Below are 917,331 nucleotides of genomic sequence, written 5' to 3' on the forward strand. Positions count from 1 at the left end.
GCGGACATTCGCCATACCTTGCCGCCGGAAATCCAGGGCCCCTTCTTCAACGACGAATTCGGCACTACCTTCGGCAATATCTATGCACTGACCGGCAAGGGCTTCGACTACGCCGTGCTCAAGGACTATGCCGACCGGATCCAGATCCAGCTGCAGCGGGTCAAGGACGTGGGCAAGGTCGAGCTGATCGGCTTGCAGGACGAGAAAGTCTGGATCGAACTGTCCAACCTCAAGCTGGCCACCCTGGGGGTGCCGCTGCAAGCGGTGCAGAACGCCCTGCGCGAACAGAATGCAGTCAGCACCGCCGGCTTCTTCGAAACCCCCAGCGAGCGCCTGCAACTGCGGGTAAGCGGTCGCTTCGACAGCGTCGAGCAGATTCGCCAGTTCCCGATTCGGGTGGGCGACCGCACCTTCCGCATTGGCGATGTCGCCGAAGTGTACCGTGGCTTCAATGACCCACCCGCACCGCGCATGCGCTTCATGGGCGAAGAGGCCATTGGCCTGGCGGTGTCGATGAAGGATGGCGGCGACATCCTGGTGCTCGGCAAGGCGCTTGAAAGCGAGTTCGAACGCCTGGCGCACAACCTGCCGGCCGGCATGGAGTTGCGCAAGGTCTCGGACCAGCCCGCGGCGGTCAAGGCCGGTGTGGGCGAGTTCGTGCAGGTGCTGGCCGAAGCGCTGGTCATCGTGCTGCTGGTCAGCTTCTTCTCCCTGGGCCTGCGGACCGGCCTGGTGGTGGCGCTGGCCATCCCCCTGGTGCTGGCCATGACCTTCGCGGCCATGCATTACTTTGGCATCGGCCTGCACAAGATTTCGCTGGGGGCGCTGGTACTGGCCCTGGGCTTGCTGGTAGACGATGCGATCATCGCCGTGGAAATGATGGCGATCAAGATGGAGCAGGGCTACGACCGCCTCAAGGCGGCCAGTTACGCCTGGAGCAGCACGGCCTTCCCGATGCTCACCGGCACCCTGATCACCGCAGCGGGCTTCTTGCCCATCGCTACGGCGGCCTCCAGCACCGGCGAATACACCCGCTCGATCTTCCAGGTGGTGACCATTGCCTTGCTGGCATCGTGGCTGGTCGCCGTGGTGTTCGTGCCTTACCTGGGCGAGCGCCTGCTGCCCGACCTGGCCCGGCTGCACGCGGCCCGTCATGGCCAGGCGCCAGACCCTTATGCCACGCCGTTCTACCAGCGTGTGCGGCGGGTTGTGGCGTGGTGTGTACGGCGCCGCAAAACGGTGATCCTGCTGACCCTCGCGGCCTTCATCGGCAGCCTCCTGCTGTTCCGCTTCGTGCCCCAGCAGTTCTTCCCGGCGTCCGGGCGCCCGGAACTGATGGTCGACCTGAAGCTGGCCGAAGGTGCATCGCTGGCCAATACCGCCGAGCGCGTCAAGCAATTGGAGGCGCTGCTCGCGCAGCAGGATGGCATCGACAACTATGTGGCCTACGTGGGCACCGGTTCGCCGCGCTTCTACCTGCCGCTGGACCAGCAACTGCCGGCCGCCAGCTTCGCCCAGTTCGTGGTACTGGCCAAGTCGATGGACGACCGCGAGCGCCTGCGCAGCTGGCTGATCGCCACGGTGGACCAGCAGTTCCCCGAGTTGCGCGCCCGGGTCACCCGCCTGGAAAACGGCCCGCCCGTGGGTTACCCGGTGCAGTTCCGCGTCACGGGCGAGCATATCGAGAAGGCGCGGGCACTGGCCCGTGAGGTGGCGGCCAAGGTCCGCGAGAACCCGCATGTGGTGAATGTGCACCTGGACTGGGAGGAACCGAGCAAGGCGGTGTTTCTGAGCATCGACCAGGACCGTGCCCGTGCGCTGGGCGTGAGCACCGCGCACCTGGCGAGTTTCCTGCAAAGTTCGCTGACCGGCACCACCGCCAGCCAGTACCGCGAAGACAACGAGCTGATCGAGATACTGCTGCGCGGTACGCTGCAGGAGCGCAGCGAGCTGGGCAACCTGGGCAGCCTGGCGTTGCCGACCGACAACGGCCAGAGCGTGGCGCTGTCGCAGGTCGCGACCCTGGAGTATGGCTTCGAGGAGGGCATCATCTGGCACCGTAACCGCTTACCTACAGTGACCGTGCGGGCAGACATCTACGACAAAGCGCAACCTGCGACACTGGTGAAGCAGATTCTGCCTTCTTTGCAGGGCATCCGCGCCAAGCTGCCCGACGGTTACCTGTTGGAAGTGGGCGGCACGGTGGAAGATGCCGAACGCGGGCAGAAATCGGTGAACGCTGGCATGCCGCTGTTCATCGTGGTGGTGTTGAGCTTGCTGATGATCCAGCTGCGCAGCTTCTCACGCACGTTGATGGTGTTCCTGACCGCGCCGTTGGGGTTGATCGGCGTGACCCTGTTCCTGCTGGTGTTCCGCCAGCCGTTCGGCTTTGTCGCCATGCTCGGCACCATTGCCCTGGCGGGGATGATCATGCGCAATTCGGTGATTCTGGTTGACCAGATCGAGCAGGACATTGCGGCAGGGATGGACCGCTGGCAAGCGATCATCGAGGCCACGGTGCGGCGCTTCCGGCCGATCGTGCTGACCGCGCTGGCCGCGGTGCTGGCCATGATCCCGCTGTCGCGTAGCGTGTTCTACGGGCCGATGGCGGTCGCGATCATGGGTGGCCTGATCGTGGCCACTGTGCTGACGTTGTTGTTCCTGCCGGCGTTGTACGCGGCCTGGTTCAGGGTAAAGCAGCGTTGAAGACCCAGGCGCGAGCGTGCAGGCAGCTTGCGCCCTGGGTGTTGAAGGCGCCGGCCCTTACCAGCTCAGGCAGCTGTTGGTGCGGCCTTTGCACGGGCCATGGCCGCTGACGGCGGCAGGTGCAATACGGGCCTGGTCCTGAGCGACGAAAGTCTCTTTCCAGGCCAGGCGCTTGCCGTGCGGGCTACCGTTGGTGGCCTGGTAGCGCAGGCTCACCTGGTAAGCATGGCCTTCCTTGAGCGTTGCCCCATCGATCATGAAACTGAAGGTCTGGGGCAGCGCCAGTTCGCCTTGCTGCTCGAGGGTAAGCACGGGCTGCAGGACGGAGCTGCCTTTGGCAGCGCCGAAGCCCTCCAGTTTTTCACTCAGGACCAATACGTAACTCGCCGAAGCGTCCGGTGTTATCCGGTCTTGGCTTTCGCAGTCGATGAAGATCTGGAAATGTGGGGTGGAGGGCATAACGGAAACTCCTCGTCGAAAAGAGCCGCCATCCTGCACCTTGCTGTTGGCCGAGGGAGCGGGGAAAGGCGGTACAGCCAAAACGACGCAGAGGCAGCGGCCGCGCGGGTTCACGCAGACCACTGCTGTGGCACCACGCGTTATCAGAGCGTGCCGAAGACCTTCTTGGCCAGGCTGGTAGCTGCGGCGGCCGGGTTCTGGCGAATGTTCTGCTCTTGCTTGCCGATCATCTCGAACAGGCCGTCCAGCGCCTTCTCGGTCACGTAGTTCTCGATGTTGGCGTCATCCTTGACCAGCCCCAGGCCTTTGGCCTGCGCGGCGAAGGCGTTGTACTTCTGAGCCACGCCAACCTGGTCGGTGGCCTGCTTGACGACCGGCAGGAACTTGGCCCGAATCTGCTCGCGGCTGCTCTTGTTCAGGTACTGGGTGGCGGAGTCGTCACCGCCGCTGAGAATGCCCTTGGCGTCGGTCACGCTCATGTTCTTCACGGCGTCTACCAGAATCGCCTGAGCCTGCGGCACGGCCTTTTCGGCGGCCTTGTTCATGCTGGCTTCCAGGGCTTCGACCTGTTCGCCCTTGCCGAACATCTTCATCGCTTTGGCGGCCTTGCCCAGGTTGCCCGGCAGTTCGATACGCACGTCCGGGTTGTTGCTGAAGCCGCCTGGGGTGCTCAGTTGCTTGACCGCCAGTTGCGCGCCTTGGGTGAGGGCATCTTTGAGGCCGCCGGTGGCGTCCTTCTGGCTCAGGTCGCCCAGCGACAGGGCCAGCGCGCTGGCCGACAGCAGCAGGCCGGCGCACAGGGTGGTGAAGCGCAGGGAAGTGCGGATCATGAAGCGTGCCTTGTAAACAGATGAATACGGGTATCAGCGAACCTGGTCGAGCTTGACGCGCACGGGTTGCGGGTCGGAGCCGTCGAGCAGCACGCCATGGTGTTCGGTATTGATGAACAGCAGTTTGCCGCCCAGCTCGATGCGCGCGCTCAGCGCATAGCGGTGGCCGGGTTTGACCTGGCGCGGATCGTAGGTGAGGTGGAACGGCAGCGGCACGTTACCTTTGACCGGGCCGGCCTGGCGGGCCAGGGTCACGGCCGGGGCGTCCATCAACGACACGTCCTGCAGTTCGACGCTCAGGGTGGCGGCCGGCGGCAGGGCAATGCGCTGCAGGTAGAAGACTTCGCCATCCAGGCTGGCCTGGGCGGGCGGGGTTTGGCTGGAGCAGGCTGCGAGCAGGGATGCGCAACACAGCATAAAGAGCTTTTTCATGGAATCTCCGTTGTCCTTGGAGCCGGCTTGTGGCCAACCCCAGGGACTTTAGCGGATTTTCCCTAATCAATCATGGAGCACGACCGGGGGCGTCGCCACGTTATCGACCACCACGCGTTCGGTGCCAGACAAGGTGTGAGGGTTTACGGCGTGATGGGTGGTGTTGATGAACTGCAGTTGCCCGTTCTGCTCGATGCGCACGGCCAGCACGTAGCTACCGCGCGGGTCGAGCTGGCTGAGGTCGCAGGCCAGTTGCAGCTTGATCGGCAGTACACCGGCGCACTGAAGGCGCAGCTCGGCCTGGCTGACGGCCGGCGCGTCGGCACGGGACACGTCGAGCAGGCTCAGTAGCACCTGGGCGGAGGCTGGCAGGTAGTTGTCGTTGGAAGAAACGATTTCGACGTCGATCGATTTGATCTGGTTCATGGTGGTGCTCCTTGAGAGGGGGAAAGCACGGCGATGCTGTCCCCTCTCAAGGCCTGGCGGCAGACAGAAAAGCTACCCTTGCACCACGTCTGAAGGCTCGTCGCGATGCAGCGCCACCTGGCGGATGGACAGGCGCAGCTCGGCCGATAGCACGCGCTTGGCCACGCCCTCGGCCAGTTCGCCGAGCTTGTCGTGGTAACCCAGCTTGCCTTGGGCATCGGCATGCAGCACGCCTTGCTGGAGCAAGGTCTGGATGAAGTGGCGGAACAGCGTCTTGTCGAAAAACTCCGGGGCGTTCAAGCCATGCAGGATCGACAGGCGCTGGGCCATCATCACGCACAGGTCTTCCAGCGCTTCGGCGCTGAGGCTGTTCTGCCCACTGTTGAGTAGCAGGGATGTGGCCATGTAGAAACGCTGCAGCGTCTGGGTGATGGTGCGGGCCAGCAGGGTCAGCAGCACGAACTGCCGCGAGCTCGGCGGCGGGCGCACATAGATGTCGTTGTCCTGGCGCAGCAGGCCTTGCTCGACCAGCGCCGCCAGCCACTGGTCGATGACGTCGTCCAATTGCTGCGGCGCCCAGCGCAGGAACAGTTCGGCCTGCAAATACGGGTACAGCGCGTGCACATACTGCCCCAACAGTTCGCGGCTCATGCGCGAGCTGCTGAGGAAGAAGCTGGCCAGCAGCGCCGGCAGGGCGAAGATGTGCAGCACGTTGTTGCGGTAGTAGGTCATCAGCACCGCATTGCCTTCGTCCAGGTACAGGATGCGGCCCAGGGCGTCCTTCTGCTCGGCGACCAGGTTCATGCCGCGCACGTGTTCGATCAGGGCCTGGCCGTCACCCTCGGGCAGGGTGATGTGCGGCGAGTAGGGCACCTGGCGCAGCAGGGCCAGGTACAGGTCGAGCACGCGGACCAGGGCGCGTTCATCCAGGGCCAGGCGGCTGGTGGATAGCAATGCCATGGCCACCAGGTTGACCGGGTTGATGGCCGCCGCCTCGTTGAGGTGGCGGGCCACGGTCTCACCCAGGCGATGGGTAGTGGCATTGAGCCAATCCGGGCGGTATTGCGGGCCATGCTCCTGCTCACGCCAGCCGGGTTGTTGCTCGTCGAGGAAGCCGGCCAGGCGGATCGGCTCGCCAAAGTTGACCGACACCTGGCCAAAGCGCTGCCTCAGCGCGCCGAACACCTTGAAGATATCGAATACCGACTCTTTCTTCTTGCTGGCACCGCGCAGCTCGCCCAGGTAGGTGCGGCCTTCTAGCACGCGTTCATAGCCGATGTAGACCGGCACGAACACGATGGGCGTGCGCGACGAACGCAGGAAGCTGCGCAGGGTAATGGCCAGCATCCCGGTGCGCGGTTGCAGCATGCGCCCGGTACGGGAACGGCCGCCTTCGACGAAGTACTCCACCGGGAACCCCTTGGTGAACAGGGTGTGCAGGTATTCGTTGAATACCGCGGTATACAGGGGGTTGCCCTTGAAGGTGCGGCGCATGAAGAACGCCCCGCCACGGCGCAGCAGGTTGCCGACCACCGGCATGTTGAGGTTGATGCCCGCGGCCACGTGGGGTGGCGTGAGGCCGTTGCGGAACAGCAGGTACGACAGCAGCAGGTAGTCGATATGGCTGCGGTGGCAGGGCACGTAGATCACTTCGTGGCCGGGCGCGATGCCCTGCACCTGCTCGATGTGGTTGACCTTGATGCCGTCGTAGATCTTGTTCCAGAACCAGCTGAGCACCACCTCCAGGAAGCGGATGGCAGTGTAGGTGTAGTCAGAGGCAATCTCGTTGCCGTAGCGCAAGGCCTGGGCTTCGGCCTTGGCCAGCGGCAGGTTTTCGCGCTGCGCCTCCTCGGCGATGGCCTGGCGCACCAGCGGTGCATGAACCAGCCCCTTGACCAGGTTGCGGCGGTGCGAAAGGTCGGGGCCGATGACCGCGGTCTTGAGGTTGCGAAAATGCACGCGCATCAGGCGCTGGGCCATGCGCACGGTGCGTTCGTGGCCTTTGTTGTGCTGCACCAGTTCGCGCAGGTGGATGGGGGCAGAGAACTGCACGCGGGTCTTGCGCCCGAGTATCAGTACGGTCAGCAGCCGCCGCAAACGCCCGGTCACTGCCCAACTGTCGGCAAACAGCAGTTTCCACGGGCTGGACTCGCTGGCCGGGGTCTGGCCCCAGAACACGCTGACTGGAATGATCTGCGCATCTTCCTCGGCATGCTGGGTAACGGCAGCTACCAGGCGCTCGAGGGTGGGCGGGGCGCCACGCTTGTCCTGGCGGCCCAGCCAGTCGGGGTCGGGGGTCAGGTAGAAGAACGCGGCGGGTTCCTGCAGCGGACCGACCGTTACCGGCAGCACCGGGCGCGGCAGCCCTGCCTTGGTGCACTCGTGGTCGAGTACGACCAGGTCGGTGAGCGCCGGGGTAGGCAAGGCGTAGATCACTGGCCGGCTGCGGTCCAGGTTCAACGACATGGCCGACTGGTTGATGGTTTCGGAGCGCACCCACAGGTACAACAGGCGACGCAGGGCGCCGAAAATCAGGCGGCGCAGGGGGGAACGGGTCATGGGGTGTGTGCCCTGGGTGTGATGTTCAGGTGAGTATCCAGTTAATTAGTCTGCCGTATGTGCGTAAGTTCAGCAAAAATCGGCCAACAGCGGGACCGTCATCAATTTTTTTTGTGCTGTGGCATATACTCGGCCTGCCACTTGCAGGTTATTTCGGCAAGCGGCGTTGGCACGGGGCAAGTGAGCCCATGCCTGCACGGCGATCTTCACAATAAAAAACCGGAGTAGTTCAGATGTCGTCTCGTGAGACTGGGAATGTAAAGTGGTTCAACGATGCCAAGGGTTATGGCTTCATTCAGCGCGAAGGTGGTGCGGATGTATTCGTCCACTATCGGGCGATTCGCGGTGAGGGGCATCGTACCCTGGTCGAAGGGCAGCGGGTTGAATACGCTTGCGTGCAGGGCCAGAAAGGCCTGCAAGCCGAAGACGTGGTAGGCCTCTGAGCCTTAAGCTATAAGCTTCAAGCTGCAAGTGACCGTGTACTTGCAGCCTGATGCGAGCCTGCTTGAAACTTGCAGCTTGAAGCTTCAAGCTCAAGACGTACGCCAGGTGATTTCCTCTTCACCGTCGGCGCTGATACGGACCCAGCGGTCGGCATCCTCCTCGCCGTCTTCCTCGACCCAGCCACCCGGTGCGCAGCGTACTTCCACCCCCAGTGCGGCGAATGCAGCGCGGGCGCAGGCAATATCGTCGGCCCAGGGGGTCTGGTCGCTTTCCAGGTATAGGCTGTTCCATTTCCCTACAGCCTTCGGTAACCAAGTGACCGGAATGTTACCGGCCTGGCATTTGAAGGTCTGGCCTTTCTGCTTCCATTCGCTGCACGGGCCGATCGCCTGGGCAAGCCACCCGGCAATCTGTTTGTGGTCGACGTCGGCGTCCTTCAGGTAGATCTCGATATCAGGTTGGCGCATAAGGGCTCCGGGTGTGCTCAGTCTTGGCGCACAAAATAGTCATAACGCATGGAAACCGTTACCTCGAACGGCTCGGGCTGGTCGATTACCCGTGCACGTTTTTCGGCGCTGGCGCGCCAGCCGTGTGGGGTCATGGCCAGCAGGTCGGCGCGGGCCTTGGGGGCTGCCAGGCTCAGGCGCAACGCCAGGGTTTCGCTGTGGGCATGGAACATGCCCTCGGGGACCAGGGCCAGGTGCTTGTCGTCGGCGTAGGGGCGTACTTCATCGTAGAGCACTTCACGCAGTTCCATCAGGTGGCCGCTGGTCGGGCCTACCCGCATCAGGCCACCGCCGGGGCTGAGCAGGCGTTTGGCTTCGGCCCAGTCCAGCGGGCTGAATACGCTGGCGATGAACTGGCAGCTGGCATCGGCCAGCGGCACGCGGGCCATGCTGGCGACCATCCAGGTGACAGCCGGTGCGCGGCGGCAGGCACGCTTGACCGCCTCGCGAGAGATATCCAGGGCGTAACCGTCGGCCGCGGGCAGGGCCTGGGCCAACTGCGCGGTGTAGTAACCCTCGCCGCAGCCAATGTCCAGCCACGCACCGGGCTGGCGCTCGGCGGCCAGTTCGGCCAGGCGCTGGGCCACCGGCGCGTAGTGGCCGCCGTCGAGAAAGTCGCGACGTGCCTCGACCATGGCCTGGTTGTCACCCGGGTCACGGCTGTTCTTGTGCTGCACCGGCAGCAGGTTCAGGTAGCCCTGGCGGGCCCGGTCGAAGCGGTGGCCTGCCGGGCAGGCCACGCCGTTGTCGACTTGCGCCAGCGGCGCCTGGCAAAGGGGGCAGGCAAGCATCAGGCGAGCAACCGGACCAGGGTCTGGTAGTAGATTTCGGTCAGCAGGTCGAGGTCGCTGGCCAGAATCCGCTCGTCCACCTGGTGGATGGTGGCGTTGACCGGGCCCAGCTCGACCACCTGGGTGCCCAGGGTGGCGATGAAGCGGCCATCGGACGTGCCGCCGCTGGTCGACGGTTGGGTGTCGCGGCCGGTGACACCTTTGATGCTGGCCGAAATGGCACCCAGCAGCTCGCCCGGCTCGGTGAGGAACGGCAGGCCTGACAGCGCCCAGTCGATCGACCAGTCCAGTTCGTGCTTGTCGAGGATCGCCGACACCCGCGCCTGCAGGCCTTCGACGGTGGACTCGGTGGAGAACCGGAAATTGAACAGCGCAGTCAGCTCGCCCGGAACCACGTTGGTGGCACCGGTGCCGGCGTTGAGGTTGGAGATCTGGAAGCTGGTCGGCGGGAAGAATGCATTGCCTTCGTCCCAGTGCTCGGCTGCCAGCTCCGCCAGGGCCGGTGCGGCCAGGTGAATGGGGTTGCGCGCCAGGTGCGGGTACGCCACATGGCCCTGTTTGCCGCGGACGGTCAGCTTGGCGCCCAGCGAGCCACGGCGGCCGTTCTTGACCACGTCACCCAGCAGGGTGGTGCTGGACGGTTCGCCGACGATGCACCAGTCCAGGCGCTGGTTACGTGCTTTGAGGCGTTCGACCACAGCCTTGGTGCCGTGGTGGGCCGGGCCTTCCTCGTCGCTGGTGATCAGGAACGCGACCTTGCCGCGGTGGTCGGGGTAATCCTGCACGAAGCGTTCGCTGGCAACCACCATGCAGGCCAGGCTGCCTTTCATGTCGGCTGCGCCGCGGCCGCAGAGCATGCCGTCGGCGTCGATCAGCGCATCGAACGGTTCATGTTGCCATTGCTGCACGGGGCCGGTGGGCACCACGTCGGTGTGGCCGGCGAAGCACAGTACCGGGCCTTCCTGCTGGCCATGGGTCGCCCAGAAATTGTCGACGTCTTCGATGCGCATCGGCTCGAGCTGGAAGCCCACGGCGCCGAGGCGGTTCATCATTTGCGCCTGGCAATCGGCGTCGACGGGGGTGACGGAGGGGCGACGGATCAGGTCGCAGGCCAGTTGAAGGGTAGGCGAGAGCTCGGCAGGGGCCGTCATGGGGAACTCCGGGGCAAGGCAAGGCGGGGAAATCTGAGGGGCGTTATCTTATAGCAAACCAGTCGCGAAAGGGGCGCCAAGCGCCCCCAACATCTCAAGCCTGCTGCGCCTCGGCAGCCTTGTGCGCAGGCTTGGGCAGCGACGACAGCAGCGCCATCACCAGTGCCGCCACGTACGGCAACGACTGCACCAGCAGCATGGCCATCCAGAAGCGCATGTCCGAGCTCGGCAGCCCCTGCACCAGGTAGATACCCAGCGCTGCGCCCCACAACAGCAGCATGATGAACAGTTCCTCGCGCGCCTCGGCAATCGCCACCAGCAAACCATGGCTGTCGGCATGCTTTGGCGTGCGGATGAACGGCATGCTGCTGGTGAAGAACCCGTACAGCACCGCTTTGGCGATGGTATGCGACAGCGCCAGCCCCGCCAGCGCCGCCGCGAAGGCATCCTTCATGTTGACCCCCACCGCACGCCGGTAGAGGAACAGGATCTTGCCGACCTTGAAGAAGAACAGCGCCAGCGGCGGGATGGCGAAAATCATCAGTGGCGGGTCGACCCGGTGCGGCACGATGATCATCGCGGCCGACCACAGCAGCGCGCCGATGGTGAAGAAAATGTTCATGCCATCGGCGATCCAGGGCAGCCAGCCGGCCAGGAAGTGGTAGCGCTGGCCGCGCGTCAGCTGGCTACCCGTGCCGCGCAGCAGGGCGCCGGCGTGGTGCTTGATGATCTGGATGGCACCGTATGCCCAGCGGAAGCGCTGTTTCTTGAAATCGATGAACGTGTCGGGCATCAAGCCCTGGCCATAACTGTTGTGGGCATAAGCGGCCGACAGGCCCTTTTCGAACACACGCAGGCCCAGTTCGGCGTCCTCGCAGATACACCACTCGGCCCAGCCCAGTTCTTGCAGCACGCTGCGCCGGGTCATGGTCATGGTGCCATGCTGAATGATCGCGTCACGGTCGTTGCGGGTGACCATGCCGATGTGGAAGAAGCCCTTGTATTCGCTGTAGCACAGCTTCTTGAATGCACTTTCGTGTTGGTCGCGGTAGTCCTGCGGCGACTGCACCACGGCAATTTTCGGGTCGGCGAAGTGCGGCACCATGTGCTTGAGCCAGTTGCGGTCGACGCAGTAGTCCGAGTCGATCACCGCGATCACTTCGGCGTCTGGCGCGGTGTGCGGGATCAGGTAGTTCAGCGCGCCGCCCTTGAAGCCAGCCAAGGGCGCGACGTGGAAGAACTTGAACCGTTCGCCGAGCTTTTCGCAATGGGCCTTGAGCGGTTCCCACACGGCCGGGTCCTTGGTGTTGTTGTCGATCACCAGCACTTCATAATCGGGGTAATCCAGCGCGGCCAGGGCGTCGAGGGTCTGCTTGACCATTTCTGGCGGCTCGTTGTAGCACGGTACATGCACCGACACCTTGGGCCGGTAGGCGCTGTCGGCCTGTACCGGCAGGAACTCGCGGCGGCGCTTGTGGATCCACACCGCCTCGGCCAGTTCATGCGCTTCGGTGAGCAGTACGATGAACACCCCCAATGCGCCGAGCGCCAGCAACACGCCGACGGTCAGGCTGAACCAGGTGCTGTATTGCTGGCTGTAGTCGTAGGCGATCCACACCAGCACCGACCCGCACAGGAAGGTGATGAACGTCAGGAAGGTCCGGCCGCGTTGGCGCAAGGCCGAGCCGTCGATGAACAGCACCATCAGCGCGATCATGGCCAGCACCACCGACGCGACCGCCAGGGCGCGCCACTGCGGAATCGCCACCACGGGCCCCTCGAAGTTGAACTTCTGCTGGCGCTCCGCGTTGTAAACGCCCCAGTAAGCGCCTACCGAGCCTTCGTCACTGGCCTTCCAAGGCTGGTCATAGGCTTCGATGACAAAATAGTTGTAGCCACGGCGGTTGAGCGTGTTGACCAAGGTGCGCAGGTAGATGGCCTGATCGGCCTGGGTGGCATCGGCACCCCCGCGCATGCGGCCATTGCTCGGCCAGCCGACCTCCGACAGCAACAGCGGCTTGCGCGGGAACTGCTGCTTCAGCTCGCGGGCACGGTCGAGCACGAACTCCACCGAGTCTTTCATCGGCACGAATTCCCAGTAAGGCAGGATGTGCGCGGCAATCAGGTCGACGTGCCTGGCCAGCTCCGGGTGTTCCTTCCAGATATGCCATTGCTCACTGGTGGTTACCGGGACCTTGACCGCGGCACGTACCCTGTCCAGGTACTTGATGAGGTTTTCCGGTGTCACTTCTTCGCGGAACAGCGCCTCGTTACCCACCACTACGCGGACCACGCTGCGCGAGGTATTGGCCAACTCGATGGCGGTGGCAATTTCCCGCTCGTTGCGTTCGAGGTCGGGGCTGATCCAGATGCCCAGTGTCACCCGCAGGCCGAACTCCTCGGCCAGCCGTGGGATGTCTGCCTGGGTGCCTTCCACGGTGTAAATGCGGATGCTGTCGGTCAGTTTGCTGAGTTGTTCCAGGTCCTGACGCATTTCTTCGTCACTGGGGTACTGGCCCTTTTGCGGGCTTTCACCCAGGCGGAAAGGCGAATACGAGAAGCCAGAGATTTGTTCTGGCCAGGCGGGCGCGGAAACCGGGCGATTGATCAGCGCCCAGAAGCCGGTGAACAACGCAGCGATGGCCAGCACCACAACCAGGTTCAGGCCGAATTTACGTGAAGACATTGTCGTCCATTTCTGTCGAAGTGATAGGACATTAAAGCAGGGTTAGTAGTCCATTTCCTAACGGTGCAGGCCTTGGGCTCGCTGGCATATAATGCGCGCCGGTTTTTTGGGGTATGAACATGAGTACAGAAGATCCACGCTTCGCCGGCGTTGCCCGGCTGTACGGCGATCAAGGCCTGCAACGCCTGGGCCAGGCCCATGTGGCGGTGGTCGGGATTGGCGGGGTGGGTTCGTGGGTGGCCGAAGCGCTGGCGCGCAGTGGCGTGGGCGAAATCACCCTGTTCGACCTGGACGATGTCTGCGTCAGCAACACCAACCGCCAGGCCCACGCCCTGGAAGGGCAGGTGGGGCGCCCCAAGGTCGAGGTCATGGCCGAGCGCCTGCGGGCGATCAACCCGGCCTGCACGGTGCATGCAGTCGCCGATTTCGTCACCCGCGACACCATGGTCGAGTACATCACCGAACACCTGGACTGCGTGATCGACTGCATCGACAGCGTCATGGCCAAGGCCGCGCTGATCGCCTGGTGCCGCCGGCGCAAGATCGCCATCGTCACCACCGGGGGGGCCGGCGGGCAGATCGACCCCACGCAGATCCAGATCGCCGACCTCAACAAGACCTTCAACGATCCGCTGGCCTCGCGGGTCCGCTCCACGTTGCGGCGTGACTACAACTTCTCGCGCAATGTCAGCCGCAACTATGGCGTGCCGTGCGTGTTTTCCAGTGAGCAACTGCGTTACCCCAAGGGCGATGGCAGCGTGTGCCTGCAGAAAAGCTTCGTTGGCGAAGGCGTGCGGCTGGATTGTGCCGGCGGCTTTGGCGCGGTGATGATGGTGACCGCCACCTTTGGCATGGTGGCAGCGAGCAAGGCGATAGAGAAACTGGTGGCCGGTGCGCGACGGCCATCGGAGCGGGTCAAGCCCGTGTAAATCCCTGTAGGAGCGGCCTCGTGTCGCGATGGGGCGCGCAGCGCCCCCAACGATGTTGGCCCCCACCCCAGTTAACGTTTGACCACCAGCTCTGCCATGCGCTGCAACACCGCATGCAGCCCATTGCTGCGCGATGGCGACAGCTGGCGCTCCAGCCCCAGCTGGCTGAACCACCCCCGCAGGTCGAGCGCCAGCAGTTCACCGCTGGTCAAACCCTGCACCCGCACCAGCAACAAGGCCAGCAGCCCGCGTAACAAACGGGCATCGCTACCGGCCTTGAACCGCCATGCGCCATCGGCCTGCTCGGCCACCAGCCACACCAGGCTTTCGCAACCGTGCACCCGGTTGGCCTCGGTTTTTTCGCTGGCAGCCAGCGGCTCCAGCTGGTCGCCCCATTGCATCAGCAAGCGAGCACGCTGTTCCCAGCCCTTGCCCTGTTCGAACGCGGCCAGCGCCTGTAGCGCCTGTTCCGGCAGGCTCATCGCAACAACTCCAGGCCTTGGTCCAGCGCGTCGAAGAAGCGCTGCAGGTCGCTGCTGTCGTTGTACAAGCCCAACGACACACGGATCGCACCCTCCAGGCCCAGCCCCTTCAGCAGCGGCATGGCGCAGTGGTGCCCGGCACGCACGGCAATGCCCTGCTCGGTGAGCAGGTGGGCGATATCGGCATTGTGCACGCCCTCGATGACGAAACTGGCCAGCGCCGCCTGTGGCGTGCCCAGCACCCGGATACCCTCGCGGTCGGCCAGGCCGCGCAGCAGTTGCTGATGCAGGCTGTTTTCGTGGGCGGCGACCGCGTGGCTATCGAGGCTGGCCAGGTAGGCAAGGGTCGCGCCCAGGCCGATCACCCCGGCAATGGGCGGGGTGCCCGCTTCGAAACCCAACGGCGCCGGGCGGAAGCTGGCGCTATGGTAGTCGGCCAGTTGCACCATCTCACCGCCAAACTGCCAATGGCGCAGCAGCTCGAAGGCCTGGCTGCGGCCGTAGAGCACGCCGACACCGTCCGGGCCATACAGCTTGTGGCTGGAAAACACATAGAAGTCGCAGCCCAGCTGCTGCACATCATGGCGCCCATGGACCACGCCCTGGGCGCCGTCGACCACGGTCACCGCACCTTGCGCACGGGCATGGGCCAGCAGGGCAGGCAAGGGCTGCCAGGTGCCCAGCACGTTGGACAACTGGCTGACGGCCAGTACCCGGGTGCGTGGGCCTACCAACTGCAGGGCCTGGTCCAGGTCGATGTGGCCGTGAATGTCCAGCGGCAGTACCACCAGGCGCAGGTCGTGCCGCTGCGCCAGTTGCTGCCAGGGCAGCAGGTTGGCATGGTGCTCCAGCGCGCTGACGGCAATTTCGTCGCCCGCCTCGAAGCGGTGCTCCAGGCCATAGGCCAGCAGGTTCAACGCCGAAGTGGCGCCATGGGTGAACACGATCTGCCGGGCATCGGCGGCGTTGAGCCAGGCGGCCACCTTGTTGCGGCTGGTTTCGAAAGCCTGGGTCGCCAGTGCACCGGGCAAGTGCTGGGCGCGGTGTACGTTGGCCGCGCCATGGGCGTAGTAATGGCCCAGGGCATCCAGCAAGGCTTGCGGCTTCTGGGTGGTGGCGGCGCTGTCCAGGTATGTCTGGTGCTGCCGTTGCAGGGCGTCGATGGCGGGGAAATCGGCACGCCAGGGGGAGGGCTGGAACATGATCGCGGGGCCTGGAATGAAAAACGGGTCTGGCGTGTTGGCGCCAGACCCGATGTTAACACCTCAAACCGTGCAAGGTTCTCAGTTGTGGGCGTGCAATGCTTCGTTCAGCTCGATGGCCGACTTGTGGGTCTTGCATTCCACTGCTCCGTTCAGCGAGTTGCGGCGGAACAGCAGGTCGGTCTGGCCTGCCAGGTCACGCGCCTTGACCACCTTGACCAGTTCGTTGTTCTCGTCCAGCAGGTTCACCTTGGTGCCGGCAGTGATGTACAGGCCCGCTTCGACGGTGTTGCGGTCACCCAGCGGGATACCGATACCGGCGTTGGCGCCGATCAGGCAGCCTTCGCCGACCTTGATGACGATGTTGCCGCCACCGGACAGGGTGCCCATGGTCGAGCAGCCGCCGCCCAGGTCCGAGCCCTTGCCGACGAATACGCCAGCGGAAACCCGGCCTTCGATCATGCCCGGGCCTTCGGTGCCAGCGTTAAAGTTGACGAAGCCTTCGTGCATGATGGTGGTGCCTTCGCCAATGTAGGCGCCCAGGCGCACACGGGCGGTGTCGGCGATACGCACGCCGGCGGGGACCACGTAGTCGGTCATTTTCGGGAACTTGTCCACCGAGAACACTTCCAGCAACTCGCCTTTGAGGCGTGCTTCGAGTTGCAGTTCGGCCAGTTCGCTCAGGTCGACCGCACCCTGGTTGGTCCAGGCCACGTTCGGCAGCAGCGGGAAGATGCCGGCCAGGCTCACGCCGTGTGGCTTGACCAGGCGGTGCGACAGCAGGTGCAGCTTGAGGTAGGCCTCGGGGGTCGAAGCCAGCGCAGCGTCTTCGGCCAGCAGGGTGGCGACCAGCGGCTTGTGGCTTTCGGCCAGGCGGGTCAGCAGCGCGGCCTGGGCGGCATCCACGCCTTTCACCGCTTCGGCCAGTTGGGCGGCCTGGGCGTTGCTGAAGGCGATGGCCTGGTTGCCACCCTGGTAACCAAGAACAGGCGCGACTGCGGCGACCAGTTCGGCGCTTGGGTTGAGCAGGGGTTGTGCGTAGAACACTTCCAGCCAGGCGCCCTGGCGGTTCTGGGAGCCGACACCGAAGGCCAGGCTGAACAGGGTATTGGACATGTGATTACCTCGTGCGAAATAGGGTAGGGGCTCAGGCGAAGGCTGCGGCGTACAGGTCAGGCTTGAAGCCGACCAACGTGCGCGCGCCAAGGTCGAGCACCGGGCGCTTGATCATCGACGGCTGGGCCAGCATCAGCTCGACGGCCTTGGCCTGGTCGAGGTCTGCCTTGCTGGCGTCGTCCAGCTTGCGGAACGTGGTGCCGGCACGGTTGAGGATGACTTCCCAGCCGTGTTCGTCGCACCAGCGGTTCAGGCTGTCACGGTCGATGCCTTGGGTCTTGTAGTCGTGGAATTCGTAGGCGATGGACTGGTCTTCGAGCCAGGTACGCGCTTTTTTCATGGTGTCGCAGGCTTTGATGCCGTAGAGCGTGTAGGTCATTGTGTGCATTGGGGATCACAGGTTGCCCCAACCTCTCCGTTTTTCGATTTCAGTCGCGGGATTATGCGGGAACGGAGATGTGAGCGCCACGGGTGTGCTTGTCTTGGGTTTTGCGGGCGGCGCAGATGTGCAGGTCTTGGGTCTTGCATCGCTTATGAGATCGAGCGCCGCGCGGGCGGCGCGCGATCTCGCAGGCGCTGCAAGACTCACGGCAGGCCCAACCACCCAACCGAAGTATCATCATGTTACATATTCATCCGCCACCTGCGACTATCGTGCAGCGGCCCCGGTTCGCCGATCGCCGCTAACATATTGTTTCAATGGCGATGTTTCGCCCTGTTGTCGTTTCTGGTTCATAAAGGAAGCCTTACCGGATGCAGTCCGCCTACACCGTCCTCATCCTGTTGACCTTGGTCAGCCTGTCGAAACTGGTCGGTCGCCTGATTCCGCTGCCCTTGCCGCTGGTGCAGATCGCCGCTGGCGCCTTGCTGGCGTGGCCGACCCTGGGCCTGCATGTGGCGCTGGACCCCGAGCTGTTCCTGTTTCTGTTCCTGCCGCCACTGCTGTTCGCCGATGGCTGGCGGATTCCCAAGCGCGAACTGTGGCGCCTTCGAGGGCCGGTGGTGGCGCTGGCGGTAGGGCTGGTGCTGTTTACTGTGGTCGGGGCCGGTTACTTCATTCACTGGCTGATGCCCAGCATCCCGCTGCCGGTGGCCTTCGCCTTGGCCGCCGTGTTGTCGCCGACCGACGCCGTTGCCGTATCGGCCATTACCCAGGACCGCCTACCCACCCCGCTGATGCATATGCTGCAGGGCGAGGCGCTGATGAACGACGCCTCTGGCCTGGTGACCTTCAAGTTCGCCCTGGCGGCCGCAATCACCGGGGCCTTCTCGCTGGCCGACGCCAGCTTCAGCTTCGTGCTGGTAGCACTGGGGGGCCTGGCAGTGGGCGTGGCCCTGAGCTGGCTGATCGGCCGCCTGCGCATGTGGATGATCACCCGGGGCTGGGACGACCCTGCGACCCATGTCGTGTTCATGCTGCTGTTGCCGTTCGCGGCTTATGTACTGGCCGAGCGGCTGGGCGTGTCGGGCATTTTGTCGGCAGTGGCCGCCGGCATGATGCAGAGCTGGCTCGACCTGCTGCCACGCCAGACCAGCACCCGCCTGCTCAACCGCAGCGTCTGGTCGCTGCTGGAGTTCGCCTTCAATGGCCTGATTTTCCTGCTACTGGGCCTGCAGTTACCGGACATCATCAAGGCTGTGGTCAGCCACGAAACCACCGTGTGGCCGACCCTGGCCTACCGCTGCCTGGATGTGCTGGCGATTTTTGCCGCGCTGATCCTGCTGCGTTTCATCTGGGTGCAGAGTATCTGGCGCGCGATCGGCGTGCTGCGCCGCTGGCGCGGTAAGCCGGCGCTGGTGCTGGTGCCTACGGCGCGCTCCTGCTGGCTGCTGACCTTCGGCGGCGTGCGGGGTGCAGTGACCCTGGCGGGTGTGATGTCGGTGCCATTGCTGATGGGGGCAGGCAAGGCGTTCCCGGAACGGGACCTGCTGATTTTCATCGCGGCAGGGGTGATCCTGCTATCGCTGGTCAGCGCCTGTATCGCCTTGCCGCTATTGCTGCGCGGGGTGACCAAAAGCGCCGACGAGCGCTTGCAACAGGAGGTGCAGGAAGCCTGGCGGCGCACGGCAGAAGCGGCGATCCATGCCCTGGAGGCGGAGGAAGTGATCGACAGCAATGCGCCGCAGGATGCAGACCAGGCAACCATGGCCACGGAACTGAAGGCGCGCCTGATGGCGGAGTACCGGGATGAGCTGGACAGTTATAACGACACGGCCGAAGCCAAGGCACTGGCCGAGCAGATGGATTTGCTGGAGCGCCGCTTGCGCCTGCGGGCGCTAAGGGCGCAGCGGCTGGAGCTGTACAACCTGCATCGTCAGCACGAGGTGGGCGATGAAGTGGTGCGGCAGGTGCTGGGCGAGCTGGACATGAGTGAGGCGAACCTGGGCCAGGTCAAATAAAGCGCTGGGGCTGCCTTGTAGCAACAGGTATCTCACCTACCCCGGTAGGAGCAACTGTCTTTCTGCAAATTTGAAAAGCCTGCGCGATTCATTGTGGGAGCGGGCTTGCCCGCGAAGCAGGCGACGCGGTGTCTGGCACCGGCTGCGCCGGTGTTCGCGGGCATGCCCGCTCCCACAGGGGCTGCTCTGGCTTGGCGTTGCCCCCGAACTTGCAGGAGCAACTTTCTTTCTCAAAATTTGAAAAGCCTGCGCGATTCAACCTGTGGGAGCGGGCAAGCCCGCGAAGCAAGCGACGCGGTGTATGGCACCGGCTTTGCCGGTGTTCGCGGGCACGCCCGCTCCCACAGGGCCTGCGCTGGCTTGGAGTTGCCGCCGTACTTGCAGGAGCAACTGTGTTGCTCAAAATTTGAAAAGCCTGCGCGATTCATTGTGGGAGCGGGCAAGCCCGCGAAGCAGGCGACGCGGTGTATGGCACCGGCTGCGCCGGTGTTCGCGGGCACGCCCGCTCCCACAGGAACCGCGTACAAACCGCCCCCCGATCCTGTCAGCGGCTTTGCAGAAACGCGCGAATGCGCTCGGCAGCTTCGATGCACTCGGCCAGCGGTGCAACCAAGGCCATGCGGACACGCCCGGCCCCCGGGTTCACACCACCCACTTCCCGCGAAAGGTAAGACCCCGGCACCACCGTCACATGCTGGGCTTCGAACAGGTCACGGGTGAACTCGGCATCGTCGCCAGGCACCTTGGCCCACAGGTAGAAGCTGCCGTCCGGGCGCTGTACGTCCAGTACCGGCTGCAGGATCTCCAGCACGGCATCGTATTTGGCGCGGTACTGGTCGCGGTTTTCGCGCACGTGCGCTTCATCCTGCCAGGCGGCGATGCTCGCCAGTTGGGTTTGCACCGGCATGGCGCAGCCGTGGTAGGTACGGTACAGCAGGAATGGCTTGATGATGTCGGCGTCGCCGGCAACGAAGCCCGAGCGCAGGCCCGGCAGGTTGGAGCGCTTGGACAGGCTGTGGAAGACCACGCAACGTTTGAAGTCGCTGCGGCCCAGCTCCGCGCAAGCGCTCAACAGGCCCGGCGGCGGGGCGTCTTCGTCGAAGTACAGTTCGCTGTAGCACTCATCGGCGGCGATCACGAAGTCATGCTCGTCGGCCAGGGCAATCAGCGTTTTCAGGGTGTCCATGGGCACCAGCGCCCCGGTCGGGTTGCCCGGCGAGCACAGGAACAGGATCTGGCAGCGCTGCCAGACATCGGCCGGCACGGCGTCGAAGTCCGGGTTGAAGCCATTGGCCTCCAGGCACGGCAGGTAGTGTGGGGTGGCACCGGCCAGCAGGGCTGCGCCTTCATAGATCTGGTAGAAAGGGTTCGGGCTGACCACCAGGCCGTCATCGGCGCGGTTGACCACGGCCTGGGTGAAGGCGAACAGCGCCTCGCGGGTGCCATTGACCGGCAGGATATGACGGTCGGCGTCGAGCCAGCCGGCGGGCACGCCAAACCGCTGCTCGCACCACTGGCCAATAGCCTGGCGCAGCGCCGGCAGGCCGAGGGTGCTGGGATAGACAGCCAGCTTGTCGAGGTTGTCGGCCATGGCCTGGGCGACGAACGCCGGCGATTCGTGCTTCGGCTCACCGATCGACAGGGCGATGGCGCGTTTGTCCGCCGCAGGCTTCACGGTGCCCAGCAGGGCGCGAAGCTTTTCGAACGGGTAGGGCTGAAGCTGGGTCAAGGCATGGTTCATCGGCGCAAGGTCTCGTCAATCGTCTAATCGTTAAATGGTCAGGCGGCTCGGGCTGGTGTCGCTGCCTTGGCCGGCCTGCAGCTGCTGCACGATAGCTTCCTGCAGGCGGCTGCACAGTTGCGGGTCGGACAGCGGCTGGTTGTCGGCATCGGTGATGAAGAACACGTCTTCGACCCGTTCGCCGAGGGTGGCGATCTTGGCGTTCTGCAGTGACAGGTCGAATTCCAGGAAAATCCGCCCCAGCCGGGCCAGCAGGCCAGGGCGGTCGGGGGCCGTAATCTCCAGAATGGTCACCGGCCGTTGGGCATCGTTGAGGATGGTCACCTGTGGCGGGAAGTCGAAGTGCTTGAGCTGGCGGGGCACCCGGCGCTGAATGATGGTCGGGTAGTTCTCGGGGTTGCGCAAGGCTTCGCTCAGGCCGTCGCGAATCTGCCGCACCCGTTGCGGGTTGTCGCCAATCGAGCCGCCGTCGTTGTCCAGCACGATGTAGGTGTCGAGGGTGAACTGGCTGCTGGAGGTGATGATTCGCGCGTCGTGAATGTTCAGGTTCAGCTGCGACATGGCCGCTACCGTCACCGCAAAGAAGTCGTGCTGGTCCGGGGCGTAGATGAAGATCTGCGTGCCACCCTCGAACTCGCGCTGGGTGGTTTCCTTGATCAGCACCAGAGGGCCGCCATCGGCGGGCTGCTGCAGGATCGCATCACTGTGCCAGGCCACGTCGGCCGCAGTGTGCTTGAGGAAGTAGTCATCGCCCAGCTGCGACCACAATTGTTCGACGTCGTCCGGGTCGGTGCCCTCGCGCACCAGGATGTCCAGGGCGGCAGACTGGGTTTGGCGAATCTGCTCTTCGCGGTCCAGCGGGTTTTCCAGGCCGCGGCGCAAGGCCCGCTTGGTCTCGGTGTAAAGCTGGCGCAACAGGCTGGCGCGCCACGAGTTCCACAAGCTGGGGTTGGTGGCATTGATATCGGCCACGGTCAGCACGTACAGGTAGTCCAGGCGCGTTTCGTCGCCGACGTGCAGGGCGAAGTCGTTGATCACCTGCGGGTCGGACAGGTCCTTGCGCTGGGCGGTGGTAGACATCACCAGGTGGTTGAGCACCAGCCAGACGATCAGCCGGCTGTCCCACGCGGGCAGTTGGTGGCGTTCGCAGAACTTCTGCGCGTCTACTGCACCGAGCTCCGAGTGGTCACCGTGGCGGCCCTTGCCGATGTCGTGGTACAGGCCGGCCAGGTAGATCAGCTCGGGTTTGGGCAGGCGCCCCATGAGCTTGCTGGCCAGCGGAAACTTCTCGGACACCGGTGTGTACTGCAGCTTGCGCAGGTGCTTGATGAGGTTGAGGGTGTGCGCATCCACGGTATAGATGTGGAACAGGTCGTGCTGCATCTGCCCGACGATCAGGCCGAACTCGGGCAGGTAACGCCCCAGGATGCCGTAGCGGTTCATTCGGCGCAGGTTACGGTGTATGCCGATCTCGCACTTGAACAGCTCGATGAACAGGCTGGTATTGCGGATGTCGGTGCGGAACGTGTCGTCGATCAGGTGCCGGTGTTCGCGCAGCAGGCGCACGGTATCGGCGCGTACACCCTTGATTTCCGGGTGCTGGGCCATCAGCACGAACATCTCCAGCATGGCGAACGGCGTGCGCTTGAACACGTTCGGCCGGGTGGCCTCGATATAGCCGTCATGCAGGCGGAAGCGCGCATTCAGCGGCTGGGTGCTGCCACTGTCCTCGTCGGCGAGGATGACCTCCTCGAAGTGCTGGATGATCAGGTCGCACAGCTGGCTGATGCTCATCACCACCCGGTAGTACTGGGTCATGAACTGCTCGATCGCCCGCTTGGGGTTCTCGTCGTGGTAGCCCAGCAGTTCGGCCAGGCTGCGCTGGTGGTCGAACAACAGGCGGTCTTCGGCGCGGCCGGCCAGCATGTGCAGGGCGTAACGCACCTTCCATAGAAAGTCCTGCGACGAGGCCAGCAGTTCGTTCTCGCTTTCCAGCAGGAAGCCTTCGCCAGCCAGTGCGAGCAGGTTCAAGGTGCCGTATTGGCGGCGCGCCACCCACAGTACGGTCTGGATATCGCGCAGGCCGCCAGGGGACCCTTTGACGTTGGGTTCCAGGTTGTACTCGGTGTCGTTGTACTTGTGGTGGCGGGCCTTGAGTTCGGCGCGCTTGGCCAGGAAGAACTCCTTGCTCGGCCACATGTGCGCGGTGCTGGTCACGTCCAGCATGCGTTGGCGCAACGGCTCCGGGCCGGCGATGGTGCGGCTTTCCATCAGGTTGGTGATCACCGTGAGGTCGGCGCGGGCCTGTTCGGCACACTCGTCCACGGTACGCACGCTCTGGCCGACTTCCAGGCCTATGTCCCACAGCAGGGTCAGAAACCGTTCGATGGCATCGCGGTACTGTTCATGATCGGCAGCGCCCAGGAGGATCAGCAGGTCGATGTCCGAATGCGGGTGCAGTTCACCGCGCCCGTAGCCACCCACCGCAACCAGGGCGATGCCGCTGTGGTCCCCCCAGTCGAACTGGTTCCAGGCCTGTTGCAGGATATTGTCGACCAGCCAGGCACGGGCCTCGATCAGCGGGCGAATGTCGCCGCCGGCGCGGAAACGCTTGTCGAGCACCTCGCCGGCCAGGCGGATGGCTTTCTTGAAAGCGGCGATAGGGCTCGCCTTGAGGGCCAGTTCCGCCTGGAACTGGCCGCGGTCGAACAGTTCGGGGTCCACCTGGGGCATCGCGTCACGTTCCTGTCGTGGGTTGGCCGGGCTCAGGCCGAGGTGCGCGGGATCGTATCGTCCTTGCGCAGGGTGAAGATCTCGTAGCCGGTCGCAGTCACCACCAAGGTGTGCTCCCACTGGGCCGAGAGCTTGCGGTCCTTGGTGATGGCGGTCCAGCCGTCGCCCAGCACCTTGGTGTCGGCCTTGCCCTGGTTGATCATGGGTTCGATGGTGAAGGTCATGCCTTCCTTCAGTTCCATGCCCGTGCCTGCGCGGCCGTAGTGGAGGATCTGCGGTTCTTCGTGGAACACCTTGCCGATACCGTGGCCGCAGAATTCACGCACCACCGAGAAGCCGTTCTTTTCGGCGTGCTTCTGGATCACTTCACCGATGTCGCCCAGGCGGCACCCCGGCTTGACCAGTTCAATGGCCTTGTACATGCATTCCTGGGTCACCTTGGACAGGCGCTCGGCCCATGCCGGCACGGTGCCGACGTGGAACATGCGGCTGGTATCGCCGTGGTAGCCGTCCTTGATCACGGTGACGTCGATGTTCAGCGTGTCACCGTCCTTGAGCGGCTTGTCGTTGGGGATGCCGTGGCAGACCACATGGTTGATCGAGGTGCAGATCGACTTCGGGTAGCCTTTGTAGTTGAGCGGCGCCGGGATGGCCTGCTGAACATTGACGATGTAGTCGTGGCACAGGCGGTCCAGCGCTTCTGTGGTGACGCCGGGCTTGACGTGTTCCTCGATCATTTCCAGCACTTCGGCAGCCAGGCGGCCAGCGATGCGCATCTTTTCGATGTCTTCTGCGGTCTTGATGGTAACGGTCATTACAGGCTCTCTACGGCGCCGTGCACGGCGCGAACAAACGGGAAAGGGCTTATTCTATCAGAGCGTCCAGCTGCAAGCTGCAAGCTGCAAGTGGCAAGTGGCAAGTGGCAAGTGGCAAGTGGCAAGCTACAAGAAGAAGCGGATCGTGCGTCGGCTGCTTTTTGCTTTTTGCTTTTTGCTTTTTGCTTTTTGCTTTTTGCTTTTGCTTTTGCTTTTGCTTTTGCTTTTGCTTTTGCTTTTGCTTTTGCTTTTGCTTTTGCTTGCAGCTTGCAGCTTGCAGCTTGCAGCTTCCAGCTTCCAGCTGCTTCCACCGGGTTCCGTTTGCCCGCGGTCTGTGGTATAACATGCGCCGCTTTCGGGCACGACCCCGTCAGCATTTAACCCACACACGTGTCGACACGATGACCTGGGTGCCCCGAGTTGCAGAATTCGCGGGTTGGTCATTGGGATACGTGGAGGCCCAACCCGACTTATCAAGGAACTATCATGTCCCAAGTCAATATGCGCGATATGCTGAAGGCCGGTGTGCACTTCGGCCACCAGACCCGTTACTGGAACCCGAAAATGGGCAAGTACATTTTCGGCGCGCGTAACAAGATCCACATCGTCAACCTGGAAAAAACCCTGCCAATGTTCAACGACGCTCTTTCGTTCGTAGAGCGCCTGGCCCAGGGCAAGAACAAGATCCTGTTCGTCGGCACCAAGCGTTCCGCCGGCAAGATCGTCGCCGAGCAAGCTGCTCGTTGCGGTTCGCCATACGTTGACCACCGTTGGTTGGGCGGCATGCTGACCAACTACAAAACCATCCGCGCCTCGATCAAGCGTCTGCGCGACCTGGAAACCCAGGCCGAAGATGGCACTTTCGCCAAGCTGACCAAGAAAGAAGCCCTGATGCGCTCCCGCGACCTGGAAAAACTGGATCGCAGCCTGGGCGGCATCAAGGACATGGGTGGTCTGCCAGACGCTCTGTTCGTTATCGACGTTGATCACGAGCGCATCGCGATCACCGAAGCCAACAAACTGGGTATCCCGGTTATCGGCGTTGTCGATACCAACAGCAGCCCGGAAGGTGTTGACTACATCATCCCAGGTAACGATGACGCCATTCGCGCTATCGAGCTGTACATGACTTCGATGGCTGACGCCGTCATCCGCGGCCGCAACAACGTTGCCGGCGGCACTGAAGTCTACGCTGAAGAAGCGGCTGCACCTGCTGCTGAGTAATAGGCGCTAGCGTCTACTTGGCACGCGAAAAGGGGGCTCTGCCCCCTTTTTGCCACCTTGAAATCCTGCTGTCAGCATCGGCCCCGCATCATGGGCCTGCTGGAACACAAGCAGCGGATTTGCAGAATTTAACGCCCGTGACCAACGGGTGGAATGGTTGAAAAACTTTCCAAGAGGATTTTGAAATGGCAGCAATTACTGCAGCGCTGGTCAAAGAACTGCGCGAGCGTACCGGCGAAGGCATGATGGATTGCAAAAAGGCCCTGGAAAAGGCCGGCGGCGACATCGAAAAAGCCATTGACGACATGCGTGCCTCGGGCGCCATCAAGGCCGCCAAAAAGGCAGGCAACGTCGCTGCTGAAGGCGCTATCGCGGTCAAGACCGACGGTAAATCCGCCGTTCTGCTGGAAGTGAACTCGCAGACCGACTTCCTGGCCCTGCAAGACGACTTCAAGAACTTCGTTGCTGAAAGCCTCGAAGAAGCCTTCGCCCAGAAGCTGACCGACGCTGCGCCGCTGATCGCTTCGCGTGAAGCTGCTCGTGAAGCCCTGGTCGCCAAGTGCGGCGAGAACGTCAACATCCGCCGCCTGGTGCGCGTTGAGGGTGACGTTGTCGGTGCCTACCTGCACGGCAACAAGATCGGTGCCGTTGTTGTCCTGAACGGCGGCGACGTCGAGCTGGCCAAGAACATCGCCATGCACGTGGCTGCGTCGAACCCTGAGTTCCTGGATTCGTCGGAAATCTCCGCCGAGGCCATCGAGCGTGAGAAGGGCGTGTTCCTGCAACTGAACGCTGACAAGATCGCCGGCAAGCCAGAGAACATCGTTGAGAACATGATCAACGGCCGTATCACCAAGTTCAAGGCTGAAGCCTCGCTGAAAGAGCAGGCTTTCGTCATGAACCCGGAAGTCAAAGTTGGCGAGCTGGCCAAGAAAGCCGGTGCTGAAATCGTTTCCTTCACCTACTTCAAAGTAGGCGAGGGCATCGAGAAGCCAGTCGACGACTTCGCTGCTGAAGTTGCCGCTCAGGTAGCTGCTGCCAAGCAGTAAGACAGCCCCGTCTGTCGCCCCAAAGAGGCTGCCCGCTCACGCGCGCAGCCTCTTTGTCAAAGCGGGAACGGTTTACAGAAACCGCTGCTCGCGGACGCAATCGTTGCGTCACGTTACAGTTACAAGCAGGCTCAAGCAGCCCGCAAGAATTTTACAAACGCCGCAGGAGAGATTCGCAATGGCTCAGCAGGGCAGTGGTCATCAGGCTCGCTATAAACGCATTCTACTCAAACTTAGCGGCGAGGCCCTGATGGGCTCGGAAGAGTTCGGGATCGACCCCAAGGTCCTGGATCGCATGGCGCTGGAAGTCGGCCAACTGGTCGGCATCGGTGTTCAGGTAGGCCTGGTGATCGGTGGTGGCAACCTGTTCCGTGGCGCGGCGCTCAGTGCAGCCGGCATGGACCGTGTTACCGGCGACCACATGGGGATGCTGGCCACCGTGATGAATGCCCTGGCCATGCGCGACGCGCTGGAGCGGGCGAACATCACTGCCATCGTCATGTCGGCGATCTCCATGGTGGGTGTCACCGATCATTACGACCGTCGCAAAGCCATGCGTCACCTCAACGCCAAGGAAGTCGTGATTTTCGCCGCCGGTACTGGCAACCCGTTCTTCACCACCGACTCTGCCGCTTGCCTTCGCGCCATCGAAATCGATGCCGACGTGGTATTGAAGGCAACCAAGGTCGATGGTGTATACACTGCAGATCCATTCAAGGACCCGCATGCCGAGAAGTTCGATCATCTGACCTACGATGAAGTGCTGGATCGCAAGCTGGGGGTAATGGATCTCACGGCAATCTGCCTGTGCCGCGACCACAAGATGCCGCTGCGCGTCTTCAACATGAACAAGCCCGGCGCCCTGCTGAACATCGTGCATGGCGGCGCGGAAGGAACTCTGATCGAGGAAGTCCAGAAATGATCAACGACATCAAGAAAGACGCGCAAGAGCGCATGACCAAGTCCCTCGAGGCCCTGGCTCGCAACCTGGCGGCCATCCGTACGGGTCGCGCTCACCCAAGCATCCTGGATACCGTCAGGGTCACTGCCTGGGGCAGCGAGATGCCGCTGAACCAGGTGGCTGCAATCACCGTCGAAGATGCCCGCACGCTGAAGATCGTCGCCCACGACAAGAACCTCAGCGCGGCTATCGAAAAAGCCATCCTCACCTCTGACCTGGGCCTGAACCCGTCCAGCGCCGGTACCACCATTCGCGTGCCGATGCCGGCCCTGACCGAGGAAACCCGCAAGGGCTATACCAAGCAGGCCAGCGCTGTTGCCGAAGACGCCAAGGTAGCCGTGCGCAACGTGCGCCGCGACGCCCTGGCCGACCTGAAGAAGCTGACCAAGGACAAGGAAATCAGCGAAGACGAAGAGCGTCGCGCCGCTGATGACATCCAGAAGCTGACCGACAAGTTCGTTGCCGAGGTCGATGCTGCCTTCAAGGCCAAGGAAAAGGACCTGATGGCCGTCTGAGGCCGGGGTTTTTTAATGGAAAAGACCAAGCCAGCGGTGCCGTCCTCGGTGCCGCGTCATGTCGCGATCATCATGGACGGCAACAACCGCTGGGCAAAAAAACGCCTGCTGCCCGGCGTTGCCGGGCACAAGGCGGGTGTCGACGCCGTTCGCGCGGTCATCGAAGTCTGTGCCCAGTCCGGGGTCGAGGTGCTGACCCTGTTCGCCTTCTCCAGTGAAAACTGGCAGCGCCCCGCCGAAGAAGTCGGTGCGCTGATGGAACTGTTCTTCTCGGCCCTGCGCCGTGAGGCCAAGCGCCTCAACGAAAACAATATCAGCCTGCGTATCATCGGTGACCGCTCGCGGTTCCATCCGGAGTTGCAGGCTGCCATGCGTGAGGCCGAGGCGCTGACCGCCGGCAACAACCGCTTCATCCTGCAAATCGCTGCCAACTACGGCGGCCAGTGGGACATTGCCCAGGCCGCGCAACGGCTGGCGCGGGAAGTGCAAGCCGGGCACCTGCGCCCGGACGACATTACCCCTGGCCTGCTGCAGACGTGCCTGGCAACCGGTGAGCTGCCGTTACCGGACCTGTGTATCCGCACCGGTGGCGAGCATCGCATCAGCAATTTCCTGCTGTGGCAGCTGGCATATGCCGAGCTGTATTTCTCCGACCTGTACTGGCCGGACTTCAAACACGAGGCCATGCGTAAAGCCCTGGCCGATTTCGCTTCGCGCCAGCGCCGCTTCGGTAAGACCAGCGAGCAGGTCGAGGCTGGAGCTCGTGCTTAATGCTTAAACAACGCATCATTACCGCGCTGATCCTGCTGCCGATTGCGCTGGGTGGTTTCTTCCTGCTCAACGGTGGGGATTTTGCCCTGTTCATCGGCTTCGTAGTGACCCTCGGTGCCTGGGAGTGGGCCCGCCTGGCCGGCCTGATGGCCCAGCCGCTGCGCATTGCCTACGCCCTGGTGGTGGCCGGGGCGCTGATGCTGCTGTACATCCTGCCGGAGCTGGCCCCCTGGGTGCTCGGCGCCGCAGTGATCTGGTGGGGGTTGGCGACCTGGCTGGTGCTGACCTATCCACGCAGCAGCGAGTTGTGGGCCAGTGCTGCCTGCCGGCTGCTGATAGGCCTGCTGGTATTGCTGCCCGCCTGGCAGGGGTTGGTGCTGCTCAAGCACTGGCCGCTGGGCAACTGGCTGATTCTCTCGGTCATGGTGCTGGTGTGGGCTGCCGACATCGGCGCGTACTTCTCTGGCCGTGCATTCGGCAAGCGCAAGCTGGCCCCGCAGGTCAGCCCCGGCAAGAGCTGGGAAGGCGTGTATGGCGGGCTGGCGGTCAGCTTGCTGATCACCCTCGGTGTGGGCATAAGCCGCGACTGGGGCGTCGGCCAGGTGCTGCTCGGCCTGCTGGGTGCTGCGCTGCTGGTGATGGCCTCGGTGGTCGGTGACCTGACCGAGAGCATGTTCAAGCGCCGCTCCGGCATCAAGGACAGCAGCAACCTGCTCCCCGGCCACGGCGGTGTGCTCGACCGCATCGACAGCCTGACGGCAGCGATCCCGATCTTTGCCGTGTTGTTGTGGGCTGCCGAATGGGGTGTCATGTGACTCGCCCGCAACGTATCACCGTGCTCGGTGCCACCGGCTCCATCGGCCTGAGCACCCTGGACGTGATTGCCCGGCACCCTGATCGCTACCAGGCGTTCGCCCTCAGTGGCTATTCGCGTGTGGACGAACTGCTGGCCCTGTGCGTGCGCCACCGCCCGGCGTTCGCCGTGGTGCCGAGCAGTGAAGCGGCCATGCGGTTGCGTGCAGGTCTGGCGGCGGCCGGTTGTGCAACCGAGGTGCTCGAAGGCGATGCCGGGCTGTGCCAGGTGGCGTCGGCAAGCGAAGTGGACGCCGTGATGGCGGCCATCGTCGGGGCTGCCGGCTTGCGGCCCACCTTGGCGGCTGTCGAGGCGGGCAAGAAGGTCCTGCTGGCCAACAAGGAAGCGCTGGTGATGTCGGGGGCCCTGTTCATGGACGCCGTGCGGCGCCATGGCGCCGTGCTGCTGCCGATCGACAGCGAGCACAACGCTATCTTCCAGTGCATGCCTGGCGACTATGCCCGTGGCCTGAGTGCGGTGGGCGTGCGGCGGATCCTGCTGACGGCTTCCGGTGGCCCGTTCCGTGAAACGCCCGTCGAAGCGCTGATGGGGGTGACCCCGGAGCAAGCCTGTGCGCACCCTAACTGGTCGATGGGGCGCAAGATCTCCGTGGATTCGGCCAGCATGATGAACAAAGGGCTGGAACTGATCGAAGCCTGTTGGCTGTTCGATGCTGCGCCGGCCAAGGTCGAAGTGGTGGTGCACCCGCAGAGCGTGATCCACTCGCTGGTCGACTACGTGGATGGCTCGGTCCTCGCCCAGCTGGGCAACCCGGACATGCGCACCCCGATCGCCAACGCCCTGGCCTGGCCCGAACGGATCGACTCCGGGGTGGCGCCGCTGGACCTGTTCGCCGTCGCCCGTCTGGATTTCCAGGCGCCCGACGAACAACGCTTCCCTTGCCTGCGCCTCGCGCGGCAGGCTGCCGAAGCCGGCAACAGTGCCCCTGCCGTGCTCAATGCCGCCAACGAAGTGGCGGTGCAAGCATTTCTCGAGCGGCGTATTCGCTTCCCGGAGATCGCGGGTATGATCGAACAGGTACTCGAGCAGGAACCTGTGGTGCCCCTGCCTTCCCTGGACGCGGTATTCGCCGCCGACCAGCGGGCCCGGGAGCTTTCCCGGGAGTGGCTGCGCCGCCACGGCCGCTGATGCAGGCTCGCTACGGTGCGTGAGGGGGCAGGGTATTGCCCCGCCCCGCTGAATATCATTCGGAGATGGACATGACAGCGCTCTACATGATTATCGGCACCCTCGTGGCCCTGGGGGTGCTGGTGACCTTTCATGAATTCGGCCACTTCTGGGTCGCGCGCCGCTGCGGCGTGAAGGTGCTGCGTTTTTCGGTGGGCTTCGGCACGCCGCTGCTGCGCTGGCATGACCGCCATGGCACCGAGTTCGTCGTGGCGGCGATCCCGCTGGGCGGCTACGTGAAGATGCTCGACGAGCGCGAAGGTGATGTGCCGCCGGCGTTGCTCGGCCAGTCGTTCAACCGCAAACCGGTAGGCCAGCGTATCGCCATTGTCGCGGCCGGCCCGATCGCCAATTTCCTGCTGGCAATCGTGTTCTTCTGGCTGCTGGCGATGCTGGGTACCCAACAGGTTCGCCCGGTCATTGGTAGCGTCGATGCCGGCAGCCTGGCGGCGTCGGCCGGGCTGGCCGCAGGGCAGGAAATCGTCTCTGTGGACGGCAAGCCGACCAGCGGTTGGGCGGCGGTCAACCTGCAGCTGGTGCGGCGCCTGGGCGAGAGCGGCACCTTGCAGGTTGGCGTGCGCGACGATGGCGCCAGTCCCGAGCGCCAGTTGCAGGTCAAGCTGGACAGCTGGTTGAAGGGCGCCGATGAGCCAGACCCGATCCAGTCCCTTGGGCTGCACCCATGGCGCCCGGCGATTGCGCCGGTGCTGGCCGAGATCGACCCGAAAGGGCCGGCTGCCGCTGCGGGCCTCAAGAGCGGTGACAAGCTGCTGGCGGTCGACGGCGTTGCCGTGACCGAATGGCAGCAGGTGGTCGACAGTGTACGTGCCCGGCCGGATGCCAAGGTGCAGGTCCGCGTGGAGCGCGACGGTGCTGCCCTCGACGTGCCGGTGGTCCTGGCCCACAAGGGCGAGGGCAAGGCCGTTGCCGGGTACCTGGGTGCCGGGGTCAAAGGTGGCGAATGGCCTGCCAGCATGCTTCGCGAAGTCAGCTATGGCCCGCTGGAGGCGGTGGGCGAGGGCTTGTCACGCACCTGGAACATGAGTGTCCTTACCCTCGAATCGCTGAAGAAAATGCTGTTCGGGGAGCTCTCGGTAAAAAACTTGAGTGGACCGATAACCATTGCTAAAGTGGCGGGCGCTTCAGCCCAGTCCGGCATCGGGGATTTCCTGAATTTCCTCGCCTACCTGAGCATAAGCCTGGGGGTTCTTAACCTGCTGCCCATCCCGGTACTCGATGGGGGGCATTTGCTGTTTTATCTGGTCGAGTGGGCGCGCGGTCGTCCGCTGTCGGATCGGGTGCAAGGTTGGGGGGTCCAGATCGGTATCAGTTTGGTCATAGGGGTGATGTTGCTCGCCCTGATCAACGATCTGGGTCGACTATAAAGCTTCGCTCAATTGCGAACCCGCCGTTTTTTCACGGCGGGTTGTTTATTGCCAGTTGGAATAAAAGGACTTCATGAAACGTCTGCTGCTAACTGCGGTCATGTCCGCACTGATGATCGCTGAAGTTCACGCCGAGTCCTTCACCATCTCCGATATTCGCGTCAACGGCCTGCAGCGGGTATCCGCCGGCAGCGTGTTCGGTGCCTTGCCGCTGAACGTCGGTGACCAGGCTGATGACCGCCGCCTGGTGGACTCGACCCGTTCCCTGTTCAAGACCGGGTTCTTCCAGGACATCCAGTTGAACCGCGATGGCAATGTGCTGATCATCAACGTGGTCGAGCGCCCGTCGGTGTCGAGCATCGAGATCGAAGGCAACAAGGCGATCAGCACCGATGACCTGATGAAAGGCCTGAAGCAATCCGGCCTGGCCGAAGGCGAGATCTTCCAGCGTGCCACCCTTGAAGGCGTGCGTAACGAACTGCAGCGCCAGTACGTGGCCCAGGGCCGCTACTCGGCCGAGGTCGACGCCGAGGTGGTGCCGCAGCCGCGCAACCGCGTGGCACTGAAGATCAAGATCAACGAAGGCACGGTCGCGGCCATCCAGCACATCAACATCGTCGGCAACAACGTGTTCGACGACGATACCCTGGGCCAGTTGTTCGAGCTGAAAACCACCAACTGGCTGTCGTTCTTCAAGAACGACGACAAGTACGCCCGCGAAAAGCTGTCCGGTGACCTTGAGCGCCTGCGTTCCTACTACCTGGACCGCGGCTACATCAACATGGACATCGCCTCGACCCAGGTGTCGATCACGCCAGACAAGAAGCACGTCTACATCACCGTCAACATCAACGAAGGCGAGAAGTACACCGTTCGCGACGTGAAGCTGTCCGGTGACCTCAAGGTGCCGGAAGACCAGGTCAAGTCGCTGCTGCTGGTGCAGCCTGGCCAGGTATTCTCGCGCAAGGTGATGACCACCACGTCCGAGCTGATCACCCGCCGCCTGGGCAACGAGGGCTACACCTTCGCCAACGTCAACGGCGTGCCACAGCCGAATGAACAGGACCACACGGTAGACATCATGTTCGTGGTCGACCCGGGCAAGCGTGCCTACGTCAACCGCATCAACTACCGCGGCAACACCAAGACCGAAGACGAAGTGCTGCGTCGCGAAATGCGCCAGATGGAAGGCGGGTGGGCGTCGACCTACCTGATCGACCAGTCCAAGACCCGCCTCGAGCGCCTGGGCTTCTTCAAGGAAGTCAACGTCGAGACCCCACCGGTGCCGGGCACCGATGACCAGGTCGATGTCAACTACAGCGTAGAGGAGCAAGCCTCCGGTTCGATCACCGCCAGCGTCGGTTTCGCCCAGAGCGCGGGCCTGATCCTGGGTGGTTCGATCAGCCAGAGCAACTTCCTCGGCACCGGTAACAAGGTGTCCATCGGCTTGACCCGTTCGGAATACCAGACCCGCTACAACTTTGGCTTCGTGGATCCCTACTTCACTGCCGACGGCGTGAGCCTGGGCTACAACGCCTTCTACCGCAGCACCAACTACGATGACCTCGATGTCGACGTGGCCAGCTATGCGGTGGACAGCCTCGGTGCAGGTGTGAGCCTGGGCTACCCGATCAGCGAAACTTCGCGCCTGACCTACGGCCTGAGCGTGCAGCAGGACAAGATCAAGACCGGCAAGTACACCGTTGACGAGATCTTCGACTTCCTCGACCAGGAAGGCGACAACTTCCTCAACTTCAAGGCGTCGATCGGCTGGTCCGAGTCGACCTTGAACAAAGGTGTGCTGGCGACCCGTGGTCACTCGCAAAGCCTGACCCTGGAATCGACCATTCCAGGCAGCGACCTGTCATTCTTCAAGCTCGACTACCGTGGCCAGCTGTTCCAGCCGATCAACAATGACTACACCCTGCGCCTGCACACCGAGCTGGGCTATGGTGATGGTTATGGAAGCACTTCCGGCCTGCCATTCTACGAGAACTACTTTGCGGGTGGCTTCAACTCCGTCCGCGGCTTCAAAGACAGCAGCCTGGGCCCACGCAGTACCCCAAGCCGCGGTGAGAACAATGGCGGTAAACCGGGGACTATTGAGGATCCGGACAAGGATCCACTACCGTTCGGCGGTAACGTCCTCGTACAAGGTGGCGTCGAGCTCCTGTTCCCGCTGCCGTTCGTCAAGGACCAGCGTTCGCTGCGCACCTCCGTGTTCTGGGATGTGGGTAACGTGTTCGACACCAACTGCGGCAAGAAGCCTGATTGCGAGAAGGTCGGTTTCTCGGGCATGGCCAGTTCGGTCGGCCTGGGCGTGACCTGGATTACTGCACTGGGCCCGCTGAGCTTCAGCCTGGCAATGCCGGTCAAGAAGCCGGACGATGCCGATACCCAGGTGTTCCAATTCTCTCTGGGCCAGACCTTCTAAGGTCGGCCCTTGCTTAACGACAACGGTTTATCCAGGAGTGCATCGTGCGTAAATTGGCTCAACTGGCCGTAGTGGCCGCGGCGCTGGTCGCCACCCCGGCTTTCGCCGAAATGAAGGTTGCCGTGCTGAACTATCAGATGGCCCTGCTGGAATCGGACGCCGCCAAGAAGTACGCGGTGGATGCCGAGAAGAAATTCGGCCCGCAACTGACCAAGCTGAAAAGCCTGGAAAGCAGCGCCAAGGGTATCCAGGACCGCCTGATCAAGGGCGGCGACAAGATGCAGCAGCAGGAGCGTGAGCGCCTGGAGCTCGAGTTCAAGCAAAAAGCCCGCGACTTCCAGTTCCAGTCCAAGGAGCTGAACGAAGCCAAGGCCGTTGCCGACCGTGACATGCTCAAGCAGCTGAAGCCGAAGCTGGATGGCGCTGTCGAGGAAGTGATCAAGAAAGGCGGTTACGACCTGGTTCTCGAGCGTGGCGCGGTCATCGATGTCAAACCTCAGTACGACATCACCCGCCAGGTCATCGAGCGCATGAACCAAGCCCGTTGATATGAGTGTGACCATGACGCTAGGCCAGCTGGCCGAGGCCCTCGGTGCCACCCTGAAGGGGCCCGAGGCGCTGCAGATTACCGGGCTGGCCACCTTGCAAGAGGCTGGCCCCGGGCAGTTGACCTTCCTGGCCAACCCGCAGTACCGCAAGTACCTGGATAACTGCCAGGCCGGCGCGGTGCTGCTCAAGGCCGCGGACGCCGAAAGCTTTGCCGGCAATGCCCTGGTCGTGGCCGACCCGTACCTGGCTTATGCGCGCATTTCCTACCTGTTCGATCCGAAACCCAAGGCTGTGGCGGGAATCCATCCCAGCGCCGTGGTGGCCGAGGATGCCCAGGTAGATGCCAGCGCCAGCATCGGGCCGTTCGCGGTCATCGAAAGTGGCGCCCGTATCGGCGCCAACGTGAGCATTGGTGCACATTGCTTCATTGGTGCCCGTTGCGTGGTGGGTGAAGGCGGCTGGCTGGCACCGAGGGTCACGTTGTATCACGACGTCACCATCGGCAAGCGCGTGGTCATTCAGTCGGGTGCGGTGATCGGCGGCGAGGGCTTTGGCTTCGCCAACGAGAAGGGCATCTGGCGCAAGATCGCCCAGATTGGCGGCGTTACCATCGGCGATGATGTGGAAATCGGCGTCAACACGGCGGTCGACCGTGGCGCGCTGTCGGACACGCGCATCGGCGATGGGGTCAAGCTGGATAACCAGATCCAGATCGCCCACAACGTGCAGATCGGCGACCACACCGCCATGGCTGCGTGTGTCGGTATTTCCGGCAGCACGCGCATTGGCAAGCACTGCATGCTGGCGGGTGGCGTGGGGCTGGTGGGGCACATTGATGTTTGCGATAACGTATTCATTTCCGGAATGACCATGGTTACCCGCTCGATCACCGAGCCGGGCTCCTATTCTTCCGGTACGGCCATGCAGCCATTGGCTGACTGGCGCAAGAGCGCCGCGCGTATCCGCCACCTGGACGATATGGCCAAGCGCCTCCAGCAGCTGGAAAAACGCGTCGATACCGTGACCTCAGGTGGCCAGCCGGCATCAGAAGGCTGATACCATTCCCTGAGCAAGAGTGAACAGTCGCTAGCTGGCTCCTCTTTGGATTGCAAAAGGAGCGTGCGGTCAGCACCTGCGCTCCCTATTCTTATTACAGGCTTCCCCCCCGAAATGATGGACATCAACGAGATTCGCGAATACCTGCCTCATCGTTACCCGTTCCTGCTGGTGGACCGCGTGACGGAGCTGGACTACGAGGCCCAGAGCATTCGTGCCTACAAGAATGTCAGCATCAACGAGCCGTTCTTCAATGGCCACTTCCCGGCGCACCCGATCATGCCGGGCGTCCTGATCATCGAAGCTATGGCCCAGGCGGCCGGTATCCTGGGTTTCAAGATGCTCGATGCCAAGCCTGCCGATGGCACCCTGTATTACTTCGTCGGCTCCGACAAGCTGCGTTTCCGCCAGCCGGTGCTGCCGGGTGACCAGTTGGTGCTGGAAGCCAAGTTCCTCAGCCGCAAGAGCATGATCTGGAAGTTCGAATGCCGCGCCCTGGTCGACGGCAAGCCGGTGTGCTCGGCAGAAATCACCTGCGCGGAACGCTCCCTATGAATTCGATTGATCCTCGGGCCATCATCGATCCCTCGGCCAAGCTCGCCGACGGTGTCGAGGTGGGCCCTTGGTCGATCGTGGGCCCCGATGTCGAGGTCGGGGAGGGCACCGTTATCGGCCCGCATGTTGTGTTGAAGGGGCCGACCCGCATCGGCAAGCACAACCGTATCTTTCAGTTTTCGTCGATTGGCGAAGACACCCCGGACCTCAAGTACAAGGGTGAGCCGACGCGCCTGGTGATTGGCGACCACAACGTGATCCGCGAAGGGGTGACCATTCACCGTGGGACCATTCAGGACCGCGCCGAAACCACCCTGGGTGACCACAACCTGATCATGGCCTATGCCCACATCGGCCACGACAGCGTCATCGGTAATCACTGCATTCTGGTCAACAACACGGCCCTTGCCGGGCATGTGCATGTGGGCGACTGGGCGATCCTGTCCGGCTACACCCTGGTGCACCAGTACTGCCATATCGGTGCCCACGCGTTTTCCGGCATGGGTACGGCGATCGGCAAGGACGTGCCGGCCTTCGTGACCGTGTTCGGTAGCCCGGCCGAAGCCCGCAGCATGAACTTCGAGGGCATGCGCCGGCGCGGTTTCAGCGCCGAAGTGATCCACGTGCTGCGCCGCTGCTACAAAATTGTCTATCGTCAGGGCCTTACCGTCGAAGACGCACTCAAGGAGCTGGCCGAGCCTGCTGCGCTGCACCCTGAGGTCGAGCTGTTCCGCCAGTCGATCGTGAACTCCGCTCGCGGCATCACCCGCTGACATGGCCCGGCTTTGCGTAGCGCTGGTGGCCGGTGAGGCCAGCGGCGATATTCTGGGTTCAGGCCTGATGCGTGCCCTCAGGGAGCGCCACCCCGACATACGCTTTATCGGGGTGGGCGGCCCCTTGATGGAAGCCGAAGGCCTGCAATCCTATTTCCCGATGGAACGCCTGGCGGTCATGGGCCTGGTGGAGGTGCTGGGGCGCCTGCGCGAGCTGCTCAAGCGGCGCAAACTGCTGATCCAGACCCTGATCGATGAAAAGCCGGATGTGTTCATCGGTATCGATGCGCCTGACTTTACCCTCAACATCGAGCTGAAACTGCGGCAGGCCGGAATCAAGACCGTGCACTACGTCAGCCCGTCGGTCTGGGCCTGGCGGCAGAAGCGGGTGCTGAAGATCCGCGAAGGCTGCGACCTGATGCTGACCCTGCTGCCGTTCGAGGCGCGGTTCTATGAAGAGCAGGGCGTGCCGGTGCGCTTTGTCGGCCACCCGCTGGCCGACACCATCCCGCTGCAGGCCGACCGCGCAGCTGCGCGTGCCGCACTGGGCCTGGGCGAGGGCCCGGTGGTGGCCCTGATGCCGGGCAGCCGCGGCGGCGAGGTTGGCCGCCTGGGGGCGTTGTTCCTCGATGCTGCCGAGCGCCTGTGCCACCACGTACCGGGCGTGCGCTTCGTACTGCCGTGTGCCAATGCGGCGCGGCGCGCTCAGGTCGAGCAGATGCTCGAAGGGCGGCAGTTGCCGCTGATGCTGCTCGATGGCCAGTCGCACCAGGCCCTGGCCGCCTGCGATGCGGTGTTGATCGCCTCGGGTACCGCCACCCTCGAAGCCTTGCTGTACAAGCGGCCGATGGTGGTGGCTTACCGCCTGGCGCCGCTGACCTACTGGATTCTCAAGCGGCTGGTGAAAAGCCCCTACGTGTCGTTGCCCAACCTGTTGGCGCAGCGTGAGCTGGTACCTGAACTGCTGCAGGACGCTGCCACCAGCGAGGCGTTGGCCAATACCCTGGTACCGTTGTTGCGCGATGGGAGCCGGCAGACCGAACGTTTCGACGAAATTCACCGCACCCTGCGCCGCGACGCCTCCAATCAGGCGGCCGAGGCGGTGCTGGCCCTGCTCAAGGACCGCTGACATGCAATTTGGACTGGACTTCAACCTGGTCGAAGACCTGGTCGCCGGCGTTGACGAAGTGGGCCGTGGCCCGCTGTGCGGTGCGGTGGTAACGGCAGCGGTGATCCTCGACCCAACCCGGCCGATTCTCGGCCTGAACGATTCGAAAAAACTCACGCAAGCCAAGCGCGAGGCCCTGTTCGACGAGATTTGCGAAAAGGCCCTGAGCTTTTGCATCGCCCGTGCCGAGGTCGAGGAAATCGACCGGCTCAATATCCTGCAGGCCACCATGCTGGCCATGCAGCGCGCGGTCGAAGGCCTGCACGTCACACCGAAGCTTGCGCTGATCGACGGCAACCGCTGCCCGAAACTGGCCGTGCCGGCAGCTCCGGTGGTCAAGGGCGATAGCCAGGTCCCGGCGATTGCGGCAGCCTCGATTCTGGCCAAGGTCAGCCGTGACCGTGAAATGAGCGCGTTCGAGCTGATCTACCCCGGTTACGGTATCGGCGGGCACAAGGGCTACCCCACGCCGGTACATCTGGAGGCCTTGGCCCGGCTTGGGCCTACGCCCATTCATCGGCGTTCGTTCGCACCGGTGCGGGCCGCCTGGGACGCGCGTGAAGGCGTCATCGGTTCGCTGGTCTGACCAATGAGGCGTTATCGGGGGCCCTTGCAGGCGCTTTAGCCGCGAACACCGGCACAGCCGGTGCCGTGCACCGCGTCGCCTGCTTCGCGGGCAAGCCCGCTCCCACAATGAATCGCGCAGGCTTTTCAAATTTTGAGAAAGGCAGTTGCTCCTACACGCAGCCCCAAAACCCCCGCGCAATTAAGCTACAATCCCGCCCTTGTCGTTCAGCACTGCTACAGGATCTCCCATGTCGGTTCCCTTCGTTCACCTGCGCGTCCACTCCGAATTCTCGCTGGTTGACGGCCTGGTGCGGATCAAGCCGCTGGCCAAGGCGCTGGCCGGGATGAACATGCCAGCAGTGGCCATCACCGACCAGAGCAACATGTGCTCGCTGGTGAAGTTCTACAAGACGGCCATGGGCGCCGGCATCAAACCGATCTGTGGGGCAGACCTGTGGCTGGCCGGCGCCGACCCGGAAGCACCGCTGTCGCGCATCTGCCTGCTGGCCATGAATCCCAAGGGCTATCGCAACCTCACCGAGCTGATCTCGCGCGGCTGGACCGACGGCCAGCGCAACGGCCTGGTGATCCTGCAGCGTGAATGGATCGCGCCGGCCAGCGAAGGCCTGATCGCCTTGTCGGCCGGCAAGGAAGGTGACATCGGCATGGCCCTGCTGGCCGGCCGTGACGACGAAGCCCAGGCCCTGCTGCAAGACTGGATGGGCATGTTCCCCGAGCGCTTCTACGTAGAAGTGCAGCGCACCAACCGCGCTCGCGACGAGGAATATGTGCATGCTGCCGTGGCCCTGGCCGACAGGCTCGGCGCGCCGCTGGTGGCCACCAACGACGTGCGTTTCATCAAGCAGTCCGATTTCGACGCGCATGAAACCCGGGTTTGCATCGGTGAAGGCTGGACCCTAGACGACCCTCGCCGGCCGCGTTGCTACAGCGACCAGCAGTACCTCAAGTCGTCCGAGGAAATGGCCGAGCTGTTCAGCGACCTGCCCGATGCCATCGCCAACACCGTCGAAATCGCCAAGCGTTGCAACATCCAGGTGCAGCTGGGCAAGTACTTCCTGCCTGACTTCCCCACGCCCAACGGCATGGGCATCGACGACTACCTGCGGCACGTGTCCCACGAGGGCCTGGAAGAGCGCCTGGCGGTCCTGTGGCCGAAGGAGACCACGCCCAATTACGAAGAGAAGCGCCAGGTTTACCTCGACCGGCTGAAGTTCGAACTGGACATCATCATCCAGATGGGCTTCCCCGGTTACTTCCTGATCGTGATGGACTTCATCAAGTGGGCCAAGAACAACGACGTGCCGGTAGGCCCTGGCCGTGGTTCGGGCGCAGGTTCGCTGGTGGCCTATGTGCTGAAGATCACCGACCTCGACCCGCTGGCCTATGACCTGCTGTTCGAGCGCTTCCTCAACCCTGAACGTATTTCCATGCCCGACTTCGACGTCGACTTCTGCATGGATGGCCGTGACCGGGTTATCGACTATGTGGCCGAGGCTTATGGCCGCAACGCGGTCAGCCAGATCATCACCTTCGGCACCATGGCTGCCAAGGCGGTGGTGCGTGACGTGGCACGGGTTCAGGGCAAGTCCTACGGCCTGGCCGACCGCCTGTCGAAGATGATTCCGTTCGAAGTGGGCATGACCCTGGAGAAGGCCTACGAGCAGGAAGAGATCCTGCGTGACTTCCTCAAGGGTGACGAGGACGCCCGCGAAATCTGGGACATGGCGCTGAAGCTCGAAGGTGTGACCCGAGGTACCGGCAAGCACGCCGGAGGCGTGGTGATCGCCCCGACCAAGCTCACCGACTTCTCACCGATCGCCTGTGACGAAGAAGGCGGCGGCCTGGTAACCCAGTTCGACAAGGATGACGTCGAGGCGGCGGGGCTGGTGAAGTTCGACTTCCTCGGCCTGCGTACCCTGACCATCATCAAGTGGGCCATGGAGATCATCAACCGCGAGCAGGCCAAGAAAAACCTGCCCGACGTGAATATCGACTTCATCCCGCTGGACGACCGCAAAACCTACGAGCTGTTGCAGAAGGCCGAAACCACGGCGGTATTCCAGCTTGAATCGCGTGGCATGAAGGAGCTGATCAAGAAGCTCAAGCCCGACTGCCTGGAAGACCTCATCGCACTGGTGGCACTGTTCCGCCCCGGCCCGCTGCAATCGGGCATGGTGGACGACTTCATCAACCGCAAGCACGGCCGTGCCGAGCTGGCCTACCCGCACTCCGACTACCAATACGACGGCCTCAAGCCAGTGCTGGCCCCCACCTACGGCATCATCCTGTACCAGGAGCAGGTGATGCAGATTGCCCAGGTGATGGCCGGCTACACCCTCGGTGGCGCCGACATGCTGCGCCGGGCCATGGGCAAGAAAAAGCCCGAGGAAATGGCCAAGCAGCGCGGTGGTTTCATCGAAGGCTGCGTGGCCAACAATATCGATGCGGACCTGGCAGGCAACATCTTCGACCTGGTAGAGAAGTTCGCCGGTTACGGCTTCAACAAATCCCACTCCGCGGCCTACGGCCTGGTGTCGTACCAGACTGCCTGGCTGAAAACCCACTACCCGGCACCGTTCATGGCGGCGGTGCTGTCGGCGGACATGCACAACACCGACAAGGTCGTGGTGCTGGTGGAGGAGGTGCGCAGCATGAAGCTGCGCCTGGATGCGCCGGACGTGAACTTCTCCGATTTCAAGTTCACCGTGAACGACGACGGCCGTATCGTCTACGGCCTGGGCGCCATCAAGGGCGTCGGCGAAGGCCCGGTAGAGGCCATCGTCGAAGCCCGTGCCCAGGGCGGGCCGTTCAAGGACCTGTTCGACTTCTGTGAGCGCATCGACCTCAAACGGGTCAACAAGCGCACCCTCGATGCGCTGGTGCGCAGTGGGGCGCTGGACCGGTTGGGCCCGCATTTCCATGACGAAATCAAGGCCTACCATGCCCATATCGACATCAACCGGGCGACCTTGCTTTCGGCACTGGGTGAGGCCATCAAGGCCGCCGAGCAGGCCGCGCATACCGCGGACAGTGGCCATGTCGACTTGTTCGGGGGCATGTTCGACGCGGCGGATGTCGATGTTTACGCCAACCACCGCAAGGTGCGCGAGCTGACCCTGAAGGAACGCCTGAAAGGCGAAAAGGACACCTTGGGGCTGTACCTGACCGGCCACCCGATCGACGAGTACGAAACCGAGATTCGCCGCTTCGCCCGCCAGCGCATCATCGACCTCAAACCGTCGCGTGAAACCCAGACCATCGCCGGCATGATCATTGCGCTGCGGGTGATGAAGAACAAGAAGGGTGACAAGATGGGCTTCGTCACCCTGGATGACCGCTCCGGGCGGATCGAGGCCTCGTTGTTCGCCGACGCCTATATCGCGGCGCAATCGTTGCTGCAGGCCGACGCCATGGTGGTGGTCGAAGGGGAGGTCAGCAATGACGACTTCTCCGGTGGCTTGCGCCTGCGGGTCAAGCAGGTCATGACCATGGAAGACGCGCGCACCAAGCTGGCCGAAAGCCTGCGCCTGAAGGTGGCGCACGAAGCCTTGAAGGGCGACCGGCTGAAATGGCTGGGCGAACTGATCACCCGCCACCGCGGTGCCTGCCCGATCACGCTGGAGTACACCGGCAGTGACGCCAAGGCCATGTTGCAGTTTGGCGAGCAGTGGGCGATCGACCCTGCCGATGGGCTGATTCAGGCACTGCGTGACCAGTTCGGACGTGAGAACGTCTTCCTGCAATATCGTTGAACCGACAAAAATTTAATCTCGACCTGAATGCGCCTGATCCCTTAAGGTATGGCGCCAAACGGATCAACCGGCCGGCCGCCTGGCCGTAGACCCAAGACGGATGACTATGAACCCGAATTTTCTCGATTTCGAACAGCCGATTGCCGACCTGCAAGCCAAGATCGAAGGCCTGCGCCTGGTGGGTAACGACAATTCGCTGAACATCAGCGATGAAATTGCCCGTCTGCAAGACAAGAGCAACACCCTGACCGAAAGCATCTTCGGCAACCTGACCAGCTGGCAGATTGCACGCCTGGCGCGTCACCCACGTCGTCCCTACACCCTGGACTACCTGGAGCACATCTTCACCGAGTTCGAAGAGCTGCACGGCGATCGCCACTTCTCCGATGACGCTGCCATCGTCGGCGGCACTGCGCGCCTGGATGGCAAGCCGGTCATGGTCATCGGCCATCAGAAAGGCCGCGAAGTGCGCGAAAAGGTGCGCCGCAACTTCGGTATGCCGCGCCCTGAAGGTTACCGCAAGGCCTGCCGCCTGATGGAAATGGCCGAGCGCTTCAAGATGCCGATCCTGACCTTCATCGACACCCCGGGTGCCTACCCGGGCATCGACGCCGAAGAGCGCAACCAGAGCGAAGCCATCGCCTGGAACCTGCGGGTGATGGCGCGCCTGAAAACCCCGATCATCGCCACCGTGATCGGTGAAGGTGGGTCGGGCGGTGCACTGGCCATTGGTGTCTGCGACCAGCTGAACATGCTGCAGTACTCCACCTACTCGGTGATCTCGCCAGAAGGTTGCGCGTCGATCTTGTGGAAGACCGCCGACAAGGCTGCCGATGCTGCCGAAGCCATGGGCATTACCGCCGAGCGTCTGAAGAGCCTGAACATCGTCGACAAGGTCATCCAGGAGCCGCTGGGCGGCGCGCATCGTGACCCGGCTGCGATGTCGGAAAGCATCCGCGCTGACCTGGTGCAGCAGCTGGACATGCTCGGCAAGTTCGACAATGACGCGCTGCTGGCCCGTCGTTACGAGCGCCTGATGAGCTACGGTGTCTGATTCCGTGATGTGATCCGGGGCCGCTTTGCGGCCCATTCGCCGGCAAGTCCGCTTTCTCATGATGTGGGAGCTGGCTTGCCGGCGAATGGGCCGCAAAGCACCCCCCCCGGCGATCTCAAGCCATGTGAGGCCTTCATGATCAACCTCACCCCCTGGCTCAACGCCCCCACCTGGTACATCGCCTTCTCCGGCGGCCTCGACTCTACCGTCCTCCTGCACCTGCTGGCCGACTACGCCCGCAGCCACGCAGCGCCGCCCTTGCGTGCGGTTCATGTCCACCATGGCCTGCAAGCCGCCGCTGACGCCTGGCCCGCCCATTGCCAGGCCGTCTGCGCCAACCTCGGCATCGCACTCGAGGTAATCCACGTTCAGGTCAGCCCCGGCGCCAGCCTGGAACAGGCGGCCCGCGACGCCCGCTATGCGGCTTTCCAGCAAACCCTCGGTCCGGGCGACATTCTGTTCACCGGCCAGCACCGTGACGACCAGGCTGAAACCCTGCTGTTGCGCTTGCTGCGCGGTGCCGGTTTGCGTGGCCTGGCGGCCATGCCGGGGCAGCGGCCGCTAGGGCAGGGCAGCCTGGTCAGGCCGTTGCTGGGCTGTGCCCGGCAGCAGTTGCAGGCCTATGCGCAGGCCCGCGGGCTCGCCTGGATCGACGACCCTTCCAACGCTGACACCCGTTTTGCCCGCAACTTTCTGCGCCGGGAGGTGATGCCGCAGTTGCAGCAGCGCTGGCCACAGGTTGGCCAGAATTTCGCCCGTGCCGCCGAGCATCTGGGCGAGGCGCTTGGCCTGCTCGACGAACTGGCCCAGAGCGATCTGGTGACCGCGCAGCAGGGGGCGCCTGCCGCCTGGCCGGGGCTGGCCTCCCTCGACCTGGCTAGCCTTGTGGCGCTGTCGCCGGCGCGCCAGCGCAACGCCTTGCAGTACTGGCTGAGCCAACGCACGCGGCTGCCCGATACCCGCCATTGGGCGGGTTGGGCAGACCTGCGCGATGCCGCCGCCGATGCCCAGCCGGTGTGGCGGCTGACCGACGGGCAGTTGCAGCGTAGCCAAGGGCGCATCTGGTGGCTGAGTGGCGACTGGCTGCAGCCAGCCGCCGGTCAGCTGGCCTGGCCGGATCCAGGTGTGCCGTTGCCACTGCCGGGCAACGGTAACGTGCGGCTTGTTGGCGCAGCCGGGGTTGGCGGGCTGCGGGTTGGCTACCGCCAGGGCGGTGAAATACTGGAGGTGCCCGGGCGCGGCCGGCGCGACCTCAAACGCCTGCTCAACGAGCAGCAGGTGCCGCATTTCCTGCGTGCGCGCCTGCCCTTGCTGTACCAGGGCGAGCGCCTGCTGGCAGTGGCCAATTTGCCCGGGCTGGGGCAGGCGGGTTGGCAGTTGCACTGGCAGTTACCGACGAACGCGCAAGGTTTGAGCTGAAGGGTACATTCGGGTAGACTACCCTCCCTTCTTGATACAGCTTCTGTGGGTTCCGCGAAAACACAGGAGTTGCCGATTACCAAGCAGTTTTTTGCTGGGCTGATTCTGAAATGACGAGCGAGCTCCATGCCGGGGATACCCCTGGTCTGTACAGACGCGGCAGTTGTTCGAGATGCACTGTGATTGACGCAGGTGATCGGGGGCTTCGGCCTTCCTTCGCTTTCTCCGGCGGCGCTGGCCGCCTTAACGCAGACTTCTAGGGTTTTTCATGACGCGCTACATATTCGTCACGGGCGGTGTTGTTTCTTCATTGGGGAAAGGCATTGCCTCGGCTTCCCTGGCGGCCATCCTGGAAGCGCGGGGCCTGAAGGTCACCATGCTCAAGCTGGATCCGTACATCAACGTCGACCCGGGCACGATGAGCCCGTTCCAGCATGGTGAAGTGTTCGTCACCCACGATGGCGCCGAGACCGACCTCGACCTGGGCCACTACGAGCGGTTCATCCGCACCACCATGACCCAGAACAACAACTTCACCACCGGCCGTATCTACGAGCACGTGCTGCGCAAAGAGCGCCGTGGTGATTACCTGGGCGCGACCATCCAGGTCATTCCGCACATCACCGACGAAATCAAGCGCCGCATCATCAAAGGTGCTGGCGACGCCGACGTGGCCCTGGTGGAAATCGGCGGTACCGTGGGCGACATCGAATCGCAGCCATTCCTCGAGGCCATTCGCCAGTTGCGCGTCGAAGTGGGTTCCAAGCGCGCGATGCTGATGCACCTGACCCTGGTCCCGTACATTGCCACTGCTGGCGAAACCAAGACCAAGCCGACCCAGCACTCGGTCAAGGAGCTGCGCTCCATCGGCCTGCAGCCAGACGTGCTGATCTGCCGTTCCGACCACCCGGTCGATGCTTCCTCGCGCCGCAAGATCGCGCTGTTCACCAACGTTGAAGAGCGTGCGGTGATTTCGCTGGAAGACGTCGACACCATCTACAAGATCCCGGGTGTGCTGCACGCACAGGGCCTGGACGACTTCGTCGTCGAGCGCTTCGGCCTGCAATGCAACGGTGCCGACCTGTCCGAGTGGGACAAGGTAGTCGATGCCAAGCTCAACCCTGAGCACGAAGTGACCATCGCCATGGTCGGCAAGTACATGGAACTGCTGGATGCGTACAAGTCGCTGATCGAAGCGATGAGCCACGCCGGTATCACCAACCGTACCAAGGTCAACCTGCGCTACATCGACTCGGAAGACATCGAGAACCAGGGCACCAGCCTGCTCGAGGGTGCCGATGCCATCCTGGTACCCGGCGGTTTCGGCCTGCGTGGCGTGGAAGGCAAGATCACTGCGGTTCAATATGCCCGTGAGAACAAGGTGCCGTACCTGGGCATCTGCCTGGGCATGCAGGTCGCGGTGATCGAATTCGCCCGTAACGTCATGGGCTGGAAAGACGCCAACTCCACGGAGTTCGACCGCAACAGCGGCCACCCGGTCGTCGGCCTGATCACCGAGTGGGCCGATGCCACCGGCGCGGTCGAAACCCGTGACGAGGCCTCGGACCTGGGCGGCACCATGCGCCTGGGTGCACAGGACTGCCAGCTGGCAGCCGGCTCCAAGGTGCACGACTGCTATGGCAAGGACGTGATCACCGAGCGCCACCGCCACCGTTACGAGGTCAACAACAACCTGCTGCCACAGCTGGTTGACGCCGGCCTGGTGGTTTCCGGTCGTTCCGAAGACGGCGCGCTGGTCGAAGTGGTCGAGTCCAAGGACCACCCATGGTTCGTTGCCTGCCAGTTCCACCCGGAGTTCACCTCCACCCCGCGTGACGGTCATCCGCTGTTCAGCGGCTTCGTCAAGGCGGCCCTGGCGCAGAAGAACAAGGCCTGATTTTTTCGGGTCTTTGGTGAGTTTTCCGACGGTTAAGTCCGCGCGAGGCTCATTTCTCGGGTAAAGTACGCCCCGATCTACCCCTGACCACTCGGTCAGGGGTTGCTTTTGCCAGGCCTGCCTGCTGCGTCCCTGCCTGGTGAAAGGCAAGAATTCCCTAAAGCTGCGTTGTTTTCGTCAATTCTGGAGTGCTTACAACAATGGCAAAAATCGTCGACATCAAAGGTCGTGAAGTTCTCGACTCGCGTGGCAACCCCACCGTGGAAGCCGATGTACTGCTCGACAACGGCATCATCGGCAGCGCTTGCGCGCCGTCCGGTGCTTCCACCGGCTCGCGCGAAGCGCTGGAGCTGCGTGATGGCGACAAGAGCCGTTACCTGGGCAAGGGCGTGCTGAAGGCTGTCGCCAACATCAACGGCCCTATCCGCGACCTGCTGCTGGGCAAGGACCCGGCTGACCAGAAGGCCCTGGACCGCGCCATGATCGAGCTGGACGGTACCGAGAACAAGGCCAAGCTGGGCGCCAACGCCATCCTGGCTGTTTCCCTGGCTGCCGCCAAGGCCGCTGCCCAGGACCAGGACCTGCCGCTGTACGCGCACATCGCCAACCTGAACGGCACCCCAGGCCAGTACTCCATGCCGGTTCCGATGATGAACATCATCAACGGCGGCGAGCACGCCGACAACAACGTCGACATCCAGGAGTTCATGGTTCAGCCGGTTGGCGCCAAGACCTTCTCCGACGGCCTGCGCATGGGCACCGAAATCTTCCACCACCTCAAGGCTGTGCTCAAGGCCCGTGGCCTGAATACTGCCGTGGGTGACGAAGGTGGCTTCGCCCCTAACCTGGCCTCCAACGAAGATGCCCTGGGTGCAATCGCCGAAGCCGTCGAAAAAGCCGGCTACAAACTGGGCACCGACGTGACCCTGGCACTGGACTGCGCCGCTTCCGAATTCTACGAAGACGGTAAGTACAACCTGTCCGGCGAAGGCAAGTCCTTCGATGCCGAAGGCTTCGCAGACTACCTCAAAGGCCTGACCGAGCGCTTCCCGATCATCTCCATCGAAGATGGCCTGGACGAGTCGGACTGGGCTGGCTGGAAAATCCTCACTGACAAGATCGGTGAAAAGGTCCAGCTGGTTGGCGACGACCTGTTCGTGACCAACACCAAGATCCTCAAGGAAGGCATCGAGAAGGGCATCGGTAACTCGATCCTGATCAAGTTCAACCAGATCGGCTCGCTGACCGAAACCCTCGAAGCCATCCAGATGGCCAAGGCTGCCGGCTACACCGCGGTGATTTCGCACCGTTCCGGTGAAACCGAAGACTCGACCATTGCCGACCTGGCCGTGGGTACCGCTGCGGGCCAGATCAAGACCGGTTCGCTGTGCCGTTCCGACCGCGTATCCAAGTACAACCAACTGCTGCGTATCGAAGAGCAACTGGGCGCCAAAGCGGTTTACCGTGGTCGTGCCGAGTTTCGCGGCTAAGCAAGAGATGGTAAAAAGGCAGCAGCCGGAGTTGTAGGAACGTTCTTACTGAACTTTCCTTCTTCCCAACGGGTTTCTGTCAACGAAGCCTGGCCTCGGCCAGGCTTCGTGCTATTCGAGCTCCCGTAAAATGCGCGGCAGCCTTTTTGACCTGGATAACGTGATGCGCAGTCCCTATTGGGTGTTCCTTATTCTGCTCCTGCTGTTGGGTGGCCTGCAGTACCGTCTGTGGGTCGGCAATGGCAGCCTGGCGCAAGTGACCGAGCTGAAGCAGCAGATTGCTGAACAGCACGCCGAAAACGAGCGCCTGCTGGAGCGTAATCGCGTGCTCGATGCTGAAGTGCTGGAGCTGAAAAAAGGCATGGAGACCGTTGAAGAGCGGGCTCGCCATGAATTGGGGATGGTCAAGGAGGGTGAAACCCTCTTCCAGTTGCCACAGAAATGATCGATACCTTACCGGCCTTCTGGGCCGTGATTCCAGCGGCGGGCGTAGGCGCCCGCATGGCTGCCGACCGCCCCAAGCAGTATCTGGAGCTGGCAGGGCAGACCCTTCTCGAGCACAGCCTCGACTGTTTTCTTGGCCACCCGACGCTTAACGGCGTGGTGGTCAGCATTGCTGAACACGACCCTTACTGGCCTGCCCTGGGCTGTGCCAGCGACCCGCGTATCCAGCGCGCGGCGGGCGGGCGCGAGCGCGCCGATTCGGTACTCAATGCCTTGCTGCTGCTGCATGCCCAAGGGGCGGCGGACAGCGACTGGGTGCTGGTGCACGATGCTGCGCGGCCCAACCTGGCGCGTAGCGACCTGGACAAGCTGCTGGCGGAGTTGGCGGATGACCCGGTGGGTGGCCTGCTGGCGGTGCCGGCGCGCGACACGCTCAAACGTGCCGATGGCAAAGGCCGGGTCAGCGCCACCGTTGACCGCAGCACCATCTGGCAGGCCTACACGCCGCAGATGTTCCGCCTGGGGGCGTTGCACCGGGCGCTGGCCGAGTGCCTGGTGTCGGATGTCGTCGTAACCGATGAAGCTTCTGCCATCGAATGGTCCGGGCAGGCGCCGCGGCTGGTCGAAGGGCGCAGCGACAACATCAAGGTGACCCGGCCGGAAGACCTGGAGTGGTTGCGCCAGCGCTGGGCAGGTCGACGCTGAGATCGCCGGGTCCGCTGCGCGGCCCATTCGCAGGCAAGCCAGCCCCCACAGGTACCCCACAGACCTGAGGCATCGCGGCTCCTGTGGGAGATTCTATGGTTCCTGGCAAGGGTAGCCGGAGCATCTTCAGCGCCTGTGAGATCGAGCGCCGCCCGCGCGGCGCAATCGCGAGCTGCGCTCGCTCCTACGTTTGTTTCGGGCCAGTAACGCCTGTGACAGGCGCGCGCGGCCGCCTTGTTTGTACGGCGCGATATTGAGGCATGCACCAAGGCGTTCGCGCGCGAATCCCACAGGAATAATTGGCCCGAAACAAACGTAGGAGCGAGCGCAGCTCGCGATTGCGCCGCGCGGGCGGCGCTCGATCTCACAGGCGCTGCCATACCTTGTGGCAAACACCTGTCAGCCCTAAGGCGATCCCTGTGGGAGCTGGCTTGCCGGCGATAGGGCCGCGCAGCGGCCCCCTTTGCAATTAGGCCCCGCGATACTCCGGCAACCCCGCCAACCCTTCCTTCAGATAGTCCACCAACCGCCGCACCTTCGGCGACAGGTGCCGCTGTTGCGGGTACAGCGCCCAAACCGCGGTATTGGGCGGTTGATGCCCCTCCAGCAACGACACCAGCGCGCCGCTGTTCAGGTGCTCCAGTACGTAATAGTCCGGCAACTGGCACAGCCCCATGCCTTGCAAGGCTGCATCCAGAACCGCCTGGCCACTGTTGCAACGCCAGTTGCCCTGCACCCGCTGGCTGATCTCGCGGCCGTCCTGCTGCAGTGCCCACGCATCCGAGCTGCCGATCAGGCAATTGTGCCGCGCCAGTTCCGACAGGCTGTGCGGCCGGCCATAGCGCTCCAGATAGGCTGGCGATGCGCATAGGTACATGCGCCGCGGCGCCAGGCGGGTCGCCACCAGTCGCGAATCGGCCAGCCTGCCCAGGCGGATGGCCAGGTCCATGCCTTCATGCAGCAGGTCAAGGGTGTGGTTGTTCAACTCCACATCCACGCGCAACTGGGGGTACAACGCCATGAAGCGTGTGACCAACGGCACGATGAAGCGCTCGCCATAGGCCACCGCGCAGGTCATGCGCAGCAGGCCCTTGGGCTCGCTGGCCAGGTCACCCATGGCGCGCAGGGCTTCTTCACGGCCATCCTGTAGGCGCTGGCAATGCTGCAGAAAGGTCTGCCCGGCTTCACTCAAGGTCACGCGGCGGGTACTGCGATACAGCAGGCGGGTCTGCAAGCGTTCTTCCAGCCGGGCGATCTGCCGGCTGATGTGTGACGACGAAACCCCCAGGCGCTCGGCGGCAGCCGTGAACTGCCCCGATTCGGCGACAGCCACGAATTCATCGATGCCTTCCCAGCGGTTGCTCATGATTATCCCTGCACAGCAATAATGTTTTGTCTTTGCCTGGATTATTCATCAAAAGTCAGTGAATTACACTGGTGGTCTGAACTGACACCCTGTCTGGAGACACTCGATGATCAAGTCCCGTGCTGCTGTAGCCTTCGAAGCCAAGAAACCCCTGGAAATCGTCGAAGTCGACGTGGCCATGCCCAAGGCCGGTGAAGTGCTGCTGCGCGTGGTCGCCAGCGGTGTCTGTCACACCGACGCCTACACCCTGTCGGGTGCCGACCCGGAGGGCATCTTCCCATCCATTCTTGGCCATGAAGGCGGTGCGATCGTCGAAGCCGTAGGCGAGGGCGTGACCTCGCTGGCCGTGGGCGACCACGTGATCCCGCTGTACACCCCGGAGTGCGGCAAGTGCAAGTTCTGCCTGTCGGGCAAGACCAACCTGTGCCAGGCGATCCGTGCTACCCAAGGCAAGGGCCTGATGCCGGACGGCACCACGCGCTTCTCCTACAAAGGCCAGCAACTGTTCCACTACATGGGCACCTCGACCTTCTCCGAGTACACGGTGTTGCCGGAAATCTCGGTGGCCAAGATCCAGAAAGAAGCCCCTCTGGAAAAGGTCTGCCTGCTGGGCTGCGGCGTGACTACCGGTATCGGTGCCGTGCTCAACACCGCCAAGGTCAAGCCGGGTGACACCGTGGCCATCTTCGGCCTCGGCGGCATCGGCCTGTCGGCGGTGATCGGTGCGGTGAAGGCCAAGGCCTCGCGCATCATCGCCATCGACATCAACCCGGCCAAGTTCGAGATCGCCCGTCAACTGGGCGCCACCGACTGCATCAACCCGAAAGACTACGACCGCCCGATCCAGGAAGTGATTGTCGACCTGACCGACGGTGGCGTGGACTTCTCCTTCGAATGTATCGGTAACGTGCAACTGATGCGTGCTGCCCTGGAATGCTGCCACAAAGGGTGGGGCGAGTCGGTCATCATCGGCGTGGCCGGTGCCGGCCAGGAAATCGCTACCCGGCCGTTCCAGCTGGTGACCGGCCGGGTCTGGCGTGGCTCTGCGTTCGGTGGCGTGCGTGGCCGCAGCGAGTTGCCGAGCTACGTGGAAATGTCCGAGAAAGGCGAGATTCCGCTGGATACGTTCATCACCCACACCATGGGCCTGGAGGACATCAACAAGGCCTTCGACCTGATGCATGAAGGCAAGAGCATTCGCAGCGTCATCCACTTCTGAGGTGCGCCATGAGCCTGGATAACATCTCTTGCCAGAAAAGCTTCGGCGGCTGGCACAAGCGCTACCGGCACCATTCCAGCGTGCTGGGTTGCGACATGGTGTTCGCCGTGTACCTGCCGCCACAGGCCGAGCAGGGTGCCAAGCTGCCGGTGCTGTACTGGCTGAGCGGCCTGACCTGTACCGACGAAAACTTCATGCAGAAGGCAGGCGCCCAGCGCCTGGCTGCCGAACTGGGGTTGATCATCGTTGCGCCGGACACCAGCCCGCGTGGCGAGCAGGTGCCTGGCGATCCGGACGGCGCCTGGGACTTTGGCCTGGGGGCCGGCTTCTACCTCAATGCCACCCAGCAGCCTTGGGCCAAGCACTACCGCATGCATGACTATGTGGTAGAGGAGCTGCCGGCGTTGATCGAGGCGTATTTCCCGGCCTCGGCCGAGCGCAGCATCAGCGGCCATTCCATGGGTGGGCACGGTGCGCTGGTGTGCGCTTTGCGCAACCCGGGGCGTTATCGCTCAGTGTCGGCGTTTTCGCCGATCAGCAACCCCATGGATTGTCCGTGGGGCGAGAAAGCCTTCAGCCGCTACCTGGGTGACGACCGCGCGCGCTGGCGTGAGTGGGATGCCAGCGTATTGCTGGCCGAGACGGCCGCTGGCGAGTGCCCACCGTTGCTGGTGGACCAGGGCGACCGTGACGACTTCCTCGAAAAGCAGCTCAAGCCTGAAGCGCTGGAGCAGGCAGCACGCAAGGGTGGCCACGAGCTGACCCTGCGCCTGCAGCCAGGCTATGACCACAGCTACTACTTCATTGCCAGCTTCATCGAAGAGCACCTGCGCCACCATGCGGTGGCGCTGGGGCGGGTGTAGGGCTTTGCATTTTCGGTGTCTGTGAGATCGAGCGCCGCGCGGGCGGCGCTCGATCGCATAGGCGCTAAAATTCTCAGGCGATCACCTCCAGCCCCAATGGCAGCCAAAGCAGGTAGAATCACGCCCTGACTCATTCAGGGCGTTTTCTTATGCGTATTGGCCACGGCTACGATGTGCATCGTTTCTGCGACGGTGATTTCATTACCTTGGGCGGGGTGCGTATCCCGCACACATTCGGCCTGCTGGCCCATTCCGACGGCGACGTGCTGCTGCACGCCCTGAGCGATGCCTTGCTTGGCGCTGCAGCGCTGGGTGACATCGGCAAGCACTTCCCCGACACCGACCCCCAGTTCAAGGGTGCCGACAGCCGCGTGCTGTTGCGGCACGTGGTGGGCATCGTTAACGCCAAGGGCTGGAAGGTCGGCAACGTCGACGCCACCATCGTCGCCCAGGCGCCGAAAATGGCCCCGCACATCGACACCATGCGGCAGTTGATCGCCGAAGATCTGCAAGTCGAACTCGACCAGGTCAACGTCAAGGCCACTACCACCGAAAAACTCGGTTTCTGCGGCCGTGAGGAGGGCATTGCCGTGCATTCGGTTGCCCTGCTGCTGCCAGCATGACGGAACTGCAACTGCTGGGCCCGCGTGCATCGGGCGAGGTATTGGGCACCGCTGTGCTCAAGGCAGTGGCCGAGGATTTCCAGGTCGACGAGGTGTTGGATATCCCGTTGTCGGGCCAGGGCGAGCACCTGTGGTTGTGGGTCGAAAAGCGTGACCTCAATACCGAAGAAGCCGCCCGCCGCCTGGCCCGCGCCGCAGGCGTGCCGGTGCGCAGCATCAGCTATGCCGGGCTGAAGGACCGCCAGGCGCTGACCCGCCAGTGGTTCAGCCTGCACCTGCCAGGCAAGGCCGACCCGGACCTGTCACGCGCCGAAGATGCCACCCTGCGCGTGCTCAAGCAGGTGCGCCACCAGCGCAAGCTGCAGCGTGGTGCGCATTCGGCCAACGGCTTCACCTTGCGCCTGACCGCGCTGAATGCCGATCACCAGGCGCTGGATGCGCGGCTGCAACTGCTCAAGCAACAAGGCGTGCCCAACTACTTCGGCAGCCAACGCTTCGGTCACGGCGGTGGCAATGTCCATGACGCCCTGGACTGGGCGGCGCGCAAGGCCTTGCCCGAGCAACGCAACACGCGCTCACGGCTGCTGTCGGCCGGGCGCAGCTACCTGTTCAACCAGGTGCTGGCGGCGCGTGTCGCCGACGGCAGCTGGAACCGGGCCCAGGTCGGCGATCTGCTGGCGTTCACCGACAGCCGCAGTTTTTTCCCTGCAGGTGAAGCGGAATGTACCGACCCGCGCCTGGCCATTCTCGACTTGCACCCGACTGGCCCGATGTGGGGCGCGGGCGGTTCGCCCGCCGCCGCCGCGCCCGCGCAGCTGGAAAATGCCGTAGGCGACCAGCAACCGGCGCTGTGCCAGTGGCTGGCCCTGGCGGGCATGGATCACGAACGGCGTATTCTGCGGCTCCCTATTGGCGGCCTTACGTGGCATTATCCCGAGCCTGATATCCTGCAACTGGAATTCGTCCTGCCGGCCGGATGCTTCGCCACCGTGGTGGTGCGTGAAGTCGTGGATCTGGTGTCGGCAGGGCAGACGGACAGCCCATGCGTATTCTGATTTCGAACGACGACGGTGTTACCGCACCCGGGATCGCCGCGCTGCACGCTGCGCTGGCGGATTACGCCGAGTGCGCGGTAATTGCCCCGGAGCAAGACAAGAGCGGCGCCAGCAGTTCGCTGACGCTGGACCGGCCCCTGCACCCGCAGACCTTGGCCAACGGCTTCATCAGCCTCAACGGTACGCCGACCGACTGCGTGCACCTGGGGCTCAACGGGCTGTTGCCGTACACCCCGGACATGGTCGTGTCGGGGATCAACCTGGGCGCCAACCTGGGGGACGACGTACTGTATTCGGGTACGGTCGCCGCGGCGCTGGAGGGGCGCTTTCTCGGGGGGACATCGCTGGCGTTCTCGCTGCTCTCGCGCCAGCCCGACAACCTGCCGACCGCTGCGCATATCGCCCGGCGCCTGGTCGAGGCGCAGTCGCGCCTGGCACTGCCCCCGCGTACCGTGCTCAACGTCAACATTCCCAACCTGCCGTTGGCGCACATCCGCGGCATCCAGCTGACCCGGCTGGGGCACCGCGCGCGGGCTGCCGCGCCAACGAAGGTGGTCAACCCGCGCGGCAAGGAAGGCTACTGGATCGCCGTTGCCGGCGATGCCGAGGACGGCGGCCCGGGCACCGACTTCCATGCGGTGATGCAGGGTTACGTGTCGATCACCCCGCTGCAACTCGACCGCACCTTCAGTGATGCCTTCGAGCAGCTCGATGGTTGGCTGGAGGGGCTGCTCTGATGCGCGAGGACGATATGCTGCGGCGGGGCATCGGCATGACCTCCCAACGGACCCGGGAGCGGCTGATCCAGCGCCTGTGCGAAGAGGGCGTCTCGAACACCCAGGTGCTCGACGTGATCCGCCGCACCCCGCGCCACCTGTTCGTCGACGAAGCGCTGGCGCACCGCGCCTACGAAGACACCGCACTGCCAATCGGCCACAACCAGACCATCTCGCAGCCATTCATGGTTGCCCACATGAGCGAGTTGCTGCTTGAAGCCGGGCCGCTGGACAAGGTGCTGGAGATCGGCACCGGGTCCGGCTACCAGACGGCGGTGCTGGCGCAGTTGGTCGAGCGGGTATTCTCGGTGGAGCGCATCAAGGTTCTGCAAGACCGTGCCAAGGAACGCCTGCTGGAGCTGAACCTGCGCAACGTGGTGTTCCGCTGGGGCGACGGTTGTGAGGGCTGGCCGGCGCTGGCACCGTACAACGGCATCATCGTCACCGCCGTGGCGCCGGAAGTGCCCCAGGCGCTGCTTGACCAACTGGCACCCGGTGGCCGGCTGGTCATACCGGTAGGGCCTGCGGGCGAAGCGCAGCAATTGATGCTGATCGTCCGCGAAGAGCATGGCTTCTCGCGTCGCGTACTCGGTGCGGTGCGTTTTGTCCCGTTGCTGACCGGGCCGCTGGCCTGACCAGCACTGGTGCGCGGCCCGGGGTATTTTTGCGTGGGCGGCGAATTCTCGCGGCGCCGCCCTGTCTATCAGGCGGGCGTGGCGTAAACGCATCGCTTGCAGTAACGCTGCGCAACAGCCTGGCGGCGGCCTGCCAATCCCGGCTCGCTTGGTTATAATTGCAACAATATTGCATTTCTTGTCTTCATATCGTTTTTCGGCACCATGAGGGGAGCGCGGGTGGGTCACACAGTCATTCGGCAGCGCAAGGACGGTTCGGGCTTCAAGCTTCTGGTGATTGCATTGGCCATGGGCACGCTACTGGTGGGTTGCTCGAGTACCGGCAGCAACAGCGCGCGCGTGGTCGATCGCAACAGCAGTGCGCCCAAGCGCCCGACGGTGACCTCCGGGCAATACGTCGTCAAGCCTGGCGATACCCTGTTCTCCATCGCCTTCCGTTATGGTTGGGATTACAAGGAGCTGGCCGCCCGTAATGGTATCGCGCCGCCCTACACCATCCGCCCGGGCCAGGCGATTCGGTTCAGCAGCGGCGCCGGCAGCAGCACCACGGTGGTGTCCAGCCCGTCTTCCTCAAGCCGCACCACTGTCACGCGGCGGCCTGTTACGGCGCCGGCCGGTTCCAGCAAACCCGCTACCCCGGCTGGCACCACCAGCGCGCCGGTGGTCGCCACTGTGCCCGCTGCAGAGCGCGCGGTCGGTGGTTGGACCTGGCCCGCCAATGGCGTGTTGATTGGAAAATTTGCTTCAAACGGTAGTTTGAATAAAGGCATTGATATCGCCGGTGATTTGGGACAGCCTGTTTTTGCTGCGTCTGATGGTGCAGTGGTTTACGCCGGGAGTGGATTAAGGGGCTACGGCGAGCTGATCATCATCAAGCACAGCGATACCTACGTCAGTGCCTACGGTCACAACCGCAGGCTGTTGGTTCGGGAGGGGCAGCAGGTCAAGGCAGGGCAGTCGATTGCTGAAATGGGGTCCACGGGCACTGATCGGGTGAAGCTGCATTTCGAGATTCGCCGCCAGGGCAAACCCGTCGATCCGCTCCAGTTCCTGCCACGTCGTTGACCGTTGTACCCGGCCTGTTCCTGTGATGTAGAGGGGACAGGCTCAAGCGCTGCCAGGGATAAAGGTGCCGCTCGAGTCTGAGTTCGAACTCAGCAAAGGACTATAACAATGGCTCTCAGTAAAGAAGTGCCGGAGTTTGACATCGACGATGACGTCCTCCTGATGGAGACGGGCATCGTTTTGGAAACGGATGTGGTGTCAGACGAACCTGCTGTATCTTCGGTTCGGACGAGGGCCAAGTCGGGCTCTTCGCTCAAGCAACACAAGTATATCGACTACACCCGGGCGCTAGATGCCACCCAGCTGTACCTCAACGAGATCGGTTTCTCGCCACTGCTGTCGCCGGAAGAGGAAGTCCATTTTGCGCGTCTATCGCAGAAAGGTGATCCTGCCGGCCGCAAGCGCATGATTGAAAGCAACCTTCGCCTGGTTGTGAAAATTGCCCGTCGTTACGTCAACCGTGGCCTGTCGTTGCTCGACCTGATCGAGGAAGGCAACCTGGGCCTGATCCGTGCGGTGGAGAAGTTCGACCCGGAGCGCGGTTTCCGTTTTTCGACCTATGCGACCTGGTGGATTCGCCAGACCATCGAACGGGCGATCATGAACCAGACCCGCACCATCCGCCTGCCGATCCACGTGGTCAAGGAGCTCAACGTCTACCTGCGCGCTGCGCGCGAGTTGACGCAGAAGCTGGACCACGAACCCTCGCCGGAAGAAATCGCCACCTTGCTGGAAAAGCCCGTTGCCGAGGTCAAGCGCATGCTCGGCCTGAACGAGCGGGTGTCGTCGGTAGACGTTTCGCTCGGCCCGGATTCGGACAAGACCCTGCTCGATACCTTGACCGACGACCGTCCCACCGACCCCTGCGAACTGCTGCAGGACGACGACCTGTCGCAGAGTATCGACCAGTGGCTGGGCGAGTTGACCGACAAGCAGCGTGAGGTGGTGGTACGCCGCTTCGGGCTGCGCGGGCACGAAAGCAGCACCCTGGAGGATGTTGGGCTGGAGATTGGCCTGACCCGCGAACGGGTGCGGCAGATACAGGTAGAAGGCCTGAAGCGCCTGCGCGAGATCCTGGAGAAGAACGGCTTGTCCAGCGAGTCTTTGTTCCAGTAGCCAAAGCAGTCGCTCACGAACGCCCCGATAACCTCGGGGCGTTTTTGTTTGTGAGATGAAGCACAGCGAAAGCTGCCTCAGAACTGCCCGGCAAGAAACCTGTCAAATATGTATTGCGCTACCCCGCTAACACCTGCTGTAAGCCTTTGCTTACTCGTGCTGTAAGCCATTCTAGCGAGCGGCAGTAAATCAATGTCGTTTTCAGATACTGGTTTTTCATAACCTATTGAAAAACCAGGGTTATCTTCAAGTGAGTAAATGTTTCCCCAGCAATATCCGGCAAACTCCGGCGCTTGCCCGCGCTGCTGAACCCGCTAGTATTCGAACTGTGCACAGGGACATGCACAGGCTTTCAGGATGAAGGCCAAGGACATCGCAAGACGCGATTTCATCAGGATGATGTTTGGGACAAGCAGGGACTACGGAAAAAATGTGGGCGGGTCAAACCGCCCCTTTTTTTGTCCGCAGTTTTGCCGGCACAAAAAAAGGCCCCGCAGGGCCTTTTGGCATTTCAGCGCTATCAGCGCTCCAGGTCGGCAATCTTGCCAGTCTTGCCATCCCACTCTTCGGCGTCTGGCAGGGCATCCTTACGCTCGGTAATGTTCGGCCAGATTTCCGCCAACTCGGCGTTCAGCTCGATGAAGTTCTCCATGCCCGCGGGCACTTCGTCTTCCGAGAAAATCGCTTGCGCTGGGCACTCCGGCTCGCACAGGGCGCAGTCAATGCACTCGTCCGGGTGGATAACCAGGAAGTTCGGGCCTTCGTAGAAGCAGTCCACCGGACAGACTTCCACGCAGTCGGTGTATTTGCATTTGATGCAGTTGTCGGTGACAACGAAGGTCATTTTTAATTCTCTCCTCAGGCGACGGCGGCGGCCCTTCCTCTCGGGGCCGCGCGGTTTACGGGCATGTGGCTGCAGGCCAGGCTAATAACCTGCAGCACCAGCAAACCGCGGCGGATTCTACCAGCTTGTAATGGGCGCCGTTATAACAGGTTCTTTAGTTGATATAGCATTTCGATAGCTTGGCGCGGGGTCATGTCGTCCAGCTGCAGTTTGCCCAGCTTTTCGATGGCCGGGTGTGGCAGGCTGGCGAACAGGTCGCTCTGGTGCGGCACCTGCGGCGCGTCCTTGGCCTTTTGGGCCACAGGCTGCTCATGGGGCAGGCTGGTGGTTTCCAGCCGGCCAAGGTGTTCGCGGGCACGTTGGATCACCACGGCCGGCACGCCCGCCAGTTGTGCCACCGCCAGGCCGTAGCTCTGGCTGGCAGGCCCAGGCAGTACGTGGTGCAGGAACACGATGCGTTCGTTGTGCTCGGTGGCGTTCAGGTGCACGTTGGCCACCAGTGGCTCGCTTTCCGGCAGCACGGTGAGCTCGAAATAGTGGGTGGCGAACAGCGTGTAAGCGCGCAGCTCGGCCAGCCGCTCGGCGGCGGCCCAGGCCAGCGACAGGCCGTCGAAGGTGCTGGTGCCCCGGCCCACTTCGTCCATCAGCACCAGGCTGCGGTCAGTGGCATTGTGCAGGATGTTGGCGGTTTCGCTCATCTCGACCATGAATGTCGAGCGCCCGCCGGCCAGGTCGTCACTGGAGCCGATACGGGTAAAGATGCGGTCGACCAGCGACAGCTCGCAGCTGGCAGCCGGTACGAAACTACCGATGTGGGCCAGCAGCACGATCAGGGCGGTCTGGCGCATGTAGGTGGACTTACCGCCCATGTTCGGGCCGGTGATGATCAGCATGCGCGTGTTGTTGTCCAGGCCCAGGTCGTTGGCCACGAACGGCGTGGTCAGTACCTGCTCGACGACCGGGTGACGGCCTTGCTCGATCCGCAGGCAGGGCTCGTCGACAAAGCGTGGGCAGTTCAGGTCGAGGTTCAGCGCGCGCTCGGCCAGGTTGCTGAGTACGTCCAGTTCGGCCAGGGCGGCAGCGCTGTCCTGCAGCGGCGCCAGGTGGCTGATCAGGGTCTCCAGCAGGGCGTCGTAGAGCATCTTCTCGCGGGCCAGGGCGCGGCTCTTGGCCGACAATGCCTTGTCCTCGAAGGCCTTCAGCTCCGGCGTGATGAAGCGTTCGGCACCTTTGAGGGTCTGGCGACGAATGTAGTCGCCGGGGGCCTGTTCGGCCTGCTTGGTCGGCAGCTCGATGAAGTAGCCGTGCACCCGGTTGTAGCCGACCTTCAGGTTGGCCAGGCCGGTGCGCGCCTTTTCGCGGGCTTCGAGGTCGATCAGGAACTGCCCGGCGTTTTCGCTGATGGCCAGCAGGTCGTCCAGTTCGTTGTCGTAACCGGCCTTGAGCACGCCCCCATCGCGGATGACCGCCGGCGGGTTGTCGATGATCGCCCGTTCCAGCAGGCTGGCCAGCTCGGGGTAGGTACCGGTGATCGCAGCCAGGCGGGCCAGGTGCGGCGCTTCGAGCTCGGTCATGGCGTTCTGCAGCTCGGGCAGCGCGCCCAGGGCGTCGCGCAGCCGGGCCAGGTCACGCGGGCGAGCATTACGCAGCCCGATACGCGCCAGGATGCGCTCGATGTCGCCAATTTCTTTCAGCTGTGGCTGCAGCTTTTCGAAACGGTAGCCGTCGAGCAGACAGCGAATCGAGTCCTGGCGTGCCTGGAGCACCTTGAGGTCGCGCAGCGGGCGGTTCAGCCAGCGGCTCAGCAGGCGGCTGGCCATGGCCGTCTGGCAGCGGTCGACCACCGATTGCAGGGTATTGTCGCGCCCGCCGGCCAGGTTGATGTCCAGTTCCAGGTTGCGCCGGCTGGCGCCATCGAGGATGACCGTATCGTCCAGGCGCTCATGGCGCAGGCTGCGCAGGTGCGGCAGCGCCGTGCGCTGGGTTTCCTTGGCGTAGGTCAGCAGGCAGCCAGCGGCACCGATGGCCAGGGTCAGCTTGTCGCAGCCGAAGCCCTTCAGGTCCTTGGTTGCGAACTGCTGGCACAAGGCCTTGCGCGCTGAGTCGCGGTCGAAGTCCCACGGTGCACGGCGCCGCGCGCCCGGGCGCTTCTCGGCGGGCAGGTCGCGTGGCCAGTCGTCGGGGATCAGCAGCTCGACCGGGTTCAGGCGCTCGAGTTCGGCCAGCAGGTTTTCCCAGCCCTTGATCTCCTGCACGCTGAAGTTACCGCTGGTGATGTCCAGTACGGCCAGGCCGAACAGGCGCTCGTCACCGAGCAGCGCGGCAATCAGGTTGTCGCGGCGTTCGTCGAGCAGGGCTTCATCGCTGACCGTGCCGGGGGTGATGATGCGCACCACCTGGCGCTCGACCGGGCCCTTGCTGGTCGCCGGGTCGCCGATCTGCTCGCAGATCACCACCGATTCGCCCAGTTTGACCAGCTTGGCCAGGTAACCTTCCAGCGAATGGAACGGAATCCCGCACATGGGGATGGACTGGCCGGCCGACTGGCCGCGCGCGGTCAGCGTGATGTCCAGCAGTTTGGCGGCTTTTTTCGCATCTTCGTAGAAGATCTCGTAGAAGTCGCCCATGCGGTAGAACATCAACTGCTCCGGGTGCTGATTCTTCAGCTTCCAGTACTGTTGCATCATCGGGGTGTGTGCGGAGAGATCAGACATTCAGGGCCTTACAGCGGGTGATCTGGTTGGCGGTAAACCGGCAATGGTACAGGCTTTTTTCGCGAGATGCAGGCACGCACGGAACACTGGCCGGCGGCCGCCGCAGGCCGCTGCGGTGCTGCAGGTTTCCTGAGCCAGATTGCCGGCAGGGTGGTAGGGTAGAGGGCCGCCCTGGAGGAGCCCGACATGGACCCGATCACCCTGCTTGCCGCCCGTTTGGGTGAACATCTGCGCCGTTTGGATGCCCAAGTGACCACCGCCGAGTCCTGCACGGGCGGTGGCATCGCGCAAGCCATCACACGCATCCCCGGTAGCTCCGCCTGGTTCGAGGCCGGTTACGTGACGTACTCCAATGCCCAGAAAACCCGCCAGCTGGGGGTGCCCGAGGCGCTGTTCGGGCAGGTGGGGGCGGTCAGCCAGGAGGTGGTCGAGGCCATGGTCCGCGGCGCCCAGGCGGCCAGCGGCGCGCGCTTTGCGGTGGCGGTAAGCGGGGTGGCGGGGCCGGATGGCGGCTCGCCGGTCAAACCCGTGGGTACCGTGTGGCTGGCCTGGGGCAACGGCAGTCGGGTGATCAGCCAGCGGCGGCAGTTCGACGGCGACCGCGAAGCGGTGCGCCGACAGACGGTGAGCGCCGCGTTAGACGGCTTGTTACAGCTTGCTGGCGAGGAAATCGAAGACAGGGGTTTGCGCCAGCGCTAGCCTGTGGAATAATACTGGCTACTTATACAGGTATTGCGGCCGTCAGGGCCCGTCGAACACGTGAGGATTTCAATGGACGACAACAAGAAGCGCGCCTTGGCTGCGGCCCTGGGTCAGATCGAACGTCAATTCGGTAAAGGCGCGGTAATGCGCATGGGCGACCACGAGCGCCAGGCTATCCCGGCCATCTCTACCGGCTCTCTGGGCCTGGACATTGCCTTGGGCATTGGTGGTCTGCCAAAGGGCCGTATCGTCGAAATCTACGGTCCGGAATCGTCGGGTAAGACCACGCTGACCCTGTCGGTCATCGCCGAAGCCCAGAAGAATGGCGCCACCTGCGCCTTCGTCGACGCCGAGCACGCACTCGACCCTGAATATGCCGGCAAGCTGGGCGTCAATGTCGACGACCTGCTGGTCTCGCAGCCGGACACGGGTGAGCAGGCCCTGGAAATCACCGACATGCTGGTGCGTTCCAACGCAGTTGACGTGATCATCGTCGACTCGGTGGCCGCGCTGGTACCCAAGGCCGAGATCGAAGGCGAAATGGGCGACATGCACGTGGGCCTGCAGGCTCGCCTGATGTCCCAGGCGCTGCGCAAGATCACCGGTAACATCAAGAACGCCAACTGCCTGGTCATCTTCATCAACCAGATCCGCATGAAGATCGGCGTCATGTTCGGTAGCCCGGAAACCACCACCGGTGGTAACGCCCTGAAGTTCTACGCCTCTGTGCGTCTGGACATCCGCCGCACCGGCGCTGTCAAGGAAGGCGACGAGGTGGTCGGCAGCGAAACCCGCGTCAAGATCGTCAAGAACAAGGTCTCGCCTCCGTTCCGTCAGGCCGAGTTCCAGATCCTCTACGGCAAGGGTATCTACCGTAACGGTGAGATCATCGACTTGGGCGTTGCCCAAGGCCTGGTCGAGAAGTCCGGTGCCTGGTATGCCTACCAGGGCAACAAGATCGGCCAAGGTAAAGCCAACGCGGCCAAGTACCTGGCGGAAAACCCGGCTATCGGTACCGAGATCGAGAGGCAGATCCGTGAGAAGCTGCTGAACGCTGGCGCTGTAGCCGCAGCCGGTAAAGCTGCCGCGGTCGAAGCGGGTGCCGACGACATGGCCGACGCTGAAGCCGGTTATTGATCGCGTGGTTTATAGCTGAACATGTCCGCCGTACTCGACACCCCCGTCGCCATTCGGCGGACAGCCATGGACCTGCTTGCGCGACGTGAGCATGGTCGCGTCGAGCTGACGCGCAAGTTGCGTCAGCGCGGTGCCTCCGATGAGCTGATCGAGCCAGAGCTCGACCGGCTCACCGAAGAGGGTCTGCTGAGTGAAGCCCGTTATCTCGAGAGCTTCATTCGTTACCGTTCCGGTTCTGGCTATGGCCCAGCACGTATTCGTGAAGAGCTGGGGCAGCGTGGTTTGCTGCGCGCTGACATTGAGCAGGCGCTGCGTGAAAGCGGCGTGGATTGGGCCGAACGCATGCGGGATGTATGGCAGCGCAAGTTCGCCGGGCAACGCCCGCAGGACCCGCGCAGCCGCGCCCAGCAAACCCGCTTTCTCGCCTATCGGGGCTTCACCATGGACATGATCGGCCGTTTGCTCAGCGGGCGAGACCTCGACGATTACTAGCCGCCGCAGACCTCGCAACAATCCCCGTAGCAGCGGCCTCAGCCGCGAACATCGGCAACGCCGGTACTCTCCAGCGCGCTGCCCCTAGTGCCTGATCAGCTGGCCTTCAACGCCTCCCTGGCCCGCTGCGTGGTATGCATGGGCTGTGGCTTGGCCCAGTTCTCCGGCAGGTTGATAAAGTCCACCAGTTCGCGCAGGCGCCCTTGGTTTCGGCCATTGAAGGCGAACGACAAACGGGTCAGGTGGCTGTAGTCCCCCAACTCGTGTTCGGCGCTGCTGTCTGCTTGCTGGTGGTACTTGCCGCTCAGGCGCAGGTCAGCAAAGCCTTCCTCGATGTCAGACAGCGCCGCCTCGCTCAGGGCGTGATGCATGCGGATCACGAACTGGCTGTTCAACCAGCGGCTGGAGTGATAGTTGCGGTAGAACTGGTTGATTTCCTCCACCGCCTCCTCGGCACTGTGCACCAGGCGCACCAGCTTCAGGTCGCTGGGCAGAATGTAATGGTTGTCCTCCAGTTGGCGGCTGATGAAGCCCAGGCAATCACGCCAGAAGCTGCCGCCCGGTGAGTCCAGCAATACCACGGGGACCAGCGGGCTTTTGCCGGTCTGGATCAGGGTCAGCACTTCCAGCGCCTCATCGAGGGTGCCGAAGCCGCCCGGGCACAGCACCAGGGCATCGGCCTCCTTGACGAAGAACAGTTTGCGGATGAAGAAGAAGTGGAAAGGCAGCAGCTTGTCGGTGCCGTCCACCGTAGGGTTGGCATGCTGTTCAAAAGGCAGGGTGATGTTGAAGCCCAGGCTGTGGGCGCTGCCGGCGCCTTCGTGGGCTGCAGCCATGATGCCGCCGCCTGCGCCGGTGATGACCATCAGGTCCGAGCGCGCCAGGGTAGCGCCCAGTTCACGGGCCAGTGCATACATCGGGTGTTCCAGCGGCGTACGCGCCGAGCCGAACACGGTGACCTTGCGGCGGCCCTTGTAGCGCTGCAGGGTGCGGAACGACTGGTCCAGTTCGCGCAAGGCCTGCAGGGTGATCTTGGCGCTCCAGCGGTCACTGTCATCGTGGGCCATGCGCAGGATGGTCAGCATCATGTCACGGTACAGCGGCAGGTTAGGGCTGTCGGGTGCAACCAGTTGCAATTGGGCGTCGATGTGGCTCAGGTCGATATGGTTGTCCTGGAAGTGGCTGAACAGCGATTCGTTCGATTGGTAAGGCATGCAACGTCTCCTTCTGCACCAATACCTCTAAACCTCAATCTAGACCGTGGCGGCCGATCGTGCCGGGGGGATTGCCAGCGCCACCCGTCGGCACGTGGCCAATGGCGGCAGGGGTTTGGTTAACTGGTAAAGCGAAACGTATCGATGCGGGAGGTGGCGGTATGCATCGCTTGGTCATCGAAGTGGACCTGCAGCTCTACCAGCAATTGGAACGTGCCGCCCAGGTACATCACCTAAGCCTGGAGGCCGAGTGCCAGCGCCGGCTCGCAGGCCTGGAATGCCAGTCGCGCTACGTGCAGGCGCTATTGGCCGAGATGCGCGCCGAAGCTGCCGAGGGGCACTGGCGCGCACGGGAGGAAAACCAGGTGTAGCCTGGGCGCGGCGTTTACTTCTTCTTGTTGCCGGCAACGCAGCTGGCATTGTCGAAGGCCTGGTCCATGATCGGCTGATTGGTTTTGTAGACGGTGAACCGGTAAACCATCACCGCGCCCTTGGACATCAGGTTGCGGAAGCCGTTGTTGCGGCACACGCTGTCGCCCAATTGGCTGCGCACCTGTGCAGGGTTGGCCTGCATGCGCTCGGCGTGGCTCTGGCGCACGCTGAGGTGGTTGACCAGCGCCTTGCCTTCCACGGTGTAACCCTGGTCGAGGATGTCTTCATTGATGGCACGTGGGGTGCCGACGCTGCTCTCTTTGGCGACCTTTTCCAGCATCTTGTTCAGGTCGTAGTCCTGTTTGGAAGCCGCCTGGGCTGCCAGGGGCAGGGCAAGCATCAGGCTCAGGGCGGGGGCGATAAGGCGCAGCATGGGTATCTCCTGGTTCGATGACTGGCGCTTTGACATGCGCGGGTCGACGGCGTTCCGTCAACCCTGGGCTGGCGGTAGCCCAAGGGTACGGGAAAGCTCGATTATAAGGATTCTGGTAAACTGGTGCCCTTGTTTTCCCAGAGCCATCCTTGTGCCCATTTCCCATCTTTCCACAGGCCTGCCGGCATGAGCCATGCGGTAGCGCGCCTGCGTGCCGAGCGCCTGGCCCGCAGCAACAAGCCTTTTATTGCCCGAGGGTCGCGGGCCGAGCGTTGCCCGGATTGCCGGGTCATTGCCAGCCATTGCCTGTGCGCCTGGAAGCCCCGCGTGCAGGCCGACGCCGGCATGTGCCTGCTGATGCACGACACCGAGCCACTGAAACCCACCAATACCGGCTGGCTGATTGCCGACCTGATCGAAGATACCTCGGCGTTCGGTTGGTTGCGCACCTCGGTTGACGAGCGCCTGCTGGCCCTGCTCGACGACCCGCACTGGCAGCCCTACATCGTTTTCCCAGGTGAGTTCGTCGCCCCGCAGCGGGTGGTCAGCGAGGTGGTGCGTGAGCCGGGCAAGCGCCCGCTGTTCATCCTGCTGGATGCCACCTGGACCGAGGCGCGCAAGATGTTCCGCAAAAGCCCCTACCTGGACCGGTTCCCGGTGTTGAGCTTGCAGGCCGAACAGATGTCACGCTACCGCCTGCGCCGTTCCAAGCGCGATGATCACTTCTGCACCGCAGAAGTTGCAGCCATGTGCCTGGAGCTGGCCGGCGATAGCCTGGCGTCGCAGGCACTGGATGCCTACCTGGATGTATTCAGCCTGCATTACCTCAGTGGCAAGCGGCGCCTGCCGCTGGACGAGCAGGACGAGACCCATCAGCGTTTGCATACCTTCCTATAGTCCAAGGGGCACCCACCCGGCTTTGGTTCATAATGACGGGGCTGGCAGCCAGGGTGGGCGAGGCGGCAAGGCGGTTGGCTTGACCACCCTTGACCGTGCTCGGCATCCTTGGCGCCGATTCCCCGTCGGGCACTTGGCAACCCCCAGTGCCCGGGACAGAACAGGATCCTTAGATCGATGGCCACTTACGAAATCCTGATTGCCGATGACCACCCGCTGTTTCGCGGCGCCCTGCGCCAGGCCGTTACCCTCGGCCTTGGCCCGGACGTTCGCCTGGTCGAGGTCGCGAGCATTGCCGAGCTGGAGGTGCGGTTGAGCGAAAAAGCCGACTGGGACCTCGTGCTCCTCGACCTGAACATGCCGGGTGCCTACGGTTTTTCCGGGCTGGTGCTGCTGCGCGGGCAATACCCGCAAATTCCCGTGGTGATGGTTTCGGCGCAGGAGGAGGCCGCCGTGGTGGTCAAGTCCCGCGAGTTTGGCGCCAGTGGCTTCATTCCCAAGTCCAGCCCGCTGGAAGTGATCCAGGATGCGGTGCGCAAAGTGCTCGACGGCGAAGTCTGGTGGCCGCCGCAGGCGTTCGAGAAGGTCGATGTTTCGGCCGAGGCCAAGGCCGCCAGTGAAGGCCTGGCCAGCCTCACCCCGCAGCAGTTCCGGGTACTGACCATGGTCTGCGAAGGCCTGCTGAACAAGCAGATTGCCTACGAGCTGAATGTCTCGGAAGCCACCATCAAGGCCCACGTCACGGCGATTTTCCGTAAACTGGGGGTGCGCACCCGCACCCAGGCTGCGCTGCTGTTGCAACAACTTGAATCAGTTGCCAGCCACTGACGCGTGCGGCTTCACGCTTTTTTGACCTGAGCCGGTCTAGCCTGCCGGCCTTCTGTTGTGAAATGACTCACATGACATCGCCATTCAAGGGCCAGACCGGCCTCAAACGTATCTTCAACGCCGCTGGCTATTCGCTGGACGGCCTGCGCGCGGCCTTCAAGGGCGAGGCGGCATTCCGCCAACTGGTGCTGCTCAACGTGCTGCTGATCCCGGTGGCGTTCTGGCTGCCGGTCAGCCGTGCAGAGCGGGCGATCATGATCGCCGTGTGCCTGCTGGGGTTGATTGTCGAGCTGTTCAACTCTGCGATCGAGGCCGCTATCGATCGCATTTCGCTGGAGCGCCACCCGCTGTCGAAAAACGCCAAGGACATGGGCAGCGCCGCACAGCTGGTGGCGCTGAGCATGGTGGCGCTGGTGTGGGGGGTGATCCTGCTTTAAGCGATCGGCGGCAACACGATTTCGTCGCTGCGGGTGAAGCCCGCTGTGAAGTTGCGGCAGAGCTCCAGAAATTCGCGCATGGCCGAGGTCTGGTACTTCTGCTTGTGCCAGATGAAGTAGAACTGGCGCATCAGGTCCAGCTCCGGGGTTTCCACCGGTACCAGGCTGCCACGGCGAAAGGCGTCCCGCAGGGCCAGGCGTGAAATGCAGCCGATACCCAACCCCGATTCCACTGCACGCTTGATCGCCTCGGTGTGCTCCAGTTCCAGGCGGATGTTGAGGTTGGCGCGGTGGTGGCGCATGGCCTGGTCGAAGGTCAGGCGCGTCCCCGAGCCTTGTTCGCGCAGGATCCACGCTTCCTGCGAAAGGCTGTCGATATCGGCACGGCCCAGCTTGGCCAGCGGGTGCTGGGGCGCGCAGAACACCACCAGTTCGTCCTCCACCCAAGGCTGGACCTCCAGGTCGGGGTGGTTGCAGTCACCTTCGATCAGACCCAGATCAATTTCGTAATGAGCAACCTGCTGCACGATATGCACGGTGTTCTGGACATGCAGCTTTACCTGGCTCTCAGGGTGGGTCTGCATGTAGCTGCCGATCAACAGGGTGGCCAGGTAGTTGCCAATGGTGAGCGTGGCGCCGACCGCCAGTGAGCCGAAACCGGACTTGCCATTGAGCAGGTCTTCGATTTCCTTGGCCTGGTCGAGCAGCGCGACCGCCTGCGGCAACAACTGGTGGCCGAGGGCGTTGAGGGCCAGGCGTTTGCCGGCGCGGTCGAACAGTTGGCAACTCGATTGCCGCTCCAGTTCGGTGATGGAGGTGCTGGCGGCCGATTGCGACAAGGCCAGCAGGCTAGCGGCGCGAGAGACACTCTGGTGCTGGGCTACCGCGACGAAGACTTGCAGTTGACGAAGTGTAAATCGCATATCGATATAACCGATAACACATATCTTGATAATCCAGTTAACAGATATTGTCGCTGCCCCTAAACTATCGCGCAACTGTGCGTGCTGCACGCGCTGCGTTTTTCTTCAGGAGCCCCATCGATGAGCAACATGAACCACGAACGTGTCCTCAGTGTGCACCACTGGAACGACACCCTGTTCAGCTTCAAGTGCACCCGCGACCCGGGGCTGCGCTTCGAGAACGGTCAGTTCGTGATGATCGGCCTGCAGCAGGAAAGCGGCCGCCCGCTCATGCGTGCCTACTCCATCGCCTCGCCGAACTGGGAAGAGCACCTGGAGTTCTTCAGCATCAAGGTGCCGGACGGCCCGCTGACTTCGCAGTTGCAGCACCTGAAGGAAGGCGATGAGATCATCATCAGCAAGAAGCCTACCGGCACGCTGGTACTGGACGACCTGAACCCAGGCAAGCACCTGTACCTGCTGAGCACCGGCACTGGCCTGGCGCCGTTCATGAGCGTCATCCAGGACCCGGAAACCTACGAGCGCTTCGAAAAAGTGATCCTGGTGCACGGCGTGCGTTACGTGAACGAAGTGGCCTACCGCGAATTCATCACCGAGCACCTCCCACAGAACGAGTTCTTCGGTGAGGCGGTGCGCGAAAAACTGATCTACTACCCGACCGTGACTCGCGAGCCGTTCGAGAACCAGGGCCGCCTGACCGACCTGATGCGCAGCGGCAAGCTGTTCAGCGACATCGGCCTGCCGCCGATCAACCCGCAGGACGACCGTGCGATGATCTGCGGTAGCCCGAGCATGCTCGACGAGACCAGCGAAGTGCTGGACAGCTTCGGCCTGAAGATCTCCCCGCGCATGCGCGAGCCGGGCGACTACCTGATCGAGCGTGCCTTCGTCGAGAAATAAGGCGCAGGTAGGTACGAAGAAGGCGACCCTCGGGTTAATGCCTGTCAGTTAAGCGTTACTGGGGCTGCTTTGCAGCCCTTCGCGGGCACGCCCGCTCCCACAGGTTTGGCGCTGAACGCAAGAAAAGCGCGATTCCCTGTAGGAGCGGGCGTGCCCGCGAAGGGTCGCAAAGCGGCCCCAAATTACTTAACTGACAGGCATTTATCCATTGGCTGTTCCGGCCTATTCAACCCGGGTCTCGCCGCTGTACACCAGAATCTCCCGACAACGCTTGCACAGGTAACGGCGGCCCTGGCGTACCAGCTTGTGCCGCTGGGCGGTAAACGGGAAGTCACTCTGCGGGCAAGGGCAGCGGTAGATGTAACGGGTCACCACGCGCCGTTGCACCTCGTAGTTATGGCAGCGGTTTGGCGGCAGTTCGTATACGCCGCGCATGATCAGTTGCCATTCCTCGCCATGGGCCTGGATGCGGTCACCGAACAATTGGTGGGCCACCAGGTGCGCCACTTCGTGCGCGACCGTCTGGCGCAGAAAGTCCTCCTGATTGTCACGGTACAACTGCAGGTTGAAACGCAGCAGGTTCTCGTGCAGGTGGGCGACGCCGGCTTTTTGCCCGCGCAGCTTGAAGCTGATTTCCGGGCGCGGGAACTGGCGTTTGAAGAAGGTTTCGGCTTGCTGGTAACAGGTTTCGACGCGTTGCTTGAGCAGCTCGGGCATGGCGGGGTGGTTCTCCTGACCCGATCATTATGCCGCAACCTCGGGCCATGTGCCGAGCCACCGGTCAGCGCTCAGCCAAGGGCCGCCTTGCGGCGGCCCCTGGTTGATGCCCCGGTGTTGGTCGAGTCTGTTCTAGTTGGTGTAGACCGGCCCCACGCCCAGTCCCCAGATGATCACCGTGGCGGCCATGATCGCCACCAGCACTACCAGGCCCACCGCCAGCACCGAGCTGGAGAACAGGAAGCCTTCGTCAGCGGGTATGTTCATGAAGGTCGGCAAGCCGACGTACAGCAGGTACACCGTGTAACAGACCGCCGCAGTGCCGATCAGCATGCCCAGCCACAAGTGCGGGTACAGCGCCGCCAGGCCGCCGATGAACAATGGGGTGGCCGTATAGGTGGCGAACGCTATGCACTGGGCCATGGATGGGTTGGCATCGTAGGTGCGGGCCATCCAGTGGATGAACGCGCCCATTACCGCTACCCCGGCCAGCATCGCCAGGTAGGACATGATGCTCATCCACAGGGCACTCTCCATGGTCAGCATCACGGCCGGCCGGTCGCCGATCACCCAGCCGACCTGGGTGGTGCCGATGAACGCGGACACTGCGGGAATCGCCGCAAGGATCAGGGTGTGCGTCAGGTACATGTGGCTGATGGATTCTTCTTCGCCACGGATTTCCCGCCATTCCTGGTCGGGATGGGTAAACAGCCCCACAACGTGATGAATCATGCCGTCACTCCTCTCAATGTTGCCAAACGCCCCCAAATGGAGCGCAAGCGGCCCGAGGCCGAACACCGAAGCAAGCGGTAATGTGGCCTTATGTCGCAGTATAGGAAGCGGTTACCCGCACAAACCGCGCTTTTTAGAGCAAATTGCGCTGTCGCTCGCCCTGTTGATTACATTGAAGTCTTTGTCGGAATGCCTACAGCGCGGGCGCGTTTGTGCGTAAAATAGCCGCCTTTTGTCACACCTCGCGGATTCAAGCGCTATGGGCACCCTCTCGGTCAACCAGAACAAACTGCAAAAACGCCTGCGTCGTCTCGCCGGCGAAGCCATCACCGACTACAACATGATCGAGGATGGCGACAAGGTCATGGTCTGCCTGTCCGGCGGCAAGGACAGCTACACCATGCTCGATGTTCTGTTGCACCTGCAGAAGGTGGCGCCGATCACCTTCGAGATCGTTGCGGTGAACATGGACCAGAAGCAACCAGGGTTCCCCGAGCACGTGCTGCCGGCGTACCTGAAGGCGCTGGGGGTCGAGTACCACATCGTCGAGAAGGACACCTACTCGGTGGTCAAGGAGCTGGTGCCCGAGGGCAAGACCACCTGTTCGCTGTGCTCGCGCCTGCGCCGTGGCACGCTGTACACCTTCGCCGACGAAATCGGTGCGACCAAGATGGCGCTGGGGCACCACCGCGACGACATCGTCGAAACCTTCTTCCTCAACATGTTCTTCAACGGCGCGCTCAAGGGCATGCCGCCGAAGCTGCGTGCCGACGATGGCCGCAACGTGGTGATCCGCCCGTTGGCCTACTGCAGCGAGAAGGATATCCAGGCCTACTCGGACATGAAGGCCTTCCCGATCATCCCGTGCAACCTGTGCGGCTCGCAGGAAAACCTGCAGCGCCAGGTGGTCAAGGACATGCTGGTGGAGTGGGAGCGCAAGCACCCGGGCCGTACCGAGAGCATTTTCCGTGCATTGCAGAACGTGGCGCCGTCGCAGCTGGCCGACCGCAACCTGTTCGACTTCACCAGCCTGAAGATCGATGAAAACGCGGCGCCGCGCTTCCTGGACGTGGTGAACATCTAGGCCTATGCGCGATTATCAGTGGCTGCATGAGTACTGCCTGAACCGCTTCGGCTCTGCCCAGGCGCTGGAAGCCTTCCTGCCGCAGCCGCGCACGCCGGCGCAACTGCGCCAGATCAGCGACGACCGCTACTTGTCGACCTTGGCCCTGCGTGTATTTCGCGCTGGCCTCAAGCACAGCCTGGTGGATGCCAAGTGGCCGGCCTTCGAGCAGGTGTTTTTCGGCTTCGACCCGGAAAAAGTGGTGTTGATGGGCGCCGAACACCTGGAGCGGCTGATGCAGGATCAGCGCATCATCCGCCACTTGGGCAAACTCAAGAGCGTGCCACGCAATGCACAGATGGTGCTGGACATCGCCAAGGTGCATGGCAGTTTTGGCGCGTTCGTTGCCGACTGGCCGGTGACCGACATTGTCGGGCTGTGGAAGTACCTGGCCAAGCATGGCAACCAGCTCGGCGGTTTGTCGGCGCCACGGTTCTTGCGCATGGTTGGCAAGGACACCTTTGTCCCGACCGAGGACATGGCGGCGGCGCTGATTGCCCAAAAAGTGATCGACAAGCAGCCGACCAGCCAGCGCGACCTGGCGCTGGTGCAGCAGGTGTTCAACCAGTGGCACGCCGAAAGCGGGCGGCCGCTGTGCCAGTTGTCGGTGATGCTGGCGCATACCGTCAACCATTGAGCATGCCGGGGCCGCTGTGCGGCCCAATCGCCGGCAAGCCAGCTCCCACGGGGATCGCATCAGGGCTGACAGGTGTTTGCCACAAGGTATGCAGCGCCTGTTAGAGCGAGCGCCGCCCGCGCGGCGCATCGCGAGCTGCGCTCGCTCCTACGTTTGTTTCGGGCCAATTATTCCTGTGGGATTTGCGCGCGAACGCCTTGGCGCATGCCTCAAAATCGCGTCGTACGAACAAGGCGGTCGCGCGCACCTGGCACAGGGGTTACTGGCCCGAAACAAACGTAGGAGCGAGCGCAGCTCGCGATGCGCCGCGCGGGCGGCGCTCAATCTCACAGGCACTGAAGATGCAGCGGCTACCCTTGCCAGGAACCATAGAATCTCCCACCTCGACCGCATCAGCCTCAAGCCATGTGCAGACCTGTGCTGGCTTGCCGGCGATTGGGCTGCAAGGCAGCCCCTTGACTCAACTGCCTTCGCCGGCCATGCGCCGCTCATGCTGGAACTTCCAGCGCACATACAGCAGCCCGGCAATGAACAGCCCCAGGCTGACCAGCACTTCAACCCAGCCAAACACCGCCCGGGCCGGGTCGAAGGCTGCCAGCACGCCCTTGATGAAGTAGATATTCACCACGAAGCAGGTCCAGGCATGCGCCCGGGCGCTGCCCAGCAGCATGCCCGGCAGCAGCAATAGCAGCGGCACCAGTTCGATCGCCAGGATCACCTCGACCCGAGCCCCATGCAGGTTGGCGAACCACAGGTTGTTCACCACCAGCAGGGCAATCAGGCCAAAGAAAAACGCCAGGCTAAGCGCCCGCGTCAGGCGCAAGCGCGGTGCCAGCCAAGCCAGCGGCGGCAACACCTTGGGCTTCCTAGCCACGCGCGGCCTCCAGGGCCTTGGCGGTGCTCGCCAGGCGTTGGCCAAGGGCGCGGCACAGGGCGATCTCGTGCGGGTCGAGTTCACGCTTGCCGTCTGCCCCGGCATGGTGGCTGGCGCCATAAGGGGTGCCACCACCGCGGGTTTCCAGCAGTGCCGATTCGCTGTAGGGCAGGCCCATTACCAGCATGCCGTGGTGCATCAGCGGCAGCATCATCGACAGCAGCGTGGTTTCCTGGCCACCGTGCAGGCTGGCGGTAGACGTGAACACACCGGCGGGCTTGCCTACCAGTTCACCGCCCAGCCACAGACTGCTGGTGCCATCGAGGAAGTACTTGAGCGGCGCCGCCATGTTGCCGAAGCGGGTCGGGCTACCCAGCACCAGGCCGGCGCAGTGGCGCAGGTCGTCGAGGGTGGCGTACAGCGCGCCGCTGGCCGGAATGTCCGGGGCCACGGCTTCGCATTCGGTGGAAATCGCCGGCACCGTGCGCAGGCGCGCTTCCATGCCGGCCAGCTCGATGCCGCGGGCCATGTGCCTGGCCATTTCGCTGGTGGCACCATGGCGGCTGTAGTAAAGCACCAGGATGTAGGGTTGGCTCACGGCAGGATCTCCAGCACTTTCTCTGGTGGGCGACCGATCACCGCCTTGTCACCGGCAACCAGGATCGGCCGCTCGATCAGCTTGGGGTGCTGGACCATGGCCTCGATCAGCTGTGCGTCGGTCAGTGCAGGGTCGGCCAGGTTCAATGCCTTGTATTCATCCTCACCCGTGCGCAGCAGCTGCCGTGGGGCCAGGCCCAGCTTGCCGAGCAAGGTCTTGAGCGTGGCGGCGTCTGGCGGGGTCTCGAGGTAGCGCACGATGACCGGGGTTAGGCCACGGGCTTCGAGCAGTTCCAGCGCGCCGCGGGATTTTGAGCAGCGCGGGTTATGATAGAGCGTGAGGTCAGTCATGTGGGGTCGCATCCAGCTGGTTGTGGCGGCTATTCTAACCGCAGCGACTGACCAGTTTGCTTTAAAACTCGAGAAGGATTGACCCATGGCAAGGCGTCTGGCAGCAGTACTGGCCATCACCGCGAGCCTGATGCTCGGTGGTTGCGGTGCCGATTATGGCGTAGACCAGCACGGCAATACGGTTAAGGCCGAACAGATCGACGGGCACTGGCTGGTGCTCAATTACTGGGCGGAATGGTGCGGCCCGTGCCGCACTGAAATCCCGGAACTCAATACCGCGGCCAAGCAATGGGCGGCCGAGGGTATCAAGGTGGTGGGGGTGAATTTCGATGGTTTGCAGGGCCAGGACCTGAAGCAGGCCGCCGAAACCCTGGGCATCGGGTTCACCGTACTGGCCCAGGACCCGGCCGAGCGCTATGACCTGCCGCGCAGCGAGGCGCTGCCAGTAACCTACATCATCGATGACAAGGGCAAGGTGCGTGAGCAGTTGCTGGGCGAACAGACCCTCGAAGGGCTGCAGGCCAGGATCAAGGCCCTGAAGCAGGGGTGACAAGCTGCAAGCTGCAAGCTACAAGCTACAAGAAAAGCAGGCCGGTGCTAGGATCTGCTTTTTCTTGAAGCTTGAAGCTTGAAGCTTGCAGCTGCGCTCAGCCTTCTTCAGGCCAGAAGCGCAGCGGCTTGCCCTCGGCCGGCCAGAAGCGCAGTTGCTCGATGGGCGACACATCCCAGCGCTGCACCGTTTCCAGCGCCTGCAGGAAGCGTTTTTCCTGCTCCATCAGCGCCGGCGCACACAGCTTGCGGGTCTTGCCGACCTTGCCGAAGCTCAGGTGCTCGCCGTCAAGCGTGTAGGGCGCAAACCAGTGGTTGCACCCGGCATTGCCATAGGCACGGCCATCACTGGCCAAGGTCAGGGTCAAGTGGCTGTAGTCGATCAACGGGCGCTCACCAATCCACTCCAGCACATAGCTGCGCTCCTGCTGCAACTTCGAAGGTTGCGCAGCGCAGCCGAGCAGGCCGGTGGCAATCAGCGCGCCGGTCAGCAGATTCTTCACTCGGCGCTCTCCTGGCAACGCGGGCACACATGCTTGTCGCCACGGCTGGCCCAGCCCAGCTCGGCGATACGTGCGCTGGCAGCAGGCTGGCGGGCTTGCTTGCCCAGCTTGGCGTCTACGGCGAACTCGAAGTCCAGGGCGGCGTCACAGTTGTCGCACTCAACCTTCCAGTTGAGGATTTCCAGCGCGTTGAACACCGGGCCACTGGCCACGGCAACCCACTGGCCGCGCGGGTTGATCAGGTGGCGCACGCTCTCCACGGTCAGGCGCATGGCCAGGTCCTTGCTGCCTTTGAGGGTCACCAGCAGGGTATCGCCTTTGTGCATCGAACCGCCGTTGCCAGTGACCTGATAGCGGCCTGGCACCAGGGCGCGGCACTCGATCAGGGTGTGTTGCGGGTTGAAAAGGGTATAGCGGAAATCGTGCTCGACCATGGGTCCTCCAGAAATGCCGCGTATCCTAGCATTAACCCATGACCAGATTCTGTGGATTGCCTGCCGCCCAGCAGTTGATGTTGTCCAGCGTGGTAGTGGCGATCGCAGCCAGCGCCTCGCGGGTCAGGAACGCCTGATGTGCGGTGATGATGACATTGGGAAAGGTCAGCAGGCGTGCCAGCACATCGTCTTGCAGCGGCTGGTCGGAGCGGTCCTCGAAGAACAGTTGGGCTTCCTCTTCATAGACATCCAGCCCCAGGTAGCCGAGCTGGCCGCTTTTCAGCGCGTCGATCAGTGCCGGGGTGTCGACCAGTGCGCCGCGGCCGGTGTTGATCAGCATGGCGCCATGCTGGACTTCGGCCAGGCTCCGGGCGTTGATCAGGTGCCGGGTGTGTTCGGTCAACGGGCAGTGCAGGCTGATGATGCGCGCTTCGCGTAGCAGTTCGGGCAGTGGCAGGTAGCGCGCGCCGAGGGCCAGCAGTTCCGGGTTGGGGTAGGGGTCGTAGGCCAGCAACTGGCAGCCGAAACCGGCCATGATGCGGGCGAAGGCTGCGCCGATCTGGCCGGTACCCACGACCCCGACCGTTTTGCCATGCAGGTCGAAGCCGGTCAGGCCATGCAGGGTAAAGTCCCCTTCACGGGTGCGGTTGTAGGCCCGGTGCAGGCGCCGGTTGAGCGCCAGGATCAGCGCCACGGCGTGCTCCGCCACCGCGTGCGGTGAGTAGGCGGGTACGCGCACCACGGCCAGGCCCAGGCGTTGCGCAGCGGCCAGGTCGACGTGGTTGTAGCCGGCCGAACGCAGGGCGATCAGGCGCGTACCGCCGTCGGCCAGGCGCTGCAGTACCGGGGCGTCCAGTTCGTCATTGATGAAGGCGCAGACAACCTCGTAGCCGTCGGCCAGCGCTGCGGTGTCGAGGCTCAGGCGGGCAGGCTGGAAATGCAGGTCCAGGGGGTTACCGCTGGCGGCTCGGGTGAAGCTTTCCTGGTCGTAATGCTGGCTGCTGAACACTAGCGCGCGCATGGTCAGGGTTCCTCTGTCGGGCGTGTCCGGGGTAGCTGTTGGCAGTGAGCTCAAGCGCTCGACCGCGCCTGGGCTGCCAGGCGGCTGATCGCCGCATCCAGTTCATCCAGTGCCTGCTGGGCCTGCGGGCTTTCCTGCTTGAGCAAGGTTTCACTGCGCTGGCACGCCGCGCGCAACTGCGGCACGCCGCAATAGCGTGAAGCCCCGTTCAGGCGGTGTACCTGTTCGATCAGGCCCTCATGGTCATTGGCCAGGCGCGCGGCGCGGATGGCTTCGCGGTCGGCCTCCAGCGAGGCCAGCAGCATGTTCAGCATATCGGCGGCAAGGTCCGCTTTTCCGGCTGCCAGGCGTAAACCTTCTTGCGGGTCGAGCACCTTGAGTTCATCGCCGTTGCCGGTGGGTTCAGCCGGCGCCTGCTGCGGCGTGCCCAGGCTGAGACCGGTCCATTTCATCACCACCTGTGCCAGTTGCCGTTCACTGATCGGCTTGGTCAGGTAGTCATCCATGCCGCCGTGCAGCAATGCGCGTTTCTCGTTGGCCATGGCATGGGCGGTGAGGGCGACGATCGGCAATGGGTTGCCACTTTGGGTGTTTTCCCAGCGGCGAATCTGTTCGGTACAGGCGCGGCCGTCCATGCCGGGCATCTGCACATCCATCAGTACCAGGTCGAAGGGTTCCTGCTGCACGGCCTGCAGTGCCGCATAGCCATTGTCGACCGCCAGTACTTCGGCACCCAGGTCCTCGAGCAGCGTCTGCACCAGCAGCAAATTCGCAGGGTTGTCGTCGACACACAGTATTTTCGGCCGCCGCGGGCCGTTGCGGCTGTTCACTTCGCCCTGCAGGCGGCGGGGCTGGACCAGCTCCAGCAGCAGCCGGCGCAATTTGCGCGTGCAGGTAGGCTTGGACAGCAACTGGCCATGGCCGTTGGGCAGGAAGGGGTGGTACAGCGCCTGCTCGGTGGTCGGGCACAGCACCACGCACTGGCAATGGTAGCGTTCGAGCTGTTGATGGTAGCGGCCCAGTTGTTCTGGCGACAGGTTGCCCAGGTTGGCGCCCAGCACCGCCAGCTCGAATGGCTGCCCGGCCTGGCTGGCGGCCTGCACGGCTTGCAGCAACTGGTCGTAGGTGGCGAACAGGCTGACACTCAGGCCACAGTCTTGCAGTTGGTGCTCCAGGGCCTGCCGGGCCAGTTCATGGTTATCGACGATGGCGGCACGGCGACCCAGCAGCGCTTGCAGCGGTAGTTCCTCGATATCGTCGTGCGCCTTGGGCAGGTTCAGGCTGATCCAGAACTGCGAGCCCTCGCCCGGGGTGCTGTCGACGCCGATTTCGCCACCCATCTGCTCGATCAGGCGCTTGGAAATCACCAGGCCCAGGCCGGTACCACCTGGCTGCCGGGCCAGCGAGTTATCGGCCTGGCTGAAATCCTGGAACAGTGTACGCACGTCCTGCGGTGACAGGCCGATGCCGGTATCCTGCACGCTGATGCGCAGTTGGGCATGATCCTCATGCTCATCGTCGAGCATGGCGCGCACGACAATGGTGCCCTCGCGGGTGAACTTGATGGCGTTGCTGACCAGGTTGGTGAGGATTTGCTTGAGCCGCAGCGGGTCACCGACCAGCGACGTGGGCGTGTCGCGGTAGACCAGGCTGAGCAGTTCCAGCTGCTTGGCATGGGCGGCCGGGGCCAGAATGGTCAGGGTGTCCTGGATCAGGTCGCGCAGGTTGAACGGGATGCTGTCCAGCACCAGCTTGCCGGCCTCGATCTTGGAGAAATCGAGAATTTCGTTGATGATGCCCAGCAGGTTGTCGGCAGACTTTTCGATGGTGCTCAGGTAGTCCAGCTGGCGCGGGGTCATCTCGCTTTTCTGCAGCAGGTGGGTAAAGCCGAGAATGCCGTTGAGCGGGGTGCGGATCTCATGGCTCATGTTGGCCAGGAACTCCGACTTGATGCGGCTGGCCTCCAGTGCCTCCTTGCGCGCCATGTCCAGCTCGATGTTCTGGATTTCGATGGTTTCCAGGTTCTGGCGCACGTCCTCGGTCGCCTGGTCGATGCTGTGCTGCAGTTCTTCATGGGCGTTGTGCAGGGTTTCGGCCATGCGGTTGATGCCGCGCGCCAGTTCGTCCAGCTCATGGCTGCCCATGGTCGGCAGGCGCTCTTCGAGGTGGCCGTCCTTGAGCTGGTTGACCGCGTGCTTGATACGTTCGATGGGGTCGTTGATCGAGCGGCTCATGCGCAATGCCAGCAGGCCGCTGAGCACCAGGCAGGCGAGGATCAGCAGCAGGCTGGTGAACAGGTTGCGGTAGCCGCGCAGCAGGGTGCCATCGTGGGACAGCTCGATCTCGACCCAGCCCAGCAGCCGCTCGGCTTCGGCAGGCACGGCCTCGGTGGCCAGGTCCCGGTGGTGGCCGAACACGGGCATCAGGTAGCGGGTGGCGTCATTGCCGCTGCGCTGCAGCAACTGGGTGCCGGTGCCGCCGCTGGGTGGCTGGTTGAGCATGCTCGGCCCGGCATGGGCCAGGCGCGTGCGGTCCGGCGCCAGGAAGGCAACCGAGCGCACGTCGCTCTGCTCCAGGGTTTGCGCGGCGATGCGCTCCAGCTGCGCAGGCGCCAACCGGGCCATGGCCGGGGCGGCCAGCGGCGCCAGCTGTTCGGCGATCATCTTGCCGCGCTGCAGTAACTGGGTGCGCAGGTCGTTTTGTTGCAGCCAGGTGAAATAACTGCCCAGCACCAGCGCCATCAGGCCTGCCGGTAACAGTGCCAGCAGCAGAACCCGGCTGCGGATTCCCAAACGATCGAGCACACTCGCCTCCTGTGATGTGCCTGGCCACCGTCAGTGGGTGACGGCCAAGACGCGACGTTACTCTGCCTAGCACGCCATTGCATCTGTTTAGTCGGTGTTTTGCGCCGATCCTGCAGCACGGGTCGTATCGCGGTTGCCTGGCAGGGCGCACATACACAATAATCGCGTAATTGAGAATGCATGGCAGTTGCCAATGAGTCCTGTAGCTATTCACAACTCCAGTGTCCTCGCCATTGAGGACGACCCGGTGCTGGGCGCCTACCTGCATGAAGAGCTGCAGCGCGGTGGCTTCCACGTCACCTGGTGCCGCAGTGGCCTGGAGGGCCTGGAAACGGCAGGCCGCCAGGTCTTCGACGTGGTGCTCATGGATATTCTGCTGCCTGGGTTGAATGGTCTGGATGCGCTGGCCCAGTTACGCCAGCGCAGTACCACGCCGGTGATTCTGATGTCGGCGCTGGGCGCCGAGGCAGACCGCATCAGCGGCTTTCAGCGCGGGGCCGACGACTACCTGCCCAAACCCTTCAGCATGGCTGAGCTGCAAGTGCGCATTGAAGCGATCCTGCGCCGTGTAGCGCTCGAACGCCGCTACCAGGCGCCGCAGCCGCCGGCAGAGGCGGGCGCGCTGCACTTCGACGAGGGCCTGTGCGATGTGCGCCTTGATGGCCGTCTGGCCGGGCTGACCCCCAGCGAGTTTCGCCTGCTCGACACCCTTTACCGCAACCAGGAGGAAGTGCTGAGCAAGGCGTTCCTGTACCAGCAGGTGTTGCAACGTGGCTATTCGAGGCACGACCGCAGCCTGGACATGCATGTCAGCCAGATCCGCCGCAAGCTCAAGGGCATCGGTTATCAGGGGTTGCAGATCCGCACCGTATGGGGCAAGGGCTACGTGTTCGGCGTGGGTGAGGCGCAATAGCATGCTCGACCGCCATTCGCTGTTCTGGAAACTGGCCATCCTGCTGGTCGGCTTCTGCCTGCTGATGATCGGCCTCAGCTACACCTGGGGCCAGCGCATGGAGCTGCAGAACGCCTTCTTGTCGGAGCCGGCGCGCCAGACCTTGCGCGGCTATGCCAGCGAGGCCGAGCAGGCCTGGCGCAGCGGTGGTCGGGCCGGGCTGGACCAGTGGGTGGCGGCGATGCACCAGCGTGAACATGGCTGGGTGGGTGTGCTCGATATCAACCTGAAACCGCTCGACAGCGCGGCCCTCAACCCGCAGATCATGCAGCGGCTGACCCGCCTGCGTGGGGTCGACTGGCCGATGAGCCGGCGCAGCGTCGAGCAGCCGTGGCTACGCATCCCGTTCCCCGGTGCGCCCGAGCAGGGCATGCTGGTGATCGAACTGCCCAAGCGCTTCAACCCGGACCAGCACCGCGTGCTGTGGCGCATCATCACCAACGGCATCATCCCGGGCCTGTTCACCTTGCTGCTGTGCGTGGGCCTGTACCGCATGCTGATCGTGCCGTTGAACCAACTGCGCGAGCAGGCCCGGGCCTGGCGTGCCGACCAGCTTTCGGCTCGCCTTGATTCGCGCCTCACCGCCCGGCACGACGAGCTGGGGGAACTGGCCCGCGCCTTCGACCAGATGGCCGAGCGGCTACAGGGCACTGTCACCCTGCAACAACAGCTGCTGCGCGACTTGTCCCATGAAATGCGCACCCCCCTGAGCCGTTTGCGCGTGGCTTGCGACGGGGAAACCGATCTGCAACGCCTGCGCGAGCGCCTCGGCCGGGAACTGGACGGCATGCAGCAACTGGTCGAGGCAACCCTGCAACTGGCCTGGCAGGACGCCGAGCGTGCGCCGATGAACCTGGAGCCGATCGAGGTTCAGGCCTTGTGGGACCTGCTGGCCGAGAATGCCTGCTATGAAAGTGGCTGGGCGCCCACGCGGTTACGTTGCGAAGTACCAGACGGTTGCTGGGTGCAGGGTAACCTCAACCACTTGGCCCAGGCGCTGGAGAACCTGCTGCGCAATGCCATTCGGTATTCGCCGGCCGACGGTGTCGTGCGCTTGGGTGGGCAACGTGAAGGTGGCTACTGGTGCCTGTGGCTGGAAGACGAGGGCGGTGGCGTGGGCGACGATGAGCTGGAGCGGATTTTCGCGCCGTTCTTGCGCCTGGACGGTTCGCGGCCCGGCGTGGGTGGCTTTGGCCTGGGGCTGAGCATTGCCCGCAGCGCCATCCAGCGCCAGGGTGGCATGCTGTGGGCGCAGAACGGCAAGCGCGGGTTACGCCTGTGCATGAGGTTGCCGGTGCAGCAGCCCCCGTCATATAGCCTGTAGCTATATCCACTACAGATTGCGTGATATGGCCGGGAAGGGTTTGCCGGTATGATAGGCGCCCCTGCCGTCCGGATTGTGAAATACACCATGACCTTGCAGTACCCAACCATCGCCGATTGCGTCGGCAATACGCCACTGGTTCGCCTGCAGCGCATTGCTGGCCAAACCAGCAATACCCTCCTGCTCAAGCTCGAAGGTAACAATCCCGCCGGCTCGGTGAAGGACCGCCCGGCCCTGTCGATGATCACCCGCGCCGAGTTGCGTGGCCAGATCAAGCCCGGTGACACCCTGATCGAAGCCACCTCCGGCAATACCGGCATCGCCTTGGCGATGGCAGCGGCGATCAAGGGCTACAAGATGATCCTGATCATGCCGGACAACTCCACCGCTGAGCGCAAGGCGGCCATGACCGCCTACGGCGCCGAGCTGATTCTGGTGACCAAGGAAGAGGGCATGGAAGGTGCCCGCGACCTGGCCGAGAAGCTACAGCGTGAAGGCCGCGGCCTGGTGCTGGACCAGTTCGCCAACGGTGACAACCCGGTTGCCCACTACAACAGCACCGGCCCGGAAATCTGGCAGCAGACACAGGGCAGCGTCACCCATTTCGTCAGCTCCATGGGGACCACCGGCACCATCATGGGCTGCTCGCAGTACCTCAAGGAGCAAAACCCGGCGGTGCAGATCATCGGCCTGCAACCGATGGAAGGTTCGGCCATCCCGGGTATCCGCCGTTGGCCGCAGGAGTACCTGCCGAAGATCTTCGACGCCACGCGCGTAGACCGTGTGGTCGACATGTCGCAGCAGGAAGCCGAAGACACCACCCGCCGCCTTGCCCGCGAAGAGGGCATTTTCTGCGGCGTGTCTTCCGGTGGTGCGGTTGCCGCCATGCTGCGCCTGTCCCGTGAAGTGGAGCATGCAGTAATGGTGGCGATCATTTGCGACCGCGGTGACCGTTACCTGTCCACCGGCCTGTTCGATCCCAGCTAAATGACCAAGAAAAAAACCAACAGCGGCCTGCGCTTCCAGCCGGCCGGCGGTAGCCGCAGCCCCCAGGTCCCCGTGGGCAAGAAGCAGCGCCTGGACATCGAGCGGCTGGCCGGCGACGGCCGTGGCATTGCCTTCCATGAAGGGCGTACCTGGTTCGTCAGTGGCGCCCTGGCCGGTGAGGCCGTGGAAGCGCGGGTGCTCAATGCACGCGGCAAGGTGGTCGAGGCCCGCCTGGAGCGTGTGCTGCAGGCCAGCCCCGAGCGCCGTGAAGCGCCCTGTCGGCACTACAGCCGCTGTGGTGGCTGCACCCTGCAGCACCTGCCGCACGAGGCGCAACTGGCGCTGAAGCAGCGGACCTTGGCCGAACAACTGCAACGGGTGGCCGGTGTGCAGCCCGACGCCTGGGCGCCACCGCTCAGCGGGCCGGCGTTCGGCTACCGGCGCCGTGCTCGCGTGGCAGTGCGCTGGGACGTCAAGGCGCGTGAGCTGCACGTCGGCTTCCGTGCCGAAGCCAGCCAGGACATCATCGCCATCGACGATTGCCCGGTGCTGGTACAGCCCTTGCAGTCGATTCTGCGCCACCTGCCGACCGTGCTGCGTTCGCTGGAAAAACCGCAGGCCCTGGGCCATGTGGAGCTGTTCAGCGGCTCTGCGCAAGCGCTGCTGGTGCGCCATGTGGCGCCATTGCCGGCGCAGGACCTGGCCCGGTTGCAGGCGTTCTGCGAGCAGGCCAACGCGCAGTTATGGCTGCAAGGCGAAGGTGAACCGGCGCCCGTCGAACCTGCGGCGCCATTGGGCTTTGCCCTGGCGCCGTGGCAGCTTGAGCTGGCCTGGCGCCCTGGCGACTTCGTGCAGGTCAACGCCCAGGTCAATACGGCGATGATCGAGCAGGCGCTGGCCTGGCTTGCGCCGCAGGCCGATGAGCGGGTGCTCGACCTGTTCTGCGGCCTGGGCAACTTCGCCCTGCCGCTGGCACGCCAGGCGCGTGAAGTGGTGGCAGTGGAAGGTGTGCAAGCCATGGTCGATCGGGCCGCGGCCAATGCCAGAAACAACAATGTGCATAACGCACGGTTTTTTCAGGCCGATTTATCGCAGCCATTGGCCGGCACCGGATGGGCCGCCGAGGGCTTTTCTGCGGTACTCTTGGACCCACCGCGCGACGGTGCTTACGAGGTGGTGCAAGGCATCGCCCGCCTCAAGGCCAGCAGGCTGGTCTATGTATCGTGCAACCCGGCCACACTGGCGCGAGACGCCCAGGTGCTGGCCGGCCAGGGGTACCGGTTAACACGGGCCGGGATTCTCGACATGTTTCCTCAAACGGCGCATGTCGAGGCCATGGCGTTATTCGAAGCGGGCTAGCTGACTGGCCCCTTGGTGCGGCCGCCACGGAAGGGTGGCTGTACGGTGATCGCCAGCGCCGCCGTGAGTGCAGCGCTGTATGGAAAGGTAAAACAAGATGGTACAGGTGAGAGTGCACCAGCCGGTCAACACGGACGGCAGTATCAATCTCGATGCATGGCTGGATCATGTGGTAAGTGTCGATTCGGCACTGGATCGCGCAGCGCTGAAAGAGGCCTGCGAGTTTGCTCACGAGGTCGAAAAAAAGGGCAACCCCGCCAAGCATTCCTGGGCGGACGGCACGTCCAGCTTTCAGGCAGGGCTGGAAATTGCCGAAATTCTCGCCGACCTCAAGCTCGACCAGGATTCGCTGGTGGCCGCGGTCATCTACCGTTCGGTGCGCGAGGGGAAGGTCACGCTGGCCGAGGTCAGCCAGCGCTTTGGGCCGGTGGTCTCGAAGCTGATCGACGGCGTGCTGCGCATGGCCGCCATCAGCGCCAGCCTCAGCCCGCGGCAGTCGCTGGTACTGGGCTCGCAGGCGCAGGTCGAAAACCTGCGCAAGATGCTTGTGGCCATGGTCGATGACGTACGCGTGGCGCTGATCAAGCTGGCCGAGCGGACCTGCGCCATCCGTGCGGTCAAGGCGGCCGACGATGAGAAACGCCTGCGCGTCGCGCGTGAGGTGTTCGACATCTATGCGCCGTTGGCGCACCGCCTGGGTATCGGCCATATCAAGTGGGAGCTGGAGGACTTGTCCTTCCGCTACCTGGAGCCCGAGCAGTACAAACAGATCGCCAAGTTGCTGCACGAGCGCCGGCTGGACCGCGAGCGGTTCATCAGCGACGTGATGAACCAGTTGCAGAACGAACTGCTGGCCACCGGGGTGAAAGCCGACATCAGCGGCCGGGCAAAACACATTTATTCGATCTGGCGCAAGATGAAGCGCAAAGGCCTGGAATTCAGCCAGATCTACGATGTGCGCGCAGTGCGTGTGCTGGTGCCGGAAATTCGCGACTGCTATACCGCACTGGGCATCGTCCACACCTTGTGGCGGCACATCCCCAAAGAGTTCGACGACTACATCGCCAACCCCAAGGAGAACGGCTATCGCTCGTTGCACACGGCGGTAATCGGGCCTGAGGGCAAGGTGCTGGAAGTGCAGATCCGTACCCACGGCATGCACGAGGAAGCCGAGCTTGGCGTGTGCGCCCACTGGCGCTACAAAGGCACCGACGTCAAGCCAAGCTCCAACCACTACGAAGAAAAGATCTCCTGGCTGCGCCAGGTGCTGGAATGGCACGAAGAGCTGGGCGACATCGGTGGCCTGGCCGAGCAACTGCGGGTCGACATCGAGCCGGACCGGGTTTATGTGTTCACCCCGGACGGGCATGCCATCGACCTGCCCAAGGGTGCGACACCGCTGGACTTCGCCTACCGCGTGCACACCGAAATCGGCCACAACTGCCGCGGCGCCAAGATCAACGGCCGGATCGTGCCGCTGAACTACAGCCTGCAGACGGGCGAGCAGGTCGAGATCATCACCAGCAAGCACGGCAACCCGAGCCGTGACTGGTTGAACTCCAACCTGGGCTATGTCACCACGTCGCGGGCCCGGGCCAAGATCGTGCACTGGTTCAAGCTGCAGGCGCGCGACCAGAACGTGGCCGCCGGCAAGACCTTGCTCGAACGGGAGCTCAGCCGCCTGGGCCTGCCGCAGGTGGACTTCGAGCGCCTGGCGGAGAAAACCAACGTCAAGACCGCCGAAGACATGTTCGCTTCGCTCGGTGCTGGCGACCTGCGCCTGGCGCACCTGGTCAACGCTGCCCAGCAGTTGCTGGAGCCCGAGCGCATCGAGCAGATCGAACTGGTGCCGCGCAAGCCTGCCGGGCCGCGATCCGGCAAGCGTGGCGACATCCAGATCCAGGGCGTTGGCAACCTGCTGACGCAGATGGCCGGCTGCTGCCAGCCACTGCCGGGCGATGCCATCGTCGGTTACATCACGCAAGGCCGTGGCGTGAGCATTCACCGCCAAGATTGCGCCTCGGTGCTGCAACTGGCAGGCAAGGAACCGGAGCGCATGATCCAGGTGAGCTGGGGGCCGATACCGGTGCAGACCTACCCGGTCGACATCGTCATCCGTGCCTACGACCGCCCGGGGTTGCTGCGCGATGTGTCGCAAGTGCTGCTGAACGAGAAGATCAACGTGCTGGCGGTGAACACCCGCTCGAACAAGGAAGACAACACCGCGCTGATGTCGCTGACCATCGAAATTCCAGGCCTGGACGCGCTGGGGCGGTTGTTGGGGCGCATCTCGCAGTTGCCGAACATCATCGAGACGCGGCGTAACCGTACTCCTTGAGACCGCGGCGCCTGCTTCGCGGGCTTGCCCGCTCCCACAGGTACGGTGCAGTTTTCGAAACCTGCATCCACCCTGTGGCAGCGGGCAAGCCTGCGAAGAAGCCACCACCGAAGGACCTGCCTGAATGACCTACACCCTCGAAGACCTGCTGCACCTCATGGCCCGCCTGCGCGACCCGCAATACGGTTGCCCATGGGACCTGCAGCAGAACTACGCGAGCATCGTCCCGCATACCCTCGAAGAGGCCTACGAAGTCGCCGACACCATCGAGCGCGGTGACTTCGAGCACCTGCAGGGTGAGCTGGGCGACTTGCTGTTCCAGGTGGTCTACTACAGCCAGCTGGCCAGGGAGGAGGGGCGTTTCGAGTTCGATGGCGTGGTCGACAGCATCACCCGCAAGCTCATTCGGCGCCACCCGCATGTGTTCCCCACGGGTGAGCTGTATGCGCCGCTGGACACCCCCCGCTTGAGCGAGGCCCAGGTCAAGTCGCGCTGGGAAGAAATCAAGGCCCAGGAACGGGCGGAAAAAAGCCTGCCTGAGCAGTTGTCCCTGCTCGACGACGTACCCACGACCTTGCCGGCGCTGTCGCGGGCGGCCAAACTGCAAAAGCGTGCGGCCACGGTCGGCTTCGACTGGCCTGCAGCGCTGCCGGTGCTGGACAAGGTCCGTGAGGAACTGGACGAAGTGCTACAGGCCATGGCCGATGGCGATGCCGATGCGCTCGAAGATGAGGTCGGTGACCTGCTGTTCGCGGCCGTGAACCTGGCGCGCCACCTCAAGCAAGATCCGGAACATGCCCTGCGCCGCGCCAATCGCAAGTTCGAGCGGCGTTTCCGCTTTATCGAACAGGCATTGCGCGACAGCGGTCGCCCTATTGAAGCGTGTAACCTTGACGAGCTGGACGCCCTGTGGGGCGAAGCCAAGCGTCAGGAAAAGAACCTGCCCAGCTGCGGCTGAGCTGTTGCATAAGTGAGTGAACATTCATGAGCCTTTCCCTTCGCGACCAATTGCTCAAAGCCGGTCTGGTCAACCAGAAACAGGTCTCGCAGACCAACAAAGCTGAAAAGAAACAGAAGCGCATGGAGCACAAAGGCCAGGTCGACGTCGACGACAGCCAGCAGCGTCTGGCCAAGGAAGCCATGGCCGAAAAGGTCAAGCGCGACCAGGAGCTGAACCGCCAGCAGCAGGAAAAGGCGGAGCAGAAGGCCCGTGCCGCACAGATCAAGCAACTGATCGAAGCCACGCGCCTGCCCAAGCTGAGCACAGAGGACTATTACAACTTCGTTGACGACAAGAAGGTCAAGCGTATCGCCGTCAACGCGCTGATGCGTACCAAGCTGAGCAACGGTTCGTTGGCGGTGGTGGCCCATGCCGGCGGTTACGAGGTGATCCCGCGCGAAGCAGCGGTGAAGATCCAGGAACGCGACCCTAGCCGTATCCTGTTGCTGAACACCCATGTTGAGGAAGCGGACGAAGATGACCCGTACGCGGCCTACAAGATCCCTGACGATCTGATGTGGTAAAAACGAAAAACCCCGCTTCGGCGGGGTTTTTCATGACGAATGGGGTCATTGCGTGGTGCGCTGGTTTTCCAGGTTCTCGAGCTCTGCCCGGTACTGGTGGGCCTCGTGTTCATTGTGGAACATGCCGACCAGTTGACCTTGCTGGTGCACATCCCAGATGCGTACACCAGCGGCCACGCCTTCGTGGGACATTTTCGATTCGTCGCGTTCGGTTACTTGGACTGTCATCGTTAAACTCCACTTCTTGAGAGGGCTGCGACACTCTGTCGCACACCTTCTTTATAGAGTTTGTTAGCAGCCTAAGTAAATAAAACGGGCATGAAACAAGTTTCATGAAGGCTCAAAGGTGTAGTGCCTGGGCTGGCCCTATCGCCGGCAAGCCAGCTCCCACAGGGACCTCCTGGAGCCTGAGCCTTGCATAGAACCTGTGGGAGATTCTATGGTTCCTGGCAAGGGTAGCCGGAGCATCTTCAGCGCCTGTGAGATCGAGCGCCGCCCGCGCGGCGCAATCGCGAGCTGCGCTCGCTCCTACGTTTGTTTCGGGCCAGTAACGCCTGTGACAGGCGCGCGCGGCCGCCTTGTTTGTACGGCGCGATATTGAGGCATGCACCAAGGCGTTCGCGCGGGAATCCCACAGGAATAATTGGCCCGAAACAAACGTAGGAGCGAGCGCAGCTCGCGATTGCGCCGCGCGGGCGGCGCTCGCTCTAACAGGCGCTGCCATACCTTGTGGCAAACACCTGTCAGCCCTAAGGCGATCTCTGTGGGAGCTGGCTTGCCGGCGATAGGGCCAGTACGGGCCACCCAGACACCCAGGCACAAAAAAGCCCCGCACTAGGCGGGGCTATCGGATGTCACTGGCCACGCTGGCTCAGTTACCCTTCACCGGCTTGCCATCGACCGTACCATCCTGCAGCACGATCACATACTCCTTGCCATCGGTCTCCACCTGGCGCAGTTGCACCAGCAGGTAGTCCCAGTTCTTGGCAAACCACAGCTCGGTGATACGCTTGCTCTGGCTTGGGTCGCGCACGCGCTCGACCTTCACCGCATCGACCTGGCCGGTCTTGGTGGTGACTTTTTCAGTGCCCAGCACGCGGAAGTCGTAATTGTCGATCTCGTCGCCATCGACTACCTGGTAAGTCATGCTCTTCTTGCCTGCCGCCACATCATGCTGCAAGGCCAGCTGGTAGGAAGACTTGTCCAGTACCCCGCGGTTGAGCGGCAGGGTAACGGCGTCGCCCCGGTCGCTACCGGTGATCTTCTTGGTATTCCAGTCGAAGTTCAGGTCGACCTTCTTGGCCTTGCCCAGGCCACCACGCTCGAAGTGATACTTCTGTGGCAGCAGGGTGTCGTTTTCCAGGCGCAGGGTGCTTTGCTCGGTCAGGCTGGCGATCATCATTGAGGCCTTGAAGTTAAGGTCCCAGGTACCGTTGGCATTTTTGACCAGGCTGCGCTCGGCGGTGCCGCTCATGGGCAGCTGCTTCCAGTCGGCGGTGTAGCTGGCCGAGAAGGGCTTCAGATCAGCTGCCTGGAGCGGCAGGGCGAGCACGGCGAGAGCCAAGAGCAGGGCACGACGCATAAGTTCTCCTAGGATCGAATCAAGTGACCGCTGGCCGCCAGCGGCTGGCCGTCCAGTAATGCACCCTGTTCAGCAAGGCGCAAGCGGCCTTCGGCAAACCAGCGCACTGCCAGCGGGTAGATCAGGTGTTCCTGCTGGTGAACCCGCTGGGCCAGGCTTTCGACGGTGTCGTCTGGCGCCACCGGCACTACTGCCTGTACGACCAGTGGGCCGCCATCGAGTTCCTCAGTCACGAAGTGTACGCTGCAGCCATGCTCGGCGTCGCCTGCCTCCAGCGCCCGGCGGTGGGTATGCAGGCCTTTGTACTTGGGCAGCAACGACGGGTGGATATTGAGCAGGCGGCCCTGATAGTGGCGCACGAAGTCGCCACTGAGGATGCGCATGAACCCGGCCAGCACCACCAGGTCCGGGGCAAAGCCGTCGATGCACGCCATCAGCGCTGCATCGAAGGCTTCACGGCCGTCGAACCGGGTGTGGTCGAGCACCGCGCTTTCAATGCCGGCGGCTGCGGCGCGTTGCAGGCCGAAGGCATCGGCGCGGTTGGAGACCACCGCACGAATGCGCACCGGGCTGTCCTGGCCTTGGCAACTGTCGATCATGGCTTGCAGGTTGCTGCCGGAACCCGACAGCAGTACCACTACATTGCAGGTCTTGCTCGGCATCAGTGTGCCTTGAGGTTCTGCAGCTCGACCTGGGCGGCGCCTTCGGCGGCTTCGGCGATGTGGCCGATGACCCATGGCTGTTCACCGGCGGCGCGCAGTTCGTTCAGGGCCGCTTCGACCTGGTCCTGGGCGACGCAGATGACCATGCCAACGCCACAGTTCAGCACGCGGTGCATTTCGTGCTCGTCGACGTTGCCTTTTTCCTGCAGGAAGTCGAACACCGCCGGGCGCTGCCAGCTGGCCACGTCTACCACGGCCTGGGCGTTTTTCGGCAGTACGCGCGGGATGTTGTCGAGCAGGCCGCCACCGGTGATGTGGGCCATGGCTTTGACTGCGCCGGTGTTCTTGATCAGCTGCAGCAGCGGCTTGACGTAGATGCGGGTCGGGGCCATCAGCAGGTCGGTCAGCGGGGTGCCGCCCAGCTGGGTGTTCTCGATGTCGGTGGCCGACACTTCGAGGATCTTGCGGATCAGCGAGTAGCCATTGGAGTGCGGGCCGGAGGACGGCAGGGCGATCAGTGCATCGCCGGTGGCAACCTTGGAACCGTCGATGATGTCGGCTTTTTCCACCACGCCCACGCAGAAACCGGCCAGGTCGTAGTCTTCGCCTTCGTACATGCCAGGCATTTCGGCTGTTTCACCACCGACCAGCGAGCAGCCGGCCAGTTCGCAACCGGCACCGATGCCGGTGACCACGGTGGCAGCCACGTCGACATTGAGCTTGCCGGTGGCGTAGTAGTCGAGGAAGAACAGCGGCTCGGCGCCGCACACCACCAGGTCGTTGACGCACATGGCGACCAGGTCCTGGCCGATGCTGTCATGCTTGTTCAGGTTCAGCGCCAGGCGCAGCTTGGTGCCGACGCCGTCGGTGCCGGAGACCAGCACCGGCTGCTTGTAGCCGGCCGGGATCTCGCAAAGGGCGCCGAAGCCGCCCAGGCCACCCATGACTTCAGGGCGTGCGGTGCGTTTTGCCACGCCCTTGATGCGTTCGACCAGTGCTTCGCCGGCGTCGATGTCTACACCGGCGTCCTTGTAGCTCAGGGAGGGTTGCTTGCTCATTGATCCAGGCCTTTAGGAGGGAGGGATTCTTAAAAACGACCATGGCGGCCAAGGCCGGCGGGTGAGCGACGGCTGCCTGAAACGTCAGTGGTCTGTGAAGGCGCGCGATTTTATCAGGGTTGCCGGGCAGCGGCCATCCTCAGGCCGACGGGCAGGCCGGTAAATTGCTGAAAAATGGCCCGGGGTGGTTGATGGGGTTGCATATGTATAAGCTGCAACCAGCGAGCCTCAGGCCGTAAGAAAATGCAGCGCCGCGTTGGCGCTGCATTAAGCTTGTAGCGTGAAGCTCACGGCTTGAAGCACGACTGGACGGAATCCTCGATGCGCTTGATCTCTATTCTGGCAGCCGGTTGCCTGGCCCTTGTGTCGGCCGCCGCCATGGCTGAAAACGTCTCCGACCTTTACCAGGTGCACGAACCGCTTGCGGGGCAGGGCGCCGAAGCGCGTACAGCCGCTACCGGCAAGGCCCTCGAAACCCTCATCCTGCGCCTGACCGGTGACCCCAAGGCGGTGCAAAGCCCAGGGTTGGCGGGCCTGCGCAAAGACCCGCAGCAAATCATCAACCAGGTCGGCACCGAGGCGGGCCCGCCGGAATCGGTTGTGGTCGAGTTCGACCCGGGCAGTACCGAGCGCGCACTGCGCAAGGCCGGCCTGGCCTTGTGGGGGAGCAACCGGCCGTCGATCCTCAGCTGGTGGCTCAATGACAGTGTCGAAGGCAGCAGCCTGGTCGGTGATGGCCAGCCCAGTGCCCAGCCACTGCGGCGTGCCGCCCAGCACCGCGGTTTGCCGCTGCGCCTGCCGCTGGCCGACCTGCAGGAGCAATTGGTAGCCAATGCCAAGCAACTCGAAGGCAGCGACCCGGCGCCGCTGCGCGAGGCCGCCGAGCGTTACGGCGCCGACGCCATGCTGGCGGTGCATGCCCAGGAAGCCGATGGCAAGTGGCAAGGTAAATGGCAGCTGTGGCTGGGTGACCAGCGCGAGCAGGGCACCGCCGAGGGCGCCGACCAGGCCGCACTGGCTGATGCCGTGATGCTGGCGGTGGGCAACCGCCTTGCACCGCGTTATGTCACCCGGCCGGGGGCCAGCAGCCAGTTGCAGGTGCAGGTGCAGGGGATGAACCTGCAGCGCTACGCCGAGTTGGCTCGGGTGCTGGAACCCTATGGCCCACGCTTGCAGTTGGCTGACGGCACCACCCTGACCTACGGCGTGACCGGCAACCGTGAACAATTGCGTGCCCAGCTGGGCCTGGCCAAGTTGCAGGAGCTGCCGGTGGAACAAACCGCCGCAGTACCGGCCACGCCGGTGCCTACGGGTGGCCAGGCCCCGGCTACCGAGCCTCAACCTACACCCCCGCCGTTCGACGGCCTGCGTTTTCGTTGGTAAGGAGTACTGACATTGACTGACCTGCGTCGCTGGATCTGGCTGGGCGCCATACTGCTGGTTGTCGTGCTGCTCTATAGCTTGCACAACATTCTCACGCCCTTTCTGATCGGTATTCTGCTGGCCTACCTGGCCGACCCGCTGGTTGATTGGCTGGAGCGCCGCGGGCTGTCGCGGACCTGGGGTGTGGTGGTGGTGTTCGCGCTGTTCACCTTGCTGTTCATGGCGTTGTTGCTGGTGCTGGTGCCGATGCTGGCCAAGCAGCTGGTGCGCTTGTACGAGCTGGCGCCGCAGATGCTTGACTGGTTGCAGCACGTGGCCTTGCCGTGGGTGCAGCAGCGGCTTGGCCTGGCCGATGGTTTCTGGAAGTTCGACAAGATCAAGTCGGCTATCAGCGAGCACATGGGCCAGACCACCGACATTGTCGGGGTGGTGTTGTCGCAGGCGACCGCTTCGAGCCTGGCGCTGATCGCCTGGCTGGCCAACATGGTGATGATTCCGGTCGTGGGCTTCTACCTGCTGCGGGACTGGGACCTGATGATGGCCAAGCTGCGCAGCCTGTTGCCCCGCCAACAGGAACCCCAGATAGTCGGCCTGGCTGGCGAGTGCCATGAAGTACTGGGGGCCTTCGTTCGCGGGCAGCTGCTGGTGATGGTGGCGTTGGGCATCATCTATTCGGTGGGGCTGATGCTGGTGGGCCTGGAACTGGGCCTGCTGATCGGCATGCTCGCCGGCTTGGCGGCCATCGTGCCGTACATGGGTTTCATCATCGGCATCGGCGCGGCGCTGGTGGCCGGGCTGTTCCAGTTTGGCGGCGACCTGTACCCGATGCTGGGCATTGTCGCGGTGTTCGTCATCGGGCAGGCACTGGAAGGCATGGTGCTGACTCCGTTGCTGGTGGGTGACCGCATCGGCTTGCACCCGGTGGCGGTGATCTTCGCCATCCTCGCGGGGGGCGAGCTGTTCGGTTTTACCGGGGTATTGCTGGCGTTGCCGGTGGCGGCGGTGATCATGGTGCTGCTGCGGCATGTGCATGATCTTTATAAAGAGTCGGACATTTATGCCGGGGACGTCGACCCAGAGCTGTAACCCCGGCCACCGCGTCGCGGCTTCATGAGGGGCGCTCCTGTCGTGGCGCAGTGTCGGGCGTTGCAGCGCAACCTGTTGATTTTGCTTGCGCTATCGGTTGCCGCGATTGTGCGCCCCGCGTTGCGGGTATAGACTTTGCAGATTGTTCACCTAAGGCCCCCTGCGGTCTCATCGACTGCCCGCGAGCATGAAACCACCGATCCAGTTGCCCCTGGGTGTGCGCCTGCGCGATGACGCCACCTTCATCAACTACTATCCGGGCGCCAATGCTGCGGCATTGGGCTACGTCGAGCGGTTGTGCGAAGCCGACGCCGGCTGGACCGAAAGCCTTATCTACCTGTGGGGCAAGCAGGGTGTCGGCCGCAGCCACCTGCTGCAGGCCGCCACGCACCGTTTCCAGCAGCGCGGTGAGCCCGCGGTCTACCTGCCACTGGCGCAACTGCTCGAGCGTGGCGTAGGGCTGCTCGACTACCTGGCGCAGTATGAACTGGTCTGCATAGACGATCTGCATGTGATCGCCGGCAAGCCAGACTGGGAAGAGGCCATGTTCCACCTGTTCAACCGCCTGCGTGACAGCGGCCGACGCCTGTTGCTGGCCGCTTCGGCATCACCGCGCGAACTGCCTGTGAAATTGCCTGACCTGAAGTCGCGGCTGACCCTGGCCCTGGTGTTCCAGATGCGTGGCCTGTCCGATGAAGACAAGCTGCGTGCGCTACAACTGCGTGCCTCGCGCCGCGGCCTGCACCTCACCGACGAAGTCGGGCATTTCATCCTTACCCGCGGTGCACGCAGCATGAGTGCGCTGTTCGACTTGCTCGAGCGCCTCGACCAGGCATCGCTGCAGGCCCAACGCAAGCTCACCATCCCTTTCCTCAAGGAAACCCTCGGCTGGTGACCCCCTGAAATCCTTGGGCCAGAGCAGCAAAACGAAAAAGTCACATCTTTTTCGATAAAATTTGCAAATGGCCATGATAGAGGGCATAGTTTCCCCCTTCTAAAGGATTACAGACACGGTCGTGCCCATGCTGAAGCGCTTTGCACCCCTCGTGCCACTCGCACTCGTGACCCTGCTTTTTGGCTGCGCGGCCCAAGGCCCGGTTTCCCAGCCCCAGGATCACACCCCTGTCGCCGCTCAGGCGGCAGTTAAAACCCAAGCCTCGCCTTCGTCGGTATTCGGCGAACCGGAAGAGCTGGCTACCGAAGATGACCTGGCGTCGTTCTCCAGCAGCAAGCCTTACCAGCTGCCGGTTCTGGCCGACAGCATCCTGGAACGCGGCATGTCGTTGATCGGCACTCGTTATCGCTTCGGCGGTACCTCGGAAAAGTCCGGCTTCGACTGCAGTGGCTTCATCGGCTACCTGTTCCGCGAAGAGGCGGGCATGACCCTGCCGCGCTCCACGCGTGAAATGATCAACGTCGATGCCCCGAAAGTGGCGCGCAATAAACTCAAGCCAGGTGACCTGCTGTTCTTCAGCACCAATGGCCGCGGTCGCGTCAGCCATGCCGGCATCTACCTGGGTGACAACCAGTTCATCCACTCCAGCAGCCGCCGCAGCGGTGGCGTGCGCATCGACAGCCTCGGTGACCGCTACTGGAGCAAGACCTTCATTGAAGCCAAGCGCGCCTTGGCCATGGCGCCGACCAACATCGCGCGCAACTGATGGCAAAATGCTGTACCCTGCCACGGCGGCGGTGCTTTTGAAAAAAAAGCTCGCCGCCGTGCGCATTTACAGAAAGCGTCTAATCTAATTTCTCAACTCTTTTCAGCTGCGGCGCAGCGGTCTCAGACAGGAAGTTATGGCCATGGCAACGATGGCGCGCTTCGCATTCCTCTCCTTGGCAACCTTGCTGGCTGCCTGTTCCAGCCGTGCCCCAGCGCCGGCCCCTGTGATAAAGCCCCAGGTCACCTCCTATAGCCAGGCCAGCCCTTCGCCGGTTGCCGATGACGTGTTGATTCGCGCCATTGGTCTGGTGGGCACGCCCTACCGCTGGGGTGGCAATACGCCGGATTCCGGCTTCGATTGCAGCGGCCTGATCAAGTACGTTTACCGGGATGCCGCCGGGATCAGCCTGCCGCGCTCGACGCGGGAGATGATCGTCATGCGGGCGCCCACCGTAAACCTCAACGCGTTGCAGTCCGGTGACCTGGTGTTCTTCGCTACCAGTGGCGGCTCGCAAGTCAGCCATGCAGGTATCTACGTAGGTGATGGGCGCTTTGTGCATGCCCCTTCCACGGGTGGCACCGTGCGCTTGGACTACCTGTCCAACAGCTACTGGGCCAAAGCCTACCTGCAGGCCAAGCGGGTGATTCCACAAGGGCACCTGGCGCAGAACCCCTGATAGCAGGGGATCGGGGCTACGGCGCGGTGGCGGCTGCCTTGCTCACCCGCCAGACCACGTTGCCCACATCGTCTGCCACCAGCACCGCTCCGCGTCCATCGTTGATGACACCGACCGGGCGCCCCTTGGCCTGGCCCTGTTCATCCAGGAAGCCGCTCAGCAGGTCCACCGGGCTGCCTGCAGGTTTGCCTGCGCGGTCGAACGGCACGAAAATGACCTTGTAGCCACTGTGAGGCTTGCGGTTCCAAGAGCCATGTTGCCCGACGAACGCGCCGCGCTGGAATGGCGCAGGCAGCGCACCCGGTTCGGCGAACGCCAGCCCCAGCGAGGCGGTGTGCGGCCCCACGGCATAATCGGGGACCAGCGCCTGGGCTACCTTTTGCGGCGCGGGCGGTTGCACACGGCTGTCCACATGCTGGCCGTAGTAACTGTAGGGCCAGCCATAAAAGCCGCCGTCCTTCACGGAGGTGATGTAATCGGGCACCAGGTCGCTGCCGATTTCGTCGCGTTCATTGACGGCAGTCCACAGGCTGCCGCTGTTCGGCTCCCAGGCCAGGCCGTTGGGGTTGCGCAGCCCGGTGGCGAACAACCGGTGCTGGCCGTTGGCCGGGTTCACTTCCCAGATCGCTGCCCGCCCTTGTTCCTTGTCCATTCCGTTCTCGGCGACATTGCTGTTTGAACCGACTGTCACGTAAAGGTGTTTGCCGTCGGGGCTGGCGATCACGTTCTTGGTCCAGTGGTGGTTCAGCGGGCCGCCGGGTAGCGCAGTTACCACCTGGCCTTTGTCGGTGATGTGGGTTGCGCCGCTTTGGTAATGAAAACGCAGCAGCTTGTCGGTGTCGGCGACGTAGAGGTCATCGCCTATCAAGGCCATGCCGAACGGTGAGTTCAGCCCCTCGATGAACGGCACCTGGGTTTCTGCCGAACCATCGTGATCCGTATCGCGCAGCAACGTGATGCGGTTGGCGCTGGGTACGCCAGCACCTGCACGCGCCATGACCTTTTTCATGGCCCAGCCGCGCAGGCCCTTGGCGTCTTCCGGCTTGGGTGGGGCATTGGTCTCGGCCACGAGAACGTCGCCGTTTGGCAGCAGGTACAGCCAGCGGGGGTGGTCGAGGCCGCTGGCGAATGCGTTCACCTGAAGGCCGGGGGCTGCCGTGGGTTTTGCATGTTCCCGCCAGCCTACTGCTGGGGCGATGTTCACGGTGGGCAGGGGCGTGCGTACGGGGGCGGGTAGCTGGGGCGAAGGGCCGGTGCCGTCGTTTACACTCAGCAGGGCGGTGTCGCCGCAGGCGGTCAGGCTGGTGGCCAGCAGCCATGGCATGAGGTGTTTCATGGGCGGCGTTCTCCGCTGCGGGCTCATGAGGGTGAGAGGTCGGCCGGGCTTGCAGGGTTCCCGATGGTTTATCGCGGCCTCTGCTACGCGGACGAATACCTATGCGGTGTAAACGCCCACATTTTTGCAGGCTTGAGATCTTGAGCGCTGGTTTTGGTAGCGTGAAAACTCCAGCTGCGGTAGAGACGCATAGTCACCTTTTCGCCCTTACGGCGAGTCACTTTTTGTCAGACGCGACAAAAAGTAACCAAAAAACGCTGCGCTCCCGTCATCCGGCCCCTGCGCTGCGCTCCGGGGTTCCCTCGCTACGGTCATGCTCCCGGGAGTACGCGCTGCAGGCCCCATCCTTGGGGCCTCAGCGCTTGACGGGCATCCATGCCCGTCACCTCCCTCCGCATGCCCTCCGCTCGGCCTCCTGAAGTCGCGAAGATCAAGATCAAGATCAAGATCAACAGCCAGATCAAAAGCTGTGCGGGGTTTGGTTGCGTGATGCGAAACCCACTAAAGCGCTGCTGTTGCTTCTGCTTTTTGCTTTTGCTTCTAAGCGCGCGGTAGCACAGGCGACGCAGATTGCGACTTCAGGAGGCCGAGCGAAGGGCATGCGGAGGGAGGTGACGGGCATGGATGCCCGTCAAGCGCTGAGGCCCCAGGGACGGGGCCTGCAGCGCGTACTCCCGGGAGCATGCCCGTAGCGAGGGGACCCCGGAGCGAAGCGTAGGGGCCGGATGACGGGAGCGGGCGGCTTTGGTTACTTTGGCCAAGACCAAAGTAACCCGCCGTAAGGGCGGAAAAGTGACTCGGCGCCGCCGCCGCGAACGAATACCTATGCGGTGTAAACGCCCACACCTTTGCAGAGCTTGGAATCTTGAGCGCTGGTTTTGAGAGCGCGATAACTCCAGCTGCGATAGCGACACAAAGTCACCTTTTCGCCCTTACGGCGAGTCACTTTTTGTCAAACGCGACAAAAAGTAACCAAAAAACGCTGCGCTCCCGTCATCCGGCCCCTGCGCTGCGCTCCGGGGTTCCCTCGCTACGGGCATGCTCCCGGGAGTACGCGCTGCAGGCCCCGTCCCTGGGGCCTCAGCGCTTGACGGGCATCCATGCCCGTCACCTCCCTCCGCATGCCCTCCGCTCGGCCTCCTGAAGTCGCGAAGATCAAGATCAAGATCAAGATCAAGATCAACAGCCAGATCAAAAGCTGGGCGGGGTTTGGTTGCGTGGTGCGAAACCCACGAAAGCGCAGTTGTTGCTTCTGCTTTTTGCTTTTGCTTCTTAGCGCGCGGTAGTTCAGGCGCTGCAGATTGCGACTTCAGGAGCATGCCCGTAGCGAGGGAACCCCGGAGCGCAGCGTAGGGGCCGGATGACGGGAGCGGGCGGCTTTGGTTACTTTGGCCAAGACCAAAGTAACCCGCCGTAAGGGCGGAAAGGTGACTCGGCGCCGCCTACGCGAACGAATACCTATGCGGTTTCAACGCCCACGTTGTTTCAAGCCTGCTTCAGCAACAACGCCACCCCCGGAAAGTACTGCCCCAGCTCGTTATGCAACTTGCGGTACGCATACGGGAAGTACCAGGCCACCGCGCACGCACTGTGTTTCTGCAAGTCGTCGACCATGTCCTGCAACTCTTCAGGGCTGGCGTGCTGGCCAGCTTTCCATGGGCTGATGAACAAAGCCCCCGCCTTCAACTGGCTGGGGTAGGCCACCTGCCGGGCGCGCACAGCGGTTTCCTGCAATGCAGCTGCCATGTCCAGCTTCGCCAGCCTTGGCCACCGCTGACCCACGCCCAGGTACAGCACTTGGTCAGCACTGCTGATCGACAGATCGCAGCGCCCCTCATGGTCACCTTCATCGCGCTGCTTCTTGCCGGCAAACTGCTGTAACGCCGCCAGCTCAGCCTCCCACGCCGCGGCTGCCAGCACCCCGGCATTGGCAGCCGCGCCGTGCCAGTAAGGTGCCTCGCCATCGCCGTAAAACTGGTTGCAACGGTCAATGCAGTCGACCCAGCGTTCCAGCACCGGGCCAAGGAACTCCAGGTTCGGGTTGTTGATGAGATGGCCTCGCATGCTGCACTCTCCTTTTGTCATTGTAGTGGCGTACAGTCGAGTGTGATGGCTATGTGCTATCAGTGTGGCACAGCCTGGAAAATTGGCCAGCGTCGCCGCTTTGCAAGTTCGCACTCCCTGCCCACTCCGATTGACGCTCCCGGTACAACCCTCTAACCTTCGCGCGTGTTTCAGGTGCCCTGCCAGCCCCGACTGGGCAGGGTGAAACTGGGAAGCCGGTGGGCGCCAGCATGGCGCGAGTCCGGCGCTGCCCCCGCAACGGTAGGTGAGTCGCGGCCGCGCAGGGCCACTGGGTGTTTACCCGGGAAGGCGCGCAGGCCAGGGCCAAGGCCCCCTCACAAGCCCGGAGACCGGCCTGATATCTGCCAACGGCATCACGGAGGGTGATGCGCGGTGCACCGTGGCCCCTTGCCATGGCCCCTGCGCGTTCTCCGTCTGCCTGCCTACTCTTTATTGCCGCGCGTTGCCGTGGTGACAGCCAGCGGAGAACCCTGATGAGCGAACCCACCGAACGCGACGAACGCCACTTGGCGCGCATGCAGCGCAAGAAGGCAGTCATCGACGAACGTATCGCCAACTCCCCCAACGAATGCGGCCTGCTGCTGGTGCTGACTGGCAATGGCAAAGGCAAGAGCAGCTCGGCCTTCGGCATGCTTGCGCGGGCCTTGGGCCATGGCATGCAGTGTGGTGTGGTGCAGTTCATCAAAGGCCGCAACAGCACCGGTGAAGAGCTGTTCTTCCGCCGCTTCCCCGAGCAGGTGCGCTACCACGTGATGGGCGAAGGCTTCACCTGGGAAACCCAGGACCGCCAGCGCGACATCGCCGCCGCCGAAGCCGCCTGGGCGGTGTCCCGTCAACTGCTGCAGGACCCCAGCGTGCAGTTCGTGGTGCTGGATGAGCTGAACATCGCCCTCAAGCACGGCTACCTCGACCTTGACCAGGTCCTGTCCGACATCCAGGCCCGGCCGCCGATGCAGCATGTGATCGTCACTGGCCGCGGGGCCAAGCCTGAAATGGTCGAGCTGGCCGACACCGTGACCGAGATGGGCATGCTCAAGCATGCCTTCCAGGCCGGCATCCGCGCACAGAAAGGCGTAGAGCTGTGAGCCAGGCGCGCCACTGCCCAGCCGTGCTGATCGCGGCTCCCGCCTCCGGCCAGGGCAAGACCACCGTCACCGCCGCACTGGCCCGCCTGCACCGTAACCGCGGGCGCAAGGTGCGAGTGTTCAAGTGCGGGCCGGACTTTCTTGACCCCATGATTCTGGAGCGGGCCAGTGGCGCGCCGGTGTACCAGCTGGACCTGTGGATGATCGGCGCGGAGGAAAGTCGCCGGCTGTTGTGGGAAGCGGCAGGGGAGGCCGACCTGATCCTGATCGAAGGGGTGATGGGGTTGTTCGATGGCACCCCCTCCAGTGCCGACCTGGCACGCCATTTCGGTGTGCCGGTGCTGGCCGTGATCGACGGCACGGCCATGGCCCAGACCTTCGGCGCGCTGGCCCTGGGCCTGGCGCGCTACCAGGCCGACCTGCCGTTTGCCGGGGTGCTGGCCAACCGGGTCGGCAGCCTGCGCCACGCACAGCTGCTGGAAGGCAGCCTGACCGAAGGCTTGCGCTGGTATGGCGGGTTGTCCCGCGAGCGTGGCATCGAATTGCCCAGCCGGCACCTGGGCCTGGTCCAGGCCAGTGAACTGAACGATCTCGATGCCCGCCTGGACGCCGCCGCCGAAGCGTTGGCGGCCAGTTGCGATGCGGCGCTGCCGCCACCGGTGTGCTTTGCCGAGCCGGCAGTACACGCCGGCGCAGCCTCGCTGGCCGGTGTGCGTATCGGCGTGGCACGCGACGAGGCTTTTGCCTTCACCTACGGTGCCAACCTCGACCTGCTGCGCAGCCTGGGTGCCCAACTGGCCTTCTTCTCGCCGCTGCACGACCGCGAACTGCCGGCGGTAGACAGCCTGTACCTGCCAGGTGGCTACCCCGAATTGCACCATCACGGGCTGGCGGCGAACGCGCCGATGTGCGCAGCGATCCGCGCCCACCATGCCCAGGGCAAGCCGCTGCTGGCCGAATGTGGCGGCATGCTGTACCTGCTCGAGGCGTTGACCGACGTGGCCGGTGAGCGCGCCGAACTGCTCGGCCTGCTGCCGGGTGAGGCGACCATGCAGAAGCGCTTGGCGGCCCTGGCCTTGCAGGCAGTGGAGTTGCCGGAAGGCACCTTGCGCGGGCACACCTACCACCATTCCCTGACCACGACCGGGCTGGACCCGATTGCCCGCGGCCTGAGCCCCAACGGCGGCCGCGGCAATGAAGCGGTGTACCGGATCGGGCGGCTGACCGCCTCCTATGTGCATTTCTATTTCCCGTCCAACCCGCCTGCGGCGGCGGCACTGTTACGGCCATGAGCGAACACGCCTTCAGCGCCGCCGAACGCGCTGCAGTCTACCGAGCCATTGGCGAGCGCCGCGATATGCGTCATTTCGCGGGTGGGGAAGTGGCGCCGGCTGTGCTGGCTCGCCTGCTGGCCGCTGCTCACCAGGCGCCGAGCGTCGGGCTCATGCAGCCCTGGCGTTTCATTCGTATCACCCGGCGTGAACTGCGCGGGCAGATCCAGGCCTTGGTCGAGGCGGAGCGGCTGCGTACTGCCCAGGCCCTGGGCGAGCGCTCCGACGATTTCATGAAACTGAAGGTGGAAGGCATCAACGACTGTGCCGAGGTGCTGGTGGCGGCCTTGATGGACAACCGCGAGCCGCACATCTTCGGTCGCCGTACCCTCCCTGAAATGGACCTGGCGTCGCTGGCCTGTGCCATTCAGAACCTGTGGCTGGCAGCACGTGGCGAAGGCCTGGGCATGGGCTGGGTGTCGCTGTTCGACCCGCAGGCCCTGGCGGACCTGCTGGGTATGCCGGCGGGGGCCAAACCGGTGGCAGTGCTGTGCCTGGGGCCGGTTACGGCGTTCTACCCGGCGCCCATGCTGGTCCAGGAAAACTGGGCTCAGCAGCGGCCCTTGAGTGAAATGCTGTTCGAAAACCAATGGGGAGAGTGCCAATGAGCGTGGCTATGCTGACCGTGGCTGGCGTGGCCCTGGATGCGTTGCTGGGCGAGCCGCAGCGCCGCCACCCACTGGTGGCTTTCGGCAACATGGCCAATCACCTGGAGCGGCGCCTGAATGCCGGTGGCCGCGGTTGGCGCAGCCACGGTGTCAGCGCCTGGTTTCTGGCCGTGGTGCCGCTGACCCTGGTGGCGCTGGTGCTGTCCTGGCTGCCCTGCATTGGCTGGCTGGTCGATGTGCTGGCGTTGTACTGCGCTGTGGGGCTGCGCAGCCTGGGCGAACATGTGCTGCCAGTGGCTCAGGCGTTGCGCCAGGGCGACCTGGACGAAGCGCGGCGCCGGGTAGGTTTTCTGGTCAGCCGTGAAACCCGCGAGCTGGACGCGCCTGCGGTAGCGCGGGCAGCCACCGAGTCGGTGCTGGAAAATGGCAGCGACGCTGTATTCGCTGCGCTGTTCTGGTTCGTGGTGGCCGGTGCGCCGGGCGTGGTGTTGTACCGCCTGAGCAATACCCTCGATGCCATGTGGGGTTACCGCAATGCGCGTTTCGAGCGCTTTGGCTGGTGCGCAGCGCGCATCGACGACGTGCTCAACTATATTCCCGCCAGGCTGGTGGCGCTGACTTATGCGCTGCTCGGCAAAACCCGTGTGGCCCTGGCCTGCTGGCGCAAGCAGGGCCCCTTGTGGGACAGCCCCAACGCCGGCCCGGTCATGGCGGCCGGTGCAGGTGCGCTAGGGGTCGAACTCGGCGGCCCGGCGGTGTACCACGGCGAGCTGCACGAGCGGCCACGCCTGGGCGAGGGGCCGGCGGCCGATGCCGACGCCATCGAGCGTGGCTGGAACCTGGTGCAGCGCGGCGTATGGCTGTGGTTGCTGGTGATTTGCCTGGGGGCCTACCTGGATGCTTGAACACGGCGGTCGCCTGCTGCGTGCAGTGCACCAATACGGGATTGCCCGTGAGCACTGGCTGGACCTGTCCAGCGGCATTGCGCCGTGGGCGTTTCCCATTCCGCCCATTCCCGTTGAAGCCTGGGCCCGCTTGCCGGAAACCGAGGACGGCCTGGAAGCGGCCGCGCGCCGCTATTACGGCGCCAGCCAGGTATTGCCAGTCGCTGGCTCGCAGGCCGCGATCCAGGCCTTACCGCTGCTGCGTGCCAGCGGACGGGTTGGGGTGCTGGGCCCATGCTATGCCGAGCACCCCCATGCCTGGCACAGGGCGGGGCACCAGTTGCTCGAGCTGGACGAAACACAGGTCGAGGCCGCACTCGACGGCCTCGACGTGCTGGTGCTGGTCAACCCCAACAACCCCACAGGGCGCCGCGTGCCCCGTGAGCAGCTGCTGGCCTGGCACGCCCGGCTGGCTGCGCGCGGTGCCTGGCTGCTGGTGGATGAAGCCTTCATGGACAATACCCCCGCAGACAGCGTGGTGGATTGCAGCGCACGCCCTGGTCTGATCGTATTGCGCTCGTTCGGTAAGTTCTTCGGCCTGGCCGGCGTGCGCCTCGGTTTCGTGGCGGCCGAGCACAGCCTGCTGTTGCGCCTGGCCGAGTTGCTTGGCCCGTGGACCGTCAACGGCCCGACCCGGGTGTTGGCCCAAGTCAGCCTGGCTGACCAGGCCGCGCAGCGTGCCCAAACCGAACGCTGTGCCGCCGCCAGCCAGCGACTGGCGGCAATGCTGCACAGCTCAGGCCTGACGCCCACCGGCGGCTGTGACCTGTTCCAGTATGTACGCAGCCCAGGCGCAGCCCACCTGCACGACTTTCTCGCCCGTCGCGGCATTCTGGTGCGGCTGTTCGAGCAGCCTGCTGCAGTACGCCTGGGGCTGCCCGCCAGCCTGGCAGATGAGCAACGCCTGGCCCAGGCCCTGGCGGCCTACCTAAAGGAAACGGCATGACCACCCTCATGGTGCAAGGCACCACCTCCGACGCCGGCAAAAGCACGCTGGTAACTGCATTGTGCCGCTGGCTGTTGCGCCAGGGGGTGGGTGTGGTGCCGTTCAAACCGCAGAACATGGCGCTGAACAGTGCCGTAACCGCCGATGGCGGTGAAATTGGCCGCGCCCAGGCGGTGCAGGCCCAGGCGTGCCGGCTGGCGCCGCACACCGACATGAACCCGGTATTGCTCAAGCCCAACAGTGATACCGGCGCCCAGGTGATCATCCATGGGCGTGCCGTCACCAGCATGAACGCGGTGGCCTACCACGACTACAAAGCCGTCGCCATGCAGGCAGTGCTGGCCTCGCACCAGCGCCTGAGCGCTGCCTGGCCGGTGGTCATGGTCGAGGGCGCGGGGTCGCCGGCAGAAATCAACCTGCGCGCGGGCGACATCGCCAACATGGGCTTTGCCGAAGCGGTCGACTGCCCGGTGATCCTGGTCGCGGACATCAACCGTGGTGGCGTGTTCGCCCACCTGGTGGGCACGCTGGAACTGCTGTCGCCCAGTGAGCAGGCGCGGGTGCAGGGCTTTGTGATCAACCGCTTCCGTGGCGACATCGCGCTGCTGCAACCAGGGCTGGACTGGCTGGAGGCACGCACCGGCAAGCCGGTGCTGGGCGTGTTGCCCTACGTCACCGACCTGCACCTTGAAGCCGAAGATGGCATCGACATGCGCCAGGGCCGCAAGCAGGACCGCGTGCTCAAGGTGATCGTGCCGGTGCTGCCGCGTATCAGCAACCACACCGACTTCGACCCTTTGCGCCTGCATCCGCAGGTAGACCTGCAATTTATCGGCCCTGGCCAGGCGATTCCGGCTGCCGACCTGATCATCCTGCCTGGCTCGAAAAGCGTCCGCGGCGATCTGGCACAGCTGCGCGAGCGCGGTTGGGACAAGGCGATCGAACGCCACCTGCGCTATGGCGGCAAACTGATCGGAATTTGTGGCGGCCTGCAGATGCTCGGCCATGAAGTGCATGACCCGCTGGGGCTTGAAGGGGCTGCCGGTTCAAGCCGCGGGTTGGGCCTGTTCGACTACGCCACCGTGCTCGAAGCCCAGAAGCAGTTGCGTAATGTCACCGGCACGCTGAACCTCGAGGCTGCGGCGGTGAGCGGTTATGAGATCCATGCGGGTGTCACCCGCGGCCCGGCCCTGGCGCAGCCTGCCGTGCAGTTGGCCGATGGCCGCAGCGACGGTGCCATCAGCGACGACGGGCAGGTGCTGGCCACGTACCTGCATGGCCTGTTCGAAGGCAGCCATTCATGTGCTGCCCTGCTGCGCTGGGCGGGCCTGGACGATGTGCAGGTCATCGATTACGACGCCCTGCGTGAACGTGACATCGAGCGCTTGGCCGACCTGGTGGACGCGCACCTGAACACCACCTTGTTGCGCCAACTGTGCGGGGTGGCCTGACATGCGCAGCCTGATCCTCGGCGGTGCTCGTTCGGGCAAAAGCCGCCTGGCCGAGCAATGGGCCACTGCCAGCGGCCTGCCCGTGACCTACATTGCCACCAGCCAGCCGCTGGACGGTGAAATGAACGAGCGGGTAGCGCTGCACCGGCAACGACGCCCTGCCGCCTGGGGTTTGATCGAAGAGCCCCTGGCATTGGCGGCGGTATTGCGCGCAGAAGCGGCCGAGGGGCGTTGCCTGCTGGTGGATTGCCTGACCCTGTGGCTGACCAACCTGCTGATGCTGGAGGATGACCAACGCCTGGCCCAGGAGCGTGATGCGCTGCTCGATTGCCTGGAGCAACTGCCTGGCACGGTTATCCTGGTCAGTAACGAAACCGGCCTGGGGGTGGTGCCCATGGGCGAGCTGACCCGGCGTTATGTCGACCTGGCCGGCTGGATGCATCAGGCGGTGGCCGAGCGCTGTCAACGCGTGGTGTTGACGGTTGCCGGGTTGCCATTGGTGCTCAAGGGCGTCGCGCCATGACCCAGCCATGCACCGTGCAACCCCCACTACCCATTGTCCAACCCTGAACAGGCTTCCCCCGATGATCCAACCCTGGTGGCAAACCCCCTGCCAACCCCTCGACAACGCCGCCATGGACCAGGCCCGCGCGCGTCAGCAGCAACTGACCAAACCTGCCGGCTCGCTTGGCCAGCTGGAAGGCCTGGCCATTCAGCTGGCCGGTTTGCAGGGGCAGGAACGCCCCGTGCTGGACCAGCTGGCCATCACCATTTTTGCTGGTGACCACGGTGTGGTCGAGGAAGGCATCTCGGCCTACCCGCAGGCGGTAACCGGGCAGATGCTGTGCAATTTCGTCGGCGGTGGCGCGGCAATCAGTGTGCTGGCGCGGCAACTGCACGCCAGCCTGGAGGTGGTCGATCTCGGCACCATCGACCTACAGCTGGAGCTGCCCGGCGTGCGCCATTTGCGCCTGGGGGCCGGTACCGCGAACTTTGCCCGGCAGCCGGCGATGACCGAAGACCAGCTGCTGGCAGCCCTGCAGGCGGGCCGCGACAGCGCCTTGCGCGCGGCCGAACAGCGTGCGCAGTTGTTCATTGGTGGCGAGATGGGCATCGGCAACACGACTGCCGCGGCTGCCGTGGCCAGCGCCTTGCTGGGCTGCCCGGCGGCACAGCTGAGCGGGCCTGGCACCGGCCTGGACAACGCGGGTGTGCGGCACAAGGCGCAGGTCATCGAACAGGCGTTGCGCCTGCATGGCCTGCGGGCTGACGCGCCGTTGCAGGCATTGGGGTGCGTTGGCGGGTTCGAGATCGCAGCCCTGGTCGGCGCCTATATCGGCTGCGCGCAGTCGGGTATCGCAGTACTGGTCGATGGCTTCATCTGCAGCGTTGCTGCGCTGGTGGCGGTGCGCCTGAACCCGCAGTGCCGGGCCTGGCTGCTGTTCGCTCACGAAGGTGCCGAGCCTGGGCACAAGGCCCTGCTCGCGGCGCTGCAGGCCGAGCCGTTGCTGGCCCTGGGCCTGCGCCTGGGCGAGGGCAGTGGCGCCGCATTGGCGGTACCGCTGTTACGCCTGGCGTGTGCGCTGCATGGGCAAATGGCGACCTTTGCCGAAGCCGCTGTGGCGGACCGCCCGGCATGATCCTCGACCTGCTGCGCCACGGCGAAACCGAGCAGGGCGGGCTGCGTGGCAGCCTGGATGACGCGCTGACCGACCAAGGCTGGGCCCAGATGCGCAGTGCCGTGGCCGGTGCCGGCCCGTGGCAGGTGTTGGTCAGCTCGCCGCTGCAGCGCTGTGCGCGGTTTGCCGATGAGCTGGGTGCGCAACTGAATTTGCCGGTGTGCCGGGTGCCTGCCCTGCAAGAACTGCACTTTGGTGACTGGGAAGGCCGCAGCGCCGCACAGATCATGCAAGACCAGGCCGATGCGCTGGGGCAGTTCTGGGCAGACCCCTACGCCTTCACGCCGCCTAACGGCGAGCCGGTGCACGCCTTTGCGGCACGGGTGCTGGCGGCGGTCGAGGGGTTGCACCAGCAGCACGCCGGCAAGCGTGTGCTGCTGGTCACCCATGGTGGGGTGATGCGCCTGCTGCTGGCGCGTGCTCGCGGCTTGCCCAGGCACCAACTGTTGCAGGTCGAGGTCGGGCATGGTGCCTTGGTCCGCTTGTTGGTGCGTGAGGGCGGGCTATTGGTCGAGGAAGGTTGAGATGCTGCCGTTGCCGTTCTGGATTGCCTTGCAGTTTCTCAGCAGCTTGCCGGTGAGTTTACCGGGCATGCCCGCCGCCCGTGAGGTGGGCCGTTCGCTGCTCTATTACCCGCTGGTCGGGCTGCTGTTCGGGTTGCTGTTGTGGCTGGCAAGCCACCTGCTGCAGGGCACGCCGGCGCCGCTGCACGCGGCGTTGCTGTTGGCACTGTGGGTGCTGCTCAGCGGGGCCTTGCACCTGGACGGGCTGGCCGACAGTGCGGACGCCTGGCTGGGCGGCTTTGGCGACCGCGAGCGCACGTTGCGGATCATGAAAGACCCACGCAGCGGGCCAATGGCCGTGGTAACCCTGGTACTGGTGCTGTTGCTGAAGTTCTGTGCCCTTTGGGTGCTGGTCGAGCAGGGCGTCACTGCCCACCTGCTGCTGGCGCCGCTGCTGGGGCGGGCGGCGATGCTGGGTTTGTTTCTGTGCACCCCATACGTGCGGCCAGGTGGCCTGGGGCAGGCATTGGCGGAGCATCTGCCACGGCGCGCCGCGGGCTGGGTACTGCTGGGTTGTGCGCTGTTTTGCCTGTGGCTGGGCGGGTGGAGCGTGGTGCTGGCGCTGGCGGTATTTGCCTGGCTGCGGCAGCTCATGCGCCGACGCCTGGGTGGCACAACGGGCGATACGGCCGGGGCGCTGCTGGAGCTGCTTGAGCTGGCGGTGGTGCTTGGCATGGCGCTGGGGCTTTGAGCATGGTGCCACTCCAGCGGCGCCTCGCCCGGCGCCATGAAACTTCTTGCAACAGGCAACACGCGGGTATATACACGTATCCATGCTGACCAGTGAATGCCTTTGTATCCATTTGCGCCGTGCTGCCCGTGGGGTGACCCGGCATTACGACGAAGCCCTTGCCGGCTTCGGGGTGAATGTCGCCCAGTTTTCGCTGTTACGGCACCTGCAGCGCCTTGAGCGACCTAGCATCACAACTCTGGCCGAGGCCATGGGGCTGGAGCGCAGTACGTTGGGCCGTAACCTGCGTGTGTTGCAGGCAGAGGGCTTGGTAGCCCTGGCCGAGGGCGATGACCAGCGTAACCGTGAGGTGTTGCTGACTGCAGCCGGCAAGCAGTTGCTGCAAGCTGCCCACCCTGCCTGGGAGCGGGCGCAAGCCGATTTGGTGGACCGCCTGGGGGGCGGGCAGCGTGATCAACTGGTGCGCCTGCTGAACCAGCTGGCCTGAAATGATACGACCATAAGCGGGTATATACCCGTAAACCTTGCGATGTGCTGGAGATAACGATAATGACTTCGGTGTGGCGAACCAGCGGGTGGGTATTGGTGGGGGCAGCGTTAATTCTGGCGTTGTCATTGGGTGTACGGCACGGTTTCGGCCTGTTCCTGGCGCCCATGAGCGCCGATTTTGGCTGGGGCCGTGAGGTGTTTGCCTTCGCCATCGCCTTGCAGAACCTGATCTGGGGGCTGGCGCAACCCTTTGCCGGCGCCTTGGCCGACCGCCTGGGCGCGGCCCGGGTGGTGATCATCGGCGGTATTCTTTATGCCGTGGGGTTGGTCCTGATGGGCACGGCCGACTCGGCCTGGTCGTTGTCGCTGAGTGCGGGCTTGCTGATTGGTATCGGCCTCTCCGGCACTTCGTTTTCGGTGATCCTCGGTGTGGTCGGGCGGGCTGTGCCGGCCGACAAGCGCAGCATGGCCATGGGCATCGCCAGCGCCGCAGGTTCGTTCGGCCAGTTCGCCATGTTGCCGGGCACCCTGGGCCTCATCCAGTGGCTGGGTTGGTCGGCGGCCCTGTTGGTATTGGGGCTGCTGGTGGCATTCATCGTGCCTTTTGTGGGCCTGCTGCGCGACCGCCCATTGCCCAGCCATGGTGCCGAGCAGACGCTGGGCCAGGCGTTGCGTGAGGCGTGTTCGCATCCTGGGTTCTGGCTCCTGGCGTTGGGCTTCTTCGTCTGCGGTTTCCAGGTGGTGTTCATCGGCGTGCACCTGCCGGCCTACCTGGTTGACCAGCATCTGCCCGCGAGTACCGGTACCACGGTGCTGGCGCTGGTTGGGCTGTTCAATATTGTCGGCACCTTCACGGCTGGCTGGCTGGGTGGGCGCATGTCCAAACCGCGCTTGCTGACCGGGCTTTACCTGCTGCGGGCGGTGGTGATCGTGCTGTTCCTGTGGGCGCCGGTGACTCAGTTCAGTGCCTACCTGTTCGGTATCGCCATGGGGCTGCTGTGGTTGTCTACCGTGCCGCTGACCAATGGCACCGTGGCGACGGTGTTCGGGGTGCGCAACCTTTCCATGCTGGGCGGTATCGTGTTCCTGTTCCACCAGCTGGGTGCGTTCCTGGGGGGCTGGCTGGGTGGGGTGGTGTACGACCGCACGGGCAGCTATGACCTGGTGTGGCAGATCTCCATCCTGCTCAGCGTGTTGGCTGCCGCCCTGAACTGGCCGGTACGCGAACGCCCGGTCGCCCGCTTGCAGGCGCAGGCAGCATGAGCCGCCATTGGGGGCGCGGGCTGCTGGCTGTTGCCGGGTTATTGCTGCTGGCGCTGGTGTGGTGGGGCTGGCACCGCGGGGGCTTGGCGTTGATGCAGTTGGGCATGAGCGTCTGTTAGGCGCTACCCTGCAAGCTCAAGGCTTGGATTGCGGGAGCAACAGACATGCGTATACAGGGGTTGACGGTGACGGTGCTGGGCTTGCTGGCCAGTGCGTCGAGCTGGGCGGCCGATTGCCCTGCGTTGTTGCAGGGCAGCTTGCCGGAATTGCGGGGCAAGGGGCAGATCGAGCTGTGCGAGCGGTTTGCCGGTAAGCCTCTGGTGGTGGTGAACACCGCCAGTTACTGTGGTTTTGCGCCGCAGTTCGAGGGGCTTGAAGCAACGTACAAGGCGTATCACGAACAGGGCCTGGAGATGTTGGGTGTGCCGTCCAATGACTTCAAGCAGGAAGACGCCGATAGCGATAAGACGGCCAAGGTGTGCTATGCCAACTACGGTGTGACGTTCACCATGACCAAGGCTCAGCCGGTTCGGGGCAAGGATGCGATTCCGTTGTTCGTTGAATTGGCCAACCAGAGCAGTGCGCCGAAGTGGAATTTCTACAAATATGTGGTTGATCGCAAGGGCAAGGTGATTGGTAATTTTTCCAGCCTGACCAAGCCGGATGATCCGGCGTTCCGGGCGGCTATCGAGAAGGCTATTGCTTCGCAGTGATGGGGGGTTATTGCGTAGCTTGAAAGCTTGAAAGCTTTTTGGCACTGGTTTTGGTGGCGCGAAAACTTCAGCTGCGATAGCGACGCATAGTCACCTTTTCGCCCTTACGGCGAGTCACTTTTTGTCAGACGCGACAAAAAGTAACCAAAAAACGCTGCGCTCCCGTCATCCGGCCCCTGCGCTGCGCTCCGGGGTTCCCTCGCTACGGGCATGCTCCCGGGAGTACGCGCTGCAGGCCCCATCCCTGGGGCCTCAGCGCTTGACGGGCATCCATGCCCGTCACCTCCCTCCGCATGCCCTCCGCTCGGCCTCCTGAAGTCGCGAAGATCAAGATCAAGATCAAGATCAAGATCAAGATCAAGATCAAGATCAAGATCAACAGCCAGATCAAAGGCTGTGCGGGGTCTGGTTGCGTGGTGCGAAACCCACTAAAGCGCTGCTGTTGCTTCTGCTTTTTGCTTTTGCTTCTAAGCGCGCGGTAGCACAGGCGACGCAGATTGCGACTTCAGGAGGCCGAGCGAAGGGCATGCGGAGGGAGGTGACGGGCATGGATGCCCGTCAAGCGCTGAGGCCCCAGGGACGGGGCCTGCAGCGCGTACTCCCGGGAGCATGCCCGTAGCGAGGGGACCCCGGAGCGAAGCGGAGGGGCCGGATGACGGGAGCGGGCGGCTTTGGTTACTTTGGCCAAGACCAAAGTAACCCGCCGTAAGGGCGGAAAGGTGACTCGGCGCCGCCTACGCGAACGAATACCTATGCGGTTTCAACGCCCACATTGTTGCAGAGCTTGAAATCCTGGGCGCTGGTTTTTGGTGGCGCGAAAACTCCAGCTGCGATAGCGACGCATAGTCACCTTTTCGCCCTTACGGCGAGTCACTTTTTGTCAGACGCGACAAAAAGTAACCAAAAAACGCTGCGCTCCCGTCATCCGGCCCCTGCGCTGCGCTCCGGGGTTCCCTCGCTACGGGCATGCTCCCGGGAGTACGCGCTGCAGGCCCCGTCCCTGGGGCCTCAGCGCTTGACGGGCATCCATGCCCGTCACCTCCCTCCGCATGCCCTCCGCTCGGCCTCCTGAAGTCGCGAAGATCAAGATCAAGATCAAGATCAAGATCAAGATCAAGATCAAGATCAAGATCAACATCAACAGCCAGATCAAAGGCTGTGCGGGGTCTGGTTGCGTGGTGCGAAACCCACTAAAGCGCTGCTGTTGCTTCTGCTTTTTGCTTTTGCTTCTAAGCGCGCGGTAGCACAGGCGACGCAGATTGCGACTTCAGGAGGCCGAGCGAAGGGCATGCGGAGGGAGGTGACGGGCATGGATGCCCGTCAAGCGCTGAGGCCCCAGGAACGGGGCCTGCAGCGCGTACTCCCGGGAGCATGCCCGTAGCGAGGGGACCCCGGAGCGAAGCGTAGGGGCCGGATGACGGGAGCGGGCGGCTTTGGTTACTTTGGCCAAGACCAAAGTAACCCGCCGTAAGGGCGGAAAGGTGACTCGGGGCCGCCTACGCGAACGAATACCTATGCGGTTTCAACGCCCACATTGTTGCAGAGCTTGAAATCCTGGGCGCTGGTTTTTGGTGGCGTGATAACTTCAGCTGCGATAGCGACGCGTAGTCACCTTTTCGCCCTTACGGCGAGTCACTTTTTGTCAGACGCGACAAAAAGTAACCAAAAAACGCTGCGCTCCCGTCATCCGGCCCCTGCGCTGCGCTCCGGGGTTCCCTCGCTACGGGCATGCTCCCGGGAGTACGCGCTGCAGGCCCCATCCCTGGGGCCTCAGCGCTTGACGGGCATCCATGCCCGTCACCTCCCTCCGCATGCCCTCCGCTCGGCCTCCTGAAGTCGCGAAGATCAAGATCAAGATCAACAGCCAGATCAACAGCCAGATCAAAAGCTGTGCGGGGTTTGAAGAGGTGGGCCAGCGCCACCTGTGCCAGCGGTAGGCGACCTCACTTGGCATGCACCGTGATCGCCACCAGCCGTACAACCACCGGCCTCACCATCAATACACAGACAAACGCCACCGGCATCGCCAACTGATAGGCCTTCAATACATTGCTCAGGTAGTCCGGGGTAACGCCAGCGTTCGCTGCTGTAATAACAAAGCTCATCAATAACGCCATGATCGAAGACATGTAGAACGCGAAAACATAGGGCGTGGCAACGGGGTGCAATTTGCGGCGGCGGCGGGTGGGGGACAGATCGTTCATGCGTACTCCTTGAAGTTAAGTGAAGCTGCAGGCTAGCAACCCTCGCAATGGCAGCAGTAGACCAGCAATACTGAGTTCTTTATAAAGAGATGCTTACGAATCAAGGGCCACTACATGGACCTGCTCAACGCCATCCGTTGCTTCATCAAGGTCGTCGAAGCCGGCAGCATTGCCGCTGGCGCCCGTAACCTCGGCCTCACCCCGGCAGCGGTCAGCCAGAACCTCGCCCGCCTGGAAAGCCACCTGCAGGTGCGCCTGCTTACCCGCACAACCCGTAGCATGTCCCTGACACCCGCAGGCAACCAGTACTACCAGCGTGTCAGTCATATCGAACGTGATCTTGCCGAAGCCGAGCAGGCCATCACCACCCCAGACAGTGAACCCCAAGGCCGACTGTGCATTGCTTCGACCTCGGCGTTCGGTCGCCATGTAGTGGCTCCCCTGATACCCGCCTTCAGCGCCCGCTACCCAATGCTTTCGATAGAATTGGTAACGACCGATCGCCGCGTCAACCATGCCCGTGAAGATGTCGATGTGAGCCTGCGCATCACCCCGCAGCTGGAAGAGCAGCTGCTGGCCCGGCACATCGCCCGTATCCCGTTCATTTGCTGCGCCTCACCCGGCTACTTGCGAAGCGCCGGCCTACCGAGCACGCCTGAGGCCCTGCGCGATCACCGGTGCCTGGTGTTCCGCTACCCGGTGGACGGCCGCCTGCTACGTTGGGGGTTCATGCGTGACGGGCTGCGCTTCGAGCCGGTGTTCGGCAACGTGCTCATCAGCGACGACATCGATGCGCTGACCCACATGGCCGTGCACGATGGTGGTATTACCCGCCTGGCCGAATTCATCGTGCGGCCACATCTGGCTTCAGGTGCGCTGGTGCCGTTGTTTGAATACAGCGACAACGGCCAGGCATACGCCCAGACCGAGCCGATGGATATCTACCTGTGCCTGGCGGACCGCTTTGCCATGACGCCTGCTGTGCGCGTGTTCACGGCGTACCTGCGTGAACACCTGGCTGACACCTGGCAAGTCCAGACGTGAAAAAACCGCCCCGAGGGTAATGCCAGTCAGTTAAGTAATTTGGGGCCGCTTTGCGACCCTTCGCGGGCACGCCCGCTCCCACAGGGAATCGCGCTTTTCTTGAGTTCAGCGCCAAACCTGTGGGAGCGGGCGTGCCCGCGAAGGGCTGCAAAGCAGCCCCACTAACGCTTAACTGACAGGCATTAACTCCTAGGGCGGTTTTTTTCAGGTAGCGCGTACTGTCAGAAACGATAGGTAAGCGACGCACCGACACCGTGCGCGCTGTTCTCGTACTTGGCCTGGTAGCTGCCCTTGGTTGCGCTGACCTGGTTGACCTTGGTGTCTTCTTCCCAGAGGTAGGAATAGGCCACGTCAATGGTCATGTCGTCATTCGGGCTCCAGCCTGCGCCCAGGCTGAACACCTTGCGATCACCTGTCGGGATGCGCGGCGAACGGTCGTGGTTGTTGGTTGGCGACTGGTCAACGGTAAAGCCGGTACGCAGTACCCACTCCTTGTTGACCTTGTACGATGCACCAATGGCGTGTGCCCAGGTGTCGTGCCAGTTCTGCTCTTCGGTGATGGTCTGGAATGCCGAACCTGCCAGTGGCGCAGGCACATCGTTCTGCACGGTGATGTTTTCCAGGCGGCTCCAGCGCGTCCAGGTGCTGCCCGCGTACAGGGTCCACTGGTCATCGAGTTCGTGGGTAACCGAAAGGTCGACCGATTCCGGCGTCTTGATCTTCAGGCTGGCATCGAACTTGTTGCCGTTGAACGGCCCGATCAGCGGGGTGCTGACGCGGGTCTTGCCTTCCAACTTGTAGTCGACCATCGAGTGATAGGTCAGGCCGACGCGGGTGCGGTCGGTGGCCTGCACCATAAGGCCGATGTTGTAACCAACGGCAGTATCGTCACCCTTGATTTTCACTTCACCATCGTTGCGGCCCGGGGTTAACGGGTTGATCAGGCTGGAGCCCAGTTCACCCTTGATGCGGTTGATGGTTGGACCAAAACCGATCGAGACCTTGTCGTTGAAGGCGTAGCTGACGGTAGGCTGGAAGGTGACGACCTCGACGTGGCTCTTTTTGCCCCAGTAGCGCGCAGCATCATCGCTGCCGTAGTCGGTTACCAGGCCGAACGGCACATAGACACCGAAGCCGACGCTCCAGTGGTCGTCGATAGGTTTGACGTAGTAGCCCATGGGCACGCCAACGACCGGCACCATGTCACCATCGGTTTCCCCCCCGAGGTTGCTGCCTGGCCCGGAAATGTCGGTTTTGGCGATGACGGCTGCGCCGCCCACGGTGACCTGTTCACGTTTGAGGCGGGACATGCCGGCCGGGTTGCCAAACACGGTGCTGGCATCTTCGGCAGAAGAAGAACGTCCCGCGAAACCTGTCCCCATGCTGCTGATGCTCTGTTCGTTCAATGCAAAGCCGCTGGCGAGCAGTTGGCTGGATGCAAGAGCAACGGCTACGCCGAGGGAGGTTTTGAGCATTACTTTTTTCATTATTAGAAAACTCCTTGGGATCTCCGGGGCGAAAAGCTACCAACAAATGACGCGCCGCGCTATAGCCTGAATCGCAGGAGTTAGAGCGGTTTTGTAGGACAATCCGACCAAAATTCCCTTTTTTCCGGCTTTGATGTAGGGCGCTTCTCAAGATGCCTGGGGCAATCTTTGATCCACGCAGGTGTGCCAAGCATGAGTGAAGTCGCGCAAGCGGCCTTGGGGGGAGAAAATCTGACGCCATATGCGCGCCAGTGCCAGTAAATCGTCAGCGGCGGGCAAGGGCATGGCGTGCTCTTCGACGAGCATCCAGGCAATGGCCGTGGAGTATCGCAGGTTGACTGTAAGCTCGAGGTGCGGGCCGCCCAGGAAGGCATGCTGGCTTGCCAGGCCCCGGACCAGGCTGGCCAGATCGGGATCACGGGCCAGGTAGTTGTCCCACAGCGCTTGGTGGCGGTGTTCGCCAATGCGGTAGAGGCCGTGCCCGCGTCGGTCGTGCAAGGCAGCCCCGAGTGCCGACTGGCTGGCGGCAATGCCCAGTAACAAGGCTTCAGCGCTGGCGCAGTGACGGTTCAGGTAAACCAGGGTGGGCCGTATCACATACTGACACAATTCATTCGCCGCAATACCCATGATGCCCTCGAACAGTAAAGGGCCGGACGGGCGCTGGAGCTTGGCAGCTGGTGAAGGAGTCAGGCCCGCCGGAAGCGGCAAGTACCGCTCGAGTTGAAGTGTAGTGTGATAATCGTGGTGTAAAGAGCTGTTTTTAAATCGATTGCTGCCTGGCGTTGCGGGGTATATGCCCTAAGGCAATTACGCCGTGAACGTTCAGGCAGGTAGACGATGGCATGATTCAGCGTATGAATACTGCAGCATTCGCCGCTCACGCGGTGAGCGACTGGCGAGTCCTTGCAATGACTGCCTGCAAGGGTTCATTGCGGCTGTACTGTTCAGGGTACAGGCGCTCGGTGTGGCAGGCGACGCCGTGTTCGTCTACCAGGGTAAAGCTGAAGCTGCCTTTGCGTGGGGCAACGATAAGGCACTTCAACGGCGAGAAGGCCTGGGAAAGGGTGCCAATGGCAGCCTGAATCTGATGATGGGTTTGCATATTGTTGGATGTTCCTGCTTTAAACACGGGAAGTATGATCCGTGCATGATAGAAACGTTCCAGTGACGCCATTATTAAGGGACGAGCGAACCTGACTGGAACAGGGCAGCCAGAGGGGGCGCAATCAAATGTGGGCGCTTGGGCTGACTGGTAGGTACTTCAGAAGGCAGGCAGCACGCCGAGGCCAAGGTTCGCGGCCATCGGGATGGGATCCTGATCAATCTGTCGGGTGATTCGTGCCTGACCAGCCTGTGGCTGGCGAGTGAATCATCGAATGGGCCGGTCCTGGTTTCAGCAGGGCCGCACTTGGGAGGTGGGCGACTGCAAGGACATTGGGCCAGAATTGACTTTCAGCTTGGTACTAACGAGGCGGACTGTACATTGAATGAGTGCGCTTGGCAAGCACCGTGTCAGTATTGGGTAGCCGAGCAGTATGGCCTGAATTTGCCAGGCTGGGAAGAGGGTGCAAATGGCCCGTATCGCCACGGATGTGCCCATTGCGTGCATTCAAAAGAGGGCTCACGGTGCATTTGTTCACATTCGGTGCAGGGCTTGTAACAGCACCGCAACAACCCCTGCCGACTTCGCCAATGCCTTGACTGCGTGGTTAAGTCAATGAAAAAAAACACTATTTTCAGCTGGTGAAAAAATCGTCAGTTTGACTGAAGCCCACAGTTTACGGGGGTTTGCGGGGTGTGTCATAGGGTTGTCCACCGAGTTATCCACAGGAACTGTGGATTGTCCCCGGCACTTGCTCTAGCACGGGCGTATCAGCTACGCGCCGAGCTGTCCGACAATCGCGAAGCCTGGGCGACTAGCCCAACCATTCGCCGGCGAACGTCAAGAAAAGATCATTTAAAATTTTTTTCATTGTTCCGGATTCGACAGGCCATGGCGAAAAAAAAAGCGTACAGTGGCGCGCCTTTCGCATTGCCTGACGTGTTGCCATGAAGTTCCGCAGTAAACACCTCGCCAACTCCGCCGCCCCTACATCACCCCCTGACGCCAAGCGGTTCAGCTTGAAAGTGGCCTTGTGGCTGCTCGATAGCCCGCGCCTCGGTGACAAGCCCCAGGTCAAGCATCTGGCGGGCCGCCTGCTGAAGCAGCCGGCCCGCCAGGGTGTGGTGGTGGCGCAAAGCCGGCTTGGGCAAATGCTGTGCCGGGATTGCGGCAATGCCCGTGACCGGCGTATTGGCCATGAGTTACTGCGCCAGGCAGCGCGGGCCGGGGACCGGCGGGCGCAGCTGGAATACGCGCGGTTGTGCCAGCACAACGCGCCGGCGCAGGCGCGTTACTGGCTGGAGCTTGCGGCGGGGCAAGGTTCGCAGGAAGCGCAGCGGCTGCTGGGGCAGTGGTTTGCGGGTTGAAGGCTGATAAGCTGCAGCCAATTTGCACAGCGCGTTCGGGGTAAGCATGACAGTGGATCTGGCCAGCATTCTGCTCGGCGTGGTGGCAGGGGCTTTGCCCTGCCTGGGGTGGATCATGCAGCTCCAGCGCCGTCAGGGGGCACGGCAGGGCGAGCAGGCATTGCTGGAGGAGCGCCTCAACGCCGCCCAGTTGGCCCAGGCCGGGCTGCAAGCGCAGCTGGATGCCAGCCGCGACGAAATCAGCGACCTCAGCGAAGCCAATACCCTCAAGCAGAGCCAGCTGGCCGCCCAGGGCCGTGAGCTGGAGTTGCTGCAGATCGACCGCGACAACGCCCGCGACGCTGCCCATGCCTGGCACCTCGAACGCGCCAACCGCGAAGCCGAACTGCGCCGCCTGGAGGCGCAGAGCGCACGCCTGGAGGCTGAACTGCGCGAACAGCAGGAAAGCCACCAGCAACGCCTGGAAGACCTGCAAGAAGCCCGTGACACCCTGCGTGCCCAGTTCGCCGAAATGGCTACCAAGATCTTCGACGAGCGTGAGCAGCGCTTTGCCCAGACCAGCCAGCAGCACCTTGGCCAGTTGCTCGACCCCCTCAAGGAACGCATCCAGTCGTTCGAAAAACGGGTCGAGGAGAGCTACCAGCAGGAAGCCCGGGAGCGCTTCTCGCTGGGCAAGGAGCTGGAGCGCCTGCAACAGCTCAACCTGCGCCTGTCCGACGAAGCTACCAACCTGACCCAGGCACTGAAGGGGCAGAAAACCCAGGGCAACTGGGGCGAGTTGATTCTCGAGCGGGTACTGGAGCATGCCGGCCTGGAGAAGGGCCGCGAGTACCAGACCCAGGTCAGCCTGAAAAGCGCCGATGGCGAGCGCTTCCAGCCCGATGTGCTGATCATGCTGCCGGGCGACAAGCAGGTGGTGGTGGACGCCAAGGTCAGCCTCACGGCCTACCAGCAGTTCGTTTCCAGCAATGACGAGGCCGCGCTCAAGCAGCATGTGCAATCGCTGCGCAGCCATGTCAAAGGCTTGTCGAGCAAGGATTACAACCGCCTCGAAGGCCTGCACAGCCTCGACTTCGTGTTGTTGTTCGTGCCCATCGAGGCGGCCTTCTCGGCGGCCCTGCAGGCGGAGCCTAACCTGTTCCAGGAAGCCTTCGACCGGCAGATCGTGATCGTCAGCCCCACGACCTTGCTGGCGACGTTGCGGGTGATCGACAGCCTCTGGAAGCAGGAACGCCAAGGCCAGAACGCCCGAGAGATCGCCGAGCGGGCCGGCTGGCTATACGACAAGTTCGTCCTGTTCATCCAGGACCTGGACGAGCTGGGCAGTCGCCTGCAACAGGTGGACAAAGCCTATGCTGCGGCGCGCAACAAGTTGTGCGAGGGGCGCGGTAACCTGGTAAGCCGCAGCGAGCAATTGAAGTTGCTCGGCGCCCGCGCCAGCAAAAGCCTGCCGCCCGACTTGCTGGAGAGGGCGCTGGCCGACGCGGCGGTGGCCGATCAAGCGCTTACTGAACCAGGCTCAGATGGCGATTGAGCATAGCGCGCAGGGCCGCAGGCTTGACCGGCTTGGCCAGGTAGTCGAGGCCGGACGCATGCACCAGGGCAATGGTTTCCTTGCTGCCGTCGGCACTGATCACCACACCCGGTACGGGCTCACCCAACCGCGCACGTAGCCAGCCCATCAGCCCGGTGCCGGTCTCGCCGTCGTCCAGGTGGTAGTCCACCAGCGCCAGGTGCGGGCGCAGGCCGTGGTCCAGCAAGGCGGCGCATTCGGCCTGGTTACGCGCAGTAGACACCTGGCAACCCCAACGGCTGAGCAGGCTGTTCATGCCGATCAGAATGCTGTCTTCATTGTCTACGCACAGTACCTGCAAGCCTGCCAGCGGCTGGCTCGCCTGCTCCAGCGGGGCGGGCTGTGCCGGCGCGGCCTGACGGGCGATGGGCACACTGACCCGAAACACCGTACCTTTGCCTGGCCATGAACGTACTTCAAGTGGGTGGCCGAGCACCCGGCACAGGCCGTCGGCGATCGCCAGGCCCAGGCCCAGGCCCTTTTCGGCACGGGTTTGGTGGCTGTCCAGGCGCTTGAATTCCTGGAAGATCACCTGCAGCTTGTCGTCGGCGATGCCTGGGCCGCGGTCCCAGACTTCCAGCCACAGCCGCCCGCCCTGGCGCCGTGCCCCCAGCAGAATCGGGCTTTTGCCATAGCGCAGGGCGTTGGTAAGAAAGTTCTGCAGCACCCGGCGCAGCAGCTTCATGTCACTGTCCACCCGCAGGCGGCTGCCGCGCAGGCGGAATTCCAGGCCCTTCTCGGCAGCCAGCAGCTTGAACTCGGCGCCGAGGGTGTCGAACAGTTCGGTAAGGGCGAAGGGCTTGGCGTCTGGGGTTATCTTGCCGTTTTCCAGGCGCGAGATGTCCAGCAGGTCGCTGATCAGCTCCTCTGCCGAGCGCAGCGAGCTGTCCATGTGCTGCACCAACTGCCGGGCTTCTTCATTCATGCCTTCGGCCTGCTGCGACAAGGCGGCGGAAAACAGCCGTGCAGCATTCAACGGTTGCATCAGGTCATGGCTGACTGCTGCCAGGAAGCGGGTCTTGGACTTGCTGACCGCTTCGGCCTGGCTCTTGGCTTCGGATAAGGCCTGGTTCAGTTGCGACAGTTCATGGGTGCGCTCGGCCACCCGTTGCTCCAGGCCTTCGTTGGCATCGCGCAGTGCCTGTTCGGCCTCGCGGAACGGCGTGATGTCGGTGAAACTCATGACGAACCCGCCCCCGGGCATCGGGTTGCCGATCAACTCGATCACCCGGCCATTGGGGAACAGCCGTTCGGACGAGTGCGCACGGCCCTGGCGCATCCAGTGCAGGCGGCGCGCCACGTGCACCTGTGCTTCGCCGGGGCCGCACAACCCGCGCTCGGCGTTGTAACGGATGATGTCGGCAATCGGCCGGCCGACACTGATCAGCCCCTCCGGGTAGTTGAACAGCTCAAGGTAACGGCGGTTCCAGGCCACCAGGTGCAGGTTCTGGTCGACCACACTGATGCCTTGGTTGATGTTTTCGATTGCTCCCTGCAGCAGGGCGCGGTTGAACTGCAGGACTTCGCTGGCTTCATCGGCGATGCGTACCACGTCTTCCAGCTGCATGTCGCGGCCTTCGATGGCCGCCTTGACCACCGCGCGGGTCGACGAGGTGCCCAGCACGCCGGCCAGCAGCCGTTCGGTGTGTTCGATCCAGTCGCCGTCCGCGTTCTGGTTGGGGTTGAAGCCCTTGCCCTGGCGGTAGGCAAAGCGGATGAAGCTCTGCCGGGCGCGCTCTTCGCCAACAAAGCGCGATGCCAGGGTCAGCAGGTCGTCGATCTGTACCGCCAGCAGCGGCTTGCTGCTGGGCCGGGCGCTGGTCTGCTGGCCAATGAAGCGGCCAGCCTGCCAATGTTCGGACACCCGCGTGCGCGACAGCAGCGACACCCAGGCGAACAGGGTGAAGTTGCCCGCCAGCGACAACACCACGCCTTGGGTCAGGGGGCTGATTGGCAGGTTCAGCGGGTTGCCGTGCAGCCAAGCCAGCCCTGGGAACACCTGCAGGGGCCAGCCCACACTGTGCGCGGCAATCGGCAACACCAAGGTGTAGAACCACAGGAAGATACCGGCAGCCAGGCCGGCAAACACACCGCGGCGGTTGGCCTGCTTCCAGTACAGCGCGCCGAGCATGGCCGGGGTCAATTGGGTCACGGCGGCAAACGCGATCTGGCCGATGGTTGCCAGGCTGGCGGTCGAGCCCAGCAGGCGATAGCTGACATAGGCCAGCAGCAGGATCACCACGATGGTCACCCGGCGCACCGAGAGCATCCAGTGACGGAAGGCTTCGAACGGCCGTTCGGCATTGTTGCGGCGTAGCAGCCAGGGCAGCAGCATGTCGTTGGAGACCATGGTCGACAGTGCCACGGCCTCGACGATGACCATGCCGGTGGCTGCCGAGGCGCCGCCGATGAACGCCAGCAGCGCCAGGCTCGGGTGGGCCTCGGCCAGCGGCAGGCTGATCACGAACGAGTCGGAAATCACGGCCCCTGGCAGCAGCATTTGCCCGGCCAGGGCAATCGGCACCACGAACAGGGCAGCCAGCCCCAGGTACAGGGGGAACACCCAGCGGGCCAGGCGCAGGTCTTGTGGTTCGATGTTCTCCACCACGGTAACGTGGAACTGCCGCGGCAGGCAGATGATCGCCATCATCGCCACGGCGGTCTGCACCACCATGGAGGGCCAATTGATGGTCTCCTGCCAGTAATCCTGCAACTGAATCGACTGGCGTGCCTGGCTGAACAGGTCGCCGAAGCCGTCATACAGGTTGAACACCACGAAGATGCCCACAGCCAGGAAGGCCAGCAGCTTGATCAGCGATTCGAAGGCAATGGCCAGGACCATGCCACGGTGGTGTTCGGTCACGTCCAGGCTGCGCGTGCCGAACACGATGGCGAACAGCGCCAATACCAGCGACACCACCAGCGCGGTGTCCTGGACGCGTGTGCCGGTGGCGTCGGCACTGGCGCCGATCAGCAAGTTCACGCCCAGCACGATGCCCTTGAGCTGCAGGGCGATGTAGGGCAGCACGCCAACCAGGCAGATCAGCGCCACCACCACCGCCAGGGTCTGCGACTTGCCATAGCGTGCGGCGATGAAGTCGGCGATCGAGGTGATGTTCTGCTGCTTGCTGATCAGCACCATCTTCTGCAACACCCAAGGCGCAAAAATCAGCAGCAGTACCGGGCCCAGGTAGATCGGCAAGAACGCCCACAGTTGTTCGGCGGCCTGGCCAACGGCGCCGAAGAAGGTCCAGCTGGTGCAGTACACGGCCAGCGACAGGCTGTACACCCAGGCACGCAGCTTAGGCGGCAACGGCGTGCTGCGGCGGTCGCCATAGAAGGCGATGGCGAACATGATGGCCATATAGGCCAGGGCGACCACGGCGATCAGCCCGCTGGACAACGACATGAAAACTCCGAAGCAATAAGATAACGCGGTCCCGATCTACCAGTCTGGCACGCTGGTGGCGCTTCGTCAGCGCCGACGATGGTCGCAGTGGCGCGTGGTCGCAGGGCCCGGCTTCGCTGACCGGTACCGGCCCTGTCGCCAGCAAGGCAGCTCACGCCTCAGAACCGCGACAGGCGGAGGATTGACAGCCCGGCATACGCGGGGAATACTGCCTCCAGAATTCATATATATGTTTATATAACAACAAGAGAGCGAGACCCATGCACCCACTGTCCGGTGATGCTCGACTGCCCCGTTACCAACAACTGCGCGACCACCTGCTTGAGCAGATTGCCAACAACCGCTGGCGCCCAGGCGAAGCGATCCCGACTGAGGCTGCCTTGGCCACCGAGTTCGACATGTCAGTCGGCACCGTGCGCAAAGCCGTGGACGTACTGGTGGCTGAAGGCGTGCTGGAGCGTCAGCAGGGGCGCGGTACCTTCGTGCGCCGCCCGCAATTCCAGTCTTCGCTGTTCCGGTTCTTCCGCTTCGAAGCCGCCAATGGCCAGCGCGCGGTGCCTGAAAGCCGCATTCTTGCCATCGAGCCGATGACCGCGCCTTCGGCGGTCGCCGAAGCACTGGGCCTGGCGGTTCACAGCGAGGTGATCCGAATTGTCCGTACGCGCCTGCTCGGCGCCCAGCCGGTACTGGCCGAAGAAATCTGGTTGCCGCGCCAGACGTTCCAGCCGTTGCTGGAGGTCGACCTGAACAGCGAGGGGCCGCTGCTGTACCCCCTCTACGAAGCACTGTGCGGCCAGGTGGTCGCCTACGCCGAAGAAACCCTCACCGCCGAAGCGGTTGACGCGGCGCATGGCCGTTTGCTGCAACTGCCGGCCGGCAGCCCGGTGGTGGTGATCGAGCGCCTCGCCCGTGACTACGCCGGCAAGCCGCTGGAATGGCGCCGCTCACGCGGCCATGCGCAGCACTTCCGCTACCGCATCGACATTCGCTAAGCCGGCGGCTGCACCCCGTTTCCCTCTGCGCCGTGCACACGCGGCGCGGTGGCTTCGCTTGCCTGGCGGTCACAGGCACACACTATAAGGATAACAATCATGTTCAGTTGGTATCGCCAGATCACCTCGCGGGAACGCAAGACATTCTGGGCCTGTTTCGGCGGCTGGTCGCTCGATGCGCTGGAAGTGCAGATGTTCGGCCTGGCCATCCCGGCGCTGATCGCCGCGTTCTCCCTGAGCAAAGGCGATGCCGGCCTGATCAGTGGCCTGACCCTGGTGACTTCGGCCATCGGCGGCTGGCTGGGTGGCACCTTGTCCGACCGCTACGGCCGCGTGCGGACCCTGCAGTGGATGATCCTCTGGTTCTCATGCTTCACCTTCCTCTCGGCGTTCGTCACCGGTTTTTACCCCTTGCTGTTGGTCAAGGCCATGCAAGGCTTCGGTATCGGCGGCGAGTGGGCTGCCGGCGCCGTGCTGATGGCCGAGACCATCAACCCGAAATACCGCGGCAAGGTCATGGGCACGGTACAGAGCGCCTGGGCCGTGGGCTGGGGCCTGGCGGTGGCATTGTTCATGCTGATCTACTCGCTGGTGCCGCAGGAATTTGCCTGGCGGGTGATGTTCTTCGTCGGCCTGTTGCCGTCGTTGCTGATCCTTTGGGTACGCCGCAACGTGCCCGAGCCGGACAGCTTCCAGCGCCTGCACAACGCCAATGCCATCCCTGCCAGCTTCCTGCACTCCATGGCCGGCATCTTCCGCCCGCAGCTGTTGCGCGTGACCTTGCTGGGCGGCCTGCTTGGCCTGGGCGCCCATGGTGGGTACCACGCGGTGATGACCTGGCTGCCGACCTTCCTCAAAACCGAGCGCAACCTGTCGGTGCTGAACTCCGGTGGTTACCTGGCGGTGATCATCCTGGCCTTCTGGTGCGGTTGCGTGGTCAGTGGCCTGCTGATCGACCGCATCGGCCGGCGCAAGAATATTCTGCTGTTCGCCCTGTGCTGCGTGCTGACCGTACAAGCCTATGTGTTCTTCCCGCTGACCAACACGCAGATGCTGTTCCTCGGCTTCCCGCTGGGCTTTTTCGCCGCCGGTATCCCGGCCAGTCTGGGGGCGTTTTTCAATGAGCTGTACCCGGCCGAGGTGCGCGGTGCCGGGGTGGGCTTCTGCTACAACTTCGGCCGCGTACTGTCGGCAGTGTTCCCGTTCCTGGTCGGCCACATGAGCGAGTCGATGTCCTTGGGCAGCGCCATTGGTATCGACGCTGGCATCGCCTATGGCGTGGCGGTGATCGCCGCCTTGTGCTTGCCGGAGACCCGCGGGCGCACCCTCGAAAATGCCACGGCGCCGCACACCGCCGGGGCAGTTGCCAAATAACCTGACTTTTCTGTATGAGAGCCATGCCCGACGTACCTCCTTTACACCTGAGCGCGATCGACAGCCACGCCCACGTTTTCAGCCGTGGGCTGGCGCTGGCCAGTGAGCGGCGCTATGCCCCTGATTACGATGCGCCGCTGGGCGACTACCTGGGCCAGCTGCTGGCCCATGGTTTCAGCCATGGCGTGCTGGTGCAGCCGAGTTTCCTCGGCACCGACAACCGCTACCTGCTCAGCGCCCTGCAGGCTGTGCCGCAGCAACTGCGCGGGGTGGTGATGCTGGCGCCCGATGTCGAGCCACACACCCTTGCCGACATGGCCCGGTCAGGCGTGCGTGGTGTGCGCCTGAACCTGATGGGCCAGGCTCTGCCGGACCTGGCCAGTGGCCGCTGGCGACCGCTGCTCGAACGCATTGGCGAACAAGGCTGGCACCTGGAACTGCACCGGCAGGTGGCGGACATACCGGCACTGGTCCGCGCGCTGCAGCCCTATGGCCTGAACATCGTCATCGACCATTTCGGCCGCCCCGATGCCCGCCGTGGGCTGGGTCAGCCCGGGTTCGCCGAACTGTTGACCCTGGGCGGGCAGGGCAAGGTTTGGGTGAAGGTGTCGGGGATCTACCGGTTGGCGGGGGCGCCGGACGAGAATCTGGCCTTCGCGCGCTCGGCACTGTGCGCGCTGGAAGCGCATTACGGCGCCGAGCGCTTGATGTGGGGCAGTGATTGGCCGCATACCCAGCATGAGTCGACGATCAGCTTTGCCACTGCAGTGCAGCAGTTCGAGGCCTTGGGTTGCTCGGCCCAGCTGCGCCAGGCCCTGCTGGTGGATACCGCGCGGGCTTTGTTCGGTTTCGAATGAGCGCCTGCCGGGCGCGATCGACCCGCTGAGCGTGGCGGGTTCTGACCCTGCGCTTGCCAGCCGCTGCATTTCCCATGCAGATTTGTGGCCTGGTGCGCCCGGCGCGCCTCCAATTGAAAAGCCATCAGGACCAAGGACGATGAGTCATTCCTCGCAATTCACCTTGCTCGGCAAGCGGCGCTTCCTGCCGTTTTTCATCACTCAGTCGCTGGGTGCCTTCAACGACAACCTGTTCAAGCAGTCGCTGATCCTGGCGATCCTGTTCAAGCTCAGCCTGGGCGAGGGTGACCGGTCGATCTGGGTCAACCTGTGTGCCTTGCTGTTCATTCTGCCGTTTTTCCTGTTTTCGGCGTTAGGTGGGCAGTTTGGCGAAAAGTTTGCCAAGGACGCGCTGATCCGCGCCATCAAGCTGGCCGAGATCGCGATCATGGCGGTCGGCGCCCTGGGCTTCATCACCAACCACCTGGCGCTGATGCTGGTGGCGCTGTTCGGCATGGGCACGCATTCGGCGCTGTTCGGCCCGGTGAAGTATTCCATCCTGCCCCAGGCCCTGCGTGAAGAAGAGCTGGTCGGTGGCAACGGGCTGGTCGAAACCGGCACCTTCCTTGCCATCCTGGCTGGCACCATCGGTGCCGGGGTGATGATGTCGGCCGACAGCTACGCCACCGTGGTGGCCGGGGGGGTGGTCGGCACTGCGGTGCAGGGCTACCTGGCCAGCCGCTGGATCCCGCGGGCAGCCGCGGCCTCGCCGAACATGCCGCTGGACTGGAATATCTTCAAGCAATCCTGGGTGATCCTGCGCATGGGCCTGGGCCAGCCGCCGGCAGTGTCGCGCTCGATCGTCGGTAACTCGTGGTTCTGGTTTGTCGGTGCCATCTACCTTACGCAGATTCCGGCCTACGCCAAGGACTGGCTGCACGGTGACGGCACCGTGGTAACGCTGGTGCTGACGCTGTTCTCGGTGGGCATCGCGCTGGGCTCGCTGCTGTGCGAACGGCTCAGCGGGCGCAAGGTGGAAATCGGCCTGGTGCCATTCGGCTCGTTCGGCCTGACCCTGTTCGGGCTGCTGTGGTGGTGGCACTCTGGCGATGTGCCAGCGGCCGCTGCGCCGCATGACTGGCTGGCGCTGCTGGGCATGAGCCAGGCCTGGTGGATCCTGCTGTCGATCATGGGGCTGGGGGTGTTCGGCGGCTTCTACATCGTGCCGCTGTATGCCTTGATTCAGGCCCGCACCGGCGAAGACCAGCGCGCCCGGATAATCGCGGCCAACAACATCCTCAATGCCCTGTTCATGGTGGTGTCGGCACTGCTCACCATCCTCCTGCTGGGCCTGGCCAAGCTGAGCATCCCCCAGCTGTTCCTGGTGGTGTCGCTGCTCAATATCGCGGTCAACGCCTACATTTTCAGGATCGTGCCCGAGTTCACCATGCGCTTCTTGATCTGGCTGCTCAGCCATTCGATGTACCGCGTGCAGCACCGTGACCTGCAGCGCATTCCCGACCAGGGTGCGGCGTTGCTGGTGTGCAACCATGTCTCGTTCGTCGACGCGCTGCTGTTGGGTGGGGCGATCCGCCGGCCGATCCGCTTTGTCATGTACTACAAGATCTACAACCTGCCGGTGCTCAACTTTGTCTTCCGTACCGCAGGGGCCATCCCGATTGCCGGGCGCAATGAAGACCAGGCCACGTACGAGCGGGCCTTCGCGCGCATTGCCGCGTACCTGGCCGACGGCGAACTGGTGTGCATCTTCCCTGAGGGCAAACTGACCGGTGATGGTGAAATCGATGTGTTCAAGGGGGGCGTCAAGCGCATCCTCGAAGAAACCCCGGTGCCGGTGATTCCGCTGGCCTTGCAGGGCTTGTGGGGCAGTTTCTTCAGCCGCGACCCACGCAAAGGCTTCTTCAAGCGGTTGTGGTCGCGGGTGACCATCGTGGCCGGTGCCGCCATCCCGGTGGAGGCGGCGCAGCCAGAGGCCCTGCGTGAGCAGGTCAGCCGCTTGCGCGGCAACCTGCGCTAGGGGAGGGGATCAGCTGGCGCTGACCTTCAGGCCGACCAGGCCGGTGATGATCAGCGCCACGCTAACCAGGCGTACCAGGGCCATGGATTCGCCGAAAAGAATAATGCCGGCGATTACCGTGCCCACGGCACCCACCCCGGTCCAGATGGCGTAGGCAGTGCCCAGCGGCAACTCCTTCATGGCCAGGCCCAGAAGGCCGAGGCTGATAGCCATGGCGGCGACGGTGAGTACGGTGGGCAGTGGCTTGCTGAAGCCGTCGGTGTATTTGAGGCCTACGGCCCAGCCGACCTCGAACAGGCCGGCGAAGAACAGGATGATCCAGGACATGGTGCTTCTCCATCGTGGTGAATGATGGGGCCGTCCCCGTAATGATCACGCGGTGCGTCGTGAGGTCGTCCTCACAGTGAGCACTATAGTGCACACCTGCAGGTTTCAGGGCAAGCCTGGCGTCACCCTCGATGCCTGGCCTGTTCCACCCCTTCAGCCTGCTCCCCGGGCTCACCCATGCGCCGGAACCAGGTCGACAGCAGAGCCCCGGAAATATTGTGCCAAACGCTGAACAATGCACTGGGCACCGCTGCCAGGGGCGAAAAATGCGCCGCTGCCAATGCCGCCCCCAGCCCCGAGTTCTGCATGCCCACCTCCAGCGCCAGTGACTTGCGCTGGGCCAGTGGCAGTTTGCACAGCCTGCCGGTCAGGTACCCCAGCAAGTAGCCAAAGCTTTTGTGCAGCACTACCACTGCCATGATCAGCAGTCCCGATTCGGCAATTTTTGCCTGGCTGGCCGCCACCACTGCGCACACGATCATCACGATGCTCACCACCGACACCAGCGGTAGCACTTGCACAGCCGCCTGCACGCGGGCACCGAGCAAACGCTGGGCGATAACGCCCAGCACGATCGGCAGCATCACCAGTTGCAGGATCGACCAGAACATGTCCATGAAGGACACCGGCAGCCACGCCGAGGCCAGGAACCAGATCAGGGCAGGGGTCAGCAGTGGCGCCAGCAGGGTCGTGACGGCAGCAATTGCCACGGCCAGGGCCAGGTCGCCCCGAGACAGCCAGACCATCACGTTGGAGGCCGTGCCACTGGGGCAACAGCCAACCAGGATCACCCCCACGGCAATTTCCGGCGGCAGCTGGAACAGCTGGCACAGCAGCCAGGCCATGCCCGGCATGATCACGAAGTGCGCAACCACCCCCAGCATCACCCGCCAGGGCTGGCGGGCGAGGGCGGCGAAGTCGTCGAGCTTGAGGGTGAGGCCCATGCCGAACATCACCAGCCCCAGCAGCGGCACGATGGCTACCTTCAAGGCGATGAACCATTGCGGTTGCAGGAAAGCCAGCAGGGCGAACACCATCACCCACAGGGCGAAGGTGTTGCCGACAAAGCGGCTGAGGGCGGCGAGGGCACGCATGGGTCAATTCCTTTTCTATTTATGGCTTCAGGCATTTCACTGGCCTCTTCGCGGGCTTGCCCGCTCCCACAGGTACATCACAGTATTCAGGCCCTGTGTTGTACCTGTGGGAGCGGGCAAGCCCGCGAAGAGGCCAGCACTGTCCAGGGATTTCTCCCAAGCCAGCACCGGCATTTCGAACTGCATCAGACCCCCTGCGGAATCTCCTCGCCACCCAGGGCCTCGAACAGCACCGGCAAGAATTCGGCAAAGGTCATCATCATCAGCTGGAAGCTGGCGTCGAACTGCTGGGCCGCCTCATCGCCACCGTCCTGTTCGGCCTGCTCCTGCAGCAGCTCTTCGAACTTCAGGCGCTTGATGACCATCTTGTCGTCGAGGATGAACGACAGCTTGTCCTGCCAGGCCAGGGCCAGTTGGGTAACCACCTTGCCGGTGCTCAGGTGCAGCTGGATTTCTTCGCCGGTCAGGTCCTGGCGTTTGCAGCGCACGATGCCACCGTCTTCGGCGGTGTCGCGCAGTTCGCACTCGTCCAGCACGTAGAAGCCTTCAGCAGCCTGTTGCGACTTGACCCAGTCGGTCATGGTGGCAACCGGTGCGATTTTTACCGTGGCTGGGCGCACTGGCAGCGAGCCCATCACTTCACGCAGGGTCGACAGCAGGTCTTCGGCACGCTTGGCGCTGGCCGAGTTGACCAGGATCACACCCTGACGCGGGGCAATGGCAGCGAAAATCATCGAGCGGCGGATGAACGCGCGCGGCAGGAAGGCCTGGATGATCTCATCCTTGATCTGGTCGCGTTCCTTCTTGTAGACCTTGCGCATCTGCTCGGTCTCGATCTCTTCGACCTTTTCCTTCACGGCGTCATTGACCACGCTGCTTGGCAGGATGCGTTCTTCCTTGCGTGCGGCAATCAGCAGGTACTCGCCGCTGACATGCACCAAGGGCGCGTCTTCGCCTTTGCCGAACGGTGCGATGAAACCATAGGTGGACAGCTCCTGGCTGGCACAGGCGCGGGCCGGCTTGCTGGCCAGGGCGGCCTCCAGCGCTTCAGGCTCGAACGGTACTTCCTGGGTCAGGCGGTAGGTCAGCAGGTTCTTGAACCACATGCGGGGCAATCTCTCATTAATGCATAAGGCGGGCATTATTCTCCGAGCAGTGCTCCCAGGCCAACCCTGTCAGAGGGCCAGCAGTGGTTAATGGCGCAAGAAAACGCCTGGCAACGCTAGGTCTTTGAAAGGCCTGAGGTTTTTTTTGAAGAAAGTTTAAAAAGTGCTTGCCAGGGTGCAGGGGCGTACGTAGAATGCGCGCCACACCGAGAGACATGGGTGATTAGCTCAGCCGGGAGAGCATCTGCCTTACAAGCAGAGGGTCGGCGGTTCGATCCCGTCATCACCCACCACTCGATGTATAGCGCAGCGGTAGTTCAGTCGGTTAGAATACCGGCCTGTCACGCCGGGGGTCGCGGGTTCGAGTCCCGTCCGCTGCGCCATATTCAACTTCCAGGGCCCACTGAACACCCGGAAGTTACAAAGAAAGCGACCTTAGGGTCGCTTTTTTTTTGCCTGAAATTCTGTGCCTGATTTAAATGCGCAAAAACTTCGATAAGGGCTTGCCAGAGCGAAAAGTCGCCCGTAGAATGCGCGCCACACCGAGAGACATGGGTGATTAGCTCAGCCGGGAGAGCATCTGCCTTACAAGCAGAGGGTCGGCGGTTCGATCCCGTCATCACCCACCACTCGATGTATAGCGCAGCGGTAGTTCAGTCGGTTAGAATACCGGCCTGTCACGCCGGGGGTCGCGGGTTCGAGTCCCGTCCGCTGCGCCATATTCAACTTCCAGGGCCCACTGAACACCCGGAAGTTACAAAGAAAGCGACCCTAGGGTCGCTTTTTTTGTGCCTGTATGCTTCAAGAGCCCGCAGAGCGCTTCAGTTTCAGCCCCAGCGTTCTTCTTCACGCAACGTCAGCACTTCGAAACCGTCGTCCGTCACCGCCACCGTGTGCTCCCACTGCGCCGACAAGCTGTGGTCGCGGGTAACCACCGTCCAGCCATCTTTCAGTTCGCGCGTGCCGCGCCCACCCTGGTTGATCATCGGTTCGATGGTGAACACCATGCCTGGCTTGAGCTTCATGCCCATGCCGCGCTGGCCCACGTGCAACACCTCCGGTGCTTCATGCATCTGCTGGCCGATACCATGCCCACAGTATTCGCGCACCACGCTGTAGCCCGCGGCCTCGGCATGGGCCTGCACGGCGTGGCCGATGTCACCCAGCGTGGCCCCTGGGCGCACCTGCTCGATGCCTTTCCACAGCGCTGCATAGGTGGTGTCGACCAGGCGGCGGGCCTCGTCGCTGATCGTGCCAATGCAGTACATCTTCGAGGCGTCGGCGATGTAGCCGCCCTGTTCCAGGGTAATGTCGACGTTGACGATCGAGCCTTCCTCAAGCACCTCGTCGGCTTTGGGCATGCCATGGCACACCACATGGTCCACCGACGTATTGAGCGAGTAGGGGAACCCGTACTGGCCCTTGCTCGCAGGCCGGGCCTTGAGCGTTTCGACAATGTAGGCTTCGGCGCGGTCGTTGATTTGCAGGGTGGTCACGCCGGGGCGGATGAAATTGTCGAGGTCAGCGAATACCTGGGCCAGCAACTGGCCGGCCCGGCGCATCAGCTCGAGTTGGGCGGGGGTCTTGAGGATCACCTGGGGCATGGGGAAAGGGCGGTTGCTCATGCTGGAATTTGCCCCAGCATAGCGCCAGCGGGTGTGAAGTTGCCACCGCATGGTGCGCAGGGTGCGCACGGTACGCCAGAGCGCGGGCGTGGTAGAAGCGTCTGCTCCAGCTGGCCCACTAATTGCTGGCTACCTCCCATCCCGGGCCATCAACGTCGACAGCCCGCACATTCTCACGACAAAGGCGCCGTGTTGCCCCCGCTTGCTGCTGCAGGCCGGGGCAGCCGGCGCCTTTTTGCGTTTCCACAGGAGCCCGCCCATGGTCAATAACGAAGTGCGCAGCGTATGCCCGTATTGCGGGGTTGGTTGCGGCATCGTCATGAGCGTTGCCGATGGCAAGGTCGGCAAGATCAGCGGCGACAAGCAGCACCCCAGCAACTACGGCCGGCTGTGCACCAAGGGCCTCACCGCCCACTTGCCGCTGACGGCGGCCGGGCGCATGGAAGACGCCTACCTGCGCCAGCAACGCAACCAGCCGCCGGTGCGCGCCAACATGGACCAGGCCATTGCCGAGAGTGCTAAGCGCCTGCGTGGCATCATCGACCAGCATGGGCCAGACGCCGTAGCGCTCTACGTGTCCGGGCAGATGTCGCTGGAGGCCCAGTACCTGGCCAACAAGCTGGCCAAGGGTTTCATTCGCACCCGCCACATCGAGTCCAATTCGCGCTTGTGCATGGCCAGTGCCGGCAGCGGCTACAAGCTGTCGCTAGGCGCCGACGGCCCGCCTGGCAGCTACGAGGATTTCGAGCACGCCGATGTGTTTCTGGTGATCGGTTCGAACATGGCTGACTGCCACCCGATCCTGTTCCTGCGCCTGCTCGACCGGGTCAAGGCGGGGGCCAAACTGATCGTCGTCGATCCCCGGCGCAGCGCCACGGCGGACAAGGCCGACCTGTTCCTGCAGCTGCGCCCCGGCAGCGACATGGCCTTGCTCAATGGCCTGCTGCACCTGCTGCATCGCAATGGCCACACCCAACCGGACTTTATCGCCCGCCATACCGAAGGCTGGGACGACATGCCCGCCTTGCTCGATGACTACAGCCCCGAACGGGTGGCCGCCATCACCGGGCTGGCCGAGGCCGACATCGTCAAGGCCGCGCAATGGATCGGCAGCGCCGGCAACTGGATGAGCTGCTGGACCATGGGGCTGAACCAGAGCATTCATGGCACCTGGCACAGCAATGCCATCTGCAACCTGCACCTGGCCACCGGTGCCATTTGCCGCCCTGGCAGCGGGCCGTTCTCGTTGACCGGCCAGCCCAATGCCATGGGCGGCCGCGAAATGGGCTACATGGGGCCCGGCTTGCCCGGCCAGCGCTCGGCACTGGTGGCGGCTGACCGTGCCTTCGTCGAACAGCAGTGGCAACTGCCACCCGGTAGCCTGCGCAGCGAAGCCGGCGAGGGAACGGTGGCCCTGTTCGAGCAACTCGAGGCCGGCGAGGTGAAAGCCTGCTGGATCATCTGCAGCAACCCGGTTGCCAGTGTCGCCAACCGCCAGCAGGTGCTCGACGGCTTGCGCCAGGCCGACCTGGTGATCGCCCAGGACGCCTTCCTCGACACCGAAACCAACCGTTACGCCGATATCCTGCTGCCTGCTGCGCTGTGGGCCGAAGGCGAGGGCGTGATGATCAACAGCGAACGCAACCTGACCCTGATGCCCCGCGCTGTCGAGCCGCCCGGGCAAAGCCTGCCGGACTGGCAGATCATCGCCCGCGTGGCCTGCGCGATGGGCTATGGCGAGGCCTTCGATTACCCGAACGCCGAGGCGGTGTATGAGGAAATTCGCCGCTTTCACAACCCGGCCACCGGCTATGACCTGCGTGGCATCAGCTATGCCGACCTGCGTCAGCAACCCCGGCAGTGGCCCAGCGCCCCGGGGCGCGAGCAGCACCGCAGCCCGCTGCGTTACCTGAACGATGGCAGCAGCCAGGCGCTGCTGCTCGATGACCAAGGGCAGCGGCCGGCTATCGCCTTCCCCACGGCCAGTGGCAAGGCACGCTTCTTCGCCCGGCCCTGGTTGCCCGCCGCTGAGTTGCCAGATGACGCCTACCCCCTGGTGCTCAACACCGGCCGCGTGCAGCACCACTGGCATACCCTGACCAAGACCGGCAAGGTACCGGCGCTGAACAAGCTAGAGCCCGGCCCGTTCGTTGAAATCCACCCGGAAGATGCCGCCCGTTTGGGCATTGCCGAGAAAGACCAGGTGGCCGTTCGCTCGCGGCGTGGCCAGGCCGTGCTCCCGGCGCGTATCAGCGACCGGGTCATGCCAGGCAACTGCTTTGCGCCGTTTCACTGGAACGACCTGTTCGGTGAGCAGCTGGCCATCAATGCCGTCACCTGCGATGCGCTCGACCCACTGTCGTTGCAGCCCGCATTCAAGCACTGCGCCGTGGCCCTGCAGCGGGTTGCCGGCGAGCGTATCGATGCCCTTGAACTGCACACCTCCGTTGCCGAGCCTGCCAGCATGCCGACCGCCACCTTGTCCCGCCTGTTAGGCCTGGACACCTTGCCGGCCCCGGTGCTGGCCGACGACGAGCGCCACTATCTGCAAGGTTTTCTGCTGGGGCTGGCCCAGGCGCGCGTCGACGCTGTGCCCAGCCTGCCGGCCAGTGCGCCGCTGCCGGCCAGCCGGCGTATGTTCGTTGACGGCTTGCTGGCCGGGCTGTTCGCGACCCCGGCCCAGGCACCGGCCGCGGCGCCAGCCCAGCCGCTGCACCAGGTGGTATGGGCTTCGCAGACCGGCAACTGCGAACTGCTGGCCGAGCGCTGCGCCGAACGCCTGCGCGGCGCAGGCCTGCAGGTGCAGCTCAGTTGCATGCAGGCGACCCGCCCCAGCCAGCTGCGCGGTGCTGCCAGCGTGGTGTTCATTACCAGCACGTTCGGTGATGGCGAGGCCCCCGACAGTGCCGCGAACTTCTGGCAGGCGTTGCAGGGTGAGGAGGGCGGCCACTGTGCTGAGCTGCCGTATGCCGTGCTGGCCTTGGGCGACTCCAGTTATGAGCAGTTCTGTGGTTTTGGCCGCAAGCTGGACCAGCGGCTGGCCGAGCTGGGCGGCCGGCGCCTGCTGCAACGGGTGGAGTGCGAGCCCGACTTCGACGAAGCGTTTGCCGGCTGGCTGGAGGCGCTGCTGCCAAGCCTGGGCAGCACCGCCGCGGCACAGCCGGCCGGCGCAGCGGCACCCGTGGCGGCTTACACCAAGCAGCAGCCCTGTGCAGCGGCACCCGTGGCGGCTTACACCAAGCAGCAGCCCTGTGCGGCTACCCTGCTGGAAAACCGCCTGCTCAACGGCCCCGGTGCCAGCAAGGAAACCCGCCAGTTGGTCTTCGACCTCAGTGGCAGCGGTTTTACCTACGCCGCCGGCGACGCCCTGGGGGTATGGCCACGCAATTGTCCGGCGCTGGTCGCAGAACTGCTGGCGCTGATGCAACTCGACGGCCAGGCGCTGGTGGAATTGAAGGGCCAGCCCGCCATGCCGCTGGCCGAAGCCCTGCAGGCACACCTGGAAATCGCCAAGGTCACCCCACAGCAACTGCAGGTGTTCGCCGCTAATGCCCCCGACCTGCAGCGCCTGCTGCAGCCCGAGTGCAAGGCCGAACTGCAAGCGTGGTTGTGGGGCCGGCAACTGGTCGATGTGTTGCGCGCCTTCCCGCAGCAACTGCCACTGGCCAGTTGGCTCGCGTTGCTCAAGCCGTTGCAGCCACGGCTGTACTCGATCAGTTCCAGCCCACTGGCGCACCCGCAACAGGTGCACCTGACCGTTTCCACGGTGCGCTACGGTGATCGCAACGGTGTGTGCTCCAGCTTCCTGGCCGACCGGGCACAGGCGTTGAAGGTGGCGATTTTCCCGCAGGTGTCGAAGCACTTCCGCCTGCCTGAAGACGATGGTGTGCCGTTGATCATGGTCGGCCCTGGCACTGGCATTGCGCCGTTTCGGGCGTTCCTTGAAGAGCGTGAAGCGCGCGGCGCCAGCGGGCCGAACTGGCTGTTCTTCGGCGAGCAGCACGCTGCGAGCGACTTTTATTACCAGGCGCAATTGCAGGCCTGGCAAGCCACGGGGCACCTGCGGTTGGACACGGCGTTCTCGCGTGACCAGGCGCAAAAGATCTACGTGCAGACGCGCATGCTCGAGCACGGTGCGCAGCTGTGGCAATGGTTGCAGGCCGGGGCGTACTTCTATGTCTGCGGTGATGCCCAGCGCATGGCCAGGGATGTGGATGCGGCCTTGCGGGCGATTGTCGCCGAGCATGGCGGCATGGATGCGGCGGCGGCTGATGCCTACGTCGACGGCCTGAACCAGGCCCGGCGCTACCGGCGTGACGTGTACTGATGTGCACCGCGATGGGCTGCAGTGCACTGTGAATGTGCGCAGCCGGTGCCGGGTGGCGGGCGAGCGAGCCCGCTGCTGCAAAGCCCTGGAACGCTGTGCAGGCCCGTGCAGGCGCGGGTTTGCGCGTAACGCGTCCACCCCCGGCAACAGGCTTGGCACACTCCCTGCTTAGCCCATGTAACAACAAAGCCCACTGATCAACGGCGATCAACCGGGCCCCCTACCGTGATGAATACAGGCAAAGGCGCCTGGAGCTTCGGCTCCAGGCGCTTTTTTTTTGATCGAGGATCGGCTTATGAAGGCAACAGCGAGCAGCGGGCAACGAGAGCGACTGGTCATCGTCGGCAACGGCATGGTCGGCCACCACTGTGTCGAACAACTGGTCAGCCGCGGCGCCCTGCAGCAGTTCGAGGTACGGGTGTTCGGCGAGGAGCGCCAGCGCGCCTACGACCGAGTGCACCTGTCCGAGTACTTTGGCGGTAGCTGTGCCGAAACCCTGGCCCTGTGCGAGCGCGACTTCTACACCGCCAGCGGCGTGCACCTGCACCTTGGCGAAGCGGTCCTGCAGATCGATCGCGAGCGCGGCGAGGTGGTTACCGCCCAAGGCCGCTACGGCTACGACCAACTGGTCCTGGCGACCGGTTCCTACCCCTTTGTGCCGCCGATCGAGGGCTCCAGCGGTGATGCCCGCCTGGTCTACCGTACCCTCGACGACCTCGATGGCATTCGCGCTGCCGCCGCCAGCGCCCGCCGTGGCGTGGTGGTGGGGGGTGGCCTGCTGGGGCTGGAAGCAGCCAACGCCCTCAAGTCGCTCGGCCTGGAAGCCCACGTGGTGGAGTTCGCGCCACGGCTGATGCCGGTGCAGCTGGATGGCGAGGGCGGCGCAGCGCTCAAGGCACAGATCGAAGCGCTGGGCGTGGGGGTGCACCTGTCGCGTGCCACCCAGTCGATCAGCCAGGGCGACGCCTACCGCTACCGCATGAACTTCGACGGTGGCCAATACCTGGAAACCGACCTGATCGTGTTCTCCGCTGGCATTCGCCCACAAGATGCCCTTGGCCGTGCCTGCGGCCTGGACATCGCCCCACGCGGCGGGGTGGTGATCGACGAGCACTGCCGCAGCAGTGACCCGCGCATCTTTGCCATCGGTGAATGTGCATCGTGGAACGGCAGCGTGTTCGGCCTGGTCGCGCCCGGCTACAGCATGGCGCGCAACCTGGCGGCATTGCTCTGCGGCGAGGCACCGGTGCCGTTCAGCGGTGCCGACATGTCGACCAAGCTCAAGCTGCTGGGGGTGGACGTCGGTTCGATCGGTGATGCCCACGGTGCTACGCCCGGTGCACGCAGCTACCGCTTCATCGACGAAGCCAACAGCGCCTACCGGCGGCTGGTGGTGGATGCCAGCGGCAAGCATGTGCTGGGTGCGGTGCTGGTTGGCGACAACAGCTATTACGACACCTTGCTGCAGTATGCCCAGAACGGCATTGCCCTGCCGGCCGACCCCGCCGCGCTGATCCTGCCGCAAGGCGGCGCAGCACCAGCGCTGGGGGCCGACGCCTTGCCCGACAGCGCCACCATCTGCTCCTGCCATAACGTCAGCAAGGGTGCAGTCTGTGCCGCCGTCGACAGCGGCTGCAGCGACCTGGCTGCGGTCAAGGGCTGCACCAAGGCGGCAACCGGCTGTGGCGGCTGCGCGGCCTTGCTCAAGCAAGTCTTCGAGCATGAACTGACGGCCCGCGGTGTAGCGGTGGACAAAAGCCTGTGCGAGCACTTCGCCTACACCCGGCAAGAACTCTACGCCATGGTGCGGGTGGAGGGCATCCGCACCTTCAGCGAACTGCTCGCCCGTCACGGCGAGGGCCACACCGGCTGTGACATCTGCAAGCCGGCGGTGGGCAACATCCTTGCCTCCTGCTGGAACCAGCCGATCATGGACCCGGCGCTGGTGCCGCTGCAGGATACCAACGACACCTTCATGGCCAATATGCAGAAAAACGGCACCTACTCAGTGGTGCCGCGTATTCCGGGGGGTGAAATCACCCCGGACAAACTCATCGTGATTGGCCAGGTGGCCAAGAAGTACGACCTGTACACCAAGATCACCGGCGGCCAGCGCATCGACCTGTTCGGCGCCCAGCTGCACGAATTGCCGCTCATCTGGGGGGAGTTGATCGAGGCCGGTTTCGAAACAGGCCATGCCTACGGCAAATCGACCCGCACGGTGAAGTCGTGCGTGGGCAGTACCTGGTGCCGCTACGGCGTGCAGGACAGCGTGGCCATGGCCCTGCGCCTGGAAGACCGCTACAAGGGCCTGCGCAGCCCGCACAAGCTCAAATTCGCCGTGTCTGGCTGCACCCGCGAATGTGCCGAGGCCCAGAGCAAGGACATTGGTGTGATCGCCACCGACAAGGGCTGGAACCTGTACGTGTGCGGTAACGGCGGTATGCGCCCGCGGCATGCCGAACTGTTTGCCACCGACCTGGACGACGAAACCCTGGTACGCCTGATCGACCGCGTGCTGATGTTCTATATCCGCACCGCCGACAAGCTGCAGCGCACTTCGGTGTGGCGTGAAAACCTCGAGGGCGGGCTGGACTACCTGAAACAGGTGGTCATCGACGACAGCCTGGGCCTGGCCAGCGAACTGGAAGCGCAGATGCAGCATGTGGTCGACCAGTATCAGTGCGAATGGGCCAACGCCCTGAACGACCCCGAGAAGCTCAAGCGCTTCCGGACCTTTGTCAACGACCAGCGCGCCGACCCGGACGTGCACTTCGTGCGTGAACGCGAACAACGCCGGCCTGCCGCGCCGCTGCACCTGATCCCCACTGTCGAGGAGGCTGTCTGATGATGCTGTCCAATGCTGCTGTGAACAAACGCGAGAACTGGCAGGCCGTGTGCCGGGCGCAAGACCTGGTGGCCGACTCCGGTGTGGTGGTGTGGCTCGACGGTGCCCAGGTGGCGCTGTTCTATCTGCCTGGCCAAGCCCAGGCGCTGTACGCGGTGGACAACCGCGACCCACGCTCCGGGGCCAACATCATCGGCCGCGGCTTGGTGGGGAGCGTGCAGGGTGAGCTGGTGGTGGCGGCGCCTTTGTACAAGCAGCATTTCAGCCTGCACACCGGGGAATGCCTGGAGGACAGCGGGCAGCGCTTGCGGGTGTGGCCGGTGCGGTTGAAGGGTGACGCGGTGGAACTGGGTGTGGCCTGATTCTCGTGTATTGCCAGTGCCGGCCCTTTCGCGGGCTTGCCCGCTCCTACAGGTACAGCGCAGCCCTCAAGCCCTGCGATGACTCTGTGGGAGCGGGCGAGCCCGCAAAGAGGCCGGCACACGTGCCTCAGAACACCAGCCCCTGCGGCGTGCGCCCGGCAAACACATCCACCAGGCTGGCCACCACCATCTCGCCCATGCGCGTGCGGGTCTGCACGGTGGCACTGGCCCGGTGCGGCTGCAGTACCACGTCCTCACGCTCGAACAACGCCTCGGGCGCTCGCGGCTCATCGGCAAACACATCCAGCGCCACGCCGGCGATCTCGCCAGCCTGTAATGCCGCGATCAAGGCCGGTTCGTCCACCAGCTTGCCGCGCGCGATGTTGATCAGGTAACCCTCGCTGCCCAAGGCCCGCAGCACGTCGCGATCGATCAGCGCCTCACCCTTGTCGGCCGCCGCTGCAAGGATCAGTGCGTCGCTGTGCTTGGCCAACTGCAGCAGGTCGGCCTCGAAGCCGTATGGCACATCCAGCGCCTGCAAGTCGGTGTAGCGAATCGGGCAACCGAACGCGGCTGCCCGCTGCGCCACCGCGCGGCCGACCCGGCCCATGCCGACAATGCCCACGCGCATGCCCGACACCTGACGGGCCAGTGGCAACGGTGCCAGCGGCGTGGCACTGGTGGCCCAATGGCCGGCGCGCACGAAACGGTCACCGGTGCAGATGCCCCGGCACACACCGATCAGCAGGCCGATGGCGAGGTCGGCAACGTCCTCGGTGAGGGCGCCGATGGTCGCTGTCACCTGGATACCGCGGTCGCGGGCGTAGGCCAGGTCGACCGCGTCGGTGCCGACACCATTGACCGCGATCACTTCCAGGTTGGGCAGGCGCGCCATCAGTGCCTGGCTGATACCCGTGTGGCCACCGGTGATCACGCCGCGGATATTGTCGGCATGCTGGCTGACGTAGGCGTGCTTGTCGGCCTGTTCGTAGTAGCGGTGTACGGTGAACAACTGTTCAAGGCGCTCACGGATCTGCGGGATGAGGATCGGGCTAAGTTGCAGGACTTCGGGTTTCATCGGTCACTCCATCAGGAACAGGGTTCATCGAAAGCAAGGTTCAGCCACGGCCAACGAATGGCATGTTGCTGGCCATCACGGTCATGTTCAGTACATTGGCGTCCAGCGGCAGCGCAGCGATGTAGCGCACCGCGTCGGCCACATGGCGCACGTTTAGCATTGGCTCGGCGGCGGTCTCGCCATTGGCCTGGCGCACACCACGGGTCATGCGCTCGGACAGCTCGGTCAGGGCGTTGCCAATGTCCACCTGGCTGCAGACGATGTTGTAAGGCCGGCCGTCCAGCGCCAGTGCCTTGGTCAGGCCCAGCACCGCATGCTTGCTGGCGGTGTAGGGCGCGGTGAACGGGCGCGGGGTATGCGCCGATATCGAGCCGTTGTTGATGATCCGCCCGCCTTGCGGCTGCTGGCGGCGCATCAGGCCGAAGGCCGCGCGGGCACACAGGAACACCCCATCGACGTTGGTAGCGATGACGTTGCGCCAGTTTTCCAGCGGCAGCTCGTCGACCGGTACGGCCGGGGCATTGATGCCGGCATTGTTGAAGATCACGTCGAGGCGGCCATGTACCTCCTCGACGGTGGCAAACAGCTGCGCGACGCTCTGTTCATCACGCACGTCAGTGGCTACCGCCATGGCTTCACCGCCCGCAGCCTGCGCCTGTTCGACGACCGCTTGCAGCGGTTCGAGACGGCGCCCGGCGAGGACCAGGCTGAAGCCATCCTCCAGCAGGGCGAGGGCGACGGCGCGGCCGATGCCGCTGCCGGCGCCGGTGACCAGAGCGATTTTCCTGTTCTGCTTCATTTCGTCACTCCAGGGGAATCAGGCAGCGTTGGCGGCTTGCCCGGCAGGGCGGGGGCCGACGTGCAAGTGCAGTTCGCCGATACCGTCGATGCCGGCGTGGAGGGTGTCGCCCGGGTTCAGCGCCGCCACCCCGGGCGGGCTGCCGGTCATGATCAGGTCGCCCGGGCGGAGCGGCAGCTGGCGGGACAGCCGGCTGATGACTTCGGCCAACGTCCAGGTCTGCTGGCTGAGGTGGGCACGCTGGCGCTCCTGGCCATTGACCTGCAGCCACAGCGTCGCATTCAGCGGCCAGGCGCACTCGCTGGCGGGGACGATGGCAGTCATGGGGGCCGAGGCCTCGAACACTTTGGCCGCCTCCCAGGGCAGGCCCTCGGCCTTGGCCTTGCGCTGGTGATCGCGCCGGGTCATGTCCAGGCCGGCGGCAAAGCCGAACACGTGTTCCAGGGCATGCTCCGGGGCGATGTCGGCACCGCCCTTGGCGATGGCTGCGACCAGCTCGATTTCGTGGCAAAACTCGTCGGTCTGCGGCGGGAAGGGCAGCTCGCCCGCTGCCTCGACCACATTGCTCGCGGGTTTCATGAAGAACACCGGCTCCTGTGGCGCCGGCCCGTAGGTTTCCGGCCATGGGTAGTTGCGGCCCAGGCAGAACACCCGGCCGACCGGAAAGCGCACATCGCTGCCGCGGATCGGCAGGCTGACGATGGCCGGCGGGTTGAACAGGTAAGTCATGGGTCAATCCTCCTTGCTGGGGTGGCCAGCGTATGTCACGGGCTGGCCGGTAAAGTTGGACGAAAGCGGGGTTGGGTTGGACTATCCAGGCAACCTGTACCGGCCCTATCGCCGGCAAGCCGGCGCCCACAGGTCCAGGCAACTGCGCAGGCCTTGTGGGAGCTGGCTTGCCAGCGATGAGGCCAGCACAGGCCGTGGGAATCTCAAGCTGCAGTCTTGAGCTCGATGCGGTACAGCTTCCCCAGCAGCAGCGAATACGAAAGCGTCCCCATCAACGCCACCGCGCCAATGAACCAGAACGCCATGGCGAATGAACCGCTGGCCTGCACGATCGCGCCAATCACGATGGGCGTAACGATGCCGCCAATGTTCGCGGCCAGGCTGGTAATCCCGCCGGTCAGGCCGATCAGCTCCTTGGGCGCCACTTCCGACACTGCCGCCCATGACGACGAAGCGATACCCTGGGCAAAGAACGCCAGGGTCAGGACGGCGATGCACAGCACGTTGGAGTCGGTGAAGTTCACCAGCACGATCGACATGCCCAGCATCGAGCCCACCACCAGCGGCAGCTTGCGGGCGAACGACAGCGAGTACCCCTTGCGGATCAGCAGGTCGGAGACGATGCCCGCCAGCAGGATGCCAACCGTAGCGCCAATGAACGGCATGACCGCGAAAATGCCGACCTTGATCAAGGTCAGCTGGCGCTCTTCGATCAGGTAGGTCGGGAACCAGGTCAGGAAGAAATAGAGTGCCGAGGTGCTGGCGAACTTGCCCAGGCAGATCGCCCACACCTGGCGGTAGCGGAACAGCTCGGCGACCTGGCGCCAGTCGAAACGGGTGCGTTGCTGGCTGCTTTTGACCAAGCCGCCGCCGTTCTCTATGTAGGCCAGTTCTTCCTTGCTGACCTTCTTGCAATTCAACGGGTCGCGGTACAGGAACAGCCACACCACGCCAAACACGATGCCGACCAGGCCCGTGCTGTAGAACACATGGCGCCAGTCGTAGGTGGTCGCCAGCCACAGCAGGGCGCCAGTGAACAGCGCCGTGCCCAGGTACTGGCCGCACACGTAGATGCTGCTGGCCATGCCGCGCTCGCGGGCGGGGAACCACACGGTGACGGCGCGGCTGTTGGCCGGGAAGGCCGGGGCCTCCATGGCACCGACCGCCAGGCGCAGGCCGAACAGCGAGGCAAAGCCACTGGCCAGGCCCTGGGCCACGGTCACTGCCGACCAGCTGATCAGCGACACGCCGTAGGTCAGGCGCGAGCCGAAGCGGTCGGCGATGAAGCCTGCCGGCACCAAGGCCAGGGCGTAGGTCCAGGCGAAGGCGGAGAAAATCAGGCCCATCTCGACCTTGTCCAGGCCAAGGTCCTTGGCCATGAACGGCGCGGCGATGGAAATGTTCACCCGGTCGACGTAGTTGATGATGGTCGCCACCAGCAGCAGTGACAGCATGAACCAGCGCCGGCGGGTGGGCAGGCGCTGGGCAGGGGCCGCGTCCAGCGCGTACGACGACGCGGCGCGGGGGGTAGGCGTGCTCGACATGAGTCGACCTCGTTTGTTGTTGTTGGTAGAGGTTGGGCTACAGTCCCTCTACTAAGGTGGTCGTACAACGCTTTGAATGCAACGGCGGTTTTAGATCGTTTTTTTCACGGGAGGCGAGGGAAGACTGCACTGTCCAAAAAATCGAGAGGTAGGGTTTTGACCGGTTTTTCTGCTGGGTGTCGCATTTCTAGCGGGCTGTGGACGTTCAGGGTTGCGCAGGTTTTTGCAGACAGGTTTAATTTGATGAGTTTGGACATCGTACAACTTGTGTTGCCTGCTCCGGCCTCTTCGCGGGCTTGCCCGCTCCCACAGGTGCAGCGCAGCCCTCAAGCCCTGTGATGATGCTGTGGGAGCGGGCGTGCCCGCGAAGCGGCCGGAACAGGCAGCGCCATTCTGGAACCTGGAGTAAGCCCAATGCCCCCAAAGCGCGAGGTCCCGACCTACGTCATGCAGCAGCGCAGCGAGCTGATGGACTTCTACATCCGCGACCAGCGCGGCCGCCCCGCCGAGACAGCGCCACATCGCCATGAGTACTTCCAGATCCAGGTCAACCTGGGCGGCGACACGGTGCAACACATCGGTAGCGTGCAGCGCCCCTTCAGGCGCAACACCCTGGCTTTCATCCTGCCGCACCGGGTGCATGTGATCCCGCACCCGGCCAACAGTGACTTCGTGGTGATCAACTTCTCCCAGACCTTCCTGCTGCCGCACTTGGCCTGTGACCCGATGGACCTGGAAGAGGTGTCGATCCTGCAGGCGCCAGAGCTGTCCCCCTTCCGCTTTCAGGAGCACCTCGACTTTTGCCTGGGCGAGGCCGAGTTTGCCGAGTTACGCCAAGTCCTCGACCGCATGCGTGTACTGGATGCCAACCGCCGCTTCGGCACCCGCGAAATCCTCAAGGGCCTGTTGCTGCAACTGATCGGCCAGGTCTGTGGCCTGTATGCCGAGCCGCTGCGCGAATTGGCCGAGAGCAATGCCGCACAGCTCAGCCGCCGCGCTGCGCTGGGCCGCATGAGCGAATACCTGCGCAGGCATATCGACGACCCCGACCTCAACCTGCAGAAGGTCGCCGCCGCCACCTACCTGTCGCCCACCTACTTGACCCACTGGCTGCGCAAGGAAATCGGCAAGACCTTCAGTGAGCTGGTGCTGGAGCGGCGCATGCACGCCGCACGCAACTACCTGCTCAACGGCAGCCGCCCGGTGGGCGAGGTGGCACGGCTGTGCGGCTTCGCCGACGAAGCCTACTTTTCCCGACGTTTCCGCCAGATCCACGGCCTGCCACCCGGGCAGTTCCGCCGCCAGCAGCGCGACCCGGATACGCCGCAGGTGGCGATGCGGTAAGCTTGCCGGCATGAACCTCGACACCCGCATCAAGTACCGCCACCTGCTGTGCTTTCTGGAGATTGCCCGGCAGGGCAGCCTGGCCAGGGCTGCCAACGTGCTCGCCATCAGTCAGCCGGCGATTTCCAAGACCCTCAAGGAGCTCGAAGACCTGCTGGAAACCCGGCTGTTCGCGCGCAGCCGCCAAGGGGTCGAGCTGACGCCGGCCGGTACGCGCTTCATGCGCTATGCCGGGCCCAGCGTGCAAGCCCTGCGCGATGGCGTCAGCAGCCTGCGCGGCGAGGCACGGGCGCCGTCGCAGGTCCGCATCGGCGTGTTGTCCACGGTCGAGGGCCTGCTCATGCCCGAAGTGCTGTGCCGCCTGCATCAGCGCCATGAGGCGCTGGTGATCCGGGTAGTCACCGGGGTCAGCGCACAGCTGCTTGGCCAACTGCACCTGGGGGAGCTGGAGCTGGTGGTCGGGCGCATGACCGACAGCCCGCAAATCCAGGGTTTGTCGTTCGAGCACCTGTACAGCGAGTCGATGAGCCTGGTGGTACGCCCAGGTCACCCACTGCTGGCCCGCACCCCCGTGGAGCGCGGCCAGGTAGGGCGTTACCCCTTGGTCTTGCCGCCTGCGGGTACCACCATCCGCCAGCATGCCGACAGCCTGTTCGTGCAATGCGGCATCCAGATGCCGGCGCAGCGCCTGGAAACGCTGTCCCTGGCGTTGAGCCGGCGCTACCTGCTGAGCAGTGACGGCGTGTGGGTGGCGCCGCGCGATGCCGTGCTGCTCGACCTGCGCCGTGGCGAGCTGGTCGAGCTTGACCTGGGTGTGCGTGAACCCGGTGGCTCGGTGGGCATCTGTCGCAATGCGGCCCTGCCGCAAAGCCTGCCGGGACAGTGGGTGTGTGAGGTGCTGCGCGAAGTGGCCGGGCAGTACCGCGAGGGCGTTTACCCCTGAGCCGGCGCTGTCAGCAGGGCGCTCAGCGCCTTGAGGTGGAACCGGCAGCCGCAAGGCTTTTCTGCCGTGCGCGAGGCTGTGGAACTATTCCCTGTTTGTTGGCTCTTATGCCGGTAGCCATGGGTTGGGGACGCCTGATAAGCTCGCGGCTTCTACCCTGATTGCCCTTATGGCGCATGAACAAGGAAATGACATGAAACAGCATCGTTTGGCGGCTGCGGTTGCCCTGGTTGGCCTGGTACTGGCTGGCTGTGATCAACAGGCCAGCAGCCCCGAGCTGAAGACCCCGGCGCAGAAAGCCTCCTACGGAATCGGCCTGAACATGGGCAAGAGCCTGGCTCAGGAAGGCATGGAAGACCTTGATTCCAAAGCAGTCGCCCTCGGTATCGAAGACGCCGTTGGCAAGAAAGAACAGCGTATCAAGGACGAAGAGCTGGTAGAGGCCTTCACCTCGCTGCAGAAACGTGCCGAAGAGCGCCTGGCCAAGGCCAGTGAAGAAGCCGCCTCTGCTGGCAAGAAGTTCCTTGAGGAAAACGCCAAGAAGCCGGGTGTCGTCACCACCGCTTCGGGCCTGCAGTACGAAGTGATCAAGAAAGCCGACGGCCCGCAACCCAAGCCGACCGACGTGGTGACTGTCCACTACGAAGGCAAGCTGATCGATGGCAAGGTCTTCGACAGCTCCGTCGAGCGCGGCAGCCCCATCGACCTGCCGGTGAGCGGCGTCATCCCGGGTTGGGTCGAAGGCCTGCAGCTGATGCACGTTGGCGAGAAGTACAAGCTGTTCATCCCGGCTGAACTGGCCTACGGTGCACAAAGCCCAAGCCCGCTGATCCCGGCCAACTCGGTACTGGTGTTCGATCTTGAACTGATCGCCATCAAGGACCCGGCCCAGCTGCAAGGCGCTGAGCCGGACGCTGAAGCCCCCGCTGAAGCGCCTGCCGAAGCCCCTGCCAAGTAATACTGGCTGTTTGCCGAAAACGCCCCGTCTTTACGGGGCGTTTTCGTTTTAGCTGCTTGGACGAACCTGCCACTGCTGATACTGTCCGAGGAAATGCAGCGTGAAGAAGTAGGACGCTTCTGACGCAAGTCGCTCGCGGCGCTGGTAGCAACAGCCTGTAACGACTGTGTAAAAAACGCCCGATCTGACCGGGGCCCTTGCCTGGCAGGCACCCAGGGTCAGAAACTGTGGCCTGTTCACAAGGTTATCCACAATAAATGTGGATAACCTTTTCCCTCTCGGAGGTTCCATGAGCGCACCCTGGAATTTCGCCCGTTTCCTGCCCTTGGCCGAGCGCCTGCTCAGCCGCGGCCGGTTGCCGGCCTTGCTGTTCGCCGTGGCGCGCAAAGGCCCACGCCTTGGCCAGTTGCGTGACGACGTGAAATTGCTGCAGTCGCTGTGCCTGGCATGGTGGCGCGGCGAATACCGCGCCATCAGCCCCAAGGCGCTGGTGACCATCGTCGCTGGCCTGCTGTATTTCGTCAGCCCCATCGACGCCATCCCCGACTGGTTGCTGGGCGTCGGGTTCCTCGACGACATCGCAGTGCTGGGCTGGGTACTGAAAACCGTGGCCGACGAGCTGGCCCGGTTCAAGGCCTGGCGCGACAGCCAGGCACCCGAGCGGCTACGCGTGGTCGAGCGGCTGCCCGCGACACCGGAAGCACTGCGCCTGGAGCGCAATACCCGGTAAAACCGAACTTTTGGGTAGCTGGCCTGGCTTGGAGTCTGTCGGCTACAATGACACCTACAGACATTAGAGACTCGTCCATGGACAAGCTAAGCCTGCACGCCAAAAAAGCGTGGTTCGCCAAGCATCGCACTGCGAATTTCGCAAACAGCCTGCGCCTTGAAGGCTTTATCGTGCCGCCAGACGACAGCAAAGCGAAGTTGCCTGCCCGTGCTGCTGCACGCGAAGCCGTGCGGCAACTCAAGGCTTGAGTGTCGACAAGTATGGGGTCTATCAAGACCCTGATTGCTACCCTGACACGGACGTCCTGAAGAACCTTCTCAATCTGCGCAATGCCGAGGATCTGACGGACGCTGAGCGTTACCTCACCCAGGTAGCGGCATCGCAGCTGGAGTTCGAAGAGCCTCCATACGATCTAGGTACATTAAAACGAATTCACCGCTGTCTGTTTTCCAGTATCTACAGTTGGGCTGGAGAAACTCGATCCGTAAAGATCAGCAAGGGCCATAGCCACTTCTGTGTACCGGACCGTATCGAGCCAGAGGTAGCGAAAGAGTTTTCCAGAATGGCGCGGGCGGGCTGGTTTGAAGGCTACTCTCGTGATTCGCTCGTGGTTTCCGTTGCTCAATCGTATGGAACCTTGAATGTCGCTCATCCCTTCCGTGAAGGTAATGGTCGGGCTCAGCGTGTTCTGTTTGAATGGCTAGTCGTGAACGCTGGTTTCGAGATTACCTGGGGACGGGTTGGCCAGGAGCAGTGGGTAGCGGCGAATATCGAGTCTTTTCAAGGCAATGACCAGGCTTTGGAGCTCGTCTTCAATCAATGTATCGGCGCTCCGATCAGGGAAGTCAACGATCCATCTTGATACTTGTTCTCTGATTCTGTGGGTGCTTCAGCGATTGCAAACTGGCGGTGACATTCATTGGGGGCCGACCTCGTCTGACGATGTCCGCTCTCAAGCACGCCTGCTGGAAATCTCTTACAATGAGATATAACAGAAGGGGAGCAGCCCGATTGCCGTTCGCTATTGGCTGTCATCCGGTTGGATGAGAGGGCAGGGTTGCCGCGCTGTATTGCAACGCCTATGCCGGCTCCCCCAGATAGGCCGTATGGATTGCATGCTGTAATCCTTGTTGAAGGGGTTTGTAATGGGTATTCAGGTCATCAGCCGCGACGGTCAGCCCGAGTACGCCGTGGTTCCCTGGGAGCAGTACCAGGCGCTGCTGCAGGCTGCAGGGCAGGCACCTGCCGAGGCCGGTGCCTGCGAGCCGGCTCCAGCCGCAGCCGTTGCAGCGCTGCCGGCGTTCAGTGAAGTTGCACAGATCCGCCAGGCCAAGGGCATCGCGCCTGAGCAACTGGCGCGCAATGTTGGGGTCAGCCCGGCCTACCTGGCCATGATCGAATCAGGCGAACGCCACCCGGATGCCGCCATCCGCCGTGCCCTGGCCTGGCACCTGGGGGTCGCAGGCTGGAGCGAGCCATCATGAGCCAGGTCAGGATCAGCCGTCAGCATTGGGACAACCTGCTGGGCGAGCTTGACCTGGCCCGCCGTCAACGTCACTTGCTGACTTACAGAGCGCTGATCGAGCGCTTGCAATTGCCCAGCCCGGCCATGCAGACACTCACCGCTGCGCTGGAATACCTGGCGGTGCTGGACGCGCGTGCCGAGCAACCGCTGCGCAGTTCGTTGGTCATCAGCCAGGGCGCCAGCCGCTTGCCGCGTACCGGCTTTTTCGAATGCGTAGAGCGCCTGGGGCGCTTTTCCGGCCCGATCGACGGTATGGAGGCCGCGTCGTGGCATGCTTCCGAAGTGGTGCGGGTGTTCGAATACAGCTACCCCGAAAGCGCCTGATCGCCAGCTGCACCGGGTTTTATCCAGGCAGGCACGAAATGTAAGGGCCGGGCATTTGCATGCCCGGCCCTTGTTATGTCGCGACAGCCAGCGGCCTTACTTCTTGGCCACTTTGCTGCTGGCGCTGAGGTAGTCGATCAGGATGCGACCGGTTTCCGCCAGGTAGGCGTCGTCTTCCGGCTTGGTGTTTTCATCCTCGGCCGGCAGCGCGTCTTCGTCCTCTTTCTTCAGCTCTTTGAGTGGCTCTTCACCCTTGGCCTTGCGGCGGGTGTTTTCCAGCGCCAGTTGTTTCGCCTCGATCTCGTCGTGGCGGGCACGTCGGTCCTGCTCGTTGAGGCTGACGGTTTTCTCGTTCATCAGCTTCTGGGTCAGGGCCAGGCGGTCGCGGATGTAGGTGAACTCGGCGTCCTTGTCGCTACGTGCCTCATGCTGGGCCTTGAGCTGCGCCAGGAACGGTTTGAACGGGTCGGCAGCGGGTTTGACCACCGGGCGAATGGTGTCCCAAGGCATGGCCTCGGGCAGGGCGCTTTCGCCGATTTCCTTGGTGTCGATGATCGATGGGTAGTCGATGTCCGGCAGTACGCCCTGATGCTGGGTGCTCTGCCCGGATACCCGGTAGAACTTCGCCAGTGTCAGCTTCAGCTCGCCATGGTTGAGCGGCTGGATGGTCTGCACGGTGCCCTTGCCGAAGGTCTGGCCGCCAATGATCAACGCGCGGTGGTAGTCCTGCATGGCACCGGCGAAAATCTCCGAGGCCGATGCCGAGAGGCGGTTGACCAGCAGCGCCAGCGGCCCTTTGTAGAAGGCACCGGGGTTTTCGTCCTCCAGCACGTCGACCCGGCCATCGCTGTTGCGCACCAGCACCGTCGGGCCTTTCTCGATGAACAGGCTGGTCAGTTCGGTGGCTTCCTGCAACGAGCCGCCGCCGTTGTTGCGCAGGTCGATGACCACGCCGTCGACTTTTTCTTTCTGCAGCTCGGTGAGCAGTTTCTTCACGTCACGCGTGGTGCTCTTGTACTCCGGGTCGCCGGCGCGGTAGGCCTTGAAGTCCAGGTAGAAGGCCGGGATCTCGATGATGCCCAGCTTGTAGTCACGCCCGTCCTGCTTGAGCTTGAGCACCGACTTCTTCGCCGCCTGCTCTTCCAGCTTCACCGCTTCGCGGGTGATCGACACGATCTTGCTGGTCTGGTCGCTCGGTGCGTTGCTGGCCGGGATGACTTCCAGGCGCACCACCGAGCCTTTCGGGCCGCGGATCAGCTTGACCACTTCATCCAGGCGCCAGCCGACCACGTCGACCATTTCCTTGTTGCCCTGGGCGACACCGATGATCTTGTCTGCCGGTGCCACCTGCTTGGTCTTGGCTGCCGGGCCGGCCGGCACCAGGCGCACGATCTTGACCTGGTCGTTGTCGCTTTGCAGCACTGCGCCGATACCTTCCAGCGACAGGCTCATATTGATGTCGAAGTTTTCCGCGTTGTCAGGGGACAGGTAGTTGGTATGCGGGTCGTAGGACTGGGCGAAGGTGTTGATGTAGGCCTGGAAGATATCTTCGGCACGGGTCTGGTCCAGGCGCGCGAGCTGGTTCTTGTAGCGCTTGGTCAGGGTTTCCTGGATCTGCTTGGGCTCTTTGCCGGCGATCTTCTGGCGCAGCACTTCGTCTTTCACGCGTTTGCGCCACAGGTCGTCAAGCGCGGCCTGGTCCTTCAGCCATGGCGCGTCCTTGCGGTCGATCAGCAAGGTTTCCTTGGTGGTGAAGTCCATTTTGTCCACGCCCTTGTTCAGCTCGGCCAGGGCGAAGTCCAGGCGTTGCTTGACGCGGTCGAGGTAGCGCTTGTAGATGGTGAAGCCCGGGTCGAGGTTGCCGCTTTTGAGGAAATCGTCGAATTGCGTTTTCCACTTGTCGAATTCGGCGATATCGGCCGCGGTGAAGTAGCTGCGCGCCGGGTCCAGCAGCTTGATGTAGCTGTCATAGATGATGACCGAACGGGCGTCATCCAGTGGCGGCTTGCTGTAATGGTGGCGCTTGAGCAACTCCACCACATTGAGGCTGGCGACGATCTCGTCGCGGTCGGGTTGCAGGCTGTCCCATTTGTTGGCGGCCGCTGCATTGCCGCCGAGCGCGAGGCTGCCCAGGCCGATCATCATGGCCAGGGCGGTGCTTGGGAGGAAATGCTTCATGCTGATTCGACGTGGGGGCAATTGATCACGCATAGTAGGCCGTCTTTTCCGTTCGCCGGTTCCAGAAGAGCCGGGCGCATACTGCAAAAAGCCTGGGCACAACGATCCCAGGCTCGGTCATATGATTCAACTATGGAGGCACTGTGAAGGCATTGCAAGGCGTTGACGGACATGTGACCTGGGTCGAGGCCGAACGCCCGACCTGTGACGCGGGCCAAGTGCGCATCCGCGTGGCTGCGGCGGGGTTGAACCGCGCCGATTTGCTGCAGATGAAAGGTTTGTACCCACCGCCGCCAGGTGCCAGCCCGTATATGGGGCTGGAGTGCTCCGGGGTGGTCGAAGAAGTGGGCGCTGGCGCAGCCTGGCGCGTGGGTGATCGGGTCTGCGCGCTGCTGGCCAGCGGTGCCATGGCCGAGGAAGTGGTGGTCGACGCCCGCCACGTACTGCCGGTGCCCGAAGGCCTTGGCCTGCATGAAGCCGCTGCACTGCCGGAGGTGTACGCCACTGCCTGGCTGAACATCTTCCAGCTTGGTGCGCTGAAGGCGGGCGAGAAGGTCCTGGTGCACGCCGGTGCCAGCGGCGTCGGCTCGGCAGCCATTCAGCTGTGCAAGGCGTTTGGCAGCCCGGTCTGGGTCAGCGTCGGCTCGGCGGACCGCCTGGCCTATTGCCAGGCCTTGGGCGCAGCAGGTGGCGTGGTGCGTAACCAGAACCTCGACGCGCTGGAAGGGCTGGGCCCGTTCGACGTGATTCTTGACCCGGTGGGGGCCAGCTATGGTGAACTCAACCTCAAACTGCTGGCCCGTGACGGGCGCTGGGTGATCATCGGCCTGATGGGCGGCCGCACGTTCGAGCTGGACCTGGCTCAGGTACTGGGCAAGCGCCTGGGGATCACCGGTTCTACCCTGCGCAACCGTGATGACAGCTTCAAGGCCGAGCTGCTGCGCGAGTTGCAGCAGCAGGTGTGGCCGCTGTTCAGCGAAGGGCGCCTGTCGCCGCAACTGGTCGATACCTACCCTGTGGAGTTCGCCCAGGCGGCGTATGCCGAGCTGGAGACCAACCAGGTGTCGGGCAAGTTGGTGATGGTGATCGACCCGAGCCTGGCTTGAGGTTGCCGGGGCTGCTGAGCAGCCCATCGCGACACAAGGCCGCTCCTACAGGAGCTTGCATTTGCCTGTAGGCGCGGCCTTGTGTCGCGAACGGGGCGCGAAGCGCCCCCATGGCCCTCAAGTCCAACTCAAGACAGGCCAGCCATTCTTCTCGGCGTGCTCGCGCAACACCCCATCCGGGTTCACCGCATACGGGTGATCCACCTTCAACAACAACGGCAGGTCATTCCTCGAATCGGAATAGAAGCTCGCCCCCTCCAGGTTCTCCTGCTCCTGGTCCAGCCATTCCAACAGCCGGGTAATCTTGCCCTCGCGGTAGGTCAGTACCCCATGGGTCTTGCCGGTATACACCCCGTTCACCGCCTCCAGCTCGATCGCCAGGTATTCGTCCACGCCCAGGCGCGCCGCAATCGGCCCCACCAGGTGCGTGCCCGAAGCGGAAATGATCAGAATGCGATCGCCGCGCTTGCGGTGTTCGGCAATGCAGCGGCAGGCGTCGCCGTAGATGATCGGTTCGATCACCTCTTCAACCCACGGCTCCACCAAATGCTCGACTTCCTCCAAGGTGCGCCCGGCTATCGGCTCCAGGCTGAAGGCCATGTAGTCCTCCATCTGCAGGTGGCCTTTGCCGTACGCTTCCATCAACTCATGGTCGCGGCGCAGGAATTCCTTGCCATCGACCCAGCCCAACCGGGCCATCTGTTCACTCCACAGCGACGCGCAGTCGCCGTGGATCAGGGTTTCGTCCAGATCGAAAATTGCCAATGCCATCGTGTTGCATCTCCTTAGGCCACTTCGCGTAGCGCCGTGGGGTCGATCGACAGGCTCACCCGTTGCCCGTCTGCATGCAGGTCGGCCGGTGAGCGGTTGAGTACGTCGACCACCAGTTCCACGCCACGCACTTGAACGCGGTAGCGGATCACGTTGCCCAGCAGGCTATGGCTGCGTACCTCGGCGTCGCGCTCACCCGCCAGGCCCAAGGTGATGGATTCCGGGCGGATCGCCAGGCGGCAGGCTATCGGGCGTTGCAGCAGGCGGCTGGCGCTGTCGGCGTCAAGCAGGTTGTAGTTGCCGATAAAGCCTGCGGCAAACAGGTCCACCGGCGCAGTGTAAAGGGTTTCGGCATCGCCGCTTTGCACAATGCGCCCCTGGTTCATCAGGAAGATACGGTCAGACATGGTCAGCGCCTCTTCCTGGTCGTGGGTGACGAAGATGGTCGTCAGCCCCAGTTCGCGCTGGATCGCGCGAATTTGCTCGCGCAGGTGCTTGCGGATGCGTGCATCCAGTGCCGACAGCGGCTCGTCGAGCAGCAACAGGCGTGGCCGGGTGACCAGCGAGCGGGCCAAGGCCACGCGCTGGCACTGGCCGCCCGACAACTGGTGCGGGTAGCGCCCGGCAAAGGTGCCCAGCTCGACCAGGTCCAGAGCCTCGCGCACGCGCCGCTGGCATTCCTCGGCCTTGACCTTCTGCATGCGCAGGCCAAAGGCAACGTTCTGCTCCACGGTCATGTTGGGGAACAGCGCGTAGCTCTGGAACACCATGCCGATGCCGCGTTGTTGCGGGCTCAGCGGCACGATGTCGTGGCCGTCCAGCAGGATCTGCCCGCGGTCCACCGGGGTGAGCCCGGCAATGCAACGCAGCAGCGTGGACTTGCCGCACCCGGAGGGACCGAGCAGGGTGACGAATTCGCCGCGCTCGATGTGGCAGTCGATGTTCTCGAAAACCGGGTTGCCGGCATAGCTCTTGTGCAATTGCTGTACGCTGACGAAGCTCATGTCAGGTCTTGTCCTTGTTCAGGCGGTTGGCAACCCAGGTCAGTACCAGCACGAAGGCGAAGTAGGAAATCACCAGCGCGCTGTTGAAGTGGCCGCTGCTGTTGCGCATGTTGTTCAGGTACACCTGCAGGGTCTCGTAGCGGGTGCCGACCAGCAGGTTGGCGAACACGAACTCCCCGAACAGGAACGAGAACGACAGCAGCAGCGCCACCATCAGGCCCTTGCGCAGGTTAGGCAGCACCACCAGCAGTGCGGCTTGCCAGGTGCTGGCGCCCAGCAGCTGGGCTGCGTCCATCAGGTCGTGCAGGTGAATGGCCTGCAGGTTGTTGGTGATCGCCCGGTACATGAACGGCAGGGCGATGGTGAAGTAGCAGCCGATCAGGATCCACGGCGTGCCGACCATGGCCATCGGCCCGCTGCCGTACAGCTGCAGCAGCCCTACCGACGACACCACCGGCGGTACCGCGAAGGGCAGCAGGATCAGGATGTTCATCAGCCCGTCCAGCCTGGGGAAGTGGTAGTGGACCACGAACAACAAGGGCAGGATCAGTACCACCGACAGCAGCAGCGCCCCCACGCAGACCAGCAGCGACTGGCCGAACGCCGCCAGGAAGCGGGGTTCGCTCCACAGCGCGATGTACCACTTGAACGTCAGGCCGCTGGGCAGCAGGCTGGCCGACCAACTGGTAGCCAGCGAGTAGAGCAGGGTGCCGGCCAGGGGCAACAGCAGAATCAGGAACAGCAGGTACACCACGGCGCGGTGGTACCAGCCGCCGGCACGGGTTTCAGCGCGCATGGTAGCTCCGTTTCAGTAGCCATTGGTGCACCACCGTGACCAGCGTCATCAGCCCTACCAGAACCATTGCCAGCGCGCTGGCCAGGTTGGGGTCGAGGCTGATATCCCCGGCCACCAGGCCAGCGATGCGGATCGGCAGTACGTTGAAGTTGCCAGTGGTCAGCGCGTACACGGTGGCGTACGCGCCAAGGGCATTGGCCAGCAGGATGACGAAGGTGCCCAGCAGGGCCGGGGTCAGCACCGGCAGGCCGATGTGCCGCCAGAACTGCCAGTGGCTGGCGCCCAGCAGTGCCGCCGATTCACGCCAGTCTTCGCGCAGTGCGTCGAATGCCGGGTACAGCAGCAGCACGCCCAGCGGGATCTGGAAGTAGGTGTACACCAGGATCAGGCCGTTTCTGGAATAGATGCTGAAGTCTTCCAGCAGGCCGATCTGCTTCAGCAGCAGGGTCAGTGCGCCGTTGAAACCGAGCAGGATGATGAAGGCAAAGGCCAGCGGCACCCCGGCGAAGTTGCTGGTCATGTTGGCGAAAGCGCTGACGAAGTCGCGCAGCCTCGAGTCTACCTGGCGCAGCGAATAGGCACCGAGGGTAGCGATGACGATACCGAACAGGCTCGACCAGAAGCTGATCTCCAGGCTGCGTTGCAACGCCTGCAGGTAGAACTTCGAGGTGAACACCTTGCTGAAGTTGGCCAGGCCCCAGCCAGCCTCCGATTGCAAGCTGTTGATCGCCACCCAGGCCAGCGGGGCGATCTGGAAGATGACGAAGAACACCGCGAACGGCAGTAGGCACAGCAAGGCCAGGTAGCGGCTGCGGTTCACTTGAGCAACTCCCTGCATACCGTTTTGTCGTGCGCCACGCCCAGCAGCTCGCAGATGGTGCCGCATAGCTCGGTCTGCTGTGGCTTGGCGGCCGGGTCAAGGCTGAAGGCTTCGCCAAAGACGAACAGCGGCACTTCGCGTTCCTCGGTGAGCAAGCCATTGTGCGAGCGGTCGTTGTTCATGCCGTGGTCGGCAGTGACCAGTACCTGGTAGCCCTCTTCGAGCCAGCCTGGCAGGTAGTCGGCCAGCAGGATGTCCACGCTGCGCGCGGCATTGCGGTACTGGCTGCTGTCAAGGCCATGGTGGTGGCCGACATCATCGATGCTCATGGGGTGCAACAGCAGAAAGTTCGGGGCGTGCCGTCGGCGCAGGTACTCGCCGTCGGCCAGCAGGTGTGAGTCGGGGTAACGGTCGTCCCAATAGAACAGCCCGTGCTGGATCGGCAGCTTCGGGGCGTGGGTATGGCGGTCGCGCTGCGGGTCGAAAGGCGAGCGGTTGTACAGTTCGCTCATCCAGTGATAGGCCGCTGCCGCCGTGCCCAGGTTGGCCTCACGCGCGTAGTGGAACACGCTGCGTTGGTTGGACAGGCGGTTGACGCCGTTGTGCACAATACCGCTGTCGATGGGCGCTACGCCGGTGAGGATGCATTCGTACAACGGCCGTGACAGCGATGGCAATTCGCATTCCACGCGGTACAGCGCGGCGCGGTCGGCCTCGACATAGGCGTGCAGGTGGCCCATGGCATGGTGGGCAACCTGGTAGTTGAGGCCGTCGAGCAGGACCAGGATGACGTTGTGTTGCATGGTGGCTCCCAATGAGCTGCAGGCGGTTCTAGCTGAAAGCTGAAAGTTGCAAGCTACAAGCTGCAAGCTGCAAGAAGAAGCCGGCATGGCGCTCACCGGCTTCCACTTGTAGCTTGCAGCTTGCTACTTGAAGCTTCTTCATTCCATCTCGATGATCACCTGCTCCTGCCACATTTGCGGCAGCTTCTTCGAGGTCGTTTCCCAGGCTTCGGCATTCTTGATCGGCTGCGCAGCTTTGTATTGCTCATTGGGCAGCAGTTTGGCCTGCACGTCTTCCGGCAGCTTCATGTGATCGGCCCGGATCGGGCGTGCATGCCCCTTGGCCAGGTTGATCTGCCCGGCGTCGCTGAAGATGTATTCACGCGTCAGCTTGGCAGCATTGGGGTGCTTGGCGTATTTGTTGATCACCGTGGTATAGCCGGAAATCACCGAGCCGTCGGCCGGGATCAGCACTTCAAAACGCTTAGGGTCGATCTGCTCGCGGTAGCTCAGGCCGTTGAAGTCCCATACCACGCCCACTTCAACTTCACCCTTTTCAAGGGTCTGGATGGTCGGGTTCGCCAGGGACAGGCGCTTCTGCTGGGCCAGCTTGGTAAACAGTTGCAGGCCGGGTTCGATGTTGCTTTCACTGCCTTTGTAGGCGATGGCCGCGGCCAACACGCCGTTGGCCGCCTGGGCAGCGGTGCCGACGTCACCGATAGCGACCTTGTACTTGCCTTTCTCCAGGTCGTGCCAGGTTTTCGGGCGTTCGCCTTCCTTGACCAGATCCTTGTTGATGATGAAGGCGATGGTGCCGGTATAGGCCAGTGCCCAGTGGCCATCTTCATCCTTGGCCCATGCCGGCACCTGGTCCCAGGTGCTGGGCTTGTATGGTTGGCTGACACCCTTGGCCACTGCAATCGGGCCGAAGGCGGCGCCCACGTCACCGATATCGGCGCTGGCGTTGTCTTTCTCGGCCTCGAACTTGGCCAGCTCCTGCGCCGAGCTCATGTCGGTGTCGCTGTGCTTGAGGCCATATTTGCTGGCCAGGTCTTCCCAGGTGCCTTTCCAGTTGGCCCAGGCATCGGGCATGCCCACGCTGTTGATGGTGCCTTCCTTGCGGGCGGCGTCTTCCAGCGCCTTGAGGTCAGGGCCGGCGGCCAGCGCCGAGGTGCACAGGGTAATGGCCGAACCGAGCAGTGACGCCATGAACAACTTTTTCATCCGAAGCTCCTTGGTATGGGTGCCTGTAGCGATCGTTGTTAGGAGTGAAGGGGTTGTCTGGTGACCGTTGGTCTAGGTCAGCAAACCTTGAGCCAAGGTAGGCCGCTTGCGTGACAATTTGATGTAGGGGTACACCGGCAACGGCCCTGCGACTAAAGCGTAGACCACGGAATTCAACCGGTCGGGCGGCCTTGGCGCGTTTCTGGCAAGGGTCGCGGCAGGCGCTTGTCACAGGATATTCATCAGCCCTGCCTAGGCTGCACTAATCTTCACAGGCCCCTTTGTGGGGCTGGACTAGTCCAGATAGGTAACCTTTTGATGCAGTCGACGCCCCCGCGTGCGGTAACAGCCATCTGCCATGCCCTGCAGGAGCAGATCGAGCACGGCTTGCTGGAACCGGGCGGCAAGTTGCCGGCCGAGCGCCGGCTGAGCGAGCTGTTCGGCACCACGCGCATTACCCTGCGTGAAGCGCTGGTGCAGCTTGAAGCCCAGGGCCTGATCTACCGCGAAGAGCGGCGCGGCTGGTTTGTGGCGCCGCAGCGCCTGACCTACGACCTGATCGAACGCAGCCACTTCCATGCCATGGTGCGCGCCCAAGGGCGCGTGGCCAGTACCGAGCTGCTGTCGGCGCGGCTGCAGCCAGCCCCGGCAGCCATCTGCGCGCGCCTGCAGATGCCGGCGTTGTCCAGTGTGGTGCGCATCTGCCGGTTGCGGCGCATTGATGGGCGGGCAGTGTTGTATGCCGAGCACTACCTCGACCCCCGGTATTTTCCGGACATCCTCGAGCATGACCTGGCGCAGTCGCTGACCGAGATTTATGGGCGGGTGTATGGCATCGAGTATGGGCAGGTGTGTTTCGAGATCCTGCCAACGGCATTGCCAGTTGAAGCGGCGGGGGCGTTGAAAGTATCGACGGGGAGCCCGGGGCTGCACATTACCCGGGTCAACTGTGACCAGTATGGGCACCTGATCGACTGTGACCTGGAGTATTGGCGGCATGATGCCATTCGTATTCGTGCCCAGGCGGGCTAGGGTGTTGGCTGCTTCGCGGGCTTGCCCGCTCCTACAGGTACTGCACAGGCCTTGAACACTGTGATTACCCTGTGGGAGCGGGCAAGCCCGCGAAGAGGCGCTAACTGGAGGAACCGGTTTCCGCCATCCCGCCACCCCCAGCGGTCACCACCTGTACCGACAACCGTGGCGTCGCCAGATCCAGCCCGGCCTCGTCCAGCTGCCGCTTCAGCGCCAGGTTGAACGCCCGCGACACTTCCCATTGCTTGATCGGCGCGGTCTTGAACCGTGCCCGCAACACCGCCGAACCCGACTCGAAGCTTTCCACCCCCTGCAGCTCCAGCGGCGACCAGATATTGCGGCGCATCAGTGGGTCGTTGCGCAGTTTTTGCCCGACTTCGCGAATCAGCGTGATGGCCTGGTCGATGTTCATGCTGTGCGGGATCGCCACCCGGAAGATCGCGTAGCCGAACTCCCGCGAGTAGTTCTTGATGCTCTTGATTTCGCTGAACGGAATGGTGTGCACGATGCCGTCGATATCGCGCAGGCGCACGGTGCGAATGGTCAGCCCCTCGACGGTGCCCAGGTGGCCGCCGACATCCACGTAGTCGTCGATGGCCAGCGAGTCTTCGATGATGATGAACAGCCCGGTGATCAGGTCGGCCACCAGCGACTGCGCGCCAAAGCCGATGGCCAGGCCGATCACGCCGGCACCGGCCAGCAGCGGGGTGACGTTCATGCCCATGTTGGCCAGGGCCACGATCACGGCAATGATGAAGATGACCACGAACATCACGTTGCGGATCAACGGCATCATGGTTTGCGCGCGGGCATTGGCCAGCCCTCGGCGCGAACGTACCAAGGCATGGTGTACGGCGGTGTCGGCCAGGATCCACACCAGCCAGGCGACGATCAGCGTGCCGGCCAGCCCCAGCAGGCGCACGCTGATGTCGTGACCGTCGCCCTCGGCGAAGGTGATCATCGACAGGCCCCACACGCGCAAGCCCAGCTCGATGAACAGCAGCCAGATAAGGATGTGCACCAGCAGGTAGCCAAAGTTGCGCAGGCGCTCGGCATACACCGCCTGGCGCTTGGCCGCCCGCTTGGGGTTGGCTGCATGCCGCCGCACCAGGCCATTGAGCACCATGCACACCACCACCAGCACCGTGCACATCAGCGACTGGCGCAGCGCGGTGCTGGTGTCACCGGCAGAAACGAAGGTGGCGAACAGTGAAATCGCCACCAGGATCAGTGCGGGAATGAACCAGAAGCTGCCCAGGATCTCGATGGTGTCGCTGAGCGTGCGCCGGGTCAGGCGCCGGGACAGCGGCTGGTTGCGGATCAGGTGGGCAATGGGCCGGCGGAAGCGCAGGATGAACAGCCCGGTACACAGGGCGGCAATCACATTGGCCAGGGTTGCCAGCGCATGCGCCAGGTGGGTACCCAACGCCACCAGCAGGCGCGGGTCGCTCATGGCCTCGCCAAAGGCGGCGAAGCTGCCGATCAGCCACAGTGGCCGGAACGCCTGGTGCCGCAGGATATGCAGGGCGCGGTGGCGGTGCGGGCCGTCGAGCAGCGAAAAGGCGATGACGCACACCGCCGAGAAGCAGGTGCCCACCACCAGCGCGTAGGCCAGCACCATGGCCAGCGATTTGCCCAGTGACGGCGGCAGCACGAAGCTCAGGTACACGGTGAACACCAGCGCCACCAGCCAGGGGCCCAGCTTGCGCAAGGCAAAGCGCACCAGGTCCCAGGTGCGTGGGTGTTGCGGCAGTTCTTCACTCAGGCCAAACCGCAGGCGTATGCGGTGGCCGACCCAGTTGAAGAAGTAGGCCAGCAGGCTCCACACGGCAATCACCGCGGCAAAGCCGAACAGGATGGCCGGCCACTGGTGCACCGGCACCATCAGCTCGGTCAGCTCGACCTGGGCCTGTTCGATTTCCGCCGCCCAGCGGTGGAACGGGCTGGCATCGCCGCTGAACTGTTTTTCGAAGTCACTCAGCGCGCCACCGATCAGGCCGAGCACACCTTGCTCGACACTGGGCTGAGTTTGCCGGGTGGCATCGCGCAGTTTTTTCAGGTCGGCCAGCAGCTTGGCCCGTTGCTGGTCGTTTTCGAGGTTCTTGATCACCTCGTCCAGCGACTTGCCCAGTGGCTCGGTGGCCTCCGGCTGCGCGGGCGCGCTGCTGCCCAGCAGGCCGGGCAGGCCCGCTGCCTGCACCGGGGTGATGAACAGCAAGAACAGTAGGGACAGGAAACGCAGAAGGGCAGGCACTGGCAAATCTACCTCAGGTCAAACGATTGCCCGAGTGTAGAGGTTTATGTCGGCAGTTTCTCGAGGATCTTCCAGCAGGTTAGGCCAAAGATGCCCAAGGTGCCGATCCACATCATCAGCACACCGATACTGCGTTCGCGCATGCTGAAGCCAACGGTCAGCAACAGCAGGAACAGAAAAACCGGCACGAACAGGGACAAAAACGGGGACATGGACAGCAATCCTTTTGCAGTGGGGCCATGTAACAAGCATAGCGGGTGGCAAGCGAAGCGGGATTGACCTTGAGCAGGCCAGGCCCTATCGCCGGCAAGCCGGCTCCCACAGGGAAAGCGCCAGCCCTGAAGGTTGTGCAGTACCTGTGGGAGATTCTATGGTTCCTGGCAAGGGTAGCCGGAGCATCTTCAGCGCCTGTGAGATCGAGCGCCGCCCGCGCGGCGCAATCGCGAGCTGCGCTCGCTCCTACGTTTGTTTCGGGCCAGTAACGCCTGTGACAGGCGCGCGCGGCCGCCTTGTTTGTACGGCGCGATATTGAGGCATGCACCAAGGCGTTCGCGCGCAAATCCCACAGGAATAATTGGCCCGAAACAAACGTAGGAGCGAGCGCAGCTCGCGATTGCGCCGCGCGGGCGGCGCTCGATCTAACAGGCGCTGCCATACCTTGTGGCAAACACCTGTCAGCCCTAAAGCGATCCCTGTGGGAGCTGGCTGGCCGGCGATAGGGCCAGACCTGCCTACCTCAAGGCAGCTCGCGGCACCGGTAGAACGCTGTCAGCACCTTCACCAGGTGCGCCAGGTCATGGCTACCACACAGCTCGCGAATCGAGTGCATGGCAAAGGTCGGCAAACCGATATCCACGGTGCGCACACCCAGGTGGCTGGCCGTGATCGGCCCGATGGTCGAGCCACAGCCCATGTCGCTGCGTACCACGAAGCTCTGCACGGGCACTTCTTCGGCCATGCACAGGTGGCGGAAGAACCCAGCGGTTTCGCTGTTGGTGGCGTAACGCTGGTTGTTGTTCACCTTGATCACCGGCCCGGCGTTGAGTTTGGGCCCATGGTTGCCGTCGTGCTTGTCGGCATAGTTGGGGTGCACGCCGTGGGCGTTGTCGGCCGATACCATCAGCGAACGCTGGATGGTGCGCACGTAGGTGTCGCCGTCGGGCAGCAGGCGTTGCAGGGTCTGCTCCAGCATCGGGCCATCGGCGCCGCAAGCCGAGCAGCTACCGACCTCTTCATGGTCGGTGCACACCAGCACGCAGGTTTCGTCGCTGTCGGCGGCCAGCAGTGCCTGCAGGCCGGCGTAGCACGACAGCAGGTTATCCAGGCGGGCCGCGGCGATGAAGTCGCCGTTCAGGCCGACCAGGGCGGCCTGCTGGGTGTCGTAGAAGCTCAGTTCGTAGTCCAGCACCACGTCGGCGATCAGCTCGTGTTCACGGGCCAGTTGCTCGGTGAGCAGGGCGCGGAAGTCGATGCGTTCGTCACCGGCCACCTGGGCCAGGATCGGCGGCAGTTCGTTCTGCGGGTTGATCGCCCAGCCCTCATTGGCGGTGCGGTTCAGGTGGATGGCCAGGTTGGGGATGATGGCAATGGGCAGTTTGAAGTCGATCAGTTGGCTTTCGACCTTGCCATCACGGCGGTAGGTGACCCGCCCGGCCAGCGACAGGTCGCGGTCGAACCACGGCGCCAGCAGGGCGCCGCCATACACTTCTACGCCCAGTTGCAAAAAGCCCTGGCGCTGCAGCTCGGGCTGCGGCTTGACCCGCAGGCAAGGGCTGTCGGTATGCGCGCCGACCATGCGGATACCGTGGTGTAGCGGGGCTTGCTTGCCCAACTTGATGGCGATGATCGATGAATCGTTGCGGGTAACGTAGTAGCGCCCGCCCGGCACCGTGGCCCAGCTATCACGCTCGTCCAGGCGCTGGTAACCGGCTGCCTCCAGGCGTTGGGCCAGGCTGGCGGTGGCATGGAAGGGCGTGGGGGAAGCCTTGAGAAAGTCGATAAGGCCAGAATTCAGTGCATCGCGCATAACTCACTCCAATTCGAGCTTCAAGCTATAAGCTTCAAGCCATAAGCTACAAGCCATAAGCTACAAGCCATAAGCTACAAGTCGTAAGCTGCAAGCTTCAAGCAAAGGCAGTCCGCGGAGCAAGCTTCCACGCGATCTGTCTTTGCTTTTTCTTGCAGCTTGCAGCTTGCAGCTTGATGCTTGCAGCTTAAAAAGGTGCAGGGCACTCGAACTTCAGCCGTTGCCCGGAAACCGGGTGGGTGAAGCTCAGCATCGAGGCGTGCAGGCACAACCGCTCATGCGCCGCCAATGCCTGCGGGTTGGCATACAGGCGATCGCCCAGCAACGGGTGCCCGATCGACAGCATGTGCACGCGCAACTGGTGTGAACGCCCGGTGATCGGGGTCAGCTCCACCCGGCAGTGGTCGCCACAGCGCTCGACGATGCGCCAGAAGGTGAGGGCATGCTTGCCTTGCTCATGGTCCACCACGTGGCGGGGCTTGGTCGGCGGGTCGTAGCGCAGCGGCAGGTCGATGCTGCCGCTGTCCAGCGCCGGCTGCCCCCAGCACAACGCGGTGTAGGCTTTTTCGGTTTCACGGTCGTGGAACTGGCGCGACAGCTCGCGGTGGCTGTCGGCATCGCGGGCCAGCAGGATGATGCCCGACGTTTCCCAGTCCAGGCGGTGCACGATCAGGGCGTCGGGGTAGCCGTTTTGCTGCAGGCGGGTAATCAGGCAGTCCTTGTTGTCGTCGGCGCGGCCAGGCACCGACAGCAGCAGCGTCGGCTTGTTGATCACCAGGATGGCGGCGTCTTCGTGCAGGATCTGGATGTTCGACAGCGGCATTGCTCGGTCTCGGTTATATCAGGGGAAAACAGCGGGGCCGCTTTGCGGCCCTTTCGCGACACAAGGCCGCTCCCACAGGGGAGTGCATAACCCTTGTGGGAGCGGCCTTGTGTCGCGAAAGGGCTGCAACGCAGCCCCGGCTTTTTTGCCGAATCAACGATCCGGCAAGGTAATGTTCAGCTCCAGAATGGAGCAGCTGCCCTGGTTCTCCAGCTCGATATGCACGTCGTCATTGCCGATGTTCACATACTTGCGGATCACTTCCAGCAGTTCTTTCTGCAGCTCCGGCAGGTAGTCCGGCTCGCTGCGCTGGCCGCGCTCGTGCGCCACGATGATCTGTAGACGCTCTTTCGCCACCGACGCGCTGGTCTGTTTCTGTCTGCCACGAAAGAAGTCAAAAAGGTTCATGGTTTATTTGCTCCCGAAAATGCGCTCGAAGAATCCTTTCTTCTGTACATCGATGAAGCGCATTGGCTTCTCTTTGCCCAACAGGCGGTCGACTGCATCGCTGTAGGCCTGGCCAGCGTCGCTCTGGTCATCGAGGATGACCGGGATACCCTGGTTGGAAGCCTTGAGCACAGCCTGAGACTCCGGGATGACGCCTTTGAGTTTGATCGACAGGATTTCTTCGACGTCGGCCACGCTGAGCATTTCGCCCTTCACCACGCGCTCGGGATGGTAGCGGGTGATCAGCAGGTGCTCCTTGATCGGCTCTTCGCCGTTCTCGGAACGGCGCGATTTGCTCGACAGGATACCCAGCATGCGGTCCGAGTCACGTACCGACGACACTTCAGGGTTGGTCACGACAATCGCTTCATCGGCGAAATACATCGCCAGGTGCGCGCCTTTCTCGATACCGGCCGGCGAGTCGCAGATCACGTACTCGAAGTCCTTTTTCAGGTCCATCAGTACCTTTTCCACGCCTTCCTGGGTCAGCGCGTCCTTGTCACGGGTCTGGCTGGCGGCCAGCACGTACAGGTTCTCGAGGCGCTTGTCCTTGATCAGGGCCTGCTGCAGGTTGGCTTCGCCGTTGACCACGTTGACGAAGTCGTACACCACGCGGCGTTCGCAGCCCATGATCAGGTCGAGGTTACGCAGGCCCACGTCGAAGTCGACGATGACGGTCTTGTGGCCGCGCAGTGCGAGGCCGGTACCAATGGCGGCGCTGGTGGTGGTCTTGCCCACACCCCCCTTGCCGGAAGTAACCACGAGAATCTTGGCCAAGGTGTTTCACCCCTAAAATAGTCGGGACACTTGTCCCTGCAAAAAACTGAAATAGCTTTAATAGCTCAAATAAAAGGCAACTGTAAAAAAAGTTGCACTAAAAATGCTGGCAAGTATCCGTTAAAGACGGGTGATGTTCAACACGTCACCAGACAGGCTGACTTGCACACCGGTGCCCCACAGCGGGTCGCGGCGCAGGTCTTCGCAGACCTTGTACTGGCCAGCGATGGAGACCATTTCGGCGGTCATCTGCTGGCAGAAGATACGTGCCTTGGTATTGCCCTTGATGCCGGCCAGGGCGCGGCCGCGCATGGCGCCGTACACATGGATGTTGCCATCGGCCAGAAGTTCCGCACCTGGGCTGACCGAAGCCGTGACTATCAGATCGCCACCTTGGGCGTAGATCTGCTGGCCGCCGCGTACCGGCGAAGTGATGATACGGGTCGGGCGTACCTCCGGCTCCGGGGCTGGGGGCGGTACCGGGGCGGGTTCGGGTTTTTTCACCGCTTCGGGTTCGGGCTCCAGCGGCCGCTCACGGGCGCCGGACGGCGGCAGCACGGGCAGGTCGATGGCGATGGCGGCGGCGATGTCCTCGATGCGGCTGGCACGAATGGCCAGCGTACGCAGGCCATGGTGGCGGCAGATCCGCATCAAGCCGGGCAGGTCGATTGCCCCTTCATCGGCAGGCAGCTTGTCCAGCGCCAGCACCAGCGGCGTGTTACTGAAGAAGTTCGGCGCCTGGGCGACTTTGGCCGCCAGCTGGCGGTCCAGGGCTTCAAGGTCATTGCGCGCCAGTTCCAGTACGGTGATGGCAAGCATGCTGCCCTTGAGCTGGAACACGGAAGCGGTGTCGGGTGTGTGGTTTGGGCTCATGGTCTGCATAGACGGCTTGTTGCGGAAAAAGTGCCCTGACTTATAACGAGAACACCGGTTGCCCGCAACATGCGCTGATCCGTTGTAGAATGCGCAGCCTTTGTCTTTCCGGATGCTTCAATGGAACGCCCGCGTTTTCGTCGCTATTACCTTCACCCAAAGTTCTGGGGCCTGTGGCTGGGCCTGGGCCTGCTGTGGCTGGTAGTCCAGTTGCCGTACCGGGTGCTGTTGAAAATCGGTGCCGCGCTGGGCGCGGTGATGTACCACTTTGCCGGCGAGCGCCGGCGCATTGCTGCGCGCAACCTGGAGCTGTGCTTTCCGGAGCTGTCAGTCGACGAACGGCAGCGGTTGCTGAAGGCCAACTTCGCGTCCACCGGCATCGCCTTCTTCGAAATGGCCATGAGCTGGTGGTGGCCCAAGGCGCGGCTGGCACGCCTGGCCCATGTCGAGGGCCTGGAGCACCTGCAAGCCGCGCAGCAGGCGGGGCAGGGGGCCATCCTGATGGCGGTGCACTTCACCACCCTGGAAATCGGCGCGGCGCTGCTGGGCCAGCAGCACACCATCGACGGCATGTACCGCGAGCATGGTAACGCGCTGTTCGATTTCATCCAGCGCAGCGGCCGCGAGCGCCACAACCTCGATTCGCTGGCGGTGGAACGCGAGGATGTGCGTGGCATGCTCAAGCTGCTGCGTTCGGGCCGGGCGATCTGGTACGCGCCGGACCAGGACTACGGCACCAAGCAGAGCCTGTTCGTGCCGCTGTTCGGCATACCCGCCGCAACGGTCACGGCCACCACCAAGTTTGCCCGGCTGGGCAAGGCGCAGGTCATTCCGTTCACCCAGAAACGCCTGGACGATGGCAGCGGCTACCGGCTGGTGATCCACCCACCGCTGGCGGACTTCCCCGGGGAAAGCGAAGAGGCCGATTGCCTGCGCATCAACCAGTGGGTCGAAAGCGTGCTGCGCGAATGCCCCGAGCAGTACCTGTGGGCGCACCGCCGGTTCAAGTCGCGGCCCGAAGGGGCTGAGCGACTGTATGACAAGAAAAAGCGTTGAACCCTGTGTCGCCGGGAAGCACGCCATGGTCCCACCTGCGGTAACCGGCCTTATCCTGTCTGGCGGTGGCGCCCGCGCCGCCTATCAGGTCGGCGTACTGGCCGGCATCGCCGAGCTGTTGCCGGCCAGCGCAGCCAACCCGTTCCCGGTGATCGTCGGCACTTCGGCAGGGGCCATCAACGCCGTGACCCTGGCCAGCGGTGCCGGCCAGTTCAACAGCGCCGTGCAACGGCTGACGCACTTCTGGCAGAACATTTCCAGCCACCTGGTGATCCGCAGTGACTGGCCTGGGGTGGTGCGCCAGGCCAGCCGGTTTGTCGGCCACAATCTGCTTGGGCTGGGCGGCCAGGCGCCCGTGGCGTTGCTCGACAGCCGCCCGCTGCGCACCTTGCTGGAGGCGCAGCTGAACCTGGATGGCATTGGCCAGGCCTTGGCCGCCGAGCAACTGCGCGCGGTAGCGGTAACCGCCTTCGGTTACGAGTCCGGCCAGGCGGTGACCTTCTACCAGGGCCGAGGCTCGATCGAGGCCTGGTTGCGCCACCGCCGCATCGGCGTGCCCACGCCGCTGGGCATCGACCACCTGCTGGCCAGTGCGGCGATCCCGCTGCTGTTCGCGCCGGTGCAGCTGGGTGACGAGTATTATGGTGACGGTGCGGTGCGGCAGTCGGCGCCGATAAGCCCGGCTCTGCACCTGGGTGCCAGCCGGGTGCTGGTGGTCGGCGTCAGCGGCAACCCGCAGCGGCCTGCGCCACCCTTGCCGCCCCAGCGGGTGTTCAGCGGGCAGCAGCCAAGCCTGGCGCAGATCGGCGGGCACCTGCTCAACAGCACCTTCATTGACAGCCTGGAAGATGACATCGAACTGCTGCAGCGGCTCAACCACCTGGGCCGGCTGTTGCCAGCGCACCTGGACGCACGCCGCCTGGGCCTGGCACCGATCGATGTGCTGGTGGTTGCGCCCAGCCAGCCGCTGGACGAGATTGCCGCGCGCCACCGCCGCGACCTGCCGGCGGCGCTGCGCCTGTTCCTGCGCGGGCCGGGGGCAACCCGTACCAGTGGGGCGGGGGTGTTGAGCTATCTGCTGTTCGAAGCCGGTTATTGCAGTGAGCTGATCGAGTTGGGGCGCCGCGACGCCTTGGCCAAAAAGCGCGAGCTGTGCCAGTTCCTGGGTATCGGATAACGCCTGCGCCGGCCCTTTCGCGGCATTGCACCGCCGCCAAAGGGCCGGGCCGGGTTAGTCGGCTATCTGCAGCTTGCGCGATTGGGTATACACGTAGCGCACTTTTTCATACTCGAACGGCGAGTTGAGCTGGCCATAGCGGAATTTGGTGTTGTAGCGCTTGTCCACCACGCGCAAGGCGAAGATCTCAGGGTGGTCCTTGCTGGCGTCGGCCACGTTGAGGTAGTTGATGCTCTGCTCGCCGGCGTAGTCCACTGCCAGGCCGGTGGTATCGCGCAGGTTCGACGGGCCCAGCAGCGGCAGCATCAGGTACGGCCCTTCGGGTACCCCGTAGAAGCCCAGCGTCTGGCCAAAGTCTTCGCTCTGCCGTGGCAGGCCCATGCTGGTGGCCGGGTCCCACAGCCCGCCTACGCCAATGATGGTATTGAACATCAGCCGCGCGGTGATCTCGGCCGAACGTTTGGCCTTGAGCTGCAGCACGCTGTTGAACAGGTTCGGCACATCGCCCAGGTTATTGAAGAAGTTGCTGACCCCGGTGCGGACGAAGCTTGGCGTAACGTACTGGTAGCCGTTCACCAACGGCAGCAGCACCCACTGGTCGAGGCGGTAGTTGAAGTGGTAGATGCGCCGGTTGACCGACTCCAGCGGGTCGTACACGTTCAGCGCCTCCAACGTGGAGCGCTCGAACTCGCGCTGGTCCAGGCCGGGGTTGAATTTCAGCTCTCGCAGCGGGTCGAGAAAACCGTCGGACTCGGGCACCAGTGGCGCTGTGCCAACCACCTGCGGGTCGGCCTCGACCACGCTGGCCCGCGGTGCGGTTTCGGCGGCCAGGGTGTGGCCGGCGGCTAGCAGGGCAGTGGCGAAGAGGAGTTTGTTAACCACGGAAGAACTCCAGCATGGCGTCGCTGTTGACGCGGTAGTTGAGGTTGCCGCAATGGCCGCCATGGGGGTAGAGGGTCAGCCGGTCACCAAAGACCTTGCGCAGGAAGCCGATGTCGCCCGGGCCGAGGATGACGTCGTCGGCGTTGTGCATCACCGCGATCTTGTCGCTGCTGTGCAGGTAGTCTGCCAGCGCGTACAGGCTGACCTGGTTGATCAGTTGCAGGATGCTGTTGCCGTCGGTGCGTGCACGCCACATGGGGATTACCTGCTCGGTCATGTAGCAGTCGAAGTCACACTGCAGGGCACGTTTGAAGAACGGCGTGAGGCTGCTGCCTTCGGTGATCGGGTACTTCGGCGGAATGATCAGGCCGCGACGGTTGATCAGGTCGGAGGTAAAGGCAATGTCGGCCGCCGAGAAGCGGAACGAGGTGCCGATCAACATGGCCATCTGTTCGTTGGACAAATGTTGTTTCGACTGCTGGAAGTCGTACAACAGGGCATCGTTGAGGTCGATGTAACCCTTGTCCTGGAAGTAGCGGGTGAGCTTTTGCAGCATCAACTCGTAGAAGGTGGTGCTGCGGTCGATGCCCTTCACCTGGGTTTGCACCAGCTTGTCGAGGTTGTTGATCGAGGTGTACAGGTTGACCGGTGGGTTGAGCAGCAACACGCGCTTGAAGTTGAAGCTGCGGCGGGTTTCGTCCAGGTGGCTGACGAACGCCGCGTCGAGGGCCCCCAGGCTGTAGCCGGTGAGGTAGAACTCGCTGACCGGCAGGCGCGGGTGCTGGGCCCGCACGGCCTGCATGACCCGGTACAGGTCTTCGGCGTCTTCCTGGGTGATGCCGGGGGTGGCAAAGCGCGAGGCGGCGCTTATGAAGTCGTAGCTGGTAGGCGAAGACAACTGCACCACGTGGAAACCGGCCTGATAGAACAGCTTCTTCAGGTATTCGTTGATGGTGCTGTTGTAGGCGGCCCCGGTGCCGGCGATGATGAAGATCAGCGGCGCCGCGTGGTCCTGGCGGGCCAGGCGGTACTTGAGCTTTTTTACCGCCCAGAAGTTGTCGGGCAGGATGAACTCGCGCTCCGGGCGCAGGTTCAGGCTGTAGTCGGACTGGTCGATGTCTTCATCGCTGGGCAGGGTCGGGCGCTGCTCCGGCGGCGTAGTGGCGATGGTGGCCTCGAACGGGTTGGTCAAGGGGTAGCCATAGCTGGCGGCGTCGATATCGCGCGCTGAAGCGGCCACAGCCATGAGCAGGCCACCGAGCAAGGCAGCGAGGCGCAAAGTACGAAGCATGTAATCCCCCAAAAGAACGCAAGGTCAAGCGTATGCAGGCTAGGACCACTGCGGGCTGAACAAAGTTGCCTGGCGTAGTGGCCTTTGGTGTTCTTGTAATCTGCAACATAGCTGCAGGCCGACAATTTTGCCTTATCAAGGGCGATGGGTGATCATCGTTTTCTTCGATAGTGACTGTAGGGAAAACAGGATGTCTCGTGCCTTGCCGGCAGCCATGGTCATGCTGTTCATCGGGCTGTGGCTCGCAGCCAGTTACGCGGTGCGTTACGGGCTGATGGAAGACGGCCAGTGGGTCGGCCTGTGCACGTTACCGGCGGCGTACTGGCAGTGCGAGGTCCGGTCGTTGCTGGGGCTGGGCATTCACCACCAGGTGCTGGCCTGGGGCGGGTTGGGCCTGGCCCTGTTGGCGCAGGTGGTCGCCGGCCGTGCAGGCTGGTGGCTGGCCTTCCTGGCCCTGGTGTTCGCGGTGCCGGCGCTGGTGCTGTATACCGCCAGCATTGCGGTGTTTGCGCTGGTGCTGGCGGGCTTGCGGTTGGTCCGCTCGCAGCAGCGGGCCTGACCAGGCCAACCGCCGCATTAAAGGTGCGCCGCGGCCGCCATCACAACGCGCGCAGCCGCAAGCTGCGCCACAGCGCCACTGTCATTACCACGCTCACCACCGCCCACCCCCAGGCCTGGCGGTTCTGCAGCCCTTCGACAAACAGCTGTGGCGCCACCCCGGCGCCCACGATAAACGCCAGCAATGCCACCTCCGCCCGCGGCGCGCGCACCGGCCACAGCGCGTACACCAGCGCCGGCAACGCCAGCGCTGCAGTGGGGAAGCTGCGGTAGCGCGGGTCGAACACCAGCGCCAGCATGCTCACCGCCGCAGCGAAGCCTGCTGCCAGCAACAGCCAGCCGGCGCGCGCCTGTAACCCGGCGAACAGCCGCTCGCGCCAACCGGCGCGCTGCGCCTGGGCCAACACGGCATGGGCCAGCACCAACAGGTTCAGTGCGACCAGCGCCAGCGCCCACACCCATTCCCCGGCGAAGCGCGCATGGGTGCGCACCAGCTCGCCCCACAGGCCCAGGCAACCCGCCCCCAGCGCAGCCAGCAGCGGTAACAGCAACGCGGCCCGCAGGGTGGCGGGGCGCCCGGCCAGCACCAGCATGACCAGCATCAGCGCGGCGCTGCCCAGCAACCACTGCGGCCAGTAGTGCAGGTTGCTCACCGGCCCTTCCAGCACACCCTTGTCCTGCCGGTCGGCATCGTACAACCCCCAGTACCCGCCCACCGCACCTTCGTTCGCACGCTTCCACGGCTGGTCGAAGGCCTCGATCAGGTTGTAGTGCCAGCCATTGGCCTCTGCCATGCTCACAAAACCACGAATGAAGCGCGCTTCATTGACCCGGCTGGGCACTGCCGTCTCGCGCTGGCGGCCTTCGCTGGGCCAGCCGGTTTCACCAATCAGGACGTCCTTGGGCGCAAAGCGCGTACCGAACACCCGGCGTACATCGGCGACATGGGCCAAGGCCTGGTCGATGCCCTGGGGGTCGTCCTCCCAGTAGGGCAACAGGTGAATGGTGAGGAAGTCCACCGCCGGTGCCACCTGCGGGTGCTGCAACCAGAATTCCCAGACATCGGCGTAGGTCACCGGCACGTGCACCTGGCTTTTCACCCGGGCGATCAGCGTGGCCAGGTGTGCACCGGTCACCTCCTTGCGCAGCAGGGTTTCGTTGCCGACGATCACTGCGCTGACCACGTCGGGGTTGGCATTGGCGGCGGCGATCAGCAGGTTGATTTCCCGCTCGGTGTCGGCGGCGTGCGCATTGACCCAGGCCCCCAGCATCACCTTCAGGCCGTGCTTGCGCGCCAGCGCCGGTATTGCTTCAAGACCGGTCATGGAATAGGTGCGAATGCACTGAAAGCGTTCGGCCAACAAGGCCAGGTCGGCATCCATGCGCTGCGGGCGCAGCCGAAACGGTTGGTCGTAGGGCGACTGGTCCTTGTCGAACGGTGTGTACGAGGCACATTGCAGCTTGTGTGCAGGGCTCGCGGCATCGGGCAGTTGCAGCGGCTTGCCAAGCCCGTACCAGAGCGCTCCCAGCCCCAGCAGGGCGAACAGGCAGGCAAACAGGTACAACGGCAGCAGCGCGCGGGCAGAACGGGGCATCAGGCGGTCCATCGTCAGGCACAAAGGGATAGATAGTAGCCCGGCGCCAAAGCTTTGGCATGCAAGGATCGCGCAGGTCGTGGTGGGCATATGGCGCTAATGGCACAGTGCTGTCGCATATGGGGCAGGTACAGGTCGCAGCTGGATCAGGTCGCCCGGGGTTGCAGGCAGATGATGGAATCTCCAAGACCTGACGAGGGGATGCTTTGATGGCGACTTTGAAAAAAATGCGACGTTTCCTGGGGGTGGGCACCGCCCTGGTACTGGGATTGAGCGCAGCACAGGCAATGGCCAAGGAAGTGAGCATTGGCTACGTGGACGGCTGGGCCGACAGCGTGGCAACCACCAACGTGGCGGCCGAAGTAATCAAGCAGAAGCTCGGCTACGATGTGAAGTTGCAGGCCGTTGCCACCGGGATCATGTGGCAGGGTGTGGCGACCGGCAAGCTCGATGCCATGTTGTCGGCCTGGTTGCCGGTGACCCATGGCGAGTACTGGGCCAAGAACAAGGATAACGTGGTCGACTACGGCGCCAACTTCAAAGATGCCAAGATCGGCTTGATCGTGCCTGAGTACGTCAAGGCCACCAGCATCGCCGACCTCAAGACCGACAACAGCTTCAAGCAGAAGATCGTCGGCATCGATGCAGGCTCGGGCGTGATGATCAAGACCGAACAGGCCATCAAGGACTACGACCTGACCGGCTACAAGCTGCAGGCCAGCTCGGGCGCCGCGATGACCGCCGAACTGGGCCGTGCCTACGCCAAGCAGCAGTCGATTGCAGTGACCGGCTGGGTGCCGCACTGGATGTTCGCCAAGTGGAAGCTGAAGTTCCTCGAAGACCCGAAAGGCGTTTATGGCGCGTCGGAAACCGTAAACAGCATTGGCAGCAAAGAACTGGCGACCAAGGCACCGGAAGTGGCCGAGTTCCTGAAGAAATTCAGCTGGCAGTCCAAAGACGAGATTGGCGAAGTGATGCTGGCCATCCAGGAAGGCGCCAAGCCTGAAGCGGCGGCCAAGGACTGGGTGGCCAAGCACCCGGACCGCGTGAAGGAATGGACTGGCAAGTAACAACCTGAAAGGGCCAGTTTTGTTGCTTCGCGGGTAAACCCGCTGCCGCAGGGCAGCGGGTTTTCTCGCGAATGGGCCGGCACTTTGTTACGCAAACGGTAAAACACCGTTGCATCTAAGACTAAGGTCGTCTGGTTGGCGTCCATCGGCAGCATAAAGTAAGGGTGTGGGTGTTTCCCTACTTGTGCTGCTAGGACAAAAACAATGAACGACAGCATTTACCTCTCGATACAAAACAGCCCTCGCTTCAAGGAGCTGGTCAGCAAACGCGAACGGTTCGCCTGGATCCTCTCGGCGATCATGCTCGGCTTGTACTGCGCTTTTATCCTTCTCATTGCCTACGGTCCTCACATACTGGGCGCCAAGCTCAGCCCTGAGTCGTCGATCACCTGGGGTATCCCCATCGGCGTCGGCCTGATCGTCTCGGCATTCGTCCTTACCGCCATCTACGTGCGCCGCGCCAACGGCGAGTTCGATGAGCTGAACAAGGCCATCCTGAAGGAGGCGCAACAATGATTCGCCACGCCAAAGCCCTGGCCATACTGGCCTGCGGAGCCTTCGCACCCGCCGTGTGGGCCGCCGATGCCCTGACCGGCGAGGTGCAGAAGCAACCGCTGAACGTCTCTGCCATCGCCATGTTCGTGGCGTTCGTCGCCTTCACCCTGGGCATTACCTACTGGGCCTCCAAGCGCAACAAGTCGGCGTCGGACTACTACGCCGCCGGCGGCAAGATCACCGGTTTCCAGAATGGCCTGGCGATTGCCGGCGACTACATGTCGGCAGCCTCGTTCCTGGGCATTTCCGCACTGGTGTTCACCTCTGGCTACGATGGCCTGATCTACTCGATCGGCTTCTTGGTCGGCTGGCCGATCATTCTCTTCCTGATTGCCGAACGCCTGCGCAACCTGGGCAAGTACACCTTCGCCGACGTGGCGTCGTACCGCCTCGGGCAAAAGGAAATCCGCACCCTGTCGGCTTCCGGCTCGCTGGTGGTAGTGGCGTTCTACCTGATCGCGCAGATGGTCGGTGCCGGCAAGCTGATCGAGCTGCTGTTCGGCCTGGACTACCATGTGGCGGTGATCCTGGTGGGTATCCTGATGTGCCTGTACGTGCTGTTCGGCGGCATGCTCGCTACCACTTGGGTACAGATCATCAAGGCCGTGCTGTTGCTGTCCGGTGCCAGCTTCATGGCGCTGATGGTGATGAAACACGTGGGCTTCGACTTCAATACGCTGTTCTCCGAAGCGATCAAGGTGCACGCCAAGGGCGAGGCCATCATGAGCCCGGGCGGCCTGGTCAAAGACCCGATCTCGGCGTTCTCGCTGGGCCTGGCGCTGATGTTCGGTACGGCAGGCCTGCCGCACATCCTGATGCGCTTCTTCACCGTCAGTGACGCCAAGGAAGCCCGCAAGAGCGTGCTGTACGCCACCGGCTTCATCGGCTACTTCTACATCCTCACCTTCATCATCGGCTTTGGCGCCATCCTGCTGGTCAGTACCAACCCTGACTTCAAGGACGCCGCCGGCGCGCTGCTGGGCGGCAACAACATGGCCGCGGTGCACCTTGCCAATGCCGTGGGTGGCAGCGTATTCCTCGGCTTCATCTCGGCAGTGGCGTTCGCCACCATCCTGGCGGTGGTCGCCGGCCTGACCCTGGCGGGTGCCTCGGCAGTGTCCCACGACCTGTACGCCAGCGTGTGGCGCAAGGGCAAGGCCAACGACAAGGACGAGATCCGCGTGTCGAAGATCACCACCGTCGCCCTCGGCGTACTGGCGATCTGCCTGGGCATCCTGTTCGAGAAGCAGAACATCGCCTTCATGGTCGGCCTGGCGTTCTCCATCGCCGCCAGCTGCAACTTCCCGGTCCTGCTGCTTTCGATGTACTGGAAAAAGCTGACCACCCGTGGCGCCATGATCGGCGGCTGGCTGGGCCTGGTCAGCGCAGTGACGCTGATGATCCTTGGCCCGACCATCTGGGTGCAGATCCTCGGCCATGAAAAGCCGATCTACCCGTACGAGTACCCGGCGCTGTTCTCGATGGCCATTGCCTTCGTCAGCATCTGGTTCTTCTCGGTCACCGACAAGTCCAAGGCCGCAGAAAACGAACGCGCGCTGTTCTTCCCGCAGTTCGTCCGTTCGCAGACTGGCCTGGGGGCTTCAGGCGCTGTGTCGCACTGAGCCCGCCCATAAAAAAACCGCGCCGAAGCGCGGTTTTTTTTTGCCTAGCGTGGCGCGTCTAGATCCTGCCCAGCAGTAACAACACCAGCAGGACCACCAGTACCACGCCGACGATGCCGGACGGGCCGTAGCCCCAGCTGCGCGAGTGTGGGAAGACCGGTAAGCCACCAATCAACAGAAGAATCAGGATGATGATGAGGATCGTGGTCATGTACGTGTCCTTGCGTGGTTAGGGGTCAAGGGCCTCGGGTTGCCGGCCTCTTGTAAGTTCGGACTGGTGGGCAATGTGAAAGATTCCATTTTGTGCCGGTTCATGCCCCCACATTCACTACCCTGATGAACCCTGCCCTTGGCCAGGCCCTTGTTTAGACTCGTTTCATTCCTCAACGAGACAGGGCCAGCCACCATGCACAACCGCATCATGATTACCGGAGCCGGCTCAGGCCTCGGGCGCGAAATTGCCCTGCGTTGGGCACGTGAGGGGTGGCGCCTGGCGCTGGCCGATGTCAACGAAGGCGGCCTGCGCGAAACGCTGGACCTGGCCCGTGCGGCCGGCGGTGAGGGTTTCGTCCAGCGCTGCGACGTGCGCGACTACAGCCAGCTCACAGCCCTGGCCCAGGCCTGTACCGAGCAGTTCGGTGGCATCGATGTGGTGGTCAACAACGCCGGGGTTGCCTCGGGCGGGTTCTTTGCCGAGCTGTCGCTGGAAGACTGGGATTGGCAGATTGCCGTCAACCTGATGGGCGTGGTCAAGGGCTGCAAGGCCTTCCTGCCCCTGCTGGAGCGCAGCAAGGGGCGCATCATCAACGTCGCGTCGATGGCCGCCCTGATGCAGGGGCCGGGCATGAGCAACTACAACGTCGCCAAGGCCGGCGTGCTGGCGCTGTCGGAGAGCCTGCTGGTGGAATTGCGCCAGGTGGAGGTGGCGGTGCATGTGGTGTGCCCGTCGTTCTTCCAGACCAATCTGCTGGACTCGTTCCGCGGCCCGAACCCGGCCATGAAGGCGCAGGTCGGCAAGTTGCTGGAAGGGTCGCCGATCAATGCGGCGGACATTGCCGACTACATCCACCGGCAGGTCGCTGCTGGCGAGTTCCTGATTATGCCGCATGAGGCCGGGCGGCAGGCTTGGGAATTGAAGCGGCAAGCCCCCGAGCGGCTCTACCAGGAAATGGCCGAAATGGCCGTGAAAATGCGTGCCAAAGCGGTTTCGCGATGAAATATCTGTAGGGCGAATTACCAGTAGATGTAGGGCGCTTCTGAATCGCTGCGGAGCTATTGAGTAGCCTGATCCTGACGATGCAGTCTCCGGTTTTACCTTGTGCAGGAGGACCGGAACATGCTGGTGATAGGGCGCGAAGTGGGCGAGGTCATCATGATCGGTGAGAACATCCGCCTCGTGGTGGTCGAAACCCGTGACGGGGTGGTGCGCTTTGGCGTGGACGCCCCACGGGAAGTGCCGGTGCACCGGTCCGAGGTGTACAAGCGCATCAAGGAAGCCAAGAAAGCCGAGGCCGGCTAGTCGAGCAGTTCCCGCGGCACGTCATGCTTGGCCAGCAACTGGCACTGCTGGCTTTCGGGGTCGAACAGGATGAAGGCCTGGCCCTTGGCCAATGCCTGGCGTACCCGCAGTACCCGTGTTTCCAGCGGGGTATCGTCACCATTGTCGGTACCGTCGCGGGTGACGAAGTCTTCGATCAGGCGGGTCAGTGTTTCGGCTTGCAGGTGCTCGTAGGGGATCAGCATGGGGCGGTGTCTCGGGTTACGGTGGGGGCATGCTACGCGAAACATTGGGGCTTTTGGGGCCGCGTTGCGGCCCATCGCGACACAAGGCCGCTCCTACAGCGACCGTGCAATTTTTGAGCTGTGGGAGATTCTATGGTTCCTGGCAAGGGTAGCCGGAGCATCTTCAGCGCCTGTGAGATCGAGCGCCGCCCGCGCGGCGCAATCGCGAGCTGCGCTCGCTCCTACGTTTGTTTCGGGCCAGTAACGCCTGTGACAGGCGCGCGCGGCCGCCTTGTTTGTACGGCGCGATATCGAGGCATGCACCAAGGCGTTCGCGCGCAAATCCCACAGGAATAATTGGCCCGAAACAAACGTAGGAGCGAGCGCAGCTCGCGATGCGCCGCGCGGGCGGCGCTCGCTCTAACAGGCGCTGCATACCTTGTGGCAAACACCTGTCAGCCCTGATGCGATCCCCGTGGGAGTTGGCTTGCCGACGATGGGCCGCAAAGCGGCCCCAGGGCCTTAGCCCTTGTTACCGACCAGGCTATCGACCGCCGGCACGCGCGTGTCGCTCTCCATCTGCGCATCGTGTTCCAGCTGGTGGCTGAAGCGCTCCAGCGAGGCATTGGCCGGCTGTGAATCGCTGGCAAACACCGGCGGGCTGAGCAGGTACGCCGACAACAACTGGCTCAGGGCCGCCAGGCTGTCGATGTGCGTCCGCTCATAGCCGTGGGTGGCATCGCAGCCGAACGCCACCAGCGCGGTGCGAATATCGTGCCCGGCCGTTACCGCCGAATGGGCATCACTGAAGTAGTAGCGGAACAGGTCGCGGCGTACCGGCAGGTCGTGGTCGCCGGCCAGTTTCAGCAAGTGCCGCGACAGGTGGTAATCATAGGGCCCCGACGAGTCCTGCATGGCCACGCTCACGGCATGCTCGCTGGAGGCTTGCCCGGGCGCCACCGGGGCAATGTCGATGCCGACGAACTCGCTGACGTCCCAAGGCAGGGCACCCGCTGCGCCCGAGCCGGTTTCCTCGGTAATGGTGAACAGCGGGTGGCAGTCGATCAGCGGTTGCTGGCCGCTCTCCACCACTGCCTTGAGCGCGGTGAGCAGCGCCGCGACACCGGCCTTGTCATCCAGGTGACGGGCGCTGATGTGGCCGCTGTCTGTGAACTCGGGCAGTGGGTCGAAGGCCACGAAGTCACCAATGCTCACCCCCAGCGCCTCGCAATCGGCGCGGGTGGCGCAATAGGCGTCCAGGCGGACTTCCACGTGTTCCCAGCTCACCGGCATCTGGTCGATGGCGGTGTTGAAGGCGTGCCCACTGGCCATCAGCGGCAGTACGCTGCCGCGGAACACGCCGGTGTCGGTGAACACGCTGACCCTGCTGCCCTCGGCGAAGCGGCTGGACCAGCAGCCAACCGGCGCCAGGGCCAGCCGGCCGTTGTCCTGCAGTTGGCGCACGCTGGCGCCGATGGTATCGAGGTGCGCGGATACGGCGCGGTCGGGCGAGGTTTGCCGGCCCTTCAAGGTCGCGCGAATGGTGCCGCGACGGGTCAGCTCGAAGGGGATGCCCAGTTCGTCCAGGCGTTCGGCCACGTAGCGCACGATGGTGTCGGTGAAACCGGTCGGGCTGGGGATGGCCAGCATCTCCAGCAGCACGCGCTTGAGGTATTCGAGATCGGGTTCGGGGTGTCGCTCGGACATGGTTGAATACTCCTTGCTCCTGTGCCGGCCTTTTCGCGAGTGAACCCGCGAAGAGCCCGGCACTGGTTTACGCCAAAGGCCGGCTATGCGGGAACAGCAGGTCGATGAAACGCTCGGCCGTTGGCTGCGGTTCGTGGTTTGCCAAGCCGGCGCGCTCGTTGGCTTCGATAATCACGTACTCGGGCTGTTCGGCATCACGCACCATGAAATCCAGCCCGACCACCGGAATTTCCAGCGCCCGGGCAGCGCGCACGGCGGCGTCGGCCAGCACCGGGTGCAGGCGGGCGGTAACGTCTTCCAGGGTGCCGCCGGTGTGCAGGTTGGCGGTGCGCCGCACGGCCAGGCGCTGGCCGGGAGGCAGTACGTCGTCGTAACCCACGCCAGCAGCGCGCAGGGTACGTTCGGTTTCTTCATCCAGCGGGATACGGCTTTCACCTGCCGTAGCGGCCTGGCGACGACGGCTTTGGGCCTCGATCAACTGGCGCACACTGTGCTTGCCGTCACCCAGCACCTGGGCCGGGTGACGAACGGCCGCTGCCACCACTTCATAGCCGATCACCACGATGCGCAGGTCGAGGCCGGCATGGAAGCTTTCCAGCAACACCCGGCTATCGAACTGGCGGGCATGGCCGACCGCCTGGGTCACGTCGTCGATGCAGGTCAGGTTTACCGCTACGCCCTGGCCTTGTTCGCCGTCAACGGGCTTGACCACCACCGCGCCATGCTCGTCGAGAAAGGCCAGGTTATCGTCGGCATTACCGGCCAATTGTTGCGCCGGCACCTGCAGCCCGGCAGTGCGCAGGGCATGCTGGGTCAGGCGCTTGTCCTGGCACAGGGTCATGGTCACGGCGCTGGTCAGGTCGCTGAGCGACTCACGGCAGCGGATGCGCCGGCCGCCCAGGCTGAGGGTGAACAGCCCGCCGGCGGCGTCATCCACCTGTACCTCGATGCCGCGGCGCAATGCCTCGTCGACGATGATGCGTGCATAGGGGTTGAGGTCGGCCTGTGGGCCGGGGCCGAGGAACAGTTGCTCGTTGATGCCGTTCTTGCGCTTGACGGCGAAGGTGGGCAGGTTGCGAAAGCCAAGCTTCTGGTACAGGCGCTTGGCCTGGCGGTTGTCGTGCAGCACCGAAAGGTCGAGGTAGGCCAGGCCACGGCTCATGAAGTGCTCGATGAGGTGGCGCACCAGCACTTCACCCACGCCGGGGCGGGTGCAGTGCGGGTCGACTGCCAGGCACCACAGGCTGCTGCCGTTCTCGGGGTCATCGAAAGCCTTGGCATGGTTCAGGCCCATGACGCTGCCGATCACCGCGCCGCTGTCTTCGTCTTCAGCCAGCCAGTAGACCGGGCCGCCCAGGTGCCGAGGGGTGAGCAAGTCGGCATCGACCGGCAGCATCCCGCGCACCTGATACAAGGTGTTGATGGCCTGCCAGTCAGCCGGGTTCTGCGCCCGCCGCACGCGAAAGCCGCGAAATACCCGCTGGGCTGGGCGGTAATCGGTGAACCACAGGCGCAGGGTGTCGGATGGGTCGAGGAACAACTGTTGCGGCGCCTGCGCCAGCACCTGCTGCGGTGCTGCCACATACAGCGCGATATCGCGTTCGCCTGGGCATTCGCCCAACAGGTCGTCGGCCAGGTCGGCCGGCTCGGCATAGGTGTGGCCAATCAGCAGCCGGCCCCAGCCGCAGTGCACGGCACGCGGCTGTTGGTGGGGCTGGCTGCCGTCGCCGGCCAGGCGCGCCTGCAGGCGCTCGTAGGACGGCGCCTGGCCACGCAGCAGGCGCTGACCGTAGGCGATTTCGTGGGGTTTCATCGGTCAGAGTCCTTGTTCGCTCAGCCACAGGTTCAATGCTGCCAGTTGCCACAGCTTGGAACCGCGCAGTGGCGTCAATTGGCCGTGCGGGTTGCTAAGCAGTCGGTCGAGCATGGCTGGGTTGAACAGCCCACGGTCCTGGCTGGGGTCGGTCAGCAGTTCGCGTACCCAACCCAGTGTGGCGCCTTCCAGGTGCTTCAGGCCCGGTACCGGGAAGTAGCCCTTCTTGCGGTCGATCACTTCATGCGGGATCACCCGCCGTGCGGCTTGCTTGAGCACCTGCTTACCGCCGTCTGGCAGCTTGAAGCGCGCCGGAATGCGTGCCGACAGCTCTACCAGGCGGTAGTCGAGGAACGGGGTGCGTGCTTCCAGGCCCCAGGCCATGGTCATGTTGTCGACCCGTTTGACGGGGTCGTCGACCAGCATCACGGTGCTGTCCAGGCGCAAGGCCTTGTCCACCGCCTGCGGCGCGCCGGGGCGGGCGAAATGCTCGCGCACGAAATCGCCAGCGGCATCGGTATCCAGCAACCATGGCGCCTGTACGGTATCGCGGTACTCCTCGTGGCTGCGGTCGAAGAAGGCGTTGCGGTATGCCGCGTAGGCATCGTCGGCGCCGTCCACCTGCGGGTACCAGTGGTAGCCGGCGAACAGTTCGTCGGCGCCCTGGCCGCTTTGCACGCCCTTGCAATGCTTGGCCACTTCCCGCGACAGCAGGTAGAAGGCGATGCAGTCGTGGCTGACCATCGGCTCGCTCATGGCGCGGAAGGCGGCAGGCAGCTGGTCGATGATTTCGTGCTCGGCAATGCGCAACTGGTGGTGGCGCGTGCCGTAGTGCCGGGCGATCAGGTCAGAGTACTGGAATTCGTCGCCGCGCTCGCCGCCGGCATCTTCAAAGCCGATGGAGAAGGTCGACAGGTCGTCCACACCGACTTCGCGCAGCAGGCCGACCAGCAGGCTGGAGTCGACACCGCCGGACAGCAGCACGCCCACGTCCACGGCGGCACGCTGGCGGATGGCCACGGCTTCGCGGGTCGCGTCCAGTACGCGGGTGGTCCAGCCTTCCAGGTCCAGCTCACGCTCATCGGCGTTGGGCCCGTATTGCAGTTGCCACCAGGTCTGGCGCTCGATTTCGCCGTGGCGGTCGATACGCATCCAGGTGCCGGGTTCCAGCTTTTGCACGTTCGCCAGCAAGGTGCGCGGTGCCGGCACTACGGCATGGAAGTTGAGGTAGTGGTTGAGCGCCACCGGGTCGAGCATCGGGTCGATGTCGCCGCCCTTGAGCAACGCTGGCAGGGTCGAGGCAAAACGCAGCCGCTCGCCGTTGCGTGACAGGTACAGCGGCTTGACGCCCAGGCGGTCGCGGGCCAGGAACAGGCGTTGGTTATCGCGTTCCCAGATGGCCAGGGCGAACATGCCGTTGAGTTTCGGCAGTAGCGCCGCACCCCAGGCGTGGTAGCCCTTGAGCAGCACTTCGGTGTCGCCGTCCGACCAGAACTGGTAGCCCAGGGCCTGCAGCTCCTGGCGCAACTCGGGGAAATTGTAGATGGCACCGTTGAACGCCAGGGACAGGCCCAGGGTGTTGTCGACCATGGGCTGCGCCGAGCCGTCGGACAGGTCCATGATTTTCAGGCGGCGGTGGCCGAGGGCTATGGGGCCCTGGCTATGGAAGCCCCAGGCATCCGGGCCGCGTGGCGCCAGGTGATGGGTAATGCGCTCTACCGCAGCCAGGTCGGCGGGGCGTGGCGCTTGGCCGATGGGGGTGAAACGTAACTCTCCTGCTAATCCGCACATAAGTCCTTACCGGTTTTTCCGTTGGGGAAGTGATGCCCCGGATTAGGGCACCTTAAGGAACTGACCCATGTGCTTTATGAGAGTTTTAGAACAATCTGTTATATGCGGCTGCGGCCTGCGACGCTTTTCTGCCCAATCGCGACACCGGTTTTGCCTTGCAGGAACGGCCCTGTGTGGCGATCGGGCTGCACCGCAGCCCCGGCTCCATCACTTGCCCCGTATCAGCCTGCGCAGGGCGAACCGGTTAGGATGGCAAGCCTGCGCCACCCCTTGAGGCACCGGCAGCGGCTCCCCGCACACCCACGCCGCCAGCAGTTCCCCACTCAACGGCGCGGTGATCAACCCGCGCGAGCCATGCCCGCTGTTCACATACAGCCCGCCCAGCCAGGGGCAAGGGGCTTGCGGCACCTGTCGCGCATCACGCGACAGTACCGCGTAGGTGTCGGCAAACGCCTGTGCATCGGCCAGCGGCCCGACAATCGGTAGGTAATCCGGGCTGGTGCAGCGGAATGCGGCCCGCCCTTGCAGGTGCTCAGGGTTCAGCGTTGCCACGCCCAGGCGTTGTGCCAGGTCGGTCGATATCTCGTCCAGCAACGCCAGGTTGCCCTGGTGTTCGGCCACCGTCGGCGCCAGGTTGTCACTGTTGAAATCAAAGCTCGCGCCCAGGGTATGTTCATCACCACGCGGCGGTGCCACGTAGCCCTCGGCGCACACCACCGTGCGCAGTGCCCGGCTGCCGACGGTGGCCGGCAAGCGGGTGATCTGGCCGCGGATGCGCTTGAGCGGCAACCCGGCACAGGCGTCGAAGCGGCGGACCTCGGCGGCTGCGGCCAGAATCACCACCGGCGCGCTGGCCAGCAGGCGCTCGCCGGCCCAGGCTTGCCACTGGTCAGCCACTTTGCGCAGCTCGATGACTTCCTGGTGGGTCACCAGCCGGATACCAGGGTGCTGCAACTGCTGCTGGCACAGGGCAGGCGGGTGGACCCAGCCGCCTTCGGGGTAGAACAGCCCGCCAGCCGGCAGGGCGACCCCGGCGACGGCTTCGGCCTCGGTACGTTGCAGCGCGTGCAGCAGGCCGTGTTCGAACGCGCCAGCCAGTTTGCCCTGGCGCTCGGCTTCCTTGGCGTCGAACGCCAGTTGCAGCACGCCGCAGGCATCCCAGTCCTGGCCCCGTTGCAGGCGTTCGAGCTGGCGCCGGGTGTAGCCGAAGCCGGACAGGATCAGCTGCGACAACGCCGTGCCATGGGCGGACAGCTTGAGGTACAGCACCCCCTGCGGGTTGCCCGAGGCTTCCTGCGCGGCGGCGGCATGGCGTTCCAGCACGGTCACCTGCCAGCCACGCCGGGCCAGGCTGGCCGCGCTGGCGCTGCCGGCGAGCCCGGCGCCGATCACCAGCGCCTGGCGCGGACCCGGCGTGGCGGGCGGGCGTGCATACCAGGGGGCGCCAGGGGTGGGCAGGGCGCCGACGTAGGCGCCGCTCATCACTTCCCACTTCTTGCCGATGCCCGGCACCTTCTTCATGGCGAAGCCGGCTTCGACCAGGCTGCGGCGCACCCAGCCGGTGGTGGTGAAGGTGCCCAGCACTGTCCCTGAGTGGGACAGCCGCGCCAACTGGGCGAACAGCTGCGGGGTCCACATGTCGGGGTTCTTGGCCGGGGCGAAGCCGTCGAGGAACCACACGTCCACCTGTGCATCGAGCTGCGGTAGCTGCTCCAGCACATCGCCGATCAGCAGGGTCAGGGTGACCCGGCCCCCGGCGAAGGTGAACTGCTGAAAGCCGGGGTGCACCGCCACATACTGGGCCAGCAGCGGCTCGGTGTAGGCGGCAAGCTCCGGCCACAGGCGTACGGCGCGGGCCATGTCGGCAGCGCCCAGGGGGTACTTTTCGACACTGACGAAATGCAGGCGTGCACCACTGGGCGCGTGCTGGTCGAACAATTGCCATGCGCAGAAGAAGTTCATGCCGGTGCCAAAGCCGGTCTCGCCGATCACCAGGCTGCTGTGTGCGGGCAGGTTGGCGAAGCGCTCGGCCAGGCGGGTTTGGCCGAGGAACACATGCTTGGTTTCTTCGATGCCTTCGTTGACCGCGAAATAGACGTCGTCGTACTGCCGCGAATGGGGGCGGCCCTGGTCGTCCCAGTCGATCTGGGCGTGCTGGAGAAGGGTGGGTTCAGGCATGGCTGGTTCGCTGGAGATGAGTGGCAAGTCGCAAGTTGCAAGTCGCAAGTGGCTAGAAAAAGCAGATGGTGGCATGGCTTACGTTTTCTTGCAGCTTGCAGCTTGCAGCTTGCGACTTGCGACTTGCCACTTGCAGCTTCGAATTCCGCTAGTCTTGGTTATCCATTGAAGGAGCCCATGCATGTTCGAATCCGCCGAAATCGGCCACAGCATCGACAAGGAGGCTTACGACGCCGAGGTGCCCGCGTTGCGCGAAGCCCTGCTCGAAGCCCAGTACGAACTCAAGCAGCAGGCGCGCTTCCCGGTGATCGTGCTGATCAACGGCGTTGAAGGCGCTGGCAAGGGGGAGACGGTAAAGCTGCTGAACGAGTGGATGGACCCGCGCATGATCGATGTGCTGACCTTCGACCAGCAGACCGACGAAGAGCTGGCCCGGCCGCCGGCATGGCGCTATTGGCGGGCCTTGCCGCCGAAGGGGCGGATGGGCGTGTTTTTTGGCAACTGGTACAGCCAGATGCTGCAGGGTCGGGTGCACGGGGTGCTCAAGGATGCCGTGCTCGACCAGGCCATCACCGGGGCCGAACGCCTGGAGCAAATGCTCTGCGACGAAGGTGCGCTGATCATCAAGTTCTGGTTCCACCTGTCCAAGAAGCAGATGAAGGCGCGCCTGAAATCGCTGAAGGACGACCCGTTGCACAGCTGGAAAATCAGCCCGCTGGACTGGCAGCAGTCGAAAACCTACGACCGCTTCGTACGCTTTGGCGAGCGCGTGCTGCGCCGCACCAGCCGCGATTATGCACCGTGGCACATCGTCGAGGGGGTCGACCCCAATTACCGTAGCCTGGCGGTCGGGCGCATCCTGCTGGAAAGCTTGCAGGCCGCGCTGGCCAACAACCCCAAGGGCAAGCACCAGGGGAACGTGGCCCCATTGGGGCGTAGCATCGATGACCGCAGCCTGCTGGGGGCGCTGGACTTGAGCGTGCGCCTGGACAAGGCCGATTACCAGGAACAACTGGTAACCGAGCAGGCCCGCCTCGCCGGGCTGCTGCGGGACAAGCGCATGCGCCGCCATGCCTTGGTGGCGGTGTTCGAAGGCAACGATGCTGCCGGCAAAGGCGGGGCCATCCGCCGGGTGGCCGCTGCGCTGGACCCGCGCCAGTACCGTATCGTGCCGATTGCCGCGCCCACCGAAGAAGAGCGCGCGCAGCCTTACCTGTGGCGCTTCTGGCGGCACATTCCGGCGCGGGGCAAGTTCACCATTTTTGACCGCTCCTGGTATGGCCGGGTGCTGGTGGAGCGGGTAGAGGGGTTCTGCACGCCGGCTGACTGGATGCGCGCCTACAGCGAGATCAATGATTTCGAGGAACAGTTGGTGAACGCCGGGGTGGTGTTGGTCAAGTTCTGGCTGGCCATCGACCAGCAGACCCAGCTGGAGCGCTTCGAAGAGCGCGAGCAGATCCCCTTCAAGCGCTACAAGATCACCGAGGATGACTGGCGCAACCGGGACAAATGGGATGACTACGCCCAGGCCGTGGGGGACATGGTCGACCGTACGAGCAGCGAGATTGCACCATGGACGCTGGTAGAGGCCAACGACAAGCGCTGGGCCCGGGTGAAGGTGCTGCGCACCATCAACGAGGCGCTTGAGGCGGCGTTTGCCAAGCAAAAGAAGTAGGTCGCCGGGTTTGGCCTCAAGCCATGCTGCAAAAGAATGACCTGATGAATTCTTTTCTCGGCACGTTCCCCCGCACCTACTCAGCAAGCCCGTAGAATCAAGCAATCGCCACCACGGGCTTGATCGAGGACTTTATGCATACCACTTCCGGCCGCTGGGGCTATGGCCTGTTCCTGGCACTCTTGACGGCGCTGCTCTGGGGCATTCTGCCGATCAAGCTCAAGCAGGTACTGCAAGTGGTCGATCCGATCACCGTCACCTGGTACCGCTTGCTGGTCTCGGGCGGCCTGCTGTTTGCCTGGCTGGCGGCCCAGCGGCGATTGCCCTCCATTCGTAAACTGCCAGCAAAGGGCAAGGGCCTGGTGGCCGTTGCCGTCTTCGGCTTGATGGGCAACTACGTGCTGTACCTGATCGGGCTCAACCTGCTTAGCCCGGGTACTGCACAGTTGGTGGTGCAGATTGGCCCGGTGTTGCTGCTGGTGGCCAGTGTGTTCGTATTCCGTGAGCGTTTCAGCCTGGGGCAGGGTGTAGGGCTGCTGGTGCTGCTGGCGGGGTTTGGCCTGTTCTTCAACCAGCGCCTGGACGAACTGCTGACCTCGCTGGGGGCCTACACCACGGGTGTGCTGACCATATTGCTGGCCACCAGCATCTGGGTGTTCTATGCCCTGAGCCAGAAGCAGTTGCTGACGGTGTGGCATTCGCAGCAGGTCATGATGGTGATCTACCTCAGTTGCGCCGCGCTGCTCACGCCCTGGGTGCACCCGCTGCAGGCGTTGCAACTGACCCCGGTGCAGGGCTGGCTGTTGCTGGCGTGCTGCCTGAATACCCTGGTGGCCTACGGCGCGTTTGCCGAAGCGCTGGCGCACTGGGAGGCATCACGGGTGAGTGCCACGCTGGCACTGACCCCGCTGGTGACTTTTGTTGCAGTGGCGCTGGCGGCGCTGGTATGGCCTGACTATGTGCACGCTGAAGATATCAATGCGCTGGGCTATGTGGGGGCGGTGACGGTGGTGTTCGGCTCGGCCCTGGTGGCGTTGGGGCCATCGCTGGTGGCCGGCTGGCGTGCCCGCAGGGCGCGGTTGGCCCATGTTCCTTGATCGCCTGTAGTGGCCCCATCGCTGGCAAGCCAGCTCCCACGGGGATCGCATCAGGGCTGACAGGTGTTTGCCACAAGGTATGCAGCGCCTGTTAGAGCGAGCGCCGCCCGCGCGGCGCATCGCGAGCTGCGCTCGCTCCTACGTTTGTTTCGGGCCAATTATTCCTGTGGGATTTGCGCGCGAACGCCTTGGTGCATGCCTCGATATCGCGCCGTACAAACAAGGCGGCCGCGCGCGCCTGTCACAGGCGTTACTGGCCCGAAACAAACGTAGGAGCGAGCGCAGCTCGCGATTGCGCCGCGCGGGCGGCGCTCGATCTCACAGGCGCTGAAGATGCTCCGGCTACCCTTGCCAGGAACCATAGAATCTCCCACAGGGGTTACCTCAGGCCTGAGCATTGCGCACTCTGTGGGAGCTGGCTTGCCAGCGATAGGGCCAGTACAAACAATCAATAATTTAGCCTTTACCACCCGGTGCCAGCATGTTCTCCGGCCTTACCCACTGGTCGAACTGCTCATTGGTCAGGTACTTCAACTCCAGCGCGGCCTCCCTGAGGGTCTTGCCTTCGCTGTAGGCCTTCTTGGCGATCTCCGCGGCTTTGTCATAACCGAGGTGCGGGTTCAACGCGGTCACCAGCATCAACCCGCGTTCCAGGTGTGCGGCCATCTGCTGGGCGTCGGGCTCGATACCCGCCACGCAGTGCTGCTGGAAGTTGCGGCAGCCATCGGCCAGCAACTCGACCGACTGCAACAGGTTGTGGATGATCACCGGCTTGAACACGTTCAACTGCAAATGCCCCTGGCTGGCGGCAAAGCCGATCGCCGCATCGTTGCCCAATACCTGGCACGCCAGCATCGACAGCGCCTCGCACTGGGTAGGGTTGACCTTGCCCGGCATGATCGAGCTGCCCGGCTCGTTGGCCGGCAGGCGTACCTCGGCCAACCCGGCACGCGGCCCGGAGCCCAGCAGGCGCAGGTCGTTGGCGATCTTCATCAGGGCCACTGCCAGGGTCTTCAACGCGCCGGCCAGGCTGGTCAGCGGTTCATGGCCGGCCAGGGCGGCGAACTTGTTTGGCGCGGTGACGAACGGCAGCCCGGACTCTGCTGCCAGTTCGGCGGCAATGGCTTCGGCAAAACCGTGCGGGGCATTCAGCCCGGTGCCCACGGCGGTACCGCCCTGGGCCAGTTCGCACACGGCCGGCAGGGTGGCACGAATGGCGCGTTGGGCGTAGTCCAGCTGGGCAACAAAGGCCGATACCTCCTGGCCGAAGGTGATCGGCGTGGCATCCATCATGTGCGTGCGGCCGGTCTTGACCAGTTTGTTGTGCCGCGCCGCCAGTTCGGCCAGCCCGGCCGACAGTTCGCCGATGGCAGGCAGCAGTTTTTCCTGCACGGCCTGCGCCGCGGCAATGTGCATGGCGGTCGGGAAGCAGTCGTTGGAGCTTTGCGAGCGGTTGACGTGGTCGTTGGGGTGCACCGGCGTTTTGCCGCCCCGGCCCTGGCCAGCCAGTTCATTGGCCCGCCCGGCAATCACCTCGTTGACGTTCATGTTGCTCTGTGTGCCGCTGCCTGTCTGCCACACGACCAGCGGGAACTGATCGTCGTGCTTGCCCGCCAGCACCTCGTCGGCGGCCTGTTCGATCAGCCGGGCGATGTCGGCCGGCAGGTCGCCATTGCGGTCGTTGACCCGTGCCGCGGCCTTCTTGATCAGCGCCAGGGCGTGCACCACCGCGAGCGGCATGCGTTCCTTGCCGATGGCGAAGTTGATCAGCGAACGCTGGGTCTGCGCACCCCAGTAGGCGTGCTCAGGAACTTCGACCGGGCCCAGGCTGTCTGTCTCGATACGGCTCATTCTGTACTCACTCCTGTGTAGTTCGAATTCGCAGTTTAGGCCTTGATTCGACCGAGCGGTTCAGTCGCTCGTCGTGCCACTTGAGCACCGCGCTACCACGGCGCAGAATGCTCTACTCTGAGGTACCCGCCTCCCTCTCTCTGAAGGAAATGCAATGACCCGTCTCCGTGTCCTTTGTGCCGCCGTTGCCCTGGTTTGCGCCAGCGGCCAGGTACTCGCTGCCACCGCCAGCCACAACGCTGCTGCCGAGAAATTCCTGACCCTGGCCAACGCCGACAAGTTGGGCACCCCGGTGTACATGCAGGTCCAGCAGATGTTCGCCCAGCGCTTCGCCCAGACCAAAGCCCCGGCCAGCAAGCAGCCGGTGCTGGAAAGCTACCAGGCCAAGGCCAACGCCGCGCTGGACAACGCCATCGGCTGGAACAAGCTGAAGCCGAAGATGGTAGACCTGTACACCCAGACCTTCACCGAGCAGGAACTCAAGGACCTGGTCAAGTTCTACGAGTCGCCGCTGGGCAAGAAAGTGCTGCGCGAAATGCCCAAGGTCACCCAGCAGTCGGCGCAGCTGACCCAGCAGAGCCTCGAGCCGGCCGTACCGGTGGTGAACAAGCTGCTCGAAGACATGACCAAAGAGCTGGACCCGAACGCTGGCAAGGCCGCCGCCCCAGCGAAGAAGTGAGTAAGCCGCAATGACCATGCAACAGCGTATCGAACAGCAGCTGGCCAGCCTGGCGCCGCAACACCTGCAAGTGCTCGATGAAAGCCACATGCACAGTCGTGGTCAGGAGACCCACTACAAGGCAGTGATCGTCAGCGAGCAGTTTGCCGGGTTGAACAGCGTCAAGCGCCACCAGAAGGTGTACGCCACCATGGGTGAGCTGATGGGCCAGATCCACGCCCTGGCCATTCATACCTACACCGGCGAAGAGTGGGCCAAGGTCGGCGCTGCACCGGCCTCGCCGGTATGCGCCGGCGGCGGGCACTGAAACCTTGCTGTTGTTCTGGTAGAATCCTGCAAGATCCGGGGGCCGCTTTGCGGCCCTTTCGCGACACGAGGCCGCTGTTACAGCGACTGCACAGCCTGATGGCGGGTGCGGTCCCTGTAGGAGCGGCCTTGCGTCGCGAAAGGGGCACAAAGCGCCCCCTGTTTTTTTGCCACACCGTCAAACCCGGTCCGCCCCTTACGAGGGCAACCACCTGGAGAACCTGCTTCATGTCCCAAGCCATCGTCGTCGCGGCGCTGTACAAGTTCGTTACCCTGCAAGACTACGTCGAGTTGCGCGAGCCACTGCTCAAAGCCATGCTCGACAACCAGGTCAAGGGCACCCTGCTGCTGGCCCATGAGGGCATCAACGGCACCGTGTCGGCCACCCGCGAAGGCATCGACGGCCTGCTGGCCTGGCTGCGCAGCGACCCACGCCTGGTCGATGTCGACCATAAAGAGTCGTACTGCGACGAACAGCCGTTCTACCGCACCAAGGTCAAGCTCAAGAAAGAGATCGTCACCCTCGGCGTGCCCGGCGTGGACCCCAACCAGGCCGTGGGCACCTACGTCGAGCCCAAGGACTGGAACGCCCTGATCAGCGACCCGGAAGTGCTGCTGATCGACACCCGCAACGACTACGAAGTGGCCATCGGCACCTTCAAGGGCGCCATCGACCCCAAGACCGAAACCTTCCGCGAGTTCCCCGAGTACATCAAGGCCAACTTCGACCCCAGCAAGCACAAGAAGGTAGCCATGTTCTGCACCGGCGGCATCCGTTGCGAAAAAGCCTCCAGCTATATGCTCGGTGAAGGCTTCGAGGAGGTCTATCATCTCAAGGGCGGCATCCTGAAGTACTTCGAGGAAGTGCCTCAGGAACAAAGCCTGTGGGATGGTGACTGCTTCGTCTTCGACAACCGCGTCACGGTGCGCCATGACCTGAGCGAGGGCGAGTACGACCAGTGCCACGCCTGCCGCCACCCGATCAATGCCCAGGAGCGCGCGTCCGAGCACTATTCGCCAGGTGTCAGCTGCCCGCATTGCTGGGACACCCTGAGCGAAAAGACCCGCCGCAGCGCCATCGACCGGCAGAAGCAGATCGAGCTGGCCAAGGCGCGCAACCTGCCGCACCCGATCGGTTACAACTACAAAGCCGAGGCCTGATGCATGTCTGCCCGCCTGATCTATGTGATGGACCCGATGTGCTCCTGGTGCTGGGGTTTCGCGCCAGTGGCCGCGGCCCTGATCGCCCAGGCGCATGAGGCGGGTGTGCCCACCCACCTGGTGGTGGGCGGGCTGCGCACCGGCGGCAGTGCGCTGGACAGCGCCACCCGCAAGTACATCCTCGAACACTGGCAGGCGGTGGCCGATGCCACGGGCCAGGCGTTCCGCTTCGAAGGGGCCATGCCGGACGGTTTCGTCTACGACACCGAGCCGGCCTGCCGCGCTCTGGTCAGCGCCCGCGAACTGGGTGGCGAGCGCGTCTGGCCGCTGCTGGCGCTGATCCAGCGCGCTTTCTACGAGCAGGGCATGGATGTGACCACCGCACCACAGCTGGTCGACCTGGCTGAACAGGCCGGTTTCGACCGTGCCGCATTCGCCGCCACCTTCGCCCAGGCCGATACCCGCGCTGCCACCGCGGCCGATTTCGTCTGGGCCCAGGACCTGGGCATCGCCGGTTTTCCGACCCTGCTCGCCGAGCGCAACGGCCAACTGGCGCTGTTGACCAACGGCTATCAGCCGTTGGAGCGCCTGCAACCATTGCTCGGCCGCTGGCTGCAGCAGGCCACCTGTGCTTGACCTGCCTGGGTCCCCCGACCCGGTACCGGGCAAGCCCTGCACGGCGGCCGATCGGCTGAGCTGGGCGGAAATCCGCCGGCTGGCCCTGCACCACCGCAAGCAGCTCTGGTCGGCCAACCTGATCGCCGTGCTCGCGGCCTGCTGCAGCGTGCCCATCCCGCTGTTGCTGCCGTTGCTGGTAGACGAAGTGCTGCTCGGCCATGGCGATGCGGCACTGAAGTGGATGAACCACCTGCTGCCGTCGGGCTGGCAGGTGGCCGCCGGCTACATCGGCCTGATGCTGTGCCTTACCCTGTGCCTGCGCCTGGCCGCCTTGGCTTTCAACGTGGTGCAGGCCAAATTGTTCGCCGGCCTGGCCAAGGACATCGTCTACCGCCTGCGCATCCGCCTGATCGAGCGGCTCAAGCGTATTTCGCTGCAGGAATACGAAAGCCTGGGCAGTGGCACGGTCACCACGCACCTGGTCACCGACCTGGACACCCTCGACAAGTTCGTGGGCGAAACCCTTAGCCGCTTCCTGGTGGCCATGCTCACCTTGACCGGCACGGCCGCCATCCTGATCTGGATGCACTGGCAACTGGCGTTGCTGATCCTGCTGTTCAACCCGCTGGTGATCTACTTCACAGTGCAGTTGGGCAAACGCGTCAAGCACCTCAAAAAGCTCGAGAACGACAGCACCGCGCGGTTCACCCAGGCCCTGGCGGAAACCCTCGATGCCATACAGGAAATACGTGCCGGCAACCGCCAGGGCTATTTCCTCGGCCGGTTGGGCCTGCGTGCCCGTGAAGTGCGCGACTATGCCGTCGACTCGCAATGGAAAAGCGACGCCAGTGGCCGCGCCAGTGGTTTGCTGTTCCAGTTCGGTATCGACATTTTCCGCGCGGCGGCCATGTTGACCGTGCTGTTTTCCGACCTGTCGATCGGGCAGATGCTGGCGGTGTTCAGCTACCTGTGGTTCATGATTGGCCCGGTCGAGCAGTTGCTCAACCTGCAATACGCCTACTATGCCGCCGGCGGTGCCCTCAACCGCCTCAACGAGCTGCTGGCGCGGGCCGACGAGCCGCAGTACCCGGCGGCCAGCGACCCATTCGCCGGCCGTGACACGGTCGGTATCGAGGTGCGTGACCTGCGTTTTGCCTATGCCGATGAGCCCGTGCTCGACCACCTCGACCTGTCGATCGCGCCGGGTGAGAAGGTGGCCATTGTCGGTGCCAGCGGCGGGGGCAAGAGTACCCTGGTGCAGCTGCTGCTGGGCTTGTACAGCGCCCAGGCCGGGACTATCCGCTTTGGCGGGGCCAGCTTGCAGGAAATCGGCCTGGAAACCCTGCGCGAAAACGTGGCGGTGGTGTTGCAGCACCCATCGCTGTTCAATGACACCGTGCGTGCCAACCTCACCATGGGCCGTGACTGCAGTGACGAGGCCTGTTGGCAGGCGCTGCGCATCGCCCAGCTGGACGCCACCATCGCCGCCTTGCCGCAGGGCCTGGACAGTGTGGTGGGGCGGTCGGGTGTGCGCCTGTCCGGCGGCCAGCGCCAGCGCCTGGCCATCGCCCGCATGGTGCTGGCCGAGCCCAAGGTGGTGATCCTCGACGAGGCCACGTCGGCGCTGGACGCGGCCACCGAATACAACCTGCACCAGGCCTTGGCGCGCTTCCTCAGTGGCCGCACCACGCTGATCATCGCCCACCGCCTGTCGGCCGTGAAACAGGCCGACCGGGTACTGGTGTTCGATGGTGGGCATGTGGCGGAAGATGGCGACCACCAGCAGCTGATTGCCGAAGGCGGGTTGTATGCCAAGCTGTACGGGCATCTGCAGCAGAGCTGAATCCTGGGCCGACCCAGGCTGCGCAAAGCCCCCCGCTGCCTTGTCATAAAAATCCCCTTCACAGCGATGGCAAATGGCCTACGCTGTGCTTGTCTGGGTCGATTTGCGCCTTATCTGCTCTGTGACAGGGACTCCATGAAGGGACATCGCACACTCGAAGCGCCAAAGCTGCTGGGCATTACCTGGCCCTTCATCGCCGTCGTGGTCTTCCAGGTGGCGCTGGGTAGTCTCAGCCTGTACACGCTGTCGTCCGTGCGCGCTTACGTTGCGGGCGAGAGTTTGTGGTCCAAGGCGCAGAAAGATGCCATCTATTACCTCAACCTGTACGCCGAGACCCGCGACGAGGGTACCTATCAGCGCTATCGCCAGGCCATAACCGTGCCCCAGGGCGACCAGAAGGTGCGCGAGCTGCTCGACCAGCCGCACCCCGACCTGGAAGCCGCGCGCCAGGCGGTACTCCAGGGCGGCAACCACGCCGACGATGTGCAACGCATCATCTGGTTCTACCGCAACTTCCGCAACATCAGCTACATGCAGACCGCCATCGACTACTGGAATGTCGGTGACGATTACCTGGAGAAGCTGGATGTGCTGGCAGGCGAGATGCACCAGCGCTTCGCTGCAGGCCCAGTGGACGCCGCTGCGGTCGAGGCCTGGAAAGCGCGCATCGTCAGCATCAACGAAGGGGTAACGCCGGCGGCCAAGGCCTTCAGCGATGCGCTGGGCGAAGGGTCGCGCATGCTGCTGCGGGTGCTGCTGTTCACCAACCTGCTGACGGCCATGTTCCTGATCAGTATTGCCTGGCGCCGCTCCAGCAAACTGCTGGCCCAGCGCCAGGCTTTCGCCAGTGCCCTGCAGGAAGAAAAAGAGCGGGCGCAGATTACCCTGCAGGCTATCGGCGACGCGGTGATAACCACCGATGTGCAGGGCTGTATCGGCTACATGAACCCGGCCGCCGAACAGCTGACCCACTGGCAGGCCGCCCAGGCCCAAGGGTTACCGCTTTCGGCATTGTTCAGCCTGGTCGACGAGCACGCCGAAGAAAACGGCACCAGCCTGGTCGAACAGGTGCTAAACGGCAGCCTCAACGGCGGCGCCGAGCATGCGCGGCTGATCCAGCGCCTGGACGGCAGCACGGTATCGATCAACCTGGTGGGCTCGCCGATCGTCAATGACGGGCAGGTTGCCGGCATTGTGCTGGTGCTGCACGACATGACCCAGGAGCGCCAGTACATTGCCAACCTGTCCTGGCAGGCTACCCATGATGCCCTGACCGGGCTGGCCAACCGCCGCGAGTTCGAATACCGCCTGGAGCAGGCGCTCAATGGCCTGGCCCGCCAAGCCGGGCGGCATTCACTGATGTTCCTGGACCTGGACCAGTTCAAGCTGGTCAATGACACCTGCGGCCACGCCGCTGGCGACGAGCTGCTGCGGCACATCTGTGCCGTGCTGCAGTCTGGCCTGCGTGAGGGCGACACCTTGGCGCGGCTGGGGGGCGACGAATTTGGCGTGTTGCTGGAAAACTGCCCCAGCGACCAGGCCGAGCGCATCGCCGAGCAACTGCGCCAGCTGGTGCAAAGCCTGCACTTCGTGTGGAAAGGCCGCCCGTTCGTGACCACGGTCAGCATAGGCCTGGTGCACATGGCCCAGGCCCCCAGCACCCTTGAAGCCTCGTTACGTGCCGCGGACATGGCCTGCTACATGGCCAAGGAAAAAGGCCGCAACCGCGTACAGGTGTACCACGCCGACGACAGCGAGCTGTCCATGCGCTTTGGCGAAATGGCCTGGATCCAGCGTTTGCATGTTGCCCTGGAAGAGAACCGGTTCTGCCTGTACGCGCAGGAAATCGCCCCGCTGAAAACCTTCGAGGGGCCGGGCCATATCGAAATTCTGCTGCGCCTGCACGACGAAAGCGGCCGCACCATCCTGCCCAGCAGTTTCATTCCGGCGGCCGAGCGCTATGGCCTGATGACGGCGCTGGACCGCTGGGTGGTACGAAATGTATTCATGGTCATCCGCCAGTGCCTGGACGAGGGGCGGGAAGGGCCGCTGTCGACCTGCGCGATCAACCTGTCGGGGTCGAGCATCGGCGATGACAAGTTCCTGGAATACCTGCAGCGGCTATTCGTCGAGTACGCCATTCCGCCGCGGATGATCTGCTTCGAAATCACCGAAACCAGCGCCATCGCCAACCTGGGTAGCGCCATCCGCTTCATCAACGAGCTCAAGGGCCTGGGTTGCCGCTTCTCGCTCGATGATTTCTGCGCCGGCATGTCCTCGTTCGCCTACCTCAAGCATTTGCCCGTGGATTACCTCAAGATCGACGGTAGTTTCGTCAAGGACATGCTCGACGACCCGGTCAACCGGGCCATGGTCGAAGTCATCAACCATATCGGCCATGTGATGGGCAAGCGCACCATCGCCGAGTTTGTCGAAACGCCCCTGATCGAGCAGGCCCTGCAGGAAATTGGCGTGGATTACGCCCAAGGCTACCTGATCGAACGCCCCCAGGTGTTCACCTGTGACAGTCTGCAGCGCCAACGGATCGCCGCCCGGCCTCTGTTGCAGCGTGCACCTGGCACCTTTCGTTAGCTGGAAATCACAAGGACCAAGGAGCTGAAAGTGATTGACGCATTCGTTCGTATCGGGCCGTTGATGGACCCGGCCAGTTACCCCCAATGGGCTCAGCAACTGATTGAAGATTGCCGCGAGAGCAAGCGCCGGGTCGTGGAGCATGAGTTCTATGCACGCCTGCGCGATGGCCAGCTGAAGCAATCGACCATTCGCCAGTACCTGATTGGCGGCTGGCCGGTGGTGGAGCAGTTCTCGCTGTACATGGCCCACAACCTGACCAAGACCCGCTACGGTCGGCACCAGGGTGAGGACATGGCACGGCGCTGGCTGATGCGCAATATCCGGGTCGAGCTCAACCATGCCGATTACTGGGTGAACTGGTGCCAGGCGCATGGTGTGCACCTGCACGACCTGCAGGCCCAGGACGTGCCGCCGGAGCTCAACGGCCTGAACGACTGGTGCTGGCGGGTGTGTGCCACCGAGAACCTGGCCATTGCCATGGCCGCCACCAACTATGCCATCGAAGGCGCGACGGGCGAATGGTCGGCAGTGGTGTGTTCGACCGACACCTACGCCATGGGCTTCCCGGAGGAAGGGCGCAAGCGGGCGATGAAATGGCTGAAGATGCACGCCCAGTATGACGATGCGCACCCGTGGGAAGCGCTGGAAATCATCTGTACCCTGGCCGGCGAGAACCCCAGCCTGGGCTTGCGCACCGAGTTGCGCAGGGCGATCTGCAAGAGCTACGACTGCATGTTCCTGTTCCTGGAGCGGTGCATGCAGCTTGAGGGGCGCCAGCAGGGGCGTATGCGCCCGGCGTTGGCCGCCGGGTAGGCCCGGCCCGCTGCGAAGCAAGGCCGCGATGGGCCGCGCTGCGGCCCCGGCAATCTCGGCCGTTACTGGGCGTTCAGCGCCTGCCCATTCACGGCCTTGCTGTCCGGCCCCATCAGGTACAGGTACACGGGCATGATTTCTTCAGGCAGCGGGTTGTTCTGCGGGTTCTCGCCAGGGTAAGCCTGCGCCCGCATCGCTGTGCGCGTGGCCCCGGGGTTGATGCTGTTGGCGCGCACCGGCGCCACGCCTTCCAGTTCGTCGGCCAGGGTCTGCATCAGGCCCTCGGTGGCGAACTTGGACACGCCGTAGGCGCCCCAGTAGGCACGGCCCTTGCGCCCCACGCTGCTGCTGGTGAACACCACCGAGGCGTCTTCCGACAGCTTCAGCAGCGGCAGCAGGGTACTGGTGAGCATGAAGGTGGCATTGACGTTGATGTGCATCACGCGCATGAAATGGTCGCCTGACAGCTGTTCCAGCGGCGTGCGCGGGCCGATGATCGAGGCGTTGTTGAGCAGGCCGTCAAGGCGGCCGAACTGCTCTTCGATCATGACCGCCAGGTCGTCGTACTCATGTGCCTGCGCGGTTTCCAGGTTGAACGGAACGACCACCGGCTGCGGATGCCCGGCGGCCAGGATCTGGTCGTAGACCTCGTTCAGGTTGGCTTCGGTCTTGCCCAGCAACAGCACGGTGGCGCCCAGCGCGGCGTAGGCCTTGGCAGCAGCAGCGCCAATGCCGCGGCCGGCACCGGTAACCAGGATGACCCGGCCTTTGAGCAGGTCGGGGCGGGCGGTGTAGTCGAACATAGTAAGTCCTTGATTCGGGGCTTTTAGCTGCAAGCTTCAAGCTTCAAGCTACAAGAAAAAGCTGGGCGATGTGGGCTGCTGCAGCTTGTGGCTTGCAACTTGCAGCTTCAGCAGCCGCACAACGCGCTGTCGATCACCTTGCGCAGGTCCAGCGGGTGGTCCACCACCACGTCGGCGCCCCAGTGGTTGGGGTTGTCTTCTGGGTGAATATAGCCGTAGCGCACCGCGGCGGTACGGGTGCCGGCGTCACGGCCCGACTCGATGTCGCGCAAGTCGTCGCCGACGAACAGCACGCTGGCCGGGTCCAGGTTCAGGGTGTTGCAGGCCAGGATCAGCGGCTCTGGGTCCGGCTTGCTGTTTTTTACGTGGTCCGGGCAGATCAGCAGCGCCGAACGCTCGGCCAGGCCCAGTTGCTGCATGATCGGCTCGGCGAAGCGCACCGGTTTGTTGGTGACCACGCCCCACAGCAGCTTACCTTTCTCGATGTCGGCCAGCAGTTCGGCCATGCCGTCGAACAGCTTGCTGTGCACCGCGCAGTCGCGCTGGTAGCGCTCGAGGAACTCCAGGCGCAGGGCCTCGAAGCCTTCGGCTGCAGGGTCCATGGCGAAGGTGGCGGCGACCATGGCCCGCGCACCGCCGGAAATCACCCCGCGGATCAGCGTGTCATCGACCGGCGGCAGGCCGCGTTCGGCGAGCATGGCCTGGCAGATGGCGATGAAGTCCGGCGCCGTGTCGAGCAAGGTGCCGTCCATGTCGAAGAGTACCGCTCGCAAACGCATGCTCATTCCTCGCGCAGGGTCTGGATCATGTAGTTGACGTCGACGTCGCTGCTCAGCTTGTAGTGCTTGGTCAGCGGGTTGTAGGTCAGGCCGATGATGTCCTTGACCTGCAGGCCGGCATCACGGCTCCACGCGCCCAGTTCGGAGGGGCGGATGAACTTCTTGAAGTCATGGGTGCCGCGCGGCAGCATCTTCAGGATGTACTCGGCGCCAACGATGGCCAGCAGGTAGGCCTTGGGGTTGCGGTTGATGGTGGAGAAGAACACCTGGCCGCCTGGCTTGACCATGCGGTAGCAGGCACGGATCACCGACGACGGGTCGGGTACGTGCTCGAGCATTTCCAGGCAGGTGACCACATCGAATTGCTCAGGCATTTCTTCGGCCAGCGCTTCGGCGGTGATCTGCCGGTACTCCACCTGCACGCCAGACTCCAGCTGGTGCAGCTGGGCCACGGCCAGCGGCGCCTCGCCCATGTCGATACCGGTAACGCTGGCGCCGCGCAGGGCCATGGCTTCGCTGAGGATGCCGCCGCCGCAACCTACGTCCAGCACCTTCTTGCCGGCCAGGCTGGCGCGTTCGTCGATCCAGTTGACGCGCAGCGGGTTGATTTCATGCAGCGGCTTGAACTCGCTTTCACGGTCCCACCAGCGGTGGGCCAGCGCTTCGAACTTGGCGATTTCGGCGCGGTCGACGTTGCTCATTGGGCAGTCCTCAAAAGCTTGGCTATTAAGCTGCAAGCTGCAAGCCCCAGGCAGCAAGAAAAAGCAGACCTTGTACGCATTCGCTTTTTCCTGCCGCTCGTAGCTTGCGGCTTGCGCTCGAAAAGGCCGGAGTATACCCGAGCGCTCGGCCCCCAGGCTCGCTATAATCGCCGGCTTTTGATATCCGAACGACAGGGAGAGGCAATGCGCGAGCGACTATTGGCGGCGGAGAAGGTGACCGCGATCCGCTGGCAGGGCGGCGTCCTGCACCTGCTCGACCAGCGTCTGCTGCCGTCCCGGGAGTGCTGGCTGGCCTGCGACAATGTCGCGCAGGTGGCAGCCGCGATCCGCGACATGGCGGTGCGCGGTGCTTCGGCGATCGGTATCGCGGCGGCCTACGGCCTGGTGCTGGCCCTGGAAGAGCGGCTGGCCGAAGGTGGTGACTGGGAGCTGGACCTGGAAGAGGACTTTCTCACCCTGGCCGAGGCGCGCCCCACGGCTGCCAACCTGTTCTGGGCACTGAACCGCATGCGCGAGCGCCTGCAACGCCTGCGCCCGGACGAAGACGTGCTGGCCGCGTGCGAGGCCGAAGCGCTGGCCATTCACGAAAGCGACCGTGAAGCCAACCTGACCATGGCCCAGCACGGCACCGAGCTGATCCGCCGCCACCAGGGCAACGCCCAGACCCTGCTCACCTATGGCAATGCCGGTGCGCTGGCCAGTGGGGGTTTCGGCACCGCGCTGGGGGTGATCCGTGCCGGTTACCTCGAAGGCATGGTCGAGCGGGTGTATGCCGGCGAGACGCGCCCCTGGCTGCAGGGCTCGCGCCTGACTGCGTGGGAGCTGACCAACGAAGGCATCCCGACCACCCTGTGCGCCGATTCGGCGCTGGCCCACCTGATGAAGACCAAGGGCATCACCTGGGTGGTGGTGGGGGCGGACTGCATTGCCGCCAATGGCGACATGGCCGGCAAGATCGGCACCTACCAGCTGGCCGTCAGCGCCATGCACCATGGCGTGCGCTTCATGGTGGTGGCGCCCAGCACCAGCATCGACCTGAACCTGGCGACCGGCGAGGATATCCCCCTGGAAGTGCGTGAGGCCGATGAACTGCTGGATTACGCCGGCACCCGGGTGGCCCCGGAGGTCGAGGTGTTCAACCCGGTGTTCGACGTGACCCCGGCAGACCTGATCGACGTGATCGTGACCGAGCGCGGCATTGTCGAACGTCCGGATACCGCCAAGCTGGCGCAGTTGATGTGCCGCAAGCGCCTGCATTGACAAATGTGCCGGCCTTTTCGCGGGTAAGCCCGCAAAGAGGCCGGCACAGGCACCAGCAAATCAAGATTCGAACCTGCTTCTGGCTGCCCGCCACATCTCCCCACCGCACCCGCCTTTGTGGTAACATCCGGCAGTTTCCAAGACCGCCCATCACGGCGGCCTTCATTGCGCAGATCCATGGCACAACTCATTGATTTGTCGTAAGTCGTCGCACCCTTATGCGCTGCGGCGGCGAGCTTCGTTCGGCCCTTGATGGAGCTGCGAAGTTTCACCAGAAAAAGGAATCAGGCTTCTCATGGGCGAACTGGCCAAAGAAATCCTCCCGGTCAATATCGAAGACGAACTGAGACAGTCCTACCTCGACTACGCGATGAGCGTGATTGTCGGGCGAGCGCTGCCCGATGCACGTGACGGCTTGAAGCCCGTGCATCGTCGCGTTCTCTATGCGATGAGCGAACTGGGCAACGACTGGAACAAGCCGTACAAGAAATCCGCCCGTGTGGTCGGTGACGTGATCGGTAAGTACCACCCGCACGGCGACACTGCGGTCTACGACACCATCGTGCGTATGGCCCAGCCCTTCTCGCTGCGCTACCTGCTGGTCGATGGCCAGGGCAACTTCGGTTCGGTGGACGGCGACAATGCCGCGGCCATGCGATACACCGAAGTGCGCATGACCAAGCTGGCCCACGAGCTGCTGTCCGACCTGCACAAGGAAACCGTCGACTGGGTGCCCAACTACGACGGCACCGAGCAGATCCCGGCGGTCATGCCCACGCGTATCCCCAACCTGCTGGTCAACGGTTCCAGCGGTATCGCCGTGGGTATGGCGACCAACATTCCGCCGCACAACCTTGGTGAAGTCATCGACGGTTGCCTGGCGCTGATCGACAACCCGGAAGTCACCGTCGATGAACTGATGCAGTTCATCCCCGGCCCGGACTTCCCGACAGCCGGCATCATCAACGGTCGCCAAGGCATCATCGAGGCCTACCGCACCGGCCGCGGCCGCATCTACATGCGTGCCCGCTCCGAGGTCGAAGACATCGACAAGGTCGGTGGCCGCCAGCAAATCGTGATCACCGAGCTGCCGTACCAGCTGAACAAGGCGCGGCTGATCGAGAAGATCGCCGAGCTGGTCAAAGAGAAAAAGATCGAAGGCATCACCGAGCTGCGCGATGAGTCCGACAAGGACGGCATGCGCATCGTCATCGAGCTGCGCCGCGGCGAAGTGCCGGAGGTGGTGCTCAACAACCTCTACCAGCAAACCCAGCTGCAGAGCGTATTCGGCATCAACGTGGTGGCCCTGGTGGACGGCCGCCCGCGGCTGCTCAACCTCAAGGACCTGCTCGAAGCGTTCGTCCGTCACCGCCGTGAAGTGGTGACCCGCCGTACTGTCTTCGAGCTGCGCAAGGCCCGCGAACGCGGCCACATCCTTGAAGGCCAGGCGGTTGCGCTGTCCAACATCGACCCGGTCATTGCCTTGATCAAGGCTTCGCCTACGCCTTCCGAGGCCAAGGAAGCCCTGATTTCCACGCCGTGGGAGTCCAGTGCCGTGCAGGTGATGGTCGAGCGCGCCGGTGCCGAGGCCTGCCGCCCTGAAGACCTGCCCGAGCAGTATGGCCTGCACGATGGCAAATACTTCCTGTCGCCGGAACAGGCCCAGGCCATTCTCGACCTGCGCCTGCACCGCCTGACCGGCCTGGAGCACGAGAAGCTGCTGGCCGAGTACCAGGAAATTCTCGAGCAGATCGGCGAGCTGATCCGCATCCTCAACAGCGCCGAGCGCCTGATGGAAGTGATCCGCGAAGAGCTGGAGGCCATCCGCGCCGAGTACGGCGATGCCCGCCGCACCGAAATCCTCAATGCCAGCCACGACCTCAACTACGGCGACATGATCCCGGAAGAAGAGCGCGTGGTCACCATTTCCCACGGTGGTTACGCCAAGACCCAGCCGTTGTCCGCTTACCAGGCCCAGCGCCGTGGCGGCAAAGGCAAGTCGGCGACCGGCGTGAAGGACGAGGACTACATCGAGCACCTGCTGGTCGCCAACAGCCACGCCACGCTGCTGCTGTTCTCCAGCACGGGCAAGGTGTACTGGAAAAAGACCTACGAAATTCCGGAAGCATCGCGTGCCGCCCGTGGTCGCCCGCTGGTGAACCTGCTGCCGCTGGAAGAGGGTGAGCGCATCACCGCCATGCTGCAGGTGGACCTCGAGGCGCTGCAGCAGAACGCCGACCTTGACGAAGAGCTGGAAGACGCCGACGACACCGTGCTCGAAGGTGAGCTGGTCGAGGCCGAGGAAGTTGACGAAGAAGACGGCGACACCCCTGAGTGGGTGGCAGAGCCGACCGGCGCGTACATCTTCATGGCCACCGCTTCGGGTACCGTCAAGAAGACCCCGCTGGTGCAGTTCGCCCGCCCGCGCTCCAATGGCCTGATTGCCTTGAAGCTCAAAGAAGGCGATACCCTGATTGCAGCGGCCATCACCGACGGCGCCAAGGAAGTGATGATGTTCTCCGACGCTGGCAAGGTCATTCGCTTTGCCGAGAGCGTGGTGCGTGAAATGGGCCGTAACGCCCGTGGCGTGCGGGGCATGAAGCTGGGCAAGGGGCAGCAGATCATTTCCATGCTGATTCCGGAGTCTGGCGCGCAGATCCTGACCGCTTCCGAGCGTGGCTTTGGCAAGCGTACCCCGCTGTCCAAGTTCCCGCGCCGCGGCCGTGGCGGCCAGGGCGTGATCGCCATGGGTACCAAGGGGCGCAATGGCTTGTTGATCGGCGCCATCCAGGTGCATGAAGGCGAGGAGATCATGCTGATCTCCGACCAGGGCACGCTGGTGCGCACCCGGGTTGGCGAAGTGTCCAGCCTGAGCCGCAACACGCAGGGTGTGACCTTGATCAAGCTGGCTGCCGACGAAACACTGGTTGGCCTGGAGCGGATCCAGGAACCGTCCGAGGACGAACTCGACGATATGGTCGAGGCGGACGAGGAGGGTGTCGAGGCCGAAGTGCCAGACAATGACGAAGCTGCAGGCGCCGAAGAGGCCCCGCAGGAGTAAGCAGGTGTAAAACCCGAACGGGGCGACCAAGGTCGCCCCGTTTGACTGATAACTGCAGGCAATGCCTGGCCGGGTGCGAGCAAGCTTTTTGTAGGAGCGGCCTTGTGTCGCGAAAGGGCTGCAAAGCAGCCCCAGGATTTCAGCGGCGCTGCAAAAAGCTGGGGCCGCTTCGCGGCCCTATCGCGACACAAGGCCGCTCCCACAAAGAGGCGCGTGCGGCCTGCAAGAAATGAATTTGTACCATTTGGCAGAGCGAGAGTGGATGTGAGCAACCGAGCCTTTAACTTCTGCGCAGGCCCTGCCGCGCTTCCTACCGCTGTTCTGCAGCGCGCCCAGGCTGAAATGCTGGACTGGCATGGCAAGGGCTTGTCGGTGATGGAAATGAGCCATCGCAGCGACGATTACGTGGCCATCGCCGAAAAGGCCGAGCAGGACCTGCGTGACCTGCTGTCTATCCCCTCCAACTACAAGGTACTGTTCCTGCAGGGCGGTGCCAGCCAGCAGTTCGCTGAGATCCCGCTGAACCTGCTGCCGGAAAACGGCACTGCCGACTACATCGAGACCGGCATCTGGTCGAAAAAGGCCATCGAGGAAGCGCGCCGCTTCGGCAACGTCAACGTCGCCGCCAGCGCCAAGGCCTACGATTACCTGGCCATTCCGGGCCAGAACGACTGGAAACTGACCAGCAACGCTGCCTACGTGCACTATGCGTCCAACGAAACCATCGGTGGCCTGCAGTTCGACTGGGTGCCGCAGACCGGTGACGTTCCGCTGGTGGTCGACATGTCCTCCGACATCCTCTCGCGCCCGATCGACGTGTCGCAGTTCGGCCTGATTTACGCCGGCGCGCAGAAAAACATCGGCCCCAGCGGCCTGGTGGTGGTGATCGTGCGTGAAGACCTGCTGGGCCACGCCCGCAGCAGCTGCCCGACCATGCTCGACTACAAGGTGTCGGCCGACAACGGCTCGATGTACAACACCCCGGCCACTTACTCCTGGTACCTCTCGGGCCTGGTGTTCGAGTGGCTCAAGGAGCAGGGCGGTGTCGAGGCCATGGAGCAGCGCAACCGGGCCAAGAAAGACCGCCTGTACGGCTTCATCGACAGCAGCGAGTTCTACACCAACCCGATCAGCGTCAATGCCCGCTCGTGGATGAACGTGCCGTTCCGCCTGGCCGATGAACGCCTGGACAAGGCCTTCCTCGCCGGTGCCGATGCCCGCGGCCTGCTCAACCTCAAGGGCCACCGCTCGGTGGGCGGGATGCGCGCCTCTATCTACAACGCCCTGGGCTTGGACGCCGTGGAAGCGCTGGTGGCCTACATGGCTGAATTCGAGAAGGAGCACGGCTGATGTCGGAACAGGAACTCAAAGCCCTGCGCGTTCGCATCGACAGCCTCGACGAGAAAATCCTCGAGCTGATCAGCGAGCGCGCCCGGTGTGCCGAAGAGGTTGCGCGGGTCAAGACCGCTTCGCTCAAAGAAGGCGAGAAGCCGGTGTTCTACCGCCCCGAGCGCGAAGCAGCAGTGCTCAAGCGGGTGATGGAGCGTAATAAAGGGCCGCTGGGCAACGAAGAAATGGCGCGGCTGTTCCGCGAAATCATGTCGTCGTGCCTGGCCCTGGAAGAGCCGCTGAAAATCGCCTATCTGGGCCCTGAAGGCACCTTCACCCAGGCGGCGGCCATGAAGCACTTCGGCCACGCGGTGATCAGCCGCCCGATGGCGGCCATCGACGAGGTGTTCCGTGAAGTCGCGGCCGGTGCGGTCAATTTTGGCGTGGTGCCGGTGGAAAACTCCACCGAAGGCGCGGTCAGCCACACCCTGGACAGCTTCCTCGAACACGACATGGTGATTTGCGGCGAAGTCGAGCTGCGTATCCACCACCACCTGCTGGTGGGCGAGAGCACCAAGACCAACAGCATCACCCGCATCTATTCCCATGCCCAGTCCCTGGCCCAGTGCCGCAAGTGGCTGGACGCGCACTACCCGAATGTGGAGCGGGTGGCGGTATCGAGCAATGCCGAGGCCGCCAAGCGCGTGAAGGGCGAGTGGAACTCGGCGGCGATCGCCGGTGACATGGCTGCCAACCTGTATGGCTTGACCCGCCTGGCCGAGAAGATCGAAGACCGCCCGGACAACTCCACGCGCTTTTTGATGATCGGCCAGCAGGAAGTGCCGCCTACCGGCGACGACAAGACCTCGATCATTGTTTCGATGAGCAACAAGCCGGGCGCGCTGCATGAGCTGCTGGTGCCGTTCCACCAGAACGGCATCGACCTGACCCGCATCGAAACCCGCCCGTCGCGCAGCGGCAAGTGGACCTACGTGTTCTTCATCGACTTCGTTGGTCACCACCGCGACCCACTGATCAAGGCGGTGCTCGAACAGATCAGCCAGGAGGCTGTGGCGCTGAAGGTGCTGGGCTCGTATCCGAAGGCAGTGCTTTGATTCAGGGCCGCTGGGGGCGCTTTGCGCCCCATCGCCGGCAAGCCAGCTCCTACAGGTACAGCGCAAGCCTCCAGGTTTCCACTGCCCCTGTGGGAGCTGGCTTGCCGGCGATGGGCTGCAACGCAGCCCCAGCGGTCTCGCAGGCTGTCCCGATTTCTGAACAGGGTTCACACCAGTGGTAAATGCAGCAAAAACCAAACCCGCGCCCATCATCAACCGCCTGGTCGTAGTTGGCCTCGGCCTGATCGGTGGTTCGTTCGCCAAGGGCCTGCGTGAAAGCGGCCTGTGCCGCGAAGTGGTCGGAGTCGACCTGGATGCCCCCTCGCGCAAGCAGGCCGTAGCCTTGGGCGTGGTCGACCGCTGCGAAGAAGACCTCGCCACCGCCTGCGTGGGCGCCGATGTCATCCAGCTGGCCGTGCCCATCCTGGCCATGGAGAAAGTTCTGGCGCGCCTGGCCCGGCTAGACCTGGGCAACGCCATCATCACCGACGTCGGCAGCGCCAAGGGCAATGTTGTTCGTGAGGCGCGTTCCGTTTTTGTGAACGAGAGCGGCCAGCGCCTGCCGCGCTTCGTGCCTGGCCACCCCATTGCCGGTTCCGAGCAGAGCGGGGTAGAGGCCTCCAACGCCACCCTGTTCCGCCGGCACAAGGTCATTCTCACGCCGCTGGCCGAAACCGACCCGGCCGCACTGGCCCTGGTCGACCGCCTGTGGCGCGCGCTGGAGGCCGATGTCGAGCACATGACGGTCGAGCGCCACGACGAAGTGCTGGCCGCCACCAGCCACTTGCCGCACCTGTTGGCCTTTGGCCTGGTCGATTCACTGGCCAAACGCAATGAAAACCTCGAGATCTTCCGGTACGCTGCCGGGGGGTTCCGCGATTTCACCAGGATCGCCGGCAGCGACCCGACCATGTGGCATGACATCTTCCTCGCCAACCGCGATGCTGTCCTGCGCACACTTGATACATATCGCAGTGATCTCGACGCCTTGCGCGACGCTATCGCTGAAGGGGACGGGCACCAGTTGCTGGGTGTATTCACCCGCGCACGCGTTGCCCGCGAGCATTTCAGTAAAATCCTGGCCCGTCGGGCCTATGTGGACGCTATGAACGCCAACGATCTGATTTTCCTGGCCCAACCGGGTGGCCGCCTGAACGGGCGGATTCGTGTACCGGGCGACAAGTCGATTTCTCACCGCTCGATCATGCTTGGCTCGCTGGCCGAGGGCACCACCGAGGTCGAAGGCTTCCTCGAAGGTGAAGACGCCCTGGCGACCCTGCAGGCATTCCGTGACATGGGTGTGGTCATCGAAGGCCCCAACCACGGCCGCGTGACCATTCATGGTGTTGGCCTGCACGGCCTGAAGCCGCCGCCCGGCCCGCTGTACGTAGGCAACTCGGGGACCTCGATGCGTTTGCTGTCCGGCTTGCTGGCCGGCCAGCCGTTCGACGTGACCATGACCGGTGATGCCTCGTTGTCCAAGCGCCCGATGAACCGTGTGGCCAACCCGCTGCGCGAAATGGGTGCCGTGGTCGAGACCGGCCCGGAAGGCCGCCCGCCGCTGACCATTCGCGGCGGCCACCGGCTCAAGGGGCTGACCTACACGCTGCCGATGGCCAGCGCGCAGGTCAAATCCTGCCTGCTGCTGGCCGGCCTGTACGCCGAAGGCAAAACCACCGTCACCGAGCCGGCACCGACCCGCGACCACACCGAGCGCATGCTGCGCGGTTTCGGCTACGCGGTAGAAAGCAATGGCCCGGTGGCCTCGTTGCAGTCTGGGGGCAAGCTGACCGCTACCCGCATCGAAGTGCCGGCCGACATCTCCTCGGCAGCCTTCTTTCTGGTGGCGGCGTCCATCGCCGAAGGCTCCGAGCTGGTGCTGGAGCACGTCGGCATCAACCCGACCCGTACCGGTGTCATCGACATCCTGCGCCTGATGGGTGGCGACATCACCCTGGAGAACCAGCGTGAAGTCGGCGGCGAGCCGGTGGCCGACCTGCGTGTGCGCGGGGCCAAGCTGAAGGGTATCGATATCCCTGAAGGGCTGGTGCCGCTGGCTATCGACGAGTTCCCCGTGCTGTTCGTTGCCGCTGCCTGCGCCGAAGGCCGTACCGTGCTGCGCGGTGCCGAAGAGCTGCGGGTGAAGGAGTCCGACCGTATCCAGGTGATGGCCGACGGCCTGGTTGCCCTGGGCATCAAGTGCGAGCCGACCCCTGACGGCATCATCATCGACGGCGGCCAGCTGGGCGGCGGCGAAGTGCATGGCCACGGTGACCACCGCATTGCCATGGCCTTCAGCGTGGCCTCGCTGCGCGCCAGTGCGCCGATCCGCATTCATGACTGCGCCAACGTTGCCACGTCGTTCCCCAACTTCCTGGCGCTGTGCGCCGAAGTGGGCATCCGCGTGGCCGAAGAGGGCAAGTCGTGAACACGCTGGCCCCCATCATCACCATCGACGGGCCGAGTGGCTCTGGCAAAGGTACGGTGGCCGGCTTGCTGGCGCGCGAACTGGGCTGGCGCCTGCTGGACTCGGGCGCGCTGTACCGGCTGCTGGCGTTCAATGCCAGCAACCACGGTGTCGATCTGACCAACGAAGAGCTGCTGACCAAGCTGGCCGCCCATCTGGATGTGCAGTTCATCGCCGCCGAGCCCGGTAAGCTGCAGCAGACCATTCTCGAAGGTGAGGACGTCAGCCAGGTCATCCGCACCGAAACCGTCGGTGCCGGTGCCTCGATGGTGGCCTCGCTGCCTGCCGTGCGTGAGGCGCTGCTGCAGCGCCAGCGCGCCTTCCGGGAAATGCCCGGGCTGATTGCCGACGGCCGCGACATGGGCACGGTGGTATTCCCCGACGCGCCGCTGAAGGTGTTTCTGACCGCCAGTGCCGAGGAACGGGCGCGCCGCCGCTACCTGCAGTTGAAGGGCAAGGGTGAAGATGTTAGTCTGTCGAGTCTGCTGGATGAGATTCGGGCGCGTGATGAACGCGACACTCAGCGTGCAGTGGCCCCGCTGAAACCAGCGGCAGACGCCATTCAGCTGGATTCCACCGAGTTGTCCATCGAGCAGGTGTTGCAACGTATCAGGAGCGAGATCGCCCAGCGCGACCTTCTCTGATCACCAGGAAAGCAGGCAGGTTCACCAGTCAACGTCTTGCCGGCGTTCCTTTACTTAAAACAGACCCACATTGTCTGGAATGTGGCGAGGGGCGTTTGTTTCGCCCGAATCTACAGGAATTAAAATGAGCGAAAGCTTTGCAGAACTCTTTGAAGAAAGCCTGAAAACCCTCAATCTTCAGCCGGGTGCCATCATCACCGGTATCGTTGTCGACATCGACGGCGACTGGGTTACCGTACACGCTGGCCTGAAGTCCGAGGGTGTCATCCCGCTCGAGCAGTTCTACAACGAAGCTGGCGAACTGACCATCAAGGTCGGTGACGAAGTCCACGTTGCGCTGGACGCGGTCGAAGACGGCTTTGGCGAAACCAAACTGTCCCGTGAAAAAGCCAAGCGCGCCGAGTGCTGGATTGTTCTGGAAGCAGCTTTCGCCGCCGAAGAAGTGGTCAAGGGCGTTATCAACGGTAAGGTTAAGGGCGGCTTCACTGTCGACGTTAACGGCATCCGTGCGTTCCTGCCGGGCTCCCTGGTTGATGTCCGCCCAGTGCGCGACACCACCCACCTGGAAGGCAAAGAGCTGGAATTCAAGGTCATCAAGCTGGACCAGAAGCGCAACAACGTTGTCGTTTCCCGTCGCAGCGTGCTGGAAGCCGAGAACTCCGCCGAGCGCGAAGCCCTGCTGGAAACCCTGCAGGAAGGCCAGCAAGTCAAAGGTATCGTCAAGAACCTCACCGACTACGGCGCATTCGTGGACCTGGGCGGTATCGACGGCCTGCTGCACATCACCGACATGGCCTGGAAGCGCATCAAGCACCCATCGGAAATCGTTAACGTTGGCGACGAAGTCGACGTACGCGTTCTGAAGTTCGACCGTGAGCGCAACCGCGTTTCGCTGGGTCTGAAGCAAATGGGTGAAGATCCGTGGGTAGCTATCACTGCCCGTTACCCAGAAGGTACTCGCGTACAGGCTCGCGTAACCAACCTGACCGACTACGGCTGCTTCGCTGAGCTGGAAGAAGGCGTTGAAGGTCTGGTACACGTTTCCGAAATGGACTGGACCAACAAGAACATCCACCCGTCGAAAGTCGTTCAGGTTGGCGACGAAGTGGAAGTCATGGTTCTGGACATCGACGAAGAGCGTCGTCGTATCTCCCTGGGCATCAAGCAGTGCAAGTCCAACCCATGGGAAGACTTCTCCGGCCAGTTCAACAAGGGTGACAAGATCACCGGTACCATCAAGTCGATCACCGACTTCGGTATCTTCATCGGTCTGGACGGCGGCATCGACGGTCTGGTTCACCTGTCCGACATCTCCTGGAACGAAACCGGCGAAGAAGCCGTACGTCGTTTCAAGAAGGGCGACGAGCTGGAAACCGTCATCCTGTCGGTTGACCCAGAGCGCGAGCGCATCTCCCTGGGCATCAAGCAGCTGGAAGACGATCCGTTCTCCAACTTCGTTGCTGTCAACGACAAGGGCGCTATCGTCAAGGGCATCGTGAAAGAAGTTGACGCCAAAGGCGCCATCGTCACCCTGGCCGACGACATCGAAGCCACTCTGAAAGCTTCCGAAATCAGCCGTGACCGCGTTGAAGACGCGCGTAACGTTCTGAAGGAAGGCGAAGAGATCGAAGCCAAGATCATCAGCGTTGACCGCAAGTCCCGCGTGATCAGCCTGTCGATCAAGTCCAAAGACGACGCTGAAGAGCGTGAAGCTATCCAGAGCCTGAAAAACGCTCCGGAAGCTGCTGCCGACACCACCATGGCTGCGCTGCTGCGCGAAGCAATGGCCAAGCAGAACTGAGTTCTGTTTGATCGGTAAAAAGGGCGACCCTCGGGTCGCCCTTTTTTTGTGTTCTTAGTATGCCCCGCGATGCCCTGGAGCGTTCGTGCACAATCCGCACAGGCATAACTGTCGCGAGGCGCGGGCGGCGTGCGATACGTCTCCATCGTGATGCCTTAAAGCCATGTTGCATCCCAATGAGGATATGCGCCAACCGATGTCGCCAGTCCGGCCCTTACCGGATTGGCAACGATGTATCTCGCGACCTTGAAAACATCCTCGTCCCGGCGCAAGGCTCGGTCGTAGTAACCTGCCTGCCACACCGGCTTCCCCTTTGCCCCGGCCTTTTGAAGCGCATTGCTGGACTGGCATTTGAAGCGCTGCATCAATGTTCCAAGCGTCACTTCTTTCAGCTCAATCAGCCAATGCACATGGTCTGGCATTACGACCCAGGTCAGCGATCGGCAGTGGTGTTGTTCTTCCGCGTAACGAAGGTTTTGGATGACCAACCGTGCGAAGCGGAGGTCGTGAAACAAAGGCTTACGTCGATGAGTGACCGTAGTCAGCATATAAAGCCTGCCAGGCACCGAGCATCGTGCGCGGCGAAGCCTGTAGCCATGAGGGTTCGGCATTGCGTTCATCCTTGAGCAGGTAATTGCTCGGTCAGCATAGTCAGCCTGTGCAGGGATCGAGCCGCCAGTGATTTGCAGTATGTAAACAAGGACCAAAGCGTTCGCGCGCATCTGGCCCAGGCATAACTGGCCCGAAAAAAACGTAGGAGCGAGCGCAGCTCGCGATGCGCCGCGCGGGCGGCGCGGCCTCGCGGGCAATGCTGCTCCATCGCCGTACCTTTACCGGCACGGCGCATGGCATGAGATATCGGGGGAGCCCCGTGGTGCTTGGCGTGGGGTTTGTGGTGGTGCGCAAATCGAGCGCCGCCCGCGCGGCGCATCGCGAGCTGCGCTCGCTCCTACGTTTGTTTCGGGCCAGTGAGGCCTGTGAGAGGCGCGCGCGACCGGCTGCTTCATACGACGCGATATTGAGGCATGCGCCAAAGGGTTCGCGCGCAAATCCCCCAGGCATAATTGGCCCGAAACAAACGTAGGAGCGAGCGCAGCTCGCGATGCGCCGCGCGGGCGGCGCGGCCTCGCGGGCAATGCTGCTCCATCGCCGTACCTTCACCGGCACGGCGCATGGCATGAGATATCGGGGTAGCCCCGGGGTGCTTGGCGTGGGGTTTGTGGTGGTGCGCAAATCGAGCGCCGCCCGCGCGGCGCATCGCGAGCTGCGCTCGCTCCTACGTTTGTTTCGTGCCAGTGAGGCCTGTGAGAGGCGCGCGCGACCGCCTGGTTCATACGACGCGATATTGAGGCATGCGCCAAAGGGTTCGCGCGCAAATCCCCCAGGCATAATTGGCCCGAAAAAAACGTAGGAGCGAGCGCAGCTCGCGATGCGCCGCGCGGGCGGCGCGGCCTCGCGGGCAATGCCGCTCCATCGCCGTACCTTCACCGGCACGGCGCATGGCATGAGGTATCGGGGGAGCCCCGGGGTGCTTGGCTTGGGGGATGTGGTGGTGCGCAAATCGAGCGCCGCCCGCGCGGCGCAATCGCGAGCTGCGCTCGCTCCTACGTTTGTTTCGGGCCAGTAACGCCTGTGACAGGCGCGCGCGACCGCCTGGTTCATACGACGCGATATTGAGGCATGCGCCAAAGGGTTCGCGCGCAAATCCCCCAGGCATAATTGGCCCGAAAAAAACGTAGGAGCGAGCGCAGCTCGCGATGCGCCGCGCGGGCGGCGCGGCCTCGCGGGCAATGCTGCTCCATCGCCGTACCTTCACCGGCACGGCGCATGGCATGAGGTATCGGGGGAGCCCGGGGTGCTTGGCGTGGGGTTTGTGGTGGTGCGCAAATCGAGCGCCGCCCGCGCGGCGCATCGCGAGCTGCGCTCGCTCCTACGTTTGTTTCGGGCCAGTGAGGCCTGTGAGAGGCGCGCGCGACCGCCTGGTTCATACGACGCGATATTGAGGCATGCGCCAAAGGGTTCGCGCGCAAATCCCCCAGGCATAATTGGCCCGAAAAAAACGTAGGAGCGAGCGCAGCTCGCGATGCGCCGCGCGGGCGGCGCGGCCTCGCGGGCAATGCTGCTCCATCGCCGTACCTTCACCGGCACGGCGCATGGCATGAGGTATCGGGGGAGCCCCGGGGTGCTTGGCGTGGGGTTTGTGGTGGTGCGCAAATCGAGCGCCGCCCGCGCGGCGCATCGCGAGCTGCGCTCGCTCCTACGTTTGTTTCGGGCCAGTGAGGCCTGTGAGAGGCGCGCGCGACCGCCTGGTTCATACGACGCGATATTGAGGCATGCGCCAAAGGGTTCGCGCGCAAATCCCCCAGGCATAATTGGCCCGAAAAAAACGTAGGATCGAGCGCAGCTCGCGATGCGCCGCACGGGCGGCGCGGCCTCCCTAGACCATTCCGGTAAAACTTCAATCTTGAAATTTTTTATTAAGTCAAGATGCACCCTGTTCAAATCCTTCCCAGCGTGCTACAACCTGCTTAAGCAATGATCTAGCTGCTTGATAACGAAGGGAAAAATATGACGAAGTCGGAGCTGATCGAACGTATTGTCACCCATCAAGGGCTGCTCTCGTCCAAGGACGTGGAGTTGGCCATCAAGACCATGCTTGAACAGATGTCACAATGCCTGGCTACCGGCGATCGCATCGAGATCCGCGGTTTTGGCAGCTTCTCGCTGCACTATCGCGCCCCACGCGTGGGGCGTAACCCCAAGACCGGCCAGTCGGTCAGCCTCGAAGGCAAGTTCGTACCGCACTTCAAGCCCGGCAAAGAGTTGCGCGACCGGGTCAACGAAGAAGACGAGGCCGAAGCCTGAGCACTCAAGGAGTAATCTGATGCGTAACCTGAAGCGCGCCCTGGCGGCTATTTTCGTGCTGCTGTTGGCGGCGGTGGTGTTGTTCTTCGTGCTGGAGAACCAGCAGGCCGTTGCGCTGGTGCTGTTCGGCTGGGCTGCGCCGGAAATGCCCGTGGCTGTCTTGGTGCTGGCAGCGCTGGTCATCGGCCTGGCTATAGGCCCGCTACTGGGCGCATACGGCGTTCAACGCAGCAAGCGCAAGATCAAGGCCTCTGCCCGGCAAGCGGCATTGAGCGGTAACTAAGGAAATTTCCTACGCCTTCCTGGGAATAGTCCGCCTATGCACAGGCTGGCCGCCATGAAGTAATAGCCCACTTCATTTATGGCCAAGTTGAGTGTGCGTAGCATGGAGTTCCCCTGCCTTTTCCATCACGGTGGCACCCGGGGTGTGACTGGGTCCTGCCACCAGTTGCACTTGGCCTCGTGTAGCAGTTTGCTGGTGGACTGTGGGTTGGAACAGGGCGCCGATGCGCCGCCTGGTGCAGAATCCGCGCCGCTCAGCTTCGATATTCAGGGCATTCGCGCGCTAATCGTCACCCACGTACACCTGGACCATGTCGGGCGCATACCTGCGCTGCTGGCTGCAGGTTACCGCGGCCCCATAATCTGCAGCGAGCCATCGGCGCGGCTACTGCCGCTGGTACTGGAGGACGCCTACAGGGTGGGCATCAACCGCGAGCCTGCTCAGGTGGCGCGGTACCTTGAACGGGTCACAAGCCTGATTGTGCCTTTGCCCTTCGAGCAGTGGCATGAAGTGGTGATGGAGCCGGGTTTGCAGTGTCGCATCCGCTTGCAGCGTGCAGGGCACCTGCTTGGGTCGGCATATGTCGAGTGCGACCTGTTGCATGGAAGTATCAACACCCGTTACGTGTTTTCAGGCGACCTGGGCAATGGTGCCAACCCATTGCTGCGCCCGCTTCGGCCCCCAGAGCGGGCAGATGTGCTGGTGCTGGAGAGTACCTACGGTGACCGCCTGCACCCGGTCAAGGGCGGTCGGCAGCAGCAGCTGGAGGCGGCAATTGATCGCGCCTTGGCCGACAAAGGCACCATTCTGATTCCGGCCTTCAGCCTGGGGCGTACGCAAGAGCTGCTGTACGAAATAGAGGATATTCTGCACCGCAAGGCATTGACCGGAGCCCGCGGCGAACCGGGTGACGAAGATCCCGTCAACTGGTCGCAGTTGCCCATCATCCTCGACTCACCCTTGGCCCAGCGTATTACCGGTGCCTACCGCGACCTGCATGAGTTCTGGAACGAAGAGGCGAGGGCGCGGCTCGCGCAAGGGCGTGATCCGCTTGGCTTCAACCAGTTGATCACAGTGGACACCCATGCCAAGCACCAGCAGGTAGTCAATTACCTCAGCAGCACCGGTCGACCGGCCATCGTCATTGCAGGCAATGGCATGTGTTCGGGCGGGCGGATTGTCAATTACCTCAAGGCCATGCTGGGGGATCGGCGGCATGAGGTGATGTTTGTGGGGTATCAGGTGAGGGGGACGCCGGGTGCGGTGATCCAGGCCAGTGCGGGTGCGCAGGGGGACGTGCAGGTTGAGCTTGATGGGGTAATGCATGAGGTGAAGGCGAAGGTGATCAGCCTAAGCGGTTACTCCGGGCATGCTGACCAGCGGGCGTTGGTGGCATTTGCCATCGGCACGCCGGGGGTGCCTGAGCACATCATTCTGGTGCATGGCGAAGGGCGTGCCAAACGTAGCCTTAAACAGGCGCTCATGTCTGGCCTGGCGCTGCGTGGGTCCGCTGCAGAGGTATCAATCCCGTAAAAACGCTCAATTAGTGAACGTTAAGCCACGGCGTTGTCTGATCGTCATGTCATCAGAGCGCGAGGCCCGGCTGTCGAGTATCTGGAACCGGTAGGTTGTAGCGCTGTCACTAGGGCCCCTATACAAGCTACGCAAAAAAATCTCTGTTATTCTACGAGCCTGAGCTTGCGCCTTGGAGCCGATTGGTGGCTAAGCGTCATTTTGCCGGGCGGGTACATTTTATTGCCGCTGCCCTCCCTACGTGGCGGCTGTCAGATTTATAAGACACATGTAGGTTTCCTGAGGTTTTAAACTTCAAGTTGCCGTTAAGGACTCGAATATGGAATTGATCCCGGTAATCCTATCCGGTGGCGTTGGTAGCCGTCTGTGGCCTGTATCGCGTGAGGCTCACCCCAAGCCGTTCATGACCCTGCCAGACGGGCAGAACCTCATTCAGAAAACCTTCCTGCGCGCCGCCGATTTGAACGGTGTGGTTGAAATACTAACCGTAACCAACCGCGAATTGTTGTTCAAAACCGAGGACGAATACCGCACGATCAATAAACATAACCTGAGTCAGGGTTACATACTTGAGCCCTTCGGCCGCAATACCGCGGCTGCCGTTGCAGCTGCTGCGCTGCAGCTACTTCAAACGCATGGTCCACAGGCCAATATGCTGGTACTGGCGGCTGACCATCTGATTCAGAATGAGGCGACCTTCGCCGACGCCGTGAACCGGGCTGTTCAGCTGGCGGGCCAAGGCTGGCTCGTCACATTCGGCATCAAGCCGCAGTACCCTGAAACCGGGTTTGGCTATATCGAAGCTGCCGCCGGCGGCGTGCTCGAAGGTGGCCTCAAGGTTGAGCGTTTCGTTGAAAAGCCTGACGCGCAAACGGCTGAGTCTTATGTTGCCGCAGGCAATTATTTCTGGAATGCGGGCATGTTCTGTTTCCAGGTTGGCACCGTGATCGAGCAATTCAAGGCTCATGCTCCCGATGTGCTCGAAGCTGTGGAGAAAACCCTCGAAGCTTCGCGCCGCTCGACGTCCAAAGGGTACAGCTGCCTGGCGCTGGATGCCGAAAGCTTTGCCAATGTGCCAGACATTTCCATCGACTACGCCCTTATGGAGCGGTCGAGCAAGGTGGCAACCATCCCATGTGATATTGGCTGGAGCGATATCGGCTCGTGGAACGCGGTGAGCGAGCTGACCCCACCGGATGAGCACGGCAACCGCTTTGATGGTGAGGTGATGGCTTATGGCGCAAGCAACAACTACGTGAGCACCGAAGACCGCCTTGCCGCACTGGTGGGCGTACAGGATCTGCTGGTGGTGGATACTCCGGACGCTTTGCTCATTGCCCACAAGGACCACGCTCAGGACGTTAAACACATCGTCAAGCGTTTGAAGAGCGATGGTCATGCCGCCCACTTGTTGCACCAGACCGTTCACCGCCCGTGGGGTACCTACACCACGCTGGAGGATGGTGAGCGCTTCAAGATCAAGCGCATCGTGGTGAAGCCCAAGGCGTCGCTGTCGCTGCAGATGCACCATCACCGCAGCGAGCACTGGATTGTGGTCAGCGGTATGGCCGTGGTAGTCAACGACGATCAGGAGTTGATGCTCAATACCAACGAATCCACTTTCATTCGCGCCGGCCACAAACACCGTTTGCAGAACCCGGGCGTAATTGATCTGGTACTGATCGAAGTTCAAAGCGGCGACTACCTTGGCGAAGACGATATTGTTCGCTTCGAGGACAACTACGGTCGTTGCGACGCCTGAGTCCAGGCTCTCCCGTCGGTCCCGGGCGCCTGACCCTGGCGCGGGGCCGACCCCATTCGGCAAGCTTTCGCCGACCATCCCTTTCTAATGGCGTTCGCTCAAGCGTCGCTGTATACAAGTGAGATGTATGTACCCACCGATCCAGACCCGCTGCTTCAAAGCCTACGACATTCGCGGCCAAGTGCCTGCCGACCTCAATGATGACGTTGCCTACCGTATCGGCCGCGCACTCGTGGCCCAGCTTGGCGGCCGCACCTACGTAGTGGGGCGTGACATGCGCCTGGAGAGCCCGGGTTTGTCCCTGGCCTTGATCAAGGGCCTGACTGAAGCTGGGGCCGACGTGATCGATATCGGCCTGTGTGGTACCGAGGAAGTGTACTTCGCTACCAGCCATCACCAGGCCGATGGTGGTGTGATGATTACTGCCAGCCATAACCCCAAGGGTTACAACGGCATGAAGCTGGTGCGCGAGCAGTCGCGCCCGATCAGCGGCGACACCGGGTTGAACGACATCCGCCAGCGTGTTGAAGCAGGTGACTTGGGTGAGCATGCAGCAACCGCCGGCACTGTGCGCGAAGCATTCGACAAGACGGCATACATCGACCACCTGCTGACCTATGTAAACGTGGCATCGCTCAAACCGCTGAAGGTGCTGGCCGACCCAGGCAACGGTGCGGTCGGGCCTGTGATCGAACTGCTCAAAGCACGCCTGCCGCTGGATATCACCATTATCAACGGCGAGCCGGACGGTAATTTCCCCAACGGCATTCCCAACCCGCTGTTGCCTGAAAACCGCGACCTGACCCGCCAGGCAGTGTTGGATACCCAGGCCGCCATGGGCATCGCCTTCGACGGTGACTTCGACCGTTGCTTCTTCTTCGACGACAAAGGCCGTTTCATCGAGGGTTATTACGTGGTTGGCCTGCTGGCCGAAATGCTGCTGGCCAAGCACCCTGGCAGCAAGGTCATCCACGACCCGCGCCTGACCTGGAACACCATCGAGCAGGTAGAAGCGGCCGGTGGCGTAGCCATCCAGAGCAAGACCGGCCATGCTTTCATCAAAGAGCGCATGCGCGCTGAAGACGCCGTGTACGGCGGTGAAATGAGCGCACACCACTACTTCCGCGACTTCGCCTACTGCGACAGCGGCAACATCCCATGGTTGTTGGTGGCTGAGCTTATGAGCGTAACCGGCAAAACCCTTGCCCAGTTGGTTGATGAGCGTATCGCCAAATTCCCGTGCAGCGGCGAGATCAATTACGAAGTGGCAGATGTAAAAGGCACCATCGAAAAAATCCTTGCCTATTACTTGCCGAATAACCCCACCGTCGACCGCACCGACGGGATCAGTGTGGAATTTGCCAACTGGCGCTTCAGCCTGCGTGGCTCCAACACCGAGCCGCTGCTGCGCTTGAACGTTGAAAGCCGGGGGGATGGAGCGCTGGTCAACGAACAGGTTTCGCGCATCGCCGCCCTAATCCGAGGTTAGTTATGTTTGGCATGATCAAGGGCGTGTGGAGCTACCGTGGCTTCATCATCTCGTCCATCAAGAACGAATTCGTTTCACGCTTCGCGCGCAGCAAGCTTGGCGGGCTATGGATGATCATTCACCCGCTGGCCCAGGTTGCGATCTATGCATTGATCCTGTCCAACGTCCTGGCAGCCAAGCTGCCCGGCATCGACAACAAATATGCATACGCCCTGTACCTGATGGCAGGCATCCTGGCCTGGAACCTGTTTTCCGAAATCGTCAGCCGCTGCCTCACGCTTTTCATAGAGCAGGGCAACATCATGAAGAAGATGCGCTTCCCGCGCATCACGCTGCCTGTGATCGTGGTGGGTTCGTGCCTGCTCAACAACGCCTTGCTGTTCCTTGCGGTAATGATCGTTTTCGCACTGTTGGGCCATTACCCCACCGTACAAGTGTTCTGGTTGATCCCACTGGTAATGATAGTGGTGGCGCTGTCGGTCGGCATTGGCCTTGTGCTGGGTATTCTCAACGTGTTCCTGCGGGACATCGGCCAGGTGGTGCCCATTATTCTGCAGGTACTGTTCTGGTTCACACCGATCGTTTATATGGTCAATGTGATCCCGGAATACCTGCGTGGCACGCTGAGCTACAACCCCATGTACCCCATCGTAACGGCCTATCACGACGTACTGGTGTACGCCAAGGCACCGGACTTCAGCCAGGCCGTTACCATGGTTTGCATCTCGTTGGGCTTGTTGCTGCTTGGCCTGTTCCTGTTCCGTCGCTCGGTTCCTGAAATGGTGGATGTACTATGAGCCTGTTATCGGTAAGTGATGTTGGCAAGGCTTATAAAACCTACCGTTCCGAGTGGCAGCGGATCGCCACCTGGTTTTACCTGCCGGTCGGTGCGTCCAGCGAGCATTGGGTACTTCGGCATATAAACTTTGCCATTGAGCCAGGTGAAGCCATCGGTATCATCGGCCAGAACGGCGCCGGCAAGTCCACCCTGTTGAAGATGATCACCGGGACGTTGCAGCCCACCCAGGGGCAGGTACATGTCAACGGCCGGATCGCTGCAATTCTGGAACTTGGCATGGGCTTCAACCCCGAGCTGACCGGCCGCCAGAATGTGTACCACGCGGCTGGCCTGATGGGCTTCAGTGCCGAGAAGATCGAAGGCGCAATTGACGACATCGAGGCGTTCGCGGAAATCGGCGAATACTTCGACGAAGCGGTCCGCACCTACTCCAGCGGGATGCAAATGCGTGTAGCGTTTGCCGTTGCCACTGCGTTCAGGCCGGAAATTCTGATTGTCGACGAAGCGTTGTCGGTGGGTGACAGTTACTTCCAGCATAAAAGCTTCGAGCGCATTCGCGAGTTCCAGCGCCAAGGAACATCGTTGCTCATCGTGTCGCATGACCGTGGCGCTATTCAGTCGCTGTGCAGCCGTGCGCTGTTGCTCGAGAACGGCTCGATCATCAAGGACGGCCCGCCTGAGCAGGTGATGGACTACTACAACGCACTGATCGCCGAGAAAGAAAACAGCACTGTCCAGGTAAAAGAGCTGGCCGATGGCAGCATGCAGACCCAGTCCGGCAGTGGTGAGGCCACCATTGAAGCTGTAGCGCTTTACGATGCGGCCGGGCAAGCGGTTGAGTTCGTGGCAGTGGGCGACCCTGTCACGCTGAGTGTGCAGGTTGAAACCCACGAAGCCATACCGGAGTTGGTAGTGGGCTACGTCATCAAGGATCGCTTGGGCCAGCACGTTTACGGTACCAATACCCATCACCTGGGCCAGGCCTTGAAAACGCTGGCAGCCAATGAAAAGGTCGAGTTTCGTTTCGCTTTCGATATGAACCTGGGCGCCGGCTCGTATTCGGTGGCCGTGGCATTGCATGCCAACGATGTGCATATCGGCACCAATTATGAGTGGCGGGACCTTGCCCTGGTATTCAACGTGGTGAATACCTCGAAGCCTCAATTTGTCGGAATGGCGTGGGTGCCTACAGCTGTGGAGTGTATTCGGTGAAAAAACCTTTCTATCGCGCTTTCGAGGACCGCTACCGCGGGTCGGCGGAGCTGATTACCGAGAGGTTGCAGGTATACCAACCCTTCCTCACGCCTTTGCTGGGCCTTGACCAGGCACGCAAGGCCATTGACCTTGGCTGCGGCAGGGGTGAATGGATGAGCCTGTTGGCGCGCCAGGGCTTTGCCGTAGCCGGAGTGGACCTTGACGAAGGCATGCTGGAAGCGTGCCGCATCAACGGTTTCAGTGTTGAAAATACCGACGCCATTGGCAAACTGCAGTCGCTGCCTGATAACAGCCAGGTGCTGGTTTCGGGCTTCCACCTGGCCGAGCATATTCCTTTCAACAGCCTGCAAACGCTGGTGGCCGAAGCCCTGCGTGTGCTGGTGCCAGGCGGCTTGCTCATTCTGGAAACGCCCAACGCCGAAAACCTGGTGGTGGGCACCAACAATTTTTACCTCGACCCGTCCCATGAACGCCCGATCCCCAGCTTGTTGCTGAGCTTCCTGGTGGAGTACGAAGGGTTCGGCCGGAACACCGTCATGCGCCTGCAAGAGCCAACGCCCATACCGGCCGTTGAAGACATGCGCATGCTCAACGTGTTCCATGGCGTGAGCCAGGATTACGCCGTGGTTGCCCAGAAGGCTGCGCCCGCAAGCACGCTAGCCGAGTTTGACAGCGCGTTCGAGCGGGAGTACGGGGTTACCCTCGACAGCCTGGCAGAGCGCTACGAAGGTAAGCTTCAGGCACACTTTGATGCGCTTGATGAAGCCGCCAGCAGCAACCACGCCGCGCTGGAACAGGTGCGTGAAGTAAACGTCGAGTTTGCCCACAGCATCGACCGGTTCCAGTCCGAATTTTTTCAGCTTAAAAAAGATGTCGATAGCCTGGACGACCGCGCTGGCCGTGACCGGGCCTTGCAGCAACAGCTAAAAGGCGACATTGAGGTGCTGGGCAGCAGCATTAACCAGCTTGATCAGCGGCTTGGCGCCATTGAGCAGATGTTGCGCGAACGCGAGGCCCGTACCCTGCTGGACAGCGCCAAAGCTGCGGTGCGACCAGTAGCGCTGAAAACCCTCGGCGCGGTACTGCGCAACCCCACCTTGCGCACCAACGCCAACCGAGTATTGCGCCGCTTCCCTGGCGTTCACCACCGCCTCAAGCTGTTCGCGCAAAACCGAGGCTTGCTGATTCAGCCAATGGCCGCACCCGGCATGCCAAGTGCAAGTTTCACCGGTGTGGATTACTCGCGCGTTAGCTTCGCCGTATACCCCAAGGCACCCTTGCTGCCAGAAGCCATGTACTTGCGAGACCAACCGCATGCGGCAGGGTTCAACAGCGTGCGCATGACCGGCCACATTGAAGGGCACTACAGCCTGGCCATCGTCAACCGCGGGTTGGGGCTGGCGATGTTCGACCTGCTCGAGGGCCGGCTGGCGTTCCAGCCTTACCATGGCAAGGCCTACGACAACCCGATCGATATTCCCGAACGCCAGAAGGGCTTGACCCGGGCGGTGGGCAACAAACTGGAAGGCGAGCTGGAAAGCGACGTACTGTCCATCGTTCACCACTACCCGATGATCACTGACCTGCAAGCCGCCGGCATGCGCATGGTTGTGTTCTTCTGGGAAGAAACCGCCATACCGTTCGATACGATCACGTTCCTCAACGAACACTTCGACGGTGTGATCGTGGCCGCTTCGTTCGTGAAAAAGGTGCTTCAGGATTCCGGCTGCCGTCTTCCGGTCTTCGTCTGCCCTATGGGCGTTGACCACATTATCGGTAACGACGAACCGCCTATCGAGACACTGCGCCCAGCAGCCGGCAAGCCCGTCCGCTTCCTGCATATTTCGTCGATGTTCGAGCGCAAAGGGCCTGATGTACTGCTGGAAGGCTACCTTAATGCCTTTACCAGTGATGACAACGTCGAGCTGTACATCAAGACCTTCCCCAACCCACATAACCGGGTACACGAGCTGCTGAGCGAACTGTCCGCGGGTCGCAGCAACCTGCCTGCGGTGGTGGTGGACGAGAGCCCGATGGATGACAAAGGCATCATCGGCCTGTACCGATCGGCACAAGCGCTGGTGCTGCCTACACGCGGAGAAGGCTTCAACCTGCCTGCCGCTGAAGCCTTGGCACTTGGGCTTCCCGTCATCGTTACCGGCTTTGGCGCCCACGTCGACTTCTGCACCTTGCGAACTGCCGAACTGATACCGTTCCTGTTCGCCAAGTCTGGCAGCCACTTGGGCAGCGCCAATTCGTGCTGGGTAGAGCCTGACAAAGAAGCGCTCGGCCGCAAGATGCGTGAGCTGCATGACAAAGTGCTTGCCGGTGACGCCGGGCTTGAGCAGCGCAGGCGCGAGGGTATTGCGCTTATCCGCGGCGCCTACACCTGGGAGCAAAGTGCCCAGGCCGTGCTGGCCAGTGCCCAGTGGCTGAAGAACCAGGAGCCGGTGCAGAGCGGCAAAGCCAAGCTCGTGGTTGTGGGGCCTTGGGCGACCAAATGCGGGGTGGCGGAGTACAGCCAGTCGCTGATGAGCGAATTTGACCGTAGCCAGTACGACATCACCGTCTATTGCGATGAGCGAACCGCCCCAATGGAGGGTGTCGAGTATCAACCGGCCTGGAAGCTGGGTGATGCCAAAGCGGTATTTGATGTGTTGGGCAACGATGCGTGCGCGGCAGCCGATGTGATTATCGTGCAACACCAGCCCAGCCTATTTGCCCTGAACGAAGAGATCTGCCAGCGCCTGGCCTCCCTGCATGCGCAAGGCAAAGTGGTGATTCTGGAGCTGCACTCCACTCAACCCCTGATTGCAGACTACAGGGTGTCGGACACTGCCATCCGCGCACTAGGCAAGCTCGACCGGGTCATCGTGCACAAGCCCGAAGACCTCAACAACTTGCTGGTGCTTGGGCTCAGTGCCAACGTAATGATGATTGGCCTGGGCGTCATGTCACCATTGCCTGCAGGCAGTGCCGACGGTGTACGTGCGGAGCTCGGCATTGACCAGCATGACCTGGTTATCGCCTGCTTCGGCTTCATTCTGTCACACAAAGGTATCGATACACTCATCGAAACCATTCGCCCGTTAGAGCGTGCCACCGGCCGCAACGTGCGCATGATCGGCCTGCACTCCATTCTGGATGCGCGCAGTGAACAAACCCTCAATGCCTACCGCACCCGCGCCGCAGAGCTGCAGGTAGAGCACAACATCAACTGGATTACCGACTACCTGCCCATTCAGGAATGCCTGCGCATTCTCAGTGCCGCCGATTACGTTATCTTCCCCTACAAGGAAACCCAGGAAAGCGCGAGTGCTGCGGTGACCATTGGCCTTGCCACGCTCAAGCCTGTGCTGGTCAGCCCCATTCACATCTTCTCCGACCTGTCCGAAGCTACCTGGCGCATGTCTGGTAGCCAGGTAGACGACATTGTGGCCTCGATCGCCGAGTTGGAAGCCAGCCCCACCAAGGCCGGTGAGCTGGTCGCACGTCAGGAGCAGTGGATACAAGACCGTAGTTGGGGGCGCATTTCCGGGCGCCTGGACGCCACTGTGCAGGCTTTGCTATTCGCGCGTAGGCACCTTGACCCGCTAGTGGGCGTGCAGCGTGAAGCCAACCCAAGCGTGGTCGCCACCGCGCCGCGCAAACTGCTGGTGGACGTGTCCGAACTGTACTTCCGTGATGCCAAAACAGGCATCCAGCGCGTGGTAAAACGGGTAATAGGCGAGTTCCAGGCTGCCGAGGGTGCAGACTACCAGGTAGTGCCAGTGTTCGGCGTATCGGGCCATGGCTACCGTATTGCCAGCAATTACCCGGGGGCCAACGATTATGTTGCATCGGCCCACGAAAAACCGGTGGAGTACAGCGTTGGTGATGTTTTCCTCGGCCTTGACCTGAGCGCCCATCTGTTCCCGGAGTTCAACTCCGAACTTGAACGCATGCGCCGTGCAGGTGTGAGTATCCACTTTGTGGTGTATGACCTTATCCCGCTGCTGCACCCACGCTTTGCCTACCCGGGCATTGATGGCGCGTTCACCAACTGGATGCGCTCGATTGGCCGCTATGCGGACAGCGTCATTGCCATATCCGCCGCGGTTGCCGTAGATGTAAAACAATGGCTGCAGCAGCATGAAGGCCTGAAGTTGCTGCCATCAATTGGGCATTTCCACTTGGGCGCGGATATTGAAACACCGGCTGAGCTGGACGCTAAACCCGACCTGGACCCAGGCCTGGAAGCGCGCCTGGCCGCAGCGCCGACGTTCCTCATGGTCGGTACGCTGGAGCCTAGAAAAGGGCACCACCAGGCCCTGGCGGCTTTCGAATTGCTGTGGGCGCAAGGCTGCGACCTGAACCTGGTGTTGGTTGGCAAGGAAGGGTGGGCGGTAGAGGGCCTGACCGGGCACTTGCGTGCGCACCCTGAGATGGGGCAGCGGCTGTTCTGGCTGGAAGGGTTGAGCGATACCAACCTTAACCACCTGTATGCATCATGTTCTGCACTGGTTGCAGCATCGGAAGCCGAGGGCTTTGGCTTGCCTCTAATCGAGGCAGCCCAGCAAAAACTGCCCATCATCGCGCGGGACATCCCGGTGTTCCGCGAGGTGGCCGGCGACCATGCCTACTACTTCCAGGGCCAGGCACCTGAAGCATTGGCCAAGGCGCTGACAGACTGGGTAGCGCTGTTTGAGAAAAACGCTCACCCGCTGTCTGCGCCAATGCCTTGGTTGCGCTGGAGCGAGAGTGCAGCTGTGCTCAAGAAACATGTGCTGGGTGTTGCAGAGCAAGTGAAGTGACGCGGCAGCCGCCCGCCCGGGCGGGCTGAGCCATAAACCCCGTAAGCGTGCCAGTGCAGCGCTTGCGGGGTTTTTATTGCAGGTGTTTTGCGCGATACATGTTCAACAGCCTGTCAGGTACCATGAAATGGCATACAAGAAAGTAAGTGATGGCGTGTTGGCATCGCTCTCGTCAGGGATAAGTTCATGAAATTCTTGATTGCGTTGTCGTTGCTGGCAGGCGTAACGGGTTGTTCCCACTACAGCCCTAGTGACAGCATCAGCGAGGTGGGAGAGCAGGGCTATAGAGTGTCTTGCAATGCCTCACCCGTTAACCAGCCTGGCTGTTATTCGCCTACACCGTCCTGGCACTGGTGGCCTTCGGACAAGATTAAATTCGAGTTGGGTAGTAAATGAGGCGGGGGCGGGGCAGCAATGACCCTGCCTAGCTAAGTGAACGCTTAGTTCGTAGCCATGCCCGCTTGCGCATCATGCATCAGCGGTTTGGCCAGCGCGCCCAAGTCATGCGCTGCCCAGACCAGCTCCAGGCCATGCAGCGGGTGCTTCTTTGGCGGTATGTAAGAACCAGCACCGACAATCTCGGTACCGGTAGCTGTCCAGAGAAGAGGCTGCGTTTTCGCAGCCCTTCTAAGCTATAGACCTTTACTCAAACACCTCGGCGTCAGCCAGTGCCACCCCGAGCTGGTCCTTGCCAGACAAGCTTGGGGTAAAGTCGATAGGCCACTCAATTCCGACTGCCGGGTCATCCCATGCAATACAGCGCTCGCACTGCGGCGAGTAGAAATCGGTGGTCTTGTAGAGGAACTCTGCGGTTTCACTCAAGGTGACGAACCCGTGGGCGAAGCCTGGCGGGATCCACAGCTGGTTCTTGTTCTCCGCTGACAACACCGCACCCACCCATTTACCGAAGGTAGGGGAGGAGCGGCGGATATCTACCGCAACGTCGAAAACCTCACCCTGCACCACACGCACCAGTTTGCCCTGGGCGTGAGGTGCCAGCTGATAATGCAGGCCACGCAGCACGCCTTTAGCCGAGCGGGAGTGGTTGTCTTGAACGAAATCAGGCTGCAGGCCGGTTACTTCGCTGAAGACGCGGGCGTTGAAGCTCTCGTAGAAAAAACCTCGTTCATCGCCGAATACTTTGGGGGTAAACAGAACGACTTCCGGGATGCTCATCGCAATGGCTTGCATCAGAATACCTTCTCTTTCAGCAAGTTTTGCAGATACTTGCCGTAACCGTTTTTCAGCATGGGTTGAGCCAGCCGCTCGAGTTGCTCGGCGTCGATCCAGCCAGCGCGGTAGCAAATTTCTTCAGGGCAGGCCACTTTCAAGCCCTGACGGCGCTCCATCGTAGCGATGTATTGGCTTGCTTCGAGCAGGCTGTCGTGCGTACCGGTGTCGAGCCATGCGTAGCCGCGGCCCATGATTTCAACCTGCAACTGCTGCTGTTGCAGGTAGAGATTGTTGAGGTCGGTGATTTCCAGCTCGCCGCGCGCGGACGGCTTCAGGTCGCGGGCCAGGTCGACGACTTGGTTGTCATAGAAATACAGACCAGTGACGGCATAGCTCGACTTTGGAACAGTCGGCTTTTCTTCCAGAGACAACACACGGCCGCTGTCGTCGAACTCAGCCACGCCGTAGCGCTCTGGGTCGTGCACGTGATAGGCGAATACCGACGCACCGGAATCCCGCTTGTCGGCATTCAGCAGCAGCGCCTGGAAGTCATGGCCGTAGAAGATGTTATCGCCCAGCACCAGTGCTGAGGGATCGTTACCGATGAAGTCAGCGCCGATCGTGAAGGCCTGTGCCAGGCCATCCGGGCTCGGCTGCACTGCATAAGTGAGGTTGATGCCCCACTGGCTGCCGTCGCCAAGAAGCTGCTCGAACCGAGGCGTATCTTGTGGAGTAGAGATGATCAGAATGTCGCGAATACCTGCCAGCAGCAAAGTGCCCAGCGGGTAGTAGATCATCGGTTTGTCATAAACAGGCAAAAGCTGCTTCGAAACAGAAAGCGTTGCGGGGTGCAGACGCGTTCCGGAACCACCAGCCAGAATGATCCCTTTACGATTGGTTACGTTCATTTGTTAAGAGCTTCCATGAGCATACGGGTGACACCACTTTGCCAGTCAGGCAAGTGCAGCGTGAAAGAGTTGCGAAGTTTGGCGGTATCCAAGCGTGAATTCAACGGGCGACTAGCCGGGGTAGGGTACTCGGTAGTAGCGATCGGATTCACGGCTTCGACCGCGAGAACCTCACCATGACTCCGCGCGAAGTCAATAACATAGCTAGCATATGCATGCCAGGTCGTTTCGCCCGCTGGTACCAGGTGGTAGATCCCGCTTAGCTCAGCTTTATGCCACGCTTGTTGCAGAGCAGCTACAGCCACATCCGCGAGTAGGTCCGCCCCCGTAGGTACCCCTACCTGGTCAGCGATTACATTGAGTGCGGTACGCTCCTTTGCCAGGCGTAGCATCGTCTTGGCGAAATTGTTGCCCCGCGCAGCATACACCCAGCTGGTACGGAAAATCAGATGCTTACAGCCCGAGGCCTGTATCAGCTGTTCGCCTTCGAGTTTTGTGGCGCCGTAAAAGTTAACTGGCGCAACGCTGTCGGTTTCTTTCCACGGGGTAGTACCGGTGCCGTCGAAAACATAGTCGGTTGAGTAGTGTACCAACCATGCATCCAGGCGCTTGGCTTCCTCCGCCATCACTTGGCTAGCCAAGGAATTCACAAGATGGGCTGTGTCGCGCTCGCTTTCAGCTTTGTCCACTGCCGTGTAGGCGGCTGCGTTCACAATCGCTTGGGGCGAGACAGCGCGAATGGCAGTCCTGAGGCTTTCCAGGTCCGAAAGATCACCTTTGAGCTCACCGTAAGGTGTGGCGGCCAGGTGTCGATCGAGTGCCACAACTTCACCGAGCACGCTCAGCGCGCGCTGAAGCTCCCAGCCAACCTGGCCGTTTTTTCCTAACAGCAGAATTTTCATGCTTGGCCTGTACGCTTGGCGTAGTTGCTGTCGATCCACTGTTGGTAGCTACCGCTTTTAACGTGCTCAACCCACTCAGGGTTGTCCAGATACCATTGAACGGTCTTGCGAATACCCGACTCGAAGGTTTCTTCCGGCACCCAGCCGAGCTCTCGCTGGATCTTGCTAGCGTCGATTGCGTACCGCAGATCGTGGCCTGGACGATCTTGAACGTAGGTCAGCAGGTCGACATGAGGGCGGAATTTGGAATCAGGACGTAGTTCATCAAGCAGTGAGCAAACTGTGCGTACCACTTCGATGTTTTGCTTCTCGTTATGGCCGCCGATGTTGTAGGTTTCACCCACTTCACCTTCGGTGACCACTTTGTATAGCGCGCGGGCGTGATCTTCAACATACAGCCAGTCGCGAATTTGATCGCCTTTGCCATAGATCGGCAGTGGTTTGCCTTCCAACGCGTTCAGAATCACAAGCGGGATCAGCTTTTCCGGGAAGTGGAAAGGTCCGTAGTTGTTGGAGCAGTTGGTTACGATGGTTGGTAGACCGTAGGTGCGCGCCCAGGCGCGCACCAGGTGATCGGAGCTGGCCTTACTGGCAGAGTATGGCGAGCTTGGCTGGTAAGGCGTAGTTTCGGTGAACAGATCCTCTGGGCCTTCCAGGTCGCCATAAACCTCATCGGTGGAGATATGGTGGAAGCGGAACGCTGCTTTGCGAGATTCATCAAGCGTCATCCAGTAAACCCTGGCGGCTTCCAGCAAGGTGTAAGTGCCTATGATGTTAGTCTGGATGAATTCGGACGGCCCGGAAATCGATCTGTCCACGTGAGACTCGGCAGCCAAGTGCATTACGGCATCCGGCTGGTGCTCAAGGAACACGCGATCCAGGTCGACACGGTCGCAGATGTCAACGTGCTCGAAAGCGTAGCGCGGGTCTTGATCGACAGATTGCAGGGACTCGAGGTTGCCTGCGTAGGTCAGTTTATCAACGTTGACAACTGAATCATCTCTACAAGAAATTATGTGACGTACCACTGCCGAGCCGATAAAGCCGGCACCACCTGTTACTAAGATCTTCACGTTATCACCATCCTACAGTTATAATATCAATCCCCACCAAAAAGGTCTCTTGTGTAAACCTTATCGATGACGTCGAGCAAATCATTTGTCAGTCTGTTCGTTATGATTATGTCACACGTTTTCTTGAATTCATTCAAATCATTAACAATAGGAGAGTTGAAGAAGTCATTGGCTTTAAGAGTGGGCTCATAGACACAGACATTGACTCCTTTTGCTTTAATCCTCTTCATGATTCCTTGGATTGAAGAGGATCTGAAGTTGTCTGAACCTGCCTTCATCACCAACCTGTAAACGCCGACAAGCTTCGGCTGTCGTTTTAATATACTTTCGGCGACAAAATCTTTGCGGGTTGTATTGGAATCAACAATGGCGTTGATTAAGTTCTGGGGTACGTCACGATAATTTGCCAGTAATTGCTTAGTATCCTTGGGTAAGCAATATCCTCCGTAGCCAAACGAGGGATTGTTGTAGTGATTTCCAATTCTCGGATCCAGACCAATACCGTCAATCAGTTGTCGGGGGTTCAGTCCATGAACCTCTGCGTAGGTATCCAGTTCGTTGATGAAGGCAATACGCATAGCTAAATATGTATTGGCAAATAACTTAATAGCCTCGGCCTCACTTGAAGCCACTTGCAAAACAGGACAATTTTTATGCACTGTTCCAGCAAGCAATAAATCAATTAGTGTGCTGCCGTCCTCAGTAAGGTCTCCCACAATAATCCGCGAAGGGTACAAATTATCATAAAGTGCGCGCCCCTCTCTCAGGAATTCCGGAGAAAAAATAATCTTATGAGTTTCAAAGCGCTGCTGCATGCGTGTCGTAAATCCAACAGGGACAGTAGATTTAACGACAATGAACGCATTAGGGTTTATTTGCCTCACGTCCTCTATGACACTTTCAACAGAGCTCGTATCGAAATAATTGGTGACTGGATCATAGTCAGTAGGAGTGGCGATGAACACATATCTAGCCCCACTATAAGCTTCTAGCTTATTGGTTGTAGCAATGAGTGATAAGCCGCCAGTCTCGAGATAGGTAGTTATATCGGCATCTTTAATAGGAGATCTACCGGAGTTGATACAATCTACTCGCCCAGGTTCGATGTCGAGGCAAGTTACTTCATTGTGCTGTGCAAGTAGCACAGCATTAGACATCCCGACATAACCAGATCCAACTACAGCAATTTTCATATATGTATCTTCAATTGTAGGTGAACACAAGGGTAAGTTTCATACTTGGCTCAACGAGAAGTCCTCTCGATCCTTTGTCAGATTGGGGTTGTAGTAGGGGTCCCTATCAAGAATTACTGACCATCGTGATTTCATGAATTCGATTTCACTTTGGAAACGTCTTATCTTCTCTGGAGAGTCTTCTGCCCCCCTGCTGATCGACTCATAATGATAAAGCTCAGCATAAGGAGTCCACAAATTTCTATAACCCGCAGCTTGCACTCTCAGACAGAAATCAACATCATTGAATGCAACTTTTAGATTCTCCTCATCCAGCCCCTTAACTTCGTCGAATACTTCCTTGCGAACTAATAGGCAGGCTGCAGTAACTGCCGAAAGAGTCTGTGGAAGTTTAAGTCTGTAGAAGTAACCTGGATGATCTCTATGAAAATGCTTATGACTGTGACCTGCAACACCACCTAACGAGCAAATCACCCCCGCGTGTTGTATAGTATCATTGCTGTAGTAAAGCTTCGCGCCTACGCAACCTACTTCTTTGCGAATAGCATATGAAACCATCTCGGTCAGCCATCCATTATTAATAACCTCAACGTCGTTGTTCACTAACCCAATCAGCTTACCTTTGGCAAATTTTGCGCCAAAGTTATTGATGGCTGAGTAGTTGAATGGGTAGTCATAATTAATTACTCGGACGTTTTCGTATTCGAGTTGTATTTCCGCAAAGAACTCAAGCGTATCCTGCTCAACACTTCCATTATCCAGAATGATGATTTCGAAATTTTTGTAGCTTGTTTTCTCAAGAATGCTACGAACAGCAACTTCCGTTAAATTTCTACGATCACGTGTGGGTATGAGCAAGCTTACAAGAGGTGGGTTTTTGGGTATCGGCCAATGAACCCGATAAGTGTTAGGAGCGGGGCCTATCTCAACACGAATGCTTCGATTCAATTTTGCAAAATGGTGTTTGAGCGCTTTGACGCCGGCGTCCGACGTATATGACTTTTCGCCCGCCGCCATTGCTGTAGAACCTTCAAGTACCCTCCAGTGGTAAAGGATGTGGGGGATATGAACAATTTGCTCAGGTTCGACATGTTCTAGGCAACGCAGCATAAGGTCGTAGTCTTGGCTCCCCTCTACGCCAGTTCTGAAGCCTTTTACTTTCTTCAGTAGTGAGGTCTGGTATACGCCAAGATGTGATACATAGTTCTGTGAGTAAAAAAGCTCTGGATTCCAATCGCTCTTGAAGTGCGGCTCAAATCGCATCCCATTGATATCGATTTTGTCTTCGTCGCTATATATAATTTTGCATCCAGTATTTTCGTTGATTGCAATGGCGACGTGGAGCAATGCATTATTTGCTAAAAGGTCATCATGGTCGAGAAGAGCGCAGTACTCTCCTGTCGCCAGTGCCAATGCTGAGTTAGAACATCTGGAGATATGTCCGTTTTTTGCACGAACAGTGTATTTTATCCTGTTATCTTTTTTTGCGTACGCGTCTAGTATTTTTGCGACGAAGGGATCTGTCGACGCATCATCAGCGATACACAGTTCCCAGTTTTCGTATGTTTGCGCTATGACTGACTCAATGCATTCTTTTAACAGTGTGCCATCAGTGTTGTACGTGGGAAGCAGAATAGAGATTTTTGGAGTGTAGGACATTTTAGCTGTCAGACATTGAGCTAGCTCTCTACTAGGTGAATGCACTGACTCAGTGTTCTCGATCCAATCAGCATAGGTCGAATCGTTTTTGTCTTCATTCAGACTATCCGAGTATAGTTTATAGATGTCTTGGATGTTTCCCGGGTTGGCGTCTGAAAGAGTGAAGCTGGAACTACCATCTGTGCCACTATTTTGCTGTGCGCTGAATAGGATAATGTGGTTTTTCGCGTCAATTTCAGTTAGCTTTTGTATTTGGAATGCATGAATACAGAATGGTCCTGGATACTCTAATGGGTCAAACCGAAGTAGTTTAACATCGCCAGGAAAATAAATGATACGCGAACAAACCTCATTGTTTTTGATTTTCAGGTTAAATGATCCTTGCTCTGAGAAGCCAGAGCCATAATCAGCGTACAGTCGCGAAATCGACTTTCGCTTCTTGCAGGTCATCAACACATCCACCAAGTACCATCCTTCTGCAAAAGACGGGCCCTTATTGTCGATGAAGAAATAGGGGTCGTTGCCTTTTGAAATCCATCCTGCTCCACTATCTGAGTTGGCCACAATATCTTGGGCGGGAACTAAGCTAGTGTTTGGATTAAATTGTATTTGCGAGCTGCGAGGGTTTCTCAATAGCGTAATAGCAATCGCAATGTTGAACCGTATGTGCTCAGCCATTTCTGGTTGACTTTGGATCACTTGGGCATAAAGGTTTAGTGCTTTAGAGTATTCTTGGCGTTGGAAGCTTTCATTGGCGCTTACCAAAATAGATTTGCCAACCGTACTGGGCTTCATGATTTAAATCTTCCCTGGCTTTTGATAGCTGGACATTGTTTTTGCAATAATGTTCTTCATGCAAGTTCCCAGTTCACGCCATTTCCCCCAATCTACATGGGGATGTTGAGATTCCAGTTCAGCGAATTGTACGTCAAGAGAACTCAGTAAACTAACCAGACGTATCTTGTCCATATCAGGCAGGCTATTCCAAACCTTAATGTCCATCAGTGTAGGTGCCTCGAAACGGAGTTCAAAGCGACCGCCGTCATCGTCGATTTGTTCAGGATACCAACCCGAGAGGAAGGGATGGGCTACTCTACAGAACTCTATCCGTGGGTGGCTTCCGAACGACTCCCCAGCCGCGTCGACGGTTGATAGTGTGTACTCCACAACTTCCCAGTGAGTGCCGCTCTGGACTACGTTTTCCAGCTTCAATTTAAGTCCGTGATAGCCGCCATTGTGAGTAAGTTCAATTAGCGAAATATGATCGAATCTAAGAACTGGCGGGTGTGATGATATTACTTTCCCTAGGTTTTGAAGAGCCGGTGCCAGCCCTTTAGCCAGCATGTTATTACCTGTTTCATCAGAGTGTTCGATGTAGCGCAATAAATCGCAAACAATCTCTTGAATTAAAAGCCAATCACTTGGCCCAAAGCTCGACAACGTTTTATCTCTAGCGGAACTTTTTGGTGTGGTGACTGTTAGTCGGTTACCTTCGCCAAGGCAGGCTGGCCAGCGAGTAAACAGAGCAGTATCTTTTTGTTCTGCCCCCCTAGAGAATTCTATGCTGGCAGTGCTATTCATAGTTTTTGTTTTGAACTTTAGGAGGTCAAAAAATCGCCCTCCAATGAAAACGTCTGACACATGCCACTGAAGGGTTTCACTCTCATGGTCTGTACTGACTTCTTCAATAGTTACCATCGAGCCCAGCCATCGATGCGGTACAACGGCACTCAGCCGATCAATAAATTGTAACGAAGTATTGAGTTTGCCTTCCAAGAATTTCTCGTTCTCTAACGATCTTTCCAACGCACTTTGTATTTTGAAGATCTCACCTAAGAGCGTAGTTCGTTCATCGTAATGAACATCTTCAAGGGATTGAAAACGTAAGGCACAGGTTGTCTCAATCTTTTTGAGAATTGCTGCGATCTCACTTAGCCCTTGGTCAGCATTAAAATCTTTTAGCTTATGCATGCTGCCACCAATCTAGTATTAATTCCACTACTCTGAACATTAAGCATATGCAGCCCATGGTAATTATTTACCTATCACGCTTATGCGCGATCCCATCAGGCTGCACGTATTTCCAAAGACTTTGACTTCGACTTCATCACCTTGTTTAAGAGTAGATTCATGGTGGAAATAGAATCCGCACATTCCATCTTGCGAAATGTTTTTATCTTTAAGGTCGGGTCTGAAGTAGTTGGCTCTGAAATAGCTTCGAAATACGCCATTAACGAAGACGCTCAATTTAATATCCGCGCTCCCCCCGTCCTGCCTGCAAACCCAGCCTGAGATAAATTTGTCATTAGATTTGTCTACAGCGCCAATCAGTTTTTCAGTAAATACCGAAGTTTCTAAAGCCGCTTTAAGATTTTTAATTTCTTTTTTTAGCGAATCTAATTTGCTATCAGGTAATTTATAGAAGACGTCTTTGAAGTCATGGATCTCGAAATAACTTGAGTCTTTAAGCGTAAGGTCGCCACCCATCGCATCTCCACGATTCAATTTTTTACGGACGAACTCTTCTTTGGATTTTATTACGTAATGGTTAACTCTCAGCGGTCCAGATATAACGTGTTTCGCAATGCCCTTCGGCATTCCAGTTGCCGGTGTTACGACTCCGCGCTCTATTTCAATAAACTCGGTTAACGGTGCTCCGGTGCTATCAATTCGCTTGTAGGGAGGATAGAGGTAAGAAATGTGAGGCCCAATTTGGTAAGCAAATGCGAGTTTGGTTGCGGATTTTAAATGACAGTTTTTCCCATGCATCTCATCCCCCGAGCAGTAATTAAAACGTTCGAGAACAGGACGGTCATCCTTCTTTTCAAGGCCGGATGAGCCGAAGCATCTCCAGTTGATGCCGACCATACCTACTTCGGGGTTACTCATCAATTTAGATAGTTCTGAATACTCAGCCCCATCCGCAAACGACTCATGAACTAAAAACTCATCTGCGTCAAGAAATAGTACGGTATTTTCTCGATCGACAAATTTTTCTGAAATTCTTCGATAGGCAGTGAGTTGAGAGTTTCCTAGCAGTTTGGGCTGGTACATGATATCAGTCATGCCTTTGCTACTTAGTGCCTCAATCAGCTGTAAGGTCTTGTCAGTTGAGCCATTGTCAGCAATTATGAATTTACTAAACCCACCAATTCTGTGCCATGCAAGCCACTCTAGAATGTAGTCGTATTCATTTTTAAAGATAGTCCCAATCCGAATTTCCATGATTTCTAATCACCCAAGCAGAGAGGATAGAGCGCCAATGGCGATGGCATGCGTATATCCCTTAGTGTGCATCCTCAAAAGAACATCTGCCGAGTCAGACTCGTTCTTCAATGCCTGCGCGCCGATCTTACATGAAAATCCGCTATCCAATGGCGCTCCAGGAATTTGATCCACAACATCTTGTCGCCTAATTCTGTCAATGGATTGAAATGGATAATCCTGACCATTGACGCCTAATGAAAAATTCAAATCAGAACCATCGTCCGCAAATGCCCAGCCGACAACAGTAAGGTAGTTACAGTACTCGACTCTATCAATCGCTACTCTAATATGTGGAATTCTTGGTGGTATCACGTTTATTACGTGGTCTGGCACTCCGTGTGCTGAAAGTTGACTTTTTAGTCTATCCAATTCTAAGCAGGTTTTTTCGAGTAACGCTGGGTCAAAAGCATCATTGACGTCATTAACGTCATGTGCGTTAAAGAAATTGATATCTCTATCCAGTTTGGAATTATTCTTGACAGTTGCCCGACCTCTGCTTTTTTTATACAGAAACTCACCGTGTGATTTAATAATATAGTGATTCAGGCGTAGGTTCTCCCAACATACTGTCTCACTCAGTCCCTTTATCCCTTTGGAGTCTGGTATTAAATCGTGCCCAGCTGTATCAACGCACGTAAAGCCGGATTTGAGCTTGAACAAGTGGGGATTTTCTTCCGTGCCATCGTAGGCAACCGTCTTCACTATAGACTTATAATGGCGGTTCACTCCGAAATGCTTTTCGCCTCTCCCTTCAAATCTTTTGATGACGGGCTGAGAGTCAAATTCTTTCAGGCCGGATGAACCGAAACTTGCCCAGTTCACTGCGATGGCACCAATCGAGCTGGTGTTGTTCGTTATTTTTTTAATTGTTGACCTTAGATTCCCATCCTCAGGAAGCAGAAACTCATCAGCATCTATAAAAGCAGCCCAATCTACTGTTGTGGAGTGCTGCTCCATTAATTCTTTATAGGCAGGAAGCTGTGGGGCGCGGTCAACAGGTGTGGGGAAGGCTAATAACTTGATTAGGCCTAAGGCGTCCAGAGCTTCAAGCAATTCTTTCCCATCATCAGTGCTGTCGTTGTCAGCAATGAAAAACTGTTCTACTCCAATGATGCGATGATAGGCTAGCCACTCAAGTATGTACGGACCTTCATTTTTGAAGATCGAGCAGATGCCTATTTTCAAATTGTTATCTTCCTTTACCATTGTCATCTCTGCCTTAAGTCAGTTTGTGCTTTCGGATTTAAGAGTCTCAAGAACTTGAACTCTGCTTGAGTTGGACTTAATATTTCCAAGCAGGCCGCAGACTGGCTTCGATTTGAGGCTTGACTGTGGATGTTCAATAATGAGTCACTCTAGCTATAATTTCCAACATGAATACCATGGAGTTAATGCTGGTTTAATGACTCATTATTCGTCATGGTATTCAATCGAGTGCCGGTGGAAGAGACAGTCCACCATAAGGTCCGCTGAGATAATCTATACTCAATGCTTTATGATAATGAGGATCACTCAATCCATGTGGGCTCCATTTTTCAATGAAACGCTGCTGCTCTCGCCGGGAGCGAGCAAGTTTATCAGGTGATTGATCTTTACCTCTACTTGCTGACTCAGCGTGTATCAGTTGGCTAGATGCACACCAAATAACATGCATATTCTGTTTTAGGATGCGTAAGCATAAATCAACATCGTTGAAAGCAACAGGGAATGCATTTTCATCCAGACCTCCCACTTTATAGAATAAATCTTTATGCATTATAAGGCAGGCAGCGGTCACAGCGCTTTGGCGCCGGGTGATCTGGTTCAGCCCAAGATAACCCGCATCATCTCTGTGTAAATTATTCCCAATGTGTGCTGCTAATCCGTTGATGCCTACAACAACGCCTCCATGCTGTACCATGTTATTTGGCCATAGAAGTTTAGCCCCCACCGCACCAACGTCCGGCTGATACAATTGCGCAATCATCTCTTTTAGCCATTCAGGCCCGAGAACTTCAATGTCATTGTTTACTAATCCAATCACCTCGCCCGTTGCATAGCGCGAAGCATGATTGTTGATAGTTGAGTAATTGAATGGGTGATTATAGTCAATGACTTTGACACCCCTCGATTTTAGTGCGTCAAGGTATGCTAGCGTTTTAATGTCACTAGACTGATTGTTGACAACTATTATTTCAAGGTCGGGGTAGTCTGTGCGCGTAAGCAATCCCTCTACGCAGGCGCATAGCAGCTTATAGTGATCACGCGTAGGAATAATCAAGCTCACGCGGGGCATTTTTTCAGGCAGCTTCCAATGAGCTCTAAGCAAGGCGGGATAGCCCGGGATATGGCTCACTTCTGCCCCAGGCACTAACGAATCGCATAGCCACTTAATAGCCATCAATCTTTCTTCCGAGGGGGGGGCATGCTCAGGACTGCCAGGCATGTGTTCCGCACGGTGATAAAGAACGCGACCTAGCTTCACAACTTCGGCTTGGCTGCGTTGGGTAGCCAAAGCGACTGCGGCAATAAGGTCATGCCACCCCACATTTTGGATTAGGCGATGCGTGAGCAGGCTCAGCGCCTCACTTACAATCTCTTCACTAAAGATCGCTCCTGACGTAAAGATATCAGCACCTATGAAAAGGTTGATATCCCATACTGGTTTCAACCACGGCAAGGTCCGCTCGCCCTCAGGACCATCGCGGTCGCAGTCTGAATAGCCCCAAGCAGCGCCATCGTCGAGCAAAGCACTCAAGTGCCCCAGTGCGAAATCCGCCAAGTGATCGCCTGCATGTATAGGTAGTACCCGATCACACCCAGAATGAATCAGCTTCGCAATCGCTTGCCCTATGTCATTCGATTGCGCAACCGCTAGCTCATGTATATTCTCTCGATCGGCGGAGATACTTGACATAGTACGAAGCTCTAATTTCTCATCGCCGTCGCTAATAATCAATACGCCAATCCTACCTCGTATGGGAAGCGCACAATTTCTGTCGAGGCGCTGGAATGCGTCGAACCACTGCGGATAACTCCCCCACCCTGCGCTCTTGGGCAGGCGTATGCTTTGTTCCTTCGCAACTGCATTGAGCAGCTCGAGTGTTGCTGAATCCTGTGCTGGTTCGAGCCGCCTGATTAGACCTTCCATACCCTCCGGCCAGCAGCACAAGCGAATGGGGCTACCCGTCAGTTGCTGTCCAAGATCATTGACGATTTCCAGCACATGGACCTTGCCATCGGCCAACTCCCAGGGGAGATCGATGCCAAATCCGTGGTCACTAGTGGCGCGGTACGCCAAGGCTTGGTTGTGCTCATTACATACGGCCCGACCAACCACTTGATCGCCTTCCCGTACCGTAACCTCCACATGCCGATCAGGTGCCTTTGGATCCCAGCACCAACCACCGACACGCAAGCCGCCTGTATGCCAAACCTGGGACGCAATCGAGGCACTGTCGTCGCTGGGTGCTACCGGGAGCGAAAGTTGACCTTCCAATTCGAATGACTGGTTGGCGATGCGTGCGGTGATCAAGCATGCCTCGTCAAGCCAGCGCTGGCGCAATTGCACGGCAAAGCCATGGTACTGGTCGCCCATTGGTGCGTTAGGCTCATATTGGTCGGCACGTGCCAGAGCAACGCTGGCTCCATCGATGAACACCTCGATGACAGGCCGGTTTTCCGGTTGCGTGTTGTCCATCGCCCAGCCGTGCAGTACGTCCCCTTGAAGGCCAAATATGGCGCCGCTGAAGGCGGGTAGGGCGACCGGCTGAGCCGTTTGCTGTTGATCCACAAGGTGTTCGGTCATTGGAGCAGGCTCAGGGTGAAAGGCAAGGCGGTCAGGGCTGCGGCCCCTGTGTCTCTTGCCAACAAATTGGAGGGTGCGAACAGCGGTATACCCAGCTGGGCTGCCAAGCGAGGGGCCGCCCAGTCGCTGCCAGGATTTTCAGCCAGGCTGAGCACAGCATCACATCCGGCGGCTTGGGCTCGCTCGGCCAAGGTGAAGCCATTCAAGTCGGGCAGCACATGTACGGAACCGGTGGCTTGCAGTTGTTTCAGCAGGGGGCCATCGCTTGGCGCAACCAAACGGATGGACAATTCCGCGCGTTTAATATGCCTTGCAACGTCCAGCCAATGCTGTGCAATGCTGGCATCGCGCAGGCTGTCACCAATGACGAGTGATTGAGGCATATGCACAGCCAACCCGCTGGTGACCGCAGTCGCCTCTGTTACTAAGTTGGAATCTGGCAGCGCATCGCTGTAAACAGGTTGTAGCGCTGGCCATGGCAACTGAACGCTGGCCGCTTCGCGAGCAAAACGCCGCCAGTCATAATCACCCCGCGAATCGAGCAGGCGGTCGTCGTTGCACAGAATGCGGTACGGAATGTCCAGCATTGCCGGTAGATCACATAAGCCAATCGGGCAGCGGGCAAGGTTCTGGAACAACATTGCCTGCAATGGCAGGCTGCGCAGGCATTCGACCAAGTGAGTGAAATCGCCCGGCAGTTCGTACTCCAGATTCAGAGGCAAGGGGCACAATGGGGCGGTCAGCACTACCCAAGTTCGATGACTGCTGTGGTGATAAGCCAAGCTGAAAACAGCATCGTCATTTGAGCCATCGTGGATGTAGAGCGTCTTGTCCTCACCCATCTGCCAACTGAGATTTCGCTCGCTCGCCGGTTTACGTAGCAAGTGCTCAAGGCGCGCTTCCTGTAAAGCCTGGCGTGCAGGTTTGATAGGGTCGCGCAGGCAGAATGCTTGATAGCTGCTGGATGCGTCGGGGTAGCGTTGGCGCAAGGTTGCGTTGTTCAACGCCACTCGCATTACCTTCTCGGCACCGAACGAAATACCACCCCGGTGTGCCACAAACACGTTAGGCGCCCCCATATGCCGCCAGCCGTGGCTGCGGGCGCGCAGGCACCAGTCGGTTTCTTCACCGTAGCCCCGTGCCAGGTGTACTTCGTCCAGGTAGCCTACCTGGTCCAGTGCGGCCCGCTTGATATACAGGCAAAAGCCGCAGCCCGTCTCGATCTCGACGGGTGGGCTGGCCACCTGCCGGGCGAGCTCATCCAGTTCGGCCTGGGCCTTGGCGCTGGGCATTTCGTGGCAGATCTGGCTACGGGGGAAGCTCATGAGCTCGCCGTTATTGGTGAACGGCGTTACCGACGCAATGCGTTCGTCGCTATAAGCAACTGCACGCAACCGATCCAGCCAGGCGCCGTGTACGCGGGTATCAGCGTTGAGCCACACTACGTCCTTGTTCGGGCTAAGGGCCATGGCGCGGTTCATGGTACGAATGAAACCGAGATTGACCGCGTTGTTGATCAACGTGATCTTGCCCTTGGCAGCAAGCACCTTGAGTGCCTTGGCCAGGGCAGGGACCGGCGTCTTGTCTTCGATAACCACCAGTCGGTGCGGGGTGCGGTTCAATTTGCGGGCGTCCAGCGCGCTGTTGATGCACTCCAGTGTTTCCTCAAGGCCGTTATAGACCGGAATCAGCACATCCACTGGGTTGTTTTCGCCGCCACCTACGCTAGCAGGCGGAACGAAGACCGGCATGGCGTAAACCGGGCTGCCTAGCAGGGGCATGCCGTTGGCAAATTGAACGTGCACTGCAGGGGTGGGGTTCGGTACGCTCACCCGCAAACCACCATGGGTCGCTGGGAGCCCCGCTGCACCAAGCAGCGGGTGGGCGGCGCTGGCAGTCGCGTTAATGCGAGCGCCATTGGCTTCAATCTGCAGCGCTGCGGGCGCTTGCAGATTCTGCAAGTCGATCGCCCAGCCCTGAATTTCCTTCTGTTCCGGCAGATAACGCACAACACCGATAGTGCCCGGAGCGTCGCTTTGCGCCGCCAGCAGCTTGACTACCAACCCAAGCTCTTTACCCGTCTGGATATCGGGCAGGTGGGCCAGAATCGTGCGCCGCAACTCTGCAGGCGTTTCTGACCGGTTGCGGGCCTCCCAAAGGGTTAGCCGCAGGGCAAGATCGTTGGGCTGAAGTTTCCAGGCATTTGTAAGGTAGCGCGTGGCCATCTCGAAGTGGCCTTGCGCCAGAAGGCTGCGCCCCACCAACGCGTGAACGTCGGCCCGCTCGGGCAATGCCCTGGCGGCATTGGCGAAAAATAAAAAAGCCAGCTCGGGCGTCTGCGGCAAGGCCGCGATGCCTTTCCATACGAGTGCTTCGGCCCGGTACTCGGGAACCTGCAACGCACGTTCGAGTGCAGTTGCCGCCGCGTCATGCTCGTTGGCCTGACGGTGGCGGTGGAAGATGCCCATGAGCGTCTCTCGCCCATGGTCGAGTTGTCTGGACATAAGCTTGGCTTGGCTACAGATAATAAAAAGAGGGGCGACCCGAAAGTCGCCCCTTTGGCATATGCCCGGCCCTGAGGCCGGACATACGCAGCGCTACAGCAGGGCTAGTTACACTTGGCCGTGCAGTACAACGACGTTGTCGTTGTGAGCGACGGCTTCTTCGGAACCGACGATTGCGATAGCAACGTCAGCCTGCGAAGCACCAGCTTCCAGCTGAGCAGCCCAGTGAGCCTTACCAGCGTCATCAGCGGTACGGTCCAGAGCGGACTGGTACAGCGAATCGATGAAGTCGGAGTTGGCTTTCGAGGCAGCTTCAGCAGAACCAACGATCGCCTGGGCGATGTCGGCACGGCTTGCGCCGTTGAACAGCTGGGATACCCAGTTCTGCAGGCCAGCTTCGTCAGCTTCGCGACCCAAGGCAGCTTCGTACAGGTTTTCAACGAAGGTACCGTTCGACGCGTCCAGTGCCTGAGCTTCGGCCGAAACCGAGATGGCAGCAGCTACGTCCGCCAGGCTACCGCCGTTGGCCAGCAGCTGGGTCCAAACGCTGGAGCCAGCGTCATCGGTAGCGCCGCGACCCAGCAGGGCCTCGTACAGCTCGTTGACGTCAGCAGCGTTGTTAACGCCAGCGAATTCGGACGAATCCAGCAGAGCGTTGGCAACGTCAGTCAGCGAACCACCGTTGTTCACATAGCCAGTGAAGAACTTGGCGCCGCTCTGGTCTACGTCGCGGTCCAGGATGCCTTGGTACAGGCGCAGGGCAGCAGCTTCTGCGTCGTTGTGGGCCAGGGCAACAGTTTCCACTTCTTCACCGTTGACGAAGGTCAGGAACTCGGCGTCGGTGATGGCTGCGGTCTGGTTACCGGTCAGGTTGACATTGAAGTTGTTGCCAACTGCGATGGTGTAGTCATCGCGCGAGCCGTCCAACTGAACAACGTCGTAGCCTTCGCCAGCGTTGACGATGTCAGCGTGGTTGCTACCGCTCAGGATGATGGTGTCATCGCCGGAACCGGTGGTGATGTTGTTGTTGCCAGCGCCAGCGATAACGGTGTTATTGCCGTTGCCAGTAACGATGGTGTCGTTGCCGTTGCCAGCGTCGATCAGGGTGTTCTGGTCGCCTTTAACGGTGATTACGTCGTCACCGTTGCCGGTGGCTACTACCAGTTCGATAGCCGAGGTATCGACTGCAGCCAGGGCAGCGAAGGCTTGAACGTCGGCAGCAGGGGCGGCAGCTTGGCCTTCCAGGTTAACGACCAGGTTGGCATCGCTCTGCAGGTGGTAAACGCTGGCGCCAGCAGCTTCAGCAGCGGCCAGGTCCAGTACCACGGTGTCGCCTTTAACGCCTTCCACAGTGCCTTGAACGATGCTTGCAGCACCGGAAGCTGGCAGCTGAACGGTAGTGCCGGTGATACCAGCAACCGAAACGGTCTCTGCGTTGTCCAGGTTCAGCAGGCTGTTGATAGCCTCGATGGTGGAGTCGGACAGGTTGGCGCTTTCGGCGGTCAGAGTAGCTTGTACGTCGCTGCTCGATACGGGATTATCGTATTGCATGGTGTATTCCTGTTACTTCAGGCCGGCTGGCCTGCTGCAATAGTAGTCTGCTCAGTTGCAGAGTTTTCCCACGGAGACTTAAGGCGGGCAGCGTTCATCTTCGTAACGGGGGTCAGGGCGATATGCAGCGCCACCAGCGGCTCGTTGCCGGTGGGGCCATGCATCATCTGATTGGCGACCAGGCGTTGTGGTTCGGCATTGCCGAACACCACAACACCAGTCAATTCGTAGTTTTTGCGCAGAGGGCCGACCAGGCTGAAACCAACACACAGCAGTGGCAGGCCCTGCGCCTTGGCACCGACGTACGTCCCCGTCGACACATTGCGACAAGGGCCTGAGCCAGCCACCATGCAGGTGTAGAGCAAGTCTACGCCTACCGGTTTTTCAGCCCATTCGATGGCAAACGATTCAATGAAATCTTCAGTACCGGGTGCACCTACCCAACCCTCATTGGAGGTTACCTCACCCGCCTTTTTCAGGTGGGCGGTAAGCGTGATGGGTAAGGGTTTGGTGCTGGCAGCAATGGCCTGGGCTGGCTCCGCCGTTGCGACAACGGCGTAGGTACGCATGATGGCCGGCGAGGTGTCTATGCGGTCGATGCGAAGGTCGATTGGGTCGATCACCTCGTCGAACATGTGGTATTCAGTAATCAGAACGGTGGTTACACCACCTTTGACCCGAGCCACAATGGTGTCGCCCAGTTTGGTCAGCATGTTTTTACTGACGCCCTCGGCGGGAAAGAAGTCGATGGAGCCTTTGCCCAATGGTGCTTGCTGCAGCGCAATGCACACGGGCTTGTCGGCAGGGGGCTGCGAGGCGTAGCGGAAGATGTACATGCCCGGCTCGAGCAGCGTAACCCGGGAACTGATTTTCAGGCCGTCAAGGGTCTGCGAAGGCATAGACATGGCGTTGTTAAGCTCCTTTTAAGCAAAAACACTGGTAGCTAACTTGCTCAAACCCGTGCGTGCACCAAACGGCCGGTGAAGGCTCCCTGCGAGTGGCGAAGATGCCGTCAGAGGGAAGGGTTGTCAACCAAGAAATCTAAAAAAAATTTCATATTCGTCCGGAACTTAGCGCTGACTTTCGCGCTCTCGAGGGTCTGGTTTTAGTACCCGACAAAAATAATAGGATTACCCAGGGCAGAGAAAAATGTTAGAAAAATCAGCAGCCTACCCAAAGCGCTATGCAGGTTTCGCCTCGCCCTGATTTTTTTGACAAAGACCTGGCAGGAAGGTTTGACCTGCTAGCCGTTTGTCGCCTTGTGTTGCGTCTGGCGAAAGGTGGAGGTTCAGGGCCGGATTGCTCAACAAACTTTCATGAATAATCGCGGCTGGTCGGGGAACGAGCTCGTTTCCGGATAATCTGAGAGCCAGACGTACCTATGCGGGTGTTACACTGCCTGCCGCTTCCGCCTTCCTCAGTATGGATACCATGAGTTCACAATCCGAAAATAATCTGCAAGCTGCCCTGAAAGCTTGTAAAAGCAGCTTCCTTTCGGTCGGTTTCTTCAGCTTCTTCGTCAACGCGCTGATGCTGGTGCCTACCTTCTTCATGATCCAGGTATCGGGTCGAGTCGTGCCCTCCAGCAGCACTTCAACATTGCTCATGTTGACGCTGATCCTGACAGTGCTGCTACTCACAATGGGGGCACTGGAGTGGGTGCGTTCTCGCATCATGGTTCGTATCAGTAACCGTCTGGATGTGTTGCTCAGTCGGGATGTATACCGTGCAAGCTTCAAGCGCGCGCTGACCAGTGGTGGTGCGGATGCAACTGCGCAATCCTTGAATGACCTCACAGCCTTGCGCCAATTTTTTACTGGGCCAGGCTTGTTTGCTTTCTTCGATGCTCCCTGGTTTCCGATTTACACCATCGTGATGTTCCTCTTTCACCCGTGGTTTGGCTGGATGACGCTGGCGTGTGGTGCCGTTCTGTCGGTGCTGGCTGTCGTCAACCACCGTCTTACAGGGCAGGCGTTGGCTGCGGCCAACAAAGAGAACGTGGCTTCCAACGTGGTAACGACCAAGACGCTGCGTAACGCCGAAGTGATCGAGTCTATGGGTATGCTCGAGACGCTGATGAACCGGTGGGCTAAACGCCAACGCAACATCATGATGCTGCAGTCACAGGCCAGTGACAAAGGTGGGATCGTAAGCTCTACCTCTAAAACGTTCCGAATGTGGTCGCAGTCGATCATGCTGGCCATTGGTGCGTATCTTGTCGTTACCCACGAAATCAACCCTGGGTTGTTGATGGCGGGCTCGCTGCTACTGGGGCGCGCGCTAGCGCCAATCGATCAGATGATCGGCAGCTGGAAAGGGTTCGTGGCGGCTAAGGTCCAATATGACCGCCTGAATAAAGTGATGGACGATCTGAATAAAGAGCCTGAGCGTATGCCATTGCCTGCGCCAGAAGGCCACATCCAGGTCGAGAACCTGATCGTTGCGCCTCCTGGTGCCAAAGCCCCGGTATTGCGAAGCATCAGTTTTGTAGCGCCGGCAGGTTCAATCGTGGGTATCGTTGGCCCGAGTGCTGCGGGCAAATCCACGCTCGTGCGTGCATTGATGGGGATCTGGCCGCCGCAGCATGGCGTGGTGCGTCTTGATGGCGCCGATATCGCCAGCTGGGATAAGCAGGCGCTTGGCCCGTACGTGGGTTACCTGCCGCAAGACATCGAACTGTTCGAGGGCAGCATCAGCGAAAACATCGCGCGCTTCGACAAGGTTGACCCTGAGAAAGTAGTGCAAGCCGCGCAGATGGCCGGTGTGCATGAAATGATCCTGATGTTGCCAGACGGTTACGACACGGTCATTGGTAGTGAGGGCGTGAATTTGTCAGGCGGTCAGCGCCAACGGATCGGTCTGGCGCGCGCCATTTACGGCAACCCGCGCCTGATCGTGCTCGACGAGCCGAACTCCAACCTGGACGATGTGGGCGAGCGTGCATTGGGCGTGGCACTGCAAAAGCTCAAGGAAACTGGTGCCACGGTATTTATCGTCTCTCACCGCCCCAATATCCTTACCCGCCTGGACCGTATTCTGGTAATGGCCGGTGGCACCATTTCGCTGTATGGCGAGCGCGATCGCGTTATCGCTGAACTGGCCGCCCAGCAAGCCAAGCTTCAGCAGCGTGGTGCGCCAGCGGCGGCTGCCCAGGCGCCTGCCGCTGCGCCAACTGCTCCACCCGCGCCAGATGCTGCCCCTGCTGCGCCTGCGGCGGTTGTGCCCGCCACTACCAGTACTGGCGCTTGAAAGGACTTCTAGATGAGCAGTAAAGCAATTACAAATTTCGACCACAATTTCGATGACATGCCAACGTCGGACCGCGGTATACGCCGGATTGGTTTGACCATCGTCTTTGTCACCTTCGGCATTTTCGGTACCTGGGCGGCTTTCGCCCCCTTGAGCAACGCAGTGCACGGCACCGGCGTGGTCACCGTGCAGAACTACCGCAAGACCGTGCAGCACCTGGAAGGCGGTATCGTCAAAGAGCTGCATGCCCGGGATGGTGACCTGGTGAACAAAGGTGACCCGCTGATAGTGCTGGACGAGTCACAGCTCAGCGCTGAATACGAGTCCACCCGCAACCAGCTTATCGTTGCGCGCTATAAAGAGGCACGCCTGCGCGCCGAGCGCGACGGCTTGGCGTCGATCCCGGCAGTGACGATGGAGGGCACCGACTCTGGTCGTGCCCAGGAAGCGTTGGCCGGTGAGCAGCAAGTGTTCAAGGCGCGCCATGATTCCTTGCAGGGCGAAATTTCTGTCAACCGCGAGCGCATCCAGCAAATGCAGCAGCAGATTGCTGGCTTGAACGACATGATCCGTACCAAGACAGGTCTGGAGAAGTCGTATTCCGGTGAAATCAAGCAACTGAAAGAGTTGTTGGCAGAGGGGTTCGTCGACAACCAGCGGTTGCTGGAGCAGGAGCGTAAGCTTGATATGCTCAAGACCGAAGTGGCTGACCACCAGTCCAGCATTACCAAGACCAAGTTGCAGATTGGCGAGACCGAACTGCAAATCGTGCAGTTGAAGAAGAAGTTCGATGCCGATGTTGCCAAGGAACTTTCCGACGTACAGGCCCAGGTGTTCGACCTGCAGGAAAAGGAAGCAGCGCTTCGCGACCGCCTCTCCCGCGTAGTTATACGTGCCCCTGAAAGCGGCATGGTGCTGGATATGAAGGTGCACACCATTGGCGGTGTCGTCAGTGCCGCAACGCCGCTATTGGATATTGTGCCAGCGCAGTCCGAGCTTGTAGTAGAAGCCAAGGTAGCCCCGCGGGATATCGACCGGCTGGAATTGGGCAAAACTGCGGACGTCCGCTTCTCGGCTTTCAACCAGGCTACTACGCCTATCATCGAGGGTAAGCTGACGCGCATTTCGGCGGACAGCCTGGTTGATGAGCGCTCGGGCGATCAGTACTACCTGGTGCGCGTTAAAGTCACCGAAGACGGCATGAAGAAACTGGCCGGTCGCAAGCTGCAACCTGGCATGCCGGCCGAAGTCTTGATCAATGCAGGCGACCGCACCATGCTGCAATACCTGCTGAAACCGGCGCGCAACATGTTCGCTGAATCGCTGATTGAGGAATGATCGTGCTGCGTTTGCTACCGGGAGTAATGTTGTGCATGGTCGCCTGGCAGGCGGTGGCTGTAGAGGGGAGGGGTGGCGAAGGCGTTGCTCCGAAGGGCGTGTCGGCTTCTACTTATGCGTTGGACCTGGCCGGGTTGTACCGGGAGGCGCGCCTGGAAGACCCGCGGGTGCTGGCGGCGTACGCACGGGCGCGCTCTGCGAGTGAGCAGCAGCGTGCCGCGCTGGGTGGGTTGTTGCCCCAGGTGTCGGCCAATGCCAACTCCAGCCGGATTCTGCGAAAGAACGAACTCGAGCGCGACATCTACAATACCGAAACCTACTCGCTCAGCTTGACCCAGTATCTGTACAACAAGCCGGCTTGGGAGCGTTACCAGAAGTCCAAGAGCGTCAAGGCCCAGAAGGGGTTTGAGGCGGAGGATACCCTGGCGGAGGCCACGGTCGACCTGGCCAAGCGTTACTTCGTAGCGCTGGCGGCAGACGACGAGTTGGCCCTGGTCCAGGCGGAGCGCCGGGCCACTCAGAAAAACCTTGACCGCGTCAGTAGCATGTTCGACCGGCAAATGGCCAAGATTACCGACAAGCTGGATATGCAGGCGCGGGTAGACTTTTTGCTTGCGCAGGAAGTGGAAGCGCGCAACCAGGTGCAGGTCAGCCGCGAGGCGTTGGCCGAGATTGTCGGGCGCCCGATTACCGAGCCGCTTAGCCGGGTTCGTAATGACGTGGCGTTGCAGGCGCCTACCCGCCCCTTGCAAAACTGGGTCACTCAGGCAATCGAAACCAATCCGATGCTCAAATCTTTCCAAAGTGGAGCAGAGGCAGCCACAGCGGCGGTGCGCGAAGGCAAGGGTGAGCACTATCCGCAGTTGGGCCTGAGTTTGACTGCGCAGCAGAACGACCAGGGTTATGACAATACCCAAACACCGCGCAGTGACAGCTACGTGGCGTCGCTGGGGTTGAAAATTCCGATCTACAGCGGGGGTTCCACCTCTGCTCGTGTGCGTGGGCTGTACGATGATCAGCTGGCAGCCGAGGAACAGCTGGAGGGCGTGCGCCGCCAGGTGGTCAAGGAAACTACCACTGCCTACCTGACCGCGCAGGCCGCTGTCGAGAAGATCCGCGCCAACCGCAATGCGTTGTCATCGGCGCAGCAGTCCAGCCTGGCGGCGCAGAAGGCATTTTCTTTCGGCGTGGTCAACGCCGTGGATGTGCTGACCGCGGTGCAGAACGAATTCAAGGCCCGGCGCGACTTGCTGAAAACCCAGTACGACTTCATCACCAACCTGTTTCTGCTGAACCGCTGGGCAGGCGAGTTGACCGAGGAAAGCGTAAACAATGTAAATGTATGGCTAAGCCCGGTGCCTGAAACCAGCCTGCCGGGTGGTGATGCGGCGCGGGTCAATGCGCGTGGCTGACTGAGTGCTTGGCGGCAGGTGGCGGCCCACACGGGCCCCGCCTGCCGTTTCAGACCTTTCCTACACCTTACATGCTGGTAACCCTTTGCGCGGGTACTTATCCTTACCTTCATCTGCCAGGCCGTTCACCCGCTCCACCCAGCCCAAGCCACCGGCAGGCAAACCGTGAACGGTACAACCCACCACGCGGTTGTTTTGCAAGTCGAGTCCTCTGTCCGACCTATGTATACTTCCGCATTAAATCTGCACACGCGTGGCGGCAACGGCCCGCGTGGTTTTATCAATTACCATGCCCGCACGGCACTACCGGAGTTGGTTAAGTCACATGAAAGCAATCGTTACTGGGATCACTGGTCAAGACGGCGCCTACCTGGCGGAACTGCTGCTGGAAAAGGGTTACACCGTTTACGGCACCTACCGTCGCACCAGCTCGGTCAACTTCTGGCGCATCGAGGAGTTGGGTATCCATACCAACCCTAACCTGCACCTGGTCGAATACGACCTCACCGACCTGTCGGCCAGCATCCGTTTGCTGCAAACCACCGAGGCCACCGAGGTATACAACCTCGCCGCACAAAGCTTTGTGGGTGTGTCGTTCGAGCAACCGCTGACCACCGCCGAAATCACCGGCTTGGGCGCGGTCAACCTGCTCGAAGCCATTCGTATCGTTAACCCCAAGGCGCGCTTCTACCAGGCTTCCACCTCGGAAATGTTCGGCAAGGTGCAGGCAATTCCGCAGGTCGAAACCACCCCGTTCTACCCGCGCAGCCCTTACGGCGTGGCCAAGCTCTACGCTCACTGGATGACCATCAACTACCGTGAGTCGTACAACATCTTCGCCACCAGCGGCATCCTGTTCAACCACGAGTCGCCACTGCGCGGCCGTGAGTTCGTGACCCGCAAGATCACCGACTCGGTAGCCAAGATCAAGCTGGGCCTGCTGGACAAGCTGGAGCTGGGCAACCTCGACGCCAAACGTGACTGGGGCTTCGCCAAGGAATACGTTGAGGGCATGTGGCGCATGCTGCAGGCTGACGAACCGGATACCTTCGTGCTCGCCACCAACCGTACCGAAACCGTACGCGACTTCGTTACCATGGCCTTCAAGGCAGTTGGTATTGAAATCAAGTGGAGCGGCAAAGACGAAGCGGAGCAGGGCAGCTGCGCTGCAACCGGTAAGGTACTGGTTGTCATCAACCCGAAATTCTACCGCCCAGCCGAAGTCGAACTGCTTATCGGCAACCCGGAAAAGGCCAAGAACGTGCTGGGCTGGGAGCCCAAGACCAGCCTCGAAGAGCTGTGCCGCATGATGGTCGAAGCCGACCTGCGTCGTAACGAACAAGGGTTCTCGTTCTGATGCAAATGGCCAGCAAACGCGCACTCATCACAGGTATACACGGGTTCACCGGCCGCTACATGGCGGCAGAACTACGAGCTGCTGGCTATGAAGTTTTCGGCACTGGCAGCCAGCCCCTGCAGGCCCCTGACTACCGTCAGGTCGACCTTGCCGATGGGCCTGGGTTGCGCGCGTTGCTGGCCGAACTGCAGCCGGATGTCATCGTCCATCTGGCTGCCATTGCTTTTGTAGGGCATGGTGCTGCCGACGCGTTCTATCAGGTCAACCTGATAGGTACGCGCAACCTGCTCGAAGCTATTGCGGCCTGCGGCAAAACACCCGAGTGTGTGTTGCTTGCCAGCAGTGCCAATGTTTACGGCAACGTTTCCGAAGGGCTGCTGAACGAGCAGACGCCGCCGGCGCCCGCCAATGATTACGCGGTCAGCAAACTGGCCATGGAATACATGGCCAGGCTGTGGTGTGATCGGCTGCCTATCGTTATCGCGCGGCCCTTCAACTACACCGGTGTTGGGCAGGCAGACAACTTCCTGCTACCCAAGATCGTCTCGCACTTTCGCCGCAAGGCCGAAGTGATCGAGCTTGGCAATCTGGATGTCTGGCGCGACTTCAGTGACGTGCGCGCGGTTGTCCAGGCCTATCGTGGCTTGATCGAAGCACGGCCGGTCGGGCAGGCGATCAATGTCAGTTCTGGTACAACCCATTCGTTGCGCGAAGTGATCGGCAAGTGCTCGGCTATTACGGGGCACCAACTCGAGGTACAGGTGAATCCGGCTTTTGTCCGCGCTAACGAGGTCAAAACCCTGTGTGGTGACAACGCAAAGCTGCGGGCCTTGCTACCTGGCTGGGAAACCCCGTCGCTGGATGAAACGCTGGGTTGGATGCTTGCTGATAAATGAAGCTCATCCTTTCTGTAGAGTCGGTGCGCTTCCCGCTTACCGGCATTGGGCGTTATACCTATGAATTAGCCTCGCGGCTGCAGCACGCTGATGAAATCAGCGAGTTGCGGCTGTTTGCTGGTCGCAAGTTTTTGCCCGAACTGGTTTCACCTTCCGACCAGTCCGACGCCGTGCACGGCCTGAAGCGCTTTGTGCAGAAAAACGCACTGGCTGTGGAAGTGTACCGGCGGCTGATGCCCATTTTGCGCAAGCAAGCGCTGCGCGGGCATGAAGACTTCATCTATCACAGTACCAACTTTTACCTGCCGCCATTTGCAGGTCCGCGGGTGGCGACGTTTCACGATTTGTCGCCGTTCACTTGGGCGCACTGCCATACGCCGCAAATCGCGCGGTATCTGCAGAAGGAGCTTACGCAAAGCCTCAAGCGTGCAGATGCCTTGATTACCGTATCGCATTGCATGCGACAGGAACTGGCAGACTATTTCAATTGGCCGCTGGACCGGATTCACGCGGTCCCCCTGGCCAGTTCGCCACAGTTTCACCCCCGCAGCCCGGGTGCCCTGCGCGAGGCCTTGGCCCGCCATGGCCTCGAACCGGGCGGCTATAGCCTGTTCGTCGGCACCATCGAGCCGCGCAAGAACATCGTCTCGCTACTGGATGCCTACAGTCGTCTGCCGCTCGCCCTGCGCCAACGGTGGCCGTTGATTCTTACCGGTTACCATGGTTGGCGCAGCGAAGCCATTCATGACCGTATCGCCCAGGCGCAGCAGCAGGGGTGGGCACGCTACCTCGGGTTCGTGGCCAGCGCAGACCTGCCTTTGCTGTTCGCCGGCGCGCGCCTGTTCACCTTCCCGTCGCATTACGAAGGGTTTGGCTTGCCGGTACTTGAAGCCATGAGCTCCGGGGTGCCCGTTGTGTGCTCCAACAGCTCGTCGCTGCCGGAGGTGGCAGGCCCGGCTGCGCTGATGTGCGCACCTGATGATGTAGAAGGGTTGACTGCATTGTTGCAGCAAGGGCTTGAGGACGAAGCCTGGCGTGCAACGGCGGTGCAGCAGGGCCTGTTGCATGCCGGCGGCTTCTCGTGGGAGCGCTGTGCCCAGGCAACGGTCGAGGTTTACAAGTCGGTCAGGGAAAGATGATAAAGGTTCTGCATTTTTTCAAAACGTACTACCCGGACTCCATGGGCGGTATCGAGCAGGTAATCTTCCAGATTGCCGAAGGGACTCAAGCCCACGGCGTTGAACCTGAAGTGCTCTACCTCAGCCCACGGGGCTCAGGGCGTGACGAACGCGTGGCCAACCACCGCACCCATCGGGCCAAGCTGGATTTGCACGTCGCCTCCACGGGCTTCTCGCTGTCGGCAATGAAGGATTTTGCCGAACTCGCCAGGCAGGCAGACATCGTGCATTACCACTTCCCCTGGCCGTACATGGATGTTGTGCACTTCCTGGCCCGGCTGAACAAACCGACCGTGGTCAGCTACCACTCCGATATCGTCAAGCAAAAGTGGCTGCTCAAGCTCTACCAGCCCTTGATGCGGCGGTTCTTTTCCAGCGTTGATCGTATAGTTGCATCTTCGCCGAATTACGCCGCGCATAGCCCGGTGCTGACCCAGTTCAAAGACAAGGTCGCCATAATTCCCTATGGTCTGGACCGGTCCACTTACCCCGCCGCCAGTGCCGAGAAGCTGGCCTATTGGCGGCAACGCCTGGGCGAGCGTTTTTTCCTGTTCGTTGGCGCCTTGCGCTATTACAAGGGCCTGGATTATTTGCTGGAAGCCGCGCGTATCAACGGCTTGCCGGTGGTGATCATGGGGGGCGGCTTCCTTGAGCATCAGCTGAAGCAGCAGGCGGCGGAGGCGGGGTTGCACAACGTCCAGTTCCTGGGCGGGCTGCCGGATGACGACAAGGCGGCGTTGCTTGAACTGTGCTACGCCTTCGCTTTCCCGTCCCACCTGCGTTCGGAGTCGTTCGGCATCTCGCTGCTGGAGGCGGCCATGTATGGCAAACCGCTTATCTCCTGCGAAATGGGATCGGGCACAACGTTCATCAACCTGGCCGACGAGACGGGGCTGGTAGTGCCTCCACGCGATGCCGCAGCGCTGGCGCAAGCCATGCAACGGTTGTGGGACGATCCGGCCATGGCCCAAACCATGGGAGGGCGGGCGTTGCAGCGCTATGAGCAGGTATTCACCGCATCGGCCATGGCGTCTGGCTATGCCGAACTCTATCGTAGCCTGCTTTAGCTGTTTACCCGCGCAGCCAAGCAGCAAGTCCGGTCGGCCATTGCGGCACCCAAGCGCGTTGCCCGGTGGTGGGTCGGGCAGTGGTTGCGCCCTGGCAATTTCCGTTCAAACCTGCGCCCCGTTGACTCGAGACAGAGCTATATGGAAAAACGCACGATACTCGTTACAGGTGCAAGCGGCTTCATCGGCAGCGCGCTATGCCGTCAGCTGGCCAGTAACGTGGGCTTCGATACCCGAGCCGCACTGCGTGGCAATGGCCAGGCGCCCGTTGCGGGTGCGCAAGCGGTGCGCATCGCTGACCTCGCCGCCAGCACCGACTGGGCTGCAGCACTGGCCGGTGTCGATACTGTGGTGCATGCCGCTGCCCGGGTGCATGTCATGAAGGAAACTGCCAGCGACAGCCTGGCCGAGTTCCGTCGGGTCAATGTCGAGGGCACGCTCAATCTGGCCCGCCAGGCCGCTGCCGCAGGTGTAAGGCGCTTTATCTTCATCAGCTCGGTCAAGGTCAATGGTGAGCTCAGCCAGCCAGGCAAGCCGCTGCATGCTGATGATGTGCCGGCACCGCGGGATGCCTATGGGCTGTCCAAGCTCGAAGCAGAGCAGGGGTTGCGCCAGCTGGCAGCGACTACCGCGATGCAGGTGGTTGTGATTCGCCCTACGCTGGTCTACGGGCCGGGGGTCAAGGCCAATTTCCATAGCATGATGCGTTGGGTGCAGCGTGGTGTGCCACTGCCATTCGCAAAGGTCGACAACCGTCGCAGCCTGGTGTCGGTGGCCAACCTGGTCGACCTGATCATTACCTGCATTGACCATCCAAACGCCGCCAACCAGACCTTCATGGCCAGTGACGGGGAAGACGCTTCCCTCAGCCAACTGCTGCATGCCCTAGGTCGCGTGCTGGGGCAGCCGGCGCGCTTGCTACCTGTGCCGGTGGGGGTGTTGCATGGCGCAGCGCAGTTGGTGGGGCGGCGGGACCTCGCCCAGCGCCTGCTCGGCTCACTGCAGGTGGATATTGCCAAGAACCGGCAGTTGCTCGGCTGGTACCCTCCCTACACGTTGGAACAAGGACTGAAAATGACCGCTCAATCTTTGCTGGAAGCGCGCCGCCCATGATCTGGCTCGTTTTCGCGGCAGGCGTGGCAGCATGGTGGATGACGGCAGCGCTGCGGCGTTATGCGCTGTCCCGTAGCCTGATGGACATTCCCAATGCACGTAGCTCACACACACTGCCTACCCCGCGCGGCGGCGGCTTGAGCTTTGTGGTGGCTTTTCTGCTGGCAGCACTTTCTATGGCTATTGCAGGGCCTATCGCACCCTCCGTGGTGGTCGGGGTGCTGGGCGCCGGGGGGCTGGTGGCGGTGATCGGTTTCATGGACGACCACGGGCATATCGCTGCGCGCTGGCGCCTGTTGGGCCATTTTGCGGCTGCGGCCTGGGGCCTCGCTTGGCTGGGGGGCATGCCGCCCATCAGTGTGTTTGGCTTTACGCTGGCCCCCTTGTGGCTGAGCAGCCTATTCGGCGCGCTGTACCTGGTATGGCTGCTGAACCTCTATAACTTCATGGATGGTATCGACGGCCTCGCCAGTGTCGAGGCCATCTGCGTTTGCGTGGGGGCCAGCCTGTTGTACTGGGTAACCGATCATGCTCATCACGCCTGGCTACCCCTGTTGCTGGCTGCGACGGTGGCCGGCTTCCTGTGCTGGAATTTCCCCCCCGCCCGCATCTTCATGGGTGATGCGGGCAGTGGTTTCCTCGGTATGGTGCTGGGCCTGCTGGCGTTACTGGCAGGTTGGGTAAACCCGCTATTATTCTGGGGGTGGTTAATACTTTTGGGTGTGTTCGTGGTGGATGCCACATTTACCTTGGTTCGGCGTTTGCTGCGCGGCGACAAGGTTTACCAAGCGCATCGCAGCCATGCTTACCAGTACGCGACCCGCCACCACGGCAGCCACCGCACAGTCACCTTGGCCGTGGCGGCCATCAACCTGGGTTGGCTGTTACCCATTGCTATGGTGGTCGTGGTATTTCAGCTCGATGGTGCACTGGGAACCTTGGTGGCCTACGTACCTCTGATAGTGTTGGCGTTAATCTATAAAGCAGGGGAAAAAGAATAGGATGAGCAAGCTCCCAAGGCATCCAGCAGGTGAACCTACCCTGCGCCTGGCCCCTGAAACGCCGCCGGCAGTCATTCGCAGCCTGTTTGCGCTGAGGCATGCCAGATGAGCGCAGCGATGAACAGCAGGGTGCGTGAATACCTCGTCAATCTTTCCAGGCGGCAAAAACGCCTGGTGCAAGTGTGCGCCGACGTGGTGTTGATCTGGCTAGCACTGTGGTTGTCGTTCATCGTGCGCCTTGGCATCGACGAGATGTACAACCCTATAGTCGAGCATCGCTGGTTGTTCATGGCTGCACCGGTGGTGGCCATTCCGCTGTTCATTCGCTTTGGCATGTACCGGGCGGTAATGCGTTATTTCGGTAATGACGCCTTGGTCGCCATCATCAAGGCAGTCACCCTGTCATCGCTGATTTTGGCCGTGGTTGTGTATTGGTACAGCAACCACCAGGTTCTCGTCCCTCGGTCCATCGTATTCAACTATTGGTGGTTGAGCATGGTGATCATTGGCGGGTTGCGCCTGGTCATGCGCCAGTATTTCATGGGTGACTGGTTTACCGGCGCCCATCAGATACCGTTCGCCAGCCGCGATGACGGCTTGGTCAAGGTGGCTATCTACGGCGCTGGCACGGCCGGCAACCAGTTGCTTGCAGCACTGCGCATGGGCCGTGTAATGCGTCCGGTGGCGTTCATCGATGACGATGGCGATCTGGCCAATCGGGTTATTTCCGGCTTGCAGGTCTACAAACCGAAGCATCTGCAGCAGATGATCAAGGAAACCGGAGCGCAAGAGATCCTGTTGGCCCTGCCTTCCGTGTCGCGCGCCCGGCGCAAGGAGATACTGGCCCTGCTTGAGCCCTACCCGCTGCATGTGCGCAGTGTGCCGGCCTTTGCCGACTTGGCCAGTGGCCGGGTCAAGGTAGATGACATTCAGGATGTCGACATTGCCGACCTGCTTGGGCGGGACCCAGTGCCAGCCCAGGAAGATCTGCTCGAACGCTGTATTCACAAGCAAACGGTCCTGGTTACCGGGGCAGGGGGCTCCATAGGCTCTGAGCTTTGCCGCCAGATCATCGGGCTCGGGCCTACTACCTTGCTGCTGTTCGATCACAGTGAGTACAACCTGTACGCGATTCTTACCGAATTGGAGCAGCGCATTGCACGCGAATCGCTTTCGGTGAGGCTATTGCCCATTCTGGGCTCAGTGCGTAATCAGCAACATCTGGCAGATGTGATGGCGACCTGGCGTGTAGCCACTGTCTATCATGCGGCCGCTTACAAGCATGTGCCGATGGTTGAGCACAACATGGCCGAGGGCATTCTGAATAATGTCTATGGCACGCTCTGTACGGCGCAAGCGGCTCTGCAGTCAGGCGTCGCGAACTTTGTGCTCATCTCCACCGACAAGGCAGTACGGCCTACCAATGTAATGGGCGGCACCAAGCGGCTGTCGGAGTTGATTTTACAGGCCCTCAGCCGCGAGACGGCTCCCGTGTTGTACGGTGACAGCAGCAAGGTTGCGCGGGTCAATAAAACCCGCTTCACCATGGTGCGGTTTGGCAACGTACTGGGCTCCTCTGGCTCGGTGATACCGTTGTTTCACAAGCAGATCAAAAGCGGTGGCCCGATTACGGTTACGCACCCAAAAATCACCCGCTATTTCATGACTATCCCCGAAGCTGCCCAATTGGTCGTGCAGGCCGGGGCTATGGGCCAAGGCGGGGACGTCTTCGTTCTCGACATGGGCGAGCCGGTGAAAATCGTGGAGCTGGCCGAAAAAATGATTCACCTGTCGGGCCTTAGCGTGCGTAGTCCAGCGAACCCCAGCGGCGATATCGCAATTGAGTTCACAGGGTTGCGCCCGGGGGAGAAACTGTTTGAAGAGCTGTTGATCGGTGACGACGTTTCTCCTACGGTTCACCCCATGATCATGGTTGCGAATGAAGACTACGTAAGCTGGGATCTTTTGCGTGACCGTTTGGGTGCATTGCTCAATGCCGTGGCCGTGGATGACTTTGCTCGTATTCGTCAATTACTGAGGGAATTGGTCAACGGCTACGCGCCATCAGGTGAGATTGTCGACTGGATCTACCAGCAACAACAAAAAAGCTGATTGCTGCTTTTCGGCCTGCGCCGTGCTTTGCTGAAGGGTAACCAGGTCATTCACTCCACCGTTATCGAAACCATGAAGTTGAACCCTTATACCATCGCGGCAGATTGCCGCGTGTCGGTCGCTGAAGCCTACATGCTGGAAAACAAGATCCGTGCCTTGATGGTGGTGGACTCCGGCGGCGCGATTGTCGGTGTTGTTGACATTTTCGACGGCAATCCTGGGTCTTGATACATGGCCGCTTCTGACGCAGAAGCGGCCCAGCTCATCATCGCAGCTTAAGCAATGGTCAACGGCGGGAACGACTTGACCAGGTCATCAAGCGCCTTGATTTGCGCCAGGAAGGGTTCCAGCTTGTCCAGTGGCAGGGCGCTGGGGCCGTCACACTTGGCTTGATCAGGGTTAGGGTGGGCTTCCAGGAACAGGCCGGCCAGGCCCACGCCCATTCCCGCACGCGCCAGCTCTACCACCTGCTCACGCCTGCCCCCGGAAGCCGCGCCGGATGGGTCACGGTTTTGCAGGGCATGGGTGACGTCAAAGATGATCGGCAGGTCTTCGCAGGTGCGTTTCATGACGCCGAAGCCAAGCATGTCCACGACCAGGTTGTCGTAGCCCATGCAAGTGCCCCTGTCACACAAGATCAGCTGGTCATTACCCGCTTCCTTGAACTTGTGCACGATGTTCTGCATTTGCGACGGGCTAAGGAATTGCGGCTTTTTGATATTCACTGGCTTGCCGGTTTTGGCAAGGGCGACCACCAGGTCTGTCTGGCGGGCGAGGAAAGCCGGCAGCTGCAGTACATCGACCACTTCCGCGACCGGGGCCGCCTGGTAGATTTCATGAACGTCGGTGATGATCGGTACGCCGAACTCGGCCTTCACCTTTTCGAAGATCCGCAGCCCTTCCTCCATGCCGGGGCCACGGTAGGAGTGGATCGATGAGCGGTTCGCTTTATCAAAGCTGGCTTTGAACACATACGGGATGCCCAGCTTCTGTGTGACGCGCACGTATTCGGCACAGGCGGTCAGCGCCAGGTCTTCAGACTCGAGAACATTGATGCCGCCGAACAGCACAAAAGGAGCCGAGTTGGAGCATTCGATGGTGGAGTTGATCTTGATCATTTTTTACTCGATAGGCCCAAAGGGCAGCCATTGGGACATGGCAAGTGAATTGTAGTCAGCATGCCCTTGCTAACTGCGGACGGGGGGATTCTACAATCTTTCAGCCGCTCTTTGAGCATGAGCGGATAGGGGAGCTTTTGGCCGGCTGGTATGCATTCAATTTCGGTCGGGGGTATCGCCGCATTTGCCTGGTGTCCAACCGCCGGGTGCGGAAAACCGCACCTCCGGTGGTGTGGACGGTGGACGGGCTTGTCCCGTTACCGCGACCCGATCACTGGGTTTGGATTGCCTGGTGCCAGTGCTTTTAGTGGCGTTTGTTCTTGGCAATTTCGATGTCGTTCATCAGGGCCTTGGCCAGGGCCAGTAGGTAATCCGCTGCGCCCAGCATCTTGTGGTCATCTTCCATGTCGCCTTCGCGTACCAGGTGCTTGCAGTAGCCTAGTAGCACGGAGACATGCTCATACGCATCGTCTACCGGAACGCCGGGCTGCACGCGCAGCAGGTCCAGGGTGGGGTTGCCGGCTTCGAGGAAGGTTTCGATGCCTGCGGTGAGGATGGGGGCTTGGTCGTGGTTTTTCATGGCTGTAGCTCCTGAAAAGTGGAACCGCCACGCGGATCTTTCTCACGGATCAGGGTGGCAGTCGTACACGGGGTGAGAAACCGAGGGAGCTACAAAGCCCGGCCAGACCGTAGTCTGCCCGCGTACGACTGCCATTACAGTCAAGCCAGATAACTCGCGTCGGGTTCTCACACCCGGTCACCAAATCGGCGACCCGGTGAAGTTATCCCTGGGGCATTTCCCCGGCTATTCAGCTGCTTCTGACCGGAGCGTAGGATAGTTCGCTTGTTGTCCAAAGCTGAAGAGGCGGGGAAGCGTTTCAGGAAAGTCTGACATAATTGATTTCGACAGATTGACTGGTCCCATCGGGATCGAAGGCCAGGGCAAGGTCGATGTCTTGTAAGGCGGCGTCCCATTCCACCTCCACCGACAACAGTGGCAAGGTCAGGCTTCCGGTTCTTGGGGCATTGTGCGGCGTGCCTTGTGGGAAAACAGCCGGCTAAGGGTGGGCAGGCGCTTGCGGAGATTTAGGCATTTGCCCACACGTCGGTCGGCAGGGCCATGCCTCAGTGAGGACGACGCCAAAGGGGGGCTGTGAACTCGGTTTGAGGGTCGGCGAGGTTGATAGGCTTGTTGACGGATCTGGTAACCATTCGCTGCTGGGCGTGGGTGTTTTGCTTCCGGGTTAGTCGCTAGGGTTGTTGGCACAGCCGAAGGAAACCGGCTGCTGTAAAAGACCAACCCAAGGAGTGTTCACCATGCGTAACAACGTTCTGTCGTACCTGCTGCTGCCGCTGTTCGCCAGCCTGTCCTTTTCCCTCAGTGCCGCCTCGGCCAATACGGCAGCGGTTGCCGAACCGGTGCCGATAGTCAGCCAGCAGCAGGTGCAGCAGCCGCAACGGCTGGACCTGAACAAGGCCGATGCCCTCACACTACAGAAGGAGCTGAATGGCATTGGCAAGGCCAAGGCCGAGGCTATTGTGGCCTACCGCGAAGCGAATGGGCCGTTTGCCTCGGTGGATGAGTTGCTGGAGATCAAGGGGATAGGCAATGCCCTGCTGGAGCGCAACCGGGATAAGGTGATGGTGGAGTAACTGCAGGAGGGGCAGGGGTCGTGCCAGTCAGTTAAGTAATTTGGGGCCGCTTTGCGACCCTTCGCGGGCACGCCCGCTCCAACAGGGGATCGGGCATTTCTTGAGTTCAGCACCTCAACGTGTGGGAGCGGGCGTGCCCGCGAAGGGCTGCAAAGCAGCCCCTGTAACGCTTAACTACCAGGCACTACCCCCCAGCCCCATTTATAAGTGGCCGTAAAAACAATCCTCGCGCCCCGGGCAACGGCGGGGCATTTCAGCGATCCCGCGCATCCTTGGCATCTGCCTCGGCGTTGCGCTCATGCACCTTGCGCAGTTGCTCATCGGTAAGCGGCAGTTTCTTGGCCGTGTCGCGCAACATCATCAACCCGCCGACGATGGAGCCAAGGGCTATGATGAGGATCAGCCAGGCATACCAGGGCATTGTCGTTCTCCTTTGATCGGGCCATGGGCAACGCGTGTGTAAAGTTTGAGCAATTACCCGTTCCGTTGGTTCAATTATAGGTGCCGGCCCGTGCCGGGCCAATTCCGTGACCTGCGGGCCCCAAAGCCCGCGCCACTTCGTTTACAATGCGCGCCGTTTTCGACTTGCCAAGAGACCCTGCCATGTCCGCCTGCCAGACGCCCCTGATCGTCGCCCTGGATTTCCCGACCCGTGATGCCGCCCTGAAGCTGGCTGACCAGCTTGACCCTGCGCTGTGCCGGGTAAAGGTGGGCAAAGAGCTGTTCACCAGCAGCGCTTCCGGCATTGTTGAAACCCTGTGCGCCAAGGGCTTCGAAGTGTTCCTCGACCTCAAGTTCCACGACATCCCCAACACCACGGCCATGGCGGTAAAGGCAGCGGCCGAAATGGGGGTGTGGATGGTCAACGTGCATTGCTCCGGTGGCCTGCGCATGATGGCGGCCTGCCGCGAAGAACTGGCCAAGCGCAGCGGCCCGCAGCCGTTGCTGATTGGCGTGACCGTGCTGACCAGCATGGAACGTGAAGACCTGGCCGACATCGGCCTGGATGTAGACCCGCAAGAGCAGGTATTGCGACTGGCGGCATTGGCGCAGAAAGCGGGCATGGACGGGCTGGTTTGCTCGGCGCTGGAGGCCCCGGCCTTGAAGGCGGCGCACCCCGCGCTGCAGTTGGTGACCCCGGGTATTCGCCCGGCGGGTAGCGCGCAGGATGACCAGCGCCGCATCCTCACCCCGCGCCAAGCGCTGGATGCCGGCTCGGATTACCTGGTGATCGGCCGGCCCATCAGCCAAGCGGCAAACCCTGGCCAGGCGCTGTCAGCCGTTGTTGCCGAAATTCGCAACTGAGTGCCGAGCCATCGTTGGGCCAAAGCCTTGCGCGTTAGGCGCTCTGTTCACATGCCTGTGTTACGGTCACATCGAGTAAGCAGCCCGTGAGTTCCCCACTCTTGTCGAGAACGTCAATGTCAGCCGATGTATTAGTCGAATCCCCGGCCCAGCGCTGGGGAAGGAAGGTCAACAGCTATGTTCTCCCTTTGGGTTGGCTGGTCATGCTCACGGGCATGTTCTGGGTGGGGGAACGTTCTCTCTACCACAAGCTGTTCTATATCCTGCTGGCAGTGCCAACCTTGGTGGCGCTGCTATTGCAGCCGGCAATGCTGAAAAAGCTGGCCGGCAATCCTTTATTCATCGCATTCCTGGTGTTTTGTGCGTACACCATGTTGAGCATTGCATGGTCCGACTCGGCCAACTCCGCAGGGAGCTTGCTGAAAAGGCCGTTGTACATCGCCATGGTGCTGCTATCGGCGGGCATGATCAGCCTGCATGCCCCGGCCCATCTCCAGCAGTGCGTGCGCATCGCTGCAACTCTGGTAGGGATAGCGGCGGCCCTGTACCTCGGCTATTTCCTGCTTTACCAACGGCCAGCGGGTGCCAGCCGGCTGGAAGGTTACGGGGCCCTGTACAACCCTCTACTAACCGCTCATGTGCTGGGCGCTTTCACAGCCGTATGGCTGGCGTACTGGTTCCAGGCAAAACGCGTGCTCGACCCGATGTCGCTGGTGTGGCTGGCGATCCTGGGCGCCACGGTAGTAGCCACAGGTTCACGGACACCTTTGATGGGCCTGGGCGCGGCATTGGCGTGGCTGATTATTGTCGGCGACCGTAAACGCGGGCTGTTGGCGCTGGCTGCGGTGTTGATCGCGCTGCTGGGCATGGTGCTGGTCTACCCGGAGGCCATCACGCAGCGGGGCTTGTCCTATCGCCCGGCCATTTGGCTGGAGGCGCTGCGCCAGATTGGCGAGCATCCGTGGCTGGGGCATGGTTACGACACGCCCATGACCGTGATTATTCCGGGCCTCGCGCAAACGCTTGCCGACCCCCATAACATCGAGTTGGGCGTGCTGTATTCAGGCGGGGTGGTGGGCTTGGTGCTGTGGATGACGATCTACAGCCTGGCCATGTACTTCTGCTGGAATTATCGCAAGCACCCTGGTGTAACGCTGGCTGCCACCTGGCTGATCTTCGGCTTTGTCTCGGGCCTGACTGAAGGCAGTGCATTCATGTCACGCCCGAAAGAGCATTGGTTTCTGATCTGGATTCCGTTGGCGCTGGTCTACGGGCAGTCACTGATCCATTGGCAGCGCGGCCGCGTTACTTAAGACCAGAGCAACCGCCACAGCCCGCGCAGGGTCTTGCGGTTCCAGTACCTGAGCGGGATTTGCGCAAGCATTTCCCGGCTCAGCGCTTTGTCCCGGTTGGCGTACTTCAATAGCATGGAGTTGCGGAATTTCATGCAAACCTGCTCGTACTGCGGGTGGTCGCTGAACACTGCAAAGGTTCGCAGTACGTTATCAACCATGAAGCGGCCGTTCTTGAAGGTATTGGTAGGGTGGTCACGGTACTGCGCCAGTACTTCACCCAACACGTCGATGTAATAACCGGCCCGAGCAATCGACAACTCGATGTAAACGTCTTCCAGGCGGATATCCGGGTTGAAGCCACCTACCTTTTCCAGGGCCTCACGGCGCAGCATCAAAGTGGCTGCCATGGGCCCTGGCTTGCGGTCGAGGAACAAGTCGTCGAAGTCCAGGCGGCGGAAGGGCAGGTTGCGGTTGCGCTGCTCACGGGCACCCATCACCTTGCCGTCCTGGTCGATGGTTTCGATGTTGGCTGAGCAAATTCCCACCTCGGGCTTGCCCTGCATATACGCCACCTGGGTGGCGATACGGTGCGCAAGCATGATGTCGTCAGAGCCAAAAGGCACTATCAGGTCGCCCTTGGCTTGCGCGATCGCATCGTTGAGGGTGCGTGCCAGGCCCTGGTTGGCCTGCAGGCGTAGGTAGAAACCGTGCTGCTGCTGCAAACGCGTGAGCAATGCGGGGCTGTCGTCCTTGGAACCGTCATCGATCACCAGAAGCTCGATATTCCTGTAGGTCTGGTTGATGACGCTCATGATGCTGGCTTCGATGTAGCGCGCATGGTTGTAAGACGCGATGATCACTGTCACCAACGGATTGTCAGTAACGGCGTGATTCTCAGAACACATTTCAAACCCCTAGCGTTGATCCGTTTTGTCTGACGCTTAGGTGCAGACTGCCTGTTTGCCCAGGCCTGAAGTGATGGTAATCCAATGTCTTGCTCAGGCTTTACCCATTCTAAATGAAGGGGCAACGAAGGGATACGGCAGGTATCTGACAGGCAAGGTCAACCTGTGAATCCGGTACGCCGATGGGGGCTGCAATTCGCGGCGCCAGCAGGGCCACGGGCGCCTGCTGAGCGTGCGGGAATGAGGGGGGGCTGTGCTGCGCAGCCCGGCGTGAAGCCAGGCCGCAACTTCCGGGGGCTGCGCATTCGGGTAGGGTTAAACCTTCAGCACCAACTTGCCGAAATTCTCACCGTTGAACAGCTTCAGCAAGGTCTCTGGGAAGGTCTCCAGCCCCTCCACCACATCTTCCTTGCTTTTCACCTGCCCGTTTGCCAGCCACCCGGCAATTTCCTGTGCGGCCTTGCCGTACTCCTTGGTGTGGTCCATCACCACAAAGCCTTCCATGCGCGCGCGGTTCACCAGCAATGCCAGGTAGTTGGCCGGGCCCTTCACCGCTTCCTTGTTGTTGTACTGGCTGATGGCGCCGCAAATCACGATGCGCGCCTTGAAGTTGATGCGCGTCAACACGGCGTCCAGAATCTCGCCGCCCACGTTGTCGAAGTACACGTCCACGCCTTTCGGGCATTCGCGTTTCAAACCGGCCAGCACGTCTTCGGCCTTGTAGTCGATCACCCCGTCAAAGCCCAGTTCGTCCTTCAGGTACTGGCACTTCTCGGCGCCGCCAGCAATGCCCACCACGCGGCAACCCTTCACTTTGGCAATCTGCCCGACAATGCTGCCCACCGCGCCGGCCGCGCCGGAAATCACCACGGTGTCGCCAGCCTTGGGCTGGCCCACTTCCAGCAGGGCGAAGTAGGCGGTCATGCCGGTCATGCCCAGCGCCGACAGGTAGCGTGGCAGCGGCGCCAGGTTGGGGTCGATTTTGTGCAGGCCCTGGGGCTCGCCGGTGAAGTAGTCCTGCACGCCCAGCGCGCCGCTTACATGGTCGCCGGGCTTGAAGTCCGGGTGGTTGGAGGCCACCACCTCGCCCACGCCCAGCGCGCGCATCACCTGGCCCAGGGCCACGGGCGGAATGTAGGACTTGCCTTCGTTCATCCAGCCGCGCATGGCGGGGTCCAGCGACAGGTACAGGTTGCGCACCAGCACCTGGCCTTCGCCGGGTTGCTCGGCAGGTATGGTCTCGTAGCTGAAGTCGTCTCGGCGCACGACACCCACCGGGCGTTTGGCGAGCAGGAAGCGGCGGTTGGTTTGGCTCATGACGGGGTCCTTGTAGGCAGTGGAGGGAAACAGGGCTTCAATCTACCCTGTTGATGAAGACAGGTCCTTAATATCACTGACAAGCATGGCAGCCCAAATGCTCATGTGATGATGCTGCCCCGCCAGACAACGCCTGACTATGCTCTGAACCCCACCATACCGTCACAGGAGCGCGCGATGAGCATGACCTTTTCTGGCCAGGTAGCCCTGGTTACCGGCGCGGCGGCCGGCATTGGCCGGGCAACCGCCCTGGCGTTCGCCCAGCAGGGTTTGAAGGTGGTAGTGGCCGACCGCGACACGGTCGGCGGTGAAGCCACCGTAGCGCTTGTCCAGGCAGCGGGGGGCCAGGCGCTGTTCATTGCCTGCGACGTAACCCGTGACGCATCGGTGCGTCAGTTGCACGACGAGCTGATAGCTGCCTATGGCCGGCTCGACTACGCCTTCAACAACGCCGGTATCGAGATCGAGCAGCATCGCCTGGCCGACGGCAGCGAGGCCGAGTTCGACGCCATCATGGGCGTGAACGTGAAGGGGGTGTGGTTGTGCATGAAGTACCAGCTGCCGTTGCTGCTAGCCCAGGGCGGCGGGGTGATCGTGAATACCGCTTCGGTGGCAGGGCTGGGCGCGGCGCCGAAGATGAGCATCTACAGTGCCAGCAAGCATGCGGTCATCGGCCTGACCAAGTCGGCGGCCATCGAGTACGCCAAGAAGGGCATCCGCGTGAACGCGGTGTGCCCGGCGGTGATCGACACCGACATGTTCCGCCGCGCCTATGAAGCTGACCCGCGCAAGGCTGAATTCGCCGCGGCCATGCACCCGGTCGGGCGCATTGGCAAGGTGGAGGAAATTGCCAGTGCGGTGCTTTACTTGTGCAGCGACGGCGCGGCGTTCACCACTGGCCATTGCCTGACCGTGGACGGTGGGGCGACAGCGATCTGATGAAACCGACTTCAGCGCAGCTAAAAGCGACAAGACATAGCTATTTGACACTATTCTGACGTCAGGCCCTTGTTCAGCAGCAGGCAACGTTGCCAACCTTGGCCTTCGGGTTAACCTCGCAAGCACAAGGGGAATGGGCAATGGGCGCGAGCAAGCATGGTGTGCTGGCCAACCTGGGCATGGCCCGTAAACTGGGGCTGGGCTTTGCCCTGGTGCTGCTGCTGACGCTGGCGGTCGCGGCCATTGGCGTTGCGGCGTTATACAGCGTGGGTCAGCGCTTCGACAGCTTGCGCCAGCTGGCCCAGTTCAATACCGACCTGCTGCGCTTGCGCCAGCACGAACAGGCATTTGCCCTGCGTTCCGACCTGAAACAGGCCGAGGCGCTGCGCAGCGGCCTCAAGGGCCTGGCCGAGCGCGCCAGTACCCTGCCGGCGCTGACGGCGGCAGATTCCGACCTGGCGGCCTACGGCCAGGCATTCGAGGCCTTCGTGCAGGCGGTGCAGGCCAAGGAGCTGGCGCTGGACATGGCCAGCTGGTCGGTGTCCAGCGTGGCCAATAACCTGGATGTGCTGCAGGCCGGCCTGGCCGACGATGGCGTGTACACCCTCAAGCAGTCCCAAGGCCAGCAGGGCGGCGAGTTTCTCGAGCAAGCCGGGCAGGTGGCACAGGTGTCGCGGCTGATGCTGCAGGCCATGGACGAAGCGCGGGTGCGCCTGGAGCAAAGCCGCAAGGGCGAAGAGGGTGTCAGTAAAGAGCGCATTGCCCAAACCGTCGAGGCGGCCAGCCTGGTCGGCCAGCTGCAGGGCGCCATCGCCGATGCCGGTTACCAGAGCGTGCTGGGCGAAGTGGCGGGGCACATCGGCAGCTTCTCGGAAAAGCTCAACGAATACACCGACGAGTTGGCCCGTGAACAAGGGTTGAAGGACCAGTTGCAGGCCAGTGCCGAGCAGGTCACCGGGCGCGTCGACCAGGCCTACCTGGCGCAGGAGCAGGCACTGCAGGGCGAGCTGCAGCGCAATGCCCTGGCCATTGGCCTGGCCACGGTGCTGGCGCTGTTGGCCGGCGTGCTGGCGGCCTGGTTGATTACCCGCGCGGTGGTCGGCCCGCTCAAGCATGTGATCGCCCGCGCCCAGCGCATTGCTGCGGGCGAGCTGGCGTTCGATGCCCAGGCGCCGCGGCGTGACGAAGTGGGGCAGTTGATGCAGGCCATGCAGCAGATGGCCGCGGGGCTGGCCGGTATTGTCAGTGGCTTGCAGCAGGGCATCGAGCAACTGGCAGGCAGTGCCCAGGCGCTGTCGGCGGTGACCGAACAGACCAACCGTGAGGTGGGCAGCCAGAAAGAGGAAACCGAACAGGTCGCCACCGCCATGCAACAGATGACCGCCACCGTGCACGATGTGGCGCGCAACGCCGAAGAAGCAGCCCAGGCGGCCGAGTCGGCAGACGCCAAGGTCGGCTCGGGCCAGCAGGTGGTGCGCCAGAGCATGCAGCGCATCGAACAGCTGGCCGCCGCGGCGGAAACCGCCAGTGCCGGCATCGACAGCCTCAGTGCCGAAATCCATACCATTGGCGATGTGCTGGAAGTGATCAAGAGCGTGGCCGAGCAAACCAACCTGCTGGCGCTGAACGCCGCCATCGAAGCTGCCCGGGCCGGTGAGCAGGGGCGCGGTTTTGCCGTGGTGGCCGATGAGGTGCGGGCGCTGGCCAAGCGTACCCGCCAGTCCACCGAGCAGATCGAGACCCTGGTGGCCAGCTTGCGCGGCAATGCGCAGCAGTCGGTGGCGCAGATCCGCGGCAGTGCCGAACTGGTGCGTATGGCGGTGGCTGACGCGTTGCACACCGAAAGTGCGCTGGGCAGCATTGCCGCGGCAGTGTCGTTGATTCAGCAGATGAACCAGCAGATCGCCGCTGCAGCCGAGCAGCAGAGTTCGGTTGCCGAAGAGATCAGCCGCAGCGTCACACAGATCCGCGGCAGTGCCGACCAGGCGGCCTTGGCCATGCAGGACAATGCCCGGTCAAGTGTGGAGCTGGCGCAGTTGGGCACCGATCTGAAGGGGATGGTGGGGCATTTCAGGTTGTAGCCCAGGTGGTTTCTGGCGATGGCATCAGGGTTGCCAGGTGCTCGCCGTAGCATCTTCAGCGCCTGTGAGATCGAGCGCCGCCCGCGCGGCGCATCGCGAGCTGCGCTCGCTCCTACGTTTGTTTCGGGCCAGTAACGCTTGTGACAGGCGCGCGCGGCCGCCTTGTTCGTACGACGCGATTTTGAGGCATGCGCCAAGGCGTTCGCGCGCAAATCCCACAGGAATAATTGGCCCGAAACAAACGTAGGAGCGAGCGCAGCTCGCGATGCGCCGCGCGGGCGGCGCTCGCTCTAACAGGCGCTGCATACCTTGTGGCAAACACCTGTCAGCCCTGATGCGATCCCCGTGGGAGCTGGCTTGCCAGCGATAGGGCCGGTACAGGCATCAATAACCCTCAGGCCTTGCGCGGGTTAAGAATCACCAGGGCCAAAACCCCCGCCACAATCCCCCAGAACGCCGACCCGATCGAGAACAGGGTCAGCCCCGACGCCGTCACCATGAAGGTAATCACTGCCGCCTCACGCTCGCGCGCTTCGCTCATGGCAACCGTCAGCCCGTTCATGATCGAGCCAAACAGCGCCAGCGCCGCAATCGACAGCACCAGCTCTTTCGGCAACGCGGCAAACAGCGCTGCCAGGGTCGCCCCGAACACCCCGGCGATGCCGTAGAAAATCCCGCACCACACCGCTGCGGTGTAGCGTTTGCTGGGGTCTTCATGGGCATGCGGCCCAGTGCAGATGGCCGCGCTGATCGCCGCCAGGTTGACCCCGTGCGAGCCAAACGGCGCCAGCAGCAGCGAGGCAAAACCGGTAGCCGAGATCAGTGGCGAGGCCGGTATCTGGTAGCCGTCGGCGCGCAGCACGGCCACGCCAGGCATGTTCTGCGAAGTCATGGCCACCACGAACAGCGGAATGCCGATGCTGATGGTGGCGGCCAGCGAGAAGCTCGGCGTGGTCCACACCGGCTTGGCCACTTCCAGGTGGAAGCCGCTGAAGTCCAGCAGGCCCAGCGCGCCCGACAGTGCGGTACCCACCAGCAAGGCCGCCAGCACGCAGTAGCGCGGCGACAGCCGCTTGACCAGCAGGTAGCTGAAGAACATGCCCAACACCAGCAGGGTACGGTGCTGCGCCGCCACGAAAATTTCGCTGCCGATCTTGAACAGGATGCCCGCCAGCAACGCCGAAGCCAGCGACGCCGGAATGCGTTTGACCAGGCGCTCGAAGCTGCCGGTCAGCCCGCACACCAGCACCAGCACCGCACAGGTGATGTAGGCGCCAATGGCCTCGCCGTAGCTGACCCCGCCCAGGCTGGTGATCAGCAGCGCTGCGCCGGGGGTGGACCAGGCAATGGTGATGGGGGTGCGGTAGCGCAATGACAGGCCGATACTGCACACCGCCATGCCAATCGACAGCGCCCAAATCCACGACGAGATCTGCGCAGTGGTCAGCCCGGCCGCCTGGCCGGCCTGGAACATCAGCACCAGCGAGCTGGTATAACCGGTGAGCATGGCGATGAAGCCGGCGACCACCGCCGACGGGGCGCTGTCTGCCAGGGGCCGCAGGCGTGCGGAAGTGGCATTGGTCATGAACAAAGTCCTTGTAAAGGTGTAAGCAGTTTTTTCAGACTACAGCCAGCAAGGTGGATCCTTGCCATACAGCGGCCATTGCTTTTAGCCGTACAGTCGCCAACTATTGGGCGCAATTGCAAAACTGCTTTGCAGGGAGGGGCGATGTACAAGGTTTATGGCGACTACCAGTCGGGTAACTGCTACAAGGTCAAGTTGATGTTGAGCCTGCTGGGCCGGCCGTACGAATGGCACCCGGTGGACATTCTCAAGGGCGAGACCGAAACGCCGGCGTTTCTGGCGATGAACCCCAATGGCAAGGTGCCGGTGCTGGAGCTGGAAGACGGCACTTACCTGTGGGAGTCCAACGCCATTCTCAATTTCCTGGCCGATGGCAGTACATTCCTGCCCAGCGAGCCGCGCCTGCGCACCCAGGTGTTGCAGTGGCAGTTCTTCGAGCAGTACAGCCACGAGCCGTACATTGCCGTGGCGCGTTTCATCCAGTTTTACCTGGGGCTGCCAGATGAGCGTATGGAGGAATACAAAAAGCTGCACAAGGGCGGCTACAAGGCCTTGAAGGTGATGGAACGCCAGCTGCAGATGACCCCGTACCTGGTCGGTGAGCAGTATTCGATTGCCGATGTGGCGTTGTATGCCTACACCCATGTGGCCCATCAGGGCGGGTTCGACCTGGCCGATTACCCTGCCGTTCGCGCCTGGCTGGCGCGGGTTGCCAGCCACCCAGGGCATGTGCCGATGGTAGGTTGACCGCTAACCTGTACCGGCCCTATCGCCGGCAAGCCAGCTCCCACAATCAATATGTTAGGTATTGTTGTGTGGGAGATTCTATGGTTCCTGGCAAGGGTAGCCGGAGCATCTTCAGCGCCTGTGAGATCGAGCGCCGCCCGCGCGGCGCAATCGCGAGCTGCGCTCGCTCCTACGTTTGTTTCGGGCCAGTAACGCCTGTGACAGGCGCGCGCGGCCGCCTTGTTTGTACGGCGCGATATTGAGGCATGCACCAAGGCGTTCGCGCGCGAATCCCACAGGAATAATTGGCCCGAAACAAACGTAGGAGCGAGCGCAGCTCGCGATTGCGCCGCGCGGGCGGCGCTCGCTCTAACAGGCGCTGCCATACCTTGTGGCAAACACCTGTCAGCCCTAAGGCGATCCCTGTGGGAGCTGGCTTGCCGGCGATAGGGCCAGTACAGGAAAGCTGAAACCTGTCAGGCCGAGGCAAACCGCTCATCCAGGTAGGCAATGATGGCCTTGGACTCATACATCCAGGTCACCTTGCCCGCTTCTTCAATGCGCAGGCACGGCACTTTCACCCGGCCGCCACCTTCTTGCAGGGCCTGGCGGTGCGCCGAGTCGTTCTTGGCATCACGCAGCGCCACCGGTACGTTAAGGCGGTGAAGGGTGCGGCGGGTCTTGACGCAGAACGGGCAGGCATGGAACTGGTACAGCGCCAGGCCCTTGGCCGCCTGGTCGACGCGGGCCTGGGCGGCGGCGTCGCGCTTGCGCTTGGCCGGGCGGCTGATCCAGTCTGCAAACACGATGACTTGGCCGAGGCCAACCCGCAGGGCTTTGACGATCATGGGCAACTCCTGAAATGCAAAAGCCGACCAGCAAGGGTCGGCTCGGGGTCTGCAGCCAATTACTTGATCAGGCTGAGGAACTCGCTGCGGGTGGCGGCGTTGTCGCGGAATTCGCCCAGCATCACCGAGGTGATCATGGTCGAGTTCTGTTTTTCCACACCGCGCATCATCATGCACATGTGCTTGGCTTCGATCACCACGGCCACGCCGGCGGCACCGGTAACCTGCAGGATGGCCTCGGCCACCTGGCGGCTGAGGTTTTCCTGAATTTGCAGGCGGCGGGCGAACATGTCGACGATGCGCGCGACCTTCGACAGGCCCAGCACCTTGCCTTTGGGCAGGTAGGCCACGTGCGCCTTGCCGATGAACGGCAGCATGTGGTGTTCGCACATCGAATACAGCTCGATGTCCCGGACCAGTACCATTTCGCTGTTGTCAGAGCTGAACAACGCGTTGTTGGTCACTTCTTCCAGTGTTTGCTCATAACCGCGGCAAAGGTACTTCATCGCCTTTGCAGCCCGCTTGGGCGTGTCGAGCAGGCCCTCGCGGGAGACGTCCTCGCCAAGCTGGCTGAGGATCTCGGTGTAGTTCTGTTCCAGGGACATGGATCTACCTTGGGAAAAAATCGCAAAAACGAAGGTTACGGCGGCGCGCGCGGCGCTGCAAGCGCGGCGTTACTCGTCGCGGCCTTCGAGCATGGTTCGCTTGAGCATCACATACACGGCACCGGTGCCGCCGTGGCGGGCACTGCACGAGGCAAAGCCAAGCACCTGCGGGTGCTGGCGCAGCCAGGTGTTGACGTGGCTTTTGATCATCGGCCGCTTGCCGTCCAGGCGCGCAGCCTTGCCATGGGTCACGCGCACGCAGCGCACTTCCAGCTTGGTGGCTTCGGCGATGAAGGCCCACAGGGTTTCGCGGGCCTTCTCCACGGTCATGCCATGCAGGTCGAGGCTGCCCTCGAACGGGATCTGCCCCAGTTTCAGCTTGCGCAGCTGGGTTTCCTGCACGCCGTCGCGGCGCCACATCAGTTCGTCTTCGGCGCCCACGTCGATCACGAACTGGTCAGACATACCGTCGATGACCAGCGCCTTGTCACTGCGAACGGTCGCCGCCTGGCGCAGGCCGGCCAGCTGCTGGCGGTCGGCCTTGGGCTTGCCGACTTCGGCGCGGTCGTGGCGGATCGGCTTTACGCCGCGCACTTCGGCCTTGAACAGGGAAAAATCGTCGTCTTGCATGGTGCCTCCACGTGGGCGGCGTAGTTTACGCGACTGTGGGGGCTTTATGCAGCCAATACAAAACCCTCAATCATGCTTCTTCATCAAGTGCGGCGACAGGTTCAGCTCACGCCCGCGCCGCAGGCGAATGCGGCTGCGCCGCCACAAGCGCACGCCCAGCCACAGCAGCAGCAAACCAGCCACGGTAACGATGCTGGACAACGCCTTGTTGGCGTTGAGTTCCTGCAGGGCAGGGTAGTTGCCGAGCAAGCCGGCGATGCCGGCCATGGCCAGCAGTACGCCCAGGGTCGCCAGCAGGGCGGACAGCCCGGCCGCCAGGCGGGCGCCCCAGTTACGCGGTTGGCGCGGGCGCAGGCGCTTGGCGTCGAAACTGCCTTTGAGCTTCATTCCGCTCTCCTCTGTGGATATCCGGAATTCGACCTGCCGCCGCCCCTTGGGTTCCGCCCGGCTGCCGGGCGGTCGTGCCAGGGCCTCAGATCAGGCTGGCGGTTGGGGCCACGCAAGCGAAGTTGTCGGCCATCACGGCCATTTCGCACTGGTGAATCTGCGCGGCCGGTATGACCCCATCCTTGAACGCCAGGTCGCGGGTCGCCGAAGCGTCTTCTACCAGTGTGCACCGGTAACCATAGTCTTTGGCGCGGCGCACGGTGGTGCTGACGCTGGAATGGCTCATGAAACCGCACACGATCAGGTCCAGGTGCCCCAGCTCCTGCAGCGTTTCGTGCAGCTTGGTGTTCTTGAAGGCATTGGGCATGCGCTTTTCGATGACGATTTCGCCCTCCAGCGGCTCCAGCCCTGGAATGAACTGGCCAGCGGGCCCCTGTGGGTCGAAACGGCCACCCACCGTGCCCAGGTGGCGAACATGGATGATCGGACGGCCGCTTTTGCGCGCGGCGTCGAGCAACCTGGCGATGTTGGCCACGGCCTCGTCCATGCCCGACAACTGCAGGGGCCCACTGAGGTACTCCTTTTGCGCATCGATGATGATCAGGCTGGCGTGGCTCAGCTTGGCCGGCGGATAATCGCGGCCAGTGAGGCGGAACATCGTGGTTGGAACGGACATCAAGGGCTCCTTGGTAGGGCTTTTGTGCACCTATTCTCCCCTGCATTGGCGCCAATGGGAATGGTTGACAACGCAAGTGGCATGGTTACTGGCCTGTGGCTAGCCCGGCAACGCTGCGATGGAACAAATCTGTGCCCCAGGCTGTTAGACTTTTGTCCGTTCTGAATTAGGAGTACCCCGTGATCACATCCCGCCTGCGCACCCTGCGCGACTACATCCGCTGGGCAGTCAGCCGCTTCCATGAGCATGACCTGTTCTTCGGCCATGGTGCCGACAATGCCTGGGACGAAGCCCGTCTGCTGGTGCTGGGTGCGGTGCACCTGCCATGGGAGGTGGCCGACAGCTACCTGGACTGCATGCTCGAAGACGACGAGCGGGTGCGCCTGCAGCACCTGCTCAAGCGCCGTATCGAAGAGCGCGTGCCAACTGCCTACCTGTTGGGCGAGGCCTGGTTCTGCGGCATGTCGTTCATCGTCGACGAGCGCGTGCTGGTGCCGCGCTCACCCATTGGCGAGCTGATCGAAAAGCGCTTCGAGCCGTGGTTGGCCAACGAGCCGGCACGCATTCTGGACCTGTGCACCGGTTCGGGCTGCATCGGCATCGTCGCCGCCGACGTGTTCCCCGAGGCCGAAGTGGTGCTGGCCGACCTGTCGTTCCAGGCCCTTGAAGTGGCCAACCAGAACATCGAGCGCCATGGCCTGGACGCCCGTGTGTACACCGTGCAGGGCGATGGTTTTGCCGGCTTGCCGGGGCAGCGCTTCGACCTGATCCTGTCCAACCCGCCGTATGTCGACGCCGAAGACTTCGACGACATGCCGGCCGAGTACCACCACGAGCCGGAGCTGGGCCTGGCCTGTGGCAATGATGGGCTGGACCTGGTGCGGCGCATGCTGGCCGAAGCGGCCGACCACCTCACCGAAAAAGGCTTGCTGATTGTCGAAGTGGGCAACAGCCAAGTGCATGTGGAGGCGCTGTACCCCGAGGTGGACTTTGCCTGGCTGGAGTTCGAGCGCGGCGGGCATGGGGTGTTCATGCTGACCGCTGAGCAGTGCCGCCAGCACCAGGAGCTGTTCAAGGGCCGCGTCTGATTCCGAACGGGGCTGCTTTGCAGCCCATTCGCGGGCACGCCCGCTCCCACAGGTATATCACCGATCCATGTGGGGGCGGGCAACGCGGTCTTAACGGGTTGCGATCCAGATCAGCAGCCCCGCCTGAAACACCGCAAACGCCACCAGGCACGTAATGGTAAAGCGCAGCCCGCCATCTTCACGCTGGTACTTGGCCACCCGCTCATCACGCTCGCGCAGCTGTGCGTCTTTTTCCTGCAACTGCTGGTCTGCATGCTGCAGCAAGCTGGCCGCATCAAGGATAGCCACCCGTTGCAGCCGTTCATTGCTCCAGGCTGCTTTCAACTGCCCCACAGGCATTTCCACCGTGCGGCCCTTCAGATGCTGGGCGTCTTCGTACTCCACCTCGATGCCCACACCACGCAGGCAGTGGTCACGGCGCAGGCGTGAGTCTTCGTTCAGCGCGTCTTTGTTCGGCAGGGGCATGCCCTCGACCTGGTAATGCGACCATTTGCGCTGCAACCACTGCGCGGCCTGGGCCAGCAGGAAGCGGCCGATGCCGCGGTTGACCGGCTCCAGCTGCAAGCCCTGGGCGTTGCCGATACGCACCCGGCGTTCGGCATGGTCCACGCGTATGTCCAGGCGGTTCTGTTCCTTGTGTACCTTCTGCCCAGGCAACTGGATCTCCATGCGCAGCAGGCTGTGGGCCTTGTCATGGCGCTCGGCATAGCCGAACTGCACAAAGCGCAGCGGCCGGGCGCCGGTGCTGCGGTCGGTGGGCAGCGCGGCCAGGCGCAATAGCTGGAAGTGTTCGACCGGCAGGTCGGCCCAGGGCTGGGCGGGGTTGTCCTGGGGCTCTTCGGCCGGCTCTGCGGCGGCGGGGGCAATGGTCATCGGGGCTGGTCCTCGGCTATGCCTGCTGTATCGGCAGGCAGGCCGCAGACCTGAGGCCGTTGCCTCAGGCCGAAGGCAAATGCTGGATGAAGGTCACGATTCGCTCACCCAGTTCGCGGGCCAGGGGTAACTCAGGGTTGAGGTAGCTGTCGCGTTGCTGGCTCATGTCTTTGGGGCTGATACGCAGCATGTGGTTCATGCCGTCGATCAACACCAACTGCGCATCCGGCTTGGCTGCCTTGAGCCGTTCGGCGTCGGCCACGTCCACCTGCACATCGTTGCGCCCCTGCACGATCAGCGCCGGCATCGGCAGGCGGGCGAAGGCGGCGGCGGGGTTTTGCCGGAACAGGGTAATCAGGTAGGGCTGCACACTAGGGCGGAACACCTGGCGCAGCGGTGCAGGCACGTCCAGGCTGGTTTGCCCGGCCTGCAGGCGGTCGAGCAGGGCGCTGCCACCGGCCAGTTGCGCCGGCGGCAGGCGCTGGGCCAGCTGCTCGCGCAATACGTCGGCCATTGGCCGGCCGCTGCCGGCCAGGGTAATCACGGCGCTGGCCCCGGCCTGTTCGGCGGCCAGGCTGGCAATCAGCGCACCTTCACTGTGGCCGATCAGGATCAGCGGGCCAAAGCGCGGGTCGGCCTTGAGCTTGTGGCTCCAGGCGACCACGTCGGCCACATAGCGCTCCACGCTCAAGTCCCGCTCATCGGGTGCGGCAGGCTGGCTGGCAGCCACGCCACGCTTGTCGTAGCGCACGCTGGCAATGTGTTCGTTGGCCAGCAGCAGGGCCAGGCGCTTGAGGTTGTCGACCCTGCCCGAGGCCGGGTTGTTGCCGTCTCGGTCGGTAGGGCCAGAGCCGGCAATGATCAGCACCACCGGCGGCGGTGTGGCTTGCTGCGGCAGCAGCAAACTGCCGTGCAGCACGCCCTGGCCGGTGTCGAGGTCGATGGGGCGTTGCAGCACGGTGGGGGCGGCGGCCTGGGCCAGGCCGGTACACAGCAAGAGGATCAAGGCGACAAGGCGCGACATCATGCGGTACTACATGGGGAGATGTGGGTTTGACCCAATGTTTTGGGGAAGGTTCTGGGGGGCTTGGCAGGTTTGGCCTCTTCGCGGGCATGCCCGCTCCCACAGGGTGATATCTGTGGGAGCGGGCGTGCCCGCGAAAGGGCCAGCACAGGCGATCAAACCATCTGTATACTGCCGCTTTCGTCCATTTCAGGCAGATCTCGCGGAGCGTCCATGTCCGGCAATACCTACGGCAAGCTGTTCACTGTCACCACCGCTGGCGAAAGCCACGGCCCGGCGTTGGTCGCCATTGTCGACGGGTGCCCACCGGGCCTGGAAATTTCCCTCGCCGACCTGCAGCACGACCTGGACCGGCGCAAGCCCGGCACCAGCCGGCACACCACTCAGCGCCAGGAAGCCGACGAGGTGGAGATTCTGTCCGGCGTATTCGAAGGGCGCACCACCGGTTGCTCGATTGGGCTGTTGATCCGCAACACCGACCAGAAGTCGAAGGACTACTCCGCTATCAAGGACCTGTTCCGCCCGGCCCACGCCGACTACACCTACCACCACAAGTACGGCCTGCGCGATTACCGCGGCGGCGGCCGCAGCTCGGCCCGCGAAACCGCCATGCGCGTGGCCGCCGGTGCCATCGCCAAGAAGTTCCTGGCCAGCCAGGGCATCACCGTGCGCGGCTACATGAGCCAGCTGGGGCCGATCGAAATCCCGTTCAAAACCTGGGAATCGGTGGAGCAGAATGCCTTCTTCAGCCCCGACCCAGACAAGGTGCCGGAGCTGGAGGCGTACATGGACCAACTGCGCCGTGACCAGGATTCGGTGGGCGCCAAGATCACCGTGGTTGCCGAAGGCGTGATGCCTGGCCTGGGCGAGCCGATTTTCGACCGCCTCGACGCCGAACTGGCCCACGCGCTGATGAGCATCAACGCGGTCAAGGGCGTTGAAATCGGCGCCGGTTTCGCCAGCGTGGCCCAGCGGGGCACCGAGCACCGTGACGAGCTGACCCCTGAGGGCTTCCTCAGCAACAATGCCGGCGGCATTCTGGGTGGCATTTCCTCGGGGCAGCCCATCGTGGCCCACCTGGCGCTGAAGCCGACGTCCAGCATCACCACCCCGGGGCGTTCCATCGACGTGGATGGCAACCCGGTCGAGGTGATCACCAAGGGCCGCCACGACCCGTGCGTGGGTATTCGTGCCACGCCGATCGCCGAAGCGATGATGGCCATTGCCCTGATGGACCACCTGCTGCGCCACCGTGCGCAAAATGCCGATGTGCAGGTGGCTACCCCGGTGCTGGGCCAGCGCTGATCAGCCTGCACCGGCCCCATCGCTGGCAAGCCAGCTCCCACAGGGTCACCACAAACCAGAACATTGTGGGCCACCTGTGGGAGATTCTATGGTTTTTGGCAAGGGTAGCCGCAGTATCTTCAGTGCCTGTGAGATCGAGCGCCGCCCGCGCGGCGCATCGCGAGCTGCGCTCGCTCCTACGTTTGTTTCGGGCCAGTAACCCCTGTGCCGGGTGCGCGCGACCGCCTTGTTTGTACGGCGCGATATTGAGGTATGCGCCAAGGTGTTCGCGCACAAATCCCACAGGCATAATTGGCCCGAAACAAACGTAGGAGCGAGCGCAGCTCGCGATGCGCCGCGCGGGCGGCGCTCGCTCTCACAGGCGCTGCATATCTTCTGACAAACACCCGTCAGCCCTGATGCGATCCCTGTGGGAGCTGGCTTGCCAGCGATAGGGCCGCTACAGGCCCCCAACAAGGCCACCCCATGCACCCCATCCCTTACTGGCGCCTGTCCAGCTTCTACCTGTTCTATTTCGCCCTGCTCGGTTCCACCGCGCCGTTCCTGGCCCTGTACTTCGACCACCTGGGCTTTAGCCCGGCGCGCATTGGCGAGCTGGTGGCCATCCCTATGCTGATGCGCTGCATTGCCCCCAACCTGTGGGGCTGGCTGGGCGACCGCAGTGGTCAGCGCCTGCTGATCGTGCGCCTGGGTGCGCTGTGCACGCTGGCCAGCTTCTCCCTGGTGTTCTTCGGCAAAAGCTACGCCTGGCTGGCGCTGGTAATGGCCCTGCATGCGTTCTTCTGGCACGCGGTACTGCCGCAGTTCGAGGTCATCACCCTGGCCCACCTGCATGGTCAAACGGTACGCTACAGCCAGGTGCGCCTGTGGGGCTCGATCGGCTTCATCCTCACCGTGGTGGGGTTGGGCCGTGTATTCGAATGGCTAAGCCTGGACATCTACCCGCTGGCGCTGGTCATCATCATGGGCGGTATCGTCGCCGCCAGCCTGTGGGTGCCCAATGCCCAGCCGGTGGAGCAGGGCGAGCGCAGCGCTGCCGGCGGCTTCCTGCGCCAACTGCGTGCGCCCGGGGTGATCGCCTTCTATGCCTGCGTGGCGCTGATGCAGCTCAGCCACGGCCCGTACTACACCTTCCTTACCCTGCACCTGGAACACCTGGGCTACAGCCGTGGCGCCATCGGTTTGCTGTGGGCACTGGGGGTAGTGGCCGAGGTGTTGATGTTCATGGGCATGAGCCGCCTGTTCGCCCGTTTCAGCGTGCAACGTGTGTTGCTGGCCAGTTTCCTGCTGGCCGCCGTGCGCTGGCTGCTGTTGGGCAATTTGGCGGCCGAACCGGCGGTGCTGGTTTTCGCCCAGCTGCTGCATGCGGCCACGTTCGGCTGTTTCCACGCCGCCAGCATCGCGTTCGTGCAGGCCAGCTTCGGCGCTCGCCAGCAGGGCCAGGGCCAAGCCTTCTACGCCGCGCTGTCGGGTACCGGCGGCGCGTTGGGAGCGTTGTATTCGGGTTACAGCTGGAAACTGCTGGGGCCCAGCTTCACCTTTGGTATGGCCAGTGCCGCAGCCTTGGCTGCAGCCGTTATCATTGGCCTTTGTTCGCAACCGACCAGGACCCGCCCCTGATGAGTATTCTCAGCGTTTTCCACACCGCCAGCCCGGCATTGCCGCACAAGGTGTTGACCCACCACGATGACATCGCCGCAACCCTGGCTGAACACGGGGTGCATTTTGAGCATGCCGAACCTGGTGTGCGGGTGCGCCCGGGCAGTGCGCAGGACGAGGTTTTGGCGGCGTGCCGTGCGTACCTGGACCAGCTGATGACCGCGCAGGGCAGCAAGGCATTCGTACTGCTCAACCGTGACGGCCAGGACCCGACGCAGGTTGATGTGCGCGATGAACACGTGCATGACGCCGACGAGGTTTTCGCCGTAATCAGCGGGCGCGCGCAAGTGGGGCTGCGGGTGGGCGAATGGGTGTATTCGGTGTTGTGCGAGAAGGGGGATCAATTGCACGTGCCGGCTGGCACGCGGCGCTGGGTCGAGCTGGGTGAGGCGCCGTTCTGCCTGGCCTTGCGTTTGTATGGCAGCGAGCAGGGTGCGCAGGCGAGGTTTACCGGGGATCTAAGTGCGCGGGCATTTCTGGGCATTGACGAGTTGTAATGCCTGCACCGGACTTTTTGTAGGAGCGGGCATGCCCGCGAACACCGGCGTAGCCGGTGCCAGCCACCTCACTGGATTCTTCGCGGGCACGCCCGCTCCCACACAAGTCCCCGCTCGACTACGCAGACCCTAGGGCTGTGTTATCTCCACAGCATTCAGCGGTAGGTCGGCAAGGCAAACCGTTGCTGGCTCTGCAACATCGAGATCACCGGCAGTTCACTGGCCTGCTCAGCCAGGTCACGGCGGATGGCACTGATGGCCCACGACAGCTGCTCGGCGCTGTGCAATTGCCCATAGGTCAGTACGCGTCGGGTCACTTTGCCATCAGCCGCACGCAGGGTCAGCAGCACGCCGCCGTCTGGGCGAGCCTGGGTGGTCACTTCGTAGGCCGAAAATACCGAGACGAATTTTTGCTGAATAAGGTCCATAGCAACTCCTGGCTGTTGTGTGGCAGACATGAGTAGGTAGTTGCAGTGACCGTGCCAGAATCTGAATTCATGAAAATTCCTTTAAATTCAGTGGCTTACAATGCTTTTGCAGAAGCGCTTCCGTGCAGCTTGCAAGGTCGTGCATTTTGCACAGTGCAATTTGCACGAAGCGGGCGGTGGCTATCGGCGCAATAGAATATGAACCTTTGACCGCAATTGCGTGCCTGACAAACACTTGGGCAATCATTTACGCAAGGAGGTTCCCGATGACCAGCCAAGCCGCACACGCCACCATGACCGATGACGAAACCGCAGCCTTTGCCGAGCAGGTGTTCGAACGGGCCCGCCAGGGCGATGCCGAGATGCTCGAGCGCTTGCTCGCCAGCGGCCTGCCGGCCAACCTGCGTAACCACAAAGGGGACACCCTGGTCATGCTGGCCAGCTACCACGGTCACCATGACGCAGTGCGTGTGCTGCTTGCCCACGGCGCCGACCCGCTGATTGCCAACGACAACGGCCAGTTGCCGATCGCCGGTGCCGCCTTCAAGGGTGACCTGGCAATGATCCGCCTGTTGCTCGAGCACGGCGTGCCGGTAGACGCAGCGGCCCAGGATGGGCGCACGGCGCTGATGCTGGCGGCCATGTTCAACCGCTGCGAGATACTCGATTACCTGTTGGCCGAGGGCGCCGACCCGGCGCGCCAGGACGCCCGCGGGGCCACCGCGCTGATGGCCGCGCGCACCATGGGCGCGGTGGATACCGCAGCACGCCTGCAAGTGCAGGCCGGCTAACGGCCTGGGGGCATTTGCGGCTATCCTTGGCGACTTTCACCCGCCGCAGGCCCCCCTCATGAAAACTCAGTTGCTCGAATTCATCAGCCTCATTGGCGCTGGCTGCATGCGCGAGGCCGACATCGAGCGCATCGCCGACGAGGCCGCCCAGGCTTACGCCGACCCGGCCGCGTTCCTCGCCGCCAACCCTGATATCAACTACGACGACACCTTCCCGATCCCGCTGGGCGAATGGGTGGTGCTGGGCAGCCTGCCGGACACCGTGGTGTTCCAGGCCGACAGCTACCAGGCGCTGTTCCAGCAGATCAGCGACTCGTTCGACAGCAGCGTGCCGTTCACCCTCAAGCCCAAACAACTGGCCCGCACCGAGCCGCTGACTGCCTTGAACCGCATTCAGGTGCAGATGGGCGCGCTGAACAAGGAAGCCGGCGGTTATGTGCTACTGAACTTCAGCCAATTGCTGGATGACGAGCTGCAGATGGTGATGGTGGGCCAGCACGACCTGGCGCGGGTGCTGGAACTGGGCGCGGAGCTGGGGATCAAGGTCGAGCCAGCCCTTGAAGCCCTGAAAGTTGCCGTGCATGTCTGAAGGCTGATGGCCCCTGTGGCGCGTAAGCCAGTTCCCACAGCACCACCACAGCGTTCGAACCCAGTGCTGCTCCTGTGGGACTCTATGGTTTCTGGCAATGCATCATGCCAGGTGCTCGCCACTGCATCTTCAGCGCGTGTGGCAAACACCTGTCAGCCCTGATGCGATCCCTGTGGGAGATTCTATGGTTCCTGGCAAGGGTAGCCGCTGCATCTTCAGTGCCTGTGAGATTGAGCGCCGCCCGCGCGGCGCATCGCGAGCTGCGCTCGCTCCTACGTTTGTTTCGGGCCAGTAACCCCTGTGCCAGGTGCGCGCGACCGCCTTGTTCGTACGACGCGATTTTGAGGCATGCGCCAAGGCGTTCGCGCGCAAATCCCACAGGAATAATTGGCCCGAAACAAACGTAGGAGCGAGCGCAGCTCGCGATGCGCCGCGCGGGCGGCGCTCGCTCTAACAGGCGCTGCCTACCTTGTGGCAAACACCTGTCAGCCCTGATGCGATCCCCGTGGGAGCTGGCTTGCCAGCGATAGAGCCTGTACAGCCAACCCAAAACTTCAGCCCAGCGCGGTATCCAGAAACATCATGACCGCAAACCCACCCATCAACCCCAGGGTCGCCGCCGTCTGGTGCCCGTTGCGGTGGGTTTCGGGAATCACTTCGTGGCTGACCACGAAGATCATCGCCCCCGCCGCCAGGCCCATGCTGATGGGGTAGGCGAGGGCGAAGCCGGTCGAGATACCCAGCCCGATCACCGCCCCCAGCGGTTCCATCAGCCCCGAACCAATCGCCACCAGTGCGGCCTTGAAGTTCGACAAGCCGGTAGCGCGCAAGGCCAGCGCCACGGCCAGGCCTTCGGGGATGTCCTGGATGGCAATGGCGCTGGTCAGCGGCAGGCCGATGTTCAGGTCGCCGTTGGCAAAGCTCACGCCAATCGCCATGCCCTCCGGCAGGTTGTGCAAGGTAATCGCCAGCACGAACAGCCACACCCGGTTGATGCGCTCGGCATCGGGGCCACACGGGCCGGTGCTTTCATGCTCGTGCGGGGTGAAGCGGTCCAGGCCCAGCATCAGTAGCACGCCCAGGCCCATGCCCAGTACCACGGTGAACGCCGCCGCCGGGCCGCTGCCGGTGATTTCGCGGGCGGCGTCCAGCCCCGGCAGAATCAGCGAAAACGAACTGGCTGCCAGCATCATGCCGGCGGCGAAGCCCAGCATCACGTCCTGGGTGCGTGCGCTCACATCGCGCAGCACCACCGCCAGCACTGCCCCCAGTGCCGTGGCGCCGAACCCGGACAACCCGCCCAGCAGCGCCAGGTGCAGGTTGTCGGCATGGTCGCCGTTCACCGCGTTCCAGAAGCTGGCCGCCAGCAATGCACAAACCGCCAGCAGGCTCAGCGCCAGCCCGGCGCTGAGCCACGGGGCATTCACGACCTGTTGGCGCCAGGCATTGCGCAGCGAGGGTGGGGTAGGGCTTTGCGGCTGTGCGACGGGCATGCGGACCTCGGTTCAATGGCTGCTGGCAGTTTACTCAGGGACCTGCCGCCACCGCCAAGGATTCCCTTCTATTGCCGTGATAGCTGACTATGCTGTGCAGCACAGCCTCTGAAAGGGAGTCAAAGCATGGGGTCGACATTCAACAGCCTGGTTGGGCTGATCATTCTGGCGCTGGACATCTGGGCCATCCTCAACGTGATCAAGAGCGGCAGCGAGGTGGGCAGCAAGGTGTTGTGGATTTTGCTGATCGCACTGCTGCCCGTGGTGGGGCTGGTGATCTGGGCCATCGCCGGGCCGCGGGGGAATGTGCGGATCTGACCGCTCCATGCCCCCTGTAGGAGCGGCCTCGCGTCGCGATGGGGCGCGTAGCGGCCCTGAACGTGCACGGTGGCATACATTTTTGGGGGCCGCTTTGCGCCCCATCGCGACGCGAGGCCGCTCCTACAGCCCACATGAACGGCAATACACCCGTGACAAAATTTTCACATTGGTTTAAACAGAATCCGCACCCGCACAATGCTGCGTTGGCCCAGTGCCAACGCCCTCTTCGCAACCCGCAATCCTAGGACCTTCCCATTCATGGCTAACACGGACGCCTTGAAGCAACGGGGCGCGCGAGCACCGTTCTCGCCCACCCTGAAATCCCACCTGGCCTACACGCTGCTCAGCGGCCTGGTGATCATGCTGATGCTCAGCCTCGTGCGCCTGGCGCTGTTGGTCTACAACAGCGATATGGTCGGCGATACCCCTTACTCCACCGTCGCCGAAGGCTTCATCAATGGCTTGCGCTTCGACCTGCGGGTGGTGGTGTACCTCAGCATTCCGCTGTTGCTGGCCATGCTCAGCCCCTGGGCCATGGCCCGGCGAGGGGTGTTCCGTTTCTGGCTGACACTCACCTCCAGCGTGGTGATGTTCCTTGGCCTGATGGAAATGGACTTCTACCGCGAGTTCCACCAGCGCCTCAACGGCCTGGTCTTCCAGTACATCAAGGAAGACCCGAAAACCGTACTGAGCATGCTCTGGTACGGCTTCCCGGTGGTGCGCTACCTGTTGGCCTGGGCTTTCGGCACCTGGCTGCTGAGCCTGCTGTTCAAGGGCATCGACCGCATCACCCGGGGCCAGGGCGCACAACGCGTGGCGCCGTGGTACAACCGCCTGGCCGTGTTCATGGTGGTCTTGCTGGTGGCCGTGGTCGCCGCCCGTGGCACGCTGCGCCAAGGCCCGCCGATGCGCTGGGGCGATGCGTTCACCACCGACTCCAACTTCGTCAACCAGCTGGGCCTGAACGGCACCCTGACCCTGATCGACGCCGCCAAGAGCCGCTTTGGCGAAGACCGCGCCAACATCTGGAAGCCGGTACTGGAGCAGGGCCTGGCCACCGAAACCGTGCGCAAGCAATTGCTGACCCCGAACGACACCCTGGTCGATGCCGACGAAGCTGCCGTGCGCCGCGACTTCCTGCCGCCGGCCGAGCGCACCCTGGCGGTCAAGAACGTGGTGGTGATCCTGATGGAAAGCTTTGCCGGCCACTCGGTCGGTGCGCTGGGTAGCCCGAACAACATCACCCCGTACTTCGACAAGCTGGCCAAAGAGGGCCTGCTGTTCGACCGCTTCTTCTCCAACGGCACGCACACCCACCAGGGCATGTTCGCCACCATGGCGTGCTTCCCCAACCTGCCGGGCTTCGAATACCTGATGCAAACCCCGGAAGGCGGCCACAAGCTGTCGGGTCTGCCAGCCCTGCTCAGCGCCCGTGACTACGACGACGTCTACGTCTACAACGGCGACTTCGCCTGGGACAACCAGTCCGGGTTCTTCGGCAACCAGGGCATGACCACCTTCATTGGCCGCAACGACTTCGTCAACCCGGTGTTCTCTGACCCGACCTGGGGCGTGTCCGACCAGGACATGTTCGACCGCGGCAACGAGGAGCTGGCCAAGCACGATGGCAAGAAGCCGATCTATGCGTTGCTGCAGACCCTGTCCAACCACACCCCGTATGCGCTGCCCAAAGACCTGCCCGTCGAGAAGGTGACCGGCCAGGGCCGCCTGGACGAGCACCTGACCGCCATGCGTTATTCGGACTGGGCGCTGGGCCAGTTCTTCGAGAAGGCGCGCAAAGAGCCGTACTTCAAGGACACCCTGTTCGTGATCGTTGGCGACCACGGTTTCGGCAACCACCAGCAGGTCACCGAGCTGGACCTGGGCCGCTTCAACGTGCCGCTGCTGCTGATTGCCCCGGGCATTCAGGAGAAGTTCGGTGCGGTCAACCACACCGTGGGCACCCAGGTCGACATCGTGCCGACCATCATGGGCCGCCTGGGTGGCAAGGCCCGCCACCAGTGCTGGGGGCGCGACCTGCTCAACCTGCCTGAGGGCGACCAGGGCGTGGGCATGATCAAGCCGTCGGGCAGCGAACAGATCGTCGGCCTGGTACAGGGCGACCGCATTCTGATCGAGTCCAAAGACATGACCCCGCGCATATACCGCTACCAGTTGGGCAGCGAGTTCAAGGCCGAGCTGATCGAAAGCCCCGACCAGCCGCAATTGCTCAAGCAGCTTGAAGCGTACATCCAGACCGCCACCAAGAGCCTGCTGGACAACACCGCCGGTGTGGTGCACGGCACACCGAAGTAAAAGCTCGCGGGTCACCCGCTGCCACAGTGGCTGTGCCAGCTTCGTGCTGGCGCTCCCCCCTGTGGGGGCGGCCTCGGGTCGCGATGGGGCGCGCAATGGCCCCACGTTTCAGCGCCTGCCACTTTCATCACACTGAACATTCTCCTTGCCCCAAGGTCAGTTGTTCAGGCGTAACACACACCCTGTGTTCCTTGACTCAGAGGGTCCGTTAGATGAAAGAGTGGGAAGTCACTTTTGCCAACCAGAAGGGCGAACTGTCCTCTCTGCTGTTGCAAGCCGAAGATTGCCCTAGCGAGGAAGAGGCGGCGAGGGCCATTCGTTCGCACCTGTTTCCGGTAATGGCCGAGCTGGACCTCAACGACTTCCAAGACCGCGCAAGTTCCCCCACTGCACGCTGGCTGCGCGAGCACAGCGGCGTACAGATCAACAGCATTCACGAACACCCCTGATCCACACGATTGCGTGGTGCCTTGGCAGGCGCTACGCTGTCAGCAGGTGCTCGCCTAATATGCGGGCTGGCACCGCATACATTCGCGTCTTGCATCAGCTCGTACTGCCCGGCCGCTGCCGGCAGGTGCGCAGTAGCACGGAAAGTCTATCCATTGCATTATTCAGGAGGACGTTTCATGAGCAGCCAGAACGACGATATCAGCAGCAACGTCCTGCGCCAGATGAAAGCAGGCGGTTTCGACTTCACCCAGATCCACCCCATCGAGTTCTATGCCGTATTCCCCGACGAAGCCGGGGCGCGCCGTGCTGCCAGGCAGTTTCGCGGCGAATCGCTCAATGCCCAGGTGAAGGAGGGCGACGGTGGCTGGCACCTGGAGCTGAGCAAGGTCATGTATGCCACCTATTGTGGGATTGGCGACTTTGAAGAGGCCTTCGAGCAGTTGGTGACGCCCTATGGCGGCGAGGTGGAGGGTTGGGGGGTCAAGCACGAGCGGCTCACGGCCTAGCAGCCCTGCGTGGCCATCATCTCAGGCACACCCGCGCCAGGCAGGTGCGGGTTTACCCTAAGCAGCCACTAACGCTTGCGCTTGGCCATATGCTGCAAATAGCCCAGCAGCGCATCCAGCTCCTTGTTGCTCAGCACGCTTTCGGCAAAGCCCGGCATCTTCGCCTGTGGCCACTGCCGCAGGCTTTGCGGGTCGCGGATCAACATGCGCAAATAACCCGGCTGAAAGTATTCGGTGGGGTTGTGCGGCACATTCAAGTCCGGCCCAACCTGCGCATCCCCCCCACCGTTCAGGCGGTGGCAGGCCATGCAGTTTTGCTGGAACAGGGCAAAGCCCTGGCGTACCGGGCTGTCGGCGGGTAGCGTCGGGTCGGGCAGCAATGCCGGGTACCGCTGCGCTACCGGGGGGAGCAGGCGCAAAGTGGCGATCTGGAATGGCCATTGCTCCGGGCGAATCCCGCCGGCCTGCGCTGCTGTCCATACCAGGTAGAACGGCCCAGCGCCAGGTTTGCCTGCACCCAGCGGTGGCCAAGGTTGGTTGGGGTCTTCCACGGCTAGCCAGGCCTGCGCCGGGCCTTTCTGCAGCAGCGGCGCAGCGGGCATTTCTGCGGCAAAACCGTCCAGTGCCACCGCCTGCAGGTGGTCGCTGGCGGTAACGCCAGGCAACAGCGCAGCCAACGGCACCGCCCGGTACTGCATTGGGCGGTTATAGGCTACGTCCTGCTCGATGCGGATGGTCTGCGCTTGCGGGTGGCTGAGCAGTTCGTCGCTGCTCCACTGGCGCTGGGTAGCGCCGAGTTCAAGGTGCAGTTGTGCCGCCGACAGTGGCAGGCTCAGCAGCAGCGCAAGCAGGGCAAGGCAATGGCGCATGGGTACACTCCGACCAAAGAGGCCAGCAGGTTACCTGCGCACTGCCCGTAGACGCCACTGCTGCAGTCAGCCGAACAACCTTGTCAGGTTCGGCACGATCAGCAGCAATGTAGTGGCGAATAAAATAAGCCCGGCTTGGCGTATTTTCGAATGTCTGAACATGGCGGACCGCCTTCTTGTTGTTATTCCTGAGTACCCGTTGGCTTCCTTGTCGCGCTTCGGGTCGATCGCAGTAGCGTGGTGTGGCGCCTTAACTGCCTGCCTTTTATGAGTGGATATACAACCAACAGTAGGGCGTGCGTTATCCATGTTCGAGAACTCTTTGTTCTAGTAGTCGAGACTTTCAGGCCTCATGGCTATGAGGCCATGTGCCATCTCGCTAGCATGCTCTCGCTAGACGGTGGCGCAGCCATCCATAGGGCACCGACAAAATGTGACCGTTCGTCAGTGCCGCCTACTTGCTTGTACGTGCCTTTCGCGTCAGGCTCTACAGCAGATTCCCACCCATGTCGTTCAGGACTAATCCTATGTCGTTACGCATCTGCATCCTTGAGACCGATGTTCTGCGGCCGGAATTGACGGCGCAATACCAGGGCTACGGCAGGATGTTCGAGCAGCTGTTCTCGCGGCAGCCGATTGCCGCAGAGTTTCGTGTGTACAACGTGATGAACGGCGATTACCCCGCCGACAGCGAAGTGTTCGATGCCTACCTGGTCACGGGCAGCAAGGCAGACTCGTTTGGTACCGATGCCTGGATCCAGACGCTGAAGGCCTACCTGTTGAAGCTTTACGCGCGTGGCGAGAAATTGCTGGGTGTGTGTTTTGGCCACCAGCTGCTTGCGTTGACCCTGGGTGGCAAGGCCGAGCGTGCCGACAAGGGCTGGGGCGTGGGCATTCACCGCTACTCGCTGGCGGCGCACGCCCCGTGGATGGACCCTGAGGTGTCGGAGCTGACCTTGCTGATCAGCCACCAGGACCAGGTGACCGAACTGCCGGAAGGCGCCACGGTCATTGCCTCCAGCGATTTCTGCCCGAATGCGGCGTATCACATCCGCGACCAGGTGCTGTGCTTCCAGGGTCACCCGGAGTTTGTCCACGACTACTCCCGCGCGCTGCTCGATGCGCGCCAGGAATACCTGGGCGACGAGGTGTACCAGAAGGCGGTGGCCAGCCTGGCCAGCGAGCACCAGGGCGACCTGGTGGGCGAGTGGATGTTGCGGTTCATCCAGCAGCCGGTCAGCAAACACGACGCGGCGTAATGGCCGGGGGCTGCTGCACAGCAGCCCGATCGTGCCCCACGGCCGCCCCGGGGCTCAGCGCCCCATCATGTCCCGGACCATGCGCTGCTGCTCCATGATCTCGCGTTGGCGCTGGTCAATCTGCGAAGCCAGCGGGAAATTCCCGCCGGCCCGGCGCTTGGCGTAATCCAGCTGCTGGATCGCCTGGTCAAAGTCCCCCACCAAGGTGAAGTACTCTGCCCGCGCCCGGTGCAAGCCGATGGTATTGCCCGACAAACCGCGCACCTCGGCCATGTCGTACCACACGTCCGGATCATCCGGCCGGCTTTTCACCAGCTCGTCCAGCACTTTCTCGGCTTCGGCAGGCTTGTTCAGCTTCACCAGCAAATCGGCGCGCACTTGTTTCAGCGGGTAGTTGCCGGGGTATAGCTGCTGCATGCGCTCGGCGCGCTGCTGGGCATCGGCCAGGCGATTGTTGGTGATGTCCAGGTCAATCTGCGCCAGGTTGTAGGTGATGTCGTTGGGCGCCTTGGCCAGTAGCGGCTTGAGCATTTCCCGCGCTTCGTTCAGCTGGCCGCCCTTGATCTGCGCCAGGGCCAGGCCATAGCGTGCAGCATCGAGTTTGGGGTCTTCGTCGAGCTGGGCACGGAAGCGCTTGGCCGCCAGCCCTGGGGTGCCTTCGTAGATAAGCGCCACGCGGGCGCGAATCAGCTGGTAGCGTGCGCTGTCTTCGATACCGCCCGGTGGCGCCTGGTCGGCGCGGTTGCGGGTGTCGGCGATCCGCGACTCGGTCACCGGGTGAGTCAGCAGAAACTCCGGTGGCTTGGCGTCATAGCGATACTGGCGGGCCAGGCGCTCGAACATGGTTGGCATGTTGCGTGGGTCGTAGCCGGCCTTTTCCAGGTTCAGGATGCCGATGCGGTCCGCTTCCTGTTCATTTTGCCGCGAGAACCGGCGCTGCTCCTGAATGGCCGCCGCCTGGGTGCCGGCGATCATGCCGATGCCGGCGTCGCCAGCGCCCCCCGCCGCCAGTACGATCCCGGCCAGCAGCGCTGCCATCATCGGCAGTTGCATGCGTTGCTGGGCCTCGACGCCGCGGGCGAAGTGGCGTTGCGACAAGTGCGCCAGTTCGTGCGCCAGCACCGAGGCGTATTCGCCTTCCGTCTGTGCGTTGAGGAACAGCCCGCCGTTGACCCCCACAATGCCCCCGGGCGCAGCGAAGGCGTTGAGCTCGCGGCTGTCGATGAGGATGAACTCCAGGCGCCGGTCCTGCAGCTGGCTGGTCTCGGCCAGCTTGTACACGCTGGTTTCGACATAGTCCTTGAGTTGCGGGTCGTTGAGCTGGTTGACCTGGCCGCGCAACAGGCTCAGCCAGGCGCGGCCGAGTTGGTGTTCCTGCTGCGGCGAGACGATCGCGGAGCTGGCGTCACCCAGTGATGGCAGGTCGTCAGCATGGCCGGGGAGGGCCAACAGGCAGGCCAGCGTCAGCAGGGTAGGGCGCAGTAGTTTCATGCACGAAGCTCGCGTCGGTGTCAAAGATAGCTACTGTAGCGGGCTCACACGTTGGCGACCAGTGGCGCTATCCTAGGCAGCCCTGCCAACAAGCAGTCTGGCAATGCCTTTGGAGACCCTGCAATGAGTGACACCCTGACCTGCGACGCCGTACTCGACGCCAGCGGGCTGAATTGCCCTTTGCCGCTACTCAAGGCCAAGATGGAGCTCAACCGCCTGGCCAGCGGCGCGGTGCTCAAGGTGATCGCCACCGACACCGGCTCGCAGCGCGACTTCCGCACTTTCGCCACGTTGGCCGGTCATACCCTGCTGCAGGAAACGGCCGAGGCCGGCACCTACACCTACTGGCTGCGCAAGGCCTGAGTCTTTACCAAGGATCGTCAATGTTCAAAGTGCTTCGCGACTGGGTGCAGCGCTACTTCTCCGATGAAGAAGCGGTGGTGCTGGCGGTCTTGCTGTTCCTGGCGTTCACGGCCGTGCTAACCCTGGGTGGCATGCTCGCGCCGGTGCTGGCGGGCATGGTGCTGGCGTTCCTCATGCAAGGCCTGGTCAATGCCCTGGAGCGCTTGCGGGTGCCCACGCGGTTGGCAGTGATGCTGGTATTTGCCCTGTTCATGGGGGCGCTGGCGCTGTTCATGCTGGTGTTGGTGCCGCTGTTGTGGCACCAGCTGATCACCCTGTTCAACGAGTTACCGGGCATGCTCGGCAAGTGGCAGTCGTTGTTGCTGTTGTTGCCCGAGCGTTACCCGCACCTGGTGTCGGACGAGCAGGTGCTGCATGCCATCGAATCGGTGCGCGGTGAAATCGGCAAATTTGGCCAATGGGCGCTGACCTTCTCGCTGTCCAGCCTGCCATTGCTGGTCAATGCCATGATCTACCTGGTGCTGGTGCCGATCCTGGTGTTCTTCTTCCTCAAGGACCGCGAACTCATCGGCCGCTGGGTCAGTGGCTACCTGCCACGCCAGCGCACCCTGCTGAACCGGGTGGGTAGCGAGATGAACCGGCAGATCGCCAACTACATCCGTGGCAAAGGCATCGAGATTCTGATCTGTGGCATTGCCACCTACATCGCGTTCATCAGCCTCGGGCTCAATTATGCCGCGCTGCTGGCGTTGCTGGTGGGGCTGTCGGTGGTGGTGCCCTATGTGGGCGCGGTAGTGGTAACGGTGCCGGTCACGCTGATTGCACTGTTCCAATGGGGCTGGGGCGATCAGTTCATCTACCTGATGACGGTGTACGCGATCATCCAGGCGCTGGATGGCAACGTGCTGGTGCCGCTGCTGTTTTCCGAGGCCGTGAGCCTGCACCCGGTGGCGATCATTTGCGCGGTGTTGTTGTTTGGCGGGCTGTGGGGGTTCTGGGGGATCTTCTTCGCCATCCCGCTGGCGACCCTGATCAAGGCTGTGCTGGATGCCTGGCCGCGGCAGGAGCCTATTGTGTCACCGATGCTGTAAATTTGGGGCTGCTTTGCAGCCCATCGCGACACAAGGCCGCTCCTACAGGCATCGCGATTTCCGATGATGCCGGCCCGGCCCCGCAGTAATGCCGGCCGCCCCCGCCCGGCGTAGGAGCGGCCTCATGTCGCGTTAGGGGCGCAAAGCGCCCCCAACGATCTCAAGCCTTGTTCAGTGCCTGAGCTGCTGCCAACACGGCATCCACATGCCCGGGCACCTTCACCCCACGCCATTCCTGGCGCAGCACACCGTCCTTGTCGACCAGGAAGGTGCTGCGATCGACGCCCATGTACTCCTTGCCATACAGCTTCTTCAGCTTGATCACGTCGAACAGCTGGCACAGGGCCTCGTCCTTGTCGCTGATCAGCTCGAACGGGAAGCCTTGCTTGGCCTTGAAGTTCTCGTGCGACTTGAGGCCGTCACGCGACACGCCGAACACCACGGTGTTGGCTGCGGCAAAGGCTTCATGCTGGTCGCGGAAGCCCTGGCCTTCGGTGGTGCAGCCCGGGGTGCTGTCCTTCGGGTAGAAGTACAGCACCACCTGCCGGCCCTTGAGGTCGGCCAGGCTCACGGTTTGCCCGCCGGTGGCCTGGGCCTGGAAGTGCGCTACAGGTTGGTCGAGTGCTACAGCCATGATCGCTTCCTTACATTGGGTTCTGTGGGCGCCATGGCTCGATCAGCGCATCGAGGTTCAGGGCGTCGGCAAAGTCCAGGAACTGGTCACGCAGCCAGCTGATTTGCGTGCCGGCCGGCAAAATGACGGTGAACTGGGCATTGAGCATGCTGCTGCCGGTCTGCGGCGCCAGGTAGGTATCGCACGTCATGGCTTCCAGCTCGACGCGGTGGTCGAGGAAGAACTGGCACAGCTCGTTGATGATGTCCGGGCGGTAGGCGGCGCTGACGTAGGCCACATAAGGCAGGGCCTGCGGGCGTACCTCCTGGTCGGCGCTGCGCACCACGTCCAGGGTCAGGCCGTACTTCTTGCCCAGGCTTGGCAGCATGGCTTCAAGGCGGGCCAGGGCGTCCCAGCTGCCGCCTACCTGCAGCACCAGGGCGCTGGTTTCGCCGTGGCGGCTCAGGCGCGAGGTAACCACCGCGCAGCGGTTTTCGAAGGCAGCGCGGCTGAGGACGTTGGCCAGTTCCATGGGGTTGGGCCCCAAGGCACTGATGACGAGGAATTGTTCGCGGACGGTGGGGGTGGACATGCAGCATTCCTAAAGCGATGAGCGGTCGGTACAGGACGGGAGAAAGCCTCCAGTCGGCAGGGCCCGGGGCTCGCATGCGAGGTCTTGGACGCTGGCCGGGAGCAAGGTCGACGGCCCGGCGGGCCGCGCTGCACCGATCAAAGCATCAAGGGTAGCGAAATAAGGCGCCGAGGGGAATGCTCCGCCCGCCTGCTTCGCTTGTGCAAGGCCGATGCCCCCAGTACCATTACCGCTCTCTTTTTCCGGCAGGAGCAGTTACATGATTGCGGGCAGTATGGTGGCATTGGTCACACCCATGGATGCACAAGGGCGTGTTGACTGGGGCAGCCTCGACAAACTTGTAGACTTCCACCTGGAAAACGGCACCCATGCGATCGTCGCTGTCGGCACCACCGGTGAGTCGGCCACGCTCGATGTCGAAGAGCACATCCTGGTCATCAAGCATGTGGTCGAGCGCGTCAAGCGCAGCAACAAGCCCATCCCGGTCATCGCCGGTACCGGTGCCAACTCCACTGCCGAAGCCGTGCACCTGACCCAGAACGCCAAGAATGCCGGCGCCGATGCCTGCCTGCTGGTGGTGCCGTACTACAACAAGCCAACGCAAGAAGGCCTGTACCAGCACTTCAAGCACATTGCCGAAGCCGTCGACATCCCGCAGATCCTCTACAACGTGCCGGGCCGCACCTCCTGCGACATGCAGGCCGAGACCGTGATCCGCCTGTCGACTGTGCCGAACATCATCGGTATCAAGGAAGCCACCGGCGACCTGGCCCGTGCCAAGGCCATCCTGGAAGGCGTTGCCAGCGATTTCATCGTCATGTCTGGCGATGACCCTACCGCTGTCGAGTTGATCCTGATGGGCGGCAAGGGCAACATCTCCGTCACCGCCAACGTCGCCCCGCGCGAAATGGCCGATATGTGCGAGGCCGCCCTTGCGGGCGATGCCGAGAAGGCCCGCGCTATCAACGAAAAACTCATGCCACTGCACAAAGAGCTGTTCTGCGAAGCCAACCCCATCCCGGTGAAGTGGGCGCTCGTTGAAATGGGCCTGATGAAAAAGGGTATTCGCCTGCCGCTGACCTGGCTCAGCGAAGGTTGCCACGACAAAGTCCGTACTGCCTTGCGCCAGTCCGGCGTACTGGTTTAAGAGGAAGTACACCGCATGAAGCGACTGGCTGGTCTTTCTGCCCTTGCCCTGATTATCTCCAGCACCAGTGGGTGTGGCTGGCTGTGGGGCGAGGATGGCTATTTCCGCGACCGCGGCAGCGACTACCTGCAGGCGCACCCTACCGCGCCCATGCAACTGCCGCCGGACGCCAGCAACGTCAAGCGGCTCGACCCGCTGTTGCCAATTCCGCGTAACGTCGCCGATGACAACGTCACGGGCGAGTACGAAGTGCCGCGGCCGCAACCGTTGACCGGTGGCGCTGGCCAGGTCACCGACTACAGCCTGCAGCGCAGCGGCAGCAGCCGTTGGGTGCTGGCCCAGCACTCGCCGGCCGAGGTGTGGCCGGTGGCCCGCCAGTTCTTTGAGGACAACGGCTTCCGTATCGACGAGGAGCGCCCGCAGACCGGTGAATTCAACACCAGCTGGCAGCGCTTCGACGAGCTGTCGGCATCGCTCGGCCAGCGCCTTGCCAGCACTGCCAGCAGCGCTGACAGCGAAGTGCGCGTACGTGTGCGCATGGAGCCTGGCGTGCAACGCAACACCTCCGAGGTGTATGTGGTCAGCGTCGAGCGCCCGGCCGGCAGCACCGCCGAGCCTGCGTTCCCGTCCACCTCCGCCAATGCCGGCGCCGATGCCCTGCTGGTCGACGAAATGCTGGCCAGCATGAACCGCAGCGCCGAGAAGGGCGGTTCGGTGTCGCTGCTGGCTGAGCGTGATTTCGACGCGCCAAGCCGCGTCAGCCTGAGCGAGGACGGCAGCGGTAACCCGGTACTCTACCTGGGCTCCGACCTGGACCGCGCCTGGTCGGGTGTAGGCCGCGCCCTGGAGCAGGGTGGCCAGTGGCGTGTCGAGGACATCAACCGCAGCCTGGGCTTGTACTACATCAACCTGTCGGAAAAGCCTGAAGACAAGCAGAACCAGCCGGGCTTCTTCGGCCGCCTGTTCGGCAGCGAGCCCACCAAGGAAGAGCGTGAAGCCCGTGCCGAGCGCTACCAGGTCCGCCTGAGCAAGGTGGGTGAAAGCGTGCAGGTCACCGTCGAGAAAAACATCAACACCGTGGCGCCGCCCGATGTCGCTCGCCGTGTGCTGAGCGCCATTCAGGACCACCTGGGCTAAGTGCGCTTCGCGGTACTCGGAAGCGGGAGCCAAGGGAACGGCACGCTGATCGCCAGTGGTGACACGTTCATCCTGGTCGATTGCGGCTTTTCCCTGCGCGAAACCGAGCGGCGCCTGGCGCTGCTCGGGGTTTCGCCGGCGCAACTCAGTGCGGTGCTGGTCACCCACGAACATGCCGACCACGTGCATGGGGTCGGCTTGCTGTCACGGCGCTACAATGTACCGGTCTACCTCAGCCAAGGCACCTTGCGCGGCATGCGCAAGCCGGTGGAGGTGGCCGGTTTTCTCGCCTGTGGCCAAAGCCTGCATATCGGCAGCCTGCAAGTGAACGCCGCGCGGGTAGAGCACGACGCCTACGAGCCCTTGCAGTATGTGGTCAGTGACGGCAAGCGCCGTTTTGGCATGCTCACCGACCTGGGCTCGTACGACGCGCTGCTGCTGGAACGCTACCAAGGCCTGGATGCACTGCTGATCGAGGCCAACCACTGCCGCGACCTGCTGGCGCGCGGTCACTACCCGGCGTTCTTGAAGCGGCGTGTAGGGGGCATGCAAGGGCATTTGAACAATCACCAGGCCGCGCGCCTGGTGCACGAGTTGGGCTGGAACAACCTGCAGCACCTGGTGCTGGCCCACCTCAGCAGCAAGAACAACCTGCCACATCTGGCGCGCCAGTGCTTCGTCGACACCCTTGGGTGCGACCCGGACTGGCTCCAGGTGGCGAATCAGGAACACGGGCTCGACTGGCGCGAAATCGCCTAGCCCAACACCTCAAGCAAGCGGAGCCCAATCATGGAAAAACGCGACGAACTCTACCGCGGCAAGGCCAAATCGGTTTACAAGACCGATGACGCCGACCGCTTGATCCTGCTGTTCCGTAACGACACGTCGGCGTTCGACGGCAAGCGCATCGAACAGCTCGACCGTAAAGGCATGGTGAACAACAAGTTCAACGCCTTCATCATGCAAAAGCTGGAAGAAGCCGGCGTGCCGACCCAGTTCGACAAGCTGCTGGGCGACAACGAGTGCCTGGTCAAGAAGCTGGACATGATCCCGGTCGAATGCGTAGTGCGCAACTACGCGGCCGGCAGCCTGGTCAAGCGCCTGGGCGTTGAAGAAGGCATCAAGCTGGAGCCCTCCACCTTCGAGCTGTTCCTGAAAAACGACGAGAAAGGCGACCCGTTCATCAACGAGTCCCACGTTGTCGCGTTCGGCTGGGGCACCGCCGAGCAGTTGGCAGAAATGAAAAAGCTGTCGTTGAAGGTCAACGAAGTGCTGAGCAAGCTGTTCGATGACGCCGGCCTGCTGCTGGTCGACTTCAAGCTGGAGTTCGGCGTATTCCACGGCCAGATCGTGCTGGGTGACGAGTTCAGCCCAGACGGTTGCCGCCTGTGGGACAAAGAAACCCGCAAGAAGATGGATAAGGACCGCTTCCGCCAGGGCCTGGGCGACGTGATCGAAGCCTACGAAGAAGTTGCCAAGCGCCTGGGCGTGCCGCTGTAAGCGGTGCGTTCACGCAAGCGCCTGATACCACGCGATTTTTTTTAAAAAAAGGTTTGCGTTTTAAAAGAACGCTGGTATGATGCGCGGCATTGGAGAGATGCCGGAGTGGTCGAACGGGACGGATTCGAAATCCGTTGTACTGGCAACAGTACCTAGGGTTCAAATCCCTATCTCTCCGCCATATTAAAGGCCCCGAGCGCTGTATAGCCCTCGGGGCCTTTTTCATTTGGGGGAATTTTGGGGGAATGGGGGAGCGTGTATTTCCCCCAAGCGTTCGCTATCATTTCCCCCATGGCCTACTACGAGAAGCGCGGGGACGCCTGGCGCGCCCAGATCCGCCGCAAAGGATATCCAACCCTTTCCGCCACCTTTGATACCAAGGCAGAAGCCCAGCGCTGGGCAGCCGAGATCGAGGGTGACATGTCGCGTGCGCGCTTTGTTGACATGCGCGAAGCCGAGAGCACCACTCTCGCCGAGGCCCTGGACCGTTACCTCTCTGAGGTTACCTCCACTAAGAAGGGGGCCAAGCAAGAGCAGGTCCGCATCAAGAAGTGGAAAGAGCACAAGCTGGCCAGCAAAGGCCTGGCTGCCATCCGCTCGAGCGATATGGCTGCCTACCGTGATGCTGAGTTGAAGGAAGGAAAGTCGACGGCGACAGTACGCCTCAATCTGGCGGTGATCAGCCATCTCTTTACGGTGGCCACCAAGGAATGGGGAATCGAAGGACTGACCAACCCATGCCGAGCTATCCGGATGCCCAAGGGTAGCAAGGAGAGAGATCGGCGCCCGACGCCGGCGGAGCTCACAGCGCTGTACAAGGCAGCCGGTCAGATGAATGCCCAGCTTCCGGTGTTTATTGAGCTGGCGGTGGAGACGGCAATGCGCCGGTCTGAGCTGTTATTGCTGCGCCGCGACCAAGTGCGCAGCAAGGTGGCATATCTCGAAGACACCAAGAACGGCGAGCGGCGCGCCGTGCCATTGTCCTCCCGGGCGATCGCCCTGCTGGAGAGCCTGCCCACGCCGATCGGTGGCGGCCGATACTTTAGCCTTGCCCTCAACACAATCAGCAATTACTTTCCCCGAGCCTGCGAGGCTGCCGGGATTGAAGGGCTGCGCCTTCACGACCTACGCCATGAGGCGACCAGTCGTTTCTTCGAGCGCGGCTTCACCATGATGGAAGTCGCGAGTATCACGGGTCACAAGACCCTGGCGATGCTCAAGCGCTATACGCACCTGAGCCCCCAAGACCTCGCTGAGAAGCTGGGTTGAACATCAAACACTTCAAGGAAGACATATTATGGCGTTTACGGCTATTGAAGCTGCAAATTCCTGCATAACTCGCAGCAGGAATCTCCTCCTAGCGTCTAAAAAATCTGAAAATATTGATGTCCGTGACGACTTGGTCCGGTCGGCGCTGGTCATGGCTATTGGCGCAATGGACTCCTATATGCATTGGATGGTGTTCCAAGAAATCACCGCGGTATCCAAGAATGCGAAGCTCCCCAAGGCATTAGCTAAACTCGATATACCTTTTTCGGATGTCGCGGCACTTGCTGACGCTATGATTGAAGGGCGGCGAGCAGGAAAAGAAACCCGGCCTTGGAACGCATTAAAGAATACGGCTCAAAAACAGTTGCTATACAAAACATTCCAGTCTTTCGACCAAGTCCAGATGGCTATGTCTATGGCAGGAGTCGTGGACGGCTGGGCCAAAGCGGCTAAAGTTCTAAACGTTGGCGTTGCTGATATCAAGGAACGATTGAATCCGTTGGTGCACCGGAGAAATCAAATTGCGCACGAAGGCGATATTCTTCGATCTTCTCGCCCCAGACAACTTAAGTTCAACGACCTAAACCCTGACCAAGTATCTCTGGATGTAGACTGGATAGCATCAGTAATCGCGGCCATCGAATCGATTCGATAGACTCAAGCAACACGCAAAGATGGAGGGGCTTTCCGTTTCCGGCCAGGCTTCGGCTTTGCGTGTTCCCCATCCCGATACTCGCGCAGGAACTTGCGCACGTCCTCTTTCAGCCAGCAGTGCCGGTTGCCCATCTTGAAGCTCTTGGGCAACCACGGCACGCCTCGACGAATGCCCTCTCTGATCGACGCCTCGGTGCGGCCCAGCAGCTTGGCCAGGCCCTCGACCGTCAGCACCTCGGTCTCTTCGCTCATTCCTTCCTCCCGGCCTGACGCGTCAGGTTTTGATTGTCATGCTGAACTGTCACGTCAGGTTCGTTTCGCTGGCGGTAGGGATGGCTTCGACTCAATGAACGAGCTGGCCGGGTTCTCGCCGCCGATGTGGCGGAAGTAGTCGATCTCAACCTTTGCGCTTTCAATCAGCACACGACTGATATCCGATACTGACTGGGCCCGCTGGACCTCCTTGGCCAAGTTGTCGTCATCGGCCTCACGCACCGCTTCGAGCTGGGCGAACAGGTGGTCTCGAAGGTCGCTGAGCTTATTTTTCATTCCTAGTCTTCCTCTTGATCTCTTTTTTCAGTTCGTTCTGCAGGTGGAGGATGTCAACGATCTCCTCCGGCAGTCCTCGGTAGTGGTGGTTGTTGCGCAATTGGTGCTCGGCTCGCGTTCGCAGGCAAAGGTTATCGAGGTTGACGTTCTGGACGTTCCCATCCTTTGCCGCGACGATCATTCCTTCGGGGACTGGGCCGTTTACCTGCTCCCAGGTATGGACATGCAGCGGCTTCCACACATCTGGCTGAGCGATCTTGATTAGGGTGTAGCGGCCTTTACGATGGGTAGCGCCTATCGGTCTAGGATCTTGGCCCGGCGATTCTCCCCGGGCTTCACATGCAGCCAGAAAGATCCGTCGATGTGTTTCTGATCGATGTGCCTCGGTCTTACTCAGGCCGAACAGGTTGGCCCGCAGTGTGATCGCGGTCTTGGTGCGTTCCGGCAACAACACGAGCATTTCCTTGTTCGTTCGGGTCGGATAGAACTGGCGAAGGACAGCGTCTTCCGCCTCTGTCCAGCGCTTGACTGGCCCGCGCCTAGTCATGGCTTGCTCCGGCCTGTAGTTCTCCGATAACCGATTGGATGCCGGCCACATAGCTGCCAGGCCGGCCTGCAGTCGCGCCGTTCAATCGCTCTACCACTACCTCGACGGGGGAGCCCCTCAGCGAGGCGACTAAGTCGATCGCCCAGTTCCTCGCTTCCAGGTACATGAAGCGATTGATGGGGCCGGCCGGAGGCAGTGCCGGGTCAGAAAATTTCCGGGCCGGCTCTGCAAGCTGCGTAGACGGGATCTTTGCGGCCGATCTCGATACGACCGAGTTGACCCGGCCGCGACCCCGCTTGAGCCCCATCGATTCGATGATCTCCATCGCTGCCTGGCTGACATCCCGCGTGCTCATGAGCATCCCCGGAAGTGGTCGGCCAGCACTTGGCGCCCGTCCAGGCCGCAGGCGGCGGACAGGTCGAGCACTTGGCCAAAGGTGGTTTGGCGCTGCTGCAGGGCATCCCGCAGCAGCAGAAGCAGGCCGGCCTGGGTCATGGCTGCTGCTCCTGCACCACCTGCTGCTGCATGGCCTGCACGCGCAGTGCGGTGTCGATCTCCTGGTCGAGCTCTTCGCCGGATAGCCAGTTATCGCCACGCACCACCAGAAGGTCTTCATCGGGGTCTTCGATGCGCTCGCGGTTACGCAGAAAGCGGTAACGGCGAGCATCGGCGGACATGCGGACGTGGTTGTCGATGGAGAACTCTTCGCGGTCAAGCGCTGGGGTTACAAGGTCGCCCTGGCTGGCCCCGGTGATAACAGCCAAGCCGCGCCCGATTGAAACGTGGGCCCCGCGGAGAGCGAACGGCAGGACCTGATCCAGGCTGCCACCCACGGGCGCTTTCAAAACCAAGGTGATACGGTCAGGCGCTTGCATGTTGAACCCCCTTGGATTCTGCTGCCTGGGCCAGCGCATCGAGGAGGGCGTTGGCACGGGCGCGTCCATCCAGTTCGTTGCGAATCGCGGTGACGATCAGCGAGTTCATCGAACGGTCGTCTGCGTCTGCTGCCGCTGCAACCTGGTCACGCATGCCATCCGGCAGTCGAACCACGAACTTGTCCGCCTCGCGGGAGCCGTATTCAAAGGCCATGGGCCACCTCCTTATTTACCTGCACGGCTTGTTCCTCAGCCAGCAGCTGGCGCCACTCCGATTCGGTGCGGTTGGCGTACAGCGGTTCGGACCGGTCGGGCTCAGGTTGATTTGCCGGCGCCGATTGCTGCAGGCCGGCCTGGATGCGCTCGAAGATTTCCTCGCGGTGCACAGCTACGCCTTCCGGAGCTTCGATGCCGAGGCGCACCTGGCTGCCCTTCACGCCCAGCACAACAACGGTGATGTTGTCGGAAATCTTGATGGCTTCGCCTACCCGGCGAGTAAGGATCAACATGGTCAAACTCCTTGTAGGTGTGGGCGGCGAGCGCCGCCCTTCAGCTCACTGCGTTGTGCGCAGTTCGTTGCGTGGCACCCAGCCGCCGGTGGTTTTCACCATGCAACCGACGTAGGGCGCGAACTTGGTTTGCCGCTCTGTCTGGTAGCCGTACCATTGGCACGACCCCCAGTTCACAACGGCGGTGATTGCGAGCGCGGACAGGGCGAGCCCCGCAACCGCGCCCAGGCCAACGTGCTTTCGTTTCACGCCTCGATCCCGAAGTCTTTCGGGCGCAGACCCAACTGCACGCCTACTTCGGCCAGGACCTTCAGCTCTTCTGGGCTGATGTTCCCGTCACCTTCGGCAACTGTGATCATGTTCACGAACACCTCTTCAGCATCGAGGGGGTTGTTCTTGATGTCCGCGATCTCGCGCATGATGTTCATGCGCCCCAAGCGGAACCCGGCCTGCAGCTGCTCGGTGAACAGATTCACAGTGGCGGTGATTTCCTGGCCGAAGTGCTCGAGGTTTTTGTTGGCGCGGATCTGAATGTCGATCTGCGCTGCCTCATTCTTGCTGATCTCGCCATCAGCTGCAGCGACCAGCAGGCAGCCCCCTACGATGGCCTGCATCAGGTCGCGGTTTTCCAGCTTCTTGACTGCGCGCTTGGCGCCGAACAACTTCTTTCCAATGCCGAACATAGGTGTTTCCTCTGGTTGGTTGATGTTTCTTCGGGCAAGCCGGGGACCTGCCGCGTTTGTTGGCTTTCGCAAAAATCAGGGTTGGATCAAGTCAGGCGGGGAGCGTCACGCCACCGCCAAGGCGCATTCGGCGCGCCGGTTTGCTACACGGGTTTCAATCTTTCTTTCGCCACTGTTGCCACCGCGGCGGATGCGGGTGAATTCATCAGAGCTAGCGACAGAGTGGCCGACGAGGATGGCACACAGAGCAACAATCATCGGGGAGATCAGTCCGCGGCGCATTGCTTCAGCCACAAGCTGGGCACGCTTGATGACGCCGAGCTTAGTGCTGGCGGCAAGTAATCGCTTGTCGATGGTGTCCTTGGCTATACCTAGTTCCCGTGCGGCCTCTTTACTTGTCAGCCCGCATGCCACAGCCATGACGCACTGGAGCTCTCGCTCCGCCAAGCCCAGCCCAAGGCTGCCAGTCCAGTTCCCGAAAGTCAGTGCGTTCATGTGCTTCGCTCCGTGCGAGTGAGTTGATGGGGTGAATAATGGTTTCCCTTTATCCGCCTGTCAACAGGTATACCTTTATTTCTTGGCGGCGCTTCCCTCAGGCATCCTCACTTGGTTACCCTTTTCTGTATGGATATACAGTAATCAGGGGATGGGTGTGGCCAAGCAAAAAAAACAAGCGGCAGAGCAGCGCACAGAGATGACAGGCATGGAACGTTTGGTCTTGAGAGTTTCTTCGATGATCAACCACCCGATAGCTCAGACCCAGAGGTGGGTGACAATTCACCAGCTTGATACTGATAGTGATCAGAATTGGGAGGAGGTCATGAGCATGATCGCCGAAACCCCAGGAATAGAAATGACCTTCAGCGATGATGGAAGCGTGACGCTTCAGTGGGAGGCCGATGAAGAGCAGACCTCCACCTTGGCGATGGAGGGGGCAGAAGCCGAAGAGGAGGTCGCCGCCCCGTTTTGAGCCCGCATGTGCGCGCTGAGCCCTGACTCGGCGCGCTAGAGCAGGTTGCCATTCCAGACGTAGAGGACCTTTGCCTGGATGTAGGTCTCTTCTTTGCGGATCATCCGATCCTTATGTTTGGGGTTGTCGGAGATCATCTCGAAGTGCTCATCGTCCGCGACCTGCAGTCGCTTGATGTACTCATGGCCACCCCAGGATATGAAGTACACACCATCCCCCACGAACTCTCGAACGGTTACGTCGACGATCAGCGGATCTCGGTCTTTGATCGTTGGGGCCATAGACTGCCCCCACCCCGTGACGAGTTTCAGGTGGTGCGGCTCCTTGAAGTCCAGCCCCAGCTCTCGCAGGTGCCGCAGGCTGACGCGTACATCTCGGAGCATTTCCGGGTAGTCGTGCGTCACCTGGCCGCTACCCATTGCACCCCGCACGTCGTAATGTGCGATTCGGATCATATCGCCAGCGGAGCCACGGCTAGCGCCTACCTTTGCAGAGCCGTCGCCAGGGGGGGAATCGGTCTCTTCGGCAGCTTGGAGTAGACGATTGCGCGCCTCTTCCGACAGGCCCGAGCCCGTTTTTGCCAGCATCTGCCTGACCATGTCCGCAGCCGAGAGCTTCTGTATCTCCTCACCGACGAGAGCGTAACCTGGCTCGGTTGGGGCGGGAATGCTACCCACTCCCTCCGCCAACCATAGCGCGTCAACCCCGCAGATCTGGGCGATCTTCACCAGGTGGCTGCTGGATCGGGAGAGCCCTCTCTCGATTTCCGAGATTGAGGCTTGCGCGATGCCAGCCCTTTCGGCCAGCTCGGTCTGGGTAAGCCCTTTCAGGCGGCGGGCGTGTTTGAGTCGATCTTTGAGTTCCATAACGCACCAATCTAATGGTTAGCCTTTTTCCTTGCAAAAAGGTATGCCTCTAAAATACAGTAAAGGCATACCTCTATTCGGCGTTAAGCCCATGAATGAAATCTTCAATGACCTGGTCAAGTTTTTTGGCGGCCAGGTGGCAACAGCGAAAGCGCTAGGCGTGACGCAAGGCACTGTCAGCGGTTGGGTGCGCGGCGTCCATGGCTGCTCTGCTGATATGGCGCTGATCATTCAGGCCAAAACTCATGGGCGTTTCGCCGCTTCGTGCATTCGTCCATCGCTGGCGGAATCGCTTCCGACCTTGGAACAAAAGGTAGCAGCAAGAAGCCATCACGCGCAGCCCAACGAATCTGCTGTGAATTCATCCAGTACGGCGCTGGCCAGCTGATGAGCACCCACGCCGCTCAGTTTTTGTTGTCCGGCTGACTTTTCAGCAGGCAACAAAAAACCCGCTTGCCGGCGGGTTCTTTAGATCCGGTCCCTTGCCGGGGACCTTCTTGAAACGTCTTTGATTAGGAGACGGCGATATGTCGCACCCAAAAAATACCACCGAGGCACCGCCAACGCAAGCCGGCCCGCTTGTGACCATGGCGACTAAATTCAACCAGAACGGGGACGAGTACTTCTTTTCGACGGTGCCTGGGATCAGTTGCTCTGAGGCGTTCAACTTTGCAAGTGCCAATCTGAGCGCAGCAGAAGACCTGCTCGGCCAGCTCGTCCAGGTCAATGCAAGCTGTAACTTGGCCTTTGCGATCCGCGCATTGGTTGGCCAAGCGAGAGCGCTGATCGACTCCGGGGTTGGATCTGTCGAGCAGGCCGAAGACTTCGCGCCACAAAACCTTGTATCTCCGATTCGTGGCGCGGGGGTGTCGGAATGAGCCATCCCATGACCAGGTTTTCTTCCCCCGCCAAGCGCATAGAGGAGGGGCTTGAGCTGCTGGCGATCCTCGCCGAGGTGCTTGAGCACAACGGCGGTTTCAAGGACAGCGGCCCAGGCGAACACCCAGCAATGATCGGCGAACGCGGCGAGGACGGCATCATCCGTTCCATGCGAGTAATCGCCTGGGCGGCTCACCGTGAGTTTTGTCAGATGGCTACGGACTTGGAGATCCCCCAATGAACCAGATTGTCCCGGTGTGGCAGCCAGATGGCTTGCATGGTGAGATCGTCCACGACGTGACCCTCACCGCAGCGGATATCGCGCGTTTTAACGAAGCGCGCGAATCATTCAAGTTGATCAAAGCCTTGTACTGGGCGCATGTCGTGCCCTCGCTCGGCGGATTCGACAACCCTGTAGCCGGCGAACTTGAACGCCTGTTTGAACGTGTCGTTTTCGACACGCGAAACTTTATGTGGCCTCACCGCAACGCAGCTGCCTTCCATGATGCAAAGGATGTGGGAGGTGCAGCATGAGCAGCGTTATCAATTTCCCCGCCGCCCCCGCAGCTGAGGTGATCGACGAAGCCTTCTTCGAGAAGTTCGCCGATGCTGCCCTGCTGATGACGTGCTTCGAGACCGTCGCCAACGCCATCGAGGTGGTGGAGGAGGGCGTCAAGATCCATGAGCGCGACGAAACGCACATCAGCCTCATTGAGGCATGCATGGCGCTGGCGGTGCTCTTCCGTAGGCGAACTGGCTATGCCGTGCAGAATGTTTCTGCTGATCACCTGGAGAAGCAGCGCCAGGCGCTGTTGGCAGGAGAGGTGATCAGTTCTCTACCAATCCCTATCCGCCCGCCTGAGCTCAAGCCGTTGCCCGCGTCTGCTTTTGCCGGCCTGGCCGATCTGGAGCTGGCGCAGGCTGGATTCAACTACATCAGGCGTGTCGGTGAGCTCATCAACGGAAACTGCCCTCACTTGGTTGAGCTGGACCTGGCGAGAGCCCACTCGGTTGACGCCTTGAACGTATACAGCCAACTGATCTCCCGGCTTGCTGGCAGTGCTGCGCAGGATGTGAGTGCTTCTCTTCCGGCCATCACCGGTCCCTCATCGGAGACCCTCCAATGACCACGCCCCCAAACCATGCCCAGGCGCTCCCGCAGCGCGCTGTCGCGTCGATCATCACCGGCCCTTGGCCAAGCTACGCCGCATTCCGGGACCTGCCAGAGCGCGAGCGTTGGGTGCTGTACGGAAGCGCGAAGGCTTATCGCGAGGCGCTGGAGCTTCAGGGGTTCCAGATGGCCGAGAGCTACGACCAGTTTGTCCGGCGGGTGACCGCTGAGTTGGAGATTTGAACCGATGAGCGTTCAAGCAATGCCCTGGGCCCTAGAACAGCAGGAGGTTGGCGAGCCGCATGCCCGGCACGTCCTGCTGTGCCTGGCCAACTATGCCGATCAGGATGGGCGCGCCGCATTCCCTTCGGTGGCTCGTCTTGCAGTCGATACCGGCCTGAGCCCTCGCACTGTCCAGTATCGGCTTCGAGACCTAGAGCAGAAGGGGGCGATCCGCCGGGGCAACCAAGCTATTCCCGCTGCCTACATCACCCAGCGCGATCGCATTCCGGTGTGCTACGACATCGCCATGGAGCGGGGTGCACAGCATGCACCCGGTGCACGCCAAGACGTACCGGGGTGCACGCCAGAACATAACGGGGTGCACGCCACGACAGAACGAGGTGCACAGCATGCACCCGAACCATCAATTAACCACCAATTAACCACCCATAACCGTAAAGAAGGCGCAGACGCCTCAGGTGATGGCAAAGGGAAGCGGAAGGCAAAGGAATCCTTTGACCCTCTGATGGCCAAGCCGGAGAACTGCTCTGATCGCGCTTGGGCCGACTTCTGCGAGATGCGCAAGGCAAAGCGTGCACCGCTGACCAGGCGCGCTTGTGACCTGATTGCCAAGAAGCTGGAAGGGCACCAGAACGCTGATGCGGTCCTCGACAAGTCCACCGTCAGTTGCTGGACCGATGTTTACCCAGAGGCGACGGCAAACGCTGGCGCACGGCCAGGCCGGCCTGGCGCATTCAACAACATCCCTCAGCACACCGATGACATGTACCAGGAGAGCCACGATGGCCGCCCAAATTTCTGATCTGTTTCACCGTACCCCGGCCAAGCGCATCTTCTCCGGCCAGTGCCCGGTGCATGGTCGCGTCGATATGAGCGAAGTCGAGCAGTTGGACGGCTCGATGCTGGCGCGTGGCTGCAAGCGCTGCGCTTGGGAGGCCTTGCATACCAGCCCCCGCGACTCGGCAGAACGCGCCCTGGCCACTGCCCAGCACAAGGTCGAGAAAGCCAGCGAAGCGCTGATCGCTGCCGGGATAACCCCGCGCTTTGCCGGCGCCACCTTCGACAGCTACCGCGCCGATACGGAGCCGCAGCACAGGGCTCTGGCCAAGTGCCAGGCCTATGCCGAGGAGTTCCCGGCCAATTTCCGGGCGGGCCGCTCCCTGCTGCTGACCGGCAACGTCGGTTGCGGTAAGACTCACCTGGCCAGCGCTATCGTCCGTACGGTGGTGGCCGATCAATGCCGTGCGCTGATCATCCCGGCCGGGGACATTGTGAGCATTGCCCGCGCTTCCATGGTGCCCGGCTCGGGCTACACCGACCGTGACGTGGCAGTCCATCTTGGCGGCCTGGACCTGCTGGTGATCGATGAGATCGGTGCGCAGAAGGGCAGCGAGTACGAGCTGGGCCTGCTGCACAGCATCATCGACCGCCGGTATCAGTCCGTGCTGCCGACTGTGGTGATCAGCAACTTGAACGCTGACGGCCTCAAATCCTACATCGGCGATCGCGCCCTTGACCGATTGCGTCAGAACGGCGGGCAGCAAGTCGGGTTCACTTGGGAATCGAAGAGGGCTGCGGCATGAGGGCTCTCTACAGCGACGAGGCTGAGCACGGGGTGCTTGGTGCGGTCATTCACGCTTCGCTGCAGCAAGACGAAGGCCTGGTCGAGGACATGCTCGGCCAGATGACCTCGGCCGACTTCTATCACGCCGACAATGCGGCCCTGTTCGAGGCCATGCTGGAGTGCCGCGAGCAAGCCATGCCCATTGATCCGGTGACCTTGGGGGCAGTTCAACGGCTGCTCCCGGGTGGCGACAACGTCATGGCCTATGCCGCTGAGCTGGCCAGCAAGGTGCCTTCTCTGGCCAACTGGAAGGCCTACGCTAAGCATGTTAAGGAATGGGGCGTGATTCGGCGCATTCTTGACGTGGCAGGCGGCGCGCAGGAAATGGTGCAGGCCGGGGCACCTACCGGCGAAGTAATCGCCGCTGCCCAGCAGGCCATGGCAGACCTGCGCAACCTTGATGGCGAGGCCAAGGGTTACAAGCGGCTGGATCAATGGATGGGAGATGCCGCCGTCCTGGTGGATGAAAAGCATCGAGGGGTGGCGCCGAAGTGGCCCTCCACGGGGCTCGAAAAGCTGGATGAGCTGGTCCAAGGCCTTCGCCCGAAGAAGGTGACCGTAATCGCCGGCCTGCCGGGCAGTGGCAAGACCACCCTGGCCCTGCAGATCGCACAGCACAACGCCGTCAAGGAGCGGAAGCCGTGGCTGGTGTTCTCCATCGAAATGCCCGGCGAAGAACTGGGGCTGCGCGCTATCGCCTCGCTTGGAGGGGTGGCTCTGCACAAGCTGGATAACCCGGCCCAGATGCGCGAAGACGACTGGGCCAGGATGAGCGGTGCCGTAGGATTGGCCCTGGAAGCCCCGCTCTTCGTCTGTGACGACCCGGTGCAGACGCCGTCCACTATTCGCGCCACGGCTCGGCAGTGCCAGCGCGAGCACGGACTGGCCGGCATCGTGGTCGACTACCTGACCCTGGTGCGCAGCGAGCGTGGTGGCCGATCTCGTACCGAGGAAGTGGGCAAGATCAGCAAGGCCCTGCTGCAGCTGGCCAAGGAAATGGCCATCCCGGTCATTGAGCTGGCCCAGCTGAACCGTGACTCAACCAAGCGCCCTGGGAAGAAGCCCCAATCCAGCGACCTGCGCGACTCTGGTGAGATCGAGGCCGACGCCAGCTGCATCCTGATGGTGCATCGCGACATGGATACGGAGGAGGGCCAGAACGGTCTCACGGAGATCCTGATGACCAAGTGTCGCCATGCGCGGGTTGGCAGCTGCATCGTCCAGCAGGAGGGGCAGTATGGCCGGTTCGCCACCTACGCCGGTTCGCTGCCCAGCGATGATGAGGTCGAGGCTGGGCGTGGCAGCTACGCCCAGCGCTACAAGGGGGCCGACCTGTGACCGAGCCAATCAAGATGGCGCCATGCCCATTCTGCGAAGGGCCGCCCTGCATCACGGCCAAGGATGAAGACGGTACCGAAATTTCTGAGGGCCACACCTTCGACCCCTCTGACGAGTTCCCGATGGTCTCGGCGCACGTCTGGTGCCACGACTGCGGCGCGCAGGGGCCGAACATCGACACGCTGACCCTGGGCACGTTCGAGCGCCTGTATGACCTGCAGGTGGCGGATGTGATGCGGATCGCTGTCGAGAGCTGGAACAACCGCCACGCGAAGGCCCGCGCCTGCTATGACGCTGGCGATCAGAAGGGCCTGAACCTATGGCCGAGGAGGGACGCATGAGCGACACCAAGACCCTCACCGTTACCCTCAGTGACGCGGAGATCCGCCGGCACGCTGCTGGTGAGGTCTTCCAGCTGCGCGACACCCGCCACCGGGAGTTGCGGTTCCGTTTCTCGACTGTGGACCGTTCCCGCGGCGCCTGGCACGTCGTGGTGCGTGGGCGCTGGGGCAAGGCTGGCGATTACCCGGGCATCAACACCAAGACCATGCTGGCCACGCTGCCAGCGATCCTGGCTCGTCGTGCCGCCGATGCCGACGCCAAGTCCACCACCACCAGCTGGGCCACGGTGGGCGATGTGCTGGCGTGGTACCGCGATCGGATGAACCGTGACCGTGGCCTGTCGGCCAAACGCAAGGCCAGCGCCAAGTCAGCGCTTGATCGCCACCTGGTGCCGCGCCTTGGTGACTTGCCGCTGGCCGAGACCAACAAGCAGGCGATCGACCAGCGCCTGATGTGGCCGCTGCAGGAGCGCTATGCTCTGTCCTTCGTGCGCTCGGTCTACGGCGTCCTTTCGGTCGCGTTTCGCCAGGCCCTGCGTCTGGACATGCTGCCAGCCAATCCCATGGCCTCGCTGAAGTTCACCGACTTCGTGCGAACCCGGATCAGGCCGCGACCGGCGCGACTGCGCGGGGATGATGTGCCGGGCCTGCTGGCGGTGATGGCCGAGCGCTTCGAGGTGGAGCCGGCGGGCTGCATGCTGGCCCTGATGATGCTGTGCCACGGTTCGCGGCTGGGTGAGACCCGGCTGGCGCGCTGGCGCAATGTCAACCTTGAGTCGAGGCGCTGGTTCATCCCGGCGGGTGACACGAAGACCAAGGCCGAGCACACGCTGCCGCTGACCGCCCAGGCTTGCGCACTGCTCCGCCGGTACCAGCGCCTGCAGGCCGCCCAGGGTTACACCGGCCTGCTGTTGTTCCCGGGCAGCCACGGTGCACCGCTGAGCCCGAGCAAGGCCAACACCTTGTTCACCGATCTGGCCAAGGGCGAGTGGTCAAGCCATGACCTGCGCAAGGTGGCCCGCACAGCGTGGACCGACCTCGGCGTGGATTACATGGTGGGCGAGCTGCTGCTGAACCACGCCATGAAGGATCTCGACGCCACCTACATCCACACCACGGCCGAAGGGCTGAAGCGTCAGGCTCTGGAGGCCTGGCACCAGCACCTCGACGGGCAGGGGTTCGCCGTCATTCACACCGAGACATTGCTGGGACAGAAAACCGGGCCTGTAGCCGTTGACGCCACTACCTGGGCGGGTTGCGGCACCTCACAGCATCCATCCCAAGGGAGGATGCACGATCAAGATTCCAAGCCAGGAGATGGCCATGAGTAATGTTGCAGCGGCCATGCCGCGCAAAAGCTTGACCCCTGTAGAACGGCAGTTCTTGAAACAAGGCAACCGCCTGCTGCTGGACCAGGACAACGGCCGGATCGCTTCGGCAGCCCTGATGGACATCGTGGCCGACTGGCACGGCTCTCGTGCTGCCCAGGGCTTCGAGCAATATGCAAAGGCCTGGATCATCCAGGGCGGCGCCAAGAACAAACACGCCTACAAGCTGCTGTGTGAGCTGTTTGGCCTGGATACCGACCCAACGCCCCGGAGGGCTGCATGAAGAAACGAACCTACGCGGACAAGGCGCTGGGCGATACCGAGTACATGCTCGAGCAGTGGGGCTGGTGGCGAATGTGTGAGATGGGAGTGCCACGTTACGTGTCGCCTCTCTACGCACTCATGCGCGACAACGTTCCCAGTGAAGGTGGCATTCGCCAGCATGTGATCACTGACGACCTTGCGCTGATCATCGACGGCGCTGTGGCCAGGCTGACGAAGCGCAATCAGCAGATGGGGGATTTCGTGTGGGCTTACTACGGATCGAAGCACCCAGCCATGCGTGTTGGGAGGGAAGCGGGCATGTCTGAGCGCAAGGCGCGGGAGATCATCAAGGCCGGCGTTGCATGGATCGACTGCGCCCTCGAAGAAATTCGAGAGGCTGCATAAATAGCTCTATGCGGGCGGATAAACACCTGTTTTCATAGCAGCGTGTCCAGCTTGCAACGTTACGCGACACAGACAAACCCCGGCCATCGTGTCGGGGTTTTGTGTTTTTGAGGGGCTTCGATTCAGGTAGCCCTCCAGAAAAAGCATTTTTCTTGTATGAGGGAACGATTTGATAGCGCTATGATTCTGATAGGTTGCTACTCAATAATATGGAAGACCGTGAGTATGAAAAACGTTCTCGCCGTTGTGGCGCTTTCCCTTTTCGCTGCGTCCGCCGGAGCGGCTGAGCTATCCGGAGCGCTTGGCGCGACAGGCCAAGGTGGTCTTACAGCGCGCGTCGGCATTGGCTTTAACTGGGACAAAAGCTGGTTTGAATCCAGTACTGGCCGTCTCACCGGTTATTGGGATGCTGGCTACACCTACTGGGAAGCAGGCGATGCTTCAGGTGGGGCTCACTCGCTGTCCTTTGCGCCAGTTTTCGTTTACGAGTTCGGTAGCGGTAACGTGAAGCCATTCGTTGAGGCTGGCATCGGCCTGGCGGTCTTCTCTGGTACCTCCGCAGGTGACCAGGACTTTGGTTCGGCCTTCAACTTCGAAGACCGCATCGGTGCGGGCTTGAAGATCGGCGAGACGCAGAAGGTTGGCATCCGAGCGATTCACTACTCCAACGCTGGCATTAAGCAGCCCAACGACGGTATCGAGTCGTACTCGCTGTTCTACAGCCACCAGATTTAAAAAAGCACGATCCCTCTTTGCCCGCCCTGTGCGGGCTTTTTTGTGCGGATGACACGCTCAGGCAGCTGGACTAAGTCGGTAGTGGCGTCGATCAAAGCCGTGCGCTCCCTGATCGGCTACGCGATGAGAGTCTGGGGTATGTGACCCAGCGATCCAGGCCACCAAGCCGGGTATGCACCGGCCCTCCGCACCCATTCCAAGCCTCGGTATCTGCCGGGGCTTTTTCGTATCTGGAGGCTGTATGGAAAAGCTACAGCTCGACGTTGAGGTTGAGGGCGCCGCTGACTTCCTGCGCCCTCTGGGCGAAACGCTCAAGTCACTTGAACAGTTTCCCGAGCTGCCGCTCCAGGTCTTTCGTGACCTTGTCACCCACAGCCTTCATGAGTTTTCCGTAAGTCTCGACAGCGCCGCACTTGCCGCAGGTGACCTTCGAGTTGTTGTTCGGCCTAGCCGGAACCTCGAACTTGTCACTGCCGCACTTGGCGCACTTGAGGGTTACCTTCATCGTTTTTCGCTCCGTGAAACGTCTTGTGTGGAAACTCGACGATAGCACGGGGCTATCTTTTCACGTATCCAAGGGCTCGCCAGTTCGACGGGTCATTTTGTTTCTGGAGCACCACCTATGGCCGAGCCAAGTACCGGCGCCCTCGCAGTGACCGGCGTACTTGCCAGCGTCGGCTTGGGTGCCCCGGCATAGCTAATCATCCCCCTCAATGCGTACATCCGAGATACCCAAATCTGCGACCGCACTGCGGAGATCATCATGTGATAAGCGGCACGGCGCGCGCGCCTCAGACAAGGGGTCAGCGGGGGCATGCAGACGGAGGAGAGCGGTCAGCACATTGTCTTCGTTCGGCGTGCTAGACCAATCGCATATCCAGAATCTGGTATGGCCTTTGAGGTTGTAGTCGATGCGGTATTTCATAAGTTGCCGGACCTCCGCCATTGTACGTCAGTTATGCCGAAGCGCTCAGCAGCAGGCCGAGAGACTTTTCTGATATCCGAAGCAGTGAACTTAGGGATGACTCCAACGCCGGCTTCGCAGGCAGCCCAGTGCCAGGCCTCAGCGTTATCCATCCTCTCGGCGCGGACGATGAATTCGCGAGCTTCTCCATGGAGGTGATAAGCGACCACATAGATGTTACTGACGGGCATTTACTAGTTCCTTCTAGCGAAGCCAGATCGGCCAACATTCCTTTTAACCCCTAGGGATTCCGGGGGCAAGCATCCGGCCGGTTTAACGCCGGAGCACAATTCTCACGTACGGAGCAAGCAAATGGACCCGACCGACCTGGGCCCAGGCACAGCCACCTGGCTGGGCGGTAGTGGCATCGTTGTCACGGGCGCATTGCTATGGGTGCGCCGCTTCCTGTCCAAGGACGCTGCTGATCGCGCTATGGACAATGCCGATATCGGCACTGTCCGCCGGCTTAATGAACTGCTCGATTCCGAGCGAGAGGCCCGAAAGCTGGCCGAGGCCCGCGCCGATCAGTTCGCCAAGGAGCGCAACGAGTTGGCAGCAGCAGTTGGACGGATGGAAGGAAAGATTGAAGCGCTCACGTGTCAGGTGGGCCAGCTCACTGAGAAGGTGACCACGCAGAGCGCAGAGATCTCCCGGCTGCGTGCACAGCTTGGAGGTACAGCCTGATGGACAAATGCGCTTTGGAATTCATCGCTCGACGCTGGTGGCGACGGGCAGAGGTGTGGGTCATCGCTGTGGTGCTCATTGCAGGCGGTGCAGTTCTGGGTTGGCAGTCTGCTTATTGGTCGATGGCCAGCACTCAGTCGCACCAGGTCGACGAGATCCGGAAGGCCTACGACGCCGCAATGGCTGAACGTGACAAGCGTCTGGACGAGCTGACCAGAAAGGCCGAGAGCGCCGCGACCAAGGCGTCGAAGGCAGCCACTACCGCGACCCAGGCAGCCGACAAGGCTGATGAGGCGCTGAACCGGGTATCGCAGTAGCCGCGCCACAAATCAGACATGCGCCGTTTCGTGGCGCGAGCACGCTGATCATGCGTTCCGCCAGATTAGTGAAGCACTCGACCGAAGACCGGTTGAAGCTGATCCCTTTCGTGGATGACTCCGCGCGCTGCCTTGGTAATTACATCTTGCTGAAGCTGATTAACCTCCATGGTGAGGACACGAACGGCAGTTTGATAAACAACTGATCCGGACGCCTCGGGATGCTCCTCCAGTAGGCCTTCAAGCTTCTCGGTTAACAAAACGCACCTGTCTATAAGCTCTTCGATTTCTTTCATCACGGTTTCTCCAGATCTTTCCGCTACGACCATCCGGGCGGAATGTCGTTCCGACGACCCCGCGGATGCGCCGATTTCATTGCGCGAGAGAGCTTATCGAACATGGCCAAGCAACCCTATACACCATGCAGGCTGTATGTCGACGGTGCCGACGGCATTGCAGTCAGTGATTTCATAACCACTGCTGCCGGATCTGCCTATTTGGTGCAGACGCTGCGTGTGAGCCGCACCCGGCCAGAGCGAAAGTACATGGGCTGCTTGCGCTGGCCCATCGCCGAGATACCCGCCGATGCGCGGTGCTACCAGCTGACCTGGTACAGGAGGTGAGCAATGGCCTGTAGTGGATGCGCCGCTCGGCGCGAGTGGATCAACAAGTGGATGAAGGTGGCATATGAACGATCAAAGCAAATCGTTGGCGGTGGCGACCATCGTTCCAGCACCAAACACCAATCCGAACAGCCCGCACCTCGCGACGGGGACCAAGGTCCTGCTCAGTGATGGAAGTGAGCTGGAGGGCGTGTTGAGCATTGAGCTCAAGGTTTCGGTGGACAATCCGGTGTGGCATGCGGTGATCACCGTGCTACCTCGAGAGATTCCCGTTGTGACGGTGGATGCCCAGGTGGATCAGATCGAGGTCACCAGCCTCATGAGCGACTCGCGGCAGTGTCGGCAGGCAGAGCAATGAGCCTGGCTGTTGAAGAGCGAATGGATCAGCTCCTCGCTGAGCTGCAGAAGCAGACGAGCCTGCTTGAGCAGATAGCAGCGCAGAACCTGGCACTGATCGAAGCGCTGGCTGACGGTGACGATGTAGATCCTGACGCCGTGCCATTGGCCTACCTGGATGGCACGCCCGTTCACGGTGGCCGCTGATGGCCAGGCTCACGTCCCTCAAGCCACCGATGCAGGCGCAGCCATCAAGGCTGGCGACGGTCAACCCGGAGTCATGGCGAACGGCGAAGGATACAGCTGCCCAGCGTGGCTATGGGTACAAGTGGCAAGTGGCGCGGGCCGAATGGCTCCAGGCCAACCCGCTGTGTGTGTACTGCCAGCGTGAGGGGCGGGTGACCGCAGGTACTGTCGTCGACCACATCGTCCCGCACAGGGGCGACATGAAGCTGTTCTGGAACCGAGGCAACTGGCAGACCCTGTGCAGGCATTGTCACGACGTGGTGAAGGCAGCCGAGGAGGCCGCCGGCCAGATCGGTTGATGCACGGCGATGGCGTGCCTCAAGCGGTTGAAGCACGTCATTTCCCCGATTTCAAGGGGTGGGGTGGGGTGGGTCGAGAGTTCATGGCTTTTCGCTTCCAGACCACCTGCCCCCGCACGCGTGAAATTTTTCCCTGTTTCAGAGGTTTTTGTTAATGGCGTTAACATCGAAAAAGCGCCGTTTTGTCGAGTCCAAGGCTGCTGGAGCCTCGAATCGCGAAGCGGCGGAAGCCGCAGGTTACGCGGCGGGCAGCGCTTCGGCTGCAGGTTCTCGGCTCGCCAAAGACCCTGACGTTGTTGCCGCCCTGGAAAAGTTAAAGGCGCCCCGAAATGTTAAGCCTGAGCCGGAGCGCGAGACCTTCGAGGCCGACCCGCCAGGTGACGAGTCGGGCGACCTGGTTGACCTACCCAACACCGATGATCCGCTCGTTTGGTTACTGGCGCTGATGAACGATCCCCAGGCCAAGATCTTTGATCGGCGCAACGCCGCCCAGTCGGCGCTCCCGTACTTTCACGGCAAGAAGTCCGGCATGGGCAAAAAGGAACAGAAGCTCGAAGAAGCGGCGAAGGTGGGAGCTAGCGGCAACCGCTTCGGGCTGCGTGAGCGCCACTTGAAGGCCGTCAAATGAAGAAGTGGTCTACCGCGTGCCCCGACTGGGAGAGCAGGATCGTCCGTGGCCAGGCACTCGTGCCGGTGGAGCCCATCTTCCCCGAGCAGGCAGAAGATGCTCTCGACGTGTTCTGCAACCTTCGAATGGTTGATGCCGACGGTAGCCCCCTGATGGGGGATACCTGCCGCAGCTGGGTGCTTGATGTTGTGGCCGCGCTCTTCGGCGCGTACGACGCCGACGCCGGCCGCAGGCTGATCACCAACTACTTCCTGATGGTGAGCAAGAAGAACGGCAAGTCGACGATCGCAGCGGGCATCATGCTCACGGCCCTGATCCTGAACACCCGGCCCTCTGGCGAGTTCCTGATCCTGGCGCCCACGAAGGAAGCGGCTGACAACGCGTTCAAGCCGATCCGGGACATGATCGATGCGGACGAAGACCTGCAGGCCAGGTTCCATGTGCAGGAATACAACCGGATCGTCACCGACAACCTGAACAAGGCAAACCTGAAGGTGGTGGCGGCCGACTCGGCCACTGTCACTGGCAAGAAAGCGACTGGTGTGTTCATCGACGAGCTCTGGGAGTTCGGCAAGCAGGCCAAGTCGGCGAAGATGCTGGTCGAGGCCACTGGCGGCCTAGCGTCACGCCCAGAGGGTTTCGTTTTCTACTGCACCACCCAGTCCGATGAGCCGCCGGCCGGCGCCTTCAAGGCCAAGCTGGACTATGCGCGCAAAGTGCGTGACGGGGAGATCGAGGACCGGCGCTTCCTGCCGGTGATCTACGAGTTCCCGAAAGAGATGATCGAGCGGAACGAACATCGTGACCTGGCAAACGCCCATGTGACAAACCCCAATTGGGGGCTTTCTGTCGATCAGGAGGTGATCGAGCAGAAGTATCAGGAGGCGCAGGCAGAGGGCGAGGGAGCAATTCGCGGCTTCTTGGCTAAACACCTCAACGTCGAGATTGGGCTGGACCTGCGGTCGGACCGCTGGGCGGGCGCTGATCATTGGGAAGCTGGAGCCGAGGCTGGCCTGACTCTGGAGAGCCTGCTGCAGCGTTCTGAAGTGGTCACGGTGGGGATCGACGGAGGCGGCCTTGACGACTTGCTCGGCCTGACTGTGCTCGGTCGCGAGCCCTTCACTCGCCAATGGCTCCACTGGGCTCACGCCTGGGCGCACAACATCGTGTTCGAGCGGCGGAAGGATATCGCCAGTGCGCTGAGGGACTTCGAGAAGGCGGGCGATCTGACCGTCGTTGATCGACCAGGTGATGACGTCCAGCAGGTGGCTGACATCATCTGCGATATCAGGGACCGCGGCCTGCTGCCGGAGAAGCTGGCAATCGGTGTGGACTCGGCCGGTATCGGCGACATCGTTGACGAGCTGACCACCCAGGAGCGCGGGATCACCATGGAGCAGATCGTGGCCATCTCGCAGGGCTGGAAGCTCAACGGCGCGATCAAGACGACCGAGCGCAAAGTGGCTGGGGGCGAACTGGTCCACTGCGGCAGCGCGCTGATGAACTGGTGTGTCGGTAATGCCCGTGTCGTTCCGCAAGGCAATGCCATCACGATTACCAAGCAGGCCAGCGGCTCGGCAAAGATCGATCCGCTGATGTCGACATTCGATGCTGTTTCGCTGATGGCGCTGAACCCGGAAGGCTCTGGTGATCTCCAGGGCTTCTTTGACAACCCGATCATGGTAGGAATCTGATGGCCGACAAGAAACCGGGCCGGGTGAAGGCTGCGCTGCAAAACTGGCTCGGGGTGCCGATAGGCCTGAAGGACGGCGCATTTTGGCAAGAATGGTTCGGCAGCTCTGCATCTGGAAAGCACGTATCAGTCGACAAGGCCATGCAGTTGTCCACGGTATGGGCATGCGTAAGGCTGCTGTCCGAGTCCGTCTCTACGCTGCCGCTCAAGCTTTTTCGGCGCCTTCCCGACGGATCACGCGAGGTTGCCAAAGACCATCCGCTGTTCCGTGTGCTGTGCCGAATCCCAAACGCCGAGATGACCCCGCAGCGCTTCATGCTGCTGGTGGTGGCGAGCATCTGCCTTCGAGGTAATGCGTTTGTCGAGAAGAAGATGATCGGCAGCCGGATCATCGCCCTGGTGCCGCTTCTCCCCCAGTCCATGAGGGTGAAACGGCAGGACAACGGGCGTCTGAAGTACACCTACAACGAGAATGGCGTGGACCGCGACATTCCCGAGAAGAACCTGATGCACATCCGCGGCTTTGGCCTGGATGGGGTGTGCGGGATGCTTCCGGTAACCACTGGGCGCGAGATCTTCGGCTCGGCGATGGCGATCGAGGAGGCCGCGGCGAAGGTGTTCGCACAGGGCATGCAGGCGTCCGGCATCCTGAGCAGCGACGCCAAGATCACACCGCAGCAGCGCGAGCAGCTTCGGGCCAGCATGCAGGCGTTCATGGGGTCGAAGAACGCCGGCAAGATCATGGTGGCGGAGGCAGGCTTCAAGTACCAGGGCATCACGATGAACCCTGAGGCCGCCCAGATGCTGGAGTCCAGGTCTTTCGGGATCGAGGAAATGTGCCGTTGGTTCCGTGTGCCGCCCTTCATGGTCGGTCACATGGACAAGCAGTCCAGCTGGGCCGCCTCGGTTGAGGCGCAGAACCTTCACTTCCTCACCAACAGCCTGCGCCCTCTGCTGGTCAACATCGAGCAGGAGATCACGCGCTGCCTGATCGGCGAGGCCGATGCCGACGACTACTTCGCGGAGTTCGCGGTGGAAGGTCTGCTGCGCGCGGACAGCGCCGGCCGCGGGGCCTGGTACAACACGGCTCTGCAAAATGGCTGGATGTCTCGCAACGAGGTGCGCCGGCTGGAGAACCTGCCGCCTATCCCGGGCGGTGACACCTACACGGTCCAGTCTGCGTTGGTACCTCTGGATCAACTCGGGAAGCCGAGCGCAGGCGTATCCCCGGCGGCCTCGGCATTCATGCTTCGGCTGGTCTCGGCGCGCAACAGCGACGACCGAGAGGCCATCAACCAGGCGGTCGAACTGGCGACCCAGGCTCTGGAAGCCGGAAACCCGGACGGCCCAATGATGGCCCACGCGCTGATATCGATGCCGCTGCTCAAAGCGGCCTGACCTGGAGTAACCCATGACTCTCAAGACACTACCGGCAGCGCCGGCGGTGCGGCCGCACGCGCGCGTCGAATCCGATCTACTGCCCAAGGCCATGGAGCGCTGGAATCCAGCGATCAAGGCGGCAGCTGGTGACGACTCCACCACCATCACCATGTACGACCCGATCGGCATGGACTGGTGGACGGGTGAGGGCGTTACCGCCAAGCGCGTCAGTGCCGCACTTCGCAGCATCGGCGACAAAGACATCACCGTGAAGATCAACAGCCCAGGCGGCGATGTTTTCGAAGGCTTGGCGATCTACAACCTGCTGCGCGAGCACAAGGGCAAGGTAACCGTCCAGGTGCTTGGCCTGGCTGCATCGGCTGCATCGTTCATCGCCATGGCAGGCGATGAGATCCAGATCGCCCGCGCCGGCTTCATGATGATCCACAACGCCTGGACCATCGCCGCCGGCGATCGAAACGACTTCACCGAGGTCGCCGACTTCCTCGACCAGATCGACGCGACCCTAGCCGACATTTACTCGGTCAGAACCGGCGATGAGGTCTCCGCGATGCGCGCCCTCATGGATGTCGAGACGTGGATGGGCGGGAGCGGGGCCGTAGAAGCGGGCTTCGCTGACGGCCTTCTCCCATCGGACGCCGCGCAGGAAGACCCACAGGCCAAGGCGCCGCACCAGGTCGCAGCTCGCCGATTGGACGCGATCCTGGCCAAGCAGGGGATGCCCCGCTCCGAGCGGCGGTCCCTCATTCAAGAACTCAAGGGTGGTACGCCAGGCGCTGCCCCCTCCGGTACGCGCAGCGCTGCCGAACCCCCGGCCGATCTGGCCACCCACTTTGCCGAACTACAGACCGCCATGTCGCGGTTCTCGGCAGCAGCCCTCAAATAACCGGAGACAATCCCATGGCAGACAATACCGCTGACCTGCTCAAGCAGGTTTCCGCCGAGCTCAAACAGGCGACCAGCGATTTCAGTAAACAGGCCGAAAACGCCCTGGCCGAGGCCAAGAAGGCCGGCAGCCTGTCCGAAGAAACCAAAGCCGCCGTCGATGAGATGGCCACCAAGTTCAACAGCCTGACCGAGGCCGAGAAGCAGCTGAAAGCCCAGCTGGGCGAGCTCGAACAGGAGTTCGCACGCCTGCCTTCGCCAGGCACCCCGCAAGCCCAAGACAGCCTTGGCGGCGTGGTGATCAAAAGCGAAGCGCTGAAGCAGTTCGCGGCCAGCATCGAAGGCGGCAAGCGCGTGAACATCCCGGTCAGCGCCGCCCTGCTGTCCACCGATGTTCCCGCCGGCATCGTCGAGCCTCAGCGCCTGCCCGGGATCGACACCGCGCCCAAGCAGCGGCTGTTCATTCGCGACCTGATCGCCCCGGGTCGAACTACCGCCCCGGCGATCTTCTGGGTGCAGCAGACCGGTTTCACCAACGCCGCCAAAGTCGTGGCCGAGGGAACTGCCAAGCCGTACTCGAGCATCGAATTCGCGTCGAAGCTCACCGCGGTATCGACCATCGCCCACATGTTCAAGGCCTCCAAGCAGATCTTGGACGACTTCGCCCAGCTGGGTTCGACCATCGACGTAGAAATGCGCTACGGCCTCAAGTACGTCGAAGAGCAGGAGATCCTGTTCGGTGACGGCACCGGTGTGCACCTGCACGGTATCGTCCCGCAGGCCTCCAAGTATGTGCCGGCATTCGAGGTCGAGAAGCGCTCGGGCATCGACGACCTCCGCTTGGCGATGCTGCAGGCCCAGCTAGCGCGCCTGCCTGCGTCTGGCCATGTCCTGCACTTTATGGACTGGGCCAAGATCGAATTGACCAAGGACACGCTGGGCCGTTACATCCTTGCCAACCCGCTGGGTCTGGCTGGCCCCGTGCTGTGGGGGCTGCCTGTGGTGGCTACCGAGGTCGCTGCTTTCCTGGGCAAGTTCCTGACCGGCGCATTCCAGACCGGCGCTCAGTTGTTCGACCGTGAAGACGCCAACGTGGTCATCTCGACCGAGAACGCCGACGACTTCGAGAAGAACCTCATCTCGATCCGCTGTGAAGAGCGTGCTGCGCTGGCGGTCAAGCGTCCTGAAGCGTTCATCTTCGGTGAGTTCGCCGCCCCGGTCACCCCTTAACCCTGCGTAAGGGCCGTCCGAGTGACGGCCCCTGGAGGCATTCATGAAGCTGAAAACCCTGAAACCTCTGTACCTGGGCGGCCAGACGCTTGTGGAGGGCACGTCCTTCGAGACCATCGAGCAGCACGGACGCCAGTTGATCCAGAAGGGCTATGTCGAACTGGACGACTCCGAAGGCGAGGTGGTGGTGACCATTTCGAAGGAAGATGCCGCTGGCGCGGGCGTGCTGACCACCAGCAGCCTGGGGCCGGTAGCCTTGCCGATTGCTCCGCCAGTCGCCACCTTCAAGGCTAAGCACAAGGGCGCTGGCAAGTACATCGTGGTGGACGTTGAAGGCAACCAGGTTGGCGCGTTCTCCGGTAATCAGGAAGAAGCCAATGCGGAAGCTGAGCGACTGATCGCCGGTGGCGAGCCGGCGCAGGCCGAGGAGTAACCCATGCCCGTGATCGCCATCGATCTGGCCATGCACCACCTGCGGGCCGATCCTGAAGATCAGGTACTGGTCCAAGCCCAGCTTGATGCAGCGGAAGAGACGGCCATGCAGTTCCTCAACCGCCGCTTCTACTTGGATCAGGTTACGCTCGACGAAGCACGCGCTGGCGTGTCGGCCGCCTTGCAGCAAGCCAAGGATGAGCATGCTGCCGCGGTCGCTGCTGCGGAGGCGGAGCAGGACCATACCCTGCGCTGCCGCCTCCTCGAGCACGCCCGCCAGGCGCTGGCCGACGCCTACGACCAAGCCGACGCCATCGTCTACGGCATGGTGCTGAATCCGTCCATCCAGGCGGCTTGCCTGCTCAAGCTCGGCCACCTGTTTGCCAATCGTGAGGACGTTGTGGCCGGGATCACCGTTACTGAGCTTCCGATAGCCTCGCAACACCTGCTGATGCCCTATCGCATCCGGCTGGGTGTGTGATGCGTGCCGGACCATTGCGGCACCGCTGCATGCGCCGCGGCTTTATTGAGGGCAAGGATACTTTGGGCCAGCCCACCAAGGTTTGGGGGGATCTTGGCCCGCTGTGGGCGGAGATCAACATTCCATCCGGCCGCATGTACGAAGCTGCGTCACAGATGCAAGTACAGGTCAGCGCCGAGATCAACATTCGGTACCGCAAGGATGTGGTCGCTGGTCAGCACCTGGTTCACCAGGGCATCACCTACGAGATCATCGCTCCGCTGCCTACCAACCAGCGGGACATGCTCAAACTCATGTGCAAGACGGTGAAACCATCATGAGCAATGGTTCGTTGACGGTGCTCGGGCTGGGAGAACTACAGGCGGACTTCGAGCGCTTGGCGAAAGCCGCAGGCAACAAGATCGTGCGTGATGCCGTCATGGCCGGTGCCCGTATCGCTCGGGACAAAGCTCGGGCTGCGGCGCCTGTGCGCACCGGCAAGCTCAAGAAAAACATCACCGCGACTCGCCTCAAACAGTCGGATACCCCAGGCGGCGCCACTGCTGGCGTCCGGGTGAAGAGTCCCAAAGGAAAGAAGTCCAAGGCCCTAAAGCGCCCAGGCAAGAAAGGGCGAACTTCGGCAACCGACTGGGATGCCCCGTTCTACTGGAAGTTTTTGGAGCTTGGCACCTCCAAGATGCGAGCCCATCCATTCATCCGGCCGGCCTGGGACGGAAGCCTTCCCCAGATAGAAAAGGCCGTGAGCGACAAGCTGGCCGAAGGTATCGATAACGCCATCACCCGGTAATCCCATGATCGAGAAATCCCTGATCGACAGGCTGTCGCCTCTTGTCGAGGGGCGCGTGTATTTCGGCGTTGCACCGGTAGACGCTGCTCAGCCCCGCCTAGTGATCCAGACCATAGGTGGTGAAGTAGGAATCACCCTATCCGGGCCAGATGGCTTTCGGGGAGCGAGTATCCAGCTAGACGCCTGGGGCACCACCTACCTCGAAGCGCTCACGCTTGCGGAACAGGCCCTTGCGGCCATGACCGCCGCCGGCGACGACTTCACCACCGGCAGCGCTGATCGCCTGCCTGACGAATTCGAAGATGACACCAAGCTCTTCAGCGTCCGCTGGGAGTACACCCTGCAACCATAGGAGGCCTCATGGCCGCGCAGAACCCCACCAAAGCGAAGTTTGTGAAAACGCAGGGTACCCAGCTCAGCGTTTCCAAGACCACCACCCTCGATCCGGCCGAAGCAGGCCTGGAATACGCCGACCTGTCGGTGACGATCAAGCAGCCGCAGTTTCAAGGCGGCCAGTCGGATGAGATCGAGGTTACCACCCTGGCCAGTGAGGCTAAGGAATTCACCGTCGGTCTGGCCGACAACGGCACCTTCAGCATGGCCGGTAACTGGAAAGCCGATGACGAGGCCCAGACCGTGCTCCGCACCGCTCGTGATGACGGCGAGCCACGCGCATTCAAGTCGGTGTTCAAGGACGGCACATCCTCGACCTTCCTGGGCCTGGTCACCCAGTTCACTTGGGACGCCGCACCTAACGGCACCGTGAATGGCACCTTCAACGTTCGTATCACCGGCAAGGTCAGCTTCACTGTTCCACCGGTGACTCCATAATGGCCCGCACAAAGGCTGCAGGTGCGTCTAGCCTGCGTGCGATGGCCCTCGACCCCATCCGGAATTTCAAGCACGAGCCGCTTGAGGTTCCGGAATGGGATGGTGCCAAGGTCGTGGTGATGGCATTGAGCGCAGGCGACTGGGCCGAGTACCGGCGTCGCGCTGCGGCTGTAGTGGCTGCGGCGCGTGCGGCTGTCGGTTTGAGCAAGCAGCCGGAAGAGGGGGGCGATGAGGACCAGGCCGCACGCTTGGTCGATATAGACTCTTCTTCGCTATACGCCTTCGTGTTGGCGCGCACCCTGCTGGACGAATCGCACGCCCGAATCTTCGAGGACGAGGACGTGCCCGCCGTGGCGAAGGCATTCAGTCCGGTGCATGACCGGCTGGTGGGCAAGGCGTTCGAGCTGAGCGGTGTCGAGGCGGGCGCTGGCGCACAAGACCCGGTCGAAGCGGCGGGAAACGGCTGACGGAGGAGCCAGAGTTGGCTTTCATGCTGACTCTGGCCCTCCGGCTGGGCATGACCCTGCAGGATCTCAAGCAGAACATGAGTGCTGAGGAACTGTTCCTCTGGCAGGCCTACAACGAGGATTCGCCGCTGAGCGATGCTCGAGGTGACATCCAGGCGGCGATCGTAGCCGCATCGACGCTGCAGGCCCAGGGCGCCAAGGTGACCCCGATGGATCTGCTGCCGCAATGGAAGGCGGAGAAGCCGGCTACAGAGCAAGCCTTGGAAGAAGGGGAGGAGCTGTTCAAGGCCTTCTTGATGGCGAAATCGGTTGAGAGTTAGGTCGGCGAGTTTTTTCCAACATGGTGCATCGTGGTAGATTCCTCCGTTTCCAAGGAGGAAATATGAAGCGCTTATTATTTATTTTGCCGCTGGTGATCTACGGTTGCGGAAGCTCTGAGAGGCCAGATTCCGAAGTAGTGGTGGACGAATCTGCCCTTTCTGTTTACACGCGAGAAAATTACCCTCGAACTTTTCAGAAGTGGGGGGATTCTGGAATTGAACGAATCAAGAATGTTGAGCGGGCTGCTCTATTCAAGGCCGGCAAACAAACTCGATGCGACCAGGTGGAGTACGTTGGGCTATCTGAGAAGCTGAGTAACCCTCCAGATAAAATCGTCGTGTATGCAGATTGCCGGAATCGATGGAGGTATTACATCGATGAGGGCAACGAGATTGTTCAAAGTGAAAGAACCAATTAACCCGCTTCGGCGGGTTTTTTAATGTCTGGAGAAAGGCATGGCAGGGCAAACACTTCGCTCTCTGATCGTTAGCGTGTCCGCTGAGACCAGTGCTTATCAGCGCGAGATGGCCAAAGCCGGGAGAATGGGACAGAACTATCTGCGCACCATTACGACAGGCAATCGGGACTCGGTAAGCTCTTGGCGATCACAAGAAGCTGCGGTTCGCGCTCAAAGTGCGGCTATGCAATCTCTAACGTCCTCTGTCGGAGGATATGCAAGTGCGATGGCAGGGGCGCTGGCAGTTGGAAATTTGATTCACCAGGCAGATAGCTGGAATCAGGTTAACGCCAGGCTTAAGCAGGCGTCCACCAGTACAGAAGACTTTACCGTCAGCCAGAAAGCATTATTTGAAATCAGCCAAAGAACCGGAACGGCTTTCGCAGATAACGCAAACCTATTCAGCAGATCTTCCGCGTCCATGCGCGAGTTCGGATATTCCTCGAGCGATGTGCTGGGTGTAACGGAAGCATTGGCGCTCGGCCTACAGCTATCGGGGGCAGGTGGCGCCGAAGCATCATCTGTGATCACTCAGTTCTCCCAGGCACTTGGTCAAGGGGTGCTGAGAGGGGAGGAGTTTAACTCGGTCAACGAAAACGGCGATCGAGTTATACGAGCATTGGCAACAGGGATGGGGGTCGCTCGGAAAGACTTGAAAGCGATGGCGGACCAAGGTCTGCTTACGATTGATAAAGTTGTCCCAGCTCTGATCAGCCAGCTAGGCACTCTCCAGGGAGAGTTTAAGGACCTTCCCGGGTCCGTGGGCGCGGCCATGACTACCGTCAACAACTCATTTCAGGCATGGGCTGGCGGGTTGGATGGCACCACCGGCAGCACGAAAGTTCTAGCAGCAGCTATTACGTTAGTTGCTGAAAACATGGATGTACTGGCGGGTTCGGCGCTGGCGCTAGGAGCCGCATTTGGCGGAAGAAAAGTACTCGACTTCACAAAGAACTTGTGGGACCAGGTAAAGGCAATCCGCAGCGCCCAATCTGCTGAGATCGGAAGGACTGCTGCTCAACTAGATGCGGCGACAATGGCAGCCCGCCGCGCTGCAGCTGAGACCATTGCGGCGGAAGCCCAGGTTGCTGCTACCAAGTTCACCGATGCTCACGCCGCTGCCTTGAGTCGACTGAGGCTTGCGCGTCTCGCGGACGCCCAAGCGGCTGCTGCACAAACCGCTGCCCAAGCGGCAAACAATGCGGCTACCTCTCTCGCGAGTAGGGCAGGCGGTGCGCTTCTTGGCGTCCTTGGAGGCCCTGCAGGCCTCGCTCTGACCGCTGGCGCCGTTGCTGCCAGCTACCTGTTGTTCAGTGCCAACAGCGAAAAGGCCAGGAAAGCTACCATTGACCTCAAGCGTCCCGTCGAAGAGCTCCGTAAGGAGTTTGCCGAGCTGGGCAAGGAGCAGGCCCGATACAAGCTTGCTGGAGTTCTTGATCAGCAGGCTGACGCCCAGGCCGCAGCTCAGAAAGCCTTGCGCGAGATTCGCGCATCTGCCCAGGCCAATGACAAATGGGGCGACACCTACGGCGCAAACCCATTCCAGCGCGACCAGGCAGTAACCCAGTTCAATCGACGGATTGCTGGTGGCCAGGACATTGATTCAGCCACCCAGCAGCTTGTCGCTGCCATCCGTCCGAACGAGGAGATGACGAAAGCCATCAACGCCTCGGCGGCTGCCTATGGTGAGGCAATCAAGGCCTCGGGTGATTATGGCGACGTGGCTAACATGCTGCGTGGCCGACTGGATGACGTTGCCGCCGCTGCGGCTGGCGCCAATGCCGGATTGAAGAGCATGCCGGGCCCGGACCAGAAAACGGTCGACGGCTGGAACAGTTACACCAAGAACCTGGTGGAGCGCCTGCAATCTGTTCGTGATGGCGGTGATCTTCTGGGCGAAATCAACCGTCGGATCGAGCGTGAAGGGGTTGACCCAGGGACAGCCGAGGGCTGGCGAATCCTCGCTACGGCCATTCAGGGTTCGGAAGCTGCAGCCAAGGCATCTGAAGAGGCGCAGCAGAGGGCTAAAAAGGCGTCCGAGGATATCCAGCGTCAGGCTGAGCGCCTGAATGATGCCTACAAGCAGACCTTGGCCAACTTGACCCAGCAGGTGGCTCTGTTCGGCGAGACTACCGAGCTGGGTCGTCTGCGTTACGAGCTGGCCAACGGCGAACTGTCGAATCTGAGCCAGCAGAACAAGTTGCGGCTGGAGGGGAAAGCAATCGAACTTGACGCGTTGAATGCGCGCAAGGAATACGACGGCTTAATGGCCAGCTTGCAGACAAAGGAGCAATCGCTGCTTGCCACCACCCGCGAACGGATGAAGGTTCTGGAGGATGCCAATCGTGCTGGAACGCTTAGCTCTGATCAGTACCGCGCTGGCGCTGACGCTATTTCAAAAGCATCCGTCACCGAGGCGCCAAGCTTTGGAGGCCTAGACGCCTCTGTCGGAGGGCCTAGCGGTGAACTAATAAAAGTAGCTGAGGCCGATAAAAAATTGGCCGAATGGCACGAAGCCGAGCTGGCCCGACAAAAAGCATTGCATGACGCTAAGCTGTCGAGCGAGCAGCAGTATCTTGATCGCGTCAGGGATATCAATCAGCAAAATACCGACCAACTCGAATCTATACAGTCCGCTTATACCTCAACAACCCTTGGCATCTTCGCCGGAATGACTGGCAGCGTTGCGGACATGATGGGCGACATGGCTGGCAAGAGCTCGACGGCTTACAAGGTCATGTTTGCAGCCTCGAAGGCTGCGGCAATTGCCCAGGCCATCGTTAACACGGAGGAGGCCGCCACCAAAGCTCTGACCATGGGGCCTATTCTCGGGATTCCAGCGGCAGCACTGGTTTCCGGCCTGGGTTATGCCTCGATCGGGATTATGGCAGCTACGGCGATAGCGGGCTTCTCGGAGGGTGGTTACACCGGCGTGGGCGGCAAGTACGAGCCCAAAGGTGTTGTGCACGGCGGGGAAGTGGTGATTCGCAAGGAGGTGGTTGATCAGCCGGGCATGAAGGACTACCTGATTGGCCTGAACCAAAGCGGTAAGCGTGGATTTGCCAATGGTGGCTACGTCGGCTCAGCAAATCTGCCCTCATTCTTTGCCTCTGAAAGATCGGGATCTGCTGGCGAAGACAGTGCGAGCATTGGCGCTGGCTCTAATCCTAAGCTCGCCTCTCAACCCGTGGCTATCCACCAGGTCTTCCATGTGAACGGCGACGTGAGCCCTCAGACGGTAGCGATGGTTCAGCAAGGCATGCGCCAGACGGTAACTGCGATCCTCCAAGACGTGAACCGAAATGGCCAGATCATGCAGAGCATCCGCAAGAAAATTTAAGGTGGAACGATGGCGATCGAATGGCCAGCCCAGGTGTGCCCTGCTGAGATGAGCTGGGGCATGGTCTACAACAACCGCGACTTCAGCTCCACGCTGAACAACAGCCAGCAGATCGTGGGTTACCCGGGTTCGTATTGGAAGTGCTCATTGTCGCTGCCACCGCTGACCCGTGATCGTGACCGGATCGTGACTGCGTTCATGGGGCGCCTGCAGGGGCGCTTCGGCACGTTCAAGCTGCCTGCGTTCACGCGCAAGCGGACGGACAATATCGGTGCCCCGGTTGTGCAGACCGGTTCAGCCATGGCCTCAACTATTACCCTGAGTGGATTGCAGGGCAGCCGCCGGGTGTTCAGGCAGGGCGACTACATCACCATTGATGGTGTGATGCACGAGGTGGTTGAGGATGTGGTATCCAGCTCCGGTGGCACGGCTGTATTGCCCCTGAACAGACGGTTGCGCTCTGCCCTGCTAGCTGGCACGGCAGTGGAATACCGAAACCCTTACTCGATCATGCGCCTCACAGAAGACAGCTACACCCTTGCTATCAGGCCCGTGGTGGCCGAGCTCTCCATCGAATGTCGGGAGGCCTTCTAATGGCTGCAGTTTTCCCATTTTCATCCTCAGTGCTGAGCATCATTGCTGCAGGCAACTTCACGCCGGTGTTCGCCTGCGAGCTGGATTTCGCGGATGGCATGGTCAGAGCACACACAGGCACTGGTCAACTGGTCATCAACGGTCACGCGTACGACGGCGTTGGCACCTTCGGCGAAGTGGGCGCGGCCAGCGAAAGCGCTGACTCGGGCTCTTCCCTGTCCATCGATCTGACGCTGAATGGCCTGGACAGCTACATCCTTTCCCAAACCTCGGTGGCTGGCTGTCGAGGCCGGTCGGCCCGCCTGATGTTTGTCGTTTATGACGAGGCCGGGAATTACGCGGCTGATATTCTGTTCAGCGGTCGTATGGACGCCGCCAAACTTTCCTATGGCGGATCGGGCGGGGATAGCACCATCACGGTCACCATTATCGACCGCATGGCCGAGTGGAACCGGATTGGTACTGAGCGCTGGACCGACGAGAACCACCGAGCCCGCCACGACGGTGACCGCTTCTTCTACGCCGTCGCGCAGATGGCGGAATGGCCCATCTACTGGGGCGCCAAGAAAGACGCGCCGTCCTTCACCTACGAGTAAATGTCATGCGCTATCGAGAATGGCCCGCGAGGCTACACGAAACCATTCAGGCCGCTTCCGAGCGGCCTTTTTTATGGGGCGAATTTGACTGCTGCCTGTTCGTGTCGGACTGCTCAATGGCTATTTGCGGCGTTGATCCGGCGAAGGAGTACCGCGGGCGATACAAGACGGAGATCGGCGCCAAGCGCGTCATTGCAGCGCGTCATGGCTCGCTTGAGGCCGTACTGGATGCTCACTTCATGCGGGTGCCCGTTGAGTTCGTGCAGCGCGGCGACATCGTCGCTTTTGAGAACGAGCAGGGCAAATGCGTGGCGGTGTATTGGTCAGATCGCTATTGGGCGGCAACCGACATAGGCGCGGCCAGCGTGGACTGCAACCCACTGGCGGCATGGAGAGTTGAATAGTGAGCAAATCTATCAAGTCGGTTGCCAAGCTGGTAACGGCTCCAATCAAAGCGTTGTACGATCCCGTTGGCGCGATCAAGGACGTGTTCGGCGGCGTACAGGGCATCTTCGCCGGCCTCACTGGCGCAGCCAAGGTATCAGGCGCCAATAGCTCCGAGCCAAGCTCACAGACCGTTCGGTCGTCCAAGGCTCCGGTTCGCTTCATTCTTGGCCGTGTCAGCACTGGGGGTGTGCTCGCCTGGGTTCAGGAACAGCCTGGTGATCAGACCAGTGGTGAGTGGCTGCATATTGTCTACGTACTGTCCGAAGGCGCCATTGCGGGTGTCGATGAGATCTACGTGGATGAGCGACCCCTGTCTGAGTTGGGGGAGAATGCCACTTCTGAGGTGATCATTGACCCGACCCAGGCAAACGCGTTCCTCCTGGCCAACTGCCCAGACTGGCGCCAAGAGCAGATCGGCCGCGGCCTATCGTTTGTTCGCCTGTCGTTCAAGTATGACGCAGAGAAATTTCCATCCGGCATTCCTGATGTGCGCTTCGTGGTCCGCGGGCGCAGTGATGTGTATGACCCGCGCAACGGCGCCTTGGGATACTCGGCCAACACGGCGCTGCTGATTCTCTGGTACCTGCGCAACCGCTGCGCGATTCCTGATGACGAGATCATCTTTGAATCTTTCGCCAGTGCGGCCAACGTATGCGATGAAACTGTTATCGGGCCAGATAACACGGGCACCCGCAGGTATTTCGCCGGCGCGGTCATTGGTGCCGATGAAAAGCGAAATACCGTTCTGGATAACCTTTTGTCGGCCTGCGCCGGGACACTGATCCGCGTTGGCGGCCGTTGGTCGCTGCAGGTGGGCGCCTACTATGGCCCGGCTGACTTCACCATCAACGAAGACATGGTCATCGGCACCGTTGAGGGCACGACCGAGGTCAGCAACAGCGACGCCATCAACACCATGCGTGGGACGTTTATTGATCCCGCGCAGGCCTGGGCAGAGACCGACTATCCAGAGGTCGCAATTCAGGACTGGATCGCTAGCGATGGTGGCGAGCTCGCTGAGTCGCAGTCGTTTGCCTACGTGACGGACGCCTACCTGGCTCAGCGGCTCGCTAACATCAGCCTTCGGCGGCGGCGCTCGGGTGGCTCTTTGGCCGTGCCGCTGAACTTCAATGGTTACAATTGCCGCCCGGGGCGTGCAGTCAAAGTCGATCTGCCGTCGCTGAATATCCTGGGCGAGTTCATAGTCACCGATTGGACCATGGGCGCCGCTGATGCCTGCAAAGTCACCCTCAAGCCCTATGAGCAAGCGATTTTTGATGATGCTGTGGGCCAACCCTATGACCCGTTAGGGTTCATCAACCTGCCGGTTGGCGGCCTGGCTGCAGTCACTGGCTTGGCCTGGGCCCCCAGCGGTGTGGCCGAGGTAGTCCAAGGCGTGCTGAGCTGGACGCCACCGATACAGACCGTGCTCAGCTACACCGTGACGATTCGCAAGGGCACCGAGGTAGTACAGTCCCTCAAGATTGGCGGTGAAGCCTCGAGTTGCAACATCAATGGCCTCACCTCTGGCGTTTACGCCATGAGTGTTGTTGCCTTTGGCCCTGGCACCCGATCTGGCGAGGCAAGCATCAGCGTTAACGTGGGTGGCCCTCCCGTTCCGGAGAGCTGTGCTGTGTTTGCGTCGGTCGATACCATCACGCTGGTACCGGCCAACCTGCAAAACAGCCTTAATGGCGGCACCTATGAGTACTTCTATGCCACCAACCCTTCGGCGCCTATTGCGGACGCTGTGTACTTGGGACAGGGCCTGACCTTTACCCACACTGGGCTGGCATTCGCCCGGGAGTACTTCTACTACGTGCGGGCCGCGAACGCGTATGGAAAAAGTGATTTCCTGTTCGTGCCTGCTGCGACATCCAGCGATCCAACCCAGATGCTGGATGTCATTGCAGGCCAGATCACCGAAAGCGAACTGGGTAAACAGCTCACCAGTCGCATCGACCTGATAGACATGAACGGGCCTGGGTCGGTCAACGATCGAATAGGAACGGCCAAGACCGAGCTGGCCCAGCAGATCAGTGAGGTGAACAACGCCCTCAACACCACCAAAGGCAATTTGCAGCAGCAGATCACCGCTGTGAGCACTGATGTGTCGGCTGCCAAGGCCGACCTGCAGCAGCAGATCGCCAACGTCTCGGCCTTGGCCGGCTCGTTGCCGTACCGGAAAGACAAGGCCTACAGCGTCGGGCAAAGCGCCCTGGGCAGTGATGGCAAGTTGTACCAGGCCCTAAAAGCGGTACCGCTGAACACGCCACCGCCGAACGCCACCTACTGGACCGATGTTGGCCAGGCGGTGGTGACTGCCAACGGCATGGCCGCGCGCGTCCAGACCATGGAAACAAAAGTCGAAACCCTGGAGGGCGCCACCTCAGCCCAGGCCCAGCAGATCTCGGGCCTGCAGTCGAGCCTTACCACCACCAACGGCAACGTGTCGGCTGCCCAGCAGGCTGCGCAGGATGCGGCCACGCTCGCGGGCGGGAAGGGCAAGGTCATTGTTCAGTCGGCCGCGCCTGCCGTCGCCGACCGTCTGGCTCAGAACCTTTGGATCGACACCACCAGCAATGCCAACACGCCGAAGAGGTGGAGTGGCACCGCCTGGGTCGCTGTTACTGACAAGGTTGCAACCGATGCTGCCGCAGCTGCCGCCGGCGCATTGGCCTTGGCCCAGACTAAGGCCGACGCCACGGTAGTCAGCAGCCTGACCACCCGGGTCAGCGATGCCGAGGGCAAGCTCACGTCGCAAGCCACCCGCATGGACGGCATGCAGACCAGCATCGACGGCAAGGCCAGCTCGCAGGCGCTGCAGCAGGTCACCACCCGGGTGGCGGCTACCGAAGACAAGGACAAGGCGCAGGATCAGCAGCTTTTGTCGCAGAGCCAAGCCCTGACTTCGTTGACCGATAGTGTGAGCAAGAAGGCGGATGCTTCGGCTGTCCAGTCCCTGGGTAACCGAGTGGAGGCTGCTGAAGGGGCACTGAGCAGCCAGAGCACTGATATCACGCAGCTGAAAAACAGCGTAGGCGCTGCCCAGCCATTCGTTGCTGGCCGTGCCTGGGAGTTCACCGGTTCGACAAGGGGTTGGGTGGCGACCGCGACAAACGGGACGATTACTGCGGGCCCGCTGTTTGCTACCGTGACTGCAAACCCGAACCTTCAGTGCAATTTCACCCCAGTCGTTGCAGGCGCAGAGAACCCTTATCTGCGGATCAGGCTACGGCGGCGTAATACCAGCCGGGCGGGTGCCCAGATGTACTGGGCCAACGAAGACGGCGGATTGGCCGAGGCAAGGCGCTTTGGGTGGTTCATCAGCGCCACAACCACGGATTGGCAGGACATCGAGCTTGACCTGTCCGGCCATGCCGGGTGGAACGGCAAGAAAATTTACGCCATCCGCCTGGACATGATGAACTCCGGTGATACAAGCGGCGAGATCGATATCGCTTATATCGCCGTTGGTAGGCGTTCCGCCTCGGCCTCGGCAGAAGCCGTTTCCACTCTGAACAACGCGGTTACCGAAGCAGAAGGAAAGCTATCCAGCCAGAGCCAGTCGATCGTAAATCTGCAGGGTGGGCTCAATGCCACCAACGGTAATGTGTCAGCTGCGCAGAAGGCTGCCCAAGACGCATACAGCCTCGCTGACGCCAAGGGCAAGGTGATCGTCCAAAACTCAACACCTTCAGCCATCAACCAGCAGATCCAGAACCTTTGGATTGATACCACAGGTGGCGGGAACACACCCAAACGGTGGAATGGCTCCGCATGGCAGGCAGTTTCGGACAAGGTAGCCACGGATGCCGCAGCAGCAGCGGCCAATGCCCTGAGCCAAGTAGCGACAAAGGCTGATGCCTCTACCGTTCAGAGCCTCACGAATAAGGTAGAGCAACAGGGCACAGCCATCACCGCCGCTGGCGAGGCGATCACTGGCATTAATGCATCGCTCGGCCAGGTTGGCGGCGAGAACCTACTGCCTAACCCTTCGTTTGAGGTAGAGGGGCCAACTGCCGGCCTTGCTGATGGCTGGCGTATTGGCTCCTCGCTGTCTGCACCCAATCGGCTCCTGTCGTTGGTGCCGTCAACCTTGGACCCTCGCGGTAAGGCGCAGCGTGTCGATGCCAAAGGGCTGTCCGGCTCCGCGTATGTGGATGTTGCGCTACCGAACGCAAGCTGGGTGTCCATGGCGCCAGGGCAGGTACTGACAGTGTCGGCGTATGTCCGGGGCACCCAGGATCTGGTCAGCGAGATATACCTGCAATACAAGAACAGTGGTGGGGCCACGGTAGGGACGCATGGACCGCTCCGAACCATTCTGAGCGACGCATGGAACCGACCAGTCTTCACTGGCGCTGCCGCTCCAGCGGGGACGATCGGGGCAGACCTTCTTTTACGCGTCAGAGGTCCTTTGGGTGGTACCGCCAGTGACGGCTACTACGAGATTGATCGCGCCCAAGCTGAACTATCCACGGTAGTGAGTGCCTGGAAGGACAACGCCAAGAACGCTCAAAGCGCAGCGCAAGCAAACGCTGCAGCGATCAACAGCGTATCGGGTCGTGTCTCCAGCACGGAGGAGGGGCTGACGTCAGTCAGTGGTCGGCTAACTCAACTGGACAATTCGATCGGAGACGTTGGCGGAGAGAATCTGCTCTACAACCCGGCTTTCACCAAATTGGGAGCAGCTACGGGGAACAATCCTGATGGATGGGTGCCGGAAGGGACGGCGACCTATACGCCCTCAATGGTCAGCTCCTGGCTTAACGCTGCAGAAAATGCATATCGGTGCACCACCACCGGCGTTGGCACAACAGCTTCGGGCAACCCTTACACGTCGCTGGTCACAGCAAGTGAACGGGCTCCTGCAGTTGCCCCAGGTCAGACGGTGACGTCGTCGATCTATGCAAGAAAGACCTCCGATTCAGGCGATTTGGGATTGAGGATCTTCCATCAGTGGGCAAACGCCGCCGGAGCCGTAATCTCTGCTCCGGCCTCGCTGGTTGTGCCCGTATCGGTGTCCGGCGATCGCGTGTCGTTCACATCGATTGCTCCTGCTGGCGCCGCCAAGGTTCGGGTGTTTTACCGGGCCCACGCTGCAAGCGGGAGTAGTGCTGCTGGTACTTTCGAGGTTGCCAGGCCACAGGTCGAATACGGTTCGCGGCCGACTGGCTGGCGAGACAACGGGCAGGTCAACAGCACCACCATCGGCGCCGTTTCTACGGCAGTCGACGGCCTGACATCCAGCGTGAGCCAGCAGGGCAAAGACATCACCTCTGTGTCCGGCAGAACGACCAGCCTTGAGAACAGCGTCAACAACGGTTCCACTGGCCTGGCCAGTAAGGCGTCGACCGCTGCGCTGACCAGCGTGGCCAACCGCGTCGCTGCTACGGAAAGCGGACTGACTGCGCAATCCACGAGCATCACCAACCTGGAGGCGAAGATTGGCACCGCTCTGCCATTCGTGGCTGGGCAGACTTGGGAGTTCGTTAACTCGGTCGAGGGATGGATAGCCAATACGTCTGGAGCAACCCTGACCGCTGGCCCTCAGTACGCAACTGTCGCCAAGTTCACGACCATTCAGGCAACCAACACCTTCCCCGTCATAGACGGAGCCGCGAACCCTCTTGTGAGGATCAGGCTGCGCCGGCGCAACACCGGCCGGACCAGTGCGGCTATGTACTGGGCCAATGAGGATGGGGGCCTTGCCGAGGCCCGGCGGTTCAATTGGCCTATCAGCACCTCTAACGGGGACTGGCAGGACATTGAGTTCGACCTTTCCGGCCACGCAGGCTGGAACGGGAAGAAGATCTGGGCCATCCGCCTGGACATGTACAACTCAGGTGATGCCAATGGCGAGGTGGACATTGCCTACATCGCAGCCGGTCGGCGGTCGGTGGCTGCTTCGGGTAGGGCGTTTGATTCGCTCAGTGTCAACGTATCCCAGCAGGGCGACAAGCTGGCGGCTGAAACACAGAGGATAAATGGACTGCTGTCCTCTGTCGGAGATGCCAACGCCGCGATTCAGAACGAAGCCAAGGCCCGAAGCGATGCTGATGGAGCACTCAGTCAGCAAATTCAGAGCACCCAATCGTCTTTGGGGGCCACCAATGCTTCGGTACAGCAGATCAGTACCGCGCAGACCGGATTGAATAATCGGGTCAACGCTCAGTTCTCGATCAAGGTTGCAGTTACGCAAAGCGGAGTTTATGCGCTCGGTGGGATTGGAGTAGGCATTCAGAACCAGAATGGGGTGCTGCAGTCGGTCGTGGCCGTCTTGGCGGACCAGTTCGCGGTAATCAACGCCGCCGGCAATGGTTACGTCAGCCCGTTTGCGATTCAAGGCGGCCAGGTGTTTATGAATGATGCCTTCATTCGTGATGGCAGCATCATCAACGCCAAGATCGCCAACGGTGCGATTACGTCCGCGAAGATCGGGGTGGCGGAAATCGACACGCTGCGAATTCGTGGTAACGCTGTCACTGTGCCGGTATCGGCAAGCAGCCCCGGGAATGTGCTGGGTGCGGGGGTAGGCCAATGGCAAAACCTAGTCGCTGTCGGCGTTCAGATGGACGAGGGCGGTTTCATCACGGCCCAGTACAGCTGCTACCAAGGGTTTGGCAGTGGTATCCGTAAGTACCAATTCCAGATGGATATCAACGGCTTGGTGATCGCGGAAGGTGGCGGCGACTGGGCGGATGGTTTCCCTAACCTGATGGGATCAATCGGCGTTGGCCCGGGTTTTTTCGTCGTCACTGTGAAGTGGTGGGGGGAGAACACGGGGGTCGGCGTGAAAAATCATAACCTCTTTGCGATGGGAACCAAACGATGAGCAACACTGGACACTTCGCAGCCTATGAGCCTGACGGCCGGATCGTATTTGCCGTCAGCTGCCCGCCCGAGTACGGGAAGCAGATCATCAGACTCAACACCGACCGGCCTTTCATCCAGGTGGCCACACCGGCAAGGCCGGCCGATCACTTCGTGATGGGGCAAATGCTCAAGGAGCGTCCCCAGATGGGGGCGGTTCTCCAAGGGCTCTGGTTGAAGGGGGTGCACGAAGGTGCCGCCGTCAACATCGAGAGCGAAACCTACACCGCTGACGGCAGTGACATCGAGCTGGGATTTTCGGCGCCGGGTATCTACACCGTCACGGTCACCCTTTGGCCATACCGCGATCAGGAGTTCACCGTTGAAAATTCAGCATAAGAGCGACCACACCAAGCGCCGTGCGGCCGAGTACCCGCCGGTGGAGGAGCAACTGGACATGCTGTGGCACGCGATGAATCAAGGGCATATGCCCAAGGCTGAGCCGTTCTTCTCGACCCTGCAGCAGATCAAGCAGCAACACCCCAAGGCTTGAATCCAAGCCGACTACCCAATGCCCGCCATCGAGCGGGCTTCTTTTGCCTGGAGATTTACCCATGCCATTTGTCGCCATCAACCTGAGCAATGACTACGAAGTTGCCAACAAAACTCGCTACGCCACCCAGGAGGAGGCCGACGCCCGAGCCCGCGAGATTCTGACCCAGTTCCCGGCCGCCCAGGTCTGTGTCGCCCAAGTGCTGAAGGACTACACCGCCAAGGTCTCCATCAGCGCGAAAGATCCGGCAGAACCAGCACCAGGGCCTGAGGCGTCTGCTGCCTGACGGCGTTCGCAACCACCCAATGCCCGCCAAGCGCGGGCTTTTTTTCGCTTGGAGAAACCATGGCCAGACTCACCGAACCCCAGGCCGGAGGCGCGAATGTGCTCCGGTTTCTGGATCTGATCGCTTTTTCCGAAGGCACCTCGACCGTAAAAGCCAGCGATGACGGCTACAACGTGCTGTACGGTGGCGGCCTGTTCCAGGGGTACGCCGACCACCCAAGGCGCAAGCTGACATTCCCCATCAACGGCAAACCGGTCACCAGCACCGCTGCCGGCCGGTACCAGCTGCTCGAGCGTTACTGGGATGCGTACCGGGTCAGCCTGCGCCTGTCTGGCGGCTTCACCCCTGAGAATCAGGATCGCGTAGCCCTGCAGCAGATCCGCGAGCGCCGCGCCCTCGACGATGTCAAAGCCGGCCGCATTCAGGAGGCGATCGCCAAGTGCTCGAACATCTGGGCCAGCTTCCCGGGCAACAGCTATGGGCAAAACCCGCACCGCCTGGACAAGCTGCTCGGGCGCTGGGTGGAGCTCGGCGGAGCGCTGGCATGAACTGGCCGGTGCGGCTGGGCCTATTGGCCCTGGTGCTGGCTTCATATTGGGGCATATACCAGCATGGCCGGTCGGTGGAGCGCAGTCAGGCGCTTGCCACATCGGCGCAGCGTGATAGCGGCGATCGGCTGGCCGAGACGTTGGGACAGCGCGATGCCCGCGCGGAAGAACAACGACGCGCCCAGGCGCAGGAGGAGGCGAGAGCCCGTGCACACGAACAACACCAAGTGGCTGACACTGGGGCTGCTGGCGCCGATGTTGCTGGCCAGCGGCTGCAGCACGACGTCGCTCAGCTCGCAGCCTCCGTCAGTTGCCCCGGCCCGGATACCGGTGCTATCGCCCGAGGCAAGGCAGCCACCCGCGCCGCCATGGTGCTCTCCGACCTGCTCACACGGGCTGATGCTCGAGCGGGAGAATTGGCGAAAGCTTATGACCAAGCCCGAATAGCGGGGCTCGCATGCGAAGCATCCTATAATGCGCTGATCAAGTGATCGGAGCAGGGCAGTGGACAAGCGCACCTTCATCGGCATGGTCGAGGCCGGCGAGCCGCTGATTCAGCAGGCCATCGACGCAATGCGCGAGTATCACCAGGCCAAGGATTGCGGCGCGCCGGCCGAGGAGGTCGAGCGGCTGCGGCTGCTGGCGGAATCTTTGTTCCAGGCGGTATCCGACTATCAACTGCGCGTGGTGGCCACGGCCCGGGGCAAAGACCTGCCCCGTCTTCACTGATATCAGACTGATTGCGGTAAGAGACCTTTCAAGCCTTCTCCCAACTGAGCCCACAGAGAAGGCGGTGCTCCGGTAGCTATTGACACGCCATCGGCTACTGCACCCAAGGTCGAAAAGACCTTGTATCCGAGATCCGCGTCCAACGATTTTTTGAAGTTCGAGTCAGTAAACATATGGCCAGCTACGATCTCAATTGACTCCAGTACCGGTACGACTCCAGTGAAGCGGTAATTGTCAAGTGCTGATTCCACTTTTCTAAGTGACTTGACAAGGTATTCTTTAACTTTGATTTCAACGTCGCTGCTTATAACTTCTTTGATCAAGTTGGAGATAGCCTGCTGGAAATCGAGAATAACCAGGCTGTCAATTTCAGGAGGCGAATCTATAGCGAGCATTTGATTCATGACCTGTAGGAAATCGTTCGAGGCGCTGCTATATCTCGATGTGAAAGTCGAGATGTGGCTAGTTAACACCTGCTCTTGCATGGCCTTCGTGAACGTCCGGTGCCACGTGGTGGTCTGGGATTTCAGGGGAGGGTATCGATCATTCATAAGCTCAACGGCTTCGGTTGTGACCGCGATGAATTGACCAAGCCCAATCAGCAGGGGGCCTTCATCATTCCCCTTGATTCCCAATGCTTCACGCCATGCCTTCTTCGTCTCAGTTGTGTTAGGCATCGCTTCGATTGCTTTCAGTACGCGAAATGCGCGAGCGGCTGGATTATCTGTAGTCATCTGTTCATCCATGGGGTAAATCAGTAAACGCTGGGGTAGCGGTGAGTAGAGCTACGACGCTGGTTTGGAGAGGCCAAATGCTATCAGAAGCTGTGGGGGAATCTTGGGGGAATCGATCCCCCGAATGTTGTGGAATGCTGTTGCGTCACCTTGCGTCGAAGTTTCTGATTTATTTAGATTTTATGAAAATACCTCAAAAGAATATGAGGCCAAAAACGGATTCGAAATCCGTTGTACTGGCAACAGTACCTAGGGTTCAAATCCCTATCTCTCCGCCATTTTACGTGAAGCCCCGCAGATCAAGGTCTGCGGGGCTTTTTCGTTTTCGGATTGTACGTAGCAATTGTACGTAGTTTATCTTGGCCAAAGCGCACCTCAAGGCGGGATTTCAGGTGCGCTAATGAGCGGATCGGTTTGTTGAAGTGGTTACTTGCAGGGATAGGCCGTCTGGAACGATTTGAGGATGAGAATCGAGTTTTCCAGGTGAAGGAACTTGGGGTGATCTTTCAGGTACTGAACAACGATTCTTACCCCTTGTCCGTACTGAATGCCAGGGCGCGGGATGCAAACCTTGAACTCGGCAGGAAGGTCCTCCGCGAAAGCACCGACCATATCCATTACTCCGCTCACCTGACCTAGGCAGTAGCCAGCACCGAATCCGACGTTGTTGGAATCTAAGCCATCCAGGGCTCGTACTGCTGCCTGGCATTGTGTGAGCAGCTGATTCCCATCAGCCATAGCATTTCCGCTTATAAAAGTTCCTGTGAGTGCCAGAACAGTTGCCCATTTTCTCATTTCTTAGTCCGTATAGTTTATGCGACGATGCTACAGGCAGCCTAGCTAGCTCGCTACCCTGGATAGCTGAATTTCGTGCAGTGGGAGAGATACGGTGGATGTTCGTCGCATACATAAGACAGCTATCAAGCATATCCATATTCATAACGACATTTCCAATACAGCAAACCATCTGCGTAAGCGGGTCGAGGAAATGGAGGCTACGGGAAACCGCGAGGGGATTTTGCTGGATGTCACTGCGTGTCTGGTGATGCTCGCGTTTGCCTCTGAGTCTCGGATTAACTTTATCGGCGCTAAGAAAGTGGAAAACTGGGATGAGTGGAAGCCGTTTCACATCAAGGTGAACATGGTTTTCAAGGAGTTGGGTATCAAGCCCGACCGCTCACAGCGCCCTTACTCGGCTATCAAGCGGCTGCAAGAATTTCGCAATATTATCGCTCACGGCAAGCCTAGCGTCGTCTTGGTAGACGAGGTAGTCGAAGTTGGTCCTGAGGAGCGATACGACGATGTAGACCTAGGCGCTGATTGGGAAAAGTGTCTGAGCACGGACTTTATGCGGCAATGCTCAGACGACATTGACCAGATATGGAAGCTGTTGCTTGAGGTGGCGGGGATCGAGCTTCACGAAGCCCTCACGCACGGTTCGTATAGTTTCGACCTGATTGAAGTGCTTCCTCGTGCTTAGGTTCGTAATCGTTCAATTGCTGAGGTAATCCCATCGGCGTTTGTGTCCAGGGCCTGCAAAGCCACCATTGAATTGTCGTAGACGTTCACAGAGCCACGTTGGCGTATCCAAGTGCTCAGTTCCTCGATAGCAGCTCGGAGGGCTGGCTGGTTCATTATCAGCAGTTCGAGGGCATTAGCGGTTGCAGCGGCTTTGTCGTCCATATCAGGGATTCCCTTATCCTGGTGGTGATGCACGAGCCAGGGAGCTTACAGGATGGTATGACTAGCTGGCAGGGGACTGAGTCCAAATATGGGCTGAGTCGTCTGGCAGCGTTTTTCCAAAACCAGGATTTTCTAAAAATTTTTCCGGCACCTTGCCCTGAGGTAACTAGCCACCCGAACAGCTGGCCAAACTATCACGGCGGGGATTGGGGGAATCGGTGAAAACTGGCCAACTGGCGCGCGGTGCTAAGAGCCATTCCCGTGCCAACTCACTGCCACCGGTTATCTTTACAAAGTATCTGAGGCGAAGAAAAGCCCCGCCATGGAGGGGCTACTTACGAGCTTGCAGGGGCATTGGTGGCCTTGTTCAGTTCCAGTCCCAGCCGCTGCATCACGCGCATCACTGCCGTTGGAGACCATTGACCGCCGCGTGCAGTGCTGATGTTGCGAGCAGTAAGGCAATTGGCCACGGCCTGTAAGCTACTTGCCCCCTTGAGGATGCAGTTCTCAATAACGTCTTTGACCGCATCTGCTCGATGGTCTGCCTGCTGCCGCTGGGTAGCGTGGCCCTTGACCCTGTTCAACTTGCTACGACCCTTTCGTAGCTTGTCCTCACGGTTGGCGATGCTATGCAAGGCGTCAACGTCACCTGCTTCTGCTCGTGCATCGAGCGACTTCAATGCGGCCTTGGTGCGTTCGCTGATAAAGGTCCGCTCTTGCTCTGCCAGCACAGCGTAGATGTGTAACTCAACCGTCGAGGCGTTGGGCATGGTCGCCACCTTGAACGTGCTGCGTTTCATCAAGCCAGCAATGTGCTCAACATCCCGGCTCAGCCGGTCGAGCTTGGCCACGATTACCGGCAGATTGTGGGCGAACGCTGCGGCCCCTGCCGGACGCCCAAGCGGGTGGATGGAGCCAGAGACGCCAGAGTCAGTGTACTCAGCCACAATCGTCCACCCCTGCTTCTCGGCAGCGATATGCACGTACTCCCGCTGGGCTTCGATACCGAGGCCAGATTCCCCCTGGCCCTTGGTGCTAACGCGATAGTAGGCGACGACTTCCATGGTGGCGATCCCTTGCGGATGGCTGATGCAGTGACTTTACAACTGTTACAACGACCGATCAACCGATGTAATGACTTTTTCACAGGCGAAAAAATGCCCCGCCATCGAGCGGGGCAGTGTCACGTTAAGTCGGCGGGTAGGAAAATCCTGCCGGGGGGTTGGGGCAAGTTGCTATGTACCAGGCAGCAGGGGCCTGTAACGGAAATCCTACTGATTTAGTAGGATTTTTCATCAAGGAAGCGACCTGCTTAGTGCCGCTGCCAGCAATCCCTTGGAAATAGGGACTTGTAGCCGTGTAAGGGTGTGAAAAGGGTAAAACTCCCCACACAAGTTGGCTAGTTATTGCCTAGTTATGCGGTAGTTATTCTGGAGTTATCTGGCATCCATTAGTTCAGGCAGCAGCCTACGTTGGACACAGCGCACCGTGTTCAGCTTTTTCAAAAAGTCGTGATTTTAATTAGCCGACAGCGGATTAGCTGCCGAAAGAATTTGTCAAGCGCCTGTCAGGCAAGTTTTAGCTTCGTTCTGGCTCAGGGCTTGTTGAATGCTATCAACGGAGCCAATCCAGCCGGTTTTCCCATTCTTGAGTTCAAACCCGAAGCGTTTGCCAAAAGCGCTTGAGTTCTCGTTTGCTGCCTCGATAGCAATGTACTTGTAACCAATTTCTGGTGCGAGCTTCACAAGCCAATTCAACAAGCTACGACCATGGCCTTGGCGTTGTTCTACAAAGTAGAGTCGTGCAATGACAAGTGTCTCCCGAGGCCAGCCAACTCTCAGACTTGGGAAAAGCCGGAAGTAAAGATCATAGTCGTAATCGGGGTGATCGGCTTTCACGGTTGAGCCTAAGCCGAGATGCAGATAGCGGTTCACCTTGGACTTTTTTAGTCCAAACTGCTCCTGAAGAAAGCCGGAAAGTTTCCGCTTTAGGTGGGTACATCCTGCATCGGCATATTCTTGCCATTCGTCTTCGTCGGCACTTAGATCGGGCTTCGAGAGTATCACTACCATGCTCCTGGTGGGTTGGTCTTATTCCAGGCTAGCCAGCTGATCGTGATCCTGTCAAGCGTTTCTGTGATAAATTTTTTTCGCTGCACGGTTAATACATAAGTTGATTACAGCAGAACTCATACACTAACTAACATTTTCTCTTACACTAACATGGAGCTTGCCTTTCTTATTGAGTGTCCGCTGTTTCTAAGTTCTCCAAAAAGTCGACAACTAGTGCGCTCTGGTGATTTAAGAAACCCAAGGGATTTCTAAGTATTTTCCATATTGGAATCTATTACACTTAGCCTAGTTTTCTCAAAGCCCCGTCACATCAACTGTCATAGTTGTTGGTGGTGATGCAAGTAGGGGGTTCCAGGGGCACGGTCACCAGTGCTGCCCCACGGACGGCTAGCGATGGCAGTCAGGCCACCACCGCCAGAGTTGGGGCCAACGCGAACACAGTACGACATCAATATGTCCCACGGGATGCCAGCCTGCGAAGCTCCACGCCATTGTTTCGGGTAGCCCTGTTTGAACGATTCCTACGCAACCATCGGCAATGGCTCTGCTACCACTGGCGAGAACTGCAACCACTGCGGGAATCGCTTGAAAGCGATGTTCGACCATTTGCAAGGCCGATTGCGATAATCCTGGCGGGCGCTTTCGACGGCCTTATCAAGGTTTACCAGCATTGCATCCTGAGCGTCGAGAATCTGCGTCTCGGTGCACATACCCGCGTCCAGTAGCGCCTGCCAGGTTGGCTCAAATGTGGCGTACAGGTTGTCAATGTAGCCTAACCAGTTTGATCCACTGGCCTCCCAACTCCACTGATCGGGGGCGGTGACTGCTGGGACCAGGTTTTGCACAACGAGCCGTTTCATCACCCGATTCCGGATGTAGTCAAGGTCGATTTCCAGCCCCTGTAACGCCATCTGAGCCGTTGCGATGATTCCAGGCTTCAACTCCCTTCCCTTCGAGTCGTATACCCCGTTAATCAGCGTTCCCAGGTCATCAGTCAGAACCTGTGGGGGAGTACGCCAAGGGCGATCATGGTGCAGGTACAGCAGGGGCGACCATGTAGCGCTACCCGTCTTGAGGAAACGACTTCGAGCCGTGCCCTGATTATGGTTGATCTGGACGAGGTAGATACCCAGCAGCCGCACCAGCTTCAACATTTCTTTGCAGTTGTTCCGGTGTTGCCCATCCGGCAGCAGATCGGAGAAACGGGCAAGTTCATCGTGGAGTACGCCTAGCTCCGAATCTGTTGGGCACCTGCTGTAATCAGCGGCTTTGACGCTAGTCCGCCCTTGCTGAATGGCGTCCAGGGCTTGCAGCGCTTCCAGGTCTAGCGACGAAAGCTCGGCCAGCGTGTAGCGGCGGTCTAGTGGCTCGGATAGATCGTCGTCCTGATTCTTGAATACCTTCCTGGCCATACGTAGCCGCATTGTGCGTTGCGGGATATGCTCCAGTTCATCAAGGAAGGTATCCAATTCGGGGCCAAGAAAGTCAGCAAGTTTCTGTAGCACCCGATCCAGCGACATATCATCAGTGATGTTCCACTTTCGTTCACGGGCAGATGCTGGAATCGAAGCGCCAGCCCAGGTGCTAACCGGTTTGTTGCCCTGCTTCTGATTCAGCCACGCAGTACCGGTAAATGTGTTTTGCCATGTAGTTAGCCCTGTGCTGCCATCACGGCCTACTAGGGGTTGGACGTGGCAGAGTTGGAACAGGTCTTTACCGTGGCCACCATTTACCCAACCGTAACGTTGCTTGCGATACACGAACTGGTTGTAGAGTCTGCGAAGTCCATCCGCATCGTTACCCTGATATGTCTGTACTGTCCCCGCCCGCTTGGCCTGGTCAAGTAACCAGTAACCGAAAGGACATTCCAGTAAGCGCTGCTTACGCCGTTCAATCTTCTTTTCCTTGGCGCTCAGGGTTGGTGCTTTTTGCTTTCGCTCCGCTGCCTTCGCACAGGCGCTGCTGCATGTGGCTCGACCACCGGGCCTACGTTTGAACATTGCCCCGCAGTGGGTGCAGGGGTACTCAAGTTGGTTGTTGCTGTTCTTGGCTGCTGCCATCGGCGTCCGCTCTTACTGGGATCGAGTTGTTAAAGGTGGCCAGGGTGATAAGCACGTTCAGGCCGTGGGTTGGGTTGGAAATGCCACGCGAGGCCATGAAGGCAAGCAGGCGTGCACTGGCGGTTTCGTTGAGTGAAATGCGCATGTGAAATCTTCCGAAATGTTGAGTTTTAAAATGGGTAAAGCCGCGTGGCACTAGGGATGCAGCCAGAAATCGCGACAAATCCGTACCTACCTCGTGCCGACCTTTTCGCCGTTCTGCGGGCAGCAGAAGCCCGATGAAATCAGCGGCCTAACTGGCTTGATTGGCGGGGGGATTGGCTGGGGTAGGTGAAGCCGGTGGCTCAGGACGAGCCGGGGAAGGGGCGATGGTACGACACTTTTCCAGGGCGTCAAGGGGACGGCTAGCCCGCCCGTACCTGCTCGTCTGCCTGCACCGAGGCGACAAGGCATCGCATAGCCCATTCGATGTATTCCCGCACAGGCTTCCGGTGCTTGCGTGCCTGGCGGCTCAGTTCGGCAAACTCGGCAGGGGTGAACGTGATTCGCAGCCCCTGGCGGTGTTCGTACTCGTTGCTCACGCTGCTGCACCTTGCTCGGTTGCCGCTGGGGTTGCATAGGCACGTAGCAAGTCGGCTAGGGCGCTCGCTTCCTCGTCGGCTTGTTGCACTGCCCTGGCTGCTGCTGCCTCTGCGGCTGCTGCGGCTTCTTCTCGGCGGCGCTTAGCGAAGATGGTAATTTCCATCTGGCGTGCTGTTTCGGCAACGTTTCGCTCGTAACGATCTTTCTCGTAGTTTGCAGTTACGGTTTTGGTCAAGTTGGCAAGTTCCGCTTTGATGACCTTCTCTGGCTTCCGCAAGATGACTTTCAGGTACAGGGCTTGCGAGATGGCTTTAACAATCGTGTAACCTTGCTTCCACTCATCTTGGAGTTCGATTAGGGCAAGTTCCAACGGTTTATGGCGCACCCAATCTACATGAGCGGCCATCCCCTTGTAATGAAGTCCCTCGGAGCGACCATTATAAAGGGAGGTTTCTTTGTCTAGCAGGATTTGAAGTTCGGCCTTGTCGTGCTTGAAGAATTCAACGACTGTTGTGCCGTAAGTGTATGTGTCGGTCATTACTGCTTCCATTAGTATGCGTTCTTGCGGACTTTCTTGAAGCCCTTCAAGAATTCGGTTGTGCTCGTGAACTTGGTGCTTTTCTGCTTCTGGGCTTCGGCCTTGCTGGAAGCCCCGGAATTGCGTTGTGGCGCGTTTTTGTTGGGGGCTGTGGCTGTGATTGCACTTGCTTTCTGCGTTGCAGATACGCGCTCCCTGAATGCGAGAAGGTCACTTAGTTGGGCGACTGTCCCTACCGGGAAGATGTAATCTTCAAGGGCAGAGAGATATGTGAGTTCAGCCATTGTGGCTTGCACGTAATCTACGTGGCTGGATTTCGTTTCTGGTAGTTCGTTGAAGTAGGACAAGATTGCGCCGTCCCCCTTGCGTACTTCTAGGTAAATCGTTTCCGACATTATGCGGCTTCCTGTTGTTTATGTTGTTCTTTCTGTGCTTCCTGGGCTAGAAATTCTTGCTCCAGTTCAGCCTGGGTTGCTTTGTTGTTCTGTTTCCAGACACGCGACTGGCAAGTGCTGCCGCAGAATCGGGTAAGTTGGCTGCGTGAGTAGTGCGTTCTACCGCAACCTTCGCAGGTGTTTCGTCGTAGTGGGCGCTGGGCCATAATTAATTCCTAAATGAATGATGATTTATCGTAGATAAAAGAATGCCCGTTACTCAACTAAGAGTTTAAGGCGAAGGGTTTTTAAGGTTTTGATGCAGTTGCACTTACGTTGGCAGTGCAGATTACCCTTGCGGGTGAAATGGTGGCCAGTTGCGTTGCAGTCCTGGCCGGACTTATCTTGAAGTTAAGGACATGAGACTTAACTAACCGATGCAACTTTCCCTATGAAACTTACAGTCATTGCCTGGACTGATGAACAGGATGCGACACGCACCAGCAATGCCATGCCAGTAACTCTGCCAGTGCGTATATACAGTTCGGGGATATTGCGAAGGGGCGAGAAAGATTTCTTGAAAGAGCGTATACAATAACACGGAACTTAATTCTGTCAAGCGAAATTCAGTAAGTAATGCAAGCTTTTTTGTTGCGATGCTTGTTTGTAGAGAGTGTGCCCCGCAACAATCGAAAGTTGTGGGGCGGGGTAAGCGGTATTGGTTGGGCTACTGCACAGGCAGGGTAGGGATTTTAGAAATGGCCGTAAGTTTCTGTGCGGCGCTGGCGCCCTGGCTATAAATGTCGAACGTTACTGTGCCCGTTTCGTGGCCAACTAGCTCTGCGATAAGATGGCCAGAAACTTCCGCCCGCTGTAGTTGGGTGACGACTGTCTTACGGATGCTGTGGAAAACCTGCCGCTTCCCGAATCCTAATGACGTCTTGAGCCTGCCAAACGCCTTGCTATGCAAGTCCGACCGAATGCCGTACTTGTTGCGGGAGGTAGAGGGCACAAGGTAATCGTCCGATGATTCGGCCATCAGGCGCTGCACTAGGTCAGTCAGGGCGGGGTGAACCGGCACAACACGGATACCTGCTACGGTTTTACTATCAGTGATATCAAAGCTGAGGATGCCATCGACCTCAATGACGTGCTCGGCACGTAGCTGGCACAGTTCTTCGATCCTGGCTCCGGTGTACGTGCCCAGCAGAATTAGGTCAGCAAGCGTGTTGTGCCCACCCGCACTGGCGGCTGAATGCAGCTTGGTAAGGTCGGAAAGCGAGAAGTCTACACGTTGGGCATCCGCCTTCGCCTTCCCCCTGGCCTGGGGCAGTTCGTGATGGTCAAACGGGTTAACGGCACCCTTGAAGTCTTCCCGCCACTGGGCATCGTACTTCATCGCCCACTTCCAGAAAGTGGTTCCGGCGTTGATGTACTGTGCCTTCGTCTTAGCAGTGACATTCAGTGAATCAAGCCAGGCCGTCACGCAGTCGAAGTCCAGGGGCTTACCCGTCTCCGCGAGAAATGCGGACAACTTTTGGAGCTTGGATTCTTGTTGATCGACATTTTTCGCGGAGATGTTCTTTTCTTCACGGGCAGTGCGGAATGCGGCTAGCCGGAGCTTGGTGATTGGCGACTTGGGCTTGTAACTGGTGGGGGTTGCATAAATCGCTGCCGCTTCACTCATCTCGGGTGAGGTGAGATTGTAGGTGTACGCCGCCATCTGCGTGCTAATAGAGCGGGTTAGGTTTGCGGCTCGTTGCACCGCTTCGACCATGGTTGGTGCGGGAGGCGCGTTGAAAGAGGCTCTGATTTGCTCTGCTATACCTGGCGGACCATCCTGCTCCCAAGCAAAAGCATCCTGTACCAAGGCTTCCTGCTCACGCTCCAATTGCTCAAGGTTGGCCTCAAGTAAGTTCAAGTCAGTGATCCGCTCACGAGGTTTTTCCTTGAGGGACGCCAGTAGGCGAGCGTCAACTAGCTGATCGAGGGCGTAACTTCGTGCAGCAAGTTCGGGGCGCCAGTTCTCCTTGAGGGCCTTGGCCTGGGCACGGGCCTCCGAGATTTGCGCCTTCCACAAAGCAAGATATGGTAAGCGGCGATTCATCGCCTCGGATCGCAGCCCGGTCTCCAGGGACTTCGACATAATCCTCCTGCCGCCGAACGCCTTGCGGGCATCTGCGGGTATGGAAAGGCGAACGTGCCAGGTGCTGCCTTGTAGTTCGAGGTGGTCTGCCATGGCAGCGGTTCCGGTTGGGATTGTACGTAGAAATTGTACGTAAAAAAGGCCGGAAAGCCAATGTTTTCAACGTTTTCAGGGGCTTGAGATGATTAGTGTCGAGTCCCTATCTCTCCGCCATACGCGAAGTAGCCGAAGCCCCCGAAAACGTTGAAGTTTTCGGGGGCTTCGTCGTTTTGGTGGTTTGGATCAGGGCAGCCATAGGCAAAATGGTTCTGTGATGTTGTCGGTGGGCAGTGTTTTTATTGCCCTGGAATCGTGTTTGCCGGGCTGACCCCTTCGCGGGCACGCCCGCTCCCACAGGGGACGGTCCTGCCGACGCTGAGGGCCGCAACATTTTGTCTTGAACTGCCGATAGCACCTTGGGCTACAATGCGGCCCTCTACTACACCACTCACGCCCAGGCCAAACGCCGTAATGATTACGCGCGCTGGGCGATGACTTTTTCTGACATGGATTCGTTGGATGCTTCGCGCCGTACTGGTCTTCCTTTTTGCCCCGCGCCGGGCGGCTGAATTGCCGCTCGCGACCAGTGCCGCGCCCCCTCTCAAATCCCCGCACACCTTCGCCTGCCGCCGCCTGCCATTGGCTGCGGTACGCGGCTGTGCGCCCCATCGACAATGGAGTGCTCCACTTGCGTAAGAAATTCGTCGCGTCCCTTCTGGCGGTCGCCATCGCTTCTACCACGGCCTGTGCACAGCTCGGGATCAGCAAAGAGCAAGCGGGCACGGTGATCGGTGGCCTGGCTGGCGTTGCCATCGGTTCGACCTTGGGCAGTGGCAACGGCAAGATTGCCGCCGCGCTGATCGCGGGCGGGATTGGCGCCTACGTCGGCAACCGCATCGGCAACATGCTCGATGAGAAGGACCAGCAGGCCCTGGCGCTGCGCACCCAGGAAGTACTGAGCCAGCAGCAGGCTACGGCCAGCGCCCAGCCCGTGACCTGGAAGTCCGACCACTCTGGGGCCAGCGCGCAGATCGTGCCAGGCAAGGAATACACCAAGACCAAGCAGGTCGAGGTCAAGCGCGCGCCCAAGATCCAGGCCGTGCCGTCGATGAAGCTGATCAACGAACCGTATGTGACCACCAGCGACAACCTGAACGTACGCGCCGCGCCGAACGCCTCTGGCGAGAAGGTCGGCAGCCTGAAGAACCACACCGAGTTCACCGCAGTGGGCGCCACCGGCGACTGGATCCTGGTCGGGCGCAAGGGGGTGACCGTGGGCTATGTGCACAAGGACTACGTGGAGCCCAAGGCGCAGGCCGTGGCCAAGCGCGTGACCCCGGCGGTAAACCTGGACGAGCTGGACGTTGCCGCCAGCAAGGAAACCCAAGCCTTCGACCTGGACTCGCTGCAGTCGCTGCCCACCCAGACCGTTGCCGCCGAAGCGGCCTGCCGCCCAGTCACCGTCAGCCTGAAGGCGCAAAACGGCAAGACCGAACAAGAGCAGAACACCTTCTGCAAACAAGCCAACGGCACCTGGGAACTGATCTGAGGACTCCATGAAAAAGCACGCGCTCGCGCTGGCTGTGATCGGCGCTTGTGGTCTGGTACCGCAAGCGTTCGCTCATGAGCTGGCCTATTCCAAGAAAGACAACATCAAGGTCGAAGTGCCTGGCGATGCCAGTACCTGGTGCAAACCCCAGGTCGACCTGACCATCAGCCGCCCAGCCTGGGATAACCAGGAGCTGCTGACGGGCCTGCTGAGCAAGCTGCCGTTCGTGTTTGCCAAGGACTGCTCGACCGCCAAGGTGAGTTGGAAGGCAGTCGATGGCAACGGCAAGCTGTACGCCAGCGGCTCGGGCAATGCCAGCAACCTGGGGCTGGTGACACTGGCTGCCGCACCTGCCGTTGCCGCCCCGGCGCCTGCTGCACCGGAACCGGTACCGGAACCGGCAGCGGAGCAGGCACCTGCCCCGGCACCTGCCACGGCAGCGGCCCCGGCAGCCGCCGAACCCGTCCCCGCGCCGGCACAACCAGCACCGGCGCCCGCCGTAGCGGCAGAACCAGCGCCTGCTGCGCCCGCCCAAGCCCCTGCTGCACCACCCGCGGCGGCCCCAGCCCCAGCAGTGGCCGCAGCCCCCAGCTCGGATTTTGGCCGCCCGGTGGTCCTGGCAAACCCCAACCTGATGCAGGTAACCGACGGCGCCGGCTGCAAATGGGTGCTGAGCAAGTCGATCATCGGCGCAGGCGACACCCTGTCGTTCGGCACCACCCCGGCCATGCCGTGCCCGGCCTCCGGCTTTGGCCAAGGCAGCTTCGACAGAATCAGCTGGAAAGCGGTGGGTACCTATCGTGGCGATAACTGGGACAAGGTCTATGCCCACCCCAGTGGCCTGATCTTCACCAAGCGCCTGGAGGCCGCAGTGAAGGACAAGGCGGTTTCCTACCTGACTGCCGACGCAGACCAGGCCGCATTCCTGGTGGGTGAGATCCCCGGCCGGCAGATGAAGGTGTACCTGACCTTCAGCCGTTCCAGCTATGGCGTATTGCGCCCGTTCGGCAGCGACCCGTACTACGTGGCGGTCACCCCGGACGAATCATTTGCCCTGGACCCGGCCAAGTACAAGGAGGCCGCGCTGGAGATCTTCGACCTGGTCAAGACCGCCTCGCCGTCCACCACCGATGTGGCCACCCTGTTGATCGTCAAGGACATCTCGGCCATCACCAACAGCCTTTGGGGCAATGACGCGCAGAAGATCACCCGCAACCGCATCGGCATCAACCGCCAAGGCCTGTTCTTCGATGTGCGCGACGGTGCCAACTGGGCGGTACAGCGTGAGCAGCAACGCCAGCGCGAGCTGCGCCAGCGCCAGCAGGAACTGGCGCGCGTGCACACCCGAGTGCTGGAGCGCTACCAACAGTTGCAGGACGGCATGAGCGAGTTCAAGGGGCGTGAAACCGAGGCACTGGCGCAGATGGCCGGCATCAAGGTGCGCTTCGCGTCGCCACTGGAGCAGCAGAACCCGGCTACCTCGGCCACTGTGGCGACGATGATGGTGCATGTAACCGGCAAGCAGGGCGACTTCTACAGCATCGACTTCCCGAGCAAAGGCCGCCTGGTCGCGGACGAGGAATACGGCGAGGGCTGGTACGTAACCCAAGTGGCCAACGCCACGCCGTACTACCCGCTGGACGACGGCCGCGCGGTGCCCACCTACCGCGCCTACAGCGCCGGCGAGCCAGAGGCCTGCAAGCAGGAACACTGTGCCGACCGCGTATCGTTCGGTGCCGTACTGGCCAAGGAATTCCCCAACGCCGGCATCGATTTCAGCTGGACCCCCGAGGTCTCCCAACAGTACGTGAACGACTGGAACAACGCTTCCGCCATGGTCCAGTGAGGCAAACACCATGATCAAACAGATGAACAAGAAGCAGCTGCTGATGGGCGGTGTGGCCGCAGCGGTGCTGGTGCTTGGCGGTGGCTATGCCCTGCTTTCCAGCTCGGGCAAGAAGGCTGCGATGGCCTACTACGACGACTTCAAGGAGCGCTACTTCCTGGAAGACGTCTTGTCAGAGGGCGACATTTCCTACTCGGCGTTTTCCGGCAACCTGACTGTGGCCGACCCGGAGATCCGTGTGGCCGCTGCACAGACCAACGGGGCTCAGCAGTTCATGCGCGGCCTGTCAGGCCTGATGGAGTCGGTGCAGGGCAGTTCGGCTGAGGAGGGCCTGGCCGGTTGGGCCAAGTACCAGCTCAACGCCAGCCGTGATGTGGCCGGCGTGTACCTGAAGGCAGATGCGCTGAAGCTGGCTCACGACGGGGACAGCAAGGACGGCAGTATCCATGTGCAGTTGCTGGGCATGCAGATGGGCAACCCGTTCGTGGCCACCAAGGGCGCCGAGGTGGTATTGGTGGCCGATGTCAGCGACGAGATCCAGCCACGGGCCGAGCTGCTCGCCAACGGGCGCGCCGCCCCGTCGAGTTTCAACTGGGGGGGCAACATGGCAGTGCGCCAGCCGCTGACCGGTGCCTTCCTGGTCAGCAGTACCGGCGACTTTGGTACCACGGTCGACCTGGACTTCACCATCAAGCGCTCCAGCGACGGTGAAGGCTCGATGACGTTCGTGGTTACCCACCGCAACGACGGCTCCAAGGTCGGTGAGATCGTGCGCAAGGCGGAGTTCCAGTCGCTGCCGGAGCTGGACGATGTTGAAACCCAGCTCAAGAGCGCCCTGAGTGCCATGGTGATCGGTGCCTACAGCGCGTATTCCGGCCAGGCGGTGCTGGCGGAGGCGGTCAGCGGCTTTGCCCGCAAGGCCAAGGTCGAGAACTACACCTTGAGCTACAGCGGCTTCAAGCCGCTCAAGCAGGCGTTCAACGATTACCAGCAGCGGGTTCCCAAGGCCAAGTTCGCGGCATTCTGCCAGGAAGTGGGGCTGTCATCGTGGAGCAGTGATTTCGGCGCGAAGGCGAAGAACCACAGCGACTCCGAATGTGCCATCGGGCAGAAGCTGGTCGAAGACGGCCAGTTCGAGGAAACCTACACCTTCAAGGAAGGCAAGAGCCTGTTCGCAGCAGTGTTCGTGAGCAAGGCGTACCAGCTGGAAACCGATTGATGGGGAAGGGCTGAGCATTTAAGACCCTGCGACTTGGATCCAATGCTCAGTTTCTGTATCATCCCGCCGCCATCAGACGATGGCCGCAAATGTTTCATTTAAAGGACTTAGTAATGAAAAAGCTGTTCAAGGCCACTGTAGCCGTTGCTGTCGTTTCGGGTGTTGCCCTGCTGTCGGGTTGCACTGGCCAGGTTTACAACCAACCGAAAAACTGCACCTACGACTACCTGTTCCACCCTTCGGTTTCCATCTCCAAGATCATCGGTGGCTGCGGCCCGATCGATAAACTGCCTCAGCAGCAGTAATCTTGGCGGTACCCTGATCGCGCCCCTTGCGGCGTGATCCAATGCCCCCGGTCATGCAAATGGCCGGGGGTTTTTGTTTTCCCGGCAAGGGTTACCAGCGCAGCGAAACGGTGCCGAGCAAGGTGCGCTCTTCACCCCAGTAGCAGCGCCCGGCGTTATTGCAGCCGGCCACGTATTCTTTGTCGAACAGGTTGCGCGCGTTCACCTCTACCGACCAGTTGTCGTCTATCTCGTAGCCTACCTTGGCGTCGACCAAGGTTACGTCACCCGTGCTCGCTGAGGTCGCTGTTCAGTTCAAGCTCCACACCCTTGGCGCGGCTGGCGCCGATCTGACGGTAGTCACCCACGGCCGCGTCGTAGAGCACATCGTCCTTTTTGCGCAGGTCGAACACCGATGCGGTAAAGGCGGTGTTCCAGCCTTTGGGTTCGTACTTGATGCCGAGTTCGTACTGCTCGCTGGTGGTGGGGTCGAGTGGGCCGCTTCTGCTTTCGGTCTGCTGGGTCGGGGCGAAGGCGGTGGCATAGCTGGCGTACGGTGACAGGCCATTGTCGAACTGGTACATCACGCCGGTTTGCCAGGTGAACTTGCTGTCCCAGCAGTTCATGTCGGCCGCGGCGTTGAGGGTGCCTGCCTTGTTGCGGTATTGGCTGTTGACCCGGTCCAGGCTCAGCCCTGCCAGCACGGTGTGGTCGAAGGCGCCGGGGGTGAAGTGGCCTTCGAACTGGTTGTCCAGCGAGTAGGCGATGGACTTGTTATAGCGGTCGTAGGCCGTGTTGCCGAGGGTACTGCCGAAGCCGTTGTCGTTCAGGTTGCCTGGCCACATTTCCTGGCGGTCGATGCGCGACTGCAGGTAGCGGGAGTTCTGGCGGAACTGCCAGGTGTCGTTGAAGCGGTGGCTGAACGCGTAACCCAGGGTCCAGGTTTCCCGCTCGAAGTTGTCCCAGTCCGGGTTGCCGGACAACTGGTCCTTGTCGATCTTGCCGTTGGGGTTGTGCAGCAGGGTACCGGCGGCGGGGAAGCCCAGCTCCATCAGGGTGCGGTCGCGCTGATAGGTGGCCAGCACGGTCAGGCTGTTGTCATCATCGAAATTCAGCGTCAGCGAAGGGGCAAGGTACAGGCGGTCGTCGGGCTGGTGGTCGACCTGGGTGTCGGCGTTGCGGCCCAGCATCACCAGGCGGCCCAGTACATTGCCCGCATCGGTCAATGGCCCGGAAATGTCCACGCCCAGCTGGCGGCGGTTGTGCGAGCCGTAGCTCAGTTGCACTTCCCCGCGGGGCTCGGCGGTGGGCTGCTTGCTGACCAGGTTGACCACGCCGCCGGGGGCGTTTTCACCGTACAGGATCGAAGTCGGCCCGCGGAACACCTCCACGCGCTCCAGGCCATAGGGTTCGCTGCTGGTGTCGTAGCGGTTGCCCTGTACCCGCAGGCCGTCGCGCAGCAGGCCATAACCGTAATCGGTAGCGTTGAAGTCGCGGATGAAGAACAGGTCGCCGGCCTGGCCATCGCCGCCGGCGAAGGGCGGCGAGAAAATGCCCGGCACATAGCCCAGCACTTCGGTGAGGGTTTGTGACTGCTGGTCGTCCAGGCGCTGGCGGGTCACCACCGAGACATAGCGTGGGGTATCGGCCAGGGCGCTGCTGGTCTTGCTGGCCGTGCTGCTGGCGACCGCACGGTAACCCGTGTCGCTCTGGCCGTTGCTGACCAGCAGTGTGGCTGCATTGATCGCGGTAGCGTCCAGTTGCAGGGCGTTGCCCTCGGCCAGCGGTTGCAGCACATAGCCGGCGTTGCCTTGTGCAACCGCTTGCAAGCCACTGCCCTGTAGCAGGCGGGCCAGGCCCTGGGCCACGCTGTAGCGGCCTTGCAGGCACTGGCTGAGCTTGCCGGCGGCCAGCTCGTTGCTGCCGGCCAGGTAGATGCCGGCCTGGCTGCTGAACTGGTTGAGGGCGCTGGCCAGCGAGCCGGGGGCGATATCGAAGCGGGTTTCGGCGGGCTGTTCGGCATGGGCCAGGTTGGCCGGCAACATCAATTTTCATAACTGATGAACACCGCGTCGCCTTCTTCGCGGGCTCGCCCGCTCCCACAGGTACTGCGCCGGCTTCGCGTTCACGCTGTCTCTGTGGGAGCGGGCATGCCCGCGAAGAATCCAGCGCGATGCAAGGCGCTGGGTTCAAAGGTGTTCAGGTATCAAGCCGGCTCGACTGTGACCCACCACGGCGTCAGCCGCTGCACCTGCACCGGCAGTGCCGCTTGCAGCAATTCCAGCGCCCGGTCGGTATCGTTGAGCGGAAACGCCCCCATCACCGACAACGTCGCCACCTCCGGGTGCCAGCCCAGGTGCCCATGGCGGTAGCGCCCAAGGGTTTGCAGCAAATGCGCCAAGGGCATGCCTTCGGCGTTCAGCCTGTGCTGAACTGCAATCGGCAAGATGTTTTGCCTGCGCGCCATGGGACAACCTGCCGCCTTGACGCAAAGGGCTGCAATTTGTTTGTGCAGGCATTTCAAGTACAATCGGCAAAACGATTCAGCCAAGTCAGTCAATTCGACAAAAGGCAGGGTCGTTTTCTCGTTCTCTAGCTGCTGAACAATGATCAATAACAAGCCTGCGCTGAAGAACACGCTTTACTTGGGCCAGCCACAGGCCCTCCCTCTGTTCTTATGACTGGAATTGATCAATGTTCAAGAAAGCTGGCAAGACCTTGCTGGGTCTGGCTGTCGCTGCAAGCTGCATGCAAGCGCACGCCGCAGAAACCAAGAAAGTCGACGTACTGCTGGTCGGCGGCGGCATCATGAGCTCCACCCTGGCCGTGTGGCTGCACGAGCTGGAGCCAAGCTGGTCGATGGAAATGGTCGAGCGCCTGGACGGCGTGGCCGAAGAAAGCTCCAACGGCTGGAACAACGCCGGTACCGGCCACTCGGCGCTGGCCGAGCTGAACTACACCCCGGAAGACAAAGACGGCAACATCAATATCTCCAAGGCCATCGAAATCAACGAGGCCTTCCAGATTTCCCGTCAGTTCTGGTCGTGGCAGGTCCGCCAGGGCGTGCTGAAGAACCCGCATTCGTTCATCAACACCACCCCGCACATGAGCTTCGTCTGGGGCGATGACAACATCAAGTTCCTGAAGAAGCGTTACGACGCGCTGCAGGCCAGCCCGCTGTTCCGCCCGATGCAGTACTCCGAGGACCACGCGCAGATCGCCAAGTGGGTCCCGCTGATGATGGAAGGCCGCGACCCGAACCAGAAGCTGGCCGTGACCTGGACGCCAATCGGCACCGACGTGAACTTCGGCGAGATCACCCGCCAGTTCGTTGGCCACCTGCAAACCCAGAAAGGCTTCGACCTGAAGCTGTCCAGCGAAGTGCAGGACATCACCCGCAACAAGGACGGCTCCTGGCACGTCGAGTACAAGAACCTGAAGGACGGTACCGAGTCGGCCACCGACGCCAAGTTCCTGTTCATCGGTGCCGGCGGTGGTGCCCTGAAGCTGCTGCAGAAGTCGGGCATTCCAGAAGCCAAGGAATACGCAGGCTTCCCGGTGGGTGGCTCGTTCCTGGTGACCGAGAACCCGACCGTGGCCATGCAGCACATGGCCAAGGCCTACGGTATTGCTTCGACCGGCGCGCCACCCATGTCGGTACCGCACCTGGACACCCGCGTGCTGGACGGCAAGCGCGTGGTCCTGTTTGGCCCGTTCGCCACCTTCTCGACCAAGTTCCTGAAGAACGGTTCGTACCTGGACCTGCTGAGCACCACCACCCCCCACAACGTGTGGCCGATGACCAAGGTCGGTATCGAGCAGTACCCGCTGGTGGAGTACCTCGCTGGCCAGCTGATGCTGTCTGACGACGACCGCTTCGAAGCCCTGCGCACCTACTTCCCGAACGCCAAGAAGGAAGACTGGAAACTGTGGCAGGCCGGCCAGCGCGTGCAGATCATCAAGCGTGATGCCGAGAAGGGTGGTGTGCTGAAGCTGGGTACCGAAGTGGTGGCCTCCGAAGACCGCACCATCGCAGGCCTGCTGGGCGCCTCGCCAGGTGCCTCGACCGCTGCGCCGATCATGCTCAACGTGCTGGAAACCGTGTTCAAGGAGAAGGTCGCTACCCCAGAGTGGCAGGCCAAGATCAAGCAGATCGTTCCGAGCTACGGCACCAAGCTCAATGATTCGGCAGCGGCCACCCAGAAAGAGTGGAACTACACCGCTGAAGTACTGCAACTGGAGAAGCCACCGGTGATCGACGCCAGCGTCGGTACCACCGTTGCGCCAAGCCAACCGGTTGAAAGCAAGCCAGAGAACGACATGGCGCTGTAATTGGCCGCCAGGTTGTGACCGAAAGCCACGGGGGTGACCTCGTGGCTTTTTTGTTGCCTGTTCGGGGCTGTTTGCGGCGCAGGGCAGGTATTACTGCTGGCGCAGAATGCACGCCAGCAACCCCGGGAAGCGGGCCTCCAGCATTTCGCTGCGCAGCGAATTCATATGGGTTGTGCCCACATTGCGGGTATGCACCAACCCCGCATCACGCAAGACGCGAAAGTGGTGGGACATGCTCGACTTGGGCCGGCCGCCGTCCAGTTCGCCGCACGTGGCTTCGGCCACACCGGCCAGCTGGCGCACGATGCCCATGCGCACGGGGTCGCTCAGGGCGTACAGCAGGCGCTCCAGCACCAGGTCTTCAGGGTTGGGATGTTTATAGGCTCGCATGCTGCACATGATACCGGGGGTTTCCATTATTGCCATAGTTCGATTATGATCGAACAATCGTATCCATATAGCCCGGGAGTTTCCCATGTCCGCGTTGTTCCAACCTTACACCCTCAAGGACGTCACCCTGCGCAACCGCATTGCCATTCCGCCGATGTGCCAATACATGGCCGAGGACGGCATGATCAACGACTGGCACCATGTGCACCTGGCCGGCATGGCCCGTGGCGGTGCCGGCTTGCTGGTGGTCGAAGCCACGGCGGTGGCACCGGAGGGGCGCATTACCCCCGGCTGCGCCGGCATCTGGAGCGACGCCCATGCCCAGGCGTTCGTACCGGTGGTACAGGCGATCAAGGCAGCAGGTTCGGTACCGGGCATCCAGATCGCCCACGCCGGGCGCAAGGCCAGCGCCAACCGGCCCTGGGAAGGTGACGACCATATTGCCGCCGACGATGCCCGCGGCTGGGAAACCATTGCCCCGTCGGCCATTGCCTTTGGTGCACACCTGCCAAAAGTGCCGCGTGCCATGACTCTGGACGACATCGCCCGGGTCAAGCAGGACTTCGTCGATGCCGCCCGCCGTGCACGCGATGCCGGCTTCGAGTGGATCGAACTGCACTTTGCCCACGGCTACCTGGGGCAGAGCTTCTTCTCCGAGCATTCCAACAAGCGTACCGATGCCTACGGTGGCAGTTTCGACAACCGCAGCCGCTTCCTGCTGGAAACCCTGGCGGCAGTACGTGAAGTGTGGCCAGAAAACCTGCCGCTGACGGCGCGTTTTGGCGTGCTGGAATACGACGGCCGTGATGAGCAGACCCTGGAAGAGTCGATCGAGTTGGCGCGTCGGTTCAAGGCTGGCGGCCTGGACCTGCTGAGCGTGAGTGTCGGCTTTACCATCCCTGATACCAACATCCCTTGGGGGCCGGCGTTCATGGGGCCGATTGCCGAGCGTGTGCGCCGTGAAGCCAAGCTGCCGGTGACGTCGGCGTGGGGTTTCGGTACCCCGCAACTGGCCGAAGCGGCATTGCAGGCCAACCAGCTGGACCTGGTGTCGGTAGGCCGCGCGCACCTGGCCGACCCGCACTGGGCCTACTTTGCGGCCAAGGAGCTGGGGGTGGAAAAAGCCTCCTGGACCTTGCCGGCGCCTTATGCGCACTGGCTTGAGCGTTATCGCTGATATCGAGCGCCGCCCGCGCGGCGCATCGCGAGCTGGCGCTCGCTCCTACGTTTGTTTCGGGCCAGTCCATCCTGTGTCAGGCGCACGCGACCGCCTTTTCGTACGACGCGATATCGCGCCATACACCAAGGCGTTCGCGCGCAACACCCACAGGCATAATTGGCCAGAAACAAACGTAGGAGCGAGCGCCAGCTCGCGATGCGCCGCGCGGGCGGCGCTCGATCTCCCAAACCCTGAAGATGCCGCGCCGAGTGATGCCATCGGCAAGCCCCTAGAATCTCCCAAAACGGCCCAGCCGGTAAGCCGCCAGCTCGGCCCCGCCAGCCCGCTCGGCCAAACGCCCCACCCATTGCGCCGTGACCGCCGCCTGGGTCAACCCTAGGTGTTGGTGCCCGAACGCCAACAGCACCCGCCCGTCACACACACGGTCGATCACCGGCAGTGAATCGGGCAGCGAAGGCCGAAAGCCCATCCACGGCGTGGCGCCTTCAACACTCAGCTCCTGCTGAAACAAGCCTTTGCTCAAGCGGTGCAACTGCCACGCCCGCTGCATGCTCGGCGGCGCCTCCAGCCCGGCGAACTCCACCGTGCCCGCCAGGCGCAGGCCTTCGGCCATGGGGGTCATGATGAACTTGCGCTCCAGCGAAGTGACCGCAAAGGGCAGGCGCTGGTGTTCGCCAGGCAGCATCAGGTGGTAGCCACGCTCGGTGTCCAGCGGCACCCGTTTGCCGGTCAGGGCCGCGGTGAGCCGTGCCGAATGCGCACCGCAACTGAGCAGCACCTGGCGGGCGTTGAACGTGCCCTGGGCGCTGGCCAGGCTGACCCCGCCGCTGTGCAGGTGGCCACCCTCCACCTGCGCTTGTACAAAGCGCACGCCGCTGGCCTTGGCCGCCTCGAACAACGCGCAGACCACCCGGTAGGGGTCGATGAAATGCCCGGTCCTGGGGAAAAACAACCCGCCAAGCAACGACTCGCTCAACTGGGGCGCGGCTGCGCGTACGGCGTGTGCCGACCAGTAATCCACCGGCACGGCCTGCTGTTGCAGGCGCGCCTGCAACGCCGCCAGCGCCTGCCGTGATTCGGGGCGCTCGAACACCAGCAGCGAGCCCGCTGCGTGGAACAGCTCGCTGCGCCCGATCGAGCCCAGCAGCTGTTGCCAGGCCCCCAGGCTGGCTTCGTTCAACCGGCGAATGCCGGCCACGCTGCGCTGGAACGGCGCTGGGCGCAGATTAAGCAGCAGCCGGGTGAACCACGGCATGGCCTTGGGCAGGTACTTCCAGTCCAGCCGCAGCGGGCCCATGGGGTCGAGCAGCATGCGTGGCAGGCGCTTGAGGATCGACAGGTCGGCAATCGGGAACACTTGCTCGGTCGCCAGGTGCCCGGCATTGCCGAACGAGGCGCCATGGCCGGGCGCCTGGCGGTCGAGTAGGGTGACCCGGCGGCCCTGACGGGCCAGTTGCAGGGCGCAGGCGACGCCGACGATGCCGGCGCCCACCACGGCGATATCGGTTTCAGCGGTTTCGTGCATGCTCAGCCTTCCCGTTTACCGTCCAGCAGGCGCCGCAGTTGCAGCGGGTTGGCCTGTTGCAGGGCCTGTGGCAGCAGCGCATCGGGGAAGTCCTGGTAGCACACTGGGCGCAGGAAACGCAGGATCGCCGCTGTACCCACCGAAGTGGTGCGCGCATCGGTGGTGGCCGGGAACGGGCCGCCATGCACCATTGCGTCACACACCTCGACCCCGGTCGGCCAGCCGTTGACCAACAGCCGCCCGGCCTTGCGTTCCAGGGTGGGCAGCAGGGCGCGGGCGCTGTCGATGTCGGCTTCGTCCAGGTGCAGGGTGGCGGTCAATTGGCCCTCCAGGTGCTCGGCAACCTGGCGCACCTGCGCATCGCTGCTGCAGGCGACCAGCAACGAGGCCGCGCCGAACACCTCGCCTTGCAATGCCGGGTCGGCAAGGAAGGCCTCGGCCTGGGTGACGAACAGTTGCGCCTGGCACTGGTTAGGGCCGGTGCCGCCCTGGCCGCTGGCGGCGGGCTGGGCATTGGCGTTTTCCGCCAGGGCCGCGACGCCGGCCTGGTACGCACTGAAAATGCCCGGGGTGAGCATGGTTTGCGCGGCCGCCTGTTGCAGGTGGTGGCTGGCCGCACTGATGAAACGCTGCAAGGCCGGGCCTTGGCGGGCGATCACCAGGCCCGGGTTGGTGCAGAACTGGCCGGCGCCCTGGGTCAGCGACGCGACAAAGCCTTGCGCCAGTGCTTCGCCGCGGGCTTGCAGGGCGGCGTTGCACAGGAACACAGGGTTGATCGAACTCATTTCGGCATACACCGGGATCGGCTGCGGGCGTGTCTGGGCAGCCTGGCTCAGCGCCATGCCACCGCTGCGCGAGCCGGTGAAGCCAACCGCCTGGATGCGCGGGTCGCTGACCAGCGCGATGCCGACTTCATGGCCGGCGCCGTACAGCAGCGAGAACACACCTTCTGGCAAGCCGCACTGTTGCGCCGCCTGCGCCAGGGCCCGGCCGACCAGTTCGCTGGTGCCGGGGTGCGCGCTGTGGGCCTTGACCACGACCGGGCAGCCTGCAGCCAATGCCGAGGCGGTGTCACCGCCGGCCACCGAGAAGGCCAAGGGGAAGTTGCTGGCGCCGAACACGGCCACCGGCCCCAAGGCCACCTGGCGCTGGCGCAGGTCGCTGCGCGGCAGCGGCTGGCGTTCGGGCAGGGCTTGGTCGATGCGCACATCCAGCCATTCACCGGCGCGCACGACACGGGCGAAGGTGCGCAGCTGGGTGCAGGTACGGCCGCGTTCGCCCTGGATGCGCGCCTTGGGCAGGCCGGTTTCGGCCACGGCCCGGTCGATCAGGGCATCACCCAGCGCTTCGATCTGCGCGGCGATGGTTTCGAGAAAGTGGGCCCGTTGTTCGAGCGAGGTTTCGCGGTAGGCATCGAACGCCGCCCAGGCCAGGGCGCACGCTTGGGCCACCTGTTCGCCGCTACCGCCGAAGTAGGGTGGTTCCAGCGCCTGGCCGGTTGCCGGGTTGACGGCGTGGATCGCCGCGCGGGTGCCGGTTACCGGGGTGTGGCCGATCAGCAGGTTGCCTGTAAGGGTCATGGAGCCTCCTTGGGGATTTGAAAAGCCTGCGCGATTCATTGTGGGAGCGGGCTTGCCCGCGAAGCAGGCGACGCGGTGTCTGGCACCGGCTGCGCCGGTGTTCGCGGGCACGCCCGCTCCTGCAAGAGACCGCGCAGGCTATACGTCAGGCCAGGTTCTGCTCGGCAGACCAGCTGGCGTACCAGGTGCGGAACAGGGCGTACTGCTGCTCGGCATAGTTGCGCTGGGCGTCGGTCAGGGCGTCGGTCTCGTTGAAATGCAGGCTGTACTCGCGATCGCCGTTGAGCACCATCAAATGCTTGTAGTACAGCACCAGGTCGCAGCCTTCATCGAACGACGACAGCACCGCCAACGCCGCTTCCAGCTCACGCGCCAGGCGGCGGGCGCGGGCGTCGCCCTTGGCCGCCTGCTTGCTCAGGCTTACCAGTTGCAGCACTTCACGCGGCAGGGCGTTGCCGATGCCGGTGATGGCACCGGTGGCGTTGCAGTTGACGAAGCCATGCACCACCTGGGTATCGACGCCGACCATCAGGGTCACGTCATCATCCTTGGAGGTGATGTGTTCGGCGGCGTAGCGCAGGTCGGCGCCACCGCCGAACTCCTTGAAACCGATCAGGTTGGGATATGCGCTGCGCAGTTCGAAGAACAGGTCGGCGCGGGTGGCAAAGCCGTAGTAGGGGCTGTTGTAGATCACGGCCGGCAGCTTCGGTGCCGCGGCGAGAATGGCCGAGAAGTGGTGTTTTTGCGCGATCAGCGAGGCGCCGCGGCTAAGCACGCGGGGGATGACCATCAGCCCGGCGGCGCCAACCTTGGCGGCGTGGGCGGCATGCGCCACCGCCTCGCGGGTGTTCACCGCGCCAGTGCCGACGATGGTCGGGATGCCGGCGCCCACCAGGCGTGCCACGCCTTCCTGGCGCTGGGCCTCGGTCAGCAGCGGCCAGTCGCCCATCGAGCCGCAGTACACCACGGCGCTCATGCCGGCCTCGATCAGTTCACGGCCTTTGCGCACCAGCGCGTCGAAGTCCGGCTTGCGCTCGGCGGTGCACGGGGTCATCAGGGCGGGCATGGTGCCGGTGAAGATGTTGTTGTTCATGCAAGTTACTCCTGGCGAAATTCGGGTGGGTCAAAAGGCGGGGCTCAGATGCCCCAGGCGAATGGGTCCTGTTCGTCGATCAGCAGGGTGCTGTCGGCGGTCATGTAGGCGCGGCCGGTGATGAACGGGCGAATCCGCTCGCCGTCGCGCTGGTAGTGGCCCTGGAACTGGCTGCCGGTGATGCTGGCCTGCACCCAGGTCTGGCCCTCGGCCAGCTTGCCGTCGGCCGCCAGGCAGGCCAGCTTGGCGCTGGTGCCGGTGCCGCAGGGCGAGCGGTCGTAGGCCTTGCCGGGGCACATCACGAAGTTGCGGCTGTCGGCGTTGGCGTCGTCGGCAAACAGCTCGACGTGGTCGATGGGCGCGCCGTGCTCGCCGGTAATGCCTTGCGCTTGCAGGGCGTTGAGCATGGCCCAGGTGTACGCGGTCAGGGCCTCGCGGTTATCCAGTTCAATGCGCTGGCCGTGTTCGGCAACCAGGAAGAACCAGTTGCCACCCCAGGCGATGTCGCCATGCACCACGCCATGCCCGGGTACGTCCACCGCCACGTGCTGGCGGTAGCGGTAGGCGGGCACGTTGGCGACAGTGACGGCGCCGTCTTCATGCAAGGTGGCGCTGACCTGGCCGACCGGGGTGTCGATCTTGTGCACGCCGGGTGCGATCAGGCCCAGGTGCTGCAGCGAAGCGACCAGGCCGATGGTGCCGTGGCCGCACATGTTCAGGTAACCGGCGTTGTTGAAGAAGATCACCCCGCAGGTGGCGTCGGCAGACACTGGCGGGCAGTACAGCGCGCCCACCAGCACATCGTTGCCGCGTGGCTCCAGCAGGCAGGCGCGGCGCCACGGGTCGTGCAGCTCGCGCAGTTCGTCGCGCTGCTCGGCCATGCTGCGGCCGTGCAATTGCGGGAAACCTTTCATCACCAGGCGGGTAGGTTCACCGCCGGTGTGGGAATCGATGACGTAAATCTGTTTCATGGGCCTGTCCCTGTTTGATCTGTATGGTCATGTGCTGCTGGTGCGGGCCTCATCGCTGGCAAGCCAGCTCCCACAGGTAAAGCCCTTCACCGCGCCAGTGCAGCCGAGCGCGGGTCTGTCAGGGGCTCATGGCTGGCTTCGCTTTCGTCCTCGCCTTCCAGGCGTACCAGGTGGGCAGGCACGCCGGTAGCGGCACCCCAGTAGTAGATGCCCAGCGCACTCACAGCCACCGCCACCGTGTCGAATGGGTGGCCAAGCACGCCCAGGCCGCCGAAGCTGCCCAGCCAGGACAGCAGGATGGTCACCGCGTAGAAGCCGATCAGCCACGCCGAGCTGCGCACTTGCTGGGCCAGGGTCAGGTGCTGGGTCGGTACGAAGCGTTTGCACACCAGGTACAGCACGAACATCACGATTTGCAGGGCCAGCAGCCAGGACACGGTATTCCAGCCCGACCAGTACACGATCAGTGCGGCGATGATGAAAGACAGGGGGCCCAGCACCGCCATGCCCTTGACCCGGAACGGGCGCGGCATCTCGGGGGCGTTGCGGCGCAGCGCGGCGACACTGACCGGGGCCACGGCGTAGCTCAGCACCAGGGCTGCGGACACCACGTTGATCAGCGCCTCCCACGACGGGAAGGGCAGGGTCCAGAACACCGACAGCGCGAAGGTCAGCCACAGCGCCGGGCGCGGGATGCCGGACTCGGCGTCGATACGGGTGAAGTAGCGGAAGAAGGTGCCGGTTTGCGCCCAGCCATAGATCACCCGTGGGGTGGCGTTCATGTAGATGTTGCCGCAGCCACTGGGCGAGATCACGGCGTCGGCCACCACCAGGTAGGCCAGCCAGCCCACCCCCAGTGCCAGGGCGATATCACGGTAGGGCAGGGCCAGTTCCTTGGTTACGCTGGCCCAGCCGTTGGCCAGCATTTCGGTGGGTACGCTGCCGAGGAAGGCCAGTTGCAGCAAGGCGTAGATGGCGGTGGACAGCAGCACCGACAGGATCAGCGCAATCGGGATGGTGCGCTGTGGGTTCTTCACTTCGCTGGCCACCGAAATGATCGGTGTCAGGCCCAGGTAGGCGAAGATGATGCCACCGGCCGATACGGCCATCTCCACGCCAGACAAACCGAAGGGGGCAAAGCCTTGCACGGTGAAGTTCTGCGGCTTGAAGAAGGTGAACAGCACGCCGATCACCAGCAGCGGCACGATGAACTTGAACACGCTGATCAGGTTGTTGGCCTTGGCAAAGGTTTTCACGCTGCGGTAGTTGAGGAAGAAGAACAGCCCCAGCAAGGCGAACTGCACCAGCCAGCCAAGCACGGTGGGGTCACTGGAGCCGGCCTTGGTCAGTTCGGGAAACCAGGCGGCAGCATATTGGCGCGAGGCGACCACCTCGATGGCGATCAGGCTGGAGAAGGCGATCAGGGTGATGAAGCCCATCAGGTAGCCCAGCAGCGGGCCGTGCGAGTACACCGGGTAGCGCACCACGCCACCGGCGCGGGGCAGGGCGGCGCCCAGTTCGCAGTACACGATGCCCAGCAGCAGCACGGCGAAGCCGCCGAGGAACCAGGAGAGGATGCCGGCCGGGCCGGCGATGGCCGAAACGTGGCTGGCGGCGAACAGCCAACCGGAGCCGAAAATGGCGCCGAGGCCGATGAAGGTGAGGTCCAGCAGCGATAACTGTTTCTTGAATTTGCCTGACATGGGTTCGCCTTTTTGTTGGTTATTGGATAGGCAGGTCTGATGTCACCAGGTGCGGCTTTCGGGCCGCGTTCTTGTAGGGCTTGGGCGGCTTGCGTGGGGCATAGAATGGGCCGATCGGGGCGGCGGTTCTTGATGGTTTTCTGCAAGGGGCATGACGAAATCGGCACAGTTGGGAAAAAGCAGTGGCCAGCCACAAGGGTGGGGAATAGGCTGTAGGCCATACCGTATAAGGGCTGTAGGTATGTGTGAGTAGTGCCGGCCTCTTCGCGGGCTCGCCCGCTCCCACAGGTACAGCACAGGATTCGGGATTTGTGAGGTACCTGTGGGAGCGGGCATGCCCGCGAAAGGGCCGACAAAGCCAACAGAGATCGAGCAGATGACCGACACCCCCCTGGCACCCCTCTACCACTCCCTGGACCAGCACCGTCCCGCCTCCCTCGAGGCCCTGCTGGCCGGTGTCTCGCTGCTGCTGCCGATCCTCGACGCCATCCCCAACGCTGCGATCTTCATCAAGGACCCGGCCGCCCGCTACGTGCTGGCCAACAACACCTTGGTCCAGCGCTGTGGCCTGAAGCGCCTGCAACCGTTGCTGGGCAAGACCAGCGCCGAAGTGTTTCCGGCGCAGCTCGGCCCCGGCTACACCGAACAGGACCGGCGCGTGCTGAAGGAGGGCCTGGTGCTGGAAGACCAGCTGGAGCTGCACCTGTACGGCAGCCGCGAGCCAGGCTGGTGCCTGACCCACAAGCGCCCGTTGTACAGCCAGGCGGGTGAGATCATTGGCCTGGTCGGCATCTCGGTCGACCTGCAGTCAGCGGCCGACAGCCACCCTGCGTACCAGCGCCTGGCCGCGGTGGACGAACATATCCGCCAGCATTTTCACCAGCCCATAAGCATGCGCGAGCTGACCCGCATCGCGGGCATTTCGGTGGCCCAGCTGGAGCGCTATTGCAAGCGGGTGTTCCACCTCACGCCACGGCAGATGATCCACAAGGCGCGCCTGGAGCACGCCCATCGCTTGCTGCATTCAGAATTGCCGATCACCGAGGTGGCCATGTGCTGCGGCTACACCGACCACAGCGCCTTCAGCCGCCAGTTCAAGCAACTGACCGGCTTCACGCCGCGCCAATACCGCCAGGCGACCAGCGATCAGCCCGCCTGAAACAGTGCCTGCGCCTCGGCAAAGCACTGCTCGGCAATGGCCGAACGTGGCTCGCTGCGGCGCAGCAGCAGGCCGACCGGGCTATGGATCGCGGCGTCGGCCACCGGCAGGATGCGCAAGTGCTCGCTGAGGTCTTCCAGGCCGCAGCCCAGTGGCATGATCGCGCAGCACATGCCGGTGTTGATGGCCTGAATCAGTTGGAAGCTCGAATCGCTTTCCAGCACCGCATTGGGCTCCAGGCCACGGCTGCGAAAGCTCAGGTCCAGTGACTGGCGGTAGTGCATGCCTTTGCTCAGCAACCCCAGGGGGATGTCGCCCAGCTCGGCCCAGCGCAAGGTGTCGCTGGCGAAGCGGAAGTGCCGGGTGTCATGCAGCAGGCCCATGGTGGTGATGCCCAGCTCGATCACATCGAAGAAGCTGGTGTTGACCTGGTCCAAATAGCAGATGCCCAGATCGAGCTGGTTGCGGCTAAGGCCGTCGATGACCTGTTCCGAGCTCAGCGAACTGAGCTGGAAGTGCAGCTCCGGGTATTTTTCCCGCAGCGGCAGCAGCAGGTGCATGGGGTTGAAACTGGCCAGCGGCACCGTGCCCAGGCGCAGGCTGCCGACCACCTGGCCACGGCAGCTGGCGGCTTCGGCCTGCAGGCCGTCGTGGGCGGCCAGCAGGGTGCGGGCCCAGGCCAGAATGCGCTCGCCGGCCTCGGTGAAGCCCTCGAAGCGCTGGCCACGCTTGACCAGTACCAGGTCCAGTTCGTCTTCCAGGTTGCGCAGGCGCATGGACAGCGTCGGCTGGGTGATGTGGCACAGCGCCGCCGCCTGGCCGAAGTGGCGGGTCTGGTCGAGGGCGATGAGGAACTTGAGCTGCTTGATGTCCATGGAAGTGCCTGGCATGCGGGGTGTGTTGACCTTAACCAACTCTGCGGTGGCTGGCCATCGTTAGATGCTGTCTGGACGGGCCCTGTCGCTGGCAAGCCAGCTTCCGCTGGGATCGCGTCAGGGCTGACAGGTGTTTGTCACAAGAAATGCAGGGCCGGTGAGATCGAGCGCCGCCCGCGCGGCGCATCGCGAGCTGCGCTCGCTCCTACGTTTGTTTCGGGCCAGTAACCCCTGTGCCAGGTGCGCGCGACCGCCTGGTTCATACGGCGCGACATTGAGGCATGCGCCAAAGGGTTCGCGCGCAAATCCCCCAGGCATAATTGGCCCGAAACAAACGTAGGAGCGAGCGCAGCTCGCGATGCGCCGCGCGGGCGGCGCTCGGTCTCACAGGCGCTGAAGATGCTCCGGCTACCCTTGCCAGGAACCATAGAATCTCCCACAGGGACCACACAGATTTCAGAACCTGTGCAATACCTGTGGGAGCCGGCTTGCCGGCGATAGGGCCGGTACAGGCGAACGATCAGCCCCGGCTTGCACAGGCCTCGATGGGCAGCAGGTGCTTGACGAAGTTGCACGGCCGGTGCCGGGCATCCAGCTGCTCGGCCAGGATCCCCTCCCACGCAGTACGGCAAGCCCCGGTAGACCCCGGCAGGCAGCACACCAGCGTGCGGTTGGCCAGCCCGGCCAGCGCCCGGCTCTGCACGGTCGAGCTGCCGATATCCAGAATCGACAACGCGCGGAACAGCTCGCCAAAGCCATCGACATGTTTGTCCAGCAGGCACCCGACCGCCTCTGGCGTGCTGTCGCGGCCGGTAAAACCGGTACCGCCGGTGATCAGCACCACCTGCACCTGGTCATCGGCAATCCAGGTGGCCACCTGGGCGCGGATCTTGTACAGGTCGTCCTTGAGCAGCGCCCGGGCCACCAGACGGTGGCCGACCTCTACCGAACGGCTGGCCAGCAGTTCGCCGGAGGTGTCGTTGTCGAAGGTGCGGGTATCGCTGACAGTCAGCACGGCGATGTTCAGCGGTACGAAGACCGCATCGGGTTGGACGCGCACAACAGGAACTCCTTGAATGGCCTTGTCGCCACGCTAAGGGGATGCTCCGAGGGCGTCCAATCGATATGGCGAACCGTTCCATCGACAGGCTCTATCGCTGCCTGGAGGTAGCCGCAGCATCTTCAGCGCCTATGAGACCGAGCGCCGCCCGCGCGGCGCATCGCGAGCTGCGCTCGCTCCTACGTTTGTTTCGGGCCAGTAACGCCTGTGACAGGCGCGCGCGGCCGCCTTGTTTGTACGGCGCGATATTGAGGCATGCACCAAGGCGTTCGCGCGCGAATCCCACAGGAATAATTGGCCCGAAACAAACGTAGGAGCGAGCGCAGCTCGCGATTGCGCCGCGCGGGCGGCGCTCGCTCTAACAGGCGCTGCCATACCTTGTGGCAAACACCTGTCAGCCCTAAGGCGATCCCTGTGGGCTGGCTTGCCGGCGATAGGGCCCTTAGCTCAACACATGCCCCACCGGCAACAACGCCGGCGGCAACTGCTGGTCCCCCAACCCCGCCAGTACATCCCGCTCCACCGTCCGCACCATGGCATCGGTAGGCAGGTCATTCTCATCCCGCCCGAACGGGTCTTCCAGTTCGTTGCCAATCGCATCCAGCCCGAAGAACGTGTACCCCACGATGGTAGTGAACAGCGGCGCTAGCCAGCCCAGCGGCTCGGCCAGGGCAAATGGCAGCAAAATGCAGAAGATGTAGATGGTGCGGTGCAGCAGCAGGGTGTAGGGAAACGGCAATGGCGTGCCCTTGATCCGCTCGCAAGTGGCCTGCACTTCGCTCAGGCCCACCAGCCGCTGCTCCAGCAAGCTGTAGCGCCAATCGCTGATGTGTTGCTGCGCAGCCAGTTGCGAACAATGCGCGCCAATCTCTTGCAGGATGCCATCACAGACATTGTGCGGGCTGACGGCTTCGGGTCGTGCCAGCCAAGGGCGGGCAGCCGCCAGGTCATCCTCGTTGCGCAAACGCGCATTCAGCGCATGGGCAAAGCCGCACAGGCTGCGCAGCAGCTCGGTACGCAGGTTCTCGTCAGCAATCACCACGCTCTCACGTACGAACGAGCGGGTCTCGATGATCAGCTTGCCCCAGGCCTTGCGCCCTTCCCACCAACGGTCATAGCAGGCGTTGTTGCGAAAGCTCATGAAGATCGACAGCGACAGGCCCAGCAAGGTGAATGGGGTGGCGCTGACCGGGTAGAAAAACGCCGGGTAATGGCGCTCGACCAGCACAATCAGTGCCGCCAGCAGGGTGACCATCAGGCAGCGCAGGGCAATGCGCTTGATGATCGAACCCTTGAGGGTGAACAACACGCGCAACACATCGGGTGCGGGGTGGACGATCATGGCAATCCAGAGGCAGCTGCTCAGCCGCCGGTCATGTTCATGAAGCGCAGGATCTGCACGTCGCCACCGACTTCGAAGTGATGGCGGTAGGGCTTGAGGTGCAGCGAGTCGCGGATGGCCTTTTCCAGGCGGTCGGGGTCGCCCGGGTGGGCGCGCAGCACGTGCTTGAGGTCTACCGAATGCTCGTTGCCCAGGCACAGCAGCAAGCGGCCCTCGACGGTCAGGCGCACGCGGTTGCAGGTGGCGCAGAAGTTGTGGCTGTGCGGCGAAATGAAGCCGACCCGGGTGTTGGCCGCTTCGGCCAGGCGCCAGTAACGGGCCGGCCCCTGCGACGTTTCGGTGGACTCCACCAGGGTGAACTGTTCAGCCAGCAGCGCCCGTACTTCATCGCTGGAGCAGAACGACTCGCCACGTTCATGCTCGCTGATCACCCCCAGGGGCATTTCTTCGATGAAGGTGATGTCCAGCTCGCGGTCGATGGCAAAGCGCACCAGGTCGACCAGTTCATGGTCGTTGCGGCCCTTGAGCACCACGCAGTTGAGCTTGGTGCGCTTGAAACCGGCCTGCCGGGCTGCGTCGATGCCGGCAATGACCTGGTGCAGGTCGCCGGTACGGGTCAGTTGCTTGAAGCGGTCGGCGTCCAGGCTGTCGAGGCTGATGTTCAGGCGTGTAACGCCCGCGTCGAACAGCGGCTGGGCCAGGCGGCCCAGCTGCGAGCCGTTGCTGGTCAGGCACAGTTCGCGCAGGCCGGGCAGGGCGGCGATGCGCCCGCACAAGTCGACGATGCCCTGGCGCACCAAGGGTTCGCCGCCGGTCAGGCGGATTTTGCGGGTGCCGAGGGCGACGAAGCGCTCGGCCACCTGGAACAGTTCCTCCAGGCTGAGAATCTGCTGGCGCGGCAGGAACTGCATGTCTTCGGCCATGCAGTACACGCAACGGAAGTCGCAGCGGTCGGTGACCGACATCCGCAGGTAGTCGATTTTCCGGTTGAAGCCGTCGATCAGGGCCCGGCTGTTCTGTTCCACGTTCGCGCTCGCGTCTGGGAAGGGGGGCATTTCTGTCCAAGCTATAACCTGGGCGCAGGGCCGTCAAATTGCTTTGTCCGACTGCATGATCGACGGTCTCTATCATGCGGCCTGGCAGCGCGTCGCCTGCCTGCCGTGATCGAAAGCGCTTATCACGCCGTAAGATCTTTCGATTGGACGCCCCGCCCCACGCTCCATAGGCTGAAACAAAGCACCGAAGCGTGAGGATTCACCGCATGAGCCAGGACGAACACATCAGGGACTACAAAGGCGCCGCCGCCGGCTGGGGGGCGCTGAAAAGCGTGACCAAGAGCTGGCTGGGCAGTGACAACGCCTTCAAGAACCTGCGGGCCATGCTCAAGACCAACCAGAACGGCGGCTTCGACTGCCCTGGCTGTGCCTGGGGCGAGTCGCCGGAAAGCGACATGGTCAAGTTCTGTGAAAACGGCGCCAAGGCGGTCAACTGGGAAGCCACCGGCCGCTCGGTGGACCCGGCCTTCTTTGTCAAGTACAGCGTCAGCGCGTTGAAGCAGCAGACCGACTACTGGCTTGAGTACCAAGGCCGCCTGACGCACCCGATGCGCTATGACGCAGCCACCGACCATTACGTGGAAACCACCTGGGCAGAAGCGTTCGAGCTGGTTGCCCGGCACCTGCGCGCACTGCAATCGCCGGACGAAGCCGAGTTCTACACCTCGGGCCGGGCCAGCAATGAAGCGGCGTTTCTCTACCAGCTGTTCGTGCGTGCCTATGGCACCAACAATTTCCCGGACTGCTCCAACATGTGCCACGAAGCCAGCGGCTCGGGCATGTCGGAAACCCTGGGGGTGGGCAAAGGCACCGTGGTGTTTCACGACCTGGAACTGGCCGATGCCATTTTCGTGATTGGCCAGAACCCTGGCACCAACCACCCGCGCATGCTCGAACCGCTGCGTGAAGCGGTCAAGCGCGGTGCCCAGGTGGTGTGCTTCAACCCGCTCAAAGAGCGTGGCCTGGAGCGTTTCCAGCACCCGCAGCACCCGTTCGAAATGCTCAGCAATGGCTCCGAGCCGACTTCCAGCGCGTACTTCCGCCCAGCCTTGGGGGGCGACATGGCGGCTATGCGCGGTATTGCCAAGTTCCTGTTGCAGTGGGAACGCGAGGCCCAGGCCAAGGGCGAACCGCCGGTGTTCGACCACGCCTTCATCGCCGAGCACACCAGCGGTATCGATGGCTACCTGGCGGCGGTCGACGCCACGGCGTGGGAACACATCGTTGAGCAGTCTGGCCTGACCTTGGCCGAGATAGAACTGGCCGCGCGTATGTACCGCAAGGCCGAGCGGGTCATCATGTGCTGGGCCATGGGCGTGACGCAGCACCGCCATTCGGTGGCCACCGTGCAGGAAATCGTCAACCTGCAGCTTCTGCGCGGCAACGTCGGCAAGCCCGGCGCTGGCCTGTCGCCGGTGCGCGGCCACAGCAACGTGCAGGGCGACCGCACCATGGGCATCGACGAGAAGCCCCGGGCAGCACTGCTCGACGCCCTGGAAAAACGCTTCCGCTTCCGTGTGCCGCGTGCCCACGGGCACAATGCGGTGCTGGCGATCAAGGCCATGGAGGAGGGGCGGGCCAAGGTGTTCGTCGCCCTGGGCGGCAACTTTGCCCAAGCCACCCCGGATACACCGCGTACCCATGCCGCGCTGCAGAAGTGCGCGCTGACCGTGCAGATTTCCACCAAGCTCAACCGCTCGCACCTGGTGACCGGCCGCGACGCGCTGATCCTGCCATGCCTGGGCCGTACCGAAATCGACCTGCAGGCCGCAGGGCCCCAGGGCGTGACCGTGGAAGACACCTTCAGCATGGTGCACCTCTCCCATGGCCAGTTGCGCCCGCGCTCGCCGCACATGCGTTCGGAGCCATGGATCATCGCCGGCATGGCCAAGGCCACGTTGGGCAACCAGCCGATCGACTGGGCCTATGCAGTGGCCGACTACAACCGCATCCGCGACATGATTGCCGACGTCATCCCTGGCTTCGCGCGTTTCAATGAGCGCTTGAACAGCCCCGGCGGGTTCCACCTGGGTAACCACGCTGCCGAGCGCAACTTCCGCACGGCCACCGGCAAGGCGCGCTTCATGCCCCACACGCTGCCCGAGGCATTGGTCAACGCCAAGGTGCTGGCCCGCGGGGACAAGCCCGACCTGATCTTGCAGACCCTGCGTTCGCACGACCAGTACAACACCACCCTGTATGGCCTGGACGACCGCTACCGTGGGGTGTTCGGCCTGCGCGAAGTGGTGTTTGTCAACGAGGCCGACATCCGCCGCCTGGGCTTCGAACCGGGCGAGCACGTGGACCTGGTGTCGCTGTGGGAGGATGGTGTGGAGCGGCGGGTGTCGGGGTTCCGCCTGGTGGCGTATGACGTGCCGCAAGGGCAGGCGGCGGCTTACTACCCCGAGACCAACCCGCTGGTGCCGCTGGAGAGTTATGGCGAGGGGACGTACACCCCGACCTCGAAGTTTGTGGCGATCAAGCTGGAGAAGGCCAAGGCCGGGAACCGGATTGCGGCGGTGCTGGCTTCGGATTGACGGGCGCCTGCAAGGGCCCTGTCGCGGGCGGGGGTAGGCGCAGGATCTTCAGCGCCTGTGAGATCGAGCGCCGCCCGCGCGGCGCATCGCGAGCTCCGCTCGCTCCTACGTTTGTTTCGGGCCAGTAACCCATGTGCCAGGTGCGCGCGACCGCCTTGTTTGTCCGGCACAATATTGAGGCATGCGCCAAAGCGTTCGCGCGCCAATCCCCCAGGCATAATTGGCCCGAAACAAACGTAGGAGCGAGCAAAGCTCGCGATGCGCCGCGCGGGCGGCGCTCGATCTCCCAGGCGCTGCATATCGCCTGGCAACCACCTGTCAGCCCTGATGCAATCCCTGTGCGCCTTACCGGCAATATGCCCCACAGCCATCAGCCACGGTTCACCGGGAAAGCCGTGGTGTACTTCATCTGCTCCATGGCAAAACTGGAGGTAATGTTCGACAACCCCTCGGTGCTGGTAATCAGCTTTTTGTAAAACCGGTCATACGCCGCAATATCCCCCACCACCACCCGCAACATGTAGTCCCAGTCGCCAGACATTCGGTAGCACTCCATCACCTCCTCGAACCCGGTAACGGTCGCGGCAAACTGCGCCAGCCAGGCGCTGTCGTGGCGCTGGGTCTTGAGCTGGACGAACACCGTCAGCCCCAGCCCTAGCCGTTCGGGGGCCAGCAGGGCGACACGGCCGAGTATGTAGCCTTCTTCTTCCAGGCGCTTGACCCGCTTCCAGCACGGGGTGGTGGACAGGTTGACGGCTTCGGCCAGGTCCTTGAGCGACATCGAGGCGTCGCGCTGAAGCAGGGTAAGAATGTGCTGGTCGAAGCTGTCCATATCGCGCGCTGGCCGTGCCGGAAAATATTTCACAGGTTACCCCAAGGCCAGGCGATTTGGCTTGTGCCATAGTGGCAGCTTTCATTCTGCCGATGGGCCTGACCATGTCCGACAAACCGCGCAATTTCGCCACCCGTGCCATTCACGCTGGCGAGCAGTTCAGTGTTGCCGACAATGCCATTTTCCCGGCCATCGTCACCGCCAGCTCGTTCACCAAACGCAGCCTCGACGACAAGCCGGAGTACTCCTACAGCCGCGTGGGCAACCCCACCCGGCATGCCTACGAAACCTGCGTAGCGGCGCTGGAAGAGGGCGTGGGTGCCGTGGCCTGCGCCTCGGGGGTGAATGCCACCGCCACGGTCCTGGAGCTGCTGCCCAAGGATGCCCACGTGGTCGTGATGAACGGCGTGTACGGGGGCACCTTCCGTATTCTCGAAGACTACCGCAGCCGTACTTCAGGCCTGACCACCACCTATGTCGACCTCAACGACCTGGGCGCGGTGGCCGCGGCGATCAAGCCCGAAACCCAGTTGATCTGGATCGAGTCGCCGACCAACCCGTTGTTGCACCTGGTCGACATCAAGGCGGTGTGCGATCTGGCGCGGGCCAAGGGCATCCTCACCTGCATCGACAACACCTTCTGCTCGCCGTGGAACCAGCGCCCGATCAACCTGGGGGTGGACCTGGTGATGCACTCGGCCAGCAAATACATTGGCGGCCACTCTGACCTGACTGGCGGGGTAGTGGTCGCGGCCAATGACGCGCTGCTGGCGCGCCTGCGCCGCATCAGCATGGCCATCGGCGCGGTGCAGGGGCCGTTCGACTGCTACCTGGCCCTGCGCGGCCTGAAGACCCTGGATGTGCGCATGGAGCGCCAGTGCGCCAATGCCCTGCAGGTGGCACGCTTTCTGGAACACCACGCGCAGGTGGAGCAGGTGTATTACCCTGGGCTGGAAAGCCACCCGCAGCATGATCTGTGCAAGCGCCAGATGCGCAGCGGCGGCGCGGTGGTGGCGATGAAGGTCAAGGGTGACCGCGCCGCGCTCAACCGCCTGGTCGAGGCGCTGCAGATCTTTGTATTGGCCGACTCGCTGGGCGGGGTGGAGAGCATGATCAACCACTCGTGGAGCATGTCGCACTGCTCGCTAAGCCCGGAGCAGAAGGGCGTGATGGGCATCAGCGAGAACCTGCTGCGGCTGTCGGTGGGGATCGAGGATTACCGCGACCTGATCGAAGACCTGGATGGGGCGTTGAAAGCGCTGGTTGCTGTGTGAGGGCTTGCCGGCGATAGGGCCGGTGAATTCAAAGAAAATGCCCGGTCAGGATTTGGGCGGATGAATGATCCGCTCGATCTTGTCCTTGATCAACAACCGCTCCTTGCGCAGGCGGTTGACGGCGTCGTCGTTGGTGCCGTTGCCTTCGGCGGCCACCACCTCCTTGTCCTTGGCGTTGTATTCCTTGTGCAGTGCATGCAGCGCCTGGTCGTTGTCCATCAGTGCCTGGAACTTCTCAGCGGTAATGTGCAGGTCAGCGAGCAGATCATGCGGAACTGGCATTTCTTCACCTCTGTCAGGTTTGTCGATTAGGTCCTGACCACTGAGGATAGCCGTCTTTGCGCAAGCCGTTCACGGGCTGCAGGCTGAACGGCAGCTGAAGAAAACGGCATTAACGGGCAAAAGCCTCGCCATCACTAAATTGTTACCGACTTTTTCACAAAAAATTGATGGTGCGCTTTCTAGAGTTCGCCCAACTTTCCCACAGTGCCGTCGGGCCGTGGGGTTGATAACCACTCTTGATTGCGAACACTGATGCTCAATTTCAAATCCCTGCGGACTGAATGGGTCACGCTGCTGGCCAGCCTGTACCTGCTGATCGGCTTCAACATGTTCCTTTGGGAGCATCTGCAAGCGGTCGTGCCCCCCGGCCTGTCGGGGTTGTGGCTGATTCTGGCGTTCGCCGTGCTGATGCTGTTCGCGTTCAACCTGGTACTCACTTTATTTGCCTTCCGTTATGTGTTGAAGCCGTTACTTGTGGTCTTGTTCATCAGTGGCGCCGGCGTGGCTTACTTCATGAACCAGTACGGCGTACTTATTGATGCGGGCATGTTCCGCAACATGGCCGAAACCAATGTGGCGGAAGTGCGCGACCTGATGTCGTTCAAGTTTGCCGCTTACATCCTGCTGCTGGGGGTGTTGCCTTCGGTGCTGGTGTGCAAGGCGCAGATCGCCTACCGCCGCTGGCAGCGCGAACTGCTTGGCAAGCTGCTGGTGAGTGGTGCCTGCGTGGTGGCGCTGGGTTCGGTGGCGCTGGTCAACTACCAAGGGCTGTCGTCGCTGCTTCGCAACCACCACGAACTGCGCCTGATGCTGACCCCAAGCAATATCGTGGGCGCCTCCATTGGTTATGTCGGCGAACGGGTTGGTACCGCAGCGCGGCCGTTCCAGCCTTACGGCCAAGATGCCAAGCGTGATGTGGCCTGGCAGAAACATGAGCGCAAATCGCTGACCGTGCTGGTGGTCGGGGAAAGTGCCCGGGCAGACCACTTCGGTGTCTTGGGCTATGGCCGCGTTACCACGCCGAACCTGGCCAAGGAACAGGGCCTGCTGGCGTTCTCCGACGTGCATTCGTGCGGCACGGAAACGGCGGTTTCGGTACCGTGCATGTTCTCTGGCATGCAGCGCAAGGACTACGACGCCAGTGTCGCCAAGAACCGCGAAGGGCTGCTGGACATCCTCCAGCGTGCCGGCCTTGCCGTGCAGTGGCGGGACAACCAGTCGGGTTGCAAGGGCACTTGCGATCGCGTGCAGTTCATCGATGTCAGCAACCTCAAGGACCCGCAACTGTGCGCCGGCGGTGAATGCCATGACCAGATCCTGCTGCAAGGCCTGGATGCGCTGATCGACAACCTCGACAAGGACACCGTGCTGGTGCTGCACCAGATGGGCAGCCATGGCCCCGAGTACTTCAAGCGCTACCCCGAAGGCGGCGAGCGTTTCAGCCCGGTGTGCCAGAGCAACGCCCTGAACCAGTGCAGCGAACAGCAAATCATCAACGGCTACGACAACACCCTGGCCTACACCGACAAGGTCCTGGCCTCGTTGATCGACACCCTGCGCAGCAAGCAGGACAAGGTGGACACGGCGATGATCTACCTGTCCGACCATGGCGAGTCGCTGGGTGAGTACAACCTGTTCCTGCACGGCACACCGTACGCCATCGCCCCCGAGCAGCAGAAGCACGTTCCGCTGCTGACCTGGTTCTCCGACAGCTACAAGGAGGACTTCGGCCTCGATACCGACTGCCTGGCCAAGCTCAGTGACGCCCCGCTGTCGCAAGACAACCTGTTCCACTCGATGCTTGGCCTGCTGCAGGTACACACCGAGGTCTACCAACGGTCGCTGGACATGTTCGCCAGTTGCCGCCCGTGGCTGACGGCCAAGCGCTGACGCCTACACCCTGCGTGCAAACGCACCATTGATCGATATCAAGGATGGCCCGGGTTTCACCAGCAGTGCCCGCGCCGTATATACTGCGCGCCAATGTTAGTGGGAGAGCCTTGTGGCCATCGAAATTCACTGGATATGTGACGACCAGAGCCTGGCTGAACACTGCCGCGACTGGCAGCAACTGCCGTTTGTCGCCGTCGATACCGAGTTCATGCGGGTCGACACCTTTTACCCGAAGGCCGGGCTGATCCAGATTGGCGACGGCCAACGGGCCTTCCTGATCGACCCGCTGCTGATCGGCAACTGGCAACCCCTGGCCGAGCTGCTGGAAAACAGTGGTGTGGTCAAGGTGCTGCATGCCTGCAGCGAAGACCTCGAAGTGCTGTTGCGCCTGACCGGCAAGTTGCCACAACCGCTGTTCGACACCCAGCTGGCCGCCGGTTACCTGAACCTTGGCTTTTCCATGGGCTACTCGCGCCTGGTGCAGGAAGTGCTGGGCATCGACCTGCCCAAGGGCGAAACCCGCTCCGACTGGCTGCAGCGCCCGCTGTCGGACACCCAGGTCAGCTACGCGGCCGAAGATGCCGTGCACCTGGCCGAGCTGTACAATGTGCTGCGCCCGCGCCTTAGCGACGACAAATACGCCTGGGTGCTGGAGGATGGCGCCGAGCTGGTCGCCGCCTTGCGTCGCGAAGTCGAGCCAGCCACCTTGTACCGCGACGTCAAGCTGGCCTGGAAGCTGGCGCCCCAGCAGTTGGCCGTGCTGCGTGAGCTGTGCGCCTGGCGCGAGCGTACTGCCCGCAGCCGCGATGTACCCCGCAACCGCGTGCTCAAGGAACACTCGCTGTGGCCCATCGCCAAGAACCAGCCGAGCAACCTGTCGGCACTGGCCAAGGTCGAAGAGATGCACCCGCGCACCATTCGTCAGGACGGTGAGTTTCTTATCCAGCTGATCAAGCGCGCCGCCAGCCTGCCTGCCGAGCAGTGGCCAGCGCCCTTGCCCGAACCGCTGCCGATCGAAGCCAGCGGCATCCTCAAGCAGCTGCGCGCCATCGGCCAGGCCGAAGGCGAGCGCCTGGGCATTGCCCCTGAGCTGATGCTGCGTAAAAAAGCCCTGGAGGCACTGCTCAAGAGCGGTTACCCCAATGGCCCTTATCAATTGCCCGATTCGCTGCGCGGCTGGCGCCGTGAGCGCATGGGCCAGGCCCTGCTGGACAGCCTTGCAGGCGCCGGAGAGACCCGATGAAACGCATTTGCTCCATCTACAAGAGCCCCCGCAAGAACGAAATGTACCTGTACGTGCTCAAGGCTGACGGCCTTGAGCGCGTGCCAGAAGGCCTGCTGCCGTTCTTCGGCACCCCCGTGCATGCCTTCGACCTGGTGCTCAGCCCGGAACGCAAGCTGGCCCGCGAAGACATCACCAAGGTGTTGGAGAACCTCGACAACCAGGGCTACCACCTGCAGATGCCACCGCCGGATGACGAGTACATCGAGCACCTGCCCGAAGAGCTGCTGCGCCGCAACGACCCGGCCTGAACATGCGCGTACTGATTGCCGAGCATGACCATGCCCGCTACGCCGCGCTTTTGCGCGCAGCCGCGCCTGAACTGGAAATCCTGACCAGTGGCGACTCGGCCGAACTGGCCCGCCAGGCGCCGCGTTGCCCGGTGTGGCTGGGCCAGCCCGACCTGCTGGCGAGCTTGCTGCGCCAGGGCCACCAACCGCGCTGGCTGCAGTCGACCTGGGCCGGCATCACACCGTTGCTGGCCGACGGCTTGCCGCGTGACTATCGCCTGACCCGAGCGGTGGGCATTTTCGGCCAGGTAATGGCCGAGTACATGCTCACCTACATGCTTGGCCATGAGCGCGAGGTGCTGTCGCGCCTGGTCAGCCAGGTCGAGCGGCGCTGGGACGACCGCCCGGGGCGAACGCTGGAAGGGCGCAGGGTGCTGATCGTGGGCACCGGCGACATCGGCCAGCGCGTGGCCGAGTTCCTGCAGCCGTTTGGCGTGGTGCTGTACGGCGTTGCCAGCAGCGCCCGCGAGCAGGCACCGTTCGTTGAAGTGGCGGCGCTGGCCGACCTGCCGCGCATGGTTGGCCAGGTCGACTACGTGCTCAACCTGCTGCCGGATACCCCGGCTACCCACGACCTGTACAACGCCGCACTGTTCAAGTGCTTCCAGCCCACGGCGCTGTTCATCAATGCCGGGCGGGGTGCGGCGGTGGTCGATGCCGACCTGGTAGCGGCGTTGAAGGAGGGGCATCTGGCCGGGGCTGTGATCGATGTGTGCCGCCAGGAGCCATTGCCCAGGCAGCACCCGTTCTGGACGGCCTGGGGCTTGTTGTTGACCGGGCACAGCTCGGCGCCCACCTCGCCGGCGGCGATGGTGCGGTTGTTTGTCGAGAATATGCGGGCGTATGAAGCCGGGCAGGGGTTGCGCGGTGAAGTGGACTTCGCCAGGGGCTATTGACTGCTTTGGCCTGTGCCGGCCTGTTCGCGGGTGAACCCGCGAATAGGCCAGTACTGCCAACCCAAAACTTACAGGCTGAAATCCCCCTCAGCCGCCAGCTCGCTCAGCGGCTTGCGCGGGCTGGGCACTTCACGCGCCTGCAGCGCTTCGTCCAGGCTGGCCTTGTCGCCGAGCTTGCCGATCGCCACCATGGCATGCAGCTCGTAGCCTTCAGGGATCTTCAGCTCCTGACGCGCCAGCGCCTGGTCGAAACCGGCCATGCCGTGGGTATGCCAACCACTGATGCTGGCCTGCAGGGCCAGGTGGCCCCAGGCGGAGCCGGTGTCGAAGGTGTGCCACAGTGCCGGTTTTTCTTCGGTGGCACCCGGGGCGGCGAAGGTGGTCTTGGACATCACCAGCACCAGCGCCGACGCCTGTTGCGCCCAGCTACGGTTGAACGGTACCAGCAGGCTCAGGTAGCGCTCCCAGTTCGGGGTGTCACGGCGGGCATACAGGAAGCGCCAAGGCTGCGAGTTGTACGCCGACGGTGCCCAGCGGGCAGCTTCGAGGAAACTCAGCAGGGTCTCTTCGCTGATCGGTTCGGCGGTGAAGGCGCGGGGCGACCAGCGGTTGATGAACTGCTCGTTGATGGCGTAATCGGCAACGCGGGGGTTGGCGCTCATGGCGGCTCCTGCAAACGGACGGAAAACGCGCACGCTACTGCTTCGCGTAGCGACTGACAAGCGGCCTGGCTTTGCTCAAGGCCAGGCTCTAGACTGGCGCCGCTGCGCGCCGCGACCACAAGATGAATGCAGGTAACCGTGTAATGATCGCTGACAACGCGCCGTTCTGGCGGCGCAAGACCCTCGAACAACTCAATGCCCAGGAGTGGGAGTCGCTGTGCGACGGGTGCGGCCTGTGCTGCCTGCAGAAGCTCGAGGACGAGGACGACAACAGCGTCTATTACACGCGCATCGCGTGCAAGCTGCTGGACCTGCAAACCTGCCAGTGCAGCGATTACCCCAACCGCTTCGCCCAGGTGCCGGATTGCATCCAGCTCACCCCGGGCAAGGCCGACCAGTTCACCTGGCTGCCCAGTACCTGTGGTTACCGCCTGGTCAGCGAGGGCAAGGACTTGCCCGCCTGGCACCACCTGGTCTGTGGCGACCGCCAACAGGTCCATGAACAGCGCATTTCCCAGGCGGGGCGTATGCTCAGGGAGCAGGATGTGCACGAAGACGACTGGGAAGACCACCTGATTTTCCGCGCCAGCTGAGCAGCGCGGCCCGCTGCCACGGGGAACAAGGAGTTTCTGTATGCGTTGCCAGCTGTTGTTGCTGTTGGGCCTGATGGCCAGTGCGCCCGCCTGGGCGAAAAAGGTCAATCTCGATTACGAAGTGCGCCTGTTGCCCGCCAGCGGCCAGGCAGAAGTTCGCCTGACCCTGGCGGACGGCAGCGCGGTGCGCAGCCTTGACTTCGACCTGGGCAAGGCCGGGGCCTACAGCGGCTTCCAGGCCGATGGCCAATGGCAACTGAACGGTCAGCGGGGGGTATGGCAGCCTGCTGCCGGCAAGACCAGCCTCAGCTACCGGGTGCTCCTGGACCAGAAGCTTGCCAGTGGCGCATTTTCGTCGCGTATCACCCCGCACTGGGCGCTGTTCCTGGGCGACCAGCTGGTGCCGCCAGCGCGCCTCGACCAGCAGGATGGAACAGAGCTGGTGGCGCGCCTGGCCTTCGACCTGCCAGCGGGCTGGAAGAGCATCGAAACGCCCTGGCCGCGCGTCGGCCAGGACAAGTTCCGCATCGACAATGTATCGCGCCTGTTCGACCGCCCTACTGGCTGGATGCTCGCCGGTGACCTGGGCAGCCGCCGCGCCCGTCTGGGCGATACCGACGTGACCGTGGCCGCGCCGGTGGGGCAGGGCATGCGGCGTATGGACAGCCTGACCTTGCTCACCTTCGTCTGGCCGCAACTGCAGGCAGTGTTCCCGCGCAACCCGCCGAAGCTGTTGCTGGTGGGCGCGCGTGACGGGATGTGGCGTGGGGCGATGGCGGCGCAGGGGTCGGTGTACCTGCACAGTGGCAGGCCGATGGTCAGCGAGAACGGCAGCAGCCCGTTATTGCGTGAGGTGGTGCAGTTGTTTGCCCAGATCCGCGCCCGTGATGGCAATGACTGGTTGGTGGAAAGCCTGACCGATTACTACGCCGGCGAGTTGCTGCGCCGCTCTGGCGGGGTGAGCGACGACCGCTACCAGGCCTGGCAGGCGCGCCTGAGCAAGCAGGGCGCGAAGGTGACCCGGCTGCGTGGCGAACAGGCCACCCCGGCGCAGGTCGCCCGTGGGGTGATGCTGCTGCAGGCGCTGGACAAGGAAATCCGCATCCATACCCAGGCCAAGCGTTCGCTGGATGATGTGGCGCGCGGGCTGATGCGCTTGCCGAGCGTAAGTACCGAAGAGTTCGTGCAGATAAGCGAGAATGTGCTGGGGCGGCGGTCTGAGGTGTTGCAGAGCAAGGCGTTGCGCTAGAAATTCTTCTTGCCTGTGCCGGCCTTTTCGCGGGCTTGCCCGCTCCTGCAAGTTAAGGCATGCGCAACACCTGTGGGAGCGGGCAAGCCCGCGAAGAGGCCGGCACAGGCAATGCATCAATCAACCGCCAGCCAACGGATCCTTCCCGGTCACCGTCACCCCGCGCGTCGCCGCCTCGGCGCTGGCCTTCAACGCCTCCAGGTCCGCCGCGCTACGCTCGATATCCGAGCGCAAGCGCTGATACTCCTGCCGGTGCCGCTGCCACCAGGCCTTGGTGGCGCAGTGCCCGCTGACCCCACGCGCCACGGCCAGGCCGCCCACCGCCATCTGCAGCAAGCCAACCAGGCCGCCACGGCGCAGCCCTTTGCTGAACATCAGCGCCCCACCGGCCAGTGAGCTGGCACGTTCCAGGCCATGAACATTGTGCTGCGATGACGCAGCGGAATGGCTATCGAGCATGGCAAACCCTCCTTGTGGAATGTAAGCAGCTGACCTGCACGGCAACGCCAGCGTTCAGTTGCATCGCCCGGCGGCGAGCCCAGGGTGGGGTTGAAACGGTGAAAAGCAGCTGGCTGTGTCGTATATGGCGAATACCTTGTCCGGTTTGGCAATGCAGCTTCAAGGGTGTTTAATCACCGCTGTCGAAACCGCTGGAGGCCTTGAAAACAAAGGCTCAGACAGATTCAGCCGTTCAGCCCCTCGAAGCGCAAGTGCCACCGGACCGCAAGGCGGTGTTGGCCGAGGCGCTGCGCCGCCGGATCCTGAGCATGGAACTGGCCCCGGGGGCGGTAGTGGACGAACTGGCCCTGTGCGACGAATTCGGCCTGTCGCGCCCACCCGTGCGCGAACTGCTGCGCCAGATCGCCGCCGAGGGCTACATCGAACTGCGCTGCGCCTGTCGCGTGAAATCCGCGCCGGGGTGGTCACGGTCAACTGCTTCGGCGAAGGTGACGTGACCACGCCGTTCGGTGGCTACAAGGAGTCTGGCTTTGGTGGGCGCGACAAGTCCATCTCGGCCCGTGACCAATACATGGAGCTGAAGACCATCTGGATCAACGCTTCGTGAGCTGAGCAAGGGCGGCTTTTTACTTGAATTTGGGCCCCGAACGGGTATTCAGCCCCTTGGCCATACGGTCGTACAGCACCACATTCACCGTCGCCGCCAGGTTCATGCAGCCCTCGGTCGGGATGTAGATGGTCTCTTCACACCAACCGCGCACTTCTTCGCTCAGCGACCCGTCCTCTGGGCCGAAGATGTAGATGGCGCGGTCCGGGTGGGTGTATTCCGGCAGGGGCCGGGCGCCGTCCACCAGCTCTACCGCCACCGGGGTGCAGCCCAGCGGAATGATGCGTTGCAGGTCATCGATGCCGATCAGCGGGATGTCGTAGTGCACGCGCTTGGTGTCGGTGACGAAGTCACGGGCGCGCTCATACCGTTTGCCGGTGTAGAACACCGAGTTGACGCCGTAGCAGCCCGCGGCGCGCATCACCGAACCGACGTTTTCCGGCGACTTGGGGTTGAACAGGCCGATGCAGCTGTATCGTTTGTTTGCCACGTACCGGGGCCCTTCGCGAAAAAAGCGCGATTATACGGGCTGCCCGGTAGCAGCGGGGGGCGAATCGATGGTCAGTCTTTCTTCAGCAAGCCAGCCAGGCCGGCAAACGGGTTGTGCGTGGCCTTGGCGATGCTCGGGGTGCTGGTGGAGCCTTCGCTGAAGTACTGCTGGTCGGTGTAGCGCGAATGCTCGTTGTCGTGGCAGTACAGGCACAGCAGTTCCCAGTTCGAGCCGTCCTGGGGGTTGTTGTCGTGGTTGTGGTCGCGGTGGTGCACGGTCAGCTCGCTCAGGCGCTTGCCGGCGAACTCGCGGGCGCAGCGGCCGCACACGTGCGGGTACATTCTCAGGGCCTTGTCGCGGTAGCCCATTTCCTTGTCACGCTTGGCGTCGGCGAGAATGCGGTCCAGGCGCGCGGTGGCGGCAGCGGAAGAGGAGGCGCTCATGGTGTTTCCTTTGTTCTGATCAGGCAGGTGACGGTTATGCCATTGAGTCTAGCGCGCTTGCAGGGCGGGCGGACAGGCGAAAGCGTTGATTTAGGCGTAGCCTGTAGGAAGGTTCCCGACAGGAGGTTACTGATGTTGCGCGCGATCCTAGCCGTGCTGTGGCTGGCGGGCCTGCCCATGGCCGATGCCGCCAGTACGCCGCCCCGGCTGGCGAACCCGGTGCCCGGTGCGCCGGGTACGCCCACGCCCACGCCTTACCCGCAGATCACCCCGAGCACGCCGCCCAAGGCTTATGACAGCCAGCCGGGTGCGCCTTTGCTGCCACCGATGCCGGTGCCCGGGCCGCCGAAGGATCAGCCCTTGCCGGGGTTGCGGCCGGAGCCGGCGAAGCCGGCGCAGGATGATGACTGACTGCAGCGGTGCGTTGGCGCTGGGATTACTAGGGGGCCAGTGCCCTGTAGGAGCGGCCTTGTGTCGCGAAAGGGGCGCAAAGCGCCCCCGGCAATCTCAAGCGATACCCAATTCGCCAAACACGAACGCATACTCCAGCGCCACATCCTTGAGCCCCTGATACCGCCCGCTCATCCCGCCGTGCCCGGCGCCCATCTCGGTCTTGAGCAACAGCAGGTTGTCATCGGTCTTGCGCGTGCGCAGCCGCGCCACCCACTTGGCCGCCTCCCAGTACTGCACGCGGCTGTCGTTGTAGCCCGCCACCACCAGCATCGCCGGGTAGGCCTGGGCCTTCACGTTCTCGTAGGGCGCATAAGCCTTGATCCGCGCATACACTTCCGGCTCTTCAGGGTTGCCCCACTCGTCGTACTCGGTCACGGTCAACGGCAGGTCGGGGTCGAGCATGGTGTTGAGCACGTCGACGAACGGCACCTCGGCGACCGCACAGCGGAACAGTTCGGGGCGCAGGTTGAGCACCGCGCCGATCAACAGGCCACCGGCACTGCCACCACTGATGGCCAGCCGGTCGGGCGCCGTCACGCCCTGGGCGACCAGGTGTTCGGCACAGGCGATGAAGTCGCTGAAGGTGTTGTGCTTGTGCGCCTGCTTGCCGGCGCGGTACCAGGCTTCGCCCAGCTCGCCACCACCGCGTACATGGGCGATGGCGAAGGCCACGCCGCGCTGCAGCAGGCTCAGGCGTGCATGCGAAAACCACGGGTCGAGGCTTTCGCCATAGGCGCCATAGCCGTACAGGTACAGCGGCACGGTCTGGCCCAGGTCCTGGCGGCGGCGCACCAGGCTGATCGGCACCTGGGTGCCGTCGGCGGCAGTCGCCCACAAGCGTTCGCTGACATAGTCGTCGGCATCGAAGGCGCCCAGTACCGGTGTTTGCTTGAGCACCACCTGGGCGCCGCTGGCCAGCTCCAGCTGGCGCACCTGGGCCGGGCGGTTGAGTGCTTCGTAGCGCAGGCGCAGGCGGGGGCTGGCGAACTCCAGGCTGTCTTGCACGTACAGGCTGTAGGCGGCATCCGGCAGCTCGACACGGTAGGCCGCCAGACCTTGCGGGCGCACTTCGATGATCGGCAGGCCGCCTTCGCGCAGGCTCAGGGTCAGGGCGCCGGCATTCAGGCTCAGCCCTTCAAGCATGACTGCCTCGCGGTGCGGCACCAGTGCCTGCCATTGCTCGCGGCCCGGTACCTCGGTAGCCGGGGCGTAATACAGGGCGAAGTTGATGCCGTCCTGGTTGGTGCGGATAAACCAGCACCACGCGCCGTCGAGCTGGCCGTGGTCGGGGAAGTATTCATGGCCCTCGACACGTGGCGCCAGGCAAACGAATGGTGCCTGTGGGGTTTCGGCGTTCAGCACCCAGGCTTCGCTGGTGGTCTTGCTGTTCAGCAGCAGCACCAGCTGGCGCTCGGAACTGGTGCGGTAGCAATGCAGGAAGAAGCGCCCGTCGGGCTCCTCGAACACGCGCTCGGCACCGGGGCTGCCCAGCGTATGGCGGCACAGGCGCCATGGCCGGTGGGTGTCGTCCAGCTCGGCGAAGAACAGTGTCTGGCTGTCGTTGGCCCAGGTCATGCTGCCGTCGCAGTCTTCAAAGGGCAGGGCGGTGATCGAGCCGCTGGCGAGGTCTTTCACGTACAGGCTGTAGACCTCGTCGCCACTGGTATCCAGGCTGTAGGCTAGCAGCCGGTGGTCGGGACTGACACTGAACGCGCCCAGCGACAGGAAGCCGCCGTTGGCCAGTGCGTTGGGGTCGAGCAACAGCTGTTCCTGGCTTTCATCGACGGTGTTGCTGTCGTCGGCCGGGCGTGGGCAGCGGTAGTGGCGCGGATATTCGTCGCCAGCAGTGGTGCGGGTGTAGTACAGGTACGGCCCCCAGGGTGAAGGCAGCGACAGGTCGGTCTCCTGGATGCGGCCCTTGATCTCTTCGAACAATTGCTCGCGCAGGGGCGCCTGGTCGGCCAGGCAGGCTTGCTGGTAGGCGTTTTCGGCCTGCAGGTAGGCGAGCACCTCGGGGGTGTCGCGCTGTTGCAGCCAGGCATACGGGTCGGCGGCCTGGTCGGCATGGGCAATCGGCGGTTGGGGCTTGGTCGGCATCGAGGATCTCTTGGTTGGGGTGGCCTGGGCCCGGCTGCGAAGCGGCCGGCGCAGGCAAACACTGTGTGCGCCCGGAAAAGTGTTTATCATAGGCACCTCTTTGCCTGGCTTGCACGAACACCATGATCGAGAACGACTACACCTTGGCCTGGGGCCTGTACGCGGTTGCCGCTTTGGGCTGCCTGCTGGTGGGCTTCAAACTGACCGGCTGGATGTGGCGCTGGTTGCGCGAGCCCCTGCGGGTGGTGCTGGCGGTGCTGTTGCTGACGCCGACCGTGGTTGACCCGGTCAAGGACAGCTTCGCCCCGGCCATCGCCATCACCACCCTGGATGTGGCGTTCAAGGTTGGCAACAATGCCTGGCGCGCAGTTTCCGATTTTGCCATGTACGGCATGATCGCCTTTGCCTTGTATGCCCTCTTCGTATTGCTGCGCTGGCCGCTGGAAAAACGCGCCCGCGAGCGGCGGGCCCAGGCTGAGGCAGCGGCCCAGCGCGAGCAGGCCGAAGATGACCGGCTCGGCGCCCAGGCCCCTTTGGCCGCCGAGCGCAGCGACCGTTACCGTGACCTCCCGCCACCTGCGGCACCCCGGGGAAATGGCCGGGTCGAGCCCCGTCTGTAAGCGGAGACACAGCCATGTGCGAACTGTTGGGCATGAGTGCCAACGTCCCTACCGACATTGTCTTCAGTTTTACCGGCCTGATGCAGCGCGGTGGCCGCACCGGCCCGCACCGCGATGGCTGGGGCATCGGCTTCTATGAAGGGCGCGGCCTGCGCCTGTTCCAGGACCCGGCTGCCAGCAGCGAGTCGGAGGTAGCCAGCCTGGTGCAGCGCTACCCGATCAAGAGCGAAGTGGTCATTGGTCATATCCGCCAGGCCAACGTCGGCAAGGTCTGCCTGGCCAACACCCACCCCTTCATGCGCGAAATGTGGGGCCGTAACTGGTGCTTTGCGCACAACGGCCAGTTGGGCGCCTTCAAGGGCCTGGGCAGTTTCTATCGGCCGGTAGGCGATACCGACAGCGAAGCGGCCTTTTGCGACCTGCTCAACCGCATTCGCAGCGCCTTCCCCGAGCCGGTGCCGGTGCAACAGCTGTTGCCGGTGCTGGTCGAAGCCTGTGCCGGTTACCGCGGGCAGGGCGTGTTCAACTGCATGCTCAGCGACGGTGACTGGCTGTTCTGCTTCTGTTCGACCAAGCTGGTGCACATTACCCGGCGTGCGCCGTTTGGTGCGGCACGCTTGAAGGATGTCGACCTGATCGTCGACTTCCATACGCAAACCACCCCCAACGACGTGGTCACGGTGATTGCCACCGAGGCCCTGACCGAGAACGAGACCTGGCAGCGCTACGCGCCGGGTCAATGGGCCCTGTGGCGGCACGGTGAATGTGTGGCGCACGGCCAGAGCTAAGGACGCTGCATGTTCAGAAGTTACCTGCGGTTGCTGCTGTTCACCTTCGGCCTGTTGGCCGGTATTCAGGTGCCGGGGCTGGTGAAAGACTACAGCCAGCGGGTGGAGGCGCACCTGTACGAGTCGCGCGAGGCGCTGGACGGCTTCAAGCAGACGGCCGAGCGCTTTTTCAATGGCGACCTGCAGGCCTTGCTACGGCACTACCGCAGCAGTGATGACCCAGTGTTCAACAGTGACGCCAACAGCATCGAAAGCCTGATCATCCGCAACCAGTTGCTGGAGAACGAGTGGCAGGCCCTGCAAGGGCCTTGGGCCGCACGCACCTGGCATGTGCTGGTGCAGGCCGACCCGCAGCTGCGTGCAGAAACCCTCAACGGCTACAGCTACCAGATTCTGCTGGTGCCCGAGGCCATCGGCTGGGGTGTTGGCGCAGGGTTCGTGCTGGCGTTCTTGGTCGAAAGCCTGTTGCTGGGGCTTGGCTGGGTGATCCTTGGGGGGCGGCGTCGGGTGGTGAAAGAGAGCTGGCGCTGAGTGCTGGCGCGCAGGTGCCGCTGTTCACGCCAGTTTTGCGCTTATAGGATTAACGGCATTTTCTTCCAGGCACTCGCTTGCTAGGCATCGCACCGCAATGCAGGAAAATTCCAAACAGAGTCATCCACCCTAACGCTGGATTTGACGTCAGTAAGAGTGGTTGGTAGCCGACAAACAAGAAGTAGGATTGTTCGATTGCTCTCATATAATACGTTATGAAGAACACGTTGTAGGCAAAGCAGATAAAGAGCAGCGAATAACCTAGATGTCGTCCGGAGCACAGGTGCCGTAATGTGAATGCAATGACTACGCTGCCTATGATCATTATTGAAAAAGACAGGGTATTCATTGTTTTTCCCACTCAACCAGGATTTGCTCTCCCGTCATCATGTCTATTCCAACTTCAAACATGATCGAACCTTTTCCCATCTCCCTGTAAGCCCGAATTTTGTCGGCTTCAATGTAACGGAAAAGTCGCCATGTGCCGGTTTTTAGGATCATGTGACTCATGCCGAATGCTGACAGACCTATATCCACAGCGCCGTACCCAATGTTGCCTTGCGATGCGCGTCCACCTGCTATTTCAGCTATTCTCTGGTAGCCTTTACGTACTGGGCCAATGGTGTCATTTCGGCCGGTAGCAATATTACGCCCGTTTTCGTAAATGTTGTTGGCACCATGGAGTATCAGCGGTAACCCCCCAAGCGTGCAGCCCAACCCAAGTGACAATTTACACACCGCAACCCCGGTACCTATCTGAAGTACTCCGGCTGCAACCCCCGCAACCAGCTTGCTATATTCTAGTGCTTGTTCGAAAAGGAGTGAATATTCCTTGGTTAGTGCCTTTTGCGCTTCTTCAGGCGATAGCCGGCCATCTTGAGTCGCAGTAACGATTGCCTGCCCCGCACGTGATATTTCCTGGGTAAACTTGGCCCGAAGCCGTTCGTCACTCAAGCATTGCACCCCAACGTGGCGTGCATATAGCGTCAAGCGATTTGCCATGTCATTGACTTCGGATGTTTCGGGGGAGTTGGCGAGTGTGCTGCTGTCAAGCGGCTTCACACCCCCTCGCCCCAATTCGCGTAGCCACTGGTATTCGCTCCCAGATGATGCCAGCCGACGAATCCATAGCGAATGGCAAGGTACTCCTGTGGGTCCTGGTCGTTGAGCAAGATGGAGTGCGGCATCTCGATGCGGTGGTCCACAAGTAACCCATCGGACAGAGTTATTTGAAAGTAGTGCTCATACTCGCTATTGTTGTTTCTGCGAAAAAAATTGATCTTGCATTCTACTATCTCGCGATTTGTCAATGCTTGGGCGAGTAGAGGCGTCGATTTGTCAACATGCTTTGTAATCAGAACAGGTCGATGAGTTGCAGCCTTGGTATTGTCCAAGCTGGCAAGGCTATGACTGAACGAAAGCACCATGATTTCATCACGGTGGGCACTCTGGCATCGGTTACCGATGGATTCAGTTGTGGAGCAGCCCGCTGAGATCAGCCCTTGTTGCCTGCCCGTCATAGTCATATATCCATGGATAGCCATATCTACAACTCCCTGTCAGTGAGGGTTCAAAAGCTAGAGTGCGCAGAGGGCAAATGTATGTAGGACGCTTCTGATCTTTATGGTGACAATTGATAACAAATATTTCCGCTCGTTGTGGAGCGCGTCAGTTCGCTGCGTATCAACGCGTGCTTGTAGGATTACTATGCCCAATCACTCGACCGAGTTTGACTACAGGATCTGCGTTAGAGATCTTGGCGCAAGCTTGCAGCAAGCATCTGCAAACGCGGTAAGGTAGGCACATGCACGACAACAACGGAGGCCGCGTGGTGGAACGCCTGCTACTCAATTGCGACATGGGTGAAAGTTTTGGCAGCTGGCGCATGGGCCTGGATGCCGAGGTCATGCCCTACATCGACTGCGCCAACATCGCCTGCGGTTACCATGCCGGTGACCCTGGCATCATGCGCCGCACCGTGGCCCTGGCACTGGAGCACGGGGTGGCGATCGGTGCCCACCCGGCCTACCCGGACCTGGTCGGCTTCGGGCGCCGGTCCATGGCCTGCAGCCCCGAGGAAATTCGCGATTTGCTGCACTACCAGATCGGCGCACTGGAGGGCATCTGCAAGGTGCTCGGCGGCCGTGTGGCCTATATCAAGCCGCATGGCGCGCTGTACAACGACATGATGGCCGACCCGCTCAAGCTGCGCACCGTGCTGGAAGCTGTGGCGGCTTACGCCCGCGACCTGCCGCTGATGCTGATGGCCACCGCCGACAACCGTACGGCCCAGGCGCTGGGCGATGAAATCGGCGTGCCGCTGTGGTTCGAGGCATTCGCCGACCGGGCCTATACCGCCAGCGGCCACCTGGTCTCGCGGCGCCTGCCCGGCGCCGTGCATCACGACCCGGCGCGTGTGGTGGAGCAGGCCGAGCGCCTGGCCCGTGGCGATACGCTGGTGGCGAACGATGGCAGTGCCTTGAAGCTGGCGGCCAGCACACTGTGTGTGCATGGCGACAACGACAGTTCGGTAGCAGCGGTGCGGCAGATTCGCCAAGCCCTCGATGCCATGGAGCGATGATGAAGCTGCGTATCGAAGTGGTCGCGGTCGACAGCCTGATGGTGCGCCTGTTCGAGCGTATCGACGAGGCCAACATGCCGTGGGTGCTTGCTGCCAGCCAGTGCTTGCGCGCAGCGTTCGGCCAGCACCTGCTGGACTTGGTGCCGTCGTACACCACGCTGATGGTGCACTTCGACCTGCCGCCGGCCGAGGCGAGGGCGCTGATCGCCCAGGCCCTGGACGGTTTGCAGCCTGACGCCGGCAGTGGTGGCCGGCGCCACGAGATCCCGGTGTGGTACCACGCCAGCGTCGGCCCGGAGCTGCCTGTACTGGCTGCCCGCAGCGGCTTGACCGAGGGTGAAGTGGCCCGCTTGCACAGCGAGCGCGAGTACCCGGTTTTTGCCTTGGGCTTCGCCCCCGGGTTCGGCTTCATGGGCCTGGTCGATGAACGCCTGGCGAGCCCCCGCCTGAGCACCCCGCGCAAGCGCGTGGCGGCGGGCAGCGTGGGTATTGCCGAGCGCCAGACAGCAGCGTACCCGGCGGTGTCGCCGGGGGGCTGGAACCTGATCGGGCGTACCCCGGTGCGCCTGTTCGACCATGAACGTGAGGGCTATAGCCTGTTGCAACCCGGTGACCGGGTGCGCTTCGTGGCGGTTACGCGTGATGAGTTTCTGGCCCTGGGCGGCGATGTGGAGGCGCAAGGATGAAGCAGTTGTCGATCGAGGCCAGTAACGCCTTGTGCCAGTTGCAGGACGCCGGGCGCTTCGGCGTACGGCACCTGGGCGTGACCCAGGGCGGGGCGCTGGACTGGGTGGCGATGTACTGGGCCAACTGGCTGTTGGGCAATTCGCTGGCCGCACCTGTGGTGGAGGTCGCGCTGGGTGGCTTCTGTGTGGTGGCGCAGCAGGATTGTGTGCTGGCGCTGGCCGGTGCCGACCTGGATGCGCGAGTTGATGATCAGCCGGTAGCGCCCTGGCGCAGCTTTGCTTTGGGCAAGGGGCAGCGCTTGGCCCTGAAGCAGCCCAAGCAGGGCGTTCGGGCGTACCTGGCGGCGCCTGGCGGGTTTCGCGGCGAGGCGGTGCTGGGCAGCTGTGCCACCGTGGTGCGCGAAGCGCTGGGCGGTACAGACGGCCAGGGCGCTGCGCTTGGTAAAGGCCAGCGGCTGGCTTTTGCGGGTACGCCGGCAACCCTTCGTGAAGTGCCGGATGCCTTGCGCCCGCGCTATCACCACAAGCCTGTGCTCGACCTAGTGATGGGCGCGCAGATCGGTGATTTCAGTGGTACCAGCCTGTTTGAGGCGTTCAACAGTGACTGGACGCTGGACAGCCGGGCTGACCGCATGGGCATCCGTCTACTGGGGCCGAAGTTGGTCTACCAGGGCGCGCCGATGATTTCCGAGGGCATTCCCCTGGGAGCGGTGCAGGTGCCGCCGGACGGGCAACCGATCGTGTTGCTCAATGACCGGCAGACCATTGGCGGTTACCCGCGGCTGGGGGCGTTGACGCCGCTGGCGCTGGCGCAACTGGCGCAGTGCATGCCGGGGGCGCAGGTGAAGTTCAGGGCGGTGGTGCAGGATGAGGGGTGGCGGGAGCAGCAGCAATACTTGGGCCGGTGGTTGTAAGGCTGCGGGCCCTTTCGCGGGCACGCCCGCTCCCACACAGGTGAACTGCGCCCCTGACGTTGGACAAAAATCCAACCTCAGGGGCGTTTCATATGAGCAAGTACACTAGACAATTCAAGCTTTCCGCCATCCAGGCTTTTCTGCAACGTGGCATTGGCTACCGTTTCATAGCCGCACAGTTCCAGATGGATCCCTCCTTACTGCGCCGCTGGGTACAGGCCTACCGCATCCATGGCGAGGCCAGCCTGTCCAGACACGCGCAGACTTTCAGCCCTGAGTTCAAGCTCTCGGTGCTTGAGCGAAAATGGCGCGACAAGTTGTCGTTGCGCGAAACGGCGGCTGTTTTCAACCTGACGCATTCCAGCCAGATAGGCATATGGGAAGCGCAGTACTACAGTGGCGGTATCAAAGCTCTGATAGCAGGGAAAAAAGGACCGCGTAACGTCATGATCAAACCATCCGTCCCACCCGCCAGCACCTCGCCCAAGTCCGAGGAAGAACTCTCGTACGCCGAACTGCTGGCCAAGCTGCGTCACGCCGAGATGGAGATCGCCTACCTAAAAAAGTTAAAAGAACTGCGCGAGGAGAAGGCGAGACAGAAGAGGGCCGGGAAGAAAAAGTCCTGATCATCTCGGCCCTGCGCACCCGCTTCCCGCTCGACGGCCTGCTCAAGCTGGCCGGACTGGCGCGCAGTACGTATTACTACCAGCGCAAGTTGATGGCTGCCGGTGACAAGCTGGCTGCGCTCAAAGACCGTATCCGTGAGATTCAGCAGCGGCATAAAGGTCGCTACGGCTATCGGCGCATGACAGCGACATTGCACAGCGTCGGCCACGCAGTTAACAGTAAGGTCGTGCGGCGACTGATGGCCGAACTCGACCTCAAATGCACGGTGCGCGTGAAGAAGTACAAGTCCTATCGTGGCGAGCCCGGACGCATCGCTCCCAACAAGATGGAGCGCAAGTTTACGGCAGAGGAGCCAAACAGGAGGTGGGTAACGGACGTGACCGAATTCAAGGTGGCGGGTGAAAAGCTGTATCTCTCTCCGGTGCTGGACCTGTTCAATGGTGAGATCGTGGCGCACCAGATCGACACCTCGCCGCACTATCCATTGGTCGGTCAGATGCTCGAGCAGGCGTTGTCACGGCTACCGGAAGGGGCCAGGCCTATGCTGCACTCCGACCAGGGCTGGCAGTATCAGTACTACCGCTACCGGAATCGACTAGAGGAGATGGGACTGGAGCAGAGCATGTCACGCAAAGGCAACTGCCTGGACAATGCGCGAATGGAGAGTTTCTTCGGCACACTGAAGACCGAGATGTATCACGGTCAGCGTTTCGCCAGCATCGAGGATCTGAGCGCTGCAATCGATGAATACATCGATTACTACAACCATGACCGAATCAAGATGGGGCTGGCCGGCCTGAGTCCCGTGGCATACAGGAATCAGGCCGCAGCAGCCTAATCAAAGATTGTCCAACAAATGGGGCGCACCTCACAGGCCTGCGCCATACCTGTAGGAGAGGGCGTGCCCGCGAAGAGCCTCGAACGCTGGCAAGTGGCAGCCCGTTCTCTATCTCACTTTGAGAGATACCGCATCCCTTCCTCCAACCCCTGCAAGGTCAGCGGATACATCTTGTCCTCGATCAACTCCCGCACCAGGTGGGTCGAGGCGGTGTAGTCCCAAGCCTGCCGGGGATAGGGGTTGATCCAGATAATCTTCCTGAATTTCTCCATGAAACGCTGCAGCCACACGTACCCGGCTTCTTCGTTCCAGTGCTCCACGCTGCCACCGGGCTGGGTGATTTCGTAAGGCGCCATGGCCGCATCGCCAACGAAGATCACTTTGTAGTCGTCGCCATACTTGTGCAGCAGATCGAACGTGGAAAACCGCTCCGAGGTGCGGCGCAGGTTGTTCTTCCAAACCGACTCGTACACGCAGTTGTGGAAGTAGTAGTACTCCAGGTGCTTGAACTCGGTCTTGCAGGCCGAGAACAGTTCTTCGCACACCTTGACGTGGGCGTCCATGGAACCACCGATGTCGAACAGCAACAGCAGCTTCACGGTGTTGCGCCGCTCCGGGCGCATCTGGATGTTCAACAACCCGGCATCGCGCGCGGTGTGGTCGATGGTGCCGTCGATGTCGAGCTCTTCGGCGGCGCCTTCACGGGCGAACTTGCGCAGCCGGCGCAGGGCCAGCTTGATGTTGCGCGTGCCCAGTTCCACCTGGTCGTCGAGGTTCTTGTACTCGCGCTGGTCCCAGACCTTCACCGCCTTGCCCTGGCGTTTGCCGGCCTCGCCCACGCGGATGCCCTCGGGGTTGTAGCCGCCCGAGCCGAACGGGCTGGTGCCGCCGGTGCCGATCCACTTGTTGCCGCCGGCGTGGCGCTCCTTCTGCTCTTCCAGGCGCTGCTTGAAGGCCTCGATGAGCTTGTCCAGGCCACCCAGCGACTGGATTTGCGCGCGTTCTTCGTCGCTGAGCGAGCGCTCGAACTCCTTGCGCAGCCAGTCTTCCGGGATCAGCGCCTCGATGTGCTGGTCGAGGTTTTCCAGGCCTTTGAAGTAAGCGGCGAAGGCGCGGTCGAACTTGTCGAAGTGGCGTTCGTCTTTCACCAGAATGGCGCGGGCGAGGTAATAGAATTCGTCCATGTCGGCGAACACCACGTGCTTTTGCAAGGCCTGGTGCAGGTCGAGCAGTTCTCGCACCGACACCGGCACCTTGGCCGCACGCATTTCATTGAACAGGTTGAGCAGCATGGCCCGGCTCCTGTCAGCGGTTGCCGCGCCGGCTCATGAAGGCCAGGCGCTCGAGCAGTTGCACGTCCTGCTCGTTCTTCACCAGCGCACCGGCCAGCGGCGGGATCGCCTTGGTCGGGTCGCGTTCACGCAGCACCGCTTCACCGATGTTGTCGGCCATCAGCAGCTTGAGCCAGTCGACCAGCTCGGAGGTGGAAGGCTTTTTCTTCAGGCCAGGCACCTTGCGTACGTCGAAGAACACGTCCAGCGCCTCGCTGACCAGCGCCTGGCTGATGTTCGGGTAGTGCACGTCGACGATCTGCTGCAGGGTGCTGCGGTCGGGGAAGGCGATGTAGTGGAAGAAGCAGCGGCGCAGGAAGGCGTCGGGCAGCTCCTTTTCGTTGTTCGAGGTAATGATGATGATCGGGCGCTGCCGGGCCTTGATGGTCTCGTCGATTTCGTAAACGTAGAACTCCATCTTGTCCAGTTCCTGCAACAGGTCGTTGGGGAACTCGATGTCGGCCTTGTCGATTTCGTCGATCAGCAGGATGACCCGCTCCTCGGCCTCGAAGGCCTCCCACAGTTTGCCCTTCTTCAGGTAGTTGCGCACGTCATGGACCTTGTCCACGCCCAGCTGCGAGTCGCGCAGGCGGCTGACCGCGTCGTACTCGTAGAGGCCCTGGTGGGCCTTGGTGGTGGACTTGATGTGCCAGGTGATCAGGCGCGCGCCGAACGAAGCTGCCAATTGCTCGGCGAGCATGGTCTTGCCGGTGCCGGGTTCGCCCTTGACCAACAGCGGGCGTTCGAGGGTGATGGCCGCGTTTACCGCCAGTTTCAGGTCGTCTGTGGCGACGTAGTCGCGGGTGCCTTCGAACTTCATGGGGCTGTCCTCTGTTGTAAGCCTGTGCCGGCCTCTTCGCGGGCACGCCCGCTCCCACAGGAATTGCACAAACTTCTGAATCTGCGTAAGTACCTGTGGGAGCGGGCGCGCCCGCGAATGACCCAACACCTGTTTTCGATTTGTTACCGACTATAACGCGGGCCCGGGCAGCTGCAAACGCAGACCGGGTATTCAGTCCCTGAATGCCCCGTCACGCTGTTTCAGTCGGACTTCGGCGCCGGTTGCTCATAGCGTGCATTGAACGCCTGGATGAAGCCGTTGCGCAGGATCTGCAGGAAGGCCTCGAAGGCGCTGATGTTCTGCTTGTGCACGCTGCCGCTGAGCTCCACCCGGGTGGCGAACTGGTTTTTCGGCTGGTTCTTCAGCACCGTCTCGGAGGCGCCCACCAGGGCCTCCCACACCGAGCGGAAGAAGCCTTTGTCCTTGTTCTCGACATCCTGCTGCCAGTCGAACACGTCCACGTCACGCAGCAGGGGTTTGATGTAGCCATTGAGGCGGCCGTTTTCCGCCTGCGCCTCGATGACCACGTCACCATGCCCTGCGCTGAAGTCGAACTTGCCGTAGGCACTGGCGAAGTCATTCAGGTTGCGCAGTTCTATGCCGGTGGCACGCAGGCGGAATTCGAAGTCATCGAAGTCACTGAACGGGTCGAAGGTGGCGCTGCTTTCGACCTTGGCATTGCCGGCGATCAGCGCCGTGCCCTCAAAGCTGGCGTCGCGCCGGCCTTGCTTGTCGCGCACGTTGGTCAGGTTGCTGATGGTGGCGTCCAGCCGGGTTGCCTTGAGATTGACCGGAGGGCGGGAATTGAAATTGCGAAAGGTCAGGGTGCCATTGTCGATATGCACTTCATCGAGGGTAATCGGCAGCAGCTTTTCCAGTTGTTGCCGCCAGTCAGTGCCCTGGCCGGTCTGCGAGGCCTGCTTGTTGCCGCCGTCGACGAAGTTCAGTTCGGGCTGCTCGAAGATCACTTTCGCCACCACGGCCTTGTCGTAGATCAGCGAGTGCCAGCTGACCGACAGGTCGATAACCGGTGCATCCAGCAGCGGCACTGGCACCTTGCCGCTGGTCTTGACGATCCGCAGGCCGTTGATCCGGTAGGCCCCGCGCCACCAGGCCAGGTCCACGTCGGCCACGTGGCCACGGTAGTCGCCCATGTCGGCCAGCTTGTCGTTGAGGTAGTCGCGTACCAGGTAGGGCAGCGCCAGGTGCAACGCCACCAGCAGCGCCACCAGGCTGGCCAGGCCGATCAGCGGCCAGCGATAACGGGCTTTCATCGGGGTGTCTCCCAGGAGGATGTGCGGTGGACCGCAATGCGCCCGGTTGAGTTCGAACAGGCTTTACGGGCCTACGGCCGGGGCTTACCCTTGAGGTCTTTTCCTGCTCGCTTTCATGCCAAGGACCCCTGCCATGAGCCGTATCTTTGCAGACAACGCCCATTCCATCGGCAACACGCCGCTGGTGCAGATCAACCGGATCGCCCCGCGTGGCGTGACCATCCTGGCCAAGATCGAGGGGCGCAACCCGGGCTACTCGGTCAAGTGCCGCATTGGCGCGAACATGGTCTGGGATGCCGAAAGCAGCGGCCGGCTCAAGCCGGGCATGACCATAGTCGAGCCCACCTCGGGCAACACCGGTATCGGCCTGGCCTTCGTTGCCGCCGCGCGTGGCTACAAGCTGATGCTGACCATGCCCGCTTCGATGAGCCTCGAACGGCGCAAGGTACTGAAGGCGCTGGGCGCCGAACTGGTGCTGACCGAGCCGGCCAAAGGCATGAAGGGCGCCATCGACAAGGCCAACGAAATCGTGGCCTCAGACCCGGCGCAGTACTTCCTGCCAGGCCAGTTCGAGAACCCGGCCAACCCCGCCATTCACGAAAAAACCACGGGCCCGGAAATCTGGAACGACACCGACGGCGCGGTGGACGTTCTGGTGGCGGGGGTGGGCACGGGCGGCACCATCACCGGTGTGTCGCGCTACATCAAGCATACCCAGGGCAAGGCGATCCTGTCGGTGGCCGTGGAGCCAGAGGCTTCGCCACTGATCACCCAGACCCTGGCCGGCGAAGAGCTCAAGCCCAGCCCACACAAGATCCAGGGCATCGGGGCTGGCTTCGTACCGAAAAACCTCGACCTGTCGATTGTCGACCAGGTGCTGACGGTGGCTGACGAAGAGGCCAAGGCCATGGCCATTCGCCTGATGCAGGAAGAGGGCATTCTCTGCGGCATTTCTTGCGGCGCAGCCATGGCGGCGGCCGTGCGCCTGGCGGAAAAACCGGAAATGCAAGGCAAGACCATCGTCGTGGTGCTGCCCGATTCCGGCGAGCGTTATTTGTCGAGCATGCTGTTCAGCGACATGTTCAGCGACCAGGAAAACCAGCAGTAACCGGCCATGCCGCTGACCGGGCTCAATGTTCGGCAGCCTGGTTGACTGCACAATCTTCATCGACACGATCCCGCCCGGGTGGTTTGTACCGCGGCGGGATCGGTTTATGATGGCAGGATGATTTTCAGGAGAGCAGGCCGCGCAGCCCTGTTTCTTCCCCTAGGAGTGATGCATGACCTTATCCTTTGCAGCCAAGGCGGGTGTCTTGCTGGTGTTCTTCGCCAGCGTGCTGTTCGTGCACCTGCGCGGCAAGGCCCGCCTGCCGGTGTTGCGCCAGTTCGTCAACCATTCGGCGCTGTTCGCCCCCTACAACGCCTTGATGTACCTGTTTTCCGGGGTGCCGTCCAAACCCTACCTGGACCGCCAGCGCTTCCCGGAACTGGATGTGCTCAAAGACAACTGGCAGGAAATCCGCGAAGAGGCCATGCGCCTGTTCGACGAGGGCTATATCCGCGCCGCCGAAAAGGACAATGACGCCGGCTTCGGTTCGTTCTTCAAGAAGGGCTGGAAGCGGTTTTACCTGAAGTGGTACGACAAGCCGCTGCCATCGGCCGAGGCGCTGTGCCCGAAAACCGTAGAACTGGTCAGCAGCATTCCCAACGTCAAGGGTGCGATGTTCGCCCTGCTGCCTGGCGGTAGCCACCTGAACCCGCACCGCGACCCATTCGCCGGTTCATTGCGTTACCACCTGGGCCTGTCCACGCCGAACTCCGACGCCTGCCGCATTTACGTCGATGGGCAGGAATACGCCTGGCGGGACGGCGAAGACGTGATGTTCGATGAAACCTACGTGCACTGGGTAAAAAACGAGACCGATGTGACCCGGGTGATCCTGTTCTGCGACATCGAGCGGCCGTTGAGCAGCCCGCTGATGACCCGCATCAACCGCAAGGTCAGTGCCTTCCTGGGCCGCGCCACCGCGCCACAGAACACCGACGACGAGCGGGTGGGCGGCATCAACCAGGCGTATGCCTGGAGCAAGCGCTTCTCCAACAAGCTCAGCACCCATGTGAAGCAGTTCAAGCGGGCCAACCCCAAGGCCTATCGGGTCTTGCGCCCGGTGCTGGCGGTGGTCGTGGCTTATCTGCTTTACCGCTGGTTGTTCTGAGCGCAGGCTGGCCTGTGCGCGGGTTCACCCGCGCACAGGCCAGCTCACCTCACACTGGCGCCCGCTATTGCCCAATCGTGGGTTCACCGCTATTCTCCACAACACTTCCTTCCCTGAAGCCTGAATCATGCCCGCCAAGCCCTCCACCACCAGCTTTGCCATCGCGCCAGTCGCGGGCATGGTCGTGCGTGGCAGCCAGCAGCCGGCCATGGTCAGTCATTACCCACCACCTGTCAGTGGCGCCGTAGGCGGCGTAGCTCCGCCATGCTGCGTGGTCGTGTTGGGCTGATCGGCTTCGGCCGAGTCCCTTCGCACACGCAACCCACTGAACCCGGCCGGCTACTTAGTGCGCTTTAGCGCAGGCCGTCCGCTTGGCTTATCTGCCTATCATCAGGTGGCAATACATGTCCTTTTTCAACAAAGCATCCGTGGCCTCGGCGGCCACTACCAGCCTGTTCGTCCTGCTGTGGAGCAGCGGGGCGATCGTTTCCAAACTTGGCCTGGCGCATGCCAGCCCGTTCGCCTTCCTGCTGCTGCGCTCTGCCTTGGCCCTGGCGGGCCTGTTGCTGATCGGGCCGTTGCTGGGGCTGCGCTGGCCACGCCGTAAGGGCGCCATGCTGCGTGCCCTGGGCACTGGCTGCGTGTTGCTCGGGGCTTACCAGATCTTCTATCTGCTGGCCCTCGACACCCACGTCACGCCAGGCATCATGGCCACGGTCATGGGCGTGCAACCGATCCTCACCGTCGTGCTGATGGAGCGCCAGCGTTCGATCAGCCGCCTGTTCGGCCTGGGGCTGGGCTTGAGTGGCTTGATCATGGTGGTGTACCAGGGGCTCAACCTGGGTGGGGTGTCGCTGGCGGGCATGCTGTTCGCCCTGCTGGCGCTGGCCAGCATGACCTGCGGTTCGATCCTGCAAAAACGCATCACCGACAACCCCATGGGCACGCTGCCGCTGCAGTACCTGGCCGGCTTTGCCCTGTGCGCGCTGTTCGCACCCTTGCAACCCTTACAGGTGCAGTGGACCGGGGGTTTCGTGGCTGCCTTGCTGTGGATGGGCCTGGTGGTTTCGCTGCTGGCCACCTTGCTGCTGTATCGGCTGATCGCCAAGGGTAACCTGGTCAACGTCACCAGCCTGTTCTACCTGGTGCCGGCGGTGACCGCGGTGATGGACTTGCTGATCTTCGGCAACCGCCTGGCGCCGCTCAGCCTGCTGGGCATGGGGTTGATCGTGGTCGGCCTGCTGTTCGTGTTCCGCAAGCCTGCCAAGCGCCTGGCCGAGGCCTGAGCCCTAGCGGAACTCGGCGGGGATGGCGTGCCGGAGTACGCCTTCCTCGAAGTCCAGCAGCCCGGCTTCGCGCTGGGTGAGCAGGTAGTAGAGCAGGGTGTCGATTGAGCGCTTTTGCGGTACTGCCACGGCCAGCAGTCTTACCGACTGCTCGGTTTCACAGGCGCAGCCGAAATCCTGCAAGGCAGCGCGAACCTGATCGAGGGTTTCCGGGGGCTTGACCAGCACCCGGAACACCGAGGTGCCGCTGCTTTGGCGCAGTTCGGCGAACCAGGTCTGGCCGTCTTCTTCATAGGTGCCGATAAGGTCACCCGGCGCGATGCCGTACACATGAAAGGGGATGTTGTCCACGGCATGGCCGCCTTCCACAGCCTTGGCCCAAAGGCCTTCGACCGAGGCCGGTGGGTAGCCGTTGGCGTCCTGTTCCAGGCGGAACAGCACCTTCTTGCAGGTCGGGTTCATGCCGTTCTCCCGTTCAATTGCGCGCCGGGCGCAGTACCAGCCACAAGGCCACAGCAATCAGCAGGCCGCCATACAGGTGCGCCAGCGACAGCGGCTCGTCCAGCAGCCATGCGCCCCACAGCACGCCGAACACCGGGATCAGGAAGGTCACGGTGCTGGCCTTTACCGGGCCTATTTCTGCCAGCAGACGGAAGTACAGGATATAGGCGAATGCCGTGCACAGCAGGCCCAGGCCGAGCAGCGACAGCCAGACCTGCCAGCCGCCCCAGCTGGCGGGCGGCTGGCTGAGGGCGCTCCAGGCGAACAGCGGGCTGAGCATCAGCGTAGCGCCGAGCATGCTGCCCAGCGCCGACAGGCGGCTGTCCAGGCCGCTGACCCAGCGCCGCGCGAGGAACCCGGCAAAGCCGTAGCAGGTGGTAGCTGCCAAGCACGCCAGGGCGCCTTGCAGCAGGGCCATGTCCAGGGCCACCGGCCCGGCCCCGCTGAGGATGCCGACACCGAGCAGGCCGAGGAAAATGCCGCAGAGCTTGGCCAACGTCATGGGTTCACGGAAGCACAGCACGCCGATCAGCACGCCCATCAGTGGCGTGGTGGCGTTGAAGATCGCCGAGTAACCGGCTGGCAGCACCTGGGCAGCTACGGAATAGAAGGTTGCCGGGATGCCGGAGTTGATCATGCCCAGTACCAGGCAGGCCCCGAGCTTGCCCTGAAAGTCCCAGCGCACGCGGCTGGCGGCGACGATGGCGACCAGGCCCAGGCAGGCGATCGAGACGCGAAAGAACGCGGTCGGCACCGTGCCCAGCTCGGGGGCGATAATGCGCATGAACAGGAAACTCGCCCCCCAGACGGCAGCAAGGGTCAGCAGGCGGGTTAGGGCAATCGGGCTCACAACGGTCTCCGGAGGGCAGGGCAGGGGCGCGAGTGTACGCGAGGGGGCGGGGCGATACTTGTGCTTTCTTGCGCAGTGAACCTGGCCCGCTTTTGCATCAGGCCGACTAAGCTGTGTAACTCATTCACCCATGAGGTGCCCGGCATGCCCCAACCCTGGCCCGCTGTCGAAATCGCCCGCACCATCCTGGCCGGCTTCGACGATTACCGTGACCACTTCCAGCGCATCACCCTCGGCGCCCGCCAGCGCTTCGAACAGGCGCGCTGGCAGGAAATCCAGCAGGCCGCGGCTGCGCGCATCAGCCTGTATGAAGAAAAAGTCGCCGAGGTCAACGGCTGGCTGCGCCAGGCCTTCCCCGCGCCGGTGTTGCTGGACGTGGCGCAGTGGCCGCTGGCCAAACACGCCTACATCCAGCAAATCGACCCCCGGCTGGACGATGAGTTGGCCGAGACCTGGTACAACTCGCTGTTCTGCAGCCTGTTCAGCCACGACCAGATCAGTGATGGCTGCATGTTCATCCACACCACCCGGCCGTCGCTGCGCGGGCGCGAGCGCGCCGCGCAAACCCGTACCTATGCGCTGGGCGGTAGCCTGAAGGGAATGCTGCAGGCGATCTTCGCCGACTACCCGTTCGATGTCGCCTACGGTGACCTGGAGGGTGACCTGGCACGGCTGGAAGCGCAGGTGCGCGACTGCCTGCCCGACTGGGTTTGCAAGGACCCGGAGCTGGCGGTGGAGCTGTTCGTGCCCGTGCTGTACCGCAACAAAGGGGCCTACCTGGTCGGCCGCCTGTACAACCGCGATGAGCAATGGCCCTTGGTGATTCCCTTGCTGCACCGCGAGGGCCATGGCATCGAGGTGGACGGGTTGATCACCGACGAAGCCGAGGTGTCGATCATCTTCTCGTTCACCCGCTCCTACTTCATGGCCGATGTGCCGGTGCCGGCCGAGTTCGTGCATTTTCTCAAGCGCATTCTGCCGGGCAAGCACATTGCCGAGCTGTACACGTCGATCGGTTTCTACAAGCAAGGCAAGTCGGAGTTCTACCGGGCCTTGATCAACCACCTGGCCAACAGCGATGACCGCTTCGTCATGGCGCCGGGGGTGCGCGGCATGGTCATGAGCGTGTTCACCCTGCCGGGTTTCAACACCGTGTTCAAGGTCATCAAAGACCGCTTTTCACCGTCGAAAACCGTTGACCGCGCCACGGTGATCGACAAGTACCGGCTGGTGAAAAGCGTGGATCGGGTAGGGCGCATGGCCGATACCCAGGAGTTCGCCGACTTTCGTTTCCCACGCAGCAAGTTCGAGCCTGATTGCCTGGCCGAGTTGCTCGAAGTGGCGCCCTCGACCGTGGCCCTGGAGGGCGACACGGTGCTGGTGCGCCACTGCTGGACCGAGCGGCGCATGACCCCGCTGAACCTGTACCTGGAGCGCGCGGGCGAAGGCCAGGTGCTGGCGGCGCTGGAAGACTACGGCCTGGCCATCAAGCAACTGGCGGCAGCGAACATTTTTCCTGGTGACATGCTGTTGAAGAACTTTGGCGTCACCCGGCATGGGCGGGTGGTGTTCTATGACTATGACGAAATCTGCTTTCTGACCGAGGTGAATTTCCGCCACATACCGCCACCGCGGTATCCGGAAGACGAGCTGTCGGGCGAGCCGTGGTATTCGATCGGGCCGCACGATGTGTTCCCCGAAGAGTTTCCGCCGTTTCTGTTTGCCGACATGGGCCAGCGACGCTTGTTCAGCCGCTTGCACGGCGAGCTGTATGACGCGGATTACTGGAAGGGCCTGCAGGCGGCCATTGGCGAGGGGAAGGTGATCGACGTGTTCCCGTATCGGCGCAAGGGGCGCTGATGGCGGTGTTGCAGGCCAAGCCCCTCACGCCTTCAGGCACTCTTCAGGCACTTCAGCTCACTGAAGTGGTCGCGCACCTTGGCCAACCGCGCTTGCAGCAACTGCCGCTGGTGCACGCTACTTTGCTGCACCAGGTCTACCAACAGGCTGCGCGCCTGTTGTTCGGTGTTCTGGAAGGCAGCGCGGTATTCCGGCGTCCACAGGCTTTCCTTGTGCTGCAACAAGGTCGCCAGGCGCGGCTCGAAGCTGGCGTCGTTGCGTTGGTTCATCGCCAGCAGCAGCTGTTGCTGCCAGTGGGCGCGGTTGGCGATCCATTCGCGGTTCTGGTCGCCCAGCGCTGCTGACCAGGCTTGTACGCGTTGCTTCTGCACCGCGGACAGTGGGCCAAACCAGGCGGTCAGGCGTTTTTCCATACGCGCGCTGCGCTCGCTGACCTGCTCGGCCAGCGGGGTATCGACGTACTCTTTTTGCCGCTCGGCGATGTCGTCGCGGAACGCTTCACGCATTTCGGCCACTTGGCTGTCGCTCATGCCGCGCAACAACTCGGTCGCCGAAGGGGTGATTTCCTCGGCCACACGGCCAATCGCCTGGCGCGCTTCGCGGGTGCGTTGCTGCAGCGCCTGGTCGGTCACCTGGTTGTCGGCGACCATGGCGCGGACCCGCTCCAGCCAGTCGAGGTAGCCCGGTAGCTGGGTCTTGCAGTGCCAGGCCAGGTGTTGCTTGAGGCGGTCGTCGAGCAAGGCCTTTTGCCTGCCGTTCATGTCCAGGTAGTCGCCCAGCGACCACGGCACCAGGCGATCGAGGTTGCGGTAGGCCAGGTCCATGCGGCTGCAGGCGCCTAGGGCCAGGGCGAATCCAAGGGCGATGAGCAGGGCTTTGGACAGGCGTGAAGGCATGTGCTGTTCCTTGCAGTGGCTGGCCAGACGGTAGACGCGAGGGGGGCACGGCGGTTCCACTGCATCAGCGGTCGGGCGGCGCGCTGGCTTCAGGTGTAGAATAGCCGCCTTGTCATGAGGATCATCGGAAATGGCTCTGCTTGGGCGTTACAACAGTTTGCAAATCGTGAAACACGTGGACTTCGGTCTGTACCTGGACGGCGGCGCCGATGGCGAGATCCTGCTGCCCGGGCGCTATATCCCGAAAAACGCCGAAACCGAAGTCGATGACTGGTTGAACGTGTTCATCTACCTGGACAGCGAAGACCAGCTGATTGCGACCACCGAGAAGCCCAAGGTGCAGGTCGGTGAGTTTGCCAGCCTCAAGGTCAAGGACATCAACGGTGCCGGCATCTTCCTCGACTGGGGCTTGTCCAAGGACCTGTTGATGCCGTACTCGGAAGAGGCGCGGCCGTTGAAGATCGGCGACTACTGCGTGGTGCACGTGTACCTCGACAAGCGCACCCGCCGCATCACCGCCACTTCCCGCCTGGACCGCTACCTCGACGTGGCCCCGGCCGATTACAAGGTCGGGCAGCCGGTTGAGCTGTTGGTGGCTGGCGAAACGCCGATGGGCTTCAAGGCCATCATCAACAACCGCCACTGGGGCCTGATCCACAAGAACGAAGTGTTCAAGTTCCTGCGCTCGGGCATGCACGAGAAGGGTTTCATCAAGGAACTGCGCCACGACGGCAAGATCGCCCTCAGCCTGCAGCCGGTGGGCGCGGCCTTGGCCGACAGCCTGCAGGAGCAGATCATGGCGCGCCTGGAGGCCGAAGGCGGGGTGCTGGGGGTGTGTGACAAGAGCGACCCGGCGTTGATCAGCAAGCTGTTCAATGTCAGCAAGGGCAACTTCAAGAAAGCCATTGGCGGCTTGTTCAAGCAGGGCTTGATCGTCATCCATGACGACCGGATCGAAAAGGCCTGATCAGGCCTGAACGAAGTTGCGGAAGTCCAGCTGCTCGCCACCTGGGCGGGTGTCGCGCAGCAGCGAGTCGCGGTCGGCGCTCAGCGCCAGGCTGATGGTCGAGCGGCGCTTGCCAGGCTTGCGCACTTCCATCTGCTCCAGGTGGGCCTTGAGGAAGTTGGTCGGCACTTTCAGGTGCTGCAGCTCGTCGGTTTGCGGGGTGTGCAGCAGCAGGTTGACCCAGTCGGCCTGGCCCTTGCCCAGCAGCGCCACCGGCACTTCGAACCACCACAGGTTGCGTTTGTTGTCCAGAATGGCGAACAGGGTGTTGCTGCTGTTCAGCACCGGGCGGGCCAGTGCTTGGTTGCGCCGGGCGATGGCGGCGGGTTTGTCGAGTTTCATGCAGGTTCCTGCGGGTTGACGCTATGAAGGCCTGCATTGTGAGGGGTGCCACGGGGCGGGGCAAGGTTTGATGGTTGTGCCTGCTGCGGGCGCGCCAGGTGGGGGGCACGGGCGCTGCCTTGGGTTGCGCCCCACCCCCGCCATCAGCCGGCCCTGGCGGTGCGTCAGCGACGAAGCGGCAGGCTCAGCTCGGAGGTCGCCCCGTCAGCGGTAGTGACGGTCGCGGTGAAGCTGCGCAACCCAGCGATGTCGTCCAGCGCCTGGGCAAACCGTGCCTGCCCTTGTACGTCACTGTTCACCTGCACTTCGCCAAGGTAGTGCTCGGCCTCGGTGGCGTCGGCCTGGGCATTGCCGAAGAACTCAACGCGCAGCAGGCTCGATGCCGGCCCCTGTACTTCACCGCGCAGCACATTGCCTTCCAGCGCCAGCAGCCGTGGTGCCGGCTGATTGTGGTTGGGCAGCGGCTGGCACGGCTTGGGCTCGCCCTTGGCGTTGCAGATAAGTGCCTGGTCCTGCTTCGGCAGGTCGGCGCCAACCCCGCGTGAGCCCACATACAAGGCGTGTGCCTGGGCTGGCACGCCAAACACGATGGCCCCGGTGCGCTGCCCGGGTACGCATGAGCCGCCCGCCTGGCAGCGGCGGATATCCTGGCTGTTGGCCCAGATACGGTTCCCGCTGAGGCGTGTGGTAGTTACCTCAGGCTCCGGGCGCAGGGCCACGCCGATGCGGTTGCCGTGGATCAGGTTGCCGTCGAGGATGTTGCCCTCACCGGTGACGCTGACCCCGATCCGGGCAGGGCGCCGGGGCAGGTGCGAACACCCTGGTCCTTGATGTAGGCGGAGCCGTCGATGGCAATGTACTGACCCTCGCGTGCCCAGGCCAGCCCGGTGATGCTGACCGGGCCTTTGATTTCCGGCAGCGCGTGGCTGGGGCGGATCACATAAGGTGGCTTGCCCACGGCGGCGATGTCGATACGGTAATGGCCGGGGTTCCGGTTACTGGTTTCAATGGCCCAGCGCAGGGTGCCGGGGTTGCCGTCGTCGGTGTAACGCTCGACACGCAGGGTTTCAGGGCTGGCGGCAGCGGTGGCCAGGGTGGACAGGGGCAGCAGTGGCAGCAAGGCCAGCACTGCGGGCATCAGACGCATGGGCCGGGTATGGTGCGGTATTCGCCCGTAGATTGACCGCTTGGCTTGCGGGGTGAAAATTCGTTGAAACTCTTGCGCTGGGTGCTGGGTCCACCTTTTGTCGACACTGTACACGTGTCTCCATTTGCAGGAGTTTTGCCATGAGCGGTACTAAAGACAAAGTCAAAGGCCTGGCCAATGAGGCGATGGGCAACGTGAAACAAGGTGTCGGCAAGGTGACCGACAACGACAAGCTGCGTGCCGAGGGCAAGGCGCAAGAGCTCAAAGGCGAGGCGCAGCAAGTGAAGGGCGATGTGAAAGACGCGGTAAAAAAACCGTGATCTGAGCAAGCCTGTGTCGGCCTCTTCGCATGCGTGCGAAGAGGCCGTTACTTTTGCCGCCAATTTCTTCAATCGCGACTGGGAGCAGCACAGCATCGGCACGGTCTATTAGACTTGTGTGTTGATTCGATCAAGCGGCGAAAGGAGACGCTATGATTTTTTCCGCCCTGCAGGGCCTGCCTTTGCACCGCGTGCTGGCGCGCACCGTCAAGGAATTTCTCGATGACGAGATGTCCACCTATGCGTCGGCGCTGGCCTACCAGGCGCTGTTCTCGCTATTCCCATTCTTGCTGTTCCTGATTGCCCTGATCGGCTTTTTGCACCTGCCCGACTTTTTCTCCTGGTTGCGCCTGCAATCGGAGCTGGTATTGCCACCCCAGGCCCTGGAGCAGGTGAACCCGGTAATCGACCAGTTACAGCAATCCAAGGGCGGGCTGTTGTCGGTTGGTATCGTGATCGCCTTGTGGACCGCATCGGCCGGTGTGCGCCTGATGATGAGCGCCATGAACGCCGCCTATGATGTGCCCGAGGGCCGGCCGGTTTGGAAGCGCATCCCGTTATCCATTTTCTACACCGTGGGCCTGGCCGGCATGCTGCTGGCAGCCGCCGCGCTGATGGTGCTGGGCCCGCAAGTCATGGAGTGGATCGCCGCCCAGATCGGCATGCAGGAGTTCATCGTCACCTTGTGGACGGTGTTGCGCTGGCCGGTGATCGTCTTTCTGCTGATGGTGGCGGTCGCGTTGATCTACTACGTAATGCCTGATGTGAAACAGAAGTTCCGCTTCATCACGCCGGGCTCGGTGCTGGCGGTGGTGGTGTGGATCATCGCGTCGCTGGGCTTTGCCTACTATGTGAAAACCTTCGCGGACTACAACGCCATGTACGGCAGCATTGGTGCAATCATCGTGCTGTTGCTGTATTTCTACATCTCGGCTGCCGTGCTGTTGCTGGGCGCCGAAATGAATGCGGTGATCGAGCACATGTCGGCCGAGGGCAAAAACCCCGGTGAAAAGGATTTCGACGAGCACGCGCCCGCTCAGACCATCAGTGTTCTGGGCCATGAGCACCCCACTTCGGGCCAGGCGCAGACTTCCGAGCCCAACCCCCGATGATCCGTGACATTCTCAAGATGGGCGACGAGCGCCTGCTGCGCGTCGCCGCGCCAGTGCCCGCGCAGCTGCTGGGCAGCGGCGAGCTGCAGCAACTGATCGACGACATGTTTGAAACCATGCGCCATGTCGGCGGCGTGGGCCTGGCCGCGCCGCAGGTAGGCATCGACCTGCAGCTGGTGATTTTCGGCTTTGAACGCAGCGAGCGGTACCCGGACGCCGAAGCGGTGCCGCAGACCATCCTGCTGAACCCGGTCATCACCCCGACTTCCACTGAACTGGAAGACGGTTGGGAAGGCTGCCTGTCGGTGCCCGGCTTGCGCGGCGTGGTACCACGCTTCAAGCACATTTGCTATGAGGGCATCGACCCACAGGGCAACGCGATCCGCCGCTTTGCCGAAGGCTTCCACGCGCGGGTGGTGCAGCATGAGTGCGACCACCTGATCGGGCGTTTGTACCCATCGCGGATCCAGGACTTTACCAAGTTCGGCTACACCGACGTGTTGTTCCCAGGGCTGGAAGCAGGCGACGACTGACCCTGCTGCAGGGCCACCAGGCGTTTGCTGCGCTGGTAACGTTGCAAGCGGCCATGCAGGGTGTCGGGCAGGCACTGCGCCAGTTCGAAACCCAGGCGTTGATAGAACGCCAGCAGGTCGGGGTGGCAAAACAGCCAGGTTGGCCCGTCAGCCTGGGCCAGCGCCGCCTTCACCAGTTTGCCGGCTATCCCTTGCTGGCGCCGTTGCGGGTCGACGAACAGGCCGGTCAGCCAGAAACCCCCGGTTACCCTGGCCAGGCTCAGCCCGGCAATGATCCCCGGCCCCCTGGCTACCCACAACTGCGCATCGCTTGCCGCGCGCATGCGCGAGCCTTGTTGCCGGTAAAAGTGGTCCAGCAGCCGGCGTTCTGTATCCGCAAGTGTCGAGCAGGTTAAGTGTTCAGAAATGGCGAATTTCCCCTGAGTACAGAGCAGAGGCTCTGGCGTAATGCTTTGCGGCTATCTTGTCGCAGATTGTTGCAAATTCGGCAAGAGTGAATATCCGAGTTCGGGGTTCAACTATTAACGGCCAGGCGTAGAATTTCAGGCATCCCCCCTGCAGTACGAAGCGGGATCGGTACTTCGTGCCATCTTCACCGTAGATGGCAACTTCTCCGCGCCGGAAACGGCATTAGAAGTCAATCGATCAGCTTGAATGCTCAAAAGGCAAAACACCATGAAACCATTACTGATTCTTGCATTGGTCGGTATGTCCTCGTTCGCCCTCGCCGATGAGGCCAAGCCCGTCTCCACCCAGCCAGTGGCCCAGCAGTACGACTACTCGATGAACCTGGATATCAAGCGGGTAATCGACCTGTCGACCATTCCCAATGTCTGCGAAGTGGTGCCTGCCACCATGACCTATGAAGACCACCACGGCCAGGTGCATACCATCCAGTACCGTGCCATGGGCGAGGGCTGCCAGCAGGGTTGACCGGCTACAGGAGGTTCGAGCGCCCCCGCGCGGCGCTCGAACGCCGTGGGCCGTTATCGCCAAACGCACTGAGCCGCTGCTCGGCGGGCCACCCTCGTGGGGCGGGCCTGGTCTATCGTGGACGTGGGGAATTCGCACAGCCTTGCTGTGTGAACTGCCACCCTGACTGCCACGGAGACAACACCCGATGAGCCTTGCCCCTGCTGCGCAAGCGCAACATGAGTTGTTGATCAGTCGCCTGATCGACGCCCCACCGGCCAAAGTGTTCCGCGCCTGGACCGAGCCCGAGTGGCTAAGGCAATGGTGGGGGCCGCATGGCATGAGCACCCCGGAATGCGAGATGCAATTGTGGCCCGGCGGCCTGTTCCGCACCTTGATGCGGGCGCCGGATGGCAGCGAGTACCCCACCCAGGGCGTGTTCCTGGAAATTGCGGCACCGCGGCGCCTGGTGTTCACCGATGCGTTTGGCCCCGGCTGGGTACCGTCGAACAAGGCGTTCATGACCGCCGTGATCAGCCTGGACGAGGAACGGGGCAAAACCCGTTATACCGCCCGGGCCTGGCACTGGAATGCTGCCGATTGCAAGGCCCACGAGGACATGGGGTTCTACCAGGGCTGGGGTGAGAGCCTGGACCGCCTGGTGGAGTTGGTCACCCAGCGGATGCCAGACTGATGGTTGCCTGGGGGCGGGCATTCGCCCGCCGCAGGGCCGGTAGTGCCAGCGCTATGCTCAGCTGGCAACGAAATTCGGTGGCGATACCAGTTCCACGGTCTGCTGCTTGCGTGGCGCCAGGATCTCCGCTTCGCCCTGCACCACCAGCTCATCGTTCTGGTTGTACACATTGGTCGCGATGCGCACTTTGAACTTGGGCAGTTTTTCCAGAATTTCCAGGCGTACGGTGAGCGTGTCGCCAATCTTCACCGGCTTCTGGAAGCTCATCTGCTGGCCCAGGTAGATGGTGCCAGGGCCTGGCAGGGTGCAGGCCACTGCCGCACTGATCAACGCGCCGCTGAACATGCCGTGGGCAATGCGTTCGCGGAACATGCTCTTGGCCGCAAACTCGGCGTCCAGGTGCACCGGGTTGTGGTCACCGGACATCGCCGCGAACAGCTGGATGTCGCGCTCTTCGACGGACTTCTGGTATTGCGCCTTCTGGCCTACTTCGAGGGCTTCGTAAGGCGTGTTGGTGACCTGGGACATCGGGGTTTCCTTGAGCGGTAGGCGAGGGTGGCTGTCATTCACTGCGCACAGGCCGATCAATGGCCAGTGCCTGTTCAAGCCAGCCGACAATGTCGGCAGTGACCTCGTTACGGTTGGTTTCGTTGAGTACTTCATGCCGCGCTTCAGGATAGACGCGTAGCTGTACATGTCGATTGCCGGTGGCGCGCAGGGCGTCGGCCAGATGGGTGAGACGCTTGCCGGCACTGACCGGATCACATTCCCCACCCATTATCAGTATCGGCAGGTTCGGATCGATCTGTGCGAGGTTACCCGGCTGGCTGATCTGCGCCAAGCCTTGCAGCAGGTCCAGCCACAGCTGGTTGCTGCACCGAAAGCCGCACAGCGGGTCGTTGACGTAGCGGTCGACCTCGGCCGGGTCGCGGCTGAGCCAGTCGAATGCCGTGCGGTTGGGCTTGAAGGCCTTGTTGAACGCGCCGAAGGACAGCCATTCGATCACCGCACTCTTGCCCAGCGGCCCCTGGCGCCAGGCCTCCAGCCGCGCCACCAGCCGGGCCATGCGGTACAGCGCGGCAGGCTGGTAGTTGGAACCGCTCAGGATCGCCCCGTGCAGGCTGGCACTGTGGTGCAGCAGGTAAGCCTGGGCGATATAGCTGCCCATGCTGTGGCCGAACAGGAACAGCGGTGTGCCCGGGTAGTGTTGGCCAATGTACTGGGCCAGCCGGCCGAGGTCGTCGACCACGGCATTCCAGCCATGATGGCGGCTGAACAGGCCCAGGCTGCCGTGCTCGGCGCTACGCCCGTGGCCACGCTGGTCAGCGGCGAACACGGCAAAGCCAGCCGCGGCCAGGGCCAGGCCCAGGCGCTGGTAGCGCCCGGCATGCTCGGCCATGCCATGGGCCAGCAAGACTACGGCTTTCACTGGCGTGGCTGGCAGCCATTGGTGCACGTACAGGCGGCAGTGCTCGCTGACGGGCAGCCAGAAGGCGTCGTGGGGCATGGCGGCTCCTTGTGCGCATGGGGTACCGGAACAGTGTATGCACACCCGGCCCGATTGCAGGAAGGGCACAAATAAGATTCACAATGTTAATGGCGGCACTTGGCGTATAGGCCACCCCGGGCTTACCTGCTAACGTCGAAGCAACGCCTGTTTGCCGGTTGGCGACCAGGTCAAGGATCCAAGGACGCAGTGCAGGTCCAGGCAGAGGAACAATAATAAATGCAAGCCGACTTCTGGAATGACAAGCGCCCGGCGGGCGTGCCTTCCACCATCGACATCAATGCCTATGCCTCGGTGGTCGAGGTGTTCGAGCGCTCTTGCAAGCGCTTTGCCGACCGCCCGGCATTCAGCAACCTGGGCGTGACCCTGACCTACGCGCAACTGGAGCGACATTCAGCCGCGTTTGCCGCCTGGTTGCAGCAGCACACCGACCTGCAGCCGGGCGACCGTATCGCGGTGCAGATGCCCAACGTGCTGCAGTACCCGATCGCCGTGTTCGGGGCCATGCGTGCCGGGCTGATCGTGGTCAATACCAACCCGCTGTACACCGAGCGCGAGATGCGCCACCAGTTCAATGACAGCGGGGCGCGGGCGTTGGTCTACCTGAACATGTTCGGCAAGCGGGTGCAGGCCGTGTTGCCCGACACCGGCATCGAGTACCTGATCGAAGCGAAAATGGGCGACCTGCTGCCCACTGCCAAGGGCTGGTTGATCAACACGGTGGTCGACAAGCTGAAAAAGATGGTGCCGGCCTACCACTTGCCCCAGGCACTCCCGTTCAAGCAGGTGCTGCGCCAGGGGCGCGGCCTGTCGCCGCAACCGGTGCCGCAGAGCCTGGACGACATCGCCGTGCTGCAGTACACCGGCGGCACCACCGGTCTGGCCAAAGGCGCCATGCTTACTCACGGCAACCTGGTGGCCAACATGCTGCAGGTGCTGGCGTGCTTTTCGCAGCACGGCCCGGACGGGCAGAAGCTGCTCAAGGATGGCCAGGAGGTGATGATCGCGCCGCTGCCGCTGTACCACATCTACGCGTTCACCGCGAACTGCATGTGCATGATGGTCACCGGCAACCACAACGTGCTGATCACCAACCCGCGGGATATTCCCGGCTTCATCAAGGAGCTGGGCAAGTGGCGTTTCTCTGCATTGCTCGGGCTCAACACCCTGTTCGTGGCGCTGATGGATCACCCGGGTTTTCGCCGGCTGGATTTCTCGGCACTGAAAGTTACCAACTCCGGTGGCACGGCGCTGGTCAAGGCCACTGCCGAACGCTGGGAGGCGCTTACCGGCTGCCGCATTGTCGAAGGCTATGGCCTGACCGAAACCTCGCCGGTGGCCAGCACCAACCCCTACGGCCAGTTGGCCCGGCTGGGTACGGTGGGCATCCCGGTGGCCGGTACCGCCTTCAAGGTCATCGATGATGACGGCAACGAGCTGCCGTTGGGCGAGCGTGGCGAGTTGTGCATCAAGGGGCCGCAGGTGATGAAGGGCCACTGGCAGCAACCTGAGGCCACCGCCCAGGCCCTGGATGCGGACGGTTGGTTCAAAACCGGTGATATCGCCGTGATCGACCCCGACGGCTTCACGCGGATCGTCGACCGCAAGAAGGACATGATCATCGTCTCGGGTTTCAACGTGTACCCCAACGAGATCGAAGACGTGGTGATGGGCCACCCGCAGGTCGCCAACTGCGCGGCCATCGGCGTGCCCGACGAGCGTTCCGGCGAGGCGGTGAAGCTGTTCGTGGTGCCGCGCGAGGGGGGGTTGAGCGTGGATGAGCTCAAGGCCTACTGCAAGGCCAACTTCACCGGCTACAAGGTGCCCAAGCACATCGTGCTGCGCGAGTCCCTGCCGATGACGCCGGTGGGCAAGATTCTGCGCCGGGAGCTGCGGGATATCGCTTGAGTCAGCTGCGAGAAGCAAGCTGCAAGCTACAAGCTGCAAGCTACAAGCTACAAGCGGTGAATCAGAGCCTTTGGCACGCTCTATCTTGCCGCTTGAAGCTTGTAGCTTGCCACTTTAAGCTAAATACTCTAAAAATGACCTAAATTGTTCATTGAGTCATTTTTGTGACCGTAAGGCCCGTTTTGGCCTCTAGGCGACCCCAGGCAAAGCTGTTACTCTCGGCCCGCTTTCAGATGATCCGGTTTGCAACGAACCGTCATCTCATATCAATAATAAGCGCATCGACGCGTGAATCGAACTTCGCTGTTGCTGAAGGAGTGGGCTTCCATGATCGAACATTTTTGGAAGGATAAGTACCCAGCCGGGATTACGGCGGAAATCAATCCTGACGAATTCCCCAATATCCAGGCAGTACTCAAGCAATCCTGCCAACGCTTTGCCGACAAACCGGCCTTTAGCAACCTGGGCAAGACTATCACTTATGGCGAGTTGTATGCGCTGTCGGGGGCTTTTGCCGCCTGGTTGCAGCAGCATACCGACCTCAAGCCGGGTGATCGCATTGCCGTGCAACTGCCCAATGTCCTGCAATACCCTGTCGCGGTGTTCGGTGCCATACGCGCCGGGCTGATCGTGGTCAACACCAACCCGCTGTACACCGCGCGGGAAATGGAACACCAGTTCAACGACTCTGGCGCCAAGGCCTTGGTGTGCCTGGCCAACATGGCCCACCTGGCTGAGAAAGTAGTGCCCAAGACCCAGGTCCGGCACGTCATCGTCACCGAAGTGGCCGACCTGTTGCCGCCGGTCAAGCGCGTGCTGATCAACAGCGTGATCAAGTACGTGAAGAAGATGGTGCCGGCCTACCACCTGCCGCAGGCCGTGCGTTTCAACGCTGCGCTGGCACTGGGCAAGGGCCAGCCGGTAACCGAGGCCAACCCGCAGGCCAACGATGTGGCGGTGCTGCAGTACACCGGCGGCACCACTGGCGTGGCCAAGGGTGCCATGCTGACCCACCGCAACCTGGTGGCCAACATGCTGCAGTGCCGGGCGCTGATGGGCTCGAACCTGCACGAAGGCTGTGAAATTCTCATCACCCCGCTGCCGCTGTACCACATCTACGCGTTCACCTTCCATTGCATGGCGATGATGCTGATCGGCAACCACAACGTGTTGATCAGCAACCCGCGTGACCTGCCGGCGATGGTCAAGGAACTGGGTAAGTGGAAGTTCACCGGCTTTGTCGGCTTGAACACCCTGTTCGTTGCCCTGTGCAACAACGATGGGTTCCGTGCCCTGGACTTCTCGGCGCTGAAAATCACCTTGTCGGGCGGCATGGCCCTGCAGTTGAGCGTGGCCGAGCGCTGGAAGGCGGTGACCGGTTGCGCCATCTGCGAAGGCTACGGCATGACGGAAACCAGCCCGGTGGCCACGGTCAACCCTTCCGAAGCGAACCAGGTCGGTACCATTGGTATTCCGGTGCCGTCGACCCTGTGCAAGGTAATCGACGAAGCCGGCAACGAGTTGCCGTTGGGCGAAGTCGGCGAACTGTGCATCAAGGGCCCGCAGGTCATGAAGGGCTATTGGCAGCGTGAAGAGGCCACTGCCGAGATCCTCGACAACCAGGGTTGGCTCAAGACCGGCGACATCGCCTTGATCCAGCCAGACGGCTACATGCGTATCGTCGACCGCAAGAAGGACATGATCCTGGTCTCCGGCTTCAATGTGTACCCCAACGAGCTGGAGGATGTGCTTGCCGGCTTGCCTGGCGTGTTGCAGTGCGCGGCCATCGGGGTGCCGGACGAGAAGTCGGGCGAAGTGATCAAGGTGTTCATCGTGGTCAAGCCGGGCATGACCGTGACCAAGGAGCAGGTGATGGAGCACATGCGTGCCAACGTGACCGGCTACAAGGTGCCGCGCCATGTCGAGTTCCGCGATGCGTTGCCGACCACCAACGTGGGCAAGATCCTGCGCCGCGAGCTGCGTGATGAAGAGCTGAAGAAGCAGGGCTTGAAGAAGATCGCCTGACCCTGCGCGGCCCCTGTAGGAGCGGCCTTGTGTCGCGATGGGCCGCGAAGCGGCCCCGTCCATTTCAGCACCCATGCCAAGATCCAAGGGCCGCTTTGCGGCCCATCGCGACACAAGGCCGCTCCTACAGCGAGGGCATGGGTTTTGGGCTCAGCGCAGTTTTTCCAGCATCTGGTAATACCACATGCCGGCCGCCAGCAGCGGGTTGCCCAGCAAGTCCCCCATCGGCACCCGCACATGCTTGCACTGGGCGAAGGTGTCGAACTGCTCGAGCGTACCGGTCAACGCCTCGGCCATGATCTCGCCCATGATGTGGCTGGTGGCGATGCCGTGCCCGGAATACCCCTGGCAATACCACACGTTGTCCGACAGCTTGCCCAGCTGTGGAATGCGGTTGACCACGATGCCCATGGCGCAGCTCCACTGGAACTCGATCGGCACGCCCTTCAATGCCGGGAACGTGCGTTCGATGCATGGCCGCAGCTCGCCTTCGATATCCCGCGAGTCACGGCCGGAGTAGTTGGCGCCGCCACCGAACAGCAGGCGCTTGTCGGCTGTCAGGCGGTAATAGTCGAGCACGAAGCGGCAGTCGTACACCGCCAGGTCGTGGGGGTTGATCTGCTGGGCCAGTTCGCCCAGTGGCGCGGTGGTGACGATCCCGCCCATGGCCGGGAATATCTTGCCCTTGAGTTGGCGCTTTTCCAGCTTGTGGTACACATCGCCGGCCAGCATCACCTGGCGTGCCTCGACCCGGCCGTGGGCGGTAACCACCGCCGGGCGCGGGCCATGCACGATGTCCAGCACTTCGGAATTCTCGAACACCAGTGCGCCCAGGCCATGTGCGGCGCGGGCCTCACCCAGGCACAGGTTGAGCGGGTGCAGGTGCAGGTTGCGCAGGTTCTTCAAGGCGCCCATGTACAGTGGGCTCTGCAGGTGCTCAGCCACTGCCGCGCGGTCGAGCATTTGAACCTGCTCGCCCATGCCCCGGCGTTGCGCTTCGGCCTCGAACGCGCGCAGCTCGTTCATGTGCGAGGGTTTCATGGCGGCATGCAGATGGCCACGCTTGAGGTCGCAGTCGATGCCGTAGCGCGCTACGCGCTGCTCGATTACCTGGTGGCCACGCCAGCGCAGGTGCCAGATGAAGTCATCGACCTCGGCGCCCAGGTGGTTGCGCATCTGTGAGCGCATGGCTTCGTCGCCCGACAGGCTGCCAGTGACTTGGCCACCGTTACGGCCGCTGGCTCCCCAGCCTATACGGTTGGTTTCGACGATGGCCACCTTGAGGCCGCGCTCGGCCAGCTCGACTGCCGTGGCCACGCCGGTGAAGCCGCCGCCGATGATTGCCACATCCACCTGCACCGTGCCCTTGAGTTGCGGGTACTCGGTAGGGTCGTTGAGGGTGGCGCTGTAGTAGGACGGCGCGCGCTGCGCCGGGCCTTTGTGCAATGCTGCGTTCATGGGTGTTCCTTGAATGTTGAGGGGCTCAGGCCTGGTGCAGGTACCAGCGCCAGTCCTGTTCGCTGACTTCGGCCATGAACTGGCGGTACTCGGCGCGCTTGACCTTCAGGTACACGCCGAGGAAGTCCTCGCCCAATGCTTCGCGGGCCCAAGCCGACTGCTGCAGGGCGTCGAGCGCCGTCAGCCAGTCGGTGGGCAGGTGTTCGGTAGCCTGGGCATAACCGTTGCCTTGCACCGGTGCCCCTGGGTCCAGCTGTTCGCGAATGCCACGGTGGCTGGCTGCCAGGATCGCCGCCGCCGCCAGGTAGGGGTTGGCATCGGCGCCGCAGATGCGGTGCTCCACATGCCGGCTGTTGGCCGGGCCACCGGGTACGCGCAGGCTCACGGTGCGGTTGTCCACGCCCCAGGTGGGTGCCAGTGGTGCATAACTGTTGGCCTGGAAGCGGCGGAACGAATTGGCGTTGGGGCAGAACAGCAGCAGTGATTCGCGCAGGTGGCGCAGCATGCCGGCGACTGCCTGGCGCAGCAGCGGCGTGCCAGCCTTGTCGTCGCTGGCGAACAGATTGGTGCCGGCGTGGTCAGCCAGGCTCAGGTGCATGTGCATGCCAGTACCCGCCAGGTGCGCGAATGGCTTGGCCATGAAGCAGGCCTGCATGCCGTGGGCATGGGCCACGCCCTTGACCAGGCGCTTGTAGCGTACCGCCTGGTCCATGGCCTGCAGTGCGTCACCGTGCTCCAGGGTGATTTCCACCTGGCCGGGGGCGTATTCGGAAATGGCCGTACGGGCCGGGATGCCCTGGGCTTTGCAGGCGGCATACAGATCGGCGAGAAACGGCTCGATCTGTTCCAGTTCGCGCAGGCCATACACCTGAGTGCTGCGCGGGCGCCCGCCATCGTTGTCCAGTGCCGGTTGCGGGCGGCCTTGGGCGTCGCGTTGCTGGTCAAGCAGGTAGAACTCCAGTTCGCAGGCCATCACCGGGTGGTAGCCGTCGGCCTGCAGCGCCTCGATGGTGCGCAGCAGCACGTGGCGCGGGTCGGCGATGCTGGCAGGCAACCCCTCGCTCGGGTGCATGCTCACCTGCACCGCGGCGGTCGGCACCCGGCGCCAGGGCAACCTTGTCAGGCTGCCCTCGAGCGGGTAGGCGCGGCAGTCGATATCACCCACATCCCAGACCAGCCCAGAGTTTTCCACATCGTCGCCGTTCAGGGTCAGGCCGAGAATGGTACTGGGTAGCGGCCGGCCGCTCTGGTACACGGCCAGCAACTCGTCGCGGTGCAGCAGCTTGCCGCGGGGTACGCCGTTGGCGTCGAGAATGAACAGCTCGAACAACTCGATATCAGGGTTGTCGGCCAGAAAACGGGTGGCGTGCTCTACGGGGGCAAAATGCATGTTGGGTTCGCTCACGGCTGCGCAGGGCCACCGCACTGGCGGGCGGCCCGGCTGGGGCAAACGGCCAGAGGCTGGCCGGGTTTGGTCACAACGGCGTGAGGGCGGTATCCGGTGGGCGGGCGTGGCGGCAGTGCCACAAGGCCCAGAAGGCGAGGATGATGTGCACCAGCGGGTTTTCCCCGGCACGGCTGCGGGCCTTCGGTAGCGAAGGGCGCGGCAACGGTGGGGCGATGGGCTGGGCGGGCGTCATGGTTTTGATACTCACATGCGGCGTAAGGGTGATTAAAGCAGTGAATGGCAACCTTCACATAAGGACTTGCTAAACTTTCAGCCACTGTGCGATCCCTTGTAGGAGCGGCCTTGCGTCGCGATGGGCTGCGGTAGCAGCCCCCAAATCTGCGCCCCGGCACAAAACCACGAGGCTGCTGCGCAGCCCATCGCGACGCAAGGCCGCTCCTACACGGTGCGCGCCAGCCTGGACAGCAAAACAGGCGCAAATCTGCGACAATCGCGCATCCTCAGAATGCCGATCATGAAAAAGCAGGCTCACCTGCATCATTAAAAAGCCCCATGACTGACCACGCCATCGACAAATTGCTGCACAACCTCGACCACGCCATGATTGCCGACCGCCACCGCTTGCGGCGGCAATTGCATGAGCTGCGCAAGCGCCCAGACGAGGCCAAGCTGGCGCAGTGGGTGGACAAGGTCCAGGCCTCTTGTGCCCAGGTTACCGCGCGCCAGCAGAGCGTGCCGGTCGTGCGTTACGACGACAACCTGCCGATCGCCGCCAAACGCGACGAAATCAAGAAGGCCCTCGCCGAACACCAGGTGCTGGTGATCGCCGGTGAAACCGGTTCGGGCAAGACCACGCAGTTGCCGAAGATCTGCCTGGAACTGGGCCGTGGCAGCCATGGCCTGATTGCCCACACCCAGCCACGGCGCATTGCCGCGCGCAGCGTGGCGGCGCGGGTGGCCGAAGAGCTGGGTACGCCGCTGGGTGGGTTGGTCGGCTACCAAGTCCGTTTCGAAGACCAGAGCGACGCCAACACCCTGGTCAAGCTGATGACCGACGGCATCCTGCTGGCCGAAACCCAGCATGACCGCTTTCTCGAACGCTACGACACGATCATCGTCGATGAAGCGCACGAGCGCAGCCTGAACATCGACTTCCTGCTCGGCTACCTGAAGACCTTGCTGCACCGCCGGCCCGAACTGAAGCTGATCATCACCTCGGCGACCATCGACCTGGAGCGCTTTTCCAAACACTTCGACAATGCGCCGATCATCGAGGTGTCTGGCCGCACCTTCCCGGTGGAAACCTGGTACCGCCCGCTGACCAGCGAGCAGGACGAAGAGGGCAACCAGATCGAGGACGACCTGACGGTCGACCAGGCGATTCTCGCCACCCTCGACGAGCTGGCCCAGCATGAGCGCAGCCAAGGCAAAGGCCCTGGCGACGTGTTGATCTTCCTGCCGGGCGAGCGGGAAATCCGCGATGCCGCCGAGATCCTGCGCAAGGCGCAACTGCGCCATACCGAGATTCTGCCGCTTTACGCGCGCCTGTCGCCGGCCGAGCAGCAGCGCATCTTCCAGCCGCACACCGGGCGCCGGGTGGTGCTGGCCACCAACGTCGCCGAAACCTCGCTGACCGTGCCGGGCATTCGCTATGTGATCGACACCGGTACTGCGCGCATCAGCCGCTACAGCTACCGCGCCAAGGTTCAGCGCCTGCCCATCGAGGCGGTGTCGCAGGCCAGTGCCAACCAGCGTAAAGGCCGTTGCGGCCGGGTTGAGCCGGGCATTTGCGTGCGCTTGTACAGCGAAGAGGATTTCAACAGCCGGCCTGCGTTCACCGACCCGGAAATCCTGCGTACCAACCTGGCGGCGGTGATTCTGCAAATGCTGCACCTGCGCCTGGGTGCCATTGACGCCTTCCCGTTCATCGAGCCGCCAGATGGCAAGGCCATCAGCGACGGCTTCAACCTGTTGCAGGAACTGTCGGCGGTCAACCGCGAGAACCAGCTGACGCCAATCGGCCGCCAGTTGGCGCGCCTGCCCATCGACCCGCGGCTGGGCCGCATGCTACTGGAGGGCGCACGCCAGGGTAGCTTGCAGGAAGTGTTGATCGTCACCAGTGCGTTGTCGGTGCAGGACCCGCGCGAACGCCCGCCCGAGCGCCAGCAGGCGGCGGACCAGGCGCACGCGCAATGGAAGGATGTGGATTCCGACTTCGCCGCGTTGGTGAATTTGTGGCGCGGCTTTGAAGAACAGCGCCAGGCGCTGACCGCCAACCCGTTGCGCAACTGGTGCCGCAAGCACTTTCTCAATTACCTGCGCCTGCGCGAATGGCGCGATGCCCATCGCCAGCTGGCATTGATTTGCCGTGATCTGCAACTGACGGTGAACAAGGAACCGTCCGACTACCAGAAGTTTCACAAGGCCATCCTCAGCGGCCTGCTCAGCCAGATCGGCCATAAAACCGAAGAGGGCGACTACCAGGGGGCTCGCCAACGGCGCTTCTGGGTACACCCGTCGTCGGGCTTGGGGCGTAAGCGCCCGCAGTGGGTGATGGCCGCCGAGTTGGTCGAAACCACCAAGTTGTATGCACGCGTGGTGGCCCGGATCGAACCGGACTGGATCGAGCCGCTGGCCGGCCACCTGGTCAAGAAGAACCACTTCGAGCCGCACTGGGAGAAAAAGCGCGGGCAGGTCGTGGCCTATGAGCAGATCACATTGTACGGCCTGATTCTGGTCGGGCGGCGCCCGGTGCACTTTGGCCCGATCGACCCGGCCACCTCGCGTGAGCTGTTCATCCGCGAGGGCCTGGTAGGCGGCGAGATCCAGTCGCGGGCCAAATGCCTGGCGGCCAACAAGCGCCTGCTGGAGCAGCTTGATGAACTGGAGGCCAAAGCGCGTCGGCGCGATATTCTCGCCGATGAAGAAACGCTGTATGCGTTCTACGAGGCGCGCCTGCCCGAAGAGATTCACCAGACCGCCACCTTCGATGCCTGGTACCGCATGGGCAGCCAGAAGGACGCCAACCTGCTGATCATGCGCGAAGAGGACGTGCTGGCGCGTGAGGCCAGCGAGGTCACGGCGGCCCAGTACCCCGACAGCCTGCAGGTGGGCGAACTGCGCCTGCCGCTGACCTATCACTTTGAACCGGGGCACCCGCGCGATGGCGTGACCGTGCGCGTGCCTGCGCCGTTGTTGCCGAACCTGCCGGGTGAACGCCTCGAGTGGCTGGTGCCGGGCCTGCTCGAAGCCAAGTGCGTGGCGCTGGTACGCAACCTGCCCAAGGCCCTGCGCAAGAACTTCGTGCCGGTGCCCGACTTCGTCAAGGCGTCGCTGGCACGCATGCCGTTCGCCCAGGGGGCCTTGCCCCAGGCCCTGGGCCAGGAATTGCTGCGCATGACCGGTGTGCGGGTAGCCGACGAGGCCTGGGCCGAGTCGGTGAGCCTGGTCGAGGGCCACCTGCGCATGAATATCGAGGTGGTCGACGGCCAGGGCAAGTTCCTGGGCGAGGGCCGCGACCTGGCCGAGCTGACTGCCCGTTTTGCCGCCGCCAGCCAGGCCGCGTTGGCCGTACCGCGTACGGCTGACGCCGAAAAGCCGGTGCAGGCCAAGGCCTTCAGCCCCGTGGCGCAGACCACCCAGCAAAAGATCGCCGGCTTGTCGATGACGGTCTACCCGGCATTGGTGGACGAAAACGGCACGGTGCGCGAAGGCCGCTTCTCGACCCAGGCCGAAGCCGAGTTCCAGCACCGCCGTGCCTTGCAGCGGCTGCTGCTGCAGCAACTGGCCGAGCCGGCCAAGTTCCTGCGGGGCAAGCTGCCGGGGCTGACCGAACTGGGCCTGCTGTACCGCGAGCTGGGGCGTGTCGAAGCGCTGGTCGAGGACATTTTGCTGGCCAGCCTGGACAGCTGCATCCTCGAGGGTGAACACCCCTTGCCACGCGAGGGTGCGGCCTTGGCGGGGCTGGCCGAACGCAAGCGCGGCAGTTGGGCCGAGCACGCCGAGCGCCTGGCCCGGCAGACGCTGGAAGTGTTGAAGCTGTGGCACGGCCTGCAGAAGCGCTTCAAGGGCAAGATCGACCTCAGCCAGGCCGTGGCGCTGAATGACATCAAGCAGCAGTTGGGCAACCTGGTGTACCCAGGGTTCGTGCGCGAAACCCCGGCCACCTGGTTCAAGGAACTGCCGCGTTACCTCAAGGCAGTGGAACTGCGCCTGGAGAAACTCGGTGCGCAGGTGCAGAAGGACCGGGTATGGAGCGGCGAGCTGGCCAACCTGTGGGCGCAGTACAAGGCCCGCGCCGACAAGCATGCCCAGGAGGGCAAGCGCGATGAGCAACTGACCCTGTACCGTTGGTGGCTGGAGGAATACCGGGTGTCACTGTTCGCTCAGCAACTGGGCACCAAAGTGCCGATTTCTGACAAAAGATTGAGCAAGCAGTGGGGCCAGGTGGAAGGCTAAACTTCCACAGTTGTGGCAGTATTGATGCAATTTGGGGCCGCCTGGCGGCCCTTCGCGGGTGAGCCCCTCGCCCCTAACTTGGCACTAAAGTGCCACTAGGCTGTCCTATTCCCGCCAGCGCCCCCGTGGCGATGGCCTTCGAACAGAGGAACGACCGTGCATAACGTCGTGATCAGCGGCACCGGCCTGTACACCCCGGCCCAGAGTATTTCCAACGAAGAACTGGTGGCCTCCTTCAACGCCTGGTCCCAGCAGTTCAACCAGGACAACGCCGCCGCCATCGAGCGTGGCGAAGTCGAAGCGGCGCCCTTGTCGGATGCTGCGTTCATCGAAAAGGCCTCGGGCATCAAGAGCCGCTTCGTCATGGACAAGGCCGGCATCCTCGACCCGCAGCGCATGAAGCCGCGCCTGCCGGAGCGTTCCAACGACGAACCCTCGGTGCTTTGCGAAATGGCCGTGGCCGCTGCCCACCAGGCCTTGCAGCGTGCGGGCCGCACGGCTGCCGATATCGACGGCGTGATCGTCGCCTGCTCCAACCTGCAGCGCCCGTACCCGGCCATCGCCATCGAAGTGCAGCAGGCCCTGGGCATTCAGGGCTTTGCCTTCGACATGAACGTAGCCTGTTCCTCGGCCACCTTCGGCATCCAGACCGCAGCCAACAGCGTGGCCCTGGGCCAGGCGCGTGCAGTACTGATGGTCAACCCCGAGGTGTGCACCGGGCACTTGAACTTCCGTGACCGCGACAGCCACTTCATCTTCGGTGATGCGGCCACCGCCGTGGTGCTCGAGCGCGCCGACAAGGCCAGCTCGGCGCACCAGTTCGATATCGTCAGCAGCAAGCTGTGGACCGAATTCTCCAACAATATCCGCAACAATTTCGGCTTCCTCAACCGTGCGGCGGAAGAGGGGCAGGGCGCTGCGGACAAGCTGTTCATCCAGGAAGGCCGCAAGGTGTTCCGCGAGGTGTGCCCGAAAGTGGCCGAACTGATCGGTGAGCACCTGCAGGAAAACGGCCTGAACCCAAGCGATGTGAAGCGCTTCTGGTTGCATCAGGCCAACCTCAGCATGAACCACCTGATCGTCAAGAAGCTGCTGGGGCGAGAAGTGGCCGAGGAAGACGCCCCGGTGATTCTGGACCGTTACGCCAATACCAGCTCGGCAGGCTCGGTAATCGCCTTCCACCTGTACCAGGATGACCTGGCCAAGGGCGCCCTGGGGGTGTTGAGCTCGTTCGGTGCGGGGTATTCGATTGGCAGTGTGATCCTGCGCAAGCGCTGATTGCCTGGTCTGATCCGAGATAGCCGGGGCCGACCTGCAAAGGGCGCATTCCCCTGTAGGAGCGGCCTTGTGTCGCGATGGGCTGCAAAGCAGCCCCAGCTATTTCACAGGCAAAAAAAAGCGGGAAACGCCGGATGGGGTCGGCATTCCCCGCTGTTGCGTGTTTAGAACTTGGCTTCCAGGTCTAGCTGCAGGGTATCCACGTCCGCATTGCTGTTGGGCAGGTTGGAGTAGTCGGTCTTGGCCATCAGGTAGGTTGCACCTACGCCGAAGTTCTTGTCGATTTCATAACCGACCTTGAACTTGTGGCCACGCGAACCTGTGAAGCCGGCACCGAAGTCAGAGTCGGTGAACAGGCTGACCACACCGTTACGCTGCACGTCGCGGTAGTTGTAGTCCAGGCTCCAGGCGCCGATCTTGCTCTTCAGACCGGCCAGCCAGGCTTTGTCCTTGCCGTCGGTGCTTTCGGTATTCTTGACGAACTGGCCGTAGGCAGACAGCGGTATGGCAAAGCCGGTGAAGTCGACCTGACCGAAGCCTTCCACCAGGTTGAACTCGTTGGTGGTGTTGCCCAGCGAGGCCAGGGCGGCCGAAGCCTTGTCGTTGTCGTAGCCGTAGATGCTGCCGCCCACGGTCACCTTGACGGTGTCGGCTGCGTTGAACCTGGTGCCCAGCTGGCCTGCGTACAGCTGCGCGTCATGCTTGAACTGCACGCCGTCGCCATCGACGTTGTCTTTCAGGTTGTAGTGACCAAGGCTGCCGAAGACTTCAGCCGGGCCAACGTTCATCTTGTAGGTAGCTGCCACACCTTCCGGGTTGATGTCGCTGTCCCAGATGATATCGCCCATGCTGACCCACGGCTGGTTCATCTTGCCGCCGATCAGGTGCAGGTTGGGCACGGCAGTCGGGTGCCAGTCGAGGTAGGCCAGGTCGACCCACAGCGATTTCTTCTCGAAGTAGTTGTCCAGGCTCTGGTTGGTCGAGCGGGCATCGGCGCTGCTGCCGGTGGCCACACGCACGCCGGCGTCGACTTGCGGGTTGATCTCGCTGTAGAAGCCGACACGGGCACGTACGCGCTCACGGTCCTGGTTGCCACTGCGGGAGATCGGGTTGTCGACGTTGACGTCTTCGTAACGCAGGCGCACATCGCCCTTGATCTGGGTCTTGGCGGCCCATGCCACTTTTTGTTCAAAGGAGCTCATACGTTCGGACTGAGCTTTCTGGTCGGCCTTTTCCTTGGTTTCTTTTGCCAGATCGCCTTGCAGTTCATTGTACTGCGCCTGGTTGATCGAGCCGTTGGCGCGCAGCATTTCGAGCAGCTTGGCGTCGACAGCAGCACTGGCCGGGGCGCTCAGGGCCAGCATCATGCCGGTGAGGCTCATTCCGGTAAGTGTAGAAACAAGACGCATAAGGTTCTCCCTACTGAAAAAAATGGGGGAGGCTCAAGCGCCTGCCCCTGTGTTGGCATGTCTTCGGGAAGGGCCTGAATAGACAGGTTCTGGTGTTCCGGAAAACAGGCGCAAGTATTGCGAGGGGCGGTGACAGATTAATGTCTGATTAGTGGCACTGTTGTTAAGTAAGTGAGAAGAAAAGGGGCGGCCTGGCGTTCATCATTTGAGTGACGCGCCTGGGTTGGGGATACTGAACGCCTCCCGACTGCGAGCCAAAACCGTGACCAGCCTGTACAGCCTTGCCCATTTGCGTGATCTTCCGGCGGCCACCTGGGATGCCTTGGTGCCTGCCGGCCAACCCTTCCTGCGCCACGGCTTTCTCAGCGCCATGGAGGACAGCGCCAGCGTTGCTCCCCAGACGGGGTGGGCTGCCGAGCACTTGGTGCTGGAGCGTGACGGGCAGGTGCGGGCGCTGTTGCCGGCCTACCGCAAGTGGCATTCGTTTGGCGAGTACGTGTTCGACCACGGTTGGGCCGATGCCTGTGAGCGGGCCGGCATTGCCTATTACCCCAAGTTGCTGGGGGCGGTCCCGTTCAGCCCGGTCAGCGGCCCGCGTTTGCTGGCCGACGACCCGGCCGATGGGCTGCTGTTGCTGCAGGCGTTACCTGAGTACCTGGGCAAGGGCGGGCTGTCGGGTGCCCACATCAATTTCACCGATGCGGCGCTGGACCAGCAGTTGGCCGGCCTGCCGGGCTGGCTGGAGCGCCTGGGCTGCCAGTTTCACTGGCAAAACCGCGGCTACCGCGATTTTCAGGACTTTCTCGACAGCCTCAGCTCGCGCAAGCGTAAGCAGATGCGCAAGGAGCGCGAGCAGGTGGCGGGGCAGGGCATCGATTTTCGGTGGTACCAGGGCAATGAACTGGACGAGGCGCAATGGGACTTCGTGTTCCGCTGCTACGCCAACACCTATGCCGTACGGCGCCGTGCGCCCTACCTGACCCGTGCGTTCTTCAGCCTGCTTGCCGAGCGCATGCCCGAGGCGCTACGGGTGGTGATGGCACGCCAGGGCGGGCGGGATGTGGCCATGGCCTTGAGCCTGGTGGGGGGTGACAGCTTGTTTGGCCGTTATTGGGGTTGCCTGGACGAATTCGACCGGCTGCATTTCGAAACCTGTTTCTACCAGGGCATGGACTTCGCCATTGCCGAAGGTTTGCAGCGCTTCGATGCTGGTGCGCAAGGTGAACACAAGCTGATTCGAGGGTTTGAGCCGGTGCTGACGCGGTCGTGGCATTACCTGCTGCACCCTGGGTTGCGGCGGGCGGTGGGGGATTTTCTGGTGCAGGAGCGGGAAGGGGTGAAGGGGTATGCCGAGGAGGCGCGGGGGATGTTGCCTTACCGGCGGGACTGAGAAGCTTGTATTGCTGGTAATGGCCCTATCGCTGGCTTGCCAGCTCCCACAGGGATTGCATCAGGGCTGACAGGTGGTCGCCACAAGATATGCAGTGCCTGTGAGATCGAGCGCCGCCCGCGCGGCGCATCGCGAGCTGCGCTCGCTCCTACGTTTGTTTCGGGCCAGTAACCCCTGTAAGAGGCGCGCGCGACCGCCTTGTTCGCACGACGCGATATCGAGCCGTGCGCCAAGGCGGTCGCGCACAAATCCCACAGGCATCATTGGCCCGGAACAAACGTAGGAGCGAGCGCAGCTCGCGATGCGCCGCGCGGGCGGCGCTCGATCTCACAGGCGCTGCATAACTTGTGGCAAACACCTGTCAGCCCCATCCGATCCCTTCGGCTTGCCGGCGATAGGGCCATTACAGGCGTCAGTCAACCCCGACAAACCCCCCGGTCTGGTGGTGCCACAACCGGGCATACAGCCCCTGCTGTTGCAGCAGTTCACTGTGGCTGCCAAGTTCGACAATGCGCCCTTTGTCCAGCACCACCAGCCGGTCCATCCGGGCAATGGTGGAAAGCCGGTGGGCAATGGCGATCACCGTCTTGCCCTGCATCAGCGTCTCCAGGCTTTCCTGGATTGCTGCCTCGACCTCTGAGTCCAGCGCCGACGTGGCTTCGTCCATGATCAGGATCGGCGCATTCTTCAGCAGTACCCGGGCAATCGCGATACGCTGGCGCTGGCCGCCCGACAACTTGACCCCGCGTTCGCCCACATGGGCATCGAAACCGCTGCGGCCCTGGGCATCCGAGAGCTGTGGAATGAACTCGTCGGCCCGGGCCCGGTGCACGGCTTCCTGAAGTTCGGCATCGCTGGCGCCGGGGCGGCCGTACAGCAGGTTGTCGCGGATGGAACGGTGCAGCAACGAGGTGTCCTGGGTGATCATGCCGATCTGCGCGCGCAGGCTGGCCTGGCTGACTTCGGCAATGTCCTGGCCGTCGATCAGGATGCGCCCGCCCTGCACGTCGTACAGCCGTAGCAGCAGGTTGACCAGGGTCGACTTGCCAGCCCCGGAAGGGCCGATCAAGCCGATTTTCTCGCCGGGGCGGATGTCCAGGTTCAGGCCTTCGATCACGTTGCCGGCCTTGCCGTAATGAAAGTCGACACTGTCGAAACGTACCGCGCCACGGCTGACTTTCAGGGCCGGGGCGTTGGGCCGGTCGGTGACGGTGACAGGCTGGGCGATGGTCTGCAGGCCATCCTGGACCATGCCGATGTTTTCGAAGATGCCGTTGACCACCCACATGATCCAGCCGGACATGTTGACGATGCGGATCACCAGGCCCGTGGCCAGGGCAATGGCGCCGACGGTTATCAGCGATTGGCTCCACAGCCACAGCGCCAGGCCGGTGGTGCTGACCACCAGCAGGCCGTTAAGGGTGGTGATGACCACGTCCATGCTGGTAACCACCCGCGAGGCCAGCTGGGTTTTCTCGGTCTGTTCGCGGATCGCTTCGCGCGCGTACTGCTGCTCGTGATCGGTGTGGGCGAACAGCTTCAACGTGGCGATGTTGGTATAGCCGTCCACGATACGCCCCATCAGTTTGGAGCGGGCGTCGGATGAGATCACCGAGCGCTCTTTCACCCGGGGTACGAAGTAGCACAGCGCGCCGATGTAGCCGACGATCCACAGCAGCAGTGGCAGCATCAGGCGCCAGTCGGCCTCGGCGAACAGCACCAGCGAGGTAACGGCGTAGATCAGCACATGCCACAGCGCGTCCACCGCCTGCACGGCGGAATCACGCAGCGAGTTGCCGGTTTGCATGATGCGTTGGGCAATGCGCCCGGCAAAGTCGCTCTGGAAGAAGTTCAGGCTCTGCTTGAGCACGTAGCTGTGGTTTTGCCAGCGGATCAGGCTGGTCATGCCGGGGTTGATGGTCTGGTGCACCAGCAGGTCGTGCAGGCCGAAGAACAGCGGCCGCAGCAGCAGGATCACGACCAGCATCCAGGCCAGCTCGCCCTTGTGCTCACTGAAGAAATTGACGTTGGGTGTGCCCTGGGCCAGGTCGATGATGCGGCTGAGGTAGCTGAACATCGCTACCTCGATCAGCGAGGCGAACAGGCCGACTACCAGCAGCGCCAGGAAGCTGGGCCAGACCTGGCGCAGGTAATACAGGTAGAACGCCCACACGGTGCTCGGCGGCGACTCGCTGGGTGCTTCGCGGAAGATGTCGATCAGTTGCTCGAAACGACGGTACAGCATGGGTAGCGACACTCCTGTTCCAGCCTGCCTTCAGGCGGTTGCACGTCCCTGTGCAGCCTGCGGTCAGTCGATACGTTTGGCCGACTTGATGAACACCGGGTCAGCCGGCACATCGCGCATGCCTTTCTTCACGGTAGTGGGCGAGTTGACGATCTGGTCGACCACCTCCATGCCTTTGGTTACCTTGCCGAACACGGCGTAACCGGCATCGCGGCCCGGGTTGAGGAAATCGTTGTCGGCGACGTTGATGAAGAACTGGCTGGTAGCCGAGTTCGGGTTGGAGGTGCGCGCCATGGACAGGGTGCCGCGGGTGTTCTGCAAGCCATTGCTGGCTTCGTTCTTGATCGGGTCCTTGGTGTCTTTCTGCACCATCTGCTCGGTAAAGCCGCCACCCTGGACCATGAAGCCGGGGATCACGCGGTGGAAAATGGTGTTGTTGTAGAAGCCGCTGTCGACGTACTGCAGGAAGTTCTTCGTGCTGACCGGTGCCTTCTCGGCGTTCAGCTCGATTTCGACCTGGCCGAAGCTGGTGTCCAGCAGCACGTGCGGGGTCTTGTCGGAGGCCATGACGCTGGTGGCGAAGGCGAGTGAGCAGGCGGTGAGCAGGAGTTTTTTCAGCATGGGCTCAAAGATCCTTGAGGGGTGGAAGCGGCTGCGAGGAACTGCAGCAGGGTCTGGTTGAAGACTTCGGGTTGATCGAGGGGTGTAGCGTGCCGGGAATCGTCGACGACGACCAGCCTGGCGTTGGGGATCAGGGCGACATAGCGTTGTTTCAGTTGTATCGGCGTGTAATCGTGGTCGGCGGCAATCACCAGGGTAGGACACTGGATCTGGCCGATGCGTTCCTGCACGCCCCAGTCGACGATGGCATCAAAGCTTTTGAGGTAGGCGCGCTTGTCGTTGCGCGCCCAGCGCTGGGCCATTTTCTGCCGCAGCGCGGCCTGCTCGGGTTTGGGGAACAGCCGTTCGGCCAGGCCTTTGCCCACGGTTTCGACACTCAGGACGCGTGCCAGGCCCCAGCGCTTGAGCCACCACAACCAGTCGCTGCGGCTGCGGCGCTTGACCTCGGGGGCACTGTTGACGATGCACAGGCTGCGCAGCCACTGAGGGTGGTCGACGGCAAACTGGAAGCCGACCATGCCGCCCATCGACAGGCCCACGAAGTGCACCGGCCCGGTGTGCAGGTGTTCGAGCAGGGCCAGCAGGTCGGCACTGAAGGTTGCAATGTGGTAGCCGTCCTGTGGCTTGTCGGAGCGGCCGTGGCCACGGATGTCCATGAGGATCACCCGGTAGTGCTGGCTGAGCACGGGCACCTGAAGCTCCCAGTCCTGGCTGCTGGAGCCCAGCCCATGCAACAACACCAGGGGTTGGCCTTGGCCGTATTCCTGATAATGCAGCGTGCATCCTTCGTGTTCGAAGTAGGCCATGGGCGCGGTCCTTTCAAGCTTGTGGGGGGGCTGCGAAGGGCACGTCCAGCGGCGCTGTGTCGAAGTTGCGCAGCAAATCGATGAGAATCTGCGTGGCCGGGCCCAGGGTCTTTTCCTTGCTCGAATAAAGGTAGAACAGTGGGTGGCGGCTGCCACCCTGGTCCAGCGGCAAAGGCTTGAGTACGCCTTCGCGCAGCTCGCGCTCGATCATGTGCCGGGGCAGCCAGGCAAAGCCCAGGCCGCTGCTGACGAAGGTGGCGGCGGTGCCCAGGCTACCGACGGTCCAGCGCTGTTCGGCACCCAGCCAGCCAACGTCGCGTGGCTGGGCCCGGCCAGAGTCGCGGATCACCACTTGCAGCTGGCTTTCCAGGTCCTGGAAGGTCAGTTCACGGCCCAGGCGGTGCAAGCTGTGTTCGGGGTGGGCAACGGCAACGAACTCCACGGCACTCAGCTCGGCGCCCAGGTAGCCGCCGATGCTGTAGCTGCTGATGGCCAGGTCGGCGATGCCTTCGTGCATCACTTCTTCCACGCCCGACAGCACTTCTTCACGCAGGCGCACGCGGCAGCCTCGGCTTTGCGGCATGAAGGCGGCCAGCGCGCGGACCAGCCGGGCGCTGGGGTAGGCGGCGTCGACCACCAGGCGTACTTCGGCCTCCCAGCCCTGCTCCATGTGGTGGGCCAAGTCCTCGAGCTGGCTGGCCTGCTTGACCAGGTGGCGCGAGCGGCGCAGCAGCACACTGCCGGCTTCGGTCAGCACCGCCTTGCGGCCGTCGATGCGCAACAAGGGCACGCCCAGTTGTTCCTGCATGCGGGCCACGGTGTAGCTGACCGAAGATTGCGAGCGGTGCAGGGCCTCCGCGGCCTGGGCAAACCCGCCATGGTCGACCACTGCTTGCAGGGTCCGCCACTGGTCAAGGGTTACGCGCGGCGCTTTCATCTTTCGCTCCTGTTGTCCTAAGCTGCGCTCTTTGCAAGGAGAGCGGCCATGAAGAAATGTTGTGCGGCAATATTGATGTGCCTGCCCCTCGGGGCCATGGCTTATCCCATCGATGTGGACAAGCACCTGAACGGGGTCAAGCTCGACTACACCGCCTACGACACCGCCTACGACATCGGCGCCATTACCCTGAACAACTATGGGCAGGTCGCGGCGGCCTGCAAGGTGACCTTCCGTAATGGCCCGGAGGCGCCACGGGTGCGCCGGGTGAACGTAGCGGCCGGGAAAAGCGCCGACGTCACGGCCAAATTCAACCGGCAGATCATCAAGCTGCGCATCGCCGTGCAATGCAGTGCGGAATAAACTGATTAATCGATAGGTTGAACCCACTTTTTACGCTTTTTTATCGATAGGTCAAGCCTTAATCTCACCTCCATCGAATCGCAACCTTTTTGCCGATGGAGGCACCGCCCATGGCCCACGTACTGATCATCGAAAGCAGCGCCCGCCAGCAGGATTCCGTTTCCCGCCAGCTGACCCAGGACTTCATTGCGCACTGGCAAGCAGCCCACCCGGCCGATCAGATCACGCTGCGCGACCTGGCGCTGAACCCGGTGCCGCACCTGGATGCCAACCTGCTGGGCGGCTGGATGAAGCCCGAAGCGCAGCGCAGCGTTGCCGAGCTGGAGGCCCTGGCCCGCTCCAACGAACTGACCGACGAATTGCTGGCGGCCGATGTGCTGGTAATGGCTGCCCCCATGTACAACTTCACCATCCCCAGCACCCTGAAGGCCTGGCTGGACCATGTGCTGCGTGCCGGCATCACCTTCAAGTACACCCCGACTGGCCCGCAAGGCCTGCTGACCGGCAAGCGCGCCATCGTCCTGACCGCCCGTGGCGGCATCCATGCCGGTGCCAGCAGCGACCACCAGGAACCGTATCTGCGGCAGGTGATGGCCTTCATCGGTATTCACGATGTCGACTTCATCCATGCCGAGGGCCTGAACATGAGCGGCGAGTTCCACGAAAAGGGCCTCAACCAGGCCAAGGCCAAACTGGCGGCGGTGGCCTGAGCGTTATCGAATTCCCGACCCTGACACCTGTTTTTGCTCCTTTGGGTGTACCTGCCCGGCCTTGGTGGCCGGGCTTTTTTATGCCTGGTGTTTTGTGGATGGCTGTGCCGGCCTGTTCGCGGGCTTGCCCGCTCCCACAGGTACATCACAGGGCTCAGGTGCGGTGATATACCGGTGGGAGCGGGCAAGCCCGCGAACAGGCCGGCACAGCCCCCACATTCCTCATGGTTGATCACAAAGCCTGCAACCCGCTAAGGTCGCCGCCTTGATTCACGAGAGACAACCATGGGCTACCTGATAATCGTCGCGCTGATCCAGGCGTTTTCCTTCAGCCTGATCGGCGAGTACCTGGCCGGGCACGTCGACAGCTATTTCGCCGTGCTCGCGCGGGTGCTGCTGGCCGGCCTGGTGTTCCTGCCGCTGACCCGCTGGCGCCAGGTCGAGCCGCGCTTCATGCGCTCGATGCTGCTGATCGGTGCGTTGCAGTACGGCATCACCTACGTCTGCCTGTACCTGAGCTTTCGCGTGCTCACGGTGCCGGAAGTGCTGCTGTTCACCATCCTCACGCCATTGCATGTCACCCTGATCGAAGATGCCATGAACCGGCGTTTCAACCCGTGGGCATTGCTGGCGGCACTGGTGGCCGTGGCTGGCGCGGCGGTGATCCGCTTCGACAGCATCAGCGGTGAGTTCTTTACCGGTTTCCTGCTGCTGCAGTTGGCCAACTTCACCTACGCCGCCGGCCAGGTGCTGTACCGCCACCTGGTCGCACGCAACCCCAGCGACCTGCCGCACTACACCCGTTTTGGCTACTTCTACCTCGGCGCCCTGCTGGTGGTGCTGCCGGCCTTCCTGCTGTTCGGCAATGCCCAGCACCTGCCGAGTACCGATGTGCAATGGCTGGTGTTGCTGTTCCTCGGGTTGTGCCCGACGGCGCTGGGCCTGTACTGGTGGAACAAGGGTGCGTGCCTGGTATCCGGCGCTACCCTGGCGGTGATGAACAACCTGCATGTGCCTGTGGGGCTGCTGCTCAACCTGCTGATCTGGAACCAGCACGAGCCACTGGGGCGGCTGTTCATTGGCGGTGCGATCATCATCGCCTCGGTATGGCTGAGCCGCCTGGGTGGCCGTGGGCGAGCGCCGCTGGCTGGCAAGGCCTGACATGCTGACCCTCTCCAACGGTGTGCAACTGCCGGATACGGACATCGAGCTGAGCTACATCCGTGCCCAAGGCGCGGGTGGGCAGAACGTCAACAAAGTGTCCAGCGCGGTGCACCTGCGCTTCGACATACGCGCCTCATCGCTGCCCGCGTTTTACAAGGAGCGGCTGCTGGCGCTACGGGACAGCCGCATTACCGGCGATGGCGTATTGATCATCAAGGCCCAGCAGTTCCGTACCCAGGAGCAGAACCGCGCGGATGCCTTGGCACGCCTTGCCGAGTTGATCATCGCTGCCGGCAAGACCGAGAAGAAACGCCGCCCCACCAAGCCCAACCTCGGCTCGAAGACCCGCCGGCTCGAAGGGAAGGCCAGACGCAGTACGGTCAAGGCGGGGCGGGGCAAGGTGGACTTCTAAGGCCGTAGGCGGAACGGGCTATTGCGCAGGCTTGCATGGCTGCGCGCCCTTGTAGGAGCGGCCTTGTGTCGCGATGGGCTGCGCAGCAGCCCCCGCAATCTCAAGCCTCGCTCATTTCTTCAAGGCGTCGCGGCATCGGCTCTGCCGCCGTGCGCCCGGCCAACCCCACGCGCATGTCGTTGCCACTCGGCTGCTGATACAGACTCAAGCCAAACTCCGGCAACACCGCCAGCAGGTAATCGAAGATATCCCCCTGGATGCGCTCGTAGTCCGCCCACACCGTGGTGGTGGTAAAGCAGTAGATTTCCAGCGGCACGCCCTCGGCGGTGGTCTGCATCTGCCGCACCATGCAGGTCATGTTCGGGTGCACATTGGGGTGGTTTTTCAGATAGGCCAGGGCAAACGCGCGGAAGGTGCCGATATTGGTCAGCTTGCGCCGGTTGGCCGACAGTTCGGCCACAGGGCCCAGCGCTTCGTTCCAGCTTTGCAGCTCCTGGCGTTTGCCGGCCAGGTAGTCGCCCAGCAGGCTGACCTGGGACAGGCGCTGTTCCTCCTCGCGAGTGAGGAAGCGTACACCTGCGGCGTCGATGAACAGGCTGCGCTTGATCCGCCGGCCGCCGGATTGCTGCATGCCGCGGTAGTTGCGGAACGACTCGCTCATCAGGCGCCAGGTGGGCACGGAGACAATGGTCTTGTCGAAGTTCTGCACCTTCACCGTATGCAGGGTAATGTCCACCACGTCGCCATCGGCGCCAACCTGGGGCATTTCGATCCAGTCACCGACATGCAGCATGTCGTTGCTGGTCAACTGCACGCTGGCGACGAACGACAGCAGGGTGTCCTTGTAGACCAACAGCAGCACCGCCGACATGGCGCCCAGGCCCGACAGCAGCAGCAGGGGCGAGCGGTCGATCAGGGTGGCGACGATGACGATCGAGGCGAAGATCCACAGCATCATCTTGGCCAGTTGCACATAACCCTTGATCGAGCGGGTGCGGGCGTGTTCGGTGCGCGCATAGATGTCGAGCAGGGCATCCAGCAGGCACGACAGCGCCATGGTCATGAACAGCAAGGTGAACGCCAGGGCGACGTTGCCCAGGAAGTGCTGGGCGGTATCGGACAGCTCCGGTACCAGTTTCAGGCCAAACTGCACCACCAGTGACGGGGTGGTCTGCGCCAGGCGGTGGAAGACCTTGTTGTGACGCAGGTCGTCCAGCCACTTGAGTGCCGGCTGGCGTGCCAGCAGGCGCGCGCCGTGCAGCATCAGGAAGCGTGCCAGGCGGCCGATGACCAGGGAGATGAGCAGTAGCACCGCCAGGCCGATGGCCGCGTGCAGCATGGGGTGTTGGTCGAGGGTGCCCCACAGGTCGAGGGAGTCACGCCAGATTTGTTGGATATCCATGGGCTTGCATACAGTCTTGTTGCGAAACGAGGTGCCATTAGAGCGCGGATGGCGACAAAGTTGCCAAAAGAAATTCGGCTAAGGCGGCAGAAAACGTTACCCTATGCAATTGAATTTCCCGCACTTGCCTGAGGTTACCTCCGTGTTCTCCCAATTCGCCCTGCATGAACGCCTGCTTAAAGCCGTGGCCGAGCTTAAATTTGTCGAGCCAACCCCGGTGCAGGCCGCGGCCATCCCCTTGGCCCTGCAAGGGCGTGACCTGCGCGTGACCGCGCAGACCGGCAGCGGCAAGACGGCAGCTTTCGTGCTGCCGCTGCTCAACCGCCTGGTCGACCTGAAAGGCGGGCGCGTCGAAATCCGTTCGCTGATCCTGCTGCCTACCCGCGAACTGGCTCAGCAAACCCTGAAGCAGGTGCAGCTGTTCTCGCAGTTCACCTACATCAAGGCGGGCCTGGTCACCGGCGGTGAAGACTTCAAGGAACAGGCCGCCATGCTGCGCAAGGTGCCGGACGTGCTGATCGGCACCCCGGGCCGTTTGCTCGAGCAACTCAACGCCGGCAACCTCGACCTGTCCCACGTGCAGGTGCTGATCCTCGACGAAGCCGACCGCATGCTCGACATGGGCTTCGCCGAAGACATGGAGCGTCTGTGCAAGGAGTGCGAGAACCGTGAGCAGACCCTGCTGTTCTCGGCCACCACCGGCGGTGCGGCCCTGCGCGACATCATCGGCAAGGTGCTGAAAGACCCGGAGCACCTGATGCTCAACAGTGTCTCGCAGTTGGCCGAAGGCACTCGCCAGCAGATCATCACGGCCGACCACGATCAGCACAAAGAGCAGATCGTGCAGTGGCTGCTGGCCAATGAAACCTTCGACAAGGCAATCATCTTCACCAATACCCGCGCCCTGGCCGACCGTATCTACGGCCACCTGGTGGCCAAGGAGGTGAAGGCCTTCGTACTGCACGGCGAGAAGGATCAGAAGGACCGCAAGCTGGCCATCGAACGTTTCAAGCAGGGCAGCTCCAAGGTGCTGGTGGCCACCGACGTGGCGGCCCGTGGACTGGACATCGACGGTCTCGATCTGGTGATCAACTTCGACATGCCGCGCAGCGGCGACGAGTACGTGCACCGCGTGGGCCGTACCGGGCGTGCCGGTGGTGAAGGGTTGGCAATCTCGCTTATCACCCACAATGACTGGAACCTGATGTCCAGCATCGAGCGCTACCTCAAGCAGCAGTTCGAGCGCCGCGTCATCAAGGAAGTGAAGGGCACCTACACCGGGCCGAAGAAGGTCAAGGCCTCGGGCAAGGCGGCCGGGAGCAAGAAGAAAAAGATCGAGAAAAAAACCGGCGACAAGAAGGCGGCCGCCAAGCGCAAGCCTACCGCCAAGCCGAAGGCCAACGCGCCACTGGCCAGCGCCGATGGCCTGGCGCCGCTGAAGAAGCGTAAGCCTGCTGCCGAATAAATAGCGCTCAATGGCCCAATCGCCGGCAAGCCCCACAGGGATTGCATCAGGGCTGACAGGTGGTCGCCACAAGATATGCAGTGCCTGTGAGATCGAGCGCCGCCCGCGCGGCGCATCGCGAGCTGCGCTCGCTCCTACGTTTGTTTCGGGCCAATTATGCCTGTGGGATTTGCGCGCGAACCCTTTGGCGCATGCCTCAATGTCGCGCCGTATGAACCAGGCGGTCGCGCGCACCTGGCACAGGGGTTACTGGCCAGAAACAAACGTAGGAGCGAGCGCAGCTCGCGATGCGCCGCGCGGGCGGCGCTCGTTCTCACAGGCACTGAAGATGCAGCGGCTACCCTTGCCAGCGATAGGGCCATTGGAAACACCCCATCACTCAGCCTTCTGCTGCGCTACCTTCAACTCCTTGATCCGCTGGTCAATCAACTGACACTTGTCGGGCAAGTCTTGGTTGGCGTGCGATTGGCAGCGCTTGGGGTGCTCTGGCACAGTGGTTTCATGGATTGATACAGCGGCGGGGTAGGGCGGCTTTATACGGTGCGCTATACGGTTTTTGGTAGGAGACGGGGGCTATGGTTGCAGGCCGAACCGACCCCGCCGTATGAGCATGCCTCACGGGCCGACACGATGCAGTGGCGGGTGACGGGCGGTGATCCGGGCTCGACGAATGATGGCACATTTAATGGATCGCCCTGCGGTTAATGGCACAGGTTGGCGCTGGCATTAAATCCGTAAAGGCTCTAGCACAGTGGTTTCAGTCTTTTTTAATACATTTAATACAATTAATAGAAAATTAGAGATAAACGCATGAGGGTACCCAGGTAATACAGGGCTACACACGTGCTACATATGTGCTACATGCCTATAAAACCTTGCGGTATGGGCTCCATGGCATTGAAGGTATTGAGGAACCGCTGAAACCATTGTGCTAGAGCCACTCAATGCGTAATGGCATTCCCATTAGAGTCCATTAGAAACCATTAGGTTTTGTGCGATTATCGGACACTCAGGGTTTATCGTTAAATTTGTAGCACGCCACTGACGTGCTTTATATGCCATCATGATTCCCGCGCTGCCTTCAACACACGCTGAACTGTGCTGACGCCGATGCCCAGGTTCGCCGCAATGTGGCGGATCGAGATACCAGCATCACGCAGTTCCCTGATCTTGGCGTTGCTCTTGTCCTCGGCGCGGCGCACATAGACGCCACGCTGTTTTGCCTTGGCGATGCCCTCGGCCTGGCGCTCACGGATCAATGCCCGTTCAAACTGTGCCACTGCGCCCATCATGCTGAGCATCAGGTCTTGCATCGCGTCGTGCTTGCCGGTGAATGTCAGGCCTTCCTTGTGGAAGACCAGCGCCACGCCCTTGGCCCGGAACTCTTCGACCAATGCCAGCAGATCGCTCAGGGAGCGCGCCAGGCGGTCGATGCTGTGCACGTGGACCGTGTCACCTTCACGCACTGAGCGGCGCAGCTCGGCCATCTGTGGCCTGTTCACGGTGGCACCGCTCACCTTGTCGGTAAATGTCCGGTCGACCTGCACGCCGTCGAGCTGGCGTTCGGTGCTCTGGTCCACACTCGATACCCGGATGTAGCCAATGTCCACGGTGTTCACCTCTGTGTTCATAGGTCTAGACATGGACAGCATCGGCGGAAACCCACCGAACAGCAAGCCTGAAACGCAGGAAACTGTGTTCATTCCGACGTGTGGTCATTAGTGTACTTGTGAACACATAGCGCCATGGCACAACCCTGATCGCTCTGCATCGAGGCCACTTACCCTGTGGGTGGGGTGTCCAAGTACTGATCAAAGAATCTGAATCGATTCATCAAAAGCGAGAGAGGCATTGCCGGCGTCCGTCGACAGCTGCCTGGCAGGGTGAATCGCCTGGGAAAAAGGGGGTGGACGCCAATAATCGGGACCGCCCCCACCCGCACCCGTTTCTTTGAAACTGTACGTATATACATGTAGGGGGTGACGGTCGAACAGGCTCCCGAAAAATTTTTACCCGTGTAACTCCAAAAGCGTGTAAGCAAAAATTCCCAAAAAATTTTCTAAAAATTTCAGCAACTTAGTTTAAGCCACCACTGTGCTTAACCACCTAAAAGCGTGTAAATCCGAAGTATGCGGGGGACGGCCCAAATACAGCAATCAATGCCATTCGTCCAATACCGATAAGAAATAGACATAGATATATCGATAACTTTTTGATACCGAATTAGCATAAATCCATGGAATATTTTCTCGGGGGAGAAAGCCATGGACCACAGCCAAACAGCCAGCCTGACGCAAATCGCAGCGCTGGCGGACATCGCCCCCAACAATCTGCACTCCGGTGACTTGCCGCCAGCTGTGCCGCTGCGCACCGGCAAGCAGGGCCGACCCGAGCACGTTGTGCCGCTCGATGAACTGGCCGACTTCGCCCTGGCCATGACCGCCCACCTCACCGAAGCGGAATGTCGCCTTCGTATCGCCATCGCTGCCCAGCGCAAATCCAACCGCCGTACCGCTGGGTTCCGCGCCGGACAGGTCGATCAAGCTACCGGCTTCGTTGAAATAGTCCGCGTTTACGACCAACCCCGCTTCGAGGAACCGCAGCCATGAACTTCGCCACCGCCCTCGCCATTCCCGCCACCCCGCCAGTCGACACAGCGGCACAACGCAAGGCAGACCACGCACACGCGCAGATGCTGAAACTCGTCGACGCTCTGTGCCGGTCGCCGCTGGTGCCGGGCACTGACTCGGTTCACTGATCACCCGTTTAGTAGGAGAACGTCCATGGCCAGCTTCGCAGACATTTTCAGTCAGGAGAACGTCGGCAACCTGATGAGCGACCCCCGCCTGCAGCTTGGCCTGGCCTTGATGGCTCAGGGTCGGCAGGGTTCCAGTTCGCAGGCAATCGGCCAGGCCGGGAGCCGAGCGGTACAGTTGATGGGCGAACAACGCCGGGCGCAGGAACTGGCCCAGTACCGTCAGCAGATGACCGCGCTGCAGCAACAGCAGATGCAGATGCGCCAACAGGCGGCAGACGCCAAGGCCGCGCAGCAGGCGCAGTATCAAGAACGCGTGCAAGACCCCAGCTTCCTCGATCAGCTGAGCCCTACCGCCCGACAGATGGCCGGCCTCGGCGTGAGTCCTGATGACCTGATTCGCGCAATTGGCGTGGACAATCTGGCCGCGCACCGTGACGCCAGCCTGGCTCAGCAGCAGTCGCAGTTCGCCACCCGTGAAAGTCGCATCGGTGCCAACGGTGGATCGGCCGGGCCACGCATGCCAACCCAGCGCCAGGTGCTGGAAAAACCAATCGGCAATGGGATGGTCCAGAAATTCCTGCTCGACCCGGCAACGGGCGAATACCAGGAATACGGGCAACCCTATGCGCAGTATTCACCTGGCCGTAAAGCCAAGGCCGACGCCACTGGTGCTGACGCCGTTGTGCAACAGGTCATGGGCAATGGCCCGACTGCCGCCGAGGCGTTGCCCGGTACCGGCAGTATCGAATCATACAAGCCGCAACCCCAGCAGCCGGTCGGCGTCCTGCCAATGGCAGCGAGCGGTGGCGGCATGGCCAATCCTGCGCTGAAAGCTGCGACAGCTGACACACGTGTGCCAGGCCAGCCCAAGATCGCTACGCCCATGACTAAGGCCGAGTACGACGCACTGCCGCCCGGCGCCCGGTACATCGACCCTGTGAGCGGCAAGACCGCCACCAAGCGAGGTTAACGTGCAATGGCCATTTCCGCCTTTGGCGATGCTCTCGATGACGCCCCAGCGTTACCTGGCACTCCAGCGCAACAACCGCAGGCGGCGCCAGCGCAGCCGGAGGTAAGTGCCTTCGGAGATACGCTGTCGGCCTTTGGTGACGCACTCGACAGCGATGTGCCAACCGCGTCGGCACAGCAGCCTGGCTATCTGGACCGTATCGAATCGGCCATCGACAACAGCATGATCGGTGACTTCGGTCGCTCGGTTGCCCGTGGTGGCCTGGATGTTGGCGACAGCGTGGCGGGCATCACCGGCCTGTTGAGCGGTGGCCGCATTCCTCAGGCGCTTGGCTACAACACGTCGGGTGCCAGGTCTTACATCGACCAACACGATACGCCTGAACGCCAAGCCTCTCGCCAGGCACTTGACCAGGCAAAAGGCATTGGTGGCACGCTCCAGGCGCTGATCGACAACCCTGGCAATATTCCGCACCTGATCGCCCAATCGGCCCCGAGCATGGTGGCAGGCGGCGCGGTCGGTCGTGGGGTGGGGTTGGCCGCACGCGGTGCCGGCCTCGCACCAGGTGCAGCTGGCGTTATCGGCGCGGGTGCAGGTGAAGGCATCGTCGCAGCAGGACAACAGGCCGAACAGGCGCGCCAGCATACCGGCACGTTGACCCCTGGCCAATCCGGTCTTGCGCTGCTGTCGGGTATCGGTACTGGCCTGCTCGGTGCTGCTGGCGCTCGCATCGGCCGCAAGTTGGGTGTGGCTGACATCGACGCACAACTGGCTGGCGCAGTTGGTGTTGACGTGGCCAAGGGCATGGTCAACCGCGCATTGGTCGGTACCGGCATCGAGAGCCTGGAAGAGCTGACACAAAGCGGCCAGCAGCAAGTGTTGTCCAACCTGGCTAATGATCGCCCCGCGCTTGAAGGCGTGGACAAGCAAATGGTCATGGGCGGCGTGGTTGGCGGTGCCATGGGTGGCGCTGCGAGCCTTCGTCGACCAACCCTCAACACCTCCACAGAACAGCCGCCAGCGGCCCCTATCGCAGCGCCCCAAGCCGAAGCCATGCCAACCCCTGCGCCCGAGCAGATCGCGCCACAGGTAGCGCCCGAGCCGGCCCCGCAATCTGTGCCGAAAACGCCGTTCGCCGGTAGCCAGGACGTGGCGCCGTTGCTGGACAACCTTGGCGTTCAGGGCGAACAACGCACCCGCTCGCTCGACCTGCTGCGCCCCGCCGAGGCTGATATCGAAGCCCGCCGCCGTGGTGTTGTGACCATGGACGAACAACGCCGGCTGGCCAGTCTGATCGGCCTCGACGGTGCCCAGGCGCAGGCTTTCAGCCGCAAGATCGGCCAAGCCTGGAATGCCGAACAGATTATTGCTGGCACCGATCTGGTAAGCGACCGGCTCAAGACGGTGATGGAGCAGCAGCAACGCATCGCTAGCGGGCAGGCCAGCGACTTGGAAAAGGCCTCTTTTGTGCAAGACCTGGGCGACCTGAAAACGGTGTTCGGCGAACTGATGGGCGCTCGCGCCGAGAGTGGCCGAGCACTTGCAGCCCAGCGCCGCCAGGTACAAAACATCAACGAAGCGCAGCGCATCCTTGAAGGCATCGGCGGCGTCCAAGGCGCCGACGACCTCGCCGCTGCCATCGGCAAAGCAGTGCAGACTGGTGGCGTACAGAACCTGGCCAAGCTGATCGGCCAGCCCGAAGGCAAGATGCAACGCTTGTTCGGTTACTACTACCGGGCAGCACTGCTTAGCGGCGTGCGCACCCATGCGGTGAACATCGTCAGCAACACCGCCACGCTTGGCAACGAAGTGATTGAACGTGGCATTGCGGCTGGTATCGGTGGCGCCAAGCGCCTGGCTACTGGTGGCAGGTCGGGGCAGACCGTTTTCGCTGAGCCTCTGGACCTGCTGATCGGCATGAGTCGGGGAATGTCCAAGGCAGGGACCGCAGCTGTCGACGCCTTCCGCACTGGTGAATCGGCGGTGCTCGGTGGCCAGGCCAAGCAGGACAATAGCCAGGACTTGAACAACACTCCACGCCAGCCAGGTGTGCTTGGCACTGCTGGCTTCGCAGCCGACCGCCTGGCCAGCCTTCCATACCGCGCACTAGGCGCGGAGGATTCTTTTTTTGCCACGCTCAACTTCGAGGCCGAACTGCGCACCCTGGCACGCCGCGAGGCACTGGTGGAGAAACGCCAAGGGCAACTGCCCAGCGGGGTGAAGTTCAGCCAGCGCATTGAGCAGTTTGTGCAGAACCCTACCGCCAAGATGATCGAAGCGGCGGGGTTACATGCCCGCACCAACACCTTCAACAGCAAGGCTGGTGCCTTCGCTAACGCGGTCATGTCAGCCAAGGCCAAAGCTCCATGGCTTAACCTGATTGTGCCCTTCGTCCGCACCCCGGCCAACGTGGTCAAGTTCGGGTTGCATCGCACGCCGGTGGCGCCGCTGTTCAAGGAAGTGCGTGAAGACTTCGCCGCTGGGGGCGCTCGGCAAGAGCGTGCCGCTGCCAGGATGGTTTGGGGGTCGGGCGTGATGGTCCTGGCCGGTATGGCAGCACAGGCTGGTTACCTCACTGGGTCAGGCCCCGACGACAAGAAGGAAAAGCAGGCGTTGCTGGCTACCGGTTGGCGCCCTTACTCGATCAAGGTGGGGGACACCTACCACGAATACAGCCGCCTCGATCCGTTCTCTATGTGGCTTGGCCTGGCCGCCGACATGACAACCATGGACTACCAGCACAAGGATGCCGCCGACGTTGCTGCCAATGTGCTGGGGTCGCTGGTCAACAACACGATCAGCAAGACCTACATGCAGGGCCTGTCCAACTTCGTCGAATTCATGCAGGACCCTAAGCGCAACGGCGAGTGGTACACCCGGCAGATGGCCGGCACGATGGCGCAGCCCCTTACCCTGCTGTCAAACATCGCCAGCGAAAACGATCCGTTCGCCCGCGAAGGCAACTCGATGCTTGATGCGATCAAGTACCGAGTACCAGGCCTGCGCACTGACCTGCCCGCCAAACTGGATGCCTTTGGCGAGCCTGTGCCGAACCGTCAGTACCCAGGTGGCCCGTTTTCCATCGGCGCTCCTATCGCGCAGTCGCAGGAAGCCACCGACCCGGTACGCAGCGAAGCCGGCCGAATCGGTTGGTCGCCCACCACCTTCCAGAAACAACTGACGCTCAACGGCAGCAAAATCGAAATCCCCAGTGGCCAGCACCACGAACTGGCGCAGCTGGCCGGGCGGATGACACATCGTGGCGCACAGCGGCTCATGCGCTCCCCAGGCTGGTCGCGACTGAGTGACGATCAGAAACGCGACGCCCTGGAAAAGATGGCGGCGAAGGCTCGCGCAGCTGTGCGTATGGCCGGTATCCCGCTCGTTACCAGCGGCAAGCGTACTGCGCTGGACCGTCTCAAAAACTCCATTGACCAAACTGAGGTGCAGCGATGACCACCGATATCGAACAGGCCAAAGCCGCTGTGGCCGATGCGCAGGGCAATTACGACCGACTGTGCCGTGCGCTCGAAACATTGCAGCAACAGCTGGCACAGGCCGAGCAGACGTTGAACAGCGCACGTTTCAAACTGCAGCGCGTCACCGCCGCGACAGCGCCACAGCACCAGCGTGATTCTGAAATCGCAGCCCTGGCCGCTGCGCTCGCCACCGCCACAGGAGATGACAGCCATGTTTGACCGCGCCCAACTTTTGCAGCTGAGGAACGACGCCACGCTTGCAGCCGTCGACTTCAAGCGCGCCCGCATCGAGGCCGCTGCAGACGGATTCGTTGTGCACATCGATGCACCGAAAGTCGATATCAGCCGGTTGGTGCCCACCCCACCGCCTACCCGCATAGAGACTCGCAGCGCAGTCCAGGCTGAGGGCGAAATGCTTCGTGCTTTGCTGATCATCCAGCGCGCCGAGCGCCAGACCGTGCGTGGTGGGATCGTCGGTTGGTCTGCTGAACAGATCGCCCGGCGACCGCTCGAACCGAACGAGTTGGCCGACTACCTGGCGCGGATTTCCCACGCGAAGAAAGTGCAGGAGCTGCAAGGGCAACTCGCCGAAGCCATTTCCCGCCGTGCCCGCGCTGAACAGGAAGACGCTGCAGCCGCCGAGCTGAACGCCCGCTATGGCCTGGCACAGGTTAGTCAAGGCATAGCCAAACCTAAACGTACTGCCCGGAGTGTCTCCAAATGAGCGACGAACAAACCCAAAACGATTTCCTTGGCGAGATTGCGGCCGAGGCAACCGGCACAACCGGTATCGCTGATGACGTGAGCACTGACGACGCTGTGCCAAATGATCTGGCCGACCAGGTCGAGAGCTACGACGCCCACGCTGAACGCCGCGACGAACATCTTCATGATGACGCCGACCAAGGCGCGGACGACCTGCAGGTTGATGATCGTCAGGACAACGGCCGCAAGCAGTCTGTGCCATTGGGCGCCCTGCAGAAGGAACGCGCCGCACGCCAACAAGCGCAGGCTCAACTCGCTCAGATGCAACAGCAACTCGCCGCGTTCCAGCAGCAACAGTTGCAGGCCCAGCAAACTGCCCAGCAAGCTCAGCAACAGGCAGAAATCCCGGCGTTCGTCGACGATCCTGAGGGCCACATCAACGGCCTGAAACAGCAGTTCCAGGCCGAGCTGGAAGCGATGCGCCAAGGCCAGCAACATGTCCAGCAAGAGGCGCAGTTCCGCCAGCAGGTGGCCGAGGTTGCGCAACACACAGTACAGTCCGAAGCGCAGTTCCGTGCCCTGCAGCCGGATTACGATCAGGCAGTCGCACATATGTCCGAACTCGCGAGGGCCCAAGTCCGCCAGGCACATCCCAGCGCCAGCGACCTGGAGATTCAACAGGTCGAGGCCACTGCGTTGCTGCAGTTCGCGCTGCAGTGCCGGCAGCAGGGGCTGAATCCGGCCGAGGCGCTGTATCAGCGGGCAGTGGCCCACGGCTTCCAGGCCTCGCACCGCCGCACACAATCGACTAGGAAGGCGCCGACCAGCCTGTCCGACACGAACGGGACCACCCGTGCGCCGGACCAGCGTGGCAACGTGCGGGCGAAGGACATCGCTGGCATGTCCAACGAAGAGTTTGACCAGCTGTTTGAAAGCATGCGGAATGCGGAACGTCCGCGGTTCGGTTTTTGACCATGGACGGCATCAGCGAACCGGACGTTGAGCGCCTGCTGCGTCACTTGCAGCAGGTCGTGGAGCGGGCGCCCGTGCACCAGCGTGACAAGCGCCGCCAGATCATGCGTGGCGCGCGTGCTGCGCTGTTTGCCCTGGCAGACAACGGAACGCTTGAGGATCTGCGCGACGAGCTGGTGTATGAACTGATGGGCATCCTGCCTGATAGGCCGGTATCGGTCGTGCAGCAAGGCACCGCCGATCCGGTGCCGGCGCAGGCCGACCGAATTATGCAGTGCCTGGAACAGGGCATGCCGTTGAGCAAGATCTGCCGGGAGCTGCACTGTGGCAGGGCGGCGGTTCACAAGTGTCAGCAACTGCGCGCCGAGCGCGCACAACAATGTGACGACGTGGCACCTAGAGGTGACTGAAATGATCGACAAACGTGACGGTACCAAGCACACCCCTGCGCCGAGCAGGGAACAATACTTTCCTCAATCCGGGCGGCATCAGGACGGCAAAGCTACCGGTGATTCGGGCTTTGGCACTGACAAAGGGAAGCGGGGCAAGTGAACCAGTTGCACAAGGATGTGCCACCTTTCAGTCAACTAGCATTTTGAGTCGTGCAACATCCTCTTGATCCTTTCGCCGCTCGCTACCCTCCTTCATGCGGATCAGAAGGTCAATCGAGGCGTAGCGCACACGTTGCCCGTTCACCATCGCCTCGTTTGCTTGCTCCCACTCATGTGCAAAATCAATGTCGGGTCCGGTTGTGAGGATATCGGCGAAGAAGCGTTGAGTCTTGAGAGGCAAATGTTGCCGCGACAGCGCTGACGAACTGATAGAGTCCTCTGTGAAGTCTGGTGCCAGTTCCAAGTTGTATAGCGCGCATATGACGTGCTTCGCATTCTTGGGCGTAGATTCGATCAACAGGTCCAGGTCGGAGCCGTCGATGTTTCGTGCTGGGTCGTGGAGATGGACAGCTATACCTCCGACCACCAGGAACCGGGCGCCGTGTTTCAAAAGCCCTTCGAGCAAAGCTCTATTCCCGTAGAGGGTCATCACTTGCTGCATAGCATCACCCTGCTAGTCGTAGAGACTGGAACCTACCAACTAGTGATTTCTCACTCTCACGAAATCTATGTTGACATCAGAAACACTATAGTGGAAAAGCTGCTCCCTACGTGCACCGCATGCGTCATCGTAAACGAGCCTACAAGTGCCGATTTGCGACCCTTCAACAAGCATAAAATCGAAGTGACCGAACATTTCGTGGCCCTCGGGGAAGTCACCTAGCCACAACGACCTCAACTCATTCACATGCGGTTCGAAAAACAACTCCGCGCTAAGTGCCTTCTTCCCTTCATTTTTAACTTGGATCTGATTCTTTGCCCAGCCGCTGCCCCTGTGCACCATTTTGTTTTGGGCTTCAAGAGTGAACAACGCATTGAGTGCCCTGTCACGCTCTTGCACCTGAATTTTCATCTGCTGTTTTGCAGCCTCTGCGATTTCTTTTTGCTGGTCGACCGAGTTCTTGAGCTCAATAGCCTGCAAGCGAAGCTCTTGACCTTGCTGTACAAAACCCAGTACCAGCCACAGGAACGCGACAGGGCCAAAAGCACCAGCAAGAAAGTCGCCCACCTCATTCAATGGCATGGTTTCCAGTGTGCCAACGCGCCCCCATATCACCGGCAAAATCACGGCAAGATAGGCCAACGTTAGGGCTGTGCCAACAATCCCTAAGTGGTCACGTACCCGCCATTGCTCAGGCCAAAATCTGTTCAAAACCCACTTCACCATCACTGTCAAAGCAATGGACAGAAGCAACCACAAGACGATGGTCGTTGATAGTGACAACTCCTCATTCGGTACCGAATTCGGGTTTACAAATGTGCCCCTCACTGATTCCCACAAAGCCATCGCGATCCCTCACATTCAGCGCCACCAGACCAGTGGCCAACAGCCAGCGATCATAGCGGCGCCGATGTGGGAAATCACGGCCCCTTTTTCGTCAGCTCGTCGTGAATGGTTTGTGCCTCTGGCACCAACGGCCTGGCCAGGGCAGCGACATAAGCAGGGTCGCACATGTCCAGCAGATCGTCGGCTGCCCGTAACCGGATTTCAGGCGGTCGCGCCGTGTTGCGTGCGATGGCGGCCAGTGCGCGGACGCGTTCAACGGTGATTGGGTGGTCAGTCATTTTCGTCTTCCTCTTCGTAGTCGATCACCTGGCCGGCCTGCAGCTCATCCAGGAACTTGACGGCCGCGTCTTCCGTGCTGATGGTCTGGCCTGAAACATCGCGTTCCAGCCGCGCCTGTTGCTGCGATGCCAAGGCCTGGGTGGACAGCGCCGCCAGCACATCGAGGATGTTGTTAGGGTCGAGGCTCCGACGCTTGTCTTCAGCCGTTTCTGACTCGACCTCGCGGACCCTGCCGATACCCCGGTCGATCAGCTTGAACGAAATGTCAGTCGCCAGCTTGGGGTCAGTCTTGGGGTCCAGCGCCCGGTCGATCAATTTGCGCTGCAGGATTTGCGCCCATTCGATAGCTTCCAACTCGGCTGTCTGGCGCGCTGCACGTACTTTGGCCCGGTGTGCGTCACGCTGCCGGGCCGCAATGTCTTTGGCAGGGTCGTAGTCCTTGCCCATCCGGCCGACTACCTGAAATATTGGTTTGGCCATAGTGGCCGATGCAGTTAGGCTATCCACGGTCTGCCCCCTCGATGACATGCTTCAACCATTGCACCGCTAGCTGCTTTAGCTGCGTATCGTCGGTATTGGCGATGACGGTATTCAACGCCCCTATCACCCTGGATCGTCGCGCAACGGCCCTTTGCTCGCCCCGTATGGCACGACGGCGCTCACTCTCCATCTGTCGCGCTACTTGGCCATAGAGTTCTAGCGGGTACGACGCTGGTGCGTTCACCACTGAGCTTGAAATGCTGCTATTCATGGTCGTCTTCCTCTTCGGGTACAGGGCACAGGGCGTTGTCATCCAGGTATGCTTTCCATTCCTTGAGCCGGACGGCAGCCCACTTCTGCTGGTTGCGCCAGCACATCGCTTTGTCCTTCGAAGCTGTGCCGGAGCCGATGATTGTTGCCCCCAACTTGCGTAGGGCCTCCGCGACAGTCCTAGCGCTGACTTTCATGGCCCGGCAGTTGGTCGGGTAGAGGAGGCCCAACTGCTCAACCACCTGACCAGGTCGGCCGATGGGTCTGTCGAACGGTGCTGCGCGGGAATCAATCAGACCTTCGAGGAAATTGATCAGGTCGGCGCGTGCCTCACGCTGCATGGCCAGGGCTGTACTGGTTTGCGGTGCCAGGCGACCGCCGTTGACGACATCCCAGTCATCGGGAAATACCCAGTTGGCGAGTACACCAGCGAACAGCGCAGGCCCAGGCCCCGCAATCCACTCACCGAGTGTCTTGTAATACTCGGGTGGCATGCGTTGGCCGTCGTACCGAAAGATGTTGAACCTTGGGCAGCCCATTGCCAGGGGCAACGCCTGCAGGTTGTTACTGGTCAAGATCAGGTTCAGGAAGTTCTTCACCGGCTTCGCGTCTTTTTGTTTGTCCTCGGATTTGCGGGTCTTTTCCGACATCAAAGTCTTGGTTACGTCAAATCGCGCCGCATCCATGATGGGGACTTCGTTGAACATCCTGATCAGACCGTCCTTGAGCAGGGCGGTAAACTGGCCACCCAGTGAGGCGCCCTCGCATTCATCCACCAATGGCGAAGGGCCGAACACGGGCTTGAGCAGGTCGATCATCATCGACTTGCCAACGTAGTTGTTGAGCGAGTACCAGAAGTTGCCGGTGCGCAGCTTGTGCTGGGGGAACTGGTATATCTGCGCCATCTGGCACATGAAGTGCTCCACCGCCAAGGGCTCTTGGCCGCTGATCATAAGCAGGTGGTCGGTCAGCGGTGCAATATCTTCCAAGGTGGCGGTCATGTCGGGTTTAACCCGGCCCTGGATCAGGTCATGCCAGCGGTTATAGGTCCGATGGCTTGGCGTCAGCGCCCATGAGGTAAGTTCCTCTTCCCTTGTCAGATTGGTCGGTTCCATGACGATTCGGTCGGCCGCGAACTTGTGGTCGAACGTCCAGTTCCACCATGGTTCACCGCAGGACACCAGTTTCGGGCGCTCCTCTGTGCCAATGTCAACGACGCCGAATTCGGGGGAGTCCTTCAGGAACTCGAAGAAGCTATCCCTGGACATGTACTCGCCCGTCTCTTTATTGAACGCCTTGGGCGGTCCGTCACCAGTGAACTTGATGTAGCGCTTGGAGATTTTCCGGTAGAGCGCTTCGGCCTCGGCCCTGATTATGGCCCGCGCTGCTTTTTCATCGGAGAAGAGAATCACATTGGATGCCGACTCCACAGTGGCGGCCTGGGATTTTTCAGTGGCCTGCTGTGCCTTCGCCATGCTGGCCAGCAACCCCGACGCATTACCAGTTGGCGGCGGTGCGCTGGCCGTCTGTGCTTCCACCTGGCGCGCAGCAGTGGCGGTGGTACCGTCGAATTGAACGCTAGGCAGGCTGGCCAGCGAGGGCGGTACAGGGGTTCCCTGATGTGTTGGCGCGGCTGGTGGCACAGTAGGCTCTGGCAGCACTGCCGTACTGGATATGGACTTGTCGGGCGTTTGCTCAATCAGGGCGCTGGCAACGCCCGCGCTCCGCTTGGCGGCCTTGGCCAAGGCCTCGGCATCGATAGCCGCTTGAGCTTGTGCTAGCAAACCACCAATAAAGTCGGCGTTCACGGCGCGCATGCTGGCGCTCGCAGAACTTGTTATACTGTTACTCATCGGAATCACCTATTGACCCTGGCCTGCAATGCCGGGGTTTTCTTTTTTCAGGCTGGCTGGCATACGCCGCGGTGCTTGTCGTACAGGTGGCGCGATGCGGCGATCTGATCTTCTGCCCATTGGTAAACCTCCGAGCGAAGCCAGACGACCTTTCTGGCGCGACCATTGCTGCGCAGCGGTCCGAGTGCAACAGGGGCTGGAAAGCCATGCGCAATCAGGGTGTAGAGGGTAGGGCGGTGCTTGTAGCCGGTGTAGGCCAGCACCTCGGCTGCAGTCATGAATTGAGACTGAGAAGTTGGGGCGGGGGTGTGCTGTTGAGTCATGGCTTCATCCTCGAAGGACAGAGGCGCACGATGTCTAGCTCTCGCGAAGCTAGATCATCGTTGCGCGTCCTCTGGTCCGTCCAAGAGGGTTAGCCGATACGATGTTTCCCGTGCGCCGGGTTCACATTGTGGGCATCTGTCCGTGATGCCATAACTAACTTCATACCAATAAAGCACGCATGATTACAACGTCTTACGGAGCACCGTTTGTCGCATCGCCATTTTTCAGACGTTCCAGCCAATTGGCGTACAGCTGAGCGGCCTCGGTTCGTTCTTCTAACAGGTCGTCGCGGTTGTACGCTGTGCCCAGCGGGTCCTTGGTTTCGTGCCCCATGGCCAGTTCCAGTACATCGGGGTCGATCTTGAGGTGCTTCTTGCCACAGGTCCGCCAGGTTGCGCGCCAACCATGGCAGGTCACTGTGCCCACCCCGTACCCTAGCTGTTCCGTGAGTAGCAGCCGCATGCTTTCAGGGTGCATCGGCTTGTCGGGGTCGAGTCGAGACGGCAGCACATATTCAGCCTGCCCCATGCGCCGCTGCTTTAGTTCCTGCAGGATAGCCACCGCCTGCTGGGGTAGCGGCACATGGTGTCGCTTGCTTACCTTGGGCATGGTGTACACCCACCAGCCGGCCTCAAGGTCCAAGTCCTTCCAGCGCATCGATGCCAACTCGCCTGGCCTAACCGGCAGCATGGTCAGCAAGCGCAGGCCGTACCAGCTCGGGCTGTGCAATGGGTGTGCCTCCAATTTGCGTAGAAAGGCGCCCAGCTCTACAGGGTCAAGGATCGCCGCATGGTTGGTCTGCGAGCGTGGTTCTCCTTTCTTGCGCTTGGATAGCAACCCTTCGGTCCCGGTGGCCACGTTCTCGCTGATGTACCGGGAAGTTTTCGCGAATGCCAGTACCCGCTTCACTACGCTAAGCGCATAGCGTTCGGCGGTGGGGCGCTTCGGGCTGGACTCCTGGTATGGCCGCAGGATCGCTTTGATATGGTCGGTGTCGACCCGCTTGACCGGCACATCGCCGATGATTCCATTGATCGCGGCAAGGGCATAGCGGTGCCCCTTCTCGGTGCTAGCCGACCAACCATTGGCTGTCATGTTGTGCTCGACGAACTCGGCCGCCACCACGCGGAAAGTCAGTTCGCGGTCCGCCTTGCGGGCAGCCTGCTGCGCCTTCTTCTGCTCCTTGGGGTGGGTACCCTGCCTGGCACTGGCCTTCGCCGCTTCCGCTGCAGCGCGGGCAGCTACCAGGCTCATGTGATCAGCGGGTACCGGCATGCCAGTCTTGGCGATGTAATACCGACCCAACGTGTGCACATACTCTTTGCCGTCAATCCAGTACCGCAGCCGCCACGACCTCGCCCCAGTCGCGGTAATGACCAGGGACAACCCCCGCACCGAGCCTTCAGGGTAAGTGCCGGGGGTCTTGGTATCGCGGACCTTGGCGTCAGTCAGCGGCTTCTTGGCGGTAGTCATGTCGGCTCTCGTATACGGTTGTGCCCAAGTGGGTCACGGTAGATTATACGGTTTCAGACATTACTAACGCATTCTCCGACAGACGTCCAAATACTAACGACTACAGCTTTATGCCTTGTATTTACTCGGCTTTAGCCTCTGCAGTCTTGAGTTCCTTGATCCGCTGGTCAATCAACTGACACTTGTCGGGCAAGTCTTGGCTCGCCGTCCTCAGGTCCATCCCCTGCAGCTCTTCATTGATTTCCTTCGCCTTTTGCGGGTTCTGCTCGGTCAGTTGGGTGACCAGCCCGGCCAGCTCTTCACGTTTCTGCGTCGCTTCTTCCGGTGTGCAGGCCCAGGCGGGGCTGGCGCACAGCAAAGCGGTGGCGCAGCCCATAATGGATAGCAGCTGTTTCATCCTTCCTCCCTCCAGCAATGGTTATGCACGGTGGAAGCTTGTGGGTGCTGGGAAGTTCAGTGCTCACGATCAGTGGGTCTTTCATGATGGAAGCATTCTGTTTCTGAAATGCCGCCACCAACGGTGCTGCGCCTCTTCTGACAAATGTATCGAGGTCGGGTACTACCCAGATCACTGGAGAGGCAGTGGGTCAGCCTGCGATGTGAGGACGCGCTGTCATGTGTATACCCAATGCTTTCATCACGGTCAGGAACGATTTGAGGGTTGGGTTGCCATGCTCGCTGAACGATCGGTAAAGCTGTTCACGAGATAGCCCTGTGTCTTTTGCCAGCTCGCTCATGCCTTTGGCACGCGCTACTACGCCGACAGCTTTGGCGACATAGCGGGCATCCCCGGTCTCCAGGGCGTCAGTCATGAACACGGCGATTGCTTCAGGAGTGGTGAGGTATTCGGCGGGATCGAATTCAGAGAAGGTTTGTGTCATTTTGCATCCTCCACGAACGCAGAATATGGTGGGCTGCTTTGATGTCCCGTTGTTGGCTGCTTTTATCGCCGCCGCACAAAAGAATGACGAACGTACTGCCCGCCTGGTGGAAATACACGCGGTAGCCGGGCCCATAGTGGACCCTGAGTTCACTGACGCCGTGGCCAACCGGTGATACATCGCCAGGCAGGCCCTCCATCAATCGGTTGATCCGAGCAATGATTCGCGTTCTGGCGCTAACATCCCGGAGCCCGCTCACCCAATGTCTGAAACTGCTGGATTCGATTTTTTTCATCGAATTAATGTAGTTTATAAACTACAGAAGACTCGCCAGCAAATGGTTTCTGCGCATTGCGCAATGGCTCGCTTCGCACCTGCCATTTGCATCCGCTCTCATTTTTCTCGGAACACCGCGTCTCAGCCCCGAGTCCCAACCTGTGTAACCCTTTCGTCCACAGCAGGAGCCCGTAGCCATGAGCACCACCTACGACTGGGACCTGATCGAACGCTTGCTGCACGAGGTGCAGAACGGCGCCGGTCACAGCTTCACGCCACGCCCCTACGCCGAGCAGCACGCTGCCGCGCTGGCCGCCAAAGGTGAGCCGGTGGGTGACCTGGATCACTTGAAAACCTGTGCCTGTGAATATGAAAAGCTGTTGTTCGAGCGTGGCTTTATCGAAAGCCGGCCTGAGGAAGACGGTGGCAACGGCGAGAATTTCGTGCTGACCGAGCGCGGCTCGCGGCTGATGAGCCTGATCGACAGCAGCATCCCTGGCTTCGAGCACCCGCGCCAGGTGCTGGATGATCAGGAGGATGCGCTGGACGAGACCACCTTCGAACAGGTGTCGGCAAAAGCGCAAATCGCTTGAGGTCGTTTTGAGGCTGGCATGGGTGGTCATGAAAACCCGATAATCGGTAGTTTCTGAACGCTGCCGAGTTGCTGCCCATGCCTACGTTCACCTTAAAGGCCCGCCCATGAATGCGGCCCGCAAGAACCCAGACGCCTTTGCCTTTCAGGTTATGTTGGGCCTGTGCCTGATCTGGGGCTGCCAGCAGGTGCTGATCAAGACCGCCGCCGTGGACATCGCCCCGGTGATGCAGGCGGCATTGCGTAACGGTATCGCCGCGGTGTTGGTGGGCCTGATGCTGTGCTGGCGTGGCACCTGGGAGCAGGTCGGTAGCACCTGGCGCCCCGGGTTGGTCGCGGGTGCTTTGTTCGGTATCGAGTTCCTGTTCATTGCCGAGGGCCTGAAACTGACCTCGGCGGCGCACATGTCGGTGTTTCTTTATACGGCGCCAGTCTTCACCGCGTTGGGGTTGCACCTGCGCCTGGCCAGTGAACGCCTGCGCCTGTTGCAATGGCTTGGCATCCTGCTGGCCTTCGGCGGCATCGCCACGGCCTTTGCCGGAGGCATGTCGTTCGAGCACATGGATGCCCGCACCTTGCTGGGCGATGCGTTTGGCGTGATCGCCGGGCTGGCCTGGGGCGCCACCACGGTGGTGGTGCGCTGCTCACGCCTGTCGGAAGCGCCGGCGACCCTGACCTTGTTCTATCAACTGGCGGTGGGGTTTGCCGGATTGTTGCTGATTGCCCTGCTCAGCGGGCAGATCGGCGAGGTGTCGCTCACGCCTTTGGCCATGGGTAGCGTGCTGTTCCAGGGGGTTGTAGTGTCGTTCGTCAGCTACCTGACCTGGTTCTGGCTACTGCGCAAATACCTGGCATCGAACCTGGCGGTGTTTTCCTTCATCACCCCTCTGTTCGGCGTAACCTTTGGGGTCTTGCTGCTGGACGAGCCGCTGACCGCGCATTTTGTGGGCGGTGCGGTGATGGTGCTGCTGGGGGTGATTCTGGTAAGTGCCGAACCTTGGGTTAAGCAGCAACTGCGCAAGTGGGTGGGGTAGTGGAACGCTTGCAACAAAGCGAAACGATTAACCAGTCGTCGGAATGCGCCGCTATGGCTTGATCCGCGTCAGAATGGCCCCTATCTGTAAGAGCAGAGGCATGCGTAATACAGGACATCGGGCTATGATCTGTATGAAACATTGCAGGATTGATTCGCCGTGAGGCTGACCCGTCAAGGGGGCATTATGAATAAACCACTGTCCAACTGGCTCCACGACCTGGCGGTCGCCTTGGGGCTGATTCCACCACCCTTGCAGCCGGTGCCGATCCCGACTGATGAAGAGCAGCGCAAGCGCCAACCGCGTCGTCGCTGATACAAGCAAAGGCCGCAGCACCTGCGTGGGGGCTGCGGCCTTTTTGCTTCTGGGCAATTGGCTTGCCTGCTCTGGGCCCATCGCTGGCCCTGTAGGCGGGTCAGCGATAGGGCCAGTGCAGGCCGAAGGTCAGGCCAGCTTTACCGCTGCCACCGGTTTTCGCGACAGCAGGCTCACCACCACAAAGCTCACCAGGCCAATCGCGAGGCTGTAGTAGATCGGCGTATTCGCCTCCAGCCCGTCCTTGAACATAAACAACAGGGCAGTCGCAAAGCCCAGCGACATGCTGGCGATGGCGCCGGCGGTGGTGGCGCGTTTCCAGAAAATGGCGCCAATCAGTGGAATCAGCATGCCGCCCACCAGCAGGTTGTAAGCCAGGGTCAGGGCGCTGATCACGTCGTTCACCATCAACGCGATACCCAGTACCACCAAACCGGTCAGCAAAGTGAACAGGCGGCTGATACCCAGGCTGGACGGCTTGCCGCCACGCAGCTTGGGCAGCAGGTCTTCGGTGATGGTGGTCGAGGCCGCCAGCAGGCCTGCGCTGGCGGTCGACATCATGGCCGCCAGCGCCGCTGCCATCAGCAGGCCGCGGATGCCATCAGGCAGCGTGGTCTTGATCATTTCGGCGAAGGCATTGTTCGGATTGGCCAGGTCGGGCATCAGTACATGAGCGGCCATGCCGATCACGGCACAGGCCAGGCCATACAGCACGCAATACACCCCGGCGGTGGTGCCGGCACGCTGGCAGACCTTTTCGTCACGGGCGGTGAACACCCGCTGCCAGATATCCTGGCCAATCAGGATGCCGAAGAAGTAGATCAGGAAGTAGGTGATGATGGTATCCCAGCCGATGGTGGTCAGCTGGAAGCTGGCCGCCGGCAACTTGGCCACCAGGGTGTCCCAGCCGCCGGCCTTGTACAGGCACACCGGCAACAGGATGAACATCAGGCCCACGGTCTTGATCACGAACTGCACGATATCGGTCAGGGTCAGCGACCACATGCCGCCAATGGTCGAGTACACCACCACCACACCCCCGCCCAGCAGCAGCGAGGCCCAGAAGGGCAGGTCCAGCAGCACTTGCAGCACGGTGGCCATGGCCAGGGTGGATGTCACGCCGATCATCAGCGCGTACGCCAGCATGATCACCGCGCTGGCCTGGCGCGCGGTCGGGTTGTAGCGCTGTTCCAGCACCTGGGTCACGGTGAAGATGCGCAGGCGTAGCAGCGGCTTGGCCAGAAACATGTTGATGGCGATGATGCCTAGGCCCAGCGCGGCGCACAGCCAGAAGCCGGAAATGCCGTGAACGTACCCCAGGCGCACGGTACCCACGGTGGAGGCGCCACCCAGCACGGTGGTGGCCATGGTGCCCATGTACAACATCGGGCCCAGGTTGCGCCCGGCGACCAGGTAGTCTTCATGGGTTTTCGCGCGTCGCATGCCATACCAGCCAAGCCCGAGCATGCCTGCGGTGTAAAGCATTACAACTATGATGTCCAAGGCCATTGGGGGTCTCCCGATTATCTTTATTATGGCGAGATCGGCCACGCGGGCGTTCGCACGGCGCCCGGTGGTCTTCTGGTGTTGGCGGGCCTCGGTGGCCCGACCACATTAGCGGCGGACTACACCCGGCAGTACGCAGAGCATTTCGAACAGCAGGTTGGCGCCGAGCAACGAGGTATTGCCGGTGGTGTCATAAGGCGGGGAGACTTCGACAAGGTCACAACCGATCAGGTCCAGGCCATGGCAGCCGCGAATGATCTCCATTGCCTGGATGGTGGTCAAGCCGCCGATTTCCGGGGTGCCGGTACCAGGTGCCCAGGCCGGATCGATGCCGTCGATATCGAACGACAGGTAAACCGGGCCGCCGCCGACTTTTTCCCGCACTTCGGCCATCAAGGGCTCCAGCGACTTGTGCCAGCACTCTTCGGCCTGAACCACGCGGAAGCCCTGGCGGCGGCTCCAGTTGAAGTCGTCGGCGGTATAACCCTGGGCACGCAGGCCGATCTGCACCACGCGCTCGCAGTCGAGCAGGCCTTCTTCCACCGCCCGGCGGAAGGTGGTGCCGTGGGCGATCTTCTCGCCGAACATGTGGTCGTTGACGTCGGCGTGGGCGTCGATGTGCACCAGGCCGATCTTGCCGTGCTTCTTGTGCAGCGCCCGCAGGATCGGCAAGGTGATAGTGTGGTCACCGCCCAGGGTCAGGGGAATCACATTGTGCTCGACGACCTGGTCGTAGGCCTCTTCGATGATGCGCACGGCGTCCAGCAGATTGAAGGTGTTGATGGCCACATCGCCTATGTCGGCGACCGACAGGGAGTCGAACGGGGCGGCGCCGGTGGCCATGTTGTATGGGCGGATCATCACCGATTCGGCGCGGATTTGCCGGGGGCCGAAGCGCGTGCCGGAGCGCAGCGAGGTGCCAATGTCCAGCGGCACACCAATGAAGGCTGCGTCCAGGCCTTCGGCGCTTTGCAGGTGGGGGAGGCGGAGCATGGTGGCGATGCCGCCGAAACGCGGCATTTCGTTGCCGCCCAGTGGTTGGTGAAGAGTCTTGTCCACGGTGGGCCTCATCAGTCGGTCGATTGTTCTGTTTGTTCGAACCTGTGCCGCTGCGCGCTTTCCAGTTCGTGTTTCGCCAGCGGGCAGGGACATTTCGGCCAGTCTGCGCAAGGTAGTGCCATGGAAGAATCGCTACCGACAAATACTTAGTTCAGGAATTTCTGAACTAAAGCCCGGCGCAGCGGTTAGACTGCGCGCAGACACCCTGTGGAACCGTTGCCCCATGGCCTCGACTTTGCCCGACCTGAAACTGCTGCGTATCTTTATCAGCGTGGTGCGCCACCAGGGTTTCGCCAACGCCCAGCGTGAGCTGAACCTGTCGACTTCGGCCATCAGTACCTACATGAGCCAGCTGGAGGGTGCCCTCGGTATCGTGCTTTGCCACCGTGGCCGGGGCGGTTTCAGCCTGACCAGCAAGGGTGAGCTTTTTCACCAAGAAACCCTGCGCCTGTTGGCCGAATTGGACGGGTTCGAGCAATACGCGGCGGCCCTTAAGGGCGAGCTGCGCGGCACCCTCAACCTGGGGGTGATCGACTCCACGGTGGGCGATCGCGCCCTGCCGCTGGCTGAAGCCATTGGTGCCTACAGCCAGGAGCACCCGGCCGTGCACCTGCACTTGTCGGTGTCCAGCCCTTACGAGCTGCAACTGGGGGTGCAGGACAACCGCCTGGACCTGGCAATTGGCGCGTTTTCTTCACGCATGAGTGGCCTGCTGTACCAGCCGCTGTACCGCGAGCAGCACTGGCTGTACTGCAGCAGCCGCCACCCGTTGTACAGCGAGCGGCGCATTCCCGAGCAGGTGGTGACCCAGCAGCGTATGGTCGGGCGCGGCTACTGGAGCCAGGCCGAGCTGGCCCGGCATGGTTTCAAGCACAGCGCGGCGACGGTTGAGAGCATGGAGGCGCAGTTGATCCTGATTCTGTCGGGCGCCTACATCGGCTACCTGCCCGAGCACTACGCCCAGGCCTGGGTCGACAAAGGCGACTTGCGCGTGTTGTCTCCGGCGACGTTCGGTTACCAGGCACCGTTCTCGTTGATCATCCGGCGTGGGCGCAGCCGCGAACCGTTGATCCAGACCTTCCGCGACCTGCTGAAAAGCCAGCTCAACGTAGGCTGATAAACAGAATGTTCATACATTCTGTCGGCAGGCCGCTAAATTCCTGCACACGTGTGCCGCTAACCTCATAGCGCTCTGCTACATATCAACTTGCGCTGATGATTTCCCTTCTTTTCATCCTGCAAGGATCGCCCGACGATGCGCATGAATTTGCCAGTCACTGAACACGAAAGAACATTCCCCAGTGAACAACGGCTGATTTCCACCACCGACTTGAACAGCCGCATCACGTATTGCAACGACGCCTTCGTGGCGATCAGCGGGTTCACCTACGACGAGCTGGTGGGCCAGCCGCACAACCTGGTGCGTCACCCAGACATGCCGCCGGCGGTGTTCGGCCATATGTGGGACACCATCAAGCAAGGCAAGCCGTGGATGGGCGTGGTCAAGAACCGGGCAAAAAACGGCGATTACTACTGGGTCAGTGCCTACGTGACGGCAGTCTACGAACAGGGCCGCATCAGCGGCTACGAGTCGGTGCGTTCGGTACCGACCCGTGAGCAGATCCGCCGTGCCGAGGCGTTGTACGCACGCCTGCGTGCCGGCCGCCGGCCGGTATCGTGGGCGGCGCGCCTGGGCCATGGCTCGGCGCCGGCCTGGTGTCGGCGGCGGGGTACCTGTGGTTGCCACCCTATGCCGCGCTAGGGGTGTTGATGGTTGTACTGCTGGTAGCCTGGTACCTGGTCGAGCACCGTCAGAACCAGGCCATCCGCCGCACGCTGGCCGAGCACCCCAAGGCGTTCACCAGCCCGCTGGTGGCGCTGACCTATAGCGACAACCCGGGGCTGCGGGGCCAGCTGGACCTTGCCATCATCAGTGAAGAAGCCCGCCTGCAGACCGCGCTCACGCGCCTGGTAGACGCCGGGGTCGGGGTAAAATCACGCGCTGCGCAATCTTCCGACCTGTCGGGCGCGCAGGCGCAGATGCTCGACCGCCAGCGCAGCGAGACCGACCAATCGGCCACCGCCATCGCGCAGATGGCGGCGACCATCCAGGAGGTTACGCATAACGTGCAGAGCACGGCGCATGCCGCAGGCGATGCCGACCAGCTGGCGCAGCAGGGCAGCGAGCTGGCGCTGCAGAGCCTGAAGGCCATGGGCAGCATGAGCGATGCAGTCAATGACATTGGCCAGGCGGTGAACGCCCTGGCGGAACAGACCCAGTCGATCGGCAGCGTGGTGGATGTGATCACCTCGATCGCCGAACAAACCAACCTGCTGGCGCTCAACGCCGCCATTGAAGCGGCGCGGGCCGGCGAGCAGGGCCGCGGGTTTGCCGTGGTGGCCGATGAAGTACGCTCATTGGCCCAACGTACCCGCACCTCCACCCAGGAAATCCACCAGATCATCGCCTCGTTGCGGGCCGGGGCAGAGCGCGCAGTGAGTACTGCCAGCCGTGGCGAGCAGATCTCGCGTGACAGCGTGCACAGTGTCGAGGCAGTGCAGGCGGCGTTGAGCGGCATAGCCCAGGCGGTGAGCCGCATCACCGGCATGAGCCAGCAGATGGCCACGGCATCGGAGCAGCAAAGCCACGTGGCTGAAGACATCAACCAGCAGATCGTGCGCATTGCCCAGCTGTGCGATCAAAGTGCCGGGCAGGCGCGCCAGGGGGCAGAAATCAGCCAGGACCTCGAGCGCATGGCGGAGTACCTGCACAGCCTGGCGGAGCGCTTCAACCGTTGAGGTTGCCGTGGTCGCCTTGCGGCCAGGGCATAGGGCAAGGCCCGCCAGCCGGGCCAGGGTTCTGTGGCAAAATACCCCCGCCAAGGAGACCTTCATGCCCAGACCCCGTTGCGAACGCTGCCAGCGCCCGCTTGATCATTGCCTTTGCTTGCTGATCCCTGCGCTAGGCAGCCGAACCCGTGTGATCTTGCTGCAGCACCCCAGTGAAAGCGCCCACGCCCTGAATACCGCACGGTTGGCTGCGCTTGGCCTGAGCAATGCCGAGCTGCGGGTGGGGGAGGTATTCGACGATCTGCCAGCGCTGCTGGCAACCCCTGATTACCGCCCGGCGCTGTTGTTCCCGGGCGCTGAAGCGCAGCCCCTGGCTGCCTACGGCCCAGTGGACGAGCAACCCTTGCTGCTGATCGTGCCCGACGGCACCTGGCGCAAGGCGCGCAAGCTGCTGTACTTGAATCCGCTGCTGGAGGGGTTGCCGAGGGTGACCTTGGGGCAGGTGGCCGCTTCACGCTATCGCTTGCGCAAGGCGCCGGAGGCGGGAGCGTTGTCGACCATCGAGGCCGTGGTGGGGGCGCTGAATGCACTGGAGCAACCGGCCTGCTTCGATGCGCTGCTGGCACCGTTCGAGGCCTTGATAGAGGGGCAGATCAGGGCCATGGGCGAGGAGACGTTCCAGCGTAACCATGGCACCGAGTGAGGGCAGGGGGCTGCTGCGCAGCCCATCGCGACACAAGGCCGCTCCTACAGGCCATCGCACCCGCCATTGGCATGCACGATCTGTGTAGGATCTGCCTTGTGTCGCGATGGGCCGCACAGCGGCCCCAGCAATCTCAAGCCCGATCAACGCATCTCGGGCAAGCGTGCCTCGGTACGGACTTCGGTCGCGGCCAGCGCCTCTGGCGGCAGCGAAATACGCTGCTTGCTGAGCAATTCACCCATGGTCGCCAGCACCCGGTAGCGCGAGTACTCTTCGGTGTAGCGCACTTCAGTGTAGCGACGGTCGGCGTTGTACAGTTCGTTTTCACTGTCGAGCACGTCCAGCAGGGTGCGTTGGCCCAGGCCGAACTGGTCCTGGTAGGCGGCGCGCACGCGCTTGGTGGTTTCGGCGTATTCACGCGCGGTCGGCAGCTGCTTGCTGGCGTTGTTCATGGCGTTCCACGCCAGGCTCAGGTTTTCGGTCAACTCGCGCAGGGCGTTGTTGCGGATGTCCAGGGCCTGGTTGATCTTGTGCGCGTCGGATTGCAGGCGAGCCTTGTCACTGCCGCCGCGGAACAGGTTGTAGTTCATCTCCACGCCGGCTTGCCAGTCGTTGTTGTTGTGGCCTTTCTCGCCGCCGGTGTTGTTGTTGGCACCGGTGGCCAGAATGGCGTCGAAGCGTGGGTAGAAGGTCGACTTGCCAACCTCGTACTGCTGCTCGGCCGCATTTACATCAGCCTGGGCCGACTTGATGTAGGGGTTGTTCTGGCGCATGCCATCACGGGCCTCTTCAAGCGTGGCAGGCACCTCGGCCTTGATGGTGGGCGGGCTTTCCAGCTCGTCTGGCATGCGCCCGATCACGCTGAAGAAGTTGGCCTCGGCGTCGGCCAGGTCCACTTCGGCGGTGTCCAGGTTGTTTTCTGCCAGGGCGCGGCGGGCGCGGGACTGGTCAAGGTCGGCCGTGCTGCCAACGCCACGCTCGTTACGCAGGCCGATCTGGTCGTTGACCCGCAGGTGGGCTTGCAGGTTGTTCCTGGCCAGGGCCACCAGTTCACGGCGCTTGAGTACCTCCAGGTACACCTCGATCGCACGCAGGGCGACATCCTGCGCAACCGCCTGGGTGTAGTAGGCACGCGAGGTGGAAACCGCTTCGGTCCGGCCCACTTCGTTCGCGGTGTTGAAGCCGTCGAAGATCATCTGCCGCAGGCGCAGCTCGGACTGGGTGTAGTTCAGGGTTTCTTTGTTGTGGTTACCCGCGGCACGGGTTGTGGTGTTGTCCGAGCGCTGGCGGCCGTAGCCCGCGACCAGGTCAACGGTAGGGAAGTAGCCACCACGCGCGAATTTCACGTCCTCATCGGCCGACAGCTTGCTGTTACGGTTGGAGCTGACCTGTGGGTGATAGTCCACGGCGCTTTGGACGGCTTCGGTGATCGACATCGCCTGCACGTTGGCACTCGCCAGGGCCAACAGTAATGCGGTGGTGATGGGGTTCAAAACGCGCATGGTACATCTCCCTGATCTTGAATTTGGTCCTGCTGCTCGCCAAAAAAATGACGATTATTTACCGCGTATAGTGTTGCAGGTTTTTAACCTGACAGCTAAGTACATTCATCGCGATAGATAAGAAGATTTATTCATATCAAAATGACATTAAATACCTTAAATGTCTAACAGGGGCTTTTTTTGCAGCCCTCAGGTGGTGTGTCAAATATCGGTAAAGCCAATATTCTCAAGGCCTTCAGGCGGTTCCAGAACGAATTTGGCTAAATACTGGGCGGGTTAGGCGAAAGTGATATTTGGCGACAAATTATTGTCACTTTGGCCTGTGCAAGGTTTTTTGCTTGAGGATGTAAAGGCTTACCAGCACGGCGCTGGTCAACATGAAGGCGCGGGCCCAGAACAGCGGCACCAGGTAGCAGGACAGCCCGATGCTGGCCCACATCAGGCCAATAGCATAGACCTTGCCTTTGAGGGGGATGCCTTCACCACTGAGGTAGTCGCGAATCCACGGCCCCAGTTTCGGGTGGTGGACCAGCCAGTGGTGAAAGCGTGGCGAGCTGCGAGCGAAGCAGGCGGCCGCCAACAGAAGAAACGGGGTGGTAGGCAATACCGGCAGGAATATCCCCAACACCCCCAGTGCGACGCTGAGCCAGCCGATGGCCAGCAGCAGGTAGCGCACAGCTGGCTTAGTGGTGGCGTGGCTTGAGCAGCGCCGGCTTTTCGTCAGGTGCGTGCAGCAGCAGGAACAGTGCCGTCAGCGCTTCGGGAATTTGCACGATCATGTCGTCCTGCAGGTTGGCGTTGCTGGCGATGTCGGCGAACTCCGGCTGCTCGTCGAACAGGCCCGAACCCACCATGATTGGCAGCAACATTTCGCTGACTTCCTCTTCTGCGTTCTCGAACCAGGCCTCTTCGCGCAGGAACACGCCTTCCATGAAACCGATGCACCAGCCGCGCAGGTCGGAATCGTCCGGCTCGTCAGTCAGGTCGAGGTCGCAGGGCAGTTCGAATTCATCGTCGCTGGCCAGCTGACGGGCAATGTGGGCCTTGAGTGCCACCAGGGTCGCTTCGATTTCGGTGCGCTGGGCTTCGCTGCTGTAGTGCGGCTCTTCGGCGAACAGGGCGTCGATCCACTCGCGCTCGGGCACGTCTTCGGCGTTGATCGACAGCGCGGTGAGGTAGCCGTGGGCGGCGACATAGTCCAGCGCTTCTTCGTGCAGCTCGTCGGCGTCGAGGAAGGCTTGCAGGCGGGTCAGTTGCTCGGCGAAGGACATTACAGGGCTACCTTGGGGAATAAACGATAACGAATTCTAGCACCTTGCGGCGGCAGCGGGGCAAAGGAACGTCTATCGCGGTGGTGCCCTGCGCGGGGCGGTGCTGCGGTATACTCCGCGATTTTCATCCAGGCGCGGTTTTACCGGCGGCCTGGCAAAAACCGCTTACGCATTTGGCGTGTGCGGGGCGGGTTTTTCGTCCAGCCTGTGTGCAGGGTGGTACGGCGATTTGGAGTTGCACATGCTCGAACAGGCTCAGCGCGTTCTCAAGGACATCTTTGGCTACGACAGTTTCCGAGGGCGCCAGGCAGCGATCATCGAATGCGTGGCCAATGGTGGCGATGCCCTGGTGCTGATGCCGACTGGCGGCGGCAAGTCGTTGTGTTTCCAGGTGCCGGGCCTGCTGCGCCCAGGCCTGACCGTGGTGGTCTCGCCGCTGATCGCGCTGATGGACGACCAGGTCGCCACGCTTGACGAGCTGGGCGTAGCCGCAGCCGCCCTGAACTCCACGCTCACGGCCGAGCAGCAGCGCGACCTGGCCGGGCGCCTGCGCCGTGGCGAAGTGAAAATGCTGTACCTGGCACCCGAACGCCTGGTGCAACCGCGCATGCTCGACTTCCTGCGCGACCTGGATATCTCGCTGTTCGCCATCGACGAAGCCCACTGCGTTTCGCAATGGGGCCATGACTTCCGCCCCGAATACCTGCAACTGGGCCAGTTGGCCGAACTGTTCCCGCATGTTCCGCGCATTGCCCTTACCGCCACCGCCGACATGCGTACCCGCGAAGAAATCGTTCAGCGCCTGCACTTGCAGGGCGCAGAGCGCTTCCTGTCGAGCTTCGACCGGCCGAACATCTTCTACCGCATCGTGCCCAAGGAAGCGCCGCGCAAGCAATTGATGGCGTTCCTTGCCGAGCGCCGTGGCAACGCCGGCATCGTTTATTGCCTGTCGCGCAAGAAGGTCGACGAAACCGCCGCCTTCCTTTGCCAGCAGGGCTTCCCGGCGCTGCCCTACCATGCCGGCCTGGCGGCCGAAACCCGCGCCGCCAACCAGCACCGCTTCCTCAACGAAGAGGGGCTGATCATGGTCGCCACCATCGCGTTCGGCATGGGTATCGACAAACCCAACGTACGCTTCGTGGCCCACCTCGACCTGCCCAAGTCGCTTGAGGCCTACTACCAGGAAACCGGCCGTGCCGGGCGAGACGGCCTGCCGTCCGATGCCTGGATGGCTTATGGCCTGCAGGACATGGTCATGCTCAAGCAGATGCTGCAGAACTCCGAAGGGGACGAACGCCACAAGCGCATCGAGCAGCACAAGCTCGATGCCATGCTGGCGCTGTGCGAAGAAACCCGCTGCCGCCGCCAGTCGCTGCTGGCCTACTTCGATGAAATTCTCGAGCAGCCGTGCGGGCACTGTGACAACTGCGTCGACAACGTCCAGACCTGGGATGCTACCGAGCCGGCGCGCCAGGCCCTGTCGGCGGTGTTTCGCACCGGCCAGCGCTATGGTGTGGGCCACCTGGTCGACGTGTTGCTGGGCAAGGACACCGAAAAGGTGCGCAATTTCGGCCATGAAAAGCTGTCGGTTTTCGGCGTGGGCAAAGGCCTGGCCGAAGCCGAATGGCGTTCGCTGTTCCGCCAGTTGGTGGCGCGCGGGCTAGTCGACATCGACTTGGAAGGCTACGGCGGCCTGCGCTTGTCCGACAGCTGCCGGCCTCTGTTGCGTGGCGAGGTCACCTTGCAACTGCGCCGTGACCTCAAGCCGCAGATCACTGCCAAAAGCGCGTCGTCCAGTGGCGGCAGCCCGGCCAGCCAACTGGTGCGGGCCGAAGAGCGGGAACTGTGGGAGGCGTTGCGCACCTTGCGGCGCAAGCTGGCCGAAGAACACAGCGTACCGCCGTACGTCATCTTCCCCGACTCCACGTTGCTGGAAATGTTGCGCAGCCAGCCGGTCAGCCTCAGCGACATGGCCCAGGTCAGTGGCGTGGGCGCGCGCAAACTGGAGCGCTATGGCCAGGCATTCCTTGAGGTACTGAACGACAGCGGCGGCACCCGCGAGGCGCCGAAGGTGGTGCTCGACCTGCGCCATGAACTGGTCAGCCTGGCCCGCGCCGGCATGACTCCAGCGCAAATCGCCGGGCAGCTCAACTGCAGCGAAAAGAATGTGTACAGCTTGCTGGCCGAGGCCCTGGGGCGCCAGGAGCTCAGCCTGGACCAGGCGCTGGACTTGCCAGAAGACCTGCTGATGGAGGTGCAGGACGCCTTCCTCGATGGCGAGGGCGAGCTGCCGCCGGTTGCGACCATCGCCCCGCTGTTTACCGGGCGAGTGCCGGAAGGGGTGCTGTATTGCGTACGCGCGGCACTGGCAGCCGAGTTCGAGCTGTAAGCCTGCGCCTGTTCGCAGGCACAAGCGCCATCTGCTGACCTTTGTCATGCTTTTTGACGATTTTCGCCCACGTCACCCTGGCCGAGCCTTGCCTGATGGGGCCGGGCATGGTTAGCTGCCTAATAATTAGATCTACTCAATGAGTTACCTATGCCTCTAACCGACAACCAACACCGCTTCGGCATGCAGCTGGCCCAGATGTCCCGGGGTTGGCGTGCCGAACTGGATCGCCGCCTGGCCGGGCTCAATCTGTCGCAGGCGCGCTGGCTGGTGTTGCTGCACCTGGCCCGTTTCCAAGACGCCCCGACCCAGCGTGAGCTGGCCCAGAGTGTGGGTGTCGAAGGCCCGACCCTGGCGCGTCTGCTCGATAGCCTGGAGGCCCAGGGGCTTGTACGCCGCCAGGCGGTGCTGGAAGACCGGCGGGCGAAGAAGATCGTGTTGTGCCCGCCGGCCAAGCCGCTGATCGAACAGATCGAGACCATCGCCAACCAGTTGCGCATCGAACTGTTCAGCGGGGTGGATGAAGCCGACCTGCAGGTGTGCATGCGGGTGCATGCCAAGATTCTGGGCAACCTGGAAAAATCCTGAGGCAAGGGCTGCCCTGCAGCCTTTCGCCGGCCCGCCCGCTCGGCGTGGCGGGCCCGACGCCCGGGCCCTGTACGTGCTGCCTAGAAGGTATGCCCCAGGTTCAGGTACACCGCCTGCTCATGCGCACTGTTGGTGCCATAGGTGAAATTCAACGGCCCCAGCGGCGTTTCCAGCCCGAGGAAAATACTCGCCGCATTGATGTAGCCACTGTCGAACGCATTGTCGTTGTTCCACGCCCGCCCGCGCTCCAGCGAACCGCCGATGTACAACGGGAAGTCCAGCGGCACATAAGCCCGTGGCGTCAGCCGGCGGTAGTAGACCACCCGCATCAGGCTCATGTTCTGGCCCGACACCGAGTCCTGGCGGAAGCCCGACAGCTCCCGCGCCCCGCCCAGCACGAAGCTGGAGGTCACCACTTCGGTGGCATCCAGCGTGCGCCCGTAGCGGCCGCCCAGCACGAAGGTATTCGGGCCGCTGCTGATGGCCTTGTCGAGGTTGAACAGCCATTGCCGGTAATCCTGGTCGGAATCCAGCGACTTGTCGTACTTGCGCAAGGTCAGACCGATGTCTTCGCCATGGTGTGGGAAATACACGTTGTCGAGGGTGTCGAACGAGTACTTCAGCTCGTAGAAACCTTCGTTGAAACTGACCTTGGGCAAGTCCTGGTCGCCAATGCGCACCTCGGCCTCGCCCCAGGCCTTGCCAACCCCCAGGCGCACTTCGCCGCTGTTGCCGATCTGCCGGCCCACGTTCAGGCCAAAGCCATAGCGCTCCAGGCGGTACTCGGCGACCGGGTCGTTGTCGAGGGTGGCCTCGATGTTCTGTGAGCCGAAGTCCAGGTAGGGGGCGACGAAGTAGCGTGAGCCGACATCCAGCGGTTGGTAGAACTCGCTGTACAGCGCTTGCTGGTCGCCGATCTGGCCGCGGGTCAGCCACTCGGCACCCAGGCTGTTGATGCCGTTGACCCGGTAGCTGGCGCCCAGGTTGAAGGCGCTGTCGCCGCGCAGGTCGTCCGACAGGTTCAGCCCCAGGCGCAAGTAGTCGGTGCCGCCGCGGCGGCCGCGGGCGTTGATCACCAGGGTGTTTTCATCGCCCTTGTGTACCACGCGGTACTGCACCCGGTCGAAGTAGTCCAGGCCGTACAGCGTGCCCATGTCGGTCTCCAGGCGGCCAAGCTCCAGCGGGGCATTGATGGGCTGGCGAATGTACGAACGGATCACATCGTCACTGACCTTGGCGTCGTTCTCGATTTTGATGGCGGTGATGATGGGCGTGCGTTGGCGCGGTGAACGGGCCACGGCCAGGCTGGTGCTGGCGTCTGGGTGGCGCAGCGCGGCCAGGCGCGCGTCGAGCAGGCGGGTAGCGCGGTAGCCGGCGTCGATCATGTCCCGCGCGCGGCCGAAGTCGGTCACGCCGTAGGCTGCCAGCGGCGGTTGGATGAGGATATCGTCGCGGCGCAGGCTGGCCAGTTGCTCTTCCGAGTTGCGCCGGGTCGTCAGCGTGATGGACTGGTTCAGCACATCGACCACGGTCAGCAACTGCTTGCGGTCGCGCAGCGGCGTACCGATATCCACCACGATGGCCAGGTCCACCCCCATGTCGCGTGCCACGTCGAGCGGAATATTGTCGACCATGCCGCCGTCCACCAGCAGGCGGCCGTCCAGTTCGACCGGGGCGAACACGGCCGGGATCGACATGCTGGCGCGGATCACCTGCGGCAGGTGGCCGCGGCGGAATACCACTTTTTCGCCACTGGCGATGTCGGTGGCCACGGCGCGGAAGGGGATGGGCAGTTTGTCGAAATCGCGCGTGTCGGCGGTGTGCGCCAACTTGCTTTCCAGCAGCAACGACAGGTTCTGGCCTTGAATCACCCCCAGCGGCAGGCCCAGGCTGCCGTCGTCGCGAAAACTGAGCTTTTGCTTGACCAGGAAATCGCGGTCATCCTGCTTGCGCCGGAATGGCACGTCCTCGCGGGGTGGGCTGTCAGACAGCGCCTGCTGCCAGTCGAGGGTGGTGGCGAGGTGTTCCAGCTCTTCGACACTGTAGCCCGAGGCGTACAGCCCGCCGACTACAGCCCCCATGCTGGTGCCGGCAATGGCGTCGATGCGTACACCCTGCTCCTCCAGCGCCTTGAGCACACCGATGTGCGCCAGGCCACGGGCCGCGCCGCCCGACAGCACCAGGCCGACCTTGGGCCGTGCCGGTTCGGCGGCGGTTGCTGTAAGCGAGGTGAGGGTGAACAGCAAGCAGAACAGCAAACGGCGCATCGTGGGTCTCAAACCGTGGGTCAAAGACCGCTAGTATAAGCCGCCCCTCAGCTGGAGTTATCTCAACATGGCCGACCACAAGCCGGAAATCGTCATCAATTATTGCACCCAGTGCCAGTGGCTGCTGCGGGCCGCGTGGCTGGCCCAGGAGTTGCTCAGCACGTTTGCCGACGACCTCGGCCGGGTGGTGCTGGAACCGGGTACCGGCGGTATTTTCCGCATCACCTGCAACGGCGTGCAGATTTGGGAGCGCAAGGCCGACGGCGGCTTCCCCGAGGCCAAGGTGCTGAAGCAGCGGGTGCGTGACCAGATCGACCCCCAGCGCGACCTGGGCCACAACGACCGCTGAGTCACCCGCCCTCGGCCAGCGGCCGCTGCGCTGGCTCGGCGGCCAGGCGGCTGGACAGCACGATGGCGAGGATGATCAGCGCGCCGCCCAGCAGCATGCGCACCGTGGGGATCTCGGCAAACACCAGCCAGGCTACGGCAATGCCGTAGACCGGCTCCATGCCGAACACCACGGCGGCAGTCCGGGCCTTGATGACCGCCAGGCTGGCGACGAACAGGCTGTGTGCCACGCCGGTGCAGAAAATGCCGAGCAGGCCGATCCACAGCCAGTCCACCGGCGCGACCGCGCTCAGCCCAGGGGCAGCGAATGCCAGTAGGCACAGGCCCACCACCAGGTTTTGCCACAGTGCTGCCTGCACCGCAGGCAAGCGACCAGAGCCTGCGCGGTTGGTCAGGGACAGCAGTGAGAACAGCAGGCCCGAGAACAGGGCCCACAGCAGGCCGCCGGTCGCTTCGCTGGCCAGATCGAAGGCTGGCGTGACCAGTACCAGGCCGAGGCTGACCAGCAGCACCAGCAGCGCTTCGTTGCGGCGGATGCGCTCGCGGAACAGCAGCCCTTCGAGCAGCACGGTAAAGGCCGGGAAACTGGCGAAGCCGAGGGTGGCGATGGCCACGCCGCCGACCTTGACGGCGATGAAGAAGCTGACCCAGTGGCCGGCCAGCAGCACCCCGCCGAGCAACAGGCGGCGCGCATCCTGACCGTTCAGGCGTTGCCAGCCAGGGCCGGTGACACTGGCGAACAGCGCCAGGGCGAGCACGGCGAAAGCGGCACGGCCGAACACGATGATCACCGGGCTGGCGCTGGCTGCCAGCTTGCCGAATACGCCGGTCAGGCCAAAGAACAGCGCGCCGATATGCAGGGCGCCGAGGGCGGTGCGGTGGTTCATGACAGGGGGCATCCTCGCAAGGCAAGCGGCCATTGTGCCTGAAGCCGTGCATGGCGAGGACCGGGTGGCGGCGGGCGCAGGCGCGCTGCTTACAGCCTGAGCTTGCCGAGCAGAATGTCGCGGAACATCACGAAGTCACCGGCAAGGCTGTAGAACGGGTAGGTGAATGTCGCCGGCCGGTTCTTTTCAAAAAAGAAATGCCCCACCCAGGCAAAGCCGTAGCCGAACAGCGGCACGGCCAGCAGCAACAGCCATTTGCCGCTGCCGATGGTGTAGGCCAGCAGGGCGATCACCAGGCTGGTGCCGACAAAATGCAGGCGGCGGCAGGTGGGGTTGCTGTGCTCACCCAGGTAATACGGGTAGAACTCGGCAAAACTGCGAAACTGCGCTGTGCGGTTCATGGCAGTGCTCCGGGGTTGATACGTCTGGACAAGATGCACGGCGTGGAGCCTCATTCGAGTCTAGAGTGATTGGCAGGGCCTACCAGTGACAATAGGCGCCAATTGAGTATCCTTGGGGTTCACCGCAGGAGCGGTCAGGAAAGAAGCCTGTCATGAGCGAAAGAACCACGTCAGCCAGTTGGGCATCAGGGATTGTAAAGGCACTCGAGCTGGAAGGGCTGGACTGCCGGGCCATGTTCAAGCAGTTGGGGCTGGATTTCGCCGCCCTCGACGATCCCGACGCGCGTTTCCCCCAAGACTCCATGACCCGGCTGTGGCAATTGGCAGTGGAACTGTCCGGCAACGAGGCCATTGGCCTGAACATGGCGCGTGTGGTACGCCCGGCCTCGTTTCACGTGGTGGGCTATGCGCTGATGTCCAGCCGCACCTTGGCCGAGGGGTTCGAGCGGCTGGTACGCTACCAGCGCATCATCGCCGAAAGCTCCGATCTCAGTTTCGTGCTGGGTCCCGAGGGCTACTCGTTGATCCTCACCGTGCACGGCGACCATCTGCCGCCCACCCGGCACAGTGCCGAAGCGTCGTTGGCCTGTGCGCTGGCGCTGTGCAAATGGTTGAGCGGCCGCCCGGTGCAGCCATGCCGGGTTTTGGTGCAGGGGCCGCAACCCAGGAATATCGAGCCGTACAAGGTGGCGTTCCATTCGCCGCTGATCTTCGACGCGCCGTATGACGCGCTGGTGTTCGAGCGGGCCGACATGGAGGCACCCTTGCCCACGGCCAATGAAGCCATGGCAGTGCTGCACGACCGGTTTGCCGGGGAGTACCTGGCGCGGTTTTCCGAAAGCCGCGTGACCCACCGGGTGCGCCAGGTGCTGTGCCGCATCTTGCCGCAGGGGGAGCCCAAGCGTGAGACCCTGGCGCAGGCCTTGCACTTGTCGCAGCGCACCCTGCAGCGGCGGCTGCAGGAAGAGGGCACCAGCTTCCAGGCGTTGCTCGACGACACCCGGCGCGAACTGGCCGAACAGTACCTGGCCCAGCCGGGCATGACCCTGCTGGAAACCGCCTACCTGCTGGGCTTCGCCGACCCCAGCAACTTCTACCGCGCGTTCCGCCGCTGGTTCGATACCACGCCCAGCGAGTACCGTGCCCGGCTCGGCGCCGTGGGCGAAGGGCTCAGTGACGCCAGAACGCCGGCATGCACAACACTAGCACGGTGATGATTTCCAGCCGGCCAAGCAGCATGCCGGCAGCCAGGATCCACTTGGCTGCGTCTGGCAGCGTGGCGTAGTTGCCTGACGGCCCGATCACTTCACCCAGGCCAGGCCCCACCCCGGAGACCGTACCGGCAGCGCCGGTCAGGGCGGTCATCCAGTCCACCCCCAGCAGCGACAGCAGCAGCGCCATGACGCAGATGGTGATGGCGAAGAAGAACGAGAACGTGAGAATCGAACGCACGATATCTTCATCGAGGCGGTGGCCGTTGTACTTCTGCTTGATCACCGCACGCGGGTGGATCAGTTGGTTGAGGCTGGCCTTGAGCAGGATGTAGGCGACCTGGAAGCGGAAGATCTTGATCCCGCCCGCGGTCGAGCCGGAGCAGCCGCCGACGAACCCCAGGTAGAAGAACAGCATCAGCGAAAAGTTGCCCCACAGGCTGTAGTCACCCAGGGCGAAACCGGTGGTGGTGACGACCGAGGTCACATTCAGCGCCACGTGGCGCAGCGCGTCCAGCCAGTGCAGGTTGGTGCTGTACCAGTACCAGGTTCCCAGAACCAGCCAGGTGACCAGCAGCATGCCCAGCAAGCCCTGCACCTGCTGGTCGCGGAGCAGCGCCCTGCGGTTGCCGCGCAGGGTGGCCACGTACAGGGTGAACGGCAGGCTGCCCATGATCATTACCACCACTGCCACCCAGTGCACGGCGGGAATGTCCCATTTCGCCAGGGACTGGTCGGAGGTGGAAAAACCACCGGTGGAAATCGCCGACATGGCGTGGTTGATGGCATCGAATGGGCTCATGCCGGCCCACCAGAAAGCCAGCGCGCCAAGGATCGAGAAGCCGACGTACACCCCCACGATCGACTTGGCGACCATGTGCGAGCGCGGCATGACCTTTTCGGAGCGGTCGGAAGACTCGGTCTGGAACAGGCGCATGCCACCAATGCGCAGCAGCGGCAGGATGGCCACCGCCATGGCGATGAAGCCGATACCGCCCAGCCAGTGCAGCATCGAGCGCCACATCAGGATGCCTGGCGACATGCTGTCGAGCCCGCTGAGCACGGTGGCGCCGGTGGCGGTGATGCCCGACATGCTTTCGAAGAAGGCGTCGGTGTAGCTGATGTGCTGGGTCAGCAGGAAGGGCAGGGCGGCGAACACGCAGACCACCAGCCAGCTGCAGACCGTCAGCAGGTACATGTCGCGTGGCCGCAGGTGCACATGCTCGGGTCGCCCTTGCAGCACCATGGCCAGCCCGGCAATGAAGGTGATCAGGCTGGACCACAGGAACGACGGCATGTCGCCGGTGCGTTCGAATATCACCAGGGTCGCCATGGGCACGGCCATGCCCACAGCCAGGGTGATCAGGAAGATGCCGATGATGAAACCAATGATCCTTAAGGTCGGCAACGCCATGTGATCTGCTCTGACTCGAAACGGAAGGGCGCCATTCTACCTATGGGCCGGGCCGCTGCAAGCCAGGCGCGGCACGCTGCACGAAAAGCTGGCGTGCTGCAGCTTGCAGCTTGCAGCTTAGGGCATGCAGCTTGAGAATGGCCGCACATTCCACTGCCAGGAGGGTAGCCGATGGAGGCTCTCGACGCATTGCTCAACCGTGTTTCCGTGCCACGCCTGACCGACCCAGCGCCCAATGCCGCCCAGCGCGAGGCGCTGTTCCAGGCTGCCCTGCGGGCGCCGGACCACGGCCAACTGCGGCCTTGGCGGTTCCTGACCATCGAAGGGCAGGGCCGCGAGAGGCTGGGCGAGCTGTTCGCCGAAGCGGTGCAGCACAAGGGTGAAGCCACCCAGGCTGCGCTGGACAAAGCCCGCGCCATGCCGCTGCGCGCACCGTTGCTGATCGTGGTGGTGGCCAGCTTGCAGGACCACTTCAAGGTGCCCAAGTCCGAGCAGCGCCTGGCGGCGGGCTGTGCGGCACATGGCATCCTGATCGCTGCCCATGCGCAGGGCATCGGCGCCGTGTGGCGCACCGGGGACATGGCCTTCGACGCGCATGTGCACAAGGGGCTGGGGCTGGCGGAGAACGAGGAACTGATCGGCTACCTGTACGTCGGCACGCCAATGACCGAGCCACGGACCGCGCCGGTGCTGGCCACCGCTGATTTCGTCACGGGCTGGGGCGAGTGACGCGGGCGCGAGCAAGGGCTGCGCTGCAGCCCTGAACGTACACGGCCCTGGCAGCCTTACGCTGAAGCGGTTTGCACAGGCAGTTCAAGCCGGGCGACAAAGCCGCCCTGCGGGTGGTTGTGCAGTACCAGGCTGCCGCCATGCCGCTCCGCCGCCTTGCGCGCAATCGCCAACCCCAGGCCGTGCCCTGGGGCCTCCTGCCCCGGTGCGCGGAAGAACGGCTCACCCAGCTGGGCGAGGTGCTCCGGGGCTGCACCCGGGCCATGGTCGCGCACACAGATCACCACCCGCGCCTGATCACGCACGGCACTGACTTCAATGGGCTGGCCTGCCGGGTTGAAGCGCAGGGCGTTGCGCAGCAGGTTGTCCACGGCCCGCTCGATCAGTGTCGGCCAACCTTGCAAGACCAGCCCCGGTTGCGCCTCCAGGCGCACGTCCTGGTCGGGCGCGCCGAGCAGGGCGTCCTTGCGCACACTGCCCAGCAAGGCATTGAGGTCCACCGCTTCGGCGTGGGCCTGTTCGGCATCCACGCGGGCCAGGGTGAGTATTTCGCTGATCAGGTCTTCCAGCCGGTCGCACTCGCGGGTCAGGCGCGGCCACAGGGCCTGGCGCTGTTCGGGCTCGGCGCGTTCGGCCAAGGCCAGGGCAATGCGCAGCCTGGCCAACGGTGAGCGCAGTTCGTGGGACACGTCGCGCAGCAATTGGCGCTGGCTGGCGAGGGTGCTTTGCAGGCGCGCACCCATTTTGTTGAAGTCGTTGGCCAGCACGCCGAATTCGTCACGCCGGGCTGCCAGGCGCGCCAGGCTGTTCTGCTGATATGTGCTCTGGCCCAGGTCGTGCACAGCGCTGCGCAGGCGGCTCAACGGGCGCGTGATGGACAGCGTGACCAGCAGGCTGAACAGGGTCAACACCACCAGGGCGATGCCCAGTGCGCTGAGTGGCCACATCAGGCTGTCCCGGTGCCACTCATCCAGCGCCGGGTGGGGGATGCGGTAGATCAGCAGGTAGGTCTGGCCGGTGTCGGGGCTGGTGTATTCCTCGGTCAGCCGGCGCCATGGCAAGCGACGCTGGTCGTTGTGCTGGCGTGCCTCGAAAGCTGCCGCCCGCCGCGGGAACGTGCCGGGCACCACCGCGTCACCACTGTCATCGAGCACCTGCACGTCGATCTTGTAGCGGTCCTTGCGTTGTTCCAGGAACTGCTGCGCGGCATTCACGCCCTCCTGCTCGTAGTGCCTGGCCCACTGGCTGGCCAGCGTGTTCAGGCCGGGGTGGCGGCTGAGGATCCAGGCGTCTTGGTTGAGCATGTGCCCAAGCAAGATCGACAGCCCTGCAACCAGGGTGATGGCCAACCAGAAGCTGGCCAGGATGCGCCAGAACAGTGAACGCAAGAGCACCTCCTAAAACAGAAAAAGCCCGGCTCGCGCTGGGGCGAGCCGGGCATCGGGCTGACAGCTTACTGGGCCTTTTTGGCTTTTTCAGCTTTCCAGGCCTGGAACTCCTGCCACTCGGCTTTCTTGGCAGCGCGTTCCTTTTGCAGTTCGTCGAACTTCTTCTGCTGGTCTGGCTTGAGCAGGTTGCGCACGGCGGTGTCGGTCTTGGCGCGGCTGGCTTGCAGTTCGTCCTTCATGGCTTTCTGGTCGGCAGCCGGCAGTTTGGCCAGGTAACGCTCGGTAATGTCGCGGCGCTGCTGCATTTGCTCGCCCATCAGCTTGCCGATCTGCTGGCGCTGGTCACGGCTCAGGTCCAGTTGCTGGAAGGCCGCTTCACCGCGGTGATGCGGGCCGTCGTGACGTGGGCCGCCGTCAGGCATGGCCATGGCTACGGTTGGCAGGGCGGCGGCGAACATCAGGGCGATAAGGGTCTTGCGCATGGTGTCTCTCCTTTCATAGGCCGGTGGTTACCGGATGAGCACAGTCTAGGGAGATCACCGTCAAGCGCAGTCAGTGGATGGTAAAGGCTGGGTAAAGAACAGCTGCAAGCTGCAAGCGGCAAGCGGCAAGCGGCAAGCTACAAGCTACAAGCTACAAGCTTAAAGCTACAAGTGAAGCCGATCGCGATTCTGCTCTTTCTTGCAGCTTGCAGCTTGCAGCTGCTCACAGGCAGTAGTAATAGCCGCGGCTGCGCAGGGCGACGATGCGTGGCCGGCCATCGGCATGCGGGCCGATCTTCTTGCGCAGGTTGCTGACGTGCATGTCCAGGCTGCGGTCGTAGAGGGTGAGCTTGCGGCCCAGGCCGATCTGCGCCAGTTCCTGTTTGTCCAGCGGCTCGCCAGGCTGGCGCAGCAGCGCTTCAAGTATGCGGCTTTCGGACAAGGTCAGGGTCATTTCCCGGCCATCGATGCTGGCCACGCCGCGGGCTGGGCTATAGACCAGGTCGCCCAGCTCCAGCTGGCTGGTGGCGGCAACGGGGTGGCTGCGGCGCAGTACTGCACGCAGGCGCGCGGTAAGCTCGCGTGGGTCGCACGGTTTGGCCAGGTAATCGTCGGCACCCAGTTCCAGGCCAAGAATACGGTCAAGCGGCTCGCCACGGGCCGACAGCATCAGCACCGGCAGTTCGGCGTGCTCGCTGCGCAGTTGTTTGAGCAACTCCAGGCCGCTGCCGTCGGGCAACATGACATCCAGCACCACGGCCGCAGGTGCATGCTCGGCCAAGGCCTGGCGTGCACTCTGCCCGTCGTGGCAGGCACGTACGGAAAACCCTTCCTGGGTCAGCCAGCTGCACAGCAGCTCGCACAGTTCCTGGTCATCATCAATCAGTAACAGCTCGCTCATGACTCACTCGATTCCACCATTGACGGCGGCTCTGCGGCCCGCCAGTGGCAAAGATACCGCAGACTGATGGCAACCGTATAACTGCTGATCCCGCATCGCCTGCTTCGCGGGTAAACCCGCTCCTACAACGACCGTGCAGTTCCGAAGGTTTGTGCGGGCCACTGTGGGAGCGGGCAAGCCCGCGAAGAAAGCGATGCGGTCTCGGATCACGGCAATACTTGCTTGAACGGCTTGACCACGACCTTGTCGTACACCCCTGCGGCAATGTACGGGTCGGCATCGGCCCAGGCCTGGGCTTCGGCCAGCGAGGCAAACTCGGCGACGATCAGGCTGCCGCTGAAGCCGGCGTCGCCCGGGTCGTTGCTGTCGATGGCCGGGTGTGGACCGGCCAGCACCACGCGGCCTTCGGCCTTGAGCTGCTGCAGGCGTTCGATGTGCGCCGGGCGGGCAGCAAGGCGCTTTTCCAGGGAGTTCGCGACGTCGCTGGCAATGATGGCGTAGAGCATGTCAATCCTTGGGTTTGGAGGTAGAAGGGTCGTCGTGCAGGTGGCGCGACAGGTACACGCCTTGCGCCACCAGGAAGATCACGGTCATGCCCAGGCTGCCGAACACCTTGAAGTCCACCCAGAAGTCCTGGAAGGTGAAGGCGACGAACAGGTTGGCCGCACCACAGAACAGGAAGAACGCGATCCAGGCCAGGTTCAAGCGCGTCCAGATGGCATCCGGGAGGGTGAGGGCGTGGCCCATGATGCGTTTGATCAGCACCCGGTCACCGATGAAGTGGCTGCCGGCAAAGCCCAGGGCGAACAGCCAGTTGACCACCGGCGCCTTCCACTTGAGGAAGGTTTCGCTGTGGAAGGTCAGGGTCAGGCCGCCGAACACCAGGCAGGCCACCAGGGTCAGCCACTGGCCCTTTTCCAGCTTGCGCTGGCGCAGGAACAGCGCGCCGTACACCACCAGCGAGCTGACGATCAGCATGGCCGTGGCACTGTAGATGCCACCGAATTCGAAGCTGTGGCCAGCGACTTCAAGCGGGCGTGGGTCCAGCTTGTACACGATGAAGAACAGCAACAGCGGGATGAAATCGATGAATTGTTTCACAATGGCAGCCAGAATCGGGATGTGACGGCATAATAACAAACATCGATTCCAGCGAAAGCGCTCCTCCATGAATGTTGATCTGCACTGTCACAGCACGGCCTCCGACGGCGCCCTGTCGCCCACGGCGCTGGTCGCCCGGGCCCATGAGCACGGGGTGCAAACGCTGGCCCTGACCGACCATGACACCCTCGAAGGCCTGCCCGAAGCGCGCCTGGCCTGCGTTGAGCGGGGCATGCGCTGGGTCAGCGGGGTCGAGCTTTCGTGCACCTGGGGGGGCGCCACCATTCACGTGCTGGGCTACGACTTCCCGCTTGATGCGCCGCCATTGCTGGCGGCGATCGAAGCGTTGCACCGCGGCCGCTGGCTGCGCGCCGAAGAAATCGACAAGCGGTTGGCCGCCAAGGGCATGCCAGGCACCCTCGACGGCGCCCGCGCCGTGCAGCACGAGCTGGGCGACAGCGGCAACGCACCGGCGCGCCCGCACTTTGCCGAATACCTGGTGCGTGCCGGGCACGTCAAGGACCGCGGCGAGGCGTTTCGCAAGTGGCTGGGGGCGGGCAAGCTGGGCGACGTCAAGCAGCATTGGCCCACCCTTGATGAAACCGTTGCCACGCTGCGCCAGTCCAAAGCCTGGGTAAGCCTGGCGCATCCCATGCACTACGACCTGACCCGCAGCAAGCGCAGGCGGCTGATTGCCGACTATATTCAGGCAGGTGGGCAGGCGCTTGAAGTGGTCAACGGGATGATGCCTGCCGAGCAGGTGGGCACCCTGTCCATCCTTACCCGTGAGTTCGGCCTGCTGGCAAGCGCTGGCAGTGACTTCCACGGCCCCGGCACCTGGGGCGAGATCGGTGCCTACCGGCCTTTGCCCGAGGACCTGCCGCCTTTGTGGCGCCGATTCAGCCATGAACAGCCTATTACGGTATGAACAGGACGACTACGTGAGCCAATTTTTCCAGATTCATCCGGAGAACCCCCAGCCGCGGCTGATCCGCCAGGCGGTAGAGATCATCCGCAAGGGGGGCGTGGTGGTGTACCCCACCGATTCGGCCTATGCGTTGGGTTGCCAGATCGGCGACAAGGCGGCCATCGAGCGCGTCCGGCGCCTGCGCGGCCTGGACAAGACCCACAACTTCACCCTGATGTGCTGCGACATGTCGCAGCTGGGGTTGTATGCCAAGGTCGATACCGGCACCTTCCGCCTGCTCAAGGCGCACGTGCCTGGGCCGTACACCTTCATCCTCAACGGCACCCGCGAAGTGCCCCGCCTGCTGCTGCACGAAAAACGCCGCACCATCGGCCTGCGGGTACCAGACCACGCCATTACCCTGGCGTTGCTGGCTGAGCTGGGCGAGCCGCTGATGAGCGTGAGCCTGATCCTGCCTGGCGATAACGAGCCGATGACCGACCCTTACGAAATTCGTGAGCGCCTGGAGCACCATGTCGACCTGGTGATCGATGGCGGCTACGGTGACCTCAAGGCGTCGACCATCATCGACCTTTCCGGCGACGAACCTGAGCTGATTCGAGAAGGCTGCGGCGACCCTGCGCCGTTCATGGCCAGCGCGTGAGCCAGCTGCAAGCGCCCGAGGCGCCGGCCACGCAGGTCGACGAGCCGCGGCAGTTGCAACTGGCCTTGGTCTACGGCGAAGCCCTGACCGAGATGCCGCTGGACCTGTACATCCCGCCAGACGCCCTGGAAGTCATCCTGGAAGCCTTCGAAGGGCCGCTGGACCTGTTGCTGTACCTGATCCGCAAGCAGAACATCGACATCCTCGACATCCCCGTGGCTGAAATCACCCGCCAGTACATGGGCTATGTGGAGCTGATGAAAAGCGTGCGCCTGGAACTGGCCGCCGAATACCTGGTAATGGCGGCCATGCTTGCCGAGATCAAGTCGCGCATGCTGCTGCCGCGCTCGGCTGAGGCCGAGGAAGAGGAGGGTGACCCGCGCGCCGAGTTGATCCGCCGGCTGCAGGAGTACGAGCGTTTCAAGGCCGCAGCCGAAGGCATCGACGCGTTGCCACGGGTTGGCCGTGAGGTGCGGGTGCCGCGCCTGGATGCGCCGCAGGCCAAGGTGCGCAAGCTGTTGCCGCAGGTCAGCCTGGAAGAGCTGCTGGTGTCCATGGCCGAGGTGATGCGGCGCAACGACCTGTTCGAGAGCCACCAGATCAGCCGTGAAACGCTGTCCACCCGCGAGCGCATGAGCCAGGTGCTGGAGCGCCTCAAGGGCGGTGCTTTCGTGCCGTTCGTCGAGCTGTTCGGGCACGACGAGGGCAAGCTGGGGGTAGTGGTCACCTTCATGGCGATTCTCGAACTGGTGAAGGAAGCGCTGATCGAACTGGTGCAGAATGAACCCTTCGCCGCCATCCACGTGCGGCTTCGCCCGGCGCTTGTTGAAGAACCCGATGAACCTGAATGAACCTCGCGACCTGGCGTCGCTGATCGAAGCCTTCCTGCTGGCGTCGGGCAAACCGCAATCACTGGAGCGTCTGTTCGAGTTGTTCGAGGAAGCCGAGCGCCCCGAACCCAAGGTTTTCAGGCAGGCGCTGGAGGTGCTGGGCAAGTCGTGCAACGGCCGCGCTTTCGAGCTCACGGAGGTGGCCAGCGGCTACCGCCTGCAAATTCGCGAAGCCTACGCCCCTTGGGTCGGCCGCTTGTGGGAAGAGCGCCCGCAGCGCTATTCGCGTGCCTTGCTGGAAACCCTGGCGTTGATCGCCTATCGCCAGCCGATCACCCGTGGCGAGATCGAGGATGTGCGCGGGGTGGCGGTGAACAGCAATATCATCAAGACCCTGATGGAGCGCGAGTGGATACGCGTGGTGGGCTACCGCGAGGTGCCCGGCCGGCCGGCGATGTTCGCCACCACCAAGGCGTTCCTGGACCACTTCAACCTCAAGAGCCTGGAGCAGTTGCCGGCGTTGGCCGAGTTGCGCGAGCTGCAGCCTGAGCCGCTGCTCGACCCGGATGATGCACCGGTACCGGCGCACCTGCAGGCCCTGGCTGATGCCAGCCTGGGCGAGCAGGACGCGGTTGACGAGCCGAAGGAGGAAACCAGCTTCCGCAGCTTGCTGGTGGAGCTGGATGCCATGGAAGAAGGGCTGAAGACCGACTTTGACGATTTGCGTGGGCAAGCACCTGAGGCCGCGGTGGAAGAAGAGGGCAAGCTGCAGCCCTGATCGTGCGGTTGCCTGTAGCGGCCCCGCCCGGCAAGCACCTCACCGTTAGGCAGAAACCTCTCGCTGCCCCCGCAAAACCTTCTAACCTGCAGTGCGTTCCCCCACCGAACCGCGTATGATGCGCGGCCTTTTGGCGCATTCGTCGCCAGAAACCCTTTGTCATTCCTACACCGGGAGGTGCCCAGATGAGTGAGCAAGACCTGCAAGACACCGCAATTACCCCGCCGTCCGGCGAAAAACTGCAAAAAGTGCTGGCCCGCATCGGCGTGGGCTCGCGCCGTGACGTCGAGGCCTGGATCAGCCAGGGCCGGATCAAGGTCAACGGCGTCGCGGCTACCCTCGGCCAACGCGTCGACCTGCACGATGCCATTGCCGTTGACGGCAAGCTGATCAAGCGCGAGGAGGCCGCCGAGGCCACCCGCCGGGTGATCATGTACAACAAACCCGATGGCGAGATCTGCACCCGTGACGACCCGGAAGGCCGCCCGACCGTGTTCGATCGCCTGCCGCGGCCAAAAGAAGGCCGTTGGATCAACATTGGCCGACTCGACATCAACACCACCGGCCTGCTGCTGTTCACCACCGACGGTGAACTGGCCAACCGCCTGATGCACCCGTCCTACGAGATGGACCGCGAGTACGCGGTGCGTGTGCGTGGTGAAGTCGATGACGAGATGATCGAGCGCCTGAAGGCCGGTGTAATGCTCGAAGACGGCCCGGCCAAGTTCACCGACATCCAGAAGGCACCCGGTGGCGAAGGTTTCAACCACTGGTACCACTGCGTGGTGATGGAAGGCCGTAACCGCGAGGTGCGTCGCCTGTGGGAATCCCAGGGCATGGTGGTCAGCCGCCTGAAGCGCGTGCGCTTCGGCCCGGTGTTCCTCAACTCCGACCTGCCGATGGGCCGCTGGCGGGAAATGTCCCAGGGCGAAATCGACATCCTGGCCGCTGAAGTCGGCTTGCAGCCGGTTGCGCTGCCTGCCTTGAACCTCAAGGCCAAGGACAAGATGGAGCGACTGCAGCGCAAATCGTCCCGCCCGCTGGGCCGTGGCGAGCGCGTGCGCAACCTGCGCCCGGCCCACGAAGGTGCTGCCGCTGGCGAGCGCCCGGCACGCCAGCCGCGTGAAGAAGCGCCACGCAAAGGCAACCGCGGCAGCGCCGTGGCCGAGCGCCCAAGCGAAATGCGCAAGCGCCCAGCCAAGCCTGAAGGTGACAAGCCTGCCGGCCGTGGCCGTGGCAAACCGCGTGGCTGATTGGCCCAATTAAGTAATTTGGGGCCGCTTTGCAGCCCCAAGGCACTGAAGCAAAAGAATTTTTCGGACGACTGGCAAGTCCTCGAACCACCCCGTAAAGAAATGTGTACAAAATCAGCCGATTCCCGTTCGCCTTTCGGAATACGCCCCGGCCTGTCAAAAAAACTTGCCGCTGCCAACGCTGCAAGCCCCCCGCGCCAATCCTCACCACCCTTGCCCAAACCCCCTTGCCCACGGTGTTATAGCCGCTATTGCCGTGTGCAACAGCCGGTTCACAGCGCCTGGCTGACAAAACAACAAATGGAGGCGCCATGTACGCCGATCACTCCGCCTTTGAAGGCCCATACCACAGGATCGCTGCGTTTTTTCCCGAGGAAAGGATGCAACGCGTTGACGCCTGCGCGTTTGCAGGGGTATACAGTGCGCCGCGTTTTACCTGTGACCCCCTTGCGTACCGCGCACTCTTGATCACGCCTGGTTGACCCGCCCCGGCGGCACCTGAGGTCGAGAAACCCAAGGTAACCACCTTGCCCATTCCGCTGCGCCACGAGCGCGGTGGGTCCGATTCCGTCACAGATAAAAACAATGCAGGTGACTTCGTTCATGAGTGGACAAAACATGCATTCAGGCGAGCTCAAGCGGGGCCTGAAGAACCGTCACATCCAGTTGATCGCCCTTGGCGGCGCAATTGGTACCGGCCTGTTCCTCGGCTCGGCAGGCGTGATGAAATCCGCCGGCCCGTCGATGATCCTCGGTTACGCCATCTGCGGCTTCATCGCCTTCATGATCATGCGCCAGCTTGGCGAGATGATCGTCGAGGAGCCGGTGGCCGGCTCATTCAGCCATTTTGCCCACACCTACTGGGGCGGCTTCGCCGGTTTCCTGTCTGGCTGGAACTGCTGGGTGCTGTACATCCTGGTGGGCATGTCGGAGCTGTCGGCGGTTGGCAAGTATGTCCACTACTGGTGGCCGGAAATCCCGACCTGGGTTACCGCAGCCGCCTTCTTCGTGCTGATCAACGCCATCAACCTGATGAACGTGAAGTTCTTCGGTGAAGCCGAATTCTGGTTCGCCATCATCAAGGTGGTCGCCATCGTCAGCATGATCGGACTGGGCGCCTACCTGCTGACCAGCGGCAGCGGCGGCCCGGAGGCCACCGTCGCCAACCTGTGGTCGCACGGCGGGTTCTTCCCCAATGGTGTCAGCGGCCTGGTCATGGCCCTGGCCTTCATCATGTTCTCGTTCGGTGGCCTGGAAATGCTCGGGTTCACCGCTGCCGAGGCCGACAAGCCCAAGACCGTGATCCCCAAGGCGATCAACCAGGTCATCTACCGTATCCTGATCTTCTACGTGGGTGCGTTGGTGGTGCTGCTGTCGCTGACCCCGTGGGACAACCTGGTGGCCAGCATCGACGCCTCGGGCGGCAGTTATGGCAGCAGCCCATTCGTGCAGGTGTTCTCGCTGCTGGGCAGTGACGTGGCCGCCAACCTGCTGAATTTCGTGGTGCTGACGGCCGCGCTGTCGGTGTACAACAGCGGCACCTACTGCAATGCCCGCATGCTGCTGGGCATGGCGGAGCAGGGCGATGCCCCGGCAGCGCTGGCCAAGGTCGACAAACGCGGCGTGCCGGTGCGCTCGATTCTGGTGTCGGCAGCGGTGACCTTCGTGGCCGTGCTGCTCAACTACCTGATGCCGCAAAATGCCCTGGAACTGCTGATGTCGCTGGTGGTGGCTACCCTGGTGATCAACTGGGCGATGATCAGTTATTCGCACCTGAAATTCCGCCAGCACCTTGACCGTAGCGGCCAGAAGCCGCTGTTCAAGGCGCTGTGGTACCCCTATGGCAACTATGTGGTGCTGGCCTTCGTGGTGCTGATTCTCGGCATCATGCTGATGATTCCAGGCATTCAGGTGTCGGTGTACGCGATCCCGATCTGGCTGTTTGCGATGTTCGTGGTGTACATGGTCAAGCCACGTCGGCGGCAGAATACCGGTGGGGTTGCTGGAACCGTAGCCAAGTAAGGCTCTGCAGGAAATAGAGAAACCCGAAGCCGGGGGCCTGGCTTCGGGTTTTTTATTGCCTGTTTGGGCCCTATCGCCGGCAAGCCAGCTCCCACAGCGATCGCATCAGGGCTGACAGGTGTTTGCCACAAGGTATGCAGCGCCTGTTAGAGCGAGCGCCGCCCGCGCGGCGCAATCGCGAGCTGCGCTCGCTCCTACGTTTGTTTCGGGCCAATTATTCCTGTGGGATTCGCGCGCGAACGCCTTGGTGCATGCCTCAATATCGCGCCGTACAAACAAGGCGGCCGCGCGCGCCTGTCACAGGCGTTACTGGCCCGAAACAAACGTAGGAGCGAGCGCAGCTCGCGATTGCGCCGCGCGGGCGGCGCTCGATCTCACAGGCGCTGAAGATGCTCCGGCTACCCTTGCCAGGAACCATAGAATCTCCCACAGGGATCGCATCAGGGCTGACAGGTGTTTGCCACAAGGTATGCAGCGCCTGTTAGAGCGAGCGCCGCCCGCGCGGCGCATCGCGAGCTGCGCTCGCTCCTACGTTTGTTTCGGGCCAATTATTCCTGTGGGATTCGCGCGCGAACGCCTTGGCGCATGCCTCAATATCGCGCCGTACAAACAAGGCGGCCGCGCGCGCCTGTCACAGGCGTTACTGGCCCGAAACAAACGTAGGAGCGAGCGCAGCTCGCGATGCGCCGCGCGGGCGGCGCTCGATCTCACAGGCACTGAAGATGCAGCGGCTACCCTTGCCAGGAACCATGGAATCTCCCACAGGGATCGCATCAGGGCTGACAGGTGTTTGTCAGAAGATATGCAGCGCCTGTTAGAGCGAGCGCCGCCCGCGCGGCGCATCGCGAGCTGCGCTCGCTCCTACGTTTGTTTCGGGCCAATTATTCCTGTGGGATTCGCGCGCGAACGCCTTGGCGCATGCCTCAATATCGCGCCGTACAAACAAGGCGGCCGCGCGCGCCTGTCACAGGCGTTACTGGCCCGAAACAAACGTAGGAGCGAGCGCAGCTCGCGATGCGCCGCGCGGGCGGCGCTCGATCTCACAGGCACTGAAGATGCAGCGGCTACCCTTGCCAGAAACCATAGAATTTCCCACAGGTACTGCACAGGGCTTGGGGCCTATGCGGTCGAGGCAGGACTCAGATCTGCTCCAGCAACCACCCCCTGAACGCCCGCAACGACGGTAATGCCTCATTCCTCGGCGGGTAGATCAGGTAGTAACTGCGCTGGCTGGCAAAAGCTGCCCCGGGGCTGTGCAGTTCACCCTTGGCCAGTTCTTCTTCCACGAGAATGCGCGGTACCAGCCCGATGCCGATCCCGGCGCGCACGGCCTGGATCAGGTGCGAGGTGAGCTCGAAACTCGGCCCCAGGCGCATCGCCCGGTGCGGCAGGCCATGGTGGGAAAACCACTCGCCCCAGGCGTGCGGGTTGTTGGCCACGTTCAGCAGCACCTCTTCGCTGATGCTGGCGGGGCTCCAGCCCTGGCGGTCGGCGCTGGCCTGCGGCGGTACGATCACCACCAGTTCCTCGGCATGCAGGCGATGGCAGACCAGCCCGGGCAGGTCGTGGCTGGCCACGCCAATGGCGGCATCGATCTCGCTGGTTTCGAAATTAATGGCTTCGATGCGTGAGTGAATGTGCACCAGCATGCCTGGGTGCGCGCTGTAGAACGCATGCAAGCGCGGCAACAGCCATTTGGAGCCGAAGGTGGGCAGGGTGGCCAGGCGCAAGGTGCCGACCCCTGACTGGTAAGCCAGCGCTTGCAGGGTGGCGCTGCGGATGCGCCCCAGCGCCTCGCTGAGCTCGCCCTGGTACAGCCGGCCGACATCGGTCAGCTGCACCTGGCGCCCTTCACGGCGGAACAGGTTCAGGCCCAACTGTTGTTCCAGTGCCTGCACCTGCCGGCTGACCGCGCTCTGGGTCAGTGACAGTTCGGCAGCGGCGCGGGTGTAGCTTTCATGCCGGGCGGCGGCCTCGAATGCCAGCAGCAGCGACATGGACGGAGTCAGGTGGCGGTAATTCATTCATAAAAGTCATTGATAGCGGCAGGATTATCCGTTTGCCCCTGAGCGCAAACTACAGGAACATTGGCTTATACGTCACCCCCGCCTGGTTTGACCCATGCCGGGGCGACAGGAATCCCGTGAATAGCCAATATCAAGAGGCCATCCTTCGATGATCGCCCAGCTGCCAACCGTTGCACCCAGCGCCAACTACCCAGAATTCCTCGAAGCCCTGCGCAACAGCGGCTTCCGTGGCCAGATCAGCGCCGACTACGCGACCCGCACGGTGTTGGCCACCGACAACTCGATCTATCAGCGCCTGCCGCAGGCTGCGGTGTTCCCGCTGGATGCCGACGATGTGGCGCGCGTGGCCACGCTGATGGCCGAAGCACGCTTTCGGCACGTCAAGCTCACCCCGCGCGGCGGGGGCACCGGCACCAACGGCCAGTCGCTGACCGATGGTATCGTCGTCGACCTGTCGCGGCACATGAACAACATCCTCGAAATCAATGTCGAGGAGCGCTGGGTGCGGGTGCAGGCCGGCACCGTGAAGGACCAGCTCAATGCTGCGCTCAAGCCGTACGGGCTGTTCTTCGCCCCTGAGCTGTCCACGTCCAACCGCGCCACCGTCGGCGGCATGATCAACACCGACGCCAGCGGCCAGGGCAGCTGTACTTATGGCAAAACCCGCGACCACGTACTGGAGTTGCACAGCGTGCTGCTCGGTGGCGAGCGCCTGCACAGCCTGCCGATCGATGAGGCCGCGCTGGAGCAGGCCTGTGCCGCGCCTGGCCGGGTGGGCGAGGTGTACCGCATGGCGCGGGACATCCAGCAAACCCAGGGCGACCTGATCGAGCGCACCTTCCCCAAGCTCAACCGCTGCCTGACCGGCTACGACCTGGCGCACCTGCGCGACGAACAGGGCCGTTTCAACCTCAATAGCGTGCTGTGCGGTGCCGAGGGCTCGCTTGGGTATGTGGTCGAAGCCAAGCTCAATGTGCTGCCGATCCCCAAGTACGCGGTACTGGTCAATGTGCGCTACACCAGCTTCATGGATGCCCTGCGCGACGCCAATGCGCTGATGGCGCACAAGCCGCTGTCCATCGAAACCGTGGACTCCAAGGTGCTCATGCTGGCGATGAAGGATATCGTCTGGCACAGCGTTGCCGAATACTTCCCGGCCGACCCCGAGCGGCCGACCTTGGGCATCAACCTGGTGGAGTTCTGCGGGGACGAGCCGGCGCAGGTCAATGCCAAGGTGCAGGCGTTCCTCCAGCACCTGCAGAGCGACACCAGTGTCGAGCGCCTGGGCCACACGCTGGCCGAGGGTTCCGAGGCCGTCACCCGTGTCTACACCATGCGCAAGCGCTCGGTGGGCCTGCTGGGTAACGTCGAGGGCGAGGTGCGCCCGCAACCTTTCGTCGAGGACACCGCGGTGCCGCCGGAGCAACTGGCCGACTACATCGCCGATTTCCGGGCCTTGCTCGATGGTTACGGCCTGGCCTACGGCATGTTCGGCCACGTGGATGCCGGCGTGCTGCACGTACGCCCCGCGCTGGACATGAAAGACCCGGCCCAGGCCGCGCTGGTCAAGCCGATTTCCGATGCGGTGGCGGCACTGACCAAACGCTATGGCGGCCTGTTGTGGGGCGAGCATGGCAAGGGCCTGCGTTCGGAGTACGTGCCGGAGTATTTCGGCGAACTGTACCCAGCACTGCAGCGCCTGAAGGGCGCCTTCGACCCGCATAACCAGCTGAACCCGGGCAAGATCTGCACGCCGCCCGACAGCGCCGAAGGCCTGACCAAGGTCGATGGCGTGACCCTGCGCGGCGACCTGGACCGCAGCATCGACGAACGGGTCTGGCAAGACTTCGGCAGCGCCGTGCACTGCAACGGCAACGGTGCCTGCTACAACTACGACCCCAACGACGCCATGTGCCCCTCATGGAAAGCCACCCGTGAGCGCCAGCACTCGCCCAAGGGCCGTGCCTCGCTGATGCGCGAATGGCTGCGCCTGCAGGGCGAAGCGAACATCGACGTGCTGGCTGCGGCGCGTAACAAGGTCTCGTGGCTCAAGGGCCTGCCGGCGCGCCTGCGCAACAACCGCGCACGCAACCAGGGCCAGGCCGACTTCTCCCATGAGGTGTATGACGCCATGGCCGGTTGCCTGGCGTGCAAATCCTGCGCTGGGCAGTGCCCGATCAAGGTCAACGTGCCGGACTTCCGCTCGCGCTTTCTGGAGCTGTACCACGGCCGTTATCAGCGCCCGCTGCGCGACTACCTGATCGGCTCGCTGGAGTTCACCATCCCCTACCTGGCACACGCACCGGGGCTGTACAACGCGGTGATGGGGTCGAAATGGGTGAGCAGGCTGCTGGCCGAAAAGGTTGGCATGGTCGACAGCCCATTGATCAGCCGCTTCAACTTCCAGGCCACCCTGACCCGCTGCCGTGTTGGCGTGGCCACGGTGCCGGCGCTGCGCGAATTGACCCCGGCCCAGCGCGAGCGCAGCATCGTGCTGGTGCAGGATGCCTTCACCCGTTACTTCGAAACGCCGTTGCTTTCGGCGTTCATCGACCTGGCCAACCGCCTCGGCCACCGGGTGTTCCTGGCGCCGTATAGCGCCAACGGCAAGCCGCTGCATGTGCAGGGGTTCCTCGGTGCATTCGCCAAGGCGGCGATCCGCAATGCCAGCCAGCTCAAGGCCCTGGCCGATTGCGGCGTGCCGCTTGTGGGCCTGGACCCGGCCATGACCCTGGTGTACCGCCAGGAGTACCAGAAGGTGCCGGGCATGGAGGGTTGCCCGCAGGTGCTGCTGCCGCAGGAATGGCTGATGAATGTGCTGCCCGAACAGGCACCGACCGCGCCGGGCAACTTCCGCCTGATGGCGCACTGCACCGAGAAGACCAACGTGCCGGCCAGTACCCGCCAATGGGAGCAGGTGTTTGCCCGTTTGGGGCTGAAGCTGGTGACCGAGGCCACTGGCTGCTGCGGTATGTCCGGTACCTATGGGCATGAGGCACGCAACCAGGAAACCTCGCGGACCATCTTCGAGCAAAGCTGGGCCACCAAGCTGGACAAGGAGGGCGAACCTTTGGCTACCGGGTATTCGTGCCGCAGCCAAGTCAAGCGCATGACCGAACGCCAGATGCGCCACCCGCTGGAAGTGGTGTTGCAGTACGCTCAGCGCTGACCTTCAGCGGCGCGGGCTGCCTTGCAGCCCAGCGCGGCTTCGTTTTACCGCGCCCGGGCCTGTTGAGCCTGCCGATACAGATACAGGCTCAGCAGCAACCCACAGGCCGCAGCGGCGGCGGCAAACAGAAACATCGAGGCAAACCCGAACCCGGCCGCCACTGCGCCCACCATAGGCCCGGTTACCCCCAGCGACAAGTCGATGAACAGCGAATACGCCCCCACCGCCGCCCCGCGGTTGGCCGCCGAGACCTGGTTCACTGCCTCAACGCCCAGCGCCGGGAATACAAGCGAAAAGCCAAACCCGCTCAGTGCTGCCCCTGCTAGCGCCAGCTCTGCGCTGGGCGCCAACCACAGCATCAGCAGCCCCAGCGTTTCTACCGCCAGGCAGGCAATGGCCACGCGAAACCCGCCAATCCGGTTGATCAGGTTGCCGAACAGCAGGCGAGCGCTGATGAAGCTGGCACCGAACAGGCTCAGTGTCAGTGCGGCGTTGGCCCAGCCCTGGCTGGCGTAATACAGGGTGATGAAGGTGGCGATGGTGCCAAAGCCGATCGAGCCCAGGGCCAGCCCCGAGCCATGCGGGAAGACTTTGCCCAGCACGCTCAGGAACGGCAGGCGCACGCCATGGACGATGGGCGCAGCCTGTTTGGGCCAGGCCAGCAGCAGGCCTACCGCGCACAGCAGGATGATGCTCAGGCCCATGCTCCACAGCCCAAGGCCCTTGACCATCAGTACGCCCAGCGGCGCGCCGATGGCCAGGGCGCCGTAGCTGGCAATGCCGTTCCAGGAAATCACTTTGGCCGTGTTGGCAGCCCCGACCCGGCCGATGCCCCAGCCTATCGAGCCCGAACCCACCAGGCTTTCGGCGCTGCCCAGCACCAGTCGGCCAGCCAGCAGGCAGGCCAGGCTCCACCCGGGCAGGTGGGTCAGGAAGGCGCAGGCCAGCATGAACACGCCGCTGATGCCGCAGCCGGCAAGGCCGTAGATCACGGCTTTCTTGCTGCCATGGTTGTCGATGATGCGGCTGGCGGCAGGGCGGCTGAGCAGGGTCGCCAGGTACTGCACGCTGATCACCAGGCCGGCGACGACGGTACTGAAACCCAGGTCGTTGTGTACGTAGCCGGGCAGTACGGCCAGCGGAATGCCGATGTTCAGGTAGCCAATGAAGGTGAACAGAACGATGGAGACGACTTGCAGGGTGACCGCAAGGGGGCGGGGTGAGTCGGGCATGAGGGCCTACATGGGTTCTGGACGGTGTGAAAACGTGCTGACGGGGGTGGCCCGCAGGTCAGCCGTTTTCACACAGTCGGGGATGCGCAGTTAGTCCTGGTCAGCGCTGGATTGATCGTCACCATCCTGCTCGACGGCAGCTGCCGGTTCGGCGTGGGCGGTCACGGTTGGCTCTTCTGGGTTCAGGCTTGGGAAGGGAAGATTCGGGATCTCATGCATCTCGTCGTTCCTCGCAAGTGTGAGTGAAAAGTCTGCGCCAGGCGCGTTTGAAGCTTTGCAAAGCTGGGGCAGGATACACAAGTCTGGATGACAGTTTGGTTTTTTTCCCGCTCGCCGGTCGGGTTTGCGGGCGAACAGCGCACAACATCTGGCCGAAAAACGGCGGCTTTGTGGCGCGTTCGCCCGCCAGGCAGGGGTGGGCGCAGGGCAGCGGCCTTGCCGGTGTCAGAGGGGCAGCCGCGGCTTTACTTGCGGCCTTCAGCCGATTCCGCCACCTTGTCGGTGCGCGCACACATGATGAAGTCGTTGCGGTGCAGGCCCTTGATCGAGTGGCTCCACCAGGTCACGGTCACCTTGCCCCACTCAGTCAGCAGCCCAGGGTGGTGGCCTTCGGCTTCGGCGATTTCGCCAACGGCATTGGTGAACGCCAAGGCGTGCTTGAAGTTCTTGAACAGGAAGACGCGCTCCAGCTCCATATGGCCGTCACGTACTTCGATGTTCCAGTCCGGGATCTCGCGAATCAGTTCTGCCAGCTCTTCGTCGGTGACTTTCGGCGCGTCGGCGCGGCAGGCTTCGCAGTGGGCTTGGTTCAAGGCATTCATGGAATAGTTTCCGCTTCGAGTTGTTATCGGCAAGGTCGCTCAGGCAGCAACCTTGGGTGGAAATTTAGGCGCATGCAGGCCCAGCTGCATGGCGGTGTGGACCATGCGCATGATGTCCTCGTGGGCCAGGTCGAACAGGCGCTTCATGTTCGGCAGCACGAAGTACAGGGGCTGCAGGATGTCGATGCGGTACGGTGTACGCATGGCTTCGACGGGGTCGAAGGCCTGGTGCTCGGGTTCACCAGACAAGCAATATACGGTCTCTTTGGGCGATGAAAGAATGCCGCCACCGTAGATTTTGCAGCCTTGGGCGGTTTCCATCAGGCCGAATTCGATGGTCATCCAGTACAGGCGGGCCAGGTACACCCGTTGTTCCTTGGTCGCGGCCAGGCCCAGCTTGCCATAGGTGTGGGTGAATTCAGCGAACCAGGGGTTGGTCAGCAGCGGGCAGTGGCCAAAGATCTCGTGGAAGATGTCTGGTTCCTGCAGGTAGTCCAACTCCTGCGGAGTGCGAATGAAGGTCGCGACCGGGAAGCGCTTGCTGGCCAGCAGCTCGAAAAAGGTCTGGAAAGGGATCAGGGCAGGTACCCGAGCCACCTGCCAACCGGTGGTGGCGCCCAGCACCTTGTTGATTTCACCCAGCTGCGGAATGCGCTCATGGGGTAGGTTGAGTTGCTCGATACCGTCGAGGTATTCCTGGCACGCGCGGCCTTCGATCACCTTCAGCTGGCGAGTGATCAGGGTATTCCACACAGCGTGCTCTTGCTGGGGATAATCGATAAAACCATGCGCATCGGGCTCGCGGGCCACGTAGTGCGTCTGTTTCATAGGGCTCTCCTGGTGAGGGCTTTCTTGTTATGTACGGCACATACCCAAGCATTAGGCTTTTGCTCACCGCTTTGCACGGGGGCCTGGCTGCGTTGAAATCCCTCACGGGGTGAAGATCGTAACGAAAATTTTACAAATTTCACGAGAGCGCGGAAAATACGCCGTATTCGGCTGGCGTTTGTTCGGTTTTTGTCAGCTTATCTTTACGAATTTTCTGCGCTGTGTTGAAAAACATCGGCGTTGCGAGAGCCCTCATGCGTATCAAAGTGCACTGCCAGAATCGCATTGGCATCCTGCGGGACATCCTCAACCTGCTGGTCGAGTACGGCATCAACGTGCTGCGCGGCGAGGTGGGGGGTGACCATGGCAACGCCATCTACCTGCACTGCCCGAACCTGGTCAATTTGCAGTTCCAGGCCCTGCGCCCGAAGTTCGAGGCCATTGCCGGGGTGTTCGGCGTAAAGCGCGTGGGGCTGATGCCCAGCGAGCGCCGGCACATGGAGCTGAATGCGCTACTGGGGGCCCTGGACTTCCCGGTGCTGTCGGTAGACATGGGCGGCAGCATCGTTGCGGCCAACCGTGCCGCAGCGCAGCTGTTGGGGGTACGCGTGGACGAGGTGCCGGGCATGCCATTGGCCCGCTACGTCGAAGATTTCGACTTGCCGGAGCTGGTGCGGGCCAACAAGTCGCGTATCAACGGCCTGCGCATCCAGGTCAAGGGTGATGTGTTCCTGGCCGATATCGCGCCGCTGCAGTCCGAGCATGACGAGAGCGAGGCGCTTGCTGGTGCCGTGCTTACCCTGCACCGTGCCGACCGCATTGGCGAGCGCATCTACAACGTGCGCAAGCAGGAGTTGCGGGGGTTCGACAGCATCTTCCAGAGTTCGCGGGTGATGGCAGCCGTGGTGCGTGAAGCGCGGCGCATGGCGCCGCTGGATGCGCCGTTGCTGATCGAGGGCGAGACCGGCACCGGCAAGGAGCTGCTGGCGCGGGCGTGCCACCTGGCCAGCCCGCGCGGGCAGTCGCCATTGATGGCACTCAACTGTGCCGGGTTGCCAGAGTCGATGGCCGAGACCGAGCTGTTCGGCTATGGCCCGGGGGCATTCGAAGGGGCGCGGGCCGAGGGCAAGCTTGGGTTACTGGAACTGACTGCGGGGGGCACCTTGTTCCTTGACGGGGTGGGGGAGATGAGCCCGCGCCTGCAGGTCAAGCTGCTGCGCTTCCTGCAGGACGGGTGCTTCCGCCGGGTCGGCAGCGATGAAGAGGTATACCTGGATGTACGGGTGATCTGCGCCACCCAGGTGGATTTGTCCGAATTGTGTGCCCGTGGTGAATTCCGCCAGGACTTGTATCACCGCCTCAACGTGTTGTCGCTGCACATTCCGCCTTTGCGCGAGTGCATGGATGGCCTGGAAGGGCTGGTGCAGCATTTTATTGATCAGGCCAGCCGGCAGATCGGCTGCGCCTTGCCACGTTTGGCGCCGGCGGCCATGGACAAACTTGGGCAGTATCATTGGCCGGGTAATGTAAGGCAGTTGGAGAACGTTTTGTTCCAGGCGGTTTCATTATGCGAAGGCGGCGTGGTCAAGAGCGAGCATGTTCGTTTGCCGGATTATGGCGTGCGCCAACCGCTGGGTGATTTTTCGCTGGAAGGGGATCTTTCGCAGATCGTCGGGCGCTTTGAAAAAGCGGTGCTGGAAAGTTTGATGGGCGAGTTTTCCAGTAGCCGGGCACTGGGAAAAAGATTGGGTGTTTCACATACCACCATTGCCAACAAGTTGAGAGATTATTCACTTAACAAGTCGGGCGATTAGGGGCGGGCAACAACTTTGGCAATGCTTTAAAGTTACAGGTATTGTGTCGCGAAGGGGCCCCGCAGGGCCCCGATTCAAGGTCTTCACCCGTTAGAGCAGCCGTTCCCCATCACGCGGTATTCGAGGATATGCTTCTGCCCTTGGGAGTCCTCGTAGGTCATGCGCGCTGGCACGACTTCGCACACATTGGGCACTTCGCTCATGGAAATGACGCGGGCAATGTCCAGGTGCTGAGAGTAACTGTATTGTTCAACCGGAATCTGCTCGGCATCTTTGGCTTCATCGGCCAGTGCCGCGCCGCAAAGACTACCCAGTACCAATACCAGTAAAGCTTTCATTTTCAAATATACCTGTCTAAGGTCGTGAGGGGGCGCGCGGCGCTTGTGGCGCCGCGTGTACATCAAGTTTCAACTAACCAGATAAAGGGAGATCAACGTGCGCCTTCGTGGGGGCTGTTACCAGTTGTTAATCGCCTTGCCGTTGCTGGCGAAGTGAATTTTATGGCCGCCACCCGGGCCGAAACAGGGGGTGTTTTGATAAAGTCTTTTAACAGAATCTGTAACAATCCATCGGTCCGTGCGTTCAGCGGCATGCCAGGCAAGCTGTAAGGCTTGCGCCAGAGCCTTCTGCCGGTACGGCCGTACCAAATTACTACCAACGTCGAATGGCTTTTGTTGCTCTGGTACAGTTACAAACGGTCCCATACAAAAACAACTATTACACCGAGGTAACACAGATGAGTGCGGCTCCACTGTATCCCGTTCGTCCCGAGGTTGCGGCCACTACGCTGACCGACGAGGCCACTTACAAGGCCATGTACCAGCAATCGGTGATCAACCCGGACGGCTTCTGGCGCGAGCAGGCCCAGCGTATCGACTGGATCAAGCCGTTCACCAAGGTCAAGCAGACCTCGTTCGACGACCACCACGTCGATATCAAATGGTTCGCCGACGGCACTCTGAACGTTTCCTCCAACTGCCTGGACCGTCACCTCGAAGAGCGCGGTGACCAGCTGGCGATCATCTGGGAAGGTGACGACCCTTCCGAGCACCGCAACATTACCTACCGCGAACTGCACGAGCAGGTCTGCAAGTTTGCCAACGCCCTGCGTGGCCAGGACGTGCACCGTGGTGACGTGGTCACCATCTACATGCCGATGATCCCCGAAGCCGTGGTCGCCATGCTGGCCTGTGCACGCATCGGGGCGATCCATTCGGTGGTGTTCGGCGGCTTCTCGCCCGAAGCGCTGGCCGGCCGGATCATCGACTGCAAGTCCAAGGTGGTGATCACTGCCGACGAGGGCCTGCGCGGTGGTCGTCGTACCCCACTCAAGGCCAACGTCGACCTGGCGTTGACCAACCCTGAAACCAACAGCGTGCAGAAAATCATCGTGTGCAAGCGCACCGGTGGCGACATCGCCTGGCACCAGCACCGCGACATCTGGTACGAAGACCTGATGAAGGTGGCTTCCAGCCATTGCGCGCCGAAAGAAATGGGCGCCGAAGAGGCGCTGTTCATCCTGTACACCTCGGGTTCCACCGGCAAGCCAAAAGGGGTGCTGCACACCACGGGCGGTTACCTGGTATATGCCGCGCTGACCCATGAGCGCGTGTTCGACTACCGCCCCGGTGAGGTGTACTGGTGCACCGCGGACGTGGGCTGGGTCACTGGCCACAGCTATATCGTCTACGGCCCGCTGGCCAACGGCGCCACCACCTTGCTGTTCGAGGGCGTGCCGAACTACCCGGACATCACCCGGGTGTCGAAGATCATCGACAAGCACAAGGTCAACATCCTCTACACCGCACCAACCGCCATCCGCGCCATGATGGCTGAAGGGCAGGCCGCTGTAGCCGGGGCCGATGGCTCCAGCCTGCGCCTGCTGGGGTCGGTGGGCGAGCCGATCAACCCGGAAGCGTGGAGCTGGTACTACAAGGCCGTGGGCAAGGAACGCTGCCCGATCGTCGACACCTGGTGGCAGACCGAAACCGGCGGCATCCTGATCAGCCCGCTGCCGGGTGCCACCGGCCTGAAACCAGGGTCTGCGACCCGGCCGTTCTTCGGCGTGGTGCCGGCACTGGTGGACAACCTGGGCAACCTGATCGACGGTGCGGCCGAGGGCAACCTGGTGATCCTCGATTCCTGGCCTGGCCAGTCGCGTTCGCTGTATGGCGACCACGACCGTTTCGTGGATACCTATTTCAAGACCTTCCGCGGCATGTACTTCACCGGCGACGGCGCGCGCCGGGACGAGGACGGTTACTACTGGATCACCGGTCGCGTGGATGACGTGCTCAACGTGTCGGGCCACCGCATGGGCACGGCCGAGATCGAGAGTGCCATGGTGGCGCACGCCAAGGTGGCCGAAGCTGCAGTGGTGGGTGTGCCGCACGACATCAAGGGGCAGGGCATTTACGTGTATGTCACCCTCAATGCGGGTGTCGAGGCCAGCGAGCAGTTGCGCCTGGAATTGAAGAACTGGGTGCGCAAGGAGATCGGCCCTATTGCTTCCCCGGATGTGATCCAGTGGGCGCCTGGGTTGCCCAAGACCCGCTCTGGCAAGATCATGCGCCGCATCCTGCGCAAGATTGCTACCGGTGAGTACGATGCGTTGGGCGATATCTCGACCCTGGCCGACCCTGGGGTGGTGCAGCACCTGATCGATACCCACAAGGCGATGAGTCTGGCATCGGCGTGATGGCGGGCCGGCGTGTGCGCTGAATGACAGGGGCCGCTTTGCGACCCATCGCGACGCAAGGCCGCTCCTACAGAAACCCTGCCCGGGCAACCGGCGGGGTTTTTGCTTTACTGTTACCCGACAATCATCGGTAACCGTTCTGTCACCGGTGCTGCACTATGGCGGGGCGCGCGGAAACAAAACCGGCCCATTCCAGTGCAGCTTTATGGCATTTGCAGCCGTGCCGCTCGCCCCACTTGCCGTAATTCGAGGCTTTGCCAATAATAGGCCCAGGAATTGCTAGTTCTATAGGTTCTATTTCTTGCGCTTTTGCATATTTTGCAATGGCTGTCAACATCGCCCGCGGCGGTTTCAGGCGCTTCTATAAGTAGTTGTCGCTTTGAAGAAATATCGACTACCGGGCTGTCGTTAGAATGCCACACACTCGCTCGTGGTATGCGGCCTTGGTCGAACCCTGCGCGGCTCGCGTTGTACTCATTCGCATATCGGGCAGCCGTGATCTGCCTTGTATTGCCCCGTACCGATGGAGTTACCTGATGAAGAAGCTTGCACTGCTTGGCGCCCTGGCGCTGTCCGTGTTTTCCCTGGTGTCGCAGGCCGATGAAAAGCCGTTGAAAATCGGCATCGAGGCCGCCTACCCACCTTTCGCCTTCAAACAGCCCGACGGCAGCATCGCTGGCTTCGACTACGACATCGGCAACGCCTTGTGCGAAGAGATGAAGGCCAAGTGCACCTGGGTCGAGCAAGAATTCGATGGCCTGATTCCGGCGCTGAAGGTGCGCAAGATCGACGCCATCCTGTCGTCGATGTCGATCACCGAAGACCGCAAGAAGTCGGTCGACTTCACCAAGCGCTACTACCTGACGCCGGCGCGCCTGGTCATGAAGGAAGGCACCACCGTCAGCGACAGCCTGGACGAACTCAAGGGCAAGAAGATCGGCGTACAGCGCGGCTCGATCCACGACCGCTTCGCCAAGGAAGTGCTGGGCGCCAAAGGTGCCACCGTCGTGCCGTACGGCACCCAGAACGAAATCTACCTGGACGTGGCAGCCGGTCGCCTCGATGGCACCGTGGCTGACGCCACCCTGCTGGAAGACGGTTTCCTGAAAACCGACGCCGGCAAGGGCTTTGCCTTCGTAGGCCCGGCCTTCACCGACGCCAAGTACTTCGGTGACGGTATCGGCATTGCCGTACGCAAGGGCGACGACGCCAACCGCGAGCGCATCAACAAGGCCATCGACGCCATCCGCGCCAACGGCAAGTACCAGGAAATCGAGAAGAAGTACTTCAACTTCGACATCTACGGTCCAGACTCGAACTAAGACGTCGGGTTTACCTGTGCAATGGTGCAAACAGCAGAGGCTCTGAGGTTTGCACCATTTTTCATTCTCTAGGTCGAGGACCTCATCATGTTGAAAGGCTACGGGGCAGTCATCCTCGACGGGGCGTGGCTGACGCTGCAGCTTGCCCTGTCGTCGATGGCCCTGGCCATCGTGCTCGGCCTGATCGGTGTGGCGCTGCGCTTGTCGCCGGTGCGCTGGCTGGCCTGGCTTGGCGACCTGTATTCCACGGTCATCCGTGGCATTCCGGACCTGGTCCTGATCCTGCTGATCTTCTACGGCGGGCAAGACATCATCAACCGGGTGGCGCCGCTGCTCGGCTACGAAGACTACATCGACCTCAACCCGCTGATCGCGGGCATCGGTACCCTGGGCTTCATCTTCGGTGCCTACCTGTCGGAAACCTTCCGCGGCGCCTTCCTCGGCATTCCCAAGGGGCAGGCCGAGGCGGGGTTCGCCTATGGCATGAGCGCGCGTCAGGTGTTCTTCCGTATCCAGGTTCCGCAAATGATCCGCCTGGCGATTCCTGGTTTCACCAACAACTGGCTGGTGCTGACCAAAGCCACCGCGCTGATTTCGGTGGTCGGCCTGCAGGACATGATGTTCAAGGCCAAACAGGCGGCCGACGCCACGCGCGAGCCGTTCACCTTCTTCCTGGCGGTGGCCGCGTTGTACCTGGTGCTGACCAGTGTTTCGCTGCTGGCCCTGAAGTTTCTGGAGCGCCGCTACTCGGTGGGCGTCAAGGTGGCTGAACTATGATCTTCGACTACAACGTCATCTGGGAGGCGTTGCCGATGTACTTCGGCGGCCTGCTGACCACCCTCAAGCTGCTGGCCATTTCGTTGTTCTTCGGCTTGCTGGGGGCTATTCCGTTGGGCTTGATGCGGGTGTCGCGGCAGCCGGTGGTCAACTTCACCGCCTGGCTCTATACCTATGTGATCCGCGGGACGCCGATGCTGGTGCAGCTGTTTCTGATCTACTACGGCCTGGCCCAGTTCGAAGCGGTGCGCGACAGTGTCGTCTGGCCGCTGTTGTCCAGCGCCACCTTCTGTGCGTGCCTGGCGTTCGGCATCAACACCAGTGCCTACACCGCAGAAATCATCGCCGGCAGCCTCAAGGCCACGCCGCATGGCGAGATCGAGGCGGCCAAGGCCGTGGGCATGTCACGCATGAAGATGTACCGCCGCATCCTGCTGCCTTCGGCCCTGCGCCGGGCGCTGCCGCAGTACAGCAACGAAGTGATCATGATGCTGCAGACCACCAGCCTGGCGTCGATCGTCACCCTGATCGACATAACCGGCGCCGCACGCACGGTCAATGCGCAGTACTACCTGCCTTTCGAGGCCTATATCACGGCGGGCGTGTTCTACCTGTGCCTGACCTTCATCCTGGTGCGCCTGTTCAAGATGGCCGAACGCCGCTGGCTCGGCTACCTGGCGCCACGCAAGCACTGACCGCTTTGTGAGAATCGACAGCATGTACAAACTCGAAGTCCAAGACCTGCACAAGCGCTACGGCAGCCATGAAGTACTCAAGGGCGTGTCGCTGGCGGCCAAGGCCGGCGACGTCATCAGCATCATCGGCTCCAGCGGTTCGGGCAAGTCGACCTTCCTGCGTTGCATCAACCTGCTGGAGCAGCCGCACGCCGGCAAGATCCTGCTCAACAACGAAGAACTCAGGCTGGTCGCTGGCAAGGACGGCGCGCTGAAGGCCGCAGACCCGCGTCAGTTGCAGCGCATGCGCTCGCGGCTGTCGATGGTGTTTCAGCATTTCAACCTGTGGTCGCACATGACCGCGCTGGAGAACATCATCGAGGCGCCGGTGCATGTGTTGGGCGTGAACCGCAAGGAAGCCCTGGAAAAGGCCGAGCACTACCTGGCCAAGGTGGGTGTCGCCCACCGCAAGGACGCCTTCCCGGGGCACATGTCTGGCGGGGAGCAACAACGTGTGGCAATTGCCCGCGCCCTGGCGGTGGAGCCGGAGGTTATGCTGTTCGACGAGCCGACCTCGGCACTCGACCCCGAGCTGGTCGGCGATGTGCTGAAGGTAATGCAGGCGCTGGCCCAGGAAGGCCGGACCATGGTCGTGGTCACCCACGAAATGGGCTTTGCCCGCGAGGTGTCCAACCAGTTGGTGTTCTTGCACAAGGGGCTGGTGGAAGAGACCGGCTGCCCGCGTGAAGTGCTGGCCAACCCGCAGTCGGAACGCCTGAAGCAGTTCCTCTCCGGCAGCCTGAAGTAAAAGCTGCATTTTTGCACCAGAATAGGGCATGCTGCGCGGCGAGCGCGGCCTGACCCGGCGCACAGACTCGAACGACCTCAGGTTTCGGACCGTACCTTATGACCACCCAGCGAATCGGTTTTCTCATCTGGCCCAGCACCAGGCCCTTGACCCTGGCACTGGCCGAGGAAGTGTTGCAGGTGGCGCAGCGGGTGCATCCGGACGTGGTCTACGAACTGTCGTTCCTGCAGGCCGAGCCTGCGCCGGAAGGTGCCTGGCGCCTGCCAGGCGAGCCCTGGAACGGTGGCCTGGAAGGTTGTCACAAGCTGTTCCTGCTGGCAGACGAGCCACCCGTGGCGGTAGGGGCTGCGTTGTCGGCCGCGCTCAAGCAGCTGGCGCGCAGCGGCTGCATGATCGGGGGGCTTGCAGCCGGTGTGTACCCGCTGGCGATGCTGGGTTTGCTCGATGGTTACCGGGCTGCCGTGCACTGGCGTTGGCAGGATGATTTTGCCGAGCGCTTCCCCAGGGTCATCGCCACCAGCCACCTGTTTGACTGGGATCGTGACCGCCTCACGGCGTGCGGCGGCATGGCCGTTACCGACCTGCTGCTGGCGGTGCTGGCCCGCGATCACGGCGCCGAGCTTGCCGGTGCGGTGTCGGAGGAACTGGTGGTCGAGCGTATCCGCGAGGGGGGCGAGCGCCAACGTATTCCGCTGCAGAATCGTCTCGGCTCCAGCCACCCCAAGCTGACCCAGGCGGTGTTGCTGATGGAAGCCAATATCGAAGAACCGCTGACCACCGACGAAATTGCCCAGCACGTATGCGTCTCGCGCCGGCAGTTGGAGCGCATTTTCAAGCAGTACCTGAACCGCGTGCCGAGCCAGTACTACCTGGAGCTGCGGCTGAACAAGGCGCGGCAGATGCTGATGCAGACCAGCAAATCGATCATCCAGATCGGGCTTTCCTGTGGTTTCTCGTCGGGGCCGCATTTTTCCAGTGCGTACCGCAATTTCTTTGGTGCTACGCCGCGGGAAGACCGTAACCAGCGGCGTAGCAGCAGCCCGTTCGAGTTGAGTTCGGCGCCGGCTGAAAAGGGTTGATAGCTCGGTTGGGGCCGGGGTGTATGCCTTGAGGGTGATGGTGGGGCGGATATCGTGCGCCGCGCTACTAGAACAACGCCATGCACCCGCCACGGCGCGATACCAACGCCTCACACCCGCTACGGCATAAAAATATCGGCTTGCACCTTCTACTCCTTCATCTCCAGGTGAACACCCGTTCACCCAGCCCCCTCTCTCCCGTACACTGCGCGATTGCGACAGTGTTTGTCGCATTGCCGAAAACCTTGCTAAAACTGGGTTTTGCGCTGTAACAAGTTGTCGCTTGGCCGCAAGGACAGGCGCAGATCAGTCCTTACAATCCCCCCCATCGCTCGCCACTTCCAGGCCAGCGTTCCTCTTCAGGAGACTCAGATGTCCGTTGAGCAAGCCCCGGTGCAACGTGCCGATTTCGACCAGGTCATGGTCCCCAACTATTCTCCGGCGGCCTTCATTCCTGTGCGAGGCGAGGGTTCCCGTGTCTGGGACCAGTCCGGTCGCGAGTTGATCGACTTTGCCGGCGGCATCGCGGTAAACGCCCTGGGCCACTGCCACCCGGCGCTGGTCAAGGCCCTGACCGAGCAGGCCAACACCCTCTGGCACGTCTCCAACGTATTCACCAACGAACCGGCACTGCGCCTGGCCCACAAGCTGGTAAGCGCCACCTTTGCCGACCGTGCGTTCTTCTGCAACTCCGGCGCCGAGGCCAACGAGGCTGCCTTCAAGCTGGCCCGCCGGGTTGCCCATGACCGCTTCGGCCCTGAAAAGCACGAAATCATCGCCACCGTGAACAGTTTCCACGGTCGTACCCTGTTTACCGTCAGCGTCGGCGGCCAGCCGAAGTACTCCGATGGCTTCGGCCCGAAGATCACCGGCATCAGCCACGTGCCGTACAACGACCTGGAAGCGTTGAAGGCACAGATTTCCGACAAGACGTGCGCCGTGGTGATCGAGCCGATCCAGGGTGAGAGCGGCGTGGTGCCGGCCGACAAGGCTTACCTGGAAGGCGCTCGCAAGCTGTGTGACGAGCACAATGCCCTGCTGATCTTCGACGAAGTGCAGACGGGTGTGGGCCGTACCGGCTCGCTGTATGCCTACCAGCACTACGGCGTGACCCCGGATATCCTCACCAGCGCCAAGAGCCTGGGCGGTGGCTTCCCGATCGGCGCCATGCTGACCACCACCGAGCTGGCCAAGCACCTGGCTGTGGGCACCCACGGCACCACCTACGGCGGCAACCCGCTGGGCTGCGCGGTTGCCTGCGCGGTGCTGGACGTGGTCAACACCCCGGAAACCCTGGCCGGCATCAAGGCCAAGCACGCGCGGTTCAAGGCCCGCCTGGAGCAGATCGGGCAGAAGTACAACCTGTTCAGCCAGGTGCGTGGTGTTGGCCTGCTGCTGGGTTGCGTGTTGGCCGAGGCCTGGCAAGGCAAGGCCAAGGACGTACTCAATGCCGCCGAGAAAGAAGGCGTGATGGTGCTGCAGGCCGGTCCGGACGTGGTCCGCTTCGCGCCAAGCCTGGTGGTTGAAGACGCCGATATCGATGCAGGCCTGGACCGCTTCGAGCGCGCCGTTGCCACGCTGACCCAAGGCTGATCCGCCTGCGGTCCCTTCGCCGGCCGCAGCCAAGGTTGTACCAGGCCGGCGATTTGCGATTCCACAGCAGGTGCCCATGCGCCTGCCGTTTTTCCGTGCCGCCATGAGCGGCCCGTATTCCAAAGGAGTGACACCATGCTGGTGATGCGCCCCGCGCAAATGGCTGACCTGAACGAAGTGCAGCGCATGGCTGCCGACAGCCCCATTGGTGTCACCTCGCTGCCGGACGACTCTGCTCGCCTGGGCGACAAGATTGCCGCCTCCGAGACGTCCTTCGCCGCGGAGGTCAGCTTCAATGGCGAGGAAAGCTACTTCTTCGTGCTCGAAGACAGCGAAACCGGCAAGCTCGCCGGCTGCTCGGCCATCGTGGCCTCGGCTGGCTATTCCGAGCCGTTCTACAGTTTTCGCAACGAGACCTTCGTGCACGCCTCGCGCGAGCTGAAGATCCACAACAAGATCCACGTGCTCTCGCTGTGCCATGACCTGACCGGCAACAGCCTGCTGACCAGTTTCTACGTGTTGCCAGAGCTGGTGAACAGCGGCTGGGCCGAACTCAATTCCCGCGGCCGCCTGCTGTTCATGGCTGCGCACCCGGAACGCTTCGCTGACTCGGTGGTGACCGAGATCGTCGGTTACAGCGACGAAAAGGGCGAATCGCCGTTCTGGGACGCCATTGGGCGCAATTTCTTCGACCTCAACTATGCCGATGCCGAGCGCCTGTGCGGCCTGAAGAGCCGCACCTTTCTCGCCGAACTCATGCCGCACTACCCGATCTACGTGCCGCTGCTGCCAGACCTGGCGCAGGAAGCCATGGGCCAGGTGCACCCGCGGGCGCAGATCACCTTCGACATCCTCATGCGTGAGGGCTTCGAGACCGAGCACTACATCGACATATTCGACGGCGGCCCAACCCTGCATGCGCGTACCTCGGGCATCCGCTCGATCGCCCAGAGCCGGGTGGCCCCGGTGAAAATCGACGACGCGCCAACCAAGGGCGGGCGCCCGTACCTGGTGTGCAACGGCCTGTTGCAGGACTACCGGGCAGTGCTGCTGGAGCTGGATTGGGTGCCCGGCAAGCCGGTCAGCCTGAGCGTTGCAGCAGCCGAGGCGCTGGGCGTGGGCGAGGGCGCCAGCGTGCGCCTGGTGGCGGCCTGAGGTCTGGCAACAGGCGTTTCGGGATTGATGCGTTAGCAGAGTTTCGCGCCGGCCCATGCCGCCGCACAAGGAGATAGCATGATCGTTCGTCCTGTACGCAGCAGCGATTTGCCTGCGTTGATCGAATTGGCACGCAGCACCGGCACCACCGGGCTGACCACGCTGCCGGCCAACGAAGAGCGCCTGGAGCATCGCGTAGGTTGGGCGGAAAAGAGCTTTCGGGGCGAGGCCGAGCGCGGCGACACCGATTACCTGTTCGTGCTGGAAAACGACGAAGGCCTGGTGGTAGGCATCAGTGCCATCGCCGGTGCCGTTGGCTTGCGCGAGCCTTGGTACAACTACCGGGTCGGCCTGACCGTCAGTGCCTCGCAGGAGCTGAAGATCTACCGCGAAATCCCCACGCTGTTTCTGGCCAACGACCTGACCGGCAACTCCGAGCTGTGCTCGCTGTTCCTGCGCAGCGACTACCGCGCCGGGCTCAACGGCCGCTTGCTGTCGCGGGCGCGCATGCTGTTCATTGCCGAGTTCCCCGAGTTGTTCGGCAAGAAGATCATCGCCGAAATGCGCGGCATGTCGGATGAGCAGGGGCGTTCGCCGTTCTGGGAAAGCCTGGGCCGGCACTTCTTCAAGATGGAGTTCAGCCAGGCGGACTACCTGACCGGCGTGGGCAACAAGTCGTTCATCGCCGAGCTGATGCCGAAGTTCCCGCTGTACACCTGCTTCCTGTCCGACGCGGCGCGCAGCGTGATCGGCCGTGTGCACAAGGACACCGAGCCGGCACTGGCCATGCTCAAGCAGGAAGGTTTCACTTACCAGGGCTATGTCGACATTTTCGACGCCGGCCCCGCCATCGAGTGTGACACCGGCAGGATCCGCGCCGTGCGCGACAGCCAGACGCTGGTGCTGGCGGTTGGCACGCCGGGCGATGACGCCACCCCCTACATCATCCACAACCGCAAGCGCGACGACTGCCGTATCACCGCTGCACCTGCGCGTCTGGCCGCCGGAACCCTGGTGGTCGACCCGCTGACCGCCAAACGCCTGCGCATGGGCGCTGGCGACAATGTGCGCGCTGTGCCCATGTCGGCGAGCCGGGAGGGCTAATAAATGACCACGCACTACATCGCCGGCAATTGGCAGGCCGGCCAGGGCGAGCCCCTGCAATCGCTGAACCCGGTCACCCAGGCCGTGATCTGGCAGGGGCAGGGCGCCGACGCCAGCCAGGTCGGCGCCGCCGTAAAGGCTGCGCGCCAGGCGTTCCCAGCCTGGGCGCAACTGAGCCTGGACGCGCGCATCGGTGTGCTGGAGCAATTTGCCGCACAGTTGAAGGCGCATGCCGAAGCCATGGCCCAGTGCATTGGCGAGGAAACCGGCAAACCGCTGTGGGAGTCGGCCACCGAAGTGACCAGCATGATCAACAAGGTGGCCATTTCCGTACAAAGTTACCGCGAGCGTACCGGTGAAAAGAGCGGCCCGCTGGCCGATGCTACGGCAGTGCTGCGGCACAAGCCCCATGGTGTGGTCGCGGTGTTCGGCCCTTACAACTTCCCAGGCCACCTGCCGAACGGGCATATCGTTCCGGCGCTGCTGGCGGGCAACTGCGTGGTGTTCAAACCGAGTGAGCTGACCCCCAAGGTGGCGGAACTGACGGTGCACTGCTGGATCGCCGCCGGCCTGCCGGCGGGTGTGCTGAACCTGGTTCAGGGCGGGCGTGAAACCGGCGTGGCACTGGCTGGCGACCCAGGTATCGATGGCGTGTTCTTTACCGGTTCCAGCCGCACTGGCAACCTGTTGCACCAGCAGTTTGCCGGGCGCCCGGACAAGATCCTGGCGCTGGAAATGGGCGGCAACAACCCATTGCTGGTAGACGAGGTCAAGGACCTCGACGCTGCGGTTTACACCATCATTCAGTCGGCGTTCATTTCCGCCGGCCAGCGCTGCACCTGCGCACGTCGCCTGCTGGTGCCCCAGGGTGCCTGGGGCGATGCGCTGCTCGCGCGCCTGGTCGAGGTGTGCAGAACCATCACGGTGGGGGCGTTCGATGAACAGCCGGCACCGTTCATGGGCTCGGTGATTTCGCTGCAGGCCGCGCAGGCGCTGCTGGCTGCCCAGGCCGAACTGGCCGCCAAGGGCGGGGTGAAACTGCTGGAAATGACGCAGCCGCAAGCCGATGCCGCATTGCTTACCCCTGGCATCATCGATGTCAGCGACGTGGCGCAGCGCCCGGATGAAGAGTTCTTCGGGCCGCTGCTGCAAGTGGTCCGCTATGCCGATTTCGATGCGGCCATCGATGAAGCCAACAACACCCAGTACGGCCTGGCTGCCGGCTTGCTGTCCGATTCGCGCGCCCGCTACCAGCATTTCTGGCTGCGCAGCCGCGCCGGCATCGTCAACTGGAACAAGCAACTGACCGGTGCAGCCAGCAGCGCACCCTTCGGTGGCGTCGGCGCCAGTGGTAACCATCGCGCCAGTGCCTATTACGCGGCCGACTATTGCGCTTACCCCGTGGCTTCGCTGGAGACTGCCAGCCTTGCCTTGCCGGCCACCCTTACGCCGGGCGTCACCCTATAACAACAGGTCACGGAGCCTTGCCGATGAAATCCTATGAAGTGAATTTTGATGGCCTGGTGGGGCCTACCCACAACTACGGCGGCCTGTCCTACGGTAACGTGGCTTCGCAAAGCAACAGCCAGCAAGGCTCCAGCCCGCGCGAAGCTGCACGCCAGGGCCTGGCGAAGATGAAGGCATTGGCCGACATGGGCTTCAAGCAAGGGGTGCTGGCGCCGCAGGAGCGCCCGGATGTGGCCGCGCTCCGCCGTCTGGGCTTCAGCGGCAGCGATGCCGACGTGATCCAGCGCGCTGCCAAAGAGGCCATGCCGTTGCTGGTGGCCACCTGTTCGGCTTCGAGCATGTGGGTGGCCAACGCTGCCACGGTCAGCCCCAGTGCCGACACCGCCGATGGCCGCGTGCACTTCACTGCCGCCAACCTCAATTGCAAATACCACCGCAGCATCGAGCACCCGACCACCAGCCGCGTGCTGGCCGCGATGTTCAACGACGAACAACGTTTCGCCCACCACCCGGCGTTGCCTGCCGTGGCGCAGTTCGGTGATGAGGGCGCTGCCAACCATACGCGCTTCTGCCGCGCCTATGGGGAGGCTGGCGTGGAGTTCTTCGTCTACGGCCGCAGTGCATTCGACAGCCGTTACCCGGCACCGCAGAAATACCCCGCCCGGCAGACCCTGGAGGCCTCGCAGGCCGTGGCCCGTTTGCATGGCCTGCATGAGGACGGGGTGGTCTACGCTCAACAGAACCCGGCAGTGATCGACCAGGGCGTGTTCCACAATGACGTGATTGCGGTGGGCAATGGCGAGGTGCTGTTCTACCACGAGGACGCTTTCCTCGAGACTGACACGGTACTGGGCCTGTTGCGCGCTAAACTGGCCAGCAAGGGCGGCCGTTTCCAGGCCATCTGCGTGCCGCGCTCGGCAGTGGCGGTAGAGGATGCAGTGCGTTCCTACCTGTTCAACAGCCAGTTGCTCAGCCGTGACGACGGCTCCATGCTGCTGGTGGTGCCGGAAGAGTGCCGCAACAATGAACGCGTCTGGGCGTACCTTGGGCAGTTGACCCGCCAGGGCGGCCCGGTGAAGGAGGTCAAGGTGTTCGACCTCAAGCAGAGCATGCAGAACGGCGGTGGCCCGGCTTGCCTGCGTTTGCGCGTGGCCTTGAATGAAACGGAACTGGCGGCGGTCAACCAAGGCGTTATCATGACCGCCCCGCTGTACGACACCCTGCTGCAATGGGTCGACAAGCACTACCGTGATCGCCTGGTCGAGGCGGACCTGGCCGACCCGCAACTGCTGGTGGAGTGCCGTACCGCACTGGATGAATTGACCCAGATTCTGAAGTTGGGCTCGGTGTACCCGTTCCAACGCCAACCTTGAAGAGAGAATTGTAATGACCGACGCCCTGCGCCTGATCCTCGAAGATGAAGACGGCACCCAGCTCGAAACCTCCTGCACCCGTTTTGCCGTGGTTTGGCAAGGCAAGGAAGTGTGGATCCAGCAGGATGGCCGCGGCCAGCTGCTGATCGGTGTGGATGTCGAGGAAGGCGACGCCGAGTACGCCAACCTGCTGCTGCGGCCCATGGCCACCAACCTGGTCAGCCTGCAGCTGGAAATGGAACCTGCAGAGCTTGGCGAAGACGACGATCACGTCCATGGCCCCGACTGCGGCCACACCCACTAAGGAAGTTCCTATGCTCGCCCTTGGTAAATTGCTTGAGCTGACCCTCACCGATCACGAACCGGCCGAGAAGACCCAAGTGACCACCAAGGGCACGCGTTTGCGCTGGCTAGGGGAGGGGGCGCTCGAAGTGCGCCCACCCGACAGCGAGGATTGCGGCCTGGACTTGCTGTTGTCTGCCGGTATTCATGGTAACGAGACAGCGCCGATCGAGTTGCTCGAACGGCTGCTGCATGGCGTGGCCGACGGGTCGATCAAGCCCAAGGCGCGGGTGTTGTTCCTGTTCGGCAACCCGGTGGCGATGCGCAAGGGTGAGCGTTTCATCGAACAGGACATCAACCGCCTGTTCAACGGGCGCCATGAGCTGTCCAGCGGTTTCGAGGCGTTGCGTGCGGCCGAGCTCGAGCAGTTCGCCCGGGTGTTCTTCAGCAAGCCGGGGCGCAGCCGCCTGCATTACGACCTGCATACTGCCATCCGCGGTTCGAAGATCGAGCAGTTTGCCTTGTACCCCTATAAAGAGGGGCGCCAGCACTCCCGTCGCCAACTGGCACGCCTGGCAGCGGCGGGCATGCAGGCGGTGTTGCTGCAAAGCAAGCCTTCCATCACCTTCAGCGCGTTTACCTACGAACAGCTGGAGGCTGAAGCGTTCACCCTGGAGCTGGGCAAGGCCCGCCCGTTCGGCCAGAACGAGCAAGTCAACCTCGACAAGCTCGAAGACCGCCTGATCAGGATCATCACGGCTGAAGAACCCGAAGACGAAGACTCGCTGGAAGGCCTGCAGCTGTTCAGTGTCTCCCGCGAAATCATCAAGCACAGCGACAGCTTTCACCTGCACCTGCCGGCGGATATCGAGAATTTTTCCGAACTGAGCAAAGGTTACCTGCTGGCTGAAGACCTGGCCGAGATGCGTTGGGTGGTCGAGGAAGAGGGCGCGCGCATCATCTTCCCCAACCCCAAGGTCAAGAATGGCCTCAGGGCAGGGCTTCTGATCGTGCCCGATGCAGGGCAGCGGTTGAGCTGAGGCGTTGCTTACAGTTGCGTGCGCAGTTCCAGTTGCAGTGCCTGGCGTAATCCGTTTTCAGTGAAAGCGGCGGGGTTGGTGTTAAGCGCAGTAGCGCCCCCAAAGTTGAATCTGCAGTCGGTGGGCAAGCCGATGCTTTGCAGTAACAGGTTGTCTACCGGGTAGGCGCCGTAAGTGCCCTGAACCTCTGTCTGGCCTGGGAACACGGTGCCGGTCATGGAATTCCAGCCCTGGCACAGGCAGCGGTACAGGTCCAGCAGCGGCAATTGGGTTGCCGTCGACCAGTTCGGGTTGTAGGCCAGCATGCCACCGCTGTAGCCCCAGCTGCTCTGGTTTTCGTTGATGATGAAGTGGCCTTCGTCTTCGTCCTGCTCGTCATCGCTGGGCGTGTAGCAAGTGAACTGTTGCCTGGCCGCTTCGCTCACCCTGATCGGTTTTCCGGTATGCCCGGCCTTGTTGTCCAGGCCTGCCAGCAGTGCTTGGCCGCACGGCAATTTGCGCATCAGCACCAGCGCATCTTCTACCGCCTGGCGGAACGCCTCATCACCCGTCACTTGCACACCGATGCGGCCTAGCGCCTGATGCTCGGCCGCTACAGGCTGGGCCAGGTGCGCATCGTACGCCGTGTTGCGGTAGAGCACGGTGCTGGAATTGGCCTGGCCAAGCAGGCAGTGGCCGGTGACATTGACCACCGCATTGCCTTTGTCGATCAGGACAGGGCCGCTACCGACGACTACCTGGTGCGTGCCGGTGTGCGCATCGATGTGCACCATGCCGGCCCCTGTCTCGATGCTGTTGCCGCTGCCGATCATGTCGATCAGTACCGGCTTGCGGACCTGCCCGGTAATGACCACCTGGTGCCCGCCATCGGTCAGGCGAATGGCAATGGCTTCAGCGGTATGCTGGGCGACCATGAATACCGCGCCGTTGACCGTGACTTCCAGCAAGCAGTCGTGGGTCGCGATCTGCACGCGTTTTTGCCGTGCGTCCGAACCTGTGGCGCGCGGGGCGACATTGAACACCAGCAGCTCGGTGCTGGGCGCCAGGCGACGGTAGCGTCGCCCCAGCGCATAGGCGCGTTCCAGGGTGATACGCACATTGCCATCAGCCTGGATGTACTTCACCTCTGTCTGCTGCTGGGGGTGGTCCTTGTTGATGAATGCGGTGTGGTGGCTGCCAGCCTGTCGATCGTCGAGGTAATAGACGGGGCTGGCATTGATCAATGGCGTAGGGTGGGGGAGCGGGTGTGGGTCCGAGTGCAGTTTGGACAGGTTCAGCTCAGGCATGGCGCATTCCGGTATCGAGAAGAAAGGCGCAGCATCCCCTTTGGGCTGGGTGCCCAGGTGTTGCTTATGTACCGCCAGCGTGGCCGTGCAGCGCTGCCAGGCGACCTTGACAGTGTCGATGAACGGCATTTCATCCGCGCAATGCCGTTCTGGTGTACAAACACACTGTATCTCCTGTTCAGGCTGGCTATAATGGCGCCCTTTGCCGTCGTTTCGTCGATTCGACGTATTAGCCCAAACGGCCGCCGTTTCCGTGGAAGAACCTATGAAAAGCGCAGAAATCCGTGAAGCCTTCCTTCGCTTCTTCGAAGAGCAGGGCCATACCCGAGTTGCCTCCAGTTCGCTGATCCCGAACAACGACCCCACCCTGCTGTTCACCAACGCAGGCATGAACCAGTTCAAGGACTGCTTCCTCGGTGCCGAGAAGCGTGCCTATACCCGTGCGGTCAGCAGCCAGAAGTGCGTGCGCGCGGGCGGCAAGCACAACGACCTGGAAAACGTCGGTTACACCGCGCGTCACCACACGTTCTTCGAAATGCTGGGCAACTTCAGCTTCGGCGACTACTTCAAGCGCGACGCCATCACCTTCGCCTGGACCTTCCTGACCTCGGAAAAATGGCTGAACCTGCCCAAGGAAAAGCTCTGGGTCACGGTCTACGCCACCGACGACGAAGCCTACGACATCTGGACCAAGGAAGTCGGCGTGCCTGCCGAGCGCATGGTGCGCATCGGTGACAACAAGGGCGCCCCCTACGCATCCGACAACTTCTGGACCATGGGCGATACTGGCCCGTGCGGCCCATGCACCGAGATCTTCTACGACCACGGCCCGGACATCTGGGGTGGCCCGCCTGGTTCGCCGGAAGAAGACGGTGACCGCTACATCGAGATCTGGAACAACGTCTTCATGCAGTTCAACCGCACTGCCGATGGCGTGCTGCACCCGCTGCCAGCGCCGTCGGTGGACACCGGCATGGGCCTGGAGCGTGTCAGCGCCGTGCTGCAGCACGTGCACTCCAACTACGAGATCGACCTGTTCCAGAACCTGCTGGCAGCGGCGGCCAAGGCCATCGGTTGCAGCAATGACGGCCAGGCTTCGCTGAAAGTGGTGGCCGACCACATCCGCTCCTGCGGCTTCCTGATTGCCGACGGCGTGCTGCCATCCAACGAAGGCCGTGGCTATGTACTGCGTCGCATCATCCGCCGCGCTTGCCGCCACGGTAACAAGCTGGGCGCCAAGGGCAGCTTCTTCTACCAGATCGTTGCTGCCCTGGTGGCCGAAATGGGCGAAGCCTTCCCCGAGCTGACCAGCCAGCAAGCGCACATCGAGCGCGTGCTCAAGGCCGAAGAAGAGCAGTTCGCCAAGACCCTGGAGCAGGGCCTGCGCATCCTCGAGCAAGATCTGGCCCAGTTGCAAGGCGCCGTGGTACCCGGCGATGTGGTGTTCAAGCTGTATGACACCTACGGTTTCCCGATGGACCTGACGGCCGACATTGCCCGTGAGCGCGAGTTGACCATCGACGAAGCCGGCTTCGAGCGTGAAATGGACGCCCAGCGTGAGCGCGCCCGTTCTGCCAGCGCCTTCGGCATGGACTACAACAGCCTGGTCAAGGTCGACAGCGCCACCGAGTTCCTCGGTTACGACGCAACCGAAGGCCAGGGCAAGATCATCGCCCTGTACAAGGACGGCCAATCGGTCGACCAGCTGGGGGTGGGCGAGCAGGGCGTAGTGGTGCTGGACCGCACGCCGTTCTACGCCGAGTCCGGCGGCCAGGTGGGTGACAGCGGGTACCTGCAGGCGGGTGCTGCACGCTTCGACGTACGTGATACCACCAAGACCGGCGGGGCCTTCCTGCACCACGGTGTGGTCACCAGCGGTGCGCTGCTGATCGGTGCGCCGGTGGAGGCCAAGGTCGATGCAGACGTTCAGCACGCCACCTCGCTGAACCACTCGGCTACCCACCTGCTGCACGAAGCGTTGCGTCAGGTGCTGGGCGAGCACGTGCAACAGAAGGGCTCGCTGGTCGACAGCCAGCGCCTGCGTTTCGACTTCAGCCACTTCGAAGCGGTGAAGCCGGAGCAGCTCAAGCAGCTGGAAGACATCGTCAACCGCGAAGTGCGCAAGAACACGCCGGTCGAGACCGAACTGACCGACATCGAAACCGCCAAGGCCAAAGGTGCCATGGCGCTGTTCGGTGAGAAATACGGCGATACCGTGCGCGTGCTGACCATGGGTGGCGATTTCTCGGTAGAGCTGTGTGGCGGTATCCACGCCAAGCGTACCGGTGACATCAGCCTGTTCAAGATCATCAGCGAAGGCGGCGTGGCCTCTGGCGTACGCCGTATCGAAGCAGTCACCGGCGCCGCTGCGCTGGCCTACCTGAACGCTGCCGAAGAGCAGGTCAAGGAAGCCGCGCAACTGGTCAAGGGTAACCGTGACAACCTGATCGACAAGTTGTCGGCTGTGCTTGAGCGCAACCGTCAGCTGGAGAAGCAGTTGGAACAGCTGCAGGCCAAGGCCGCCAGCGCCGCAGGGGACGATCTCTCCAACGCGGCTGTTGAGGTCAAGGGTGCCAAGGTCCTCGCCGCCCGCCTGGATGGGCAGGATGGCAAGGCCCTGCTGGCCCTGGTCGATCAGTTGAAGAACAAGCTCGGCCACGCAGTGATCCTGCTGGGCAGCGAGCATGAGGGCAAGGTCGTGTTGGTGGCCGGCGTGACCAAGGACCTCTCCAGCCAACTCAAGGCTGGCGATCTGATGAAGCAAGCCGCTGCGGCGGTGGGTGGCAAGGGCGGTGGCCGTCCGGACATGGCTCAGGGCGGTGGCGTCGACGTCGCTGCGCTGGACAAGGCCCTGGCGCTGGCCGTGCCATTCGCAGAGCAGGGACTTTGAGATGAAGGGGTAGGCGGTTCAGTGGCGGGTGCGAAGCCCCCGGGTGCCGCACCCGGTGGCAGGCAGCAGCGTCACCGGCCACTTCCGCCACCCCTTCATGTTGGATTGTTTTTTGGGGCCCTGTATGGGCTGAGGCACCATTGAAATGGCGTTGATCGTACAGAAATTTGGCGGCACCTCTGTCGGTTCCATCGAGCGGATCGAGCAGGTAGCCGATAAGGTCAAGAAACACCGTGAAGCGGGCGACGACCTGGTCGTCGTGCTGTCGGCCATGAGCGGTGAAACCAATCGCCTGATCGACCTGGCCAAGCAGATCACCGATCAGCCGGTTCCGCGTGAACTGGACGTGATCGTGTCGACCGGTGAGCAGGTGACCATTGCCTTGCTGACCATGGCCTTGATCAAGCGTGGTGTGCCAGCGGTGTCCTACACCGGCAACCAGGTGCGCATTCTCACTGACAGCGCGCACAACAAGGCGCGCATCCTGCAAATCGACGACCACAAGATTCGTGCCGACCTCAAGGAAGGCCGCGTGGTCGTGGTTGCGGGCTTCCAGGGTGTCGACGAGCACGGCAGCATCACCACCCTCGGTCGCGGCGGCTCCGACACCACCGGCGTGGCCCTGGCGGCGGCGCTGAAAGCTGACGAGTGCCAGATCTACACCGATGTGGATGGCGTCTACACCACCGACCCGCGCGTAGTGCCGCAGGCCCGTCGCCTGGAGAAGATCACCTTCGAAGAGATGCTGGAAATGGCCAGCCTCGGTTCCAAGGTGCTGCAGATCCGTTCGGTGGAGTTCGCCGGCAAGTACAACGTTCCGCTGCGCGTGCTGCACAGCTTCAAGGAGGGTCCGGGTACCCTCATTACCATTGATGAAGAGGAATCCATGGAACAGCCGATCATTTCCGGTATCGCCTTCAACCGTGATGAAGCCAAGCTGACCATTCGCGGCGTGCCGGACACCCCGGGCGTGGCCTTCAAGATCCTCGGCCCGATCAGTGCTTCGAACATCGAAGTGGACATGATCGTGCAGAACGTTGCCCACGATAACACCACCGACTTCACCTTCACCGTGCACCGCAACGAGTACGAGAAGGCGCAGAGCGTGCTGGAAAACACCGCCCGCGAAATCGGTGCCCGCGAAGTGATCGGCGACACCAAGATCGCCAAGGTCTCCATCGTTGGCGTCGGCATGCGCTCGCACGCCGGGGTTGCCAGCCGCATGTTCGAGGCGCTGGCCAAGGAGAGCATCAACATCCAGATGATCTCCACCTCCGAGATCAAGGTTTCGGTCGTGATCGAAGAAAAGTACCTGGAGCTGGCCGTGCGCGCGCTGCACACCGCGTTCGAGCTTGACGCCCCTGCCCGACAGGGCGAGTAAGGCGCTGCACTGCAAGGGCGCGGCACCAGCCGCGCCCTTCGTGTTTCTGCTCGCTGCGCAGGCCCTGTCCTGCCCTGTGCAGCGTGCGACCGGGCTGGTCGTCGTCCGCGGCCGGCCCTGACCCCAAGACTGTTACCCCTGAATGTTTTGCGTAAGGAGAAAGCTATGTTGATTCTGACTCGTCGGTGCGCCGAGAGCCTGATCATTGGAGACGGCGAGATTACCGTGACGGTGCTCGGCGTGAAGGGCAACCAGGTACGTATAGGCGTTAGCGCGCCGAAGGAAGTGGCTGTTCACCGCGAGGAAATCTACCTGCGGATCAAGAAAGAGAAGGATGAAGAGCCAAGCCTTTAATTTTTTTGAAGTTTTTTTCAAAAAAAGGGTTGCAAAGGTGAAAGAGGTTCTTTAATATTCGCCTCGTGTTGCGGTGAGGTGGCCGAGTGGCCGAAGGCGCTCCCCTGCTAAGGGAGTATACCTCATAAGGGTATCGGGGGTTCGAATCCCCCCTTCACCGCCATTATTTGCGTAGGGCGCTGTAACGGGTAGGAACGCTAAGTAGTTGATTTTAAACGAAAACGTTCTTGCAAAAATGTTTCAGCGACCTATAATGCGCGGCAAGACACGGACTCATAGCTCAGCTGGATAGAGTACTCGGCTACGAACCGAGCGGTCGCAGGTTCGAATCCTGCTGAGTCCGCCACTTTTGAAGTGGCTTTGTTTTCAAGGCTGCTTCAATCAACCAGCGGTATCTGGTCTAAAACTGCCAATCGCGGACTCATAGCTCAGCTGGATAGAGTACTCGGCTACGAACCGAGCGGTCGCAGGTTCGAATCCTGCTGAGTCCGCCACTTTTTGAAGTGGTTTTGCTTGCAAGGCTGCTTCAGTCAACCAGCGGTATCTGGTCTAAAACTGCCAATCGCGGACTCATAGCTCAGCTGGATAGAGTACTCGGCTACGAACCGAGCGGTCGCAGGTTCGAATCCTGCTGAGTCCGCCACTTTTTGAAGTGGTTTTGCTTGCAAGGCTACTTCAGTCAACCAGTGGTAATCTGGTCTAAAACTACCATTACGGACTCATAGCTCAGCTGGATAGAGTACTCGGCTACGAACCGAGCGGTCGCAGGTTCGAATCCTGCTGAGTCCGCCATACCCCATCAAAAAGCCCGCTCAACAGAGCGGGCTTTTTGTTTCTGCGTGTCACAGAATTGTCGACCATGGCCATCTAAGCTTTCCTGTAAAGGTTGTGCCGTGGCCGTGGCGCTTCGCAGCCACAAGGCCGCACTGCCGCGACATATGCGAAATTCAATGTGCTTTCGTACCCGTGACAACCGTCGCACTGTTGGCTTCGTGCGTTGTCCCAGCTTTATCGCGCAAACGATTGTTCTAGCCAAAAATTTAAGCGATCTGACAGCTTTAGCAGTGTATGATTGCGCCCGTCAGCCCCGCCGGGGCTTGTGGAAAACCACCATGGACTTACCCAGTAGTTACTCGCTAACACGATTCATACCGAAAGATCTGACCGATTGATTCTCCCGGCGTGCTCCGCTGCTGGGAGTGGAGTTCGCCTATGACCGAAGTAGAAGTAAAAAAAGCACAGGACAGCCTGCAGGATCGCCTGGCCCAGGTGATCGAGTTGCTGCAGCGCCAGCGTGTGGTCGAAGACCTGACCCACCGCCAGGAAGGTGCGCACAACGACCTGGTCGAGAACCTGGTCCACCGCCAGAACCTCGTCGAGTTGCAGCGCAAGCTCGATGACCTTCACCCCGCCGACGTCGCCTACATCCTCGAAGCCTTGCCCCTGGAAGACCGCCTGACGGTCTGGCAGCTGGTGCGCTCGGATCGCGACGGCGACATCCTGCTCGAAGTCTCCGACTCCGTACGTCAGTCGCTGATTGCCGACATGGACGACCACGAGCTGCTGGCGGCGGCCAAGGAAATGGACGCCGACGAACTGGCTGACCTGGCGCCTGAGTTGCCGCGTGACGTTGTCCACGAGCTGATGGAAACGCTGGATGCCCAGCAACGCGAGCGGGTGCGTTCCGCGCTGAGCTACGACGAGGAGCAGGTCGGTGCGCTGATGGACTTCGAGATGGTCACCATCCGCGAAGACGTCAGCCTGGAAGTGGTGCTGCGCTACCTGCGCCGCCTCAAAGAACTGCCCAACCATACCGACAAACTGTTCGTGGTCGATTACGACGGCATCCTCAAAGGGGTGTTGCCGATCAAGCGCCTGTTGGTCAACGACCCGGAGAAGAAAGTCGCGGAGGTCATGGCGACCGACCCCGTGTCTTTCCAGCCCGAGGAAGATGCCTACGATGCCGCGCAGGCCTTTGAGCGTTACGACCTGGTATCGGCGCCGGTGGTCGACAAGAGCGAGCGCCTGATCGGCCGTTTGACCATCGACGAAATGGTCGACCTGATTCGTGAGGAAAGCGAGAGCGAAGTCCTCAACATGGCCGGTCTGCGCGAAGAAGAGGACATCTTCGCCTCGGTCTGGCGTTCGTTCCGCAACCGCTGGGCCTGGCTGGCGATCAACCTGATCACCGCGTTTCTGGCTTCGCGGGTGATCGGCGTGTTCGAGGGTTCGATTGAAAAACTGGTAGCCTTGGCCGCGTTGATGCCGATCGTTGCCGGTATTGGTGGCAACTCCGGTAACCAGACCATCACCATGATCGTCCGTGCCATGGCGCTGGATCAGGTGTCGCCGGGCAATACCAGCCGTTTGATGCGTAAAGAGCTGGCGGTATCGCTGATCAACGGCCTGGTGTGGGGCGGGGTGATCGGTGCGGTGGCTTTCTGGCTGTATGGCAGCTGGTCATTGGGGGTGGTGATGACCGCAGCGATGACCCTCAACCTGTTGCTGGCCGCGCTGATGGGGGTGCTTATCCCGATGACCCTGGCGCGACTGGGGCGGGACCCGGCGATGGGCGCGAGTGTGATGATCACGGCTGTGACCGACAGTGGCGGGTTCTTCATCTTCCTGGGGCTGGCGACGCTATTCTTGCTGTAACCCCTTTCTTGCCTTACGCGATCCCTGTAGGAGCGGCCTTGTGTCGCGAAAGGGTCGCAGCGCGGCCCCGGCAATGTCGGCTGTGACGCCAGAACCCGGGCCGCTGCGCGCCCCATCGCGACACAAGGCCGCTCCTACCGGGGGCGAATTCCCTGTAGTGACCCACAAAAAAGCCAGCTGACGCTGGCTTTTTTGTATCCGCTGGCAACCTTCAGGAAGCGTCGGCTGCCATCTCTGCATCGTGCGCGATCAGCGCAACCAAGGCGTTTTGCTGGCGGTGGGACAGCTGACGGAAACGTTGCAGCAACTCGCGTTCATGCAGGGACAGCTCCGGGCTGTCCAGGCGCATGCTCAGCTCGTCACCCAACGCGCCTTCCTGGATAAGGCTCTGCTCCAGGCGTGCGATGATTTCGGAGTTCATGCTGCGGTGATGGTTGCGCGCTACCTCGGCAATGCGCTCACGCATTCCGTCTGGCAGGCGGACGACGAACTTGTCAGCGGTGCGGCTCGAATAAATAGCCTGTTTCATTGGGCGCATATAAATTGACCGGATTTTGGTTCAGGGGAAGCGGTTCTCAAATTGGCCGCACGGGGGTGAAAATACGACCGTCGTGGCGACAAAATGTTCAACCGTCAGTGAAAATTGGATGCTCATCTTGCCTCAAGGTCGCCGTTTCCTTGGCGTCAATTCTGTGACAAATAGTGAGCCGGGTAAAGGCTTTGTGCCAGTACCAATTATCAGAAATGAGTACTGGTTTGAAAAGTTTTACATGCTCCGGCTCGCCTGACCGTCAGCCTTTTGCCGTCAAAAACTGGTAAAAAACAGCAAAAGACCAGGAAAACCCCTAGAATGCGCCGGGTTCCCTCCATAGAGCATAGTGGCTATGCAACATGACGCAAGCGACCGCCGATCAGGGGCAGGGCGGCTGATATTTTTGATGGGCCCGTCAGGGTCCGGGAAGGATTCCATCCTGGAAGCTTCCCGTGAGCAACTGGCTGCCGCCGGCGTGGAAATCGCCCGCAGGGTCATTACCCGCTCGGCAGAAGCGCGGGGCGAAGCGGCCCATGGCGTTACCCCGCAGCAGTTTGCGGCCCTGCTCGCGCAGGGCGCGTTCGCCATGCATTGGCAGGCCAATGGCCTGGACTATGGCATTGCGGTGCAGGTGGACGCCTGGCTGCAGGCGGGCAGGCCGGTGCTGGTCAATGGCTCGCGCGCCTATTTGGCCGAAGCCCGTGCGCGTTACCCGGACCTGTTGGCGGTGCTGGTCGAAGTCAGCCCCGAAGTGCTGCGCGAGCGCTTGTTGGCCCGCGGGCGGGAAACGGCGGCGCAAATCGAGCAGCGCCTGGCCCGTAATGCACGTTTACAGCACACCAGCGACCCCACCGTGCATGTGCTGGACAATTCCAACCGCCTGGAAACAGCCGTCGCCGGCCTGTTCACACTGCTGCGCGAAACGGGCGTGCTGCCCGGGGCAACGTAGTGCCAGAAAAGGATTACGCGAAAAAGCCCGGTATAGGCATGACAAACGCTGGCATGCTGGTTAACATGCTCGCCGTCCCGCTGTGCAGCGCTCGCTGCCGGTGTTTGCGTCTCAGTAGCTCAATTGGATAGAGCATCCCCCTCCTAAGGGGAAGGTTGCAGGTTCAATTCCTGCCTGGGACGCCATTTCCCCCTCTGTTTGCCTACCTCTCCAAAGCCCTGAGGCTTGCCCCCGATCAGGCCGTCATGGCCGGTAAAAATATACGCCGTTGGATCTCTTCCGGTCTCCCAGCGCCAGGCTTATGCTTGCCACTGACAGACATGATCTTGCCGCCTGCGGCAAACACATAATGTCGGCAGCCCCTTGATGGGCACGCAGTTGCTGGGCATCAGGGAGAGCGCATGAATCAGGAAACCAGGCCGGCGCCCCCCGGCTTCAGCGAGCAGCAGTTGCACACCTTGTTCGAGTTGGTCAGCGATGGCATCTGGGACTGGAACGCCAACACCGGCTACGTTTATCGCAACCCCGGTTGGTACGCCATGCTGGGCTATGCCAACCATTCCAAGGCCAACTCGGTATTCACCTGGGAAAGTGTGATCCATCCCGAAGACTACCCCCGGGTGATGGCGCATTTCGAGGCCTACATCGAGCAGCGCACCGAGCGTTACCTTATCGAGTACCGTTGCCGCTGCCAGGATGGCAGTTACCTGTGGATCGAGGACACTGGCTATATCATCGACCGCAACGCCGATGGCTCGGTGGCACGCATGCTCGGTGCGCACCGCAACATTGACGCTGGCAAGCGCCTGGTTGCGCAGCTGCAACAGAAGAACCAATCACTGGAGAGCCTGGTTGCCGAACGCACCCGCGAATTGTCCTGGGTCAACCAGCAGTTGCAGCGCCAGCTGGATGAAAACCGCGAGCTGGCCGAACGCGATGCCCTGACCCGCGTCGCCAGTCGCTACCGTCTGGAAAAGGAGCTGCAACTGGAGTGTCAGCGCGCTCAGCGCTTTCGCCAGCCGTTGTCGCTGATTGCCATGGACATGGATGATTTCAAGCCGATCAACGACCGCTATGGCCACGCGCAGGGTGACAGGGCATTGGTGCAGGTGGCGGAAAACCTGCGCAGCTGCCTGCGTGATTTTGACCTGTTGGCGCGTTGGGGGGGTGACGAGTTCATCATCGTGCTGCCGCAGACCGCCCTGAGCGAAGCGTTGGACGTGGCAACGCGCCTGCGCCAGGCCGTACAGCAGCTGGAGCCGGTGGGCGACTGCCAGCTGACCATGAGCTACGGCGTGGTACAGCGGCGCGGCGGGGAAGACCAGGTCGAGCTGCTGGCGCGGGCGGACCAGGCGCTGTACCGGGCCAAGGGCAATGGCAAGAACGCCATAGCCGAGTAGCCTGTGCCGACCCCGTGAGTAAAAAAAAGACCCGCGGCGCCTCACGGCGCAGCGGGCCAAATCGGCCTTGGCCGCTTCAGTGTCAGATATGCAGGGCGTGCCCCAGGGCGCGCAGTGCCGCTTCCTGTACCGCCTCACCCAGTGTCGGGTGGGCATGGATGGTACCGGCCACATCCTCCAGGCATGCGCCCATCTCCAGCGACTGGGCAAACGCCGTGGACAGCTCGGAAACGGCCACGCCAACCGCCTGCCAACCCACGATCAGATGGTTGTCACGGCGCGCCACCACGCGCACGAAACCGCTTTTCGACTCCAGGCTCATGGCCCGGCCATTGGCAGCAAACGGGAACTGCGCGACGATGCAGTCCAGGCCCTGCTGGCTGGCCTGCTCCGGGGTTTTGCCGACTACCACCACTTCCGGGTCGGTGAAGCACACGGCGGCAATGGCTGCCGGCTCGAAACGGCGGGTTTTGCCGGCGATGATCTCGGCCACCATCTCGCCTTGGGCCATGGCCCGATGCGCCAGCATCGGCTCGCCAGCCACGTCACCGATGGCCCAGACATTGTGCATGCTGGTCTGGCAGCGCTCGTCGATGGCGATGCCGGCGCCGTTCATCTTCAGGTCCAGGCATTCCAGGTTGAAGCCGCGGGTGCGTGGTCGGCGGCCGACCGCCACCAGTACCTGGTCAGCCTCCAGGCGCAACTGCCCACCCTGGCCATCATTGGCCAGCAGGCAGCCATCTCGGTAACCCTCGACGGTATGGCCCAGGTGCAAGGCGATGCCCAGCTTTTTCAGCGACTCGGCCACCGGTGCCGTCAGTTCAGTGTCGTAAGTCGGCATAATGCGCTCGCGCGCTTCCACCACGCTGACCCGCGCGCCCAGTTTGCGATAGGCGATACCCAGCTCCAGGCCGATGTAACCACCGCCCACCACCACCAGGTGTTGGGGCAGGGCTTTGGGTGCCAGCGCTTCGGTGGAGGAAATGACCGCGCCACCCAGCGGCAGCATCGGCAGTTCAACGCTGCTGGAGCCGGTGGCCAGTAGCAGGTGTTCGCACTGGATACGTTGGCCATCGACCTCGACCTGCTTGCCGTCGAGCAGCTTGGCCCAGCCATGCACAACCTTGACTCCGTTTTTTTTCAGCAAGGCGGCGACCCCGGTGGTCAGGCGGTCGACGATGCCGTCCTTCCAGGACACGCTCTGGCCGATGTCCAGGCGCGCCGAAGCCACGCTGATGCCCAGCGGCGAGGCTTCGGTGTAGCGGGTGGCCTGGTGGTACTGCTCGGCCACGTGGATCAGTGCCTTGGACGGGATGCAGCCGATGTTCAGGCAAGTGCCGCCCAGCGCCTGGCCCTCGACCAGCACCGTGGGTATGCCCAGTTGCCCGGCGCGGATGGCCGCGACATAGCCGCCAGGGCCGCCGCCGATGATCAGCAAGGTGGTTTGTAGGGTTTGTTGCATGATCACTCCACGAACAGGCAGGCAGGTTGTTCGAGCAGGCCACGCACGGCCTGGATGAACAGGGCGGCGTCCATGCCATCGACCACCCGGTGGTCGAACGAGCTGGACAGGTTCATCATCTTGCGCACGACGATCTGGCCGTCGATCACCACCGGCCGCTCGACCATGCGGTTGACGCCGACGATCGCCACCTCCGGCGTGTTCACCACGGGCGTGCTGACGATACCGCCCAGCGCTCCGAGGCTGGTCAGGGTGATGGTCGAACCGGACAGTTCTTCGCGGTTGGCCTTGTTGTTGCGCGCGGCATGGGCCAGGCGTGTGATCTCGCTGGCGTTGGCCCACAGGCTGCCTGCTTCGGCGTGGCGCAGCACCGGCACCATCAGCCCGTTGTCCCCTTGCGTAGCGATGCCGACATGCACCGCACCATGGCGGGTGATGACCTGCGCTTCGTCGTCGTAGGTCGCGTTGATCTGCGGGAAATCACGCAGCGCCACCACCAGCGCACGCACCAGGAACGGCAGCAGGGTGAGTTTGCCGCGGCTGTCGCCGTGCTTGCTGTTGAGTTGCTGGCGCAGGGCTTCGAGGGCCGTGACGTCGATTTCTTCCACGTAGCTGAAGTGCGCGACCCGGCGCTTGGCGTCCTGCATGCGCTGGGCAATCTTGCGGCGCAGGCCGATCACCGGCACCTGCTGGCTGTCGGTGCGCTTGGCATAGCCATTCGGCGCCTGCCCAGTGCTGCTTTGCGGCTTGCTCATGAAGGCGTCGAGGTCTTCGTGCAGAATGCGCCCGGCCGGGCCGCTGCCATGCACGTAGCGCAGTTCGATACCCGCATCCAGGGCGCGCTTGCGCACGGCGGGCGAAGCCAGCGGCTTGTCGCCCGGCTGACGCGGCACGATGGGCGCGGTTTCATGGTTGGCCGGTGCCTGGCAGGCGACCGGTTTAACGGGTTCCTGCGGCGCTGCCGGCGCAGCTGCAGTTTCCACCTGTTTGGCCTGCGGCACATCCACATGGTTACCGCTGCCTTCCACCTCGATGCGGATCAGCTCGCTGCCGACCGCCATCACTTCCCCGGGTTGGCCGCCCAAGGCCAATACTTTGCCACTGACCGGCGAAGGGATTTCCACAGTTGCCTTGTCGGTCATGACATCGGCCACCACCTGGTCTTCGGCGATGGTGTCGCCGACCTTGACGAACCATTCCACCAACTCGACCTGCGCAATGCCTTCGCCAATGTCCGGCATCTTGATGACGTGCGTGCCCATTCAGACCTCCATGACCTTTTTCAATGCCGCGCCTACCCGCGAAGGCCCAGGGAAGTAAGCCCATTCCTGTGCGTGAGGGTAGGGGGTGTCCCAGCCGGTGACACGCTCGATTGGCGCCTCCAGGTGGTGGAAGCAGTGCTCCTGCACCAGCGACACCAGTTCGGCACCAAAGCCACAGGTGCGGGTGGCCTCGTGCACGACCACGCAGCGGCCGGTTTTTTTCACCGATGTGACAATGGCCTCGAGGTCCAGCGGCCAGAGGCTGCGCAGGTCGATCACTTCGGCATCGACGCCGCTCTCTTCGGCTGCCACCTGGGCGACGTACACGGTGGTGCCGTACGTCAACACGGTCACGTCATTGCCTGGCCGGGCAATGGCGGCCTTGTCCAGCGGTACGCTGTAGTAGCCGTCGGGCACGGCACTGTGCGGGTGTTTCGACCAGGGTGTCACGGGGCGGTCGTGGTGGCCGTCGAACGGGCCGTTGTACAGGCGCTTGGGCTCCAGGAAAATCACCGGGTCGTCGCATTCGATCGAGGCGATCAGCAGGCCCTTGGCGTCGTACGGGTTCGATGGCATGACCGTACGCAGGCCGCACACCTGGGTGAACATGGCTTCCGGGCTCTGGCTGTGGGTCTGGCCACCGTAAATGCCGCCGCCGCAGGGCATGCGCAGGGTCAGCGGGGCGATGAATTCACCGGCCGAGCGGTAACGCAGGCGGGCCATTTCGGAAACGATCTGGTCAGAGGCAGGGTAGAAGTAGTCGGCAAACTGGATTTCCACCACCGGGCGCAAACCGTAGGCGCCCATGCCTACCGCGGTGCCGACGATACCACTCTCGGAGATCGGCGCGTCGAATACGCGCGACTTGCCGTACTTGGCCTGCAGGCCCTCGGTGCAGCGGAACACGCCGCCAAAGTAGCCGACGTCCTGGCCGTACACCACTACATTGTCGTCGCGTTCAAGCATGACATCCATGGCCGAGCGCAGGGCCTGGATCATGGTCATGGTGGTGGTGGCCATGGCGGTTTCCGGGTTGATGCTGTTGTTGTGGTCGTTCATGTCAAACCCCCAGTTCCTGGCGTTGGCGGCGCAGGTGGTCGGGCATTTCCTTGTACACGTCCTCGAACATCGAGGCAGCGCTCGGGATGTGACCGTTGGCCAGGGTGCCGTATTGCTCGGCCTCTTTCTGCGCGGCGATCACCGCCGCTTCGAATTCGGCGGTGGTGGCCTGGTGTTCTTCTTCGGACCAGTGGCCGATCTTGATCAGGTGCTGCTTAAGTCGGGCGATCGGGTCACCCAGCGGGAAGTGGCTCCAGTCATCGGCGGGGCGGTACTTGGACGGGTCGTCAGAGGTCGAGTGCGGGCCGGCGCGGTAGGTGACCCACTCGATCAGGCTGGGGCCCATGCCACGGCGCGCGCGCTCGGCGGCCCAGCGCGAGGCGGCGTACACCGCGACGAAGTCGTTGCCGTCGACCCTCAGCGAGGCGATGCCGCAGCCCACGCCACGGCCGGCGAAGGTGGTCGATTCGCCACCGGCAATGGCCTGGAAGGTCGAGATGGCCCACTGGTTGTTGACCACGTTGAGAATGACCGGCGCCCGGTACACGTGAGCGAAGGTCAGGGCGGTGTGGAAGTCCGACTCGGCGGTGGCGCCGTCGCCGATCCACGCCGAGGCGATCTTGGTATCGCCCTTGATCGCCGAGGCCATCGCCCAGCCGACGGCTTGCACGAACTGGGTGGCCAGGTTGCCGCTGATGGTGAAGAAGCCGGCCTCGCGTACCGAGTACATGATCGGCAGCTGGCGGCCCTTGAGCGGATCGCGCTCGTTGGACAGCAACTGGCAGATCATGTCCACCAGTGACACGTCGCGGGCCATCAGGATGCTTTGCTGGCGATAGGTGGGGAAGCACATGTCGGTGCGGTTCAATGCCAGTGCCTGGCCGCTGCCGATGGCTTCCTCGCCCAGGCTCTGCATGTAGAAAGACATCTTCTTCTGGCGCTGGGCAACCACCATGCGGCTGTCGAACACCCGGGTCTTGAGCATGGCGCGCATGCCCTGGCGCAGGACCTGCGGGTCGATGTCTGCAGCCCACGGGCCCTGAGCGTTACCTTGCTCGTCAAGGACGCGGACCAGGCTGTAGGAAAGGTCGGCGGTGTCGGCAGCATCGACATCCACAGGAGGCTTGCGGGCTTGACCTGCGTCGTTCAGGCGCAGGTAGGAAAAATCGGTCTGGCAGCCTGGCCGGCCGGTGGGCTCGGGCACATGCAAACGCAGGGGGGCGTACTCGTTCATGCTTTTTACGCTCGCTCGGGTATTTGTTTTTGTGAGCTTTGAAGCGGCCGCCGCTGAGTGCCGGCTTGTGACTGGCAGGTCAGCGTCACCTACATCTTAGTGGCCCGGCAGGAGAATTTTTCTCTCAAGTTGATTGCCTTTGCCGTGCGCGGCAGATAAACATTCCGTATAACCAAAAAAAACCGGTGATTTTGTCTCATGCGCAAACTCGATCGTACCGATATCGGCATTCTCAACAGCCTGCAGGAGAACGCCCGCATCACCAACGCCGAGCTGGCACGCTCGGTGAACCTGTCGCCCACGCCCTGTTTCAACCGGGTGCGGGCCATGGAAGAGCTTGGCGTGATTCGGCAGCAGGTGACGTTGTTGTCGCCTGAGGTGCTGGGGCTGGATGTGAACGTGTTCATTCATGTCAGCCTGGAGAAACAGGTGGAGCAGTCGCTGCATCGCTTCGAGGAAGAAATCGCCGAGCGGCCCGAGGTGATGGAGTGCTACCTGATGACCGGTGACCCGGACTACCTGCTGCGGGTACTGCTGCCCAGCATCCAGGCGCTGGAGCGGTTTCTCGATTACCTGACCCGGTTGCCGGGGGTGGCCAATATTCGCTCGAGTTTTGCCCTGAAGCAGGTGCGCTATAAAACCGCCCTGCCGCTGCCAGCCAATGGCATGACCTTGCGCGAGTGAGCCATGCAGCGCCGTTGGCGTGGGAACTGTTGAACTGCGAATTCATCGAAGGCTAGGTCGCCAGCAGCCGTGCCAAACAGCGCGTGCTGGCAGTACCAGCCTGATCGCGACACCACCTGCACCGGACACGCCGCCATGGCGGCAAATCGCTCAAGGGGGCCTGCGCCGAGCGGGTTTTGCCCTTATGCTGCTAGCAGCCCGCCACCTGACCAGGGAGCTCCTCGGTACCTATGCGAAATGTATGGAAGCCGTTTCAGTCGTTGTATTTCGCCGCGCTGATGATGTTGATCGGCTCGGGTCTGCTCAGTACCTACCTCGCCTTGCGCCTGGCTGCCGACCACGTCGACAGCCTGTGGGTCGGTGCCTTGATGGCGGCCAACTACTTTGGCCTGGCAGTGGGCGGCAAGGTCGGCCACCGGCTGATCGGTCGGGTCGGGCACATACGTGCCTATGCCACCTGCGCCGGCATCGTTGGCGCGGCGGTGCTCGGCCATGGCCTGACCGACTGGCTGCCGGCGTGGGTCGGCCTGCGCATGATTGTTGGCCTGGGCATGATGTGCCAGTACATGGTCATCGAGAGTTGGCTCAACGAGCAGGCGGATGTGAAGCACCGCGGCGCGGTGTTCAGCGGGTACATGATTGCCTCGTACCTGGGCCTGGTGCTCGGCCAGCTGATTTTGGTGGTGCACCCGGCGCTTGGCCCGGAATTACTGATGCTGGTGGCTATGTGCTTTGCCCTGTGCCTGGTGCCGGTGGCCATGACCCGGCGTATTCACCCGGCACCCTTGCGCCCGGCCCCGATGGAGCCGAAATTCTTCATCAAGCGCGTGCCGCAGTCGCTCAGCACCGTGCTCGGCTCGGGGCTGATCGTGGGTTCGTTCTACGGCCTGGCGCCGTTGTATGCCTCCAGCCAGGGCATGAGTACGGAGCAGATCGGTTTGTTCATGGGTAGCTGCATCTTTGCCGGCCTGCTGGTGCAGTGGCCGCTGGGCTGGTTGTCCGACCGTTACGACCGGGCGGTACTGATCCGCAGCGTGGCGGTGGGCCTGGCACTGGCGGCAGCGCCGTTGGCGGTACTGCCCAGCGTGCCGCTGGAGTTGCTGTTCGGCATCGGCTTCGTGATTTCGCTGTTGCAGTTCTGCCTGTATCCGCTGGCGGTGGCGTTTTCCAACGACCACGTGGAAAGTGAGCGGCGGGTGTCGTTGACCGCGATGCTGCTGGTGACTTACGGCGTTGGCGCCTGTATCGGGCCATTGGCGGCTGGCGTGCTGATGAAGGTGCTGGGCGCGCAGATGCTGTATGCCTTCTTCGTGTTCTTTGCGCTGGTGCTGGTGTGGCGCATCCGGCCGAAGGCGGTTACCGGCTTGCACCAGGTGCAGGACGCACCGCTTGGTCACGTGGCGATGCCGGCGGCCGGTTCGCCATTGTCGGCGGCCCTGGACCCGCGCGTGGATGAGCAGACCGTGCAGGATGTAATGCAGGCACCGGTGGCGGCAGAGGATACCGAGGCGGAAGAGAAGGGGGCCGAGCAACAGGCGCCCGAGGCTGAAGACGCGAGCAAGTCAGTGTAAGCCTGTGCTGGCCTCTTCGCGGGCTCGCGAAGGGGCCAGCACAGGAGAGACACAAACGAAAACGCCACCTCGGAAGGTGGCGTTTCTGCTTCAACCAGCCGACGGTCAATAGTCGTCTTTGTCGAACCGCCGCGCCTCACGCTGCAGCTGGTACACGAAACTCTCGACCTTGCGCTGTGCCGGGCCGCTGAGGTTGTGGAAGCGTACGCCGGCAAAGGTGGTGTTGATGCGCTCTTCGTAATGCAGGTGGCGCAGCTCGACCATGGTGTCGACCAGGCCCAGCGGGTTACCCGCCTTGAAGCGCTCATACACCTGGCCCAGTTGCAGGCGGCTTTCGACATCGCCCTCGAAGCGCAGTTTGCAGCCGGTGGCGGAGATGTCCAGCAGCTTGCCGCGCAGGGCACCGTTGCCTTTGAGGTGGGTACCGTCAAGGATCACGTCGACCAGTTGCGACAGCTTAAGCGCGGCGCGGAAGGCATTGCGGCGCTGGTGGTAGGTCATCTCGACTGGCAAGGGGCCGCTGTAGCAGCGGTGGCCGTTGACTTCGCTGATCTTCAGTGCGTGGTTGCATTCCCAGGCAATACGCACGCCGTCGTGGAAGCCTTCGACACGGAAGTGTTCACCGCTCTCGATGAACTTCTCGCCGTCACGGGGGATCATTTCATCCAGCGCCAGGGTGTTGCTTTCACGGTCCACGTGCGTCACGTAGCTCTGGAAGCGGTGGCTGCGGTCATGGAAGGTGATGATCAGCGGGTCGTGGCTTTCTTGCAGTTGCCGCAAGTTGGCCGCAATCTCCAAAGGGGTGCTCAGCACCTTTGGCGGTTGCGGGGCATCTGATTCATTGAACACGGCTTATCGTTCTCCAGGCAAAAGCGACTCACGCAAGTAACGGCATTTTGCCAGTATGTTCCGTGCCTTGATAGAAAAATCAGACTTGGCTGAGGGCGCGTGGCTTGCTCAGCAGCGATGTGCCGCCACGGCTATTGTACAGCGACGGTGAATCGCCGCCTTGAAGGATGCGGATCTGGTTATTGGTGACGTGTTGCTGCACCTGGATGATACGGCCATTGGTCTCATTGACTTGCTGGCAGGCTTGCATCAGCTGGCTAATTACGTCGAGTTGCCGCAGTAGCAATGCACCATTTGGCGATTGAGCGGCAACGGCCTCGACCCCTGCGCGATCGGCGCTAAGGCCTAGGCTGGTGAGCAGGTTGCCGCGACGGATCCCTTGCTGCTCGAGCAGCACGATCAAAGACTGCTTTCGCGCCAAGATGCTCTCCAGTGGCGACATGTCGCGACCATGCAAAGCAACGGCTTCTTTCTGCAGGAGCTCAAGCAGTTCCTGCAGCGGGGCAATGTCATCTTCGATCAGTTGCAGCAAAGTGGTGTCGTGCATGGCTAACTCTTGGCTTTTCTAGCGTCCGTGAAGTCAGCGCGCCGCTCGGTCAGCGCTGGGCTTCGAAATCAAGCAGTTTGCTGGCGACCCGGCCGGCATCGACCTGGTAGCTGCCGTCGGCGATAGCCTGTTTCAACTGAGCCACACGGGCGCTGTTGACCACCGGTTCGTCGCGCAGCTTGTCGCTGATCTTCTGCAACTGCTGGGCCTCTTGGCTGAGGTGTACCGCTTCTCCGCTGGCGCCGGTGTCTTTCACCACTTCCTGGCTGGCTGCCGGTTTTTCGGCGCTGCCGGTGGCGCTGTTACCGCGCACGCCGCCCGTGACGGACGGAGAGTTATTCAAACGACTGAAGTCGATGACCATGATCAGAAACCTCTGGGTATTTGGACGCTTGCCTTGTTTTCGGCCAACCCGATAGAAACTTTAGGCACAAATGCGTTGCCGCCTGTCAGCAAGCTCGCCACCCGTTTTCTGACACAGTTTAGGAAATGCGGTTCCGCACCGCCAGCGCCTTCTGGCGATTGGTCTACATGCTGACCTCGACCTGGCCTGGGCCGGTGACCCTGGCCTTGACCACCCGTTTTGAATTGAGGTTGCGTACCCTTATCTGCTCGCTGAGGCCGCCCTTGCTCAGGGCTTCGCCTGGCATGCGCACGCTCAGGCTGCCGGTGCGCGCCACGATGACCACCTGATCACCCTTGCGCACCACCTCGGCCTGCTCCAGGTGCTGCGGGGTGAGCACCTGGTCGATCACCGTGGGGCGCAGCATCTTCATGCCCACGGCTTGGTCTAGTTCGCTGAGGAAGCCTTGGCCCAGGGTGCCGACATCCCGTTCGCGCAGGGCCACGTCGCCTTCACCAACGACGTTGTCACGCTTGAGCGGGCGGGTTACCACCACCACGTCGCGGAACAGCCGCACCGTGGCGGGAACGAATACCGTCCACGGCGCGGCGCCATTGCAGCGCACCCGCACGGTCACCCGGCCCAGTGGCTGCGCGGGGCTTTCCAGCGAGGCGTCCAGTTGCTGGCTGCACAACGGCATGCGCAGGCGCGGGTCCAGCGAGCTGACCTCGATTTCATAGCGGCCGGCGGTCTGGGTACTGGCCAGATAATCTTCGACGGTAAATTCAAGAAACCCTTGGGTGACACCGATAAGCTGTTCAGGCAAGGTGAACGCGTCCGCTACCGTGCGAACGCCGGGCATCAGCAGGCACAGCGTGGCCAGCGAGCCAGTCAGCAGGCGCGTCAATCGTCGGAAAAATGTCGTTTTCGTGTACATGACGCTCAAAAAAGCAAAGCCCGTGCCGACTCACTGTTCGAGTTGCAACGTAAGGCTGAAATGTTAAGGAGTCTGGCATGGCGGGTGTGATGGATTCGGTCAACCAGCGCACGCAGCTGGTGGGGCAGAATCGCCTGGAGTTGCTGCTGTTCCGCCTCAATGGCGAACAGCTTTACGGCATCAACGTATTCAAGGTCAGGGAAGTGCTGCAATGCCCTGCGCTGACCCTGCTGCCCAAGGCGCACCCGGTGGTGCGCGGGGTGGCCAACATTCGTGGGGCGACCATCCCGATCCTCGACTTGTCGATGGCGACCGGGCTGCGACCGCTGCAGGAAGACACGCGCAAGAGTTTCGTGATCATCACCGAGTACAACACCAAGACTCAGGGCTTTCTGGTGCATTCGGTCGAACGCATCGTCAACATGAACTGGGAAGAGATCCACCCACCACCCAAGGGCACCGGCCGGGACCACTACCTGACCGCCGTCACCCGGGTGGATAACCGCATGGTCGAGATCATCGACGTGGAGAAAGTGCTGGCCGAGGTGGCACCTTCTTCCGAATCGGTATCGGCCGGGGTGGTCGATGCCGAGGTGCAGGACAAGGCCGTGCTGCTGCGGGTGCTGACCGTCGACGATTCGTCGGTGGCACGCAAGCAGGTCAGCCGCTGCCTGCAGACCGTCGGGGTGGAAGTGGTGGCGCTCAATGACGGCCGCCAGGCCTTGAACTACCTGCGCCAGCTGGTGGAGGAGGGCAAGAAGCCGGAAGAGGAGTTCCTGATGATGATCTCCGACATTGAAATGCCGGAAATGGACGGCTATACGCTTACCGCGGAAATTCGCAGTGACCCGCGCATGCAAAAACTGCACATCTGCCTGCATACTTCGCTTTCCGGGGTGTTCAACCAGGCGATGGTCAAGAAGGTCGGCGCTGATGACTTCCTGGCCAAGTTCAAGCCGGACGACCTGGCCCAGCGGGTGGTCGACCGGATCAAGGCAGCGCATTGAAGCAGCCGGGGCAAGCCCTGGCACCAGTGATTGAAAAGAGGCGGCAGTAGTGTCTACGGGTAATTTGGATTTCGAACAGTTCCGGGTCTTCCTGGAGAAAGCCTGTGGCATCCTGCTGGGGGAAAATAAGCAGTACCTGGTTTCCAGCCGTCTCAACAAGCTGATGGAGCAACAGGGCATCAAGAGCCTGGGTGAGCTGGTGCAGCGCATCCAGACCCAGCCGCGCGGCGGCCTGCGCGAGCAGGTGGTCGATGCCATGACCACCAACGAGACCTTGTGGTTTCGCGACACCTATCCGTTCGAAGTGCTGAAGAACAAGGTCATTCCCGAGTTCATTCGCAACAACCCTGGGCAGCGGCTGCGCATGTGGTCCGCTGCCTGCTCGTCGGGCCAGGAGCCGTATTCCATCTCGATGGCCATCGACGAGTTCGAGCGCAGCAACCTCGGCCAGCTGAAGATGGGTGCGCAAATCGTGGCTACCGACCTCTCCGGTACCATGCTGACCAACTGCAAGACCGGTGAGTACGACAGCCTGGCGATTGCCCGCGGTTTGTCCCAGGAGCGCCTGCAGCGTTATTTCGACCCCAAGGGGCCTGGGCGCTGGGCGGTCAAGCCGGCGATCCGCAGCCGCGTCGAGTTTCGTGCCTTCAACCTGCTCGACAGCTATGCCAGCCTGGGCAAGTTCGACATCGTGTTCTGCCGCAACGTGTTGATCTACTTCTCGGCGCAGGTGAAGCGCGACATCCTGCTGCGTATTCACAGCACGCTGAAGCCGGGTGGCTACTTGTTCCTCGGCGCCTCGGAGGCGTTGAACGGGTTGCCGGACCATTACCAGATGGTGCAGTGCAGCCCGGGGATCATCTACCAGGCCAAGTAAGCAGAAGGCCGGCGGCGAAAGTTGCCGGCCTTTTTGTTTGCCTGTACCGCCTTCAGGCCTGCATGGCCCCTGTGGGAGCGGGCATGCCCGCGAAGAGGCCGGCTCAGGAAAACCCTGACGTCAAATTTTTGTTTTGCCGCTTTTGCCAACCGGCAATTGCCGCTTTCACTGCCAAAGGCGGAAGGCCTTTGCCGCTTTTCTGGCATCACCCTGACAGCATGCCGCGCGCATACCCCGTAATTTCGGGGGTGCACGGGGGTTGGCACAGCCCTTGCTATAGCTTGCTCAACAAAACTCCGGTCAACCTCTGAAGGTTTCCCCGATATGAGCATCAGTTTCGACAAGGCGCTTGGCATTCACGAAAAGGCCCTGGGCTTCCGCGCCCAGCGCGCCGAAGTGTTGGCCAACAACATTGCCAACGCCGACACGCCCAACTACAAGGCGCGTGACATGGACTTCTCTTCGGTGCTCGCCGCCGAAACCAGCAAGCAGCAAAGTGGCCGCTTTGCCATGGAGCGGACCAACAGCCGGCACATCGAAGCCGAAGGCCTGGCCGTCGCTGCTGACGACACGCTCAAATACCGCACGCCGCTGCAGCCTTCGATCGACCAGAACACCGTCGACGCGCAGATCGAGCAGTCGAACTACACCGAAAACGCCATTGGCTTCCAGGCCAGCTTCACCTTGCTCAACAGTAAATTCAAAGGGCTGGTTTCCGCCCTGCGGGGAGAATGACCATGTCCCTTTCCAGTGTCTTCAATATTGCCGGTAGCGGCATGAGCGCGCAGAACACGCGCCTGAACACCGTCGCTTCCAACATCGCCAACGCCGAGACAGTCTCGTCGAGCATCGACCAGACCTACCGCGCTCGCCATCCGGTGTTCGCCACGACCTTCCAAGATGCACAGGCTGGCGGCAGCCAGTCGCTGTTCGAGGACCAGGGTGAAGCCGGGCAGGGCGTGCAGGTAAAGGGCATCGTCGAAGACCAGAGCAACCTTGAAGCCCGCTACGAGCCGAACCACCCGGCGGCGAACAAGGACGGCTATGTCTACTACCCGAACGTCAACGTGGTCGAGGAGATGGCTGACATGATCTCGGCCAGCCGCGCGTTCCAGACCAACGCCGAGCTGATGAACACGGCCAAGAGCATGATGCAGAAAGTGCTGACCCTCGGGCAGTGATAAGGAATCCAGACCATGGCAATCGAGACTACCGGCGTCAACCTCAATGATGTGCTCACGGCGTCCGGTGTGGGTAGCAGTACGAAGAAAACCACGGATACCGCTTCCAAGACCGGCACTGATTCGTTGGGTAAGGATGCTTTCCTGCAACTGCTTGTAACGCAGATGCAGCATCAGAACCCGCTGGACCCACAGGACAACGGTGAATTCGTTGCTCAGTTGGCGCAGTTCAGCAGCTTGGAAGGTATTACCTCCCTGAATGAGTCGGTTAGCAGTATCACCAATGCCATGGCGTCGTCGCAGGCGCTGCAGGCTTCATCGTTGGTAGGCCGATCGGTGGTGGTGCAGAACGACAAAGCTGTGGTTGATACCACTGAAAGCTTCAATGCCCAGTTCGTTGTACCTCAGGCTATCAGCGAAGCGAAGATCACCATCAAGGACAAGGACGGCAACACCGTCAAGACCATCGAGTTGGGTGAGCAGAAGGCGGGTTACGCTGACTTCATCTGGGATGGCACCAACAGCAGCGGGGAGAAAGTCGACCCGGGCACCTACACGTTCACTGCCACCACCACAGTAGATGGACAGTCGGTGCAGATGAACACCCTCTTGCCGGCCAAGGTGACCAGCGTCAGCTTCAGCGCAACGGGTGAAATGGTGCTCAACCTCGCCGGTGTCGGCAAGGTGTCTCTTTCCGACGTACAAACCATTGGTATCTAAGGCCCGTTAGCGCGGCACAAGGAGCGAATTCATGTCTTTCAATATCGGCCTTAGCGGTCTGTCTGCGGCGAACAAGCAGTTGGACGTCACTGGTAACAACATCGCCAACGTCAATACAACTGGCTTCAAGTCTTCGCGTGCCGAGTTCGCGGATGTCTACGCGGGTGCCAACCGCTTGGGTGTCGGCAAGAACCAAGTGGGGAACGGGGTGCGCCTGGCTGCCATTTCCCAACAGTTCACCCAGGGCGATGTAAACACCACAGGCAACGTGCTGGACATGGGAATTCAAGGGCAGGGCTTCTTCGTGTTGTCCGATAATGGCTCGCGTGTTTACACCCGTGCAGGTGCTTTCCAGGCCAGCAAGGACAACTTCGTGGTGACTTCCGACGGCTTGCGCCTGCAGGGCTATACCGCTGATGCGGCTGGCAACATTCAGAAGGGTGTACTGAAGGACTTGCAGATTGATACCTCGGCGCTGCAGCCAAAGGCGACCTCCCTGATCGATCAGGGTATCAACCTGAATTCTTCGGCCGCCGATATCCCTCTCGAGGTCGATGACGGCAGTGGCGCGATGGTGCCTAACCTGCCGTTCGATCCTGCCAGCGCGTCGACGTATACCAAGTCGTTCCCGACCAAGGTGTATGACAGCCAGGGCAACGAGCACACGCTGGAGCAGTTCTACCGCAAGACCGGCACCAACGAGTGGACCATGTATACGCTGGTCGATGGGCGCAACCCGTTCGACCCTTCTTCGACTACGCCACTGACGGGCACCATCAGCTTCAACAGCGATGGCTCGGTCAAGAGCATGACAGCTGATAATACCGGCCACCCGGCGGGTTCGTCTTTCACCGTGACCAACAACACATTCAGCATGACCGGTTGGGTGCCTGCGGTGGAAGATGCGCAGGGTAACTGGGCTTCCAACGGTGCCGTGGGTGACGTCGGTGGTATGCGCCTGGCGATGGACAGCACTACGTCTTACAACACCGAAACCGCGCGAATGTCGCAGTCTCAGGACGGTTACGCCACCGGTATTCTGTCGAGCCTGAGCATCGACGCAACAGGGGTATTGTTCGCCAGCTTCAGCAACGGCAAATCCAATGCCATTGGCCAGGTGGCGCTGGCGAGCTTTGCAAATGAGCAAGGCTTGCAGCAAATTGGCGGTACCCGCTGGACCGAGACCTTCACCTCGGGCATTCCCGGCATAGATGCGCCGAAGACTGGAACCTTGGGGGCTATCGAGTCCAACGCACTGGAAGGCTCGAACGTCAACCTGACCCAAGAGCTTGTTGAGCTGATAAAGGCGCAAAGCAACTATCAGGCGAACGCCAAAACCATTTCCACCGAAAGCACCATCTTGCAGACCGTCATCCAAATGGCCTGATGGTTGCTGTTTGATCGTGTGCACGCGAGCCCCTTTCTTGTTGAAGGGGCTCGTCGTTTTTGCAGGAGGGTTCATGGGCAAATTGCTGGTGGCGTTGTTGATCGCGTTCAGCCTCTACCAAGTGCAAGCTGGTACGGCTAACTGGTGGCGTTGGGAAAGCCAGATCGACGGCCGTCTGGTATGTGCACAATGGCCGCCAGGAGACGGCTGGAGGAAATTCGCCGGTCCCTACAGCAATGGTCGTTGCCGGGAACCTTGATGAGTGAGTGTCAGCGCCGTTCGTGGGCTGGCGCTCTTGGATAAAGCGCTGGCCATGGCGGCTCTGCTTGCTTTAGTGGGGCGGGCCTGGCGCCAGGTGGCTGGTACAAGCTTGCCGCAATCGGCAAGCCGGCGCCGGATAACCGGCGGGCATGGTGCGAATGCGATCCCGAAACCCCCGTATTCCCGGGGGGTTCTCCCAAAAACATGAAGTTGGTTCGGAACTTGCTTCTTTGCCAGTAAAGCAGCGGCGTACGGCAAACGAGCGCCAGTGCAGCGGAGGATGACTGTGGACAAGATGCTTTACGTGGCCATGACCGGCGCCAGCCAGAACGCGCTGGCGCAGAAGGCCCACGCCAACAACCTGGCGAACATTTCCACCAACGGTTTTCAGCGTGACCTGGAGCAGGCGCGTTCGATGCCGGTGTTTGGCGACAGCTTTCCGGCGCGCGCCTTTGCCATGACCGAGCGTCCGGCCACCGACTTCAGCGAAGGGCCGATGGTCGAAACTGGTCGAGATCTGGACGTGACAGTAACCGGCAAAGGTTTTATCGCTGTACAAGCCCCGGACGGTAGCGAGGCCTATGTTCGTACAGGCAGCCTGAATATCGATGCTTTGGGGGTGCTGCGTGCCGGCAACGGCATGCCCGTGATCGGCAACGGCGGCCCGATTGCCATCCCGCCAGAACAGAAGGTGGAGGTGGGCGCCGATGGCACCATCAGCATTCGTTCCATGGGTGAAGACCCGCGAGTGATGGCCGAGGTCGACCGTATAAAGCTGGTCAACCCGGACACCAAGGGTCTTACCAAAGGCCTCGATGGCATGATCCATACCACCTCTGGCCAGCCAGCCGACGCCGACGTCAACGTGCGGGTGGTATCTGGTTTTCTCGAGGGCAGCAACGTCAACGCCGTCGAAGAGATGACCTCGGTCCTGGCGCTGTCGCGTCAATTTGAACTGCACGTGAAGATGATGAATGCGGCCAAGGAAGGCGACGAAGCCATGGCGCGTGTTTTGCAAATCAGCTAATCACTTTTGAACGGGTGCCGTAAAACAGGCGCACGAGGAGAACACTAATGCTTCCGGCTCTTTGGGTCGCTAAAACCGGCCTGTCCGCCCAGGACACTAACCTCACGGTCATCTCCAACAACCTGGCCAACGTCTCGACCACCGGTTTCAAGCGTGATCGTGCCGAATTTCAGGACCTGCTTTACCAGATCAAGCGCCAGCCTGGCGCACAGTCCACCCAGGACAGCGAACTGCCCTCAGGCCTGCAGGTCGGTACCGGCGTGCGCATTGTCGGTACGCAGAAAAACTTCCAGACGGGTAGCCTGCAAACGACCGAGAACCCGTTGGACATGGCGGTCAACGGCCGTGGTTTCTTCCAGGTGCTGCAGCCTGACGGCACCGTTTCGTACACACGTGACGGGACCTTCCACCTGAACTCTGACGGCCAGATCGTCACTGCCAACGGTTTTGCCCTGGAACCCGCCATCGTTGTGCCTAACGACGCGCAGACCTTTACCGTCGGCCAGGACGGCACCGTGTCTATCACGACCGCCGGCAACCCTGCAGCGCAGGTGATCGGCAACATCCAGACCGCCGATTTCATCAACCCGGCCGGCCTGCAGGCAATCGGCGACAACCTGTTCCTGGAAACCGCGGCCAGTGGCGCGCCGCAAGTCGGCACCCCGGGCCTGAACGGTTTCGGCACCACCCTGCAGCAGACCCTGGAAAACTCCAACGTCAGCACCGTAGAAGAGCTGGTGAACATGATCACCACTCAGCGCGCCTACGAGATGAACTCCAAGGTCATCTCCACCGCCGACCAGATGCTGTCGTTCGTTACTCAACAGCTCTGAGGCCGGCAGCTCTGAGCCTGGTAGTTTATTGCACTCGTGAGGTAAGCGTCATGAATCGTCTGTTGTCCGTTTTCGCCCTGGGGGGGGCGGTGTTGCTGGCAGGTTGCGTCGCGCCGACGCCCAAGCCCAACGACCCGTACTACGCGCCGGTTCTGCCGCGCACCCCACTGCCGGCAGCGGCCAACAACGGTTCGATCTACCAGGCCGGTTTCGAGCAGAACCTGTACAGCGACCGTAAAGCGTTCCGGGTGGGTGACATCATTACCATTACCCTCAACGAGCGTACATCGGCTAGCAAGAACGCCGGCTCACAGATCGCCAAGACCAGCAAGACCGATATTGGCCTGACCTCGCTGTTTGGAGGCTCGCCGAACACCAATAACCCATTCGGCGGGGGTGATCTGTCGCTGGAGGCCGGTTACAGCGGTGACCGCGCCACCAAAGGCGACAGCAAGGCGACCCAGGGCAATACCCTGACGGGTTCGATCACCGTTACCGTGGCCGAGGTGTTGCCCAACGGCATCATCGCCGTGCGCGGCGAGAAGTGGATGACCTTGAATACCGGCGAGGAGCTGGTGCGCATTGCCGGCATGGTCCGTGCCGACGACATCGCCACCGATAACACCGTACCGTCCACCCGTGTGGCCGACGCGCGCATTACCTACTCCGGTACCGGCTCGTTCGCCGATGCCAGCCAGCCTGGTTGGTTGGACCGCTTCTTCCTCAGCCCGCTTTGGCCTTTCTGAGTACGGATGACCATGTTCAACGTGAGGCAGCTGATTGCCGCAACCCTGCTCCTGTCCTGTGCCTGTGTGGCCCAGGCCGAGCGCCTGAAGGACATCGCCAGTATTTCTGGCGTGCGCTCCAACCAGTTGATTGGCTATGGCCTGGTGGTTGGCCTGAACGGTACGGGTGACCAGACCACCCAGACCCCGTTTACCCTGCAAACCTTCAACAACATGCTGTCGCAGTTCGGCATCAAGGTGCCGCCAGGCTCCGGTAACGTGCAGTTGAAAAACGTTGCTGCCGTGTCGGTGCATGCCGACTTGCCGCCGTTCGCCAAGCCGGGCCAGGTTGTCGACATAACCGTATCCTCGATCGGTAACTCGAAGAGCCTGCGCGGCGGCAGCCTGCTGATGACCCCGCTCAAGGGTATTGACGGTAACGTCTACGCCATCGCCCAAGGCAACCTGGTGGTCGGCGGCTTCGACGCCGAGGGCCGTGACGGCTCGAAGATCACCGTTAACGTTCCGTCGGCGGGTCGGATTCCAGGTGGTGCCAGCGTGGAGCGGGCCGTGCCAAGCGGCTTCAACCAGGGCAATACCCTGACCTTGAACCTGAACCGCCCCGATTTCACTACCGCCAAACGTATTGTCGACAAGGTCAATGACCTGCTGGGGCCAGGTGTGGCCCAGGCGGTGGACGGTGGCTCGGTGCGGGTCAGTGCGCCAATGGACCCAAGCCAGCGCGTGGACTACCTGTCGATTCTGGAAAACCTGGAAATCGATCCCGGCCAGGCGGTGGCCAAAGTCATCATCAATTCGCGTACCGGTACCATCGTCATTGGCCAGAACGTGAAGGTTTCGCCAGCGGCGGTGACCCACGGCAGCCTGACCGTGACCATTACCGAAGACCCGATCGTCAGCCAGCCGGGCCCGCTCTCCAATGGCCAGACGGCCGTTGTGCCGCGCTCGCGGGTTAATGCGGAGCAGGAGGCCAAGCCGATGTTCAAGTTCGGCCCAGGCACCACGCTGGATGAAATCGTCCGTGCCGTGAACCAGGTGGGCGCGGCACCTGGCGACCTCATGGCCATCCTCGAAGCCCTGAAACAGGCCGGCGCCTTGCAAGCCGACCTGATCGTGATCTGAGGACGGTACCGATGAACAGCAAAAGCCTGGTTTCTGGCAGCGGCGACAGCGGTGCTTACACCGACCTCAATCGCCTCAGTTTGCTCAAGCATGGTGACCGCGACAGCGGTGCCAACGTACGCAAGGTGGCCCAGGAGTTCGAGTCGCTATTCATCAGCGAAATGCTCAAGGCCTCGCGCAAGGCCAGCGACGTGCTGGCCGACGACAACCCGATGAACACCGAAACGGTCAAGCAGTACCGCGACATGTATGACCAGCAATTGGCCGTGAGCATGTCCCGCGAGGGGGGCGGTATCGGCCTGCAGGACGTGCTGGTGCGCCAGTTGTCGAAAAAGAAGAGTGCATCGGTCAATACCAGCCCGTTCCCGCACGTTGAAGGCCGCGCCCCGGCGCTATGGGGCAACAAGGTGGCTGAGCCCGTGCAAGCCACCCTGGCGAGCGCTAACCGCAATGATGTAGCGGCGCTCAATTCGCGGCGCCTGGCCTTGCCGAGCAAACTCACCGACCGCCTTTTGGCTGGTATCGTGCCGTCGGCGGCCAGCCCGAACAACGCCGCCGTACCTGCCCGTGACGGCCAGCAACCGGCCAAGGTCTTTGCCGTGCCGGACAACGGCCTGCGTATTGTCGGTCGCGCGGTGGCCCAGCCGCCGTTGGCGCCGAAGAAGGCGTTCGCCGACAGTGATGAATTTGTCGCCACCATGCTGCCGATGGCCGAGCAGGCCGCCAAGCGCATTGGTATCGACCCTCGCTATCTGGTAGCCCAGGCCGCGCTGGAAACCGGTTGGGGCAAGTCGGTGATGCGCAACAGCGACGGCAGTAGCAGCCACAACCTGTTTGGCATCAAGGCAACTGGCAACTGGGAGGGCGGCGAGGCGAGAGCGATTACCAGCGAGTTCCGCGATGGCCAGTTCGTCAAGGAGACGGCAGCGTTCCGTTCGTACGATTCCTATCAGGACAGCTTCCATGACTTGGTGAACCTGTTGCAGAACAATTCGCGCTATCAAGATGCGGTGAAAGCCGCCGATAAACCTGAACAGTTCGTGCAAGAGTTGCAAAAGGCCGGGTACGCCACCGACCCGAATTACGCCAGCAAGATCTCGCAGATAGCAAAACAGATGAAGTCGTACGAGCACTACGCGCTGCTCGGTACCGCAACGAAAATTTAAAGGTAGGAAACCATGGCGAGTCTGATCAACATTGGTATGTCGGGGCTGGGTGCCGCGCAGTCGGGGATGTATACCCTCGGTAACAACATTGCCAATGCCGACGTCGAGAGCTACTCGCGCCAGCAGAACGTACAGAAGAGCAAGGGCGGTCAGCAGGTCGGCCAGGTCTTTATTGGCAGTGGCACTACTTTGGCCGATGTGCGTCGAGTGTATAACGCGTTCCTCGAGAACCAGCTGCGTACTACAACGTCGCTCAGTAGTGAGGCGAGCACGTACCTTAACCAGATCACCCCGCTGGATACTGCCCTGTCGAGCAGCGATACCGGTATCACCGCAGCGTTGCAAAGTTTCTTCACTGCCATGCAGGACTCTGCGGCCAAGCCCACCGAGGACGCCTCGCGCCAGTTGCTGTTAACCAGCGCGCAGTCCTTGGCCAAGCGCTTCAACACGCTGTCGGCGCAGCTCAACCAGCAAAACAGCAACATCCACGCCAACATGGCTTCGCTCACCGATCAGGTTAACAACCTGACCAAGACCATCGCTGATCTGAATGAGCAGATATCTCGCATCAGCGCAATCTCCGGCCAACCCAATGACCTGCTCGACCAGCGTGATGGTGCGGTACGTGAGCTGAACAAATTGATTGGCGCCGATGTGGTCGAGCGCGACGGTAACTACGATATTTACCTGAAGAATGGCCAGGCGCTGGTGCTGGGCAAGACCACGCAGACCTTGGGGGTGGCGCCAAGCGCGACGGACCCGACCCGTATGAGTCTGATCCTCAATCGCGGCTCGACCAAGATGGATATCACCAGTACCACCAGCGGTGGCGAACTTGGTGGTTTGATCCGCTATCGCTCGGAAACGCTCGACCCTGCGCTCAACGAGCTGGGGCGTGTTGCCTTGGTAGTGGCGGATGCCATCAATAGCCAGTTGGCGCAGGGCATCGACAAAAATGGTGATTTCGGGGCGACCTTGTTTGGTGATATCAACAGCGCTGCGGCTATCAGCCAGCGCAGTATCGCCAAGCAGAACAACAGCCCAGGTTCAGGCAACCTCGATGTGACCATCAAGGATACCGGTAAGCTGACCACCAGCGATTACCAAGTGACCTTCACCAGCGACAAGCAGTACACGGTCCGCAAGTTGCCCGATGGCACCGACATGGGTAGCTACAGCCTCGATGATGACCCGGCCCCGGTGATCGACGGTTTCACCCTTGCCCTCAATGGCGGAGGCCTGAGCGCGGGTGACAGTTTCAAGATCACACCCACCCGCAACGCCGCAGCCAATATCGAGACGGTTCTGACCGACCCCAAACGCTTGGCGCTGGCCGCGCCGCTGAGCGCCACCAGCGGTTCTGGCAATAAGGGGACTGGCGTCATAACCCAGCCGACCCTGACATCCGAGCTGGACATCTCCGATGCAGCCCAGCGTTCGTTGTTGCAGATCGGCCTGAAGTATTCCACCCCGGTCAAGCTCGTTTTCGGTGACAACAGTACCTCGCCCCAGACCTACAAAATGTATGACGCCAAGGGCACCGAGATTGGCAGCGGTACCATCGTGCCGGGCCAAGACAACAAACTGCAGCTATCGGTACCAATGGTCGATGGCAACGGCAACTCGCTGGGTAGCAGCTTCACTTTCGAGATGAACGTTTCCGGCGCCCCGCAAAATGGCGACAGCTACACCGTGGCGTTGACCGGCGCAGGTTCTGCGGACAACCGCAACAGCCAGTCGGTGATCGATTTGCAGACCAAGCCTACGGTCGAAGTGGGAGCCAATGGCAAGGGTATCAGCTTCACTGATGCCTACGCCAAGCTGGTATCCGGCGTTGGTGGCAAGGCCGGGCAGGCGCAGATGGACGGCGATGCTACCAGCGCTCTCCACACTTCTGCGCAGGACAGCCGCGACGGTGTGTCGGGTGTGTCGATCGATGAAGAGACCGGTAACCTGATCAAGTTCCAGCAGTACTACACCGCGTCGTCGCAGATCATCAAGGCGGCCCAGGAAACCTTCGCCACCCTGATCAACAGTCTTTAAGGAGCCTTAGATCGTGAGCGTACGCATCTCGACTTCCCAGTTCTACAACACCAATAGTGCCAACTATCAGAGCAACTTCGCCAAGACGGTGAAGACTCAGCAGGAGGCCAGCGATGGCATTCGCGTGCGCTCGGCCAAGGATGATCCGGTGGGCGCGGCGCGGTTGTTGCAATTGGAGCAGCAGCAGAACATGCTCAAGCAGTACTCCGCCAATACCGTGAGCGTGCGTAACGCGCTGGGCACGGCAGAGAGCACGCTAAGGTCTATCGGCAATATTCTGCAGCGGGTAAATGAACTGGCGATCAGCTCGGGTAATGCGGGCTTCACCGATGACGACCGCAAGGCCAATGCGGCCGAGCTCGCGTCGCTGGAAGATCAGTTGCTTTCCTTGATGAACAGCCGGGACGAGAACGGCAAATACCTGTTTTCGGGTACCAAAGGTGACACCCCTCCGTATGTCCGTAATGCGGATGGTACTTATACCTACCAAGGGGATCAGGGGCAAACCAGCCTCCAGGTAGGTGACATGCTGAGCCTGGCTGCGAACGAAACGGGTTACGAGGCATTTGAGCAGGCCCTCAACACAAGCCGAAGCGAGACGCACCTTGTTGCCCCGTCGCCGGACGATGGTCGGGTCAAATTGTCCAACGGCCAAGTCGTTGGTAGTGCCACATATAACGACCGCTTCCGCAGTGGTGAGCCTTATACCGTAGAGTTTGTCAGTAGCACGCAGTTTAAGGTTACTGATGCCAGCGGAAATGATGTAACGCTCGAGGCGTCTCAAGGTGGGCGGTTCGATCCCTCCGCCGCCAATAACTCGATCAGCTTCCGCGGTGTGGAGCTGCGCCTGAATATTTCTTACCAGTCCGGCGACGAGGCCGATCCTGACGCTGCCATTGCAGGGCATTCATTCAGCCTGAGCTCCAAGGCCGATGAAATTAACGGTGCACGCAGCCCTGGCAACGCATCGTCTACGCAGATCACGGGGGCATCAATCACTGATCAAGAAGCATACAAGGCTGCTTTCCCCAGTGGTGCTGTGCTCAAGTTTACCAGTGCCACGGATTTCGAACTGTATGCATCACCCTTGACGGCTGACAGCAAACCCATTTCAAGTGGGACGCTGAGTGGAAACACCGCTACCGCGATGGGGGTTACCTTCGAGTTGTCGGGAACACCGGCTGCTGGCGACACTTATGGCATTAAGGCAAATACCCACCAGACCCAAAACGTGCTTGATACCGTAAGCAAGCTGCGTGCTGCGCTGAGTACACCGGTAGATTCTGACCCCGAGGCGCAGAAGAATTTCCTTGCCTCGCTGGATTCGGCAATTGGCAACGTTGCCAGTGCCATCAACCAAGTGAGTTCCTCCGTCAGTGCTATCGGTGGTCGCGGGCAAGCGCTCGATATTCAGGCTGAAACCAATGAAGCCTTGAGTACCGAGAACGAAAAGACACAGAGCTCGATCCGCAATAGTGACCCTGCCGAAGTGATGTTGCGCCTGCAGATGCAAAGCAACATGTTACAGGCCTCATTGCAGGCGTACGCGAAAATTTCAGGCCTGTCGCTAGTGAACTATATCTAATCGGCAGAGGTGCCTGAGGGCGGCAAACAGTGTGCGTTAAAAGCGCGGACTTTGATGCAAGGTCCGCGCGCCCTCTGCCTATGGCGTGCGTTGCAGTGTCGTCAGTGTTTTGTTCCTGATTTTTATCGGCTTAAGTGAGTTTCTGTGAGCACGCAAACCCTTGTCAGTATCGCTATTCCTGCTTTCAGTGCCGAGTTCTTTCGTCGCACATTGATCAGTGCGCTCGGTCAAGATTACCCCGCGCTGGAAGTTGTAGTTTGCGATGACAGCTCCGGTGCTGAAATTGAAGCGATATGTGACGAATTGGGTAAGGCTGCCAGCGCTAGCTTGCGTTACGTTCGCAACCCTGAGCGACTTGGCTTTGCGCGCAATCTGCTCACGTGCCTGAGCCACTGTTCAGGCACGCTGATCAAATTCCTATGTGACGATGACACTCTCGCGAGCCAGTGCATCAGGCTGCAGGCCAATGTATTGGTGGAGCACGCGGATGTCAGTGTTGTTATTGCCCAGCGCCTGCTTTGCGACGGGTCTGACATTCTGTTGCCGTCACGCTTGCTTAATTGCCTGGTATCGCCCGAGACTGCAGTGCTCAACGGTGGTGATCTGTTGGCTTACGTTTCTGAAAGCATGATCAATCTCTTCGGTGGAATTAGCCATGCCATGTACCGCCGTGCGCAAGTCGAAGAGGTTCTTGCTGCCTTGGTTCAGGACGGGCAGGGCTTTACCGCACGTCTGGATCTGGCGCTTTGTGTATGCCTTCTCCGTCGCGGCCATCTCGCAAGTCTGAATCAGATTCTTAGCTTGGAGCGAATCCATGCAGGTCGGCTCAGTCATCAAGCCGTAATGACAGATGCGATGGTACTTGAGTCGGACTGGCTGTCGCAGATGTTGGCAGCCCGAACGACTGGGGCCCCGCCAGCCGAGGGCTATGTCCGCTTACTGCCGCTGAAGATGTATCGCGATGATACCGAGCAGCAGTGGCAGGAAATTGATGTCCGGAACTACCTGAGCAAGCAGAATGCTGCTTTCAAGCAACAGATAGGTACGCAGAGTCTAGATTTCTCCGAGGTGTATGCCGAGTGGCTGGCGTGCCGCGCATTTTCGGAGGGCCAATTGCTACAGCTACCCAAGCGAATCGAGCGCTGGCCTTCTCGTCCGCGCATTATGCCGGTGGTTATGTGCCGGGCGGGTGATGAGGTCGGTTTGCGTAATACGCTCGATTCGCTGGAGGCGCAGTCCTATCCTGCGGACCGCATCATGGTACTGGCGGATACTGACTTGCCGCGTCCATCTCTGCCCAGATTGGTTTTTCAGCCTCTTCATGGGGAGGGTTTCGAGCAGGTCAACACAGCGCTGTCCTCCAAGTTGGACGCGGACTGGATCGTCTTGTTGCAGGCGGGTGACCGCATGCATCCACATGCGCTGGTCATTCTGGCTGAGCGCATGGCGCTGCGCACGGACGCGTCCTGTTTATATTGGGATGAAGGGGTTCATGACGGTAGGTTATCTTCAGAGCCTACCTTCAAGCCAGATTTCAACCTGGACTTGATGCGTAGCATTCCTTACGTAGGGCGACAATTGGCGTTCAAGCGTGAATCGCTGATTGCCTTGGGTGGGTTCGATACCCAGTTCGCGGCATTGGCGCCCCATGATTTGCTTTGGCGGATGGTAGAAGCACATGGCCTGCAGGTGGTCGAGCATATTGCCGAAGTGCTAGTGCAGGCCCGACAGTCTTGTGCCGAATGGGTTACGGCGCCTAAGGTACAGGAACAATCGGTGGCAGTTGTGCATCAGCACCTCTCTCGTTTGGGCGTTAACGCGCACGTTGCGCCGGCGTCAGGCCCTTCCGGGTTGCGTGTGCGCTATTTTCATGAGCGGCCTGCCAGCGTTTCTATCGTGATTCATGTAGTCGCTGACCTGTTAATGATGCAGCGTTGTGTGGAATCGCTGGTTGAATACACCCGTTATCCAGCTTACGAATTGCTGTTGGTATCTTCCGGTAACGAGCCTCTGGGTGTCCGTAACTGGCTGGCGGCGATGGATGGCCTAGGCGGGGTGGTTCGGATTATTGGCAGCCAGGCATATGACCGCGCGCGGTGTCTTAATCACGCGGTTGAATTTTCCCGGTGTGATTACCTGTTACTGCTGGATGCCGGTTGCGTGCTTTTAGATGAGCAGTGGTTGGACGAGTTGATGATGCAGGCCCAGCGACCAGAAGTGGGTATTGTCGGGCCCGCGATCCATGGCCGTGATGGTGCTGTTGTAGCTGGAGCCTTGGTATTGGGCCTCCGAGGCGCGACGGGTAGCCCATTCCAAGGCAGTGTTTCAGGAATAGCCAGCCGCCAACGGTTATGTCACGTCCAGAACTGGAGCGCTTTGAGCCTTGAGTGCCTATTGGTCCGACGCGAGCTATATGTCGAGTTGCAGGGGCTGGACGCTGACAGCATGGCTGACAATCTGGATGCTGATCTTTGCTTGCGCGCTCGCGAGCAAGGATATCTGGTGGTTTGGACGCCTTTCTCGAAGGTCATTCATTGGCCAGCGTCAGATGCTGTGCCTGCTCCTGCCAGTGAAGGAGGGCTTCATAGGCAGGCGTTCTACCAGCGATGGTTGGCCATGATTGCCCGCGACCCTGCGTATAACCCCAATCTCAGTCTCGCACAGGGTAGCTTTTCTCTCGAGCCAGGTTTACGTGGAGGGTGGGACCCTTTCATTGCACGCGTGCTGCCATCGGTTTTGGCATTACCGTTCAATACGACGGGGGTTGGGCATTATCGGGTCATTCAGCCCTTCACTGAGTTGGAGCGCGCGGGTTGGATACAAGGCCGGCTTGGCTACCACATGCCAAGTGTGATCGAGGCCGAAAGGCAAAAACCCGACGCTATGATCCTGCAATTGCGCTATGCCAAAGCCAGCATCGAGGAAATAAGCCGGCTGAAACAATTCTCCAGCGCTCGCCGGATCTTCGAGATAGATGATTATATTATTGAGCCACCCAAGAAAAATGACCACGTGCGCAATTGGCCGAGTGATATCGCCGAACAACTAAGTCGGGCAGTGGGGTTATGTGACCGATTGGTGGTTTCCACCGAACCGTTGGCTGATGCGTTATCAAATATGCACCAAGATATTCGTATTGTGCCAAACATGCTGGCGCCTGGAATGTGGACCGGGCTTGTCAGTAGCCGCCAAACTAGCGCAAAACCTCGCGTTGGTTGGGCAGGCGGTACAAGCCATCGGGGTGACCTGGAACTGATGCTGGACGTCGTGAAGGCTTTGGCAAATGAAGTGGACTGGGTGTTTTTTGGCATGTGCCCGGAGATTTTGCGCCCTTTCGTGAAAGAATTCCATAAAGGTGTTCCGCTGGATCTGTACCCGCAAAAGTTGGCCAGCCTCAATCTTGACTTGGCTTTGGCGCCGCTTGAGCAGAACTTATTCAACGACTGCAAGAGTAACTTGCGTTTGCTGGAGTACGGCGCATGTGGGTTCCCGGTAATTTGTACGGATACCAAGGCCTATGCAGGTTACTTACCGTGCACGCGTGTTCGTGAAAATTCTCCAGAGCAGTGGCTGGACGCTATTCGCATGCATTTGTCCGACCCTCAGGCCAGTTACCGACAAGGCGATGCTTTGCGCGCTGCGGTCCTGCGTGACTATGTTTTAACACCGCATCATCTACAACATTGGGCCAATGCTTGGCTTGCAGACTGATTCGAGGCGCTCACCTTGCTTGAGCGTAACTCCAACAATGGATACAGGTGGTCAATGAACGCTATTGCTTACGGGTTGCGCAGCGATGTGACCGTGGTGCTGCTTGGTCATGAGCAAGCGGAGTACCGCAACCGTGCGCTGTATTACTACCAGCAGGTAAATGTGCCTTGCCTGGCACTGGCACCTTTGCGCTCCAATGACGAAGGGCAGGCATGCAGTGACAGGTTGCAGCAGGCGATCGCGCAAATCAGCACGCCATTGGTAGTGCTGGCGCTAGATGCCGATTTTGTCTTGCCGGATGCACTGGATAATGCTGCAGCCTGCTTGAGCGAAACCCCTGATTGCATCGGCGCTCAAGGGTACGCACTGGCTTATGCTACCGGTAGCGCGCAGACAAGCTATTACAAGGCAAGTGGGCACCTCGCGGGCGCAGGGCAAGGCGCAATCGGGCGCTTGCAGGAATATGCATCTGCTGGACAGCAAGCCTGGCGAGCTGTAGTGCGCGTGCCGGCTTTGCAGGCGGCCATCGCATCCTTGCCTGCGGGTCTCGATTTTGTCGGTTGGCGCCAGGCGTTGTCCTACGCGCTGCTCACGCAAGGCGCGTTTGTGCCGTTGCCGCAAACCGATGTGGTGTGTAACTACGCGCCTTGCACATTAACGATGGCCGCCCGTGAACAGTGCCTGACCGGTATTGTCCGGGCCATGCGCAATTGGGAAGGTGCGGCGCTCTGCGAAGGTGAGGCGGGGTTCGCGCTGCTTAACGAGTTTGTGCGTAATACCTATACGCCTGTTCAGCTGCCGCTGCTCTTCACCTCAAGCTGGCTCTATGTTTCCGAGGCGCCTGAGCGGGTGTTTGAGTCTCGTCAGTTTGTTGAAATGCCGTATTACAGTGCTGCGCTGTTTTCGTCACTGACCGAGCTGGAGTTCCTTTGCCATGCCTGGCCTGCAGGCCAGCGTCAGTACCGTGCCTTGGAAGGTGTTTGGGTTCGCCAGCGCGAGTTGCTGAAGGTGTACCCCAACGATACCGCCGAAAGCCTTCAGGTCCGCTATTGGGAGGCGCTGTCGTTAGGGATCTTCAATCAAGAGGTCTGCCACCGACTGGTCGCTTCGCTCAGTAATGAAGGCGATGCCATCCGCAGCGCAGAGCTGCGAGATTGGTTGCTCCGGCTCGATCAGGTGCCGTCATTGGATGCACAGTCGGGTCTGGCGCTGACACCTTCCGGGCGGATGCTTTCAGCACTCGCCGCAGCGACACCGGATTACGATGCGCGTGAGCGCGTCTTGGCGCATCTTGCCCAATCCACTGCAGGGCAAATTGCGTTTGTGGTGCTTGACTTGAACAACGATGATGCCAGTTTGCAAGTTACCTTTGACAGCCTTCTGGCCAGTGGCCTGAGGAATTTCAAGCTGCTGGTGCTCAAGGCCGGGAAGCCACCTGTGGTGACAACCCCGCGCGATATCCTCCACTTTATTGCTGTTACTGAGGGTAATTGGGTGGCGCACCTGAATCAGGCGCTGTATCAACTGCCGAGCGATTGGCTGCTGTTGCTGCACGCCGGTGAACAATTGCTCAGTGGCGGTTTGTTACAAATGTCGGTGGAGCTGAGCAAAGAGCCTGCTTGCCAGGCCATATGCGCCAACGAGGTCCAAAAAGATGCCGAGGGCCGGTTACAGGGGATACAGCGCCCCAGTGCCGACCTGGACCTGCTCCGAGGGCAGCCCGCCCTGATGTCGCGTCACTGGCTGCTGCGTCGCCAGGCAGTGCTCGATCTGAATGGCTTTAGTGAAGCTGTGCCTGGAGCTGTTGAGTTCGAACTGCTGTTGCGCTTGGTGGAAACGAAGGGGGTGGGCAGTCTTGCTCACCTTGATGATTACCTGGTACTGGGTGAGCAATCAACCGAGGCGCTGAGTTCCCAGGCCCAAGGGGTTCTGGAGCGGCATTTGAGGCAGCTTGGTTATCAGGGGCATGTCAGTGAGACGGACGCGGGGCTGCAGATCGACCTGCGTCATCCTGCGACACCTATGGTCAGCATCCTGTTGGCCAGTGAGGGTGAGTTGGCAAGTGTACAGCCCACCTTGACCAGCATTCTGCAACGCACCCGTTACCCGCGCTTTGAAGTGGTGCTGGCGTGTGCGGCGCAGGCCGGTGACGATCAGGTGAGCGAGCGTCAAGGTATGGGCGCCCGTGTGCGGCTATTGACGGCAGATGTAGGGGCTTCGCGCAATGAATTGCTGAACCTTGCGGCAAGTCATGCCAAAGGTGAGTATCTGGTAATACTGTCGGAGCGTGCAGAAGTGATCAGCCCGGCCTGGCTCGAGGGTTTGCTCAATGAGGCTCAGCGCCCTGAGGTGGGCATAGTCGGGGCGGCGCTCCATGATGCAGATACTGGCCTTGTTCATGGTGGGTATGATTTGTTGGTTGGTCCTCAGGTTCATCCGCTTGAGCATTCTGGCGAGGGCCTGTGGAGCCAGTCAGTACGTGGGCGTGAGGCGGTTTCCTCAGATTGCCTGATGTTGAGCAAGGCGCAGTTTTCACTGAGTGGCGGTCTTGAACTGGTGCCGGGTGCGGATATCCACCTGTGCCTTGTGGCCGGTGAGTCGGGATTGATGGTGTTGTGGACTCCGCGAGCTCAAGTTCGCGTGGCGACGATGCCGTCGGTTGACCAGCAGGCCGCCCAGATATTGGCGGAGCGTTGGCCGCACAAGTTCTGTGGGCAGCCTCGCGAAGCAGAGGTCAGTTCAGCACAGGGGCCAGCATGGTTATCGGCTTTTTGAGTGCAAGTCGTGAGTTGGCGGCTTGGGCGCGACCCGAGGGGAAGGTGCTCGCGGGCGTCCTGCTTTCCACTTTTACTAATGAAGTGCCTGCATGAAACCTATTCGAATTGTTTGTGGAACCCGGGTGTCCGAACAGGATTTCTCTAATAAGACAGCCCTTGGCCGTTCTTTGTTGATTCATCAGGCGGTCAACGAGGTTGAGATCGCGCTGTTTGCTGAAAACGCGGAAGGGCTTTCAACGATCTACAACCGTGCCATCGACGCGGCCAAAAATGACCCCGCCATCCTGGTGTTCGTTCACGACGACGTACATCTTTGCGATTTTTTGTGGAGTGTGCGGATTCGAGAAGCGGTCGAGGCTTACGATGTCGTCGGCCTGGCAGGAAATACCCGTCGTCTAGAAGGGCAGCCGGCGTGGGCCTTCGTCGATGATCGCTTCACTTGGGATGAAAAACGCTACCTCAGTGGTCTGGTCGGTCATGGAACAGGGTTCCCCTGCAACATCTCTGATTTCGGGCCGGTGCCGCAAGAATGCAAGTTGCTTGATGGGTTACTGTTGGCGGCGGATAGCGAGCGTCTCTGGGAGGCGGGCGTGCGTTTCGACGAGCAGTTCGAGTTTCATTTTTATGACATGGACTTCTGTCGTTCGGCCGAAATCAATGGGTTGCGCATGGGTACTTGGCCGCTAAGTGTCGTTCATGAAAGTGGTGGTGGATTTGGTACACCCTCATGGCGTGAAAGTTTTCACCTTTATCAATTGAAGTACGCCGAGCCTGGCAAGCAGGCGTCCCAGGAGGCAGGTATGCTAAAGCAGACGCCGGTTCATCACTCCCACAATCCCGATTTGCTCAACCTGATCCCGCTTAATGCAAAGCGTATCGTGGAGGTGGGTTGCAGTTCGGGGGCGCTGGCGCGTGAGTACAAGAAACTCAACCCAGATGCTCACTACATCGGTATCGAGATTGATGCTGGTTACGCCGAGCTTGCGCGAATGCATTGTGATCATGTCGTGGACATGAACATAGAGCACGCCAGCATTGAACAGCTAGCTGAAGAGTTTGCTGCAGACTGCTGGATTTTTGGCGACGTACTGGAACATTTGTATGACCCGTGGCAGATGCTGAGCAAAATTCGCCAGGCCACTGCTCCGGGGGGGTGTGTGGTCGCCTGTATCCCTAATGCTCAGCATTGGAGTGTTCAGGCGCGTTTGAGTATTGGGGATTTCCGCTACGAGGACTCCGGCCTGTTCGACAGGACGCATATCCGTTGGTTCACGCTGGCTACGATGCTTGAGCTGTTCGCCCAGGCAGGTCTGACGGTTGAGGCGGGTGTGCCGCGCGTATTCAACGAACCCCAGCGCGAACGCTTCCTACCGGTTATTCAAGCTATGGCGGCAGCGGCAGGAAAGGACCCGCAAATAGCGGCTCAAGATGCACTGCCGTTGCAGTATGTATTTAGAGCTATTGCCGGTTGATGCAGAGTTCAAGCATTAGTTTCGCGTGTGATGGTGGGCGAGCGAGTCGGGTAGCCGCTTTGGCGTAGTGGCTGCCAGGTTCGCATTCCTGGGTAGGCTTTTGATGGCTGATTAACCAACCCGTGACCACGCTGCATCATAGGTTCAGGGGCGCGAGGCTCAAGCCCGGTGTACCCTGATCCTTCTTCCCGTATTCGACAAAAGCACGTGACTTCCGAGTCACGGCAAGCATCTTCACTGTTATGATTGCCGTAACCGGGAACGGCTGAGCCTGCGACCGTGTGGCCAATGGTGCTGCCTTGGCTGACAGGTGCTCGTGGTGCTCAGCAGGCATTTTGCTTTTTCAGAATTGGGAAGCCATATGATTGGCATTAAAAGTATCGCCAGTTACGTGCCGCCTGAAGGGGTAGACAACTACACCCAAGGCGCAAAATTTGGCAAAGATCAAGATTTCATCTTAGGCAAGATAGGCTCGACTTTCTTGCCACGTAAGGACGATGCTCAGGAAACCTCTGACCTGTGCGTGCAAGCTGTAAAGAACCTGTTCTCTGCCAATCCATCGCTCGACCCGGCGGCTATCGATGCTGTGATCGTGGTGACGCAGAACGGCGATGCCGAAGGGCTGCCGCATACGGCGGCTATCGTTCAACACAAGCTGGGCCTGTCGACCTCTGTTGCCGCGTTCGATATTTCGCTGGGTTGTTCAGGCTATGTCTATGGCTTGTATGCGATGAAAGGCTTCATGGAGGCGGCGGGGCTGCAGAACGGCCTGCTGATCACCGCGGACCCTTACTCGAAGATCGTTGACCCCGAGGACCGCAATACCACCATGTTGTTTGGTGATGCGGCCACGGCTACCTGGATGGGCCAGGGTGCTGCCTGGCAGCTCGGTAAATCGCTGTTCGGCAGTGATGGTGCGGGTGCCGAGCACCTGCGCACGACTGGCGGCAAGTTCTTCATGAATGGTCGTCAGGTATACAACTTTGCGTTGGTCAAGGTGCCTTCACACCTGCAGCAATTGCTTGATGCCAGCAAGCTCAAGGCAGAGGAAGTCGACCTGTATTGCCTGCATCAGGGCAGTGCGGCGATTGTGGATGCGGTTTCGGCGCGTTTTGAAGAGGGCGAGCACAAGCAGAAATTCGTAAAGGACATGGTCGAGACCGGGAATACTGTGTCGTCGAGCATTCCTTTGTTGCTGGAGAAGCATGTGCTCGGCTCGCAGCATAGGCGTGTTGCGTTGAGTGGCTTCGGTGTTGGGCTGTCGTGGGGCTCGGCCATTATCGAGCGTTGTGATTGATTATTTCAGTCATATGAAACGCCGCCGGTAGGCGGCGTTTGTTTTTCACGCGTGCTGGTCGAATGGGCGCAAGCACAGCATGGTTGAGGCGTCACTCTTCTGGCGTCAACTCCTTGATTTTGCTGGGCTGGCATGATGCCAGTAATTTTTTTTGAAAATCCGCTAAAGCAAACAGCCCTGACGACGATAACCATTACGAAGGTTCTCTGTGCCGCACCCGGCGAATTGCCAAGGCCGGAAGCCGTAGTACACAATCCAACGAGGAATTCGTCATGGCTTTGACTGTTAACACCAATACCACCTCTCTGGGCGTTCAGAAGAACCTGAACCGTGCTTCCGATGCACTGGCTACTTCGATGACCCGTCTTTCCTCCGGCCTGAAAATCAACAGCGCCAAAGACGACGCCGCCGGCCTGCAGATCGCCACCCGTATGACCTCGCAGATCCGTGGTCAGACCATGGCAATCAAGAACGCCAACGACGCGATCTCCATCGCCCAGACCGCTGAAGGTGCGATGCAGGAGCAGACCAACATTCTGCAGCGTATGCGTGAACTGGCTGTTCAGGCACGAAACGACTCGAACACTGAAGATGATCGCGATGCGCTGAACAAAGAGTTCCAGTCGATGCTGAAAGAAATCGACCGTATCGCAGCGAGCACCCAGCTGAACAATAAGAGCCTGCTCGATGGCAGCACTACTGACGCCTTGACTTTCCAAGTGGGCTCCAACACTGGCTCTGACAATCAGATCACCATCACTTTGACCGACGCCATGGATAGTTCTTCGGGCGGCGCTCTGAGCGCTCTGTCTGGCCAGGCTATTACCGGTGCTGCCAGCGATATCGAAGCTAACTTCAGTGGCGCCATGACTGCTATCGATGACGCTCTGAAAAACATCAACAACACCCGTGCAGACCTGGGTGCTGTTCAGAACCGTTTGACCAGCACCATCAACAACCTGCAGAACATCAACGAAAACGCCGAGGCCGCCCGCGGCCGCGTGCAGGACACCGACTTCGCCGCCGAAACTGCCCAGCTGACCAAGCAGCAGACCTTGCAGCAAGCTTCGACCGCTGTTCTGGCACAGGCTAACCAACTGCCTTCCGCTGTGCTGAAGCTGCTTCAGTAATCGTTGATGAGTGTTGGCGGAGAGGTGCATCACTGAGGCGCTTCTCCGCCTTTTCATTGTGAGGTGGTGGCAATGGACATGAGCGTCAAGCTGAATCTTTCCTACCAGCAGGCCCGCACCGCTGAGCAGCCTCCAGAGAAAAGAGGGTTCGACAAGCCTGCGACGGCTCTGGATGAGGCTGTGCTGGCGGATGATTCCTCTAGGCCTATGGTTGTCACTGATGTCGATCAAGTGAGAGCAGCGGTTTCGCAGATCGAGAGCTTTCTGAACTCGACCCGGCGCAACCTTGAGTTCACTACTGATGAAGATTCCGGCAAGATCGTGGTCAGGATCATTGCCAGTGATACGGGCGAGCTTGTTCGGCAGCTTCCTTCTGAGGAAGCATTGCGTATTGCCCATAGTCTGAATGATGTCAACAGTCTTTTGTTCGACGCCAAGGCTTGAGCGGCGGCGGGCACGGTTTATGATGTAGGCCGGAGCCGCAGGAGTGGCCTCAGGCGTATCGAAAAGAGGGAATGAACCATGGCTAGCCCGATTACCCCCAGCACAGGGCTGGGTTCCGGTATCAACATTACCGAGATCGTCAACGTGCTGGTGACGGCAGATACTGCGGCCAAGAAAGCGCAGATCGCCCGTCAGACATCGAACAATAGTGCCATGTTGTCTGGTATTGGTTCGCTGCGCAGCGCCCTGACGACATTCACGTCGGCCATGAGCAAGCTCAATAGCAGTGTTTCTCCCTCTTTTAATGCTTTCGCGGCAACTTCCGGGAATGAGGCGTTGGTCAAGGCGACGGCGAGTAACTCGGCGGTCGCTGGTACCTACAGCGTAGAAGTGAAGCAGCTCGCCTCCAGCTCCAAGGTGGCGACCCAGGCTTTTGCGGATGGTGCCAGCCACCCCCTTACTGAAGGGGATATGGTCATCAATGTGGGGTCGGGTACCAGTTATGCGGTTAAGGTTGGTGCTGGGGCCACGCTGCAGTCGGTGCGTGACCAGATCAACAAGGAGTTGGGGGTTAGCGGGGTTTCGGCCAACATCGTGACCGGTGAGGGCGGTTCTCGCCTGGTCTTGAGCTCTTCAAAAACCGGTGCTGGGAATGATATCTCCGTAACAGGGGATGTTACCGAGTTGAATCTGGATGGTACCAAGCCGATCACCACTGGCGGTGGCTACATTACGGACATTGCCAAAGATGCACTGCTGTCGATTGATGGGCTTGAGGTCAAGAGCGCCAACAACAAGATCTCTACTGCTATCAGCGGCATCACCCTTGAGTTGACCGGTGCTGCTGTGGGTACCCAGACCAAGGTGACTGTGGCAGCCAACACAGACGGCCTCAAAACTTCTGTTCAGAGTTTTGTCGACGCTTACAATACGCTGCAGAAAACCATTACGGCGCTGACTACCTCCACGCGTGATGAAGATGACAACCTGCAGCTTGGGCCGTTGAGCAATGACCCGACCACTCGCTCTTTGCTTGCTGATATGCGTGCCGTGCTGGCTGAGGTAGGCTCTGGGGATCGCCTGACAACCTTGGGTCAGTTGGGTATCAATACGCAGAAGGATGGCACGCTGGAATTCAACAGTGCCAAGTTCACAGCGGCCATGGACGAAAAAAAACTTGGCCCTGAAGTCCAAGAGCTGTTCACGGGTGCCAATGGTATTTTCGAGCGAATGAACAAGGCCATTGATCCGTACAATTCGGCTGATGGCAGCTTGGCGACTCGCAAAGGGAATCTGGACAAGGTTGCCAAGAACCTGAGCGACCAGCAGGCGGCGCTCGATCGCCGGACAGATTCGCTGACCGAGTCCCTGACCAGGAAGTATGTCGCGCTCGATACGGCTTTGGGCAAGATGAAGGCTCAGGCAGACCAGATCACATCAATCTTCGAGGCCATCAACGCTCAGGCCAAAAAATCCTGATACATCGAGCGTGGTAAGAGCCCGGTGACGCCATTGGGTGCGCCGGGCTTTTGCACGCTTGCCCTAAAGTTTTTTGACCTGGCGGCGATATAAGGGGTACACGCACTCTCTTTCGCGGCAACGAGGTAGATTCATGAACCCGATGTTGGCCCTTCGGCAGTATCAAAAAGTCCACGGTGTTGCGCAGACATCTGAGGCGAGTCCGCACCGTCTGGTGCAAATGCTGATGCAGGGGGGCCTTGACCGTCTGGCCCAAGCCAAAGGTGCTATTGCACGTAATGATGTGCCTCAGCGGGGCATCCTCATCAGTAAGGCCATCGACATCATCGGCGGTCTGCGCGAAGGTCTGGATCTCGATAATCATGCTGACAGTTTGGCTGAGCTCGATAACCTGTACACCTACATGAGCCGTCGCCTGATCGAAGCCAACATGAAAGGCGACCCTGCGATCATAGACGAAGTGGCACGCCTGCTGATCACCGTGAAGGAAGGCTGGGACGCGATCGGCGACCAGTCGACGGCGTCCTGAGCCAGGAGAATGACATGAACGAGGTTATCGACCGTATCGAGCATACCCGAGAAGCCTTGCTGGCGGCGCTGGCCGATCGTGATTGGAGCGCGGTCGGCGAACTCGACTTGGAGTGCCGGCTGTGCGTCGATGACGTGCTCGCCGAAGCGCGTGACAACGAAGCGGAGCTACGTGTCAGCTTGGAGCAGTTAATGGCTGTCTATCGCCAATTGATCGAGGTTGCAAGTGGCGAACGTCAATCCTTGGTTGAAGAAATGACGAAAATCCGTCAGGCGAAAAACGCCGCGAAGGTATACCATCTCTTCTCGTAACCACGGACGTTGCAAACAAACCGAGCGCCATTAATTTGACTGGCACAGGTTTTTTGACTTAACTAGTGGCTGTTTTCGAATTCCAGACGTCCGAACACTGACCATTCAGTCGGAATGATGTCGAGCATGCCCCTTGCAGGGTGCCGATATGACTAGGGAAGTTGCTATTGCATGTGGCGTGAAACCAAGATCCTGCTGATCGATGACGACAGCGCGCGCCGCCGCGACCTCGCGGTGGTGCTGAACTTTCTCGGCGAAGAAAACCTCGCGTGCGCCAGCCACGACTGGCAGCAGGCGGTGGAGCCTTTGGCCTCGAGCCGTGAAGTGCTGTGCGTGCTTATCGGCGCTGTAAACGCCCCTGGCAATGTGCTTGGGTTGCTTAAGACAGTGGCTGCATGGGATGAGTTCCTTCCAGTTTTGCTTTTAGGTGAAATTTCTTCCGCAGAGTTCCCGGAAGACCTTCGCCGCCGCGTGCTTTCCAACCTGGAAATGCCGCCCAGCTACAGCCAGTTGCTGGATTCGCTGCACCGCGCCCAGGTCTACCGCGAAATGTATGACCAGGCGCGTGAGCGCGGCCGGCAGCGTGAGCCCAACCTGTTCCGCAGCCTGGTGGGCACCAGCCGGGCCATCCAGCATGTGCGGCAGATGATGCAGCAGGTGGCTGATACCGACGCCAGTGTGCTGATCCTGGGTGAGTCAGGCACCGGCAAAGAGGTGGTCGCGCGCAACCTGCACTACCACTCCAAGCGCCGCGAAGCGCCGTTTGTGCCGGTCAACTGCGGCGCGATCCCAGCCGAGTTGCTGGAAAGCGAGCTGTTCGGCCACGAGAAGGGCGCCTTCACTGGGGCGATCACCAGCCGTGCCGGGCGTTTCGAGCTGGCCAACGGCGGCACCCTGTTCCTCGACGAAATCGGCGACATGCCGTTGCCGATGCAGGTCAAGCTGCTGCGCGTGCTGCAGGAGCGCACCTTCGAGCGCGTGGGCAGCAACAAGACCCAGAGCATTGATGTGCGCATCATTGCCGCTACGCACAAGAACCTCGAGAGCATGATCGAGGATGGCACCTTCCGCGAAGACCTGTACTACCGGCTGAACGTGTTCCCCATCGAGATGGCGCCGCTGCGCGAGCGGGTGGAAGACATTCCGCTGCTGATGAACGAGCTGATCTCGCGCATGGAGCACGAGAAACGCGGTTCCATCCGTTTCAATTCCGCTTCGATCATGTCGTTGTGCCGGCACGGCTGGCCGGGCAACGTGCGTGAGCTGGCCAACCTGGTCGAGCGCATGGCGATCATGCACCCGTACGGGGTGATTGGCGTGTCCGAGCTGCCGAAGAAGTTTCGTTACGTCGATGACGAAGACGAGCAGATGGTCGACAGCCTGCGCAGCGACCTGGAAGAGCGCGTGGCGATCAATGGCAATACGCCGAATTTCGGCAGTCATGCGATGCTGCCGCCTGAAGGCCTGGACCTGAAGGACTACCTGGGTAGCCTGGAGCAGGGCCTGATCCAGCAGGCGCTGGACGATGCCAACGGTATCGTTGCGCGCGCGGCTGAACGTTTGCGTATTCGTCGCACCACGTTGGTGGAGAAGATGCGCAAGTACGGCATGAGCCGCCAGGGGGGCGAGGAGCAGGCGGAGGATTGATGGGGGCGTCGGGGTGTTCACCTCGACCTTTCTAGTGCCTGTTAGATCGAGCGCCGCCCGCGCGGCGCATCGCGAGCTGGCGCTCGCTCCTACGTTTGTTTCGGGCCAGTGAGGCCTGTGACAGGCGCGCGCGACCGCCTTGTTCGTACGACGCGATATTGAGCCATGCGCCAAGGCATTCGCGCGCAAATCCCCCAGGAATAATTGGCCCGAAACAAACGTAGGAGCGAGCGCCAGCTCGCGATGCGCCGCGCGGGCGGCGCTCGATTTGCGCCCCCGCCATAAATCTCAAGCCAAGCGTTATGCCCCCATCCCCGGCACGGCTATTGCTACACCGCTGGCACCACACCGTTTTTATGACGGTCAGCCACGCGAGAGAGCACGATGCCCCAGGCCGCCAAACTATCCCGAGCCCCCGGTCCGCAGGGGCATACCCCGGTCGAGCAGGACAGCCGCCAGGGTATCGAGCACACCTTCGCCCTGTTCAATCAGGTGTCCAGCCAGCTGAGCCAGTCCTACAGCCTGCTCGAAGCCCGGGTCAGCGAGCTGAAGGGCGAACTGGCGGTGGTCAGCGCCCAGCGCATCGACGAACTGAGTGAAAAGGAACGCCTGGCCAACCGCCTGCAGAACCTGCTGGACCTGCTGCCTGGCGGGGTGATCGTGATCGATGGCCAAGGCCTTGTGCGTGAAGCCAACCCGGCCGCCTGCCAACTGCTCGGCGAGCCGTTGCTCGGCCAGCTGTGGCGCCAGGTGATCGCCCGCAGCTTTGCACCGCGCAAGGACGACGGCCATGAAGTCTCGCTACGCGACGGCCGCCGCCTGTCCATCGCCACCCGTTCCCTGGACGCCGAGCCTGGCCAGTTGGTGCTGCTCAACGACCTGACTGAAACCCGACGCCTGCAGGACCAGTTGGCGCGCCATGAGCGCCTGTCGGCGCTGGGGCGCATGGTCGCCTCGCTGGCGCATCAGATCCGTACCCCCTTGTCGGCAGCCATGCTCTACGCCAGCCATCTGGCCGACAGCGCGCACGCACTGGATGCCGAAACCCGCCAGCGCTTTGCCGAGACTTTGAAAGAGCGCCTGCACGAACTGGAACACCAGGTGCGCGACATGCTGGTATTCGCCCGTGGCGAGCTGCCGCTGGGCGATCGGCTCACCCCCAAGGCCCTGTTCCAGGCCTTGCAGCAGGCCGCCCAGGCCCACGTGCAGGGTCACGTCGTGCGCTGGCAGTGCGACAGCCACCTGGGTGAGCTGCTCTGCAATCGGGACACCTTGGTGGGTGCCTTGCTCAACCTGATCGAGAACGCCTTGCAGGCCAGCGAAGGCCCGGCGCGGTTGAAAGTGCACCTGTTCCGCCGCCAGCGCACCCTGCACCTGTGCGTGAGTGATGCCGGCAGCGGCATCGACGCCAGCTTGTTGGCGCGCCTGGGTGAGCCGTTTCTGACCACCAAGGCCACCGGCACCGGCCTAGGGCTGGCGGTGGTCAAGGCGGTGGTGCGGGCGCACCAGGGCAGCCTGAGCCTGCGCTCCAAGGTCGGTCGTGGCACCTGCGTGCGGGTCGAGCTGCCGTTGATCGACGGGCAATTGGCGGAGGGCGTGTAATGGCGATCAAGGTGCTGCTGGTCGAGGATGACCGCGTATTGCGCCAGGCCTTGGGTGACACGCTGGCAATCGGCGGCTTTGCCTACCAGGCAGTCGGCAGTGCCGAGGAAGCCCTGGAGGCCGTGCACGATGGCGCCTTCAGCCTGGTGGTGAGCGATGTGAACATGCCCGGCATGGATGGCCACCAGTTGCTCGCGCAGTTGCGCCGCCAGCAACCACAGTTGCCGGTGTTGTTGATGACCGCGCATGCGGCGGTCGAGCGTGCGGTGGAGGCCATGCGCCAAGGGGCTGCCGATTACCTGGTCAAACCGTTCGAGCCCAAGGCGCTGCTCAGCTTGGTCGAGCGGCATGCGGCCGGCCGGGTCACGGGCGAAGAGGGGCCGGTGGCCTGCGAGCCGGCTAGCCGCCAGCTTCTGGAGCTGGCTGCGCGCGTGGCGCGCAGCGATTCCACCGTGCTGATTTCCGGTGAGTCTGGTACGGGCAAGGAAGTGCTGGCGCGCTACATTCACCAGCAATCCCCACGGGCGGCCCAGCCCTTTGTGGCGATCAACTGTGCGGCGATCCCCGACAACATGCTCGAAGCCACCTTGTTCGGGCACGAAAAGGGCGCCTTTACCGGTGCCATTGCTTCCCAGCCCGGCAAGTTCGAGCAGGCCGAGGGCGGCACCTTGCTGCTCGACGAAATTTCGGAAATGCCCATGGCACTGCAGGCCAAGCTGTTACGGGTGCTGCAGGAGCGCGAGGTAGAGCGGGTAGGCGGGCGCAAGCCGGTCAGTCTCGACATTCGGGTATTGGCCACGACCAACCGCGACCTGGCTGGCGAGGTGGCCGCGGGGCGTTTCCGTGAAGACCTGTATTACCGGCTTTCGGTATTCCCCCTGGCCTGGCGCCCGTTGCGCGAGCGCCCTGGCGACATTTTGCAACTGGCCGAGCGCCTGCTGGCGCGGCATGTGGCGAAGATGAAGCATGCCCCGGTGCGCTTGTCGGCGCAGGCACAGGCCTGTTTGCAAGGCTACGCCTGGCCGGGCAACGTCCGTGAACTGGACAACGCCCTGCAGCGGGCGCTGATTCTGCAGCAGGGCGGGGTGATCGAAGTGGCGGATTTCTGTCTGGCAGGCGCCATTCCCTTGTCAGCTGGCAATGAGCCATTACCGACAGCCGCCGCTGAAGCCAGCGGCCTGGGGGATGACATGCGCCGCCACGAGTACCAGATGATCATCGATACCCTGCGCGCCGAGCGTGGCCGCCGCAAGGAAGCCGCCGAACGGCTCGGCATCAGCCCGCGCACCCTGCGCTACAAACTGGCGCAGATGCGCGATGCCGGGTTTGACGTCGAGGCCAGCTTGTTCGGCTGACAGGCCCAGTTCGAACGCGCGACGCGGCCTGTGTGGGAGCGGGCGCGCCCGCGAAGAATCCAACGCGCTGCATGGCACCGGCTGCGCCGGTGTTCGCGGGCAAGCCCGCACGGGGATCGCATCAGGGCTGACAGGTGTTTGCCACAAGGTATGCAGCGCCTGTTAGAGCGAGCGCCGCCCGCGCGGCGCATCGCGAGCTGCGCTCGCTCCTACGTTTGTTTCGGGCCAATTATTCCTGTGGGATTTGCGCGCGAACGCCTTGGCGCATGCCTCAAAATCGCGTCGTACGAACAAGGCGGCCGCGCGCATCTGGCACAGGGGTTACTGGCCCGAAACAAACGTAGGAGCGAGCGCAGCTCGCGATGCGCCGCGCGGGCGGCGCTCAATCTCACAGGCACTGAAGATGCAGCGGCTACCCTTGCCAGGAACCATAGAATCTCCCACAGGGGTGTGATGTTGCCTGAACGATAGAGGCTGGCACCTTTGTTGCTTTACGTAGGCTATTCGCTGCATGGGTGTCAAAAAAATGCGGCCGCAGGAGAGAGAAGGGTCATGAGCCAAGGTGTTGAATTCAATCGTCTGATGCTGGATATGCGCGCCATGCAGGCCGACGCCATGTCGCTGCCCAAGGTCACCGCTGCCCCCGAGCTGGCGCCCGGTCAAAGCACCTTTGCCGACATGCTCGGCCAGGCCATTGGCAAGGTGCATGAAACCCAGCAAGCCTCGACCCAGTTGGCCAGCGCCTTCGAAATCGGCAAGAGCGGCGTCGACCTTACCGACGTGATGATCGCTTCGCAGAAAGCCAGCGTGTCGATGCAGGCCATGACCCAGGTACGCAACAAGCTGGTCCAGGCGTACCAGGACATCATGCAGATGCCGGTTTGAGGACGGATGTAACCCATGGCTGAAGCAGTCGTCGATAACGCCCCCGCCAAGGCTGGTTCGCCAGCGGCCAAGCCGCCGCTGTTCGGCATGGCGTTTCTGGAAAACATCGCGCAGATGCCCATGCTGCGGCAGGTCGGCCTCATGGTCGGCCTGGCGGCCAGCGTGGCGATCGGCTTTGCCGTGGTGCTGTGGTCGCAGCAACCCGATTACCGTCCGCTGTACGGCAGCTTGTCGGGCATGGACACCAAGCAGGTCATGGACACCCTGGCTGCGGCCGACATTCCGTACAACGTCGAACCCAATTCTGGCGCCTTGCTGGTCAAGTCCGATGACCTCGCCCGCGCACGCCTGAAACTGGCCGCGGCGGGCGTGGCACCAAGCGACGGCAACGTGGGCTTCGAACTGCTCGACAAGGAGCAGGGCCTGGGCACCAGCCAGTTCATGGAGGCTACCCGCTACCGCCGCAGCCTGGAAGGCGAGCTGGCGCGCACCGTGTCGAGCCTGAACAACGTCAAGGCCGCCCGCGTTCACCTGGCCATTCCGAAAAGCTCGGTGTTCGTGCGCGACGAACGCAAGCCCAGCGCTTCGGTACTGGTCGAGTTGTACCCAGGCCGCGCCCTGGAGCCTGGGCAGGTGATGGCTATCGTCAACCTGGTCGCCACCAGCGTGCCGGAGCTGGACAAGTCACAGGTCACCGTGGTGGACCAGAAGGGCAACCTGCTGTCCGAGCAGATCCAGGATTCTGCGCTGACCCAGGCTGGCAAGCAGTTCGACTACAGCCGCCGGGTGGAAAGCATGCTCACCCAGCGTGTGCACAACATTTTGCAGCCGGTGCTGGGCAACGACCGCTACAAGGCCGAAGTGTCCGCCGACCTGGACTTCAGCGCGGTCGAGTCCACTTCCGAGCAGTTCAACCCCGACCAACCAGCGCTGCGCAGTGAGCAGTCGGTTGATGAGCAACGTGCCAGCAGCCAAGGCCCGCAGGGCGTGCCTGGGGCGCTGAGCAACCAGCCGCCCGGTGCGGCCACGGCACCGCAGACCACCGGTGGCGCCGCCACCCCGGCAGCGGCCATTCAGCCTGGGCAACCGCTGGTCGATGCCAATGGCCAGCAGATCATGGACCCGGCCACCGGCCAGCCGATGCTCGCGCCGTACCCGTCGGACAAGCGTCAGCAAAGCACGAAGAACTTCGAGCTGGACCGCTCGATCAGCCACACCCGCCAGCAGCAAGGGCGCATGACCCGTCTGTCGGTGGCCGTGGTGGTCGACGACCAGGTCAAGATCGACCCGGCGACTGGTGACACCACCCGTGCCCCGTGGGGCAGCGAAGACCTGGCGCGCTTTACCCGCCTGGTGCAGGACGCCGTTGGTTTCGATGCCAGCCGTGGCGACAGCGTGACGGTGATCAACGTGCCGTTCGCGGCCGACCGTGGCGAGGAAATTGCCGACATCGCCTTTTACCAGCAGCCGTGGTTCTGGGATATCGTCAAGCAGGTGTTGGGCGTAGTGTTCATCCTGGTGCTGGTATTCGGTGTACTGCGGCCGGTGTTGAACAACATTACAGGGGGCGGCAAGCAAGCTGCCCCGGATAGCGACATGGAGCTGGGCGGCATGATGGGTCTGGATGGCGAACTGGCCAACGACCGCGTCAGCTTGGGTGGCCCGACAAGCATTCTGCTGCCTAGCCCAAGCGAGGGTTACGAGGCACAGCTCAACGCAATCAAAGGCCTGGTGGCCGAAGACCCGGGCCGTGTTGCCCAGGTCGTGAAAGAGTGGATCAACGCCGATGAGTGATAACCGAGCCGTTACCGCCAAGCTGAGCCGCGTGGACAAGGCGGCGATCCTGTTGCTTTCGCTGGGTGAAACCGATGCGGCGCAGGTGCTGCGGCACATGGGCCCCAAGGAGGTACAGCGGGTAGGTGTGGCCATGGCGCAGATGGGCAATGTGCACCGTGACCAGGTCGAGCAGGTGATGAGCGAGTTCGTCGACATTGTCGGCGACCAGACCAGCCTGGGCGTGGGCTCCGATGCCTATATCCGCAAGATGCTCAACCAGGCGCTGGGCGAGGACAAGGCCAACGGCCTGGTCGACCGCATCCTGCTGGGTGGCAATACCAGTGGCCTGGACAGCCTGAAGTGGATGGAGCCGCGCGCCGTGGCGGATGTGATCCGCTACGAGCACCCGCAGATCCAGGCCATCGTGGTCGCCTACCTCGACCCCGACCAGGCCGGCGAGGTACTGAGCAACTTCGACCACAAGGTGCGCCTGGACATCGTGCTGCGCGTGTCGTCGCTCAACACTGTGCAGCCAGCGGCCTTGAAGGAATTGAACCAGATTCTGGAGAAGCAGTTCTCGGGCAACTCCAACGCCGCGCGCACCACCCTGGGTGGCATCAAGCGCGCCGCCGACATCATGAACTTCCTCGACAGCTCCGTGGAAGGCGCGTTGATGGATGCGATCCGCGAAATCGACAGCGACCTGTCGGAGCAGATCGAAGACCTGATGTTCGTCTTCAACAACCTGGCCGATGTCGACGACCGCGGTATCCAGGCGCTGCTGCGCGAGGTGTCGTCGGACGTGCTGGTGGTATCGCTCAAGGGTGCCGACGAGCGCGTCAAGGACAAGATATTCAAGAACATGTCCAAGCGTGCCTCGGAGCTGCTGCGCGACGACCTGGAGGCCAAGGGCCCGGTGCGGGTCAGCGATGTGGAAACGGCGCAAAAGGAAATCCTCACCATTGCCCGGCGCATGGCCGAAGCCGGCGAGATCGTGCTTGGCGGCAAAGGCGCCGAGGAAATGATTTAAGCGGCAAGCTACAAGCGGCAAGCTAAAAGAAGCAGCAGCCCTTGCGCAGCCTGTTTTTTCTTCAAACTTGCCGCTTGAAGCTTGCCGCTATGACCCACAGGCATTACCAATGTCCACCAAAGAACACCACCCCAGCGACCTGATCCGTGCCCGCGACCTCGAGGGCGTGGATGTATGGGCGTTGCCCAGTTTCGACCCGCAACCCGAGCCCCAACCTGAGCCAGAACCCGAGGTGGTCGAGGACGAAATCGAGGAAGTGCCGCTGGAAGAAGTCCAGCCACTGACCCTGGAAGAGCTCGAAGCCATACGCCAGGAAGCCTACAACGAGGGCTTCGCCACCGGTGAGCGCGAGGGCTTCCATAGCACCCAGCTCAAGGTTCGCCAGGAGGCCGAAGAGGCGCTCAAGGCCAAGCTCGACAGCCTTGAGCGGCTGATGAGCAACCTGATGGCGCCGATTGCCGAGCAAGACACGCAGATCGAAAAGCAGCTGGTGCAGCTGGTCGCGCACATGACCCGCCAGGTGATCGGCCGTGAGCTGCGCACCGACTCCAGCCAGATCACCCAGGTATTGCGCGAGGCACTCAAGCTGCTGCCCATGGGCGCGGACAACATTCGTATTCACCTCAACCCGCAGGATTTCGAGCTGGCCAAGGCGCTGCGCGAACGGCATGAGGAAAACTGGCGGCTGTTGGAAGACGGCACCTTGTTGCCCGGTGGTTGCCGCATCGAAGCCGCGCACAGCCGCATCGATGCGAGCATGGAAACGCGCATAGAAAAAGCCGTCGCGCAGTTGTTCGACCAGTTGCACGACCATTCTCTGCATCCGGCAAAACCCGACCTTGCCATAGACCTGGATGCGCCGGTCGAACCTGCCGTGGACAACCCTGATGCGCCTTGAACGCACCAGTTTCAGCAAGCGTCTGGGCAGTTACGCCGAGGCCATTGCGCTGCCCGCCCAGCCGATTGTCGAAGGCCGCCTTCTACGCATGGTCGGGCTTACCCTGGAGGCCGAAGGTCTGCGTGCCGCCGTTGGCAGCCGCTGCCTGGTGATCAACGACGACAGTTACCACCCGGTGCAGGTCGAGGCCGAGGTCATGGGCTTTGCGGGGTCCAAGGTGTTCCTCATGCCGGTGGGCAGCATTGTCGGCATTGCCCCGGGCGCACGCGTGGTGCCGCTGGATGACGGCGGCCGCCTGCCCATGGGCATGAGCATGCTCGGCCGGGTGCTGGACGGTGCGGGCCGCGCGCTGGATGGCAAGGGCGGAATGAAAGCCGAGGATTGGGTGCCGATGGACGGCCCGGTGATCAACCCGCTCAACCGCGACCCGATCAGCAAACCGCTGGATGTGGGTATTCGCAGCATCAACGGCCTGCTGACCGTCGGCCGGGGTCAGCGCCTGGGCCTGTTTGCCGGTACCGGCGTGGGTAAATCGGTATTGCTGGGCATGATGACCCGCTTCACCGAAGCGGAAATCATCGTGGTCGGCCTGATTGGCGAGCGGGGCCGCGAGGTCAAGGAATTCATCGAGCACATTCTCGGTGAGGAGGGCCTGAAGCGCTCCGTGGTGGTCGCCTCGCCGGCCGACGATGCTCCCCTGATGCGCCTGCGCGCCGCCATGTACTGCACGCGCATTGCCGAGTACTTCCGCGATAAAGGCAAGAATGTGCTGTTGCTGATGGATTCGCTGACCCGTTTTGCCCAGGCGCAGCGGGAAATTGCCCTGGCCATTGGCGAGCCGCCGGCCACGCGGGGTTATCCGCCGTCGGTGTTTGCCAAGCTGCCCAAGCTGGTGGAGCGGGCGGGTAATGGCTTGCCGGGCGGTGGGTCGATCACCGCGTTCTATACCGTGCTGTCCGAAGGTGACGATCAGCAAGACCCCATCGCGGATTCGGCGCGTGGTGTGCTTGACGGGCACTTCGTGCTGTCGCGGCGCCTCGCGGAGGAAGGCCATTACCCGGCCATCGATATCGAAGCCTCGATCAGCCGGGTGATGCCGCAGGTGGTGGATGCCGACCACTTGCGCCAGGCGCAGAAATTCAAGCAGCTGTGGTCGCGCTTGTCGCAAAGCCGCGACCTGATCAGCGTGGGTGCCTATGTGGCGGGCGGCGATCCGGAGACTGACCTGGCGATTGCCCTGCAGTCGAAGCTGGTGGGCTTCTTGCGCCAGGGCCTGCGTGAAAACGTGGGTATGGCGCAGAGCCGTGAAGAGCTGGGGGCGATCTTCACGCCCCCGGCCGGCTGATAGGCCATGGCCCTCCCTGGGCGCGCCGCGCGCCTGGCGCCGGTGGTGGACATGGCCGAAGAGGCCGAGCGCAAGGCCGCCCAGCGGCTGGGCCATTTCCAGCAGCAAGTTGCCGTCGCCCAGGCCAAGCTGGCCGAGCTGGAGCAGTTTCGCGAGGACTACCAGCAGCAGTGGCTCAACCGCGGTGGGCAGGGGGTCAATGGCAACTGGCTGGTGAACTACCAGCGCTTCCTTGGCCAGTTGGAAACGGCGATGACCCAGCAGCGGCAGAGCCTGGTCTGGCACCAGAACAACCTCGACAATGCCCGTGGCACGTGGCAGCAGGCCTACGCCCGGGTGGAGGGGCTGCGCAAGCTGGTGCAGCGCTACCTGGACGAGGCCCGCCGCGCCGAGGACAAGCGTGAGCAGCGCCTGCTGGACGAGTTGTCCCAGCGCCTGCCGCGGCAAGATCAGTTCTGAATCCGTGGCGTCGCTTTGTGAAGCGGCCTGTGGGCGCCGTGTTCTTGCCGCCCGTGCCATCGCCTGCTAAACCTTCAACAAGCTGTATTCGCCATCATCGAAGGAATCGCTCGCATGGCAGTGGAAACTGATCTCACGCAGGATGGGAAAACGTTGACGATCAAGATCAAAGGACGCTTCGATTTCAGCCAGCATCAGGAATTTCGCGGTGCTTATGAGCGCCAACCAGGCGGGCACGATCGCGTGGTTGTCGATCTGAAAGACACGACCCACCTCGACAGTTCGGCCCTGGGCATGCTGTTGCTGCTGCGTGACCATGCGGGCGAAGCGGTCGAGGTTGAAGTGATGAATCCCAGCTCCGATGTGCGCAAGATTCTTGCCATCTCCAATTTCGAAAAACTCTTCAAGATCAGCTGAGCGCCGACATGCCGGCCGAACAGGCATTGACCGTACTGGTTGCCGAGGACGGTGCCGCCGACCGTCTGTTGCTGGCGCAGATCGTGCGCCGCCAGGGGCACGAGGTTGTCACTGCGGAAAATGGTGAGCAGGCCGTGGCGCTGTTCGTCGAGCGGCGCCCGCAGTTGGTGCTGCTGGATGCGCTGATGCCGGTCATGGACGGCTTCGAGGCGGCGCGGCAGATCAAGGCCCTGGCCGGCGAGGCGCTGGTGCCGATCATTTTCCTCACCTCGCTGAACGAGGAGGAGGCCCTGGTGCGTTGCCTGGAAGCGGGCGGCGATGACTTCATGGCCAAGCCCTACAGCGCGGTAATACTGGCAGCCAAGATCCGCGCCATGGACCGCCTGCGTCGGTTGCAGGGTACCGTGCTGGCGCAGCGCGACCAGATCGCCCGGCACCACCACCACTTGCTCAACGAACAGCGGGTGGCCAAGGCCGTATTCGACAAGGTGGCGCATGCCGGCTGCCTGGCGGCGCCGAACATCCGCTACCTGCAATCACCCTACGCCTTGTTCAATGGTGACCTGATGCTGGCGGCCTTCACACCGGCCGGCGACATGCGTGTACTACTGGGTGATTTTACCGGCCACGGCTTGCCGGCTGCGGTGGGTGCCATGCCGCTGGCGGAGGTGTTCTACGGCATGACCGCCAAGGGCTACGGCATGGCCGAGGTCCTGCGCGAGATGAACGCCAAGCTCAAGCGTATTCTGCCGGTCGACATGTTCTGCTGCGCGGTGCTGCTGAATCTGAGCATGCAGTGTGGCGCAGTAGAGGTATGGAATGGCGGCATGCCTGACGTCTACCACCTCTCGCTGGATGGCCAGGTGTTGTCGGTGCTGCAGTCTCGGCACCTGCCGCTGGGTATTCTGGCGGCCGAACGCTTCGATGCCAGCACAGAGATGTTGCCGCTGGTGCCAGGGGAGCGCCTGTTCCTGCTGTCGGACGGGGTGCTGGAAACTGCCGACGAGCAGGAGCGCCTGTTCGGCGAGCGGCGCCTGCGCGAGGTGCTGAACGCCAATCGTGACCCGGCCTGCTTGTTCGACGAGGTGCTGTTGGCCCTGGAGCGTTTTGGAGGGCACCCGCGCGACGATATCAGCCTGTGCGATATCCGCATGTTCGGTGCCAAAGAGCGGCCACCGATGCCGGTGGTCTACGCTGACAGCGGCCGGTCAAGCCCGCAGGACTGGTCGTTGGCGTTCGAGGTGCGGGGTGCCAGCCTCAAAAGTTTCAACCCGGTGCCCTACCTGGTGCAGTTGTTGCAGGAAATACCCGGCTTGCGAGCGCGCACTGGCCACCTGCACAGCGTGCTCAGCGAGTTGTATTCCAATGCGCTGGAGCATGGCGTGCTCGGTCTGGATTCGCAGCTCAAATGCGATGTGCAGGGCTTTGCCGACTATTATCAAGAACGGGCGCGGCGCCTGGCATCGCTGGCTGAAGGTTGTGTAAGCATCCGTTTCAGGGTTGAACCGCGTGGCCAGGGTGGGCGTCTGAGTATCGAAGTCGGCGACAGCGGCGCTGGTTTCGATGTGCCGAGCGTACTGGCACGGGCTGTGCCGGACCACGGCCTGAGTGGGCGTGGCCTGAAACTGGTGCGGCAGCTGGCCGGTGATGCGCGCTGGGCAGAGGGTGGGCGGTGTGCGCAGGTGGAATTCGAATGGTGAGCCCCGGGCGGGCTTGGGCATAATCTGCTTGATCAGGGAGTGAGCAAGTGATGGACATGCATATCGATCACCAGGTTCTCAAGGGCCTGCGTGAGGTCATGGAGGATGAGTATCTGACGTTGGTGGAGACGTTTCTCACGGACTCGGAGCGCCGCGTGGAGCAGCTACTCGCGGCGAAAAATGCGGCAGAACTCAGGATGGCTGCACACAGCTTCAAGGGCAGTAGCAGCAATATGGGCGCCATGGTGTTGGCCAGCCTGTGCCAGCAGCTTGAAGAGCGTGCGCGGCGGCCGCCGCTGTATGGCATCGAGGACCTGATCAGCCGCATTGATCGGGAGTATCAGGAGGTAAAGCGCTTTTATCGCGGTGAGAAAGATCGCATTTCCACCGGCTGACGACTAGTTGGCGCGAGTCTTGCTTTTCTCCGCCAGGAAGATACTCACGTTCTGGCGCGGAGACCGCTCGATGCCTGTCGCACCCAACCCTTTGTTGCAAGCCAATGCCCCCGCCAGTAGCGCGCGTTCAACTGCCCTGCAGGCAGACAAACCCGTGCAGGCGTTGGGCGACAAGGGCGACGGCTTCGACCAGGTCATGGCCCGGCAGCGGCGCAACCCGCCGGCTGGGCCCGATGACAAGGTTGCCCAGGCCAGGCCCAAGGACAAGCCGGAAGCGGCTGTTGGCGGCAAGAAAGACCCGGGCAGCAAGGCTGCGGTTGCCGATGACGGCAACAAATTGCCAGATGACGATACCGCCCAGGCCGATACCGGGCTGACGGACGCCAGCCTGGTGGCCGGGCAGGTCACCGATGGCCAGCCCGGCGGGCAGTTGATCCAGGCCCAGGCCGAGGCGGTGACGCCCGTGTTGCAAGCCGCCACGGCGCAAGCCCAACTGGCCACCGCAGTGCCGGCAGAACCCACCGAAGAAGCCTTCGACCCTGACGCCGACCCCTTGGCCAACCTGCCAACCCTGCGCCTGGCGCTGGAGCACAGCGCCCAGGCCAAAGGCAGTACTTCCGCACATGCCCTTGATCCGGCTCAGGCCCAGGGCGATGACGGCCGCGCTGCCGTCAATAGCTTGACGACTCTGGTCGAGCAAAGCGAGGGCGACGCTACCGAGTCCGGTGACGGGGCGTTCGGTGCCTTGCTCGAAGATGGCCTGAAAGACACCAAGAGCGCTGCCAGCGACACCCGTATCGACGACTTCGCCAATCGCCTGGCCAGCCTGACCCAGGCAGCCACGGCCAAGACCGCCAACGCGGTGCCGGCCAGTGCCAGCCCGCTGCACCAGCCCTTGCCGATGAACCAGAATGCGTGGGCTGAGGGCCTGGTCAACCGGGTCATGTACTTGTCCAGCCAGAATCTCAAGTCGGCGGATATCCAGCTGGAGCCGGCCGAGCTGGGCCGCCTGGACATTCGCGTCAATGTGGCGGCGGACCAGGCTACCCAGATCACGTTCATCAGCGGCCACGCGGGCGTGCGTGATGCCCTGGACAGCCAGGTGCACCGCCTGCGCGAGCTGTTCGCCCAGCAGGGGCTGGCGCAGCCCGACGTCAACGTCGCCGATCAGTCGCGGGGGCAGCAGCAGCAACAGGGCCAGGCACAGGACAGCAACCTGTCCGGGGTGGCCGCGCGGCGGGCCGGGCAGGGTGGGGGCGAGGTTGTCGATAGCGCCCGGCCTGTGGAGCAGCAGGTGGTTGTCGGCGACAGTGCGGTCGATTACTACGCCTGATGCCCGGTTGCCTGTTCCGGCCTGTTCGCGGGCTCGCCCGCTCCCACAGGGATTTGCAACCTATGCAGTACCTGTGGGAGCGGGCATGCCCGCGAATAAGACAGCACCGCAGATCCTGCTGAAACCGAACTTCTGAATAAGCTGGCATAACACTTGCTCAGGCCAAGCCATCCTCCTTTGAACCCCCGATGGACGACGGATTATTGGCATGGCGAAGAGCGAAGCAGTCAAAGACCCCGCCACAAAAGGCAAACTCAAGCTGATCATCATGGCTGTCGTCGGCTTGTTGCTGGCGATCGGCCTTTCGGTGGGCGCTACCTGGTTCATCATGCACAAGAGCGAACCGGCGCCGGCCGCCGAGGCGGCAGCCAGCAACGTCAAGCCAGCAGCGATCTACCAGGCGCTGACCCCGGCCTTCGTGGTCAACTTCAACCAGAACGGGCGCCAGCGCTACATGCAGGTGAGCATCACCATGCAGGCGCGCAACCAGGCAGACCTGGATGCGCTCAAGGTGCACATGCCGGTCATCCGCAACAACCTGGTGATGATGTTCTCCGGGCAGGGCTTCGACGCCCTCGCCAGCAGCCCGGTCGGCCAGGAAATGCTGCGCCAGAAAGCCACTGCCGTGGTCCAGGAAGTGGCGCAGAAGGAACTTGGCAAGCCGGTCATCGACCAGCTGCTGTTCACCAATTTCGTATTGCAGTAGGAGTCCGCCATGGCCGTACAGGACCTGCTGTCCCAGGATGAAATCGATGCCCTGTTGCACGGCGTCGACGACGGGCTGGTGCAGACCGAGACCGCCGCGGAGCCCGGCAGTATCAAAAGCTACGACCTGACCAGTCAGGACCGTATCGTGCGCGGTCGCATGCCGACCCTGGAAATGATCAACGAGCGTTTCGCCCGTTACACCCGCATCAGCATGTTCAACCTGCTGCGCCGCTCGGCCGACGTGGCCGTAGGTGGCGTGCAGGTGATGAAGTTCGGCGAGTACGTGCACTCGCTGTATGTGCCGACCAGCCTGAACCTGGTCAAGATCAAGCCATTGCGTGGCACCTCGCTGTTCATTCTCGACGCCAAGCTGGTGTTCAAGCTGGTGGACAATTTCTTCGGCGGCGATGGCCGCCACGCCAAGATCGAGGGCCGTGAGTTCACCCCCACCGAGCTGCGCGTGGTACGCATGGTGCTGGACCAGTGCTTCGTCGACCTGAAGGAAGCCTGGCAGGCCATCATGCCGGTGTCTTTCGAGTACATGAACTCCGAGGTCAACCCGGCCATGGCCAACATCGTCGGCCCGAGCGAGGCCGTGGTGGTGTCCACCTTCCATATCGAGCTGGACGGTGGTGGCGGTGACCTGCACGTGACCATGCCGTATTCGATGATCGAGCCGGTGCGGGAAATGCTCGACGCCGGTTTCCAGTCCGACCTGGACGACCAGGACGAGCGTTGGGTCAAGGCCCTGCGCGAAGACGTGCTGGATGTTGCCGTGCCGATGACTGCCACCGTGGCCCGGCGCCAGTTGAAGCTGCGCGACATCCTGCACATGCAGCCTGGCGATGTGATACCGGTGGAGTTGCCCGAGCACCTGGTGTTGCGCGCCAATGGCGTGCCGGCGTTCAAGGCGCGGCTGGGCTCGCACAAGGGCAACCTGGCGCTGCAGATCATCGACCCGATCGAACGCCGCTGACGGCGTGCCGGTCGCCCCTAACGAATTGAATGCCTGTCGAGGAAACCATGGCTAACGAAAACGAGATCACCTCCCCAGAAGATCAGGCCTTGGCCGATGAGTGGGCCGCCGCGCTGGAAGAGACCGGTGCTGCCGGCCAGGCGGACATCGATGCGCTGCTGGGCGGTGACACCGGCAGCCACAGCGGCCCGGGCCGCCTGCCAATGGAAGAGTTCGCCAGCTCGCCCAAGCCGAACGAAAATGTCAGCCTCGAAGGCCCGAACCTGGATGTGATCCTGGATATCCCGGTGAACATCTCCATGGAAGTGGGCAGCACCGAGATCAACATCCGCAACCTGCTGCAGCTCAACCAGGGTTCGGTCATCGAGCTTGACCGCCTGGCCGGCGAGCCACTGGACGTGCTGGTCAACGGTACGTTGATCGCCCATGGCGAAGTGGTAGTGGTCAACGAGAAGTTCGGCATTCGCCTGACCGACGTGATCAGCCCCAGCGAACGCATCAAGAAGCTGCGCTGAGTGAAGGCCACGATACGCACCATCGCGGCACTTGCGGCGTTGTTGGGCAGCCACGCCTGCCTGGCAGCGGCCACGCCCACGGCCACGCCGGCAGCGGCGCCTGGCAGCCTGGGCGGGCAACTGGCGCAGATGGTCTTCGGCCTGCTGCTGGTGGTTGGCCTGATTTTCTTCCTGGCCTGGCTGCTGCGGCGTTTGCAAAGCACGGCGGTGAAGGGTGGGCAGGTGATCGAGATCGTCGGCAGCCGCGCCATCGGCCCGCGCGACCGCCTGTTGCTGGTGCAGGTGGGCAAGGAGCAGATTTTGATAGGCCATACCCCGGGCAGCATCGAGGCATTGCATGTGCTGGCAGAGCCGGTGCAGGTGCCGGAAAACGCTCGCCAGGCGACGCCGGAGTTTGCCCAGCGGTTGATGGAGTTGATGGGCAAGAACCCTAAGGACAACACGTGATGAGCGGCGCGCTGCGTAGGTTGTTGGGGCCGTTGTTGACAGTGGCGCTGTTGCTGGCCGCGCCGTTGGCGTTGGCCGCCGACCCGTTGTCGATTCCGGCCATTACCCTGTCCAATACCGCGGACGGGCAGCAGGAATATTCGGTCAGCCTGCAAATCCTGCTGATCATGACGGCGCTGAGCTTCATTCCGGCGTTCGTCATCCTCATGACCAGCTTCACCCGTATCATCATCGTGTTCTCGATCCTGCGCCAGGCCCTGGGCTTGCAGCAGACACCGTCGAACCAGCTGCTGACCGGCATGGCGCTGTTCCTGACGATGTTCATCATGGCCCCGGTGTTCGACCGGGTGAACCAGGATGCCCTGCAGCCTTACCTGAAAGAACAGATGACCGCTCAGCAGGCCATCGACAAGGCCCAGGGCCCGCTCAAGGACTTCATGCTGGCGCAAACCCGGCAAAGCGACCTGGACCTGTTCATGCGCTTGTCCAAGCGCACCGACATTGCCGGGCCCGATCAAGTGCCGCTGACCATCCTGGTGCCTGCGTTCGTCACCTCCGAGCTGAAAACGGCGTTTCAGATCGGCTTCATGATTTTCATCCCGTTCCTGATCATCGACATGGTGGTGGCCAGTGTGCTGATGGCGATGGGTATGATGATGCTGTCGCCGCTGATCATTTCGCTGCCGTTCAAGATCATGCTGTTCGTGCTGGTCGATGGCTGGGCGCTGATCATGGGCACCCTGGCCAGCAGTTTCGGCGGCGTCTGACGCCGTCAAGGAGAGCCGCCGATGACACCTGAAGTCGCTGTCGACCTGTTCCGTGATGCCCTGTGGCTGACCACCCTGATGGTGGCCGTGCTGGTGGTGCCAAGCCTGCTGGTGGGCCTGGGGGTGGCGATGTTCCAGGCCGCAACGCAGATCAACGAACAGACCCTGAGCTTTCTGCCGCGCCTGCTGGTGATGCTGATCACGCTGATCGTTGCCGGGCCGTGGCTGGTGCAGAAGTTCATGGAGTACATCACCACGCTCTACACCAACATTCCGCAGCTCATAGGTTGATGCGCGGATGCTGGAGCTGACCGATACGCAGATCGGCACCTGGGTCGCCACCTTCATCCTGCCGTTGTTCAGGGTGACGGCGGTGTTGATGACCATGCCGATCTTCGGTACCCGCATGCTGCCGGCGCGGGTGCGCCTGTACGTGGCCGTGGCCATTACCGTGGTCATCGTGCCGGCGTTGCCACCGCTGCCTGAATTCGACCCGCTTAGCCTGCGCGGCCTGCTGCTGTGCGCCGAACAGATCATCGTCGGGACGTTGTTCGGCCTGGCGTTGCAGTTGCTGTTCCAGGCGTTCGTGATTGCCGGGCAGATCGTTGCGGTGCAGATGGGTATGGCCTTTGCCTCCATGGTCGACCCGGGGAACGGGGTCAACGTTACGGTGATCAGCCAGTTCATGACGATGCTGGTGAGTGTGCTGTTCCTGTTGATGAACGGCCACCTGGTGGTGTTCGAGGTGCTGACCGAAAGCTTCACCACGTTGCCGGTGGGCAATGCGCTGGTGGTCAACCACTTCTGGGAGCTCGCCGGGCGCATGGGTTGGGTGTTCGGTGCCGGCTTGCTGTTGATCCTGCCGGTGATTGCGGCGTTGCTGGTGGTGAACATTGCCTTTGGGGTGATGACCCGTGCGGCGCCGCAGCTGAACATTTTCTCCATCGGTTTCCCGTTGACCCTGGTCATGGGCATGTTCATCTTCTGGGTCGGCCTGGCCGATGTGCTGTCGCACTACCAGGCATTGGCCAGCGAAACGCTGCAGTGGCTGCGTGAACTGGCAAGGGCGGGCTGAGCATGGCTGAGAGCGAAAGCGGCCAGGACAAAACGGAAGACCCCACCGAGAAACGCAAGCGCGACTCACGGGAAAAAGGCGAGGTCGCCCGCTCCAAGGAGTTGAACACGGTGGCGGTGACCCTGGCCGGCGCGGGTGGGCTGCTGGCGTTTGGCGGCCATTTGGCCGAAACCCTGCTGGCGTTGATGCGCATGAATTTCAGCCTGACCCGCGACATCATCGTGGACGAGCGGGCGATGGGCGCGTTTCTGCTGGCCTCGGGCAAGATGGCCATCTGGGCCGTGCAGCCGGTGCTGATCCTGCTGTTCGTGATCTCCTTCGTGGCGCCCATTGCGCTGAGCGGCTTCCTGTTCTCGGGCAGTTTGCTGCAGCCGAAATTCAGTCGCATGAATCCGTTGTCGGGCATCAAGCGCATGTTCTCGATGCATGCCTTGACCGAATTGCTGAAGGCGCTGGCCAAGTTTTTCGTCATCCTGGTAGTGGCGGTGGTGGTACTGATCAACGACCGCCAGGCGCTGCTGTCGATTGCCAACGAGCCGCTGGAGCAGGCGATCATTCACAGCCTGCAGGTGGTGGGCTGGAGTGCCTTGTGGATGTCGGCCGGGTTGTTGCTGATCGCGGCTGCGGATGTGCCGTTCCAGCTGTACCAGACGCACAAGAAACTGAAGATGACCAAGCAGGAAGTGCGTGACGAGTACAAGGACAGCGAGGGCAAGCCCGAGGTCAAGCAGCGTATTCGCCAGCTGCAGCGCGAAGTGTCGCAGCGGCGCATGATGGCGGCGGTGCCGCAGGCCGACGTGATCATCACCAACCCGACCCACTATGCGGTGGCCTTGCAGTATGACCCGGAGAAGGGTGGGGTGGCGCCGTTGCTGTTGGCCAAGGGCACGGATTTCATTGCCTTGAAGATTCGCGAAATTGGCGTGGAGCATAAGGTTCAGATCCTGGAATCGCCGGCCTTGGCACGGGCGATCTATTACTCGACCGAGATCGAGCAGGAAATCCCCGCCGGCCTGTACCTGGCTGTGGCGCAGGTGCTGGCCTATGTGTTCCAGATCCGCCAGTACCGTGCGGGCAAGGGCAAGCGCCCTGAGCCGTTGAAGGATGACCTGCCGATCCCGCCAGACCTGCGCCGCGACAGTTGACCTTGTGTCTTGAGAGGGGATTAGAAGCTGTCATTCACCTCAACCTGTGGGAGCGGGCGTGCCCGCGAACACCGGCGCAGCCGGTGCCAGACACCGCGTCGCCTGCGTCGCGGACACGCCCGCTCCCACAGGCCGGCCCACAACATAAATCTCCTATTGCGCAAAGTTGGAAGGCTTCTTGCAATGCCAGCCGCAGATGCCCCTTGGGCGTCAAAGTTTTGCATCAAGAGGATTCGCGGTGGATCGCACTCAGTTAATCAGCAACGCCCGTCATAACCTGGCCGGGCTCGGCCGGGGCAACCTGGGTGTACCGCTGCTGCTGCTGGTGATGTTGGCAATGATGATGTTGCCGATACCACCGTTCCTGCTCGACGTGTTCTTCACCTTCAACATCGCCTTGTCGATCGTGGTGCTGCTGGTCTGCGTCTACGCCCTGCGCCCGCTCGACTTCGCTGCATTCCCCACCATCCTGCTGGTGGCCACGCTGTTGCGCCTGGCGCTGAACGTGGCCTCCACGCGGGTGGTCATGCTGCACGGCCAGGAAGGCCACGGCGCCGCCGGCAAGGTGATCCAGGCCTTCGGCGAGGTGGTGATCGGCGGTAACTACGTGGTCGGTGCGGTGGTCTTCGCCATCCTCATGATCATCAACTTCGTGGTGGTGACCAAGGGCGCCGGGCGTATCTCGGAAGTGAGCGCGCGCTTCACGCTCGACGCCATGCCCGGCAAGCAGATGGCGATCGACGCCGACCTCAATGCTGGCCTCATCGACCAGGCCCAGGCCAAGCACCGTCGTGCCGAGGTGGCCCAGGAGGCCGAGTTCTACGGTTCGATGGACGGTGCCAGCAAGTTCGTCCGCGGTGACGCCATCGCCGGCTTGCTGATCCTGTTCATCAACCTGATCGGTGGCATGCTGATCGGCATGCTGCAGCATGGCATGAGCTTCGGCGATGCCGGCAAGGTGTACGCCCTGCTGACCATCGGTGACGGTTTGGTGGCGCAATTGCCATCACTGCTGTTGTCGACCGCTGCGGCGATCATGGTCACCCGCGCCTCGGGCTCGGAGGACATGGGCAAACTGATCAACCGGCAGATGTTCGACTCGCCCAAGGCGTTGGCGGTGTCGGCGGGGTTGATGATTGTCATGGGGCTGGTGCCGGGCATGCCGCACGTCGCCTTCATCGGCCTGGGTCTGCTGGCCGGTGGCGGGGCTTATCTCGTATGGAAGAAACAACAGAAGGCCAAGGCCCAGGCCTTGCAGGAGGCGCAGCGCCAGCAAGACCTGCTGCCTTCGCCGCAGCGGGCGCTGGAAACCAAGGAGCTGGGCTGGGACGATGTGACACCGATCGACATGATCGGCCTGGAAGTCGGCTACCGGCTGATCCCCTTGGTGGACCGCAACCAGGGTGGTCAGTTGCTGGCGCGAATCAAGGGCGTGCGCAAGAAGCTGTCGCAGGACCTGGGCTTCCTCATGCCCACGGTGCATATCCGCGACAACCTTGACCTGCAGCCCAGCGCCTATCGCCTGACGCTGATGGGGGTGATCCTGGCGGAGGCCGAGATTTACCCGGACCGCGAGTTGGCGATCAACCCGGGGCAGGTGTTCGGCACCCTCAACGGCATTGCCGCACGTGACCCGGCGTTCGGCCTGGAAGCGGTGTGGATCGACGTGGGCCAGCGCTCGCAGGCGCAGTCGCTGGGCTACACCGTGGTCGATGCCAGTACGGTAGTGGCCACCCACCTCAACCAGATCCTGCAGAAGCACTGCCATGAACTGATTGGCCACGAAGAGGTCCAGCAACTGTTGCAGGTGTTGGCCAAGGCTTCGCCTAAACTTGCAGAAGAACTGGTGCCGGGTGTCATTTCCTTGTCGGGGCTGCTCAAGGTCTTGCAGGCCCTGTTGTCGGAACAGGTACCCGTGCGCGATATTCGCAGTATTGCCGAAGCAATCGCGAACAACGCTGGCAAGAGTCAAGATACCGCCGCGCTGGTTGCGGCGGTGCGCGTCGGATTGTGTCGCGCCATCGTGCAAAGCATTGTCGGCGTTGAGTCGGAGCTCCCGGTGATCACCCTGGAGCCAAGGTTGGAACAGATTTTGCTCAATAGTCTGCAACGCGCCGGGCAAGGCCAGGAAGACGGTGTTCTTCTGGAACCGAGCATGGCCGAAAAGCTGCAACGTTCGCTGATCGAAGCGGCCCAGCGCCAGGAAATGCAGGGCCAGCCGGCCATTCTGCTGGTCGCCGGCCCGATCCGCGCCATGCTGTCGCGTTTCGGTCGCCTGGCTGTACCGAATTTGCATGTGCTGGCGTATCAGGAAATACCGGACAACAAGCAAGTCACCATCGTTGCCACCGTGGGCCCTAACGGCTGAGGTAGTGGATAATGCAAGTTAAGCGATTTTTCGCCGCCGATATGCGTCAGGCCATGAAACTGGTCCGTGATGAGCTGGGCGCCGATGCCGCGATCATTGGCAACCGTCGCATTGCCGGTGGTGTCGAGCTGACGGCCGCGCTGGACTACAAGCTGTCCGCCCTGGCCCCGCGTGTGCCCAATGCCGAGCTGGAAGAAGAGCTGCGCAAGACCCATACGCGCATTGCCACGGCCCAGGCCGAGCTGGGCCACCGCCAGGACAGCAGCGATAACAACCGCCAATTGTTCGCCGGGCAGTCGTTGACCGCTGCCGAGCCGCTGGTCGAGCCCCATGTCGATGCCCCACAGGCGACGGCCGCCACGGCGCCGGCGCCCGTTGACCCGCGCCTGTTCGATGCCATGCGCTCCGAACTGTCGGGCCTGCGCGAACTGCTGGAAGTGCAGCTCGGCTCGCTGGCCTGGACCCAGCTGCAGGGCAGCAAGCCACAACAGGCCAACATCTGGCGGCGCCTGCAGCGCATTGGCCTGTCCGGGCCGATTGCCCGCGAGTTGCTGGAGCTGACCGCCGAAATCGAAGAGCCACGCCATGCCTGGCGCATGTTGCTGGCGCACTTGGCGCGCATGATCGAAATTCCCGAGGTAGAGCCGATCGAAGAAGGCGGTGTGATCGCCATGGTCGGCCCGGCCGGCATGGGCAAGACCACCACCCTGGCCAAGCTGGCGGCGCGCTACGTGCTCAAGTATGGCGCGCAGAACATGGCGCTGGTGAGCATGGACAGCTTCCGCATCGGTGCCCAGGAGCAGCTCAAGACCCTTGGCCGCATCCTCAATGTCCCGGTCACCTATGTCGACCCAGGCCAGTCGCTGGCGGCAGCGCTGGAGCCGCTGCTGCGCAAGCGTGTGGTGCTGATCGACACCGCCGGCCTGCAGGCCAGCGACCCGGCCCTGCGCATGCAGCTGGAAACCCTGGCCGGCCGTGGCATCGCCGCCAAGAATTACCTGGTACTGGCCACCACCAGCCAGAAGCAGGTGCTGACCGCCGCCTACCACAGCTACAAGCGCTGTGGCCTGGCCGGCTGCATCCTGACCAAGCTCGATGAAACGGCAAGCCTTGGCGATGTGCTGAGCCTTGCCATCAGTCATGATTTGCCTGTGGCCTATCTTACCGACGGCCCGCGCATTCCTGACGACCTGCACCTGCCGCGGGGGCACCAGCTGGTGTCCCGCGCGGTCAATGTGCAGCAGCAGGAGGAGCCCAGCGAAGAGGCAATGGCCGACATGTTCGCTGATCTCTACCACAACCCACGGCGAGCGGGTTGAGTATGAAACGTGTGCAAAGTAGCTATGCCAAGGGGTACGCAGAATTGCCCTACGTGTGGCCTGGGTCCCAGCGATACAAGGTAAATTACAAACATGGGTAGCATGCATCCCGTACAGGTGATCGCCGTGACCGGTGGCAAAGGTGGCGTCGGCAAGACTAACGTTTCAGTGAACCTGTCCCTGGCGTTGGCCGAACTCGGCCGCAGGGTCATGTTGCTGGATGCCGACCTGGGCCTGGCCAATGTCGACGTGTTGCTGGGCCTGACGCCCAAATGGACCCTGGCCGATGTCATCGAAGGGCGCTGCGAGCTGCGTGACGTGATATTGCAGGGCCCTGGTGGTGTGCGCATCGTACCGGCTGCCTCCGGTACGCAGAGCATGGTCCACCTGGCGCCGGCCCAGCATGCCGGGCTGATCCAGGCGTTCAGCGAAGTCGGCGACAACCTCGATGTACTGGTCATCGATACCGCTGCGGGTATCGGTGAGTCGGTCGTCAGCTTTGTCCGTGCCGCCCAGGAAGTGCTGCTGGTGGTGTGCGACGAGCCGACCTCGATCACCGATGCCTACGCGCTGATCAAGCTGCTCAACCGTGACTACGGCATGAACCGCTTCCGCGTGCTGGCCAACATGGCCCAGAGCCCTCAGGAAGGGCGCAACCTGTTTGCCAAGCTGACCAAGGTTACCGACCGTTTCCTGGATGTCGCCCTGCAGTACGTAGGCGCCGTGCCCTACGACGAGTGCGTGCGCAAGGCGGTGCAGAAGCAGCGTGCCGTTTACGAAGCCTTCCCACGCTCCAAGTGCGCGCTGGCCTTCAAGGCGATTGCCCAGAAGGTCGACAGCTGGCCGCTGCCGGCCAACCCACGTGGCCACCTGGAGTTCTTCGTCGAGCGCCTGGTGCAGCCGACCAGCGCGGGACCGGTGCTATGAACGCCAGCGGGTTCAAGATGTACAGCCGGGCGGCGAAAGACGCTCAGTACGAGTTGATCGAACGCTACGCCCCCCTGGTCAAGCGCATCGCCTACCACCTTTTGGCGCGCTTGCCGGCCAACGTGCAGGTCGAGGACCTGATCCAGGCCGGCATGATCGGCTTGCTGGAAGTGGCCAACAAGTACGACGCCAGCAAGGGCGCCAGCTTCGAAACCTATGCCGGCATTCGTATCCGCGGCGCCATGCTCGACGAAGTGCGCAAAGGCGACTGGGCACCCCGTTCGGTGCACCGCAACACCCGTATGGTCAGCGACGCGATGCGCGCCGTGGAGGCCAGAACCGGCCGTGACGCTAAAGATCATGAAGTTGCTGCCGAACTCCAATTGAGCCTCGATGATTACTACGCGATCCTCAACGATACCTTGGGCAGCCGTTTGTTCAGCTTCGATGACCTGCTGCAGGACGGTGAGCACGAAGGGCTGCATGAAGACGGCGCCAGCGGCCAGGTCGAACCTGCCCGGGGCCTCGAGGAGGAGCGCTTCCAGCTAGCCCTGACCGAGGCCATCGCCAACTTGCCCGAGCGTGAACGCCTGGTGCTGGCGCTGTACTACGACGAAGAGCTCAACCTCAAGGAGATCGGTGAGGTGCTGGGGGTCAGCGAGTCGCGGGTCAGCCAGTTGCACAGCCAGTGTGCCGCGCGTCTGCGTAGCCGCCTGGGGGAATGGCGGGCGCGCTGAGCCTGCTAGGGTTGCGGCTGTTTCCACGCGGTTTTCCACGTTGTACCGAATTGATTGAATGCGCGCTCGGGGCCGAGCGCGTTTGAGACTGCTTGGAGGTCTACTTGAACAAAGACATGAAAATCCTCATCGTTGACGACTTTTCGACGATGCGGCGGATCATCAAGAACCTGTTGCGTGACCTGGGCTTCACCAACACCGATGAGGCCGACGACGGCACCACGGCGCTGCCGATGCTGGAAAGCGGCCATTACGACTTCCTCGTGACCGACTGGAACATGCCAGGCATGTCCGGCATCGACCTGTTGCGCAAGGTGCGTGCCCACGACCGGCTGAAAACCATGCCCGTGCTGATGGTGACTGCCGAAGCCAAGCGCGACCAGATCATTGAAGCGGCCCAGGCCGGCGTCAATGGTTACGTGGTCAAGCCGTTCACGGCGCAGGTGCTCAAAGAAAAGATCGAGAAGATCTTCGAACGCGTCAACGGCTGAGTCACGTCAGGGGGCGCGCCATGGATTCATCACATAACTCTTTGGGCGAGTTCGAATCGACCCTGAAGAAACATGCCCAGGAGTTGGTCGAAAGCCTGGAGCGGGGCCGTTTCGGCGAGGCGGTGCAGCTGATTCACGAGCTGAACCAGACCCGCGACCGCGGCCTGTACCAGGAAGTCGGCAAGCTGACCCGCGAGCTGCACAGTGCCATCGTCAGTTTCCAGATCGACCCGACCATGCCGCAGGCCGAAGAGGTGTCGCAGATTACCGATGCCACCGAGCGCCTGTCCTATGTGGTCAAGCTCACGGAAGGCGCGGCCAACCGCACCATGGACCTGGTCGAGGCAAGCACCCCGGTGCTCAACGACCTGGCCAGCGAGGCCAAGGCCCTGAGCACCGACTGGCAACGCTTCATGCGCCGCGAAGTGGCGGCGGAAGAATTCCGCGACCTGGTCAAGCGGGTCGACAGTTTCCTCACGCACAGCGCCGAAGGCAATCGCAAGGTCGCCGGCCACCTCAATGACATTCTGCTGGCCCAGGACTATCAGGACCTGACCGGGCAGGTGATCAAGCGCGTCACCAACCTGGTGACCGAAGTGGAAAGCAACCTGCTCAAGTTGGTGCTGATGGCCAGTCAGGTCGACCGCTTTGCGGGCATTCAGCATGACCACGATCAATTGCGCGCAGAAAAAGATCGAGAAAAACATCCGACTCGGGGTGAAGGTCCGCAGATTCATGCCGATAAGCGTGAAGACGTCGTGTCCGGCCAGGACGACGTCGATGATCTGCTGTCCAGCCTGGGTTTTTAAGGAGCACCTTTGATGAGCTTCGGCGCCGATGAAGAAATCCTCCAGGATTTCCTGGTAGAAGCCGGCGAAATTCTTGAGCAACTGTCCGAGCAATTGGTCGAGCTGGAAAGCCGGCCCGACGATGCTGACCTGCTCAATGCGATCTTTCGCGGTTTCCACACTGTAAAAGGGGGCGCCGGCTTCCTCCAGCTGAACGAGCTGGTGGAGTGCTGCCATATCGCCGAGAACGTGTTCGACGTGCTGCGCAAAGGTGAGCGTCGGGTTGACGCGGAGCTGATGGACGTAGTGCTCGAGGCACTGGACACGGTCAACAGCATGTTTGGCCAGGTACGCGAGCGCGCTGAAGTCACGCCGGCAACCCCCGAGCTGCTGGCGGCCTTGGCGCGCCTTGCCGAGCCGGGTGCGGCGCAACCGCAGGGTGACGAAGAAGCGGTGGTGCCGGTGGCTGCCGCGCAAGCGCCTGCCGCGGCACCGGTGGTGGACCAGGAGCAGCACCAGGACATCACCGACAGCGAGTTCGAGCAGTTGCTCGATTCGCTCGATGCGGTCAAGGCACAAGCTGCGGCCGAGGAACAGCTGCAAGGCGAGAGCGTGAGTGGTGGCGGTGATGAAATCACCGATGCCGAGTTCGAATCGCTGCTCGACCAGTTGCATGGCAAAGGCCAGTTCACTGCTGAAGTTGCAGCGCCGGCTGCTGCCGTCAGCCACGAAGCGGCCAGTGACGAAATCACCGATGCCGAATTCGAGTCGCTGCTCGACCAGCTGCATGGCAAAGGCACCTTCCAGGCCGACGCCTTGCCTGCCGCCAAGGCGGCACCTGCCGAGGTGGCGCCTGACAGCACCGCCAGCGCCACCAGCGACGAAATCAGCGAGCATGAATTCGAAGCGCTGCTGGACCAGTTGCATGGCAAGGGCAAATTCGGCGGTGACGTCGCTGCAGTCCAGGCCCCCCCTGCGGCCAAGGCGCCGGCAGCGGCCAAGCCGCAAAGCCCGGCGGCCGCCAAGCCAGCTGCGGCTCCTGCGCCAGCGCCCGCGGCTGCGAGCAAACCTGCTGCAGCTGCGCGCACGCCGGCCCCGGTCGCCGACAAGCATGCGGTCAGCGAAGCGGAAACCACCGTACGCGTCGACACGGCGCGCCTGGACGAGATCATGAACATGGTCGGCGAACTGGTGCTGGTGCGTAACCGCCTGGTGCGCCTGGGCCTGAACAGCGGCGACGAGGCCATGTCCAAGGCCGTGTCCAACCTCGACGTGGTCACCGCCGACCTGCAGACCGCGGTGATGAAAACCCGCATGCAGCCGATCAAGAAAGTGTTCGGCCGCTTCCCGCGCCTGGTTCGCGACCTGGCGCGCCAGTTGAAGAAAGAGATCAACCTTGAGCTGGTCGGTGAAGAAACCGACCTCGACAAGAACCTGGTCGAGGCCCTGGCCGACCCGTTGGTGCACTTGGTGCGCAACGCCGTCGACCATGGTATCGAGATGCCCGATGAGCGCGATGCCGCAGGCAAGCCGCGCACGGGCCGCGTGGTGCTGTCGGCGGAGCAGGAGGGCGACCACATCCTGTTGTCGATTTCCGACGACGGCAAGGGCATGGACCCGAACATCCTGCGGGCCAAGGCGGTGGAGAAGGGCCTGATGGACAAGGACGCCGCCGAGCGTCTGAGCGAGTCGGACTGCTACAACCTGATCTTCGCCCCGGGGTTCTCGACCAAGACCGAGATTTCCGACGTGTCCGGGCGTGGCGTGGGCATGGACGTGGTGAAGACCAAGATCTCCCAGCTCAACGGTTCGATCAACATCTTCTCGGCCAAGGGCCAGGGCTCGAAGATCGTCATCAAGGTGCCGCTGACCCTGGCGATCATGCCCACCCTGATGGTGATGCTGGGCAACCAGGCATTCGCCTTCCCGCTGGTCAACGTCAACGAGATCTTCCACCTCGACCTGTCGCGTACCAATGTGGTCGATGGCCAGGAAGTGGTGATCGTGCGCGACAAGGCACTGCCGTTGTTCTACCTCAAGCGCTGGCTGGTGCAAGGCCAGGTGCATGAAGAGCAGCACGAGGGCCACGTGGTAATCCTGTCGGTCGGCACCCAGCGCATTGGCTTTGTCGTCGATCAACTGGTAGGCCAGGAAGAAGTGGTAATCAAGCCGCTGGGCAAGATGCTGCAAGGTACCCCGGGCATGTCCGGGGCCACCATTACCGGTGACGGTCGTATTGCGTTGATTCTCGACGTCCCGAGCATGCTCAAGCGTTACGCCGCGCGGCGTATTTGATTTCGGTGGCGCACCTTGGCAGGTTGCGCCGCCTAATGGAGTGTTTATGGCAGTCAAGGTCCTGGTGGTGGATGATTCCGGTTTCTTCCGCCGCCGCGTCTCGGAGATCCTCTCGGCGGATCCTACGATCCAGGTAGTAGGTACCGCGACCAACGGCAAGGAAGCGATTGACCAGGCGCTGGCGCTCAAGCCCGATGTCATCACCATGGACTATGAAATGCCCATGATGGATGGCATCACTGCGGTCCGGCACATCATGCAGCGCTGCCCGACGCCGGTGTTGATGTTTTCCTCGCTGACCCATGAGGGCGCCCGGGTCACCCTCGATGCGCTGGACGCGGGGGCGGTGGATTACCTGCCGAAGAACTTCGAGGACATTTCGCGCAACCCCGACAAGGTCAAGCAACTGCTGTGCGAAAAGGTGCATACGCTGGCGCGCAGCAACCGCCGGTTTGGCAGTTACGTCAGCCCTGCGCCGGCCGCAACGCCGGCACCTGCCAGCAGCCATGCGCCGGCGGCGGGTGTGGGCAGCCCGGCAGCGGCGCGCAGTGCGCTGCCGGCCCGGGCCCCGGCAGCCGCGCCGGCGCCGGCTGCGGCACCTAAACGCAAGCCGTACAAACTGGTGGCCATCGGTACCTCCACCGGCGGCCCAGTGGCCCTGCAGCGGGTCTTGACCCAGCTGCCGGCCAACTTCCCGGCACCGATCGTGCTGATCCAGCACATGCCGGCTGCGTTCACCAAGGCGTTTGCCGAACGCCTGGACAAACTGTGCCGCATCAGCGTCAAGGAAGCCGAGGACGGTGACATGCTGCGCCCAGGCTTGGCCCTGCTGGCCCCGGGTGGCAAGCAGATGATGGTCGATGGCCGTGGCACGGTGAAGATCCTGCCGGGCGATGAGCGCCTGAACTACAAGCCGTGTGTGGACATCACCTTCGGCTCGGCGGCCAAGTCATATGGCGACAAGGTGCTGTCGGTGGTGCTGACCGGCATGGGTGCCGATGGCCGTGAAGGTGCGCGCCTGCTCAAGCAGGGCGGCAGTACGGTGTGGGCCCAGGATGAAGCCAGCTGTGTGATCTATGGCATGCCCATGGCCATCGTCAAGGCCAACCTGGCCGACGCGGTGTATAGCCTGGACGAGATCGGCAAGCACCTGGTAGAGGCCTGCGTCTGATGGACGTGCTGAGCCTGATCGGCCTGATCCTCGCCTTCGTTGCCATCGTTGGTGGCAACTTCCTCGAGGGTGGCCATGTCGGTGCCCTGGTCAATGGCCCGGCGGCATTGATCGTGCTGGGCGGCACCTTGGCGGCAGCACTGCTGCAGTCACCGCTGGCCTCGTTCAAGCGGGCCCTGCAGATTCTGCGCTGGATCCTGTTCCCGCCCAGGGTCGACCTGGCGGGTGGTATCGACCGGGTGGTGAACTGGAGCCTGACCGCGCGCAAGGAAGGCTTGCTGGGCCTGGAAGGGGTGGCCGACAGCGAGCCCGACCCGTATGCGCGCAAAGGCTTGCAGCTGCTGGTCGATGGCGCCGAGCCAGAAGCCATTCGCAGTATCCTCGAAGTCGATTTCCTGACCCAGGAAAGCCGCGATATCCAGGCGGCCAAGGTGTTCGAGAGCATGGGCGGTTACGCGCCTACCATCGGCATCATCGGTGCGGTCATGGGCCTGATCCACGTGATGGGCAACCTGGCCGACCCGTCGCAACTGGGCAATGGCATCGCCGTGGCCTTCGTCGCCACCATCTACGGTGTGGCCAGCGCCAACCTGGTGCTGCTGCCGATCGCCAACAAGCTCAAGGCCGTGGTCATGCGCCAGTCGCGCTACCGCGAAATGCTGCTCGAAGGTCTGCTGTCGATTGCCGAGGGTGAAAACCCGCGCTCCATCGAGCTGAAGCTGCAAGGCTTCATGGAGTAACCCATGCGCCGCCGCCGTCATACCGAGGAACACGAAAACCACGAACGCTGGCTGGTGTCATACGCCGACTTCATTACCTTGCTGTTCGCATTTTTTGTGGTGATGTACTCGATTTCGTCGATCAACGAGGGCAAGTACAAGGTCATTTCCCAGGCGCTGCTCGGGGTGTTCAACGACCCTGAGCGCAGCATGAAACCCATCCCCGTGGGCGAGGAAAAGCCATTGACCGTGCGCCCGGCCGAGCCGCTGGTCAACGACAGCGAGCAGACCGAAGCGGGCCTTGCGGCAACCAATATCGACCCGCTGAAGACCATCAGCGATGACGTGCGCGATGCCTTTGGCGACCTGATCAAAAGCAACCAGATGACCGTGCGCGGCAACGAACTGTGGATCGAGATCGAGCTCAATTCATCGCTGTTGTTCGGCAGTGGCGATGCCATGCCCAGCGACAAGGCGTTCGCCATCATCGAGAAGGTGGCCGATATTCTCAAGCCGTTCGCCAACCCGGTGCATGTCGAGGGTTTCACCGACAACCTGCCGATCCGCACCGCGCAGTACCCGACCAACTGGGAGCTGTCGTCGGCGCGGGCGGCGAGCATTGTGCGCCTGCTGGCCATGGAGGGGGTAAACCCGGCCCGCATGGCTTCGGTCGGCTATGGCGAGTACCAGCCGGTGGCCAGCAATGACACCGCCGATGGCCGCGCGCGCAACCGGCGGGTGGTGTTGGTGATTTCCCGTAACCTGGAAGTGCGCCGCAGCCTGACGGGCTCGGGTAGCGCCAATGCAACACCGGATGCTGCCCTGCGCCGGGCTGGCACACAAAGTGCACCGGCTACGCCAGCAACGGTGGCCGGGCAGTGATTCGTCAATTCTCTGGCACTGCTACAAGCACAATTTTGACTGTGACGCCGTTCCCTGTGGGAGCGGGCGAGCCCGCGAAGCAGGCGACGCGGTGATTGGCACCGGCTTCGCCGGTGTTCGCGGGCGCGCCCGCTGCCACATCGATCGCACGCGCTTTCAAATCAATACATAGAGTTTGCTTGATGAGAGTCTGGGCAGTAGCCAATCAAAAAGGTGGCGTCGGCAAGACCACCACGACCATCGCTTTGGCCGGCCTGCTGGCCGAGGCCGGCAAGCGCGTGGTCGTCGTCGACCTGGACCCGCACGGTTCGATGACCAGTTACTTCGGCCACAACCCTGATGCCCTCGAGCACAGTTGCTACGACCTGTTTCTGCACAAAGGCAGCGTGCCTGAGGGCTTGCCGGGGCAACTGCTGCTGCCCACCAGCGACGAGCGGATTTCGCTGTTGCCGTCGAGCACCGCGCTGGCCGTGCTGGAGCGCCAGTCGCCGGGGCAGAATGGCCTGGGCCTGGTGATCGCCAAGAGTCTGGCGCAGTTGTGGCAGGATTTCGACTTTGCCTTGATCGACAGCCCACCCTTGCTCGGCGTGCTGATGGTCAATGCCCTGGCCGCCAGCCAGCAGTTGGTGATCCCGGTGCAAACCGAGTTTCTTGCGGTGAAGGGGCTTGAGCGCATGGTCGCGACCCTGGCCATGGTCAACCGGTCACGCAAGCAGGCGCTGCCGTACCAGATCGTGCCGACGCTGTTCGACCGCCGCACCCAGGCCTCGCTGGGCACCCTGAAGCTGCTGCGTGACACCTACGGCCAGCATGTATGGCAGGGCTACATCCCGGTCGATACGCGCCTGCGCGACGCCAGTCGCAAGGGCGTGACGCCCTCGCAGTTCGACGCCAAGAGCCGTGGGCTGGTCGCCTACCGGGCACTGCTCAAGCACCTGTTGACCTACAAACCCGCAGCGCAGGTGGCCTGATGACCCAGACCCGGTACACCGGCACCCGGCCACAGATGGCCTTGCAATCGTATCTGGATGGCCTGCTGCAGGAGGCCACCGAAGACGAGGCGCTGTTGCAGCCCCCCGTAGAGCCCGCTGCAGCCGATGAGTTCGCTGAAGCCGTGCGCGAGGAACAGGCCCGCGATGCCCGCCAGCCGCAACCTGCCGAACCGCTCGTGGCCGTTGCCCGCCCTGCGCCTCGGCCTTTCGCCGAACCCCGCCTGGCGGTGTTGCCCAGCGTGATGCCGGTAGACCCGCCGGTGGTGACGGTGGTGGAGCAGGAGGTGGTGGCCGAGGCGGCCATTCCAGTGCTGGTCGAAGCGCCTGCGCTGGAACCGGCGCTGCCACTGGTCGACGTGCACCTGCCAGCGCCGCCCGTGCCACCGGCCACTGTCGACGGCCGCCCGGCCTGGGCCGCCGAACCCTTCGAATGCCTGTTGTTCGATGTCGCCGGCCTGACCCTGGCCGTACCACTGGTGTGCCTGGGCTCGATCTACACCCTGGCCGGCCAGGAGCTGACCCCGCTGTTCGGTCAGCCCGAATGGTTCCTTGGCATCCTCACCTGCCAGGCGGGCAACCTCAAGGTCCTGGATACGGCGCGCTGGGTGATGCCCGACCGCTACCGCGACGATTTCCGCCAGGGCCTGCAGTACGTGATTTCGGTGCAGGGCTACGAATGGGGACTGGCCGTGCACCAGGTCAGCCGTTCGTTGCGCCTGGACCCGTCGGAAATCAAGTGGCGCAGCCAGCGTGGCCAGCGCCCGTGGTTGGCCGGCACGGTAATTGAACACATGTGTGCATTGCTCGATGTTGCCGCACTGGCCGAGCTGATCGCCAGCGGCGCAGTCAAGCAGCTGTACGACAAACAAATGACACCGAACACAACCGCCAGTAAGCGGATTTAGAGGGCTAGGGGAATGAAAAAGTCGTCTGCACAAGGTTCTGAAGATCCAATCCTGCAGTGGGTAACGTTCCGGCTGGACAACGAGTCCTACGGCATCAACGTGATGCAGGTGCAGGAAGTGCTGCGTTACACCGAGATCGCGCCGGTACCGGGTGCGCCCAGCTATGTGCTGGGCATCATCAACCTGCGTGGCAACGTGGTAACGGTGATCGATACCCGCCAGCGCTTTGGCCTGATGCCGACCGAAGTCACCGACAACACCCGTATCGTCATCATCGAGGCCGACAAGCAAGTGGTCGGTATCCTGGTCGACAGCGTGGCCGAGGTGGTCTACCTGCGCCAGTCGGAAATCGAAACCGCGCCGAACGTGGGTAACGAGGAGTCGGCCAAGTTCATCCAGGGTGTGTGCAACAAGAACGGCGAGCTGCTGATCCTGGTCGAACTGGACAAGATGATGACTGAGGAAGAGTGGTCCGAGCTGGAGAACATCTGAGTTGATCTTCGAGGTTGCGGTAATCTTTCTGGCGTTGCTGTGGGCCTTGAGCCTCTGGTTCTTCCTCAACTACAGCAAACGCCAGCGCGAAGTGGCCGCGCAGCAGGCCGTGGGCGATGCCTTGCGCGACCAGCGCATCAAGGACCTCGCCAAACGCCTGGATGACTACCAGAACGTCACGGTGCGCATGGGGGACGCGCTGCACGAGCTGAACGTGGCGGTTGCCCCCTTGCCGGACCGGATCCAGCAACTGGAGCAACGCGACCCTCATAACGTGACGTTCTCCCAGGCAGCCAAGCTGGTCGGCATGGGCGCCAGCATCGCCGAGCTGACCGAGAGCTGCGGCCTGACCCAGGCCGAGGCAGAGCTGATGAGCAAGCTGCACCGTAGCGACTGAGCCTGGCGGGCCGCTTCAAGGCCCGCTCAGGCCTGCGCCCAGGTTCAGGTCTGGACCCAGGAGTGATTGCCGCCGACCGTGGCGATGCGGTTGAGCGGCAATTGCTGGTGCACGGCCTCCCTCAGCGCGCTGGTGTTGATGAAGGTGGCGGTATTGATGCGCGGGATGTTGTACAGGTTGACCATCTGGCGCAAGGTTGCGAGGTTGGGCAATTGCTGGTCGATCACGTCGCTGAGCAGGCGCGGGCCGGTCAGGTAGCTCAGGCGGCTGGCATACCGGTAGAAGTTCAGTGGGTCTTCGGCCAGGCTAGGTCTGTGGTCATAGAAGTCCGAATGGATGCGGAAGCGTGCGTGCATTTCCTCGCTGATCGCCTCCAGGGTCGGGTTGCCAGGGTGGCTACCGATCTGGCTGGTGTTGTACAGGCAGTTCATGCTCAGTTTCTCGTTGGCCATCGGCGGCGCCAGCAGCAAGCCGTTGGGCGGGATGCACAGGTCCACCTCATTGATCGCTTCGGTGGGCGTTGCAGGTGGTTCGCCGTGCTCTGGTTGCCTGGCCTTGCCTGGCACCCGTAGCGTGTCGTCGACGTCCATGTACAACCCCCCTTCATGGTGCAGCAGCGGGTAGCGCAGCACATCGCTCGCCGACGCATAGTTGGTGGCCACGCCACCATTGCCGTCCAGCGCCGCGTCGTACTGGGCATAGTACTTGGTCTGCTGGAATGCCCTGAAGAACGCCTGTTCTTCCAGGGGTAGCACCTGCAGCCCCGGCGCCTGTTCGGCCAGCAGACGCAGGTTTTCTTCGTAAGCGCCAGGGTTGGCCGTGGACAGGAACAGGCGCAGGCTGTAATCACTGTTTTCCAGCGCCGCGACATTGTGGGCAAGGTTGCTCAGCAAGGCCGGGCGCAAGGTCTTGTCACCTACCCAGAGGCAGGAAATCCGCTTGGGGATGGGCAAGCTGTTGGCAGGGGCGTGTGGGATTTCACCCGGCAGCACCAGATCGATACCCAGCGCGCGCAGGGTGGCGGTGCGCATCGCGTCGGTGACTACGCGCTCGCGGGGCTCGGGTACCAGGCCGCGAGCATCGGGGCTTGCCACGTAGCCAACGGGCTCAACGTCGTTGATGTCCTCGTCCAGGATGAAGGCATCCCGTTCAAGGTCATACACCACCTCCTTGATGTAGTCGTCGATCACCGATTCCAGGGTGTCCGGCATGCCGTTGTACCTCGGCCTGCGGATCACGGCCTCGGCGGTGAGCGGGTCTGCTTGCGGCAGCGGCGGGATCGGTTCGCAGATATGGAAGTAGGGCGCACCTTCGGGCGCCGGGGCCAGCAGTATGGGGGCGCGCACCGGGCTCATTGGGTAACCGATCTGGTCGTTGAGCCGAATCGGCGGCACGAAGCCATCACTCTTGAACTGGAACAGTGCCGAGGCTTTGGACGCCCCTGTCAACAGCAATGGCACTGCATTGAACAGCCCCCAGGTGATGTTGGCTACCCCGTCCTGCCGTGCCTGCAGGGTCTTGCCGTTGATCGCTTCATCCAGGCCAAGGCCCAACTGCGCAATGCCACCGAGCGCCAGCACCGGCGCCAGGCCGGGTACCACCAGGCACAGCGGTGCCAGTAAATTGAGGGTGGTAAGCAGGTAGCCCCGCCACTTGGCTTTGCTGACCTGGCTGTCGCTGGTGATGATGAAGTCGGCGTCGTCGAAGCTGCGTTGACGTTGGCGCTCGGCCAGCGCCTGGAACAAGTCGCCGGTGATCCTCGGGTTGTAGCGGCTTGGCCGGTAGTTGACGTAGGTGCGCGGCGGCCAGATGCCATCATCGTTGAACATGCCGTGTTCCGGCGGCAACACGTGGCGCCGGGGGTACTCGGCCAGCCCGTCGAGTGCGGTATCCAGCCCGCTGAAATCCACGCCCTGTGGCCTGTCCGCCAGCCGGAAATGCTGTTTCAGGGCTTCACGCTTGAGTGGGTCTTTGCACTGCTCGCCGACCCAGTCCTTAAGCGCATTTTCGCTGGCGAACTCCAGCAAAGGTGAGCTGTTGCCGGGTATGTAGAGCACTGTCAGGTCCGTGCTTGGGTTGCACAGGTAAAGCAGGTCGGTGGCGGCGTAGCCATAGATGCTCAGGGTGCTCATGCGCAGCTTGTCGACCCGCGGCATCAACTCGGCGGCTTGCCACAGCAATTTCCGTGCGGCTTCGCTGAGGCTGCCTTCGCTGACCTGCTTGTTGCAGGCGGCAATGAAATTGAGCTTGCACGCCAGGCGGTGTGCGCTCATGTGCTCGCGCCAGTAGGTGTGCAGGGTGTTCTTGAAGGGTGCCTGGAAGTCCAGGTTCTCGATGAATTGCTGGAAACTTTCGGCGTCTACCGGCACATGGGTAGTGGCGTCATAGCGCGGTGGTTCGGTGCGCCGGAACAGCCCATTGAAGATCGAAAATTCGGCGCCATAGTGGTTGAAACCCCGGGCGGGCAGGGCATTGACGATCCGCACCGGGCCTTCTGGCAAAGTGCCGGCCCAGGGCGCACGGAACAAGGCGCCGAACAGGTCGTTATTGCTTTCGCCCTGCCAGTTGCTGAGCACGGCCTGGCTTAGGCTGATGCATTGCCTGATCTCTGCCAGGCTGCCGCCTTTGCGGTCGGAACGGTAGTGCAGGGTCACCACATCGACCCGGTCGGGGTCGAGGTCATGGCCCTGCTCGGCGAACCATTGCTTCACGGCCTGGCTGGCCTGGCGATCGGGCCGAGGGACATGGTTCAAATGATCGCGGACATAGTGCACGCCAGTGGCGTTGATCCCGGTAGTGCGCATCGTGGTTACCTTGCGTGAGTGGGAGCTGCAAGGTTGCAGGATGCTGCTGCACGCCAGTGGTAGATAACTACATACGCCTGCTATGGCCCTTCAGTTGTGTTCCCAGCTATGCGCCCGACCTGCCTCGAAGAACCGGTCCAGCGGCACATGCTCACGAATCAGTTGGGTCAACTGGCTCGTGTCGAGGGTGCCGTGCAGGTCGTAGAGAGGCGAAATCAGCAGTCTGCACATGCCGCGTAACTGCCTAAGCCAGGGCAGCTGCGCGTCGATCACATCATTGAGCACCCCAGGCCCGGTCAGGCGGCAGAGGCGGCGAGCATAAGCGTTGAAGCCTACAGGGTTGAATACCCGATCGGGCCGTTCAGTGTAAAACGTGGGGTCTAGCTGGAACCGTTGCAGGATGGCCTCGGAAATGGCGTCCAGTGTGGGGTTGCCGGGGTGGCTGCCGATCATGCTGTTGTTGTATTTGACGTAGAAACCCAGTTGATCATTGGATACCGGGGGGTACAGGAGCAAGCCATTGGTGGTCGTTCGCAAGGTCTGGTTGGTCAGCGGCGAGGTGCCTGGCCCCGAAGCGGCGTTGAGCACGCGGTCGTCGGCATCCAGATAGAAACCACCGATGTGCTTGAGCATGCGGTAGCGCAGAATGTCGCTGGCCGAGCTGTAATTGGTGATGCCTGGGTTGGTAATTCCAAGTGCTGCCTGGTACTGGGCGAAATAGGGCGACCGCGTGAACTCTTGGTAGAACGGTTGATCCTCGAGCGTCAGGACGCTCATGTGAAGTGTCCTGCTCCTGAGCAGCGTAAGGTTGGCGTCATAGGCCCTGGGGCTTTGCCGCGAGAGGAACAGTTGGTACTGGTAATCACTGTTTTCCAGCGCTTGGGCATTGTGTACGAGCGCCTCCAGGAAAACAGGGGAAATGGCCTTGTCACCCACCCAAATGCTGGAAACGATGCGCGGAATCGGCGTACGTTCCAGGGTGTTGAAGTACGTGTAGTCGATGGGTAGATCCAGTTCGATGCCCAACTGCCGGAGGGTGAACATGCGCTGTGCGTCGGTGACGACCCGCTGGGCATTGGCAACGCGCACTAGCCCCGCTGGTTCGCCGGTGTCAATCTTCCAGCGCTCAGGCGTTGCCTGCTTGTATTCAGAGAGCTTGATAAAACTATCGGTGTGCAAGTCGTACACCACAGGTTGCATTTTGAACCCTTGTGACGACTGGAATGCACCTTCGAAATAGTGGCCCATATCATCCCCAACGTGCGTCACTACCACCCTTTGTGAGCCTGTCGGAATCTGTACCGTCTCACGAAACGCTGCTTGTGCCGGTATCAACTGCAATGCATCCGTCGGCACGCTTACATTGGCCGCTTCGCCCAGCACATCCGCCAACTGGGACGGCCGTAGCAAACCTGGCAAACGGTAGTGAAACGCCTGGCTGGCGCGGGCGATGCCGATAGGCAAGGGCAAGGCATTGAACAGGCCGAAGACCTGGTTCTCGACCCCTTCGACTTTCTCGTCCAGCGAGTGGCCGTTGATCACCTGGTCCATGCCCAGGCTGAACTGTGCCACGCCGCCCAGCACCATCACCGCAAGGAGCTCGGGCACCACCACGCATAAAGGTGCCAGCAAGCACTGGGCAACGTTCAGGTAGCTGCCCCAATGCGTCTTGACGACCTGGCGGTTGGTGATGACGCGGTAATCCAGGTCGTCGTAGCTGCGCTGCTTCTGGCGATTGGCCAAGTGATCGAACAGGTTACCTGTGATAGGTAAGCTGGTGGTTGGCGAGCCAAACTCGATGGTATCTTCAGGGGCCCATGTACCACTGGTGGCAAAGCCGGGATGATCGTCGGGCAGGGTATGCGCGGCGGGATAGCAGCCCAGCCCTTTCAAGGCCGTGATGAGGCCGCTGAATTCCAGCCCGTCCTCCCAGTCCGCGGGTGAGAAACATTGTTGTAGCCACTCGCGGCGTTCTGGGTCTTTGCATTGCTCGGCAAACCAGTGCTTGAGCGCAGACAGGTCCGGGAATTCGTGCAGGGGCGACGCGTTGCCCGGCATATAAAGGACGACGGTGCTGCTGTCGTCGGCCTTGATGTAGATGATCGATGTACTGTGATAACCGTACACATTCAGCAGGCGGGTGGTTATCGCCCGCGTATCCAGGGGCAACAGGCCGGCGGCCTGCCAGGCAAGGCGCCAGGCAGGGACACTGAGGCTGCCCTCGTTGACTTGCTTGTTGCAGGCGGTGATGAAGGCCATTTCCAGTGCGCGTGCGTATTCTTTCCGACTTTGCTGCCAGTAGCTGTCCAGTTGGGCCTTCAGCCGTTCGTGCAGGTGCAAGCCCCACACATAGTCCTGAAAAACTTCGGCACGGATGGGCAGCAGTGTCGCCGGGCTGAGCTCCTGATTCGCGGTACGTCGGTACAGGCCGTTGAAGACCAGGTAGGACATCGCGTTGGAAAGCAGGGGAGGTGGCCGCATACGGTCGACAAACGTCACCGCATGCAGCGGGGCAATACCCGCCCAATCGCCAATGTGAAGCCCCCCGCTGCCTGTACTCGGTTCACCTTGCCAGTTGGCCAGCAGGGCATCGGTCAGGCTGGTGCGTTGAATCACCTTGGCCTGTGGAGGTAGCCAGGGCTGGCCCTCTTCGCGCTCCGCGTCCTGGTAGTGGAAGGTGACGACGTCGATGTCAGCGGGGGACAGGAGCACACCGCGTTGCGCAAGCCAGTCGCGCAATAACTTGTCGGCCAATGTATCGGGGCGCGGCATCTGGGCCAGCGCACTGTGCAACAGGCGCTGCTTCATGGGTTGTGGGAAGTTCATCGTTGGGTGTCCGTGGCTATCGGGCGTTGCAGGGTAGCCAGCGGGCACACCGGTCAAGTGCTAATTAATGCTGTCATCCCCTGGCAGCACGTTCATCGGCGAAGGCGCAGGGGTAATGTCGCGCTCGCCCGGCGGTTCGTCGTCGAAGCCCACGGGCACCTTGCCACGCAGTTGCCAGGCAAAGGCGATGATTTCGGCGATGGTCAAGTACAGCGCCTCGGGGATCTGCTCGCCCAGTTCCAGGCGCGCCAGCAAGCGTACGAGCTCGGCGTTTTCATAGATCGGAACGTCGTGCTCGCGGGCCAGGGCCAGTATGGCCTCGGCTACGCTGTCGTCACCTTTGGCCGTCAGGCTCGGCGCCTGCTGGCCATCGTAGCTCAAGGCAATGGCCTGGCGGGGTTGTCGGTCGTTCATGCGTTTTCGTCCACCCAGCGTTGTTCTACTCGGGTACGGGGCCCTTGCGGTGGGATGCCCGCGCGGCATTCCAGGTCGCCGACCTCCAGGCCGCGGGCAAGCAAGCGTTCGCGCAGGCTGCCCAGCTGGCTGTCGATCAGGCGCGCGGTCTGCTCGCGCTCGGCCCACAGTTGGCCCGACAGCTGCCCTTGATTCAACTGGGCCTGGACCTGCATGGGGCCCAGCGGGGGCAGGTCGAAAGCCAGGTCGATACGCCAAAGGGCTCGCAGCGAGTCCGCTGCTTCATGTTCGCGATCGGCCTGCTGGCGTGGCGTTTCTTCGCGCTGCAGTTTGACCTGCAGGGGAATGAATTCCTGGCCGTGGCGAATCGGCACTTCGGTTTGCCACGTGGTCTGCAGGTTGCCGTTTTCCAGTGTGCCGCTTTGTTGCAGGCTGCTCATGGCGTGGCTCTGCAGGCGGGAAATGGCCGCTGCGGCCAGGCGCAGCAGCTGTTGCAGGTCGCCTTCGTCTTCCAGCGCGTTCAGCAACCGCGACGGCAGCGGGAATGCCCCAGGCTGTGGCTTGGGGCTGACCCGTTCGAGCAGGCCCAGGGCTCCGCGTGCCACGGCGGGCATGGTCACGGCCAGGCTGTCCGGAGCCAGGCTTGGCGTGCCGGGCGGCAGGTTCGGTGCCTGCGCCACCAGCCGCAGCAGGTGGGCCTTGAGGTCGGTGGCGACAGCGGCTGGGTAGCCCCCCAGCAATTTTGCTTCAAGGAAGGCGCCGCTGTTGCTCAGGGCTTGTGCCACGCCTTTGGCGTCCGCCAGTTGCCGTACGTCCGGCAGGCCGGCCAGCAGGCGTTCGGCGCTGGCGCGCAGGTCGCCAGGGGCATCGGCGCTGCGGGTGAGCTGCTGCAGCGCGTCGAGCAGGCTGGGCAGCGAGGCCTGGCGGTTCTGTTGGGTCATTAGCTGCTGAGCGATGCTCAGTTGGTCCTGCCTGCCACTCAGTGGCACGAAGCGCAGTGACTGATCACCTTGCACCAGCGCGCTGAGCAGGCTGCCAACGGCCAACGGGCGCGGGCTGTCGACGCTCAGGGTGGCGCCGGCCTGGGCGCTGTTGAGCAAACTGATCAGTGCCCGATAGACCGGCGCCTGCCCAGGCGACTGGGCCAATGCCTGGTTGGTCAGGACCTTGCCTTGCAGGAGCGTGCCGACAGGTACCTCGCGGGTATCCAGGCGGGTCAGGGTGGCGACCTGGCTGGCAGTGGCCTGCTGCAATAAAATGGCCAGGCGATTGCCTTCGGTCTGGCTGACGGTAACCTGGCTACCTGGGGCCAGGGGTTGGCCGGCGCTGGCCTGCAGCTGGGTCTGTGCGCCGTTGGCCTGGACCAGCCGCAGGAGCAGCTGGAACTCCTGGCCGCTCTGACGCAACGCCAGCACTTGGGCTTGCGCGGTTTCGCCGGGCGCCAGCAAACCGGGCTGGGGCTGGACCAGGCGCAGGACCTCGCCGGTCATGGCCGCCTTGGTGGCTTGGTTGCCAAGCGCAGTTTGTGCGCCGAGACTATTGATTTCAGTCATGATTGTATACAACCTGTCGGACCCGGCCTCTTGGCAGCGCAGCGGCGCGTGCAATAATGCCGACCGCCCGTGGTTGCCAGTATAACGGCAGCGCACCGGGCGACTTGAGACACGGGCTTCAGGTTGGCTCGCCTGCCAACCAGGCAACACCGACCTGAGGCCCTCTACACATAAGGCGAAACCGTGACCTTCCACCTCCAAGCCGCAGGCCTGGCCTGCGAGCGCGACTGGCGCCTGCTGTTCGAGCAACTCGATTTCGAGCTGGGCGCGGGCGACATGCTGCAGATCAGTGGGCCCAACGGCAGTGGCAAGACCAGCCTGCTGCGCCTGTTGGCCGGGCTGATGCAGCCAACCGCCGGGCAGATCCTGCTGGGGGGCAAGCCGTTGGCTGAGCAGCGTCATGCCATGGCCAGCCTCCTGCTATGGATTGGCCATGCCGCCGGCATCAAGGACCTGCTGACCGCCGAGGAAAACCTCACCTGGCTGTGCGCCCTGCATCAACCGGCCAGCCGCGACGCTATCTGGGCAGCGCTGGCGGCGGTGGGCCTGCGCGGGTTCGAAGATGTGCCTTGCCACACCCTGTCGGCCGGCCAGCAGCGCCGCGTGGCCCTGGCCCGCTTGCACTTGGCCGGCCCGCCGCTGTGGATTCTCGATGAGCCGTTCACCGCCCTCGACAAGCAAGGCGTGGCGCAACTGGAAGCACACCTGGCGGCGCACTGCGAGCAGGGCGGCACCGTCGTGCTGACCACCCATCATACGCTGACGCGCAAGCCAGGCGGTTACCGTGAACTGAACCTGGGGCAATGGGCGGCATGAGCGTATTCATCCTGTTGCTGCGCCGTGAAGCGCGCCTGTTGTTCCGGCGCCCGGCCGAATTGGCCAACCCGCTGGTGTTCTTCGCCATCGTCGTGGCCCTGTTCCCGCTGGCGGTTGGCCCCGAGAGCCAATTGTTGCAAACCTTGTCGCCGGGCCTGGTGTGGGTGGCCGCGTTGCTGGCGGTGCTGCTGTCCCTGGACGGCCTGTTCCGCAGTGATTTCGAGGACGGCTCGCTGGAGCAGTGGGTGCTGTCGCCGCAGCCGCTGGCGCTGCTGGTGCTGGCCAAGGTGCTGGCGCACTGGATCTTTTCCGGGCTGGCGCTGGTATTGTTGGCGCCGCTGCTGGCCTTGATGCTGGGCTTGCCCGGCCACTGCCTGCCGGTGCTGCTTGCTTCACTGCTGCTGGGTACGCCAGTGCTGAGCTTGCTGGGTGCAGTAGGCGCGGCGCTGACCGTTGGCCTCAAGCGCGGTGGTTTGTTACTGGCGTTGCTGATTTTGCCGTTGTATATCCCTGTATTGATCCTGGGCAGTGGTGCGTTGCAAGCGGCGTTGCAGAATATGCCGGCAACCGGCCATTTGCTCTGGCTCGCCAGCCTCACTGCCCTGGCCGTGACCCTGGCACCCTTTGCGATAGCGGCCGGGCTGAAGATCAGCGTCGGCGAATAACGAGTCCCGGGCTCTCAAGCCCGGCAAATACCCTGGATGTACCCTGATGAAAATAAGCTGGACGTGGTTCCACAAGCTGGGCTCCCCGAAATGGTTCTATGCCATCAGCGGCCGCATGCTGCCATGGCTGGCCACTGCCGCCGTGCTTCTGTTGCTGGTCGGCATCACCTGGGGCCTGGCCTTCGCCCCCCAGGACTACCAGCAAGGCAACAGCTTCCGCATCATCTATATCCACGTGCCGGCGGCGATGCTGGCGCAGTCCTGCTATGTGCTGCTGGCCGTGGCCGGGGTGGTGGGGCTGGTGTGGAAGATGAAGCTGGCCGATGTCGCCCTGCAATGTGCCGCCCCGATCGGCGCCTGGATGACCGCGGTGGCGCTGGTCACCGGTGCCATCTGGGGCAAGCCGACCTGGGGCAGTTGGTGGGTGTGGGATGCCCGACTTACGTCCATGCTTATCCTGCTGTTCCTGTACTTCGGCATTATTGCGCTGGGCCAGGCGATCAGTAATCGTGACAGCGCAGCCAAAGCCTGTGCGGTGCTGGCGATCGTCGGCGTGGTGAACATCCCGATCATTAAGTACTCGGTGGAGTGGTGGAACACGCTGCACCAGGGCGCCACCTTCACCCTCACCGAAAAACCGGCGATGCCGGCAGAAATGTGGCTGCCGCTGCTGTGCACGGCGCTGGGTTTCTACTGCTTCTTCGGCGCTGTGCTGCTGCTGCGCATGCGCCTGGAAGTGCTAAAGCGCGAGGCGCGCGCCAGTTGGGTCAAGGACGAAGTCTTGAACAGCCTTGGGCGGAGGGCCGCACCATGAGCTTTGCCACCTTCGGCGAATTCCTTGCCATGGGCCACCACGGCCTGTACGTGTGGTCGGCCTATGGCATCTGCCTGGTGGTGCTGGCGCTGAATGTCGCCGCGCCGCTGCTGGCTCGCCGTCGCTACCTGCAAGAAGAGGCGCGCCGTTTGCGCCGGGAGAACAACCAGTGAATCCGCAGCGCAAGAAACGCCTGTTGCTCATCGCCGGCCTGTTGGTCGGCGTCGGGGTTGCCGTCGGCTTTGCCTTGAGCGCACTGCAGCAGAACATCAACCTGTTCTATACCCCCACTCAAATTGCCAATGGCGAAGCGCCGCTGGACACCCGTATCCGCGCGGGCGGCATGGTCGAGAAAGGCTCGGTGCAACGCTCGTCCGACTCGCTGGACGTACGCTTCGTGGTCACCGACTTCAACAAATCGGTGCCGATCACCTACCGCGGCATCCTGCCCGACCTGTTCCGCGAAGGGCAGGGCATCGTCGCCCTGGGCAAGCTCAATGACCAGGGCGTGGTGGTAGCCGATGAAGTGCTGGCCAAGCATGACGAGAAATACATGCCGCCCGAGGTTACCAAGGCCCTCAAGGAAAGCGGCCAGGCAGCCGCTGGCGGGGGGAGCAAGCCATGAACGCCGCACTGGTGATACCTGAACTGGGCCAGCTGGCGATGATCCTGGCCATCTGCTTTGCAGCCGTGCAGGCCAGCGTGCCGCTGCTTGGCGCCTGGCGCGGCGACAGCCTGTGGATGAGCCTGGCACGGCCTGCGGCCTGGGGGCAGTTCGCGTTCCTGGCGTTCGCCTTCGCCTGCCTGACCCACGCCTTCATGACCGACAACTTTTCGGTGGCCTACGTGGCCAGCAACTCCAACAGCGCCTTGCCGTGGTACTACAAGTTCAGCGCCGTGTGGGGCGCCCACGAAGGCTCTTTGCTGTTGTGGGCGCTGATTCTCGGTGGCTGGACCTTTGCCGTGTCGGTGTTCTCGCGGCAGTTGCCGCAGGTGATGCTGGCCCGCGTGCTGGCAGTGATGGGCATGATCAGCGTAGGTTTCCTGAGCTTTCTGATCATCACCTCCAACCCGTTCCAGCGCATGCTGCCGCAGGTGCCGACCGACGGCCGCGACCTCAACCCGCTGCTGCAGGACTTCGGCCTGATCGTGCACCCGCCCATGCTGTACATGGGTTACGTGGGCTTCTCGGTGGCCTTTGCCTTCGCCATCGCCGCCTTGCTCGGTGGCCGCCTGGATGCCGCCTGGGCGCGCTGGTCGCGGCCATGGACCATCGTCGCCTGGGCGTTTCTGGGGGTGGGCATTACCCTGGGCTCATGGTGGGCCTACTATGAACTGGGCTGGGGTGGCTGGTGGTTCTGGGACCCGGTGGAAAACGCCTCGTTCATGCCCTGGCTGGTGGGCACTGCGCTGATCCACTCGCTGGCGGTGACCGAAAAGCGCGGGGTGTTCAAGAGCTGGACCGTGCTCCTGGCAATTGCCGCGTTCTCGCTGAGCCTGCTGGGCACCTTCCTGGTGCGTTCCGGCGTGCTGACCTCGGTGCACGCGTTTGCCGCAGACCCGTCGCGGGGCATTTTCATCCTGATCTTCCTGCTGTTCGTGGTCGGGGGGTCGCTGACCTTGTTCGCCCTGCGCGCGCCGGTGGTCAAAAGCCAGGTAGGCTTTGCCCTGTGGTCGCGGGAAACACTGCTGCTGGCCAACAACCTGGTGCTGGTGGTGGCGGCATCCATGATCCTGCTCGGCACCCTTTACCCCCTGGTGCTCGATGCCCTTACCGGGGCCAAGTTGTCGGTGGGCCCACCGTATTTCAATGCGTTGTTCCTGCCGTTGATGGCGCTGCTGATGGTGGTGTTGAGCATTGGCGTGGTGGTGCGCTGGAAGGACACCCCGGGCAAATGGCTGGTGAGCATGATGAGCCCGGTGCTGGTGGGCAGCGCCATCCTTGCACCGCTGGCCGGCCTGATCGTCGATGACTTCGACTGGCCGACGCTGACTGCCTTCGCCCTGGCTGCCTGGGTGGTGCTCGGCGGGCTGCGTGACATCCTCGACAAGACGCGCCACAAGGGGCTGGTCAAGGGTCTGCCGGGGCTGGGCCGCAGTTACTGGGGCATGCAGCTGGCGCACCTGGGCCTTGCGGTGTGCGCGCTGGGCGTGGTGTTGTCGAGCAACAACAGCGCCGAACGCGACCTGCGCATGGCGCCGGGCGAGAGCGTCGAGTTGGGTGGCTACCACTTCCTGTTCGAAGGTGCCAAGCACTTCGAAGGGCCCAACTTCATCTCCGACAAAGGCACGATCGTGGTCAGCCGCGATGGCCGGGCTGTGACCACCCTGCACCCGGAAAAACGCCTGTACACCGTGCAGCAGTCGATGATGACCGAAGCCGGCATCGATGCCGGCTTCACCCGCGACCTGTACGTGGCCCTCGGCGAGCCGCTGGAGAACGGCGCCTGGGCGGTGCGCGTGCATATCAAGCCTTATGTCCGCTGGATCTGGCTGGGCGGTCTGTTGACTGCCCTGGGCGGGTTGCTGGCGGCCCTCGACCGGCGCTACCGCGTCAAGGTCAAGACCCGGGTGCGTGAAGCCCTGGGCGTGTCTGGAGCAGCTGCATGAAGCGTTGGATCATGGTAGTGCCCCTGGCAGTGTTCCTGCTGGTGGCGGTGTTTCTCTACAAGGGCCTGTTCCTCAAGCCCGACGAGCTGCCCTCGGCAATGATCGGCAAAGCGTTCCCGGCGTTCTCCCTGGCCTCGACCCAGGGCGACCGTACCCTGACCGAGGCTGACCTGCACGGCCGCCCGGCACTGGTCAACGTGTGGGCCACCTGGTGCCCGTCGTGCAAGGTGGAGCACCCGTACCTGAACCAGCTGGCGCAGCAGGGCGTGGTGATTCACGGGGTCAACTACAAGGACGACAACGCCGCAGCGCGCAAATGGCTGGCCGATTTCCACAACCCCTACCAGCTGGACATCCGTGACGAGCAGGGCAGCCTGGGCCTGGACCTGGGGGTGTACGGCGCGCCGGAAACATTCCTGATCGATGCCAAGGGCATCATCCGCTACAAGCATGTGGGCATCGTCGATGCCACGGTGTGGCGTGAGCAACTGGCGCCGCTGTACCAGGGCCTGGTCGACGAGGCCAAACCATGAGGCGTTGGCTGGCAGCGGTGCTGCTGGGCATGAGCCTGGCCAGCGTGGCCAAGGCGGCCATCGATACCTATCAGTTCCGCGACGAGGCAGAGCGCCAGCGTTACCAGGCGTTGACCAAGGAACTGCGCTGCCCGAAGTGCCAGAACCAGGACATTGCCGACTCCAACGCCCCCATCGCTGCCGACCTGCGCCGGGAGATCTTCCGCATGCTGGGCGAGGGCAAGAGCAACCAGCAGATCGTGGACTTCATGGTCGACCGCTATGGCGATTTCGTGCGCTACAAGCCGGCGCTCAGTGGTCGCACCTGGCTGCTGTGGTTCGGCCCAGGGCTGCTGCTGGCGGGCGGGTTCGTGGTGTTGGCGCTGATCGTGCGCCGGCGCCGTGGCAGTGCCACGCCAGGCACCGATGCATTGTCTGCTGAAGAACGCGAGCGTCTCGCCAAACTGCTGGAAAAAGAACCGACCCATGATTGAATTCTGGCTTAGCGCGGGCCTGTTGTTGCTCGCTGCCCTCAGCTTCCTGCTGATTCCGATCCTGCGTGGCCGTCGTCGCCAACAGGAAGAAGACCGTACCGCCCTGAACGTGGCCCTGTATCAGGAGCGGGTCGCCGAACTGGCTGCGCAGCAGGCTGCCGGGGTACTGGACGCAGCGCAGTTGGCCCAGGGCCGCGACGAAGCCGCCCGTGAGCTGCTGGCCGACACCGAGGGCGCTGACGCCCCGCGCCAAGGCCACCTGGGCAAGGCATTCCCCCTGCTGGCCGCGGTGTTGGTGCCGGTGCTGGCGTTGGGGTTGTACCTGCATTTCGGCGCAGCCGACAAGGTGGCCCTGACCCAGGAGTTTGCCCAGGCGCCGAAGTCGATGGAGGAAATGACCACGCGCCTGGAGCGTGTGGTACAAGCCCAGCCAGACTCGGCCGAAGCCGTGTACTTCCTCGGCCGTGCCTACATGGCCGAGCAGCGCCCGGCAGATGCTGCGCGTACCTTTGAACGTGCCGTGGCCCTGGCCGGGCGTCAGCCAGAGCTGCTGGGGCAGTGGGCGCAAGCCCTGTATTTTGCTGCTGACAAACAGTGGAGCCCACAGCTGCAGGCCCTCACCGACGAAGCCTTGAAGGGCGACCCCAACGAAGTCACCAGCCTGGGGCTGCGCGGTATCGCCGCTTTCGAAGGCGAGCGTTACCAGCAAGCCATCGATTACTGGCAGCGTTTGCTGGCGCAGTTGCCCGAGGGCGATGCATCGCGCGCGGCATTGCAAGGCGGCATCGACCGCGCTGCCGAGCGCCTGGGCAGCTCGCCGGCGCGGGCGAACGAACCCGCGCCGGTCGCGGCGCGCCTGAAGGTGCGGGTGGAACTGGCGGCGGCGTTGCGGGACAAGGTCAAGCCGGACGACACGGTGTTCATCTTCGCCCGCGCCAGCAATGGCCCACCGATGCCGTTGGCGGCCAAGCGGGTGACAGTGGCGCAGTTGCCGATCGAGGTGGAGCTTTCTGATGCGGACGCGATGATGCCGCAGATGAAACTGTCCGACTTTGCAGAAGTCCAACTGATGGCACGTGTGTCGCGTGCTGGTCAGCCGACCCAAGGTGAGTGGATCGGCCAAGGTGCACCCCTGTCCAGCGCGACCCAGGCTACCCAACACCTGACCATCGACAGCCCCGATCCGTAAGAGAGCAATGCCATGCACAGCGCCGTCCGCCTGACCCTGATTACCCTGGCCCTGGGTTTGTCTGCGTGTACGACGCAGCAGCCCTACGAGCACCCCGAGCCGCCGATAGAGCGGGTGCCGCCCCAGGGGCCGGTGGTCAAGCCATTGCCCGGCGGCCAGCCTTCTACCCAGCCAGGCAAGCCGGCGGCCATTCCCAAGCCGATGCCGCGTACCTCGGCCAGCTTCGCGCCACCGCCGGGTGGTGCCAGCCACTGGGATCCGAAACTGGGCGTCTATGTGCTGGATAAACAACCCAACACGTTCTACCGGCAGCGGACCTACTACCGCTTCGACAACGGTTGGAGCTGGTCGCTGAGCCCGAATGGCCCTTGGCAGGAAACCGACAGCAGCGGGGTGCCAGGTGGGTTGGGGCGTGCATTCGCGCAGTAGCGAGCTTGCCAGGCCCCACGCACTGCCAGGGGTGCACGTACAGTACAGTTCGACCGATAATTAGCGATTGACTGTACTGTAGCGTCAGTCCGCATAATGCCCCTTCGTGAACGGAGGCGGCATGCATAAGACAGTCCTGGTACTCGTGGAAACCGTCGATGATTACCTGCCCTTGCTGGAGCAGGCCGGTTACCGCCTTATTCGTGCCCCGTCACCCCAACAGCGGGCTGATGCCATCCGGCGCCACGCCAATCAAATCGACGCCGTGCTCACCCGCGGCCCATTGGGCCTGACCGCTGTCGAAATCGATGCACTGCCCAACCTGCAGATCATCTGCGTCATCGGTGCCGGCTATGAACAAGTCGACCTAGCCGCCGCCGCCGCACGCGGCATTACCGTCACCAACGGCGCCGGGGCCAATGCTGCTGCCGTTGCCGACCACACCCTGGCCCTGCTGCTGGCTCTGCTGCGCGACATCCCCCGCGGCGATGCCAGCACTCGCCGCGGCGAGTGGAACCGGGTGATCAGCCCTTCGGTAAGCGGTAAGCGCCTGGGCATTCTCGGCCTTGGCGCCGTAGGCCTGGCCATCGCCAAACGCGCCCACCTCGGCTTCGACATGCCCGTCAGCTACCACAGCCGCACCCCGCGCCAGGGTGTGCCCTACACCTGGTATGACAGCCCACAATACCTGGCCGATGCCGTGGATATCCTGGTCGTGGCCACCCCCGGTGGTGCCAATACCCGGCATCTGGTCGATGCCCGGGTGCTGGAGGCGCTGGGCGCCGAAGGTTATCTGGTGAATATCGCCCGGGCCAGCGTGGTCGACACCCAGGCCCTGGTTGCCGCACTGCAACGTGGCCAACTGGCCGGCGCCGCGCTGGATGTGTTCGACGACGAACCGGCTGTGCCCGATGCATTGAAAGCCTTGGCCAACACCGTGCTAACGCCCCATGTAGCCGGACAGTCACCCGAGGCGGCGCGCGATACGGTGACCCTGGTGCTGCGCAACCTGCAGGCGTTCTTTGCCGGTGAGCCGGTATTGACGCCGGTACGCCCGTAACCCTATTCAGACATCTGCCTGGCAGCGCCCAGGCAACAAGGAGCGTGTGCATGCAACTCGAAATCTTCCAGGTCGATGCCTTTTCCGCTGAGCCGTTCGGCGGCAACCCGGCAGCTGTGATTCCCTTGCAAAGCTGGCTGCCGGACGATGTACTGCAACGCATTGCCGAAGAGAACAACCTGTCGGAAACCGCCTACTTCGTGCGCAATGGCGAAACCTACGACCTGCGTTGGTTCACCCCGGCCGTGGAAGTCGATCTGTGCGGCCACGCCACCTTGGCCTCGGCCTATGTACTGTTCGAGCAACTGGGCGAGCAGGCGCAGGCGCTGCGTTTCAATACCCGCAGTGGCGAACTGCGCGTCAGCCGCGGTGCGGACGGCCTGTTGGCCATGGACTTCCCGGCCAAGCAGCCACTCGCCGAGGACATGCCGCAGGGCCTGCTGCAAGCGCTGGGCCTGAGCCAGGCGCAGGCGCTGTATCGCAGTGACGACTATGTGGTGGTGATCGATGACGCATTGCTGCTCGATACCCTGAAGCCAGACTTCGTTGCACTGTCGGCCTTCGATGTGCGCGGCATTGCCGTGACTGCAGCAGGGCGTGGTTTTGATTTCGTCACCCGCTGGTTCGGCCCCAACGTGGGTGTGAACGAAGACCCGGTGACGGGTTCGGCGCATACCTCGCTCGCGCCAGTGTGGGCCGAGCGGCTGGGCAAGCAAGTGCTGGCGTGCGAGCAGGGCGGGGCGCGCAAAGGGCAGTTGCTGTGTGAAGTACCGGGTAATGGCCGGGTGATCATCAGCGGGCGGGCGGCGTTGTACCTGCGCGGAATTGTCTATATTTAACAGGCTGACACCGTCTGCCTGTAGGAGCGGCCTTGTGTCGCGATCGGGCCGCAACGCGGCCCCTCGATTTTCGCGTTGATGCGTCAATCCGGGGGCTGCTTTGCAGCCCATCGCGACACAAGGCCGCTCCTACATGGCCCAACCCCTGTTCAAGGAGCCAGCCATGGCCCTGGAAAAACACGGCACCTGCCTGTGCGGCGCCACCCGGCTTACCATCACCGTCGACGATACCCACATCACCGCCTGCCATTGCAGCATGTGCCGCAAGTGGACCGGTGGCCCGCTGCTCGTGGTTGATTGCAGCAAGCCCCCGCTGATCGAGGGGCGGGCGCCCAGCGTTTATGACTCCTCCGACTGGGCACAGCGTGCTTTTTGCGGCCAGTGCGGCACGCACTTGTACTACCGGCTCAAGGCCAACGACTTCCATGCCATACCGGTCGGCCTGCTCGATGGCGACCAGGACTGGGATTTCAACATGCAGATTTTCGTCGAAGAGAAACCCGCCTGGTACTGCTTCGCCAACCAGACCAGGGAACTGACCGGCCAGGAAGTCTTCGAGCAGAACAGCTGATTCAGGCCTGCGCCAGCAGCCACTCGGCAAACATTTGGGCGGTGTGCTGTGGTCGAAGCGCCAGCACGAAACACCACGCGCGCTTGCCAAACCGATGCATTCCTGAGAAAAGGGCGGCTTTGTTTTCAAGCGTTGGAGTATGCCCGTGAGCCAAGAACTGCAGATCATCGAACTGGTCGAGGGGGACGGCAAAGCCGCCGTCAAAGGCGCCCTGATCACTACCCAGTACACCGGCTGGCTGGCCGATGGCAGTGAGTTCGATTCGTCCTGGTCGCGCGGCAAGCCGTTCCAGTGCGTGATCGGCACCGGCCGGGTGATCAAAGGCTGGGACCTGGGCCTGATGGGCATGCGCGTGGGCGGCAAACGCAAGCTGCTGGTACCGGCGCACCTGGGCTATGGCGAGCGCAGTGTGGGGGCGATTCCGCCGAATTCGGCCCTGACCTTCGAGATAGAGTTGCTGGAAGTGCTGACGCGGGATGATTGAGCGGCCGTTTTGCAACGCTCAGGATGGCATTCACTACTGATGGCGTCCCGCAATTGTCGGGGCGATGTGGCGGGTAACCCGATTTCTCTGCCACACGAGCCTGCCTTGATGAAGTTGCCAACATTCTTCCGCCGTCGCCGTCACCTGCTGCTGAGCCTGGTGCTTACAGCTGTCGCCGTGCCGCTGGCGCTGGAGGCTGTCGAAAGCCGCGCGCAACCGGTGGATGGCACCCAGACGCTGGTGTTCCTGCGCCATGCCGAGAAACCCGGCGAGGGCTTAGGCCAGTTGAACTGCCAGGGCCTCAACCGTGCGCTGGACCTGGCCACGCTGCTGCCCGACATGAGGGTTTTAGTCCTTGGCTGTGGCAGTGCAGCGGTTGGCCCGGGTGATGTGTTGGCCTGTGCCGGCCTCTTCGCGGGCACGCCCGCTCCCACAAGATAACCACAAGCCTGAAGGCTGTGGGGGCCCTGTGGGAGCGGGCGTGCCCGCGAAGAGGCCGGCACTGGCAACTAAAGGACTAGCGGCCGAACCGCATCGGCCAACCCACCACCTTCTTCACCCGCGGCGTGGCATAGGTGCGCACCTTGGAGGTACTCAACCCCATGCGCACCAGCGCTTCGGCAATGGTCACCGCCGCACTCACGCCATCCACCACCGGCACCCCGGTACGCTGGCGGATCTGCTCGTCCAGCCCGGCCATGCCGCCGCAACCCAGGCAAATCACCTCGGCCTTGTCTTCGCGTACGGCGCGTTCGGCCTGCTCCACAATCGCCTGCACAGCACGCTGTGGGTCGGCTTCCAGCTCCAGTACCGCCAGCCCGCTGGCCCGCACCGAGGCGCAGCGGTCATACAGGCCAGAAAGCTTCAGGCGGTCTTCGATCAGCGGTACGGTCCGGTCCAGGGTCGTTACCACCGAATAGGCATGGCCCAGGTACATTGCCGTGCTGGCAGCGGCATCGGTGATGTCTACCACCGGCACATTCAGCAGCTCCTGCAGGCCTTCGCGGCCGTGTTCGCCATAACCGGCCTGGATCACGGCGTCGTAGGGGCCCTCGTAGGCCAGTACCCGGTCCATCACCGCAATGGCTGCCAGGTAGCTTTCGAAATTGCCTTCCACCGATTCGGCGCCGAACCAGGGGGTGAGGCCGACGATTTCGGTGCCGGGCGCGGCTACCGTACGGGCCTGTTCGGCGATGGCCTCGGTGATGGCTGCGGTGGTGTTGACGTTGGCGATCAGAATACGCATGGGCAGTCTTCCCTGATTAATGGCTGCTGTGGTCGACGGCGATGCACTCGCCGCTGACATCGTGGTACTGGCGGTTGCGCGGCGCGATCAGCAGGTAGAGTGCGGCGGCGATGCCGGCCCCTATCAGCCAGGAAAACGGCGCCACACTGTGGAAGTTGGGCACCAGGGCCAGCACGATGGCCAGCAGTGCGGCCGGCAGGAACGCGGCCACGGCGCGCAGGTTGATGCCTTTGCTGTAGTGGTAAGCGCCGGCCGGGTCTTCGCTGTACAGCTGCGGCACGTTGATGCAGCCTTTGCGCAGCAGCCAGTAGTCGGACATGATCACCCCGTACAGCGGGCCGAGCAGGGCGCCCAGCCCCGACAGGAAGTACACGATCACCAGCGGGCTGTTGTACAGGTTCCACGGCAGGATCAGTACCGCCACGGTGGCGCTGATCAGCCCGGCACGGCGGAAGTTCAGGTGGCGCGGCGCCAGGTTGCTGAGGACGAAGGCCGGGGCGACGAAGTTGGCCATGATATTGACCGCCACGGTGACGATCAGGAACGCCAGGCAGCCCAGTACCAGGAAGGGGGTGCTGGGAATGGCGGCGACGATTTGCGTGGGGCTGTCGATGACCTGCCCGTTGATCTGGAATTGCGCACCGCAAAGCACCACGGTGATCACCGCGAACACCAGGATGTTCACCGGCAGCCCCCAGAAATTGCCGACGCGGATGGTCTTGCGGCATGGCGAGGAACGGGCGAAGTCGCAGAAGTTCAGTACCAGGGTGCCGTAGATCGCCAGCCACAGGGCGCCGCCGGCGAAGATGTTGCGCCACATCTCGTAGCCGGTCAGGGGCTCGGCCACCGACCAGGCGATACGCGCGTCAGCCTGGGCGTACATGAACACCGCCAGCGCTGCCACGGTCAGCAAAATCACCGGGCCAGCGAAGCCTTCGTAGCGGCGTACCATTTCCATGCCGTAGGCAAGAATCACCAGCTGCACCAGCCAGATCGCCACGAAACACACCCAGCCCAGGCTCGACAGGCCAAGAATGCTGTCGTGGTCGTAGGCGGCCATGTGCGGCCATACGGCGGTAAGCAGTACCCGCAGCACGACCGAGGCCAGGTAAGTCTGAATGCCGAACCAGGCGATGGCGATGATCGCCCGGATCAGCGCCGGAAGCTGTGCACCATGGATACCGAAGGCGATGCGGCTGATGACCGGGAACGGCACCCCGGTTTTTTGCCCCATGTAACCGGACAAGTTCATGAAGAAGTACACCAGCGCGGCGCCAATGGCCAACGACAACAGAATTTGCCAGCCACCGAGGCCGAGGGCGAACAAGCCCATGGCGAATGAATAGTTGGCAATGTTGTGCACATCGTTGGTCCACAACGCGAAGATGCTATAGCCACCCCAACGCCGGCCTTCGCTTCGCGTGGGGGCAAGGTCGCGGTTATGCAGGCGTGGGCTCAGGGCCAGTTCGGGATGCTGGCCGGCAAGGGTGGAATTGGGGTGGGTGCTGACGACGGATTGTTCAGGGGCAAGATCGAGGCTGCTACTCATTCCGGCGGGCTCCTGATGCACATGGACTGCGATGAGCGGGCATGCGCACGGGCTCGCCATCTCGTCTATGCAGCGTTGGCATCACAGGGTTGTAGGCGCGGCGGCCGGTATTGGGTCGGCGCCGCAGGTTATTGTGTATTTATGTTTTGTTTAAGTTGTATACAAAACATAAGCACACAAAAGCCATTTCTGTGCCAGATAGAATCCAGTTCTTGATAGTGTTTTTTTCAGGATTGAGTCAGGTGTGGGATAACTAGCTGAAATACAGGCGTTATAAATTGACCATTTGAACAAGTTTATTTTTGGTTTGCAGGATAACTTGATCAAATGGTCAAAATTAGTTGTTGTGGGGGTGTAACGTATTGGGGCGCCGCTTGGAGAACTGCACACAAAAATGGCACTTAAGGTGACATTCTTGTGTACAAAAAATAGTCAGCTTTCACCTTTCCCTGCGCGCCGGCCCCTCAGTCAGGGTTGTGCGGGCCCCATCGGCGGCAACCGCCGTTTGACCGGGCTCTTCTTGATGATTGCGGTGTTGGTCTCGGCCAACACATTGATGCGGTCCAGCAGGGTGTCCAGCTGCTCCATCGAGCGCACATGCAGCCTGGCGATGAAGCAGTCCTCGCCGGTGACCTTGTCGCACTCGGTGAATTCGGGGATGGCAATGATCTGCCGCTCGACTTCCTGCAATTGCCCGGGCAGTGGGCGGATACGCACGATGGCTTGCAACTGGTAGCCGAAGGCACGTGGGTCGACATTGACCGTGTACCCGCGCAACACGCCACGTTCCTCCAGCCGGCGCAAACGCTCGCCGACGCTGGGGGCAGACAGCCCACTTACCTGCGCCAGGGCCTTGAGCGAGCGGCGTGAGTCCTCCGTCAGCGCGTTGATCAACAGTTGGTCGATGGCGTCGGTCATATGCACCTCAAAGGGTAGGTGGCGTAATTTGCCTTGATAGTAAAGGCAAAATTATGAGTTTGCCTTGCTAATCGGCTGGAAGGTTGCACGGGGCCCTCTGCATACTGTTGCCATCGACGAGAGGAGGTGTGGGATGGACAATTCATTGCGCCGGGGGTCGCTGGAAATGGTAGCGGCCATGCTGATTTCCGGGACCATCGGCTGGTTCGTGCTGGCGTCCGGCCTGCCGGTACTGGAGGTGGTGTTCTGGCGCTGCGTGTTCGGTGCCGTGGCCTTGCTGGCCATCTGTGCCGCGTTCGGTTTTCTGCGCCCCGGCGTGATCAGCCGCCCGGCGCTGCTGCTGGCGATAGCCAGCGGCGTGGCTATCGTCGGCAACTGGTTGCTGTTGTTTGCCTCGTATTCGCGGGCGTCGATTGCCATCGGTACCGCGGTGTACAACGTGCAGCCGTTCATGCTGGTAGGCTTGGCGGCGTTGTTTCTGGGTGAAAAAATCACCTTGGCCAAGCTGAGCTGGCTGAGTGTGGCGTTCCTCGGCATGCTGGCCATCGTCAGTGCCCATGGCGCCGCGCAGGGGGGTGGCGAGGACTACCTGCTGGGCATTGCCCTGGCGTTGGGCGCGGCGCTGTTGTACGCCATCGCGGCATTGATCATCAAGCGGCTTAGCGGTACGCCGCCGCATCTGATCGCGTTGATCCAGGTGAGCACCGGCGTGGTGTTGCTGGCACCCTGGGCCAAGCTGGGCGGCCTGCCGGGTGAAATGCCGGCGCTGGCCAGTTTGCTGACGTTGGGGGTTGTGCACACCGGCCTGATGTATGTATTGCTGTATAGCGCCATCCAGCGCTTGCCCACGGCATTGACCGGGGCGTTGTCATTCATCTACCCCATTGCAGCGATCCTGGTCGACTGGGTGGCCTTCGACCACCGCCTGACGCCGCTGCAATGGCTGGGGGTGGCGTTGATCCTGCTGGCGGCGGCAGGGATGCAGCAGGGGTGGTGGTTCAGACCCAAGTCGTTGGTCATCAAGGGCCATTGAGGCCGCGAAGCGCCCTTTCGCAGGCAAGCCAGCTCCCACAGGGATCGCCTTAGGGCTGACAGGTGTTTGCCACAAGGTATGGCAGCGCCTGTTAGAGCGAGCGCCGCCCGCGCGGCGCAATCGCGAGCTGCGCTCGCTCCTACGTTTGTTTCGGGCCAATTATTCCTGTGGGATTCGCGCGCGAACGCCTTGGTGCATGCCTCAATATCGCGCCGTACAAACAAGGCGGCCGCGCGCGCCTGTCACAGGCGTTACTGGCCCGAAACAAACGTAGGAGCGAGCGCAGCTCGCGATTGCGCCGCGCGGGCGGCGCTCGATCTCACAGGCGCTGAAGATGCTCCGGCTACCCTTGCCAGAAACCATAGAATCTCCCACAGGTACTGCACAGGGCTTGAAATTTATGCGGTAGCTGGTTTGCCTGCGAAGCGGCCTCAGCGGGTAGAATGCCGCTTTTGCCAGCCTGCGACCTGTCATGACATCCCCAATCGCCACCCTCGAGCAACACCTGCTCGCCGCCCTCGACCCTGCCCCGCAGGAAACCCGCCGCCTGTTCCACGGCCGCGGCCGCTGCTGGGCAGGCCTGGAGCAGATCACGGTCGATTGGCTGCAGGGGGTGCTGTCGGTCGCCCTGTTCCGCGAACCGCCCGAAGGCCAGCTGGCCGAGCTGGAGACGATGTTGCGCAACCTGGCCGAGCGCCCACTGTGGACCGGCCAGGCCATCATCATCCAGCACCGCTACCTGCCTGACAGCCCGGGCCAGTGGTTGCTGGGCGAACCCTGCCAGCAACGCGAAGTGGTCGAGGACGGCCTGACCTACCTGCTGGACCTGGGCGTGCGGCAGAACAACGGTCTGTTCCTCGATATGCGCTATGGCCGCCGCTGGGTGCGTGAGCAGGCGGCGGGCAAGCGGGTACTAAACCTGTTCGCCTACACCTGCGGCTTCTCGGTGGCAGCGGTGGCCGGTGGGGCCGAGCAGGTGGTGAACCTGGACATGGCCAAGTCGGCCCTGGCGCGCGGCCGGGACAACCACCGCCTCAATGGTCACGACGCCTCGCGGGTAGCCTACCTGGGGCATGAGCTGTTCAAGTCCTGGGGCAAGGTACGCAAATACGGCCCTTATGACCTGATCATCATCGACCCGCCGACTTTCCAGCGCGGCAGCTTCGTGCTGACCCAGGATTACGCGAAGATCCTGCGACGTTTGCCGGAGTTGTTGAACGCGGGTGGGACGGTGCTGGCGTGCGTGAACGACCCGGGGATCGGGCCGGAGTTTTTGATCGAGGGGATGGCCGAGCAGGCGCCCTCGCTGGGGTTTGTCGAGCGGCTGGAAAACCCGCCGGAGTTTCCGGATGTGGACCCGGCGGGCGGGCTCAAGGCTTTGGTATTCCGCCAGGTGTGATGTTGCTTGTGGCGGCCCATTCGCGGGCTTGCCCGCTCCCACAGGTACTCCACAGCATTAGGATGTGTGGTGATCCTGTGGGAGCGGGCAAGCCCGCGAAGAGGCCGGTAGTGGCAACGTCAAGCCCCCAGAGCCTGCACCGGCAGCGGATACACCTGGGCAAAACTCACATTCTCAGTCTGGTCCACCCGCTTCTTCAGCCGTTCGTTGAACGCCCGGCTCACCGCATACTGCCCACCGGAAATGGTGCGGAACTGCGCCGTCAGGACAAACCCGTTCAAGTCCATGCGGTCCACACCGAAGACCTGCAGCGGCCCCTGCAAGTTGATGCGCAGCAGGGGGTCTTCGCTGATCGACTGGCCTACCTCATGAATCAGCGCCAGTGACGCGTCCACATCACTGTCATAGGTGAACTGCACCGAAAAGAACGCATAGGCGAACTGCCGTGATTGGTTGGTAACCGCCTTGATCTGGCCAAACGGCACCGAATGCACGAAGCCCTTGCCATCGCGCAGGCGCAGGGTGCGGATGGTCAGGCTTTCTACGGTTCCGGCATGGCCGGAGTCCAGCACTACCCAGTCGCCGATGGAAATGGTGTCTTCGATCAGGATGAACAACCCGGTAATCACATCCTGGACCAGTTGCTGCGAGCCGAAGCCGATGGCCAGGCCGATCACCCCGGCACCGGCCAGCAGCGGCGCTACGTTGATACCCAGGTTGGCCATGGTGGTGATGGTGCAGATCACGATCAGGATCACTTTGATGGCGTTGCGCAGCATCGGCAGAATGGTCCGCACCCGCGTGCTTGGCTGGCGGGCATTGCGGCGCCCGGCAGCTGGCTTGAGCGCTTCCTGGATCGCCGTATCGAGCACCACCCACAGCAGCCAGGTGACCAACAGGATCAGGCCGATGCTCGACAGCGAGTTGCTGATCGCCTGGCCCAGGCGGTTGCTGAGGGCAAAGTCGATCACCGAGAACCCCCAGATGCGCCCCAGCAGCTCGATGAAGGCCACTGCCATGGCAATGCGCAGCAGGGCGTGGGCGAGGCTGCGCAGCAGTTCCTTGTAGGGCCGCACCCGCTGCGCCGGGTCGCTTTCGCGGGGGGCCAGCAAGTGTTGCAGCAAGGTGCTGAGGAACAGCGTCGAGACCAATAGCACGGTGGTCAGCAGCGCGTTCTGCAGGGCTTTCTGGCTTTCGGCACCGGCACCTACCAGGTTGACTGCCGAGACCAGGATCATCAGCAGGATTGGCAGGTACCACAGTGTCGAGAAAATGCGCAGGGTTTCCTGTACGGCGCGGTGTTGTACCCGGTCCTTGTACGCGCGGTTGCGGATCAAGTGGGCGACCGGGCGCCGCAGGCGGATCACCAGGCTGGCGAAGATGAAGGTGGCAGTCAGGCCGGTGACCACCGCGACGCTGGCGGTGATATTGCCGCCAAGCTGGCGGGCGATCTGCGGGCTGGTCAGGGCGTCGCTCCAGGCGGCAAGGAAGCCGATGAGGAACAGCGGCCGTGGTGCCAGGCGCTTGATCACCGCCACGGCAGGGCGTTTATGGCCAGCGTCGAACAGGGTGATCAGGCAGAGGATGATCGACGTCGAGAACAGCCCGCTGCTGGTCGCATAGGCCAGGCTCAGGCCAAGCGCGCGTGCCACGGAGGGGTCGAGGAAGCGGCTCACATAGAGCGTCACGGGCAGGCTGGCCAGGGCTGGCAAGGTGTAGGGCAACAGGTACCCCAGCAGGCCACTGACGCGTTTGTGCTCGCGCAGCCAAGGGCGGCGCGACACCCGTTTGACGACCCAGCGCCCACCACCGCCAAGCAGGCCGAACGCGGCCCCCCAGGTGAGGGTCAGGAGCAGGAAGTTGCCCGCCAGGTGCAGTGAGTCACTGGCCGAATGGCGGTCGACCAGGCGCTCCACTTCCTGGGCGGCGCGGTCGGTGCGCAGGCGCCAGGCGTCAACCAGGTGGGCGTCGAGGTCCATCTGCCTGGCAGCGCTGTCCAGGCCATCGGCCAGAGCGCCCAGCAGGCCGCCTTGCAAGACTGGCTCGGGTTCGGCGGGTGGGTCCTCGCTGGGGGCGGGGTCGGCAGCCAGCAGGTGAGTGCTCAACAGGCAGCCGAGCAGCAGGGTCGAGAGGAAACGCAGCACTGGAGTACTCCTTGGGCCGGGGTGAGCGGGGCAGGGTTACTCAGGGAACTGAGGCTGCAGGGGTGAGAAAGTTCGATTTGGGTGTGTTGTCCGGCCAGGCCTATTCGCGGCTTTAGCCGCGAACTGGCCTGGCCTGAGTGAATCGATTACTGCTTGTCGGTATAGATCTGGTCGAACACGCCACCGTCGTTGAAGTGGGTCTTCTGCACGGTGCGCCAGTCACCAAAGGTCTTTTCCACCGACAGGAAGTCGACTTTTGGGAAGCGGTCGGTGTACTTGGCCAGCACGGTTGCATCGCGTGGGCGCAGGTAGTTGTTGGCGGCAATCTCCTGCGCCTCTGGCGACCACAGGTACTTGAGGTATTCCTCGGCCACGGCCTGGGTGCCTTTCCTGGCCACCACCTTGTCGACCACACTCACCGGTGGCTCGGCCTCGGCCGACACGCTCGGGTAGACCACCTCGAACTGGTCGCGGCCAAACTCGCGGGCGATCATTTCGGCTTCGTTTTCGAAGGTCACCAGCACGTCGCCGATCTGGTTGGTCATGAACGTGGTGGTCGCGGCCCGGCCGCCGGTATCCAGCACCGGGGCCTGTTTGAACAGCTTGCCAACGAAGTCCTTGGCCTTGGCTTCGTCACCGCCCTGCTTGAGCACGTAGCCCCAGGCCGACAGGTACGTGTAGCGGCCATTGCCCGAGGTTTTCGGGTTGGGCACGATCACCTGCACGCCGTCCTTCAGCAGGTCGGGCCAGTCTTTCAGCGCTTTAGGGTTGCCCTTGCGCACGATGAAGACGGTGGCCGAGGTGAACGGCGCGCTGTTGTTCGGCAGTCGGGTCACCCAGTTGTCCGGCACCAGCTTGCCATTGTCGACCAGGGCGTTGATGTCGGTGGCCATGTTCATGGTGATCACATCGGCCGGCAGGCCATCGATCACCGCACGCGCCTGCTTGCTGGAGCCGCCGAAGGACATTTGCACGTTGACCTTCTCGTTGTGCTCGGCCTGCCAGTGTTTCTGGAAGGCTGGGTTGTAGTCCTTGTAGAAGTCGCGCATCACGTCGTAGGAAACGTTGAGCAGGGTAGGGGCGGCCTGGGCGATGTTGCCCAAGGCCAGGCCTGCGGCGAGCAGCGAGGCGGTGAAGAGTCTTTTCACGTTGCTTCCTTGTTCTTGAAGGTTTTTGGGGCAGATTGCCAGCGACTATAGCGGTTGGATTTGTGCGGGTTAAAGAACAAAAACGACTTTGGTTATTCCGCTGCCTGTACTGGCCCTATCGCCGGCAAGCCAGCTCCCACAGGGATCGCCTTAGGGCTGACAGGTGTTTGCCACAAGGTATGGCAGCGCCTGTTAGAGCGAGCGCCGCCCGCGCGGCGCAATCGCGAGCTGCGCTCGCTCCTACGTTTGTTTCGGGCCAGTAACGCCTGTGACAGGCGCGCGCGGCCGCCTTGTTTGTACGGCGCGATATTGAGGCATGCACCAAGGCGTTCGCGCGCGAATCCCACAGGAATAATTGGCCCGAAACAAACGTAGGAGCGAGCGCAGCTCGCGATAGCGCCGCGCGGGCGGCGCTCGATCTCACAGGCGCTGAAGATGCTCCGGCTACCCTTGCCAGGAACCATAGAATCTCCCACAAGTATTGCACAAGGCTCAGTCCCGGTGGTGCACATTGTGGGAGCTGGCTTGCCGGCGACAGGGCCCGATCGGGCAACATCACTGTTTGGGGAATAACCCACTCCCACACCGCGAGCAGAACGCCGCGCTTTGTTCATGGGTCTTTTTCTTGCAGACCGGGCAATCATGCTGCAGCTGCTCACCCCGCATGGCGTTGGCCAGCTCTGCGGTAAAGATCCCGGTCGGCACGGCAATGATCGAATAACCGATGATCATCACCATCGACGAAATTACCTGCCCCAAAGGCGTCTTCGGCACGATGTCGCCAAAGCCCACGGTGGTCAGGGTGACGATCGCCCAGTAGATGCCCTTGGGAATGCTGGTGAAACCGTGCTCCGGCCCTTCGATCACATACATCAGCGTGCCGAACACCGTGACCAGGGTCGATACCGTGACCAGGAACACGATGATCTTCTGCTTGCTGCCGCGCAGCGCGTCGATCAGGTAATGGGCCTGCTTGAGGTACGGGCTGAGCTTGAGTACGCGGAAGATCCGCAGCATGCGGATGACGCGGACGATCAACAGGTATTGGGCGTCGCTGTAATAAAGCGCGATGATCCCCGGCACGATCGCCAGTAAATCGACCAGCCCATAGAAACTGAAGGCATAGCGCAGCGGCTTGGGCGAGCAGTACAGGCGGGTGAGGTACTCGGCCAGGAAGATCGCGGTAAAGCCCCATTCGATACCGGCCAGCAGGCCGGCGTAGCCCTGGTGGACTTCGTCGATGCTGTCGAGGATCACCGTGACCAGGCTGGCCAGGATGATCAGCAGCAGGATTTTATCGAAGCGCCTGCCAGCGACGGTGTCGGTCTGGAAGACCATGATGTAAAGCCGCTCGCGCAGGCTTGCAGGGTTGTTCATTGGCTCATTCCGTAGTGCGATGGGCTGAGCCTAGGGGCTGTGTTTCAGCTGTGCAAGCGGCTGGCGTCGCGCTGCTTGGGCTGGGCCAGCTGGCAGCCCAGGTGCATCAGCCAGCAGGCGGCGACGAAGGGTGCGGTGAGGCCGGGCAGCGGCAACAGCTTGAACAGTGATTGCAACAGCAACGCCAGGGCAATTGCCAGCAGTGTGACCCATGGCTTTTCACCTTGCCTGCTGAAGGCCAGCGCCGCCAGCGCGGCGTTGAAGCCAGCCAGGCCCATCCACGCTGCTTGCGCCTGGCCTGTGAGCAGCGCCATGCCGCCCCCGATGGCCGAGCCAATTACCGCCCACACCGCCGCATAGGGTTGGGCGATGAACATGCCGACGATGATCAGCAACCCGGCCAACGGCTGGTCGAGCAGGAAGATCTGCCCCACGCCGCGGGCCAGGGCGTACAGCGGTTCGGCTTCGACGAAGCCGGTCATCGAGGGTTCGGCGAGCAACAGCGTGCCCCAGCCCAACAGCACGAACGGCGCGGTATAGGCAACCAGCAGCTTGCCGCCGCGCTTGCGCCACTGGTGGGTAATGATGCTGGACAGGCCGCCGGCGGCGATGACCAGTGGCGGCAGGATGGCCGACCAGGGCAGCACGGCGCTGATCAGGATGCCGATCAGGACGCCGTTGTAACAATACAGCCCGGCCTGGCGGTCGGCACGGTCGTAGCCGCGGCGCTGGGCAGTGAGCAGGCCGGCGAGGGCGCCGAGCAGGGCGCCGCCGACCAGGTCGGGCGCAGTCAGCAGGATGGCCAGCAGGCAGCACAGGCCGCACAGGGGGTTGCGCAGCAGCAGCACCTGGCTGAAGCCGTTGAGTAACGCCGTGGCCCAGTCGGGGCACGGGTTGACGAAATGTTTGCTGTACATGGGGCAGTCAGTGAAGTGGATGGGGAGCGGTGGGCCTCTTTGGGCCTCGGTTTTCCGCGATTCTTTGCTTTACCACCGACCCTGTGGGAGCGGGCGTGCCCGCGAAAGGGCCAGCAGGGTCAACGCAGTTGCCTGGACTGACGCATTCGCGGGCACGCCCGCTCCCACAGGGGCTATGCAGTGGCTTAGATCAGTGTTTCGATCCGCAGCGTGTTGGTCGACCCAGGTTTGCCGAACGGCACCCCGGCAGTGATCAGCAGTGTGTCGCCCCGGCTGGCCATACCTTGTGCCTGGGCAATTTCCAGGGCCGTGGAGACCACCTCATCCACCTGGCGCAGGCGGTCATTGACCACCGAGTGCACACCCCAGGCCACGCTCAGGCGCCGCGCGGTGTTCAGGTTGGGCGTAAGGTTGAGGATCGGTGCCCGTGGCCGTTCACGCGAAGCGCGCAGGGTGGAGGCGCCCGACTCGCTGTAGTTGACCAGCACCGCCACCGGGAGGATGCCGCTGATACGGCGGATTGCGCAGCTGATGGCGTCCGACACGGTGGCTTCGGCCTTGGGCCGGCCGACGTCGAGCTGCGCCTGGTAGTCCGGGCCGTTCTCGACCTGGCGAATGATCTTGCTCATCATCTGCACAGCCTCCAGCGGGTAATCCCCCGAGGCAGTTTCGGCCGACAGCATCACCGCGTCGGCACCCTCGGCCACGGCGTTGGCCACGTCGGTTACTTCGGCACGGGTCGGTGCCGGCGAGAAACGCATCGATTCGAGCATCTGCGTGGCCACCACCACTGGCTTGCCCAGCTGGCGGCAGGTGCCAATGATGCGCTTCTGGATCTGCGGCACGCTTTCGGCCGGCACTTCCACGCCCAGGTCCCCACGGGCCACCATGATGGCGTCGGCCAGTTCGGCGATGGCTTGCAGGTGCTCGACTGCCGACGGTTTTTCGATTTTGGCCATCAGGTAGGCGCGGCCGCCAATCAGCTGGCGCGCTTCAACGATGTCTTCAGGGCGCTGCACGAACGACAGGGCGACCCAGTCCACGCCCAGCTCCAGGCCAAAGGCCAGGTCGCGGCGGTCTTTTTCGGTGAGCGGCGAGAGGTCGAGCACCGCTTGCGGTACGTTGACGCCCTTGCGGTCCGACAGCTCGCCACCGTTCAGCACTTCGGTGTCGATTGCGTCGCTGTGCTTGGCGGTTACCCGCAGGCGCAGCTTGCCGTCGTCCAGCAGCAGGTCCATGCCTGGCTCCAGGGCGGCGATGATCTCGGGGTGCGGCAGGTTGACCCGGCGGTTATCGCCCGGGGTGTTGTCCAGGTCCAGGCGCAGAGCCTGGCCGCGTTGCAGCTGGACCTTGCCTTCGGCAAAGCGGCCGACCCGTAGCTTGGGCCCTTGCAGGTCCATGAGAATACCCAGGGGGTAGTTCAACTGCTGCTCGACTTCGCGGATCCACTGGTAACGCAGGGCGTGGTCGGCGTGTTCGCCGTGGCTGAAATTGAGGCGGAAGATGTTCACCCCCGCTTCGACCAGTTGGCGGATGTCGTCGATGCCTTCGATCGCCGGGCCGAGGGTGGCGAGGATCTTCACTTTTTTATCAGGCGTCATGATTGGGCAGTCTCGAGGATCAGGATGGCGCGGAAGTCGTTGACGTTAGTGCGGGTCGGCTCGGTGACGATCAGTGCGTCCAGCGCGGCGAAGTAGCCATAGCCGTTGTTGTTGTCCAGCTCATCGCTGGCCGACAGGCCCAGGGCTTCGGCGCTGGCGTAACTGGCCGGGGTCATGAAGGCGCCGGCGTTTTCTTCCGAGCCGTCAATGCCGTCGGTGTCACCGGCCAAGGCGTACACGCCCGGCAGCCCTTTCAGGCTTTCGGTGAGGCTGAGCAGGAACTCGGCATTGCGCCCGCCACGGCCATTGCCGCGCACGGTCACGGTGGTTTCGCCACCGGACAAGATCACGCAGGGCGCTTTCAGCGGCTGGCCGTGCAGCACGATCTGCCGGGCGATGCCGGCATGCACCTTGGCCACTTCCCGCGATTCGCCTTCCAGGTCGCCGAGGATCAGCGGGCTGAAGCCTGCCTGGCGCGCTTTGACTGCGGCGGCTTCCAGCGACTGCTGGGGCTTGGCAATCAGCTGGAAGTGGCTGCGAGCCAGGGCCGGGTCGTCGGCCTTGACGGTCTCCGAGGCCGGGTTGTTGAGCCAGTCGATCACCGCTTTTGGCGCTTCGATGTTGTAGCGCTTGAGAATGGCCAGGGCATCGGCCGAGGTGCTCGGGTCGGCCACGGTGGGGCCGGAAGCGATTACCGTGGCGAGGTCGCCGGGTACATCGGAGATGGCATAGGTGTAGACCGTTGCCGGCCAGCAAGCCTTGGCCAGGCGCCCGCCCTTGATCGCCGAGAGGTGCTTGCGCACGCAGTTCATCTCGCCGATGGTGGCGCCGGATTTCAGCAGTGCCTTGTTGATCTGCTGCTTGTCGGCCAGGGTCAGGCCCTCGGCGGGCAGGGCCAGCAGGGCAGAGCCACCGCCGGAGAGCAGGAATATGACGCGGTCTTCTTCATTGAGGTTGCTGACCAGTTCCAGCACGCGCTTGGCCACGGCCAGGCCGGCGGCATCCGGGACCGGGTGGGCGGCTTCGACCACCTCGATCTTCTGGCAGTTGGCGCCGTGGCCGTAACGGGTGACGACCAGGCCGGAGACTTCGCCCTGCCAGCTTTTCTCGACCACTTCGGCCATGGCGGCTGCGGCCTTGCCGGCGCCGATGACGATGACCCGGCCGCTACGGTCGGCGGGCAGGTAGGGTTCGAGAACTTGACGGGGGTGGGCGGCGGCGATGGCTGTGTCGAACAGGTCGCGGAGAATTTTTTGCGGATCGACCGACATGGCAGGCTCCCAATTATTGTTGTTCTGCACAATCAAAAACGCCCCTGGAACTGCCTCCGTGCAGGCCGAACCAGGGGCGGGTGTTGCTCGGTGCCACCTTTGGGCCTGTGGTCGCAGGCTCATCGGTGTTGGCTTCTTCGCGGGCTTGCCCGCTCCCACAGGAATATCGTGGCCCGCAGGCCTGCGCAGTACCTGTGGGAGCGGGCAAGCCCGCGAAGAGGCCAGTGATTATTTACTTGTCGTCGCGGATCGAGAAGTTGGCCATGTGCTCCAGGCCCTTGATCAGCGCCGAGTGGTCCCAGTTGCCGCCACCCAGGGCCTGGCAGGTGTTGAACACTTGCTGGGCATTGGAGGTGTTGGGCAGGTTGATGCCCAGCTCCTTGGCGCCTTGCAGGGCCAGGTTCAGGTCCTTCTGGTGCAGGTTGATGCGGAAGCCCGGGTCGAAGGTGCCCTTGATCATGCGCTCGGCATGCACCTCGAGGATTTTCGACGAGGCAAAGCCACCCATCAGCGCTTCACGCACCTTGGCCGGGTCGGCGCCGTTCTTGGCGGCGAACAGCAGCGCTTCGCTGACAGCCTGGATATTCAGGGCGACGATGATCTGGTTGGCCACCTTGGCGGTCTGGCCGTCACCGTTGCCACCCACACGGGTGATGTTCTTGCCCATGGCCTGGAACAGTGGCAGGGCGCGCTCGAAGGCGTTCGGGCAGCCGCCAACCATGATGCTCAGGGTGGCGGCCTTGGCACCTACTTCGCCACCGGACACCGGGGCGTCCAGGTAGGCGGCGCCGGTGGCCTTGATTTTTTCGGCGAAGGATTTGGTGGCGGTAGGGGAGATCGAGCTCATGTCGATCACCACCTTGTTCGGGCCCACGCCTTCGGCCACGCCGTTGTCACCGAACAGCACGCTTTCCACTTGTGGGGTGTCCGGCACCATGACGATGATGAACTCGGCTTCCTGGGCCACTTCTTTCGGGTTGGCCAGGGCCACTGCACCGGCGGCGATCAGGTCGGCTGGCGCGGCGTCGTGGTGGGTGGAAACGAAAATGCTGTGCCCTGCTTTTTGCAGGTTCTGGGCCATGGGCTTGCCCATGATGCCGGTGCCGATGAAACCGATTTTAGCCATGAGAATATGCCTCTTTGTATTTGTGGTGTCTCAAGCTGTGGGAGCGGGCATGCCCGCGAAACAGGCGACTCGGTGGATGGCACCGGCTATGCCGGTGTTCGCGGGCATGCCCGCTCCCACAGGGTTTCGTGTTTCACAGGGCGCTAGCGTTCAGCCGTTCAGATTGCGTTATGGGTCTTCAGCCAGCCCAGGCCTGCTTCGGTGGTGGTCAGCGGTTTGTATTCCGCGCCCACCCAGCCCTGGTAGCCGATGCGGTCCAGGTGTTCGAACAGGAAGCGGTAGTTGATCTCGCCGGTGCCTGGCTCGTTGCGGCCGGGGTTGTCGGCCAACTGGATGTGGTTGATCGACTTCAGGTTGGCTTCCATGGTCCGGGCCAGGTCACCTTCCATGATCTGCATGTGGTAGATGTCGTACTGCAGGAACAGGTTGTCGCTGCCCACCTCGGCCTGGATTTCCAGGGCCTGCTGGGTGGTATTGAGATAGAAACCAGGGATATCGCGGGTGTTGATCATTTCCATGACCAGGCGGATGCCGGCGGCCTGGAGTTTGTCGGCGGCATACTTGAGGTTGGCGACGAAGGTCTTGCGTACGTCGGCACACTGCAGGCCTTGTGGGCGAATACCGGCCAGGGCGTTGACCTGGGTATTGCCCAGCACCTTGGCGTATTCGATGGCCTTGTCGACCCCCGCGCGGAATTCTTCGACGCGGTCGGGGTGGCAGGTGATCCCGCGCTCGCCTTTGGCCCAGTCACCGGCTGGCAGGTTGAACAGCACCTGGGTCAGGCCGTTGGCGTCCAGCTGCTGCTTGATTTCAGCCGCGCTGTAGTCGTACGGGAAGAGGTATTCGACGCCGCTGAAGCCAGCATCGGCGGCAGCCTTGAAGCGGGCCAGGAAGTCCTGTTCGGTGAACAGCATGGACAGGTTGGCAGCGAAGCGAGGCATAGTTGTCTCCTTGCGGTGAAGGCCCCCAGGGCATGCCTGGGGGCGTCAGGCGATCAGTCCAGCATCGAGATGGCGGTTGGCGCGTCGTTGCCGACCAGCGCCAGGTCTTCGAATTCGTTGACCGCGTTGATCTCGGTGCCCATGGAAATGTTGGTGACGCGCTCGAGAATCACCTCGACCACCACCGGTACGCGGAACTCTTCGGCCATCTTCTGCGCCTTGATCAGGGCAGGGGCGATTTCGGCCGGTTCGAACACGCGCAGGGCCTTGCAGCCCAGGCCTTCGACCACGGCCACGTGGTCAACGCCGTAGGTGGCAGCGTCGGTCGAGTTGATGTTCTCGAACGCCAGTTGTACACAGTAATCCATGTCGAAGCCACGCTGCGCCTGGCGGATCAGGCCCAGGTAGGCGTTGTTCACCAGCACATGAACGTACGGCAGGTTGAACTGTGCGCCCACCGCCAGCTCTTCGATCATGAACTGGAAGTCGTAGTCACCCGACAGCGCCACGACCTTACGCTGCGGATCGGCCTTGACCACGCCCAGTGCCGCAGGGATGGTCCAGCCCAGCGGGCCGGCCTGGCCGCAGTTGATCCAGTGGCGTGGCTTGTACACGTGCAGGAACTGCGCGCCCGCAATCTGCGACAGGCCAATGGTGCTGACGTAGCAGGTGTCCTTGCCGAACACCTGGTTCATTTCTTCGTACACGCGCTGCGGCTTGACCGGCACATTGTCGAAGTGGGTCTTGCGCTGCAGGCTGGCCTTGCGCTGCTGGCAGTCTTCCAGCCAGGCCTTGCGGCATTTCAGCTTGCCAGCGGCTTGCCATTCGCGGGCGACTTCCAGGAGTACGTCCAGCGCCTTGCCAGCGTCGGAAACGATCCCCAGGTCCGGGGTGAACACGCGGCCGATTTGGGTCGGTTCGATGTCCACGTGGACGAATTTGCGGCCCTCGGTGTAGACGTCCACGGAGCCGGTGTGGCGGTTGGCCCAGCGGTTACCGATACCGAACACCAGGTCCGACTTGAGCAGGGTGGCGTTGCCGTAGCGGTGCGACGTCTGCAGGCCGACCATGCCGACCATCTGCGCGTGGTCGTCCGGGATGGTGCCCCAGCCCATCAGGGTCGGGATTACCGGTACGCCGGTCAGTTCAGCGAACGCCACCAGTTTGTCGCTGGCGTCGGCGTTGATGATGCCGCCGCCGGCGACCAGCAGCGGGCGCTCGGCGTCATTGAGCATGGCCAGGGCTTTTTCGGCCTGCACGCGGGTGGCGGCAGGCTTGTTGATGGCCAGCGGCTCGTAGGCGTCGATGTCGAATTCGATTTCGGCCATCTGCACGTCGAACGGCAGGTCGATCAGCACCGGGCCTGGGCGGCCGGTGCGCATTTCGTAGAAGGCTTTCTGGAAGGCGTAAGGCACCTGGCCTGGCTCCAGCACCGTGGTCGCCCACTTGGTCACCGGCTTGACGATGCTGGTGATATCGACAGCTTGGAAGTCTTCCTTGTGCAGGCGCGCACGCGGGGCCTGGCCAGTGATGCAGAGAATAGGAATGGAGTCGGCCGAGGCACTGTACAAGCCGGTGACCATGTCGGTGCCGGCAGGGCCGGAGGTGCCGATGCACACACCGATGTTGCCCGGGTTGGCGCGGGTGTAGCCCTCGGCCATGTGCGAGGCACCTTCGACGTGGCGAGCGAGGACGTGATCGATGCCACCGACTTTCTTCAGGGCCGAGTACAGCGGATTGATGGCAGCCCCCGGGATGCCGAACGCGGTATCTACACCTTCACGGCGCATGACCAGAACGGCTGCATCGATTGCTCTCATTTTGCTCATGGTTTGTGCCTCATTGATTTTGTAATTGTATACAACTTGCTTTGCGATAGAGTGTATTCACGCCTGGCGCTGTAGGTCAATGGGTTTTCATCGGTTGACTTGGCTTTCCTCAGGGCGCCCATGAAAACGGGAGTTTGCGTGATCGCATACGATCGTTTTAAAATATTGTATACAAAAATAATCCTCGTTGTGTTCTATTTGTTCATCGGTTTTCAACTGCCCTCAGGGCTTCTCACAACAAGAAGAGGACCTTTTCATGAACGTTTTGAACCTGAAAGTCGCCGTTGGGCTGGTAAATGCCGCGCTGGCGGCGGCCCGCAAGATCAATGCGGCGCCGCTGACCGTGGCGGTGCTGGATGCTGGCGGCCACCTGCTGGCGCTGCAGCGCGAAGATGGCGCCAGCCTGATCCGCCCGGAAGTGGCCACCGGCAAAGCCTGGGGGGCGATAGCCCTGGGCAAGGGCTCGCGCTTGCTGGCGCTGGATGCGCAGCAGCGGCCGGCGTTTTTTGCCGCGCTGAACGGGATGGGTGAACGGCCGGTGGTGCCGGCGCCGGGGGGCGTGCTGATTCGTGATCAGGACGGCAAGGTACTGGGTGCTGTCGGGATCAGCGGCGATACGTCGGATATCGACGAACAGTGCGCGATCAGTGCGATCGAGGAGGTGGGGTTGCTGGCGGATGCCGGAGTAGCGGCGTAAAGCTCAAGATAGCCGGGGCCGCGTTGCGGCCCTTTCGCGACACAAGGCCGCTCCTACGGGGAATCGCGTAACCCTGAGGTGCGGCCTTGTGTCGCGAAAGGGCTGCAAAGCAGCCCTACTGGCCCTGTCAGGCCAGCTCGGGCTCACAGCCCTTGAGCACCATGCGGATGATGGTCTCGGCTGCTGCGTCATAATCGCTGTCGGCCAGCTTGGCCTTGCCGGTCACTGCAGAAATCTGCCAGTCGAAATCGGCATAGGTCTGGGTGGCCGCCCAGATGCTGAACATGAGGTGGTGCGCATCTACATGGGCGATCTGCCCGTTGTCGATCCAGCGCTGGATGCACTCGATGTTGTGCCGGGCCTGCTCGTTCAACTGCGCCACCTGGTTCGGTGACAGGTGCGGGGCACCGTGCATGATCTCGCTGGCAAATACCTTGGAGGCATGGGGCAAGTCGCGGGAAATGCGGATTTTCGAGCGAATGTAGGCGCTCAGCACTTCTTTCGGGTCACCGTCGGCATTGAACGGCGTGGACGCCTGCATGATCGGCGCGATGATGCTTTCCAGCACCTCGCGGTAGAGGTTGTCCTTAGACTTGAAATAGTAATACACGTTCGGCTTGGGCAAGCCGGCCTTGGCCGCAATATCGCTGGTCTTGGTGGCCGCGAAGCCCTTGTCGGCGAATTCCTCGCTGGCTGCGCGCAGGATCAATTCCTTGTTGCGCTCGCGAATGGTGCTCATGGTCAGGGATCTTCCTCGTGTCTGGCCACCTCTAAGAGGGATCGGGCATGGTAGCACCGGGCCCGACGGGCGCTCAAGGCAGCGGCTTTGGGCTAGAATTCTGGGCAATTACTCATTCGGATGCAGGCAAACATGGCAGGAAGCAGTCTACTGGTACTGATCGACGATATCGCCACGTTGCTGGACGATGTTTCGCTGATGACCAAAGTGGCAGCAAAAAAAACCGCAGGCGTGCTGGGCGATGACCTGGCGCTCAATGCCCAGCAGGTGACGGGTGTGCGGGCCGATCGTGAACTGCCGGTGGTGTGGGCGGTGGCCAAGGGTTCGTTGATGAACAAGGCCATTCTGGTACCGGCGGCCCTGCTGATCAGCGCTTTCATCCCTTGGGCGGTCACGCCCTTGCTGATGCTGGGTGGCGCGTATCTGTGCTTCGAGGGCTTCGAGAAGCTGGCGCACAAGTTCTTGCACAGCAAAGAAGACGACGAGGCGCAAAAGGCTGCGCGCAAACAGGCTGTGGCCGATGCCAATGTCGACCTGGTGGCGTATGAGAAAGCCAAGATCAAGGGGGCTGTGCGTACCGACTTCATCCTGTCGGCGGAAATCATCGCCATTACCCTGGGCATCGTCGCCGACTCGCCGCTGCCACAGCAGGTGATCGTGCTGTCGGGCATCGCGGTGGTAATGACCTTGGGCGTTTACGGGGTGGTGGGCGGCATCGTCAAACTGGACGACCTCGGGCTGTGGATGACCAAGCGGGCGTCGGGCGTGGCTCAGGCGGTAGGCAATGGCATATTGCGCGCGGCACCCTACATGATGAAAGGCCTGTCGGTGGTCGGCACGGCGGCGATGTTCCTGGTGGGTGGCGGGATTCTGGTGCATGGCATCGCGCCGCTGCATCACGCGGTCGAAGCGTTCAGCGAGGGGCGCGGTGGTGGGCTTACCGTGGCGTTGCTCAATGGCGTGGCCGGGGTGGTGGCCGGGGCCGTGGTGCTGGCGGTGGTGACGGTGGCCGAGAAGCTGTGGCGCCGGGTGCGGCCGGCCAACTGAGCGGCCTGGCCGGGGCGTTGCCCCGGTTCGCGGGCACGCCCGCTCCCACAGGTATGAGGTGCGCCCCATTTGTTGGACAATCTTTGATTAGGCTGCTGCGGCCTGATTCCTGTATGCCACGGGACTCAGGCCGGCCAGCCCCATCTTGATTCGGTCATGGTTGTAGTAATCGATGTATTCATCGATTGCAGCGCTCAGATCCTCGATGCTGGCGAAACGCTGACCGTGATACATCTCGGTCTTCAGTGTGCCGAAGAAACTCTCCATTCGCGCATTGTCCAGGCAGTTGCCTTTGCGTGACATGCTCTGCTCCAGTCCCATCTCCTCTAGTCGATTCCGGTAGCGGTAGTACTGATACTGCCAGCCCTGGTCGGAGTGCAGCATAGGCCTGGCCCCTTCCGGTAGCCGTGACAACGCCTGCTCGAGCATCTGACCGACCAATGGATAGTGCGGCGAGGTGTCGATCTGGTGCGCCACGATCTCACCATTGAACAGGTCCAGCACCGGAGAGAGATACAGCTTTTCACCCGCCACCTTGAATTCGGTCACGTCCGTTACCCACCTCCTGTTTGGCTCCTCTGCCGTAAACTTGCGCTCCATCTTGTTGGGAGCGATGCGTCCGGGCTCGCCACGATAGGACTTGTACTTCTTCACGCGCACCGTGCATTTGAGGTCGAGTTCGGCCATCAGTCGCCGCACGACCTTACTGTTAACTGCGTGGCCGACGCTGTGCAATGTCGCTGTCATGCGCCGATAGCCGTAGCGACCTTTATGCCGCTGCTGAATCTCACGGATACGGTCTTTGAGCGCAGCCAGCTTGTCACCGGCAGCCATCAACTTGCGCTGGTAGTAATACGTACTGCGCGCCAGTCCGGCCAGCTTGAGCAGGCCGTCGAGCGGGAAGCGGGTGCGCAGGGCCGAGATGATCAGGACTTTTTCTTCCCGGCCCTCTTCTGTCTCGCCTTCTCCTCGCGCAGTTCTTTTAACTTTTTTAGGTAGGCGATCTCCATCTCGGCGTGACGCAGCTTGGCCAGCAGTTCGGCGTACGAGAGTTCTTCCTCGGACTTGGGCGAGGTGCTGGCGGGTGGGACGGATGGTTTGATCATGACGTTACGCGGTCCTTTTTTCCCTGCTATCAGAGCTTTGATACCGCCACTGTAGTACTGCGCTTCCCATATGCCTATCTGGCTGGAATGCGTCAGGTTGAAAACAGCCGCCGTTTCGCGCAACGACAACTTGTCGCGCCATTTTCGCTCAAGCACCGAGAGCTTGAACTCAGGGCTGAAAGTCTGCGCGTGTCTGGACAGGCTGGCCTCGCCATGGATGCGGTAGGCCTGTACCCAGCGGCGCAGTAAGGAGGGATCCATCTGGAACTGTGCGGCTATGAAACGGTAGCCAATGCCACGTTGCAGAAAAGCCTGGATGGCGGAAAGCTTGAATTGTCTAGTGTACTTGCTCATATGAAACGCCCCTGAGGTTGGATTTTTGTCCAACGTCAGGGGCGCAGTTCAGGTACAGTGTCTGCCTTGGGCGGAGCGCGGACCCTGTGGGAGCGGGCGTGCCCGCGAATGGGCCGCAGCGCGGCCCCTAGGGCTCAGGTCAGAAGTGCACCTTGACCAGGAAGCTCATGGTGTTCTGGTCGGTGGTGAAGGCATCGCTGTCCTTGATGCCGTACTTGTTCTTCCAGTAGTCATACTCCACACCAACGTACAACTGCTTCTCGCCAAAGTGCAGCGCCTTGCCCAGGTCGTACTTGATCTGCGGGTTGAAGTGCAGGTTGGCGTGGTAGGTGCCACGGCGGTTCTGGTCGTTGTCGACCACCCAGTCCATGAAGCCGTCGATCAGTACGTCGGAATCCCCGACCGGGATGGTGTACGACCACACCGGCGTGATCTGCCACACATTGTCGCCGGCACGGCTGCCGTCGGTGGTGCGGTTGTAGAAGTTCAGCTGGAAGTAGTCGAAACCGGGGATGGCCAGGTCGAAGCCTGGGCCTATCAGGTACGACTCGGTATCACCCTCGCCAAACTCGTAGGTCATGGCCAGCAGCACGTCCTTGACCGGGCCGAACTCCAGCTTCTGGTCGAAGATCTTGCCAAACGACAGGCGTGGGCTGATCTCGCCATAGTAGGTGTTCGGGCCGTTGCCCTCGTCCTTCTGGCCCTGGTAGAAGATCTTGTCGACAAAGATGAAGTTGTCGCCGTACTTCCAGCCATCGGCATGTTCGAAGGTCACGGTTTGCTGGGTTGGCGGGTTGACCTTGAAGTTCTTGCCCCACAGGTAGGTCAGGCTGTTGTTCTGCCATTGCAGCAAGTCACCGCCGAAGGTGGTGCCGCAGGCCAGCAGGCCGCCAGCAAGGATCAGGCTGTTGATGGTACGCATTGCGAGTGTCGCTCCCTTGTTTGATCTGTTGTCTGCGCTCGTTGTTGGCGCTTTTTGTCTTTTGAGTCAGCTTTTTTCGATAGGCCACAGCTGTTTGGCAAGGGTTGGGCCAACTTTTCTGGGTTGGCAAAACCTTCCTGCTCGACTTCGTTCTGAACGGATGAAAAGGGTCTTTCAGGCTGGCAACACGTTCGCCAACCGCCCGTATTCATTGACTGAGCGGTCAGTAAACGCAGGCAGAATCCGTTCTGCCCTGATCGAGGGGGCGCGCAGATTACTGGCTTGCGCGCCGCGCCTCAAGTGCTCCGTCCTGGAGCGCTGTGAATCAAACTTGTGCGTTTGGTCAACTTCTTAGAAGTGTACCTTGATCAGCGCGCTCGCCACGCTCTGGTTGCTGTCCAGGTAGCCGCGGCTGTCGATGCCGTACTTGTCCTTCCAGTAGCTGTACTCGAAGCCCACATAAAGCTGCTTTGCCCCCAGGTTCAGGGCCTTGCCCAGGTCATATTTGACCTGCGGGTTGAAGTGCAGGTTGGCGTGGTAGGTGCCACGGCGGGTCTGGTCGTTGTCGGTCACCCAGTCCATGTAACCATCGATCAGGATGTCGGACTTGCCCACCGGCAGGGTGTACGACCAGGCCGGGGTGATCTGCCACACATTGTCCCCGGGGCGGCTGCCCTCGGTGTTGCGCACATAGAAGTTAAGGGTGAAGTAGTTGAAGCCCGGGATGGCCAGGTCGAAGCCGGGGCCGATCAGGTAGGCCTCGTTGTCGCCTTCGCCACGTTCATAAGTCATGGCCAGCAACACATCCTTGACCGGGCCGAATGCCAGTTTCCGGTCGAAGATCTTGCCGAATGACAGGCGTGGGCTGAACTCACCGTAGTAGGTGGTCACGCCCTTGCTGGCGTCTGCTTTGCCGTTGTAGAAAATCTTGTCGACGAACATGAAGGTGTCGCCGTACTTCCATTTGTTGGCGTGCTCGAAGGTAACCGTCTGCTGGATGCTGGGGTTGACCTTGAAGTCCTTGCCGTACAGGTAGGTCAGGCTTTCGCCGTGCCATTGCAGCCATTCGCCCGCGTGGGCAGGAACGGTGGCCAGCAAGCTGCTGCCCAGCAAGAGGGACGTGGTGATGCGTTTCATGTTGTGCTTCCCGGACTTATTGTTTTTTTTGGGTTTTTTTGGCGTGCAGGTGCCCCGGGCGGCCCATTCCGGCGGGCCGACGGTATAGCGTCTACGACGGTTCGAGACCGGAGCGGCTACAGGCCGCTCCCGTTCACTCGAAGGGGTTTTGCCTCAGTGCTGGTGACAGGCGTCGTTGTGCACCGCGCGGTCGGCACCGCCCAGAATGTTGAACAGCACGTTCAACACCAGGGCGCTGACCGTGGCCATGGCGATGCCACTGTGGGTGATGGGCTCCATCCACTGCGGCATCTGCGCGAAGAACTCCGGGCGCACCACGGGGATCAAGCCGAAGCCCACGCTTACCGCAACCAGCAACTGGTTGCGGCGGTCGCCGATGTCGGCTTCCTGGAGGATCTTGATCCCGGTAGCGGTCACCATGCCGAACATGGCGATCGACGCCCCACCCAGTACCGCGGGCGGGATCGATGCGATCAGAAACGCTGCCTTGGGCAGCAGGCTGAGCAGAATCAGCAGGGCGCCGGCCACGATGGTGACAAAGCGGCAGCGGACCCCGGTCATCTGCACCAGGCCGATGTTCTGGGCGAACGACGAGTGGGTGAAGGTGTTGAAAAAGCCGGCGATGAACGACGCCCCGGCATCGCACAGCAGGCCGCGGCGGAGCATGCCTGGGGTGACTTCGCGGTCGGTCACCTTGCCCAGGGCCAGGAACATGCCCGTGGACTCGACGAAGATGATCACCACCACCAGGCACATGGACAGGATCGGTGCCAGGCTGAAAGTCGGCATGCCGAAGTGCAGGGGCGTCACCACCTGCAACCACGGCGCTTCACTCAGGCCTGTCAGGTCGACCATGCCGATGGCGCCGGCCAGCACGTAGCCCAGGCCCATGCCAACCAGCACCGACACGTTGACCCAGAAGCCGCGCATGAAGCGGTTGATCAGCAGGATCACGGCCAGCACCAGGCCGGCCACCAGCAGGTAGATCGGCGAGCCGAACGTACTGGCATCCTGGCCACCGCCGGCCCAGTTGACCGCTACCGGGAACAGCGACAGGCCAATCGAGGTGATCACCGTACCGGTGACCAGCGGTGGGAAGAAGCGCACGACCTTGGACATGAACGGTGCGATCAGCATGCCGAAGAAGCCGGCGGCGATGGTCGCGCCGAAGATCCCCTGCAGGCCTACACCGGGCATGCCGGCCATGGCCACCATGCTGCCCACGGCTGCGAAACTGGCACCCATCATCACCGGCATGCGGATGCCCACCGGGCCGATACCGAACGACTGGATGATGGTGGCGACGCCAGCGACCAGCAGGTCGGCGTTGATCAGGAAAGCGACTTCTTCACGGGACAGCCCGGCGGCCTGGCCAATGATCAGCGGCACAGCGATGGCGCCCCCATACATCAGCAAAACGTGTTGCAGGCCAACCAGGAACAGTTGGAACAGGGGCAAGGGTTCGCGCGGTGGCGCAACGGGGATGTACGCCTTGCGGGACTCGGACATGCAGCACCTCGAGTTTTGTTTTTATTCTCGGATCCAAGTGCCAAGCTCCAAGCGGCAAGCTTCAAGAAAAAGCTTGGTATCCGCACTGGAGCCTGACACTCGATGCTTGCTTCCTACTACGTACAGCTTGAGGCTTGCAGCTTGACGCTTGTGGCTCGATCAGTTGACCTGGGCGCCCTTGGCGATCCAGTCACCGACCAGCTTGCGCTCCTCGGTGGTCATCTGGGTGATGTTGCCCAGCGGCATGATCTGGCTGGCCACTGCCTGCGCCTGAATGCGCGCGGCCTGGGCCTGGATCTGCTGCGGGGTGTCGAACATCACGCCGGCAGGGGCGGCGCTGAACAGTGGGCTGGTCGGTTTGGCCGAGTGGCACACGGTGCAGCGTTCCTGGATGACATTGTGGATCTTGTCGAAGTCGCCAGCACCGGCCTGGGCCGTAGCCTGGGCCGGGGCTTCGGCAGGCGCTGCGGCGGCCTTGGCGGCCTCTTCGGCGCGTTGCTCGGCAGCGGTCTTGCCACCCACAGCCGTAGCCGGCAGAGGCTGGTACTCGATCTTCGCGGCGGCCTGCTCAGGGCTCACTGCCATCGGTTTGGGGCCGGTGACGTAGGCCAGGCAAATCATTGCCAGGGCACCGACAGGCAAGGTCCAGGCGTACTTGTTGCTGTCGTGGCGGGTGTTGAAGTAGTGGCGGATCAGCACCGCAGCTACCGCGATACCGGCCAGGATCAGCCAGTTGTACTGGCTACCGTAGGTGCTCGGGAAGTGGTTGCTGATCATGATGAACAGCACCGGCAGGGTGAAGTAGTTGTTGTGACGCGAGCGCAACAGGCCTTTGGCCGGCAGTACCGGGTCGGGCGTCTGGTTGTTCTCGATCGCGGCCACCAGCTGGCGCTGGGCCGGCATGATGATGCGGAACACGTTGCCGACCATGATGGTGCCGATGATCGCGCCGGTGTGCAGGTAGGCACCGCGGCCGCTGAACACCAGGCTGAAGCCCCAGCAGGCGGCGATGATCAGCACGAACAGCACGGCACCGAGCAACGCCGGCTTCTTGCCCAGCGGCGAGTCGCACAGGAAGTCGTAGATGAACCAGCCGGCGACCAGCGAGCCGATACCGATGGCCACGCCTTCGGCACCGCTGAGGGTACTGCCAGGGGCCAGCAGGTACAGCGTCGGGTTCCAGTAGAACACCACGCACAGCAGGGCGATACCGGACATCCAGGTGAAGTAGGCTTCCCATTTGAACCAGTGCAGGTTCTCGGGCATTTTCGGGGGGGCGAGCTTGTATTTCTCCAGGTGGTAGATACCACCGCCGTGAATCGCCCAGAGATCACCCGACAACCCATCGCGCGGGTTGCTTCGGTTCAGGTGGTTCTCCAGCCAGACGAAGTAGAACGATGCACCGATCCAGGCTACGCCGGTGATCATGTGAACCCAGCGAATGCTCAGGTTCAGCCATTCGTGAAGGTGTGCTTCCACAGTATGTACCTCTGCCGATCACCGAGAACGATGACCGACCTTTCCTTATTGGTGGGGATTGAGGATCAGCATCTGTTCCTCGGTGAAGTAATGCTCATCGCAGTTGTTGCCAGAACCGCTGCGATCAACCACCAGGAAGTCATCCCGCTTTTCGATCGTCAGCACCGGGTGGTGCCAGACGCCGCGATGGTAATTAACGCCCTGCCTGCCATTACTGCGGAAGGCACGGACCAAGCCTGATACAGGTGCATCGCCAATGGGCGCGACCACGATCAGAAAGGGGTTGCCGAGCAGCGGGATGAAAGCCTGGCTGCCCAGCGGATGGCGTTCCAGCATGCGTACGGTCAGCGGCATGTCCAGCGCATCGGCGCGGAAGATGCTGATGATCGCCTTGTCTTCAGGCTCGGCGGTCTCGACCGTGGCGAGCTTGTGAAAGCGCATGGTCGAGCCGTTGTTGATCATGAAGTGGTCGCTGCCGTCGGTTTCGATCACGTCGCCGAAGGGAGCGAAGGCTTCTTTGGTCAGGGGCTCGATCATCAGGGTGCGCATGCGGGTCTCTCTTTTATGTTCGTTGTACTGAATGGGGGTCGGCTGCCGCTTACAGCTGCAGCAGGCGGAACAGGGCGATCAGGTTGATCTGCGCCAAGGCTTCCTTGAATTCGGCCTCGCTGTCGTTGTGGATGCGCTTTTCGAACGCGGCGAGTATCTGGTGCCGGTTGCTGCCTTTTACCGCCATGATGAACGGGAACTGGAACTTGGCCTTGTAGGCATCGTTCAGCTCGGTGAAACGGGCGAACTCTTCGGCGGTGCACTGGTGGATACCGGCGCCGGCCTGTTCGTTGGTGCTCGATGCGGTGAGCTCGCCCTGAATGGCGGCCTTGCCGGCCAGGTCCGGGTGAGCATTGATCAGTGCCAGCTGGTCAGTGTGACTGGCGCTGAGCAGGATATCGCTCATGCGCTGGTGCAGCACCTCGACTTCGTCCAGTTCACCCAACTGGCCCAGGTCGTAGGCTTTTTCGGCGACCCACGGCGAGTGCTCGTAGATGTCGGCGAATACCTCGACGAAGGCGTCGCGGTCCAGGGCGGAGGGCTTGAGGGTCTTGAAGGCGGTCATCAGGCGTTCTCTTTCTTGTACGGGTGGGTGGTGTGCCAGTGGCGGGCGATGTCCACGCGACGGGCGAACCAGACCTGCTCGTGGCTCTTGGCGTAGTCGATGAAGCGCTTGAGCGCAGCCAGGCGCGCCGGGCGGCCGACCAGGCGGCAATGCAGGCCGATGGAGAGCATCTTCGGCGCTTCGGCGCCTTCGGCATAAAGCACGTCGAACGCGTCTTTCAGGTACTGGAAGAACTGCTCGCCACAGTTGAAACCCTGCACTTGGGTGAAGCGCATGTCATTGGTGTCCAGGGTGTAGGGGATCACCAGGTGCGGCTTGCCGGTCGGGTTGTTCGGCTCCCAGTAGGGCAGGTCGTCGTCGTAGGTGTCGCTGTCGTAGAGGAAGCCACCTTCCTCCATCACCAGGCGGCGGGTGTTCGGGCCGGTGCGGCCGGTGTACCAGCCCACTGGGCGTTCACCGGTGATTTCGGTGAGGATGCGGATGGCTTCGAGCATGTGCTCGCGCTCCTGGGCCTCATCCATGTACTGGTAGTCGATCCAGCGGTAGCCGTGGCTGCAGATCTCGTGGCCAGCTTCGGCCATGGCGCGGATCACGTCGGGGTGGCGCTGGGCGGCCATGGCCACGGCAAAGATGGTGAGCGGGACGCCGCTGTCCTTGAACAGCTTGAGCAGGCGCCATACACCGGCACGGCTGCCGTATTCATACAGCGACTCCATGCTCATGTTGCGCTGGCCTTGCAGCGGCTGGGCAGCAACCATTTCGGAGAGGAACGCTTCGGACTCCTTGTCGCCGTGCAGGATGTTGCGTTCGCCACCTTCCTCGTAATTGAGCACGAAAGACAGCGCGATGCGAGCGTTGCCCGGCCATTGCGGGTGAGGAGGGTTGTTGCCGTAACCGATCAGGTCGCGAGGATAGTCAGCGCTCACTGCAGTCTTCCTTCTTGTGCGTTGGTGCGGGGGGGTGGGCGGGCCGCGTCGGGATGTCGCACCACCGGATGGGCTGATTGTATACAACTTATGAAATCTTTTGTAAGCCTGTTTTTCCGCATTTCTGCCCTTTTGTCGCTTCAATGCAAGCAAGAAATACAGTGCAAGAAACCTGCCTGATTGGTCAAATAATGAAGTGGGCGTCGTTAGCCCGCCTGTATTCGCGACTGCTGGGTCGTTTGTGGGCAAGGTGCGGTGGGGTGCGACGGCTGGGTTCAAAAAATTGTGTACAATTTTGCGGTGGAATGTCTTAATAGCGTCATTCCCGCCTGCCGCAGGCCCTGTTTGGGTGCGCTGGCGAGTATTTCTTGCCCACAGATTGAACAAGAGGCGACACGCAATGGGACGTTTGACCACACACGTACTGGATGCCGCGCATGGCTGCCCGGGCAGCTCGATCAAGGTCGAGCTGTACCGTGTCGAAGGCCAGCAACTGGAGCTGGTGAACACCGCCCTGACCAACAGCGATGGCCGCGTCGACGCGCCGCTGTTGCAAGGCGACGACTACCGCACTGGCGTCTACCAGCTGCAGTTCAGCGCAGGCGACTACTACCGCGCCCGCGGTGTGCAACTGCCGGCCCAGGCGTTCCTGGATGTTGTGGTGCTGCGCTTTGGCATCGACGAACAGCAGGAGCACTACCACGTGCCGCTGTTGATCTCGCCGTACAGCTATTCGACCTACCGTGGAAGCTAGTTGGTCGCTAGAAGAATCTTCGTAGGTCCTTTGGCCCGCTCTCACACTGGCGGGCTTTTTTTCGTCCGTAGTACGCTTTTTTTCCCGGCTTTACCTGTTTCGCTTGGCGGCCTTTGCAGTCATGCCGAAAAGGTCGCTGTAAGAACACCGGATGCTTGTTGCACGCAGACCTACTTGGAAATTATTGATTCTTAAGTCAAAGGGTACAGGGATCGAGCCGGCTGCGGGCGTGTTGAGCGCTACCGAAAAAGCCAATTTGATAGCGTCCCGGTGGTCGAGATGAATATTTAGCCCGCTGCGATTCAGCGTAATTCCAGAGTTGGGCGTGCCAGGCAGAACTGCGTTCATTGGTAAGTTAACTTGCAATCCGCCAGAACCAACGCTGAATTTCATTTCTTTAGCCATGCCCCAGATGTCACCTGGATGCAGATTGTATTGCACGCCCGACCAGCTGATGGTCACGTTGCTTTTGCTTGGGGGAGTAATGACATTTCCAGGGTTTACCACAGTTGTATGGAGCTGTTGGCTGGGGGCCGTGAGTGGTGGGTTTACCTGTGGCGCGCTGCCGGGTGTTCTATTTTTCTTAAGGGTGAAAGCACCCAAAACCGCATTAATAAATGAATGTCCGTCGCGATCAATTCGATTGACAGGGTCTCCTTGGCAGTAGGCGTACGCATTCAATCCGCCTCTGCCAAAAGGACTTCTGTCGTCTGGGCTGTAGAACCGTCCGAGCTGAGGGCTGAAATGGCGATAGCCTTGGCCGAGCGGATAGAGGCCTGATACGGGATCTTGAAAATGGCCGTTATAGCCGAGTAAATCGCCACTGAGTACACTGTAACCACAAGGGGTGTAGTTGCGTGCAGCAGGCACAATGTGCATAGGAGCTATCTCCGGCCCTACCGTCATTAAGGGTGCACCATGTTTATCATTTCCCTGCGCCCCCGGCACCTGATAAAAGTGTCAGGCTGAAGCACTCGCTAAAGTAGGGGTATCTATAATGAAGAAGGGCGCGGAGGCGCCCTTTTTGAAACTATGTAGGTTAAAGGAACACGAACTTGGCAATGAAGATCGCGCACAGCACCCACAGGCTGGCGGAGATTTCCCTGTACTTGCCGGTACCCGCCTTCAATGCCACATAGCTGATGAAGCCCAGGGCGATGCCATCGGCAACCGAGAAGGTCAACGGCATCATGATCACCGTGACAATTGCCGGAATGCTGTCGGTAGCCTCGTCCCAATGGATGTGCGCCATGCTGCCCATCATCAGCATGGCCACGTAGATCAGCGCGCCTGCAGTTGCGTAAGCTGGGATCATCCCGGCCAGTGGGGCAAAGAACATCGCCGCCACAAACAGCAAACCGACCACCACCGCCGTCAGGCCGGTGCGGCCACCTGCCGCAACCCCGGCAGCACTTTCCACATAGCTGGTCACCGGCGGCACACCCACCACCGCGCCGAACACGCTCGATGCACTGTCGGCCTTCAGCGCCCGCGACAGGTTCTCGATACGCCCGTCCGGTGCTACCAGATTCGCCCGCTGGGCCACACCCATCAGCGTGCCGGCCGTATCGAACATGTGCACGAACAGGAACGCCAGCACCACGCTGATCATGCTGACGTTGAACACGCCGGCAACGTCCATCGCCATCCAGGTCGGTGCCAGGCTCGGCGGCATCGACATCACCCCGCCAAATTTCACCAGGCCCAGCCCCCAGCCTGCCAGGGTCACGCCGATGATGCTGATCAGGATCGCGCCGAACACGCGCTTGTAGCTGAGAATGGCGATCAGCAGGAAGCACACCGCCGCCAGCAGTGGCCCGGGCTCATGCAGCGAGCCCAGCTTGATCAGGGTGGCGGGGCTGTCGACGATGATGCCGGCGGTTTTCAGGCCGATCAGCCCGAGAAACAATCCAACGCCGGCCCCCATGGCATGGCGCAGGCTGACCGGGATGCTGTTGAGCAGCCATTCGCGCACTTTCGACAAGGTCAGGAACATGAACAGCACGCCCGAAACGAAAACGGCCCCCAGCGCGGTTTCCCAGTTGTAACCCATGGTGCCGACCACGGTGTAGGTGAAGAAGGCGTTGAGCCCCATGCCCGGCGCCAGGCCCACCGGCCAGTTGGCGTACAGGCCCATCAGCAGGCAACCCAGCGCCGCGGCGATGCAGGTGGCGACGAAGGCGGCGCCATGGTCGATGCCGGCGTCGGCCATGATGTTGGGGTTGACGAAGATGATGTAGGCCATGGTGATGAAGGTGGTCACCCCGGCGATCAGTTCGGTTTTGACGGTGCTGCCGTGTTGCTTGAGTTTGAAAATCCGCTCCAGCCAACTCGTTTCGAGCGGCGGGGCAAGATCCAGCGTAGGGGCTTCGGATTTGCGGCTTTCCACAGCATGTACTCCTCAAGTCTTTCTTGTTGTTGTGGGGGCCAGTTCCTGCGCCATGCACTTGGTGACCCCGCGAGGTGAGGCAGACGTCCGACCGTTTTGTTGACTTATGGGTCAAGAAGTTGCTCGATGGATTATGCTTTTGTGTACAAAGAATGCAAATAATGTTTTATGTTTTGTGTGCGCAATGCGTCGTACAACGGCTATATAGCGAAAACGCCCCCTGCGGAATCGCCTCAGCCTGTGTACAATGGCGCCATACTTTCTCTTCGTGCCTCGAGAGCCCATGAACGAACAGCTGCAACCTCTGAAGAAACCTGCACGAGTCGGCAAGGCCGGCCGCAGCGGTACCCAGGACGACATCGTCTACGCGCATATTTTCGAGGCGATTCTTGAACAGCGGCTGGCCCCGGGCACCAAGTTGAGCGAGGAAGCGCTGGGCGAAATCTTCGGCGTCAGCCGCACCATCATCCGCCGCGCCCTGTCGCGGCTGGCTCACGAGAGCGTGGTCTTGCTGCGGCCCAACCGCGGCGCCGTGGTGGCCAGCCCGACCGTTGAAGAGGCGCGCCAGGTGTTCTTCTCGCGGCGCATGGTAGAACGGGCCATTACCGAACTGGCCGTGCAGCATGCCACCGCCGAGCAACTGAACGAGCTGCGGCAAATGGTGCGTGAAGAGCGTGACAGCTTCTCGCGCGGCGACCGTGGTGCCGGTATCCGCCTGTCCGGCGAGTTCCACCTCAAGTTGGCCGAGGCAGCGGGCAATGCGCCGCTGGTCAGCTTCCAGCGCAGCCTGGTGTCGCAGACCTCGCTGATCATTGCCCAGTACGAAAGCGGCACGCGCTCGCACTGCTCGTATGACGAACACATGCAGCTGATCGACGCCATCGAGGCGCGCGATGCCCAGCAGGCGGTGAGCCTGATGATGCACCACATGGACCACATTGACAGCAAGCTGAACCTGGACGAGGAAAGCGCCTCGGACGACCTGCATGCGGTGTTCTCGCATTTGCTGAAAAAGCCCAAGGTCTCCGCCAAGGGTTGATCGTTTGCCTGGTTAGCCTCAGGGGTGTGCATTTGCGCTCACCCCTGGGGCTGCTTTGCAGCCCATCGCGACACAAGGCCGCTCCTACCAGGGCTGTGGCGGCTAGCGCTGGTGCACGCAACGCCCGGCAGCGTAGGTTTCACGCACGGTGCGGTCGTCACCCAGGGTGGTCAGCACGAACAGGGTCTCTTCAATGCTGTTGGACTGCTGAATGCGGTAGTCCAGCAGCGGCGTGGCCTTGTAGTCCAGCACCACGAAGTCGGCATCGTTGCCGGGGCGCAGGCTGCCGATGCGGTCGTCCAGGCGCAGCGCACGGGCGCCGCCTAGGGTGGCCAGGTACAGTGACTTGAACGGGTGCAGGCGCGCGCCTTGCAGCTGCATCACCTTGTACGCCTCGTTCAGGGTGTTGAGCAGCGAGAAGCTGGTCCCGGCGCCGACGTCGGTGCCCAGGCCCACATTGACCTTGAAGCGCTCGGCCTGCGGCAGGTTGAACAGGCCGCTGCCGAGGAACAGGTTGGAGGTGGGGCAGAAGGCCACGGCCGAGCCGGTTTCGGCCAAGCGCTGGCACTCGTCGTCGCACAGGTGCACGCCGTGGGCGAATACCGAGCGTTCGCCCAGCAGCTCGAAGTGGTCATAGACGTCCAGGTAACCCTTCTGCTCAGGGAACAGCGACTTGACCCAGTCGATTTCCTTGAGGTTTTCCGACAGGTGCGTGTGCATGTACACGCCCGGGTGCTCCTTGAGCAACTGGCCGGCCAGGGTCAACTGTTCAGGCGTGCTGGTCGGGGCGAACCGCGGGGTGACGGCGTAGTGCAGGCGGCCCTTGCCGTGCCAGCGTTCGATCAGCGCCTTGCTTTCGGCATAGCCGGACTCGGCAGTGTCGGTCAGGTAGTCCGGGGCGTTGCGGTCCATCATCACCTTGCCGGCGATCAGCCGCAGGTCCAGGCGCTCGGCCTCTTCGAACAGGGCATTCACCGATTCCGGGTGCACGCTGCCGAAGACCAATGCGGTGGTGGTGCCGTTGCGCAGCAGTTCCTTGAGGAAGATCTTCGCCACCTGGTCGGCGTGGGCCTTGTCGGCAAACTGCTTTTCGCACGGGAAGGTGTAGGTGTTCAGCCAGTCCAGCAACTGCTCGCCGTAGGAGCCGATCATGCCGGTTTGCGGGAAGTGGATGTGGGTATCGATGAAACCCGGGGTGATCAGTGCGTCCTGGTAGTGCTCGACCGGAAAGTCGGCGGCCAGGGTCGGCAGCAGCTCGCTGGCGTGGCCAACGGCGCTGATGCGGCCATCGTCGACGACCAGCAGGCCGTCTTCGTAGTATTCATGGGATGCCTCCAGGCCCACCTCGGCCGGGTCAGCGATGCTGTGCAGGATGGCGGCACGGTAGGCTTTGCGGGTAACGGTCATAACTCACTCGTCAAAGGGCTTGGCTGCGCCGGGAGGGCGGCAGCAACTGGGCAATGGGGCCGGCATTGGCGGCAGCGTCGTGCTGGCCAAAGCAGGCGTTGTAGGTGGCGATGATTTCACCGGCGATGGACACCGCGATCTCGATGGGCAGCTTGCCCTTGACCTCGGCCAGGCCCATCGGGCAGCGCATGCGCGCCATCAGCGCGTCGTCGTAGCCCCGCTCGCGCAGGCGGTGCTCGAACTTGACCCGTTTGGTCTTCGAGCCAATCAGGCCGAACCAGGTGAAGTCGTTGCGCTTGAGAATGGCGGCGGTCAGTTCCAGGTCGAGCTGATGGTTGTGGGTCATGACGATGCAGTAGCAACCTGGTGGCAGCTGTGCCACTTCGTCGACCGGCTCTTCACTGACCACCTTGGTCACCCCGTTGGGGATGAATTCGGGGAATTCCTGTTCACGCGAGTCGACCCAGCGCACCCGGCAGGGCAGGGCGGCGAGCAAGGGTACCAGAGCGCGGCCGACATGGCCCGCGCCGAACACGGCGATGTGCGCCTGCACGGCAGCCATGGGTTCGAACAGCAGCACGGTGACGCCGCCGCAGCACTGGCCCAGGCTGGCGCCGAGGCTGAAGCGTTCCAGGTGCGGCGTGGTGCGTTGTGCTTCAAGCATTTGCCGGGCGATGTGCAGGGCCTTGTATTCCAGGTGGCCACCGCCGATGGTGTCGAACAGGCCGCTGGCGCTGACCACCATCTTCGAGCCGGCATTACGCGGGGTCGAGCCGCGTTCCTCGATGATGGTCACCAGTACGCAGGCTTCGCCACGGGCCTGGTGGTCGGCGAGGGCGTTGATCCATTGGTGCATGATGCGACCTCTCTAAAGATCGACACGGCCCCCTTGTAGGAGCGGCCTCGTGTCGCGAATGGGCTGCACCGCAGCCCCGACAATCTATGCAGTAGCCAAGATCTTGGGGCCGCTTCGCGACCCTTTCGCGACAAAAGGCCGCTCCTACAGGGCCTTGCGTTGTCAGTGGGTGACGGTTTCCAATTCATGTTCAGACGGTTGCTGCTGGGCCACCGCCTTTCGCATCTGCTCACACCCCCACAACACCCGCTCCGGCGTTGCCGGCGCGTCGATGTTCGGCTGCACGCGGTAATCGGCAAGGCTCGCCACGGCATCCTTGATCGCGCACCAGGCGGCGATGCCGAGCATGAACGGCGGCTCGCCCACGGCTTTGGAGTGGAACACGGTGTCTTCCGGGTTCTTGCGGTTTTCCACCAGCTTCACGCGCAGGTCCAGTGGCATGTCGGCCACTGCCGGAATCTTGTAGCTGGCCGGGCCGTTGGTCATCAGCTTGCCCTTGGCGTTCCACACCAGTTCCTCGGTGGTCAGCCAGCCCATGCCCTGGATGAAACCGCCCTCTACCTGGCCAATGTCGATGGCCGGGTTCAGCGAGTCACCGACATCGTGCAGGATATCGGCGCGCAACATCTTGTATTCACCCGTCAGGGTGTCGACGATCACCTCCACACAGGCAGCGCCGAAGGCGAAGTAGTAGAACGGCCGGCCACGGGCCTGGCTGCGGTCGTAGTAGATCTTCGGCGTGCGATAGAAGCCCGTGCTGGACAGCGACACCTGGGCAAAGTAGGCCTGCTGCACCAGCTGCTCGAAACTGACGATCTGATCGCGCACCCGCACATGGCCGTTGCGGAACTCGACGTCTTCCTCGGTCACCTGATAGTGCCGTGCGGCAAACTCGGTCAGGCGTTTCTTGAGGATCTCGGCCGCGTTCTGCGCCGCCTTGCCGTTCAGGTCGGCACCGCTCGAGGCGGCCGTGGGCGAGGTGTTGGGCACTTTGTCGGTATTGGTGGCGGTGATCTGGATACGGCTGAAATCCACCTGGAAGATCTGTGCCACCACCTGCGCCACCTTGGTGTTCAGGCCTTGGCCCATTTCGGTGCCGCCATGGTTCAGGTGGATGCTGCCATCGGTGTAGATGTGGATCAGCGCACCGGCCTGGTTGAGGAAGGTGGCGGTGAACGAAATGCCGAATTTGACCGGGGTTAGGGCCAGGCCTTTCTTCAGCACCGGGCTGTTGGCGTTGAAGCGGCGGATCGACTCGCGGCGCTCGGCGTAGTCGCTGCTGGCTTCCAGCTCGGCGGTCATCTCTTCGAGCATGTTGTGCTCGACGGTCTGGTAGTAATGCGTGACGTTGCGTTCGGTCTTGCCGTAGTAGTTGGCCTTGCGCACCGCCAGGGGGTCACGGCCCAGGTGGCGGGCAATGTGGTCCATCACCTGTTCGATGGCAACCATGCCCTGCGGGCCGCCAAAGCCGCGGTACGCCGTGTTGGAGGCAGTGTTGGTCTTGCAGCGGTGACCATGCACGGTGGCATCGCCCAGGTAGTAGGCATTGTCTGAGTGGAACATGGCGCGGTCGACGATCGAGCCAGACAGGTCGGGCGAATAGCCACAGTTGCCGGCCAGGTCCAGATTGATGCCATGCAGGCGCCCATTCTCATCGAAGCCCACGTCGTACTCGACGTAGAACGGGTGGCGCTTGCCGGTCATGGTCATGTCTTCGACCCGCGGCAGGCGCATCTTGGTCGGCTGGCCGGTCAGGCGCGCCACCACCGCGCACAGGCAGGCCGGGCTGGCGGCCTGGGTTTCCTTGCCGCCAAAGCCGCCGCCCATGCGGCGCATGTCCAGCACCACCTTGTTCATCGGCACGTCGAGTACTTCGGCGACCAGCTTCTGCACTTCAGTGGGGTTCTGTGTGGAGCAGTAGACGATCATGCCGCCATCTTCGGTAGGCATCACCGAGGAAATCTGCGTTTCCAGGTAGAAGTGCTCCTGGCCACCAATGTGCAATGTGCCCTGGAGGCGGTGCGGGGCGCTGGCCAAGGCGCTGGCGGAGTCGCCGCGCTGGTGGGTGTGGCTGTCGAGCACGAAGTGCCGCTTGCGCAGCGCGTCGACCACGTCCAGCACTGGCTCCAGGTCCTCGTACTCGACGATTGCGGCCATGGCCGCCTTGCGTGCGGTGTCCAGGTCGCGTGCAGCCACGGCCAGCACCGGCTGGCCGAAGAACTCGACCTTGTCGATAGCCAGCAGCGGGTCACCCGCCACCACCGGGCCGATGTCCTTCAGGCCAGGGATGTCTTCGTGGGTGATGGCGATGCGCACGCCCTCGAAGGCATAGCACGGCGTGGTGTCGATGCGCAGGATGCGCGCATGGGCACGGTCGGCGGTGCGGGCATAGACGTGCAGCTGGTTGGGGAATTCCAGGCGGTCGTCGATGTACAGCGCCTCGCCGGAGACATGTTTGTCGGCGCTGTCGTGCTTGACGCTGCGGCCAACCCCGGTGGTCAGGTGCTGGCTGAACAGTTCGGCCATCTCGGCCTGGCTCTTGGCTACATGGTGGTTAGACATAAGCGGTCACCCGGGTTTCGATGTGCGGCGATTGCTGTTCGATGAAGTACTTGCGCAGCAGGTTCTGTGCAGTCAGCAGGCGGTATTCCTTGCTGGCGCGGAAGTCGCTGAGCGGGGTGAAGTCTTCGGCCAGGGCCTGGCAGGCACGCTCGATGGCCGCCGCGTTCCAGGGTTTGCCGCGCAGCGCGGCTTCGCAGGCGCGCGCGCGCTTGGGTATCGCTGCCATGCCGCCAAAGGCGATGCGCACACCGCTGACCACCCCGTCCTCGATGCTCAGGTTGAAAGCGCCGCACACGGCGGAGATGTCGTCGTCCAGGCGCTTGGATACCTTGTAGGCACGGAACGCCCAGTCGCGGCTGGCGCGTGGCACGATGATCTTCTCGATGAACTCGCTGTCCTGGCGGGCAGTGATGCGGTAGTCGATGAAGTAATCCTCCAGCGGCATCACCCGTTGACGCTCACCCTGGCGCAGCACCACCTGCGCATCCAGGGCGATCAGCAGGGGTGGCGAGTCGCCAATCGGTGAGGCATTGCCAATGTTGCCACCGAGGGTGCCCTGGTTGCGGATCTGCAGCGAGGCGAAGCGGTGCAGCAGGGCGCCGAAGTCGGGGTACTCGTCGTTCAGGGCGCCGTAGCAGTCGGTGAGCGGGGTTGCGGCGCCGATTTCCAGGTGGCTGGCGGTCTTCTCGATGCGTTTGAGTTCGGCGACGTGGCCCACGTAGATCATCACCGGCAGGGTCTTGTGGAACTGGGTGACTTCTAGGGCCAGGTCGGTACCGCCGGCCAGCAGCCGCGCCTCTGGGTGCGAGCTGTACAATTCGGCAAGATCCGCCACGGTCAGTGGCACCAGGCAGCGCTTGTCGCCGCTGTTCAGTTCACCGGTCTGGGTGGGGGCAATGGCCTTCAGGCGGCTGATGGTATGCGCCTGCTGGGCATCGAACTGGTCGCGGCAAGGCTGGCGGCAGCTCTGCTCGGCGGCGTCGAGGATCGGCCGGTAGCCGGTGCAGCGGCACAGGTTGCCGGCCAGGGCCTCCTGGGCCTGGTGCAGGTCGGCGCCGTCGCTGTTCTTTTGCAGGGCAAACAGCGACATCACGAAGCCGGGTGTGCAGAACCCGCATTGCGACCCATGGCAATCGGCCATGGCTTGCTGCACGCTGTGCAGCTGGCCCTGGTGCTTGAGGCCCTCGACGCTGATCAGCTGCTTGCCATGCAGCGACGAGACGAAGGTCAGGCACGAGTTGAGGCTGCGGTAGCGCAGGTTGTCGTTGCCCTGTGCGTCCTGGGTCAGTTCACCGACCACCACGGTGCAGGCGCCGCAGTCACCGCTGGCGCAGCCTTCCTTGGTGCCGGGTTTGCCCAGGTGCTCGCGCAGGTACTGCAGCACCGTCATGTTAGGGTCCAGGGCGTGCTCACTACGCAGCTCCTGATTGACGAGAAACTGGATCACGGGGATGGCCTCGCAATGGTTTTATTGTTGTTGGGCGGACTCTAAGCAACACCTGTCCAGCAGGTCAATATTTTTCTGACCCAAGGGTCAAGAAATTGTGCATGGTCTCGCCCAACCCTGTTCATTGCCCATATTGCAAGCATAGATCGCGCCGGGCCCGCGGTTGTCTGCTGGGTCAAATAAACCGCCTGCCCCCTCTGCGCGACCAATGGTCAAGTGCGCTACACTTCGCCCCTTGTGCCCAGTTCAATGATTTTGAAGGAAAACCATGACGTTCAAGGCCCCGGACAGCCTCTCCGAGCAGATTGCCGATTACCTGGCCGAACGCATCATCCGCGGCGAGCTGGCGCCCGGCGAGCGCATTCAGGAGCAAAAGGTTACGCAGGCACTCAATGTCAGCCGCGGTTCTGTGCGCGAGGCGTTGCTGATTCTTGAACGCCGCCACCTGGTGGCGATCTTGCCGCGCCGCGGTGCCCATGTCACCGAGCTGGACGAACGCAGCGTGCGCAGCCTGTGCGCGCTGATGGGCGAGTTCTATATCCTGCTGGGCAATGCGGTTGCACAAAAATGGCGCACCGAAGCCGACCTGCGCCCGTTTCTGGAGATTCAGCAGCGGCTGCAGCGCGCCCACGACCTGCTGGACATCAAGGCTTTCGTCGGTGACAGCTTCGCGGTGATGCGCGCCGCCTATCCGTTTGCCGATAACCCTTTCTTGCAGGAAACCGTGGAAAACCTGCAGCCGGCCATGAGCCGTGCCTATTATCTGGCGCTGGACCAACGCCAGGCCAACATGATCGATTACCTCGACCTGTTCGCGCGCCTGCTCGAAGCGGTGGTCGCCCGTGACCTGCCGCACATTCGCGAGGTGCTTACCGCTTACTGCCAGCGCAGCTGCGAACTGGTGCTGGCGGCACTGGCCCGAGGCTGACCGATGCGCCTCAAATGCATTCGCCTGGCTGGCTTCAAGTCGTTCGTCGACCCGACCACAGTCAATTTCCCCAGCAACATGGCGGCCGTGGTCGGCCCCAACGGCTGCGGCAAATCCAACATCATTGACGCGGTGCGCTGGGTGATGGGCGAGAGCTCGGCGAAGAACCTGCGCGGCGAATCGATGACCGACGTCATCTTCAACGGCTCCAGTGGGCGCAAACCGGTCAGCCAGGCCAGCATCGAGCTGGTCTTCGACAACAGCGAAACTACCCTGGTCGGCGAGTATGCCGCGTACGCCGAAATTTCCATCCGCCGCAAGGTCACCCGCGACGGGCAGAACAGCTACTACCTGAACGGCACCAAGTGCCGCCGGCGCGACATCACCGACATTTTTCTCGGCACCGGGCTGGGGCCGCGCAGCTACTCGATCATCGAACAGGGCATGATCTCCAAGCTGATCGAGGCCAAGCCCGAAGAGTTGCGCAATTTCATCGAGGAAGCCGCCGGCATCTCCAAATACAAGGAGCGCCGCCGCGAAACCGAGAACCGTATCCGCCGCACCCAGGAAAACCTGGCACGCCTGACCGACCTGCGTGAAGAACTGGAACGCCAGCTCGAGCGCCTGCACCGCCAGGCCCAGGCCGCGGAAAAGTACCGTGAGTACAAGGCGCAGGAACGGCAGTTGAAAGCGCGGCTGTCGGCCCTGCGCTGGCGCGACCTGGACGAGCGGGTACGCCAGCGCGAGTCGGTGATCGGTGACCAGGGCGTGGCCCATGAGGCACTGGTGGCCGAGCAGCGCAACGCCGATGCCAGCATCGAGCGCCTGCGTGACGGCCATCACGAGTTGTCCGAGCGGTTCAACCAGGTGCAGGGCCGTTTCTATTCGGTGGCCGGTGACATTGCCCGGGTCGAGCAGAGTATCCAGCACGGCCAGCAGCGCCTGCGCCAGTTGCAGGACGACTTCAAGGAGGCCGAGCGCACCCGTTTGGAAACCGAGTCGCACCTGGGGCATGACCGCACCTTGCTGGCGACCCTGGGCGAAGAGTTGGCCATGCTCGAACCCGAGCAGGAAATGACCCTGGGCGCCGCCGAAGAAGCTGCGGCGGCGCTGGAAGAGGCCGAGCTGGCCATGCACGGCTGGCAAGAGCAGTGGGACAGCTTCAACAGCCGCTCTGCCGAACCGCGCCGCAAGGCCGAAGTGCAGCAGGCGCGCCTGCAGCAGCTGGAAGCCAGCCTGGAGCGCCAGGCTGAGCGCCAGCGCAAGCTGGGCGAAGAGCGCGAGCAACTGGGGAGCGATCCGCAGGACGCCACCCTGCTGGATCTGGCCGAGCAACTGGCCAGCAGCGAGATGTTGCTGGAAGAACTGCAGCTCTCCGAAGAACAGGTGGTCGAGGGTCTGGAAAGCGCGCGCGGGCAGTTGCAGCAGGCTACCCAGGCCCAGCAGCAGGCACAGGGCGACCTGCAGCGCCTGGGCGGCCGCTTGGCATCCTTGGAAGCGTTGCAGCAGGCAGCCCTGGAGCCGGGGGCGGGCGCCGCAGACTGGCTGCAGGGCCAGGGCCTGGATCAACAGCCACGCTTGGCTGAAGGCTTGCGGGTAGAACCGGGCTGGGAGCTTGCCGTAGAAACCGTGCTCGGCGCTGACCTGCAGGCCGTGCTGGTGGACGATTTCAACGGCCTCGATTTTGCCGGTTTGGAACAAGGCGAGCTGCGCTTGCTGCAGGCCAGCGATGCCAGCGCGTCGTTGCCCGGCAGCCTGCTGGAAAAGGTCGAAGGCCGTGTCGATCTGGCACCCTGGCTGGGTCAGGTCAAGCCTGTCGAAGACTTGGTCCAGGCGCTGGCGCAGCGCACAGCGCTTGGCGACGGCCAGAGCCTGGTCAGCCGCGATGGCTACTGGGTTGGCCGGCACTTCCTGCGGGTGCGCCGTGGCGGTGAGGCTGAAGGCGGTGTGCTGGCGCGTGGCCAGGAAATCGACCGCCTGGGCCAGGAACAACTGCAGCAGGAAGCGGCGTTGGAACAACTTGAGCAACAGTTGCAAACCCTGCGCGAGCAGCAGCTGGACCTGGAAGAACAGCGCGAGCAACTGCGCCGCCGCAGCCAGGAAGAAAACCGCCTGCACGGTGAACTGAAAGCCAGCCTCTCGGCCAGCCGTGCGCGCGCCGAACAGGTCGAGCTGCGGCGCTGGCGCTTGCAGGAAGAACTGGCCGAACTGGAAGAACAACGCGCCCTTGAGCACGAACAACTGGGCGAAGCCCGCTTGTTGCTGCAAGAGGCGGTGGAGCTGATGGCCCAGGACACCGAGCAGCGCGAGCAATTGATGGCCCGCCGCGACGCCCTGCGAGAAAGCCTCGACCGGGTGCGCCAGGAGGCCCGCCAGCACAAGGACCACGCCCACCAGCTGGCCGTGCGGCTGGGCTCGATGCGTGCGCAGCATGACTCCACCCGCCAGGCCCTGGAGCGCCTAGAGCAGCAAGCAGCAAGGCTGACCGAGCGCCAGGAGCAACTGAGCCTGAACCTGGAGGAGGGCGAGGCGCCACAGGAAGAGTTGCGCCTGAAGCTCGAAGCGCTGCTGGAACTGCGCATGAGTGTTGACGAGGAAATGCGCCTGGCCCGCCTGCACATGGACGAAGCCGACCGCGAATTGCGCGAGGCCGAGAAGCGCCGCACGCAGGCCGAGCAGCAGGCGCTGTTGTTGCGCGGCCAGCTGGAGCAGCTGCGGCTGGAGTGCCAGGGCCTGGATGTGCGGCGCAAGACCCTGCAGGAGCAGCTGCTGGCCGACGGTTACGACCTGCAAGGGGTGCTCGCCACCCTGGAGGCCGATGCCAGCGAGCAGGGCACCGAACAGGCGCTGGAGCAACTCGAGGCGCGTATCCAGCGCCTGGGGGCGATCAACCTCGCCGCCATTGAGGAGTACGAGCAACAATCCGAGCGCAAGCGCTACCTGGATGCCCAGGACGCCGACCTGGTGGAGGCGCTGGAGACCCTGGAAAACGTCATTCGCAAGATCGACAGGGAAACCCGCAACCGCTTCAAGGATACCTTTGATCAGATAAATGCCGGATTACAGGCACTTTTCCCAAAAGTTTTCGGTGGTGGCAGCGCTTATCTGGAACTGACGGGCGAAGATCTACTCGATACAGGGGTGACGATCATGGCGCGACCGCCGGGCAAGAAGAACAGCACCATCCATCTGCTGTCCGGCGGCGAAAAGGCACTGACCGCATTGGCGCTGGTGTTTGCCATCTTCAAGTTGAACCCCGCACCGTTCTGCATGCTCGACGAAGTCGATGCGCCGCTGGACGATGCCAACGTCGGGCGCTACGCGCGCCTGGTCAAGGAAATGAGTGAGAGCGTGCAGTTCATCTACATCACCCACAACAAGATTGCGATGGAGATGGCCGATCAACTGATGGGGGTAACCATGCATGAACCCGGTTGTTCACGTCTTGTTGCAGTTGATGTGGAGGCCGCCATGGCCATGGTCGATGCGTGATGTGCGACGATGCGGGCACTTTCTCCAACGAAATGCCCCCGTCATGTGCGACAGACGGTGTAAAGTTGTCTTTGGTCGTGCTAGCTTAATGTCACTCGTTTATTGCGTGGGTAAAACGCCTGTCAGAACATAGAGTTGGCGCCACGTGTTAAAGGGCTTTGAACCCTTTGTTTTCAAGCATATTTTTATAGAGGCACGGGATTACATGGAAATCGGTCTGCGCGAGTGGCTGATCCTCATCGGCATCATTGTCATTGCCGGTATTCTTTTCGACGGCTGGCGCCGCATGCGCGGCGGCAAAGGCAAGTTGAAATTCCGTCTGGACCGCAGTTATTCCAACCTGCCGGACGAAGAGGGCGGCAGTGCCGAAGTACTCGGCCCGTCGCGGGTACTGGATACCCATAAAGAACCGGAACTGGACGAAAGCGACCTGCCTTCGCTCAGCGCCTCGGCGCGTGATCGCGAGCGCGAGCCAAAGCCGGCCAAGGCCAGCAAGCGTGGCAAGCGCGCCACAGCCGCGGCCGATTTGCAGCAGGGCGACCTGGGCCTGAGCGCCGAGCCGCGCGAGCCCGACCTGTTCACCGACAGCGACGACGACTTCGCCGCCGAAAATACCCGTGGCAACCCGGCGCCCGCTGCCAGCAGCAGCGTCAAGGAGCTGCCACCGGCCGAAGAGGTGCTGGTCATCAGCGTCATTTCCCGCGACGAGGGTGGCTTCAAGGGCCCGGCATTGTTGCAGAACATTCTTGAAAGCGGCCTGCGCTTCGGCGAAATGGACATCTTCCACCGCCACGAAAGCATGGCCGGCCACGGCGAAGTGCTGTTCTCCATGGCCAATGCGGTCAAGCCTGGTGTGTTCGACCTGGACGACATCGACCATTTCAGCACCCGTGCGGTGAGCTTCTTCCTCGGCCTGCCTGGCCCACGTCATCCGAAGCAGGCCTTTGACGTGATGGTGGCGGCCGCGCGCAAGCTGGCACATGAACTGAACGGTGAGCTCAAGGACGACCAGCGCAGCGTGCTGACCGCCCAGACCATCGAGCACTATCGCCAGCGCATCGTCGAGTTCGAGCGCCGTGCGCTGACCCAGAAGCGCTGACAGATCCAACGAAAGAGCAGCCTGAGGGCGTGCTGGCCGGTTCGGGTGTTGTTACCTGTTCCGGCCCTGTCGCCGGCAAGCCAGCTCCCACAATTGCCTGTGGGAGCTGGCTTGCCGGCGACAGGGCCAGGGCAGGCAATCGCTAGTCCAGACCCCAGCCGCCACCCCAGGCTGCTCTTTTGCTTTGCAAGAGAAGACAAACCCCATGACCGCCGAAACCCGTATCCACGAACTGCGTGCCGAACTCGACCAGCACAACTACCGCTACTACGTGCTCGACGAGCCCAGTGTGCCCGACGCCGAATACGACCGCCTGTTCAACGAGCTCAAGGCGTTGGAAGCCGAACACCCGCACCTGGTTACCCCCGACTCGCCCACCCAGCGCGTCGGCGGTGCAGCCCTGTCGGCCTTTAGCCAGGTGCGCCATGAAGTGCCCATGCTCAGCCTGGGCAACGCCTTCGAGGAAGCCGACCTGCGTGAGTTCGGCCGCCGTGTGGTGGGCGGCCTCGATCAGCCCGGCGCGGTTGACTACAGTTGCGAACCCAAGCTCGATGGCCTGGCCGTTAGCCTGCTGTACCGCGACGGCCTGCTGGTGCAGGGTGCCACGCGCGGCGACGGCACCACTGGCGAAGATATCAGCGCCAACGTACGCACCGTGCGCAACATTCCGCTGAAGTTGCACGGCGAGGGCTGGCCCGCGGTGCTGGAAGTGCGTGGCGAGGTCTACATGAGCAAGGCCGGCTTCGACCGCCTCAATGCAGCCCAGGCCGAAGCCGGCGGCAAGACCTTCGCCAACCCCCGCAACGCGGCTGCCGGTAGCCTGCGCCAGCTCGATTCGAAAATCACGGCCAGCCGCCCGCTGGAGTTCTGCTGCTACGGCGTCGGTCAGCTGTCTGCCAGCATCGGCGACAGCCATATCGCCATCCTTGAACAGCTCAAGGCTTGGGGCCTGCCGATCAGCCGCGAGCTCAAGCATGCGGCAGGGATCGAAGAGTGCCTGGATTACTACCGCGACATCGGCGAGCGGCGCAACAGCCTGCCGTATGAAATCGATGGTGTGGTATTCAAGGTCAACAGCCTGGCCGCCCAGCGTGAGCTGGGCTTCCGCGCCCGTGAACCGCGCTGGGCAATCGCCCACAAGTTCCCGGCCATGGAAGAGCTGACCGAGGTGCTGGACGTCGAGTTCCAGGTCGGCCGTACCGGCGCGGTCACCCCGGTGGCGCGCCTGAAACCGGTCAAGGTGGCGGGCGTGACCGTGTCCAACGCCACCCTGCACAACATGGACGAAATCGCCCGCCTGGGCCTGCGCATTGGCGACACAGTGATCATCCGCCGGGCCGGCGACGTGATCCCGCAGGTGATGCAGGTGGTGCTGGAGCGTCGCCCGGACGATGCCCGCCCGGTTGCCGTGCCAAGCGAGTGCCCGGTGTGTGGCTCGCAAGTCGAGCGCACCCAGCTGGTCAAGCGCAGCAAGGGCAAGGAGACCACCAGCGAAGGGGCGGTGTACCGCTGTGTCGGCCGCCTGGCCTGTGGTGCGCAGCTCAAGCAGGCGATCATTCACTATGTGTCGCGTCGCGCCATGGACATCGACGGGCTTGGCGAAAAAAGCGTCGAGCAGTTGGTGGACGAAGGCCTGATCGGCTCGCCGGCTGACCTGTACAAGCTGCAGTTCGAGCAGGTGGTCGGCCTGGAAGGCTTCGCCGAGGTGTCCACCCGCAAACTGCTGGATGCCATCGAAGCCAGCAAGCGGCCGAGCCTGGCGCGTTTCATCTATGCGCTGGGCATACCGGATGTGGGTGAGGAGACGGCCAAGGTTCTGGCCCGTTCGCTGGGCAGCCTGGCGCGCGTGCAGCAGGCCTTGCCGCAGGTGCTGACGTATCTGCCGGACATTGGCCTTGAGGTCGCCTACGAGATTCACAACTTCTTCGAAGACGAACACAACCAGAAGGTTATCCAGCAGTTGCTCGATAGCGGCATGCACCTGCAGGACGAAGGCGAGTTGGCCGCCGAATTCGCGGCCAGCACCAGCTTGGCCGGCATGATCGCCAAGCTCGACATCGCTTCGGTAGGCCCAACCGGTGCCGAGAAACTGGTAGCCAAGCTCGGCAGCCTGGACAAGATCATCGCTGCCGACGGCATCGACCTGCGCCAGGCACTGGCGGCCAAGCAGGCGGACGCGGTGCGTGAATTCTTCAAGGATGAGGCCAACCAGAAACTGGCGCGCGCGATCGAGGCGCAGTTGCTGGCGTTCGGCATGCACTGGACCAGCGAGAAGAAAGTCGCCGAGGGTTTGCCGCTGGCCGGCCAGACCTGGGTGCTGACCGGTACCCTGGAGCGCATGAGCCGCGATGTGGCCAAGGACAAGCTGGAAAGCCTTGGCGCCAAGGTGGCCGGTTCGGTGTCTGGCAAGACCCAGTGCGTGGTCGCAGGGCCGGGGGCTGGATCGAAGCTGGCTAAGGCCAGCGAGCTGGGCGTGAAGGTGCTGGACGAAGAGGCCTTCGTCGCGTTCCTGGCCGAGCAGGGCATCACTATTTGAGTCCCTGCGCGCGCCACTTGTGGGAGCGGGCATGCCCGCGAACACCGGCAAAGCCGGTGCCATCCATCGCGTAGCTTGCTTCGCGGGCACGCCCGCTCCCACAGGCCTCGCGCCAGTCTTGCCTGCAGCGCCACCCCAACCCAGACAAGTCATTGAGAAATGATGACTTTTTCTGCTCCCAGAGGTTGTATCTGCCCCCAAGACCGGTACAATGGCGCCACTCGCTGCTCAGCGAGGCATGTTGTGGTGGCCCTATCGGTCCCCCCGCATTGATTACCCGTTAACCTGGTCAGGCCCGGAAGGGAGCAGCCATAGCGGGAACATCGAGTGCCGGGGTGTGGCTGGTGGGGCCGCCTCCATTTCCGGGGTCGGAAAACCTCAATCTGCTGCGAACGCCTTCTTTCTGTCCTGCTTCTCGCCCAATGCTCCCACCGCCGACAGCTTCATCAGTCGCCGGAATTTAAGGCAGGCCAGGTGATCTCCCTCAGGGCACTGCGCCGCATGTCGCAAGCCTTTGCTCTCCGCCTCTAGGCGCCTACCCATGTCACAGGCAGCACGCGAGCTCGAATCGGTCGCAATACCCTGTGGGAGCGGGCGTGCCCGCGAAACAGGCGACGCGGTATAGGCACCAGCTTCACCGTTGATCGCCGGCAAGCCAGCGGCCACAGGGAGCGTGCTGGCTTGCAGCCTCTGTACATCACCAGCGCTTCTGTTTCACGGGCGAGCGACAGATGGGTTGTCGCTACGGCCCATCCCTGCGTATCGCTGTAGGATCCGCTCGATTTCCCCCGTCTGTTTCAGCCGCACCAAGGCCCGCAGCAGCCCTTGTGTGGGTATCGCCGGGTCGTTGCGCACCATGCACCCCAGGTCCTGCTCCTCCAGCACTGCCAGCACTTGCAGTTGCCGAGCTGCCGGCTGCCCCTGGTTGAACCACTGCAGCGACAACTCGTTGCTCACTGCATGGCGATAGCGGTGGGCTTGCAGTTTCTGCAGGACCAGCAGCTGGCTGCGGCTGTCTTCGCGGCTCAGTCGGCCTTGGTCCAGCAGGGGTTGCAAGGTTGGATAGGTGTACCCCAGCACTGTACCGATGGCCTGGGGCGGCAGTTGCTCTGCTGCGACCGGGTTGCTGTCGCCAAGGCGCCCCACCAGCACGTCGCGCTGGTGGAACAGCGGGATGCTCCAGACAAAGTCCCCCGGGCGGTCATTGAACCACTGCGTGCTGACGTAGCAGCGCACATCAATGTCACCGCTGTTCATGGCCTCCTGCAAGCGCAGCCTGGCCATCACGTGGTACTGCGGGCGGACCCCTGCTTCCCTGGCCAGCGCCTGTACAAGGTCATAGACCAGGCCCTCGACCGGCTGGTCATCTTCAATCCGCACCAGCGGCATGCTCCAGCTTTCAGCCACGGAAAAACGCAGCACCGGCTGTTCTGCCACGCTCTGGGTAGCCCAGACCAACAGCAAGGCCAGCAGTTTTCGCAAAAGCATCTCCTCCCTGGACAACAGGCGCCCGATTCATAGCTTAGACGAGCTGCGCAGGGTGCAATTTTGCCCCCGCTCCGCTAGCATTAGCGATCTTCCGCTCGATCAGGCTACGATGGTTTTTCGATGAGTTATCAGGTTCTTGCACGTAAATGGCGTCCGCGCTCGTTCCGCGAAATGGTCGGCCAGACCCATGTGCTCAAGGCCTTGATCAATGCCTTGGACAACCAACGCCTGCACCATGCCTACCTGTTCACGGGTACTCGTGGCGTGGGCAAGACTACCATTGCCCGTATCATCGCCAAATGCCTGAACTGCGAGACGGGCATCACCTCCACGCCCTGCGGCACCTGTTCGGTATGCCGGGAGATCGACGAGGGCCGCTTCGTCGACCTGATCGAAATCGACGCCGCCAGCCGTACCAAGGTCGAAGACACCCGCGAACTGCTCGATAACGTGCAGTACGCGCCCAGCCGTGGGCGCTTCAAGGTCTACCTGATCGACGAAGTGCACATGCTCTCGACGCACTCGTTCAATGCCTTGCTCAAGACCCTGGAAGAGCCGCCACCGTACGTCAAGTTCATCCTGGCCACCACCGACCCGCAGAAGCTGCCGGCCACCATCCTGTCGCGTTGCCTGCAGTTCTCGCTGAAGAACATGAGCCCAGAGCGGGTGGTCGAGCACCTCAGCCATGTGCTTGCTGCGGAGAACGTCCCGTTCGAGGCAGATGCCCTGTGGCTGTTGGGCCGTGCCGCCGACGGCTCCATGCGTGACGCCATGAGCCTGACCGACCAGGCCATTGCATTCGGCGAAGGCAAGGTGCTGGCCGCCGATGTGCGGGCCATGCTCGGTAGCCTCGACCACGGGCAGGTCTATGGGGTGCTGCAGGCGCTGCTCGAGGGCGATGCCCGGGCCCTGCTGGAGGCCGTGCGCAACCTGGCCGAGCAAGGGCCGGACTGGGCTGGCGTGCTGGCGGAAATGCTCAACGTGCTGCACCGTGTAGCCATCGCCCAGGCGCTGCCCGAGGCCGTGGACAACGGCCAGGGCGACCGTGACCGGGTGCTGGCGCTGGCCCAGGCATTACCGGCCGAGGATGTGCAGTTCTATTACCAGATGGGCCTGATCGGTCGGCGTGACCTGCCGCTGGCGCCGGACCCGCGTGGTGGCTTCGAGATGGTCTTGTTGCGAATGCTCGCCTTCCGCCCGGCCGACACCGACGATGCGCCGAAACCGGTGCTAAAGCCAGTGGGGATCAGCCAGGCCACAGCTGATCCTGCAAACCCGGTGGCAGCCCCTGCGCCTGCCGTGCCGCCACCCGCCGCCGAGCCTGCGCCCGCTGCACCCGCGCCGCTGGTAGTGCCGCCGCCAGCCACGGTGGACCATGAGCCCGAGCTGCCCGCAGACGCCGAGCTAAGGGCCGAAGTCGAGGCCATTTCGGTGCCTGAGCCCGTCGCCGAGGTGGTCGACCTGCCGTGGGAGGACCCAGCCCCGACCAGCGCGCCTGTCGCAGAGCCTGTTGCCGAGCCCGCGTCAGCCCCGCGGCCGACCCCGCAGGCGGCGCCTATGGCCGCGCCTGCCGTGCATGACGAGCCGCCTTTCGACCCGTCTGCCTACGCCGCCGTTGGCATGGACCGGGACGACGAGCCGCCGCTGGACGAAGACTACTACGGCGGCGAAAGCGATCCGGTTGGCTTCAGCTACCTCGACGAGTTAGCCGAACACGTTCAGGAAGAAGCCCCTGCGCCCGCGCCTGCTCCGTTGCCAGCCGCCAAGCCGGCCACCGGTCTGGCCCTGCAATGGCTGGAATTATTCCCACAGTTGCCTGTCTCCGGTATGACAGGCAACATCGCAGCAAACTGTACGCTGATTGCCGCCGATGGCGACGACTGGCTGCTGCACCTGGACCCAGGCCAAGGTGCGCTGTTCAACACGACCCAGCAGCGGCGCCTGAACGAGGCGCTCAACCAGCATCTGGGGCGCACGCTGAACCTGCGCATCGAACTGGTCCTGCCCGAGCAGGAAACCCCGGCCCAGGCCGCCGCGCGCAAGCGGGCCGAGCGTCAGCAGGGCGCCGTCGCCTCGATCGAGCAGGATCCATTGATCCAGCAGATGATCAAGTTGTTCGGTGCCAAGGTGCGGCAGGATACTATTGAGCCTGTAGAAGCCCTGGCCAACCAGGGCCAGTAACGGATAACCCTGCGGCCGGCCCGGCGCCGGGCCGCATCAAATGACCCAATCGAGGTATACCCCCATGATGAAAGGTGGCATGGCCGGCCTGATGAAGCAGGCCCAGCAGATGCAGGAAAAAATGCAGAAAATGCAGGAAGAGCTGGCCAACGCCGAAGTCACCGGCCAGTCTGGTGGCGGCCTGGTGAGCGTGGTGATGACCGGTCGTCACGACGTCAAGCGCGTCAGCATCGACCAGAGCCTGATGTCGACCGATGAAGATGACAAGGAAGTGCTGGAAGACCTGATCGCCGCTGCGTTGAACGATGCAGTGCGCAAGGTGGAGCAGAGCAGCCAGGAAAAAATGGGCGGCATGACCGCCGGCATGCAGCTGCCGCCGGGCTTCAAAATGCCGTTCTAAGGCATGCGCCCTCGAAAACCGCCGCTGACACCAGCGGCGGTTTTTTTTGTGCGTATTCGCAGCCGCCGCGGTCATTATTCTTGACCCGGCGCGCTCCCACCCGGAGGCTGATTTGACGCCACTGCCCCCGCTGGGTATAAACCGCCCCTTATTGAATTGTCAGGCCTTCCCCATGAGCTTCAGCCCCCTTATCCGCCAATTGATCGACGGCCTGCGCATCTTGCCAGGTGTAGGCCAGAAAACCGCCCAGCGCATGGCCCTGCAACTGCTCGAGCGTGACCGTAGCGGGGGGCTGCGCCTGGCCCAGGCTTTGACCCAGGCCATGGAAGGGGTAGGGCATTGCCGGCAGTGCCGCACCTTGACCGAGCAGGACCTGTGCCCACAGTGTGCTGACCCGCGGCGTGACGACACCCAGCTGTGTGTGGTCGAGGGGCCGACCGATGTGTACGCGGTCGAGCAGGCCGGCTACCGCGGCCGTTACTTCGTGCTCAAAGGCCACCTGTCGCCACTGGACGGCCTGGGGCCGGAGGCCATCGGCATTCCGCAACTGATGGCGCGGATCGAAGAGCAGGGTACCTTCACCGAGGTGATCCTGGCGACCAACCCGACCGTGGAAGGCGAGGCGACGGCGCATTACATCGCGCAACTGCTCAATGAAAAAGGCCTGGTGGCCTCGCGCATCGCCCATGGTGTACCTCTGGGCGGGGAACTCGAACTGGTGGATGGCGGGACACTGGCCCATGCTTTTGCCGGGCGACGGCCGATTTCGCTCTGAAGCTGCAAGCTTCAAGCTGCAAGCTACAAGCAACAGCAAAAGCAGATCGGCTTTTGCTTGTAGCTTGCGACTTGCGACTTGCGACTTGCAACTCAATACTCGCTGAGGGAAAACTCGGTCAGGCAGAAGGTCGGCACCCCGGCCGCCTGCAGCCGGCGCGAACCGTCCAGTTCGGGTAGGTCGATGATCGCGGCGGCCTCGAACACCTGCGCACCGGTGCGGCGCACCAGGTTGGCCGCTGCCAGCAAGGTCCCGCCCGTGGCGATCAAGTCATCGAAAATCAACACCGAATCGCCTTCGCACAGGCTGTCGGCGTGCACCTCCAGGAAGGCCTCGCCGTACTCGGTCTGGTAACCCTCGCTCAGCACGTCGGCTGGCAGCTTGCCTTGCTTGCGGAACAGGATCAGTGGCTTGTTCAACTGGTGGGCGATGATCGAACCAATCAGGAAACCCCGCGCGTCCATGGCGCCAATGTGGCTGAACTCAGCCTCGACATAGCGCTCGATGAACTGGTCGGCCACATAGCGCAGCCCGCGCGGCGACTGGAACAGCGGGGTGATGTCACGGAAGATCACGCCGGGCTTGGGGAAGTCCACCACCGGGCGGATCAGGGCTTTGAGGTCGAAGGCGTCGCTGTGCATTGTTGCGGATATCCTGGGAAAACGAATGCCCAAGTATACCCGCTAAATACCGGCCTCAGGCCTCCATTGCACCACCGGCCAGCGCACACAGCTGGATCGGGTCGAGGATGTGCACTTCCTTGCCTTCGGCGCGCAGCAGGCCGTTCTGCTGGAAGCGGGTGAACACCCGTGACACGGTTTCCACTGCCAGGCCCAGGTAGTTGCCGATTTCGTTGCGCGACATGCTCAGGCGGAACTGGTTGGCCGAATAGCCGCGGGCGCGGAAGCGCGCCGACAGGTTCACCAGGAACGTGGCAATGCGCTCGTCGGCGGTTTTTTTCGACAGCAGCAGCATCATTTGCTGGTCATCGCGGATTTCACGGCTCATTACCCGCATCAGCTGGCGGCGCAGCTGCGGGAGCTGGACCGACAGTTCGTCGAGGCGCTCGAAGGGGATTTCGCACACCGAGGTGGTTTCCTGAGCTTGCGCCGACACCGGGTAGGCTTCGGTGTCCATGCCCGACAGGCCGACCAGTTCGCTGGGCAGGTGGAAACCGGTGATCTGTTCTTCGCCGCTGTCGCTGAGGCTGAAGGTTTTCAGGGCGCCGGAACGTACCGCGTAGACCGAGCCAAAATTGTCACCCTGGCGGAACAGAAACTCGCCTTTTTTCAGCGGACGCCCGCGTTTGACGATTTCATCCAGTGCATCCATGTCTTCCAGGTTGAGTGAAAGAGGCAGGCACAGGGGGGCCAGGCTGCAATCCTTGCAATGGGCCTGGTTGTGAGGGCGCAGTTTGACTGGCTCGGACATTTGGATCGATCCTTGTGGGAAAGCACACATAAGTCGTAAGGGTAACCTACGACACAGGGTGTAGGCCAGAGTGCGCATCGATGCTGCGCGCTGGCAAAACCCCGGCAGATGCCCTGCCGGGAGTCCTCGTTCGCCCATAGTGTGCCCGGCAAGGTGGCGTGTCCATGCGGTTGAATGTCTCGCTTTTCAGATAACCCGGGAGAAACGCTGGCGGTTCTGCATCGCCAGGTAGGCATCGAACACCATGCATACCGAACGCGCCAGCAGGCGCCCGGCCGGGAGAATGCGAATGCCCTTGTCGTCCAGGCTGATCAGGCCGTCGCGCTGCAGGGTCAGCAGCTCTGGCCAGAGGTGGTCGAAGTAACCGCGGAAATCGATGGTGAACGCTTGCTCGATGGGTTCGTAATCCAGCTGGAAATGGCAGATCAGTTGCTGGATGACCGCCCGGCGGATGCGGTCGTCATGGTTGCACAGCAGGCCGCGCTGGGTCGCCAGCTGGGCGTTGGTCAGGCTGTCCTGGTAGGTGTTGAGGTCACTGCTGTTCTGGCAGTACAAGTCGCCGATCTGGCTGATGGCCGACACGCCCAGGCCGATGAGGTCGCAGTGCCCGTGGGTGGTATAGCCCTGGAAATTGCGCTGCAGGGTGCCTTCTTCCTGGGCGATGGCCAGCTCGTCGTCGGGCAGGGCGAAATGGTCCATGCCGATGTAGCGGTAGCCAGCGGCGGTCAACTGCTCGATGGTGGCGTGCAGCATCTCCAGCTTGGCGGCCGCGCTGGGCAGGTCGCTGCTGTCGATACGCCGTTGCGGCATGAAGCGTTCGGGCAGGTGGGCGTAGTTGAACACCGACAAGCGGTCGGGCTGCAGGCGGATCACCTCTTCGACGGTGCGGGCGAAGCCTTGCGGGGTTTGCTTGGGCAGGCCGTAGATCAGGTCGAGGTTGATCGAGCGGAATTGCAAGGTGCGCGCCGCCTCGATCAGGGTGCGGGTCTGCTCCAGGCTTTGCAGGCGATTGATCGCGCGCTGCACGGCGGGGTCGAGGTCTTGCACGCCGAGGCTGACGCGGTTGAAACCCAGTTCACGCAGCAGGCCCATGGTCGACCAGTCGGCTTCGCGCGGGTCGATCTCGATGCCGTAGTCGCCGGAGTCATCGTCCAGCAAGTGGAAGTGCTGGCGCAGGGTAGTCATCAGCTGGCGCAGTTCCACATGGCTGAGGAAGGTCGGGGTGCCGCCGCCGAAATGCAGCTGTTCCACCCGCTGTTTCGGTGCCAGGTGGCAGGCGATCAGCTGAATCTCCTGCTCCAGGCGCTGCAGGTATGGCGCGGCGCGGGCGCGGTCCTTGGTGATGACTTTGTTGCAGGCGCAGTAGTAGCAGATGTTGGCGCAGAACGGCACATGCACATACAGCGACAGCGGGCGTACCGCCCGGCGGCTTTCGCGCAGGGCGTGGAGCAGGTCGAAGGAACCCACCTCGCTGTGCAGTTGCACGGCGGTCGGGTAGGAGGTGTAGCGTGGCCCGGCAAGATCGTAGCGGCGGATCAGGTCGGTATCCCAACGAATGTCGTCGAGCATGTGGGCGGTCCCCGGAAAGAGCAGCAGTGAACCGGAGTCTATGGGCGTCTGTAGGAATCTGTGTTGATTTGTATCAAGCGGCAAGCGGCAAGCGGCAAGCAGCAAGTCGAAAGTCGAAAGTCGAAAGCAGATCTGCTTTTGCTTGTAGCTTGTAGCTTGTAGCTTGTAGCTTGCAGCCCTCAATGCCCCATCAGCCAATGCTGGTGCGGCCCGGGCATGGTCCAGATACCAAACAGCATCACCAGCACCCCGCCAGCCACCCGCACACTGCGCCGTTTCAACAAAGTGTTTACCCGCTCTGCCGCCAAGCCGGTCGCCAGCAGCACCGGCCAGGTGCCCACCCCGAACGCCAGCATCAACGCCGCGCTGTAGCCGGCATGGCCCTGGCTGGCCGCCCATAACAACGTGCTGTACACCAACCCGCATGGCAACCACCCCCACAAGGCCCCCAGCAGCAACGCACGGGGCAGGCTGGACACCGGCAGCAAGCGTGACGCCAGCGGCTGGATATGCCGCCACACGCCGCGGCCTAGCACCTCGATACGCGTCAGCCCGCTCCACCAGCCGGCCAGGTACAGGCCCATGGCAATCAACAGCAAGGCGGCCAGGACCCGCAGGGCCAGGGCGGCCGGGCTGCTGGCCACGGCCCAGCCGGCCAGGCCCAGCAGCAACCCGGCGCAGGCATAGCTGAAGATGCGCCCCAGGTTGTACGCCAGCAGCAGGCGCAGGCGCCTGCCGCGTTGTTCAGGGGGGATGGCCAAGGTCAGCGCACCCATCAGGCCGCCGCACATGCCCAGGCAGTGGCCGCCGCCGAGCAAGCCGAGCACCAGCGCCGAGCCCAGCAGGGGAAGCAGGTCAGGCACGGGGTGGCAAGTCCTTGTCGGCGTTGCCCGGCGTGTCGTCGGGTTTGACCGCCGCCTGGTGACGAGGGTCCTGGTCGTCGAACAGAATGCTGTGCGCCGGGCCGTCGAGGTCGTCGTACTGGCCGCTGTCCACGGCCCAGAAGAAGATGTACACGGCCACGCCGACCAGCAGCAGGGCTGCGGGGATCATGACATAGAGGGCGGGCATGGCGTACTCCTGGCGGGTTGCGCGGCATCCATCGCGGGCAGCCCGGCGCTGGCTGGCAAGCGGGTCAGGCGCAGGGCATTGAGCACCACGATCAGTGAGCTCACCGACATGCCGACAGCCGCCCACACCGGGGTGACCCAGCCGAGGGCGGCGAACGGCAACATCAGGCCATTATACAGGGTTGCCCACAGCAGGTTCTCGAGGATGTTGCGGCGGGTGCGGCGCGCCAGTTCCAGCGCCTGCACCAGCGCGCTCAGGCGGTTGGACAGCAGCACCGCGTCGGCGCAGGTCTTGGCCAGGTCGGTGGCGCTGCCCATGGCGATGCTGATGTCCGCGGCGGCCAGCACCGGCACATCGTTGACCCCGTCGCCCAGCATCAGCACCTTGCGCCCTTCGGCCTGCAAGGCTTTGAGGCGCTCCAGTTTGTCGTCCGGGCGCAGGCCGCCAACGGCGTGGTCGATGCCCAGTTGCGCGGCGACTTCCGCGACCATCGGCGAACTGTCGCCAGACAGCAGCAGGGTGCGCCAGCCCCGCGCTTTGCAGGCAGCCAGCAGGGCCGGTGCATCATCGCGCAAGCGGTCGTCCAGGCCGAACCAGGCCAATGGCCCCTGGCGGTCGCCCAGCAGCAGCCACTGGCCGCGAGGCTCGGGCACCGCAGGTACTTGCGCGCCGCTCAAGGCGCAGACGAAGCTGGCCTGGCCAATGCGCAGGCGCTGGCCATCGACCAGCCCTTCCAGGCCCACGCCGGGCACAGTCTGCACCTCTTCAGCAGCTGTGGCCGCGCGCCCGAACGCGCGGGCGATGGGGTGCTCCGAGCGGTTCTCCAATGCCGCCGCCAGCGCCAGGCAACGGTCCGCGGGGTGGCTGCCGAGTGGGCGAATGCTGCGCAAGGTCAGCCTGCCTTCGGTCAGCGTGCCGGTCTTGTCAAAAATCACCGTATCGATCTGGTTCAGGCCTTCCAGCACATGGCCACGGGTCACCAGCAGGCCAAGTTTATGCAGGGTGCCGGTGGCTGCAGTGAGTGCGGTGGGGGTGGCCAGCGACAGCGCACAAGGGCACGTCGCCACCAGCATGGCCAGCACGATCCAGAACGCCCGGGCCGGCTCCAGGTACCACCACCACAGGCCGATGGCCACTGCGGCCAGCAGCGAGAACAGCAGGAACCCCTGCGAGGCGCGGTCGGCAATTTCTGCCAGGCGTGGTTTTTCCGTCTGCGCGCGCTCCAGCAGGCGGACGATAGCCGACAGCCGCGAGTCGTGGCCCAAGGCCTGGACTTCTATATTCAGCGTGCTTTCCACGTTCAAGGTGCCGCCGGTGACCCGGTCCCCCACCCGCCGCGGCTGTGGCAAGTATTCACCGGTGAGCAGCGATTCGTCGACGCTGGAGCGGCCTTCGACGACGCGCCCGTCGGCGGGAATCACCGCGCCGGGCAGCACCTGTACGGTGTCGCCGCATTGCAGTTCACTGAGCAGAATGCGCCCGCTGCGGCCTTGGCTGTCCAGGCGCAGGCACGAAGCCGGCAGCAAGTTCACCAGTTGCGCCGTGGCCGCTGCGGTGCGCTCGCGGGCGCGGCGTTCCAGGTAGCGGCCGGTCAACAGGAACAGGGCGAACATGCCCACGGTGTCGAAATACAGCTCGCCGCTGCCGGTGATGGCTGTCCAGATGCCGGCACCGAAGGCCAGGCCAATGGCCAGTGACACCGAAACATCCATGGTCAGGTGGCGGGTGCGCAGGTCGCGGGCGGCGCCTTTGAAGAACGGTGCGCAGCTGTAGAACACGATGGGGATCGTCAGGAACAGCGCCACCCAACGCAGGATGGTGTGCAGATCGGGCGACAGGTCGATGTTGAATTCCGGCCAGGTGGCCATGGTCGCCATCATTGCCTGGAACCACAACAACCCGGCAACGCCCAGGCGCCGCAGGGCACTGCGGTTTTCCCGGGCCAACTGCTCGGCGGCCTGGTCGGGTTGGTAGGGGTGGGCGGCGTAACCGATCTGGCGCAGTTCGGCCAGCAGGCGCGACAGTGGCAGCTGCGAGGCATCCCAGGCAACCAGCAGGCGGTGGTTGGACAGGTTAAGGCGCGCCTCGGCGACGCCGGGCAGGTTGCGCAGGTGTTTTTCGATCAGCCAGCCACACGCTGCACAGCTGATACCTTCGATCAGCAAGGTGGCCTCGGCCAGGTCGCCCAGGTGGTGGACGAAGGTTTGCTGCACGTCACTGCGGTCGTACAGGGCCAGTTCGTCCTGCAACTGCCTGGGCAACGCTTCGGGGTTGGTGCTGTTGTCGCTGCGGTGCTGGTAGTAGTGTTCCAGGCCGCCGGCCACGATCGCCTCGGCCACTGCCTGGCAGCCGGGGCAGCAGAACTCGCGGGGCTCGCCGAGCACCACAGCGGTAAAGCGGCTGCCGGCCGGAACGGGCAGGGCGCAGTGGTAGCAGGGAATGGGTTGGGTCATCACATCATTGCCTTACACATAGCGGCCGGTTGGCGCGCTTCCCTGTAGGAGCGGCCTTGTGTCGCGAAAGGGGCGCAAAGCGGCCCCACGATCTTAGCTTCGCAGCATAGGTTGCAGGGGCTGCTGCGCAGCCCTTTCGCGACACAAGGCCGCTCCTACAGGTGCTCGGCGCCTTGGATGGCTTCATCACCTAGCTGCAAGGTCACGCCATGCTCGACCTTCTCCTCCTCGAACAGCCGCCACACCTGGCCACCTTCACTGCCCAGCAGCTCAACGAAACGCCGCCCGTCAACCTTGTCTTGCAGCTGCCCCACGTAACGCCCTGCCTCGACCCGGCTCAGCAGCACCTTACGGTCCTTTTCCGGCTGGGTGGGCGATATCAGGTTCAGTTCCAGGTTCTGCGGGTTGCTGTTGCCGGCCAGGCGCAGGTCCACTTCGCCGGTCAGTTCATCCAGGTGCACACTGGCCTGGAGGCGCAGCTTCTGTGCCAGCAGTTCGCGGTCCAGTGAGCGGTTGATGCCCTTGCCCGCCTCGTAGTAATTGTCGTTCACCAGGTTGTCCGGGTTGTTCACGGCGATGCTGACCATGCTCAGGCTCAGGCACACCGAGGTGGTGAGGATCGCAATGATGATCCAGGGCCAGAGGTGCTTGTACCAAGGGTCGGCGGCGGTGGCAGGCATTGTGAGTTATCTCTCTTAGCGGATCTGTGGGCCGATGAAGCGGCTCTTGGCTTCAACCTGTGCGCTGCTGTCGTCGGCGCTGTTGAGGATGAAGGTGATTTCGTTGGTGGTCGATGGCAGTTTTTCCGGCGCCACCGACAGCTGCACCGGCAGGCTGACGATATCCCCGGCGGCCACGCGGATCTCGCGTTGGCCTTCGAGCGTGAGGTCTGGCAGGCCAGTGGCGTCCAGCACATACACATGGTCACGCTGGTCCTTGTTCATGACCTTCAGGCTGTACACGTTCTCGATCCGGCCCTGGGCATTTTCGCGGTACAGCACACGGTCCTTGCTGACGTCGAAACCGACCAGCGAGCGGGTGGCGAAGGCCGTGGCCAGGCCGATGATCATCACCAGCAGCACCAGCGCGTAGCCGATCAGGCGTGGCCGCAGCAGGTGGGTTTTCTGCCCGGAGAGGTTGTGCTCGGTGGTGTAGCTGATCAGCCCTTTGGGGTAGTTCATCTTGTCCATGATGCCGTCGCAGGCATCGATGCAGGCGGCGCAGCCGATGCATTCGATCTGCAGGCCGTCGCGGATGTCGATGCCGGTCGGGCAGACCTGCACGCACAAGGTGCAGTCAATGCAGTCACCCAGGCCTTGGGCCTTGTAATCCGCGCCTTTCTTGCGCGGGCCCCGGGTTTCGCCGCGGCGCGGGTCATAGGAGACGATCAGTGTGTCCTTGTCGAACATCACGCTCTGGAAGCGGGCGTAGGGGCACATGTACACACACACCTGCTCGCGCAGCCAACCGGCGTTGCCGTAGGTGGCGAGGGTGAAGAAGCCAACCCAGAAATAGGCCCAGCCATCGGCCTGGCCGGTGAAGAACTCGATCACCAGTTCACGGATCGGCGAGAAGTAGCCGACGAAGGTCATGCCGGTGACGAAACCGATCAGCAGCCACAGGCTGTGCTTGCTGAACTTGCGCAGGAACTTGTTGGCGCTCATGGGCGCCTTGTCCAGTTTGATGCGCTGGTTGCGGTCGCCCTCGGTGACTTTTTCACACCACATGAAGATCCACGTCCATACGCTTTGCGGGCAGGTGTAGCCACACCAGACCCGGCCTGCGAACACGGTGATGAAGAACAGGCCGAAGGCGGCGACGATGAGGATGCCTGACAACAGGATGAAGTCCTGTGGCCAGATGGTGGCACCGAAGATATAGAACTTGCGCTCGGGCAGGTTCCACCACACCGCCTGGTGGCCACCCCAGTTCAGCCATACCGTGCCGAAGTACAGCAGGAACAGCGCGGCACCGCCAACCATGCGCAAACGCCGGAACAGGCCGGTGAAGGCGCGGGTATAGATTTTTTCGCGGGACGCGTAGAGGTCGACGGAGTCCTTCCCTTTCGTGGCAGGCGGGGTTACATCATGTACCGGAATTTGCTTGCTCATCATCAAGTCCCACGGCAGTGGAAAAATGCCGCGGCCAGTGCGTGCCGGCCGCAGTCTCGCGCAATCTGCTAGCGCTCTGCGGTTCATGATACGCCGCTGTGGGCGGCCCGGGGTCGCACTGCGACCTTTAGTCGCGTTGGGTTCGCGGTGTGAATCGTGTTATGGCGGGTGTCAATTGATCCAGGTCATCAGTCTGCGAGAAATGCTTGGTTGTGCCGGCCTTTTCGCGGGCTTGCCCGCTCCCACAGGTCCCTCATCAGCCTCGAGGCTGTGGGAGCGGGCGAGCCCGCGAAGAGGCCGGGCCTGCCTTACTCGGCCTTGGCCGGCTCAGCCTGGTGCGACAGGCTGTACACATAAGCCGCCAGCAAGTGCACCTTGTCGTTGCCCTGCAGCTGTTCCTGGGCCGGCATCTGCCCTTGGCGGCCATAGCGGATGGTCTGCTGCAACTGGGCAAAGCTGGAGCCGTAGATGAACGCCTGCGGGTGGGTCAGGTTCGGTGCCCCCATGGCTGGCGTGCCTTTGCCTTCCGGCCCGTGGCAGGCCACGCAGTTGGCGGCGAAGATCTTCTGCCCATTCTGCACATCGGCCTTGACCCCTTGCGGCAGGGTACGGCCATCGAGCTTGCTGACCACGAATGCCGCGACGTCGGCCACACCTTGGTCACCGATCACTTCGGCCCATGCCGGCATCACACCGTGGCGGCCGCCCATGATGGTGGCCTTGATGGTTTCCGGCTCGCCGCCCCAGCGCCAGTCATTGTCGGTCAGGTTGGGGAAACCGAAGGCACCCTTGGCGTCGGAGCCATGGCACACCGAGCAATTGGAGGCGAACAGGCGTGCGCCCATTTTCAGCGCCTGCGGGTCTTTGGCCACCTCCTCGATAGGCATGGCGGCGAACTTGGCGTAGATCGGGCCGAAGCGTGCCTGGGCCTTGGCCATTTCCTTTTCCCACTCGTGCACGCCGGTCCAGCCCTGCTGGCCGTTGGAAAACTCGGTCTGTTTGTCGTTGTCCAGGTAGGCATAACCCGGCAGCATGCCTTTCCAGTTGCCCAGCCCTGGGTACAGCACCAGGTAGCCGAGGGCGAAGACGATGGTGCCGACGAACAGCCAGAACCACCATTTCGGCAGTGGGTTGTCGTACTCCTCGATACCATCGAAGGCGTGCCCGACGGTTTCGTCGGTCACCTCTTCGCGCTGGCCCTTGCGGGTCGACAGCAGCAGCCAGGTCAACGAGAAGATGGTGCCCAGGGTCAGGACGGTAACGTACAGACTCCAGAAGGTTGTCATTGTTGTTTGCTCCCAGAAGCTTTTGCTTGCTCGACGTGCCGTTTGGCCTCGGGGTCATCGGCGAAGGGCAGTTGGGTGGCTTCGTCGAAGTCCTTCTTGCGCCGTGGGTTGAACACCCACAGCGCCAGGCCCACGAACGCCACCATCACCACGACGGTACCCAGGCCGCGAATCATCCCGATATCCATCAGCGTCACCGTTTGCTCTTGATGATGGTGCCAAGACCCTGCAGGTACGCCACGAGGGCGTCCATTTCGGTCTTGCCCTTGACCGCGTCACGGGCGCCGGCAATGTCGGCGTCGGTGTACGGTGTGCCGAGTGTGCGCAGCACCTCCATCTTCTTCGCGGTGTCCTTGCCGTCGAGCGTGTTCTCGACCAGCCAGGGGTAGGCCGGCATCTTCGATTCCGGCACCACGTTGCGCGGGTTGTACAGGTGCGCGCGGTGCCAGTCATCGGAGTAGCGGCCACCGACCCGTGCCAGATCCGGCCCGGTGCGTTTGGAGCCCCACAGGAACGGGTGGTCCCACACGCTCTCGCCGGCGACCGAGTAGTGGCCGTAGCGCTCGGTTTCGGCGCGGAACGGGCGGATCATCTGCGAGTGGCAGCCCACGCAACCTTCGCGGATATAGATGTCGCGGCCTTCCAGCTCCAGGGCGGTACGCGGCTTCATGCCCTCGACCGGCTTGTTGGTCACGTCCTGGAAAAACAGCGGGACGATCTGGGTCAGGCCACCGACGCTTACCGCGATGACCATGAAGAAGGCCAGCAGGCCAATGTTCTTCTCGACGGCTTCATGCTTCATCAGTGCGCTCCCACAACGACGATCTTGGCGGCTTCTTCAGCCTGTGCCGGGTTGGCGGCACGCACGGTACGCAACACGTTGTAGGCCATCAGCAGCATGCCGCTGGCGAAGAACGCACCGCCCAGGGCACGCACGATGTAGCCCGGGTGGCTGGCTTGCAGTGCCTCGACGAACGAGTAGGTGAGGGTGCCGTCATCGTTGATGGCACGCCACATCAGGCCCTGGGTGATGCCGTTGACCCACATCGAGGCGATGTACAGCACGGTGCCGATGGTGGCCAGCCAGAAGTGCGCGTTGATCAGGCCAACGCTGTGCATCTGCACGCGGCCATACAGGCGCGGGATCATGTGGTACACGGCGCCGATCGAAATCATGGCGACCCAGCCGAGGGCGCCTGCGTGCACGTGGCCGATGGTCCAGTCGGTGTAGTGCGACAGCGAGTTGACGGTCTTGATGGCCATCATCGGGCCTTCGAAGGTGGACATGCCGTAGAACGCCAGCGACACCACCAGAAAGCGCAGGATCGGGTCGGTACGCAGTTTGTGCCAGGCGCCCGACAGGGTCATCATGCCGTTGATCATGCCGCCCCAGCTTGGCGCCAGAAGGATGATCGACATCACCATACCCAGCGACTGCGCCCAGTCGGGCAGGGCGGTGTAGTGCAGGTGGTGCGGGCCGGCCCAGATGTACAGGGTGATCAGCGCCCAGAAGTGCACGATCGACAGGCGGTACGAGTAGATCGGCCGCTCGGCCTGCTTGGGCACGAAGTAGTACATCATGCCCAGGAAGCCGGTGGTCAGGAAAAAGCCCACGGCGTTGTGCCCGTACCACCACTGGATCATCGCATCGGTGGCGCCGGAGTAGGCCGAGTACGACTTGAACAGGCTGACCGGCAGGGAGATGTGGTTGACGATGTGCAGCATTGCGGTGACCACGATGAAGGCACCGTAGAACCAGTTGCCGACATAGATATGCTTGGTCTTGCGCTTGACGATGGTGCCGAAGAAAACCACCCCGTAGGTGACCCAGACAATGGCCAGCAGAATCGCCAGTGGCCACTCAAGCTCGGCGTATTCCTTGGTGGTGGTGTAGCCCATCGGCAGGGTGATCAGCGCCCCGACGATCACCGCCTGCCAGCCCCAGAAGGTGAAGGCGGCCAGGCTGTCGGAAATCAGCCGCGTCTGGCAGGTGCGCTGCACCACGTAGTAGCTGGTGCCGAACAGCGCGCAGCCGCCGAAGGCGAAGATCACCAGGTTGGTGTGCAGCGGACGCAAGCGGCCGAAGCTGGTCCAGGGCAGGTCCAGGTTCAGTTGTGGCCACACCAGCTGCGAGGCGATGAAGACGCCGAGGCCCATGCCAAGGATCCCCCAGACCACCGTCATGATGGCGAACTGGCGGACGACCTTATAGTTATAAGCAGTCGGACTGATTGCTGTGCTCATTCTAAGGTTCCACGGTTTTGATGTTCTTGTTGGTTGAAAAATCGGCGCCAGTATTGATAACCCTCCGGGTTACCGCAACGCAACTTTGGTACGCCGACCCGTGTCCGGGCCCGTTCACTGATGTCCCGCAGCGCTCGGGTCAGGTGGATTGTACACAAATAAATATTTGTAATGTGTACCGTTTTTCACCTTTTTCTGATCGATTGGTCAAGCTTTTTTTGGGGCGGCCACTGGCCAGGCGCGGCGTCTGCGCCGGTGCTTTCGTAGGATGCCCACTGTGGCAACAAGCTTAGTTCTGTTCGGAGGGGGTGCAAGGGAGGGAGTAGGGCGGGGGAGCGCTGGGGCTGCTCTGCAGCCCTTTCGCGACACAAGGCCGCGCCTACAGAAAAAATGCGATCTCCTGTAGGAGCGGCCTTGCGTCGCGATGGGCCGCAAAGCGGCCCCGGGGGTATTACTTGGAGGTCACAGTTTCAGCCGCGCCATCCTGCGACAGGCTGTACACATACGCCGCCAACAGGTGCACTTTGTCATTACCCTGAATCTCGGCCTGCGCCGGCATCTGCCCTTGGCGACCGTAGCGGATGGTCTGTTGCAGCTGGGCAAAGCTCGACCCATAGATGAACGCCTGTGGGTGGGTCAGGTCGGGCGCGCCCATGGCCGGGGTGCCTTTGCCTTCCGGCCCGTGGCAGGCCACGCAGTTGCCGGCGAAGATCTCCTTGCCCTTGGCCGGGTCGGCCTTGGCGCCTTCCGGCAGTTTACGGCCGTCCATGCTGGTCAGCACGAACGCGGCGACGTCGGCCACGCCCTGCTCGCCAATCACCTCGGCCCAGGCCGGCATCACACCATGGCGGCCGTTCATGATCGACGCCTTGATGGTCTGCGCATCACCGCCCCAGCGCCAGTCCTTGTCGGTGAGGTTGGGGAAGCCGAACGCGCCCTTGGCGTCCGAGCCATGGCAGACCGAACAGTTGGAGGCGAACAGGCGCCCGCCCATTTTCAACGCCTGCGCGTCCTTGGCCACTTCCTCCACCGGCATGGCGGCGTACTTGGCGAAGATCGGCCCGAAGCGGGCATCGGCCTTGTCCATTTCCTTTTGCCATTCGTTGGCGCCGGTCCAGCCATTTTCATAACCCGGCAGAATGCCTTTCCAGTTGCCCAGGCCCGGGTAAAGGATCAGGTAGCCGACCGCGAACACCAGGGTGCCGACGAACAGCCAGAACCACCACTTGGGCAAGGGGTTGTCGTACTCCTCGATGCCGTCGAAGCTGTGGCCCATAGTCTGGTCGGTGGGGTTGTGGCTCTGGCCCTTGCGGGTGGCGAGCAACAGCCAGGTCAGGCCAATCAGGCTCCCGATGGTCAGTACGCTGATATACGTACTCCAGAAGGTGGTCATTGCCCGTTACTCCTTTTTGCAGCAGGTTCCTGCCCGGCAGCGGGCAGGCGGTCGTCGACGAAGGGCAGCAAGCGCGCCTCGGCGAAATCACGGTCGCGACGGCGGTTGAATACCCACAGGGAGAGGCCGATGAAGGCGACCATCACCACCAGGGTGCCGAGGCCGCGAATCATGCCGGTGTCCATTTCCATCGCAATCACCTCTTGTTCTTGATCGCGGTGCCAAGCACCTGCAGGTAGGCCACCAGCGCGTCCATCTCGGTCTTGCCCTTGACCGCGTCGCGGGCACCGGCGATGTCGTCGTCGGTGTAGGGCACGCCGAGGGTACGCAGGGTGCGCATCTTCACGTCGGTGTGGCTGTTGTCCACCTGTTGGGCGACCAGCCAGGGGTACGCCGGCATCTTCGATTCCGGTACCACGTTGCGCGGGTTGTACAGGTGCGCGCGGTGCCAGTCGTCCGAGTAGCGGCCGCCGACCCGGGCCAGGTCCGGGCCGGTACGCTTGGAGCCCCACAGGAACGGGTGGTCCCACACGCTCTCGCCAGCGACCGAGTAGTGGCCGTAGCGCTCGGTTTCGGCGCGGAATGGGCGGATCATCTGCGAATGGCAGCCTACGCAGCCTTCGCGGATGTAGATGTCGCGGCCTTCGAGCTGCAGCGCGGTGTAAGGCTTCATGCCTTCGACCGGCTTGTTGGTGACGTCCTGGAAGAACAGCGGCACGATCTGGGTCAGGCCGCCGATACTGACGGCCAACACCATCAGCAGGGCCAGCAGGCCAACGTTTTTCTCGATGACTTCATGTTTCATCAGGCAGGTCTCCTCAAGCCAGCTGGGCGTTCGCAGGGGCAGCATCAAGCGCCGGCGAACGCACGGTGCGCCAGGTGTTCCAGGCCATCAGGAACATGCCGCTGAGGAAGATCGCACCGCCGACGAAGCGCACGATGAAGCCTGGGTGGCTGGCCACCAGGGTTTCCACGAACGAGTAGGTGAGCGTGCCGTCGCTGTTCACTGCGCGCCACATCAGGCCCTGGGCAATGCCGTTGACCCACATCGAGGCGATGTACAGTACGGTGCCGATGGTGGCCAGCCAGAAATGCGCGTTGATCAGGCCGATGCTGTACATGCGTTCCTTGCCGAACACTTTCGGGATGGTGTGGTACAGCGCGCCGATCGAGATCATCGCGACCCAGCCGAGGGCGCCAGCGTGCACGTGGCCGATGGTCCAGTCGGTGTAGTGGGAAAGGGCGTTGACCGTCTTGATGGCCATCATCGGGCCCTCGAAGGTGGACATGCCGTAGAACGCCAGCGACACCACCAAAAAGCGCAGGATGGGGTCGCTGCGCAGTTTGTGCCAGGCCCCCGACAGGGTCATCATGCCGTTGATCATGCCACCCCAGCTCGGTGCCAGCAGGATCAGCGACATCACCATGCCCAGCGATTGCGCCCAGTCAGGCAGGGCGGTGTAGTGCAGGTGGTGTGGGCCGGCCCAGATGTACAGGGTAATCAGCGCCCAGAAGTGCACGATCGACAGGCGGTAGGAATACACCGGGCGTTCGGCCTGCTTGGGCACGTAGTAGTACATCATCCCCAGGAAGCCCGCGGTCAGGAAGAAGCCCACCGCGTTGTGGCCATACCACCACTGCACCATGGCGTCGGTGGCACCGGCATAGACCGAGTACGACTTGGTCAGGCTGACCGGCAGTTCCAGGTTGTTGACGATGTGCAGCATGGCCACCGTCAGGATGAACGCGCCGAAGAACCAGTTGCCCACGTAGATGTGCTTGGTGTTGCGCTTGATCAGCGTGCCGAAGAACACGATGGCGTAGCAGACCCAGACGATGGTGATCAGGATGTCGATCGGCCATTCCAGCTCGGCGTATTCCTTGGAGCTGGTGTAGCCCAATGGCAGGCTGATGGCCGCCAGCAGGATCACCAGCTGCCAGCCCCAGAAGGTGAACGCGGCCAGGCCGGGTGCGAACAGGGTGGTCTGGCAGGTGCGTTGCACCGAATAATAGGACGTGGCGAACAGCGCGCAGCCGCCGAAGGCGAAGATCACCGCATTGGTGTGCAGTGGGCGCAGGCGGCCGAAGCTGGTCCAGGGGAGGTCGAAGTTGAGGGAAGGCCAGGCAAGCTGGGCGGCGATGAAAACGCCGAGCCCCATCCCGACGATTCCCCACACCACCGTCATGATGGCGAATTGGCGGACCACCTTGTAGTTATAGGCGGTACTGCTGGTTGTGTTCATGTATGGGTTCCCATCCACGGTTATTTGGCAGGCTTTACAGCGAGGCAAGCATGATTAATGGGCAAAGTGCCGGTATTGACGGGGATCAATGGGCGAAGGTCGGAAATGTCCCAGGCTTGCGCTGCGATCTTGCGCAGGTCGAGGGCGGGGAGGGTTACAAGGGCTGCCTGATCCTGGCCCATGGTGCCGGTGCGCCGATGGACAGCGGGTTCATGGACGAAATGGCGCAAAGGCTTGCGGCACTTGGGGTAGCGGTGCTGCGCTTCGAGTTCCCGTACATGGCCGAGCGCCGGGTTGGCGGTGGCAAGCGGCCGCCGAACCCGCAGAAGGTATTGCTGGAAAGCTGGCGCGAGGTGTACCGGCACGTGCGACCTTTGGTCGCGGGCAAGCTGGCGGTGGGTGGCAAGTCGATGGGCGGGCGCATGGCCAGCCTGCTGGCCGACGAACTGGGCGCCGATGCGCTGGTGTGCCTGGGCTACCCGTTCTACGCGGTGGGCAAACCCGAGAAGCCGCGCGTGGAGCACCTGGCCGGGTTAAAAACCCCGACGTTGATCGTGCAGGGCGAGCGCGATGCGCTGGGTAACCGGGAGGCGGTGGCAGGGTATGCGTTGTCGCCGGCGATCGAGGTGAGCTGGCTAGTGGCGGCGGACCATGACCTGAAGCCGTTGAAGGCTTCGGGGTTCAGCCATGAGCAGCATTTGCAGGCGGCTGCGCAGCGAGTTGCCAGCTTTTTGGCAGGCATACGCTTGTAGGAGCGGCCTTGTGTCGCGAAAGGGCCGCGCAGCGGCCCCGGCAATTCACGCGGCGAAGCTAAAAACTGGGGCTGCTTCGCAGCCCTTTCGCGACACAAGGCCGCTCCTACAACGAGCGTGCCAATAGCGAACAATTAATCGCGGTACTCGCACAGGTAAGCGGTGTCTACCTTCACCTGCAGCTGGAACTTGCTGTCAGCCGGTACATTGAACGTGTCGCCCGCCTTGAAGGTTTCCCAGTTGTCGCTGCCTGGCAGCTTGACGATCAACGCACCCGACACCACGTGCATGATTTCACGCTTGGCGGTGCCGAACTCGTATTCGCCCGGGGCCATCACGCCGACAGTGGCCGGGCCTTCTTCGCCCGTGAAGGCGATCGACTTGACGGTGCCGTTGAAGTACTCGTTGACCTGGAACATGGGCGTCTCCTGAAAAAGGGGAGGAAAAAGGGCTGGCCAGTATGCCCAAGCCCAATGGCCTCGTCATCTGCTTTCAGGGCCCGTCGGCGGGCAGGCTCAAGGGCAGCAGCCGCGCTGTGTTGCGCGCATCTTCCAGGGCCCGGTGCTGCTGCCCGCAGAAGTGCATGCCAGCCAGTTGCAGGGCGCCGTTCAGGCCGGCAGGGCGCTGCAGGTGGCGGGCCTTGGCAAAGCGTTGCTTGAGGTTGATGTGCGCCAGCGTGCGCAGCAGGCTGTCCAGGCCGTGCAGGTGCCATTCCTGGTGCAGTTGCTGGCGGTCGTAGTCGCCCCAACTGACCCAGGCCTGCAACTGTTCACGATGCTGTCCTAGCCAGTGCTCGAAGCTGGCCCATACCTCGCGAAACGGCGCGGCCGCATCGACGTCGGTCTGGCTGATGTGGGTCAGCTCGCGACAGAACGGGGTCAGCTGCGGGCGCCGCCGCGGGCGCACGAAACGCTGGAAGTGGTCGACCTCACGGCCTTCGCGGGTGACCAGGCTCGCGCCGATTTCAATGACTTCCATCTCCGTGACCGGCCACCCACCCTCATCGGTGGTGGCCTCCAGGTCGATCACCAACCAATGGCCCATACCAGGCTCCCTTGCAGATCCTGCTAGAGCGTAGCCAAACTCGGCGCATCCGGCACCTCGTGGCATTTTGCCGCCCGTTTTGTCACCGCCAATGGCGTATCGAGGGGCACGAAAGCCGGAGGCAGCAGTTGTGCCGCCCCGGTAAAACGCCTAGCTTAAGCGGACCCAGGCATGAACCGTGATGAATGTCCGCCTTTACCCTTGCGCCCGGCCTGAAGGCCTTGTCCACCCTCATGTTGCTGGCTGTGTACTGGTTGGCCGTACCGGCATGCGCGGCAGGTGCCATCGAGGTGAAAGTCGGTGCCGCGCATTTCCCGCCGTATACGGTGCGCCCCGAGCAGGGCGCCGATATCGGCTTGTTGCCGCAGTTGGTCGCTGCGCTCAACCGTGCCCAGCAGCGCTACCGCTTCGTATTGGTGCCCACTTCCATCCAGCGGCGTTTCAGTGACTTGCAGCAGGGCCGTACCGATATGGCCATTTTCGAGAACCCGCAGTGGGGCTGGGAGCAGATCCCCCATCAACAGGTGGACATGGGCCTGGAAGATGCCGAAGTGTTCGTGGCCCGCCAGGTGGACGGGCGCGCCCCGCATTACTTCGATGACCTGAAGGGCAAGCGCCTGGCCCTGTTCAACGGCTATCACTATGCGTTCGCCGGTTTCAACGCCGACCCGCGCTACCTGCGCAAGGCCTACAATGCGACGTTGACCTATTCGCACGACAGCAACCTGCTGATGGTGCAGGCGGGCCGCGCCGACATTGCCCTGGTCACGCGCTCCTACCTCAGTGACTTCCTGGCACGTAACCCGTCCAGCCGTGCGCAACTGGTTGCATCGCAGCGCATCGATCAGGTTTACCACCACTACGCGCTGCTGCGGCCCGCCGCGCCCATTGGCGAGCGGTCGTTCGCTGAACTGTTGAGAGGTTTGCGTGATAGCGGTGAACTGGCGCGCATTTTCCAGCCTTACCGCATCGCCGTCAGTGCGCCCGAGGACTAAATTGCCGCCGCGTGGCATCGTTCTCGACAGTGAGCCCTTTGTTCATTTCGCGAGACCCACCCATGCCCTTCGATGCCGCTTCGCAGCCACAGTCACCGCCACGTTGGCGCAGCCTCAGTGCCGAGGAGGGGGCCAACAGGCTGAGCCTGACCCTGGAGGGCCGCCCGCTGGCGCAGGTGCGCCTGCAGGCGGGTCCAACCTTGCAGGTACACCTTGAGCAGCTGTGCCCCGAGCGCCCTTATCAAGCCTTGTGGGCGGCCTGCTATTGGCTGTTGTCCCGTGACAGTGCCTGCCAGCGCCTGGCCTGGCACCTGCCCGAGGTGGTGCCGCAGGCATTGGCCAGCGGCCTGCTGCTGGTGGGCGATGTGCCTGGGCAGTACCTGTGCGAGCGCGCGCTGTTCTGGCAATTGCCGCAGCCCTGGCTGGGTGAGGCGCTGGCTGCACCCTACCCGCAGCAGATGCAGATCAGCAACGGCAAGCGCCACCCGCGGCGGGCGCCCAAGCCCCGTGGCGAGGTCTATCGGCGCTTCGATGCGCGGCTGGGTAGCTGGGTGTCACTGCGCACCCTGGACATCGAGCATGACCTGGAGCGCTTCAACCGCTGGCAGAACGACCCGCGCGTGGAGGCGTTCTGGCAGGAAAGCGGCACGCTTGCCCAGCACCGCGCGTACCTGGCCAAGCTGGAGGCCGACCCGCATACCCTGACGTTGATTGGCTGCTTCGACGATCAGCCATTTGCCTATTTCGAGGTTTACTGGGCCAAGGAGGATCGCATTGCACCGTTCTACCCGGCTGATGACTACGACCGCGGCATCCACATGCTGGTCGGGGAGCAGAGCCATCGTGGGCCCCACAAGGTCGCTAGCTGGCTATCGGCGCTGGTGCATTACCTGTTCCTGGATGACCCGCGTACCCAGCGGGTGGTCGCCGAGCCGCGTGCCGACAATGGCAAGATGATCGGCTACATGCACGACCAGTGCTTCCATTGCGAGAAGGAGTTCGACTTCCCGCACAAGCGCGCGGCGCTGATGATTCTGGGGCGGGAGCGGTTCTTCGATCGTTGCAGGCTCGCCTGATGGCCAGAGCGGCAAGCTGCAAGCTACAAGCTACAAGCTACAAGCTACAAGCTACAAGCTACAAGCAAAAGCCGATCGCGTTCTGCTTTGGCTTTTTCTTTTAACTTGAAGCTTGCAGCTTGCAGCTAGGGTCAGCCCTGCCGGTTGGCGGTCTTGCGGCAATGCACCAGGGCATCGCGGATCATGAAGTTGACCAAGGTCGGCGACACGCCCAGTTCCTTGGCGATGTCCTTCTGCGGTACGCCATGCAGGCGGTACATCTCGAACGCATAGCGGGTGCGCTGGGGCAACTGGTTCAGCGCTTCGGCTATATCGTCCAGCGCGGCCAGGTTGATGTGGGTGGCTTCGGGCGAGGCGTTCTGGATGACCACATTCAGGCCTTCCTCTTCACTGCCGGAGTATCTCAGCTCCATCGCCTGCTTGCGGTAATGGTCGATCGCCAGGTTGCGCACGATCTGGAACAGGTAGCTCAGCTGCGCCTTGAACGACGAGGTTATCTGCGGAGCGGCGCTGAGCCGGAAGAAGGCGTCCTGCACCACATCTTCGGCACGCGAGCGGCAGCCGGTAATGCGCGCTGCAATCTTGACCAGAATGCTGCGGTTGTCTACGAAGGCCTGCAGTAATGGTGAATCGCACTTACTTGTGGATAGTTGTTCCGCCATGGAAATCACCTTGTCACAAAGGGGGAGGACGCACCCGGGGCAGGGAAGCTTCCTACGACGTGCGACAAGCTATTCACAATGATAATGATTGTCAAATGCGAAATGTAATTGGTATCAGGGTTTTTCGATTTTTGCGAGGTCTGTCGGGGGGCGTGGTGCCTGCCTGGAGAAAGTGTTGCGACGACAAAGTGCAGGCCATGACAGGTGTGTCGCCTGGAAGACCGAGCGCCGCCCGCGCGGCGCATCGCGAGCTGCGCTCGCTCCAACGTTTGTTTCGGGCCAGTAACGCCTGTGACAGGCGCGCGCGACCGCTTTGTCTGTACGGCGCGATATTGAGGCATGCACCAAGGCGTTCGCGCGCGAATCCCACAGGAATAATTGGCCCGAAACAAACGTAGGAGCGAGCGCAGCTCGCGATGCGCCGCGCGGGCGGCGCTCGGTCTCCCAGGCGACACCCCCGTCATGGCATGCCCGTCAATCCGCCGACCCCGCCAGCTCCGCTAATTTCTCCCGCCGCCCATCCGTTCCCCTGAGTACATCCCCGGCCGCCAACCGCTGCCCGCCCATGTCCGCGGCGCAGTCGGCACGCCCCAACAGATACTGGCAGGAACACCCCATGACGGACGCCTTCGAACTCCCGCTCTCGCTGGTCCAGGCCCTGGCGCAACGCGCCGCGCAGACCCCGGACAGGATTGCCCTGCGCTTTCTCGCCGACGCCCCGCACGAGCAGGCTGTGCTCAGTTATCGGGAGCTCGACCAGCGCGCGCGCACCATCGCCGCCGCCCTGCAGGCACGCGCCAGCTTTGGTGACCGCGCGGTGTTGCTGTTTCCCAGTGGGCCGGATTACGTAGCGGCGTTCTTCGGCTGCCTGTACGCCGGCGTGATCGCAGTGCCGGCCTACCCGCCAGAGTCTGCCCGCCAGCACCACCAGCAACGCCTGCTGTCGATCATCGCCGACGCTGAGCCGCGCCTGCTGCTGACCGTGGCGGCGCTGCACGACAGCCTGCAGGGCCTGGAAGCACTTGCCGCCGAGGCGGCGCCCGCGTTGCTGGCAGTGGATGGCCTGGACCCCGCCCTGGCCGACACCTGGCAGGAACCTGCCCTCAGCAGCCAGGACATCGCCTTCCTGCAGTACACCTCCGGCTCCACCGCACTGCCCAAAGGCGTGCAGGTCAGCCATGGCAACCTGGTGGCCAACGAACAACTCATCCGCAGCGGCTTTGGCATCGACCTCAACCCCGACGACGTGATCGTCAGCTGGTTGCCGCTGTACCACGACATGGGCCTGATCGGCGGCCTGTTGCAGCCGATCTTCAGCGGTGTGCCTTGCGTACTGATGTCGCCCGGCTACTTCCTCGCCCGGCCCGTGCGCTGGTTGCAGGCCATCAGCGACTACGGCGGCACCATCAGCGGCGGCCCCGACTTTGCCTACCGCCTGTGCAGCGAGCGGGTCAGCGAGGCCTCGCTGGCCGGCCTCGACCTGAGCCGCTGGCGCGTGGCCTATTCGGGCTCCGAGCCGATCCGCCAGGACAGCCTGGCGAGCTTCGCCGACACCTTCAAGGCCTGCGGCTTCGACCCCCAGAGCTTCTTCGCCAGCTACGGCCTGGCCGAAGCAACCTTGTTCGTCAGCGGCAGCCGCCGTGGCCAGGGTATCCCCGCGCTTGCGCTGGATGCCGACGCCTTGGCTGCCAACCGCGCCGAGCCCGGTACCGGCAGCGTGCTGATGAGTTGCGGCTTCCCGCAGCCGGGGCACGCGGTACGCATTGTCGAGCCGCAACAGCTGCAACGGCTGGGCGACAACCAGGTGGGAGAAATCTGGGCAGGTGGGCCGAGTATCGCCTCGGGCTACTGGCGTAACCCAGAAGCCAGCGCGCGCACCTTCGTCGAAATGGACGGGCAGACCTGGCTGCGAACCGGCGACCTGGGTTTCATGCGTGAAGGGGAGGTGTTCGTTACCGGGCGCCTGAAAGACATGTTGATCGTGCGTGGGCAGAACCTGTACCCGCAAGACCTGGAAAAAACCCTCGAGCGTGAAGTGCAGGCACTGCGCAAAGGCCGGGTGGCGGTGTTCGCCGTCGAGCATCAGGGCGAGGAGGGCATCGGCGTGGCGGTGGAGATCAGCCGCAGCGTGCAAAAGGCCACCCAACCCCAGGCGCTGATCAACACCCTGCGCCAGGTCATCGCCGATGCCTGCCGCCAGGCGCCGGCGGTGGTGCTGCTGCTCAACCCGGGCGCGTTGCCGAAAACCTCCAGCGGCAAGCTGCAGCGTTCGGCCTGCCGCGTGCGCATGGCCGAGGGCAGCCTGGACTGCTATGCCCAATTCCCTGAGCCGAGCGCCGCTGCTGCCACCCAGGCATCAGGCGATGCCTTGCAGGCACGCATCGCGGCGGTGTGGCGCGACACCCTCAAGGTGCAGGCAGTAGCGGCAGATGACCATTTCCTGCTGTTGGGCGGCAACTCCATCGCCGCTACCCAGGCCACGGCGCGGCTGGCCGACGAACTGGGCATCGACCTGAGCCTGCGCACCTTGTTCGAGGCGCCGGTGCTGGCTGACTACAGCAACGCGGTGGCTGCGCTCATCGGTGCAGGCGCTGCCCAGCCCACAGCTATCGCGCCCCTGGCACGCGCCCAGGCGCTGCCCCAGTCGCTGGCGCAGAACCGCCTGTGGCTGTTGTGGCAACTGCAACCCCAATCGGCGGCCTACAACATTCCCGCCGGCCTGCACCTGCGTGGCGAACTGGACGCTAGCGCCCTGCAGGCCGCATTCCAGGCACTGGTGGCGCGCCACGAGTCGCTGCGTACCGTGTTCGCTGAAGAAAACGGCCAGGCGCTGCAGCGTATTCTGCCGCAGCAGCCGTTCAGCCTGGCCCGCCTGGACCTCGCAGGCCAGACCCCCGAGCAGGTCGCCGCCCAGCGTGAGGTCGAGGCCTGCCAGCCGTTCGACCTGACGCAAGGCCCGTTGCTGCGTGTGACCCTGGCCCGGCTCGACGATGAAGACCATCAGCTGTGGGTGACCCTGCACCACATCGTGGCCGATGGCTGGTCGCTGAACATCCTGCTCGATGAATTCGCCAAATTGTATGCCGCTCACTGCCAGGGCCTGGAGGCAGCGTTGGCGCCGCTGCCCCTGGGCTACGCGGACTACGGCAACTGGCAGCGGCAGTGGCTGGCCGACGGCGAAGCCGAACGCCAACTGCAGTACTGGAAGGCCCAGCTCGGTGACGAACTGCCCGTGCTTGACCTGTGCACCGACCAACCCCGGGCCAACCAGCGCACATTCAGTGCTGCGCGTTTCAGCGTGAAGGTCCCCGCCACGCTCAGCCAAGCCCTCAAGGGCCTGGCGCAGGCGCAGCAGGCCAGCCTGTTCATGGTGCTGCTGGCCGGCTGGCAGGCACTGTTGCAGCGCTACAGCGGCCAGGCCGAGATCCGCGTCGGCGTGCCGAATGCCAACCGCCCGCGCCTGGAAACCCAGGGCATGGTCGGCTTCTTCATCAACACCCAGGTGCTGCGCGCGCAACTCGATGGCCGCATGCCGTTCAGCCAACTGCTGGCGCAGGTCCGCCAGGCCACGCTACAGGCCCAGGCCCACCAGGACCTGCCGTTCGAGCAGTTGCTCGAGGCCTTGCCGCAAGCCCGCGAGCAGGGCCTGTTCCAGGTCATGTTCAACCACCAGCAACGCGACCTGTCGGCACTGCGCCGCCTGCCAGGCTTGCTGGCCGAAGAGTTGCCGTGGCACAGCCGCGAAGCCAAGTTCGACCTGCAACTGCACAGTGAAGAGGACCATCAGGGCCGGTTGAGCCTGGCGTTCGACTATGCCGACGAACTGTTCGAGGCCAGCACCATCCAGCGCCTGGCCGGGCAGCTGCTGGCACTGCTGGAGCAAGTGTGCGCCGCGCCCGACCTGGCCTTGGCCGAGGTACAACTGCTCGACGAGGCGGGCCGGCGCCAGTTGTTGGGTTGGGGCCAGGCCGAAGCCGCCGCGCCGCAGCAACTGCTGGTCGAGCAACTCAACGAGCAGGCCCGCCTGACCCCGCAACGTACCGCCCTGGTATGGGCGGGTGGCAGCCTGGACTACGCCGAACTGCACCAGCAGGCCAACCGCCTGGCCCACTACCTGCGCGACAAAGGTGTCGGTCCTGACACGTGCGTCGCCATCGCCCTCGAGCGCTCGCCGCAACTGCTGGTCGGCTTGCTGGCCATTCTCAAGGCCGGCGGCGCCTACGTGCCGCTCGACGTGGATTACCCCGCCGAGCGCCTGGCGTACATGCTGGCCGATTGTGATGCTGGCCTGTTGCTCAGCCACAGCAGCCTGGTGGGCAAGCTGCCACAGGTCGATGGCGTCAGCACCATCGCCCTCGACCAGCTGCACCTGGACAGCTGGCCCAGCCAGGCCCCCGGCTTGCACCTGCAAGGTGACAACCTGGCCTACGTCATCTACACATCCGGCTCCACCGGCCAGCCCAAAGGCGTGGGCAATACTCACGCGGCGCTGGCCGAGCGTTTGCACTGGATGCAGGCCAGCTATGGGTTGGGCGACGAGGATGTGCTGCTGCAGAAAGCGCCGATCAGTTTCGACGTGTCGGTGTGGGAGTGCTTCTGGCCGTTGATCACCGGCAGCAAGCTGGTGCTCGCCGGCCCTGGCGAGCACCGCGACCCGCAGCGCATTGCGGCCCTGGTCCAGGCGCATGGCGTGACCACCCTGCATTTTGTGCCGCCACTGCTGCAGGTGTTTGTTCAGGAACCACAGGCCGCGGGCTGCGCCAGCCTGCGCCGGGTGTTTTCCGGGGGCGAGGCCTTGTCGGCGGCGCTGCGCGACCGGGTGCTGCAACTGCTGCCGCACGTGCAGCTGCACAACCGCTACGGCCCGACCGAAACCGCCATCAACGTCACCCACTGGCATTGCCAGGCCACGGACGGTGAGCGTTCGCCCATCGGCCGGCCGCTGGCCAACGTGCTGTGTCGGGTACTGGATGACGAACTCGAACTCACCGCACCCGGCGTGCCGGGTGAGTTGTACTTGGGCGGTGCGGGCTTGGCCCGTGGGTACCTGGGGCGCCCAGGGCTTACCGCCGAGCGTTTCGTACCCCAGGCCGATGGCAATGGCCAGCGCCTGTACCGCAGTGGTGACCGCGCCCGTTGGCAGGTTCAGCTGCAAACGCTGGAATACCTCGGGCGTCTGGATCAGCAGGTGAAAGTACGGGGGTTGCGCGTTGAACCTGAAGAAGTCCAGGCCTGCCTGTTGGCGCAAGCGGGTGTCGAGCAGGCGCTGGTGCTGGTCCACAACGATGCGGTCGGCGCGCAACTGGTTGGCTACTACAGCGGCAGCGCCCAGGCCGAAGCCTTGTTGACGGTACTGGCCGAGCACCTGCCGGCGTACATGGTGCCGGCGCAGCTGATTGCCCTTGCGCACATGCCCCTGGGCCCCAGCGGCAAGGTCGACCGCAAGGCGCTGCCGGCCCCGGTGTGGCAGCAGCGTGAGCACGTCGAGCCGCAAACAGCACTGCAACAGCAGGTCGCTGGCATCTGGCGCGATGTACTGAACCTGCCCCGTGTAGGGCTGCGCGATGATTTCTTCGCCCTGGGTGGCCACTCGCTGCTGGCCACCCAGATCGTTTCCCGCACGCGCCATGCGTGCGACGTGGAGCTGCCGCTCAAGGCCCTGTTCGAGGCCAGCGAGCTGGGCGCATTCTGTGCCGAGGTAGCCCGCATCCAGGTCAATGGCCAGCGCAACCTGCAAGGGCAGATCGCCCGCGTAGACCGCCGCCAGGCGGTGCCGCTGTCTTATTCGCAACAGCGCATGTGGTTCCTCTGGCAAATGCAGCCCGACAGCCCGGCCTATAACGTGGGCGGCATGGCGCGCTTGCGCGGCACCTTGCACGTCGAGGCGTTCGAGCGGGCGCTGCACGCGCTGATCGTGCGTCACGAAGCCCTGCGTACAACGTTCCCCAGCATCGACGGGGTGCCCTACCAGTGCGTGGCCGAAGACAGCGGCCTGCACCTGCACTGGCAGGACTTCAGCGCCTTGCCCGGCGCTGCCCGTGCGCAACGCCTGCAACAGCTGGCCGATGACCAGGCGCACCAGCCGTTCGACCTTGAGCGCGGCCCGCTGCTGCGCGCCTGCCTGGTCAAGGCCGCAGAGCGCGAGCACTTCTTCGTGCTGACCCTGCACCATATCGTGACCGAAGGCTGGGCCATGGACATCTTCGCCCGCGAGCTGGGTGAACTGTACGAGGCCTTTGTCGACGACCGCGAGTCGCCATTGGCACCACTGCCGGTGCAGTACCTGGACTACAGCGTGTGGCAACGGCAATGGCTGGAAAGCGGCGAGGGCGCTCGCCAACTGGCCTATTGGCAAACGCGCCTGGGCACCGAGCACCCGGTGCTGGCGTTACCCGCCGACCGCCCACGCCCGGCGGTGCAAAGCCACCGGGGCGGGCTGTACCGCTTCGAGCTCGACCCGGCCCTGGTCGAGCGCGTGCATGCCTTCAACAGCCAGCGTGGCCTGACCCTGTTCATGACCATGACAGCCACCCTGGCTGCCTTGCTGCACCGCTACAGTGGCCAGCGCGACCTGCGCATCGGTGCGCCGGTGGCCAACCGCATCCGCCCGGAAAGCGAAGGGCTGATCGGCGCCTTCCTCAATACCCAGGTGCTGCGCTGCGAACTGGATGGGCAGATGAGCGCCAGCGCCTTGCTGGAGCAGGTGCGCCAGGCTGCCATCGAAGGCCAGTCGCACCAGGACCTGCCGTTCGATCAACTGGTCGAGGCCCTGCAACCGCCACGCAGCAGTGCCTATAACCCGTTGTTCCAGGTGATGTGCAACGTGCAGCGCTGGGCCTTCCAGCAAAGCCGCAGCCTGGCCGGCATGCAGGTGGATTACCTGGTCAACGACGCCAGCGCCACCAAGTTCGACCTGTACCTGGAAGTGACCGACCTGGATGGCCGCCTGGGCTGCTGCCTGACCTACAGCCGTGACCTGTTCGATGAGCCGCGTATCGCGCGCATGGCCGAACACTGGCAACAGCTGCTGGTCGGGCTGCTCGACAACCCGCAACAGCGCCTGTGCGAGCTGCCGATGCTGAGCAGCAGCGAGCAGCAGCAACTGCTGGGCCAGTTGCAGGGCGACCCGCACTTGGGCCTCGGGCAGACCCTGCACGGGTTGTTCGCGGCCCAGGCCGCACGCACGCCGCAGGCCGGGGCGCTGACCTTCGCCGGCCAGCACCTGAGCTATGCCGAGCTCGAGCAGCGCGCCAACCGCCTGGCCCGGGCCCTGCGCGAACGGGGTGTCGGGCCGCAGGTGCGGGTAGGCCTGGCGCTGCAGCGCTCGCTGGAAATGGTGGTTGGCCTGCTGGCCATCCTCAAGGCTGGCGGCGCCTATGTGCCACTGGACCCTGAATACCCGCTCGACCGCCTGCGCTACATGATCGAGGACAGCCGTATCGGCCTGCTGCTGAGCCAGCGCGAGCTGCTGCAAAGCCTGGGCGAATTGCCCGAAGGTGTGGCGCGCTGGAGCCTGGAAGACGACGCAGCCAGCCTGGCGGCCTACAGCGCTGCGCCGCTGGACAACCTCAGCCTGCCGCAGCACCAGGCTTACCTGATCTACACCTCCGGCTCCACCGGCAAACCCAAGGGCGTGGTCGTCAGCCATGGCGAATTCGCCATGCACTGCCAGGCCGTGAGCGCCGCGTTCGGCATGCGCAGCGACGATTGCGAGCTGCATTTCTATTCGATCAACTTCGACGCCGCCAGCGAGCGGCTGTGGGTGCCACTGTTGTGCGGTGCGCGGGTGGTGTTGCGTGCCCAGGGGCAGTGGGGTGCGGAGGAAATATGCCAACTGGTGCGCGAGCAGCGGGTGAGCATCCTTGGCTTTACCCCAAGCTACGGGAGCCAACTGGCGCAATACCTGGGCGGCCAGGGCGAGCAACTGCCGGTTCGCCTGGTGATCACCGGTGGCGAGGCGCTGACCGGTGAGCACCTGCAGCGTATTCGCCAGGCATTCGCGCCCCAGCAGTTCTTCAATGCCTATGGGCCGACCGAGACCGTGGTCATGCCGCTGGCCTGCCTGGCGCCAGAGGTGCTGCCCGCAACGCTGGGCAGTGTGCCGATCGGCCAGGTCATCGGCAGCCGCACGGCCTACATCCTCGACGAAGACCTGGCGCTGTTGCCGCAAGGGGGTATCGGTGAGCTGTATGTCGGCGGCGCCGGCCTGGCCCAGGGCTACCACGATCGCCCGGGCCTTAGCGCCGAGCGCTTCGTTGCCGACCCGTTCGGCAGCGCAGGTGGGCGCCTGTACCGCACCGGTGACCTGGTACGCCTGGGCGCCGATGGCCTGGTCGAGTATGTTGGCCGCGCCGACCAGCAAGTGAAAATTCGCGGTTTCCGCATCGAACTGGGCGAGATCGAAAGCCGTCTGCAGGCACACGCCGATGTCGACGAGGCAGTGGTACTGGCCCTCGACCTGCCAGGCGGCAAGCAGCTGGTGGGCTACCTGGTGTGCCAGCAGGCCGCAGCCGACAACGAGGTGCAGCACCGCCTGCGCGAAGCCGTGAAGGCCGAGGCCCGCCAGCACTTGCCAGACTACATGGTGCCTGCGCACCTGGTGCTGCTTGATAGCCTGCCGCTGATGGGCAACGGCAAGCTCGACCGCCGCGCCCTGCCGCTGCCGGACCTTGAGCAAGCCCGCCAGCACTACCAGGCCCCTGGCGATGACGTGCAAGCTCGGCTGGCGCAGATCTGGGGCGAGGTGCTCAACGTCGCCCAGGTGGGGGTGCAGGACAACTTCTTCGAACTGGGCGGCGATTCGATCCTGTCGATCCAGGTGGTCAGCCGGGCGCGGCAGGCCGGGCTGCAGTTCACGCCACGCGACCTGTTCCAGCACCAGACCATCCAGGCGCTGGCCGCTGTGGCAAGGCAGAGCGAAGCGCACAGCAGCATCGACCAGGGGCTGCGCGAGGGCCAGGTTGGCCTGACGCCGATCCAGCACTGGTTCTTCGACAGCGAGGTGCCGCAGCCACAGCATTGGAACCAGGCGCTGCTGCTGGCGCTGCGCCAGCCGCTGGATAAAGCCACGCTGGAGCAGGCGCTGGCCGCGCTGGTGCAGCACCACGACAGCCTGCGCCTGCGTTTCAGTGCCGCCGCGAGCCGTTGGCAGGCTGCCTACACCCAGCCGGCTGAGGATCAGCTGTTGTGGGCTGCCACCGTCGCCGATTTTGCCGATTGCCAGGCGCTGTACAGCGATGTGCAGCGCAGCCTCGACCTGCAGCAGGGCCCGCTGCTGCGCGGCCTGCTGGTGACGGACGGCCAGGGCCACCATCGCCTGCTGCTGGCGATTCACCACCTGCTGGTCGATGGTGTGTCCTGGCGTGTGCTGCTGGAAGACTTGCAGGCGCTGTACCGTGGCCAGCCACTGCCCGCCAAGACCCATGCCATGGGCGACTGGGCCGCGCGCCTGGCCAGCTATGCCGGCAGCGATTCGTTGCGTGACGAGCTGGGCTGGTGGCAAAGCCAACTGGGGGGTGCCCGCCGTGAGCTGCCCTGCGATCACCCCCAGGGCGGTAACCTGCACCGCCACGCGCTAACCCTGACGACCGGCCTGAACGCCGAGCAGACCCGGCAGTTGCTGCAACAGGCCCCGGCTGCCTACCACACGCAGGTCAACGACCTGCTGCTGACCGCGCTGGCGCGGGCCATGTGCCGCTGGAGTGGGGACGACAGCGTGCTGGTGCAGCTGGAAGGCCATGGCCGCGATGGGCTGTTCGAGGATATGGACCTGACCCGCAGCGTGGGCTGGTTCACCAATGCCTACCCGTTGAGCCTGCGCCCGGTGCCCGGTGAGGATGACGCCGCGCGGGCAGGCTCGATCAAACGCATCAAGGAGCAGCTGCGCCAGGTGCCGCACAAAGGCCTGGGTTACGGCGTGCTGCGCTACCTGGCGGACGCCGCCGGGCGCGAGCAGATGGCGGCGTTGCCGCAGGCACGCATTACCTTCAATTACCTGGGCCAGTTCGACCAGCAGTTCGACAGCGCGGCGCTGTTCCAGCCGCTGGATGCCCCGGCCGGCCTGGCCCACGACCCCGACGCGCCGCTGCCCAACTGGCTGAGTGTCGATGGCCAGGTGTATGGCGGCGCCCTGCAGCTGCGCTGGACCTTCAGCGCCGAACGCTACGACAGGCAGACCATTGCCGCGCTGGCCGAAGCCTACCGCCTGGAGCTGCTGGCATTGGTGGAGCATTGCCTGGCCGAGGGCAATGGTAGTTTCACCCCTTCGGATTTCCCGCTGGCGCACCTGACGCAAGCGCAGATCGACGCCCTGCCGGTGCCGGCAGCGCAGATCGAGGACGTGTACCCGCTGAGCCCGATGCAGGAGGGCATGCTGCTGCATACCCTGCTGGAGCCGGGCACCGGCCTGTACTACATGCAGGACCGCTACCGCATCAACAGTGCGCTGGACCCCGATCGCTTCGCCCAGGCCTGGCAGGTCGTGGTGGCGCGCCACGAAGCCCTGCGCGCCTCGTTCAGCTGGAACAGCGGTGAGGCGATGTTGCAGATCATTCACAAGCCGGGCGACCTGGCCGTCGACTACCAGGACTGGCGCGGGCTTGCCGAGGCTGCCCAGGAGCAACGCCTGCAAGCCTTGCACAAGCAGGAGCGCGAGGCGGGCTTTGCCTTGCTCAGCGAGGCACCGTTCCACCTGCGCCTGGTGCGCGTGGCAGACGAGCGCTACTGGTTCATGATGAGCAACCACCACATCCTGATCGATGCCTGGTGCCGCTCGCTGTTGATGAACGACTTCTTCGAGGTTTACCAGGCACTTGGCGAGGGCCGCCAGGCGCAGTTGCCGGTGCCGCCGCGTTACCGCGACTACATTGGCTGGCTGCAACGCCAGGGGCTGGACGATGCGCGGGCCTGGTGGCAGGCCAACCTGGCCGGGTTCGAGCGCGCCACGGCGCTGCCCAGTGACCGCCCATTGCGCCATGACCATGCCGGCAGCGGCATGGTCGTGGGCGACTGCCATACCCGCTTGCAGGTGAGCGAGGGCGTGCGCCTGCGCGAACTGGCGCAGGCGCACCAGCTGACCGTCAACACCTTTGCCCAGGCGGCCTGGGCCCTGCTGCTGGCGCGTTACAGTGGCGAGCGTGACGTGGCCTTTGGCGTGACCGTGGCCGGCCGCCCGGTCAGCATGCCGCAGATGCAGCGCACCGTGGGCCTGTTCATCAACAGCGTCGCGTTGCGCGTGCGCCTGCCGCTGGCCGGGGAGCGTTGCAGCGTGCGCCAGTGGTTGCACAGCCTGCTGCAAAGCAACATGGAGCTGCGCGAGTACGAGTACCTGCCCTTGGTGGCGATCCAGGAGTGCAGCCAACTGCCCAAGGGCCAGCCGCTGTTCGACAGCTTGTTCGTGTTCGAGAACGCCCCGGTGGAAACCGCCGTGCTCGACCATGCGCAGCACCTGAACGCCAGCTCCGACTCGGGCCGTACCCACACCAACTTCCCGCTCACGGCGGTGTGCTACCCCGGCGATGACCTGGGCCTGCACCTGTCGTTCGACCAGCGCTACTTCGACTACCCGACCGTCGAGCGCCTGCTGGCCGAGTTCAAGCGGCTGTTGCTGGCGCTGGTAGAGGGCTTTGCCGGGGAGGTGAGCGAACTGCCGTTGCTGGGCGCCGAAGAACAGCGCTTCCTGCTGGAAGACTGCAACAGCACCGAACGGGCTTATCCGCTGGAGCAAAGCTACGTTGCCCAGTTCGAAGCGCAAGTGGCCGCGCACCCGCAGCGTGTCGTTGCCCGCTGCCTGGAAGCCGCCTACGACTATGCCGGTCTGAACCTGGCCGCCAACCGTCTGGGCCACGCACTGATCCTGGCCGGCGTGAAGGTCGACCAGCCGGTGGCGCTGCTGGCCGAGCGCGGCTTGCCGCTGCTGGGCATGATCGTCGGCAGCTTCAAGGCCGGCGCCGGCTACCTGCCGCTGGACCCTGGCCTGCCGGCGGCGCGCCTGCAAAGCATCATCGAGCTCAGCCGCACGCCGGTGCTGGTGTGCAGTGCCGCCTGTGCCGAGCAAGGGCGGCAACTGTTGAGTGCGCTGCCCACGCAGGCGCGCCCGCAACTGCTGGTGTGGGAGGAAATCCAGGCCAGCCAGGTCGCCAGCCACAACCCTGGGATTCACAGCGGGCCGGACAACTTGGCCTACGTGATCTACACCTCAGGTTCCACCGGCCTGCCCAAAGGCGTGATGGTCGAGCAGCGCGGCATGCTCAACAACCAGTTGAGCAAGGTGCCTTACCTGGGCCTCAGCGAGCAGGATGTGATAGCCCAGACGGCGTCGCAGAGTTTCGACATTTCCGTGTGGCAGTTCCTGGCTGCGCCGCTGTTCGGGGCTACCGTGCAGATCGTGCCGAACGCCATCGCCCATGATCCGCAGGGCCTGCTGGCGCATGTGCAGGCCAGTGGCATCACCGTGCTGGAAAGCGTGCCATCGCTGATCCAGGGCATGCTGGCCAACGACCACCAGGCGCTCGATAGCCTGCGCTGGATGCTGCCAACCGGCGAGGCCATGCCACCGGGGCTGGCCGCGCAGTGGCTGCAGCGCTACCCGCAGGTGGGGCTGGTGAACGCCTATGGCCCGGCGGAGTGCTCGGATGACGTGGCGTTCTTCCGGGTCGATGCCGCCTCGACTCAAGGCGCCTATTTGCCGATCGGCACGCCAACCGACAACAACCGCCTGTACCTGTGCGGGGACGATCAGGCACTGGTGCCGCTGGGCGCGGTGGGTGAACTGTGCGTGGCTGGCACCGGCGTTGGCCGTGGCTACGTTGGCGACCCGGTGCGCACGGCACTGGCGTTCATCCCGCACCCGTACGGTGCGCCGGGCGAGCGCCTGTACCGTACTGGCGACCTGGCGCGGCAGCGCCCGGACGGTGTGCTGGAGTACGTTGGGCGCATCGACCACCAGGTGAAGATTCGCGGTTATCGCATCGAGTTGGGCGAGATCGAGGCGCGCCTGCACGAACAGGCACAAATCCGCGATGCTGCCGTGGGGGTACAGGAGGGTGCCAATGGCAAGCACTTGGTCGGTTACCTGGTTGCGCACCAGGGCATTGCCGGGGACGCTGAATTGCTGGAGCGGATCAAGCAACGCCTGCGCGCCGAGTTGCCGGAGTACATGGTGCCGTTGCACTGGGGCTGGTTCGACAGCCTGCCGCACAATGCCAACGGCAAGCTGGACCGCAAGGCCCTGCCCGCCATCGACATCGGCGGCCAGCGCGGCCAGGCCTACCAGGCACCGCGCAATGAGCTGGAAGACGTACTGGCGGGTATCTGGGCCGATGTGCTCAAGGCTGAGCGGGTCGGGGTGCACGACAACTTCTTCGAGTTGGGCGGGCACTCGTTGCTGGCCACGCAGATAGCCTCGCGGGTGCAGAAGCAGTTGCAGTTGAACGTGCCGCTGAGGGCGATGTTCGAGTGCAGCACCGTGGCGGAGCTGGCGGAGTATGTGCAGGGGCTGCAGGGCAGTGCACTGGATGACGACAAGGTCGATCGGCTAAGTGACCTGATGGCGGAGCTGGAGGGGTTGTAAACCGCAGGCTATGCCCCCACCGCCAATGTCTGGCGGCGGGGGCGCGCCATGCAAACTAGATGACTGGATTTACATCGCAGCGTTGATAAAAGCTTCATCATAGGACTTTGCGCTGTAGCGGGTCAGAAACGCTTCACCATTCCCGAACGGCTCGATGCGCTGGTGTGCAAGCATGTAGAACCGGTGGCAGTTCGTTACGATTTCTTCGGTGTAGTGAGACGATACCACCACGCTGGCCCCATCTGCACACGCGTTCTTTATGCCCAGCCAGATGTGGTGTCGAAACTCAGGGTCTATGCCGGCGGTCGGTTCGTCGAGGATAATCAGGTCACCACCCATGAGCAGTAGTGTGAGGGTGATGAAACTGCGGATTTCGCCGTAACTGCAGGTCGATGCCTTTTTCTCAGAGAGGTTGGCGTAGCGCTTTGACAACGCAGGCGACCACTGGCAGAGGCGCGCAAGGGCCTGATGGTGACTGGGTGCCGATGTTGAATTCAACTGGGTGATCAGTTCATAGGCCTCGCCCATTTTCAGCAGCGGCGGTGGCGTTAGTACTTGCGTCAGGTAAAGCTGGCACTTGGAAACGTTGATGATATTGCCTTGGCTAGGCTTTCTGACATTGCATATCAAATCGAAAAGTGTCGTTTTGCCCGCGCCGTTGCATCCCAGTATTCCGACTGCCTCACCTTCGCTTAGGCTCAGCGAGATATTCTGGAGAAGCGGCGTGTCGGGGTGGGAAAAGCTGAGTTTGTCGAGCGTCAGAAGATTCATTCAATATCGACTCCAGATGGGTTGGATTCTGAATAACTTCGCTGTGACATAAAACCCTATTGCTGAGGCAGCAACGGCTGCAGAGAAGCTCACGCTGAGTGATAGCTGCCCATTGATGATGTTTGCGCTCAAGTAAAGCGGATTGATCGCGCCGAGCCAGTGCGAGGTGTTGGAAGGTGCGCTACCCAGGTAACCAGAAAAGAGCATGAGAAACGAAAGGAATGAAAATACCGTGCCGGCGGTACTGAACCTGATCGGCAGCGCAGCAATGGCCAGGCCTATGCAGGAAAATAGTAAATAGCTTGTGTAGAAAGCCGCTGTGAGATGCAGGAATTCTGGCAGCGAGTAGGGGCCGTACAGTGGCTTGGTGATGATATAGAAGGCGCTTGAATACAGCAGGCTGATCACGCTATAGCTGAGGGCATGTGACGTCAGGAACAGCGTGATGGCCTCCCGTCGGTAGATGAATGAACGGACAAAACCGCTCTCCCGTCTGCCAATCAAGTAGAAGCTCAGGCCGAAAAAGGCGACGTTTGCGGAGATGTAGGCGTAAAACCAGGCCGCGGAGTGCGTATAACTGGAAGCTGAGAGGCCCGTAAATGAAGCGTTCTGCTTCATGATCATGAACATCATGCACGGTGCTACTGCAGTCCACAGCAGTGCGGTAGGTTCTCTCAAGTGCTCAACGAGTAGTAGCCTGGCGACCGAAATTATTCTTCTTGTTCGTCTCATGGTATGCACCCTTCGGAGGTCATGAAGAAGACATTACGCCTGGTGCTATTTTGGAACCAAGCCCTCATGTACGGCGGTTGGGCGCTGAATGTCTGCTGCGAAATCTTTTATTGTCAGGATTGAGGGGTGTCAAGTTTTTCCGCTGAATATTCAGTTTCTAGGAGTAGGTGCGTTTGTTGAGGTGGTGATGCTTGTTGTGAGGGGCGTCTGAAGGATGTTTCTGACAATTAATTGATTAGTGGTATTGAGCGGGGCTTTTCAGTTTTTGGTGTGGGCCGTTTCCTGCTGGCTTGTAAGGCGTGTAGAAATTTTTATTATGAATACTCTATTTGAGATGAGCGGTATCGATAGTTCTGGTGCGCAATTAAGTGTTACAAGGTATAGCTTTTTTGCCGAATTCTAGATCGAGCACCGTGCGGGCGGCGCTCGCTATTTACAGCACTCACCTCAGGCGCTAGCGCTTGCCAAGAATCTTCCCAAGCATCTCCGGCCGTGGTGCGCCTTGCTGGCTCTGCAGCTGACCCTGATCATCCTGGTAGAAAATCGCTGGGGTGGCCTGCAACCCCATCTCTTCCATCAACGCCATGTTTGCCGCCAACTTTTGCTGAACCGCCGGCGGCACCTGCTTCAGCGCTGTCAGGGTGCTGGCCTTGCCGGCCTTCTCATGCGCGTGCAAAGCCTTGGCCGGGTCTTGTGCCGCCAGCAGGGCGGCCGACTTGCCTGGGCTGTCTTCGCGGATGATGCCGACCATGATGTGGCGCAACTGCACCTTGCCCGACTCGACCCAAGGCCGTGCCTGTTCCCAGAACATGTTGCAGTACGGGCAGTTGGGGTCGCTGAACAGGTACACCTTGCGCGGTGCATCGTCCCTGCCATCGGCGATCCAGGCGGTTTTCTCCATCTTCGCCCAGATTTCCTTGCTCATCGGCGCATACACCAGCTTTTCCAGCGGCTCTGCGCTCAGGTCCTTGCCCTGTTCGTCGAACAGGTTGCCGACCAGTACGTGCTTGCCGTCGGGCGTCAGGTACAGGGCCAGGGCGTTGTTCTGGTACTCGGCGGCGTAACCGCGCAGGCCGTTGGGGGCGTCGAAGCTGCCTTTGATCACGGCACCCTTGGCTTGCAGTTGCTGAACCGCCTTGGGCAGCTCTTCGGCCTGCAAGGCGGGGGCGGCCAGGAGGGCCAGGGACAGGGGCAACAGTGCAGTCAATCGCATTTCAGTTTCCTTGTGCGGCAGGGGCGGGCGCAGCGGCCCGCTCGAAAGGTTCCAGGGCATGGCGCAGGCTGGCCCGGGACAACTCCCCCAGGTGGCTACCGACCAGCCGCCCCTGGGCGTCATAGAACAGCGTGGTGGGCAGGGCCATCGAACCGACGCGTTGGGCCAGCAGGCCGGTGCCGTCGAACAGCACGTGGGTCAGGCTCAGGCCGGTGGTGGCGAGGAAGGTGCTGACGTTTTCCGGGGTTTCGCCCTGGTTGACGAACAGGAAGGTCACGTTCGGGTATTCGCTCTGCGCCTGCTGCAGCACCGGCATTTCGCGCCGGCAGGGTGGGCACCAGGTGGCCCAGAGGTTGATCACCAGCGGTGTACCGCGGTAGCTGTGCAGCGCCACGGGCTGGCCGCCGGCATTGCGCAGGTTCAGTTCGGGGAGTTCGGTGCCCTTGCTGTACAAGTGCCCGCCAAAGCTGGCCAGGCCCCAGAACAGCGCGCCGCTGAACAGCGCCCAGCCCAGCGGGCGGCGCAGGCCTGGGTGGCGCCAGCCCTGCCACAGGGCACCGCCCACGATACCCGCCAGGCCCGACCAGAACAGAAAGCCGCCATCACGGATGTCGATGATTTGCAGCGGATCGTCCCGGTACATCGGCCAGTACGCCAGCACGAACCCCGCCCGCGCGCTGAGCAAGCCAAGCAGAAACAGGTTGAACAGCGCCGACTCCGGGCTTTCACCGCCGCGCCGTGCGACCCACCAGCCGACCACGCTGGCGATCACCAGCGCGGTGAGCATGACCAGGTGGTTCAGGGCCATGGTCAGCGGCCCCAGGGTCACGGTGAGCATCAGCCTTGACTCCTGGTCTGGGCCCAGTGTTGCTGGAACACGGCGGCGTCCACTTCACCGGTGATGCGCCGCGCGCGGCGCTCTTCGCCTTCTGGGCCGATCCAGATGATGCTCGGCGGGCCCGGTACCTGGTAGCGTTGTAGCAGCGCTTTGCTGGCGGGGCTGTTGGCGGTCACGTCCAGCCGCAGCAGGTGCACGCCGGCCAGCCCGGCCTGCACGTCGCTGCGGCTGAACACTTGTTTTTCCATCACTTTGCACGACACGCACCAGTCGGCGTAGTAGTCGAGCATGACCCATTGCCCGCGAGACTTGGCGGCATCGAGTTCGCGTTGCAGGTCTTCTGGGCGGCTGACGGTGACGAAGCTATCCTCGGCGTGCGCAGCAGTGGCTGGCGCGGCTGCCCCCCCGGCGAATGGGCGCAGGGGTTGCCAGAGGTCGTCGCCGCCGGCTGCCGCGCCGACCAACAGCAAGCCCCCCCACAGCGCCCCCAGCAGCGGCACTGCGCGCAGTGCCGGCAGCCGCTGCAGGGCCGGCCAGGCTGCCCAGGCCAGGGCGACCAGCCAGGCACCGGCGAGGGCCAGCAGCAGGCTGGCCGGCAGCAGGCTGCGCACGGTGTACAGCGCCATGGCCAGGAACACGAAGCCGAATACCGCCTTTACCCGGTCCATCCAGGCGCCCGGGCGTGGCAGGTAGCGGTTGCCCAGGGTGACCAGCAACAGCAGCGGCACGCCCATGCCCAGGCCAAGGGCAAACAGCACCAGCGCGCCTTGCAGCACATCGCCGCTTTGCGCGATGTACAGCAGCGCCCCGGCCAGAGGCGCGGTCATGCAGGGGCCCAGCAGCAACCCGGACAACGCGCCCAGCAAGGCCGCACCATACAGGTTGCCGCCGCGGGTGCCTCGCCCGGCCCGGTCGAGACGATCACGCAGGGCGGCGGGCAACTGCAGTTCGAAGGCGCCGAACATCGGCAGGGCAAGGATGATGAACAGCCCCGCCAGGCTGCCCAGCAGCCAGGGTTGTTGCAGCCAGGCTTGCAGGCTGGCGCCTAGCAGCGCGGCGACCACGCCCAGGGCGGCGTAGACCAGGGCCATGCTCAGTACGTAGACCCCGGCCAGCAGCCAACCGCGGCGGGCGCTGGCACCGTTGCCCAACACCAGCCCGGCGAGAATCGGCAGCATCGGCAGCGAGCAGGGGGTAAAGGCCAGCAACAGGCCCAGGCCGAAGAAGGCCAGCAGGCTCCATACCAGGTGCCCCTGTTGCAGGCCGCTGGCCAAGGCCTGGTCGCTGGCTTGTTCGGCGGCCGGCGCTACGCTGCCGCCCAGGTCGATGCTGGTGGTTTGTGGCGGGTAGCACAGGCCGGCGTCGGCGCAGCCCTGCCAGCCCAGGCGCAACTGGCCCTGGGCGTTGGCCGGCAGCAGCAGTTCAAGCTGGTCACGGTACACCGCGCTGTCGCCGAAGAACTCGTCGTGGTGGTTGAGTGCCGGCGGCAATTGCGGCTGTTGATCGCTCGGCAGGCCATCGAATTTGAGGCGCTTCTGATACAGGTAGTAGCCCGGCTTGATCTGGAAGTACAGGCGCATCTGGCCGTCGGCCTGGCGGTCGTGGGTCAGTACGAAGGCCTGCTCGACCGGCAGGAAATCGGGTTTGACGTCGAACGGGTTGGCTTGCAGGGGGCCAGCCAGTAGCAGTGTCAGGAAGAGCAGGAGAACGCGCATGTCTTCGCCTTGGCAGATCGGGGAATGGGGCCATGCTGGCTGGGGTTGATTAAATGAAGGTTAACGGCGGTTTTGAAGGGGGTGTGAGGGTTTTCGGTGTTTGACGGGGGATTTGCAGCGCCTGTTAGATCGAGCGCCGAATCTCCAAAGGCGAACACCTATCAGCCCCAGCACGGATCCCCCCCCCCGCTTAAAACCCGACACACCGCGACATATTGTCGGCTTGACTTTGCCTGTCCTCGCTAAATTGCTGTAAAGTTGACGTTCAGGTCAGCTTTCTGCAAGCCAGGCCCAGAATCAGAAGAAAGGGCAGACCCTCGACTGCCCAGAGGATCAAGCATGTCCAACCGTGATATTTCCAGGCGCGCCTTCCTGCAAGGCGGGCTGGTCGCTGGTGTCGGTGTGACCATGGCGCCACTTGGCAGCCAGGCGTTCGCCGCGCTGATGGAGGAACGCGTCACCGCTTCGCCGCAGAAGTGGATGAGCCATGACGGCAAGGCGCGTTTCCGTAACGATGCGTTGTCCAAGGTCTGCGGCGACAAGGTGTTCGCCCGCGACATCCGTGCCAAGGACATGCCGGGCTGGCCGGTGCAACAGGGCCATGCCTTGTTGCTCAAGGCCACCAAGGCTGACCGCATCTATGCCGGGCATGACCTGAGCCTGCTGGGGGCAGACCTGCAACCAGACCGTGTCGTCACCGCCGCCGACCTGGAACAGGACGGCATCGCCTGGCCCGAAGCGCACTCGCCCGACCCGCTGCTGCCGCCTGGCAAGGTACCGATGTTCATCGGCCACCCCGTGGCAATCCTGATCTGGCACGATTTCGAGCGTTTCCGCCAGGCCAAGCGCAAGCTGCAGTTCAACGACCAGGCGATCCGCTACGGCGCCCAGGCGCCGCTGTACCAGCGTGACCCCTATGGCAGCTTCCGCTTCGTGCGGGTGGGCGGCGCCACGCCGTTCGACGACGATGAGTTCTCCAGCCTGAAGAATTCCATGCTGTTCCCCACCATCCTCAACCGCAAGCCGGTGTGGTCGAAACAGCCCAACCAGCATGGTGACCTGACCGAGCAGGGGCTGTTCTACGCCAACCGTATGGCCGAACAGCTGGACAACCCGCCCGAGGACTGGCTGGTGTTCGACGAGCGCTACAAGACGCCGTCCATCGAACCTGCCGCGCTGGAGCCGGACAACGGCAATGGCTGGTACGACCGGGCCAGCGGCACGCTGCACTTCGTGGTTGCCACCCAGTGCCCGTTCGAAGTGGCGCAGGAATGCGTGCACATGATCAAGCCGTCGCGGTTTGCCCTGAACACCCTGAACATGCACCCCGGCTACACCGTGGGCTACGGCTCCAAGGACAACAACATCTTCGTTTTCTACGCTGCCGTGGCTGCGTTGTACGGCGACGGGGTACCGGTCCGCCTGGCCAATGACCGCTACGAGCAGTTCCAGAGCGGCATCAAGCGCCATGCCTTCGATATCCGCTACCAACTGGCGGTGGACAAGAAAGACAACAGCTTCAAGATTTTCCGCGCCGACATGAGCTGCGACGGTGGCGGGCGCATCAACTACAGCCCGTCGGTGGCCGCAGTGGGTGCGACCGCAGCGCAGTCGATCTATTACATGCCGCAGAACGACCTGTCGGTGACTGCCTATTACTCGCGTGGCGTGGAGGCGGGCTCCATGCGCGGCTATGGCACCCTGCAGAGCATGGCGGCGACTGAAATGATGGTCGATGAAATCGCCGGCCGCCTGGGCGTGGATGCCATCGATCTGCGCCGTGCCAACGCGCTGAAGTCGGGCATGAAGAACACCCAGGGCGCGGTGCCGGCCGGCGCCCTGCGCCTGTACGAAATTCTCGACAAGGCCGCCGTGCACGACCGGTGGCGCAACCGTGACGCACGCAAGCAGCAGATGGATGCCAAGGACCAGGATCACTGGTACGGCGTGGGTTTCGCCATCTGCCAGAAAGACTTCGGGACGGGCGCGGAAGCGCCGATGGCCAGCGTCGAGTTCAGCCGCGACGGGCGCATCAGCCTGCGCCACATCGGTACCGAACTGGGCACTGGCATGTCCACTTCGCAGGCCCTGGTGGTCAGCGACTTCCTTGGCCGTTCGGCCGATGAGGTGCGCACTGCCGTTACCGAGTGGCCAGAGCTGCAACTGACCACCAGCGGCAACCCGTACCTGATCAGCCAGCCCGAACAGGACGCTGCCCTGCGTAACCCGCGCTGGGTGGGCAAGCTGGCGTCGCCATCGTCGGCGACCAACTCGGCGTTCTATTTCAGCCACGCTACCCGCGAAGCGGCACGGGTACTGTTCAACCACGGCCTGTGGCCGGCGGCCATGGCCATCTGGCGCCAGGGGCCTTACGGCGGGCAGGCCAACCCGCTGGTGGTGCGCCGCGAGAACGCTGTGTGGGTCAATGGTGAGCTGACCGGCAACGGCCTGGCTCCGATCCCGTTCGCCCAGCTGGCGCAAAAGGCCCATGACATGGGCCTGGTCACCGGTGTGAGCGTCCACGGCTTCAACCGCTGGAGCTGGGCCGAGGCCGACTTCGTCATCGACGGTGTGCGCGAGCGCTTCCCGCTCGACGCCGTGGCCGTGAAATACGGCGACGGCGCGGTCAACGCCAAGAAAGCGCAGATGAGCAGCCACGGTTATCACCTGCTCGACCGGCAGAACGCGGCGTACCCCGATACCCAGCTGAACAACGCCATGGTCACCTACTACAGCCCGGTGGCGACCATTGTCGAAGTCAAGGTCAACAAGGGCACCCACGAAGTGCAAGTGCTCAACCACCACAGCTGGGTCGAGTGCGGCCGGGCGCTGGTGCCGGAGCTGGTCAAAGGCCAGCTCGAAGGTGGCATCGCCATGGGTATCGGGCACGCCCTGACCGAAGAAATGCCAATGTACGAGGGCGGGCCCGGGGAGGGCGACTGGAACTTCAACCGCTACCGCCTGCCGCATGCGCGCGATGTGGCGGTGTGGCAGCAGACCAGCGAAATTCTGCCGCCGCTGTCACCCACCGACCCGTCCAAGGGCATTGCCGAAGTGGTGATGATCCCGGTCGTCGGTGCCATCGGCAATGCCGTTGCGCATGCCATTGGCAAGCGCGTGCGCGATCTGCCCATTACCCCAGCCCGTATCAAGGAGGCCCTCAATGGCTAACCGCCCACTGCAACTGACCCTCAACGGTCAACCGGTCGGCCCGGTCGAGGTCCCCGACGACCTGGCGATGCTCGACTACCTGCACGAATACCAGAACCTCACCGGTTCGCGCCTGGGCTGCGGCCAGGGCATCTGCCACGCCTGCGTGGTGATCGTGGACAACCCGGACGGCACCTGCGAAGAAGTGCGCACCTGCATCACCGGTGCCCACTACTTTGCAGGCAAGAAAGTGCGCACCATCGAAGGCCATGCCAGCAAGGACGAGGCCGGCAACCTGACGCTGAACCCGATCCAGCAGAAGTTCGTCGACCTGTTCGCCTTCCAGTGCAGTTACTGCGCACCAGGCTTCGTCAACGCCGCTACCGTGCTGGTGGAAACCGCCCAGCGCCAGCCGCTGAACAAGAGCGAAGTGCAAGACCGCATCGAGGCCAGCCTCGGGCACCACATCTGCCGGTGCACAGGCTACGTGCGTTACTACGACGCCACCCGCCAGGTGCTCAACGACCTCGGCCTGGTCAAGGAGGGTTGAACATGGGCTTCGTACGTAGCGCATTGGCGCTGGCGTTGGGTGTTGCCGTCAGTTCGGCGGCCCTGGCTGCCGATGAAGCACAGGTCAAGCGCGGTGAATACCTGGCCCGCGCCGCCGACTGCATGGCCTGCCACACCGCCGAAGGCGGCGCACCGTATGCCGGCGGCCTGCCGATCCATTCGCCGTTCGGCACCATCTACGGCAGCAACATCACCCCGGACAAGCAGTACGGCATCGGCAACTACAGCGCCGACGAGTTCTTCGCAGCAGTCACGCAGGGCAAGCGCAAGGATGGTGCCAACCTTTATCCCGCGATGCCTTACACCTCGTACCACCTGATCAAGCGCGAAGACTCGGACGCGATTCTTGCCTACCTGAAAACCGTACCGCCGATCAACCGCCCGGCCCCGCAGACGGCGCTGCGCTTCCCGTTCAACGTGCGCATGGGCCTGAGCGGCTGGAACCTGTTGTATGGCAAGAGCGTGCAGCTGCAGCCAACCGAGGGCAAAAGCCCGGCCTGGCAGCGTGGCCAGTACCTGGTCGAAGTCATGGGCCACTGTGGCGAGTGCCATACCCCACGCAATGCGATCGGCGCACTGCAGCAAGACCAGCGCCTGAGCGGCGGCCTGCTGGCGGGTTACCTGGCGCCCAGCCTGCTGGCGCAGGACCTGGCTGAGCGGGGCTGGACCCAGCCAGACTTGACCACCTTCCTCAAGCACGGCATCAGCGCCCAGGGCAGCATGTTCAACGAGATGTTCCCGGTGGTGCACCACAGCACCCAGCACCTGGAGGACGCCGACCTGGCGGCCATGGCCACCTACCTGCTGGGCGACCAGCCACCCGCGGCCAAGGTCATCCAGCCGGTTGCCCTGGCGCAGATGAGCGACAGTGCCCAGCGCGGCCACCAGCAGTACCTGAACGTTTGCGCCGGCTGCCATGGGGTCGACGGCGAGGGCAAGCCACACGTCGCCGTGGCCATGCAGGGCAATACCGTGCTGCGCCAGGCCGACTCGCGCAACCTGGTCAAGGTCATCCTCGAAGGCATCCGCGAACAACAGTTCACCGGCTTCGAGCGCATGCAGCCGATGCCTGGCTTCGCCGGTAAGCTGGATGACCAGCAGGTGACGGACATGGTCAACTACCTGCGCCAGGCCTGGGGCGGATTGCCCGGTGACCTGAAGGTACAGCAGCTCGCCGAGCTGCAGGCGGAGTAACCGGTGCAGCATCTCGATCTTCAGGTGATTCGCCAGGCCTTGCAGTGGTCGTGCAGCGGTCAGCAGGTGTGGTTGTGCACGGTACTCGCCACCTACGGTTCGGCGCCGCGTGCACCGGGGTCGCTGCTGGCGGTCAACGCCAGCGGCCAGTGGCTGGGTTCGTTGTCTGGTGGCTGCGTAGAGGACGACTTCCTGCACCGTGTGGCCTTGGGCGAGTTCGCCGAGCCGGTCACCCTTGTGCGTTACGGCGATGGCAGTGACCCCCGCTCGGGCATTCGCCTGCCGTGCGGCGGGGTGCTGGAAGTGCTGGTGGAAAACCTGGCGGCCGAGTGCGACGTGCAGGCCCACCTGCGCGAGTTGCAAAGCGCATTGCTGGGGCAGCGCCGGTTGTTGCGCGAAGTGCGCCTGCCCGACGGCAACCGCCAGTTGGTGCCTGACACCAGCCAGGGGCCGCGGGTGCAGCGTGAGCCCACCTGTGTACGGCTGCGCGTCGGCGCCGCCCAGCGCCTGCTGCTGGCGGGCTATTCCAGCGTGGCGCACTGTTGCGCCGAGTTCGGCAAAGGCCTGGGCTTCGAAGTGATTCTCTGCGAGCCACGTGATGAAGTGCTCGACGGCGTGCACCTGGACGGCATCGAGCTACGCCGCGAGCTGCCGTCGGAATTTATCGCCAATGGCGGTTGCCATGCCGACACGGCGGTGGTTGCATTGACCCATGATCCGAAAATCGATGACCTGGCCATGCTTGAAGCGGTGCGTACAGAAGCGTTCTACATCGGCGTGATGGGCTCGAAGGCCACCTCTGACAAGCGTCGCGAGCGCTTGCAGCGCATCGGCGGCCTGAGTGGCGACCAGTTGGCGCGTATCCACGCGCCGATCGGCCTCAACCTGGGTAGCAAGACACCGGCCGAAATCGCCCTGGCGGTACTGGCCGATATCTTGCGCCTGCGCAACGGGATTGGGCGGGCGGCGCTGTGAGTGTGGTGGCGTTGGTGTTGGCGGCTGGCAGCAGCGTGCGCTTCGGCGGCGACAAGCGCCGGGCGCTGATGTCGGACGGTCGCAGCCTGCTGGTGCACAGTGTCGAACGTGCCTGCGCGGTGTTCGATGAGGTGCGGGTGGTGTTGCGCGCCGGCGAACGGGCAGAGGCGCTGGGTTTGCCATCGGCGTGCCGGGTCATTTCCAGTGTCGATTGCGCACAGGGCATGGGCCATAGCCTGGCAGCCGGCGCCGCCTCGCTGGCAGATTGCGAGGCGCGGGCGGTAGCGGTGGTGTTGGGCGACATGCCCTGGGTGGCGCCCGCCACGCTTGGCTTGCTTGCACGCCAGGCCGGTCCGTCAACCATAGTCCTGCCTTGGCATGCCGGGCGGCAGGGCCATCCGGTGTTGTTCGGCCGTGATTTCTGGCCGGCGCTTGCCCGGTTGCAGGGTGATGAAGGGGCGCGGTCGGTAGTGAAGGCTCATCCAGAAAGTTGCGTCAGGGTGCACGTGCAGGACGTCGGTGTGCTGCAGGATGTCGACAGGCCAGAGGCGCTTAACCCGTAGCCATGGCCTATTCATCCTCTTCGTCAGCCCATTCGTAAGGCTGCAGTGCGCTCAGTTGCGACAGCAGCAGCAGGTGCTCCACCACTTTGAGCTTTTCCAGCCGCTCAAGGCTGTCTGAACCTCCCAGCATCAAGGCGGGAACAAAGCCATACATTTCATCCACGCCCAAGGTGCCGAGCCGTTCCCTGGCAGGGTCGAACAGGTCGTCGAAATACGTGCCTTCGGTCATCAGCCACATGAGCAAACCATGGATCTTGTTGTCCCGCTCTTCGTCCCCTGAACTGTGGGCACCCTCGATATAACGGGAGTGGAAGGCCGCGATGGTCAGCACTGAACCGGTTTTTTCACCCCATAGGTACAGGTCGCCAAAAGCGCTGCGGGCGATAAGGTGATAAGTGTCGCAAGTTTCGAAGTGCGTGCCTGCCAACCAGGAAGCCACGACCTCCTGATATTCCTGGGGGTTGACCACCCAGAACAAGCCGTCGCCGTAGCCGCACCAGCCGTGGTCTTGCCAGTAGGCAAGGAGGCGGTTCGGGAGTTTGCCTCTGTAATGATCGATGGCGGCATGTGGCACGGGCTGCTGGCCGATGGGGGCGCCGAAGGTTTCCAGGAAAATGCTGAAGACTACGTCCATGGTTTCAAGTCCCTTTTGGGTTTTTAGAAGTCGGAGAAGCGGTAGGGCTCAAGTGCAGTTAGCTGTGAGAGCATTATTAAATGTTCCACGGTGTTTACTTTTTCGATTCGCTCTAAACTCGCTTTCCCGCCAAAGGCAAGTGCGGGGTTGAATCCATACATTTCATTGTGATTGAGTATGCCAAGTTTTTTCCTTGCTGCTTCGAATAACCCTTCGAAATCATTGCTGTCCTTTTTTGTCTGTAGGAAGAATGATTGCACATGTCTGTCGATGTTAGAGGTGCGGCGGTTGTTGCCGCAGTAATGTGAGATATGGCTGGCAATGCTCAGTGAAAAGCCTGTTCTTTCACCGTACAAGTAGAGATCGCCGAATGCCCCACGCGCGATTACGTGATAGTTGTCATGCGCGGCCAAGGGCGTGCCATTGATCCAATACGCAACGACACCCTCATACTCTTGAGGGTCGACCGTCCAAAAAATGCCGTCACCGTATCCGCACCACCCGTATTTTGCCCAATATTCCATCAATTTTTCTGGTAGTTTTCCCCTGTAGCGTTCGATGGCCGAGGCAGGTACCTCCTGCCTGAGAATAGGTTGTCCAATTTTTTCGATGAAGGAGGCGTAGACGTCATCCATTATGAGGTCCCTATCAATCTAGCATTTGCGTAATTTGATGTTCATGAGGGAAGCACCGCTGCCCGATTTCAATGTTTGTTCGGCAGCTGTCTGCATACTCTTGATCTTGCTTTTCCACTGGGGGCCTATGGTGGAGTTGACTTGCCTGTCCCCGAAATCGTCAATGGCATCTTTGCCTCCGGCGGTCAAATCAGGGTTGTGCAAGGCTGCAAGCGTTGCCATGGTCTCCTTAGCTAATCTTGCAGCCATCCTTTGGGCCTCAAATAGACTCATCTCGTCCGGCAAATCATCCAGTATCCGCTGCTCCAACTTGTCTTGCATCTGCTTGCGAGCTTTGCGTGCCAAAATTGGGTTTCGCTTTACGGGATTGGCGACGTTCTCCAAAAACTCTTCAACCGTCAGTCGATTCAACCCCTCCTGCTGCCCCTTCAATTGCCGTTCAAACTCGCCATGCTTCGATGGTGGCAATTTGTCCGCCTTGAAACACGCCACGGTGTGCAATGGCATGCTAGCGGGCTTGACTGTCGAGGGCTCATGTTCTTTTCCCGCCTGCCGGTTCGGCTGAACTGGCTGCGGCTCATTCCCCGCACCCTTGCGCCGTTCCGGCACTTGCAGATCTGGCCGTTTCTTCAACCCTTCCTCATGCTTGAGCATCCATTGCCCAAGGCGCGCGCCTTTTCTGCTGGCGGCCATTTCCTGCGCGAGCACCCGTGCGTCACCGCGACCGCGGGTAAGGTACGAGACGATCGCCCCCAACAGCAGCACCACTACTTCCACGTGGCCCAAGGCGATGTGATGGGCAGCCCTGGAAATCGCCTGCGGATCATCGCCCCCAAAGGGGTTGTAGCTATCGTCCCGCGTGCCTTCCCAGGCTATGCGAATGCCATCGAGGTAGTACTCGCCGATGCGGGGCAGGCCTTCGATAAAGAACTCGGCAATGGAGGCAAGACCCAGTACGCCAAGAATCCAGCCGCTGACCTTGAGGCCCATCGCCGCGCCGGCGCCGGCCAAAGGAACGGCACCGGCCCCTGCGCCAAATGCCCCGATCCCGGCGCCAATGACGCCGCCGGTGAGGGTGCTGCCTACGATGATCATCGCCATCTCCCTCACGACCTTGAGCAGCTCGTTGAGAATGCTGGCGATGTCCAGGTTGGCGAAGCGTTGGCGCAGTGTGCTGCTGGCCTGCCACTCGGCCTGGTTGAAGGCCGACTGGACAGCTTTGACCCGGCGCAGGTTGAGGGCCAGTGAGGCGACCGGTTCATTGAGGTGGGTACGAAATTGAGCGCGTCCCTGATAGCCCATTTCATCGGTGACACGTGATTCGATCTCGAACCACGAGGGCACCAGGTAATTCAGGTGCATGAGGTGTCTCCCTGACAGCGTGTGCAGGGGAAATCCCATCATGGATTCGGTTCGGAAATTCCTGAGTCGGCTGTAGGAAAAGGAGACTTCGTTCCAGGCGGTCGCACGCGCTCAAGCCACGCTCGCCCAGCCCACCTGCAAAGGTCCATAATCCCCCCTTAATCCCTTCATAGTGCAATGCCAGCCACACCACTGGGAGCCCACACCATGCACGTTCTGCTCTGCGAGGACGATGACCTGATCGCCGCCGGCATCTGCGCCGGCCTTACAGCCCAGGGCCTGACCGTCGACCGGGTGGGCAACGCCGCCGCTGCGCGGGCCATCCTGCAGGCGGCGCAGTTCGACGTGATGATCCTCGACCTGGGCCTGCCCGACGAAGACGGCCTCAAGCTGCTGCGCCGCCTGCGCGAAAAAGGCGAGACCTTGCCGGTGCTGGTGCTTACCGCGCGCGACGCCGTCACCGATCGCGTCGATGGCCTGCAGGCCGGTGCCGACGATTACCTGCTCAAGCCCTTCGACCTGCGCGAGCTGGCTGCACGCCTGCACACCCTGCTACGGCGGGTGGCCGGGCGGGCGGTCAATGTGATCGAGCACGGCCCGCTGCGTTACGACCCCAGCAGTTGCGAGGCGACCCTGGCCGGCCAGCAGGTCGACCTTTCCCGCCGTGAACAGGCGCTGTTGCAGGCCCTGCTGCAAAACCCCGGGCGGGTGTTGTCCAGCGAGCAGTTGAAGGACTGCGTGTATGGCTTCAGTGACGAAGTGGAAAGCAACGCCCTGAACGTGCATATCCACCACCTGCGGCGCAAGCTCGGCAACGGTATCGTCGAGACCGTGCGCGGCCTGGGCTACCGCCTGGGCCCGGCGCAGGCACCGGAAGAGGCTGCACCATGAGCCTGCGGGTACGCTTGAGCCTGATCCTGGGCAGTGCCTTCATCATCATCTGGGTGCTGGCTGCGGCATGGATGCTGCGCGACCTGCGCCAGCAGATGATGTTTTCCCTCGACCAACGGCTGGTCGCCTCGGCGCGCATGGTCGCCGGGCTGATCGACCAGTTGCCGCAGCCATTGACGGCCAAGGGCGGCGAGGCGCATTTCTCGGCCGACCAGTTCAGCGTGCCGGACGGCATGGCCTGCCAGGTCAGCTCGCTGCGCGGCGAAATCCTCGCCAGCAACCACAAGCACGACGGGACCATGGATGACGAGCGCAGCGGCTTCCGCGACCAGACCATCGACGGCGCTTCGTGGCGCACCTTCACCTACAACCATGGGGATGTGCGCATCACCACCGCCGACCGGCATATGGAGCGTGAAGCGCTGAACCAGTCGATCCTGCTGGCGGCTTCGGCGCCGGTGCTGATGGCCCTGCTCGGTAGCCTGGGGTTGTTGTGGATCGGCCTGGGCAAGGGCTTGGAACCGCTCAACCGCATGCGCGATGCCTTGCGCCGCAGGCGCGCCGACAGCGTGGAGCCGTTGCAGGTGGCGGGCCTGCCCAGCGAGTTGCAACCGTTGCTGGACACCCAAAACCAGCTGTTCCTGCGCATTGCCCAGACCATCGAACGCGAGCGGCGCCTGACCGACGATGCTGCGCACGAGTTGCGCAGCCCGTTGACCGCAATCAAGACCCACCTGCAGGTGGCGCGCATGACCGATGGCGCCGTGCGCGAGCAGGCACTGGAGCATGCCGAGCAGGGCGCCGACCGCATGCACCGTACCCTTGAGCAGTTGCTGATGCTGGCACGGGTGGAGGGCAGCCTTTCGTTCGAGGATGGCGTGCAGTGCAGCGCCGAGCAGGTGGCCCGCCAGGCCGTACAGGACGCGGGCGGGGGTGACAACCGGCGTATCGTGTTGCGCCTGCCTGAAGAGGCCACGCAGATCTACCTGGGCATGCCGGCGCCGCTGGCAGTGGCCGCGCTGCGCAACCTGCTGGACAACGCCCTGCGCCATGGCGGCGAACAGGCAGTGGAGTTGGAGGTGCAGATGGCTGACGGGCAGGTGGGCTTCATGGTGCGTGACCATGGGCCGGGGATTGCCGAGGCGGATCTGGAACACCTTACCGAGCGTTTCTGGCGCAGCGGGCAGAGCGGTGGTTGCGGGCTGGGGTTGGCGATCGTGCAGGCGATCGTGCAGCGGTGTGCCGGTAGCCTCAGGTTCGACAGCAGTAGCGATGGCTTGCGGGTGTGGTTGCAAGTGCCGGCGCGTTCGAGCAGTTGATTTTCACTGCCTGTGCCGGCCCTTTCGCGGGCTTGCCCGCACCCACAGGTACTGCACAGGGCCTGACCCTGTGGGAGCGGGCAAGCCCGCGAAAGGGCCGGCACAGGGTGAGTAAAATCCAGTAACAACCGCTAAATCCTCCCAGCACTCAAGCGTTTTCCAAGCGACGAACACCCGCACTTTCGCTCGCTTGCGAGGATTTACCCATGTCCACCGCTTCCAGCCTTGCCCAGGTCCCGCCGGCCAGCGTGTCGCAGGCCCTGTACGAATTCACCGACTCACCGTTGCTGCAACGCCAGCAACAGCAGGAGTCCAACGCCCGCAGCTACCCACGGCGCATCCCGCTGGCGCTCAAGCGCGCCAGGGGTATCCACGTCGAAGACGTCGAAGGCCGACAGTTCATCGACTGCCTGGCGGGCGCCGGCACCCTGGCGCTGGGCCATAACCACCCGGTGGTGATCGAGGCGATCCAGCGTGTGCTGGCCGATGAGATCCCCTTGCACACACTCGACCTGACCACACCGGTCAAGGACCGCTTCGTTCAGGACCTGTACAGCATCCTGCCCGAGGCCCTGCGCCGCGAGGCCAAGGTGCAGTTCTGCGGCCCGACCGGGACCGACGCCGTGGAGGCGGCACTCAAGCTGGTGCGCAGCGCCACCGGGCGCAGCACCGTGTTGGCCTTCCAGGGTGCCTACCATGGCATGAGTCAGGGGGCCCTGAGCCTGATGGGCAGCCATGGTCCCAAGCAACCGCTGGGTGCCTTGTTGAGCAGCGGCGTGCAGTTCATGCCATACCCGTACGACTACCGCTGCCCGTTCGGCCTGGGCGGTGAGTCCGGGGTCAAGGCCAACCTGCATTACCTGCAAAACCTGCTGCTCGATCCGGAAAGCGGGGTGCCACTGCCGGCTGCAGTCATCCTGGAGGTGGTGCAGGGCGAGGGCGGGGTGATCCCGGCCGATATCGAATGGCTCAAGGGCGTGCGCCGGATCACCGAGCAGGCGGGTGTGGCCTTGATCGTCGATGAGATTCAGAGCGGCTTTGCCCGTACCGGGCGGATGTTCGCCTTCGAGCATGCCGGCATCGTGCCGGACGTGGTCACGCTGTCCAAGGCCATTGGCGGCAGCCTGCCGTTGGCGGTGGTGGTGTATCGCGACTGGCTGGACACGTGGAAACCGGGGGCGCACGCCGGCACCTTCCGCGGTAACCAGATGGCCATGGCGGCGGGTTCGGCGGTAATCGATTACCTGGTCGAGCATCGCCTGGCCGAGCATGCCGAGGCCATGGGGCTACGGTTGCGTGGGCACCTGCAGCGCCTGCAGCGGGACTACCCGCAGTTGGGTGATATCCGTGGCCGGGGCTTGATGCTGGGCGTGGAGCTGGTCGACCCGCAAGGCCAGCCCGATGTGCTGGGCCACCCACCGGCTAACCGCGACCTGGCGCCCAAGGTGCAGCGCGAGTGCCTCAAGCGTGGCCTGATTCTGGAGCTGGGAGGGCGACATGGTGCGGTGGTGCGCTTCTTGCCGCCGTTGATCATCAGCGGCGAGCAGATCGATGAAGTCGCGCAGCGCTTTGCCGAGGCGTTGATCGCGGCGGTCTGACTGATTGGCGGGGCCACAAAGCGGCCCCGCCAATAGCCTATCCATCACCGTCGCCGCTTCTCCCGCCACCAGGCGTGAAACCCACTGCTGGCGCTACTGATCTCTTCCCGCAGGGTTTCCATTCATAACCGCATGACGTCACCGTAGGCCAAGTTCGGCGCATGCATTTGAAGGCGCCCGGCCGCGCGGCTGCAGGGGCTAAATCGGCCTCGCGCAGTTTCGTCCTTGTGGGATGACTGGACCCTCTGGTCCCGCTTCCTATTGCTAAGGACGCATCGCATGAATGCCGAAGATTCGTTGAAACTCGCTCGCCGCTTCATTGAACTGCCGCCGGAAAAACGCCGTTTGTTCCTGGCCGCGCTGCAACGAGAGGGGGTGGATTTTGCCGTGTTTCCGATCCCGGGCAATGTCGCCGAGGCCAGCCGTGACCGGCTCTCGTATGCACAGCGGCGCATGGCGTTCTTGTGGCAGCTGGACCCACAGGGCGCGGCCTACAACCTGCCCATGGCCGTAAGGCTCAAGGGCGAGCTGAATCTTGTCGCGCTGCAAGCTGCGTTCGATCAGTTGGTGGCCCGCCACGAAAGCCTGCGCACACGCCTGCGGGCCGACGCCGACGAATGGTTGCAGGAGGTACTGCCGCCCGCTGCAGTGGCCATCACCCGCCACGACCTCAGCCTGCTCGAGGCCGGCGAGCGCGAGCAGCAGGTCCTCACGCTCGGCGCCGCCGAGGCGCAGGCGCCGTTCGACCTGGTGCAAGGGCCGCTGCTGCGGGTGCAACTGGTGAAGTTGCAGGCGCAAGAGCATGTGCTGATGTTGACGCTGCACCACATCGTCGCCGACGGCTGGTCGCTGAATGTACTGGTCGACGAGTTCGTGCAGCTGTACGACGCCGCGTGCAGCCAGGTACCGCTGTCGTTGCCGGCCTTGCCCATCCAGTACCGCGACTACGCCCTGTGGCAGCGCAGCTGGCTGGAGGCGGGCGAGCAGGAGCGGCAAATGGCGTACTGGCGCGACAAGCTGGGCGACGACCATGCGCCGCTCGACTTGCCGTTCGACCACCCGCAGCAAGCGCTGCCCAGCTTGCGCGGCAAGCGTGTGGAACTGCAGCTCGAGGCGGACCTGGCGGCGCGCCTGGCCGGCCTGGCCAAGGCCCATGGCGTGACCTTGTTCATGGTGCTGCTGGCCTCGTTCAAGTTGCTGCTGCAGCGTTACAGCGGCCAGCGGGCCATTCGCGTCGGCGTACCGGTCGCCAACCGCCACCGCAGTGAAGTGGAAGGCCTGATCGGCTGCTTCATCAATACCCAGGTGCTGCACACCGAGATCGACCCGCTGATGGACGTTGCGCAGCTGCTGCATCGGGTCAAGGACACCGCGTTGGGGGCCCAGGCCCATCAGGACCTGCCGTTCGAGCAGTTGGTCGAGGCCCTGGGCGTGCCGCGCAGTGTCAGCCATACCCCGTTGTTCCAGGTGCTGTTCAACCATCAGGCGGCCATCGCCGATGCAGGGCAGATTCAGCTGGCCAGCGGCCTGAGCCTGGAAAAAGTCGCGCTGGACAAGCACAGCGCACGTTTCGACCTGTCGCTGGACACCTACGAGAGTGCCGGCCGCCTGCACGCGGTGTTCACCTATGCCGTGGACCGCTTCGAACCGCACACCGTGGCGACGCTCAGCCAGCACTGGCTGCGCCTGCTACAGGGCCTGACCGAGCGTGCGCAAGGCCCGGTGGGCGAGCTGGTGCTGGGCGATGAAGCGCCCTTGGTCGTGCCCCAGGCGTTTGACGCCCCCGCGGCGGTCCACACGCTGATCGATGCCGCTGCCGCACGCGATCCGCAGCAGTTGGCGGCAGTCAGTGGCAGCCAGCAGATCAGCCATGGCGCCCTGCAAACCCGCGCCGAGGGCCTGGCCCGGGTGCTGCTGGGCGCCGGCGTGCAGCCCGACGAGCGGGTGGCGGTGCTGGCCGATCGCTCCATCGACATGCTGGTCGCCATCCTGGCCGTGCTCAAGGCTGGTGCTGCCTACCTGCCGCTGGAGCCGGAGCAGCCTCAGGCGCGGCTGGATTTCATGCTGGCCGACAGCCAGGTCAAGCGGGTACTGGCCCCGGCGGGGCGGCTGGAACTGGCGCCCGGCATCGAGCGTATCGACCCCACGGGTGATTACCCGGCGGCGCCGTTGCCGCGCGTGCCTGTGCACGCCGACAACCTGGCGTACGTGATCTACACCTCCGGTACCACCGGCACACCAAAGGGCGTCGCCATCAGCCATGGCGCCCTGGCCAACTATGTGCAAAGCGTGGGCGAACGCCTGCGTATCGACGAACTGCGCAGCCTGGCGATGGTCACCACACCGGCGGCAGACCTGGGGCACACCATGCTCTTCGGCGCCCTGTGCAACGGCAAGACCTTGCACATGCTGGCCAATGATACGGTGCTGGACGCCCAGGCCTACGCGCACTACCTGCAACGGCATGCCATCGACGCGGTGAAGATGGTGCCCTCGCACCTGCAGGCGATGCTCGCCGCCGGCAGCGATGCCCTGCCTCGGCGCTGCCTGGTGGTCGGCGGTGAGGCCATCAGCCCAGCGCTGATCGCGCGCATCGCCGCGCTGGCACCGGGGCTGCGGCTGCTCAACCACTACGGCCCGACCGAAACCACGGTCGGTGTGCTGACCCATGAGGTCCACGGCCAGGCCTTGCTGGGGCGCCCGCTGGGCAACCTCAGCGCGCAGGTTTTCGACGCCTGCCTGCTGCCGGTGCCCGCTGGCGCGCGCGGCGAGTTGTACCTGGGCGGTGCGGGCCTGGCCAGGGGCTACCTGGGGCAGCCGGCGCTGACCGCCGAGCGCTTCGTGCCCGACCCTTCGGGCCAGGGCGGGCGCCTGTACCGCAGCGGCGACTGGGTCCGCCGTGATGGCCACGGCCAACTGGCGTTCGCCGGGCGCATGGACGGCCAGTTGAAGATCCGTGGCTATCGCGTGGAACTGGCGGAAATCGACAACTGCCTGCGCCAGTTACCCGAGCTGGACACCGCCGTGGTGCGCGTGGTCGGCGAGCAGGACAACCGGCAACTGGCCGCCTACCTGGTGCCCAGGGCGTGGCCTGCGGACGAGGCGGGCCGGCAGGCCTGCATCGACGCCACCCGCCAGGCGCTGCGCCAGACGCTGCCCGAGCACATGGTGCCGCGGTACCTGATGCTGTTGCCGCACCTGCCGGTGACAGCCAACGGCAAGGTCGACCTGCAAGCCCTGCCGCAGGCGGTGACCACCCAGGTGGACTACCGTGCCCCGGTAACCGCGCTGCAAGCGGAGGTGGCGGCAATCTGGGCCGAGGTGCTGCAAGTGGACCAGGTGGGCCTGGACGACAATTTCTTCGCGTTGGGCGGCCACTCGTTGCTGGCCACCCAGGTGGTGTCGCGGATCCGCCAGCAGTTGCAGCGGGAAGTGGCCTTGCGCGTGCTGTTCGATACCCGTGACCTGGAGGCGTATGCCCAGGTACTCGAAGGCCTGGAGCAAACCGGCGGCGGCGCCATCGCGCTGCTGGACCGCAGCGAGCGCCTGCCCGTCTCCCATGCTCAGTACCGGCAGTGGATGTTCTGGAAGCTCAACCCCGACAGCACCGCCTACAACACGCCACTGGCGGTGACCTTGCGCGGCGCGCTGGACCTGGGCGCCCTGCAGGCCGCCTTCGATGCGCTGGTCGCGCGGCACGAAAGCCTGCGCACCGTGTTCGCCGAGCACGATGGCCTGCCCTGGCAGGTGGTGAAACCGGCCGCGCCGGTGCTCATCGAGTCCCAGGACCTGATCGGTCTGTCACGCGATGCGCTCAAGCCTCACTTGGACCAGCTGTTCGCCAGCCCCTTCGACCTGGCCCAAGGGCCGCTGCTGCGCGTCGCGCTGTGGCGCACTTCCGCGCAGGAGCACCTGCTGGCCGTGTCGTTGCACCATATCGTCTCCGACGGCTGGTCGATGAGCGTGATGGTGCGCGAGCTGGCCGCCGCGTACAACGCCCGCACCCAGGGGCAGGCCGACCAGCGCCCGGCGCTGGCGGTGCAGTACGCCGACTATGCCGGCTGGCAGCGCCAGCGCCTGGCCGAGGGCCAGTTGCAGGCGCAGCTGGCGTTCTGGAAGGCCAACCTGGAGGACGATTTCGCGGTGCTGGAGTTGCCTGCCGACCGCTTGCGTCCACAGCAACAGAGCTACCGCGGCGGGCGCATCGACGTGCAACTGCCCGCCGAATTGACCGGCCAGCTGCGGTGCCTGGCGGTGGCAGCCAATGCCACGCTGTTCCATGTGTTCCTGGCCTCGTTCGCCCTGCTGCTGTCGCGCTACAGCGGGCGGGAGACCCTCAACATTGGTATTCCCGTCACCAATCGCAACCGCCTGGAACTGGAAGGCCTGATCGGCTTTTTCGTCAATACCCTCATTGCCCGGGTCGGCATCGTGCCCGCGCACACCTTTGGGCAGTTGCTGGCCGCGGTCAAGGAAACCACCCTTCAGGCCCAGGCCAACAAGGACATCCCCTTCGACGTGCTGGTCGAGCAGCTCAAGCCGGAGCGCGGCCTGGGCCACAACCCACTGTTCCAGGTGATGTTCAACCACCTGCTGGATGTGGGCGAGAAGGTCTCCAGTGACAGCGTGCAGGGCTTGCACGTGGAAGAAGTGCAGTGGCTGGAGCAGACCACCCAGTTCGACCTGTCGCTGGACACCCTGGAGCGCTCGGACGGTGTGACCGCGACCTTCAACTATGCCACCGACCTGTTCGATGCCGAGCGCATCCAGCGCCTGGCGGGGCACTGGCTGACCTTGCTGGCCAGCCTCGGTCAGGCCGAGGTGGCTGTTGCCGAGCTGCCGATTGTAGATGCCGCGCAGCAGCGCCAGCTGGTCCAGGACTGGAACCCGCTGCCCATCACCACCGCACTGGCGCCTGACACCCTGCAACTGATCGAAGCCCAGGCCCAGGCACGGCCGCAGGCCACGGCGTTGGTGCTCGACGCCCAAAGCATGACTTACGGCGAGCTGAACCGCCGGGCCAACCGCCTGGCGCACCGCTTGCGCGAACAGGGCGTGGGCCCCGACGTGCGGGTCGGCATCGCAGCGCAGCGCAGCCTCGAACTGATCGTCGGCCTGCTGGCGGTTCTCAAGGCCGGTGGCGCCTATGTGCCGCTGGACCCGTCCTACCCGCGCGGGCGGCTGGTGCACATGCTCCAGGACAGTGGCATCGAACTGCTGTTGAGCCAGGCCGAACTGGCGTCGAGCCTGCCAGACCTGGCAGGCGTGCGCCGCATGCACCTGAGCGCGGCGCAGGAGGCATTGGCGGGCGGCAACGAGGGCAACCCGCAGCCGCTGACCGTGGCAAGCAACCTGGCCTATGTGATCTACACCTCCGGCTCCACCGGCAAGCCCAAGGGCGTGGCCATCGCTCGTGGCGAACTGTCGGCGTTCTGCCAGGTGGCCGCGGAGTATTCGCGACTCACCCCTGAAGACAAGGTGTTGCAGTTCGCCACCGTCAGCTTCGACGGCTTCGTCGAGCAACTGTACCCGGCGCTGTGCGTGGGCGCGCAGGTGGTGATGCGGGGCGAACAGCGCTGGGACATCGAGACGCTGACCGACACCATCGTCCGCCAGGGCGTTACCGTGGCCGACCTGCCCACCGCGTACTGGCGGCTGTTCGCCGCGCACATGCGCGGTGCGTCGTCCTGTGGCGCCCTGCGCCAGGTGCACGTGGGCGGCGAAGCCATGCCGCCCGAAGGCCTCAACGACTGGTTTGCCTCCTGCCTCAAGGGCGTGCGTCTGCTCAATACCTACGGGCCGACCGAGGCCACGGTGGTGTCGACCGTGTTCGACTGCTCGGCCAGCGCCTTGCAGGCGTTGCCCAAGGCCAGCGTACCGATCGGCACGGCCATCGGCGGGCGTGCCACCTACCTGTGCGACAGCGGCTTCACGCTGGCGCCCGTGGGGGTGGTGGCAGAGCTGTTGATCGGCGGCAACGGTTGCCTGGCGCGGGGCTATTTCAACCGGCCGGCGCTGACCGCCGAGCGCTTCGTGCCCGACCCCTTCGACACCAGCCTGGCAGGCGGTGGGCGCCTGTACCGCACCGGTGACCTGGCGCGGTACCGCACCGATGGTGTGCTGGAATACAGCGGGCGGATCGACCACCAGGTCAAGGTCCGCGGGTTCCGGGTGGAAATGGGCGAGATCGAGGGCCACCTGCTGGGCCACGCCCTGGTGCGCGAAGCCGTGGTGCTGGCGCAGCCGACCGCCAACGGCGTGCAACTGGTGGGCTACGTGGTGCCTGCCGATGCTGGGCAGGCCGGCGACCTGCAGGCCGAAGCGGCGCTGCGTGACACCTTGCGTGATGCGCTCAAGGGCAGCCTGCCCGAACACATGGTGCCGGCGTTCCTGCTCATCCTTCCGGCATTGCCGTTGTCGCCCAACGGCAAGCTGGACCGCAAGGCGCTGCCGGCGGTCGATGCCAGTCTGCTGCAACAGGCCTACCAGGCCCCGGCCAGTACCCTGGAGGCGCAGGTCGCCGACCTTTGGGCGCAGGTGCTCAAGCTGGACCGCGTGGGGCGCGCCGACCACTTCTTTGAGCTGGGCGGCCACTCGTTGCTGGCCACCCAGATGATCTCCCGGGTCCGTCAGGCCCTGAGCATCGACCTGCCGCTGCGCAGCGTGTTCGAGGCCCCAGTGCTGGCCGACTTCGCCGCGCTGGCCGGGGGCGCGGCGCGCGCAACCCCGGGCGGCATTCCCCAAGTGGACCGTGACCAGCCTCTGGCGTTGTCCTACGGCCAGCAACGTCACTGGTTCCTCTGGCAGTTGCAACCTGACAGTGCGGCGTACCATGTGCCGGCCGTGCTGCGCCTGACGGGTGCACTGCATGTGCCCGCCCTGCAACGCAGCTTCAATGACCTGATCGCGCGCCACGAGCCGCTGCGCACGACCTTCTGCCAGGACGGCGACCAAGTGCGCCAGGTCATCCACGCCAGCCTGCCACTGGCGTTCGCCGTGGAGGATGCGCAGGCCTGGGACGATGCCCAGGTGCAGGCGCGCATCGACGCGGAAATCCAGTGCCCCTTCGACTTGCAGCACGGGCCGTTGATGCGCGTGCGCCTGCTGTCGCGGGGCCAGGCCGAGCATGTGCTGATCGTCACCCAGCACCACATCGTCACCGACGGCTGGTCGGTGCCGATCATGCTCGACGAGTGGGTGCAACTGTATGAGGGGCACCGCCAGGGGCAGCCCGTGACACTGCCGGCGCTGGCGATCCAGTACGCCGATTTCGCCCAGTGGCAGCGCCAATGGATGGCGGGCGGCGAACGCGACCGCCAGCTGGCCTACTGGCGCGCCCAACTGGGCAGCGAGCAGCCGTTACTGCAACTGCCTACCGACCGGCCACGGCCCAACGTGCAAAGCCACGCTGGCGCACGCCTGGCGCTGCAGCTCGACGCACCGCTCACCCAATCGTTGCGGGCGTTGGCATCGGCGGCCGATGCCACGTTGTTCATGGTGTTGCTGGCGGGTTGGCAAAGCGTGCTGCAACGTTACTCGGGCCAAGCCGATATCCGTGTCGGCGTGCCCATCGCCAACCGCACGCAGGTGGAAACCGAGCAGTTGATCGGCTTCTTCGTCAACACCCAGGTGATGAAGGCCGAATTCGCCCCCGACACCACCTTTGCCGGCTTGCTGGCCCAGGTGAAACAGGCCGCCCTGGGCGCGCAGATGCACCAGGACCTGCCGTTCGAGCAACTGGTGGAGGCTTTGCAGCCCGAGCGCAGCCAAAGCCACAGCCCGCTGTTTCAGGTCATGTTCAACCATCAGGGCCAGGCCCAGGGCGACCGCCGCACGCTGCCGGGGCTGAGCCTGGAGTTGTGGCCGCATGCCCATGGCACCGCGCAGTTCGACCTGACCCTGGACACCGTCGACAATGGCACCACCCTGGCGGCGTCGCTGACCTATGCGACCGAACTGTTCGATGCCGCGACCGTCGAGCGCCTGGGGCGGCACTGGCTGCGGTTGCTGCAAGCGGTCGCCGCTGCGCCGCAGCAGGCAATCGCCCGGGTGGCGTTGCTCGATGCCGACGAACAGCGCCATACCGTGCAGGCCTGGAACCCGCGCACCGCGCACTATCCACAAGGCCATTGCCTGCACCAGCTGATCGAGCAGCAGGTGGTGCGCAACCCGCAGGCCATCGCTGTAACCCTGGGCCGCCAGCACTTGAGCTATGACCAGCTCAATCGCCGGGCCAACCGCCTGGCGCACCGCCTGCGCGAGCTGGGCGTAAGGCCGGATGTGCGCGTTGGTGTGGCGCTGGAGCGCAGCCTGGAGATGGTCGTCAGCCTGTTGGCCATTCTCAAGGCCGGTGGCGCCTACCTGCCGCTGGACCCGCATTACCCGAGCGAACGCCTGGCCTACATGCTGGAGGACAGTGGCGTGCAGTGGGTGCTGACCCAGCCGCACCTGCAGCAGCGGCTGTCGGCCGGCCCGGCGGTGCAGTGCCTGGAGGTGGGCAGCGGCGAGGGCGCCTGGTCGGCCTACAGCGAGGCCAACCCCGACAGTGGTGCGCATCCGCAGAACCTGGCGTATGTGATCTACACCTCCGGCTCCACCGGCAAGCCCAAGGGCACCTTGCTCGCGCACCAGAACGTCACGCGCTTGTTCGCGGCGACCCAGGGCGATTTCGGCTTCGACGCCGGGGATGTCTGGACGGTGTTCCATTCCTACGCCTTCGACTTCTCCGTGTGGGAGCTGTTCGGCGCGCTGCTATATGGCGGGCGGGCGGTGATCGTGCCGCAGGACGTGGCACGCTCGGCCGAAGATTTCCATGAGCTGCTGGTGCAGGAGCGGGTCACGGTGCTGAACCAGACTCCTTCGGCGTTCAAACCGCTGATTCGCGCCGCCTGTGCCGGCGCCCGCGAGGGCAAGGCACTTGCCCTGCGCTATGTGGTGTTTGGCGGTGAAGCGCTGGATGTGGCCAGCCTCGCACCCTGGTTCGACCAGTTCGGCGATGCCACACCGCGGTTGATCAACATGTACGGCATCACCGAGACCACGGTACACGTCACCTACCGCCCGGTGACCCGCGCGGACTTGCAGGGCGGTGTGACCAGCCCGTTGGGCCGGGTCATCGACGACCTGACCTGGTACCTGCTGGACGAAGCGTTCGAGCTGGCGCCACAGGGTTGCCGGGGTGAGCTGCATGTCGGCCGGGCCGGCCTGGCCCGGGGCTATTTCAACCGCCCGGCGCTGACCGCCGAACGCTTCGTGCCCGACCCCTTCGACACCAGCGCGCAAGGAGGCGGGCGGCTCTACCGCACGGGCGACCTGGCCCGTAGCGCAGGCAATGGGGTGATCGAGTACAACGGCCGTATCGACCACCAGGTCAAGGTGCGGGGCTTCCGCATCGAGCTGGGGGAAATCGAGGCCCGGCTGGTGGAGCAGGCGGTCGTGCGCGAAGCCGCGGTGCTGGCCCAGGAAGGGCCGGGCGGCACGCAGCTGGTGGCCTATGTGGTGCCTGCCGAAGCGCTGCCCGGCAGCCTGGAGGCCCAGCAGGGCCTGCGCGACAGCTTGCGTAGCGCGCTCAAGGCGGTGCTGGCCGAGCACATGGTGCCGGCCCATCTGCTGTTTCTCGCCAGCCTGCCATTGACCGCCAATGGCAAGCTCGACCGCAAGGCGTTGCCGCAGCCACAGACCGACCGCCAGGGGCATGCCTATGTCGCGCCCGAGGGTGAGCGCGAGCAGCAGGTGGCGGCGATCTGGGCCCAAGTGCTGGACGTCGAGCGGGTAGGGCGCAGCGATGACTTCTTCGCCCTGGGCGGGCATTCACTGCTGGCGACCCAGGTGGTGGCGCGGGTGCGCCAGCAACTGGCGCCGGGCCTGAAGCTGCGTGCCCTGTTCGATCACCCGCGGCTGGACGCGTTTGTCGCCTGCCTGGGCCATGACGAACAGGCGCGGCCAGCGCTGCCGCTGTTGCAGGCCCGCGCCGTCAGCACCCAGGCGCCGCTGGCGCTGGTGCAGCGCCGGTTGTGGGTGGTCGAGCAACTGTCCCCAGGGAGTGCCGCCTATGGCATGCCCATGGCGTTGCGCCTGCGCGGCGAACTGTCGGTCGAGCTGCTGCGTGCCAGCCTGCAGGCTGTGGTCGGCCGCCATGAGGTGCTGCGCACCACCTATGGCCAGGACAGCGAGGGCGAACCGGTTGCCCTGATCGCACCACACCTGGCCGTAGACCTGCCATTGCACGACTGGTCGCAGTCGAGCCGCGCCGAACAGGAGGCCCAGGTGGCGGCCCAGGCGCTGGCCAACGAAGCCCATCCGTTCGTGCTCGATCAGGGGCCGCTGCTGCGTATGCAGCTCGCCCGCCTGGGGCCGCAGGAGCATGTGCTGTTCTATTCGATGCACCACATTATCTCCGATGGCTGGTCGATGGCGGTCATGGCCAACGAACTGGTGGGAATCTATGCCCGCCTGCGTGCGGGGGACCACACGCCGCTGCCGCCACTGGCGCTGCAATACTCGGACTTCGCCCACTGGCAGCAGGCGCTGCAGGACGCTGGCGTGCTGCAGCAACAGGCGCAGTACTGGGCACGGACCCTGGCTGGCTACTCCGGGCAGTTGCCGTTGCCGCTGCGCCAGCCGCGGCCTGCCAAGGCCAGCCATGAGGGCGGCACGGTCCCGTTCCGCCTGCGCGAAGGTTTGACCGCGGCACTCAACGCCTTGGCGGCGCAGGCCCAGGTCACCCTGTACAGCGTGATCCTGGCGGCCTTCCAGGCCTACCTGCACCGCCTGACCCGCAGTGACGATGTGGTGGTGGGCGTCGACTACGCCGGCCGCCAGCAGCCTGAACTTGAAGGGTTGATCGGTTTCTTCGTCAACGTCCTGCCGGTGCGCTCACGCCAGCTGCCCGGCAGCACCTTCGCCCAGTTCCTGGCGCAGGGGCGCGAGCAGTTGCTCAACGCATTCGAGCATCAGGACCTGCCGCTGGACATGATCGTCGAGGCCGCACGGGTACCTCGGCACAAGGGCATCAGCCCGCTGGTGCAGGTGCTGTTCGTGATGAACGACCTGCCACTGCCCACCGCGGGTATCGACGGGTTGAGCGTCGAGGCGCTGCCCAGCGTGTCGCAGCAGTCGAAATTCGACATGGCGCTGTTCGTCGAACAGGGTCAGCAGGCCGAGCTCAGCGGCCATTGGCAGTATGCCTCGGCGTTGTTCGAGCAGGCTGAGATCCAGGGGTTCGTGGACGGCTGGATCGCCGTTCTCGAGCAGATCACATGTGACCAGAGCGTGAGAGTGGAAGACATGAACGTGCCAATGCAACACGCGGCGGCCGGCCCGGCAGTACCTGCCGGCAAAGCCAACAAGCTGGACAAGTTCCTGAAAAAGAACCAGGCCCGTCCGGCAGGGCAAGCGCAGCAACCGGTGCGCGAGTCCCTGCTGGTGCCAGAGCAGGTGTTCCCGTTGCTGCTGGAACCGACTGACCCCGGCCTAGACGTGACCGGCTGGATCGCGGCCAACCGCGCCTGGGTCGAGGAAAAGCTGGTTCACCACGGTGGCATCCTGTTCCGCAATTTCAGCATCCCCGACAGCCAGGCGTTCGAGGCGTTCGCCGAGGCGGTGCAGCCAGGCCTGTACGGCAACTACGGTGATCTGCCGAAGAAGGAGGGCGGGCAGAACACCTACCGCTCCACGCCTTACCCCGAGAAGAAGATGATCCTCTTCCACAACGAAAGCGCCCACCAGGACAGCTGGCCGCGAAAGCAGCTGTTCTACTGCGAGCTGCCGTCGCCGGTCGGCGGCGCCACCCCGGTGGTGGATTGCCGGCAGATGTACCAGCGCCTGCCCACCGCCCTGCGTGAGCGGTTCGAGCGCAATGGCTTGCTGTACGTGCGCACCTTCACCGGCAAGCTCGACGTGTCCTGGCAGCATTTCTTCAAGACCGAACAGCGCGCCGAAGTCGAGGCCCGCTGCCAGGCCTCCGGTATCCAGTGGCAGTGGCTGGCCGATGACGGGCTGCAGATCCGCACGCCATGCCCGGCCATCATCACCCACCCGGTGAGCGGTGCGCGGTCGTTCTTCAACCAGGTGCAGTTGCACCACCCTTCCTGCCTGGATGCCGACGTGCGCGAAGACCTGCTGACGCTGTTCGGCAACGAGCGTATGCCGCGCAACGTGTATTACGGCGATGGTTCGCCGATCGAGGACGAGGTGATGCAGCGCATCGGCGAACTGTACGAAGCCTGCGCGGTGCGTTTCGACTGGCGCAAGGGCGACGTGATCCTGCTGGACAACATGCTGATCGCCCACGCCCGCGACCCCTTCGAAGGGCCGCGCAAGATCGTCGTCGCCATGGGCGACATGCTCGACCGGGCCAGCCTGGCGGCGACCCAGGTACAGCCACAGGAGGTGGACGCATGAGCACGCCAATGTCTGAAAGCGTTGCCCTGTGCCCGCAACAGCAAGTGACCCTGAAGGCCCTGCAGCGCGCCACGACCTTCGCCCAGGCGTGCCGGCAGGTCACCCTGCACATCCAGGGCGAGCTGGATGTGCCGCGCCTACAGCGCGCCGTGGCCGCGCTGCCCGAGCTGCACCCCGAGCTGACCGCGCGGCTGCAGACGGTGCCGGGCTTCCACGGCCTGCGCTGGTGCCCTGGCGCCGACCGCGCGCCATTGGCATTGGCCGCGCACCTGTCGGCGTTGCCTGCCGAGGCGCTTGAGCAGCAGCGCCAGGCCTGGTTGGACTCGCCGTTCTCCCTGACCCAGGGCCCCTGGGCGCAAGCCTTGCTGCTGCGCCTGGACCAGACGCATTGGCAACTGACCCTGGCGGTGGCCAGCGTGCTGGTCGATGGCCCTGGCATGGGCCTGCTGGCCGAAGGGCTGATTACCCTGTACCGGGCACCTGATACACGCCAGGACGAGGCGGCCGGGTGCTTCGAGCAGTACCTGCAATGGCGTGCGGAAACGGCCATCGACGAGGATGCCGGGCAGGCCCAGCGTTACTGGCACGATCATCTTCAGGGTGAGGCGAGCGGCCATGCCAGGCTGGCGTATCGCCTCGGCGACAGCCGTGGAACGCCGGTGCAGCGGGTGCAGGTCGCACTCGACCCGGCGCTGAAGGCCGGCCTGCAAGGCCGGGCCGCCGCATTGCAGGTGGCAGTGCCAGCCTTGTTGCAGGCCGCCTGGTGGGCGCTGCTGGGGCGGGTCAGCGACCAACCCGCTTTCCTCGCTCAATGGCGCCATGACGGCCGCGAGGACTATGACTACTTTGCCCAGAGCGCCGGCGTGCTGGAAAAGGCCCTGCCGGTGCAGGTGCGTATTGATGAAAGCCAGCGCTTCGATGCGTGGGTGAGCGCGTTCGCCGCGCTGGCGGCGCAGCACGTGACCTGGCAGGAGTACTGGGCGGCGGCGCCTGACCAGGCGCTGCCCGCCCTGGGTTTTGCCGCTGTGCGTGAGTACTGCGTCGACGCCCCGTCGGGGTGGCGCCTGGAGCAGGTGGCGCAAGGCGCTGATGGCTGTGAACTGATGCTGCAGGTGCAGCTGTCGGCGCAGGGTGAATGCAAGGCACTGGCGCTCGATTTTCTGCCCGACTGCTACAGCGCTTCCAGCATGCAGCGTCTGCTCGAACAGTTGCTGATGTTGCTGCAAGGGGTTGTCGATGACGCCACGACCGCGATCGGCGCGCTTGACCTGGTCGGTGCGGCGGAGCAGGCACGCCTGCTGGCCCTCAACCCGGCAGTACCGACGTCGCCGGCGCCATTGCTGATGGCCCGGCTGGCGCAGTGGCTGGCACAGGCGCCGAGCCGCGATGCGCTGGTGCACGGCGAGCAGCGCCTGAGTTACGCCGGCCTGGGGCAGCGGGTCCGGCGACTGGCTGCCGGCTTGGCTGCCCAGGGTGTGGGGCCGGGGGCCCGGGTGGCCGTCGCCTTGCCCCGTTCGAGTGCCCTGGTGGAATCGATCCTGGCCACCTGGTGGCTGGGCGCGGCCTATGTGCCGCTGGACCCACATTGGCCACAGGCCCGCCAGGCCAGCATCGTCGGCCTGGCGGGCGCGGCCTGGCTGCTCGGCCAGCCCGCGCAGTCAGATCTGTGGCACGCGCAGGGTGTGCAGTTGCTCGACCCGGCGGCGCTGGTGGTGCAGCAGGCAGACGACGGTGCGCAAGCTTGCCCGTTGCAGGGCGACGAGGCGGCCTACGTGCTATTCACCTCCGGCTCCACCGGCGAGCCCAAGGGCGTGGTGATCGAGCATCGGCAGTTGGCCAACTACCTGGCCGGTGCCACGCAGCTCATGGGCCTGGAGCAGTGCTCGCGGTTCGCCTTCACCAGCGGCGTGGCGGCGGACCTGGGCAATACCACCCTGTTCGGTGCCCTGTACAACGGGGCTTGCCTGCTGGTGGCGGATGAAGACACCCTGCGCGACCCCGAACGCTTCAGGGACTACCTGGTGGCCGGCGAGGTCGATTGCCTCAAGATCGTCCCTTCGCACCTGGGCGCCTTGCTCGAAGCCGAACAACCACGCCTGCCTGGCACCCTGGTACTGGGTGGCGAGGCGCCAGCCCCTGGCCTGCTCCAGCGGGTCTTCCAGTTGCGCGCCGATTGCCGCGTGTTCAACCACTATGGCCCCACCGAGGCCACGGTCGGAGTGATGGTGCAGGTGCTGACGCCTGAGCCGCTCGGCCACGGGCCGGTCGGGCTGGGCAGCGTGCTGCCGGGCAACCAGGTGTACGTGCTGGATGCACGGCACCGCCTGGTGCCCCCTGGCGTGCTGGGCGAGCTCTACATCAGCGGCCGGCAGCTGTGCCGGGGCTACCTGAACGACGCGGGCGAAGCCTTCGTCGACCACCCGTTCGAGCCGGGAGAGCGGCTGTACCGCACGGGCGACCTGGCCCGTTACCGCGTTGATGGCAGCCTGGCCCTGCATGGGCGCAGGGACCAGCAGGTCAAGCTCAATGGCTTCCGGGTCGAGCTGGCGGAGCTTGAGGCCGAGCTGCAGCGGGTGGCCTGTGTGCGCGAGGCAGCGGTGGTCGCGGTACCTGCCGAGGACGCCCAGGCGGGGCTGCAGCCAGCGGCCTTCGTGGTGGTGCAGGCCGATGAGCAGAACCCGCAAGCCAGTATCCGCCGCGACCTGGCCTTGCGCCTGCCGGAGCCGTTGCTACCACGGCGTATCCAGGTGGTGGCGCAGTTGCCCCGGCTGGCCAATGGCAAGGTCGACCGCCAGGGCTTGGCGAAGCTGGCACCGCAGGCCCCGCAAACCGAGCAGCAGCCAGCCCGCACGGCGCTGGAACGCCTGCTGGCCAAGCGTATGGGGCAATTGCTGGAGCAGCCGGCGCTGGGCCTGCACCAGGACTTTTTTGCCGCAGGCGGTCACTCGTTGCTGGCAATCAAGCTGGTGGCGGGCATTCGCAACGTGCTGCGCCGCGAGGTGAGCCCGGCCATGGTGTTCGACAACCCGACCGTGGCCGAGCTTGCCCAGGCCCTGGGCGCATTGCCCGGCAGCGATGCGCAGGCGCTGGAAGCGCTGGCCCGTGCCCACTTGCAACTGGAGGCATTGCCGCCGGAGCAGCGCGCGGCACTGGAAGAAAAGGCCCGGCGCCTGCGCGAAACGCAGCGCTGAACCGAGGGCCCGGGTGCGTCCGCGCCCGGGCCTGTTCACAAAATTGCAAAAAACTCTAATTTCTCCTGAGCGTCGCTCGTCTCATCTACGCCTTCATCCAAGGCGTAGGTGCCGGCGCAGCTCGGGAAGGGGGCTGCGGGGCGTCATTTTTACGCCAACCATTAGAAAAAATCATCACAGCAAGGGGATTACAATGGGTTCCGTAGTACGGCAAGGGCGACGCAAGGCGTCTGCACTGCAAAAGAGCATGCTTTGCCTGTCGGTATCGGCGGTGCTGCTGGCCTTGGGGAACGCGGCCTACGCCAAAGAGGTGAAGGTCGATATTCCGAAACAGCCACTGGGCAGCGCCCTGCGCGCGTTCGGCGAGCAGACCGGCCTGCAGATCCTGTTCTCGCCCGAGATGATCGGCGATGCGCAATCGTCGCGCGTGTCTGGCAACATGGAATCGGAAACCGCCCTGCACATGCTGCTCGACGGCACCGGCTACAACTTCCAGATCGAGAACGGCGCGGTGATCCTGCTGCCGGCCACCAGCAGCACCAACGGCATCACCCTGCAGTCCACGGCCATCACCAGCCAGGGCATGGGCGAAATGACCGAGAACAGTGGCTCGTACACCACCGGTGCGGTAAGCGTCGGTTCCAAGACGCCGACCAGCCTGCGCGACACGCCACAGTCGGTGTCGGTGCTGTCCAGCCAGCTGATCGAAGACCGCAGTATCACCAGCCTGCAGGACGCGCTGAAAATGGCCCCGGGCGTCACGGTGCAGAAAACCACCAGCGACACCTACGAGTTCTACTCGCGCGGCTTTAACATCGACAGCATCCAGATCGACGGTGCCGCGCCCATGGCGTTGTCGTCGGTGGCCACCAGCTTCTATTCGCGCCGCCTGTACAACCTGGCTGAATTCGACCATGTCGAGGTGCTGCGCGGTTCGGGCGCACTGTTCGGCGGCGTCGGCGACCCGGGTGGCGTCATCAACCTGGTGCGCAAGCGCCCGCTGTCGGACTTCCAGCTCAAGCTCGAGGCCGCCGCCGGTTCGTGGGACAACTACCGCACCCAGGTCGACCTGACCGGCCCGCTGACCGACAGCGGCAACGTGCGTGGCCGGCTGGTCACGGCCTACAACGACCGCCAGTACTTCACCGACAAACTGGCCACGCAGAAGCCCACGGTCTACGGGGTGTTCGAGGTCGACCTCGGCCCGCAGACCATCTTCACCCTGGGCGGCATGTACGAAAGCACCCACTCCAACTCGTCGCTGGGCTTGCCGCGCTACACCACCGGTGCCGACATCGGCCTGGCGCGGCACACCAACCTGGGGCAGAACTGGTCCTACATGGACAATATCTCCCAGGAAATTTTCACCAAGATCGACCACTACTTCGACAACGACTGGAAGCTGAACGTCTCGTACACCAATACCCGTGACGCCGGCAAGGCGCTGGCGGCGGTGTCGGGCAACGCGGTCAACCCGGTGACCCTGGCGGGGCCAGTCTGGCGGGCCAGCTACAACGTTTATTCCACCAGCCAGGACCTGGTCGACACCAACCTGTCCGGCAGCTTCGACGCCTTTGGCCGTGAGCACCAGTTCGTGCTGGGCGCCGACTACCAGCGCGTCACCAGCCGCTGGCAGGGCTCGGGGGTGTTTACCGGCACCGGCGTGCCGATCGACGTGTTCGACCCAGGCTACTGGAAGCCGACCACCACCTCGCTGGTGACCCCGCGCGACTACAGCCCCAACACCCAGGAGCAGTACGGCCTGTACGGGCGCCTGACCCTGCAGGTGAGCGACCCGCTCAAGGTCATCCTCGGTGGGCGCGCGGCCCGTTACCACTTCCAGCAGGTCTACACCAACGCAGGCGTGGTGCAGAGCGACATCGACATGCGCGAACCGACGCGCTTCGTGCCGTACTTCGGCGCCATCTATGACCTCGACGATCAATGGTCGCTGTACGGCAGCTACTCGAAGATCTACAAGCCGCAGCAGAGCTACCTGCGCGGGCCGTTGGGCAGCAACGATGTGCTCGAGCCGCTCGAGGGCAAGACCACCGAGCTGGGCATCAAGGGCGAGCTGTTCGACGGCCGCCTGAATACCAGCCTGGCGGTGTTCTACACCAAGCGCAAGAACGGCGCGGTGCAAGACACCAACTACCCGCAGGCGTCGGTGCTGTATGGCGGCAGCTGCTGCTACGTGAACCAGGGCGAGGTCGTCAGCAAGGGCATCGAGCTGGAAGCGACGGGCGAGATCCTCCCGGATTGGAACCTGATGGCCAGCTACGTGTACAACTACAACAAGAACGAAACCGACAGCACGGCCTTGAGCACCATCACGCCCAAGCATCAGTTCAAGGTGTGGACCACCTACCAGCTACCTGACGCGTTCAAGGACTGGACCGTCGGCGGTGGCGTCGATGTCCAGAGCGCCACTTACGTCAGCGGTACCACCGTACGCGTGGACGGCAATGGCAATGTGGTCGAGTCGAACATTCCGTTCGATTACAAGCAAAGCGGCTACGCCGTCTGGAATGCCCTGGTGCGCTACCGCGTGGATGACCACTGGACGGTGTCGCTCAACGCCAACAACCTGTTCGACAAGACCTACTATCAGACGGTCTCCAGTGCGGCGAACGGCAACTTCTACGGCGACCCTCGCAACTACATGCTGACCCTGCGCGGCGAGTTCTAAGCCCGCCAGCACCTGCCGACAGGCACCTGAAACCGGCCGATCCCTGCCCAGGGACCGGCCGGTTTCGTTTCGCCGGGCAGGCCGCCAGGGCGCCCGCTGCGGGCCGCCCAGCCGTGTAAATTTCGCCGCAAGCCTTTCGTCAACTGAGGACGACGCACTTCCCGCACCCTTCGACACGAGGCCGACACTGATGTCTTCCACCCCCTTGACCGACGATGACCTGCTGGCGCTGTTGATGGCTGACGACAGCGACGATCCCGGCGTCATTTGCCCCATGGGGCGGCCATTCACGTGTCAGGCTTCGTTCGCCCAGCAGCGTCTGTGGGTGCTGCAGCAACTGGACCCGAGCAGTTCTGCCTACCACCTGGCGCGCGCGCTGCACCTTGTCGGCCCCTTGCAAGTGGCGGTGCTGGAGGCGGCGCTTCAGCAGGTGGTGGCACGCCACGAGATCCTGCGCACCGGCTTCGAAGCGGTCGATGGCCAGCCCATGCAAGTGGTGGACAACGCGACGCGCCCGTTGCTGCAGGTCGAACGCCTGGCCGCGGCGGACGGTGCCGAGCGCCGGCAGCTGCTGGCCGCGCGCCTGCAAGCGCTGACCCTGCAACCGTTCGACCTGGGGCAGGCGCCGCTGCTGCGTTGCGTGCTGTTCGAGCTTGGCCCGCAGGAGCATGTGCTGTTCCTGAACATGCACCACATCGTCTCCGACGCCTGGTCCAACCCGATCCTGCTGCGTGACCTGACCCTGGCCTACACCCAGGCCCTGCAAGGCGACACCACGCCCTTGCCGGCCTTGCCGGTGCAATATGCGGACTACGCCCACTGGCAACGCCACGTATACCCCGGCACAGTGGAATACGAGCGGGCCCAGGCCTACTGGAAAGACTACCTGGCAGGGGACATCGCCCCACTGAGCTTGCCGGTCGATCACGCGCCCCATGCCGCGCAGTCTGGCATTGCGGCGCTGCACAGGGTCAGCGTGCCCCCGGCGCTGATGGCCCGCCTGCACGCCCAGTGCGAGCGCATGGGGCTGACGCCGTTCGCCTTCGTGCTGGGCGCCTGGCAGCTGCTGCTGGCGCGCTACAGTGGCCAGGCCGATTTCTGCGTCGGCGTGCCCAATGCTGCGCGCAACCGCGCACAGATCCAGGACCTGGTCGGTTACTTCGTCAACGCCCAGCTGTATCGCGTGCAGGTTGACGGCGCGACCACGGGGCAGGCGTTCCTGCAGGGTATCCGGCGTCATTCCCTGGCGTTGCTGGAGCACGCCGACTGGCCGATCGAGCTGCTTGAGCAGCAGGGGCAGGCTGGCGCCACGTTCGAGACCTTGTTCAACTGGCGGGTGGATGGCGACCGGCCGGCAGCGCTGCGCCTGGGGGAGGTGGCCGTCGATTTCCTCGCGACCGGCCCGCAGCAGGCCAAGTTCGCCCTGTCGCTGGATGTCGACTACGCCCCCGAGGCCATGAGCGCGGTGGTGGAGTACGACGCAGGTCAGTTCACCGGCGCAACCATCGAGCGCCTTGGGCGGCATTGGCTGCACCTGCTGGCAGGGCTGGCCGAGGCACCCCAGCGGCCCCTCGCGGAGCTCGCGCTGCTGGCGGCCGACGAGCAGCGTCGGGTCATCGCCCAGTGGAATCCGGCGCTCACCGAGTACCCGGCCGCGCCATGCCTGCATGTGGCCATCGAGGCGCAAGCGGCCAGGGTGCCGCAGGCTATCGCCGTGGTGGCGGGCGAGCAGCGGGTGACCTATGACGAGCTCAACCGACGGGCCAACCGCCTGGCGCACCTGCTGCGGGCAGCGGGTGTAGGGCCTGACGTGCGGGTGGGGGTCGCGTTGGAGCGGGGCGTGGACATGGTGGTCGGCCTGCTGGCGATCCTGAAGGCAGGTGGCGCCTACGTGCCAATGGACCCCGAGTACCCGGCCGAGCGGCTGGCCTACATGCTGGCCGACAGTGCCATCGCTTTGCTGGTGACCCACAGCCAGTCGCGTGGCCAGTTGCCCGAGGTCGAAGGCGTGAGCTGCATCGAGCTCGACCAGCCGGCGCTGCTGAACGATTACCCTGACAGCAACCCTGCCAATACCACCGACCCCGACAATCTGGCGTACGTCATCTACACCTCGGGCTCCACCGGCAAGCCCAAGGGCACCTTGCTGGCGCACCGCAACGTGGCCCGGCTGTTCCAGGCGACCCAGGCGGATTTCCGGTTTGACGAGCACGATGTGTGGAGCGTGTTCCACTCCTACGCCTTCGACTTCTCCGTGTGGGAGCTGTTCGGTGCCTTGCTGCATGGCGCCACCGCGGTGATCGTGGCGCGGGAGGTGGCGCGCTCGGCCGCGGACTTCCATGCCTTGCTGGTGCGCGAACGGGTGACCGTGCTCAACCAGACACCGTCGGCGTTCGGCCAGCTGATCCCGGTCGCCTGCGCGGCGGCCAATGCCAACCAGGCCCTGGCGCTGCGCTACGTGGTGTTCGGCGGCGAGGCCCTGGACGTCGCCAGCCTCAAGCCCTGGTTCGAGCGTTTTGGCGACCGCCAGCCACAACTGATCAACATGTACGGCATCACCGAGACCACGGTGCATGTCACCTATCGCCCGCTGAGCCGCGCCGACCTGGCGTTGCAAGGCGCAAGCCCGATCGGCACGGTCATCGAGGACCTCTCCTGGTACTTGCTGGACCGCGACTTCAACCTGGTCGCACCGGGGGGCCAGGGGGAACTGCATGTCGGCCGTGCCGGCTTGGCCCGTGGTTACCATGGGCGCCCGGGGCTGACGGCCGAGCGCTTCGTGCCCGACCCCTTCGATGACAGCCCCGCGGGTGGTGGGCGCCTGTACCGTACGGGCGATCTTGCCGGTTATCGCACCGATGGCATTATCGACTACCGGGGCCGCATCGATCACCAGGTGAAGATTCGCGGTTTTCGCATCGAGCTGGGCGAGATCGAAGCCCGGCTGCAAGATCATCACGCCATCGCCAAGGCGGTGGTGCTCGACCGGGACGGGCCGGGTGGCAAGCAACTGGTCGCCTACCTGCTGATCGGCGACCAGCACGCGGTCAGCGCTGCGCAACAGGACACCCTGCGCAACCAGCTGCGCGACTACCTGCGCGGGCTGCTGCCGGAGCACATGGTGCCTGCGCACCTGATGTTCCTGCAGGCGCTGCCCCTGACCGTCAATGGCAAGCTGGACCGCAAGGCACTGCCCCAACCAGAGGCCAGCTTCGGGGCCGGCTACGTGGCGCCCGAGGGTGACCATGAGCAACAGATCGCCAGGCTCTGGGCTCAGGTGCTGAAGCTCGAGCGTGTGGGGCGACACGACAATTTCTTCGAGCTGGGTGGGCATTCGCTGCTGGCGACCCAGGTGATCTCGCGCCTGCGCCAGGCCCTGGGCCTCGACCTGCCGTTGCGCGCCTTGTTCGAGACGCCGGTGCTGGCCGATTTCGCGGCGCTGGCCGGGCAGGGCAGTGACGACGGTGCGCCGCCCATCGTAGCCGTGGACCGCAGCCAGCCGCTGAGCCTATCCTACGCCCAGCATCGCCAGTGGTTCCTGTGGCAACTGGACCCCGACAGCAGTGCCTACAACATCCCCGCGGCGCTGCGCCTGCGCGGGCAACTGAACGTCAGCGCCCTGGGCCGCAGTTTCGAGGCGCTGACGCTGCGTCACGAAACCTTGCGCACCACCTTCCGGGTCGAGGATGGCCAGGCGGTGCAGGTGATTCATCCGCACCAGGCGTTCTGCCTCCAGGCCGAGCCCGTCACCGCGCCTGCCGGCGATGCGCTGCAAGCCTGGCTCCAGGGCCTGATCGAAGCGGAAACACAGCGCCCCTTCGACCTGGCGCAAGGCCCGCTGCTGCGCGTGAAACTGCTGCGCCTGGCCGATGACGACCACGTGCTGGTCCTCACCCTGCACCACATCGTCACCGATGGCTGGTCGATGCCGATCCTGGTGGAAGAGCTCGAACAGCACTATGCCGGCCTGTGCAGCGGCCAGCCCGTGGCCTTGCCGGCGCTGGCGGTACAGTACGCCGACTACGCGGCCTGGCAGCGCCAGTGGATGCAGGCGGGTGAGCAGCAACGCCAGCTGGCCTACTGGCAGCAACAGCTGGGCGGCGACCAGCCGGTGCTGGAACTGCCCACCGACCGCCCGCGCCCGGCGGTGCAGAGCCTGGCCGGGGCCAACCACGACATCGTCCTCGACGACGGGCTGGCCGTGGCGCTCAAGCAATTGGCCAAGCAGCACAATGCAACCCTGTTCATGGTCCTGCTGGCCAGCTTCCAGGCGCTGCTGCACCGTTATACCGGGCAGCGCGACATTCGCGTCGGCGTGCCGATCGCCAACCGTAACCGGGCGCAGATCGAGCGGCTGATCGGCTTCTTCGTCAACACCCAGGTGCTGCGCGCGGATTGTGATCCGCAGCTGTCGTTCAAGGCGCTGCTGGGGCAGGTCAGGGATACCGCCCTGGCGGCGCAGGCCCATCAGGACCTGCCGTTCGAGCAACTGGTGGATGCCCTGCAGCCGGAACGCAGCCTCAGCCACAGCCCGTTGTTCCAGGTGATGCTCAACCACCAGACCCAGGTGCGTGGCGAGACCCGCGAACTGCCGGGCCTGAGCTTGCAGCGACTGTCCTGGGAGCGCCACAGCGCGCAGTTCGACCTGACCTTGAACACCTTAGAGCACGCCGATGGCCTGGGCGCTTCGCTGAGCTACGCCACTGCGCTGTTCGACCGGCAGACGGTGCAGGCCCTGGCCGACAACTGGCGGGTGCTGCTGCATGGCATCGTCGAGCAACCTGAAGCGCGCATCGCCGACTTGCCGCTGCTCGATGCCTACAGCCGCCAGCAGGTGATCCAGGCCTGGAACCCGGCACCGGTTCAGCACCCGGTCGAGCTGTGCGTGCACCAGGCCATCGAGGCCCAAGCTGCGCGTGCGCCGCAGGCCGTGGCCGTGACCTGCGAAGGTCGGCACCTGACCTACCGGCAACTTAACCAGCGCGCCAACCGCCTGGCGCGCCGGCTGCGCCACCTTGGCGTTGGCGCCGACGTGCGCGTGGGCCTGGCCATGGCCCGCAGCCTGGACATGGTGGTCGGGCTACTGGGGATCCTCAAGGCCGGGGGCGCCTATGTGCCGCTGGACCCGGAATACCCGCAGGACCGCCTGGCCTACATGATCGAGGACAGTGGCATCACCCTGTTGCTGACCCAGCCCGAATTGCTGGCGCAATTGCCCCTGGCCCCCGGTGTGCAGAGCCTGGTGCTGGAGCAGGACGAGCCGGCACCGGGCGATGACCAGCCTGACCTTGGCAACCAGACCTCGCCGCAGAACCTGGCGTATGTGATCTATACCTCGGGCTCCACTGGCAGGCCCAAGGGTACGCTACTGCCGCATGCCAACGTGATGCGCCTGTTCCAGGCCACCCAGGACTGGTTCGGCTTCACTGCCGAGGACGTCTGGAGCGTCTTCCACTCCTACGCCTTCGACTTCTCCGTGTGGGAAGTGTTTGGCGCGCTGCTGCATGGCGCCCGGGCGGTCATCGTCCCGCGCGACGTGGCCCGCTCGCCGGAAGACTTCCACGCCCTGCTGGTGCGCGAACAGGTCACCGTGCTCAACCAGACGCCCTCGGCGTTCAAGGAGCTGGTGTCCATCGCCTGCCAGCCGAACCAGGACCCGGCGGCCCTGGCCTTGCGCTATGTGGTGTTCGGCGGCGAGGCGCTGAACGTCGCCAGCCTCAGGCCCTGGTTCGAGCGTTTTGGCGACCAGCGCCCGCAGTTGGTCAACATGTACGGCATCACCGAGACCACGGTGCACGTCAGCTACCGCCCGCTGTGCCTGGCCGATGTGCACCGCGAAGGGCTCAGCCCCATCGGCGAGGTCATCCCCGACCTGTCCTGGTACCTGCTGGACGCCAACCTGGAGCTGGCTGTGGCCGGCAGCCAGGGCGAGCTGCACATTGGGCAGGCAGGGCTCGCGCGTGGCTACCACCAGCGCCCGGCGCTGACGGCCGAACGCTTCATCCCCGACCCGTTCGACACCAGCCCCCAGGGCGGTGGCCGGCTGTACCGCACCGGCGACCTGGCACGCTACCGGGCCGAGGGCAGCATCGACTACGTGGGCCGTATCGACCACCAAGTGAAGATCCGCGGTTTCCGCATCGAGCTGGGTGAAATCGAAGCACGCCTGCAGGCTCACCCTCGGGTCGCGGAGGCGGTGGTGCTGGACGTCGACGGCGCTGTCGGCAAGCAGCTGGTGGCCTACCTGATCGCCGATCAGGCGCAGGCGCTGGACCTGGCTGCGCAGCATGCCTTGCGCGGCGAATTGCGTGACTATCTGTTGGCGAGCCTGCCGGACCACATGGTCCCGGCGCACCAGGTGTTCCTGGCCGCCTGGCCACTCACCGCCAACGGCAAGCTCGACCGCAAGGCACTGCCGGCACCCGATGCCAACCAGGTGCGGCAAACCTTCGTCGCCCCTGAAACGCCCCTGCAACAGCAGATCGCGGCGATCTGGGCCGATGTGCTGAAACTGGACCAGGTCGGCCTGGCAGACAACTTCTTCGAACTGGGCGGCGACTCGATCATCTCGATCCAGGTGGTCAGCCGGGCGCGTCAGGCCGGTATCCGCATCACCCCCAAGCAGTTGTTCCAGCACCAGACCGTGCAGGGGCTGGCCGCCGTGGCCACCCAGGGCGCAGCGGGCGACGTGCAGATCGACCAGGGCCCGGTCACGGGCCAGGCCGTGCTGCTGCCGATTCACCACTACTTCTTCGATGAGCCGATTCCCGCGCGACATCACTGGAACCAGGCGTTGCTGTTGCGCCCGGTCGAGGCGCTGGACGGGCAATTGCTGGAACAGGCGCTGCTGGCCCTGATCGCCCACCACGATGCCCTGCGCCTGAGCTTCGCCCAGGCCGATGACGGCCGTTGGGCGGGCCGGTATCGGGAGGTTGCGCAGCAGCCTTCGTGCTTCTGGCACGAGGCCGTGGCCGATGTTCCGGCCCTGGAGGCCGTGTGCGAGCGCGCCCAGCGCAGCCTTGACCTGGCCCAGGGGCCGTTGCTGCGCGCAGTATTCGCCACCTTGCCCGACGGCGACCAACGGCTGTTGCTGGCGATTCACCACTTGGCGGTAGACGGGGTGTCCTGGCGCATCCTCCTGGAAGACCTGCAGAACGCCTATGGCCAATTGCGCGCAGGGCAGCCAGTCAGCCTGCCGGCCAAAACCAGCTCCACCCGTGCCTGGGCCGAAAGCCTGCGCGGTTACGCCCAGGGCAGCGGCCGCGAGCAGTTGCCGTACTGGCAGGCCCTGTTGACCGATGTGCAGGCCGACCTGCCGTGCGACAACCCGTCAGGCTCGCTGCAAGGGGTACACCAGGCAGTTGCCCATACCCGCCTGGGCGCCGAAGACACCAGTGCCCTGTTGCAACACGCGCCGGCGGCCTATCGCACCCAGGTCAACGACCTGCTGCTGACCGCCCTGGCCCGGGTGATAGCACGCTGGACCGAGCAGGAGCACGTGCTGGTGCAGTTGGAGGGGCATGGCCGCGAAGACCTGTTCGACAATGTCGACCTGACCCGTACCGTGGGTTGGTTCACCAGCCTGTTCCCGGTCAAGCTCAGCCCGGCGCCGTCGCTGGCGCAGTCGCTCAAGCGCATCAAGGAACAGCTGCGGGCAATCCCCGACAAGGGGGTCGGCTTTGGTGCGTTGCGCTACCTGGCCGATCAGCCGGCCCGTGAGGCGCTGGCCGCCTTGCCGGTGCCGCGCATCACGTTCAACTACCTGGGGCAGTTCGACGGCAGCTTCGCCGAAGCCTCCGGCGCCGGGCTGCTGACGCCGGCGGTGGAAAGCAGCGGTGCCAGCCTGAGCGAAGCAGCCCCGCTGGGTAACTGGCTGTCGATCAATGGCCGGGTCTACGGTGGCGAGCTGAGCTTGGGCTGGAGCTTCAGCCGCGAGATGTTCAAGCCGGCGTCGGTGCAGCGCCTGGCGGATGAATACGCCGCCGAGCTCAAGGCCCTGATCGCCCATTGCGTCAGCGGCGAGGCGGCGGGTATCACGCCATCGGACGTGCCGCTGTCGGGCCTCGACCAGGCGCAACTGGACAACCTGCCGGTCCCGGCCGCGCACATCGAGGACATCTACCCGCTGTCGCCCATGCAGCAAGGCATGCTGTTCCACGCCAGCGAAGACGACCAGGCGGACCTGTACATCAACCAGACCAGCGTGCCTGTCACCGGGCTTGAGGCCGAGCGCTTCGTCGCCGCCTGGCAACAGGTGGTCGCCCATCACCCGATACTGCGCACCAGCTTCCACCAAGGCGCGTCGCTGGCGGAGCCGGTGCAACTGGTGCAGCGCCAGGCGCAGCTGGACATCCGCCTGCTGGACTGGTCGACCAGGGCGGTGAGCGAGGATGACCTGGCGCAGCAGGTGCTGGAGGATCGGCGTCGCGGCTTCGACCTGGCCCAGGCGCCGCTGATGCGCCTGACCTTGATCCGCCTGGCGGATCGCCACCACCTGATCTGGACCAGCCACCACCTGCTGATGGACGGTTGGAGCGCCTCGCGGCTGATCGCCGACGTGCTGGCCAGTTACGCCGGCCACGCCCCCGAGCCCCAGGCCTGCCGCTACCGCGACTATATCGACTGGTTGCAGCGCCAGGACTTGCAGGCCGCCCAGCGCTTCTGGGAGGAAAAACTGGACGGCGAGGGTGCCGCGACCTTGCTCGCCAGCGTTCTGCCACAGCCAGAAACGCCGCTGCCCGGGCATGCCGCGCTGTACCTGAAGTGGGACCAGGCACGCACCCAGGGCCTGCAAGACTTCGCCCAACGCCAGCGGGTCACCCCCAACACCCTGATCCAGGCTGTGTGGCTTTTGCTGTTGCAGCGCTACACCGGGCAGGCGCGGGTGTGCTTCGGTGCAACCGTTGCAGGCCGGCCCGCCGACGTGGCCGGTGCCGACAAGCTGCTGGGCCTGTTCATCAACACCATCCCGGTCATCCAGCGCCCGCTCGCCACCCAGCCGGTGGCGCAGTGGTTGCAGGCGCTGCAGACCTACAACCTGGAGGCCCGTGACTTCGAGCACACCTCGCTGGCCGATATCCAGCGCTGGAGCGGCCGCAGCGGCCTGCCGCTGTTCGACAGCATCGTGGTGTTCGAGAACTACCCGATCGACGACCGCCTGCAGCAAGGCGTGGGTGGCCCCCTGAGCTTCGGCGAGGTGCAGTCGCGGGATGTGACCAACTACGCCATGGACCTGGCGGTGAACCTGGGCAACACTTTGAGCATCGAGTTCCTCTACCTGCGCAGCCGCTTCAGCGAGCCGGTGGTGGCGAACATCGTCGCCTCCTTCGAAACCCTGCTTGACGCCATCCTGGCCAACCCCGAGGCCTGCCTGGGCAACCTGCCCATGTGCGCCGCGGCAACGCCAGACGTTGCGCCCGCGACGCCGCAGCGCACGTCGGTCGCCGAGCTGATCGCGGCCCAGGCCCAGCGCCGGGGCGATGCCATCGCTGTGGTGTGTGGCGGGCAGCAGCTGAGCTTCGATGCCCTGGAGCGCCGTGCCAACCAGCTGGCGCAGGTGCTGGTGGCCCGGGGCATCGGGCCTGAGAGCCGGGTGGGCGTGGCCCTGGAACGGTCGGTGCAGAGCATCGTGGCGTTCTATGCCGTGCTCAAGGCCGGTGCGGCCTACGTGCCGCTGGACATCGACTACCCCCGCGAGCGCCTGGAATGGATCATTCAGGATTCGGGCATGGCCCTGCTCCTGAGCCACTCTGCGCTGTTGCCAAGCCTGCCGGTGACGCCCGGCTCCGAGTGCCTGGCGCTGGACGAACTGGACCTGGCGGCGCAGCCTGCCCGCGCGCTGCAAGTACCGGTGCAGGCGCACAACCTGGCCTACATGATCTACACCTCGGGCTCCACCGGCCAGCCCAAGGGCGTGGCGGTGAGCCATGGCCCGTTGAGCATGCACTGCCAGGCGATCATCGCCCGTTACGGCATGGACCGCGACACCCGCGAGCTGCTGTTCATGTCGTTCGCCTTCGACGGTGCCCAGGAGCGTTGGCTGTCGACGCTGCTGGCCGGTGGGCGGCTGGTGATGCGTGACAACCAGCTGTGGACCGCCGAGCAGACCCTGCGCACCCTGCGCGAGCAGGCGATCAGCATTGCCTGCTTCCCGCCGGCCTACCTGCAGCAACTGGCCGAGCAGGCCGCCCTGGAAACGGTGGCGCCACCTGCGGTACACACCTACTGCTTCGGCGGCGACGCGGTGGCCCAGGCCACCTTCGAGCAAGTCAAGGCCAGCTTGCAGCCGCGTTACCTGACCAACGGCTATGGCCCAACCGAAACCGTGGTAACGCCGCTGCTGTGGAAGGTCGCTGGCGATCAGCCTTGCGGCGGCCCTATCGCGCCGATCGGCGAAGCCGTGGGCGCCCGTGAGCTGTATGTGCTGGACGATCAGCTGAACCTGCTGCCAGATGGCGTGGCCGGTGAGCTGTACATCGGTGGCGAGGGCCTGGCCCGCGGTTATCACCAACGCCCCGGGCTTACCGCCGAGCGCTTCGTGGCCAGCCCGTTCCAGGCCGGCGGGCGACTGTACCGCAGTGGTGACTTGGTGCGCCGACGCGCCGATGGGATATACGATTACCTGGGCCGCCTGGACCAACAGGTGAAGATCCGCGGTTTCCGTATCGAGCTTGGCGAAATCGAGGCGCGCCTGCGCGATTGCGAAAGCGTGCGCGATGCGGTGGTGAGCGTGCAAGGGGAGGGTTCCGACAAGCGCCTGGTCGGCTACGTGACCAGCACCGCCGCCAGCCCGGACATCGGCGAGGCGCTGCGCGAGCAGCTGCGTGCGGTACTGCCCGACTACATGGTGCCCGCCCGCATCCTGCTGCTGGATGCCCTGCCGCTCAACCCGAACGGCAAGGTCGACCGCAAGGCGCTGCCTGATCCGGACTGCAGTGAACCTGAAGCGCTATATGTGGCACCGCGCAACCTGTTCGAGGAGCAGCTGGCGCAGATCTGGGCCGATGTGCTGGGCGTCGAACGGGTGGGGGTGACGGACAACTTCTTCGAACGCGGCGGCGACTCGCTGCGCAGCCTCAAGGTGATCTCGCGGGTGCGCAGCCTGCAGCGCGAAGGGTTCGAGCTCAAGCTGCGCGACCTGATGAGCCGGCCGACGATTGCCGAGCTGTCCGGTTACAGCGAGCCGGCGGCGGGTGAACTCGACCCGCTGCTGTTGCTCAACGACCCGGTGAGCGACGTGCCACCGCTGTTCTGCCTGCATGCAGGCTACGGCACGGTGTTCGACTACGAACCCCTGGCCCGCCACCTGAAGGGCGAGTGCAGTGTCTACGGCGTGCAGTGCCGCATGCTGCTGGACCCGGACTGGCAGGACGAATCTTTGGCGAGCATGGCCATCGACTATGCCCAGTACATTCGTCAGAAGCAGCCCGACGGCCCGTACCGTTTGCTCGGTTGGTCGCTGGGTGGGGTACTGGCGGTGCTGGTGGCGGCCGAGCTGCGCCAGCAAGGGCAGGTTGTCGAGCACGTCTCGCTGGTGGACAGCTTCATCCCGCTGGAACCTGCACAGCAGGCGTCAGCCGAGGCCTTCGACTGGCGCGAGGAACTGGCCGGCTTCTGCCAGGTGATGAACGTCGCCCAGCCAGCGGGTTCGCTGCCCTCGAACTTCGAGGCGACAGCCTTGCCTTCGTTGCCACAGCTCACCGCCTACTTCGCCAGCGGCATTGTCAGCGACACCGGCTTCGATGCCGAGGACCTGGCCCAGGGGTTCATTGTCGGGTTGCGCCTGCGCGACTTGTCATTGCAGGCCCTGGCCTTGCCGAAACTGGCTGGCCCGGTGAGTTTCTGGTGGGCGCAGGCCGTGCCTGGCGCGGCGCAGGCCGGCTTCGAACGGCACGTGGCGGTCGAGGTGGCCCGGTTTGCCCTGGACAGTGACCATTACGGCATCCTCAGGCACCCGAGCTTGCTGGCGGGGCTGGGCGGCGCACTGGCGCGCAAGGTGTCCGCCTGACCGAGGCGCGCACAGGGCAGCTGCCCCCGGGCGCTGCCCTGGCTGCGCGGGCCCATTGATCCGACTGTGCCCCCACCCGGCGTCGCTGCGTGGGGGTTTTGTTTTTCACCGCTATGAAGTTCTTTTCAAGGAGAACCAAGATGTCGCTGCATCCCGATCTGGAAGCGTTTCTGGAACTGGTGGAGTTCGGCAGGGCTACCGGTAAAAGCCTGCCCATGCATGAGCAGAGCGTCGAACAGGCGCGCGCGGAATTCGAGCTGAGCGCCCTGTTGCTGGACCCGGCCCCGCCGCAGGATATCGCGGTCACCGCGCTGCACATTCCCGCGCGCGACGGCGCGCGGCTGTCAGCCCGGCTCTACCGCGCACCGGCCTGCAAGGCCCAGGGCCCGGTGATGCTGTACTTCCATGGTGGCGGTTACGTGGTCGGCAGCCTCGACTCCCACGACGTGGTCTGCCGTCGCCTGGCGCAAGCTACGGGGCATGCCGTGCTGGCCCCGGCCTACCGCCTGGCCCCTGAGCATCGCTTTCCGGTGGCGCTGGACGATGCCCTCGACAGCGCCTGCTGGCTGGCGGCCAATGCAGCGTCGCTGGGCCTGGACGCGGCGCGCCTGGTTGTGGCGGGGGACAGCGCCGGCGCCACCCTGGCTACCTTGCTGGCACATACCGCGGCCACGCAAGGCCCTGACGCCGGTTTCGCCCTGGCGGCGCAGATGCTGTTCTACCCGGTCTGCGATGCCTCGGTGACTTATGAATCAAGCCGTGCCTATGCCGAGGGGTACCTGCTGGAGCACCAGACGATGGGCTGGTTCTACCAGCACTACCTGGGCGAAGCGGGCAGGCGTGACGACTGGCGGGTGTCGCCGTTGCTGGCCGACCATGGGCGGCCATTGGCCCCCGCTTACGTCAGCGTGGCGCAGTACGACCCGTTGCGCGATGAAGGGCTGGCCTATGCCGAGTTTCTAAAGCGTGGCGGCACGCCGGTGACGTTGCGGCTGGAGGAAGGGTTGACCCACGACTTCCTGCGGATGTCCGGGGTCCTCAATGGCGGGGTGGAGGGGCTGTACCAGGCTGCCGCCGACTGGTTGCGGCAGCAGGCCTGAAGCGTGACCGCCGGCAGCGCAGGGCTGCCGGCGGTGCGTTGGTTCACTCAGGCAACGTTCAGCTCGCAGAGCACCTGGCCGGCTTGCATGCGCACCAGCTGGTCGGCGACATCGAAGTATCGGTCGTCGTGGCTGATGACGATGATGGTCTTGCCCAGCTTCTTGAGCTCCGGCAGCAGCTCGGTGTAGAACACCCGGCGGAACGTCGGGTCCTGGTCTGCGGCCCATTCATCGAACACCAGCACCGGGCGCTCCTCCAGCCAGGCATTGATCAGCGCCAGGCGCTTGCGTTGCCCGGTGGACAGGTCGGTGGTGCTGAACACGCCGTCGCGCACGCTCACCTTGTGCGCGATCTCCAGGCGCTTGAGGTAGGTCTGGGCGCTGTCGGGGACCTGCTGTGGGCCCATGGCCGGGTCTTCGAACAGGTAGTAGTCGGCGAAGATGGTGGTGAACAGCTGACGGTAGTCGTCGCGGTGCTGCGCGTCGATGGCCTGGCCGTCGACGCGGATCTCCCCTTGCTGCGGCGCATACAGCCCCAGCAGCAGCTTGATCAGGGTGGTCTTGCCGCAGCCGTTCTCACCGACGATAAAGACGATGTCGCCCTGTTTGATTTCCAGGTTCACCGGGCCCAGGGCGAACGGTGCGCTGCCTTCAACCGGTGGGAATGCGTAGCGCACGTCGCGCAGTTCCAGGGTGGCGAGGCCGGTCATCTGGCTCTTGCGGTCCTGCAGCAGCAGGTGCGGCTCGGGCGAGGAAAACTGCTCGGACAGCTCGGCGATGCGGCGGAAGGCGATCTGTGCCCGGCTGACGATCGGCAGGGTGCCGACCAGGTGCTCCAGCGGGCCCTTCATGTACAACAGCACCAGCACGAAGCCACTCATCACCGAGGCGTCCGCGGCCGGCCACAGCGACTGCAGCACCAGCGCCACGCCGATCACCGCGAAGAACAGCATGGAGCCGAAGCTCTTGGCCACGACGAAGGTGTTGATCGAGCGGATCTGGGTGTCGCGGATGCGGTCGGCGGTGCCCTGGATGTGGCTGCTGAACATGCGCTGGCGGCGTGGCCGGTGGATGCGCAGCTCCTTGGCGCCGGCGGCGATGGCGTGGTAGTGCTTCTGCAGCTCGTCCTCGGCATCGCGCGCGGCCAGGAAGCCTTTCATGCCTTTGGCCCGGGCCAGATACTGGGCGCCTGTGCCCAGGGCGATGGCCACCAGCATCAGCAGGAACATCGGCCATGACAGCAAGGCGAGGTAGCCCAGGCAGCCCAGGGTAACGGTCATGGATATGGCCAGGGGGGCGAAGGCGAAGGCGAAGTCGCTGATGGTGTCCACGTCATGGGTCAGTACCGGTATCAGGCGGTGACTGCGGTAACGCTCGATCTGCTCGATGGGCGCAGACAGCACCTTCTCGCCCAGTTCCTTGCGCAGCGAGGCGATGATCGACTGGCCGACGCGGTTGGTGCCAAGGTCGGAGAAGATCGAGCTGGCCAGCGCTACCAGGCACAGCCCGGCAAATAGCCACACCACCCCCTGGCCCAGGCCGCCCTGGGCATGCAGCGCGCGGTTGATGGTCGCCAGCAGGACGGTGATGCTCAAGCCACCGACCACGCCCAGCAGCACGGAACCCAGTACGGTGTATTTGAACGGGCGCAGCAGGGTGAACAACTCCCGTAGCGCGCTTTTAGGTTGCGGTGACATGGTGTACTCCTTGTGACGCATCAAACGCTGGTTAGCGTGCATAAGTGCCGGATCAGGCGTCAGGCCGCGGTCATGACCTGCTCGAAGGCCGCCAGAAACGCCTGCATCTGCTGCGGTGTACCCACGGTCACGCGCATCCAGTCGGGCCATGCCTGGAACACTCGCCCGACCCGGACCTTGCGCCGGGCCAGGGCTTCGATGACCGGTTGCGCAGGGCGCCCGAGCTGCACCATGAAGCAGTTCGCCTGGGCGTCCGTGCAGCGGTAGCCGGCGGCGCGCAGGTGCTCGGTGGTGCTGTGCAGGATCTGCTGGTTGGTGCGTTTGCGTTCGCTGACCAGGTCGGCCTGCTCCAGGCTGGCGATGCCGCCCAGGGAGGCTGCCAGGGAAATGAAATTGCGCCCGTTGAAGCGCTGCAGCGCGGTCAGCACGGCAGGCCTGGCGATGGCCAGGCCTAGGCGTGCGCCGGCCATGCCATACAGCTTTGAGAAGGTGCGCAGGACCATCACGTCGTCGTGCTGCACGGCCAGGTCCAGGCAGGGCGGCGCATCGCTGAAGTGGATATAGGCCTCGTCGATGATTGCCAGGCAGCCGGCGGGCTTGTGCGTGACCACCTGCTCGATGTCGGCGCGTGGGGTCAGGGTGCCCGTGGGGTTGTTGGGGTTGCACAGGTAGATCACGCCGGCATTGCGGTCGGCGGCCAGCATGGCGCGTGCATCGTGGGCGTGGCGGGCATCGAGGGGCACCTCGTGCACGGCGGCGCCGACGCTGCTGGCGCCGGCCGCCACCGAGTCGTAGGTCGGCGCGGCGGTGACCACGCTGCGCGGGCCTGCGTATTGGGCCAGCGCGTATTGCAGGGGGGGGCGCGAGCCGCAGAACACCGCCACGTGATCCTCGGGGATGCCGTTCTGCCGGGCGAACAGTTCGATCAGGCGGACCTGTTGTTCGTAATAGTAACGCCCGCTCTGGCGGCCGCCCTGTTCCAGGGCCTTGACCGCCAAAGGGCCCGGGCCGTACGGGCTTTCGTTGTAGTCCAGGCGCACGATGTCGTCGCCAAAGACCGGGTCCGGCACGGGGCCGGCAGGCAGTTGCGCGGCCCAGGCAGGCAAGGCGGGGGCGGCACTGGCCAGCGCAGCGGTGGTGACGAAGCGTCGTCGGCTCAAAGCACTCATGGGGTTGCTCCTCGGGTCAGTCCTGGTGGTCAACGTCCAGGTCGCGGGCTACGCGAAAGCCCAGCCAGTCACCGCGCACCTGGGGTTCGCGTTCGTTGCGGTTGCCGGAGCGCGAGAAGATCGCCGGCTCGCTGTAGTCGTTGCCGCGGATCTGCCGATGCCCGCAGTTGCCGCCGGTGGTCCAGGCGCTGCCATCGGTGGGTGCGCCGACATAGTCGGTGTGCCAGCAGTCTTCCAGCCATTCGTAGACGTTGCCGTGCATGTCGTACATGCCGAAGGCGTTGGGCGGGAAGCTGCCGACCGGCGAGGTGAACGAGAAACCGTCGGCCGGGCCGTAGACGTTGGCGTGCTTGCTGATGGTGTACTCGCCTTCCTTGTCGAACGGGAAAGGGAACGAGCCCGTGGAGCCGGCACGGGCGGCGTATTCGCGTTCTGCTTCGCTGAGCATGCGGTAGGGCTTGCCGGTGGTCTTGGCCAGCCAGGCGATGTAGTCGCGGGCCTCGAACCAGGTCATGCACACGGCCGGTTGGCGCGGGCCCTGGGCATAGCGGGGCTTGCCGTTCTGGCACAGGCGGCCGGGGCGCAGGTCACCATCGGGCAGCACGGTCTTGGTGGCCTTGGCATAGGCTTGCCACTGCGCGGCGGTGATGGTGAAGCGGCTGACCGCGAAGGGGCGGGCGAAGGTCACCGTGTGCAGGGGATTTTCGTCGTCCTGCTTGCCGACTTCGTCATCGGGGGTACCCATGACGAAGCTGCCGGCGGGCAGCACGACCATTTCCGGGCAGTGCTTCTTGCAGTCGGTGAAGACTTTGCCGGGTTCGGTCGGGTCGGCGGCCAGCGCATGCGCCGACAGCGAAAGGCATCCTAGGGCGAGCAGCAGGTCAAGGCGTTTCATGGGTGTCCTTGTAGTTGAGTGACAGGCGTGTTGGCCGGCTTGGCGGCCCTCTGGACGGTGTCCCACACACGCAGGAAGTTGCCGCCCCAGAGCTTGGCGATGTCTTCGTCGGAATAGCCGCGCTGGATCAGCTCGGCGGTGACGTTGCGGCTTTCGCCGACGTTGTGGTAACCGATCACGCCGCCGCCGTCGTTGAAGTCCGAGCTGATGCCGACGTGGTCGATGCCGATCTTCTTCACCGCGTAGTCGATGGAATCGACGTACTCGGCCAGGGTGGCCTCGGGTTCCTGGCCGAGGATGTCGTAGAAGGGGGTGAGGAATTCGCCGAACTTCTTCTCTGGCCAGATCGAGAACACCGGGTCCGTGGTGGTGCCCATCTGCGTCTGGTTCTGCACGTCGGGCAGACCGTAGCGTTCGCGCAGGGCGTTCATCCGGGCGATGGTTTCGCGCGAGAACGGCTTGAGGTACTTGGAGTAGGCGACGATGTTGACCAGGCCGCCGGTGGCCTTGATGTGGGCCAGGTCGGCGTCGCTGAGGTTGCGGCGGATGTCCATCATGCCCTGCACACCCGTGTGCGAGGCGATCACCGGGGCGTGGCTGAGCTGGGTGACCTGGGTCAGGGCCTGGCTGGACATCTGCGACACGTCGATCACCACGCCCAGGTCGTTGAGCTTGGCCACGGCGCGGCGGCCCAACGGTGACAGGCCGCCTAGCGGGTCGGTCGAATCGCCCAGGAAGGGCAGCGGGCGTGCCGAGTCCACCCAGCTGTTGTTGCCCACGTAGCCGGGGCCGAACACCCGCACGCCGCGCGCGGCCCACAGGTCGAGCTTGTCGACGTCGTCGCCCAGCGGGGCGGCGTTGAGCATGCTGATGACGATGGCGAACTTGCCCTCGTCGGCCAGGCGGCGGAAGTCTGCCGGGGTGTAGGCGATGCCGGCCTGGTTGGGGAAGTCGCGGGCGATGCCGGTGATGATCTTGTAGCGCACCTCCAGCTCGTTGGCCATGGCGGCCTGGAAGCCGGCAGTGGGGCGGTGCGGCCAGTTCGGCCCGCTCCAGAACTCGGGCCAGGACCAGATGGCGATCGAGGCGCCGCGCAGGCGTGCCTTGCCGGCCTTGACCAGGTCGAACTGGGTTGGGCCGTCGCGGTTGGCCTCACGGCCATCGGTGCCATAGTTCAGGGGAACGTCCAGGTGCCCGTCCAGCGCCAGGATGCGTTCCTGCAGGGCGTTGGCGCGCTGCACGATGGCGCGGCTGTAGGGGTGTGCCGGCAGGTACACCCAGTACCACCAGGCGCCGCTGCCCGCAGCGGCCAGCAGCAGGACCAGGGCCAGCAGCCACGGCCACTTGCGCGAGAAAAGGAGGTGTTTCGTCATTGCCATTTCGACCCGCCTGGACGACGGCCCCATGCCGTTCGAACTTGTTGGGTGATACGAGTCGATGGCGGAAGAATTTACCAAACGCCTAAATCGCCTTTGTGACCATTCGTTTTCGCTGGAGTAGTCACGTCATGAGTACAGTGGATGAAGGTGTCACGCCGAGGAATGCTGGCAGGGCTTGTGGCCGCCGGCGCAGTGCTGCCCACGGGTTATTTCGCCTGGCAGAAATGGGACGAAGCCCAGGAGGCGGAGCTGGCCTCCGACGAACCGGCGGTGCCGGTGGACGATGTGCCTAATGCGCTGCTGGGCGAGCGCCTGACGGGTATCTGGGAGTGGCACCTGGTGGCGGGCGATGCGGCGCTGCCCGAGCTGGCGCGGCCGCTGGAACTGCTGCTGGACGTGGGGCAGGGGGCCCGGGCCGTGCGCGGCTACCTGGGCCTGCCGCCCTATGCCGACGGCATGCAGGTGTATGCGCCGCTGGCCGCCGAGCGCCTGCCGCACCTGCGCCTCAAGCTGATCTCGACGAGCGGCCAGGGTTACGACTGCGAAGCGGTGCTCGATGAGATCTGGGGGGGCTGGAGCCAAGGCGGTGGCGGTGCCACCCTCAGCGGCCAGGTACGCCTGGCCGGTGTCCAGGCGGGGTTTTCCGGGCCCCAGGGCCGCTTCGTCGCCCGTCGTCGGCCTTTCGTGCCGGCGCGAGAGCGGCTGGCCTTCGTTCCGGCGCTGCACGAGCAACTGATTTCGCCGGGCTGGCGCTACTTTCACCAGCTCTGGCATGCCACCCGTGACCGCTGGCACCGCATTGACGAATCCCGGCGCCAGGCCGTGCGTGGCCTGGGCTGGCAGGCCGGGCCGCTGGGCAAGGAGCGCAATGCCCGTGGCCATGACCGCCACCTCAACGGTTCGGGCGAGGACTTCCTGTTCATGCACCGGCACATGCTGCATGGCGTGCGCCAGGTGCAGGACCTGCGTTCGTGGCCGTGCCTGCCGGCGCCGCGCCCTTTTGTGGGCGAGAACCGGCAGGCGTTCGCCGACTACATGAACAACGTCACCGGCTACAGCGTGCCGCCTTGCTGGCAGGCCGACGACGATGACCACTTCAACCAGTGGCTGTACTACATCAAGAGCCGCGAAGGCCTGTACGCCAACTTCCAGCTGTGGGAAGCGCAACTGCACGACCCCGAGTACCTCAGCACGCTGTGCCTGGGGGAGCTGGGCTCGCGCATCGAACTGGGCATCCACGACTGGCTGCACATGCGCTGGGCGGCCATGGCCCAGGACCCGAACACCGGCTGGCCGATGGCCTATGCGCGGCGCAACCATGACTTTTCCGAGCGCTGGTTCGGGGCGAGCAACGATTTTCTCGGCGACCCGTTCTCGTCCCATGTGAACCCGGTGTTCTGGGCCTTCCATGGCTGGCTCGACGACCGCCTCGAGGACTGGTTCCTGGCCCATGAACAGGCACACCCAGGGGAAGTGCGGCGCTTGACCGTCAACGGCATTCCCTGGTTCGCGCCGGGGCGCTGGGTACGCGTGGCCGAGCCGTGGCTGGGGCCGTCCAGCGAAGGCTGCGGTGCCTGGGGCAAAGGCAATGGTGGTGGCAGCCAGCTGGACATCGAGACCATGAAACTGGCGCTGCAAGTGATCTTCAGCCCGGACCAGGAGGCCGAGCGGCTGATGAAGCGTGTGCCGCCAAGCCGGCCGTGGTTCGCCCGGTACCTGGCGCCGGGGCCGCGCAAGGATGGGCTGTAGCCGCGGCTGGCGCGGCCACCGCCCGGGCCTCACCGTTGCTGTGTCGCCCAGCCGCCGCCCAGGGCCTTGTACAGGGCCACGCTGGCTTGCAGGCGGTCCCTGCGCAGCTGCACGCGCTCGGCCTGGGCGTCGAACAGGCTGCTTTGCGCCTGCAGCACGCTGAGCAGGTCTTCTGCCCCGGCGCGGTAGCGGCTTTCGGCCAGGTCGAAGGCGCGCTGCGCCTGTTGCAGCGCTTGCTGTTGCCAGCGGGCCTGGCGGTCCAGGCCGTCGACACTGTTGAGCGCCTTCTCCACTTCGCCGAAGCTGGTGACCAGCACCCCGCGGTACGTTTCCAGCAGTTCTTCGTGACGCGCCAAGGCCTTGTCGCGCTCGGCGCGCAATTGGCCGTTGTTGAAGATCGGTGCGGTCAAACCCGCGCCCAGGTTGAGCACCGGGTTGCGCAACAGGTCGGCGGCCTGACGGTCGCCGGTGGCCAGGCTGGCGCTCAGGGTCAGCGTGGGGAACAGGGCCGCGCGGGCCACGCGCACGTCGGCCTGGGCCGCGGCCAGGCGCGCTTCGGCTACGGCGATGTCGGGGCGGCGCGTGAGCAATTGGCTGGGGATGCCGGCATCGATGGCGGGGCCTTGCAGCTGCTCGAAGGGCAGTGCCTCCAACTGTAGGTTCTGCACCGGCTCGCCGAGCAAGGTGGCCAGGGTGATCAGCGCGTCGCGGGCCTGCTGCCGGTACAGCGGCAACTGGCGCTGCTGGCCGGCCACCAGGCTCTGCTGCTGGGCCAGCTCCAGCGCGGTGGCGGAGCCGGCCTGGTAGCGGGTGCGGACCACGTCGAGGATTTTCTGCGCATTGCCCAGGTTCAACGTGGCGATACGGGTCTGCTCCTGCGCCGCCAGGGCTGCCAGGTAGGTGTCCGCGACCTGGCCGGCCAGGCTCAGCTCAAGGGTGTCGCGGTCCAGTTCGCTGGCCTGCAGGCTGTGGCCGGCGCTGTCGCGCGTGGCCGCGTTGCGCCCCCAGAAGTCCACTTCATAGCTGGCCGTGAGTGCCGTGTTGAAGTAATGGTAGGTGCGCTCCCTGCTGGAAGCGTCCAGTTCGCTGTAGCCCTGGCCCTTGAGCAGGCGCTGGCGATAGGCGTTGGCGCTGGCATCGAGCCGCGGCAGCAGTGTGCCGCCGGCGATGCGCACATCGGCGCCGGCCTGGCGCACCCTGGCCATGGCCGCCTTCAGGTCGTGGCTGCCTTGCCGGCTCTGGTCGATCAGGCGCGCCAGCTGCGGGCTGTTGAAGCTCGCCCACCAGCGCTCGATGTCCACGGCCTGCGCCTGGGGCACGGCCGGGCTTTGCCAGCCGGGCGGTGGGGCAACCGCGTTGTCCACCGGGGTGGTCTGGCTGCAGGCGCCGAGTAGCGCCAGCAGGGGGATCAAGGCAAACGGGGCTTTGGTCATGGGTTCATTCACTGGACAGGGCGGCCACCGGGTCGAGCCCGGCGGCCTTGCGGGCTGGCATGAAGCCAAAGATCACACCGGTGGCGACCGAGCAGGCAAAGGCACCGAACATGGCCAGGGCGGAAAACGCCACGGCCACCTTGGCCAGGTTCAGGCCTGCCCCGATCAGCAGGGCCAGGGCCACGCCGGTGACGCCACCGACCAGCGACAGCACCACGGCTTCGGTGAGGAACTGGCGCAGGATGTCGCGCTGGCGGGCCCCGGTGGCCACGCGGATGCCGATCTCGCGGGTGCGCTCGCGCACGGTCATCAGCATCACGTTCATCACCCCGATACCGCCCACCAGCAGCGAGATGGCGGCGATGGCCCCAAGCATCAGCGACAGGCCGTTGCGGGTCTGTGCTTCGGCCTGAATAAGGGCGGCGCTGTTGTCGATCTCGAAGTCCTGGATGCCACCGTGCAGGCTGGTCATCAAGCTGCGGATCGCCTGTTCCGCCTCATGCACCAGGGTGCTGTCGGTGGCGGCGATGATCACATATTCGGGGTACTCGACGCCGGACAGGCGGATGCGCGCAGCCGAATAGGGAATGGCGATGCGCAGGTCGTTGCGCTGGTTGGCGCCGCTGGAACCTTTGCTGGCCAGCACGCCGATGACCTGGAAGGGCACGTTCTCCACCAGGATGTAACGGCCGATCGGGTCCTGGCCGTCGGCGAAGAGCTTCTTTTTGACTTCGGAGCCGATGACCGCGACGGCAGCACCCGTGGCCATGTCGGTTTCGTCGAAAAAGCTGCCCTCGGCCACCGGCCAGTTGAGGATCGATGGAAACGCCGGGCTGTAGCCGCCGATGGTCGAGGTCATCTCGCCGTTGCCGTAGCGTACCTGGGCCTGCAAGGTGGTCGCGGCCATGATCGACTTGACCTGGGGCAGCTCGGCCAGGGCCTGCACGTCGCTCAGGCGGATATGGCCTGGTGGCGCGCGCGGGGTGGCCGGGGCGCCGTTCATGAACATGATGTTGGACCCGAAGGCGCCGATCTGCGCCATCACCTGGCGCTTGCTACCTTCGCCCACGGCCAGCATTACCACCACCGAGGCCACACCGATGATGATGCCCAGCAGGGTCAAGGCGGTGCGCGTGCGGTTGGTCCACATCATCCGCCAGGCGGCCACCAGGGCGTCGCGGGTTTCGCCGAGCCAGGGGCTGCGCGCCTGGTTGGCGTGGGCCAGGCGCTGGCGCAGGGCGTCGGCCTGCAGGGCGCCGGGTTTGGCTGCAGGGGGCGGCTGGCCGACGGCGCTGTCACTGACCACCGCGCCGTCGCGCACCTCGATGATGCGCTGTGCGCGGGCAGCGACGTTGCGATCGTGGGTGATCAGGATCACCACGTGGCCTTGCTGCGCCAGCTCGTCGAGCAGGGCCATGACCTCCGTGCCGCTGTGGCTGTCCAGCGCACCGGTGGGCTCGTCGGCGAGGATGATGTGCCCGCCGTTCATCAGCGCACGGGCAATCGACACTCGCTGCTGCTGGCCACCGGACAATTGCCGCGGGCGGTTGCCGGTGCGTTCGCCCAGCCCCAGGCGCCGCAGCAACACCTGGGCGCGTGCGGCGCGCGCGGCGGCGGGGGTGCCGGCGTAGATGGCCGGCATTTCGACGTTTTCCTGGGCCGAGGCCGACGGGATGAGGTGGTAGCCCTGGAACACGAAGCCGAAGGCTTCACGGCGCAGCCAGGCCAGTTGGTCGTCATCGAGCTCGGCCACGTCCTGGCCAGCGAAGCGGTACTGGCCGGCGCTGGGCCGGTCCAGGCAGCCGAGAATGTTCATCAGGGTCGACTTGCCGGACCCCGAGGTGCCGATGATGGCGATGAATTCCCCGGCATGGATGCTCAGGTCGATGCCGCGCAGCACCTCCACGGTGGGGCTGTCGCCGCCGCCATAGGCCTTGCGGATGCCGCTCAGCTGGATCAGCGGTGTAGGCATGCTCAACTTCCGTTGCCGGTTGGGCCGATCAGCAGGCGGTCGCCTTCCTTCAGGCCATCGAGGATCTGAACCCGCAGGCGATCGCTGAGCCCGATGCGCACGGCGCGTTGCTGGACCTGGCCGTTGTCGGCGAGTACCTGGGCGGTGCGCTGGTCGGGTTGGTCTGGCTTGCCTGCCAGGGCGGCGACCGGGGCGGTGAGCACGTTCTGGGCACTGCCGGCGACGAAGAAGACCTGGGCGGTCATGTCGGCCATCAGTGCATTGTCGGCGTTGTCGACGTCCAGCAGCACGGTGTAGAGCACCACGCGCCCGGCGCCGCTGCTGGTGCCGCCGCTGGGCGCGGCCGGTGCTGGGCTGCCACCGCCCTGGCTGAGCTGGTCCAGAGGCTTGGGTGGGATCGGCAGGATCTGCCGCACGGTGCTGGTCCAGCGCCGGCCACCGCCACTGAGGGTGGTGAAGTAGGCTTGCATACCTGGCTTGACCTGGCCGATGTCGGCTTCCGACACCTCGGCCCAGATGGTCATCGGCGACAGCCGTGCGATGCGCAGGATCAACGGCGTGCGCTGCTGGGCGTTGAGCGTCTGGCCTGCACGGGCGTCGACCGCCACCACGGTGCCGCTCATGGGGGCGTAGATGCGCGTGTAGCCCAGTTGAGCCTCGGCGCTGCGCAGGCTGGCCCGGGCCTGGAGGATCTGCGCCTGGTACCTGTGAATGCGCGCCTGGGTGGTCAGCACCTTGGCCTGGGCGGTTTGCACGTCTTCGTCGCGGGTGGCGCCATCGGCGGCCATGCGCTGCTGGCGTTGCAGTTGCTGCCTGGCCAACAGGTGTTCGGCCTGCTGTTCCTTGACCTGGGCTTCGAGGGTCTGGATGGCGTAGCGCTCGGCGTCCAGTTGCGCCTGCTGGGTGGAGGGGTCGATTTCGACCAGCAGTTGGCCCTGTTTGACCGTGTCGCCCACTTCCACGTGCAGGGTGCGGATCTGCCCGGAGGCCTGGGCGCCGACGTCCACATACTGGCGAGGCTGCAGGGTGCCCAAGGCGGTGACGCTGGATTCGATGTTGCCGCGCGCGACGCGCACGAAGGGGCGCTGCTCGGCGTCATTGGGCAGCAGCTGCCAGGCCGCCGCTGCAGCCAGGGGTATGAGGCAGAGCATGACGATTGCAGCGCGGCGGGTCAGGCGAAGGTAACTCTTGCGAAAGTAACTCATGCGAAAGTCCGGCCAGTGAGGGAAGGCTGCCGGTTAGACGAGGGTGGTGGGGCGAAATTTAGGACCCTGCGCGGGGCGGGGCCAAGGGGCCGGGCGCAGCCCGCTACGGTGCTGCTCCGGCCTGGTCAACGGGGTTCAGCCGCCAAAGGTCAGGGTGCCCTTCATGACCGTGGCGTGGAAGGGATAGGAGCAGAAGTACACATAGTTGTCACCCGGTTTCAGTGCCTTGGTATCCAGCGTGACGGACGCTTGCTCGTTGCCGCCGATCAGCTTGGTGTGCGCCAGCACCCGGGCATCACCTGGCTCGATGTAGTCATGGCCCTCACCGGCCTTGGCACCGTCGTCGGCCACGCCCTTGAGGTCATCTTTGCGGGTCAGCACCCAGTTGTGCCCCATTACGTTCCTGGGCAGGTTGCCGGGGTGCTTCAGGGTAACGGTGAACTGTTTGCAGCTGGCCGGCACGTGGATGGTCTTGAGGTCGTAGGTCATCTGGTCGGTGCCTTGGATGGTCACCGAGCATTGCTCGTCGGCGAAAACAAAGCCTGACAGCGTCAGTGCAGCCAGGGCTACGGCAGTGCGAAACATGGGCTATCTCCATCGAGGTACGGACGACGCCGGCCTTGAATACCGGCGTCCAAGGGTTCACCCAAAGACGAATGCGAAGTCGCCGGATTTAACCTGGGTGCTGCCTTACCACCAAGTTGTTGGGAACGATTGCGCTTTGCGCGTGAAAATTCTGCGAGCTGGCCACTTGATTTCTCGCCGGTTCCCGACAACTATCTAGAAAGACCCCTCCAAGAGCAGCCCTGGTGGACGCCTGTTGCTGGCGCAGTATGGTCAGGGAGCGTGCCCTATATCTCTACCCTTGCCCGGGCCACAACATGATCAACAAGTCGCTGCGCATCCTGATCGCCGACGAGCACCCGTACCAGCGCCTGCAGTTGGAACGGCTGCTTAATGGCCTGGGCTATTACCGGATCGCCCCGGTGGAGAGCTTTGAAGAGCTGCAGCGTCTGGTGCAGAGTGCGTTGCAGCCGTTCAACCTGCTGCTGGGCAATATCGAACTGGCCAGCCATGTCGGCGTCGACCTGGCGCGTTTCTGTGGGGTCAGCACGCAGATCCAGCATGCCCTGTTGTACCACACCCCGCACCTCAAGGTCCCCAGCGTGCCGCCGAGCGAACGCCAGGCGGTCAACGTGAGCCTGCCCCAGGTGCCGGACAACGAGGCCTTGCAGACCTTCATGGCGCTCATCGACAGCCCACTGCTGATCGGCACCCTGGCACTGCCGCCGGGCCTGTCGGGCAACACCGCACATACCCGCAGGCACCGCAACTTCGGCCAAACGGTGTTCAGCCGTTAGGGGCGGCCGGCGGGTATTTGCTATCCTCTTGCGCTTTGCCGATCTTGCGGACCCTGCCATGACTGCCATCGATACCGCTCGCCCGCCCCGGTTCAGCCGCGGCGATCACCGGACCCTGGGCCTGGCGGCGCTGGGCGGCGCGCTGGAAATCTACGATTTCATCATTTTCGTGTTCTTCGCGCTGACCCTCAGCCAGCTGTTCTTCCCGCCGGAAATGCCGGAGTGGTTGCGCCTGCTGCAAAGCTTCGGGATTTTCGTCACCGGTTACCTGGCGCGGCCGCTGGGCGGCATCGTCATGGCTCACTTCGCCGACCACCTGGGCCGCAAGCGGGTGTTCAGCCTGAGCATTTTGATGATGGCGCTGCCGTGCCTGCTGATCGGGGTAATGCCGACCTATGCCGAGATTGGTTACGCCGCGCCGCTGATCTTGCTGGCGTTGCGCATATTGCAGGGGGCTGCGGTCGGCGGCGAGGTACCCAGTGCCTGGACATTCGTTGCCGAACACGCACCGCCGGGGCGGCGGGGGTATGCCCTGGGTTTCCTGCAGGCCGGGTTGACCTTTGGCTATTTGCTGGGGGCACTGACCGCGACGCTGTTGGCCCAGGCTTTCAGCGCCGAGGAAATTCTCGATTACGCCTGGCGTTACCCGTTCCTGCTCGGGGGCGTGTTTGGCGTGATCGGGGTGTGGTTGCGCCGTTGGCTGAGTGAAACGCCGGTATTTCTGGCCCTGCGCGAGCGCAAGGAGCAGCCGGTGAAATTCCCGTTGCGCCAGGTGCTGGGCGCGCATCGTGGGGCGTTGATTCCGGCTGCGCTCCTGACCTGCGTGCTGACCTCGGCGGTGGTGGTGCTGGTGGTGATTACGCCGACGGTCATGCAGCAGCGCTTCGGCATGTCTGCCGCGCACACGTTCGCGCTGAGCAGCGTAGGCATCGTCTTTCTCAACATCGGTTGTGTGCTTGCCGGCCTGCTGGTCGACCGCCTGGGCGCCTGGCGGGCGTTGATGATCTACAGCGCGCTGCTGCCGCTGGGCATCGCTGCGTTGTATGCGAGCCTGGTGGGGCAGTGGGGCATGACGTGGCTGGCTTACGCGTTGGCCGGGCTCTGCTGTGGGGTGGTGGGTGTGGTGCCGTCGGTCATGGTCGGGCTGTTTCCGGCACAGATCCGGGTATCGGGTATTTCCTTCACCTACAACGTGGCCTACGCCTTGTGGGCCAGCACTACGCCCCTGGCGTTGATAGCCTTGATGCCGTGGAGCCCATGGGTGTGCGTTGGCTTCTGTCTGGTCATGGGCGCGGTGGGGCTGCTCACTGCCCGCTACTTTGGCCGCCGGCAACCTTCCGCGTTCGCGGCGGAGCCGATGCCGATCATGTGCGTCGACAAATGAACGAAAAAAGCCCCCGGGCCGCGAGGCCAGGGGGCTTTTTCTTGCTTCAGGGGCGGGCTTACATGTTCGGGTAGTTCGGCCCGCCAGCGCCTTCAGGGGTGACCCAGGTGATGTTCTGGGCCGGGTCCTTGATGTCGCAGGTCTTGCAGTGCACGCAGTTCTGCGCGTTGATCTGGAACCGCTTGTTGCCGTCTTCCTGGGTGACCACTTCGTACACGCCGGCCGGGCAGTAACGCTGGGCGGGCTCATCGTACAGCGGCAGGTTGCTGGCGATCGGGATGCTCGGGTCGGTCAGCTTCAGGTGGCAGGGTTGTTCCTCTTCATGGTTGGTGCTGGAGAGGAATACCGAGCTGAGCTTGTCGAAGCTGAGCTTGCCGTCCGGTTTCGGGTAGTCGATTTTCTGCGAGTCGGCCGCCAGCTTCAGGCAGGCGTAGTCCGGCTTGGTGTCGTGCAGGGTAAACGGCAGCTTGCCGCCAAACCAGTTCTGGTCGACATAGTTGAAAGCCCCCCCCAGCAGCGGGCCGAACTTGTGCAGTGCCGGGCCGAAGTTGCGGCTGGCGAACAGCTCTTCGTACAGCCAGCTGGCCTTGAACGCGCTGACGTAGCCGTCGAGCAGGTCGCCACCTTCACGCCCGGCAGCCAGGGCGTCAGCCACCGCTTCGGCGGCCAGCATGCCGGACTTCATCGCGGTATGGCTGCCCTTGATCTTCGAGAAGTTCAGGGTGCCGAGGTCGCAACCGATCAGCGCGCCGCCGTTGAAGACCATCTTCGGCAGCGAGTTCAGGCCGCCCTTGCAGATGGCGCGGGCGCCGTAGCTGATACGCTTGCCACCTTCGAGGTATTGGCTCATCACCGGGTGGTGCTTCAGGCGCTGGAATTCGTCGAAGGGCGACAGGTACGGGTTGGCATAGGACAGGTCGACGATCAGGCCGACCACCACCTGGTTGTTTTCCAGGTGGTAAAGGAACGAGCCACCGGTGTTGTCCTTGGCCATCACGTCCAGCGGCCAGCCAGCGGTATGCACCACCAGGCCTTGCTCGTGCTTGGCCGGGTCGATTTCCCAGATTTCCTTCAGGCCGATGCCGTAGTGCTGCACGTCGGCTTCGCTGTCGAGGTTGAAGCGCTTGATCAGCTGCTTGCCGATATGGCCACGGCAGCCTTCGGCGAACAGGGTGTACTTGGCGCGCAGTTCCATGCCGGGGGTATACAGGCCGTCCTTTGGCTTGCCTTCGCGGTCGACACCCAGGTCGCCGGTGACAATGCCGCGGACCACGCCGTTTTCATCGAACAGGGCTTCCTGGGCGGCGAAGCCGGGGTAGATTTCCACGCCCAGGTTCTCGGCCTGCTGGGCCAGCCAGCGGCACAGGTTGCCCAGCGAAATGATGTAGTTGCCCTGGTTGTGCATGGTTTTGGGCACGAACAGGTCGGGCACTTTGGTCGAGCTGCCGGCGTCTTTGAGCACGTAGATATCGTCGCGCTTCACTTCGGTGTTCAGTGGCGCGCCCAGTGCCTTCCAGTCGGGGAACAGCTCGTTCAGCGCGCGGGGCTCGAACACCGCACCGGAGAGGATGTGAGCACCGACTTCGGAGCCTTTTTCCACCACGCAGACGCTGATTTCGCTACCGGTTTCGGCGGCCTTCTGCTTCAGGCGGCAGGCGGCGGACAGGCCCGCCGGGCCGGCGCCGACGATGACCACGTCGAATTCCATGTATTCGCGTTCCACAGGTTCTCTCCTACTCATCAAGGCTCGTGCTGTTGCTGGGTCTTATGGGTGCATGCGCGCAGTGGCTCGTCACGGGAGCGAAACTGTAGCTGCGCAACTGACGGACTACACCGTTTTGTCTTGGCCGCGCATTATATCTACACCACTTGGCGGGTCCAATACAAACGTTTGTTTGAATTTGCCGCAGGCCAGTAAAATCACAGGCGTGCGGCTGGAGGGTGACCGATTTGCCGTATTGACCGGATTGGGTGTTACGGTCAAGATACGAGCGGTTTTACGTTCGCCGTAGGCTTGCAGCCGGGCGCAGGTACACCTCTAAAGACCAGGTGTGGAGCAGGGTTTTGCGGGCTTAGGCCGGTTTGTAGTGGAGTTTACACGCCACGACAGGAAATGACCCGTGAGTATTTGTCGCAATGGTCCGAACAAGACTGTTCGGTCACTGTGAAGATGCCGCTTCCCGGTACGTTTTTAGAGGTGCCCTTGTACCCACGCGCATCGCAGGGCTTTGCCCCAGGCGACTATCTATTCACCGGAGAGTAACGAGGAATCCATGAAGGTTCTTGTAGCTGTCAAACGAGTGGTCGACTACAACGTCAAGGTTCGCGTCAAAGCGGACAACTCCGGCGTCGACCTTGCTAACGTCAAGATGTCCATGAACCCCTTCTGCGAAATCGCCGTGGAAGAAGCCGTACGCCTGAAAGAGAAGGGCGTTGCCAGCGAGATCGTGGTCGTTTCGGTCGGCCCGACCACTGCCCAGGAACAACTGCGCACCGCCCTGGCCCTTGGCGCCGACCGCGCCATCCTGGTCGAAGCCGCTGATGAACTGAACTCCCTGGCCGTGGCCAAGGCGCTCAAGGCGGTTGTCGACAAGGAGCAGCCACAGCTGATCATCCTCGGCAAACAAGCCATCGACAGCGACAACAACCAGACCGGCCAGATGCTGGCTGCGCTGACCGGCTACGCCCAGGGCACCTTCGCCTCCAAGGTGGAAGTGGCCGGCGACAAGCTGAATGTCACCCGTGAAATCGACGGTGGCCTGCAGACGGTTGCACTGAACCTGCCTGCGATCGTCACCACCGACCTGCGCCTGAACGAGCCACGCTACGCGTCGCTGCCGAACATCATGAAGGCCAAGAAAAAGCCGCTGGAAACCCTTGCGCCAGACGCGCTGGGCGTTTCCCTCGCCTCCACCAACAAAACCGTGAAAGTTGAAGCCCCGGCTGCCCGCAGCGCGGGTATCAAGGTCAAGTCGGTGGCCGAACTGGTCGAGAAGCTGAAGAACGAAGCGAAGGTAATCTAAATGACTATCCTGGTTGTCGCTGAATACGAAAACGGTGCCGTAGCCCCGGCCACCCTGAACACCGTTGCCGCTGCCGCCAAGATCGGTGGCGATGTGCATGTACTGGTCGCTGGCCAGAACATTGGCGGCGTTGCCGAAGCCGCTGCCAAGATCGCTGGCGTGGCCAAGGTCCTGGTTGCCGATAACGCAGCTTATGCCCACGTGCTGCCAGAGAACGTGGCGCCGCTGATCGTCGAGCTGGCCAAGGGTTACAGCCACGTGCTGGCCCCGGCCACCACCAATGGCAAGAACGTTTTGCCGCGGGTTGCTGCGCTGCTGGACGTCGACCAGATCTCCGAGATCATCTCGGTCGAGTCCGCCGACACCTTCAAGCGCCCGATCTACGCCGGTAACGCCATTGCCACCGTGCAATCGAGCGCGGCCATCAAGGTGATCACCGTGCGTACCACCGGCTTTGACGCCGTGGCCGCCGAAGGCGGTTCGGCTGCCATCGAGGCGGTCGGTGCCGCGCACGATGCTGGTATCTCGGCGTTCGTTGGCGAAGAGTTGGCCAAGTCCGACCGCCCAGAGTTGACTGCCGCCAAAATCGTCGTTTCCGGCGGCCGTGGCATGGGTAACGGTGACAACTTCAGCCACCTGTACAGCCTGGCCGACAAGCTCGGTGCTGCCGTGGGTGCCTCGCGCGCCGCCGTCGACGCCGGCTTCGTGCCCAACGACATGCAGGTCGGCCAGACCGGCAAGATCGTCGCGCCGCAGCTGTACATCGCCGTGGGCATTTCCGGTGCGATCCAGCACCTGGCCGGCATGAAGGACTCCAAGGTGATCGTTGCGATCAACAAGGACGAAGAAGCGCCGATCTTCCAGGTGGCTGACTACGGGCTGGTCGCGGACCTGTTCGAAGCGGTGCCAGAGCTGGAAAAGCTGGTCTGATCCGCCTGCTTCACTTATAAAGAACCCGGCCCCGTTACAGGGGCCGGGTTTTTTTATGGCCGGTTACGGGTCAATCGCGATACAAGGAGTGAGCAATGGTGCTGCGTAAAGCAGGCAGGGTGCTGGCATGCATGGCGGTCTTGGTTGCGCCACCGGCCATGGCGGCAGGCAAGTGCGAACGCCTGGTAGCAACCGGCAGCCCTGATGCGCCGCCCTATTCGTGGCAGGACCCGAAAAACCCGCAGCACCTGATCGGTGCCAACGTCGACCTGCTGCGTCAGGTGGCTGGCGAGCTGGGGGTGAAGGTGGAGGTGCTCAGTGCCGGGCGTCGCGAACAGGCACTGCAAGAGGTTCGCAGCGGCCGCATGGACCTGCTGATCGACACGCCGATGCAGGTGGAGCAACTGACTGCGCTGGACTATATCCACCCCCCGTTGCAGTTGAACGAGTACCTGGTGTGGACGCGGCACGATGCGCAACTGACCATCGATGGCCCGGCCGACCTGGCCCGCTACCAGGGTAGTTTGTCCGAGCGGGCGCGCCTGACGCCGGCCTTTACTGCGTTCGCCAAGGCGCAACTGAAGCTGGTGCCTGCGCAGAACCTTACTCAAGCGTTCCAGAAGCTGGTGCTCGGCCAGGTGGATTACGTGCTGGCTGGCCGTTATGCCGGTATGGCCATGGCTCAGAGCCTGGGCATGAGCAATGACCTGATTGCGCGGGGTTTGCCGGTCGACCGCCCAGGCTTGTACTTGGCGCTGTCGCACAATTCCGCGTGCAATGACAGTTGGTTGCGTGGGCAATTGGCGAAAAAACTGACAGAATTGCCGATCTCCGGTGCATCCGAAGCGGTACTGCAACGTAATGTCGAGCGCTGGAAAGCGCAGCTGCAAGTACCGGCGGACGCCCCCAAACACTAGGAAGATTGCGTGAGAACCCAACCACTGATCCTTGCCCTGGCCGTGCTTGGCCTGGCGGGCTGCGCCAATGACCCGGCCCCTAACGAGCAGATGCGTATTTCCGAACAGGCGCTGGAGCAGGCCAGGGCCGTCGGTGCAACCGACCAGGTCGAATCGCTGAAACTGGCCGAAGACAAGCTGGCGCGGGCCAGGACCAACATGCTGACCGAAGACTACCGCGATGCGCGCATGCGCGCCGAGCAGGCGGAACTGGACGCGCGTTTTGCCGAGGCCCAGGTGCTGAACCAGAAGAGTGAAGAGCAGTTGCAGTTGTTGCAGTCGCGGGTGCAGCGCCTGCGCAAGCAGCTGGAGGTGCAGCCATGAACCGTCACGCACCCTTCGCCGTACTGGCAGTGCTGGCCCTGGCGGCAGGCCTGCAGGGTTGCGCCAGCCAGCGCAGCAGCGCGGCGCTTGAGCAAGCCAGCGCCGCCTTCCAGAAGGTCAAGGACGATTCCGACGTGCTGCGCAGCGCGCCGCGTGACGTGATTCGTGCAGGCGAGTCGCTGGCGCGCGCCGAGCGCTTGTCCAGCTACATCGGCACCGGCTCCGATGTGCGCCATTACGCTTACCTCAGCCAGCGTTACAGCGAGATTGCCGGTGAGCATGCCAAGCTGGCGCTGAACCAGGAGCGCCAGGCCAAGCTGGACCTGGAGCGCCAGCGTTTGCAGCTGGCTTTGCGCGAGGCCAAACTGGCCAGCGTGCAGCAGCAAGGCAAATGGGTCGAGGCGCAAATTGCCGCGCTGGCCTCGGAGCAAGCCGACCGCGGCCTGGTAATGACCTTGGGTGACGTGCTGTTCGACACCGGCAGTGCCAACCTGAAAAACACCGCCAGCCGAACCGTGCTCAAGCTGGTGCAGTTCCTGCAGCTCAACCCACACCGGGTGGTACGCATCGAGGGCTATACCGACAGCACGGGTACACCTGAAGAAAACCTCAAGCTGTCGCACGACCGGGCTCAGTCCGTTGCCGACATGCTGGTGGACCTTGGTGTCGACGAAAAGCGCCTGCAGGTCGAAGGCTACGGCGACCAGTACCCGATCGAGGCCAATGCCTCGGAGCGGGGTAGGGCGCAGAACCGCCGGGTCGAGATTGTGTTTTCCGACGACAAGGGCAGGCTCGCGCCGGCGCGTTGAGCGTGAGTGTTCGGCTCGGTGCGGTCGGCGCCGATCAGATCGCGCGCCGCCCGCGCGGCGCTGGATCTCACAGGCGCTGAAGATGCAGTGGCGGCCCAACCATCTGTCCCGGTACACTTCTTGACTGTTACGGTATCCTCTACTGTCAGTGAGTCGCACAAGAACAACGAGCCCGTCCGCGCGTCGAGATCCCGCCATGACCAACCTGCTGCTGTACCAGCGTATCGCCCAGCAACTGGCCGATGACATTCGTCGCGGCGTCTACCAGCCAGGCGAGCGGGTACCCTCCGTACGCAAGATGAGCGCGCAGCTCAACGTCAGCCATGCCACGGTGCTGCAGGCCTACGCCAACCTCGAAGACCAGGGCCTGATCCGTGCGCGGCCGCAGTCCGGCTACTATGTGCACCAGACCCCGGCCCTGACCGCCCCGACCCCGGATATCGCCAGGGTCGAACGCCCAGGCCTGGTCACACGTGCCAGCATCATCCAGCAGGTACTGACCGAGGCCCGCCGCGACGGTGTGTTCCCGTTCGGTGCTGCCGTGCCGCATGTGGATTATCTGCCTGTGCGCGCACTGCACCAGCAAATCGCCAAAGTGACACGCTTCCACAGCCCGCGCGCCTTCAGCTATATGTTCAGCCCAGGGTTCGAGCCGCTGCGCCGGCAAATTGCCATTCGCATGCGCGATGCCGGTGTGATCGTCGACCCGCGTGAGGTGATCGTGACCCACGGCTGTGTCGATGCCCTGCAGATGTCGTTACGCGTGCTGACCCGCCCCGGGGACCTGATCGCCGCCGAGTCGCCGACCTATTACGGTTTGCTGCAGCTGGCGGACCTGCTGGGTTTGAAAGTGATCGAGATCCCCAGCGACCCGTCCACGGGGATCAGCCTCGAAGCCTTGCAACTGGCGGCAAACCAGTGGTCGATCAAGGCCTTGGTGTTGACTGCGCGGCTGAGCAACCCGCTGGGCGGTACGGTGCCGGAAGAGCGGCAAAAGCAACTGCTGCGCCTGGCGTCGGACTTCGATATCCAGATCATCGAGGACGACATCTATGGCGAGTTGATGTTCGAGCAGGGCAAGAGCAAGGCACTGAAAGCCTTCGATCGGCTGGACCGGGTGATCTACTGTTCGAGCTTCTCCAAAACCTTGTCTCCCGGGGTGAGGGTTGGCTGGATGATCGCCGGGCGTTACCAGGACGAGATACAGCGCCTGCAAACTTTCACCACCCATTCAGCCTGCAGCGTGACCCAGATGGGTGTGGCAGCGTACCTGGAAAATGGCGGCTACGACCGGCAGCTGCGCTATATCCGCCAGGAGTACCGCAAGAACCTCAGTGCCTACCAGCTGGCGGTGCAGCAGCACTTCCCCGAAGGTACCCAGATGACCCGGCCTACCGGGGGGTTCATCCTCTGGGTGAGCCTGCCTGGGCGGGTGAATACGCAAGAGCTGCATGTGCGTGCGTTGGAGCAGGGCATCAGTATTGCTCCGGGGTTGATATTCAGTAACACGGAACAATTCAACCACTGCATCCGCCTCAACTGCGGTATTCCGTGGAACAAGGAGGCCGAGCGGGCGGTCATGACCTTGGGCTTGCTGGCGCAGCAGCTGTGCCGCGAGCCTGCGCTCACACTTTTGTGAGGGTTGCCAGCAGCCCGCGGAACAGGGAGCATACGAGCCTTTACAGCGGGTCTGTCCATTTGCCATGAATGCATTACGTCGTTTTGTTCTGATTCTGTGCCTTGCGGCCCCGTGCTGCGCCGCCGCGGGCCTGGCCTTCGCTGCGCAGCCGGCGCAGGCCCAGCAGGCACAGACAAAAAACGCCGCCAAGCCTGCGCAGAAGCCGGTAGTCCGCAAAGCCCCTGCCAAGAAAGCAAAACCGCGAAGCAAGGCAGTTGCCAAGCCTTTGCCCAAAGCAAAGTTGGACTTGAGCCTGCCCACCGACCTGGTCGACAACCTTGAGCCAGACATAGGGACACCTTCGCCGATCCAGCGCCGCAAACCGCTGCTGCCCCCTATGTTCCGGGACAAGCCGGAAGCCGACGACAGCCCGTTCCAGCTCAATGGCCGCTTGATCAACAATGAAATGCAGCTGCAATTGCGCAATGACAGCCGCCGTGAAGTGGAAGGTGCGGCCATCGATTTCGAGTTCCGGCAGTAAGGGGCAAACTGACTGCCGGGTCATGTCATTTTTCATCGTGCCAGCAATTTCAAACACCTGTTTGGGCGGGTACTATCCAGGGGCGTTCGTCCCGTTACTTGTTTCAGGGAGTCCTGAGTTTGGTGAATCGCCATGAACTGCCGTGAGGGCTGCGGTGCCTGCTGCATTGCCCCGTCCATCACCTCTGCCATGCCGCGCATGCCCAATGGCAAGCCAGCTGGCGAGCGCTGCCTGCACCTGACGGCGGCCAACCTCTGCGACCTGTTCGGCAAGCCTGAGCGGCCAGCAGTGTGTGGCGGGTTCAAGGCAGATGTCGAGGTGTGTGGCAGTGACCGTGACGAAGCGATCAGGATTCTTGGCTGGTGGGAGCAGATGACGGCGGCGTGAAAGGCTGGATCTTCGACAACAAGGATAAACATGATGAGATCGTTAAAGCGTATTGCACTGCTGTGTGGCGTGGGTGTTCTGCTTTCGCCGGCGGCCTGGGCCGAGAACTGGCAAGTGGCCAAGGACGAGGAAGGCATCAAGGTGTCCCTCAGCGAAGTCGCTGGCTCCAAGTACAAGGCCTATCGCGGGGTGACCGTGATCAAGGCGCCGCTGGCCAAGGTCGAGGCACTGCAGGAAGACGCGGCCGGGGCATGTGCATGGATCCACGAATGCAAATCGCAGAAGCTGCTCAAGCATGAAGGTAACCAGAGCTGGACCTACACCCAGTTCAATACGCCATGGCCGGTGACGCCGCGCGATTCGGTGCTGCATATCACCACTGTCAAGGAGGCTGATGGCAGCGTCACCCGCAACCTGAAAGAAGAGCCGACCTACCTGCCGGAAGAGAAGGGCTTCGTGCGGGTGGCTAAAGTCGAAGGGTTCTGGAAGCTGGTGCCCAAGGGCGACACCACCGAAGTGACCTACCAGGTGCATACCGAGCCGGGTGGTAGCGTGCCGGCGATGGTCGCCAACAAGTTCGTGGTGGATTCGCCGTTCAATACCCTCAAACAGCTGCGTGAACGGGCTGAGAAAAACTGAGGCCTCGCACTGCCTGTAGCGCCTTCAGGTGATGGCGCTACAGGTGGCACCGGCGTCAATAAAAGAACGCCATTATTTGAGCGTTGCTGGAAGTTTGACAGCATAAATTTTTGGGCTTAGATTCAAACTCAGTGAGCCATTTCCTGCCCCCTCTCGTGCTCACGCCAACTATAAAAAACGTGCTGCGTTTTTCTTCTGCTTTATAACTTCAAGACCTACGCCTTACCCACTTGTACCTCTGCGCTTGCGGGCCGTTTTGTCCTCGGTCAGTGCAAGGGCGAGCACTTGCCTATTGATTTTCATCCGCCGCGTGTGTGGGAGATATCATCGTGCATGCTAATCGACTTTCGTTATTGCCCCGGATCGCCGGGTACGGTGTATTGGCTTTCATGGGCTGGTTGCTGTTTTCGACATTGTTCATGCCGTTATTGTCGTCATCGGCAACCCGGGCCATTCTCAATGCACCGGTCATTCTGCTGACCACGCCCATCGATGGCGTGGTGCGTACCTTGAACATTCAGCCAGGCACCACGTTCACCACGGGCCAGGATATCGCAACCATCGAGAACCCCCGGGCGGAACAGGAAACGCTGCTGGGCTTGCAGACACGCCGGCTCACCTTGCAGCAGCAATTGGCGGCCATGGCCAGCCAGGCCGAACACGACCGCAAGTACTACAACGCACTGGAGATCACCAGCCAGCAGTACCAGGATGCCTATGAGGTGCGCAAGCGCTACGCGCAGAAGGCCCTGAAGGCTGAGAGCGGGGCTGCTGGCGCACGCCTTGCCGATGCCCGGGAAACACTGGCACGTAACCTTGAGCTGTTTCGCCAAGGCGCGGTGAGCGAGGCCGTCGTGGCCAGTTCCCGGGCGCAACTGGCCTCGTTGCAGGCCGATGCCGAGACCATTCGCTCGCGGGTGCACATCAACGATGGTGATCTTAACGCGGCCAAGGACCAGGTGTACCTGGACCCCGAGCAATTGCGCATGTTCGACCTCAAGTCGCAGATGACCACGCTGAAACTTAGCCTGGATAATCTGGAGCGCAACCGGGTAACCCTCGAAGAGGAACTTTCCCACCTCGACCAGTTGATAGAAAGTGAGCAAAACCGGGTGCAGATGATGGCGGCTTATAATGTGGTGGCGTATGCATCCGGCACCGTGCAAGAGTTGATCGCCCCGCAAGGCACGCAAGTACGGGCGGGTGCAACGCTATTGCGCGCTACCAATTGCAGTCAAAGTTATGTTATTGCGGTATTTCCGGAGCGAATGGCCAGCCGGATCGACCGGGATAGCGAACTGCAAGTATCTATCCGCGGTGTCGCGCAACCGCTGAAAGCCAAAGTCGTGCAGTTGCTGTCCAGCCCGACCGATGTACAAAGCAGCAATTACAGTGTGCCGTTTCCTTATGCCGAGCAGAACTCGGTCTATGTGGTAGGTACGTTCGACAACAACTTGCCGGCCGATGAACGCCTGTTGACCTGCAACCCTGGCAACTGGGTGACCGCGACGGTATCGCGATGAACGGCTGGGTGCTTTTTGCCGGTGTGCTCGGGCTGGTGCTGGGCAGCCAGGCCATGGCCCTGGAGCCTCGGGCCCGCCTGCAGCACATGACCTGCGCAGGCATCGGGCAGGCGGTGGCGGCTCAAGGCCAAGGGCCGTTGCTGCTGGCCAGCTATCCGCAGCAACCGGGGCGGCCTGCCGTGCCTGGCGTGCTGCAAGGCGTGGCATTCACCTACGACAACGCGTTGGCCAGCATCGCCTTATTTGCCTGCGGCAATGCGCCAGCTGCCCGACAAATTGCCGACGCTTTGGCGTATGCCATCGATCACGACCCTGAGTACCGCGATGGCCGGGTGCGCAATGCCTACGCCGCTGGCCCGCTGCAGGCCGCGCCTGTGCGGCTGCCGGGCTACTGGAGCGATGAGCGTGCTGCATGGAGCCAGGATGCGTACCAGGTGGGCAGTGCGACCGGTAATCAGGCGTGGGCAGCGCTGGCGTTGCTGGAGGCTTATCGGCACAGCGGTGAAGCGCGTTATTTGCAGGCGAGCAGAAAGGTGCTCGACTGGGCCCGGCGCACCACCTTCGACAAGGGGCCACCGGCAGGCTTCAACGGAGGCATTTACGGGTTCGCCGCTGCCCCGCAGGTGCAAACCTGGAAGTCCACTGAGCATAACGTCGATCTGGCGGCAGCCTGGGCCTCGTTGGCGCGGCTGGACAACGATAGCGAAGCTGGCCGGCAGGCGCGCATCGCCCGCGGCTTCGTCGAGGCCCACTGGGATGCCGGCCAAGGCCGGTTCCTGATCGGTACCTTGCCCGATGGCCGAACACCGCAGACGCAGCAGTCGGGCCTGGATGCGCAGATCTGGCCGCTGATTGCCATTGCCGACGCACCGCAGCAGTGGCTGCAGGCACTGACGTTCGTGGAGCGGGCCCATGGTTTCGCTCAGGGCTATGGCTTCAAGCAGGACCCTGACGGTATCTGGACCGAAGGCACGGCGCAGGTGGCGGCCGTTGCCAGCCTTCGCGGCCTGGCGCCCCTGGCGCAGCCATTGTGGCCGTTGTTGCTGGCGCAACAGGCTGGCGATGGCTGGCTGTACGCCACCCCGGAGGCACAGGTCAGTACGGGGCTGAGCGTGGGGCCGGACTCGACCCATGACGATTTCCTGTACTTCCACCTGCCCCATTTGGGCGCCACGGCATGGGCGGCGATCGCTGCCACCGGCGTCAACCCTTTCACTGGCGATTACAAGGCCCACTGACATGCAAGCACTGGACTCGACACAACTGCTGCAAATCAACCTGTGGACGCTGGCCATCGTGGTCCTGCTGAGTTGCATGGCCCACCGCGAGCAATGGCTGGCGCGCCTGCTGTTCGGCGCGCTGACCGCGGCACTGCTGGTCAGGTACGTGGCCTGGCGCTTCGCCGACACCTTGCCTGACAGCCGCGCGGGGTTCGCCACGGTATGGGCTTATGGCTTCCTGTTCTTCGAGTTGTTGGGCATTGCCTATACCTTGTTTTCGATCGTGGTGATGTGCCGGCGCAGCGATCACCGCCACGCCGCGGACGCTGGCGAGCAGCGCTTGCGCGCGATGGGGGCCGAGGCGCCGGCGGTCGATGTGTTCATCTGCACCTACAACGAAGGGCTCGAGGTTCTGGAGAAGACCATCATTGCCGTGCAGGCCATTGACTACCCCAACTTCACCCTCTGGGTGCTGGATGACACGCGGCGGGACTGGCTGCGCGACTACTGCGCGAGCATGGGGGTGCGTTACACGCGGCGCGATGACAACCTGCACGCCAAGGCGGGCAACCTGAACAACGGCCTGCGCCAGTCGGCAGCCAGTACCAACGCGCCGTACATACTGGTGCTGGATGCAGACTTCGCCCCGCAGCGGCCGATTCTGCTGCGGACCTTGGGGCTGTTCCAGGACCCTGAGGTCGGGTTGGTGCAGACCCCGCAGTTCTACTACAACCCGGACCCTATCCAGCATAACCTGGGGTCGGCAAACAGCTGGGTGGATGAGCAACGGGTATTCTTCGATGTGTTCCAGCCTGCCAAGGATGCCTGGAACGCAGCGTTCTGCGTGGGCACTTCGTTCGTGGTGCGGCGTGATCTGGTCGAGCGCATGGGTGGTTTTCCCACGGGGTCGGTCTGTGAGGACATCTACACGTCCTACCGCCTGATGCAGATGGGCTACATCACCCGCTGGCTGAACGAGCGTTTGTCCATCGGGCTGTCTGCCGAGGGCCTGACCGAGTACATCAACCAGCGCGGCCGCTGGTGCCTGGGGACGATCCAGGTGGCCTTGCTGCGCCAGGGGCCGCTGTTCGGTCGCGGCTATGGCCTGAACGATCGCCTGCATTACCTGCACGGCCTGCTGCATTGGTGCTCCAAGCCTTTCATCCTGATGATGCTGGTGTCGCCGGTGCTGTATTGGTATTTCGGCATTGCCGGTTTCTATGCAACGCCGGCAGCGTTTCTGGCCTTCGGCATGCCGGCGCTGATCGCCTATTGGGGTTACAGCACCTGGGTGACCGGGCGGCGTTCACTGCCGATCTTCACCGAGGTGACGCAGATCGTTTGCGCATTGGCGGTGACCGCGACCCTGATCAGTGCTGCGATTCGCCCGTTCGGGCGGCCTTTTAAGGTGACGGCCAAAGGCCTGGACCGCTCCCAGACCCAGGTGCACTGGAAGCTGTTCGGGTTTTTCCTGGCCTTGAGTGTGTTGGCGCAGGTCGGCGCAATCACGGCGATCAGCACTGCCAGCCGACTGGACGGCAACATGGTGTTCAACCTGAGCTGGACGGTGCTGGTGCTGCTGTACAACCTGGCGACACTGGTGGCCTGCGTTGATCGGCCACGGCTACACGGCGAGGAGCGCTTTCCGTTTGCTCGGCCCACCCAGCTGCGCCTGGGCGCCGGTACGCTGGGTGGGCAACTGGTCGATATCTCGATCAGCGGGGCGGCGTTCGAAGGCGCCATGGCCGGCGAGGTGCCGTGCGGCAGGCGTGGCCAGGTATGGGTGGACAAGGTGGGCTGGCTGGGGGCAGAGGTGGTACGCCGGGATGGCAGCCAACGGCTGGGGCTGCGCTTCGTGGCGGTGCATGAGGCGCAGCGGCGCGCGCTGATCACCAGGTTGTTCAGCCAGGCCAATCCCAATGTGGCCAGCACGGCGCAACCCGCCACTGCGTTCTTCACCTTGCTGCGACGGGCGCTGCTGGGCGAAGGCGACTGGCGCCTGCGGCTGGTGCGCCGGCCGCGGCAGGCGCCCATCGCCAGCGCGCGGGTGGCTGTGAAGCGCCGCAGCGCCCAGCCGGCCGCCCTGCAGGCTTCCAGCGGCCCTCTCGGCGTGCTGGCTCAACTGCGTGCCTTGATGAACAGCGTTTGGTGAGGGAAGGGCCCATGACTAGACCCCTGCAGTGTGTGATGTTGGCCGCTCAACTGTCTTTGGCCGGCTGTTCGCTCGAGCCTGCCTACGAGACACCGGCGTCCCCCATGGACACCGGCTGGCCGGATAGCGTCGAGGCGGGCTGCTGTGATCCGCGAAACGCTTTCGACCCGGATTGGCGAGCGTTCGTCAGTGACAGCCGCTTGCGCCGGTTGATCGAGTTAGCCCTGGTCGACAACCGTGACTTGCAGCAAGCCGCAGCCAGCGTGGCGCAGGCCAGGGCAGGCTATCAGGGCGCCGCGGCAGCGCTGTACCCCAGCCTGGGCGTCGACACCTATGCCGGGCGCGCAAAGTTGCCGGCGCTGGAGCAAACCCCCGGGGGCGGCTCCAGCGCCGGCAGTGTGGCCAACACCTTCCAGGCCACCGTGGGGTTCACGGCCTATGAGCTGGACTTCTTCGGCCGGGCACGAAGCCAGGCCCATGCGGCCGAGGCGCGCTTTCATGCCACGCTGGCCGACTACCAGGCTGCACGCATGGCCTTGATCGGCGAAGTGACCGGGACCTGGCTGACGCTCAAGGCCAATCAGAGCTTGCTTGGGCTGGCAGAGCGCACATTCGAATCCCAGCAGCATTACGGGCAAATGCTGCGTTCCAGTTTCAACCTGGGTTCGACCGCACGCATCGATGTCCACCAAGCCGATGCCATCACCAACACTGCTGCCGTGCAAGTCAGTACCTACCGGATGCAAGTGGCGCAGAACCTCAATGCTTTGCGGGTGCTGGTAGGGCAAACGGTACCGGCCGGGCTGTTGCCGGAGGGCCAGCTTGGGGCGCAGATGGCGACAGCCGATGTACCCGCCGGGGTGCCTTCAAGCCTGCTTGAGCGGCGGCCCGATATCCGGGCGGCGCAGGCTCAGCTGCGCGCTGCCAATGCAGAAATCGGCAGTGCGCGGGCCGCCTATTTCCCCAGCTTTTCGTTGACAGGCGCGCTGGGTAGCCTGAGTGGGGACTTTTCGCGGCTGCTGACAAGCCCGGCTCAGTTCTGGAACCTGGCGGCGCTCGGTTCGCTGACATTGCTCGATGCCGGCCAGCGCAGGGCAGGGGTGGATGCCACTTGGGCCCAATACGACCAGCGTGTGGCTGCTTACGAGCAGACCGTGCTCAACGCCTTCCGTGAAGCGGCCAATGCGTTGAATGCGCGGCAGGAGATGCTGCCGCAGGTCGCGGCCCAGCGGCAGCTGGTCGAGGACTATGAACAAGCCTACCGGCAGTCGCGGCTGCGTTTCGAGGCAGGTCTGGACAGCTACTTCTCGACCATGGACGCCCAGCGCTCGCTGTTCGGTGCGCAGCAGCGTTGGCTGGAGCTGGAGCTGGCGCGCGAGATCAACCAGGTTAACCTGTTCAAGGCGCTCGGGGGTGGCTGGTCACCAGGGCCGACGGCAATCGTGGGCAGTGCTGCGCAAGTCGCACGCTAGTTGGCCTGGGTGGCTGATGCGTATCGCCGGGGGAGGGCATGAGCCAGCCCTTGGGCCGCGCGACACCAGGCGTGCGCGCGGCCCAAGGGCTGGCCGGGGGGCTGAAGCGTTACCCGATCAAGCCTTACTTGCGGTCGCCGAGGGCAACGATGTCGCGCTTCTGCTCGCCGGTGTACAGCTGGCGCGGACGGCCGATCTTGTACGGGCTGGAGAGCATTTCCTTCCAGTGCGAAATCCAGCCCACGGTACGTGCCAGGGCGAAGATCACGGTGAACATGCTGGTTGGAATGCCGATCGCCTTGAGGATGATCCCCGAGTAGAAGTCGACGTTCGGGTACAGCGAGCGCTCGATGAAGTACGGATCGGTCAGTGCGATCTCTTCCAGGCGCATGGCCAGTTCCAGCTGCGGGTCGTTCTTGATGCCCAGCTCGCGCAGTACTTCATCGCAGGTCTGTTTCATCACGGTGGCGCGCGGGTCACGGTTCTTGTAGACGCGGTGACCGAAGCCCATCAGCTTGAACGGGTCGTTCTTGTCCTTGGCCTTGGCGATGAAGGTGTCGATGTTCGAGACATCGCCGATTTCATCGAGCATGGTCAGTACGGCTTCGTTCGCACCGCCGTGCGCCGGGCCCCACAGGGCAGCGATGCCCGCGGCGATACAGGCGAACGGGTTGGCACCCGACGAGCCGGCCAGGCGCACGGTGGAGGTGGAGGCGTTCTGCTCATGGTCGGCATGGAGGATGAAGATCCGGTCCATTGCCTTGGCCAGTACCGGGCTGATCGGTTTGATCTCGCACGGGGTGTTGAACATCATGTGCAGGAAGTTTTCCGCGTACGACAGGTCGTTGCGCGGGTACATCATCGGCTGGCCCATGGAGTACTTGTAAACCATCGCCGCCAGGGTCGGCATCTTCGCGACCAGGCGCACCGCGGAGATTTCGCGGTGTTGCGGGTTATTGATGTCCAGGGAGTCGTGGTAGAACGCCGACAGGGCACCGACCACACCGCACATAACCGCCATCGGGTGGGCGTCGCGGCGGAAACCGTTGAAGAACGACTTCAGCTGCTCGTGAACCATGGTGTGGTTTTTCACGGTGCTGACGAACTGCGCCTTCTGCTCGGCATTCGGCAGTTCGCCGTTGAGCAGCAGGTAGCAGGTTTCGAGGTAGTCGGATTGCTCGGCGAGCTGTTCGATCGGGTAGCCGCGGTGCAGCAGGATCCCTTTGTCGCCGTCAATGTAGGTGATCTTCGACTCGCACGAGGCGGTCGCCATGAAACCAGGGTCGAAGGTGAAGTGACCAGTGGCCCCTAACCCGCGGACGTCGATTACATCAGGACCAACGGTGCCGGTTAAAATGGGCAGCTCGACGGGGGCAGCGCCCTCGATGACCAACTGCGCTTTTTTGTCAGCCATGTGGCCTCCTATTAATGCTTGAAATCATCAGACAGACCCCCCACGCAGGGCCCGCACCACTATAGAGGGATAAATTCAGATGTCAATTTGCCTAAAGGCTTGTTGAATCAGGCATTCAAGCCTGATTTTTCCCGAAATTCTCGCCCATTTACGCCTTTTGCTCATTAAAGGCAATGCGCTATTTGGGCTACCCCGTCACGTTGTCATAAGCAGCCTAACTGTCTATACTCGGCACCCGACCGCCAGGGGCTTGCAAGCCCGAACTGCTGGGGGTCGCCGTTCCCTGGGTGGTGGGTACCTGACCAGTACACTTACCAACAACTTTGCCCTGATTCGCTAGGGGCTCTTCAGTGTGAAAAAAGCCGTGAAAAGCCAACGACCTGTAAACCTAGACCTAAGGACCATCAAGCTCCCTGTCACTGCGTACACGTCCATCCTGCACCGTATCTCCGGCGTCATCCTGTTCATCGGCCTTGCCATCATGCTTTATGCACTGGGCAAATCGCTGGGTTCCGAGGAAGGCTTCGGCGAGGTGAAGGCGTGTCTGACCAGCCCGCTGGCCAAGTTCGTGACCTGGGGGCTGTTGTCTGCCCTGCTTTATCACCTCGTGGCAGGTGTTCGTCACCTGATCATGGACATGGGCATCGGCGAGACGCTGGAAGGCGGCAAGCTGGGCTCGAAAATCGTGATCGTCATCTCCGTGGTGCTGATCGTTCTGGTGGGAGTTTGGGTATGGTAACCAATGTCACGAACCTGTCGCGTTCGGGCCTCTATGACTGGATGGCGCAGCGCGTATCTGCGGTCGTTCTCGCGGCTTATTTCATCTTCCTGATCGGCTACGTGGTCGCCCACCCAGGCATCGACTACACCCAGTGGCATGGTCTGTTCTCCAACAACGCGATGCGAATCTTCAGCTTGCTGGCCCTCGTTGCCCTCGGCGCTCACGCCTGGGTCGGCATGTGGACCATTGCTACCGACTACCTGACGCCTATGTCGTTCGGCAAGTCGGCAACTGCGATTCGTTTCCTGTTCCAGGCGGTATGCGGCGTTGCGATGTTCGCTTACTTCGTCTGGGGTGTGCAGATTCTCTGGGGTATCTGATTCATGGCTAGCATTCCAACCATTTCTTTCGACGCCATCATCATCGGTGGCGGCGGCGCCGGCATGCGCGCTGCGCTGCAACTGGCTCAAGGCGGCCACAAGACTGCCGTAGTCACCAAGGTCTTCCCGACCCGTTCGCACACTGTATCCGCCCAGGGTGGCATCACCTGCGCCATCGCTTCGGCCGACCCGAACGACGACTGGCGCTGGCACATGTACGATACCGTCAAGGGTTCCGACTACATCGGTGACCAGGACGCTATCGAATACATGTGTCAGGAAGGCCCGGCTGCCGTGTTCGAGCTGGACCACATGGGCCTGCCGTTCTCGCGTACCGAGACCGGCCGTATCTACCAGCGCCCGTTCGGTGGCCAGTCCAAGGACTTCGGTAAAGGTGGCCAGGCCGCCCGCACCTGCGCGGCGTCCGACCGTACCGGTCATGCGCTGCTGCACACCCTGTACCAGGGTAACCTGAAGGCCGGCACCACCTTCCTCAACGAGTACTACGCCGTTGACCTGGTGAAAAACAAGGAAGGCGCTTTCGTTGGTGTGATCGCGATCTGCATCGAAACCGGCGAAACCATGTACATCAAGTCCAAGGCTACCGTGTTGGCCACTGGCGGTGCCGGTCGTATCTACGCCTCCACCACCAACGCCCTGATCAACACCGGTGACGGTATCGGCATGGCCCTGCGTGCAGGCGTTCCGGTGCAGGACATCGAAATGTGGCAGTTCCACCCGACCGGCATCGCCGGCGCCGGTGTACTGGTCACCGAAGGTTGCCGTGGTGAGGGTGGCTACCTGATCAACGCCCACGGCGAGCGCTTCATGGAGCGTTACGCGCCGAACGCCAAAGACCTGGCCGGCCGCGACGTGGTCGCCCGTTCCATGGTCAAGGAAATCATCGCCGGCAACGGCGTGGGCCCGAACAAGGACCACGTGCTGCTGAAGCTGGACCACCTGGGCGAAGAAGTGCTGCACAGCCGCCTGCCAGGTATCTGCGAGCTGTCCAAGACCTTCGCCCACGTCGACCCGGTTGTCGCGCCGGTGCCGGTGGTTCCGACCTGCCACTACATGATGGGTGGTGTTGCCACCAACATTCATGGCCAGGCCATCACCATGGACGAAGAAGGCAAGGATCACATCATCCCTGGCCTGTTCGCCGTAGGTGAAGTTGCGTGCGTATCGGTACACGGTGCCAACCGCCTGGGCGGCAACTCGCTGCTCGACCTGGTGGTATTCGGCCGTGCTGCCGGCCTGCACCTGGAGAAGGCACTGAGCGACGGTATCGAGCACCTCGACGCCAGCGACACCGATATCGATGTTGCCCTGAACCGCCTGAACAAGCTCAACGAGCGTACTTCCGGTGAAGACGTAGCCAGCCTGAAGCGCGAGCTGCAGAGCTGCATGCAGAACTACTTCGGTGTGTTCCGTACCGGCGAATACATGCAGAAGGGTATCGAGCAACTGGCCGGCCTGCGTGAGCGCATCGCCAACGTCAAGATCAACGACAAGTCCCAGGCCTTCAACACCGCGCGTATCGAAGCGCTGGAGCTGCAGAACCTGCTGGAAGTCGCCGAAGCTACCGCCATCGCGGCCGAAGCCCGTAAAGAGTCCCGTGGCGCTCACGCCCGTGAAGACTTCGAAGACCGTGACGACGAAAACTGGCTGTGCCACACCCTGTACTACCCGGGTGAGAAGCGCGTTGCCAAGCGTGGCGTCAACTTTGCGCCGAAGACTGTTCCAGCCTTCGAACCAAAAGTCCGGACTTACTAAGGGTGGCTGCTATGTTGAAAGTCGAAGTTTATCGTTACAACCCGGATACCGATTCGGCGCCAAAAATGGAGTCGTTCGACGTCGATACCGGCGGCAAGGACTTGATGGTGCTGGACGTACTGGCCCTGATCAAGGAAAAGGACGAAGGTTTCTCGTACCGTCGTTCCTGCCGTGAAGGCGTGTGCGGTTCCGATGGCATGAACATGAACGGCAAGAACGGCCTGGCCTGCATCACCCCGCTGTCGGCGGTGGTCAAGGGCAACAAGCTGGTTCTGCGCCCTCTGCCAGGCCTGCCGGTCATTCGTGACCTGGTGGTCGACATGAGCATCTTCTACAAGCAGTACGAGAAGGTGAAGCCGTTCCTGCAGAACGACACGCCGGCCCCGGCCATCGAGCGCCTGCAGTCGCCGGAAGACCGCGAAAAGCTGGACGGCCTGTACGAGTGCATCCTGTGCGCTTGCTGCTCGACTTCCTGCCCGTCGTTCTGGTGGAACCCGGACAAGTTCCTGGGCCCGGCCGCGCTGCTGCAGGCCTACCGTTTCCTGGCCGACAGCCGCGACACCAAGACTCAGGAGCGCCTGGCGTCCCTGGATGACCCGTTCAGCGTATTCCGCTGCCGCGGGATCATGAACTGCGTGAACGTTTGCCCGAAAGGTCTCAACCCGACCAAGGCAATCGGCCACGTACGTAACATGCTGCTGCAAAGCGGCACCTGATACACAGTGTTGTACCTGCAGTAAGCCGAGGTGCGGGCGGTGAGCCCGCACTGAGGTAAAACCCGAGCAAGGGCCCAAAAAGCCCGCGCTCATTACCTATGAAGATATGAGACCAGCAGGGGCTTTCCGGGCTGGTACCCGGAAAATCAGCAGGATCCAGGTGGCGTGGTTCAGTCGCTGTTTTCGGACTTTTCCAGGTTTGCTTCGGCTCTCGCCGATCAGTCCCCTAATCGAGGGTGACCAAGCATGCAAGAAAGCGTGATGCAGCGCATGTGGGATAGCGCCCACCTTTCAGGTGGTAACGCTGCATATGTGGAAGAGCTCTACGAGCTCTACCTGCACGACCCTAACGCTGTGCCAGAAGAGTGGCGCACTTACTTCCAGAAGTTGCCAGCCGACGGCAGCACCGCTACTGATGTATCGCACTCGACAATCCGCGACCATTTCGTACTGCTGGCAAAGAACCAGCGCCGCGCCCAACCGGTATCTGCCGGGAGCGTGAGCAGTGAACACGAGAAGAAGCAGGTTGAAGTTCTGCGACTGATCCAGGCCTATCGTATGCGCGGCCATCAGGCTGCCAAGCTCGACCCGTTGGGGTTGTGGCAGCGCCCTGCGCCCGTAGACCTGTCGATCAATCACTACGGCTTGACCAATGCCGATCTTGATACGACCTTCCGTGCCGGCGACCTGTTCATCGGCAAAGAGGAGGCGAGCCTACGCGACATCCTGGATGCACTCCAGAAGACATATTGTCGCACCATTGGCGCCGAGTTCACCCACATCGTCGATTCCGAGCAGCGCAGCTGGTTCCAGCAGCGCCTGGAAAGCGTGCGCGGCCGTCCGGAATACTCCGCTGACGTGCAGGCCCACCTGCTCGAGCGCGTTACCGCCGGTGAAGGCCTGGAAAAATACCTGGGCACCAAGTACCCAGGCACCAAGCGCTTCGGCCTGGAAGGTGGCGAGAGCCTGATCCCGATGCTGGACGAAATGATCCAGCGTTCCGGCTCCTACGGCACCAAGGAAGTCGTCATCGGCATGGCCCACCGTGGCCGTCTGAACGTGCTGGTGAACACCTTCGGCAAGAGCCCGCGCGAGCTGTTCGACGAGTTCGAAGGCAAGAAGATGAACGAGCTGGGCTCCGGTGACGTGAAATATCACCAGGGCTTCTCCTCGAACGTGATGACCTCCGGTGGCGAAGTGCACCTGGCCATGGCGTTCAACCCGTCCCACCTGGAAATCGTTTCGCCGGTGGTCGAGGGTTCGGTGCGCGCCCGTCAGGACCGCCGCAACGACACCGTTGGCGACAAGGTGCTGCCGATCTCGATCCACGGCGACGCTGCATTCGCCGGCCAGGGTGTGGTCATGGAAACCTTCCAGATGTCGCAGACCCGCGGTTTCAAGACCGGCGGCACCGTGCACATCGTGATCAACAACCAGGTTGGTTTCACCATCAGCAACCCGCTGGACGCGCGCTCCACCGAGTACGCCACCGACGTGGCCAAGATGATCCAGGCGCCGATCCTGCACGTGAACGGCGATGACCCGGAAGCAGTGCTGTTCGTCACCCAGCTGGCCATCGACTACCGCATGCAGTTCAAGCGTGACGTGGTCATCGACCTGGTCTGCTACCGCCGTCGCGGCCACAACGAGGCCGACGAGCCGAGCGGCACCCAGCCGCTGATGTACCAGCAGATCACCAAGCAGCGTACCACCCGCGAGCTGTACGCCGAGTCGCTGATCCAGGCTGGCCGTATCGATGCCGAGCGTGCCCAGGCGAAGATCGACGAGTACCGCAACGCGCTGGACAACGGTCTGCACGTGGTGAAAAGCCTGGTCAAGGAGCCGAACCGCGAGCTGTTCGTCGACTGGCGCCCCTACCTGGGCCATGCCTGGACTGCGCGTCACGACACCCGCTTCGACCTCAAGACCTTGCAGGACCTGTCGGCCAAGCTGCTGGAAATCCCGGAAGGCTTCGTCGTCCAGCGCCAGGTGGCGAAGATCTACGAAGACCGCCAGAAGATGCAGGCCGGTGGCTTGCCGATCAACTGGGGCTATGCAGAAACCATGGCCTACGCCACCCTGCAGTTCGAAGGTCACCCGATCCGCATGACCGGCCAGGACATCGGCCGTGGCACCTTCTCGCACCGCCATGCAGTGCTGCACAACCAGAAGGATGCCGGCACCTACGTACCGCTTAAGAACCTGTTCCCGGGCCAGCCGATGTTCGAGCTGTACGACTCCTTCCTGTCGGAAGAAGCCGTGCTGGCCTTCGAGTATGGCTACTCGACCACCACGCCGAACGCGCTGGTGATCTGGGAAGCCCAGTTCGGCGACTTCGCCAACGGTGCGCAAGTGGTCATCGACCAGTTCATCACCAGCGGCGAGCACAAGTGGGGTCGCCTGTGCGGCCTGACCATGCTGCTGCCGCACGGCTATGAAGGGCAGGGCCCGGAGCACTCCTCCGCGCGCCTGGAGCGTTACCTGCAGCTGTGTGCCGAGCACAACATCCAGGTCTGCGTGCCAACCACGCCGGCGCAGATCTACCACCTGCTGCGTCGTCAGGTCATTCGCCCGCTGCGCAAGCCGCTGATCGTGCTGACACCGAAGTCGCTGCTGCGTCACAAGCTGGCCGTTTCGACCCTGGAAGACCTGGCAGAAGGCTCGTTCCAGACCGTGATCCCGGAAATCGACAACCTCGATCCGGCCAAGGTCGAACGCCTGGTCCTGTGCGGCGGCAAGGTCTACTACGACCTGCTGGAGAAACGCCGTGCCGAGGGCCGCGAAGACATCGCCATCGTGCGTATCGAGCAGTTGTATCCGTTCCCGGAGGATGACCTGGTCGAAATCCTGGCGCCGTACACCAACCTCAAGCATGCCGTGTGGTGTCAGGAAGAGCCGATGAACCAGGGTGCCTGGTACAGCAGCCAGCACCACATGCGCCGTATCCTGGGCCGCCACAACAAGGCGCTGGTCCTGGAATACGCCGGCCGCGACGCTTCCGCCGCGCCAGCTTGTGGTTACGCTTCGAAGCACGCCGAACAGCAGGAAAAACTGCTGCAAGACGCCTTCACTGTCTAACGCCTTCGCGCACCTGAAACCGAATTTAAGGAAATACAGATAATGGCTATCGAGATCAAAGCCCCAACCTTCCCGGAATCGGTTGCCGATGGCACCGTTGCCACCTGGCACAAGAAGCCGGGCGAAGCCGTCAAGCGTGACGAGCTGATCGTCGACATCGAGACCGACAAGGTCGTCCTGGAAGTGCTGGCTACCGCTGACGGCGTGCTGGGCGACATCGTCAAGGGCGAGGGCGACACCGTCCTGTCCGACGAGGTGCTGGGTTCGATCGTTGAAGGCGGCGCTGCTGCCGCACCTGCCGCCGCCGCTGCACCTGCCGCTGCACCCGCTGCGGCAGCTGCCGATGCTGGCGAAGACGACCCGGTCGCCGCCCCGGCTGCGCGCAAGCTGGCCGAAGAAAACGGCATCGACCTGGCCAGCGTTGCCGGTACCGGCAAAGGTGGTCGCGTCACCAAGGAAGACGTGGTTGCAGCGGTTGCCAACAAGAAGTCTGCACCTGCCGCTGCGCCGGCTGCAAAGCCTGCTGCCGCTGCTGCTGCCCCGGTGGTCACCGCTGCTGGCGACCGCACCGAGAAGCGCGTCCCGATGACCCGCCTGCGTGCCAAGATCGCCGAGCGCCTGGTAGAAGCCCAGTCGAGCATGGCCATGCTGACCACCTTCAACGAAGTGGACATGACCGAAGTCATGGCCCTGCGTTCGAAGTACAAGGACCTGTTCGAGAAGACCCACAACGGCGTGCGCCTGGGCTTCATGTCGTTCTTCGTCAAGGCTGCCACCGAGGCGCTGAAGCGCTTCCCGGCGGTCAACGCCTCGATCGACGGCAACGACATCGTCTACCACGGCTATGCCGACGTCGGCGTCGCGGTGTCCAGCGACCGTGGCCTGGTGGTACCGGTACTGCGTAACGCCGAATCGATGAGCCTGGCCGAAATCGAAAACGGCATCGCCACCTTCGGCAAGAAGGCCCGTGACGGCAAGCTGTCGATCGAAGAGATGACCGGTGGCACCTTCACCATCACCAACGGCGGTACTTTCGGTTCGATGATGTCGACCCCGATCGTCAACCCGCCGCAGGCCGCGATCCTCGGCATGCACAACATCATCCAGCGCCCGATGGCCGTTAACGGTCAAGTGGTGATTCGCCCGATGATGTATCTGGCGCTGTCCTACGATCACCGCCTGATCGATGGCAAGGAAGCGGTAACCTTCCTGGTCACCATCAAGAACCTGCTGGAAGATCCGTCTCGCCTGCTGCTGGACATCTAATCGCGCGGCTGTAAGCTGCGAGCGGCAAGCTTCAAGTCGAAGCCTGTCTGTCTCGCAGCTTGCAGCTTGCTGCTTGAAGCTCAAAAGGAATCTTTTATGACCCAGAAATTCGACGTAGTGGTAATCGGTGCAGGTCCTGGCGGTTATGTCGCTGCCATCAAGGCCGCACAACTCGGTCTGAAGACTGCCTGCATCGAGAAGTACACCGACGCCGAGGGCAAGCTGGCCCTGGGCGGCACCTGCCTGAACGTCGGTTGCATTCCTTCCAAGGCCCTGCTGGACAGCTCCTGGAAGTACAAGGAAGCCAAAGAAAGCTTCAACGTGCATGGCATCTCCACCGGTGAAGTGAAGATGGACGTTGCCGCGATGGTTGGCCGCAAGGCTGGCATCGTCAAGAACCTGACCGGTGGCGTGGCCACCCTGTTCAAGGCCAACGGTGTTACTTCGATCCAGGGCCACGGCAAGCTGCTGGCGGGCAAAAAGGTCGAAGTCACCAAGGCTGACGGCACCACCGAAGTGATCGAAGCCGAGAACGTGATCCTGGCCTCCGGCTCGCGCCCCATCGACATTCCGCCAGCGCCTGTCGACCAGAACGTCATCGTCGACTCCACCGGCGCCCTGGAATTCCAGGCCGTACCCAAGCGCCTGGGCGTGATCGGTGCTGGCGTCATCGGCCTGGAGCTGGGCTCGGTATGGGCTCGCCTGGGTGCTGAAGTCACCGTGCTGGAAGCCCTGGACACCTTCCTGATGGCTGCCGACACTGCCGTGTCGAAAGAAGCCCAGAAGACCCTGACCAAACAAGGCCTGGACATCAAGCTGGGCGCGCGCGTCACCGGCTCGAAAGTCAACGGCGACGAAGTCGAAGTCACCTACACCAACGCCGAAGGCGAGCAGAAGATCACCTTCGACAAGCTGATCGTTGCGGTCGGCCGCCGTCCGGTGACCACCGACCTGCTGGCTTCCGACAGCGGCGTGACCATCGACGAGCGTGGCTACATTTACGTCGACGACCACTGCGCGACCAGCGTGCCGGGCGTCTATGCCATTGGTGACGTGGTGCGTGGCCTGATGCTGGCGCACAAGGCCTCGGAAGAGGGCATCATGGTGGTTGAGCGCATCAAGGGCCACAAGGCCCAGATGAACTACGACCTGATCCCTTCGGTGATCTACACCCACCCGGAAATCGCGTGGGTCGGCAAGACCGAACAATCCTTGAAGGCCGAGGGTGTTGAGGTTAACGTAGGCACCTTCCCGTTCGCGGCCAGCGGCCGTGCGATGGCGGCCAACGACACCGGTGGTTTCGTCAAGGTCATCGCCGACGCCAAGACCGACCGCGTGCTGGGTGTACACGTGATTGGCCCATCGGCTGCCGAACTGGTGCAGCAGGGCGCAATCGCAATGGAATTCGGCACCAGTGCCGAGGACCTGGGCATGATGGTCTTCAGCCATCCAACCCTGTCCGAAGCGCTGCATGAAGCAGCGCTGGCTGTGAATGGCGGCGCCATTCACGTGGCCAACCGTAAGAAGCGTTAATCATAAGAAACCACGGCGGGCAGCCCGTCGTGAGTCTTGCGTGCATGACTCACCGCGGAACGTCCGCCGGACCGGATCACATGGGACAACCCGGGGTCAACGGTCACAGGTGGCGCGGCGCCAGTAATGGCGCAGCGCCGAAGCGCAGTACCTAACGAAGACGGTAAAAAGCATGAATCTTCACGAGTATCAGGGTAAGCAGCTGTTCGCTGAGTACGGCCTGCCAGTTTCCAAGGGTTTCGCAGTCGATACCCCTGAGCAAGCTGCAGAAGCCTGCGACAAGATCGGCGGGAACGAGTGGGTAGTCAAAGCCCAGGTTCACGCGGGTGGTCGCGGTAAAGCGGGCGGCGTCAAGCTGGTTCGCAGCAAGGAAGACGCCAAGGCGTTCGCTGCACAGTGGTTGGGCAAGAATCTGGTTACCTACCAGACCGATGCCAACGGTCAACCCGTCTCCAAGATTCTGGTCGAATCCTGCACTGACATCGCCAAAGAGCTGTACCTGGGCGCTGTAGTCGATCGTTCGAGCCGCCGCATCGTGTTCATGGCCTCCACCGAAGGTGGCGTGGACATCGAGAAAGTCGCTCACGAAACGCCTGAGAAAATCCTCAAGGCCACCATCGACCCACTGGTCGGCGCACAGCCATTCCAGGGTCGCGAGCTGGCATTCCAGCTGGGCCTGGAAGGCAAGCAAGTTCAACAGTTCGCCAAGATCTTCGTAGGCCTGGCCAAGCTGTTCAAGGATCACGACCTGGCGCTGCTGGAAGTGAACCCGCTGGTGATCAAGGCCGATGGCGACCTGCACTGCCTCGATGCCAAGATCAACATCGACGCCAACGCCATGTACCGTCAGCCCAAGCTGAAAACCTTCCACGACCCGTCGCAGGACGACGCCCGTGAAGCCCACGCTGCCAAGTTCGAACTGAACTACGTTGCCCTCGAAGGCAACATCGGCTGCATGGTCAACGGTGCCGGCCTGGCCATGGGTACCATGGACATCGTCAACCTGCACGGCGGCAAGCCGGCCAACTTCCTCGACGTTGGCGGCGGTGCTACCAAAGAGCGCGTTACCGAAGCGTTCAAGATCATTCTGTCCGACAGCAATGTCGCGGCCGTTCTGGTCAACATCTTCGGCGGCATCGTTCGCTGCGACATGATTGCCGAAGGCATCATCGGTGCAGTGAAAGAAGTCGGCGTCAAGGTTCCGGTCGTCGTTCGCCTTGAAGGCAACAACGCCGAACTGGGCGCTAAAGTACTGGCAGAAAGCGGTTTGAACATCATTGCGGCAACCAGCCTGACCGACGCTGCTCAACAAGTTGTCAAAGCTGCGGAGGGCAAGTAATGAGCGTCCTGATCAATAAAGACACCAAAGTCATCTGCCAGGGCTTCACCGGCTCGCAGGGTACTTTCCACTCCGAACAGGCCATCGCCTACGGCACCAAGATGGTCGGCGGCGTAACCCCAGGCAAGGGTGGCACCACCCACCTGGGCCTGCCGGTGTTCAACACCGTCAAGGAAGCCGTGGAAGCTACCGGCGCTGATGCTTCGGTCATCTACGTACCGGCTCCTTTCTGCAAGGACTCGATCCTGGAAGCAGCCTTCGGCGGCATCAAGCTGATCGTCTGCATCACCGAAGGCATTCCGACCCTGGACATGCTGGATGCCAAGGTCAAGTGCGACGAGCTGGGCGTGACCCTGATCGGCCCTAACTGCCCAGGTGTCATCACCCCGGGCGAGTGCAAGATCGGCATCATGCCAGGCCACATCCACCTGCCAGGCAAGGTCGGTATCGTGTCGCGCTCCGGCACCCTGACCTACGAAGCTGTGAAGCAGACCACCGACGCCGGCTTCGGCCAGTCGACCTGTGTCGGTATCGGTGGTGACCCGATCCCGGGCTCCAACTTCATCGATATCCTGAAGCTGTTCCAGGAAGACCCGAAGACCGAAGCGATCGTCATGATCGGCGAGATCGGCGGTTCGGCTGAAGAAGAAGCAGCGGCCTACATCAAGGCCCACGTGACCAAGCCTGTCGTTTCCTACATCGCTGGTGTTACCGCACCTGCCGGCAAGCGCATGGGCCACGCTGGCGCCATCATTTCTGGCGGCAAAGGCACTGCAGACGAGAAGTTTGCAGCCCTGCAGGACGCGGGTGTGAAAACCGTGCGTTCCCTGGCCGACATAGGCAAGGCCCTGGCCGAGCTGACCGGTTGGGAAGCCAAGAAGTAATACCGCTACACCCCCCACGCGCACAGAGGCCACCTTCGGGTGGCCTTTGTCGTTTGTGGGGTTCTGTATTCCTGTGCCGAACTCTTCGCGGGCTTGCCCGCTCCCACAGGGATCACCACATTCAGAACCTGTGGTGATCCCTGTGGGAGCGGGCAAGCCCGCGAAGAGGCCAGAACAGGCACTGTAGATTTTTCGATGGGTTTGATAGGAATTTTCACACAGACGCAGCGTTTAAACCGAGAATAATTCCTTCTGTCTTCGGTCGCACAGACGACAAACATGTACGCACATCGGACAAGCAGCACTGTTCCAGTGCGTTTGACTGACAAAACGGTTACATTACGCGCTCACTCTGTGCCCGTACCCCAAAAGGGAACGACACGCTAAACGGGTCTGGCCTATCAAGCCGGGCAGCATTTCCCCTCATCCAAAGGGAAATCCCCTCTCGAATCCCGATTTCAGCAGTGTGGTACTACCTTAAAATGAAAGTTCTCAAAGGCCAGGATATCCTGGCGCTTGGCTTTATGACGTTTGCGCTTTTTGTGGGTGCAGGCAACATCATCTTCCCGCCTATCGTCGGCCTGCAGTCCGGCCCCCATGTGTGGATGGCGGCGCTGGGCTTCCTGGTCACGGCCGTAGGCCTGCCGGTCATCACCGTGGTCGCCCTGGCCAAGGTCGGTGGTGGCATGGATGCCCTGAGCAGCCCGATCGGCAAATTCTTCGGCGGCTTGCTGGCGGCTGTCTGCTACCTGTCGGTCGGCCCACTGTTCGCTACCCCGCGTACGGCGACCGTTTCGTTCGAAGTGGGTGTTGCTCCGCTGACCGGGGAAAGCCCGCTGGCGCTGTTCATCTACAGCCTGGTGTATTTCGCTGTGGTGCTGGCCGTGTCGATGTACCCCGGCAAGTTGCTCGATACCGTGGGCCGCTTCCTGGCGCCGCTGAAGATCATCGCCCTGGCCGTACTGGGCATTGCCGCCTTTGCCCTGCCGGCAGGGGGCATGGGTGACGCGCAGCCGGCTTATGCGGCAGCGGCCTTCTCCAAAGGCTTCTCCGATGGCTACCTGACCATGGATACCCTGGGGGCCCTGGTGTTCGGTATCGTCATCGTCAACGCCATCCGCTCGCGCGGTGTCGAGTCGCCGAAGCTGATTACCCGTTATGCCATCATCGCCGGCCTGATCGCCGGTGTCGGCCTGGCCCTGGTCTACATCAGCCTGTTCCGTCTGGGCGCCACCAGCCACGATATCGCGGCAGATGCCACCAATGGCGCGGCCGTTCTGCATGCCTACGTACAGCACACCTTCGGTTCGTTGGGCAGCGGCTTCCTTGCGGTGCTGATCGCGCTGGCCTGCCTGGTGACTGCGGTGGGCCTGACCTGCGCATGCGCCGAGTACTTCAGCCAGATCCTGCCGCTGTCGTACCGCGCCCTGGTGGTGATCCTGGCTGGCTTCTCGCTGTTGATTTCCAACCTTGGCCTGACCAAGTTGATCATGTTCTCGATCCCGGTACTTACCGCCATCTACCCGCCCTGCATCGTGGTAGTCGGCCTGAGTTTCGTGAAAGACCTGTGGCATTCGCCGACCCGTATCTTGGCGCCGGTCATGCTGGTGTCGCTGGTGTTCGGCATGGTCGATGCGATCAAGGGCAGCAGCCTTGCCCATATGCTCCCGGACTTCATGGCGCACCTGCCGTTGAGCGATGCCGGCATGGCCTGGCTGGTGCCATCGGTGGTGACCCTGATGGGCGCCGTCGCCTGCGACCGCATGCTGGGCAAGCCGCGCGAAGCGCTGGCCTGACGCGCCGGGCCAAGCCTTGGGGGCGGCACCGGCCACAAGCCGAAGGGTGCCCGCCCAAGGTGCAAGCTGCAGAGCCCCGTATCGGCAACGATGCGGGGCTTTTTTCTGGCCCACACCGGCAGTACGAATTTCAGCAGGAATGTGTGCCTTTTGCCGCTTGCCAGCGTCGAAACCCGGTCCCTATCCTTCAGGCACCTGGCCTTTTCGGGAATCCTGCATGAATTTCATCCAAAGCAACCTCAACAACCTGCTGGCCGTCGCCTGGTTCGCCCTGTGCTGGGGTGGCTATACCCGGTATGCGATCTGGAAAGGGCGCGACACCGCGTGCCTGGCCAGCGTGCTGCACCTGTACCGTGAAGACTGGATGCGGCGCATGTTGCTGCGCGATAACCGTATTGCCGATGCCAGCGTGATCGGCAACCTGGAGCGCAACGCGTCGTTCTTCGCCTCCAGCACCTTGATCATCCTGGCCGGTATCCTCACCGTGCTGGGGGCCTCCGACAGGGCGCTGTCGCTGCTGGCCGACCTGCCGCTGGTGCAGCAGACTTCGCAGGGCATGTCGGAGATCAAGTTGTTGTGCCTGGCCATGGTCTTCGTGTACGCCTTCTTCACTTTCAGCTGGTGCATGCGCCAATACAACTTTGCTGCCGTACTGGTTGGCTCGGCACCGATGATTGGCGAACGGCAGGTCAACGAACTGGAACGCAAGGCGTTCGCCTCGCGGGCAGCACGGGTGTTGTCGCTGGCGGCCAACCAGTTCAACCTTGGTTTACGTTCCTATTACTTCGGCATGGCCATGTTGAGCTGGTTCATCAGCCCGTGGTTGTTCATGGGCATGAGTGTGGGTGTTGTATTGATCTTGTACCGGCGGGAGTTCCATTCCGATGTGCTGGAGGTGATGGTCTTTACCCCCACGGATAGTGTCAGCAGCGAGCCATTGAAAGAGGGTGGTGTAGCAGTGAACTGAAACGATTAACCGTGAATTCAACGCAAAAAAAAACCCGACAACGTCGGGTTTTTTTATCGGGCTGATTATTGCTTGGCAGGTTCTGCCGGCGCCGGAGTAGCCGGGGCGGCTTCTTCGGCAGCCTTTTGCTCGGCTTCAGCCTGATCTTTGGCAGCTTCGGCGTTTTCCTTGGCGGCGTCGTTCATTTTATCCTGAGCTTCGCCCATCTTTTCCTGGGCTTGCTCGGCATGTTCCTGCGCATCTTGGGCTTTGTCTTCGCTCGCTTTATCGCAAGCAGCCAGGCCCATGGCAGCAGCCAGCATCAGAGCAAAAGCAAATGGTTTACGCATGGGGGTGTTTCTCCTTGGTGTGATAAGTGACTTGTTCCTTCGAGTGCAGCCACTTGGAATAAGTTCAACGAAGGTTTCAGATATATAACGCCCCGTTCTACATGGACTTTTGAACCCACCTATGCCGTTTGGAAGGGACGTGGTAACAGCCTATGAGTGATGCGACCTTGATGTCCATGGCCGAGCGTTTTCTTTCGGCATTGAAACACTGCCAGTTGTTGCAGATGCGTGTGGCACAGGCTGATGAAACTGGCATGACGCTGGTCCTGCCCTGGTCGCCGGCCATTGTCGGCAACCCGCAAACCGGTGCCGTACACGGTGGGGCGCTGACAACGCTGATGGACACCACCTGCGGCATGGCCACGCTATGCGTACTGCCGCACTTCGAGGTATGCCCGACCCTGGATCTGCGCATCGACTACATGCACCCGTCGGTACCGGGCAAGGACATCCATGGGCATGCCCAGTGTTACCGGGTGACCCGCGACGTGATCTTCACCCGTGGCAGCGCCTACCAGGACGACCCCGAGCGGCCGATCTGCCAGGTGGTGGGTACGTTCATGCGGTTGGGCCCGCAGGTCAAAGGCGGCATCCGCTTCGGTAGCAGCCTGAAGGAGGGCGGGTCATGATTCCGCCGGCCATTCGCCAGCAACTCAATGCAGCACACGCGCAAGGTGACTACCGCCCCTTGCTGGCATTGATTCCCTACGCGGGGTTGATCGGCATCGAATGCGAGCGCGAGGGGGATGACCTGCTGTTCCGCCTGCCGGCCAATCCGGACACTATCGGCAACCCCCTCTTGCCCGCTATCCATGGCGGGGTGATTGCCGGCTTCATGGAGCTGTCGGCAGCGCTGTACCTGCTGATCTACAGCGACAGCGCCAGCATTCCGAAGATCATCGATTTCTCCATCGATTACCTGCGCGCCGGGCTGTTGCGCGATACCTACGCCCAGTGCCAATTGTGGCGCCAGGGGCGACGGGTGACCAACGTGGCAATTACCGCCTGGCAGGGCGACCGCCAGTCGCCGATTGCCACGGCCCGCGTGCATTTCAAGATCGAACCGCAAAAGCCCTTGAAATCATCCGGGCAGCCCCCATCTGCATGACATCCGCCGTTAAAGCAGGCTGTACCGCCCGCCAGGCGCCATTGCAATCAGATCGGAGTTTTGAAGACCATGAGTGTGGAGACTCAAAAAGAAACGCTTGGCTTCCAGACCGAGGTAAAGCAACTGCTGCACCTCATGATCCATTCCTTGTATTCGAACAAGGAGATCTTCCTGCGTGAACTGATCTCCAACGCCTCCGACGCCGCCGACAAGCTGCGCTTCGAGGCGCTGGCCAAGCCAGAGTTGCTGGAAGGCGACGCCGACCTGAAGATTCGCCTGAGCTTCGACAAGGAGGCGGGTACCGTGACCCTCGAGGACAACGGTATCGGCATGAGCCGCGAAGACGTCATCACCCACCTGGGCACCATCGCCAAGTCCGGCACTGCCGACTTCATGAAGAACCTCACCGGTGACCAGAAGAAGGACTCGCACCTGATCGGCCAGTTCGGCGTGGGCTTCTATTCCGCGTTCATCGTTGCCGACAAGGTTGACGTGTACAGCCGTCGCGCCGGCCAGCCGGCTGCCGAAGGCGTGCATTGGTCGTCCCGTGGCGAGGGTGAGTTCGAAGTCGCCACTGTCGACAAGCCCCAGCGCGGTACCCGCATCGTCCTGCACCTGAAGAAGGACGAGCAGGAGTTCGCCGATGGCTGGCGTTTGCGCAACGTGGTCAAGAAGTACTCCGACCATATCGCCTTGCCTATCCAGTTGCCGAAAGAGCAGGCGGCTGCCGAAGGTGAAGAGCAGCCGGCCGAAGAGTGGGAAACCGTCAACCGTGCCAGCGCCCTGTGGACCCGTTCGCGCAGCGACGTGAAGGACGAGGAATACCAGGAGTTCTACAAGCACATCGGCCACGACTTCGAGAACCCGCTGGCCTGGAGCCACAACAAGGTCGAGGGTAAGCTTGAATACAACTCGCTGCTGTATGTGCCGGCCCGCGCGCCGTTCGACCTGTACCAGCGCGAAGCGCCACGCGGCCTGAAGCTGTATGTACAGCGCGTGTTCATCATGGACCAGGCCGAGTCGTTCCTGCCGCTGTACCTGCGCTTCATCAAAGGTGTGGTCGACTCCAACGACCTGTCGCTGAACGTGTCGCGTGAAATCCTGCAGAAAGACCCGATCATCGACTCGATGAAGACCGCGCTGACCAAGCGCGTGCTGGACATGCTGGAGAAGTTGGCGAAGAACGAGCCTGAGCAGTACAAGGGCTTCTGGAAAAACTTCGGCCAGGTGCTGAAGGAAGGCCCGGCCGAAGACTTCGCCAACAAAGAGAAGATCGCCAGCCTGCTGCGTTTTGCCTCCACCCACGACGACAGCGGCGAGCAGAGCGTTGCCCTGGCCGACTACCTGGCGCGCGCCAAGGAAGGCCAGGACAAGATCTACTACCTCACCGGTGAGTCCTACGCGCAGGTCAAGAACAGCCCGCACCTGGAGGTCTTCCGCAAGAAAGGCATCGAAGTGTTGCTGCTGACCGACCGCATCGACGAGTGGCTGATGAGCTATCTCAACGAATTCGACGGCAAGGCCTTCGTCGACGTCGCCCGCGGCGACCTGGACCTGGGCAAACTGGACTCCGAAGAGGACAAGAAAGCCCAGGAAGAAGTCGCCAAGGACAAGGAAGGCCTGGTCGAGCGCCTGAAAGGTGCATTGGGTGACAGCGTGGCCGAAGTCCGTGTGTCACACCGCCTGACAGACTCGCCAGCGATCCTGGCCATTGGCGAGCAGGACCTTGGCCTGCAGATGCGCCAGATCCTCGAGGCCAGTGGGCAGAAAGTGCCGGAGTCCAAGCCGATCTTCGAGTTCAACCCAAGCCACCCGCTGATCGACAAGCTGGACAACGAGCAGAGCGAAGACCGTTTCGCCGAGCTGTCGCATATCCTCTTCGATCAGGCGGCCCTGGCGGCCGGGGACAGCCTGAAAGACCCGGCAGCGTACGTTCGTCGCCTGAACAAGCTGCTGGTCGAGCTGTCTGCTTGAGTTGATGCAGAGGAAAGCCCGCTTCGGCGGGCTTTTTTATGACGAGTGCCAATGGAGTGCCTGATGAGCAAAGTAATCGTCGAATCGCTGGTGTATCACCTGTCCGGCCGAACCTACGAAAGCCGCCTGGTCTACGAGCCCGGGGCGCTGGGGCGCCCGGGCCTGGTCATGGCACCGAACTGGATGGGGATTCGCGAAGGTGCCGAACGCATCGCCAAGGAAGTGGCCGAAAAGGGCTATGTGGTGTTGCTCGCCGACCTGTATGGGCAGTCGGTGCGCCCGTCCAATGCGGACGAAGCGGGCGCAGCGATGATGCCGCTCAAGAACGACCGCGGCGAACTTCGCAAGCGCATGCAGGAGGCCCTGGCCCAGTTGCTGGGGCAGTCCAAGGCGCTGCTGGAGCCTGGCAAAGTTGCCACCTTCGGCTTCTGCTTCGGGGGTTGCTGTGCGCTGGAGCTGGCGCGCAGCGGCGCCGACTTGCGTGCGGCAGTGTCGTTCCACGGCACATTGGACACGCCGAACCCCGAGGATGCCAAGCGCATCAAGGGCTCGGTGCTGGTGCTGCACGGTGCATCGGACCCATTGGTGCCGAAAGAGCAGCTGCCGGCATTCGAGGACGAGATGAATGCGGCCAAGGTCGACTGGCAGTTGCTCAGCTATGGCGGGGCCGTGCATTCGTTCACCGACCCTGGCGCCAATGTGCCGGGCAAGATGCAGTATGACCGGCGCACCTCGGAGCGGGCGTTCCGTTCGATGCATAACCTGCTGACTGAAGTGTTCCAGCGCTGATCGCATAGTGGGGCTGCTGTGCAGCCCTTCGCGGGCTTGCCCGTTCCCAACTCTCACCCTGTGGGAGCGGGCAAGCCCGCGAAGGGGCGCAAAGTGGCCCCAATCAGCGAGGCAACTCGATCCTCGAGCTCTCCCCCGGCACGACCGGCCAATCCCCCGCAGCCCATTTGGCCCTGGCCTGCTCGATCAGCGCCGGGTCACTGGCGACAAAGTTCCAGTTCATCCGCCGCGGCCCATCCAGCGGCGCGCCGCCAATCAGTACCAGCTGGCATTCACCTTGCGCACACAGCGTCACCTCTTCGCCCTCCGGCAGCACCACCAGGCTGCACGGCGCCACATCCTCGCCGTTCATCTGCAGTTCGCCCTCCAACAGGTACAGCGCCCGCTCCACGTGCTCGTTCGGCACCTGCAAGGTAGTCGCCGTTTGCATCTGTACCTGGGCATAGAGGGTAGGGGACAGCACCGGCACCGGTGACGCCAGGCAGAACCCGGTGCCGGCAATCATGCAGATGCGCACCCCCAGGCTGTCGCTGACCGGCAGGCTGGCCGCAGGATGATGGCTGTAGCTGGGCGCGCCTTGTTCATGCTCACGTGGCGAGGCCAGCCAAACCTGCAAGCCGTGCAGGCTTGACCCTTTGGCCAAGGCGTCAGCAGGGGTGCGCTCGACGTGCGCCACGCCGCGACCGGCCGTCATCCAGCTGACGTCGCCGGGCAGCACCAACTGGTCCGAGCCCAGGCTGTCCTTGTGCTGAATTGCCCCTTCGAACAGGTAAGTCAGGGTTGAAAGGCCGATGTGCGGGTGTTGGCGGATGTCCATGCCGCGCCCGGGGGCGTAGGCGGTTTTCAGCATGTGATCGAAGAATACGAACGGGCCGACACTGCGGCGCTGCGCCGCTGGCAGCGGGCGCAGAATCGGCTGGCCCTCGACCGACTCTGCACGGGGGCGAATGATCAGCGTGCTGCTCATGAGAAGGGCTCCAGGCAAGGGGGCAATGCCCAAGCATAACGGTTTGCCTGCTGTGCCTGAACCGTCTTCTGCACCGGCCGGTCTACCTTGTCTGATACCAGGAGAAGGGAGCTGCCCATGAATGCCAAAGCGCTGGCCTGCGCGTTACTGTCCGCTTGCTTGTGCCAAGCGGTACAGGCGCGTGACTACCGCTACAGTGACGCCCACCTGCACTATGTGGATTTCTTCCAGGAAAGCGAAGGGATGCCGGCATTGCTCAAGGCGATGGATGCGGCAGGCGTTGACCAGTCGATGATTTCCGGCATTCCGGTGGCCAAGAAGTGGCACGAAGACGAGCCCAAGCGCCCGCGTTACTACGCCGGTGATGATGCCGATGCTTACTGGTACAGCGCCACCGACACCTATGTGGCGGCCGCGCTCCAGCAGTTGCCACCGCAGCAGCGTAAACGCTTCCACCCGTTCCTGAGCGGGTTCAACCCGGTGGACAAGAACGCCGTCAGCCATATTGAGCGTATGCTCGATCTGTACCCGGGGCTATGGCAGGGCATCGGGGAGGTGTTTACCCGCCATGATGACCTGACTGCGTTGACCAGTGGCGAAACGCCGCGCGCCAACAACGAAGCCATGACCCGGATCTATCACCTGGCCGCTGAGCGCGACCTGCCAGTGCTGCTGCACTCCAACATCACCTCCAAGCGCGAGCGCAACCCGCTGTACCTGGCAGAAATCGAAGAGCCGCTACGCAATCACCCGCACACCCGGTTCATCTGGGCCCATGCTGGCAGCAGCATGGAGATACACCGGCATCAGACGCAGATGGACTTTTTACTGCCAGTGCTGACGCGGTTGCTTGAGGATTACCCGAACCTGTATGTCGATCTGTCGTGGAGTGTGCTGCAGCCGTATCTGCTGGATGACAAGGGTGTGCCGCGCAAGGAATGGCTGGCGTTGGTCGAGAAGTACCCGGAGCGGTTCATGCTGGGGTCGGATGTGGTGGGGCAGTTTGGCAGCCTGGGCGAGCAGATGCACGGGTTCAAGCCGTTTCTGGATGCGTTGCCGGAGGGGGTGGCGAACAAGGTAGCCAAAGAGAACTTCCTGGCTGTGTTGCCCAGGCAGAAGTAAGGGTTTACCAGTACTGACCTATCGCAGGCAAGCCAGCTCCCACGGGGATCGCATCAGGGCTGACAGGTGTTTGCCACAAGGTATGCAGCGCCTGTTAGAGCGAGCGCCGCCCGCGCGGCGCATCGCGAGCTGCGCTCGCTCCTACGTTTGTTTCGGGCCAATTATTCCTGTGGGATTTGCGCGCGAACGCCTTGGCGCATGCCTCAAAATCGCGTCGTACGAACAAGGCGGCCGCGCGCATCTGGCACAGGGGTTACCGGCCCGAAACAAACGTAGGAGCGAGCGCAGCTCGCGATGCGCCGCGCGGGCGGCGCTCAATCTCACAGGCACTGAAGATGCAGCGGCTACCCTTGCCAGGAACCATAGAATCTCCCACAGGGTTGCGCAGGTTCCAAACCTTGCGCAGTACCTGTGGGAGCTGGCTTGCTGCGACAGGGCCAGTACAGGCGACACAAAAGAAAACGCCCCGAACCAGTCGGGGCGTTTTTGATTACTGCCAGGGCGCCTTACTTGCCTTCCCAGCGCTTGAGCACCAGGGTGGCGTTGGTGCCGCCGAAGCCGAAGCTGTTGCTCATGACCGTGTCGATCTTGGCGTTTTCTTCGGTTTTGCGCAGGATCGGCAGGTCGGCCACTTCCGGGTCCAGCTCGTCGATGTTGGCAGAGCCGGCGATGAAGTTGTTTTCCATCATCAGCAGGCAGTAGATCGCCTCGTGCACGCCCGCGGCGCCCAGCGAGTGGCCCGACAGGCTCTTGGTCGAGCTGATCTTCGGCGCCTTGTCCTTGAATACCTCGCGAACGCCTTTCATCTCGGCAACGTCACCGACCGGGGTCGAGGTGCCGTGGGTGTTCAGGTAATCGATCGGGGTGTCGACGGTGGACAGCGCCTGCTGCATGCAGCGGATAGCGCCTTCGCCACTCGGGGCAACCATGTCGTAACCGTCGGAGGTCGCACCGTAACCAACGATTTCGGCGTAGATCTTGGCGCCACGGGCCAGGGCGTGTTCCAGCTCCTCGACCACCACCATGCCGCCGCCGCCAGCGATGACGAAGCCATCACGGTCTGCGTCGTAGGCGCGCGAGGCCAGTTCCGGGGTTTCGTTGCGCTTGGTCGACAGGGCGCCCATGGCATCGAACAGGAACGACTGGCTCCAGTGCTCTTCTTCACCGCCGCCGGCAAAGACGATGTCCTGCTTGCCCCACTGGATCTGCTCCAGTGCGGTACCGATGCAGTGAGCCGAAGTGGCGCAGGCCGACGAGATCGAGTAGTTGATGCCCTTGATCTTGAACGGCGTAGCCAGGCACGCCGAAACGGTGCTGCCCATGGTGCGCGTGACGCGGTAAGGGCCGACACGCTTGACGCCTTTCTCGCGCAGGGTGTCCAGCGCTTCCATCTGGTTCAGGGTCGAGGCGCCGCCGGAGCCAGCCACCAGGCCGGTACGCGGGTTGGACACCTGCTCTTCGGTCAGGCCGGAATCCTTGATCGCGTCCTGCATGGCCAGGTAGGCGTAGGCAGCCGCGTGGCCCACGAAGCGGTAGACCTTGCGGTCGATCAATTCTTCGAGGTTGAGGTCGATGGACCCGGAAACCTGGCTACGCAGCCCCATTTCCTTGTATTCCGGGTTGTAACGGATACCCGGACGGCTGTTGCGCAGGTTTTCGGTGACGGTAGCTTTGTCATTGCCCAGGCACGAAACGATGCCCAGACCAGTGATAACGACGCGGCGCATGCGAATAACCCTTAGAAATTGTCAGTGGAGGTGAACACGCCGACCCGCAGGCCTTCGGCGGTGTAGATCTCGCGGCCGTCAACGCTGACCGAGCCATCGGCGATGGCCATGTTCAGCTTGCCCTTCAGGACGCGTTTGATGTGGATGTTGTAGGTGACTTTCTTGGCGGTAGGCAAAACCTGGCCGAAGAACTTCACTTCGCCCGAACCCAGGGCGCGGCCGCGGCCTGGCAGGCCCTGCCAGCCGAGGAAGAAACCGACCAGCTGCCACATGGCGTCGAGGCCCAGGCAGCCCGGCATGACCGGGTCGCCTTCGAAATGGCAGGCGAAGAACCACAGGTCCGGGGTGATATCCAGCTCGGCGACCAACTCACCTTTGCCGTACTTGCCGCCTTCTTCGCTGATGTGGGTGATGCGATCGACCATCAGCATGTTCGGCGCGGGCAGTTGCGCATTACCTGGGCCGAACAGCTCACCGCGACTGCAGCGCAGCAGGTCTTCCCGAGTAAAGGCGTGTTGTTTGGTCATGCGAGCTCCTCAATAACCCCCTGTGGCAGGGGATGAATCTTCCCGACCGACCCGAATAACCAACGGCTTCGGGGCGGTAGCCTACAGGTAGACTATTGCGTTGTGGTGAAAGTCACAGCGCACCTGGTGAAAGAAGTACAGGTGTGCACTGAAACGTCTATTTTCAGGGCCGATGAAGGTCCTGTCCAGTGTTTAAGACTGCCGCACTTTAGCATTTATCGCCAGTCGCGGTTGTCTGGCCGGGTAACCAGCGTTGCAGCACGCGCTGCAGTTCGCTGCGGCGCAAGGGTTTGCTCAGGTAGTCATCCATGCCGGCGGCCATGCATCGCTCGCGGTCGCCGTCGAGCGCGTTGGCGGTCAGGGCGATGATCGGCAGGCCTGTGCCGTTGTCCAGTTGGCGAATGCGGCGGGTGGCTTCATAGCCGTCCATGTGCGGCAACCGGCAGTCCATCAGCACCGCGGCAAAGCGCTGGCGGCCCACCAGGTCGACCGCCTCGAGGCCGTCTGCAGCGGTGCACACCGTCAGCCCAAGGCTGCGCAGCATGGCTTCTATGACACTCTGGTTGACCGGATTATCCTCGACCAACAGCACCTTTTTCTGCTCGGCAGCCGCCGCTGGCGGGTCGAGTGGGTGCGGCAGTGGCGCCGGCGCCTGGCTGGCCAGGGCCAACGGCATCTCCAGGGTGAACGTTGAACCCTGGCCCACATGGCTCTCACCGCGCAGCTTGCCACCCATGCGCTCGGCCAGGGTGCGGGCGATCGACAACCCCAGCCCGGTGCCGCCATAGCGGCGGGAAATCGAGCTGTCCGCTTGCTGGAATGCGACGAACATCATTTCCAGGCGGTCGCTGTCGATACCGATGCCGGTATCACGCACGCTGCAGGTCAGCCAGATCAACTGCCGATCGACCACTTGCCAGCGGGCCTCGACCTGCACCTGGCCGCGTTCGGTGAACTTAAGCGCGTTGCCCACCAGGTTCAGCAGGATCTGGCGGATGCGCGTAGGGTCGCCGTTCACCTGCAACTGGCCGATGTCGGCCGGCAATTGCAGGTGCAGCCCAAGGCCGCGTTGCTGGGCGCTGTGCTGGAAGGACTGGACGCTGCTGGTGATCAGCTCGCCGAGGTTGAAGTCGATGTGTTCCAGTTGCAGCGCGGCGCGTTCGATGCGCGAGAAGTCCAGAATATCGTTGATGACTTTCAGCAGGTGCCCGGTGGACTCGCTGGCCACGGCGGTGTAATCGGCCTGTTCGTTACTGAGCGGGGTGGTTTCCAGCAACTGCAGCATGCCCATCACGCCGTTCATCGGAGTGCGCAGCTCGTGGCTCATCATCGCCAGGAAATCGGACTTGGCACGGTTGGCCTGTTCAGCCTCTTCGCGGGCCTGGATCAGCTCGGCAATGGTTTGTTGCTGTTCAGCGCTGGCTTGCTCCAGGGCGCTGGCCAGGTTGTTGATGTGGCGCGCCAGGTGGCCCAGCTCGCTGTCGTCTACCACCGGCAAGGGCGTGTTGTACTTGCCTTGCTGGATGGCCTTGACCGCGTGGCCCATGTCGCTGATCGGCTTGGCCAGGCTCAGGGCCAGGCGGCGAGCCAGCAAGAAGGTGAACAGCAGGGCGAACAGCGCGAGGATGCCCGCCTTGATCACGATTTCCTGCTGGCGCTGGCTGAACGCGTCATCGGACATGCCGACGATCACCCGGCCCAGGTAGTCGTCCCCGATGGCCGGGGTGTTGGCTTTGCCCTGTTGCAAGAAATCGTTGTCCAGGCGTATCTGCTGCAGGCGGATGGGCGCCTGGAACACTTCGACCTGCTGCGCGCGGTTGGCGCTTTCGTCGGACTGCTCCACGTAGACCAGTATGTGGTTGCGGCTGTCCTGTACCTCCAGGAAGCGGACGTGCGGGATGCTGAGGGTGGCCCGCATGAGCCCCTCGAGCACTTCGTTGTTACCGGAAATCACCCCGTACTCCGACGCGGGTGCCAGCTGGTTGGCGATCAATTGCCCGGTGTGGTTGAGTTCCTGGCGCAGGTCCTGGATACGAACGAAGGTAAAGAAGCTGATCAGCAGCAAGGTCAGCAGCAGCGCGGGGCCAAGGCTGATGATCTGGGTGCGGGTGTGAATGTCCCAACTCAGGCGTTTGCTGCTCATGGGGTGGGTTCTCCTTCGGCCAGTACCTGGGCGGCGGCGTTCGGATCGATCGGTTCAAGGCCCAGGGCCCGGGCGACTTGCTGGTTGCCGCTGACGCTGTAGCGCTTGGGGTAGAGGCTGCGCGGCCAGCGCGCCGGGGGCTGGTCGAGCAATTGGTCGAGTTCCGCCAGCCAGTCGTCCTGGTCGCTGTAGGTGCTGGCCAGTGCGCCGGCGCGGACAAAACCGGCGTTGGGGCCGATCAGCGCCATCTGCCGGCCATAGCTGCTCAGCAGCAGGTTCTTCGCCGTCTTGGAGTTGTACAGGTCAGGGTCGTCCAGCCCCAGCAGGACATCGCTGTTGCCCAGCAGGTGCTGCAATGGCCGGTTGTCGCGTGGGTCGGACCAGTCCTGGGCTACGATTTCCAGGCCCAGCGGCCGTGCCGCATGGCGCAGTTCCTCGAGCAGAAACCCGCTGTGCTGGCCGTACAGCACGCCGATACGCCGTGCCTGGGGCAGCAAGTAACGCGCCAGGCGCAACTGACGGGCCGGTGGCGCGTCATTCCACAGGAAGGTGAGAAACGCCGGGCGCGACTTTCCCAGGCGCTGCTCAGCCTGAACGCGGCTGACGCGCATGACCAGGGCCGGTGGCCCGGCGGTTTCGCTCAGGCGCCAATCGAGGGCAGGGTTGTCGAGCAGGATCAGGCGCTGGTCGGCCTTGAGTTTGCCTGGTGATGGCAAGTCGGCGGTGGTCTGGAAGTGCACATGGTCGTGCGGCCTGCGGTTTTCCAGCGCCGCCACGAAGCTGCGGATGCCGGGCTGGTCCTCGGCGCCGATCAGCAGGATCTCGCTGGCCGACAATGGGCCCAGCGGCCACAGGCACAGTACCAGCAGGCGCAACAGCAGGCTCATCAGAACTCCAGCTCCGCGCTGACGCTCAGGCGGTGGCGGCTGTCGTAGCGGTTCTGGGCTGCCGTGGTCGGTTCATCGTCCAGGCGCTGTTGCCACAACGCCGCCAGCTCCAGGTTGCTGCCATATACCCGGAAACGCTTGGCCAGGCGCAGGTCCAAGCGCTCGTAGCGGTACGCGTTGAGGGCATCGTCGCCGTAGTAGAACAGCGCGCTCGACCAGCCGGCACCCCAGTCGCGCATCCACCCGGCCGAGCCGCTGTTGCGGGCGCTGAGGCGGCGATCGTCGGGGTTGCTGGCCCAGGCATCGACATAGGCGTAGGTCAGGCGCAGACGGTCGCGCAGGGTAGGGCGCCAGTCCAGTTGTGCCTCGCTGCCGCTGAAGCGGGCCTTGTTGGCGTTGCTGGCGATGTACTGGTTGTTGCGCAGCGGCTCGCTGATCATGCCGGTGATCTCGTCGTAGAACAGCTTCACGTCCATGCTCAGGTCGATGTCGCTGAAATAGCCGTTGTAGCCCAGTTCGCGCGAGCGCATGCGCTCTTGCTCGAGGTCGCCGGGGCCGCGGGTCTTGACGAAGTATTCGCCGTTTTGCAGGCCGAATGCATTGGGCGTGAGGTTCTTGACCGTGTAGCTCCAGTTGACGTTGTTCTCGAACATGTCGGGCGAGCGCACGGCCTCGGAATACACCGCACGCAGGCCATGGCGCGGGGTGATCAGGTAGTTGACCGCCACACGCGGGGTCAGCGAGTTGCCGGACAGCTGCGAGTCCTCGAACATGGCGCCGCCCTGCAGGATCCAGTGCTCGTCGGCGCGCCATTCCAGTTGCCCGAACAGGCGCCAGGTCTGGTCGTCGACGCTGCCGTTGAAGTAGGTCTGCGAATCGGCCCGGTCATAGCGGTAGTTCATACCGCTGAGCAGGCGCAGGCTGTCGGTCAGGCTCAGGGTGTCCTGGATTTCCAGGTCGTAGCGGGTTTCGCGGGTACTCTGGTCAACATCGCCGCATACCTGTTGCTTGCCGCCGTTCTGCCATTGCTCCTGCACTTTTTGCAAAAGCCCTTGCAGGGCCGGGTCGTTCGTGGCCAGGGGGGCACCTGTGGCAATGCCGCGCGCCACGCTTTCAGCGAAGTCCGGGTTCAGTTGCCAGAGCTGGGTCAGCTCGGGGCTGAATGACTGCACCGCATCACAGGCACGCCACACTTGCTGGCGGTCAAAATGTTGCGCCGAGCCCTGAACATAAAGGCTGTGTTCAGCGCTGAATTCCTTGGTCCAGCGCAGCGAACCGGCGTAGTCCTTGGCGTTGACGTCGGCGTTGTTGCCGGCTTCGTACTGCTGGAAAACCGGCTGGTAGGTGTAGGGCCGTTGATTGCTGCCTTCTTTGGCCGCAAGTTGCCATTCCAGGGTCTGGTCGATGGCCAGGGTATGACTGGCGCTGAGGTTGAAGCGGTTCAAGCGGCGGCTGTCGCGGTAGTCCTGGCCGAACTGGTTCTCGTCGAAGCCGTCGTCGCGCTGGCCCGATACCGACAGGCGCATGTCGCCGCCCTCCCAGCCGAAGCCGTGGCTGAGGTAATAGTCGTTGATGCCATCCTGGCCGCGGGTCAGTTTCATCCGCGTGCCATGGCTGTCGGCCGGGTTGCGGGTCAGGATGTTGACCACGGCCATCAGCGCGTTGGCGCCATAGCTGACCGTGTTCGGGCCACGGAACACCTCGATACGCTCGATATCCTCCATGGCCAGTGGAATGTCGCTCCAGTCCACCGTGGCCAGGCCGGCGCGGTACACCGAGCGGCCATCGATCAGCACCTGCATGCGCCGCGCGTCGCTGGCGTTGCTGCCATGGTAGTTGACCGTGGGCTGGTTGCCGGCGCCGTAGCCGATCATCATGCCCGGTACCAGGCGCAGCAGCTCGGGGATGTCACGGGCACCGCTGGCGCGGATCAGTTCGCTGTCGATGACGGTCATGCTGCCCGGCACCGCTGCCGGCGACTGTTTCAGGCGCGTGGCGGTCAGAACCTGGGGCAGGTCGGTGTTGTCGATGAACAGATCCTCGGCCACGGCCGGGCTACCGAGCAGGGCGGTCAATATGAGCAGACGCGGGTAAGGGGGCGTGCCAGGGAACACAGAGCAGCCTTGTCTCAGGATGGAAACAGGCATGGTAACCGACCTTGGCGCAATTGCCAGTGACCCGCCTCAAGCTTCTGGCTGCCAGCACACCGTGCCAGGCTTTTCTCGCTGCCGGTAGCTCGAAGCTTGCAGCTTGGCTTTATAATGCGCCGGTCGCCACTTAATTTATGGCTTTAACGGATTGAATATGACTGAACAGCAACCTGTTGCAGTTCTGGGCGGCGGCAGCTTCGGTACCGCCGTGGCGAACCTGCTGGCGGAAAACGGTGTGCCGGTGCGCCAATGGATGCGCGACCCGGCCCAGGCCGAGGCCATGCGTGTCAATCGTGAAAACCCGCGCTACCTCAAGGGCATTCGCCTGCACGACGGGGTGGAACCGGTCAATGACCTGCTGGCCACCTTGCAAGCCAGCGAGCTGGTGTTCGTGGCCCTGCCATCCAGCGCATTGCGCAGCGTGCTGGCGCCGCATGCCGAGCTGTTGCGCGGCAAGGGCCTGGTCAGCCTGACCAAGGGCATCGAGGCGCAGAGCTTCAAGCTGATGAGCCAGATCCTCGAAGAGATCGCCCCCCAGGCACGCATCGGCGTGTTGTCCGGGCCCAACCTGGCCCGCGAAATTGCCGAGCACGCGTTGACTGCCACGGTAGTGGCCAGCGAACACGAAGCGCTGTGCCAGCAGGTGCAAACGGTGTTGCACGGGCGTACCTTCCGCGTTTACGCCAGTGCCGACCGATTTGGCGTGGAACTGGGCGGGGCGCTGAAGAACGTTTATGCGATCATCGCCGGCATGGCCGTGGCCTTGGGCATGGGCGAAAACACCAAGAGCATGCTGATTACCCGTGCCCTGGCCGAAATGACCCGCTTTGCCGTCAGCCTGGGCGCCAACCCCATGACCTTCCTGGGCCTGGCCGGGGTCGGTGACCTGATCGTCACCTGTTCGTCCCCCAAAAGCCGCAACTACCAGGTGGGTTTCGCACTGGGGCAGGGCCAGAGCCTGGAGGAGGCCGTTACCCGCCTGGGCGAAGTGGCCGAAGGCGTCAACACGCTCAAGGTGCTCAAGGCCAAGGCCCAGGAGGTGCAGGTGTACATGCCGCTGGTGGCGGGCCTGCATGCCATTCTGTTCGAGGGCCGCACGCTGAACCAGGTCATCGAGCACCTGATGCGTGCCGAGCCCAAGACCGACGTCGATTTCATTTCCATCAGCGGCTTCAACTGAGCCGAACAGAGCAAGGAGCGGTACATGAACGATACCCCGGAGCGCGCCCAACGCGAGTCGATCATCCTGCGGGTGCTGTGGATGCTGGTGTTCCTGGTGGTTTGGCAACTGGCTGAATTGCTGTTGGGCGGCCTGGTGCTGGTGCAGCTGGTCTACCGCCTGGTGTATGGTGCCCCCAGCGCCAGCCTGATGAATTTCGGCGACAGCCTGAGCCAGTACCTGGCGCAGATCGGCCGTTTCGGCACCTTCCATACCGACCAGAAACCCTGGCCGTTCGCCGATTGGCCAGCAGCGCGTGCGCCGGAAGGCGAGGCGCCGCACGCCGTAGCCCCGGCCCCGCACCCTGTGCGTGACGAGGAGCCCAAGCTGTGAAACTGTGGGTACTGCGCCACGGTGAGGCCGAACTGCGGGCCAACAGCGATGCCGAACGGCGCCTGACTGCGCATGGCCGCGAGCAGGTGGTGCGCAGCGCTGCCCACCTGCTGGGGCAGCCATTGCAGGCGATCATCGCCAGCCCTTATGTGCGGGCCCAGCAGACTGCGGCGCTGGTGCACGAGACCCTGGGGTTTGCCGAGCCACTGCGCACCGTGCCTTGGCTCACACCAGAGGCCGATGTGCAGCAGGTCATCGGCGAAATCGAGCGGCTGGGGCTGGAGCATGTGCTGCTGGTCAGCCATCAGCCGCTGGTGGGCAACCTGGTCGGGCTGTTGCAACATGGCCACCTGCAACAGCCAGCGGCCATGAGCACGGCCAGCCTGGCCGAGCTGGAAGGGGAGTGGCCCCTGGCCGGGCTGATGACCCTGAAGGCGCTCAACGCCCCTGCCTGAGCTTGCGGGGGCCTGGGGCCCCAATACACCGAGATGGCAACTGACATTTTTGCCAGTTGTCGCGCGCCTCGACTGCTTGATAGCGTTGCCCGAAAACCAGCAGTCAGGGAGCGATGCATGAGCGGTGCGATGTGGGAGCTGCTGTGCTCCCTGGACCTGCAACCCACCATAGACCAGGTTGACCAAGGCGTTTCGCTGGACTTCGCCCAGTACAGCCTGCTGCGCGAGGCTGCCGACGCCAAGTTCTACCAGCTGATGCGCAAGGTCGAGGGTTATGGGGTGCCGGGGCCGATCGCCCGGCAACAGAGCGAGCACGACCTGCAGACCCTGCAGGATGCCTGCCTGCGGGTATCCCATCTACTGCAGTCCAGCTGCCTGGCCCTGCGCCGGCTGCAGCTGGATCACCAGGACCAGCGCCTGGCCCGTGAGGCGCTGCAGAGCCAACTGGCCTACATGCAGGCCTGCCTTCGCCGTTCACTGGAGAGTTTCGACCACGCTTCATGGCCTGATAGCCGCCGCCGATGACCTTTCCGGGCATTGCCGAACCGGCTCGCCATGCCGACAATGGGCCATCATTCCCGTCCGGATCAGGCGCCATGTCGCAGCAGATCTTTTTCGCCCATGCCAACGGTTTTCCCTCGGCCACCTACGGCAAGCTGTTCGCCGCGTTGGCGCCGGACTATCAGGTCCAACACCTGGCTCAGCACGGCCATGACCCGCGCTTTCCGGTGGATGACAATTGGCAGAGCCTGGTCGATGAATTGCTGCACCACCTGGCGCAGCAGGAGCAGCCGGTGTGGGGCGTAGGCCATTCGCTGGGTGGGGTTTTGCACCTGCACGCGGCGTTGCGCTGCCCCGAGTACTACCGTGGGGTGGTCATGCTCGACTCTCCGGTGCTGACCCGTGCAGACCAATGGTTGCTGCGCACCGCCAAGCGCTTCGGCTTCATCGACCGCATCACCCCGGCCGGGCGCACCTTGGGGCGCCGTCAGCTTTTCACGGACCGCGACAGTGCCCGTGAGTACTTCGCCGGCAAGTCCCTGTTTCGCCAGTTCGACCCCGACTGCCTGGACGCTTACTTAGAGCATGGCCTGCAGGCGATGGAGCAGGGCCTGCAACTGCGCTTCGACCCGGCCACCGAGATCAGCATCTACCGCAGTATCCCGCATACCAGCCCCGCCCCGGCGCGACAATTGCAGGTGCCGCTGGCCATGGTGCGCGGTGACCGCAGCAAGGTCATCCGGCGCCACCATGCCCTGGCGGTGCGTGGCATGCCGCAAGGGGAGTATCACAGTGTGCCAGGGGGGCATATGTTCCCGTTGGAGCGGCCTGCCGATACCGCCAGCCTGCTCAAGGGCCTGTTCGACCGCTGGGGCCAGGCATGAGCGCGCAGGTCGAGGAAGTTCGCCTGAGTTTGGGCCACATCGAACTGGCCGCACACCTGTTCGGGCCTGTGGACGGTCTGCCGGTGATCGCCCTGCATGGCTGGCTGGACAACGCCAACAGCTTCGCCCGCCTGGCGCCGCTGTTGCGCGGCTTGCGCATCGTTGCCCTGGACCTGGCTGGGCATGGCTATTCGGAGCACCGCCCGCCAGGGGCCAGCTATGCCCTGGCCGACTACGCCCACGATGTACTGCGGGTTGCCGAGCAACTGGGCTGGCAGCGTTTCGCCCTGCTGGGCCATTCGCTCGGCGCCATCATTGCGGTGCAAGTGGCCGGTGCGTTGCCGGAGCGCGTCAGCCACCTGGCCTTGATCGACGGCGTTATCCCACCCACCGGCGCCGAGCAGGATGCCGGTGAGCGCCTGGGCATGGCGTTGCTGGCGCAGCTGCGCCTGGATGGCAAGCGCAAATCGGTGTACACCACCCTCGAGCAAGGTGTGCAGGCGCGCATGAAGGGCATGGTCGCGGTAAGCCGGGAAGCGGCCGAACTGCTGGCGCAGCGCGGGCTGATGCCGGTGCCCGGGGGCTACAGCTGGCGCAGCGACAGCCGCCTGACCCTGCCTTCGCCGTTGCGCCTGAGCGACGCCCAGGCCATGGCCTACGTGCGCCGGGTGAATTGCCCGGCGCAACTGGTGATTGCCGCCGACGGGATGCTGGTGCGCCATACCGCATTGCTGGAGCAGCTACCCTTTGAGCAAATGACACTGCCGGGTGGCCACCACCTGCACTTGAACGATGAGCAGGGCGCGGCCCTTGTCGCAGACTGTTTCAATCGCTTCTTTGGCTTTGCTTGACTTGCACCGGACAAGTGTCGAGGCTTGGCGGGTTGAAAGGGAGACAACCATGCAATTGCCAGACAACCTGGAGCTTCACCTCGGCGCACGGCGCCGCCTGGGTCGCCGATGAGCGCGCCCCTGTCCATCCGCACCGTTGCAGCTGCCTGCCTGGCATTGGCCAGCCCGCTGCTGTGGGCTGGCAGCCTGCCGGTGCCTGCAGACGCCAACGTGGTCGACCAGCGCCCGGCCGTGGAGCAGGAGCGGGTCTACCCGCTGGGCCCATTGCGCAAGATCAGCGGCCGCCTGCGGGTTGACGACAAGGTCGAAAGCCGTGGCCAGGTCAGCTCGGTCACCTACGAGCTGCCGGTCGAACGCACCGCCCGCGAAGCCTTCACCAGCGCCCGCGAGGCGCTGCAGCGCGACGGTGGTTACCCGCTGTTCTGGTGCCAGGGCCGCGATTGCGGCGAGGCCAGCCTGTGGGCCAACGAGGTGTTTGCCAATGCCCGCCTCAACGGGGGGGACGAACAACAGGCGTTCATTCTGCTGCGCCGTTCGGCAGAACAGGCCGACACTCTGGTTGCGTTGTACAGCGTTACCCGCGGCAACCGCCGCGCCTATTTGCATGTGGAAGAGTTCGTCGCCGACAGCCCGTTGGGCGACTTGCTGCCCACGGCGGCCACGGTGCTGCGCGAAATGCGCGATACCGGCAAGCTCGACTACCCGGACCTGGCGGCACCCCAGCCTGCCTGGGCCAACCTGCTGGCACGCAGCCTGAACCTCGACAGTACCCTGCGTGCCAGCCTCAGCGGCGTTCAGGCCGAAGCCTGGCGCGAGGCGCTGATCAAGGCCGGGGTGCGCAACGGTCGCCTTGAAGTGGGCACTGCGCCTACCACTGGCTTGCACCTTGAACTGATTCGTTGAGCGGGTGCTGCGATGGTCAACAATGATCGCCTGCTGGTCCAGATTCTGTTGCTGGCGTTGCTGGGGGCCGGCCTTTGGGTGATGGCACCGTTCATATCGGCATTGCTGTGGGGCGCTATCCTGGCCTTTGCCAGCTGGCCGTTGATGCGCCTGCTCACACGGGTACTGGGGGGGCGCGAGACCCTGGCGGCCAGCCTGCTGACCATGGCCTGGATCCTGATCGTGGCGCTACCGCTGGTGTGGCTGGGTTTCAACCTGGCCGACCACATCCGTGATGCCACCGCGTTCGTCCGTGACGTGCAGGTCGACGGCCTGCCAGATGCCCCGGCCTGGCTGGGGGGCCTGCCGTTCGTGGGCGAGCGCCTGGTCAGCTGGTGGCAGTCGCTGGACCAGCAGGGGGCAGCCTTGCTGGCCTCGGTCAAACCGCACCTGGGGCAGGTTGGCAACTGGTTGCTGGCGCGCAGCGCGCAAATCGGCAGCGGCGTGCTGGAACTCACACTCAGCCTGGTGTTCGTGTTCTTTTTCTACCGTGACGGGCCGCGTTTGTCGGCGTTCGTGCTGCGCCTGCTGCACCGCTTGATGGGCGACCGTGCCGCGTACTACCTGGAGCTGGTGGCCGCCACCGTGCAGCGGGTGGTCAATGGGGTGATTGGTACCGCCGCGGCGCAAGCGCTGTTGGCGTTGATCGGTTTTCTGATCGCCGGCGTGCCGGGGGCCATTGTGCTCGGCCTGGTGACCTTCATGCTCAGCCTGATTCCCATGGGGCCGCCACTGGCCTGGATCCCGGCCACCGCCTGGCTGGTGTGGAAGGGCGAGTACGGCATGGCGGTGTTCCTCGGTATCTGGGGCACGTTCGTCATCAGTGGCGTGGACAACGTGCTCAAGCCCTACCTGATCAGCCGGGGCGGCAACCTGCCGCTGGTCATCGTACTGCTGGGCGTGTTCGGCGGCCTGCTGGCGTTCGGCTTCATTGGCCTGTTCATCGGGCCTACCTTGCTGGCGGTCGGCTACAGCCTGTTGCTGGACTGGAGCCGTAACGCCGTAGAGCAACCGCCCCAGCACTAGCCTGTACGGGCCCGCTTCGCGCAGGCGTGCGCGAAGCGGGCCGCGCCGCGGCCTCGACACCCTGATCTTTACGCATTCTTTATACCCCTCGCTGCCCCTCCATCTCGTTCCTTTACACCCCTTCCTCGGACAATTCCCCAAAGCGGCCCAAGCCGCATCTCGGGGAGAACCACACATGAACATGCTCGACGGGCTGTCACTGCTACTGGCAGTGGCCTTGGCGTTTTATCTGCTGGTGGCGCTTTTGCGCGCCGATCGCGGCTAAGGAGCGGCCATGCACAGTTACGACTACGCCTTGCTCCTGGCATTCTTCGCCCTGGTGCTACTGCCGGCACCCTGGCTAGGGCGTTTCTATTTCAAGGTTATGGAAGGCCAGCGTACCTGGCTGTCACCCGTACTCGGCCCGGTCGAGCAGGCTTGCTATCGGCTGGCGGGGGTGGATGCCCGCCAAGAGCAGAACTGGCGCCAGTACACCCTGGCGTTGCTGAGCTTCAACCTGGCCGGCTTCCTGCTTTTGTTCACGGTATTGCTGCTGCAGGGCTACCTGCCCCTCAACCCGCAGCACCTGCCTGGCCAGGAATGGTCGCTGGCATTCAACACCGCCGTCAGCTTCGTCACCAATACCAACTGGCAGGCTTACAGCGGCGAGGCGTCGGTCAGCTACCTGAGCCAGATGCTTGGCCTGACGGTGCAGAACTTCGTCAGCGCCGCCACGGGCCTGGCCGTGCTGGTCGCGCTGTGCCGCGGTATTGCCCGGCGTAGCAGCGCAACGCTGGGCAACTTCTGGGTCGACATGACCCGCGCCACCCTTTACGGTTTGCTGCCGTTGTGCCTGTTGCTGGCGCTGCTGCTGGTATGGCAGGGCGTGCCGCAGACCTTTGCCGACTATGCCCACGCGTTGACCCTGCAAGGTGCCGACCAGAGTATCCCGTTGGGCCCGGCCGCCAGCCAGATCGCCATCAAGCAGCTGGGGACCAACGGCGGCGGTTTTTTCGGCGTGAACTCGGCGCACCCGTTCGAGAACCCCACGGCCTGGAGCAACCTGTTCGAGGTGGCATCGATCATCCTTATTCCGGCGGCCCTGGTGTTCACCTTCGGCCACTACGTCAAGGACCTGCGCCAGAGCCGCGCCATCCTTGCCTGCATGCTCGCATTGTTCCTGATTGGCGGCAGCACGGCGCTGTGGGCCGAGCACCAGCCCAACCCGGCGCTTGCAGGCGAACAGGTCCAGCAGAGCGGCCCCATGGAAGGCAAGGAAAGCCGCTTCGGGACTACCGCTTCGGTACTGTGGACCGTGACCACCACTGCCGCATCCAATGGCTCGGTCAATGCCATGCACGACAGCCTCAACCCGCTGACTGGCATGGTGGCGATGGTCAACATGATGGTCGGTGAGGTGATTTTTGGCGGTGTCGGCGCAGGGCTGTACGGCATGTTGCTGTTCGTGTTGATCGCCGTGTTCCTGGCCGGGCTGATGATTGGTCGTACGCCGGAGTACCTGGGCAAGAAGCTGCAGGCCCGTGAGGTGCAGTTGCTGGTGGCCACGCTGCTGGTGATGCCGCTGGGTGTGCTGGTGCTTGGCGCCATCGCTGCCAGCCTGCCGGGCCCGGCAGGGGCGGTCAGCAACCCGGGGGCGCATGGTTTCAGCCAACTGCTGTACGCCTACACCTCGGGTGCCGCCAACAACGGCTCGGCGTTCGCCGGGTTCGGTGCCAACACGGTGTACCACAACCTGATGATCGGCCTGGCCATGCTGATCGGCCGCTTCGGCTACATCCTGCCGGTACTGGCCTTGGCCGGCAGCCTGGCGGCCAAGAAGACCGCGCCCCTTGGAGTCAACAGCTTCCCCACCCACGGCCCGCTGTTCACCGGCCTGCTGCTGGTGACCATCCTGCTGGTCGGTGGCCTGACATTTTTGCCGACCTTGGCCCTTGGGCCGATCGCCGAACATTTGAGCCTGGGTTTTTGAGGATCGACCATGAATATGCCCATTCCTGAAATGAAAGCCCGGCACAGTGCCAAAGACCAGACCCGGTTTGCGGCGCTGTGGCGCCCAGCGCTGGTACAGGCCTTGGTCAAGCTCGACCCACGCCAGTTGCAGCGCTCGCCGGTCATGCTGGTGGTGGCGGTGACGGCGCTGCTGACCACGGTACTGTGTTTTGCCCCTGGCAGTGGCGTCAGCCGCGGCGTGGCCGTGCAGATTGCCCTGTGGCTGTGGTTCACCGTGTTGTTCGCCAACTTTGCCGAAGCCCTTGCCGAAGGGCGCGGTAAAGCCCGCGCCGACAGCCTCAAGGCCGGCAGCCAAGGCTTGACCGCCCAGCGCCGTCAGCGTGACGGCCACTATGAAACGGTAGCTGCCGGCGCCTTGCGCAAAGACGATGTGGTGCGTGTGGTGGCCGGTGAAATGATCCCCGCCGATGGTGAGGTGCTCGAAGGGATCGCAGCGGTCAACGAGGCAGCGATCACGGGTGAGTCGGCGCCGGTCATTCGTGAATCCGGTGGCGACCGCTCGGCCGTCACCGGTAACACCCGGCTGGTTTCCGACTGGCTGCTGATCCGCATCACCAGCAACCCGGGCGAGTCCACCCTGGACCGCATGATTGCCCTGGTCGAAGGTGCCAAGCGGCAGAAAACCCCCAATGAAGTCGCCCTCGACATCCTGCTGATCGGGCTGACGCTGATCTTCCTGATCGTGGTGGTGACCTTGCAGCCATTCGCCCACTTCGTCGGCGGCAGCCTGCCGCTGATCTTTCTCGCTGCCTTGCTGGTGACGTTGATCCCCACCACCATCGGTGGCCTGTTGTCGGCCATCGGCATTGCCGGTATGGACCGGTTGGTACGGTTGAACGTGATCGCCCGCTCGGGCCGTGCCGTGGAAGCGGCCGGGGACGTGCATACCCTGATGCTCGACAAGACCGGCACCATTACCTTCGGCAACCGCCGTTGCAGCGCGCTGCACGCTGCACCGGGGGTAACCGCGCGGGAACTGGGGGAGGGCGCCCTGCTGGCCTCGCTGGCCGACGACACCGCAGAAGGCAAGTCGATCGTCGAGTACCTGCGTCAGTTGCATGACGTTGTCGAGCCCCCTGCCGGGCACTACGAAGCCGTGGCATTCAGTGCCGAAACGCGCCTGTCGGGCATCGACTTCCAGCAGCGCCGCTACCGCAAGGGGGCCGTCGATGCGGTGCTGGCATTCGTCGGCATGCAGCGCCTGGACATGCCGCCAGCGCTGGCCCGTGAGGTTGAACGCATCGCCCAGAGCGGTGGCACGCCCTTGCTGGTGTGCCTGGACAAGCGCCTGCTTGGGGTGATCCACCTCAAGGACGTGGTCAAGCCTGGCATCCGCGAACGCTTCGCCGAATTGCGCAAGCTGGGTATCCGCACCGTGATGGTGACCGGTGACAACCCGTTGACGGCTGCTGCCATCGCAGCGGAGGCCGGGGTGGATGATGTGCTGGCCGAGGCCACGCCGGAGAAAAAGCTGGCGCGCATTCGCCAGGAGCAGAACGACGGCCGCCTGGTGGCCATGTGCGGCGACGGTGCCAACGACGCCCCGGCGCTGGCCCAGGCCGACGTAGGCATGGCCATGAATGACGGCACCCAGGCGGCGCGCGAGGCGGCCAACATGGTCGACCTGGACAGCGACCCGACCAAGCTGCTGGACGTGGTGCAGGTCGGCAAGCAGTTGCTGGTGACCCGGGGGGCGCTGACCACCTTTTCCATCGCTAATGACGTGGCCAAGTACTTCGCCATCCTGCCGGCGCTGTTCGCTGCCATCTACCCGCAGTTGGGGGTGCTCAACCTGATGCACCTGGCCAGCCCGCAAAGCGCGATCCTTTCGGCCATCGTGTTCAATGCCCTGATCATCGTCGTGCTGATTCCTTTGGCGCTACGGGGTGTGCGGGTCCAGGCGGCCAGCGCTGCCCACTTGTTGCGGCGCAACCTGTTGATCTACGGGCTGGGCGGCATCGTGGTGCCGTTTGCCGGCATCAAGCTGATCGATCTGTTGCTCAACGCCCTGCACCTTGTCTGAGGAGGCCACCATGAACGCTTATCTACGCCCTGCCTTGAGCCTGGCCTTGACGATGACCTTGATCACTGGCGCGCTATACCCCCTGGTGGTGACCGGAGTCGCCCAGGTGGCTTTCCCGGTACAGGCCAACGGCAGCCTGGTGCGCGATGACCAGGGCCAGGTGCGGGGTTCGGCCCTGATTGCCCAGAACTTCCAGGGCGATGGCTGGTTCCATTCACGGCCTTCGGCAGGCGCCTACGCCACCGTGGCCAGCAGCGCCAGCAACCTTGCGCCGAGCAACCCGGCGCTGGTGGCGCGGGTCCAGGGCGATGCGGCGCTGCTGTACCAGGCCCAGCAAGGGCCGGTACCGCAGGCGCTGCTGACCACCTCGGGCAGCGGCCTGGACCCGCACCTGCCACCGGCGGCGGTGGCCTATCAGATTCCCCGGGTCGCAGCGGCGCGGCAGTTGCCCGTGGCGCGCTTGCAAGCCTTGCAGGAAGAGGCCACCCTCAGGCCATTGATCGGCCCGCCGGTGGTCAATGTGCTGGCGTTGAACCGGGCCCTGGAAAAACTCGCCAGCAAGAGCAAAGGATGAAACATGAGTGATTCCGCGCGTGCAGACGCGTTGTTGGCTACCCTGCCGCGCACCGGCCGTGGCCGGCTGAAGGTGTTCCTCGGTGCTGCGCCGGGGGTGGGCAAGACCTTCGCCATGCTGCAAGCCGCGCATGCCCAGCAACGCCAGGGTGTGCAGGTAGTGGCCGGGGTGGTCGAAACCCATGGCCGTGGCGAAACCGAGGCGCTGCTTGCCGGCTTGTTGCAGCAGCCCATGCTGCGCAGCCAGTATCGGGGGGTCACCCTTGAGGAAATGGACCTCGACGGCCTGCTCGCGTGTGCGCCAGCCTTGGCACTGGTCGATGAGCTGGCGCACACCAACGCCCCCGGCAGCCGCCACGCCAAGCGCTGGCAGGACGTGCAGGAGCTGCTGGCCGCGGGCATCGACGTGTACACCACGGTCAATGTGCAGCACCTGGAAAGCCTCAACGACAAGGTGCGCGACATCACCGGCGTGCACGTGCGCGAAACCTTGCCTGACTGGGTGCTGCAGGAAGCCTTCGAGCTGGTGCTGATCGACCTGCCACCGCGTGAGCTGCTGGAGCGCTTGCGTGAAGGCAAGGTGTACGTGCCCGAGCAGGCGCGGGCCGCCATCGATGCGTTTTTCTCGCAAACCAACCTCACCGCTCTGCGCGAACTGGCCATGCAGACGGCCGCCGCCCAGGTCGATGCCGACCTGGCCCATGGCTACCGCCAGCGCGGGCAGGCAGCCCCCGCGTTGCGCGGCCGGCTGCTGGTCGGTGTGGATGGCGATGACCAGGCCGAGCGCCTGGTGCGTCACGCCAGCCGCGTGGCCCAGCGCCGCCACTTGCCGTGGAGCCTGGTGCACGTGGACAACGGCCGTTTGCGTGACGAGGCAGCCCGCCAGCGCCTGCAGGCGGCCCAGCAACTGGCCGAGCGCCTGGGAGGCGAAGTGGTGTTGCTGCGTGCCGGTGAAGTGGCGCGCACGCTGATCCAGCATGCGGCCGAGCGGCGCGCCAGCCTGGTACTGGTCGGCCAGTCGCGCGACCGTGTGCACCGGCGCTGGTTCGGTGCAGGGGTGGCTGCCCGGCTGTTGCGTGAAAGCCATGGGCTGGAAATCAACGTGCTAGACCGCGATGTACAGCCCTCGGCGCCGCGTTCGGCGGTGCGCCGGGTGTGGGTCTGGCGGCACTACCTGCTGGCGTTGCTGGCCACCGGGATGGCCGCAGGCCTGGCTTGGGCCGTGTCGAGCGTGCTGGCACTGCCGAACATCTCGCTGGTGTTTCTGGCCGCGGTGCTGCTGGTGGCGGTACGCAGCAGCCTGGGGCCGGCCCTGGCCTGCGCGGCACTGTCGTTCCTGGCGTATGACTTTCTGTTCATTCCGCCCAATTTCTCGTTCAGCATCCAGCGCGAAGAAGATGTGCTGACGCTGGTGTTCTTCCTGCTGATGGCCGCCCTTACCGGCAACCTGGCCGCCCGCCAGCGCCGCCAGTTGCAGGCGCTGCGCGAAACCCAGGCGCAGACCAGCCAATTGCTCGACCTGTCGCGCAGGCTGACGGTGGCCACTGACCGCCAGGCCGTGTTCAACGCCGCCGGGCAGCACCTGGGCGGCTGGCGCGACCTGCAAGTGTGCCTGCTGCAGCGCACTGCCGATGGCCAACTGCAGGTGGCCAGCGGCGAGCACCAGGGCTTCAGCGCCACCGAGCGGGCCGCCGCCGATTGGGCCTGGCAACACGGGCAGGCCGCCGGGCACGGCAGCGACACCCTGCCGGAGGGGCGCTGGTGGTGGTGGCCACTGGCGGTGGATGAGCAACCGCTGGCGCTGTTGGGCGTGCGCCCACGCTCAGGCCAGCCGCTGAGCGACCCGCGTCGGCGCCTGCTGATCGCCCTTGGCCAGCCGCTGGCCCAGGCCCTGGCCCGTGCCCGCCTTGCCGAACAACTGGAAGCCGCGCGCTTGCATGGCGAGACCGAGCAGCTGCGCAGTGCCTTGCTGGCTTCGGTATCCCACGACCTGCGCACCCCATTGACGGCCATGCGCGGCAGCATCGACAGCTTGCTGGCGCTGGGCGAAGCGATTCCGCTCGACGACCGCCGCGAGCTGTTGGAGGGCACCCGCGACGAGGCCGAGCGCCTGGACCGCTACATCCAGAACCTGTTGGACATGACACGCCTGGGGCACGGTGGCCTCAAGCTGGCCCGCGACTGGGTGGCGCCAGCCGATATCGTTGGCAGTGCGCTCAACCGCCTGCGCGTGGTGTTGGCGCCGCTTCGCGTGCACACCGACGTGCCTGGCGATCTGCCGCTGCTGTTCGTGCATGCGGCATTGATCGAGCAGGCATTGGTCAATGTGCTGGAGAACGCTGCGCGCTTCTCGCCGGCCAATGGTCGGCTGGAGCTGCGGGTGGCGGTGCAGGACGAGCGGCTGTGCCTGACCGTGAGCGACCAAGGGCCGGGCATTCCCGTGGGCGAGCGCGAAAAGATCTTCGACATGTTCTACACCGCCGCCCGGGGCGATCGCGGCGGGCAGGGGACTGGCCTGGGCCTGGCCATCTGCCAGGGCATGATCGGTGCCCATGGCGGGCAGATCCTGGTGGGCGAAGGCATTGATGGCCAGGGCACCGGCATCACTTTATGCTTGCCGCTGCCCCCGCAACCTGCAGCCGAAAGTGAAAGCCCATGAGCCAGCCCGCCACCCTGTTGGTTATCGACGATGAACCGCAGATCCGCAAATTCCTGCGTATCAGCCTGGCCTCGCAAGGCTACAAGGTGCTCGAGGCGGCTACCGGTGCCGAAGGCTTGGCCCAGGCGGCCTTGGGCAAGCCGGACCTGGTCGTGCTGGACCTGGGCCTGCCTGACATGGACGGCCAGCAGGTGTTGCGGGAGCTGCGGGAATGGAGCTCGGTCCCGGTGTTGGTGCTGTCAGTGCGTGCCAGTGAGCTGCAGAAGGTCGATGCGCTGGATGGTGGGGCCAACGACTATGTGACCAAGCCGTTCGGTATCCAGGAATTTCTCGCCCGGGTCCGTGCGTTATTGCGCCAGGTGCCGCAAGCCGGGGGCTCGGAAGTGAAGGCCAGCTTCGGGCCGTTGACGGTGGACTTCGCCTTTCGCCGGGTAACCCTGGAGGGCGTGGAGGTGGCGCTGACACGCAAGGAGTACGCGCTGCTGGCGTTACTGGCCGGGCACCCGGGGCGAGTGATGACCCAGCAGCAACTGCTCAAGGATATCTGGGGGCCCAGCCATGTGGAGGATACCCATTACCTGCGCATCGTGGTCGGGCACCTGCGCCAGAAACTAGGCGATGACCCCACGGCGCCACGCTTCATCATCACCGAAGCGGGGGTGGGTTACAGGCTGGTGGCGCCTGTTGCCTAGCGGAAAGTCGCGCTGGTTGCGGCTGGACCACGCAGCGCCGACCACGCGGCTGCCTGGGGTGGAACAGGTTCTTCGCCCGGTGAATTGAGCATCGGGTGACTTCAAGGGGCTGTTCTTGACTCCAGGTCCATTTCGGCTGGCCATTCCACTTTAGGGGCCAGGCGCAAGGCGAACTCACACCAGAGTACGTCGTTGTGATCCTTCGGCTCCCCAGGTGGGGGTAAGGCGCTGGGGCCATGCTGCATGTAAGTGCAGACGTAAGCCCAGGCATGCTGATCCGCCCCCATGGTACTCAGGGGAAACCGGTCGATGACGTTGTTCGTTCCGGGTGCGACGATGGACAGCATGACCCCACATTTGAAACTGGGCGCACCGCTTCCCGGCAGGCCACGCTGAAACCAGCGCTCGGCGCGCACTTGCGACCAGTCGTAGCAGACTGGCTCGACTTTCCAGGTTCCAAAGGGGTTCCACCAACAGTATTTAAAGTTGTAGGCGTAGATTTTTTTTCGTTTACGATTGAAACGAATGGGTTCGTCGCGGGGGAGAGATAGACTGATTCGAATGAAAAAAACGGATCCCCATACTCCGCTGACTAATGAAAAAATGCTAATGATTAGGAACTCAAAGTCAAATTGTTCGAGAGTTTTTATTGTCTCAATGGGTAAGTAGGCAGTGAAAAAAATAACGGGCAGTGAAATTATGGCCGTTAATTCCCTGGCTCCGCTTATAGCTCTAGCTATTTCAAGGTAGATTGAATCTTGGTGGTTTGGGGGTTGGTAACCTAAGCCAGGTATACTTGTGCAGGGAGCATCGGGTAGGGGAAGGTCTTCCTTCCAACCAGCACAAGGGGGATTCAGTAGCGGCCGGGGCATTAGAAGATACTCCAGGTGGAATTAATTTTATTCTCGAGTGTTATCACTTTTGCATGGTTCGATTTATCGTGTCTGTTGGGCCAATAGGCAAGAGTCAACTCTATCCCCTCTATAGTATGATTGTCCAAAAGGGGAAGTGAACCAGTGATGCGAATGGTTCTGTCGAGGGCTCTGAAGATAAAGTGTTTATCGAGACTCGCAGGCTCAGCGAGGACACCTTCTGAAGCTCTTGAGTTGCATTCGATTCTCCCAGTATCAGAGTTATAAGCGGCGATGCAACATGGTTGACCAACGCGTGATGGGATTATTACAAGATGCCATTCGTACTGCGTCAATTCGGAGGTCGGGTTCGGCAGACTGAGATCTACGTCTAGATAGAAGCCCGCCGCAACAGCGTTTCCGTCATTAAGCATCCCTCCTGCTGAATATGGCGTATTTGCGGTGTGGGAGGAATGAAATCTCGTTTCGATCGACACGTAAGCGTGTAGACCAATGACTGCTGCATTGAATGCGCTAACAGCGTTGTCGAGGTCTTTGTCTTCGATCCAGCGTCGATGGCCCTCTGGCTTTCCCCATTTACTGTGTCGTGTCCACAGCTCTAACAATGAAGACTCATGGTCTTTGGCGTTTATCGCCAGTACGTAGGCCGCCAGTCCAAATAAAACAACAGTGCCTAGCGCGATGAGAAGAGAGGTCGTCAATACGGCGCTAACAATGCCAGCGCCAGCAGAGAGTACTGATGCTGCGGCTGCGTGCTTGTATGAGAGGCTCGCTAACTCATCACCCTCACGGCCAGTTCGAAGGCCGGCATTCCAGTACTGCACGGCATCCATAACACCAGCCATCGCCGCGATGCCGCCGCCGTACCGCGCAATACTGATGCCCAAACCCGCCGTTAGTATCTGCCCAGGGCGCTGTGTACGTGCGAATACCTGCGCAACAACCAGTCCTGCGGCCTCAACACTGGCACCCAGCACCCCCAGCGATGAAGACCAGACCGCCGCCTGCGCCTCGGGGTTGTGCTGATGGGTCTGCTGTAACGCCCGGTAGTTTCTACGCAGGCTGTCCTGCTGAAACCACAGCCCGCCCAGCGCAAGCAGCAGGCCGACGCTGCCCGTACCGGTCGCCGCATCCCGCAGGCTACGCATTGCATCGCTGGCCACGCTTTGCGCCGCCACCGAACTGATCTGCAGCCCGGCAGACACCTGTGCCTTTACCGAGGCTGCACCGATCGCCACATTGCGCACCAGCGCGCCGAAACCTTCGGCCGTCGACGTTTTCAGCTGGACCAACCGTGCCTGTAATTGCTCGGCGCCCTCGAAGGTCCACAGCACCACGTCGATCATCTGGTTGCGGTTACCGACCGCGGCGATATTGATTGCGCCGCTCAGCACCATGGCGCGGACCTTGCGCCCCACGGGGTCGCGGAACTGCTGGTCGACCTGCTGCAGAAATGCATCGGTACGGATTTGCAGGGCCTCGTCGAGCACGCTCAGGTACTCGCCGACGGTCAATGAAACGCGCAGCGGGGTTACGTGCTGCCCGGCATACAGCGCGAAAGCCGCCCGGTGCACATGGCCGACCAGGGTGCGGCTGCGTTCGCTGAGGTGCTGGGCGAGCGTATTCCCTGCGCTGGTGGTCGCGGCCAGCAGTTGACCGATGGCATCCCGCAGCGGCTTGACCATCAGCAACTGGCCCTCGGGGGTGCCAGCGATGGCTTTGATGATGTCGTAGACCTTGCCGAAGTCGTCGCCTGCCAAGCCGCCGATCACGTGCTGCAGCAGCGTCTGGTTCCTGGCCATCAGCGCCTGGTACAACAAGCTGTGCTCGTCTTCCAGCAGGTGCTGCCAGACGAGCTGCGTCATACCCAGCGGCTGACCTTCCTCGGGCATCAGTTCGCTAGGGCCCCCGGCCAGGCAGTCGGCCATCATCTGGATGAAGTACTCGACCGAGACCGGGTCGGCAGCGTCGTAGTCGAAGCGACCGATCTGGTGAAACACCGGCTGGGCGTAGTGCAGCGCGTACAGCTGGCCAACCTGGTCGATCATCGACTGCCAGTGGTTCAGTTCACGGTCGTAGCCAGCCTGGAACGCCGCGCGGGCGCTTTCGTCGTAGCGCGCTTGCAAGCGGTCCCGGGCCTGCTCCTGGTTGCGGGCGGTGTTGCGGCGGGTCTGCCTTGCGATATCCACTGGCGGCAGGTGCGCCTTGATGCCGACGGGGCTGTCGTTCCACTGCTCGACCTGGCGTGCCTTACGCTCAGCTGCCTCGGCGCCCTGTGCGGCGGCCGTGGCAGCATGCAGTTGCTGGATGCCCAGCAACGCCTGGGAGGTGAAGTACTCGAAGTGCCGCTGCGGCTGCGCGCGCCATGCCTGCATGGCCTGGACCCAACCTGTGCGCTGAGCGTTCAGTTCCACCACCATGCCGACGGGGTCGGGCAAGGTCAGCGCCAGCACACCGTTTGGCAATTGTTCCCGGGCAATGACGGTACGCAGATAGTTGTGGGTTTCGGACCACCGACCCAAACGGCTGTAGAAGCCGTGAGCACTCGTGAACCGGGCCGATGAAAAGGTGGAGAACTCGAGCACGCCCTCCATGCCGAAGCGGAAACTGTCGGTCATGGCGATGCCGAGGCTGGCGGGGTCGTTGCGTGCACGGTGCAGGTCGACTTCGACGAAGCGGGCGAGGGTAGCCGGGTCTGACTGGGCGATGGCTTTGCGGTAGCGGTCGAGCACGGTGCGCGGCCACGGATCGTTGGCGAAGGCAACCCAAGCGGTGCGGTACAGCGACGTGTCGATGTTGATGAACGAGGCGATGACGTCATGGCCTGCGGTGGCACACCATTTGGGCAATGGCCTGGGCGGCCCCAGCGGCATCTGCGATACCGGAAACCGCTGCAAGGTGGCATCGGCCGCCACTGCGTAGGCCTGCCAGGTGGCCTGGTCGAGCAGTACGTAAACGTAGCCTTGGCGCAACAGGCGGAGCTGGTCGGTGTGCATCGGGTGGTAGGTGATTTCGCTGTCACTGGCCCAGCGAAACAGGTGCCCGGCATCGGGGCGCGGGGCATAGGCCTCGCGCAGCAGCAGGATGGGCAGGCCAATACGCCCGCAGGCGTTGCAGCCGCCGTGGCTGTTGGGGATTTCTTCCTGCATGGCGGCATGGATGGTTGCACTGATGCTCATGAGTAGCCTCCTGCCTGCGGCAGGTCGGCGACCATGCGTGCCCAGGCACTGTCGCCGTAGCGGGCGAAGCAGGCTGCCAGGCGTTGCTGGCCAGCCACCGCCCGTGCCACATCGCGCTGGATGGTCGGGTGCTCCAGCAGCAAGGGGTGGACCATGAGCAGGTGCAGGCACATGCACTGGATATCGCCACGGTCGCGCAGGCCCTGCTTGAAGGCCCTGATCATCAGGTTCATGACATGGACGGGCGCGTTGGCCGGCAAGCCGGATGAGCCTGGGCATTGGCCACGGGTGGCGCCAGTTTGCGCGGTCGCCAGGCGATGCCAGGCACTGAGCAACTGAATGATCTGTGGCGCGACGCTCTGGGTTGCGCGGACTTCCCGGGTGATGCGCAGCTCGCCAGCCGGCGATGGCCGTTCGAGCACCGTGCAACTGCCGCAACCATCGGGATGCAGCCAGCTGCGAATCGGCCCGAGTACTGCGCCAGCATTGTTCAGGGTGACGCGCAGCAACGCCAGCCTCACGGGTTCGTACCAGGCCGTGATGCCATGCGGGGCGGGCTGATGCAGCACATGGCACTGCTGGCTGATATGCCGGGCAATGGCATCGGCGGGTTGATCGCTGAGCAGCCAGGCACACACGTAGTGCCAGGTGGCCGTAGCCTCTCGGGCGGCGTAGGTTGCGCTCAATGCGGCCAGCGCGCCGCACGCCTGGCCGGGGCGGGCCAGCCGCACCAGCGCAGGCCAGCGTTCAGGGGCCTGCACCAGGCCGCTGCTGTCGATGCGCGTTACGGCGTCACTGCCCAGCGCCTCGGCCAGCCTGGCGATGTCCAGCGGGTGCCCGCCCGGGCAGCCAGCGAAGGGGGCCAGCAGCAGGTAAAAGGCTTCATCGGGGTGGCGGTGCCGGTGCGCGAAGTCATCCACCGACTGCTGGTAGCCGCGTGCGGCTTGGCTCGACATGAGAAGTTCCTTTTCTTCTGGATGGCGAGCGCGAATCTAGCGAGGAATCGCTTCAGTGGGCAGTTACTGGAGTCTTAGTGCGCGGTAGGAATTTTCTTTTTTTGAATCAGGCCGCAGCGTGCCGCCGGCACCCCTTGGCCTGCCCGGCGCTGGGCGCCCGCCGTTCAGGCCCTGGGCGGCTCTGCCTCGAAGCACTGGCGCATGACGTCCAGATAACGGCGGGCGCCCAGGCCCAAGGGGCGTGCCTTGAGCCAGATGATGTCCACCCACAAGCGCAAGCGGCTGGCCATGTTGTCGAAGCGCACTTCGGCCAGCGCGCCGGATGCAATCAGCGGTTCTACCAGGGGTTGTGGCAGGTATGCCCAACCCAGCCCGGACTGCACCAGATCCAGGGTGGCCAGGTAGCTGTCGGTCAGCCAGATGCGCCGCGACAGCACCATGCGCGGGTCCGAGCCGGTGGGCTTGCCCGAAGCCACGATGATTTGCCGTTGCTCGGCGAAGGCTTCTTCGGGCAGCGGCGTGCCGCTGTTCTGCCCGGCCGGATGGCGCGGCGAGGCCACCGCAACCAGCAGCTGGCTACCGGCTTCGAGGAATGACTCGCGCTCATCGATGCCTGGCCGCTCGAACACCAGTGCCAGTTGCACGCTGCCTTCGTGCAGCAGGCGAATGGCCTCGGTCTGGGTGGCCGAGCGCACTTCCACTTCCAGGCTGGGAAACGCCTGGGCGAGGGTTTCCAGTGGCTGGCTCCAGCGCCCGGTCTGCAGTTCGGGCGCCATGGCGATGGTCAGGCGTTTCTCCAGGCCCTGGTGCAATTGCAGGGCCTGGGCGTCGAGCAGGTTGAGCTGGCAGATCACTTGCCTGGCTTGAGGCTCCAGGGCCAGGGCGGCGCTCGTGGGCAGGGCCTTGCGCGTTGCCCGGTCGAACAGCGGCAGGTCCAGTTCGGCCTCGAGTTGAGCGATTGCCATGCTCACCGCGGACGGCACCCGCCCCAGCTTGCGGGCGGCGGCGGAGAACGAGCCGGCATCCAGCACTGCGAGGAAGATTGCCAGGGATTCGCTGGAGAAGGCCATGTTCGCTGAACCTGATGTGGGGGCGTTGGTAGCCGATGATACTGGATGGGGTGGCCGGTGCAGGGTTCGAGTTTTTCGAGGCCTGAAATCGCGCGCCTTGAAGGCGAACCCTTCACAATTCAACTTTTACCGCGGGGCAGGGCTGCAGCGTGGGAGCGCAGGACTCCCACCGAGGGCGGGGGGAATCAGAGGTCGATGGCTTTAGCGGCGATGCGTGCCTGGTCCAGCAACACGTTCAGCTCGGCGACCTGTTGGCGCAGTTGGTCACGTTCGTCTTTGAGTTTACGCAGCTCATCACGGCGCACGGAGACATAGAGGGTCTGGGTTGGGGTTGCAGGCATCAAGGTACCCATGAGCACACCTCGCGGTTTTGGCTGGTGACAATTCAAAGCGTAGACGCTTCTGGCGGCCGCATTTTGAATTCTTTCACAAGCCTTGGGAACTTTTTTGTTTATCGTGGTCTTGCCGTTCGTCGCTGAACCCTCGGGCGGCATGCTGGACTAACCTGAACAGCTGGACTGTTGTCATCTATTTCGAAAGGGGAGCATCGGCTCATGCAACTGGGAATCGTCGGGCTGGGCCGCATGGGCGGCAATATCGCAAGGCGCCTGATGCGCGCTGGCCACCGCACCGTGGTGCACGACCGCAACCGCGAGGCGGTTACCGGCCTTGAAGGCGAGGGCGCCCAGGGCGCACACGACCTTGGCGCGCTGGTGCAAAAACTGAAAGCGCCACGCGCGGTATGGGTGATGCTGCCGGCTGGCGAGCCGACCGAGCAGACCATCGCGCAACTGGCCGAGCTGCTGGAGCCGGGCGATGCCATCATCGACGGCGGCAACACCTTCTACAAGGACGACATGCGCCGCGCCGCCGAGCTGGCCAGGCGTGGCCTGCATTACCTGGACGTAGGTACCTCTGGCGGGGTATGGGGCCTGGACCGCGGCTACTGCATGATGATCGGTGGCGAGAAGGACGTGTTCGAGCGCCTGGAACCGCTGTTCAAGGCGTTGGCACCGGGTGTAGGCGACATTCCGCGCACCCATGGCCGCAGCGGCGAACACCAGCGCGCCGAGCATGGTTATATCCACGCTGGCCGACCGGGCGCTGGCCACTACGTGAAAATGGTGCACAACGGCATCGAATACGGCCTGATGCAGGCCTATGCCGAAGGCTTCGACCTGCTGCGCAGCAAAGGCGGCAACGAACTGCCGGAAGACCAGCGCTTCGACCTCGATGTGGCCGAAATCGCCGAGGTATGGCGCCGGGGCAGTGTGGTCACCTCGTGGCTGCTCGACCTCACCGCCGATGCGCTGGTGGCCGACCCGCAGCTGTCGCAGTTCAGCGGCTCGGTATCCGACAGTGGCGAGGGCCGCTGGACCATCGATGCCGCCGTGGAGCAGGCAGTGCCGGTACCGGTCCTGTCCAGCGCATTGTTTGCCCGTTTCCGCTCGCGTCAGCAGCAGGGCACCTACGGTGACAAAGTGCTCTCGGCCATGCGCCTGGGCTTCGGTGGCCATGTCGAGAAAAAAGACGAATGACTAAAAAAAGCACTCCGGCCGCACCCCCCTGCACGCTGTTTCTGTTCGGCGCCAATGGCGACCTGGTCAAGCGCTTGCTCATGCCTGCGCTGTACAACCTCAGCCGCGACGGTTTGCTCGACCGCAACCTGCGCATCGTTGGCGTTGACCACAACCCTGCCACGGCCGAGGAATTTGCCGCACGCCTGCATGCGTTCATGGCCGAGCGTGACAAGGGCGGCGAAGGCGCCGCCCAGTGCCTGGACGAAAAACTCTGGGCGCGGCTGGCCAAGCGCCTGGACTACCAGACGGGCGATTTCCTCGACCCGGCCACCTACCAGGCCCTGGGCAAGCGCATCGACAAGACCAGCCACGGCAACGCCATCTTTTACCTGGCCACCTCGCCGCGTTTCTTCCCTGAAGTGGCCCAGCGCCTTGGGGAGGCCGGCTTGCTCGACGAGTCTGCCGGCGGCTTTCGGCGGGTCGTGGTGGAGAAGCCGTTCGGCACCGACCTGGCCAGTGCCGAGGCGTTGAACGCCTGCCTGCTGAAGGTGATGGGCGAGCGGCAGATCTACCGTATTGACCACTACTTGGGCAAAGAAACGGTGCAGAACATTCTGGTCAGCCGGTTCTCCAATGGGTTGTTCGAGTCGTTCTGGAACAACCACTACATCGACCATGTGCAGATCACCGCCGCGGAAACCGTCGGTGTCGAGACGCGGGGTGGCTTCTACGACGCCACCGGCGCCTTGCGCGACATGGTGCCCAACCACCTGTTCCAGCTGCTGGCCATGGTTGCCATGGAACCGCCGGCAGCGTTCGGCGCCGACGCCGTGCGCGGCGAAAAGGCCAAGGTGATCGGCGCCATCCGCCCGTGGTCGGCGAAGATGGCGCTGAAGCATTCCGTGCGGGGCCAGTACAGCGCCGGCAAGCAGGGGCGCAAGCACCTGCCCGGCTACCGCGAGGAGGCCAATGTCGCGCCCGACAGCCAGACCGAAACCTACGTGGCGCTGAAGGTGATGATCGACAACTGGCGCTGGGCGGGGGTGCCGTTCTACTTGCGTACCGGAAAGCGCATGAGCGTGCGTGACACCGAGATTGCCATCTGTTTCAAGCCGGCACCGTACGCGCAGTTCCGCGAGTCGGAGCTGGAGCGCCCCAAACCCAACTACCTGAAAATCCAGATTCAGCCCAACGAAGGCATGTGGTTCGACCTGCAGGCCAAGCGCCCCGGGCCGGAGTTGGTAATGGAGAACGTCGAGCTGGGCTTTGCCTACAAGGACTTCTTCAAGATGACCCCGGCGACCGGCTACGAGACCTTGATCTATGACTGCCTGACCGGTGACCAGACCTTGTTCCAGCGGGCCGACAACATCGAGAACGGCTGGCGTGCCGTGCAGCCGTTCCTCGATGCCTGGGCCCAGGGGGGCGAGGTGCACGAGTACCCGGCGGGTGAAGATGGCCCCGAGGCGGGCAATGACCTGCTGAGCCGGGACAAGCGGGAATGGCACCGATTGGGGTAACAGGTTTTTCGGCGTGTGCCGGCCGCGTCGCGAGTGAACCCCCTCTGACAGGTGCTGCACAACCCCTTGGGCGGTGCGGCCCTGTGGGGCGGGTTGACAAGCGAAAGGGCCAGCACAGGCAACCACTTTAAGGAAACGCGATGCCCGCCCACATAGAAGATTACGCCCTGTTGGGCAATTGCCGCAGCGCCGCCCTGGTCAGCCGGGATGGCTCGCTCGACTGGCTATGCCTGCCACGCTTCGACGCCCCGGCGGTGTTCGCCGCCTTGCTGGGCAACGAAGAAAACGGCCGCTGGCGCCTGGCCCCTTGCGACCCGGTCGAGCACTGCAGCCGGCAGTACCTGAACGATACCCTGGTGCTGGAAACCACGTGGGTCACCGCCACTGGCCGGGCCCGCGTACTCGATTTCATGCCGCTGGGTGACGTCAACGCCGTGGTGCGCATCGTCGAAGGCCTCTCGGGCGAAACCAATTTCGAAATGGACCTGGTCATGCGCTTCGATTACGGGCGCAGCGTGCCATGGGTCGAACGCCTGGACCCGCTCACCCTAAGCGCGGTGGCCGGCCCCGACCGCCTGATCCTGTGCAGCACCGTACCGCCCCATGCCCGCGACCACCACACCGGCGCGCGCTTTCGCGTGGCGGCCGGCCAGCGCCAGGTGTTCAGCCTGCGCCACCAGCCCTCGCACCTGCCGGTGCAGCCCGGCTGCGATGCCGACGCGGCCCTGGCCCATACCTGCGAGCACTGGCAGGCGTTCGCCGACCGCTGCCCTCAGGTAGGCCCCTACAGCGCACTGGTCCGTCGCTCGTTGCTCACCCTGAAAGCCATGACATATGCGCCTACTGGCGGCATCGTTGCGGCCGTCACCACGTCGTTGCCGGAACAACTCGGCGGCGAGCGCAACTGGGATTACCGTTTCTGCTGGCTGCGCGACGCCACCATGACCTTGCTGGCATTCATGAACCTGGGCTATTTCGACGAGGCCCAGGCCTGGCGCGAATGGCTGCTGCGCTCGGTGGCAGGCAACCCCGAACAGATGCAGATCATGTACGGCCTGGGTGGCGAGCGCGACCTGCAGGAATACACCTTGCCCTGGTTGCCGGGGTACGAGCACTCGCAACCGGTGCGGGTGGGCAATGCCGCGTCGGCCCAGGCGCAGCTGGATATCTATGGCGAACTGGCCGATGCCATGAGCCAGGCAATCAAGGGCGGCTTGCCGCGCCATCCGCGTAGCGCCGCCATCTCTCGGCTGATCCTGCCTTATGTGGAGCGTATCTGGCGCGAGCCGGACGAGGGTATCTGGGAGGTGCGCGGCGGCCGCCAGCAGTTCGTGCACTCCAAGGTGATGGCCTGGGTGGCGTTCGACCGCGCTGCCGGCTTGGCAGACACCACCGAAGAAGGCCGTGAGCATGGCCAGCATTACCGCCAGGTGGCCGACCAGATCCGCCGTGAAGTGTGTGAGCAAGGGCTCGACAGCAGCGGCAGTTTCTTCGTTCAGGCCTATGGTTCGCACGAGATGGACGCCAGCCTGCTGCAGATCGCCCTGACCGGCTTCCTGCCTGCCGATGACCCGCGCTTTCTGCGCACGCTGGAACAGATCGAGCAACGCTTGCTGAAAAACGGGTTGCTGATGCGCTACGACAGTGACAGTGCCGGGGATGGCCTGGCCCCGGGCGAAGGTACGTTCCTGGTGTGCTCGTTCTGGCTGGCCGACGTCTACATCCTGCTGGGCCGGATAGCGCAAGCGCAGGCGTTGTACGAGCGTTTGACCGGCCTGTGCAACGACGTGGGCCTGCTGGCCGAGCAATACGACCCGGCCTGCCAGCGCATGCTTGGCAACTACCCGCAGGCGTTCAGCCATATCGGCATCATCAACACCGCCCTGAACCTCCAGCAGGCCCGCTGTCCGGCCCGCGACCGGGCCAGTTGCGGTTGAGCCGGCTGCACCGAATTTGTGCACGCTCCGGCAAGCGAGCGGGGTAGACTAGGTCAAATCTCATTCGGCAAGGAGCGTCCATGGGTATCCGCGGTTCGGATCGGCAGATCGACAACATCGAGTTCAATGTCAGCGATATCGCACGCAGCAAGGCGTTCTATGGGCATGTTTTCGGCTGGCGCTTCACCGACTACGGGCCAACCTACAGCGAATTCAGCGACGGCCGCCTGACGGGCGGCTTTACCACGGGGGAGCCGGTGCGCCCGGGGGGGCCGCTGATCATCCTTTACGCCGATGACCTGCAAGCCACGCAGCAGCGCGTGACCGCGGCGGGGGGCAGTATCAGCCGCGCGACCTTTGCCTTCCCCGGTGGGCGGCGTTTCCATTTCATTGACCTGGACGGTCATGAACTGGCGGTGTGGACGGCTCAAGCCTGATGGCCAATCACAAGATCGAAATTCGCCGGCGCAACGTTGGCAAGATCCTGCACGCGGCGGAAAAGGTGTTCGCCGAAAAAGGCTACGGCGCGACCTCCATGGGCGATATCGCCGAGCAGGCCGAACTGCCGCGTTCCAACCTGCATTACTACTTCAGCACCAAGGACGATCTGTTCCGTGCGGTGCTGCAGGACCTGCTGGATGTGTGGAAGCAGGACGCGCTGTGTTTCGAGAATTTCGACGACCCAAGGGTGGTGCTGACCAGCTACATCCGCGCGAAAATGGGGCATTCGCGGTCACGGCCGCTAGGCTCGAAGATCTGGGCCGAGGAAATGCTGCATGGGGCACCGGTGCTGGGGGGCAACCTGGATGACAGCCTGGTGCCGTGGGCAAAGCTGAAGGAGGCTAAGATCCGCCGCTGGGTGGAGGAGGGGCGCATTCTGCCGGTCGAGCCCTCGGCGCTGCTGTACATGATCTGGGCCTCGACCCAGCATTACGCCGACTTCGGTTACCAGGTGCAGTTGCTCAACGGCGGCGATGAACTGTCGGACCTGGCGTTCGAAAGTGCGGTGCAAACGGTGACCAGTGTGATCCTGCGGGGGATTGGCCTGGAGCCGTGACCGGCCATGCCTGCCGCGCACGGTCTTTTTGCTGCCCACAAAAAGGCCGTGCCAGTGCGGCGGGCGCCGGCCTACATCAGCTCGCTTCGCGGTAGGGGTTGCGCGGGTCCTGGGTCCAGTTCAGGTAAGGCTTGCCAGTGTCCTGCGCCTGCATGTCGATGCAGTTCTCCACCGGGCAGGTGATCTGGCACAGGTTGCAGCCCACACATTCTTCCTCGATCACGCTGTAGGCATGCGTACCGTCTGCCTTCAGCGTACTGGCGATGGCCTGGTGCGAGGTGTCCTCGCAGGCGATGTGGCAGCGACCGCAACCGATGCACGCCTGCTGGTCGATATGCGCCACCGACTTGTAGTTGATGTCCAGGTACTTCCAGTCGGTGGTATGCCCTACCGCCTGGCCACGGAACGCCTCGATGTTGGCGTGGCCGTGCTGGTCCATCCAGCGGGCCAGGCCGTCTTTCATGTCTTCGACGATGCGAAAGCCATGCAGCATGGCCGCCGTGCACACCTGCACCGCGCCGCTGCCCAGCGCCATGAATTCGGCCGCGTCGCGCCAGTTGCCGATGCCGCCGATGCCGCAAATCGGCAGGCCATGGGTGGCCGGGTCACGGGCAATCTCCGCCACCATGTTCAGCGCGATCGGCTTCACCGCCGAGCCGCAGTAACCGCCATGGGTGCTCTGGTCACCGACGATGGGGTGGGCGACCATGCGGTCAAGGTCGACGCTGGTGATCGAGTTGATGGTGTTGATCAGCGACACTGCATCGGCCCCGCCGCGATGCGCAGCCCGTGCCGATTGGCGGATGTCGGTGATGTTCGGCGTCAGCTTGACGATCACCGGCAGCGAGCAGTGCTGCTTGCACCAGCGGGTGACCATTTCCACGTACTCCGGCACCTGGCCGACCGCCGCGCCCATGCCGCGCTCCGGCATGCCGTGCGGGCAGCCGAAGTTCAGCTCGATGCCATCGGCGCCGGTGGCTTCCACCAGCGGCAGGATGAACTTCCACGACGCTTCCTCGCACGGCACCATCAGCGACACGATCAACGCGCGGTCGGGCCAGTCCTTCTTCACCTGGGTGATTTCGCGCAGGTTGATTTCCAGTGAACGGTCGGTGATCAGTTCGATGTTGTTCATGCCCTGCACCTGGCGGTTGGCGCCGTAATGGGCCGAGTAGCGCGACGAGACGTTGACCGCGGCCGGGTCTTCGCCAAGGGTCTTCCACACCACGCCACCCCAGCCGGCTTCAAAGGCGCGGACCACGTTGTAGGCTTTGTCGGTGGGCGGCGCGGACGCCAGCCAGAACGGGTTGAGGGCCTTGATCCCGGCGAACACGATAGACAAGTCGGCCATTACGCTGCCTCCACGTTGAGCATGAGTTGGGCATGGATGGCTTCGGCGGCCACTTTGCCGTGTTGTACGGCCTGAACGGTGAGGTCCTGGCCCAGCGCGGTGCAGTCGCCACCGGCGTATACCCCTGGCAGGCTGGTCTGCATGTTCACGTCAACGCGAATGCGCTCACCGTCGCGGGCCAGTTGCGCGGCCACAGGGTCGGCGAGGCTGCTGTCGTCGAAACGCTGGCCGATGGCCTTGAAGATGGCGTCGGCGGCCAGTTCGAAGGTTTCGCCGGTGTCGCGCAGGCGGCCGTCGGCCAATTCGGTACGGGCAAAGCGCATGCCGCGTACGTTGCCGGTGTCATCCAGCAGCACGCTGTCGGGGCGGGCCCAGGTGTGCAAGCGCACCTGGTTGGCCTTGGCGATGTCCTGCTCGTGCCCGGTGGCCCCCATGTCGGCGTGGCCCCGGCGGTACACCAGGTTGACGTCGCGGGCACCCAGGCGGCTCATTTGCACTGCCATGTCGATGGCGGTGTTGCCAGCACCGATCACCAGGCAGCGCTCGGCCAGCGGCAGTTGGCTGAGGTCGTCTGCCTGGCGCAACTCGCGGATGTAAGCGGTGGCGGCGAGCAGGCCGGGGGCCTCTTCATCGGCCAGCCCCAGCTGGCGCACGGCATTCAGGCCCAGGCCAAGGAACACCGCATCGTATTGCTCGCGCAGTTCGCCCAGGCTGAGGTTGCCCCCCAGGCGCTGGCCATGGCGCAGCTCGATACCGCCGATACCCAGCAGGAATGCCACTTCCCGCTGGGCATAATCGTCAACCAGCTTGTAGCGGGCGATGCCGTATTCATTGAGGCCACCTGGCTTGTCACAGGCTTCGAACACCACCACGTCATGGCCATGCATGGCCAGCCGGTGTGCGCAGGCCAGCCCCGCAGGGCCAGCGCCGACCACCGCAATGCGCTTGCCCGTGGCCGGTGAACGCTGGAACGGGTGGTCGCTGAACTGGGCATTGTCCAGGGCGTAGCGCTGCAACTGGCCGATCAGTACCGGGGCGCATTCCTGCGCGTTGTTGCGCACACACGCTTGCTGGCACAGGATTTCGGTCGGGCAGACGCGGGCACAGCTGCCGCCGAGAATGTTGGCCGACAGAATCCGTTCGGCAGCGCCTTGCAGGTTCTCGTCGCTGATGCGGTGGATGAATGACGGGATGTCGATTTCGCTGGGGCACGCGTTGACGCAGGGCGCGTCGTAGCAATACAGGCAGCGGGCGCTTTCCACGGCGGCCTGGCGTGCGGTGAGGGGTGGGGCCAGGTCGCTGAAGCACTCGGCCAATTGGTCGGCGCCGGCCCGGGGGCGCGGCAAATGGTTCAGGGCGTCGATCACGGTTGTAGCCTCTCTATTTTTTTGGTTCAGGCGACAGCTGTTGTGGTGGGATCGGGGGCCGCTGGCGGCCCATCGCGACGCAAGGCCGCTCCTACAAGGGACCGCGCATTCCTGTAGGAGCGGCCTTGTGTCGCGATGGGCTGCGCAGCAGCCCCAATGGCTTCAGCGCTGAACGGGCGTCGGCCGCTGCTGGTCGGCCCGACGCTCCAGCACCTCATACACCGACGGATACGCCGGCCGCTCCACATAGCGCCCCGCGCCCGCCACGGCGCGCAGGTCACCATCAGCCCAGACCACTTTGCCCTGGCTGATGGTATGGCTGGGGACGCCACGTACAGTGCGGCCTTCGAAGATGTTGAAGTCCACCCGTTGGTGGTGGGTCTGCGCCGAGATGGTGCGCGTGCCTTGCGGGTCCCATAGCACCAGATCGGCATCGGCCCCCACGCGGATGGCGCCCTTGCGTGGGAACAGGTTGAAGATCTTCGCCGTGTTGGTAGAGGTCAGTGCCACGAACTCGTGCATCGACAGGCGCCCGCTGTTGACCCCGGCATCCCACAGCACCGCCATGCGGTCTTCGATGCCGGCGGTGCCATTGGGGATGCGGCTGAAGTCATCCCGGCCCATGGCTTTCTGTTCGGCGCAGAAGCAGCAGTGGTCGGTGGCGGTGGTGTGCAGGTTGCCCGCCTGCAGGCCGCGCCACAGCGCCTCCTGGTGCTCGCGCGGGCGGAACGGCGGGCTCATGACGTAGCCGGCGGCTGTGGCCCAGTCCGGGTCACGGTAGACGCTGTCGTCCAGCAGCAAGTGGCCAGGCAGCACTTCGCCGTAAACCGGTTGGCCCTTGGCCCGTGCATAGGCGATTTCATCCAGCGCCTCGCGGCTGGAAATGTGCACCAGGTACAGCGGTGTACCGAGGGTTTCGGCAATGCGGATGGCGCGGCTGGCCGCCTCGCCTTCAACCTGCGAAGGGCGCGACAGGGGGTGCGCTTCCGGGCCGGTCAGGCCCTGTGCCAGCAGCTTTCTCTGCAGGTGGAACACCAGCTCGCCATTTTCGGCATGCACGGTGGGCACTGCACCCAGCTGCAGGCAGCGCTCGAAGCTGGCCACCAAGGTGTCGTCGGCCGCCATGATGGCGTTCTTGTAGGCCATGAAGTGCTTGAAGCTGTTCACCCCATGCTTGGCCACCAGTTCGCCCATCTCTTCGGCCACCTGCTCGCTCCACCAGGTGACGGCGACGTGGAAGCCATAGTCGCTGGCACTTTTCTGGGCCCAGCCGCGCCAGGTGTGAAACGCCTCCAGCAGTGACTGCTGCGGGTTGGGAATGACGAAGTCGATGATCGATGTGGTGCCGCCCGCCAGGCCGGCCGCGGTACCGCTGAAGAAGTCTTCACTGGCCACGGTGCCCATGAACGGCAATTGCATATGGGTGTGCGGGTCGATGCCGCCCGGCATCAGGTATTGCCCGCTGCCGTCGAGGATCTCGCAATCGGTCGGCGCTTCCAGGCCAGGCCCGACTGCACGGATCAGGCCATCGGCACACAGCACATCGGCGGGGTAACTCTCTTCGTGGGTAACAACGGTGGCGCCACGGATCAACAGGGACATGCCGTTTTCCTCGCAGGCTGACCGGTCTTGGCCGGTTCTTGGAATTTTCGGAAGCAGGGCGGGCAGGGGTTAATCCTGTCATACCTGACAAGATTCGAGGCTAGATGCTGATCCTGAATTCAGCAAGAAAATTTCCTATTTATTTTGTGGTTTTTAAATCATTGATTTAAATGAATTAAATATTTAGAGCCCGCTGAATTCGGGGCCTCCAGGGTTTTTGACTAACTTGACAAGATAGAAAATTGGTCGAGATTTCTAAGGCACTCATACGCGTGTGTACTCCGGCCATCGAATTAGCCCGATGAGCAGACAACTCGAAAAAGTCTGGAGAAAGGCCCATGCAACAGAGCAGATCGCAAGTGGTCGAGCAGGATGGCCTGTTCGAGCTGGCCGAGGGCAGTGATGTTCTCGACAGCCCGCGCTACAACCACGACATCGCCCCGACCAAGGTGCACCAGCGCACCTGGAACAAATGGCACATCACGGCCCTGTGGGTAGGCATGTCCATCTGCGTGCCAACCTACACCCTCGGCGGCGTGCTCACAGCCTACTTTGGCCTGAGCGTTGGCGAGGCGTTGCTGGCGATCCTGCTGGCCAACATCATCGTGCTGATCCCGCTGACCCTCAACGCGTTCCCCGGCACCAAGTACGGTATCCCGTTTCCGGTGCTGCTGCGCTCGTCGTTCGGCATTCTGGGCTCCAACGTGCCGTGCCTGATTCGCGCCGTGGTGGCCTGCGGCTGGTTCGGGATCCAGACCCTGTTCGGCGGGCTGGCCATCCACCTGTTCCTGGGGTCGGTGTTCGACGGCTGGAAGGCCCTGGGCGGTGTCGGCGAGGTGATCGGGTTCATGATCTTCTGGTGCCTGAACCTGTGGGTGGTACTGCGGGGCGCCGAGTCGATCAAGTGGCTGGAGACGCTCTCGGCGCCGCTGCTGGTGGCCGTTGGGCTGGGCCTGCTGGTGTGGGCCTTGCCACACATGTCGATGACCGAACTGCTGGCGCAACCGCCCAAACGCCCTGAAGGCGCCAGCGTGGTCAGCTACTTCTGCGCTGGGCTCACGGCCATGGTCGGCTTCTGGGCCACGCTGTCGCTGAACATTCCCGATTTCAGCCGCTATGCCCGCAGCCAGAAGGACCAGATCCTCGGGCAAATCTTTGGCCTGCCGCTGACCATGTTCCTGTTCGCGGCCTTGGGCGTGGTGCTGACTGCGGCCTCGGCGTCGCTGGTGGGCGAAACGGTGTCCGACCCGGTCAGCCTGATCGGCAAGATCCACAGCCCGTTCTGGGTCGCCCTGGCCATGGCGCTGATCGTGATCGCCACCCTGTCGACCAACACTGCGGCGAACATCGTGTCGCCGACCAACGACTTCCAGAACATCGCCCCGCGCCTGATCGGGCGCAGCCGTGCGGTGTGGCTGACCGGCTTCATCGGCCTGGCGCTGATGGGCCACGAGTTGCTGAAGAAACTGGGCTGGATCGTGTCCGACCTGAGCCTGGAAAGCGTGTACTCCAATTGGTTGCTGGGCTACTCCAGCCTGCTCGGGCCGATAGCCGGGATCATGGTGGTGGATTACTTCCTGATCCGCCGGCAAAAGCTGGACCTCGCCGGGCTGTACCGCGACGACGTGTACCCGGCGTGGAACTGGGCTGGCTTCGCCGCCTTCGTGCTGCCCGTGGGGTTGACGGTGCTGGCGATCGGCAACAGCAGTTTCAGCTGGTTCTACGACTATGGCTGGTTCACCGGCTCGCTGCTGGGGGCGGCGTTGTACTACGTGTTCGCCGGCTTGGCGGCGCGCAGCCCGGCGCGGCTGGTCAAGCCCTTGCCCTGAGACCGTGTCTGCTTCTTCGCGGGCATGCCCGCGAAGAGGCCCGAACAGTGTCTAGTCCTGAAATAGGTTTACACCTGTTCAGGTTGGCCGATAGGCCTCAAAACGCCCGATGCACCGCATCGGGCGTTTTGTTTTTCAGAGCCATATGAGGCCGCTCTGCGTTGTAGATCTGCACCGCCTCATCGACCATCTGCCTTGCTTGCTCCAGGTCTTCAGGACTGCTCAACAGCAGCTCCGTCTTGAGGATTCCGTTGATTCGCTCGGCCAGTGCGTTCTGATAGCAGTCATATCCATCTGTCATCGAGCACTGAACCCCATGCCGCTGATGAAGTGACTGGTATAGCTCCGAGCAATATTGGATGCCTCGATCCGAATGGTGGACTAATGGCTGGCGACGACGTCGCTTTCGTAGTGCTTGCTTGAAGGCTTGCGCTACTGACTCGGCATGCAGGCTTTCATGGACGTGGTGGCCAACAATTTTCCTGGAGTACGCGTCCGTTACCAGGCTCAGGTACAGCGGGCCGTTGCGTGCGGGCAGGTAAGTAATGTCGGCAACCCAGACGTGCTCCGGTCTTATCGGAACGACTTGGCTTGGGCCGGGCTTGAGTAAGTTGGGGTGGCGATAGAAGCGATGAAAGCTCTGTGTTGTCTTGTGATAGGCCCGCTTAGGCAGCACTAGCAAACGGCGCTCTCCCAAGACCTGGAACAGCCTGTCTCGGCCGATTTGGAATCGTTTGTCAGGTTGGCAACGCAGCAGATAGTGCAGTTTGCGGGTGCCCAGACGAGGCTGGCGCATCCGGACTTGCTGAACAAACTCAACCACCCGATCTGCCTGGTGCTCTTTGCCATCAGCAGCTCGGTTGCGTTTGTAGTAAGCCTGTCGACTGATGCTTAGAAACTGACAAGCCCTGGCAATGCTCAGTCCTGCGACTTGACCTTGCGAGAGGACTTGCCGGATCGCTTTTTTACGACCGAGACACCATAGTCATTTTTCAGAACATCAACGACCGTTTCAAAGAACTGAGCCTTCTGGCTCATCAGCTCAAGCTGCTGCTCAAGCTCTTTGATCCGCTGCTCTGGAGTCAGCGTTTTGGGGTCAGACATCGCGCAGCTCCTCTCGTCGCGGATCGAAGCCCCCTGGCTCCAATCCTGCCGACCGTGCTTACGCAACCATACCAGAACCGTCGACCGACCCTGGATGCCATACCGCACCTGGGCCTGTTTGTAGGTCAGTTCGCCTTTTTCGATCTGATCAACCACCGCCAATTTAAAAGACAGTGAGTAATCACGCTGTGTGCGCTTTACACCTTGCTCCATCTGACTCTCCGGAAATTCGGGATGGAAGGTGTAAACCTTATTCAGGACGGGACACAGACAACAAAAAAGCCTGAAGGAGAAACCCGTGACCCCTTTCCAAGACATCCTCAAGACCACCGCCCACCACATCGACAGTGCCCGCCTCTGGCAATCGCTGATGGACCTGGCCCGCCTCGGCGCCACGCCCAAGGGGGGTGTCTGCCGCCTGGCCCTGACCGACCTCGACCGCCAGGCCCGCGACTTGTTCGTGCAGTGGTGCGAGGCGGCTGGTTGCACGGTCAGCGTCGATGCCGTGGGCAATATCTTCGCCCGTCGCCCTGGGCGTAACCCCAAGCTGCCACCGGTGATGACCGGCAGCCATATCGATACCCAGCCCACTGGCGGCAAGTTCGACGGCTGTTTCGGCGTGATGGCCGGGCTGGAAGTGCTCCGGACCCTCAACGACCTGGGCGTGGAAACCGAAGCACCGCTGGAGGTGGTGGTGTGGACCAACGAAGAAGGTTCGCGCTTTGCCCCCTGCATGATGGGGTCGGGTGTGTTCGCCGGCAAGTTCACCCTGGAAGAAACCCTGGCCAAGCGCGATGCCCAGGGCACCAGTGTGGGCGAGGCGTTGAACGCCATTGGCTACGCCGGCCCACGTGCGGTGCTCGGGCACCCGGTGGGGGCATATTTCGAAGCGCATATCGAGCAAGGGCCGATACTCGAGGACCAGGCCAAGACCATTGGGGTGGTCCTCGGTGCCCTTGGCCAGAAGTGGTTCGACCTGACCCTGCGCGGCGTCGAAGCCCATGCCGGCCCCACCCCCATGCACCTGCGCAAGGATGCCCTGGTGGGTGCCGCAGCGGTGGTCGAAGCGGTCAACCGCACAGCCCTCGGCCACCAGCCGCATGCCTGCGGCACGGTGGGTTGCTTGCAGGCCTACCCGGGCTCACGCAACGTAATCCCTGGCGAAGTGCGCATGACCCTGGACTTCCGCCACCTTGAGGGCGAACAACTGAATGCGATGATCGCCGAGGTACGAGGGGTCATCGAGGCGACCTGCGCCAAGCATGGCCTGAGCCACGAACTGGTGCCCACCGCGGACTTCCCGGCATTGTACTTTGACAAGGGCTGTGTCGATGCCGTGCGCGATTCGGCCAAGGCCCTGGGGTTGCCGCACATGGACATCGTCAGCGGGGCAGGGCATGACGCGATCTTCCTTGCCGAGCTGGGGCCGGCGGGGATGATTTTCGTACCGTGCGAGAACGGCATCAGCCACAACGAAATCGAAAACGCCGCACCCGATGACCTGGCGGCGGGTTGCGCGGTGTTGTTGCGGGCGATGCTGGCTGCTTCGCAGGCCATTGCCAGCGGCCGCCTGGCAGCCTGATCAGGCGTAAGGGCCACTCCTTCACTGGTCGTGTTTGGCCATAGATCGGCGGAGCCACACCGTCCGTTTGTAGGAGCGGGCTCACCCGCGAACACCGGCGTAGCCGGTGCCAGCCACCGCGCTGGATTCTTCGCGGGCGCGCCCGCTCCCACACAGGCCGCGTCGCGCTTACGAATTCAGTTCTCTGCGCGACAGCGCAGCCCGTAGTGCTGTGTTATCTCCTACAGGGCTGGTTCCAGGTAGCCGTCACGGCCGATGTGATAGCGCTGCAGGTCCTGCGCCAGCACCAGCCGGCCGCGGTAGTGGGCCAGTGCCTCATCACGCACGTCGTTGATGCTCGGGCTGCGCCTTGGGTCGCTCTGATAGCGGGCACTGAAGTGCGTCAGCACCAGGTTGCGCACGCCTGCCGCCTCGGCAAAGCGCGCCACTGCCGCCGCAGTGCTGTGGCCAAAGGTGACCCCGGTCCGCTCCACCACCGCCTGCGTGAAGGTTGCCTCATGCACCAGCACATCGGCGCCACGGGCGGCGTCGGCGAGCAATTGCGGGTTGTCATTGTCACCACACACGATAACTCGCCGGGGCGGGCGCGAGCCACGCAGGTATTCATTGCCATGCAACAGTTGCTCGCCGAATTGCACGGTACGCCCCTTGGCCAGCTCGCCCCACATCGGGCCACGCGGTATGCCCTCAGCCTCCAGGCGCAGGGTGTCCAGGCGGAGTTCGGGGTTGAGTTCGGTAAACACGAAACCTACGCTCGGCACCCGGTGCGACAAGCGCACCGCTGTCACCTGCAGGGTCTGGTTGCGCCAGCCCTGCCAATCTTCCACCGCCAGCAGGCGCAGCTCGAACGGCAGGAAGGTATCACTGGCGGCCAGGCCTTGGCGTAGCCAGCCATGCAGCGCGGCAGGCAAGACAATATCCAGCGGTTGGTTACGGCCACTCATGCCGGCACTGGCGAGCAGCCCGGGCAGGCCAAAACAATGGTCACCATGGACGTGGGTAATGAAGACCGCCTGCAGGTCGCGAACCGACAGCGGCGTGTGCAACAGTTGGTGCTGGGTGCCCTCGCCGCAGTCGACCAGGTACCAGTGGCTACCACTGGCTTCGACTACGGCGGTGGCGCTGACGTTGCGGGCTTTGGTCGGCACCCCGGCGGAGGTACCGAGAAACAGCAGGTCCATGTTGCGGCTCCTTGTGCCAGTCCAGTCGCGCAAAATCGCGCAATACGCAGGGCCTCGTTCCTTCGAGACGAACAACGCCGCACACCTTAGCCGGATTGCCGCGGGCCGTCGATTGCCCGCTAGTCAGCCTGCCGCCAGACCAGCTTGCTGGTGTCGTAGCCTTGTTCGCGGGCAATGCTCAGCAACTGTTCGCGCTGCTGGTCGGTGACCGCAGGGGTGCGCGACAGCAGCCACAGGTACTCACGGTTGGGGTGGCCGACCAGTGCCACGCGGTAATCCTTGTCGTGGTACAGCACCCAGTACTCACCCTTGGTCAGGCCAGGGGCCAGGCGGCTGAACCAGTTGTCGAAGCGTACCCACAATTTGTCAGTCCTGCCCGGCTGCTGAGCTTCAGCAATGCCTTTGGCTTCGTTCACCTCACCGTCCTTTTCCTTGCAGCGGTTGGTCACGTCGATACGGCCATCGGCGCGTAGCCCATAATGAGCCTCGGACTGTACGCAATTACGCTGGAAGAACATCGGCAGCCGCGCCAGTTCGTACCAGGTGCCCTGGTAGCGTTGCAGGTCCACCTGCTGGGTGCGCGGCGGTGCAGGGTGGTCGTTGCCGGCGCAGCCGAGCAAGGCAAGGGTCATGCAGGAAAGCAGCAGCGTGGTGCGTAGCGCCATGGTTGATCTCCTTGAAACGGATGAGTGCTTACCTGGGGTTCGATCCCGCGGCGGGGCAAAAGTTGTATGCGCAAACCATTGTCTGCTCCAGCTGGGTTACCATCCACGATGGTGAACCATCCAACCCTAGGAGTTCCGTTCGTGACTGAATACACCGCATTCAAGGTCGAGCTGACCGATAGCATCGCCCACGTTCAGATCAACCGCCCGGAGAAGGTCAACGCGATGAACGCGGCCTTCTGGGAAGAGATCGTCGATATCTTCCAGTGGATCGACGACACCGACGCCGTGCGTGCGGTGGTCATCAGCGGTGCCGGCAAGCACTTCTCGGCCGGTATCGACCTGATGATGCTGGCCTCGCTGGCCGGGGAGATGGGCAAGGACGTGGGCCGCAATGCGCGCTTCCTGCGCAAGACCATACAGCGCCTGCAAGCCTCGTTCACCGCCGTGGACAGCTGCCGCAAACCGGTGCTGGCCGCGGTGCAGGGCTATTGCATCGGTGGCGCCATCGACCTGATCTCGGCCTGTGACATGCGTTACTGCAGCAGTGACGCGCAATTCTCGATCAAGGAAATCGACATGGGCATGGCCGCTGATGTCGGCACGCTGCAACGTTTGCCACGTATCATCGGCGACGGCATGATGCGTGAGCTGGCGTTCACCGGGCGCAATGTCGCGGCGGACGAGGCGCTGCGCATCGGCCTGGTGAACCGGGTCTATGATGACCACGCCGCGCTGCTGGACGGGGTTTTTGCCATCGCCCGCCAGATTGCTGCAAAATCGCCGATCGCGGTGGCGGGCACCAAGGAAATGCTCAGCTACATGCGCGACCACCGCATCGACGATGGCCTGGACTACATCGCCACGTGGAACGCCGCGATGCTGCAGTCCGAAGACCTGCGCGTGGCTGTGGCCGCGCACATGAGCAAACAGAAACCGACGTTCGCCGACTGATCGGGCCGGCGCACGCGCAGTAAAGGAAACCCGAGATGTCAGCACGCTGGACTACCGCAGTACTCGACCCTCAGATCACCGGCGGGCTGGCCGTGGCGCGCAGCCCGGAAGGGTTTCTGCACGACGCCAACGGCGCGCTGTTCGCTCGTGACTGGCTCAAGCGCCAGGGCCTGGATGTGCTGTGCGAACACGGCATTGGCCACTTCGACGGCCAGCCTGTGTTCCTGCTGGAACTGCGCGCTGCCAGCGACGTGCCCGGTTGCAACTGGCGCGGCCTGCGCGCGTTCATGCTGGAGGGTGACTTCGACACCTACAAGGTTCTGGGTTATGCCGCGCAGATCGGCACCTGGGCTCGCGAGCACCGATTCTGCGGCAGCTGCGGGCAGGCGACGACACAAATCCGCTGGGAGCGTGCGATGTACTGCCAGCCTTGCGACCTGCGCAGCTACCCGCGTATTTCGCCGAGCATGATCGTGCTGGTGACCCGTGGCGACGAAATCCTGCTGGCACGCTCGCCGCGCTTCGTCACGGGGGTGTACAGCACCCTGGCAGGCTTTGCCGAGCCGGGCGAGTCGGCCGAGGACTGCCTGGTGCGCGAAGTGCGTGAAGAGGTGGCGGTAGAGGTGCAGAACATCCAGTACGTCGGCAGCCAGTGCTGGCCGTTCCCGCACTCGATGATGCTGGGCTTCCATGCCGAATACGCGGGTGGCGAGATCGTCATGCAGCCGGACGAGATCGAGGACGCCCAGTGGTTCAGCGTGCACGACTTGCCGCCGCTGCCGGCTGGGCGCTCTATTGCGCGCTACCTGATCGACCTCTATGTCGCTCGCCGCTTAGGCCTGCCCGAACCAGTGCTGCCACGCTAGGCGCACGGTCAACGCCAGCACCACGGTGATGAACACCGGGCGGATGAACTTGCTGCCGCCGCTGATCGCCGTGCGTGCGCCAAAGAAGGCACCGACCATCACTGACAAGCCCATGCACAGGCCGACGATGTAGTCGACCTGCCCGGAAATGATGAACACCGTCAGCGCCGCGATGTTGCTGACGAAGTTCATGCTGCGCGCCACGCCGCTGGCGCGAACCAGGTCGATGGGGTACAGCAGCAGGGTGCTGACCGTCCAGAACGCCCCGGTGCCCGGGCCGGCTACGCCGTCATAGAAACCCAGGGTAAAGCCCTGCGGCGCCTGCCATTTTTTTCTGATCGGGGCATCGGCGTCCAGCGGTGCCTTGGGCGTGCCGCCGAACAGCAGGTAGAGGCCACAGGCGAAGACGATGACCGGCAGCATTTTGTTCAGCCATTCGGCTGGCATGTAATGGGCCACGATCGCCCCGATCAACGCGCCCACCAGCGTGGCGAACAGCGCTGGGCGCCACTGCGCCGGGTGGAACAGCTTGCGTTTGTAGTAGGTGAAGCTGGCGGTGGCCGAGCCGAAGGTGGAACTGAGCTTGTTGGTACCCAGTACCAGGTGCGGCGGCATGCCGGCTGTGAGCAGCGCCGGGGTGGTGAGCAGGCCGCCGCCGCCGGCGATGGCATCGATGAAACCGGCGACGAAGGCGACCAGGGCCAGAATCAGCAGGGTGAGGGGTTCTACGGTAAGTTCGAAGGGCATGGGTTGTTGGCAGGTGCAGGAAAGAAGGCCGGAGCGGGAATGGCCACTCCGAGGCCCGGGATGGTAATCCTTGCAGGCCAAGGTTGTCAGCACCAGTTTTTCCCTTCAGACGCGGTCCCGCATCCGGTACCAGGCCTTGGCGGCGGCTTCCAGCGGTGCTGCCAGCAGGTTACCGCCGGGGAAGTGGCCATTGTCGATGCCTTGGTACAGCGTCAGCAGGTCGTCATCGCCCAGGATGGCGTCGCTGACTGCCCGTGCCGCTGCCAGGGTCGGCAGCACGCCGTGGCCGGAGAAACCCTGCAGCCAGTAGCGTTGGTCCGCGCGGCCGACGTCCGGGGTGCGCTGGATGCTGCAATCGATGTGGCCGCCCCAGGCATAATCGATGGCCACCCCGGCCAGTTGCGGGAACACCCGCTCCAGGTGTGGGCGGGTGGCGCTGGCGACATCCTTGGGAATACCGCCCAGGTAGGTGCAGCCGCCGCCGAACAGCAGCCGATGGTCCGGGGTCAGGCGGAAGTAGTCGGGGACGAACTGGTTGTCGATCACGCAGCTGTTGCGCGGCAGCAGCGAGCGGGCGAGGCCGGCGTCCAGCGGTGCCGTGGCTACCTGATAGGAACCAACCGGCAACAGGCGGCGCGCCAAGCCGTGGTCGAGGCGGTCGATATAGGCGTTGCAGGCCAGCACCAGCACGTCGCAGCGTACTTCGCCTTGCTCGGTGCGGGCGACGTAGCCGCTGCCGGCCTGCTGGTAGTCGAGCACCTGGCTCTGCTCGTAGATGCGCCCGCCAGCGGCCTCGATGGTGCTGGCCAGGCCCTGGGCCAGCTTCAGCGGGTTGAGGTGAGCACCTTTGGCGTCGTACAGCGCGGCTTGGTAGCGTGGGCTGTGGATCCATTGCGGCAGCTCGTCGCGACCGATCAGGCGCAGGGCGTCGTAGCCCCATTTGTGCTCGGCGTCGTGCAGGGCTTCTGCGAGTATCTTCACACGGCGCGGCAGCACGGCCGTCCAAAGGCTGCCCTGCCGGTAATCGATGTCGAAGCCATGGCGCTCGGGCAGTTCGCGCATTTCGTCGGCGGCCCAGCACATGCTGGTCCACAGCCGCCGGGTGCGTTCGACGCCCAGGGCCTTTTCCAGCGGCGCCATATCGCAGGACCAGCCCAGTAGCGCCTGGCCACCGTTGCGACCGGACGCGGCCCAGGCCACGCGGCTGGCTTCCAGCAGCGCCACGCGCTTGCCGGCCTGGGTCAGGCGCAGGGCGGTGTGCAGGCCGCTGAAACCGGCGCCGATGATCAGCACATCGGTGTCGCGGCGTCCTTGCAGGGTAGGGCGCAGAGGGATGCTGGCGGGGTAGGTCTGGGCGTAGTAGCTGGCGACGTGCTGAGCGGATTGCTTGAACATGCGTGGGCCTGATGAAATTAATTGTGATTATTTTCATGAAAATCTAGCATCGTATTTTCATGATGCCAACTTGTTCGTTTTTCCACCGTGGTTGGATATATGATCGGATGCCGCTTTGCGGCCCTTGCGCGACACAAGGCCCTATCAGGAAAAAACCATGCGCCGCCTGCCTTCATTGACTGCCTTGCGCACCTTCGAATGTGCTGCCCGCCACGGCCACTTCGGCCGCGCCGCCGCCGAATTGTGTGTCACCGACAGCGCTGTCAGTCACCAGATTCGCCAACTTGAGGAGCAACTCGGTGTTGCCCTGTTCGAGCGTGTCGGCCGTCAGGTACGCCCCAGTGCCGAAGCCGGGCGCCTGCTGCATCACCTGCAACAGGCCTTCGAACTGATCGGCAAGGCCTGCGACGAACTGCGTGACCCTGGCTCCCAGGCGGTGTTGCGGGTGGCGGTGACCGCTGAATTGGCACAGAAATGGCTGGTGACGCGCCTGGCTGACTTCAGCAGCCGTTACCCGCACATCACCCTGCACCTGCACGATCAGCCGATCGATGCCGGCGCTCCGGCACTGGATGTCGACCTGGCCATCACCTACGGTACCAGTGCCCTGGACGCCAGCACGCACTTCGTCCGGCCCTTGCCGCTGCTGCAGTTCTTCCCGGTGTGCAGCCCGGGGCTGTTCAACCAGGGCGGCCTCAAGCGCCCGCGCGATCTGGTGCGCCACTGCCTGCTGCATGATGACCAGGACGGCCGCACCTGGACCACCTGGTTGGCCACCCACGTGGAAGACGCCTTGCCCACCCGCCAGTTGTATTTCCCCCACGCCGCCCTGGCCCTGGAGGCTGCATTGCTGGGGCAGGGCATCGCGATGGGGGACAACCTGACCTGTCAGGCTGACTTGCAGAGCGGCCGGCTGGTACGCCCGTTCAGTGCCAGTGTGACGGCACAGGGTCAGTACGCGCTGGTGTGCGAGCGGCTGCGCCTGGAGCGGGCGCCGGTGGCCGAATTCATCGACTGGTTCATCGAACAGCTGGGTGACAGTTGAATTGAATTCAGCTATCGCTGAGTTTTCATCGTTGGATGCCCAGCGCGGGGCGGCGTAGCGTGCAGTCATCGCTCACCGACACGAGGTTGACCCATGGCACGTTCGCTCACCACCACCCCCAAAGCCGATGGTTTCCGCTTGCCTGGCGAATTCGAGCGCAAGGCGCGATGCTGGCTCGGTTGGCCCGAGCGCCCGGACGTATGGCGCAATGGTGCCAAGCCTGCGCAGAAAGTCTGGGTCGATATCGTCAGCGCAATCGCGTCCAGTGAGCCCGTCACGGTCTGCGCCTCTGCTGCCCAGTACGCCAACGCCCGGCGCATGCTGCCGCCGCAGGTGCGGGTGGTGGAAATGACCTGCAACGACACCTGGTTTCGCGACAGCGGTGCTTGCTTCGTGGTGAACGACAGCAGCGGTGAGGTGCGCGGCGTCGACTTCGAGTTCAACGCCTACGGTGGGCTCGACGGTGGCCTCTACTATCCGTGGGACAAGGACGACCAGATCGCCCAGAAAATGCTCGAAATCGAAGGCCTGGACCGTTACCGCGCCCCATTGATCGCCGAGCTTGGCGGTATTCAGAGTGACGGCCAGGGCAGCCTGTTGACCACCGAGCAGTGCCTGCTCAACCGTAATCGCAACGCGCACCTGGGCAAAGCCGAGGTCACCCGCCGCCTGGAGGATTACCTGGGCGCGGACCAGGTGATCTGGTTGCCCCGTGGCTGCAAGTTCGACGAGACCGATGGCCATGTCGACGACCTGGCGTGCTTCGTGCGCCCAGGCGAAGTGGTGCTGCAGTGGACCGATAACCGCGATGACCCGCAGTGGGAGATCTATCAGGAGGCCTACGACATCCTGCGCAGCACCCGCGATGCCCGCGGTCGAGAGCTGAAGGTACACAAGCTGCCCCAGCCCGACGTATTGCAGTGGACTGCCGAGGAGGCGGCAGGCTTGGACCAGGTCGAAGGGACTCACCTGCGCGAGGCCGGGACCCGCATCTGCGCGTCGTACATCAACTACTACGCCGGCAACTCGGCTATCGTCGTGCCGTTGTTCGGTGACCGCAACGACAGCGTCGCCCAGGCGACCCTTGCCGAACTGTTCCCCGAGCACCGCATCATCGGCATCGACAACTCCCGCGAAATCCTGCTCGGTGGCGGCAACGTCGCCTGTATCACCATGCCGCAATACGCCGGAGGCCGCCGCTGATGAAACTGACCACGCTGGCGGCTGCGGCCGCCCTTGGCTGCACGGCATCGGTGGCCCTGGCGGCCGACGCACAACAGCCCAGCGTCAATCTGTATATCTGGGGCGAATACCTCGCCCCGGATACCCTGCGCAATTTCGAGAAGGAAACCGGCATCCGGGTGGTCGCCGACCATTTCGACTCGCTGGAAACCGCTGAGACCAAGCTGCTGACCGGGGGTAGCGGGTACGATGTTGTGCTCAGTGCCGGCCAGCACCTGAGCCGCGCGATCGCCAGCGGCGCCTTGCAGCCGCTGGACAAAGCCAAGGTGCCGCACCTGGCGGGCATCGGCGAGGAGTTTCGCCAGCACATGGCTGTATTCGACTCAGGCAACCGCTACGCCGGGACCTATGCCTGGGGCACCACCGGCGTGGGTTACCAGCAGCAGGCCGTGACCATGCGCATGGCCGACGCACCGCTGGGCAGTTGGGCTATGCTGTTCGACCCGCAAGTGGTGGCGAAATTCGCCGACTGTGGGGTAAGCCTGCTCAACGACCCCAACGAAGTGTTCGCCGCAGTGATGCGCTACATGGGCCTGGACATCAACCAGCAGCGCCTTGAAGACCTGAAGGCAGCAGAAGCACAGTTGCGCAAGGTCCGCCCGTACATTCGTTACTTCGACAACGATCGCAACATCAACGACCTGGCCAATGGCGAAATCTGCGTGGCGATGTCGTGGAACGGCAATGTGGCTATCGCCCAAGGGCAGGCGCAGCAGGCGGGCAAGGCGTTCGTGCTGGATTACAGCATTCCGCAGGAAGGCACGTTGATCTGGCTGGATGCGCTGGTGGTGCCCAAGGATGCGCCGCACCCCGAGGCGGCCTGGAAGCTGATGGATTACCTGATGCGCCCGGAAGTGATCGCGCCGATTACCGATACCATTCACTACGCCAATGCGATCACTGCGGCTGATGGCCTGGTGGATGCAGATATTCGCAATGCCCCGGGGACCTACCCACCGGCTGAGGTGAGGGCGCGGTTGTATAGCAAGAATGACAATGGCAAGGCATTCAACCGCGAGCTCACCCGCGCGTTCAGCCGGTTGAAAAGCGGTACCTGATGGGTGATTTGCAGTCACCGTACTCGCCTCTTCGCGATTAAGTGTCAGGTTGCTGCCTTCCTCCGAGGCTGACGCGGTTTGCCAGCCGCCGGCTTGCTCCCAGTCGGTTTGCTTTTTCCAGCACCGCTACGCCGCTTCTTCTTCCACGGCGGCGCCGCCCCGGCTGCCGGCCCGCTGATGGTCATGCGCATACCCTGGCAACGCTCCACCAACTTGCCCATCCATGCCGACTGCCGGGCGACGAAGTCTTGCAGGCTCATCTCGCCACTCTGCACCATGTCCAGGGCCTGCTCCCAGATGGCCGTCGTGCCTGGGTCGGCGATGGCACGGGGCACGGCGTCGATCAGGCTGAACGCGGCAGGCGTGGCCGACAATGCCTTGCCGTTCTTCACCAGGTAGCCGCGGTCTAGCAGCCCCTGGATGATGCTCGCCCGAGTGGCCTCGGTGCCGATGCCGGTGGTTTCCTTGAGCTTTTGTTTCAGCCGCGGGTCGTCCACCAGCTTGGCGACGTTCTTCATTGCCTTGATCAGGTCGCCCTCGGTGAAGGGCTTGGGTGGCTGGGTCCACAGGTCTTTGAGTTGCAGGCCTTGCACGCTGCAGTCCTGGCCTTCGCGTAATGCTGGCAGCACCTGGGCGGGGGGCGCCTCGCGGCCTTTGCTCGGGGTCAGGGCTTCGGGCAGGGCGCGGCGCCAGCCGGGCTCGACGATCTGCTTGCCCACCGCGCGCAGGGCATGGCCCGCGCAGTCGAAGTCGGCCTGGGTGCGGTCGAACTCGTGGTTGGGCAGGAACTGCGCCAGGTAGCGGGCGCGGATCAGGGTGTACACCGCCTTATACTTGGCTGGCAGGCGCGCCGGGTCGCTGGCAGCGGCAGTGGGGATGATGCCGTGGTGGGCACTGACCTTGGCGTCGTTCCAGGCCCGCGAGCGGCGTTGCGGCTCGAGGTAGGGCTGCAGGGGCGCCAGGCTGGCATCGGCCCGTTGCAGGGCGGCGAGGATGCCTGCTGCCTCGGCGTGCTGGCTTTGCGGCAGATAGCCACAGTCGCTGCGCGGGTAGGTGATCAGCTTGTGGGTTTCGTACAGCGCCTGGGCGATGTCGAGGGTTTCCTGGGCGCCGAGGCCGAATTTTTTCGAGCACAGCTCTTGCAGGGTACCGAGGTCGAAGGCCAATGGCGCTGCTTCGCGCACGCGCTCGGTGGCCACCTTCATGGCCCTTGCGGTGGCGGCCTGGCCGATATCGGCAGCCGCTCGTTGCGCCAGTGCCTGGTTCAGGCAGCGCCCCTGGTCGTCACAGGCGTCTTCCGGCGCCCGCCATTGCGCGTTGAAACCCTGGCCGGCGTGTTCCAGTTGCACGTCGATAGCCCAGAACGGCACCGGCACGAAGTTCGCGATGCTGCGGTCGCGGTCAACCACCAGGCGCAAGGTGGGCGTTTGCACCCGACCCACGGGTAGCACGCCCTGGTAGCCGGATTGCCGGCCCAGCAGGGTGAACAGCCGGCTCATGTTCATGCCGATCAGCCAGTCGGCGCGCGAGCGGCCCAAGGCGGAATGGTACAGGTTGAAGGTTTCGTGCCCCGGCAGCAGGCGCGCCAGGGCCTTGCGAATGGAGGCGTCGTCCAGCGCCGACAGCCACAGGCGCTGCACCGGGCCACGGTAGCGACAATGCTCGACCAGCTCACGGGCGATCATTTCCCCTTCACGGTCGGCGTCGGTGGCAATTACCAGCTCGCGCGCTTCGCCAAGCAGGCGCTTGACCGCCTTGAACTGGCTGGCGGTCTTGGGTTTGACCAGCATCTTCCATTTGTCTGGAATGATCGGCAGGTCGGCCAGGTTCCAGCGCTTGTAGCGTTCGTCGTAGCTGTCGGGCGGGGCGGTTTCCAGCAGGTGGCCGATGCACCAGGTTACGCAGACGTCGGTGCCTTGCCAGCAGCCGTCGCCCTTGCGGGTGGCGCCGAGCACTTTGGCGATGTCTTTTGCCTGGGAGGGTTTTTCGCAGAGGAACAGGCGCATGGCCGGGAACGCTTCATCGGGGAATGATGAGCACTAGGATGCGCAAGCAGGGGCGCGGAGGCAAGTTTTATCTGGATGGATGTACAGCTTTTTGTGAGTGAGCATGTCACCTGCCTTTACCGGCCTCTTCGCGGGTTACCCGCGAAGAGGCCGGTAAAGGCTATGGGTCAGGGGCGCGAGTCGCGCACCATGTCTACGTGCGGGATGCCGGCTTCGAGGAACTCTTCGCTGACTACGCGGAAGCCCAGCCGCTCGTAGAACGGCGTGGCGTGGACTTGGGCGCTGAGCATCTGCTGCTTCAGATCACGGTTCTGCGCTTCGACGATCACCGCATTCATCAGTGCGTCACCCACCTTCAGCCCGCGCCAGTCCTTCAATACCGAGACCCGGCCTATGGTGCCATCGGGCAGCAGGCGGGCGGTGCCGATCGGATAGTCCCCTTCCAGGGCCAGGAAGTGCACGGCGGTCGGATCTTCCGAGTCCCATTCCAGCTCCGGCGGCACGTGCTGTTCGGCGATGAACACCGCTTCACGGATACGGCGGATGTCGGCGTTGTCCTTGTGCCAGTCGGCGAGGCGCACACGAATCTTATTCATTGGCGAATCCCAGGCTTCCTTGTTTCACCAGTTGCTGTACCAGCATAAGGCCATCTTCATCCTGCAGCCATTCGCTGAGGTTGTCGATGTGCAGTGCGTCGGCCGCGCACACCAGTTTCAGAAGCTCGCGCAGCTTGCCAGGCAATGGGCAGCTGCGGCCGCTGGCGAACAGCAGCAGGTCGTCTTCGAATTCCGACCAGGCCAGGCGGGCACTCGGGTTGCGGATCAGGATGGCGCCTTGCTCCAGCGCATCGACCAGCTCCTCTTCGCTCAGCTCTTCACCGACGATCTGTTCCGGGTAGCGCGGTTCGGTCATGAACTGGCCAAACCAGGTCAGCAGCAGGTCCTTGTCGTTCATGTGCTTGTCGAGCAGCGCCTTGAGGCGGTCGAGGGCGTCATGCTGGATCTGGTGCGGGTCGCTGGCAGGCTGGGCGTCGGCGTCGCTGTAGCGCTCTTCGTCGGGCAGGAACTGGCCGAGGAAGTCGGTGAAGTGGGTGAGTACTTCGGCGGCGCTAGGGGCACGGAAGCCAACCGAGTAGGTCAGGCACTCGTCCACGGCAACGCCGTAGTGGGCCAGGCGTGGTGGCAGGTACAGCATGTCACCTGGCTCCAGGGTCCATTCTTCGCCCTGCTCGAACTCGGCCAGGATACGCAGGTCGGCATGCTCCAGCAGCGCGCTGTCGCTGCTGCACATCTGGCCGACCTTCCAGTTGCGCTGGCCGTGGCCCTGCAACAGGAACACGTCGTAGTTGTCGAAGTGCGGGCCAACGCTGCCACCAGGGGCAGCGAAGCTGATCATCACGTCGTCGATGCGCCAGCTGGGCAGGAAGCGGAAGTTCTCCAGCAGCTCGGCGACTTCCGGAACGAACTGGTCGACGGCCTGTACCAGCAGGGTCCAGTCTTTTTCCGGCAGCTCGGCGAAGGTCTCTTCGGTGAACGGGCCACGGCGCAGTTCCCACGGGTGGGCGCCATGCTCCAGCACGATACGCGACTCGACTTCTTCCTCCAGGGCCAGGCCAGCCAGCTCGTCGGGGTCGATTGGGCTGATGAAGTCCGGGAAGGCCTGGCGCACCAGCAGCGGCTTTTTCTGCCAGTAGTCGCGCATGAATTCGCGGGCCGAGATGCCGCCGAGCAGCTGCAGTGGAGTATCAGGATTCATGTTCAACCTATTGAAAAAACGTAATTTTCGTACGGGAATAAAAACGCCCGGCCAGGCCGGGCGTTGTATGCGGCGGTCCGCTTAGACGCGTTTGGCCTGGGCTGCCGCGTTACCGATGTAGGTAGCAGGGGTCAGCAGCTTGAGCTCGGCCTTGGCTTCGGCTGGCATGTCCAGGCCGTCGATGAAGGTCAGCAGCGCTTGTGGGGTGATGCCCTTGCCACGGGTCAGCTCTTTGAGCTTTTCGTAGGGGTTTTCGATGTTGAAGCGGCGCATCACGGTCTGGATCGGTTCGGCCAGCACTTCCCAGCAGGCGTCCAGGTCGGCGGCGATGCGGGCTTCGTTCACTTCCAGCTTGCCGATGCCTTTGAGGCTGGCTTCGTAGGCAATGACGCTGTGGGCGAAGCCCACGCCCAGGTTGCGCAGCACGGTGGAGTCGGTCAGGTCACGCTGCCAGCGCGAGATTGGCAGTTTGCTGGCCAGGTGCTGGAACAGGGCGTTGGCGATACCCAGGTTGCCTTCGGAGTTTTCGAAGTCGATCGGGTTGACCTTGTGCGGCATGGTCGACGAGCCGATTTCGCCGGCGACGGTCTTCTGCTTGAAGTAGCCCAGCGAAATGTAACCCCATACGTCACGGTCGAAGTCGATCAGGATGGTGTTGAAGCGGGCGATGGCGTCGAACAGTTCGGCGATGTAGTCGTGTGGCTCGATCTGGGTGGTGTACGGGTTGAACTGCAGGCCCAGCTCGTCTTCGATGAAGGCGCGGGCGTTGGCTTCCCAGTCGATCTGCGAGTAGGCCGACAGGTGGGCGTTGTAGTTGCCCACGGCGCCGTTGATCTTGCCCAGCAGCGGTACGGCGGCAACCTGGGCGATCTGGCGCTCCAGGCGGTACACGACGTTGGCCAGTTCCTTGCCCAGGGTGGTCGGCGAAGCCGGCTGGCCGTGGGTGCGCGACAGCATCGGCACGTCGGCGTGAGCGTGGGCCAGGGCACGAATGGCCTCGGCGATCTGGCGCATCAGCGGCAGCAGCACGTCGTCACGGCCAGCACGCAGCATCAGGGCGTGGGACAGGTTGTTGATGTCCTCGCTGGTGCAGGCGAAGTGGATGAACTCGCTGACCTTGGCCAACTCAGGCAACTGGGCGGCCTGCTCCTTGAGCAGGTATTCGATCGCCTTGACGTCGTGGTTGGTGGTGCGCTCGATTTCCTTGACGCGCTCGGCGTGCTCAAGCTTGAAATCGCTGGCCAGGGTGTCCAGCAGGGCGTTGGCCTCGGCGGAGAACGCCGGCACTTCGCCGATTTGCGGGTGGGCGGCCAGGCGCTGCAACCAGCGCACTTCGACCAGGGCGCGGAAACGGATCAGGCCGAATTCGCTGAAGATGGGGCGCAAGGCCTGGGTTTTGCCGGCGTAACGGCCGTCTACAGGGGAAACCGCAGTGAGCGAAGAAAGCTGCATGGGGTGTTCTCGGACAGTCAGGCTTTTGGAAGGGGGCATATCATACATGAAAAATACGCCTGGGTCGGGTGGCTGACCAAAGGTCGGCCCAATTTGGATCTGGTGGCAGGCCCTGTGGGAGCGGGCATGCCCGCGAACACCGGCGTAGCCGGTGCCATATACCGCGTCGCCTGCTTCGCGGGCATGCCCGCTCCCACAAGGGGCTGCCCAGCCCGTCAGTTGGTGCTGCGCATCATGTCGTACAGCTCGTTCAGCAGTTTGCGCCGGCTGAACACCAGTTGCCAGCGGTGGCCGCCCAGCTGGCGCCACAGGCGCGCGGCGCGGATGCCGGCGAGCAGCAGGGCGCGGATTTTCGAGGCGTTGCTGGCTTGCTGCAGGAAGCGCATGTCGCCGTGTACCTGGATGCGCTGGCGCAGGGTGCTCAAGGTGTCCTGGTACAAGGCTCCGCTGGAAGCGATGACATTTTCGTGGACCAGGCCGAAGTGATCGGCCTGCGACTGGATTTGTGGCAGGCGGTTGCCGATGGTGTCGAGCAGGTCGCCACGCTTGTTCAACTGACGCTCCAGGCCCAGCATCGACAGGGCGTAGCGCAGGGGCTCGCGCTGCAGGCTGCTGGGGTCGCGCTCCAGGGCGCCGACCAGCGCGCGATAGCCATCGCGCAAGTTCAGGTCGTCGCCGCCGAACACTTCCAGGGTGTCTTTGGGGTCGCGTACCAGCAAGCTGCCCAGCATGCAGCCGATGTTAGCCTCGCTGGCCTGGCCGGTGCGGGCGATGCGGTCAACCAGCACGGCTGCCTGGAATACGCCGCCCAGGGCAATCAATTGCTGGCGCAGTGTGCTCATGCCCGCGGGCTCCACGGCTCGGCCGCCTCGATCACGCCACCGCCCAGGCACACCTCGCCATCATAGAACACCACCGACTGGCCCGGCGTCACGGCGCGCTGGGGCTCGTCGAACACGGCGCGGTAGCCGCCGTCGGTCAGCGCCAGGGTGCAGCGCTGGTCGCTCTGCCGGTAGCGTACCTTGGCGGTGAGCTGGCGCGGGCTGCTCAGGTCTACCGGGTTGACCCAGAAGATTTCCGACGCGAGCAGGGCGCGGGAGAACAACCATGGGTGTTCGTTGCCCTGGCCGACCACCAGCACGTTGCGGGTCAGGTCTTTGTGCAGCACGTACCAGGGCTCGTCACCGGCGTCCTTCAGGCCGCCGATACCCAGGCCCTGGCGCTGGCCGATGGTGTGGTACATCAGGCCATGGTGGCGGCCGATCACCTCGCCTTCGGTGGTTTCGATGTTGCCTGGCTGGGCGGGCAGGTACTGCTTGAGGAAGTCGCTGAAGCGGCGTTCACCAATGAAGCAGATGCCGGTGGAGTCCTTTTTCTTGGCGGTGGCCAGGCCGTGTTTTTCGGCAATGGCGCGGACCTCGGGTTTTTCCAGTTCGCCCACCGGGAACAGCGTGCGGGCGATTTCCTTGCCGCCAACGGCGTGCAGGAAATAGCTCTGGTCCTTGTTCGGGTCCAGGCCTTTGAGCAGTTCGGTAACGGCGCCGGTGTCGCGGCGGCGTACATAGTGGCCGGTGGCAATCAGGTCTGCACCCAGCGACAGGGCGTAGTCGAGGAACGCCTTGAACTTGATTTCGCGGTTGCAGAGGATGTCCGGGTTGGGCGTGCGGCCGGCCTTGTACTCTTCGAGGAAGTGCTCGAACACGTTGTCCCAGTACTCGGCGGCGAAGTTGGCGGTGTGCAGCTTGATACCGATGCGGTCGCACACGGCCTGGGCGTCGGCCAGGTCTTCACGGGCGGTGCAGTATTCGGTGCCGTCGTCTTCTTCCCAGTTCTTCATGAACAGCCCTTCCACCTGGTAGCCCTGCTCGATGAGCAGAAGGGCGGAGACGGAAGAGTCCACGCCGCCGGACATGCCGACGATGACGCGGGTCTTGGCGGGGTCTTTGAGTGCTGGGCTGGTCATGGGTACCGGTGTGTATCAAGGGGGAAAAACGCCGATTCTATCAAAGCCGCGGCGCTACGTCAGTCGCGCAGCAGCGCAAGGCTGTGCAGCGGGCCTGCAAGGTAGTCGTCCAGGCAGCGCGGCACCAGCTCGCTGCGCCAGCGGGTGGGGTCGGCCAGCAACTCTTCGCGGGTCAGCCAGACAGCGCGGACGATGTCGCTGTCCAGGGCCAGGTCGGCATGGTGGTGCACGGGGCGGGCGGCAAAGCAGATGCGCTGGTAGGTCACGCCGTTGCTGGGCACAGTGTACAGGTAGATGCCGACCACGCCGGTGAGCTCGACTTCCCAGGCGGTTTCTTCCAGGGTTTCGCGCAGGGCGGCCTGGGGCAGGGTCTCGTGGACTTCCAGGTGCCCGGCGGGCTGGTTGAAGACGTGCCGGTTGGCTTTGAATTCCTCGACGAACAGGAATTTGCCGTCCTGCTCGATGATGGTGGCGACGGTGATGTGGGGTTGCCAAGACACGGTCGATGCTCTCCCTAAGTAGCAAGTAGCAAGTAGCAAGTAGCAAGTAGCAAGTGGCAAGTGGCAAGTAGCAAGTTGAAGCAATCCGCGTACCGCTTCGACTTGTGGCTTGTAGCTTGTAGCTTGAAACTTGCAGCTGAAAAAGCACAAACCCCGGTGCGTGGCCGGGGTTTGTGCTGTTACGTCAAGCGGACCTTACAGGGCGGCGATGGCGCTGTTCAGGGTTTGGCTTGGGCGCATCACCTTGGCGGTCAGCTCGGCATCCGGGGCGTAGTAGCCACCGATGTCGGCTGGCTTGCCCTGAACGGCGTTGAGCTCGGCGACGATGGTCTCCTCGTTCTCGGTCAGGGTCTTGGCCAGTGGGGCGAAGCGTGCCTGCAGGGCGGCGTCGTCGCTCTGTGCAGCCAGGGCCTGGGCCCAGTACAGGGTCAGGTAGAAGTGGCTGCCGCGGTTGTCGATACCGCCAACTTTGCGCGATGGCGACTTGTTGGTGTCGAGGAACTTGCCGGTTGCCTGGTCCAGGGTGCTGGCCAGAACCTTGGCGCGCGGGTTGTCGTAGGTGTTGCCCAGGTGCTCCAGGGAAGCGGCCAGGGCCAGGAATTCACCCAGCGAGTCCCAACGCAGGAAGTTCTCTTCGACCAGCTGCTGCACGTGCTTGGGTGCCGAACCGCCGGCGCCGGTTTCGAACAGGCCGCCGCCGCTCATCAGCGGCACGATCGACAGCATCTTGGCGCTGGTGCCCAGTTCCATGATCGGGAACAGGTCGGTCAGGTAGTCGCGCAGTACGTTACCGGTAACCGAGATGGTGTCCTTGCCTTCGCGAATGCGGGCCAGGGAGAACTTGATGGCGTCGACCGGGGCCATGACACGAATGTCCAGGCCGGTGGTGTCGTGATCCTTCAGGTACTTTTGCACCTTCTCGATCATCACGCCGTCGTGGGCACGGGCCGGGTCCAGCCAGAACACCGCTGGGGTGTCGCTGAGGCGGGCACGGTTGACGGCCAGCTTGACCCAGTCCTGGATCGGCGCGTCCTTGGTCTGGCACATGCGGAAGATGTCACCGGCCTCGACGTTCTGCTCCAGAACCACGTTGCCCTTGCTGTCGACCACGCGAACCACGCCGTCGGCCTTGACCTGGAAGGTCTTGTCGTGGGAGCCGTACTCTTCGGCTTTCTGCGCCATCAGGCCAACGTTCGGCACGCTGCCCATGGTGGTCGGGTCGAAGGCGCCGTTGGCCTTGCAGTCTTCGATGGTGGCCTGGTAGATGCCGGCGTAGCAACGGTCCGGGATCACTGCCTTGGCGTCTTGCAGCTCGCCAGCGGTGTTCCACATCTTGCCCGAGTCACGGATCATGGCCGGCATCGAGGCGTCGACGATCACGTCGCTCGGTACGTGCAGGTTGGTGATGCCCTTGTCGGAGTTGACCATGGCCAGGGCCGGGCGCTGGGTGTACAGGGCCTGGATATCGGCTTCGATCTCGGCCTGCTTGTCAGCTGGCAGGTCCTTGATGCGGGCGTACAGGTCGCCGATGCCGTTGTTGGCGTTGAAGCCGACTTCGGCCAGGGCGGCGGCGTGCTTGGCCAGCACGTCGTTGTAGAACTCTTCGACGATGACGCCGAACATGATCGGGTCGGAGACCTTCATCATGGTGGCTTTCAGGTGTACCGACAGCAGCACGCCGGTGGCCTTGGCATCGGCGATCTGCTCGGCGATGAAGGCCTTCAGGGCCTTGCGGCTCATGGTTGCGCAGTCGATGACTTCAGCAGCCTTGACCGCGGTCTTTTCCTTCAGCACGGTGGTGCTGCCGTCTTTGCCGACCAGTTCGATACGTACGCTGTCGTCAGCTTCGATCAGTGCAGCTTTTTCGCTACCGTAGAAGTCGCCTTGGGTCATGTGGGCGACGTGCGACTTGGAGTCGGCGGCCCAGGCGCCCATCTTGTGCGGGTGCTTGCGCGCGTAGTTCTTGACCGACAGCGGTGCGCGGCGGTCGGAGTTGCCTTCACGCAGGACCGGGTTCACGGCCGAACCTTTGATGCGGTCGTAGCGGGCGCGGGATTCTTTCTCTTGCTCGGTGGCCGGCTCGTCGGCGTAGTCAGGGATGTTGTAGCCCTTGCCTTGCAGCTCCTTGATCGCGGCTTTGAGCTGCGGTACCGAGGCGCTGATGTTCGGCAGCTTGATGATGTTGGCTTCAGGGGTGGTAGCCAGCTGGCCCAGTTCCGCCAGGTGATCGCCTACTTGCTTCTCTGCGCCCAGTTGCTCCGGGAAGGCGGCAAGGATACGGCCAGCCAGGGAGATGTCGCGAGTTTCGACAGCGATGTCAGCCGAAGCGGTGAACGCTTCGATGATCGGCAGCAGCGAGTAGGTGGCGAGGGCAGGGGCTTCGTCGGTGAAGGTATAGATGATCTTGGAACGGGTGGGCATGCGGGTTAACTCTCTGTGTGCTGAGCGTGCTCGAGTCTCGTGGTGCGCAGGGTAAGGCGCATCGCCCTGGCAAGCCATGAGCGGAAAGTCGAGAAGCTGCGAGCGGTGATGGTGGATGCATCAGTCGAGCGTCAAGTGCTGAACTGCGGTAACAGCCCAGGCTTTGGCAGCCAGGCGGAAAAGGCCCGGCTTTTCGGCCGATCACGGCCCAGGGCGGTCCGCATTTTCCTGGGATTCGCCCCGATGACCCAACGGTCGCGGCGGAGTATACCAAACCATTTGGCCTAATCAGCAAGGCCAAGTGATATCGGCCCATTTATAAGACCAAAGACTGAGGGGCAATGTGGCGTAATGCCGCAGTGCTGGCGGGGTGTTCTGCGCGGGCGCGCCCGCGCCCACGCCGTCAGCTTGCAGGTCGGCAGATGTGGTTTAGGCTCATTGCTACGCTTGATGTCCAACCCACACCCGATAGCGGAGTAGTGCAAGCATGGCATACCAGAAAATCAAGGTTCCGACCGACGGCGCCAAGATCACCGTCAATGCAGACCATTCGCTCAACGTGCCCGACCAGCCGATCATTCCCTACATCGAAGGCGACGGGATCGGCGTTGACGTCTCACCGGTGATGATCAAGGTGGTCGATGCCGCTGTGCAGAAAGCCTATGGCGGCAAGCGCAAGATCGCCTGGATGGAGGTGTACGCCGGCGAAAAGGCCACCCAGGTCTACGACCAGGACACCTGGCTGCCGCAGGAAACCCTCGACGCCGTGCGTGACTATGTGGTGTCGATCAAGGGCCCGCTGACCACCCCGGTGGGTGGCGGCATCCGTTCGCTGAACGTGGCTTTGCGCCAGCAGCTGGACCTGTATGTGTGCCTGCGCCCTGTGCTGTGGTTCCAGGGCGTGCCAAGCCCGGTGAAAAAACCGGGGGATGTCGACATGGTGATCTTCCGGGAGAACTCCGAAGACATCTATGCCGGCATCGAATGGAAGGCCGGTTCGCCGGAAGCAGACAAGGTGATCAAGTTCCTCAAGGAGGAAATGGGCGTTACCAAGATCCGTTTCGACCAGGACTGCGGCATTGGTATCAAGCCGGTTTCCCGCGAAGGGACCAAGCGTCTGGTACGCAAAGCCCTGCAATATGTGGTGGATAACGACCGCGAGTCGCTGACGCTGGTGCACAAGGGCAACATCATGAAGTTCACCGAAGGTGCCTTCAAGGACTGGGGCTACGAAGTGGCGCGTGACGAGTTCGGTGCCGAGTTGCTCGACGGCGGGCCGTGGATGAAGTTCAACAACCCCAAGACCGGCCGCGAAGTGATCGTCAAGGACGCCATTGCCGACGCCATGCTCCAGCAGATCCTGCTACGCCCGGCCGACTACGATGTTATCGCCACGCTCAACCTCAACGGCGACTATTTGTCTGACGCCCTGGCGGCGGAGGTGGGCGGCATCGGTATCGCCCCGGGGGCCAACCTGTCCGACACCGTGGCCATGTTCGAGGCTACCCACGGCACGGCGCCCAAGTATGCCGGGCAGGACAAGGTCAACCCGGGTTCGGTGATTCTTTCGGCAGAAATGATGCTGCGCCACATGGGCTGGACCGAGGCCGCCGACCTGATCATCAAAGGCACCAATGGCGCGATTGCGGCCAAGACCGTGACTTACGACTTCGAGCGCCTGATGGACGGTGCCACGCTGGTGGGAAGTTCGGGCTTCGGCGATGCCATGATCAAACATATGTAAGCGAATGTGAAACGGCCGCTTCTGGTAAAGAAGCGGCCTTTCTTTTCGTTTACCCGCTGGCAGGGCAGTCGGTCAGGCGTCGGCCGTGCTGCCCGCGGGCTGTGCACTGGCCGGCGCGGGCGCAGCCGTGGATGCACTGCTGATGTTGACGGCGTGTAGACCTTTCGGGCCTTGGATGACATCGAAGGTCACGGCTTGGCCGGCCTTGAGCGTCTTGTACCCGTCCATCTGGATGGCTGAATAATGAGCGAACAAGTCGTCGTTCTTGCCCTCTTCATTGACGAATCCATAGCCCTTGGCATTGTTGAACCACTTGACTTTACCGCTTGCCATCCCTATGTCCCTCTGCAAAGGACTCCATCACTGGAGTATCATCCACTTCATCCGCATACGAACCTTGCGAAAAAATCTGGTTGACTGCGCGGATCTTTATCGACCACGGTGGGTTCCTATTGGTTGTAACACCGTTTTGCCGATAGTCAAGGTCATGCAGCGGCTGCACCAATGGCCGTTCGCAGGGTCAACCCACAACCTTAACCTGTCGATGTGATGAAATTCTTTCCATGCATGCACACAGCCAGATTCGACTAACATTCAATCAGGATCGTCCTCAATCGAATGAGGACGATGGCTCTGGTCTGGCGGTTCAGGAAGCCAAGCCGATCCTGCAGGCGCCACCGATGTACAAGGTGGTTTTGTTCAACGATGACTACACACCGATGGATTTCGTCGTCGAAGTGCTCGAGACGTTCTTCAGTCTGAACCGCGAGCTGGCGACCAAGATCATGCTGACCGTCCATACCGAGGGGCGGGCAGTGTGCGGATTGTTTACCCGTGACATCGCCGAAACGAAGGCTATGCAGGTCAACCAATACGCCAGGGAAAGCCAGCATCCGCTACTCTGTGAAATCGAGAAGGACGGTTAATCGCCGACCACTTGGGTATGAGGTGAAGCTATGTTAAACCGCGAGCTCGAAGTCACCCTCAATCTTGCCTTCAAGGAGGCCCGTTCGAAGCGTCATGAATTCATGACCGTCGAACATCTGCTGCTGGCACTCCTGGACAATGAGGCTGCCGCGACCGTTCTGCGCGCCTGTGGCGCCAATCTCGACAAGCTCAAGCACGACCTGCAAGAGTTCATCGATTCGACCACGCCGCTGATTCCTGTCAACGATGAAGACAGGGAAACCCAGCCAACCCTGGGCTTCCAGCGTGTGCTGCAACGCGCCGTGTTCCACGTACAAAGCTCTGGCAAGCGTGAAGTGACCGGCGCCAACGTACTGGTGGCTATCTTCAGCGAACAGGAAAGCCAGGCCGTGTTCCTGCTCAAGCAGCAGAGCGTGGCCCGCATCGATGTGGTCAACTACATCGCCCATGGCATCTCCAAGGTGCCGGGGCATGGCTCGCAATCCGAGAGCGACCAGGACATGCAGGACGAAGAGGGTGGTGAAACCTCTTCTTCCAGCAACCCGCTGGACGCCTATGCCAGCAACCTCAACGAGCTGGCGCGTGCTGGCCGCATCGACCCGCTGGTTGGCCGCGAGCAGGAAGTGGAGCGCGTTGCGCAGATCCTTGCCCGCCGCCGCAAGAACAACCCGCTGCTGGTGGGTGAGGCCGGGGTGGGCAAAACGGCGATTGCCGAAGGGCTGGCCAAGCGTATTGTCGATGGCCAGGTGCCTGACCTGCTGGCACAGAGCGTGGTGTACTCGCTCGACCTGGGCGCGCTGCTGGCCGGTACCAAGTACCGCGGCGACTTCGAGAAGCGCTTCAAGGCGCTGCTTGGCGAGCTGCGCAAGCGCCCGCAGGCCATTCTGTTCATCGATGAGATCCACACCATCATCGGTGCCGGTGCGGCGTCGGGTGGGGTAATGGATGCGTCCAACCTGCTCAAGCCGCTGTTGTCTTCGGGTGAAATCCGCTGCATCGGCTCCACGACCTTCCAGGAATTCCGTGGCATCTTCGAGAAGGACCGTGCCTTGGCGCGGCGTTTCCAGAAGGTAGACGTCAGCGAACCCTCGGTTGAAGACACCGTGGGCATCCTGCGTGGCCTGAAAGGGCGGTTCGAAAGCCACCACAACATCGAGTACAGCGACGAAGCCCTGCGCGCCGCCGCCGAGCTGGCCTCGCGCTACATAAATGACCGGCACATGCCGGACAAGGCCATCGACGTGATCGACGAGGCTGGCGCCTACCAGCGCCTGCAGCCGGAAGCCAGCCGCGTCAAGCGCATCGACGTGCCGCAGGTGGAGGATATCGTCGCCAAGATTGCGCGAATTCCGCCGAAGCATGTCAGCAGTTCCGACAAGGAACTGCTGCGTAACCTGGAGCGCGACCTGAAGCTGACCGTCTTCGGTCAGGACCAGGCCATCGATTCGCTGTCCACGGCCATCAAGCTGTCGCGTGCCGGCCTCAAGGCACCTGACAAGCCAGTGGGTTCGTTCCTGTTTGCCGGCCCTACCGGCGTCGGCAAGACCGAAGCGGCCCGGCAATTGGCCAAGGCGCTGGGTGTGGAGCTGGTGCGCTTCGATATGTCCGAGTACATGGAGCGCCACACGGTTTCGCGGTTGATCGGTGCACCGCCCGGCTATGTCGGGTTCGACCAGGGTGGTCTGCTGACCGAGGCAATTACCAAGCAGCCGCATTGCGTGTTGCTGCTCGACGAAATCGAGAAGGCGCACCCGGAAGTCTTCAACCTGCTGCTGCAGGTGATGGACCACGGTACCCTTACCGACAACAACGGGCGCAAGGCCGACTTCCGTAACGTGATCCTGATCATGACCACCAACGCCGGCGCGGAAACCGCGTCGCGGGCCTCGATCGGCTTCACCCATCAGGACCATGCGTCCGATGCGATGGAAGTGATCCGCAAGAGCTTTACGCCAGAGTTCCGCAACCGCCTGGATACCATCATCCAGTTTGGCCGCCTGAGCACCGAAACCATCAAGAGCATCGTCGACAAGTTCCTTATCGAACTGCAGGCGCAGCTCGAAGACAAGCGCGTGCTGCTTGAGGTCAGCGACGAGGCCCGCGGCTGGCTGGCGGCCTCGGGGTATGACGCGCAGATGGGCGCGCGGCCGATGGCGCGGTTGATTCAGGACAAGATCAAGCGGCCGCTGGCCGAGGAGATCCTGTTTGGTGAGCTGGCCGAGCATGGCGGTGTGGTGCACGTCGACTTGCGCGATGGCGAGTTGGTGTTCGACTTCGAGACCACGGCTGAAGTAGCGTGATACATGGGGCTGCAACGCAGCCCCTTACAAACTTGAAGGCATGAAAAAGCCCGGCACTTGGCCGGGCTTTTTCATGGCTGGAGCTTAGCGCGCACGGTAGGTGATGCGGCCCTTGCTCAGGTCATAAGGCGTCAGCTCGACGCGAACCTTGTCGCCAGTGAGAATACGGATGTAGTTTTTGCGCATCTTTCCGGAGATGTGCGCGGTTACGACGTGCCCGTTTTCCAACTCCACGCGGAACATGGTGTTGGGCAGGGTGTCGACGACAGTACCTTCCATTTCGAAGCTGTCTTCTTTCGACATGCAGTTGAGCCCTCGGTGTCCAGTGTTGGCCCGACGCATATCCGCACCGGGCAAAAAAGTGGCGTGGATTATGCCGGAAAACTGTGTGTCAAGCCAATGCTTTCAGTTGAGGGTGACCCAGCGCTGGTTTATCAACAATTCGATGGGTCGATACTGTGTCTTGTAGTTCATCTTCTTGCAGTTCTTGATCCAGTAGCCCAGGTACACCGCCTCCAGATCCTTGCGCAGGGCTTCGCCGATTTGCCAGAGAATGGCGAAACGGCCCAGGCTGCGGCGCTCTTCGTCGGGCTCGTAGAAGGTGTAGACCGCTGACAGGCCATTGGGCAGCACGTCGCACACGGCCACTGCCATCAGCCGACCGGCCAGGCGAAATTCGTAGAACCAGCAGAAGGGCAGGTCCCGCACCAGGAAGGTGGAAAACTGGTCGCGGCTGGGTGGGTACATGTCACCGTCGGCATGGCGGGTTTCGATGTAACGCCGGTACAGCTCGAAGTACTCTTCCTTGAACGCCGGCCGCGCTGCGCTCACGCTGAGGTCGGCATTGCGCTTGAGAATGCGCCGCTGCTGGCGGTTGGGAATGAAGCGGGCCGCGGGAATGCGCGCCGGTACGCAGGCGTTGCAGTTCTGGCAGTGGGGGCGATACAAGTGGTCGCCACTGCGGCGAAAACCCATGTCCGACAAGTCGGCATAGACGTTTACGTCCATCGGCTGGCTGGGGTCGAGGAACAGCGTGGTTGCCTGCTCGTCGGGCAGGTAACTGCAGGAGTGGGGTTGAGTGGCATAGAACTTCAACCGCGCCAACTCTGTCATGATCAACCCCTCGGTGAGACTTTGTTCTAAGTGTAAGCCAGCCAGGGAAAACCGCCTAGGCAACCACCCAGGTCGCGCTGTTGGGCTGGTCGAGGTGGCGGGCCAGGTAGCGGGCGAACTCGGCGCGGCTGATGGCATGGGCGCCGAGGCTGTGCAGGTGGTTGGTAGGCATCTGGCAATCGATCAGTACGAAGCCGGCCTGGCGCAGGTGCTCGACCAGGGTCACGAAACCGACCTTGGAGGCGTTGTCGGCGCGGCTGAACATCGATTCGCCGAAGAACAACTGGCCCATGGCCAGGCCGTACAGGCCGCCGACCAGTTCGCCGTGCTGGCGTACTTCGACCGAGTGGGCAATGCCGCGACGGTGCAGTTCGCAGTAGGCGTTGCGCATGGTATCGGTGATCCAGGTGCCGTCGGCGTAATCGCGGGGGGCGGCGCAGGCGTCGATCACCGCCGGGAAGTCGCTGTCGAAACTGACCTGATAGCGCCCCTGGCGCATCAGCTTGGCCAGCGAGCGCGATACGTGAAGCTGGTCGGGCAGCAACACCGTGCGCGGGTCGGGTGACCACCACAGGATCGGCTGGCCGTCCTGGTACCAGGGGAAGCAGCCATGGCGGTAGGCCTGCACCAGCCGTTCGGGGCTCAGGTCGCCGCCGGCGGCGAGCAGGCCGTTGGGTTCGTGCAGGGCCTTTTCCAGGGGCGGGAAGGTCAGCGAGTCGCGGGTCAGCCAGGTGAGCATGGTCTATCGTGCGGTGGGGGAGGGGAGCGGGCAGCATGGCGTGCGCGCCCGGCAGGGTCAATGGCTGAGCGCCGGCAGCGGCGGCCAGGGCCGGCACGGCCGCGGAATTCGGGCAATTTCCTGCACATTGATGAAACCACAGGCACCATCCGCTACATTTGCTGTCATACCTGTGCAAAAACACAGCATAAGCCTTTGTCACGAAAGAAAATGCGTGCTCAAATTGCAGGCATGTGAAAGTCGCCCCCGCTTGAGCGCCTTATGGCGCGCCGTCATGGCAGTGGGCGGGCAGTAATGTTAAAAGTAGTGGTTCATTGGCCGCACTGCCGGCCGAGCACTATTGGACGCGCAACACGCGCAGGAATAGACGTGTTTTGAAGAAATCCACCGCAACCCCAGCTCCCTTGCCCGTGCCCCTGTGGCGGCAGCAGCTGCATTATCGCCTCAAGGAAGGTGCGTTGATCGCCGTTGGCGCTCTGTGCCTGTACCTGTGGATGGCGCTGCTGACCTACGACACCTCGGATCCGGGCTTCAGCCACACCGCCACCGTCGACCAGGTGCAGAACGCCGCCGGGCGTGCCGGTGCCTACTTTGCCGACATACTGTTCATGGTGTTGGGTTACTTCGCCTATATCTTCCCGCTGCTGCTGGCGGTGAAAACCTGGCAGATCTTCCGCCAGCGCCATCAGCCCTGGGACTGGAGCGGCTGGCTGTTTTCCTGGCGGCTGATCGGTCTGGTGTTCCTGGTGCTGTCGGGGGCCGCGCTGGCGCACATCCACTTCCATTCGCCTGCGAGCTTGCCGTTTTCTGCCGGCGGCGCCCTGGGCGAGAGCCTTGGCGACCTGGCGCGCAACCTGCTGAACGTGCAGGGCAGTACGCTGATGTTCATCGCCCTGTTCCTGTTCGGCCTGACCGTGTTCACCGACCTGTCGTGGTTCAAGGTGATGGACCTGACGGGCAAGATCACCCTCGACCTGTTTGAACTGGTGCAGGGCGCCGCCAATCGCTGGTGGGAAGCCCGCAACGAACGCAAGCGCCTTGAAGCGCAGTTGCGTGAGGATGAGCCTGTAGTGAAGGCCGCGCCAACGGTCGCCGAGAAACGCGAACCCGCCAAACCGGCGCTGCGTGAGCGCATCTTCAAGCGTGAAGAGGCGCCGGCAGCGGTGGTCGAGCCCCGCGAGCCGACCCTCGGGCGCGAGCCCGTTGCCCCGGTGCGCGAACCGGCCCTGGCCCGCGAGCCGGTGGTGCCGCCCCGCGAGCCAAGCCTTGCCCGTGTGCCGTCGTCCACGCCAACCATCGTGCCCCCGGCCGCAGACAAGGCGCCAGAGCCAAGCAAGCGGGTGATGAAAGAGAAGCAGACGCCGCTGTTCATCGACAGCGCCGTGGAGGGCACGCTGCCGTCGATATCCATCCTCGACCCGGCAGAACAGAAGAAGATCGAGTACTCGCCAGAATCCCTGGCCGGTGTCGGTCAGCTGCTGGAAATCAAGCTCAAGGAGTTCGGCGTTGAGGTCTCGGTGGACTCCATCCACCCAGGCCCGGTGATCACCCGTTACGAAATCCAGCCTGCCGCGGGCGTCAAGGTCAGCCGTATCGCCAACCTGGCCAAGGACCTGGCACGGTCGCTGGCGGTGACCAGCGTGCGTGTGGTCGAGGTCATCCCCGGCAAGACCACCGTGGGTATCGAGATCCCCAACGAAAACCGCCAGATGGTGCGTTTCTCCGAAGTGCTGGCCACGCCGCAGTACGACGAGCAGAAGTCCCCTGTCACCCTGGCCCTGGGCCACGACATTGGCGGCAAGCCGGTGATTACCGACCTGGCCAAGATGCCCCACCTGTTGGTGGCCGGTACCACGGGTTCCGGTAAGTCGGTGGGGGTCAACGCGATGATCCTGTCGATCCTGTTCAAGTCCAGCCCGGAAGACGCGCGGCTGATCATGATCGACCCGAAAATGCTCGAGCTGTCGATCTACGAAGGCATTCCGCACCTGTTGTGCCCGGTGGTCACCGACATGAAGGACGCCGCCAACGCCCTGCGCTGGAGCGTGGCCGAGATGGAGCGCCGCTACAAACTGATGGCGGCCATGGGGGTGCGTAACCTGGCCGGCTTCAACCGCAAGATCAAGGACGCCCAGGAAGCCGGGGAAATCATCCACGACCCGCTGTACCGCCGCGAAAGCATGGACGACGAGCCGCCGGCGCTGAAAACCCTGCCGACCATCGTGGTGGTGGTCGATGAATTCGCCGACATGATGATGATTGTCGGCAAGAAGGTCGAAGAACTGATCGCCCGTATCGCGCAGAAAGCGCGTGCGGCGGGCATTCACCTTATCCTCGCCACCCAGCGCCCGTCGGTGGACGTGATCACCGGTCTGATCAAGGCCAACATCCCGACCCGCATGGCCTTCCAGGTGTCGAGCAAGATCGACTCGCGGACCATCATCGACCAGGGCGGTGCCGAACAGCTGCTGGGCCACGGTGACATGCTGTACATGCCGCCGGGCACCAGCCTGCCGATCCGGGTCCATGGCGCGTTCGTTTCCGACGACGAGGTGCACCGCACGGTCGAGGCGTGGAAGCTGCGCGGCGCCCCAGACTACAACGACGACATTCTCAATGGCGTGGAAGAAGCCGGCAGCGGCTTCGACGGCGGCGGCGGTGGAGGTGATGGTGACGATGCCGAAACCGATGCGCTGTATGATGAAGCGGTGCAGTTCGTGCTCGAGAGCCGTCGTGCTTCCATTTCTGCTGTGCAGCGCAAGCTGAAGATTGGCTACAACCGTGCCGCCCGCATGATCGAGTCGATGGAAATGGCCGGCGTCGTTACCCCGATGAACAGCAACGGCTCGCGGGAAGTAATTGCCCCAGGCGGCCCGCGCGACTGATGAACACCCTGCCGGGCGCCAGTGTTGGTGCCCGGCCTTTTCAATGCTCAATGAGGATTCCCATGCGCGCGATTCGCATGCTGTTGGTTTCTGCCCTGACCCTGGGCTCGGTTACCGCTTATGCCGGTGAGCAGGATGTACAACGCCTGACCCAGTTGCTGGAAAAGTCACAGACCATCGAGGCCAATTTCTCCCAGCTGACCTTGGGCGCCGATGGCACCAGCCTGCAGGAAACCTCGGGCAAGATGACCGTCAAGCGTCCGGGCCTGTTCTACTGGCATACTGACGCACCGCAGGAGCAAGTGGTGGTGTCGGACGGCAAGAACGTCACCCTGTGGGACCCGGACCTGGAACAGGCCACCATCAAGAAGCTCGACGTGCGCCTGAACCAGACTCCGGCGCTGCTGCTGTCGGGTGATGTGTCGAAAATCAGCCAGAGCTTCGACATCACCTCGAAGGAGCAGGGCGAAGTGATGGACTTCACCCTCAAGCCGAAAACCAAGGACACCTTGTTCGACTCGCTGCGCGTGTCGTTCCGCAAGGGCCTGATCAATGACATGCAGCTGATCGACAGCGTCGGCCAGCGCACCAACATCCTGTTCAATGGCGTCAAGGCCAACCAGGCGGTGCCGGACAGCAGGTTCAAGTTCGACATTCCCAAAGGCGCGGACGTGATCAAGGAGTAACCAGAGCTCGCCATGGACCTGTTTCGAAGCGAACCTGTCGCCCAGCCCCTGGCGGCCCGCCTGCGCCCGTCCAACCTGGACGAGTACGTAGGCCAGGAGCACCTGCTGGCGCGCGGCAAACCGCTGCGCGAGGCATTGGAGCAAGGCGCGCTGCACTCGATGATCTTCTGGGGCCCGCCAGGGGTAGGCAAGACCACCCTGGCGCGGCTGCTGGCGCAGTTCTGTGATGCCCATTTCGAAACCGTGTCGGCGGTACTGGCCGGGGTCAAGGAAATTCGCCAGGCGGTGGAGGTTGCCAAGCAGCAGGCAGGGCAATACGGCCGCCGCACCATTCTGTTCGTCGACGAGGTGCACCGCTTCAACAAGTCGCAGCAGGATGCCTTCTTGCCCTACGTGGAAGACGGCACCCTGCTGTTCATTGGCGCCACCACCGAAAACCCCTCGTTCGAGCTTAACAACGCACTGTTGTCGCGGGCGCGGGTGTACGTGCTCAAGAGCCTGGACGAGGCGGCGTTGCGCAAGCTGGTCGACCGTGCCCTCACCGAGGATCGTGGCCTGGGCAAGCGCAACCTGCGGGTGGGCGACGATGCCTTCAAGATGCTGATGGCCGCCGCAGACGGCGATGGCCGGCGCATGCTCAATTTTCTCGAAAATGCCTCGGACCTGGCCGAAGACGGCAGTGAAATCGACGTCGAGATGCTGCAGAGCCTGTTGGGCGACAGCCGTCGCCGTTTCGACAAGGGCGGCGAAGCGTTCTACGACCAGATTTCCGCGCTGCACAAATCGGTACGCGGCTCCAACCCGGACGGCGCCCTGTACTGGTTCGCGCGCATGCTCGACGGCGGCTGCGACCCGCTGTACATCGCCCGCCGTGTGGTGCGCATGGCCAGCGAAGACATTGGCAACGCCGACCCGCGGGCGCTCGGCTTGTGCCTGGCCGCCTGGGATGTACAAGAGCGCCTGGGCAGCCCCGAAGGCGAGCTGGCGGTGGCCCAGGCCATCACCTACCTGGCCTGTGCGCCGAAGAGCAACGCGGTGTACATGGGCTTCAAGACCGCCCTGCGCGAAGCCGCCGAGCATGGCTCGCTGGAAGTGCCACTGCACTTGCGCAATGCGCCCACCAAGCTCATGAAGCAACTGGGTTATGGCGACGAGTACCGCTACGCCCATGACGAGCCCGACGCCTATGCGGCCGGTGAGGACTACTTCCCCGATGCACTCGAGCCGCGCCAGTACTACCAGCCGGTGCCGCGCGGCCTGGAACTGAAAATCGGCGAGAAGCTGCGCCACCTGGCCGACCTGGACCGCAACAGCCCCCGTCAGCGGAGAAAACCATGATTGCCTTGATCGCTGCCGTGAGTGCCGGGGGCGTGGCCGGTACGTTGCTGCGCTTCGCCACCGCCAATTGGGTCACCGCCCACTGGCCACGGCACTTCTATGCCGGTACGCTGGCGGTCAACCTGGTTGGCTGCCTGCTGATCGGCCTGCTCTACGGCTTGTTCCTGCACAAGCCACTGGCGCCGGTCGAGTTGCGCGCCGGCTTGATCGTCGGCTTCCTTGGTGGCCTAACAACTTTTTCCTCTTTTTCGCTCGATACCGTGCGCCTGATGGAAAGCGGGCAAGTGCCGCTGGCCTTGGGCTATACCAGTATCAGCGTAGTGGGCGGGCTGCTCGCGACCTGGGCCGGCCTGTCCCTGACCCGTTTCTGAACCAACACCTACCTATAACGAGAGAACGATATGCTCGATTCCAAACTGTTACGCGGCCAACTTCAGGAAGTGGCGGATCGCCTGGCCTCCCGTGGCTTCAGCCTGGATGTCGCGCGCATCGAATCACTGGAAGAACGCCGCAAGGCGGTGCAGACCCGTACCGAGCAACTGCAGGCCGAGCGTAACGCCCGTTCCAAGTCCATCGGCCAGGCCAAAGCCAAAGGCGAGGACATCGCCCCACTGATGGCCGATGTCGAGCGCATGGCCAATGAGCTGGCGGCCGGCAAGGCCGAGCTGGACGAGATCCAGGCCGAGCTGGACGGCATCCTGCTGACCATCCCCAACTTGCCGGATGCCAGCGTACCGGTCGGTGCCAGCGAAGACGACAACGTTGAAGTGCGCCGTTGGGGCACCCCGCAAACCTTCGATTTCGACATCAAGGACCACGTTGCCCTGGGTGAACTCAGCGGTGGCCTGGACTTCGAAGCCGCCGCCAAGCTGTCCGGCGCACGCTTTGCCGTGCTGCGCGGGCCGATTGCCCGCCTGCACCGCGCCCTGGCGCAGTTCATGATCAACCTGCACACCGGCGAGCACGGTTACGAGGAACACTACACCCCGTACCTGGTGCAGGCCCCAGCGCTGCAGGGCACTGGCCAGTTGCCGAAGTTCGAAGAAGACCTGTTCAAGATTACCCGCGAAGGCGAGGCTGACTTCTACCTGATCCCGACTGCCGAGGTGTCGCTGACCAACCTGGTGGCAGGCGCGATTCTGGATGCCAAGCAACTGCCGCTGAAGCTGGTTGCCCACACCCCGTGCTTCCGCAGTGAAGCGGGCGCTTCTGGCCGGGATACCCGCGGCATGATCCGCCAGCACCAGTTCGACAAGGTCGAGATGGTGCAGGTGGTGGAGCCGGCGAAGTCGATGGAAGCCCTGGAAGGGCTGACGGCCAACGCCGAGCGCGTGCTGCAGCTGCTGGAGCTGCCGTACCGCGTGCTGGCCCTGTGCACCGGCGACATGGGTTTCGGCGCGGTGAAAACCTATGACCTGGAAGTGTGGGTGCCGAGCCAGGACAAGTACCGTGAAATCAGCTCGTGCTCCAACTGCGGCGACTTCCAGGCGCGCCGCATGCAGGCCCGCTGGCGCAACCCGGAAACCGGCAAGCCGGAACTGGTACACACCCTCAACGGGTCCGGCCTGGCGGTTGGCCGTACCTTGGTTGCGGTGCTGGAAAACTACCAGCAGGCCGACGGCTCGATCCGCGTACCAGAGGTGCTGAAGCCTTACATGGGCGGCGTCGAGGTCATCCGCTAAATGGATTATCTGCCGCTGTTCCACAAGCTGCAGGGCGGCCGTGTTCTGGTCGTCGGCGGCGGTGAGATCGCCTTGCGCAAAGCGCGCTTGCTGGCGGATGCCGGGAGTGTGCTGCGCGTGGTGGCGCCGGACGTCGACGGCCAGTTGGCTGCGTTGGCCCGGGAAGGTGGCGGTGAGGTGCTGGTTGGCTACCAGGCCGCCGACCTGGTCGGGTGCCGGCTGGTGATCGCCGCCACTGACGACCCTGGGCTGAACGCGCAGGTGTCGGCTGATGCGCAGGCCGTCAGCCTGCCAGTCAACGTGGTGGACGCGCCGGCCTTGTGCACGGTGATCTTCCCGGCGATTGTCGACCGTTCACCGTTGGTGATTGCGGTGTCCAGTGGCGGGGACGCTCCGGTGCTGGCGCGTCTGATTCGCGCCAAGCTGGAAGCCTGGATCCCGGCTGCCTACGGTGAGCTGGCCGGGCTGGCGGCGCGGTTCCGGCACAAGGTCAAGTCCTTGTATCCGGATGTGAACCAGCGCCGTGGCTTCTGGGAGACCGTGTTCCAGGGCCCGATCGCCGAGCGCCAGCTGGCCGGGCAGGGCGCCGAAGCCGAACGCCTGTTGCAGGCGATGGTGGAGGGCGCACCGGTGCAGCAGGGGGGCGAGGTGTACCTGGTTGGTGCGGGCCCAGGCGACCCGGACCTGCTCACCTTTCGCGCCTTGCGCCTCATGCAGCAGGCCGACGTGGTGCTGTATGACCGCCTGGTGGCCCCGGCGATCATCGATATGTGCCGGCGTGATGCCGAGCGTATCTACGTTGGCAAGCGCCGCGCTGACCACGCCGTACCGCAGGACCAGATCAACCGCCTGTTGGTTGACCTGGCCCAGCAAGGCAAACGCGTGCTGCGCCTGAAGGGCGGCGACCCGTTCATCTTTGGGCGCGGTGGCGAAGAGATCGAAGAGCTGGCCGAGCATGGCATCCCCTTCCAGGTGGTTCCGGGTATTACGGCGGCCAGTGGCTGTTCCGCCTATGGCGGCATTCCATTGACCCATCGCGACCATGCCCAGTCGGTGCGCTTCGTGACCGGGCACCTCAAGGATGGCACCAGCAACCTGCCATGGAACGACCTGGTAGCGCCGTCGCAGACCCTGGTGTTCTACATGGGTTTGGTGGGCTTGCCTACGATCTGCGCAGAGCTGATTCGCCATGGGCGTGCGGCCAGTACCCCGGCGGCCCTGGTGCAGCAGGGCACTACGCGTAACCAGCGGGTGTTCACCGGTACCTTGGCGGATTTGCCGGAGCTGGTGGCCCAGCATGAAGTGCATGCGCCGACCCTGGTGATTGTTGGGGAAGTGGTGCAGTTGCGCGACAAGCTGGCCTGGTTTGAAGGTTCGCAGAACAGCTGAACCCGCCGAGGCCGCTTTGCGGCCCATCGCGACACAAGGCCGCTCCTACACCAAGGCACTGCGCTGAACTGCGCCCCTGACGTTGGACAAAAATCCAACCTCAGGGGCCTTTCATATGAGCAAGTACACCAGACAGTTCAAGCTTTCCGCCATCCAGGCTTTTCTGCAACGTGGCATTGGCTACCGTTTCATAGCCGCACAGTTCCAGATGGATCCCTCCTTACTGCGCCGCTGGGTACAGGCCTACCGCATCCATGGCGAGGCCAGCCTGTCCAGACACGCGCAGACTTTCAGCCCTGAGTTCAAGCTCTCGGTGCTTGAGCGAAAATGGCGCGACAAGTTGTCGTTGCGCGAAACGGCGGCTGTTTTCAACCTGACGCATTCCAGCCAGATAGGCATATGGGAAGCGCAGTACTACAGTGGCGGTATCAAAGCTCTGATAGCAGGGAAAAAAGGACCGCGTAACGTCATGATCAAACCATCCGTCCCACCCGCCAGCACCTCGCCCAAGTCCGAGGAAGAACTCTCGTACGCCGAACTGCTGGCCAAGCTGCGTCACGCCGAGATGGAGATCGCCTACCTAAAAAAGTTAAAAGAACTGCGCGAGGAGAAGGCGAGACAGAAGAGGGCCGGGAAGAAAAAGTCCTGATCATCTCGGCCCTGCGCACCCGCTTCCCGCTCGACGGCCTGCTCAAGCTGGCCGGACTGGCGCGCAGTACGTATTACTACCAGCGCAAGTTGATGGCTGCCGGTGACAAGCTGGCTGCGCTCAAAGACCGTATCCGTGAGATTCAGCAGCGGCATAAAGGTCGCTACGGCTATCGGCGCATGACAGCGACATTGCACAGCGTCGGCCACGCAGTTAACAGTAAGGTCGTGCGGCGACTGATGGCCGAACTCGACCTCAAATGCACGGTGCGCGTGAAGAAGTACAAGTCCTATCGTGGCGAGCCCGGACGCATCGCTCCCAACAAGATGGAGCGCAAGTTTACGGCAGAGGAGCCAAACAGGAGGTGGGTAACGGACGTGACCGAATTCAAGGTGGCGGGTGAAAAGCTGTATCTCTCTCCGGTGCTGGACCTGTTCAATGGTGAGATCGTGGCGCACCAGATCGACACCTCGCCGCACTATCCATTGGTCGGTCAGATGCTCAAGCAGGCGTTGTCACGGCTACCGGAAGGGGCCAGGCCTATGCTGCACTCTGACCAGGGCTGGCAGTATCAGTACTACCGCTACCGGAATCGACTAGAGGAGATGGGACTGGAGCAGAGCATGTCACGCAAAGGCAACTGCCTTGACAATGCGCGAATGGAGAGTTTCTTCGGCACACTGAAGACCGAGATGTATCATGCTCAGCGTTTCGCCAGCATCGAGGATCTGAGCGCTGCAATCGATGAATACATCGATTACTACAACCATGACCGAATCAAGATGGGGCTGGCCGGCCTGAGTCCCGTGGCATACAGGAATCAGGCCGCAGCAGCCTAATCAAAGATTGTCCAACAAATGGGGCGCACCTCACGCTGTAGGAGCGGCCTTGTGTCGCGATGGGCTGCAAAGCAGCCCCAGTGCCTCAACCCTGCCAAATCCCTTTACCCACCAACCGCTCCCGATCATGCGGCTGGTTGAAATCCTGCAACGGCCCCTTAGGCACGATCCCGTTCGGGTTGATGGTCTTGTGGCTCATGTAATAGTGCTTCTGGATATGCTCCATATCCACCGTCCCCGCCACCCCCGGCCACTGGTACAGCTCACGCAGCCAGTTCGACAGGTTGTGATAATCGTTGAGGCGCCGCAGGTTGCACTTGAAGTGCCCGTGATACACGGCGTCGAAGCGCACCAGCGTGGTGAACAGGCGCACATCGGCTTCAGTCAGGTATTCGCCCGCCAGGTAGCGATTGCGGCCTAACAGATCTTCCAGATGATCCAGCTCGTTGAACACGTCATCGAACGCCGCCTCGTAGGCCTCCTGCGTGGTCGCGAAGCCGGCGCGATAGACGCCGTTGTTCACCGCCGGATAGATACGTTCATTCAGCGCCTCGATGGCCGGGCGCAGCGGCGCTGGGTACAGGTCGAGGGTGTTGCCGGTCAACGCGTTGAACGCGCTGTTGAAAATGCGAATGATCTCAGCCGACTCATTGTTGACGATGCGTTTCTCTTTCTTGTCCCACAGCACGGGTACTGTCACCCGGCCGGTGTAGTGCGGGTCGTCCTGGGTGTAACGCTGGTGCAGGTACTGCAGCGCATCGAGGTGATCGCCGCTGGAGCCTTGCTGCTGGTCGAAGGTCCAGCCATGGTCTTGCATCAGCCAGCTCACTACCGAAACGTCGATCAACGGCGCCAGGCCTTTGATGGCGCGGAAGATCAACGTGCGGTGGGCCCAAGGGCAGGCCAGCGACACGTACAGGTGGTAACGGCCGGCTTCGGGGGCGGGCAACGAATGGCGGCGCTGGGCGTTTTCGCGTTTGAAGGTGCCGTCCTTGCCGTTTTCATACCACTGATCATGCCAGCGGCCGTCGATCAAAAGGCCCATGGTGAGCTCCTGGAACAAAGGGTTTGTCGTTGGAGCCCAGTCTAGGCCAGATCGTTCGAAGAAATAGCGCAAAGATCGGGGTAGTGTTATCGACTAAATCGATCTATCACGGTTGTCCCAATAGGCCTGCGCATTGGTGAAGGCCTGTTCCCGGGTCTGCTCCAGGCCACGCAGTGCCAAGGCCATGGTCGCGATCAGCGCTTTCTCGCCGTAGCTGTCTTGCACTTCACCACGCCAGAAGGCGAGCAAATGCTCCGGTTGCAGCGTGGCGGGTTTGACGTGACGGCGCTCGCTGAGCGCCGGCCATTCCTCATCCCAGGCTACGCCGGCAGTGGTGCCGTAGAGGTGGCTGATGACGTCCGGGTTGACCTCGATCTCGCCGCCATCGCCCTTGATCACCACGGCATGGTCGCCCAGCAGGCGGCTGGCCTCGCGGTGCACCGCCTGGTAACCGGGGTGGAAGATGCTTTGCAGGCCGCAACGCGCGCCCAGCGGGTTGAGCACCCGCGCCAGGGAGTGGATGGGCGAGCGCAGGCCCAGGGTGTTGCGCAGGTCGATCATGCGCTGCAGTTGCGGCGCCCAGTCGTGCAAAGGGAAAAACGCCAGCTGATGCTGGCCCAGCGCGGTGTCGACCGCTGCCCAGTCGCGGCACAGGGGGATATGCAACAGGCCGAGCAGCTGCTCGGTATACAGGCGCCCGGCTGTGTGTGCACCGCCGCCATGCATCAGGATGCGAATACCATTGCCGGCCAGGCATTTGGCGGCCAGCAGGTACCAGGGTAGGTGGCGCTTCTTGCCAGCGTAGGTTGGCCAGTCCAGGTCCACGGCAATGCGCGGGGCTTGCAGGTGGTCGCGTAGCGCTTCGGTGAAGCCGGCCAGCTCTTCGGCGCTTTCTTCCTTGTGCCGCAGCAGCATCAGGAAGGCGCCCAGCTGGGTGTCCTCGACCTTGTCTTCCAGCAGCAGGGTCATGGCAGCCCGTGCTTCCTCGCGGGTAAGGCCGCGCGCGCCGCGCTTGCCTTTGCCAAGAATGCGCACGAATTCAGCGAACGGGTGTTCGGCCGGGGTTTCCAGGGTCAGCGGGCGGGCTTGATTCAAGGGTGGCAGGGTCATATGCAATTGGTCGGCTTGGGCAGGCCCGCCAGCTTGGCGGCAAGTTTGGCGGGGGTGCCATTGAACAGGCGGTTCAGGTGCGGGCTATTGCCCTTGTCCGCGCCCAGCTTCAGGGCGGTGTACTTGATCAGTGGGCGGGTGGCCGGGGACAGCTGGTACTCCTGGTAGAACTGCCGCAGCAGTTCGAGGATTTCCCAGTGGTCGGCGGTCAGCGCAATGCCCTCGCGCTCGGCAAGGGCCTCGGCGGCTGCATGGGACCAGTCTTGCAGGTCGACCAGAAAGCCGTCCTTGTCTAGGGCGATCGCCTGATCGGCAACGGTGAGGGTATTCATAGCCAGCTGTTGACCTTGTCGTAGTGCAGCGACAGTTCGACGAACCCGGCGTAGTCCACGGCCTTGGCCAGGTCGTTGCCGACCGCGCGGGCTTGCAGGTCTTCGTCCAGGGCGAACAGGCGCTGGGCCAGGCTGGCGGCTTGCAACTGGCGGTACGCTTCGCTGCCGCTGCGCAGGGCGTACACCGCATCGCCGCACAGCAGCAGGGCGTCGTTGGCGCCCAGCAGGCGCAGGCAACTGGCCAGGCGCTCGTCGCCGAACGGGGAGTGGGCAATTACGTGCAGGGTCGTCATCAGAGCGTTACCACCTGGTCGAAACGGGCGATCAGTGCGGTCAGTGCCGCGTCATCCAGCACTTGCACTGGCAGTGCCAGGCTGTCGGCGGCCAGGCCACGGCGGGTGAGGCTGTGGTTGCAGGCGAACAGTTCTTCGACGCCGAACATCGGCAACGCCTGCAGGTTGGCGGCCAGGTTCTTATGTTGCACGGCGGCAGGTTGCTGGTTTGGCGCCAGCTGGAACACGCCATCGTCGAGGAACAGCATGCCCAGCGGCAGGTCGAACGCGCCACCGGCCAGGGCGATGTCCAGCGCTTCGCGGGCAGATGGGCCGTTCCACGGCGCCTGGCGGCTAATGATCAACAAGGATTTGGCCATTTCAGTCGCCTCCAAAGCAGACAAGGCGGTCGGCGACTTGCGCGGCCTCATGGAGTTGCCCCAGGCCGGACAACTCCCATGGCCTGGGCAGGTTCACGGCCGGGCGCTGATAGCGGTTGGCCTCGGCCTCGTCGAGCACGCCACGGCGCAAGGCGGCGGCGATGCACACCACGGCGTCCAGCTGGTGGCTCTCGATAAAGGCACGCCACTGCGCGGCCACGTCCACTTCATCCTGGGGAGCGACCACGTTGGCCGAGGCACTGTGTACCCCGTCCTGATAGAAGAACAGCCGGGCAATCTCATGCCCGCCGGCCAGCACCGCCTCGGCATAGCGCAAGGCGCGCCGCGAGGAGGGCGCATGGGCCGGGGAGAACACCGCGATAGCGAATTTCATGGGTAACTCATGCAAAGGAATACCGCCATGATAAAGCAAAAAAGCCCGCGCCCGCTTGTGCATGCGGGCGCGGGCTTTGGTAGGAGCGGCCTTGTGTCGCGAATGGGCTGCGAAGCAGCCCAGCAATTAGTGCATTTACGCTGAAGCCCCGGGGCTGCTTTGCAGCCCATTCGCGACACAAGGCCGCTCCTACAGGGCTTGCGCAAGGCCCTGTCAGAAGGGAGCAGGCCTCAAGCCTGTTCCTTGCTCTCCGGCAGGAACCAGTTCAGCACCAGGGCACAGATGCCACCGGTCGCCACCCCCGACTCCAGCACATTGCGCACCGCCGCCGGCATATGCGCCAGGAACTCCGGCACCTGCGCCACACCCAGGCCCAGCGCCAACGACACGGCGATGATCAGCAGCGCACGCCGGTCCAGGCGGGTGCTGGCCAGAATATTGATGCCCGAGGCTGCAACCGCGCCAAACATGACCATTGCCGCACCCCCCAGCACCGGTTCTGGCACCGCCTGAATCACCCCGGCAACACTGGGGAACAGCCCCAATATCACCAGCATTACGGCAATCCACATGCCGATATGGCGGCTGGCAATACCGGTTAGCTGAATCACGCCGTTATTCTGCGCAAAGATCGAACTCGGGAACGTGTTGAACAAGCCCGCCAACAACGAGTTGGCGCCGTTGACCAGCACACCACCCTTGATCCGCTGCATCCACACCGGGCCTTCGACTGGCTGGCGCGACACCTTGCTGGTGGCGGTCACGTCACCAATGGCTTCCAGCGACGTCACCAGGTAGATCACCAGCATCGGAATGAACAGCGCCCACGAGAAGCTCAGGCCGAAGTGCAGCGGCGTCGGCACCTGAAACAGCGCGGCCTCGTGCATACCGGTGAAGTCCAGGCGGCCTATATAGCCCGCCAACGCATAGCCGACCGCCAGGGCAATAACGATGGCACAGCTGCGCATCCACACCAGCGGAATACGGTTGAGGATCACGATAATGGCCAGCACCACACCCGACAACAGCAAGTTCTCGCCATTGGCGAAGGTGCCATTGGCCATGGCGCCGAAGCCGCCACCCATACTGATCAGGCCGACCTTGATCAGCGTCAGGCCGATCATCAGCACGACAATGCCGGTGACCAGCGGGGTGATCAGGCGTTTGACAAAGGGCAGGATGCGCGAGACGCCCATTTCGACGAACGAGCCAGCGATGACCACACCAAAGATGGCGGCCATCACACCTTCGACCGGCGTGCCTTGCTTGACCATCAGCGCCCCCCCGGCAATCAGCGGGCCCACGAAGTTGAAGCTGGTGCCCTGCACGATCAGCAACCCGGCGCCAAACGGCCCGAAGCGCTTGCACTGCACGAATGTGGCTATACCGGAGATTACCAGCGACATGGAGACGATCAGGTTGGTGTCCCGCGCGGACACCCCCAGCGCCTGGCAGATCAACAGCCCGGGCGTCACGATCGGCACGATGATCGCCAGCAGGTGTTGCAGCGCCGCCAGCAGGCCGATCAGCAGCCGAGGCTTGTCCTCGAGGCCAAGCACCAGCTCATTGGCGGGGGCCGATGCTGCTGGGCTGTGTTCATGTGTGCTCATGGCTGAAAGCTGCCCCTGAAGAAAAAAGGAGCGCATTCTACGGGGTGAAGGCAGATTGCGATAGAGCAAAGCACGATGCCGACATGATCGGCGACCCTATGCTTAATTACATGACTTTTTAGTCAAATACCGCCTGCCGCGAATGTTCACTCCCGCGCCTGTTGACCCATGCCGACGACGGCCACCGGCATGCCTTTCCCGCACCCACAAAAAAAGCCCGCCGAAGCGGGCTTTCTCACAACCTACAACAATCAGTCATCACGCCCCATGATGCCAAACAGCTGGAGCAGGCTAACGAATAGGTTGTAGATGGACACATACAGGCTGATGGTGGCCATGATGTAGTTCCGCTCACCACCGTGAATGATCGCGCTGGTCTGGAACAGGATGCACACCGACGAGAACAGCACGAAGCCGGCGCTGATCGCCAGTTGCAGGCCGCTGATCTGGAAGAAGAAGCTGGCCACGACCGCACCCAGCAGCACGAAGAAGCCGGCAGTGATGAAGCCACTGAGGAAGCTCATGTCCTTACGGGTAATCAGTACGTAAGCCGACAGACCACCGAACACCAGGGCAGTCATGGCAAATGCCGAACTGACAACCTCGGCACCACCGGCCATGCCCAGGTAGCGGTTGAGGATTGGGCCGAGAATGAAGCCCATGAAGCCGGTGAGGGCGAAGGTGGAGACGAGGCCCCAGGCCGAATCACGCAGCTTGTTGGTCAGGAAGAACAGCCCGTAGAAGCCGATCAGCACCACGAATACGTTCGGGTAGCCGACACGCATTTGCTGGGCAACGAAGGCCATGACGCCGCTGAAGGCGAGGGTGAGCGCCAGCAGACTGTACGTGTTGCGCAGGACCTTGCTGATCTCCTGCTGCTCGACCTGCTGGCCGTGATGTACGGCATAATCCTGTTCGCGCATGGCGACACTCCTTGGTAAACCTGTGGTTTCGAACGTTCAGATGCTGGGAGTCTACCAGAGCCATTGCAACCCGCGACACAGAGAGTTTGACAGCTTGTTTCATTACGGTATTATGGCGGCCGCAAACGAGCTGGAAGCGTGGCCGAGTGGTTTAAGGCAACGGTCTTGAAAACCGTCGATGGGCAACTATCCTAGAGTTCTTATCTCAGGTAGTCCCCAGATGCACACTTCAGGATGTCCAAGCAGTAGCATCGGGGAATTGGCAGAGTGGTTGAATGCACCGGTCTTGAAAACCGGCGAACGTGAGAGCGTTCCCAGGGTTCGAATCCCTGGTTCCCCGCCAAACATAAAAAAATCAAGGGCTAGAGAAATCTTAGCCCTTTTTTTGTGCCTGTAAGATCTGTTCCTCCTGACGGGCAATGGCCGTTTCAACAGGCATGCAAGCGCATGAGGCGTACTCAGGTGCACACTAATGCATGCTTCTAAGCTTGAGGCGACGATCGAAAACTCAACTGCGCACTTGCCTTATGCCGAGTCAGGCATTAATCAGGCCGACCAGGCCGTGCCCAAAGCGCAAGTCGTAACTCCTGATAAGCCTGGTCGGTGTGATCCAGTGACCGGATCAGCCCCCACTTCTTAGCATCGTCCCCTGCAAGAGGGGGCTCTCCTAGCCTTAAACCAGTGCAACGCCAGCTGGCTCAAGCTGTAGGTCTACACACGCAATTTGAGCTTCCCTCTGAAGGATTGCGGCTAGCCGAGAGTCGGGATCTTTTTCAATCATCGATCGACAGGCCTGCATGAACGCCGATGGCGCGATCCCGTAATTGCCCTCAGGTACATTGGTATCGTTCACGAGCGCAAAGCCCTTCTGTACGAGTAACTGAAGGTCTACTCCCGTCGCTGCCTGTATCTCCATTTCGAACATCTGGGAGGTTGCTGACCGCAAGAATTGCATCTGGCTGAATCCCCATTCGCCCCCTTTCATCAGGTTCTGGAAGAGTTCAAGCACGGTAAAGCGTCTCATGGAATCGGTTCGGGCGCGGTCGATTTCGTCCAGGATCATGGGGTGAACCTGATCAAGGGTGCGGATTCCACGGTCATCTGGCCACCCATTCCATAAGCATCTGACCACCGATTCCACGGTGATCCGGCCACCCATTCCACGCGTATCCGACCACTGATTCCACGGTCATCCGGCCACTCAACCGGGCAGGCAGTAACGCAGGATTTCTTCACTACCATCGACCTCTTTTTCGAAGCAGAGAGGTCGTCGTGGAGCGTTTATCCATGCGTAAGATTCGCGAAGTACTTCGTCTCAAGTTCGAGGTCGGGCTATCGGCTCGCCAGATTGCCGTCAGCGTGCAGATCGGTCGTGTCACTGTCGGCGATTACCTCAACCGCTTTGCCGCCAGCGGTCTAGCCTGGCCCTGTTCGTTGTCCGATTCCGAGCTGGAGCAGCAACTGTTCCCACCGCCCCCTGCGGTGCCCAGCGAGCAACGGCCATTGCCCGATTGGTCTTGGGTGCATGCCGAGCTACGCCGGCCGGGCGTGACCTTGGCGCTGCTCTGGCAGGAGTATCGCCTGAGCCAGCCGAAAGGCTTTCAGTACAGCTGGTTCTGCGAGCACTACCGAGCCTGGCAGGGCAAGCTGGACGTGGTGATGCGCCAGGAGCATCGCGTCGGTGAGAAGCTGTTTGTCGACTACGCCGGGCAGACGGTGCCGGTGATCGACCGCCACAGCGGCGAGATCCGCCAGGCGCAGGTGTTCGTCGCGGTGCTTGGCGCGTCCAGCTACACCTTCGCCGAAGCCACTTGGTCGCAGCAGTTACCGGACTGGCTGGGCTCCCATGTCCGCTGCTTCGCCTTTCTCGGCGGCGTGCCGGAAATCGTGGTGCCGGACAACCTGCGAAGCGCGGTGAGTAAGAGCCATCGCTACGAGCCGGACATCAACCCGAGCTACCGCGATCTGGCCGAGCACTATGGCGTGGCGGTGGTGCCGGCGCGGGCGCGTAAGCCGCGCGACAAGGCTAAGGCTGAGGTCGGCGTGCAGGTGGTCGAGCGCTGGATCCTCGCCGCGCTGAGGAACCGCCAGTTCTTCTCCCTGGACGAACTCAACAGCGCCATCGCCTTATTGCTGGAGCGGCTCAACCGACGACCGTTTCGCAAGCTGCCGGGCTCCCGGCACTCGGCCTTCGAAGCCCTGGATCGTCCAGCGCTGAGCCCACTGCCGGAGCAGCCCTACGTCTATGCCGAGTGGAAGAAGGCGCGCGTGCATATCGACTATCACGTCGAGGTCGATGGGCATTACTACTCAGTGCCCTACCAGTTGGTGAAGAAACAGCTGGAAGTACGGCTGACGGCGCGCACCGTCGAGTGCTTCCACGCCAACCAGCGGGTGGCCAGCCACCTGCGCTCGCCACACAAGGGCCGGCATAGCACACAGACCGAGCACATGCCCAAGAGCCATCGCGAGCATGCCGAGTGGACGCCGCAACGGTTGATCCGCTGGGCCGAGCAGACCGGGCCGCACACCGCCGGCGTGATCAGCCACATCCTCGAACGGCGCATCCACCCAACCCAAGGCTACCGGGCCTGCCTGGGCATCCTGCGCCTGGGCAAGACCCATGGCGAAGTGCGCTTGGAGCTGGCCTGCCGACGCGCCCTCAGCCTCGGCGCGTGCAGCTACAAGAGCCTCGAATCGATCCTGCGCCAGGGGCTGGAAAACCTGCCGCTGGCCCAGCAGCACCTGCCCCTGCTGCCGGACGACCACGCCAACCTGCGCGGCCCCGGCTACTACCACTGAACACAAGGAATCCCACCATGCTGCCCCATCCGACCTTGGACAAGCTCCAGACCCTGCGCCTGACCGGCATGCTCAAGGCACTCGCCGAGCAACTGAAAACCCCCGACATCGACAGCCTGAGCTTCGTGGAACGCCTCGGCCTGTTGGTCGACCGCGAACTGACCGAGCGCGACGACAAGCGCCTCAGCAGCCGCCTGCGTCAGGCCCGGCTCAAGCACAACGCCTGCCTCGAAGACATCGACTACCGCAGCCCGCGCGGACTCGACAAGGCGCTGATCCTCCAGCTGAGCAGCGGTCAGTGGTTACGCGACGGACTCAACCTGATTATCAACGGCCCGACTGGCGTCGGTAAGACCTGGCTGGCCTGCGCCCTGGCCCACCAGGCCTGCCGAGAGGGTTACAGCGTGCGTTACCTGCGCTTGCCGCGCCTGTTGGAAGAGTTGGGCCTAGCCCACGGCGACGGGCGCTTCGCCAAGCTGATGAGCGGCTATGCCAAGACCGACCTGCTGATCCTTGATGACTGGGGTCTGGCCCCGTTCAACGCGGAACAGCGCCGCGACATGCTGGAGCTACTGGACGACCGCTACGGCCAGCGCTCGACCATCGTGACCAGCCAAATGCCAGTGGACAACTGGCACGAACTGATCGGTGATCCGACTCTGGCCGACGCCATCCTCGACCGCCTGGTGCACAACGCTTATCGGATCAACCTCAAGGGTGAGTCGATGCGCAAACAGACGAAGAAATTGACGACACCGGGCACCTCAGACTAACAATGCCCCCCCTGCGTCGCTGCGCTCCGACTGCCCGGCCGGATGGCCGTGGAACAGGTGGCCAGATGGCCGTGGAATGCCTGGCCAGATGAGAGCGGACTGGGTGGCCGGATGGCGTGGAATCCGCAATCAAGGGAGTGATCATGAAATTCGAGCCAATCCTCAATGGTGCCATCTGAGAGCCCAGCCCTAAAGTGGTCACACCATTTCTCAACGAATGCCAGCCCCAGTGTCTGGTCACCGGTCAATCGATCTATCGTAGGTATCAGGTTTGACACCCGCTTCATGTCGAGAAGGCCTGCAGAGGGGAGCAGAGCCTCCAGTTCGAGGATCAAGTCATTTTCGGAAAGCTGAGGGTGCCAATCGAGATGCTCTTCGAAGGTGATAGCCTTGTTCCGAGCTGCAAGCCGCTCGCTCTTTTGCAAGTGCTTGGAGACGAGATGCTGAATGTTGGCGCTGTCCCTTATCCCTGAATTGAAGAAAGCCAGGATCATGGCCTCCAGCTCGTCGGTGCTGCGAATACCCATCCGGCTCATCAACCCCTGCCAGCGCTGAAGGTCTTGCTGCTCTTGGCTTAGCGGCGCGCCTTGCTGGCCCGTATGGGCGAGAAGGGTAAATGTTTTGTGTGACTGGTAGTCGAGGATGAATTCATCGCTCGGGGCGCCCTCAACCGCTCCATAGTGAATAGCGCCGAGTAGGCTAATCGATGGCAGCACGCGCTTGAGTACCTGCGGTGCAAGATGTGGATCCTTCTCCAGCAACTGATTGGCTGCCCTGATGATTTTCCGAATCACCCGGATGTTGGTGATCTGCAATGGCTCAAGCGCCGACTTCAATTGGGAGGGCCACGGACAGGAGGTCAGCTTATGCGCGATGTCAAAAGCTTCGGATGGAGAGGTTTCCAGCTTGATCTCCTGGTCGACAACCTTCTCCCGGATTTGCCCCCAAATATCCTGATCCTTCAGCTTGTCGCTGTTGAGAATCAAGAGAATGCGGCACCCGTGGGTCAGTACACATTCATCAATGAATCCCAGGATTTCATCGATGCTCAGCTTTGTGTGTTTGCGCTCAATGTCGTCGATGATGATGAATCGGTCTTTGACCATGTACGGCATCGCCAGCAACGCCACCTCTTCAAGCGCAGAAAAGCTCGAATGAAGTCCTTTGAGCACCTTTGTGATACCGGCTAATCCCGCCTTCAGGCCCTCCGTATTGGTTTTACCGAGCGTTGGTGCGATTCCTTGGGCAATCTTAAGCTTCAGCTCCACGATCGAGCTGACACCGAAGAGCGAGGCCGACACGGCGGCTTTCGCCCGAGGATCATCCGTTTCCTCGCGGACACGCTGCCACAAGTGTGTTTTCCCGGTTCCCCATTTGCCCGAAAGGGCGATGACGCGATTCTCTTGATCCTTGATGAGGTCGAGCAGGGCGGTCTTGCAGAGCGCGAGTGTCATGAAAATCCTTTCTCTGGAAGCTAATGCTGAAGCTGAGTACGGAGTGAGGGCAGAGAATAATGCAGGCGAGGGAGGTTGGGCAGGCAGCGCGCTGCGTGATACTGCACCGTGCAGCCATGCGCGCGCCTTCAGATCCACGACTTCCTGGCCAACCTGTACTCGCCTTTAGAACAACCGTGCCGACGTATCAGGGTTAGGCATGGGTGGCGTTAGATTCTCAACCTGCACCAGGAATACGTCGCCCCTGGCTGCCTGAGGATAGAAGTGCACACAGTGTCCTGTCGGGTCTTTAATGTGCGTGCGCTTTCCAAGAGAAATGACGGCTGGCTGGCTGACACCGAAGTCCATCACAGCGCCCGTCGCGTACATGGACATGTGCCCCTGGTCATTGTGGTTGATCTGTATCCGTGCTTTCAGTTGAGTCCATGGATGTCCTGTTTCGGTATGAATAAAGGAGCCTCCCTGCGCGGATTTTTCAAGCTGAACAGCATTTTCGGCACTCAATCGGTGAATGACCGTGCCGTGATAATTGGGATGGGCTACGTAAGCTATTGATCCAGGCGGGGCGGCAGGGCTCACCACTCGCCCATTTTCATCTGTTCGATGCTTATGAGCCGCGCCATCCACGCCGATGACGCAGACTTGAGCTCCGCCGATTGGAGCCCCAGACTCGTCGCTTACTGTGATCACATGCGAGTCACAATTCGACAGTGGGGCATAGGTCACCGCTAGAAAACGGGGCACGGCGTCCTCAAGGACATCGTTCATCTCGCGTTGCAAATTACCGAGTACCTGATCTTCTTCGCTCCCGCCCTCCAGAAACTCCAGTTCTTGCTTCCAGAACAGGGCGTAGGTGCGCGATTCTCTCCACTGCGTAAGCACCTTGGCTGAGAACCGAATATTGCTGGCGTTCATGCTGAAATCCGACAACTGTAAGGTCATGACGGCAGGGCGTGAATCAGGAACCACTGCGTGCAGCGTGATCTGTTTGGTGTTGTCATTCCAGTTCACCAACGCCGTTTCAAGGTTGGCATTGCTGAAGGCGAGCGTAACCTCTTCGATAAAGCCTGAAAGCTTTTCCTGGATTCGCAGCGCGGCGGTTTTCAAGTGCTCATCGGTGCGGGCTTTGGCTGCTCGCTGAGCATCGTAGGCGCTTCGGCTATTTTCGATGAGCGAGTCAAATTCGCGCGTGTTGAATTGAATGGCCAACGGTAGCTCCTCTTTGGGGCTAAGCCATGCACGTAGCTCCGTGCATACCTGGGACATAGTGGGTCGGTGTTCTGGAGTCAGCGCCGTAGCGCTCGCGATCAATTTATCGAGCTGGCTGCTCCCGACAGCCCCGGGAAGGTAAGTCCCGATTCGGAATGCCTCATGGCTTAGGTCGTAGACGCCAGGCAGGGGGAAATTCTGACCCGTTGCCAGTACCCACAGCGTTTTTGCCAAGGAAAACACGTCTGCTTTGGAGCCATCGGCATGTGCTGCGGTGTTGAGCATCTCCGGCGCGATGTAAAAAACGGGCCCGATACGCTCATGTGGAGCCGTTTCACCTTCTTTGCCAGCAAAGCTGACCAGCCCAAAATCGCCTACTGTCCAGCGGTCATTGTGAAAAAACAGGTTGTCCGGTTTGATGTCGCGGTGGGTGTATCCACGCGCATGCATAGCCTCCAGCACGCTAGCGATTTCCAGCATTGCTTTCACAACCACTTCAAGGGTTGGGCTTCTTCCCAGCTTCTCTTGGGCCGGGGTGGCTAGTGCCATCACCAGCCAAGGTTGCTGCGCGCCCACAGGGTCAGTTTCGGCATCTAGAACAGGGATGACGCCTTGAATGTCGGCGCAATCGCGAAGCCCTGAAACCTCATTCCTGAAGCGAGCCGCGCGATCTGAAAATTTTGTGGATTTCAGCAGTTTCAAAGCACCCTGCTGGCCGTCTTTGGTCGCCAGGTAGACGACGCCGTTGCCTCCCTTTCCCAGTGGCTTTTGCGTATCCAAAGTCCAGCCGTTGAAGTCTGTTGTTGCAGGGGGCTTGCGGTAATTTTTTTTGGGCATGCTGAACGCTCTTCCATGCTGGTGCGCGAACAGGCACTTTATCGCATTGGGCGCGCTGGGACTGAGTCGGTAGCCATCAGTTGGCTATCGAAGGTATAGAGTCATCAGCCAGAAATGGTAGAGCGGGTTCGACCCGCGAGGGAGTGCTAAGTGGTCGGCATTGTGGGGTTGAAAGCCCGCGGAATGGCTCGACCGGTTAGCAAACGACATCGATTTTCCGAGAGATGTTGGTGTCGGGATGCGGGCCAACATACATCAGGAAAACGTGGAAAATGCCCAGGTGCTGAAGTACCTGGTAATAAATACGTGCGGCAGCTTCACGTGTGGTTCTGTCCCCGTTTTTGAGGTGGGTGTTATGGGTCTCTTCCCGCACCCGGACACCATTCACATAGATCTCCAGCTTGGTATCAATACCCCCGGTCTTGGCATGGGTCAGGCCGCGCGTGCGGAAAAACTCGTCGAGGTTCCCCACGTCGCCACCCTGCTTGATCAATTCGCAGAAGGCTTCCAGCGACTCATAGACGAACCAGTGACGATGTTGAGCGATATCGTCGCACTGGCTGATGCCGTTACCGACCACATGCAGGTAGCGGGCGGACTGCACCGCTTCTTCAATGGACTGTGACGGTAAAGGCGCTACATCGCTTTCGTCTACCACTGCCTTGATCAGGGCATCGGTGACCGCGTTGAGAAACTTCTCATCAATCTTTGGCCTGTTCAGGTGGAGGTACGGCCAGCCGTCAACTTCCATCTCGGGCTCAATCACCTGAGCGTTCAGTTCCTTCAGCGTCGCAAGCTCGTCGTCTACCTCTTCTGCGATCGAGGCGTAGGGGAGCACGTAGATTTCAGCGTAGTCATAGCCGCCTTCGACGGAGTCGCAGTAGTTGCGAAGAGCTTCAGCCGCATGTCTGGGGCTTGGCTTGAGCTGGAGCCGACCTGTCCTGTCCAGGTCGGCAATGATGATTGAAGGTCGGATGCCGCGACCCTCCAAGGCCTGTTCAATGCGTCGGCGGATTTGCTTGGGCACGCCAATGATGCAGACAGGAATCATCGTGGCACACCCAGGTTACAGCTGCGACTTGCTCAGGACACTGCTTAGCAGTACCGGAATGGCGTATTGGGCGATGTCTTCGTCGCTCATCCGCTCCAGCAGGCGCAGTGCCTGCTCGCGTGAGCTCATGACCGTGGCCTTGGCGTCTGGCTGGGGTGGGCAAGAGGCCGCAGGGGTAGCCGCGAGGTTCAGCTCCTCCGGCTTGACGTCATGCTTTACTGCCCATGCCTGGATCCATTGGGCAATCTTGAGTGTGCGCATCTGACGCCATTCCTGCTCTCGGTCACCGAGTGCTTTGGTGAACGCTGCGTTCACCTTGCTGGAGTAGGTGGCTTCTATCAGCTGCTGGAGCGGTGCACGTTCTGCAACAGGCAGGTTGATGAGGTCGAGGAACTCGGCCATCCAGGCAAGTTGTTGGCTGGCAGGTATCCACTCGATCTCGATGAAGTCCTGCGGACGCTCTGCGAGTTTCGCCTTGTAATCCTCATCACCTTCCTTCAGGAAGTGAAGAATCTTGTGGCTGACTTTGTCGAAGTAGCGCTTGCGATTGCTGTCTGGGTTGGTGAATGCTTGCCAGACATCACTGCGCATCAGGATGGTGTGATCCTGTTTGGGCTTGGCTTCAACGCTAATCGCCTTGGCCCGTGCCTGAGCGCGGTCACGCTTGAGCGAGATGCGAAGGTCACCACTGACTTCGGGGCGCGCGATCTCGATGCGATCGCCCATGTGCGTCAGCAGGAACTCTGAGAATTTTTTGCAGCCGTAGCTGTTTTGGTCAAGCGGGGACATGCCGCGTTCAATCAAGGCTATGTTAAGCCGTTGCTTCAGGCGCGCGCTCAGTTCATAGGGTTGATCAGAGAGTAGCTCGTGGATGAGCTGGAGGATGTGTTGCAGGTCGTCCATTGAAAATCCCAGGCTGAAAAAATATCCCGCCACAGAGTGTGGCGGGTATCTTTGAATGCATCATAGTGCTGCCTGGTTCCAAACTGTTCGCAACGTCGTCTGATATGTAGAACTCCATACGTATCAGCGCCTAGGCGTTGTGACAGCCCTTGAGAAGAGAGCGGAAGCCCGTAGTGTGTGGATCCGGTCGATCTCGTAGTAGCCCTCCGTGAACATCATGATGATCACGAAGCCGTAGAACAATGGTAAACGTGGTGAAGCCACGGCGTCAACGTCGTTGACGGTTTGTCAATTCTAGAAATCGTCGAAAACGAAGCTCAGAGCACCACTGGAGGCCGCAAAGCGTCGAATGCCATTCCGAACGGTAGTAGCGAAGCTGCATGGAACGATTTCAAGGGTTTCGGTGAGCGTTGCACCGCCCAGTTCATGCTGATGTGGATCGCAAGCAGATGGCCAACGGTCTATGGCAGTCTCACCGCTGTCCCAGTCTTCGTCTTTGGATGCCCTTGGCCCGGCCCGTTGCGACGTCGGGCGCAGCGGGTACCCACAGAGCGCTCCTGGCCTGCTTGTCCGACACGGTCACTTATTTCGCGGCGCTACTCCAGCGTTGATACAACTGCTCAGCATGATCCGGGTTATCAATTTTGGGTTTGGTGCGCAGACTGAAGGCCTTCTCCGCCAGTGTTTCCAAGCGCTCAGCCGCTTTGGGCAACCATCCGTTTCTGATCGCCCAGCGCCTGACGTTTTCCGCTGGCTCTTGATGGTTTCGTGCACGAAGAATACGGAGGATGCGTTTCGCGTGTTCTTCATCAGAGGGATGGAGAATGTTGTGAGCTTTGTTGACTATCGTGCTCAGCGACTTCATCGCTTGCTCCACGATTGGATCATTGATGAGCGAGTCAACCTCAACAGGCGTAGCAGATTTCCCATGGATTTCGGGTGACCAGGTTTTCACCCAGTCATCAATCGCCCCAGTCGTCCAGGGAACGGCCACGATGGCGACGACGTTAGGTAGTGCGTCGACTTTATCCATCATGTCCTGGCTCGCAAAGGCGACTACCACCACGGCTGGTTGCGACACCCATTTCAACGTAGTTTTGGTTTCGCATCGCACCAGTGCGCCGCTCTCCAGCTTGACTGGCGTACCCTTCATGAATGCTTTGTGAGCGGGGTCGCCAACCGCGGTGCGTATGGAGCCGGAATCGAGTGCTGCTTTATTGGGCGTGAGGAAGATAACATCGAGCGTTTTCGTAGTGCGGCATAGCTGATCAGCGATCCCAAGCGCCGTCAGCAAGTGCTTGGGCGATTGGTTCGTGTCAGGCAGGAGCACTCTCTTTACGGCAGGCATACGGTCGTCCCTGTAAGAGATGTTGGAAAAAGTGATCCATTTCGGAGTTCTGGAAGCTTCCTCCGCTTCGTTTGATAGATCAAGTGAGGCCGTTTTAGGTACGGCCTGCACACATCGTCGATACGACAGGGTATCGCCAGTCAGGTGCCCGGTACCTATCACAAGAAATCCACGCTACATCGACAGAACCCCGATCGAGCAGTCATCTGTGGTTTTTTTTGCGAACGCATGTTCAAGGTTGTCGGATAGCACTTCACGCATTTGCGCAGGCTCTTTGGTGCGGCTCCATGAGAGGATTTGGCGCACAGCTGCCGTTGCCGGCGTCTTGTCTAGCCTTCGGTACAGACTCTCCGCTGTGCCGTCGCTCATCAGGACAAAGCCAGCTCCCTGACCGCATTGGCCGCGGTACAAACGCAGTCGGCTGGATGCGGTAGAGTCCGTCACGAAGAACGTCGTATTTGCGAATTCACCGTTTTCCGGGTGAGAGAGTACCATGATCTGGCCATCCTCTTGCTGATGCAGGATGCAGCCATCTCCTATGTGACCTGCGAGATACCGCCCTTTGGAGTGGGCCACGAACAAAAGGGTGCTCGCGAGTTCAGCCTGCCCGCAACGTAAACCAATGGCTTGGCGCTCCAGCCCCTGCAGGCAATGCTGGAGTATTTCAATCGTGGTTTGAGAGGGATTTGTTTCAGCCATCGTCCAGAGCTCATCGAACCGATCAAGCAATAGGCGAGTAATTGCTTTTACGACCGTTCGAGACCCGTGCTCGGAATGCTTTTTGGAACCCGCCCCGTCTGCCAGGGCGACACACGCGAAGCCATTCTGTGATCTGGCAGCAACGTAGTCCTGGCACGGCATGCCACTGCTGGCATGAGAGCGCCCGGTGAAGAGCGCACACGATGTCCTATAGGCGTGACTGCGATCCCCCTCAGCCATTGTCAGACTTGGCCCCACGCAGCAATGCCGTTGACGTCGAGCGTCACTGTTTCGCCAGGCGTGGATTGCGAAACCCGGGAAACACTACGGCTGAGCCACATGAAGAACTCTTTGAAGTTCAGGCCTTTCAGACGCATAGGGGGGCGGCCAGGGGAGAGCAGGGCCAGCGTGTCCAAGTTGGCTGCGGCGCCGATCGCGATGGGGAACACCGTGAGCTTTTTCGCTTTGCTCAATTCAAGAATTCGCGCACTGGCAGTGCTGATGTCGTCGGTGGGTTCGCCATCGGTCATGACGACCATCCATGGCTGGTAGTAATCGACGCCGGCGCGTTGATAATCCGATTTTCGTACCTCCAAGAGATCGAGCGCCAGGTTCACACCTTGGCCCATCGCTGTGGTGCCTGATGCGACCAGCGCGGGTACGTCCTGGCGATCAATCGCCATGAAGTCTACTTCTCGGGTTGCCTGGGTGCCGAAGGTGACGATGCTGATCTCTGCTGCGTATTGAGCGACTTCGTCTGCGCGAATCGCCTCATAGAACATTTGCACGCCCGCTTGCAGTTCCTGGATCGGTTGGCCCGCCATCGAGCCGCTGACATCCAGCACCAGGCAAATGGGTACGCGTGCAGTTGGGTTATCTACCAGGTCTTCTTGGCTGAGGATGTGATCTTCGTTCATTGGGTTTTGCTCACGAGCTGGTGAAGGAATTGGTTATTTGAAAAAGATGGCGAGCCATAGCTTTTTCAGCAATCGAGCAACCCAGGCGTTCGGGCGCGAAGGCGTCCGCTGTGTCGGTCTCGGCGGAGTGCGCTGCGACAATGTGGGTTGCTGTCTGGGTGCGGGGCTAGCTTGTGGCCGCGCAGCTGCCCGCGGTTGCTGAGCTGCTGGCTGGGCTTGAGCGACGCGCTGTGGCTGTTGCTTGGGCGGAGCAACGACAGGCGCTGCACGAGGAATGGATGCCGGTCGAATAGGCTGTGGAGCGGCAGCAGGATGCCCCTGATGTCGTCGCTCAGCTTGCAACCCTTCCTTCTCACTTTCTGCCGCCATCCGCTTGAGATTGTGCTCTCTGTGGCAGTCCTGACACCAAACCTTCCGGCCTTTCGCTGCCTGGCTCTGCGCATATTTCTTGGAAGCAACGGTCTTGGATTGGCATTTCCCGCACGTGACCGTAATAGGGTCTCGGATGAAAAAATACGTACTGGGGAAAATCTCATTGCCGAGATATTTTTTTTCGATTGCGCCCCGATATCGCTGAAGTAGCGCAGTCCATTGCTGGATCGTCAGGCGTTTGTTGTTGCTGAACGTTTGATGGAAAGCTTCGCGCAAATCCCTCGACAGATGATTCCAGATGATGCCCCAGGAGCCTTTGGGGGCGTTTTCACCGGAAAAATTCTCCTTGTCGCTGAAGTTACGGTACGGAAATTTCTGTGCCTTGATATTGTCCGCAGGAGATCCGCCGCCTTGTTGCGAGTACGGAGGCTTGCCGGGGAAAAGGATCATGAAAAGCATCGTGGCCACCGCGAAAAGCTCATGCTGGATGGTGCGCATGAAGGTTTCGTAGCCGAGACCCTGGATTTCTGGGGCTGTGAAATTGACTGTCCCGACAGGGCACGGGAAGCCCTCAACTTGAAAACTATCTGTGTCGACCAACCCTATTTTCTGGCTATCTTGAGTGACCAGCAGGTTCTGAGGGTTGATGTCTCCGATGAGAACGTTCAGCTTGTGCAGATATTCGACATGGGCAAGGAAGGCCAGGCACAAGTTGACCAGGTCGATACGTCCCCAGGCAGGGAAGGTTTTCAGGAGCACCGGTTTGACGAACATTGATGTCTGCATCGTTCGTCCCTGAGCGCGGGGCATCAGGTAGCCCACGAACTCCTCAAATCGGTTTACGACCGTTTCTGTGGGCCAGCAGATACCTGGTTGAACGACCCTGCGCGTGGTCATCAGCTCAATCTTCTGACGTTTGCCTGAGGTGAGTTTGTCCAGGTGATATATCTTGCAGACCAGCGCCGGATCACTCGTTTCGTAAATTACCCCTTCGCCTCCTTCACTCACTTTTTTCCCGAGACGTATCTGTCTGCCGGAAGCAGTGACTACCGTCTCGTTTGACCCAGGGAGCGCTTTGACGGAGAGTTTCACATCGGCAGCGGCCAGCGGAACAGCATGCACCCTGAATGGATCCGAGCGGACGGCAGCGGGGGATTTGACTTCTCTTTTAGGCTGGGATGGCGCTTCGCTATCTTGATCTGGCTGCCATCGGTGGCATTTCACACTTGAGCGTTTGGCTAGCTGCATGACCTGAGCGTCACAGGTTACGACCGTCATGCGGTAGTGAGCTGCCACTTCGATCAAGCGAGTGGCGGCGTTAGTCGTTTGGAACTGCAGGCGTTTGAGCAGGTAGGCGGGCGCGTCGTCGAAACGAAACTCAGAGAGATGATCGCCTTCAGCCAGCGTATCGCCCGTTGGTAAACGGTTGACCTTTCTGGCCTGACTGCCTTCGATCTGGCTCAGAATCCGATGTGCGTGCCGTCCGTGATGGGTAGGCTGACCACGAAGATTTATGAGCGCCACCATCGCCTCTGCCAGTAGCACAGGCAAATGCTGCTTCGTGCGGATTCTCGTGATGATGTCTGGGTACTCAAGGAGCACACTGATATCGATCAGTACTTTCTGCGTTCTATGTTCCGTCATAAATACAAGGTATCGCTAGTTCCATCTGATGAGTCGCTTCGGCGCTTACAGTAGCACGCTATGGATTAGGGCAGGGTGGTGCAGGGCTCGTGGTTGATGAGTTTAAGCAAAGCCCTCCTCGCATGAGAAGGGCTCAACGGGGTCAGCCGTTACGCACGCCTCCACCTACGACACGGACAAATTCATCTTGCGCATCCTTGTCGAACAGGAAGACTGCATGCTTGTGATGCTCAATTTGAGACATTACGTAATGAAGCATCTCAGGCTGCTCATCGTCTGATTTTTCGACGAGCTTTTGCAGCAGTGCCAGGCATTCCTGCTGCTTGTCCGTCAGCGAATTCTTGGCTTCTACCACGTCAGCGACGCTCGTTTGGGCCAGGAAGGTGAAGTAGTTCTTGAGAAGGCCACTGATCACATCGCAGACCTGCACTGCCGGATGCAGCTTGGAGTCTACAAATTCAAAATGGCTGGAGCCCAGCACCCCATCCAGTGCTTCAATTTCCTTGAAGCTTTTCTCGATCTCGAACTCGTTGTCGAAAATGTGGCGTGAAGATGCGAAGAGGCCAATGCAATGGCGATAGAACATTGACAGCCCGTCAATGAGCTTGAACGGCGCGTGTGTGTACACCATGTCCAGGGATTCGATGTTACGGCACAGGTCGAACAGCTTGGACAGGCTAATGGTGCGGGACAGATCTTCCTTGCTCATCTTGCCGCCCAATCGAGCTGAAACCTGACGATTTTTCTTGACGATTTCATTCAGGCGCTTGATGAAAGGGGCCGCATTTTTTGGCGTTACGTTCGGATAGCGGTACTTTGCCAGCACTGACAGCACATCGGCTTTGTACTTGCGCATGATGTAGTACAGCGCGTCTTTGTGATAGTCCACATAGGCCCGGCGCCCACCCGCCGGTGCATAGTTCAGCATGCCATGCTGATCAGCGTGGTCGCAGCAATCGTCGATGATGTCGACCAACGACCAATATTCCATATTCAGGCTGCTGTAGTGCAGGTAGTAGTCGGACTCGACCAGCCATTTGAGAATCTGTGTGACCTTCGCTGACTTCAAGTTGTCGAGAAAGCTCCCTTTAGCAACCTGCTTGAACTTCAGTTCTTTCGCGGTGGGCGGTAAACGCAGCGAGACGATCAGCTCTTCACATTTGCTCTGCGCCTGATCCCCCTTGTGAGCAATCCCTGCCAGTACAAAGGCTGGCGAGGGATTTTCATGAGCATCTGTATTGAATCGGCCACCTGTCAGATACAAAGACCGGATATTGTTAGATTCGTCATAGTAAAAGGTATAACTCATTGCGACTCCTGTACGTTACGTCGTAGGCATAGGCATTCAGAGAGGAATGCGGGCTCATACTAGGTTCGGCGTATCCCTGCCTGAGATTTGGCGGCCAATAGCCTTTGTTGCGCGCGACTCTAGCATGATGGCGATGTGCTTTCATTTGGCTAAAACATTCTTCTAATAGAAAGGTTTGGCCGGGGCGGCCCGGTTTGCGCGCTCATGATGAACATCGACCGTTGTCAATACGACGAATGGCAAAACGAAGCGGTGGCAGGTCTGCGTGGCGGCGTTCCGGAGCAGGCTTTCCCGAAGGGGAAAGGTCACCGGACTGGCGTCAAAAATCCTTTCTTGGGTCTCTATTGGAACTTCAGGGAGTACGGCCTATGCTACTGGCATTTTGATAGCCTGGCGGAGCTAGGCAGTGACAGGAGTCGGAATGACCATCATCGTCCGCGTTTTGAAAGCGAGGCACGGAGACTGCATCCTTGTCAGCCATGAAGGGGAAGAAGGGGTATTTAACCTTCTGATTGACGGCGGCACGTCTACCACCTTCAGGCATGGGAAACGGCAGCGCTACGCGGGAGCGCTTTGCAGTGCGCTTGATGATCTCAAAGCCAAAGGGCAGCGCATCGACCTTGCCATCCTCACCCACATTGATGACGATCACATCAATGGACTCATCAGAGCGTTTGAGAAACCAGGTTATCTGGGGGATATGGTCAAATCCATCTGGTTTAACTCCTCGCGCCTGATCACCTGCCATTTCGAAGTGGCAGAAATACCTCAGAATAATATCGAACTCCTTGACGACGACCCTCAAACATCAGTTAAGCAGGGCAGAGATTTGGAAGCAATCCTCGATGAGATAGGGTGCGTTAGAGCGCCCCTCATAATGGCGGGTCAAACTCATCAAGCAGGCCCATTTACGCTCAAGGTCTTGTCACCTCGTCGTGAGCAACTGGAAAAGTTGTTGCACGTCTGGCCCTGCGATGTAGATGAGGGAAAAACCTCGGCGCACGACACTGATTATCACCTATCACTGCAAGATATCTGGTCGGGCGATAGATTTCAGTCCGACACTTCTGTTTATAACGGTAGCTCTATCGCATTTACCCTCGAAGCCGAGGGGCGACGCATGCTTTTCCTAGGTGATGCACACGATGGCGTGGTATCCGACAGTTTGCGGTCTTGTGATTACAGCGAAAAAAACAAGCTTAGCTTGGATCTTGTGAAGTTATCGCACCATGGGAGCGAATATAATACCAGTAGCGATTTGTTGGGGTTGCTGGATTCGCCGATTTACATCGTGTCAACTGACGGGTCCAGGCATGGTCTCCCTAATAAAAGGACGATAGCCAGGATTATCAAGTCTACGCAGGGAGAAGTGTATTTTAATTACGATCAGGTGATTGCTCCCCTGCTACTGAATCATGAGGTTGAGGAGTATTCCTCTCGTCTAAAAGTGCTCGATGATGAAATCAGATACTAATAAGAATTTTTCAGAGATTATGCAGTCGCACTGTGTGACTGTTAACGGTGGAAGCGGTGTTCTGGTGAATGCCATGACCCAGGAGTTTTCTTATGTGCTGACGGCGAGGCACGCCATTTCTGTAGAAGTCGCCCGCAACGTAGTTAGCGACCATAACAAGACCGCCATCGAAGTTCTGGGTGTGATGATTTTCCCCGGGGAGGGTCAACAAGCAGCCCTGGATTGCGCAATATTGAAAGTTGCTTATCAGGCGGATGTCTCTCAGAGATCGTGGAATGCTACTCACCTCCCACCCTCAGCTAACCTTACATTTGTGGGCCTACCGGGAACAGAGAGAGCGAGTACGACACCCATCAAGCATTGGACGGGGCATTCAGCTGGCGTCGTCAACCAACTGATAACCCTTGCACTTGAAGGTGACCCTGGCAAGGCTGTTATTCAAGGAATGTCTGGAGGCGGTGTATACCATATTGATAATGGTTATCCGTACCTCGTGGGTGTGGAATTCGAGATGGAGGCCAGCCACCTGGATAACCAGTATGGCCGCGTCTATTGCCATGGTCTCGCGCGATACCATGAGCTCTTGAATTTCCATGCAAGTGCTCCGATGATTCCTCCACACATGGAGTGCTTTTCGAGAATACGGGATCGAATATTCGAATTTAATGCGGATGATCCTGATAACGTTAAGCTTTTGAAAGATGCGTTGCTTGGCTTCTCAGATGCATTAATTGCAAGTGGAATGCCACCTCCCTACGACATTATGAAGCGTTATAACGTCCAGCTACTCCTCGATGCGGGTGATCACAGTGTCTTGGAAACAAGAGAGCTATGGGTCGCCTATTTAGAGTTTGTGGTGATCTCGGCAATCATGGACGAAACTGGAATTGCAAACAGTGGCTATATCAGTGGGATCGATAAGAAACGTCGACTGCTGTATACCAGTGATAACACTAACTGGGTTCGTCGTTTAGATGAGATTCTAAGGATTTCACGAAAGCTGCTCGACAAGGACGGTACTCTCGTGGTCGCATCTCCTCAGGCGAATGCGAAACCGTTTCCCAAAGGCTTCATGCTTGAGAGTGTAATCAGCAATATAGCAATCGTCCCAGGACAGCCATTTTCTATCGATGAAGTAGAGTCAGGAATCTACACCAGTTACAAGCTGACTCATTTGGAAGGTCTGCGTAACAGCTGCGTCATTGAGAAGGAAGAGAAGTATCGCGTCGTCGCGCCGGGACGTAATCAACTACTTGAGCTCAAGAAGTATTTGAATGAAATTATCAATTAAAGATCACGATTTTGAGTTTCTCACTGCTGAGTTTGATGGCTTAGAGTTTCACATGTTTCGCTCTGATGATGAGCTGTCCTACATTTCATGTATAGTCTGCCTGTGTAAAGCCCCCTCCAGCATCGTAAAAAATTGGCAAGTTATCCAAAACCTTGTTTCGGTTCACCATCAACCCCCAGGGAAACTTGCTGCATGGAACATTTACATTGCGTATGTCACGAAGGGCGTTGTTCCAATTTGGGATAAGTACCAAATTGAGAATAATAAATACGCTGCGCGCAAGCTGATAATGGATGGTTATACTGAGTTACCCACCCTGGAGCAGTTGAAAGTACAGTTGGAAAGGCATCTATTGGGGGCGGACTTAACGCTGGACTCTCGTGTTACAGAAGCGCGAGAACCGTTATTGTCACTTGAGAAATTCGTGCGCGGCGCGCCATTGGATCAAAAGACCGAGTCCAAAGAAAAGCGCGCGTCAATGATAAATAAAATCATAGAATCTCTTGATAAAAATGAAAATCAAAAAGGTTGAAATCCAGGCGTTCCGTGCTTACAAAATGAAATCGGAGGGAACATTCGATTTTACGAATGCTGATGATGTTCCTTCGGATTTTGTGGCCATCTTTGCCCCAAATGGATTTGGTAAAAGCTCGTTTTATGATGCGGTTGAATGGGCGATTACGAACCATTTGGAACGTTTAGGTGGCGAGTACAACAAAGCTAACTATGAAGGCGCCGCGCGTGTAACCAAGGATGCGGGCAAGGGCCAGGAGATCCTTCGAAACAAATTTGTGGATGAAAAAGTTAAAACGCGGGTGGTTGTGTCCACTACGCGACCTGTTCCTTTTACACGACAGTTGCGGACAATACGCTCTAATGGCCGCGATTTACGTTTTGGAGGCAGAGCCAGCGAGAACGACTATTTTCGGCGTGTCATCTTAAGCCAGGATGAAATTGACAGGTTCTTACGAGAGTCGAAGCCACAAGAACGTTATGCCAAATTCATGGAAAGTTTCGGTGGGGAGACCGAGATTGCGCGCAAGGAGCTGAGTGCGCTGATTGTTGATAATAAGGCCGAGCTACAGAGTTTGGATGCGCGGCGAGAGGCTATTATTGTCGAGTTAAGGGAGCCGGTTGACCTTTCTATCTTTGATAATTTCAATGCATTGGCCGCACAGCTCAATGCTGCTGGTGAGCGTATAGTTCTGGCGGACGAACATTTTTCTGCTCAGACTGAGCATGCTCTGAGTGCAAGCCTTGTGTCTCGACAGCATGAACTGAGCGTAGAGCGTGAAGCTAATGTGCGGTCGATTGATGGGCTTGAAGAAAGATTGTTAAAGGTTCCTGAAATTGCACTTCACAGCCAGTTTATCGTCGATCAGACAGCGTTTTCAGCTCGGCTTGAACAGGGCCTGAAAGATGCTGGTCATTATCAGGAGCTTTTGAGTAGCCATGCAAAAAGCTCAAGCGACATTCAGGTCGCGAGTCAGAGCTGGGCAGAAATCAATGACGTAATCAACCATTCTGTTGGGTTCTTTCAGGCTGAGTTACGTCTGAATAATATCGCTCAAGGTCAGCGGGTGCTTGTAGAGGACCGAACAGGTCATGCAGCACAGCTGTCAGGGCTCGCAAAGACGTTAGGTGATCTTAATCAGCAGCTTAAGGAGGCTGATGACCGCGCCGCGTTCCTGAGAAACTCCCTGGACAATGCTGGGCCGACATACAATGAGTTAGCTTCGCATCGCGCGAGGATCGAAGTTATTACTCAGCAAGTGGCCGAGAAAGATGTTGCAGCCCGCCTCGATGCGGGAAAAATGGAAGGTTTTCAAGATGACCTGAAACAAGTGTCGGGTTACAAGTTAAGTGCAAACTTCATCTTGTCTACAGCGGAGGGTGGTCGATACTTGGCTCAAGACCAAGTTGAGCGTTTGACCAAATGTTTGGTGGAGTCGGAGGCAATTGAAACTCATGTAAAATCTGTGCATGCGACTCAAGCTGCTTTGGCTGACCAGATGGGACTGCACGAACGTCTGATCTCTACCGGTCTGGACTACCTCAGCGCTTGGCCTTCGAATATTTGCCCGCTGTGCAGCTCCCCCCACGAAGATGCGGAGAAGCTTAGAGCAAAGGTTAAATCGCAGACGCTCTTGTCGCGACTCAGTCAGGAAAATGCTGGACTGCTTGCAACATCCGAAGCGCGCCGTAAGCAATTACTTGATGAAATTGGCTCTATTACGAGATTAGCTGAAGAAGCGCATGCCCACCATCTGGTTGACCTCCGCGGGAAAATCCAGGAGCTGAGCACCAGACTGGAAATAATTTATCGCGAAAAATCAGATCTGGAAGTAGAGAAGCATGCTTTAGAGGATAGAGCTAATGCGCTTGCTCAGACGATTTGGAACCTCTCGCATGAGGAGCTCGTAACGCGTGCTCAAGGCGAAATTTCACAGCTGTCACTTCAGCGTTCTGGACTTCTCACTCGTCAGGCTGAGTTGTCGGGGTCAATCGCCCAGCTCAATCAAGATATTTCACGCATCGATGCAGATCTGGAGTCGTTGACGACAGAGGCCAGTAGTATTAGGTCACAAGCGTCCTATTCGACAGTTTCCAAGTACCTAGCCAAGAGCGGTGTCAGTTCAGGCCAATTAGCTGAGCACTCCCAATCTGAAAAACGCAATATCGAGGCGCAACTGGCTAAAGCCAAAGGTGCGGTGGAAGATCTGGCAGTCCAGTGCAACTCCCTCCAGCAGAAAATGCTTGCTGATGGCATGTGGGTCAATTCTGCTGAGCTTCGGTCTCAAAAAGAGGCTCTTGATTTAGAATTGACCCGTGCACAAGCTGCAATCAACGCGTTCTATGACAGCTTGGCTGCGTTCATTGTTGTGCGCCAAGACGATAGCCTGGATCATCTCAAGGCGCTAATCAGTTCAGAGCTAGAAACCCGGCGCTTACGCACAGAGCAGCTGCTCACTACTGAAAGCAGTTTTAAGCTTTTGCAGGAGTTTATTGCTTCTTTCAAACCTTACATCAAACGGTTAACGCTGCAAGGTGAGTTGAAAGACCTGGAAGCAAAGCTGGATCAACGAAATCAGGTGGACGCGCTCCTGAGTGCGGAGCGGACATCTGTAATCGAGCAGCTGAAGACATTGATCAACAACTTCTTCTACGAAGATCTGATCAATGTTATCTACAGAAAGATTGACCCTCATCCGTCCTTCAAGAAGGTAGAGTTCAAGCCCGATTTTGACTCAGCAAATCCTGGGCTGAACATTGTTGTGAGTGATGAGGATGGGGTTTTGATCTCACCCATTCTGTACTTCAGCGCTGCGCAGTCCAACATCCTCAGCCTCAGTGTGTTCTTGGCCAGCGCGCTCCATGCCAAAGATGACAAAGGTAACCCGATTGACGTTGTGATGATTGATGATCCTATCCAGTCAATGGATTCCATCAATATTCTCTCGACCATTGATCTGTTGCGCAGTATCTGCGTGCAGTTCAACAAGCAAGTAATCATTTCCACCCACGATGAAAACTTCTTCGGCCTTCTGCAGCGAAAAATCCCAGCTCAGATTTTAGGAGCGAAGTTCTTGCAGCTGGAGAAATTCGGTGTGGTGGTGCCGGTCGAGCCCTTCCTGAATTAGCGGACGCGCAGGAGGGGTAGCTTCACCCCTCCTGCAATTTCCTCGGTAGCCCTCAGCTATGCCTGCGCAGATGACGGCTCACGGTCGCTCCCGACACACCGAGCTGCCTGGCGATCTCGGCCTGCGACAGGTCTCGTGCCTTGAGTTCCTGGATACGGGCTCTGAGCGTGTCCGCTTGTGCCGCAACAGGATGTGCCTGAGCAGGGGCATTCAACGAAACGAGTTCGTCGAGCAGCTCCATCCTCATCAAGTCAGCCTCCAGGCGCTGCAAAATCTCACGGGGAGACACAGCGTGCTCCGCTGCATAGGTGACGGCGAGCAGGGTCAATGGATCGACACCCAACGCTTTCGCTAAATCCTGGCTGACCTGCAAGGTCACTCCACGTTGACCTGCCTCAAGCCTGCTGACGTGAGATTGATCTCTCTCCAGTGCAAGGTCGCCTTGTGACAACTCACGATGAGCCCGCAAAAATCTCAAAGCGGATGCAAAGGCTGTGCGTAGGGGCATGAAAAGTCAGTTCCGCAAACGGAACGATATGTCGAATTTGCGTCATTACACGCAAATGCTTATAGTCATGTCTTTGTAAGGATTGGTGAGCGTGGCCGGTGCTATAGCTGTGAGCCATGCTCAACCTGCGATCAATATACCGCTAAATCGCAGGAGGTATGGCTGCTGAGTGAGCCTGCTCGTAATGCTCATAGATCATCGGCTGTCGCGTGATCTCCAAGGTGTGTGCGTACGGGTCTGAACGTACCGGATCAGTAGCTGGCTTCCCAGGTATGAGGTTGATCAATATGTGGTGCTTGCGTAGCAAGAGAAGCGGGCGAGACCCAATCACCGAGTCGCTGAGGGCTCTCAAAACGCTCAAGTGTGAGCATGGACGTGTGTCTGTTGATGCCACTGAGATCATCCAGCAACCGGGCTATCTGGAGGCGCGCGTCGCTGCAGCCCGGCTGATACATGCTTACGCGACCAGGGGGCAAGTGAAGGCGCCTGATCAAACTGTTCGGAAAGACAACGACGAGGAAGGACGCAAAGCCCCACCCATTGAAAGTGTCCCGGAAAAGGTAAGGAGAGTTGTGGAACCAACGCATAGGTGCTTAGAGCAGCAGCTCATATCCGACGTGCTTTTTGGGTATGCCCGAGGGTTGCCCGGTGCTGGTCTCGATGACGAAGGGCTGATAAGAGTCGCGACCCAAGAGTTCTCGGGGCGTGCGTTTCGCATAGTGCGAGGCTGGATGGTTCTCGATGTGATAGCTGATGAAGGAGTGCTCGGAAAGGGTAGCCGGGAAATGCAGCAAAGGACCGTACTCCTAGTTCAGCACGTTGTTTTTGATAGCGAAGGCAAGCAATCGGAATGGCGCGTAAGCAGCTACGGCAACCATGTGGATGGTTGCTTTTTTGAGACCCCTGAACGGATTTACGTCCTGGCCGGTCGAGGTGCTCGCCGTCATGTTAGCGCTCCTACGGTGGAGGCGCTGCGGGCTTATGGCGACGGGGATTGAACTGAAAGGGGGGAGGCGCGTCGTCCGCTGGACGATTACAGGATTGACGACCTGGTTCTGGTCGACCGGGCAATTGTTGCACTCAAGCTCTATTACAAGGGCAAGCACGCAGGGACATCTTCAGTGGAAATTGATCGTCTCAAGGCTATTGCAGATTTCCTGTGTCTGGCCATTGCGGACACCGATTTGCTCGCTAAAAGACGCATTCTGTTTACCTTCCATTGACCGAGGGTGATGCGCCGGCTTTCCAGTCATGTAGCGAATGCCGCGGTACCGAAAGGCCTCAGCTCAAGGCTGTATTGTGCATTTTGGGGGCAATGATCGAATGGTCGATGAAGGGATGAAAACGGTGGATGCAAGGTGTACGTCATGAACGATTCAATAAGGCCCCGGACGCTGAGGCCCCATCACGCCATCTTATTTCTCGATTTTGACGGTGTCTTGCATGCCGATGCGGCGTTTCGAACCAAGCATGGAATCGAATTGAGGGCGCCTGGGGCCCTCATGATGTATGCAGGTATTCTCCAGGAAATATTGCAAGACTTTCCCAGGGTTCAGATCTCCTTGTCCACCTCATGGGTTCGTCTGTTGGGATATAAACGGGCGCGCGCGGCATTGCCGCGAGGGTTGCAGGTAAGGACTATATCTGCGACATACCACTCTCGAATGCGGGATACCGCCAGGGAAGGTTACGACCTTTTCACCCGTTACGAGCAAATCTGCGGGGCGGCGACACGTGCAGGGATATCAAAATGGATCGCTTTGGATGATGATCCCGAGTTCAGCTGGCCCCTAAGCGATGACAGGTTAGTGAGATGTGATCCAGATATCGGGCTAGGGAGCGAGTCGACTCAAGCTGAGCTGCGAAGCAAGCTCAGGCTCTTAGACACTCGCTAAGTAGAGGGTGTTGAAGCGCGGCCTGTCAGCTGTCGCTGAGGCCGGTGAGCGCCTGATGGATGGATCGATGACGCCAGGGGCCGGGCTTGCAGCTGACGGATCTCTAGCGGCGCAACGCTCAAGACCGTAATCGACTACAGCAGAACACGCCTTATCAGTAGCGAAAGACGCTCCATTAATCCGGACGCCCAAGCTCATCGACATGCACCGCCGAGGCTTCCAAGGCTTGTGCCAATGCCTCAAGTGCATCAAGCAGCCGACGGTCCTCCCGGGCATCCCCGCTCGCAGGTCGGTAAGACTGACAATGCCGAAGCAGGGCATCAAGGTCGTTGTGGTTTAGGTCGAACTCGATGAACATGCATCGCTCCTTGATGGGGGTTTGTGCTGTCACTGCATCGGCTGTTCCAAGCCTTCCACAAATGTGGCGAGGTATTCTCGATCGCCGTTGGCGAAGCCGGCATTTAGTAACGGCACGCTGTATTCATCAAGCGATAGCTCTACAGCCAGGCGGCTTCGAGAATGACCATTCCATTTTAATCGCCCCAGGATCAGGTAGTGGAAATTTCCCATCTTGAGCTTCTCCTTCAGTTCAGACCGGCTGATCTCTGCCAGGCTCACCTTGCTCAGAATGCAGGCCATCTCGAAGTGCTCATAAATGACCGCTGGATCTTGCACCCCTGCAAACGTACTCGCCCAGCGGGGAAGCAAAACTTCCACCAGCCTATCGCATAACGGGCTTTCCGAGCCCGGCTTCGCCAATTCCGCCCATCCTTGGGCGCAGTCGGATTCAAAAAAGAATGGAGCGAGTACAGCCCCGATGCGTT

813 protein-coding genes, 12 tRNA genes, 1 other RNA gene, 11 pseudogenes and 1 riboswitch (2 of these 838 cut by a window edge) are annotated in these 917,331 nt (G+C 62.4%); of the genes and pseudogenes, 495 read left to right on the forward strand and 342 right to left on the reverse strand.

The window, feature by feature from the left end; translation table 11 throughout:
* Positions 1–2,706, forward strand: the 3' portion of a protein-coding gene (locus AACG97_RS05840; RefSeq protein WP_225785860.1) for an efflux RND transporter permease subunit. Its footprint begins 351 nt before the window's first position; 2,706 of the gene's 3,057 nt are visible here — the last part of the coding sequence; the start codon falls outside the window, past its left edge; its stop codon occupies positions 2,704–2,706.
* Positions 2,707–2,763: 57 nt separating this feature from the next.
* Here AACG97_RS05840 and AACG97_RS05845 read toward each other — a convergent pair whose 3' ends face one another.
* From AACG97_RS05845 to plsB, 5 genes are all read right to left on the reverse strand, one after another.
* On the reverse strand, positions 2,764–3,165 hold the full coding sequence (locus tag AACG97_RS05845; RefSeq protein ID WP_009686974.1) for a hypothetical protein: 402 nt from the start codon (positions 3,163–3,165) through the stop codon (positions 2,764–2,766).
* 143 nt (positions 3,166–3,308) lie between these two features.
* On the reverse strand, positions 3,309–3,995 hold the full coding sequence (locus AACG97_RS05850) for a DUF4197 domain-containing protein (RefSeq protein WP_144187661.1): 687 nt from the start codon (positions 3,993–3,995) through the stop codon (positions 3,309–3,311).
* Between the two features lie 33 nt (positions 3,996–4,028).
* A complete protein-coding gene (locus AACG97_RS05855; protein WP_054890080.1) occupies positions 4,029–4,427 on the reverse strand; it encodes a YbaY family lipoprotein in 399 nt (132 codons plus the stop codon).
* A 66-nt stretch (positions 4,428–4,493) separates the two neighbouring features.
* Positions 4,494–4,853, reverse strand: coding sequence for a YbaY family lipoprotein (locus tag AACG97_RS05860; protein WP_197885410.1), 360 nt, complete (start codon positions 4,851–4,853; stop codon positions 4,494–4,496).
* 72 nt (positions 4,854–4,925) lie between these two features.
* Positions 4,926–7,412, reverse strand: a complete 2,487-nt coding sequence (gene plsB, locus AACG97_RS05865) for a glycerol-3-phosphate 1-O-acyltransferase PlsB (RefSeq protein ID WP_197885411.1) — start codon at positions 7,410–7,412, stop codon at positions 4,926–4,928.
* A 233-nt stretch (positions 7,413–7,645) separates the two neighbouring features.
* On the opposite strand from plsB, the gene AACG97_RS05870 reads away from it, so the two are divergent.
* Complete coding sequence (locus AACG97_RS05870) at positions 7,646–7,855, forward strand: cold-shock protein (RefSeq protein WP_003252255.1); 210 nt, start codon at positions 7,646–7,648, stop codon at positions 7,853–7,855.
* A gap of 90 nt (positions 7,856–7,945) precedes the next feature.
* On the opposite strand, the gene AACG97_RS05875 is transcribed toward AACG97_RS05870, so the two are convergent.
* The 4 genes from AACG97_RS05875 to AACG97_RS05890 form a co-directional block, all read right to left on the reverse strand.
* A complete protein-coding gene (locus AACG97_RS05875; protein WP_009686969.1) occupies positions 7,946–8,323 on the reverse strand; it encodes a hypothetical protein in 378 nt (125 codons plus the stop codon).
* A 17-nt stretch (positions 8,324–8,340) separates the two neighbouring features.
* On the reverse strand, positions 8,341–9,153 hold the full coding sequence (locus AACG97_RS05880; RefSeq protein ID WP_197885412.1) for a putative RNA methyltransferase: 813 nt from the start codon (positions 9,151–9,153) through the stop codon (positions 8,341–8,343).
* On the reverse strand, positions 9,153–10,304 hold the full coding sequence (gene dapE / locus AACG97_RS05885; RefSeq protein ID WP_225785859.1) for a succinyl-diaminopimelate desuccinylase: 1,152 nt from the start codon (positions 10,302–10,304) through the stop codon (positions 9,153–9,155). The genes AACG97_RS05880 and dapE overlap by 1 nt, the downstream gene beginning before the upstream one ends.
* A 94-nt stretch (positions 10,305–10,398) precedes the next feature.
* On the reverse strand, positions 10,399–12,990 hold the full coding sequence (locus AACG97_RS05890; RefSeq protein ID WP_029885084.1) for a glycosyltransferase: 2,592 nt from the start codon (positions 12,988–12,990) through the stop codon (positions 10,399–10,401).
* A gap of 119 nt (positions 12,991–13,109) precedes the next feature.
* On the opposite strand from AACG97_RS05890, the gene tcdA reads away from it, so the two are divergent.
* The gene (gene tcdA / locus AACG97_RS05895) at positions 13,110–13,919 is read left to right on the forward strand and encodes a tRNA cyclic N6-threonylcarbamoyladenosine(37) synthase TcdA (RefSeq protein WP_009686964.1); all 810 of its coding nucleotides are present in this window, start codon (positions 13,110–13,112) and stop codon (positions 13,917–13,919) included.
* A gap of 71 nt (positions 13,920–13,990) precedes the next feature.
* Here the strand turns inward: tcdA and AACG97_RS05900 are convergent, their stop codons facing one another.
* From AACG97_RS05900 to AACG97_RS05915, 4 genes are all read right to left on the reverse strand, one after another.
* Positions 13,991–14,401, reverse strand: coding sequence for a SufE family protein (locus AACG97_RS05900; protein WP_054890075.1), 411 nt, complete (start codon positions 14,399–14,401; stop codon positions 13,991–13,993).
* On the reverse strand, positions 14,398–15,603 hold the full coding sequence (locus tag AACG97_RS05905) for a cysteine desulfurase (protein WP_054890074.1): 1,206 nt from the start codon (positions 15,601–15,603) through the stop codon (positions 14,398–14,400). The genes AACG97_RS05900 and AACG97_RS05905 overlap by 4 nt, the downstream gene beginning before the upstream one ends.
* An 81-nt stretch (positions 15,604–15,684) precedes the next feature.
* Positions 15,685–16,719, reverse strand: coding sequence for a 2,3,4,5-tetrahydropyridine-2,6-dicarboxylate N-succinyltransferase (gene dapD, locus AACG97_RS05910; RefSeq protein WP_009686960.1), 1,035 nt, complete (start codon positions 16,717–16,719; stop codon positions 15,685–15,687).
* 31 nt (positions 16,720–16,750) lie between these two features.
* Positions 16,751–17,098 (reverse strand): ArsC family reductase, encoded by a 348-nt coding sequence (locus AACG97_RS05915; RefSeq protein ID WP_054881204.1) that lies wholly within the window; start codon positions 17,096–17,098, stop codon positions 16,751–16,753.
* 374 nt (positions 17,099–17,472) lie between these two features.
* Between AACG97_RS05915 and AACG97_RS05920 the strand changes: the two genes are divergently transcribed.
* Positions 17,473–19,119 carry a Na+/H+ antiporter gene (locus AACG97_RS05920; RefSeq protein WP_054890073.1) on the forward strand — a complete coding sequence of 549 codons (1,647 nt, stop codon included), beginning with the start codon at positions 17,473–17,475 and terminating at the stop codon, positions 19,117–19,119.
* Positions 19,120–19,663: 544 nt separating this feature from the next.
* On the opposite strand, the gene dapC is transcribed toward AACG97_RS05920, so the two are convergent.
* From dapC to AACG97_RS05940, 4 genes are read right to left on the reverse strand one after another with little or no spacing between them, the layout of a single operon-like run.
* Positions 19,664–20,860, reverse strand: a complete 1,197-nt coding sequence (dapC, locus tag AACG97_RS05925; RefSeq protein WP_125855216.1) for a succinyldiaminopimelate transaminase — start codon at positions 20,858–20,860, stop codon at positions 19,664–19,666.
* Positions 20,861–20,890: 30 nt separating this feature from the next.
* Complete coding sequence (locus tag AACG97_RS05930) at positions 20,891–23,593, reverse strand: [protein-PII] uridylyltransferase (RefSeq protein WP_054890071.1); 2,703 nt, start codon at positions 23,591–23,593, stop codon at positions 20,891–20,893.
* Between the two features lie 32 nt (positions 23,594–23,625).
* Positions 23,626–24,408 carry a type I methionyl aminopeptidase gene (gene map / locus AACG97_RS05935; RefSeq protein WP_009686955.1) on the reverse strand — a complete coding sequence of 261 codons (783 nt, stop codon included), beginning with the start codon at positions 24,406–24,408 and terminating at the stop codon, positions 23,626–23,628.
* Positions 24,408–24,719 (reverse strand): hypothetical protein, encoded by a 312-nt coding sequence (locus tag AACG97_RS05940; RefSeq protein WP_232555003.1) that lies wholly within the window; start codon positions 24,717–24,719, stop codon positions 24,408–24,410. The genes map (AACG97_RS05935) and AACG97_RS05940 overlap by 1 nt, the downstream gene beginning before the upstream one ends.
* A gap of 175 nt (positions 24,720–24,894) precedes the next feature.
* Here AACG97_RS05940 and rpsB point away from each other — a divergent pair, with 175 nt between their 5' ends.
* The 22 genes from rpsB (at position 24,895) to ispD (ending at position 50,238) form a co-directional block, all read left to right on the forward strand.
* On the forward strand, positions 24,895–25,632 hold the full coding sequence (rpsB, locus tag AACG97_RS05945) for a 30S ribosomal protein S2 (protein WP_003252287.1): 738 nt from the start codon (positions 24,895–24,897) through the stop codon (positions 25,630–25,632).
* A 185-nt stretch (positions 25,633–25,817) separates the two neighbouring features.
* Positions 25,818–26,681 carry a translation elongation factor Ts gene (tsf, locus tag AACG97_RS05950; protein WP_009686951.1) on the forward strand — a complete coding sequence of 288 codons (864 nt, stop codon included), beginning with the start codon at positions 25,818–25,820 and terminating at the stop codon, positions 26,679–26,681.
* A gap of 178 nt (positions 26,682–26,859) precedes the next feature.
* Positions 26,860–27,603, forward strand: coding sequence for a UMP kinase (pyrH, locus tag AACG97_RS05955; protein ID WP_009686950.1), 744 nt, complete (start codon positions 26,860–26,862; stop codon positions 27,601–27,603).
* A complete protein-coding gene (gene frr, locus AACG97_RS05960; protein ID WP_029886984.1) occupies positions 27,600–28,157 on the forward strand; it encodes a ribosome recycling factor in 558 nt (185 codons plus the stop codon). The genes pyrH and frr overlap by 4 nt, the downstream gene beginning before the upstream one ends.
* Before the next feature lie 15 nt (positions 28,158–28,172).
* Positions 28,173–28,928: a polyprenyl diphosphate synthase gene (uppS, locus tag AACG97_RS05965; protein ID WP_009686947.1), complete on the forward strand. Its 756-nt coding sequence runs from the start codon at positions 28,173–28,175 to the stop codon at positions 28,926–28,928.
* Positions 28,928–29,743, forward strand: a complete 816-nt coding sequence (locus AACG97_RS05970) for a phosphatidate cytidylyltransferase (protein WP_029886983.1) — start codon at positions 28,928–28,930, stop codon at positions 29,741–29,743. The genes uppS and AACG97_RS05970 overlap by 1 nt, the downstream gene beginning before the upstream one ends.
* Positions 29,740–30,930, forward strand: a complete 1,191-nt coding sequence (gene ispC, locus AACG97_RS05975) for a 1-deoxy-D-xylulose-5-phosphate reductoisomerase (protein ID WP_029886982.1) — start codon at positions 29,740–29,742, stop codon at positions 30,928–30,930. Before AACG97_RS05970 ends, ispC begins: the two co-directional genes overlap by 4 nt.
* Positions 30,931–31,001: 71 nt before the next feature.
* Complete coding sequence (rseP, locus tag AACG97_RS05980; protein WP_115293490.1) at positions 31,002–32,354, forward strand: RIP metalloprotease RseP; 1,353 nt, start codon at positions 31,002–31,004, stop codon at positions 32,352–32,354.
* Between the two features lie 73 nt (positions 32,355–32,427).
* Positions 32,428–34,788: an outer membrane protein assembly factor BamA gene (gene bamA, locus AACG97_RS05985; protein WP_182365422.1), complete on the forward strand. Its 2,361-nt coding sequence runs from the start codon at positions 32,428–32,430 to the stop codon at positions 34,786–34,788.
* A gap of 44 nt (positions 34,789–34,832) precedes the next feature.
* Positions 34,833–35,336, forward strand: coding sequence for an OmpH family outer membrane protein (locus AACG97_RS05990; RefSeq protein ID WP_003252311.1), 504 nt, complete (start codon positions 34,833–34,835; stop codon positions 35,334–35,336).
* A gap of 1 nt (position 35,337) precedes the next feature.
* Positions 35,338–36,393, forward strand: a complete 1,056-nt coding sequence (lpxD, locus tag AACG97_RS05995; RefSeq protein ID WP_197885916.1) for a UDP-3-O-(3-hydroxymyristoyl)glucosamine N-acyltransferase — start codon at positions 35,338–35,340, stop codon at positions 36,391–36,393.
* 114 nt (positions 36,394–36,507) lie between these two features.
* Positions 36,508–36,948, forward strand: coding sequence for a 3-hydroxyacyl-ACP dehydratase FabZ (gene fabZ / locus AACG97_RS06000; RefSeq protein WP_004375427.1), 441 nt, complete (start codon positions 36,508–36,510; stop codon positions 36,946–36,948).
* A complete protein-coding gene (gene lpxA / locus AACG97_RS06005; RefSeq protein ID WP_009686941.1) occupies positions 36,945–37,721 on the forward strand; it encodes an acyl-ACP--UDP-N-acetylglucosamine O-acyltransferase in 777 nt (258 codons plus the stop codon). The genes fabZ and lpxA overlap by 4 nt, the downstream gene beginning before the upstream one ends.
* A gap of 1 nt (position 37,722) precedes the next feature.
* Positions 37,723–38,850 (forward strand): lipid-A-disaccharide synthase, encoded by a 1,128-nt coding sequence (lpxB, locus tag AACG97_RS06010; RefSeq protein ID WP_054890068.1) that lies wholly within the window; start codon positions 37,723–37,725, stop codon positions 38,848–38,850.
* A 1-nt stretch (position 38,851) separates the two neighbouring features.
* Complete coding sequence (gene rnhB / locus AACG97_RS06015) at positions 38,852–39,475, forward strand: ribonuclease HII (protein ID WP_029886977.1); 624 nt, start codon at positions 38,852–38,854, stop codon at positions 39,473–39,475.
* 229 nt (positions 39,476–39,704) lie between these two features.
* Positions 39,705–43,229 (forward strand): DNA polymerase III subunit alpha, encoded by a 3,525-nt coding sequence (gene dnaE / locus AACG97_RS06020; RefSeq protein ID WP_029886976.1) that lies wholly within the window; start codon positions 39,705–39,707, stop codon positions 43,227–43,229.
* Positions 43,230–43,335: 106 nt separating this feature from the next.
* Positions 43,336–44,283: an acetyl-CoA carboxylase carboxyltransferase subunit alpha gene (locus AACG97_RS06025; RefSeq protein ID WP_054890067.1), complete on the forward strand. Its 948-nt coding sequence runs from the start codon at positions 43,336–43,338 to the stop codon at positions 44,281–44,283.
* A 135-nt stretch (positions 44,284–44,418) separates the two neighbouring features.
* Positions 44,419–45,702 (forward strand): tRNA lysidine(34) synthetase TilS, encoded by a 1,284-nt coding sequence (tilS, locus tag AACG97_RS06030; protein WP_225785822.1) that lies wholly within the window; start codon positions 44,419–44,421, stop codon positions 45,700–45,702.
* Positions 45,703–45,970: 268 nt separating this feature from the next.
* Positions 45,971–47,599: a CTP synthase gene (locus tag AACG97_RS06035; RefSeq protein WP_012270851.1), complete on the forward strand. Its 1,629-nt coding sequence runs from the start codon at positions 45,971–45,973 to the stop codon at positions 47,597–47,599.
* Between the two features lie 200 nt (positions 47,600–47,799).
* Complete coding sequence (gene eno / locus AACG97_RS06040) at positions 47,800–49,089, forward strand: phosphopyruvate hydratase (protein ID WP_054890065.1); 1,290 nt, start codon at positions 47,800–47,802, stop codon at positions 49,087–49,089.
* 163 nt (positions 49,090–49,252) lie between these two features.
* Entirely contained in the window at positions 49,253–49,534 is a 282-nt protein-coding gene (gene ftsB, locus AACG97_RS06045) for a cell division protein FtsB (protein ID WP_009686932.1), read from the forward strand.
* Complete coding sequence (gene ispD / locus AACG97_RS06050; protein WP_009686931.1) at positions 49,531–50,238, forward strand: 2-C-methyl-D-erythritol 4-phosphate cytidylyltransferase; 708 nt, start codon at positions 49,531–49,533, stop codon at positions 50,236–50,238. Before ftsB ends, ispD begins: the two co-directional genes overlap by 4 nt.
* Before the next feature lie 469 nt (positions 50,239–50,707).
* Here ispD and AACG97_RS06055 read toward each other — a convergent pair whose 3' ends face one another.
* Positions 50,708–51,604 carry a LysR substrate-binding domain-containing protein gene (locus tag AACG97_RS06055; RefSeq protein WP_125855410.1) on the reverse strand — a complete coding sequence of 299 codons (897 nt, stop codon included), beginning with the start codon at positions 51,602–51,604 and terminating at the stop codon, positions 50,708–50,710.
* Between the two features lie 106 nt (positions 51,605–51,710).
* Here AACG97_RS06055 and AACG97_RS06060 point away from each other — a divergent pair, with 106 nt between their 5' ends.
* The 8 genes from AACG97_RS06060 to rpoS all read left to right on the forward strand — a co-directional run bounded on the left by AACG97_RS06060 (position 51,711) and on the right by rpoS (position 58,956).
* On the forward strand, positions 51,711–52,823 hold the full coding sequence (locus AACG97_RS06060; RefSeq protein ID WP_009686067.1) for an S-(hydroxymethyl)glutathione dehydrogenase/class III alcohol dehydrogenase: 1,113 nt from the start codon (positions 51,711–51,713) through the stop codon (positions 52,821–52,823).
* 8 nt (positions 52,824–52,831) lie between these two features.
* Complete coding sequence (fghA, locus tag AACG97_RS06065; RefSeq protein WP_197886205.1) at positions 52,832–53,686, forward strand: S-formylglutathione hydrolase; 855 nt, start codon at positions 52,832–52,834, stop codon at positions 53,684–53,686.
* A gap of 149 nt (positions 53,687–53,835) precedes the next feature.
* Complete coding sequence (ispF, locus tag AACG97_RS06070; RefSeq protein WP_054890407.1) at positions 53,836–54,309, forward strand: 2-C-methyl-D-erythritol 2,4-cyclodiphosphate synthase; 474 nt, start codon at positions 53,836–53,838, stop codon at positions 54,307–54,309.
* Positions 54,306–55,364: a tRNA pseudouridine(13) synthase TruD gene (truD, locus tag AACG97_RS06075; RefSeq protein WP_197886206.1), complete on the forward strand. Its 1,059-nt coding sequence runs from the start codon at positions 54,306–54,308 to the stop codon at positions 55,362–55,364. The genes ispF and truD overlap by 4 nt, the downstream gene beginning before the upstream one ends.
* The gene (surE, locus tag AACG97_RS06080) at positions 55,352–56,101 is read left to right on the forward strand and encodes a 5'/3'-nucleotidase SurE (protein ID WP_009686063.1); all 750 of its coding nucleotides are present in this window, start codon (positions 55,352–55,354) and stop codon (positions 56,099–56,101) included. The genes truD and surE overlap by 13 nt, the downstream gene beginning before the upstream one ends.
* 35 nt (positions 56,102–56,136) lie before the next feature.
* Positions 56,137–56,775, forward strand: a complete 639-nt coding sequence (locus tag AACG97_RS06085) for a protein-L-isoaspartate(D-aspartate) O-methyltransferase (protein ID WP_197886207.1) — start codon at positions 56,137–56,139, stop codon at positions 56,773–56,775.
* 219 nt (positions 56,776–56,994) lie between these two features.
* Positions 56,995–57,840 carry a peptidoglycan DD-metalloendopeptidase family protein gene (locus AACG97_RS06090; RefSeq protein WP_047150205.1) on the forward strand — a complete coding sequence of 282 codons (846 nt, stop codon included), beginning with the start codon at positions 56,995–56,997 and terminating at the stop codon, positions 57,838–57,840.
* A gap of 108 nt (positions 57,841–57,948) precedes the next feature.
* Positions 57,949–58,956, forward strand: a complete 1,008-nt coding sequence (rpoS, locus tag AACG97_RS06095; protein WP_009686059.1) for an RNA polymerase sigma factor RpoS — start codon at positions 57,949–57,951, stop codon at positions 58,954–58,956.
* A gap of 520 nt (positions 58,957–59,476) precedes the next feature.
* Here rpoS and fdxA read toward each other — a convergent pair.
* Together fdxA and mutS are read right to left on the reverse strand one after the other, a co-directional pair.
* Positions 59,477–59,800 carry a ferredoxin FdxA gene (gene fdxA, locus AACG97_RS06100; protein WP_004375459.1) on the reverse strand — a complete coding sequence of 108 codons (324 nt, stop codon included), beginning with the start codon at positions 59,798–59,800 and terminating at the stop codon, positions 59,477–59,479.
* Between the two features lie 140 nt (positions 59,801–59,940).
* Positions 59,941–62,514, reverse strand: a complete 2,574-nt coding sequence (gene mutS, locus AACG97_RS06105; protein WP_154211909.1) for a DNA mismatch repair protein MutS — start codon at positions 62,512–62,514, stop codon at positions 59,941–59,943.
* Between the two features lie 186 nt (positions 62,515–62,700).
* Between mutS and AACG97_RS06110 the strand changes: the two genes are divergently transcribed.
* The 3 genes from AACG97_RS06110 to recX all read left to right on the forward strand — a co-directional run bounded on the left by AACG97_RS06110 (position 62,701) and on the right by recX (position 64,845).
* Complete coding sequence (locus AACG97_RS06110; protein ID WP_125855413.1) at positions 62,701–63,213, forward strand: CinA family protein; 513 nt, start codon at positions 62,701–62,703, stop codon at positions 63,211–63,213.
* Positions 63,214–63,285: 72 nt separating this feature from the next.
* Positions 63,286–64,353 carry a recombinase RecA gene (recA, locus tag AACG97_RS06115; RefSeq protein ID WP_009686047.1) on the forward strand — a complete coding sequence of 356 codons (1,068 nt, stop codon included), beginning with the start codon at positions 63,286–63,288 and terminating at the stop codon, positions 64,351–64,353.
* 21 nt (positions 64,354–64,374) lie between these two features.
* Positions 64,375–64,845: a recombination regulator RecX gene (recX, locus tag AACG97_RS06120; RefSeq protein ID WP_009686046.1), complete on the forward strand. Its 471-nt coding sequence runs from the start codon at positions 64,375–64,377 to the stop codon at positions 64,843–64,845.
* 95 nt (positions 64,846–64,940) lie between these two features.
* Here the strand turns inward: recX and AACG97_RS06125 are convergent, their stop codons facing one another.
* A complete protein-coding gene (locus tag AACG97_RS06125; RefSeq protein WP_029887663.1) occupies positions 64,941–66,059 on the reverse strand; it encodes an LOG family protein in 1,119 nt (372 codons plus the stop codon).
* A gap of 161 nt (positions 66,060–66,220) precedes the next feature.
* Between AACG97_RS06125 and AACG97_RS06130 the strand changes: the two genes are divergently transcribed.
* Entirely contained in the window at positions 66,221–66,430 is a 210-nt protein-coding gene (locus AACG97_RS06130; RefSeq protein WP_009686044.1) for a hypothetical protein, read from the forward strand.
* Positions 66,431–66,444: 14 nt separating this feature from the next.
* Here AACG97_RS06130 and AACG97_RS06135 read toward each other — a convergent pair whose 3' ends face one another.
* Positions 66,445–66,864, reverse strand: a complete 420-nt coding sequence (locus AACG97_RS06135) for a quorum-sensing-regulated virulence factor family protein (RefSeq protein ID WP_009686043.1) — start codon at positions 66,862–66,864, stop codon at positions 66,445–66,447.
* 186 nt (positions 66,865–67,050) lie between these two features.
* On the opposite strand from AACG97_RS06135, the gene AACG97_RS06140 reads away from it, so the two are divergent.
* From AACG97_RS06140 to AACG97_RS06150, 3 genes are all read left to right on the forward strand, one after another.
* Positions 67,051–67,761 carry a tRNA-uridine aminocarboxypropyltransferase gene (locus tag AACG97_RS06140; protein WP_009686042.1) on the forward strand — a complete coding sequence of 237 codons (711 nt, stop codon included), beginning with the start codon at positions 67,051–67,053 and terminating at the stop codon, positions 67,759–67,761.
* A 177-nt stretch (positions 67,762–67,938) separates the two neighbouring features.
* The gene (gene erdR, locus AACG97_RS06145) at positions 67,939–68,589 is read left to right on the forward strand and encodes a response regulator transcription factor ErdR (protein ID WP_009686041.1); all 651 of its coding nucleotides are present in this window, start codon (positions 67,939–67,941) and stop codon (positions 68,587–68,589) included.
* A gap of 71 nt (positions 68,590–68,660) precedes the next feature.
* Complete coding sequence (locus AACG97_RS06150) at positions 68,661–69,026, forward strand: diacylglycerol kinase (RefSeq protein ID WP_009686040.1); 366 nt, start codon at positions 68,661–68,663, stop codon at positions 69,024–69,026.
* Here AACG97_RS06150 and finR read toward each other — a convergent pair.
* The gene (gene finR / locus AACG97_RS06155) at positions 69,023–69,949 is read right to left on the reverse strand and encodes a LysR family transcriptional regulator FinR (protein WP_054890399.1); all 927 of its coding nucleotides are present in this window, start codon (positions 69,947–69,949) and stop codon (positions 69,023–69,025) included. The two genes, AACG97_RS06150 and finR, sit on opposite strands and share 4 nt — an antisense overlap.
* Positions 69,950–70,069: 120 nt before the next feature.
* Between finR and fpr the strand changes: the two genes are divergently transcribed.
* Positions 70,070–70,849 (forward strand): ferredoxin-NADP reductase, encoded by a 780-nt coding sequence (fpr, locus tag AACG97_RS06160; RefSeq protein ID WP_054890398.1) that lies wholly within the window; start codon positions 70,070–70,072, stop codon positions 70,847–70,849.
* A 222-nt stretch (positions 70,850–71,071) separates the two neighbouring features.
* Here the strand turns inward: fpr and AACG97_RS06165 are convergent, their stop codons facing one another.
* Positions 71,072–71,566 (reverse strand): SprT family zinc-dependent metalloprotease, encoded by a 495-nt coding sequence (locus tag AACG97_RS06165; protein ID WP_009686036.1) that lies wholly within the window; start codon positions 71,564–71,566, stop codon positions 71,072–71,074.
* 132 nt (positions 71,567–71,698) lie between these two features.
* Positions 71,699–72,298: a Yip1 family protein gene (locus AACG97_RS06170; protein ID WP_009686035.1), complete on the reverse strand. Its 600-nt coding sequence runs from the start codon at positions 72,296–72,298 to the stop codon at positions 71,699–71,701.
* Positions 72,299–72,557: 259 nt separating this feature from the next.
* Between AACG97_RS06170 and ttcA the strand changes: the two genes are divergently transcribed.
* Entirely contained in the window at positions 72,558–73,382 is an 825-nt protein-coding gene (gene ttcA, locus AACG97_RS06175) for a tRNA 2-thiocytidine(32) synthetase TtcA (RefSeq protein ID WP_009686034.1), read from the forward strand.
* 4 nt (positions 73,383–73,386) lie between these two features.
* A complete protein-coding gene (locus AACG97_RS06180; protein WP_009686033.1) occupies positions 73,387–74,058 on the forward strand; it encodes a DNA-3-methyladenine glycosylase I in 672 nt (223 codons plus the stop codon).
* Positions 74,059–74,518: 460 nt separating this feature from the next.
* On the opposite strand, the gene AACG97_RS06185 is transcribed toward AACG97_RS06180, so the two are convergent.
* The 3 genes from AACG97_RS06185 to arsC are packed head-to-tail and all read right to left on the reverse strand — an operon-like array spanning position 74,519 to position 75,880.
* Positions 74,519–74,932 carry a DUF2069 domain-containing protein gene (locus AACG97_RS06185; RefSeq protein WP_029887454.1) on the reverse strand — a complete coding sequence of 138 codons (414 nt, stop codon included), beginning with the start codon at positions 74,930–74,932 and terminating at the stop codon, positions 74,519–74,521.
* Complete coding sequence (gene wrbA, locus AACG97_RS06190; RefSeq protein WP_125855520.1) at positions 74,925–75,530, reverse strand: NAD(P)H:quinone oxidoreductase; 606 nt, start codon at positions 75,528–75,530, stop codon at positions 74,925–74,927. The genes AACG97_RS06185 and wrbA overlap by 8 nt, the downstream gene beginning before the upstream one ends.
* Positions 75,527–75,880 (reverse strand): arsenate reductase (glutaredoxin), encoded by a 354-nt coding sequence (gene arsC, locus AACG97_RS06195; protein WP_009684282.1) that lies wholly within the window; start codon positions 75,878–75,880, stop codon positions 75,527–75,529. Before arsC ends, wrbA begins: the two co-directional genes overlap by 4 nt.
* A gap of 85 nt (positions 75,881–75,965) precedes the next feature.
* On the opposite strand from arsC, the gene AACG97_RS06200 reads away from it, so the two are divergent.
* Positions 75,966–76,430: a TlpA disulfide reductase family protein gene (locus AACG97_RS06200; RefSeq protein ID WP_009684283.1), complete on the forward strand. Its 465-nt coding sequence runs from the start codon at positions 75,966–75,968 to the stop codon at positions 76,428–76,430.
* A 97-nt stretch (positions 76,431–76,527) separates the two neighbouring features.
* Here AACG97_RS06200 and AACG97_RS06205 read toward each other — a convergent pair whose 3' ends face one another.
* The 4 genes from AACG97_RS06205 to AACG97_RS06220 are packed head-to-tail and all read right to left on the reverse strand — an operon-like array spanning position 76,528 to position 81,191.
* Positions 76,528–76,932: an META domain-containing protein gene (locus AACG97_RS06205; protein WP_054890454.1), complete on the reverse strand. Its 405-nt coding sequence runs from the start codon at positions 76,930–76,932 to the stop codon at positions 76,528–76,530.
* A complete protein-coding gene (locus tag AACG97_RS06210) occupies positions 76,929–77,366 on the reverse strand; it encodes a hypothetical protein (protein WP_115293504.1) in 438 nt (145 codons plus the stop codon). The genes AACG97_RS06205 and AACG97_RS06210 overlap by 4 nt, the downstream gene beginning before the upstream one ends.
* Positions 77,367–77,397: 31 nt before the next feature.
* Entirely contained in the window at positions 77,398–78,387 is a 990-nt protein-coding gene (locus AACG97_RS06215) for a 2-hydroxyacid dehydrogenase (protein WP_054890452.1), read from the reverse strand.
* A gap of 50 nt (positions 78,388–78,437) precedes the next feature.
* The gene (locus tag AACG97_RS06220) at positions 78,438–81,191 is read right to left on the reverse strand and encodes a response regulator (protein WP_232555044.1); all 2,754 of its coding nucleotides are present in this window, start codon (positions 81,189–81,191) and stop codon (positions 78,438–78,440) included.
* 193 nt (positions 81,192–81,384) lie between these two features.
* On the opposite strand from AACG97_RS06220, the gene AACG97_RS06225 reads away from it, so the two are divergent.
* From AACG97_RS06225 to AACG97_RS06255, 7 genes are all read left to right on the forward strand, one after another.
* Positions 81,385–82,104 (forward strand): response regulator transcription factor, encoded by a 720-nt coding sequence (locus AACG97_RS06225; RefSeq protein WP_054890450.1) that lies wholly within the window; start codon positions 81,385–81,387, stop codon positions 82,102–82,104.
* A 1-nt stretch (position 82,105) separates the two neighbouring features.
* Positions 82,106–83,467, forward strand: a complete 1,362-nt coding sequence (locus tag AACG97_RS06230) for a sensor histidine kinase (protein ID WP_197886334.1) — start codon at positions 82,106–82,108, stop codon at positions 83,465–83,467.
* An 87-nt stretch (positions 83,468–83,554) separates the two neighbouring features.
* The gene (gene cysM / locus AACG97_RS06235; protein WP_033690658.1) at positions 83,555–84,454 is read left to right on the forward strand and encodes a cysteine synthase CysM; all 900 of its coding nucleotides are present in this window, start codon (positions 83,555–83,557) and stop codon (positions 84,452–84,454) included.
* Positions 84,455–85,813, forward strand: a complete 1,359-nt coding sequence (gene rlmD, locus AACG97_RS06240) for a 23S rRNA (uracil(1939)-C(5))-methyltransferase RlmD (protein WP_225785820.1) — start codon at positions 84,455–84,457, stop codon at positions 85,811–85,813.
* A gap of 97 nt (positions 85,814–85,910) precedes the next feature.
* Positions 85,911–88,151: a GTP diphosphokinase gene (gene relA / locus AACG97_RS06245; protein WP_009684292.1), complete on the forward strand. Its 2,241-nt coding sequence runs from the start codon at positions 85,911–85,913 to the stop codon at positions 88,149–88,151.
* A gap of 124 nt (positions 88,152–88,275) precedes the next feature.
* Positions 88,276–89,109 (forward strand): nucleoside triphosphate pyrophosphohydrolase, encoded by an 834-nt coding sequence (gene mazG, locus AACG97_RS06250; protein WP_009684293.1) that lies wholly within the window; start codon positions 88,276–88,278, stop codon positions 89,107–89,109.
* A 26-nt stretch (positions 89,110–89,135) separates the two neighbouring features.
* Positions 89,136–89,675: a DUF2058 domain-containing protein gene (locus AACG97_RS06255; RefSeq protein ID WP_054881991.1), complete on the forward strand. Its 540-nt coding sequence runs from the start codon at positions 89,136–89,138 to the stop codon at positions 89,673–89,675.
* 45 nt (positions 89,676–89,720) lie between these two features.
* Here the strand turns inward: AACG97_RS06255 and AACG97_RS06260 are convergent, their stop codons facing one another.
* The 4 genes from AACG97_RS06260 to purM form a co-directional block, all read right to left on the reverse strand.
* Entirely contained in the window at positions 89,721–89,903 is a 183-nt protein-coding gene (locus AACG97_RS06260; RefSeq protein WP_029886605.1) for a hypothetical protein, read from the reverse strand.
* 643 nt (positions 89,904–90,546) lie between these two features.
* Positions 90,547–91,257 (reverse strand): DUF3108 domain-containing protein, encoded by a 711-nt coding sequence (locus AACG97_RS06265; protein ID WP_054890579.1) that lies wholly within the window; start codon positions 91,255–91,257, stop codon positions 90,547–90,549.
* Between the two features lie 8 nt (positions 91,258–91,265).
* Complete coding sequence (purN, locus tag AACG97_RS06270) at positions 91,266–91,919, reverse strand: phosphoribosylglycinamide formyltransferase (RefSeq protein ID WP_054890578.1); 654 nt, start codon at positions 91,917–91,919, stop codon at positions 91,266–91,268.
* Complete coding sequence (purM, locus tag AACG97_RS06275; RefSeq protein ID WP_009683953.1) at positions 91,919–92,977, reverse strand: phosphoribosylformylglycinamidine cyclo-ligase; 1,059 nt, start codon at positions 92,975–92,977, stop codon at positions 91,919–91,921. The genes purN and purM overlap by 1 nt, the downstream gene beginning before the upstream one ends.
* A 321-nt stretch (positions 92,978–93,298) precedes the next feature.
* Between purM and AACG97_RS06280 the strand changes: the two genes are divergently transcribed.
* The 5 genes from AACG97_RS06280 to AACG97_RS06300 all read left to right on the forward strand — a co-directional run bounded on the left by AACG97_RS06280 (position 93,299) and on the right by AACG97_RS06300 (position 97,786).
* A complete protein-coding gene (locus AACG97_RS06280; RefSeq protein ID WP_054890577.1) occupies positions 93,299–94,360 on the forward strand; it encodes a DUF2066 domain-containing protein in 1,062 nt (353 codons plus the stop codon).
* 12 nt (positions 94,361–94,372) lie between these two features.
* Complete coding sequence (locus tag AACG97_RS06285) at positions 94,373–95,446, forward strand: AI-2E family transporter (RefSeq protein WP_197886532.1); 1,074 nt, start codon at positions 94,373–94,375, stop codon at positions 95,444–95,446.
* 187 nt (positions 95,447–95,633) lie between these two features.
* Complete coding sequence (gene hda, locus AACG97_RS06290) at positions 95,634–96,341, forward strand: DnaA regulatory inactivator Hda (protein WP_009683956.1); 708 nt, start codon at positions 95,634–95,636, stop codon at positions 96,339–96,341.
* 127 nt (positions 96,342–96,468) lie between these two features.
* The gene (locus tag AACG97_RS06295) at positions 96,469–97,107 is read left to right on the forward strand and encodes a C40 family peptidase (RefSeq protein ID WP_009683957.1); all 639 of its coding nucleotides are present in this window, start codon (positions 96,469–96,471) and stop codon (positions 97,105–97,107) included.
* A 142-nt stretch (positions 97,108–97,249) separates the two neighbouring features.
* A complete protein-coding gene (locus tag AACG97_RS06300; RefSeq protein WP_033690602.1) occupies positions 97,250–97,786 on the forward strand; it encodes a C40 family peptidase in 537 nt (178 codons plus the stop codon).
* Positions 97,787–97,802: 16 nt separating this feature from the next.
* Here AACG97_RS06300 and AACG97_RS06305 read toward each other — a convergent pair whose 3' ends face one another.
* Positions 97,803–99,122, reverse strand: coding sequence for a PQQ-dependent sugar dehydrogenase (locus AACG97_RS06305; protein ID WP_197886530.1), 1,320 nt, complete (start codon positions 99,120–99,122; stop codon positions 97,803–97,805).
* A 1,485-nt stretch (positions 99,123–100,607) separates the two neighbouring features.
* The gene (locus AACG97_RS06310; RefSeq protein ID WP_197886437.1) at positions 100,608–101,186 is read right to left on the reverse strand and encodes a hypothetical protein; all 579 of its coding nucleotides are present in this window, start codon (positions 101,184–101,186) and stop codon (positions 100,608–100,610) included.
* 155 nt (positions 101,187–101,341) lie between these two features.
* Positions 101,342–101,559: riboswitch (cobalamin riboswitch) on the forward strand.
* A 121-nt stretch (positions 101,560–101,680) separates the two neighbouring features.
* Here AACG97_RS06310 and cobO point away from each other — a divergent pair.
* The 15 genes from cobO (at position 101,681) to AACG97_RS06390 (ending at position 114,907) form a co-directional block, all read left to right on the forward strand.
* The gene (gene cobO, locus AACG97_RS06315) at positions 101,681–102,292 is read left to right on the forward strand and encodes a cob(I)yrinic acid a,c-diamide adenosyltransferase (RefSeq protein WP_054889940.1); all 612 of its coding nucleotides are present in this window, start codon (positions 101,681–101,683) and stop codon (positions 102,290–102,292) included.
* Positions 102,289–103,584, forward strand: coding sequence for a cobyrinate a,c-diamide synthase (locus AACG97_RS06320; RefSeq protein ID WP_054889941.1), 1,296 nt, complete (start codon positions 102,289–102,291; stop codon positions 103,582–103,584). Before cobO ends, AACG97_RS06320 begins: the two co-directional genes overlap by 4 nt.
* Positions 103,581–104,231 (forward strand): 5,6-dimethylbenzimidazole synthase, encoded by a 651-nt coding sequence (bluB, locus tag AACG97_RS06325; RefSeq protein WP_115293516.1) that lies wholly within the window; start codon positions 103,581–103,583, stop codon positions 104,229–104,231. Before AACG97_RS06320 ends, bluB begins: the two co-directional genes overlap by 4 nt.
* Complete coding sequence (cbiB, locus tag AACG97_RS06330; RefSeq protein WP_029887560.1) at positions 104,228–105,136, forward strand: adenosylcobinamide-phosphate synthase CbiB; 909 nt, start codon at positions 104,228–104,230, stop codon at positions 105,134–105,136. Before bluB ends, cbiB begins: the two co-directional genes overlap by 4 nt.
* Positions 105,129–106,121, forward strand: a complete 993-nt coding sequence (cobD, locus tag AACG97_RS06335) for a threonine-phosphate decarboxylase CobD (RefSeq protein ID WP_225785819.1) — start codon at positions 105,129–105,131, stop codon at positions 106,119–106,121. Before cbiB ends, cobD begins: the two co-directional genes overlap by 8 nt.
* Positions 106,118–107,572 carry a cobyric acid synthase gene (locus AACG97_RS06340; protein ID WP_115293517.1) on the forward strand — a complete coding sequence of 485 codons (1,455 nt, stop codon included), beginning with the start codon at positions 106,118–106,120 and terminating at the stop codon, positions 107,570–107,572. Before cobD ends, AACG97_RS06340 begins: the two co-directional genes overlap by 4 nt.
* A gap of 1 nt (position 107,573) precedes the next feature.
* Positions 107,574–108,095 (forward strand): bifunctional adenosylcobinamide kinase/adenosylcobinamide-phosphate guanylyltransferase, encoded by a 522-nt coding sequence (cobU, locus tag AACG97_RS06345; protein ID WP_232554997.1) that lies wholly within the window; start codon positions 107,574–107,576, stop codon positions 108,093–108,095.
* Between the two features lie 61 nt (positions 108,096–108,156).
* On the forward strand, positions 108,157–109,212 hold the full coding sequence (gene cobT / locus AACG97_RS06350) for a nicotinate-nucleotide--dimethylbenzimidazole phosphoribosyltransferase (RefSeq protein ID WP_009686201.1): 1,056 nt from the start codon (positions 108,157–108,159) through the stop codon (positions 109,210–109,212).
* Positions 109,209–109,775, forward strand: coding sequence for a histidine phosphatase family protein (locus tag AACG97_RS06355; protein ID WP_054889946.1), 567 nt, complete (start codon positions 109,209–109,211; stop codon positions 109,773–109,775). The genes cobT and AACG97_RS06355 overlap by 4 nt, the downstream gene beginning before the upstream one ends.
* A gap of 1 nt (position 109,776) precedes the next feature.
* Positions 109,777–110,505 (forward strand): adenosylcobinamide-GDP ribazoletransferase, encoded by a 729-nt coding sequence (locus AACG97_RS06360; protein ID WP_029887566.1) that lies wholly within the window; start codon positions 109,777–109,779, stop codon positions 110,503–110,505.
* 82 nt (positions 110,506–110,587) lie between these two features.
* On the forward strand, positions 110,588–110,992 hold the full coding sequence (locus AACG97_RS06365; RefSeq protein ID WP_115293519.1) for a MarR family winged helix-turn-helix transcriptional regulator: 405 nt from the start codon (positions 110,588–110,590) through the stop codon (positions 110,990–110,992).
* A 62-nt stretch (positions 110,993–111,054) separates the two neighbouring features.
* Positions 111,055–112,257: an MFS transporter gene (locus AACG97_RS06370; RefSeq protein WP_029887568.1), complete on the forward strand. Its 1,203-nt coding sequence runs from the start codon at positions 111,055–111,057 to the stop codon at positions 112,255–112,257.
* Complete coding sequence (locus tag AACG97_RS06375; RefSeq protein WP_009686206.1) at positions 112,254–112,376, forward strand: hypothetical protein; 123 nt, start codon at positions 112,254–112,256, stop codon at positions 112,374–112,376. The genes AACG97_RS06370 and AACG97_RS06375 overlap by 4 nt, the downstream gene beginning before the upstream one ends.
* Positions 112,377–112,421: 45 nt before the next feature.
* On the forward strand, positions 112,422–112,970 hold the full coding sequence (locus AACG97_RS06380; protein ID WP_009686207.1) for a glutathione peroxidase: 549 nt from the start codon (positions 112,422–112,424) through the stop codon (positions 112,968–112,970).
* A gap of 1,790 nt (positions 112,971–114,760) precedes the next feature.
* Complete coding sequence (locus AACG97_RS06390; RefSeq protein ID WP_197886690.1) at positions 114,761–114,907, forward strand: hypothetical protein; 147 nt, start codon at positions 114,761–114,763, stop codon at positions 114,905–114,907.
* Between the two features lie 6 nt (positions 114,908–114,913).
* On the opposite strand, the gene AACG97_RS06395 is transcribed toward AACG97_RS06390, so the two are convergent.
* A complete protein-coding gene (locus AACG97_RS06395) occupies positions 114,914–115,174 on the reverse strand; it encodes a DUF2798 domain-containing protein (protein WP_009686210.1) in 261 nt (86 codons plus the stop codon).
* Between the two features lie 114 nt (positions 115,175–115,288).
* Here AACG97_RS06395 and AACG97_RS06400 point away from each other — a divergent pair, with 114 nt between their 5' ends.
* The gene (locus AACG97_RS06400; protein WP_115293522.1) at positions 115,289–116,218 is read left to right on the forward strand and encodes a LysR family transcriptional regulator; all 930 of its coding nucleotides are present in this window, start codon (positions 115,289–115,291) and stop codon (positions 116,216–116,218) included.
* 221 nt (positions 116,219–116,439) lie between these two features.
* Here AACG97_RS06400 and AACG97_RS06405 read toward each other — a convergent pair whose 3' ends face one another.
* From AACG97_RS06405 to AACG97_RS06415, 3 genes are all read right to left on the reverse strand, one after another.
* Positions 116,440–117,705, reverse strand: coding sequence for an OmpP1/FadL family transporter (locus AACG97_RS06405; protein WP_125920368.1), 1,266 nt, complete (start codon positions 117,703–117,705; stop codon positions 116,440–116,442).
* Positions 117,706–117,852: 147 nt separating this feature from the next.
* Positions 117,853–118,335 (reverse strand): hypothetical protein, encoded by a 483-nt coding sequence (locus AACG97_RS06410; protein WP_009686212.1) that lies wholly within the window; start codon positions 118,333–118,335, stop codon positions 117,853–117,855.
* A 250-nt stretch (positions 118,336–118,585) separates the two neighbouring features.
* Positions 118,586–118,810, reverse strand: a complete 225-nt coding sequence (locus AACG97_RS06415) for a hypothetical protein (protein ID WP_009686213.1) — start codon at positions 118,808–118,810, stop codon at positions 118,586–118,588.
* A gap of 947 nt (positions 118,811–119,757) precedes the next feature.
* Between AACG97_RS06415 and AACG97_RS06420 the strand changes: the two genes are divergently transcribed.
* Both AACG97_RS06420 and rmuC read left to right on the forward strand, forming a co-directional pair.
* Positions 119,758–120,177, forward strand: coding sequence for a tetratricopeptide repeat protein (locus AACG97_RS06420; RefSeq protein ID WP_115293523.1), 420 nt, complete (start codon positions 119,758–119,760; stop codon positions 120,175–120,177).
* A 160-nt stretch (positions 120,178–120,337) separates the two neighbouring features.
* Positions 120,338–121,711, forward strand: coding sequence for a DNA recombination protein RmuC (rmuC, locus tag AACG97_RS06425; protein ID WP_175442642.1), 1,374 nt, complete (start codon positions 120,338–120,340; stop codon positions 121,709–121,711).
* Here rmuC and AACG97_RS06430 read toward each other — a convergent pair.
* Entirely contained in the window at positions 121,683–125,159 is a 3,477-nt protein-coding gene (locus AACG97_RS06430; protein WP_009686216.1) for a hybrid sensor histidine kinase/response regulator, read from the reverse strand. The two genes, rmuC and AACG97_RS06430, sit on opposite strands and share 29 nt — an antisense overlap.
* A 260-nt stretch (positions 125,160–125,419) precedes the next feature.
* Between AACG97_RS06430 and AACG97_RS06435 the strand changes: the two genes are divergently transcribed.
* The 4 genes from AACG97_RS06435 to AACG97_RS06450 all read left to right on the forward strand — a co-directional run bounded on the left by AACG97_RS06435 (position 125,420) and on the right by AACG97_RS06450 (position 130,399).
* Complete coding sequence (locus AACG97_RS06435; RefSeq protein WP_029886688.1) at positions 125,420–126,151, forward strand: GntR family transcriptional regulator; 732 nt, start codon at positions 125,420–125,422, stop codon at positions 126,149–126,151.
* Between the two features lie 99 nt (positions 126,152–126,250).
* A complete protein-coding gene (locus AACG97_RS06440; protein ID WP_029886687.1) occupies positions 126,251–127,525 on the forward strand; it encodes an MFS transporter in 1,275 nt (424 codons plus the stop codon).
* A 23-nt stretch (positions 127,526–127,548) separates the two neighbouring features.
* Complete coding sequence (locus AACG97_RS06445) at positions 127,549–128,382, forward strand: amidohydrolase family protein (RefSeq protein ID WP_197886412.1); 834 nt, start codon at positions 127,549–127,551, stop codon at positions 128,380–128,382.
* Between the two features lie 139 nt (positions 128,383–128,521).
* Positions 128,522–130,399, forward strand: coding sequence for an MFS transporter (locus AACG97_RS06450; protein WP_197886413.1), 1,878 nt, complete (start codon positions 128,522–128,524; stop codon positions 130,397–130,399).
* Between the two features lie 9 nt (positions 130,400–130,408).
* Here the strand turns inward: AACG97_RS06450 and sugE are convergent, their stop codons facing one another.
* The 3 genes from sugE to rdgC all read right to left on the reverse strand — a co-directional run bounded on the left by sugE (position 130,409) and on the right by rdgC (position 132,926).
* The gene (gene sugE, locus AACG97_RS06455; RefSeq protein ID WP_009686221.1) at positions 130,409–130,726 is read right to left on the reverse strand and encodes a quaternary ammonium compound efflux SMR transporter SugE; all 318 of its coding nucleotides are present in this window, start codon (positions 130,724–130,726) and stop codon (positions 130,409–130,411) included.
* Between the two features lie 122 nt (positions 130,727–130,848).
* The gene (locus AACG97_RS06460) at positions 130,849–131,820 is read right to left on the reverse strand and encodes a bile acid:sodium symporter family protein (RefSeq protein ID WP_232554959.1); all 972 of its coding nucleotides are present in this window, start codon (positions 131,818–131,820) and stop codon (positions 130,849–130,851) included.
* A 185-nt stretch (positions 131,821–132,005) separates the two neighbouring features.
* Positions 132,006–132,926, reverse strand: coding sequence for a recombination-associated protein RdgC (gene rdgC / locus AACG97_RS06465; protein ID WP_009686222.1), 921 nt, complete (start codon positions 132,924–132,926; stop codon positions 132,006–132,008).
* Positions 132,927–133,143: 217 nt separating this feature from the next.
* Between rdgC and AACG97_RS06470 the strand changes: the two genes are divergently transcribed.
* The 4 genes from AACG97_RS06470 to AACG97_RS06485 all read left to right on the forward strand — a co-directional run bounded on the left by AACG97_RS06470 (position 133,144) and on the right by AACG97_RS06485 (position 133,645).
* Positions 133,144–133,219, forward strand: a tRNA-Val gene (locus AACG97_RS06470).
* A gap of 13 nt (positions 133,220–133,232) precedes the next feature.
* A tRNA-Asp gene (locus tag AACG97_RS06475) sits at positions 133,233–133,309 on the forward strand.
* 170 nt (positions 133,310–133,479) lie between these two features.
* Positions 133,480–133,555: transfer RNA gene (locus AACG97_RS06480), tRNA-Val, on the forward strand.
* Between the two features lie 13 nt (positions 133,556–133,568).
* Positions 133,569–133,645 (forward strand) — tRNA-Asp (locus AACG97_RS06485).
* Between the two features lie 108 nt (positions 133,646–133,753).
* Here the strand turns inward: AACG97_RS06485 and map (AACG97_RS06490) are convergent.
* Complete coding sequence (map, locus tag AACG97_RS06490; protein WP_033691076.1) at positions 133,754–134,602, reverse strand: type I methionyl aminopeptidase; 849 nt, start codon at positions 134,600–134,602, stop codon at positions 133,754–133,756.
* Positions 134,603–134,810: 208 nt separating this feature from the next.
* Between map (AACG97_RS06490) and AACG97_RS06495 the strand changes: the two genes are divergently transcribed.
* The 3 genes from AACG97_RS06495 (at position 134,811) to nirD (ending at position 142,088) form a co-directional block, all read left to right on the forward strand.
* Positions 134,811–138,878: a bifunctional nitrate reductase/sulfite reductase flavoprotein subunit alpha gene (locus AACG97_RS06495; protein WP_225785818.1), complete on the forward strand. Its 4,068-nt coding sequence runs from the start codon at positions 134,811–134,813 to the stop codon at positions 138,876–138,878.
* Positions 138,879–139,173: 295 nt separating this feature from the next.
* Positions 139,174–141,726 carry a nitrite reductase large subunit NirB gene (gene nirB / locus AACG97_RS06500; protein WP_225785817.1) on the forward strand — a complete coding sequence of 851 codons (2,553 nt, stop codon included), beginning with the start codon at positions 139,174–139,176 and terminating at the stop codon, positions 141,724–141,726.
* Complete coding sequence (gene nirD, locus AACG97_RS06505) at positions 141,726–142,088, forward strand: nitrite reductase small subunit NirD (protein ID WP_009686226.1); 363 nt, start codon at positions 141,726–141,728, stop codon at positions 142,086–142,088. Before nirB ends, nirD begins: the two co-directional genes overlap by 1 nt.
* A 127-nt stretch (positions 142,089–142,215) precedes the next feature.
* Here nirD and AACG97_RS06510 read toward each other — a convergent pair whose 3' ends face one another.
* The 4 genes from AACG97_RS06510 to AACG97_RS06525 form a co-directional block, all read right to left on the reverse strand.
* Positions 142,216–143,166 (reverse strand): 2-hydroxyacid dehydrogenase, encoded by a 951-nt coding sequence (locus tag AACG97_RS06510; protein WP_225785816.1) that lies wholly within the window; start codon positions 143,164–143,166, stop codon positions 142,216–142,218.
* 40 nt (positions 143,167–143,206) lie between these two features.
* Positions 143,207–143,965 carry an SDR family oxidoreductase gene (locus AACG97_RS06515; protein WP_225785815.1) on the reverse strand — a complete coding sequence of 253 codons (759 nt, stop codon included), beginning with the start codon at positions 143,963–143,965 and terminating at the stop codon, positions 143,207–143,209.
* Positions 143,966–143,983: 18 nt separating this feature from the next.
* Complete coding sequence (locus tag AACG97_RS06520; protein ID WP_029885870.1) at positions 143,984–144,694, reverse strand: fumarylacetoacetate hydrolase family protein; 711 nt, start codon at positions 144,692–144,694, stop codon at positions 143,984–143,986.
* 203 nt (positions 144,695–144,897) lie between these two features.
* A complete protein-coding gene (locus AACG97_RS06525) occupies positions 144,898–146,238 on the reverse strand; it encodes an MFS transporter (protein ID WP_009686232.1) in 1,341 nt (446 codons plus the stop codon).
* A 414-nt stretch (positions 146,239–146,652) separates the two neighbouring features.
* On the opposite strand from AACG97_RS06525, the gene AACG97_RS06530 reads away from it, so the two are divergent.
* The 8 genes from AACG97_RS06530 to AACG97_RS06565 all read left to right on the forward strand — a co-directional run bounded on the left by AACG97_RS06530 (position 146,653) and on the right by AACG97_RS06565 (position 152,062).
* On the forward strand, positions 146,653–147,582 hold the full coding sequence (locus AACG97_RS06530; protein ID WP_197886302.1) for a helix-turn-helix transcriptional regulator: 930 nt from the start codon (positions 146,653–146,655) through the stop codon (positions 147,580–147,582).
* 10 nt (positions 147,583–147,592) lie between these two features.
* Positions 147,593–148,525 (forward strand): pca operon transcription factor PcaQ, encoded by a 933-nt coding sequence (gene pcaQ, locus AACG97_RS06535; protein ID WP_009686234.1) that lies wholly within the window; start codon positions 147,593–147,595, stop codon positions 148,523–148,525.
* Positions 148,526–148,718: 193 nt separating this feature from the next.
* A complete protein-coding gene (locus AACG97_RS06540; RefSeq protein ID WP_009686235.1) occupies positions 148,719–149,483 on the forward strand; it encodes an FKBP-type peptidyl-prolyl cis-trans isomerase in 765 nt (254 codons plus the stop codon).
* 289 nt (positions 149,484–149,772) lie between these two features.
* Positions 149,773–150,213, forward strand: coding sequence for a YkvA family protein (locus AACG97_RS06545; protein ID WP_009686236.1), 441 nt, complete (start codon positions 149,773–149,775; stop codon positions 150,211–150,213).
* 77 nt (positions 150,214–150,290) lie between these two features.
* Positions 150,291–150,461 (forward strand): YhfG family protein, encoded by a 171-nt coding sequence (locus AACG97_RS06550; RefSeq protein ID WP_132476346.1) that lies wholly within the window; start codon positions 150,291–150,293, stop codon positions 150,459–150,461.
* Positions 150,458–151,075, forward strand: a complete 618-nt coding sequence (locus AACG97_RS06555) for a Fic/DOC family protein (RefSeq protein ID WP_197886304.1) — start codon at positions 150,458–150,460, stop codon at positions 151,073–151,075. Before AACG97_RS06550 ends, AACG97_RS06555 begins: the two co-directional genes overlap by 4 nt.
* 283 nt (positions 151,076–151,358) lie before the next feature.
* The gene (locus AACG97_RS06560) at positions 151,359–151,697 is read left to right on the forward strand and encodes a helix-turn-helix domain-containing protein (protein WP_047149705.1); all 339 of its coding nucleotides are present in this window, start codon (positions 151,359–151,361) and stop codon (positions 151,695–151,697) included.
* A complete protein-coding gene (locus AACG97_RS06565; protein ID WP_009686241.1) occupies positions 151,694–152,062 on the forward strand; it encodes a hypothetical protein in 369 nt (122 codons plus the stop codon). Before AACG97_RS06560 ends, AACG97_RS06565 begins: the two co-directional genes overlap by 4 nt.
* Before the next feature lie 96 nt (positions 152,063–152,158).
* Here the strand turns inward: AACG97_RS06565 and AACG97_RS06570 are convergent, their stop codons facing one another.
* The gene (locus AACG97_RS06570) at positions 152,159–154,240 is read right to left on the reverse strand and encodes a carboxy terminal-processing peptidase (protein WP_165944151.1); all 2,082 of its coding nucleotides are present in this window, start codon (positions 154,238–154,240) and stop codon (positions 152,159–152,161) included.
* A 143-nt stretch (positions 154,241–154,383) separates the two neighbouring features.
* Here AACG97_RS06570 and AACG97_RS06575 point away from each other — a divergent pair, with 143 nt between their 5' ends.
* Positions 154,384–155,346: an NAD(P)H-quinone oxidoreductase gene (locus AACG97_RS06575; RefSeq protein ID WP_009686243.1), complete on the forward strand. Its 963-nt coding sequence runs from the start codon at positions 154,384–154,386 to the stop codon at positions 155,344–155,346.
* Positions 155,347–155,463: 117 nt separating this feature from the next.
* Here AACG97_RS06575 and AACG97_RS06580 read toward each other — a convergent pair whose 3' ends face one another.
* From AACG97_RS06580 to AACG97_RS06605, 6 genes are all read right to left on the reverse strand, one after another.
* Entirely contained in the window at positions 155,464–156,117 is a 654-nt protein-coding gene (locus tag AACG97_RS06580; RefSeq protein ID WP_070085845.1) for an HAD family hydrolase, read from the reverse strand.
* A 14-nt stretch (positions 156,118–156,131) separates the two neighbouring features.
* Positions 156,132–157,121, reverse strand: coding sequence for an ABC transporter ATP-binding protein (locus tag AACG97_RS06585; protein WP_110678062.1), 990 nt, complete (start codon positions 157,119–157,121; stop codon positions 156,132–156,134).
* Position 157,122: 1 nt separating this feature from the next.
* The gene (locus AACG97_RS06590) at positions 157,123–157,917 is read right to left on the reverse strand and encodes an ABC transporter permease (protein WP_009686246.1); all 795 of its coding nucleotides are present in this window, start codon (positions 157,915–157,917) and stop codon (positions 157,123–157,125) included.
* Positions 157,907–158,755, reverse strand: coding sequence for an ABC transporter permease (locus tag AACG97_RS06595; RefSeq protein ID WP_054881375.1), 849 nt, complete (start codon positions 158,753–158,755; stop codon positions 157,907–157,909). Before AACG97_RS06595 ends, AACG97_RS06590 begins: the two co-directional genes overlap by 11 nt.
* Positions 158,734–159,540, reverse strand: coding sequence for an alkaline phosphatase family protein (locus tag AACG97_RS06600; RefSeq protein WP_009686249.1), 807 nt, complete (start codon positions 159,538–159,540; stop codon positions 158,734–158,736). The genes AACG97_RS06595 and AACG97_RS06600 overlap by 22 nt, the downstream gene beginning before the upstream one ends.
* 138 nt (positions 159,541–159,678) lie before the next feature.
* Positions 159,679–160,743, reverse strand: a complete 1,065-nt coding sequence (locus AACG97_RS06605) for an ABC transporter substrate-binding protein (RefSeq protein WP_197886428.1) — start codon at positions 160,741–160,743, stop codon at positions 159,679–159,681.
* 318 nt (positions 160,744–161,061) lie between these two features.
* Here AACG97_RS06605 and AACG97_RS06610 point away from each other — a divergent pair, with 318 nt between their 5' ends.
* Complete coding sequence (locus AACG97_RS06610) at positions 161,062–161,775, forward strand: UTRA domain-containing protein (protein ID WP_115293531.1); 714 nt, start codon at positions 161,062–161,064, stop codon at positions 161,773–161,775.
* A 100-nt stretch (positions 161,776–161,875) separates the two neighbouring features.
* On the opposite strand, the gene AACG97_RS06615 is transcribed toward AACG97_RS06610, so the two are convergent.
* From AACG97_RS06615 to minC, 7 genes are all read right to left on the reverse strand, one after another.
* Positions 161,876–164,029 (reverse strand): mechanosensitive ion channel family protein, encoded by a 2,154-nt coding sequence (locus AACG97_RS06615; protein WP_009686253.1) that lies wholly within the window; start codon positions 164,027–164,029, stop codon positions 161,876–161,878.
* 44 nt (positions 164,030–164,073) lie between these two features.
* On the reverse strand, positions 164,074–164,241 hold the full coding sequence (locus AACG97_RS06620) for a hypothetical protein (protein WP_009686254.1): 168 nt from the start codon (positions 164,239–164,241) through the stop codon (positions 164,074–164,076).
* A gap of 524 nt (positions 164,242–164,765) precedes the next feature.
* Positions 164,766–166,055, reverse strand: coding sequence for a M18 family aminopeptidase (locus AACG97_RS06625; protein ID WP_009682847.1), 1,290 nt, complete (start codon positions 166,053–166,055; stop codon positions 164,766–164,768).
* A 187-nt stretch (positions 166,056–166,242) separates the two neighbouring features.
* Positions 166,243–166,878 (reverse strand): RluA family pseudouridine synthase, encoded by a 636-nt coding sequence (locus AACG97_RS06630; RefSeq protein WP_009682848.1) that lies wholly within the window; start codon positions 166,876–166,878, stop codon positions 166,243–166,245.
* Positions 166,879–167,031: 153 nt separating this feature from the next.
* On the reverse strand, positions 167,032–167,286 hold the full coding sequence (gene minE, locus AACG97_RS06635; RefSeq protein WP_009682849.1) for a cell division topological specificity factor MinE: 255 nt from the start codon (positions 167,284–167,286) through the stop codon (positions 167,032–167,034).
* Positions 167,287–167,289: 3 nt separating this feature from the next.
* Positions 167,290–168,102, reverse strand: a complete 813-nt coding sequence (minD, locus tag AACG97_RS06640; RefSeq protein ID WP_003252574.1) for a septum site-determining protein MinD — start codon at positions 168,100–168,102, stop codon at positions 167,290–167,292.
* 120 nt (positions 168,103–168,222) lie between these two features.
* Positions 168,223–168,984, reverse strand: a complete 762-nt coding sequence (gene minC, locus AACG97_RS06645) for a septum site-determining protein MinC (protein WP_009682850.1) — start codon at positions 168,982–168,984, stop codon at positions 168,223–168,225.
* A 111-nt stretch (positions 168,985–169,095) separates the two neighbouring features.
* Between minC and AACG97_RS06650 the strand changes: the two genes are divergently transcribed.
* Together AACG97_RS06650 and AACG97_RS06655 are read left to right on the forward strand one after the other, a co-directional pair.
* Positions 169,096–170,031: a lipid A biosynthesis lauroyl acyltransferase gene (locus AACG97_RS06650; protein ID WP_009682851.1), complete on the forward strand. Its 936-nt coding sequence runs from the start codon at positions 169,096–169,098 to the stop codon at positions 170,029–170,031.
* Between the two features lie 25 nt (positions 170,032–170,056).
* Complete coding sequence (locus AACG97_RS06655; RefSeq protein ID WP_225785814.1) at positions 170,057–171,208, forward strand: patatin-like phospholipase family protein; 1,152 nt, start codon at positions 170,057–170,059, stop codon at positions 171,206–171,208.
* Between the two features lie 54 nt (positions 171,209–171,262).
* On the opposite strand, the gene AACG97_RS06660 is transcribed toward AACG97_RS06655, so the two are convergent.
* A complete protein-coding gene (locus AACG97_RS06660; protein WP_009682854.1) occupies positions 171,263–172,090 on the reverse strand; it encodes an MlaA family lipoprotein in 828 nt (275 codons plus the stop codon).
* Positions 172,083–173,381, reverse strand: a complete 1,299-nt coding sequence (locus tag AACG97_RS06665) for a serine/threonine protein kinase (protein ID WP_029885886.1) — start codon at positions 173,379–173,381, stop codon at positions 172,083–172,085. Before AACG97_RS06665 ends, AACG97_RS06660 begins: the two co-directional genes overlap by 8 nt.
* A 190-nt stretch (positions 173,382–173,571) precedes the next feature.
* Between AACG97_RS06665 and AACG97_RS06670 the strand changes: the two genes are divergently transcribed.
* Entirely contained in the window at positions 173,572–173,940 is a 369-nt protein-coding gene (locus AACG97_RS06670; RefSeq protein ID WP_054890444.1) for a hypothetical protein, read from the forward strand.
* 40 nt (positions 173,941–173,980) lie between these two features.
* On the opposite strand, the gene AACG97_RS06675 is transcribed toward AACG97_RS06670, so the two are convergent.
* Positions 173,981–175,546: a glycoside hydrolase family 17 protein gene (locus AACG97_RS06675; protein WP_125855514.1), complete on the reverse strand. Its 1,566-nt coding sequence runs from the start codon at positions 175,544–175,546 to the stop codon at positions 173,981–173,983.
* A gap of 197 nt (positions 175,547–175,743) precedes the next feature.
* Here AACG97_RS06675 and AACG97_RS06680 point away from each other — a divergent pair, with 197 nt between their 5' ends.
* From AACG97_RS06680 to AACG97_RS06690, 3 genes are all read left to right on the forward strand, one after another.
* Positions 175,744–176,604, forward strand: coding sequence for a glycine betaine ABC transporter substrate-binding protein (locus AACG97_RS06680; protein WP_009682858.1), 861 nt, complete (start codon positions 175,744–175,746; stop codon positions 176,602–176,604).
* Between the two features lie 204 nt (positions 176,605–176,808).
* On the forward strand, positions 176,809–177,120 hold the full coding sequence (locus AACG97_RS06685; protein WP_009682859.1) for a DUF485 domain-containing protein: 312 nt from the start codon (positions 176,809–176,811) through the stop codon (positions 177,118–177,120).
* The gene (locus AACG97_RS06690; protein WP_225785813.1) at positions 177,117–178,781 is read left to right on the forward strand and encodes a cation acetate symporter; all 1,665 of its coding nucleotides are present in this window, start codon (positions 177,117–177,119) and stop codon (positions 178,779–178,781) included. Before AACG97_RS06685 ends, AACG97_RS06690 begins: the two co-directional genes overlap by 4 nt.
* Positions 178,782–178,839: 58 nt before the next feature.
* Here AACG97_RS06690 and AACG97_RS06695 read toward each other — a convergent pair whose 3' ends face one another.
* A complete protein-coding gene (locus AACG97_RS06695) occupies positions 178,840–178,992 on the reverse strand; it encodes a DUF3309 family protein (RefSeq protein ID WP_009682861.1) in 153 nt (50 codons plus the stop codon).
* A gap of 195 nt (positions 178,993–179,187) precedes the next feature.
* Here AACG97_RS06695 and AACG97_RS06700 point away from each other — a divergent pair, with 195 nt between their 5' ends.
* Positions 179,188–179,997: an SDR family oxidoreductase gene (locus AACG97_RS06700; RefSeq protein ID WP_029885889.1), complete on the forward strand. Its 810-nt coding sequence runs from the start codon at positions 179,188–179,190 to the stop codon at positions 179,995–179,997.
* Between the two features lie 120 nt (positions 179,998–180,117).
* Positions 180,118–180,300, forward strand: a complete 183-nt coding sequence (gene csrA, locus AACG97_RS06705) for a carbon storage regulator CsrA (RefSeq protein ID WP_009682863.1) — start codon at positions 180,118–180,120, stop codon at positions 180,298–180,300.
* Here csrA (AACG97_RS06705) and AACG97_RS06710 read toward each other — a convergent pair.
* From AACG97_RS06710 to mnmC, 5 genes are all read right to left on the reverse strand, one after another.
* Complete coding sequence (locus tag AACG97_RS06710) at positions 180,297–180,524, reverse strand: YheU family protein (RefSeq protein WP_039603187.1); 228 nt, start codon at positions 180,522–180,524, stop codon at positions 180,297–180,299. The genes csrA (AACG97_RS06705) and AACG97_RS06710 overlap by 4 nt on opposite strands.
* A gap of 501 nt (positions 180,525–181,025) precedes the next feature.
* A complete protein-coding gene (locus AACG97_RS06715; protein ID WP_009682071.1) occupies positions 181,026–182,210 on the reverse strand; it encodes an osmoprotectant NAGGN system M42 family peptidase in 1,185 nt (394 codons plus the stop codon).
* A 67-nt stretch (positions 182,211–182,277) separates the two neighbouring features.
* Entirely contained in the window at positions 182,278–184,023 is a 1,746-nt protein-coding gene (gene ngg, locus AACG97_RS06720; protein ID WP_009682070.1) for an N-acetylglutaminylglutamine synthetase, read from the reverse strand.
* 3 nt (positions 184,024–184,026) lie between these two features.
* Positions 184,027–185,814 (reverse strand): N-acetylglutaminylglutamine amidotransferase, encoded by a 1,788-nt coding sequence (locus AACG97_RS06725; RefSeq protein ID WP_197886518.1) that lies wholly within the window; start codon positions 185,812–185,814, stop codon positions 184,027–184,029.
* Between the two features lie 207 nt (positions 185,815–186,021).
* Positions 186,022–187,992 (reverse strand): bifunctional tRNA (5-methylaminomethyl-2-thiouridine)(34)-methyltransferase MnmD/FAD-dependent 5-carboxymethylaminomethyl-2-thiouridine(34) oxidoreductase MnmC, encoded by a 1,971-nt coding sequence (gene mnmC, locus AACG97_RS06730; protein WP_273465553.1) that lies wholly within the window; start codon positions 187,990–187,992, stop codon positions 186,022–186,024.
* Positions 187,993–188,173: 181 nt separating this feature from the next.
* Here mnmC and pap point away from each other — a divergent pair, with 181 nt between their 5' ends.
* Together pap and AACG97_RS06740 are read left to right on the forward strand one after the other, a co-directional pair.
* Positions 188,174–189,667 (forward strand): polyphosphate:AMP phosphotransferase, encoded by a 1,494-nt coding sequence (pap, locus tag AACG97_RS06735; RefSeq protein WP_054890565.1) that lies wholly within the window; start codon positions 188,174–188,176, stop codon positions 189,665–189,667.
* A gap of 134 nt (positions 189,668–189,801) precedes the next feature.
* Positions 189,802–190,764 carry a DMT family transporter gene (locus AACG97_RS06740; protein WP_029888098.1) on the forward strand — a complete coding sequence of 321 codons (963 nt, stop codon included), beginning with the start codon at positions 189,802–189,804 and terminating at the stop codon, positions 190,762–190,764.
* Positions 190,765–191,220: 456 nt separating this feature from the next.
* Here the strand turns inward: AACG97_RS06740 and AACG97_RS06745 are convergent, their stop codons facing one another.
* Positions 191,221–192,615 carry a class II fumarate hydratase gene (locus AACG97_RS06745; RefSeq protein WP_197885627.1) on the reverse strand — a complete coding sequence of 465 codons (1,395 nt, stop codon included), beginning with the start codon at positions 192,613–192,615 and terminating at the stop codon, positions 191,221–191,223.
* 154 nt (positions 192,616–192,769) lie between these two features.
* On the opposite strand from AACG97_RS06745, the gene AACG97_RS06750 reads away from it, so the two are divergent.
* The 7 genes from AACG97_RS06750 (at position 192,770) to AACG97_RS06780 (ending at position 200,630) form a co-directional block, all read left to right on the forward strand.
* Positions 192,770–193,294 (forward strand): DUF2059 domain-containing protein, encoded by a 525-nt coding sequence (locus tag AACG97_RS06750; RefSeq protein WP_009686015.1) that lies wholly within the window; start codon positions 192,770–192,772, stop codon positions 193,292–193,294.
* Between the two features lie 10 nt (positions 193,295–193,304).
* Positions 193,305–193,601: a BolA family protein gene (locus AACG97_RS06755; protein WP_009686014.1), complete on the forward strand. Its 297-nt coding sequence runs from the start codon at positions 193,305–193,307 to the stop codon at positions 193,599–193,601.
* A 227-nt stretch (positions 193,602–193,828) separates the two neighbouring features.
* Positions 193,829–194,761: an oxygen-dependent tRNA uridine(34) hydroxylase TrhO gene (gene trhO, locus AACG97_RS06760; RefSeq protein WP_009686013.1), complete on the forward strand. Its 933-nt coding sequence runs from the start codon at positions 193,829–193,831 to the stop codon at positions 194,759–194,761.
* A gap of 3 nt (positions 194,762–194,764) precedes the next feature.
* Complete coding sequence (locus AACG97_RS06765; protein ID WP_182388730.1) at positions 194,765–195,397, forward strand: DsbA family protein; 633 nt, start codon at positions 194,765–194,767, stop codon at positions 195,395–195,397.
* On the forward strand, positions 195,390–197,222 hold the full coding sequence (locus tag AACG97_RS06770; protein WP_029886223.1) for an ABC transporter ATP-binding protein: 1,833 nt from the start codon (positions 195,390–195,392) through the stop codon (positions 197,220–197,222). Before AACG97_RS06765 ends, AACG97_RS06770 begins: the two co-directional genes overlap by 8 nt.
* Positions 197,223–197,357: 135 nt before the next feature.
* A complete protein-coding gene (locus AACG97_RS06775) occupies positions 197,358–199,814 on the forward strand; it encodes an EAL domain-containing protein (RefSeq protein WP_225785812.1) in 2,457 nt (818 codons plus the stop codon).
* Positions 199,815–199,844: 30 nt separating this feature from the next.
* On the forward strand, positions 199,845–200,630 hold the full coding sequence (locus AACG97_RS06780) for a TenA family transcriptional regulator (protein ID WP_054890379.1): 786 nt from the start codon (positions 199,845–199,847) through the stop codon (positions 200,628–200,630).
* A gap of 62 nt (positions 200,631–200,692) precedes the next feature.
* Here the strand turns inward: AACG97_RS06780 and AACG97_RS06785 are convergent, their stop codons facing one another.
* From AACG97_RS06785 to ubiG, 3 genes are all read right to left on the reverse strand, one after another.
* On the reverse strand, positions 200,693–201,433 hold the full coding sequence (locus AACG97_RS06785) for a YciK family oxidoreductase (RefSeq protein WP_009686006.1): 741 nt from the start codon (positions 201,431–201,433) through the stop codon (positions 200,693–200,695).
* A 107-nt stretch (positions 201,434–201,540) separates the two neighbouring features.
* Entirely contained in the window at positions 201,541–202,212 is a 672-nt protein-coding gene (mupP, locus tag AACG97_RS06790) for an N-acetylmuramic acid 6-phosphate phosphatase MupP (RefSeq protein ID WP_029886220.1), read from the reverse strand.
* 2 nt (positions 202,213–202,214) lie between these two features.
* Positions 202,215–202,913 (reverse strand): bifunctional 2-polyprenyl-6-hydroxyphenol methylase/3-demethylubiquinol 3-O-methyltransferase UbiG, encoded by a 699-nt coding sequence (gene ubiG, locus AACG97_RS06795; protein ID WP_009686004.1) that lies wholly within the window; start codon positions 202,911–202,913, stop codon positions 202,215–202,217.
* Between the two features lie 204 nt (positions 202,914–203,117).
* Between ubiG and mtnA the strand changes: the two genes are divergently transcribed.
* The 7 genes from mtnA (at position 203,118) to rpsA (ending at position 214,611) form a co-directional block, all read left to right on the forward strand.
* The gene (mtnA, locus tag AACG97_RS06800) at positions 203,118–204,194 is read left to right on the forward strand and encodes an S-methyl-5-thioribose-1-phosphate isomerase (protein ID WP_029886219.1); all 1,077 of its coding nucleotides are present in this window, start codon (positions 203,118–203,120) and stop codon (positions 204,192–204,194) included.
* A gap of 295 nt (positions 204,195–204,489) precedes the next feature.
* Positions 204,490–207,255, forward strand: a complete 2,766-nt coding sequence (gene gyrA, locus AACG97_RS06805; protein ID WP_225785811.1) for a DNA gyrase subunit A — start codon at positions 204,490–204,492, stop codon at positions 207,253–207,255.
* Between the two features lie 264 nt (positions 207,256–207,519).
* Positions 207,520–208,605: a 3-phosphoserine/phosphohydroxythreonine transaminase gene (serC, locus tag AACG97_RS06810; protein ID WP_009686001.1), complete on the forward strand. Its 1,086-nt coding sequence runs from the start codon at positions 207,520–207,522 to the stop codon at positions 208,603–208,605.
* Positions 208,605–209,699 (forward strand): prephenate dehydratase, encoded by a 1,095-nt coding sequence (gene pheA, locus AACG97_RS06815; protein WP_009686000.1) that lies wholly within the window; start codon positions 208,605–208,607, stop codon positions 209,697–209,699. Before serC ends, pheA begins: the two co-directional genes overlap by 1 nt.
* 208 nt (positions 209,700–209,907) lie before the next feature.
* Entirely contained in the window at positions 209,908–212,127 is a 2,220-nt protein-coding gene (locus AACG97_RS06820; protein ID WP_232555200.1) for a bifunctional prephenate dehydrogenase/3-phosphoshikimate 1-carboxyvinyltransferase, read from the forward strand.
* Complete coding sequence (cmk, locus tag AACG97_RS06825; RefSeq protein WP_009685997.1) at positions 212,124–212,810, forward strand: (d)CMP kinase; 687 nt, start codon at positions 212,124–212,126, stop codon at positions 212,808–212,810. The genes AACG97_RS06820 and cmk overlap by 4 nt, the downstream gene beginning before the upstream one ends.
* Positions 212,811–212,934: 124 nt before the next feature.
* Entirely contained in the window at positions 212,935–214,611 is a 1,677-nt protein-coding gene (gene rpsA, locus AACG97_RS06830) for a 30S ribosomal protein S1 (protein WP_003252673.1), read from the forward strand.
* 155 nt (positions 214,612–214,766) lie between these two features.
* Here the strand turns inward: rpsA and AACG97_RS06835 are convergent, their stop codons facing one another.
* A complete protein-coding gene (locus tag AACG97_RS06835) occupies positions 214,767–215,222 on the reverse strand; it encodes an REP-associated tyrosine transposase (RefSeq protein ID WP_225785809.1) in 456 nt (151 codons plus the stop codon).
* A 1,957-nt stretch (positions 215,223–217,179) separates the two neighbouring features.
* On the opposite strand from AACG97_RS06835, the gene ihfB reads away from it, so the two are divergent.
* The 8 genes from ihfB to AACG97_RS06875 all read left to right on the forward strand — a co-directional run bounded on the left by ihfB (position 217,180) and on the right by AACG97_RS06875 (position 229,350).
* Positions 217,180–217,476, forward strand: a complete 297-nt coding sequence (ihfB, locus tag AACG97_RS06840; RefSeq protein WP_003252675.1) for an integration host factor subunit beta — start codon at positions 217,180–217,182, stop codon at positions 217,474–217,476.
* 19 nt (positions 217,477–217,495) lie between these two features.
* Positions 217,496–217,759 (forward strand): lipopolysaccharide assembly protein LapA domain-containing protein, encoded by a 264-nt coding sequence (locus AACG97_RS06845; protein ID WP_054890063.1) that lies wholly within the window; start codon positions 217,496–217,498, stop codon positions 217,757–217,759.
* A 102-nt stretch (positions 217,760–217,861) separates the two neighbouring features.
* The gene (locus tag AACG97_RS06850; RefSeq protein ID WP_225785808.1) at positions 217,862–219,292 is read left to right on the forward strand and encodes an MBL fold metallo-hydrolase RNA specificity domain-containing protein; all 1,431 of its coding nucleotides are present in this window, start codon (positions 217,862–217,864) and stop codon (positions 219,290–219,292) included.
* Positions 219,293–219,611: 319 nt separating this feature from the next.
* On the forward strand, positions 219,612–221,054 hold the full coding sequence (locus AACG97_RS06855; protein WP_054890062.1) for a mannose-1-phosphate guanylyltransferase/mannose-6-phosphate isomerase: 1,443 nt from the start codon (positions 219,612–219,614) through the stop codon (positions 221,052–221,054).
* A 127-nt stretch (positions 221,055–221,181) separates the two neighbouring features.
* A complete protein-coding gene (locus AACG97_RS06860; RefSeq protein WP_225785807.1) occupies positions 221,182–222,543 on the forward strand; it encodes a phosphomannomutase in 1,362 nt (453 codons plus the stop codon).
* 2 nt (positions 222,544–222,545) lie between these two features.
* A complete protein-coding gene (locus AACG97_RS06865) occupies positions 222,546–223,340 on the forward strand; it encodes an ABC transporter permease (RefSeq protein ID WP_225785806.1) in 795 nt (264 codons plus the stop codon).
* Entirely contained in the window at positions 223,337–224,554 is a 1,218-nt protein-coding gene (locus tag AACG97_RS06870) for an ABC transporter ATP-binding protein (protein WP_225785805.1), read from the forward strand. Before AACG97_RS06865 ends, AACG97_RS06870 begins: the two co-directional genes overlap by 4 nt.
* Positions 224,551–229,350, forward strand: a complete 4,800-nt coding sequence (locus AACG97_RS06875; RefSeq protein WP_225785804.1) for a glycosyltransferase — start codon at positions 224,551–224,553, stop codon at positions 229,348–229,350. Before AACG97_RS06870 ends, AACG97_RS06875 begins: the two co-directional genes overlap by 4 nt.
* 642 nt (positions 229,351–229,992) lie before the next feature.
* Here the strand turns inward: AACG97_RS06875 and rfbC are convergent.
* From rfbC to AACG97_RS06940, 13 genes are all read right to left on the reverse strand, one after another.
* Positions 229,993–230,541, reverse strand: a complete 549-nt coding sequence (gene rfbC, locus AACG97_RS06880) for a dTDP-4-dehydrorhamnose 3,5-epimerase (RefSeq protein WP_225785803.1) — start codon at positions 230,539–230,541, stop codon at positions 229,993–229,995.
* Positions 230,541–231,431: a glucose-1-phosphate thymidylyltransferase RfbA gene (gene rfbA / locus AACG97_RS06885; protein ID WP_225785802.1), complete on the reverse strand. Its 891-nt coding sequence runs from the start codon at positions 231,429–231,431 to the stop codon at positions 230,541–230,543. The genes rfbC and rfbA overlap by 1 nt, the downstream gene beginning before the upstream one ends.
* Positions 231,428–232,333 (reverse strand): dTDP-4-dehydrorhamnose reductase, encoded by a 906-nt coding sequence (gene rfbD, locus AACG97_RS06890; protein WP_225785801.1) that lies wholly within the window; start codon positions 232,331–232,333, stop codon positions 231,428–231,430. Before rfbD ends, rfbA begins: the two co-directional genes overlap by 4 nt.
* Entirely contained in the window at positions 232,330–233,406 is a 1,077-nt protein-coding gene (gene rfbB, locus AACG97_RS06895; protein WP_225785800.1) for a dTDP-glucose 4,6-dehydratase, read from the reverse strand. Before rfbB ends, rfbD begins: the two co-directional genes overlap by 4 nt.
* Positions 233,407–233,432: 26 nt before the next feature.
* Positions 233,433–234,599 (reverse strand): nucleotide sugar dehydrogenase, encoded by a 1,167-nt coding sequence (locus AACG97_RS06900; RefSeq protein WP_225785799.1) that lies wholly within the window; start codon positions 234,597–234,599, stop codon positions 233,433–233,435.
* 39 nt (positions 234,600–234,638) lie between these two features.
* Positions 234,639–237,053, reverse strand: a complete 2,415-nt coding sequence (locus tag AACG97_RS06905; RefSeq protein ID WP_225785798.1) for a glycosyltransferase family 2 protein — start codon at positions 237,051–237,053, stop codon at positions 234,639–234,641.
* Between the two features lie 3 nt (positions 237,054–237,056).
* Positions 237,057–238,229, reverse strand: coding sequence for a hypothetical protein (locus tag AACG97_RS06910; protein ID WP_225785797.1), 1,173 nt, complete (start codon positions 238,227–238,229; stop codon positions 237,057–237,059).
* Between the two features lie 63 nt (positions 238,230–238,292).
* Entirely contained in the window at positions 238,293–239,483 is a 1,191-nt protein-coding gene (locus AACG97_RS06915; RefSeq protein ID WP_225785796.1) for a glycosyltransferase family 2 protein, read from the reverse strand.
* Positions 239,484–239,492: 9 nt separating this feature from the next.
* On the reverse strand, positions 239,493–240,731 hold the full coding sequence (locus tag AACG97_RS06920; protein ID WP_225785795.1) for a glycosyltransferase family 2 protein: 1,239 nt from the start codon (positions 240,729–240,731) through the stop codon (positions 239,493–239,495).
* Between the two features lie 220 nt (positions 240,732–240,951).
* On the reverse strand, positions 240,952–243,312 hold the full coding sequence (locus AACG97_RS06925) for a glycosyltransferase family 2 protein (RefSeq protein WP_225785794.1): 2,361 nt from the start codon (positions 243,310–243,312) through the stop codon (positions 240,952–240,954).
* Positions 243,309–245,780 carry a glycosyltransferase family 2 protein gene (locus AACG97_RS06930; RefSeq protein ID WP_225785887.1) on the reverse strand — a complete coding sequence of 824 codons (2,472 nt, stop codon included), beginning with the start codon at positions 245,778–245,780 and terminating at the stop codon, positions 243,309–243,311. The genes AACG97_RS06925 and AACG97_RS06930 overlap by 4 nt, the downstream gene beginning before the upstream one ends.
* 144 nt (positions 245,781–245,924) lie before the next feature.
* Entirely contained in the window at positions 245,925–247,367 is a 1,443-nt protein-coding gene (locus AACG97_RS06935) for a DUF4214 domain-containing protein (RefSeq protein WP_225785793.1), read from the reverse strand.
* A gap of 17 nt (positions 247,368–247,384) precedes the next feature.
* Positions 247,385–248,266 carry a hypothetical protein gene (locus AACG97_RS06940; protein WP_225785792.1) on the reverse strand — a complete coding sequence of 294 codons (882 nt, stop codon included), beginning with the start codon at positions 248,264–248,266 and terminating at the stop codon, positions 247,385–247,387.
* 532 nt (positions 248,267–248,798) lie between these two features.
* Here AACG97_RS06940 and AACG97_RS06945 point away from each other — a divergent pair.
* The 11 genes from AACG97_RS06945 to AACG97_RS06995 all read left to right on the forward strand — a co-directional run bounded on the left by AACG97_RS06945 (position 248,799) and on the right by AACG97_RS06995 (position 262,318).
* Positions 248,799–250,616 carry a type I secretion system permease/ATPase gene (locus AACG97_RS06945; protein ID WP_225785791.1) on the forward strand — a complete coding sequence of 606 codons (1,818 nt, stop codon included), beginning with the start codon at positions 248,799–248,801 and terminating at the stop codon, positions 250,614–250,616.
* 12 nt (positions 250,617–250,628) lie between these two features.
* A complete protein-coding gene (locus AACG97_RS06950) occupies positions 250,629–251,954 on the forward strand; it encodes an HlyD family type I secretion periplasmic adaptor subunit (RefSeq protein WP_070085788.1) in 1,326 nt (441 codons plus the stop codon).
* A complete protein-coding gene (locus tag AACG97_RS06955) occupies positions 251,951–253,366 on the forward strand; it encodes a TolC family outer membrane protein (RefSeq protein WP_225785790.1) in 1,416 nt (471 codons plus the stop codon). Before AACG97_RS06950 ends, AACG97_RS06955 begins: the two co-directional genes overlap by 4 nt.
* 325 nt (positions 253,367–253,691) lie before the next feature.
* On the forward strand, positions 253,692–254,723 hold the full coding sequence (gene gmd, locus AACG97_RS06960) for a GDP-mannose 4,6-dehydratase (protein ID WP_225785789.1): 1,032 nt from the start codon (positions 253,692–253,694) through the stop codon (positions 254,721–254,723).
* On the forward strand, positions 254,723–255,619 hold the full coding sequence (locus tag AACG97_RS06965; protein ID WP_029885244.1) for a GDP-mannose 4,6-dehydratase: 897 nt from the start codon (positions 254,723–254,725) through the stop codon (positions 255,617–255,619). Before gmd ends, AACG97_RS06965 begins: the two co-directional genes overlap by 1 nt.
* Positions 255,616–256,758 carry a glycosyltransferase family 4 protein gene (locus tag AACG97_RS06970; protein ID WP_225785788.1) on the forward strand — a complete coding sequence of 381 codons (1,143 nt, stop codon included), beginning with the start codon at positions 255,616–255,618 and terminating at the stop codon, positions 256,756–256,758. Before AACG97_RS06965 ends, AACG97_RS06970 begins: the two co-directional genes overlap by 4 nt.
* Positions 256,755–257,864, forward strand: a complete 1,110-nt coding sequence (locus AACG97_RS06975; protein ID WP_029885246.1) for a glycosyltransferase family 4 protein — start codon at positions 256,755–256,757, stop codon at positions 257,862–257,864. The genes AACG97_RS06970 and AACG97_RS06975 overlap by 4 nt, the downstream gene beginning before the upstream one ends.
* Before the next feature lie 141 nt (positions 257,865–258,005).
* Positions 258,006–258,977, forward strand: a complete 972-nt coding sequence (locus AACG97_RS06980; RefSeq protein ID WP_029885247.1) for a UDP-glucose 4-epimerase family protein — start codon at positions 258,006–258,008, stop codon at positions 258,975–258,977.
* Complete coding sequence (locus tag AACG97_RS06985; protein ID WP_225785787.1) at positions 258,974–259,978, forward strand: MraY family glycosyltransferase; 1,005 nt, start codon at positions 258,974–258,976, stop codon at positions 259,976–259,978. Before AACG97_RS06980 ends, AACG97_RS06985 begins: the two co-directional genes overlap by 4 nt.
* Positions 259,979–260,083: 105 nt before the next feature.
* A complete protein-coding gene (locus AACG97_RS06990; protein WP_225785786.1) occupies positions 260,084–262,090 on the forward strand; it encodes a polysaccharide biosynthesis protein in 2,007 nt (668 codons plus the stop codon).
* Positions 262,091–262,318: a CBS domain-containing protein gene (locus tag AACG97_RS06995; RefSeq protein WP_225785785.1), complete on the forward strand. Its 228-nt coding sequence runs from the start codon at positions 262,091–262,093 to the stop codon at positions 262,316–262,318.
* A 47-nt stretch (positions 262,319–262,365) separates the two neighbouring features.
* Here the strand turns inward: AACG97_RS06995 and kdsA are convergent, their stop codons facing one another.
* Entirely contained in the window at positions 262,366–263,208 is an 843-nt protein-coding gene (kdsA, locus tag AACG97_RS07000) for a 3-deoxy-8-phosphooctulonate synthase (protein WP_009685954.1), read from the reverse strand.
* Positions 263,209–263,512: 304 nt separating this feature from the next.
* Positions 263,513–263,788 (reverse strand): DUF3077 domain-containing protein, encoded by a 276-nt coding sequence (locus AACG97_RS07005; RefSeq protein WP_009685953.1) that lies wholly within the window; start codon positions 263,786–263,788, stop codon positions 263,513–263,515.
* A gap of 737 nt (positions 263,789–264,525) precedes the next feature.
* Here AACG97_RS07005 and AACG97_RS07010 point away from each other — a divergent pair.
* Positions 264,526–264,861 carry a ComEA family DNA-binding protein gene (locus tag AACG97_RS07010; RefSeq protein ID WP_225785784.1) on the forward strand — a complete coding sequence of 112 codons (336 nt, stop codon included), beginning with the start codon at positions 264,526–264,528 and terminating at the stop codon, positions 264,859–264,861.
* 253 nt (positions 264,862–265,114) lie between these two features.
* Here the strand turns inward: AACG97_RS07010 and AACG97_RS07015 are convergent, their stop codons facing one another.
* The gene (locus AACG97_RS07015) at positions 265,115–265,282 is read right to left on the reverse strand and encodes a DUF2897 family protein (protein ID WP_009685950.1); all 168 of its coding nucleotides are present in this window, start codon (positions 265,280–265,282) and stop codon (positions 265,115–265,117) included.
* A 182-nt stretch (positions 265,283–265,464) separates the two neighbouring features.
* On the opposite strand from AACG97_RS07015, the gene pyrF reads away from it, so the two are divergent.
* Together pyrF and AACG97_RS07025 are read left to right on the forward strand one after the other, a co-directional pair.
* Positions 265,465–266,166, forward strand: a complete 702-nt coding sequence (gene pyrF / locus AACG97_RS07020; RefSeq protein ID WP_009685949.1) for an orotidine-5'-phosphate decarboxylase — start codon at positions 265,465–265,467, stop codon at positions 266,164–266,166.
* A 116-nt stretch (positions 266,167–266,282) separates the two neighbouring features.
* Complete coding sequence (locus AACG97_RS07025; protein ID WP_054890038.1) at positions 266,283–267,479, forward strand: O-antigen ligase family protein; 1,197 nt, start codon at positions 266,283–266,285, stop codon at positions 267,477–267,479.
* On the opposite strand, the gene AACG97_RS07030 is transcribed toward AACG97_RS07025, so the two are convergent.
* Together AACG97_RS07030 and AACG97_RS07035 are read right to left on the reverse strand one after the other, a co-directional pair.
* The gene (locus AACG97_RS07030) at positions 267,476–268,366 is read right to left on the reverse strand and encodes a glycosyltransferase family 2 protein (RefSeq protein WP_029887676.1); all 891 of its coding nucleotides are present in this window, start codon (positions 268,364–268,366) and stop codon (positions 267,476–267,478) included. The genes AACG97_RS07025 and AACG97_RS07030 overlap by 4 nt on opposite strands.
* Before the next feature lie 315 nt (positions 268,367–268,681).
* Entirely contained in the window at positions 268,682–269,683 is a 1,002-nt protein-coding gene (locus AACG97_RS07035; RefSeq protein ID WP_225785782.1) for an NADP-dependent oxidoreductase, read from the reverse strand.
* Between the two features lie 177 nt (positions 269,684–269,860).
* On the opposite strand from AACG97_RS07035, the gene AACG97_RS07040 reads away from it, so the two are divergent.
* The 3 genes and pseudogenes from AACG97_RS07040 (at position 269,861) to AACG97_RS27985 (ending at position 272,703) form a co-directional block, all read left to right on the forward strand.
* Positions 269,861–270,622, forward strand: a complete 762-nt coding sequence (locus AACG97_RS07040) for an SDR family oxidoreductase (RefSeq protein WP_144187841.1) — start codon at positions 269,861–269,863, stop codon at positions 270,620–270,622.
* Positions 270,623–271,314: 692 nt separating this feature from the next.
* Positions 271,315–271,794 (forward strand): annotated as a pseudogene (locus AACG97_RS27980) (methyl-accepting chemotaxis protein); the annotation flags it as partial.
* Positions 271,795–271,998: 204 nt separating this feature from the next.
* Entirely contained in the window at positions 271,999–272,703 is a 705-nt protein-coding gene (locus tag AACG97_RS27985) for a methyl-accepting chemotaxis protein (RefSeq protein WP_370649535.1), read from the forward strand.
* A 394-nt stretch (positions 272,704–273,097) separates the two neighbouring features.
* Here AACG97_RS27985 and AACG97_RS07050 read toward each other — a convergent pair whose 3' ends face one another.
* Positions 273,098–274,288: a benzoate/H(+) symporter BenE family transporter gene (locus AACG97_RS07050; RefSeq protein WP_225785780.1), complete on the reverse strand. Its 1,191-nt coding sequence runs from the start codon at positions 274,286–274,288 to the stop codon at positions 273,098–273,100.
* A 144-nt stretch (positions 274,289–274,432) separates the two neighbouring features.
* Between AACG97_RS07050 and AACG97_RS07055 the strand changes: the two genes are divergently transcribed.
* Positions 274,433–275,035, forward strand: coding sequence for a glutathione S-transferase family protein (locus tag AACG97_RS07055; RefSeq protein WP_054890623.1), 603 nt, complete (start codon positions 274,433–274,435; stop codon positions 275,033–275,035).
* Between the two features lie 455 nt (positions 275,036–275,490).
* Here the strand turns inward: AACG97_RS07055 and AACG97_RS07060 are convergent, their stop codons facing one another.
* From AACG97_RS07060 to AACG97_RS07080, 5 genes are all read right to left on the reverse strand, one after another.
* On the reverse strand, positions 275,491–275,862 hold the full coding sequence (locus AACG97_RS07060) for a glutaredoxin (RefSeq protein WP_009683233.1): 372 nt from the start codon (positions 275,860–275,862) through the stop codon (positions 275,491–275,493).
* A gap of 59 nt (positions 275,863–275,921) precedes the next feature.
* A complete protein-coding gene (folE, locus tag AACG97_RS07065) occupies positions 275,922–276,467 on the reverse strand; it encodes a GTP cyclohydrolase I FolE (RefSeq protein WP_009683234.1) in 546 nt (181 codons plus the stop codon).
* 69 nt (positions 276,468–276,536) lie between these two features.
* Positions 276,537–277,097 carry a Smr/MutS family protein gene (locus AACG97_RS07070; RefSeq protein ID WP_009683235.1) on the reverse strand — a complete coding sequence of 187 codons (561 nt, stop codon included), beginning with the start codon at positions 277,095–277,097 and terminating at the stop codon, positions 276,537–276,539.
* Between the two features lie 66 nt (positions 277,098–277,163).
* Positions 277,164–277,484 (reverse strand): hypothetical protein, encoded by a 321-nt coding sequence (locus AACG97_RS07075; RefSeq protein ID WP_009683236.1) that lies wholly within the window; start codon positions 277,482–277,484, stop codon positions 277,164–277,166.
* Positions 277,485–277,569: 85 nt separating this feature from the next.
* Positions 277,570–278,160: a cysteine hydrolase family protein gene (locus AACG97_RS07080; protein ID WP_009683237.1), complete on the reverse strand. Its 591-nt coding sequence runs from the start codon at positions 278,158–278,160 to the stop codon at positions 277,570–277,572.
* Positions 278,161–278,339: 179 nt separating this feature from the next.
* Between AACG97_RS07080 and prmB the strand changes: the two genes are divergently transcribed.
* Positions 278,340–279,248 carry a 50S ribosomal protein L3 N(5)-glutamine methyltransferase gene (prmB, locus tag AACG97_RS07085; RefSeq protein WP_009683238.1) on the forward strand — a complete coding sequence of 303 codons (909 nt, stop codon included), beginning with the start codon at positions 278,340–278,342 and terminating at the stop codon, positions 279,246–279,248.
* Positions 279,249–279,338: 90 nt separating this feature from the next.
* Here prmB and AACG97_RS07090 read toward each other — a convergent pair whose 3' ends face one another.
* Both AACG97_RS07090 and AACG97_RS07095 read right to left on the reverse strand, forming a co-directional pair.
* The gene (locus tag AACG97_RS07090) at positions 279,339–280,121 is read right to left on the reverse strand and encodes a hypothetical protein (RefSeq protein WP_197886628.1); all 783 of its coding nucleotides are present in this window, start codon (positions 280,119–280,121) and stop codon (positions 279,339–279,341) included.
* Positions 280,122–280,185: 64 nt separating this feature from the next.
* Positions 280,186–281,148 (reverse strand): alpha/beta hydrolase, encoded by a 963-nt coding sequence (locus tag AACG97_RS07095; protein ID WP_125920441.1) that lies wholly within the window; start codon positions 281,146–281,148, stop codon positions 280,186–280,188.
* A 210-nt stretch (positions 281,149–281,358) separates the two neighbouring features.
* Between AACG97_RS07095 and aroC the strand changes: the two genes are divergently transcribed.
* From aroC to AACG97_RS07110, 3 genes are all read left to right on the forward strand, one after another.
* A complete protein-coding gene (gene aroC, locus AACG97_RS07100; protein ID WP_125855609.1) occupies positions 281,359–282,450 on the forward strand; it encodes a chorismate synthase in 1,092 nt (363 codons plus the stop codon).
* A 465-nt stretch (positions 282,451–282,915) separates the two neighbouring features.
* Positions 282,916–284,070, forward strand: a complete 1,155-nt coding sequence (locus AACG97_RS07105; RefSeq protein ID WP_197886674.1) for an MFS transporter — start codon at positions 282,916–282,918, stop codon at positions 284,068–284,070.
* Positions 284,070–284,606 (forward strand): oxidase, encoded by a 537-nt coding sequence (locus AACG97_RS07110; RefSeq protein ID WP_054890615.1) that lies wholly within the window; start codon positions 284,070–284,072, stop codon positions 284,604–284,606. Before AACG97_RS07105 ends, AACG97_RS07110 begins: the two co-directional genes overlap by 1 nt.
* A 155-nt stretch (positions 284,607–284,761) precedes the next feature.
* Here the strand turns inward: AACG97_RS07110 and AACG97_RS07115 are convergent, their stop codons facing one another.
* A complete protein-coding gene (locus tag AACG97_RS07115) occupies positions 284,762–285,034 on the reverse strand; it encodes a DUF3509 domain-containing protein (RefSeq protein WP_009683246.1) in 273 nt (90 codons plus the stop codon).
* A 266-nt stretch (positions 285,035–285,300) separates the two neighbouring features.
* Here AACG97_RS07115 and AACG97_RS07120 point away from each other — a divergent pair, with 266 nt between their 5' ends.
* Together AACG97_RS07120 and AACG97_RS07125 are read left to right on the forward strand one after the other, a co-directional pair.
* A complete protein-coding gene (locus AACG97_RS07120) occupies positions 285,301–285,825 on the forward strand; it encodes an ankyrin repeat domain-containing protein (protein WP_054881728.1) in 525 nt (174 codons plus the stop codon).
* Positions 285,826–285,883: 58 nt separating this feature from the next.
* On the forward strand, positions 285,884–286,414 hold the full coding sequence (locus tag AACG97_RS07125; RefSeq protein WP_125855613.1) for a hypothetical protein: 531 nt from the start codon (positions 285,884–285,886) through the stop codon (positions 286,412–286,414).
* Between the two features lie 554 nt (positions 286,415–286,968).
* On the opposite strand, the gene AACG97_RS07130 is transcribed toward AACG97_RS07125, so the two are convergent.
* On the reverse strand, positions 286,969–287,907 hold the full coding sequence (locus AACG97_RS07130; RefSeq protein ID WP_009683249.1) for a ZIP family metal transporter: 939 nt from the start codon (positions 287,905–287,907) through the stop codon (positions 286,969–286,971).
* A gap of 126 nt (positions 287,908–288,033) precedes the next feature.
* Here AACG97_RS07130 and AACG97_RS07135 point away from each other — a divergent pair, with 126 nt between their 5' ends.
* From AACG97_RS07135 to AACG97_RS07150, 4 genes are all read left to right on the forward strand, one after another.
* The gene (locus AACG97_RS07135; RefSeq protein ID WP_009683250.1) at positions 288,034–288,225 is read left to right on the forward strand and encodes a PLDc N-terminal domain-containing protein; all 192 of its coding nucleotides are present in this window, start codon (positions 288,034–288,036) and stop codon (positions 288,223–288,225) included.
* A gap of 261 nt (positions 288,226–288,486) precedes the next feature.
* Positions 288,487–290,544, forward strand: a complete 2,058-nt coding sequence (locus tag AACG97_RS07140) for an LTA synthase family protein (RefSeq protein WP_197885937.1) — start codon at positions 288,487–288,489, stop codon at positions 290,542–290,544.
* 212 nt (positions 290,545–290,756) lie between these two features.
* Complete coding sequence (locus tag AACG97_RS07145; protein ID WP_197885936.1) at positions 290,757–290,993, forward strand: hypothetical protein; 237 nt, start codon at positions 290,757–290,759, stop codon at positions 290,991–290,993.
* Positions 290,994–291,170: 177 nt separating this feature from the next.
* Positions 291,171–291,500, forward strand: coding sequence for a ribonuclease E inhibitor RraB (locus tag AACG97_RS07150; protein ID WP_054881731.1), 330 nt, complete (start codon positions 291,171–291,173; stop codon positions 291,498–291,500).
* Between the two features lie 68 nt (positions 291,501–291,568).
* Here the strand turns inward: AACG97_RS07150 and AACG97_RS07155 are convergent, their stop codons facing one another.
* Complete coding sequence (locus AACG97_RS07155; protein ID WP_225785779.1) at positions 291,569–292,369, reverse strand: cytochrome c; 801 nt, start codon at positions 292,367–292,369, stop codon at positions 291,569–291,571.
* Between the two features lie 527 nt (positions 292,370–292,896).
* On the opposite strand from AACG97_RS07155, the gene AACG97_RS07160 reads away from it, so the two are divergent.
* Positions 292,897–293,628: an amidotransferase gene (locus AACG97_RS07160; RefSeq protein WP_029887109.1), complete on the forward strand. Its 732-nt coding sequence runs from the start codon at positions 292,897–292,899 to the stop codon at positions 293,626–293,628.
* Between the two features lie 54 nt (positions 293,629–293,682).
* Here AACG97_RS07160 and AACG97_RS07165 read toward each other — a convergent pair whose 3' ends face one another.
* The gene (locus tag AACG97_RS07165; RefSeq protein ID WP_029887110.1) at positions 293,683–295,119 is read right to left on the reverse strand and encodes a M48 family metalloprotease; all 1,437 of its coding nucleotides are present in this window, start codon (positions 295,117–295,119) and stop codon (positions 293,683–293,685) included.
* A gap of 123 nt (positions 295,120–295,242) precedes the next feature.
* Here AACG97_RS07165 and AACG97_RS07170 point away from each other — a divergent pair, with 123 nt between their 5' ends.
* Positions 295,243–295,482: a sulfurtransferase TusA family protein gene (locus AACG97_RS07170; protein WP_009682015.1), complete on the forward strand. Its 240-nt coding sequence runs from the start codon at positions 295,243–295,245 to the stop codon at positions 295,480–295,482.
* A 20-nt stretch (positions 295,483–295,502) separates the two neighbouring features.
* The gene (locus AACG97_RS07175) at positions 295,503–296,573 is read left to right on the forward strand and encodes an AI-2E family transporter (RefSeq protein WP_029887111.1); all 1,071 of its coding nucleotides are present in this window, start codon (positions 295,503–295,505) and stop codon (positions 296,571–296,573) included.
* 160 nt (positions 296,574–296,733) lie between these two features.
* On the opposite strand, the gene AACG97_RS07180 is transcribed toward AACG97_RS07175, so the two are convergent.
* Together AACG97_RS07180 and AACG97_RS07185 are read right to left on the reverse strand one after the other, a co-directional pair.
* Positions 296,734–297,207 (reverse strand): peroxiredoxin, encoded by a 474-nt coding sequence (locus tag AACG97_RS07180; protein ID WP_009682013.1) that lies wholly within the window; start codon positions 297,205–297,207, stop codon positions 296,734–296,736.
* A gap of 10 nt (positions 297,208–297,217) precedes the next feature.
* Positions 297,218–297,778, reverse strand: coding sequence for a glycine cleavage system protein R (locus tag AACG97_RS07185; RefSeq protein WP_197885934.1), 561 nt, complete (start codon positions 297,776–297,778; stop codon positions 297,218–297,220).
* Between the two features lie 259 nt (positions 297,779–298,037).
* On the opposite strand from AACG97_RS07185, the gene dapA reads away from it, so the two are divergent.
* From dapA to AACG97_RS07220, 7 genes are all read left to right on the forward strand, one after another.
* On the forward strand, positions 298,038–298,925 hold the full coding sequence (gene dapA / locus AACG97_RS07190; RefSeq protein WP_009682011.1) for a 4-hydroxy-tetrahydrodipicolinate synthase: 888 nt from the start codon (positions 298,038–298,040) through the stop codon (positions 298,923–298,925).
* Positions 298,926–298,940: 15 nt separating this feature from the next.
* Complete coding sequence (gene bamC / locus AACG97_RS07195) at positions 298,941–300,062, forward strand: outer membrane protein assembly factor BamC (RefSeq protein ID WP_009682010.1); 1,122 nt, start codon at positions 298,941–298,943, stop codon at positions 300,060–300,062.
* Positions 300,063–300,821: an MBL fold metallo-hydrolase gene (locus AACG97_RS07200; RefSeq protein WP_009682009.1), complete on the forward strand. Its 759-nt coding sequence runs from the start codon at positions 300,063–300,065 to the stop codon at positions 300,819–300,821. It abuts the gene before it with no gap.
* Positions 300,822–300,851: 30 nt separating this feature from the next.
* Positions 300,852–301,562, forward strand: coding sequence for a phosphoribosylaminoimidazolesuccinocarboxamide synthase (gene purC / locus AACG97_RS07205; RefSeq protein WP_004375217.1), 711 nt, complete (start codon positions 300,852–300,854; stop codon positions 301,560–301,562).
* Between the two features lie 91 nt (positions 301,563–301,653).
* Positions 301,654–301,743: transfer RNA gene (locus AACG97_RS07210), tRNA-Ser, on the forward strand.
* A gap of 110 nt (positions 301,744–301,853) precedes the next feature.
* Complete coding sequence (locus tag AACG97_RS07215) at positions 301,854–302,831, forward strand: site-specific integrase (protein WP_064314542.1); 978 nt, start codon at positions 301,854–301,856, stop codon at positions 302,829–302,831.
* A 28-nt stretch (positions 302,832–302,859) separates the two neighbouring features.
* Complete coding sequence (locus AACG97_RS07220) at positions 302,860–303,486, forward strand: HEPN domain-containing protein (protein ID WP_064314537.1); 627 nt, start codon at positions 302,860–302,862, stop codon at positions 303,484–303,486.
* A gap of 2 nt (positions 303,487–303,488) precedes the next feature.
* Here the strand turns inward: AACG97_RS07220 and AACG97_RS07225 are convergent, their stop codons facing one another.
* The 11 genes and pseudogenes from AACG97_RS07225 to AACG97_RS07275 all read right to left on the reverse strand — a co-directional run bounded on the left by AACG97_RS07225 (position 303,489) and on the right by AACG97_RS07275 (position 307,143).
* Positions 303,489–303,737 (reverse strand): helix-turn-helix transcriptional regulator, encoded by a 249-nt coding sequence (locus tag AACG97_RS07225; RefSeq protein ID WP_064314536.1) that lies wholly within the window; start codon positions 303,735–303,737, stop codon positions 303,489–303,491.
* Between the two features lie 54 nt (positions 303,738–303,791).
* On the reverse strand, positions 303,792–304,034 hold the full coding sequence (locus AACG97_RS07230; RefSeq protein ID WP_064314535.1) for a hypothetical protein: 243 nt from the start codon (positions 304,032–304,034) through the stop codon (positions 303,792–303,794).
* The gene (locus AACG97_RS07235) at positions 304,024–304,494 is read right to left on the reverse strand and encodes an HNH endonuclease signature motif containing protein (protein WP_225785778.1); all 471 of its coding nucleotides are present in this window, start codon (positions 304,492–304,494) and stop codon (positions 304,024–304,026) included. Before AACG97_RS07235 ends, AACG97_RS07230 begins: the two co-directional genes overlap by 11 nt.
* 79 nt (positions 304,495–304,573) lie before the next feature.
* Complete coding sequence (locus AACG97_RS07240; RefSeq protein WP_064314541.1) at positions 304,574–304,936, reverse strand: hypothetical protein; 363 nt, start codon at positions 304,934–304,936, stop codon at positions 304,574–304,576.
* Positions 304,933–305,076, reverse strand: coding sequence for a hypothetical protein (locus tag AACG97_RS07245; protein ID WP_172828411.1), 144 nt, complete (start codon positions 305,074–305,076; stop codon positions 304,933–304,935). Before AACG97_RS07245 ends, AACG97_RS07240 begins: the two co-directional genes overlap by 4 nt.
* On the reverse strand, positions 305,073–305,456 hold the full coding sequence (locus AACG97_RS07250; protein ID WP_064314533.1) for a hypothetical protein: 384 nt from the start codon (positions 305,454–305,456) through the stop codon (positions 305,073–305,075). Before AACG97_RS07250 ends, AACG97_RS07245 begins: the two co-directional genes overlap by 4 nt.
* Positions 305,443–305,670, reverse strand: coding sequence for a YlcI/YnfO family protein (locus AACG97_RS07255; RefSeq protein ID WP_064314532.1), 228 nt, complete (start codon positions 305,668–305,670; stop codon positions 305,443–305,445). Before AACG97_RS07255 ends, AACG97_RS07250 begins: the two co-directional genes overlap by 14 nt.
* A 97-nt stretch (positions 305,671–305,767) precedes the next feature.
* Positions 305,768–305,965 (reverse strand): annotated as a pseudogene (csrA, locus tag AACG97_RS07260) (carbon storage regulator CsrA); the annotation flags it as partial.
* 45 nt (positions 305,966–306,010) lie between these two features.
* Entirely contained in the window at positions 306,011–306,214 is a 204-nt protein-coding gene (locus AACG97_RS07265) for a hypothetical protein (RefSeq protein ID WP_064314530.1), read from the reverse strand.
* Positions 306,211–306,648, reverse strand: coding sequence for a tellurite resistance TerB family protein (locus AACG97_RS07270; RefSeq protein ID WP_016489238.1), 438 nt, complete (start codon positions 306,646–306,648; stop codon positions 306,211–306,213). The genes AACG97_RS07265 and AACG97_RS07270 overlap by 4 nt, the downstream gene beginning before the upstream one ends.
* 105 nt (positions 306,649–306,753) lie before the next feature.
* A complete protein-coding gene (locus AACG97_RS07275; RefSeq protein ID WP_064314529.1) occupies positions 306,754–307,143 on the reverse strand; it encodes a LuxR C-terminal-related transcriptional regulator in 390 nt (129 codons plus the stop codon).
* Positions 307,144–307,300: 157 nt separating this feature from the next.
* Here AACG97_RS07275 and AACG97_RS07280 point away from each other — a divergent pair, with 157 nt between their 5' ends.
* A complete protein-coding gene (locus AACG97_RS07280) occupies positions 307,301–307,618 on the forward strand; it encodes a DUF1654 domain-containing protein (RefSeq protein ID WP_064314540.1) in 318 nt (105 codons plus the stop codon).
* A 35-nt stretch (positions 307,619–307,653) separates the two neighbouring features.
* Here the strand turns inward: AACG97_RS07280 and AACG97_RS07285 are convergent, their stop codons facing one another.
* Positions 307,654–308,484 carry an XRE family transcriptional regulator gene (locus AACG97_RS07285; RefSeq protein WP_009681851.1) on the reverse strand — a complete coding sequence of 277 codons (831 nt, stop codon included), beginning with the start codon at positions 308,482–308,484 and terminating at the stop codon, positions 307,654–307,656.
* 91 nt (positions 308,485–308,575) lie between these two features.
* On the opposite strand from AACG97_RS07285, the gene AACG97_RS07290 reads away from it, so the two are divergent.
* The 14 genes from AACG97_RS07290 to AACG97_RS07355 all read left to right on the forward strand — a co-directional run bounded on the left by AACG97_RS07290 (position 308,576) and on the right by AACG97_RS07355 (position 316,752).
* Positions 308,576–308,872 (forward strand): Cro/CI family transcriptional regulator, encoded by a 297-nt coding sequence (locus AACG97_RS07290; protein ID WP_009681850.1) that lies wholly within the window; start codon positions 308,576–308,578, stop codon positions 308,870–308,872.
* A 139-nt stretch (positions 308,873–309,011) separates the two neighbouring features.
* On the forward strand, positions 309,012–309,362 hold the full coding sequence (locus tag AACG97_RS07295) for a hypothetical protein (RefSeq protein ID WP_064314528.1): 351 nt from the start codon (positions 309,012–309,014) through the stop codon (positions 309,360–309,362).
* Positions 309,363–309,370: 8 nt separating this feature from the next.
* Positions 309,371–309,604: a hypothetical protein gene (locus AACG97_RS07300; RefSeq protein WP_064314527.1), complete on the forward strand. Its 234-nt coding sequence runs from the start codon at positions 309,371–309,373 to the stop codon at positions 309,602–309,604.
* Complete coding sequence (locus AACG97_RS07305; protein ID WP_019438276.1) at positions 309,601–309,897, forward strand: hypothetical protein; 297 nt, start codon at positions 309,601–309,603, stop codon at positions 309,895–309,897. Before AACG97_RS07300 ends, AACG97_RS07305 begins: the two co-directional genes overlap by 4 nt.
* The gene (locus tag AACG97_RS07310; RefSeq protein ID WP_009681846.1) at positions 309,894–310,490 is read left to right on the forward strand and encodes a hypothetical protein; all 597 of its coding nucleotides are present in this window, start codon (positions 309,894–309,896) and stop codon (positions 310,488–310,490) included. Before AACG97_RS07305 ends, AACG97_RS07310 begins: the two co-directional genes overlap by 4 nt.
* On the forward strand, positions 310,487–310,717 hold the full coding sequence (locus tag AACG97_RS07315) for a hypothetical protein (RefSeq protein ID WP_064314526.1): 231 nt from the start codon (positions 310,487–310,489) through the stop codon (positions 310,715–310,717). The genes AACG97_RS07310 and AACG97_RS07315 overlap by 4 nt, the downstream gene beginning before the upstream one ends.
* Before the next feature lie 4 nt (positions 310,718–310,721).
* Positions 310,722–311,519, forward strand: coding sequence for a helix-turn-helix domain-containing protein (locus AACG97_RS07320; RefSeq protein ID WP_232554947.1), 798 nt, complete (start codon positions 310,722–310,724; stop codon positions 311,517–311,519).
* Positions 311,500–312,300 carry an ATP-binding protein gene (locus tag AACG97_RS07325; RefSeq protein ID WP_064314524.1) on the forward strand — a complete coding sequence of 267 codons (801 nt, stop codon included), beginning with the start codon at positions 311,500–311,502 and terminating at the stop codon, positions 312,298–312,300. Before AACG97_RS07320 ends, AACG97_RS07325 begins: the two co-directional genes overlap by 20 nt.
* Complete coding sequence (locus AACG97_RS07330; RefSeq protein WP_338463486.1) at positions 312,297–313,679, forward strand: replicative DNA helicase; 1,383 nt, start codon at positions 312,297–312,299, stop codon at positions 313,677–313,679. The genes AACG97_RS07325 and AACG97_RS07330 overlap by 4 nt, the downstream gene beginning before the upstream one ends.
* Positions 313,676–314,020, forward strand: coding sequence for a Lar family restriction alleviation protein (locus AACG97_RS07335; RefSeq protein WP_064314522.1), 345 nt, complete (start codon positions 313,676–313,678; stop codon positions 314,018–314,020). Before AACG97_RS07330 ends, AACG97_RS07335 begins: the two co-directional genes overlap by 4 nt.
* Positions 314,017–315,351, forward strand: coding sequence for a tyrosine-type recombinase/integrase (locus tag AACG97_RS07340; protein WP_064314521.1), 1,335 nt, complete (start codon positions 314,017–314,019; stop codon positions 315,349–315,351). Before AACG97_RS07335 ends, AACG97_RS07340 begins: the two co-directional genes overlap by 4 nt.
* On the forward strand, positions 315,344–315,631 hold the full coding sequence (locus AACG97_RS07345) for a hypothetical protein (RefSeq protein ID WP_029887649.1): 288 nt from the start codon (positions 315,344–315,346) through the stop codon (positions 315,629–315,631). Before AACG97_RS07340 ends, AACG97_RS07345 begins: the two co-directional genes overlap by 8 nt.
* On the forward strand, positions 315,628–316,017 hold the full coding sequence (locus AACG97_RS07350; RefSeq protein ID WP_064314520.1) for an antiterminator Q family protein: 390 nt from the start codon (positions 315,628–315,630) through the stop codon (positions 316,015–316,017). The genes AACG97_RS07345 and AACG97_RS07350 overlap by 4 nt, the downstream gene beginning before the upstream one ends.
* 225 nt (positions 316,018–316,242) lie before the next feature.
* Complete coding sequence (locus AACG97_RS07355; RefSeq protein WP_016489223.1) at positions 316,243–316,752, forward strand: acyloxyacyl hydrolase; 510 nt, start codon at positions 316,243–316,245, stop codon at positions 316,750–316,752.
* A 316-nt stretch (positions 316,753–317,068) separates the two neighbouring features.
* Here AACG97_RS07355 and AACG97_RS07360 read toward each other — a convergent pair whose 3' ends face one another.
* Both AACG97_RS07360 and AACG97_RS07365 read right to left on the reverse strand, forming a co-directional pair.
* Positions 317,069–317,257, reverse strand: coding sequence for an ECs_2282 family putative zinc-binding protein (locus AACG97_RS07360; protein WP_009685283.1), 189 nt, complete (start codon positions 317,255–317,257; stop codon positions 317,069–317,071).
* Positions 317,258–317,673: 416 nt separating this feature from the next.
* Positions 317,674–317,907, reverse strand: coding sequence for a DUF6555 family protein (locus AACG97_RS07365; RefSeq protein WP_009685285.1), 234 nt, complete (start codon positions 317,905–317,907; stop codon positions 317,674–317,676).
* Between the two features lie 121 nt (positions 317,908–318,028).
* Between AACG97_RS07365 and AACG97_RS07370 the strand changes: the two genes are divergently transcribed.
* Positions 318,029–318,400, forward strand: coding sequence for a chemotaxis protein (locus AACG97_RS07370; RefSeq protein WP_009685286.1), 372 nt, complete (start codon positions 318,029–318,031; stop codon positions 318,398–318,400).
* Positions 318,400–318,717, forward strand: coding sequence for a hypothetical protein (locus tag AACG97_RS07375; protein ID WP_012313242.1), 318 nt, complete (start codon positions 318,400–318,402; stop codon positions 318,715–318,717). The genes AACG97_RS07370 and AACG97_RS07375 overlap by 1 nt, the downstream gene beginning before the upstream one ends.
* Positions 318,718–318,782: 65 nt before the next feature.
* Here the strand turns inward: AACG97_RS07375 and AACG97_RS07380 are convergent, their stop codons facing one another.
* The gene (locus tag AACG97_RS07380) at positions 318,783–319,013 is read right to left on the reverse strand and encodes a hypothetical protein (RefSeq protein WP_042111232.1); all 231 of its coding nucleotides are present in this window, start codon (positions 319,011–319,013) and stop codon (positions 318,783–318,785) included.
* A gap of 102 nt (positions 319,014–319,115) precedes the next feature.
* Here AACG97_RS07380 and AACG97_RS07385 point away from each other — a divergent pair, with 102 nt between their 5' ends.
* The 29 genes from AACG97_RS07385 to AACG97_RS07525 all read left to right on the forward strand — a co-directional run bounded on the left by AACG97_RS07385 (position 319,116) and on the right by AACG97_RS07525 (position 343,743).
* The gene (locus tag AACG97_RS07385) at positions 319,116–319,340 is read left to right on the forward strand and encodes a hypothetical protein (RefSeq protein ID WP_009685289.1); all 225 of its coding nucleotides are present in this window, start codon (positions 319,116–319,118) and stop codon (positions 319,338–319,340) included.
* Positions 319,341–319,404: 64 nt separating this feature from the next.
* The gene (locus AACG97_RS07390) at positions 319,405–319,698 is read left to right on the forward strand and encodes a hypothetical protein (protein ID WP_064314519.1); all 294 of its coding nucleotides are present in this window, start codon (positions 319,405–319,407) and stop codon (positions 319,696–319,698) included.
* 20 nt (positions 319,699–319,718) lie between these two features.
* Positions 319,719–319,883 carry a hypothetical protein gene (locus AACG97_RS07395; RefSeq protein ID WP_232555000.1) on the forward strand — a complete coding sequence of 55 codons (165 nt, stop codon included), beginning with the start codon at positions 319,719–319,721 and terminating at the stop codon, positions 319,881–319,883.
* Positions 319,883–320,221: an HNH endonuclease gene (locus AACG97_RS07400; protein ID WP_064314517.1), complete on the forward strand. Its 339-nt coding sequence runs from the start codon at positions 319,883–319,885 to the stop codon at positions 320,219–320,221. The genes AACG97_RS07395 and AACG97_RS07400 overlap by 1 nt, the downstream gene beginning before the upstream one ends.
* A 154-nt stretch (positions 320,222–320,375) precedes the next feature.
* Positions 320,376–320,849, forward strand: coding sequence for a terminase small subunit (locus AACG97_RS07405; RefSeq protein ID WP_064314516.1), 474 nt, complete (start codon positions 320,376–320,378; stop codon positions 320,847–320,849).
* Positions 320,846–322,543: a terminase large subunit gene (locus tag AACG97_RS07410; protein WP_064314515.1), complete on the forward strand. Its 1,698-nt coding sequence runs from the start codon at positions 320,846–320,848 to the stop codon at positions 322,541–322,543. Before AACG97_RS07405 ends, AACG97_RS07410 begins: the two co-directional genes overlap by 4 nt.
* Positions 322,543–323,940 (forward strand): phage portal protein, encoded by a 1,398-nt coding sequence (locus tag AACG97_RS07415; protein WP_064314514.1) that lies wholly within the window; start codon positions 322,543–322,545, stop codon positions 323,938–323,940. Before AACG97_RS07410 ends, AACG97_RS07415 begins: the two co-directional genes overlap by 1 nt.
* A 13-nt stretch (positions 323,941–323,953) precedes the next feature.
* The gene (locus AACG97_RS07420; protein ID WP_009685295.1) at positions 323,954–324,829 is read left to right on the forward strand and encodes a head maturation protease, ClpP-related; all 876 of its coding nucleotides are present in this window, start codon (positions 323,954–323,956) and stop codon (positions 324,827–324,829) included.
* Positions 324,830–324,843: 14 nt separating this feature from the next.
* Positions 324,844–326,058 (forward strand): phage major capsid protein, encoded by a 1,215-nt coding sequence (locus AACG97_RS07425; protein ID WP_064314513.1) that lies wholly within the window; start codon positions 324,844–324,846, stop codon positions 326,056–326,058.
* A gap of 43 nt (positions 326,059–326,101) precedes the next feature.
* Complete coding sequence (locus tag AACG97_RS07430; protein WP_064314512.1) at positions 326,102–326,491, forward strand: hypothetical protein; 390 nt, start codon at positions 326,102–326,104, stop codon at positions 326,489–326,491.
* Positions 326,492–326,494: 3 nt separating this feature from the next.
* Positions 326,495–326,971, forward strand: coding sequence for a head-tail connector protein (locus AACG97_RS07435; RefSeq protein ID WP_064314511.1), 477 nt, complete (start codon positions 326,495–326,497; stop codon positions 326,969–326,971).
* Positions 326,971–327,291, forward strand: coding sequence for a phage head closure protein (locus AACG97_RS07440; protein WP_064314510.1), 321 nt, complete (start codon positions 326,971–326,973; stop codon positions 327,289–327,291). Before AACG97_RS07435 ends, AACG97_RS07440 begins: the two co-directional genes overlap by 1 nt.
* Positions 327,288–327,758 carry an HK97-gp10 family putative phage morphogenesis protein gene (locus AACG97_RS07445; RefSeq protein ID WP_064314509.1) on the forward strand — a complete coding sequence of 157 codons (471 nt, stop codon included), beginning with the start codon at positions 327,288–327,290 and terminating at the stop codon, positions 327,756–327,758. The genes AACG97_RS07440 and AACG97_RS07445 overlap by 4 nt, the downstream gene beginning before the upstream one ends.
* 4 nt (positions 327,759–327,762) lie before the next feature.
* Positions 327,763–328,110 carry a tail completion protein gp17 gene (gp17, locus tag AACG97_RS07450; RefSeq protein WP_064314508.1) on the forward strand — a complete coding sequence of 116 codons (348 nt, stop codon included), beginning with the start codon at positions 327,763–327,765 and terminating at the stop codon, positions 328,108–328,110.
* Between the two features lie 8 nt (positions 328,111–328,118).
* On the forward strand, positions 328,119–328,589 hold the full coding sequence (locus AACG97_RS07455) for a phage tail tube protein (RefSeq protein WP_064314507.1): 471 nt from the start codon (positions 328,119–328,121) through the stop codon (positions 328,587–328,589).
* Complete coding sequence (locus AACG97_RS07460) at positions 328,589–329,056, forward strand: phage tail assembly chaperone (RefSeq protein WP_154211956.1); 468 nt, start codon at positions 328,589–328,591, stop codon at positions 329,054–329,056. The genes AACG97_RS07455 and AACG97_RS07460 overlap by 1 nt, the downstream gene beginning before the upstream one ends.
* Before the next feature lie 23 nt (positions 329,057–329,079).
* Complete coding sequence (locus tag AACG97_RS07465; protein ID WP_154211957.1) at positions 329,080–329,376, forward strand: phage tail assembly protein T; 297 nt, start codon at positions 329,080–329,082, stop codon at positions 329,374–329,376.
* A 62-nt stretch (positions 329,377–329,438) separates the two neighbouring features.
* Positions 329,439–329,795: a hypothetical protein gene (locus AACG97_RS07470; protein WP_064314505.1), complete on the forward strand. Its 357-nt coding sequence runs from the start codon at positions 329,439–329,441 to the stop codon at positions 329,793–329,795.
* A gap of 37 nt (positions 329,796–329,832) precedes the next feature.
* Positions 329,833–333,174 carry a tape measure protein gene (locus AACG97_RS07475; protein WP_154211954.1) on the forward strand — a complete coding sequence of 1,114 codons (3,342 nt, stop codon included), beginning with the start codon at positions 329,833–329,835 and terminating at the stop codon, positions 333,172–333,174.
* A 9-nt stretch (positions 333,175–333,183) separates the two neighbouring features.
* Positions 333,184–333,768, forward strand: coding sequence for a hypothetical protein (locus AACG97_RS07480; RefSeq protein WP_064314503.1), 585 nt, complete (start codon positions 333,184–333,186; stop codon positions 333,766–333,768).
* Positions 333,768–334,364: a hypothetical protein gene (locus AACG97_RS07485; RefSeq protein ID WP_064314502.1), complete on the forward strand. Its 597-nt coding sequence runs from the start codon at positions 333,768–333,770 to the stop codon at positions 334,362–334,364. Before AACG97_RS07480 ends, AACG97_RS07485 begins: the two co-directional genes overlap by 1 nt.
* Before the next feature lie 5 nt (positions 334,365–334,369).
* The gene (locus AACG97_RS07490) at positions 334,370–334,768 is read left to right on the forward strand and encodes a DUF6950 family protein (protein WP_070086310.1); all 399 of its coding nucleotides are present in this window, start codon (positions 334,370–334,372) and stop codon (positions 334,766–334,768) included.
* Positions 334,768–341,649, forward strand: a complete 6,882-nt coding sequence (locus AACG97_RS07495) for a phage tail protein (RefSeq protein ID WP_313317401.1) — start codon at positions 334,768–334,770, stop codon at positions 341,647–341,649. Before AACG97_RS07490 ends, AACG97_RS07495 begins: the two co-directional genes overlap by 1 nt.
* Positions 341,646–342,026 (forward strand): hypothetical protein, encoded by a 381-nt coding sequence (locus tag AACG97_RS07500; protein ID WP_009681809.1) that lies wholly within the window; start codon positions 341,646–341,648, stop codon positions 342,024–342,026. Before AACG97_RS07495 ends, AACG97_RS07500 begins: the two co-directional genes overlap by 4 nt.
* Positions 342,010–342,180, forward strand: coding sequence for a hypothetical protein (locus AACG97_RS07505; RefSeq protein WP_009681808.1), 171 nt, complete (start codon positions 342,010–342,012; stop codon positions 342,178–342,180). Before AACG97_RS07500 ends, AACG97_RS07505 begins: the two co-directional genes overlap by 17 nt.
* A 61-nt stretch (positions 342,181–342,241) precedes the next feature.
* Entirely contained in the window at positions 342,242–342,466 is a 225-nt protein-coding gene (locus tag AACG97_RS07510) for a hypothetical protein (protein WP_064314711.1), read from the forward strand.
* A gap of 59 nt (positions 342,467–342,525) precedes the next feature.
* Positions 342,526–343,014 (forward strand): glycoside hydrolase family 24 protein, encoded by a 489-nt coding sequence (locus AACG97_RS07515; protein ID WP_064314362.1) that lies wholly within the window; start codon positions 342,526–342,528, stop codon positions 343,012–343,014.
* Positions 343,011–343,505, forward strand: coding sequence for a DUF2514 domain-containing protein (locus tag AACG97_RS07520; RefSeq protein ID WP_064314710.1), 495 nt, complete (start codon positions 343,011–343,013; stop codon positions 343,503–343,505). The genes AACG97_RS07515 and AACG97_RS07520 overlap by 4 nt, the downstream gene beginning before the upstream one ends.
* Before the next feature lie 13 nt (positions 343,506–343,518).
* Positions 343,519–343,743, forward strand: coding sequence for a hypothetical protein (locus AACG97_RS07525; protein ID WP_064314709.1), 225 nt, complete (start codon positions 343,519–343,521; stop codon positions 343,741–343,743).
* 2 nt (positions 343,744–343,745) lie between these two features.
* Here the strand turns inward: AACG97_RS07525 and AACG97_RS07530 are convergent, their stop codons facing one another.
* Both AACG97_RS07530 and AACG97_RS07535 read right to left on the reverse strand, forming a co-directional pair.
* The gene (locus AACG97_RS07530; RefSeq protein ID WP_064314708.1) at positions 343,746–344,489 is read right to left on the reverse strand and encodes a hypothetical protein; all 744 of its coding nucleotides are present in this window, start codon (positions 344,487–344,489) and stop codon (positions 343,746–343,748) included.
* Positions 344,490–344,903: 414 nt separating this feature from the next.
* The gene (locus AACG97_RS07535; protein ID WP_197886018.1) at positions 344,904–345,272 is read right to left on the reverse strand and encodes a Rap1a/Tai family immunity protein; all 369 of its coding nucleotides are present in this window, start codon (positions 345,270–345,272) and stop codon (positions 344,904–344,906) included.
* A 94-nt stretch (positions 345,273–345,366) separates the two neighbouring features.
* Between AACG97_RS07535 and AACG97_RS07540 the strand changes: the two genes are divergently transcribed.
* Entirely contained in the window at positions 345,367–345,957 is a 591-nt protein-coding gene (locus AACG97_RS07540) for a hypothetical protein (protein ID WP_197886019.1), read from the forward strand.
* Here AACG97_RS07540 and AACG97_RS07545 read toward each other — a convergent pair.
* From AACG97_RS07545 to AACG97_RS07585, 9 genes are all read right to left on the reverse strand, one after another.
* The gene (locus AACG97_RS07545; protein ID WP_197886020.1) at positions 345,954–346,160 is read right to left on the reverse strand and encodes a hypothetical protein; all 207 of its coding nucleotides are present in this window, start codon (positions 346,158–346,160) and stop codon (positions 345,954–345,956) included. The two genes, AACG97_RS07540 and AACG97_RS07545, sit on opposite strands and share 4 nt — an antisense overlap.
* A gap of 335 nt (positions 346,161–346,495) precedes the next feature.
* Positions 346,496–347,224, reverse strand: a complete 729-nt coding sequence (locus AACG97_RS07550) for a recombinase family protein (RefSeq protein WP_197886021.1) — start codon at positions 347,222–347,224, stop codon at positions 346,496–346,498.
* 492 nt (positions 347,225–347,716) lie between these two features.
* Positions 347,717–348,226, reverse strand: coding sequence for a GNAT family N-acetyltransferase (locus tag AACG97_RS07555; protein ID WP_197886022.1), 510 nt, complete (start codon positions 348,224–348,226; stop codon positions 347,717–347,719).
* Between the two features lie 527 nt (positions 348,227–348,753).
* Positions 348,754–350,292, reverse strand: coding sequence for a hypothetical protein (locus AACG97_RS07560; protein ID WP_197886023.1), 1,539 nt, complete (start codon positions 350,290–350,292; stop codon positions 348,754–348,756).
* Positions 350,258–350,437 (reverse strand): hypothetical protein, encoded by a 180-nt coding sequence (locus tag AACG97_RS07565; protein WP_197886024.1) that lies wholly within the window; start codon positions 350,435–350,437, stop codon positions 350,258–350,260. Before AACG97_RS07565 ends, AACG97_RS07560 begins: the two co-directional genes overlap by 35 nt.
* 259 nt (positions 350,438–350,696) lie before the next feature.
* Positions 350,697–350,873, reverse strand: coding sequence for a hypothetical protein (locus AACG97_RS07570; RefSeq protein WP_197886025.1), 177 nt, complete (start codon positions 350,871–350,873; stop codon positions 350,697–350,699).
* The gene (locus AACG97_RS07575; RefSeq protein WP_197886026.1) at positions 350,870–351,412 is read right to left on the reverse strand and encodes a hypothetical protein; all 543 of its coding nucleotides are present in this window, start codon (positions 351,410–351,412) and stop codon (positions 350,870–350,872) included. Before AACG97_RS07575 ends, AACG97_RS07570 begins: the two co-directional genes overlap by 4 nt.
* An 11-nt stretch (positions 351,413–351,423) precedes the next feature.
* Positions 351,424–351,807 (reverse strand): hypothetical protein, encoded by a 384-nt coding sequence (locus AACG97_RS07580; protein WP_197886027.1) that lies wholly within the window; start codon positions 351,805–351,807, stop codon positions 351,424–351,426.
* Positions 351,808–352,513: 706 nt separating this feature from the next.
* On the reverse strand, positions 352,514–354,025 hold the full coding sequence (locus tag AACG97_RS07585) for a site-specific integrase (protein WP_197886028.1): 1,512 nt from the start codon (positions 354,023–354,025) through the stop codon (positions 352,514–352,516).
* A 634-nt stretch (positions 354,026–354,659) separates the two neighbouring features.
* Between AACG97_RS07585 and AACG97_RS07590 the strand changes: the two genes are divergently transcribed.
* The 4 genes from AACG97_RS07590 (at position 354,660) to AACG97_RS07605 (ending at position 358,890) form a co-directional block, all read left to right on the forward strand.
* A complete protein-coding gene (locus AACG97_RS07590) occupies positions 354,660–355,520 on the forward strand; it encodes an SH3 domain-containing protein (RefSeq protein ID WP_009681801.1) in 861 nt (286 codons plus the stop codon).
* Between the two features lie 7 nt (positions 355,521–355,527).
* Positions 355,528–357,366, forward strand: coding sequence for a hypothetical protein (locus tag AACG97_RS07595; RefSeq protein WP_273464893.1), 1,839 nt, complete (start codon positions 355,528–355,530; stop codon positions 357,364–357,366).
* 10 nt (positions 357,367–357,376) lie between these two features.
* Positions 357,377–358,585 (forward strand): hypothetical protein, encoded by a 1,209-nt coding sequence (locus AACG97_RS07600; RefSeq protein ID WP_182337244.1) that lies wholly within the window; start codon positions 357,377–357,379, stop codon positions 358,583–358,585.
* 113 nt (positions 358,586–358,698) lie between these two features.
* The gene (locus AACG97_RS07605; protein ID WP_003254720.1) at positions 358,699–358,890 is read left to right on the forward strand and encodes a YhfL family protein; all 192 of its coding nucleotides are present in this window, start codon (positions 358,699–358,701) and stop codon (positions 358,888–358,890) included.
* Positions 358,891–358,981: 91 nt separating this feature from the next.
* Here the strand turns inward: AACG97_RS07605 and AACG97_RS07610 are convergent.
* Positions 358,982–360,914, reverse strand: a pseudogene (locus tag AACG97_RS07610) (TonB-dependent siderophore receptor).
* A gap of 161 nt (positions 360,915–361,075) precedes the next feature.
* Positions 361,076–361,303, reverse strand: a pseudogene (locus tag AACG97_RS07615) (iron dicitrate transport regulator FecR); the annotation flags it as partial.
* Between the two features lie 260 nt (positions 361,304–361,563).
* Here AACG97_RS07615 and mqo point away from each other — a divergent pair.
* Positions 361,564–363,201, forward strand: coding sequence for a malate dehydrogenase (quinone) (mqo, locus tag AACG97_RS07620; protein WP_009681756.1), 1,638 nt, complete (start codon positions 361,564–361,566; stop codon positions 363,199–363,201).
* A 90-nt stretch (positions 363,202–363,291) separates the two neighbouring features.
* Here the strand turns inward: mqo and AACG97_RS07625 are convergent, their stop codons facing one another.
* Complete coding sequence (locus tag AACG97_RS07625) at positions 363,292–363,627, reverse strand: ArsR/SmtB family transcription factor (RefSeq protein WP_029886571.1); 336 nt, start codon at positions 363,625–363,627, stop codon at positions 363,292–363,294.
* A 49-nt stretch (positions 363,628–363,676) separates the two neighbouring features.
* Between AACG97_RS07625 and xenA the strand changes: the two genes are divergently transcribed.
* Positions 363,677–364,768 carry a xenobiotic reductase XenA gene (gene xenA, locus AACG97_RS07630; protein WP_029886570.1) on the forward strand — a complete coding sequence of 364 codons (1,092 nt, stop codon included), beginning with the start codon at positions 363,677–363,679 and terminating at the stop codon, positions 364,766–364,768.
* Between the two features lie 271 nt (positions 364,769–365,039).
* On the opposite strand, the gene AACG97_RS07635 is transcribed toward xenA, so the two are convergent.
* The 5 genes from AACG97_RS07635 to AACG97_RS07655 form a co-directional block, all read right to left on the reverse strand.
* Complete coding sequence (locus AACG97_RS07635) at positions 365,040–366,296, reverse strand: NAD(P)/FAD-dependent oxidoreductase (protein ID WP_029886569.1); 1,257 nt, start codon at positions 366,294–366,296, stop codon at positions 365,040–365,042.
* Positions 366,297–366,298: 2 nt separating this feature from the next.
* Positions 366,299–367,876 (reverse strand): aldehyde dehydrogenase (NADP(+)), encoded by a 1,578-nt coding sequence (locus AACG97_RS07640; RefSeq protein ID WP_115293558.1) that lies wholly within the window; start codon positions 367,874–367,876, stop codon positions 366,299–366,301.
* 145 nt (positions 367,877–368,021) lie between these two features.
* Positions 368,022–368,969, reverse strand: a complete 948-nt coding sequence (locus tag AACG97_RS07645; RefSeq protein WP_054881738.1) for a dihydrodipicolinate synthase family protein — start codon at positions 368,967–368,969, stop codon at positions 368,022–368,024.
* A 44-nt stretch (positions 368,970–369,013) separates the two neighbouring features.
* A complete protein-coding gene (locus AACG97_RS07650) occupies positions 369,014–369,940 on the reverse strand; it encodes a 4-hydroxyproline epimerase (protein ID WP_197886625.1) in 927 nt (308 codons plus the stop codon).
* A gap of 86 nt (positions 369,941–370,026) precedes the next feature.
* Positions 370,027–371,643, reverse strand: a complete 1,617-nt coding sequence (locus tag AACG97_RS07655) for an APC family permease (protein WP_125855682.1) — start codon at positions 371,641–371,643, stop codon at positions 370,027–370,029.
* Between the two features lie 376 nt (positions 371,644–372,019).
* Between AACG97_RS07655 and AACG97_RS07660 the strand changes: the two genes are divergently transcribed.
* Positions 372,020–372,802 carry an AraC family transcriptional regulator gene (locus tag AACG97_RS07660; RefSeq protein ID WP_029886565.1) on the forward strand — a complete coding sequence of 261 codons (783 nt, stop codon included), beginning with the start codon at positions 372,020–372,022 and terminating at the stop codon, positions 372,800–372,802.
* Here the strand turns inward: AACG97_RS07660 and AACG97_RS07665 are convergent.
* From AACG97_RS07665 to moaA, 4 genes are all read right to left on the reverse strand, one after another.
* The gene (locus AACG97_RS07665) at positions 372,790–373,677 is read right to left on the reverse strand and encodes a LysR family transcriptional regulator (RefSeq protein WP_029886564.1); all 888 of its coding nucleotides are present in this window, start codon (positions 373,675–373,677) and stop codon (positions 372,790–372,792) included. The genes AACG97_RS07660 and AACG97_RS07665 overlap by 13 nt on opposite strands.
* A gap of 520 nt (positions 373,678–374,197) precedes the next feature.
* Positions 374,198–374,737, reverse strand: a complete 540-nt coding sequence (gene moaB / locus AACG97_RS07670) for a molybdenum cofactor biosynthesis protein B (protein ID WP_029888079.1) — start codon at positions 374,735–374,737, stop codon at positions 374,198–374,200.
* A gap of 442 nt (positions 374,738–375,179) precedes the next feature.
* Positions 375,180–376,079, reverse strand: a complete 900-nt coding sequence (locus AACG97_RS07675; protein WP_232555036.1) for a bestrophin family protein — start codon at positions 376,077–376,079, stop codon at positions 375,180–375,182.
* Positions 376,080–376,099: 20 nt separating this feature from the next.
* Complete coding sequence (gene moaA / locus AACG97_RS07680) at positions 376,100–377,104, reverse strand: GTP 3',8-cyclase MoaA (protein ID WP_009686815.1); 1,005 nt, start codon at positions 377,102–377,104, stop codon at positions 376,100–376,102.
* Between the two features lie 236 nt (positions 377,105–377,340).
* On the opposite strand from moaA, the gene AACG97_RS07685 reads away from it, so the two are divergent.
* A complete protein-coding gene (locus tag AACG97_RS07685) occupies positions 377,341–379,671 on the forward strand; it encodes an FdhF/YdeP family oxidoreductase (protein ID WP_225785761.1) in 2,331 nt (776 codons plus the stop codon).
* A gap of 370 nt (positions 379,672–380,041) precedes the next feature.
* On the opposite strand, the gene AACG97_RS07690 is transcribed toward AACG97_RS07685, so the two are convergent.
* Positions 380,042–380,503 carry an Lrp/AsnC family transcriptional regulator gene (locus AACG97_RS07690; protein WP_009686813.1) on the reverse strand — a complete coding sequence of 154 codons (462 nt, stop codon included), beginning with the start codon at positions 380,501–380,503 and terminating at the stop codon, positions 380,042–380,044.
* A gap of 92 nt (positions 380,504–380,595) precedes the next feature.
* Between AACG97_RS07690 and AACG97_RS07695 the strand changes: the two genes are divergently transcribed.
* Positions 380,596–381,777, forward strand: a complete 1,182-nt coding sequence (locus AACG97_RS07695) for a trans-sulfuration enzyme family protein (RefSeq protein WP_054882244.1) — start codon at positions 380,596–380,598, stop codon at positions 381,775–381,777.
* Positions 381,778–381,822: 45 nt separating this feature from the next.
* Here AACG97_RS07695 and AACG97_RS07700 read toward each other — a convergent pair whose 3' ends face one another.
* A complete protein-coding gene (locus tag AACG97_RS07700) occupies positions 381,823–382,059 on the reverse strand; it encodes a YdcH family protein (RefSeq protein WP_029886178.1) in 237 nt (78 codons plus the stop codon).
* A gap of 252 nt (positions 382,060–382,311) precedes the next feature.
* On the opposite strand from AACG97_RS07700, the gene AACG97_RS07705 reads away from it, so the two are divergent.
* The 4 genes from AACG97_RS07705 (at position 382,312) to AACG97_RS07720 (ending at position 386,420) form a co-directional block, all read left to right on the forward strand.
* Positions 382,312–383,949 (forward strand): phosphoethanolamine transferase, encoded by a 1,638-nt coding sequence (locus AACG97_RS07705; protein WP_225785760.1) that lies wholly within the window; start codon positions 382,312–382,314, stop codon positions 383,947–383,949.
* A gap of 112 nt (positions 383,950–384,061) precedes the next feature.
* Positions 384,062–385,195 carry a ribonuclease D gene (gene rnd, locus AACG97_RS07710; RefSeq protein WP_054881637.1) on the forward strand — a complete coding sequence of 378 codons (1,134 nt, stop codon included), beginning with the start codon at positions 384,062–384,064 and terminating at the stop codon, positions 385,193–385,195.
* Entirely contained in the window at positions 385,192–385,485 is a 294-nt protein-coding gene (locus AACG97_RS07715) for a YcgL domain-containing protein (RefSeq protein WP_009686808.1), read from the forward strand. Before rnd ends, AACG97_RS07715 begins: the two co-directional genes overlap by 4 nt.
* A 2-nt stretch (positions 385,486–385,487) precedes the next feature.
* Positions 385,488–386,420: a D-2-hydroxyacid dehydrogenase gene (locus AACG97_RS07720; RefSeq protein ID WP_054881636.1), complete on the forward strand. Its 933-nt coding sequence runs from the start codon at positions 385,488–385,490 to the stop codon at positions 386,418–386,420.
* 68 nt (positions 386,421–386,488) lie between these two features.
* Here AACG97_RS07720 and AACG97_RS07725 read toward each other — a convergent pair whose 3' ends face one another.
* Entirely contained in the window at positions 386,489–387,082 is a 594-nt protein-coding gene (locus AACG97_RS07725; protein ID WP_009686805.1) for a nitroreductase family protein, read from the reverse strand.
* Positions 387,083–387,225: 143 nt separating this feature from the next.
* Here AACG97_RS07725 and AACG97_RS07730 point away from each other — a divergent pair, with 143 nt between their 5' ends.
* Complete coding sequence (locus AACG97_RS07730; protein ID WP_009686804.1) at positions 387,226–387,675, forward strand: YcgN family cysteine cluster protein; 450 nt, start codon at positions 387,226–387,228, stop codon at positions 387,673–387,675.
* A 40-nt stretch (positions 387,676–387,715) separates the two neighbouring features.
* A complete protein-coding gene (locus AACG97_RS07735) occupies positions 387,716–388,924 on the forward strand; it encodes a hypothetical protein (RefSeq protein ID WP_054881635.1) in 1,209 nt (402 codons plus the stop codon).
* 120 nt (positions 388,925–389,044) lie between these two features.
* Here the strand turns inward: AACG97_RS07735 and AACG97_RS07740 are convergent, their stop codons facing one another.
* A complete protein-coding gene (locus tag AACG97_RS07740; protein ID WP_009686802.1) occupies positions 389,045–389,383 on the reverse strand; it encodes a YgaP-like transmembrane domain in 339 nt (112 codons plus the stop codon).
* A 200-nt stretch (positions 389,384–389,583) separates the two neighbouring features.
* On the opposite strand from AACG97_RS07740, the pseudogene AACG97_RS07745 reads away from it, so the two are divergent.
* Both AACG97_RS07745 and AACG97_RS07750 read left to right on the forward strand, forming a co-directional pair.
* Positions 389,584–389,811, forward strand: a pseudogene (locus tag AACG97_RS07745) (GntR family transcriptional regulator); the annotation flags it as partial.
* Positions 389,796–389,990 (forward strand): annotated as a pseudogene (locus AACG97_RS07750) (aldehyde dehydrogenase family protein); the annotation flags it as partial. The pseudogenes AACG97_RS07745 and AACG97_RS07750, both read left to right, overlap by 16 nt.
* A gap of 19 nt (positions 389,991–390,009) precedes the next feature.
* Here AACG97_RS07750 and AACG97_RS07755 read toward each other — a convergent pair.
* Both AACG97_RS07755 and AACG97_RS07760 read right to left on the reverse strand, forming a co-directional pair.
* The gene (locus AACG97_RS07755) at positions 390,010–390,480 is read right to left on the reverse strand and encodes an RNA methyltransferase (protein WP_009686799.1); all 471 of its coding nucleotides are present in this window, start codon (positions 390,478–390,480) and stop codon (positions 390,010–390,012) included.
* Between the two features lie 71 nt (positions 390,481–390,551).
* On the reverse strand, positions 390,552–390,923 hold the full coding sequence (locus AACG97_RS07760; protein WP_009686798.1) for a YajD family HNH nuclease: 372 nt from the start codon (positions 390,921–390,923) through the stop codon (positions 390,552–390,554).
* A 132-nt stretch (positions 390,924–391,055) separates the two neighbouring features.
* Here AACG97_RS07760 and AACG97_RS07765 point away from each other — a divergent pair, with 132 nt between their 5' ends.
* Positions 391,056–391,334 (forward strand): hypothetical protein, encoded by a 279-nt coding sequence (locus tag AACG97_RS07765; RefSeq protein ID WP_054881634.1) that lies wholly within the window; start codon positions 391,056–391,058, stop codon positions 391,332–391,334.
* Between the two features lie 96 nt (positions 391,335–391,430).
* On the opposite strand, the gene AACG97_RS07770 is transcribed toward AACG97_RS07765, so the two are convergent.
* The gene (locus tag AACG97_RS07770; RefSeq protein ID WP_197886050.1) at positions 391,431–393,473 is read right to left on the reverse strand and encodes a S9 family peptidase; all 2,043 of its coding nucleotides are present in this window, start codon (positions 393,471–393,473) and stop codon (positions 391,431–391,433) included.
* A gap of 122 nt (positions 393,474–393,595) precedes the next feature.
* Between AACG97_RS07770 and AACG97_RS07775 the strand changes: the two genes are divergently transcribed.
* Genes AACG97_RS07775 through AACG97_RS07785 form a run of 3 tightly spaced genes read left to right on the forward strand, consistent with a single transcriptional unit; the run spans position 393,596 to position 395,412 of the window.
* Entirely contained in the window at positions 393,596–394,093 is a 498-nt protein-coding gene (locus AACG97_RS07775) for a hypothetical protein (protein ID WP_009686795.1), read from the forward strand.
* 14 nt (positions 394,094–394,107) lie between these two features.
* Positions 394,108–394,881 (forward strand): class II glutamine amidotransferase, encoded by a 774-nt coding sequence (locus AACG97_RS07780; protein ID WP_197886048.1) that lies wholly within the window; start codon positions 394,108–394,110, stop codon positions 394,879–394,881.
* Between the two features lie 9 nt (positions 394,882–394,890).
* The gene (locus tag AACG97_RS07785) at positions 394,891–395,412 is read left to right on the forward strand and encodes a DUF2937 family protein (RefSeq protein ID WP_054881631.1); all 522 of its coding nucleotides are present in this window, start codon (positions 394,891–394,893) and stop codon (positions 395,410–395,412) included.
* Between the two features lie 345 nt (positions 395,413–395,757).
* Here the strand turns inward: AACG97_RS07785 and AACG97_RS07790 are convergent, their stop codons facing one another.
* On the reverse strand, positions 395,758–396,474 hold the full coding sequence (locus AACG97_RS07790; RefSeq protein WP_125855100.1) for a DUF4225 domain-containing protein: 717 nt from the start codon (positions 396,472–396,474) through the stop codon (positions 395,758–395,760).
* The gene (locus AACG97_RS07795; protein WP_054881630.1) at positions 396,471–396,956 is read right to left on the reverse strand and encodes an Hcp family type VI secretion system effector; all 486 of its coding nucleotides are present in this window, start codon (positions 396,954–396,956) and stop codon (positions 396,471–396,473) included. The genes AACG97_RS07790 and AACG97_RS07795 overlap by 4 nt, the downstream gene beginning before the upstream one ends.
* 260 nt (positions 396,957–397,216) lie before the next feature.
* On the opposite strand from AACG97_RS07795, the gene AACG97_RS07800 reads away from it, so the two are divergent.
* The 4 genes from AACG97_RS07800 (at position 397,217) to AACG97_RS07815 (ending at position 401,058) form a co-directional block, all read left to right on the forward strand.
* Positions 397,217–397,993, forward strand: a complete 777-nt coding sequence (locus tag AACG97_RS07800; protein ID WP_197886047.1) for a 5-oxoprolinase subunit PxpA — start codon at positions 397,217–397,219, stop codon at positions 397,991–397,993.
* Positions 397,993–398,679 carry a 5-oxoprolinase subunit PxpB gene (gene pxpB, locus AACG97_RS07805; RefSeq protein WP_125855098.1) on the forward strand — a complete coding sequence of 229 codons (687 nt, stop codon included), beginning with the start codon at positions 397,993–397,995 and terminating at the stop codon, positions 398,677–398,679. Before AACG97_RS07800 ends, pxpB begins: the two co-directional genes overlap by 1 nt.
* Entirely contained in the window at positions 398,676–399,593 is a 918-nt protein-coding gene (locus AACG97_RS07810; RefSeq protein WP_115293571.1) for a 5-oxoprolinase subunit C family protein, read from the forward strand. The genes pxpB and AACG97_RS07810 overlap by 4 nt, the downstream gene beginning before the upstream one ends.
* 92 nt (positions 399,594–399,685) lie before the next feature.
* Positions 399,686–401,058 (forward strand): IS3 family transposase gene (locus AACG97_RS07815; protein WP_115294863.1). Its coding sequence is split into 2 segments (ribosomal slippage): positions 399,686–400,159 and positions 400,162–401,058, totalling 1,371 coding nucleotides; the frame shifts between segments, so codons are not numbered across the junction.
* Positions 401,059–401,171: 113 nt separating this feature from the next.
* On the opposite strand, the gene AACG97_RS07820 is transcribed toward AACG97_RS07815, so the two are convergent.
* The 3 genes from AACG97_RS07820 to AACG97_RS07830 all read right to left on the reverse strand — a co-directional run bounded on the left by AACG97_RS07820 (position 401,172) and on the right by AACG97_RS07830 (position 404,504).
* Positions 401,172–402,350: a vWA domain-containing protein gene (locus AACG97_RS07820; protein WP_009686787.1), complete on the reverse strand. Its 1,179-nt coding sequence runs from the start codon at positions 402,348–402,350 to the stop codon at positions 401,172–401,174.
* 13 nt (positions 402,351–402,363) lie between these two features.
* Complete coding sequence (locus AACG97_RS07825; RefSeq protein ID WP_009686786.1) at positions 402,364–403,209, reverse strand: AAA family ATPase; 846 nt, start codon at positions 403,207–403,209, stop codon at positions 402,364–402,366.
* Between the two features lie 221 nt (positions 403,210–403,430).
* Positions 403,431–404,504: a DUF748 domain-containing protein gene (locus tag AACG97_RS07830; RefSeq protein ID WP_197885821.1), complete on the reverse strand. Its 1,074-nt coding sequence runs from the start codon at positions 404,502–404,504 to the stop codon at positions 403,431–403,433.
* Between the two features lie 133 nt (positions 404,505–404,637).
* Here AACG97_RS07830 and cysK point away from each other — a divergent pair, with 133 nt between their 5' ends.
* From cysK to AACG97_RS07850, 4 genes are all read left to right on the forward strand, one after another.
* On the forward strand, positions 404,638–405,612 hold the full coding sequence (gene cysK / locus AACG97_RS07835) for a cysteine synthase A (protein WP_009686784.1): 975 nt from the start codon (positions 404,638–404,640) through the stop codon (positions 405,610–405,612).
* A 172-nt stretch (positions 405,613–405,784) separates the two neighbouring features.
* Positions 405,785–406,720 (forward strand): aspartyl/asparaginyl beta-hydroxylase domain-containing protein, encoded by a 936-nt coding sequence (locus AACG97_RS07840; protein WP_182366227.1) that lies wholly within the window; start codon positions 405,785–405,787, stop codon positions 406,718–406,720.
* A gap of 127 nt (positions 406,721–406,847) precedes the next feature.
* Positions 406,848–407,009, forward strand: a complete 162-nt coding sequence (locus tag AACG97_RS07845) for a hypothetical protein (protein WP_009686782.1) — start codon at positions 406,848–406,850, stop codon at positions 407,007–407,009.
* 115 nt (positions 407,010–407,124) lie between these two features.
* Complete coding sequence (locus AACG97_RS07850) at positions 407,125–408,006, forward strand: DMT family transporter (RefSeq protein ID WP_054913884.1); 882 nt, start codon at positions 407,125–407,127, stop codon at positions 408,004–408,006.
* A 3-nt stretch (positions 408,007–408,009) separates the two neighbouring features.
* Here AACG97_RS07850 and AACG97_RS07855 read toward each other — a convergent pair whose 3' ends face one another.
* Complete coding sequence (locus AACG97_RS07855) at positions 408,010–408,468, reverse strand: DUF4265 domain-containing protein (RefSeq protein WP_029885396.1); 459 nt, start codon at positions 408,466–408,468, stop codon at positions 408,010–408,012.
* A 13-nt stretch (positions 408,469–408,481) separates the two neighbouring features.
* Positions 408,482–409,357, reverse strand: a complete 876-nt coding sequence (locus AACG97_RS07860) for a DMT family transporter (RefSeq protein ID WP_110677808.1) — start codon at positions 409,355–409,357, stop codon at positions 408,482–408,484.
* Between the two features lie 144 nt (positions 409,358–409,501).
* Between AACG97_RS07860 and aceK the strand changes: the two genes are divergently transcribed.
* Entirely contained in the window at positions 409,502–411,217 is a 1,716-nt protein-coding gene (aceK, locus tag AACG97_RS07865; protein WP_054881625.1) for a bifunctional isocitrate dehydrogenase kinase/phosphatase, read from the forward strand.
* A gap of 32 nt (positions 411,218–411,249) precedes the next feature.
* Here aceK and AACG97_RS07870 read toward each other — a convergent pair whose 3' ends face one another.
* Complete coding sequence (locus AACG97_RS07870; RefSeq protein WP_197885824.1) at positions 411,250–412,113, reverse strand: DUF6279 family lipoprotein; 864 nt, start codon at positions 412,111–412,113, stop codon at positions 411,250–411,252.
* A gap of 130 nt (positions 412,114–412,243) precedes the next feature.
* Here AACG97_RS07870 and AACG97_RS07875 point away from each other — a divergent pair, with 130 nt between their 5' ends.
* Positions 412,244–413,080, forward strand: a complete 837-nt coding sequence (locus AACG97_RS07875; RefSeq protein ID WP_009686776.1) for a CvfB family protein — start codon at positions 412,244–412,246, stop codon at positions 413,078–413,080.
* On the opposite strand, the gene AACG97_RS07880 is transcribed toward AACG97_RS07875, so the two are convergent.
* Together AACG97_RS07880 and AACG97_RS07885 are read right to left on the reverse strand one after the other, a co-directional pair.
* Positions 413,081–413,461, reverse strand: a complete 381-nt coding sequence (locus tag AACG97_RS07880; RefSeq protein WP_009686775.1) for a hypothetical protein — start codon at positions 413,459–413,461, stop codon at positions 413,081–413,083.
* Positions 413,462–413,625: 164 nt separating this feature from the next.
* A pseudogene (locus AACG97_RS07885) lies at positions 413,626–414,608 on the reverse strand (hypothetical protein).
* Between the two features lie 140 nt (positions 414,609–414,748).
* On the opposite strand from AACG97_RS07885, the gene AACG97_RS07890 reads away from it, so the two are divergent.
* The 3 genes from AACG97_RS07890 to def all read left to right on the forward strand — a co-directional run bounded on the left by AACG97_RS07890 (position 414,749) and on the right by def (position 416,573).
* Positions 414,749–414,928 (forward strand): CsbD family protein, encoded by a 180-nt coding sequence (locus tag AACG97_RS07890; protein ID WP_029885390.1) that lies wholly within the window; start codon positions 414,749–414,751, stop codon positions 414,926–414,928.
* 152 nt (positions 414,929–415,080) lie between these two features.
* A complete protein-coding gene (locus AACG97_RS07895) occupies positions 415,081–416,040 on the forward strand; it encodes a YihY/virulence factor BrkB family protein (RefSeq protein ID WP_009686772.1) in 960 nt (319 codons plus the stop codon).
* Positions 416,037–416,573: a peptide deformylase gene (gene def, locus AACG97_RS07900; protein WP_054881623.1), complete on the forward strand. Its 537-nt coding sequence runs from the start codon at positions 416,037–416,039 to the stop codon at positions 416,571–416,573. The genes AACG97_RS07895 and def overlap by 4 nt, the downstream gene beginning before the upstream one ends.
* Here def and AACG97_RS07905 read toward each other — a convergent pair.
* Positions 416,528–416,932, reverse strand: a complete 405-nt coding sequence (locus AACG97_RS07905; protein WP_256673377.1) for a GNAT family N-acetyltransferase — start codon at positions 416,930–416,932, stop codon at positions 416,528–416,530. The genes def and AACG97_RS07905 overlap by 46 nt on opposite strands.
* Positions 416,933–417,248: 316 nt before the next feature.
* On the opposite strand from AACG97_RS07905, the gene AACG97_RS07910 reads away from it, so the two are divergent.
* Positions 417,249–417,506, forward strand: coding sequence for a DUF2790 domain-containing protein (locus AACG97_RS07910; protein ID WP_009686769.1), 258 nt, complete (start codon positions 417,249–417,251; stop codon positions 417,504–417,506).
* Positions 417,507–417,693: 187 nt separating this feature from the next.
* On the forward strand, positions 417,694–418,179 hold the full coding sequence (locus tag AACG97_RS07915) for an SRPBCC family protein (protein ID WP_009686768.1): 486 nt from the start codon (positions 417,694–417,696) through the stop codon (positions 418,177–418,179).
* A gap of 57 nt (positions 418,180–418,236) precedes the next feature.
* Here the strand turns inward: AACG97_RS07915 and AACG97_RS07920 are convergent, their stop codons facing one another.
* Positions 418,237–418,707 (reverse strand): MaoC family dehydratase, encoded by a 471-nt coding sequence (locus AACG97_RS07920; RefSeq protein ID WP_009686767.1) that lies wholly within the window; start codon positions 418,705–418,707, stop codon positions 418,237–418,239.
* A gap of 34 nt (positions 418,708–418,741) precedes the next feature.
* Positions 418,742–419,686 carry an alpha/beta hydrolase gene (locus AACG97_RS07925; protein WP_029885386.1) on the reverse strand — a complete coding sequence of 315 codons (945 nt, stop codon included), beginning with the start codon at positions 419,684–419,686 and terminating at the stop codon, positions 418,742–418,744.
* A gap of 219 nt (positions 419,687–419,905) precedes the next feature.
* Here AACG97_RS07925 and fadD2 point away from each other — a divergent pair, with 219 nt between their 5' ends.
* Entirely contained in the window at positions 419,906–421,594 is a 1,689-nt protein-coding gene (fadD2, locus tag AACG97_RS07930; RefSeq protein WP_225785757.1) for a long-chain-fatty-acid--CoA ligase FadD2, read from the forward strand.
* Between the two features lie 327 nt (positions 421,595–421,921).
* Complete coding sequence (gene fadD1 / locus AACG97_RS07935) at positions 421,922–423,619, forward strand: long-chain-fatty-acid--CoA ligase FadD1 (protein WP_197885826.1); 1,698 nt, start codon at positions 421,922–421,924, stop codon at positions 423,617–423,619.
* 150 nt (positions 423,620–423,769) lie between these two features.
* Here fadD1 and AACG97_RS07940 read toward each other — a convergent pair whose 3' ends face one another.
* The 3 genes from AACG97_RS07940 to AACG97_RS07950 form a co-directional block, all read right to left on the reverse strand.
* Complete coding sequence (locus tag AACG97_RS07940; RefSeq protein ID WP_197885827.1) at positions 423,770–425,077, reverse strand: NAD(P)/FAD-dependent oxidoreductase; 1,308 nt, start codon at positions 425,075–425,077, stop codon at positions 423,770–423,772.
* Between the two features lie 25 nt (positions 425,078–425,102).
* The gene (locus tag AACG97_RS07945) at positions 425,103–426,467 is read right to left on the reverse strand and encodes a glutamine synthetase family protein (protein WP_225785756.1); all 1,365 of its coding nucleotides are present in this window, start codon (positions 426,465–426,467) and stop codon (positions 425,103–425,105) included.
* Positions 426,468–426,552: 85 nt separating this feature from the next.
* Positions 426,553–426,717, reverse strand: a complete 165-nt coding sequence (locus AACG97_RS07950; RefSeq protein WP_009686760.1) for a hypothetical protein — start codon at positions 426,715–426,717, stop codon at positions 426,553–426,555.
* Positions 426,718–427,037: 320 nt separating this feature from the next.
* Here AACG97_RS07950 and hrpA point away from each other — a divergent pair, with 320 nt between their 5' ends.
* Together hrpA and AACG97_RS07960 are read left to right on the forward strand one after the other, a co-directional pair.
* Positions 427,038–430,943 carry an ATP-dependent RNA helicase HrpA gene (hrpA, locus tag AACG97_RS07955; RefSeq protein WP_182390206.1) on the forward strand — a complete coding sequence of 1,302 codons (3,906 nt, stop codon included), beginning with the start codon at positions 427,038–427,040 and terminating at the stop codon, positions 430,941–430,943.
* Positions 430,944–431,099: 156 nt separating this feature from the next.
* Positions 431,100–432,221, forward strand: a complete 1,122-nt coding sequence (locus AACG97_RS07960) for a beta-ketoacyl-ACP synthase III (RefSeq protein WP_009686756.1) — start codon at positions 431,100–431,102, stop codon at positions 432,219–432,221.
* A 164-nt stretch (positions 432,222–432,385) separates the two neighbouring features.
* Here the strand turns inward: AACG97_RS07960 and AACG97_RS07965 are convergent, their stop codons facing one another.
* Positions 432,386–433,630 (reverse strand): putative porin, encoded by a 1,245-nt coding sequence (locus AACG97_RS07965; RefSeq protein ID WP_029885381.1) that lies wholly within the window; start codon positions 433,628–433,630, stop codon positions 432,386–432,388.
* A gap of 262 nt (positions 433,631–433,892) precedes the next feature.
* Between AACG97_RS07965 and AACG97_RS07970 the strand changes: the two genes are divergently transcribed.
* Entirely contained in the window at positions 433,893–435,020 is a 1,128-nt protein-coding gene (locus tag AACG97_RS07970; RefSeq protein WP_009686754.1) for a GNAT family N-acetyltransferase, read from the forward strand.
* A 412-nt stretch (positions 435,021–435,432) separates the two neighbouring features.
* On the opposite strand, the gene AACG97_RS07975 is transcribed toward AACG97_RS07970, so the two are convergent.
* The 4 genes from AACG97_RS07975 to AACG97_RS07990 all read right to left on the reverse strand — a co-directional run bounded on the left by AACG97_RS07975 (position 435,433) and on the right by AACG97_RS07990 (position 439,629).
* Entirely contained in the window at positions 435,433–437,265 is a 1,833-nt protein-coding gene (locus tag AACG97_RS07975) for an ABC transporter ATP-binding protein (RefSeq protein ID WP_197886517.1), read from the reverse strand.
* Between the two features lie 63 nt (positions 437,266–437,328).
* A complete protein-coding gene (locus AACG97_RS07980) occupies positions 437,329–437,886 on the reverse strand; it encodes a peptidylprolyl isomerase A (protein ID WP_009683102.1) in 558 nt (185 codons plus the stop codon).
* A complete protein-coding gene (locus AACG97_RS07985) occupies positions 437,880–438,692 on the reverse strand; it encodes an alpha/beta fold hydrolase (protein ID WP_009683101.1) in 813 nt (270 codons plus the stop codon). Before AACG97_RS07985 ends, AACG97_RS07980 begins: the two co-directional genes overlap by 7 nt.
* 13 nt (positions 438,693–438,705) lie before the next feature.
* Positions 438,706–439,629: a LysR family transcriptional regulator gene (locus AACG97_RS07990; RefSeq protein WP_009683100.1), complete on the reverse strand. Its 924-nt coding sequence runs from the start codon at positions 439,627–439,629 to the stop codon at positions 438,706–438,708.
* Between the two features lie 48 nt (positions 439,630–439,677).
* Here AACG97_RS07990 and AACG97_RS07995 point away from each other — a divergent pair, with 48 nt between their 5' ends.
* The 4 genes from AACG97_RS07995 (at position 439,678) to arfB (ending at position 442,278) form a co-directional block, all read left to right on the forward strand.
* Positions 439,678–439,992 (forward strand): 3-phosphoglycerate kinase, encoded by a 315-nt coding sequence (locus AACG97_RS07995; RefSeq protein ID WP_197886516.1) that lies wholly within the window; start codon positions 439,678–439,680, stop codon positions 439,990–439,992.
* Between the two features lie 110 nt (positions 439,993–440,102).
* A complete protein-coding gene (locus AACG97_RS08000; RefSeq protein WP_009683098.1) occupies positions 440,103–440,702 on the forward strand; it encodes an FMN-dependent NADH-azoreductase in 600 nt (199 codons plus the stop codon).
* Positions 440,703–440,987: 285 nt separating this feature from the next.
* Positions 440,988–441,863, forward strand: coding sequence for a carboxylate/amino acid/amine transporter (locus AACG97_RS08005; protein WP_064314548.1), 876 nt, complete (start codon positions 440,988–440,990; stop codon positions 441,861–441,863).
* 1 nt (position 441,864) lies between these two features.
* On the forward strand, positions 441,865–442,278 hold the full coding sequence (gene arfB / locus AACG97_RS08010; protein ID WP_225785755.1) for an alternative ribosome rescue aminoacyl-tRNA hydrolase ArfB: 414 nt from the start codon (positions 441,865–441,867) through the stop codon (positions 442,276–442,278).
* Between the two features lie 100 nt (positions 442,279–442,378).
* Here the strand turns inward: arfB and AACG97_RS08015 are convergent, their stop codons facing one another.
* Entirely contained in the window at positions 442,379–443,680 is a 1,302-nt protein-coding gene (locus AACG97_RS08015) for a mechanosensitive ion channel family protein (RefSeq protein ID WP_009683094.1), read from the reverse strand.
* Between the two features lie 103 nt (positions 443,681–443,783).
* Between AACG97_RS08015 and AACG97_RS08020 the strand changes: the two genes are divergently transcribed.
* Positions 443,784–445,145, forward strand: a complete 1,362-nt coding sequence (locus tag AACG97_RS08020; protein ID WP_054882222.1) for a DEAD/DEAH box helicase — start codon at positions 443,784–443,786, stop codon at positions 445,143–445,145.
* A 1,061-nt stretch (positions 445,146–446,206) separates the two neighbouring features.
* Here the strand turns inward: AACG97_RS08020 and AACG97_RS08025 are convergent.
* Positions 446,207–446,776: a recombinase family protein gene (locus tag AACG97_RS08025; RefSeq protein WP_197885895.1), complete on the reverse strand. Its 570-nt coding sequence runs from the start codon at positions 446,774–446,776 to the stop codon at positions 446,207–446,209.
* A 633-nt stretch (positions 446,777–447,409) separates the two neighbouring features.
* Between AACG97_RS08025 and AACG97_RS08030 the strand changes: the two genes are divergently transcribed.
* From AACG97_RS08030 to AACG97_RS08070, 9 genes are read left to right on the forward strand one after another with little or no spacing between them, the layout of a single operon-like run.
* On the forward strand, positions 447,410–447,754 hold the full coding sequence (locus AACG97_RS08030; RefSeq protein WP_197885554.1) for a hypothetical protein: 345 nt from the start codon (positions 447,410–447,412) through the stop codon (positions 447,752–447,754).
* A complete protein-coding gene (locus AACG97_RS08035) occupies positions 447,751–447,903 on the forward strand; it encodes a hypothetical protein (protein WP_197885555.1) in 153 nt (50 codons plus the stop codon). Before AACG97_RS08030 ends, AACG97_RS08035 begins: the two co-directional genes overlap by 4 nt.
* Before the next feature lie 25 nt (positions 447,904–447,928).
* A complete protein-coding gene (locus AACG97_RS08040; RefSeq protein WP_197885556.1) occupies positions 447,929–448,873 on the forward strand; it encodes a hypothetical protein in 945 nt (314 codons plus the stop codon).
* A gap of 6 nt (positions 448,874–448,879) precedes the next feature.
* Complete coding sequence (locus AACG97_RS08045) at positions 448,880–452,329, forward strand: hypothetical protein (RefSeq protein WP_225785754.1); 3,450 nt, start codon at positions 448,880–448,882, stop codon at positions 452,327–452,329.
* Positions 452,326–452,571: a hypothetical protein gene (locus AACG97_RS08050; RefSeq protein WP_061203655.1), complete on the forward strand. Its 246-nt coding sequence runs from the start codon at positions 452,326–452,328 to the stop codon at positions 452,569–452,571. Before AACG97_RS08045 ends, AACG97_RS08050 begins: the two co-directional genes overlap by 4 nt.
* Positions 452,564–453,076, forward strand: coding sequence for a hypothetical protein (locus tag AACG97_RS08055; protein ID WP_197885558.1), 513 nt, complete (start codon positions 452,564–452,566; stop codon positions 453,074–453,076). Before AACG97_RS08050 ends, AACG97_RS08055 begins: the two co-directional genes overlap by 8 nt.
* Positions 453,073–454,029 (forward strand): hypothetical protein, encoded by a 957-nt coding sequence (locus AACG97_RS08060; RefSeq protein WP_197885559.1) that lies wholly within the window; start codon positions 453,073–453,075, stop codon positions 454,027–454,029. The genes AACG97_RS08055 and AACG97_RS08060 overlap by 4 nt, the downstream gene beginning before the upstream one ends.
* Positions 454,030–454,031: 2 nt before the next feature.
* The gene (locus AACG97_RS08065) at positions 454,032–454,439 is read left to right on the forward strand and encodes a hypothetical protein (protein ID WP_197885560.1); all 408 of its coding nucleotides are present in this window, start codon (positions 454,032–454,034) and stop codon (positions 454,437–454,439) included.
* 1 nt (position 454,440) lies between these two features.
* Positions 454,441–454,581, forward strand: a complete 141-nt coding sequence (locus AACG97_RS08070) for a hypothetical protein (RefSeq protein ID WP_197885561.1) — start codon at positions 454,441–454,443, stop codon at positions 454,579–454,581.
* Positions 454,582–454,608: 27 nt separating this feature from the next.
* Here AACG97_RS08070 and AACG97_RS08075 read toward each other — a convergent pair whose 3' ends face one another.
* From AACG97_RS08075 to AACG97_RS08120, 10 genes are all read right to left on the reverse strand, one after another.
* Positions 454,609–455,082 (reverse strand): hypothetical protein, encoded by a 474-nt coding sequence (locus AACG97_RS08075; RefSeq protein ID WP_197885562.1) that lies wholly within the window; start codon positions 455,080–455,082, stop codon positions 454,609–454,611.
* Positions 455,083–455,121: 39 nt separating this feature from the next.
* The gene (locus tag AACG97_RS08080; protein ID WP_197885563.1) at positions 455,122–455,928 is read right to left on the reverse strand and encodes a hypothetical protein; all 807 of its coding nucleotides are present in this window, start codon (positions 455,926–455,928) and stop codon (positions 455,122–455,124) included.
* A 74-nt stretch (positions 455,929–456,002) separates the two neighbouring features.
* Complete coding sequence (locus AACG97_RS08085; RefSeq protein ID WP_197885564.1) at positions 456,003–456,206, reverse strand: hypothetical protein; 204 nt, start codon at positions 456,204–456,206, stop codon at positions 456,003–456,005.
* Positions 456,199–456,687: a hypothetical protein gene (locus AACG97_RS08090; protein ID WP_225785751.1), complete on the reverse strand. Its 489-nt coding sequence runs from the start codon at positions 456,685–456,687 to the stop codon at positions 456,199–456,201. The genes AACG97_RS08085 and AACG97_RS08090 overlap by 8 nt, the downstream gene beginning before the upstream one ends.
* A 263-nt stretch (positions 456,688–456,950) precedes the next feature.
* Entirely contained in the window at positions 456,951–458,774 is a 1,824-nt protein-coding gene (locus AACG97_RS08095) for a DUF5906 domain-containing protein (RefSeq protein WP_197885566.1), read from the reverse strand.
* An 83-nt stretch (positions 458,775–458,857) separates the two neighbouring features.
* Positions 458,858–459,133, reverse strand: coding sequence for a helix-turn-helix transcriptional regulator (locus tag AACG97_RS08100; protein ID WP_225785750.1), 276 nt, complete (start codon positions 459,131–459,133; stop codon positions 458,858–458,860).
* A gap of 193 nt (positions 459,134–459,326) precedes the next feature.
* Entirely contained in the window at positions 459,327–460,607 is a 1,281-nt protein-coding gene (locus AACG97_RS08105; protein WP_197885567.1) for a tyrosine-type recombinase/integrase, read from the reverse strand.
* A 121-nt stretch (positions 460,608–460,728) separates the two neighbouring features.
* Positions 460,729–461,004, reverse strand: a complete 276-nt coding sequence (locus AACG97_RS08110; RefSeq protein ID WP_197885568.1) for a hypothetical protein — start codon at positions 461,002–461,004, stop codon at positions 460,729–460,731.
* Between the two features lie 190 nt (positions 461,005–461,194).
* Positions 461,195–461,488 (reverse strand): addiction module antidote protein, encoded by a 294-nt coding sequence (locus AACG97_RS08115; RefSeq protein ID WP_054881879.1) that lies wholly within the window; start codon positions 461,486–461,488, stop codon positions 461,195–461,197.
* Complete coding sequence (locus tag AACG97_RS08120) at positions 461,469–461,783, reverse strand: type II toxin-antitoxin system RelE/ParE family toxin (RefSeq protein ID WP_082437973.1); 315 nt, start codon at positions 461,781–461,783, stop codon at positions 461,469–461,471. The genes AACG97_RS08115 and AACG97_RS08120 overlap by 20 nt, the downstream gene beginning before the upstream one ends.
* A 178-nt stretch (positions 461,784–461,961) precedes the next feature.
* Here AACG97_RS08120 and AACG97_RS08125 point away from each other — a divergent pair, with 178 nt between their 5' ends.
* The 3 genes from AACG97_RS08125 to AACG97_RS08135 all read left to right on the forward strand — a co-directional run bounded on the left by AACG97_RS08125 (position 461,962) and on the right by AACG97_RS08135 (position 463,705).
* A complete protein-coding gene (locus AACG97_RS08125) occupies positions 461,962–462,357 on the forward strand; it encodes a transcriptional regulator (protein ID WP_197885569.1) in 396 nt (131 codons plus the stop codon).
* Between the two features lie 106 nt (positions 462,358–462,463).
* A complete protein-coding gene (locus tag AACG97_RS08130) occupies positions 462,464–463,390 on the forward strand; it encodes a DMT family transporter (RefSeq protein ID WP_054881880.1) in 927 nt (308 codons plus the stop codon).
* A gap of 186 nt (positions 463,391–463,576) precedes the next feature.
* Positions 463,577–463,705, forward strand: coding sequence for a PA1414 family protein (locus tag AACG97_RS08135; RefSeq protein WP_009683677.1), 129 nt, complete (start codon positions 463,577–463,579; stop codon positions 463,703–463,705).
* A 129-nt stretch (positions 463,706–463,834) separates the two neighbouring features.
* Here AACG97_RS08135 and AACG97_RS08140 read toward each other — a convergent pair whose 3' ends face one another.
* Together AACG97_RS08140 and speB are read right to left on the reverse strand one after the other, a co-directional pair.
* Positions 463,835–465,214, reverse strand: coding sequence for a sodium:solute symporter (locus tag AACG97_RS08140; RefSeq protein WP_225785748.1), 1,380 nt, complete (start codon positions 465,212–465,214; stop codon positions 463,835–463,837).
* Positions 465,215–465,319: 105 nt separating this feature from the next.
* The gene (speB, locus tag AACG97_RS08145) at positions 465,320–466,270 is read right to left on the reverse strand and encodes an agmatinase (RefSeq protein ID WP_009683675.1); all 951 of its coding nucleotides are present in this window, start codon (positions 466,268–466,270) and stop codon (positions 465,320–465,322) included.
* A gap of 223 nt (positions 466,271–466,493) precedes the next feature.
* On the opposite strand from speB, the gene AACG97_RS08150 reads away from it, so the two are divergent.
* From AACG97_RS08150 to AACG97_RS08160, 3 genes and pseudogenes are all read left to right on the forward strand, one after another.
* Positions 466,494–467,387, forward strand: a complete 894-nt coding sequence (locus AACG97_RS08150; RefSeq protein WP_054881883.1) for a LysR family transcriptional regulator — start codon at positions 466,494–466,496, stop codon at positions 467,385–467,387.
* A gap of 138 nt (positions 467,388–467,525) precedes the next feature.
* Positions 467,526–469,069 (forward strand): annotated as a pseudogene (locus tag AACG97_RS08155) (methyl-accepting chemotaxis protein).
* A 94-nt stretch (positions 469,070–469,163) separates the two neighbouring features.
* Positions 469,164–469,763, forward strand: coding sequence for a tRNA-uridine aminocarboxypropyltransferase (locus AACG97_RS08160; protein WP_144187891.1), 600 nt, complete (start codon positions 469,164–469,166; stop codon positions 469,761–469,763).
* Positions 469,764–469,906: 143 nt separating this feature from the next.
* Here AACG97_RS08160 and AACG97_RS08165 read toward each other — a convergent pair whose 3' ends face one another.
* The 3 genes from AACG97_RS08165 to AACG97_RS08175 all read right to left on the reverse strand — a co-directional run bounded on the left by AACG97_RS08165 (position 469,907) and on the right by AACG97_RS08175 (position 472,536).
* Positions 469,907–471,265 carry a TolC family outer membrane protein gene (locus AACG97_RS08165; RefSeq protein WP_009683671.1) on the reverse strand — a complete coding sequence of 453 codons (1,359 nt, stop codon included), beginning with the start codon at positions 471,263–471,265 and terminating at the stop codon, positions 469,907–469,909.
* Between the two features lie 310 nt (positions 471,266–471,575).
* Positions 471,576–471,941 (reverse strand): YbaN family protein, encoded by a 366-nt coding sequence (locus AACG97_RS08170; protein ID WP_009683670.1) that lies wholly within the window; start codon positions 471,939–471,941, stop codon positions 471,576–471,578.
* 7 nt (positions 471,942–471,948) lie between these two features.
* The gene (locus AACG97_RS08175; protein WP_009683669.1) at positions 471,949–472,536 is read right to left on the reverse strand and encodes a YecA/YgfB family protein; all 588 of its coding nucleotides are present in this window, start codon (positions 472,534–472,536) and stop codon (positions 471,949–471,951) included.
* A gap of 241 nt (positions 472,537–472,777) precedes the next feature.
* Between AACG97_RS08175 and recQ the strand changes: the two genes are divergently transcribed.
* A complete protein-coding gene (gene recQ / locus AACG97_RS08180) occupies positions 472,778–474,925 on the forward strand; it encodes a DNA helicase RecQ (protein ID WP_054881887.1) in 2,148 nt (715 codons plus the stop codon).
* Positions 474,926–475,075: 150 nt separating this feature from the next.
* Complete coding sequence (locus tag AACG97_RS08185; RefSeq protein WP_009683666.1) at positions 475,076–475,513, forward strand: MarR family transcriptional regulator; 438 nt, start codon at positions 475,076–475,078, stop codon at positions 475,511–475,513.
* An 80-nt stretch (positions 475,514–475,593) separates the two neighbouring features.
* On the opposite strand, the gene AACG97_RS08190 is transcribed toward AACG97_RS08185, so the two are convergent.
* On the reverse strand, positions 475,594–477,780 hold the full coding sequence (locus AACG97_RS08190; RefSeq protein ID WP_029887625.1) for a patatin-like phospholipase family protein: 2,187 nt from the start codon (positions 477,778–477,780) through the stop codon (positions 475,594–475,596).
* Positions 477,781–477,847: 67 nt separating this feature from the next.
* Here AACG97_RS08190 and AACG97_RS08195 point away from each other — a divergent pair, with 67 nt between their 5' ends.
* Complete coding sequence (locus AACG97_RS08195) at positions 477,848–478,129, forward strand: SelT/SelW/SelH family protein (RefSeq protein WP_054881888.1); 282 nt, start codon at positions 477,848–477,850, stop codon at positions 478,127–478,129.
* 1 nt (position 478,130) lies between these two features.
* On the opposite strand, the gene AACG97_RS08200 is transcribed toward AACG97_RS08195, so the two are convergent.
* Together AACG97_RS08200 and AACG97_RS08205 are read right to left on the reverse strand one after the other, a co-directional pair.
* Positions 478,131–479,015, reverse strand: coding sequence for a DMT family transporter (locus AACG97_RS08200; protein ID WP_054881889.1), 885 nt, complete (start codon positions 479,013–479,015; stop codon positions 478,131–478,133).
* A gap of 89 nt (positions 479,016–479,104) precedes the next feature.
* Positions 479,105–479,416: a DUF962 domain-containing protein gene (locus AACG97_RS08205; RefSeq protein WP_009683661.1), complete on the reverse strand. Its 312-nt coding sequence runs from the start codon at positions 479,414–479,416 to the stop codon at positions 479,105–479,107.
* A gap of 152 nt (positions 479,417–479,568) precedes the next feature.
* On the opposite strand from AACG97_RS08205, the gene AACG97_RS08210 reads away from it, so the two are divergent.
* Positions 479,569–480,630: an AraC family transcriptional regulator gene (locus tag AACG97_RS08210; RefSeq protein ID WP_225785747.1), complete on the forward strand. Its 1,062-nt coding sequence runs from the start codon at positions 479,569–479,571 to the stop codon at positions 480,628–480,630.
* Here the strand turns inward: AACG97_RS08210 and AACG97_RS08215 are convergent.
* Complete coding sequence (locus AACG97_RS08215; protein WP_054881891.1) at positions 480,587–482,041, reverse strand: TrkH family potassium uptake protein; 1,455 nt, start codon at positions 482,039–482,041, stop codon at positions 480,587–480,589. The genes AACG97_RS08210 and AACG97_RS08215 overlap by 44 nt on opposite strands.
* Positions 482,042–482,212: 171 nt before the next feature.
* On the opposite strand from AACG97_RS08215, the gene AACG97_RS08220 reads away from it, so the two are divergent.
* Entirely contained in the window at positions 482,213–482,770 is a 558-nt protein-coding gene (locus AACG97_RS08220; protein ID WP_009683657.1) for an NAD(P)H nitroreductase, read from the forward strand.
* A gap of 56 nt (positions 482,771–482,826) precedes the next feature.
* On the opposite strand, the gene AACG97_RS08225 is transcribed toward AACG97_RS08220, so the two are convergent.
* From AACG97_RS08225 to AACG97_RS08245, 5 genes are all read right to left on the reverse strand, one after another.
* Entirely contained in the window at positions 482,827–484,164 is a 1,338-nt protein-coding gene (locus AACG97_RS08225; RefSeq protein WP_054881892.1) for a sensor histidine kinase, read from the reverse strand.
* A 59-nt stretch (positions 484,165–484,223) separates the two neighbouring features.
* Positions 484,224–484,640 (reverse strand): Spy/CpxP family protein refolding chaperone, encoded by a 417-nt coding sequence (locus tag AACG97_RS08230; RefSeq protein WP_009683655.1) that lies wholly within the window; start codon positions 484,638–484,640, stop codon positions 484,224–484,226.
* 223 nt (positions 484,641–484,863) lie between these two features.
* Positions 484,864–485,541 (reverse strand): response regulator transcription factor, encoded by a 678-nt coding sequence (locus AACG97_RS08235; protein WP_029887817.1) that lies wholly within the window; start codon positions 485,539–485,541, stop codon positions 484,864–484,866.
* 206 nt (positions 485,542–485,747) lie between these two features.
* Positions 485,748–486,047, reverse strand: a complete 300-nt coding sequence (locus AACG97_RS08240) for a YciI family protein (RefSeq protein ID WP_009683653.1) — start codon at positions 486,045–486,047, stop codon at positions 485,748–485,750.
* Between the two features lies 1 nt (position 486,048).
* Positions 486,049–486,642: a septation protein A gene (locus AACG97_RS08245; RefSeq protein WP_029887818.1), complete on the reverse strand. Its 594-nt coding sequence runs from the start codon at positions 486,640–486,642 to the stop codon at positions 486,049–486,051.
* 67 nt (positions 486,643–486,709) lie between these two features.
* On the opposite strand from AACG97_RS08245, the gene AACG97_RS08250 reads away from it, so the two are divergent.
* The 6 genes from AACG97_RS08250 to AACG97_RS08275 all read left to right on the forward strand — a co-directional run bounded on the left by AACG97_RS08250 (position 486,710) and on the right by AACG97_RS08275 (position 493,096).
* Complete coding sequence (locus tag AACG97_RS08250; RefSeq protein ID WP_029887819.1) at positions 486,710–487,570, forward strand: PHP domain-containing protein; 861 nt, start codon at positions 486,710–486,712, stop codon at positions 487,568–487,570.
* A gap of 13 nt (positions 487,571–487,583) precedes the next feature.
* Entirely contained in the window at positions 487,584–488,213 is a 630-nt protein-coding gene (locus AACG97_RS08255; RefSeq protein ID WP_054881895.1) for an L-threonylcarbamoyladenylate synthase, read from the forward strand.
* Between the two features lie 125 nt (positions 488,214–488,338).
* Complete coding sequence (locus tag AACG97_RS08260; RefSeq protein ID WP_177433821.1) at positions 488,339–489,064, forward strand: segregation and condensation protein A; 726 nt, start codon at positions 488,339–488,341, stop codon at positions 489,062–489,064.
* The gene (scpB, locus tag AACG97_RS08265; RefSeq protein ID WP_009683648.1) at positions 489,051–489,821 is read left to right on the forward strand and encodes an SMC-Scp complex subunit ScpB; all 771 of its coding nucleotides are present in this window, start codon (positions 489,051–489,053) and stop codon (positions 489,819–489,821) included. The genes AACG97_RS08260 and scpB overlap by 14 nt, the downstream gene beginning before the upstream one ends.
* A gap of 185 nt (positions 489,822–490,006) precedes the next feature.
* Positions 490,007–491,074 (forward strand): 23S rRNA pseudouridine(2605) synthase RluB, encoded by a 1,068-nt coding sequence (gene rluB, locus AACG97_RS08270; RefSeq protein WP_009683647.1) that lies wholly within the window; start codon positions 490,007–490,009, stop codon positions 491,072–491,074.
* 603 nt (positions 491,075–491,677) lie between these two features.
* On the forward strand, positions 491,678–493,096 hold the full coding sequence (locus tag AACG97_RS08275; RefSeq protein WP_197886268.1) for an amino acid permease: 1,419 nt from the start codon (positions 491,678–491,680) through the stop codon (positions 493,094–493,096).
* Positions 493,097–494,235: 1,139 nt separating this feature from the next.
* Here AACG97_RS08275 and AACG97_RS08280 read toward each other — a convergent pair.
* Positions 494,236–495,120, reverse strand: coding sequence for a LysR substrate-binding domain-containing protein (locus AACG97_RS08280; protein WP_197886559.1), 885 nt, complete (start codon positions 495,118–495,120; stop codon positions 494,236–494,238).
* Between the two features lie 151 nt (positions 495,121–495,271).
* Between AACG97_RS08280 and ydiJ the strand changes: the two genes are divergently transcribed.
* Complete coding sequence (gene ydiJ / locus AACG97_RS08285) at positions 495,272–498,292, forward strand: D-2-hydroxyglutarate dehydrogenase YdiJ (RefSeq protein WP_197886560.1); 3,021 nt, start codon at positions 495,272–495,274, stop codon at positions 498,290–498,292.
* 44 nt (positions 498,293–498,336) lie between these two features.
* Here ydiJ and AACG97_RS08290 read toward each other — a convergent pair whose 3' ends face one another.
* The 4 genes from AACG97_RS08290 to phhA form a co-directional block, all read right to left on the reverse strand.
* On the reverse strand, positions 498,337–499,524 hold the full coding sequence (locus tag AACG97_RS08290; protein ID WP_197886561.1) for an MFS transporter: 1,188 nt from the start codon (positions 499,522–499,524) through the stop codon (positions 498,337–498,339).
* Positions 499,525–499,614: 90 nt separating this feature from the next.
* Positions 499,615–499,743, reverse strand: a complete 129-nt coding sequence (locus AACG97_RS08295) for a hypothetical protein (protein ID WP_009681494.1) — start codon at positions 499,741–499,743, stop codon at positions 499,615–499,617.
* A gap of 245 nt (positions 499,744–499,988) precedes the next feature.
* Positions 499,989–500,345, reverse strand: a complete 357-nt coding sequence (locus AACG97_RS08300) for a 4a-hydroxytetrahydrobiopterin dehydratase (RefSeq protein WP_009681493.1) — start codon at positions 500,343–500,345, stop codon at positions 499,989–499,991.
* Between the two features lie 39 nt (positions 500,346–500,384).
* Positions 500,385–501,173, reverse strand: coding sequence for a phenylalanine 4-monooxygenase (phhA, locus tag AACG97_RS08305; protein ID WP_054881939.1), 789 nt, complete (start codon positions 501,171–501,173; stop codon positions 500,385–500,387).
* A 254-nt stretch (positions 501,174–501,427) separates the two neighbouring features.
* Between phhA and AACG97_RS08310 the strand changes: the two genes are divergently transcribed.
* Entirely contained in the window at positions 501,428–502,987 is a 1,560-nt protein-coding gene (locus AACG97_RS08310; protein WP_115293601.1) for a sigma-54-dependent transcriptional regulator, read from the forward strand.
* An 83-nt stretch (positions 502,988–503,070) separates the two neighbouring features.
* Here the strand turns inward: AACG97_RS08310 and AACG97_RS08315 are convergent, their stop codons facing one another.
* Entirely contained in the window at positions 503,071–503,325 is a 255-nt protein-coding gene (locus AACG97_RS08315) for a DUF2790 domain-containing protein (protein ID WP_009681490.1), read from the reverse strand.
* A 398-nt stretch (positions 503,326–503,723) separates the two neighbouring features.
* On the opposite strand from AACG97_RS08315, the gene acs reads away from it, so the two are divergent.
* From acs to astE, 13 genes are all read left to right on the forward strand, one after another.
* Complete coding sequence (gene acs, locus AACG97_RS08320) at positions 503,724–505,685, forward strand: acetate--CoA ligase (protein ID WP_009681489.1); 1,962 nt, start codon at positions 503,724–503,726, stop codon at positions 505,683–505,685.
* A 536-nt stretch (positions 505,686–506,221) separates the two neighbouring features.
* A complete protein-coding gene (locus tag AACG97_RS08325; protein ID WP_009681488.1) occupies positions 506,222–507,007 on the forward strand; it encodes an ABC transporter substrate-binding protein in 786 nt (261 codons plus the stop codon).
* An 87-nt stretch (positions 507,008–507,094) separates the two neighbouring features.
* Positions 507,095–507,784 carry an ABC transporter permease gene (locus tag AACG97_RS08330; RefSeq protein WP_054881940.1) on the forward strand — a complete coding sequence of 230 codons (690 nt, stop codon included), beginning with the start codon at positions 507,095–507,097 and terminating at the stop codon, positions 507,782–507,784.
* A complete protein-coding gene (locus AACG97_RS08335) occupies positions 507,781–508,479 on the forward strand; it encodes an ABC transporter permease (protein ID WP_197886067.1) in 699 nt (232 codons plus the stop codon). Before AACG97_RS08330 ends, AACG97_RS08335 begins: the two co-directional genes overlap by 4 nt.
* 22 nt (positions 508,480–508,501) lie before the next feature.
* Entirely contained in the window at positions 508,502–509,266 is a 765-nt protein-coding gene (locus AACG97_RS08340; protein WP_009681485.1) for an ABC transporter ATP-binding protein, read from the forward strand.
* Between the two features lie 98 nt (positions 509,267–509,364).
* On the forward strand, positions 509,365–510,345 hold the full coding sequence (argR, locus tag AACG97_RS08345; protein ID WP_009681484.1) for a transcriptional regulator ArgR: 981 nt from the start codon (positions 509,365–509,367) through the stop codon (positions 510,343–510,345).
* Between the two features lie 372 nt (positions 510,346–510,717).
* Positions 510,718–511,938 (forward strand): aspartate aminotransferase family protein, encoded by a 1,221-nt coding sequence (locus AACG97_RS08350; RefSeq protein WP_054904774.1) that lies wholly within the window; start codon positions 510,718–510,720, stop codon positions 511,936–511,938.
* Between the two features lie 135 nt (positions 511,939–512,073).
* Complete coding sequence (aruF, locus tag AACG97_RS08355; RefSeq protein ID WP_054912723.1) at positions 512,074–513,093, forward strand: arginine/ornithine succinyltransferase subunit alpha; 1,020 nt, start codon at positions 512,074–512,076, stop codon at positions 513,091–513,093.
* Positions 513,094–513,171: 78 nt separating this feature from the next.
* The gene (gene astA, locus AACG97_RS08360) at positions 513,172–514,197 is read left to right on the forward strand and encodes an arginine N-succinyltransferase (protein WP_054881944.1); all 1,026 of its coding nucleotides are present in this window, start codon (positions 513,172–513,174) and stop codon (positions 514,195–514,197) included.
* A gap of 3 nt (positions 514,198–514,200) precedes the next feature.
* The gene (gene astD / locus AACG97_RS08365) at positions 514,201–515,664 is read left to right on the forward strand and encodes a succinylglutamate-semialdehyde dehydrogenase (RefSeq protein ID WP_115293602.1); all 1,464 of its coding nucleotides are present in this window, start codon (positions 514,201–514,203) and stop codon (positions 515,662–515,664) included.
* Positions 515,665–515,687: 23 nt separating this feature from the next.
* Positions 515,688–517,037 (forward strand): N-succinylarginine dihydrolase, encoded by a 1,350-nt coding sequence (gene astB, locus AACG97_RS08370; RefSeq protein ID WP_054890330.1) that lies wholly within the window; start codon positions 515,688–515,690, stop codon positions 517,035–517,037.
* A gap of 13 nt (positions 517,038–517,050) precedes the next feature.
* On the forward strand, positions 517,051–517,341 hold the full coding sequence (locus tag AACG97_RS08375) for a hypothetical protein (protein WP_009681477.1): 291 nt from the start codon (positions 517,051–517,053) through the stop codon (positions 517,339–517,341).
* Between the two features lie 10 nt (positions 517,342–517,351).
* Positions 517,352–518,359 carry a succinylglutamate desuccinylase gene (astE, locus tag AACG97_RS08380; RefSeq protein ID WP_009681476.1) on the forward strand — a complete coding sequence of 336 codons (1,008 nt, stop codon included), beginning with the start codon at positions 517,352–517,354 and terminating at the stop codon, positions 518,357–518,359.
* Between the two features lie 8 nt (positions 518,360–518,367).
* Here the strand turns inward: astE and AACG97_RS08385 are convergent, their stop codons facing one another.
* Entirely contained in the window at positions 518,368–519,774 is a 1,407-nt protein-coding gene (locus AACG97_RS08385; RefSeq protein WP_225785746.1) for a M91 family zinc metallopeptidase, read from the reverse strand.
* Positions 519,775–519,910: 136 nt separating this feature from the next.
* Between AACG97_RS08385 and alaS the strand changes: the two genes are divergently transcribed.
* From alaS to mgtE, 9 genes are all read left to right on the forward strand, one after another.
* Entirely contained in the window at positions 519,911–522,535 is a 2,625-nt protein-coding gene (alaS, locus tag AACG97_RS08390) for an alanine--tRNA ligase (protein WP_009681474.1), read from the forward strand.
* A gap of 145 nt (positions 522,536–522,680) precedes the next feature.
* Positions 522,681–523,916 carry an aspartate kinase gene (locus AACG97_RS08395; protein ID WP_009681473.1) on the forward strand — a complete coding sequence of 412 codons (1,236 nt, stop codon included), beginning with the start codon at positions 522,681–522,683 and terminating at the stop codon, positions 523,914–523,916.
* Positions 523,917–524,081: 165 nt separating this feature from the next.
* Positions 524,082–524,270 (forward strand): carbon storage regulator CsrA, encoded by a 189-nt coding sequence (gene csrA, locus AACG97_RS08400; RefSeq protein ID WP_003254503.1) that lies wholly within the window; start codon positions 524,082–524,084, stop codon positions 524,268–524,270.
* Between the two features lie 72 nt (positions 524,271–524,342).
* Positions 524,343–524,433 (forward strand) — tRNA-Ser (locus AACG97_RS08405).
* A gap of 106 nt (positions 524,434–524,539) precedes the next feature.
* Positions 524,540–524,616: transfer RNA gene (locus AACG97_RS08410), tRNA-Arg, on the forward strand.
* A 71-nt stretch (positions 524,617–524,687) separates the two neighbouring features.
* A tRNA-Arg gene (locus AACG97_RS08415) sits at positions 524,688–524,764 on the forward strand.
* A gap of 72 nt (positions 524,765–524,836) precedes the next feature.
* Positions 524,837–524,913, forward strand: a tRNA-Arg gene (locus tag AACG97_RS08420).
* A 72-nt stretch (positions 524,914–524,985) separates the two neighbouring features.
* Positions 524,986–525,062, forward strand: a tRNA-Arg gene (locus AACG97_RS08425).
* A 420-nt stretch (positions 525,063–525,482) separates the two neighbouring features.
* Entirely contained in the window at positions 525,483–526,925 is a 1,443-nt protein-coding gene (gene mgtE, locus AACG97_RS08430; RefSeq protein ID WP_009681472.1) for a magnesium transporter, read from the forward strand.
* A 211-nt stretch (positions 526,926–527,136) separates the two neighbouring features.
* Here the strand turns inward: mgtE and AACG97_RS08435 are convergent, their stop codons facing one another.
* Positions 527,137–527,463 (reverse strand): Arc family DNA-binding protein, encoded by a 327-nt coding sequence (locus AACG97_RS08435; RefSeq protein ID WP_009681471.1) that lies wholly within the window; start codon positions 527,461–527,463, stop codon positions 527,137–527,139.
* 346 nt (positions 527,464–527,809) lie between these two features.
* On the opposite strand from AACG97_RS08435, the gene phnN reads away from it, so the two are divergent.
* From phnN to AACG97_RS08450, 3 genes are all read left to right on the forward strand, one after another.
* The gene (phnN, locus tag AACG97_RS08440; RefSeq protein ID WP_029887000.1) at positions 527,810–528,406 is read left to right on the forward strand and encodes a phosphonate metabolism protein/1,5-bisphosphokinase (PRPP-forming) PhnN; all 597 of its coding nucleotides are present in this window, start codon (positions 527,810–527,812) and stop codon (positions 528,404–528,406) included.
* Positions 528,407–528,514: 108 nt separating this feature from the next.
* Positions 528,515–528,591, forward strand: a tRNA-Arg gene (locus AACG97_RS08445).
* Positions 528,592–528,807: 216 nt separating this feature from the next.
* On the forward strand, positions 528,808–529,806 hold the full coding sequence (locus tag AACG97_RS08450; protein WP_054881816.1) for a sensor domain-containing diguanylate cyclase: 999 nt from the start codon (positions 528,808–528,810) through the stop codon (positions 529,804–529,806).
* Between the two features lie 82 nt (positions 529,807–529,888).
* Here the strand turns inward: AACG97_RS08450 and lpdA (AACG97_RS08455) are convergent, their stop codons facing one another.
* Genes lpdA (AACG97_RS08455) through AACG97_RS08470 form a run of 4 tightly spaced genes read right to left on the reverse strand, consistent with a single transcriptional unit; the run spans position 529,889 to position 534,823 of the window.
* Complete coding sequence (lpdA, locus tag AACG97_RS08455) at positions 529,889–531,268, reverse strand: dihydrolipoyl dehydrogenase (RefSeq protein ID WP_144187907.1); 1,380 nt, start codon at positions 531,266–531,268, stop codon at positions 529,889–529,891.
* Positions 531,269–531,270: 2 nt separating this feature from the next.
* A complete protein-coding gene (locus tag AACG97_RS08460) occupies positions 531,271–532,530 on the reverse strand; it encodes a dihydrolipoamide acetyltransferase family protein (protein WP_054904781.1) in 1,260 nt (419 codons plus the stop codon).
* On the reverse strand, positions 532,531–533,589 hold the full coding sequence (locus AACG97_RS08465; RefSeq protein WP_009684256.1) for an alpha-ketoacid dehydrogenase subunit beta: 1,059 nt from the start codon (positions 533,587–533,589) through the stop codon (positions 532,531–532,533). It abuts the gene before it with no gap.
* A 1-nt stretch (position 533,590) separates the two neighbouring features.
* Positions 533,591–534,823, reverse strand: a complete 1,233-nt coding sequence (locus AACG97_RS08470; protein ID WP_029887003.1) for a 3-methyl-2-oxobutanoate dehydrogenase (2-methylpropanoyl-transferring) subunit alpha — start codon at positions 534,821–534,823, stop codon at positions 533,591–533,593.
* Between the two features lie 198 nt (positions 534,824–535,021).
* Between AACG97_RS08470 and bkdR the strand changes: the two genes are divergently transcribed.
* The gene (gene bkdR, locus AACG97_RS08475; protein WP_003254485.1) at positions 535,022–535,507 is read left to right on the forward strand and encodes a Bkd operon transcriptional regulator BkdR; all 486 of its coding nucleotides are present in this window, start codon (positions 535,022–535,024) and stop codon (positions 535,505–535,507) included.
* Positions 535,508–535,737: 230 nt separating this feature from the next.
* The gene (locus tag AACG97_RS08480) at positions 535,738–537,078 is read left to right on the forward strand and encodes an MFS transporter (RefSeq protein ID WP_054904782.1); all 1,341 of its coding nucleotides are present in this window, start codon (positions 535,738–535,740) and stop codon (positions 537,076–537,078) included.
* Between the two features lie 105 nt (positions 537,079–537,183).
* Here the strand turns inward: AACG97_RS08480 and AACG97_RS08485 are convergent, their stop codons facing one another.
* From AACG97_RS08485 to flgA, 4 genes are all read right to left on the reverse strand, one after another.
* Positions 537,184–537,927, reverse strand: a complete 744-nt coding sequence (locus AACG97_RS08485) for a flagellar brake protein (protein WP_009684253.1) — start codon at positions 537,925–537,927, stop codon at positions 537,184–537,186.
* 79 nt (positions 537,928–538,006) lie between these two features.
* Complete coding sequence (locus AACG97_RS08490) at positions 538,007–538,474, reverse strand: flagella synthesis protein FlgN (RefSeq protein ID WP_197885547.1); 468 nt, start codon at positions 538,472–538,474, stop codon at positions 538,007–538,009.
* Positions 538,475–538,523: 49 nt separating this feature from the next.
* Positions 538,524–538,838, reverse strand: coding sequence for a flagellar biosynthesis anti-sigma factor FlgM (flgM, locus tag AACG97_RS08495; protein WP_125855124.1), 315 nt, complete (start codon positions 538,836–538,838; stop codon positions 538,524–538,526).
* A 163-nt stretch (positions 538,839–539,001) separates the two neighbouring features.
* Positions 539,002–539,754, reverse strand: coding sequence for a flagellar basal body P-ring formation chaperone FlgA (gene flgA / locus AACG97_RS08500; protein ID WP_125855125.1), 753 nt, complete (start codon positions 539,752–539,754; stop codon positions 539,002–539,004).
* A 77-nt stretch (positions 539,755–539,831) separates the two neighbouring features.
* Between flgA and AACG97_RS08505 the strand changes: the two genes are divergently transcribed.
* The 58 genes from AACG97_RS08505 (at position 539,832) to AACG97_RS08790 (ending at position 601,817) form a co-directional block, all read left to right on the forward strand.
* The gene (locus AACG97_RS08505) at positions 539,832–540,761 is read left to right on the forward strand and encodes a chemotaxis protein CheV (RefSeq protein ID WP_009684249.1); all 930 of its coding nucleotides are present in this window, start codon (positions 539,832–539,834) and stop codon (positions 540,759–540,761) included.
* A 49-nt stretch (positions 540,762–540,810) separates the two neighbouring features.
* A complete protein-coding gene (gene cheR / locus AACG97_RS08510; RefSeq protein WP_009684248.1) occupies positions 540,811–541,638 on the forward strand; it encodes a protein-glutamate O-methyltransferase CheR in 828 nt (275 codons plus the stop codon).
* A 324-nt stretch (positions 541,639–541,962) separates the two neighbouring features.
* On the forward strand, positions 541,963–542,373 hold the full coding sequence (gene flgB, locus AACG97_RS08515) for a flagellar basal body rod protein FlgB (RefSeq protein ID WP_009684247.1): 411 nt from the start codon (positions 541,963–541,965) through the stop codon (positions 542,371–542,373).
* A 2-nt stretch (positions 542,374–542,375) separates the two neighbouring features.
* Positions 542,376–542,819, forward strand: a complete 444-nt coding sequence (gene flgC / locus AACG97_RS08520; protein ID WP_025340101.1) for a flagellar basal body rod protein FlgC — start codon at positions 542,376–542,378, stop codon at positions 542,817–542,819.
* A 15-nt stretch (positions 542,820–542,834) separates the two neighbouring features.
* Positions 542,835–543,539 carry a flagellar hook assembly protein FlgD gene (gene flgD, locus AACG97_RS08525; RefSeq protein ID WP_054913399.1) on the forward strand — a complete coding sequence of 235 codons (705 nt, stop codon included), beginning with the start codon at positions 542,835–542,837 and terminating at the stop codon, positions 543,537–543,539.
* Positions 543,540–543,570: 31 nt separating this feature from the next.
* A complete protein-coding gene (gene flgE, locus AACG97_RS08530) occupies positions 543,571–544,926 on the forward strand; it encodes a flagellar hook protein FlgE (RefSeq protein ID WP_197885545.1) in 1,356 nt (451 codons plus the stop codon).
* Between the two features lie 73 nt (positions 544,927–544,999).
* Entirely contained in the window at positions 545,000–545,185 is a 186-nt protein-coding gene (locus AACG97_RS08535) for a hypothetical protein (protein WP_125855127.1), read from the forward strand.
* Between the two features lie 288 nt (positions 545,186–545,473).
* The gene (locus AACG97_RS08540) at positions 545,474–546,214 is read left to right on the forward strand and encodes a flagellar basal body rod protein FlgF (RefSeq protein WP_125855128.1); all 741 of its coding nucleotides are present in this window, start codon (positions 545,474–545,476) and stop codon (positions 546,212–546,214) included.
* 47 nt (positions 546,215–546,261) lie between these two features.
* Positions 546,262–547,047: a flagellar basal-body rod protein FlgG gene (flgG, locus tag AACG97_RS08545; protein WP_015271239.1), complete on the forward strand. Its 786-nt coding sequence runs from the start codon at positions 546,262–546,264 to the stop codon at positions 547,045–547,047.
* A 50-nt stretch (positions 547,048–547,097) separates the two neighbouring features.
* Positions 547,098–547,793: a flagellar basal body L-ring protein FlgH gene (gene flgH / locus AACG97_RS08550; RefSeq protein WP_054913397.1), complete on the forward strand. Its 696-nt coding sequence runs from the start codon at positions 547,098–547,100 to the stop codon at positions 547,791–547,793.
* A gap of 12 nt (positions 547,794–547,805) precedes the next feature.
* Positions 547,806–548,915 carry a flagellar basal body P-ring protein FlgI gene (locus AACG97_RS08555; RefSeq protein ID WP_125855129.1) on the forward strand — a complete coding sequence of 370 codons (1,110 nt, stop codon included), beginning with the start codon at positions 547,806–547,808 and terminating at the stop codon, positions 548,913–548,915.
* A gap of 11 nt (positions 548,916–548,926) precedes the next feature.
* A complete protein-coding gene (flgJ, locus tag AACG97_RS08560) occupies positions 548,927–550,081 on the forward strand; it encodes a flagellar assembly peptidoglycan hydrolase FlgJ (RefSeq protein WP_197885544.1) in 1,155 nt (384 codons plus the stop codon).
* Positions 550,082–550,093: 12 nt separating this feature from the next.
* Positions 550,094–552,124 (forward strand): flagellar hook-associated protein FlgK, encoded by a 2,031-nt coding sequence (gene flgK / locus AACG97_RS08565; protein WP_125855131.1) that lies wholly within the window; start codon positions 550,094–550,096, stop codon positions 552,122–552,124.
* A 13-nt stretch (positions 552,125–552,137) separates the two neighbouring features.
* Complete coding sequence (locus AACG97_RS08570) at positions 552,138–553,709, forward strand: flagellar hook-associated protein 3 (RefSeq protein ID WP_197885543.1); 1,572 nt, start codon at positions 552,138–552,140, stop codon at positions 553,707–553,709.
* 144 nt (positions 553,710–553,853) lie between these two features.
* Entirely contained in the window at positions 553,854–557,420 is a 3,567-nt protein-coding gene (locus AACG97_RS08575) for a glycosyltransferase (RefSeq protein WP_125855133.1), read from the forward strand.
* Between the two features lie 54 nt (positions 557,421–557,474).
* Positions 557,475–560,195 (forward strand): glycosyltransferase family 2 protein, encoded by a 2,721-nt coding sequence (locus AACG97_RS08580; RefSeq protein WP_125855134.1) that lies wholly within the window; start codon positions 557,475–557,477, stop codon positions 560,193–560,195.
* A gap of 91 nt (positions 560,196–560,286) precedes the next feature.
* Positions 560,287–561,669, forward strand: a complete 1,383-nt coding sequence (locus tag AACG97_RS08585; protein WP_158622673.1) for a class I SAM-dependent methyltransferase — start codon at positions 560,287–560,289, stop codon at positions 561,667–561,669.
* 361 nt (positions 561,670–562,030) lie between these two features.
* Positions 562,031–562,966: a ketoacyl-ACP synthase III gene (locus AACG97_RS08590; protein ID WP_125855141.1), complete on the forward strand. Its 936-nt coding sequence runs from the start codon at positions 562,031–562,033 to the stop codon at positions 562,964–562,966.
* A gap of 272 nt (positions 562,967–563,238) precedes the next feature.
* A complete protein-coding gene (locus AACG97_RS08595; RefSeq protein WP_125855135.1) occupies positions 563,239–564,096 on the forward strand; it encodes a flagellin domain-containing protein in 858 nt (285 codons plus the stop codon).
* 72 nt (positions 564,097–564,168) lie between these two features.
* The gene (locus tag AACG97_RS08600) at positions 564,169–564,540 is read left to right on the forward strand and encodes a flagellar protein FlaG (protein ID WP_125855136.1); all 372 of its coding nucleotides are present in this window, start codon (positions 564,169–564,171) and stop codon (positions 564,538–564,540) included.
* Between the two features lie 78 nt (positions 564,541–564,618).
* On the forward strand, positions 564,619–566,019 hold the full coding sequence (fliD, locus tag AACG97_RS08605; RefSeq protein WP_197885541.1) for a flagellar filament capping protein FliD: 1,401 nt from the start codon (positions 564,619–564,621) through the stop codon (positions 566,017–566,019).
* 133 nt (positions 566,020–566,152) lie between these two features.
* A complete protein-coding gene (fliS, locus tag AACG97_RS08610; RefSeq protein ID WP_125855138.1) occupies positions 566,153–566,548 on the forward strand; it encodes a flagellar export chaperone FliS in 396 nt (131 codons plus the stop codon).
* Between the two features lie 14 nt (positions 566,549–566,562).
* Positions 566,563–566,859: a flagellar protein FliT gene (locus AACG97_RS08615; RefSeq protein WP_125855139.1), complete on the forward strand. Its 297-nt coding sequence runs from the start codon at positions 566,563–566,565 to the stop codon at positions 566,857–566,859.
* Positions 566,860–567,030: 171 nt separating this feature from the next.
* Positions 567,031–568,506: a transcriptional regulator FleQ gene (gene fleQ, locus AACG97_RS08620; RefSeq protein ID WP_192440439.1), complete on the forward strand. Its 1,476-nt coding sequence runs from the start codon at positions 567,031–567,033 to the stop codon at positions 568,504–568,506.
* A gap of 384 nt (positions 568,507–568,890) precedes the next feature.
* Positions 568,891–570,108: a sensor histidine kinase gene (locus AACG97_RS08625; protein WP_054882221.1), complete on the forward strand. Its 1,218-nt coding sequence runs from the start codon at positions 568,891–568,893 to the stop codon at positions 570,106–570,108.
* A complete protein-coding gene (locus AACG97_RS08630; protein WP_182365425.1) occupies positions 570,108–571,463 on the forward strand; it encodes a sigma-54-dependent transcriptional regulator in 1,356 nt (451 codons plus the stop codon). The genes AACG97_RS08625 and AACG97_RS08630 overlap by 1 nt, the downstream gene beginning before the upstream one ends.
* Before the next feature lie 552 nt (positions 571,464–572,015).
* Complete coding sequence (gene fliE, locus AACG97_RS08635; RefSeq protein WP_197886349.1) at positions 572,016–572,348, forward strand: flagellar hook-basal body complex protein FliE; 333 nt, start codon at positions 572,016–572,018, stop codon at positions 572,346–572,348.
* A 15-nt stretch (positions 572,349–572,363) separates the two neighbouring features.
* The gene (fliF, locus tag AACG97_RS08640; RefSeq protein WP_054904678.1) at positions 572,364–574,142 is read left to right on the forward strand and encodes a flagellar basal-body MS-ring/collar protein FliF; all 1,779 of its coding nucleotides are present in this window, start codon (positions 572,364–572,366) and stop codon (positions 574,140–574,142) included.
* The gene (gene fliG, locus AACG97_RS08645) at positions 574,135–575,154 is read left to right on the forward strand and encodes a flagellar motor switch protein FliG (protein ID WP_003254434.1); all 1,020 of its coding nucleotides are present in this window, start codon (positions 574,135–574,137) and stop codon (positions 575,152–575,154) included. Before fliF ends, fliG begins: the two co-directional genes overlap by 8 nt.
* Positions 575,155–575,263: 109 nt before the next feature.
* Complete coding sequence (gene fliH, locus AACG97_RS08650; protein WP_197886348.1) at positions 575,264–576,052, forward strand: flagellar assembly protein FliH; 789 nt, start codon at positions 575,264–575,266, stop codon at positions 576,050–576,052.
* Positions 576,042–577,397, forward strand: coding sequence for a flagellar protein export ATPase FliI (gene fliI, locus AACG97_RS08655; RefSeq protein ID WP_054904676.1), 1,356 nt, complete (start codon positions 576,042–576,044; stop codon positions 577,395–577,397). Before fliH ends, fliI begins: the two co-directional genes overlap by 11 nt.
* A 6-nt stretch (positions 577,398–577,403) precedes the next feature.
* On the forward strand, positions 577,404–577,856 hold the full coding sequence (gene fliJ / locus AACG97_RS08660; protein ID WP_125855045.1) for a flagellar export protein FliJ: 453 nt from the start codon (positions 577,404–577,406) through the stop codon (positions 577,854–577,856).
* Between the two features lie 114 nt (positions 577,857–577,970).
* The gene (locus AACG97_RS08665; protein WP_009683209.1) at positions 577,971–578,273 is read left to right on the forward strand and encodes an STAS domain-containing protein; all 303 of its coding nucleotides are present in this window, start codon (positions 577,971–577,973) and stop codon (positions 578,271–578,273) included.
* Between the two features lie 8 nt (positions 578,274–578,281).
* The gene (locus AACG97_RS08670) at positions 578,282–579,973 is read left to right on the forward strand and encodes a fused response regulator/phosphatase (protein ID WP_144187921.1); all 1,692 of its coding nucleotides are present in this window, start codon (positions 578,282–578,284) and stop codon (positions 579,971–579,973) included.
* A 47-nt stretch (positions 579,974–580,020) separates the two neighbouring features.
* Positions 580,021–580,368 carry an Hpt domain-containing protein gene (locus AACG97_RS08675; RefSeq protein WP_033690485.1) on the forward strand — a complete coding sequence of 116 codons (348 nt, stop codon included), beginning with the start codon at positions 580,021–580,023 and terminating at the stop codon, positions 580,366–580,368.
* A gap of 70 nt (positions 580,369–580,438) precedes the next feature.
* Positions 580,439–581,701 (forward strand): flagellar hook-length control protein FliK, encoded by a 1,263-nt coding sequence (locus tag AACG97_RS08680; protein WP_144187923.1) that lies wholly within the window; start codon positions 580,439–580,441, stop codon positions 581,699–581,701.
* Between the two features lie 208 nt (positions 581,702–581,909).
* A complete protein-coding gene (fliL, locus tag AACG97_RS08685) occupies positions 581,910–582,407 on the forward strand; it encodes a flagellar basal body-associated protein FliL (RefSeq protein ID WP_009683213.1) in 498 nt (165 codons plus the stop codon).
* A 9-nt stretch (positions 582,408–582,416) separates the two neighbouring features.
* On the forward strand, positions 582,417–583,385 hold the full coding sequence (gene fliM / locus AACG97_RS08690; RefSeq protein ID WP_009683214.1) for a flagellar motor switch protein FliM: 969 nt from the start codon (positions 582,417–582,419) through the stop codon (positions 583,383–583,385).
* A gap of 47 nt (positions 583,386–583,432) precedes the next feature.
* A complete protein-coding gene (gene fliN / locus AACG97_RS08695; RefSeq protein WP_029885654.1) occupies positions 583,433–583,900 on the forward strand; it encodes a flagellar motor switch protein FliN in 468 nt (155 codons plus the stop codon).
* Entirely contained in the window at positions 583,901–584,347 is a 447-nt protein-coding gene (fliO, locus tag AACG97_RS08700) for a flagellar biosynthetic protein FliO (protein ID WP_054881278.1), read from the forward strand.
* Positions 584,347–585,114, forward strand: a complete 768-nt coding sequence (gene fliP, locus AACG97_RS08705) for a flagellar type III secretion system pore protein FliP (RefSeq protein WP_054881279.1) — start codon at positions 584,347–584,349, stop codon at positions 585,112–585,114. The genes fliO and fliP overlap by 1 nt, the downstream gene beginning before the upstream one ends.
* Before the next feature lie 21 nt (positions 585,115–585,135).
* On the forward strand, positions 585,136–585,405 hold the full coding sequence (fliQ, locus tag AACG97_RS08710) for a flagellar biosynthesis protein FliQ (protein WP_197886345.1): 270 nt from the start codon (positions 585,136–585,138) through the stop codon (positions 585,403–585,405).
* A 7-nt stretch (positions 585,406–585,412) separates the two neighbouring features.
* Positions 585,413–586,189, forward strand: a complete 777-nt coding sequence (gene fliR, locus AACG97_RS08715; protein ID WP_054881280.1) for a flagellar biosynthetic protein FliR — start codon at positions 585,413–585,415, stop codon at positions 586,187–586,189.
* A gap of 2 nt (positions 586,190–586,191) precedes the next feature.
* Positions 586,192–587,334, forward strand: a complete 1,143-nt coding sequence (gene flhB / locus AACG97_RS08720; protein WP_009683221.1) for a flagellar biosynthesis protein FlhB — start codon at positions 586,192–586,194, stop codon at positions 587,332–587,334.
* Positions 587,335–587,572: 238 nt separating this feature from the next.
* Entirely contained in the window at positions 587,573–589,702 is a 2,130-nt protein-coding gene (flhA, locus tag AACG97_RS08725; RefSeq protein WP_054881281.1) for a flagellar biosynthesis protein FlhA, read from the forward strand.
* Positions 589,703–589,713: 11 nt separating this feature from the next.
* Complete coding sequence (gene flhF, locus AACG97_RS08730) at positions 589,714–591,021, forward strand: flagellar biosynthesis protein FlhF (RefSeq protein ID WP_029885655.1); 1,308 nt, start codon at positions 589,714–589,716, stop codon at positions 591,019–591,021.
* Positions 591,022–591,105: 84 nt separating this feature from the next.
* The gene (gene fleN / locus AACG97_RS08735) at positions 591,106–591,948 is read left to right on the forward strand and encodes a flagellar synthesis regulator FleN (RefSeq protein ID WP_232555046.1); all 843 of its coding nucleotides are present in this window, start codon (positions 591,106–591,108) and stop codon (positions 591,946–591,948) included.
* Positions 591,945–592,685 (forward strand): RNA polymerase sigma factor FliA, encoded by a 741-nt coding sequence (fliA, locus tag AACG97_RS08740; RefSeq protein WP_009683227.1) that lies wholly within the window; start codon positions 591,945–591,947, stop codon positions 592,683–592,685. The genes fleN and fliA overlap by 4 nt, the downstream gene beginning before the upstream one ends.
* Before the next feature lie 116 nt (positions 592,686–592,801).
* The gene (locus AACG97_RS08745) at positions 592,802–593,176 is read left to right on the forward strand and encodes a chemotaxis response regulator CheY (RefSeq protein WP_103446503.1); all 375 of its coding nucleotides are present in this window, start codon (positions 592,802–592,804) and stop codon (positions 593,174–593,176) included.
* 20 nt (positions 593,177–593,196) lie between these two features.
* Complete coding sequence (locus AACG97_RS08750) at positions 593,197–593,985, forward strand: protein phosphatase CheZ (RefSeq protein ID WP_054881284.1); 789 nt, start codon at positions 593,197–593,199, stop codon at positions 593,983–593,985.
* A 12-nt stretch (positions 593,986–593,997) separates the two neighbouring features.
* Entirely contained in the window at positions 593,998–596,259 is a 2,262-nt protein-coding gene (locus AACG97_RS08755; RefSeq protein WP_054881285.1) for a chemotaxis protein CheA, read from the forward strand.
* Positions 596,260–596,305: 46 nt separating this feature from the next.
* Entirely contained in the window at positions 596,306–597,430 is a 1,125-nt protein-coding gene (locus AACG97_RS08760) for a protein-glutamate methylesterase/protein-glutamine glutaminase (protein WP_054881286.1), read from the forward strand.
* Positions 597,430–598,170, forward strand: coding sequence for a flagellar motor protein (locus AACG97_RS08765; RefSeq protein WP_009681920.1), 741 nt, complete (start codon positions 597,430–597,432; stop codon positions 598,168–598,170). The genes AACG97_RS08760 and AACG97_RS08765 overlap by 1 nt, the downstream gene beginning before the upstream one ends.
* 3 nt (positions 598,171–598,173) lie before the next feature.
* Positions 598,174–599,031: a flagellar motor protein MotD gene (motD, locus tag AACG97_RS08770; protein ID WP_197885251.1), complete on the forward strand. Its 858-nt coding sequence runs from the start codon at positions 598,174–598,176 to the stop codon at positions 599,029–599,031.
* Positions 599,032–599,213: 182 nt separating this feature from the next.
* Complete coding sequence (locus AACG97_RS08775; protein ID WP_009681922.1) at positions 599,214–600,002, forward strand: ParA family protein; 789 nt, start codon at positions 599,214–599,216, stop codon at positions 600,000–600,002.
* Positions 600,002–600,928, forward strand: coding sequence for a CheW domain-containing protein (locus AACG97_RS08780; RefSeq protein WP_225785744.1), 927 nt, complete (start codon positions 600,002–600,004; stop codon positions 600,926–600,928). Before AACG97_RS08775 ends, AACG97_RS08780 begins: the two co-directional genes overlap by 1 nt.
* 12 nt (positions 600,929–600,940) lie before the next feature.
* Positions 600,941–601,420, forward strand: a complete 480-nt coding sequence (locus AACG97_RS08785) for a chemotaxis protein CheW (RefSeq protein WP_003254393.1) — start codon at positions 600,941–600,943, stop codon at positions 601,418–601,420.
* 1 nt (position 601,421) lies between these two features.
* Entirely contained in the window at positions 601,422–601,817 is a 396-nt protein-coding gene (locus AACG97_RS08790; RefSeq protein ID WP_009681924.1) for a DUF2802 domain-containing protein, read from the forward strand.
* Between the two features lie 44 nt (positions 601,818–601,861).
* Here AACG97_RS08790 and AACG97_RS08795 read toward each other — a convergent pair whose 3' ends face one another.
* The 4 genes from AACG97_RS08795 to fliK form a co-directional block, all read right to left on the reverse strand.
* Positions 601,862–604,621, reverse strand: coding sequence for a dermonecrotic toxin domain-containing protein (locus AACG97_RS08795; RefSeq protein ID WP_225785743.1), 2,760 nt, complete (start codon positions 604,619–604,621; stop codon positions 601,862–601,864).
* A gap of 90 nt (positions 604,622–604,711) precedes the next feature.
* Positions 604,712–607,447, reverse strand: coding sequence for a dermonecrotic toxin domain-containing protein (locus AACG97_RS08800; protein ID WP_197885248.1), 2,736 nt, complete (start codon positions 607,445–607,447; stop codon positions 604,712–604,714).
* 60 nt (positions 607,448–607,507) lie between these two features.
* Positions 607,508–607,861, reverse strand: a complete 354-nt coding sequence (locus AACG97_RS08805; protein ID WP_054911368.1) for an EscU/YscU/HrcU family type III secretion system export apparatus switch protein — start codon at positions 607,859–607,861, stop codon at positions 607,508–607,510.
* Positions 607,858–609,414, reverse strand: a complete 1,557-nt coding sequence (gene fliK, locus AACG97_RS08810; protein WP_197885247.1) for a flagellar hook-length control protein FliK — start codon at positions 609,412–609,414, stop codon at positions 607,858–607,860. Before fliK ends, AACG97_RS08805 begins: the two co-directional genes overlap by 4 nt.
* A gap of 183 nt (positions 609,415–609,597) precedes the next feature.
* Here fliK and ccmA point away from each other — a divergent pair, with 183 nt between their 5' ends.
* The 15 genes and pseudogenes from ccmA to AACG97_RS08885 all read left to right on the forward strand — a co-directional run.
* Positions 609,598–610,230 carry a cytochrome c biogenesis heme-transporting ATPase CcmA gene (ccmA, locus tag AACG97_RS08815; protein ID WP_054904662.1) on the forward strand — a complete coding sequence of 211 codons (633 nt, stop codon included), beginning with the start codon at positions 609,598–609,600 and terminating at the stop codon, positions 610,228–610,230.
* The gene (gene ccmB, locus AACG97_RS08820; RefSeq protein ID WP_371928192.1) at positions 610,218–610,895 is read left to right on the forward strand and encodes a heme exporter protein CcmB; all 678 of its coding nucleotides are present in this window, start codon (positions 610,218–610,220) and stop codon (positions 610,893–610,895) included. The genes ccmA and ccmB overlap by 13 nt, the downstream gene beginning before the upstream one ends.
* Before the next feature lie 46 nt (positions 610,896–610,941).
* Entirely contained in the window at positions 610,942–611,709 is a 768-nt protein-coding gene (locus tag AACG97_RS08825; protein ID WP_054890110.1) for a heme ABC transporter permease, read from the forward strand.
* Positions 611,706–611,882 carry a heme exporter protein CcmD gene (gene ccmD, locus AACG97_RS08830; RefSeq protein WP_009681933.1) on the forward strand — a complete coding sequence of 59 codons (177 nt, stop codon included), beginning with the start codon at positions 611,706–611,708 and terminating at the stop codon, positions 611,880–611,882. The genes AACG97_RS08825 and ccmD overlap by 4 nt, the downstream gene beginning before the upstream one ends.
* Entirely contained in the window at positions 611,879–612,334 is a 456-nt protein-coding gene (ccmE, locus tag AACG97_RS08835) for a cytochrome c maturation protein CcmE (RefSeq protein ID WP_009681934.1), read from the forward strand. Before ccmD ends, ccmE begins: the two co-directional genes overlap by 4 nt.
* Before the next feature lie 11 nt (positions 612,335–612,345).
* A complete protein-coding gene (locus AACG97_RS08840; RefSeq protein WP_178097535.1) occupies positions 612,346–614,319 on the forward strand; it encodes a heme lyase CcmF/NrfE family subunit in 1,974 nt (657 codons plus the stop codon).
* A complete protein-coding gene (locus AACG97_RS08845) occupies positions 614,316–614,852 on the forward strand; it encodes a DsbE family thiol:disulfide interchange protein (protein WP_009681936.1) in 537 nt (178 codons plus the stop codon). The genes AACG97_RS08840 and AACG97_RS08845 overlap by 4 nt, the downstream gene beginning before the upstream one ends.
* Positions 614,849–615,325: a cytochrome c-type biogenesis protein gene (locus tag AACG97_RS08850; protein ID WP_054890112.1), complete on the forward strand. Its 477-nt coding sequence runs from the start codon at positions 614,849–614,851 to the stop codon at positions 615,323–615,325. Before AACG97_RS08845 ends, AACG97_RS08850 begins: the two co-directional genes overlap by 4 nt.
* On the forward strand, positions 615,318–616,514 hold the full coding sequence (ccmI, locus tag AACG97_RS08855) for a c-type cytochrome biogenesis protein CcmI (protein WP_182368891.1): 1,197 nt from the start codon (positions 615,318–615,320) through the stop codon (positions 616,512–616,514). Before AACG97_RS08850 ends, ccmI begins: the two co-directional genes overlap by 8 nt.
* Positions 616,515–616,526: 12 nt before the next feature.
* A complete protein-coding gene (locus AACG97_RS08860; protein WP_054881300.1) occupies positions 616,527–616,943 on the forward strand; it encodes a hypothetical protein in 417 nt (138 codons plus the stop codon).
* A gap of 121 nt (positions 616,944–617,064) precedes the next feature.
* Positions 617,065–618,003: a 2-hydroxyacid dehydrogenase gene (locus AACG97_RS08865; RefSeq protein WP_225785741.1), complete on the forward strand. Its 939-nt coding sequence runs from the start codon at positions 617,065–617,067 to the stop codon at positions 618,001–618,003.
* Positions 618,004–618,053: 50 nt separating this feature from the next.
* Complete coding sequence (locus tag AACG97_RS08870; protein ID WP_197885243.1) at positions 618,054–618,842, forward strand: PhzF family phenazine biosynthesis protein; 789 nt, start codon at positions 618,054–618,056, stop codon at positions 618,840–618,842.
* A gap of 163 nt (positions 618,843–619,005) precedes the next feature.
* Positions 619,006–619,413, forward strand: a complete 408-nt coding sequence (locus tag AACG97_RS08875; RefSeq protein ID WP_182368907.1) for a GFA family protein — start codon at positions 619,006–619,008, stop codon at positions 619,411–619,413.
* Positions 619,414–619,558: 145 nt separating this feature from the next.
* Positions 619,559–619,897, forward strand: coding sequence for an FKBP-type peptidyl-prolyl cis-trans isomerase (locus tag AACG97_RS08880; protein WP_009681945.1), 339 nt, complete (start codon positions 619,559–619,561; stop codon positions 619,895–619,897).
* Between the two features lie 108 nt (positions 619,898–620,005).
* Positions 620,006–620,236 (forward strand): annotated as a pseudogene (locus AACG97_RS08885) (histidine phosphatase family protein); the annotation flags it as partial.
* A 178-nt stretch (positions 620,237–620,414) separates the two neighbouring features.
* On the opposite strand, the gene AACG97_RS08890 reads toward AACG97_RS08885, so the two are convergent.
* The 3 genes from AACG97_RS08890 to AACG97_RS08900 all read right to left on the reverse strand — a co-directional run bounded on the left by AACG97_RS08890 (position 620,415) and on the right by AACG97_RS08900 (position 623,610).
* Positions 620,415–621,143, reverse strand: coding sequence for an aspartate/glutamate racemase family protein (locus tag AACG97_RS08890; protein ID WP_009681947.1), 729 nt, complete (start codon positions 621,141–621,143; stop codon positions 620,415–620,417).
* 16 nt (positions 621,144–621,159) lie between these two features.
* Positions 621,160–622,692 (reverse strand): NCS1 family nucleobase:cation symporter-1, encoded by a 1,533-nt coding sequence (locus AACG97_RS08895; RefSeq protein WP_009681948.1) that lies wholly within the window; start codon positions 622,690–622,692, stop codon positions 621,160–621,162.
* A gap of 468 nt (positions 622,693–623,160) precedes the next feature.
* A complete protein-coding gene (locus AACG97_RS08900; protein WP_115293650.1) occupies positions 623,161–623,610 on the reverse strand; it encodes an Lrp/AsnC family transcriptional regulator in 450 nt (149 codons plus the stop codon).
* Positions 623,611–623,743: 133 nt separating this feature from the next.
* Here AACG97_RS08900 and AACG97_RS08905 point away from each other — a divergent pair, with 133 nt between their 5' ends.
* Positions 623,744–624,643 carry a DMT family transporter gene (locus AACG97_RS08905; RefSeq protein WP_115293651.1) on the forward strand — a complete coding sequence of 300 codons (900 nt, stop codon included), beginning with the start codon at positions 623,744–623,746 and terminating at the stop codon, positions 624,641–624,643.
* 472 nt (positions 624,644–625,115) lie between these two features.
* Entirely contained in the window at positions 625,116–626,042 is a 927-nt protein-coding gene (locus AACG97_RS08910; protein ID WP_115293652.1) for a class I SAM-dependent methyltransferase, read from the forward strand.
* A 119-nt stretch (positions 626,043–626,161) separates the two neighbouring features.
* Here the strand turns inward: AACG97_RS08910 and AACG97_RS08915 are convergent, their stop codons facing one another.
* From AACG97_RS08915 to gcl, 9 genes are all read right to left on the reverse strand, one after another.
* Positions 626,162–628,186, reverse strand: a complete 2,025-nt coding sequence (locus AACG97_RS08915; RefSeq protein WP_115293653.1) for a mechanosensitive ion channel family protein — start codon at positions 628,184–628,186, stop codon at positions 626,162–626,164.
* A 146-nt stretch (positions 628,187–628,332) separates the two neighbouring features.
* On the reverse strand, positions 628,333–629,334 hold the full coding sequence (locus AACG97_RS08920; RefSeq protein ID WP_009682682.1) for a sulfate ABC transporter substrate-binding protein: 1,002 nt from the start codon (positions 629,332–629,334) through the stop codon (positions 628,333–628,335).
* A gap of 555 nt (positions 629,335–629,889) precedes the next feature.
* The gene (locus tag AACG97_RS08925) at positions 629,890–630,711 is read right to left on the reverse strand and encodes an ion transporter (protein ID WP_009683949.1); all 822 of its coding nucleotides are present in this window, start codon (positions 630,709–630,711) and stop codon (positions 629,890–629,892) included.
* Positions 630,712–630,755: 44 nt separating this feature from the next.
* The gene (locus tag AACG97_RS08930) at positions 630,756–631,628 is read right to left on the reverse strand and encodes an urea transporter (protein WP_115293654.1); all 873 of its coding nucleotides are present in this window, start codon (positions 631,626–631,628) and stop codon (positions 630,756–630,758) included.
* A 185-nt stretch (positions 631,629–631,813) separates the two neighbouring features.
* Complete coding sequence (gene pyk / locus AACG97_RS08935) at positions 631,814–633,229, reverse strand: pyruvate kinase (protein ID WP_054881312.1); 1,416 nt, start codon at positions 633,227–633,229, stop codon at positions 631,814–631,816.
* Positions 633,226–634,500, reverse strand: a complete 1,275-nt coding sequence (locus AACG97_RS08940; protein WP_054890196.1) for a glycerate kinase type-2 family protein — start codon at positions 634,498–634,500, stop codon at positions 633,226–633,228. The genes pyk and AACG97_RS08940 overlap by 4 nt, the downstream gene beginning before the upstream one ends.
* A 232-nt stretch (positions 634,501–634,732) precedes the next feature.
* On the reverse strand, positions 634,733–635,626 hold the full coding sequence (locus AACG97_RS08945; RefSeq protein WP_115293655.1) for a 2-hydroxy-3-oxopropionate reductase: 894 nt from the start codon (positions 635,624–635,626) through the stop codon (positions 634,733–634,735).
* A gap of 158 nt (positions 635,627–635,784) precedes the next feature.
* On the reverse strand, positions 635,785–636,567 hold the full coding sequence (hyi, locus tag AACG97_RS08950; RefSeq protein WP_009683944.1) for a hydroxypyruvate isomerase: 783 nt from the start codon (positions 636,565–636,567) through the stop codon (positions 635,785–635,787).
* Positions 636,568–636,620: 53 nt separating this feature from the next.
* Positions 636,621–638,396 carry a glyoxylate carboligase gene (gene gcl / locus AACG97_RS08955; protein ID WP_054881315.1) on the reverse strand — a complete coding sequence of 592 codons (1,776 nt, stop codon included), beginning with the start codon at positions 638,394–638,396 and terminating at the stop codon, positions 636,621–636,623.
* A 256-nt stretch (positions 638,397–638,652) separates the two neighbouring features.
* Between gcl and AACG97_RS08960 the strand changes: the two genes are divergently transcribed.
* Positions 638,653–639,093: a GlcG/HbpS family heme-binding protein gene (locus tag AACG97_RS08960; protein ID WP_115293656.1), complete on the forward strand. Its 441-nt coding sequence runs from the start codon at positions 638,653–638,655 to the stop codon at positions 639,091–639,093.
* A gap of 127 nt (positions 639,094–639,220) precedes the next feature.
* Here AACG97_RS08960 and AACG97_RS08965 read toward each other — a convergent pair whose 3' ends face one another.
* On the reverse strand, positions 639,221–639,832 hold the full coding sequence (locus tag AACG97_RS08965) for a TetR/AcrR family transcriptional regulator (RefSeq protein WP_009683940.1): 612 nt from the start codon (positions 639,830–639,832) through the stop codon (positions 639,221–639,223).
* A 132-nt stretch (positions 639,833–639,964) separates the two neighbouring features.
* On the opposite strand from AACG97_RS08965, the gene AACG97_RS08970 reads away from it, so the two are divergent.
* Positions 639,965–640,879, forward strand: a complete 915-nt coding sequence (locus AACG97_RS08970; protein ID WP_054890195.1) for a DUF808 domain-containing protein — start codon at positions 639,965–639,967, stop codon at positions 640,877–640,879.
* Between the two features lie 87 nt (positions 640,880–640,966).
* Here AACG97_RS08970 and AACG97_RS08975 read toward each other — a convergent pair.
* The 8 genes from AACG97_RS08975 to puuE all read right to left on the reverse strand — a co-directional run bounded on the left by AACG97_RS08975 (position 640,967) and on the right by puuE (position 649,426).
* Positions 640,967–642,339, reverse strand: a protein-coding gene (locus AACG97_RS08975; RefSeq protein WP_115294863.1) for an IS3 family transposase whose coding sequence is annotated in 2 segments (ribosomal slippage) — positions 640,967–641,863 and positions 641,866–642,339 — 1,371 coding nt in all. Because the reading frame shifts where the segments join, the coding sequence is not laid out codon by codon here.
* A gap of 139 nt (positions 642,340–642,478) precedes the next feature.
* Positions 642,479–643,261 carry an outer membrane protein OmpK gene (locus AACG97_RS08980; protein ID WP_009683938.1) on the reverse strand — a complete coding sequence of 261 codons (783 nt, stop codon included), beginning with the start codon at positions 643,259–643,261 and terminating at the stop codon, positions 642,479–642,481.
* Between the two features lie 351 nt (positions 643,262–643,612).
* The gene (locus AACG97_RS08985) at positions 643,613–644,398 is read right to left on the reverse strand and encodes an outer membrane protein OmpK (RefSeq protein WP_225785740.1); all 786 of its coding nucleotides are present in this window, start codon (positions 644,396–644,398) and stop codon (positions 643,613–643,615) included.
* A 153-nt stretch (positions 644,399–644,551) separates the two neighbouring features.
* The gene (locus AACG97_RS08990; protein ID WP_125855167.1) at positions 644,552–645,907 is read right to left on the reverse strand and encodes a nucleobase:cation symporter-2 family protein; all 1,356 of its coding nucleotides are present in this window, start codon (positions 645,905–645,907) and stop codon (positions 644,552–644,554) included.
* A gap of 159 nt (positions 645,908–646,066) precedes the next feature.
* Positions 646,067–647,386 (reverse strand): urate hydroxylase PuuD, encoded by a 1,320-nt coding sequence (locus AACG97_RS08995; RefSeq protein ID WP_029885695.1) that lies wholly within the window; start codon positions 647,384–647,386, stop codon positions 646,067–646,069.
* A 45-nt stretch (positions 647,387–647,431) separates the two neighbouring features.
* A complete protein-coding gene (locus AACG97_RS09000) occupies positions 647,432–647,935 on the reverse strand; it encodes an ureidoglycolate lyase (RefSeq protein ID WP_009683933.1) in 504 nt (167 codons plus the stop codon).
* Positions 647,936–647,984: 49 nt separating this feature from the next.
* Entirely contained in the window at positions 647,985–648,500 is a 516-nt protein-coding gene (gene uraD / locus AACG97_RS09005; protein WP_009683932.1) for a 2-oxo-4-hydroxy-4-carboxy-5-ureidoimidazoline decarboxylase, read from the reverse strand.
* Entirely contained in the window at positions 648,500–649,426 is a 927-nt protein-coding gene (gene puuE, locus AACG97_RS09010; protein WP_009683931.1) for an allantoinase PuuE, read from the reverse strand. The genes uraD and puuE overlap by 1 nt, the downstream gene beginning before the upstream one ends.
* 400 nt (positions 649,427–649,826) lie before the next feature.
* Between puuE and uraH the strand changes: the two genes are divergently transcribed.
* Entirely contained in the window at positions 649,827–650,180 is a 354-nt protein-coding gene (gene uraH / locus AACG97_RS09015; RefSeq protein WP_003259496.1) for a hydroxyisourate hydrolase, read from the forward strand.
* 612 nt (positions 650,181–650,792) lie between these two features.
* On the opposite strand, the pseudogene AACG97_RS27990 reads toward uraH, so the two are convergent.
* Both AACG97_RS27990 and AACG97_RS09025 read right to left on the reverse strand, forming a co-directional pair.
* Positions 650,793–651,032, reverse strand: a pseudogene (locus AACG97_RS27990) (RHS repeat-associated core domain-containing protein); the annotation flags it as partial.
* Between the two features lie 187 nt (positions 651,033–651,219).
* Complete coding sequence (locus AACG97_RS09025; protein ID WP_397460187.1) at positions 651,220–652,569, reverse strand: NCS2 family permease; 1,350 nt, start codon at positions 652,567–652,569, stop codon at positions 651,220–651,222.
* A 283-nt stretch (positions 652,570–652,852) separates the two neighbouring features.
* Between AACG97_RS09025 and AACG97_RS09030 the strand changes: the two genes are divergently transcribed.
* Positions 652,853–653,608 (forward strand): GntR family transcriptional regulator, encoded by a 756-nt coding sequence (locus AACG97_RS09030; protein ID WP_125855170.1) that lies wholly within the window; start codon positions 652,853–652,855, stop codon positions 653,606–653,608.
* 102 nt (positions 653,609–653,710) lie between these two features.
* Here AACG97_RS09030 and guaD read toward each other — a convergent pair whose 3' ends face one another.
* From guaD to xdhA, 4 genes are all read right to left on the reverse strand, one after another.
* Positions 653,711–655,015 (reverse strand): guanine deaminase, encoded by a 1,305-nt coding sequence (gene guaD / locus AACG97_RS09035; RefSeq protein WP_009683927.1) that lies wholly within the window; start codon positions 655,013–655,015, stop codon positions 653,711–653,713.
* Positions 655,016–655,025: 10 nt separating this feature from the next.
* Positions 655,026–655,871 (reverse strand): xanthine dehydrogenase accessory protein XdhC, encoded by an 846-nt coding sequence (xdhC, locus tag AACG97_RS09040; protein WP_009683926.1) that lies wholly within the window; start codon positions 655,869–655,871, stop codon positions 655,026–655,028.
* A 162-nt stretch (positions 655,872–656,033) separates the two neighbouring features.
* Positions 656,034–658,433, reverse strand: coding sequence for a xanthine dehydrogenase molybdopterin binding subunit (xdhB, locus tag AACG97_RS09045; RefSeq protein ID WP_054890192.1), 2,400 nt, complete (start codon positions 658,431–658,433; stop codon positions 656,034–656,036).
* Positions 658,426–659,880 (reverse strand): xanthine dehydrogenase small subunit, encoded by a 1,455-nt coding sequence (gene xdhA / locus AACG97_RS09050; protein ID WP_009683924.1) that lies wholly within the window; start codon positions 659,878–659,880, stop codon positions 658,426–658,428. Before xdhA ends, xdhB begins: the two co-directional genes overlap by 8 nt.
* Before the next feature lie 268 nt (positions 659,881–660,148).
* Here xdhA and AACG97_RS09055 point away from each other — a divergent pair, with 268 nt between their 5' ends.
* From AACG97_RS09055 to ffs, 5 genes are all read left to right on the forward strand, one after another.
* A complete protein-coding gene (locus tag AACG97_RS09055; protein ID WP_115293661.1) occupies positions 660,149–660,808 on the forward strand; it encodes a GntR family transcriptional regulator in 660 nt (219 codons plus the stop codon).
* 3 nt (positions 660,809–660,811) lie between these two features.
* Positions 660,812–664,300 (forward strand): chromosome segregation protein SMC, encoded by a 3,489-nt coding sequence (gene smc, locus AACG97_RS09060; protein ID WP_232554949.1) that lies wholly within the window; start codon positions 660,812–660,814, stop codon positions 664,298–664,300.
* Positions 664,301–664,505: 205 nt separating this feature from the next.
* Positions 664,506–665,399, forward strand: a complete 894-nt coding sequence (gene zipA, locus AACG97_RS09065; protein WP_197886097.1) for a cell division protein ZipA — start codon at positions 664,506–664,508, stop codon at positions 665,397–665,399.
* 205 nt (positions 665,400–665,604) lie between these two features.
* On the forward strand, positions 665,605–667,935 hold the full coding sequence (gene ligA / locus AACG97_RS09070) for an NAD-dependent DNA ligase LigA (RefSeq protein WP_225785737.1): 2,331 nt from the start codon (positions 665,605–665,607) through the stop codon (positions 667,933–667,935).
* Positions 667,936–668,188: 253 nt separating this feature from the next.
* Positions 668,189–668,285, forward strand: an RNA gene (gene ffs, locus AACG97_RS09075) — signal recognition particle sRNA small type.
* A 28-nt stretch (positions 668,286–668,313) separates the two neighbouring features.
* Here ffs and AACG97_RS09080 read toward each other — a convergent pair.
* Positions 668,314–668,472 (reverse strand): annotated as a pseudogene (locus tag AACG97_RS09080) (MerR family transcriptional regulator); the annotation flags it as partial.
* A 177-nt stretch (positions 668,473–668,649) separates the two neighbouring features.
* Positions 668,650–669,423, reverse strand: a complete 774-nt coding sequence (locus tag AACG97_RS09085; RefSeq protein ID WP_009683915.1) for a substrate-binding periplasmic protein — start codon at positions 669,421–669,423, stop codon at positions 668,650–668,652.
* Positions 669,424–669,543: 120 nt separating this feature from the next.
* Between AACG97_RS09085 and dnaX the strand changes: the two genes are divergently transcribed.
* The 3 genes from dnaX to recR all read left to right on the forward strand — a co-directional run bounded on the left by dnaX (position 669,544) and on the right by recR (position 672,779).
* Positions 669,544–671,604 carry a DNA polymerase III subunit gamma/tau gene (dnaX, locus tag AACG97_RS09090; RefSeq protein ID WP_144187951.1) on the forward strand — a complete coding sequence of 687 codons (2,061 nt, stop codon included), beginning with the start codon at positions 669,544–669,546 and terminating at the stop codon, positions 671,602–671,604.
* A gap of 64 nt (positions 671,605–671,668) precedes the next feature.
* Complete coding sequence (locus tag AACG97_RS09095; protein WP_003254305.1) at positions 671,669–672,004, forward strand: YbaB/EbfC family nucleoid-associated protein; 336 nt, start codon at positions 671,669–671,671, stop codon at positions 672,002–672,004.
* Positions 672,005–672,176: 172 nt separating this feature from the next.
* Entirely contained in the window at positions 672,177–672,779 is a 603-nt protein-coding gene (recR, locus tag AACG97_RS09100) for a recombination mediator RecR (RefSeq protein WP_009683911.1), read from the forward strand.
* Between the two features lie 92 nt (positions 672,780–672,871).
* On the opposite strand, the gene AACG97_RS09105 is transcribed toward recR, so the two are convergent.
* The 16 genes from AACG97_RS09105 to ccoN (AACG97_RS09180) form a co-directional block, all read right to left on the reverse strand.
* Positions 672,872–673,420, reverse strand: coding sequence for an adenine phosphoribosyltransferase (locus AACG97_RS09105; RefSeq protein ID WP_009683910.1), 549 nt, complete (start codon positions 673,418–673,420; stop codon positions 672,872–672,874).
* A 55-nt stretch (positions 673,421–673,475) separates the two neighbouring features.
* On the reverse strand, positions 673,476–674,210 hold the full coding sequence (gene fnrA / locus AACG97_RS09110) for a Crp/Fnr family transcriptional regulator FnrA (protein WP_009683909.1): 735 nt from the start codon (positions 674,208–674,210) through the stop codon (positions 673,476–673,478).
* A 186-nt stretch (positions 674,211–674,396) separates the two neighbouring features.
* On the reverse strand, positions 674,397–675,779 hold the full coding sequence (gene hemN / locus AACG97_RS09115; protein ID WP_161891705.1) for an oxygen-independent coproporphyrinogen III oxidase: 1,383 nt from the start codon (positions 675,777–675,779) through the stop codon (positions 674,397–674,399).
* 179 nt (positions 675,780–675,958) lie between these two features.
* Positions 675,959–676,642, reverse strand: a complete 684-nt coding sequence (locus tag AACG97_RS09120; RefSeq protein ID WP_054881972.1) for a sulfite exporter TauE/SafE family protein — start codon at positions 676,640–676,642, stop codon at positions 675,959–675,961.
* Positions 676,635–676,850, reverse strand: coding sequence for a cbb3-type cytochrome oxidase assembly protein CcoS (ccoS, locus tag AACG97_RS09125; RefSeq protein WP_054881973.1), 216 nt, complete (start codon positions 676,848–676,850; stop codon positions 676,635–676,637). Before ccoS ends, AACG97_RS09120 begins: the two co-directional genes overlap by 8 nt.
* Positions 676,829–679,303, reverse strand: coding sequence for a heavy metal translocating P-type ATPase (locus tag AACG97_RS09130; RefSeq protein WP_125855260.1), 2,475 nt, complete (start codon positions 679,301–679,303; stop codon positions 676,829–676,831). The genes ccoS and AACG97_RS09130 overlap by 22 nt, the downstream gene beginning before the upstream one ends.
* 155 nt (positions 679,304–679,458) lie before the next feature.
* On the reverse strand, positions 679,459–679,983 hold the full coding sequence (locus AACG97_RS09135) for a FixH family protein (RefSeq protein ID WP_054913026.1): 525 nt from the start codon (positions 679,981–679,983) through the stop codon (positions 679,459–679,461).
* A 15-nt stretch (positions 679,984–679,998) separates the two neighbouring features.
* Positions 679,999–681,414, reverse strand: a complete 1,416-nt coding sequence (gene ccoG, locus AACG97_RS09140; protein WP_110677327.1) for a cytochrome c oxidase accessory protein CcoG — start codon at positions 681,412–681,414, stop codon at positions 679,999–680,001.
* A 308-nt stretch (positions 681,415–681,722) separates the two neighbouring features.
* The gene (gene ccoP / locus AACG97_RS09145) at positions 681,723–682,700 is read right to left on the reverse strand and encodes a cytochrome-c oxidase, cbb3-type subunit III (RefSeq protein ID WP_029885690.1); all 978 of its coding nucleotides are present in this window, start codon (positions 682,698–682,700) and stop codon (positions 681,723–681,725) included.
* Positions 682,697–682,888: a CcoQ/FixQ family Cbb3-type cytochrome c oxidase assembly chaperone gene (locus tag AACG97_RS09150; RefSeq protein WP_009683899.1), complete on the reverse strand. Its 192-nt coding sequence runs from the start codon at positions 682,886–682,888 to the stop codon at positions 682,697–682,699. Before AACG97_RS09150 ends, ccoP (AACG97_RS09145) begins: the two co-directional genes overlap by 4 nt.
* Before the next feature lie 5 nt (positions 682,889–682,893).
* Entirely contained in the window at positions 682,894–683,502 is a 609-nt protein-coding gene (ccoO, locus tag AACG97_RS09155) for a cytochrome-c oxidase, cbb3-type subunit II (protein ID WP_009683898.1), read from the reverse strand.
* The gene (ccoN, locus tag AACG97_RS09160; RefSeq protein ID WP_029885689.1) at positions 683,502–684,944 is read right to left on the reverse strand and encodes a cytochrome-c oxidase, cbb3-type subunit I; all 1,443 of its coding nucleotides are present in this window, start codon (positions 684,942–684,944) and stop codon (positions 683,502–683,504) included. The genes ccoO (AACG97_RS09155) and ccoN (AACG97_RS09160) overlap by 1 nt, the downstream gene beginning before the upstream one ends.
* A gap of 451 nt (positions 684,945–685,395) precedes the next feature.
* Positions 685,396–686,337 carry a cytochrome-c oxidase, cbb3-type subunit III gene (gene ccoP / locus AACG97_RS09165; RefSeq protein WP_125855258.1) on the reverse strand — a complete coding sequence of 314 codons (942 nt, stop codon included), beginning with the start codon at positions 686,335–686,337 and terminating at the stop codon, positions 685,396–685,398.
* Complete coding sequence (locus tag AACG97_RS09170; protein WP_009683895.1) at positions 686,334–686,528, reverse strand: cbb3-type cytochrome oxidase subunit 3; 195 nt, start codon at positions 686,526–686,528, stop codon at positions 686,334–686,336. The genes ccoP (AACG97_RS09165) and AACG97_RS09170 overlap by 4 nt, the downstream gene beginning before the upstream one ends.
* Positions 686,529–686,533: 5 nt before the next feature.
* Positions 686,534–687,142, reverse strand: a complete 609-nt coding sequence (ccoO, locus tag AACG97_RS09175; RefSeq protein WP_009683894.1) for a cytochrome-c oxidase, cbb3-type subunit II — start codon at positions 687,140–687,142, stop codon at positions 686,534–686,536.
* 13 nt (positions 687,143–687,155) lie between these two features.
* On the reverse strand, positions 687,156–688,580 hold the full coding sequence (ccoN, locus tag AACG97_RS09180) for a cytochrome-c oxidase, cbb3-type subunit I (protein ID WP_054890393.1): 1,425 nt from the start codon (positions 688,578–688,580) through the stop codon (positions 687,156–687,158).
* A gap of 50 nt (positions 688,581–688,630) precedes the next feature.
* On the opposite strand from ccoN (AACG97_RS09180), the gene AACG97_RS09185 reads away from it, so the two are divergent.
* Positions 688,631–689,332, forward strand: coding sequence for an alpha/beta family hydrolase (locus AACG97_RS09185; RefSeq protein WP_225785736.1), 702 nt, complete (start codon positions 688,631–688,633; stop codon positions 689,330–689,332).
* A 134-nt stretch (positions 689,333–689,466) separates the two neighbouring features.
* Here the strand turns inward: AACG97_RS09185 and ppnP are convergent, their stop codons facing one another.
* A complete protein-coding gene (ppnP, locus tag AACG97_RS09190; RefSeq protein WP_009684816.1) occupies positions 689,467–689,751 on the reverse strand; it encodes a pyrimidine/purine nucleoside phosphorylase in 285 nt (94 codons plus the stop codon).
* Positions 689,752–689,824: 73 nt separating this feature from the next.
* Positions 689,825–690,376: an exonuclease domain-containing protein gene (locus AACG97_RS09195; protein WP_054890391.1), complete on the reverse strand. Its 552-nt coding sequence runs from the start codon at positions 690,374–690,376 to the stop codon at positions 689,825–689,827.
* A gap of 185 nt (positions 690,377–690,561) precedes the next feature.
* On the opposite strand from AACG97_RS09195, the gene AACG97_RS09200 reads away from it, so the two are divergent.
* Together AACG97_RS09200 and AACG97_RS09205 are read left to right on the forward strand one after the other, a co-directional pair.
* Entirely contained in the window at positions 690,562–691,371 is an 810-nt protein-coding gene (locus AACG97_RS09200) for a substrate-binding periplasmic protein (RefSeq protein WP_009684814.1), read from the forward strand.
* A gap of 62 nt (positions 691,372–691,433) precedes the next feature.
* Positions 691,434–692,447, forward strand: a complete 1,014-nt coding sequence (locus AACG97_RS09205) for a GNAT family N-acetyltransferase (RefSeq protein ID WP_125855256.1) — start codon at positions 691,434–691,436, stop codon at positions 692,445–692,447.
* Between the two features lie 131 nt (positions 692,448–692,578).
* Here AACG97_RS09205 and AACG97_RS09210 read toward each other — a convergent pair whose 3' ends face one another.
* Positions 692,579–693,109, reverse strand: a complete 531-nt coding sequence (locus AACG97_RS09210) for an RNA polymerase factor sigma-70 (RefSeq protein ID WP_009684812.1) — start codon at positions 693,107–693,109, stop codon at positions 692,579–692,581.
* A gap of 616 nt (positions 693,110–693,725) precedes the next feature.
* Here AACG97_RS09210 and AACG97_RS09215 point away from each other — a divergent pair.
* Entirely contained in the window at positions 693,726–706,679 is a 12,954-nt protein-coding gene (locus tag AACG97_RS09215; RefSeq protein ID WP_232554951.1) for a non-ribosomal peptide synthetase, read from the forward strand.
* 69 nt (positions 706,680–706,748) lie between these two features.
* On the opposite strand, the gene AACG97_RS09220 is transcribed toward AACG97_RS09215, so the two are convergent.
* The 5 genes from AACG97_RS09220 to dsbD all read right to left on the reverse strand — a co-directional run bounded on the left by AACG97_RS09220 (position 706,749) and on the right by dsbD (position 711,948).
* The gene (locus AACG97_RS09220) at positions 706,749–707,450 is read right to left on the reverse strand and encodes an ATP-binding cassette domain-containing protein (protein WP_197885772.1); all 702 of its coding nucleotides are present in this window, start codon (positions 707,448–707,450) and stop codon (positions 706,749–706,751) included.
* Positions 707,451–708,182: an ABC transporter permease gene (locus AACG97_RS09225; RefSeq protein ID WP_033690766.1), complete on the reverse strand. Its 732-nt coding sequence runs from the start codon at positions 708,180–708,182 to the stop codon at positions 707,451–707,453.
* 454 nt (positions 708,183–708,636) lie between these two features.
* Positions 708,637–709,395, reverse strand: coding sequence for a thiol:disulfide interchange protein DsbG (gene dsbG / locus AACG97_RS09230; protein ID WP_009684803.1), 759 nt, complete (start codon positions 709,393–709,395; stop codon positions 708,637–708,639).
* A 1-nt stretch (position 709,396) separates the two neighbouring features.
* The gene (locus tag AACG97_RS09235; RefSeq protein WP_197885773.1) at positions 709,397–710,233 is read right to left on the reverse strand and encodes a TlpA disulfide reductase family protein; all 837 of its coding nucleotides are present in this window, start codon (positions 710,231–710,233) and stop codon (positions 709,397–709,399) included.
* Positions 710,233–711,948 (reverse strand): protein-disulfide reductase DsbD, encoded by a 1,716-nt coding sequence (dsbD, locus tag AACG97_RS09240; protein ID WP_225785734.1) that lies wholly within the window; start codon positions 711,946–711,948, stop codon positions 710,233–710,235. Before dsbD ends, AACG97_RS09235 begins: the two co-directional genes overlap by 1 nt.
* A 339-nt stretch (positions 711,949–712,287) precedes the next feature.
* Here dsbD and AACG97_RS09245 point away from each other — a divergent pair, with 339 nt between their 5' ends.
* From AACG97_RS09245 to AACG97_RS09265, 5 genes are read left to right on the forward strand one after another with little or no spacing between them, the layout of a single operon-like run.
* A complete protein-coding gene (locus AACG97_RS09245) occupies positions 712,288–715,119 on the forward strand; it encodes a xanthine dehydrogenase family protein molybdopterin-binding subunit (RefSeq protein ID WP_197885775.1) in 2,832 nt (943 codons plus the stop codon).
* A complete protein-coding gene (locus AACG97_RS09250) occupies positions 715,112–715,648 on the forward strand; it encodes a (2Fe-2S)-binding protein (RefSeq protein ID WP_009684799.1) in 537 nt (178 codons plus the stop codon). The genes AACG97_RS09245 and AACG97_RS09250 overlap by 8 nt, the downstream gene beginning before the upstream one ends.
* Before the next feature lie 2 nt (positions 715,649–715,650).
* Entirely contained in the window at positions 715,651–716,862 is a 1,212-nt protein-coding gene (locus AACG97_RS09255) for a cytochrome c (RefSeq protein WP_197885776.1), read from the forward strand.
* A gap of 3 nt (positions 716,863–716,865) precedes the next feature.
* Positions 716,866–717,837, forward strand: a complete 972-nt coding sequence (locus AACG97_RS09260) for an XdhC family protein (protein ID WP_125854480.1) — start codon at positions 716,866–716,868, stop codon at positions 717,835–717,837.
* Entirely contained in the window at positions 717,834–718,400 is a 567-nt protein-coding gene (locus AACG97_RS09265) for a nucleotidyltransferase family protein (protein ID WP_197885777.1), read from the forward strand. Before AACG97_RS09260 ends, AACG97_RS09265 begins: the two co-directional genes overlap by 4 nt.
* Before the next feature lie 7 nt (positions 718,401–718,407).
* Here the strand turns inward: AACG97_RS09265 and AACG97_RS09270 are convergent, their stop codons facing one another.
* The 3 genes from AACG97_RS09270 to AACG97_RS09280 are packed head-to-tail and all read right to left on the reverse strand — an operon-like array spanning position 718,408 to position 721,031.
* On the reverse strand, positions 718,408–719,034 hold the full coding sequence (locus AACG97_RS09270) for a GAD-like domain-containing protein (protein ID WP_115293680.1): 627 nt from the start codon (positions 719,032–719,034) through the stop codon (positions 718,408–718,410).
* 23 nt (positions 719,035–719,057) lie between these two features.
* Positions 719,058–719,669 (reverse strand): GAD-like domain-containing protein, encoded by a 612-nt coding sequence (locus AACG97_RS09275; protein WP_197885778.1) that lies wholly within the window; start codon positions 719,667–719,669, stop codon positions 719,058–719,060.
* An 18-nt stretch (positions 719,670–719,687) separates the two neighbouring features.
* On the reverse strand, positions 719,688–721,031 hold the full coding sequence (locus AACG97_RS09280; RefSeq protein ID WP_197885779.1) for a DUF6861 domain-containing protein: 1,344 nt from the start codon (positions 721,029–721,031) through the stop codon (positions 719,688–719,690).
* A 207-nt stretch (positions 721,032–721,238) separates the two neighbouring features.
* On the opposite strand from AACG97_RS09280, the gene AACG97_RS09285 reads away from it, so the two are divergent.
* The 8 genes from AACG97_RS09285 to AACG97_RS09320 all read left to right on the forward strand — a co-directional run bounded on the left by AACG97_RS09285 (position 721,239) and on the right by AACG97_RS09320 (position 756,228).
* Entirely contained in the window at positions 721,239–721,922 is a 684-nt protein-coding gene (locus tag AACG97_RS09285; protein ID WP_197885780.1) for a response regulator, read from the forward strand.
* Positions 721,919–723,241 carry an ATP-binding protein gene (locus tag AACG97_RS09290; protein WP_009684794.1) on the forward strand — a complete coding sequence of 441 codons (1,323 nt, stop codon included), beginning with the start codon at positions 721,919–721,921 and terminating at the stop codon, positions 723,239–723,241. Before AACG97_RS09285 ends, AACG97_RS09290 begins: the two co-directional genes overlap by 4 nt.
* Positions 723,242–723,447: 206 nt before the next feature.
* On the forward strand, positions 723,448–724,839 hold the full coding sequence (locus tag AACG97_RS09295) for an aspartate aminotransferase family protein (protein WP_225785733.1): 1,392 nt from the start codon (positions 723,448–723,450) through the stop codon (positions 724,837–724,839).
* A gap of 279 nt (positions 724,840–725,118) precedes the next feature.
* Positions 725,119–737,241: a non-ribosomal peptide synthetase gene (locus AACG97_RS09300; protein ID WP_225785732.1), complete on the forward strand. Its 12,123-nt coding sequence runs from the start codon at positions 725,119–725,121 to the stop codon at positions 737,239–737,241.
* On the forward strand, positions 737,238–740,432 hold the full coding sequence (locus tag AACG97_RS09305; protein ID WP_225785731.1) for a non-ribosomal peptide synthetase: 3,195 nt from the start codon (positions 737,238–737,240) through the stop codon (positions 740,430–740,432). The genes AACG97_RS09300 and AACG97_RS09305 overlap by 4 nt, the downstream gene beginning before the upstream one ends.
* 193 nt (positions 740,433–740,625) lie before the next feature.
* Positions 740,626–743,121 (forward strand): TonB-dependent siderophore receptor, encoded by a 2,496-nt coding sequence (locus AACG97_RS09310; RefSeq protein WP_225785730.1) that lies wholly within the window; start codon positions 740,626–740,628, stop codon positions 743,119–743,121.
* A gap of 190 nt (positions 743,122–743,311) precedes the next feature.
* Positions 743,312–755,128: a non-ribosomal peptide synthetase gene (locus tag AACG97_RS09315; protein ID WP_232555019.1), complete on the forward strand. Its 11,817-nt coding sequence runs from the start codon at positions 743,312–743,314 to the stop codon at positions 755,126–755,128.
* A gap of 140 nt (positions 755,129–755,268) precedes the next feature.
* The gene (locus tag AACG97_RS09320) at positions 755,269–756,228 is read left to right on the forward strand and encodes an alpha/beta hydrolase (protein WP_125854488.1); all 960 of its coding nucleotides are present in this window, start codon (positions 755,269–755,271) and stop codon (positions 756,226–756,228) included.
* Between the two features lie 47 nt (positions 756,229–756,275).
* Here the strand turns inward: AACG97_RS09320 and AACG97_RS09325 are convergent, their stop codons facing one another.
* The 4 genes from AACG97_RS09325 to AACG97_RS09340 are packed head-to-tail and all read right to left on the reverse strand — an operon-like array spanning position 756,276 to position 761,362.
* Positions 756,276–757,925 carry a cyclic peptide export ABC transporter gene (locus AACG97_RS09325; RefSeq protein WP_029886517.1) on the reverse strand — a complete coding sequence of 550 codons (1,650 nt, stop codon included), beginning with the start codon at positions 757,923–757,925 and terminating at the stop codon, positions 756,276–756,278.
* Positions 757,926–757,984: 59 nt separating this feature from the next.
* Entirely contained in the window at positions 757,985–759,094 is a 1,110-nt protein-coding gene (ptaA, locus tag AACG97_RS09330; protein WP_197885453.1) for a pyoverdine biosynthesis transaminase PtaA, read from the reverse strand.
* 16 nt (positions 759,095–759,110) lie between these two features.
* Positions 759,111–759,989: a dihydropyoverdine dehydrogenase gene (gene pvdO / locus AACG97_RS09335; RefSeq protein WP_115293687.1), complete on the reverse strand. Its 879-nt coding sequence runs from the start codon at positions 759,987–759,989 to the stop codon at positions 759,111–759,113.
* The gene (locus AACG97_RS09340) at positions 759,986–761,362 is read right to left on the reverse strand and encodes a dipeptidase (protein WP_181880552.1); all 1,377 of its coding nucleotides are present in this window, start codon (positions 761,360–761,362) and stop codon (positions 759,986–759,988) included. Before AACG97_RS09340 ends, pvdO begins: the two co-directional genes overlap by 4 nt.
* 147 nt (positions 761,363–761,509) lie before the next feature.
* Here AACG97_RS09340 and pvdP point away from each other — a divergent pair, with 147 nt between their 5' ends.
* Entirely contained in the window at positions 761,510–763,117 is a 1,608-nt protein-coding gene (pvdP, locus tag AACG97_RS09345; RefSeq protein WP_225785728.1) for a pyoverdine maturation tyrosinase PvdP, read from the forward strand.
* A gap of 29 nt (positions 763,118–763,146) precedes the next feature.
* Here the strand turns inward: pvdP and AACG97_RS09350 are convergent, their stop codons facing one another.
* The 4 genes from AACG97_RS09350 to azu form a co-directional block, all read right to left on the reverse strand.
* Complete coding sequence (locus AACG97_RS09350) at positions 763,147–764,550, reverse strand: efflux transporter outer membrane subunit (RefSeq protein WP_225785727.1); 1,404 nt, start codon at positions 764,548–764,550, stop codon at positions 763,147–763,149.
* Between the two features lie 4 nt (positions 764,551–764,554).
* Positions 764,555–766,522, reverse strand: coding sequence for a MacB family efflux pump subunit (locus AACG97_RS09355; RefSeq protein WP_009684732.1), 1,968 nt, complete (start codon positions 766,520–766,522; stop codon positions 764,555–764,557).
* A 2-nt stretch (positions 766,523–766,524) separates the two neighbouring features.
* Complete coding sequence (locus tag AACG97_RS09360) at positions 766,525–767,727, reverse strand: efflux RND transporter periplasmic adaptor subunit (RefSeq protein WP_225785726.1); 1,203 nt, start codon at positions 767,725–767,727, stop codon at positions 766,525–766,527.
* 135 nt (positions 767,728–767,862) lie between these two features.
* The gene (azu, locus tag AACG97_RS09365; RefSeq protein ID WP_125854491.1) at positions 767,863–768,312 is read right to left on the reverse strand and encodes an azurin; all 450 of its coding nucleotides are present in this window, start codon (positions 768,310–768,312) and stop codon (positions 767,863–767,865) included.
* 296 nt (positions 768,313–768,608) lie between these two features.
* On the opposite strand from azu, the gene AACG97_RS09370 reads away from it, so the two are divergent.
* A complete protein-coding gene (locus AACG97_RS09370; protein ID WP_009684728.1) occupies positions 768,609–769,088 on the forward strand; it encodes a response regulator in 480 nt (159 codons plus the stop codon).
* Positions 769,089–769,146: 58 nt separating this feature from the next.
* Entirely contained in the window at positions 769,147–770,472 is a 1,326-nt protein-coding gene (locus AACG97_RS09375; protein ID WP_009684727.1) for an MFS transporter, read from the forward strand.
* 58 nt (positions 770,473–770,530) lie between these two features.
* Here AACG97_RS09375 and AACG97_RS09380 read toward each other — a convergent pair whose 3' ends face one another.
* Complete coding sequence (locus AACG97_RS09380; RefSeq protein WP_080709229.1) at positions 770,531–772,213, reverse strand: electron transfer flavoprotein-ubiquinone oxidoreductase; 1,683 nt, start codon at positions 772,211–772,213, stop codon at positions 770,531–770,533.
* A gap of 532 nt (positions 772,214–772,745) precedes the next feature.
* On the opposite strand from AACG97_RS09380, the gene AACG97_RS09385 reads away from it, so the two are divergent.
* From AACG97_RS09385 to AACG97_RS09445, 13 genes are all read left to right on the forward strand, one after another.
* Positions 772,746–773,495, forward strand: coding sequence for an electron transfer flavoprotein subunit beta/FixA family protein (locus tag AACG97_RS09385; protein WP_029886526.1), 750 nt, complete (start codon positions 772,746–772,748; stop codon positions 773,493–773,495).
* Positions 773,496–774,425 carry an electron transfer flavoprotein subunit alpha/FixB family protein gene (locus AACG97_RS09390; protein ID WP_009684724.1) on the forward strand — a complete coding sequence of 310 codons (930 nt, stop codon included), beginning with the start codon at positions 773,496–773,498 and terminating at the stop codon, positions 774,423–774,425.
* 95 nt (positions 774,426–774,520) lie between these two features.
* Entirely contained in the window at positions 774,521–775,342 is an 822-nt protein-coding gene (locus tag AACG97_RS09395; RefSeq protein ID WP_029886527.1) for a substrate-binding periplasmic protein, read from the forward strand.
* Between the two features lie 9 nt (positions 775,343–775,351).
* A complete protein-coding gene (locus AACG97_RS09400) occupies positions 775,352–775,705 on the forward strand; it encodes a DUF4398 domain-containing protein (RefSeq protein ID WP_029886528.1) in 354 nt (117 codons plus the stop codon).
* Positions 775,702–776,514: an OmpA family protein gene (locus tag AACG97_RS09405; RefSeq protein WP_009684721.1), complete on the forward strand. Its 813-nt coding sequence runs from the start codon at positions 775,702–775,704 to the stop codon at positions 776,512–776,514. The genes AACG97_RS09400 and AACG97_RS09405 overlap by 4 nt, the downstream gene beginning before the upstream one ends.
* A 196-nt stretch (positions 776,515–776,710) precedes the next feature.
* Complete coding sequence (locus AACG97_RS09410; protein ID WP_009684720.1) at positions 776,711–778,153, forward strand: aminotransferase-like domain-containing protein; 1,443 nt, start codon at positions 776,711–776,713, stop codon at positions 778,151–778,153.
* A gap of 64 nt (positions 778,154–778,217) precedes the next feature.
* On the forward strand, positions 778,218–778,673 hold the full coding sequence (locus AACG97_RS09415) for a hypothetical protein (RefSeq protein WP_009684719.1): 456 nt from the start codon (positions 778,218–778,220) through the stop codon (positions 778,671–778,673).
* Between the two features lie 132 nt (positions 778,674–778,805).
* Complete coding sequence (locus AACG97_RS09420) at positions 778,806–779,060, forward strand: YkgJ family cysteine cluster protein (protein WP_009684718.1); 255 nt, start codon at positions 778,806–778,808, stop codon at positions 779,058–779,060.
* 33 nt (positions 779,061–779,093) lie between these two features.
* Positions 779,094–779,699, forward strand: a complete 606-nt coding sequence (locus AACG97_RS09425) for an START domain-containing protein (protein ID WP_009684717.1) — start codon at positions 779,094–779,096, stop codon at positions 779,697–779,699.
* Positions 779,700–780,028: 329 nt separating this feature from the next.
* Complete coding sequence (locus AACG97_RS09430) at positions 780,029–781,222, forward strand: HlyD family secretion protein (protein ID WP_225785725.1); 1,194 nt, start codon at positions 780,029–780,031, stop codon at positions 781,220–781,222.
* Complete coding sequence (locus tag AACG97_RS09435) at positions 781,219–782,460, forward strand: hypothetical protein (RefSeq protein WP_197885446.1); 1,242 nt, start codon at positions 781,219–781,221, stop codon at positions 782,458–782,460. Before AACG97_RS09430 ends, AACG97_RS09435 begins: the two co-directional genes overlap by 4 nt.
* Position 782,461: 1 nt before the next feature.
* A complete protein-coding gene (locus AACG97_RS09440; protein WP_225785724.1) occupies positions 782,462–784,594 on the forward strand; it encodes a glycosyltransferase family 2 protein in 2,133 nt (710 codons plus the stop codon).
* A gap of 11 nt (positions 784,595–784,605) precedes the next feature.
* Positions 784,606–786,066 (forward strand): efflux transporter outer membrane subunit, encoded by a 1,461-nt coding sequence (locus AACG97_RS09445; RefSeq protein WP_225785723.1) that lies wholly within the window; start codon positions 784,606–784,608, stop codon positions 786,064–786,066.
* 124 nt (positions 786,067–786,190) lie between these two features.
* Here AACG97_RS09445 and gltA read toward each other — a convergent pair whose 3' ends face one another.
* Complete coding sequence (gene gltA, locus AACG97_RS09450; protein WP_029886714.1) at positions 786,191–787,480, reverse strand: citrate synthase; 1,290 nt, start codon at positions 787,478–787,480, stop codon at positions 786,191–786,193.
* 352 nt (positions 787,481–787,832) lie between these two features.
* On the opposite strand from gltA, the gene sdhC reads away from it, so the two are divergent.
* The 11 genes from sdhC to AACG97_RS09505 all read left to right on the forward strand — a co-directional run bounded on the left by sdhC (position 787,833) and on the right by AACG97_RS09505 (position 801,936).
* Positions 787,833–788,219 carry a succinate dehydrogenase, cytochrome b556 subunit gene (gene sdhC, locus AACG97_RS09455; protein ID WP_008091902.1) on the forward strand — a complete coding sequence of 129 codons (387 nt, stop codon included), beginning with the start codon at positions 787,833–787,835 and terminating at the stop codon, positions 788,217–788,219.
* Positions 788,213–788,581 carry a succinate dehydrogenase, hydrophobic membrane anchor protein gene (gene sdhD, locus AACG97_RS09460; RefSeq protein ID WP_008091903.1) on the forward strand — a complete coding sequence of 123 codons (369 nt, stop codon included), beginning with the start codon at positions 788,213–788,215 and terminating at the stop codon, positions 788,579–788,581. The genes sdhC and sdhD overlap by 7 nt, the downstream gene beginning before the upstream one ends.
* 3 nt (positions 788,582–788,584) lie before the next feature.
* Positions 788,585–790,357, forward strand: coding sequence for a succinate dehydrogenase flavoprotein subunit (gene sdhA / locus AACG97_RS09465; RefSeq protein ID WP_009684709.1), 1,773 nt, complete (start codon positions 788,585–788,587; stop codon positions 790,355–790,357).
* Positions 790,358–790,368: 11 nt separating this feature from the next.
* Positions 790,369–791,073, forward strand: coding sequence for a succinate dehydrogenase iron-sulfur subunit (locus AACG97_RS09470; RefSeq protein ID WP_009684708.1), 705 nt, complete (start codon positions 790,369–790,371; stop codon positions 791,071–791,073).
* Between the two features lie 246 nt (positions 791,074–791,319).
* Positions 791,320–794,151: a 2-oxoglutarate dehydrogenase E1 component gene (locus AACG97_RS09475; protein ID WP_029886713.1), complete on the forward strand. Its 2,832-nt coding sequence runs from the start codon at positions 791,320–791,322 to the stop codon at positions 794,149–794,151.
* Between the two features lie 42 nt (positions 794,152–794,193).
* The gene (gene odhB / locus AACG97_RS09480; RefSeq protein ID WP_054881175.1) at positions 794,194–795,417 is read left to right on the forward strand and encodes a 2-oxoglutarate dehydrogenase complex dihydrolipoyllysine-residue succinyltransferase; all 1,224 of its coding nucleotides are present in this window, start codon (positions 794,194–794,196) and stop codon (positions 795,415–795,417) included.
* Between the two features lie 96 nt (positions 795,418–795,513).
* Positions 795,514–796,950 carry a dihydrolipoyl dehydrogenase gene (gene lpdA / locus AACG97_RS09485; RefSeq protein WP_009684703.1) on the forward strand — a complete coding sequence of 479 codons (1,437 nt, stop codon included), beginning with the start codon at positions 795,514–795,516 and terminating at the stop codon, positions 796,948–796,950.
* Between the two features lie 172 nt (positions 796,951–797,122).
* Positions 797,123–798,289 (forward strand): ADP-forming succinate--CoA ligase subunit beta, encoded by a 1,167-nt coding sequence (gene sucC / locus AACG97_RS09490; protein WP_003254205.1) that lies wholly within the window; start codon positions 797,123–797,125, stop codon positions 798,287–798,289.
* Positions 798,289–799,173, forward strand: coding sequence for a succinate--CoA ligase subunit alpha (gene sucD, locus AACG97_RS09495; protein ID WP_003254203.1), 885 nt, complete (start codon positions 798,289–798,291; stop codon positions 799,171–799,173). The genes sucC and sucD overlap by 1 nt, the downstream gene beginning before the upstream one ends.
* Positions 799,174–799,655: 482 nt before the next feature.
* Positions 799,656–800,969 (forward strand): branched-chain amino acid transport system II carrier protein, encoded by a 1,314-nt coding sequence (gene brnQ / locus AACG97_RS09500; protein WP_054911494.1) that lies wholly within the window; start codon positions 799,656–799,658, stop codon positions 800,967–800,969.
* A 217-nt stretch (positions 800,970–801,186) separates the two neighbouring features.
* Positions 801,187–801,936: a DUF599 domain-containing protein gene (locus tag AACG97_RS09505; protein WP_009684701.1), complete on the forward strand. Its 750-nt coding sequence runs from the start codon at positions 801,187–801,189 to the stop codon at positions 801,934–801,936.
* A gap of 65 nt (positions 801,937–802,001) precedes the next feature.
* Here the strand turns inward: AACG97_RS09505 and AACG97_RS09510 are convergent, their stop codons facing one another.
* On the reverse strand, positions 802,002–802,265 hold the full coding sequence (locus AACG97_RS09510) for a hypothetical protein (protein ID WP_009684700.1): 264 nt from the start codon (positions 802,263–802,265) through the stop codon (positions 802,002–802,004).
* 152 nt (positions 802,266–802,417) lie between these two features.
* On the opposite strand from AACG97_RS09510, the gene AACG97_RS09515 reads away from it, so the two are divergent.
* The 4 genes from AACG97_RS09515 (at position 802,418) to AACG97_RS09530 (ending at position 806,136) form a co-directional block, all read left to right on the forward strand.
* Positions 802,418–802,894 carry a PaaI family thioesterase gene (locus tag AACG97_RS09515; RefSeq protein WP_029887684.1) on the forward strand — a complete coding sequence of 159 codons (477 nt, stop codon included), beginning with the start codon at positions 802,418–802,420 and terminating at the stop codon, positions 802,892–802,894.
* Positions 802,891–803,373, forward strand: coding sequence for a PaaI family thioesterase (locus tag AACG97_RS09520; RefSeq protein ID WP_197886131.1), 483 nt, complete (start codon positions 802,891–802,893; stop codon positions 803,371–803,373). Before AACG97_RS09515 ends, AACG97_RS09520 begins: the two co-directional genes overlap by 4 nt.
* Positions 803,374–803,442: 69 nt before the next feature.
* Positions 803,443–805,347 (forward strand): molecular chaperone HtpG, encoded by a 1,905-nt coding sequence (gene htpG, locus AACG97_RS09525; protein ID WP_029887686.1) that lies wholly within the window; start codon positions 803,443–803,445, stop codon positions 805,345–805,347.
* Between the two features lie 63 nt (positions 805,348–805,410).
* Positions 805,411–806,136 (forward strand): dienelactone hydrolase family protein, encoded by a 726-nt coding sequence (locus tag AACG97_RS09530; RefSeq protein ID WP_225785721.1) that lies wholly within the window; start codon positions 805,411–805,413, stop codon positions 806,134–806,136.
* 103 nt (positions 806,137–806,239) lie between these two features.
* Here AACG97_RS09530 and AACG97_RS09535 read toward each other — a convergent pair whose 3' ends face one another.
* Positions 806,240–807,103, reverse strand: coding sequence for a pirin family protein (locus tag AACG97_RS09535; RefSeq protein ID WP_009684695.1), 864 nt, complete (start codon positions 807,101–807,103; stop codon positions 806,240–806,242).
* A gap of 117 nt (positions 807,104–807,220) precedes the next feature.
* On the opposite strand from AACG97_RS09535, the gene AACG97_RS09540 reads away from it, so the two are divergent.
* Positions 807,221–808,225 carry an amidohydrolase family protein gene (locus AACG97_RS09540; protein ID WP_047149581.1) on the forward strand — a complete coding sequence of 335 codons (1,005 nt, stop codon included), beginning with the start codon at positions 807,221–807,223 and terminating at the stop codon, positions 808,223–808,225.
* Positions 808,226–808,731: 506 nt separating this feature from the next.
* Here AACG97_RS09540 and fabB read toward each other — a convergent pair.
* The 5 genes from fabB to AACG97_RS09565 form a co-directional block, all read right to left on the reverse strand.
* Positions 808,732–809,952 (reverse strand): beta-ketoacyl-ACP synthase I, encoded by a 1,221-nt coding sequence (fabB, locus tag AACG97_RS09545; protein ID WP_029887743.1) that lies wholly within the window; start codon positions 809,950–809,952, stop codon positions 808,732–808,734.
* Positions 809,953–809,963: 11 nt separating this feature from the next.
* Complete coding sequence (gene fabA / locus AACG97_RS09550; protein ID WP_008089108.1) at positions 809,964–810,479, reverse strand: 3-hydroxyacyl-[acyl-carrier-protein] dehydratase FabA; 516 nt, start codon at positions 810,477–810,479, stop codon at positions 809,964–809,966.
* Positions 810,480–810,687: 208 nt separating this feature from the next.
* On the reverse strand, positions 810,688–812,622 hold the full coding sequence (locus tag AACG97_RS09555; RefSeq protein WP_125854604.1) for an ATP-binding protein: 1,935 nt from the start codon (positions 812,620–812,622) through the stop codon (positions 810,688–810,690).
* Entirely contained in the window at positions 812,619–813,509 is an 891-nt protein-coding gene (locus AACG97_RS09560; protein ID WP_009683175.1) for an ABC transporter substrate-binding protein, read from the reverse strand. Before AACG97_RS09560 ends, AACG97_RS09555 begins: the two co-directional genes overlap by 4 nt.
* Positions 813,509–815,656 (reverse strand): TonB-dependent receptor plug domain-containing protein, encoded by a 2,148-nt coding sequence (locus AACG97_RS09565; protein WP_225785720.1) that lies wholly within the window; start codon positions 815,654–815,656, stop codon positions 813,509–813,511. Before AACG97_RS09565 ends, AACG97_RS09560 begins: the two co-directional genes overlap by 1 nt.
* A gap of 157 nt (positions 815,657–815,813) precedes the next feature.
* Between AACG97_RS09565 and AACG97_RS09570 the strand changes: the two genes are divergently transcribed.
* From AACG97_RS09570 to AACG97_RS09635, 14 genes are all read left to right on the forward strand, one after another.
* Positions 815,814–816,839, forward strand: coding sequence for an NAD(P)H-dependent glycerol-3-phosphate dehydrogenase (locus AACG97_RS09570; protein WP_009683173.1), 1,026 nt, complete (start codon positions 815,814–815,816; stop codon positions 816,837–816,839).
* 24 nt (positions 816,840–816,863) lie between these two features.
* Positions 816,864–817,211, forward strand: a complete 348-nt coding sequence (locus AACG97_RS09575; protein ID WP_029887739.1) for a DUF4389 domain-containing protein — start codon at positions 816,864–816,866, stop codon at positions 817,209–817,211.
* Complete coding sequence (gene sixA, locus AACG97_RS09580) at positions 817,208–817,666, forward strand: phosphohistidine phosphatase SixA (RefSeq protein WP_009683171.1); 459 nt, start codon at positions 817,208–817,210, stop codon at positions 817,664–817,666. Before AACG97_RS09575 ends, sixA begins: the two co-directional genes overlap by 4 nt.
* Before the next feature lie 117 nt (positions 817,667–817,783).
* A complete protein-coding gene (locus AACG97_RS09585) occupies positions 817,784–818,191 on the forward strand; it encodes a hypothetical protein (protein ID WP_009683170.1) in 408 nt (135 codons plus the stop codon).
* 71 nt (positions 818,192–818,262) lie between these two features.
* Positions 818,263–819,051 carry an alpha/beta fold hydrolase gene (locus AACG97_RS09590; RefSeq protein WP_009683169.1) on the forward strand — a complete coding sequence of 263 codons (789 nt, stop codon included), beginning with the start codon at positions 818,263–818,265 and terminating at the stop codon, positions 819,049–819,051.
* On the forward strand, positions 819,048–819,902 hold the full coding sequence (locus AACG97_RS09595; RefSeq protein WP_009683168.1) for an alpha/beta hydrolase: 855 nt from the start codon (positions 819,048–819,050) through the stop codon (positions 819,900–819,902). Before AACG97_RS09590 ends, AACG97_RS09595 begins: the two co-directional genes overlap by 4 nt.
* Before the next feature lie 108 nt (positions 819,903–820,010).
* Positions 820,011–820,805 (forward strand): DUF4892 domain-containing protein, encoded by a 795-nt coding sequence (locus tag AACG97_RS09600; protein ID WP_047149932.1) that lies wholly within the window; start codon positions 820,011–820,013, stop codon positions 820,803–820,805.
* A gap of 12 nt (positions 820,806–820,817) precedes the next feature.
* Entirely contained in the window at positions 820,818–821,870 is a 1,053-nt protein-coding gene (locus AACG97_RS09605) for an AI-2E family transporter (RefSeq protein WP_047149931.1), read from the forward strand.
* 175 nt (positions 821,871–822,045) lie between these two features.
* Positions 822,046–822,135, forward strand: coding sequence for a K(+)-transporting ATPase subunit F (gene kdpF, locus AACG97_RS09610; protein ID WP_033690477.1), 90 nt, complete (start codon positions 822,046–822,048; stop codon positions 822,133–822,135).
* Positions 822,136–822,144: 9 nt separating this feature from the next.
* A complete protein-coding gene (gene kdpA / locus AACG97_RS09615) occupies positions 822,145–823,839 on the forward strand; it encodes a potassium-transporting ATPase subunit KdpA (protein ID WP_125854605.1) in 1,695 nt (564 codons plus the stop codon).
* A 9-nt stretch (positions 823,840–823,848) separates the two neighbouring features.
* Complete coding sequence (gene kdpB, locus AACG97_RS09620) at positions 823,849–825,903, forward strand: potassium-transporting ATPase subunit KdpB (RefSeq protein ID WP_033690476.1); 2,055 nt, start codon at positions 823,849–823,851, stop codon at positions 825,901–825,903.
* A 10-nt stretch (positions 825,904–825,913) separates the two neighbouring features.
* On the forward strand, positions 825,914–826,477 hold the full coding sequence (kdpC, locus tag AACG97_RS09625) for a potassium-transporting ATPase subunit KdpC (protein ID WP_047149930.1): 564 nt from the start codon (positions 825,914–825,916) through the stop codon (positions 826,475–826,477).
* 3 nt (positions 826,478–826,480) lie between these two features.
* Positions 826,481–829,135 carry a sensor histidine kinase gene (locus AACG97_RS09630; RefSeq protein ID WP_054904239.1) on the forward strand — a complete coding sequence of 885 codons (2,655 nt, stop codon included), beginning with the start codon at positions 826,481–826,483 and terminating at the stop codon, positions 829,133–829,135.
* Positions 829,132–829,827 (forward strand): response regulator, encoded by a 696-nt coding sequence (locus AACG97_RS09635; protein WP_009683157.1) that lies wholly within the window; start codon positions 829,132–829,134, stop codon positions 829,825–829,827. The genes AACG97_RS09630 and AACG97_RS09635 overlap by 4 nt, the downstream gene beginning before the upstream one ends.
* Positions 829,828–829,928: 101 nt before the next feature.
* Here the strand turns inward: AACG97_RS09635 and AACG97_RS09640 are convergent, their stop codons facing one another.
* The 5 genes from AACG97_RS09640 to AACG97_RS09660 all read right to left on the reverse strand — a co-directional run bounded on the left by AACG97_RS09640 (position 829,929) and on the right by AACG97_RS09660 (position 836,257).
* Positions 829,929–830,699 (reverse strand): DUF6708 domain-containing protein, encoded by a 771-nt coding sequence (locus tag AACG97_RS09640; protein ID WP_318782722.1) that lies wholly within the window; start codon positions 830,697–830,699, stop codon positions 829,929–829,931.
* Positions 830,699–833,878, reverse strand: a complete 3,180-nt coding sequence (locus AACG97_RS09645) for a T6SS effector BTH_I2691 family protein (protein ID WP_225785719.1) — start codon at positions 833,876–833,878, stop codon at positions 830,699–830,701. Before AACG97_RS09645 ends, AACG97_RS09640 begins: the two co-directional genes overlap by 1 nt.
* Positions 833,875–834,834, reverse strand: a complete 960-nt coding sequence (locus AACG97_RS09650) for a hypothetical protein (RefSeq protein WP_197886013.1) — start codon at positions 834,832–834,834, stop codon at positions 833,875–833,877. The genes AACG97_RS09645 and AACG97_RS09650 overlap by 4 nt, the downstream gene beginning before the upstream one ends.
* 164 nt (positions 834,835–834,998) lie before the next feature.
* Positions 834,999–835,904: a LysR family transcriptional regulator gene (locus AACG97_RS09655; protein WP_047149926.1), complete on the reverse strand. Its 906-nt coding sequence runs from the start codon at positions 835,902–835,904 to the stop codon at positions 834,999–835,001.
* A gap of 185 nt (positions 835,905–836,089) precedes the next feature.
* Positions 836,090–836,257 (reverse strand): DUF6026 family protein, encoded by a 168-nt coding sequence (locus AACG97_RS09660; RefSeq protein WP_009683150.1) that lies wholly within the window; start codon positions 836,255–836,257, stop codon positions 836,090–836,092.
* A gap of 201 nt (positions 836,258–836,458) precedes the next feature.
* On the opposite strand from AACG97_RS09660, the gene gnd reads away from it, so the two are divergent.
* From gnd to AACG97_RS09685, 5 genes are all read left to right on the forward strand, one after another.
* Positions 836,459–837,442 carry a phosphogluconate dehydrogenase (NAD(+)-dependent, decarboxylating) gene (gnd, locus tag AACG97_RS09665; RefSeq protein WP_197886015.1) on the forward strand — a complete coding sequence of 328 codons (984 nt, stop codon included), beginning with the start codon at positions 836,459–836,461 and terminating at the stop codon, positions 837,440–837,442.
* Positions 837,439–838,944 carry a glucose-6-phosphate dehydrogenase gene (gene zwf, locus AACG97_RS09670; RefSeq protein WP_009683147.1) on the forward strand — a complete coding sequence of 502 codons (1,506 nt, stop codon included), beginning with the start codon at positions 837,439–837,441 and terminating at the stop codon, positions 838,942–838,944. Before gnd ends, zwf begins: the two co-directional genes overlap by 4 nt.
* A gap of 140 nt (positions 838,945–839,084) precedes the next feature.
* Positions 839,085–840,881 carry a glycoside hydrolase family 15 protein gene (locus tag AACG97_RS09675; RefSeq protein WP_029887474.1) on the forward strand — a complete coding sequence of 599 codons (1,797 nt, stop codon included), beginning with the start codon at positions 839,085–839,087 and terminating at the stop codon, positions 840,879–840,881.
* Positions 840,882–840,961: 80 nt separating this feature from the next.
* Positions 840,962–841,318 carry a VOC family protein gene (locus AACG97_RS09680; RefSeq protein ID WP_009683145.1) on the forward strand — a complete coding sequence of 119 codons (357 nt, stop codon included), beginning with the start codon at positions 840,962–840,964 and terminating at the stop codon, positions 841,316–841,318.
* The gene (locus AACG97_RS09685; RefSeq protein ID WP_009683144.1) at positions 841,318–841,938 is read left to right on the forward strand and encodes a TetR/AcrR family transcriptional regulator; all 621 of its coding nucleotides are present in this window, start codon (positions 841,318–841,320) and stop codon (positions 841,936–841,938) included. The genes AACG97_RS09680 and AACG97_RS09685 overlap by 1 nt, the downstream gene beginning before the upstream one ends.
* A 76-nt stretch (positions 841,939–842,014) precedes the next feature.
* Here the strand turns inward: AACG97_RS09685 and preA are convergent, their stop codons facing one another.
* From preA to hydA, 3 genes are all read right to left on the reverse strand, one after another.
* The gene (gene preA / locus AACG97_RS09690; RefSeq protein WP_197886016.1) at positions 842,015–843,289 is read right to left on the reverse strand and encodes an NAD-dependent dihydropyrimidine dehydrogenase subunit PreA; all 1,275 of its coding nucleotides are present in this window, start codon (positions 843,287–843,289) and stop codon (positions 842,015–842,017) included.
* Positions 843,289–844,656: an NAD(P)-dependent oxidoreductase gene (locus AACG97_RS09695; protein ID WP_009683142.1), complete on the reverse strand. Its 1,368-nt coding sequence runs from the start codon at positions 844,654–844,656 to the stop codon at positions 843,289–843,291. Before AACG97_RS09695 ends, preA begins: the two co-directional genes overlap by 1 nt.
* 162 nt (positions 844,657–844,818) lie before the next feature.
* Positions 844,819–846,258 (reverse strand): dihydropyrimidinase, encoded by a 1,440-nt coding sequence (gene hydA / locus AACG97_RS09700; RefSeq protein ID WP_225785716.1) that lies wholly within the window; start codon positions 846,256–846,258, stop codon positions 844,819–844,821.
* Between the two features lie 338 nt (positions 846,259–846,596).
* Here hydA and AACG97_RS09705 point away from each other — a divergent pair, with 338 nt between their 5' ends.
* Positions 846,597–848,087: an NCS1 family nucleobase:cation symporter-1 gene (locus AACG97_RS09705; RefSeq protein ID WP_009683140.1), complete on the forward strand. Its 1,491-nt coding sequence runs from the start codon at positions 846,597–846,599 to the stop codon at positions 848,085–848,087.
* 97 nt (positions 848,088–848,184) lie between these two features.
* On the opposite strand, the gene AACG97_RS09710 is transcribed toward AACG97_RS09705, so the two are convergent.
* Positions 848,185–849,404 (reverse strand): IS3 family transposase gene (locus AACG97_RS09710; RefSeq protein ID WP_125855774.1). Its coding sequence is split into 2 segments (ribosomal slippage): positions 848,185–849,056 and positions 849,056–849,404, totalling 1,221 coding nucleotides; the frame shifts between segments, so codons are not numbered across the junction.
* An 85-nt stretch (positions 849,405–849,489) separates the two neighbouring features.
* Here AACG97_RS09710 and AACG97_RS09715 point away from each other — a divergent pair.
* Positions 849,490–850,773 (forward strand): Zn-dependent hydrolase, encoded by a 1,284-nt coding sequence (locus tag AACG97_RS09715; RefSeq protein ID WP_009683139.1) that lies wholly within the window; start codon positions 849,490–849,492, stop codon positions 850,771–850,773.
* 221 nt (positions 850,774–850,994) lie between these two features.
* On the opposite strand, the gene AACG97_RS09720 is transcribed toward AACG97_RS09715, so the two are convergent.
* Both AACG97_RS09720 and AACG97_RS09725 read right to left on the reverse strand, forming a co-directional pair.
* Positions 850,995–851,954 carry a ribonuclease Z gene (locus AACG97_RS09720; RefSeq protein ID WP_197886449.1) on the reverse strand — a complete coding sequence of 320 codons (960 nt, stop codon included), beginning with the start codon at positions 851,952–851,954 and terminating at the stop codon, positions 850,995–850,997.
* A gap of 119 nt (positions 851,955–852,073) precedes the next feature.
* A complete protein-coding gene (locus AACG97_RS09725; RefSeq protein WP_009683136.1) occupies positions 852,074–852,619 on the reverse strand; it encodes a lipocalin family protein in 546 nt (181 codons plus the stop codon).
* A 141-nt stretch (positions 852,620–852,760) separates the two neighbouring features.
* Between AACG97_RS09725 and AACG97_RS09730 the strand changes: the two genes are divergently transcribed.
* Together AACG97_RS09730 and nudC are read left to right on the forward strand one after the other, a co-directional pair.
* Positions 852,761–853,573 (forward strand): crotonase/enoyl-CoA hydratase family protein, encoded by an 813-nt coding sequence (locus AACG97_RS09730; protein WP_047149924.1) that lies wholly within the window; start codon positions 852,761–852,763, stop codon positions 853,571–853,573.
* 35 nt (positions 853,574–853,608) lie between these two features.
* Positions 853,609–854,439 carry an NAD(+) diphosphatase gene (nudC, locus tag AACG97_RS09735; RefSeq protein WP_144187987.1) on the forward strand — a complete coding sequence of 277 codons (831 nt, stop codon included), beginning with the start codon at positions 853,609–853,611 and terminating at the stop codon, positions 854,437–854,439.
* Here nudC and AACG97_RS09740 read toward each other — a convergent pair.
* Positions 854,407–855,186 carry a TSUP family transporter gene (locus AACG97_RS09740; RefSeq protein ID WP_009683133.1) on the reverse strand — a complete coding sequence of 260 codons (780 nt, stop codon included), beginning with the start codon at positions 855,184–855,186 and terminating at the stop codon, positions 854,407–854,409. The two genes, nudC and AACG97_RS09740, sit on opposite strands and share 33 nt — an antisense overlap.
* Before the next feature lie 105 nt (positions 855,187–855,291).
* A complete protein-coding gene (locus AACG97_RS09745; protein WP_225785715.1) occupies positions 855,292–856,581 on the reverse strand; it encodes an NAD(P)/FAD-dependent oxidoreductase in 1,290 nt (429 codons plus the stop codon).
* A gap of 157 nt (positions 856,582–856,738) precedes the next feature.
* Between AACG97_RS09745 and AACG97_RS09750 the strand changes: the two genes are divergently transcribed.
* The 3 genes from AACG97_RS09750 (at position 856,739) to AACG97_RS09760 (ending at position 859,926) form a co-directional block, all read left to right on the forward strand.
* Positions 856,739–857,626 carry a LysR substrate-binding domain-containing protein gene (locus tag AACG97_RS09750; RefSeq protein WP_197886447.1) on the forward strand — a complete coding sequence of 296 codons (888 nt, stop codon included), beginning with the start codon at positions 856,739–856,741 and terminating at the stop codon, positions 857,624–857,626.
* 93 nt (positions 857,627–857,719) lie between these two features.
* Positions 857,720–858,829: an agmatine deiminase gene (aguA, locus tag AACG97_RS09755; RefSeq protein WP_047149923.1), complete on the forward strand. Its 1,110-nt coding sequence runs from the start codon at positions 857,720–857,722 to the stop codon at positions 858,827–858,829.
* Positions 858,829–859,926, forward strand: coding sequence for an extracellular solute-binding protein (locus tag AACG97_RS09760; RefSeq protein WP_197886446.1), 1,098 nt, complete (start codon positions 858,829–858,831; stop codon positions 859,924–859,926). The genes aguA and AACG97_RS09760 overlap by 1 nt, the downstream gene beginning before the upstream one ends.
* Positions 859,927–859,970: 44 nt before the next feature.
* Here AACG97_RS09760 and AACG97_RS09765 read toward each other — a convergent pair whose 3' ends face one another.
* The 8 genes from AACG97_RS09765 to AACG97_RS09800 all read right to left on the reverse strand — a co-directional run bounded on the left by AACG97_RS09765 (position 859,971) and on the right by AACG97_RS09800 (position 870,023).
* Complete coding sequence (locus tag AACG97_RS09765; RefSeq protein ID WP_047149922.1) at positions 859,971–861,932, reverse strand: DNA topoisomerase III; 1,962 nt, start codon at positions 861,930–861,932, stop codon at positions 859,971–859,973.
* Positions 861,933–862,099: 167 nt separating this feature from the next.
* On the reverse strand, positions 862,100–862,528 hold the full coding sequence (locus AACG97_RS09770; RefSeq protein WP_009683126.1) for a GNAT family N-acetyltransferase: 429 nt from the start codon (positions 862,526–862,528) through the stop codon (positions 862,100–862,102).
* Positions 862,521–863,687 carry a ribosomal protein uL16 3-hydroxylase gene (locus AACG97_RS09775; protein ID WP_225785714.1) on the reverse strand — a complete coding sequence of 389 codons (1,167 nt, stop codon included), beginning with the start codon at positions 863,685–863,687 and terminating at the stop codon, positions 862,521–862,523. Before AACG97_RS09775 ends, AACG97_RS09770 begins: the two co-directional genes overlap by 8 nt.
* Positions 863,688–863,768: 81 nt before the next feature.
* Positions 863,769–865,139 (reverse strand): adenylosuccinate lyase, encoded by a 1,371-nt coding sequence (gene purB, locus AACG97_RS09780; protein ID WP_009683124.1) that lies wholly within the window; start codon positions 865,137–865,139, stop codon positions 863,769–863,771.
* Between the two features lie 215 nt (positions 865,140–865,354).
* A complete protein-coding gene (hflD, locus tag AACG97_RS09785) occupies positions 865,355–865,981 on the reverse strand; it encodes a high frequency lysogenization protein HflD (RefSeq protein ID WP_225785713.1) in 627 nt (208 codons plus the stop codon).
* The gene (gene mnmA / locus AACG97_RS09790) at positions 865,978–867,102 is read right to left on the reverse strand and encodes a tRNA 2-thiouridine(34) synthase MnmA (protein ID WP_029887826.1); all 1,125 of its coding nucleotides are present in this window, start codon (positions 867,100–867,102) and stop codon (positions 865,978–865,980) included. Before mnmA ends, hflD begins: the two co-directional genes overlap by 4 nt.
* A gap of 59 nt (positions 867,103–867,161) precedes the next feature.
* Positions 867,162–867,602: an NUDIX hydrolase gene (locus AACG97_RS09795; protein WP_225785712.1), complete on the reverse strand. Its 441-nt coding sequence runs from the start codon at positions 867,600–867,602 to the stop codon at positions 867,162–867,164.
* A gap of 195 nt (positions 867,603–867,797) precedes the next feature.
* The gene (locus AACG97_RS09800; protein WP_029887828.1) at positions 867,798–870,023 is read right to left on the reverse strand and encodes an NADP-dependent isocitrate dehydrogenase; all 2,226 of its coding nucleotides are present in this window, start codon (positions 870,021–870,023) and stop codon (positions 867,798–867,800) included.
* Positions 870,024–870,510: 487 nt separating this feature from the next.
* Between AACG97_RS09800 and icd the strand changes: the two genes are divergently transcribed.
* On the forward strand, positions 870,511–871,767 hold the full coding sequence (gene icd / locus AACG97_RS09805) for an NADP-dependent isocitrate dehydrogenase (RefSeq protein ID WP_009683118.1): 1,257 nt from the start codon (positions 870,511–870,513) through the stop codon (positions 871,765–871,767).
* 72 nt (positions 871,768–871,839) lie between these two features.
* Here the strand turns inward: icd and cspD are convergent, their stop codons facing one another.
* Positions 871,840–872,100, reverse strand: coding sequence for a cold shock domain-containing protein CspD (gene cspD, locus AACG97_RS09810; RefSeq protein ID WP_009683117.1), 261 nt, complete (start codon positions 872,098–872,100; stop codon positions 871,840–871,842).
* A gap of 230 nt (positions 872,101–872,330) precedes the next feature.
* On the opposite strand from cspD, the gene clpS reads away from it, so the two are divergent.
* Positions 872,331–872,693 (forward strand): ATP-dependent Clp protease adapter ClpS, encoded by a 363-nt coding sequence (gene clpS / locus AACG97_RS09815; protein ID WP_009683116.1) that lies wholly within the window; start codon positions 872,331–872,333, stop codon positions 872,691–872,693.
* A gap of 30 nt (positions 872,694–872,723) precedes the next feature.
* Positions 872,724–874,994 carry an ATP-dependent Clp protease ATP-binding subunit ClpA gene (gene clpA / locus AACG97_RS09820; RefSeq protein WP_029887829.1) on the forward strand — a complete coding sequence of 757 codons (2,271 nt, stop codon included), beginning with the start codon at positions 872,724–872,726 and terminating at the stop codon, positions 874,992–874,994.
* Positions 874,995–875,078: 84 nt separating this feature from the next.
* On the opposite strand, the gene infA is transcribed toward clpA, so the two are convergent.
* The 3 genes from infA to aat all read right to left on the reverse strand — a co-directional run bounded on the left by infA (position 875,079) and on the right by aat (position 876,846).
* Positions 875,079–875,297 carry a translation initiation factor IF-1 gene (gene infA, locus AACG97_RS09825; protein ID WP_002553999.1) on the reverse strand — a complete coding sequence of 73 codons (219 nt, stop codon included), beginning with the start codon at positions 875,295–875,297 and terminating at the stop codon, positions 875,079–875,081.
* 102 nt (positions 875,298–875,399) lie between these two features.
* Positions 875,400–876,107 (reverse strand): arginyltransferase, encoded by a 708-nt coding sequence (locus AACG97_RS09830; RefSeq protein WP_009683113.1) that lies wholly within the window; start codon positions 876,105–876,107, stop codon positions 875,400–875,402.
* A 55-nt stretch (positions 876,108–876,162) separates the two neighbouring features.
* Positions 876,163–876,846 carry a leucyl/phenylalanyl-tRNA--protein transferase gene (gene aat, locus AACG97_RS09835; protein ID WP_054881605.1) on the reverse strand — a complete coding sequence of 228 codons (684 nt, stop codon included), beginning with the start codon at positions 876,844–876,846 and terminating at the stop codon, positions 876,163–876,165.
* A 323-nt stretch (positions 876,847–877,169) separates the two neighbouring features.
* Between aat and AACG97_RS09840 the strand changes: the two genes are divergently transcribed.
* From AACG97_RS09840 to AACG97_RS09870, 7 genes are all read left to right on the forward strand, one after another.
* A complete protein-coding gene (locus AACG97_RS09840) occupies positions 877,170–879,731 on the forward strand; it encodes a DNA translocase FtsK (RefSeq protein WP_370593809.1) in 2,562 nt (853 codons plus the stop codon).
* A gap of 62 nt (positions 879,732–879,793) precedes the next feature.
* The gene (gene lolA, locus AACG97_RS09845; protein WP_009683108.1) at positions 879,794–880,417 is read left to right on the forward strand and encodes an outer membrane lipoprotein chaperone LolA; all 624 of its coding nucleotides are present in this window, start codon (positions 879,794–879,796) and stop codon (positions 880,415–880,417) included.
* A gap of 12 nt (positions 880,418–880,429) precedes the next feature.
* A complete protein-coding gene (locus AACG97_RS09850; RefSeq protein ID WP_009683107.1) occupies positions 880,430–881,755 on the forward strand; it encodes a replication-associated recombination protein A in 1,326 nt (441 codons plus the stop codon).
* Positions 881,752–882,126, forward strand: coding sequence for a fluoride efflux transporter CrcB (crcB, locus tag AACG97_RS09855; protein ID WP_009683106.1), 375 nt, complete (start codon positions 881,752–881,754; stop codon positions 882,124–882,126). Before AACG97_RS09850 ends, crcB begins: the two co-directional genes overlap by 4 nt.
* Before the next feature lie 30 nt (positions 882,127–882,156).
* The gene (gene serS, locus AACG97_RS09860) at positions 882,157–883,437 is read left to right on the forward strand and encodes a serine--tRNA ligase (protein WP_009683105.1); all 1,281 of its coding nucleotides are present in this window, start codon (positions 882,157–882,159) and stop codon (positions 883,435–883,437) included.
* On the forward strand, positions 883,438–884,826 hold the full coding sequence (cysG, locus tag AACG97_RS09865) for a siroheme synthase CysG (RefSeq protein ID WP_232555197.1): 1,389 nt from the start codon (positions 883,438–883,440) through the stop codon (positions 884,824–884,826).
* Between the two features lie 115 nt (positions 884,827–884,941).
* A protein-coding gene (locus tag AACG97_RS09870; RefSeq protein WP_338463500.1) for an IS3 family transposase occupies positions 884,942–886,314 on the forward strand; the annotation gives its coding sequence in 2 pieces (ribosomal slippage) (positions 884,942–885,415 and positions 885,418–886,314; 1,371 coding nt in all).
* A gap of 85 nt (positions 886,315–886,399) precedes the next feature.
* Here AACG97_RS09870 and AACG97_RS09875 read toward each other — a convergent pair.
* The 8 genes from AACG97_RS09875 to AACG97_RS09910 all read right to left on the reverse strand — a co-directional run bounded on the left by AACG97_RS09875 (position 886,400) and on the right by AACG97_RS09910 (position 892,380).
* Entirely contained in the window at positions 886,400–887,359 is a 960-nt protein-coding gene (locus AACG97_RS09875; RefSeq protein ID WP_009682091.1) for a glutathione S-transferase family protein, read from the reverse strand.
* 93 nt (positions 887,360–887,452) lie between these two features.
* Positions 887,453–888,454, reverse strand: coding sequence for a glycosyl transferase family protein (locus AACG97_RS09880; RefSeq protein ID WP_115295252.1), 1,002 nt, complete (start codon positions 888,452–888,454; stop codon positions 887,453–887,455).
* A gap of 11 nt (positions 888,455–888,465) precedes the next feature.
* Entirely contained in the window at positions 888,466–888,801 is a 336-nt protein-coding gene (locus AACG97_RS09885) for a TusE/DsrC/DsvC family sulfur relay protein (RefSeq protein ID WP_009682093.1), read from the reverse strand.
* On the reverse strand, positions 888,798–889,094 hold the full coding sequence (gene tusB, locus AACG97_RS09890) for a sulfurtransferase complex subunit TusB (RefSeq protein ID WP_009682094.1): 297 nt from the start codon (positions 889,092–889,094) through the stop codon (positions 888,798–888,800). Before tusB ends, AACG97_RS09885 begins: the two co-directional genes overlap by 4 nt.
* The gene (gene tusC, locus AACG97_RS09895; protein ID WP_009682095.1) at positions 889,094–889,453 is read right to left on the reverse strand and encodes a sulfurtransferase complex subunit TusC; all 360 of its coding nucleotides are present in this window, start codon (positions 889,451–889,453) and stop codon (positions 889,094–889,096) included. The genes tusB and tusC overlap by 1 nt, the downstream gene beginning before the upstream one ends.
* A gap of 1 nt (position 889,454) precedes the next feature.
* A complete protein-coding gene (gene tusD, locus AACG97_RS09900; RefSeq protein WP_225785710.1) occupies positions 889,455–889,847 on the reverse strand; it encodes a sulfurtransferase complex subunit TusD in 393 nt (130 codons plus the stop codon).
* Between the two features lie 230 nt (positions 889,848–890,077).
* On the reverse strand, positions 890,078–891,457 hold the full coding sequence (locus AACG97_RS09905; RefSeq protein ID WP_197885238.1) for a nucleobase:cation symporter-2 family protein: 1,380 nt from the start codon (positions 891,455–891,457) through the stop codon (positions 890,078–890,080).
* A gap of 251 nt (positions 891,458–891,708) precedes the next feature.
* Positions 891,709–892,380, reverse strand: a complete 672-nt coding sequence (locus AACG97_RS09910; protein WP_003251184.1) for a Bax inhibitor-1/YccA family protein — start codon at positions 892,378–892,380, stop codon at positions 891,709–891,711.
* 253 nt (positions 892,381–892,633) lie between these two features.
* Between AACG97_RS09910 and AACG97_RS09915 the strand changes: the two genes are divergently transcribed.
* Positions 892,634–892,723, forward strand: a tRNA-Ser gene (locus AACG97_RS09915).
* Positions 892,724–893,053: 330 nt separating this feature from the next.
* Here AACG97_RS09915 and AACG97_RS09920 read toward each other — a convergent pair.
* On the reverse strand, positions 893,054–893,443 hold the full coding sequence (locus AACG97_RS09920) for a hypothetical protein (RefSeq protein ID WP_232555071.1): 390 nt from the start codon (positions 893,441–893,443) through the stop codon (positions 893,054–893,056).
* A gap of 224 nt (positions 893,444–893,667) precedes the next feature.
* Between AACG97_RS09920 and istA the strand changes: the two genes are divergently transcribed.
* Complete coding sequence (istA, locus tag AACG97_RS09925; protein ID WP_058167704.1) at positions 893,668–895,182, forward strand: IS21-like element ISPpu23 family transposase; 1,515 nt, start codon at positions 893,668–893,670, stop codon at positions 895,180–895,182.
* A gap of 17 nt (positions 895,183–895,199) precedes the next feature.
* Positions 895,200–895,955, forward strand: coding sequence for an IS21-like element ISPpu23 family helper ATPase IstB (istB, locus tag AACG97_RS09930; RefSeq protein WP_046622600.1), 756 nt, complete (start codon positions 895,200–895,202; stop codon positions 895,953–895,955).
* Here the strand turns inward: istB and AACG97_RS09935 are convergent.
* The 9 genes from AACG97_RS09935 to AACG97_RS09975 form a co-directional block, all read right to left on the reverse strand.
* The gene (locus tag AACG97_RS09935; protein WP_232555040.1) at positions 895,952–897,409 is read right to left on the reverse strand and encodes a P-loop NTPase fold protein; all 1,458 of its coding nucleotides are present in this window, start codon (positions 897,407–897,409) and stop codon (positions 895,952–895,954) included. The genes istB and AACG97_RS09935 overlap by 4 nt on opposite strands.
* Positions 897,410–897,574: 165 nt before the next feature.
* Positions 897,575–899,455 (reverse strand): protein kinase domain-containing protein, encoded by a 1,881-nt coding sequence (locus AACG97_RS09940; protein WP_225785709.1) that lies wholly within the window; start codon positions 899,453–899,455, stop codon positions 897,575–897,577.
* A 196-nt stretch (positions 899,456–899,651) separates the two neighbouring features.
* Positions 899,652–900,506, reverse strand: a complete 855-nt coding sequence (locus AACG97_RS09945; RefSeq protein WP_197885234.1) for a hypothetical protein — start codon at positions 900,504–900,506, stop codon at positions 899,652–899,654.
* A 15-nt stretch (positions 900,507–900,521) separates the two neighbouring features.
* Entirely contained in the window at positions 900,522–901,409 is an 888-nt protein-coding gene (locus AACG97_RS09950) for a UPF0158 family protein (RefSeq protein ID WP_197885233.1), read from the reverse strand.
* Between the two features lie 583 nt (positions 901,410–901,992).
* The gene (locus tag AACG97_RS09955; protein ID WP_197885232.1) at positions 901,993–902,757 is read right to left on the reverse strand and encodes a hypothetical protein; all 765 of its coding nucleotides are present in this window, start codon (positions 902,755–902,757) and stop codon (positions 901,993–901,995) included.
* A gap of 174 nt (positions 902,758–902,931) precedes the next feature.
* Positions 902,932–903,696, reverse strand: a complete 765-nt coding sequence (locus tag AACG97_RS09960; RefSeq protein WP_197885231.1) for a PP2C family serine/threonine-protein phosphatase — start codon at positions 903,694–903,696, stop codon at positions 902,932–902,934.
* 2 nt (positions 903,697–903,698) lie between these two features.
* Positions 903,699–904,373 carry a VWA domain-containing protein gene (locus tag AACG97_RS09965; RefSeq protein ID WP_197885230.1) on the reverse strand — a complete coding sequence of 225 codons (675 nt, stop codon included), beginning with the start codon at positions 904,371–904,373 and terminating at the stop codon, positions 903,699–903,701.
* A 33-nt stretch (positions 904,374–904,406) separates the two neighbouring features.
* Positions 904,407–906,389, reverse strand: a complete 1,983-nt coding sequence (locus AACG97_RS09970) for a hypothetical protein (protein ID WP_197885229.1) — start codon at positions 906,387–906,389, stop codon at positions 904,407–904,409.
* Between the two features lie 142 nt (positions 906,390–906,531).
* Positions 906,532–907,698 carry a DUF3800 domain-containing protein gene (locus tag AACG97_RS09975; RefSeq protein ID WP_197885228.1) on the reverse strand — a complete coding sequence of 389 codons (1,167 nt, stop codon included), beginning with the start codon at positions 907,696–907,698 and terminating at the stop codon, positions 906,532–906,534.
* A gap of 421 nt (positions 907,699–908,119) precedes the next feature.
* On the opposite strand from AACG97_RS09975, the gene AACG97_RS09980 reads away from it, so the two are divergent.
* The 4 genes from AACG97_RS09980 to AACG97_RS09995 are packed head-to-tail and all read left to right on the forward strand — an operon-like array spanning position 908,120 to position 914,104.
* Positions 908,120–909,172, forward strand: coding sequence for a ComEC/Rec2 family competence protein (locus AACG97_RS09980; protein WP_232555041.1), 1,053 nt, complete (start codon positions 908,120–908,122; stop codon positions 909,170–909,172).
* Complete coding sequence (locus tag AACG97_RS09985; protein WP_225785708.1) at positions 909,156–910,463, forward strand: ABC-three component system protein; 1,308 nt, start codon at positions 909,156–909,158, stop codon at positions 910,461–910,463. Before AACG97_RS09980 ends, AACG97_RS09985 begins: the two co-directional genes overlap by 17 nt.
* Positions 910,447–910,995: an ABC-three component system middle component 1 gene (locus AACG97_RS09990; protein ID WP_197885226.1), complete on the forward strand. Its 549-nt coding sequence runs from the start codon at positions 910,447–910,449 to the stop codon at positions 910,993–910,995. The genes AACG97_RS09985 and AACG97_RS09990 overlap by 17 nt, the downstream gene beginning before the upstream one ends.
* Entirely contained in the window at positions 910,976–914,104 is a 3,129-nt protein-coding gene (locus AACG97_RS09995; RefSeq protein WP_197885225.1) for an AAA family ATPase, read from the forward strand. Before AACG97_RS09990 ends, AACG97_RS09995 begins: the two co-directional genes overlap by 20 nt.
* A 52-nt stretch (positions 914,105–914,156) precedes the next feature.
* Here AACG97_RS09995 and AACG97_RS10000 read toward each other — a convergent pair whose 3' ends face one another.
* Positions 914,157–914,612, reverse strand: coding sequence for a helix-turn-helix domain-containing protein (locus AACG97_RS10000; protein WP_150569922.1), 456 nt, complete (start codon positions 914,610–914,612; stop codon positions 914,157–914,159).
* Positions 914,613–914,989: 377 nt separating this feature from the next.
* On the opposite strand from AACG97_RS10000, the gene AACG97_RS10005 reads away from it, so the two are divergent.
* Together AACG97_RS10005 and AACG97_RS10010 are read left to right on the forward strand one after the other, a co-directional pair.
* Positions 914,990–915,610, forward strand: coding sequence for a DUF6957 family protein (locus AACG97_RS10005; protein WP_225785707.1), 621 nt, complete (start codon positions 914,990–914,992; stop codon positions 915,608–915,610).
* Between the two features lie 369 nt (positions 915,611–915,979).
* Positions 915,980–916,507 carry an HAD domain-containing protein gene (locus tag AACG97_RS10010; protein WP_197885223.1) on the forward strand — a complete coding sequence of 176 codons (528 nt, stop codon included), beginning with the start codon at positions 915,980–915,982 and terminating at the stop codon, positions 916,505–916,507.
* Positions 916,508–916,682: 175 nt separating this feature from the next.
* Here the strand turns inward: AACG97_RS10010 and AACG97_RS10015 are convergent, their stop codons facing one another.
* Together AACG97_RS10015 and AACG97_RS10020 are read right to left on the reverse strand one after the other, a co-directional pair.
* Entirely contained in the window at positions 916,683–916,865 is a 183-nt protein-coding gene (locus AACG97_RS10015) for a hypothetical protein (RefSeq protein ID WP_197885222.1), read from the reverse strand.
* A gap of 29 nt (positions 916,866–916,894) precedes the next feature.
* On the reverse strand, positions 916,895–917,331 hold the end of the coding sequence (locus AACG97_RS10020) for an SIR2 family protein (protein ID WP_225785706.1). 1,081 nt of this gene lie beyond the right edge of the window; the window shows 437 of its 1,518 coding nt (coding positions 1,082–1,518); the start codon falls outside the window, past its right edge — the gene reads right to left on this strand; its stop codon occupies positions 916,895–916,897.

The organism is Pseudomonas sp. Nvir, from assembly GCF_963778085.1.
GTDB classification, from domain to species: domain Bacteria; phylum Pseudomonadota; class Gammaproteobacteria; order Pseudomonadales; family Pseudomonadaceae; genus Aquipseudomonas; species Aquipseudomonas juntendi.

Excerpts from the sequence above, each read along its gene's own strand:
- AACG97_RS08185 (WP_009683666.1), top strand. The coding sequence starts at position 475,076 with ATGCCTCTAACCGACAACCAACACCGCTTCGGCATGCAGCTGGCCCAG.
- fghA (WP_197886205.1), top strand. The coding sequence starts at position 52,832 with ATGAGCCTGGATAACATCTCTTGCCAGAAAAGCTTCGGCGGCTGGCAC.
- AACG97_RS09760 (WP_197886446.1), top strand. The coding sequence starts at position 858,829 with ATGAAACTGACCACGCTGGCGGCTGCGGCCGCCCTTGGCTGCACGGCA.
- AACG97_RS08200 (WP_054881889.1), bottom strand. The coding sequence starts at position 479,015 with ATGAACCACCGCACCGCCCTCGGCGCCCTGCATATCGGCGCGCTGTTC.
- flgA (WP_125855125.1), bottom strand. The coding sequence starts at position 539,754 with ATGTACACGAAAACGACATTTTTCCGACGATTGACGCGCCTGCTGACT.
- xdhB (WP_054890192.1), bottom strand. The coding sequence starts at position 658,433 with ATGTCTAACCACCATGTAGCCAAGAGCCAGGCCGAGATGGCCGAACTG.
- dnaX (WP_144187951.1), top strand. The coding sequence starts at position 669,544 with ATGAGTTATCAGGTTCTTGCACGTAAATGGCGTCCGCGCTCGTTCCGC.
- nirB (WP_225785817.1), top strand. The coding sequence starts at position 139,174 with ATGAAGGCAACAGCGAGCAGCGGGCAACGAGAGCGACTGGTCATCGTC.
- AACG97_RS08140 (WP_225785748.1), bottom strand. The coding sequence starts at position 465,214 with ATGGCCTTGGACATCATAGTTGTAATGCTTTACACCGCAGGCATGCTC.
- AACG97_RS07470 (WP_064314505.1), top strand. The coding sequence starts at position 329,439 with ATGAAGCGCTTATTATTTATTTTGCCGCTGGTGATCTACGGTTGCGGA.
- AACG97_RS07095 (WP_125920441.1), bottom strand. The coding sequence starts at position 281,148 with ATGATGTCGCGCCTTGTCGCCTTGATCCTCTTGCTGTGTACCGGCCTG.
- AACG97_RS07845 (WP_009686782.1), top strand. The coding sequence starts at position 406,848 with ATGCCCGCCAAGCCCTCCACCACCAGCTTTGCCATCGCGCCAGTCGCG.
- ccoN (WP_029885689.1), bottom strand. The coding sequence starts at position 684,944 with ATGAGCACAGCAATCAGTCCGACTGCTTATAACTATAAGGTCGTCCGC.
- uppS (WP_009686947.1), top strand. The coding sequence starts at position 28,173 with ATGGAAAAGACCAAGCCAGCGGTGCCGTCCTCGGTGCCGCGTCATGTC.
- cysK (WP_009686784.1), top strand. The coding sequence starts at position 404,638 with ATGAGCCGTATCTTTGCAGACAACGCCCATTCCATCGGCAACACGCCG.
- motD (WP_197885251.1), top strand. The coding sequence starts at position 598,174 with ATGCGCCGCCGCCGTCATACCGAGGAACACGAAAACCACGAACGCTGG.
- AACG97_RS08940 (WP_054890196.1), bottom strand. The coding sequence starts at position 634,500 with ATGTCGGTCGATCCGCAAAAAATTCTCCGCGACCTGTTCGACACAGCC.
- AACG97_RS09705 (WP_009683140.1), top strand. The coding sequence starts at position 846,597 with ATGCAACAGAGCAGATCGCAAGTGGTCGAGCAGGATGGCCTGTTCGAG.
- AACG97_RS07675 (WP_232555036.1), bottom strand. The coding sequence starts at position 376,079 with ATGATCGTCCACCCCGCACCCGATGTGTTGCGCGTGTTGTTCACCCTC.
- rseP (WP_115293490.1), top strand. The coding sequence starts at position 31,002 with ATGACAGCGCTCTACATGATTATCGGCACCCTCGTGGCCCTGGGGGTG.
- AACG97_RS07690 (WP_009686813.1), bottom strand. The coding sequence starts at position 380,503 with ATGGACAGCTTCGACCAGCACATTCTTACCCTGCTTCAGCGCGACGCC.
- AACG97_RS06670 (WP_054890444.1), top strand. The coding sequence starts at position 173,572 with ATGTCTCGTGCCTTGCCGGCAGCCATGGTCATGCTGTTCATCGGGCTG.
- crcB (WP_009683106.1), top strand. The coding sequence starts at position 881,752 with ATGATTGCCTTGATCGCTGCCGTGAGTGCCGGGGGCGTGGCCGGTACG.
- aroC (WP_125855609.1), top strand. The coding sequence starts at position 281,359 with ATGTCCGGCAATACCTACGGCAAGCTGTTCACTGTCACCACCGCTGGC.
- nudC (WP_144187987.1), top strand. The coding sequence starts at position 853,609 with ATGTCAGCACGCTGGACTACCGCAGTACTCGACCCTCAGATCACCGGC.
- AACG97_RS07305 (WP_019438276.1), top strand. The coding sequence starts at position 309,601 with ATGAACCAGATTGTCCCGGTGTGGCAGCCAGATGGCTTGCATGGTGAG.
- tusC (WP_009682095.1), bottom strand. The coding sequence starts at position 889,453 with ATGGCCAAATCCTTGTTGATCATTAGCCGCCAGGCGCCGTGGAACGGC.
- dapA (WP_009682011.1), top strand. The coding sequence starts at position 298,038 with ATGATTGCGGGCAGTATGGTGGCATTGGTCACACCCATGGATGCACAA.
- AACG97_RS06605 (WP_197886428.1), bottom strand. The coding sequence starts at position 160,743 with ATGAAAAAGTTGTTCATGGCGTCACTGCTCGGTTCGGCCATTACCCTG.
- AACG97_RS07485 (WP_064314502.1), top strand. The coding sequence starts at position 333,768 with ATGGCTGCAGTTTTCCCATTTTCATCCTCAGTGCTGAGCATCATTGCT.
- AACG97_RS07780 (WP_197886048.1), top strand. The coding sequence starts at position 394,108 with ATGTGCGAACTGTTGGGCATGAGTGCCAACGTCCCTACCGACATTGTC.
- AACG97_RS09420 (WP_009684718.1), top strand. The coding sequence starts at position 778,806 with ATGAACTGCCGTGAGGGCTGCGGTGCCTGCTGCATTGCCCCGTCCATC.
- recQ (WP_054881887.1), top strand. The coding sequence starts at position 472,778 with ATGCTCGAACAGGCTCAGCGCGTTCTCAAGGACATCTTTGGCTACGAC.
- AACG97_RS08165 (WP_009683671.1), bottom strand. The coding sequence starts at position 471,265 with ATGCGCGTTTTGAACCCCATCACCACCGCATTACTGTTGGCCCTGGCG.
- AACG97_RS08160 (WP_144187891.1), top strand. The coding sequence starts at position 469,164 with ATGCCCAGACCCCGTTGCGAACGCTGCCAGCGCCCGCTTGATCATTGC.
- fliN (WP_029885654.1), top strand. The coding sequence starts at position 583,433 with ATGGCTAACGAAAACGAGATCACCTCCCCAGAAGATCAGGCCTTGGCC.
- AACG97_RS05850 (WP_144187661.1), bottom strand. The coding sequence starts at position 3,995 with ATGATCCGCACTTCCCTGCGCTTCACCACCCTGTGCGCCGGCCTGCTG.
- AACG97_RS09725 (WP_009683136.1), bottom strand. The coding sequence starts at position 852,619 with ATGGCGCTACGCACCACGCTGCTGCTTTCCTGCATGACCCTTGCCTTG.
- AACG97_RS09470 (WP_009684708.1), top strand. The coding sequence starts at position 790,369 with ATGTTGAAAGTCGAAGTTTATCGTTACAACCCGGATACCGATTCGGCG.
- AACG97_RS07370 (WP_009685286.1), top strand. The coding sequence starts at position 318,029 with ATGGACCCGACCGACCTGGGCCCAGGCACAGCCACCTGGCTGGGCGGT.
- AACG97_RS09310 (WP_225785730.1), top strand. The coding sequence starts at position 740,626 with ATGGGTTCCGTAGTACGGCAAGGGCGACGCAAGGCGTCTGCACTGCAA.
- AACG97_RS07240 (WP_064314541.1), bottom strand. The coding sequence starts at position 304,936 with ATGAGCACGCGGGATGTCAGCCAGGCAGCGATGGAGATCATCGAATCG.
- AACG97_RS09745 (WP_225785715.1), bottom strand. The coding sequence starts at position 856,581 with ATGTTCAAGCAATCCGCTCAGCACGTCGCCAGCTACTACGCCCAGACC.
- AACG97_RS06495 (WP_225785818.1), top strand. The coding sequence starts at position 134,811 with ATGGTCAATAACGAAGTGCGCAGCGTATGCCCGTATTGCGGGGTTGGT.
- AACG97_RS07980 (WP_009683102.1), bottom strand. The coding sequence starts at position 437,886 with ATGCTGAAAAAACTCCTGCTCACCGCCTGCTCACTCGCCTTCGCCACC.
- AACG97_RS09355 (WP_009684732.1), bottom strand. The coding sequence starts at position 766,522 with ATGCCTACACCGCTGATCCAGCTGAGCGGCATCCGCAAGGCCTATGGC.
- flgD (WP_054913399.1), top strand. The coding sequence starts at position 542,835 with ATGGCAATCGAGACTACCGGCGTCAACCTCAATGATGTGCTCACGGCG.
- frr (WP_029886984.1), top strand. The coding sequence starts at position 27,600 with ATGATCAACGACATCAAGAAAGACGCGCAAGAGCGCATGACCAAGTCC.
- AACG97_RS06590 (WP_009686246.1), bottom strand. The coding sequence starts at position 157,917 with ATGCGCGCTGAAACCCGTGCCGGCGGCTGGTACCACCGCGCCGTGGTG.
- AACG97_RS08100 (WP_225785750.1), bottom strand. The coding sequence starts at position 459,133 with ATGACTCAACAGCACACCCCCGCCCCAACTTCTCAGTCTCAATTCATG.
- AACG97_RS09655 (WP_047149926.1), bottom strand. The coding sequence starts at position 835,904 with ATGGCCTTCTCCAGCGAATCCCTGGCAATCTTCCTCGCAGTGCTGGAT.
- AACG97_RS07025 (WP_054890038.1), top strand. The coding sequence starts at position 266,283 with ATGTCAGCCGATGTATTAGTCGAATCCCCGGCCCAGCGCTGGGGAAGG.
- aguA (WP_047149923.1), top strand. The coding sequence starts at position 857,720 with ATGGCACGTTCGCTCACCACCACCCCCAAAGCCGATGGTTTCCGCTTG.
- brnQ (WP_054911494.1), top strand. The coding sequence starts at position 799,656 with ATGAAAGTTCTCAAAGGCCAGGATATCCTGGCGCTTGGCTTTATGACG.
- AACG97_RS06395 (WP_009686210.1), bottom strand. The coding sequence starts at position 115,174 with ATGAACGATCTGTCCCCCACCCGCCGCCGCCGCAAATTGCACCCCGTT.
- purB (WP_009683124.1), bottom strand. The coding sequence starts at position 865,139 with ATGCAGCTTTCTTCGCTCACTGCGGTTTCCCCTGTAGACGGCCGTTAC.
- AACG97_RS08110 (WP_197885568.1), bottom strand. The coding sequence starts at position 461,004 with ATGAAACAGCTGCTATCCATTATGGGCTGCGCCACCGCTTTGCTGTGC.
- AACG97_RS09395 (WP_029886527.1), top strand. The coding sequence starts at position 774,521 with ATGGTGCTGCGTAAAGCAGGCAGGGTGCTGGCATGCATGGCGGTCTTG.
- AACG97_RS08135 (WP_009683677.1), top strand. The coding sequence starts at position 463,577 with ATGAATAAACCACTGTCCAACTGGCTCCACGACCTGGCGGTCGCCTTG.
- fliH (WP_197886348.1), top strand. The coding sequence starts at position 575,264 with ATGTCCACCAAAGAACACCACCCCAGCGACCTGATCCGTGCCCGCGAC.
- serS (WP_009683105.1), top strand. The coding sequence starts at position 882,157 with ATGCTCGATTCCAAACTGTTACGCGGCCAACTTCAGGAAGTGGCGGAT.
- AACG97_RS09535 (WP_009684695.1), bottom strand. The coding sequence starts at position 807,103 with ATGAGCAGCACGCTGATCATTCGCCCCCGTGCAGAGTCGGTCGAGGGC.
- AACG97_RS09970 (WP_197885229.1), bottom strand. The coding sequence starts at position 906,389 with ATGACGGAACATAGAACGCAGAAAGTACTGATCGATATCAGTGTGCTC.
- AACG97_RS08325 (WP_009681488.1), top strand. The coding sequence starts at position 506,222 with ATGAAGAAGCTTGCACTGCTTGGCGCCCTGGCGCTGTCCGTGTTTTCC.
- AACG97_RS09440 (WP_225785724.1), top strand. The coding sequence starts at position 782,462 with ATGCAAGCACTGGACTCGACACAACTGCTGCAAATCAACCTGTGGACG.
- AACG97_RS07040 (WP_144187841.1), top strand. The coding sequence starts at position 269,861 with ATGAGCATGACCTTTTCTGGCCAGGTAGCCCTGGTTACCGGCGCGGCG.
- AACG97_RS06460 (WP_232554959.1), bottom strand. The coding sequence starts at position 131,820 with ATGCGTGCCCTCGCCGCCCTCAGCCGCTTTGTCGGCAACACCTTCGCC.
- AACG97_RS08980 (WP_009683938.1), bottom strand. The coding sequence starts at position 643,261 with ATGCGTACCATCAACAGCCTGATCCTTGCTGGCGGCCTGCTGGCCTGC.
- AACG97_RS09210 (WP_009684812.1), bottom strand. The coding sequence starts at position 693,109 with ATGGCGGAACAACTATCCACAAGTAAGTGCGATTCACCATTACTGCAG.
- AACG97_RS07055 (WP_054890623.1), top strand. The coding sequence starts at position 274,433 with ATGTACAAGGTTTATGGCGACTACCAGTCGGGTAACTGCTACAAGGTC.
- AACG97_RS09135 (WP_054913026.1), bottom strand. The coding sequence starts at position 679,983 with ATGCCTGCCACCGCCGCCGACCCTTGGTACAAGCACCTCTGGCCCTGG.
- AACG97_RS08945 (WP_115293655.1), bottom strand. The coding sequence starts at position 635,626 with ATGGCTAAAATCGGTTTCATCGGCACCGGCATCATGGGCAAGCCCATG.
- AACG97_RS07120 (WP_054881728.1), top strand. The coding sequence starts at position 285,301 with ATGACCAGCCAAGCCGCACACGCCACCATGACCGATGACGAAACCGCA.
- AACG97_RS09245 (WP_197885775.1), top strand. The coding sequence starts at position 712,288 with ATGTCCAACCGTGATATTTCCAGGCGCGCCTTCCTGCAAGGCGGGCTG.
- AACG97_RS07475 (WP_154211954.1), top strand. The coding sequence starts at position 329,833 with ATGGCAGGGCAAACACTTCGCTCTCTGATCGTTAGCGTGTCCGCTGAG.
- AACG97_RS09990 (WP_197885226.1), top strand. The coding sequence starts at position 910,447 with ATGAAATTATCAATTAAAGATCACGATTTTGAGTTTCTCACTGCTGAG.
- AACG97_RS07850 (WP_054913884.1), top strand. The coding sequence starts at position 407,125 with ATGTCCTTTTTCAACAAAGCATCCGTGGCCTCGGCGGCCACTACCAGC.
- AACG97_RS09565 (WP_225785720.1), bottom strand. The coding sequence starts at position 815,656 with ATGCCTGTTTCCATCCTGAGACAAGGCTGCTCTGTGTTCCCTGGCACG.
- AACG97_RS07665 (WP_029886564.1), bottom strand. The coding sequence starts at position 373,677 with ATGGACATCAAGCAGCTCAAGTTCCTCATCGCCCTCGACCAGACCCGC.
- AACG97_RS10015 (WP_197885222.1), bottom strand. The coding sequence starts at position 916,865 with ATGTTCATCGAGTTCGACCTAAACCACAACGACCTTGATGCCCTGCTT.
- ispD (WP_009686931.1), top strand. The coding sequence starts at position 49,531 with ATGATCGATACCTTACCGGCCTTCTGGGCCGTGATTCCAGCGGCGGGC.
- AACG97_RS07550 (WP_197886021.1), bottom strand. The coding sequence starts at position 347,224 with ATGGAAGTCGTCGCCTACTATCGCGTTAGCACCAAGGGCCAGGGGGAA.
- AACG97_RS07135 (WP_009683250.1), top strand. The coding sequence starts at position 288,034 with ATGGGGTCGACATTCAACAGCCTGGTTGGGCTGATCATTCTGGCGCTG.
- AACG97_RS07380 (WP_042111232.1), bottom strand. The coding sequence starts at position 319,013 with ATGAAAGAAATCGAAGAGCTTATAGACAGGTGCGTTTTGTTAACCGAG.
- fadD1 (WP_197885826.1), top strand. The coding sequence starts at position 421,922 with ATGATCGAACATTTTTGGAAGGATAAGTACCCAGCCGGGATTACGGCG.
- htpG (WP_029887686.1), top strand. The coding sequence starts at position 803,443 with ATGAGTGTGGAGACTCAAAAAGAAACGCTTGGCTTCCAGACCGAGGTA.
- minC (WP_009682850.1), bottom strand. The coding sequence starts at position 168,984 with ATGCAGACCATGAGCCCAAACCACACACCCGACACCGCTTCCGTGTTC.
- AACG97_RS06360 (WP_029887566.1), top strand. The coding sequence starts at position 109,777 with ATGCTGCCGTTGCCGTTCTGGATTGCCTTGCAGTTTCTCAGCAGCTTG.
- AACG97_RS08005 (WP_064314548.1), top strand. The coding sequence starts at position 440,988 with ATGGGCTACCTGATAATCGTCGCGCTGATCCAGGCGTTTTCCTTCAGC.
- AACG97_RS07765 (WP_054881634.1), top strand. The coding sequence starts at position 391,056 with ATGTTGCGCGCGATCCTAGCCGTGCTGTGGCTGGCGGGCCTGCCCATG.
- AACG97_RS07170 (WP_009682015.1), top strand. The coding sequence starts at position 295,243 with ATGAGTGACACCCTGACCTGCGACGCCGTACTCGACGCCAGCGGGCTG.
- AACG97_RS05905 (WP_054890074.1), bottom strand. The coding sequence starts at position 15,603 with ATGTTCCAGCCCTCCCCCTGGCGTGCCGATTTCCCCGCCATCGACGCC.
- AACG97_RS08865 (WP_225785741.1), top strand. The coding sequence starts at position 617,065 with ATGCATAAGACAGTCCTGGTACTCGTGGAAACCGTCGATGATTACCTG.
- AACG97_RS09000 (WP_009683933.1), bottom strand. The coding sequence starts at position 647,935 with ATGCGCACCCTGATGATCGAGCCCCTGACCAAAGAAGCCTTCGCTCCC.
- AACG97_RS06595 (WP_054881375.1), bottom strand. The coding sequence starts at position 158,755 with ATGCAGGGAGTTGCTCAAGTGAACCGCAGCCGCTACCTGGCCTTGCTG.
- AACG97_RS07255 (WP_064314532.1), bottom strand. The coding sequence starts at position 305,670 with ATGGCCTTTGAATACGGCTCCCGCGAGGCGGACAAGTTCGTGGTTCGA.
- AACG97_RS06125 (WP_029887663.1), bottom strand. The coding sequence starts at position 66,059 with ATGCCTTACCAATCGAACGAATCGCTGTTCAGCCACTTCCAGGACAAC.
- AACG97_RS09375 (WP_009684727.1), top strand. The coding sequence starts at position 769,147 with ATGACTGCCATCGATACCGCTCGCCCGCCCCGGTTCAGCCGCGGCGAT.
- AACG97_RS08765 (WP_009681920.1), top strand. The coding sequence starts at position 597,430 with ATGGACGTGCTGAGCCTGATCGGCCTGATCCTCGCCTTCGTTGCCATC.
- AACG97_RS09680 (WP_009683145.1), top strand. The coding sequence starts at position 840,962 with ATGGGTATCCGCGGTTCGGATCGGCAGATCGACAACATCGAGTTCAAT.
- AACG97_RS06600 (WP_009686249.1), bottom strand. The coding sequence starts at position 159,540 with ATGCAACACAACGTCATCCTGGTCCTGCTCGACGGCCTCAACTACCAG.
- AACG97_RS06200 (WP_009684283.1), top strand. The coding sequence starts at position 75,966 with ATGGCAAGGCGTCTGGCAGCAGTACTGGCCATCACCGCGAGCCTGATG.
- AACG97_RS10000 (WP_150569922.1), bottom strand. The coding sequence starts at position 914,612 with ATGCCCCTACGCACAGCCTTTGCATCCGCTTTGAGATTTTTGCGGGCT.
- AACG97_RS06985 (WP_225785787.1), top strand. The coding sequence starts at position 258,974 with ATGATCTGGCTCGTTTTCGCGGCAGGCGTGGCAGCATGGTGGATGACG.
- AACG97_RS07185 (WP_197885934.1), bottom strand. The coding sequence starts at position 297,778 with ATGTCCACCCCCACCGTCCGCGAACAATTCCTCGTCATCAGTGCCTTG.
- AACG97_RS07130 (WP_009683249.1), bottom strand. The coding sequence starts at position 287,907 with ATGCCCGTCGCACAGCCGCAAAGCCCTACCCCACCCTCGCTGCGCAAT.
- rpsA (WP_003252673.1), top strand. The coding sequence starts at position 212,935 with ATGAGCGAAAGCTTTGCAGAACTCTTTGAAGAAAGCCTGAAAACCCTC.
- pyk (WP_054881312.1), bottom strand. The coding sequence starts at position 633,229 with ATGACGCCTGATAAAAAAGTGAAGATCCTCGCCACCCTCGGCCCGGCG.
- rfbA (WP_225785802.1), bottom strand. The coding sequence starts at position 231,431 with ATGAACGTAACCAATCGTAAAGGGATCATTCTGGCTGGTGGTTCCGGA.
- rfbC (WP_225785803.1), bottom strand. The coding sequence starts at position 230,541 with ATGCAAGCCATTGCGATGAGCATCCCGGAAGTCGTTCTGTTTACCCCC.
- AACG97_RS08115 (WP_054881879.1), bottom strand. The coding sequence starts at position 461,488 with ATGACACAAACCTTCTCTGAATTCGATCCCGCCGAATACCTCACCACT.
- AACG97_RS07090 (WP_197886628.1), bottom strand. The coding sequence starts at position 280,121 with ATGACCATTGCCCCCGCCGCCGCAGAGCCGGCCGAAGAGCCCCAGGAC.
- AACG97_RS07145 (WP_197885936.1), top strand. The coding sequence starts at position 290,757 with ATGAAAGAGTGGGAAGTCACTTTTGCCAACCAGAAGGGCGAACTGTCC.
- AACG97_RS09910 (WP_003251184.1), bottom strand. The coding sequence starts at position 892,380 with ATGCGCGAACAGGATTATGCCGTACATCACGGCCAGCAGGTCGAGCAG.
- AACG97_RS07855 (WP_029885396.1), bottom strand. The coding sequence starts at position 408,468 with ATGAACCCGACCTGCAAGAAGGTGCTGTTCCGCCTGGAACAGGACGCC.
- lolA (WP_009683108.1), top strand. The coding sequence starts at position 879,794 with ATGCGCGCGATTCGCATGCTGTTGGTTTCTGCCCTGACCCTGGGCTCG.
- AACG97_RS06665 (WP_029885886.1), bottom strand. The coding sequence starts at position 173,381 with ATGCTTCGTACTTTGCGCCTCGCTGCCTTGCTCGGTGGCCTGCTCATG.
- istB (WP_046622600.1), top strand. The coding sequence starts at position 895,200 with ATGCTGCCCCATCCGACCTTGGACAAGCTCCAGACCCTGCGCCTGACC.
- AACG97_RS09765 (WP_047149922.1), bottom strand. The coding sequence starts at position 861,932 with ATGCGCCTGTTCCTCTGCGAAAAACCCTCCCAGGCAAAAGACATCGCC.
- AACG97_RS07510 (WP_064314711.1), top strand. The coding sequence starts at position 342,242 with ATGCCATTTGTCGCCATCAACCTGAGCAATGACTACGAAGTTGCCAAC.
- odhB (WP_054881175.1), top strand. The coding sequence starts at position 794,194 with ATGGCTATCGAGATCAAAGCCCCAACCTTCCCGGAATCGGTTGCCGAT.
- AACG97_RS08335 (WP_197886067.1), top strand. The coding sequence starts at position 507,781 with ATGATCTTCGACTACAACGTCATCTGGGAGGCGTTGCCGATGTACTTC.
- pxpB (WP_125855098.1), top strand. The coding sequence starts at position 397,993 with ATGAAGCTGCGTATCGAAGTGGTCGCGGTCGACAGCCTGATGGTGCGC.
- AACG97_RS08850 (WP_054890112.1), top strand. The coding sequence starts at position 614,849 with ATGAGGCGTTGGCTGGCAGCGGTGCTGCTGGGCATGAGCCTGGCCAGC.
- AACG97_RS05845 (WP_009686974.1), bottom strand. The coding sequence starts at position 3,165 with ATGCCCTCCACCCCACATTTCCAGATCTTCATCGACTGCGAAAGCCAA.
- AACG97_RS06305 (WP_197886530.1), bottom strand. The coding sequence starts at position 99,122 with ATGAAACACCTCATGCCATGGCTGCTGGCCACCAGCCTGACCGCCTGC.
- AACG97_RS09590 (WP_009683169.1), top strand. The coding sequence starts at position 818,263 with ATGTCGCAGCAGATCTTTTTCGCCCATGCCAACGGTTTTCCCTCGGCC.
- AACG97_RS07990 (WP_009683100.1), bottom strand. The coding sequence starts at position 439,629 with ATGAAAGCGCCGCGCGTAACCCTTGACCAGTGGCGGACCCTGCAAGCA.
- truD (WP_197886206.1), top strand. The coding sequence starts at position 54,306 with ATGACGGAACTGCAACTGCTGGGCCCGCGTGCATCGGGCGAGGTATTG.
- AACG97_RS08300 (WP_009681493.1), bottom strand. The coding sequence starts at position 500,345 with ATGAATGCCTTGAACCAAGCCCACTGCGAAGCCTGCCGCGCCGACGCG.
- AACG97_RS08385 (WP_225785746.1), bottom strand. The coding sequence starts at position 519,774 with ATGCCGTTCATCGACACTGTCAAGGTCGCCTGGCAGCGCTGCACGGCC.
- AACG97_RS07635 (WP_029886569.1), bottom strand. The coding sequence starts at position 366,296 with ATGCACGAAACCGCTGAAACCGATATCGCCGTGGTGGGCGCCGGCATC.
- ccoP (WP_029885690.1), bottom strand. The coding sequence starts at position 682,700 with ATGACAACCTTCTGGAGTCTGTACGTTACCGTCCTGACCCTGGGCACC.
- AACG97_RS08085 (WP_197885564.1), bottom strand. The coding sequence starts at position 456,206 with ATGACTGACCACCCAATCACCGTTGAACGCGTCCGCGCACTGGCCGCC.
- ccmI (WP_182368891.1), top strand. The coding sequence starts at position 615,318 with ATGATTGAATTCTGGCTTAGCGCGGGCCTGTTGTTGCTCGCTGCCCTC.
- pcaQ (WP_009686234.1), top strand. The coding sequence starts at position 147,593 with ATGAACCTCGACACCCGCATCAAGTACCGCCACCTGCTGTGCTTTCTG.
- lpxA (WP_009686941.1), top strand. The coding sequence starts at position 36,945 with ATGAATTCGATTGATCCTCGGGCCATCATCGATCCCTCGGCCAAGCTC.
- AACG97_RS06365 (WP_115293519.1), top strand. The coding sequence starts at position 110,588 with ATGCTGACCAGTGAATGCCTTTGTATCCATTTGCGCCGTGCTGCCCGT.
- cobT (WP_009686201.1), top strand. The coding sequence starts at position 108,157 with ATGATCCAACCCTGGTGGCAAACCCCCTGCCAACCCCTCGACAACGCC.
- AACG97_RS09255 (WP_197885776.1), top strand. The coding sequence starts at position 715,651 with ATGGGCTTCGTACGTAGCGCATTGGCGCTGGCGTTGGGTGTTGCCGTC.
- AACG97_RS07125 (WP_125855613.1), top strand. The coding sequence starts at position 285,884 with ATGAAAACTCAGTTGCTCGAATTCATCAGCCTCATTGGCGCTGGCTGC.
- sugE (WP_009686221.1), bottom strand. The coding sequence starts at position 130,726 with ATGTCCTGGATCATCCTGTTCTTCGCCGGCCTGTTCGAGGTCGGCTGG.
- ccoG (WP_110677327.1), bottom strand. The coding sequence starts at position 681,414 with ATGAGCAAGCAAATTCCGGTACATGATGTAACCCCGCCTGCCACGAAA.
- AACG97_RS06870 (WP_225785805.1), top strand. The coding sequence starts at position 223,337 with ATGAGCCTGTTATCGGTAAGTGATGTTGGCAAGGCTTATAAAACCTAC.
- ccmB (WP_371928192.1), top strand. The coding sequence starts at position 610,218 with ATGGGCGGCATGAGCGTATTCATCCTGTTGCTGCGCCGTGAAGCGCGC.
- fabB (WP_029887743.1), bottom strand. The coding sequence starts at position 809,952 with ATGCGCCGCGTCGTTATCACTGGTCTGGGCATCGTTTCGTGCCTGGGC.
- dapD (WP_009686960.1), bottom strand. The coding sequence starts at position 16,719 with ATGTCCAATACCCTGTTCAGCCTGGCCTTCGGTGTCGGCTCCCAGAAC.
- uraH (WP_003259496.1), top strand. The coding sequence starts at position 649,827 with ATGGGACGTTTGACCACACACGTACTGGATGCCGCGCATGGCTGCCCG.
- AACG97_RS08125 (WP_197885569.1), top strand. The coding sequence starts at position 461,962 with ATGAGCACCACCTACGACTGGGACCTGATCGAACGCTTGCTGCACGAG.
- gltA (WP_029886714.1), bottom strand. The coding sequence starts at position 787,480 with ATGGCTGACAAAAAAGCGCAGTTGGTCATCGAGGGCGCTGCCCCCGTC.
- AACG97_RS08590 (WP_125855141.1), top strand. The coding sequence starts at position 562,031 with ATGATTGGCATTAAAAGTATCGCCAGTTACGTGCCGCCTGAAGGGGTA.
- mqo (WP_009681756.1), top strand. The coding sequence starts at position 361,564 with ATGTTCAAGAAAGCTGGCAAGACCTTGCTGGGTCTGGCTGTCGCTGCA.
- icd (WP_009683118.1), top strand. The coding sequence starts at position 870,511 with ATGGCATACCAGAAAATCAAGGTTCCGACCGACGGCGCCAAGATCACC.
- flgG (WP_015271239.1), top strand. The coding sequence starts at position 546,262 with ATGCTTCCGGCTCTTTGGGTCGCTAAAACCGGCCTGTCCGCCCAGGAC.
- AACG97_RS06420 (WP_115293523.1), top strand. The coding sequence starts at position 119,758 with ATGAAGTTCCGCAGTAAACACCTCGCCAACTCCGCCGCCCCTACATCA.
- AACG97_RS07150 (WP_054881731.1), top strand. The coding sequence starts at position 291,171 with ATGAGCAGCCAGAACGACGATATCAGCAGCAACGTCCTGCGCCAGATG.
- flgJ (WP_197885544.1), top strand. The coding sequence starts at position 548,927 with ATGAACAGCAAAAGCCTGGTTTCTGGCAGCGGCGACAGCGGTGCTTAC.
- AACG97_RS08275 (WP_197886268.1), top strand. The coding sequence starts at position 491,678 with ATGAGTGGACAAAACATGCATTCAGGCGAGCTCAAGCGGGGCCTGAAG.
- def (WP_054881623.1), top strand. The coding sequence starts at position 416,037 with ATGATCCGTGACATTCTCAAGATGGGCGACGAGCGCCTGCTGCGCGTC.
- pheA (WP_009686000.1), top strand. The coding sequence starts at position 208,605 with ATGTCGGAACAGGAACTCAAAGCCCTGCGCGTTCGCATCGACAGCCTC.
- AACG97_RS06025 (WP_054890067.1), top strand. The coding sequence starts at position 43,336 with ATGAACCCGAATTTTCTCGATTTCGAACAGCCGATTGCCGACCTGCAA.
- AACG97_RS06655 (WP_225785814.1), top strand. The coding sequence starts at position 170,057 with ATGGTCCCACCTGCGGTAACCGGCCTTATCCTGTCTGGCGGTGGCGCC.
- AACG97_RS07565 (WP_197886024.1), bottom strand. The coding sequence starts at position 350,437 with ATGCGCATTTCACTCAACGAAACCGCCAGTGCACGCCTGCTTGCCTTC.
- minE (WP_009682849.1), bottom strand. The coding sequence starts at position 167,286 with ATGAACCTTTTTGACTTCTTTCGTGGCAGACAGAAACAGACCAGCGCG.
- dsbG (WP_009684803.1), bottom strand. The coding sequence starts at position 709,395 with ATGCGATTGACTGCACTGTTGCCCCTGTCCCTGGCCCTCCTGGCCGCC.
- mgtE (WP_009681472.1), top strand. The coding sequence starts at position 525,483 with ATGACCGAAGTAGAAGTAAAAAAAGCACAGGACAGCCTGCAGGATCGC.
- AACG97_RS09390 (WP_009684724.1), top strand. The coding sequence starts at position 773,496 with ATGACTATCCTGGTTGTCGCTGAATACGAAAACGGTGCCGTAGCCCCG.
- AACG97_RS08890 (WP_009681947.1), bottom strand. The coding sequence starts at position 621,143 with ATGCGTATTCTGATCGCCAACGTCAACACCACCGCAGCCATCACCGAG.
- AACG97_RS08055 (WP_197885558.1), top strand. The coding sequence starts at position 452,564 with ATGTTTGACCGCGCCCAACTTTTGCAGCTGAGGAACGACGCCACGCTT.
- AACG97_RS06170 (WP_009686035.1), bottom strand. The coding sequence starts at position 72,298 with ATGATTCATCACGTTGTGGGGCTGTTTACCCATCCCGACCAGGAATGG.
- xdhC (WP_009683926.1), bottom strand. The coding sequence starts at position 655,871 with ATGCACCAATGGATCAACGCCCTCGCCGACCACCAGGCCCGTGGCGAA.
- AACG97_RS07445 (WP_064314509.1), top strand. The coding sequence starts at position 327,288 with ATGAGCAATGGTTCGTTGACGGTGCTCGGGCTGGGAGAACTACAGGCG.
- AACG97_RS09305 (WP_225785731.1), top strand. The coding sequence starts at position 737,238 with ATGAGCACGCCAATGTCTGAAAGCGTTGCCCTGTGCCCGCAACAGCAA.
- AACG97_RS09960 (WP_197885231.1), bottom strand. The coding sequence starts at position 903,696 with ATGGCTGAGGGGGATCGCAGTCACGCCTATAGGACATCGTGTGCGCTC.
- AACG97_RS06150 (WP_009686040.1), top strand. The coding sequence starts at position 68,661 with ATGACATCGCCATTCAAGGGCCAGACCGGCCTCAAACGTATCTTCAAC.
- AACG97_RS08070 (WP_197885561.1), top strand. The coding sequence starts at position 454,441 with ATGATCGACAAACGTGACGGTACCAAGCACACCCCTGCGCCGAGCAGG.
- AACG97_RS08615 (WP_125855139.1), top strand. The coding sequence starts at position 566,563 with ATGAACGAGGTTATCGACCGTATCGAGCATACCCGAGAAGCCTTGCTG.
- AACG97_RS09095 (WP_003254305.1), top strand. The coding sequence starts at position 671,669 with ATGATGAAAGGTGGCATGGCCGGCCTGATGAAGCAGGCCCAGCAGATG.
- mupP (WP_029886220.1), bottom strand. The coding sequence starts at position 202,212 with ATGCGTTTGCGAGCGGTACTCTTCGACATGGACGGCACCTTGCTCGAC.
- AACG97_RS07365 (WP_009685285.1), bottom strand. The coding sequence starts at position 317,907 with ATGCCCGTCAGTAACATCTATGTGGTCGCTTATCACCTCCATGGAGAA.
- AACG97_RS07035 (WP_225785782.1), bottom strand. The coding sequence starts at position 269,683 with ATGAGCCAAACCAACCGCCGCTTCCTGCTCGCCAAACGCCCGGTGGGT.
- AACG97_RS07030 (WP_029887676.1), bottom strand. The coding sequence starts at position 268,366 with ATGTGTTCTGAGAATCACGCCGTTACTGACAATCCGTTGGTGACAGTG.
- AACG97_RS09235 (WP_197885773.1), bottom strand. The coding sequence starts at position 710,233 with ATGCTCACCGTGACCCTGGGGCCGCTGACCATGGCCCTGAACCACCTG.
- AACG97_RS08295 (WP_009681494.1), bottom strand. The coding sequence starts at position 499,743 with ATGCATGAGATCCCGAATCTTCCCTTCCCAAGCCTGAACCCAGAAGAG.
- kdsA (WP_009685954.1), bottom strand. The coding sequence starts at position 263,208 with ATGATCAAGATCAACTCCACCATCGAATGCTCCAACTCGGCTCCTTTT.
- AACG97_RS08150 (WP_054881883.1), top strand. The coding sequence starts at position 466,494 with ATGGCCTCGACTTTGCCCGACCTGAAACTGCTGCGTATCTTTATCAGC.
- tilS (WP_225785822.1), top strand. The coding sequence starts at position 44,419 with ATGATCAACCTCACCCCCTGGCTCAACGCCCCCACCTGGTACATCGCC.
- AACG97_RS07015 (WP_009685950.1), bottom strand. The coding sequence starts at position 265,282 with ATGCCCTGGTATGCCTGGCTGATCCTCATCATAGCCCTTGGCTCCATC.
- AACG97_RS07490 (WP_070086310.1), top strand. The coding sequence starts at position 334,370 with ATGCGCTATCGAGAATGGCCCGCGAGGCTACACGAAACCATTCAGGCC.
- AACG97_RS06510 (WP_225785816.1), bottom strand. The coding sequence starts at position 143,166 with ATGAAACCCGAAGTCCTGCAACTTAGCCCGATCCTCATCCCGCAGATC.
- AACG97_RS09510 (WP_009684700.1), bottom strand. The coding sequence starts at position 802,265 with ATGCGTAAACCATTTGCTTTTGCTCTGATGCTGGCTGCTGCCATGGGC.
- fliI (WP_054904676.1), top strand. The coding sequence starts at position 576,042 with ATGCGCCTTGAACGCACCAGTTTCAGCAAGCGTCTGGGCAGTTACGCC.
- astA (WP_054881944.1), top strand. The coding sequence starts at position 513,172 with ATGATCGTTCGTCCTGTACGCAGCAGCGATTTGCCTGCGTTGATCGAA.
- AACG97_RS06675 (WP_125855514.1), bottom strand. The coding sequence starts at position 175,546 with ATGGACCGCCTGATGCCCCGTTCTGCCCGCGCGCTGCTGCCGTTGTAC.
- AACG97_RS07330 (WP_338463486.1), top strand. The coding sequence starts at position 312,297 with ATGAGGGCTCTCTACAGCGACGAGGCTGAGCACGGGGTGCTTGGTGCG.
- AACG97_RS08825 (WP_054890110.1), top strand. The coding sequence starts at position 610,942 with ATGAAAATAAGCTGGACGTGGTTCCACAAGCTGGGCTCCCCGAAATGG.
- ccoO (WP_009683894.1), bottom strand. The coding sequence starts at position 687,142 with ATGAAACATGAAGTCATCGAGAAAAACGTTGGCCTGCTGGCCCTGCTG.
- gcl (WP_054881315.1), bottom strand. The coding sequence starts at position 638,396 with ATGAGCAAAATGAGAGCAATCGATGCAGCCGTTCTGGTCATGCGCCGT.
- AACG97_RS07080 (WP_009683237.1), bottom strand. The coding sequence starts at position 278,160 with ATGTCCGTTCCAACCACGATGTTCCGCCTCACTGGCCGCGATTATCCG.
- AACG97_RS07420 (WP_009685295.1), top strand. The coding sequence starts at position 323,954 with ATGACTCTCAAGACACTACCGGCAGCGCCGGCGGTGCGGCCGCACGCG.
- AACG97_RS09445 (WP_225785723.1), top strand. The coding sequence starts at position 784,606 with ATGACTAGACCCCTGCAGTGTGTGATGTTGGCCGCTCAACTGTCTTTG.
- fpr (WP_054890398.1), top strand. The coding sequence starts at position 70,070 with ATGAGCAACATGAACCACGAACGTGTCCTCAGTGTGCACCACTGGAAC.
- AACG97_RS08745 (WP_103446503.1), top strand. The coding sequence starts at position 592,802 with ATGAAAATCCTCATCGTTGACGACTTTTCGACGATGCGGCGGATCATC.
- alaS (WP_009681474.1), top strand. The coding sequence starts at position 519,911 with ATGAAAAGCGCAGAAATCCGTGAAGCCTTCCTTCGCTTCTTCGAAGAG.
- AACG97_RS08960 (WP_115293656.1), top strand. The coding sequence starts at position 638,653 with ATGAACGTTTTGAACCTGAAAGTCGCCGTTGGGCTGGTAAATGCCGCG.
- AACG97_RS09350 (WP_225785727.1), bottom strand. The coding sequence starts at position 764,550 with ATGACCAAAGCCCCGTTTGCCTTGATCCCCCTGCTGGCGCTACTCGGC.
- AACG97_RS09030 (WP_125855170.1), top strand. The coding sequence starts at position 652,853 with ATGAACGAACAGCTGCAACCTCTGAAGAAACCTGCACGAGTCGGCAAG.
- AACG97_RS08630 (WP_182365425.1), top strand. The coding sequence starts at position 570,108 with ATGGCGATCAAGGTGCTGCTGGTCGAGGATGACCGCGTATTGCGCCAG.
- AACG97_RS09920 (WP_232555071.1), bottom strand. The coding sequence starts at position 893,443 with ATGATCCTGGACGAAATCGACCGCGCCCGAACCGATTCCATGAGACGC.
- AACG97_RS07560 (WP_197886023.1), bottom strand. The coding sequence starts at position 350,292 with ATGGCAGCAGCCAAGAACAGCAACAACCAACTTGAGTACCCCTGCACC.
- AACG97_RS07405 (WP_064314516.1), top strand. The coding sequence starts at position 320,376 with ATGGCGTTAACATCGAAAAAGCGCCGTTTTGTCGAGTCCAAGGCTGCT.
- AACG97_RS06295 (WP_009683957.1), top strand. The coding sequence starts at position 96,469 with ATGCTGAAGCGCTTTGCACCCCTCGTGCCACTCGCACTCGTGACCCTG.
- bkdR (WP_003254485.1), top strand. The coding sequence starts at position 535,022 with ATGCGCAAACTCGATCGTACCGATATCGGCATTCTCAACAGCCTGCAG.
- fdxA (WP_004375459.1), bottom strand. The coding sequence starts at position 59,800 with ATGACCTTCGTTGTCACCGACAACTGCATCAAATGCAAATACACCGAC.
- AACG97_RS06445 (WP_197886412.1), top strand. The coding sequence starts at position 127,549 with ATGCCCGACGTACCTCCTTTACACCTGAGCGCGATCGACAGCCACGCC.
- phhA (WP_054881939.1), bottom strand. The coding sequence starts at position 501,173 with ATGAAACAGACGCACTACGTGGCCCGCGAGCCCGATGCGCATGGTTTT.
- AACG97_RS06910 (WP_225785797.1), bottom strand. The coding sequence starts at position 238,229 with ATGCATAAGCTAAAAGATTTTAATGCTGACCAAGGGCTAAGTGAGATC.
- AACG97_RS07920 (WP_009686767.1), bottom strand. The coding sequence starts at position 418,707 with ATGTCCCAGGTCACCAACACGCCTTACGAAGCCCTCGAAGTAGGCCAG.
- AACG97_RS07375 (WP_012313242.1), top strand. The coding sequence starts at position 318,400 with ATGGACAAATGCGCTTTGGAATTCATCGCTCGACGCTGGTGGCGACGG.
- fliP (WP_054881279.1), top strand. The coding sequence starts at position 584,347 with ATGAGCGGCGCGCTGCGTAGGTTGTTGGGGCCGTTGTTGACAGTGGCG.
- AACG97_RS08090 (WP_225785751.1), bottom strand. The coding sequence starts at position 456,687 with ATGGCCAAACCAATATTTCAGGTAGTCGGCCGGATGGGCAAGGACTAC.
- cobO (WP_054889940.1), top strand. The coding sequence starts at position 101,681 with ATGAGCGAACCCACCGAACGCGACGAACGCCACTTGGCGCGCATGCAG.
- flgC (WP_025340101.1), top strand. The coding sequence starts at position 542,376 with ATGTCCCTTTCCAGTGTCTTCAATATTGCCGGTAGCGGCATGAGCGCG.
- AACG97_RS07725 (WP_009686805.1), bottom strand. The coding sequence starts at position 387,082 with ATGAGCGCCAACCCCCGCGTTGCCGATTACGCCATCAACGAGCAGTTC.
- AACG97_RS09105 (WP_009683910.1), bottom strand. The coding sequence starts at position 673,420 with ATGCACAGCGACGCCTTCGACCTCAAAGCCCTGATCCGCCCGGTGGTG.
- AACG97_RS08490 (WP_197885547.1), bottom strand. The coding sequence starts at position 538,474 with ATGCACGACACCACTTTGCTGCAACTGATCGAAGATGACATTGCCCCG.
- AACG97_RS06035 (WP_012270851.1), top strand. The coding sequence starts at position 45,971 with ATGACGCGCTACATATTCGTCACGGGCGGTGTTGTTTCTTCATTGGGG.
- AACG97_RS07800 (WP_197886047.1), top strand. The coding sequence starts at position 397,217 with ATGCACGACAACAACGGAGGCCGCGTGGTGGAACGCCTGCTACTCAAT.
- AACG97_RS06750 (WP_009686015.1), top strand. The coding sequence starts at position 192,770 with ATGACCCGTCTCCGTGTCCTTTGTGCCGCCGTTGCCCTGGTTTGCGCC.
- AACG97_RS09600 (WP_047149932.1), top strand. The coding sequence starts at position 820,011 with ATGAGCGCGCCCCTGTCCATCCGCACCGTTGCAGCTGCCTGCCTGGCA.
- AACG97_RS08990 (WP_125855167.1), bottom strand. The coding sequence starts at position 645,907 with ATGTCCGAGTCCCGCAAGGCGTACATCCCCGTTGCGCCACCGCGCGAA.
- AACG97_RS06710 (WP_039603187.1), bottom strand. The coding sequence starts at position 180,524 with ATGCTGATCCCCTACGAGCACCTGCAAGCCGAAACACTGACCCGCCTG.
- recA (WP_009686047.1), top strand. The coding sequence starts at position 63,286 with ATGGACGACAACAAGAAGCGCGCCTTGGCTGCGGCCCTGGGTCAGATC.
- AACG97_RS08250 (WP_029887819.1), top strand. The coding sequence starts at position 486,710 with ATGAATGTTGATCTGCACTGTCACAGCACGGCCTCCGACGGCGCCCTG.
- AACG97_RS07385 (WP_009685289.1), top strand. The coding sequence starts at position 319,116 with ATGGCCAAGCAACCCTATACACCATGCAGGCTGTATGTCGACGGTGCC.
- AACG97_RS06215 (WP_054890452.1), bottom strand. The coding sequence starts at position 78,387 with ATGCGCGCGCTAGTGTTCAGCAGCCAGCATTACGACCAGGAAAGCTTC.
- AACG97_RS09985 (WP_225785708.1), top strand. The coding sequence starts at position 909,156 with ATGAAATCAGATACTAATAAGAATTTTTCAGAGATTATGCAGTCGCAC.
- AACG97_RS09225 (WP_033690766.1), bottom strand. The coding sequence starts at position 708,182 with ATGAGACGAACAAGAAGAATAATTTCGGTCGCCAGGCTACTACTCGTT.
- tusB (WP_009682094.1), bottom strand. The coding sequence starts at position 889,094 with ATGACGACCCTGCACGTAATTGCCCACTCCCCGTTCGGCGACGAGCGC.
- bamC (WP_009682010.1), top strand. The coding sequence starts at position 298,941 with ATGAAGCGACTGGCTGGTCTTTCTGCCCTTGCCCTGATTATCTCCAGC.
- AACG97_RS06745 (WP_197885627.1), bottom strand. The coding sequence starts at position 192,615 with ATGAGCCGTATCGAGACAGACAGCCTGGGCCCGGTCGAAGTTCCTGAG.
- AACG97_RS08665 (WP_009683209.1), top strand. The coding sequence starts at position 577,971 with ATGGCAGTGGAAACTGATCTCACGCAGGATGGGAAAACGTTGACGATC.
- AACG97_RS06625 (WP_009682847.1), bottom strand. The coding sequence starts at position 166,055 with ATGCGCGATGCACTGAATTCTGGCCTTATCGACTTTCTCAAGGCTTCC.
- AACG97_RS06135 (WP_009686043.1), bottom strand. The coding sequence starts at position 66,864 with ATGCTGCGCCTTATCGCCCCCGCCCTGAGCCTGATGCTTGCCCTGCCC.
- AACG97_RS09555 (WP_125854604.1), bottom strand. The coding sequence starts at position 812,622 with ATGAGCAGCAAACGCCTGAGTTGGGACATTCACACCCGCACCCAGATC.
- lpxD (WP_197885916.1), top strand. The coding sequence starts at position 35,338 with ATGAGTGTGACCATGACGCTAGGCCAGCTGGCCGAGGCCCTCGGTGCC.
- AACG97_RS09775 (WP_225785714.1), bottom strand. The coding sequence starts at position 863,687 with ATGAATCCTGATACTCCACTGCAGCTGCTCGGCGGCATCTCGGCCCGC.
- AACG97_RS07235 (WP_225785778.1), bottom strand. The coding sequence starts at position 304,494 with ATGCTCGTGTTGTTGCCGGAACGCACCAAGACCGCGATCACACTGCGG.
- ydiJ (WP_197886560.1), top strand. The coding sequence starts at position 495,272 with ATGATCGCCCAGCTGCCAACCGTTGCACCCAGCGCCAACTACCCAGAA.
- AACG97_RS07245 (WP_172828411.1), bottom strand. The coding sequence starts at position 305,076 with ATGACCCAGGCCGGCCTGCTTCTGCTGCTGCGGGATGCCCTGCAGCAG.
- AACG97_RS07985 (WP_009683101.1), bottom strand. The coding sequence starts at position 438,692 with ATGGCCTACTTCGAACACGAAGGATGCACGCTGCATTATCAGGAATAC.
- AACG97_RS06525 (WP_009686232.1), bottom strand. The coding sequence starts at position 146,238 with ATGTCGAGCACGCCTACCCCCCGCGCCGCGTCGTCGTACGCGCTGGAC.
- fliD (WP_197885541.1), top strand. The coding sequence starts at position 564,619 with ATGGCTAGCCCGATTACCCCCAGCACAGGGCTGGGTTCCGGTATCAAC.
- AACG97_RS08925 (WP_009683949.1), bottom strand. The coding sequence starts at position 630,711 with ATGAACAACCCTGCAAGCCTGCGCGAGCGGCTTTACATCATGGTCTTC.
- fliL (WP_009683213.1), top strand. The coding sequence starts at position 581,910 with ATGGCGAAGAGCGAAGCAGTCAAAGACCCCGCCACAAAAGGCAAACTC.
- AACG97_RS07175 (WP_029887111.1), top strand. The coding sequence starts at position 295,503 with ATGTTCAAAGTGCTTCGCGACTGGGTGCAGCGCTACTTCTCCGATGAA.
- AACG97_RS07760 (WP_009686798.1), bottom strand. The coding sequence starts at position 390,923 with ATGAGCGCCTCCTCTTCCGCTGCCGCCACCGCGCGCCTGGACCGCATT.
- AACG97_RS07890 (WP_029885390.1), top strand. The coding sequence starts at position 414,749 with ATGAGCGGTACTAAAGACAAAGTCAAAGGCCTGGCCAATGAGGCGATG.
- AACG97_RS06690 (WP_225785813.1), top strand. The coding sequence starts at position 177,117 with ATGATTCGCCACGCCAAAGCCCTGGCCATACTGGCCTGCGGAGCCTTC.
- mutS (WP_154211909.1), bottom strand. The coding sequence starts at position 62,514 with ATGTCTGATCTCTCCGCACACACCCCGATGATGCAACAGTACTGGAAG.
- AACG97_RS09340 (WP_181880552.1), bottom strand. The coding sequence starts at position 761,362 with ATGACGAAACACCTCCTTTTCTCGCGCAAGTGGCCGTGGCTGCTGGCC.
- flgE (WP_197885545.1), top strand. The coding sequence starts at position 543,571 with ATGTCTTTCAATATCGGCCTTAGCGGTCTGTCTGCGGCGAACAAGCAG.
- AACG97_RS07435 (WP_064314511.1), top strand. The coding sequence starts at position 326,495 with ATGCCCGTGATCGCCATCGATCTGGCCATGCACCACCTGCGGGCCGAT.
- AACG97_RS08470 (WP_029887003.1), bottom strand. The coding sequence starts at position 534,823 with ATGAACGAGTACGCCCCCCTGCGTTTGCATGTGCCCGAGCCCACCGGC.
- fleQ (WP_192440439.1), top strand. The coding sequence starts at position 567,031 with ATGTGGCGTGAAACCAAGATCCTGCTGATCGATGACGACAGCGCGCGC.
- flgK (WP_125855131.1), top strand. The coding sequence starts at position 550,094 with ATGGCGAGTCTGATCAACATTGGTATGTCGGGGCTGGGTGCCGCGCAG.
- AACG97_RS07515 (WP_064314362.1), top strand. The coding sequence starts at position 342,526 with ATGGCCAGACTCACCGAACCCCAGGCCGGAGGCGCGAATGTGCTCCGG.
- lpxB (WP_054890068.1), top strand. The coding sequence starts at position 37,723 with ATGGCCCGGCTTTGCGTAGCGCTGGTGGCCGGTGAGGCCAGCGGCGAT.
- dsbD (WP_225785734.1), bottom strand. The coding sequence starts at position 711,948 with ATGCGCGTTCTCCTGCTCTTCCTGACACTGCTACTGGCTGGCCCCCTG.
- ptaA (WP_197885453.1), bottom strand. The coding sequence starts at position 759,094 with ATGAGTGCTTTGAGCCGACGACGCTTCGTCACCACCGCTGCGCTGGCC.
- AACG97_RS06980 (WP_029885247.1), top strand. The coding sequence starts at position 258,006 with ATGGAAAAACGCACGATACTCGTTACAGGTGCAAGCGGCTTCATCGGC.
- AACG97_RS07910 (WP_009686769.1), top strand. The coding sequence starts at position 417,249 with ATGAAACCATTACTGATTCTTGCATTGGTCGGTATGTCCTCGTTCGCC.
- AACG97_RS07500 (WP_009681809.1), top strand. The coding sequence starts at position 341,646 with ATGAGCAACACTGGACACTTCGCAGCCTATGAGCCTGACGGCCGGATC.
- AACG97_RS07545 (WP_197886020.1), bottom strand. The coding sequence starts at position 346,160 with ATGGACGACAAAGCCGCTGCAACCGCTAATGCCCTCGAACTGCTGATA.
- AACG97_RS08750 (WP_054881284.1), top strand. The coding sequence starts at position 593,197 with ATGGATTCATCACATAACTCTTTGGGCGAGTTCGAATCGACCCTGAAG.
- AACG97_RS05970 (WP_029886983.1), top strand. The coding sequence starts at position 28,928 with ATGCTTAAACAACGCATCATTACCGCGCTGATCCTGCTGCCGATTGCG.
- AACG97_RS08905 (WP_115293651.1), top strand. The coding sequence starts at position 623,744 with ATGGACAATTCATTGCGCCGGGGGTCGCTGGAAATGGTAGCGGCCATG.
- AACG97_RS08015 (WP_009683094.1), bottom strand. The coding sequence starts at position 443,680 with ATGGATATCCAACAAATCTGGCGTGACTCCCTCGACCTGTGGGGCACC.
- AACG97_RS08130 (WP_054881880.1), top strand. The coding sequence starts at position 462,464 with ATGAATGCGGCCCGCAAGAACCCAGACGCCTTTGCCTTTCAGGTTATG.
- cobU (WP_232554997.1), top strand. The coding sequence starts at position 107,574 with ATGCGCAGCCTGATCCTCGGCGGTGCTCGTTCGGGCAAAAGCCGCCTG.
- flgM (WP_125855124.1), bottom strand. The coding sequence starts at position 538,838 with ATGGTCATCGACTTCAGTCGTTTGAATAACTCTCCGTCCGTCACGGGC.
- AACG97_RS09520 (WP_197886131.1), top strand. The coding sequence starts at position 802,891 with ATGATTCCGCCGGCCATTCGCCAGCAACTCAATGCAGCACACGCGCAA.
- tsf (WP_009686951.1), top strand. The coding sequence starts at position 25,818 with ATGGCAGCAATTACTGCAGCGCTGGTCAAAGAACTGCGCGAGCGTACC.
- AACG97_RS07940 (WP_197885827.1), bottom strand. The coding sequence starts at position 425,077 with ATGAACGCAGCATTGCACAAAGGCCCGGCGCAGCGCGCGCCGTCCTAC.
- AACG97_RS08755 (WP_054881285.1), top strand. The coding sequence starts at position 593,998 with ATGAGCTTCGGCGCCGATGAAGAAATCCTCCAGGATTTCCTGGTAGAA.
- AACG97_RS09950 (WP_197885233.1), bottom strand. The coding sequence starts at position 901,409 with ATGGACGACCTGCAACACATCCTCCAGCTCATCCACGAGCTACTCTCT.
- ppnP (WP_009684816.1), bottom strand. The coding sequence starts at position 689,751 with ATGTTCCAGGTCAACGAGTACTTCAACGGCACCGTCAAGTCGATCGCC.
- nirD (WP_009686226.1), top strand. The coding sequence starts at position 141,726 with ATGATGCTGTCCAATGCTGCTGTGAACAAACGCGAGAACTGGCAGGCC.
- fliA (WP_009683227.1), top strand. The coding sequence starts at position 591,945 with ATGAACGCCAGCGGGTTCAAGATGTACAGCCGGGCGGCGAAAGACGCT.
- AACG97_RS07700 (WP_029886178.1), bottom strand. The coding sequence starts at position 382,059 with ATGCCAGTTCCGCATGATCTGCTCGCTGACCTGCACATTACCGCTGAG.
- AACG97_RS09800 (WP_029887828.1), bottom strand. The coding sequence starts at position 870,023 with ATGCCCACCCGTTCCAAGATCATCTATACCTTCACCGACGAAGCCCCT.
- AACG97_RS06630 (WP_009682848.1), bottom strand. The coding sequence starts at position 166,878 with ATGCCGCTGTCGAACATCCAGATCCTGCACGAAGACGCCGCCATCCTG.
- AACG97_RS07350 (WP_064314520.1), top strand. The coding sequence starts at position 315,628 with ATGAAGAAACGAACCTACGCGGACAAGGCGCTGGGCGATACCGAGTAC.
- AACG97_RS09270 (WP_115293680.1), bottom strand. The coding sequence starts at position 719,034 with ATGGACGTAGTCTTCAGCATTTTCCTGGAAACCTTCGGCGCCCCCATC.
- AACG97_RS06845 (WP_054890063.1), top strand. The coding sequence starts at position 217,496 with ATGCGTAACCTGAAGCGCGCCCTGGCGGCTATTTTCGTGCTGCTGTTG.
- AACG97_RS08350 (WP_054904774.1), top strand. The coding sequence starts at position 510,718 with ATGTCCGTTGAGCAAGCCCCGGTGCAACGTGCCGATTTCGACCAGGTC.
- fliJ (WP_125855045.1), top strand. The coding sequence starts at position 577,404 with ATGGCCCTCCCTGGGCGCGCCGCGCGCCTGGCGCCGGTGGTGGACATG.
- fabA (WP_008089108.1), bottom strand. The coding sequence starts at position 810,479 with ATGACCAAACAACACGCCTTTACTCGGGAAGACCTGCTGCGCTGCAGT.
- AACG97_RS08680 (WP_144187923.1), top strand. The coding sequence starts at position 580,439 with ATGCCTGTCGCACCCAACCCTTTGTTGCAAGCCAATGCCCCCGCCAGT.
- AACG97_RS07290 (WP_009681850.1), top strand. The coding sequence starts at position 308,576 with ATGAATGAAATCTTCAATGACCTGGTCAAGTTTTTTGGCGGCCAGGTG.
- AACG97_RS09290 (WP_009684794.1), top strand. The coding sequence starts at position 721,919 with ATGAGCCTGCGGGTACGCTTGAGCCTGATCCTGGGCAGTGCCTTCATC.
- gmd (WP_225785789.1), top strand. The coding sequence starts at position 253,692 with ATGAAAGCAATCGTTACTGGGATCACTGGTCAAGACGGCGCCTACCTG.
- ispF (WP_054890407.1), top strand. The coding sequence starts at position 53,836 with ATGCGTATTGGCCACGGCTACGATGTGCATCGTTTCTGCGACGGTGAT.
- AACG97_RS07295 (WP_064314528.1), top strand. The coding sequence starts at position 309,012 with ATGTCGCACCCAAAAAATACCACCGAGGCACCGCCAACGCAAGCCGGC.
- fliR (WP_054881280.1), top strand. The coding sequence starts at position 585,413 with ATGCTGGAGCTGACCGATACGCAGATCGGCACCTGGGTCGCCACCTTC.
- xenA (WP_029886570.1), top strand. The coding sequence starts at position 363,677 with ATGTCCGCGTTGTTCCAACCTTACACCCTCAAGGACGTCACCCTGCGC.
- AACG97_RS07785 (WP_054881631.1), top strand. The coding sequence starts at position 394,891 with ATGTTCAGAAGTTACCTGCGGTTGCTGCTGTTCACCTTCGGCCTGTTG.
- AACG97_RS08930 (WP_115293654.1), bottom strand. The coding sequence starts at position 631,628 with ATGTACAGCAAACATTTCGTCAACCCGTGCCCCGACTGGGCCACGGCG.
- AACG97_RS06540 (WP_009686235.1), top strand. The coding sequence starts at position 148,719 with ATGAAACAGCATCGTTTGGCGGCTGCGGTTGCCCTGGTTGGCCTGGTA.
- hda (WP_009683956.1), top strand. The coding sequence starts at position 95,634 with ATGAAACCACCGATCCAGTTGCCCCTGGGTGTGCGCCTGCGCGATGAC.
- AACG97_RS07685 (WP_225785761.1), top strand. The coding sequence starts at position 377,341 with ATGAGCCAGGACGAACACATCAGGGACTACAAAGGCGCCGCCGCCGGC.
- recX (WP_009686046.1), top strand. The coding sequence starts at position 64,375 with ATGTCCGCCGTACTCGACACCCCCGTCGCCATTCGGCGGACAGCCATG.
- AACG97_RS07300 (WP_064314527.1), top strand. The coding sequence starts at position 309,371 with ATGACCAGGTTTTCTTCCCCCGCCAAGCGCATAGAGGAGGGGCTTGAG.
- AACG97_RS06410 (WP_009686212.1), bottom strand. The coding sequence starts at position 118,335 with ATGGGTATTGCGGCGAATGAATTGTGTCAGTATGTGATACGGCCCACC.
- flhF (WP_029885655.1), top strand. The coding sequence starts at position 589,714 with ATGCAAGTTAAGCGATTTTTCGCCGCCGATATGCGTCAGGCCATGAAA.
- AACG97_RS06280 (WP_054890577.1), top strand. The coding sequence starts at position 93,299 with ATGCGCTTGATCTCTATTCTGGCAGCCGGTTGCCTGGCCCTTGTGTCG.
- hyi (WP_009683944.1), bottom strand. The coding sequence starts at position 636,567 with ATGCCTCGCTTCGCTGCCAACCTGTCCATGCTGTTCACCGAACAGGAC.
- AACG97_RS09295 (WP_225785733.1), top strand. The coding sequence starts at position 723,448 with ATGTCCACCGCTTCCAGCCTTGCCCAGGTCCCGCCGGCCAGCGTGTCG.
- AACG97_RS06545 (WP_009686236.1), top strand. The coding sequence starts at position 149,773 with ATGAGCGCACCCTGGAATTTCGCCCGTTTCCTGCCCTTGGCCGAGCGC.
- AACG97_RS07320 (WP_232554947.1), top strand. The coding sequence starts at position 310,722 with ATGAGCGTTCAAGCAATGCCCTGGGCCCTAGAACAGCAGGAGGTTGGC.
- AACG97_RS09150 (WP_009683899.1), bottom strand. The coding sequence starts at position 682,888 with ATGGATATCGGGATGATTCGCGGCCTGGGTACCGTCGTGGTGATGGTG.
- AACG97_RS07340 (WP_064314521.1), top strand. The coding sequence starts at position 314,017 with ATGAGCGACACCAAGACCCTCACCGTTACCCTCAGTGACGCGGAGATC.
- AACG97_RS09435 (WP_197885446.1), top strand. The coding sequence starts at position 781,219 with ATGAACGGCTGGGTGCTTTTTGCCGGTGTGCTCGGGCTGGTGCTGGGC.
- AACG97_RS06685 (WP_009682859.1), top strand. The coding sequence starts at position 176,809 with ATGAACGACAGCATTTACCTCTCGATACAAAACAGCCCTCGCTTCAAG.
- AACG97_RS07650 (WP_197886625.1), bottom strand. The coding sequence starts at position 369,940 with ATGAAACAGATTTACGTCATCGATTCCCACACCGGCGGTGAACCTACC.
- AACG97_RS05855 (WP_054890080.1), bottom strand. The coding sequence starts at position 4,427 with ATGAAAAAGCTCTTTATGCTGTGTTGCGCATCCCTGCTCGCAGCCTGC.
- AACG97_RS07230 (WP_064314535.1), bottom strand. The coding sequence starts at position 304,034 with ATGAAAAATAAGCTCAGCGACCTTCGAGACCACCTGTTCGCCCAGCTC.
- lpdA (WP_144187907.1), bottom strand. The coding sequence starts at position 531,268 with ATGCAACAAACCCTACAAACCACCTTGCTGATCATCGGCGGCGGCCCT.
- AACG97_RS07715 (WP_009686808.1), top strand. The coding sequence starts at position 385,192 with ATGAAACGCATTTGCTCCATCTACAAGAGCCCCCGCAAGAACGAAATG.
- AACG97_RS06855 (WP_054890062.1), top strand. The coding sequence starts at position 219,612 with ATGGAATTGATCCCGGTAATCCTATCCGGTGGCGTTGGTAGCCGTCTG.
- AACG97_RS07925 (WP_029885386.1), bottom strand. The coding sequence starts at position 419,686 with ATGCCCCACGACGCCTTCTGGCTGCCCGTCAGCGAGCACTGCCGCCTG.
- flgH (WP_054913397.1), top strand. The coding sequence starts at position 547,098 with ATGAATCGTCTGTTGTCCGTTTTCGCCCTGGGGGGGGCGGTGTTGCTG.
- AACG97_RS05920 (WP_054890073.1), top strand. The coding sequence starts at position 17,473 with ATGCAGTCCGCCTACACCGTCCTCATCCTGTTGACCTTGGTCAGCCTG.
- AACG97_RS09975 (WP_197885228.1), bottom strand. The coding sequence starts at position 907,698 with ATGAGTTATACCTTTTACTATGACGAATCTAACAATATCCGGTCTTTG.
- AACG97_RS06260 (WP_029886605.1), bottom strand. The coding sequence starts at position 89,903 with ATGACAGTCCAAGTAACCGAACGCGACGAATCGAAAATGTCCCACGAA.
- plsB (WP_197885411.1), bottom strand. The coding sequence starts at position 7,412 with ATGACCCGTTCCCCCCTGCGCCGCCTGATTTTCGGCGCCCTGCGTCGC.
- AACG97_RS08075 (WP_197885562.1), bottom strand. The coding sequence starts at position 455,082 with ATGCAGCAAGTGATGACCCTCTACGGGAATAGAGCTTTGCTCGAAGGG.
- AACG97_RS09720 (WP_197886449.1), bottom strand. The coding sequence starts at position 851,954 with ATGGACCTGCTGTTTCTCGGTACCTCCGCCGGGGTGCCGACCAAAGCC.
- AACG97_RS08120 (WP_082437973.1), bottom strand. The coding sequence starts at position 461,783 with ATGAAAAAAATCGAATCCAGCAGTTTCAGACATTGGGTGAGCGGGCTC.
- mazG (WP_009684293.1), top strand. The coding sequence starts at position 88,276 with ATGACCTACACCCTCGAAGACCTGCTGCACCTCATGGCCCGCCTGCGC.
- AACG97_RS06400 (WP_115293522.1), top strand. The coding sequence starts at position 115,289 with ATGGACCTGCTCAACGCCATCCGTTGCTTCATCAAGGTCGTCGAAGCC.
- AACG97_RS06370 (WP_029887568.1), top strand. The coding sequence starts at position 111,055 with ATGACTTCGGTGTGGCGAACCAGCGGGTGGGTATTGGTGGGGGCAGCG.
- AACG97_RS06695 (WP_009682861.1), bottom strand. The coding sequence starts at position 178,992 with ATGACCACGATCCTCATCATCATCCTGATTCTTCTGTTGATTGGTGGC.
- AACG97_RS07625 (WP_029886571.1), bottom strand. The coding sequence starts at position 363,627 with ATGGCAATAATGGAAACCCCCGGTATCATGTGCAGCATGCGAGCCTAT.
- hflD (WP_225785713.1), bottom strand. The coding sequence starts at position 865,981 with ATGAGCACACTGCGCCAGCAATTGATTGCCCTGGGCGGCGTATTCCAG.
- AACG97_RS08970 (WP_054890195.1), top strand. The coding sequence starts at position 639,965 with ATGGCAGGAAGCAGTCTACTGGTACTGATCGACGATATCGCCACGTTG.
- ligA (WP_225785737.1), top strand. The coding sequence starts at position 665,605 with ATGACCGCCGAAACCCGTATCCACGAACTGCGTGCCGAACTCGACCAG.
- AACG97_RS06585 (WP_110678062.1), bottom strand. The coding sequence starts at position 157,121 with ATGAGCTTCGTCAGCGTACAGCAATTGCACAAGAGCTATGCCGGCAAC.
- fadD2 (WP_225785757.1), top strand. The coding sequence starts at position 419,906 with ATGCAAGCCGACTTCTGGAATGACAAGCGCCCGGCGGGCGTGCCTTCC.
- pvdP (WP_225785728.1), top strand. The coding sequence starts at position 761,510 with ATGAAGGTGTCACGCCGAGGAATGCTGGCAGGGCTTGTGGCCGCCGGC.
- AACG97_RS07155 (WP_225785779.1), bottom strand. The coding sequence starts at position 292,369 with ATGCGCCATTGCCTTGCCCTGCTTGCGCTGCTGCTGAGCCTGCCACTG.
- AACG97_RS05900 (WP_054890075.1), bottom strand. The coding sequence starts at position 14,401 with ATGAGCCTGCCGGAACAGGCGCTACAGGCGCTGGCCGCGTTCGAACAG.
- AACG97_RS09660 (WP_009683150.1), bottom strand. The coding sequence starts at position 836,257 with ATGGGTACCTTGATGCCTGCAACCCCAACCCAGACCCTCTATGTCTCC.
- AACG97_RS07105 (WP_197886674.1), top strand. The coding sequence starts at position 282,916 with ATGCACCCCATCCCTTACTGGCGCCTGTCCAGCTTCTACCTGTTCTAT.
- AACG97_RS07775 (WP_009686795.1), top strand. The coding sequence starts at position 393,596 with ATGATCGAGAACGACTACACCTTGGCCTGGGGCCTGTACGCGGTTGCC.
- AACG97_RS08625 (WP_054882221.1), top strand. The coding sequence starts at position 568,891 with ATGCCCCAGGCCGCCAAACTATCCCGAGCCCCCGGTCCGCAGGGGCAT.
- pyrH (WP_009686950.1), top strand. The coding sequence starts at position 26,860 with ATGGCTCAGCAGGGCAGTGGTCATCAGGCTCGCTATAAACGCATTCTA.
- AACG97_RS06405 (WP_125920368.1), bottom strand. The coding sequence starts at position 117,705 with ATGAAAAAAGTAATGCTCAAAACCTCCCTCGGCGTAGCCGTTGCTCTT.
- scpB (WP_009683648.1), top strand. The coding sequence starts at position 489,051 with ATGAACCTGAATGAACCTCGCGACCTGGCGTCGCTGATCGAAGCCTTC.
- purC (WP_004375217.1), top strand. The coding sequence starts at position 300,852 with ATGGAAAAACGCGACGAACTCTACCGCGGCAAGGCCAAATCGGTTTAC.
- uraD (WP_009683932.1), bottom strand. The coding sequence starts at position 648,500 with ATGACCGCCTTCAAGACCCTCAAGCCCTCCGCCCTGGACCGCGACGCC.
- AACG97_RS08535 (WP_125855127.1), top strand. The coding sequence starts at position 545,000 with ATGGGCAAATTGCTGGTGGCGTTGTTGATCGCGTTCAGCCTCTACCAA.
- AACG97_RS05860 (WP_197885410.1), bottom strand. The coding sequence starts at position 4,853 with ATGAACCAGATCAAATCGATCGACGTCGAAATCGTTTCTTCCAACGAC.
- AACG97_RS08480 (WP_054904782.1), top strand. The coding sequence starts at position 535,738 with ATGCGAAATGTATGGAAGCCGTTTCAGTCGTTGTATTTCGCCGCGCTG.
- fliS (WP_125855138.1), top strand. The coding sequence starts at position 566,153 with ATGAACCCGATGTTGGCCCTTCGGCAGTATCAAAAAGTCCACGGTGTT.
- AACG97_RS07410 (WP_064314515.1), top strand. The coding sequence starts at position 320,846 with ATGAAGAAGTGGTCTACCGCGTGCCCCGACTGGGAGAGCAGGATCGTC.
- AACG97_RS06310 (WP_197886437.1), bottom strand. The coding sequence starts at position 101,186 with ATGCGAGGCCATCTCATCAACAACCCGAACCTGGAGTTCCTTGGCCCG.
- AACG97_RS06520 (WP_029885870.1), bottom strand. The coding sequence starts at position 144,694 with ATGACTTACCTGTTCAACCCGCCGGCCATCGTCAGCCTGCCGATCCGC.
- AACG97_RS06415 (WP_009686213.1), bottom strand. The coding sequence starts at position 118,810 with ATGCAAACCCATCATCAGATTCAGGCTGCCATTGGCACCCTTTCCCAG.
- AACG97_RS07530 (WP_064314708.1), bottom strand. The coding sequence starts at position 344,489 with ATGGATGAACAGATGACTACAGATAATCCAGCCGCTCGCGCATTTCGC.
- AACG97_RS06340 (WP_115293517.1), top strand. The coding sequence starts at position 106,118 with ATGACCACCCTCATGGTGCAAGGCACCACCTCCGACGCCGGCAAAAGC.
- AACG97_RS08860 (WP_054881300.1), top strand. The coding sequence starts at position 616,527 with ATGCACAGCGCCGTCCGCCTGACCCTGATTACCCTGGCCCTGGGTTTG.
- cysG (WP_232555197.1), top strand. The coding sequence starts at position 883,438 with ATGGATTATCTGCCGCTGTTCCACAAGCTGCAGGGCGGCCGTGTTCTG.
- csrA (WP_003254503.1), top strand. The coding sequence starts at position 524,082 with ATGTTGATTCTGACTCGTCGGTGCGCCGAGAGCCTGATCATTGGAGAC.
- AACG97_RS06355 (WP_054889946.1), top strand. The coding sequence starts at position 109,209 with ATGATCCTCGACCTGCTGCGCCACGGCGAAACCGAGCAGGGCGGGCTG.
- AACG97_RS07005 (WP_009685953.1), bottom strand. The coding sequence starts at position 263,788 with ATGAAAAACCACGACCAAGCCCCCATCCTCACCGCAGGCATCGAAACC.
- AACG97_RS07390 (WP_064314519.1), top strand. The coding sequence starts at position 319,405 with ATGAACGATCAAAGCAAATCGTTGGCGGTGGCGACCATCGTTCCAGCA.
- AACG97_RS09650 (WP_197886013.1), bottom strand. The coding sequence starts at position 834,834 with ATGTCGAGCCAAGCCGCACGCGGCTACCAGCAGTCGGTGGATGACTTC.
- AACG97_RS09205 (WP_125855256.1), top strand. The coding sequence starts at position 691,434 with ATGCCCTTCGATGCCGCTTCGCAGCCACAGTCACCGCCACGTTGGCGC.
- AACG97_RS07160 (WP_029887109.1), top strand. The coding sequence starts at position 292,897 with ATGTCGTTACGCATCTGCATCCTTGAGACCGATGTTCTGCGGCCGGAA.
- AACG97_RS06700 (WP_029885889.1), top strand. The coding sequence starts at position 179,188 with ATGCACAACCGCATCATGATTACCGGAGCCGGCTCAGGCCTCGGGCGC.
- AACG97_RS09630 (WP_054904239.1), top strand. The coding sequence starts at position 826,481 with ATGAGTGATTCCGCGCGTGCAGACGCGTTGTTGGCTACCCTGCCGCGC.
- AACG97_RS08505 (WP_009684249.1), top strand. The coding sequence starts at position 539,832 with ATGGCGGGTGTGATGGATTCGGTCAACCAGCGCACGCAGCTGGTGGGG.
- AACG97_RS09280 (WP_197885779.1), bottom strand. The coding sequence starts at position 721,031 with ATGCACCTGAATTACCTGGTGCCCTCGTGGTTCGAGATCGAATCACGT.
- astD (WP_115293602.1), top strand. The coding sequence starts at position 514,201 with ATGACCACGCACTACATCGCCGGCAATTGGCAGGCCGGCCAGGGCGAG.
- AACG97_RS09980 (WP_232555041.1), top strand. The coding sequence starts at position 908,120 with ATGACCATCATCGTCCGCGTTTTGAAAGCGAGGCACGGAGACTGCATC.
- AACG97_RS08555 (WP_125855129.1), top strand. The coding sequence starts at position 547,806 with ATGTTCAACGTGAGGCAGCTGATTGCCGCAACCCTGCTCCTGTCCTGT.
- ccoP (WP_125855258.1), bottom strand. The coding sequence starts at position 686,337 with ATGACCACCTTCTGGAGTACGTATATCAGCGTACTGACCATCGGGAGC.
- fabZ (WP_004375427.1), top strand. The coding sequence starts at position 36,508 with ATGATGGACATCAACGAGATTCGCGAATACCTGCCTCATCGTTACCCG.
- AACG97_RS09575 (WP_029887739.1), top strand. The coding sequence starts at position 816,864 with ATGAACGATACCCCGGAGCGCGCCCAACGCGAGTCGATCATCCTGCGG.
- arsC (WP_009684282.1), bottom strand. The coding sequence starts at position 75,880 with ATGACTGACCTCACGCTCTATCATAACCCGCGCTGCTCAAAATCCCGC.
- AACG97_RS07215 (WP_064314542.1), top strand. The coding sequence starts at position 301,854 with ATGGCCTACTACGAGAAGCGCGGGGACGCCTGGCGCGCCCAGATCCGC.
- AACG97_RS06755 (WP_009686014.1), top strand. The coding sequence starts at position 193,305 with ATGACCATGCAACAGCGTATCGAACAGCAGCTGGCCAGCCTGGCGCCG.
- AACG97_RS09905 (WP_197885238.1), bottom strand. The coding sequence starts at position 891,457 with ATGAGCACACATGAACACAGCCCAGCAGCATCGGCCCCCGCCAATGAG.
- AACG97_RS07840 (WP_182366227.1), top strand. The coding sequence starts at position 405,785 with ATGACCTTATCCTTTGCAGCCAAGGCGGGTGTCTTGCTGGTGTTCTTC.
- AACG97_RS07275 (WP_064314529.1), bottom strand. The coding sequence starts at position 307,143 with ATGAACGCACTGACTTTCGGGAACTGGACTGGCAGCCTTGGGCTGGGC.
- AACG97_RS08280 (WP_197886559.1), bottom strand. The coding sequence starts at position 495,120 with ATGAATTACCGCCACCTGACTCCGTCCATGTCGCTGCTGCTGGCATTC.
- AACG97_RS08340 (WP_009681485.1), top strand. The coding sequence starts at position 508,502 with ATGTACAAACTCGAAGTCCAAGACCTGCACAAGCGCTACGGCAGCCAT.
- AACG97_RS07345 (WP_029887649.1), top strand. The coding sequence starts at position 315,344 with ATGAGTAATGTTGCAGCGGCCATGCCGCGCAAAAGCTTGACCCCTGTA.
- AACG97_RS06860 (WP_225785807.1), top strand. The coding sequence starts at position 221,182 with ATGTACCCACCGATCCAGACCCGCTGCTTCAAAGCCTACGACATTCGC.
- AACG97_RS09220 (WP_197885772.1), bottom strand. The coding sequence starts at position 707,450 with ATGAATCTTCTGACGCTCGACAAACTCAGCTTTTCCCACCCCGACACG.
- AACG97_RS08020 (WP_054882222.1), top strand. The coding sequence starts at position 443,784 with ATGCAATTGAATTTCCCGCACTTGCCTGAGGTTACCTCCGTGTTCTCC.
- AACG97_RS08105 (WP_197885567.1), bottom strand. The coding sequence starts at position 460,607 with ATGACTACCGCCAAGAAGCCGCTGACTGACGCCAAGGTCCGCGATACC.
- AACG97_RS07115 (WP_009683246.1), bottom strand. The coding sequence starts at position 285,034 with ATGGACCTTATTCAGCAAAAATTCGTCTCGGTATTTTCGGCCTACGAA.
- AACG97_RS07880 (WP_009686775.1), bottom strand. The coding sequence starts at position 413,461 with ATGAAACTCGACAAACCCGCCGCCATCGCCCGGCGCAACCAAGCACTG.
- AACG97_RS09325 (WP_029886517.1), bottom strand. The coding sequence starts at position 757,925 with ATGTCACCGCAACCTAAAAGCGCGCTACGGGAGTTGTTCACCCTGCTG.
- AACG97_RS07325 (WP_064314524.1), top strand. The coding sequence starts at position 311,500 with ATGGCCGCCCAAATTTCTGATCTGTTTCACCGTACCCCGGCCAAGCGC.
- AACG97_RS07875 (WP_009686776.1), top strand. The coding sequence starts at position 412,244 with ATGGCTCTGCTTGGGCGTTACAACAGTTTGCAAATCGTGAAACACGTG.
- AACG97_RS08240 (WP_009683653.1), bottom strand. The coding sequence starts at position 486,047 with ATGCTCTACGCCATCATTGCCAGCGACGTCGCGAACTCCCTGGAAAAG.
- map (WP_033691076.1), bottom strand. The coding sequence starts at position 134,602 with ATGCGGTGGCAACTTCACACCCGCTGGCGCTATGCTGGGGCAAATTCC.
- AACG97_RS07010 (WP_225785784.1), top strand. The coding sequence starts at position 264,526 with ATGCGTAACAACGTTCTGTCGTACCTGCTGCTGCCGCTGTTCGCCAGC.
- rpoS (WP_009686059.1), top strand. The coding sequence starts at position 57,949 with ATGGCTCTCAGTAAAGAAGTGCCGGAGTTTGACATCGACGATGACGTC.
- hydA (WP_225785716.1), bottom strand. The coding sequence starts at position 846,258 with ATGTCCCTGTTGATCCGTGGCGCCACCGTTGTTACCCACGAAGAGAGT.
- AACG97_RS07075 (WP_009683236.1), bottom strand. The coding sequence starts at position 277,484 with ATGAAGCTCAAAGGCAGTTTCGACGCCAAGCGCCTGCGCCCGCGCCAA.
- AACG97_RS07740 (WP_009686802.1), bottom strand. The coding sequence starts at position 389,383 with ATGCTCGATAGCCATTCCGCTGCGTCATCGCAGCACAATGTTCATGGC.
- AACG97_RS07250 (WP_064314533.1), bottom strand. The coding sequence starts at position 305,456 with ATGCAAGCGCCTGACCGTATCACCTTGGTTTTGAAAGCGCCCGTGGGT.
- AACG97_RS07360 (WP_009685283.1), bottom strand. The coding sequence starts at position 317,257 with ATGAAGGTAACCCTCAAGTGCGCCAAGTGCGGCAGTGACAAGTTCGAG.
- acs (WP_009681489.1), top strand. The coding sequence starts at position 503,724 with ATGAGTGCGGCTCCACTGTATCCCGTTCGTCCCGAGGTTGCGGCCACT.
- AACG97_RS06570 (WP_165944151.1), bottom strand. The coding sequence starts at position 154,240 with ATGAAGCATTTCCTCCCAAGCACCGCCCTGGCCATGATGATCGGCCTG.
- AACG97_RS07270 (WP_016489238.1), bottom strand. The coding sequence starts at position 306,648 with ATGTTCGGCATTGGAAAGAAGTTGTTCGGCGCCAAGCGCGCAGTCAAG.
- AACG97_RS09475 (WP_029886713.1), top strand. The coding sequence starts at position 791,320 with ATGCAAGAAAGCGTGATGCAGCGCATGTGGGATAGCGCCCACCTTTCA.
- AACG97_RS09540 (WP_047149581.1), top strand. The coding sequence starts at position 807,221 with ATGAATGCCAAAGCGCTGGCCTGCGCGTTACTGTCCGCTTGCTTGTGC.
- aat (WP_054881605.1), bottom strand. The coding sequence starts at position 876,846 with ATGCTCACCTGGCTGACCCGCGACTCGCTGACCTTCCCGCCCCTGGAA.
- AACG97_RS06990 (WP_225785786.1), top strand. The coding sequence starts at position 260,084 with ATGAGCGCAGCGATGAACAGCAGGGTGCGTGAATACCTCGTCAATCTT.
- AACG97_RS09185 (WP_225785736.1), top strand. The coding sequence starts at position 688,631 with ATGATTAATGGGCAAAGTGCCGGTATTGACGGGGATCAATGGGCGAAG.
- AACG97_RS09585 (WP_009683170.1), top strand. The coding sequence starts at position 817,784 with ATGAGCGGTGCGATGTGGGAGCTGCTGTGCTCCCTGGACCTGCAACCC.
- rpsB (WP_003252287.1), top strand. The coding sequence starts at position 24,895 with ATGTCCCAAGTCAATATGCGCGATATGCTGAAGGCCGGTGTGCACTTC.
- AACG97_RS07640 (WP_115293558.1), bottom strand. The coding sequence starts at position 367,876 with ATGACCCTTACAGGCAACCTGCTGATCGGCCACACCCCGGTAACCGGC.
- relA (WP_009684292.1), top strand. The coding sequence starts at position 85,911 with ATGGTACAGGTGAGAGTGCACCAGCCGGTCAACACGGACGGCAGTATC.
- AACG97_RS06775 (WP_225785812.1), top strand. The coding sequence starts at position 197,358 with ATGAAGGGACATCGCACACTCGAAGCGCCAAAGCTGCTGGGCATTACC.
- AACG97_RS08600 (WP_125855136.1), top strand. The coding sequence starts at position 564,169 with ATGGACATGAGCGTCAAGCTGAATCTTTCCTACCAGCAGGCCCGCACC.
- AACG97_RS06610 (WP_115293531.1), top strand. The coding sequence starts at position 161,062 with ATGCAGTCGACGCCCCCGCGTGCGGTAACAGCCATCTGCCATGCCCTG.
- clpS (WP_009683116.1), top strand. The coding sequence starts at position 872,331 with ATGCATGCACACAGCCAGATTCGACTAACATTCAATCAGGATCGTCCT.
- AACG97_RS08060 (WP_197885559.1), top strand. The coding sequence starts at position 453,073 with ATGAGCGACGAACAAACCCAAAACGATTTCCTTGGCGAGATTGCGGCC.
- AACG97_RS06940 (WP_225785792.1), bottom strand. The coding sequence starts at position 248,266 with ATGCCTTCGCAGACCCTTGACGGCCTGAAAATCAGTTCCCGGGTTACG.
- fliG (WP_003254434.1), top strand. The coding sequence starts at position 574,135 with ATGAGTGATAACCGAGCCGTTACCGCCAAGCTGAGCCGCGTGGACAAG.
- AACG97_RS09385 (WP_029886526.1), top strand. The coding sequence starts at position 772,746 with ATGAAGGTTCTTGTAGCTGTCAAACGAGTGGTCGACTACAACGTCAAG.
- cspD (WP_009683117.1), bottom strand. The coding sequence starts at position 872,100 with ATGGCAAGCGGTAAAGTCAAGTGGTTCAACAATGCCAAGGGCTATGGA.
- csrA (WP_009682863.1), top strand. The coding sequence starts at position 180,118 with ATGCTGGTGATAGGGCGCGAAGTGGGCGAGGTCATCATGATCGGTGAG.
- AACG97_RS08895 (WP_009681948.1), bottom strand. The coding sequence starts at position 622,692 with ATGAGTAGCAGCCTCGATCTTGCCCCTGAACAATCCGTCGTCAGCACC.
- cobD (WP_225785819.1), top strand. The coding sequence starts at position 105,129 with ATGCTTGAACACGGCGGTCGCCTGCTGCGTGCAGTGCACCAATACGGG.
- AACG97_RS07425 (WP_064314513.1), top strand. The coding sequence starts at position 324,844 with ATGGCAGACAATACCGCTGACCTGCTCAAGCAGGTTTCCGCCGAGCTC.
- AACG97_RS09200 (WP_009684814.1), top strand. The coding sequence starts at position 690,562 with ATGTCCGCCTTTACCCTTGCGCCCGGCCTGAAGGCCTTGTCCACCCTC.
- ngg (WP_009682070.1), bottom strand. The coding sequence starts at position 184,023 with ATGAAACCCCACGAAATCGCCTACGGTCAGCGCCTGCTGCGTGGCCAG.
- AACG97_RS08910 (WP_115293652.1), top strand. The coding sequence starts at position 625,116 with ATGACATCCCCAATCGCCACCCTCGAGCAACACCTGCTCGCCGCCCTC.
- ubiG (WP_009686004.1), bottom strand. The coding sequence starts at position 202,913 with ATGAGCAACGTCGACCGCGCCGAAATCGCCAAGTTCGAAGCGCTGGCC.
- AACG97_RS05880 (WP_197885412.1), bottom strand. The coding sequence starts at position 9,153 with ATGCTTGCCTGCCCCCTTTGCCAGGCGCCGCTGGCGCAAGTCGACAAC.
- purM (WP_009683953.1), bottom strand. The coding sequence starts at position 92,977 with ATGAGCAAGCAACCCTCCCTGAGCTACAAGGACGCCGGTGTAGACATC.
- AACG97_RS06380 (WP_009686207.1), top strand. The coding sequence starts at position 112,422 with ATGCGTATACAGGGGTTGACGGTGACGGTGCTGGGCTTGCTGGCCAGT.
- guaD (WP_009683927.1), bottom strand. The coding sequence starts at position 655,015 with ATGACCGTTACCCGCAAAGCCTACCGTGCCGCCATCCTGCACAGCATC.
- AACG97_RS06110 (WP_125855413.1), top strand. The coding sequence starts at position 62,701 with ATGGACCCGATCACCCTGCTTGCCGCCCGTTTGGGTGAACATCTGCGC.
- AACG97_RS07695 (WP_054882244.1), top strand. The coding sequence starts at position 380,596 with ATGGGCCTGACCATGTCCGACAAACCGCGCAATTTCGCCACCCGTGCC.
- AACG97_RS09605 (WP_047149931.1), top strand. The coding sequence starts at position 820,818 with ATGGTCAACAATGATCGCCTGCTGGTCCAGATTCTGTTGCTGGCGTTG.
- gyrA (WP_225785811.1), top strand. The coding sequence starts at position 204,490 with ATGGGCGAACTGGCCAAAGAAATCCTCCCGGTCAATATCGAAGACGAA.
- AACG97_RS08095 (WP_197885566.1), bottom strand. The coding sequence starts at position 458,774 with ATGCGCGCCGTGAACGCCGACTTTATTGGTGGTTTGCTAGCACAAGCT.
- AACG97_RS06265 (WP_054890579.1), bottom strand. The coding sequence starts at position 91,257 with ATGCGTCGTGCCCTGCTCTTGGCTCTCGCCGTGCTCGCCCTGCCGCTC.
- rlmD (WP_225785820.1), top strand. The coding sequence starts at position 84,455 with ATGACCAAGAAAAAAACCAACAGCGGCCTGCGCTTCCAGCCGGCCGGC.
- AACG97_RS09935 (WP_232555040.1), bottom strand. The coding sequence starts at position 897,409 with ATGACACTCGCGCTCTGCAAGACCGCCCTGCTCGACCTCATCAAGGAT.
- purN (WP_054890578.1), bottom strand. The coding sequence starts at position 91,919 with ATGCCGAGCAAGACCTGCAATGTAGTGGTACTGCTGTCGGGTTCCGGC.
- AACG97_RS08805 (WP_054911368.1), bottom strand. The coding sequence starts at position 607,861 with ATGAACGACCGACAACCCCGCCAGGCCATTGCCTTGAGCTACGATGGC.
- AACG97_RS08215 (WP_054881891.1), bottom strand. The coding sequence starts at position 482,041 with ATGGCGTTGCCGACCTTAAGGATCATTGGTTTCATCATCGGCATCTTC.
- AACG97_RS07395 (WP_232555000.1), top strand. The coding sequence starts at position 319,719 with ATGGATCAGCTCCTCGCTGAGCTGCAGAAGCAGACGAGCCTGCTTGAG.
- AACG97_RS06970 (WP_225785788.1), top strand. The coding sequence starts at position 255,616 with ATGAAGCTCATCCTTTCTGTAGAGTCGGTGCGCTTCCCGCTTACCGGC.
- AACG97_RS09130 (WP_125855260.1), bottom strand. The coding sequence starts at position 679,303 with ATGACCCAACCCATTCCCTGCTACCACTGCGCCCTGCCCGTTCCGGCC.
- mnmC (WP_273465553.1), bottom strand. The coding sequence starts at position 187,992 with ATGCCTGAACCCACCCTTCTCCAGCACGCCCAGATCGACTGGGACGAC.
- bamA (WP_182365422.1), top strand. The coding sequence starts at position 32,428 with ATGAAACGTCTGCTGCTAACTGCGGTCATGTCCGCACTGATGATCGCT.
- preA (WP_197886016.1), bottom strand. The coding sequence starts at position 843,289 with ATGGCCGACTTGTCTATCGTGTTCGCCGGGATCAAGGCCCTCAACCCG.
- AACG97_RS08025 (WP_197885895.1), bottom strand. The coding sequence starts at position 446,776 with ATGAACACAGAGGTGAACACCGTGGACATTGGCTACATCCGGGTATCG.
- smc (WP_232554949.1), top strand. The coding sequence starts at position 660,812 with ATGCGCCTCAAATGCATTCGCCTGGCTGGCTTCAAGTCGTTCGTCGAC.
- AACG97_RS08775 (WP_009681922.1), top strand. The coding sequence starts at position 599,214 with ATGAGAGTCTGGGCAGTAGCCAATCAAAAAGGTGGCGTCGGCAAGACC.
- AACG97_RS09640 (WP_318782722.1), bottom strand. The coding sequence starts at position 830,699 with ATGCCCCGGCCGCTACTGAATCCCCCTTGTGCTGGTTGGAAGGAAGAC.
- AACG97_RS09830 (WP_009683113.1), bottom strand. The coding sequence starts at position 876,107 with ATGACAGAGTTGGCGCGGTTGAAGTTCTATGCCACTCAACCCCACTCC.
- AACG97_RS06515 (WP_225785815.1), bottom strand. The coding sequence starts at position 143,965 with ATGAAGCAGAACAGGAAAATCGCTCTGGTCACCGGCGCCGGCAGCGGC.
- AACG97_RS06915 (WP_225785796.1), bottom strand. The coding sequence starts at position 239,483 with ATGGAAATTCGGATTGGGACTATCTTTAAAAATGAATACGACTACATT.
- AACG97_RS06550 (WP_132476346.1), top strand. The coding sequence starts at position 150,291 with ATGGACAAGCTAAGCCTGCACGCCAAAAAAGCGTGGTTCGCCAAGCAT.
- AACG97_RS07825 (WP_009686786.1), bottom strand. The coding sequence starts at position 403,209 with ATGAAGTTCGAAGGCACCCGCGACTACGTCGCCACAGACGACCTGAAA.
- aceK (WP_054881625.1), top strand. The coding sequence starts at position 409,502 with ATGCCCCAACCCTGGCCCGCTGTCGAAATCGCCCGCACCATCCTGGCC.
- AACG97_RS07535 (WP_197886018.1), bottom strand. The coding sequence starts at position 345,272 with ATGAGAAAATGGGCAACTGTTCTGGCACTCACAGGAACTTTTATAAGC.
- AACG97_RS08235 (WP_029887817.1), bottom strand. The coding sequence starts at position 485,541 with ATGAGCGAGCTGTTACTGATTGATGATGACCAGGAACTGTGCGAGCTG.
- AACG97_RS08375 (WP_009681477.1), top strand. The coding sequence starts at position 517,051 with ATGACCGACGCCCTGCGCCTGATCCTCGAAGATGAAGACGGCACCCAG.
- AACG97_RS06560 (WP_047149705.1), top strand. The coding sequence starts at position 151,359 with ATGGGTATTCAGGTCATCAGCCGCGACGGTCAGCCCGAGTACGCCGTG.
- AACG97_RS06140 (WP_009686042.1), top strand. The coding sequence starts at position 67,051 with ATGAGCCATGCGGTAGCGCGCCTGCGTGCCGAGCGCCTGGCCCGCAGC.
- AACG97_RS09515 (WP_029887684.1), top strand. The coding sequence starts at position 802,418 with ATGAGTGATGCGACCTTGATGTCCATGGCCGAGCGTTTTCTTTCGGCA.
- AACG97_RS06565 (WP_009686241.1), top strand. The coding sequence starts at position 151,694 with ATGAGCCAGGTCAGGATCAGCCGTCAGCATTGGGACAACCTGCTGGGC.
- AACG97_RS06905 (WP_225785798.1), bottom strand. The coding sequence starts at position 237,053 with ATGAAGCCCAGTACGGTTGGCAAATCTATTTTGGTAAGCGCCAATGAA.
- rdgC (WP_009686222.1), bottom strand. The coding sequence starts at position 132,926 with ATGTGGTTCAAGAACCTGCTGACCTACCGCCTGACCCAGGAAGTACCG.
- tcdA (WP_009686964.1), top strand. The coding sequence starts at position 13,110 with ATGAGTACAGAAGATCCACGCTTCGCCGGCGTTGCCCGGCTGTACGGC.
- AACG97_RS07915 (WP_009686768.1), top strand. The coding sequence starts at position 417,694 with ATGAGCCTTGCCCCTGCTGCGCAAGCGCAACATGAGTTGTTGATCAGT.
- AACG97_RS08795 (WP_225785743.1), bottom strand. The coding sequence starts at position 604,621 with ATGCGCACTACCGGGATCAACGCCACTGGCGTGCACTATGTCCGCGAT.
- AACG97_RS08845 (WP_009681936.1), top strand. The coding sequence starts at position 614,316 with ATGAAGCGTTGGATCATGGTAGTGCCCCTGGCAGTGTTCCTGCTGGTG.
- AACG97_RS08035 (WP_197885555.1), top strand. The coding sequence starts at position 447,751 with ATGAACTTCGCCACCGCCCTCGCCATTCCCGCCACCCCGCCAGTCGAC.
- AACG97_RS07705 (WP_225785760.1), top strand. The coding sequence starts at position 382,312 with ATGCTCAATTTCAAATCCCTGCGGACTGAATGGGTCACGCTGCTGGCC.
- AACG97_RS09410 (WP_009684720.1), top strand. The coding sequence starts at position 776,711 with ATGACCAACCTGCTGCTGTACCAGCGTATCGCCCAGCAACTGGCCGAT.
- AACG97_RS08435 (WP_009681471.1), bottom strand. The coding sequence starts at position 527,463 with ATGCGCCCAATGAAACAGGCTATTTATTCGAGCCGCACCGCTGACAAG.
- AACG97_RS08875 (WP_182368907.1), top strand. The coding sequence starts at position 619,006 with ATGGCCCTGGAAAAACACGGCACCTGCCTGTGCGGCGCCACCCGGCTT.
- erdR (WP_009686041.1), top strand. The coding sequence starts at position 67,939 with ATGGCCACTTACGAAATCCTGATTGCCGATGACCACCCGCTGTTTCGC.
- AACG97_RS06930 (WP_225785887.1), bottom strand. The coding sequence starts at position 245,780 with ATGGGCATCTTCCACCGCCACCGTCAGGCCAACGAGCATGACGCGGCG.
- AACG97_RS07975 (WP_197886517.1), bottom strand. The coding sequence starts at position 437,265 with ATGCTGTACCGTCGTTTCGAGCAACTGATCGACATCTTCCGCGAAGCA.
- AACG97_RS07820 (WP_009686787.1), bottom strand. The coding sequence starts at position 402,350 with ATGCTGCTCAACCTGTTCAATGAAATGCGTGCGGCCAAGGTGCCGGTG.
- ihfB (WP_003252675.1), top strand. The coding sequence starts at position 217,180 with ATGACGAAGTCGGAGCTGATCGAACGTATTGTCACCCATCAAGGGCTG.
- AACG97_RS06230 (WP_197886334.1), top strand. The coding sequence starts at position 82,106 with ATGCTCGACCGCCATTCGCTGTTCTGGAAACTGGCCATCCTGCTGGTC.
- AACG97_RS07600 (WP_182337244.1), top strand. The coding sequence starts at position 357,377 with ATGATCAAACAGATGAACAAGAAGCAGCTGCTGATGGGCGGTGTGGCC.
- AACG97_RS09380 (WP_080709229.1), bottom strand. The coding sequence starts at position 772,213 with ATGAGTAGGAGAGAACCTGTGGAACGCGAATACATGGAATTCGACGTG.
- AACG97_RS08585 (WP_158622673.1), top strand. The coding sequence starts at position 560,287 with ATGAAACCTATTCGAATTGTTTGTGGAACCCGGGTGTCCGAACAGGAT.
- AACG97_RS06955 (WP_225785790.1), top strand. The coding sequence starts at position 251,951 with ATGATCGTGCTGCGTTTGCTACCGGGAGTAATGTTGTGCATGGTCGCC.
- AACG97_RS09940 (WP_225785709.1), bottom strand. The coding sequence starts at position 899,455 with ATGCCCAAAAAAAATTACCGCAAGCCCCCTGCAACAACAGACTTCAAC.
- AACG97_RS06225 (WP_054890450.1), top strand. The coding sequence starts at position 81,385 with ATGAGTCCTGTAGCTATTCACAACTCCAGTGTCCTCGCCATTGAGGAC.
- istA (WP_058167704.1), top strand. The coding sequence starts at position 893,668 with ATGCGTAAGATTCGCGAAGTACTTCGTCTCAAGTTCGAGGTCGGGCTA.
- AACG97_RS08065 (WP_197885560.1), top strand. The coding sequence starts at position 454,032 with ATGGACGGCATCAGCGAACCGGACGTTGAGCGCCTGCTGCGTCACTTG.
- AACG97_RS07315 (WP_064314526.1), top strand. The coding sequence starts at position 310,487 with ATGACCACGCCCCCAAACCATGCCCAGGCGCTCCCGCAGCGCGCTGTC.
- AACG97_RS08395 (WP_009681473.1), top strand. The coding sequence starts at position 522,681 with ATGGCGTTGATCGTACAGAAATTTGGCGGCACCTCTGTCGGTTCCATC.
- AACG97_RS08050 (WP_061203655.1), top strand. The coding sequence starts at position 452,326 with ATGACCACCGATATCGAACAGGCCAAAGCCGCTGTGGCCGATGCGCAG.
- AACG97_RS07730 (WP_009686804.1), top strand. The coding sequence starts at position 387,226 with ATGATCGCTGACAACGCGCCGTTCTGGCGGCGCAAGACCCTCGAACAA.
- ftsB (WP_009686932.1), top strand. The coding sequence starts at position 49,253 with ATGCGCAGTCCCTATTGGGTGTTCCTTATTCTGCTCCTGCTGTTGGGT.
- AACG97_RS07355 (WP_016489223.1), top strand. The coding sequence starts at position 316,243 with ATGAAAAACGTTCTCGCCGTTGTGGCGCTTTCCCTTTTCGCTGCGTCC.
- AACG97_RS09885 (WP_009682093.1), bottom strand. The coding sequence starts at position 888,801 with ATGAATACCCTCACCGTTGCCGATCAGGCGATCGCCCTAGACAAGGAC.
- AACG97_RS07870 (WP_197885824.1), bottom strand. The coding sequence starts at position 412,113 with ATGCCTTCACGCCTGTCCAAAGCCCTGCTCATCGCCCTTGGATTCGCC.
- lpdA (WP_009684703.1), top strand. The coding sequence starts at position 795,514 with ATGACCCAGAAATTCGACGTAGTGGTAATCGGTGCAGGTCCTGGCGGT.
- folE (WP_009683234.1), bottom strand. The coding sequence starts at position 276,467 with ATGTCCCTGGAACAGAACTACACCGAGATCCTCAGCCAGCTTGGCGAG.
- bluB (WP_115293516.1), top strand. The coding sequence starts at position 103,581 with ATGAGCGAACACGCCTTCAGCGCCGCCGAACGCGCTGCAGTCTACCGA.
- AACG97_RS09170 (WP_009683895.1), bottom strand. The coding sequence starts at position 686,528 with ATGGAAATGGACACCGGCATGATTCGCGGCCTCGGCACCCTGGTGGTG.
- AACG97_RS09195 (WP_054890391.1), bottom strand. The coding sequence starts at position 690,376 with ATGGGCCATTGGTTGGTGATCGACCTGGAGGCCACCACCGATGAGGGT.
- AACG97_RS06375 (WP_009686206.1), top strand. The coding sequence starts at position 112,254 with ATGAGCCGCCATTGGGGGCGCGGGCTGCTGGCTGTTGCCGGGTTATTG.
- AACG97_RS06210 (WP_115293504.1), bottom strand. The coding sequence starts at position 77,366 with ATGGTCGAGCACGATTTCCGCTATACCCTTTTCAACCCGCAACACACC.
- AACG97_RS07225 (WP_064314536.1), bottom strand. The coding sequence starts at position 303,737 with ATGAGCGAAGAGACCGAGGTGCTGACGGTCGAGGGCCTGGCCAAGCTG.
- fliK (WP_197885247.1), bottom strand. The coding sequence starts at position 609,414 with ATGACTGAAATCAATAGTCTCGGCGCACAAACTGCGCTTGGCAACCAA.
- AACG97_RS08045 (WP_225785754.1), top strand. The coding sequence starts at position 448,880 with ATGGCCATTTCCGCCTTTGGCGATGCTCTCGATGACGCCCCAGCGTTA.
- AACG97_RS06650 (WP_009682851.1), top strand. The coding sequence starts at position 169,096 with ATGGAACGCCCGCGTTTTCGTCGCTATTACCTTCACCCAAAGTTCTGG.
- AACG97_RS07895 (WP_009686772.1), top strand. The coding sequence starts at position 415,081 with ATGATTTTTTCCGCCCTGCAGGGCCTGCCTTTGCACCGCGTGCTGGCG.
- astB (WP_054890330.1), top strand. The coding sequence starts at position 515,688 with ATGAAATCCTATGAAGTGAATTTTGATGGCCTGGTGGGGCCTACCCAC.
- AACG97_RS07720 (WP_054881636.1), top strand. The coding sequence starts at position 385,488 with ATGCGCGTACTGATTGCCGAGCATGACCATGCCCGCTACGCCGCGCTT.
- AACG97_RS09995 (WP_197885225.1), top strand. The coding sequence starts at position 910,976 with ATGAAAATCAAAAAGGTTGAAATCCAGGCGTTCCGTGCTTACAAAATG.
- AACG97_RS08965 (WP_009683940.1), bottom strand. The coding sequence starts at position 639,832 with ATGAGCACCATTCGCGAGCGCAACAAGGAATTGATCCTGCGCGCAGCC.
- AACG97_RS08195 (WP_054881888.1), top strand. The coding sequence starts at position 477,848 with ATGGCCGACCACAAGCCGGAAATCGTCATCAATTATTGCACCCAGTGC.
- AACG97_RS06945 (WP_225785791.1), top strand. The coding sequence starts at position 248,799 with ATGAGTTCACAATCCGAAAATAATCTGCAAGCTGCCCTGAAAGCTTGT.
- AACG97_RS08080 (WP_197885563.1), bottom strand. The coding sequence starts at position 455,928 with ATGGCTTTGTGGGAATCAGTGAGGGGCACATTTGTAAACCCGAATTCG.
- AACG97_RS07735 (WP_054881635.1), top strand. The coding sequence starts at position 387,716 with ATGCGTTGCCAGCTGTTGTTGCTGTTGGGCCTGATGGCCAGTGCGCCC.
- AACG97_RS09055 (WP_115293661.1), top strand. The coding sequence starts at position 660,149 with ATGACGTTCAAGGCCCCGGACAGCCTCTCCGAGCAGATTGCCGATTAC.
- AACG97_RS07580 (WP_197886027.1), bottom strand. The coding sequence starts at position 351,807 with ATGTCGGAAACGATTTACCTAGAAGTACGCAAGGGGGACGGCGCAATC.
- AACG97_RS08315 (WP_009681490.1), bottom strand. The coding sequence starts at position 503,325 with ATGAAAGCTTTACTGGTATTGGTACTGGGTAGTCTTTGCGGCGCGGCA.
- AACG97_RS09360 (WP_225785726.1), bottom strand. The coding sequence starts at position 767,727 with ATGAGTTACTTTCGCAAGAGTTACCTTCGCCTGACCCGCCGCGCTGCA.
- AACG97_RS08205 (WP_009683661.1), bottom strand. The coding sequence starts at position 479,416 with ATGAACCGCACAGCGCAGTTTCGCAGTTTTGCCGAGTTCTACCCGTAT.
- AACG97_RS07460 (WP_154211956.1), top strand. The coding sequence starts at position 328,589 with ATGGCCCGCACAAAGGCTGCAGGTGCGTCTAGCCTGCGTGCGATGGCC.
- AACG97_RS07480 (WP_064314503.1), top strand. The coding sequence starts at position 333,184 with ATGGCGATCGAATGGCCAGCCCAGGTGTGCCCTGCTGAGATGAGCTGG.
- AACG97_RS08800 (WP_197885248.1), bottom strand. The coding sequence starts at position 607,447 with ATGAACTTCCCACAACCCATGAAGCAGCGCCTGTTGCACAGTGCGCTG.
- zwf (WP_009683147.1), top strand. The coding sequence starts at position 837,439 with ATGACTAAAAAAAGCACTCCGGCCGCACCCCCCTGCACGCTGTTTCTG.
- AACG97_RS06165 (WP_009686036.1), bottom strand. The coding sequence starts at position 71,566 with ATGCCCGAGCTGCTCAAGCAACGCGTCGAAACCTGTTACCAGCAAGCC.
- AACG97_RS06865 (WP_225785806.1), top strand. The coding sequence starts at position 222,546 with ATGTTTGGCATGATCAAGGGCGTGTGGAGCTACCGTGGCTTCATCATC.
- AACG97_RS08040 (WP_197885556.1), top strand. The coding sequence starts at position 447,929 with ATGGCCAGCTTCGCAGACATTTTCAGTCAGGAGAACGTCGGCAACCTG.
- AACG97_RS07465 (WP_154211957.1), top strand. The coding sequence starts at position 329,080 with ATGCTGACTCTGGCCCTCCGGCTGGGCATGACCCTGCAGGATCTCAAG.
- hemN (WP_161891705.1), bottom strand. The coding sequence starts at position 675,779 with ATGCTCGACGACATTCGTTGGGATACCGACCTGATCCGCCGCTACGAT.
- AACG97_RS09320 (WP_125854488.1), top strand. The coding sequence starts at position 755,269 with ATGTCGCTGCATCCCGATCTGGAAGCGTTTCTGGAACTGGTGGAGTTC.
- AACG97_RS09645 (WP_225785719.1), bottom strand. The coding sequence starts at position 833,878 with ATGAGCATCAGTGCAACCATCCATGCCGCCATGCAGGAAGAAATCCCC.
- AACG97_RS08210 (WP_225785747.1), top strand. The coding sequence starts at position 479,569 with ATGAGCGAAAGAACCACGTCAGCCAGTTGGGCATCAGGGATTGTAAAG.
- recR (WP_009683911.1), top strand. The coding sequence starts at position 672,177 with ATGAGCTTCAGCCCCCTTATCCGCCAATTGATCGACGGCCTGCGCATC.
- AACG97_RS07945 (WP_225785756.1), bottom strand. The coding sequence starts at position 426,467 with ATGCATTTTGCCCCCGTAGAGCACGCCACCCGTTTTCTGGCCGACAAC.
- AACG97_RS06580 (WP_070085845.1), bottom strand. The coding sequence starts at position 156,117 with ATGGCATTGGCAATTTTCGATCTGGACGAAACCCTGATCCACGGCGAC.
- AACG97_RS07575 (WP_197886026.1), bottom strand. The coding sequence starts at position 351,412 with ATGACCGACACATACACTTACGGCACAACAGTCGTTGAATTCTTCAAG.
- AACG97_RS08330 (WP_054881940.1), top strand. The coding sequence starts at position 507,095 with ATGTTGAAAGGCTACGGGGCAGTCATCCTCGACGGGGCGTGGCTGACG.
- AACG97_RS06765 (WP_182388730.1), top strand. The coding sequence starts at position 194,765 with ATGTCTGCCCGCCTGATCTATGTGATGGACCCGATGTGCTCCTGGTGC.
- AACG97_RS09945 (WP_197885234.1), bottom strand. The coding sequence starts at position 900,506 with ATGATTCCTGTCTGCATCATTGGCGTGCCCAAGCAAATCCGCCGACGC.
- AACG97_RS08595 (WP_125855135.1), top strand. The coding sequence starts at position 563,239 with ATGGCTTTGACTGTTAACACCAATACCACCTCTCTGGGCGTTCAGAAG.
- ccoS (WP_054881973.1), bottom strand. The coding sequence starts at position 676,850 with ATGCCCGCCCTCTATGTCATGATCCCCGCAGCCCTGCTGCTGGTCGGC.
- kdpC (WP_047149930.1), top strand. The coding sequence starts at position 825,914 with ATGAACGCTTATCTACGCCCTGCCTTGAGCCTGGCCTTGACGATGACC.
- AACG97_RS07595 (WP_273464893.1), top strand. The coding sequence starts at position 355,528 with ATGAAAAAGCACGCGCTCGCGCTGGCTGTGATCGGCGCTTGTGGTCTG.
- AACG97_RS06300 (WP_033690602.1), top strand. The coding sequence starts at position 97,250 with ATGGCAACGATGGCGCGCTTCGCATTCCTCTCCTTGGCAACCTTGCTG.
- AACG97_RS07605 (WP_003254720.1), top strand. The coding sequence starts at position 358,699 with ATGAAAAAGCTGTTCAAGGCCACTGTAGCCGTTGCTGTCGTTTCGGGT.
- AACG97_RS08465 (WP_009684256.1), bottom strand. The coding sequence starts at position 533,589 with ATGAACGACCACAACAACAGCATCAACCCGGAAACCGCCATGGCCACC.
- AACG97_RS07830 (WP_197885821.1), bottom strand. The coding sequence starts at position 404,504 with ATGAAAGCCCGTTATCGCTGGCCGCTGATCGGCCTGGCCAGCCTGGTG.
- fliF (WP_054904678.1), top strand. The coding sequence starts at position 572,364 with ATGGCTGAAGCAGTCGTCGATAACGCCCCCGCCAAGGCTGGTTCGCCA.
- AACG97_RS09250 (WP_009684799.1), top strand. The coding sequence starts at position 715,112 with ATGGCTAACCGCCCACTGCAACTGACCCTCAACGGTCAACCGGTCGGC.
- AACG97_RS08190 (WP_029887625.1), bottom strand. The coding sequence starts at position 477,780 with ATGCGCCGTTTGCTGTTCTGCTTGCTGTTCACCCTCACCTCGCTTACA.
- AACG97_RS09635 (WP_009683157.1), top strand. The coding sequence starts at position 829,132 with ATGAGCCAGCCCGCCACCCTGTTGGTTATCGACGATGAACCGCAGATC.
- AACG97_RS05930 (WP_054890071.1), bottom strand. The coding sequence starts at position 23,593 with ATGCCCCAGGTGGACCCCGAACTGTTCGACCGCGGCCAGTTCCAGGCG.
- AACG97_RS07430 (WP_064314512.1), top strand. The coding sequence starts at position 326,102 with ATGAAGCTGAAAACCCTGAAACCTCTGTACCTGGGCGGCCAGACGCTT.
- AACG97_RS06975 (WP_029885246.1), top strand. The coding sequence starts at position 256,755 with ATGATAAAGGTTCTGCATTTTTTCAAAACGTACTACCCGGACTCCATG.
- AACG97_RS07995 (WP_197886516.1), top strand. The coding sequence starts at position 439,678 with ATGAAGAAATGTTGTGCGGCAATATTGATGTGCCTGCCCCTCGGGGCC.
- AACG97_RS07520 (WP_064314710.1), top strand. The coding sequence starts at position 343,011 with ATGAACTGGCCGGTGCGGCTGGGCCTATTGGCCCTGGTGCTGGCTTCA.
- AACG97_RS08230 (WP_009683655.1), bottom strand. The coding sequence starts at position 484,640 with ATGCGCAAGACCCTTATCGCCCTGATGTTCGCCGCCGCCCTGCCAACC.
- mtnA (WP_029886219.1), top strand. The coding sequence starts at position 203,118 with ATGCGCGAGCGACTATTGGCGGCGGAGAAGGTGACCGCGATCCGCTGG.
- AACG97_RS06740 (WP_029888098.1), top strand. The coding sequence starts at position 189,802 with ATGCATACCACTTCCGGCCGCTGGGGCTATGGCCTGTTCCTGGCACTC.
- AACG97_RS06965 (WP_029885244.1), top strand. The coding sequence starts at position 254,723 with ATGCAAATGGCCAGCAAACGCGCACTCATCACAGGTATACACGGGTTC.
- dnaE (WP_029886976.1), top strand. The coding sequence starts at position 39,705 with ATGTCGGTTCCCTTCGTTCACCTGCGCGTCCACTCCGAATTCTCGCTG.
- arfB (WP_225785755.1), top strand. The coding sequence starts at position 441,865 with ATGCTGACCCTCTCCAACGGTGTGCAACTGCCGGATACGGACATCGAG.
- AACG97_RS09505 (WP_009684701.1), top strand. The coding sequence starts at position 801,187 with ATGAATTTCATCCAAAGCAACCTCAACAACCTGCTGGCCGTCGCCTGG.
- AACG97_RS07415 (WP_064314514.1), top strand. The coding sequence starts at position 322,543 with ATGGCCGACAAGAAACCGGGCCGGGTGAAGGCTGCGCTGCAAAACTGG.
- AACG97_RS09675 (WP_029887474.1), top strand. The coding sequence starts at position 839,085 with ATGCCCGCCCACATAGAAGATTACGCCCTGTTGGGCAATTGCCGCAGC.
- AACG97_RS05875 (WP_009686969.1), bottom strand. The coding sequence starts at position 8,323 with ATGCGCCAACCTGATATCGAGATCTACCTGAAGGACGCCGACGTCGAC.
- kdpB (WP_033690476.1), top strand. The coding sequence starts at position 823,849 with ATGAATATGCCCATTCCTGAAATGAAAGCCCGGCACAGTGCCAAAGAC.
- infA (WP_002553999.1), bottom strand. The coding sequence starts at position 875,297 with ATGTCGAAAGAAGACAGCTTCGAAATGGAAGGTACTGTCGTCGACACC.
- map (WP_009686955.1), bottom strand. The coding sequence starts at position 24,408 with ATGACCGTTACCATCAAGACCGCAGAAGACATCGAAAAGATGCGCATC.
- AACG97_RS06785 (WP_009686006.1), bottom strand. The coding sequence starts at position 201,433 with ATGTTCGACTACACCGCCCGCCCCGACCTGCTCAAAGGCCGGGTCATC.
- fliM (WP_009683214.1), top strand. The coding sequence starts at position 582,417 with ATGGCCGTACAGGACCTGCTGTCCCAGGATGAAATCGATGCCCTGTTG.
- azu (WP_125854491.1), bottom strand. The coding sequence starts at position 768,312 with ATGTTTCGCACTGCCGTAGCCCTGGCTGCACTGACGCTGTCAGGCTTT.
- AACG97_RS08900 (WP_115293650.1), bottom strand. The coding sequence starts at position 623,610 with ATGACCGACGCCATCGACCAACTGTTGATCAACGCGCTGACGGAGGAC.
- phnN (WP_029887000.1), top strand. The coding sequence starts at position 527,810 with ATGCAACATGACGCAAGCGACCGCCGATCAGGGGCAGGGCGGCTGATA.
- AACG97_RS06435 (WP_029886688.1), top strand. The coding sequence starts at position 125,420 with ATGCACCCACTGTCCGGTGATGCTCGACTGCCCCGTTACCAACAACTG.
- eno (WP_054890065.1), top strand. The coding sequence starts at position 47,800 with ATGGCAAAAATCGTCGACATCAAAGGTCGTGAAGTTCTCGACTCGCGT.
- AACG97_RS07070 (WP_009683235.1), bottom strand. The coding sequence starts at position 277,097 with ATGCAAGACGACGATTTTTCCCTGTTCAAGGCCGAAGTGCGCGGCGTA.
- AACG97_RS06935 (WP_225785793.1), bottom strand. The coding sequence starts at position 247,367 with ATGCAATACGATAATCCCGTATCGAGCAGCGACGTACAAGCTACTCTG.
- AACG97_RS09750 (WP_197886447.1), top strand. The coding sequence starts at position 856,739 with ATGCGCCGCCTGCCTTCATTGACTGCCTTGCGCACCTTCGAATGTGCT.
- astE (WP_009681476.1), top strand. The coding sequence starts at position 517,352 with ATGCTCGCCCTTGGTAAATTGCTTGAGCTGACCCTCACCGATCACGAA.
- fnrA (WP_009683909.1), bottom strand. The coding sequence starts at position 674,210 with ATGTCCGAGCCAGTCAAACTGCGCCCTCACAACCAGGCCCATTGCAAG.
- fliE (WP_197886349.1), top strand. The coding sequence starts at position 572,016 with ATGAGCCAAGGTGTTGAATTCAATCGTCTGATGCTGGATATGCGCGCC.
- AACG97_RS09275 (WP_197885778.1), bottom strand. The coding sequence starts at position 719,669 with ATGGATGACGTCTACGCCTCCTTCATCGAAAAAATTGGACAACCTATT.
- AACG97_RS06950 (WP_070085788.1), top strand. The coding sequence starts at position 250,629 with ATGAGCAGTAAAGCAATTACAAATTTCGACCACAATTTCGATGACATG.
- AACG97_RS08580 (WP_125855134.1), top strand. The coding sequence starts at position 557,475 with ATGAACGCTATTGCTTACGGGTTGCGCAGCGATGTGACCGTGGTGCTG.
- rfbD (WP_225785801.1), bottom strand. The coding sequence starts at position 232,333 with ATGAAAATTCTGCTGTTAGGAAAAAACGGCCAGGTTGGCTGGGAGCTT.
- AACG97_RS06390 (WP_197886690.1), top strand. The coding sequence starts at position 114,761 with ATGCCCGTCACCTCCCTCCGCATGCCCTCCGCTCGGCCTCCTGAAGTC.
- AACG97_RS07950 (WP_009686760.1), bottom strand. The coding sequence starts at position 426,717 with ATGACGCCCGCCCAGCCCATCGCCCCACCGTTGCCGCGCCCTTCGCTA.
- AACG97_RS08450 (WP_054881816.1), top strand. The coding sequence starts at position 528,808 with ATGAATCAGGAAACCAGGCCGGCGCCCCCCGGCTTCAGCGAGCAGCAG.
- AACG97_RS06255 (WP_054881991.1), top strand. The coding sequence starts at position 89,136 with ATGAGCCTTTCCCTTCGCGACCAATTGCTCAAAGCCGGTCTGGTCAAC.
- AACG97_RS08760 (WP_054881286.1), top strand. The coding sequence starts at position 596,306 with ATGGCAGTCAAGGTCCTGGTGGTGGATGATTCCGGTTTCTTCCGCCGC.
- AACG97_RS08030 (WP_197885554.1), top strand. The coding sequence starts at position 447,410 with ATGGACCACAGCCAAACAGCCAGCCTGACGCAAATCGCAGCGCTGGCG.
- fliQ (WP_197886345.1), top strand. The coding sequence starts at position 585,136 with ATGACACCTGAAGTCGCTGTCGACCTGTTCCGTGATGCCCTGTGGCTG.
- AACG97_RS09740 (WP_009683133.1), bottom strand. The coding sequence starts at position 855,186 with ATGCCCTTCGAACTTACCGTAGAACCCCTCACCCTGCTGATTCTGGCC.
- AACG97_RS05870 (WP_003252255.1), top strand. The coding sequence starts at position 7,646 with ATGTCGTCTCGTGAGACTGGGAATGTAAAGTGGTTCAACGATGCCAAG.
- AACG97_RS07220 (WP_064314537.1), top strand. The coding sequence starts at position 302,860 with ATGGCGTTTACGGCTATTGAAGCTGCAAATTCCTGCATAACTCGCAGC.
- kdpF (WP_033690477.1), top strand. The coding sequence starts at position 822,046 with ATGAACATGCTCGACGGGCTGTCACTGCTACTGGCAGTGGCCTTGGCG.
- AACG97_RS09875 (WP_009682091.1), bottom strand. The coding sequence starts at position 887,359 with ATGGGCCTTTTGATCGACGGCCGCTGGCATGATCAGTGGTATGAAAAC.
- ccmD (WP_009681933.1), top strand. The coding sequence starts at position 611,706 with ATGAGCTTTGCCACCTTCGGCGAATTCCTTGCCATGGGCCACCACGGC.
- AACG97_RS06900 (WP_225785799.1), bottom strand. The coding sequence starts at position 234,599 with ATGAAAATTGCTGTAGTTGGATCTGGTTATGTCGGGATGTCTAATGCT.
- sdhD (WP_008091903.1), top strand. The coding sequence starts at position 788,213 with ATGGTAACCAATGTCACGAACCTGTCGCGTTCGGGCCTCTATGACTGG.
- rnhB (WP_029886977.1), top strand. The coding sequence starts at position 38,852 with ATGCAATTTGGACTGGACTTCAACCTGGTCGAAGACCTGGTCGCCGGC.
- AACG97_RS07585 (WP_197886028.1), bottom strand. The coding sequence starts at position 354,025 with ATGGCAGACCACCTCGAACTACAAGGCAGCACCTGGCACGTTCGCCTT.
- AACG97_RS06450 (WP_197886413.1), top strand. The coding sequence starts at position 128,522 with ATGAGTCATTCCTCGCAATTCACCTTGCTCGGCAAGCGGCGCTTCCTG.
- AACG97_RS06715 (WP_009682071.1), bottom strand. The coding sequence starts at position 182,210 with ATGTCCGAGCGACACCCCGAACCCGATCTCGAATACCTCAAGCGCGTG.
- AACG97_RS08460 (WP_054904781.1), bottom strand. The coding sequence starts at position 532,530 with ATGGGCACGCACGTCATCAAGATGCCGGACATTGGCGAAGGCATTGCG.
- AACG97_RS07165 (WP_029887110.1), bottom strand. The coding sequence starts at position 295,119 with ATGAAACTACTGCGCCCTACCCTGCTGACGCTGGCCTGCCTGTTGGCC.
- mnmA (WP_029887826.1), bottom strand. The coding sequence starts at position 867,102 with ATGACCAGCCCAGCACTCAAAGACCCCGCCAAGACCCGCGTCATCGTC.
- AACG97_RS07050 (WP_225785780.1), bottom strand. The coding sequence starts at position 274,288 with ATGACCAATGCCACTTCCGCACGCCTGCGGCCCCTGGCAGACAGCGCC.
- AACG97_RS07795 (WP_054881630.1), bottom strand. The coding sequence starts at position 396,956 with ATGGCTATCCATGGATATATGACTATGACGGGCAGGCAACAAGGGCTG.
- dapC (WP_125855216.1), bottom strand. The coding sequence starts at position 20,860 with ATGAACCATGCCTTGACCCAGCTTCAGCCCTACCCGTTCGAAAAGCTT.
- AACG97_RS07655 (WP_125855682.1), bottom strand. The coding sequence starts at position 371,643 with ATGTCAGGCAAATTCAAGAAACAGTTATCGCTGCTGGACCTCACCTTC.
- AACG97_RS07455 (WP_064314507.1), top strand. The coding sequence starts at position 328,119 with ATGGCCGCGCAGAACCCCACCAAAGCGAAGTTTGTGAAAACGCAGGGT.
- AACG97_RS07110 (WP_054890615.1), top strand. The coding sequence starts at position 284,070 with ATGAGTATTCTCAGCGTTTTCCACACCGCCAGCCCGGCATTGCCGCAC.
- AACG97_RS05915 (WP_054881204.1), bottom strand. The coding sequence starts at position 17,098 with ATGACCTACACGCTCTACGGCATCAAAGCCTGCGACACCATGAAAAAA.
- AACG97_RS06850 (WP_225785808.1), top strand. The coding sequence starts at position 217,862 with ATGGAGTTCCCCTGCCTTTTCCATCACGGTGGCACCCGGGGTGTGACT.
- AACG97_RS08000 (WP_009683098.1), top strand. The coding sequence starts at position 440,103 with ATGGCCCACGTACTGATCATCGAAAGCAGCGCCCGCCAGCAGGATTCC.
- rluB (WP_009683647.1), top strand. The coding sequence starts at position 490,007 with ATGAGTGAGCAAGACCTGCAAGACACCGCAATTACCCCGCCGTCCGGC.
- AACG97_RS09315 (WP_232555019.1), top strand. The coding sequence starts at position 743,312 with ATGTCTTCCACCCCCTTGACCGACGATGACCTGCTGGCGCTGTTGATG.
- hrpA (WP_182390206.1), top strand. The coding sequence starts at position 427,038 with ATGACTGACCACGCCATCGACAAATTGCTGCACAACCTCGACCACGCC.
- AACG97_RS09685 (WP_009683144.1), top strand. The coding sequence starts at position 841,318 with ATGGCCAATCACAAGATCGAAATTCGCCGGCGCAACGTTGGCAAGATC.
- gnd (WP_197886015.1), top strand. The coding sequence starts at position 836,459 with ATGCAACTGGGAATCGTCGGGCTGGGCCGCATGGGCGGCAATATCGCA.
- AACG97_RS09955 (WP_197885232.1), bottom strand. The coding sequence starts at position 902,757 with ATGCCTGCCGTAAAGAGAGTGCTCCTGCCTGACACGAACCAATCGCCC.
- AACG97_RS08985 (WP_225785740.1), bottom strand. The coding sequence starts at position 644,398 with ATGAAACGCATCACCACGTCCCTCTTGCTGGGCAGCAGCTTGCTGGCC.
- AACG97_RS09415 (WP_009684719.1), top strand. The coding sequence starts at position 778,218 with ATGAATGCATTACGTCGTTTTGTTCTGATTCTGTGCCTTGCGGCCCCG.
- AACG97_RS09530 (WP_225785721.1), top strand. The coding sequence starts at position 805,411 with ATGAGCAAAGTAATCGTCGAATCGCTGGTGTATCACCTGTCCGGCCGA.
- dapE (WP_225785859.1), bottom strand. The coding sequence starts at position 10,304 with ATGACGGCCCCTGCCGAGCTCTCGCCTACCCTTCAACTGGCCTGCGAC.
- AACG97_RS10010 (WP_197885223.1), top strand. The coding sequence starts at position 915,980 with ATGAACGATTCAATAAGGCCCCGGACGCTGAGGCCCCATCACGCCATC.
- aruF (WP_054912723.1), top strand. The coding sequence starts at position 512,074 with ATGCTGGTGATGCGCCCCGCGCAAATGGCTGACCTGAACGAAGTGCAG.
- AACG97_RS06620 (WP_009686254.1), bottom strand. The coding sequence starts at position 164,241 with ATGTCCCCGTTTTTGTCCCTGTTCGTGCCGGTTTTTCTGTTCCTGCTG.
- ccoO (WP_009683898.1), bottom strand. The coding sequence starts at position 683,502 with ATGAAGCATGAAGCCGTCGAGAAGAACATTGGCCTGCTGGCCTTCTTC.
- AACG97_RS09215 (WP_232554951.1), top strand. The coding sequence starts at position 693,726 with ATGACGGACGCCTTCGAACTCCCGCTCTCGCTGGTCCAGGCCCTGGCG.
- pap (WP_054890565.1), top strand. The coding sequence starts at position 188,174 with ATGTTCGAATCCGCCGAAATCGGCCACAGCATCGACAAGGAGGCTTAC.
- zipA (WP_197886097.1), top strand. The coding sequence starts at position 664,506 with ATGGAAATCGGTCTGCGCGAGTGGCTGATCCTCATCGGCATCATTGTC.
- flhB (WP_009683221.1), top strand. The coding sequence starts at position 586,192 with ATGGCTGAGAGCGAAAGCGGCCAGGACAAAACGGAAGACCCCACCGAG.
- AACG97_RS09285 (WP_197885780.1), top strand. The coding sequence starts at position 721,239 with ATGCACGTTCTGCTCTGCGAGGACGATGACCTGATCGCCGCCGGCATC.
- AACG97_RS07965 (WP_029885381.1), bottom strand. The coding sequence starts at position 433,630 with ATGCGTCTTGTTTCTACACTTACCGGAATGAGCCTCACCGGCATGATG.
- pyrF (WP_009685949.1), top strand. The coding sequence starts at position 265,465 with ATGTCCGCCTGCCAGACGCCCCTGATCGTCGCCCTGGATTTCCCGACC.
- finR (WP_054890399.1), bottom strand. The coding sequence starts at position 69,949 with ATGCGATTTACACTTCGTCAACTGCAAGTCTTCGTCGCGGTAGCCCAG.
- AACG97_RS07660 (WP_029886565.1), top strand. The coding sequence starts at position 372,020 with ATGACCGACACCCCCCTGGCACCCCTCTACCACTCCCTGGACCAGCAC.
- AACG97_RS09425 (WP_009684717.1), top strand. The coding sequence starts at position 779,094 with ATGAGATCGTTAAAGCGTATTGCACTGCTGTGTGGCGTGGGTGTTCTG.
- AACG97_RS07645 (WP_054881738.1), bottom strand. The coding sequence starts at position 368,969 with ATGAACAACAACATCTTCACCGGCACCATGCCCGCCCTGATGACCCCG.
- AACG97_RS06530 (WP_197886302.1), top strand. The coding sequence starts at position 146,653 with ATGCCCCCAAAGCGCGAGGTCCCGACCTACGTCATGCAGCAGCGCAGC.
- AACG97_RS09370 (WP_009684728.1), top strand. The coding sequence starts at position 768,609 with ATGATCAACAAGTCGCTGCGCATCCTGATCGCCGACGAGCACCCGTAC.
- tusD (WP_225785710.1), bottom strand. The coding sequence starts at position 889,847 with ATGAAATTCGCTATCGCGGTGTTCTCCCCGGCCCATGCGCCCTCCTCG.
- trhO (WP_009686013.1), top strand. The coding sequence starts at position 193,829 with ATGTCCCAAGCCATCGTCGTCGCGGCGCTGTACAAGTTCGTTACCCTG.
- AACG97_RS09965 (WP_197885230.1), bottom strand. The coding sequence starts at position 904,373 with ATGAACGAAGATCACATCCTCAGCCAAGAAGACCTGGTAGATAACCCA.
- AACG97_RS06925 (WP_225785794.1), bottom strand. The coding sequence starts at position 243,312 with ATGACCGAACACCTTGTGGATCAACAGCAAACGGCTCAGCCGGTCGCC.
- AACG97_RS06440 (WP_029886687.1), top strand. The coding sequence starts at position 126,251 with ATGTTCAGTTGGTATCGCCAGATCACCTCGCGGGAACGCAAGACATTC.
- surE (WP_009686063.1), top strand. The coding sequence starts at position 55,352 with ATGCGTATTCTGATTTCGAACGACGACGGTGTTACCGCACCCGGGATC.
- AACG97_RS08785 (WP_003254393.1), top strand. The coding sequence starts at position 600,941 with ATGAAAAAGTCGTCTGCACAAGGTTCTGAAGATCCAATCCTGCAGTGG.
- AACG97_RS07770 (WP_197886050.1), bottom strand. The coding sequence starts at position 393,473 with ATGCCGACCAAGCCCCAACCGCCGATTGCCCATGCCGACCAGGCCGCC.
- AACG97_RS09570 (WP_009683173.1), top strand. The coding sequence starts at position 815,814 with ATGACTGAACAGCAACCTGTTGCAGTTCTGGGCGGCGGCAGCTTCGGT.
- flgB (WP_009684247.1), top strand. The coding sequence starts at position 541,963 with ATGAGCATCAGTTTCGACAAGGCGCTTGGCATTCACGAAAAGGCCCTG.
- AACG97_RS07440 (WP_064314510.1), top strand. The coding sequence starts at position 326,971 with ATGCGTGCCGGACCATTGCGGCACCGCTGCATGCGCCGCGGCTTTATT.
- kdpA (WP_125854605.1), top strand. The coding sequence starts at position 822,145 with ATGCACAGTTACGACTACGCCTTGCTCCTGGCATTCTTCGCCCTGGTG.
- gp17 (WP_064314508.1), top strand. The coding sequence starts at position 327,763 with ATGATCGAGAAATCCCTGATCGACAGGCTGTCGCCTCTTGTCGAGGGG.
- AACG97_RS06835 (WP_225785809.1), bottom strand. The coding sequence starts at position 215,222 with ATGCCGAACCCTCATGGCTACAGGCTTCGCCGCGCACGATGCTCGGTG.
- AACG97_RS09085 (WP_009683915.1), bottom strand. The coding sequence starts at position 669,423 with ATGCTTTTGCGAAAACTGCTGGCCTTGCTGTTGGTCTGGGCTACCCAG.
- AACG97_RS06085 (WP_197886207.1), top strand. The coding sequence starts at position 56,137 with ATGACCTCCCAACGGACCCGGGAGCGGCTGATCCAGCGCCTGTGCGAA.
- AACG97_RS09850 (WP_009683107.1), top strand. The coding sequence starts at position 880,430 with ATGGACCTGTTTCGAAGCGAACCTGTCGCCCAGCCCCTGGCGGCCCGC.
- AACG97_RS07310 (WP_009681846.1), top strand. The coding sequence starts at position 309,894 with ATGAGCAGCGTTATCAATTTCCCCGCCGCCCCCGCAGCTGAGGTGATC.
- AACG97_RS09770 (WP_009683126.1), bottom strand. The coding sequence starts at position 862,528 with ATGAATAAGATTCGTGTGCGCCTCGCCGACTGGCACAAGGACAACGCC.
- AACG97_RS08290 (WP_197886561.1), bottom strand. The coding sequence starts at position 499,524 with ATGCCCGACTCACCCCGCCCCCTTGCGGTCACCCTGCAAGTCGTCTCC.
- AACG97_RS27985 (WP_370649535.1), top strand. The coding sequence starts at position 271,999 with ATGACCGCCACCGTGCACGATGTGGCGCGCAACGCCGAAGAAGCAGCC.
- AACG97_RS06680 (WP_009682858.1), top strand. The coding sequence starts at position 175,744 with ATGGCGACTTTGAAAAAAATGCGACGTTTCCTGGGGGTGGGCACCGCC.
- AACG97_RS06180 (WP_009686033.1), top strand. The coding sequence starts at position 73,387 with ATGCGCGATTATCAGTGGCTGCATGAGTACTGCCTGAACCGCTTCGGC.
- AACG97_RS06920 (WP_225785795.1), bottom strand. The coding sequence starts at position 240,731 with ATGGTAAAGGAAGATAACAATTTGAAAATAGGCATCTGCTCGATCTTC.
- AACG97_RS07180 (WP_009682013.1), bottom strand. The coding sequence starts at position 297,207 with ATGGCTGTAGCACTCGACCAACCTGTAGCGCACTTCCAGGCCCAGGCC.
- cysM (WP_033690658.1), top strand. The coding sequence starts at position 83,555 with ATGACCTTGCAGTACCCAACCATCGCCGATTGCGTCGGCAATACGCCA.
- sucC (WP_003254205.1), top strand. The coding sequence starts at position 797,123 with ATGAATCTTCACGAGTATCAGGGTAAGCAGCTGTTCGCTGAGTACGGC.
- AACG97_RS08175 (WP_009683669.1), bottom strand. The coding sequence starts at position 472,536 with ATGTCCTTCGCCGAGCAACTGACCCGCCTGCAAGCCTTCCTCGACGCC.
- AACG97_RS08670 (WP_144187921.1), top strand. The coding sequence starts at position 578,282 with ATGCCGGCCGAACAGGCATTGACCGTACTGGTTGCCGAGGACGGTGCC.
- AACG97_RS07400 (WP_064314517.1), top strand. The coding sequence starts at position 319,883 with ATGGCCAGGCTCACGTCCCTCAAGCCACCGATGCAGGCGCAGCCATCA.
- AACG97_RS08870 (WP_197885243.1), top strand. The coding sequence starts at position 618,054 with ATGCAACTCGAAATCTTCCAGGTCGATGCCTTTTCCGCTGAGCCGTTC.
- ccoN (WP_054890393.1), bottom strand. The coding sequence starts at position 688,580 with ATGAACACAACCAGCAGTACCGCCTATAACTACAAGGTGGTCCGCCAA.
- AACG97_RS07285 (WP_009681851.1), bottom strand. The coding sequence starts at position 308,484 with ATGGAACTCAAAGATCGACTCAAACACGCCCGCCGCCTGAAAGGGCTT.
- AACG97_RS06060 (WP_009686067.1), top strand. The coding sequence starts at position 51,711 with ATGATCAAGTCCCGTGCTGCTGTAGCCTTCGAAGCCAAGAAACCCCTG.
- clpA (WP_029887829.1), top strand. The coding sequence starts at position 872,724 with ATGTTAAACCGCGAGCTCGAAGTCACCCTCAATCTTGCCTTCAAGGAG.
- AACG97_RS07810 (WP_115293571.1), top strand. The coding sequence starts at position 398,676 with ATGAAGCAGTTGTCGATCGAGGCCAGTAACGCCTTGTGCCAGTTGCAG.
- ttcA (WP_009686034.1), top strand. The coding sequence starts at position 72,558 with ATGGGCACCCTCTCGGTCAACCAGAACAAACTGCAAAAACGCCTGCGT.
- AACG97_RS09595 (WP_009683168.1), top strand. The coding sequence starts at position 819,048 with ATGAGCGCGCAGGTCGAGGAAGTTCGCCTGAGTTTGGGCCACATCGAA.
- sdhA (WP_009684709.1), top strand. The coding sequence starts at position 788,585 with ATGGCTAGCATTCCAACCATTTCTTTCGACGCCATCATCATCGGTGGC.
- AACG97_RS07140 (WP_197885937.1), top strand. The coding sequence starts at position 288,487 with ATGGCTAACACGGACGCCTTGAAGCAACGGGGCGCGCGAGCACCGTTC.
- cbiB (WP_029887560.1), top strand. The coding sequence starts at position 104,228 with ATGAGCGTGGCTATGCTGACCGTGGCTGGCGTGGCCCTGGATGCGTTG.
- AACG97_RS06725 (WP_197886518.1), bottom strand. The coding sequence starts at position 185,814 with ATGTGCGGATTAGCAGGAGAGTTACGTTTCACCCCCATCGGCCAAGCG.
- AACG97_RS08220 (WP_009683657.1), top strand. The coding sequence starts at position 482,213 with ATGGAGGCTCTCGACGCATTGCTCAACCGTGTTTCCGTGCCACGCCTG.
- pvdO (WP_115293687.1), bottom strand. The coding sequence starts at position 759,989 with ATGAAACGCCTTGACCTGCTGCTCGCCCTAGGATGCCTTTCGCTGTCG.
- AACG97_RS08780 (WP_225785744.1), top strand. The coding sequence starts at position 600,002 with ATGACCCAGACCCGGTACACCGGCACCCGGCCACAGATGGCCTTGCAA.
- AACG97_RS09300 (WP_225785732.1), top strand. The coding sequence starts at position 725,119 with ATGAATGCCGAAGATTCGTTGAAACTCGCTCGCCGCTTCATTGAACTG.
- AACG97_RS09560 (WP_009683175.1), bottom strand. The coding sequence starts at position 813,509 with ATGAGCCTGCTGTTGCGCCTGCTGGTACTGTGCCTGTGGCCGCTGGGC.
- AACG97_RS06055 (WP_125855410.1), bottom strand. The coding sequence starts at position 51,604 with ATGAGCAACCGCTGGGAAGGCATCGATGAATTCGTGGCTGTCGCCGAA.
- argR (WP_009681484.1), top strand. The coding sequence starts at position 509,365 with ATGACCACCCAGCGAATCGGTTTTCTCATCTGGCCCAGCACCAGGCCC.
- AACG97_RS06430 (WP_009686216.1), bottom strand. The coding sequence starts at position 125,159 with ATGTCGTTGTCCAGCGGGCTGATCGCCGTGGTCGCCCTGGCCTATATG.
- AACG97_RS05890 (WP_029885084.1), bottom strand. The coding sequence starts at position 12,990 with ATGTCTTCACGTAAATTCGGCCTGAACCTGGTTGTGGTGCTGGCCATC.
- AACG97_RS07060 (WP_009683233.1), bottom strand. The coding sequence starts at position 275,862 with ATGATCGTCAAAGCCCTGCGGGTTGGCCTCGGCCAAGTCATCGTGTTT.
- AACG97_RS09405 (WP_009684721.1), top strand. The coding sequence starts at position 775,702 with ATGAACCGTCACGCACCCTTCGCCGTACTGGCAGTGCTGGCCCTGGCG.
- sucD (WP_003254203.1), top strand. The coding sequence starts at position 798,289 with ATGAGCGTCCTGATCAATAAAGACACCAAAGTCATCTGCCAGGGCTTC.
- AACG97_RS08310 (WP_115293601.1), top strand. The coding sequence starts at position 501,428 with ATGCGTATCAAAGTGCACTGCCAGAATCGCATTGGCATCCTGCGGGAC.
- AACG97_RS06130 (WP_009686044.1), top strand. The coding sequence starts at position 66,221 with ATGCATCGCTTGGTCATCGAAGTGGACCTGCAGCTCTACCAGCAATTG.